This is a genomic window from Neorhizobium petrolearium (assembly GCF_029854435.1).
Lineage (GTDB): Bacteria > Pseudomonadota > Alphaproteobacteria > Rhizobiales > Rhizobiaceae > Neorhizobium > Neorhizobium petrolearium.
The window spans coordinates 2,871,413-3,779,856 of the sequence record NZ_CP123000.1 but is presented as its reverse complement, the minus strand read 5'-3'; the positions used below and the strand labels follow the sequence as shown (position 1 = coordinate 3,779,856).

The 908,444-nt window shown below is 60.8% G+C and carries 834 protein-coding genes, 2 tRNA genes, 1 other RNA gene and 24 pseudogenes (2 of these 861 running past the window's edge); 447 read left to right on the top strand and 414 right to left on the bottom strand.

Annotation, left to right across the window (positions count from 1 at the left end):
- From QEO92_RS18545 to QEO92_RS18525, 5 genes are all read left to right on the top strand, one after another.
- Window positions 1-738, top strand: the 3' portion of a protein-coding gene (locus tag QEO92_RS18545; protein ID WP_227704006.1) for a glycerophosphodiester phosphodiesterase family protein. Its footprint begins 102 nt before the window's first position; 738 of the gene's 840 nt are visible here — the last part of the coding sequence; its start codon lies off the left edge, out of view; it ends in the stop codon at window positions 736-738.
- Window positions 739-1,033: 295 nt separating this feature from the next.
- On the top strand, window positions 1,034-2,977 hold the full coding sequence (locus QEO92_RS18540; protein ID WP_037152899.1) for a PrkA family serine protein kinase: 1,944 nt from the start codon (window positions 1,034-1,036) through the stop codon (window positions 2,975-2,977).
- A 20-nt stretch (window positions 2,978-2,997) separates the two neighbouring features.
- Window positions 2,998-4,275 carry a YeaH/YhbH family protein gene (locus QEO92_RS18535; protein ID WP_227704005.1) on the top strand — a complete coding sequence of 426 codons (1,278 nt, stop codon included), beginning with the start codon at window positions 2,998-3,000 and terminating at the stop codon, window positions 4,273-4,275.
- On the top strand, window positions 4,272-5,837 hold the full coding sequence (locus tag QEO92_RS18530) for a SpoVR family protein (RefSeq protein WP_227704004.1): 1,566 nt from the start codon (window positions 4,272-4,274) through the stop codon (window positions 5,835-5,837). The genes QEO92_RS18535 and QEO92_RS18530 overlap by 4 nt, the downstream gene beginning before the upstream one ends.
- Before the next feature lie 177 nt (window positions 5,838-6,014).
- A complete protein-coding gene (locus QEO92_RS18525) occupies window positions 6,015-6,452 on the top strand; it encodes a hypothetical protein (protein ID WP_227704003.1) in 438 nt (145 codons plus the stop codon).
- Window positions 6,453-6,684: 232 nt separating this feature from the next.
- Here the strand turns inward: QEO92_RS18525 and QEO92_RS18520 are convergent, their stop codons facing one another.
- The 6 genes from QEO92_RS18520 to ppsA all read right to left on the bottom strand — a co-directional run bounded on the left by QEO92_RS18520 (window position 6,685) and on the right by ppsA (window position 14,649).
- Window positions 6,685-7,215, bottom strand: a complete 531-nt coding sequence (locus tag QEO92_RS18520; protein WP_227705214.1) for a flavin reductase family protein — start codon at window positions 7,213-7,215, stop codon at window positions 6,685-6,687.
- 158 nt (window positions 7,216-7,373) lie between these two features.
- Window positions 7,374-8,297: a carbamate kinase gene (gene arcC, locus QEO92_RS18515; protein ID WP_227704002.1), complete on the bottom strand. Its 924-nt coding sequence runs from the start codon at window positions 8,295-8,297 to the stop codon at window positions 7,374-7,376.
- A gap of 2 nt (window positions 8,298-8,299) precedes the next feature.
- Window positions 8,300-9,301: an ornithine carbamoyltransferase gene (argF, locus tag QEO92_RS18510; RefSeq protein ID WP_037152885.1), complete on the bottom strand. Its 1,002-nt coding sequence runs from the start codon at window positions 9,299-9,301 to the stop codon at window positions 8,300-8,302.
- 13 nt (window positions 9,302-9,314) lie between these two features.
- A complete protein-coding gene (locus tag QEO92_RS18505) occupies window positions 9,315-10,529 on the bottom strand; it encodes an arginine deiminase (RefSeq protein WP_037152882.1) in 1,215 nt (404 codons plus the stop codon).
- 12 nt (window positions 10,530-10,541) lie between these two features.
- Window positions 10,542-12,026, bottom strand: coding sequence for an arginine-ornithine antiporter (arcD, locus tag QEO92_RS18500; RefSeq protein ID WP_320443032.1), 1,485 nt, complete (start codon window positions 12,024-12,026; stop codon window positions 10,542-10,544).
- Window positions 12,027-12,267: 241 nt separating this feature from the next.
- The gene (ppsA, locus tag QEO92_RS18495; RefSeq protein ID WP_407722126.1) at window positions 12,268-14,649 is read right to left on the bottom strand and encodes a phosphoenolpyruvate synthase; all 2,382 of its coding nucleotides are present in this window, start codon (window positions 14,647-14,649) and stop codon (window positions 12,268-12,270) included.
- A 158-nt stretch (window positions 14,650-14,807) separates the two neighbouring features.
- On the opposite strand from ppsA, the gene QEO92_RS18490 reads away from it, so the two are divergent.
- On the top strand, window positions 14,808-15,752 hold the full coding sequence (locus QEO92_RS18490) for a glucokinase (RefSeq protein ID WP_227704000.1): 945 nt from the start codon (window positions 14,808-14,810) through the stop codon (window positions 15,750-15,752).
- Between the two features lie 49 nt (window positions 15,753-15,801).
- Here the strand turns inward: QEO92_RS18490 and groL are convergent, their stop codons facing one another.
- A complete protein-coding gene (gene groL, locus QEO92_RS18485) occupies window positions 15,802-17,421 on the bottom strand; it encodes a chaperonin GroEL (protein ID WP_227703999.1) in 1,620 nt (539 codons plus the stop codon).
- Window positions 17,422-17,654: 233 nt separating this feature from the next.
- On the opposite strand from groL, the gene QEO92_RS18480 reads away from it, so the two are divergent.
- The gene (locus QEO92_RS18480; protein ID WP_037153703.1) at window positions 17,655-18,098 is read left to right on the top strand and encodes a baeRF12 domain-containing protein; all 444 of its coding nucleotides are present in this window, start codon (window positions 17,655-17,657) and stop codon (window positions 18,096-18,098) included.
- 249 nt (window positions 18,099-18,347) lie between these two features.
- On the opposite strand, the gene QEO92_RS18475 is transcribed toward QEO92_RS18480, so the two are convergent.
- Together QEO92_RS18475 and QEO92_RS18470 are read right to left on the bottom strand one after the other, a co-directional pair.
- Window positions 18,348-18,872, bottom strand: a complete 525-nt coding sequence (locus QEO92_RS18475) for an Hsp20/alpha crystallin family protein (protein WP_227703998.1) — start codon at window positions 18,870-18,872, stop codon at window positions 18,348-18,350.
- Window positions 18,873-19,138: 266 nt separating this feature from the next.
- Window positions 19,139-19,366, bottom strand: a complete 228-nt coding sequence (locus QEO92_RS18470; RefSeq protein ID WP_227703997.1) for a hypothetical protein — start codon at window positions 19,364-19,366, stop codon at window positions 19,139-19,141.
- 329 nt (window positions 19,367-19,695) lie between these two features.
- Here QEO92_RS18470 and QEO92_RS18465 point away from each other — a divergent pair, with 329 nt between their 5' ends.
- On the top strand, window positions 19,696-20,208 hold the full coding sequence (locus QEO92_RS18465; protein ID WP_227703996.1) for a hypothetical protein: 513 nt from the start codon (window positions 19,696-19,698) through the stop codon (window positions 20,206-20,208).
- Here the strand turns inward: QEO92_RS18465 and QEO92_RS18460 are convergent.
- On the bottom strand, window positions 20,181-20,909 hold the full coding sequence (locus QEO92_RS18460) for a response regulator (RefSeq protein ID WP_037152864.1): 729 nt from the start codon (window positions 20,907-20,909) through the stop codon (window positions 20,181-20,183). The genes QEO92_RS18465 and QEO92_RS18460 overlap by 28 nt on opposite strands.
- Window positions 20,910-21,016: 107 nt before the next feature.
- Between QEO92_RS18460 and QEO92_RS18455 the strand changes: the two genes are divergently transcribed.
- The 10 genes from QEO92_RS18455 to QEO92_RS18410 all read left to right on the top strand — a co-directional run bounded on the left by QEO92_RS18455 (window position 21,017) and on the right by QEO92_RS18410 (window position 32,554).
- Window positions 21,017-21,766 (top strand): cyclic nucleotide-binding domain-containing protein, encoded by a 750-nt coding sequence (locus QEO92_RS18455; protein ID WP_037152862.1) that lies wholly within the window; start codon window positions 21,017-21,019, stop codon window positions 21,764-21,766.
- 22 nt (window positions 21,767-21,788) lie between these two features.
- A complete protein-coding gene (locus tag QEO92_RS18450) occupies window positions 21,789-23,705 on the top strand; it encodes a hybrid sensor histidine kinase/response regulator (RefSeq protein WP_227703994.1) in 1,917 nt (638 codons plus the stop codon).
- 313 nt (window positions 23,706-24,018) lie between these two features.
- A complete protein-coding gene (locus QEO92_RS18445; RefSeq protein ID WP_200883969.1) occupies window positions 24,019-24,333 on the top strand; it encodes a helix-turn-helix domain-containing protein in 315 nt (104 codons plus the stop codon).
- Window positions 24,330-26,345: a hydrogenase 4 subunit B gene (hyfB, locus tag QEO92_RS18440; protein WP_227703993.1), complete on the top strand. Its 2,016-nt coding sequence runs from the start codon at window positions 24,330-24,332 to the stop codon at window positions 26,343-26,345. The genes QEO92_RS18445 and hyfB overlap by 4 nt, the downstream gene beginning before the upstream one ends.
- Window positions 26,336-27,292 (top strand): respiratory chain complex I subunit 1 family protein, encoded by a 957-nt coding sequence (locus QEO92_RS18435; RefSeq protein WP_227703992.1) that lies wholly within the window; start codon window positions 26,336-26,338, stop codon window positions 27,290-27,292. The genes hyfB and QEO92_RS18435 overlap by 10 nt, the downstream gene beginning before the upstream one ends.
- On the top strand, window positions 27,292-27,957 hold the full coding sequence (locus tag QEO92_RS18430; RefSeq protein WP_037152851.1) for a hydrogenase-4 component E: 666 nt from the start codon (window positions 27,292-27,294) through the stop codon (window positions 27,955-27,957). The genes QEO92_RS18435 and QEO92_RS18430 overlap by 1 nt, the downstream gene beginning before the upstream one ends.
- Entirely contained in the window at window positions 27,954-29,417 is a 1,464-nt protein-coding gene (locus QEO92_RS18425) for a hydrogenase 4 subunit F (protein WP_037152847.1), read from the top strand. The genes QEO92_RS18430 and QEO92_RS18425 overlap by 4 nt, the downstream gene beginning before the upstream one ends.
- 14 nt (window positions 29,418-29,431) lie before the next feature.
- On the top strand, window positions 29,432-30,943 hold the full coding sequence (locus QEO92_RS18420; RefSeq protein WP_227703991.1) for a hydrogenase large subunit: 1,512 nt from the start codon (window positions 29,432-29,434) through the stop codon (window positions 30,941-30,943).
- Between the two features lie 12 nt (window positions 30,944-30,955).
- Window positions 30,956-31,489, top strand: coding sequence for an NADH-quinone oxidoreductase subunit B family protein (locus QEO92_RS18415; RefSeq protein ID WP_037152842.1), 534 nt, complete (start codon window positions 30,956-30,958; stop codon window positions 31,487-31,489).
- 12 nt (window positions 31,490-31,501) lie between these two features.
- A complete protein-coding gene (locus QEO92_RS18410; protein WP_227703990.1) occupies window positions 31,502-32,554 on the top strand; it encodes a DUF4365 domain-containing protein in 1,053 nt (350 codons plus the stop codon).
- Here the strand turns inward: QEO92_RS18410 and QEO92_RS18405 are convergent.
- The 7 genes from QEO92_RS18405 to QEO92_RS18375 form a co-directional block, all read right to left on the bottom strand.
- Window positions 32,523-33,923, bottom strand: a complete 1,401-nt coding sequence (locus QEO92_RS18405; protein WP_227703989.1) for an FGGY-family carbohydrate kinase — start codon at window positions 33,921-33,923, stop codon at window positions 32,523-32,525. The two genes, QEO92_RS18410 and QEO92_RS18405, sit on opposite strands and share 32 nt — an antisense overlap.
- On the bottom strand, window positions 33,920-34,240 hold the full coding sequence (gene rhaM, locus QEO92_RS18400; protein ID WP_037152834.1) for an L-rhamnose mutarotase: 321 nt from the start codon (window positions 34,238-34,240) through the stop codon (window positions 33,920-33,922). The genes QEO92_RS18405 and rhaM overlap by 4 nt, the downstream gene beginning before the upstream one ends.
- A complete protein-coding gene (locus tag QEO92_RS18395) occupies window positions 34,237-35,238 on the bottom strand; it encodes an ABC transporter permease (RefSeq protein ID WP_227703988.1) in 1,002 nt (333 codons plus the stop codon). The genes rhaM and QEO92_RS18395 overlap by 4 nt, the downstream gene beginning before the upstream one ends.
- A complete protein-coding gene (locus QEO92_RS18390) occupies window positions 35,235-36,224 on the bottom strand; it encodes an ABC transporter permease (protein WP_227703987.1) in 990 nt (329 codons plus the stop codon). The genes QEO92_RS18395 and QEO92_RS18390 overlap by 4 nt, the downstream gene beginning before the upstream one ends.
- 10 nt (window positions 36,225-36,234) lie before the next feature.
- Window positions 36,235-37,767 carry a sugar ABC transporter ATP-binding protein gene (locus tag QEO92_RS18385; protein ID WP_407722124.1) on the bottom strand — a complete coding sequence of 511 codons (1,533 nt, stop codon included), beginning with the start codon at window positions 37,765-37,767 and terminating at the stop codon, window positions 36,235-36,237.
- A gap of 171 nt (window positions 37,768-37,938) precedes the next feature.
- On the bottom strand, window positions 37,939-38,934 hold the full coding sequence (rhaS, locus tag QEO92_RS18380; protein WP_227703986.1) for a rhamnose ABC transporter substrate-binding protein: 996 nt from the start codon (window positions 38,932-38,934) through the stop codon (window positions 37,939-37,941).
- Window positions 38,935-38,980: 46 nt separating this feature from the next.
- Entirely contained in the window at window positions 38,981-39,796 is an 816-nt protein-coding gene (locus QEO92_RS18375; RefSeq protein WP_227703985.1) for a DeoR/GlpR family DNA-binding transcription regulator, read from the bottom strand.
- A 200-nt stretch (window positions 39,797-39,996) separates the two neighbouring features.
- Here QEO92_RS18375 and QEO92_RS18370 point away from each other — a divergent pair, with 200 nt between their 5' ends.
- The 6 genes from QEO92_RS18370 (at window position 39,997) to QEO92_RS18345 (ending at window position 46,703) form a co-directional block, all read left to right on the top strand.
- A complete protein-coding gene (locus tag QEO92_RS18370) occupies window positions 39,997-42,093 on the top strand; it encodes a bifunctional rhamnulose-1-phosphate aldolase/short-chain dehydrogenase (protein ID WP_227703984.1) in 2,097 nt (698 codons plus the stop codon).
- Window positions 42,094-42,172: 79 nt separating this feature from the next.
- On the top strand, window positions 42,173-43,465 hold the full coding sequence (gene rhaI / locus QEO92_RS18365; RefSeq protein ID WP_227703983.1) for an L-rhamnose catabolism isomerase: 1,293 nt from the start codon (window positions 42,173-42,175) through the stop codon (window positions 43,463-43,465).
- A gap of 236 nt (window positions 43,466-43,701) precedes the next feature.
- Complete coding sequence (locus tag QEO92_RS18360) at window positions 43,702-45,822, top strand: putative bifunctional diguanylate cyclase/phosphodiesterase (protein ID WP_227703982.1); 2,121 nt, start codon at window positions 43,702-43,704, stop codon at window positions 45,820-45,822.
- 77 nt (window positions 45,823-45,899) lie between these two features.
- The gene (locus QEO92_RS18355; protein WP_227703981.1) at window positions 45,900-46,100 is read left to right on the top strand and encodes a hypothetical protein; all 201 of its coding nucleotides are present in this window, start codon (window positions 45,900-45,902) and stop codon (window positions 46,098-46,100) included.
- Window position 46,101: 1 nt separating this feature from the next.
- Window positions 46,102-46,290 (top strand): hypothetical protein, encoded by a 189-nt coding sequence (locus tag QEO92_RS18350; protein ID WP_227703980.1) that lies wholly within the window; start codon window positions 46,102-46,104, stop codon window positions 46,288-46,290.
- Between the two features lie 110 nt (window positions 46,291-46,400).
- Complete coding sequence (locus tag QEO92_RS18345; protein WP_227703979.1) at window positions 46,401-46,703, top strand: DUF982 domain-containing protein; 303 nt, start codon at window positions 46,401-46,403, stop codon at window positions 46,701-46,703.
- A 115-nt stretch (window positions 46,704-46,818) separates the two neighbouring features.
- Here the strand turns inward: QEO92_RS18345 and QEO92_RS18340 are convergent, their stop codons facing one another.
- The 7 genes from QEO92_RS18340 to QEO92_RS18310 are packed head-to-tail and all read right to left on the bottom strand — an operon-like array spanning window position 46,819 to window position 53,811.
- Entirely contained in the window at window positions 46,819-47,964 is a 1,146-nt protein-coding gene (locus QEO92_RS18340; RefSeq protein ID WP_227703978.1) for a glycoside hydrolase family 88/105 protein, read from the bottom strand.
- Window positions 47,965-47,970: 6 nt separating this feature from the next.
- On the bottom strand, window positions 47,971-49,482 hold the full coding sequence (gene pglA / locus QEO92_RS18335; protein ID WP_227703977.1) for a polygalacturonase PglA: 1,512 nt from the start codon (window positions 49,480-49,482) through the stop codon (window positions 47,971-47,973).
- Between the two features lie 4 nt (window positions 49,483-49,486).
- Complete coding sequence (locus QEO92_RS18330) at window positions 49,487-50,743, bottom strand: ABC transporter substrate-binding protein (protein ID WP_227703976.1); 1,257 nt, start codon at window positions 50,741-50,743, stop codon at window positions 49,487-49,489.
- Between the two features lie 32 nt (window positions 50,744-50,775).
- Entirely contained in the window at window positions 50,776-51,888 is a 1,113-nt protein-coding gene (locus QEO92_RS18325) for an ABC transporter ATP-binding protein (protein WP_227703975.1), read from the bottom strand.
- Between the two features lie 5 nt (window positions 51,889-51,893).
- Window positions 51,894-52,748, bottom strand: coding sequence for a carbohydrate ABC transporter permease (locus QEO92_RS18320; protein WP_227705210.1), 855 nt, complete (start codon window positions 52,746-52,748; stop codon window positions 51,894-51,896).
- Between the two features lie 56 nt (window positions 52,749-52,804).
- On the bottom strand, window positions 52,805-53,689 hold the full coding sequence (locus QEO92_RS18315; RefSeq protein ID WP_227703974.1) for a carbohydrate ABC transporter permease: 885 nt from the start codon (window positions 53,687-53,689) through the stop codon (window positions 52,805-52,807).
- Window positions 53,686-53,811, bottom strand: coding sequence for a hypothetical protein (locus QEO92_RS18310; protein WP_265105709.1), 126 nt, complete (start codon window positions 53,809-53,811; stop codon window positions 53,686-53,688). The genes QEO92_RS18315 and QEO92_RS18310 overlap by 4 nt, the downstream gene beginning before the upstream one ends.
- A 242-nt stretch (window positions 53,812-54,053) precedes the next feature.
- Between QEO92_RS18310 and QEO92_RS18305 the strand changes: the two genes are divergently transcribed.
- Window positions 54,054-54,962 carry a helix-turn-helix domain-containing protein gene (locus QEO92_RS18305; protein ID WP_227703973.1) on the top strand — a complete coding sequence of 303 codons (909 nt, stop codon included), beginning with the start codon at window positions 54,054-54,056 and terminating at the stop codon, window positions 54,960-54,962.
- Window positions 54,963-55,070: 108 nt separating this feature from the next.
- Here the strand turns inward: QEO92_RS18305 and QEO92_RS18300 are convergent, their stop codons facing one another.
- The 4 genes from QEO92_RS18300 to QEO92_RS18285 all read right to left on the bottom strand — a co-directional run bounded on the left by QEO92_RS18300 (window position 55,071) and on the right by QEO92_RS18285 (window position 59,461).
- Window positions 55,071-56,084, bottom strand: a complete 1,014-nt coding sequence (locus QEO92_RS18300; protein ID WP_227703972.1) for an acyltransferase family protein — start codon at window positions 56,082-56,084, stop codon at window positions 55,071-55,073.
- A 53-nt stretch (window positions 56,085-56,137) separates the two neighbouring features.
- Window positions 56,138-57,409, bottom strand: a complete 1,272-nt coding sequence (locus QEO92_RS18295) for an O-antigen ligase family protein (RefSeq protein WP_227703971.1) — start codon at window positions 57,407-57,409, stop codon at window positions 56,138-56,140.
- Window positions 57,410-57,416: 7 nt separating this feature from the next.
- Window positions 57,417-58,667: a polysaccharide biosynthesis/export family protein gene (locus tag QEO92_RS18290; RefSeq protein ID WP_227703970.1), complete on the bottom strand. Its 1,251-nt coding sequence runs from the start codon at window positions 58,665-58,667 to the stop codon at window positions 57,417-57,419.
- Window positions 58,668-58,780: 113 nt separating this feature from the next.
- Window positions 58,781-59,461 carry a sugar transferase gene (locus QEO92_RS18285; RefSeq protein ID WP_227703969.1) on the bottom strand — a complete coding sequence of 227 codons (681 nt, stop codon included), beginning with the start codon at window positions 59,459-59,461 and terminating at the stop codon, window positions 58,781-58,783.
- 729 nt (window positions 59,462-60,190) lie between these two features.
- Between QEO92_RS18285 and QEO92_RS18280 the strand changes: the two genes are divergently transcribed.
- Together QEO92_RS18280 and QEO92_RS18275 are read left to right on the top strand one after the other, a co-directional pair.
- Window positions 60,191-60,484: an exopolysaccharide production repressor protein gene (locus QEO92_RS18280; protein ID WP_280107459.1), complete on the top strand. Its 294-nt coding sequence runs from the start codon at window positions 60,191-60,193 to the stop codon at window positions 60,482-60,484.
- A gap of 93 nt (window positions 60,485-60,577) precedes the next feature.
- A complete protein-coding gene (locus QEO92_RS18275) occupies window positions 60,578-61,582 on the top strand; it encodes a glycosyltransferase family 2 protein (protein WP_227703968.1) in 1,005 nt (334 codons plus the stop codon).
- Here the strand turns inward: QEO92_RS18275 and QEO92_RS18270 are convergent.
- Both QEO92_RS18270 and QEO92_RS18265 read right to left on the bottom strand, forming a co-directional pair.
- Window positions 61,573-62,517, bottom strand: coding sequence for a polysaccharide pyruvyl transferase family protein (locus tag QEO92_RS18270; protein WP_227703967.1), 945 nt, complete (start codon window positions 62,515-62,517; stop codon window positions 61,573-61,575). The genes QEO92_RS18275 and QEO92_RS18270 overlap by 10 nt on opposite strands.
- A 42-nt stretch (window positions 62,518-62,559) precedes the next feature.
- The gene (locus tag QEO92_RS18265; RefSeq protein ID WP_227703966.1) at window positions 62,560-63,528 is read right to left on the bottom strand and encodes a glycosyltransferase family 2 protein; all 969 of its coding nucleotides are present in this window, start codon (window positions 63,526-63,528) and stop codon (window positions 62,560-62,562) included.
- A gap of 857 nt (window positions 63,529-64,385) precedes the next feature.
- Between QEO92_RS18265 and QEO92_RS18260 the strand changes: the two genes are divergently transcribed.
- From QEO92_RS18260 to QEO92_RS18225, 8 genes are all read left to right on the top strand, one after another.
- Window positions 64,386-65,534, top strand: a complete 1,149-nt coding sequence (locus tag QEO92_RS18260) for an acyltransferase family protein (protein WP_227703965.1) — start codon at window positions 64,386-64,388, stop codon at window positions 65,532-65,534.
- A gap of 3 nt (window positions 65,535-65,537) precedes the next feature.
- The gene (gene exoK / locus QEO92_RS18255; RefSeq protein WP_227703964.1) at window positions 65,538-66,335 is read left to right on the top strand and encodes an endo-1,3-1,4-beta-glycanase ExoK; all 798 of its coding nucleotides are present in this window, start codon (window positions 65,538-65,540) and stop codon (window positions 66,333-66,335) included.
- A 69-nt stretch (window positions 66,336-66,404) separates the two neighbouring features.
- Window positions 66,405-67,598, top strand: coding sequence for a glycosyltransferase (locus QEO92_RS18250; protein WP_227703963.1), 1,194 nt, complete (start codon window positions 66,405-66,407; stop codon window positions 67,596-67,598).
- An 8-nt stretch (window positions 67,599-67,606) separates the two neighbouring features.
- Window positions 67,607-68,617: a glycosyltransferase family 2 protein gene (locus tag QEO92_RS18245; RefSeq protein ID WP_227703962.1), complete on the top strand. Its 1,011-nt coding sequence runs from the start codon at window positions 67,607-67,609 to the stop codon at window positions 68,615-68,617.
- Complete coding sequence (locus tag QEO92_RS18240; RefSeq protein ID WP_227703961.1) at window positions 68,617-69,546, top strand: glycosyltransferase family 2 protein; 930 nt, start codon at window positions 68,617-68,619, stop codon at window positions 69,544-69,546. The genes QEO92_RS18245 and QEO92_RS18240 overlap by 1 nt, the downstream gene beginning before the upstream one ends.
- A complete protein-coding gene (locus QEO92_RS18235) occupies window positions 69,543-70,556 on the top strand; it encodes a glycosyltransferase family 2 protein (protein ID WP_280107458.1) in 1,014 nt (337 codons plus the stop codon). The genes QEO92_RS18240 and QEO92_RS18235 overlap by 4 nt, the downstream gene beginning before the upstream one ends.
- Window positions 70,547-71,452, top strand: a complete 906-nt coding sequence (locus QEO92_RS18230; RefSeq protein WP_227703960.1) for a UTP--glucose-1-phosphate uridylyltransferase — start codon at window positions 70,547-70,549, stop codon at window positions 71,450-71,452. The genes QEO92_RS18235 and QEO92_RS18230 overlap by 10 nt, the downstream gene beginning before the upstream one ends.
- Window positions 71,453-71,528: 76 nt before the next feature.
- On the top strand, window positions 71,529-73,886 hold the full coding sequence (locus QEO92_RS18225; protein WP_227703959.1) for a polysaccharide biosynthesis tyrosine autokinase: 2,358 nt from the start codon (window positions 71,529-71,531) through the stop codon (window positions 73,884-73,886).
- Between the two features lie 51 nt (window positions 73,887-73,937).
- Here the strand turns inward: QEO92_RS18225 and cysG are convergent, their stop codons facing one another.
- The 6 genes from cysG to QEO92_RS18195 all read right to left on the bottom strand — a co-directional run bounded on the left by cysG (window position 73,938) and on the right by QEO92_RS18195 (window position 81,393).
- Window positions 73,938-75,416 (bottom strand): siroheme synthase CysG, encoded by a 1,479-nt coding sequence (gene cysG, locus QEO92_RS18220; protein ID WP_227705209.1) that lies wholly within the window; start codon window positions 75,414-75,416, stop codon window positions 73,938-73,940.
- Window positions 75,416-75,748 carry a nitrite reductase small subunit NirD gene (nirD, locus tag QEO92_RS18215; protein ID WP_227703958.1) on the bottom strand — a complete coding sequence of 111 codons (333 nt, stop codon included), beginning with the start codon at window positions 75,746-75,748 and terminating at the stop codon, window positions 75,416-75,418. The genes cysG and nirD overlap by 1 nt, the downstream gene beginning before the upstream one ends.
- A gap of 11 nt (window positions 75,749-75,759) precedes the next feature.
- Window positions 75,760-78,210: a nitrite reductase large subunit NirB gene (nirB, locus tag QEO92_RS18210; protein ID WP_227703957.1), complete on the bottom strand. Its 2,451-nt coding sequence runs from the start codon at window positions 78,208-78,210 to the stop codon at window positions 75,760-75,762.
- Window positions 78,211-78,291: 81 nt separating this feature from the next.
- Window positions 78,292-79,134 carry a formate/nitrite transporter family protein gene (locus tag QEO92_RS18205; RefSeq protein WP_210049965.1) on the bottom strand — a complete coding sequence of 281 codons (843 nt, stop codon included), beginning with the start codon at window positions 79,132-79,134 and terminating at the stop codon, window positions 78,292-78,294.
- A gap of 356 nt (window positions 79,135-79,490) precedes the next feature.
- Window positions 79,491-80,768 carry a CmpA/NrtA family ABC transporter substrate-binding protein gene (locus QEO92_RS18200; protein ID WP_200883968.1) on the bottom strand — a complete coding sequence of 426 codons (1,278 nt, stop codon included), beginning with the start codon at window positions 80,766-80,768 and terminating at the stop codon, window positions 79,491-79,493.
- 37 nt (window positions 80,769-80,805) lie between these two features.
- Window positions 80,806-81,393, bottom strand: a complete 588-nt coding sequence (locus tag QEO92_RS18195) for an ANTAR domain-containing response regulator (RefSeq protein WP_037152751.1) — start codon at window positions 81,391-81,393, stop codon at window positions 80,806-80,808.
- 151 nt (window positions 81,394-81,544) lie between these two features.
- Here QEO92_RS18195 and QEO92_RS18190 point away from each other — a divergent pair, with 151 nt between their 5' ends.
- Window positions 81,545-83,977, top strand: coding sequence for a DNA translocase FtsK (locus QEO92_RS18190; protein WP_227703956.1), 2,433 nt, complete (start codon window positions 81,545-81,547; stop codon window positions 83,975-83,977).
- Window positions 83,978-84,199: 222 nt separating this feature from the next.
- Here the strand turns inward: QEO92_RS18190 and QEO92_RS18185 are convergent, their stop codons facing one another.
- From QEO92_RS18185 to QEO92_RS18170, 4 genes are all read right to left on the bottom strand, one after another.
- Entirely contained in the window at window positions 84,200-85,369 is a 1,170-nt protein-coding gene (locus tag QEO92_RS18185) for a pyridoxal phosphate-dependent aminotransferase (RefSeq protein WP_227703955.1), read from the bottom strand.
- Between the two features lie 75 nt (window positions 85,370-85,444).
- Window positions 85,445-85,972: an NADH-dependent FMN reductase SmoA gene (gene smoA, locus QEO92_RS18180; RefSeq protein WP_037152748.1), complete on the bottom strand. Its 528-nt coding sequence runs from the start codon at window positions 85,970-85,972 to the stop codon at window positions 85,445-85,447.
- Complete coding sequence (locus QEO92_RS18175; protein ID WP_227703954.1) at window positions 85,969-86,862, bottom strand: aldo/keto reductase; 894 nt, start codon at window positions 86,860-86,862, stop codon at window positions 85,969-85,971. The genes smoA and QEO92_RS18175 overlap by 4 nt, the downstream gene beginning before the upstream one ends.
- Before the next feature lie 16 nt (window positions 86,863-86,878).
- Window positions 86,879-88,036 carry an LLM class flavin-dependent oxidoreductase gene (locus QEO92_RS18170; protein WP_227703953.1) on the bottom strand — a complete coding sequence of 386 codons (1,158 nt, stop codon included), beginning with the start codon at window positions 88,034-88,036 and terminating at the stop codon, window positions 86,879-86,881.
- Window positions 88,037-88,146: 110 nt separating this feature from the next.
- On the opposite strand from QEO92_RS18170, the gene QEO92_RS18165 reads away from it, so the two are divergent.
- The gene (locus QEO92_RS18165; protein ID WP_227703952.1) at window positions 88,147-88,851 is read left to right on the top strand and encodes a GntR family transcriptional regulator; all 705 of its coding nucleotides are present in this window, start codon (window positions 88,147-88,149) and stop codon (window positions 88,849-88,851) included.
- 25 nt (window positions 88,852-88,876) lie between these two features.
- On the top strand, window positions 88,877-90,868 hold the full coding sequence (locus QEO92_RS18160) for an alpha-glucosidase (RefSeq protein ID WP_227703951.1): 1,992 nt from the start codon (window positions 88,877-88,879) through the stop codon (window positions 90,866-90,868).
- Between the two features lie 28 nt (window positions 90,869-90,896).
- On the opposite strand, the gene QEO92_RS18155 is transcribed toward QEO92_RS18160, so the two are convergent.
- Genes QEO92_RS18155 through QEO92_RS18140 form a run of 4 tightly spaced genes read right to left on the bottom strand, consistent with a single transcriptional unit; the run spans window position 90,897 to window position 94,026 of the window.
- Window positions 90,897-91,538, bottom strand: coding sequence for a ThuA domain-containing protein (locus QEO92_RS18155; RefSeq protein ID WP_037152733.1), 642 nt, complete (start codon window positions 91,536-91,538; stop codon window positions 90,897-90,899).
- A gap of 17 nt (window positions 91,539-91,555) precedes the next feature.
- Entirely contained in the window at window positions 91,556-92,659 is a 1,104-nt protein-coding gene (locus tag QEO92_RS18150; protein WP_037152731.1) for a Gfo/Idh/MocA family protein, read from the bottom strand.
- 36 nt (window positions 92,660-92,695) lie between these two features.
- Window positions 92,696-93,895 (bottom strand): ROK family transcriptional regulator, encoded by a 1,200-nt coding sequence (locus QEO92_RS18145; RefSeq protein ID WP_037152729.1) that lies wholly within the window; start codon window positions 93,893-93,895, stop codon window positions 92,696-92,698.
- A complete protein-coding gene (locus tag QEO92_RS18140) occupies window positions 93,892-94,026 on the bottom strand; it encodes a hypothetical protein (protein ID WP_265105708.1) in 135 nt (44 codons plus the stop codon). Before QEO92_RS18140 ends, QEO92_RS18145 begins: the two co-directional genes overlap by 4 nt.
- 98 nt (window positions 94,027-94,124) lie before the next feature.
- On the opposite strand from QEO92_RS18140, the gene QEO92_RS18135 reads away from it, so the two are divergent.
- The 4 genes from QEO92_RS18135 (at window position 94,125) to QEO92_RS18120 (ending at window position 98,448) form a co-directional block, all read left to right on the top strand.
- Complete coding sequence (locus QEO92_RS18135; RefSeq protein ID WP_227703950.1) at window positions 94,125-95,423, top strand: extracellular solute-binding protein; 1,299 nt, start codon at window positions 94,125-94,127, stop codon at window positions 95,421-95,423.
- 110 nt (window positions 95,424-95,533) lie between these two features.
- Window positions 95,534-96,481 (top strand): carbohydrate ABC transporter permease, encoded by a 948-nt coding sequence (locus QEO92_RS18130; RefSeq protein WP_037152726.1) that lies wholly within the window; start codon window positions 95,534-95,536, stop codon window positions 96,479-96,481.
- Entirely contained in the window at window positions 96,474-97,355 is an 882-nt protein-coding gene (locus QEO92_RS18125) for a carbohydrate ABC transporter permease (RefSeq protein ID WP_227703949.1), read from the top strand. The genes QEO92_RS18130 and QEO92_RS18125 overlap by 8 nt, the downstream gene beginning before the upstream one ends.
- Before the next feature lie 22 nt (window positions 97,356-97,377).
- Window positions 97,378-98,448 carry an ABC transporter ATP-binding protein gene (locus tag QEO92_RS18120; protein ID WP_227703948.1) on the top strand — a complete coding sequence of 357 codons (1,071 nt, stop codon included), beginning with the start codon at window positions 97,378-97,380 and terminating at the stop codon, window positions 98,446-98,448.
- Between the two features lie 2 nt (window positions 98,449-98,450).
- Here the strand turns inward: QEO92_RS18120 and QEO92_RS18115 are convergent, their stop codons facing one another.
- The 4 genes from QEO92_RS18115 to QEO92_RS18100 all read right to left on the bottom strand — a co-directional run bounded on the left by QEO92_RS18115 (window position 98,451) and on the right by QEO92_RS18100 (window position 104,481).
- Window positions 98,451-99,071 (bottom strand): nucleoside triphosphate hydrolase, encoded by a 621-nt coding sequence (locus QEO92_RS18115; protein ID WP_227705208.1) that lies wholly within the window; start codon window positions 99,069-99,071, stop codon window positions 98,451-98,453.
- 50 nt (window positions 99,072-99,121) lie between these two features.
- Window positions 99,122-101,431 (bottom strand): xanthine dehydrogenase family protein molybdopterin-binding subunit, encoded by a 2,310-nt coding sequence (locus tag QEO92_RS18110; protein ID WP_227703947.1) that lies wholly within the window; start codon window positions 101,429-101,431, stop codon window positions 99,122-99,124.
- Window positions 101,432-101,674: 243 nt separating this feature from the next.
- Window positions 101,675-103,399, bottom strand: a complete 1,725-nt coding sequence (locus tag QEO92_RS18105; protein ID WP_227703946.1) for a M28 family peptidase — start codon at window positions 103,397-103,399, stop codon at window positions 101,675-101,677.
- A gap of 281 nt (window positions 103,400-103,680) precedes the next feature.
- On the bottom strand, window positions 103,681-104,481 hold the full coding sequence (locus QEO92_RS18100; protein ID WP_037152714.1) for an IclR family transcriptional regulator: 801 nt from the start codon (window positions 104,479-104,481) through the stop codon (window positions 103,681-103,683).
- A gap of 280 nt (window positions 104,482-104,761) precedes the next feature.
- Here QEO92_RS18100 and QEO92_RS18095 point away from each other — a divergent pair, with 280 nt between their 5' ends.
- The 13 genes from QEO92_RS18095 to QEO92_RS18035 all read left to right on the top strand — a co-directional run bounded on the left by QEO92_RS18095 (window position 104,762) and on the right by QEO92_RS18035 (window position 120,307).
- Window positions 104,762-106,414, top strand: coding sequence for an ABC transporter substrate-binding protein (locus tag QEO92_RS18095; RefSeq protein WP_227703945.1), 1,653 nt, complete (start codon window positions 104,762-104,764; stop codon window positions 106,412-106,414).
- Between the two features lie 112 nt (window positions 106,415-106,526).
- Window positions 106,527-107,504, top strand: a complete 978-nt coding sequence (locus tag QEO92_RS18090; RefSeq protein ID WP_037152711.1) for an ABC transporter permease — start codon at window positions 106,527-106,529, stop codon at window positions 107,502-107,504.
- Complete coding sequence (locus QEO92_RS18085) at window positions 107,497-108,411, top strand: ABC transporter permease (RefSeq protein ID WP_081952869.1); 915 nt, start codon at window positions 107,497-107,499, stop codon at window positions 108,409-108,411. Before QEO92_RS18090 ends, QEO92_RS18085 begins: the two co-directional genes overlap by 8 nt.
- The gene (locus QEO92_RS18080; protein ID WP_227703944.1) at window positions 108,408-109,424 is read left to right on the top strand and encodes an ABC transporter ATP-binding protein; all 1,017 of its coding nucleotides are present in this window, start codon (window positions 108,408-108,410) and stop codon (window positions 109,422-109,424) included. Before QEO92_RS18085 ends, QEO92_RS18080 begins: the two co-directional genes overlap by 4 nt.
- Before the next feature lie 5 nt (window positions 109,425-109,429).
- Window positions 109,430-110,410, top strand: a complete 981-nt coding sequence (locus tag QEO92_RS18075; RefSeq protein ID WP_407722120.1) for an ABC transporter ATP-binding protein — start codon at window positions 109,430-109,432, stop codon at window positions 110,408-110,410.
- Between the two features lie 12 nt (window positions 110,411-110,422).
- Window positions 110,423-111,430 carry an NADPH:quinone reductase gene (locus tag QEO92_RS18070; RefSeq protein WP_227703942.1) on the top strand — a complete coding sequence of 336 codons (1,008 nt, stop codon included), beginning with the start codon at window positions 110,423-110,425 and terminating at the stop codon, window positions 111,428-111,430.
- 43 nt (window positions 111,431-111,473) lie between these two features.
- Complete coding sequence (locus QEO92_RS18065) at window positions 111,474-113,291, top strand: hydantoinase B/oxoprolinase family protein (protein ID WP_227703941.1); 1,818 nt, start codon at window positions 111,474-111,476, stop codon at window positions 113,289-113,291.
- A complete protein-coding gene (locus QEO92_RS18060; protein WP_227703940.1) occupies window positions 113,278-115,326 on the top strand; it encodes a hydantoinase/oxoprolinase family protein in 2,049 nt (682 codons plus the stop codon). Before QEO92_RS18065 ends, QEO92_RS18060 begins: the two co-directional genes overlap by 14 nt.
- Window position 115,327: 1 nt before the next feature.
- Window positions 115,328-116,701 (top strand): M20/M25/M40 family metallo-hydrolase, encoded by a 1,374-nt coding sequence (locus QEO92_RS18055; RefSeq protein ID WP_227703939.1) that lies wholly within the window; start codon window positions 115,328-115,330, stop codon window positions 116,699-116,701.
- A 138-nt stretch (window positions 116,702-116,839) separates the two neighbouring features.
- The gene (locus tag QEO92_RS18050; protein ID WP_227703938.1) at window positions 116,840-118,237 is read left to right on the top strand and encodes an FAD-binding oxidoreductase; all 1,398 of its coding nucleotides are present in this window, start codon (window positions 116,840-116,842) and stop codon (window positions 118,235-118,237) included.
- A gap of 180 nt (window positions 118,238-118,417) precedes the next feature.
- Entirely contained in the window at window positions 118,418-119,029 is a 612-nt protein-coding gene (locus QEO92_RS18045) for a LysE family translocator (protein WP_037152699.1), read from the top strand.
- 91 nt (window positions 119,030-119,120) lie between these two features.
- Window positions 119,121-119,486: a nuclear transport factor 2 family protein gene (locus QEO92_RS18040; protein WP_227703937.1), complete on the top strand. Its 366-nt coding sequence runs from the start codon at window positions 119,121-119,123 to the stop codon at window positions 119,484-119,486.
- Between the two features lie 5 nt (window positions 119,487-119,491).
- The gene (locus tag QEO92_RS18035) at window positions 119,492-120,307 is read left to right on the top strand and encodes a helix-turn-helix domain-containing protein (RefSeq protein ID WP_227705207.1); all 816 of its coding nucleotides are present in this window, start codon (window positions 119,492-119,494) and stop codon (window positions 120,305-120,307) included.
- Window positions 120,308-120,315: 8 nt separating this feature from the next.
- Here the strand turns inward: QEO92_RS18035 and QEO92_RS18030 are convergent, their stop codons facing one another.
- Together QEO92_RS18030 and QEO92_RS18025 are read right to left on the bottom strand one after the other, a co-directional pair.
- Window positions 120,316-122,283 carry a methyl-accepting chemotaxis protein gene (locus tag QEO92_RS18030; protein ID WP_227703936.1) on the bottom strand — a complete coding sequence of 656 codons (1,968 nt, stop codon included), beginning with the start codon at window positions 122,281-122,283 and terminating at the stop codon, window positions 120,316-120,318.
- A gap of 396 nt (window positions 122,284-122,679) precedes the next feature.
- Window positions 122,680-123,273, bottom strand: a complete 594-nt coding sequence (locus QEO92_RS18025; protein ID WP_037152694.1) for a TetR/AcrR family transcriptional regulator — start codon at window positions 123,271-123,273, stop codon at window positions 122,680-122,682.
- A 235-nt stretch (window positions 123,274-123,508) separates the two neighbouring features.
- On the opposite strand from QEO92_RS18025, the gene QEO92_RS18020 reads away from it, so the two are divergent.
- From QEO92_RS18020 to QEO92_RS18010, 3 genes are read left to right on the top strand one after another with little or no spacing between them, the layout of a single operon-like run.
- A complete protein-coding gene (locus QEO92_RS18020; RefSeq protein ID WP_037152692.1) occupies window positions 123,509-123,985 on the top strand; it encodes a (2Fe-2S)-binding protein in 477 nt (158 codons plus the stop codon).
- Window positions 123,982-124,977, top strand: a complete 996-nt coding sequence (locus QEO92_RS18015) for an FAD binding domain-containing protein (protein WP_227703935.1) — start codon at window positions 123,982-123,984, stop codon at window positions 124,975-124,977. Before QEO92_RS18020 ends, QEO92_RS18015 begins: the two co-directional genes overlap by 4 nt.
- Window positions 124,974-127,262 (top strand): xanthine dehydrogenase family protein molybdopterin-binding subunit, encoded by a 2,289-nt coding sequence (locus tag QEO92_RS18010; protein ID WP_227703934.1) that lies wholly within the window; start codon window positions 124,974-124,976, stop codon window positions 127,260-127,262. Before QEO92_RS18015 ends, QEO92_RS18010 begins: the two co-directional genes overlap by 4 nt.
- 35 nt (window positions 127,263-127,297) lie before the next feature.
- On the opposite strand, the gene QEO92_RS18005 is transcribed toward QEO92_RS18010, so the two are convergent.
- A complete protein-coding gene (locus QEO92_RS18005; protein ID WP_227703933.1) occupies window positions 127,298-128,251 on the bottom strand; it encodes a LysR family transcriptional regulator in 954 nt (317 codons plus the stop codon).
- A 191-nt stretch (window positions 128,252-128,442) separates the two neighbouring features.
- On the opposite strand from QEO92_RS18005, the pseudogene QEO92_RS18000 reads away from it, so the two are divergent.
- Both QEO92_RS18000 and QEO92_RS17995 read left to right on the top strand, forming a co-directional pair.
- Window positions 128,443-128,730: pseudogene (locus QEO92_RS18000) on the top strand (SDR family oxidoreductase); the annotation flags it as partial.
- Window positions 128,727-129,362 (top strand): NADPH-dependent F420 reductase, encoded by a 636-nt coding sequence (locus QEO92_RS17995; RefSeq protein ID WP_081952867.1) that lies wholly within the window; start codon window positions 128,727-128,729, stop codon window positions 129,360-129,362. The pseudogene QEO92_RS18000 and the gene QEO92_RS17995, both read left to right, overlap by 4 nt.
- On the opposite strand, the gene QEO92_RS17990 is transcribed toward QEO92_RS17995, so the two are convergent.
- Window positions 129,359-130,021: a sulfite oxidase-like oxidoreductase gene (locus QEO92_RS17990; protein ID WP_227703931.1), complete on the bottom strand. Its 663-nt coding sequence runs from the start codon at window positions 130,019-130,021 to the stop codon at window positions 129,359-129,361. The genes QEO92_RS17995 and QEO92_RS17990 overlap by 4 nt on opposite strands.
- Window positions 130,022-130,109: 88 nt before the next feature.
- On the opposite strand from QEO92_RS17990, the gene QEO92_RS17985 reads away from it, so the two are divergent.
- Entirely contained in the window at window positions 130,110-131,282 is a 1,173-nt protein-coding gene (locus QEO92_RS17985) for an aminotransferase (protein WP_227703930.1), read from the top strand.
- Window positions 131,283-131,309: 27 nt separating this feature from the next.
- Window positions 131,310-132,569, top strand: coding sequence for a DUF763 domain-containing protein (locus QEO92_RS17980; protein ID WP_227703929.1), 1,260 nt, complete (start codon window positions 131,310-131,312; stop codon window positions 132,567-132,569).
- Window positions 132,570-132,575: 6 nt separating this feature from the next.
- On the opposite strand, the gene QEO92_RS17975 is transcribed toward QEO92_RS17980, so the two are convergent.
- Window positions 132,576-133,769 carry a pyridoxal phosphate-dependent aminotransferase gene (locus QEO92_RS17975; RefSeq protein ID WP_037152674.1) on the bottom strand — a complete coding sequence of 398 codons (1,194 nt, stop codon included), beginning with the start codon at window positions 133,767-133,769 and terminating at the stop codon, window positions 132,576-132,578.
- A 21-nt stretch (window positions 133,770-133,790) separates the two neighbouring features.
- Window positions 133,791-134,432, bottom strand: a complete 642-nt coding sequence (locus tag QEO92_RS17970) for a TetR family transcriptional regulator C-terminal domain-containing protein (RefSeq protein WP_227703928.1) — start codon at window positions 134,430-134,432, stop codon at window positions 133,791-133,793.
- A gap of 352 nt (window positions 134,433-134,784) precedes the next feature.
- Between QEO92_RS17970 and QEO92_RS17965 the strand changes: the two genes are divergently transcribed.
- Window positions 134,785-136,302, top strand: a complete 1,518-nt coding sequence (locus QEO92_RS17965) for a globin-coupled sensor protein (RefSeq protein WP_227703927.1) — start codon at window positions 134,785-134,787, stop codon at window positions 136,300-136,302.
- 47 nt (window positions 136,303-136,349) lie between these two features.
- Here QEO92_RS17965 and QEO92_RS17960 read toward each other — a convergent pair whose 3' ends face one another.
- The gene (locus QEO92_RS17960; RefSeq protein WP_341871401.1) at window positions 136,350-137,585 is read right to left on the bottom strand and encodes an MFS transporter; all 1,236 of its coding nucleotides are present in this window, start codon (window positions 137,583-137,585) and stop codon (window positions 136,350-136,352) included.
- 1 nt (window position 137,586) lies between these two features.
- The gene (locus QEO92_RS17955) at window positions 137,587-138,960 is read right to left on the bottom strand and encodes an LLM class flavin-dependent oxidoreductase (protein WP_227703925.1); all 1,374 of its coding nucleotides are present in this window, start codon (window positions 138,958-138,960) and stop codon (window positions 137,587-137,589) included.
- A 134-nt stretch (window positions 138,961-139,094) separates the two neighbouring features.
- Between QEO92_RS17955 and QEO92_RS17950 the strand changes: the two genes are divergently transcribed.
- From QEO92_RS17950 to QEO92_RS17940, 3 genes are all read left to right on the top strand, one after another.
- The gene (locus QEO92_RS17950) at window positions 139,095-139,619 is read left to right on the top strand and encodes a helix-turn-helix domain-containing protein (protein WP_052182966.1); all 525 of its coding nucleotides are present in this window, start codon (window positions 139,095-139,097) and stop codon (window positions 139,617-139,619) included.
- A gap of 219 nt (window positions 139,620-139,838) precedes the next feature.
- Window positions 139,839-140,108, top strand: a complete 270-nt coding sequence (locus QEO92_RS17945; RefSeq protein WP_037152661.1) for a hypothetical protein — start codon at window positions 139,839-139,841, stop codon at window positions 140,106-140,108.
- Window positions 140,109-140,301: 193 nt separating this feature from the next.
- Window positions 140,302-140,982 carry a phosphoribosyltransferase gene (locus tag QEO92_RS17940; RefSeq protein ID WP_227703923.1) on the top strand — a complete coding sequence of 227 codons (681 nt, stop codon included), beginning with the start codon at window positions 140,302-140,304 and terminating at the stop codon, window positions 140,980-140,982.
- Window positions 140,983-140,984: 2 nt separating this feature from the next.
- On the opposite strand, the gene QEO92_RS17935 is transcribed toward QEO92_RS17940, so the two are convergent.
- On the bottom strand, window positions 140,985-141,737 hold the full coding sequence (locus QEO92_RS17935) for an endonuclease/exonuclease/phosphatase family protein (RefSeq protein ID WP_227703922.1): 753 nt from the start codon (window positions 141,735-141,737) through the stop codon (window positions 140,985-140,987).
- Window positions 141,738-141,802: 65 nt separating this feature from the next.
- Between QEO92_RS17935 and QEO92_RS17930 the strand changes: the two genes are divergently transcribed.
- Window positions 141,803-142,744 carry a putative bifunctional lysylphosphatidylglycerol flippase/synthetase gene (locus QEO92_RS17930; protein WP_227703921.1) on the top strand — a complete coding sequence of 314 codons (942 nt, stop codon included), beginning with the start codon at window positions 141,803-141,805 and terminating at the stop codon, window positions 142,742-142,744.
- Here the strand turns inward: QEO92_RS17930 and QEO92_RS17925 are convergent.
- From QEO92_RS17925 to QEO92_RS17910, 4 genes are all read right to left on the bottom strand, one after another.
- Window positions 142,724-144,229 (bottom strand): phospholipase D-like domain-containing protein, encoded by a 1,506-nt coding sequence (locus QEO92_RS17925; protein ID WP_037153645.1) that lies wholly within the window; start codon window positions 144,227-144,229, stop codon window positions 142,724-142,726. The genes QEO92_RS17930 and QEO92_RS17925 overlap by 21 nt on opposite strands.
- Window positions 144,230-144,334: 105 nt before the next feature.
- On the bottom strand, window positions 144,335-144,538 hold the full coding sequence (locus tag QEO92_RS17920) for a hypothetical protein (RefSeq protein ID WP_037152655.1): 204 nt from the start codon (window positions 144,536-144,538) through the stop codon (window positions 144,335-144,337).
- 34 nt (window positions 144,539-144,572) lie between these two features.
- The gene (locus QEO92_RS17915; protein ID WP_152601170.1) at window positions 144,573-144,752 is read right to left on the bottom strand and encodes a hypothetical protein; all 180 of its coding nucleotides are present in this window, start codon (window positions 144,750-144,752) and stop codon (window positions 144,573-144,575) included.
- Between the two features lie 97 nt (window positions 144,753-144,849).
- Entirely contained in the window at window positions 144,850-144,996 is a 147-nt protein-coding gene (locus QEO92_RS17910; RefSeq protein WP_227703920.1) for a hypothetical protein, read from the bottom strand.
- 76 nt (window positions 144,997-145,072) lie between these two features.
- On the opposite strand from QEO92_RS17910, the gene QEO92_RS17905 reads away from it, so the two are divergent.
- A complete protein-coding gene (locus tag QEO92_RS17905) occupies window positions 145,073-145,585 on the top strand; it encodes a ferritin-like domain-containing protein (RefSeq protein ID WP_037152650.1) in 513 nt (170 codons plus the stop codon).
- Between the two features lie 143 nt (window positions 145,586-145,728).
- On the opposite strand, the gene QEO92_RS17900 is transcribed toward QEO92_RS17905, so the two are convergent.
- From QEO92_RS17900 to QEO92_RS17840, 13 genes are all read right to left on the bottom strand, one after another.
- On the bottom strand, window positions 145,729-145,941 hold the full coding sequence (locus QEO92_RS17900; RefSeq protein ID WP_152601151.1) for a hypothetical protein: 213 nt from the start codon (window positions 145,939-145,941) through the stop codon (window positions 145,729-145,731).
- Window positions 145,942-146,244: 303 nt separating this feature from the next.
- Window positions 146,245-148,413, bottom strand: a complete 2,169-nt coding sequence (locus tag QEO92_RS17895) for a glycoside hydrolase (protein WP_227703919.1) — start codon at window positions 148,411-148,413, stop codon at window positions 146,245-146,247.
- Complete coding sequence (locus QEO92_RS17890) at window positions 148,340-149,407, bottom strand: glycosyltransferase family 2 protein (RefSeq protein WP_227703918.1); 1,068 nt, start codon at window positions 149,405-149,407, stop codon at window positions 148,340-148,342. Before QEO92_RS17890 ends, QEO92_RS17895 begins: the two co-directional genes overlap by 74 nt.
- A gap of 10 nt (window positions 149,408-149,417) precedes the next feature.
- Window positions 149,418-150,782 carry a glycosyltransferase family 4 protein gene (locus QEO92_RS17885; RefSeq protein ID WP_407721505.1) on the bottom strand — a complete coding sequence of 455 codons (1,365 nt, stop codon included), beginning with the start codon at window positions 150,780-150,782 and terminating at the stop codon, window positions 149,418-149,420.
- Window positions 150,783-150,947: 165 nt separating this feature from the next.
- Complete coding sequence (locus QEO92_RS17880) at window positions 150,948-152,210, bottom strand: glycosyltransferase family 4 protein (RefSeq protein WP_227703917.1); 1,263 nt, start codon at window positions 152,208-152,210, stop codon at window positions 150,948-150,950.
- Window positions 152,207-152,980, bottom strand: coding sequence for a polysaccharide deacetylase family protein (locus QEO92_RS17875; protein WP_227703916.1), 774 nt, complete (start codon window positions 152,978-152,980; stop codon window positions 152,207-152,209). The genes QEO92_RS17880 and QEO92_RS17875 overlap by 4 nt, the downstream gene beginning before the upstream one ends.
- Complete coding sequence (locus QEO92_RS17870) at window positions 152,973-154,313, bottom strand: O-antigen ligase family protein (protein WP_227703915.1); 1,341 nt, start codon at window positions 154,311-154,313, stop codon at window positions 152,973-152,975. The genes QEO92_RS17875 and QEO92_RS17870 overlap by 8 nt, the downstream gene beginning before the upstream one ends.
- 2 nt (window positions 154,314-154,315) lie before the next feature.
- The gene (locus QEO92_RS17865) at window positions 154,316-155,980 is read right to left on the bottom strand and encodes a GumC family protein (RefSeq protein ID WP_227703914.1); all 1,665 of its coding nucleotides are present in this window, start codon (window positions 155,978-155,980) and stop codon (window positions 154,316-154,318) included.
- Between the two features lie 112 nt (window positions 155,981-156,092).
- Window positions 156,093-157,250 carry a GNAT family N-acetyltransferase gene (locus QEO92_RS17860; protein WP_227703913.1) on the bottom strand — a complete coding sequence of 386 codons (1,158 nt, stop codon included), beginning with the start codon at window positions 157,248-157,250 and terminating at the stop codon, window positions 156,093-156,095.
- Complete coding sequence (locus tag QEO92_RS17855) at window positions 157,247-158,560, bottom strand: lipopolysaccharide biosynthesis protein (RefSeq protein ID WP_407721502.1); 1,314 nt, start codon at window positions 158,558-158,560, stop codon at window positions 157,247-157,249. The genes QEO92_RS17860 and QEO92_RS17855 overlap by 4 nt, the downstream gene beginning before the upstream one ends.
- Entirely contained in the window at window positions 158,557-160,524 is a 1,968-nt protein-coding gene (gene asnB / locus QEO92_RS17850; protein WP_227703912.1) for an asparagine synthase (glutamine-hydrolyzing), read from the bottom strand. Before asnB ends, QEO92_RS17855 begins: the two co-directional genes overlap by 4 nt.
- A gap of 103 nt (window positions 160,525-160,627) precedes the next feature.
- Window positions 160,628-162,001, bottom strand: coding sequence for an FAD-containing oxidoreductase (locus tag QEO92_RS17845; protein ID WP_227703911.1), 1,374 nt, complete (start codon window positions 161,999-162,001; stop codon window positions 160,628-160,630).
- Window positions 161,998-162,492, bottom strand: coding sequence for a DUF4126 family protein (locus tag QEO92_RS17840; protein WP_227703910.1), 495 nt, complete (start codon window positions 162,490-162,492; stop codon window positions 161,998-162,000). Before QEO92_RS17840 ends, QEO92_RS17845 begins: the two co-directional genes overlap by 4 nt.
- A gap of 240 nt (window positions 162,493-162,732) precedes the next feature.
- Here QEO92_RS17840 and QEO92_RS17835 point away from each other — a divergent pair, with 240 nt between their 5' ends.
- The 5 genes from QEO92_RS17835 to QEO92_RS17815 all read left to right on the top strand — a co-directional run bounded on the left by QEO92_RS17835 (window position 162,733) and on the right by QEO92_RS17815 (window position 169,315).
- On the top strand, window positions 162,733-164,559 hold the full coding sequence (locus QEO92_RS17835) for a sensor histidine kinase (protein ID WP_265105706.1): 1,827 nt from the start codon (window positions 162,733-162,735) through the stop codon (window positions 164,557-164,559).
- Window positions 164,556-165,941 carry a sigma-54-dependent transcriptional regulator gene (locus QEO92_RS17830; protein WP_037152628.1) on the top strand — a complete coding sequence of 462 codons (1,386 nt, stop codon included), beginning with the start codon at window positions 164,556-164,558 and terminating at the stop codon, window positions 165,939-165,941. The genes QEO92_RS17835 and QEO92_RS17830 overlap by 4 nt, the downstream gene beginning before the upstream one ends.
- Window positions 165,942-166,152: 211 nt before the next feature.
- Window positions 166,153-167,136 (top strand): tripartite tricarboxylate transporter substrate-binding protein, encoded by a 984-nt coding sequence (locus QEO92_RS17825; RefSeq protein WP_037152626.1) that lies wholly within the window; start codon window positions 166,153-166,155, stop codon window positions 167,134-167,136.
- 202 nt (window positions 167,137-167,338) lie between these two features.
- Entirely contained in the window at window positions 167,339-167,800 is a 462-nt protein-coding gene (locus QEO92_RS17820) for a tripartite tricarboxylate transporter TctB family protein (protein WP_037152624.1), read from the top strand.
- Window positions 167,801-167,809: 9 nt separating this feature from the next.
- The gene (locus QEO92_RS17815; RefSeq protein WP_037152622.1) at window positions 167,810-169,315 is read left to right on the top strand and encodes a tripartite tricarboxylate transporter permease; all 1,506 of its coding nucleotides are present in this window, start codon (window positions 167,810-167,812) and stop codon (window positions 169,313-169,315) included.
- Window positions 169,316-169,381: 66 nt separating this feature from the next.
- Here the strand turns inward: QEO92_RS17815 and QEO92_RS17810 are convergent, their stop codons facing one another.
- Entirely contained in the window at window positions 169,382-170,434 is a 1,053-nt protein-coding gene (locus QEO92_RS17810) for a LacI family transcriptional regulator (RefSeq protein WP_227703909.1), read from the bottom strand.
- 260 nt (window positions 170,435-170,694) lie between these two features.
- Between QEO92_RS17810 and QEO92_RS17805 the strand changes: the two genes are divergently transcribed.
- From QEO92_RS17805 to QEO92_RS17780, 6 genes are all read left to right on the top strand, one after another.
- Entirely contained in the window at window positions 170,695-171,951 is a 1,257-nt protein-coding gene (locus QEO92_RS17805) for an ABC transporter substrate-binding protein (protein WP_037152618.1), read from the top strand.
- A gap of 281 nt (window positions 171,952-172,232) precedes the next feature.
- Window positions 172,233-173,159 carry a carbohydrate ABC transporter permease gene (locus QEO92_RS17800; protein ID WP_227703908.1) on the top strand — a complete coding sequence of 309 codons (927 nt, stop codon included), beginning with the start codon at window positions 172,233-172,235 and terminating at the stop codon, window positions 173,157-173,159.
- Window positions 173,156-174,037: a carbohydrate ABC transporter permease gene (locus QEO92_RS17795; protein WP_052182913.1), complete on the top strand. Its 882-nt coding sequence runs from the start codon at window positions 173,156-173,158 to the stop codon at window positions 174,035-174,037. The genes QEO92_RS17800 and QEO92_RS17795 overlap by 4 nt, the downstream gene beginning before the upstream one ends.
- Before the next feature lie 6 nt (window positions 174,038-174,043).
- The gene (locus tag QEO92_RS17790; RefSeq protein WP_227703907.1) at window positions 174,044-175,150 is read left to right on the top strand and encodes an ABC transporter ATP-binding protein; all 1,107 of its coding nucleotides are present in this window, start codon (window positions 174,044-174,046) and stop codon (window positions 175,148-175,150) included.
- Between the two features lie 236 nt (window positions 175,151-175,386).
- On the top strand, window positions 175,387-177,087 hold the full coding sequence (locus QEO92_RS17785) for a sensor histidine kinase (protein WP_227703906.1): 1,701 nt from the start codon (window positions 175,387-175,389) through the stop codon (window positions 177,085-177,087).
- Between the two features lie 57 nt (window positions 177,088-177,144).
- Window positions 177,145-178,248, top strand: a complete 1,104-nt coding sequence (locus QEO92_RS17780) for a DNA topoisomerase IB (protein WP_227703905.1) — start codon at window positions 177,145-177,147, stop codon at window positions 178,246-178,248.
- 2 nt (window positions 178,249-178,250) lie between these two features.
- Here the strand turns inward: QEO92_RS17780 and QEO92_RS17775 are convergent, their stop codons facing one another.
- Window positions 178,251-178,811: a type 1 glutamine amidotransferase domain-containing protein gene (locus QEO92_RS17775; protein ID WP_227703904.1), complete on the bottom strand. Its 561-nt coding sequence runs from the start codon at window positions 178,809-178,811 to the stop codon at window positions 178,251-178,253.
- A 40-nt stretch (window positions 178,812-178,851) separates the two neighbouring features.
- Window positions 178,852-179,052: a hypothetical protein gene (locus QEO92_RS17770; RefSeq protein ID WP_037152610.1), complete on the bottom strand. Its 201-nt coding sequence runs from the start codon at window positions 179,050-179,052 to the stop codon at window positions 178,852-178,854.
- Between the two features lie 200 nt (window positions 179,053-179,252).
- On the opposite strand from QEO92_RS17770, the gene coxB reads away from it, so the two are divergent.
- The 5 genes from coxB to QEO92_RS17745 all read left to right on the top strand — a co-directional run bounded on the left by coxB (window position 179,253) and on the right by QEO92_RS17745 (window position 185,149).
- Window positions 179,253-180,326 (top strand): cytochrome c oxidase subunit II, encoded by a 1,074-nt coding sequence (gene coxB, locus QEO92_RS17765; protein ID WP_227703903.1) that lies wholly within the window; start codon window positions 179,253-179,255, stop codon window positions 180,324-180,326.
- Entirely contained in the window at window positions 180,323-182,839 is a 2,517-nt protein-coding gene (ctaD, locus tag QEO92_RS17760) for a cytochrome c oxidase subunit I (RefSeq protein ID WP_227703902.1), read from the top strand. The genes coxB and ctaD overlap by 4 nt, the downstream gene beginning before the upstream one ends.
- On the top strand, window positions 182,836-183,219 hold the full coding sequence (locus QEO92_RS17755; RefSeq protein WP_037152605.1) for a hypothetical protein: 384 nt from the start codon (window positions 182,836-182,838) through the stop codon (window positions 183,217-183,219). Before ctaD ends, QEO92_RS17755 begins: the two co-directional genes overlap by 4 nt.
- Window positions 183,220-183,425: 206 nt before the next feature.
- Window positions 183,426-184,088 (top strand): cytochrome c oxidase assembly protein, encoded by a 663-nt coding sequence (locus tag QEO92_RS17750; RefSeq protein ID WP_227703901.1) that lies wholly within the window; start codon window positions 183,426-183,428, stop codon window positions 184,086-184,088.
- A complete protein-coding gene (locus QEO92_RS17745; RefSeq protein WP_227703900.1) occupies window positions 184,085-185,149 on the top strand; it encodes a c-type cytochrome in 1,065 nt (354 codons plus the stop codon). Before QEO92_RS17750 ends, QEO92_RS17745 begins: the two co-directional genes overlap by 4 nt.
- A gap of 229 nt (window positions 185,150-185,378) precedes the next feature.
- Here QEO92_RS17745 and QEO92_RS17740 read toward each other — a convergent pair whose 3' ends face one another.
- Window positions 185,379-185,645 (bottom strand): hypothetical protein, encoded by a 267-nt coding sequence (locus QEO92_RS17740; protein WP_227703899.1) that lies wholly within the window; start codon window positions 185,643-185,645, stop codon window positions 185,379-185,381.
- A 113-nt stretch (window positions 185,646-185,758) separates the two neighbouring features.
- Between QEO92_RS17740 and QEO92_RS17735 the strand changes: the two genes are divergently transcribed.
- The 3 genes from QEO92_RS17735 to glgX (QEO92_RS17725) all read left to right on the top strand — a co-directional run bounded on the left by QEO92_RS17735 (window position 185,759) and on the right by glgX (QEO92_RS17725) (window position 188,429).
- Entirely contained in the window at window positions 185,759-186,043 is a 285-nt protein-coding gene (locus tag QEO92_RS17735; protein WP_227703898.1) for a hypothetical protein, read from the top strand.
- Window positions 186,040-186,282: a putative periplasmic lipoprotein gene (locus QEO92_RS17730; protein WP_280107457.1), complete on the top strand. Its 243-nt coding sequence runs from the start codon at window positions 186,040-186,042 to the stop codon at window positions 186,280-186,282. The genes QEO92_RS17735 and QEO92_RS17730 overlap by 4 nt, the downstream gene beginning before the upstream one ends.
- Before the next feature lie 68 nt (window positions 186,283-186,350).
- Window positions 186,351-188,429 carry a glycogen debranching protein GlgX gene (gene glgX / locus QEO92_RS17725; protein WP_227703897.1) on the top strand — a complete coding sequence of 693 codons (2,079 nt, stop codon included), beginning with the start codon at window positions 186,351-186,353 and terminating at the stop codon, window positions 188,427-188,429.
- A gap of 17 nt (window positions 188,430-188,446) precedes the next feature.
- Here the strand turns inward: glgX (QEO92_RS17725) and QEO92_RS17720 are convergent, their stop codons facing one another.
- The 6 genes from QEO92_RS17720 to QEO92_RS17695 all read right to left on the bottom strand — a co-directional run bounded on the left by QEO92_RS17720 (window position 188,447) and on the right by QEO92_RS17695 (window position 193,019).
- Window positions 188,447-188,932, bottom strand: a complete 486-nt coding sequence (locus QEO92_RS17720) for an NUDIX hydrolase (protein ID WP_227703896.1) — start codon at window positions 188,930-188,932, stop codon at window positions 188,447-188,449.
- Between the two features lie 117 nt (window positions 188,933-189,049).
- Complete coding sequence (gene glgA, locus QEO92_RS17715; protein WP_227705203.1) at window positions 189,050-190,528, bottom strand: glycogen synthase GlgA; 1,479 nt, start codon at window positions 190,526-190,528, stop codon at window positions 189,050-189,052.
- A gap of 299 nt (window positions 190,529-190,827) precedes the next feature.
- Window positions 190,828-191,187: a DUF2934 domain-containing protein gene (locus QEO92_RS17710; RefSeq protein ID WP_037154741.1), complete on the bottom strand. Its 360-nt coding sequence runs from the start codon at window positions 191,185-191,187 to the stop codon at window positions 190,828-190,830.
- A 395-nt stretch (window positions 191,188-191,582) separates the two neighbouring features.
- Window positions 191,583-192,080, bottom strand: a complete 498-nt coding sequence (locus QEO92_RS17705; RefSeq protein WP_227703895.1) for a YciE/YciF ferroxidase family protein — start codon at window positions 192,078-192,080, stop codon at window positions 191,583-191,585.
- Window positions 192,081-192,167: 87 nt separating this feature from the next.
- Window positions 192,168-192,353, bottom strand: a complete 186-nt coding sequence (locus QEO92_RS17700; protein WP_037154736.1) for a hypothetical protein — start codon at window positions 192,351-192,353, stop codon at window positions 192,168-192,170.
- Between the two features lie 78 nt (window positions 192,354-192,431).
- Window positions 192,432-193,019: a cysteine hydrolase family protein gene (locus QEO92_RS17695; RefSeq protein WP_037154762.1), complete on the bottom strand. Its 588-nt coding sequence runs from the start codon at window positions 193,017-193,019 to the stop codon at window positions 192,432-192,434.
- 155 nt (window positions 193,020-193,174) lie between these two features.
- Here QEO92_RS17695 and QEO92_RS17690 point away from each other — a divergent pair, with 155 nt between their 5' ends.
- Window positions 193,175-193,504 carry a hypothetical protein gene (locus tag QEO92_RS17690; protein ID WP_037154734.1) on the top strand — a complete coding sequence of 110 codons (330 nt, stop codon included), beginning with the start codon at window positions 193,175-193,177 and terminating at the stop codon, window positions 193,502-193,504.
- Window positions 193,505-193,512: 8 nt separating this feature from the next.
- Here QEO92_RS17690 and QEO92_RS17685 read toward each other — a convergent pair whose 3' ends face one another.
- Complete coding sequence (locus tag QEO92_RS17685) at window positions 193,513-193,692, bottom strand: hypothetical protein (RefSeq protein WP_227705277.1); 180 nt, start codon at window positions 193,690-193,692, stop codon at window positions 193,513-193,515.
- A 213-nt stretch (window positions 193,693-193,905) separates the two neighbouring features.
- Complete coding sequence (locus QEO92_RS17680) at window positions 193,906-194,109, bottom strand: hypothetical protein (RefSeq protein ID WP_227705276.1); 204 nt, start codon at window positions 194,107-194,109, stop codon at window positions 193,906-193,908.
- A 108-nt stretch (window positions 194,110-194,217) separates the two neighbouring features.
- On the opposite strand from QEO92_RS17680, the gene ku (QEO92_RS17675) reads away from it, so the two are divergent.
- Window positions 194,218-195,024 carry a non-homologous end joining protein Ku gene (gene ku, locus QEO92_RS17675; RefSeq protein WP_227703894.1) on the top strand — a complete coding sequence of 269 codons (807 nt, stop codon included), beginning with the start codon at window positions 194,218-194,220 and terminating at the stop codon, window positions 195,022-195,024.
- 326 nt (window positions 195,025-195,350) lie between these two features.
- Here ku (QEO92_RS17675) and ligD read toward each other — a convergent pair whose 3' ends face one another.
- Both ligD and ku (QEO92_RS17665) read right to left on the bottom strand, forming a co-directional pair.
- Complete coding sequence (gene ligD / locus QEO92_RS17670; RefSeq protein WP_227703893.1) at window positions 195,351-197,873, bottom strand: DNA ligase D; 2,523 nt, start codon at window positions 197,871-197,873, stop codon at window positions 195,351-195,353.
- A gap of 2 nt (window positions 197,874-197,875) precedes the next feature.
- Window positions 197,876-198,742: a non-homologous end joining protein Ku gene (gene ku, locus QEO92_RS17665; protein ID WP_227703892.1), complete on the bottom strand. Its 867-nt coding sequence runs from the start codon at window positions 198,740-198,742 to the stop codon at window positions 197,876-197,878.
- A gap of 151 nt (window positions 198,743-198,893) precedes the next feature.
- On the opposite strand from ku (QEO92_RS17665), the gene QEO92_RS17660 reads away from it, so the two are divergent.
- Complete coding sequence (locus tag QEO92_RS17660) at window positions 198,894-199,400, top strand: sigma-70 family RNA polymerase sigma factor (RefSeq protein ID WP_227703891.1); 507 nt, start codon at window positions 198,894-198,896, stop codon at window positions 199,398-199,400.
- 4 nt (window positions 199,401-199,404) lie between these two features.
- Here the strand turns inward: QEO92_RS17660 and QEO92_RS17655 are convergent, their stop codons facing one another.
- Window positions 199,405-200,133, bottom strand: coding sequence for a glutathione S-transferase (locus QEO92_RS17655; protein ID WP_227703890.1), 729 nt, complete (start codon window positions 200,131-200,133; stop codon window positions 199,405-199,407).
- A gap of 2 nt (window positions 200,134-200,135) precedes the next feature.
- Window positions 200,136-200,770, bottom strand: a pseudogene (locus QEO92_RS17650) (UdgX family uracil-DNA binding protein).
- A gap of 177 nt (window positions 200,771-200,947) precedes the next feature.
- On the opposite strand from QEO92_RS17650, the gene QEO92_RS17645 reads away from it, so the two are divergent.
- Window positions 200,948-203,287, top strand: a complete 2,340-nt coding sequence (locus QEO92_RS17645; RefSeq protein ID WP_227703889.1) for a glucose/quinate/shikimate family membrane-bound PQQ-dependent dehydrogenase — start codon at window positions 200,948-200,950, stop codon at window positions 203,285-203,287.
- A gap of 117 nt (window positions 203,288-203,404) precedes the next feature.
- Here the strand turns inward: QEO92_RS17645 and QEO92_RS17640 are convergent, their stop codons facing one another.
- Together QEO92_RS17640 and QEO92_RS17635 are read right to left on the bottom strand one after the other, a co-directional pair.
- Complete coding sequence (locus QEO92_RS17640) at window positions 203,405-203,707, bottom strand: BON domain-containing protein (RefSeq protein WP_227703888.1); 303 nt, start codon at window positions 203,705-203,707, stop codon at window positions 203,405-203,407.
- 54 nt (window positions 203,708-203,761) lie between these two features.
- Entirely contained in the window at window positions 203,762-205,702 is a 1,941-nt protein-coding gene (locus tag QEO92_RS17635; RefSeq protein WP_227703887.1) for a hybrid sensor histidine kinase/response regulator, read from the bottom strand.
- 187 nt (window positions 205,703-205,889) lie between these two features.
- Between QEO92_RS17635 and QEO92_RS17630 the strand changes: the two genes are divergently transcribed.
- Genes QEO92_RS17630 through QEO92_RS17620 form a run of 3 tightly spaced genes read left to right on the top strand, consistent with a single transcriptional unit; the run spans window position 205,890 to window position 210,886 of the window.
- The gene (locus tag QEO92_RS17630; RefSeq protein WP_227703886.1) at window positions 205,890-206,492 is read left to right on the top strand and encodes a TetR/AcrR family transcriptional regulator; all 603 of its coding nucleotides are present in this window, start codon (window positions 205,890-205,892) and stop codon (window positions 206,490-206,492) included.
- A gap of 39 nt (window positions 206,493-206,531) precedes the next feature.
- Window positions 206,532-207,689 carry an efflux RND transporter periplasmic adaptor subunit gene (locus tag QEO92_RS17625; RefSeq protein WP_227703885.1) on the top strand — a complete coding sequence of 386 codons (1,158 nt, stop codon included), beginning with the start codon at window positions 206,532-206,534 and terminating at the stop codon, window positions 207,687-207,689.
- Between the two features lie 32 nt (window positions 207,690-207,721).
- Entirely contained in the window at window positions 207,722-210,886 is a 3,165-nt protein-coding gene (locus tag QEO92_RS17620; protein ID WP_227703884.1) for an efflux RND transporter permease subunit, read from the top strand.
- On the opposite strand, the gene QEO92_RS17615 is transcribed toward QEO92_RS17620, so the two are convergent.
- Window positions 210,832-211,821, bottom strand: coding sequence for a LysR family transcriptional regulator (locus QEO92_RS17615; RefSeq protein WP_227703883.1), 990 nt, complete (start codon window positions 211,819-211,821; stop codon window positions 210,832-210,834). The genes QEO92_RS17620 and QEO92_RS17615 overlap by 55 nt on opposite strands.
- 199 nt (window positions 211,822-212,020) lie before the next feature.
- Between QEO92_RS17615 and QEO92_RS17610 the strand changes: the two genes are divergently transcribed.
- From QEO92_RS17610 to QEO92_RS17550, 13 genes are all read left to right on the top strand, one after another.
- On the top strand, window positions 212,021-213,238 hold the full coding sequence (locus QEO92_RS17610; protein ID WP_037154701.1) for an ABC transporter substrate-binding protein: 1,218 nt from the start codon (window positions 212,021-212,023) through the stop codon (window positions 213,236-213,238).
- Complete coding sequence (locus tag QEO92_RS17605) at window positions 213,238-214,020, top strand: ABC transporter ATP-binding protein (RefSeq protein ID WP_227703882.1); 783 nt, start codon at window positions 213,238-213,240, stop codon at window positions 214,018-214,020. Before QEO92_RS17610 ends, QEO92_RS17605 begins: the two co-directional genes overlap by 1 nt.
- Window position 214,021: 1 nt before the next feature.
- On the top strand, window positions 214,022-214,723 hold the full coding sequence (locus tag QEO92_RS17600) for an ABC transporter ATP-binding protein (protein WP_227703881.1): 702 nt from the start codon (window positions 214,022-214,024) through the stop codon (window positions 214,721-214,723).
- Window positions 214,724-214,991: 268 nt separating this feature from the next.
- Window positions 214,992-215,879, top strand: coding sequence for a branched-chain amino acid ABC transporter permease (locus tag QEO92_RS17595; protein ID WP_227703880.1), 888 nt, complete (start codon window positions 214,992-214,994; stop codon window positions 215,877-215,879).
- Between the two features lies 1 nt (window position 215,880).
- Entirely contained in the window at window positions 215,881-216,879 is a 999-nt protein-coding gene (locus tag QEO92_RS17590) for a branched-chain amino acid ABC transporter permease (RefSeq protein ID WP_037154688.1), read from the top strand.
- Window positions 216,880-216,891: 12 nt separating this feature from the next.
- The gene (locus QEO92_RS17585; protein WP_227703879.1) at window positions 216,892-218,487 is read left to right on the top strand and encodes a GMC family oxidoreductase; all 1,596 of its coding nucleotides are present in this window, start codon (window positions 216,892-216,894) and stop codon (window positions 218,485-218,487) included.
- 13 nt (window positions 218,488-218,500) lie between these two features.
- Window positions 218,501-219,580, top strand: a complete 1,080-nt coding sequence (locus QEO92_RS17580) for an enoyl-CoA hydratase/isomerase family protein (protein WP_227703878.1) — start codon at window positions 218,501-218,503, stop codon at window positions 219,578-219,580.
- A gap of 24 nt (window positions 219,581-219,604) precedes the next feature.
- Complete coding sequence (gene mmsB, locus QEO92_RS17575; RefSeq protein ID WP_227703877.1) at window positions 219,605-220,492, top strand: 3-hydroxyisobutyrate dehydrogenase; 888 nt, start codon at window positions 219,605-219,607, stop codon at window positions 220,490-220,492.
- A gap of 448 nt (window positions 220,493-220,940) precedes the next feature.
- A complete protein-coding gene (locus tag QEO92_RS17570) occupies window positions 220,941-221,144 on the top strand; it encodes a DUF1059 domain-containing protein (RefSeq protein ID WP_227703876.1) in 204 nt (67 codons plus the stop codon).
- A 211-nt stretch (window positions 221,145-221,355) separates the two neighbouring features.
- Window positions 221,356-222,342 carry a thiosulfate ABC transporter substrate-binding protein CysP gene (gene cysP / locus QEO92_RS17565; RefSeq protein ID WP_227703875.1) on the top strand — a complete coding sequence of 329 codons (987 nt, stop codon included), beginning with the start codon at window positions 221,356-221,358 and terminating at the stop codon, window positions 222,340-222,342.
- A 76-nt stretch (window positions 222,343-222,418) separates the two neighbouring features.
- Window positions 222,419-223,240 (top strand): sulfate ABC transporter permease subunit CysT, encoded by an 822-nt coding sequence (gene cysT, locus QEO92_RS17560; RefSeq protein WP_227703874.1) that lies wholly within the window; start codon window positions 222,419-222,421, stop codon window positions 223,238-223,240.
- Window positions 223,241-223,242: 2 nt separating this feature from the next.
- Window positions 223,243-224,133 (top strand): sulfate ABC transporter permease subunit CysW, encoded by an 891-nt coding sequence (cysW, locus tag QEO92_RS17555; protein ID WP_037154674.1) that lies wholly within the window; start codon window positions 223,243-223,245, stop codon window positions 224,131-224,133.
- Complete coding sequence (locus tag QEO92_RS17550; RefSeq protein WP_037154672.1) at window positions 224,130-225,152, top strand: sulfate/molybdate ABC transporter ATP-binding protein; 1,023 nt, start codon at window positions 224,130-224,132, stop codon at window positions 225,150-225,152. The genes cysW and QEO92_RS17550 overlap by 4 nt, the downstream gene beginning before the upstream one ends.
- Window positions 225,153-225,246: 94 nt before the next feature.
- On the opposite strand, the gene QEO92_RS17545 is transcribed toward QEO92_RS17550, so the two are convergent.
- The gene (locus QEO92_RS17545) at window positions 225,247-226,683 is read right to left on the bottom strand and encodes an NAD-dependent succinate-semialdehyde dehydrogenase (protein WP_227703873.1); all 1,437 of its coding nucleotides are present in this window, start codon (window positions 226,681-226,683) and stop codon (window positions 225,247-225,249) included.
- A gap of 149 nt (window positions 226,684-226,832) precedes the next feature.
- Entirely contained in the window at window positions 226,833-227,414 is a 582-nt protein-coding gene (locus QEO92_RS17540) for a cupin domain-containing protein (protein ID WP_052183011.1), read from the bottom strand.
- Window positions 227,415-227,634: 220 nt separating this feature from the next.
- Between QEO92_RS17540 and QEO92_RS17535 the strand changes: the two genes are divergently transcribed.
- The 3 genes from QEO92_RS17535 to QEO92_RS17525 all read left to right on the top strand — a co-directional run bounded on the left by QEO92_RS17535 (window position 227,635) and on the right by QEO92_RS17525 (window position 229,358).
- Window positions 227,635-228,108 carry a VOC family protein gene (locus tag QEO92_RS17535; RefSeq protein WP_227703872.1) on the top strand — a complete coding sequence of 158 codons (474 nt, stop codon included), beginning with the start codon at window positions 227,635-227,637 and terminating at the stop codon, window positions 228,106-228,108.
- Window positions 228,109-228,203: 95 nt separating this feature from the next.
- Window positions 228,204-228,848: a glutathione S-transferase family protein gene (locus QEO92_RS17530; protein WP_227703871.1), complete on the top strand. Its 645-nt coding sequence runs from the start codon at window positions 228,204-228,206 to the stop codon at window positions 228,846-228,848.
- Window positions 228,849-228,866: 18 nt separating this feature from the next.
- Window positions 228,867-229,358 (top strand): SRPBCC family protein, encoded by a 492-nt coding sequence (locus QEO92_RS17525; protein ID WP_227703870.1) that lies wholly within the window; start codon window positions 228,867-228,869, stop codon window positions 229,356-229,358.
- A 302-nt stretch (window positions 229,359-229,660) separates the two neighbouring features.
- Here QEO92_RS17525 and QEO92_RS17520 read toward each other — a convergent pair whose 3' ends face one another.
- A complete protein-coding gene (locus QEO92_RS17520; protein WP_425272381.1) occupies window positions 229,661-230,776 on the bottom strand; it encodes an acyl-CoA dehydrogenase in 1,116 nt (371 codons plus the stop codon).
- A 160-nt stretch (window positions 230,777-230,936) separates the two neighbouring features.
- On the opposite strand from QEO92_RS17520, the gene QEO92_RS17515 reads away from it, so the two are divergent.
- Window positions 230,937-231,875 (top strand): LysR family transcriptional regulator, encoded by a 939-nt coding sequence (locus QEO92_RS17515; RefSeq protein WP_227705202.1) that lies wholly within the window; start codon window positions 230,937-230,939, stop codon window positions 231,873-231,875.
- 206 nt (window positions 231,876-232,081) lie between these two features.
- Here the strand turns inward: QEO92_RS17515 and QEO92_RS17510 are convergent, their stop codons facing one another.
- The gene (locus QEO92_RS17510; RefSeq protein ID WP_227703868.1) at window positions 232,082-233,509 is read right to left on the bottom strand and encodes an amidase; all 1,428 of its coding nucleotides are present in this window, start codon (window positions 233,507-233,509) and stop codon (window positions 232,082-232,084) included.
- 154 nt (window positions 233,510-233,663) lie between these two features.
- On the opposite strand from QEO92_RS17510, the gene QEO92_RS17505 reads away from it, so the two are divergent.
- The 21 genes from QEO92_RS17505 (at window position 233,664) to QEO92_RS17405 (ending at window position 255,673) form a co-directional block, all read left to right on the top strand.
- Window positions 233,664-234,734 carry a LacI family DNA-binding transcriptional regulator gene (locus QEO92_RS17505; protein ID WP_227703867.1) on the top strand — a complete coding sequence of 357 codons (1,071 nt, stop codon included), beginning with the start codon at window positions 233,664-233,666 and terminating at the stop codon, window positions 234,732-234,734.
- A 32-nt stretch (window positions 234,735-234,766) separates the two neighbouring features.
- Complete coding sequence (locus QEO92_RS17500) at window positions 234,767-235,765, top strand: ABC transporter substrate-binding protein (protein ID WP_407722116.1); 999 nt, start codon at window positions 234,767-234,769, stop codon at window positions 235,763-235,765.
- A gap of 219 nt (window positions 235,766-235,984) precedes the next feature.
- Window positions 235,985-236,827 carry an ABC transporter permease gene (locus QEO92_RS17495; RefSeq protein WP_037154652.1) on the top strand — a complete coding sequence of 281 codons (843 nt, stop codon included), beginning with the start codon at window positions 235,985-235,987 and terminating at the stop codon, window positions 236,825-236,827.
- The gene (locus QEO92_RS17490) at window positions 236,824-237,606 is read left to right on the top strand and encodes an ABC transporter permease (RefSeq protein WP_227703865.1); all 783 of its coding nucleotides are present in this window, start codon (window positions 236,824-236,826) and stop codon (window positions 237,604-237,606) included. Before QEO92_RS17495 ends, QEO92_RS17490 begins: the two co-directional genes overlap by 4 nt.
- Window positions 237,599-238,624, top strand: coding sequence for an ABC transporter ATP-binding protein (locus tag QEO92_RS17485; protein ID WP_227703864.1), 1,026 nt, complete (start codon window positions 237,599-237,601; stop codon window positions 238,622-238,624). The genes QEO92_RS17490 and QEO92_RS17485 overlap by 8 nt, the downstream gene beginning before the upstream one ends.
- 12 nt (window positions 238,625-238,636) lie before the next feature.
- The gene (locus tag QEO92_RS17480) at window positions 238,637-239,560 is read left to right on the top strand and encodes a nucleoside hydrolase (RefSeq protein WP_227703863.1); all 924 of its coding nucleotides are present in this window, start codon (window positions 238,637-238,639) and stop codon (window positions 239,558-239,560) included.
- On the top strand, window positions 239,557-241,344 hold the full coding sequence (locus tag QEO92_RS17475; protein ID WP_227703862.1) for an adenine deaminase: 1,788 nt from the start codon (window positions 239,557-239,559) through the stop codon (window positions 241,342-241,344). The genes QEO92_RS17480 and QEO92_RS17475 overlap by 4 nt, the downstream gene beginning before the upstream one ends.
- 8 nt (window positions 241,345-241,352) lie before the next feature.
- Window positions 241,353-242,030, top strand: coding sequence for a phosphoribosyltransferase (locus tag QEO92_RS17470; RefSeq protein ID WP_227703861.1), 678 nt, complete (start codon window positions 241,353-241,355; stop codon window positions 242,028-242,030).
- A gap of 90 nt (window positions 242,031-242,120) precedes the next feature.
- Window positions 242,121-243,170 (top strand): dipeptidase, encoded by a 1,050-nt coding sequence (locus tag QEO92_RS17465; RefSeq protein ID WP_037154647.1) that lies wholly within the window; start codon window positions 242,121-242,123, stop codon window positions 243,168-243,170.
- Window positions 243,171-243,217: 47 nt separating this feature from the next.
- Window positions 243,218-244,825, top strand: coding sequence for an ABC transporter substrate-binding protein (locus tag QEO92_RS17460; RefSeq protein ID WP_227703860.1), 1,608 nt, complete (start codon window positions 243,218-243,220; stop codon window positions 244,823-244,825).
- A gap of 56 nt (window positions 244,826-244,881) precedes the next feature.
- Window positions 244,882-245,928, top strand: coding sequence for an ABC transporter permease (locus QEO92_RS17455; RefSeq protein WP_407722114.1), 1,047 nt, complete (start codon window positions 244,882-244,884; stop codon window positions 245,926-245,928).
- The gene (locus QEO92_RS17450) at window positions 245,925-246,857 is read left to right on the top strand and encodes an ABC transporter permease (protein ID WP_227703858.1); all 933 of its coding nucleotides are present in this window, start codon (window positions 245,925-245,927) and stop codon (window positions 246,855-246,857) included. The genes QEO92_RS17455 and QEO92_RS17450 overlap by 4 nt, the downstream gene beginning before the upstream one ends.
- A complete protein-coding gene (locus QEO92_RS17445) occupies window positions 246,854-247,699 on the top strand; it encodes an ABC transporter ATP-binding protein (RefSeq protein ID WP_227703857.1) in 846 nt (281 codons plus the stop codon). The genes QEO92_RS17450 and QEO92_RS17445 overlap by 4 nt, the downstream gene beginning before the upstream one ends.
- On the top strand, window positions 247,696-248,445 hold the full coding sequence (locus tag QEO92_RS17440; RefSeq protein ID WP_037154639.1) for an ABC transporter ATP-binding protein: 750 nt from the start codon (window positions 247,696-247,698) through the stop codon (window positions 248,443-248,445). The genes QEO92_RS17445 and QEO92_RS17440 overlap by 4 nt, the downstream gene beginning before the upstream one ends.
- A gap of 84 nt (window positions 248,446-248,529) precedes the next feature.
- Window positions 248,530-249,474, top strand: coding sequence for a LysR family transcriptional regulator (locus QEO92_RS17435; protein WP_227703856.1), 945 nt, complete (start codon window positions 248,530-248,532; stop codon window positions 249,472-249,474).
- A gap of 137 nt (window positions 249,475-249,611) precedes the next feature.
- The gene (locus tag QEO92_RS17430; RefSeq protein ID WP_407721478.1) at window positions 249,612-251,132 is read left to right on the top strand and encodes an ABC transporter substrate-binding protein; all 1,521 of its coding nucleotides are present in this window, start codon (window positions 249,612-249,614) and stop codon (window positions 251,130-251,132) included.
- A gap of 276 nt (window positions 251,133-251,408) precedes the next feature.
- Window positions 251,409-252,359, top strand: coding sequence for an ABC transporter permease (locus QEO92_RS17425; RefSeq protein WP_227703854.1), 951 nt, complete (start codon window positions 251,409-251,411; stop codon window positions 252,357-252,359).
- Window positions 252,356-253,174 (top strand): ABC transporter permease, encoded by an 819-nt coding sequence (locus QEO92_RS17420; protein WP_227703853.1) that lies wholly within the window; start codon window positions 252,356-252,358, stop codon window positions 253,172-253,174. Before QEO92_RS17425 ends, QEO92_RS17420 begins: the two co-directional genes overlap by 4 nt.
- A 22-nt stretch (window positions 253,175-253,196) precedes the next feature.
- On the top strand, window positions 253,197-254,597 hold the full coding sequence (locus tag QEO92_RS17415; RefSeq protein ID WP_227703852.1) for an amidase: 1,401 nt from the start codon (window positions 253,197-253,199) through the stop codon (window positions 254,595-254,597).
- A gap of 273 nt (window positions 254,598-254,870) precedes the next feature.
- Window positions 254,871-255,221 (top strand): ElaB/YgaM/YqjD family protein, encoded by a 351-nt coding sequence (locus tag QEO92_RS17410; protein WP_037154624.1) that lies wholly within the window; start codon window positions 254,871-254,873, stop codon window positions 255,219-255,221.
- Window positions 255,218-255,673: a hypothetical protein gene (locus tag QEO92_RS17405; protein WP_280107456.1), complete on the top strand. Its 456-nt coding sequence runs from the start codon at window positions 255,218-255,220 to the stop codon at window positions 255,671-255,673. Before QEO92_RS17410 ends, QEO92_RS17405 begins: the two co-directional genes overlap by 4 nt.
- 106 nt (window positions 255,674-255,779) lie before the next feature.
- Here QEO92_RS17405 and QEO92_RS17400 read toward each other — a convergent pair whose 3' ends face one another.
- The gene (locus QEO92_RS17400; RefSeq protein ID WP_227703850.1) at window positions 255,780-256,538 is read right to left on the bottom strand and encodes a Crp/Fnr family transcriptional regulator; all 759 of its coding nucleotides are present in this window, start codon (window positions 256,536-256,538) and stop codon (window positions 255,780-255,782) included.
- A 167-nt stretch (window positions 256,539-256,705) separates the two neighbouring features.
- On the opposite strand from QEO92_RS17400, the gene QEO92_RS17395 reads away from it, so the two are divergent.
- On the top strand, window positions 256,706-257,029 hold the full coding sequence (locus tag QEO92_RS17395; RefSeq protein ID WP_227703849.1) for a hypothetical protein: 324 nt from the start codon (window positions 256,706-256,708) through the stop codon (window positions 257,027-257,029).
- Here QEO92_RS17395 and QEO92_RS17390 read toward each other — a convergent pair.
- Together QEO92_RS17390 and QEO92_RS17385 are read right to left on the bottom strand one after the other, a co-directional pair.
- On the bottom strand, window positions 257,026-257,592 hold the full coding sequence (locus QEO92_RS17390) for an RNA polymerase sigma factor (RefSeq protein WP_037154611.1): 567 nt from the start codon (window positions 257,590-257,592) through the stop codon (window positions 257,026-257,028). The two genes, QEO92_RS17395 and QEO92_RS17390, sit on opposite strands and share 4 nt — an antisense overlap.
- A complete protein-coding gene (locus tag QEO92_RS17385; protein WP_037154745.1) occupies window positions 257,589-257,771 on the bottom strand; it encodes a NepR family anti-sigma factor in 183 nt (60 codons plus the stop codon). The genes QEO92_RS17390 and QEO92_RS17385 overlap by 4 nt, the downstream gene beginning before the upstream one ends.
- Window positions 257,772-257,940: 169 nt before the next feature.
- Between QEO92_RS17385 and QEO92_RS17380 the strand changes: the two genes are divergently transcribed.
- Both QEO92_RS17380 and QEO92_RS17375 read left to right on the top strand, forming a co-directional pair.
- Window positions 257,941-258,735, top strand: a complete 795-nt coding sequence (locus QEO92_RS17380) for a response regulator (protein ID WP_037154607.1) — start codon at window positions 257,941-257,943, stop codon at window positions 258,733-258,735.
- A 359-nt stretch (window positions 258,736-259,094) separates the two neighbouring features.
- Window positions 259,095-260,054: a sensor histidine kinase gene (locus QEO92_RS17375; protein WP_280107455.1), complete on the top strand. Its 960-nt coding sequence runs from the start codon at window positions 259,095-259,097 to the stop codon at window positions 260,052-260,054.
- Window positions 260,055-260,357: 303 nt separating this feature from the next.
- Here the strand turns inward: QEO92_RS17375 and QEO92_RS17370 are convergent, their stop codons facing one another.
- The 4 genes from QEO92_RS17370 to QEO92_RS17355 form a co-directional block, all read right to left on the bottom strand.
- The gene (locus QEO92_RS17370) at window positions 260,358-260,555 is read right to left on the bottom strand and encodes a CsbD family protein (protein ID WP_037154602.1); all 198 of its coding nucleotides are present in this window, start codon (window positions 260,553-260,555) and stop codon (window positions 260,358-260,360) included.
- 149 nt (window positions 260,556-260,704) lie between these two features.
- A complete protein-coding gene (locus QEO92_RS17365; RefSeq protein ID WP_037154599.1) occupies window positions 260,705-261,631 on the bottom strand; it encodes an ABC transporter permease in 927 nt (308 codons plus the stop codon).
- Complete coding sequence (locus QEO92_RS17360) at window positions 261,624-262,634, bottom strand: ABC transporter permease (RefSeq protein ID WP_037154596.1); 1,011 nt, start codon at window positions 262,632-262,634, stop codon at window positions 261,624-261,626. The genes QEO92_RS17365 and QEO92_RS17360 overlap by 8 nt, the downstream gene beginning before the upstream one ends.
- Window positions 262,635-262,708: 74 nt before the next feature.
- Window positions 262,709-264,415 (bottom strand): peptide ABC transporter substrate-binding protein, encoded by a 1,707-nt coding sequence (locus QEO92_RS17355; RefSeq protein WP_227703847.1) that lies wholly within the window; start codon window positions 264,413-264,415, stop codon window positions 262,709-262,711.
- A gap of 324 nt (window positions 264,416-264,739) precedes the next feature.
- Between QEO92_RS17355 and QEO92_RS17350 the strand changes: the two genes are divergently transcribed.
- Window positions 264,740-265,903, top strand: a complete 1,164-nt coding sequence (locus tag QEO92_RS17350) for a M20 aminoacylase family protein (protein ID WP_227703846.1) — start codon at window positions 264,740-264,742, stop codon at window positions 265,901-265,903.
- Between the two features lie 21 nt (window positions 265,904-265,924).
- Entirely contained in the window at window positions 265,925-267,772 is a 1,848-nt protein-coding gene (locus tag QEO92_RS17345; protein WP_227703845.1) for an ABC transporter ATP-binding protein, read from the top strand.
- 18 nt (window positions 267,773-267,790) lie between these two features.
- Here QEO92_RS17345 and QEO92_RS17340 read toward each other — a convergent pair whose 3' ends face one another.
- Window positions 267,791-268,315, bottom strand: a complete 525-nt coding sequence (locus tag QEO92_RS17340; protein ID WP_037155703.1) for a HEPN domain-containing protein — start codon at window positions 268,313-268,315, stop codon at window positions 267,791-267,793.
- Complete coding sequence (locus QEO92_RS33260) at window positions 268,315-268,665, bottom strand: nucleotidyltransferase family protein (RefSeq protein WP_081952937.1); 351 nt, start codon at window positions 268,663-268,665, stop codon at window positions 268,315-268,317. Before QEO92_RS33260 ends, QEO92_RS17340 begins: the two co-directional genes overlap by 1 nt.
- 295 nt (window positions 268,666-268,960) lie before the next feature.
- Here QEO92_RS33260 and QEO92_RS17335 point away from each other — a divergent pair, with 295 nt between their 5' ends.
- From QEO92_RS17335 to QEO92_RS17295, 9 genes are all read left to right on the top strand, one after another.
- The gene (locus QEO92_RS17335) at window positions 268,961-269,914 is read left to right on the top strand and encodes a sugar-binding transcriptional regulator (RefSeq protein ID WP_227703844.1); all 954 of its coding nucleotides are present in this window, start codon (window positions 268,961-268,963) and stop codon (window positions 269,912-269,914) included.
- A gap of 147 nt (window positions 269,915-270,061) precedes the next feature.
- Window positions 270,062-271,387, top strand: coding sequence for an ABC transporter substrate-binding protein (locus tag QEO92_RS17330; protein ID WP_227703843.1), 1,326 nt, complete (start codon window positions 270,062-270,064; stop codon window positions 271,385-271,387).
- A gap of 148 nt (window positions 271,388-271,535) precedes the next feature.
- Window positions 271,536-272,408 carry a carbohydrate ABC transporter permease gene (locus tag QEO92_RS17325; RefSeq protein ID WP_227703842.1) on the top strand — a complete coding sequence of 291 codons (873 nt, stop codon included), beginning with the start codon at window positions 271,536-271,538 and terminating at the stop codon, window positions 272,406-272,408.
- A gap of 10 nt (window positions 272,409-272,418) precedes the next feature.
- The gene (locus tag QEO92_RS17320) at window positions 272,419-273,243 is read left to right on the top strand and encodes a carbohydrate ABC transporter permease (RefSeq protein ID WP_227703841.1); all 825 of its coding nucleotides are present in this window, start codon (window positions 272,419-272,421) and stop codon (window positions 273,241-273,243) included.
- A 12-nt stretch (window positions 273,244-273,255) separates the two neighbouring features.
- A complete protein-coding gene (locus tag QEO92_RS17315; protein ID WP_227703840.1) occupies window positions 273,256-274,260 on the top strand; it encodes an ABC transporter ATP-binding protein in 1,005 nt (334 codons plus the stop codon).
- A gap of 223 nt (window positions 274,261-274,483) precedes the next feature.
- Entirely contained in the window at window positions 274,484-275,965 is a 1,482-nt protein-coding gene (locus QEO92_RS17310; protein WP_227703839.1) for a mannitol dehydrogenase family protein, read from the top strand.
- A 16-nt stretch (window positions 275,966-275,981) separates the two neighbouring features.
- Window positions 275,982-276,683, top strand: coding sequence for an HAD family hydrolase (locus tag QEO92_RS17305; RefSeq protein ID WP_407721469.1), 702 nt, complete (start codon window positions 275,982-275,984; stop codon window positions 276,681-276,683).
- A 57-nt stretch (window positions 276,684-276,740) separates the two neighbouring features.
- Window positions 276,741-278,327, top strand: coding sequence for an FGGY-family carbohydrate kinase (locus tag QEO92_RS17300; RefSeq protein WP_227703838.1), 1,587 nt, complete (start codon window positions 276,741-276,743; stop codon window positions 278,325-278,327).
- Window positions 278,320-278,706, top strand: coding sequence for an ester cyclase (locus QEO92_RS17295; RefSeq protein ID WP_227703837.1), 387 nt, complete (start codon window positions 278,320-278,322; stop codon window positions 278,704-278,706). Before QEO92_RS17300 ends, QEO92_RS17295 begins: the two co-directional genes overlap by 8 nt.
- 5 nt (window positions 278,707-278,711) lie before the next feature.
- Here QEO92_RS17295 and QEO92_RS17290 read toward each other — a convergent pair whose 3' ends face one another.
- The 3 genes from QEO92_RS17290 to QEO92_RS17280 form a co-directional block, all read right to left on the bottom strand.
- Window positions 278,712-279,218, bottom strand: coding sequence for a DUF2380 domain-containing protein (locus tag QEO92_RS17290; protein ID WP_052183039.1), 507 nt, complete (start codon window positions 279,216-279,218; stop codon window positions 278,712-278,714).
- A 75-nt stretch (window positions 279,219-279,293) separates the two neighbouring features.
- On the bottom strand, window positions 279,294-280,151 hold the full coding sequence (locus tag QEO92_RS17285) for a sigma-70 family RNA polymerase sigma factor (protein WP_227703836.1): 858 nt from the start codon (window positions 280,149-280,151) through the stop codon (window positions 279,294-279,296).
- Window positions 280,151-280,624 carry a carboxymuconolactone decarboxylase family protein gene (locus QEO92_RS17280; protein ID WP_227703835.1) on the bottom strand — a complete coding sequence of 158 codons (474 nt, stop codon included), beginning with the start codon at window positions 280,622-280,624 and terminating at the stop codon, window positions 280,151-280,153. The genes QEO92_RS17285 and QEO92_RS17280 overlap by 1 nt, the downstream gene beginning before the upstream one ends.
- A 155-nt stretch (window positions 280,625-280,779) precedes the next feature.
- On the opposite strand from QEO92_RS17280, the gene QEO92_RS17275 reads away from it, so the two are divergent.
- Window positions 280,780-281,493 carry a sulfate transporter family protein gene (locus QEO92_RS17275; RefSeq protein WP_227703834.1) on the top strand — a complete coding sequence of 238 codons (714 nt, stop codon included), beginning with the start codon at window positions 280,780-280,782 and terminating at the stop codon, window positions 281,491-281,493.
- Here QEO92_RS17275 and QEO92_RS17270 read toward each other — a convergent pair.
- Window positions 281,490-281,915, bottom strand: coding sequence for a VOC family protein (locus tag QEO92_RS17270; protein WP_227703833.1), 426 nt, complete (start codon window positions 281,913-281,915; stop codon window positions 281,490-281,492). The genes QEO92_RS17275 and QEO92_RS17270 overlap by 4 nt on opposite strands.
- An 89-nt stretch (window positions 281,916-282,004) precedes the next feature.
- Between QEO92_RS17270 and QEO92_RS17265 the strand changes: the two genes are divergently transcribed.
- The gene (locus QEO92_RS17265; protein ID WP_227703832.1) at window positions 282,005-282,589 is read left to right on the top strand and encodes a TetR/AcrR family transcriptional regulator; all 585 of its coding nucleotides are present in this window, start codon (window positions 282,005-282,007) and stop codon (window positions 282,587-282,589) included.
- On the opposite strand, the gene nth is transcribed toward QEO92_RS17265, so the two are convergent.
- Window positions 282,548-283,333, bottom strand: a complete 786-nt coding sequence (nth, locus tag QEO92_RS17260; RefSeq protein WP_227703831.1) for an endonuclease III — start codon at window positions 283,331-283,333, stop codon at window positions 282,548-282,550. The two genes, QEO92_RS17265 and nth, sit on opposite strands and share 42 nt — an antisense overlap.
- 36 nt (window positions 283,334-283,369) lie before the next feature.
- Between nth and QEO92_RS17255 the strand changes: the two genes are divergently transcribed.
- Window positions 283,370-283,852 (top strand): DUF2244 domain-containing protein, encoded by a 483-nt coding sequence (locus tag QEO92_RS17255; RefSeq protein WP_227703830.1) that lies wholly within the window; start codon window positions 283,370-283,372, stop codon window positions 283,850-283,852.
- Between the two features lie 65 nt (window positions 283,853-283,917).
- Entirely contained in the window at window positions 283,918-284,799 is an 882-nt protein-coding gene (locus tag QEO92_RS17250) for a methylated-DNA--[protein]-cysteine S-methyltransferase (protein WP_227703829.1), read from the top strand.
- On the opposite strand, the gene QEO92_RS17245 is transcribed toward QEO92_RS17250, so the two are convergent.
- On the bottom strand, window positions 284,796-285,779 hold the full coding sequence (locus tag QEO92_RS17245; protein ID WP_227703828.1) for a sugar-binding transcriptional regulator: 984 nt from the start codon (window positions 285,777-285,779) through the stop codon (window positions 284,796-284,798). The genes QEO92_RS17250 and QEO92_RS17245 overlap by 4 nt on opposite strands.
- Window positions 285,780-285,955: 176 nt before the next feature.
- Here QEO92_RS17245 and tal point away from each other — a divergent pair, with 176 nt between their 5' ends.
- Window positions 285,956-286,921, top strand: a complete 966-nt coding sequence (gene tal, locus QEO92_RS17240) for a transaldolase (RefSeq protein WP_037155744.1) — start codon at window positions 285,956-285,958, stop codon at window positions 286,919-286,921.
- Window positions 286,922-287,123: 202 nt separating this feature from the next.
- Here the strand turns inward: tal and QEO92_RS17235 are convergent, their stop codons facing one another.
- The 6 genes from QEO92_RS17235 to QEO92_RS17210 form a co-directional block, all read right to left on the bottom strand.
- Complete coding sequence (locus QEO92_RS17235) at window positions 287,124-288,419, bottom strand: MFS transporter (RefSeq protein ID WP_227703827.1); 1,296 nt, start codon at window positions 288,417-288,419, stop codon at window positions 287,124-287,126.
- 75 nt (window positions 288,420-288,494) lie between these two features.
- Entirely contained in the window at window positions 288,495-288,896 is a 402-nt protein-coding gene (locus QEO92_RS17230; RefSeq protein WP_037155749.1) for a MarR family winged helix-turn-helix transcriptional regulator, read from the bottom strand.
- Window positions 288,897-288,942: 46 nt separating this feature from the next.
- Complete coding sequence (locus QEO92_RS17225) at window positions 288,943-289,776, bottom strand: metal ABC transporter permease (protein ID WP_280107454.1); 834 nt, start codon at window positions 289,774-289,776, stop codon at window positions 288,943-288,945.
- Complete coding sequence (locus tag QEO92_RS17220; protein WP_227703826.1) at window positions 289,773-290,633, bottom strand: metal ABC transporter permease; 861 nt, start codon at window positions 290,631-290,633, stop codon at window positions 289,773-289,775. Before QEO92_RS17220 ends, QEO92_RS17225 begins: the two co-directional genes overlap by 4 nt.
- A complete protein-coding gene (locus tag QEO92_RS17215; RefSeq protein WP_052183050.1) occupies window positions 290,614-291,501 on the bottom strand; it encodes a manganese/iron ABC transporter ATP-binding protein in 888 nt (295 codons plus the stop codon). The genes QEO92_RS17220 and QEO92_RS17215 overlap by 20 nt, the downstream gene beginning before the upstream one ends.
- 2 nt (window positions 291,502-291,503) lie before the next feature.
- Window positions 291,504-292,400: a metal ABC transporter substrate-binding protein gene (locus QEO92_RS17210; RefSeq protein ID WP_227703825.1), complete on the bottom strand. Its 897-nt coding sequence runs from the start codon at window positions 292,398-292,400 to the stop codon at window positions 291,504-291,506.
- Between the two features lie 277 nt (window positions 292,401-292,677).
- Between QEO92_RS17210 and QEO92_RS17205 the strand changes: the two genes are divergently transcribed.
- Entirely contained in the window at window positions 292,678-294,030 is a 1,353-nt protein-coding gene (locus QEO92_RS17205; protein ID WP_227703824.1) for a hypothetical protein, read from the top strand.
- Window positions 294,031-294,242: 212 nt separating this feature from the next.
- Here QEO92_RS17205 and lysS read toward each other — a convergent pair whose 3' ends face one another.
- The 3 genes from lysS to QEO92_RS17190 form a co-directional block, all read right to left on the bottom strand.
- Window positions 294,243-295,739, bottom strand: a complete 1,497-nt coding sequence (lysS, locus tag QEO92_RS17200; RefSeq protein ID WP_037155757.1) for a lysine--tRNA ligase — start codon at window positions 295,737-295,739, stop codon at window positions 294,243-294,245.
- A 163-nt stretch (window positions 295,740-295,902) separates the two neighbouring features.
- Window positions 295,903-297,360 (bottom strand): glutamate--tRNA ligase, encoded by a 1,458-nt coding sequence (gltX, locus tag QEO92_RS17195; protein WP_227703823.1) that lies wholly within the window; start codon window positions 297,358-297,360, stop codon window positions 295,903-295,905.
- Window positions 297,361-297,491: 131 nt separating this feature from the next.
- Window positions 297,492-299,264, bottom strand: coding sequence for an SLC13 family permease (locus tag QEO92_RS17190; RefSeq protein WP_227703822.1), 1,773 nt, complete (start codon window positions 299,262-299,264; stop codon window positions 297,492-297,494).
- Window positions 299,265-299,457: 193 nt separating this feature from the next.
- On the opposite strand from QEO92_RS17190, the gene QEO92_RS17185 reads away from it, so the two are divergent.
- Window positions 299,458-300,003, top strand: coding sequence for a glutathione peroxidase (locus QEO92_RS17185; RefSeq protein ID WP_227703821.1), 546 nt, complete (start codon window positions 299,458-299,460; stop codon window positions 300,001-300,003).
- 95 nt (window positions 300,004-300,098) lie between these two features.
- Here the strand turns inward: QEO92_RS17185 and QEO92_RS17180 are convergent, their stop codons facing one another.
- Window positions 300,099-300,854, bottom strand: coding sequence for a TerC family protein (locus tag QEO92_RS17180; RefSeq protein WP_037155767.1), 756 nt, complete (start codon window positions 300,852-300,854; stop codon window positions 300,099-300,101).
- Between the two features lie 98 nt (window positions 300,855-300,952).
- Complete coding sequence (locus QEO92_RS17175) at window positions 300,953-301,654, bottom strand: TetR/AcrR family transcriptional regulator (protein ID WP_227703820.1); 702 nt, start codon at window positions 301,652-301,654, stop codon at window positions 300,953-300,955.
- A 134-nt stretch (window positions 301,655-301,788) separates the two neighbouring features.
- On the opposite strand from QEO92_RS17175, the gene QEO92_RS17170 reads away from it, so the two are divergent.
- The 9 genes from QEO92_RS17170 (at window position 301,789) to QEO92_RS17130 (ending at window position 313,189) form a co-directional block, all read left to right on the top strand.
- Window positions 301,789-303,003 carry an HlyD family secretion protein gene (locus QEO92_RS17170; protein ID WP_227703819.1) on the top strand — a complete coding sequence of 405 codons (1,215 nt, stop codon included), beginning with the start codon at window positions 301,789-301,791 and terminating at the stop codon, window positions 303,001-303,003.
- A 17-nt stretch (window positions 303,004-303,020) separates the two neighbouring features.
- Complete coding sequence (locus QEO92_RS17165; protein ID WP_227703818.1) at window positions 303,021-304,601, top strand: DHA2 family efflux MFS transporter permease subunit; 1,581 nt, start codon at window positions 303,021-303,023, stop codon at window positions 304,599-304,601.
- A gap of 165 nt (window positions 304,602-304,766) precedes the next feature.
- A complete protein-coding gene (locus QEO92_RS17160; protein WP_227703817.1) occupies window positions 304,767-305,807 on the top strand; it encodes a LacI family DNA-binding transcriptional regulator in 1,041 nt (346 codons plus the stop codon).
- A 26-nt stretch (window positions 305,808-305,833) separates the two neighbouring features.
- Window positions 305,834-307,288 carry a xylulokinase gene (gene xylB, locus QEO92_RS17155; protein WP_037155781.1) on the top strand — a complete coding sequence of 485 codons (1,455 nt, stop codon included), beginning with the start codon at window positions 305,834-305,836 and terminating at the stop codon, window positions 307,286-307,288.
- 190 nt (window positions 307,289-307,478) lie between these two features.
- The gene (gene xylA / locus QEO92_RS17150) at window positions 307,479-308,789 is read left to right on the top strand and encodes a xylose isomerase (protein ID WP_227703816.1); all 1,311 of its coding nucleotides are present in this window, start codon (window positions 307,479-307,481) and stop codon (window positions 308,787-308,789) included.
- Between the two features lie 150 nt (window positions 308,790-308,939).
- Window positions 308,940-309,623, top strand: coding sequence for an IS110 family transposase (locus QEO92_RS17145; RefSeq protein WP_227703815.1), 684 nt, complete (start codon window positions 308,940-308,942; stop codon window positions 309,621-309,623).
- A gap of 255 nt (window positions 309,624-309,878) precedes the next feature.
- Complete coding sequence (locus QEO92_RS17140) at window positions 309,879-310,568, top strand: OmpW/AlkL family protein (protein ID WP_227703814.1); 690 nt, start codon at window positions 309,879-309,881, stop codon at window positions 310,566-310,568.
- A 204-nt stretch (window positions 310,569-310,772) separates the two neighbouring features.
- Window positions 310,773-311,837: a serine hydrolase domain-containing protein gene (locus QEO92_RS17135; RefSeq protein WP_037155790.1), complete on the top strand. Its 1,065-nt coding sequence runs from the start codon at window positions 310,773-310,775 to the stop codon at window positions 311,835-311,837.
- 188 nt (window positions 311,838-312,025) lie between these two features.
- On the top strand, window positions 312,026-313,189 hold the full coding sequence (locus tag QEO92_RS17130; RefSeq protein ID WP_227703813.1) for a GGDEF domain-containing protein: 1,164 nt from the start codon (window positions 312,026-312,028) through the stop codon (window positions 313,187-313,189).
- Window positions 313,190-313,591: 402 nt separating this feature from the next.
- On the opposite strand, the gene QEO92_RS17125 is transcribed toward QEO92_RS17130, so the two are convergent.
- The 5 genes from QEO92_RS17125 to QEO92_RS17105 all read right to left on the bottom strand — a co-directional run bounded on the left by QEO92_RS17125 (window position 313,592) and on the right by QEO92_RS17105 (window position 317,365).
- Entirely contained in the window at window positions 313,592-314,578 is a 987-nt protein-coding gene (locus tag QEO92_RS17125) for a WD40 repeat domain-containing protein (RefSeq protein ID WP_037155796.1), read from the bottom strand.
- 61 nt (window positions 314,579-314,639) lie between these two features.
- A complete protein-coding gene (locus tag QEO92_RS17120; RefSeq protein ID WP_227703812.1) occupies window positions 314,640-315,734 on the bottom strand; it encodes a CobW family GTP-binding protein in 1,095 nt (364 codons plus the stop codon).
- Window positions 315,735-315,855: 121 nt separating this feature from the next.
- Entirely contained in the window at window positions 315,856-316,254 is a 399-nt protein-coding gene (locus tag QEO92_RS17115) for a type II toxin-antitoxin system VapC family toxin (RefSeq protein WP_227703811.1), read from the bottom strand.
- The gene (locus QEO92_RS17110) at window positions 316,251-316,496 is read right to left on the bottom strand and encodes a type II toxin-antitoxin system Phd/YefM family antitoxin (RefSeq protein WP_425272337.1); all 246 of its coding nucleotides are present in this window, start codon (window positions 316,494-316,496) and stop codon (window positions 316,251-316,253) included. The genes QEO92_RS17115 and QEO92_RS17110 overlap by 4 nt, the downstream gene beginning before the upstream one ends.
- 77 nt (window positions 316,497-316,573) lie before the next feature.
- A complete protein-coding gene (locus QEO92_RS17105; RefSeq protein WP_227703810.1) occupies window positions 316,574-317,365 on the bottom strand; it encodes a creatininase family protein in 792 nt (263 codons plus the stop codon).
- 84 nt (window positions 317,366-317,449) lie between these two features.
- Here QEO92_RS17105 and QEO92_RS17100 point away from each other — a divergent pair, with 84 nt between their 5' ends.
- Window positions 317,450-317,944, top strand: coding sequence for a MarR family winged helix-turn-helix transcriptional regulator (locus tag QEO92_RS17100; RefSeq protein WP_210056685.1), 495 nt, complete (start codon window positions 317,450-317,452; stop codon window positions 317,942-317,944).
- 125 nt (window positions 317,945-318,069) lie between these two features.
- Window positions 318,070-319,092 carry a LacI family DNA-binding transcriptional regulator gene (locus QEO92_RS17095; RefSeq protein WP_227703809.1) on the top strand — a complete coding sequence of 341 codons (1,023 nt, stop codon included), beginning with the start codon at window positions 318,070-318,072 and terminating at the stop codon, window positions 319,090-319,092.
- 15 nt (window positions 319,093-319,107) lie between these two features.
- Here QEO92_RS17095 and QEO92_RS17090 read toward each other — a convergent pair whose 3' ends face one another.
- Entirely contained in the window at window positions 319,108-319,881 is a 774-nt protein-coding gene (locus tag QEO92_RS17090; RefSeq protein ID WP_037155809.1) for a gamma-glutamyl-gamma-aminobutyrate hydrolase family protein, read from the bottom strand.
- Window positions 319,882-320,190: 309 nt separating this feature from the next.
- On the opposite strand from QEO92_RS17090, the gene QEO92_RS17085 reads away from it, so the two are divergent.
- Window positions 320,191-321,297, top strand: coding sequence for a TRAP transporter substrate-binding protein (locus QEO92_RS17085; RefSeq protein ID WP_037155812.1), 1,107 nt, complete (start codon window positions 320,191-320,193; stop codon window positions 321,295-321,297).
- A gap of 604 nt (window positions 321,298-321,901) precedes the next feature.
- On the opposite strand, the gene QEO92_RS17080 is transcribed toward QEO92_RS17085, so the two are convergent.
- Together QEO92_RS17080 and QEO92_RS17075 are read right to left on the bottom strand one after the other, a co-directional pair.
- Window positions 321,902-323,824, bottom strand: a complete 1,923-nt coding sequence (locus tag QEO92_RS17080; RefSeq protein WP_227703808.1) for a TRAP transporter large permease — start codon at window positions 323,822-323,824, stop codon at window positions 321,902-321,904.
- 1 nt (window position 323,825) lies between these two features.
- Window positions 323,826-324,386, bottom strand: a complete 561-nt coding sequence (locus tag QEO92_RS17075) for a TRAP transporter small permease subunit (protein WP_037155818.1) — start codon at window positions 324,384-324,386, stop codon at window positions 323,826-323,828.
- Between the two features lie 438 nt (window positions 324,387-324,824).
- Here QEO92_RS17075 and QEO92_RS17070 point away from each other — a divergent pair, with 438 nt between their 5' ends.
- The 6 genes from QEO92_RS17070 (at window position 324,825) to QEO92_RS17045 (ending at window position 331,680) form a co-directional block, all read left to right on the top strand.
- Window positions 324,825-327,146, top strand: coding sequence for a putative bifunctional diguanylate cyclase/phosphodiesterase (locus tag QEO92_RS17070; protein WP_227703807.1), 2,322 nt, complete (start codon window positions 324,825-324,827; stop codon window positions 327,144-327,146).
- Between the two features lie 168 nt (window positions 327,147-327,314).
- Window positions 327,315-328,073 carry an N-acyl amino acid synthase FeeM domain-containing protein gene (locus tag QEO92_RS17065; protein ID WP_037155821.1) on the top strand — a complete coding sequence of 253 codons (759 nt, stop codon included), beginning with the start codon at window positions 327,315-327,317 and terminating at the stop codon, window positions 328,071-328,073.
- Between the two features lie 181 nt (window positions 328,074-328,254).
- Entirely contained in the window at window positions 328,255-328,479 is a 225-nt protein-coding gene (locus QEO92_RS17060; protein WP_037155824.1) for an aa3-type cytochrome c oxidase subunit IV, read from the top strand.
- An 83-nt stretch (window positions 328,480-328,562) separates the two neighbouring features.
- On the top strand, window positions 328,563-329,846 hold the full coding sequence (locus QEO92_RS17055) for a Re/Si-specific NAD(P)(+) transhydrogenase subunit alpha (RefSeq protein WP_227703806.1): 1,284 nt from the start codon (window positions 328,563-328,565) through the stop codon (window positions 329,844-329,846).
- Complete coding sequence (locus QEO92_RS17050) at window positions 329,846-330,265, top strand: NAD(P) transhydrogenase subunit alpha part 2 (RefSeq protein WP_227703805.1); 420 nt, start codon at window positions 329,846-329,848, stop codon at window positions 330,263-330,265. Before QEO92_RS17055 ends, QEO92_RS17050 begins: the two co-directional genes overlap by 1 nt.
- Window positions 330,266-330,279: 14 nt before the next feature.
- On the top strand, window positions 330,280-331,680 hold the full coding sequence (locus tag QEO92_RS17045; protein WP_037155832.1) for an NAD(P)(+) transhydrogenase (Re/Si-specific) subunit beta: 1,401 nt from the start codon (window positions 330,280-330,282) through the stop codon (window positions 331,678-331,680).
- 160 nt (window positions 331,681-331,840) lie between these two features.
- Here QEO92_RS17045 and QEO92_RS17040 read toward each other — a convergent pair whose 3' ends face one another.
- Together QEO92_RS17040 and rpsU are read right to left on the bottom strand one after the other, a co-directional pair.
- Entirely contained in the window at window positions 331,841-332,617 is a 777-nt protein-coding gene (locus QEO92_RS17040; protein WP_227705195.1) for a tetratricopeptide repeat protein, read from the bottom strand.
- A 287-nt stretch (window positions 332,618-332,904) separates the two neighbouring features.
- Entirely contained in the window at window positions 332,905-333,132 is a 228-nt protein-coding gene (gene rpsU / locus QEO92_RS17035; RefSeq protein WP_037155834.1) for a 30S ribosomal protein S21, read from the bottom strand.
- 308 nt (window positions 333,133-333,440) lie between these two features.
- Here rpsU and QEO92_RS17030 point away from each other — a divergent pair, with 308 nt between their 5' ends.
- From QEO92_RS17030 to QEO92_RS17010, 5 genes are all read left to right on the top strand, one after another.
- Window positions 333,441-334,694, top strand: coding sequence for a sarcosine oxidase subunit beta family protein (locus QEO92_RS17030; RefSeq protein ID WP_227703804.1), 1,254 nt, complete (start codon window positions 333,441-333,443; stop codon window positions 334,692-334,694).
- 289 nt (window positions 334,695-334,983) lie between these two features.
- Complete coding sequence (locus QEO92_RS17025) at window positions 334,984-335,325, top strand: sarcosine oxidase subunit delta (protein ID WP_227703803.1); 342 nt, start codon at window positions 334,984-334,986, stop codon at window positions 335,323-335,325.
- Complete coding sequence (locus QEO92_RS17020) at window positions 335,322-338,300, top strand: sarcosine oxidase subunit alpha (protein ID WP_227703802.1); 2,979 nt, start codon at window positions 335,322-335,324, stop codon at window positions 338,298-338,300. The genes QEO92_RS17025 and QEO92_RS17020 overlap by 4 nt, the downstream gene beginning before the upstream one ends.
- Window positions 338,293-338,841, top strand: a complete 549-nt coding sequence (locus tag QEO92_RS17015) for a sarcosine oxidase subunit gamma (RefSeq protein WP_227703801.1) — start codon at window positions 338,293-338,295, stop codon at window positions 338,839-338,841. Before QEO92_RS17020 ends, QEO92_RS17015 begins: the two co-directional genes overlap by 8 nt.
- 341 nt (window positions 338,842-339,182) lie before the next feature.
- Window positions 339,183-339,962, top strand: a complete 780-nt coding sequence (locus QEO92_RS17010) for an alpha/beta fold hydrolase (protein ID WP_037155848.1) — start codon at window positions 339,183-339,185, stop codon at window positions 339,960-339,962.
- A gap of 36 nt (window positions 339,963-339,998) precedes the next feature.
- Here QEO92_RS17010 and QEO92_RS17005 read toward each other — a convergent pair whose 3' ends face one another.
- The 3 genes from QEO92_RS17005 to glgX (QEO92_RS16995) form a co-directional block, all read right to left on the bottom strand.
- Window positions 339,999-341,051 carry a DUF2332 domain-containing protein gene (locus QEO92_RS17005; RefSeq protein ID WP_227703800.1) on the bottom strand — a complete coding sequence of 351 codons (1,053 nt, stop codon included), beginning with the start codon at window positions 341,049-341,051 and terminating at the stop codon, window positions 339,999-340,001.
- Between the two features lie 3 nt (window positions 341,052-341,054).
- A complete protein-coding gene (locus QEO92_RS17000; RefSeq protein WP_037155853.1) occupies window positions 341,055-341,540 on the bottom strand; it encodes a MaoC family dehydratase in 486 nt (161 codons plus the stop codon).
- A gap of 138 nt (window positions 341,541-341,678) precedes the next feature.
- Complete coding sequence (gene glgX / locus QEO92_RS16995; protein WP_227703799.1) at window positions 341,679-343,625, bottom strand: glycogen debranching protein GlgX; 1,947 nt, start codon at window positions 343,623-343,625, stop codon at window positions 341,679-341,681.
- Between the two features lie 296 nt (window positions 343,626-343,921).
- Here glgX (QEO92_RS16995) and QEO92_RS16990 point away from each other — a divergent pair, with 296 nt between their 5' ends.
- The gene (locus QEO92_RS16990; protein ID WP_037155857.1) at window positions 343,922-344,359 is read left to right on the top strand and encodes an FKBP-type peptidyl-prolyl cis-trans isomerase; all 438 of its coding nucleotides are present in this window, start codon (window positions 343,922-343,924) and stop codon (window positions 344,357-344,359) included.
- A gap of 179 nt (window positions 344,360-344,538) precedes the next feature.
- Here QEO92_RS16990 and QEO92_RS16985 read toward each other — a convergent pair whose 3' ends face one another.
- The 13 genes from QEO92_RS16985 to QEO92_RS16925 form a co-directional block, all read right to left on the bottom strand.
- Complete coding sequence (locus QEO92_RS16985; protein WP_227703798.1) at window positions 344,539-346,167, bottom strand: alpha-D-glucose phosphate-specific phosphoglucomutase; 1,629 nt, start codon at window positions 346,165-346,167, stop codon at window positions 344,539-344,541.
- 2 nt (window positions 346,168-346,169) lie between these two features.
- Entirely contained in the window at window positions 346,170-347,627 is a 1,458-nt protein-coding gene (glgA, locus tag QEO92_RS16980; RefSeq protein ID WP_037155859.1) for a glycogen synthase GlgA, read from the bottom strand.
- 19 nt (window positions 347,628-347,646) lie between these two features.
- The gene (glgC, locus tag QEO92_RS16975) at window positions 347,647-348,909 is read right to left on the bottom strand and encodes a glucose-1-phosphate adenylyltransferase (protein WP_037155862.1); all 1,263 of its coding nucleotides are present in this window, start codon (window positions 348,907-348,909) and stop codon (window positions 347,647-347,649) included.
- 18 nt (window positions 348,910-348,927) lie between these two features.
- A complete protein-coding gene (glgB, locus tag QEO92_RS16970) occupies window positions 348,928-351,144 on the bottom strand; it encodes a 1,4-alpha-glucan branching protein GlgB (RefSeq protein ID WP_037155865.1) in 2,217 nt (738 codons plus the stop codon).
- On the bottom strand, window positions 351,144-353,606 hold the full coding sequence (locus QEO92_RS16965; RefSeq protein WP_227703797.1) for a glycogen/starch/alpha-glucan phosphorylase: 2,463 nt from the start codon (window positions 353,604-353,606) through the stop codon (window positions 351,144-351,146). The genes glgB and QEO92_RS16965 overlap by 1 nt, the downstream gene beginning before the upstream one ends.
- A gap of 202 nt (window positions 353,607-353,808) precedes the next feature.
- The gene (locus QEO92_RS16960; RefSeq protein WP_052183042.1) at window positions 353,809-355,074 is read right to left on the bottom strand and encodes a TadE/TadG family type IV pilus assembly protein; all 1,266 of its coding nucleotides are present in this window, start codon (window positions 355,072-355,074) and stop codon (window positions 353,809-353,811) included.
- A gap of 135 nt (window positions 355,075-355,209) precedes the next feature.
- Window positions 355,210-356,091 (bottom strand): transglutaminase family protein, encoded by an 882-nt coding sequence (locus QEO92_RS16955; RefSeq protein WP_227703796.1) that lies wholly within the window; start codon window positions 356,089-356,091, stop codon window positions 355,210-355,212.
- A complete protein-coding gene (locus QEO92_RS16950) occupies window positions 356,091-358,502 on the bottom strand; it encodes a circularly permuted type 2 ATP-grasp protein (protein ID WP_227703795.1) in 2,412 nt (803 codons plus the stop codon). Before QEO92_RS16950 ends, QEO92_RS16955 begins: the two co-directional genes overlap by 1 nt.
- Before the next feature lie 9 nt (window positions 358,503-358,511).
- On the bottom strand, window positions 358,512-361,850 hold the full coding sequence (locus QEO92_RS16945) for a transglutaminase family protein (protein ID WP_227703794.1): 3,339 nt from the start codon (window positions 361,848-361,850) through the stop codon (window positions 358,512-358,514).
- Between the two features lie 377 nt (window positions 361,851-362,227).
- On the bottom strand, window positions 362,228-363,388 hold the full coding sequence (locus QEO92_RS16940; RefSeq protein WP_227703793.1) for an ABC transporter permease: 1,161 nt from the start codon (window positions 363,386-363,388) through the stop codon (window positions 362,228-362,230).
- A complete protein-coding gene (locus tag QEO92_RS16935; RefSeq protein ID WP_407722110.1) occupies window positions 363,385-364,320 on the bottom strand; it encodes an ABC transporter ATP-binding protein in 936 nt (311 codons plus the stop codon). The genes QEO92_RS16940 and QEO92_RS16935 overlap by 4 nt, the downstream gene beginning before the upstream one ends.
- Window positions 364,321-364,346: 26 nt before the next feature.
- Entirely contained in the window at window positions 364,347-365,312 is a 966-nt protein-coding gene (locus QEO92_RS16930; protein WP_227703792.1) for an HlyD family secretion protein, read from the bottom strand.
- Entirely contained in the window at window positions 365,309-365,929 is a 621-nt protein-coding gene (locus QEO92_RS16925; protein ID WP_227703791.1) for a TetR/AcrR family transcriptional regulator, read from the bottom strand. Before QEO92_RS16925 ends, QEO92_RS16930 begins: the two co-directional genes overlap by 4 nt.
- Before the next feature lie 171 nt (window positions 365,930-366,100).
- On the opposite strand from QEO92_RS16925, the gene QEO92_RS16920 reads away from it, so the two are divergent.
- From QEO92_RS16920 to QEO92_RS16905, 4 genes are all read left to right on the top strand, one after another.
- Window positions 366,101-367,876 (top strand): ABC transporter ATP-binding protein/permease, encoded by a 1,776-nt coding sequence (locus QEO92_RS16920; protein ID WP_037155890.1) that lies wholly within the window; start codon window positions 366,101-366,103, stop codon window positions 367,874-367,876.
- 1 nt (window position 367,877) lies between these two features.
- Window positions 367,878-368,597, top strand: coding sequence for a DUF1003 domain-containing protein (locus QEO92_RS16915; protein ID WP_037155893.1), 720 nt, complete (start codon window positions 367,878-367,880; stop codon window positions 368,595-368,597).
- A 66-nt stretch (window positions 368,598-368,663) separates the two neighbouring features.
- Window positions 368,664-368,918 (top strand): type II toxin-antitoxin system ParD family antitoxin, encoded by a 255-nt coding sequence (locus QEO92_RS16910; protein WP_037155896.1) that lies wholly within the window; start codon window positions 368,664-368,666, stop codon window positions 368,916-368,918.
- The gene (locus QEO92_RS16905; RefSeq protein WP_227703790.1) at window positions 368,918-369,229 is read left to right on the top strand and encodes a type II toxin-antitoxin system RelE/ParE family toxin; all 312 of its coding nucleotides are present in this window, start codon (window positions 368,918-368,920) and stop codon (window positions 369,227-369,229) included. Before QEO92_RS16910 ends, QEO92_RS16905 begins: the two co-directional genes overlap by 1 nt.
- A 9-nt stretch (window positions 369,230-369,238) precedes the next feature.
- Here QEO92_RS16905 and QEO92_RS16900 read toward each other — a convergent pair whose 3' ends face one another.
- Together QEO92_RS16900 and QEO92_RS16895 are read right to left on the bottom strand one after the other, a co-directional pair.
- Window positions 369,239-369,949 (bottom strand): alpha/beta fold hydrolase, encoded by a 711-nt coding sequence (locus QEO92_RS16900; protein ID WP_227703789.1) that lies wholly within the window; start codon window positions 369,947-369,949, stop codon window positions 369,239-369,241.
- A 96-nt stretch (window positions 369,950-370,045) separates the two neighbouring features.
- The gene (locus QEO92_RS16895; protein ID WP_227703788.1) at window positions 370,046-372,121 is read right to left on the bottom strand and encodes an ATP-dependent helicase; all 2,076 of its coding nucleotides are present in this window, start codon (window positions 372,119-372,121) and stop codon (window positions 370,046-370,048) included.
- A 159-nt stretch (window positions 372,122-372,280) separates the two neighbouring features.
- Between QEO92_RS16895 and QEO92_RS16890 the strand changes: the two genes are divergently transcribed.
- The 4 genes from QEO92_RS16890 to QEO92_RS16875 all read left to right on the top strand — a co-directional run bounded on the left by QEO92_RS16890 (window position 372,281) and on the right by QEO92_RS16875 (window position 376,227).
- Window positions 372,281-373,297, top strand: coding sequence for an iron ABC transporter substrate-binding protein (locus QEO92_RS16890; RefSeq protein WP_227703787.1), 1,017 nt, complete (start codon window positions 372,281-372,283; stop codon window positions 373,295-373,297).
- 96 nt (window positions 373,298-373,393) lie between these two features.
- Window positions 373,394-374,962 carry an ABC transporter permease gene (locus QEO92_RS16885; RefSeq protein ID WP_037156133.1) on the top strand — a complete coding sequence of 523 codons (1,569 nt, stop codon included), beginning with the start codon at window positions 373,394-373,396 and terminating at the stop codon, window positions 374,960-374,962.
- Window positions 374,959-375,993 (top strand): ABC transporter ATP-binding protein, encoded by a 1,035-nt coding sequence (locus QEO92_RS16880; protein WP_227703786.1) that lies wholly within the window; start codon window positions 374,959-374,961, stop codon window positions 375,991-375,993. The genes QEO92_RS16885 and QEO92_RS16880 overlap by 4 nt, the downstream gene beginning before the upstream one ends.
- 60 nt (window positions 375,994-376,053) lie before the next feature.
- Window positions 376,054-376,227, top strand: coding sequence for a DUF1328 domain-containing protein (locus QEO92_RS16875; RefSeq protein WP_037155909.1), 174 nt, complete (start codon window positions 376,054-376,056; stop codon window positions 376,225-376,227).
- A gap of 274 nt (window positions 376,228-376,501) precedes the next feature.
- On the opposite strand, the gene QEO92_RS16870 is transcribed toward QEO92_RS16875, so the two are convergent.
- Window positions 376,502-377,404, bottom strand: coding sequence for a transglycosylase SLT domain-containing protein (locus tag QEO92_RS16870; protein WP_407722108.1), 903 nt, complete (start codon window positions 377,402-377,404; stop codon window positions 376,502-376,504).
- Window positions 377,405-377,715: 311 nt separating this feature from the next.
- Here QEO92_RS16870 and QEO92_RS16865 point away from each other — a divergent pair, with 311 nt between their 5' ends.
- On the top strand, window positions 377,716-378,552 hold the full coding sequence (locus tag QEO92_RS16865; RefSeq protein ID WP_227703784.1) for a Hint domain-containing protein: 837 nt from the start codon (window positions 377,716-377,718) through the stop codon (window positions 378,550-378,552).
- Between the two features lie 46 nt (window positions 378,553-378,598).
- Here the strand turns inward: QEO92_RS16865 and QEO92_RS16860 are convergent.
- A tRNA-Val gene (locus QEO92_RS16860) sits at window positions 378,599-378,673 on the bottom strand.
- Between the two features lie 106 nt (window positions 378,674-378,779).
- Window positions 378,780-379,142: a response regulator CpdR1 gene (gene cpdR1 / locus QEO92_RS16855; protein WP_037155914.1), complete on the bottom strand. Its 363-nt coding sequence runs from the start codon at window positions 379,140-379,142 to the stop codon at window positions 378,780-378,782.
- A 186-nt stretch (window positions 379,143-379,328) separates the two neighbouring features.
- Between cpdR1 and QEO92_RS16850 the strand changes: the two genes are divergently transcribed.
- Window positions 379,329-380,216: an N-formylglutamate amidohydrolase gene (locus tag QEO92_RS16850; RefSeq protein ID WP_037155917.1), complete on the top strand. Its 888-nt coding sequence runs from the start codon at window positions 379,329-379,331 to the stop codon at window positions 380,214-380,216.
- A gap of 326 nt (window positions 380,217-380,542) precedes the next feature.
- Window positions 380,543-381,319 (top strand): histidinol-phosphatase, encoded by a 777-nt coding sequence (hisN, locus tag QEO92_RS16845; protein WP_227703783.1) that lies wholly within the window; start codon window positions 380,543-380,545, stop codon window positions 381,317-381,319.
- A 9-nt stretch (window positions 381,320-381,328) separates the two neighbouring features.
- Here hisN and QEO92_RS16840 read toward each other — a convergent pair whose 3' ends face one another.
- The 3 genes from QEO92_RS16840 to QEO92_RS16830 form a co-directional block, all read right to left on the bottom strand.
- Window positions 381,329-382,318 carry an alpha/beta fold hydrolase gene (locus QEO92_RS16840; RefSeq protein ID WP_037155923.1) on the bottom strand — a complete coding sequence of 330 codons (990 nt, stop codon included), beginning with the start codon at window positions 382,316-382,318 and terminating at the stop codon, window positions 381,329-381,331.
- A 116-nt stretch (window positions 382,319-382,434) separates the two neighbouring features.
- The gene (locus tag QEO92_RS16835) at window positions 382,435-383,061 is read right to left on the bottom strand and encodes a Vgb family protein (protein ID WP_227703782.1); all 627 of its coding nucleotides are present in this window, start codon (window positions 383,059-383,061) and stop codon (window positions 382,435-382,437) included.
- A gap of 34 nt (window positions 383,062-383,095) precedes the next feature.
- On the bottom strand, window positions 383,096-384,316 hold the full coding sequence (locus QEO92_RS16830) for a helix-turn-helix domain-containing protein (protein ID WP_227703781.1): 1,221 nt from the start codon (window positions 384,314-384,316) through the stop codon (window positions 383,096-383,098).
- 122 nt (window positions 384,317-384,438) lie between these two features.
- On the opposite strand from QEO92_RS16830, the gene QEO92_RS16825 reads away from it, so the two are divergent.
- Both QEO92_RS16825 and QEO92_RS16820 read left to right on the top strand, forming a co-directional pair.
- The gene (locus QEO92_RS16825; protein ID WP_227703780.1) at window positions 384,439-385,236 is read left to right on the top strand and encodes a DUF899 domain-containing protein; all 798 of its coding nucleotides are present in this window, start codon (window positions 384,439-384,441) and stop codon (window positions 385,234-385,236) included.
- Window positions 385,237-385,241: 5 nt separating this feature from the next.
- On the top strand, window positions 385,242-385,496 hold the full coding sequence (locus QEO92_RS16820; RefSeq protein WP_227703779.1) for a hypothetical protein: 255 nt from the start codon (window positions 385,242-385,244) through the stop codon (window positions 385,494-385,496).
- A 177-nt stretch (window positions 385,497-385,673) separates the two neighbouring features.
- Here QEO92_RS16820 and QEO92_RS16815 read toward each other — a convergent pair whose 3' ends face one another.
- Window positions 385,674-385,853, bottom strand: coding sequence for a hypothetical protein (locus QEO92_RS16815; protein WP_227703778.1), 180 nt, complete (start codon window positions 385,851-385,853; stop codon window positions 385,674-385,676).
- 23 nt (window positions 385,854-385,876) lie between these two features.
- Between QEO92_RS16815 and QEO92_RS16810 the strand changes: the two genes are divergently transcribed.
- Window positions 385,877-386,359 (top strand): Hsp20 family protein, encoded by a 483-nt coding sequence (locus QEO92_RS16810; RefSeq protein WP_037155938.1) that lies wholly within the window; start codon window positions 385,877-385,879, stop codon window positions 386,357-386,359.
- An 81-nt stretch (window positions 386,360-386,440) separates the two neighbouring features.
- Here the strand turns inward: QEO92_RS16810 and QEO92_RS16805 are convergent, their stop codons facing one another.
- Window positions 386,441-387,439, bottom strand: coding sequence for a bile acid:sodium symporter family protein (locus QEO92_RS16805; RefSeq protein WP_227703777.1), 999 nt, complete (start codon window positions 387,437-387,439; stop codon window positions 386,441-386,443).
- A gap of 87 nt (window positions 387,440-387,526) precedes the next feature.
- Here QEO92_RS16805 and QEO92_RS16800 point away from each other — a divergent pair, with 87 nt between their 5' ends.
- Entirely contained in the window at window positions 387,527-388,393 is an 867-nt protein-coding gene (locus tag QEO92_RS16800) for a LysR family transcriptional regulator (protein ID WP_037155940.1), read from the top strand.
- A gap of 12 nt (window positions 388,394-388,405) precedes the next feature.
- Here the strand turns inward: QEO92_RS16800 and QEO92_RS16795 are convergent, their stop codons facing one another.
- Window positions 388,406-389,458 (bottom strand): threonine aldolase family protein, encoded by a 1,053-nt coding sequence (locus QEO92_RS16795; protein WP_227703776.1) that lies wholly within the window; start codon window positions 389,456-389,458, stop codon window positions 388,406-388,408.
- Between the two features lie 471 nt (window positions 389,459-389,929).
- On the opposite strand from QEO92_RS16795, the gene gltB reads away from it, so the two are divergent.
- The 3 genes from gltB (at window position 389,930) to QEO92_RS16780 (ending at window position 396,609) form a co-directional block, all read left to right on the top strand.
- A complete protein-coding gene (gene gltB / locus QEO92_RS16790) occupies window positions 389,930-394,651 on the top strand; it encodes a glutamate synthase large subunit (RefSeq protein ID WP_320443031.1) in 4,722 nt (1,573 codons plus the stop codon).
- A gap of 53 nt (window positions 394,652-394,704) precedes the next feature.
- Complete coding sequence (locus tag QEO92_RS16785) at window positions 394,705-394,947, top strand: hypothetical protein (protein ID WP_152601226.1); 243 nt, start codon at window positions 394,705-394,707, stop codon at window positions 394,945-394,947.
- 207 nt (window positions 394,948-395,154) lie between these two features.
- A complete protein-coding gene (locus QEO92_RS16780) occupies window positions 395,155-396,609 on the top strand; it encodes a glutamate synthase subunit beta (RefSeq protein WP_037155945.1) in 1,455 nt (484 codons plus the stop codon).
- 338 nt (window positions 396,610-396,947) lie between these two features.
- Here QEO92_RS16780 and QEO92_RS16775 read toward each other — a convergent pair whose 3' ends face one another.
- Window positions 396,948-398,174 carry an SGNH/GDSL hydrolase family protein gene (locus QEO92_RS16775; protein ID WP_227703774.1) on the bottom strand — a complete coding sequence of 409 codons (1,227 nt, stop codon included), beginning with the start codon at window positions 398,172-398,174 and terminating at the stop codon, window positions 396,948-396,950.
- Window positions 398,175-398,245: 71 nt separating this feature from the next.
- The gene (locus QEO92_RS16770) at window positions 398,246-399,394 is read right to left on the bottom strand and encodes a lytic murein transglycosylase (protein ID WP_407722106.1); all 1,149 of its coding nucleotides are present in this window, start codon (window positions 399,392-399,394) and stop codon (window positions 398,246-398,248) included.
- A 274-nt stretch (window positions 399,395-399,668) separates the two neighbouring features.
- On the opposite strand from QEO92_RS16770, the gene galU reads away from it, so the two are divergent.
- Window positions 399,669-400,556 (top strand): UTP--glucose-1-phosphate uridylyltransferase GalU, encoded by an 888-nt coding sequence (galU, locus tag QEO92_RS16765; RefSeq protein WP_227703772.1) that lies wholly within the window; start codon window positions 399,669-399,671, stop codon window positions 400,554-400,556.
- 95 nt (window positions 400,557-400,651) lie between these two features.
- On the top strand, window positions 400,652-401,542 hold the full coding sequence (locus QEO92_RS16760) for an ornithine carbamoyltransferase (protein ID WP_227703771.1): 891 nt from the start codon (window positions 400,652-400,654) through the stop codon (window positions 401,540-401,542).
- On the opposite strand, the gene QEO92_RS16755 is transcribed toward QEO92_RS16760, so the two are convergent.
- Complete coding sequence (locus QEO92_RS16755; RefSeq protein WP_227703770.1) at window positions 401,532-403,052, bottom strand: outer membrane beta-barrel protein; 1,521 nt, start codon at window positions 403,050-403,052, stop codon at window positions 401,532-401,534. The two genes, QEO92_RS16760 and QEO92_RS16755, sit on opposite strands and share 11 nt — an antisense overlap.
- A 144-nt stretch (window positions 403,053-403,196) precedes the next feature.
- On the opposite strand from QEO92_RS16755, the gene QEO92_RS16750 reads away from it, so the two are divergent.
- The gene (locus QEO92_RS16750) at window positions 403,197-404,192 is read left to right on the top strand and encodes a KpsF/GutQ family sugar-phosphate isomerase (protein WP_227703769.1); all 996 of its coding nucleotides are present in this window, start codon (window positions 403,197-403,199) and stop codon (window positions 404,190-404,192) included.
- Between the two features lie 13 nt (window positions 404,193-404,205).
- On the opposite strand, the gene QEO92_RS16745 is transcribed toward QEO92_RS16750, so the two are convergent.
- The gene (locus QEO92_RS16745; RefSeq protein WP_227703768.1) at window positions 404,206-404,664 is read right to left on the bottom strand and encodes an NfeD family protein; all 459 of its coding nucleotides are present in this window, start codon (window positions 404,662-404,664) and stop codon (window positions 404,206-404,208) included.
- 4 nt (window positions 404,665-404,668) lie between these two features.
- Window positions 404,669-405,706, bottom strand: coding sequence for an SPFH domain-containing protein (locus QEO92_RS16740; RefSeq protein WP_037155960.1), 1,038 nt, complete (start codon window positions 405,704-405,706; stop codon window positions 404,669-404,671).
- Between the two features lie 136 nt (window positions 405,707-405,842).
- On the opposite strand from QEO92_RS16740, the gene queC reads away from it, so the two are divergent.
- Window positions 405,843-406,553: a 7-cyano-7-deazaguanine synthase QueC gene (queC, locus tag QEO92_RS16735; RefSeq protein ID WP_227703767.1), complete on the top strand. Its 711-nt coding sequence runs from the start codon at window positions 405,843-405,845 to the stop codon at window positions 406,551-406,553.
- Window positions 406,554-406,557: 4 nt separating this feature from the next.
- Here the strand turns inward: queC and hemH are convergent, their stop codons facing one another.
- The 5 genes from hemH to QEO92_RS16710 form a co-directional block, all read right to left on the bottom strand.
- Window positions 406,558-407,592 (bottom strand): ferrochelatase, encoded by a 1,035-nt coding sequence (hemH, locus tag QEO92_RS16730; RefSeq protein ID WP_037155966.1) that lies wholly within the window; start codon window positions 407,590-407,592, stop codon window positions 406,558-406,560.
- Between the two features lie 141 nt (window positions 407,593-407,733).
- Entirely contained in the window at window positions 407,734-409,668 is a 1,935-nt protein-coding gene (locus QEO92_RS16725) for a 5'-nucleotidase C-terminal domain-containing protein (protein ID WP_227703766.1), read from the bottom strand.
- A gap of 214 nt (window positions 409,669-409,882) precedes the next feature.
- Window positions 409,883-410,242 carry an outer membrane lipoprotein Omp10 gene (gene omp10, locus QEO92_RS16720; RefSeq protein WP_037155972.1) on the bottom strand — a complete coding sequence of 120 codons (360 nt, stop codon included), beginning with the start codon at window positions 410,240-410,242 and terminating at the stop codon, window positions 409,883-409,885.
- Between the two features lie 146 nt (window positions 410,243-410,388).
- Window positions 410,389-411,834, bottom strand: a complete 1,446-nt coding sequence (locus tag QEO92_RS16715; RefSeq protein ID WP_227703765.1) for a homospermidine synthase — start codon at window positions 411,832-411,834, stop codon at window positions 410,389-410,391.
- A 153-nt stretch (window positions 411,835-411,987) separates the two neighbouring features.
- A complete protein-coding gene (locus QEO92_RS16710; protein WP_227703764.1) occupies window positions 411,988-412,896 on the bottom strand; it encodes a heme-dependent oxidative N-demethylase family protein in 909 nt (302 codons plus the stop codon).
- An 80-nt stretch (window positions 412,897-412,976) separates the two neighbouring features.
- Between QEO92_RS16710 and QEO92_RS16705 the strand changes: the two genes are divergently transcribed.
- Window positions 412,977-413,285, top strand: coding sequence for a hypothetical protein (locus QEO92_RS16705; protein WP_280107453.1), 309 nt, complete (start codon window positions 412,977-412,979; stop codon window positions 413,283-413,285).
- 32 nt (window positions 413,286-413,317) lie between these two features.
- On the opposite strand, the gene QEO92_RS16700 is transcribed toward QEO92_RS16705, so the two are convergent.
- Genes QEO92_RS16700 through QEO92_RS16685 form a run of 4 tightly spaced genes read right to left on the bottom strand, consistent with a single transcriptional unit; the run spans window position 413,318 to window position 417,401 of the window.
- On the bottom strand, window positions 413,318-413,695 hold the full coding sequence (locus QEO92_RS16700; protein WP_037155983.1) for a nuclear transport factor 2 family protein: 378 nt from the start codon (window positions 413,693-413,695) through the stop codon (window positions 413,318-413,320).
- The gene (locus tag QEO92_RS16695) at window positions 413,695-414,378 is read right to left on the bottom strand and encodes an aminotransferase class IV family protein (RefSeq protein ID WP_227703763.1); all 684 of its coding nucleotides are present in this window, start codon (window positions 414,376-414,378) and stop codon (window positions 413,695-413,697) included. Before QEO92_RS16695 ends, QEO92_RS16700 begins: the two co-directional genes overlap by 1 nt.
- Window positions 414,363-415,535, bottom strand: a complete 1,173-nt coding sequence (locus tag QEO92_RS16690) for an aminodeoxychorismate synthase component I (protein WP_227703762.1) — start codon at window positions 415,533-415,535, stop codon at window positions 414,363-414,365. Before QEO92_RS16690 ends, QEO92_RS16695 begins: the two co-directional genes overlap by 16 nt.
- Window positions 415,536-415,544: 9 nt before the next feature.
- Window positions 415,545-417,401, bottom strand: a complete 1,857-nt coding sequence (locus tag QEO92_RS16685) for a M3 family oligoendopeptidase (RefSeq protein ID WP_227703761.1) — start codon at window positions 417,399-417,401, stop codon at window positions 415,545-415,547.
- A gap of 160 nt (window positions 417,402-417,561) precedes the next feature.
- On the opposite strand from QEO92_RS16685, the pseudogene QEO92_RS16680 reads away from it, so the two are divergent.
- The 3 genes and pseudogenes from QEO92_RS16680 to QEO92_RS16675 form a co-directional block, all read left to right on the top strand.
- Window positions 417,562-418,750 (top strand): annotated as a pseudogene (locus QEO92_RS16680) (sigma-54-dependent transcriptional regulator); the annotation flags it as partial.
- 194 nt (window positions 418,751-418,944) lie between these two features.
- Window positions 418,945-419,127 (top strand): annotated as a pseudogene (locus tag QEO92_RS33255) (helix-turn-helix domain-containing protein); the annotation flags it as partial.
- Window positions 419,128-419,314: 187 nt separating this feature from the next.
- Window positions 419,315-421,180, top strand: coding sequence for a peptidoglycan L,D-endopeptidase MepK (locus QEO92_RS16675; protein ID WP_320443030.1), 1,866 nt, complete (start codon window positions 419,315-419,317; stop codon window positions 421,178-421,180).
- 77 nt (window positions 421,181-421,257) lie between these two features.
- Here QEO92_RS16675 and QEO92_RS16670 read toward each other — a convergent pair whose 3' ends face one another.
- From QEO92_RS16670 to QEO92_RS16660, 3 genes are all read right to left on the bottom strand, one after another.
- The gene (locus tag QEO92_RS16670; protein WP_037155993.1) at window positions 421,258-421,530 is read right to left on the bottom strand and encodes a DUF2312 domain-containing protein; all 273 of its coding nucleotides are present in this window, start codon (window positions 421,528-421,530) and stop codon (window positions 421,258-421,260) included.
- A gap of 87 nt (window positions 421,531-421,617) precedes the next feature.
- Entirely contained in the window at window positions 421,618-421,926 is a 309-nt protein-coding gene (locus tag QEO92_RS16665) for a DUF1244 domain-containing protein (RefSeq protein WP_037155996.1), read from the bottom strand.
- 23 nt (window positions 421,927-421,949) lie between these two features.
- Entirely contained in the window at window positions 421,950-422,741 is a 792-nt protein-coding gene (locus QEO92_RS16660) for an N-formylglutamate amidohydrolase (RefSeq protein ID WP_227703759.1), read from the bottom strand.
- A gap of 198 nt (window positions 422,742-422,939) precedes the next feature.
- On the opposite strand from QEO92_RS16660, the gene QEO92_RS16655 reads away from it, so the two are divergent.
- On the top strand, window positions 422,940-423,413 hold the full coding sequence (locus QEO92_RS16655) for a DUF1036 domain-containing protein (protein ID WP_407721424.1): 474 nt from the start codon (window positions 422,940-422,942) through the stop codon (window positions 423,411-423,413).
- Window positions 423,413-424,852, top strand: coding sequence for a pyruvate kinase (pyk, locus tag QEO92_RS16650; RefSeq protein ID WP_037156001.1), 1,440 nt, complete (start codon window positions 423,413-423,415; stop codon window positions 424,850-424,852). The genes QEO92_RS16655 and pyk overlap by 1 nt, the downstream gene beginning before the upstream one ends.
- Window positions 424,853-424,991: 139 nt before the next feature.
- On the opposite strand, the gene QEO92_RS16645 is transcribed toward pyk, so the two are convergent.
- From QEO92_RS16645 to QEO92_RS16620, 6 genes are all read right to left on the bottom strand, one after another.
- On the bottom strand, window positions 424,992-426,302 hold the full coding sequence (locus QEO92_RS16645) for an MFS family transporter (RefSeq protein WP_081952944.1): 1,311 nt from the start codon (window positions 426,300-426,302) through the stop codon (window positions 424,992-424,994).
- A 360-nt stretch (window positions 426,303-426,662) separates the two neighbouring features.
- Window positions 426,663-427,286, bottom strand: a complete 624-nt coding sequence (locus tag QEO92_RS16640) for a tetratricopeptide repeat protein (protein ID WP_227703758.1) — start codon at window positions 427,284-427,286, stop codon at window positions 426,663-426,665.
- 97 nt (window positions 427,287-427,383) lie between these two features.
- Window positions 427,384-427,509 (bottom strand): type B 50S ribosomal protein L36, encoded by a 126-nt coding sequence (gene ykgO, locus QEO92_RS16635; protein WP_006726873.1) that lies wholly within the window; start codon window positions 427,507-427,509, stop codon window positions 427,384-427,386.
- A gap of 127 nt (window positions 427,510-427,636) precedes the next feature.
- A complete protein-coding gene (locus tag QEO92_RS16630; protein ID WP_227703757.1) occupies window positions 427,637-428,707 on the bottom strand; it encodes a 5-(carboxyamino)imidazole ribonucleotide synthase in 1,071 nt (356 codons plus the stop codon).
- The gene (gene purE / locus QEO92_RS16625; protein ID WP_227705191.1) at window positions 428,704-429,201 is read right to left on the bottom strand and encodes a 5-(carboxyamino)imidazole ribonucleotide mutase; all 498 of its coding nucleotides are present in this window, start codon (window positions 429,199-429,201) and stop codon (window positions 428,704-428,706) included. The genes QEO92_RS16630 and purE overlap by 4 nt, the downstream gene beginning before the upstream one ends.
- A gap of 13 nt (window positions 429,202-429,214) precedes the next feature.
- Window positions 429,215-429,418, bottom strand: coding sequence for a YdcH family protein (locus tag QEO92_RS16620; RefSeq protein WP_037156012.1), 204 nt, complete (start codon window positions 429,416-429,418; stop codon window positions 429,215-429,217).
- 229 nt (window positions 429,419-429,647) lie between these two features.
- Between QEO92_RS16620 and QEO92_RS16615 the strand changes: the two genes are divergently transcribed.
- Window positions 429,648-429,824, top strand: coding sequence for a YdcH family protein (locus QEO92_RS16615; RefSeq protein WP_227703756.1), 177 nt, complete (start codon window positions 429,648-429,650; stop codon window positions 429,822-429,824).
- 145 nt (window positions 429,825-429,969) lie between these two features.
- Here QEO92_RS16615 and QEO92_RS16610 read toward each other — a convergent pair whose 3' ends face one another.
- Window positions 429,970-430,233 (bottom strand): ArsR/SmtB family transcription factor, encoded by a 264-nt coding sequence (locus QEO92_RS16610; protein ID WP_037156018.1) that lies wholly within the window; start codon window positions 430,231-430,233, stop codon window positions 429,970-429,972.
- 107 nt (window positions 430,234-430,340) lie between these two features.
- Window positions 430,341-431,111, bottom strand: coding sequence for a sulfite exporter TauE/SafE family protein (locus QEO92_RS16605; protein ID WP_227703755.1), 771 nt, complete (start codon window positions 431,109-431,111; stop codon window positions 430,341-430,343).
- 110 nt (window positions 431,112-431,221) lie between these two features.
- On the opposite strand from QEO92_RS16605, the gene QEO92_RS16600 reads away from it, so the two are divergent.
- The 7 genes from QEO92_RS16600 to QEO92_RS16570 all read left to right on the top strand — a co-directional run bounded on the left by QEO92_RS16600 (window position 431,222) and on the right by QEO92_RS16570 (window position 437,830).
- Window positions 431,222-431,875 carry a thiamine phosphate synthase gene (locus QEO92_RS16600; RefSeq protein ID WP_037156024.1) on the top strand — a complete coding sequence of 218 codons (654 nt, stop codon included), beginning with the start codon at window positions 431,222-431,224 and terminating at the stop codon, window positions 431,873-431,875.
- Window positions 431,875-433,020, top strand: a complete 1,146-nt coding sequence (locus QEO92_RS16595; RefSeq protein WP_227703754.1) for a tetratricopeptide repeat protein — start codon at window positions 431,875-431,877, stop codon at window positions 433,018-433,020. Before QEO92_RS16600 ends, QEO92_RS16595 begins: the two co-directional genes overlap by 1 nt.
- Window positions 433,021-433,150: 130 nt before the next feature.
- Window positions 433,151-434,419, top strand: coding sequence for an MgtC/SapB family protein (locus tag QEO92_RS16590; RefSeq protein ID WP_227703753.1), 1,269 nt, complete (start codon window positions 433,151-433,153; stop codon window positions 434,417-434,419).
- A gap of 184 nt (window positions 434,420-434,603) precedes the next feature.
- Complete coding sequence (locus QEO92_RS16585; protein ID WP_227703752.1) at window positions 434,604-435,404, top strand: inositol monophosphatase family protein; 801 nt, start codon at window positions 434,604-434,606, stop codon at window positions 435,402-435,404.
- Window positions 435,405-435,527: 123 nt separating this feature from the next.
- Window positions 435,528-436,571 (top strand): flagellar motor protein MotA, encoded by a 1,044-nt coding sequence (locus QEO92_RS16580; protein WP_227703751.1) that lies wholly within the window; start codon window positions 435,528-435,530, stop codon window positions 436,569-436,571.
- Between the two features lie 3 nt (window positions 436,572-436,574).
- The gene (locus QEO92_RS16575) at window positions 436,575-437,606 is read left to right on the top strand and encodes a peptidoglycan -binding protein (protein ID WP_037156038.1); all 1,032 of its coding nucleotides are present in this window, start codon (window positions 436,575-436,577) and stop codon (window positions 437,604-437,606) included.
- Window positions 437,607-437,611: 5 nt separating this feature from the next.
- Window positions 437,612-437,830 (top strand): hypothetical protein, encoded by a 219-nt coding sequence (locus tag QEO92_RS16570; RefSeq protein WP_037156047.1) that lies wholly within the window; start codon window positions 437,612-437,614, stop codon window positions 437,828-437,830.
- Between the two features lie 20 nt (window positions 437,831-437,850).
- On the opposite strand, the gene QEO92_RS16565 is transcribed toward QEO92_RS16570, so the two are convergent.
- Entirely contained in the window at window positions 437,851-439,647 is a 1,797-nt protein-coding gene (locus tag QEO92_RS16565; protein ID WP_227703750.1) for an ABC transporter transmembrane domain-containing protein, read from the bottom strand.
- Window positions 439,648-439,835: 188 nt separating this feature from the next.
- Here QEO92_RS16565 and rpmE point away from each other — a divergent pair, with 188 nt between their 5' ends.
- Both rpmE and QEO92_RS16555 read left to right on the top strand, forming a co-directional pair.
- Window positions 439,836-440,057, top strand: coding sequence for a 50S ribosomal protein L31 (gene rpmE / locus QEO92_RS16560; protein WP_037156051.1), 222 nt, complete (start codon window positions 439,836-439,838; stop codon window positions 440,055-440,057).
- Between the two features lie 81 nt (window positions 440,058-440,138).
- Window positions 440,139-440,666, top strand: coding sequence for a P-loop NTPase family protein (locus tag QEO92_RS16555; RefSeq protein WP_227703749.1), 528 nt, complete (start codon window positions 440,139-440,141; stop codon window positions 440,664-440,666).
- Between the two features lie 52 nt (window positions 440,667-440,718).
- On the opposite strand, the gene rcdA is transcribed toward QEO92_RS16555, so the two are convergent.
- The 3 genes from rcdA to QEO92_RS16540 form a co-directional block, all read right to left on the bottom strand.
- Complete coding sequence (gene rcdA, locus QEO92_RS16550; RefSeq protein WP_037156053.1) at window positions 440,719-441,231, bottom strand: protease adaptor protein RcdA; 513 nt, start codon at window positions 441,229-441,231, stop codon at window positions 440,719-440,721.
- Window positions 441,232-441,699: 468 nt separating this feature from the next.
- The gene (locus QEO92_RS16545) at window positions 441,700-441,891 is read right to left on the bottom strand and encodes a DUF1192 domain-containing protein (RefSeq protein ID WP_227703748.1); all 192 of its coding nucleotides are present in this window, start codon (window positions 441,889-441,891) and stop codon (window positions 441,700-441,702) included.
- Window positions 441,888-443,159, bottom strand: a complete 1,272-nt coding sequence (locus QEO92_RS16540) for an MFS transporter (RefSeq protein ID WP_037156060.1) — start codon at window positions 443,157-443,159, stop codon at window positions 441,888-441,890. Before QEO92_RS16540 ends, QEO92_RS16545 begins: the two co-directional genes overlap by 4 nt.
- Window positions 443,160-443,447: 288 nt before the next feature.
- On the opposite strand from QEO92_RS16540, the gene QEO92_RS16535 reads away from it, so the two are divergent.
- A complete protein-coding gene (locus tag QEO92_RS16535) occupies window positions 443,448-443,609 on the top strand; it encodes a hypothetical protein (RefSeq protein ID WP_227703747.1) in 162 nt (53 codons plus the stop codon).
- Between the two features lie 15 nt (window positions 443,610-443,624).
- Here the strand turns inward: QEO92_RS16535 and QEO92_RS16530 are convergent, their stop codons facing one another.
- The 9 genes from QEO92_RS16530 to tkt all read right to left on the bottom strand — a co-directional run bounded on the left by QEO92_RS16530 (window position 443,625) and on the right by tkt (window position 455,259).
- The gene (locus QEO92_RS16530) at window positions 443,625-444,542 is read right to left on the bottom strand and encodes a PhzF family phenazine biosynthesis protein (RefSeq protein ID WP_227703746.1); all 918 of its coding nucleotides are present in this window, start codon (window positions 444,540-444,542) and stop codon (window positions 443,625-443,627) included.
- A 118-nt stretch (window positions 444,543-444,660) separates the two neighbouring features.
- Window positions 444,661-445,107, bottom strand: coding sequence for a hypothetical protein (locus QEO92_RS16525; RefSeq protein WP_227703745.1), 447 nt, complete (start codon window positions 445,105-445,107; stop codon window positions 444,661-444,663).
- A 181-nt stretch (window positions 445,108-445,288) separates the two neighbouring features.
- Window positions 445,289-446,185 (bottom strand): fructose bisphosphate aldolase, encoded by an 897-nt coding sequence (locus QEO92_RS16520; RefSeq protein ID WP_227703744.1) that lies wholly within the window; start codon window positions 446,183-446,185, stop codon window positions 445,289-445,291.
- A gap of 215 nt (window positions 446,186-446,400) precedes the next feature.
- The gene (locus QEO92_RS16515; protein WP_227703743.1) at window positions 446,401-447,603 is read right to left on the bottom strand and encodes a phosphoglycerate kinase; all 1,203 of its coding nucleotides are present in this window, start codon (window positions 447,601-447,603) and stop codon (window positions 446,401-446,403) included.
- A 110-nt stretch (window positions 447,604-447,713) separates the two neighbouring features.
- On the bottom strand, window positions 447,714-449,570 hold the full coding sequence (locus QEO92_RS16510; RefSeq protein WP_227703742.1) for a potassium/proton antiporter: 1,857 nt from the start codon (window positions 449,568-449,570) through the stop codon (window positions 447,714-447,716).
- An 877-nt stretch (window positions 449,571-450,447) separates the two neighbouring features.
- Complete coding sequence (locus QEO92_RS16505; RefSeq protein ID WP_227703741.1) at window positions 450,448-451,029, bottom strand: hypothetical protein; 582 nt, start codon at window positions 451,027-451,029, stop codon at window positions 450,448-450,450.
- Window positions 451,026-451,913, bottom strand: a complete 888-nt coding sequence (locus QEO92_RS16500; RefSeq protein ID WP_227703740.1) for a HEPN domain-containing protein — start codon at window positions 451,911-451,913, stop codon at window positions 451,026-451,028. Before QEO92_RS16500 ends, QEO92_RS16505 begins: the two co-directional genes overlap by 4 nt.
- 305 nt (window positions 451,914-452,218) lie before the next feature.
- Complete coding sequence (gap, locus tag QEO92_RS16495) at window positions 452,219-453,229, bottom strand: type I glyceraldehyde-3-phosphate dehydrogenase (RefSeq protein ID WP_227703739.1); 1,011 nt, start codon at window positions 453,227-453,229, stop codon at window positions 452,219-452,221.
- Between the two features lie 47 nt (window positions 453,230-453,276).
- Window positions 453,277-455,259: a transketolase gene (gene tkt / locus QEO92_RS16490; protein ID WP_227703738.1), complete on the bottom strand. Its 1,983-nt coding sequence runs from the start codon at window positions 455,257-455,259 to the stop codon at window positions 453,277-453,279.
- 342 nt (window positions 455,260-455,601) lie between these two features.
- On the opposite strand from tkt, the gene QEO92_RS16485 reads away from it, so the two are divergent.
- From QEO92_RS16485 to QEO92_RS16445, 9 genes are all read left to right on the top strand, one after another.
- Window positions 455,602-455,874: a DUF4164 domain-containing protein gene (locus tag QEO92_RS16485; RefSeq protein WP_037156158.1), complete on the top strand. Its 273-nt coding sequence runs from the start codon at window positions 455,602-455,604 to the stop codon at window positions 455,872-455,874.
- A 28-nt stretch (window positions 455,875-455,902) separates the two neighbouring features.
- Entirely contained in the window at window positions 455,903-456,280 is a 378-nt protein-coding gene (locus QEO92_RS16480; protein ID WP_227703737.1) for a cell division protein ZapA, read from the top strand.
- A 79-nt stretch (window positions 456,281-456,359) separates the two neighbouring features.
- Window positions 456,360-456,519, top strand: a non-coding RNA gene (gene ssrS / locus QEO92_RS16475) — 6S RNA.
- Between the two features lie 118 nt (window positions 456,520-456,637).
- Window positions 456,638-458,314 (top strand): sensor histidine kinase, encoded by a 1,677-nt coding sequence (locus tag QEO92_RS16470; RefSeq protein ID WP_320443029.1) that lies wholly within the window; start codon window positions 456,638-456,640, stop codon window positions 458,312-458,314.
- Window positions 458,196-458,576 carry a response regulator gene (locus QEO92_RS16465; RefSeq protein ID WP_320443052.1) on the top strand — a complete coding sequence of 127 codons (381 nt, stop codon included), beginning with the start codon at window positions 458,196-458,198 and terminating at the stop codon, window positions 458,574-458,576. Before QEO92_RS16470 ends, QEO92_RS16465 begins: the two co-directional genes overlap by 119 nt.
- A gap of 9 nt (window positions 458,577-458,585) precedes the next feature.
- Entirely contained in the window at window positions 458,586-459,614 is a 1,029-nt protein-coding gene (locus tag QEO92_RS16460; RefSeq protein ID WP_227703736.1) for a sensor histidine kinase, read from the top strand.
- A 253-nt stretch (window positions 459,615-459,867) separates the two neighbouring features.
- Complete coding sequence (locus tag QEO92_RS16455; protein ID WP_320443051.1) at window positions 459,868-461,139, top strand: hemolysin family protein; 1,272 nt, start codon at window positions 459,868-459,870, stop codon at window positions 461,137-461,139.
- A complete protein-coding gene (locus tag QEO92_RS16450; RefSeq protein WP_037156093.1) occupies window positions 461,139-461,729 on the top strand; it encodes a 5-formyltetrahydrofolate cyclo-ligase in 591 nt (196 codons plus the stop codon). The genes QEO92_RS16455 and QEO92_RS16450 overlap by 1 nt, the downstream gene beginning before the upstream one ends.
- Window positions 461,730-461,740: 11 nt before the next feature.
- Window positions 461,741-462,565, top strand: coding sequence for a TIGR00282 family metallophosphoesterase (locus QEO92_RS16445; protein ID WP_037156095.1), 825 nt, complete (start codon window positions 461,741-461,743; stop codon window positions 462,563-462,565).
- A gap of 49 nt (window positions 462,566-462,614) precedes the next feature.
- Here the strand turns inward: QEO92_RS16445 and QEO92_RS16440 are convergent, their stop codons facing one another.
- Window positions 462,615-463,169, bottom strand: a complete 555-nt coding sequence (locus QEO92_RS16440; protein ID WP_227703734.1) for a TetR/AcrR family transcriptional regulator — start codon at window positions 463,167-463,169, stop codon at window positions 462,615-462,617.
- 91 nt (window positions 463,170-463,260) lie between these two features.
- On the opposite strand from QEO92_RS16440, the gene QEO92_RS16435 reads away from it, so the two are divergent.
- A complete protein-coding gene (locus tag QEO92_RS16435) occupies window positions 463,261-464,004 on the top strand; it encodes an SDR family NAD(P)-dependent oxidoreductase (RefSeq protein WP_037156108.1) in 744 nt (247 codons plus the stop codon).
- Between the two features lie 138 nt (window positions 464,005-464,142).
- Here QEO92_RS16435 and QEO92_RS16430 read toward each other — a convergent pair whose 3' ends face one another.
- Together QEO92_RS16430 and QEO92_RS16425 are read right to left on the bottom strand one after the other, a co-directional pair.
- On the bottom strand, window positions 464,143-464,526 hold the full coding sequence (locus tag QEO92_RS16430; RefSeq protein WP_037156110.1) for a YciI family protein: 384 nt from the start codon (window positions 464,524-464,526) through the stop codon (window positions 464,143-464,145).
- 29 nt (window positions 464,527-464,555) lie between these two features.
- Window positions 464,556-465,287 carry a dienelactone hydrolase family protein gene (locus tag QEO92_RS16425; RefSeq protein WP_227703733.1) on the bottom strand — a complete coding sequence of 244 codons (732 nt, stop codon included), beginning with the start codon at window positions 465,285-465,287 and terminating at the stop codon, window positions 464,556-464,558.
- Between the two features lie 203 nt (window positions 465,288-465,490).
- Between QEO92_RS16425 and QEO92_RS16420 the strand changes: the two genes are divergently transcribed.
- Window positions 465,491-466,336: an MBL fold metallo-hydrolase gene (locus QEO92_RS16420; RefSeq protein WP_227703732.1), complete on the top strand. Its 846-nt coding sequence runs from the start codon at window positions 465,491-465,493 to the stop codon at window positions 466,334-466,336.
- Window positions 466,337-466,360: 24 nt separating this feature from the next.
- On the opposite strand, the gene QEO92_RS16415 is transcribed toward QEO92_RS16420, so the two are convergent.
- Window positions 466,361-466,873 (bottom strand): pyridoxamine 5'-phosphate oxidase family protein, encoded by a 513-nt coding sequence (locus QEO92_RS16415; protein WP_227703731.1) that lies wholly within the window; start codon window positions 466,871-466,873, stop codon window positions 466,361-466,363.
- A gap of 184 nt (window positions 466,874-467,057) precedes the next feature.
- On the opposite strand from QEO92_RS16415, the gene QEO92_RS16410 reads away from it, so the two are divergent.
- Window positions 467,058-467,804, top strand: a complete 747-nt coding sequence (locus QEO92_RS16410) for a YebC/PmpR family DNA-binding transcriptional regulator (RefSeq protein WP_037148978.1) — start codon at window positions 467,058-467,060, stop codon at window positions 467,802-467,804.
- Between the two features lie 115 nt (window positions 467,805-467,919).
- On the opposite strand, the gene QEO92_RS16405 is transcribed toward QEO92_RS16410, so the two are convergent.
- Window positions 467,920-468,927, bottom strand: coding sequence for an LLM class flavin-dependent oxidoreductase (locus QEO92_RS16405; RefSeq protein ID WP_227703730.1), 1,008 nt, complete (start codon window positions 468,925-468,927; stop codon window positions 467,920-467,922).
- Between the two features lie 115 nt (window positions 468,928-469,042).
- A complete protein-coding gene (locus tag QEO92_RS16400; protein ID WP_227703729.1) occupies window positions 469,043-469,873 on the bottom strand; it encodes a methyl-accepting chemotaxis protein in 831 nt (276 codons plus the stop codon).
- A 198-nt stretch (window positions 469,874-470,071) separates the two neighbouring features.
- Here QEO92_RS16400 and ruvC point away from each other — a divergent pair, with 198 nt between their 5' ends.
- The 6 genes from ruvC (at window position 470,072) to QEO92_RS16370 (ending at window position 473,727) form a co-directional block, all read left to right on the top strand.
- Window positions 470,072-470,581, top strand: coding sequence for a crossover junction endodeoxyribonuclease RuvC (gene ruvC / locus QEO92_RS16395; protein WP_037149610.1), 510 nt, complete (start codon window positions 470,072-470,074; stop codon window positions 470,579-470,581).
- Between the two features lie 166 nt (window positions 470,582-470,747).
- Window positions 470,748-471,365: a Holliday junction branch migration protein RuvA gene (gene ruvA / locus QEO92_RS16390; protein ID WP_037148984.1), complete on the top strand. Its 618-nt coding sequence runs from the start codon at window positions 470,748-470,750 to the stop codon at window positions 471,363-471,365.
- Between the two features lie 65 nt (window positions 471,366-471,430).
- The gene (locus tag QEO92_RS16385) at window positions 471,431-471,709 is read left to right on the top strand and encodes an AbrB/MazE/SpoVT family DNA-binding domain-containing protein (protein WP_037148987.1); all 279 of its coding nucleotides are present in this window, start codon (window positions 471,431-471,433) and stop codon (window positions 471,707-471,709) included.
- Window positions 471,706-472,113: a PIN domain-containing protein gene (locus tag QEO92_RS16380; RefSeq protein ID WP_227703728.1), complete on the top strand. Its 408-nt coding sequence runs from the start codon at window positions 471,706-471,708 to the stop codon at window positions 472,111-472,113. The genes QEO92_RS16385 and QEO92_RS16380 overlap by 4 nt, the downstream gene beginning before the upstream one ends.
- The gene (gene ruvB, locus QEO92_RS16375) at window positions 472,110-473,150 is read left to right on the top strand and encodes a Holliday junction branch migration DNA helicase RuvB (RefSeq protein ID WP_227703727.1); all 1,041 of its coding nucleotides are present in this window, start codon (window positions 472,110-472,112) and stop codon (window positions 473,148-473,150) included. The genes QEO92_RS16380 and ruvB overlap by 4 nt, the downstream gene beginning before the upstream one ends.
- A gap of 190 nt (window positions 473,151-473,340) precedes the next feature.
- Window positions 473,341-473,727 (top strand): hypothetical protein, encoded by a 387-nt coding sequence (locus tag QEO92_RS16370; RefSeq protein WP_227703726.1) that lies wholly within the window; start codon window positions 473,341-473,343, stop codon window positions 473,725-473,727.
- Here QEO92_RS16370 and QEO92_RS16365 read toward each other — a convergent pair.
- The 3 genes from QEO92_RS16365 to QEO92_RS16355 form a co-directional block, all read right to left on the bottom strand.
- A complete protein-coding gene (locus QEO92_RS16365; protein ID WP_227703725.1) occupies window positions 473,690-474,577 on the bottom strand; it encodes an NAD-dependent epimerase/dehydratase family protein in 888 nt (295 codons plus the stop codon). The two genes, QEO92_RS16370 and QEO92_RS16365, sit on opposite strands and share 38 nt — an antisense overlap.
- Window positions 474,574-475,386: a glycosyltransferase gene (locus QEO92_RS16360; protein ID WP_227705190.1), complete on the bottom strand. Its 813-nt coding sequence runs from the start codon at window positions 475,384-475,386 to the stop codon at window positions 474,574-474,576. The genes QEO92_RS16365 and QEO92_RS16360 overlap by 4 nt, the downstream gene beginning before the upstream one ends.
- Before the next feature lie 137 nt (window positions 475,387-475,523).
- Window positions 475,524-476,744, bottom strand: coding sequence for an NAD-dependent epimerase/dehydratase family protein (locus QEO92_RS16355; RefSeq protein ID WP_210055633.1), 1,221 nt, complete (start codon window positions 476,742-476,744; stop codon window positions 475,524-475,526).
- 122 nt (window positions 476,745-476,866) lie between these two features.
- Here QEO92_RS16355 and ybgC point away from each other — a divergent pair, with 122 nt between their 5' ends.
- The 10 genes from ybgC (at window position 476,867) to glmM (ending at window position 488,247) form a co-directional block, all read left to right on the top strand.
- Entirely contained in the window at window positions 476,867-477,316 is a 450-nt protein-coding gene (gene ybgC / locus QEO92_RS16350; protein WP_227703724.1) for a tol-pal system-associated acyl-CoA thioesterase, read from the top strand.
- 254 nt (window positions 477,317-477,570) lie between these two features.
- Window positions 477,571-478,290 carry a protein TolQ gene (gene tolQ, locus QEO92_RS16345; protein ID WP_037149000.1) on the top strand — a complete coding sequence of 240 codons (720 nt, stop codon included), beginning with the start codon at window positions 477,571-477,573 and terminating at the stop codon, window positions 478,288-478,290.
- Window positions 478,291-478,315: 25 nt separating this feature from the next.
- A complete protein-coding gene (tolR, locus tag QEO92_RS16340) occupies window positions 478,316-478,768 on the top strand; it encodes a protein TolR (RefSeq protein ID WP_037149007.1) in 453 nt (150 codons plus the stop codon).
- A 10-nt stretch (window positions 478,769-478,778) separates the two neighbouring features.
- Window positions 478,779-479,942 carry a hypothetical protein gene (locus QEO92_RS16335; protein ID WP_227703723.1) on the top strand — a complete coding sequence of 388 codons (1,164 nt, stop codon included), beginning with the start codon at window positions 478,779-478,781 and terminating at the stop codon, window positions 479,940-479,942.
- 14 nt (window positions 479,943-479,956) lie between these two features.
- A complete protein-coding gene (gene tolB, locus QEO92_RS16330; protein WP_227703722.1) occupies window positions 479,957-481,264 on the top strand; it encodes a Tol-Pal system beta propeller repeat protein TolB in 1,308 nt (435 codons plus the stop codon).
- Between the two features lie 184 nt (window positions 481,265-481,448).
- Entirely contained in the window at window positions 481,449-481,958 is a 510-nt protein-coding gene (gene pal, locus QEO92_RS16325) for a peptidoglycan-associated lipoprotein Pal (RefSeq protein WP_037149017.1), read from the top strand.
- Between the two features lie 178 nt (window positions 481,959-482,136).
- Window positions 482,137-483,171, top strand: a complete 1,035-nt coding sequence (gene ybgF, locus QEO92_RS16320) for a tol-pal system protein YbgF (protein ID WP_227703721.1) — start codon at window positions 482,137-482,139, stop codon at window positions 483,169-483,171.
- Between the two features lie 10 nt (window positions 483,172-483,181).
- Window positions 483,182-484,558 carry a tRNA lysidine(34) synthetase TilS gene (tilS, locus tag QEO92_RS16315; protein WP_227703720.1) on the top strand — a complete coding sequence of 459 codons (1,377 nt, stop codon included), beginning with the start codon at window positions 483,182-483,184 and terminating at the stop codon, window positions 484,556-484,558.
- Between the two features lie 108 nt (window positions 484,559-484,666).
- Window positions 484,667-486,604 (top strand): ATP-dependent zinc metalloprotease FtsH, encoded by a 1,938-nt coding sequence (ftsH, locus tag QEO92_RS16310; protein ID WP_037149022.1) that lies wholly within the window; start codon window positions 484,667-484,669, stop codon window positions 486,602-486,604.
- Window positions 486,605-486,891: 287 nt separating this feature from the next.
- Entirely contained in the window at window positions 486,892-488,247 is a 1,356-nt protein-coding gene (glmM, locus tag QEO92_RS16305) for a phosphoglucosamine mutase (protein ID WP_037149024.1), read from the top strand.
- A 48-nt stretch (window positions 488,248-488,295) separates the two neighbouring features.
- Here the strand turns inward: glmM and QEO92_RS16300 are convergent, their stop codons facing one another.
- On the bottom strand, window positions 488,296-488,454 hold the full coding sequence (locus QEO92_RS16300) for a hypothetical protein (protein WP_200883933.1): 159 nt from the start codon (window positions 488,452-488,454) through the stop codon (window positions 488,296-488,298).
- Window positions 488,455-488,689: 235 nt separating this feature from the next.
- On the opposite strand from QEO92_RS16300, the gene QEO92_RS16295 reads away from it, so the two are divergent.
- The 4 genes from QEO92_RS16295 (at window position 488,690) to serA (ending at window position 493,861) form a co-directional block, all read left to right on the top strand.
- Window positions 488,690-489,529 (top strand): outer membrane protein, encoded by an 840-nt coding sequence (locus QEO92_RS16295; protein WP_210055653.1) that lies wholly within the window; start codon window positions 488,690-488,692, stop codon window positions 489,527-489,529.
- Window positions 489,530-489,612: 83 nt separating this feature from the next.
- On the top strand, window positions 489,613-490,863 hold the full coding sequence (locus QEO92_RS16290) for a GNAT family N-acetyltransferase (RefSeq protein ID WP_227703719.1): 1,251 nt from the start codon (window positions 489,613-489,615) through the stop codon (window positions 490,861-490,863).
- Window positions 490,864-491,005: 142 nt separating this feature from the next.
- Entirely contained in the window at window positions 491,006-492,184 is a 1,179-nt protein-coding gene (locus QEO92_RS16285) for a phosphoserine transaminase (protein WP_227703718.1), read from the top strand.
- Between the two features lie 81 nt (window positions 492,185-492,265).
- On the top strand, window positions 492,266-493,861 hold the full coding sequence (gene serA, locus QEO92_RS16280) for a phosphoglycerate dehydrogenase (protein WP_227703717.1): 1,596 nt from the start codon (window positions 492,266-492,268) through the stop codon (window positions 493,859-493,861).
- Window positions 493,862-493,913: 52 nt separating this feature from the next.
- Here the strand turns inward: serA and QEO92_RS16275 are convergent, their stop codons facing one another.
- The gene (locus QEO92_RS16275; RefSeq protein WP_227703716.1) at window positions 493,914-494,360 is read right to left on the bottom strand and encodes a DUF305 domain-containing protein; all 447 of its coding nucleotides are present in this window, start codon (window positions 494,358-494,360) and stop codon (window positions 493,914-493,916) included.
- 260 nt (window positions 494,361-494,620) lie between these two features.
- On the opposite strand from QEO92_RS16275, the gene QEO92_RS16270 reads away from it, so the two are divergent.
- Window positions 494,621-495,652 carry a Tim44 domain-containing protein gene (locus QEO92_RS16270; protein WP_227703715.1) on the top strand — a complete coding sequence of 344 codons (1,032 nt, stop codon included), beginning with the start codon at window positions 494,621-494,623 and terminating at the stop codon, window positions 495,650-495,652.
- Here the strand turns inward: QEO92_RS16270 and QEO92_RS16265 are convergent.
- Window positions 495,649-496,068: a DUF1810 domain-containing protein gene (locus QEO92_RS16265; protein WP_227703714.1), complete on the bottom strand. Its 420-nt coding sequence runs from the start codon at window positions 496,066-496,068 to the stop codon at window positions 495,649-495,651. The genes QEO92_RS16270 and QEO92_RS16265 overlap by 4 nt on opposite strands.
- A gap of 118 nt (window positions 496,069-496,186) precedes the next feature.
- Here QEO92_RS16265 and QEO92_RS16260 point away from each other — a divergent pair, with 118 nt between their 5' ends.
- From QEO92_RS16260 to QEO92_RS16250, 3 genes are all read left to right on the top strand, one after another.
- Window positions 496,187-497,302 carry a mechanosensitive ion channel family protein gene (locus tag QEO92_RS16260; protein ID WP_037149051.1) on the top strand — a complete coding sequence of 372 codons (1,116 nt, stop codon included), beginning with the start codon at window positions 496,187-496,189 and terminating at the stop codon, window positions 497,300-497,302.
- Window positions 497,303-498,360: 1,058 nt separating this feature from the next.
- Window positions 498,361-499,557 carry a tRNA 2-thiouridine(34) synthase MnmA gene (gene mnmA / locus QEO92_RS16255; RefSeq protein WP_227703713.1) on the top strand — a complete coding sequence of 399 codons (1,197 nt, stop codon included), beginning with the start codon at window positions 498,361-498,363 and terminating at the stop codon, window positions 499,555-499,557.
- 131 nt (window positions 499,558-499,688) lie between these two features.
- Window positions 499,689-499,765, top strand: a tRNA-Met gene (locus QEO92_RS16250).
- Between the two features lie 432 nt (window positions 499,766-500,197).
- Here the strand turns inward: QEO92_RS16250 and QEO92_RS16245 are convergent.
- Window positions 500,198-500,494: a hypothetical protein gene (locus tag QEO92_RS16245; RefSeq protein ID WP_227703712.1), complete on the bottom strand. Its 297-nt coding sequence runs from the start codon at window positions 500,492-500,494 to the stop codon at window positions 500,198-500,200.
- 182 nt (window positions 500,495-500,676) lie between these two features.
- The gene (locus QEO92_RS16240) at window positions 500,677-502,038 is read right to left on the bottom strand and encodes an amidase (RefSeq protein ID WP_227703711.1); all 1,362 of its coding nucleotides are present in this window, start codon (window positions 502,036-502,038) and stop codon (window positions 500,677-500,679) included.
- Between the two features lie 156 nt (window positions 502,039-502,194).
- Between QEO92_RS16240 and QEO92_RS16235 the strand changes: the two genes are divergently transcribed.
- Window positions 502,195-502,497 (top strand): membrane protein, encoded by a 303-nt coding sequence (locus QEO92_RS16235; RefSeq protein ID WP_037149063.1) that lies wholly within the window; start codon window positions 502,195-502,197, stop codon window positions 502,495-502,497.
- A gap of 5 nt (window positions 502,498-502,502) precedes the next feature.
- On the opposite strand, the gene QEO92_RS16230 is transcribed toward QEO92_RS16235, so the two are convergent.
- Window positions 502,503-503,357, bottom strand: a complete 855-nt coding sequence (locus tag QEO92_RS16230) for a glycerophosphodiester phosphodiesterase (protein WP_227703710.1) — start codon at window positions 503,355-503,357, stop codon at window positions 502,503-502,505.
- A gap of 213 nt (window positions 503,358-503,570) precedes the next feature.
- On the opposite strand from QEO92_RS16230, the gene QEO92_RS16225 reads away from it, so the two are divergent.
- A complete protein-coding gene (locus QEO92_RS16225) occupies window positions 503,571-503,990 on the top strand; it encodes a DUF983 domain-containing protein (protein WP_227703709.1) in 420 nt (139 codons plus the stop codon).
- Between the two features lie 153 nt (window positions 503,991-504,143).
- Entirely contained in the window at window positions 504,144-505,001 is an 858-nt protein-coding gene (locus tag QEO92_RS16220; RefSeq protein ID WP_227703708.1) for an SDR family oxidoreductase, read from the top strand.
- A gap of 77 nt (window positions 505,002-505,078) precedes the next feature.
- Here QEO92_RS16220 and QEO92_RS16215 read toward each other — a convergent pair whose 3' ends face one another.
- From QEO92_RS16215 to treZ, 4 genes are all read right to left on the bottom strand, one after another.
- On the bottom strand, window positions 505,079-505,363 hold the full coding sequence (locus QEO92_RS16215; RefSeq protein ID WP_037149074.1) for a hypothetical protein: 285 nt from the start codon (window positions 505,361-505,363) through the stop codon (window positions 505,079-505,081).
- Window positions 505,360-506,685 carry an NAD(P)/FAD-dependent oxidoreductase gene (locus tag QEO92_RS16210; protein ID WP_227703707.1) on the bottom strand — a complete coding sequence of 442 codons (1,326 nt, stop codon included), beginning with the start codon at window positions 506,683-506,685 and terminating at the stop codon, window positions 505,360-505,362. Before QEO92_RS16210 ends, QEO92_RS16215 begins: the two co-directional genes overlap by 4 nt.
- Before the next feature lie 314 nt (window positions 506,686-506,999).
- On the bottom strand, window positions 507,000-509,540 hold the full coding sequence (gene treY, locus QEO92_RS16205) for a malto-oligosyltrehalose synthase (RefSeq protein WP_227703706.1): 2,541 nt from the start codon (window positions 509,538-509,540) through the stop codon (window positions 507,000-507,002).
- On the bottom strand, window positions 509,537-511,351 hold the full coding sequence (gene treZ / locus QEO92_RS16200; protein WP_227703705.1) for a malto-oligosyltrehalose trehalohydrolase: 1,815 nt from the start codon (window positions 511,349-511,351) through the stop codon (window positions 509,537-509,539). Before treZ ends, treY begins: the two co-directional genes overlap by 4 nt.
- Before the next feature lie 186 nt (window positions 511,352-511,537).
- Here treZ and QEO92_RS16195 point away from each other — a divergent pair, with 186 nt between their 5' ends.
- From QEO92_RS16195 to lpdA, 5 genes are all read left to right on the top strand, one after another.
- Window positions 511,538-512,668: an acyl-CoA dehydrogenase family protein gene (locus QEO92_RS16195; protein ID WP_227703704.1), complete on the top strand. Its 1,131-nt coding sequence runs from the start codon at window positions 511,538-511,540 to the stop codon at window positions 512,666-512,668.
- 47 nt (window positions 512,669-512,715) lie between these two features.
- Window positions 512,716-513,966 (top strand): 3-methyl-2-oxobutanoate dehydrogenase (2-methylpropanoyl-transferring) subunit alpha, encoded by a 1,251-nt coding sequence (locus tag QEO92_RS16190; protein WP_227703703.1) that lies wholly within the window; start codon window positions 512,716-512,718, stop codon window positions 513,964-513,966.
- A 3-nt stretch (window positions 513,967-513,969) separates the two neighbouring features.
- A complete protein-coding gene (locus QEO92_RS16185; RefSeq protein WP_227703702.1) occupies window positions 513,970-514,983 on the top strand; it encodes an alpha-ketoacid dehydrogenase subunit beta in 1,014 nt (337 codons plus the stop codon).
- Between the two features lies 1 nt (window position 514,984).
- The gene (locus QEO92_RS16180; protein WP_227703701.1) at window positions 514,985-516,280 is read left to right on the top strand and encodes a dihydrolipoamide acetyltransferase family protein; all 1,296 of its coding nucleotides are present in this window, start codon (window positions 514,985-514,987) and stop codon (window positions 516,278-516,280) included.
- 120 nt (window positions 516,281-516,400) lie between these two features.
- A complete protein-coding gene (lpdA, locus tag QEO92_RS16175) occupies window positions 516,401-517,798 on the top strand; it encodes a dihydrolipoyl dehydrogenase (RefSeq protein ID WP_227703700.1) in 1,398 nt (465 codons plus the stop codon).
- 129 nt (window positions 517,799-517,927) lie between these two features.
- Here lpdA and QEO92_RS16170 read toward each other — a convergent pair whose 3' ends face one another.
- Together QEO92_RS16170 and QEO92_RS16165 are read right to left on the bottom strand one after the other, a co-directional pair.
- Window positions 517,928-518,647 carry a metallophosphoesterase family protein gene (locus tag QEO92_RS16170; RefSeq protein WP_227705189.1) on the bottom strand — a complete coding sequence of 240 codons (720 nt, stop codon included), beginning with the start codon at window positions 518,645-518,647 and terminating at the stop codon, window positions 517,928-517,930.
- Window positions 518,648-518,679: 32 nt separating this feature from the next.
- Window positions 518,680-519,525, bottom strand: coding sequence for a nucleotidyltransferase family protein (locus QEO92_RS16165; protein ID WP_407722104.1), 846 nt, complete (start codon window positions 519,523-519,525; stop codon window positions 518,680-518,682).
- Between the two features lie 289 nt (window positions 519,526-519,814).
- Between QEO92_RS16165 and QEO92_RS16160 the strand changes: the two genes are divergently transcribed.
- Together QEO92_RS16160 and QEO92_RS16155 are read left to right on the top strand one after the other, a co-directional pair.
- Window positions 519,815-520,003: a DUF3008 family protein gene (locus QEO92_RS16160; protein WP_037149094.1), complete on the top strand. Its 189-nt coding sequence runs from the start codon at window positions 519,815-519,817 to the stop codon at window positions 520,001-520,003.
- Between the two features lie 92 nt (window positions 520,004-520,095).
- On the top strand, window positions 520,096-520,326 hold the full coding sequence (locus QEO92_RS16155; protein WP_037149096.1) for a hypothetical protein: 231 nt from the start codon (window positions 520,096-520,098) through the stop codon (window positions 520,324-520,326).
- A gap of 299 nt (window positions 520,327-520,625) precedes the next feature.
- On the opposite strand, the gene hutX is transcribed toward QEO92_RS16155, so the two are convergent.
- Window positions 520,626-521,150, bottom strand: a complete 525-nt coding sequence (gene hutX, locus QEO92_RS16150) for a heme utilization cystosolic carrier protein HutX (RefSeq protein WP_227703699.1) — start codon at window positions 521,148-521,150, stop codon at window positions 520,626-520,628.
- Window positions 521,151-521,159: 9 nt separating this feature from the next.
- Complete coding sequence (gene hmuQ / locus QEO92_RS16145; RefSeq protein WP_037149100.1) at window positions 521,160-521,504, bottom strand: heme-degrading protein HmuQ; 345 nt, start codon at window positions 521,502-521,504, stop codon at window positions 521,160-521,162.
- A 164-nt stretch (window positions 521,505-521,668) separates the two neighbouring features.
- On the opposite strand from hmuQ, the gene QEO92_RS16140 reads away from it, so the two are divergent.
- From QEO92_RS16140 to QEO92_RS16130, 3 genes are read left to right on the top strand one after another with little or no spacing between them, the layout of a single operon-like run.
- Window positions 521,669-522,553 carry a heme/hemin ABC transporter substrate-binding protein gene (locus QEO92_RS16140; protein ID WP_227703698.1) on the top strand — a complete coding sequence of 295 codons (885 nt, stop codon included), beginning with the start codon at window positions 521,669-521,671 and terminating at the stop codon, window positions 522,551-522,553.
- Entirely contained in the window at window positions 522,553-523,638 is a 1,086-nt protein-coding gene (locus tag QEO92_RS16135; protein ID WP_052182786.1) for a FecCD family ABC transporter permease, read from the top strand. Before QEO92_RS16140 ends, QEO92_RS16135 begins: the two co-directional genes overlap by 1 nt.
- Window positions 523,635-524,417, top strand: coding sequence for a heme ABC transporter ATP-binding protein (locus QEO92_RS16130; protein WP_227703697.1), 783 nt, complete (start codon window positions 523,635-523,637; stop codon window positions 524,415-524,417). The genes QEO92_RS16135 and QEO92_RS16130 overlap by 4 nt, the downstream gene beginning before the upstream one ends.
- A 12-nt stretch (window positions 524,418-524,429) precedes the next feature.
- On the opposite strand, the gene QEO92_RS16125 is transcribed toward QEO92_RS16130, so the two are convergent.
- Window positions 524,430-524,792, bottom strand: a complete 363-nt coding sequence (locus QEO92_RS16125) for a YbaN family protein (protein WP_210055695.1) — start codon at window positions 524,790-524,792, stop codon at window positions 524,430-524,432.
- Between the two features lie 154 nt (window positions 524,793-524,946).
- On the opposite strand from QEO92_RS16125, the gene galE reads away from it, so the two are divergent.
- From galE to QEO92_RS16095, 6 genes are all read left to right on the top strand, one after another.
- The gene (gene galE, locus QEO92_RS16120; protein ID WP_227703696.1) at window positions 524,947-525,936 is read left to right on the top strand and encodes a UDP-glucose 4-epimerase GalE; all 990 of its coding nucleotides are present in this window, start codon (window positions 524,947-524,949) and stop codon (window positions 525,934-525,936) included.
- A 12-nt stretch (window positions 525,937-525,948) separates the two neighbouring features.
- Complete coding sequence (locus tag QEO92_RS16115) at window positions 525,949-526,344, top strand: VOC family protein (protein WP_227703695.1); 396 nt, start codon at window positions 525,949-525,951, stop codon at window positions 526,342-526,344.
- Window positions 526,345-526,355: 11 nt separating this feature from the next.
- Window positions 526,356-527,060, top strand: a complete 705-nt coding sequence (gene ung, locus QEO92_RS16110) for a uracil-DNA glycosylase (RefSeq protein WP_227703694.1) — start codon at window positions 526,356-526,358, stop codon at window positions 527,058-527,060.
- A gap of 119 nt (window positions 527,061-527,179) precedes the next feature.
- On the top strand, window positions 527,180-528,109 hold the full coding sequence (locus QEO92_RS16105) for a VOC family protein (RefSeq protein ID WP_227703693.1): 930 nt from the start codon (window positions 527,180-527,182) through the stop codon (window positions 528,107-528,109).
- A 75-nt stretch (window positions 528,110-528,184) separates the two neighbouring features.
- Window positions 528,185-528,799 (top strand): alpha/beta hydrolase, encoded by a 615-nt coding sequence (locus tag QEO92_RS16100; protein WP_227703692.1) that lies wholly within the window; start codon window positions 528,185-528,187, stop codon window positions 528,797-528,799.
- Window positions 528,800-528,886: 87 nt separating this feature from the next.
- On the top strand, window positions 528,887-530,311 hold the full coding sequence (locus tag QEO92_RS16095) for an aldehyde dehydrogenase family protein (RefSeq protein WP_227703691.1): 1,425 nt from the start codon (window positions 528,887-528,889) through the stop codon (window positions 530,309-530,311).
- 11 nt (window positions 530,312-530,322) lie between these two features.
- Here the strand turns inward: QEO92_RS16095 and QEO92_RS16090 are convergent, their stop codons facing one another.
- Entirely contained in the window at window positions 530,323-531,363 is a 1,041-nt protein-coding gene (locus QEO92_RS16090) for a phytanoyl-CoA dioxygenase family protein (protein ID WP_227703690.1), read from the bottom strand.
- Between the two features lie 216 nt (window positions 531,364-531,579).
- Here QEO92_RS16090 and QEO92_RS16085 point away from each other — a divergent pair, with 216 nt between their 5' ends.
- On the top strand, window positions 531,580-531,969 hold the full coding sequence (locus QEO92_RS16085) for a RidA family protein (RefSeq protein WP_037149124.1): 390 nt from the start codon (window positions 531,580-531,582) through the stop codon (window positions 531,967-531,969).
- A gap of 6 nt (window positions 531,970-531,975) precedes the next feature.
- On the opposite strand, the gene QEO92_RS16080 is transcribed toward QEO92_RS16085, so the two are convergent.
- The 3 genes from QEO92_RS16080 to QEO92_RS16070 all read right to left on the bottom strand — a co-directional run bounded on the left by QEO92_RS16080 (window position 531,976) and on the right by QEO92_RS16070 (window position 534,690).
- Window positions 531,976-532,689, bottom strand: a complete 714-nt coding sequence (locus tag QEO92_RS16080; RefSeq protein WP_227703689.1) for a DUF1353 domain-containing protein — start codon at window positions 532,687-532,689, stop codon at window positions 531,976-531,978.
- Between the two features lie 177 nt (window positions 532,690-532,866).
- Window positions 532,867-533,442: a transglycosylase SLT domain-containing protein gene (locus QEO92_RS16075; RefSeq protein ID WP_037149126.1), complete on the bottom strand. Its 576-nt coding sequence runs from the start codon at window positions 533,440-533,442 to the stop codon at window positions 532,867-532,869.
- A gap of 54 nt (window positions 533,443-533,496) precedes the next feature.
- Window positions 533,497-534,690, bottom strand: a complete 1,194-nt coding sequence (locus QEO92_RS16070) for a low temperature requirement protein A (RefSeq protein WP_227703688.1) — start codon at window positions 534,688-534,690, stop codon at window positions 533,497-533,499.
- 94 nt (window positions 534,691-534,784) lie between these two features.
- Between QEO92_RS16070 and QEO92_RS16065 the strand changes: the two genes are divergently transcribed.
- Complete coding sequence (locus tag QEO92_RS16065; RefSeq protein WP_320443028.1) at window positions 534,785-535,390, top strand: GNAT family N-acetyltransferase; 606 nt, start codon at window positions 534,785-534,787, stop codon at window positions 535,388-535,390.
- A 114-nt stretch (window positions 535,391-535,504) separates the two neighbouring features.
- Entirely contained in the window at window positions 535,505-536,074 is a 570-nt protein-coding gene (locus QEO92_RS16060) for a dihydrofolate reductase family protein (RefSeq protein WP_227703687.1), read from the top strand.
- Between the two features lie 3 nt (window positions 536,075-536,077).
- Here QEO92_RS16060 and QEO92_RS16055 read toward each other — a convergent pair whose 3' ends face one another.
- The 6 genes from QEO92_RS16055 to QEO92_RS16030 form a co-directional block, all read right to left on the bottom strand.
- A complete protein-coding gene (locus QEO92_RS16055; protein ID WP_037149131.1) occupies window positions 536,078-536,659 on the bottom strand; it encodes an NAD(P)H-dependent oxidoreductase in 582 nt (193 codons plus the stop codon).
- The gene (locus QEO92_RS16050; RefSeq protein WP_227703686.1) at window positions 536,659-538,065 is read right to left on the bottom strand and encodes an FAD-binding oxidoreductase; all 1,407 of its coding nucleotides are present in this window, start codon (window positions 538,063-538,065) and stop codon (window positions 536,659-536,661) included. The genes QEO92_RS16055 and QEO92_RS16050 overlap by 1 nt, the downstream gene beginning before the upstream one ends.
- A 3-nt stretch (window positions 538,066-538,068) precedes the next feature.
- Window positions 538,069-539,385, bottom strand: a complete 1,317-nt coding sequence (locus QEO92_RS16045) for a cytosine deaminase (RefSeq protein WP_227703685.1) — start codon at window positions 539,383-539,385, stop codon at window positions 538,069-538,071.
- Window positions 539,385-540,236, bottom strand: a complete 852-nt coding sequence (locus QEO92_RS16040; protein WP_227703684.1) for an ABC transporter permease — start codon at window positions 540,234-540,236, stop codon at window positions 539,385-539,387. The genes QEO92_RS16045 and QEO92_RS16040 overlap by 1 nt, the downstream gene beginning before the upstream one ends.
- Complete coding sequence (locus QEO92_RS16035; protein WP_227703683.1) at window positions 540,236-541,060, bottom strand: ABC transporter ATP-binding protein; 825 nt, start codon at window positions 541,058-541,060, stop codon at window positions 540,236-540,238. The genes QEO92_RS16040 and QEO92_RS16035 overlap by 1 nt, the downstream gene beginning before the upstream one ends.
- A 146-nt stretch (window positions 541,061-541,206) precedes the next feature.
- Entirely contained in the window at window positions 541,207-542,223 is a 1,017-nt protein-coding gene (locus tag QEO92_RS16030; RefSeq protein ID WP_227703682.1) for an ABC transporter substrate-binding protein, read from the bottom strand.
- 190 nt (window positions 542,224-542,413) lie between these two features.
- On the opposite strand from QEO92_RS16030, the gene QEO92_RS16025 reads away from it, so the two are divergent.
- Entirely contained in the window at window positions 542,414-543,379 is a 966-nt protein-coding gene (locus tag QEO92_RS16025) for a LysR family transcriptional regulator (protein ID WP_227703681.1), read from the top strand.
- Here the strand turns inward: QEO92_RS16025 and QEO92_RS16020 are convergent.
- Window positions 543,367-544,164 carry a creatininase family protein gene (locus QEO92_RS16020; RefSeq protein ID WP_227703680.1) on the bottom strand — a complete coding sequence of 266 codons (798 nt, stop codon included), beginning with the start codon at window positions 544,162-544,164 and terminating at the stop codon, window positions 543,367-543,369. The genes QEO92_RS16025 and QEO92_RS16020 overlap by 13 nt on opposite strands.
- A 257-nt stretch (window positions 544,165-544,421) precedes the next feature.
- On the opposite strand from QEO92_RS16020, the gene QEO92_RS16015 reads away from it, so the two are divergent.
- Window positions 544,422-544,973 carry a transglutaminase-like cysteine peptidase gene (locus QEO92_RS16015; RefSeq protein ID WP_227703679.1) on the top strand — a complete coding sequence of 184 codons (552 nt, stop codon included), beginning with the start codon at window positions 544,422-544,424 and terminating at the stop codon, window positions 544,971-544,973.
- A gap of 36 nt (window positions 544,974-545,009) precedes the next feature.
- On the opposite strand, the gene QEO92_RS16010 is transcribed toward QEO92_RS16015, so the two are convergent.
- A complete protein-coding gene (locus QEO92_RS16010; RefSeq protein WP_227703678.1) occupies window positions 545,010-545,897 on the bottom strand; it encodes a DMT family transporter in 888 nt (295 codons plus the stop codon).
- 287 nt (window positions 545,898-546,184) lie between these two features.
- Here QEO92_RS16010 and QEO92_RS16005 point away from each other — a divergent pair, with 287 nt between their 5' ends.
- Window positions 546,185-547,480, top strand: coding sequence for an adenylosuccinate synthase (locus tag QEO92_RS16005; protein WP_227703677.1), 1,296 nt, complete (start codon window positions 546,185-546,187; stop codon window positions 547,478-547,480).
- A 59-nt stretch (window positions 547,481-547,539) separates the two neighbouring features.
- Window positions 547,540-549,867: a hypothetical protein gene (locus tag QEO92_RS16000; RefSeq protein WP_227703676.1), complete on the top strand. Its 2,328-nt coding sequence runs from the start codon at window positions 547,540-547,542 to the stop codon at window positions 549,865-549,867.
- A gap of 216 nt (window positions 549,868-550,083) precedes the next feature.
- On the opposite strand, the gene rpoH is transcribed toward QEO92_RS16000, so the two are convergent.
- The 6 genes from rpoH to QEO92_RS15970 all read right to left on the bottom strand — a co-directional run bounded on the left by rpoH (window position 550,084) and on the right by QEO92_RS15970 (window position 554,535).
- A complete protein-coding gene (gene rpoH, locus QEO92_RS15995) occupies window positions 550,084-550,986 on the bottom strand; it encodes an RNA polymerase sigma factor RpoH (protein ID WP_037149163.1) in 903 nt (300 codons plus the stop codon).
- A gap of 193 nt (window positions 550,987-551,179) precedes the next feature.
- The gene (locus tag QEO92_RS15990) at window positions 551,180-551,965 is read right to left on the bottom strand and encodes a class I SAM-dependent methyltransferase (protein ID WP_227705186.1); all 786 of its coding nucleotides are present in this window, start codon (window positions 551,963-551,965) and stop codon (window positions 551,180-551,182) included.
- 228 nt (window positions 551,966-552,193) lie between these two features.
- Window positions 552,194-552,406: a DUF1127 domain-containing protein gene (locus tag QEO92_RS15985; protein ID WP_052182811.1), complete on the bottom strand. Its 213-nt coding sequence runs from the start codon at window positions 552,404-552,406 to the stop codon at window positions 552,194-552,196.
- A gap of 184 nt (window positions 552,407-552,590) precedes the next feature.
- Window positions 552,591-552,752 (bottom strand): hypothetical protein, encoded by a 162-nt coding sequence (locus QEO92_RS15980; RefSeq protein ID WP_200883934.1) that lies wholly within the window; start codon window positions 552,750-552,752, stop codon window positions 552,591-552,593.
- A 146-nt stretch (window positions 552,753-552,898) separates the two neighbouring features.
- Window positions 552,899-553,732, bottom strand: a complete 834-nt coding sequence (locus QEO92_RS15975; protein ID WP_037149171.1) for a helix-turn-helix domain-containing protein — start codon at window positions 553,730-553,732, stop codon at window positions 552,899-552,901.
- A gap of 95 nt (window positions 553,733-553,827) precedes the next feature.
- On the bottom strand, window positions 553,828-554,535 hold the full coding sequence (locus QEO92_RS15970) for a helix-turn-helix transcriptional regulator (protein WP_227703675.1): 708 nt from the start codon (window positions 554,533-554,535) through the stop codon (window positions 553,828-553,830).
- 104 nt (window positions 554,536-554,639) lie between these two features.
- Here QEO92_RS15970 and QEO92_RS15965 point away from each other — a divergent pair, with 104 nt between their 5' ends.
- On the top strand, window positions 554,640-555,515 hold the full coding sequence (locus tag QEO92_RS15965) for a DMT family transporter (RefSeq protein WP_227703674.1): 876 nt from the start codon (window positions 554,640-554,642) through the stop codon (window positions 555,513-555,515).
- Here QEO92_RS15965 and QEO92_RS15960 read toward each other — a convergent pair.
- Complete coding sequence (locus QEO92_RS15960) at window positions 555,512-556,534, bottom strand: RluA family pseudouridine synthase (RefSeq protein WP_227703673.1); 1,023 nt, start codon at window positions 556,532-556,534, stop codon at window positions 555,512-555,514. The two genes, QEO92_RS15965 and QEO92_RS15960, sit on opposite strands and share 4 nt — an antisense overlap.
- A gap of 38 nt (window positions 556,535-556,572) precedes the next feature.
- Here QEO92_RS15960 and QEO92_RS15955 point away from each other — a divergent pair, with 38 nt between their 5' ends.
- A complete protein-coding gene (locus tag QEO92_RS15955; RefSeq protein ID WP_227703672.1) occupies window positions 556,573-556,959 on the top strand; it encodes a hypothetical protein in 387 nt (128 codons plus the stop codon).
- Window positions 556,959-557,780, top strand: a complete 822-nt coding sequence (locus tag QEO92_RS15950) for a TrmH family RNA methyltransferase (protein ID WP_227703671.1) — start codon at window positions 556,959-556,961, stop codon at window positions 557,778-557,780. The genes QEO92_RS15955 and QEO92_RS15950 overlap by 1 nt, the downstream gene beginning before the upstream one ends.
- Window positions 557,781-557,820: 40 nt before the next feature.
- On the opposite strand, the gene QEO92_RS15945 is transcribed toward QEO92_RS15950, so the two are convergent.
- A complete protein-coding gene (locus QEO92_RS15945) occupies window positions 557,821-559,032 on the bottom strand; it encodes a coiled-coil domain-containing protein (RefSeq protein WP_227703670.1) in 1,212 nt (403 codons plus the stop codon).
- 154 nt (window positions 559,033-559,186) lie between these two features.
- Window positions 559,187-559,735: a DUF1134 domain-containing protein gene (locus tag QEO92_RS15940; RefSeq protein ID WP_407722101.1), complete on the bottom strand. Its 549-nt coding sequence runs from the start codon at window positions 559,733-559,735 to the stop codon at window positions 559,187-559,189.
- Between the two features lie 236 nt (window positions 559,736-559,971).
- On the opposite strand from QEO92_RS15940, the gene chpT reads away from it, so the two are divergent.
- Together chpT and QEO92_RS15930 are read left to right on the top strand one after the other, a co-directional pair.
- Window positions 559,972-560,619: a histidine phosphotransferase ChpT gene (chpT, locus tag QEO92_RS15935; protein ID WP_227703669.1), complete on the top strand. Its 648-nt coding sequence runs from the start codon at window positions 559,972-559,974 to the stop codon at window positions 560,617-560,619.
- A 106-nt stretch (window positions 560,620-560,725) separates the two neighbouring features.
- Window positions 560,726-561,088, top strand: coding sequence for a response regulator (locus QEO92_RS15930; protein WP_037149191.1), 363 nt, complete (start codon window positions 560,726-560,728; stop codon window positions 561,086-561,088).
- Window positions 561,089-561,213: 125 nt separating this feature from the next.
- On the opposite strand, the gene ctrA is transcribed toward QEO92_RS15930, so the two are convergent.
- Window positions 561,214-561,915, bottom strand: coding sequence for a response regulator transcription factor CtrA (gene ctrA, locus QEO92_RS15925; RefSeq protein WP_037149192.1), 702 nt, complete (start codon window positions 561,913-561,915; stop codon window positions 561,214-561,216).
- Window positions 561,916-562,339: 424 nt separating this feature from the next.
- Here ctrA and QEO92_RS15920 point away from each other — a divergent pair, with 424 nt between their 5' ends.
- Complete coding sequence (locus QEO92_RS15920) at window positions 562,340-562,690, top strand: hypothetical protein (protein ID WP_037149194.1); 351 nt, start codon at window positions 562,340-562,342, stop codon at window positions 562,688-562,690.
- Between the two features lie 112 nt (window positions 562,691-562,802).
- On the opposite strand, the gene QEO92_RS15915 is transcribed toward QEO92_RS15920, so the two are convergent.
- Window positions 562,803-563,081 (bottom strand): GNAT family N-acetyltransferase, encoded by a 279-nt coding sequence (locus tag QEO92_RS15915; protein ID WP_037149657.1) that lies wholly within the window; start codon window positions 563,079-563,081, stop codon window positions 562,803-562,805.
- 112 nt (window positions 563,082-563,193) lie between these two features.
- On the opposite strand from QEO92_RS15915, the gene QEO92_RS15910 reads away from it, so the two are divergent.
- Entirely contained in the window at window positions 563,194-563,658 is a 465-nt protein-coding gene (locus QEO92_RS15910; protein WP_081952779.1) for a paraquat-inducible protein A, read from the top strand.
- 118 nt (window positions 563,659-563,776) lie between these two features.
- On the opposite strand, the gene sciP is transcribed toward QEO92_RS15910, so the two are convergent.
- The 3 genes from sciP to QEO92_RS15895 all read right to left on the bottom strand — a co-directional run bounded on the left by sciP (window position 563,777) and on the right by QEO92_RS15895 (window position 564,654).
- Window positions 563,777-564,052 (bottom strand): CtrA inhibitor SciP, encoded by a 276-nt coding sequence (gene sciP, locus QEO92_RS15905; RefSeq protein ID WP_018327815.1) that lies wholly within the window; start codon window positions 564,050-564,052, stop codon window positions 563,777-563,779.
- A 205-nt stretch (window positions 564,053-564,257) separates the two neighbouring features.
- A complete protein-coding gene (locus QEO92_RS15900; RefSeq protein WP_265105701.1) occupies window positions 564,258-564,431 on the bottom strand; it encodes a hypothetical protein in 174 nt (57 codons plus the stop codon).
- A gap of 46 nt (window positions 564,432-564,477) precedes the next feature.
- A complete protein-coding gene (locus tag QEO92_RS15895; RefSeq protein WP_280107452.1) occupies window positions 564,478-564,654 on the bottom strand; it encodes a sugar transferase in 177 nt (58 codons plus the stop codon).
- Between the two features lie 530 nt (window positions 564,655-565,184).
- On the opposite strand from QEO92_RS15895, the gene QEO92_RS15890 reads away from it, so the two are divergent.
- From QEO92_RS15890 to QEO92_RS15835, 12 genes and pseudogenes are all read left to right on the top strand, one after another.
- Window positions 565,185-566,435, top strand: coding sequence for a sarcosine oxidase subunit beta family protein (locus QEO92_RS15890; protein ID WP_037149199.1), 1,251 nt, complete (start codon window positions 565,185-565,187; stop codon window positions 566,433-566,435).
- A gap of 23 nt (window positions 566,436-566,458) precedes the next feature.
- A complete protein-coding gene (locus QEO92_RS15885; RefSeq protein ID WP_227703668.1) occupies window positions 566,459-566,740 on the top strand; it encodes a sarcosine oxidase subunit delta in 282 nt (93 codons plus the stop codon).
- Window positions 566,737-569,694, top strand: a complete 2,958-nt coding sequence (locus QEO92_RS15880) for a sarcosine oxidase subunit alpha family protein (RefSeq protein ID WP_227703667.1) — start codon at window positions 566,737-566,739, stop codon at window positions 569,692-569,694. The genes QEO92_RS15885 and QEO92_RS15880 overlap by 4 nt, the downstream gene beginning before the upstream one ends.
- 9 nt (window positions 569,695-569,703) lie before the next feature.
- The gene (locus tag QEO92_RS15875; RefSeq protein ID WP_037149208.1) at window positions 569,704-570,252 is read left to right on the top strand and encodes a sarcosine oxidase subunit gamma; all 549 of its coding nucleotides are present in this window, start codon (window positions 569,704-569,706) and stop codon (window positions 570,250-570,252) included.
- A 127-nt stretch (window positions 570,253-570,379) separates the two neighbouring features.
- Window positions 570,380-572,806: pseudogene (locus QEO92_RS15870) on the top strand (GcvT family protein).
- A gap of 280 nt (window positions 572,807-573,086) precedes the next feature.
- On the top strand, window positions 573,087-573,989 hold the full coding sequence (locus tag QEO92_RS15865; protein ID WP_037149214.1) for a branched-chain amino acid ABC transporter permease: 903 nt from the start codon (window positions 573,087-573,089) through the stop codon (window positions 573,987-573,989).
- Window position 573,990: 1 nt separating this feature from the next.
- Window positions 573,991-575,379 (top strand): high-affinity branched-chain amino acid ABC transporter permease LivM, encoded by a 1,389-nt coding sequence (livM, locus tag QEO92_RS15860; RefSeq protein ID WP_037149216.1) that lies wholly within the window; start codon window positions 573,991-573,993, stop codon window positions 575,377-575,379.
- The gene (locus QEO92_RS15855; RefSeq protein WP_227703666.1) at window positions 575,379-576,257 is read left to right on the top strand and encodes an ABC transporter ATP-binding protein; all 879 of its coding nucleotides are present in this window, start codon (window positions 575,379-575,381) and stop codon (window positions 576,255-576,257) included. The genes livM and QEO92_RS15855 overlap by 1 nt, the downstream gene beginning before the upstream one ends.
- Complete coding sequence (locus QEO92_RS15850; protein WP_227703665.1) at window positions 576,257-576,985, top strand: ABC transporter ATP-binding protein; 729 nt, start codon at window positions 576,257-576,259, stop codon at window positions 576,983-576,985. The genes QEO92_RS15855 and QEO92_RS15850 overlap by 1 nt, the downstream gene beginning before the upstream one ends.
- Window positions 576,986-577,009: 24 nt before the next feature.
- The gene (locus tag QEO92_RS15845; RefSeq protein ID WP_037149225.1) at window positions 577,010-577,363 is read left to right on the top strand and encodes a DUF6867 family protein; all 354 of its coding nucleotides are present in this window, start codon (window positions 577,010-577,012) and stop codon (window positions 577,361-577,363) included.
- A gap of 142 nt (window positions 577,364-577,505) precedes the next feature.
- Entirely contained in the window at window positions 577,506-578,621 is a 1,116-nt protein-coding gene (locus tag QEO92_RS15840) for a branched-chain amino acid ABC transporter substrate-binding protein (protein ID WP_037149228.1), read from the top strand.
- A 300-nt stretch (window positions 578,622-578,921) separates the two neighbouring features.
- Window positions 578,922-579,215, top strand: a complete 294-nt coding sequence (locus QEO92_RS15835; RefSeq protein WP_227705184.1) for a hypothetical protein — start codon at window positions 578,922-578,924, stop codon at window positions 579,213-579,215.
- Between the two features lie 222 nt (window positions 579,216-579,437).
- Here QEO92_RS15835 and QEO92_RS15830 read toward each other — a convergent pair whose 3' ends face one another.
- Window positions 579,438-580,373 (bottom strand): response regulator transcription factor, encoded by a 936-nt coding sequence (locus QEO92_RS15830; protein WP_227703664.1) that lies wholly within the window; start codon window positions 580,371-580,373, stop codon window positions 579,438-579,440.
- Entirely contained in the window at window positions 580,366-583,752 is a 3,387-nt protein-coding gene (locus tag QEO92_RS15825; protein WP_227703663.1) for a hybrid sensor histidine kinase/response regulator, read from the bottom strand. The genes QEO92_RS15830 and QEO92_RS15825 overlap by 8 nt, the downstream gene beginning before the upstream one ends.
- A gap of 411 nt (window positions 583,753-584,163) precedes the next feature.
- Here QEO92_RS15825 and olsC point away from each other — a divergent pair, with 411 nt between their 5' ends.
- Window positions 584,164-584,925, top strand: a complete 762-nt coding sequence (gene olsC / locus QEO92_RS15820; RefSeq protein ID WP_081952780.1) for an ornithine lipid ester-linked acyl 2-hydroxylase OlsC — start codon at window positions 584,164-584,166, stop codon at window positions 584,923-584,925.
- A gap of 89 nt (window positions 584,926-585,014) precedes the next feature.
- Here olsC and QEO92_RS15815 read toward each other — a convergent pair whose 3' ends face one another.
- Both QEO92_RS15815 and QEO92_RS15810 read right to left on the bottom strand, forming a co-directional pair.
- Window positions 585,015-585,611 carry a LysE family translocator gene (locus tag QEO92_RS15815; RefSeq protein WP_037149237.1) on the bottom strand — a complete coding sequence of 199 codons (597 nt, stop codon included), beginning with the start codon at window positions 585,609-585,611 and terminating at the stop codon, window positions 585,015-585,017.
- A gap of 74 nt (window positions 585,612-585,685) precedes the next feature.
- Window positions 585,686-586,129, bottom strand: coding sequence for a DUF488 domain-containing protein (locus QEO92_RS15810; RefSeq protein ID WP_425272335.1), 444 nt, complete (start codon window positions 586,127-586,129; stop codon window positions 585,686-585,688).
- 89 nt (window positions 586,130-586,218) lie between these two features.
- Here QEO92_RS15810 and QEO92_RS15805 point away from each other — a divergent pair, with 89 nt between their 5' ends.
- The gene (locus QEO92_RS15805; RefSeq protein WP_037149239.1) at window positions 586,219-587,178 is read left to right on the top strand and encodes a GlxA family transcriptional regulator; all 960 of its coding nucleotides are present in this window, start codon (window positions 586,219-586,221) and stop codon (window positions 587,176-587,178) included.
- A 50-nt stretch (window positions 587,179-587,228) separates the two neighbouring features.
- On the opposite strand, the gene QEO92_RS15800 is transcribed toward QEO92_RS15805, so the two are convergent.
- The gene (locus QEO92_RS15800) at window positions 587,229-587,885 is read right to left on the bottom strand and encodes a phytochelatin synthase family protein (RefSeq protein WP_037149667.1); all 657 of its coding nucleotides are present in this window, start codon (window positions 587,883-587,885) and stop codon (window positions 587,229-587,231) included.
- Window positions 587,886-587,985: 100 nt separating this feature from the next.
- Window positions 587,986-588,294 (bottom strand): putative quinol monooxygenase, encoded by a 309-nt coding sequence (locus tag QEO92_RS15795; RefSeq protein WP_227703662.1) that lies wholly within the window; start codon window positions 588,292-588,294, stop codon window positions 587,986-587,988.
- Window positions 588,295-588,549: 255 nt separating this feature from the next.
- Here QEO92_RS15795 and urtA point away from each other — a divergent pair, with 255 nt between their 5' ends.
- From urtA to QEO92_RS15715, 16 genes are all read left to right on the top strand, one after another.
- Complete coding sequence (gene urtA, locus QEO92_RS15790; protein ID WP_037149245.1) at window positions 588,550-589,839, top strand: urea ABC transporter substrate-binding protein; 1,290 nt, start codon at window positions 588,550-588,552, stop codon at window positions 589,837-589,839.
- Between the two features lie 205 nt (window positions 589,840-590,044).
- Window positions 590,045-591,649: an urea ABC transporter permease subunit UrtB gene (urtB, locus tag QEO92_RS15785; RefSeq protein ID WP_037149248.1), complete on the top strand. Its 1,605-nt coding sequence runs from the start codon at window positions 590,045-590,047 to the stop codon at window positions 591,647-591,649.
- Window positions 591,646-592,818: an urea ABC transporter permease subunit UrtC gene (urtC, locus tag QEO92_RS15780; RefSeq protein ID WP_227703661.1), complete on the top strand. Its 1,173-nt coding sequence runs from the start codon at window positions 591,646-591,648 to the stop codon at window positions 592,816-592,818. Before urtB ends, urtC begins: the two co-directional genes overlap by 4 nt.
- Before the next feature lie 19 nt (window positions 592,819-592,837).
- Window positions 592,838-593,599 carry an urea ABC transporter ATP-binding protein UrtD gene (gene urtD, locus QEO92_RS15775; protein ID WP_037149253.1) on the top strand — a complete coding sequence of 254 codons (762 nt, stop codon included), beginning with the start codon at window positions 592,838-592,840 and terminating at the stop codon, window positions 593,597-593,599.
- Between the two features lie 2 nt (window positions 593,600-593,601).
- On the top strand, window positions 593,602-594,297 hold the full coding sequence (gene urtE, locus QEO92_RS15770; RefSeq protein ID WP_037149256.1) for an urea ABC transporter ATP-binding subunit UrtE: 696 nt from the start codon (window positions 593,602-593,604) through the stop codon (window positions 594,295-594,297).
- A gap of 220 nt (window positions 594,298-594,517) precedes the next feature.
- Window positions 594,518-595,648, top strand: a complete 1,131-nt coding sequence (locus tag QEO92_RS15765) for a CE1 family esterase (RefSeq protein WP_227703660.1) — start codon at window positions 594,518-594,520, stop codon at window positions 595,646-595,648.
- Window positions 595,585-596,430, top strand: a complete 846-nt coding sequence (locus QEO92_RS15760; RefSeq protein ID WP_227703659.1) for an urease accessory protein UreD — start codon at window positions 595,585-595,587, stop codon at window positions 596,428-596,430. Before QEO92_RS15765 ends, QEO92_RS15760 begins: the two co-directional genes overlap by 64 nt.
- A gap of 18 nt (window positions 596,431-596,448) precedes the next feature.
- A complete protein-coding gene (locus QEO92_RS15755) occupies window positions 596,449-596,751 on the top strand; it encodes an urease subunit gamma (protein ID WP_037149263.1) in 303 nt (100 codons plus the stop codon).
- A 19-nt stretch (window positions 596,752-596,770) separates the two neighbouring features.
- Window positions 596,771-597,076, top strand: coding sequence for an urease subunit beta (locus QEO92_RS15750; protein WP_037149266.1), 306 nt, complete (start codon window positions 596,771-596,773; stop codon window positions 597,074-597,076).
- Complete coding sequence (locus tag QEO92_RS15745) at window positions 597,073-597,480, top strand: lysozyme inhibitor LprI family protein (RefSeq protein ID WP_407721380.1); 408 nt, start codon at window positions 597,073-597,075, stop codon at window positions 597,478-597,480. The genes QEO92_RS15750 and QEO92_RS15745 overlap by 4 nt, the downstream gene beginning before the upstream one ends.
- A 56-nt stretch (window positions 597,481-597,536) precedes the next feature.
- On the top strand, window positions 597,537-599,246 hold the full coding sequence (gene ureC / locus QEO92_RS15740) for an urease subunit alpha (RefSeq protein WP_227703658.1): 1,710 nt from the start codon (window positions 597,537-597,539) through the stop codon (window positions 599,244-599,246).
- Window positions 599,247-599,446: 200 nt separating this feature from the next.
- Entirely contained in the window at window positions 599,447-599,989 is a 543-nt protein-coding gene (locus QEO92_RS15735; protein WP_037149273.1) for a peroxiredoxin, read from the top strand.
- A 126-nt stretch (window positions 599,990-600,115) separates the two neighbouring features.
- Window positions 600,116-600,577 (top strand): urease accessory protein UreE, encoded by a 462-nt coding sequence (ureE, locus tag QEO92_RS15730; protein WP_227703657.1) that lies wholly within the window; start codon window positions 600,116-600,118, stop codon window positions 600,575-600,577.
- A 6-nt stretch (window positions 600,578-600,583) separates the two neighbouring features.
- The gene (locus tag QEO92_RS15725) at window positions 600,584-601,255 is read left to right on the top strand and encodes an urease accessory protein UreF (protein WP_227703656.1); all 672 of its coding nucleotides are present in this window, start codon (window positions 600,584-600,586) and stop codon (window positions 601,253-601,255) included.
- A 42-nt stretch (window positions 601,256-601,297) separates the two neighbouring features.
- Window positions 601,298-601,909: an urease accessory protein UreG gene (gene ureG, locus QEO92_RS15720; RefSeq protein WP_037149281.1), complete on the top strand. Its 612-nt coding sequence runs from the start codon at window positions 601,298-601,300 to the stop codon at window positions 601,907-601,909.
- Between the two features lie 230 nt (window positions 601,910-602,139).
- Window positions 602,140-604,362: an adenylate/guanylate cyclase domain-containing protein gene (locus QEO92_RS15715; protein WP_227703655.1), complete on the top strand. Its 2,223-nt coding sequence runs from the start codon at window positions 602,140-602,142 to the stop codon at window positions 604,360-604,362.
- 12 nt (window positions 604,363-604,374) lie between these two features.
- Here QEO92_RS15715 and QEO92_RS15710 read toward each other — a convergent pair whose 3' ends face one another.
- The 6 genes from QEO92_RS15710 to QEO92_RS15685 all read right to left on the bottom strand — a co-directional run bounded on the left by QEO92_RS15710 (window position 604,375) and on the right by QEO92_RS15685 (window position 610,935).
- On the bottom strand, window positions 604,375-604,839 hold the full coding sequence (locus QEO92_RS15710) for a YHS domain-containing (seleno)protein (RefSeq protein ID WP_407721377.1): 465 nt from the start codon (window positions 604,837-604,839) through the stop codon (window positions 604,375-604,377).
- A gap of 97 nt (window positions 604,840-604,936) precedes the next feature.
- On the bottom strand, window positions 604,937-605,527 hold the full coding sequence (locus QEO92_RS15705; RefSeq protein ID WP_227703653.1) for an ankyrin repeat domain-containing protein: 591 nt from the start codon (window positions 605,525-605,527) through the stop codon (window positions 604,937-604,939).
- A gap of 238 nt (window positions 605,528-605,765) precedes the next feature.
- Entirely contained in the window at window positions 605,766-606,233 is a 468-nt protein-coding gene (locus QEO92_RS15700) for a cyclic nucleotide-binding domain-containing protein (RefSeq protein ID WP_037149673.1), read from the bottom strand.
- A 52-nt stretch (window positions 606,234-606,285) separates the two neighbouring features.
- The gene (locus tag QEO92_RS15695; RefSeq protein WP_227703652.1) at window positions 606,286-609,000 is read right to left on the bottom strand and encodes an ABC transporter transmembrane domain-containing protein; all 2,715 of its coding nucleotides are present in this window, start codon (window positions 608,998-609,000) and stop codon (window positions 606,286-606,288) included.
- Between the two features lie 357 nt (window positions 609,001-609,357).
- On the bottom strand, window positions 609,358-610,182 hold the full coding sequence (locus QEO92_RS15690) for an MBL fold metallo-hydrolase (protein WP_037149288.1): 825 nt from the start codon (window positions 610,180-610,182) through the stop codon (window positions 609,358-609,360).
- A 198-nt stretch (window positions 610,183-610,380) separates the two neighbouring features.
- Complete coding sequence (locus QEO92_RS15685; protein ID WP_037149290.1) at window positions 610,381-610,935, bottom strand: Pycsar system effector family protein; 555 nt, start codon at window positions 610,933-610,935, stop codon at window positions 610,381-610,383.
- A gap of 113 nt (window positions 610,936-611,048) precedes the next feature.
- On the opposite strand from QEO92_RS15685, the gene QEO92_RS15680 reads away from it, so the two are divergent.
- The gene (locus tag QEO92_RS15680) at window positions 611,049-614,717 is read left to right on the top strand and encodes a FecR domain-containing protein (protein WP_280107450.1); all 3,669 of its coding nucleotides are present in this window, start codon (window positions 611,049-611,051) and stop codon (window positions 614,715-614,717) included.
- Window positions 614,717-616,684 (top strand): CHASE2 domain-containing protein, encoded by a 1,968-nt coding sequence (locus tag QEO92_RS15675; RefSeq protein ID WP_280107449.1) that lies wholly within the window; start codon window positions 614,717-614,719, stop codon window positions 616,682-616,684. Before QEO92_RS15680 ends, QEO92_RS15675 begins: the two co-directional genes overlap by 1 nt.
- 244 nt (window positions 616,685-616,928) lie before the next feature.
- Here the strand turns inward: QEO92_RS15675 and QEO92_RS15670 are convergent, their stop codons facing one another.
- The 9 genes from QEO92_RS15670 to QEO92_RS15630 all read right to left on the bottom strand — a co-directional run bounded on the left by QEO92_RS15670 (window position 616,929) and on the right by QEO92_RS15630 (window position 627,253).
- Window positions 616,929-617,633, bottom strand: coding sequence for a Crp/Fnr family transcriptional regulator (locus tag QEO92_RS15670; protein WP_152601090.1), 705 nt, complete (start codon window positions 617,631-617,633; stop codon window positions 616,929-616,931).
- A 162-nt stretch (window positions 617,634-617,795) separates the two neighbouring features.
- The gene (locus QEO92_RS15665; RefSeq protein ID WP_227703651.1) at window positions 617,796-621,131 is read right to left on the bottom strand and encodes an efflux RND transporter permease subunit; all 3,336 of its coding nucleotides are present in this window, start codon (window positions 621,129-621,131) and stop codon (window positions 617,796-617,798) included.
- Between the two features lie 21 nt (window positions 621,132-621,152).
- Entirely contained in the window at window positions 621,153-622,346 is a 1,194-nt protein-coding gene (locus tag QEO92_RS15660; RefSeq protein WP_227703650.1) for an efflux RND transporter periplasmic adaptor subunit, read from the bottom strand.
- Window positions 622,347-622,639: 293 nt separating this feature from the next.
- Window positions 622,640-623,611, bottom strand: coding sequence for an ABC transporter substrate-binding protein (locus tag QEO92_RS15655; protein WP_037149297.1), 972 nt, complete (start codon window positions 623,609-623,611; stop codon window positions 622,640-622,642).
- 54 nt (window positions 623,612-623,665) lie between these two features.
- Entirely contained in the window at window positions 623,666-624,793 is a 1,128-nt protein-coding gene (locus tag QEO92_RS15650; protein ID WP_227703649.1) for an ABC transporter permease, read from the bottom strand.
- Window positions 624,790-625,677 (bottom strand): ABC transporter permease, encoded by an 888-nt coding sequence (locus QEO92_RS15645; RefSeq protein WP_037149301.1) that lies wholly within the window; start codon window positions 625,675-625,677, stop codon window positions 624,790-624,792. Before QEO92_RS15645 ends, QEO92_RS15650 begins: the two co-directional genes overlap by 4 nt.
- Window positions 625,677-626,012 carry a hypothetical protein gene (locus QEO92_RS15640; protein ID WP_037149303.1) on the bottom strand — a complete coding sequence of 112 codons (336 nt, stop codon included), beginning with the start codon at window positions 626,010-626,012 and terminating at the stop codon, window positions 625,677-625,679. Before QEO92_RS15640 ends, QEO92_RS15645 begins: the two co-directional genes overlap by 1 nt.
- Before the next feature lie 3 nt (window positions 626,013-626,015).
- Window positions 626,016-626,807, bottom strand: a complete 792-nt coding sequence (locus QEO92_RS15635) for an ABC transporter ATP-binding protein (protein WP_037149680.1) — start codon at window positions 626,805-626,807, stop codon at window positions 626,016-626,018.
- Window positions 626,804-627,253: a hypothetical protein gene (locus tag QEO92_RS15630; protein ID WP_227703648.1), complete on the bottom strand. Its 450-nt coding sequence runs from the start codon at window positions 627,251-627,253 to the stop codon at window positions 626,804-626,806. Before QEO92_RS15630 ends, QEO92_RS15635 begins: the two co-directional genes overlap by 4 nt.
- Between QEO92_RS15630 and QEO92_RS15625 the strand changes: the two genes are divergently transcribed.
- Window positions 627,241-627,660 carry a cupin domain-containing protein gene (locus QEO92_RS15625; RefSeq protein WP_227703647.1) on the top strand — a complete coding sequence of 140 codons (420 nt, stop codon included), beginning with the start codon at window positions 627,241-627,243 and terminating at the stop codon, window positions 627,658-627,660. The genes QEO92_RS15630 and QEO92_RS15625 overlap by 13 nt on opposite strands.
- Before the next feature lie 88 nt (window positions 627,661-627,748).
- Here QEO92_RS15625 and hydA read toward each other — a convergent pair whose 3' ends face one another.
- The 3 genes from hydA to QEO92_RS15610 are packed head-to-tail and all read right to left on the bottom strand — an operon-like array spanning window position 627,749 to window position 630,768.
- The gene (gene hydA / locus QEO92_RS15620; protein WP_227703646.1) at window positions 627,749-629,203 is read right to left on the bottom strand and encodes a dihydropyrimidinase; all 1,455 of its coding nucleotides are present in this window, start codon (window positions 629,201-629,203) and stop codon (window positions 627,749-627,751) included.
- Window positions 629,200-629,478 carry a hypothetical protein gene (locus QEO92_RS15615; protein ID WP_037149313.1) on the bottom strand — a complete coding sequence of 93 codons (279 nt, stop codon included), beginning with the start codon at window positions 629,476-629,478 and terminating at the stop codon, window positions 629,200-629,202. The genes hydA and QEO92_RS15615 overlap by 4 nt, the downstream gene beginning before the upstream one ends.
- A gap of 36 nt (window positions 629,479-629,514) precedes the next feature.
- A complete protein-coding gene (locus tag QEO92_RS15610; protein WP_227703645.1) occupies window positions 629,515-630,768 on the bottom strand; it encodes a Zn-dependent hydrolase in 1,254 nt (417 codons plus the stop codon).
- Window positions 630,769-631,017: 249 nt separating this feature from the next.
- Between QEO92_RS15610 and QEO92_RS15605 the strand changes: the two genes are divergently transcribed.
- On the top strand, window positions 631,018-631,662 hold the full coding sequence (locus tag QEO92_RS15605; RefSeq protein WP_037149318.1) for a TetR family transcriptional regulator C-terminal domain-containing protein: 645 nt from the start codon (window positions 631,018-631,020) through the stop codon (window positions 631,660-631,662).
- Window positions 631,663-631,741: 79 nt separating this feature from the next.
- Here the strand turns inward: QEO92_RS15605 and QEO92_RS15600 are convergent, their stop codons facing one another.
- A complete protein-coding gene (locus QEO92_RS15600) occupies window positions 631,742-632,776 on the bottom strand; it encodes a glutamine synthetase beta-grasp domain-containing protein (protein ID WP_037149322.1) in 1,035 nt (344 codons plus the stop codon).
- Between the two features lie 448 nt (window positions 632,777-633,224).
- On the opposite strand from QEO92_RS15600, the gene QEO92_RS15595 reads away from it, so the two are divergent.
- Entirely contained in the window at window positions 633,225-633,425 is a 201-nt protein-coding gene (locus QEO92_RS15595) for a DUF2735 domain-containing protein (protein ID WP_037149325.1), read from the top strand.
- Between the two features lie 62 nt (window positions 633,426-633,487).
- Here QEO92_RS15595 and QEO92_RS15590 read toward each other — a convergent pair whose 3' ends face one another.
- Window positions 633,488-634,528 (bottom strand): YeiH family protein, encoded by a 1,041-nt coding sequence (locus tag QEO92_RS15590; RefSeq protein ID WP_037149327.1) that lies wholly within the window; start codon window positions 634,526-634,528, stop codon window positions 633,488-633,490.
- A 109-nt stretch (window positions 634,529-634,637) separates the two neighbouring features.
- On the opposite strand from QEO92_RS15590, the gene QEO92_RS15585 reads away from it, so the two are divergent.
- Window positions 634,638-635,549, top strand: a complete 912-nt coding sequence (locus QEO92_RS15585; RefSeq protein ID WP_227703644.1) for a LysR family transcriptional regulator — start codon at window positions 634,638-634,640, stop codon at window positions 635,547-635,549.
- A 176-nt stretch (window positions 635,550-635,725) separates the two neighbouring features.
- Here QEO92_RS15585 and QEO92_RS15580 read toward each other — a convergent pair whose 3' ends face one another.
- Window positions 635,726-636,460, bottom strand: coding sequence for an IclR family transcriptional regulator (locus tag QEO92_RS15580; RefSeq protein WP_227703643.1), 735 nt, complete (start codon window positions 636,458-636,460; stop codon window positions 635,726-635,728).
- A 303-nt stretch (window positions 636,461-636,763) separates the two neighbouring features.
- Between QEO92_RS15580 and QEO92_RS15575 the strand changes: the two genes are divergently transcribed.
- The 8 genes from QEO92_RS15575 (at window position 636,764) to QEO92_RS15540 (ending at window position 648,883) form a co-directional block, all read left to right on the top strand.
- Window positions 636,764-640,621 (top strand): hydantoinase B/oxoprolinase family protein, encoded by a 3,858-nt coding sequence (locus QEO92_RS15575; protein WP_227703642.1) that lies wholly within the window; start codon window positions 636,764-636,766, stop codon window positions 640,619-640,621.
- Window positions 640,622-640,692: 71 nt separating this feature from the next.
- A complete protein-coding gene (locus QEO92_RS15570) occupies window positions 640,693-642,249 on the top strand; it encodes an ABC transporter substrate-binding protein (protein ID WP_227703641.1) in 1,557 nt (518 codons plus the stop codon).
- 55 nt (window positions 642,250-642,304) lie between these two features.
- Window positions 642,305-643,312: an ABC transporter permease gene (locus tag QEO92_RS15565; RefSeq protein ID WP_227703640.1), complete on the top strand. Its 1,008-nt coding sequence runs from the start codon at window positions 642,305-642,307 to the stop codon at window positions 643,310-643,312.
- 14 nt (window positions 643,313-643,326) lie between these two features.
- A complete protein-coding gene (locus QEO92_RS15560) occupies window positions 643,327-644,217 on the top strand; it encodes an ABC transporter permease (RefSeq protein WP_227703639.1) in 891 nt (296 codons plus the stop codon).
- A gap of 13 nt (window positions 644,218-644,230) precedes the next feature.
- The gene (locus tag QEO92_RS15555; protein ID WP_227703638.1) at window positions 644,231-645,118 is read left to right on the top strand and encodes an ABC transporter ATP-binding protein; all 888 of its coding nucleotides are present in this window, start codon (window positions 644,231-644,233) and stop codon (window positions 645,116-645,118) included.
- Window positions 645,115-645,942 carry an ABC transporter ATP-binding protein gene (locus QEO92_RS15550; protein WP_227703637.1) on the top strand — a complete coding sequence of 276 codons (828 nt, stop codon included), beginning with the start codon at window positions 645,115-645,117 and terminating at the stop codon, window positions 645,940-645,942. The genes QEO92_RS15555 and QEO92_RS15550 overlap by 4 nt, the downstream gene beginning before the upstream one ends.
- Before the next feature lie 467 nt (window positions 645,943-646,409).
- A complete protein-coding gene (locus QEO92_RS15545) occupies window positions 646,410-647,387 on the top strand; it encodes a Bug family tripartite tricarboxylate transporter substrate binding protein (RefSeq protein ID WP_227703636.1) in 978 nt (325 codons plus the stop codon).
- Between the two features lie 92 nt (window positions 647,388-647,479).
- Window positions 647,480-648,883 (top strand): MmgE/PrpD family protein, encoded by a 1,404-nt coding sequence (locus tag QEO92_RS15540; protein ID WP_227703635.1) that lies wholly within the window; start codon window positions 647,480-647,482, stop codon window positions 648,881-648,883.
- Between the two features lie 218 nt (window positions 648,884-649,101).
- Here the strand turns inward: QEO92_RS15540 and QEO92_RS15535 are convergent, their stop codons facing one another.
- The 10 genes from QEO92_RS15535 to QEO92_RS15490 form a co-directional block, all read right to left on the bottom strand.
- A complete protein-coding gene (locus QEO92_RS15535; RefSeq protein WP_227703634.1) occupies window positions 649,102-650,601 on the bottom strand; it encodes a tripartite tricarboxylate transporter permease in 1,500 nt (499 codons plus the stop codon).
- A gap of 1 nt (window position 650,602) precedes the next feature.
- Window positions 650,603-651,061: a tripartite tricarboxylate transporter TctB family protein gene (locus tag QEO92_RS15530; RefSeq protein ID WP_227703633.1), complete on the bottom strand. Its 459-nt coding sequence runs from the start codon at window positions 651,059-651,061 to the stop codon at window positions 650,603-650,605.
- A gap of 469 nt (window positions 651,062-651,530) precedes the next feature.
- Window positions 651,531-652,793 (bottom strand): benzoate/H(+) symporter BenE family transporter, encoded by a 1,263-nt coding sequence (locus QEO92_RS15525; RefSeq protein ID WP_037149360.1) that lies wholly within the window; start codon window positions 652,791-652,793, stop codon window positions 651,531-651,533.
- 77 nt (window positions 652,794-652,870) lie between these two features.
- Window positions 652,871-653,677: an enoyl-CoA hydratase/isomerase family protein gene (locus QEO92_RS15520; protein WP_227703632.1), complete on the bottom strand. Its 807-nt coding sequence runs from the start codon at window positions 653,675-653,677 to the stop codon at window positions 652,871-652,873.
- A gap of 37 nt (window positions 653,678-653,714) precedes the next feature.
- The gene (locus QEO92_RS15515) at window positions 653,715-655,232 is read right to left on the bottom strand and encodes an AMP-binding protein (protein ID WP_227703631.1); all 1,518 of its coding nucleotides are present in this window, start codon (window positions 655,230-655,232) and stop codon (window positions 653,715-653,717) included.
- Window positions 655,225-655,737 carry a (2Fe-2S)-binding protein gene (locus tag QEO92_RS15510; RefSeq protein WP_227703630.1) on the bottom strand — a complete coding sequence of 171 codons (513 nt, stop codon included), beginning with the start codon at window positions 655,735-655,737 and terminating at the stop codon, window positions 655,225-655,227. Before QEO92_RS15510 ends, QEO92_RS15515 begins: the two co-directional genes overlap by 8 nt.
- A complete protein-coding gene (locus QEO92_RS15505; protein WP_227703629.1) occupies window positions 655,725-656,552 on the bottom strand; it encodes an FAD binding domain-containing protein in 828 nt (275 codons plus the stop codon). Before QEO92_RS15505 ends, QEO92_RS15510 begins: the two co-directional genes overlap by 13 nt.
- On the bottom strand, window positions 656,549-659,518 hold the full coding sequence (locus QEO92_RS15500) for a xanthine dehydrogenase family protein molybdopterin-binding subunit (protein WP_227703628.1): 2,970 nt from the start codon (window positions 659,516-659,518) through the stop codon (window positions 656,549-656,551). The genes QEO92_RS15505 and QEO92_RS15500 overlap by 4 nt, the downstream gene beginning before the upstream one ends.
- 104 nt (window positions 659,519-659,622) lie before the next feature.
- Window positions 659,623-660,477, bottom strand: coding sequence for a helix-turn-helix transcriptional regulator (locus QEO92_RS15495; protein WP_227703627.1), 855 nt, complete (start codon window positions 660,475-660,477; stop codon window positions 659,623-659,625).
- Between the two features lie 118 nt (window positions 660,478-660,595).
- A complete protein-coding gene (locus tag QEO92_RS15490) occupies window positions 660,596-661,261 on the bottom strand; it encodes a GntR family transcriptional regulator (RefSeq protein WP_280107448.1) in 666 nt (221 codons plus the stop codon).
- Between the two features lie 215 nt (window positions 661,262-661,476).
- Between QEO92_RS15490 and QEO92_RS15485 the strand changes: the two genes are divergently transcribed.
- From QEO92_RS15485 to QEO92_RS15455, 7 genes are read left to right on the top strand one after another with little or no spacing between them, the layout of a single operon-like run.
- Window positions 661,477-662,790: a M20 family metallopeptidase gene (locus QEO92_RS15485; RefSeq protein ID WP_280107447.1), complete on the top strand. Its 1,314-nt coding sequence runs from the start codon at window positions 661,477-661,479 to the stop codon at window positions 662,788-662,790.
- A 21-nt stretch (window positions 662,791-662,811) separates the two neighbouring features.
- Window positions 662,812-664,362 (top strand): ABC transporter substrate-binding protein, encoded by a 1,551-nt coding sequence (locus QEO92_RS15480; RefSeq protein WP_227703625.1) that lies wholly within the window; start codon window positions 662,812-662,814, stop codon window positions 664,360-664,362.
- 60 nt (window positions 664,363-664,422) lie between these two features.
- Window positions 664,423-665,370, top strand: coding sequence for an ABC transporter permease (locus QEO92_RS15475; RefSeq protein ID WP_227705180.1), 948 nt, complete (start codon window positions 664,423-664,425; stop codon window positions 665,368-665,370).
- Window positions 665,363-666,187, top strand: a complete 825-nt coding sequence (locus QEO92_RS15470; RefSeq protein WP_037149381.1) for an ABC transporter permease — start codon at window positions 665,363-665,365, stop codon at window positions 666,185-666,187. Before QEO92_RS15475 ends, QEO92_RS15470 begins: the two co-directional genes overlap by 8 nt.
- Before the next feature lie 10 nt (window positions 666,188-666,197).
- Window positions 666,198-667,829, top strand: coding sequence for an ATP-binding cassette domain-containing protein (locus QEO92_RS15465; protein WP_037149383.1), 1,632 nt, complete (start codon window positions 666,198-666,200; stop codon window positions 667,827-667,829).
- A gap of 22 nt (window positions 667,830-667,851) precedes the next feature.
- Window positions 667,852-669,072: a M20 family metallopeptidase gene (locus tag QEO92_RS15460; protein ID WP_227703624.1), complete on the top strand. Its 1,221-nt coding sequence runs from the start codon at window positions 667,852-667,854 to the stop codon at window positions 669,070-669,072.
- Between the two features lie 52 nt (window positions 669,073-669,124).
- Window positions 669,125-670,192 carry a M24 family metallopeptidase gene (locus QEO92_RS15455; protein ID WP_280107446.1) on the top strand — a complete coding sequence of 356 codons (1,068 nt, stop codon included), beginning with the start codon at window positions 669,125-669,127 and terminating at the stop codon, window positions 670,190-670,192.
- Between the two features lie 299 nt (window positions 670,193-670,491).
- On the opposite strand, the gene preA is transcribed toward QEO92_RS15455, so the two are convergent.
- Together preA and QEO92_RS15445 are read right to left on the bottom strand one after the other, a co-directional pair.
- Complete coding sequence (preA, locus tag QEO92_RS15450) at window positions 670,492-671,805, bottom strand: NAD-dependent dihydropyrimidine dehydrogenase subunit PreA (RefSeq protein WP_037149387.1); 1,314 nt, start codon at window positions 671,803-671,805, stop codon at window positions 670,492-670,494.
- 15 nt (window positions 671,806-671,820) lie between these two features.
- Window positions 671,821-673,182 (bottom strand): NAD(P)-dependent oxidoreductase, encoded by a 1,362-nt coding sequence (locus QEO92_RS15445; RefSeq protein WP_227703622.1) that lies wholly within the window; start codon window positions 673,180-673,182, stop codon window positions 671,821-671,823.
- A gap of 225 nt (window positions 673,183-673,407) precedes the next feature.
- Here QEO92_RS15445 and QEO92_RS15440 point away from each other — a divergent pair, with 225 nt between their 5' ends.
- Window positions 673,408-673,821, top strand: coding sequence for a DUF2325 domain-containing protein (locus tag QEO92_RS15440; protein WP_037149391.1), 414 nt, complete (start codon window positions 673,408-673,410; stop codon window positions 673,819-673,821).
- Window positions 673,802-674,023, top strand: coding sequence for a hypothetical protein (locus QEO92_RS15435; protein ID WP_227703621.1), 222 nt, complete (start codon window positions 673,802-673,804; stop codon window positions 674,021-674,023). Before QEO92_RS15440 ends, QEO92_RS15435 begins: the two co-directional genes overlap by 20 nt.
- Before the next feature lie 32 nt (window positions 674,024-674,055).
- Here QEO92_RS15435 and QEO92_RS15430 read toward each other — a convergent pair whose 3' ends face one another.
- From QEO92_RS15430 to QEO92_RS15405, 6 genes are all read right to left on the bottom strand, one after another.
- Window positions 674,056-675,705, bottom strand: coding sequence for an ABC transporter ATP-binding protein (locus tag QEO92_RS15430; protein WP_227703620.1), 1,650 nt, complete (start codon window positions 675,703-675,705; stop codon window positions 674,056-674,058).
- Window positions 675,702-676,649: an ABC transporter permease gene (locus tag QEO92_RS15425; RefSeq protein WP_227703619.1), complete on the bottom strand. Its 948-nt coding sequence runs from the start codon at window positions 676,647-676,649 to the stop codon at window positions 675,702-675,704. The genes QEO92_RS15430 and QEO92_RS15425 overlap by 4 nt, the downstream gene beginning before the upstream one ends.
- Window positions 676,649-677,656, bottom strand: a complete 1,008-nt coding sequence (locus QEO92_RS15420; protein WP_037149398.1) for an ABC transporter permease — start codon at window positions 677,654-677,656, stop codon at window positions 676,649-676,651. The genes QEO92_RS15425 and QEO92_RS15420 overlap by 1 nt, the downstream gene beginning before the upstream one ends.
- A gap of 96 nt (window positions 677,657-677,752) precedes the next feature.
- Window positions 677,753-679,345 carry an ABC transporter substrate-binding protein gene (locus QEO92_RS15415; protein ID WP_037149401.1) on the bottom strand — a complete coding sequence of 531 codons (1,593 nt, stop codon included), beginning with the start codon at window positions 679,343-679,345 and terminating at the stop codon, window positions 677,753-677,755.
- Between the two features lie 31 nt (window positions 679,346-679,376).
- Complete coding sequence (locus QEO92_RS15410) at window positions 679,377-680,057, bottom strand: AroM family protein (protein WP_227703618.1); 681 nt, start codon at window positions 680,055-680,057, stop codon at window positions 679,377-679,379.
- 174 nt (window positions 680,058-680,231) lie between these two features.
- On the bottom strand, window positions 680,232-681,185 hold the full coding sequence (locus tag QEO92_RS15405) for an AroM family protein (RefSeq protein WP_227705179.1): 954 nt from the start codon (window positions 681,183-681,185) through the stop codon (window positions 680,232-680,234).
- 148 nt (window positions 681,186-681,333) lie between these two features.
- On the opposite strand from QEO92_RS15405, the gene QEO92_RS15400 reads away from it, so the two are divergent.
- Together QEO92_RS15400 and QEO92_RS15395 are read left to right on the top strand one after the other, a co-directional pair.
- On the top strand, window positions 681,334-682,413 hold the full coding sequence (locus tag QEO92_RS15400) for a DUF917 domain-containing protein (protein ID WP_037149408.1): 1,080 nt from the start codon (window positions 681,334-681,336) through the stop codon (window positions 682,411-682,413).
- Complete coding sequence (locus tag QEO92_RS15395) at window positions 682,410-683,984, top strand: hydantoinase/oxoprolinase N-terminal domain-containing protein (RefSeq protein WP_210055876.1); 1,575 nt, start codon at window positions 682,410-682,412, stop codon at window positions 683,982-683,984. The genes QEO92_RS15400 and QEO92_RS15395 overlap by 4 nt, the downstream gene beginning before the upstream one ends.
- A gap of 129 nt (window positions 683,985-684,113) precedes the next feature.
- Here the strand turns inward: QEO92_RS15395 and QEO92_RS15390 are convergent, their stop codons facing one another.
- Window positions 684,114-685,232, bottom strand: coding sequence for a mandelate racemase/muconate lactonizing enzyme family protein (locus QEO92_RS15390; protein WP_227703617.1), 1,119 nt, complete (start codon window positions 685,230-685,232; stop codon window positions 684,114-684,116).
- A gap of 76 nt (window positions 685,233-685,308) precedes the next feature.
- On the bottom strand, window positions 685,309-686,283 hold the full coding sequence (locus QEO92_RS15385; protein ID WP_210055879.1) for a GntR family transcriptional regulator: 975 nt from the start codon (window positions 686,281-686,283) through the stop codon (window positions 685,309-685,311).
- A 114-nt stretch (window positions 686,284-686,397) separates the two neighbouring features.
- On the opposite strand from QEO92_RS15385, the gene QEO92_RS15380 reads away from it, so the two are divergent.
- The 7 genes from QEO92_RS15380 (at window position 686,398) to uxuA (ending at window position 693,704) form a co-directional block, all read left to right on the top strand.
- Window positions 686,398-687,462, top strand: a complete 1,065-nt coding sequence (locus QEO92_RS15380) for an Ldh family oxidoreductase (protein ID WP_227703616.1) — start codon at window positions 686,398-686,400, stop codon at window positions 687,460-687,462.
- Window positions 687,463-687,578: 116 nt separating this feature from the next.
- Window positions 687,579-688,292, top strand: a complete 714-nt coding sequence (locus QEO92_RS15375; protein ID WP_227703615.1) for a FadR/GntR family transcriptional regulator — start codon at window positions 687,579-687,581, stop codon at window positions 688,290-688,292.
- Window positions 688,293-688,350: 58 nt separating this feature from the next.
- Window positions 688,351-689,325 (top strand): sialic acid TRAP transporter substrate-binding protein SiaP, encoded by a 975-nt coding sequence (locus QEO92_RS15370; protein ID WP_227703614.1) that lies wholly within the window; start codon window positions 688,351-688,353, stop codon window positions 689,323-689,325.
- Between the two features lie 70 nt (window positions 689,326-689,395).
- Window positions 689,396-689,971: a TRAP transporter small permease gene (locus tag QEO92_RS15365; protein ID WP_037149716.1), complete on the top strand. Its 576-nt coding sequence runs from the start codon at window positions 689,396-689,398 to the stop codon at window positions 689,969-689,971.
- 2 nt (window positions 689,972-689,973) lie between these two features.
- Window positions 689,974-691,380 (top strand): TRAP transporter large permease, encoded by a 1,407-nt coding sequence (locus QEO92_RS15360; protein WP_037149424.1) that lies wholly within the window; start codon window positions 689,974-689,976, stop codon window positions 691,378-691,380.
- Window positions 691,381-691,437: 57 nt separating this feature from the next.
- On the top strand, window positions 691,438-692,508 hold the full coding sequence (locus tag QEO92_RS15355; protein ID WP_227703613.1) for an L-idonate 5-dehydrogenase: 1,071 nt from the start codon (window positions 691,438-691,440) through the stop codon (window positions 692,506-692,508).
- Entirely contained in the window at window positions 692,505-693,704 is a 1,200-nt protein-coding gene (uxuA, locus tag QEO92_RS15350) for a mannonate dehydratase (protein ID WP_227703612.1), read from the top strand. Before QEO92_RS15355 ends, uxuA begins: the two co-directional genes overlap by 4 nt.
- Window positions 693,705-693,909: 205 nt before the next feature.
- On the opposite strand, the gene hutC is transcribed toward uxuA, so the two are convergent.
- The 9 genes from hutC to hutI form a co-directional block, all read right to left on the bottom strand.
- A complete protein-coding gene (gene hutC, locus QEO92_RS15345; RefSeq protein ID WP_037149432.1) occupies window positions 693,910-694,650 on the bottom strand; it encodes a histidine utilization repressor in 741 nt (246 codons plus the stop codon).
- A 113-nt stretch (window positions 694,651-694,763) separates the two neighbouring features.
- Window positions 694,764-695,552, bottom strand: coding sequence for an ABC transporter ATP-binding protein (locus QEO92_RS15340; RefSeq protein ID WP_037149435.1), 789 nt, complete (start codon window positions 695,550-695,552; stop codon window positions 694,764-694,766).
- Window positions 695,549-696,322 (bottom strand): ABC transporter permease, encoded by a 774-nt coding sequence (locus QEO92_RS15335; protein ID WP_037149438.1) that lies wholly within the window; start codon window positions 696,320-696,322, stop codon window positions 695,549-695,551. Before QEO92_RS15335 ends, QEO92_RS15340 begins: the two co-directional genes overlap by 4 nt.
- Window positions 696,323-696,384: 62 nt before the next feature.
- Window positions 696,385-697,329, bottom strand: a complete 945-nt coding sequence (locus QEO92_RS15330) for an ABC transporter substrate-binding protein (protein WP_227703611.1) — start codon at window positions 697,327-697,329, stop codon at window positions 696,385-696,387.
- A gap of 107 nt (window positions 697,330-697,436) precedes the next feature.
- The gene (locus QEO92_RS15325) at window positions 697,437-697,991 is read right to left on the bottom strand and encodes a HutD/Ves family protein (protein ID WP_227703610.1); all 555 of its coding nucleotides are present in this window, start codon (window positions 697,989-697,991) and stop codon (window positions 697,437-697,439) included.
- Between the two features lie 35 nt (window positions 697,992-698,026).
- The gene (hutU, locus tag QEO92_RS15320) at window positions 698,027-699,700 is read right to left on the bottom strand and encodes a urocanate hydratase (protein WP_227703609.1); all 1,674 of its coding nucleotides are present in this window, start codon (window positions 699,698-699,700) and stop codon (window positions 698,027-698,029) included.
- A gap of 12 nt (window positions 699,701-699,712) precedes the next feature.
- Window positions 699,713-700,513 carry an N-formylglutamate deformylase gene (gene hutG, locus QEO92_RS15315; protein WP_227703608.1) on the bottom strand — a complete coding sequence of 267 codons (801 nt, stop codon included), beginning with the start codon at window positions 700,511-700,513 and terminating at the stop codon, window positions 699,713-699,715.
- 1 nt (window position 700,514) lies between these two features.
- A complete protein-coding gene (gene hutH / locus QEO92_RS15310) occupies window positions 700,515-702,050 on the bottom strand; it encodes a histidine ammonia-lyase (RefSeq protein WP_227703607.1) in 1,536 nt (511 codons plus the stop codon).
- Window positions 702,050-703,291 carry an imidazolonepropionase gene (gene hutI / locus QEO92_RS15305; RefSeq protein WP_227703606.1) on the bottom strand — a complete coding sequence of 414 codons (1,242 nt, stop codon included), beginning with the start codon at window positions 703,289-703,291 and terminating at the stop codon, window positions 702,050-702,052. The genes hutH and hutI overlap by 1 nt, the downstream gene beginning before the upstream one ends.
- 80 nt (window positions 703,292-703,371) lie before the next feature.
- On the opposite strand from hutI, the gene QEO92_RS15300 reads away from it, so the two are divergent.
- The 14 genes from QEO92_RS15300 (at window position 703,372) to QEO92_RS15235 (ending at window position 719,700) form a co-directional block, all read left to right on the top strand.
- Complete coding sequence (locus QEO92_RS15300) at window positions 703,372-704,715, top strand: formimidoylglutamate deiminase (RefSeq protein WP_227703605.1); 1,344 nt, start codon at window positions 703,372-703,374, stop codon at window positions 704,713-704,715.
- Between the two features lie 905 nt (window positions 704,716-705,620).
- Window positions 705,621-706,535 (top strand): DMT family transporter, encoded by a 915-nt coding sequence (locus tag QEO92_RS15295; protein WP_227703604.1) that lies wholly within the window; start codon window positions 705,621-705,623, stop codon window positions 706,533-706,535.
- A gap of 91 nt (window positions 706,536-706,626) precedes the next feature.
- Window positions 706,627-707,910, top strand: a complete 1,284-nt coding sequence (otnK, locus tag QEO92_RS15290) for a 3-oxo-tetronate kinase (RefSeq protein WP_227703603.1) — start codon at window positions 706,627-706,629, stop codon at window positions 707,908-707,910.
- The gene (locus QEO92_RS15285) at window positions 707,907-708,554 is read left to right on the top strand and encodes a class II aldolase/adducin family protein (RefSeq protein ID WP_227703602.1); all 648 of its coding nucleotides are present in this window, start codon (window positions 707,907-707,909) and stop codon (window positions 708,552-708,554) included. The genes otnK and QEO92_RS15285 overlap by 4 nt, the downstream gene beginning before the upstream one ends.
- A gap of 18 nt (window positions 708,555-708,572) precedes the next feature.
- Window positions 708,573-709,361 carry a shikimate dehydrogenase family protein gene (locus tag QEO92_RS15280; protein ID WP_280107445.1) on the top strand — a complete coding sequence of 263 codons (789 nt, stop codon included), beginning with the start codon at window positions 708,573-708,575 and terminating at the stop codon, window positions 709,359-709,361.
- Window positions 709,362-709,491: 130 nt separating this feature from the next.
- The gene (locus QEO92_RS15275) at window positions 709,492-710,595 is read left to right on the top strand and encodes an ABC transporter ATP-binding protein (protein WP_227703600.1); all 1,104 of its coding nucleotides are present in this window, start codon (window positions 709,492-709,494) and stop codon (window positions 710,593-710,595) included.
- Window positions 710,592-711,470, top strand: a complete 879-nt coding sequence (locus QEO92_RS15270) for an ABC transporter permease (protein ID WP_227703599.1) — start codon at window positions 710,592-710,594, stop codon at window positions 711,468-711,470. Before QEO92_RS15275 ends, QEO92_RS15270 begins: the two co-directional genes overlap by 4 nt.
- Window positions 711,467-712,258 (top strand): ABC transporter permease, encoded by a 792-nt coding sequence (locus QEO92_RS15265; RefSeq protein WP_227703598.1) that lies wholly within the window; start codon window positions 711,467-711,469, stop codon window positions 712,256-712,258. The genes QEO92_RS15270 and QEO92_RS15265 overlap by 4 nt, the downstream gene beginning before the upstream one ends.
- 44 nt (window positions 712,259-712,302) lie before the next feature.
- Window positions 712,303-713,370, top strand: a complete 1,068-nt coding sequence (locus QEO92_RS15260; protein ID WP_227703597.1) for an extracellular solute-binding protein — start codon at window positions 712,303-712,305, stop codon at window positions 713,368-713,370.
- Between the two features lie 117 nt (window positions 713,371-713,487).
- Window positions 713,488-713,838 (top strand): N,N-dimethylformamidase alpha subunit family protein, encoded by a 351-nt coding sequence (locus QEO92_RS15255; RefSeq protein WP_227703596.1) that lies wholly within the window; start codon window positions 713,488-713,490, stop codon window positions 713,836-713,838.
- Window positions 713,828-716,074 carry a N,N-dimethylformamidase beta subunit family domain-containing protein gene (locus tag QEO92_RS15250; protein WP_227703595.1) on the top strand — a complete coding sequence of 749 codons (2,247 nt, stop codon included), beginning with the start codon at window positions 713,828-713,830 and terminating at the stop codon, window positions 716,072-716,074. The genes QEO92_RS15255 and QEO92_RS15250 overlap by 11 nt, the downstream gene beginning before the upstream one ends.
- Before the next feature lie 50 nt (window positions 716,075-716,124).
- Window positions 716,125-717,810 carry a N,N-dimethylformamidase beta subunit family domain-containing protein gene (locus tag QEO92_RS15245; protein WP_227703594.1) on the top strand — a complete coding sequence of 562 codons (1,686 nt, stop codon included), beginning with the start codon at window positions 716,125-716,127 and terminating at the stop codon, window positions 717,808-717,810.
- Between the two features lie 37 nt (window positions 717,811-717,847).
- Window positions 717,848-718,714 carry a transketolase gene (locus tag QEO92_RS15240; protein ID WP_227703593.1) on the top strand — a complete coding sequence of 289 codons (867 nt, stop codon included), beginning with the start codon at window positions 717,848-717,850 and terminating at the stop codon, window positions 718,712-718,714.
- Window positions 718,711-719,700, top strand: coding sequence for a transketolase family protein (locus QEO92_RS15235; protein WP_227703592.1), 990 nt, complete (start codon window positions 718,711-718,713; stop codon window positions 719,698-719,700). Before QEO92_RS15240 ends, QEO92_RS15235 begins: the two co-directional genes overlap by 4 nt.
- Window positions 719,701-719,723: 23 nt before the next feature.
- On the opposite strand, the gene QEO92_RS15230 is transcribed toward QEO92_RS15235, so the two are convergent.
- Entirely contained in the window at window positions 719,724-720,458 is a 735-nt protein-coding gene (locus tag QEO92_RS15230) for a GntR family transcriptional regulator (protein WP_227703591.1), read from the bottom strand.
- A gap of 334 nt (window positions 720,459-720,792) precedes the next feature.
- Here QEO92_RS15230 and QEO92_RS15225 point away from each other — a divergent pair, with 334 nt between their 5' ends.
- Window positions 720,793-722,031, top strand: a complete 1,239-nt coding sequence (locus QEO92_RS15225) for an aminotransferase class III-fold pyridoxal phosphate-dependent enzyme (protein WP_227703590.1) — start codon at window positions 720,793-720,795, stop codon at window positions 722,029-722,031.
- A gap of 631 nt (window positions 722,032-722,662) precedes the next feature.
- Window positions 722,663-723,853: pseudogene (locus QEO92_RS15220) on the top strand (DNA polymerase ligase N-terminal domain-containing protein); the annotation flags it as partial.
- An 86-nt stretch (window positions 723,854-723,939) separates the two neighbouring features.
- Here the strand turns inward: QEO92_RS15220 and QEO92_RS15215 are convergent.
- On the bottom strand, window positions 723,940-724,611 hold the full coding sequence (locus tag QEO92_RS15215; protein WP_227703589.1) for a hypothetical protein: 672 nt from the start codon (window positions 724,609-724,611) through the stop codon (window positions 723,940-723,942).
- Window positions 724,608-725,186 carry a TetR/AcrR family transcriptional regulator gene (locus tag QEO92_RS15210; RefSeq protein WP_265105700.1) on the bottom strand — a complete coding sequence of 193 codons (579 nt, stop codon included), beginning with the start codon at window positions 725,184-725,186 and terminating at the stop codon, window positions 724,608-724,610. The genes QEO92_RS15215 and QEO92_RS15210 overlap by 4 nt, the downstream gene beginning before the upstream one ends.
- 136 nt (window positions 725,187-725,322) lie before the next feature.
- On the opposite strand from QEO92_RS15210, the gene QEO92_RS15205 reads away from it, so the two are divergent.
- Window positions 725,323-725,634 carry a nuclear transport factor 2 family protein gene (locus tag QEO92_RS15205; protein WP_341871399.1) on the top strand — a complete coding sequence of 104 codons (312 nt, stop codon included), beginning with the start codon at window positions 725,323-725,325 and terminating at the stop codon, window positions 725,632-725,634.
- Here the strand turns inward: QEO92_RS15205 and QEO92_RS15200 are convergent.
- A complete protein-coding gene (locus tag QEO92_RS15200) occupies window positions 725,610-725,831 on the bottom strand; it encodes a hypothetical protein (RefSeq protein WP_227705275.1) in 222 nt (73 codons plus the stop codon). The two genes, QEO92_RS15205 and QEO92_RS15200, sit on opposite strands and share 25 nt — an antisense overlap.
- Between QEO92_RS15200 and QEO92_RS15195 the strand changes: the two are divergent.
- Both QEO92_RS15195 and QEO92_RS15190 read left to right on the top strand, forming a co-directional pair.
- A pseudogene (locus QEO92_RS15195) lies at window positions 725,766-726,130 on the top strand (nuclear transport factor 2 family protein). The gene QEO92_RS15200 and the pseudogene QEO92_RS15195 overlap by 66 nt on opposite strands.
- A gap of 149 nt (window positions 726,131-726,279) precedes the next feature.
- Entirely contained in the window at window positions 726,280-726,507 is a 228-nt protein-coding gene (locus tag QEO92_RS15190) for a putative quinol monooxygenase (protein WP_280107444.1), read from the top strand.
- Between the two features lie 89 nt (window positions 726,508-726,596).
- On the opposite strand, the pseudogene QEO92_RS15185 reads toward QEO92_RS15190, so the two are convergent.
- A pseudogene (locus QEO92_RS15185) lies at window positions 726,597-726,793 on the bottom strand (MBL fold metallo-hydrolase); the annotation flags it as partial.
- Window positions 726,794-727,126: 333 nt separating this feature from the next.
- Here QEO92_RS15185 and QEO92_RS15180 point away from each other — a divergent pair.
- The 3 genes from QEO92_RS15180 to QEO92_RS15170 are packed head-to-tail and all read left to right on the top strand — an operon-like array spanning window position 727,127 to window position 729,711.
- On the top strand, window positions 727,127-728,116 hold the full coding sequence (locus tag QEO92_RS15180; protein ID WP_227703587.1) for an ABC transporter ATP-binding protein: 990 nt from the start codon (window positions 727,127-727,129) through the stop codon (window positions 728,114-728,116).
- Entirely contained in the window at window positions 728,113-728,907 is a 795-nt protein-coding gene (locus QEO92_RS15175) for an ABC transporter permease (RefSeq protein WP_227703586.1), read from the top strand. Before QEO92_RS15180 ends, QEO92_RS15175 begins: the two co-directional genes overlap by 4 nt.
- A 3-nt stretch (window positions 728,908-728,910) precedes the next feature.
- Window positions 728,911-729,711: an ABC transporter permease gene (locus QEO92_RS15170; RefSeq protein WP_037149499.1), complete on the top strand. Its 801-nt coding sequence runs from the start codon at window positions 728,911-728,913 to the stop codon at window positions 729,709-729,711.
- Window positions 729,712-729,818: 107 nt separating this feature from the next.
- On the opposite strand, the gene QEO92_RS15165 is transcribed toward QEO92_RS15170, so the two are convergent.
- From QEO92_RS15165 to QEO92_RS15140, 6 genes are read right to left on the bottom strand one after another with little or no spacing between them, the layout of a single operon-like run.
- Entirely contained in the window at window positions 729,819-730,700 is an 882-nt protein-coding gene (locus tag QEO92_RS15165) for a MurR/RpiR family transcriptional regulator (protein WP_037149502.1), read from the bottom strand.
- Window positions 730,701-730,705: 5 nt separating this feature from the next.
- Window positions 730,706-731,761 carry an ABC transporter ATP-binding protein gene (locus QEO92_RS15160; protein ID WP_227703585.1) on the bottom strand — a complete coding sequence of 352 codons (1,056 nt, stop codon included), beginning with the start codon at window positions 731,759-731,761 and terminating at the stop codon, window positions 730,706-730,708.
- On the bottom strand, window positions 731,758-732,510 hold the full coding sequence (locus QEO92_RS15155; RefSeq protein WP_227703584.1) for a glycerophosphodiester phosphodiesterase family protein: 753 nt from the start codon (window positions 732,508-732,510) through the stop codon (window positions 731,758-731,760). Before QEO92_RS15155 ends, QEO92_RS15160 begins: the two co-directional genes overlap by 4 nt.
- A 15-nt stretch (window positions 732,511-732,525) precedes the next feature.
- Window positions 732,526-733,335, bottom strand: a complete 810-nt coding sequence (locus QEO92_RS15150) for a carbohydrate ABC transporter permease (protein ID WP_037149511.1) — start codon at window positions 733,333-733,335, stop codon at window positions 732,526-732,528.
- Window positions 733,325-734,194 carry a carbohydrate ABC transporter permease gene (locus tag QEO92_RS15145; protein ID WP_037149514.1) on the bottom strand — a complete coding sequence of 290 codons (870 nt, stop codon included), beginning with the start codon at window positions 734,192-734,194 and terminating at the stop codon, window positions 733,325-733,327. Before QEO92_RS15145 ends, QEO92_RS15150 begins: the two co-directional genes overlap by 11 nt.
- A gap of 57 nt (window positions 734,195-734,251) precedes the next feature.
- On the bottom strand, window positions 734,252-735,511 hold the full coding sequence (locus QEO92_RS15140; protein WP_037149517.1) for an ABC transporter substrate-binding protein: 1,260 nt from the start codon (window positions 735,509-735,511) through the stop codon (window positions 734,252-734,254).
- Window positions 735,512-735,889: 378 nt separating this feature from the next.
- Between QEO92_RS15140 and QEO92_RS15135 the strand changes: the two genes are divergently transcribed.
- The 7 genes from QEO92_RS15135 to QEO92_RS15105 are packed head-to-tail and all read left to right on the top strand — an operon-like array spanning window position 735,890 to window position 741,544.
- The gene (locus QEO92_RS15135) at window positions 735,890-736,615 is read left to right on the top strand and encodes a GntR family transcriptional regulator (RefSeq protein WP_081952786.1); all 726 of its coding nucleotides are present in this window, start codon (window positions 735,890-735,892) and stop codon (window positions 736,613-736,615) included.
- 50 nt (window positions 736,616-736,665) lie between these two features.
- Window positions 736,666-737,469: a pyrroline-5-carboxylate reductase gene (gene proC, locus QEO92_RS15130; protein WP_280107443.1), complete on the top strand. Its 804-nt coding sequence runs from the start codon at window positions 736,666-736,668 to the stop codon at window positions 737,467-737,469.
- A gap of 28 nt (window positions 737,470-737,497) precedes the next feature.
- A complete protein-coding gene (locus QEO92_RS15125; protein ID WP_227703582.1) occupies window positions 737,498-738,331 on the top strand; it encodes a transporter substrate-binding domain-containing protein in 834 nt (277 codons plus the stop codon).
- 2 nt (window positions 738,332-738,333) lie between these two features.
- Window positions 738,334-739,119: an amino acid ABC transporter permease gene (locus QEO92_RS15120; RefSeq protein WP_227703581.1), complete on the top strand. Its 786-nt coding sequence runs from the start codon at window positions 738,334-738,336 to the stop codon at window positions 739,117-739,119.
- 11 nt (window positions 739,120-739,130) lie between these two features.
- Window positions 739,131-739,796, top strand: coding sequence for an amino acid ABC transporter permease (locus QEO92_RS15115; protein ID WP_037149526.1), 666 nt, complete (start codon window positions 739,131-739,133; stop codon window positions 739,794-739,796).
- A 22-nt stretch (window positions 739,797-739,818) separates the two neighbouring features.
- Entirely contained in the window at window positions 739,819-740,595 is a 777-nt protein-coding gene (locus QEO92_RS15110) for an amino acid ABC transporter ATP-binding protein (RefSeq protein WP_037149528.1), read from the top strand.
- 28 nt (window positions 740,596-740,623) lie between these two features.
- Entirely contained in the window at window positions 740,624-741,544 is a 921-nt protein-coding gene (locus QEO92_RS15105; RefSeq protein ID WP_037149742.1) for an aminotransferase class IV, read from the top strand.
- A gap of 100 nt (window positions 741,545-741,644) precedes the next feature.
- Here QEO92_RS15105 and QEO92_RS15100 read toward each other — a convergent pair whose 3' ends face one another.
- The 8 genes from QEO92_RS15100 to QEO92_RS15065 all read right to left on the bottom strand — a co-directional run bounded on the left by QEO92_RS15100 (window position 741,645) and on the right by QEO92_RS15065 (window position 749,021).
- Entirely contained in the window at window positions 741,645-742,370 is a 726-nt protein-coding gene (locus QEO92_RS15100) for a hypothetical protein (protein WP_227703580.1), read from the bottom strand.
- The gene (locus tag QEO92_RS15095) at window positions 742,367-743,401 is read right to left on the bottom strand and encodes a zinc-dependent alcohol dehydrogenase (protein ID WP_227703579.1); all 1,035 of its coding nucleotides are present in this window, start codon (window positions 743,399-743,401) and stop codon (window positions 742,367-742,369) included. Before QEO92_RS15095 ends, QEO92_RS15100 begins: the two co-directional genes overlap by 4 nt.
- A 26-nt stretch (window positions 743,402-743,427) precedes the next feature.
- Window positions 743,428-744,309 (bottom strand): ABC transporter permease, encoded by an 882-nt coding sequence (locus QEO92_RS15090; protein WP_227703578.1) that lies wholly within the window; start codon window positions 744,307-744,309, stop codon window positions 743,428-743,430.
- Window positions 744,266-745,033, bottom strand: a complete 768-nt coding sequence (locus QEO92_RS15085) for an ABC transporter ATP-binding protein (RefSeq protein WP_227703577.1) — start codon at window positions 745,031-745,033, stop codon at window positions 744,266-744,268. The genes QEO92_RS15090 and QEO92_RS15085 overlap by 44 nt, the downstream gene beginning before the upstream one ends.
- A 53-nt stretch (window positions 745,034-745,086) precedes the next feature.
- Window positions 745,087-746,112: an ABC transporter substrate-binding protein gene (locus tag QEO92_RS15080; RefSeq protein ID WP_210057886.1), complete on the bottom strand. Its 1,026-nt coding sequence runs from the start codon at window positions 746,110-746,112 to the stop codon at window positions 745,087-745,089.
- Between the two features lie 149 nt (window positions 746,113-746,261).
- Window positions 746,262-747,197 (bottom strand): LysR family transcriptional regulator, encoded by a 936-nt coding sequence (locus tag QEO92_RS15075; RefSeq protein ID WP_161784752.1) that lies wholly within the window; start codon window positions 747,195-747,197, stop codon window positions 746,262-746,264.
- Window positions 747,181-747,990 (bottom strand): alpha/beta fold hydrolase, encoded by an 810-nt coding sequence (locus QEO92_RS15070; RefSeq protein WP_265105699.1) that lies wholly within the window; start codon window positions 747,988-747,990, stop codon window positions 747,181-747,183. The genes QEO92_RS15075 and QEO92_RS15070 overlap by 17 nt, the downstream gene beginning before the upstream one ends.
- Window positions 747,991-748,079: 89 nt before the next feature.
- Window positions 748,080-749,021 (bottom strand): LysR family transcriptional regulator, encoded by a 942-nt coding sequence (locus tag QEO92_RS15065; RefSeq protein ID WP_227703575.1) that lies wholly within the window; start codon window positions 749,019-749,021, stop codon window positions 748,080-748,082.
- Between the two features lie 107 nt (window positions 749,022-749,128).
- On the opposite strand from QEO92_RS15065, the gene QEO92_RS15060 reads away from it, so the two are divergent.
- Both QEO92_RS15060 and QEO92_RS15055 read left to right on the top strand, forming a co-directional pair.
- Window positions 749,129-749,947 carry a shikimate dehydrogenase family protein gene (locus QEO92_RS15060; protein ID WP_227703574.1) on the top strand — a complete coding sequence of 273 codons (819 nt, stop codon included), beginning with the start codon at window positions 749,129-749,131 and terminating at the stop codon, window positions 749,945-749,947.
- Entirely contained in the window at window positions 749,944-751,206 is a 1,263-nt protein-coding gene (locus QEO92_RS15055; protein ID WP_227703573.1) for an FAD-dependent oxidoreductase, read from the top strand. The genes QEO92_RS15060 and QEO92_RS15055 overlap by 4 nt, the downstream gene beginning before the upstream one ends.
- Window positions 751,207-751,547: 341 nt before the next feature.
- Here QEO92_RS15055 and QEO92_RS15050 read toward each other — a convergent pair whose 3' ends face one another.
- Both QEO92_RS15050 and QEO92_RS15045 read right to left on the bottom strand, forming a co-directional pair.
- Window positions 751,548-751,748 (bottom strand): hypothetical protein, encoded by a 201-nt coding sequence (locus tag QEO92_RS15050; protein WP_407721354.1) that lies wholly within the window; start codon window positions 751,746-751,748, stop codon window positions 751,548-751,550.
- A 4-nt stretch (window positions 751,749-751,752) separates the two neighbouring features.
- Window positions 751,753-751,863: pseudogene (locus QEO92_RS15045) on the bottom strand (globin); the annotation flags it as partial.
- Window positions 751,864-752,475: 612 nt separating this feature from the next.
- On the opposite strand from QEO92_RS15045, the gene QEO92_RS15040 reads away from it, so the two are divergent.
- Window positions 752,476-753,648, top strand: coding sequence for a hypothetical protein (locus QEO92_RS15040; RefSeq protein WP_227705274.1), 1,173 nt, complete (start codon window positions 752,476-752,478; stop codon window positions 753,646-753,648).
- Here the strand turns inward: QEO92_RS15040 and QEO92_RS15035 are convergent.
- Together QEO92_RS15035 and QEO92_RS15030 are read right to left on the bottom strand one after the other, a co-directional pair.
- A complete protein-coding gene (locus QEO92_RS15035) occupies window positions 753,617-754,726 on the bottom strand; it encodes a nucleotidyl transferase AbiEii/AbiGii toxin family protein (protein ID WP_227705176.1) in 1,110 nt (369 codons plus the stop codon). The genes QEO92_RS15040 and QEO92_RS15035 overlap by 32 nt on opposite strands.
- Complete coding sequence (locus QEO92_RS15030) at window positions 754,707-755,447, bottom strand: DUF6088 family protein (RefSeq protein ID WP_037149540.1); 741 nt, start codon at window positions 755,445-755,447, stop codon at window positions 754,707-754,709. The genes QEO92_RS15035 and QEO92_RS15030 overlap by 20 nt, the downstream gene beginning before the upstream one ends.
- A gap of 175 nt (window positions 755,448-755,622) precedes the next feature.
- Here QEO92_RS15030 and QEO92_RS15025 point away from each other — a divergent pair, with 175 nt between their 5' ends.
- Window positions 755,623-756,330: an IS6 family transposase gene (locus QEO92_RS15025; protein ID WP_227705175.1), complete on the top strand. Its 708-nt coding sequence runs from the start codon at window positions 755,623-755,625 to the stop codon at window positions 756,328-756,330.
- Window positions 756,331-756,454: 124 nt separating this feature from the next.
- Entirely contained in the window at window positions 756,455-756,769 is a 315-nt protein-coding gene (locus QEO92_RS15020) for a hypothetical protein (RefSeq protein ID WP_037149545.1), read from the top strand.
- Window positions 756,770-756,781: 12 nt separating this feature from the next.
- Here QEO92_RS15020 and QEO92_RS15015 read toward each other — a convergent pair whose 3' ends face one another.
- Window positions 756,782-756,934, bottom strand: coding sequence for a hypothetical protein (locus tag QEO92_RS15015; RefSeq protein WP_161784754.1), 153 nt, complete (start codon window positions 756,932-756,934; stop codon window positions 756,782-756,784).
- Window positions 756,924-757,382: a hypothetical protein gene (locus QEO92_RS15010; RefSeq protein WP_227703572.1), complete on the bottom strand. Its 459-nt coding sequence runs from the start codon at window positions 757,380-757,382 to the stop codon at window positions 756,924-756,926. Before QEO92_RS15010 ends, QEO92_RS15015 begins: the two co-directional genes overlap by 11 nt.
- 410 nt (window positions 757,383-757,792) lie before the next feature.
- On the opposite strand from QEO92_RS15010, the gene QEO92_RS15005 reads away from it, so the two are divergent.
- The 3 genes from QEO92_RS15005 (at window position 757,793) to QEO92_RS14995 (ending at window position 761,522) form a co-directional block, all read left to right on the top strand.
- Window positions 757,793-758,602 carry a hypothetical protein gene (locus tag QEO92_RS15005; protein WP_152601096.1) on the top strand — a complete coding sequence of 270 codons (810 nt, stop codon included), beginning with the start codon at window positions 757,793-757,795 and terminating at the stop codon, window positions 758,600-758,602.
- A 513-nt stretch (window positions 758,603-759,115) separates the two neighbouring features.
- Window positions 759,116-760,666, top strand: coding sequence for a Fic family protein (locus QEO92_RS15000; protein ID WP_227703571.1), 1,551 nt, complete (start codon window positions 759,116-759,118; stop codon window positions 760,664-760,666).
- 496 nt (window positions 760,667-761,162) lie between these two features.
- Entirely contained in the window at window positions 761,163-761,522 is a 360-nt protein-coding gene (locus QEO92_RS14995) for a hypothetical protein (RefSeq protein WP_227703570.1), read from the top strand.
- Here the strand turns inward: QEO92_RS14995 and QEO92_RS14990 are convergent.
- The 5 genes and pseudogenes from QEO92_RS14990 to QEO92_RS14970 all read right to left on the bottom strand — a co-directional run.
- A pseudogene (locus tag QEO92_RS14990) lies at window positions 761,481-761,921 on the bottom strand (integrase core domain-containing protein); the annotation flags it as partial. The gene QEO92_RS14995 and the pseudogene QEO92_RS14990 sit on opposite strands and share 42 nt — an antisense overlap.
- A 125-nt stretch (window positions 761,922-762,046) precedes the next feature.
- On the bottom strand, window positions 762,047-762,418 hold the full coding sequence (locus tag QEO92_RS14985) for a DUF423 domain-containing protein (protein WP_210057866.1): 372 nt from the start codon (window positions 762,416-762,418) through the stop codon (window positions 762,047-762,049).
- Window positions 762,419-762,422: 4 nt separating this feature from the next.
- Complete coding sequence (locus tag QEO92_RS14980) at window positions 762,423-762,812, bottom strand: group II truncated hemoglobin (RefSeq protein ID WP_227703569.1); 390 nt, start codon at window positions 762,810-762,812, stop codon at window positions 762,423-762,425.
- Between the two features lie 136 nt (window positions 762,813-762,948).
- Window positions 762,949-763,128, bottom strand: coding sequence for a hypothetical protein (locus QEO92_RS14975; protein WP_037149559.1), 180 nt, complete (start codon window positions 763,126-763,128; stop codon window positions 762,949-762,951).
- Window positions 763,129-763,478: 350 nt separating this feature from the next.
- A complete protein-coding gene (locus QEO92_RS14970) occupies window positions 763,479-763,988 on the bottom strand; it encodes an Hsp20/alpha crystallin family protein (protein ID WP_227703568.1) in 510 nt (169 codons plus the stop codon).
- A gap of 405 nt (window positions 763,989-764,393) precedes the next feature.
- Here QEO92_RS14970 and QEO92_RS14965 point away from each other — a divergent pair, with 405 nt between their 5' ends.
- Together QEO92_RS14965 and QEO92_RS14960 are read left to right on the top strand one after the other, a co-directional pair.
- Complete coding sequence (locus tag QEO92_RS14965; RefSeq protein ID WP_037149564.1) at window positions 764,394-764,666, top strand: type II toxin-antitoxin system VapB family antitoxin; 273 nt, start codon at window positions 764,394-764,396, stop codon at window positions 764,664-764,666.
- Window positions 764,666-765,100, top strand: a complete 435-nt coding sequence (locus tag QEO92_RS14960; protein ID WP_227705174.1) for a type II toxin-antitoxin system VapC family toxin — start codon at window positions 764,666-764,668, stop codon at window positions 765,098-765,100. The genes QEO92_RS14965 and QEO92_RS14960 overlap by 1 nt, the downstream gene beginning before the upstream one ends.
- A 686-nt stretch (window positions 765,101-765,786) precedes the next feature.
- Here QEO92_RS14960 and QEO92_RS14955 read toward each other — a convergent pair.
- The 7 genes from QEO92_RS14955 to QEO92_RS14925 all read right to left on the bottom strand — a co-directional run bounded on the left by QEO92_RS14955 (window position 765,787) and on the right by QEO92_RS14925 (window position 774,107).
- Complete coding sequence (locus QEO92_RS14955; RefSeq protein WP_227703567.1) at window positions 765,787-766,833, bottom strand: LacI family DNA-binding transcriptional regulator; 1,047 nt, start codon at window positions 766,831-766,833, stop codon at window positions 765,787-765,789.
- Between the two features lie 59 nt (window positions 766,834-766,892).
- The gene (locus QEO92_RS14950; RefSeq protein WP_227703566.1) at window positions 766,893-767,660 is read right to left on the bottom strand and encodes a DeoR/GlpR family DNA-binding transcription regulator; all 768 of its coding nucleotides are present in this window, start codon (window positions 767,658-767,660) and stop codon (window positions 766,893-766,895) included.
- A 197-nt stretch (window positions 767,661-767,857) separates the two neighbouring features.
- Window positions 767,858-768,280 (bottom strand): RidA family protein, encoded by a 423-nt coding sequence (locus QEO92_RS14945; RefSeq protein WP_227703565.1) that lies wholly within the window; start codon window positions 768,278-768,280, stop codon window positions 767,858-767,860.
- Between the two features lie 35 nt (window positions 768,281-768,315).
- Window positions 768,316-769,968 carry a hydantoinase B/oxoprolinase family protein gene (locus QEO92_RS14940; RefSeq protein ID WP_227703564.1) on the bottom strand — a complete coding sequence of 551 codons (1,653 nt, stop codon included), beginning with the start codon at window positions 769,966-769,968 and terminating at the stop codon, window positions 768,316-768,318.
- Window positions 769,965-772,019, bottom strand: coding sequence for a hydantoinase/oxoprolinase family protein (locus QEO92_RS14935; RefSeq protein WP_227703563.1), 2,055 nt, complete (start codon window positions 772,017-772,019; stop codon window positions 769,965-769,967). Before QEO92_RS14935 ends, QEO92_RS14940 begins: the two co-directional genes overlap by 4 nt.
- Before the next feature lie 38 nt (window positions 772,020-772,057).
- Window positions 772,058-773,371, bottom strand: a complete 1,314-nt coding sequence (locus QEO92_RS14930; RefSeq protein ID WP_227703562.1) for an NAD(P)/FAD-dependent oxidoreductase — start codon at window positions 773,369-773,371, stop codon at window positions 772,058-772,060.
- Between the two features lie 22 nt (window positions 773,372-773,393).
- Window positions 773,394-774,107 carry an SDR family NAD(P)-dependent oxidoreductase gene (locus QEO92_RS14925; RefSeq protein WP_227703561.1) on the bottom strand — a complete coding sequence of 238 codons (714 nt, stop codon included), beginning with the start codon at window positions 774,105-774,107 and terminating at the stop codon, window positions 773,394-773,396.
- Window positions 774,108-774,379: 272 nt separating this feature from the next.
- On the opposite strand from QEO92_RS14925, the gene QEO92_RS14920 reads away from it, so the two are divergent.
- The 11 genes and pseudogenes from QEO92_RS14920 to QEO92_RS14870 all read left to right on the top strand — a co-directional run bounded on the left by QEO92_RS14920 (window position 774,380) and on the right by QEO92_RS14870 (window position 783,884).
- Window positions 774,380-776,089, top strand: coding sequence for an ABC transporter ATP-binding protein (locus tag QEO92_RS14920; protein ID WP_037149581.1), 1,710 nt, complete (start codon window positions 774,380-774,382; stop codon window positions 776,087-776,089).
- Window positions 776,089-777,060, top strand: a complete 972-nt coding sequence (locus QEO92_RS14915) for an ABC transporter permease (protein WP_227703560.1) — start codon at window positions 776,089-776,091, stop codon at window positions 777,058-777,060. The genes QEO92_RS14920 and QEO92_RS14915 overlap by 1 nt, the downstream gene beginning before the upstream one ends.
- Complete coding sequence (locus tag QEO92_RS14910; protein WP_227703559.1) at window positions 777,057-777,884, top strand: ABC transporter permease; 828 nt, start codon at window positions 777,057-777,059, stop codon at window positions 777,882-777,884. The genes QEO92_RS14915 and QEO92_RS14910 overlap by 4 nt, the downstream gene beginning before the upstream one ends.
- Window positions 777,885-777,911: 27 nt before the next feature.
- Window positions 777,912-779,441 (top strand): ABC transporter substrate-binding protein, encoded by a 1,530-nt coding sequence (locus tag QEO92_RS14905; protein ID WP_227703558.1) that lies wholly within the window; start codon window positions 777,912-777,914, stop codon window positions 779,439-779,441.
- 205 nt (window positions 779,442-779,646) lie between these two features.
- Window positions 779,647-779,899: pseudogene (locus QEO92_RS14900) on the top strand (IS110 family transposase); the annotation flags it as partial.
- 39 nt (window positions 779,900-779,938) lie between these two features.
- The gene (locus tag QEO92_RS14895) at window positions 779,939-780,193 is read left to right on the top strand and encodes a type II toxin-antitoxin system VapC family toxin (RefSeq protein WP_227705173.1); all 255 of its coding nucleotides are present in this window, start codon (window positions 779,939-779,941) and stop codon (window positions 780,191-780,193) included.
- A 480-nt stretch (window positions 780,194-780,673) separates the two neighbouring features.
- Complete coding sequence (locus tag QEO92_RS14890) at window positions 780,674-780,928, top strand: FitA-like ribbon-helix-helix domain-containing protein (RefSeq protein WP_037149590.1); 255 nt, start codon at window positions 780,674-780,676, stop codon at window positions 780,926-780,928.
- Window positions 780,925-781,344, top strand: a complete 420-nt coding sequence (locus QEO92_RS14885; protein ID WP_037149593.1) for a type II toxin-antitoxin system VapC family toxin — start codon at window positions 780,925-780,927, stop codon at window positions 781,342-781,344. Before QEO92_RS14890 ends, QEO92_RS14885 begins: the two co-directional genes overlap by 4 nt.
- Before the next feature lie 165 nt (window positions 781,345-781,509).
- The gene (vapB, locus tag QEO92_RS14880) at window positions 781,510-781,740 is read left to right on the top strand and encodes a type II toxin-antitoxin system VapB family antitoxin (protein WP_037149595.1); all 231 of its coding nucleotides are present in this window, start codon (window positions 781,510-781,512) and stop codon (window positions 781,738-781,740) included.
- Window positions 781,740-782,141, top strand: a complete 402-nt coding sequence (vapC, locus tag QEO92_RS14875; RefSeq protein ID WP_227703557.1) for a type II toxin-antitoxin system tRNA(fMet)-specific endonuclease VapC — start codon at window positions 781,740-781,742, stop codon at window positions 782,139-782,141. Before vapB ends, vapC begins: the two co-directional genes overlap by 1 nt.
- A 231-nt stretch (window positions 782,142-782,372) precedes the next feature.
- Window positions 782,373-783,884, top strand: coding sequence for a hypothetical protein (locus QEO92_RS14870; RefSeq protein ID WP_227703556.1), 1,512 nt, complete (start codon window positions 782,373-782,375; stop codon window positions 783,882-783,884).
- Between the two features lie 44 nt (window positions 783,885-783,928).
- Here QEO92_RS14870 and QEO92_RS14865 read toward each other — a convergent pair.
- Window positions 783,929-784,655: pseudogene (locus QEO92_RS14865) on the bottom strand (hypothetical protein); the annotation flags it as partial.
- A gap of 254 nt (window positions 784,656-784,909) precedes the next feature.
- Here QEO92_RS14865 and QEO92_RS14860 point away from each other — a divergent pair.
- The 5 genes from QEO92_RS14860 to QEO92_RS14840 all read left to right on the top strand — a co-directional run bounded on the left by QEO92_RS14860 (window position 784,910) and on the right by QEO92_RS14840 (window position 788,098).
- Entirely contained in the window at window positions 784,910-785,221 is a 312-nt protein-coding gene (locus QEO92_RS14860; protein WP_227703555.1) for a helix-turn-helix domain-containing protein, read from the top strand.
- On the top strand, window positions 785,214-786,467 hold the full coding sequence (locus QEO92_RS14855) for a type II toxin-antitoxin system HipA family toxin (protein WP_037149788.1): 1,254 nt from the start codon (window positions 785,214-785,216) through the stop codon (window positions 786,465-786,467). The genes QEO92_RS14860 and QEO92_RS14855 overlap by 8 nt, the downstream gene beginning before the upstream one ends.
- 520 nt (window positions 786,468-786,987) lie before the next feature.
- A complete protein-coding gene (locus QEO92_RS14850) occupies window positions 786,988-787,203 on the top strand; it encodes a helix-turn-helix transcriptional regulator (protein ID WP_037149602.1) in 216 nt (71 codons plus the stop codon).
- A gap of 320 nt (window positions 787,204-787,523) precedes the next feature.
- A complete protein-coding gene (locus QEO92_RS14845; protein WP_037149604.1) occupies window positions 787,524-787,748 on the top strand; it encodes an antitoxin MazE family protein in 225 nt (74 codons plus the stop codon).
- A complete protein-coding gene (locus QEO92_RS14840; RefSeq protein ID WP_037149607.1) occupies window positions 787,745-788,098 on the top strand; it encodes a type II toxin-antitoxin system PemK/MazF family toxin in 354 nt (117 codons plus the stop codon). Before QEO92_RS14845 ends, QEO92_RS14840 begins: the two co-directional genes overlap by 4 nt.
- A gap of 48 nt (window positions 788,099-788,146) precedes the next feature.
- On the opposite strand, the pseudogene istA reads toward QEO92_RS14840, so the two are convergent.
- From istA to QEO92_RS14815, 5 genes and pseudogenes are all read right to left on the bottom strand, one after another.
- A pseudogene (gene istA / locus QEO92_RS14835) lies at window positions 788,147-789,463 on the bottom strand (IS21 family transposase); the annotation flags it as partial.
- 610 nt (window positions 789,464-790,073) lie between these two features.
- The gene (locus tag QEO92_RS14830) at window positions 790,074-790,316 is read right to left on the bottom strand and encodes a cysteine rich repeat-containing protein (protein WP_037155660.1); all 243 of its coding nucleotides are present in this window, start codon (window positions 790,314-790,316) and stop codon (window positions 790,074-790,076) included.
- A 169-nt stretch (window positions 790,317-790,485) separates the two neighbouring features.
- On the bottom strand, window positions 790,486-791,025 hold the full coding sequence (locus QEO92_RS14825; protein ID WP_227703554.1) for a hypothetical protein: 540 nt from the start codon (window positions 791,023-791,025) through the stop codon (window positions 790,486-790,488).
- 116 nt (window positions 791,026-791,141) lie between these two features.
- Window positions 791,142-792,482, bottom strand: a complete 1,341-nt coding sequence (locus QEO92_RS14820) for a sensor histidine kinase (protein ID WP_227703553.1) — start codon at window positions 792,480-792,482, stop codon at window positions 791,142-791,144.
- Between the two features lie 2 nt (window positions 792,483-792,484).
- Complete coding sequence (locus tag QEO92_RS14815) at window positions 792,485-793,201, bottom strand: response regulator (protein ID WP_227703552.1); 717 nt, start codon at window positions 793,199-793,201, stop codon at window positions 792,485-792,487.
- Between the two features lie 501 nt (window positions 793,202-793,702).
- On the opposite strand from QEO92_RS14815, the gene QEO92_RS14810 reads away from it, so the two are divergent.
- The 3 genes from QEO92_RS14810 to QEO92_RS14800 are packed head-to-tail and all read left to right on the top strand — an operon-like array spanning window position 793,703 to window position 797,003.
- On the top strand, window positions 793,703-795,127 hold the full coding sequence (locus QEO92_RS14810; RefSeq protein WP_227703551.1) for an efflux RND transporter periplasmic adaptor subunit: 1,425 nt from the start codon (window positions 793,703-793,705) through the stop codon (window positions 795,125-795,127).
- Window positions 795,124-796,284, top strand: coding sequence for an ABC transporter permease (locus QEO92_RS14805; RefSeq protein ID WP_227703550.1), 1,161 nt, complete (start codon window positions 795,124-795,126; stop codon window positions 796,282-796,284). Before QEO92_RS14810 ends, QEO92_RS14805 begins: the two co-directional genes overlap by 4 nt.
- The gene (locus QEO92_RS14800; protein WP_227703549.1) at window positions 796,281-797,003 is read left to right on the top strand and encodes an ABC transporter ATP-binding protein; all 723 of its coding nucleotides are present in this window, start codon (window positions 796,281-796,283) and stop codon (window positions 797,001-797,003) included. Before QEO92_RS14805 ends, QEO92_RS14800 begins: the two co-directional genes overlap by 4 nt.
- A gap of 64 nt (window positions 797,004-797,067) precedes the next feature.
- On the opposite strand, the gene QEO92_RS14795 is transcribed toward QEO92_RS14800, so the two are convergent.
- Window positions 797,068-797,211 (bottom strand): hypothetical protein, encoded by a 144-nt coding sequence (locus QEO92_RS14795; protein WP_280107530.1) that lies wholly within the window; start codon window positions 797,209-797,211, stop codon window positions 797,068-797,070.
- Between QEO92_RS14795 and QEO92_RS14790 the strand changes: the two genes are divergently transcribed.
- The 3 genes from QEO92_RS14790 (at window position 797,192) to QEO92_RS14780 (ending at window position 798,877) form a co-directional block, all read left to right on the top strand.
- Complete coding sequence (locus tag QEO92_RS14790) at window positions 797,192-797,806, top strand: SH3 domain-containing protein (protein ID WP_227705172.1); 615 nt, start codon at window positions 797,192-797,194, stop codon at window positions 797,804-797,806. The two genes, QEO92_RS14795 and QEO92_RS14790, sit on opposite strands and share 20 nt — an antisense overlap.
- Window positions 797,807-797,828: 22 nt before the next feature.
- Entirely contained in the window at window positions 797,829-798,158 is a 330-nt protein-coding gene (locus QEO92_RS14785) for a hypothetical protein (RefSeq protein ID WP_227703548.1), read from the top strand.
- A gap of 89 nt (window positions 798,159-798,247) precedes the next feature.
- Window positions 798,248-798,877, top strand: a complete 630-nt coding sequence (locus QEO92_RS14780) for a DUF4410 domain-containing protein (protein ID WP_227703547.1) — start codon at window positions 798,248-798,250, stop codon at window positions 798,875-798,877.
- Window positions 798,878-798,949: 72 nt separating this feature from the next.
- On the opposite strand, the pseudogene QEO92_RS33250 reads toward QEO92_RS14780, so the two are convergent.
- From QEO92_RS33250 to QEO92_RS14770, 3 genes and pseudogenes are all read right to left on the bottom strand, one after another.
- Window positions 798,950-799,234 (bottom strand): annotated as a pseudogene (locus tag QEO92_RS33250) (DUF3363 domain-containing protein); the annotation flags it as partial.
- A 58-nt stretch (window positions 799,235-799,292) separates the two neighbouring features.
- Window positions 799,293-799,517: a conjugal transfer protein TraD gene (locus QEO92_RS14775; protein WP_227703546.1), complete on the bottom strand. Its 225-nt coding sequence runs from the start codon at window positions 799,515-799,517 to the stop codon at window positions 799,293-799,295.
- 1 nt (window position 799,518) lies between these two features.
- Window positions 799,519-799,845, bottom strand: a complete 327-nt coding sequence (locus QEO92_RS14770; protein WP_227703545.1) for a conjugal transfer protein TraD — start codon at window positions 799,843-799,845, stop codon at window positions 799,519-799,521.
- 181 nt (window positions 799,846-800,026) lie between these two features.
- Here QEO92_RS14770 and QEO92_RS14765 point away from each other — a divergent pair.
- A pseudogene (locus QEO92_RS14765) lies at window positions 800,027-800,335 on the top strand (MobA/MobL family protein); the annotation flags it as partial.
- Here QEO92_RS14765 and QEO92_RS14760 read toward each other — a convergent pair.
- The 3 genes and pseudogenes from QEO92_RS14760 to QEO92_RS33245 all read right to left on the bottom strand — a co-directional run.
- Window positions 800,321-800,545: pseudogene (locus QEO92_RS14760) on the bottom strand (type I secretion system permease/ATPase); the annotation flags it as partial. The pseudogenes QEO92_RS14765 and QEO92_RS14760 overlap by 15 nt on opposite strands.
- 35 nt (window positions 800,546-800,580) lie before the next feature.
- Entirely contained in the window at window positions 800,581-800,919 is a 339-nt protein-coding gene (locus QEO92_RS14755) for a hypothetical protein (RefSeq protein WP_227703544.1), read from the bottom strand.
- A gap of 4 nt (window positions 800,920-800,923) precedes the next feature.
- Window positions 800,924-801,378, bottom strand: a pseudogene (locus QEO92_RS33245) (lipid II-degrading bacteriocin).
- Window positions 801,379-802,560: 1,182 nt separating this feature from the next.
- Between QEO92_RS33245 and QEO92_RS14740 the strand changes: the two are divergent.
- The 5 genes from QEO92_RS14740 to QEO92_RS14720 all read left to right on the top strand — a co-directional run bounded on the left by QEO92_RS14740 (window position 802,561) and on the right by QEO92_RS14720 (window position 805,689).
- Window positions 802,561-802,776: a helix-turn-helix transcriptional regulator gene (locus QEO92_RS14740; protein WP_227703543.1), complete on the top strand. Its 216-nt coding sequence runs from the start codon at window positions 802,561-802,563 to the stop codon at window positions 802,774-802,776.
- A 102-nt stretch (window positions 802,777-802,878) separates the two neighbouring features.
- Window positions 802,879-803,007, top strand: coding sequence for a hypothetical protein (locus QEO92_RS14735; RefSeq protein WP_265105695.1), 129 nt, complete (start codon window positions 802,879-802,881; stop codon window positions 803,005-803,007).
- 55 nt (window positions 803,008-803,062) lie between these two features.
- Window positions 803,063-803,482, top strand: a complete 420-nt coding sequence (locus QEO92_RS14730; protein WP_037155631.1) for a putative toxin-antitoxin system toxin component, PIN family — start codon at window positions 803,063-803,065, stop codon at window positions 803,480-803,482.
- Window positions 803,479-803,733, top strand: coding sequence for a toxin-antitoxin system HicB family antitoxin (locus QEO92_RS14725; protein WP_037155628.1), 255 nt, complete (start codon window positions 803,479-803,481; stop codon window positions 803,731-803,733). The genes QEO92_RS14730 and QEO92_RS14725 overlap by 4 nt, the downstream gene beginning before the upstream one ends.
- 261 nt (window positions 803,734-803,994) lie before the next feature.
- Complete coding sequence (locus QEO92_RS14720; RefSeq protein ID WP_227703542.1) at window positions 803,995-805,689, top strand: recombinase family protein; 1,695 nt, start codon at window positions 803,995-803,997, stop codon at window positions 805,687-805,689.
- Window positions 805,690-806,093: 404 nt separating this feature from the next.
- On the opposite strand, the gene QEO92_RS14715 is transcribed toward QEO92_RS14720, so the two are convergent.
- Complete coding sequence (locus tag QEO92_RS14715) at window positions 806,094-806,474, bottom strand: helix-turn-helix domain-containing protein (RefSeq protein WP_037155623.1); 381 nt, start codon at window positions 806,472-806,474, stop codon at window positions 806,094-806,096.
- Window positions 806,464-806,787 (bottom strand): type II toxin-antitoxin system HigB family toxin, encoded by a 324-nt coding sequence (locus QEO92_RS14710; protein ID WP_037155621.1) that lies wholly within the window; start codon window positions 806,785-806,787, stop codon window positions 806,464-806,466. Before QEO92_RS14710 ends, QEO92_RS14715 begins: the two co-directional genes overlap by 11 nt.
- A gap of 89 nt (window positions 806,788-806,876) precedes the next feature.
- Here QEO92_RS14710 and QEO92_RS14705 point away from each other — a divergent pair.
- Both QEO92_RS14705 and QEO92_RS14700 read left to right on the top strand, forming a co-directional pair.
- Window positions 806,877-807,071: pseudogene (locus tag QEO92_RS14705) on the top strand (hypothetical protein); the annotation flags it as partial.
- A 56-nt stretch (window positions 807,072-807,127) separates the two neighbouring features.
- A complete protein-coding gene (locus QEO92_RS14700; protein WP_161784787.1) occupies window positions 807,128-807,601 on the top strand; it encodes an ATP-binding domain-containing protein in 474 nt (157 codons plus the stop codon).
- A 173-nt stretch (window positions 807,602-807,774) separates the two neighbouring features.
- Here QEO92_RS14700 and QEO92_RS14695 read toward each other — a convergent pair whose 3' ends face one another.
- Window positions 807,775-808,719 (bottom strand): Fic family protein, encoded by a 945-nt coding sequence (locus tag QEO92_RS14695; RefSeq protein ID WP_280107442.1) that lies wholly within the window; start codon window positions 808,717-808,719, stop codon window positions 807,775-807,777.
- Window positions 808,720-809,086: 367 nt separating this feature from the next.
- On the opposite strand from QEO92_RS14695, the pseudogene QEO92_RS14690 reads away from it, so the two are divergent.
- The 4 genes and pseudogenes from QEO92_RS14690 to QEO92_RS14675 all read left to right on the top strand — a co-directional run.
- Window positions 809,087-809,882: pseudogene (locus tag QEO92_RS14690) on the top strand (ISAs1 family transposase); the annotation flags it as partial.
- Between the two features lie 497 nt (window positions 809,883-810,379).
- Entirely contained in the window at window positions 810,380-811,207 is an 828-nt protein-coding gene (locus QEO92_RS14685; protein WP_037155677.1) for a hypothetical protein, read from the top strand.
- Window positions 811,204-811,845 carry an RES family NAD+ phosphorylase gene (locus tag QEO92_RS14680; RefSeq protein WP_037155616.1) on the top strand — a complete coding sequence of 214 codons (642 nt, stop codon included), beginning with the start codon at window positions 811,204-811,206 and terminating at the stop codon, window positions 811,843-811,845. The genes QEO92_RS14685 and QEO92_RS14680 overlap by 4 nt, the downstream gene beginning before the upstream one ends.
- 342 nt (window positions 811,846-812,187) lie before the next feature.
- Window positions 812,188-813,723 carry a tannase/feruloyl esterase family alpha/beta hydrolase gene (locus QEO92_RS14675; protein ID WP_081952929.1) on the top strand — a complete coding sequence of 512 codons (1,536 nt, stop codon included), beginning with the start codon at window positions 812,188-812,190 and terminating at the stop codon, window positions 813,721-813,723.
- Between the two features lie 1,090 nt (window positions 813,724-814,813).
- Here the strand turns inward: QEO92_RS14675 and acnA are convergent.
- Genes acnA through QEO92_RS14625 form a run of 10 tightly spaced genes read right to left on the bottom strand, consistent with a single transcriptional unit; the run spans window position 814,814 to window position 827,797 of the window.
- A complete protein-coding gene (acnA, locus tag QEO92_RS14670) occupies window positions 814,814-817,426 on the bottom strand; it encodes an aconitate hydratase AcnA (RefSeq protein WP_227703541.1) in 2,613 nt (870 codons plus the stop codon).
- Window positions 817,427-817,457: 31 nt separating this feature from the next.
- The gene (aptA, locus tag QEO92_RS14665; protein WP_210057941.1) at window positions 817,458-818,777 is read right to left on the bottom strand and encodes an omega-aminotransferase AptA; all 1,320 of its coding nucleotides are present in this window, start codon (window positions 818,775-818,777) and stop codon (window positions 817,458-817,460) included.
- A gap of 22 nt (window positions 818,778-818,799) precedes the next feature.
- The gene (locus QEO92_RS14660; RefSeq protein ID WP_210057797.1) at window positions 818,800-818,943 is read right to left on the bottom strand and encodes a hypothetical protein; all 144 of its coding nucleotides are present in this window, start codon (window positions 818,941-818,943) and stop codon (window positions 818,800-818,802) included.
- The gene (locus QEO92_RS14655) at window positions 818,940-820,379 is read right to left on the bottom strand and encodes a M20 family metallopeptidase (RefSeq protein WP_227703540.1); all 1,440 of its coding nucleotides are present in this window, start codon (window positions 820,377-820,379) and stop codon (window positions 818,940-818,942) included. Before QEO92_RS14655 ends, QEO92_RS14660 begins: the two co-directional genes overlap by 4 nt.
- Window positions 820,380-820,397: 18 nt before the next feature.
- Window positions 820,398-821,603 (bottom strand): ornithine--oxo-acid transaminase, encoded by a 1,206-nt coding sequence (rocD, locus tag QEO92_RS14650; protein ID WP_265105694.1) that lies wholly within the window; start codon window positions 821,601-821,603, stop codon window positions 820,398-820,400.
- 52 nt (window positions 821,604-821,655) lie between these two features.
- Entirely contained in the window at window positions 821,656-823,263 is a 1,608-nt protein-coding gene (locus tag QEO92_RS14645; protein ID WP_227703539.1) for an ABC transporter ATP-binding protein, read from the bottom strand.
- The gene (locus QEO92_RS14640; RefSeq protein WP_227703538.1) at window positions 823,263-824,078 is read right to left on the bottom strand and encodes an ABC transporter permease; all 816 of its coding nucleotides are present in this window, start codon (window positions 824,076-824,078) and stop codon (window positions 823,263-823,265) included. Before QEO92_RS14640 ends, QEO92_RS14645 begins: the two co-directional genes overlap by 1 nt.
- A complete protein-coding gene (locus tag QEO92_RS14635) occupies window positions 824,075-825,028 on the bottom strand; it encodes an ABC transporter permease (protein ID WP_227703537.1) in 954 nt (317 codons plus the stop codon). The genes QEO92_RS14640 and QEO92_RS14635 overlap by 4 nt, the downstream gene beginning before the upstream one ends.
- A gap of 3 nt (window positions 825,029-825,031) precedes the next feature.
- Window positions 825,032-826,600: an ABC transporter substrate-binding protein gene (locus tag QEO92_RS14630; RefSeq protein WP_227703536.1), complete on the bottom strand. Its 1,569-nt coding sequence runs from the start codon at window positions 826,598-826,600 to the stop codon at window positions 825,032-825,034.
- A gap of 36 nt (window positions 826,601-826,636) precedes the next feature.
- A complete protein-coding gene (locus QEO92_RS14625; protein ID WP_210057786.1) occupies window positions 826,637-827,797 on the bottom strand; it encodes a C45 family autoproteolytic acyltransferase/hydrolase in 1,161 nt (386 codons plus the stop codon).
- Between the two features lie 107 nt (window positions 827,798-827,904).
- Here QEO92_RS14625 and QEO92_RS14620 point away from each other — a divergent pair, with 107 nt between their 5' ends.
- The gene (locus tag QEO92_RS14620; RefSeq protein ID WP_210057784.1) at window positions 827,905-828,777 is read left to right on the top strand and encodes a GntR family transcriptional regulator; all 873 of its coding nucleotides are present in this window, start codon (window positions 827,905-827,907) and stop codon (window positions 828,775-828,777) included.
- A 13-nt stretch (window positions 828,778-828,790) separates the two neighbouring features.
- Here QEO92_RS14620 and QEO92_RS33240 read toward each other — a convergent pair whose 3' ends face one another.
- The 7 genes from QEO92_RS33240 to QEO92_RS14590 all read right to left on the bottom strand — a co-directional run bounded on the left by QEO92_RS33240 (window position 828,791) and on the right by QEO92_RS14590 (window position 836,822).
- Entirely contained in the window at window positions 828,791-829,057 is a 267-nt protein-coding gene (locus QEO92_RS33240; RefSeq protein ID WP_407721338.1) for a hypothetical protein, read from the bottom strand.
- A gap of 4 nt (window positions 829,058-829,061) precedes the next feature.
- A complete protein-coding gene (locus QEO92_RS14610) occupies window positions 829,062-829,367 on the bottom strand; it encodes a group II truncated hemoglobin (protein WP_280107522.1) in 306 nt (101 codons plus the stop codon).
- 4 nt (window positions 829,368-829,371) lie between these two features.
- Window positions 829,372-829,659, bottom strand: a complete 288-nt coding sequence (locus tag QEO92_RS33235) for a hypothetical protein (RefSeq protein WP_425272380.1) — start codon at window positions 829,657-829,659, stop codon at window positions 829,372-829,374.
- Window positions 829,660-829,974: 315 nt separating this feature from the next.
- Window positions 829,975-830,904, bottom strand: a complete 930-nt coding sequence (locus tag QEO92_RS14605) for a HEPN domain-containing protein (RefSeq protein ID WP_210057782.1) — start codon at window positions 830,902-830,904, stop codon at window positions 829,975-829,977.
- Window positions 830,905-831,062: 158 nt separating this feature from the next.
- Entirely contained in the window at window positions 831,063-833,270 is a 2,208-nt protein-coding gene (locus QEO92_RS14600; protein WP_210057780.1) for a relaxase/mobilization nuclease domain-containing protein, read from the bottom strand.
- A 1-nt stretch (window position 833,271) separates the two neighbouring features.
- Complete coding sequence (locus QEO92_RS14595; RefSeq protein ID WP_210057779.1) at window positions 833,272-833,643, bottom strand: plasmid mobilization protein; 372 nt, start codon at window positions 833,641-833,643, stop codon at window positions 833,272-833,274.
- 923 nt (window positions 833,644-834,566) lie between these two features.
- Window positions 834,567-836,822, bottom strand: a complete 2,256-nt coding sequence (locus tag QEO92_RS14590; protein ID WP_210059092.1) for a capsular polysaccharide export protein, LipB/KpsS family — start codon at window positions 836,820-836,822, stop codon at window positions 834,567-834,569.
- Between the two features lie 82 nt (window positions 836,823-836,904).
- Between QEO92_RS14590 and QEO92_RS14585 the strand changes: the two genes are divergently transcribed.
- Window positions 836,905-837,585, top strand: a complete 681-nt coding sequence (locus tag QEO92_RS14585; RefSeq protein WP_210059090.1) for an FkbM family methyltransferase — start codon at window positions 836,905-836,907, stop codon at window positions 837,583-837,585.
- A gap of 447 nt (window positions 837,586-838,032) precedes the next feature.
- Here QEO92_RS14585 and QEO92_RS14580 read toward each other — a convergent pair whose 3' ends face one another.
- On the bottom strand, window positions 838,033-838,677 hold the full coding sequence (locus QEO92_RS14580) for an acyltransferase (protein WP_210059088.1): 645 nt from the start codon (window positions 838,675-838,677) through the stop codon (window positions 838,033-838,035).
- A 112-nt stretch (window positions 838,678-838,789) separates the two neighbouring features.
- Between QEO92_RS14580 and QEO92_RS14575 the strand changes: the two genes are divergently transcribed.
- From QEO92_RS14575 to tnpC (QEO92_RS14555), 5 genes are all read left to right on the top strand, one after another.
- Window positions 838,790-839,080 carry a transposase gene (locus QEO92_RS14575; protein ID WP_320443027.1) on the top strand — a complete coding sequence of 97 codons (291 nt, stop codon included), beginning with the start codon at window positions 838,790-838,792 and terminating at the stop codon, window positions 839,078-839,080.
- Window positions 838,995-839,498 carry a hypothetical protein gene (locus QEO92_RS14570; RefSeq protein WP_227703534.1) on the top strand — a complete coding sequence of 168 codons (504 nt, stop codon included), beginning with the start codon at window positions 838,995-838,997 and terminating at the stop codon, window positions 839,496-839,498. Before QEO92_RS14575 ends, QEO92_RS14570 begins: the two co-directional genes overlap by 86 nt.
- Window positions 839,498-841,588, top strand: a complete 2,091-nt coding sequence (locus tag QEO92_RS14565; protein WP_227703533.1) for a recombinase family protein — start codon at window positions 839,498-839,500, stop codon at window positions 841,586-841,588. The genes QEO92_RS14570 and QEO92_RS14565 overlap by 1 nt, the downstream gene beginning before the upstream one ends.
- Window positions 841,542-841,820, top strand: a complete 279-nt coding sequence (gene tnpB, locus QEO92_RS14560; RefSeq protein WP_227703532.1) for a transposase — start codon at window positions 841,542-841,544, stop codon at window positions 841,818-841,820. The genes QEO92_RS14565 and tnpB (QEO92_RS14560) overlap by 47 nt, the downstream gene beginning before the upstream one ends.
- Before the next feature lie 75 nt (window positions 841,821-841,895).
- Window positions 841,896-843,515, top strand: coding sequence for an IS66 family transposase (gene tnpC, locus QEO92_RS14555; RefSeq protein WP_227703531.1), 1,620 nt, complete (start codon window positions 841,896-841,898; stop codon window positions 843,513-843,515).
- 157 nt (window positions 843,516-843,672) lie between these two features.
- Here the strand turns inward: tnpC (QEO92_RS14555) and QEO92_RS14550 are convergent, their stop codons facing one another.
- From QEO92_RS14550 to QEO92_RS14525, 6 genes and pseudogenes are all read right to left on the bottom strand, one after another.
- Window positions 843,673-843,972, bottom strand: a complete 300-nt coding sequence (locus QEO92_RS14550) for a helix-turn-helix domain-containing protein (protein WP_210058099.1) — start codon at window positions 843,970-843,972, stop codon at window positions 843,673-843,675.
- Window positions 843,973-844,038: 66 nt separating this feature from the next.
- On the bottom strand, window positions 844,039-844,914 hold the full coding sequence (locus QEO92_RS14545) for a glycine betaine ABC transporter substrate-binding protein (RefSeq protein ID WP_227703530.1): 876 nt from the start codon (window positions 844,912-844,914) through the stop codon (window positions 844,039-844,041).
- Window positions 844,915-844,977: 63 nt separating this feature from the next.
- The gene (locus QEO92_RS14540; RefSeq protein ID WP_227703529.1) at window positions 844,978-845,859 is read right to left on the bottom strand and encodes an ABC transporter permease; all 882 of its coding nucleotides are present in this window, start codon (window positions 845,857-845,859) and stop codon (window positions 844,978-844,980) included.
- 23 nt (window positions 845,860-845,882) lie between these two features.
- Window positions 845,883-847,115 carry a glycine betaine/L-proline ABC transporter ATP-binding protein ProV gene (gene proV, locus QEO92_RS14535; protein WP_227703528.1) on the bottom strand — a complete coding sequence of 411 codons (1,233 nt, stop codon included), beginning with the start codon at window positions 847,113-847,115 and terminating at the stop codon, window positions 845,883-845,885.
- A 617-nt stretch (window positions 847,116-847,732) separates the two neighbouring features.
- Window positions 847,733-848,061: pseudogene (locus tag QEO92_RS14530) on the bottom strand (response regulator).
- Window positions 848,062-848,207: 146 nt separating this feature from the next.
- A pseudogene (locus QEO92_RS14525) lies at window positions 848,208-849,311 on the bottom strand (IS1380 family transposase); the annotation flags it as partial.
- A gap of 118 nt (window positions 849,312-849,429) precedes the next feature.
- Between QEO92_RS14525 and tnpA the strand changes: the two are divergent.
- Genes tnpA through tnpC (QEO92_RS14510) form a run of 3 tightly spaced genes read left to right on the top strand, consistent with a single transcriptional unit; the run spans window position 849,430 to window position 851,815 of the window.
- Window positions 849,430-849,828 (top strand): IS66-like element accessory protein TnpA, encoded by a 399-nt coding sequence (gene tnpA / locus QEO92_RS14520; protein WP_227703527.1) that lies wholly within the window; start codon window positions 849,430-849,432, stop codon window positions 849,826-849,828.
- On the top strand, window positions 849,828-850,181 hold the full coding sequence (gene tnpB / locus QEO92_RS14515) for an IS66 family insertion sequence element accessory protein TnpB (RefSeq protein ID WP_210058911.1): 354 nt from the start codon (window positions 849,828-849,830) through the stop codon (window positions 850,179-850,181). The genes tnpA and tnpB (QEO92_RS14515) overlap by 1 nt, the downstream gene beginning before the upstream one ends.
- Before the next feature lie 53 nt (window positions 850,182-850,234).
- Complete coding sequence (gene tnpC, locus QEO92_RS14510; protein ID WP_227703526.1) at window positions 850,235-851,815, top strand: IS66 family transposase; 1,581 nt, start codon at window positions 850,235-850,237, stop codon at window positions 851,813-851,815.
- 52 nt (window positions 851,816-851,867) lie between these two features.
- Here the strand turns inward: tnpC (QEO92_RS14510) and QEO92_RS14505 are convergent.
- Both QEO92_RS14505 and QEO92_RS14500 read right to left on the bottom strand, forming a co-directional pair.
- Window positions 851,868-852,179: pseudogene (locus QEO92_RS14505) on the bottom strand (transposase); the annotation flags it as partial.
- Window positions 852,180-852,413: 234 nt separating this feature from the next.
- Complete coding sequence (locus QEO92_RS14500) at window positions 852,414-853,466, bottom strand: sensor histidine kinase (protein WP_227703525.1); 1,053 nt, start codon at window positions 853,464-853,466, stop codon at window positions 852,414-852,416.
- Between the two features lie 538 nt (window positions 853,467-854,004).
- On the opposite strand from QEO92_RS14500, the gene QEO92_RS14495 reads away from it, so the two are divergent.
- The 7 genes from QEO92_RS14495 (at window position 854,005) to QEO92_RS14465 (ending at window position 859,328) form a co-directional block, all read left to right on the top strand.
- Window positions 854,005-854,409 carry an OsmC family protein gene (locus QEO92_RS14495; RefSeq protein WP_227703524.1) on the top strand — a complete coding sequence of 135 codons (405 nt, stop codon included), beginning with the start codon at window positions 854,005-854,007 and terminating at the stop codon, window positions 854,407-854,409.
- On the top strand, window positions 854,406-855,101 hold the full coding sequence (locus tag QEO92_RS14490) for a VIT1/CCC1 transporter family protein (protein ID WP_227703523.1): 696 nt from the start codon (window positions 854,406-854,408) through the stop codon (window positions 855,099-855,101). Before QEO92_RS14495 ends, QEO92_RS14490 begins: the two co-directional genes overlap by 4 nt.
- 267 nt (window positions 855,102-855,368) lie before the next feature.
- Window positions 855,369-855,572 carry a CsbD family protein gene (locus QEO92_RS14485; protein WP_210058084.1) on the top strand — a complete coding sequence of 68 codons (204 nt, stop codon included), beginning with the start codon at window positions 855,369-855,371 and terminating at the stop codon, window positions 855,570-855,572.
- A 256-nt stretch (window positions 855,573-855,828) separates the two neighbouring features.
- Window positions 855,829-855,993: a DUF3309 family protein gene (locus QEO92_RS14480; protein WP_210058083.1), complete on the top strand. Its 165-nt coding sequence runs from the start codon at window positions 855,829-855,831 to the stop codon at window positions 855,991-855,993.
- A 355-nt stretch (window positions 855,994-856,348) separates the two neighbouring features.
- On the top strand, window positions 856,349-856,807 hold the full coding sequence (locus QEO92_RS14475; RefSeq protein ID WP_227703522.1) for a cupin domain-containing protein: 459 nt from the start codon (window positions 856,349-856,351) through the stop codon (window positions 856,805-856,807).
- Window positions 856,808-857,179: 372 nt separating this feature from the next.
- Window positions 857,180-858,430, top strand: a complete 1,251-nt coding sequence (locus QEO92_RS14470; protein ID WP_227703521.1) for a diguanylate cyclase — start codon at window positions 857,180-857,182, stop codon at window positions 858,428-858,430.
- Window positions 858,431-858,770: 340 nt separating this feature from the next.
- The gene (locus QEO92_RS14465) at window positions 858,771-859,328 is read left to right on the top strand and encodes an HPF/RaiA family ribosome-associated protein (protein WP_227703520.1); all 558 of its coding nucleotides are present in this window, start codon (window positions 858,771-858,773) and stop codon (window positions 859,326-859,328) included.
- Window positions 859,329-859,373: 45 nt separating this feature from the next.
- On the opposite strand, the gene QEO92_RS14460 is transcribed toward QEO92_RS14465, so the two are convergent.
- The 8 genes and pseudogenes from QEO92_RS14460 to QEO92_RS14425 all read right to left on the bottom strand — a co-directional run bounded on the left by QEO92_RS14460 (window position 859,374) and on the right by QEO92_RS14425 (window position 867,293).
- Window positions 859,374-859,580, bottom strand: a complete 207-nt coding sequence (locus QEO92_RS14460) for a ChaB family protein (protein ID WP_227703519.1) — start codon at window positions 859,578-859,580, stop codon at window positions 859,374-859,376.
- Between the two features lie 794 nt (window positions 859,581-860,374).
- Window positions 860,375-860,624: pseudogene (locus QEO92_RS14455) on the bottom strand (ISNCY family transposase); the annotation flags it as partial.
- Window positions 860,625-860,933: 309 nt separating this feature from the next.
- Window positions 860,934-861,752 carry a sugar phosphate isomerase/epimerase family protein gene (locus QEO92_RS14450; RefSeq protein ID WP_227703518.1) on the bottom strand — a complete coding sequence of 273 codons (819 nt, stop codon included), beginning with the start codon at window positions 861,750-861,752 and terminating at the stop codon, window positions 860,934-860,936.
- Between the two features lie 48 nt (window positions 861,753-861,800).
- Window positions 861,801-862,655 (bottom strand): ABC transporter permease, encoded by an 855-nt coding sequence (locus tag QEO92_RS14445; protein WP_227705168.1) that lies wholly within the window; start codon window positions 862,653-862,655, stop codon window positions 861,801-861,803.
- Window positions 862,656-862,747: 92 nt separating this feature from the next.
- Entirely contained in the window at window positions 862,748-863,683 is a 936-nt protein-coding gene (locus tag QEO92_RS14440; RefSeq protein ID WP_037146581.1) for an ABC transporter permease, read from the bottom strand.
- Window position 863,684: 1 nt separating this feature from the next.
- Entirely contained in the window at window positions 863,685-864,701 is a 1,017-nt protein-coding gene (locus tag QEO92_RS14435; RefSeq protein WP_227703517.1) for an ABC transporter ATP-binding protein, read from the bottom strand.
- Window positions 864,698-865,711, bottom strand: a complete 1,014-nt coding sequence (locus tag QEO92_RS14430; RefSeq protein WP_407721330.1) for an ABC transporter ATP-binding protein — start codon at window positions 865,709-865,711, stop codon at window positions 864,698-864,700. The genes QEO92_RS14435 and QEO92_RS14430 overlap by 4 nt, the downstream gene beginning before the upstream one ends.
- Window position 865,712: 1 nt before the next feature.
- Window positions 865,713-867,293, bottom strand: coding sequence for an ABC transporter substrate-binding protein (locus QEO92_RS14425; protein ID WP_227703515.1), 1,581 nt, complete (start codon window positions 867,291-867,293; stop codon window positions 865,713-865,715).
- Between the two features lie 231 nt (window positions 867,294-867,524).
- Between QEO92_RS14425 and QEO92_RS14420 the strand changes: the two genes are divergently transcribed.
- Window positions 867,525-868,235, top strand: coding sequence for a GntR family transcriptional regulator (locus QEO92_RS14420; RefSeq protein WP_227703514.1), 711 nt, complete (start codon window positions 867,525-867,527; stop codon window positions 868,233-868,235).
- A 106-nt stretch (window positions 868,236-868,341) separates the two neighbouring features.
- Here QEO92_RS14420 and QEO92_RS14415 read toward each other — a convergent pair.
- The 3 genes and pseudogenes from QEO92_RS14415 to QEO92_RS14405 all read right to left on the bottom strand — a co-directional run.
- A pseudogene (locus tag QEO92_RS14415) lies at window positions 868,342-868,685 on the bottom strand (site-specific integrase); the annotation flags it as partial.
- A 61-nt stretch (window positions 868,686-868,746) separates the two neighbouring features.
- Window positions 868,747-869,787 carry a zinc-dependent alcohol dehydrogenase family protein gene (locus tag QEO92_RS14410; RefSeq protein WP_227703513.1) on the bottom strand — a complete coding sequence of 347 codons (1,041 nt, stop codon included), beginning with the start codon at window positions 869,785-869,787 and terminating at the stop codon, window positions 868,747-868,749.
- 273 nt (window positions 869,788-870,060) lie between these two features.
- Window positions 870,061-870,591: a flavin reductase family protein gene (locus QEO92_RS14405; protein WP_227703512.1), complete on the bottom strand. Its 531-nt coding sequence runs from the start codon at window positions 870,589-870,591 to the stop codon at window positions 870,061-870,063.
- A 347-nt stretch (window positions 870,592-870,938) separates the two neighbouring features.
- Here QEO92_RS14405 and QEO92_RS14400 point away from each other — a divergent pair, with 347 nt between their 5' ends.
- Complete coding sequence (locus tag QEO92_RS14400) at window positions 870,939-871,295, top strand: hypothetical protein (RefSeq protein ID WP_227703511.1); 357 nt, start codon at window positions 870,939-870,941, stop codon at window positions 871,293-871,295.
- 747 nt (window positions 871,296-872,042) lie between these two features.
- Here QEO92_RS14400 and QEO92_RS14395 read toward each other — a convergent pair.
- The gene (locus QEO92_RS14395; protein ID WP_227703510.1) at window positions 872,043-872,477 is read right to left on the bottom strand and encodes a MarR family winged helix-turn-helix transcriptional regulator; all 435 of its coding nucleotides are present in this window, start codon (window positions 872,475-872,477) and stop codon (window positions 872,043-872,045) included.
- A 567-nt stretch (window positions 872,478-873,044) separates the two neighbouring features.
- Here QEO92_RS14395 and QEO92_RS14390 point away from each other — a divergent pair.
- The gene (locus QEO92_RS14390) at window positions 873,045-874,904 is read left to right on the top strand and encodes an ABC transporter ATP-binding protein (protein ID WP_227703509.1); all 1,860 of its coding nucleotides are present in this window, start codon (window positions 873,045-873,047) and stop codon (window positions 874,902-874,904) included.
- Window positions 874,905-875,219: 315 nt separating this feature from the next.
- On the opposite strand, the gene QEO92_RS14385 is transcribed toward QEO92_RS14390, so the two are convergent.
- The 10 genes from QEO92_RS14385 to QEO92_RS14340 form a co-directional block, all read right to left on the bottom strand.
- On the bottom strand, window positions 875,220-875,876 hold the full coding sequence (locus QEO92_RS14385; RefSeq protein WP_320443026.1) for a F0F1 ATP synthase subunit beta: 657 nt from the start codon (window positions 875,874-875,876) through the stop codon (window positions 875,220-875,222).
- A 644-nt stretch (window positions 875,877-876,520) separates the two neighbouring features.
- Complete coding sequence (locus tag QEO92_RS14380) at window positions 876,521-876,787, bottom strand: hypothetical protein (protein WP_037146670.1); 267 nt, start codon at window positions 876,785-876,787, stop codon at window positions 876,521-876,523.
- 657 nt (window positions 876,788-877,444) lie between these two features.
- Window positions 877,445-878,677, bottom strand: a complete 1,233-nt coding sequence (locus QEO92_RS14375) for a type II toxin-antitoxin system HipA family toxin (RefSeq protein ID WP_227703508.1) — start codon at window positions 878,675-878,677, stop codon at window positions 877,445-877,447.
- Entirely contained in the window at window positions 878,677-879,054 is a 378-nt protein-coding gene (locus QEO92_RS14370; protein WP_320443025.1) for a helix-turn-helix domain-containing protein, read from the bottom strand. The genes QEO92_RS14375 and QEO92_RS14370 overlap by 1 nt, the downstream gene beginning before the upstream one ends.
- 434 nt (window positions 879,055-879,488) lie before the next feature.
- A complete protein-coding gene (locus QEO92_RS14365; protein WP_265105693.1) occupies window positions 879,489-879,611 on the bottom strand; it encodes a hypothetical protein in 123 nt (40 codons plus the stop codon).
- Between the two features lie 163 nt (window positions 879,612-879,774).
- A complete protein-coding gene (locus QEO92_RS14360) occupies window positions 879,775-880,017 on the bottom strand; it encodes a DUF6894 family protein (protein WP_037146563.1) in 243 nt (80 codons plus the stop codon).
- 16 nt (window positions 880,018-880,033) lie between these two features.
- Window positions 880,034-882,055, bottom strand: coding sequence for an acyltransferase family protein (locus QEO92_RS14355; protein ID WP_280107441.1), 2,022 nt, complete (start codon window positions 882,053-882,055; stop codon window positions 880,034-880,036).
- Window positions 882,056-882,102: 47 nt separating this feature from the next.
- The gene (locus tag QEO92_RS14350) at window positions 882,103-883,140 is read right to left on the bottom strand and encodes an NAD-dependent epimerase/dehydratase family protein (protein WP_037146561.1); all 1,038 of its coding nucleotides are present in this window, start codon (window positions 883,138-883,140) and stop codon (window positions 882,103-882,105) included.
- Window positions 883,141-883,271: 131 nt separating this feature from the next.
- Entirely contained in the window at window positions 883,272-884,201 is a 930-nt protein-coding gene (locus QEO92_RS14345; RefSeq protein WP_227703505.1) for a glycoside hydrolase family 16 protein, read from the bottom strand.
- Window positions 884,202-884,224: 23 nt separating this feature from the next.
- On the bottom strand, window positions 884,225-885,379 hold the full coding sequence (locus QEO92_RS14340; protein WP_227703504.1) for a glycosyltransferase: 1,155 nt from the start codon (window positions 885,377-885,379) through the stop codon (window positions 884,225-884,227).
- 356 nt (window positions 885,380-885,735) lie between these two features.
- Between QEO92_RS14340 and QEO92_RS14335 the strand changes: the two genes are divergently transcribed.
- Window positions 885,736-886,758 (top strand): glycosyltransferase family 2 protein, encoded by a 1,023-nt coding sequence (locus QEO92_RS14335; protein ID WP_227703503.1) that lies wholly within the window; start codon window positions 885,736-885,738, stop codon window positions 886,756-886,758.
- A 42-nt stretch (window positions 886,759-886,800) separates the two neighbouring features.
- On the opposite strand, the gene QEO92_RS14330 is transcribed toward QEO92_RS14335, so the two are convergent.
- Window positions 886,801-887,871 (bottom strand): glycosyltransferase family 4 protein, encoded by a 1,071-nt coding sequence (locus QEO92_RS14330; protein WP_227703502.1) that lies wholly within the window; start codon window positions 887,869-887,871, stop codon window positions 886,801-886,803.
- A gap of 109 nt (window positions 887,872-887,980) precedes the next feature.
- Window positions 887,981-889,306 (bottom strand): NAD(P)-binding protein, encoded by a 1,326-nt coding sequence (locus tag QEO92_RS14325; protein ID WP_227703501.1) that lies wholly within the window; start codon window positions 889,304-889,306, stop codon window positions 887,981-887,983.
- A 233-nt stretch (window positions 889,307-889,539) separates the two neighbouring features.
- On the opposite strand from QEO92_RS14325, the gene QEO92_RS14320 reads away from it, so the two are divergent.
- Both QEO92_RS14320 and QEO92_RS14315 read left to right on the top strand, forming a co-directional pair.
- Window positions 889,540-891,564: a hydrolase gene (locus tag QEO92_RS14320; protein ID WP_227703500.1), complete on the top strand. Its 2,025-nt coding sequence runs from the start codon at window positions 889,540-889,542 to the stop codon at window positions 891,562-891,564.
- A gap of 176 nt (window positions 891,565-891,740) precedes the next feature.
- Window positions 891,741-893,177 (top strand): lipopolysaccharide biosynthesis protein, encoded by a 1,437-nt coding sequence (locus QEO92_RS14315; protein ID WP_037146550.1) that lies wholly within the window; start codon window positions 891,741-891,743, stop codon window positions 893,175-893,177.
- A gap of 215 nt (window positions 893,178-893,392) precedes the next feature.
- Here the strand turns inward: QEO92_RS14315 and QEO92_RS14310 are convergent, their stop codons facing one another.
- The 3 genes from QEO92_RS14310 to QEO92_RS14300 form a co-directional block, all read right to left on the bottom strand.
- A complete protein-coding gene (locus tag QEO92_RS14310; protein ID WP_227703499.1) occupies window positions 893,393-895,060 on the bottom strand; it encodes a Wzz/FepE/Etk N-terminal domain-containing protein in 1,668 nt (555 codons plus the stop codon).
- On the bottom strand, window positions 895,057-897,081 hold the full coding sequence (locus QEO92_RS14305) for a glycosyltransferase (protein ID WP_227703498.1): 2,025 nt from the start codon (window positions 897,079-897,081) through the stop codon (window positions 895,057-895,059). Before QEO92_RS14305 ends, QEO92_RS14310 begins: the two co-directional genes overlap by 4 nt.
- Before the next feature lie 216 nt (window positions 897,082-897,297).
- On the bottom strand, window positions 897,298-898,023 hold the full coding sequence (locus QEO92_RS14300) for a sugar transferase (RefSeq protein WP_081952709.1): 726 nt from the start codon (window positions 898,021-898,023) through the stop codon (window positions 897,298-897,300).
- A gap of 325 nt (window positions 898,024-898,348) precedes the next feature.
- Between QEO92_RS14300 and QEO92_RS14295 the strand changes: the two genes are divergently transcribed.
- The 3 genes from QEO92_RS14295 to QEO92_RS14285 all read left to right on the top strand — a co-directional run bounded on the left by QEO92_RS14295 (window position 898,349) and on the right by QEO92_RS14285 (window position 901,231).
- On the top strand, window positions 898,349-899,419 hold the full coding sequence (locus tag QEO92_RS14295; protein ID WP_037146544.1) for a glycosyltransferase: 1,071 nt from the start codon (window positions 898,349-898,351) through the stop codon (window positions 899,417-899,419).
- A 112-nt stretch (window positions 899,420-899,531) separates the two neighbouring features.
- Complete coding sequence (locus QEO92_RS14290; RefSeq protein ID WP_320443024.1) at window positions 899,532-900,815, top strand: polysaccharide biosynthesis/export family protein; 1,284 nt, start codon at window positions 899,532-899,534, stop codon at window positions 900,813-900,815.
- Window positions 900,816-900,937: 122 nt separating this feature from the next.
- Window positions 900,938-901,231, top strand: coding sequence for a hypothetical protein (locus QEO92_RS14285; RefSeq protein WP_227703497.1), 294 nt, complete (start codon window positions 900,938-900,940; stop codon window positions 901,229-901,231).
- Here the strand turns inward: QEO92_RS14285 and QEO92_RS14280 are convergent.
- The 4 genes from QEO92_RS14280 to QEO92_RS14265 form a co-directional block, all read right to left on the bottom strand.
- Entirely contained in the window at window positions 901,228-902,250 is a 1,023-nt protein-coding gene (locus tag QEO92_RS14280; RefSeq protein ID WP_227703496.1) for an NAD-dependent epimerase/dehydratase family protein, read from the bottom strand. The two genes, QEO92_RS14285 and QEO92_RS14280, sit on opposite strands and share 4 nt — an antisense overlap.
- The gene (locus tag QEO92_RS14275) at window positions 902,240-903,880 is read right to left on the bottom strand and encodes a GMC oxidoreductase (RefSeq protein ID WP_227703495.1); all 1,641 of its coding nucleotides are present in this window, start codon (window positions 903,878-903,880) and stop codon (window positions 902,240-902,242) included. Before QEO92_RS14275 ends, QEO92_RS14280 begins: the two co-directional genes overlap by 11 nt.
- Before the next feature lie 107 nt (window positions 903,881-903,987).
- On the bottom strand, window positions 903,988-905,409 hold the full coding sequence (locus tag QEO92_RS14270; protein ID WP_227705166.1) for a hypothetical protein: 1,422 nt from the start codon (window positions 905,407-905,409) through the stop codon (window positions 903,988-903,990).
- Window positions 905,399-906,511: an acyltransferase family protein gene (locus tag QEO92_RS14265; RefSeq protein ID WP_227703494.1), complete on the bottom strand. Its 1,113-nt coding sequence runs from the start codon at window positions 906,509-906,511 to the stop codon at window positions 905,399-905,401. The genes QEO92_RS14270 and QEO92_RS14265 overlap by 11 nt, the downstream gene beginning before the upstream one ends.
- Before the next feature lie 824 nt (window positions 906,512-907,335).
- Here QEO92_RS14265 and QEO92_RS14260 point away from each other — a divergent pair.
- A protein-coding gene (locus QEO92_RS14260) for a mannose-1-phosphate guanylyltransferase/mannose-6-phosphate isomerase (RefSeq protein WP_227703493.1) crosses the window boundary here: on the top strand, window positions 907,336-908,444 show its 5' portion. The gene runs 319 nt beyond the window's last position; the window shows 1,109 of its 1,428 coding nt (coding positions 1-1,109); it begins with the start codon at window positions 907,336-907,338; its stop codon lies off the right edge, out of view.

Below are 908,444 nucleotides of genomic sequence, written 5' to 3'. Positions count from 1 at the left end.
GAAAACGCCATCGCTCTTGGCTGCGAAATCGTTGAGCTCGATATCCGCAAGAGTGCCGATGGCGAGCTTTTTTTGATGCACGATGACACGCTTCAGCGCATGGCAGGCATCGGCCGCGAAGCGGAGAGCCTTACGATGGCGGAACTCAAGGCGCTGACCCTGCGGGAAGACGACGGCGGGGAAGGCCGCGTGATGACCGATCAACGCATTCCGACGTTGAGGCAGGCGTTGGAAGTGATTCGAGGACGTATCTTTGCCGATCTCGATCTCAAGGATCGCGGACTTTTTCCGGAAGTTGCCGCTTGCGCGCGGGCGATGGATGCCCATGCGAGCGTCGACCTCAAGACCAAGGTTCACAGCCGCGCGGAGGTCGCCTGGGTGCGCGCCCAGAAGATCGACGGCGTGCCCTTCATGGGCATGGCACGTTTCACGGCGGAAGGGTTCAGAGAAGAACTCGGCATTCTCGCCGAGCTCTCGCCCTTCATGTGCGAAATCCGTTTCGACAGTCTCGAAACGATCAGTCTTAACCGCGAAGCCTTTATGAGGGCTGGCATGGCGCTCTGGGTGAACACACTCGATCAGCCCGGCAGCGGCGAATGGACCGACAGCGCGGCCCTTGCCGATCCGGACGCGATCTGGGGCAGGCTGATCGACGCCGGCATCAGCGTTATCCAGACCGATCAGCCAGAGGCGCTGAAATCCTACCTCGGCTCACGTCATCTGCGACAAAATGCCTGATTCGCGTCTGCGCGATTCGGATCCGGTACAGGTCATTGTTGGTGTTGCACCATTCCAGGCATTGGAAGAGCGGGGATCCCGATGCCTGCTTCTTTTCAAAATTTGATCAGGATCATGTCTATGTTGATGGGGGCGCGATAAAACAAATCGTGGAAGCACATTTTTTTGCATTGCCATAGGGAACCTAGAGGTGTCCTATGAAGTCTAGAGACATATAGATTCAAAATGAATTGCCGCATCGCATGTAATCTTTGCGGCAGTTGAGCTGTGGCAACACCTTGAATGGAAGGGCCCCATGCTGAGTGAATCCTTGTTCGATACTTTCACGCGGAACTATGAAGCGCGGCGCGAGACCGACATGTCCGTCGCTGACTATCTGGAGCTGTGCAAGAAAGACCCGATGGCCTACGCCAACGCGGCGGAGCGCCTGCTTGAGGCGATCGGCGAGCCGAAGATAGTCGATACGTCGAAAGATGGGCGGCTTGGTCGGATTTTCATGAATCGGACCATCCGGACCTATCCGGCATTTGCCGGCTTTTACGGCATGGAAGAAACGATCGAGCGTATCGTTTCCTTCTTCCGTCATGCCGCACAAGGTCTCGAAGAGCGGAAACAGATTCTCTATCTGCTCGGTCCTGTCGGGGGCGGCAAATCATCTCTCGCGGAGCGGCTGAAGCAGTTGATGGAGGTCAACCCGATCTACGTCCTGAAGGCCGGCGACGAAATCAGCCCTGTCTTCGAAAGCCCGCTCGACCTCTTTGATCCGATCACCATGGGACCGTTGCTCCTCGATGAGTACGGCATCCCGACGCGTCGCCTCAGCGGACTGATGAGTCCGTGGTGCCTCAAGCGGCTTGATGAATTCGGCGGCGACATATCCCGTTTTCGGGTGGTGAGGATGCAGCCCTCGCGGTTGCGGCAGATAGCAATTGCCAAGACGGAACCTGGTGATGAGAATAACCAGGACGTCTCCTCGCTGGTCGGCAAAGTCGATATCCGCAAGCTCGAGAACTATTCGCAGAACGATCCGGACGCCTACAGCTATTCAGGCGGGCTCAATCGCGCCAATCAGGGCGTGCTGGAATTCGTCGAGATGTTCAAGGCACCGATCAAGATGCTGCATCCGCTGCTGACGGCGACGCAGGAAGGAAACTACATGGGAACCGAGAATATCGGTGCCATTCCGTTTTCCGGCATCGTCCTTGCGCATTCGAACGAAGCCGAATGGCAAACTTTCAAGGCCAACAAGAACAACGAAGCCTTCATTGACCGCATCTGCGTGATCAAGGTGCCCTATTGCCTGAGGGTGACGGAAGAGCAGAAGATTTACGAGAAGCTGATCGAAGGGTCTGAGCTGGCTGATGCCTCCTGCGCCCCGGCAACGCTCGAGATGCTTGCGCGCTTTTCGGTGCTCTCACGCCTTCGCAAACATGAGAACTCGACATTCTTTTCGAAGATGAGGGCCTATGACGGAGAGAGTCTGAAAGAAACCGACCCGAGGGCCCGAAGCGTTCAGGAATATCGGGATGCAGCGGGTGTCGATGAAGGCATGGACGGAATATCGACACGTTTTGCCTTCAAGGTGCTTGCATCGACGTTCAACTACGACACCACCGATATCGGTGCGGATCCGGTGCACCTGATGTATGTTCTTGAACAGGCAATCCGGCGCGAGCAGTTTCCGGAGGAAACCGAGAAGCGCTACCTGGAGTTCATCAAAGCCGATCTTGCTACACGCTATGCGGAGTTCATCGGCAATGAAATCCAGAAAGCCTATCTGGAGTCCTATGCGGATTACGGGCAGAACCTGTTCGACCGGTATGTTGCCTATGCCGATGCCTGGATCGAAGACGTCGATTTCAAGGATCCGGACACCGGACAGCTTCTCGACCGGGACTTGCTCAATCAGGAATTGACGAAGATCGAAAAGCCGGCCGGGATCGCCAATCCCAAGGATTTTAGAAACGAGATCGTCAAGTTCAGCCTGCGTGCGCGGGCCAACAATAGTGGCAAGAACCCATCGTGGACGAGCTATGAGAAAATCAGGGAAGTGATCGAAAAAAGGATGTTCTCTCAGGTTGAGGACCTTTTGCCGGTGATCTCCTTTGGTTCGAAGAAGGATAGTGAAACCGAAAAGAAGCACAGCGAGTTTGTCTCGCGTATGGTCGCGCGCGGCTACACCGAAAGACAGGTTCGACGTCTTGTGGAATGGTACATGCGCGTAAAGCAGGCGAGTTAAATGCTCACTTAGGAGCCCACATGCACATCATTGACCGGCGGCTTAATCCGCGCGGTAAAAGTTTGGAAAATCGGCAACGGTTTCTTCGGCGCGCGAAGGACGCCGTGCAGCAAGCGGTCAGACGATCTTTGCAAAGCGGTAACATTCGCGATGTGCTCAACGGCGGTGAAGTCAGCATTCCGATAGGAGGAGTGGCCGAACCAAGCTTTCGCAGAGGTGAAGGCGGGGTGAGAGACCGGGTTTTGCCAGGTAACAAAGATTTCGCCGAAGGGGATATCGTTCCACGCCCCGAGGGAGGGAGCGGGGGCAGACCAACGGAGGCAGGCGAAGGCGATGCCGAGGACGATTTCCGCTTTGTCCTGACCCGGGAAGAGTTCTTGGATATTTTCCTCGATGATCTTGAACTGCCCGATCTTGCGAAGCGGCGATTGAGCGAAACCGAGGAAGTAACCCCGACCCGCGCGGGTTATACCGTTTCAGGTTCTCCTTCCAACATTGCGGTTGGCCGGACCACGCGTCTGGCCATGATGCGGCGTATCGCGCTTCGCCGTCCGAAGCCGGAGGAGATCGAAGCGCTGCGGCGCGAGATCGAGGAATGCGAGAGCGAGGAGAAGCGTCTGGCGCTCGAGGCGGAGTTGAAGTCGCTGACGGACAAGAGCCGTCGCATTCCCTATATCGATCCCCTGGACGTGCGTTATCGCCGCTTCGAAAACACGCCGAAGCCGGTTGCTAAGGCCGTGATGTTCTGTCTGATGGATGTCTCGGGCTCCATGACGGAACACATGAAGGATCTGGCAAAGCGCTTTTACATACTGCTGTATCTCTTCCTGTCGCGGCGTTACGAGAAAGTGGAGATCGTCTTCATCCGGCATACGGAAAAGGCGGAGGAGGTAGACGAGGAGACCTTCTTCTATGGCCCTGCGACCGGAGGCACCCTGGTTTCGAGCGCGCTTTTGGCTATGCGTACCATTATTGCCGCTCGTTTCGATCCGACCGACTGGAACATCTATGCGGCGCAGGCTTCGGATGGGGACAACTCCTATTCGGACGGAAGCCTGGTCGGCCAGTTGCTGCAGTACGAAATTCTGCCGCTCTGCCAATATTTCGCTTATATCGAGGTCGGAGAGGAAGGAGAGGATTCCTCGACATCCGACTCTCCGATCTGGAACCTTTATGAAGGTATACGCTCCGATATTCTGCCTCTTGCGATGCGCAAGGTCTGCCGGCGAAACCAGATATTTCCCGTCTTCCATGACCTTTTCCAGAAGCAGCAGGCACATTCGAAGACAGAGCCATGATCAAGACCGTAAAACAGCGAGGGGGTCTGCTTTTTGAAGGCTCAGATTGGGATTTCCCAACGCTTCAGCGCATTCATGATGCCTGCGAGGAAATTGCGCTTGGCGAACTTGGGCTCGACGTCTACCCGAACCAGATCGAAGTGATCACGTCGGAACAGATGCTGGACGCCTATTCCTCCATCGGCATGCCACTCTTCTATCGCCACTGGTCCTTCGGCAAGCACTTCGCTCACCACGAAGCCTTCTATCGTCGTGGAATGCGCGATCTGGCCTATGAGATTGTCATCAACAGTTCCCCCTGCATTTCCTATCTCATGGAGGAGAACAACGCCACGATGCAGGCGCTGGTCATCGCGCATGCTGCATTTGGCCACAACCATTTTTTCAAGAACAATTACCTCTTCAAGCTCTGGACGGATGCCGAAGGCATTCTTGGCTATCTTGAATTTGCAAAGGGCTACATCGCCCGCTGCGAAGAGCGTTATGGCGAGACTGCGGTAGAGCGAACGCTGGATGCCGCCCATGCGCTGATGTCGCATGGCGTGCATCGTTATGCCGGGAAGACGAAGCTCGACTTGCGGCAGGAGGAAAAGCGGGAACAGGAGCGGCGGGCACACGAGGAGCAGGTATTCAACGATCTCTGGCGCACGGTCCCTGCCGGCCACAAGCGCAGCAGGGCTGATATCAGCCTTGACAAGCGGCGCGCGGCACTTGGCTTGCCACAGGACAACATCCTTTACTTCCTTGAAAAGTCGGCTCCGCGGCTGCAGCCGTGGCAGCGGGAGATCCTGCGCATCGTCCGGCATGTCGCCCAATACTTCCATCCGCAGCGCCAAACCAAAGTGATGAACGAGGGCACCGCCACCTATGTTCATTACAAGATCATGACGAGACTGCACGAACGCGGACAGATCGGTGACGGGCACTATCTCGAATTCTTGAAGTCGCACACCAATGTGGTGTTCCAGCCGTCCTATGATGACCGACGCTTTTCCGACTTCAATCCCTATGCGCTCGGCTTTGCGATGATGCAGGATATCGAGCGCATCGTGACGAACCCGACCGACGAAGATCGCGAATGGTTTCCGGACATCGCCGGGCGCAACGATCCGGTCTCTGTGCTGCGAGATATCTGGGCCAGCTATCGGGACGAGAGTTTCGTCGGGCAGTTCCTCAGTCCGCACCTGATCCGCCAATGGCGCCTTTTCCAGCTCCACGACGATCCGGATATGCTGGACGGCATTCTTGTGTCGGCCATCCATGACGAGCGTGGCTATAGGCGCATTCGTCGGCAGCTTGCTCGCGAATACGACATCGGCTGGACGGATCCGGGAATAGAAGTTGTCGATGTGGATCTTGCTGGCGACCGCCGCCTGCTGTTGCAGCATAAGGTGCTCAACGATTGGCCTCTTGACGAGAGCGAGACCAAACTTGTCCTGCAGCACCTTGCCGATCTCTGGAGTTATGATGTCCTGCTGCAGGAAATCGACAGCTCAGAGAAGGTGGTGAAGGAACATGTAGCACATCCGCGTTCCTTGTTTGCGGATTCTCGATTTTCCTGAGAAGTTTCGCGGCATATGCTGCAGCATCCTCGGACCCTGTCTTGGGCAATCAATTATAGTTGAAGGATGAACGTAAATAGTGCCTGAATGTCCAATCGTGATTGGACATTCAGGCGGGTTGGTATCACGGTAGAAGTTGGGACGGGCGCGCTATTTTTGTTAAAATAGGAGGCCATAATGGAACAGCATGCCGTCGATCAGCTCAAGGCTATTGCCAAGATCAACCGCACCTATCCTCGTCCTGAAATGTCGCGTAGCGAACGGCTCGAACGGTGGGCCGATCTCCTCGATCGTGATCCGGATTTATTGCTTCTGACCCTTCGCGAAACCGAGTACCGGCCGGAAGAGGAACGTCTCGCCATGCGCGCGGACGGGACGGCCATCTCGGTTGCTTTCGCCGATCCGGTCTTTCGGGCTGCAGGCCTGGAGAACGATACCTACGGTGAAGCCAAGCGATTTTTCGAACTGAGCGATCGGCAATTGCATCGACTGGTCTGCTTTTGCCATTTCGGCGCACGCGTGAGCGCCCGGACGGTAGCCCATAGTGTGCGGTCGCTGGCTGCTCGCAATTCCAATGGCATCATTGCTCGCCTGGTTGCTTTCTTCGAAAGATAGGGCAACTTGTATATTCCGGAGACGACGTTTGCCGGGGCGCCCCGGAGGCGACGCCTTATTTCGACCATTGGATGATTGGCTGACACGCATGCGAGCGTAGGGACGGCAACGTCCCGCGACGCAAATGTCTGTGCCAAAACCGTCATGGAGATCACGACCTTGTTCGGGGTCTGTCGAAGCCGGCGAGGAGGATCTTCCCTGGAGATGTCCGGCAGTTCGTCTGAAGTCGCCGTTACGGCATCCGGGACTTCAGTTGAATTATCTCGCCGTCCACTGTGAATGAGCCGTACCCGCGATGATGAATGGTTCTCGGCGCCTCCCGCGCCGGATCGTGCCATGCCGCGACGACCTCCAGAACGAAGAGGTTGTATTGCTCGACGAGACGGGTCTCTACGACCCGGCATTCCAGATTGGCGAAACATTCTTCGATCAACGGTGCTGCGATCCGGCTCGCTGGCCGCGGCGTCAGTCCGAACCGCGCGAACTTATCCGTGTCGCGGCCGGAGCAATTGCCGATTGCCACGACCTTTTCGGCAATCTCCACGGCAGGGATGCCGATCACGCATTCGCCCGTAGCCGCAAGCGCCGAAAAGCTGTAGTCGCCGCTCGATACCACGCAGGCCAGGAGCGGCGGCGTGAATTCGACCATCATGTGCCATGACATGGTCATGACATTGGGAACCCCCTCCCTGCTGGTTGTCAGCAGCACAACGGGGCCGGGTTCAATCAATTGATAAACCTTGTCGAGTGCCAGAGCCTTCATATCATTCGTCGCCATCGTTCTTGCCTCAATCCAGGGGCGCAACTGGCTGCGCGAGCGGTCTGATCCGGTGTCTTCACCATGGCCTGAATCTCGGGCGACGGCGGGCATTCGCCAACGGCTCGTCCTCGCCTCCCGCGATATGAGGCGTTCTCCGGCGATCAATCCGGTGCCCTGACGGCGGCAGTTGTGAAGACGGTGCCTTTCTCGCCCGCCACGATTGCCGAAGCGTCTTCAAGGCGGCCGATTGCGGCGCGACGTCCGATTTTTTTCGAAAAACGGGCCGCCGCCATGACTTTTGGTCGCATCGATCCTGCGGGAAATTGATCTTCCCTCACACCTGTCGGGTCCAATCTTGCAAGCGGACGCGCGTTCGGCGTGCCGAAATCGGCGTAGACGGCATCGACGTCAGTCAGGAGAAGCAGCATATCGGCGTCAAGCTGTTCGGCGAGAAGGGCGCTTGCCGCATCCTTGTCGATGACGGCCTCAATGCCTTGAAGGCTGCCATCATCTCGTTCGACAACGGGAATGCCGCCGCCGCCGGTGCAGATGACGGTGACCCCTTGCTTCACCAGGAGCGAGATCACCTCGGCTTCCATGATCGCCTGCGGTGCCGGCGAGGCGACGACGCGCCGCCATTTGTCACCATCCGGCGCAACCTGCCACCCGCGTTTCGCCGCCAGGGTGCGGGCTGTTTCCTCGGTATAGACGGGGCCGATGAATTTCGTGGGTTTCCGGAAGGCCGGATCGTCGGCGTTCACCTTGACGAGCGTCAGCAGCGTACCAAAGCGGCTGCCTTGCAGGATGCCGGCAAGCTCCTGCTCGATCATGTAGCCGATCATGCCCTCGGTCTCGGCTCCAAGAACATCAAGCGGCAGGTCGGCACCATCCACGCCGGCGGTTTCAAGCGCCAGAAGGCCGACCTGCGGACCATTCCCATGGGTAATGACCAGGGAATGGCCGGCCGTGATCAGGCCTGCGAGAGGCGCTGCCGCCCGTTTGACGTTGGCGCGCTGGTTTTCCGCGGTTAGCGGTTCACCCCGGCGCAGGAGAGCATTGCCTCCGAGAGCGGCGACGATCAGCATCCCTAGCCCCCGATCGTCGCGACGAGCAGTGCCTTGATCGAATGCATGCGGTTCTCGGCCTGATCGAAGACGACGGAGGCCTCGGATTCGAAGACCGCGTTGGTGACCTCCATGCAGTCTATGCCGTATTTTTCGGCGATCTGCCTGCCGACTTCGGTGCGGGTGTCGTGGAATGCGGGCAGGCAGTGCATGAACTTGCTGTAGGGGTTGCCGGTCGCCGCCATCACCTGTTCCGTGACGCGATAGGGCGCCAGCAGTTTGATGCGCTCGCTCCAGGCGGATTCATCCTCCCCCATGGAGAGCCAGACATCCGTATAGATGAAATCCGCGCCCTTGACGCCCGTGGCGACATCGGACGTGAGTTCGAACCGGCCGCCGGCCTTCGCCGCCTCGGCATTGACATGGTCGATGAATGTCTGTTCCGGCCAAAGCTGCCGTGGGGAGACAAGCCGGAAATCGATCCCCACCTTGGCCGCGCCGAGCGCCAGCGAGATGGCCACGTTATCCCGGCCGTCCCCGACAAAAGCAAGGGCGGTATCCGACAGGTGCTTGTGGGTGAACTCCCGCATGGTCATGAAGTCAGCGAGTACCTGGGTCGGATGCCAAATATCGGTCAAGCCGTTGTAGACGGGAACGCCGGAATACCGTGCAAGCTCCTCGACGGCCGCCTGCTCGAAGCCGCGGAACTCGATCGCATCATACATGCGGCCGAGCACACGGGCCGTGTCCTTCACGGATTCCTTGTGGCCGATATGGCTGCCCGAAGGGCCGATATAGGTCACGTGAGCGCCCTGATCATAGGCGGCGACCTCGAACCCGCTTCTGGTGCGGGTCGAATCCTTTTCGAAGATCAGGGCGATGTTTTTTCGCGTCAGGCGCGGCTTCTCGTAGCCGCCCAGCTTGGCAGCCTTGAGCTCCGCGGCCATGCGCAGCAGGAAGCGGATCTCGTCTGAGGAGAGATCGTCGAGAGACAGGACGCTCCTGCCATGAAGATTGATCGGCATGTCGGTGGCCCTTCTAAATGGCGTCGCGAACGAGGGGGCAAGTCATGCAATGCCCGCCGCCGCGACCGCGGCTGAGTTCGGCGCCTTCGATGGTGATGACTTCGACGCCCTGGCGGCGCAGAAGCGTGTTGGTATAGACGTTGCGGTCATAGGCGACGACCACGCCGGGCTCGACGGCGACGACGTTGTTGCCGTCGTCCCACTGCTCGCGCTCAGCCTCGTAACGGTCGCCTCCAGTCTGGACGATGCGCAGGCTCCTGAGGCCCATCGCTTCGGCCACGACCTCGGTGAACGATCTATTCTCCTCGTGGATGTCGATCGTCCCTTCGACGTCTCCGGGGCGCAGGGAAAAGCTGCGCAGCCGCTCGACGACCGGGGGATACAGGGTCACAAGATCGCGATCGCAAAAGGTGAAGACGGTGTCGAGGTGCATGAAGCTGCGGTCGCGCGGCATAAGGGCGGCAATGACCCTCGTCGCAAGCCCCGCGATGAACAGCCGCTTGGCAAGGGCGCTCACCGCCTGGGGCGTTGTCCTTTCGCCCATGCCGATCAGCACGACGCCGTTACCGACCGGCATCACGTCGCCACCCTCCAGGCTCGGCGCGTCTTCGCCATCCGCCGAGAAGATCGGGAAGTCGCTCTGCTGGAAGCGCGGGTGAAAGCGATAGATGGCTTCCACATTGGCCGCTTCCGGCCGCCGTGCCTGCCAATACATCGAATTGACCGACACGCTGCCATAGATCCAGCAGGAACTGTCGCGTGTGAAGAGCTGGTTGGGCAGCGGCGGCAGGACGAAATCTTCCGGTGCGAGCGTCTTTCCGCTCAAGCCTATAGGCTCGAACGGGAGTTCGGCGCGGGCGACGCCGCCGACGAGATAGGCAGAAAGCTGCTCGGATGGCATCTCGTTGAGCCAGGCCTGCATTTCGACGACCATGTCCTCGCCGACGATCGGGGGCCTGATCCTCCGGCCGAGCAGCCATTGCCTGGCGTCGGCAGTGTCGAGCGTTTCGGCAAGAAGATCGCCGAGCGAATGAACCACCACGCCCCGCTCTCTCAGCGTGTCGACGAACACGTCGTGTTCCTGCCTCGCCCGCTTGACCCAGAGCACATCGTCGAAGAGCAGGGCCTTGCAATTGTCCGGCGTAAGCCGCCGGAGGCTGAGATCCGGCCGGTGCACCATCACTTCGCGAAGCCGCCCGACCTCGGAATGAACGCCTAAAGTCATCATTGTTCCATCTCCTCAGAACGGGCTGACCGCACCGGTCCACATCTGGTAGGCCGCAAGCAGTCCGACCGCGACAAGAGCGACGGCGAGAAGAGCTTCGACCGGTTTGAATATCTGCTGGCCGGTCTGGCGGCGGGCTGCGGCATAGAAGATGATGCCGGGTGCATAGAGGACGGCGCACATGAAGAGGTAGGCGGGGCCGGCGGCATAGACGAGCCACAGCCCGTAGATGGTGGCGATTAGCCCGCCGATCATCGGACCGGTGCGGCTTTCACCCGCCTGGTAGGCTTCGCCTGTCATCGCCAGCTTTGCCGCATAGGCGCCGGAAAAGATGTAGGGGACGAGGATGGCGGCCGACGCGATCGAAAACAGGGCCTGATAGGTGCTCTGCGCAAACAGGGTGACCAGAAGGAAGGCCTGTACCAGGAGGTTGGTGATCAGCAGCGATGTCGAAGGAACGCCGCGGGTGCTCTCCCTGGCGAAAAAGGCCGGCATCGTGCCGTCCTTGGCCGCGGCAAGCGGGATTTCCGCAGCCAGAAGCGTCCAGCTCAGGAACGCGCCGGCGACCGAGACGACCAGCGCGATGTTGATCAGGATCGCACCCCAGGGGCCGACGACCGCTTCGAGAACGCCTGCCATCGACGGGTTCTTGAGCGCGGCGAGTTCCGGCTGGTTGAGGATGCCGAGCGAGAGCAGCGATACGAGAGCATAGAGGGCCAGGCAGACCAGGAAGCCGCTGATCGTCGCGGTCGCGATATCCTTGCGGCGCTCAGCCCGGGCCGAATAGACGCTTGCGCCCTCGATGCCGATGAAAACCCACAGGGTGACCAGCATGGTGCTCTTCACTTGATCGGTGATCGAGCCGAGGCTTGCATTGCCGAGACCGGAAAAATCGGCGGAGAAGACATCGACCTTGAAGGCGACGACCACAACGCCGATGAACAGGATGATGGGCGCGATCTTGGCCACCGTCACGATCAGATTGACGACCGCGGCCTCGCGGATGCCCGCCATGATCAGGGCATGGACGAGCCATAGAAGCACCGAGGCGCCGATGATTGCCTGCCAGGTGTTCCCGTCGCCGAAGGAGGGGAAGAAATAGGAGAGGGCGCTGAAGACCACGACCGCATAGGAAACGTTGCCGATCCAGGCACTCAGCCAGTAACCCCAGGCACTGTTGAAGCCGACGAAGGGGCCGAATCCGGCTTTGGCATAGGCATAAGGGCCGGCATTCAGGTCGGGCTTGCGGGTCGCCAGCGATTGGTAGACGAAAACGAGAGCCAGCATGCCGATCGCGGTGATCGCCCAGCCGATGATAATCGCCAGCGGACCGGCGCCGGCGGCCATGTTCTGCGGAAGGCTGAAGACGCCCGACCCGATCATCGAGCCGACGACCAGGGCCGTCAGCGATCCGAGGTGAAGCTTTTGATGGGGTGCTTCCGCCTTTCCATTGATATCGGGGACAGCCGTCCCCCCAACCTTCATGTCAGTCGAAGCCATGGCGTTATCTCCCGGTGTTGGAAACTGCGGGGATCAGACCATGCTGCCGGGGCGGGAACATTGATCGCAGTCAAACCGGGTGCAGGGAGGAGATTTTCGATATCCGATTGGAAACAATGGGAAATTTCTCTAAAATAGTGTTCGCTCGGCCGTCGACCCAAGCTGCCCCGACATCGGGAAGGCCGCGATATTCTTCGCGGCCTTGAAAAGCAATGCCGTCACGCGGACGGCTGCGCGACCCTCATGCCTTTCTGTCCCGCTCGGCTTCGGCCACCTTCCGCTTCACCGCCATGAAGCTGTCGGGGCTGACGGAAATGCTGTCGATGCCGCATTCGACCAGGAAGCCGGCGAAGTCCGGGTAATCGCTCGGTGCCTGTCCGCAGATGCCGATCTTGGCGCCAGCCTTGCCCGCTTCCGAAATGACACTGCGGATCATCCATTTGACCGCCGGATCCTGCTCATCGAAGAGGTCGGCGAGATCGCCCGCGTCACGGTCGACGCCAAGCGTAAGCTGCGTCAGGTCGTTGGAGCCGATCGAGAAGCCGTCGAAATGGCGCGCGAACTCCTTGGCGAGGATGACGTTCGACGGGATCTCGCACATCACATAGATCTGCAGATCGTCAACCCCGCGCGACAGGCCGTTTTCCGCCATGACACTCAAAACCTTTTCCGCCTCGCCGACGGAGCGGCAGAAGGGGATCATCACGATGACATTCCTGAAGCCGAGTTCGTTGCGCAGTTTGCGGATGGCACGGCATTCGAGCGCAAAACCCTCGCGGTAGCGCGGTGAATAATAGCGGGAGGCGCCGCGGAAGCCGAGCATGGGGTTCTCCTCCTTCGGCTCGAACTCCGCGCCGCCCAGCAGGCCGGCATATTCGTTCGTCTTGAAGTCGCTCATCCGGACGATCACCGGCTTGGGATGAACCGCGGCGGCAATCCGGGCGAGGCCGCGGGCAAGGTTGTCGACGAAATATTCGGGCTTGTCGTCATACCCCTTCGTCAGTGCGGCGATCTCGTTCTTCGCCGCTTCGTCCTTCAGGTGGTCATAATGGACAAGCGCCATCGGATGGATGCGGATCGCATTGCTGATGACGAATTCCATGCGGGCCAACCCCACGCCGTCGGCGGGCAGCCGCCACCAGCGGAAAGCGGCCCCCGGATTTGCCAGGTTCAGCATGACCTTGGTTTTCGTGGCTGGCAGGCCGGCGACATCAAGCGTCTTCTCTTCATATTCCGCGATGCCTTCGTAGATGAAGCCGTCCTCGCCTTCGGCGCAGGAAACCGTCACTTCCTGGCCGGTATGGAAGATGCTGGTGGCATTGCCTGTGCCGACGACCGCCGGCAGGCCGAGCTCACGACTGACGATCGCCGCATGCGACGTGCGCCCACCATGGTCGGTGACGATCGCCGCCGCCCGTTTCATGATCGGCACCCAGTCGGGATCGGTGGTCGCAGTGACCAGAACCGATCCGTCCACGAACTGGTCGATGTCCTTGGCCGTCTCGATCAGGCAGACACGCCCGGAGACGACCGCGTCGCCGATCGACAGCCCCGCGGCCAGCTTTCGCCCCTTCTTGCGGATCGTGTAGCTCTTGAAGACGCCCGTCTGGCGGTTCGACTGTACGGTCTCGGGCCTTGCCTGGACGATAAACAGTTCGCCGGTCTCGCCGTCGCGGGCCCATTCCATGTCCATCGGGCAGCCGTAATGCTCTTCGATGATCGCCGCCCACCGCGAGAGCTTCAGGATAGCCTGGTCGTCAAGGACGAATGCCGCCCGTTCCACCTTGGACGTGGGTACGTTTCGCGTCGGCTCACTTCCGGAGCCGTAGATCATCTTCTTTTCCTTTGCGCCGCATGTCTTCGCAATGATAGGGCTCAGCGAACTGTCCTGCAGGAGGGGCTTGAAGACCTGGTATTCATCCGGATCGACAGTGCCCTGCACGACGTTCTCGCCAAGCCCCCAGGCCGCATTGATCAGGACCACCTTGTCGAAGCCGGTCTCGGTGTCGATCGAGAACATGACGCCGGAGCCGCCGAGGTCGGAACGCACCATCTGCTGAACGCCGATCGACAACGCGACCTTCATGTGGTCGAAACCCTTCGTCTGGCGATACGAGATCGCCCTGTCGGTGAAGAGCGAGGCGTAGCAGCGGCGGCAGGCATCCAGTAGCGCTTTCTCGCCGCTGATATTGAGGAAGGTTTCCTGCTGCCCCGCAAAGCTTGCATCCGGCAGGTCTTCGGCGGTGGCGCTCGAACGGACCGCGACGGCGACGTCACTGCGTCCCGCGCGCAGGGAAAGGGTGCGATAGTCCGCGATGATGGCTTCGGCGGTTGCTTTCGGCCAATCGCCGCGCAGGAAGAGCTTTCGGATGGCTGCTCCGGTTTCGGCGAGGCCCACCTTGCCGTCCTGCCAATCTGCGACAAGTGCAGCGATGGCCTGCCTCAGACCGTTGGTATCCACATAGTTCCAATAGGCGTCGGCGGTCGTCGCGAATCCTGCGGGAACGCTGATCCCCTTCGCCGACAGGGTCTGGATCATCTCGCCGAGAGAGGAGTTCTTGCCTCCGACCTTGGCGACGTCGCTGCGACGCAGCTCCTCGAACCAGATGGCAGGCTGCGCCATTCTGCTCATCGTGAACTCCTTTCAGGCCCCTGCGGACATTTTGTGATGTCAGTCAGCTTATTGGGGTCGACGCCGCTCACCTTGATCCTCATCAAGGTGAGCCTGTTTGCCATCCGGCAGTTTATCGTTGGGTTTTCACACCATAGCGAGGCACGAACATGTTGATGTCGTCGGACCGGCACGCGATCGTCGGAGAGATTGGGTCCCACCATCTGCGCTTTGCCATTGCGGATATCGATGAACTGACGATCGACCATCTGGTGAATTTCAAGGCGGGGGATTTCTCCTCGGTCCAGCAGGCGCTTTTCGCCTATCTGAAGTCACTGGCGAAATATCCGAAGATCGCAAGCCTCGCCATTGCGGGCTCTATCGAAAAAGATCGCGCTCATATTGCCAATCTCTCGCGAACCTTTACGGGCAAAGAGCTCGAAGGCGCCCTCGATCTCGACAGCGTCACGTTGATCGCCGATATCGATGCGATCGCGAGGGCCACGGAGCTCCTGGGCCGCCACGACGTTCGCAAGATCGCGGGGACTTCCACGCTTGCAGATAAGCCGAGAGCGGTTATCTCCCTGGGGGAAAAGCTTGAAGCCGCAATCGCTGTTCCAGGTGGAGGGAAGTGGTCGGTATTGCCCAGTAAGGCAGGCGGCATGTTTTTGGGTGCCGCCGACGAGGAGGATCTCTGGCTGCTGGAGCAGGTGCGGCAGGAGGTTGGCGGTACCAGCGCCGGGAGCATCCTGACCTCTGCAGGAATGGTTGCGCTCAGCGGTGCGATCTCGCGACAGGCCGGAGCAACAGGACGATATTCGACCGTCGCGGCGATCGTTGCTGCCGCCTGCAAAGATAAGGAGCCTTCGGCAGTCGATACGCTGAAGCGCTTCGGTCTTTGGCTTGGCCGCTTCTCAAATGATTTTGTCCTGGCGACTGGCGCTGAAGGCGGTCTCTATCTTGCCGGAGAGATGCCGACACGGATGCTCGAAGTTTTGAGCAAGGATACCTTTGAGGCCGCGAGCGGCAGGGCTGCATATTCCTCGACGGCGCCTGTCTATATCATCACGGCGCTGAATGCCGCCCTGCGGGGCGCCGCGATGGCGATTGCCTGAAGCAGGGTGGAGCGGGGCGGAAAGCAGCCCCGCTCCACTTCGTTCCCGTCTACATTCCGATGGGCGCGGGAGCCGGCGGTATGGTCGGTTCCGGAATTTCCGTCATGGTTGCCTCCGTCAGAAGAAGCACGCTGGCAACCGATACCGCATTCTCCAATGCGACGCGCACGACCTTCGTCGGGTCGATAATGCCTTCCTGAAGCAGGTCCACATAGCGGTTGCGCGAGGCGTCGAAGCCGATGTTTCCTTTGCTTTCGAGCATCCTCGCAATGACGACGCCGCCGTCGACCGCGGAATTTTCGGCGATCTGGCGGGCAGGAGCTTCAAGGGCCCGCTTCAGGATCTGCACGCCCGTCCGCTCGTCGCCTTCACACAATTCTTCTTCCTCTTCGACCGCCTTTATGCAGCGCAGCAGCGCAAGTCCACCGCCCGGCACCACGCCTTCTTCGACGGCCGCTTTGGTGGCATTGATTGCGTCGTCCAAAGCCTCCTTCTTGGCCTTGACCTCCGCCTCGGAAGGGGCGCCGACCCGAATCACGGCGACCCCGCCGGAAAGTTTTGCCAACCGCTCCTGAAGCTTTTCTCTATCGTAATCGCTGGTCGTCTTTTCGATTTCCTTGCGAATCTGGTCCGTGCGCCCTTTGATCGCTGCCTGATTGCCGCCGCCACCGATGATGGTCGTCGTATCCTTGTCGACGATTACGCGTGCGGCAGTCCCGAGCTGGTCCTGCGTTACGTTTTCAAGCTTGAAACCGAGGTCTTCGGAGATAACCTGGGCGCCCGTCAGAACCGCCATGTCGCGAAGCATTTCCTTTCGGCGGTCACCGAACCCGGGAGCCTTGACCGCACAATTGTGCAACGTTCCGCGAATGTGGTTGACGATCAGTGTGGCGAGCGCCTCACCGTCAACGTCCTCGGCGATGACAAGAATCGGTCTGCCGGATTTCGCGATCTCTTCAAGCAGGCCCACCATGTCGCCGAGCGCCGAAATCTTCCGGTCGGATATCAGGATCCGGACGTCTTCAAGGATGGTCTCCATCTTTTCCGGATCGGTCGCGAAATAGGGCGAAATATACCCGCGGTCAAACTGCATGCCTTCGACCACGTCGAGGCGCGTCTCCACCGTCTTGGATTCCTCCACGGTGATAACGCCCTCCTTGCCGACCTTCGCCATGGCGTCGGCAACAAGCTTGCCGATGGCCTCGTCATTATGGGCCGAGATCGCCGCCACCTGCTGCCTTTCTTTATCGGTGGTGATCGGATGCGAAATGCCCCGCAGGGCTTTTATCGCCCGTGCTACACCCCGGTCGAGGCCGCGTTTTAGGTCGATTGCATTTGCTCCCGCGACGACATTGCGGTGGCCGTCGGCAAGCATCGCATGCGCCAGCACGGTCGAGGTGCTTGTTCCGTCGCCCACAATCTCGCCCGTCTTCTCGGCAGCCGCGCGCAGCATTCTCGCTCCGAGATTTTCCTCCGGGTCCTTGAGGTCGAACTCCTTTGCGATTGTCACGCCGTCATTACAGATGATCGGCGTGCCCCACTTCTTTTCGATGAGAACGGATTTCGACTTCGGGCCCAGGGTGAGGCGAACCGCGTCGGCCAGTTGTGTGGCGCCCTGGAGTACCTTGCCCCGGGCTTCGGTTCTGAAAAGCACTTGCTTATGCGGCATGATCGGCTCCTATGGCTGCCTGGGCTGCCGAGACATCCTCTGCTGACGCGTCCGCGCGTCACTCCCAGCCTGACGCCGAACAATGAACCAGCTCGGGGTGCGAGCGTTTGACCGGCGTCAAAAATGCTGCACGGCTTTTTCACCCGCTGTAGTCGGCATTGAAGATTGACGCCGATCAAACTGCGCTCCATCTGAACCACTATGTTGATCCCATTCATGAGAAGGATGAAGCGATGAACACGAAAATCATTCCCTATAACGCGCGGGTCCTCGTTTCGGATGCAAAGAAGGCGCTTCTGCTGCGCAATACCGGCACAGCTTTCAACCTGACGCTGGAAGTCGAGCAGGTGATCGAGGCTCCCAAGAACGCCCCGACCCACGAACAGGGCACGGACAGGCCCGGCCGCACGGCGACCGGCAGCCATCGCAGCAGCGTCGGCCAGACCGATTTTCACGAGTTGGAAGAGGATCGCTTCTCCGCCATGATCGCCGAAAAGCTGGAGGCGATCTGCGAGGAGAACGACATCGACAAGCTCTTCATTGTCGCTCCGCCGAAGGCGCTCGCCGACTTGCGGCAGGCGATGCCCGAGGCAGTCAAGCGCCGGATCGTCGCGGAATACGCCAAGGACCTCGTCAATCTGCCGGTGCAGGAGATCGAGAAACACTTGTCTTTCTGACTGCATTCGCCCGCTTGGGAGGATTTTGGTGGAGGCGGCGGCGGGTAGCAGATCGCCCTTCATTCAAAACCCGAGACATGCAACGCTTCCATCAGCCGCAGATTCAACTCGCCGTTTCACAAGCTCACCTTGGGAAACGGCGTTTTCGCTTGCCGGGCAGCTGGGGATATCCGGCAAAATATACAACCGGCAAAATATACAAAAAGGCGCGCACCATGCTGGAGCGCGCCTTCCCTTTGAGGCGATGGATCAAGCTGTCTTGATTTCCACCTTGCGTTCGTTCTTCTTCGCATCGGCGCTCTTGGGAAGCTTGACTTTCAGGATACCCTTTTCGAAGGCCGCTTCCACCTTGTCGGCATCGACACCTTCGGGAAGCTGGAATGTCCGCTGGAAGGAGCCGTACCGCCGCTCGGAATGGCGATACTCCTTCCGCTTCTCTTCCTTTTCTTCATTCTTTTCGCCGCGGATCGTCAGGTAGCCGTTCGAAAGCTTGACCTCGAGGTTCTTCTCATCGATGCCGGGGACTTCAGCGGTGATTTCGAATGCGTCGTCCTTTTCGACCACATCGACGGCTGGCGCAATGGACCATCCGCTCGGAGATGGCGCCCGAGTGAACAGGGAGCGTTCCAGCGGGCGCCAGGACGCCGGGACGAAGTCATCGAACAGCCGGTCGATTTCAGTGCGAAGGGTTTCAAATGGAGACCAGAAGCTACCTGTCGGCTGTATCGGCTTTTCATCTTTCTGGACTGGAAGTCTGGTTGCTGGCTCAGGCATGATTTTTCTCCTATTTTCCGAAGAAGGGATGCTGCATGGAAGCATCGCGAAGGTGCCTGTGCAGTCCCGTTATCAGCTCTTGATCGAGCGCCGTCATGAAAAACCTCATGGACCGAGGCCACATTGACGCGCGTCAAACAGTTGAGGTGTTCACTGCCGCCTTGAGGCGCTCAGGATGTCGGCCTGCGCTGTTTTTGTTAAACAGGTGAAAATGTGAGGTGTGCCTGTTTTCATGTTCCAACAGGAAGGCAAATCGTGAGCTGTTTTCAGTGGACGCGCGTCGGCGAAGTCCGCCATTTGCGGATATCACCGACGGTGACACAGACATGGCCGGTTGAATCGAACAGGCCACCATCGAACTTTTCACTTGCGATACGGCTGAAGGTCTCGATGTATTCCTGCAGCCTGAATTCATCGACACGCGGCGGGTCGGCAATCGCTGCAAGTGCATCATGGGTGACCACAACAACCTGATCGCCGGCCCCAGAACTCATTATAAGGCGTCCTTCGTATCCGGACGACGTGAGAAATCCCGATTTCAGCGTCAATGGCATGGTATCCTCCTTATCTGAAGCAAGAAGAATAGCCGCGGTTTGGCTGCTGTCCGTGACCAAGATCAAAGCTGGCGCGCAATCTGAAGAGCGCATGATTGCAATATGATCACTGCCGGTTGGTGCTTTTTGCAGACCTTCAAGCTACTTGTCATGCCGCCGTAAGGAAGCCAGCGTTTGGCCAGTTTCGAAATCGATTGATCCGTGTTGACCCCGATCAATGTCGGTGACCGCAGCAGAGATAGGCTTTGAACCTTTGGATGCTGGCACTCGTGAGAGACTACTCGCGGGTCTTCTGGCGGGGTTGCGAAATGGACGCGGGTTACGAAACAGGAGTCCTGAAAGCGGCAGATGTCCACCGTGCCTTTGCGGTGATACAATTGATCATGCCTGGAATGGGGCTCGAAACATGGCGAATCATAACGGCGACGGAGGTGTCGCGCCACGATTGGCTGACTGTCACCGACACCAAAGGTTATCTTCGGGGACTATGTTACGTCTTCGTTCGTGATCATCCGCCTTCCGCGCGTCAATTGGAGGTACCGGTCTGTGCATCGATCAGCCTTTTCAATGAGCAGGACATTGCAAAGCGGCTCTTCGAAGTCATCAAACAACGGGCGGCGGAAACAGGTTGCGAGAAGATCCATTTCTGGAGGGTGGTGGCGAGGGACTGGAAGAGCCTTGAAGATCTCAAGGAGACGGAGCCCCGGAATAACGGCCTGGTCTATGACCTGAACACTGACCTCAACGATGCACTTCAGTCGATCTTGCCGGTGAAGATGTAGCCGACGCCGCGGATGGCCTTGATCAATTGCGGATTGCTGGCATCCGCCTCGATTTTTCTGCGCAGGCGCACGATCTGAGCGTCGATCGTCCGGTCGAAGGCCTCAAGCTGGCGTCCCCTCGTCGAATCCATCAGGAAGTCACGCGTCAGGACGCGTCCGGCATTCTCGAGAAAGGCCGTGAGCATGTCGAACTCGCCGGTCGTGAGTTCTACCTCGGAGCCGTCCGGAGCCAGCAACTGCCGCCTCGAAAGATTGAGTGTCCATCCTTCGAAATGGATGATCTTGTCCTCGTTGGCCTCCGTCCTGGCGATGCTCGGCTGGCGCCGCCTGAGGATCGATTTCAGCCGTGCGTGCACCTCGCGGAGATGGAAAGGTTTGGCGATATAGTCGTCTGCCCCAATCTCGATGCCGATGATCCGGTCGACGACATCGTCACGCCCTGTCAGCATCATGATCGGTACGTCCGACTGGCTTCGAATTTCGCGCGCAAGGTCGAGGCCATCCTGTCCGCCGGGCAGGGAAAGATCGAGCAGGATGATGTCTATCTCCTTATGCCTGAACTGGCTTTTCATTTCCGTGCCGTCGGCGGCGGTGCTCACCGAGTATCCCTCGTCCTCGAAATAACGCGTCAGCATCTGCCGAATGCGAGGATCATCATCGACGACGAGAATACGGACGGTACTGGATGAGAGAATTGGCATCGGCCTGTTACCGTCTGTTACAAAATCGAACCGTGTTTCACACTATTAGCATTCGCGTGTTACCTGGCTTCGGTCAACTGTATCCATCGAAAGACGGAGGCAGCGCCATGTTTCTCACCAGCAACCGCATTCATGGATACGAGATCGCAAGGGCCACGGAACTTGGAGAACAGAGTTGCCTGCACACTCTTTTCGCAAGGCAGCCCGTTGAACATCTGACCCCGGGTCAGTCGCTGTTTTTCGAGGGCGACAGTGCCAAACATGTTTTCGATGTGATTGAAGGCACGCTCCGCATCTTCAGAATCATTTCTGACGGCCGGCGCATTATTACAGGTTTCGTGCATGCTGGCGATATCGTCGGCGTCTCCCTGAAGGGCAACTATCTTTACAGTGCCGAAGCGATCACCGCTACAAAGGTTCGCCGTCTCACCCGCAAGGCATTCGATATGGCTGTTGCGGATTCGGAGGAACTCCGCCCGCAGGTCTTCGCCCATGTCTGCGACGAGATGGCCGCAGCCCAGGATCAGATGGTTCTTCTCTCCTGCAAGAACGCCGAGGAGCGGCTCTGCAGCTTTCTTCTGAAGTACCTCAGACGGACAATGTCGGAAGGTGCGTTGCAGCCTATCGTCGATTTGCCGATGACTCGGCTGGACATGGGTGACTATCTGGGTCTAACAATCGAAACCGTTTCCCGCACGATCACCAAGCTGACCAGCAAGGGCGTCCTCGGTCCGGCCGGTCGACATTCGCTCCGGATCATCAAGCCTGCGACGCTTGCGCAACTCGCCGGGGACGGCGATGAATATGAGGACAGCAGGCGGGATTTCGTCGTTCATGGTGAGCGGCGCCGCCATTAGCGGTACCGCTCACGGAAGACATATGAACGAAAAGACGCTTGTCGATACCGAAAATCAGCTCGATGCCGTAACCAGCCTTCTGGATGATGCCAACCTCATCGTTCACGGGTTGGATGGCGTCATTACGCGCTGGACGAAGGGATGCGAGAGCCTATACGGCTGGTCGCAGGATGAGGTTGTCGGTAGCGTTATTCACGAGCTTCTGGCAACAGAGTTTCCTGAGCCGCTGGATATCATTCGCCGACAGGTCCAGACCGACCATTCGTGGGAAGGGGAGGTCGTTCACCGGCACCGAAATGGTCAGCGGATTTTCGTCGCCACCCGCTGGGTCGCACTCAATCCGTCACCGGATGAACGGACGATCATCATCCAGACGAACAACGACATCACGGATATGAAAAAGGTCCAGAACGATCTTGCCGGACGGGAGGCGCATCTGCGGTCGATCCTGGATACGGTTCCCGAGGCGATGGTCGTCATTGACGAAATCGGCATCATCACGTCTTTCAGCGCCGCAGCGGAGCAGCTTTTCGGATATTCGGCGAATGAAGTTTGTGGTCACAACGTCAAGATGCTGATGCCGTCGCCGGACCGGGAGGCTCATGATGGCTATCTTACGCGATATCTGACGACAGGCGAGCGTCGCATCATCGGGTACGGTCGCGTGGTTACCGGTCAGCGGAAAGACAGATCCGTGTTTCCCATGGAGCTTGCGGTGGGCGAGGCGATCACCAATGGCAAGCGCATCTTCACCGGCTTCATCCGCGACCTCACCAGCCGCCACAAGATCGAGGAAGAACTGAGGCAATCGCAGAAGATGGAGGCGATCGGCCAGCTCACCGGCGGGCTGGCACACGACTTCAACAATCTGCTGACCGTCATTGGCGGCAATCTCGAAATGATCGAGAACAAGCTCTCGGACGAGAAACTGCTGGCCCTGCTGCATGAAGCGCAGGATGCCGCCGAGGACGGCGCCAAGCTGACCGGCCAGCTTCTGGCCTTCGGGCGCCGCCAGCCCCTCAATCCGAAGCTGGTGGATGTCGGGCAGTTGGTAACCGGTTTCTCCGATCTTTTAAGACGCTCGCTCGGCGAGACGATCGAATTCCGTACTGTCGTCACGGGAGCTTCCAACGAGGCGCTCGTCGATGCGTCGCAGCTCCAGAACGCGCTTCTCAACCTTGCCCTCAATGCCCGCGATGCCATGCCGCGCGGCGGCAAGCTGACGATCGACATCTCAAGGGTCAAGCTGGACGTCGATTATGCCCAGATGTATCCGCATATGCGCACCGGCGACTATGTGCTGATCTCGGTGACGGACACCGGCACCGGCATGACGCCGGAGGTGAAGGAAAAGGCCTTCGAACCTTTTTTCACCACCAAGGGTGTCGGTTCCGGAACCGGTCTTGGCCTTTCCATGGTCTACGGTTTCGCCAAGCAGTCCGGCGGCAATATCCAGCTTTACAGTGAGCCGGGGCAGGGCACCAGCGTCAGGCTCTTCCTGCCGGCGGCGCAAAAGGTGGATGCGAAGATGTCCGAGGAAGTGGCGACTGCCTCAAGGGCGGCGGCGATTCCCGGCGGAACGGAGAAAATCCTCGTCGTTGAGGACGATCCCAGGGTGCGGCGTGTGGCGGTCTCGCGCCTGATCGATTTCGGCTATCAGGTTGTCGAGGCGGCAAATGGCGAGGAGGCGCTCGACCGGCTCGCCCAGAACGACGATATCGCGCTGCTGTTTACCGACATCGTCATGCCGGGCGGCATGACAGGCGACGAACTGGCGGCGGAAGTCCGTGCGAGGCGTCCGAATATCAGGGTGCTGTTCACGTCGGGTTATGCCGAGCCGGCGATCGCCGGACGCGAACTTGCCCAATCGGGAAGCTGGCTCAAGAAGCCCTACACGGCACGAGAGCTTGCCACCCGTTTGCGCCAGCTCTTGGATTGAAGATCCACGTCGAAGCTCCCCATGGCGTGAGATGTGAATGAGATGCGCAGGCTATTTGCCGGGCGCATCCCCTTACACCGATACTTCTAATTTCCGGGTTTCGCCGATCGCTGCGATGGACCATGCGCGTTGACGCGTCGGCAAATCATCGGGCCGAAACTCTGAAGATATCACACGCGGGTTCCACTTCCTTATTGCAGTGCGGAATCCAATTTCAGAGTCTCATTGCATCAGAATGTTGATTTGAGACATCAATAGGTACATCATAACTCGCGAATATCAGAGTCTGCGTAATATAAGCGATGGATGAATCGTGATTACTGCTGCTCAGATGAGAGCCGCCCGGGCTCTTCTTGGAATCGACCAGCGCCAACTGGCCGAGCGGGCGGGAATTTCGGTGCCGACAATCCAGCGCATGGAGGCCAGCGTCGACGTCGTCCGCGGCAATGTCGATTCTCTGATGCGTTTGCTGGCGGCACTGGAGAACGCCGGGATTGAACTCATCAGAGAGGGCGCTGTCAGTGAGGACGGCGGACGAGGGGTCCGGTTGAAAACGAGAGCCAACCCGCCCGAAGACGGGGCAGGAAGATCACCTGCCCGCAGGAATAAGGCGGGGTCGAGCTCATGACATCGCTTTCCGTCATCCTGTCATGTATTGTCATGTTTCTGGTGACGGGAGGGCTCGGGATTTTGATGAGCCGGTCACACCGGGCGACCCCGGCCATCTATGGGCTGAGCCTTCTTCTCTCGGCCATTGCTTTCGTCACCAGTCTTATGCATCTCGCGACATCTTTCGTTGACGCGCCGACCCTCATCCTTCCCATCGGCCTGCCGTGGCTCGGAGCCCATTTCCGGCTCGACGCGCTCTCCGCCTTCTTCCTGCTCGTGGCCAATCTCGGCGGCACGCTCGCCAGTCTTTACGGTCTCGGCTACGGCCGGCACGAGCATGCGCCGCACCGGGTGCTGCCGTTCTTTCCGGCCTTCATCGCCGGAATGAACCTGGTGCTGCTGGCCGACGATGCGTTCACCTTCCTGATTTCATGGGAGTTCATGTCGCTCGCCTCATGGGCGCTGGTGATGTCGCATCATCGCGATGCGGGCAATCGCAGGGCGGGCTACATCTATATCGTCATGGCAAGCTTCGGGACGCTGGCTCTGCTGCTCGCCTTCGGCCTGCTTGCCGGGCCTCAAGGCGCCTACGGTTTTGCCGCCATTCGCGCGGCTGAACATACGCCGCTGACGGCAGGCCTTGTCCTGATCCTCCTGCTGCTCGGCGCCGGCTCCAAGGCGGGGCTCGTGCCGCTGCACGTCTGGCTGCCGCTGGCTCACCCCGCCGCGCCGAGCCATGTCTCTGCATTGATGAGCGGCGTCATGACCAAGATCGCGATCTATGGCTTCATCCGCGTCACCTTTGATCTTCTCGGCGCGCCGTTGTGGTGGTCGGGCCTCATCGTCCTGCTGCTGGGCGGAGCGACGGCGGCGCTCGGCATTCTGCATGCCCTGATGGAACGCGACCTCAAACGTCTGCTCGCCTACAGCACCATCGAGAATATCGGCGTCATTTTCGTCAGCCTCGGTTTGGCGCTGGCCTTCAAGGCAAACGGCATGGGACTAGCATCGGCGCTGGCCCTGACCGCTGCGTTGTTCCATGTCCTCAACCATTCGCTCTTCAAGAGCCTGCTCTTCTTCGGCGCCGGCGCGGTGCTGACGGCGACCGGTGAGCGGGACATGGAGAAGCTCGGCGGCCTCATCCATCGCATGCCCGTCACCAGCTTTACCTTCCTTGTGGGCTGTGTCGCAATTTCGGCCTTGCCGCCGTTCAACGGGTTCGCGTCGGAATGGCTTGCCTTCCAGGCCATATTGCAGAGCCCCGACCTGCCGCAATGGGCGCTGAAGATCGCAGTGCCGGCTGTGGGTGGCCTGCTCGCCCTGTCGGCCGCGCTGGCGGCCGCCTGTTTCGTCAAGGCTTTCGGCATCACGTTTCTCGGCCGTCCCCGAACTCCGGCGGCTAGCGAAGTCGCGGACGTGGACCGGTTCTCTCTTGCGGCGATGTGCGCGCTTGCAGGCTTGTGCCTGCTTGCCGGCATCCTGCCGGGGATCGTTATCGACGGCACCTCGCCCGTGGTACTTTCCCTGGTCGGCGATCGCATGCCGGTGCAGATGGATATCCCCTGGCTGTCGATCGTACCGATCGCCGAAAGCCGCAGTTCCTACAACGGCCTGCTGGTCTTCCTGTTCATCGCCGTCTCAGCCTCGGCAACGATCTATGTCGTCCATCGCTGGGCGTCGCGGGCGCTTCGTCGTTCTGCCGCCTGGGATTGCGGCTTTCCCGAAAACAGCCCTTCGACACAATATACGGCAGGCAGCTTCGCCCAGCCCGTCAGGCGCGTCTTCGGCACGCTCGCCATGCGTGCCCGCGAACGGGTGGATATGCCGGCCCCGGGAGATCTCCGGCCAGCCACCTTCTCGGTCGAGCAGCACGATCTGGTCTGGGAGGGACTCTATGTGCCGATCGCGGGCGCCGTCGGGTTCGCTGCCGAGAAGCTCAACCGCCTGCAGTTCCTGTCGATCCGGCGCTATCTGAGCCTGGTCTTCCTTGCGCTTGTTTTCCTGCTTCTGGTGTTGGCGCTATGGTCCTGATTTCGGCTCTTCTCGTTCAGGCTTTCCAGATGGCGCTTGTCGTGCTGCTGGCGCCGCTGCTGACCGGTCTCATCCGCAAGGCCAAGGCGCGGCTGTTGCGCCGGCAGGGCCCCTCGCTGATCCAGCCCTATCGCGATCTCCTGCGGTTGTTCCGCAAGGAGGCCGTCGTCGCGGAGAACGCATCCTGGCTGTTCAGGGTGGCACCTTACCTGATCTTCGCCTCGACCTGGGTGGCGGCGGCCGTCATCCCGACATTCGCGACCGGCCTGATCTTCAGTTGGACGGCGGACCTGATTGCGATCGTCGCCCTTCTGGGCAGTGCGCGGTTCCTCCTGGCGCTCGCTGGCATGGATGTCGGCACCAGCTTCGGTGGGATAGGTTCAAGCCGCGAGGCGATGATCGCAACGCTCGCCGAACCTTCAATGTTGCTCATCATCTTCACGCTTGCCCTGGTGGCCGGCTCGACGCAGCTTTCGACGATCGCCGGGTTCATGAGTTCCCCTGAGGTCGGCTTGCGCGTTTCCCTCGCGATCGCCCTGGTCGCGCTCGTCATGGTGGCGATTGCCGAGAACGCCCGTATTCCGGTGGACAATCCTGCGACCCATCTGGAGCTCACCATGGTGCACGAGGCTATGGTGCTCGAATATTCCGGACGGCATCTCGCGATGATCGAACTGGCGGCGTCGCTCAAGCTGCTCCTCTACATTTCGCTGATCGTCTGCATATTCGTGCCGTGGAAACTAGCGGCCCCGGAAGCGGGGCCGATCGCCTATCTGGCCGGGCTCGTCGTCTATCTGACCAAGCTTGCGGTCGGGGGCGCGCTTCTTGCCTTGTTCGAAACCTCGATCGCCAAAATGCGAGTTTTTCGCGTGCCGGAATTCTTAGGTGCCGCGCTCATGCTCGCGCTGCTTGCCACTCTTCTGCGTTTCGTTTCGAGGAGCCTGTGATGAATGGTCCGGTCTTCGACATCGCTCACATGCTTGCCGGCGGACTGGTGCTGGTGAGCATGATGATGCTCTACCAGGACCGTCTTTATGCCCTGCTCAACGTGTTCGCACTGCACTCGCTGGTGCTGACACTGTCGGTCGCCTGGCAGGCTTTCGTTCAGGACGCGCCGCATCTTTACGTGACCGCGGCCATTGCCCTCATCTTCAAGGCCATCGTCATTCCGGTGGCGCTCCATCGCATGATCCGCCAGCTCGGCATCCATCGCGAGATCGAGACGGTCGTCGGAGTCGGCCCGACCATGCTGGCCGGCATCGGGCTCGTCGCGCTGTCGATCGTGGTCATGCTGCGCGTCACGCCGGAGGCCGATCCGCTTGCCCGTGAAGATCTTGCCTTCGCCCTCTCCGTTCTGCTGCTCGGATTGCTGATTATGGTCACGCGCCGCAATGCGGTCAGCCAGGTCGTCGGTTTCATGTCGCTGGAGAACGGGCTGGTGCTGGCCGCGACCGGCGCCAAGGGGATGCCGCTGGTCGTCGAGATCAGTGTCGCCTTCTCGATCCTGATTGCCTTCATCGTCATCGGCGTCTTCCTGTTCCGCATCCGGGAACGGTTCGATACCGTCGATGTCAGGGCACTCGACGATTTCAGGGGGAGGAGGCGGAAGTGAACGCGCTATCCCCTTTGCTCGCCTTCGATGCGGTGGCGGCGGTCCTGCTGATCCCCGTCGCGGCGGCGGCGCTTCTGGCCCTCTTGCCCGGCTACAGGATCACGGCGCGGCTCAATGTGCTTGCAAGCCTGCTGACGCTGCTCGCCGCCCTTTCCCTGTTCGTCACCGAACGGCCCGAGCCGGGACAATACCTGCTCGTCGATGATCTCAACATCGTCTTCATCGTCCTCAATGCATTCGTCGGGTTCACCACCAGCATATTCAGCGCAAGCTATATCGCGCACGAACTCGAAACCGGGCGGCTGACGCCGTCGAACCTGCGTTTCTACCATGCCATGTATCAGGTCATGATGTTCGGCATGAACCTCGCCTTCGTCTCGAACAATATCGGGCTGATGTGGGTGGCGGTCGAACTTGCGACACTGACGACGGTGCTGATGGTCGGCATCTATCGGACGCATGAGGCGCTGGAAGCGGCCTGGAAATATTTCATCCTCGGAAGCGTCGGTATCGCCTTTGCGCTCTTCGGCACCATCCTCGTTTATCTCGCCGCGCAGCCGGTCGTCGGCGAAGGTTATGACGCCATGGTCTGGACCATTCTTGTGGAGCATGCCGCTACCTTCGATCCGGCGCTTCTCAATGTCGCCTTTGTCTTTCTGCTTCTGGGTTACGGTACCAAGGTTGGCCTCGCGCCGCTGCATGCCTGGCTGCCGGATGCGCATGCCGAGGGACCGACGCCGATCTCGGCGGTGCTCTCCGGCCTCCTGCTGAACGTCGCACTCTATGCGGTCCTGCGCTTCAAGATCCTGCTTGCCGCCAGTCCCGAGGCGATCGCCGCCGGGCCGCTGATGATGACGATGGGGCTGACGTCGCTGATCTTTGCCGCCTTCATGCTCTATCGCCGCCGCGACATCAAACGCCTGTTTGCCTATTCCTCGATCGAGCACATGGGCATCATCGTCTTCGCCTTCGGCCTCGGTGGGCCACTCGCCAATTTTGCTGGCCTGCTGCACATGGTCATGCACTCGCTCACCAAATCGGCGATCTTCTTTGCCGTCGGCCATGTCGCGCAAATCAAGGGAACGCAAAGGCTTTCCGCCATCCGCGGCCTGACCGAGACGCATCCTGGCCTGGGCTGGGGATTGCTTGCCGGCGTCATTGCCATTGCCGGCCTGCCGCCGATGGGTATCTTCATGAGCGAGTTCCTGATCGTGAGCTCCACCTTCGCACGACATCCGCTGCTCGCGATCCCGCTTGTCTTCGGGTTGTTGGTTGCATTCGGGGCCCTGCTTCTGCGGCTGACAGGGGTGGCCTTCGGCCAACCACGGGGCAGCGTAGCCCCGGGCAAGGCATCCTATATTCCCATGTACGCCCATCTGGCGCTGGTACTCGGCGCCGGCATTTATCTGCCGCCGCCGCTGGTCGCCTGGTTCCAGCATATCGCCAACCTTCTTCGATGATGAGGGGGACGGGTATGCCGATGCTGAGCAATTTCATCCGGACCGGTCGCCTCATCGAGGCGCATCAACCTTGGCCACGTATCGTTGTCGATGCCGATGCCCGGGTTTTCCTGGCCGAGGCTCTCCGGGATGGACACTTGACCTTGCTCGGCCTCTGGGGCGAACGGAACAGTGTGCATATGGCGCTGCTGGATGAAGTCGACGGCGCGGTCTGCGTCGCCAGCCTTGAGGGGCTGGAGGGTGCATATCCTTCCGTCGCGCAACATCACCCACCGGCGCTTCGCCTGGAACGGACGGTCCGCGATCTGACGGGTCTTGAACCCGAAGGTTTGCCGGATACCCGGCCTTGGCTCGACCACCGGCGCTGGGATATCCGCTTCCCGCTCGGAGAGAAGGCGCTCCGTTCTTCCAAAGCGGCTCCTTACGAATTCCTGCCGGCGACAGGAGAAAGCCTGCACCAGATTCCGGTCGGACCGGTCCATGCCGGCATCATCGAACCGGGGCATTTCAGGTTCACCGCCAATGGGGAGACGGTCGTCCGCCTAGAAGAGCGTCTTGGTTATGTCCACAAGGGGATCGAAGCCCTGATGGCGGGTGCGGACATCGACAAAGCGCTCCAGCTCGCCGGACGGACATCCGGCGACAGTACAGTTGCCTATGCCTATGCGTTCTCGCGGGCCGTGGAGGCAGCGTTCGGGCTCGAAATACCGGTACGCGCGGTCTGGCTCAGAGCGCTCATGGCCGAGCTGGAGCGACTTGCCAACCATCTCGGTGATATCGGCGCCATCTGCAACGACGCGGCATTTTCATTGATGCTCGCCCATTGCGGCGTGTTGCGCGAGCGGGTGTTGCGGGCGGCGGACATCGCTTTTGGGCATCGCCTGATGCGCGACCGCATCGTGCCCGGCGGCGTCGTTGCCGACCTCGATGACATCGGTATCACCGCCTTGCGGGAATTGCTCGCGGAAATCCGCCGCCGGTTTCCGGCCCTGGTGGAACTCTACGACAATACCGCCTCTTTGCAGGACCGGACCGTTGGAACCGGCCGACTCGTGCCGGAACTCGCCCGCCAGTATGGCGCGGGCGGTTATGTCGGACGTGCGTCAGGCCGCGATTTCGATGCTCGGCGCGCCTTGCGCTATCTGCCCTACGGAGAACTTGCCTTCGACGTGCCGGTTCTGCGCGAGGGTGATGTCAATGCGCGCGTCTGGGTTCGCATCCGGGAGGTGGAGAGCAGTCTGTCGCTGGTCGAACAGATCCTCGACCGGCTCCCGGCCGGGCCGGTGCGGATCGAGCTTCCCGAAAATGGCGAGGTGAGGGAGGGCATGGCGATGGTCGAGGGCTTTCGCGGCGATGTGTTGGTCTGGCTCCGGCTTGCCGGGAACACGGTGGAACGGTGCCATCTGCGCGACCCTTCCTGGTTCCAGTGGCCGCTGCTGGAGGCAGTCATCGAGGGCAATATCGTCGCCGATTTTCCCCTCTGCAACAAATCGTTCAACTGTTCCTATTCCGGTCACGATCTCTGAAGGGAGGCCGTCATGCGCAAGCTCCTTTTTGGAAGTGTAATCCGACCGCCATTGACCGAACCGGCGCCGGATATTTCCGACGTGGCGGCGGAGGAACTGGCGGCGGCGCTCGACAAGGCGGCCCGCCGGCGGCTCGGCCGCAGCCTGTCGATCCGCGCCGTCGATGCGGGGTCCTGCAACGGCTGCGAACTCGAAATGCATGCGCTCAGCAATGCCTTTTACGACATCGAGCGTTTCGGCATCCGTTTCGTCGCTTCTCCCAGACATGCCGACGTCCTGATGGTGACAGGGCCGGTGACGAGGAACATGAGCGAGGCCCTGTTGCGAACCTACAACGCCACGCCCGCACCCAAATGGGTGGTCGCGCTCGGCGGCTGTGCCCGCGACGGCGGCTGCTTTGCCGGCAGCTATGCGGTCGTGGGTGGGGTTTCGAAGGTCGTTCCGGTAGACCTCCATATTCCGGGCTGCCCGCCCTCTCCGACGGACATCCTCAAAGGTCTGCTCGCGCTGCTTGAGCAGTCGGACAAGGGAGCCCGCGCTTCGTGAGGACGGTCTTCCATGATGCGACGTCTCCAGGCAGCACTCTTCGCAACCGGCGCCCATATAGCAGCTCTGCTCACAGCAGCGTTCTCATCACTTGCAGGTATCCGGAGACGGCGATCTCCGCTAAAGCCGCTCCGCCGCTCGCGCCATAAAGGCCCGAAAAACCATCCGGTGGATCAGGCCACGCGCCTCGCGGTCGATGCCAGCGAGCAGGTTTTCCGGCGGGATTTCAAATGGTTCTTTCGTCGGATACCGGAGTCCGATATCGGCATAGAGGCGCGGGCGGAAATTCTCGATGAAGGGAGAGCCACGGGCCGGTTCATGGCGCTGCACATCCGGTCAGAAACGTCCTGTGTCCGGGAAGAGGAGGGATACCTCTATCATGGGCGCAAGGAGCACCTGGACTATTGGACAAGACATTCGCTGCCGGTCTATCTTCTCGTTGCCGACACGCTCGGAAAACGGATCGTTTGGCAGCGCATTGAACGGCCTTTCTGCCGGGAGACGGAAGAGGAATGGTCGATCGTCGTGCCGGATGCCAATCGGCTCGACGCCGCGGCACGGCTGCTTTTCGAAGAGGCGATCCCCGCCGATCCCGAAGCCCTGATGCGTTCGATCTTTGCCCTCGACCGTCCGCTGATGGAGGACATGCAAGATCGGATAACTGTCTTCGTCTGGGATGAATGGATCGCCCCACCTTCGACCTTCTGCAATCTCCGCATCTATTTCAAGGAAGACAGAGATAGCGGTCCGGACATGCGGTTCGACTACCATTTGCGGGCAGACAGTCTCCACGAGATCATGACCAGACTTTTCCCGTGGGCGAGCTATTCCTATGCCGAACCGATTGCGGAATATTCGGAAAAGATCGCCGTTCACGTGCTGGACGTTGAATTGCGTCCGGAAGCCTGTGCCTATCTCGATGCCGAAAGCTTTCTGGAGGCAGGCTACCCGCACGAAAAGGAACCGGCCGCTCCGGAGCCAGAGGATTTCGTGACGCAAGAGGAGGAGCGTGAGTTCTGGCGCAAACGCGGCGTCAACCAGGCTCCCGATGACCGGGAAAACTGATGTGTCGGCGCCAGCTCTCTTTATAATCCGTCAGGTGATGGATGCTGCCCTCGAATCGCGCAAATTTCTTGGCCTCGACCGAAGGCATTCCCGCCAGCAGCGCAGCACCCTGGCTTGTTCCGGTCGATCCAGGCAGCGCAATCACCTCGCGGCCCAACAACGATGCCAGCGTGCGAAGGTATGTGGCATTCGAGGCAAACGGGCCTTCCACCAGAACAGGTCCTTTGGCGCCAATCAAGTGGAGGCAGGTCTCCGTCATCAGCGCGAGATAGAGACAGGCGGCGGTCCAGCGTTCGTCCGTCGAGGTGCCCCCCTCGTTGGTCCATTGCCGCTCGCAGCCGGGGAAGGGGCCTGAGCCTGCTGCAATATTCGGCAGCAGCATGACACCTTTTTCGATTACTGCAGGCATCGCGGCCAGGGCGGCGGCCTCCAGCGGGAGCTCGCCAAGCTCGGCGGTCAAAAGTTCGAATTCGCGGCCGCCCATAAAGCGGGAGGAGGGCACCGCGCGGCCATAGGCATCGACATTGGCGAGCGTATCGCGCTCAGGATCGAGATGGTCGAGATCACCGCCGACCGCAAAACTCACCACCCAAGTGCCGGTCGAGACGACGGCGAAAGGCGGCTCGCGTCCAATCAGGTGCGGCAGCAGCGAGGCGTTGGAATCATGGATGCCGCAATATACCTGAGCCGGTTTCATGAGGCCGATTCTTTCGGCGATCTCCGACAGGACCGGCCCCAAAGCATCAAAGGCGGAGCGCACCGGCGCCATGAAGTTCCGGATGCCGAGCGAATCGACCAGCGAGGAGTAGGCGCCTTCGCGCGGTCGCCAGAGGTCGGTATGGCAACCGAGCGAGGTGACCTCGTTCGCCGCTACTCCGGTCAACCTCCACGCCCAGTATTGTGGATAGGTCAGGATCGTCCGCACCCGGGCGAAATCCTCCGGAAAGACCGTCTTCTGGTAATGGAGTTGCGCCCCGACATTCAAGCCGCCGGAAAGGGGCGGCGAGAAGGTCTCCGAGAAGGGCGGCCGAAGAGCTGCATAGGCCTTTTGAATTTCTTCCGGATATTGATGCTCGTAGTCCAGGGCCGGCAAGGCGAGATTGCCCGTGTCATCCAGAAGCACGGCAGCTGCGCCATGCGTGGTGATGGAGATCGCATCGAAGCCGGGTTGTTGCGCGAAGTTGGTCAGCGCTTCCAGCACAAAGGTCCACAGCGCTTCCGTATCGTAGTGAGGATATGGCGGATCGGAGAGAACCCGGTTCGGCATGCGCCGTTCGGCGATCTCCTGGCCAGTTGCGAAATCGAGCACGACGACCTTGGCGTTGGTCTTGCCGATGTCGAGGACGGCGATCTTTCCCGGCTCGTTCATGGCAAGTGAAATACCGTCACGAGGTCGGTCGCGACCGGCGAATTGTCCGGATTGGTTTCCATGATATCGGCCATATGTGCCCACCACTTCTTCATGACCGGATGGTCCGGCAGGCCCGCCATGCCATGGTTCTGTGGACGGGTCAGCACCCCGAAGAGGATATTGGTTTCGCGATCGAGATGAATGGAATAGTCGCTGACACCTGCCTGGTGCAGCAGATCGACCAGTTCCGACCAGATCTCGTCATGACGCTTCCGGTATTCCGCCTCCATGCCCGGATTGAGCTTCATCTTGAAGGCATATTTTTCCAGAGTCATCGGCTCATTTCCCTGATGCGGCGGGTAATGATCGGCACGGCGATGGTGATGATCAAAAGCAGACCGACGAAGATCGACATGACGATGCCGGGTACGTTGAGCAGGCCCAACCCGAAGGTGACGAGCCCCATGACGAAGGCGGCAATGACGACGCCGGCGATCGTGCCGGCGCCGCCGAGGATCGAAACACCACCCAGCACGACCATGGTGACGATTTCCAGCTCCCAGCCCTGTGCGATCGATGGCCGGGTGGAACCGAGCCGCGAGGTGAGGCAGACGGAAGCGACACCGGCCATCAGTCCGGTCAGAAGGAAGAGGATGAATTTGACCCGCTCCACCGGAATCCCTGAAAAACGCGCCGCGAATTCATTATTGCCGATGACGTAAATCTGCCGACCGAAATTCGTCGCATGCAGGAGGACGGAGAAGGCAATGGCGAGGACGATGAAGAGCACGAATTCGAAGGAGAAGACCCAGGCGACGTAGCCCTGTCCGAAGTAAGCGAAGCTCTCCGGATATTTGCCATAGGCCTGGTCGCCGAGCACAATGTAGGAAATGCCCCGGAAGAGGCTCATCGTGCCGATCGTCACCACAATGGACGGAAGGCGCAAACCTGCGACAAGCAGTCCATTGAAGGCCCCGCAGACAAGCCCGGTGCCGATGCCGATCGTCACCAGTCCAGGCGTGCCAATACCAGCCTGTGCGGCTGCGCCCATCGCCGTCGAAGCAAGCGCGATGATTGCCGCGACCGACAGGTCGATCTCGCCGGCAATGACGAGTAAAGCCATGGCAAAGGCGATCATCGCCTTTTCGGTGAAATTGAACGTCGCGTCTGAGAGGTTCCAGGCGTTGAGAAAGTAGGGCGAGGCGAGGGAATTGAAGATAAAGATCAACACCGCCACGCCTAAGAGCAGGATTTCCCAGCTGCCGAGCATGCGCGAGGCTTTCGTCCCAAGCCGGTCTGGAATAACTCGTTTCGTGGTAGCGACGTCGTTCATGCGGTTACCTCGGGAGCTGCGCGGTTGCGCAGGATGATGCGGCCCGCCTTCTTTTCGGCACGGGCATTGAAGACGACGGCGAGTACGATGACGATGCCGGAAATTGCCATTTGGGCGAAGGGCGATATGCCAATGACTGGCAAGGCATTCTTGATAACGCCGAGGAACAGGGCGCCAAGCACTGCGCCGGCAACGGTGCCAATGCCGCCGGCAATGGATATGCCGCCGATCACGCAGGCTGCAACCGTATCGAGCTCGAAACCGGCTGCAATATCCACATAGGCAACGGCATAGCGCGATACCCAGAGGTAGCTGGAAAGACCGGCCAGCGCGCCCGACAAGACGAAGGCGAGGAAGCGCGTCCGACCGATATCGATTCCGGCATAGACCGCGGCGGTCGGGTTGCCACCGGAGGCATACGCCGCGCGGCCGAAGGGGAGGCGCGTCAGGACGAACCACGCACTGATGACGATGAGGATTGCGATCCAGGAGAGGACTGGCAGGCCGAGCACTGGCATGCGCGGGACATTGAGGAAAGTCGACGTCATCTGATGCGCATTGACCCAGCCGCCGCCCGAGAGCACGAAGGCCATGCCACGATAGATGGTCAGCGTGCCAAGGGTGACGACGATCGGCGGGATCTGCAGCGCCCAGACGAGAAAGCCGTTGATGGCTCCGAGCAAAGCGCCGATGCCGATTGCCATGACGATCAGGAGCGCCAGCGGCAGGTCGGGGTAGGCGGAGTTGGTCATCGCCACCGCCATGCCGGTGAAGGCGAGGTTGGCGGCGACCGAAAGGTCGATCGATTTCGTTAGGATCACCGTCATCTGGCCGAGCGCCAGGATGATCAGGATCGAGGTGTCGTTAAAGATGTTGGCGAGATTGCCCGGCGAGGCGAAGCCCGGCGCACGGGTCGAGAAGGCGGCCACCATGATCGCAATGATGACGATGAGAAGGATTTCGCGGTTTTTCAGGAGGCGGTTCATCTGTCTTTCCTCACTGATTGCCGGTTGCAGCACGCACAAGCACTTCGGCGCTGAGACGATCACGTTCGAAAATGCCGGCGGAGAGGCCTTCGCGCATCACCATCACCCGATCGGACATGCCAAGGATTTCCGGAAGTTCGGAGGAGACCATGATGATCGACAGGCCCTGCGCGGCCAGTTCGCTGATGAAGCCGTGAACGGCCGCCTTGGAGCCGATATCGATACCTTTGGTCGGCTCGTCGAGAATGATCACCTTCGGCTGGGTCGCCAGCCATTTGCCGATCACCACTTTCTGCTGGTTGCCGCCGGACAGTGTGCCGACCGGCACGGAAAGGGCGGCGGCGCGCAGATCCAGCCTCTCGGCATATTTGCGGGCGAGTGCCAATTCGTTGGCCGCCTTCAGGAAACCGGAGCGCGACGTCTTCTTGAGAGACGGTAGCGACATGTTCTGGAAGATCGGCATGGGCAGCGCCAGGCCATGGCGGCCGCGCTCTTCCGGCACGTAGACGATGCCGGCACGGATCGCATCGCTCGATGAGTGGATATCGATCGGCTGACCTTCCAGAGTGAGGCGGCCGGATGAAGGTCGGGTGATGCCGAACAGCGACTGGCAAAGCTCCGAGCGACCGGCGCCGATCAGACCGTAGAGCCCGAGGATTTCGCCTCGCCGGAGTTCGAAGGAAATGTCGCGGAATTCTGTCGGATGGCTGTAGCTCTGGACTGAGAGAACCGGTCCGCCGATCTCGACATTGACTTTCGGAAAGACGTCCTTGACGTCGCGGCCGATCATCAGGCGGACGATCTCGTCCTGCGGCGTCGTTTTCAGCTTGCCCTGGCCGACGGCGCGACCGTCGCGGAAGACCACGAAGTTCTCGGCGATCTCGTAGACCTCGTCGAACTTGTGGCTGATGAAGAGGATCGCCTTGCCCTGGCGCTTCAGGTTCTGGACAATGCGGAACAGGTCGTCGATTTCCTTGCGGGAAAGGGCGGCCGTCGGCTCGTCCATGATGACGATGCGCGCCTCGACCGAAAGCGCCCTGGCGATCGCTACGAGATGGCGCTGGGCGATCGAGAGGTCGCGCAACCGGATCGTCGGGTCGATCTCGCTTTCGAGCTGCCGCATGAGCGTTTTTGAGCGCTCGTTGATCTGCCGCCAGTCGATCGTGCCGAAACGGGTGCGCGGCGCGTGGCCGAGAAAGATGTTCTCTCCGACGCTCAGCTCGTCGAACAGCACGGTCTCCTGGTGGATGGCGGTGACGCCTGCATCGATCGCAGCCTGCGCACTGTGAAAGACGATCGGCTGGCCGTCGATCAGGATCTCGCCCTCATTGGGGCGGTAGATACCGGTAAGGATTTTGACCAGCGTCGATTTTCCGGCGCCGTTTTCGCCGATCAGTGCCGTCACCTGGCCGGGATAGAGTTTGATGCTGACACCGTCGAGCGCCTTCACGCCCGGAAATATCTGGCTGATGCCGCGCATTTCGAGGATTGGTGTTTCGGTAGCGATTGGCTGTATTTCGATCATCGGTGCCGCGGCGTTCATCATCGGTTTCACCTGCAAAAGCCCCTCATCCGCCTGCCGGCACCTTCTCCCCGCATGCAGGGAGAAGGGATATGCCGCATCGTTTTCCTTCATCCGCAATGTTGCGTGTGGCACGTTCCCTCTCCCCGCGGGCGGGGAAAGGGTTAGGGTGAGGGGCAACTTGCTTGCGGCTCAGAAAATCTTCGAGAACTCGTCGATATTGGAGGCATTGTAGACGAACGGGTCGGACATCGCGGCTTCGCCGTTGTCGTCGATCTTGATCGCGCCCATGCGGCCTGCCTTGATCTCGGAGCCCGGCTTGCCGTCCGCGTTGCCCTTGACGATGTGATAGGCGATCTGCGTTGCAGAATAGCCGAGGTCGATCGGGTTCCAGATCGCGAATTCCTTCGTCGCGCCCGACTTGATGGCGCCAGCCATTTCAGATGGCAGGCCGAGACCGGTCACGTAGACCTGGCCGATCTTGCCGGCATCCTTGACGGCCTGCGATGCAGCCAGCACCCCGACTGTGGTCGGTGCGACGATGACCTTCACGTTCGGCTGCGAGGTGAGCAAGCCCTGGGCTTCGCGATAGGACTTGTCGGCCAGGTCGTCCCCGTAAACGGTGGTAGCGAGGTTGAGGCCGGGGAAATCCTTGAGCTGCTTCTTCATTTCGGCGATCCAGGTGTTCTGGTTCGTCGAGGTGGTGGTGGCAGACAGGATCGCGAAATCGCCCTTGCCGCCTTCCAGATGGTTCTTGGCGAGCGTCAGGCACATCCTGCCGATCAGCTCGTTGGAAGACGGATTCAGATGCATGATGCGACCTTCAGGCGCCACACCGGAATCCCAGGAAATTACCTTGATGCCGCGCTGAGTAGCCTTCTTCAGCGCCGGAACGACGGCATCCGGATCGTTGGCGGAAATGGCGATCGCATCGACGCCCTGCGCGATCAGCGAATTGATCACTTCGATCTGGCCTTCGGCCGTGGTCGTCGTCGGGCCGGTATAGATGACCTCGACGCCGCCGAGTTCCTTCGCTGCTTCCTGCGCGCCTTTGTTGGCGGCTTCGAAGAAGCCGTTGCCGAGCGATTTGACGACAAGGGCGATCTTCATGTCGGCGGCACTTGCGGCCGTCGTCATGGCGGCAAAGGCGAGCGCCACGCCGAGCGCAAGTTTCTTGGCTAGTTTCATTTTCAGTCCTCCCAGTTGAACAGGTTCATTTCCCTCCCGTCGCCTCTCAGGCGGCCGACGGGGAATCCTCCTTGACAGTCTCCGCCACCGCGGCTCCGGCAATGATCAGCTTGACGCCCGCGTCCTCGATCATCCGCGCGGCATCTTCAGAAATGCCGTCATCGGTGATGACCGTCGTCACGCGTTCCAGCGGGCAGAGAATGAGGCTGGAACGGCGATGGAATTTCGAGGCGTCCACCATCACGATCAGTTCTTCGGCTTGGCTCATCAGCTTCTGTTCACTCTGAATCACCAAAGCATCGGCTTCCATAACGCCGAGCGGACCGACGCCTTGCGCGCCGATAAACATCCGCCTTGCATAGAAGTTGCGGATCGCGTCGTTTTCGAAGGGTGACAGGATGAGGCTCTGCTCGCGATAGATCGCGCCGCCCGGCACCGTCACCGTGCTTTTCGAATGCTTGACCAGATGCTCGGCGATCGCAAACGAATTGGTCATCACCTGCAGGCGGCGCGCCGACATGAAATGCACCATCTGGAACGTGGTCGTGCCGCCATTGATGATGACGGAATCGCCTTCTTCGCAGAGTTCGACTGCGCGGCGTGCAATCGCGCGCTTCTTATCGATATTGACGGATTCGGAAACCCGGAACGAGCGGGCGGCAAGCTGGCCGATCTGTGGCGGATGAACCGCCTCGGCCCCGCCGCGCACGCGTCGGAGCTTGCCCTGGACGTGCAGTGCCGCGATGTCGCGCCGGATAGTCGCTTCGGAGGCTTCGGTCAGTTCGGCGATATCCTGCACCGTAATGACAGGCTTTTCCTGGATCGCGCTCAGAATGATGCGATGGCGTTCACGTTCGTGCATGGGGTTCCTCCTGAGCGTCAACTATTGCCGGAAATATTCTGTTGTCAATCAGAAACGATCAAATTCGCTTTTATTGCGCTGCACAATGAAAGTTTATGATCGTTTTTGATTGACACATGGCGGAGCAATGCGCGATATCCACCGTATAGGAGACGGCGGCGCCCGGTCGCCGTGAGCCGAAACACGTTGGGAGGAAAGCGATGTCGGGCCAAACCCGCCTTCTCGAAAACCGCTGGGACGATTCTTACGCAGCCAAGCTCGATGAGCCGGGCAAGCTGCTCTACCGCTCCAACCTCCTCGGCGCCGACAAGCGCATTACCAATTACGGCGGCGGCAATACCTCTGCCAAGGTGATGGAGAAGGACCCGCTGTCCGGCGAAAAGGTCCGCGTCATGTGGGTGAAGGGTTCCGGCGGCGATGTCGGCACGATCAAGCTCGATGGTTTCGCCACCCTCTACATGGACAAGCTGGAAGCGCTGAAGGGCCTCTACAAGGGGGTAGAGGACGAAGACCGCATGGTCGGTTTCCTGCCGCATTGCACCTTCAATCTCAATCCCCGCGCGGCTTCCATCGACACGCCGCTGCACGGTTTCGTGCCCTATACGCATGTCGACCACATGCATCCGGACGCCATCATCGCGATTGCCGCTTCGAAGAATTCGAAGGAACTGACGAAGCAGATTTTTGGCGACGAGATCGGTTGGCTGCCGTGGCGGCGGCCGGGCTTTCAGCTCGGGCTCGACCTTGAAGCATTCGTAAAGGCCAATCCGAATGCCAGGGGCGTCGTATTGGAGAGCCACGGCCTGTTCACCTGGGCAAACGACGCGAAGGCCTCCTACGAACTGACGCTTCAGATCATCAACAAGGCGATCGACTGGTTCGCGGGAGCGACCGAGGGCAAGACGATTTTCGGTGGCGCCGTGGCGAAGAGCCTGCCGGCAGCGGAGCGTCGGGCGGTCGCTGCCAGGCTTATGCCGGAAATCCGTGGCCGCATCGGAAAAGCCGAGCGCAAGCTCGGTCATTTCGATGACCAGGATGCGGTGCTGGAATTCGTCAACTCGAAGAACCTGAAGCCCTTGGGCGCGCTCGGCACGTCCTGCCCGGACCACTTCCTGCGCACGAAGATCCGGCCGCTGATCCTCGATTTCGATCCGGCAAAGCCGGATGTCGATGCGGTCATCGCCGTGCTCGACGAGGCGCTGGAGGAGTACCGCGCCGATTACACCCGCTACTACGAGACCTGCAAGCACGACAACTCGCCGAAGATGCGCGATCCCAATACCGTCATCTTCCTGGTGCCGGGCGTCGGCATGCTGTCCTTTGCGCGCGACAAGGCGACCGCCCGCATCGCCGGCGAGTTCTATGTCAACGCGATCAACGTGATGCGCGGCGCCTCCACCGTTTCCGAATATCAGGGCCTGCCGGAGCAGGAGGCTTTCGACATCGAATACTGGCTTCTCGAAGAGGCGAAGCTGCAGCGCATGCCGAAGCCGAAGAGCCTCGCCGGCCAGGTGGCCTTCGTCACCGGCGGTGCGGGCGGGATCGGCCGGGCGACGGCTTCGCGGCTGATGGGTGAGGGGGCCTGCGTCGTGCTCGCCGATATCGACGGCGGTGCGCTTGAGGCGACCAGGGCGGATTTCGAAAAGTCCTTCGGCAAGGATGCTGTTCGAGGCGTCATTCTGGACGTCACCAAGGAAGACGCGGTCCTCGCCGCTTTCGCGGAAGCCTGCGTCGAATTCGGCGGCGTCGATATCTTGGTCTCCAATGCCGGCATTGCCTCCTCGGCCCCGGTCGAAGAAACCACGCTCGCCATGTGGAACAAGAATATCGACATCCTGACGACCGGTTATTTCCTTGTCTCGCGTGAGGCGTTTCGGCTGTTCCGGCGCCAGAAGCTTGGCGGCAATGTCGTCTTCGTCGCCTCCAAGAACGGGCTCGCTTCCTCGCCGAATGCGTCGGCCTATTGCACCGCAAAGGCTGCTGAAATCCATCTCGCCCGCTGCCTGGCGCTGGAAGGGGCGGAAGCGGGCATCCGCGTCAATACGGTCAACCCGGATGCGGTGCTGCGCGGCTCGAAGATCTGGAGCGGCGAGTGGCGCGAACAGCGGGCGGCATCGTCAAAGATCGAGGTGAGCGATCTGGAGGAACATTACCGCAAGCGCTCGATGCTGAAGCTGAACGTCTTTCCGGAAGACATTGCCGAGGCGATCTACTTCCTTGCGTCCGACGCATCGTCGAAGTCGACCGGTAACATCATCAACGTGGATGCGGGCAACGCCCAGAGCTTTACGCGCTGACAGCTTGTCCGCCCGCATCCGGCTCTCCCAAGGCCGGCGGCGGGTGGACCCTCTAATTACGCCTTGGGGAGGAGACGTCATGACAGAGCTGAAGATTGCTGCGGACCTGATCGCTGCGGAAAACGACAAGCGCGCAGCCGCACTCAAATCCGATTACGCTGCGCTCGGCGAAAATCTGTCGCGCCGCGAGATCGATATCGACGCGATTACGAGACAAGTCGCGGATTTCTTCGTCGCGGTGCCCTCCTGGGGCGTCGGCACAGGCGGCACCCGGTTTGCCCGCTTCCCGGGATTGGGCGAACCGCGCGGCATCTTTGACAAGCTCGACGATTGCTCCGTCATTCATCAGTTGACCCAGGCAACGCCGACAGTCTCCCTGCACATTCCCTGGGACAAGGCGGATGCCAAGGAACTGAAGGCTAAGGGAGATGTGTTGGGCTTAAGCTTCGATGCGATGAACTCCAACACCTTTTCCGACGCGCCGGGGCAGAAACATTCCTACAAATACGGTTCGCTCAGCCACACCGATGCTGCGACGCGCAGCCAGGCCATCGAGCACAATCTCGAATGCATCGAGATCGGCAAGACCATTGGCTCCAAGGCGCTGACAGTATGGGTCGGCGACGGCTCGAACTTCCCGGGCCAGAGTCATTTTACCCGAACCTTCGAGCGGTATCTTGCCTCTATGGGCGAGATCTACAAGACGCTGCCGGACGACTGGCGGCTCTTTACCGAGCACAAGATGTACGAACCCGCCTTCTATTCGACGGTGGTGCAGGATTGGGGCACGAACTACCTGATCGCCAAGACGCTCGGACCCAAGGCCTTCTGCCTCGTCGACCTCGGCCACCATGCACCGAATACCAATATCGAGATGATCGTCGCCCGCCTTATCCAGTTCGGCAAGCTCGGTGGCTTCCACTTAAACGACTCGAAATATGGCGACGACGACCTCGACGCCGGTGCCATCGAGCCCTACCGGCTGTTCCTCGTCTTCAACGAGCTGGTCGATGCGGAACATCGTGGCGTAAAGGGCTTCCATCCGGCCCATATGATCGACCAGTCGCATAACGTGACCGACCCGATCGAAAGCCTGATTTCCAGCGCCAACGAAATCCGCCGTGCTTATGCCCAGGCGTTGCTCGTCGATCGCGCGGCACTCGACGGCTATCAGCAGGACAACGATGCGCTGATGGCTTCGGAAACCTTGAAGCGCGCTTATCGCACCGATGTGGAACCGATCCTCGCGGAAGCCCGTCGCCGTGCCGGCGGCGCGGTAGATCCCATCGCAACATACCGCGTCAGCGGTTATCGCAAGAAGGTCGCGTCAGAGCGCCCGGCGCCAGCTGCCGGCAGCGGTGGGATTGTTTAGATTCTGATAGGCCGGCCTAAGGGTTAGGTGTGCCGTTCCTTAAAAAGGCATCGGTTCCAACTTCGAATTTGATTACCATGTTTCCGGTATTTCTCTAAGAAACCGGCGCGCGCCCGTAATGCGGCAGCTCAAAACGTGCATCGATAACCATCGGATTAATTGTTCCTTGATTATCAAATCCTAATGTTTCGGCTTGCAGGAATAACCTGCTGTTTATACAGATGCCGGTCCTATAGATGCAGAAAAGCCTACGCGCCCGATCCTCCCATTCCGCCCTTCTTGTTATAGCCGCTGTGACAGCGTTCTTCATCGTCGTCGGTACCATCCTGGCGGTGTTGGTGGCTTTGGCGGTCAAAGACATGACGGGGGCGGCAACGGCGATCGATGATGCCCGCGCACTCAATGCCGCTGGCGCCGCTGTGCGGGCCTTTCGGAACAATCTCAGCGCAACGGTCAGGGACAACGCCGTCTGGGACGATGCCTACAGGGCAATCGCGTCGGAGGATGCAAAGGATTGGGCTGTCGAGAACTGGGGCACGACGACGGAGGACTATCCGCTGTACGACATTGCCATCGTGCTGACGGCAGAGCGGGAGGTATTGATCTCCTACAAGAAAGGGCAGGAATTTGACCCAATCCGCTATTTCGGCGCAACGCTCTTTGAGTTTTCCGAAAAAGCGAGCAAGGCGGGCCAGAATACGGTTGCAGGTTTCGTGGCGACACCTGACGGCACCGTGCTTGTCGGAGCCAGTGCCATTCAACCTTATACGGCGACGGCCGATATCCCTCCGAGGTTCAGCACGCTCTTCCTCGCCAAGATGCTGACACCTGAGGCAGTGGCACAGCTGGACCAAACCTTTCACCTTGGCGACTTGAGACTTGTTAGTTTTCCCAATGCTGACCATTTGAGCACGCCACTTCCAGGCGTCGACGGCAGAGCCATTTCCTATCTGGAATGGCCAAGCCGGGATCCGGGTTCAAAGATCTATCAGGAAGTTCGGGGCTATTTGCTTGCGGCCGCGTTGCTTCTCACCGGCTTCTTCGTTGCCATTGTTGTGACCGGTTCCCTTTCTGCCCGCAACTTCAAGCGATCGGCGCAACAGGCCCATCAGAGAGCAATTCATGATCCATTGAGCTCCCTCTTAAATCGAGCGGGATTCCTGGAAAGGCTGGACGAGCGGCTGGTTCGAAAGGTTGAGTTGGACCTTCATTTTCTCGATCTCGACGGGTTCAAAGAGGTCAATGATGCGTGGGGACATGCCGTCGGTGACGCATTGATCAAGCTCGTCGCCGCCAGGATCGAGGCGCTTCTGCCCGATGATGCATTGTTCGCGCGTCTCGGTGGCGATGAATTCGCCATTGCCGTGGCGAAGGGAGCCGTCGATGAGCTTTCGGAAACGATCCTGCGCGCATTGGCGACCCCGTTCATTATCGGTGGAAGGACAATAGAGATCGGGGTAAGCATCGGTCTTGTTTCCACCGATGCAACTATCAATGACCCTCTCGAATTTGTCCGACGCGCCGACATGGCCTTGTACCGGGCCAAAGAAAATGGCCGAGGTCAGGCTGTCGCATATCACGGAGACCTTGACCTTGAGCGGGAGCATCGCACGAGACTGGAGGATAGTCTCCGTTCGGCGATCGCGTCTGCAAGCATTCACCCAGCCTATCAGCCATTGGTAGATGCGGAGACCGGAGAGCTGAAGGGGGTCGAAGCCCTGGCTCGGTGGACAACCGAAACCGGCCCGATCAGCCCGGAAGTCTTCATTCCGATCGCCGAACGCGCCGGTCTGATCGATGAACTTGGCCTGCACGTACTCTCGGCGGCTATCGACAGCGTTAGGCAATGGGACGATATCACCGTTTCCGTCAATGTCTCGCCGATACAGCTCAAGAATCCGAACTTTGCTGCAGATGTCGCAGCCGTTCTCAAGGCGAAGTCTTTCGATCCAGGCCGGCTGACGCTTGAAATCACCGAAGGTGTTCTGATGTCGAATCCTGAACACGCCAAGCGTTCGATTGCCAGCCTGAAAGCGATCGGCGTCAAGTTCGCCCTTGACGATTTCGGTTGCGGTTATGCGAGCATCGGGGCGTTGCGGGAGTTCGGTTTCGACCGCATGAAGATAGATCGATCGCTGGTAACGGCGATCGATAGCGAGCGGGGAGCGCGGATATTGGCCGCAACCATCTCCCTTGCCAATGCGCTCAACATTCCCGTAACGGCTGAGGGCGTCGAAACGCCGGCACAGGCCAAAGTTCTCAAGCTTTCCGGATGCGACCAGCTTCAGGGCTATTTGGTAGGCAAGCCCATGGCGGCCGTCGAAATCGAAAAAAGATTTATCTCACACGTGGCCTGAACCGCGCCAGGAGATTCCTTTCCTAGCGGAACCCTCCGCCTCAATGCTGGTTCTTCCTCAAAGAAGGAGGATTTGACATGGGCATGAATGCACCAAAGAAAGGCGCACCGGGTACGACCGATCAGTCTCCGCGGTGGGAAGGACCACAGGAAAATCTGCCGCGAGGCTACATGCCGGCCAAGGATGATCCGGATCGGGACAGAGATGCGCGCGGCGAGAACAATCGCGATCCATCTCGCGAAAAGCTTTCCGATGCCGGCAAGACCAAGGGAGACTGACATGAAGGAAAGCCAATCGCCCCGCGGTCCCGAAGCCGACGCAAAAGGTCAGTTCGCCAAGTCGCAAGCCGACAGGAAAAGCAGCGGCGTTCATAGCGCCAAGCCGACGGTCGTTACCGGGTCCGAGGATGCCACGGCACATCGCAACCCGCCAGGAAGGAAGGGTAAGGGGGCCTCCAACGACCATTAGTGCGGTCCGCACCAGGGCGCTGGTGCGGACGTTACTTCTTGAAAAACCAAAGGCCACTCACCAGATTGATTTCGCTTCTTTATCCGGTTTGACAGCGAAAGGAGGAAATCATGTACATCCCGGATATGCCATTCCGTGCGCCTGTTACGATCCGCCTGCAATCGGGCTTGGAGCGCAGTTTTGGAAGCGTCTATGACGCGCTGGATTTTCTGGAAAATGAATGGCCTTTAAAACACGGGGAGCGCTATCAGCGCGCCGTGCGAAGGTGCCGTGCAGCTTTGAACAGGATGCTTCCCACCGAGGTCGCCCGCGAGGCATTCATCGCCGCCTGCCTGGAGGCCGGCATGCCCGCGATCATGGTCGGCGGCATTGTGTTTGCTCCATCGGGTAACGGCAGGATCGCGGCTTCGTAAGCGAAGGCGGGGGACCGGTTGCCTGCATCGCGCCCGTTCCCCTGCTCGTTGAACGCATCTCTCGTACCCGGCATCGTCATGACTTGGCCGACTGACCGCAAGGCGGCCAAATCGCTCAGCGCTCCGAGGTTGTGCTAAGCTCAACCTTATCCCCATCCTCGTTCCCGATGAGGCGTTTGGATTGGGTATCTCGCTTTGTTTCGGCATAGGCCATCATCAGAGGCCCGACGCCCTTGATGTCATCCGGGCGGATTTCCTCCGAAAGATAATATTCCACCGTGCCGTCCCGGTATCGGCCGTTAAAACCGCCAAGACCCGCTACGCAACAGACATTGTGAAGCTTGATCATGCCATCCGGAGCCGGCCGCAATTCGTGTTCGATCAGCGATTGGAGAGCTGTCCGGCCGGCGTGCGCATAGGATGCCGATCCGGTGAGGCGCGCAAGCTTCTGGAGGAAATAGGAAAACATCGCCGTCGCCGAACTTTCTGGGTAATTCCGGGCTTCGTCGGGGCGGTCGATGACCTGCAGCCAGCGGTGGTCCGGCGTTCGAAGGGTCAACAATCGGGATGCGAGCGCCGAGGCTCGATCGGCAAGTTCCTGCCGAACTGGGCCAAACGGCAGGCTCTCGATAATGTCGACGAAAGCCATGGCGAGCCAACCAATCGATCTTCCCCAATGGGCGGGCGAGAGGCCGCTTTCCGCATCCGCCCAGGATTGCTGCCGAGATTCGTCGTAGCCATGCCGGTAAAGGCCGGTCGCCTGGTCGTAAGTCAGGTCGAGCGCGGTCAGGAATTGCCGAAGCGTCTCATCTGCCATGTCGGGCCGGGAGGTGGCGCGGGCATATTCCATCTTGAACGGCAGAGCCATGTAGAGACCGTCCAGCCAGATCTGGTGGGGGTAGCGGAGCTTATGCCAATAGACGTCGCTTTCGGTGCGCGGATGCGTTTCAAGTTGCCGCGCGAGTAAAGTGGCGGCACTAAGCCAGGCAGTCTCGCCGGTTAGCCGGTAAAGGAAGACGAGGGCGCGGCCGGCCAGGATATTGTCGATGTTGAATTCCTCGATCTCATACCCGGCCAGCCGACCCGAGGCGTCGATCTGACCGCCGACCAGCCGGATAAGGTGGTCGAGCCAGCGGTCGTCGCCGGTCGCTTCATAGAGCGTAATCAGACCGCGATAGAGGCACCCGTCTTCGTAGCACCACGCGCCGCCCTTATAATATTCGTAGTTGCGGACATAGGTCTCGAAGTAGTCGTGAAGCATCGGATTTCAGTCTTGTGCTGGATGAATGGAAGGAGGGGAGAGCCGTACAAGGCGGCTGAATGTGGTGTTTTCCGCAATAATCCCGGCGTGGCGGAGAGGCGAGAGACGGCAGGCCATTTCCGGCACCTCTGCCTCCGCCTCGGGCGCGAAGGAAACCGAATAATTCTCAAAGGTGATGTCGTGGATTGCCGCTTCCGGCAGGCCGTAAAAGACGGCTGCCGCCGTGCGGGCGCCGGAGACGGTAACATTTTCGATCGAGATTGATCTGATACTCGGCGTCTCGATGGATACCGGTAGCGGCGCTCGGGACTGGACGTAGTCCGACCGGCCATCGGCATCGCAGAAATAAAAGGAGTTGACCGCTACCGGTGTCGCGACCTCCTCCATAAGGCTGTCCGCAATCCTGATGTCCGAAACCATGCCGCCGCGTCCCCTCCGGGTCTTGATGCGCAGGCCGCGGTCCGTGCCCCTGAAGTGGCAATTCCGGATGGTGATGTCCCGGACACCGGCACTCATCTCGCTGCCGATGACGACGGCCCCATGGCCGCGTTCCATGAAGCAGTTGGAGATACTTACGCGTTCCGTGGGCAGGTCCGGCCCGCCGCGCGGGCTGCGCTTGCCGGCCTTTATGGCTATGCAGTCGTCTCCGACCGAGATGTGCAGCCCGACGAGACGGACGTCAGCACAGCTTTCGGGGTTGAAACCGTCCGTATTCGGCGAATCCGGATGATTGTAGATTTTCAGGCCGACAGCCAGCACTCGCCTGCAGAGGACCGGATGAATCGTCCAGGAGGGCGAATTGCGGATGGTAAGGCCGGAAAGGGTCACGTCCTCACATCCGGAGAGAAAGACGGTCCGTGCCCGGCGGGCGCCCTGACGTGTCTCCTTGGGCCAGGACCACCAGTCTCCGCGGTCGCCGCCGCCATCGATGATACCGGCGCCGGTGATCGAAAGGTTCCGGCAGTCGATCGCGTTGATGAGGCCTGCATAACAGGCTTCCGCCACGCCCTCCCAAGTACCGAGTACACGGCCATCGGGATGACGAGCAGGTATGATAGGAAAGTCTTCCCTTTCGGAGGTCGCCGCCAATTCCCCTCCCTCTTCAATCAGCAGTGTCATGCTGCTCTTGAGGAAGACCGGGCCGCTTAGCCAGCGGCCCGCGGGTATCTTGAGCGTTCCTCCGATCGGAAGAGCGGCAATGGCGCTCTCAATCGCTTCAGCATTGTCCGATGATCCGGTCGACGCGCCGAAATCGCGGATGTCAATTAAAGCGGTTTCGTTTCGCGTTGTGAACTCAAGACGGGCATCGCCTATCTGGAGAGAATAAAGGCTGCCCGGCTCCAGCCCATTGACCGAGGAGACGACACGCCGTGTCGTCTCCTCGGCTACAAGGCCACCATCAGCATCCCGCACTTCCCAGGCGAACGTAGCGTCACGTTCAAAGAAATACCTTCCGGCATCGACGCTGAAGGTCGCACTGCGTGATCCGGTCGTCAGAAGTTCGATGGTGGCCGTCACGTCTTCAGATCCCCGTCAGCGCTTCATTGATGCCGGCGATGATTTCGGCCGCGGCGTCCTCGGCGGACTGTTGGCCGTAGGCGAAGGCTTCGAAATTGCTGTCGAAGGCTTCGGTGACCCGCGGATGCTCGTTGAGCGGCGAAACGCCGGGGCTCGTCGGCTCCATCACTTGCTTGTAAGCCTCCAACTGCACAGGCTTGATCTTGCCTTCCTTGGTCAGGATATCGAGGGCTGCCTTGCTGGAGGGAATGCCTCGACTGGCGCCCATCACCTTCGCCGCTTCCGGGTCGTTGAGCAGGCAATTGACGATCTGCGCTGCCGCCTTCGGGTCCTTGCTGTTCTTGGAGATCGCAAACAGCATGGAAGGCTTGCGATAGACACCGTCCGTCTTGGCTCCGTCGATCGTCAGGAGCTTGACCGGGACCAGTTCCTGCCCCTTTTCCATAGGGGTTGAAATCTTCCCGTAGGTGCTGTCCCACTGATAGGTGCCGGCGATCTGGCCCCTCGCCCATTTTTGGTTTTCATGCAGCGGCGTGTTGCCGGCGGCGGCAACCTGTTTCCAGGATTCGATGACGCCTTTGTCGACCAGGGTCTGGTAGAATTCGAGACCCTCGACGAGTTCCTCTTCCGTCCAGGCGACCTGGTTCGTCGCTGGGTCGATCAGGTCCTTACCGGTCTTTTGCGTGGTGCGCAGGATGACCACAAGCCGGGCGTCGAGGGCGGCGCCTTCGAAGGGATAATAGTCCTTGCCGAGCTTTTCCTTCATCTTCGGTGCGGCAGCGATCAGTTCATCCCAGGTCTTCGGGATCGGGACACCGGCCTTGTCGTAGGTCGTCTTGTTGAACATGAAGACGCGCCCGGTGGTGGAGACCGGAATGCCGTTCAGCTTGCCCTTGACGGTGCCGCTGTCGAGGTCGGCCTTGGTCCACTGGCCGAGGTCGATGATGTCCTTGTACTGATAGAGATCGGCAAAGCCGGTGCCGTTCTTGGTAAAGAGCGGCAGCCACGGCCAGTTGATCTGCAGGATATCGGCTTCGGTGCCGCCGGCAAGCTGGGTGGCGACCTTCTCCTGATGCCCTGTCCACCCGGTGAACTCGGGCGCGATCGTGTGGCCGAACTTGCCGCCGCAAATCTTCAGGGCTTCCTGCGTTGCAAGGTGACGGTCGTCGCTGCCCCACCAGGACATGCGCAGATCCGCAGCGAATGCTGTCGAAAGGCTGGTAGCGGCAAACAGTGCCGCCGTGATGATCATGGTTCTCATTTTGGCTCCTCCCAGGTTGGAACGGTGAAATTTCAGACCGCCAGGCTGATATTCTCCCCGGTCTGGCGATCGAACAGATGCACTCCTCTCGGGTCCGGGCTCAGCCAGACCCAATCGTCGCGCAATGCGCTGCGGTCGTAGGCCGCAGACGGCACGACGGCGATCAGTCGCTTCGGGCCGATATCGACATAGAGGTAGACTTCATGGCCCATGAACTCGATGTGATTGAGCTTGCCTTTGAGTGTTGCCGGCGTCTCAGCGGCGGCAAGGCGCAGATGCTGAGGCCGGATGCCGAGCGTTACCGCGCGGCGCGAATTTCCCGACAGGCGGGAGGCGAAATCTTCACCGAGCTCGACCGTCTGATCCGCTGTCCGGATGCTGCTTTCTCCCACAAGCTCTCCGTCCAGGAAGTTCATTTCCGGGCTGCCGATGAAACCTGCGACAAAGGTATTGGCAGGGCGATTGTAGAGCGTCACCGGGTCGGCGACCTGCATGATGTGCCCGTCCTTCATCACACAGATGCGGTCGCCCATGGTCATGGCTTCCGTCTGGTCGTGGGTCACGTAGATGACAGTCGCCTGCTGTCCCTCGGCCTTCAGGCGCTTATGCAGGTCGGTGATGCGCACACGCATCGAGGCGCGCAGCTTCGCGTCGAGATTCGAGAGCGGCTCGTCGAACAGGAAGACCTGCGGCTTCTTGATGAGTGCCCGGCCGACAGCGACCCGCTGGGCCTGACCTCCGGAAAGTTGCTTCGGAAGCCGATCGAGGAGCGGGTCGATCTCCAGAAGGCCGGAGACGTGCTGCGTCGCCTCCGCGATCTCTGTAGCCGGGCGGCGCTTCAGCCGCATGCTGAAGGAGAGATTCTTGCGCACCTTCATATGAGGGTAGAGAGCATAGTTCTGGAAGACCATGGAAATGCCGCGGTCGCCCGGGGTTTTGTCGTTAACAAGCTCACCACCGATGAGGATCTCGCCGCCGGTAATCCGTTCAAGGCCGGCGATCATGCGCAGCGTCGTCGATTTGGCGCAGCCGGACGGGCCCACCAGCACCATGAACTCACCATCCTCGACATCGAGGTTGATGCCATGCACCGCGCGGAACGAGCCATAGTCCTTTTCGAGGTTTCTCAGTTGCAGACGCGCCATGTCGATTATCCTTTGATGCCGCCGGACGAGATGCCGTCGATGAAATATTTCTGCGCGAGGAAGAAGACCGCGAGCGCCGGCGTCAGCGTCAGGACGGACATGGCGAGCACGCGATTCCATTCGAACGCTTCCGTGGTGTCGATCGAGAGTTTCAGCGCCAGCGAAACCGGATATTTGTCCACCGAGGAGATGTAGATCAGTGGCCCCAGGAAGTCGTTCATCGTCCACATGAACTGGAAGAGGCAGACGGAGATCAGCGCCGGCATGAGCAGCGGCACGACGATAAAGATCAGCGCCTGCCACGTGGTGGCGCCATCGACACGGGCGGCTTCTTCCATGTCGCGAGGAATGGCGCGCAGGAACTGCACAAGCATGAAGACGAAAAAGGCGTCTCCCGCAAAAGCCGAGGGTACCCACAGCGGCAGAAAGCTATCGAGCCATCCGAGGTCGCGGAAGAGCAGGTATTGCGGAATGCGGGTGACCACGTTCGGCAGGAGCAATGTCGCGATCAGCGAGGCGAAGAGCAGCTTCTTAAACGGAAACTCGAAGCGAGCGAAACCGTAGGCTACTGCCGTGCATGAGATGGCCGTGCCGATCACTTTGGGGACGACGATCCAGAGCGTGTTCAAAAAGAACGTGCCGAAGGAATAGGGCGTCGACGTCCTCCAGCCCTTGATATAGCCGTCAAGTGTCGGATTCTCGGGCCAGAAGCCGGGATTGGCAAATATCTCGGAATTGGTCTTGAAGGATGCGCCGATCAGCCAGATCAGCGGATAGAGCATGAGCAGGCCCACTCCGGCGAGCAGTGCATAACGAAATGCCATGCTGAGCCGATGGCTGCGCATTTCGCGCGCGCGCATGGTGTCAATGTCGCCGACCGTGGGTGCGGTATTGGAAAGCACATGCTCGGTCATGATCAGTTCCTCTTGTCGCCGGCGTAGTAGACCCAGTGGCGCGAGGACCAGAAGGCCACGAGCGTGAGCAGCATGATGATGACGAAGAGGACCCAGGCGATCGCCGAGGCATACCCCATGTCGAAGCGCTTGAAGGCCTCATCATAGATGTAGAGCGGCAGGAGATAGGTGGATTTCAGCGGGCCGCCTTGCGTGATGATGTAGGGGCCGTTGAACTCCTGGAAGGCCTGGACCATCTGCATGATCAGGTTGAAGAAGATGACCGGGGTGATGAGCGGCAGCGTGATATAGACGAAGCTTGTCCAACGGCCGGCGCCGTCGATCGCGGCAGCCTCATAAAGCGTCCTGTCGATGCTCTGAAGTGCGGCGAGGAAGATCACCATCGCCGAACCGAACTGCCAAAGCCTCAGCAGCGTGATGGTGAACAGCGCATTGGTCGGATCGCCAAACCAGTTGACGGGTTCGAAGCCAATCAGATTCAGGCCCATATTGACGAGGCCGACATCCGCAAAGATATATCGCCACAAAACGGCGATTGCGATCGAGCCGCCGAGGATGGACGGTACATAATAGGCCGTGCGGAAGACATTGATGAACTTCAGCTTGTAGTTCAGGATCACCGCCATGAAGAGAGCGAAGGCGAGCTTCAGTGGCACGGTCGTGAAGACGTAGACGAGCGTCACCCAGAGCGATTTGCGGAAGGTCCGATCGTTGGTGAAGAGTTTGATGTAGTTCGCCAAGCCGGTGAAGATCGGCTCGTTCATCAGGTTATAGTTGGTGAAGCTCAGGTAGAGCGATGCCACGAACGGAAGGGCCGTGAAGATCAGCAGCCCGATGATGTAGGGCGATAGATAAAAAAGACCCAGGAACCGGCTTTCTCCGCTCATGCCGCTGTCCTCGACTTTGCCAGCGCTTCGGCCCGCCGGTGATGGGATCTATCGATGATCTGGCGGGAGGCATAAAGCTGGATGAGCAGGGCGAGCGTTCCGCCCTGGGCAAGGTCGCCCATGAGTTTCGCCGGCCCGTTGCGCGCGCCCCTGCAAAGGGCAATGTTAAACGACGAGATACTTCCCTTATTGTGCATCGTATTTTTGGCACAGAAATCCCGCGGCGCCCGCAACGACGGCGGGCTCCTGAAAAATCTAACGCCATTTCCTCCCAATCTGGCCTTCAAACGTGTTGAGGTCTTGGTTCCCGCACTGATAATCTCATCTTGTTGGAGAGATCAAATCGACAAATTCGGGGAAAAGGATGGACAAAATTGAAGGTAGCGTGCTCGCCGGGATTCCGATGGGTGCACTTGCCCTGACACTCACGCGTTCAACCATAAGGATGCAGCATTCCCACACCTGGAGCGTCGACAAGTCGAACAGTGTCCACGATCTCATCATCTGCCTGACGGGCTCGGCGCATTACGAGGTGGACGGAGAGGCAATCCTCATGTCGCCGGGCCGGGCGATGCTGTTGCCGGCGGACACGCACTTCATCGGCTATTCGACCTCGAAGGAGCCTTATACGGGAATTGCCCAACACTTCATGCTCGACCTCTTCGGTCGGCTGGACATGATCTCCCAGATGCATCTCAAGCGGTCCGTTGCCCTTTCCCGCTGGGATATGATGGAGCCGCTGACGCGCTACTATCACGACAATTCGCCGCCCTATTCCACCACACTCCTGCAGCATCATCTTTTCATGTTCCTTCTGATCGAATTCATCGAGCAGGCACATATCGGATGGCGGGAGCAATCGGTCGGTAACGTCAACAATCCCGACGCGCTTTCATTTTCCATCATGGTAGCGGCAAGTCAGATTGCCGCCGATCCGCTCAACGATCAGATCGTGGAGCGCGCTCTGAATTCGGCGCCTTATAATCTCGACTATTTCAAGCGCGAGTTCCGCAAGCGCGTTGGATGGACCCCGGACAAATTCCAGGAATTCAAACGGATGGAGAGAGCCATGGGGCTGATGGCTGGCGGTTGCAGCGTCAAGCGCGCGGCAGAGCTTTCGGGATATTCCGATGCCTATTATTTCTCCCGCATGTTCAAGCGCTATATCGGCATCAGCCCGCTTGGGTATCAACAATCGGAAAAACGCAACCGCGAAGGCGCATTTCCGCGAGGCGAAGAGGACGGGCAGCTCCTTTATCCCCTGCCACGATGAGCTCGATGGTGTGTGGCGTCCACGAAAGCACGGATTGATCCCAATTCGGTATGAGATAAAAAGTCCAGGCTTGCCACAAGCTGCGGCCTGAGCGTTTCGAAGCTCAGTTCATCTGGCCGGCCGACGGATCGGAAGACGCCAGAGAGAGGACCTTTTCCCCTTGAGAAGGAATTGAACGGGCCTTTCCAGGCACTCGTAGCCGGCGACACCCGCGAGTGTACCGAGCACGACGGCCGCAAAAAGGATTGCCGGAGCCGCGAGCGATAGCGAGACGCCAACCTGCGCCACGACGGAAACCGCGAAAGTGTGCCAGAGATAGATGGAATAGGAGCTGTCGCCGAGATAGGTGAGCGCGGGAAGATTCGGCAGCTTACCGCTGGCTTCAACGGCCAGCGCTCCCGACACGAGCATCACCGCCAGCGGTCCACATGACCAGGCATCGAATTCAAGCTTCAGCAGATGGATCGCAGCAAAGCCTGCTATTGAAGTTCCCACGAGAACAAGGCCGATCGAGGGGGAGGGCAAACGTCCGCTGCGCCACAATTTTGCGAGCGCCGCTCCGGCTACGAATTCGAGGATGACCGGTGCCGTATAGAAGCCGATGATCTGGCTCGTTGGCTGCAGCAAGGCTCCGGCGGCAACAAGCAGGCCAAACAGGACGGCCAGGGCCGGGAGCCGTGAGGCGGGTTTCAGAAACAAGATCAGCGCGAATACCGCATAGAAGAAGATTTCGTAGTTCAGCGTCCACCCCTGCACCAGTACCGGCCACAGGTTTCCCGAACTTGGAGACGTTACCGGGATGAAGAAGAACGATCCGAGCATATGCTCGAGGTTGAGTTTCAGGTTCGGGAAGAGCCCGATAACCGCACCGATGATCATGACCGCAGTCGCGGCCCAATAGGCCGGTGCGATGCGCTGAAGGCGGTTGCGGAAGAAATCGGCGGGGCTGACTGGCCGGCTGTCACTGAGAGCCACCATGATGAAACCGCTGACCACGAAGAAGACATCGACGCCGGCCGCGCCGATCGTGAAATGCAAGCCGGTGCGCTCGCCGGCATGAAAGATCACGACGGCTATCGCTGCGAATGCCCTCAGGTACTGAATTGAGTAGAGCGTCTGCATCCTGGGTATCCTTCAGCGCGGGGTTTAGGCGGTCGGGCGCCCCCGATAAGCGTTCAGCCCGTACGGGCGCTGTTCAGACTGGAAACATATTGATCGAAATAGGGGCGGGAGAGGCGGGACTGCGCGATCGTCAGCTTCCCGACGGCAAAATAGAGGAGGAACGAGCCGATATGATAAGGATGCATGATGTCGATCTCGACAAAGGAACGGACCAGCAACAGGCTGGCTATGCCGAAGAGGAGAAGCGACCCGGGGTTCCTGTCGACGGTCAGCAGTCGTCTCAGGTGACTGACGACGGTCGTCAGCAGAATGAGGGTAAGCAGAAGCGTGCCGGCCAATCCGGTTTCCACCATGGCTTCGATATAGGTGTTGTGGAAATGGAAGCCGCTTCGCGAGGCGATGTAGAAGTCCTGCCACAATCGTTCCGCTTCGGAAAACCCCGGCACCCAATAGGCCTGATAGCCGATTCCGAAATAGGGATTATCGCGAGCTGCGGCGATGCCCTGCTGCCAGAGATAGGTTCTGCCGGTCAGGGTCGCATCCTTGCCGAAGACGGAGAGGATCACATCCATCGCGCCGAATTGCAGTGCCCCAACGCCTATGACTGCCATCACGATCAGGGACGCGGCGAAGAATACCCGTCGGTTCTGTGGCGTAAAGAACATGATGACCTGCATACCGACACAGAGAGCCACGGCACCAAGCGTCGTAATGACGGATGTTGCCGATTGTGACGCGGCGAGGGAATAGACCGAAAGCAGGCCAATCAGGCCGGAGGCGATGAACCAGAGACCGCGCGCCCGGAAGATCAACACCGTTGCATAGGAAAAGAAAACGCCGAGCGAAGCATAAAGGCCGAGCTGGTTCTTGGAGGAAAAGGCGCCGACGAAACTGTAAGTGCCATCAAGCGAATCGTAGAGATAGGTGCCGAACAGAAGCGAATACAGCAATACCAGCCCGCATCCAGCGACGGCGCCGCGCGATAGAGTGGCGACGGTCATCGTCCGCATTGCGATCAGCGCACAGATGATGTGCGTCAGATACTGTACGGATGCACGCATCGATACCGGAGGAGCCGCCGACCAGAAGACCGACAGGAAACAGAAGAGTGCGAAGGAGAATATCCACAGGTATCTGAAGGAGTTGCCGAGGACGCGGCGATAGTCGATCAGGACGAGCGGAAACCAGACGGCATAATAGGCCAGGATGGAAACCTGCCCCAACCGGCTCGAATAGGCGAACACGAAGAAAGAAAGCGCGATCGCAGCCACGCCATAGACTTCATTGCGGGCCGGATCGATCAGCGCAGATTTGGCTATCCTCATGCATGCCTCATTGCATCAAAAGCTCGGAACTGACCTTGATGACATCGCCGGGCAAGAGCCTGTCGTTTTCGCCCACCATGACTTCCTTCGGCCCTTCTCCCTGGTCCCGCACCACGACATATTTGATGGTGGCAGCCTTGCCGGTAGGGTCGAATTTCAGCGCTTCAGCGGATTGGGCCAGCGCTTCCGACATCAGTTCGCGGCTGGTGCCGAGCTGCAGCCCGAGTTTTTCAAGCTCGGCTTCGGTATCCTGCAGTTCCTTGGCGCGTTGCGCCTCCCAGTCATTACGCAGATTGACTTCGTCCTGATTGGCCTGGTTAATGTCCTGCTTGGCGCGAAGTGCTGCCGTATCCGTATCCAGCATGTTCGATTCGAGATCGGCTGCCCGCTCCTCGGCCGTCAGGCGCCGGCTGGAAGTGGCAAGGCCTTGTTCGGTCAGCTTGGCCATCTTGTCGCGGTCCTCGGCGACAAGCTGCAGCCGGCGCTTCTGTGTCTCGGACTTCTGGGCTAGCGATTGGACTTCCTTTTCGAGCAGTTCCCTGAGATCGGCCAATGCTTTCAATTGAGTTTCATAACGATCCCGCCGGGATTTCATGAGCGCCGCCTCGCTGGCGATAAGCTGGTCGGCATTTGCGACATTCTGAAGCTCCGGCGGGACCTTCAGTTCATCGGCGCCGGCGACTTCCGCAAGCAGGCGGGCGCGACGGGCAAAAAGCCGGCTGCGCCCGGAATCATAGACTACCGCTTCGCCGCGAGCATTAATGAAATCACGGGCGAAACGTTGTCCTGCATCGGACCGGCGGAGCCCGCCGGCGAGGCTGACGGCCTTCAGAACCGTCAGGTTGGGGCCATAGGGATATTCGCCGGGCCTATCGACATCGCCGGTTACGAAAACCGGACGGAATTCAGCGATTTCCACCGAGGCCGATGGCAAGTTGCGTAATGCGAACTTGCTGCGCAGCTCTTCACCGATGGCTTTTGCCACGTCGGCGGTCGTCTTTCCCGCAGCTGCGAGGTCACCGATGAAGGGTAACGAGAGGGAACCCGTTGGCCCTATCGTATAATCGCCGCTGATCGCATCCCAATTTCGAACGGTGCCTTCGGCAGGCTGCCATTCAGCCACCCGAATGCGCAGCTTGTCCATAACACCGAGTTGATATCCGGTTTCATCCGCTGCGGCGCTTTCGGTCGATATGACAAGGAGCGCTCCAACCAGAAAGCATAAAATCCTCCATGCGGAGGCGGTTCGTATCTGCATTTGACTTTTCCTCAAATCGCGCGGTTGCGTCCACGCTTGGGGAGCATCATTTTTCCGAAACCGGCCGCGGACAGGGATTTCGGATTTCTTCTGGGGCAAGAGAAGGCGAACGATTAGTAGCTGCCGCGTGCCAGGCAAACGGCGGGAATCGTTTTCGCAATGATTGCGAAGTCGCCGAGAAGCGACCAGTTCTGGACGTATTGGGTATCGAAAGCGATGCGGGTTTCGTAGGAGACGTCGTTGCGACCGCTGATCTGCCAGAGACCCGTGAGGCCCGGGCGGGTCCGCAGGTAATAAGCGGCAAAGCTGTCGTAGAGGTTCAGTTCCTCATCGACGACAGGTCTTGGACCGACCACGCTCATTTCACCTCGAACAATGTTGATGAGCTGCGGGAGTTCATCGAGGCTGAGTTTGCGTAGCACTGTCCCAACAACCGTCACACGCGGGTCGACCTTGAGCTTGCGGGTGGCCCGCCACTCCTCGGCTGCTTGTGGGTTGGCGTTCAGATAGTTTCGCAGGACCTCGTCGCCATTGACAGCCATCGTGCGGAACTTGAGGCATCTGAATGACCGGCCGTTATGGCCTATCCGACGATGCCCGTAGAAGACCGGACCATTGTCGGAAAATTTCACCAGCGCCGCAATCATCAGAAAGATCGGGCTGAAAAGGATGAGGGCTAGAGCGGCTGCGGTGATGTCGAAGGTACGTTTTGCCAAGCCACCGGTCGGGAAAGCCAAGTCGGCTTGGTCGGGGCTTGAAAACGGCGAACCTGCCGAACGTGTCGCTGACTTCATAGAGTTAACTCCATTTAGGTTTTGCGATAGTCGGTGCCATTGCGGCGCGTTATTCCGAGCCTATGGGATAATAAGTCTGTGTTCGGAATTTGATGCCAGTCAAATTTTTTGCGCGGCCATTTCCGATGGGGCGCCGCTGCCGGCTGGGGGATGCCGGAGGGATATTGGTTAACTTGAGAGGCGTTGGTTTATATGTTTGGAAATACTAATTCTTGTATGTAAAATCCTGTTTGTTGCGAATAGTTTCCGACTGTGTCCGGTTATTTCCCGCTTTTTGTCTCGTCGCTGCCCCAGCTACACCCGACCGTGCTTCTTTGAGAGTGGGACCAAAGTAGCTTGCACTTAGGACCAAAGGCCCAGCCCTGCTGCGCCGCAATACAATGCTGCGCTGCAATAATCGTAGGTGTGCCGTCTTAAGCTTTGTAACAAAAGTTGATCGCATAACCGGCCACTCTACCCGACGCAACTGGTGAATTGTTCCAAACGCGGCGAAACCGGGCTAAAATATGGCGAAAACGAGGCGTAAGCATTGTGGTACGGGGGTATCAAGCGCTATGACGGGCTATATTTTCACGGAACTTGCGAAACCTTACGAAAGTTTCACCAATAGCCTGACATAATCGAGATAGGAAACTTGAATCCTCTCCTGCAGGCTCCTATGGTTGTTCCATTGGGAGAGGAGCCGAAAGATCGATGAACTGAGCAAGTTTAAGTTCGGGAGGAGGAATTATGTACGCACCGCGCGTCTTTGTCAGCATGACAGGGGTACTGATCGTTTTTGCGGTGTCTGCGTATTTTATGACCGGATCGTTTTATACGGCGCTTATACAGACATTGATCTGTGCCGTACTTCTCCAGGTCGGTTATTTCATCGGCGTTCTTTACCTGGTGCGGCGCGAAAAGAAGCTTCGCGAAGAGAACATTTCATCAGAGGCGGCCACCATCAAAAACTCGAAGGACAGCAATCGACGCGACGGTCTGCGCGCCGATGCCGCTCCGAATTTACCCGCCAGTGACACCTGATTTGTCTCGTTCAAGCTTTTTTCAGGAGATTTCACACGAGGGCCATTTTCCTGCGTCCATAGTTCCACCAACCGATGAAGCTTGGAGAGGGCTATGGCTGAAACCACTCACCAGACAATCTGCGTCATCATCGCGGCCAAGAATGCCGCCGAAACAATCGGGGTCGCGATTCAATCGGCCCTGAATGAGACGCATGTCGGCGAGGTCGTCGTGGTCGATGACGGTTCGACGGATGCGACGGCGACGGTTGCACGGCAAGCCGATGACGGATCGGGTCGCCTGACCGTCGTTTCCTTTGAAAAAAACCGTGGTCCTTCGGCTGCCCGCAACCACGCCATTGCGATATCGCGCGCCCCGCTGATCGCCATCCTCGATGCCGACGATTTCTTCTTTCCCGGCCGTTTCGCGCCGATGCTCGAAGAGGATGGATGGGATCTCATCGCCGATAACATCGCCTTCATCTACGAGCCAACCGAAATCATTCATCCAGAACGCTTCGAGACGAGGGCGCGTACAATGTCACTCACCGAATTCGTCGAGGGGAATATCTCGAAGCGCGGCGTGAAGCGCGGGGAGACCGGTTTCCTGAAACCGATGATACGTCGGAATTTCCTGGAGGCTCATGGGCTGCGTTACAAGGAGGAGATGCGGCTTGGCGAGGACTATGATTTCTATGTCCGGGCACTGGCAAAAGGCGCCCGCTACAAGGTGATCGAGCATTGCGGCTACGGCGCCGTGGTCCGGCATGATTCGCTCAGCGGTCGGCATCGCACAGAGGATTTGCGCACGTTCTACGAAGCGGACGAGGCAATTCTCGCCGACCGGAGGCTCCCCGACGAGGCGAGGGCCGTCATTACGCGACATCGCGACCATATCCGCGACCGCTACGAGTTGCGTGCTTTCCTCGACGTCAAGTCGCACGCCGGCAAGTTTGCCGCAATTCGCCATATCCTAACCCGCCCGCAGGTGTTGCCGGCGGTGGCGACAGGCATCTTCCTCGACAAGCTCGATCTCCTGCGTTCGAAATCATCTCCGGCGGCGGTTGAGCCTCCGAGGACGCGCTATCTCCTGCCTGGTATCCCTGCCGTTCAGAAATAGTCGCGGCGGATCCCATCCAGCATCGTGCGGAACTGTTCCTTCCGCTCTTCGAGGACATTATCGGGGCTGAGGCGTGGTTCGGCGCGGCCGGCCTGCCAGAGCGCCAGCACGGAGGGAGAGGCCAGAAACTGCTTGGCCATTCCGCGAAGCCCGGTCTGTGAGGGAGGCCTGCGGGTCATGACTTCGCCTCCCGGGTTTTGCGGCGTCGCCTCGGGGGCGGGCTGCTCCCCGTCGAAGCGCACGCCCCAGAAACGGGAGCGTTTGGCGACGGCCTCTGCGCGGGTGGATACCGGCACATAGCGAGGTTCATAGGTGGTGCCGACGGAGCTTGCCCAGTCGTTCCATTTGAAATTGTTGATCGAACGCGAGGTGCTGACAGCAATCCAGGGAACACGGAAGGCATCCGCCAGGATAGCGCCGTGCATGGATTCGGCGATTATCAGCTCCGACTGCGCAATGTGGCGGATGACGGATTTCGCTTCGCCGCGGGGGTCGAGGTAAGCGAGGCCGACCGGCTCGCAAACCGCCTCCCACATGCCGAATTCGGCCGATTCCCAATGGGGAATGAAGGTTTTCCTGTGGACCTTCGGGAGGCTCTGGAATTCCGGCATGTCTGTGATCATTGCCGCCGGATCGGTAATCGCCCTTTCTGGCGGCAGGCCAAGCTTGGCAGCCGTCAACGGACCGCGAACCGCACGCACGTCCCATTCCGCCGGATTGCCGATATCCGGCGGCGTGCCATAACCATAACCGCTGCCCACCACGAGCTTCTTCTGTCCCGCTGGCAACAGGGCCGGATTGAGAACAGTGCCGACACCTACGAGAAGTATCTCCGGATGCACGTCCCGAAAGCCGGGCAGCAGTGCGTCCCAGAGCCAGAGGTTGAGATCGTCGCCGAAATTGCCGTGATGCGATTCCCAGTAGTACGCTTTCATGCGGGCCTCCGTGGGATAATGGTTGAATGGGACGTCTTGGTTTCAGCGAGCGCTGCCACCGAATTTTCCGGCGCCGAGTTCGAAGGCTGCTCGAAGCAAGCCCGGATCACGCAGCACCCAGCGGGCGAGCAGGCCGAAATCCGGAGCCTGACGTCGTTTCACCCGTCCGGCCTGGCTCCAGAGCGCCTGGCGGCGGGCGGTGTTTTTGTAGGATGCGATCGACGCTACGTCGCCAGGGCGGGAGCGGAAACGCTGTTCCAGCGTGTCAAGCGCGACCCAGGTGTTGAACTGCTGGCGCAGGAACTGCGGCGAGCGGTTGTCGATGCTGTGGAAGATGTTGAGGCCCATGCCGCGGCCCGCCCCCGCCTCGTCGCAGAGCAGGGTTCGTTTCGATTTGAGAATGCAGTCGCAGAAGAACAGCACATCTTCTGCAGCCAATCGCAGCGAGGGTTCGAAGCGGATCGTTTCGAAAACCGGCCGCGCGATCACCATGCAGGATAGATGCAGGAAGCTCCAGTTCTTCAGCATCACGCTTGCCAGATTCGACATCTCGATGACGAGGGGATCTTCGGACAGCCGCGTGCCGCCCTCCGCCTTTTCGAGCTCGGCCATGCCGAAATGATAGTAGAACTCGTCGCTCGCCTGCATGGAGGCCCAGTAGCACTCGGCATCGAACCGTGTCATGCAGTCAAACGCGTTCTTCAGATGATCCGGCAGCCAGATGTCGTCCGAATCGAGAAGGGCGACGAAACGAGTTTCCGCCGGTACGTTATCGAGGCCGGTGTTGCGTGCAGCTCCTGGTCCGCCATTTTTCTGGCTGATCACCCGGATGCGCGATTTCCAGGTTTCATCAATGCCTTGAAGCTCGGTGTCGGCGGGAAGGGGGGACTCATCATCGACGATGACTATATCGAAATCCTGATAGGTTTGATCGAAGATCGATTTCAATGCGCGGCCAAGAATGCCGGCCTCTCTTTGGTAAAATGGGATAACAACCGTGAACGTCGCCATGTTTTAGCCCTGCTTCCTTGAAGAATTGCAAGCCACCGACTTTCGCCGGGCTCCGGGTTTAGGCGGCAGCTCGCTGCCGTATTCGACTGACCTCCAGCAACGGGATTCGACCTGTGGCTCCAGGCCACGACACTAAGACCATCACGCAAGTGCCGGCTGGAGCGCACTATCTAAGACCGCTACATTCGGGCTGAAATTTGTCACCATGTCCATTCTGGCAAGACCGCTGACACCGGAAGATGTCGGATCGGGTGGCCGGAGAGGCCACCTAGCCAGCAGTCTATCGACGGATCACCGCCTTTGTGATGACGCTCGGCATGCGCGTTTTCCTGCCTGTTTTGGGCGGACGGGTTAACAAATCTTCGATATGGAAGTGCTGGCTGCACTGCCGCGGGACGGGTTTCCTCCTTGCGGAGCGGGCGCTTCTGAGAAATTTTCCAGCTTATTCGACGTCGCGGGATGCGCGAGCCGGTCAGACGCCTCGCCTGCCTGATTGTGTCGCAGATTTGCCTTAATCTCGCCATATTTTAGCGAAGTCTGAAACGGGAGCGGTAATAGAATACGGACTCCGATAGATTGTTTCGGGGTCGGGAGGAAAAATTTTTCGCGCGTGCTGCGATGCAGCATTTTGGGTTGGAATCACATCGAACTCCCTGTGAATCATAAATTCGTGCGGGCGAGTTGATGGGGCGGGCGCTTGGCTGCCCACGCATCGATTACTCTGTCATCCATCAATTTTTTGCTGCGCCGCCACATTTTGCGCCAAACTCGGCGTGATCATTTTGATAACCGCGGGCCCAAGTCTGCTCTGATTGAAACGGCGGTGAGGGGAGGCACTGCTCAAAAGGGGTGACTCGTTGACTGTTGATCAGAACATATCCTCCCGTATCAATTTGATGCGTATCCTGCTGATCTCAGGCATTGTCTTCGTGCATGTGCCTTATGATCCTCCGACGAGCGCCTTCCTCGGATTGAATGGCTTCTTCGACTGGCTGCGCGTCTTTTTGGGTGACAGCCTGTTTCGCATTGGCGTTCCGTGCCTCAGCGCCATTTCCGGTTATCTGCTGTTCCAGCGCGGCCTGGACGCTTTCGACTATGCCAGGACGCTTCGTTCGAAAGCGAAAACCGTCCTTCTTCCTTTCCTGCTTTGGAATTGCAGCCTGCTCGCCACCGTTTTCCTCCTTCAGCACTTCGATATTGGCGTGGGTTATTTCCCCGACCTTTGGAACGCCTCGACACGAGAGTTCCTGAGTTATGCGCTGGCAACCGAAGGGCTGCCGGTCAATGTTCCGCTCTATTTCCTGCGTGACCTGATCGTCTGCATCATTCTTTCGCCGATCCTTGCCTTTCTGGTGCGCCGCTATGCGGCACCGACGCTTGTGATCCTCTTCGTCCTGGCGATCTTGCCGGAACTGACGCTTGGTATTGTTCTCAAAAAGTCGATTCTCTTCAGCTTCACGTTCGGCATTTTCCTGGCGCTCAACCGGCTGGACCTGAAGGCGCTCGATCGATTCTCGATTGTTGGGACCGCAGCAATGCTCGCAGTCGCCATCTTGCTGTCGATTGGTCTTTTTCGCACCGGCCCGGATTTCCCATGGGCGCTTGATCTTGCGCGCAACACGCTGTCGATCGTTGGCGCGGGGGGATTCTGGCTTATGTCGGCCTTGGCCATCCGGTCGTGGATCGGCCGGCGTCTCGCCGGCACCGGCAGCTTGAGCTTCTGGGTTTTCTGCGCCCATTATCCCTTACTGGTCCTGCTGTGGATGGTCTGGAACCGGATGGCTGGAGATGAGCAGTATCCGCTTTTCTATGCCAGCTCGGTCATCGCCAGCTTCGTCATCCTCACGACATCCAATCTCTTCGTCTCCCGCGCGATGCCGGGCTTCTATGAAATCCTGACTGGCAGCCGCGGGCGAAAGGCGAAGCTTTCCGCCGCGGCGAAATCCTATTCGTCGGCCGGCACCACTCGCTCCGGCGAACCGGCAATGACGCAACAGCAGAGGTGAAACATGATGGCGAAAGCCAGACATCTTCGGCGAGCCTGCCAGATCGCTACCGCAGCCGCGGTGGCGAGCCTTCTTGCACCCATGGCCCAAGCTCAACAGGGTGCGACCGGCAAATCCTTTGTCGAGAACTTCGACAGCCTCGACCGTTCGTTCTGGTACGTCTCCGACGGCTGGAATAACGGCAAGCACCAGAACTGCACTTGGTCGAAGAACCAGGTGCGCGTTGAAAATGGCCTACTGCAGTTGGAATTTGCCGAGCGGAAGACCAGCAACCGCAACTATGTCTGTGGCGAGATCCAGACCAAGGCGCGCTTCGGCTACGGTACATATGAGGTGCGGATGAAGGCTGCGACCGGTTCCGGGCTGAACTCTGCCTTCTTCAGCTATATCGGACCAACCGACAAGAAGCCGCACGATGAGATCGACTTTGAGGTCCTCGGCAAGAACACCGGCCAAGTTCAGGTGAACCAGTACATCAACGGCAAGGGCGGCAATGAGAAGCTTGTGCCGGTCGCCGGCGGCGCGGACCAGGGCTTCAACGATTACGCCTTCATCTGGGAGGAGAACCGCCTCCGTTACTTCGTGAACGGCAAGCTTGTTCAGGAGGTGACGGACAAGGCGACGATACCTTCGAACGCCCAGAAGATATTCCTGAGCCTCTGGGGCACCGATACACTCAAACAATGGATGGGTGCGTTTTCCTACACTCAACCCACGACGATGACCATTGACCGTGTCGCGTTCACGGCGATGGGCGAAGACTGCCGCTTTCCAGAATCCGTGCTCTGCACGCTCGATTGAGGCGGTCTGCGGCTCGTTGCCCGATGCGGTCCCTGAGAGCCGGAAGGCTCGAAAAAGGAGTTGGACGATTTGACATTGAACGTTCTTTATCTCGCGCATGATCTCGCGGATGCGGCGATCCGGCGGCGGGTGCTGACCTTGAAAGCGGGCGGTGCAAGCGTCACTGTTGCCGGTTTCGAGCGCGGCGCGAACGTGCTGTCCGACGAGCGGGATGTGCCGACGATTGTGCTCGGAAGAACAGCGGATGCCCGCTTCGCACAACGTATCGGCGCCGTGGTGGCCGCGCGCATGGTGCTGAAGCGAAAGCTCTCGGGAATCACCCGGCCCGACGTTATCATCGCCCGCAACCTGGAAACCCTTGCGCTTGCCGGCCACGCTGCCTCGCTTTTCGATCGCAATGTTCCGGTCGTCTACGAATGCCTCGATATTCACCGGCTTCTCCTCGATGAGGGGATAAAAGGCCGCCTGATGCGGCAGGCTCAACGCTTCTTCGGCAATCGCGCCAGCCTGTTGATCACCAGTTCGCCGGCTTTCGTCGAGAATTTCTTCAAGCCGCGGTCAGGTCTCGATCTGCCGGTCCTGCTTCTGGAGAACAAGGTTCTGGCCCTGAAGCCGGAACTTATGCCCGCCTCAGTCGCGCCGAGACCACCAAGACAGGGGGCGCCTTGGCGGATTGGCTGGTTCGGAGCGATCCGGTGCCGAAAATCACTGGACAGCCTGATCGATTTCGCGGCGCGGATGGACGGCAGGGTCCAGATCGTCCTGCGCGGTCGCCCGGCATATAGCGAGTTCGACGATTTCGATGCGAAGGTCAGTGCTGCCCCGCATGTGGAATTCCACGGCGCCTACCGCAATCCGGAGGATCTCGCGGCGATCTATGGCGATGTCCATTTCACATGGGCGATCGATTTCTTCGAGGAAGGGCTCAATTCGAGCTGGCTACTGCCGAACCGCCTTTATGAAGGAGGGCTCCACGGCGCAGTGCCGATCGCGCTTTCGGGGACCGAGACCGGCCGGTTTGTCGAGAAACGTGACATTGGCGTGACGCTCGACAACGCGATGCCGGAAACGCTTGAGGCTCTGTTCGAGGGCATGACCGAGGCACGCTACGCCGATCTCGCTTCTAGAATTTCAATTATTGAACGGAATCAATGGATCACGGGTCAGGCGGAATGCCAGGCCCTTGTCTCCAGACTCGCCGCCCTACATCCCAACCTCTCGTCGCCGGCAGACATGCCGGTCGTGTCAACCGTGCAGTCGTGAGGTTGAGTATGGTTTCGCGTTCTCACTGTAATGCCCAGATTTCCAGCGTCCGGACGCTCCTCGTGATCCCTTGCCTGAACGAGGCGGCAACGATCGAGCCGCTCTTGCGCAAGCTGAACGGACAGCGCGGCGAGATGGACATGTTGCTTGTTGTGGCGGACGGCGGCAGCCATGATGGCACGCGGGATATCGTGCAAAAGCTTCTGCCTGAGATACCCCGACTTCTGCTTCTGGAAAACCCGAAGCGCATCCAGAGCGCCGCGATCAATCTTGCCGTGGACCGTTTCGGGCAGGATCGCGACTATCTCATCCGTATCGATGCGCATGGTGACTATCCAGACGGGTATTGCCGGACCTTGCTGGAGGAAGCGCTCGATATGCAAGCCGATTCCGTCGTGGTCGGCATGGAGACGGTCGGCTTCGGCCTGTTCCAGAAGGCGACGGCCGTGGCGCAGAATTCCAAACTCGGCAATGGCGGCTCCAAGCATCGGGCCGGTGGCGGCGGCGACTGGGTGGATCACGGTCATCATGCGCTCATGCGGATCGAGGCCTTTCGCGCTGTCGGCGGATACGACGAGAATTTCAGCCACAACGAGGATGCGGAGCTGGATTTCAGACTGCGCGCCGCGGGCTTCCGCATCTGGATGACCGGCAAGACCTTCATGACCTATTATCCGCGGGCGAGTGCCCCGGCTCTCTTCCGGCAATATCTCGCCTATGGCCGCGGCCGCGCGAAAAACCTCATCAAGCATCGCTCGATCCCGAGGCTACGTCAGGCGATCCCGCTCGCGGTCGCTCCTGTTGTCGTCGGCGCGTTCCTCGCCTTGCTTCATTGGTGGGCCGCGGTGCCGCTGGCGATCTGGGCTGCGGCCTGCCTCGGCTACGGCTTCTGGATGGCCGTGGGGCAGAAAAACCCCTACGGCCCGCTCGCCTCGCTCTCGGCGATGATCATGCATTTCGCCTGGTCGGCTGGCTTCTGGCTGGAACTGATCGGCATTCGTCCAGGGAGGGCCGCTTGATGACGGCAGGAGAAAAGCCGGTTCGCATCGATATCGGCGTCTGCACCTATCGCCGACTGGAACTGCAGGCGACGCTCATGTCATTGTTTTCGCTGAGCGTTCCGGCGGGTGTCGAACTGCGCCTGATCGTTGCCGACAACGATGCAATTCCGAGCGCGCGCACTCTGGTAGACGGCCTGCGCAACCGGTCGCCCTTTCCGATCAGCTATGTCCATTGCCCGAAATCGAATATCTCGATTGCCCGCAACGCCTGCCTGACCGAATGCAATGCGGATTATCTTGCCTTCATCGATGACGACGAGACGGCTACGCCCCGATGGCTCGCCGAGCTATTTGCAGCGGTGATGCTTACCGGCGCAGACGCGATACTCGGCCCCGTCCGGGCGGTCTACGGAGCACGGAGCACCTCATGGATGCGCAAGGGGGATTTCCATTCCACCATGCCCGTCTGGGTCGGTGGCAGGATCAGGACCGGCTACACCTGCAACGTATTGCTCGACATGCGTTCGCCCGTGGTTGCGGGTCGCAAGTTTGCCTTGTCGCTCGGCCAGAGCGGCGGCGAGGACACGCATTTCTTCACAGCGCTCACCGATGCCGGTGGGCGCATTGAATTTGCCCAGGAGGCGATTGTCGAGGAAATCGTTCCGGAAAAACGGGCGAGCTTTTCCTGGCTTGCAAAGCGACGCTTCCGCTCGGGCCAGACGCATGGGCGCATTCTTGCCTCCAAGCATGCTGGTTTGAATCGGGTCAAACAGATGGGGCTTGCCGGTTCGAAGTTTGCCTTTTGCGCGGCGATGGCCGCAGCCACGGCCTTTTCCCCGGTCATCCGCAACCGTTATGCCCTTCGTGCGGCTCTGCACGCCGGCGCCGTTTCCGGCACGCTCGGCATGCGCGAGATTCGCCAATATGGAGCCGCTGAAGCAGCATGAGCACGTTCGTACACCAACCCGACGTGAGCTTCGTGATTGCCGCCTACAATGCGGAAGATACGATCGAGCGTGCGATTGCGAGTGCGCTGGCTCAGATCGGGGTGACCATGGAGGTCATCGTCATCGACGACTGCTCGACGGACGGCACGCGCGAGCGGGTGCGTGCGCTTGCGGATGATCGGGTGCGGCTGATCGTTCAGGAGAGGAATGGCGGACCGGCTGTTGCCCGCAATGCCGGCCTTCTTGTCGCCCGCGGCCGCTGGATCGCCATCCTCGATGCCGACGATACTGTCTATCCGGCAAGACTTTTGATGATGCTCGAAAGGGCGGAGGCTGCCGAGGCTCAGATCGTCGTCGACAATATCGATGTCATCCCCATCGAGGGCGGAAAGCCGCAGACGATGTTTCCCAGGGAAGAACTGACGCGGCGGCCGCTCATGACGCTTGCCGATTTCATCGGCTCGAACGTGATTTTCCGGTCGACCTTCAACTTCGGCTACATGAAGCCGGTCTATGAGCGGGATTTCCTTGAACGCCACGGACTACTCTTCGACGAGACGCTGCGGATCGGGGAAGACTATCTGTTGCTCGCCTCCGCCCTTGCAAGCGGCGGCGAGTGCGCAATCATGCCGGATGTCGGCTATGTCTACCATCTTCGGCAGGGCTCGATTTCGCGGGTCCTGGAACAACACCACCTCGACGCGATGCTGGCGTCCGACCGGGCCTTCCTCTCCCGCTATACGCTGGATGAGAAGGCTATGGCTGCCCAGCGCCGACGCACCCGCAGCCTCGTCGAGGCGGGTGCGTTCCTCACGCTGGTCGAGGATATCAAGAAAGGCTCCGTCAGGGGCTTCCTGAAAACAGCGATCGGAAATCCGCGTGCATTGAGACATTTGCGCATGCCGATTGCTGTCCGCATGCGCCGGCTGTTGGGGAACGGCTGGCGCCAACTGAAATCCGATCGGATAGGGCGGGGGCGCCCTCGAGAAAGGACGAAGGAATGGATATGAATAGACCAGTTCGAAAGGCGGTGATTCCCGTCGCAGGCAACGGCACTCGGTTTCTGCCGGCCACCAAGGCCATGCCGAAGGAGATGCTGACGATCGTCGATCGTCCCGTCGTCCAGTATGCCGTCGATGAGGCCATGCAGGCGGGAATCGAGAACATCATCTTCGTGACTAGCCGCAACAAAACGGCGATCGAGGACTATTTCGACAGTGCGCCGGAACTGATTGCCACGCTGACCCGCTCCGGCAAGACGGTCCAGGTTACCCAGCTTGAAAAGATGCTGCCGGTCGCCGGCACCGTCAGCTACACGCGTCAACAGGTCCCGCTCGGGCTCGGTCACGCGGTCTGGTGTGCCCGGGAACTGGTGGGCAACGAACCATTCGCGCTCTTGCTGCCCGACATGGTCTCCTACGGTCCGCAAGGCTGCATGGCCGGGCTGATGGAGCTTTATGAGGAAGTCGGCGGCAATGTCTTTGCGGTAGAAGAATGCTCACCCGAGGAGACGTCCAGCTATGGCATCGTCGGTGTCGGCCACTCCGTCAGGCACGGTTTCGAGGTGACCGAGATGGTCGAGAAGCCCAAACCGTCCGAAGCGCCGTCTAATTATTACCTGAATGGTCGCTATATTCTGCAACCGGAAATCTTTGAATTGCTTGCGCGTCAGGAACGGGGTGCCGGCAATGAGATCCAGCTTACGGATAGCATGCACAAGCTTGCGAAGGCCCAGCCGTTCCATGCACACCCCTATCAGGGACGCACTTTCGACTGTGGCAGCAAGCGTGGCTTCATCGAAGCGAATGTCGCGTTCGCCATGTTGCGTGCGGATATGGGAGCGGAGATTTACGCCTCCCTCAAGGAACTGATGATGTCACACGAGACACGCGTCCAGGCAGCTTGATGCAGCTTGAAATCATTCGCGGCGGACGGCAGCGCGGCTGCCGCCCGTCACACCAACGCTCCGGAAAGCGAGCTCCATGGATCAGGTAAACTTTCGACCACGAACGATATTTCCCGGCGAGACGCGCGACAGCGACACGTTCATTGATCTCGACAAGCTCTGGGCGGCGGCGTTTCGCCGCCTGGGCGTGATCGTCGTGTGCCTCATCGCCACCGTCACGCTTGCGGGGCTTTACCTCCTCACCGCGCAGCCGACTTACACGGCGATGACGCAAATCCTGATTGACGAAAATCTCTCGCGTTATGCCGAGGACGAGCGAGACAGCCAGACCGCCCAGCAGATCGACAACCGCATGTCGAGTGCGGTGGAGATCCTGAAATCCAAGGCATTGGCGTTACGGGTCGTCGACAAGGGCAAGTTCGACCAGAACGAAATACTGGTCAATCCGCCGCAATCGCCGGTCGCTCTTGCCAAGGGAGCGGTTCGCAGCATCGTCGCCCTGGTCACCCCCGGCGATCCGCCGCTTTCGGAAGAGCTTGCCCGCATGGGCCGGCGTGAGAAGGCCGCCGCTGTCCTGCAGCAGTCCCTGACCGTCGAACGCGTCGGACGCAGCTCGGTGATTGCGGTTTCCGTCAGGTCCCCTGATCGGCAGCTTTCGGCATCGATCGCAAGAACCTATGCCGATTCCTATCTGACCGATCAGCTCAATGCCAACTTCGATGCGTCTGAACGAGCCTCGCTGTGGCTGCAGGAACGGCTCAACGATCTTAACAGCCGTTCGCAGCAGGCGGCGCTTGCCGTCGAGCAATATAAAATCGAGCACAATCTCGTCTCGCCACGCGGAGAACTGCTTTCGACGCAACAGCTTTCCGATCTGAACAGCCAGTTGATCGTGGCCCAGGCAGATGCCGCAGCCGCTTCGGCCCGCTACGAACAATACAAGGCGATCACCGACAAGGGGCCGGATGCGGCTGTCCAGAACGCGGTCGTTTCAGCACGCGATACGGACAATACGGTCATTCAGGACTTGCGGAAGCGTTATATCGCGATCAACGACCGAGAGCAGGGGGTCATCCAGCAGTTCGGGGCAGATCACCCGCAGGCTGTCGCGCTGAAAGCGGAAAAGAACGATGTCGCGCAACAGATCTATCGCGAATTGCAGCAGTTGATGGGAAGCTTCCGCAATGAGTTCGAAGTGGCAAGCTCCCGGGAAAAGTCGCTGCGCGATAGCATCGACCGCGTCGCCGGGCGGAATTCGGAGGCCAATGTCTCAATGGTCCAGTTGCATGAACTGGAGCAGAAAGCGGCGGCGCTGAAGTCACTTTACGAATCCTATCTAGGCCGTTTCGAAGAAGCCACCCAGCGGCAATCCTTCCCGATTGCCAAGGCGCGGGTGATCTCAGATGCCGGTATTCCGACGGCGCCGTCCAGCCCTCGCAAGACGCTGACGATGGCGCTTTCGATCGTGCTCGGCCTGCTTATCGGCGGTGCGGCGGCGACGCTGCTTGAATTCCGCGAGCGGTTCTTCCGCACCGGCGACGACGTGCAGGACAAGCTGGGCCAACGTTTCCTCGGGTATCTGCCGAGGGTCAGCAATGCTCTGGTGGAAGACAAATCGACGTCTTCGGCCCCTCCTGCGCCACCGACGGAGAATGAGGCGGCTGGTGTACCTGCCGGCAACCCGATTTCATCCAGACGTCTGATGCGGATTGCCGTGGAGGCGCCCCGTTCGCAGTTTGCCGAGACGCTGCGCAATACCAAGCTTGCCTGCGATATCATGCTGCAGGATCGGAAATGCCGGGTGATCGGCGTTGTATCCTGCCTGCCCGGCGAGGGGAAATCCATGGTTGCTGCAAACTTCGCCGGCCTGCTCGCCTCGACCGGCGTGCGGACGCTGGTGATCGATGCCGACCTGCGAAATCCCGGCCTCAGCCGCATGCTTGGCAGCGAGCCGGAGGTCGGCCTTGTGGAAGTCATCCTCCAGAAGACGTCATGGACGAGCGCTGCACGTGTCGATCGCAGATCGCGGCTGACGATCCTGCCGATGACCATGCGGAGCCGCAATCTCGCCCATACAAGCGAGCTCCTGGCGTCCTCCGGCATGAGCCAGTTCCTCGAAAGCATCAAGGAAACGTTCGACGTCATCGTCGTCGATCTCGCACCGCTTATCCCGGTGATCGATGCCAAGGCTTTCGAACCCTATGTCGACGGCTTCGTCTTCGTGACGGAATGGGGCGCGACGCCCGCGAAAGCGGTGCAGTCCGTGCTGCGATCCGAGCCGCAGATCGCCTCGAAGACGGTCGGCGTCATCCTCAACAAGACGGAGATGTCGGAACTGCATAAATACGCTGATCCAGGCGCACCGGAGCGGCTGCGCAGCAGCTATCTTTCCTACTACAAGGACAAGGAAGGGGCCGCGCCGGCGCCACGATAAACCGAGAAGGGGCGGTTTCATCGCCCTTTTTTGTTTATCGACGTTCCGCCCTCAGGCACTGGCGGCAAGTTGTTCGCTCAAAGGATCGGTGTTGGCAACGAGGATTGCCTTGCCGAACACCTCGCCGATGCCGATCAGCACGGGTTCGTCGACACCGATCTCTGTCATCGCCGCTGTCATATCCCTAAGCGATCCGGTCCAGCGCTTTTCGTTTGGCCTGGATACTGCACTGACGATCACGGCCGGCATGGCAGGCGTCATGCCGGCTTCAACGAGTTTCGTGGCGATTTCGCCGGCGGTGCGACCGGCCATGTAGTAGATCGTCGTCGTCCGCGGGTCGGCGAGACCGTTCCAGTCGAGATTGTCGGGCAGCGTACCTTTGCGGGAATGGCCGGTGACGAAGCGGACGCCTTGTGCATGATCGCGATGGGTAAGCGAAACACCGAGCCGCGAGGCCATGGCGCTCGCCGAGGTGATGCCCGGCACGACATCGACCGGAATGCCCTGGCGTTCCAGGCAGGCAATCTCCTCGCCGGCCCGGCCGAAGATCATCGGGTCGCCGGACTTCAGGCGGACCACGCGTTTGCCGGCCTTGGCGAACTTCGCCATCATGTCGTTGATGTCTTCCTGCCGGCAGCTCACGCGACCGCCGCGTTTACCGACCAGCATGCGCTTCGCCTCACGACGGGCGAGTTCCAGCACTTCGTCAGAGACGAGATCGTCGAAGAGGATGATGTCGGCGGCCTGTAGTGCACGCACCGCCTTGAGCGTCAGCAGTTCGGCATCGCCAGGACCGGCTCCGACGAGCGTGACGCGGCCGGTGGCGGGGGCTTCCGCGAGCCTTTCGGCATCGCTTAGAAGCACCCCGCCGGCACCCTCCTCCGGCGCATTCGAACTTGCAAAGACACAATCGACAAAGCGTTCCCAAAATGCACGGCGCTGCGGACCAGGCGCCAACCGTTCATTGACCCTCTCCCGCAGCGATTGCGCAAGCTCTGCCCAGTTCTTGAGCGAGGCCGGCAGCAGCGTTTCGATGCGCCGGCGGATCGCCTGAGCAAGGATCGGCGCGGCACCATCCGTCGAGATCGATACGACGACCGGCGAGCGGTTGACGATCGAGCCGAACTGGAATTGGCAGAAGGTGGGCTTGTCGATCACGTTGACCGGCACGCCGGCTGTGCAGGCTGCATTGAAGAAGGCTTCGGCTTCACCCTGTTCGTCGCAATCGGCGACCGCCAGGGCGGCGCCCTCGAGCGCCTCAGTGTTCCATCCGTCGAAGTGCCGCACAAATCGGCCCTGCGGATGCTCGGCATCTCGCTCCACCAACCTCTCGAAAGTCCCTGAAAGTTCTTCCGCGTAGACATGCACCTCGGCACCGCAGGCGGCCAGAAGTTCGGCTTTCCAGGCGGCGGCATCGGAGCCTCCCGCGACGATCGCCCGCTTGCCTTCGAGCGCCCAGAAGACTGGAAGCTTCGCCAGTGCCGTCATGCGGGCAGACGCTTCGTTCCGCTGCTGTTGCAGAAGGTTCATCATTCCGCAGCCACCATCATCAGGCTTTCGAGTTTGATGAAGAGTTTGCCGTTTTCGTTTCTGACGGGGATGGTCCGCACTTCACCATCGTCGGCGCCGAGCGCCTTGCCGGTTTCGAGCGAGATTACCCAGTTGTGCAATGGGCAGGTGACCGCCTTCTGATGAACGATGCCCTGGCTGAGAGGACCGCCTTTATGTGGGCAATGATCCTCGATTGCGAAGACCTCGTTCTCGGCGGTGCGGAAGACGGCGATCTTGCCCTGCGGCGTCTTCACACAGCGCGCGCCTCTGAGCGGGATATCGGAAATATCGCCGATCGGGTGCCAATTCATATCCAACTCCATCACTCGGCCGCCTGCGGATAACCGACGGTCGCCATCGGCTTGAACTCGTGCTTGTCCTTGCCGGAAACACGTTCCGACCAGGGATCGACCTGCGCGAACTTCTGGGAGAACACGAAACGTTCGTAATAGGCCTTGCGCTTGTCGTGATCCTCCATGATCTGCCGGCGGATCTCGTCGAGCCCGATGCGCTTGGCCCACTTGTAGATGCGCTCCAGATATCGGGCCTGCTCGCGATACATCTGGGTCAGCGCGACGATATGCTCGAGCGCCTCGTCCTCGGTCCTGACGAGGCCCAACACCTCCGTGCCCTTGATGTCGAGGCCGGCGGCGCCGGCGAAGTGGATCTCGAAACCGGAATCGACGCAGATGACGCCGATGTCCTTGCAGGTCGCCTCGGCGCAATTTCTGGGACAGCCGGAAACGGCCATCTTCAGCTTTGCCGGCGTCCAGGACCCCCACATGAACTTCTCGATGCGGATGCCCAGTCCGGTCGAATCCTGGGTGCCGAAGCGGCACCAGTCGGAGCCGACGCAGGTCTTTACGGTGCGAAGCCCCTTGGCATAGGCCTGGCCGGAAACGAAACCGGCCTTGCCGAGATCGGCCCAGACGGAGGGAAGGTCTTCCTTCTCGACGCCGAGCAGGTCGATGCGCTGGCCGCCGGTTACCTTCACCATCGGAATGGCGAATTTGTCGACCACATCGGCGATCGCACGCAATTCCTGCGAATTGGTCACGCCGCCCCACATGCGCGGCACGACCGAATAGGTGCCGTCCTTCTGGATGTTGGCGTGGACGCGTTCGTTGATGAAGCGCGACTGGTAGTCGTCGGCATATTCGTCCGGCCAGTCGCAGACGAGGTAGTAGTTGAGTGCCGGACGGCACTTGGCGCAGCCGCAGGACGTCTTCCATTCCAGTTCCTGCATGACGGCCGGAATGGTCTTCAGCTTCTTTGCCTTGATGAGTCGGCGCACATCGTCATGGCCAAGCTCGGTGCAGGGACACATGGGCTGCACGGCTGCGGGATTGTATTTGTCGCCGAGAGTGAGTGCCATAAGCTGTTCGACGAGACCGGTGCAGGAGCCGCAGGAGGCCGACGCCTTGGTATGGGCGCGCACGTCGTCCAGAGAGGTCAGGCCCTTGGCAGTGATCGTCGCAGTGATCTTGCCCTTGCAGACGCCGTTGCAGCCGCAGATTTCAGCATCATCCGGCAAGGCTGCAACGGCCGCCATAGGGTCCAGCGGGGATCCTCCCTGATAGGCCTGGCCGAAGATCAGCGTGTCGCGCATCTCGGAGATGTCGGTCGCCTTCTTCTTCAGATCGTTGAACCAGGCGCCGTCGGATGTCTCGCCATAGAGAACGGTACCGATAATGCGGTTGTCCTTGATGACGAGGCGCTTGTAGACGCCGGCGGTCGCATCGCGAAGCACGATTTCCTGCCGGTCGTCACCATCGGCGAAGTCACCGAGCGAATAAAGGTCGATGCCCGTTACCTTGAGCTTTGTCGGTGTGTCCTGATGGACGAAGCCGGCCGTCGTCTCACCCGCAAGATGAGCCGCTGCGACGCGGGCCATTTCATAGAGCGGCGCGACGAGGCCATAGACCTGACCTCCGACCTCGGCGCATTCGCCAAGCGCCAGAATATCTCCATCCGAGGTTCCCATGCCGGCGTCGACGACAATGCCGCGGTTGACGGCAAGGCCGGCTTCCTTGGCGAGCGTCACATTCGGGCGGATGCCGACGGCCATGACGACGAGAGTTGCCGGGATGACACGGCCGTCGTCCAGTTCAACGCCTTCGACCTTGCCGTTGCCGATGATCTGTTTGGTGTTGGCCTTGCAGAGGACCTTGATGCCGCGCTCCTCGACGGCCTTCTGCAGCAGATAGCCGGCGGCGGGGTCGAGCTGACGTTCCATCAACGTCGGCATGACATGCAATACGGTCACATCCATGCCGCGCTGGGCAAGGCCGGCCGCGGCTTCGAGCCCTAGAAGGCCGCCGCCGATGACGATTGCCTTCTCGCGCGACTGGGCGGCGAGCAGCATGGCGTTGACGTCATCGAGGTCGCGATAGGTGATGACGCCTGGCAGGTCCTTGCCCGGCACCGGGATGATGAACGGTACAGAACCGGTGGCGATCACCAGCTTGTCGTAGCTTTCGGTAACGCCGTGATCAGACGTTACGGTCTTCTTTTCACGGTCGATCGCGACGATCTTGTGACCCTTGTAGAGGGTGATGCCATGATCGATGTACCAGCCGTCGCCGTGAATAACGATCTGCTCATAGGTCTTTTCGCCGGAAAGGACCGGTGAGAGCATGATGCGGTCGTAGTTGACGCGCGGTTCGGCGTTGAAGATCGTGATCTCAAAGCGGCCGGGCGCCTGTTCGAAGAGGTGCTCCAGCATGCGCCCCGGGGCCATGCCATTGCCGATGATGACGAGTTTTTCGGTCATGTGCTCATTTCTCCATCAGATTTCTGCTGATGCAGCCTGGGGGATGGGCTCTGCCTGATCTGCAGAGCCCATAAGGTGGCGTTATTCAGCGGCGACGAGAGCCGGGGTCTTTGCCATCGACGCCCGCTTTGCAGCCGTGCGGGAATGCGTCGCATACAGAGAGAGGCCTACGAACGCGAGGCCGCCGACCAGGTTGCCGACCACGGTGGGGATCTCGTTCCAGATGAAGTAGTCCATGATCGAGAACTTGCCGCCGAGCATCAGACCCGAAGGGAAGAGGAACATGTTCACGATGGAGTGCTCGAAGCCCATATAAAAGAACAGCATGATCGGCATCCACATCCCGATCACCTTGCCGGATACCGAGGTGGACATCATGGCGGCAACGACGCCGGTGGAGACCATCCAGTTGCACAGGACGCCGCGAATGAAGAGCGTCAGCATGCCGCCGGCGCCGTGGGCCGCGTAGCCCACCGTCCGGCCTTCGCCGATATGGCCGATCGCCTGACCGACCGCATTCGGTTCGGTGGTGAAGCCGAAGGTGAAGACGATGGCCATCATCACCGCCACCGTCAGCGCGCCGGCGAAATTGCCGATGAAGACGAGGCTCCAGTTGCGCAAGACGCCGCCGGGGGTGACCCCGGGGCGCTTGTCTATGAGCGCGAGCGGCGCAAGTGTGAAGACGCCCGTCAGAAGGTCGAAGCCCATCAGATAGAGCAAACAGAAGCCAACCGGGAACAGGATGGCGCCGGCGAGCGGCTGTCCGGTCTGGACATTGATGGTGACCGCGAAGGCGGCGGCCAGTGCCAGGATCGCCCCCGCCATATAGGCGCGGATGAGCGTGTCCCGGGTGGACATGAAGATCTTGGATTCGCCGGCATCAATCATTTTGGTGACGAAATCGGCGGGCGTGACGTAGGCCATTTCAATTCCCCTTGTTGTTTTGGACGTGGCCGATGACCAGAAATTCAGCACAAAAAAACGCCGCTCGGAGTTTGCGTCCACGGGAAGGGAGGTGTCCCGGATAGCAAAACCTTGCGACGTCGATGTCTGTGTAAACGCTTATGGCGCGCTCATCCGCGCCGATCGCCATTGACCGGTGCAGAAACTATGAAGCAAACCGCGTGCCAATTCCTGGGTTTTTCAGTAAATATCTGAAAACAATTGGAATCTTATCCTGTTAAACTTCTCGCTTAAATTATCGGCGAGTGGCTTCTGTGCAATATTTTTGTGCGATTGCTGAAATGAGAGCATCAGGGATGTGCAGATGCCAATCCCTGTTAGATTTCATGGCTGTCGAAATGGCTTGCAAGAGCACTGCGGACGGCAAATTTTTCGACATAGGCTGGCATGTTCGAGGGGTCGAAAACGTGCCCGTCCATGAAGCGGTCGCCCTCTCTGTCGCCTTCGAGGCCGATATCGGAATCGTCCGGGCCGATGCCTAGAGCTTTCCGATAGAGATCAGGACGATAGGCGCGTTTAGCCGAATTCAGGCCTGCCTCGCTGAAGGTGGTCTGGCCCCAACGGATCATCTGGCTGTAAATCCACAGCGCATGGTTCGGCCGCGGATAGTTCGCGAAATCGCGATGGAACGTGAAATAGTCGGCGATGACCCGGCGGTTGCCTTTGGCGTCCAGACTGAATTCGCCGGCAAGCACATGGCGGATGATATCGACAGGGGCCGCGATGAAGCGCGGATCGGCCAGCGCCTCGGCCAAAGCGTCATGGTTTTCGGCATCGTCGCACCAGCGCGCCGCGGCATCCAGCGCGACAATGAGCCGTGAGACGGTCTCCGGATGACTTTCGGCCCATTCCGGTCGCATACCGATGACCTTTTCCGGTGCGGACGGCCATATGTCCTGCTTGGCGGCGACGATACGGCCGACGCCCCGTCCGGAGGCCACCATGTTCCACGGCGCGCCGACGCAGAAGCCGTCGATGGCGCCGGCTGCCAGTGCGTCGGAAGTCAGCGGCGGCGGTACCACGATGAGCTTCACGTCGCGGTCGGGATCGATGCCGCCGGCGGCGAGCCAATAGCGGAACTCGTAGTTGTGGGACGAGAAGGGGTAGGTCATGCCGAGCGTCGGCAGCGGTTCGCCGCGCTCCTTTATGACCTGCAGCACCTTTGCGAGCGCCTGGGCGTTTTCCAGCGCGCCCGCCGTCTCCGAAATCCCGCTGACTTCGCACATCCGCTCGAACAGCCGGATCGAAAGCGTGATGGCATTACCGCCGCGGCCGAGGGAGAACGGTGCAATGGTGGGTGAGGGGTTGGAGCCGAGACCAAGCATGGAGGCGACCGGCATGGGCGATAGCATATGGGCGATATCGAACTGCCTGAAGGCGAGGCGGTCCCGCACGTTGGCCCAGGAGACGTCCTTCACCAGATCGAGCGTCAATCCCTCCTTTTTGGCAAAACCAAATTCGGCTGCCGCGATCAGCACGGAGGCATCGACCAACGGAATGAAACCGGCGCGCAGCACTTTTGGACCTTCGCCATTGGAACGAGAGGGTGCGGAGAGATTGCTTCCGGTTTGGCTGATCTTCGTCATCATATTCACTCCGGCAGTCTCCGGGACACTTTCCTACTCGAAACCATCACATCAATAGCCCGGCCGCAGTCACCACGCTCTGGGCGATCTCCGACATTTTCTTCTTCTCGTTCATGGCTGTCTGGCGCAGCAGCGCAAAGGCATCCTCCTCCGACAAGCCTCGCATCTTCATGAGAATCCCCTTGGCACGCTCGATGACCTTGCGCTCTTCCAGCGCCGATCTGGCATCCGCAAGTTCGCGCTGCAGGCGGCTGAAGGCGTTGAAGCGGCTCACGGCCATGTCGAGGATCGGCTTGACGCGCTCCTTCTTCAAACCATCAACCACATAAGCCGAGACGCCGGCCTCGACGGCGGCTTCGATCGAGGCCGTGTCGGAGCGGTCGACAAACATGGCGATCGGCCGGCTCACCGTGCGGGTGAGCTGGAACAGGTGCTCCATCATGTCGCGGTTCGGGTTCTCAATGTCGATGACGATGACGTCCGGCCTCAGCGTCTCGACGATCCGGGCAACCCCATTTACCTCATGGATGACCGTGACATTGCCATGCCCAGCCTCCCGCAGCCCTTCCTCGATGATGGAAGCGCGGATGGCATTTTCGTCGATAACCAGAATGGTGAGATCGGGCGCTGACATTCCTATAGTGTTGCCGCAGTGCAGCAACCTTGGCAAGCCCACGATCACATTTGTGGATTTGTTCCATCTTTGGCCGGACGGAAAGAACCGGTTAACCTTTATTTTTTACTTCATGGAAGCATGTGCCACTCTCGTATTTCGTCCGGTTCTCATGCAATTTTCTCGTCATAATTTCCCTCAGAGTTCCGACCAGGCCAGCGCTGAAGACGATGCAGTCGACGGAGCGCGGCAGAACATCCGCCAGCAAAGTCTGGCGGAATTCAACCAGCCCGTCGTGGAGCAAGCGCCCTGGCAAGCGGCTTTCCGTCTGGCGCCGAACGTGCGCTTCACGCGGACGCCGGAAAAGATTCCGAATCGCAAGCCGGAACCGTTCGAGCCGCCCAAGGTGCTGACGGACGAAGAACAGGCCGAGCATTTTGAGGCCTTCCCGTCCGAAATCTTTGAAACGGCGGCGAATGATGCGGATGCCGCGCAGGAGATACCAGAGCCGATCGAACAGATTGCCGGCCTGCAACGGCTTGCGACGACGATGCGGCAGAACGCGGCGGAAATGCTAGAAACTGCCGCAATGCCCGAAAATTTCATTGAGGTTGCCATGCCGGAACCCGTTCAGGAAATGTCGGTGGTCACCTCGACCCGGCGCGACATTGCGATCTCCGACTATGCTTTCTGGGATGCCATGCCCTTTGAGCTTGAGGGACCAACCATAGCCGAGCCGGCAATTGCGCCAGCCGAGCCGGGCGTGTCCCGTATCGTTCCGGAGCTGACCGGCTCGGTCGCGGCGCTTTACCGCGAAGTGCCGCGGAAGACAGCTATCAGGACGGTGATGGTTGCGCCGTCTCCGAGACCGGAGCAAGTCAGGACGCCTGAGCCGGCGGTGCCTGTGCAGCCAACTCCTCAAACTCCTCGGCCGGCCATCGGGGCGGAAGCCCCGGTTGCGGTGGAGCCTCCGCGTCCCCTTCCCGCGACAGTCTCCGTGCCGGTGCCGCATCCGGAAAAGGCACGCCCGCAGACGGTCCGTCCGGCGGTGGCGGAATACGAATTCCCGCCGATCTCGCTTTTGCAGGAGCCGCGGGGCGAGCGCGGCCAGGCGATGCAGCCCGACACCCTGCAACAGAGTGCCGGTTTGCTCGAAAGCATTCTCGAAGACTTCGGCGTCCGCGGAGAGATCATCGACGTGCGGCCGGGTCCGGTCGTCACGCTCTACGAATTCGAGCCCGCGCCGGGCGTCAAATCTTCCCGCGTCATCGGCCTGTCGGACGATATCGCCCGGTCGATGTCGGCCCTGTCCGCCCGCGTTGCCGTGGTGCCGGGTCGTAACGTCATCGGCATAGAACTGCCGAACGCAACGCGCGAGACGGTCTATTTTCGCGAACTGATCGAATGTGAGGACTATTGGGAGACAAAGCACCGGCTGGCTCTCTGCCTCGGCAAGACGATCGGCGGCGAGCCGGTGATTGCAGAACTCGCGAAGATGCCGCATCTGCTCGTCGCCGGCACGACCGGTTCGGGCAAGTCGGTCGCCATCAACACCATGATCCTGTCGCTTCTCTACCGGCTGCGTCCGGAGGAATGCCGGCTGATCATGATCGACCCGAAGATGCTCGAACTCTCGGTCTATGACGGCATTCCGCACCTTTTGACGCCGGTCGTGACCGATCCGAAAAAGGCCGTGCTGGCGTTGAAATGGGCGGTGCGCGAGATGGAGGATCGCTATCGCAAGATGTCGCGCCTCGGCGTTCGCAATATCGACGGCTACAACCAGCGTGCCGCAAGCGCCCGCGATAAGGGAGAGGTGATCACCGTCAGCGTCCAGTCGGGCTTTGATCGCACGACTGGCGAGCTTCTCTACGAGGAGCAGGAGATGGATCTTTCGCCGATGCCCTATATCGTCGTCATCGTCGACGAGATGGCCGACCTGATGATGGTCGCCGGCAAGGATATCGAAGGCGCGATCCAGCGGCTGGCGCAAATGGCACGTGCCGCCGGCATCCATCTCATCATGGCAACCCAGCGTCCCTCGGTCGACGTCATCACCGGCACGATCAAGGCGAATTTCCCGACCCGTATTTCCTTCCAGGTCACTTCGAAGATCGATAGCCGCACGATCCTCGGGGAGCAGGGGGCCGAACATCTGCTCGGCCAGGGCGACATGCTGCATATGGCGGGCGGCGGCCGGATTTCCCGCGTCCACGGGCCGTTCGTCTCCGATGCAGAAGTGGAATCGGTTGTCCGTCACCTCAAGACACAGGGGCGGCCGGATTATCTCGGCACGGTCACGGAGGACGAAGAGGAGGCCGAGGAAGAGGAGGTTTCGCAGGAAGCTGTCTTCGACAAGAGCGCCATGGGCGGTGATGACACCGACGAGCTTTACGACAAGGCCGTCAAGGTGGTCATGAAGGATCGGAAGTGCTCGACCTCCTATATCCAGCGGCGCCTGTCGATCGGTTACAATCGTGCCGCGTCGCTGGTGGAACGCATGGAGAAAGAGGGTCTGGTCGGTCCAGCCAATCACGTCGGCAAGCGCGAGATCATCACGGGCGGACGACCGAGTGCGGCGGCGACCGAGGATTTCGGGGATTGAGCAGAGTTGGCTGGCAATATCCCCTCACTTGCGATTTCTAACACTTAGCTTTCAGCTAAGATGTTGAAATCGCTTTCTCTCCCACGAGGGGAGAGATGGGGATGCCGCGCCACCGCGAATCGACCTCTCCCCGTGTGGGAGAGGTTACAAAATCAGCATCTTGAGCCAAGCTAAGTGCTGGATTTTGTTGGTGAGGGGATCGCTTCGTTCTCTATGGCTTTGTTAACGCCTGCGGATATAATCGCTGAGCCGTTGCGCGGCATCTTCGATCTGCAGCGGATCGCGCAGATAGCAGGCGCGCATGAAGGCTGCACCGCCCGGACCGAAAGCGGTGCCCGGTGCCATGCCGATGCCTGTCTTGTCGACGATCCTGAACGCTTCCTCACGGCTGTCGGTGACACCGTCGATCTTCAGGAAGGCGTAGAGGGCTCCCTCCGGTTTGCGCGTTTCCACCCGGTTGGTGGCGATCAGCGCATCGCAGAGAATGTCGCGCGATTTTCGCGCTCGCTCGATATTCGAACGGATGAAGTCGTCGCCCTCTTCAAGGGCAGCGATCGCGCCTTTCTGCATGAACTGCGCAACACCCGAGGTCGAATACTGGATGAGGTTGGTCAGCGTCTGGCCGATCTCGGCAGGCACCACCATCCAGCCGACGCGCCATCCGGTCATGCACCAGTTCTTGGAGAAGGAATTGGCGAAAATGATCCGGTCTTCCGGCTCCATGACGTCCATGAAGGACGGCGCGCGGGTGCCCTCGAAATAATAGAGGCCGTAAATCTCGTCGGCGATGATCCAAAGGCCGTGCTTGCGGGCAAGTTCGAGGATCGCCTTCAGGTCTTCATGCGTAGCCGTCCAACCGGTTGGATTGGATGGCGAATTGATGAACAGCGCGCTGGTTTTCGGCGTGATCGCCGCCTTCAGGCGTTCTATGTCGAGCACCCAGCGGCCGTCGGCAAAACCCAGCTGGACGGGCACGGCCTTGGCTTCCGCGACACCGATCGAGTTCACCACATTCGGCCAGGCGGGAGAAAGATAGATGATCTCGTTGCCGGCAGAGGCGACCGTCTGGATGGCGAGAACGATCGACTGCATACCTGAGCCGGTGACGTAGATATTGTCGGTCGACAGGCTGGTGCCGTAGTGTCGCCGGTAATAGCGGACGATCGCTTCACGAAGCGGTGGAATGCCTTGCGTCCAGGTGTAGAAGGTCTCGCCGGCGAGCAGGGCCTCGCTGGCCGCGCGGGTGATGAAATCCGGCGTCGGCAGGTCGCCTTCGCCGATCCAGAGCGGCATCAGGTTTTCCCGGCCGCGGGCGTGGGTGACGATCTCTCCGATGCCGCTGCGTGGCGCTGCCGCGGCGCGGGCGCTGATATCCGGTCTGATGATGGTCATGGAGGGCCTGTCGATGCTGGAAGGGTGTTTTCCTGCGTAGGCCCGGCCCATGCGCCGGTCAATATTTTTCCGACTTCAGTGGCCTTGAAAACGGCCGAATGTGCCGCGGGAGAAACACAAGGGATCGCCCTCGCGATGAGCGGCGCGAAGCACCCTGCCGAGGATCAACGTGTGGTCGCCTGCATCGTGCATGGAGGAGAGTTTGCACTCGAAGCGGGCCAGCGTGCCTGGGATGACCGGCACGCCTTCGAGGTTTTCCAGCCAATGCAGATCGTCGAAGCCCAAACCGCCGCGGGTGAAGCGGGTGCTCAAGCGGTCTTGCTCGGCGCTCAGCACGTGGATGGCGAAATGGTCGGCCGCCGTGAAGGCACCGTGGCGGGACGAGCTTTTTGCGGGAGACCAAAGGACGAGCGGCGGGTCGAGCGACACGGAGGTGAAACTGTTCACCGTCATGCCGATCGGCCCGTCGGGTGTTCTTGCCGTCACCACCGTCACCCCTGTCGTGAACGCACCGAGCGCATCGCGGTAATGCCTGGCGGTTGATGCGTCCGGAACGAAGACCTGTTCGTTGGGTCCATGGGTGGCGTTGGCGGATATCGTCATGGCACAGGCTTTCCGATAGCTGCGGTATAGAGTTCGAACCAGGTCTGGCGGTCGATCGCCACTTTCGTAGCGTCGCCGATCTTCTTGATGCGGTAGGGATTGTTGGTGCCGAGCACCGGCAGGATATTGGCCGGATGGGCAAGCAGCCAGGCGACTGCGACGGCGGTGGCGTCGAGACCTTGTTCGACCGCGATGCGTTCCAGCACCTCGATCAATGCCGCATTTTCCGGCTTGAAGAGTGAACCACCACCGAGCGGCGACCAGGCCATCGGCGCAATGGCACGTTCCTGCAGATAGGCGAGATCGCCATTCGTGAAGGCGTCCGTCGCCAGCAGGCTGATCTCGATCTGGTTGGTGAGGAGCTGGGATTCCATCGAGGACTGCAGCAACGAGAAATCGTAAGGCCGGAAATTGGAGACGCCGACGGCGCGCACCTTTCCGGATGCGACGAGGGCATCGAGCGCCGGTCCCGTTTCATCGGGGTCCATGAACGGATCGGGACGGTGGATCAGCAGGAGGTCGACGTAGTCGGTCGCCATATCCCGCAGCGAGGTTTCGACCGACGCGTTGATATGCTCGGCGCTGGTATCATAGTGCTTGCCGCGAACCGCGGAATGCCGGCCGGACGGCGCAACGATGCCGCATTTCGTGATGATCTCGATCTTGCCGCGCAGCGAAGGCGAAGCCTTCAGCGCCGCGCCGAAGATCGCTTCGGCCGTGTAGCCGCCATAGATGTCGGCATTATCCATGGTGGTGATACCCTGCGCCAGGCAGGCTTCGACCTTGGCCTGGACATGTTTCGGCGAGGTGTCTGCATCGTCGCCGATGCGCCACAGGCCATAGACGAGACGGCTCAGTTCGAGTTCTGGCGAAAGTTGGATGCGGTCCATCAGTGGCGTTTTCCCATTAGTATCGTGTCCCTGCGCCGAGCGGTGTTGCGGGTGTTTCGGCCGGGACCCGGCCATAGACATGCGGCAGCGAGCAGGTTTTCAGCTGCGGCAGCACCTTCTGACCGAAATGTTCCGCCTCGTCGAGATGCGGATAGCCGGAAAAGATGAAGGCCCGGATACCCATCTTTTTGTATTCCTCGATCTCGGAAAGAACCTGGTCCGCCGAGCCGACGAGCGCCGCGCCGCAACCCGAGCGAGCCCGGCCGATGCCGGTCCAGAGATGCGGCTCGGCATAGCCGAACTTGTCGGCGAGTTCGCGGGTTCGAGCCTGATGCGATACGCCAAGCGAGGTGCTGTCATGGGCGCGGTTGCGGATCAGCTGGCCGTATTCGTCATCAAGTTTCGAGACGAGGTGTTCGGCATATTCGCGGGCTTCTTGCTCGGTATCACGGACGATCATATGGATGCGCAGGCCATAATCGAGCGTGCGGCCATGCGCCTCAGCGCGGGCATGAACCGCCTTCATGCGCTCGGCTATCTGTTCCTTGGGTTCCGGCCACATGAGATAAACGTCGCATTGGGCGCCGCAGAGCTCCAGCGCGTCTGGAGAGTAGCCGCCGAAATAGAGGAGCGGCCCACCGTTCTGCTGGTAAGGTCTCGCCGGATCGGTGGTGAGTCCCTTGAAGTTGTAGACCTCGCCCTCATGATCGATCGTGTCGCGCGTCCAGGCCTGGCGCAGGATCTGCACGACCTCATGGCTGCGGCGGTAGCGGAAGGCGCTGTCGGCAACCTCGCCCGGGAAATCCGAGCTGATGACGTTGAGCGTCAACCGGCCCTTCAGCATGTGGTCGAGCGTCGCGACTGTGCGGGCGAGCATGATCGGCTGCATCTCGCCGCAGCGGATGGCCGCCAGAAAATTGATCCTGTCGGTGATCTGCGAACAGGCTGCGACGAAGCTCAATGTGTCCTGACCCACCTGATAGGAGGATGGGCAGAGGATATTGCGAAAACCCAGAGTTTCGGCGCGCTTCACGATATCGGAGCAGTGTTCGAAGCTCGATTTGAGCGCGTCGTCCGGCACCCCGAGATAGGCATAGTCATCGGAGCAGAGAGCCGCGAACCAGGAGGCTTCGGCCGCATCGAGATCGGGCGATGTGATGGGTACGACGGTCATCAGTTCCTCCTCCGCGTTTGACGATTGTCACTTGCATAACATCCGATTTTATGTAGATCAATGATGTATCAATTTAGGTCCACGGTTCCTGGGGAGGGGAGCGGGAGTTCATGGAAAGCCATCCGGGCAGCCTGCCGATCTATCTGCAGATCACCGAATTGCTCGTGCGCGACATCGCGGCCGGCCGGCTGGTCGATGGGGAGAAGCTCGCGCCGGAACGCGATCTGGCGGCTGAGCTCGGGATTGCAGTCGGCACGCTGCGCAAGGCGCTGGCGGAACTGCAGAGCCGTGGGCTTCTGGACCGGGTGCAGGGGTCGGGCAACTATATCCGGGCGATCAGCGACCCGAAGAGCGTCTATGCCATGTTCCGGCTGGAGCTCATCCAGGGTGGGGGGCTGCCTACGGCCGAGGTTCTGGATATTGTTCGGCTCGACAAACCGAAGGACCTGCCGGGGTTCGGCTTTTCCCCGGAGGGACACAGGATTCGGCGGGTCCGAAAACTGTCGGGGAAGGTGGCGGCGCTGGAGGAGATCTGGCTCGACGGCTCCTATATATCGGCGATCACGCCGGAAGACCTTTCGGAATCCCTCTATCTCTACTATCGCAGCCGGCTTGGCCTCTGGATCTCCCGGGCGGAAGACAGGATCGGTCTCGACACGGTGCCCGAATGGGCGCCGCCGGTTTTCGGACCGAAGCCGGGCGCGCCGGTCCCTCATGTGCTGCGCATGAGCCAGGCGCAGGATGGCGTAGTGGCTGAGGTTTCCCATACATGGTTCGACCATTCCGTGGCGCGTTACGTGTCGCGGCTCAGGTAGGTCATCCGAATTGAGTAACGCACATATGAAATTCGAAACGACGTCAGACGGCTTTTCCATCTCGCTGAACGGACGCCTGATCCTGCGTCATGGCGCCTCCTCGCCGTCCATTTTCATCGGTCATGGCCAGGAGCGGATGGAGATGTATCGCGGCAATTTCGAGGTCGAAGACTATATCGAAGAGCGCAGTCCGCTCAGGCATGTGGAGGTCGAGGACAACAGAATCAGCCTGTCGGAGGCGAAGGGCCGCGCGCCGCGTCTGGAACTGACGATCTCGGATTCTGTGATCCACTTCCGATCGCTGGACGACACCATCAACCGCCTCTGGATTCGCATCCCTGCGGAGAGCGACGAGCATGTCTGGGGCGGCGGCGAACAGATGTCCTATTTCGACATGCGCGGCCGCCGTTTTCCGCTCTGGACCTCCGAACCTGGAGTCGGGCGCGACAAGACTAGCGAGATCACCTTCAAATCCAACCTGAAGGACAAGGCGGGCGGCGATTATTACAACACCAATTACCCGCAGCCGACCTATATCTCCTCGGCGCGTTACGCGTTGCATGTGGAGACTTCCGCTTATTCCGTCTTCGATTTCCGTCGCAAGGCATTCCATGAGATCGAAGTCTGGGCGGTTCCGGAACGGATCGAGTTCTATTCCGCGCCGACCTTCATCGAACTGGTGGAAGCATTGTCGCTGCGTTTCGGGCGGCAGCCGGAATTGCCGGAGTGGGTTTACAACGGGGCGATCATCGGCCTCAAGGACGGCATCAACTCCTTCGACCGGCTGGCAAGGATGCGGCAGGCCGGTGTGCAGATCTCCGGCCTCTGGTGCGAGGATTGGGTCGGCATCCGCCAGACCTCGTTCGGCTCACGCCTCTTCTGGGACTGGCAGGCGAACGACGAGCGGTATCCGGGCCTGCGGCATCGCATCGCCGAGCTGAACGACCAGGGCATTCGCTTTCTCGGCTATGTAAATCCCTATCTCTCCGTCGACGGGACTTTGTTTCCGGAGGCTGAGGCGGCCGGCTATTTCGCCAAGGACCAGCTCGGCCGTACAGCAATTGTCGATTTCGGCGAGTTCGATTGCGGTGTGGTCGACTTCACCAACCGGCAAGCCGCCGAATGGTTCGCCGAGGAGATCATCGGGCGGCGCATGCTCGATTTCGGGCTTTCCGGCTGGATGGCCGATTTCGGCGAATACCTGCCGATCGATGTCGAGCTTTCGAACGGCATCGACGCCAAACTGATGCACAATGCCTGGCCGGTGCTCTGGGCCGAGGTCAATGCCAGGGCGGTGGCGAGCCGCGGCAAGACCGGCGAGGCACTGTTCTTCATGCGCGCGGGTTTTACGGGCGTGCAGAGACATTGCCCGCTGCTGTGGGGCGGCGATCAGTCGGTGGATTTCTCCCGTCACGACGGCCTCGTCACCGTCATATGCGCGGCGCTTTCGTCAGGCCTGCTTGGCAACGCCTACCACCATTCCGATATCGGCGGTTACACAAGCTTGTTCGGCAATGTCCGAACTTCCGAACTTCTGATGCGCTGGGCGGAGATGGCCGCCTTCACGCCGGTCATGCGCACGCATGAGGGAAACCGGCCGCGCGACAACATCCAGATCGACCAGGATCCGGAGGTGCTCGCGCATTTCGCACGGATGACGCGGATCTACGTGCATCTGGCGCCCTATCTGAAAACGCTGTCGAAGGAGGCGGCTGCCCGCGGCCTGCCGGTCCAGCGACCGCTCTTCCTGCACTACGAGTACGATCCAAGGACCTATCCCATCCAGGATGCCTATCTTTACGGCCCTGAACTGCTGGTGGCGCCGGTCTGGCATGCGGCGCAGGAGAAACGCACCGTATATCTGCCGGAGGGTGCGGAGTGGGTGCATGTCTGGAGCGGTGAGGCGTTTTCGGGCGGGCAAGAAGTGACCGTCGCCTCGCCGATCGGTAGTCCGCCGGTGCTTTATCGCAAGGATGCAGCGTTTGCGGAGATTTTTGCGACATTGAGGGAAATTTGAGGGCGGCGAGCCGTCCTCAAATTGGATATCACCGCGCCGCCCAATTCGCTCCACGTCTAAAGATCGTCTTCATCTGCGGCACATCGAATTCCTTCGCCTGATGGCCGAGCGACGAATAGAAGACGCGGCCCTTGCCGTATTTCCGCTTCCACACCACCGGCATGACGACGCCGTCAATCCAGTATGCGTGATCGCCGGTGAAGGTGGTCGTGGCGAGGACCTCATTCGAGGGGTCGACATGCATGTAATACTGCTCGGACGTGTAGGGGAAATCGCTGATCCCTTCCATCAAGGGATCGTCGGGCCGGGTGATGTTCACGGTGTAGTCGATGATGTTGCCGGGATGGGCCACCCACTGGCCGCCGATGATGAACTGGTAATCGACGGAATCGCGGAAAGCGTCGCCCGCGCCGCCATGGTAGCCGGCGATGCCGACGCCGTTCTGTACGGCCGCGGCGAGGTTCTTCACCTCTTCCTTCTCTATCTTCGACATGGTCATGATCGGCACGATCAGGCTGAGATCATGGATCGAGGGATCGGCGAAGGCTTCGGTCGAATGTTCCAGATAGACCTTGAAACCATCCTCTTCGAGCATGTCCTTGATAATGGCTGCGCATTCCTGCGGCTCGTGGCCGCTCCAGCCGCCCCAGACGATCAGTGCTTCGCGCATTTTCTTCTCCTCCAAAATCATAAGGCCAGCAGGCCGTCGATCAGCGACTCCGACAGGGGTGCCGGGCGTTCCGTTGCAGTGGTGATGGTGATCGTCCGGCCTTCCGCGGCTGCCGTGTGGAAGGCTTCCATGACCTCCAGTACATGCAAGGCCAGATCGCCGTTCGCCCGGTGCGGGCGATTGGAGCGGATCGCATAGGCCATGTCGGCGACGCCGATCGAACGGTAATTGCCGTCCGCATAGGGCATGGTGACCGGCTGGTCCTCGAACTGGCCGCCCTTCTTCAGATATTCGACCGGGCCGGCGAAACGGTTCGGATCCGGCACAATCAGCGTACCTTCGGTACCATAGACTTCGAGCGGTACATGCTTGTGGCCGGCGACATCGAAACTCATGCCGATCTGCACGACCGCGCCGTTGGCGAAGCGCATCACGCCCGCCACATGGGTCGGCACATGCACGGGAATGCGCTCGCCGTTGCGCGGTTCGCTGGTGATGGTGCGCTCCTTGCGCGGGGTGATCGCAAAGCCCGCGACCTGCGCGACAGGGCCGAGGAGATTGACGAGATCGGTGATGTAGTACGGCCCCATGTCCAGCATCGGGCCGCCGCCGACCTCGTAATAGAAGGCGGGGTTCGGGTGCCAACGCTCATGGCCGGGGCACATGAAGGTGGCCGTGCCGCCGACCGGAATGCCGATGACGCCCTGGTCCATGAGCGCGCGGGCGGTCTGGTGGCCGCCGCCGAGGAATGTATCGGGCGCTGCGCCGATGCGCAGGCCTTTTGCCCTGGCGGTATCGGCCAGTTTTTTCCCTTCCGCGAAATTAATGCCGAGCGGCTTTTCCGAATAGGTGTGCTTGCCGGCTTCCAGCGCCTGCAGTCCAACCGCGACATGCGCTTTCGGGATGGTCAGGTTGACGATGATCTCGACTTTCGGATCAGCCAGCAGATCAGCGACAGCCTTTGCCTGCAGATTGAATTCGGCAGCCTTGGCCTCGGCGAGATCGCGATTGAGGTCGGCCAGCCCGCGAATGTCGAGGATCGGAAAGGTGGAGGTCATCGCCTTCAGATAGGCGCCCGAAATATTGCCGCATCCGATGATGCCGATACCGACTTTGTCCATCATTCTCCTCCCGATGAATTCTGCCTGTTCGATGCGTCAGAGCGCCGGTCCCGTGGTGCTCCAGGGCGATTCGTAAAGCTCGTAAAGCGCGACGGCGGCAGCGCCCTGAGCCCAGAAATCGTCCGTGGAATCGTCGAATACGAGCTCGCTGACACCCTTAAGCGACGGTGGAATGGCAAGCGCATAGGCATCGCGCAAACTGTTGAGAAATGGCTCTCCAAGCGCCAGCGACGACCCGACGAGGATCACGCGCGGCGGCGCGAACAGCGTGACGATATTGGCGATCGTCAGTCCGATTGCCTCGCCGGCACGTACCGCCGCGGTGATCAGTCGGTCGTCATCGGCCTGGATCAGCGCCTGGACATGGGTCATACCGCGACCGAGCCGTATCGCTTCGGCGAAACGCCCATCAGTCTGCTGTTCACCCAGAATGGCGCTCTCTCCCGCCTGACTTGAAAGGCGTATGACGCCTTGTGGGCCGATGCCGAGCACAAGGTCTCCGAGATTGTGGCTGAGGCCGCCGGCACCGCGAAAGAGCCGATTGCGATGCAATACGCCGAGCCCCAGCGTCTGCTCCAGCGAGACCAGAACCATGTCTTCCAGCTCACGGGCCTTGCCGAACCAGTGGTGGCCAAGCGTGATGGCGTGCGCGTCGCTCTCGATAATCGTCGGCGTCGACAGGCGCGCTGACATTTCTGCAGCAAAATCAATATTGACTTCGCGAAAGATCGGGCTCGATCGGATATGGCCGGTGCGGTGTTCGACGACGCCGGGAATGCCGAGGCAAACGCTGTCGACATCCTCCAGCGAGAGGCCGGCATCTACAACGCAGCGACGCACGCCATCCTCGACAAGATCAGCGATTACCGCGATCGGCTGCCGGTCGATGCGGATCGGCAGCGTCAGCGTCGAAAGCACGTCGCCGCGGAAATTGGCGACGACGAAGACCATGCGGCTTGCGGCGATCTTGGCGCCGACGACGCGGGCGGCGTCCTGATTGACCTCCAGCATGACGCGGGGGCGACCACGCGCGGCCGCGTTGCGGATATCGCCTTCATGGCGGGTCAGGATCAGCCCGTCGTCGAGAAGGGATGCGGTGATCGCCGAAACGGTGGTGGTCGAGAGTTCTGTGCGTTCGCTGATCTCCACCCGGGAAATAGGTCCATGTCGCCGGATCGTATCCAGCACGCTCAAACGGTTGATGGCGCGCATCAATTCGGGATCGGCAGTCTTCATTGCGCAGGCATCCAGAACCCAATCAGTGCCTGCGGATTTTTTACGCCAGGCAAATTAAATTCACTTTCTTCTAGAGCGGAATTTCGCATAAGTGCAACAGGAATTTCTGTAAAGGCCGCATTTTCGCGCATTCAAGGCCGCTTCTCTGGGCAAGGTATTGACAGATTGCTAACGTCCGCGTTTATTTAATCCGGATGCAGAAATAAAGCGCTACGGGAGGAGTGCGATTATGGCTATCATCAGGACACACGGAATACGCAGGTTCAAGGTCGCGGCCCTGGGGGCCGCCGCGCTTATGGCAAGCGCCGCAGTCGCGGCTGCGGAATCGGTCATCACATGGATGTATGTGGAGGCCCAGCCAAACGTGATCGATGTCTGGCGCGGCATTGCCGAGCAGTTCGAAAAGGACCATCCGGGCGTCAAGATCGAGATGAAATTCCTGGAGAACCAGGCCTTCAAGGCGAAGATCCCGACCCTGCTGCAGTCGTCCGAAGCGCCGAGCATGTTTTACACCTGGGGTGGAGGCGTGCTGAAGGCGCAGGCGCAAACCGGCATGCTGCGCGACGTCACAGGGGCGCTTGATGCCGATGGCGGCGCCTGGCGAAACACGATCAACGCGGCGGCCGTCGATGCGCTGACCTTCGACGACAACGTCTGGGCGGCACCCTTCAGGACCGGCGTCGTCGCTTTCTATTACAACAAGGAGCTGTTCCAGAAGGCCGGTGTCGATGCTTCCACGATCAAGACCTGGGGTAATTTCACCGATGCCGTCAAGAAGCTCAAGGCAGCCGGTATTACGCCGATCGCCGGTGGCGGCGGCGACAAGTGGCCTCTCCATTTCTACTGGAGCTATCTTGCCATGCGTCAAGCCGGCCACCAGGGGTTCGTCGACGCCAAGGCGGGCAAGGGTGATGGTTTCGCCAGCGAGCCCTTCGTCAAGGCAGGCGAATATCTGGCTGAGCTCGGCAAGCTCGAACCGTTCCAGAACGGCTATCTAGGCGCTACCTGGAACGATGCGCTCGCGGCGTTTGGCGACGGGCGCGCCGCCATCATCCTGAGTTTCGAAAACACGCCCGGCACGCAAGCCGTGAATTCCACCAGCGGCAAGGGATTGCCGGTGGAGAATATCGGCAGGTTCCCTTTCCCGGCGCTTGACGGCGCGCCGGGGGTCGTCACCGACAATTTCGGCGGCATCAACGGCTGGACGATCACCAAGAACGCGCCGCCCGAGACCGAAGAGTTCCTGAAATATTTCAGCAGCCCGGATGTGCAGCGAAAGCTGGCCCGGGATGCGAAGATCCTTCCCGTGGCCAAGGGCGCAAGCGATGCCGTGTCCGACCCGCTTCTGAAGGTCGCCGCGGAGGCGATCGCCAACGAGACGTGGCACCAGAACTTCCTCGATCAGGATCTTGGGCCCAATGTCGGGGCCGTCGTCAACGACATGTCGGTCGCCATCGTTTCAGGCCAGCAGTCCCCGGCGGACGCCGCCCAGCAGATCCAGGACGCGTTTTCGCTTGAGAACCCGTAAGTCCTGATCTTTACCGGCACCGCATCGCCGATCGCGGTGCCGGAACGAGTCAGATGTCATTCATGTCATGAGCGACCGCCACCGGCAGTCGGGGAGCCGCGACCATACCGATGAATACGACGTCAATATTGGCCAAATCGCTGCCCGCCTCAGGCGCTGGCATCACCGGCCGAACCAATCGCCGCCGTCGCTCGTTTGCGAAAAGCAAGTGGCCGGTGCTCGTACTCTTCCTGCCGCCGGCTCTCCTGCTGTTCACCGTGCTGGTCATCCTGCCGATGGGGGAGGCTGCCTGGTATTCCTTCTACAACTGGAACGGTTACGGCCTGCCGACCCAATGGGTCGGGTGGCGCAATTATCAGCTTGTTCTGCGCAACAGCGCGTTCATCCAAGCGCTGATCAACAACGGCCTCATCATCCTCGTCTCGCTTGCCTTGCAGATTCCCCTGGCGCTCTGGCTCGCCACCATGGTGACGACCCGCATCCGTGGCGCGCTGTTCTTCCGGCTGATCTTCTTCCTGCCTTATGTGCTGGCCGATGTCGCCGCCGGCATGATCTGGCGCTTCGTCTATGACGGCGATTTTGGCCTCGCCGCCGGTATCGCCCATTTCTTCGGTTTCGAGGCGCCGTTCCTGCTGGCCGACCGCGACACAGCGATGTATGCGATCCTCGCCGTGGTGGTCTGGAAATATTTCGGCTTCCACATGATGCTGTTCATCGCAGGGCTCCAGGCGATCGACAAGAGCGTACTCGAAGCCGCCGATATCGACGGCGCCTCCGGCTGGCAGAAGTTCCGCCTGGTCACCCTGCCGCTGCTCGGTTCCACCGTCCGGCTGTCAGTTTTCTTCGCGGTCGTCGGCTCGCTGCATCTCTTCGACATGATCATGCCGCTCACCGGCGGTGGGCCATCGAACGCCACGCAGACTATCGTGACATTTCTCTACAATTTCGGCGTGACGCGCATGCAGATCGGTTTCGGCAGCGCCGTCGGCGTGATCCTGTTCGTCATCTGCGTGACCCTCGCCTTCAGCTACAAGCGGATATTCATGCGCCATGACTGATATTGCCGCACCACCGATCGACGCAGCAACGGAGCAGACGGGCGGCCGCAGGCTCTCCGTCGGGACCAGGACCTATCTCTATGTCTGCCTGATTGTCGTCGCTGCCCTGGTCATCGTTCCACTCGTGAGCACCGCGCTCGGCGGCTTCAAGACGCTGTCGGATCTGAGGGGCAATCCCTTTGGCCTGCCGTCGGAATGGCAGTGGAGCAATTACGGCGACATCATCACCAGCCAGCGCTACTGGCTGCAGATGGGCAATTCCCTGCTGATCGCCGCGCTCACCGTGTTCCTGACGCTGACATTTGCGGCGATGGCGGCCTTCTGTTTCGCCCATATCCGCTTTTTCGGCTCGGATTATCTGCTGAACTATTTCCTGACCGGCCTGATGTTTCCGGCTGCCACCGCCATATTGCCGCTCTATATCCGCATTCGCGATCTCGGTCTGCTCGACACCTATTGGGGCGTCGTGCTGCCGCAGGTGGCCTTCGGGCTCGGCATGAGCATCATCCTGTTCCGCAACTATTTCCGCGGCCTGCCGGTGGAGCTTTTCGACGCGGCCTTCGTCGATGGCTGCGGCTATTTCGGCTTCTTCTGGCACGTGACGCTGCCATTGTCGCGTCCGATCGTCGCGACCGTCGGCATCATCTCCTTCGTCGGAAGCTGGAACAGCTACATCCTGCCGCTCATCCTGCTGAATTCCGAAAGCCGTTATCCCTGGCCGCTCGGCATCATGGTCTACAAGGGAGAGTTCAGCACCGAATGGCATCTGGTGCTCGCCTTCATCACGCTCACCATCCTGCCGACCATCATCGTCTTTTTTCTCGCTCAGAAGCACATCATCGCCGGTCTCACCGCCGGTGCGGTGAAGTCCTGAGCGCAGGATCGGAGGTATTATCATGGCATCCGTCGAACTCAGGAATGTCCGCAAGGCCTACGGCTCGCTCGAAGTGATCCATGGCGTCTCCCTGTCGATCGAAGACGGCCAGTTCATCGCCCTGGTCGGCCCATCCGGCTGCGGAAAATCGACGCTGCTGCGGATGATCGCCGGGCTTGAAGAGATCACGGCCGGCGATGTCGTCATCGACCATGCGGTCGTGAACGATCTGACGCCGCGCGAACGCAACATTGCCATGGTGTTCCAGTCCTATGCGCTCTATCCACACATGACGGTGGCGGAAAACATGGGTTTCAACCTGCGCCTTTCCGGTGCGCCGAAACCGGTGATCGCCGAACGAGTCAATGAGGCGGCCCGCATGCTCGACCTCATGCCGCTTCTCGATCGCAAGCCGGCCCAACTTTCCGGTGGCCAACGGCAACGCGTCGCTATGGGCCGGGCGATTGTTCGCAACCCTGCCGTCTTCCTGTTCGACGAGCCGCTTTCCAATCTCGACGCGAAGCTGCGTGTGCAGATGCGCTCAGAAATCAAGACGCTTCACCAGAAGGTCGGTACCACCTCGATCTATGTCACCCACGACCAAATCGAGGCGATGACGCTCGCCGACCGCATCGTCGTGCTGAATCAAGGCCGGATGGAGCAGGAAGGTACACCGATGGAACTCTACAAAAAGCCGGCCAATCTCTTCGTCGCCGCCTTCATCGGCTCGCCGGCCATGAACATCCTCGATGGCACGGTAGACGGCGAGGGGGGCGAACCGGCGGCGCGCCTCAGCGACGGGACGGCGATCCGCATCGCGGCGGACCGCAAGGTGAAGCGCGGCCAGGCGATCAAGGTGGGCTTGCGCCCCGAGCACCTGAGCCCCGGTGTGGGCGGGACGGTGCTCGCGGGGCAGACTTTGCTGGTCGAGCCGACCGGGGCGCAGACACATGTGGTCTTCGACCTTGCCGGCCAGCCGGTCGTGGCGATCGTCGACGGCGAATATCCGGCCCGCTACGGCGCGCGGTTTGAGGCCAATATTCCCGCTGAACAGGTGCATGTCTTCGACCGCGAGAGCGGTGTCGCGCTGTAATTTCAGAATATCTCCAGCCGGATATCGGCGGGTCGCGAATTGGCGATGATATAGCGCCCGTTCGGCAGGTCGTTGCCGTCGAGTTTCCATGCGATGCCGGCTTCGTCGAGGCCATGATGGACCCATCGTGCGATGAGCCGTTCTCGCAGCACGTCTTCCGATGGGCCGACAAAGATCGTGAGATCGAACATGTCCTTGAGCCGCGACCAGGGGGCGTGGTCGATCAGCAGGTAATTGCCTTCCGCAAGCACGATATGGGTATCCGGCGAAATCGGGCGAGCCGAGGCGATGGCGATCTCGCGGGACCGATCGAAGACCGGCACCAGCACTTCCTCGTCCGCCTGCCGGACGGCCTTGAGGATGTCGGCAAAGCCGCGAACGTCGAATGTCTCCGGTGCGCCTTTGCGGGGCAGGAGGCCACGCGCGCTCAGAATGCCGTTGTCCATATGGAAGCCGTCCATCGGCAGAATCTCGACGGTTTCTCCGCGAGCGATGAGGGCTTCGCGCAGCGCATCGGCGAAGGTCGATTTGCCGGCGCCCGGCGGTCCAGCAATCGCGACGATGAACCGCCGCCTGTCTTTCGCGCGGTTCATCACGGTTTCAGCAATATCGTCCAGTTTCATCATCCGGCATCCTGCAGGGGACTCATCTCCGGACGATTTTATCGCTTCCGTCAGACGTTGGCACCCGCCGAGTTCAAGGCCGCCCAGACCCTATAGGGCGTTGCCGGCATATCGAACTCTTTGACGCCGGACCGGCGCAGGGCGTCCATCACGGCGTTCATCAGCGTCGGCAGCGCTCCGGTCGTGCCGGCCTCTCCGCCGCCCTTGGCGCCGAGCACGTTGGTGGGCGATGGCGCCGGCATGTCGAAGAAGCGCGGCGTCGGCATGAAGTCGGCGCGCGGCATGAAATAGTCCATGAAAGTGGCGGTCAGGAGCTGGCCGCTTTCGCCATCGTAGACGATCTGCTCGCCGAACACCTGGCCGGCCCCCTGGGCGAGGCCGCCATGCATCTGGCCTTCGAGGAGCGTGTGGTTGATCACATGCCCGGCATCGTCGACGCCGATATAGGAAATGACCCTGGTCTCGCCGGTGCCTGGGTCGATCTCCACTTCCGCGACATGCACGCCGCCCGGAAAATTGCGCTCCGGCTGGATCGACGCCAGCGTGTCGAGCGCATTGCCGTCCTGTGCGGCATTGCGGGCCGCGAGTTCCATAAGCGAAATGGAAAGGTTGGTCCCGGCGACCTTATAGTGGCCGTGGTCGAATTCGATGTCGTTCTCGGACGCTTCCAGCGCGTCCGCTGCGAGCTTGAAACCCTTTCTGACCACTTCGCGGGAGGTAACCGTGAGCGACGCTCCGTGTGAGGCCATGCTGCGCGAACCCATCGTGCCCGCGCCTTTCAGCTTGTGAGGGGCGTGAACACTGTTGGCACGCAGCGTAATCAGGTTCTCGTCGATGCCGAGTTCCTTCGCGACAAGTTGCGGGAACACCGTCTCGTGGCCCTGGCCGGCGGAACCGGAAAGAGTGTAGAGCGTCACGGTGCCGTCGGGCTCGAAGCGGATCTCGGTTTCCTCCGGCATGTGTCCGCCGCCGGATGGCTCGATGAAGATCCCCATGCCGATGCCGCGCAGATTGCCCTGCCTTTCGGACTGTTCCCGACGCGCCTCGAAACCCTTCCAATCTGAAATCGAGACGGCTTCCTCGATCATGGCCATGTAGCTGCCGCTATCGTAGACGGTGGTCGGAGTCTGATAGGGATAGGCGTCATCCGGGATCAGGTTCCTGCGACGGATCTCGACACGGTCCATGCCGATATCGACGGCGGCCTGGTCGACCAGCCGCTCGACCATGTAATTGATGTCGGGGCGTCCCGCGCCGCGATAGGCGGCGATCGGAGAAGTGTTCGTGAAGGCGAGACGGTTGAGTCCGAAGACGGTCGGAATCCGGTAGCAGCCGGTGCCGGTCAGCATCGGGTTCAATATGTTGATCAGCGCGCCCGGCGGCGAGTGATAGGCGCCGAGATCGCACACGACATTCATGCGGATGGCAAGGAACTTGCCGTCTTCGCCGAGCGCAAGCTCGCCGGTGAATTTTACCGCGCGGCCGTGGTAGTCGGCGAGGAAGCTCTCTGTGCGGCTGGCGGTCCAGCGCACCGGGCGACAGAGTTTTTTTGCGGCAAGCATGATCGCCGCATATTCCGGATAGGCGGCGCCGCGGATGCCGAAGCTGCCGCCGACATCGCCCATGTGGTGCCTGACCTTTTCGGGAGGATGGCCGGTGAAACGGGCAAGCCCGTCGGCAAGCCCCGTGCCCTGGCTGGCGGAATAGACGTCGAACCCGTCCGTTTCCGGGTCGTAGGCCGCGATGAAGGATTTGAGCTCCATGGGATTGGCGGCGACGCGCTGCGACTCGACCGTGAGCGTCGAGATATGCGTGGCGCTCGCGAAGGCTGCGTCGGTCGCGGCTTCGTCGCCAAATCCATGCAGGAAAACGAGATTACCCGGCACATCATCGAAGATCTGCGGCGCACCGTCATCAAGAGCCGCCTCGGGGCCGACGACGGCCGGCAATTCCTCATATTCGATGGAGATCAGTTCGATCGCGTCGGCCGCCGCATCGGCACTGTCGGCCACCACGATCGCGACCGGTTCGCCGACGAAGCGCACGCGGTCGGTCGAAAGGGCATAGCGGGCAGGCGCCCTGATCTTCATGCCGTCGACGCCGGGAAAGGTGACCAGCGGTCCGGGGGCGATCAGGTTCGCTTCGAGCGCGTCCTTGCCCGTCAGTACGAGACGGACGCCGGGTGCTTCCAGAGCCGCATTTGCATCGATCGAAACGATGCGTGCATGCGGCAGGTCCGCCCGCAAGAAGGCGGCGTGGAACTGGCCTTCCAATATATTGTCGGCGGTATACACGCCTTGTCCGGTCACAAGTCTCATGTCTTCCCGGCGGCCGGTGAAGACCTCATGATCACTGCTCAAAACACTCTCCCATGCCGGCCAGGTCCGGGCCGAACTTTTCTGCAAGATTCAACTGCGAAGCAGGCATCGGACGAGATTCCGCCCGGCCTTCCCGCCCTGTCCCGGAGGCCGACGCTAAAGGAAGAATTCAACTCTGACAAATGTCATTTTATGACGTGATCGCATCCTTTGCGGATTGTCGCCAGCGAAGGAAAAGCCCGCGCCGGCCAAGCCAGCGCGGGCTTTCGGTTCTTCAGGTCGTGATCAGGCAGCGGAGCGGACGAGTTCCTCGGCTTGGCGCAGAGCGGCGATGATGCGGTTCTGGCCGCGCACGAGTTGCGTCCTGGCGAAACCATGCCTGGCCGGATCGAGCTTGTCGAAATCGGCGGCCGTCGAGATCGCCGGTAGTTCCGGGATCGGCAGGGCCGGATCGTGGCGGAAACGCTGTTCGCGGGTGAAGTTGAGCGGCACGAGGATGCGGGCCAGACGCTGGATCACGCGGTTGGCCTCTTTCGCTTCCACCTTGCCGGCGTCGATACCGGCATAGAAGGCGGCGAGTGCCGCGCCGAGCTGTTCCACCGCCTTGCGGGTCGGAGAGAGGTCGAAGCGGTCGCCGGCCTTCTTCTGGTAGGTGTCGACCGTGTGGAGGAATTCCTTCGCCGTCGCGCGCCAGTCGAAGGGCAGGATCTTCGCATTGGCGTTGCGCAGCACGGCGAGCAGGTAGACCTTGATGTCGCGCAGAAGGATGTCCTTGTCGGCGATTTCCAGCGTGTCGTTCTCGGTGTGCCAGGCGATGTTGCCGCCGCAACCGCCGACCGTATAGTAGCCCTTCTCCTCGCGGTCGCGGTCGGCCATGGTGGAAGACAGCATCAGGTAGCTCGAAAGACCTATATTGTTGAAGGAATAGTCGCCGGCGCGGTGCGGGCGCTCGCCTTCCGCTTTTTTGCCGGCCACCTCTTCGATGACGTCAGAGAGAAAGGCTTCCGTCTCGCTCATCATGCAGAGGTTGATGAACTCTGTCGCCCAGCGGCAGCCGGGGCTGTCGCAATTGACCGAGGCGACGCAATTCTCGTCGAGGTCGAGCGCGAAATTATCCGAGAACCAGGTGGAGCCGGCATAACGGCCGGTCGAATGGCCGGGCCACCAGCAGATGCGCACCGAGCGCTTCAGCTTGTCGCGGTTTTCCCAAAGGACGCGGGCGATTTCGAGGAGGGTTGCATCGCCGGTGGCGTTGTCGCCGACGCCGACGTCCCAGCTATCGAGATGCCCATGCAGCAGGATGTATTTTTCCGGCTCCTCCGTGCCCTTGATGAAGACTTCCGGCAACTTGGAGGTGAACCACCCCTCTTCCATGTCGGTGAAAACCGTAACTTCGGTTCCGCTTCCGGCAAGCTCGATGAGTGCGTCGCCGCTCTCCCGGTTGACGGCAACGGCCGGGATGGAGGGTTTGCGCGGCAGGTCGTCAAGGTCCGGTGTGCCCCAGACGGTGGTGCAGATGCCCCAATGGATATCGACGCCGGGGTTGATGGCGATGACGCCGATCGCCCCCAGTTCCGTGAATTGCGAGACAAGGCCGGGATTGGCGAAACCTTCGGAGAGAACGATCTTGCCGCGCACCCGTGCCGCGAGGTTGTCCGTGTCCTCGACGGCCTTCTCGAACATGGTCGAGATCGCCTTCGGCTGGAGGCTCGCGATATAGACCAGTTCGCCCTTCACGCCGGCCTTGGCGTCCTTCGCGTAGGCTGGCGGTTTGGCACGAAAGGTCTTATCCCCGGCCTCGACGCGGGCAAGCCCCGGAAGGCTCAGGTAGAGGTTCGGCTCGTGCATGGTCACATCGACACCGTGCTTCTTCAGCCGCGCGGCCACCTCGTCCATGCCACGGTTCACGTCGGTTGGATGCTCGCGCTTGTAGGTCGAGAAGCTCTCGATCAGCGCCCAAGGCTCGTCCAGTTTCACCGCTCCCAGAACGGCGGATTCGGTCTCGTTCATCTCCGGTACTCCCCAAATTGTTTTATTAGATGAAACGTCGTTTCATAAAACGAGGAGACGCTAACAGAGGTTTTCCGACCCTGCAAGCGGGTTTGGAGGGCGAGAAATCGCACTCGAGCGCCGTGCGTCCTTTTGGACGCACATAGGACGCTCGATATCTTTGAATCTGCGCATCGTGTTTTCCAAAAATCGATTCCGATTTTCGGGCCGATGCGCCGGCGAAAATGGGCGCCAAGGCGCCCGAATTTCCTGAAGTGACGAAGAGGAGCGATCTGCAGAGTTCAAGCAGTTGATGTCATGCGTCCACTTTCGCCGGGCCCATGAATGGAAAGGCGTTCGGAAATCTCGGCGGCGGCCTCCAGCGCCGCGTTCAGATAGCTCTCCCGGCGTTCCTCGTCGAAACGGACCACCGCGCCGGCGACGGAGATCGAGGCGATGACGGCGCCGTCCGCTCCCCTGATTGGTGCCGCCACCGAGAAGGCGCCGTCGTCGAGATCATTGAGTACGATGTTGTAGCCGTTCGCCCGGATGCGTTCGAGGATCTGCAGCAGTTTCGCCCGATCTGTCACCGTGTGCGGGGTGAAGGCTTCGAGTGGCTGGGCCAGAACGGTGTCGATCACGGAGGGATCGGCATGGGCGAGCAGGAGCAGCGATCCGCCGCCGGCGTGCAACGGACCGTTGCGTCCTGCCTGGGCGAAGAGGCGGATCGAATGCCGGCCTGCCCGCGTCGCCAGCACATAGCTCTTCAGCCCTTCCCGGACGACGAGGTTGATGTTTTCCGACGTCTTGTCACGCAGCGCGTCCATGACCGGCCGGGCTGCATGCAGCAAGGCGCCATCCTTGCCGAGCCGCTCGCCGAGTACACCAATGCGGTAGCCGAGCGAATATTCGGCGCGTTCCGCATCCCGTGACACGAAGCCGCGGTCCTCCAGCGTATGCAGCAGCCGGAAGACGAGCGACTTGGTCATGCCGAGCGATTTCGCAAGCGAGGTGACACCCTGTTCGGGACGATCGGCCAGCGCTTCCAAAAGCGCAAGAGCCCGATCCACGGCTGCGATCTTGTAATCCTTGGTTTCGGTCATCGGGTGTGTCCTCCGGCATGTGAAATGGATTGCTTCAAGCTTCTTGCAATCTTCTGGGAATGTGATTTACTCGTTTGCAATGCGAAACGATGTTTCACGGAATAAAACAAAGCGCGTCGCGATGCAATTGCCTCAGGCGTGCTGATGATGAAATCTGTGGATTAGAATTTCCTTCGGTGCGCGCGATGCGTGTCGGTGATGATTTCAAAGTTCGCAAAGCAAGGGGGAGATAACCCTTGCCAACAAAGAGAATAGTCAAGCTATTCAGAGGAGAACAACGATGAAGTCCTTTTTGAGAACCGCATGTGCGGCAATGATGGTGAGTGCCTTGGCCTTGCCTGCCTTTGCCGGCGATCCAATCCGCAAGATCACCATCCTGTCACGCCCGCAGGCCGGCCAGCAGGCCGAATTCCAGTCCGTCCAGCTCATCGCCCAGGAATGGCGCAAGCTCGGCCTCGATGTCGAGGTCAAGGCGATGCCCTGGGAGCAGATGTCTGATGTCGTCTGGTACAAGCGCAACGACTGGGATTCGACCGCCTGGCAGATGGTCGGCCGGCCCGAGCGTTCCGATCCGGACGAGCTCGTCTTCAACCTCTTCCATTCATCGACCGCCGAGAACGGCTACAATTTCGCGGGCTATCTGAACAAGGATTACGACGCGACGGCGGAAGCCCAGCGCGGCGAGATCGATCCGGACAAGCGCAAGGCGCTCGTCTACAAGGCACAGGAGATCCTCGACAAGGATCAGCCCTATATGATGCTGGTGCATCCGAAATCGACCTTCGCCTTCGACAAGACGGTCTGGAAGCCGGAATCGGTCGTCAACCAGAGCGGCATCGGCATCCGCAACACCTGGACCTTCCTGGGCATTGAGCCGGCCGGCGCCAAGAAGGATCTGATCATCAATTCATCCGACAATATAAAGGCGATCAACCCCCTCTATATCTCGGGCAGCGTCGACAGCTGGATCACCGAACTCGTCTGGGACCGCCTCCTGCGTGTCGGGCCGGACGGTCTGCCGAAGCCGTGGGCTGCCGAAAGCTTCACCTGGAAGGACGCGACTACGGTCGACGTGAAGCTCAAGTCGGGCATGAAGTGGCATGACGGCAAGCCGGTCACGCCGGAAGACGTGAAGTTCTCCTTTGAGGCTGCTGTCGGCGGCGAAGCGCCGATGTACAAGCCTTTCGCCACCAATATCGACTCGATCGCCATCAACGGCGACGTCGTCACCTTCAAGCTGAAGAAGCCGGCAGCCTCCTTCGTCACCTCCAGCCTCGCCAAGGTCAATCTGATCCCGAAGCATGTCTGGGAGCCGATCCTCAAGGATCTCGCCGCGAAGCCGGAAACCGCCGAAAGCTATCAGGAGCAGATGCCGATCGGCTCCGGCCCGTTCAAGTTCGTCTCCTGGGCAAAGAACGAGTCCGTCACGCTTGCGGCGAACAAGGATCACTTCAATCCGCCGAAGGTCGATCGCTGGATCCTGCGCATCGTTCCCAATGCGGAAGCCGCACTCGGCATGCTGCGTTCGGGCGAAGTCAACTTCATGGGCGAGTTCACCGGCGATCCGCAAGTGCTGATCGATGCCGCCAAGAAGGACGGCGACCTGGAAGTCGTGTCGACCGTCGACATGGGCTTCCGCTACATCGCGTTCAACGAGCGCCGTCCGCCCTTCAACGACCCGGCCTTCCGCCGTGCGCTTTCCGAAGCGGTCGACCGTCAGCTGATCGTCAAGGCCGCCTATCGCGGCTTCGCGGTCGCCTCGAACTCCATCGTCTCGCCGGCGCTTGAGTTCTGGCATGACAAGTCGGTGGTCGATGGTTTCAAGGCCGGCCATGACGTTGCAGCCAAGACCTTGAAGGACGCTGGCTATACGCTCGAAGGTGGCAAGCTCCACTATCCGGGCGACACCAAGGAAGCCTTGGCAGCCAATTGATCCTTCGCGGAGGCGGCGCTCCTCCCGCGCCGTCTCCTCCCTGCCTGACGCTTGACATTGGCGACCTCGCATTCCTCCCGAGGGGCCGAGCCAAGAGAAGGAAGTTTATGAGATGACCAATTTCAAGGCGGTGGGCAGCAGGCTGCTGCAGCTCGCTCTTGTCCTGTGGGCGGTGGTGACCATCCTCTTTCTGATGTTCCGGCTGATGCCGGGCAATCCGATGGCTGCCTATATCGACCCGACATTCACGCTGGAACAGCAGCAGCAGCTCATGGCCCAGTTCGGGCTCGACAAGCCGCTCTGGCAGCAATACCTGATCTATCTCGGAAATCTCCTGCAGGGCGAGCTCGGCCAGAGCTTTCGCTATCGCGAGCCGGTCGGTGAGCGCATCTGGACGCTCTTGCCCAACACGCTGGTGCTGACCTTTTCCTCGCTGATCATCGCTTACGCTTTCGGCATCCTGGCCGGTGCCTATCTCGCGTGGCGGCGCGGAAGCTTCATCGAGCAGGCCGCCATTCCCGCGGTGCTCACTACCCGCGCCATGCCGGAATTCTGGCTCGGCATGGTGCTGCTCGCCATCTTCTCGTTCTCGCTCGGCTGGTTCCCGGCAGGCGGCACGCGCGCTCCAGGAGCGGAATATTCCGGTTTCCTTGACCTCTATACGTCCCGCGACTTCCTTTCGCACCTGATCCTTCCGGCCGCGACGCTGGCGATCTACAGCCAGGGCCTGCCGCTTCTCCTGATGCGCTCCAACATGCTGGACGTGATGAAGGAGGATTTCGTCACCATGGCGCGCATCAAGGGCCTGTCGAACTGGACGGTCGTTGTGCGCCACGCGGCCCGCAACGCACTTCTGCCGGTGATGACTTCCTTTGCGATTGCCGTCGGCTACCAGCTTCAGGGCAATGTCGTCGTCGAATCCGTTTTCTCCTGGCCGGGGCTCGGCCGCGAACTGGTGAATGCGGTCGCCGCTTCGGACTATCCGCTGGCGCAGGGCGCCTTCCTGATGATCGCGCTGGTCGTCATTTTGATGAACCTGCTTGCCGACCTGCTCTACGCCGTTCTCGATCCGAGGGTTTCCCATGCCTGAGATCGCCGCACCCGCAATCATCAAGCCGAGGCGCCCCAATATCCTTGCCCGGATGTTCCGCGCGCTGAGACTGCCGGTGAACGACCCGTTCGCCGTCGCCGGCCTTGTCATCTATTTCGTCTTCATCGTGACGGCGGTGTTTGCCGACCAGATCGCCACGCATGATCCGACGGAAATCCTCTACACGCCTTCCTACGATCTGGCGGCGGACCTCCGGCCGGGGCAGGACGGTTTCCTGATGGGGACCACCAGCCTCGGCCGGGACATCTTCTCGCAGCTCGTTTACGGCAGCCGTTCCGCGCTGCTGATCGGTGTGACCGCCGCCTTCATGGTGGCGCTGATCGGCTCGATCATCGGCCTCATCGCCGGCTATTTCGGCCGCTGGGTGGATGCCGTGCTGATGCGGCTTGCCGATATCGCCTTCGGCATCCCGTTCCTGCCTTTCGTCATCGTGCTTGCCGCCTTCCTGCAGCCGTCCATCTGGAACGTCGTGATCGCGATGGCGCTGGTGCTTTGGCGCGACACGGCACGCGTCATTCGCAGCCAGGTGCTGACGCTGAGGACGCGCGGCTACGTGGAAGCGGCGCGAGTGGCTGGATCGTCCGATTTCAAGATCATCCTGCGCCATATCGCGCCGAACATCCTGCCGCTCTCCTTCCTTTACGGCTCGATCGCGATCGGCTGGGCGATCCTGACGGAAGCGTCGATCAGCTTTCTCGGCTTCGGCGACCCGGATTCGATCAGCTGGGGTTACATGCTGCAGGATGCGTTCGCGAGCCAGGCGCTCGCCAAGCAGGCCTATTACTGGTTCGTGCCGCCCGGCATCTGCATCATCCTCGTCGTCAGCGCGGGTTTCTTCGTCACCCGTGGTTATGAGAACATCCTTTTCCCGAAGTTGAACCGATGACAGAACCCCTCCTTTCCGTCCGGAACCTGCGGGTGAGCTATCAGGTGGGACGCAGTTTCGTCCATGCCGTGGATGGCGCGAGCTTCGACATCCCGAAGGGCTCGATTACCGGCCTGGTCGGTGAATCCGGCTGCGGCAAGACCACCGTAGCCCGTGCCCTGACGCGGGTGATCGCCGACAATGCAGCGATCACGGGCGGTGAGATCCTGTTCGAGGGCAGGAACCTCGCCAAGCTGCCCGAAAAGGAAATGAACGCGCTCAGATGGCGCGACATCGCCTTCGTGCCGCAGAGCGCCATGAACTCGCTCGACCCGGTCTATACGGTCGAATACCAGCTCGGCGAGGTGCTGCGCCGTCGCGGCGGCATGGGCCGCAAACAGGCCCGCGCACGTTCCGAGGAACTGTTCGAAATGGTCGGCATCGATGCCAACCGTCTGGACGATTATCCGCACCAGTTCTCCGGCGGCATGCGCCAGCGCGTGGCGATCGCCTTGGCTTTGGCGCTCGACCCGAAACTGATCATTGCCGATGAGCCGGTGACAGCGCTCGATGTCATCGTGCAGCGGCAAATTCTCGACCAGCTCAAGGAACTGCAGGTGCGGCTCGGCCTCTCTGTCATCCTCGTCACGCACGACATTTCGGTCGTCGCCTATATCTGCGACCGCACGGTTGTCATGTATGCCGGCAAGGTGGCGGAGTCGGGAACCATGCAGGCGGCGCTGACCGCCCCCTCGCACCCCTATACGATGGGCCTGCGCAACGCCTTTCCGGACCTGCAAGGTGCTGCTTCCGGCGTGCTGACGCCGATCGAAGGCGCGCCGCCCAATCTAGCCAATCCGCCAGCCGGCTGCCGCTTCAAGCCGCGCTGTCCCTTCGCGCTTGATCTCTGCGGCTCGGAGCCGCCGGTAATCGACGTCGCGCCGGGGCATCCCGTGCTCTGCCATCGCGCACGTGAAAGCGCCGCCTTGCGTATCGAAGCCGCCAAGACGGAGACCTGGATGGCCCGCGCATGAATATCGTGACCAAGAAGCCGGAAGTCCTCGTTTCCGTCCATGAGGCCAGGCTGCATTATCAGGTCGGCGGCGCGTTTGCCGCAATGCGCGGCAAGTCGACCGTGGTCAAGGCGGTCGACGGTGTCACCTTCGATATCCGCCGCGGCGAAAGCGTCGGCCTGCTCGGCGAATCCGGCTGCGGCAAGACCTCGATGGGCAGGCTGCTGCTGAAGCTCGAAGACACGACCGGCGGCTCGATCCATTTCGACGGCGAGGAGCTTGGCGAGGTTCGCCGCCATCGGCTGAAGAAGTTCCGCTCGCGGGCGCAGCTCATATTCCAGAACCCGTTCGATGCGATCAATCCGCGTTTCACCATCCGCGCGACGCTGTCGGAGCCGCTGGAGAATGCCGGCATTCCGCGGTCGGAACGTGAAGATCGCATCGTCAAGGCGCTGGAACTCGTGCGCCTGCCGGAGCCGGAGCAATTCCTTGACCGCTACCCGCATCAGCTTTCCGGCGGCCAGCTGCAGCGCGTCGTGATGGCGCGGGCGCTCATCCTGCAGCCGGAATTCGTGGTGGCCGACGAGCCGGTCTCGATGCTGGACGTTTCCGTCCGCGCCGGCGTGCTCAACGTCTTCCGCGACGTTCGCGACAGACTGGGCCTCACCGCCATCTATATCAGCCACGACCTGGCACTGGTGCGCTACGTCTGCGAGCGGACGATCGTCATGTATCTCGGCCGGATCATGGAAGACGGCTCGACCGAGGATATCGTCCGCGAGCCGTTGCATCCTTACACCAAGGCGCTGGTTGCCGCCGTGCCGGTTCCCAACCCCGACCAGAGCCATGATCCGCTGCCGATCGGCCGCGGCGCACCCGACCCGCGCAATCCGCCGTCCGGCTGCGTCTTCCGCGACCGGTGTCCTTCGGCGCACGCGCGCTGCGCTTCCGAAGTGCCCGAGCCGCGGCCTGTGGGATCGCGCCTCGTGGCCTGCCATCTGTTCTGATTGGAGTTGTTGATGCTGGCAGCCTTTTACACACGCACCGGTCCTGCCGCGGAAGTCCTCTCCGTCGGCGAGATGGCGCCGCCCGTCGCCGACCCAGGCGAAGTGTTGGTGCGGGTGCATGCCTCTGGCATCAATCCCGCCGACGTGAAGCGGCGCGGCGGCTGGCGCAGCATGGGCATGGATCACCCATTGATCATCCCGCACACTGACGGCGCGGGCCAGATCATTGCAGTCGGCGAAGGTGTCGATCGGGACCGGATTGGCGAGCGGGTGTGGTTGTGGAATGCGCAGGGCGGATACGGCGAGGCGGGTCGCGCCTTTGGCACCGCCGCCGAGTTCATCGCCATCGCATCGCATCAGGCGGTGAAGCTTGCCGATAGCCTGAGTTATGCGGAGGGCGCCAATCTCGGCGTTCCGGCGATGACCGCCCACCGCGCTGTCTTCGCCGATGGCCCGGTCGCCGGCCAGACGATCTTCGTGAACGGCGCGGCCGGTGCAGTTGGCCATTTCGCGGTGCAGATGGCGGTTGCTGGCGGTGCGCGGGTGATCGGTACCGTCAGCAATCAGGAAGCTGCGGCCCATGTGATGGATGCCGGCGCTTTCGCCACCATCGACCGCAAAATGGAAGATGTCGCGATGCGTGTTCTTGAACTGACGGAAGGGCAGGGCGTCGACCGTATCGTCGAGGTGGATTTTGGCGCCAACCTGGAACTCGACGCGGTCGTGCTGAAGCGCAATGGCACCGTCGCCGCCTATTCTTCGTCCAGCAATCCGACGCCGGTGCTTCCCTATTACGCCTTCGCCAGCAAGGGCGCCAACCTGTGTTTCATCCAGGGTTTTCTGATCCCCGAAGATCAGCGGCTGGCCGGCGAAAAGGTGATCGCCGAGATGGCCGATACCGGCCGGCTCAGCGTCGGGATCGGCGCGACGTTTCCGCTTCGAGACATCGCCAAGGCTCATGAGCGCGTCGAGCGCGGCGGCCTCGGCAATGTCGTCGTCCTGATCAAGGGTGAACCGTGAGCCCTGATCCATCCATTCCAAAGCATTCACCGAGGTGACCCAAATGTACAATCCCCAAGAGCGTACGAAACCAGAAGGGACCGTCTGCGATCCCGTCTCGCTCGAAATCATCCGCGGCGCAATCGCCGCCGCCCAGTCGGAAATGGAGGCGCTGCTCGAGCGCACGGCGATCTCCGCTTTCATCCGCGAGAAGAAGGATTTTTATACCGCGCTCTTCGACGGCAACGGCGTGATGGCGGTGGGCTCCATGGTGCCGGTCTTCGGCGACATGACAGGCCCCGTCTTTGACAAGTTCCCGGCCGATACGATGAAGCCGGGCGATCTCTACTGGTACAATGACTGCTACGGTTCGCGCGGCGCGGTTTCCCACTCCAACGACCAGGTGCTGCTGGCGCCGGTCTTCAAGGATGGCAAGCGCTGCGCCTTCGTGATGAGCTGGGCGCATTTCGCCGATATCGGCGGCATGCGGCCGGGCTCGATCAGCCCGGATGCCACCGACATCTACCAGGAAGGCATCATTATTCCGGTCACCAAGCTGATCGACCAGGGCGTCACCAATGAGGCGACGCTTTCGATCTTCCACCGCAATTCCCGCTTCCCGGAGCAGAGCATCGGCGACATGCGGGCGCTGATGGCGAGTGTCGAAGTGGGCGTCAAGCGCATCGGCGAAATCCTCGACCGGTTCGACGCGCAAGTCGTTGAGGACGCGCTGGCGCAATTGCTGACACGCACCCGCAAGCTGGTGCGTGCCAAGCTCGCCGAGACCTTCGACTACGGCACGCACAAGTTCACGGATGCGATCGATACGGACGGTCACGGCAACGGCCCCTATAAGATGCGCTTTGCGCTGACCCGCGAGAAGGGGGCCGATGGCGAGGACCGGTTTATCTTCGATGCGACCGAATCCGACGATCAGGCGCCCGGGCCTGTCAATTTCCTGATGAATCGCGGTGTGCCAGGCATGGCGCTCGGTCTCTTCTATCTCGGCGGCGATCCGGCACAGGTCTGCAACGCCGGTGGTCCGCAGGCGCTGCACGACGTGAAGCTCAGGCAGGGCTCTTTCCTGCAGCCGAACTTTCCGGCCTCGCTCGGCATGCGTGGCCTCACGATGATGCGCGTGCTTTCAGCACTGAACGGTCTGGTCAATTCGGCGGGTGGCAGGGCGCCGGCCTCCAACTCGGCCTATGTCATCACCATCATGCGCGGCAACTACAGGGACGATGCGGGCGGGCTGCAACGCTTCCTGCTCGCCGACGGCATCGGCGTCGGCTACGGCGCGCGACCGGATGCGGACGGCATCGATGCCGTCTATTTCGTGGCGCAGGAAAACTATCCGGTCGAATTCCTCGAAGTGGGGTATCCGGTCAGGCTCCGGACCTATGGCATCGTCAGGGATTCCGGTGGTGCAGGCCAGTTCCGCGGCGGCTGCGGCATCATCCGGGAATACGAGATCCTCGCGGAGGACTTGTTGCTGGCCGTGCGCATCGACAGCGTCAAGAACCCGCCTTGGGGCATCCATGGCGGCATGGGCGGCGGCACCGGCCGCGTCACCGTCAATCCCGGCAAGCCGGGTGAGCGTATCCTTGCACCGCTTTCCGACGGCAACAAGCTCGTCAAGGGCGATATCCTGCGCATGGAAACGGGCGGCGGCGGCGGCTACGGCCATCCCTTCGACCGCAGGCTCGATGCTGTCCTCGAAGACGTGCTGGGCGGTTTCGTCAGCGCCGAGGCGGCAGAGCGTCTCTACGGAGTCGTCATGAACGGCAACAGGATCGATGAGGCCGCCACCGCAGCCCTTCGCGCCGATCGCCCCGCCACCCGTGCATTCCATCGTCAGGAGTATGTCGATGTCCTCGCTTGAAATGTCCGTTGATACGTCCCTTTCCGTTGCAGTCGATATCGGCGGCACTTTTACCGACGTCGCCCTTCTGGATCGGGCGACCGGCAAGGTCTGGCGGGCAAAGACGCCGAGCGTGCCCTCCGATCCTTCTGAAGCCTTCCTGAACGGCATCCGGCTTGCACTCGCCGATGCGGGCCGTGAGGCCGCCTCGCTCGGCCAGGTTCTGCACGGCACGACGGTCGCCACCAACATGATCCTCGAAGACAAGGGTGCCCGCACGGCGCTCGTCACCACGCGCGGCTTCCGCCACGTTCTGGCGATCGGCCGGCAGGACATTCCCCGCAAGGCGAACCTCTATACCTGGGTAAAGCCGGAACGGCCGGTGCCGGCCTCGCGGATCGTCGAGATCGACGAGCGTATCGGCGCCGGCGGCGCGATTCTCGACGCGCTCGACGAGGCGAGCGTGCGTACCGCTGCGGACGCGATCCGCGGCATGGATGTCGAGGCGGTCGGCGTCTGCCTGCTGCATGCCTTCGCCAACCCGGTTCACGAGAAACGCGCGGCGGAGATCCTGCGCGAAGAGCTGCCGAATCTGGCTGTCACCACCTCGACCGACGTTCTGCCCGTCGTGCGCGAGTTCGAGCGGACGCTGACGACGGTGCTGAACGCCACCGTCATGCCGGGCGTCACCACCTATGTCGGGCGTCTTGAAAAGCGGCTCACGGACGAAAAGGTCGCCGCGCCTTTGCTCCTCATGCAGTCAAACGGTGGGGTGGCGGGGGCGGCGACCATCCGCCAGGCGCCGGCGTTGACGGCGCTTTCCGGTCCCGCCGCCGGCGTGGTCGGGGCGCGCTCGGTCGCGGCCGCCTGCGGCATCAAGGACATCATCACCGTCGATATCGGCGGCACGAGCGCCGATATCTGCCTGATCAAGGACGGCAGGATCGGCCTCACCCAGAACGGCAAGGTGGGCGAATGGCCGTTGCCGCTGCCCATGGTCGACATGGTGACGATCGGCGCCGGCGGCGGATCGATCGCCAAGGTGAGCGACCACACGCTTTCCGTCGGCCCGCAGAGCGCCGGTGCCCGTCCGGGGCCGGCAGCTTACGGACATGGCGGTGAGAACCCGACGGTCACCGATGCGCATGTCGTTCTCGGCCATCTGCCGGCGCGGCTTCTCGGCGGCCGCATGGCGCTCGACGTCGAAGCCGCCCGCAAGGCGGTGGACGACAAGGTCGCCGGTCCGCTCGGTCTTTCGACTGCGACGGCCGCTCGCGGTATCCTCGCCATCGTTGACAACCACATGGTGGGTGCGGTGCGGGTCGTTTCCGTCGAGCGCGGCCATGACCCGCGGGACTTCACCCTGGTGCCCTTCGGGGGCGCCGGTCCGCTGCATGGCTGCTCGCTCGCCGAACTGCTCGGGATTTCCCGCGTCATGATTGCCCCGGCGCCGGGCATCCTCTGCGCCGACGGTCTGCTTGCCGCCGATCTCAAGGCCGAATTCAGCCGCACCCTGCCCAGGGCCGGCGCGGTGGACATGGATGTCGCCAACGGCATCATATCCGATCTGAAGGATCAGGCGATCGCCTGGTTCGAGGCGGAGGGCGTGGCCGAGAAGGATCGGCGTATCCAGACCGTGGCGCTTCTGCGCTATCACGGCCAGGGCGGCGAACTCGCGGTCGCCTGGGGCGAGAGCCGCGAGGCGGTGGAAGCTGCCTTTGCCGCCGAGCACAAGGCGCTTTACGGCTTCACGCTGGATACCTCGATTGAGCTTGTGACGTTGCGCGTCGAGGCCGCCGGCATGACGCATGAGCCGCCCCCGGCGAGGCTGGAAGCCGGTTCGGCCGTCACACCCTTCGGCCATGTGCCGGTGCATTTCGAAAGCGGTGTTGCGAGCGTTCCGGTCGTGGATCGTGCGACGCTCGGTGCCGGCGCCACGTTCAAAGGCCCGATGATCCTCACCCAGCTCGACACGACGACGCTTGTCGCGCCCGGCTGGACAGGTACTGTGCACCCTTCGGGCGCGCTTCTTCTCACAGCCAGGCAGGATGCATGACATGACTGAACAAAAGACCGATCTGGAGCGTGTCTTCGCGCATATCGAGGAGAACCGCGAAAGCTTTATCGCGCGGGTGATGGATTATGTGCGCCATCCCTCGATCAGCGCCCAGAATAACGGCATCAAGGAAGTGGCGGCCATCCTCGTCGACATGCTCACGGGCATGGGCATGGAAGCGATCACCATTCCGACCAGGAATCATCCGATGGTTCTCGGCCGCATGGAAAAGCAGCCGGGCAAGCCGACCGTGCTGCTCTACGGCCATTACGACGTGCAGCCGCCGGAGCCCTACGAATTATGGGACAGCCCGCCCTTCGAGCCGACGATCCGGAACGGCCGCATCTATGCGCGCGGCATCGGTGACAACAAGGGCCAGCATTTCGCCCAGCTCATGGCGCTGGAATCGCATCTGAAGGTGACCGGCGAGCTGCCCTGCAACGTCATCTTCCTCCTTGAAGGCGAGGAGGAGATCGGCAGCCCGCATATCGCCGAATTCGTCGCCGAACATGCCGACAAGCTCGATGCCGACCTCGTCGTGACGTCCGACGGTCCACTGCATGAATCGGATACCCCGATCATCACGTTTGGCGTGCGCGGTGTCGCGTCTTTTGAACTGCGCTGCAAGACGGCCAGTCGCGATGCCCATTCCGGCAATTTCGGTGGCGTCATGCCGAATGCGATCTGGAAGCTCGTGCATCTGCTCGCCACCATGAAGAACGAGCGCGGCGAGATCACCATTGATGGCCTGCACGACGTGGTGGTTCCGCCGACCAACATGGAGCGCGAGGCGGTTTCGAAACTGCCGCTCGATCTCGATGCGATCAAGGCCGATCTCGGTATCAAGGAGCTCGACCAGCCGCTCGACCGAGGTTATTTCGACCGGCTGATGTTTCATCCGACGCTGACGATCAACGGTCTGCATGGCGGCTATGGCGGGCCGGGCCAGAAGACGGTGCTGCCCTGCGAAGCATTTGCCAAATGCGATATCCGCCTCGTCGAAAGCCTGACGCCGGATTACGTGTTCGAGAAGGTCAGGGCGCATGTGGAAGCCCACGCACCGGACGTGGAATTCGTGCCGCAGAACGCCATGCTGCCGTCAAAGACGCCGATGGATAATCCGTTCGCCTCCGTCATCCGGGATGCGATCGTCGCGGCCCGCGGCGTCGAGCCGCTGCTTTACCCGACTGTCGGCGGTTCGCTGCCGGACTACGTCTTCACCAAGATCCTCAAGAAGCCGGCCTTCGTGGTGCCTTATGCCAATGCGGACGAGGCAAACCATGCGCCGAACGAGAACCTGAAGATCGACCTCTTTATCGACGGCATCAAGACAGGTGCTGCGCTGCTTTCGAAGCTCGGTGAGATGAAGATGTAATAAAGGGGTCAATCTCTCCGACAGTCGCGTGAGCCTCAAAGGTCATGTCACTCTTCCCATGGCTTCGATTGTTATCTATGCCATGGCCGAAGCAGAAGAGCTTTGTGAACCTTGCGTTCCACAAAAGGGAGTATGTCCTTGTCGCCGGATCGTGTAAGTCGCCTCGTTGCATGTCTCGAAAATAAGCTGGACGCTCCAGGGATTCTCGTCGGCGATGCGGTCTCCGACGGCTATGCGGCGGATGCGACGGCGCGTGGCGTTCGCCCTCCGGCCGTTCTTCGCCCGCGCAATACCGCGGATGTTTCGGCCATTCTTTCCGCCGCCAACGGGTTTCACCAACCGGTCGTGGTTCAAGGCGGCCGGACGGGGCTTTCGGGTGCGTCACGGCCTTTGAGCGGCGAGGTCTCGCTCTCGCTGGAGCGAATGAGTGGTGTGGAATCGATCGACATCGCGGCCCAGGCGATGATTGTTGGCGCCGGCACGCCGTTGCAGGTCGTTCAGCAGGCAGCAGATGACGCCGGTCTCCTCTTCGGTGTCGATATCGGCTCGCGGGGGACTGCGACGGTCGGCGGCAATATCGGCACCAATGCCGGGGGCATCCGCGTGCTGCGCTACGGCATGTACCGGGCGCAGGTCATGGGGCTGGAGGCGGTGCTGGCGGACGGTACCATTCTTTCCTCCCTCAAGGGACTGCCGAAGGACAATTCCGGCTACGATCTCAATCCGCTGTTCATCGGCACGGAGGGCACGATCGGCGTCGTTACCCGGGCCTGCCTGAAACTGCATCCGAAACCAAGGATCGAGCGCAATGCCTTCGTCGCCCTGCCGTCGCTTAAAGCCGCGCAGGAACTGCTGGCAAAGCTCCGGGTCGAACTGTCCGGCCTGCTGTCCGCCTTCGAGGCTATCTTCCCGAATGTTTACGAAGGCACGGTCGCCCATATGGGCATCCGCCCGCCGGTCGAGACGGGCGCCAGCATGTATGCGATGGTGGAAATCCAGGGGCAGTCGCCGGAGCAGGACAATGAACGCTTCGAGACGGCTCTTGCGGCTGCGTTGGAGGAGGGACTCGCTATCGACGTCGTGCTCTCCAACTCGCTGCGCGAGTTCAACGGGCTCTGGGCGATCCGCGACGGTATCAACGACTATCTGTTCGGTCTGGGCGAAATGGCTGGCTACGACATTTCCGTGCCGCTCTCCCGCATGCAGGAGTTCCTCGATAGGGCAGCGCACGGAGTTGCGGAAATCGATCCGGATGCGGTCTCCTTCATCTTCGGCCATCTCGGCGACGGCAACCTGCATTATTGCGTGAAGACGGCTCACGAAAAGAGGATCGCCGAAGCGGTGTTTTCCGGCATCGCGGCGGTCGGCGGCGGGGTTTCTGCCGAGCACGGCATCGGCACCGACAAGGTGCGATATCTGAGATATGCGCGCAGCGAGGCCGAAATCGCCACCATGCGGCGGCTGAAGGAAGCTTTCGATCCGAACTCTATCCTCAATCGCGGCCGGGTCTTCGAAGCATCGGCCATCGCCCTTTAAGCGGGGGTGGTTTTCAGGCTTTCGCCCCTGGAAAGCATCAAGGATGCGGGCAAGCAGGAAACGCCAGTTCCTTGCGGCGCAACTAGGTCATCCATCTCGCTGCTCGGGTCTGTCATTTCGCACAGGGATCGGTAAGCTGGATTTCGGTGACGATAACCGAACCTTGCGAAGGGATAGTCCATGAGCCCCGAATTCCTGATCACGTCTCTCATCGTCGTTGCTTCTCCGGGCACAGGCGTGCTCATCACGCTGGCGGCCGGGCTGTCGCGCGGGGCGCGGGCAAGCATCGTCGCCGCCTTCGGCTGCACGCTCGGCATCCTTCCGCACATGGTCGCGGCGATCTCGGGTCTTGCTGCGGTGCTTCATGCCAGCGCGCTCGCCTTCCAGACGATCAAGTATCTCGGTGTTGCCTATCTTCTTTTCATGGCCTGGCAGGTGCTTAAGGAAAAGGGTGCGCTTACGATCGAGACGAAGGACACGCCCAAATCGGCGCGGCAGATGATCGTCTCCGCAATCCTCGCCAATGTGCTCAACCCGAAACTGTCGATTTTCTTTTTCGCTTTCCTGCCGCAATTCGTCGGGCACGACGAAGCGACGCCGATCGCCCGGATGAGCGAACTCAGCCTCGTCTTCATGCTGATGACCTTCGGCGTCTTCGTCATTTACGGGCTCTTCGCCGCATCGATCCGTAACCATGTTGTCTCGCGGCCGGCCATTCTTGCCTGGATGCGGCGCGTCTTTGCCGGCGCGTTCGTGGCGCTCGGGGCGCGGCTGGCGCTTGCCGAGCGATAACGATTACCTGCCGCGTAATTGAGACGCGTTCCGCTCTCCCGCATGATCGCCCGGCCTGGAACGAGCCGGGCGACAGGAAGGAGATAAAGACATGACTGATGCTAACACCCATGCCGAGCGTTACCTCGCCATCTGGAACGAGACGGAGGCAGGGCGTCGCCTGGTATTGATCGCCGAAGCCTGGACGGAGGATGCAGTCTATGTCGATCCGCTCATGCGGGGTGAGGGCCATGAAGGGATCAACGGGCTGGTCGAGGGCGTGCAGGCCCGGTTTCCGGGTTTCCGGTTTACGCCGATCGGATCGGCCGATGGCTATGGCGACAATCTCCGCTTCTCCTGGGGTCTCGGCCCCGAAGGTGCCGAACCGGTTATCAGGGGCACGGATTTCGCGGCGCTTGAAAGCGGCCGCTTCAAGGCTGTGCACGGTTTCCTCGACCAGATTCCGGCTGCCGCATGACGACCATTTCACCTGCCCGTCCTCTCGGTGATTTCCTGCGTGAGTGGCGTCGCCGCCGGCGCATGAGCCAACTCGATCTGGCATTGGAGGCCGATATCTCGCAGCGGCATCTGAGCTTTATCGAGAGCGGGCGGGCGGTTCCGAGCCGGGAGATGTTGCTGCATCTGGCAGAGCGGCTCGGCGTACCGCTCCGCGAGCGCAATCCGATGCTGATCGCTGCGGGTTTCGCACCCGTCTTTGCGGAGCGAAAGCTCGACGATCCGGCGCTTGCGCCGGCGCGCCAGGCGATCGACATGGTGTTGCGAGGGCACGAGCCCTTTCCGGCGTTGGCCATGGACCGGCATTGGACACTGGTGGCCGCGAACGCCGCGGTTACGCCGCTGCTTGCCGGTGTCGCCGATCGCTCCTTGATGGACGGGGCGGTCAATGTCCTGAGATTGAGCCTGCATCCGCACGGGCTGGCGCCTCACATTGCCAATTTTGCCGAATGGCGAAATCACCTGCTCGACCGGCTGCATCAGCAGATCGCCGCGACCGGCGACCGTGTTCTGGAAAAGCTTCTGGAGGAATTGTCCGGTTATCCCGCTCCGGGAACCGGGCCGAAATCTCCGAGCCGCGATTATGCCGGCATTGCCGTGCCGATGGAGTTGCGGACAGCGGCTGGAGTTCTGTCCTTCATCTCGACGACGACCGTCTTCGGGACCCCGGTCGACGTGACGCTTTCGGAACTGGCGGTCGAGTCCTTCTTTCCCGCCAATAACGAAACGGCCCGGCTTCTGCGTCAGATGGCGGAAGCCGGGCCGTTGAAGGACGAGAGTTAGTCAGCGGATCAGAATTCCGTCCATTGGGACACAGTCGGCGCTGCTGCTGCAGCGGCATTGCCGCCGAAGGATTTCGTCACGCGCTCGGCCAGGCGACGGGCCGGCGATTCCTGTGGAGCCGCATTCCGCGGAGCAGCGACCGGTGTCGCGCCTGAACTGGAAACCGCGCGCGGTGCGGTGTTCATGCGGCCGCGCTCAGCAAGTTTGAAGCGGGCGATCAGTTCGCGCAGCTTCGAGCTTTCCGAGGCGAGGTTGGCGCCGGCGGCGTTGGTCTCTTCCACCATGGCGGCGTTCTGCTGGGTCACCTGATCCATCTGGTTGACGGCCGAATTGACCTCCGCCAGACCGACCGACTGTTCGCGGGCGGCGGTCGCGATCGCGCTGATATGCTCATTGATCGTGACGACATGTGCTTCGATCGTCTTCAGCGCATCGCCCGTCTCGCGAACGAGCTTCACGCCGTTGTGGACCTCGGCACCGGAATTGCGGATGAGGTCTTTGATCTCCTTTGCCGCATTCGCCGAACGCTGGGCGAGTTCGCGTACTTCCTGGGCGACGACGGCGAAACCCTTGCCGGCCTCGCCGGCGCGGGCCGCCTCGACGCCTGCGTTGAGCGCCAGGAGGTTGGTCTGGAAGGCGATCTCGTCGATCACGCCGATGATGTTGGAGATCTGGTTGGACGACTGCTCGATGCGCTGCATGGCGTCGACGGCATTCGCTACGACGGCGCCCGATTTGGCGGCGCTGGAATTCGCTTCCAGCGCGATCACCTTGGCTTCGTCGGCGCGCCTGGAGGAGTTCGCAACGTTGGCGGTGATCTCATCGAGCGCCGCGGCGGTTTCTTCGAGCGAAGCGGCCTGCTGCTCCGTGCGCTTCGAAAGATCGTCAGCGCTCTGGCTGACTTCGCGCGAGCCGCTGTCGATGCTGCCCGCTGAGGAAGCAACCTCGGAAAGAGCGGCACCCAGGCGGGTCACGGCGGAGTTCAGGTCCTCGCGCAATGCTTCGAAATCCGGCGCGAAGGGCTCGGTGAGCTGGAAGGCGAGGTCGCCGGAAGCAAGGCGGCGCAGGCCGGCTGCAAGGACGGCTGTCGCTTCCTGGAGACGGGTCTGGGCTGCGGCTTCCGCCTCCTCCTGCAGGCGGATGCGATCGGCTTCCGCATGGGCGCGGGCTTTCTCCGCCTCTTCCTGCAGTTGCCGGTTCGAAATGGCAGCCTGGCGGAAGACTTCGACGGCGCCGGCCATGGCGCCGACTTCGTCCTTGCGGCCTGCGAAGGGAATCTCCGTCTCGGTGTCGCCAGCCGCGAGCCCGCTCATCGAGGCGGTGATACGTTGGATCGGGCGAGCGATGCCGGTCATCACATAGGCCGCCGCACCGACAATCAGCGCAAAAACCACGGCGAGGATGGCATACATGGTGGTCAGCGCCGTGGCATAGGTCGCCTCCGCCTTGCCGGTTTCGATGCCTGCGGCGTCAGTATTCGTCTTGACGAGCTGGGTCACCGCTTCCATGACCGGCTGGATCGTGATCCGCATCTTTTCCATCTCGACGCGGGCGCGGGCGTCGGAGGCCTTGCGGGAAAAGCCCAGCATCTTTTCGCCGGCCTGTACGTATTTCTGAACGCCCGCTTCGATCTGGTCGACAAGCTGCTTTTCCTGATCGCTGGACGTCAGCGGCCTGTAAGTGTCCAGAGCCGCCTTCAACGCATCGGACTGTTGGGCGATCAGCTTCTCTGCTGCTTCCATGCCGAAATCCGAAGTCGTGGTGAGATGGCCCATATAAGCGATCGTCATTCCGAGGATCGCCGTCTCGATATTCTTGGAGGCCTGAACACTCGGCAGTGAATCGCCGGAAATCGTGTTGAGGTTTCCGGCAACGTTCGAAAGCGAGGAGATGGCCGCCCAGGCGAGAACGGCGGTAAGCGCCGCGATCGCGCCGAAGACGGCAATAAGCGAGCTGCGTATGGAGAGACGGGACATGAGTTCGGCTCCGGATGATGAAGCCTCGACTGAGGCATCGCGTTTTCACGCGCAGATCTGATATCTGGCAGTGTGGGGGAAAAGAGCCGGTCTCATACCGGCCCTGGCGCTACACCGGACGGCGATGGCGCGATGGTCGGAGCCTAGGCCAAACTCTTTAATGACAGATTGAATTTTGACATTGTACAACGTTTTTTGACGTTTTTTCGATGCAAGATCAGTGCTGCTATATATCTAATTTTTAAGAATAATCTTATGAATCAGACGGCATGAGTAGCAGGATACCTGTCAATCGGAGACTGATTGATTTTCCGTTCAGACGGGATGCGAAATCTAGCCTCGATGACAGGATTCTCGAAGCGGGCTCCGCACTCCCGAAGATGATCGTCCGACGGGTTATTTCCGCGCCTTCAGACCGTCCATCAGGAGTCCGATCAGGCGGTGCGACCGGTCGCGCCAATCGGGCGATTCGGGGATCGAATAGATGCTGGACAATGCATGCAGCAGATCGGTCGTTTCGATGTCCGTGCGGATATAACCCTTCTCACCGGCGGTTTTGATGAGGCTTTCGAGTGCACCCCGGATCAGGCCGGTTCCTTCGGCAAACAGCGAGGAATTGGAGGTCATGAGGATGCGCAGGCTGTTGGCCATGCCGCGCTTGGTGGCGATGTACCCCACGAAACGGCGCATCCATTCTTCGAGCGCCACATCCGGCGCATGTCTTTCGGCGAGGTCGGATGCCGCCGCGGCCAGGCTTTCCAGTTCCCGGCGGTAGACGACTTCGACCAGATGCTCGCGCGTCGGAAAATGCCGGTAAAGCGTACCGATGCCAACGCCTGCCCGCCGTGCTATATCTTCCAGCGAGGTCTCGACGCCCTTTTCCTGAAAGGCTGCGGCCGCCATTTCGATCAGTTTGTCCCGATTGCGGCGGGCATCGGCGCGCAGTTTCGTCGGGGTCGTCGATGTTGTTTTCGGCGCGGCCGAGGCCAAAATCATGCTCCAGGCGGATTGGGGACTTGACGAAAATCAGCAAGTCACTAGTTTAACCGGAGGCTCCTCCGTTTGAGCGGAGTGCCTTCCGCTTCTTAATCCAGAAGGGGGCCGGATGTCATGCCAAATGTGCCGGTGTTTCTCTCAAGATATCCATTTAGCGCGCCGGAGCCGGGCGGCCAGCCCATTCTGGATTCGGAATTTTGCATTCTCGTGACGATAGCAGGAGCTTATCATGACACGAACCATCCATCTTTCGCTCGACATCAACGGGAGGCGGCACGAGCTCGATGTCGAGCCGCGCGTCACCCTGCTCGACGCTTTGCGTGAGGAACTGGCGCTGACCGGCACCAAGAAGGGCTGCGATCAGGGCCAGTGCGGCGCCTGCACCTGCCATGTCGACGGCAAGCGCGTACTCTCCTGTCTGACGCTGGCTGCGCAGGTCGAGGGCCGGCAGATCACCACGATCGAGGGGCTTGCCGCAGAAAACGGCGACTTGCATCCCGTCCAGGCGGCTTTCATTGAAAACGACGCCTTTCAGTGCGGCTATTGCACGCCGGGGCAGATCATGTCGGCGGTCGCCTGCATCCGCGAGGGCCATGCCGGTTCCGACGAGGAGATCCGCGAATACATGTCCGGCAATCTCTGTCGGTGCGGGGCCTATAACAGCATCGTCGCGGCGGTGCGCGAAGCGGCGGAGGCCGTCCGATGAGAGACTTCTCCTATTTCCGCGCTTCTTCCGTGGATGAGGCCCGCAATGCCGTGCTTCAGGCCGGCGGCGCACTTCTTGCCGGCGGCACGACGCTGCTCGATCTTGCCAAATGCGGCGTGGACGAACCCGAAACCGTCGTCGATATCACCCATCTCTCCGGTCTTGGCGAGATCAATGTCGATGCGAGCAGTGCCGTTATTGGTGCGCTTGCCAGGATGGGGGACGTCGCCGACCATCCGCAAATCCGGGCGGCATTCCCGGCGGTTGCCGAATCGCTCTCGCTTGCGGCTTCCGCCCAGCTTCGAAACATGGCGACGATCGGCGGCAATCTCCTGCAGAGGACGCGCTGTCCCTATTTCCGTGATCCGGTCACCTTTCCGGCCTGCAACAAGCGTAATCCCGGCTCGGGCTGCTCGGCGATCGGCGGGGTGACGCGCAACCACGCCGTCCTCGGCACGAGCGATGCCTGCATCGCCACCTATCCCGGGGATCTCGCAGTCGCGCTCGTGGCCTTCGACGCCTTTGTCGATCTCGGCAGCCGCAAGGTGGCGGTCGACGATTTCTTCCTTCTGCCGGGCGATACGCCCGAAAACGAAACGGTGCTGAAACGTGGCGAGATGATCGTCGGCATCGGCATTCCTGCGTCTGCCGCAGCCAGGAACTCGACCTATCTCAAGGTTCGCGACCGGCAATCCTACGAATTCGCTGCGGCGAGCGCCGCTGTCGGTGTCGAACTCGAGGCGGACGGCAAGACGGTCCGTAACATTCGCGTTGCGCTCGGTGGTGTCGCCACCAAGCCGTGGCGCGCAAGAGCGGTCGAGCAGGCTCTCATCGGCAAGGCGTTTGACGTCGAAACCGTCGAGAAGGCCAGTGGTCTCGCCATGGAAGGGGCCGTCTCCCACGGCGGCAATCGCTACAAGATCGAACTTGCGCCGCGCGTCGTCGCTCGCGCCATCCTGAAAATGGCCCAGAATGTTGGAGGTCTCGCATGACCATCATGGAAACCCGCAAACACGGCGATGCCTCAGACGGTATGATCGGCGGCCGCCAGACCCGATTCGAAGGGCAACTGAAGGTAACCGGGGCGGCAACCTATGCGCTGGAATATCCGGTGGAAGGATTGGCGCATGCCGTGCTGGTGCAGAGCACGATCCCGGCGGGGCAAGTCGTCTCGATCGATACGTCGAAGACGCTTGCGGCACCGGGCGTCCTTCTGGTGCTGACGCCGGAAGACGACCTTGGGCTCATAACTGCCTCCGACTGGCATGGCAATCGCCCCGAGAACCAACCCTATCATCCCCTGCCGCGCGAGGTCCGGTTCAACGGGGAGTCGATCGCGGCAGTGGTCGCCGAAACCCGCGAACAGGCCGTTGAAGCTGCCAGGCTGCTCGACATCGTTTACGCGGAAGCTCCGTCGGTCGTCAGTCTTGACGATCCTAGTGCCGGTGAAGGCAAAGCCGTCGATATGCTGAACGTTGCCTGGGGTGATGCGGAAGCGGCGCTTGCCACCGCCCCCGTGATGATCGAGGCCGAGTACAGCACGCCGCGCGAATATCACGTGGCAATGGAGCCGCACGGGCTGACCGTGAAATGGGACGGCGATCAGCTCACCGTCTGGGAGCCGAGCCAGTGGTCGCATGGTATGGCGCGCAGCTATGCCGAATGGTTCGCCATCCCCTATGAGAACGTCCGGTTGATCTCGCCCTTCATCGGTGGGGGGTTCGGGTCGAAGGGGGCTGCGCTCGCCTATAGCGCAGTCGCCGCCTTCGCGGCTCGCAAGCTCGGGCGGCCGGTGAAGCTCGCGGTCACGCGGCCGCAGAACTTCACAAGCTATGGCGGCCGTGCCGCGACCAGGCAGACGATCAGGCTCGGGGCGACGGAAGACGGTGTTCTGCAGGCCATCGTCCATCGGGGTGCGAGCGAAACCTCCATCTATGCGGACTGGCCGGAGCAGACAGGCGCCGCTACTTCGATCCTCTACAAGGTCGAAAATTTCTCCTCCCAGCACAGGATCGTGCCGGTCAATACCGTGACGCCCGGCGCCCTTCGCGGCCCGGGCAAGAACCCGAGCGCCTACGGCATCGAATGCGCCATGGACGAGCTCGCCTGGAAGCTCGGCATGGACCCGCTGGAACTGCGGCTCAAGAATTATGCCGACCGCGACTACCAGTCGGGAAAGCCCTGGTCGACCCGCCGCCTGCGCGAAGCCCTCATGGAGGGTGCGGAAGCCTTCGGCTGGTCGAAACGCAGTCATCAGCCGCGCTCGATGCGGGAAGGCAGGACGTTGATCGGCTGGGGTATCGGCTGCGGAACCTTCCCGGTCATCCAGGCACCCAGCGAGGCGATGATCCGTATCCTCGGCAGTGGCCGTGTCGAAGTCGTGAGCGGCGCGATCGACATGGGGCAGGGCACCTATACGATCCTTGCCCAGACCGCGGCCGATGTGTTCGGCGTGCCGGTCAGCCAGGTCGATGTGACGCTCGGCGACTCCCGCCTGCCGGGCTCGGCGATCGCCGGCGGCTCGATGCTGGCGGGCTCCATACTGGGTGCCGTTCACAAGGCTGCCACGGCCGCGCGAGACGAACTCATCGGGCTTGCGCTCAGCGATGGCAACTCGCCGCTGCGTGACACCGGGGCGAACACACTCACCTTCGGTGACGGACGCATCAGCGTCCCGCGCGGCGAAGGTCCCTCGCTTACCCTGCCGGAGTTGATGGCCGCACTCGGCCGTGACGAACTGGAGATCCGCCGGAACACGCTGCCGGACGGTGCAACCGCCCAGGAGCACTACCAGGCCTGGACGACCATGGCAAAGGTGCAGGGGCCAACCATGGGCGACTACTCCATGCACAGCTGGTGCGCCCATTTTGCCGAGGTTCGCGTTGATGAGGATTTCGGCACGGTGCGTGTCTCCCGCATGGTCTCCGCCTTCGATTGCGGGCGGCTCTACAATCCGCGGCTGGTGGAAAGCCAGTGGCGCGGCGGCATCATCATGGGTATCGGCCAGGCGCTTTTGGAAGAAGGCCTTGTCGACCAGCGGAACGGCCGGATGATGAACAGCAATGTGGGTGATTATCTGGTGCCGACCAATTCGGACATCCCGGACATCCAGGTGATCTCCGTCGGCGTGCCGGATTTCAGCGCGTCGGCATTGGGCGGCAAGGGTGTGGGCGAGGTCGGTATCGTCGGCGTGGCACCTGCGATCGCCAATGCCGTCTTCCATGCGACGGGAAAACGCGTCCGCGACCTGCCGATCACGCTCGAAAAGCTGATCTGATCGATCCCGCGCATCCGGCACGTCGCCGGGTGCGCTCACCTTCCTTTCGGCATGTTCGACGCGCCGAGACTGCCGGCGAAACGTTCGGCCAATCGCTCCCTGCGAAAATGTTCGGTCACGAAATCGATGAAGACGCGGGTCTTCGCCGGCAGCAGCGTGCGGCTGGCATAGTAGAGCGAGATCGGCCCGACATCCGCATACCAGTCCGGCAGCAGGCGGATCAATTCGCCATTTTCCAGATAGGGCAGGGCATCCGGTACGGCGAGCATGGCTATGCCGAGGCCGAGGCATGCGGCACGTGCGATCGCCGCCGGATCGTTGAGCACGACCGTTCCGGTCAGGGCGGCCGGCATTTCCTCGCCTTCGGCATTGCGCATGATCCATTGGCGGAGACGGCCGCTGTTGAGCGAACGCATGGAAATGCCGTCGAAGGCTGCGAGGCCCGCGGGGTCGAAGGGCTGCGTTCGATCCCTCACATAATCGGGCGACGCTACCGCGATGACATGTGCCGGACCAAGCGTGCGGGCGACAATGCCCGGCGTCAGTTCGAAGCCGCCGCCGATCGCTGCATCGTAACCCTCGGCGATCAGGTCCACCTGCCGGTTCTCGAACATCCATTCCGGGCGGATTCGCGGATACCGAGCCAGAAAATCCGGCAGCAGCGGCAGGATGTGCTGCGCGCCGAAATTCGGGCTCATGCTGACCTTCAGCACGCCGGACGGTTCCCCGCCTTCCGAAGATACTTCGGCAATCGCGGTCTGCAGCGCCTCAACGTGATCGCTCACCGCCGACAGGAATAGCTCACCGGCCTCCGTCAGCGTCAGGTTGCGGGTACTTCGTTGGAATAGCCGAACGCCGAGATTCCTCTCCAGCATCGCGACATTGCGGCTGACGGCCGCGGGCGTCAGCGCCAGGCGTCCGGCGGCTGCCGAAAAGCCGCCGAGTTCGGCACTGCGGATGAAGGATTCCAGGTTGGCGAGGCTTTCCATCAGACGATATTTTCAACGATTACTTGAAAATCATCCGCATTATTACCGTCTAATCAAGCGCCAATCCAAGGGCGATATTCCCGTCATCGAAACGATAAGGAGTATCGCACATGTCCACCACCTCTCATTCCCTCGTCGGAAAGACGGCCCTCGTCACCGGCGGTTCCCGCTCCATCGGCGCGGCGATCGCGGCTTCGCTCTACACCCTCACCAAGGGGGCGATTTCCGGTTTCAACCGCAGCCTCGTGCGCGATCTCGGGCCGCGCGGCATCACCGTCAATACGGTGCATCCCGGCCCGACCGATACCGACATGAACCCCGACGGCGGTCCCGTTTCGAAAATCGTCGGTCCCGGCATGGCGATCGGCCGCTATGGCAAGGCGCATGAGATCGCCAGTGTCGTCGCTTTCCTCGCCAGCCCCGACGCCGCCTTCGTCACCGGTGCCGATATCGTCGCCGACGGCGGCTTCACCGCCTGAACGCCCATCTCGTTTCAAGAAGGATCAAGACCATGTCCATCGGTATCATCGGCGCCGGCAATATCGGCGCAGCCTTCGCCCGCGCGCTTGCCCGGAACGGTTTGCGTGCCACCATCGCCAACAGCCGCGGCCCGGCCTCGCTCGAAAAGCTGACGGGCGAGCTCTCGCCCTGGATTTCGGCGGGAACGATCGAGGAGGCCGCAAGCGCGGACATCGTGCTGGTCGCGGTTCCCTGGTCGAAACTGCCAAAGGCGCTTGCCGGCCTGCCGGACTGGAACGGCCGCATCGTCATCGACGCCAACAACCCGATCGAGGCGCCGCTCTTCAAGCCGGCCGAACTCAACGGCCGTCTGTCGAGCGAGGTGTTTGCCGGTCTCGTGCCCGGCGCCCGCGTGGTGAAGGCCTTCAACCACCTGCAGCCGCATCTGCTCTCCGGTGACCCGGCTGCGGAAGGCGGCATGCGCGTGCTCTTTTATTCGGGTGACGATGCCGCGGCAAAGGCGGAAGTCGGCCGGCTGATCGACAAGCTCGGTTTCTTCGGCATCGACCTCGGTCCGCTTTCCGTCGGCGGCAGGCTGGTGCAATTCCCCGGCGGCCGGCTGCCGGCGCTGAACCTCGTCAAGTTCGGCTAATCGTCCGAGTATCGCTCCTCTGACCAGGGATCGCCCCGCATATGGTAGCCATTGTTCTCCCAGAAGCCGGCGCTGTCCCGGTCGAGGAATTCGATCCGGTGGAGCCATTTGGCGCTCTTCCAGAAATAGAGATGCGGCACGACCAGGCGCACCGGCCCGCCGTGCTCCTCCGTCAGCGGCTGGCCTTCCCAGCTATGGACGATGATCGCATCCGGCGAGGCGAAATCCGAGAGAAGCAGGTTGGTTGTGTAGCCGTCATAACTTGTCAGCATCACCGCCACCGCTTCGTCCTTCGGATCGACGGCATCGAGGAAGTCGCGGGTGGAAACGCCTTTCCAGTTGTTGTCGTAGCGCGACCAGGTCGTCACGCAATGGATGTCGGAGCGCATTTCGCTTTGCGGAAGAGCCTGGAAGGCGGCCCAATCGAAGGTCTTCGGGTGGTTGACGAGGCCGCGCACGTCGAGCTTCCACTGGGAGGTCGAGATCCGTGGCTGTTGGCCGAGATCGAGCACCGGCCAGTTCTTGACCAGATGCTGGCCGGGCGGCAGGCGCTCGGTTTCGGGGCGGGACACGCGCCCGGTCAGGAACTTGCCCTCTCCGGCCCATTTGCGCTTGGTGATGGTGAGTTTCGAATCCTCAGGCTGAATATCGTCGGCCATCTACGGTTCTCCTTGCGTCCCTCGATATTCTGATAAACAAGGGGGACAAATCAATCGCCCATCTTTGAAAACCTTGTCCTGGACAATCATGCCTGCCTTCAATCCTCTTGTCGAAAAGCTTTCGCCGCCGCCCGTTCCATCCGTTTTCGCCTGGGGGCGTGCCTATCAAGGGGCGAGGGGGCCGCTGATCGATCTGTCGCAGGCGGTCCCCGGTTATCCCGCCCATCCGGACATGCTGAGACTGCTCGGCGAGACGGCGTCCTCCAGGGTGTTCACCGGCTACGGACCGATCGAGGGTGAGGCGGAGCTTCGGCATGCCTATGCCGAGCATGTCTCGCAAGTCTATGGCGCGAACGTGGGGTCGGAGAACATCCACATAACGTCGGGCTGCAATCAGGCCTTCGTCTGTGCCGCGATGACGGTTGCCGGTCCGGGCAACACGGTCCTGATGACGGAGCCTTTCTATTTCAACCACGAGACCACGCTCGCCATGATGGGCATCAAGACCGCCTTCGTGGCTTGCGATGCGGCAAACGGCTTCCTGCCGGATCCGGCGCGTCTTGAAGCCGCAATCACCGGTGACGTTCGGGCGCTGGCGCTCGTGTCGCCCAACAATCCGACCGGGGCGATCTACCCGCCGCCGCTTCTGGACGCGGTCTTCAGGTTGTGCCGGCAAAAAGGCATCTGGCTCATCCTCGACGAAACCTATCGCGACTTCATGCCGGAGGCGGGCAAGGCGCCGCATGGCCTTTTCAGCCTCGACGGCTGGGAAGATACGCTGATCAGCCTCTACAGCTTTTCGAAATCCTTCTGCATTCCGGGCCACCGGCTGGGTGCGATCACCGCCGGCTCGACAGTCGTCGAACAGGTTGCCAAGATCATGGACAACCTGCAGATCTGTGCGCCGCGCGCCGCCCAGGCGGCTGTCGCAAGGGCGTTACCTCTTCTCGCCGGCTGGCGCGAGCAGAACCGGCAGGAGATCGGCCGCCGCGCGGACGCGCTGAAAGCGGTGATGCGTTCACTCAACGACTGGAAGCTCGATGCGATCGGCGCGTATTTTGCTTTCGTGCGTCATCCCTTCCGCGGCGTAGGCTCTGCGGAGGTGGCGGAGAAGCTTGCCCGGGAGGCGGGTATCATCTGCATTCCCGGCGCCTATTTCGGCGAAAACCAGCAGGATTACCTGCGGTTTGCCTTCGCCAATGCCGACGTTCCGACGATCGGCCTTCTGGAGGAACGTTTGCGGAACTTTGCCCTGTCATAAGGCGGGCGGTCGTTCTATAAGCGGAGCATGGTTCAAAGAGCAGGCAGCGCCGATCTTCCGCTTCACGGCGGCCGGGTTCCCCGGTGGCTCGGCGAGCGCATGACGAAACTCGGCGCGGTCATCGCGCAGGCGATCGTCATCGAATACGGCCGCGACGAGTTCATGCGGCGGCTGGCGCATCCCTTCTGGTTCCAGTCCTTCGGCTGCGTCATGGGCATGGACTGGCATTCGTCGGGCATCACCACCAGCGTTATCGGCGCGCTGAAGCGCGGGCTGACGCCGCTCTCCGGCGAACTCGGCATCCATGTCTGCGGCGGACGCGGCCAGAATTCGAGGCAGACGCCCGGCGAGCTCATGGCGATCGGCGACCGGGTGGGTTTCGACGGCGAGGGTCTGGCGACCGTCAGCCGGCTCGTCGCCAAGGTGGACAGTGCTGCGGTTCAGGACGGGTTCGATCTTTACCTGCACGGCTTCATCGTCGCCGACGACGGCAAATGGGTCGTGGTGCAGCAGGGCATGAACGGCGACAAGCGGCAGGCCCGGCGCTATCACTGGATTTCTGAAGGGATCACCAGCTTCGTCGATTCTCCGCATGCAGCGATCGAAGGCCGCAAACAGGGCGAGATCGTCAACCTCGCCGACCGGCGTGCGGATGCATCCCGCAAGGGCCAGCTCGACCTGCTCGCCTCGCTCGGGCCGGACCGGATCGTGCGAGAGGTGATCGCGCTCGATCCCCCGTCAAAGGCGAAAGATATCGCTCAGCCGCTGCTGCCGCATCTCATCATGCCAGCGCATCATGATGTCCGCGAGGAAGACGTCAACATGAAGCGGCTGCACGGCACGCTTGCCGCCGCGGCCGATCGGGGGCCTCAGGATTTCGAACAATTGCTGCTCACGCCGGGTGTCGGCGCCCGCACGGTCAAGGCGCTCGCCATGGTCGCCGAAGTGGTGCATGGGGCGCCCTGCCGCTTCTCCGATCCGGCGCGGTTCTCGCTTGCGCATGGCGGCAAGGACCGGGAACCGTTCCCCGTGCCGATCAAGGTCTATGACGAGACGATCCGCGTAATGAAATCGGCCGTCGGCAAGGCGAGGCTCGGCCGCGACGAGGAGTTGCAGGCGCTCAAGCGGCTGGATGACCAGGCCCGCCAGCTCGAACGCTACGTCACCGGCCCGGACCTCAAGGAGATCGTCGCCGGAGAATTCCACCACTCGCATGAATGGGGCGGCCGCAGCGTCTTCGGCTTCGAGCCGCCGCCGGAGAACAAGGCTGAAAAGCGTGGCGGTTGAGAACCGTCAGGCGCGCTTTTCCTCTGCCGAGACAAGGCGGCCGGCGAGTTCGCCGACACGGCCCATGGCGACTGCGAGCACATCTTCCGGCACCGTCAGCGAGACGCGCAGGAAGCCGGCCGCCTGATCACCGAAGGAGGTTCCGGGCATCACCGCGACCTTTTCCTGATGCAAGAGTTCCCAAGCGAATTCCTCGCCGTTGAGGCCGGTTGCCGTGACATCGAGAAGAACGAACATTCCGCCTTCCGGCGGCATGGGCTTGATCAGGTTGCTGCCTGCAAAGGCCTTTTCGACGATCTCTGCGCGACGACGATAGTTCTCGCGCATCACGTCTGCCGTTTCGAAATGCTGCGAGAGCGCCATGGCCGTCATGTCGGAGATGAACGGCTGGACGCCGAACAGCATGGTTTCCGAGACCGGCAGCAGCTTTTCGCAGAATTCTTCGGGACCGGCGGCCCAGCCGCTGCGGAAGCCCGGAGCTGCATGCGACTTCGAGATGGACGAGACGACAATGGTGCGCTCGGCAAGCTCCGGAATATCGAAGGGTGAGGCGAAGGGCGTGCCTTCAAAGATCAGTTGCTCATAGACCTCGTCGCAGACGATCCAGAGGTCGTGGCGACGGCAGACGTCGCCGATTGCGGCGATCTCGGCGGCGGTCAGCACTGCGCCGGTCGGGTTATGCGGGGTGTTGAGGAGCAGCACGCGGGCTTCCGGGGTGATCGCCCGTTTCAGGTCTTCGGCCTGCAGGTGGAATTTCTTCTCCGGGCGGAGCGGAACCGGGATCATATGGGCGCCGGTCGAGGCGATGACGCCTTCGTAGGTAGCATAAAGCGGGTCACCGACGAGCACGCCGTCGCCGGCTTCGGCAAGGCCGGTCATGACGCTGTAAAGCGCGGTCTGGGTGCCGGGAAAGCAGAGGAAGTTCTTCTCGGTGACGTCCGGTCGGCGTTTCGAATATTTCCGGACCAGTGCTTCCAGGATCGATGGTTCACCGCGACCGTTGGAATAGCGGGTGCGGCCGGCATACATCGCACGCGCCGCTTCATCGAGCAGCGCCTTGTCGGGCGCCACGTCGGGCTCGCCGATCGTGAGCTCGATGATCTCCTCGCCGGCTGCCTTCATGCGGCGGGCGGCCAGATGGACGGCCCAGCGGCCGGAGCCGAGATGAGCGAGACGGTCGGTGATCGAGGCATAACGCATCGGTATTTCCTTTTGTTGTCGTTATTCGTCTGAAAGCCCGCCCGGCCGGAGATGCAAAAGCGCCTCAACCGAACTCAACGCATTCTCGGCCAATTCCCTGTCTGCGAACATGTCTGCGGCCAATGTTCCTTCGAGCCATAGGCCGTCGACCAGTGCGCTCAGCGAAATCGCATATCTGCGGCATTGGTCCGAACTCACAAGACGTTGCTCCTCCTTGAAGAAGGCGGTGAGCAGGGTTTCCAGCGCTTCGAGAAAGGCCAGATAGTTCTCGCGATGAATGGCGGCAAAGCTCGGATCGATCTGGATATGGCTGATGAAGGCGGCCCAGAGCGAAAGCGTGCGCGGATCGGTCACCGGCGGCGTGACATTGGCGACGATGAAGCGGCGCAGCCGCGCCTTGGCCGTTTCGCCCTCGATGGCCGCCGCGATCGCGGCTTCCGTCATGCCGGTCATCACCTTGCGGTAGGCGGCCTGCAGCATCTGGTCCTTGCCGGTGAAATAATGCCGGATCAGCCCTCCCGTCACGCCGGCACGCGTGGCGATCTGGCGGACCGTGGCGCCCTGGATGCCGGACTCGGCGATGCAGTCGAGGGTTGCGGTGATCAGATCCTCGCGCCGCTCGGCCTCGCTGGCGCGATAATAAGTCCGTCGGTTCTCCGTCATCGCCGGGTCTCGTCCGGATGACGTATCAGAACACGCAACAAAGACGTCGACATGGCCCGCGAGCCGTAGGCGTTCATAAAGATATCCCTCGGGAAAACGGAGGCGGACCTTTTCGGCTGCTCCGAATTCGGGCCGCTCTTTTTCGGATTTGATTGTTATTATACGATTGGATAATTGCCGCACAAGTGCCGATCTCTTCCAGCACGCAGCGCCCGACCACCAATCTCCCCGAAAAGCCAAGATATCATCAGGTTTCAGGGAGCCTTATTAAGGGATCGTATACCATAGGTTCACAATATGGCGCCCGTACATTTCGTACGGATAGTGCACTGTGGAACGGGGGCTTTGCAGAATGTCGTCGGCTGAAGAGAAACGCGAATTGCAGAAGCGCCTGGATTTCGTCGGGCTGGACCAGGAGGCGCGTGCCACGCTTCGCCGGCTGGATCCGGTCATCAGCGCCAGTTTGGCACCGGGGCTCGATGCCTTTTACAAAAAGGTCCAATCGACACCGGAAGTTGCCGGCTTCTTTTCGAACCAGGCGCATATGGATGCCGCCAAGAAGCGCCAGATGAACCATTGGCGCGTCGTCGGCGAAGCGAAATATGACGAACATTATGTGGAAGGCGTCCGCGCGGTCGGTGCTGCGCATGCCCGTACCGGTCTTGATCCGCGCTGGTATATCGGCGGCTATGCGTTGATCGTAGAGCACTTGATCCATGCGGTAATGGCGGCCAGCTGGCCGTCCCGCTTCGGCCGCAGCAATTCCGAAAAGCTTGCCAAGGAAATCAGCACGCTCGTCAAGGCAGCGATGCTCGACATGGATTATTCGATCTCCGCCTATCTCGATATCCTTGCCGCAGAGCGCCGTAAGGCAGAGGAGGCAAAGCAGGCGGCCGAGCGGGAGCAGAATATCGCGCTTCAGGCGCTGGACGACGTTTTGAAGGGGCTTTCCGTTGGTGATCTGGAAAGCCGGCTTTCCACCGACCTGCCGTCAAATTTCGTCCGCATGGCTGAGGATTACAACAACAGCGCCGAGAAGCTGCGCCTGACGATGGCAACGGTCCGCCAATCCGGTGAGGAAATCCTCACCAGCACTAATGCGATCACCCAGGCTTCCAAGGATCTTGCCCGGCGAACGGAAGAGCAGGCGCAGGGACTGGAGGAAAGCTCGGCGACGCTGCACCAGCTCACACAAAGCGTTTCCGGCACCGCCGAGGGCGCCGGCAAGGCGGCCGCTGCCGTCGATGTCGCGCTGTCGGAAGCACGAGCTTCGGGTCCGGTGGTCAAGCAGGCAGTCGCGGCGATGGGAGAGATCGAACGCTCATCCGACGAGATCTCCAAGATCATCGGTGTCATCGACGAGATCGCCTTCCAGACCAATCTCCTGGCGCTCAATGCGGGCGTCGAGGCAGCCCGCGCTGGAGAAGCGGGACGGGGTTTTGCCGTCGTGGCGCAGGAAGTGCGGGCACTCGCCCAACGTTGCGCCGATGCAGCCAAGGAGATCAAGGACCTGATTTCCGACAGTTCCCGTCAGGTTCAGGCGGGCGTCGACCTCGTCAACAATGCCGGCACGGCTTTGAGCCAGATCACTGATCGCATCGACGACATCAATGCCATTGTGAAGACCATCGCTACGGAAGCCGGGCACCAATCCCTCGGCCTCCGCGAGGTCAATGGCGCTTTAAGTCACATGGACAAGCTCACCCAGGAGAATTCCGCCATGGTGCAGGAAACCTTCGGACGGACTTCGGATCTTCGGGATGCGGTGGAACGGCTGGTGACGGCGTTGCGTGGCTTCAAGACCCGCAGCATGGAGCGGCTTGGGCGCGATCGTCAACAGCGGGAAGAGGAAAGCCGCCGCGTCGCCTGACGTCCACTATTGCGATCTACCGGGCGCGTCGGCCCCTTTGACATGCGTCAGCGCCTTCCGCCGGCCATTCGGATAGCATCCGGCCTGCCTCGCAGGATCAGCATCGATATTGCACCGAAGATGGGCCCGACCGCGAGCAGCATGAAAGTCCAGCGCCAGCCGCCCAGCAGTTCCGCGAGATGCGGCATCAGCCAGATCATGAAGATGGTGAGCGCAAAACCCATGCCCATCTGCAGGGAAAGCGCGGTGCCGACATATTTCTGATCGGCGAGTTCCGTCACGGCAGCGGAGAACTGTGCCGAATCCCCGATGATCGAGATCCCCCAGACGATCACGACGAGTGTCAGCAGCCAGGACGGCCCGTCGAAGACGAAGCCGATCAGCAGGGCGCAGGTGCCGGAGACGATCATCAGGCCGGCGGTGGTGGCGGTGCGGCCGAAGCGGTCCGACAAGAGGCCCCCGGCGAAGCAGCCGATGACGCCCGAGGCCACGGCAACGAAGGTCAAAAGCGAGGCCTGGCTGTTGATGCCGCTGCCGCCGTCGAGTGCGGCGGTCAGATAAGCGAGCAGCCAGGCCCACATGGCGTAAAGCTCCCACATATGCCCGAGATAGCCACCGTTCACCAAAAGCAGATTGCGGTCTTTCAGCACCCGGCCGATCTGAGCCGGGTCGAACAAGGCCTTGCCGAACGGGTATGGCCCTTCCCGTGTGCAGGCGAGGAAGACCATGGCGCCGATCAGTGTTGCGCTGCTCGAAAGCAGGACGACATATTGCCAGGCGATGGCGGACGACATGCCACGGAAGAGATGCGGCAGCGATGAGCCTGCGGTGATGGCGCCGATAACCCCGGCAAGCGCCAGCCCCCGGCCGGAGATGAACCAGGTCGAGACGAGCTTCAGCGCCGGCGGATAAACGCCGGCCAGCGCAAAGCCGGTGACCATGCGACAGAGGACAGCACCGAATGGGCCGGGTTCTAGAAGGATTGCGGCATTGGAGAGCGCCGCGAGCAGAGCCGAGCCAGCCATCAGCCGGTTCATGCGGACCAGGTCGGGCAGGTTGAAGAAGCTCGCCGATAGCGCTCCAATGACAAAACCGATCTGCACTCCGTTGGTGAGCCACGCAGCCGTGCTTTCGGAAAGCGACCAGGCGTGTTTGAGGTCCGGCGCGATGGCGTTCGCCGAAAACCAGGTGGAGAAGGACAGGACGACCGCAAGGCACAGCAGGGAAAGCATGCGCCAGCGGCCTTCGGCCTGAAGTTCCAGGGACTTCGCTGTCGTCATCATCTCACCCCGTCATGCGATATTTCGTGGCCATGTGCCGGTTCGGTAGCCGCGGTGTTCCGAACAGTTTTTCACGGAACGTGCCGTCGCGATAGCTCGTCTTGTAGAGGCCGCGCTCCTGCAGGATCGGGATCACGAGCGCGATGATATCGTTGAAACACTCCGGCACAACGGTGCGCGACAGGTTGAAACCGTCGACGCCGGCCTGTTCCGCCCAGGTGACGAGGGTGTCGGCGATCTGTTCGGCGGAGCCGATCATCGGTGCCTGACGGCTGCCGAGCACCATCTGTTCCAGGAGCTTGCGCCTGGTCCATTGCGGTCCGACGGTGCGGGTCATGGCTTCGATGTTCGAGACAATCGCCGAACTCTTGCCTGTTTCGATCGGCTCGTCGAGATCGTATTTGGCAAGATCGATGCCGAGCGAACCCGCGGCATGCACGAGTGCGCCTTCGGAACTCACATAGGCACGATAGTCCTCGAATTTCTCCTGCGCCTCCTTCTCCGTGCGGCCGGTGACGATGGTTGCGCCCATGAACACCTTCACGTCGTCCGCCCCGCGGCCATATTCGACGGCGCGGGCGCGGATGTCGTCGACGATATCCTTCACGCCTTCGATCTTCTGGCCGTTGACAAAAACGCATTCGGCATGTGTCGCCGCGAATTGTCGGCCGCGCGTCGAGGAGCCCGCCTGGTAAAGGACCGGGGTCCGCTGCGGCGACGGCTCGCAGAGATGGATCGCATCGATGCGGTACTGTTTGCCGTGATGATGGATCTTATGGACCTTCTCGGGACGAGCATAAAGATGGCTCTGACGGTCGAAGATGACCGCGTCATCCTCCCAGCTTCCCTCCCAGAGCTTGTACATCACCTCCATATATTCGTCCGCAAGATCATAGCGGTCGTCATGGGCGGCCTGCGTATCAAGGCCGATCGCCTTTGCCGCGCTGTCGAGATAGCCAGTTACGATATTCCAGCCGATACGTCCGCCGGTCAGGTGATCAAGCGTCGACATGCGCCGGGCAAAGAGGAAAGGCGGCTCATAAGTCAGGTTGGCGGTAACACCGAACGAAAGGTGTTCCGTGACGGCGGCCATGGCCGGCACCAGCATCATCGGATCGTTGACCGGCACCTGCACCGCATGCTTCAGCGCTGCGGCATTGCTGCCGCCATAGACATCGTTGACGCCGACGACATCGGCCAGGAAAATGCCGTCGAACAGGCCGGCTTCCAGGGTCTTCGCGTAGTCTGTCCAGTAGCGCAGTTCGGCGTATCGATGCGACTGGTCACGAGGATGCGCCCATAGCCCTTGCTGAATATGGCCGACACAGTTCATGTCAAAAGCGTTGAAACGGATTTCGCGCGTCCCATTATTCCCCATGACACACTTCCCTTTATTCTCGTTGCGGACAAGACTTGTCTCTTATATGATTTGAACGTCCACTATAAAAGACGATTGACGAAAGGCAAGCAGCTTTGCAGCACGTGCAGAAGGACCCGGTTCAGGCGATTGCCATGCGGGTGAAGATCGAGCGGGAAGCGCGCGGTTGGTCGCTTGCGGAGCTTGCGGAACGTTCCGGAGTCTCCAAGGCGATGATCAGCAAGATCGAGCGCTGCGAGGCAAGCCCGACTGCGACCGTGCTCGGCCGGCTTTCCGGTGCCTTCGGCCTGCCGCTTTCGGTGTTGCTGGCCCTGGCGGAGCGGGTACAGGAGCGCATTGCCCCGCAAGCGGAACAACCGGTCTGGACCGACCCGGAAACCGGTTATACGCGCCGAGCCGTCTCACCGCCGAATTCCATGCTGGAGCTTATCGATGTCTCGCTGCCGCCGGGCGTGCGCGTGCCTTATCCCGCCGCGGCCTTTGCTTTCCAGCACCAGCAGATCTGGGTGCTTTCGGGGAGGCTCGATTTTCAGGAAGGGACGGCGCTGCATCATCTTTCCGAGGGCGATTGCCTGCTGCTCGGTCCGCCGTCCGATTGCGTCTTCTTCAATCCGGGCAAGGCCCCGACGCGCTATGTGGTGGCGCTGACGAGACGCTGAGACGGGCTTTGCAAAGAAAAAGCGCTTCCCGCACAGGGGAAGCGCCAGTTGGGGAGGGTACTTATGACGCTGTCGGCCGCGTGGAGGTTCGTCGTCCGACACGCCGTGAACACATAGTCGTGAATTTTGTTCCATTTTGGATTTCGATCTCGTGTTCGCAAACGGAACAATCCCCGGCGGCGTCGGTTCTGCAATCGACCAACAGGGAGAACGAAAGCGATGAGCAAAGCCGTAGAGACCATGGACCACACTGAAATCCGTCAGTGGATCGAAGAACGCGGCGGTCACCCGGCCCGCGTCAAGGGCGCCGGGGAAGGCGGCATCCTGCGTGTCGACTTCGGCAAGCCGGAGGAAGCGCTGGAGAAGATCGAATGGAACGACTTCTTCTCGATCTTCGACAAGAACAAACTCGCCTTCCTTTATCAGGACGAGACGGAGGCCGGAAAGACCAGCCGCTTCAACAAGTTCGTATCCCGGACGAAGCACTGAGCGAACCGCAGTTCCATGCTGCAGCCGCGAGCATGAAAGCGAACACTGCAAGGATGGCGGCGTCTGGTGCTGCATATCGGAGATGAAACCGGCCTTAAGGTTGCCCCACATCCCTGCGGTGGTTATGCTCTTTGTGCCGGAGGAAACAGGAGGCGCGGCCTGCGGTCGCGCCGCCATGCTATGGGAGGAAGACATGCCCGGTTTGGCCCCCGCTTTTTCCGATCGCGAGGATGCTGGCAGGCAGCTTGCGGAAGCGATGCAGTCGGTGCAGCTTCAGGATCCTGTCGTTGTGGCACTTCCTCGCGGCGGCGTGCCTGTCGCCTTCGAGATCGCACAGCGGCTGGGAGCGCCGCTTGATCTCCTGATCGTGCGTAAGATCGGGGCACCCGGCCATCCGGAATATGGTATCGGCGCGGTGGTCGACTGCAAGGAACCGCATGTGGTGGTGAGCGAAGAGGCTGCCCGTCACTTCCGCATCCCGCCAGGATATCTCGCCACCGAGCGGGAGCATCAGTTGGCCGAGATTGAACGCCGGCACCGCATATATTTCGGCGAAGATGAGCCGCAGGACCACGATCATGCGGGCCGTGATATCATCCTGGTCGACGACGGCATTGCCAACGGGAGCTCGATCCGCGCCGGTATCCATGCGCTGAAGGAGATGGGCGTCGGCTCGATCTGGATCGCCGTGCCCGTCGCGCCGCGCGATCTCGTGGAATCTCTGCGGGAAGAGGTCAATGACATCGTCTGCCTGTCTGCGCCGCAGCACCTCGAGGCGGTGAGCGCGCATTATGCCGATTTCACGGAAACGACGGACCAGGATGTCGTGCGCCTTCTGAAGGAAGCCCGAAGGCTGAACCGGATGATCCATTGAAATCATAGATGAACGGTGGTCAGGAGCGGCAGGTGATCGGAGGCGCGGCGTGTCAGCGGCGTCGAGATGACCTGTACGTCTACCGGCGTGACCTCGCTGGAAACGAAGATGTGGTCGATCCTCAACAGCGGGTAGCGTGACGGGAAGGTTGCCCTGGGTTTTGCCTTCAAACGAGATTGCACGTCAGCCATCCGGCGGGCGACGGTTTTGTAGGTGGCGGTAGACGGAGTGGAATTGAAATCTCCGATCAGGATACGAGGCTTCTGATGGCAGGCGGGGCTCCCGAGCCAGGAGGGGCCGAGAAGCGCGCCGATCTGGCTGAGCCGGTCACGGCCGCGCAGTCCGAGATGCGTATTGAACACCTGCAGGCAATGATCGCCGACCTTGATCTCCACCCATATCGCACCACGCGGTTCGCCAACGGAGGGCAGGCCTCCGCCCTTGATCATCCTTGCCGGCAAAGCAGTGAGGATGGCGTCTCCATAGCGTTCTTCAGCGACGTTGAGGGCTGGATGGAAATGGAATTCCATGCGCAGCAGAGAGGCGATGGCATGAGCCTGATCGACGCCGCCGGTGCGGCTGCGGCCGACATCCAGTTCCTGCAATCCGATGATATCGGGTTCTACGGTTGCGATGACTTCGGCCACTCGCGCAGGGTCAAGCTTGCGATCAGTGCCGATGCAGCTATGGACGTTGTAGCTCAGGATTTTCAGACGAGGCCCCTCGAAGGATGGTGGAACTGTCGGATCGTTCATAGGGCAGGGAACACCTTTGCCGGTTTTTCGTTCCCGTCCACATATAACCACTCGCGGGAAAGGGTATGACCTTCAGGCGTTACATGGTGAAGCTCCTCGTCGGCGCGGCGATCTGCCTGGCGATCTTCCTCGTCTATCGCAGTCTGGGCCGCTATACCCTCGATGAAATCGAGGAATCGGTCCAGTCGATTGCCGGTTTCCGGCTGGCTTCCGCCTTTTCCTTCGTCGTCCTGTCCTATCTCTGCCTGACCGGCTTCGATACGCTCGCGGTGCTTTATACCGGCAAGCGGCTTGCCTACCGGCAGACGGCGCTTGCCTCGTTCACAGCGCTTTCGATCGGGCACAATGTCGGACTTGCAGCCCTGAGCAGCGGCGCCGTGCGCTATCGGTTCTATTCGCGCTGGGGGCTGACGGCCGAGGAGGTTGCGAAGGTCATCATCTTCTGCGGAATAACGGTCGGGCTCGGACTTGCGACGCTTGCCGGCCTGGCATTGCTGCTGCAGCGGGGCGATGAGCCGAACCTTATCGGGCTTGATGGCCCGGCGAGGATCGTGGTGAGCCTCCTCTGTCTTGCCATACCGGCCGCTTATCTGTTGCTTTGCGGCTTTGTACGCCGGCCTCTCTGCCTGCGGACATGGCGTTTCGAGCCGCCGGGAACAAGAATTGCCCTCGGCCAGATCGTCATTGGCGCGCTCAATTTTGCATGCGTTGCCGCCTCGATCCGCCAGCTTCTCGCGACGTTCACCGACGCCGGTTATCTTGAAGTGGCGAGCGCTTACGTGACGGCGAATATCGCAGCCCTCATCAGCCATGTGCCGGGCGGGCTCGGAGTCCTTGAGGCGACGATGCTCGGCATCCTGCCGTCGACCGCCTCGATCGGCGCCCTGGTCGCCTTCCGGGTGCTCTATTTTTTCGTGCCACTGACAATCGGCGTACCGATCTTCATCGTCACTGAAGCCTATTATCGCCATCGGGGCGGCAGGTATTCAGAACAGACGGTGATGTGACAGGCTGGAGAAGAAGTTCCGAAGTCCGTTTCGGATCAGCGGGATCGGCCAGAAGGGCTGTTTCGGATCGATGATTCCGGTGCCGACCATGGATTCGGTCTCGCCTTTTTCGGGATCTATATCGAAGGATCGCAAGCCGCGCGGCTTGACGTTCAGCCTGTCGATGGCTGCCAGCATGGAGCCTGTCTCGTTGATGATCCGTGCCACTTCGGCCGGTTCGGCATCGAGATGTTCCGCCAGAAGGTCGTTGCGCAGAGCAGCGATGGCCTGCCTGCCGGCAGGATCGGCGGTCTCGACGGCAAGATCGCATTCTGTGTCCAGTCCCTCCGAGCGATTGTTCAGATTGGACGATCCGACACGCGCGAAGCGATCATCGACGATGATCACCTTGGAATGCACGATGATCTCCCGTTCGCCGCCTTTGCCGTCCGGCACCGCGGCATAGAACACACGCAGCCGGCCGTGTCGGTCGGCCCGCTTCAGGCGGCGGATCAGACGGTTTCGGTTGTGACCCATCATCAGCTTCTCCAGGAAGCCGTGGGATTCACGGGTGACGATGACGACGACCTCCGGGCCGTCGGCCCGGCGGAGCCGTCTGGCAAGGGTGCGGGCCACGCCAAAGGAGGCCAGGTATTGGGTCTCTATGTAGAGATGCCGCCTGGCGCTGCGCAGCGCGTCGTGGGTCAGGCGGATCGCTTCACGGTGGCCGAGGCGGCCTTTCCACCTCCACGGTTCCGTGAGGGCAAGGCCGGTGCTGCAATGGGTCAGCGCCGGTTTGAGATCTGCCGGCCAAGGCTTTTCGCCGGGAATATGCTGAGGGGTGAGGACTTCGCCGGTGGCCTTCTTCCAGCGTCGTCGCGCCACATCGCCGATCAATCGCGCGATATCGCCGGTTACGATGGTCTGCATGTCGTGGAGCGGTCCATAGGGCGTGCCATCCGGCGAGCAACGCAGGGGATTTGTAGCTGCATGGCTGCGGTCGTCCCAGCGGCGGGCCGTCAGGTCGATGCCGCCGAGGAAGGCTGTGTTGTCGTCGATGGCGACGATCTTCTGGTGATGGCTGGCGCGAAGCGGATGATCGAAATCGAAATGCAGAAAGATACGGGGATGGTCGCTCCATTCCATCTTGCCGAAAATCTTCAGGCTCTTGCCGGAATAGACCGGTCCCATGCCCCAGACGAGGATGCGGATTTCGAGGGCGGGCTTTTCGTCGACCAGCTTGCGAAGAAGATCACCAAGTGTCTCTCCGTCCGGATCGTGGGGCCTCAACACGATGTTGGGATTGAAGTCCCAGCCGATGATGAAGAGCGAACTCTTGGCTTGGCGCAACACCTGGTCCAGCCGGTAAAAATAATCCTCGCCGTCGATAAGGAAGGCGAGCTTTTCCGCCGTAGCGCTACGCCAGGCGTTGCGGCCCGGCCGGATGATGGGCTCGAACTGGAATATGGATTCCTGAAAAGAAAGCGATCGCGTCTTCGTATCCACCTCAACCACCTCGTCGTGCAATTGATAAGGAAACGTGTGAATTTTATCCTTTGTTCCCGAAGGCCAATCCCGCTCCGGGAGAGAGCGGGAGGGCGGGGCCGGCAACTATTCACCTTCGGTTTGCTGCGGTGGGTTCGGCGCGACGAAATCACCGCCCGTGTCTCCAAAAATCTCCATGGAGGCGACCAGCGCGAGAAGGATGAAGGCTGCCGCGACAAGCAGCTTCCAGAGCCCGGACGTCACCAATGTCCTGCTGTCTTTCCGTGGTATCTGCCTGTGGTCCAGGTGCGTATGGCGATGGATATCCATAGTTGCCCTCCCGGCGCCTTGCGCCGGTATCGCTTTAATGTGCGGTCGGGTTGCCAGGCGGCATGTGGGCTGGCGGATTGGGATTCTCATCAGGATTGGGCACCGGCACCTCATCCGGCAGACGATCCGGTTCCGGTTCCTCGATCGGAGGCTCCGGGGTCCAGACAGGCGCCGGCATCGGCGGCTGTTCGCTGGGTTCGCGAGGATCAGGTATCATGAGAATACTCCCTGTTATTCAGCCCACAACCGTCCGGCATGGTGATTGTTCCTCGCAAATCGCCGTTTCGGAAACCGTCAAGATCCAACAGTTCCTATCGGTTCGTGGAGCCGGTGCTCGTGGGGTCGCTTCCCTGCGCCGTGTCGTTCGATATGCGGCTGAGGTAATGCCCGGCCGCCAGCAACAGCAGCACCGGAATATTGGCTCCGAGGATTGAGGTCGTTCTGGTTGTCAGCGTCATGATCTTGCCCCTATGGCTAGTAAACTGCTTGCGATCCGCCTGTCGGGCGGCAAACCGGTTTTGCGAGGAAATGAGAATGGCACATGCTCGAGACAATTTCCTGGCCTGGCTTCGCGCAGCCCATGCCATGGAGGAACAGGCGGTCACCATGCTGACCGACCAATCGCGCCGGATAGAAAGCTACCCCGACCTCAAGGCCAGGATCGTCCAGCACCTTCATGAAACGGAGGCGCATGCGCAGGCCTTGAAGGACCTGCTTGATCATTTATCGGGTTGGACCGGCGCAGTGACGCTCAAGGACATGGCGGCGAAGCTTGCCGCGAAGGCCCAGGGTGTCGGCGGCATGCTCACCAGCGACGAGGTCGTCAAGGGCGCGATGACGAGCTATGCGTTCGAGCATCTCGAAATAGCCAGCTATCGCGTGTTGATCGCTGCAGCCGACGAACTCGAGGAGATGGAGGCGAAAGCTGTCTTCGAGCGCATCCTCGCGGAAGAAGTTGCCATGGCCGACTGGCTGGAAGCCAATCTCGATCCGATCACTCGCATATTTCTGATGCGGGACGAACGGGACCTTATGGCCAAGAGATAGTTTTTGGCCGGCCAGAGTGGATGGTGAGACCTTTTTAGGAGAGTTTTATTGGCTGAAGCAAAGCTGATGCGAGGAGGAAGCCCGAGCAGGATATCCGGACGCCACAAGGCTCAGCGCTCCAGCTTTCGATCCCAGCCGCGATGTCAGTTTCTCAAAGCTCCGCAATCCAACTGGACTTGCAGGTCTTTTTCATCCCGCACGCCCTGCTGGTAAAGCTGGATGATCCTTGCGGCAAGGTCGTTGGCGGCAAGGCTTCCACCGGTCAGCCCGCGCTCGGCGCAGAGACCGTCAAAAAGACGCTTGAGAAATGCAAGTTCATTCGGTTCGAAAGTGCTTGTCAGAACTGCCGGATTCATCTTTTCAGCCTCCACTATCTGGGGGCGAAAGCGCTCCTGTCTTCCAGTCGCCGCTGCCCTTATCCATAGCTGGCGATGCCCGAAAGATGACTCTTTCTCCTACCCTTTGCAAGCCAAGAACGAAGACGGATCGGTTTCGAGCGGGTGGTTTTGTTCCGTTTTCACCTGCTCGTGAATGACAGTGCTTTCTACGCGTCCAGATGGTTTGCCTCGTGATCGTGAAACTGCTCTGTCTGCCCGGGCTTCGCTACCGAGTTAGCGTTTCCGCGAATGCTTGGTCGGTTCGGCTGGACGCCCGAACGATCAGTCTGTTTCGAGCAGGAAGAATGTGGCGGGACCAGCCGGCGTGTCGTTGTTGAGTTGGAAGCGCAACGGTCCATTGCCGCTTTGAAGCGGTGCGTGTACGACGCCGTCCAGTCCGACCGGCGAGAGCCGCCAGCGACCGGTTCGATGCTTAAATTCAATCGAAAGCGTGCCCTTGCGGATCAAGACCGGCAAGGTGCCGAAATCCTCGATCACCTTCTCCTCTCGATCCCGGAACCGCATGTTCGTGTTGCGGGCGTCGGTGGCGAAGATCAGCAGCATGCGCTTGGCCGTCGCGAGCGATGCTGCCCCATCGAGCGCCGAGGCCGCAAAAAGTGCGTCGCCGTCCCCGCGTTCGATGCGGATCGTTTCGAGATCGATCGGGCCATCCAGTGCCACGAAGGCGGCGGCTTCGGTGCGCGGCGCCGATAGCGTCAGACTGCGCTTATCCCTGTCGAGGAGCAGTTCTCCGGTATCGCTCTGGAAGATGCCCTGGGCCGGGTCGGTGCGATTGTTTTCCGGCAGCAGGCCCGAGGCCTTCATGGCCGCCAGCAGTTTGCCGGCGTCTGCCTCGCCGCGCGGCTGATTGACCGCAAGCGACTCGCGCAATCCGTCCGATTGCCTGAGGCCGATGCGGGAGACGAGCGACAGCACGGTCAGGGTGTCGGGCTCGGTCGCCTGCATGTCATCCGTCAAATCCTCCTCGCCGCGGACAAGGAAGGGAATGGTGTTACGCGACATGGAGACATCGCCGCGCCGGAAGAGGAGGGCGGAGAGCGTCTCACCGGCGCGGGCGACCGGATCGAGCGCGATCGCATAGGGCAGCATGGCGCGCTTGTGGGGGAAGGGCTCGCCATATTGCAGGGCGATCGGTCCGTGCCCGTGGCGGCAGAGCATGTCCCAGCCCTGCAAGGCTGCATAGGCGGGCATCACGAGGCCGGCCTCGTAGCGATACCGGTTCCAGAAGAGATGATCGTATTCCGTGATGCCGAAAGGCTTACCGAGCCAGCGGCTTGCGGCGGCCATGCGCATGTAGGAGCCGGCATCGGCGAGCGAGCTTTCGTTCTTGATCTTCGCTCCGGGCTCATAGCTCATTACGCCGTCCTGGTAGGTGTTCATGGTGACGGCTTCGAGGTTCTGGCGGGTGAGCCCGGTCTGCACCGTCGGCCAGTTGTTGTAATCGCTGACGAGGCCGCGATAACCGAGCTCCCGCAAGACCCTGGTCATGCGGGCAAGTGCGTCCTTCTCGGTCTCGACGAAAAATGCCTGCAGATCGCGCAGACGCGGACTATCGGTATAACGTTCGACGGGCAGGCGCACCGAGGCATTTTCCAGCCGTTCGTTCGCCCGAAGATCCGGCCATGCGGCCCTAAGCGCCTGGGTCGAGCCGTAGCGTTCGCGCAGCCAGGTGTTGAATGGTTGGCGCAGGCTGTCCGGATAGGGGCGGCCTGCCCGGTCATGGACAACCGTCTCGAACTCCATGCTGTTTTCGTTGACGAGGACCACCATGGCGAGCGCGTCGTCGCGGATCGGGGCGATGCCGGTGTAGGGATTGACCCGGGTGAGGAAATCCGTGACCAGCCTTTTCCAGTGGGCGAAGGCCCTGTCCTGATAATTGACTTCGAGCTTGAGGCCTTCGGAGGGCGCCCACCGGTCGTCATGACCACCATAACCGCCGCGCCAGGAGGTGAGCCCGTCGACCATCCAGTAGATGCCGTGCTTCTTCAGCGCAGCCATCAGGTAGTGGATGCGATCGAGGATTTCCGGATCGAAATCGAAATCCTTCTGCCGGCCGAACATCAGGCTTCCGTCAATGAAATGGAAGCGGGCGATGTTGTAGCCATGCATCGCGAGCTGTCTGGCGTAGACATCCGCGTCCGCGTGGTTCGGAAAGCCGCCGGATGCTGGACTCCACGCGAGCGAGGCGCAGAACAGGCGGGCCGGCCTATCCGGCGCGCCGGCTCTTGCCAGACGGCCGTCCGTTCCGGCGACAAGCCGGCTATCCCCGTCGATGGGGCCGTTCGGAAGGAAGCCGGAAAAATCGAGCGGGCTGCCGGGGGCGATGGTAAGCGAAATCTCCCGGACCGGAAGCCAGTCAGCCGGCCAGGCTGGGCTGGTCGAAACCGTGAGCGCGAGCGCCGCTGCCAGGATGCGGACCAGTCTTTTCATCTCCGTCTCCGATCTCCCGGCTCTCCACCCATCCGCCGGGATCGCGCCGTGGGGCGAAAAAGCCGAAGGGCACTGCCATCGTGTGGAACAGCCAGGCGACTACCGTATAAAGTCCGAGCTTGAAATTACCCTTCCGCCACGACATCAGCGCAACGATGGCTGCGAAAATGCCGAGCACCGATCCCAGCGCAAGGAGCTTGTCCGGGATGGCGATCAGCAACCCGAGCGAAAAGAGGATCCAGGCCGCTACCAGCGCCCAGAGCCGGAGCTCCGGCAATTCCGTCAGGAGCCGGGCAAAATAGGGCTTTCCGAACGAGGCACGCAGCAATTCGCCGATGCCGAAGAGATATTTGGTTTTCCAGCGGCGGACGAGCAGGCGATAGGAATTGACGTTGTGGCCGTAGTGCCGGACGAAGCGGCGGTCGAGGCGAAAGAGGCTCCAGCCCGCATGGCGAAGCCGGATGCCAAGGTCGAACTCCTCGTATCCGTGCAGGTTCCTGTCCGTCAGGTAGCCGATGTTCTCGACCGCAGCACGGCGATAAAGCCCGCCGCCGTTCATCCGGTCGATGGCGCCGGTGCGGTTTTCCGGGGCATTGCGCTGGACGCGGCGCGTATATTCCAGATTGTCGAGCATCATTTCCTCGACATGGCCTGTCACGCCCCCGGCCTTTGGATGACGGTCGAGATAGGCAAGCGCCTCGGGGAGGAACCCGGGATCGAGATCCATGTCGCCGTCGATCAGGCAGATGAAATCCTGCCGCGCATACTGGAAGCCGAGTTGCGGGCCGATGCCGCAGCTCGGACGCGCCGGGTTTTCGATCTGGACGATGCGGACCGGATAACGCGACGCGATCTCGACGGTGGCGTCCGACGAGCCGCTGTCGGCGACGATCACTTCGCCTCGACCGCCGGGCAGTCCTGCCAGCGCGAATTCGATCGTGCGGGCGATCCGCTTTTCCTCGTTCAGCGTCTTGATGATGACCGATACGCTCACGGCCGCTCCTTCATTTTCCCGACGATACCAGGGATTTGTAGACTTCCAGCGTGCTGCGGGTGATGGAAGGCCAGGCATAGGTCCGTTCCATTTCCCGAATGCGCGACAGGGCGGTCTGGTGACCGAAGGGCTCGGCGATCTTGCGTGCCAGAGCCTCGGCAAGGGCATCGACATTCCCGGCGGGGAAATAATCTTCCGGTGGCAATTCCACTTCGTGATTGGCGACGATATCGCTTGCCAGCACCGGCAGGCCGTAACCCATGGCTTCGAGGAGTGAAATGGGCATGCCCTCGTGGATCGACGGCAGGACGAAGAGCCCTGCCTGCGAGAACAGTGCGGCCAGCTCTTCGCCGCTCTGGAAGCCGGTCAGCACGACGTTCGGAACGCGTGCCGCCATCTCCTCGATCTCCTTCGCATAGGTCGTGCCCCGGTGATCGGCGCCGCCAACCAGGACCAGTTTCCAGTCCGTCTGCTTCAGCTTCCCGAATGCGGCGATCAGGTCGGTCTGGCGCTTTTCGGGCACGAAGCGGGCGACCATGACGATGTACCGGCGGCGCTGCAGGCCGAACCGGTCGAGCGTCGCCTTGCCGACGAGGCTCGGCCTCACGGTCACGCCGTTCGGGACATGGGCAACCTTCGCGCCGTACCGACGCTTCATCGTCTCCGCCACATCGCGCGAGACGGCGATCCTGGCGCTGGCAAACCGCATGGCCAGCCGCTCGCCTAGCTTCAGCACCCTTTTTGCCGTCGGGCTCCATTTCTCGCGGTCGTAATCGTAGCCGTGATGGGTCATCACCACCTTCAGTCCGAAAAGACGCGCCAGCGGGGTCAGCAGGCCGGGGCCGACCGCGTGGATATGCAGGATGTCAGGACGGCGGACGGCGGCATAGAGGACACCGATGAGCGTATGGGCGAAGGCCTCGAAGAGCATCGATTTCGGCGCCCAGAGCGGCGCGATGCGGATGCCGCGCCAGATCGACCCCTTCTGTTCGGCGAGATACTGGCGGCGGCCGAGCACTTCGACGTCCCAGCCGCGTGCGACGAGTTCCTGGGCAAGCATTTCGACATGTTTTTCGACGCCGCCCTGCACATTCGGGATGCCTCGGAGGCCGAGCATCATGACGCGCTGGCGAGGGGTCTCGCGCCCCACAAGGATGTCGGGAGCGTTGACGACGTCGGGTAGGGCAGGCGAGAGGCGTGGTGCCTGGCCGACGACGACACGCTCGATGCGGCGCTGCCCGGCCGGATCGGGGCGCGGAAGAGCCTGGGCCTGCAGCAACTGCGCAGGGATCTGTTCGAGCGACGACAGGTTCTCCGGAAGCTTCCGGGCAGACTGCGGGTGCCGTTTGCTCGACGTGTTGATTTTCTTGTCCATCCACCGATACCAGAAATCATTTCCTGGCGTCGGTTCTACGGAGGGAGCCTTCTTATACCGGCAAGAAAAATCCTAAGATTTTAAAGGAGTTGTGCAGTTATTGAGCAAAGCGGCGGAAAAATTTGAAGACACTCGACCTATTTTGGGAATCGGCTTTTGCGACCGTCAAACCCCGGTAAGGGATTGGTAAAGATCAAGCGTTTTCCGGCGGTAGGCCGCCCGTGAGAATTCATCGGCAATCCAGGCGCGGCCCGCCTGTCCCATCGCCGCCCGCTCGGCGGCCGGACGGGAGGCGAGATCTGCAAGCGCCTCTGCCAGGCCGTCCACCGAACCGGCGGTGGCGGTCAGCCCGGTCTCGCCTTCCCGGATCATTTCCGGGATGCCTCCGATTGCGGCACCGACGACCGGGCGGCCGAGCGCATAGGCTTCCAGAATGCTGATCGGCGCATTCTCGTACCATTCGGAAGGCAGGACGAGGCCGCGCGACTTACCGATGAGCCGGAAGAGATTTTCGCCCGACAGGTAACCAGCGAAGGTGACATCGGCCCCGGTCGAATGCGCAATTTCCTTCAGAGCCGCTTCCTCCGGTCCGGTTCCCGCGATCACCAGCTTCTGGCCCGCCCTGGCGCAGGCACGGATCAGTGTCGCGATGCCCTTTTCGGGCGCCAGTCGACCGGCGAAGACAAAATAATCGCCCTCCGTCCAGTCGGTGGAGAAATGATCCACATCGACGAAGTTCGGGATATGGACCAGCTTTTGCGCGGGCCAGCCCCATTCGATCAGTTTCTCGCAATAGAAGCGGCTCGGCACGACGATGCGGTCGACCTTGTTGCGATAGAGGCCGAGGCTCCGGTGGAGGAGCGTCTCGGCGAAGACCACGGCGCTGAGCGGCAGCGAGCCCTTGACGCAGCGGTTGACGACGACGTTGTGAATGCGGCCGCCCTTGCAGTCTTCGCAGATCGCTCCGTCGCGCAGCATCTTGTAGGAGGGACAGGCGAGTTTCAGGTCATGGGCCGTCATCACCACCGGAATGCCGGCATCTTTCAGCGTGGAGAAGATCGCCGGCGAGATATGATGATAGATGTTATGCGCGTGTGCGATGTCCGGGCGCGCCTTGTCGATCAGGCGCTTCAGGTTGCGCTGCGCTTCGAAAGAATAGATGACCTTCGCGGCCTGCGCGACCTTGTCCTTCAAGCCGATCTCGCGGCCGTATTCGATCTCGGATACGAAATAGTCCGACCATGGCGAGGGCAGGTTCTTTTCATGCTGCATGGCGAAGGGCACGACATTCCAGCCGATCTCTTCGAAAAGCGCCGTATGGTCGAAGAACACCGCCTCGGCGCCGCCGCGCCGGTAGAAATAGTTGTTGATGTTGAGAAGGCGACGTGTGTCCGCCATCGTCACCTGGACATTCGTTGGAGCGTTCATCGTGGATCAGCCTCCCAGCCCATGGCGCGCGCTGCCGCCTCTATCGTCAAAATGCGACATCCACGCTGATGGGCATGACGGACCAGATGTTCGAAAGTCCCCGGCGTGCAGCCAAAAGGCGTCGGGGTTTCGGTAATGTCGTGGGTGAAGAAGATGAGCCAGCCAGGATTGTTCACAACCTCATCGATCCAGCAGGTCAGCCCGTGCGCATGTTCCTCGGGTTGACGGATTTCCACCGCTTGCAGCATCAACGGGTCGACTGCGCCGCGGTTGATCGCCTCGCCGGCTCCCCGACAGGTCCGGTAGCGGCTGGCGAGTTCACGGCGTGCCGGCGGCCAGGCGGCGTTATAGGGGAAGGCGAAGCTGGTGGCCGGGCGGGGAATGCCGATACCACGCAGATAGCGGGCGCTTTTGTCGAGGTCGTCGGCCAGTGCTGAGCCGTAGGAGCGGACGCGACGATGGGCGAATGTATGGCAGCCGATCTCGTGGCCTCGGCGGAAAAGCTCGAGAGAGCCTTCGCGGCTGATCAAGGTCCGGTCCGGTTCGACCAGACCTTCGATGCCACCGGCGATGTAGAACGTACCGTGCGCATCGTATTTCTCCAGGATCGCCGCGCCGTAGGTCAGGGCCGTATCCGGCACGTCATCGAACGTGAACGAGACGATCGGAACATCGGTTGCGACCGTACGGGTTCGCGGGGCCATCTTCCAGATGAGCCGGTTGCTGACCCGGTCGATCAAGCTGCCCATTGCCTCCAATGCATCAGGCATGGGCTGGCTTCCCTCTTCGCATCGATTCCTCCTCGATATGGACCGCATTCGCCTCGTAACGGAGCCCGAAGATCGCCATGCAGAACAGGAACCAGCCGATGATGTAGCCGGCCGAACTTTCATAAAGGAGGCTTTCGAGGCACGTGGTGAAGATCATGTAAAGCCAGATGCGCAGGAAAAGCCGTCCGCTATGACTTATCTTTCCCTGGGCGCCGATCTTCGAAAAGCTCCGCAGCGGCACAGCGAAGAACCAGATCAAGGAAAGAACGAGGGCGGGTATTCCGCCGATCAGCAGGATCTCCACATAGGAATTATGTGCATGCGACGCCTGGATGGCCCAGGTCTCCAGACCTTCGCCGCCATAGACCAGTTCCTGCGTGCGCCAGAAGGATTTGAGGCCGAAACCGGTCATCGGGAATTGCGAAATCGCGTTGAAGGCGAGCCGCCAGATATCGGTGCGGTTGGTGAAGGTCGCATCCACGCCGAGGCTTGTCACCAGTTCGCTCAGGGCCGGGGAAAGGGCGGCGCCTACGGCGACGAGGTTGAAGGCTGCGACCCCGCCGAAGGAAAGCGGGATGCGCAGGAGCGGGAATTTTTCGAACAGCCAGGCCAGCAGGATAATTGCCGGCAGCATGGCCGAAGCGGTCTTGCCGCCGGTGTGCATGAGAAACCATGTTGCGCTGACGACTATTGTCAGGCCCACCAGCCGCGACCAGGTTCGCATGATGAATATGCCGCAGAAGGCAAACAGCACCATGGCGGCCGCTGCATTGTTCTTGTGCGGAAAATAGCCGCGCCATAGCCCGGCATGCATGGGTTCGGAAACCTCTGCAGCCGAATGGATGGAAAAGTACGGCAGAAAGAAGATACCGTAATAGGCAAGCCCGATGCAGGCAAGCGTTCCAATCGCCAGAAGCTTGGCGAAATGGGTTTCGGACCGCGGCAGCAACAGGCAGGCATTGGCGCCGACGACGATCAGCGATGTGACGAACAGCGCCTTGAGGCCGTTGAAGCTGTGGTTCGAGATGAGCGAGACGAACAGAAGCCAGAGGAAAAGTGTCAGCATCAGCCACCACGGCTGCAGGAGCGTGCCCCGCATCGGGGTCATCATGGCGCAGGCGAGTGCGCCGAGCGGCAGGAAGATGAACAGGAGCTGGTTGAGCCTGCTGGAATTGTCGGTTTCGATGCTCGCGGATGAAGGCAGTGTCAGATCGTAGAAAGGATTGATCGATATCGCGACGAACAGGAATATGGCGATGAACAGCAGCGAGCCGATCATGCTGCGATGATCGATCTCAGATGAGCTTATCGCTGCGGCGGCGGGGCTGCGCATGGTCACCCCCTCAAGGCGTATCTCTGCGTATAGGCAAAGCGTTCACGGGCATCGCCGAAATGCCCCCACAATCCCAGTACCAGAGCAAGGCCAGTACCGGCCATGAAGCCACCGATCGCGCCTGCCACAAGCAGGATCAGCGTGCGCGGCGGCCAGCTTTTCGTCTTCGGCGGCACGGGCGGGGAGATGACCCGCACGTTGCTCGTGTCGATCTGCTGGCGCTCGGTGATCTGGTGGGTGCGGCCGAGATAGGTCTCGTAGACGGCGGCCTTGGCGCGCGCATCCCGCTCCAGTTCCCTGAGACGTACTTGGGCGTCGTTGTTGGTGAAGACGGTCGAACGTTCCGCGTCCGCCTTGCTGCGCAACTGGGAGAGCGTCGAGCGGGCTTCGTCGACGTCGGTCCTGGCACTTTGAAGAATGCGGTTCGCCTCGTCGGCTATGGCTTTTTCGAGCGCGGTCTTTTCGGATTGCATGGAGATCAGGCGCGGATGCCGTGCACCATAGGTGAGGGTCAGCGAACCGATCTGCTGCTGCAGCGTGTTGTAGCTCGCCCTCAGCGTTTCCATACTGGGCGAGTCGAACACAGTCGCGGTGACCGTGCGCCTGTCGGCGACGGCAGACCGCATCTGGTTGTAGCGCGCCTCGGCCTGGATCAGCTTCTGTTGCGCGTCGAGGACCTGGGTGTCGAGTGCGCTCGAAATGCGGGTGCTGGCCAGCTCGCCCGTATTGGATTCCTGGATATTGTTGTCGCGCCTGAACTGCGCGACCTTTTCCTCCGCGTCCGTCACGGCGGCGCGCAACTCGTCCAGTCGACCGGTCAACGTTGCGGCGACGCGGCCGGCGCTGTCGGCGGAGGATTCGAAGAGTTCCGCCTCGAAGGCGCGGACGATCGCCTCGGAAAGCCTGACCGACTTTTCCGGATCGGAGGTCCAGACCGAGAGCGTGACCACGAAGGAGCGTTCTTCCCGGCCTGCCTTCACCCGGTCGCCGAGTTCCATCAAGACGCCGAGTTCCTTGTCACCGGTCGGCCGGTTGCCGGAAATCAGCCGGTAGAGCGGCGCAAGCAGGCTCGGTTTGGTGAATTCGGGATCCTCGGTCAGCTTCATGTCCCGGATGACCTGCATCAGGACATTGCGGGAGGTGAGCACGCGCAGCCTGCTTTCGACCTCCAGCAGTTGCGAATCCCGCTGCGGGTTGGAGGCGAAGACATCATCGTTGACGACGTTGAGGTTCTGCGGATCGATGATGAGGTCCGTATAGACGGTGTAGCGGGGCGTGGCGGTTGCCGAATAGAGGAAGGCCGCAATCACGCCCATGACGGTCATGACGATGATCCAGCGCAGCCCGCCCCGCAGCCAGGAGAGAATGTCTCCCGGCGTGATTTCCGAAAGGCTGCGGACCTGCGCTTCTATGATGCCGTCGAGCGAGGATTTCTCCGGCTTTTCGGGTTCCTCGAAACGGTCCGGCGCTGGCTGCCGCGGGGTCGGGCGCCGCCAGTATTCGTCATGATCGTCATCGCGCTCATCCTCGATCCGCTTTCCGGTTTCGAACCGGTCGTCATTGAGGCGATCGAGAAGCGAGCCGCGATAAGGCATGCCGGTGCCCTGGCCGGTGGACGCAGCATATGATGCCGGTCGTCGGTTCTCGGGCTCCTTCGGCCGGTACATGCACACCTCCAGCCATGCAGCCTTCGCATGGGAGAGACCGCGTTTCAGCAAATAACATCGCGTCAATCACTAGGTCAGCACGATGAATATCGCGTTAACCAAGGCATTGGTCCTATCGAAAGTCCGTCAGCAGGCGGCTCCAGCTTTCGGATGCCAGGCCGCCGACGAAGATGTCGTTGCGGGTCGCCGCTTCACGGATATCGGAATGCCGGGTCACCATGCAGAAATAGCCGCGATGCTTGAAGCTCATCTGCCGCTGACGCATCAGCGCATTCATCAGGAAAGGCTGAGCCGTGCCATGGGCGGCGGCATAACCGGATGCGGCGAGATCGGCGAACATCTGCCCGACGACATCGAATTCGCGGCCTTCGAGACAGAGGATGTTGAGCACATGCGCCGCCTCGCCCGGCTTGCCGAAGAAGAGGTAGCAGCCGATCGTGACGCCCTGGCCGTTTACCACGAGCTTGCAGCGGAGCCGGCCGAGCGAGATGTTCGATGCAGCGGTGTCCATCAGCCACAGCAGGTCGTCGCGCGACCAGTCCGGGCGGATGGCAAAGCGTTCCGTCATCCTGCCGGCGCAGGCGAAGAATTCGTCGAAGCCCGCCTCGATGGAGGCCGTGCCCTCGGGGCTCGGCGGCGTGAAGGCTGCGAAGCGGCGCCTAGCGGCGAGATCGGCCGGCTTCAGGAATGGGGAAAGCGGCAGATACCGGGCAAGCGGCAACTTTTCCCGGACGCGATTGAACCCGGTATGGAAGGGCCGGAAGGTGCGGCGCCATTCGAGGCTCTGGATCGGCAGCATGAAGCCGCCGCCGGTCGTCCAGTGATCGGCGCTGACGGGGGAGGCGTTGTCGGAAAAGCAGAGGTCGGGTTGTGAAAGCCGGACCGCCCGCGCCAGTCTCGCAGCACCCGCAAACCCTGCCTTGCCATCCGCCATGAAGGCGCAGAGAAGCCGGGCCGTGATCCGGCGGCCCGCAGCGTGAAAGGCCATCGGAAGTGCAAGCAGCGCGCTGTCGATGCGGCCTGCGCCATCCTCGTGCACGATGCTGCCGTAATCCGGCGCATATCCGGGGTTCTTCAGGAAAACGCGATCGAGATAGTCGAGGAGATCCGGGCGAGGTTCTTCGTTTTTCCTGCGGAATGCCTTGTTGAAAAGCCGCCCGACGGATTGAAGATCGGCAACCTCCATCGGTCGCACGCCATGGGCATGTTCACGAGCAGCGACGGAGGTTTGAGGACGAAGCGCCTGCATGAGGCCGGGCTGAAGATTCATTCGGCAGGCTCCCCAACCGCAAGGCCTGCCTGTCTCCTGCTCTTGCCGACCACGTGGGAATAGACCACCCAGGCGGCGAGCGCCATCGCGATTTCGATGACATAGTATGAGACGAAGGTTCCGGTGGGCGGTGCGTACCACGTGGCCAACGCGGCCAGTGCCGCTCCGAGCAGGCTGCCCAGACCAAGGACGGACGCGCGCGCACCCTGGTGGCCGGCTGCGCCGAGAGCCTCCACGGCGATCGCCCAGCATGTTACCGGAATGACGACCCAGCAGAGGATACGGACGAACAGCACCAGCGAGGTGTAGTCGTGGCCGAAGAGATAGGGCAGCACGGGTGCGAGGATATAGACTGCAATGGCAGCGCCGATGCTGATCGCGATCGCCGCCGCAAAGATTTTCGAGACTCTCTCCGTCGCCTGATGCAGGCCGCCGAGGCTCGCTTTGGCGGTGCCCGGATAGACGATGCGGTTCAGCGCGTCGACGGACAGATAACTGCTTTCGATGATCCGCCGCGCGACGCTGTAACTTGCGACGATCTCGGCCGTGGTGACGAGGCTGAGCACCAGGAGATCGGCGTTCTGGCGCGCCGCCTTCAGGATGAACGGAATGCTGAAGAAGAGGCCGAGCTGCAATTCTTCCCGGACGATCCGGAATTTCGGCCGGCCGAGGTTACGCAGCGCCCTGATGCAGAAGGCCAGCATGATCGCATGGGCGGCGAACTGCCAGACGATCCAGCCGGAGAGCGTCGAGACGCCGAAGACGAGGCAGGCCAGCACGGCGGCTGCGGTGCGGATCAGCGCGAAGCCCATCACCACCTTGTTGGCCGAACCGAAATCGGAAAATGCGATGAAGACCTGCTCGGAAAAGAGGATGCAGCGCACCAGGACGATATTGGTCACCAGCATCATGGCGATTTCGATGCTGTTTACAGCCGCGTTGGGAGCGACTTCAAAGAAGAAGGGCAGGATGATCGCGCCGATCACGACGAGCAGGATACCACTCACCGAGATCAGGATGATGTTGTGCCCCAGCATGGCCGGGTACATGGCGTGGTCGCGAGCGACGCGCCGCACCAGGCATTCGGTGGCGCCGACGCCGCAGAGATGCACGGCGATTGCCGCAACGGCGGTGATCGCCACGAACAGACTGAATTCGTGGACGCCGAGAAATCGGGCGAGGATCGCAAACGTCAGGAGCTGGGCTGCCGAGCTGACGATCAGGCTGCCGCCGGAAGCTGCATAGGACACGATCATCGGCACGAGTCCGCGATAGCGCCGCAGCTTTCCGATCGCGTGGGGCATTGTCATGCTCGGCCTCCTGCCGCCGCTGCGAGGTTCGGTATGTCTGCCGTCGCGCGGGAGCTAAAATTCTTCAGCCAGAGCTGGGTGGAAAGAATGCCGACGAAGGCGGCGTTGTCGCGGAAGCCAGAAACAGGCTGCGTACGGCACTTCTGATGAAGTTTTTCCACCGCCCGGGCATTGAAGAGGCCGTTGGAGGTGATGGCCTGTCCGCTCAACATTTCGCTGACATAAGCCTGCTCTTCGTTTCCGGTGAAGGATCGGCTGTCGGGCGCGCGATAGGGTTGTTTCGGCCGCTTGCTGATTGCCTCCGGCAACAGGTCCTTCGCCACACGGCGCAGAATATGCTTTTCCTCGAGGCCCCTCAGTTTCATGCCGGGCGGCAGGCGACCCGCGAACTCCACCAACCGATGATCGAGGAAAGGGAAGCGGCCTTCGATGCCATGCGCCATGGCCATGCGGTCCCCCTGGCTCGACAGGATATAACCGGGCAGCAGGAAGCGGCTTTCCAGGTATTGGGCCTGATGCAGCGGGTGCCAGCGGCCGAAATTTTCCGGCAGGCGCGAGGAGAGTTCTTCGGCTGCGTCGTAAGTGCCGAGCGTAGCGCGCAGGTCGTCGGAATAGAAGATCTTGGCGGCTGCTGTGGTGCGAAAGCGGGGCCGGTGCGAGAAGAGCGGATCGTCCATCGCGTCACTGCCGGCGCCGAAAAAGGCGGCGAGATACTCCGCCGACTGCTGTTTGAGGCCCGGGAGATAGGGGTAGAGCTTGCGGAAGAGATGCGGCCTGATCCTCGAGCCCGGCTGGCGGGCGGAGAAGCGGCGCACGCGCGCCTCGCGGAAGATGTCGTAGCCGGCAAAGACCTCGTCGGCGCCTTCGCCGGTCAGCACGACCTTCATGCCTGCCTCGCGGACGAGGCCGGAAAGGCGATAGAGCGGGGCGGGCGCGGTGCGCAATACCGGCCGCTCCGTGAAGCGGACGACATCCGGGAAGTTTTGGGCAATATCGGCCGGGCCGCAGGCGACGGCGCGGTGATGTGTGCCGAGCGCACGGGCGACTTCCATCTGGAAGGCGCTTTCGTCATGCTCGGCGTCGTCGAACGTGACCGAGAACGTATTGAGGCCGTTCGGAGCCATCGGCGCGGCGAGCGCCGTGATCAGCGAGGAATCGAGGCCGCCGGACAGATAGGCGCCGACCGGCACGTCGGCCCGCATGCGCAGACGCGTGGCATCCGTCAGCAGCGCTCTCAGCTCCTCCTCACTCGCAGCCTCATCGGCCTGCCTGTGGTCGCCGGCATCGGGGAAGTCGAGGGTCCAGTAGGGGCGAATGTCCCTTCGCGTGCCCTCGGCGATCATCAGATGGCCGGGTTCGAGCTCGAAATTGTCCTTGAACGCGGTGCGCGGCGGGATCGGCGTCCAGAGTGTGAAGATCTGGTCGAGCGCGACGGGGTCGAGTTCCGCCTCGATGCCCGGCACTTCAAGCAACGCCTTAATTTCCGATGCGAAGTAGAGCGCACCCTTGTGCTCGGCATAGAACAGCGGCCGCACGCCCATCCGGTCGCGGGCCAGCATCAGCCGGCGTTCGCGCGCATCCCAGATGGCAAAGGAAAAATCGCCGTTGAGGCGCGACAGGCAGGCTTCGCCGTATGCTGCATAGAGCTGCAACAGCACTTCCGTATCGCTGCCGGTGCGGAAAACGACCCCGCGCGCCTTCAACTCGTCACGCAGTTCGACGTAATTGAAGATCTCGCCGTTGAAGACGATCGTGAAGCGGCCGTCGCTGCCCGTCATCGGCTGCTGTCCGTCGGAAAGGCCGACGATCGAAAGCCTTACATGGGCAAGCCCGACGCCCGGCGCGGCGAACACGCCCTGGCCGTCCGGCCCGCGATGGGCGATCGCATGCGCCATCGATGACAGGAGGCGTTCCGGCTTCCCGAAGCCGCATGCCTCACCTATGAAGCCAGCAAAACCGCACATCTGTTTCCATCATGAACAGGGACTAGTGCCGTCGTTGATAAATCGAAATGCTTGCCGGTCCCCTTACATGATCGGTAAAATTCGAATTGTGTGCAAAAGAGGTTCACCCTGGCTGCATGCTGAGGATCACCGTCGGCCAGAGTTCCGAGACGGTCGGATGGATTGGAACCGCCCAGCGCAGCTCGTCGAACGTTGCGCCGGCATTCATCATGTCGAGCACGCCGTGGATCGACTCGTCCCCGCCGGTGCCGAGGATCGCGGCCCCTAGAATCTGTTTCGTTTCCGCATCGGCGACGATCTTCATGAAGCCCTGCGTCTCGCCTTTTTCGACCGCGCGGCCGACCTGAGTCATGGGCCGCCGCCCGACAAGGATTTTCTTGCCCGCCTTCTTCGCTTCCGTTTCGCTCATGCCGACGCGGCCGAGCGGTGGGTCGATATAGAGTGCATAACCGAGCAGCCGGTCGGAGACCTTGCGGCTCTCGCCGTCGAAGAGGTTCGCCGCGACAATCTCGAAGTCGTTATAGGCGGTGTGCGTGAAGGCGCCGCGGCCGTTGCAGTCGCCCATCGCCCAGATGCCCTCGACATTGGTCGCGAGATCGTCGCCGACCTTGATATAGCCGCGTGTGTCCGTCTCCACGCCCGCCTTGTCGAGACCGAGGTCGTCGGTATTCGGGCTGCGGCCGACCGCGAGCAGGATATCCGAGCCGATGACCTCCGGCTCGCCTTCGGTGCAGTTCACCCCAACCGCGACGCCATCCCTGTGCTTGCTGAAGCGGATGCATTCCGCGCCGGTGCGGACCTTGATGCCCTCCGCTTCGAGAATGCCGCGGACAGCCTCGGAAATCTCTTCGTCCTCGCGGCCGATGAGGCGGGGGCCTTTTTCGACGATTGTCACCTGCGCGCCGAAGCGGCGGTACATCTGGGCGAATTCGAGCCCGATATAGCTGCCGCCGACGATGACGAGATGTTCCGGCACCCGGTCCAGCATGACGATGTCGCTGTTGGTCATGTAGGGCACGTCGCCGATGCCCTCGAAATCCGGGATCGCGGCGCGTCCTCCGACATTCAGGAAAATCTGCGGAGCGGTCAGAAGCTCGTCGCCGACGCGTACCGTATCCTTGCTTTCGAAGCGGGCGTGTCCGCGGATCAGTGTGCAGTTCGGCATGCCCTCCAGCCAGCTTTCGTTGCCGTGGCGGGAATCGAGCGTCACCTGATGCGAACGGCGCATCACGGCCGGCATGTCGATCTTCACGGGGCTGTCGAGCACGACGCCGTAATCTGCGCCGCGGCGGGCGAGATGGGCGGCATAGGCGCTGGCGACGAGCGTCTTGGTCGGCTTGCAGCCGGTGTTGACGCAGGTGCCGCCGACATGCTTGCGCTCGATGATCGCAACCGTCTTGCCGGCGTCGTTGAAGCGCCCGGCAAGCGACGGGCCGGCCTGGCCTGCTCCGATGATGATCGCGTCAAAAGTTCTCATGGTGTGACCGGGACGGGCAGAGTGGCGACGATGAGATAGGCGCCGATGATGGCGACCGCGTCCTCGATGAAGGCGGCGGGCGGGTCCTTGCCGAAGCTGGCGGCCAGCCTGGAGCGGGCGGCGGCCCCGCCATAGGTGCCAACGACCGCTCCGATGATACCGGCGATCACGCCGATGACGACGGAACTCATCCCCATTGCCGCGAAACCGGGCATGCTCAACGCGGCCCCCGTCAGAGCGCCCATGACGAGCCGAGCACCGAACTGCTGCGGCACCTTGCGGCTCGGCGTCGAGGGAAGCTGGTCGGTGACGAGTTCGACGACCGCCAGGATCGTGAAGACGCCGACGGCCCAGACGGAGCCCATGAAGGCCAGCCATGAGCCGGAGAGATCGAGCCAGCCGAGATAGGCGGCCCAGGCGATGGCAGCCGGTGCCGTCATGGCGCGAAGGCCGGCCACGACGCCGATCAGAAGTGCAAGCACATAAAGCATGAGACCCCCGTTTGCCTTGTCGACCTTGACCTGCCCGGTTGCAAGACTGTTCCCGACCTCGCACCCGGTCAAGCAAAACTTGTATAAAGCTTGGCATATGTCTGCTTTGAAGGGCTTGAGCGCCCGCAAAGCGTGTATTCGGTACGGTGTCAGGATTTTATGGAAATCGGTTGTGCAAGGATTAAAATGGCCGTCTAATTCCGTTAGAAGCACCGGGAGGATGGAGGAGCCGGGAACCTGTTGAGATATCGCATTCTTCTGCCGCTCGCCATACTTGCAGCGATTGGTCTGGTGCTGGTCTTGAAGGGCAGCGAGATTGCCGCGCGCAGCTATATGAACGAGGCCGAGGCGCAGGCCGGCACGACGCTGCGCCTGGCGGTGTCGGCATTGGACGGGCATCTGAAGCGCTACGAGGCGCTGCCGGCGCTGATCGCCGACCAGAACAATATCGAGGCACTCATTTTTGATCCGAAGAACGAGGGCCTGCGGGCGCGCACGAATGCCTATCTCAAGGAGATCAACGCGCTTCTGACATCCTCGGACATCTATGTGATGACCTTGGACGGCGAGACGATCGCTGCCAGCAACTACGATTCCCCCGTCAGCTTCGTTGGTGAGAATTTCATCTATCGTCCCTATTTCCAGGATGCCGTCGGGGGCCGGCAGTCGCGGTTCTATGCGCTCGGCACCACGTCGCTCAAGCGCGGCTATTACTTCGGCTCGCCGATCGAGATCGACGGCGTCATCCGCGGTGTGATCGTCTTCAAGGTGGATATCGATTCCATCGAGGCTTCCTGGGGCGGTGGCGACGACCGTATTTTCGTTTCCGATCCGGAAGGCATCATCTTCATGACCGGCAGCCCGGAATGGCTCTATGCGAGCATCCTGCCGCTGACGCCGGACCGGATCGCCCGCACCGAAGCGTCGCGCCGGTATGCTGATGCGAAATTGCGCGAACTGCCGGTAAAACGGGGAAGCTTTGCCGGCCGCGATGTGATGATGATTGCCGACGGCAGGGCCGAGAAGGAATATCTCGTCGTGTCGCAGCTGATGCCAGAGGCTGGCTGGACCGTGAATGTCCTGATGGATACCGGTTCCGTTCGTGTCCAGGCGCAGACCGTAACCGTTGCCGCCTTCCTGACGCTTTGTCTTGCCGGACTGGCGCTTGCCATCATCGTGCAGCGCCGCGCCCGGTTGAACGAGCGCATGCAGTTGCAGGCGGAAGCGCGCAACGAACTCGAGCGGCGGGTGGCCGAGCGCACCGCCGATCTTGCCCGCGTCAACAGCCGCATCGAGGAGGAGATCGCCGAACGGCGGCTCACCGAGCAGCGGCTGCGTCAGACCCAGGCGGATCTCATCCAGGCCGGCAAACTCGCCGGTCTCGGACAGATGTCGGCGGCGCTCTCCCACGAACTCAATCAGCCGCTTGCGGCCGCCAAGACCTATACGGAGACAACCGGTGTATTGATCGACCTCGGACGCATCGAAGAGGCAAGAGACAATGTCAGCCGCATTTCGGCGCTGATCGACCGCATGGCGTCGATCAGCAAGCACCTGCGCAACTTCGCCCGCAAGCCGAACGAAAAGCTCGGGGCAGTCACGCTGGACGAGGCGATGCGAGACACGCTCGAAATCGTCGCAGCGCGGCTCAAGGCTGCGGATGCAACACTCGAAATCAAGATCGATCCCGCGCTGCCGGCGGTGAAGGCGGGCGCCGTCAGGCTCCAGCAGGTTCTGGTCAATATCATCACCAATGCCGCCGATGCGGTCGAAGGGCTCGATGACCGGCGCATCACCGTTTCCGCCGGACGTGACGGGGACAAGGTGACGATATCGGTACGCGACCGCGGGCCGGGCGTCGCGGCGGCAATCCGCGAGCGCATCTTCGATCCCTTCTTCACCACCAAGGGCGTCGGCAAGGGATTGGGCCTCGGTCTTTCGATCTCCTACAATATCGTCAAGGATTTCGGCGGCAGTCTGAGCGTCGCCGATCACCCCGAAGGCGGCGCGGTCTTTCTCATCGAGCTGCAAGTCGCCGACGGCAACTTTCTGGAGGCGGCTGAGTGAACGGGCAAAGGGTCTTGCTGGTCGACGACGAGGAGGAACTGCGCCGCTCGACCGCACAGGCGTTGGAACTTTTCGGCCTCGACGTCCAGACTTTTTCCAATGCCGATCATGTGCTGGAACTCACCGGTTTCGGTTTCGACGGCGTGGTCGTCAGCGATATCCGCATGCCAGGGATCGACGGCATGACGCTGCTTCACCGCATCCGCGAGCTCGATGCTGAAATCCCGGTCATCCTGGTGACGGGCCATGGCGATGTGCAACTCGCAGTCAAGGCGATGCGGGAAGGGGCCTACGACTTTCTGGAAAAGCCGTTCACGCCGCAGCATCTGGCCGGCATCATCCGCCGCGGTCTTGATCGCCGCGGCCTCGTGCTGGAAAACCGGCGGCTGAAGGCGGTCGCCGGCAAGCGCGACGATCTCGAAACGCGGCTGCCGGGCCGCACCCAGGTGATGGTCGACCTGCGCTACAGCATCCGCGCGATCGGCGCCGCCGATGCCGACACGCTGATCATCGGCGAGACGGGAGTGGGCAAGGAAGTGGTGGCCAGGGCGCTGCACGACGTCAGCCCGCGCACCAACAGGCCCTTCATTGCCATCAATTGCGCGGCGTTGCCGGAGAACCTGATCGAGAGCGAGCTTTTCGGCCACGAGGCCGGCGCTTTTCCGGGCGCACTCAGGCCCCGCTACGGCAAGTTCGAGCATGGGCGCGGCGGCACGATATTGCTCGACGAGATCGGCTCGATGCCCGTCGACCTGCAGGCGAAGTTCCTTCGCGTGCTGCAGGAGCGCGTGATCACCCGTCTCGGCTCCAACGAAATGGTGCCGCTCGACGTGCGCTTCATCGCCACCAGCAAAGTTGATCTTGAAGCGGAAGTCGCAGCGGGGCGTTTTCGCGCCGATCTCTTCTATCGGCTCAACGTCGCGACGATCCATGTGCCGTCACTGGCGCAGCGCCGGGCGGACATTCCGTTGCTTTTCCTGCAGCTTGTGCGTGAGGCGGCGGCCCGTTACGGCCGTGAGGATATGGATGTGCCGGCCGACATGATCTCGGCGGTTGCCCAGCGCGACTGGCCCGGCAATGTGCGTGAGCTGCGCAATGCCGCCGACCGGCTGGTGCTCGGCCTCGACGTAAAGCCAGGCGAAACTGCCGGATCGGTACGGGACGGGGGCAAGGAAGGGATGGGTCGGCTTGCCGACAAGGTCGCGGCGTTCGAGCGGAATCTGATTGCGGGCGAGATCGCCGCCCATGGCGGGGCGCTGAGACCGGTCTACGAGTCCCTCGGTATTTCGCGCAAGACGCTCTATGAAAAGATGCAGAAATACGGGCTCGACAAGAAGCTGCTTGGCCCGGAACACTTGCTTCAAGACGAAAGAGACGGCTGATTGCTCCCTGCATGGGTGGAAATCCACCCATGCTTTTTGCGCGTTGTTTCCGAATCCACCCATGTTGCGGCGCGATATCGGCAGAAATGCGGTTTTAATACTTTCGCACCGGTTGAATGCCTTTCACGGCTTGCAGCAAATGGCTGCCAGGTTGGCGCCGGAGGAGACTTGAGCGCCGGCTTTGCCATATATTTCATCTTGGAGGACCCCGATGAAAATCCTGAACGCCGTGTTAGGCGCAACCGCTCTTGCGGCACTTTCGCTTTTTTCCGCTTCCGCCAATGCGCAAGGCTATCCGGAACGCCAGATCACCATGATCGTGCCGTTCGCCGCCGGCGGCCCGACCGACACCGTCACCCGGCTTGTCGCGGAATCCATGTCGAAGGATCTCGGCCAGCAGATCATCGTCGAAAACGTCGGCGGCGCCGGCGGCACGCTTGGGGCAGCCCGCGTGGCCAATGCCGAGGCGGACGGCTATACCCTGTTGCTTCATCATATCGGCATGGCGACCAGCGCGACGCTCTACCGCAAGCTTCCCTATGACACGCTGAACGCATTCGAATATGTCGGCCTCGTCACCGACGTTCCGATGACGCTTCTCGCCCGCAAGGACATGGAGGCGACCGACCTCAAGGGCCTGATCGAATATGCCAAGGCCAACCAGGACAAGGTGACGGTCGCCAATGCCGGCATCGGCGCCGCCTCGCATCTGTGCGGCATGCTGTTCATGAGCGCGATCGAGACCTCGCTCGTCACCGTTCCCTACAAGGGAACCGGTCCGGCGATGACCGATCTTCTGGGCGGCCAGGTCGATATCATGTGCGACCAGACGACCAACACGACCAAGCAGATCCAGGCCGGCACCGTGAAGGCCTATGCAGTCACCTCGCCGGAACGGCTTGACGTGCTCAAGGACCTGCCGACCGTCAGGGAAGCCGGGCTGCCGCAGATGGAAGTCGGCATCTGGCATGGCATCTATGCTCCGAAGGGCACGCCCAAGGAGGCGGTCGACAAGCTCTCCAAGGCGTTGCAGGTGGCGTTGAAGGACCCGAATGTCGCAGCCCGCTTCGCCGAGCTCGGCACCAAGCCTTCGCCGGAAGCCGATGCGACGCCGGAAGCGCTCAAGGCCAAGCTGGAAGGCGAGATCGCCCGCTGGAAGCCGGTCATCGAAGCTGCCGGCCAGTACGCGGACTGAGACTTTTACCGGCGATTGGATAGTTCGCCCCTCACCCTAACCCTCTCCCCGCGAGCGGGGAGAGGGGACGTGCCATACCTCCACCGTTTACGTTTCGGGAAGCCGGTGCGGCACAGGTCCTTCTCCCCGCAAGCGGGGAGAAGGTGCCGACAGGCGGATGAGGGGCAGCGCGGCCAAGCATCTCCACCCTTACGGAGACACCATGAATTCTCTGAAATTCGACACGACCAATCTGATCTGCGGACTGCTGTTCATCGCGATCGGCATCTTCTTCGCCTATCAGTCCTTTGAACTCGATCTCGGCACGGCGTTGCGCATGGGGCCGGGTTATTTCCCGTTCATCCTCGCCTGCGCGCTCATGCTGTTCGGACTGGTCATCCTCGTCCAGTCGGCACGGGTCCAGGGGGAGCCGATCGGCCATATCGCCTGGCGCGGCATGCTGTTCATCCTGCCGGCGCCGATCCTCTTCGGGCTGACGGTGAGGGGGCTCGGCTTCGTGCCGGCGCTGTTCATCACCGCGCTCTTCGCCTGCTTCGCGTCCGGCCGCATGAAGCCGCTTACGGCAATCGTCCTGTCCGTGGCGCTGACAATCTTCTGCGTCCTGGTCTTCAGCTACGGTCTTGGCCTGCCATTCCGCCGCTTCGGGCCCTGGCTCGGTCTTTGAGGTTTGAGCATGGATCTTCTCGACAATCTCGCGCTCGGCTTTTCGACCGCTTCTTCACTCGCCAACCTGTTCTTCTGCCTGATCGGCGTGCTGCTCGGGACGCTCATCGGCGTCCTGCCGGGCATCGGGCCGACCGCGACGATCGCCATGCTGCTGCCGATCACGTTCCAGCTCGAACCGGTCTCGTCGCTGATCATGCTCGCCGGCATCTATTACGGTGCGCAATACGGCGGCTCGACCACGGCGATCCTGATCAATCTCCCGGGCGAATCCTCGTCTGCCGTCACCGCCATTGACGGCTATCAGATGGCACGCAAGGGCAAGGCGGGTGCGGCGCTCGCGATCGCAGCGCTCGGTTCCTTCTTCGCCGGCACGGTCTCGACTTTCCTGGTTGCCATCTTTGCTCCGCCCCTGACTGAAATCGCCCTCCAGTTCGGCGCTGCCGAGTATTTCTCGCTGATGGTGGTCGGCCTCGTCTCCTCGATCGCGCTGGCGCATGGCTCGATGGTCAAGGCGCTGGCAATGGTTGTGCTGGGCCTGCTTCTCGGCCTGGTCGGCACGGACATCTATACCGGCACGCCGCGGTTCACGCTCGGCATCCGCGAATATTCCGACGGGTTGAATTTCGTCGCGGTCGCGGTCGGCGTCTTCGGCATTGCGGAAATCCTGCGCAATCTCGAAAACGAAAAGAGCCGCACGGTGCTGATGGCCAAGGTCAGCGGCCTGATGCCCACAAAGGAGGATTTCAAGGCGATGATCGCGCCGGTGCTGCGCGGCACTGTCATCGGGTCGGTTCTCGGCATCCTGCCGGGCGGCGGGGCGATCCTTGCGGCCTTCGCGTCCTACACCGTCGAAAAGAAGGTCTCGAAAAACCCGCAGGAATTCGGCCATGGAGCGGTGGCGGGCGTCGCCGGGCCGGAATCGGCCAACAATGCCGGCGCGCAGACCTCGTTCATCCCGCTGCTCACCCTCGGCATTCCAGCGAACCCCGTCATGGCGCTGATGATCGGCGCGATGATCATCCAGGGTATCGTCCCCGGCCCGAATGTCGCGGTCGAGCAGCCGGCGCTCTTCTGGGGCATCATCGCCTCCATGTGGATCGGCAACCTGATGCTCGTCGTCCTGAACCTGCCGCTGATCGGGCTGTGGGTGAAGCTGCTCACCATCCCGTATTACGTGCTGTTCCCGATCATCATGGCCTTCTGCTCGATCGGGGTCTACAGCGTCAATTCGAACGTCTACGATCTCTATTCCGTCGCCTTTTTCGGCTTCATCGGTTACGTGTTGTCGAAACTGCGCTGCGAGCCCGCGCCGCTCCTGCTCGGCTTCGTGCTCGGTCCGCTTCTCGAAGAAAACCTGAGACGGGCGATGATCCTTTCGCGCGGCGATCCGAGCACGTTCGTCACGCGTCCAATCAGCGCAGCCCTGCTTTTTATAGCGGTTGTCGTCCTCGTGATTGTCTTCCTGCCGAGCGTCAAGGCAAAGCGCGAGGCGGTGTTCCAGGAAGAGGATTGAGACACTGGAAGCCTTACCTTCGCATGATCAATCCTGACGGGATCATGCGGGGAGCGCTCCGGACGGTCAGACCGTCTGGAGCGCCTGTAGTTCGTGGACGGGCACCGGCCCGGCGATGCGCTTGAGGAGCAGCCGCCCCATCAAGAGGCCCGCTTCGGAAAGGTCCTCGTAGATCGTCTCGACTCGTGGACGAACCTGATCGAAAAGGCCCGAGGTCTGCTTGGCGACCAGCCGTACATCCTTTCCGAGTGCGAGGCCGTGGTCGTAAGCGGCGGCCATGACCGCGAGTGCCGACACCTCGCCGCCGCAGATGAACCCGTCGGGACGTTCCGGCTCGTCCATCCGGCGATAGAAATAGTCGCGGATGTCATTCGAGTTGCTGTCGAGCGTCACGCCCCTGGCAATCTCGAAGCCGATACCCTCCTCGCGTACCGCCGTCATGAAGCCGTGGCGCATGTGATGGGCGAACGTGAACCGCTCCGGCGGCAGGATGATCGAGAGCTTCTTCGCACCGGCGTCAATCAGCTTGCGCGCGGCCTGATAGGCGAACCCGTAATTGTCGTAATCGACATAGGGGTGGGCGGTCGCAAGTTCGGTCCGGCCGTGACAGATGAAGGGAAAGCCGTTCTCCATCAACAGCTTCACCCGCGGGTCCGAGGGCTCGGTGCGTGTGAAGATGATGCCGTCGGCCATGCGGTTGCGCACGATGTGGCGCACCGGGTCGATTTGCGGCGTGTCGGAGAAATGGGGTGTGACGACGAGATGATACGGCGTGCGCCGCAGCGCCTCGGTCAGTCCCCGGATCATCGACGTCGCATAGCCTAAAATTTCCTCGTGCGGGTCGAGGACGAGGCTGATGACATTGGTGCGGCCGGTACGCAGGCGCTGCGCCGCCCGGTCCGGCAGATAGCCGATCTGTTCTGCGACCTGCCGTACGCGCATCCGCGTTTCAAGCGCGATCTGCGGCGCGTCGGCGAGCGCCCGCGACACGGTGGTGACGGCGAGGCCCGTCATTTCGGCGATTGTTTTCAGCGTGGGCTTCGTATCCGCGCCGGCTCTCTCCCTTACAGGCTCCGGCTTCGCCCGCCGACCCTCGTCCTCCAGGTCTTCCAGCGACATGTCTTCTTTCCTCCGCTCCTGCTCCGAGATCGGAACAGGCCTCATCTACATCGTTGCAAATTTTTCAAATGCCGTCAGGAAATTTTCTCGATTCCTGAGGAAAAATTTGTCGATTTCAAGATTTGCAAGTTTTTTCATCATGTTAGGTGTCATCTGAAACTCTGCAAAAAATCCTCCGGCTGGGTTGACACCGACTGCGTTTATATCGTTATAAATCGCCATATCCGGAGAGGAGCCCGGATGCAAAGGGAGATTTCTCAATGAATATTCGAATGATCAGCAAATTCGCCGCCGGTGCGGCGATCATCGCCCTGACGGCCGGTGCCGCCAAGGCACAGGAGAGTGTCGAAGTCCTTCACTGGTGGACGTCCGGCGGTGAGGCTGCGGCTCTCAACGTGCTGAAGGAAAACCTCCAGAAGGAAGGCGTCGCCTGGAAGGACATGCCGGTTGCCGGCGGTGCCGGCTCCGCTGCCATGACCGCGCTTCGCGCCCGCGTCACGGCCGGCGATCCGCCGACAGCCGTCCAGCTTCTCGGCTTCGACCTCCGCGACTGGGCGGAAATGGGCGTTGCCGCAAACCTCGACGACCTTGCAGCCAAGGAAGGCTGGGACAAGGTCATCCCGGCTGCTCTCCAGGATTTCTCCAAGTATGATGGCCACTGGATCGCTGCTCCGGTGAATATCCACTCGACCAACTGGCTGTGGATCAACAAGGCTGCCCTCGACAAGGCCGGCCTTCAGCCGCCGACGAATATCGACGAATTCATCGCCATGCTCGACAAGTTCAAGGAGCAGGGCATCACGCCGATCGCGCATGGCGGCGTTCCGTGGCAGGACGGCACGATGTGGGAAGCCGTCGTTCTTTCCATCGGCGGCCCGGAGTTTTACAAAAAAGCCGTCCTCGACCTCGATCCAGAAGCGCTTTCCGGTGACACGATGAAGAAGGTTTTCGACACCATGTCGAAGATCCGCACCTATTTCGATCCGAACTTCTCGGGCCGCGAATGGAACCTCTCGACCGCCATGGTCATCGAAGGCAAGGCCGGCGCGCAGGAGATGGGCGACTGGTCGAAGGGCGAATGGCTACGCGCCAACAAGAAGCCGGGCACCGACTTCGTCTGCATCCGCTTCCCCGGCACACAGGGCTCCGTGCTTTTCAATGCCGACCAGTTCATGATGTTCGACGTCGGTGACGACCAGCGCGACGCCCAGCTCAAGATGGCGTCCGCCGTCGAGGATCCGGGCTTCCAGATCGCTTTCAACACGGTCAAGGGTTCGGTTCCGGCCCGTACCGACGTCTCGGACGAAAAGTTCGATGATTGCGGCAAGAAGGGCATGAAGGATCTCGCCGAGGCTGCTTCGAAGGGCACGATGATGGGCTCGCTCGCCCATGGCTACGCCCAGCCGGCTGCCATCAAGGAAGCCATGCTGGACGTCATCACCCAGCACCTCAACGGTCAGCTCACTACCGATGCAGCGCTGAAGCGCCTGCCGGAAGCGGTGGCTGCCGCGAAGTAAGCATTGGTTTGAATGAAACGGGTGAGGGGGTTGCCCAGAAGCGACCCCCTCACTTGCGATTTCTAACACTTAGCCTTTGGCTAAGATGTTGAAATCGCTTTCTCTCCCACAGGGGAGAGATAAGGATGCCGCGCCGCCGCGGGCCTACCTCTCCCCTGGTGGGAGAGGTTACAAAATCAGCACCTTAGCCAAAGGCTAAGTGCTAGATTTTGTTGGTGAGGGGGTAGGCCAGGTATCCTTAGAACTCGTAATTTCTTCCTACTCCCTACCCGGAGGTCATGATGACGACAATCGAACCGGTTCCCGTTGCGGAACCGCAGAGGCAGGGCCGCACTTTTGCGGATGGATTGCGCAATGCGCTGCCGAAGATCGTGTTGGCGCCCTCGTTCGCCGTGATCCTCGTCTTCGTCTACGGCTTCATCCTCTGGACGATCACTCTGTCCTTCACGACCTCGCGCATCCTGCCGGTCTACAAGTGGGGCGGGTTCGATGCCTATTACCGTCTCTGGTCGCAGCCGAACTGGTATGTGGCCATGCAGAATCTGGCGGTCTTCGGCGTTCTCTACATCGGCATCTGCATCGCGCTCGGTCTCTTCATCGCCATCCTGATGGACCAGCGCATCCGCGCCGAAGGGGTGCTCAGGCCGATCTTCCTCTATCCGATGGCGCTTTCCTTCGTCGTGACGGGGACGGCGTGGAAATGGTTCCTGAACCCCGGTCTCGGGCTTGAAAACACCATGCACAATCTCGGCTGGGAGAGTTTTGGGTTCGACTGGCTGGTCAATCCGAAGATGGCGATCTACACGGTCGTGATCGCCGGCGTCTGGCAGGCATCCGGCTTCGTCATGGCGATGTTCCTCGCGGGGCTTCGCGGCATCGACGGCGAGATCGTCAAGGCAGCGCAGATCGACGGGGCTTCTAACGTCGCCATCTACCGCCGCATCATCATCCCGCTGCTTCGCCCCGTTTTCCTCTCCGCCTTCATCGTGCTGGCGCATATGGCGATCAAGTCCTACGACCTCGTCATCGCGCTCACCGGCGGCGGACCGGGCAATGCGACCGAACTGCCGTCGACCTTCATGTATTCCTACACGTTCACGCGCAACCAGATGAATGTCGGTTCGGCCAGCGCGGTGATGATGCTGATGGGCATCACCGCGATCATCGTGCCGTATCTTTATTCGGAACTGCGGGAGAAGAAGCAATGAGCGCTGCGAACGAAACCATCAGCGCCGGTTCGGCCCGCACCGCCCGCTATTTCATCTACGCGGCCCTGATCATCCTGGCGGTCGTCTACCTGCTGCCGCTCTATGTGATGCTCACGACATCGCTGAAACCGCTCGACGAAATCCGCGGCGGTGACATGCTGGCGCTGCCGCGCGAGCCTTCGATCGCCGCCTGGGTGAGGGCTTGGGGCGAGGCCTGCATCGGTGTCTCCTGCGTCGGCATCAAGGGGTATTTCTGGAATTCGATCAAGATGGTCGTTCCGGCGGTGATCATCTCGACCCTGCTCGGAGCGCTGAACGGCTACGTGCTGACCAAGTGGCGCTTCCCGGGTCACAAGATCATCTTCGGCATGATGCTGTTTGCCTGCTTCATTCCGTTCCAGGCCGTCCTCATTCCGATGGCGCGGCTGCTCGGCCTGATGGGGCTGTCGAACTCCACGACCGGCCTCGTGATGGTGCACGTGATCTACGGTCTCGGCTTCACGACGCTGTTCTTCCGCAACTATTACGAGGCTTTCCCGGATGAACTCGTGAAGGCCGCGATGATCGACGGCGCCGGCTTCTTCCGTATCTTCTGGCGCATCCTGCTGCCGAGTTCGGGGCCGATCATCGTCGTCACCATCATCTACCAGTTCACCAATATCTGGAACGACTTCCTGTTCGGCGTATCGTTTGCGGGAGGCGAAGCCTCGCCGATGACGGTTGCGCTCAACAACCTCGTTTCCTCCTCCACCGGCGTCAAGGAATACAATGTCGACATGGCCGCAGCCGTGTTCGCCGCCTTGCCGACCCTGTTCGTCTATATCGTCGCCGGACGCTATTTCGTGCGTGGCCTGATGGCCGGCGCAGTCAAGGGATGACCGCTTATGAGCTTTCTTGAAATCAAGGACATTCGCAAGAAGATCGGCAATGTCGAGATACTGAAGGGCATCAATATCGATCTCGAAAAGGGCGGCTTCCTGGTCCTTGTCGGTCCGTCGGGCTGCGGGAAGTCCACGCTTCTGAACGCGATCGCCGGCCTTCTGCCGCCGTCGTCGGGCGATATCGTCATCGACGGTCAGGTGGTGACCGATCTGCATCCTTCGAAGCGCGACATCGCGATGGTCTTCCAGTCTTACGCGCTATACCCGAACATGACGGTGGAGGAAAACATCGCTTTCGCGCTGGAAATGCGCGGCGTCGACAAGGCCGCCCGCGAGGCGGCCGTGAAGCAGGTCGCAAAGACGCTGCAGATCGAGCATCTGCTCAAGCGCCGTCCGAGCCAGCTTTCCGGCGGCCAGCGCCAGCGCGTCGCCATGGGCCGGGCGCTTGTCCGCCAGCCGCGCGTCTTCCTGTTCGACGAGCCGCTCTCGAACCTCGATGCCAAGCTGCGTGTCGAGGTTCGCGCCGAGATCAAGGCGCTGCACCAGAACACCCATGCGACGATCGTCTACGTCACCCACGACCAGATCGAGGCGATGACGCTGGCCTCCAAGATCGTCGTCTTGAAGGAAGGCACCGTGCAGCAGGTCGGGGCGCCTTCGGAAATCTATAATCGTCCGGCCAACCTGTTTGTTGCGGACTTCATGGGCTCGCCGGCGATGAACATGCTGAAGGGCAACGTCGTTTCCTCGGACGGTGCACAGGCAATTGCGCTTTTCGGCAACGAGAACGTCAAGGTCGCCATGCCGCCGTCCGTTACGAAGAGCCTCGCCGATGGTAAGGAGATCATCCTGGGGCTGCGTCCGGAAGCGATTACCGACACCGGCCTTCTCGATCCGCAGGTGCGTTCCGTAGCGCAAATCGAAGCGGATGTGACCATGGTCGAGCCGACGGGTTCCGACACGTTCGTGACCGGCAGGCTGGATGGAGCAAGCTTCACGGCCCGCACCCGTGCCGATGTGCATGTCTCGGTCGGCCAGAAATTCCCCTTCGCCTTCAATCTCGACAAGGCGGTCGTCTTCGATCCGGAAACGACCGGCCGCATCGATTGACGCGGGCAGGTTCGGCCCTTTTACCCTTCGGCTTGCAGGGGGTGCCGGGAGGCCTCCTTCCGGCGGAGGATTGTGCCTTTTGGAGAAGCGTATGGTCAGCAATCAATCCTTGGCCAAGCTTTCAAAACCGGTTAGAAAGACCCGCTAGTTGTATTAGCAAAAGGCGGGATGCTAAAATGAATACGGGGGCAGGTGACATAGGCGCCTGCGTTTTTCCTTTTGGGTAAATGCGCGGAATGATTAGGGTTTCGCGGTTTTTCCCGACGGCGCCCATCGGCGCTTATCTGGTTGCGCTCGCTGTCGGCGTTGCGTTGCCCTTGCTGGTTTTCGTCGCCTATCTGATGATGGAGCTCGAGGCGAACGAACGCGAAATCCTGGCGAACGAGACAGCCGAGGATGCGCAGCTTATTGCGCGATCGATAGATCGCGAATTGCAGGACATGGCGACGACGCTGCGGCTGCTCGTCACGTCCCCTGAACTGGAAAGGCGCGATCTGCGCGCCTTCCACAACAGGACACAGAACAGCCTGCGGTCGAATTCACTCTATGTCATCCTGGTCGATGCCGCGGGCCAGCAGCAGCTCAACACACGCCTGCCTTTCGGGACGCCCCTCGGCAAGGTATCCAACATGCCGGCGCTCGAATCGGTGCTCAGTCGCCGCGTGACCGAGGCTTCCAACGTCTTTTTCGGCACCACCAGCGGAAAGCACGTTTTCAATATCAGCATGCCGCTGCCCAGGGAGGTTTCCGCCTCGGGCGCGGCAATGATCATCACCCAGAATGCCGAAGACCTGCAGAAGCTCATCTCCACTGAGGGGCTTTCCGAGGGCTGGACGGTCGCGATCGTTGACGGTTCGGGACACGTGGTTACCTCTTTGGGTGCCCATGCGCTGTCGTCGGGCACGGCTTTCCCGGCCGATACGCTCAAGCTGATGACCGGCTTCAAGGGGACGATCGAGGATGTCGATGGCGAGTTGAAGCAGATGTACGGTTATGCGCAGATCACCGGCTGGACATGGAAGGCCGTGGTCTGGGGGCCGATCGATGCAGCGCAGGCGAGCATTCTGACCACATGGCGGCAGCTGATCTCGGGTGGCGCTGTTTTCCTTGCCGTCGGCATGCTGATCGCCTGGCTTGTCGGCCGTCAGCTTCGCATCCCGATCCGTCAGATCGCGGAAATGGCCGAACGTATCGGCAAGGGCGAGATCGTGTCTCCGGTGGAGACGAAGATCAGGGAAGCGAATCAGGTGGCCATTGCGCTTTCGAATGCTTCTTTCGACCGCAGCCAGGCAGAGGACCGCATCCACCTTATCCTGCATGAACTCGTGCACCGTACGAAGAACATCCTCACGCTTGTCCAGGCGATGATGCGCCAGCTCGCGCGGAAGGACACCACGATGGAGGAATTCCAGAAGGCGATCGGCAACCGTTTGCAGGGCCTCGGGAAATCGATCGAGGCGCTCGCGAAGGAGCAGTGGGCCGGGGTGTCGATCCGGCGCGTGGTGGAAATCCACATGAGCACCTTTGCCGAAGTGGCCGACCGGGTGGAGTTGCAAGGTGCGGATTTCATACTGAAGGCCGAGGCGGTGCAAAATCTCGGCCTCATCCTGCATGAGCTTGCCACAAATTCCGTGAAGTACGGGGCTCTTTCCGTGCCGCAGGGCAAGGTCCGTATCGCCTGGAAGGATGTGCTCGACGAGGCCGGTAGCGAACCCAATCTCCGGCTGGTTTGGGAGGAAAGGGATGGCCCGCCGGTCCACGAGCCGGCACGGACCGGTTTCGGCACGACGATCATCAAGCGCCATGCGGCAGCAGCTTTTTCAGGGCAGGTCGACGTGGATTTCCGATCCGAGGGGCTCTGCTGGATACTGACTGCGCCGCGTTCGTCTTTCGAGCGGGGCGAAGGTACCGAAAGCCTCAAGGACATCGTGATCTGATCGCCGGCTACATCGCTGGAACGAAGTTGATATGCTTGCCGTTAAGCGGCCATGGACATGGACGCCCGTCTCAACTCGCTCGATATCGATCAGGGTTTTCTCGAAATCACCGGCCTCACCTATGTCAGCGATACGGAGCCGGGCATCCGGCGGCTCCGCCGCGGCAGGGGTTTCTGCTACCGTCTGCCCGACGGGAGCTTGCTGACGGATGATCAGGAACGGCGCCGGATCGCCGCTCTCGGCCTGCCGCCGGCCTATGAGAATGTCTGGATCTGCCTTGATCCGCGCGGGCACCTTCAGGCAACGGGTTATGATTCCCGCGGGCGGAAGCAGTATCGCTACCATTCCGATTGGCAGAATTTCCGCAGCGAGCAGAAGTTCGACCAGCTCATCCGGTTCGGTGAGGCGCTGCCGCGCATACGCCGCAAGGTGAAGCGGCATCTCGCGCTTGATCTCGAGGGGTCCGATACGGTTGTCGCCGCTCTGGTGGCCCTTCTGGATGCGACGCATCTGCGTGTCGGCAATCGCGCTTATGCAAAGGAAAACAAGACCTACGGCGCCACGACGTTGCTCAAGCGGCATATGACCCTCTCGGGCGATACGATCCTGCTTCGCTTCACGGCCAAGGGCGGCAAGCGTGTCCGGCATACCTTGAGGCATCCGCGTCTGCAGCGCATCCTCGAGGACATTGCGGACCTGCCCGGCCGGCAGCTTTTTTCCTGGCCGGACGAGCAGGGCGTGCCGCATCCGGTCGATTCAGGACGGTTGAACGCCTATCTTGCCAAGGCGGCGGGCTTTGCCATCTCGGCCAAGACATTCCGTACCTGGGGTGGCAGTCTCACAGCGTTCATGGCGGCGTGGGAGGCGGTGGAGATGAATGGTGGCCGCCCGAAGATCAAAACGATGGCCAATGCAGCATCGGCTGCCCTGCACAATACACCTGCGGTCTGCCGGTCAAGCTATATCCATCCGGGGATTCTTGCGCTGTCTGAAGATATCTCGCCGCTTGAAAAGGTGATGGCGGACGAGACCGTATTGAGCGGTCCGAGGGGCTTGAGGTCGAACGAGCGGCGTCTGTTGGCATTCCTGCGGGAAGTGTCCGATGTTCCCGCGACGACCGCCCGCGAGGAGCAGCGGGCGGCCGAGGCCGAGCGGGCGTAATTCTACGCAGCCCGGCGATTGTGGCGTCCTTCTTGGACTTCCTCGACGATCTTGTCAACGAACTGCGGCAGGTCGCTCGGCGATCGCGAGGTGATGATGCCGTTATCGACGACGACTGCTTCGTCCTTCCAGGAGGCGCCTGCATTGCGGATGTCTGAGCGGATCGAGCAGTAGGATGTCGCCTTCAGGCCGCGCAGGGCGTCAGCCTCGACCAGCAGCCAAGGACCATGGCAGATCGCCGCAACCGGCTTGCCGCTCTTCACGAAATCACGCACGACGCGCACGGCATCCTCGTTGACGCGCAGGAGGTCCGGGTTGATCTGGCCGCCGGGCAGAACGAGCGCATCGAAATCCTCGACCTTGACGTTTTTTGCCTCCAGATCGACACCGATTGTATCGCCCCAGTCCTTCTTGTCCCAGCTCTTGATTTCGCCGGTCTTGATCGAGGCGACCTTCACATTCGCGCCGCGCTTCCTCAACTCATCGAGCGGGACCCGCAGTTCCGAGCGTTCGTAGCCGTCAGTGGCAAGGATCAGGATGGAAGCGGTATCAATAGCGGTCATATGCTGTGCTCCTTTCAGTCGAATTCCATTGCTGTTGGGCTCAGAGGCGGCCGCTGGAAAGGTCTCGGCCGTTGATGGAGGCAGGAACGCAGATTTCGTCACGAGGTGCCTTCGGCAGCGGAAGGACAACGGCTTCAGGTACGACGACCTGCACGTCTTCCGGGTGTTCAACGGCAAACGTCTTCTTCTCCTGCCGGGTCCCCTTCAGTCTGTTCCTGAGCATTTTGAAAAAGTGTCGCATGATAATCTCCCGTCGCGCGAACAAGGGCGTCTGCCCTCACGAAAATGCAAACCCCCCTGTGGCGAATTCGTTCCACGTTTTTCACAGCCTGTTACAGAAAGTTATCGCAGGCATTGGAACAAAATTCCGGCTTGCGTGTTTTTGCCAACCGTTTCTGTGATCTCCTGTCGCAAACGACTTCTGGCCCGGGTGCATGCTGAATGGATGATGACCGCTTGACCGGCCCCTGCCGCCGGCCAATCCGATCAAAAAGAAGCCTCGGTCAGCAGGGCATCAAGGGTAGCTATTGCCGATCGGTCCGGCCGATCGCCTCCGCACTTTTTTTCTGCCCGTTGCTCGTTTCATGCTCCGGCATTCAATCGGCGCTCGATCCCGCCGGGCGCGAGGCGGCGCATGTGGCGACGCTTTTCTTCACCATGCTGATCGGTGGCGCGGTGATATGGCTCGCGGTGGTCGGTCTGCTGTTTTATGCCGCGCGCAAGCGGCGTGTTCATTCGGAAAAGGGTGCCGGTCAGCTCATCCTCTGGGGAGGCGCAATCTTTCCCACCGTCGTGCTGGCAGCACTGCTTGCCTATGCCGTCTGGCTGATGCCGAACATCCGGCCGTGGTTCCAGGGAGAGGCTGGCAGCGTGCGTCGCATCGAGGTCACCGGCGAGCAGTTCTGGTGGCGTGTGAGGTACCTCCGGCAAGACGGCACGGTCGCATTCGAGACGGCGAACGAGGTACGGATTCCGGTCGGGGAGCGTGTCATCTTCTCGCTCAAATCGCCCGACGTCATCCACTCCTTCTGGATTCCCGTGCTTGGCGGCAAGATGGACATGATCCCCGGCCGCGACAACCAGCTCACCCTTATGGCAGAAAAGTCCGGCACCTATCGCGGCGTCTGTGCGGAATTCTGCGGTTCGTCGCATGCGCTGATGGCGTTCACCGTACTCGCCATGGAGCCGCAGGATTTCGAGAATTGGATGGCTGCACGGCAGGTTGCATCCGGCACCGAGGATATGGACGGACTGGCGCTTTTCCTGAAACAGGGCTGTGACGGCTGCCATGCGATCTCCGGAACCGAGGCGCGCGGCACGATCGGGCCGGATCTCACCGCCTTCGGAGAACGTGGCTCGGTCGCAGCCGGCACTCTGGAGAATGTGGAGGAACATATCGCCCGCTTCATCCGCGACCCCGGCGCGATCAAGCCGGAAGCCCGCATGCCGCATTTTTCCATGCTGCCGGATGCCGAGATCGACCGGATCGCCGCTTACCTGAAGGGGCTCAGATGACCGAGGAATTGGGCAATTTCTCGCCTCAGGAGAGGGCCGCTCAGGAAGAACGGCTCCGCAAGGTGTGGGAGACGCCGAAGGGCATCCGTTACTGGACCTCGGTCAACAACAGCCAGATCGGCCTCTGGTACGGCGTCACCGCGTTTGCCTTCATGCTGTTTGCCGGCCTGCTGGCGCTGCTGATGCGGTTGCAGCTTGCAGTGCCGGAGAACGATCTCATCTCCGCCGATCTCTTCAATCAGGCCTTCACGCTGCACGGCACGGTGATGATGTTTCTGTTCGCGGTGCCGATCTTCGAGGCGATCGCGATCTTCCTGCTGCCCTCCATGCTCGGCGCCCGTGAACTGCCGTTCCCGCGGCTTTCGGCCTTCGGTTTCTGGAGTTTTCTCATCGGCGGCATCTTCGTGTGCGGCTCAATCTTCTTCAATGCCGCGCCGAATGCCGGCTGGTTCATGTATCCGCCGCTTGCGACCGACGAGGAATATTCCGGTATCGGCGCGGATATCTGGCTGCTCGGCCTTTCCTTCATCGAAGTGGCCTCGATCGCCGCGGCGGTCGAGATCATCGTCGGCATCATGAAATGCCGGGCGCCCGGCATGCGCATCAATCTGATGCCGATGTTCGCCTGGTATCTGCTGATCGTCGCAGGAATGATCCTCTTCGCCTTTCCCCCGCTGATCGCGGGCGACATCCTGTTCGAGATGGAGCGGATGTTCGACTGGCCCTTCTTCGACGCGGAGAGGGGAGGCGATCCGCTGCTCTGGCAGCACCTCTTCTGGATCTTCGGCCATCCGGAAGTCTACATCATCTTCCTGCCTGCGATCGCGCTGATGGCGATGATCGTCCCGACCTTCTCGCAGCGGCCGATCGTCGGTTATTCGTGGATCGTGCTGGCAGCCGTGGGCACGGGTTTCCTGAGCTTCGGGCTTTGGGTGCATCATATGTTCGCCACCGGCCTGCCGCAGATCTCGCTCGCTTTCTTCTCGGCGGCGTCGGAGGCCGTTGCCATTCCGACCGCCGTGCAGATCTTCGTCTTCATCGCCACGATGCTGGCGGGCCGCGTCATCTTCTCCGTGCCGATGCTGTTCGGCGCCGGCGGGCTGATCATCTTCGTGATCGGCGGGTTGACCGGCGTCATGGTGGCGCTGGTGCCGTTCGACTGGCAGGCACACGACACCTATTTCGTCGTCGCCCATCTGCATTATGTGCTGATCGGCGGCATGCTGTTCCCGGTCGTCGCCGGCATCTATTACTATTTCCCCTTCTTCACCGGAAAGAAGCTCAGCGATTTGTGGGGCAAGGTCGCCTTCTGGCTGATGTTCTCAGGCTTCAACATCGCCTTCTTCCCGATGCATTTCTCCGGCCTGCGCGGCATGCCGCGGCGCGTCTTCACCTATCCGGAAGGGATCGGCTGGGACTGGTTCAACCTGCTTTCTACGGTTGGCGCCTTCATCTTCGCGGCCGGCGTGGCGACCCTCGTGATCGATATTCTCCGCCCGAAGCCCGGGCCTCGGGAGCGCAACCTCAACCCGTGGAATTCCGGCACACTGGAATGGACGAACGACCCGCAAGAAAGCTGGGGCATGCGTTCGGTGCCGATCATCACCAGCCGCTATCCGCTCTGGGACCAGCCGGATCTTCGGCGGAATATCGAGGAAGGGCGTTATTACCTGCCGGATGCGAAATCCGGGGAGCGCGAGACCTTGGTGACCTCCGTGCTCGATGCCGAGCCGATCCAATGTCTGCGGGTGGGCGGCCTTTCCTATGTGACGATTATTGCGGCCATGGCACTCGGCGGCGTTTTCATCGCACTGACGTTTCATTGGTGGATCACGACGATCGTGTTCGCCATCATTACCTTCATCGCGATCATCGTCTGGCTGTGGACCGGCACTGCGCCTATTCCGGAGGCTCCGGAGATCGATGTGGGACTTGGCCTGAAGCTGCCGATCTATGTTTCCGGCCCTGCCTCGGTCGGCTGGTGGGCGATGTTCATCACTATGGTCGGTGACGGCACGGCGTTTGCGAGCCTCGTCTTCGGCTATTTCTTCTACTGGACCATCCACGAGGATTTCACCGCTGTCGTTTCCGGGCCAGGGACCTTCTGGCCGATTGTGGCGCTGGTGCTTTTCGTGGTCGCCTGGGTCCTGACGCTGCTGGCCCGCGAGTTCAACAACAAGGGTGCGATCGGTGCGCGCATGGCGCTGGTTGCGGCTTTTACCGTTACGGTCGCGGCTTCGTTTGCAGGCCTTGCCGGACCTTACGTCCATGGCATGGACCCGACAGCCAACGTTTATCCGGCGACAGTCTGGATTCTGGCGATCTGGACGGTGGCGCACGCAGCAGTCGGCGCGATCATGCAACTCTACTGCCTGGCTCGCAGTTTTGCGGGCAGGATGACTGCCGAATACGACCAGGATATCCGCAATGTCGCGCTTTACTGGCACTTCATGGCGGTGACTGCCGTGGTGACTTTCGGCGTCATCGGCCTTTTCCCGATGGTGAGCGCATGAAGAGCGTCATTCCGCGTGAAGTCGAGAGCTTGTGGACACTGTTTACCGCGCCGACGGTCTGGGCGCTGCATTTCATCGTCTGCTACGCGACCTTTGCGATCTTCTGCGCCAGGGGGCTTGCCTCCGACATTTCGTTCGATACCGTCCGCCTTGCGCTTGCGGTCTTCACCCTGCTGGCGTTGGCGATGATCGTTCTCTCGGCCTATCTCGCCTGGCGGCAATGGGGTTTTGGCTCCGGCGATCCGCCGCATGACGCTCCGACCCGCAAAGATCGCAGATATTTCCAGGGCTTTGCCACGCTGCTGCTGTCCGGCCTCAGCTTCGTGGCTGTCGCCTATATGGCCATCCCGCTGATGTTCATCGCGGAGTGCCAGCCATGAGAAGGAGACAGGCGGATATGGGACGGAAAGCGGTGCCTCTTGCCGATCTCCCCCCTTGTGGGGGAGATGCCCGGCAGGGCAGAGGGGGGTATCTGCCCGGGGAATTGATCTCTCCATCTGCCGCACTGTCGTCACACCCCCCTCTGTCGCCTTCGGCGACATCTCCCCCACAAGGGGGGGGATCGGAGGGAGTTCGCGGTGACGCCATGCCATCCTTCTCGGCGTTCAAGCGTGCAGCATTGATTGTCAGCTCAGTTATGCTGTTCCTGCTCTGGATTGTCCTCCTGCCTTTGGCCGACCGGACATCCTTCTCGGTTCACATGATCGCCCATATGGGCGTGGTCGCGGGCGCCGCGCCGCTGATCGCCATCGCGCTTTCCGGGACGCGTTTCGATTTTACCGCCGGCTGTGCCTGGATGACGCCGCTCATTGCTTCTGTTGCCGAACTCTTCGCCGTGTGGGTCTGGCATGTCCCGGCAATGCGGGCCCTGTCGGAATCCTCCGTCCTTTTCGCGGCCATCGAACAGGCAATCTTCCTAGGCGCAGGACTGGCGCTCTGGCTTTCCTGCCTCGGCGGGACATCGAGCGGACGGGAAGAGCGTCGGCTTTCCGGCACGTTCGGGCTCCTCTTCACCTCCATGCATATGACACTGCTTGGAGCGCTTCTTTCTCTTTCGCCTCGTCCGCTTTACGGTGGCGGGGAGGCAAGCTGTCTGGGCGTGACGCTGACAGCGGCGGCGGATCAGCAGGTCGGCGGGGTGGTCATGCTGCTGGTTGGTGCCGTCGTCTACCTCGCCGGCGGCATTGCCCTGCTTGCCCGGACGCTGGGAGACAATGTGCCAGAGCCGTTGGGGAGGAAAGCTCTATGATGATCCGCTGGAAGCATCTGATTGTCCTGGTCATCGTGCTGCCTGTGCTTGGACTTGTGGTCGCCTGGTCCGGTCTTATGAGCGTCGGGGCGAGCAGCGGCCATTGGGCTGCGACGGACTGGTTCCTGCATTGGGTCATGCGGAATTCCGTCCGCACCGCTGCATTGTCCGTCGAGGCGCCCCCGCTTGACAATCCGGCGCTCCTGCCGCCAGCTGCAGGTCATTTCGAAACGGGCTGCGCCATCTGTCACGGCTCGCCGGCGCAAGGCCGGTCGGATGCGGTGCGCGCCATGCTTCCCCCGCCGCCAGACCTGAAGACCGTGGTACCGACCTGGACCGATGCGCAGCTTTTCGAGATCGTCAAGCATGGCGTGCGCTTCACCGGCATGCCTGCCTGGCCGACGCAAATGCGCGACGACGAGGTCTGGGCGATGGTCGCCTTCCTGCGAAAGCTGCCGGAGATGGACACCAACGCCTATCTGCAGGTCTCCGGCCTGCACGGCATCGGCAATGCGGGCGAGGTTTCGCCGCTGCCGATCACCTGCGAGAGCTGCCACGCGGAAAAGCGGCTTACCAATGACAGCATCATTCCGCGCCTCGCCGGCCAGTCGGAGCCCTATCTGCTCAACAGCCTGCGCGCCTATGCGCAAAGGCAGCGGCCGAGTGGCGTCATGGAGGTGGCGGTCGGCACGTTGGCCGATGAAAGCCTGCCGGAGCTTGCGCGCTATTACGCGAAACAGGCGCGGCCGCCGCGCGCGGTTTCTCCTGCTGATGCGCAGTTGATCGAAAAAGGAAGAGAACTTGCCGAAAAGGGAAGGCCGGCGGACAAGGTTCCCGCCTGCTTCAGCTGTCATGAAAAACCCGGAGGAAATCCCGCCTATCCGCGCATCTCGGGCCAGAACGCCGCCTATATCATGCGTCAGCTCCGGCTCTTCCATGCAGGCGTCCGAGGCGGGTCGTCGTTCAGCCACCTCATGATCGAGGTCGCCAGCAAGCTGAAGGAAGAGGATTTTGCTGCTCTCGCAGCCTTCTTTGCCGGCCGCGAGAGCAGGGTGCCCTGAAGTTTCAGGCCACGCTCTCCTCCCCAGGAGTCCGGAAAACCGGTATCAGACCGGAACGACCATCATGTAGCAGGCTGCGATCACCAGAACGAAACCTGCTGCCTCCACCCATTCCCTGACCATAGACGCCTCCCTCCGCATCGGTGGTAGATGAACGTGAAAGCGGCATTCTAGTTCCATGAAATGGCCATAAACGTGGCGAGATCGTCATAAATGTGAAGCGCTATGGTTAACGACCATCCGCTTCCGCCCTGGCACGGGCCGCTTCGAGGATCGCGCGCACTTCACGGGCAGCCGAATTCTCGATCGCAAACGCTTCTTCAGGGATCACGCCCGGGTCTTCTTCGCTGTCCTTGAAAGTCGCATCATCCCTCAGCCGTTGCAGGAAAGCGGTGATGGTGACTTCGCCGCCGATCATCGCGGCAAGAAGCTCGATCAGCAGTTCGCGGTGGGCGTTCAAGCGCCCCTCCAGCTCCTCCGGCGTCATCGCGGACATAGGTGGCCTCCTCGTCATGTTTTGTTTCCTCATGAAGATAGGGGAGGCTTTTCAGGAGGGAACAATCAGCCCCGCCGAAAGTTGGCCTCCTGAACAAGGACATGGAGAAGACCATGGCGCAAGTCATCAAATCAGGGGCTGACCAGCATGGACGCGATATTCGCGACCGGTTGATCCTGGCCCTCTACGCGCAATTGAAAGCAGAACGTCAGACCCGTGAAGCACTGGAATATGTGATCCGCAACGGAGCACTGGCACCGGAAATCCTGGAAGCCATTGCCGGCGACCCCGTCCCGGTCGCGGCGGCGGAAGATATTGCTGCCGTTGAAAAGGTCATTGCGCTCGATACACGCCGCCGGGCCGCATCCGGCACATCCGAAGGGGAAGACCGGACATGAAACGCTTGATCGCCGCCCTTTCTGTCCTCATGCTCCTGAGTGCCTGTAGCGACAGTGGCGAAAACCAGAACGACCCGATCAACAACACGCCTGCGCAACAGCCGAATGCGACAGCTCCGGCGGACAAGGATTCCACGCCGCAAACCGGTACCGGAGGACAAAGCTCGGCCACCTCACCCTCTGGGACGACGAACACTCCGCCTGCAAATCCTGCGCCTTCGGGATCGAATAACCCGTAATCTCGAAGGCCGAGGGAACGAAATGCTGTGTCGCACCATTGTTCCGCGAATCTTTCATCAGGTGTGGCATGGATACCAAATCGAGCAATATCGTCATTGAGCCGGGCTCCTGGCACCAGCTTGGGGCCAATTTTGATGGCGAGGGCGTCAATTTCGCGATCTTCTCGGCGCATGCGGAACGCGTCGAACTCTGCCTTTATGACGAGAGCGGCAGGATCGAGACTGCGCGTCTCGAACTCCCGGAATATACGCACGAGATCTGGCACGGTTATGTTCCCGGCCTGAAGCCCGGCGCGCTTTACGGCTTTCGTGTCCACGGACCTTACGATCCGGAAAACGGTCACCGCTTCAATCCGAACAAACTGGTCATCGATCCATACGCCCGCGAGCTTGTCGGTGATGTGCAGTGGAACGAGGCGCTTTTCGCTTATGACCTGCAGAATGAAGACAAGGACCTGACGTTTGACGAGCGCGACAGCGCGCCCTTCATGCCGAAATGCCGGGTGATCGATCCGGACGCGTTCGACTGGCAGGATCAGAATCGCCCGAGCATCCCGTGGCCGGCTGCGATCGTCTACGAAACTCACGTCAAGGGGTTTACCCAGCTCAACCCGGCGATCCCGAAAGAGCTCCGCGGCACCTACGAGGGCATGGGCCACAAGGCTTCGGTCGACTACATCAAGAGCCTCGGCATCACGTCGGTCGAACTGATGCCCGTCCATTATTTCCCCGATGATCAGCATCTCCTGGACAAAGGCCTGAAGAACTATTGGGGCTACAACACGCTCGGCTTCTTCGCGCCGGCCCCGTGCTACTACGGTCCGAGAGGGATCCAGGGTCTTCGCGACATGGTGCGGGCCTTCCATGATGCCGGCATCGAGGTGATCCTCGACGTGGTCTACAACCATACGGCGGAAGGCAACGAACTCGGCCCGACGCTCTCCTTCAAGGGTATCGACAACTTTTCCTATTACCGGACCATGCCGGATCAGCATCGCTACTACATCAACGATACGGGCACCGGGAACACGGTGAACACTTCGCATCCGCGCGTATTGCAACTGATCATGGATTCGCTCCGCTATTGGACAGATGCCATGCATGTCGATGGCTTCCGCTTCGACCTCGGCACCATCCTCGGTCGCGAGCCGCAGGGTTTCGACCAGCGCGGCGGCTTCTTCGACGCGATGACGCAGGACCCGATGCTGTGGAAGGTGAAGCTGATCGGCGAGCCCTGGGATATCGGTCCCGGCGGCTATCAGGTCGGCGGCTTTCCGCCCGGCTGGTCAGAGTGGAACGACAAGTATCGCGATACCGTGCGGGAATACTGGAAAGGGACCAATGTCTCGACCGATTTCGCTGCCCGCCTGCTTGGCTCCGGCGATCTCTACGACCAGCGCGGCCGCCGGCCCTGGGCGAGCGTCAACTTCATCGCCGCCCATGACGGCTTCACGCTCAACGATCTCGTCTCCTACAACGAAAAGCACAACGAGGCGAACGGCGAGGACAACAACGACGGCCATAACGACAATCACAGCTACAATTACGGAGCCGAAGGCCCGACCGACGACGAGGCGATCAACGCGATCCGCGAGCGTCAGAAGCGCAATTTCCTCGCGACGCTCTTCTTTTCGCACGGTACGCCGATGCTGCTTGCCGGCGACGAGTTTGGCCGCAGCCAGATGGGCAATAACAACGGCTATTGCCAGGACAACGAGATTTCCTGGGTGCACTGGGAGAACTTGCCGGAGACCTGCGAAGAACTGCGGGAGTTTACGCGTTGCCTGATCAAGTTGCGCCAGGAGCAGCCGTTGCTGAGGCGTGAAAACTGGCGCGACGGCATGGAGGTGAACTGGTTCAATGCCGGCGGCGGCGAGCAGAAGCCCGAGCATTGGGATGACGGCACGACACTCGGCCTGCATATCGGCCGGGAGGATCTCAAGGGGCAGGAAGGCATCTGGCACGACGTCCTGCTGCTCTTCAACCCGTTCGAAGGAAATGTTCCCTTCCGCATCCCGCAATTCGGCGAGGGCGGCTGGGTGCTGGAACTCACCACGTCCGATCTTTCCAAGCGCGGCCTGGTGATCACCAAGGAAAAGGATTTCGAGCTCGAAGGCCGCAGTCTGGCGCTCTTTCGCAGACCGTGAGGCTCGTCAAGAATCTCTCAGGTGGCATGATCTCGATAGACCAGATGCGTGATGTCGCTTGACGTGCCGGCGATCAACGCACGGAGCGGAAAGGGCTTCAGGTCATATTCGTCAAGCGTGCTTGCCGTGGGGCGAATCCAGCGGAATTCCAGGTCGTTGGAACCGTCGCGACAACGGTGGACGACCTCATTTTCGTGGAAAGGCAGGGGGCGGAGTAGTTCGGTCTCGTAATAGAAGCCGACTTCATGGACCGTCCGCCCCTCCAGGGTGAAGAAGTTCTCGATGACAAAGCGCAACGGACCGATGGCTGCCCGGGATCCGATTTCCTCCTCGATTTCCCGCGCCAGCGTTTCCGTCGTTGCTTCCTGAAACTCCACGCGACCGCCCGGAAGCGACCAGAAGGGCTCAGTCGTTCCCCGGTGGATGAGAAGATGTCCATTGGAGCGGATGAGCGCTGCGGTTCGAAACTGGAAACGCGAACGCCCAGAGTCCATTACAATCATGGTGCGTGTCGGATTGTCCATCGGAAGGCCTGTCGGAAGCAAATCTGCGTTGCAGCGGACGATCCGCTATCCGATTCTTCAGCTGGCGACAAACGCCGGGCGGTCCGGACAGATCGTTCAGAGCGTGGCGCGACGTATCTCGCTCGCCGGAACCCGCCCTGATTTGCGGGCCAGGCTGGCATAGACGGCAGCATATTGGCGGGCGCTTCGTTCCCAGGAGAATTTTGCTTTCATCCCCTGGTTCTGCAAACGAGCCCACATTTTCGGATCGGCATAGGTTTGCAGGGCGCGGCGAAGCGCCAGGCGCAACCCGTCCGTCGTGACCGGATGAAACTGGAAGCCTGTTGCCACGCGGGCCGACATTGCTGCATCATTGGCGTCGATGATGGTCTCCGAGAGCCCGCCGGTTCGCGAGACGACCGGCACGCAGCCGTAGCGCAGGGCATAGAGCTGGGTGAGGCCGCACGGCTCGAAGCGGGACGGCTGCACGATCGCATCCGAGCCGCCGTGGATCAGATGCGCCGTCGGCTCGTCATAACCGATATGGACGGCCATGCGGCCGGGAAAACGCGAGGCAGTGTCCAGAAGCGCCTGTTCGATCTCGCGGTCGCCCTGGCCGAACACGATCACCTTGCCGCCGTTGTGAATCACCTCGTCGGCGGTTTCGGCGAGCATGTCGATACCCTTCTGCCAGGTGAACCGACTCACTGCGGAAAAGACCGGACCGACGCCCGACGGGTCGAGGCGGAATCTCTCCAGCAGAACGGCGCGATTCTCGCGTTTGCGGCGCAGGCTGTTGATGTCGTAGTTGCGCGGCAGGTGCGGATCCGTCGATGGATCCCAAACATCGAGATCGATGCCGTTGACGATGCCGCGCAGGACCGAGACGCGTTCGTTCAGAACGCCGTTCATGCCCATGCCGAAGCGTGGCGTGAGGATTTCGCGCGCATAGGTCGGGCTGACGGTGGTGATCGCGTCGGCTGTCTGCAGCCCGCCCTTCAGGAAGCTGATGTCCCCGAAATATTCCATCCGATCCATGGAATATGCTTCCGGGGGCAGTCCGAGTTTGTCGAGCAGGCTCGCGGGATATTGGCCCTGGAAGGCCAGGTTGTGGATCGTCAGCACGACCGGCGTCGAGCAGCCCCGTTCCCGCATGTAGACGGAGGCGAGCGCCGATTGCCAGTCGTGGGTATGGACGAGATCGGGACGCCAGCCGGGCAGGACGCCGCCGGCGATTTCCGCCGCGGCCAGCGAAAGAGCGGCAAACCGCTTCCAGTTGTCGGGATGGTCGATGCCCCGTTCATCGACATAGGGACCACCCGGACGGTCATAGAGAGTGGGCGCGTCGAGCACGAAAAGGCTGAGGCCCTCGATGCGGGTGTGCAGGAGCGAGGCCTTTTCGCCCAGCAGGCTGTCGAAGGCTACGAGCGGCACGGCGCTTTGCAATTGCCGCATCACATTCGGATATCCGGGGATCAACGACGTCGTTTCTATGCCGAGCGGGGCGAGCGCTTTGGGCAGGGAACCTGTCACATCCGCCAGGCCGCCCGTCTTTACGAATGGAAAGATCTCGGAGGTGACCGAAAGCACCCTCATTTGCGGCAGCACCCGCGTTTCCTCGACCGGGGTGACCACGCTCCCAGACATGGCGTGCTGATCGCGGTGCGTATTGCCGAGGGGGGCGTGAGCGTTCATCATGTCTGCCTCCGCCGTGGGCCGTTTGCACCCCTCGGAACATTTCGGCCATGGCCAACGTTCCCTGCCGGGTTCGGTGTCGGGCGGAGTTCAGACGCAACTGTCATCTCAATCTTCCAAGGCAAGAAAATACGCTCTCGCGACAATGCCAATCGCCGCGATTGATGAAACTGGTCTTGATGTATACGATCCGGGCGGCGTTATTGGCCGGCCGGCACCTTCTTGGAGCGCTTTTTCGCCGGTTCGACCGCTGCCGGAATAGCTGCGGGGGTCTTCGAGGTCGTCTTGGCAGCAGTCCCTGTCGATGCCGGCTTCGATGGGGCCGTCTTCGTGACAGTCTTTGGAGCTTTCGGCGCTGCTGCCTTTGGAGCCTTTACGACTGCGGCTGCCTTCTTACGGGGACTTGCCATTGGTGGTGTGTTCGAGGCGGTCGGCTTGAGCGTCGCATGCTCCAGCTTCGCCCTTTCCCAATGCTCCCGATCCTTACCGGAAGGGTAGCCTTCCTCTTCCCACAAAGCGTATGCCCGTCTCTTGATCCAATCTTCCTCGGATTCCGCCATTATCGTCTCCATTCGACCGAACGCCCCAACGTGTGCAGCGCAAAAAAGTTCCATCGTCCAAACGAAAAATTGCACCCTGGCCAGCAGAGCAGGGCCATGAACTCAAAAATCGGCCCCGGGGGGTATTTTCTGGCAATTGGGGGTATGTTTGTCGCCGCCGGGAAGGAGCGCATCCAAATCAAAGGTACTGCGATATAATCCCTCATGCAACTGCTCGGGTCCATATTATAAGCGCCGTTCGATCTGCGTCCTATTATCACACCGGCATTCCGCTCCGGACATGGCAAATGCTCATCTCGTTCCGCCTGGGGTGAGCAAAAGCCCAGCTTTGACCGGGCTTTTGCTCAGGGAACGGGGCTATGCGGCCTTTGCCGGCGCCCCGTTCATCGAAGGCCTCAGGCGGCCTTCTGAGCCGCCATGTTCACGGCGGATTTGGCGAGACTGGTCAAGGCCTCGTCCGTCTTGCTTTCCTCGGCGAGCGTTTCCTCCAGCAGCTTCACAGCCTCCTTGAGGCCAAGCTGCTGGGCCCAGGTGCGCAGCGTACCATAACGGCTGATTTCGTAATGCTCGACCGCCTGTGCGGCAGCGAGCAGGCCAGCGTCAAGCGCAGGATTGCCCTTGAACTCGTCGAGGATTTCTTCGCCCTCTTCGATGATGCCGTCAATTGCCGGGCAGGTCTTGCCCTGGGCCCGCTTGCCGATGATCTCGAAGACCTGTTTCAGGCGATCGATCTGGCCTTCAGTCTCATCGCGGTGTTTCTCGAAAGCGGCCTTCAGCTTTTCATCCCGGGCGCCGCGCGCCATCTTCGGAAGAGCCTTCACGATCTGGCGTTCGGCATAGTAGATGTCTTTCAGGGTTTCATGGAAAAGGTCGTCGAGGGTCTTGCTGGCCATTGCTCTCTCCTTGGGTTTTATAGGTGTTGGGTGAAAAGGTATTGCGAGGCATCTAACGACGAGGTGCCTCGAAGGTTCCTGTTCCAGTCAGCGGCTGTGCGGATGAGGTTCGCGGCCGCCCGGCGGCTTGTCGTAGAGACGTTCTATCGCCTCTTCCTGCTGCTCTTTTTCGCGGTCCGTCAGGCGACGGCGCTGTAACAGCGCATAGGCGATCGCAGCGCCGAGAAGGATCGGCCCGATCGCCACGACTATGAACCAGAAGTTATCGGCCATTGCTTTCTCCTTGTCCGGGGAACTTGTCGCCTATGTCGGGAAAACTGCCGGTTGCTGCAAAGGTTCCGGAAATCGTCGTCATCCTTGCCACCAGCGCAACACCTCGTCCGTATCGGCGAGCCGGAGCTGGTTCGAAAAACGCCTGCCGAAAAGGGCGAGGGATGCGTCATGCGTCTCGTCGGAGGTGCTGCAGATTGCATCTTTGACGAGAATGATCGCATAGCCGAGGTCCACGGCGCCGAGAATGGCGGCAAGGACGCAGACATCCGTCTCCCCGCCGGAGATGATCAGCGTGGTGACGCCCTGGCCTCGAAGGAAATGATGAAGCCGGTTGTCGAACCAGGGCGAGTAGACCATCTTGTCGAAGACGATTGCGGGAGGAGCCAGTGCCCTCAGCTCCGGAAGAATGTCGACCATCTCGTCGCCGAGTTCGCCGCGCGTCATCATCGGCCATTTCTCGTAATAGTCGCGCCAACTCCCCTGGGCTTCGGCAGGCGTTGTCGGGGGGACGAAGCGAGTGAAGATCGTGCCTGCAGGAAAGGCTCCGGCAATCATCGCGACCGGTTGGCGCACGCGCTGCATCCATGGAATATTCCAGGGCGTGTCTTCCGCGAACATGCGCTGCATGTCGACGCAAAGATGCCGGCAGTGATGCGGGTCCTCCATGTCTTCCTCAGCTTCCATGCTTGTCAGGACAGAAAACTTCCACGGTGGTCAGGAACAGAAAAGCGGCGGCAAAAGTTCCACCGCCGATGATGGAACCGGGCTTGACCGAGAACGTTGCGAAAAGCAGCAGATGCGATGTCTCAAGGGAGAGAGAGATGCAGGAAAAGCTGAAGATCTACCGGCTGGTGCCGAACGCCGCTTCCGATGACCCGAACTGGCAGAATTCGCCGCCGCACGGCGAGGTGGTGGTCCGGGCCAGAACCGCGGGTGATGCGCGCCTCGTCGCGAGTGCGGCGGAGCTCGATTTTACCGAGATCGACGCTTCACCTTCGGAAGGTAACTCGACCGAAATGGCAAGCGCCTTCCGCAACGAAAAGCTCTATACGGTGATCGAGGACGGGAGCGGGCGTTATGAGGCGGAGGGCCCGAGAGGTGTCGTGGCAGGCCGGGTGCGCACCGACAATCTGATCTCGACCCAGCTTTGAGACGCGCTTCAGCCGGCAGGGCTGCCCATCTTTTCGTTGAGCGCCTTCTGCAGTTCGCGCGCCAGTTCGAGCAGACGATCGGGGACTTCTTCCTTCTCGATTTCGGCGAGCAGGACCGAGACCCGGCGGTTCACGCGCTTTCCCATCCTGACTTCCTGTTCCGCAACCGGAGTGTTTTGCTTCGCCATCCCGACCTCTGACGTAACCAATATCGGCAAACTCGCGCCGAAAGAATGTCCGCCTCGCCGATAATTCTGCTATCGCTCTCCTTACCGCAATATGGTCGACTTGGGGTATCCCGAAAAAGTCACAGGGATGGATGAAATACCGACACAAATGAAATAAGGCGACTTCCTATCACGGAAGACGCCCGAATTGTTCCATACGGATTTTACTGTTGTCTAGTGTTTTGGCGGTTTTGGTGTGCCGGCCGGGATGGAGGTCACCGTGGTCGAAACGGGGTCGCTTGCCGGAAACGTGTCTTCCAGCCCCTCGTTGAGCTGTTCCTCCAGCTCCCTGGTTTCGTGCTTTGAACGTGCGGAGCGCTCGGTCGTCTTCTTGTCCCCTTCGTTCCGTGAAGCGTTCTGGCTGCTGCTGGTGCTCATGGGAATGCCCTCCTGTGCAGGTGTCTGAAGCAAACGGTTTCTCTTGGATGTTTGTTCCGGAACCAAGCCGTATCGTGCGGGTTATCGCGGAAAAGAAGGAGTCCTGCCGTGGCGCCGCGTGTATTCTGGAAAGGTTATCTGAAGCTCTCGCTCGTCACCTGCCGGGTGACGATGACGCCCGCCGTTTCCGAAGGCGCCAAGGTGCGCTTCCACAACGTCAATCGAAAGACCCACAACCGTGTCCTCAGCCAGTATGTGGATGCGGATACCGGCGAAGCGGTCGAAGACGACGATCAGGTGAAGGGTTATCCCAAGGGTGAGGACGACTACGTGCTTTTCGAGGACGACGAGCTCGATGACGTCGGACTTGAGAGCACGCGCACGATCGACATCGAGACCTTCGTGCCGGCCAATTCGATCGGCTGGATATGGTATGACCGGCCGCATTATCTCGCTCCGGACGACGAGGTGAGCGCAGAGGCCTTTGCCGTCATCCGCGAGGCGATGGCGAAGACCAAAACGGGCGGCGTCGCCCGGCTTGTCATGTACCGCCGCGAGCGGGCCGTGCTTCTCTTGCCGAAGGACAAGGGGATCGTTGTCTGGACGCTTCGCTACGGCGACGAGGTGCGCGACGCCGACGATTATGCGGCCGAGATGCCAAAGGAAAAGCCGGGCGCCAAGCATCTGGCGATGATGGAAAAGATCATCGAAGAGCGCACCGAAGCGTGGAAGCCTTCGATGGTAGACGATCCGGTGCAGGACCGGCTGCTCGACATCATCGCCGAGCGCAGGAAAGGCCGCAAGACGAAGAAGCGTACCCAGGAGAAGTCGCCGGAGCGGCCGAGCAATGTCATCGACATCACGGCGGCGCTCAAGAAGAGCCTTGAGGCAGAACGGAAATCGCCTCGGAAGTGAATCGTCTCCGGAATATTTGAGGATGTGCGTGCTGCGGGCGCCCGGATGTCCTGCTGACGGGGCTATCGCATGCCGAACCCATGCGACTCGAACGATTGGGATATCCACGAACTTGCATTGTCCGTCTTTAGCATGTTTACTGCCCACGCATCTCTCTGGGGCAGGGGTTCCAGCGGTATGCAGGCGGCCGGGATGTGTGGAGACTCCCGGCCGTTCTTCACTTGCGGGGAGAGGGTCGCCGAGCGAGGCGAAAGCCGGGAGGGGCAAAACCCGCATATGCGATTGCCCTGCTCTTGAACGGATGCCGTATCGTTCCGGCTTTGCAGCTATCTCTTCTTCACCTTGAATTCGATCGGCGCTTCCGCCTTGCGGAAATCAGCCCAGGGATCGCTCGCCTGCCGGGCAATCCGCGTCGGGGTGTTGTTGACCGTGAAATAGTTGGGGCCGATCACGCCGCCGAGCTCGTCCCAGGCGAGCGGCATGGAGACGGGCGCGCCCGGCCGCGCGCGGGTGGAATAGGGAGCGACCGCGGTGTTGCCCCGGCCGTTGCGCAGGTAGTCGATCAGGATCTTGCCCTTGCGTTTCGACTTGGTGATGGTCGAGACGTATTTGTCCGGGTCGTCACCGGCCATGCCGTCGGCGAGCGCCTTCATCGCAGCCTTTACCTCAGGCCATTCCGCCTCGGGCTTCACGGGGGCGACGACGTGCAGCCCCTTGCCACCGGACGTTTTGACGAAGGGCGCGAGGCCCATGTCCTCAAAGCGCCGTTTCACCTCGTGGGCCGCGGCGATGATCTCCGTCCACGAAACGCCTTCACCGGGATCGAGGTCGATATTGACCATATCCGGCTTTTCCCAATCGTTGAGCGATGCCCCCCAGGGATGGACTTCCAGTGTCCCGCCCTGCACGAGCCCGAGCAGCCCGTCGAGGTCGCGGATGGAGATATATTCCTCGCTCGGGTCGGCGGGATCCTTCACCAGAACCACATTTTTCGTCATGCCTTTCCAGGCGTGCTTCTGGAAAAACAGCGGTTTGGTAATTCCGTCCGGCCCGCGAACGAGCGCCAGCGGCCGGTTGACGACGAAAGGCGCCATCAGCCGCCAGACCTCGGTATAATAGTCCGCAAGTCCGGCCTTGGTCACCCCGGCATCCGGCCAGTACACCCGATCCGGATGGGTGAGATTGACCGTCCGCTTGGGCGGTTTCGGTTCTTCCGCAGCATTCACAGGCCCGCCCTCCCGGACGATATCCTTCGGATCCTTGTCTTCCCTCAGACCTCTGAAAGAGGCGTGGCGGATATGGGCATCCGCCGTCCAGCCGCGAAACTCGACTTCCGCCACCAGTTCCGGTCTGACGAAGACGGCATCCTTTTTTTCCACTGCCGCGAGCTTTTCGTCAAATTGGCTCTTGTCGCTTCGAATGCCGTTGAGCCGCTTGAAGAGCGATTGTGCCACGGTATTCGAATAGCCCGTGCCGACGCGGCCGGCATGACGAAGCTTTCCCTTCTCATAATAACCCATGACCAGCGAACCGATCGCCTTGCGGTTGACGGAGGAAGGAACGTAACCCGCAACCACGAATTCCTGCCTTGCCGAGCATTTCGATTTGACCCAATCGCGCCCGCGACCGGGGCGGTAAGGGGCATCGGCGATTTTCGAAATGATGCCCTCCAGGCTCAGCCGGCAGGCATGTTTCAGCACCAGCGCGCCCTCGTCGCTGAAATGCTCGCTGTAGCGCAGCACCGAGCCGCTGTCGGCGAAAAGTGTTTCAAGCGCTTCCTTGCGCCTGAGCAGGGTTGCGCCGGTCAGGTCATAACCATCGAGATGAAGAAGGTCGAAGGCATAGAAGGTGAAGTGATCGGTGTGGCCCTCGCTGAGAGCCTGCTGGAGCAGCGAGAAATCCGTCGCGCCGGAGCCTGCTTCGACCGCGACCTCGCCGTCGATGATGGCCTCGGAGACCGGAAGCTTCGCGAATGCCGCAACGATCTGCTTGCCGAACTTGTGGGTCCAGTCGAGGCCGGTTCGGGTGAGCAGCGTCACCTCGCCGTTTTCGATATGTGCCTGAAGCCGATAGCCGTCGATCTTGATCTCGTGGACCCAGCGTTTTCCGGAAGGGGCGCTTTTGACCAGCGTCGCAAGCTGCGGTTCGATGAAATCCGGCAGCTTGGCCTTCTTCGCCCCCCGGATCTTCGAAACCGCGATGTCCGTGCCTTGCGGGTCTGGATCGGTCGGGAGCTTCGTTTTCGAGCGCGCCTTTTTTGCCGGCCGCTTCCTGCCCCAGACCTCTTCGATCGTCTTGCCGGTTTTCACGGAAAGCGGCATTTCTTCGAGAATGTCAGGGTCGCCTTCGTCGCGGGCGAATTCGTCTTCGCCTTTGATCAGCAGCCAGTTTTCGCGTTTCTCACCTTGCCTCTGCCCCATGCGGACGAGGTGCCAGCGGCCTTCCAGCTTCTCGCCTTTCAATTCGAATTCCATGTGGCCTTTCCGGTAGGCCTTGTGCGGATCCCCGATCGGCTCCCAGGCCCCACGATCCCAGAGCAGCACCGCGCCGGCGCCGTAATTGCCTTCCGGGATCATGCCCTCGAAGCCGCCATAGTCGAGCGGGTGGTCTTCCACATGGACCGCAAGGCGCTTTTCGCCGGGCACGAGGCTCGGACCGCGGGTCACGGCCCAGCTTTTCAGCACGCCATCCATTTCCAGCCGGAAATCGTAATGCAGCCTGGTCGCGTCGTGCTTCTGGATCACGAAACTGTTGCCGGCCGCCTTTGTCTTGCGGGTGCGAGATACCCTTCCTGTTGGTTCGGGAGAAACCTTGAAGTTGCGCTTCTGGTGGTAGGTTTCAAGCGCCATGATCAGCCGACCTTTCTCTGCTGGGTGGTCGTCTTACGCGAGGTTGCCCTGGAGGCGGTCTTCTTGGCGGTCGTCTTCTTCCGCGTGGCGGGAGCGCCGGCGCTCTGGCGGAGCGCGTCAAGCAGGTTCGACACTTTCTTGACCTCCGGCTTGGGCTTCTTCTTCAGCTTGCGGCCTTCGATCTTCGCTCTGACGAGTTCGGCGAGGGCCGCCTCGTATCGGTCGTCGAATTCGGTCGGGTCGAATTTTCCGCGCTTGGTGTCGATGATGTGCCCGGCAAGGTCCAGCATTTCACCCTCGATCTTGAAGTCCTTGATATCGGAGAAGATTTCCTTGGCGGATCGCACCTCGTATTCATAGTTGAGCGTGCTGGCGATCATGCCGCTTTCGCTCGGACGGATGAGCAGCGTCCGCAGGCGCCGGAAGAGAACCGTGCGGGCCAGTGCTGCGACGCTCTTTTCTTCCAGCGCCTTGCGGATCAGCGCAAAGACCTCGGCGGACGGCCTGTCCACCGGCATCAGATAATAGGGGCGGTCGAGATAGATTGTGTCCACCCCATCGCAGGGGATGAAGGTTTCGAGTTCGAGCGTCTTGTCGCTTTCGGGTACCGCCGCCTTCACTTCGTCCGGTTCGAGGAAGACGTATTCGCCGCTTGAAATTTCGTAGCCCTTGACGATGTCGTCGCTTTCCACCGGCTTGCCGGTGTCGGCATCGATCATCTGGCGGTGGACACGGTTGCCGGTCTCACGGTTGATAATATGGAAACTGACGCGGTCGGATGTGGAGGCGGCCGTATAAAGCCCTACCTGGCAGCTCAGTTCCCCGATTTTGAGATAACCTTTCCAGTTCGCACGCGGTGCCACGATCATAACTCCGTGAAAAACCTATCAACCGGCCTGCCGGCCGCTTTGTTCCGTCATCGGTATGAACAGGCCGTTCATCTTGGGGGAACCAAATGCGCAAGGCGCGCGTTTGCCACCAAAATCCCCGCCCATCGAGACTTCGGAGAGGTAGGCAACGGTGTCTGAATCACAGTTGAATGGTGATCTTGCACGTGCAGACATAGTGAGGCTCATTCCGGCTCTCCGCGCATTTGCCCGTACCTTCTGCCGCAATCCCACCGATGCAGACGATCTGGTGCAGGAAACGCTGATGAAGGCGCTCGCCAATCTCGACAAGTTCGAGCCGGGCACCAAGCTGAAGAGCTGGCTCTTCACGATCATGCGCAACACGTTCTACACGCGCGCCAAGGTGCTGGGACGCGAGGCGCCGGGAATCGAGGAGAACGTTTCGGGCGATACGGCCGTAGCCGCATCGCAGGAAATGGCCGCGCGGGCGAGGGAGGTGCAGCGGGCGCTCCAGAAACTGCCGCCGCATTATCGCGAGGTGCTGACGCTGGTGGCGATTCTCGGCGAAAGCTATGAGACAGCGGCCGAAATCTGCGATTGCGCCGTCGGTACGGTCAAAAGCCGGCTCAACCGGGCCCGGCACCAGATCCTGCAGGAATTGGGCGAAGAGACGACCTAAGCCATCAGGCCGGGTCCTGGTCCAATTCCGGATAGTGCCGGAATATGCCCGAGTCGTTGAATGCGAGCCGGCGCTTCGAATTGACATAAGCCTCGATATTGGGACGCCTGCGGACGAGGTCGCGCAGCTTCGCGACATCCGGATAGTCCCTGTCGAAGTTCCGCATGGCACGGGGAAAGGCGTAGGCGAGCCCTTCGGCGATCTGGAAGAGCGATAGATCGGCATAGCTCAGGGCGTCACCGACGGTGTGACCGTTCTTTGCCGGGTTCACCTGGATGACGTGGTTGAAATAGCCCAGAAATTTCGGCACCCGATGCCTCAGGAAGGCCTGCGTGCGGGCCTTCGCCTCTTCCTTCTGATCCTCGTAATAGTCTGTGGTGCTGATCGGATGGTGGGTGTCATGTGCTTCCGCGACAAAATCCGTCAGGGTAAGCTGAAGGCCATGGATGAAGATGCGGCTTTTCTCCTCCTTGGGCACGAGGTTCAGCTTCGGCCCGAGATAATGGAGGATATTTGCCACATGCGAGACGACGATATCGCCGTCCTTCAGGAAGGGAGGTGCAAAAGGCATCGCCAGATACCCTTGCTTGCCATGCAGGTAGGCCATCATCGCCGACATGCCGTGGCTCGATCGGGCGACATCCACATATTTGGCACCGGCCTCTTCCAAGGCCAGCCGCACGAATTCGCCGCGCCCCTGGAGGCCGTCCCAGTAATAAAGTTCGTAAGCCATGATCACTCCAGAAAATCGGCAATTTTCCTCAAGTCCTCGATAAAGCGGGCACGGTTGAGCTCCGCATCCGCCCGATCCCGGCTCCTCAGCAGGGCCGAGGGGTGAATCGTCACAAGCATAGGCACACCGTTCGGCGAATTCAGGATCTGGCCGCGGTCACGCATGACTTTCGCCTGTCTGCCCAGCAGAGAATAGAGCGCAGTCGCGCCAAGCGCCACTACCAGTGCCGGTTGATGAGGCGCAATTCCGCCGCCAGCCACCAGGCGCAGGCCTGCACCTCTCCGGTATTCGGTTTTGAATGGATGCGCCGCTTGCCACGCGGCGTGAATTTGAAATGTTTCACTGCATTGGTGACGTAACACAGGTCGCGATCGATGCCGGCTTCATCGAGGCAACGGTCGAGCAGCTTGCCGGCGGGGCCGACGAAAGGCTGTCCGGCCTGATCTTCCCTGTCGCCCGGCTGTTCGCCGACGAAAAGAACCTTCGCTCTTGCCGGCCCGTTTCCGAAGACGAGATGAGTGGCGCTCTTGTAGAGATCGCAACGGGTGCAGCTTTCCGCCTCTTCCCTGACCCTGGAAATGCTTGAGCCTTCTGCACCGGTTGTCTCGAAGGCGGGGCCCTTGCGCGACGTCAACATGGCGGAACTCCCTTCATGGGCGCCAAACCAGTTCGATGTCCGGCGGTTCCGGAAGTTGTCGGAAAAGGTTGTCCAATATCCATTGGAACTTTTGCGCAAAACCCGTGTTGAAAGCGCGAAGGTGCCGCAGAGTTCCCGCGCACCTCGCTTTATTGTTTTCAGGGACAGGATTTCACTATGGCCGTTAAGATTACCGCGATCCTCTTCACGCTGATCGGGATCGCGCTGGCTGTCGGGGGTGGGCAATTGGTGCTGCTCGACGGAAGCGCCTATTATCTGATTTGCGGTCTCGGTTTCATATTGACCGCCGTTCTTCTGTTTCTCAGGCTTGCTATCGCCCTCAGGGTCTATGCCGTCCTCATACTCGCCTCGCTCGTCTGGGCGGTCTGGGAGGTCGGGTTCGACTGGTGGCAACTCGGTCCGCGCGGTGGCGTCATCATTCTGCTGGGTATCTGGCTGCTGACGCCCTGGATCCGCAGGCCGCTCGGTTTTTCAAGCCCGACCGGCATGCGTTACGGCGCAAGCAGCACGCCGCTGGCGCTTGCGGTCGTCATCGCCATCGCGGTGGCGATCTTCTCGATGTTCATCGATCCGCTGGATCAGAGTGGCGAGCTGCCGGAGCAGTCCGTCGCCGCAGCCCCCGCAATGGGGGGCGACGTGCCGCCCGGCGAATGGCACCAGTACGGCCGCACCCCCTACGGCCAGCGTTATTCGCCGCTCGACCAGATCAATGTCGAGAACGTCGCGAATCTCCAGGAGGTCTGGCGCTACCGGACGGGCGACGTGAAGCGGCCGGACGATGTGGGCGAAACGACCTATCAGGTGACGCCGCTGAAGGTCGCCAACACGCTTTACCTCTGCACGCCGCACAATCTGGCGATTGCGCTCGATGCGACGACCGGTCAGGAGAAATGGAAATACGATCCGAATTCCGGCATGAACCCTGACCGCCAGCACCAGACCTGCCGCGGCGTCAGCTATTATCGAGACCAGGCGGCTCCCGGTACACCCTGCGCCGAACGGGTTTACCTGCCCACCTCGGATGCGCGGCTGATCGCGCTCGATGCGGCAAACGGTGAGGTCTGCGCGTCCTTCGCAGACAACGGCACGCTGCATCTCGAAACCGGCATGCAGTACAATCCCGCCGGCTATTATTACTCGACCTCGCCGCCGGCGATCGCGGGCAACAAGATCATCATCGGCGGGGCGGTCAACGACAACTATTCAACACAGGAACAGTCCGGCGTCATCCGCGCCTATGACGTGAATACGGGGCAGCTCATCTGGAACTGGGATTCCGGCAACCCCACCCAGACGCAGCCGCTCCAGCCGGGGCAAACCTACACGACCAATTCGCCGAACAGCTGGTCCGTCTTCAGTATCGACGAGGAACTCGGCCTCGTCTATATCCCGCTCGGCAACCAGGTGCCCGACCAGCTCGGCATGGGGCGGAGCGAAAACGTCGAGAAATACTCCTCCTCGATCGTGGCCCTCGACCTGAATACCGGCGCAGATCGCTGGGTGCGCCAGACGGTGCATCACGATCTCTGGGACATGGACGTTCCCGCCCAGCCGGTGCTCCTCAATCTCACCATGCCGGACAATACGGTCGTGCCGGCGCTGGTCGGGCCGACCAAACAGGGCGACATCTATGTTCTCGACCGGCGTACGGGGGAGCCGATCATTCCGGTCACCGAGGAGCCGGCACCGGGCGGTGCCATCCCCGAAGATCACACCGCGCCAACGCAGCCGACCTCGGCACTGACCTTCAAGCCGCAGCCGCTGCGAGAAAAGGATATGTGGGGCATCACCATGTTCGACCAGATGGTGTGCCGTATCCGGTATCACCAGTACAACTACGAGGGCCGCTATACGCCGCCCTCGCTCAAAGGCACGATCGTCTATCCCGGCAATTTCGGCACGTTCAACTGGGGCAGCGTCGCGGTCGATCCGGAACGGCAGGTGATGTTCGGCATGCCGACCTATCTCGCCTTCACCTCGCGGCTCGTGCCGCGCGCGGAAATCCCGCCGAAGGGACAGGACGAGAAGGGCAGCGAGCAGGGGCTCAACCGCAACGAGGGCGCGCCCTACGGCGTCTATATGGGGCCGTTCCTGGGACCTTTGCAGATTCCCTGCCAGGCGCCGCCCTGGGGTTACGTGGCAGGCGCCGATCTGCGCACGGGCAAGATCGCCTACATGCACCGCAACGGCACGGTCTACGACATGACGCCGCTGCCGCTGCCCTTCAAGGTCGGCGTGCCCGGCATCGGCGGGCCGATGATCACCAAGGGCGGCGTCGCCTTTCTCGGTGCAGCCGTCGACAATTATCTGCGTGCCTATAACCTCACCAATGGCCGGGAACTGTGGAAGGCACGGCTTCCGGCCGGTGGCCAGGCTACGCCGATGACCTACGCGATCGACGACGGCCGGCAATTGGTGGTGATGGTCGCGGGCGGCCACGGTTCGGTCGGCACCAAGCCCGGCGATTACGTGATCGCCTACGCGCTGCCGCGCTGATCGTTGTTCGGTTCCCTCTGAGGGGCGGGCCGCCACGAGGCGATGGATGGGGTGCGACGATCACTCCACCCCCCGACCTTCGATCCGATCCTTCTCCTCGAGGATTGGGCAAGCCGGTTACAGCGGCCTTGGCGCGTCATTGAAGAAGGAGGGAGCAATAGAGCGAATCTCGTTGCGAACCGTCGTGACGCCGGGTACGCCGCGGGCCACCTCTTCGGCCCGGCTGATTTCCTCCGGAACCTGGACCACGCCCCCGAGCGTCACCTCGCCGCCTTGCACCGTCACGGTCACGTCGCTTGCGTCGACGCCACCGGCCGAAGCCAGTGCATCGGCGACCGCGCTTTCAAGCACCGCACGCGGCGGAAACTCCGTCTCCACTTCGGCGGTCGTCTCATGAAAATGCTGGTGTTTGAAGACCATCTGTCGTTCTCCCGTTTCCGATGGGAAAACAACGTTTGTCCCGGCGAATTGGTTTCAGGAGGCGCCAAGGACCGAAGCGATGACGTCCTGAAGCTGATTTTGCGAGAAAGGCTTCGGCAGCCGCGGCAGACGGTTGTCGCCACCGGTGGGCAATTCCGCATAGCCGGTTGCGAGCACGACCGGCAGCCCCGGCCATTTTTCGCGGATGGCGGCCGCCAGTTCCGAGCCGGTCATGCGCGGCATGGAATGGTCGGTAATGACGAGATCGAACTGACGCTCCCCTTTGCGCAGCGTGTCCAACGCCTCTGCACCGCTATAGGCTTCGATCACCACATGCCCCAGATCCTCCAGCATCAGCGTCGTGTTCATGAGGACCAGGGCGTCGTCATCGACGGCGAGGATGGTGAAGGCTCCCTTGGGAGCCTCGGCGGGTGAGGGCATGGATGTCTCCGAAAATTGCGGGGCGTCATTTGCGTCTGCGACGGGCAGGAAGAGCGAAACCGTGGTGCCCTTGCCCTTCTCGCTTTGGATCACGAGCTTGCCACCCGATTGCTCGGACAAACCCTGGACCATCGGAAGGCCAAGTCCTGTTCCCTTGCCGACGCCTTTGGTGGTGAAAAAAGGCGTCGTCGCCCGCGCCAGCGTTTCCTCATCCATCCCTTCGCCGGTGTCGGCGACCGAAAGCCGGACGTAACGGCCGGGCTTCAGCTTTTCCGACCCTCCGTCTACCACATGTTCCTCGGCATCGATGGTGATCAGACCGCCGTTCATCATTGCGTCGCGGGCATTGACGACAAGGTTGAGAAGTGCGGTTTCGAGTTGTACGGGGTCGGTCATGACCGGGGGAAGATGGGGCGGGAAGTGGGTCTCGATCCGGGTATCGGCACCGAGGGAGCGTTGTACGAAATCCATCATGCCGTTCATCAGGGCCTGTGCGTCGACGGCCTCCATGTTGAGTTCCTGCCGACGCGAGAAGGCGAGCATGCGTTGGGTCAGGGCGGCACCACGCTCGGCGCCCTGTATGGCATTGTCGATCAACGGCATCAGTGCCGGATCGTTCGGCAGGCGTTTTTTCAGGATTTCCAGGCTGCCGAGGACAGCCATCAGAAGATTGTTGAAGTCGTGCGCGACGCCGCCGGTCAGCTGGCCGATGGCCTCCATCTTCTGTGCCTGGAAAAGCTCCTCACGTGCCTGGGTGAGTGCTTTCTGCACCTCAACCTTTTCGGTAATGTCGCGGGTTATCTTGGCAAAGCCCAGGAGCTCGCCATGCTCGTTGCGGATGGCATCGATGATCACATGTGCCCAGAAACGGCTGCCGTCCTTGCGTTGCCGCAGCCCCTCCTTCTCGACGCGTCCTTCTCTCCTGGCGGTTTCCAGGCTTTTTGCCGGCTCGCCGCGCTCGCGGTCCTCTTCCGTATAAAATTGTGAGAAATGCTTTCCGACGATCTCATCGGCCGTATATCCCTTGATGCGCTCGGCTCCGATATTCCAGTTGCTGACATAGCCTTCCGGATCAAGCATGTAGAGCGCGTAGTCTGTGACGCCCTGCACGAGGAGCTGGAACTTCTGCTCGCTCTGCCTGAGGTCGACTTCCGCCTGCTTCCGCTCCGTCAGATCGCGGGTGACCTTGGCGAAGCCCAGGATCTCACCGGACCGGCCCCAGATCGGATCGATGATGGCATGCGCCCAGAAGCGAGTGCCATCCTTGCGAACATGCCAGGCTTCGCTTTCGAAACGTCCTTCCGTCGCCGCCGTCCGCAAGGCGTTTTCGGGCACCCGGGCGAGGCGGTCTTCATTCGTGTAGAAGCAGGAAAAATGCTCTCCGAGGATTTCCCACGCCTCGTAGCCCTTGAAGCGCTGCGCCCCCGGATTCCAGCTCGCCACCCTGCCGTCAGGGGCGAGCATATAGATGGCATAATCGGTGATCGCATCAACAAGAAGCCGATAGCGCTCCTCATCAAGTAGCGAAACGTCGTAGCTTTGCGGCATGCTCATCCAATTTCCCCGGCCCGCCGAACGCGGTTCAACACGCTCAAACGTCATTTGTAACTTTTGGTTCCCGCCAGAGATGATTTTTTGTCACAAAGCGTAGCCGCTCCGTAAAGGTTGACAGATGACAGTTTTCGCTTTACGACTGACGAAAAATGAAAATCGTCAGTCGTTAAGTGAAAGCCGTCAATCCATGGAAGCCAGTGAAAATACCATAGAGGCGACGAGGCAGGAGAACGTCAGCCGCATCCTCGATGCGGCGGAACGCCTCTTCAAGCACTACGGCTATACCAAGACCAATGTCGCCGATATCGCCCGCGATCTCGGGATGTCGCCCGCCAATATCTACCGCTTCTTCTCGTCGAAGGCGGATATTCACCAGGCGCTGGCGAACCGCATGCTCGACGGCAGCTATCAGATGGCTTTGGCCAATGCGAAGCGGCCGGCGAGCGCGACGGAGCGCCTGCACGATCACGTCCTGCAACAGCATCGGCTGACCCTCGAGACCATGCTCGACGAGAAGAAGGTGCACGAGATGGTGGTGATCGCCATCGAGCAGCAATGGCCGGTGATCCAGCAGCATCTGGACCGCCTCCGCTTGCTGATCGCCGACCTCATCCGGGAAGGCATCGATGCTGGTGAATTCCGGGAACAGAACCCGCTGCTGGCGGCCGAGAACTTCATGTCGTGCATGGTGAAGCTGTGCCATCCGATGCTGATCGCCGATTGCCTGCTCGAAAGGCAGATCGGGCAGCCGGAAGATCTCGTGGAATTCGGCCTGCGTGCCTTGAAATAACTGTCCTTATCGAAATCCCGCCATCAGGAGTGCGGCGCCATGTTTTTTGTGAAGACCAGACGTGATGTCTCGTTTCTCGTCAAAGGCCTCGTTGTTGCGACCGCGCTTGGTGCGCTGGCGGCCTGCTCGGAAGAGAAGAAGGCCGAAGCGCCAGAGGTGGTTCGGCCTGTCAAGGTAATCGAGGTCTCTGCCGCCGATCAGGGCCGGAAGGTAGAGTATTCCGGCTCCGTCAAGGCGCGCACGGAGATGAATCTCGGCTTCCGTGTCGCTGGCAAGATCACCGAGCGGCTGGTGGATATCGGTCAGCGGGTCAAGCCGGGCGATGTGCTTGCCCGGCTTGATGCGACCGATTACCAGCTCGCCGTCCGCCGGGCGGAGGCCGATCTCGCCGCCGCGCAGAAGCAGGCGGAGATCACCGAGCTCGCCAAGCGCCGTGCCGATTCTCTCTATTCCAAGAACGTTGCCTCCCAATCGGACATGGAGCAGGCGGCGCTTGCCTATGACCAGGCCGTCTCCTCCCGCCAGTCGGCGGTTTCGGCTTTGCAGGAGGCGCGCAACCAGGTTGCCTATGCCGAACTCAAGTCGGATCAGAACGGCATCGTCACCGCCGTCAGCGCCGATATCGGCCAGGTCGTGGGCGTCGGAACGGCGGTCATTTCCGTCGCCGTTGATGGCGGTAAGGAAGTGCAGATCGCCGTTCCGGAAATGGACGTCGCCAAGTTCAGCCCCGGCAAGACGGTCAAGGCGCGCTTCTGGTCGGCGACCGACCTTGTGCTTGACGGCAAGGTTCGGGAAATCGCAGGCAGCGCCGATCCCCAGTCGCGGACCTTTGCGATCCGCGTCAGCCTGCCGGAGGACCCGCGCGTCCTGCTCGGCATGACCGCGACGATCGAGGCTATCGAGGACAACGCCGCGCCGACCTGGTCCATTCCGCTTGCGGCTCTTGCCAAGAAGGACGGCCAGTCGGTCGTCTGGATCGTCGATCGTGAAAAAGGGATGGTGGGTTCGCGCCCGGTGACCGTTGCCGATTTTTCCGATGACGGCGTGCGCATTTCCGAAGGGCTTTCGAAAGGTGACCTCGTCGTCTCGGCGGGCACGCAATTCATGCGTGAAGACATGAAGGTGAAGCTGCCGGAAGCAGTTGCCTCCCGCTTCGGCAGCGCCAGCAGCATCAGCACCGCTTCGGTTATGCCCTGATTTCAAGAACCCGGCCCTAAAGGACCACGATCATGAACTCCTCCCATCAGGACAATCCTCCGGAAAAGGCCAGGTTCAACCTGTCCCGCTGGGCGATCGGCCATCCGAGCATTGCCCGCTTCCTCTTCGGTCTGATCATCGCCATGGGCGTGCTCGGCGTCATGAACATGGGTCAGAAGGAGGATCCGGATTTCACCTTCCGCGTCATGGTCGTGCAGTCCGTCTGGCCCGGCGCCTCGATCGACGACATGCAGAACCAGGTCGTCAACAAGATCGAGCGCAAGCTTCAGGAAACGCCGCATCTCGACTGGGTGAAGTCCTATACCCGCGCCGGTTTTGCGATCACCACCGTGCAGGTCAAGGGCGATACGAATTCCGAGGAAGTGGCCGACGCCTTCTATCAGGTGCGCAAGAAGATCGGCGACATCAAGCAGGATCTGCCCTCCGGCCTGCTCGGTCCTTATTTCAACGACGAATTCGGCGACACGTTCATCACGATGCACGCGATCGTCGGCGAGGGATACAGCTATCCGGAGCTGAAGCAGTTCGCCATCCAGGCGCGCGACATGCTGCTTGCCACGCCGGGTGTCGAGAAGGCGGTCATCCTCGGCGACCAGCCGCAGAAGATCTTCATCGACGTTTCCTCAAAGGCGCTGGCCGAACGCGGCCTGACCGTCGTCGACATCCAGAATGCGCTTGCCGGCCAGAACAATGTCGATCCGGCCGGCAGCGTGGAGACCGCCGAGCGCTCGGTTCGCATTTCCGTCGAAGGCGATGTCACGACGCCCGAAGATATCCGGGAACTGCGCCTGCGCGCCGGCAGCCAGGTGATCCGGCTCGGCGACATAGCGACGGTGAAGGAAGGTCTCGAGGACCCCTACCAGCGCAAGTTCCGCTTCGACGGCCAGGACAGCGTGCAGCTTGGCGTCGTCATGGCGAACGGGTTCAAGGTCACCGATGTCGGTCACGATATCGAGGCAACTTATCACCGCTTCGAAGAGACGCTGCCGGTCGGCGTTTCGGTGCACCAGATTTCCAACCAGCCGGAGGTCGTGACCGAAGCCGTCGGCGAATTCACCAAGGCGCTGATGGAAGCCCTCGTGATCGTCCTGATCGTCTCGCTGATTTCGATCGGCTGGCGCTCGGGCATCGTGATCGCGATCGCAATCCCCCTCGTGCTCGCGGCGACGCTCGCCATCATGTATTACATGGGCATAGAGCTGCAGCGCATCTCGCTCGGCGCGCTGATCATCGCGCTCGGGCTGCTCGTCGACGACGCGATGATCGTCGTCGAGATGATGGAGCGCAAGCTGGAGGAGGGATTGCACCGCATCGATGCGGCGAGCTTCGCCTATTCGTCCACCGCCTTCCCGATGCTGACCGGCACGCTGATCACGACCGCCGGCTTCATCCCGGTCGGCTTTGCCGAATCCACCGCCGGCGAATATGTCCGCACGCTTTTCTACGTGGTGGGCATCGCGCTCGTCACCTCCTGGTTCGTGGCGGTCTATTTCACTCCCTGGCTCGGCTACATGATCCTCAAGCAGCGGGCGCATGCCGGCACCCATCACGATGCCTATGACACCCGCTTCTATCACCGCCTGCGCAGCACGGTCGGCTGGGCGGTGCGCCACCGGATCATCGTGCTCACCCTGACGCTCGCCGCCTTCTTCGGCAGCCTCTGGTCCTTCCAGTTCATCCCGCAGAGCTTCTTCCCGCAGTCCTCGCGGCCGGAAATCCTGGTCGACATGTGGCTGCCGGAAGGGACCGCGATCGAGGAAGTGGAACGGCAGGCGAAGGCGCTTGAAACCAAGATCCTGCCCGATCAGGACAAGACTTTCGTCGCCACCTATATCGGCGAAGGCGTGCCGCGCTTCTTCCTGCCGCTCGACCAGCAGCTCCGCAATCCGAACTATGCGCAGCTCCTCGTCATGTCGAAGGATGAGGACGCAAGAGAGCGGCTGATCGTCAAGCTGCGCCAGATCCTGGCGGAGGATTTCCCGACCGTGCGCGGCAAGGTTGACCGTCTCTTCCTCGGCCCGCCGACCGGCTGGCCGGTGCAGATGCGCGTCATAGGGCCGGACAAGGCCGAGGTCCGCCGCATCGCCGACCAGGTCAAGGAACGCTATCACCAGCAGCCGCTGTTCGGCTCGATCCATGACGACTGGATGGAACCGGTGCCGGCCATGAAGCTGGTCATCGACCAGGATCGCGCCCGGGCGCTCGGTGTTTCCTCGCAACGTGTCCGCCAGATGCTGCAGACGGCGGTCTCGGGTGCGCCGATCGATGATTTCCGCGACGGCGAGGAGACGGTTTCGATCGTCGTCCGCGAGCCGGATGCGACGCGCAGCCTGCTGTCTGCCGTGCAGTCGGTCTATGTCCCGACGGACTTCGGCAGTTTCGTGCCCGTCTCGCAGATCGCCAAGGTCGAGCCGGTGCTCGAACAGGGCATCGAGTGGCGCCGCGACCGCCTGCCGACAATCACCGTCAAGGCGACATTGCCGGACGGCGTCGAGCCGACCCAGATGGCGCTCAACTTCTACAACTCGATCGCCGATCTGCGCGCCAGCCTGCCCGCCGGCTACAAGATCGAGATACAGGGCGGCGCCGAGGATTCGGCCGAAAGCCAGGCGTCGATCGCTGCCAAGGCGCCGATCATGCTGCTGGTGATCCTGGTGCTCCTGATGGTGCAGCTCCAGCATTTCGGCAAGGCCATGCTGGTGCTGGCCACCGGTCCGCTGGGTATCATCGGTGCAGCCATGGCGCTGCTCGTCACCGGCGCACCCTTTGGCTTCGTGGCGATCCTCGGGGTCATCGCACTGCTCGGCATCATCATCCGCAACTCGATCATCCTCATCGACCAGATCGACCAGGATATCGCTGCCGGCATGGCACGCTCGGAAGCGATCGTCGGTGCGGCAGTCCGGCGCTTCCGGCCGATCATGCTGACCGCGATGACGGCGGTGCTGGCGCTGATCCCCATCTCCCGCGGCGTCTTCTGGGGGCCGCTCGCCTATGCGATGATGGGCGGCATCCTGGTTGCCACGGTGCTGACCATCCTCGTACTGCCGGCTGGCTATGCGCTCTTCTTCGGCCGCGAGAAGAAGGACGAAGACGACAAGGGCGATCGCCAGCCGGCCAATCAGGGCGACTTGTTCGAAAGCCGTGAAACGCCCCTGCCCATGGCGGCCGAATAACGTCGCGCGCCTTCCTCGGGAGCCTGGTAGCTCCTGAGGAAGGCGTCCTGATTCGCGCGAACCGACTGAAAGATATAGTCCGTCACCATTCTCACCCGCGGCACATGACTCAGGTCGCGATGGCAGACCAGCCAGTAGTTCCGCCTGATCTCCACCTCGTCCGGCAATACGATCTGCAGGTCCGGATAGGAGCGGGCGATGAAATGCGGCAATACGCAGAGGCCGAGCGCATTGAGCGTCGCGGTGAGCTGCGCGAAGATGCTGGAGCTCTGGAAGCGCGCCTTGATGCCGGGGTGGACCTCACCCAGATAGTCGAGCCCCGGCACGAAGATCATGTCCTCGATATAGCCGATGAAGGGATGGCTCAGGAGATCCTGCCGGCTGCGGATCGCAGCCGCCCCGGAAAGATAGGCCTTCGATCCGTAGACGTTGAGGCTGTAATCGGTGAGCTTTTCCGTCAGATACGGTCCGTCCTTCGGCGGATCGAGGGAGACGGCGATATCCGCCTCCTTGCGCGACAGCGACATGATCTGCTGGATCGTCACCAGTTCCAGGGTGATGTTCGGGTGGCCGTCGCAGAAATTGCGGATCTTGTCGGCGAAGAAGAAATTCGCGAACCCTTCCGGCGTGCTGAGCCTGACGACGCCGCGCTGCGCGGTCGTGCCGGAGGTGATGTCGGCCTGCAGCCGGTCCGCTTCCGCCTCGATCCGCTCCGCCGCCTCGATGAAGCGCTGGCCCATGCCGGTCAGCACGTAGCCGCGCGGATTGCGCTCGAAGAGCTTCACCTTGAGGGAAAATTCCAGCCGGTCGATCCTGCGTGAAACCGTCGCATGGCTGGTGCGCAGCTGTCGGGCGGCGGTCGAAAGTTGCCCCGTGCGCGCCACGGCGAGAAAATATTGCAGGTCATCCCAAGTAAAGTTCGCATTGGCAGACAAGTCGAATCCTTAATCTGTTCAAAAATGCACAGATACTGTTTGCAATTAATTGCAGGTCCCTGCTTGCGTCAACAGCAGTTTTCGAGAACCATGGGGTTGGAACGGCTGCTTGGAGGAGAGCAGCTCACCAATTTTGAACAGACACTTTGGGAAAATCTCCGGGTACTTTCTCTGGGCACACTCTCTGGGAGGAGAAATCATGCGCAAGACACTTCTGACATCTCTGGCTGTCCTTTTTGCAAGCACGGGTCTTGCAAGCAGTATCGCGTTTGCGCAAAGCGCATCCGACGGCAAGGTCAAGATCGGCATCCTGAACGACCAGTCGGGCGTCTATGCGGATTTCGGCGGCAAGTCCTCGGTGGAGGCCGCGAAGATGGCGGTGGAGGATTTCGGCGGCAAGGTGCTCGGCGCTCCGATCGAGATCGTCGATGCCGACCACCAGAACAAGCCCGATATCGCCTCCAATATCGCCCGCCAGTGGTATGATACCGAGCAGGTCGATGCGATCATGGAACTGACGACCTCTTCCGTTGCGCTGGCGGTGCAGGCGATCGGCAAGGAAAAGAAGAAGATCGACATCGTCACCGGCGCGGCGACCACCGACCTCACCGGCAAGCAATGCAGCCCCTACGGCTTCCACTGGGCCTATGACACCCATGCGCTTGCGGTCGGCACCGGCGGCGCGCTCGTCAAGCAGGGCGGCGACACGTGGTTCTTCCTGACCGCCGACTATGCCTTCGGTTACTCGCTGGAACAGCAAACCAGCGACTTCGTCAAGGCGAACGGCGGCAAGGTCGTCGGCGCGGTCCGCCATCCGCTGGCGACGACCGACTTCTCGTCCTTCCTCTTGCAGGCGCAGTCCTCGGGCGCCAAGGTCATCGGTCTTGCCAATGCCGGCCTCGACACTTCGAACGCCATCAAGCAGGCGGCCGAATTCGGCATCACCGCCGGCGGCCAGAACCTTGCCGCGCTCCTCTTCACGCTTGCCGAAGTGCATGGTCTCGGCCTTGAAGCGGCGCAGGGGCTGACGATGACGGAAGGCTATTACTGGAACCTCGACGATCAGAGCCGCGCGTTCGGCAAGAAGTTCTTCGAGCGCACCAAGAAAATGCCGAACATGGTTCATGCCGGCACCTATTCGGCGGTGACGCAGTATCTGAAGGCCATCGAGAAAGCCGGCACGGATGATACGGACGCCGTCGCCAAGGCGCTGCATGAAATGCCGGTCGACGATTTCTTCGCGCGCGGCGGCACGGTTGCCGCGAACGGCCGGATGATCCACGACATGTATCTGCTGCAGGCGAAGAAGCCCGCCGACAGCAAGGAGCCGTGGGACTATTTCAACGTGCTCGCCACGATCCCCGGCAAGGAAGCCTATATGGACCCTGCCAAGAGCGGCTGCGAGCTGGTGAAGTAATGGCTTTCGCCGCGACAGTAACGCATGAAGAGCCGCGGGTGGTGCTTTCCGCCCGCGGCCTCACGAAACACTTCGGCGCCTTCACGGCGGTGAAACAGGTTGATCTCGACGTCCAGCATGCCCGCGTCCACGCGCTGATCGGCCCGAACGGGGCCGGCAAGACGACCGTCTTCAACCTGCTCACCAAGTTCCTGCAGCCGACGGCGGGTTCGATCACGCTGCTCGGCACAGACATCACCAGCACGCCGCCGGACAAGGTGGCGCGCATGGGCCTTGTGCGTTCCTTCCAGATTTCCGCCGTCTTTCCGCATCTTTCGGTGCTCGACAACGTGCGCGTAGCATTGCAGCGGCCGAATGGCCTTTCCACGCAGTTCTGGCTGCCGCTCTCCTCACTGAACCGGCTGAACGCGCGGGCCGATGAACTGATCGAGACCGTCGGTCTCAAACGCGAACGCAATGCGCTCGCTGCCGACCTTTCTTATGGCCGCAAGCGCGTGCTGGAGATCGCCACGACGCTCGCGCTCGATCCGAAGGTCCTGCTGCTCGACGAGCCGATGGCCGGGATGGGGCAGGAGGATATCGGCACGGTCGCCAACATCATCCGCGAGGTGGCGAAGACCCGTGCGGTGCTGATGGTCGAGCACAATCTCTCGGTCGTCGCCGACATCTGCCACCATGTGACCGTGCTCCAGCGCGGCGAAATCCTCGCGGAAGGCGATTACGCGACCGTCAGCCAGGACGAGCGGGTGCGGTTGGCTTACATGGGCTCGGAGGAGGCTTGAGATGACGCCGTTGCTGCAAGTCTCCAACCTCAATGCCTGGTATGGCGAAAGCCATGTGCTGCATGGCGTCGACATGACGGTGGGCGAGGGCGAGACCATCACTATCCTCGGCCGCAACGGCGTCGGCAAGACGACGACGCTCAGGACCATCATGGGCATCATCCGTGAGCGGAAGGGCGAAATCCGCTTTGCCGGCAAGGACATGCTTTCCGTGCCGCTGCACCGCATCGCGCATGCCGGCCTCGGCTTCGTGCCGGAGGAGCGCGGCATCTTCTCGACGCTGACCGTCGAGGAAAACCTGATGCTGCCGCCGGTCGTCGCCGGTGGCGGGATGACGCTCGACGAGATCTACGCGCTTTTCCCGAATCTTCAGGAGCGCCGCTCCAGCCCCGGGACAAAACTCTCCGGCGGCGAGCAGCAGATGCTGGCAATCGCCCGTATCCTGCGCACCGGCGTCAAGCTGCTGATCCTCGACGAACCGACCGAGGGGCTGGCGCCCGTCATCGTCCAGCGTATCGGCGAGGTGCTGAAGCAACTGAAGGAGCGCGGCATGACGGTGCTCCTGGTGGAGCAGAATTTCCGCTTCGCGAGCCGTGTCGCCGATCGCTTCTATCTCATGGAGCATGGTAAGATGGTCGCGGATTTCCCGGTCAAGGAACTCCCCGGCCGCATGGACATGCTGCACAAGGTTCTGGGGGTGTAGGGATGGCGAAGATCGTTAGATATTCTACTCCCAGGACTCCCTCGCAGCCATCTATGGGGTCCGGCCGGTGCAGCATACTCCCAATCTCCCCCCTTGTGGGGGAGATGTCATCGAAGATGACAGAGGGGGGTGGTGCAGCGAACGCGACGGTAGAGATTGAGGCGTCACCCCCCTCTGCCCTGCCGGGCATCTCCCCCACAAGGGGGGAGATCGGCACGCTGCGCTGTCTTCCTCAAATCGCGGCGACATTGCCCAGGAGCCACGCGCCATGACGATGATCTTCGGCATACCGCTGCAGGCCTTTCTCGGGCAGCTCCTGATCGGCCTGATCAACGGTTCGTTCTATGCGCTGCTCAGCCTCGGGCTTGCGGTCATTTTCGGCCTCCTGCGCGTCATCAACTTCGCTCACGGCGCGCAATACATGCTCGGCGCCTTCGTCGCGATGCTCCTGCTCCAATATTTCGGGATCAACTACTGGTTCGCGCTGGTCCTCGGTCCGCTGATCGTCGGCCTGTTCGGGGCGTTGATCGAACGGACGATGCTGTCCAGGCTCTACAAGCTCGATCCGCTTTACGGACTGCTCTTCACCTTCGGGCTGGCGCTGACGATCGAGGGCACGTTCCGCTATCTCTATGGTGCGGCCGGCCAGCCCTATTCGGTGCCGTCGCAACTTGCCGGCGGCACGAATCTCGGCTTCATGTTCCTGCCGATCTATCGCGGCTGGGTGGTGGTCGTGTCGCTCGTCGCCTGCATCGGCACCTGGCTGCTGATCGAGAAGACCAAGCTCGGTTCGTATCTGCGCGCGGCCACCGAGAACACGGTGCTGGTGCAGGCCTTCGGCGTCAACGTGCCGATGCTGCTGACCCTCACCTACGGGTTCGGCGCTGCGCTCGCCGCATTTGCCGGGGTGCTTGCCGCACCGATCTACCAGGTCTCGCCGTTGATGGGCTCGAACATCATCATCGTCGTCTTCGCGGTGGTCGTGGTCGGCGGCATGGGCTCGATCATGGGCGCCATCCTGACCGGCTACATGCTCGGCATCGCGGAGGGTTTGACCAAGGTGTTCTATCCGGAGGCCTCGAACATCGTCATCTTCGTCATCATGGCGATCGTGCTTCTCCTGAGGCCAGCCGGCCTCTTCGGACGGGATGCGTAACATGACCGACCTTACTCAAAGCAGCGTCAAACGGCAGCCCGAACGGTCGGCCACGGCCTCGATGACCTATGCGGCCTTCCTGATCGCGGGGCTCGCCTTTCTCATCGTGGCGCCGGCCTTCTTCTATCCGATCTTCCTGATGAAGCTTTTATGCTTCGCGCTGTTCGCCTGCGCCTTCAACCTGCTGCTCGGCTATACGGGGCTCTTGTCCTTCGGCCATGCGACCTTCTTCGGGGGCGCCGCCTATTTCACCGCCCATGCGGTGAAGGAATGGGGCTTTCCGCCGGAACTCGGCGTCTTGACCGGCGTCGTCGGCGCAGCACTGCTCGGCCTCGTCATGGGCTATGTGGCGATCCGCCGGCAGGGCATCTATTTCGCGATGATCACGCTGGCGCTGTCGCAGATGTTCTTCTTCTTCTGCCTCCAGGCGGGGTTCACACAGGGCGAGGACGGCATCCAGTCCGTGCCGCGCGGCCATCTCTTCGGCTTCATCGACCTCAGCCAGTCAAGCAACATGTATTACTTCGTGCTGGCGGTGTTCCTGATCGGCATGGTGGTCATTTGGCGTTTCATCAACTCGCCCTTCGGCATGATCCTGAAGTCGATCCGCGAGAACGAGGCGCGCGCCACCTCGCTCGGCTATTCCGTCGCGCGCTACAAGCTAGGCGCCTTCGTCATGTCGGCGGCGCTGGCCGGACTTGCCGGCGGATTGAAGGCGCTGGTCTTCCAGTTCGCGACGCTGACGGACGTCGCCTGGCAGATGTCCGGCGAGGTGATCCTCATGACGCTGCTCGGCGGCATCGGCACGCTGATCGGCCCGATCTTCGGCGCTGGCCTGGTCGTCACGCTGCAGAACTATCTGGCGACGTCGGAATTCCCGGTGACGATCATCACCGGCGTCGTCTTCATGGTCTGCGTCCTCGTCTTCCGGCGGGGCATCATAGGAGAATTCTACGCCTCCCGGCTCGGCCGGAAGCTCGGTTTCGAGCATCGGCGGTGAACGGTCAAAGCCATGGAAAATTACGATTACATTGTCATCGGTGCGGGCAGCGCCGGCTGCGTCCTGGCCAACCGCCTCTCGAAGGACCCGGATAACCGCGTCCTGATCATCGAAGCCGGCGGTAACGACAATTACCACTGGGTGCATATTCCCGTCGGTTATCTCTACTGCATCAACAATCCGCGCACCGACTGGTGCTTTACCACCGAGAAGGAAGAAGGCCTCAATGGCCGTTCGCTTTCCTACCCGCGCGGGAAAATCCTCGGTGGCTGCTCCTCGATCAACGGCATGATCTACATGCGCGGCCAGGCGCGCGACTACGACCTCTGGCGGCAGATGGGTTGCACCGGCTGGGGCTGGGACGATGTCCTGCCGATCTTCAGGAAATCGGAGGATTTCTACAAGGGCGCCGACGAGATGCACGGCGCCGGCGGCGAATGGCGGATCGAAAAGGCCCGCGTCCGCTGGGCGGTACTCGACGCCTTCCAGAAGGCGGCGGAGGAGGCCGGAATCCCGATCATCGACGACTTCAACTGCGGCAATAACGAGGGCTCCAGTTATTTCGACGTCAACCAGCGTTCCGGCATCCGCTGGAATGCGTCGAAGGCCTTCCTCAAGCCCGCGATGAAGCGGCCGAACCTCACCGTGCTGACCAAGGCGCATGTGCGCCGCCTGATCATCGAGAACGGCGAGGTGAAGGGTGTCGAATTCCAGCACGACGGCGTGACGAAGAAAGCCCATGCGAGGAAGGAAACCGTGCTCAGCGCCGGGGCGATCGGTAGCCCGCATATCCTCGAGCTCTCCGGCGTCGGCCGCGGCGAGGTGCTGCAAAAGGCGGGCGTCGAGGTCGTCAAGGAAGTGAAGGGCGTCGGTGAGAACCTGCAGGACCATCTGCAATTGCGCATGGTCTACAAGGTCACCGGCGTTCCGACGCTCAACGAAAAGGCGTCGAGCCTGATCGGCAAGGCGGCGATCGGGCTGGAATATGCATTCAAGCGCTCCGGGCCGATGTCCATGGCGCCGAGCCAGCTCGGCATCTTTACGAAATCAGGTCCGGACAGGGAGACGCCGGATCTCGAATACCATGTCCAGCCCGTCTCGCTCGACAAGTTCGGCGATCCCGTCCATGCCTTCCCGGCCATGACCGCGAGTGTGTGCAACCTGCGTCCTGAAAGCCGCGGCTCGGTGCATCTCAAGAGCCCGGATTTCGCAGCCGCCCCCGGCATCCATCCGAATTATCTCTCGACTGCCGGCGACCGGGACATCGCGGTGAGGGCGGTCCGGCTCACCCGCGAGATCGTCAAGAAGCCCGCCTTCGCGCGTTATCATCCGGAAGAATACAAGCCCGGCCCGTCCTTCGAGACCGATGCCGATCTCGAAAAGGCGGCGGGCGATATCGGTACGACGATCTTCCACCCGGTCGGCACGGCGCGCATGGGCGCCGATCCGGAAAGCGTGGTCGATCCGCGTCTGAAAATGCGCGCGCTCGGAAAACTTCGTATCGCCGATGCCTCGATCATGCCCAATATAACATCCGGAAACACCAATTCGCCGACGATCATGATCGCCGAAAAGGCGGCGGAGATGATCCTGGCGGACAACCGTTAAACCGGAGATGCGCATGTCCGATACCGCCATTCAGAGTGATGAAGTCCTTCTCGACCACGTTGGTTCGGCGGCCGTCATCCGGCTCAACCGTCCAAAGGCCCTGAACAGCCTGAACCTTGCCATGGTGCGGGACATGAAGGCGGCGATGGAGCGTTTCGCCGGCGATCCGGCGATCTCCTGCGTCATCGTGAAAGGCGAGGGGGAACGGGGGCTTTGCGCCGGCGGCGATATCCGCGTCATCCACGAGATGGGCAGGACGGATGATCCCGAAGTGACGCGCTTCTGGCGGGAGGAATTCCCGCTCAACTACATGATCTCCCATTATTCCAAACCCTATGTGGCGCTGATGGACGGTATCGTCATGGGCGGCGGCGTCGGCATTTCTTCGCATGGAAAACACCGCATCGTGACGGAACGGACGCGGCTTGCCATGCCGGAGACCGGCATCGGTTATGTGCCGGATGTCGGCGCCACCTGGCTTTTGCCGCACGCGCCGGGCGAGACCGGCACATGGATGGCGCTGACGGGCGAGACGGTCGGCGCGGCGGACGCCATCCATGCCAATCTCGCAGACGCCTGCGTTCCGTCCGAGCGCCTGGAGGGGCTGGTCGAGGCCCTGGGCGAGCTCAAGGGAAGTGCCTCCGATGAACAGGCGCGGGCGGTGATCGATCGTTTTGCGGTCGCGCCGGGCGAGGGGCAGTTCGCCGCCCATCGCGACCTGATCGACCGCACCTTCCGCTTCGATAGAGTGGAGGAAATCGTCGCGGCCCTGGAAAAGGAAGAGGGCGAGTTTGCCGTCAGGACGCGCGAGATCATCTCGAAACGCTCCCCGACAAGCCTCAAGCTGGCCCTGCGGCTGCTGCGGCTCGGACGCGCAAGTTCGAGCCTTGTCGAATGCCTGGAACGGGAGTTCACTGCCGGCGTGGAAATCCTGCACAACCACGACTTCTACGAGGGCGTGCGGGCCGCGATCATCGACAAGGACCGCAATCCGAAATGGCGGCCGGCGACGCTCGAAGAGGTGAGCGAGGCGGACCTCGACCGTTATTTCGCCGTGCGGCATCCGGTGTTGTTTGCGGACCACAGGCTCTGAGAAATACAGGAACGGGAGGAAGACATGACCAAGATCGCATTTATTGGCCTCGGAAACATGGGCGGGCCGATGGCCGCCAATCTGGTGAAGGCGGGTCATGAGGTGCATGGCTTCGACCTCTCGGATGCCTCGCTGAAGGCGGCTGCCGGCGCAGGCGTCAAGGGCGCTGCGACGCTTGCGGAAGCCGTTCACGATGCCGAATGCGTCATCACCATGCTGCCGAAGGGAGAGCATGTCATCGCGGTCTGGACGGACCTTACGACGCTCGTCCCCGAAGGAACGCTTGTCATCGATTGCTCGACGATCGACGTGGAAAGCGCCCGCAAGGCACACAAGCTCGCGGAGGTGATGAACTGCATCTCGCTGGATGCGCCGGTTTCCGGCGGCACCGGGGGCGCTGCGGCCGGCACGCTGACCTTCATGGTCGGCGGTTCTCAAAAGGCGTTCGCGTCGGGCAAGCCTATCCTCGAGGCCATGGGCAAGAAGATCGTCCATTGCGGCGAGGCGGGAGCCGGGCAGGCTGCCAAGATCTGCAACAACATGATCCTCGGCATTTCGATGATCGGCGTCTGCGAGGCCTTCGGGCTTGCCGAAAAGCTCGGCCTCTCGCACCAGGCGCTGTTCGATGTTGCCTCCACGTCATCGGGACAATGCTGGTCGCTCACCACCTATTGCCCGGTACCCGGTCCGGTGCCGGCCTCGCCCGCCAACAACGATTACAAACCGGGTTTCGCCGCGGCGCTGATGCTGAAGGACCTGACGCTGTCGCAGCAGGCGGCAAGGCAATCGGGTGCCGCAACGCCGCTCGGGAGCCATGCGGCCGAGCTTTATGCGGAGTTCGAGAAGGCCGGCCACGGCGGAGACGATTTTTCCGCGATCATCCGGATGCTGCGGGAGAAGGCGAGCGCTTGAGTTTTTCCGGAAACACCTTCGCCCACGCAGGCAGAGCCGGCATGGTTGGGAACGGGGCAGGCAGTGGCATTGGGTTTGGGAGGTAGGATTTTCTGCCTGCCCCGGCCGTTTCGGTTATCTTTCGAGAGTTGTCAGTTCCCGTCCAATCGTCTTCCACGACCATCACCGGAAACCGAGCCTTGACCCGTGAAGCTGGAGCCGGCTCGCGAACCCGGTTCCCATCCGATGACGTGAGGATTATCGCGCCGGTTTTGCTGGCGGGGACAAACGGCACGGGCCGTTCGATCCAAGTCGTTGATGGACAGACGGTTTATTTTTCGAAGACGCCGAATCATCCCCGCAGGCGATCCGCCCGGCGGGGCTTTGTTTGCGTTTGTTTGTCCCGAGCGATGGGAGTAAGATTCATACCCCCTGGCCGACCGGCCATGGACCTGTGATGGAGGAGAACATGGGTCGCAAATTCATCGATTGCCGCGAATTTCCGAGCGAAATGAAATGCACCGTAGCCATGTCGGCTGACAGCACCGACGAGCTTGTCGACGTCGCGGTCCAGCACGCCGTTTCCGTGCATGGTCGTCAGGACACGCCGGAGTTCCGCACGGAGATCAGGAAAGCCATCCACGACCTGGAAGCCCCGCGCAGCGTCGCGTGACGGGTGCTTGATGGAGGGTCCCCAGCGTTCATGGCACTGCCTTCTCGGGAGGGGAGGCGGCGTAATCCCGATGGTGAGCGAAAAGCTTTGCCAAACAGGGGCGAAAATGGACGAAATTTCTAAAGGGATGCGCAAGCGGGGTCCCCGGTTCCTCGCGATCCGGCACGCCAGCCGGTAGTTTCAGCGGAACAATCAAACACCGGAGACTTGCATGAACCGCCTCCTGATCCTCGGCACCGCGTTTGCCGCGCTTTTCGTCACGCCTGCACTGGCGCAGGAGCCGAACAAGCTTCTCAACGCCTCCTACGATATCGCCCGCGAGATCTTCGCAGCCGAAAACGAGGCCTTCATCAAGAGCCATCCGGGCGTCATCATCGACCAGTCGCATGCCGGTACCTCGAAGCAGGCCCGTTCGATCGTCGAAGGTCTCGAAGCCGATGTGGTGACCTTCAACCAGGTCACGGATGTCGAGTTTCTGGTGAAGCAGGGCTTCGTTTCCGCGGACTGGCAGAAGGAATTCCCGAACAACGCCTCGCCCTTCTATTCCTTCCCCTCCTTCCTGGTGCGCGCCGGCAATCCGAAGAACATCAAGGACTGGAGCGACCTTGCCCGCGACGACGTGCACGCCGTCTTCCCCAACCCGAAGACCTCCGGCAATGCGCGCTACACCTATCTCGCGGCCTATGCCTGGGCCAAGGAGGCCTATGGCGGCGACGAGGAGAAGATCGAGGCGTTCATCACCAAGATCTTCGACAACGTGCCCGTCTTCGATACCGGCGGCCGCGCCGCGACCACGACCTTCGTGGAGCGCGAGACCGGCGACGTGCTGATCACCTTCGAGGCGGAAACCCGCAGCATCGTCAAGCAATACGGCGCCGACAAGGTCGAGAGCGTCATTCCCTCGGTCAGCCTGCTTGCGGAATTCCCGGTCGCGGTGGTCGACAAGGTCGCCAAGAAGCACGGCTCCGAAGTGCTTGCGAAATCCTATCTGGATTTCCTCTATTCCGAGGACGGCCAGCGGATCGCGGCGGAGTTCGGCCATCGCGTCCACAACGACAAGGTCGTCTCCGAGTTCAAGGACGAGTTCCCGGAAATCCGCCTCGTCAATGTCGACGACGTGTTCGGCGGCTGGAGCAAGATCCAGACGGAGCATTTCTCTTCCGGCGGCACTCTCGACAAGCTTTACGGCAGTCGCTAATCCCACATCGGACCGGTTTCCTCCTGCCCGGCGGGCTTTGATCCGCCGGGTTTTGCCGTGAAAAAGGAATAGCAGTTTGAGACGCAATGTCCTGCCCGGATTGCCGCTCTCGCTGGGCGTGACCCTCACCTATGTCGGCCTGATCGTGGTCCTGCCGCTTGTCGCGCTTGCGTTCAAGGCGGCAAGTCTTGGGCCGGAGGACTACTGGCGGATCGTTTCGTCGTCGCGGGCGCTCGCCAGCTATCGGGTCACGGTGCTTTCGGCGCTCGCCGCCACCGCGTTCAATCTGGTGTTCGGCCTGGCGCTCGCCTGGGTGCTGACGCGCTACCGCTTTCCGGGGTGGCGGATCGTCGACGCCATGGTGGATCTCCCTTTCGCGCTGCCGACGGCGGTTGCCGGCATTGCGCTGACCGCGCTGTTTTCCACCAATGGCTGGTTCGGTTCCGTGCTTGCCGGGTTCGGCATCAAGGTCGCCTATACGCCGCTCGGCATCATGATCGCCATGTGCTTCACGTCGCTGCCCTTCATCGTCCGCACCGTGCAGCCGGTGCTGGAGGACCTCGACCCGGCGCTGGAGGAAGCGGCTCAATCGCTCGGCGGCTCCGACTGGGAAATCTTCCGCAAGGTCATCCTGCCGCTTTTGACGCCTGCGCTTCTGGCGGGCGTGTCCCTCTCGTTTGCCCGTTCGCTCGGCGAGTTCGGGGCGATCATCTTCATCGCCGGCAACCAGCCGATGTCGACGGAGATCACCGCGCTCCTGATCTTCATCCGGCTGGAGGAATACGACTACCAGGCGGCAGCCGCGATCGCCTCCGTCCTGCTTCTGACCGCCTTCTTCATGCTCGCCGTCACCAACTGGATGCAGGCGCGGGCGCTGCGCTATACGGTGAGGAACTGACCATGAGTGTCATCGCTACCCGTCGCAAACCGCCGCGCATCGGAGACGGACCGGTTTTCCGCCGCAGCCTGATCGGCGTCGTGCTCGTCCTCGTCGCCATTCTCATCCTCGCGCCGCTCGTCATCATCGGCGTCGAGGCCTTTTCGAAAGGCTGGCAGGTCTATCGCGACACGATCGCCCATCCCGACACGCGGCATGCGATCATGCTCACGGTGCTGACCGCGCTCGTCGCCGTGCCGGTCAACACCGCCTTCGGCATCGCGGCGGCCTGGGCGATCACCAAGTTCGATTTTTGGGGCAGGCGCTTCCTGCTCGTGGTGATCGAAATCCCGTTCTCGATCTCGCCGATCGTCGCCGGTGTCGCCTATCTGTTCGTCTACGGGCTGCAGGGCATTTTCGGCCCGGTGCTGGATGCCTACGGGATCAAGATCCTGTTCGCGATCCCCGGCATCATCCTGGCGTCGATGTTCGTCACGGCGCCCTTCGTCGCCCGCGAACTCATCCCGCTCATGCAGGCGCAGGGCCGCGACCTGGAGGAGGCCGCCACCTCGCTCGGGGCGTCGGGCTGGCGCACCTTCTTCGCGGTGACGCTGCCGAACGTCAAATGGGCGCTGCTTTACGGCGTCGTGCTCTGCAATGCCCGCGTCATGGGCGAGTTCGGCGCGGTCTCGGTCGTTTCGGGCAATATCCGCGGCCAGACCAACACGCTGCCGCTCCATATCGAACTGCTCTATCACGATTACCAGGCGGCGGGCGCCTTCGCTTCCGCCTCCATTCTGGCGCTCATCGCCGTCTTCACCATCATCGCCAAGGTGGCGCTGGAACGCCAGGGGGCCGGCCGCGTCCGCCCAAGGGCGCCGGAAGCCGCCAATGCCGCGGAGAAAGCCTCATGAAAATCCGCCTCGACCACGTGGTCAAAACCTTCGAGACTTTTCGCGCCGTCAGGGATGTCTCTCTGGAGATCGAAAGCGGCGAGCTCGTCGCGCTGCTCGGGCCGTCCGGTTCCGGCAAGACGACCATCCTGCGCATGGTCGCGGGCCTCGAATATGCCGATGGCGGCCACATCTATTTCGGCGAGCAGGACGCGACGGACATTCCCGTGCGTGACCGCGGCGTCGGCTTCGTCTTCCAGCACTATGCGCTCTTCCCGCATATGACGGTTGCGCAAAACATCGCATTCGGCATGAAGGTCTCGAAGGTGAAGCGCGGACAGGCGGCGATCGATGCCCGTGTCGGCGAGCTTTTGCGTCTCGTGCGCCTCGAAGGCCTCGGCGACCGGTTTCCGGCGCAGATTTCCGGCGGCCAGCGACAGCGCGTGGCGCTCGCCCGCGCGCTTGCGGTCGATCCGAAGGTGCTGCTGCTCGACGAACCGTTCGGCGCGCTCGATGCCAATGTCCGCCGCGACCTGCGCCGCTGGTTGCGCGAAATCCATTCCGAGCTTGGGATCACCACGCTTTTCGTCACCCATGACCAGGAAGAGGCGCTCGACCTTGCCGACCGGGTCGTCATCCTGAAGGATGGGCATATCGTCCAGCAGGGCACGCCGGAGGAAGTCTGCCGCGATCCGAAATCGGCATTCGTCATGAAGTTCCTGGGTGATGCGAACGTGATCTCTGCCGAGGTGCGCGACGGCAAGGCCTATGCCAGCGGCGCGGCGATCGAGGTTTCCGGCCTGGCGGACGGCAAGGCGGAACTCTACGCCCGTCCGGCCGATCTCGACTGGTCACTGCAGGGGCCGGGCATTCCGGCCAGCATCAGCCGCGTGCTGGACCGCCCTGGTGGCCGGCGGGTGCTGGCGACCACCGAGGCCGGCGAGCATCTGGAATTCGACGTCGAGCCGGAGCGCCTCGTGAAGGCGGGCGATGGGGGCTTCGTGACCCTCAGGCGGGCGAAGGTGTTCGCGATCGGTTGAGCTTTGGGCTGAGGGGGGTGTCGCGGGCAATGAAGCAAAAAGGGACAGCGATACGAACCGCTGTCCCTTGGATTTCAAACAACCAACTTAAGTCTCAGCTCATCTGGGAAACGAGGCGGGTTTCCAGATAGGCTTCGACGGCTTCCGAACCACCCTCGGTGCCGTAGCCGGAGTCCTTGATGCCGCCGAAGGGTACTTCCGGCAGGGCAAGGCCGTTGTGGTTGATGGTCAGCATGCCGGCCTCCATCTGGCGGCCGAGCGCGTGGGCCGTCTTCACCGAGCTGGTGAAGGCATAGGATGCAAGGCCGAAGGGCAGGCGGTTCGCCTCTTCGATCGCGTCGTCGAAATGCGAGAAACGGTTGACGATGGCAAGCGGGCCGAACGGCTCGTCGTTCATCACCTTGGCGGAGGTCGGCACGTCGGCGAGCACGGTCGGCTCGAAGAAATAACCCTTGTTGCCGATGCGCTTGCCGCCGGTCTTGAGTTCTGCACCCTTCGATACGGCGTCATGGATCATGTCTTCCATGGCCGGGATGCGGCGGTCGTTGGCAAGCGGGCCCATGGTGACGCCTTCTTCAAGGCCGTTGCCGACCTTGATCGACCGGGCATACTTGATGAGGCCCTCGGTGAACCTGTCGGCGATGCCGTCCTGCACCAGGAAGCGGGTCGGCGCGACGCAGACCTGGCCGGCATTGCGGAACTTTGCCGCCGCCGTCACCTCGATCGCCTTTTCGAGATCGGCGTCGTCGAAGATGATCGCCGGCGCATGGCCGCCGAGTTCCATCGTGGCGCGCTTCATGTGCTTGCCGGCGAGTGCAGCGAGATGCTTGCCGACCGGCGTCGAGCCCGTGAACGAGATCTTGCGGATCACCGGATGCGGGATCAGGTATTCGGAAATCTCGGCCGGAATGCCGTAGACGAGGTTGACGACGCCCGCCGGAACGCCGGCATCGACGAAGGCGCGAATGAGTTCGGCAGGCGAGGCCGGGGTTTCTTCCGGCGCCTTGACGATGATCGAGCAGCCTGTGGCGAGCGCTGCGGAGAGCTTGCGGACGATCTGGTTGATCGGAAAATTCCAGGGCGTGAAGGCGGCGACCGGGCCGACCGGCATCTTGATCGCCATCTGAGCCACGCCGCTGAAGCGGGCCGGGATGATCTGGCCATAGGTGCGGCGGGCTTCCTCGGCGAACCAGTCGATCGTGTCGGCGCCGCCCATCACTTCCATCTTCGCCTGGGCGAGCGGCTTGCCCTGTTCGCGGGTCATCATGAAGGCGATCTCATCAACGCGCGAGCGCATGATGTCGGCGGCCTTGCGCATCAGCTTGGAACGCTCGAAGGCGGCGGTGTCACGCCAGATCTTGAAGCCCTTATCGGCCGCTTCCAGCGCAAGATCGAGGTCCGCCTTGCGTGCATGGGCGATCTTGCCGATCACCTCTTCGGTCGCGGGATCGATGACCGGAATGGTCTCGCCGCCGATGGCATCGCGCCATTCGCCGTTGATGAAGAGCTTGACGTCGGGATAGGTCTGCATGGGGTCCACTTTCGTTCCAAAAAAAGGGCGGGCGTTCTAAAAAGGGCGGGGCGATCAGGGAAAATCGCCGGCAGAGATACGGAGAATTCGCCAGCCTGACCTAAGATAATTGACGGCCACAATCAACGGCGACCTTCAATAAAGTCATACTAAAGATAGGGTGGTGTGCAGGCGCTCACCACCTCGCAGCGTTCGGTGCCGACGTTGCGGTAGCGGTGCGGCAGGCGGCTGTCGAAGAGATAGGCGTCTCCCTTCTTGAGGATGCGTGTCTGGCTGCCGACGGTCAGTTCAAGCTCGCCGGCCACCACCACGCCGCCTTCCTCTGCATCATGCTGGAGCATGGTCTCGCCGCTGTCGGCGCCGGGTTCGTAGAACTCATGGAAAATCTGCACGCTGTGGGATTTCGCGTCGCCCACCTGCAGAAGCGTCAACGTGCCGGTGGAAAGCGGAACCAATTCATCGGCGCGATAAAAGATCTGGTCGACCGGCGGCAGGGTCAGCGCGAAGAAATCGGTCAGCGGATAGGAGATCGATTCAAGAATCTTCTTCAGCGAGGCGACCGAAGGGCTCACCTTGTTCTTCTCGATCAGCGAGACGAGCGAATGGGTGACGCCCGCCTTCATCGCCAATGCCCGCTGGGAAAGCCCATGCTGATGGCGCACCAGGCGCAACCGTTCACCGACGTTGAAACCGCCATCGGCGTCTTCCGCCGTCTTCTCCATGGCGTGCATTCTTTCGAGCGACCTTTATCTCATTCGTGCACTGTCCCTGATGGGACCTGACCTCACTGATACACCGAAGGCGGAAATTTCTCCAATGACGAAAAACGGCGTGGGGTGTGAGGGGATTTAAGTTTTTTCGGCTGGATGTCGGATCGCCGAAGGCCCCGGCGTCTTTAGGGTATGGTCGTGACTGACGACCTCGTCACGAGGACTAAAAGGGAGAAATGCAATGGCAAAGAACACGATCTGCGTATGGTACGACAAGGATGCCGAGGAGGCTGCCCGCTTCTATGCCGGGATTTTTCCGCATAGCGCCGTCGGCGCGATAATCCTCGCGCCCGGCGATTACCCGGACGGCAAGCAGGGAGACGTGCTCGTCGTGGAATTCACCGTCGCGGGCGTTGCTTGCATCGGGCTGAACGGCGGTCCGGTCTTCAAGCACAACGAAGCCTTTTCCTTCCAGATTTCGACCGAAGACCAGGAGGAGACCGACCGATACTGGAACGCCATTGTCGGCAATGGCGGTCAGGAGAGCGAATGCGGCTGGTGCAAGGATAAATGGGGCATCTCCTGGCAGATCACGCCCCGCGTTCTCATGGAGGCGCTTGTGGCCGGCGGCGGCGAGGCGAAACGTGCCTTCGATGCGATGATGACCATGAAGAAGATCGATGTCGCGGCAATCGAGGCCGCGCGGCGGGGGTAGGTAAACGCCCCCACAAGCTTCGGATCGTTGCCGGCTGGCGAGGTCAGCCGGCGCTTGCCGTTTTCGAGACAGGTGCGGGAAGGAGGGTATCGGGCATGATTACCGTATATGGCGAAGGGAGAGGGTTCCGGGTCGTCTGGCTGCTGGAGGAAATGGGCCTGCCGTACCGGCTGAGGCCGGTGGACCTGATCGCCGGCGTCGAGCATGACGCGGAATTTCTGGCGATCAATCCCGCCGGGTTCATCCCGGCACTTCAGGACGGCGACGTCATCATGGTCGAGTCGATTGCGATCATGGAATATCTGATGGCCCGCTACGGGCCGACGCCGCTTGCGCCGCAACCATCCGATCCCGCCTTCCCGTCGTACCAGCAGTTCCTTCACCTGGGCGAAGCGGGGCTGGCGGCTTCCATGTACTTCGTCTCCGGTGCCCGCAATCTCGCGCCGGAGGCCGAGCGGCAGAACTGGAGTGCCGGCCAGGCGCTATCCGTGTTCGAGAGCCGGCTGGGACTGGTGACGCGACAGCTTGCGCATTCGCCCTATCTTGCCGGCGAAACATTCACGGCGGCGGACATTTCGGTGACCTATGCACTGGAATTTGCCCGCAGGACTGTCGGCTTTGCCTTTGGCGAGGCTGAACGCGCTTATGTTGCACGAACCACCGGCCGCGAGGCCTACAGGCAGGCGATGGATGTCTGTGCGGACACGAAGGCGTGGGACAAAAAAGTGTCGAGGCTTTGAAACTCAAGGAGAAATTCGATGGAAAAGAGAGTGAGTGACCGCCGCACGGCGGTCGAACGGAGGTCCGAACGCGAACTCGTCGTGACGCGCACCTTCAACGGTCCGGTTCGCCTCGTGTTCGATGCGTGGACCACGCCCGAATTGTTCAAGCTGTGGTGGGCACCGAAATCCAGCGGCGTACCGCTTCTTTCCTGCGAGATGGATGTCCGCACCGGCGGCGGCTATAGCGTCACGTTCGGACAGGATGCCGAAAACTCCATGACGTTCTTCGGCAAATATCTCGAAGTGTCGCCGCCTTCACGCCTCGTCTGGACCAATGACGAAAGCGAAGAGGGCTCCGTCACCACGGTCACCTTCGAGGAAGAGGATGGCAAGACGCTGCTGGTCCTTCACGAACTCTATCCTTCCAAGGAGGCGCGCGACGAATCCTGCGCCGGCATGGAAGGCGCGATGCCTGAACAGTTCGGTCAGCTGGATGAACTTCTCGTCACCCTGGGCGCGGACGTGTGAACCAGCGACTGTCGCTTCGCCGAGGCGCAGAAACATGGAAGGCCCGGCACGCTGGGAGCTGCCGGTCCTTCAGACTGCTGACAAACATCTCGGCGTGCAGGACGTCATCCTCGGGCTTGTCCCGAGGATCTGCCGTCGCTTGCCAAGCTATTGTTTATATTTATGTAATTTCGGGAATATAGACGTGGTCAGATGCTCGGGACAAGCCCGAGCATGACGAAAGAGGAATTGCCGCCTTTGTCCGCAGTCTGAGTCCGGCGCGCTGGGAGCTGCCGGTCTGCCGAAGCGGCGAACGCGTCTACTCAGAAAAACGCTTGGATGCCGGTCTGGGCGCGGCCGAGGATCAGCGCATGGACGTCATGCGTGCCTTCGTAGGTGTTGACCGTTTCCAGGTTCTGCGCATGGCGCATGACATGGAATTCGATCTGGATGCCGTTGCCGCCGTGCATGTCGCGGGCCTGGCGGGCGATGTCCAGCGCCTTGCCGCAATTGTTGCGCTTGACGATGGAGATCATCTCCGGCGCCATCCTGTGCTCGTCCATCAGCCGGCCGACGCGCAGCGACGCCTGGAGGCCGAGCGCAATCTCCGTCTGCATGTCGGCAAGTTTCTTCTGGTAGAGCTGCATGCCGGCAAGCGGCTTGCCGAACTGCTTGCGGTCAAGGCCGTACTGGCGGGCGCGGAACCAGCAGTCTTCCGCCGCCCCCATCACACCCCAGGAAATGCCGTAGCGGGCGCGGTTGAGGCAGCCGAAGGGTCCCTTGAGGCCCGAGACGCCGGGCAGCATGGCGTCTTCCGAAACCTCGACGCCGTCCAGCACGATCTCGCCGGTGATCGAGGCGCGCAGCGACAGCTTGCCACCGATCTTCGGCGCGGAAAGACCCTTCATGCCCTTTTCCAGCACGAAGCCGCGGATTTCGTTGTTATGGGCTTCGGACTTCGCCCAGACGACGAAGACGTCGGCGATCGGCGCGTTGGAAATCCACATCTTCGAGCCGCGCAGGCGGTAACCGCCCTCGATCTTCTCGGCGCGGGTCTTCATGCCGCCCGGATCGGAGCCGGCGTCCGGCTCGGTCAGGCCGAAACAGCCGATCAACTCGCCGGAGACGAGGCCGGGCAGGTACTTCTTCTTCTGATCGTCGGAGCCGTAGGCATAGATCGGGTAGATGACCAGCGAGGACTGAACGCTCATCATCGAGCGATAGCCGGAATCGATCCGTTCGATCTCGCGGGCAACGAGGCCATAGGCGACATAGGAAGCATTGGCGGCGCCGTATTCCTCCGGCAGTGTGACGCCGAGCAGGCCCGTCTGACCCATCAGGCGGAAGAGTTCGGGTTCGGTCGTCTCTTCGAGATAGGCTTCCTGGACGCGCGGCAGGAGTTCGGACTTGGCGAAGGCGGCGGCCGCGTCGCGGATCATCCGTTCCTCGTCGGTCAACTGGTCTTCAAGCAGAAAGGGATCATTCCAGGAAAAAGCCAAGGGTCTCACTCCAATTTCAAGTTTGAAAGAATTATCGCCGCGCGGCCGCGAAGAGCAAGCACCGTTTACTCATCCGGCCATGATCTATAGTAATAACGCCATGGTCAGCCTCTCGCGAAAACTGCTTCCCTCCACCTCCGCGCTTGCGGCTTTCGATTCCGTCGCGAGGCTCGGCAGCTTCTCGGCCGCGGCAGAAGAGCTGTCGCTGACGCAAGGGGCGATCAGCCGGCAGGTTTCCGGGCTGGAGGAGCAGCTTGGCGTGCTGCTGTTCGACCGCACGAGCAGAGGCGTCATGTTGACGCCCGCCGGCGAGGAATACGCCAAGGCGGTCGCCGGCGCGCTGACACAGATCCGCTCGGCTTCGCTGCAGGTCATGACAAAACGGCATAGTGACCAGTTGAACCTCGCCATCCTGCCGACTTTCGGGACCCGCTGGCTGATGCCGCGCATCCCGCAATTCGTCGCCCGGCACCCGGAGATCACCATCAATTTCGCGACCCGCATCGGCGTCTTCGATTTCGACCGCGACGGCATCGACATGGCGATCCATATCGGGCCCATGGGTGAAAAAGGGCCGGACTGGCCGGGGGCGGAATGCACATTCCTTATGGAGGAGATGGTGGCGCCTGTCTGCTCTCCCGCCTTCCTCAAGGCGCACCCCATCATCAGGGGGGAGGACCTTTTGCGCCTGCCGCTCTTGCACATGGCGTCGCGGCCGGGCGCCTGGAGCCACTGGTTCGAGAGCCTCGGGGTTACCGGCACGCCGTCGCAGGGCATGCGGTTCGAGCAGTTCGGCAACGTCGCGCAGGCCTGTATCGCGGGGCTCGGCGTGGCGCTGATGCCGCTCTTCCTGATCGATTCGGAACTCGCGAGCGGCCAATTGGTCGAGGCCTTTCCGCATCAGGTCAGGAGCCCCAGCGCCTATTATGCCGTCGCGCCGCTCAGCAAGACGGGGTTTCGCCCGGTGGTGGCCTTTCGGGCCTGGTTGCTGGAAGAGGTCGGGCGGTATCGGGAGAACGAAGAGGTGGTGGGGTGGTAGGAGGTTTTGGCATCTTAATCTCTCCCCTTGTGGGAGAGAAAGCGATTTCAACATCTTAGCTTCAGCTAAGTGTTAGAAATCGCAAGTGAGGGGGTATTTCGCAGCCAATCCCCTCACCAACAAAATCTACGACTTAGCTGAAGCTAAGATCGTGATTTTGTAACCTCTCCCGCAAGGGGAGAGGTAAACCTGCCGCACCGTTTCAGCTAAAGCTCCGGCCTTCTATCCAACCATTCCGTCACCTTCTCATAGGCCAGCGCCACCTCCAGCACGGCCCTGTCGGCGCGGGGGCGGCCGATGATCTGGATGCCGTTTGGCAGGCCGTTTGAGCTGAAGCCGGCCGGCATGGCGGCGACGGGCAGGCCGGCCATCGAGGCCGGGATCACCACCTCCATCCAGCGGTGATAGGTGTCCATTTTCCGGCCGGCGATTTCCTTGGGCCAATGAATGTCCGCATCGAAGGGGAAGACCTGGGCGGAGGGCAGGATCAGGTAGTCGTATCGCTCGAAGAGCGTCAGCAGATACTGATACCAGGCGCTGCGGCGTTTCGAGGCGAAATGCACCTCGCGCCCCGTCATGTCGAGGCCGCGCTCAATTTCCCAGACGATCTCCGGTTTCATCAAGGCCCACTTGGCGGGGTCGTCGTAGTTGTCGCGCATGCCATTGGCTGCGAGCCAGCTTCTGAGCGTCGTCCATGAGCGCCAGACGTCGGCCATGTCGAAATCCGGCACCACGTCTTCGACCTTGCAGCCGATGCGCTCGAAGACCGGCAGCGTCGCGCGGCAGAGTTCCAGCACGCCGGGCTCGAAGGGCAGGTAGCTGCCGAGGTCGCCGAGCCAGGCGATGCGGGCGCCGGAGAAATCGCGGTCTTCCCGGGGAACCAGATCCTCGACGGCGAGCGAATGCGGGTCGCGCGGATCGTAGCCCGCCTGCGTGGCGAGAAGGGCTGCGGCATCGCGCACCGTGCGGCCCATCGGCCCGAGCACCGAAAGCTGGCCCATGAAGAGTTCGAGCTTGAGCGATGAGGGGATGCGGCCATAGCTCGGGCGGAAGCCGACGACGTTGTTGAAGGCGGCGGGGTTGCGCAGCGATCCCATCATGTCGCTGCCGTCAGCCACCGGCAGAAGATGGGCGGCGAGAGCCGCCGCCGCGCCGCCGCTCGATCCGCCGGCGGTTTTCGTCAGGTCGTAGGGGTTCTTCGTCGTGCCGTGGACCGGGTTGTAGCTCTGTGAGCCGAGCCCCTGTTCCGGCGTATTGGTCTTGCCGATGATGATTGCGCCGGCGGCCCGGATGCGCTCGACCATCACCTCGTCCTTGTCCGGCACGAAATCGGCGAAGAGCGGGGAACCGTAGGTGCAGCGGATGCCCTTCACCTCGCAAAGGTCCTTGATGGCGATCGGAAGCCCGTGCATCCAGCCGCGCGATTTGCCGGCAGCAAGCTCGGTGTCACAGACCTCGGCCTCGGCAAGCAAGGCATCGGCATCGCGCAGGCTGACGATGGCATTGACCTTCGGATTGAGCCTTGCGATGCGCGCCAGATAGGCCTTCATGACCTCTACACAGGATACTTGCCCGTCGTGGATCGCTTTGGACAGGTCAGTGGCGGAAAGTCCGGTGATGTCTTCGACCTGCATTTGCCCTCTCCCGATCGTCGAACCCGGATTTCCACTGGTGGGGAGGGCGAAGTCAAGGCAAGATATGGGGATATCGATCGCCTGGCGGCCAGAAGCGACTCGACAAAGCAACTTGATCAAAGTATCTTGCTTAAACGTTTAAGCAAGGCGTTTTATGGCAATCAACCGGACCGGACCGAATATGAATGCGATCGCAGCCGCCCTCGGGGTGTCGGCGGCGACCGTGTCCAATGCGCTTTCGGGCAAGGGCAGGGTATCACCGGAACTGGTGGAAAAGGTGCGGGCCAAGGCGGCCGAGCTCGGCTATGTGCCAAGTCTTGCGGCCCGGGCATTACGCACCGGCCGCACCGGGGTTCTCGGCCTTGTGCTGCCGGATATCGCCAATCCGCTTTTCCCGCAGATCGCCCAGGCGATCGAGAATGCCGCCTCGAATGCCGGCTACGGCGTGCTGATCGCCGACTCCCGCGGCGACATCGCGATGCAGACGGAGGCGATCGCCCGGCTTCTGGAGCGCGGCGTCGACGGCATGGTGATCGTGCCCCGGCGCGGCACGCGTATCGCCGATGTCGGCTGTCCGGTCGCCGTCATCGATACGCCGTCCACGCCCGGCAATACCGTTGCCGCCGACCATTGGGGCGGCGGCGTGCAGATGGGGCGGCATCTTGCCGCGCTCGGCCATCGCAAGGTCCTGCTGATCGGCACGAACACGTCCTCCAATGTGCAGAACGACCGGATCGGCGGGTTGAAGGCCGGGTTCGGTGCCGGCATCGAATGCGAGACGCTGTGGATCGAGAAGGTCGAAGCGGTCGCGGGAGAAGGCTGTCCGCTCGGGCTTGCGGAAAAGGCCGCAACCGGCTTCACTGCCTTTGCGGCCGTCTCGGACCTTTCGGCGCTCCGGGCGCTGACCGAGCTACAGCGCGCCGGGATCGGAGTGCCGGAAATGGTGAGCGTCACCGGTTTCGACGACCTTATCTGGTCCCCCGTCGTCACGCCCGCGCTCACCACCATACGCATGGACATGGCCACGATCGCCGATCTTGCCGTTGCCGCCTTGATCCGGGTCATCTCGCAGGACGGCGAGGCCGAACCCGCAGCGTCCGGTAACGTTGCGTCGGAAACGGACCGGGTGCCGATGCAGCTCATCGTGCGCCAGTCTACTGGCGCACCGAATTCGCATGCCCTTCAACCATCCAACAAGCCGACAGCAGGAGAACTCAAATCATGAAAAAGGTCATTCTCGCATCGGGCACCGCCCTGATGCTCACGATGGGCGCCGCACCAACTCAGGCCCTGGCCCAGGAAAAGACATTGACGATTTCCGTCTATGCCTTCGCGCAGGATGAATTCAAGCAGCTCGTCTACGATCCCTTCGAGAAGATCTGCGGCTGCAAGCTCGTCGTCGAGACCGGCAACAGCGTCGAACGTCTCGCCAAGCTGGAGGCCAACAAGGCCAATCCGATGGTCGACATGGCCGTCGTCTCGATGGCCGATGCGCTGGCCGCTTCCCGCGCCGGCCTGACCGACAAGGTCGATACGGCGAAGCTCTCCAACTTCAACAAGCTCTACGACGTTGCGAAAGACCCGAACGGCGACGGCATGAGCGTCGGCTATACCTTCTACGCGACCTCGATCGCCTATCGTTCCGACAAGATGAAGATCGAGTCCTGGGCCGATCTCCTGAAGCCGGAATATGCAAGCCATATCGCCTGGCCGAACGTCACCACCAACCAGGGGCCGCCGGCGCTCTACATGCTGGGTCTTGCGCTCGGCAAAGACACGCCGGACCTTGCGGCTCCGATCGAAGCCGTCGGGGAGAAGAAGGGCGAGATCGTCACCTTCTATGAAAAATCCTCGCAACTCGTGCAGCTCATGCAGCAGGAGGAAATCTGGGCAGCACCCATCGGTCGCTTCTCCTGGGCTCCCTTCACCAAGCTCGACATGCCGATTGCTTGGGCCAATCCCAAGGAAGGCCAGACGGGCGGCATGAACGTCATGGTCGTCACCAAGGGTTCGAAGAACCGCGATCTCGCGCTGCAGTTCATGGATTTCTGGCTCTCGACCGATACCCAGACGAAGCTTGCCGAAAAGCTGATCGACAGTCCGGCCAACAAGGAGGTCAAGCTGTCCGACGCGATCGCAAACAACCTCACCTATGGCGAGGAGACGGCGAAAAGCCTGAAGCTCATCCCGTCCGCCGTGGCGCTCGACAACCGCGCCGGCTGGGTGAAAAGCTGGAACGAGAAGGTCGGGCAGTAAGGGTTGGCGCATCGCGCTCCGTCGTCATCCTCGGGATTGTCCCGAGGATCTGCAGCGCTTTCGGCACACTCTTCGTCACGTATTTTTCGGCTTGGATCCTCGGGACAAGCCCGAGGATGACGCCGCAAAATCTGGCGAGGACGTGTCCGAAGCAAAGCGGGCGACGACGTAAATAAACAGGTTCCCTTCGAGGGCGGATCGTTCAGGAGACCACCACCAATGTTCCACAACAGGGCTGAAGCGCTGGCGCTTGCACTGCCCGCGGCATTCTTCGCCGCGGCGGTCTTCCTCATGCCGGTGGCGATCCTGCTCTCCGACGGCTTTCGCAATCCGGTCGGCGGCTGGACCATATCCGCCTATACGGATTTCTTCGCCGACCCGCTGAACCGGACCGTCTTCCTGCGCACGCTGAGGCTCGGGGCGATCGTGACCGTCGTCTCGGCCGTGCTCGGCTATGCGGCCGCGTTTGCGATCGTCAACCTGGAGCCCGGCACCAAGGGCAAGATGACCGGTCTCGTCGTGCTGCCGCTGATGATCTCGCCGGTTGCCCGCACCTATGCCTGGATCGTCATTCTCGGCCGCACCGGCATCGTCAACCAGGCGCTGCAACTGGTCGGCCTGACGGATGCGCCGCTGCGCATCCTGTTTTCCGAGACGGCGGTTTTCATAGGCCTCTTGCAGCTCTTCCTGCCGCTGATGATCATCTCGCTCATTTCCGCGCTTGAGAACATGCCGAAGGATGCCGTTCCGGCTGCCCGCGTGCTTGGCGCCAACTGGTTCCAGGTCTTCTGGAAGGTCATCCTGCCGCTCACCAAGGAAGGCCTCGTCATCGGCGGCACGCTGGTCTTCACCGGCTCGCTGACGGCCTATATCACGCCGGCCATCCTCGGCGGCTCCAAGGTGCTGATGCTGGAGACGCTGCTCTACCAGCAGGTCTCGGTCTCCAACAATTTCGTCTCGGCGAGCGTCATCGCCTTCATTCTGATCGTCATGAGCTTTGCCGCGAACATCCTTCTCAAACGCGTCGCCACGGCCAGGAACAAGCAGAGGAGCCCGCAGTGAGCGCTCGCAGCCTCTTCATTCCCATTACGCTTTTCCTGGTGCTGGGCTTCCTGATCGGGCCGTTCCTGATCATCGTCGCCGCCTCCTTTTCCGGCGGAGAGACGCTGGCCTTCCCGCCGCAGGGCTTTTCGCTGCGCTGGATCCTGAAGGTCTTCACGGTGGAGAGCTTCCGGGCGAGCTTCGCGATGTCGATGTTTCTGGCGATCGGCGGAACGGCGGCAGCACTCCTGCTTGGCATTCCTGCGTCCTACGCGCTCTCCCGCTACAAGCTGCCGGGGGCGGAAATCGTCCGCACGGTCGTCTCGGCGCCGATCATCGTGCCCGGCATCATCGTCGGCCTGGCGCTGCTCCGCTACATCGTCGTGCCGTTCCAGGTCGGCATCACGCCGGCATTGTTCCTTGCCCATACGGCGCTGGTGCTGCCCTATGCGGTGCGGGTGGTCTCGGCAAGCCTGGACAACCTGCGCTCGGATATCGAGGAGGCGGCGGTGCTGCTCGGCTCCTCCCGGCTCGGCGCCTTCTTCCGGGTGGTGATGCCGAACATCCGCGGCGGCATTCTTTCCGCCTTCATCCTCGGCTTCGTCACCAGCTTCAACCAGGTGCCGGTGTCGCTGTTCCTCTCCGGGCCGGGCGTGCGCACGCTGCCGATCGACATGATCGCCTATATGGAGATCGTCTTCGATCCGTCGGTTGCCGCACTCTCCTCGCTGCTCGCCTTCCTTTCCATCGGCATCGTCTTTGCTGCCGAACGCTTCCTCGGATTTTCCCGCTATGTCTGACGCGCCTTACCTCTCGCTCGAAAAGCTGACGCTCGCCTATGGCGACACCGTCGCCGTTGCGAACCTCGACCTTCCCATCCGCAAGGGCGAGCTCGTCGCGCTGCTCGGCCCTTCCGGCTGTGGCAAGACGACGACCATGCGTGCCATCGCCGGCCTGCTGCCGGTCAAGTCCGGCCATGTGCGGCTCGACGGCGCGGATATCACCCGCGTGCCGGCCAACAAGCGCGCCGTCGGCCTTGTCTTCCAGTCCTATGCGCTTTTCCCGCACCTCTCGGTCTACGAGAACGTCGCCTTCGGCCTGAAGCTCAAGGGCATGCGCGGAACCGAACTCGACGCCAAAGTCCGGTCGGGCCTCACCTCGGTCGGCCTGTCGAGCTTCGCCAACCGCAAGCCGGCCGAGCTTTCCGGCGGCCAGCAGCAGCGCGTGGCGCTTGCCCGCTCGATGGTCATGGAGCCGAAGGTGCTTCTGCTCGACGAACCGCTTTCCAACCTCGACGCCCGCCTGCGGCTTGAAATGCGCACCGAGCTGCAGCGCGTCCAGAAGGAAACCGGCGTGACGATGATCTTCGTGACCCACGATCAGGCGGAAGCGCTTGCGCTTGCCGACCGCATTGTGGTCATGAAGAACGGTAAGATCGAACAGATCGGCTCGCCCGAGGATATCTACAACCGCCCGACCTCCTCTTTCGTGGCGGATTTCGTCGGTTTCGAAAACATCTTCCCGATCGAACAGGGGAAGATGAAGACCAGCAGTGGTCTGATAGACCTATCGGGTCCGGCCCCTTCAGCGGCGGGTCTGGCCTGGCGGCCGCGTATGGTGACCCTGGGCTCAGGTCCTTTCCGGGGCACCGTGCGCGGCGCATCCTTTGCCGGTGACAGCCGCGAATACCTGCTCGATACGCCTTTCGGCCCGATCAAGGCAGAGGTGGAGGCGAGCCAGCCGGCGCATGCGCTGGGCAGCGATCTCTCCTTCGACCTGCCGGCCGAAAAGGCCGCCCCGCTTTCCCGGTTTACCTGAGGCGTCCGGACCATGGGCATCTGGATCGATACCGATATGGGCTTCGACGACATCGCCGCGATCATGATCGCGGCGCATGCGGGGCTTGCGATCGACGGCGTCTCGCTCGCCTTCGGCAATGCGCCGCTCGAAGCCGTCCGCCGCAATGCGGCGGGTGCTGCGTCTGCCTTCGTCTGGCCGTTTCCGATCCATGTAGGGCGTGATACGCCAGTGCTTGGCCAGTTGGAGACGGCAACGGGCATTCTCGGCGAGACCGGCATTCCGACGGCCGGCCTCAGTCTGCCGGAGGCTGCCGATACGTTTCAGAATGACGCTTTCGGAGCGCTCTGTTGCTGGCTCGAAAAGGGTGAAGGCGAGCGGCGCATCCTGGCGCTCGGGCCGCTCACCAACATTGCGGCCATCGCGCTGGCGCGGCCCGATCTTGCGGCGAAGATCACCGATCTCACCTGGATGGGCGGCGGAGTGACGACCGGCAATCACACGGCATCCGCCGAATTCAATGCCTTTGCCGATCCGGAAGCGCTGGCGATCGTGCTTGCCCACGACATCCCGTTCCGGATGGTCGATCTCGATCTCTGCCGCAAGGTGCTGTGCGGGCCGGAGGACATTGCGCCCATCCGGGCGGCAGGCGGCCGCAATGCCGGGCTGGTTGCCGATCTCCTGGCAGGCTTCGTTAAGATTGCCACCAGCCGCGGGCGGCCGGCGATGGCGCTCTACGATGCCGTCGCGGCGGTCGCCTTCGCCTATCCGGACCATGTGACCTGGCGCGAGGCACGTATCGACGTGGAGCTCGCGGGCGGGCTGACACGCGGGCGCACGGTTGTCGAGACGCGTGCCGGGCGGGCGGCATTCAATGCGGCCTACGGTGTCGAGATCGACGCCGAAAGGGCAAGAACTCTCATTCTCGAAACATTGCAGGCAGAGGCGAGCTGGTGAAGAACATTATCGCAACGGTGCAGGAGTTCACTGAACCGGCCTTTCGCGACCGCGCCGTTACGGCTGCGCGGGGCGACGCTCCGTTCGACATCCTGATTGCGGGCGGCACATTGGTGGACATGGGGACCGGGGAATTGCGGCCGGCGGATATCGGCATCGTCGGTCCGATGATCGCCAGCGTCCACGAGGCCGGCAGCCGCTCTGACGCCGCCCGGATCATCGATGCGAAAGGCGCGTTCATCTCGCCCGGCCTCATCGACACGCACATGCATATCGAAAGCTCGATGGTGACTCCGGCCATCTATGCGGCAACCGTGCTCCCGCACGGGGTCACGACCGTCGTCTGGGATCCCCACGAATTCGGCAACGTCCATGGTGTCGACGGGGTGCGCTGGGCCGTCGAGGCGGTCAAGCCATTGCCGCTGCGTGCGGTCGTCCTGGCCCCTTCTTGCGTGCCGTCGGCACCGGGCCTGGAGGTGGCGGGCGCCGATTTCGACGTTTCGGCCGTCGAGGAAATGCTGTTCTGGCCGAAGATCGGCGGGCTTGCCGAGGTCATGAACATGCGCGGCGTCATCGACCGCGAGCCGCGCATGAGCGCGATCGTGCAGGCGGCACTGGTCTCCGAAAAACTCGTCTGCGGTCATGCGCGGGGCCTCGCAGGTCCCGATCTCGCCGCCTTCATGGCGGCCGGAGTGACCTCCGATCACGAACTCGTCTCCGGAGCCGACCTTCTTTCCAAGCTGCGCGCGGGGCTGACGATCGAGTTGCGGGGATCGCATGATCACCTGTTGCCTGAGTTTGTGGAAGCGTTGAAGACGCTCGGCCACCTGCCGCAGACCGTGACACTCTGCACCGACGACGTCTTCCCGGACGATCTCGTCAGCGGCGGCGGACTGGACGATGTGGTCCGCCGGCTGGTGCACTATGGGATGAAGCCGGAATGGGCGCTGCAGGCTGCGACGCTCAACGCTTCCGTCCGGATCGGTCGCGCCGATCTTGGCCTGATCGCCGCCGGCCGCCGCGCGGACATCGTGGTTTTCGAAGACCTCGATGATTTCCGCGCGCGGCATGTGCTGGCCAGCGGCACGCCGGTTGCCCACGACGGCGCGATGGCGATCGAGGCGGCCGCCATCGATTCCTCGCCGCTTCGGGATTCCGTCAAGCTCAAGCCGCTGACGGCGGAGGACTTCAAGCTTTCCGCAACGGCGAAGAAGGTCAGGCTCGCAACGATCGATCGCCCGCGCTTCACGAACTGGGGGGAGACGGTTGCGGATGTCACCGACGGTTACGTGGTACCCCCGGAGGGAACGACCCTGATCGCGGTCACCCACCGCCACGGCCGCGCCGACAGCCGCACCCGTCTCGGGTTTCTCACCGGCTGGGGCCGGTGGAAAGGGGCATTCGCCACCACGCTTGCCCATGACAGCCACAACCTCACCGTCTTCGGCTCCGATCCGGCCGATATGGCCGCGGCGGCGAATGCCGTCATCGGGGCCGGCGGCGGCATGGCGGTGGCGATCGACGGCAAGGTCGTGGCTCTCCTTCCATTGCCGCTTTCCGGCCTGGTGTCCGAAGCGCCGATGGAGGAGGTGGCGGAAGGTTTCCGGAATATCCGATCCGCCATGGACCGCGTCGTCGACTGGCAGCCGCCCTATCTCGTGTTCAAGGCCTGTTTCGGCGTGACGCTCGCGTGCAATCCCGGCCCGCATCAGACCGATCGCGGCATTGCCGATGTGACCAGCGGCAGGTTATTGGAATCACCGATCCTCGAAATTCTCGAATAGGAAAGACGATGCAGCCGCATGATTTCTGGCAGGACGTGCATCCGCCGGGCTCATTCGACAGGGCAGGGCCGTTTTCCGGCTTCTTCCCGGCGACGCTCGACGACGGCAGCCAGATCAAGCTGCCGATCCGGCCACTCGCGGGCGGCGAGCATGCGCTCGCCTCTCTCATCATCAACCAGGCGAGCTTCGACGTGCAGGACGCTCTTGCCGCCGATCTCGCGCCGAAGCTTGCCATCTATCGGCCGGAAGTGATCGTCGGCCTGCCGACGCTCGGCCTCACGCTTGCCGCGGCCGTCGCCCGCTCACTGGGCTTCACGCGCTACGTGCCGCTCGGGACCTCGCGGAAATTCTGGTACGACGAGACCCTGTCGGTGCCGCTTTCCTCCATCACCACGCCGGAACAGAAGAAGCGGCTCTATGTCGATCCACGCATGCTGCCGCTCATCCAGGGCAAGCGTGTGGCGCTGGTTGACGACGTCATCTCCAGCGGCGCGTCGATCGTGTCGGGGCTTGAGTTGATGGCCTCGCTCGGTATCGAACCGGTGGTGATCGGCGCAGCCATGCTGCAATCGGAACGCTGGCACGAGAGGCTCGCTTCCTTCGGGCGGCAATGGCAGGAGCGCACCGTCGGCGTTTTCAGGACGCCGATGCTGAAAAAGGCGGGCGAGGGGAACTGGACCGCCTGAGGCGATTTGTGCCTTGCGAAACAGCGTCGGGCGAATAGGATCGCGGATCACTCACCTCGGGGATTTTCACAGGAAATCGGGAACAGCTTCATGGAACTGGTGTTCGACGGCCATAACGACGTGCTTCTGCGGCTCTGGCGGAACATGAAGGCGGGCGGCGACCCGATCGCCGAATTCATGCACGGCACGCCGAACGGCCATATCGACGGACCACGCGCCAAGGCCGGCGGGCTCGCCGGCGGACTCTGTGCTATCTATATCCCGTCGGGCGACCTCATCCTGAAGGAGCCCGATGCAGATGGCCGTTACGAAACGCCGCTTGCTGCACCCCTCGACCATCTGCCGTCCGTGACCATCGCGCTTGAAAAGGCGGCCATCGCCCTTCGCCTCGACCGGGCCGGCGCCTGGCGGCTTTGCCGCTCCACGGCCGATATTCGCAAGGCGATGGAAGACGGCATTTTCGCCGCCGTCATGCATATGGAAGGCTGCGAAGCGATCGATCCGGACCTCGGCAATCTCGATGTTTTTTACGCCGCCGGCCTGCGCTCGCTCGGCCCTGTCTGGAGCCGCCACAACATCTTCGGCCACGGCGTGCCGTTTGCCTTTCCCATGTCGCCGGATACCGGTCCCGGTCTTACCGATCTCGGCTTCGAACTCGTCAGGGCCTGCAACCGGCTCGGTATCCTGATCGATCTTTCGCACATCACCGAGAAGGGCTTCTGGGATGTCGCCAAGACCTCGGACCAGCCGCTGATCGCCAGCCATTCGAATGCCCATGCGCTTACTCCGGTCGCCCGCAACCTGACCGACAGGCAGCTAGACGCGGTCAAGGAGAGCGGCGGCCTCGTCGGCCTCAACTATGCCGTGACCATGCTGCGCGACGACGGCCGCGACAACGTTTCGACGCCGCTTTCAGACATGATCCGTCATGTCGACCACATGGTCGGCCGCATGGGGATCGATCACGTGGCGCTCGGTTCGGATTTCGACGGCGCCTCGATTCCCGAAGAGATTCATGATGCTGGAGGAAATCAGAATCTGGTTGCGGCGCTCAGAGGAGCGGGCTACGCTGGCGAAGAATTAAAAAAGCTTTGCCGGGAAAACTGGCTCAGAGTTTTGGGGAAGGCCTGGCACGAATAGGGCGGTTTTCCCCAAAGGTCCAAAGAACCAAAAGGGGAAACCAGACCATGCTCCATTCATTCAAGGGACGAATCCGTCTGCTGACCACGGGCGCTGCGCTCGCAGTGATGCTCGCGGCCGCGCCGCAGGCATTCGCCGTCACGCCGAAGGATACGCTCGTCATCGGGCTTGCCTTCGACGACATCATCACGCTCGACCCGGGCCAGGCCTTCGAATTCTCGGCCGGCGAGATCAACGGCAACAGCTATGACCGTCTCGTCCGGCTCGACATCAACGACACATCGAAGGTCGCGCCGGATCTCGCTGAAAGCTGGACAGTATCCGACGACGGCCTCACCTATACGTTTAAGATCAAGCAGGGTCTGAAATTCGCCTCCGGCAACCCGATCACCGCGGAAGACGTTGCCTATTCCTTCGAACGTTCCGTCAAGATCGACGGACCGCCAGCCTTCATCCTCAATCAGTTCGGCCTGAAGAAGGACAACATCACCGAAAAGGCCGTTGCCAAGGACCCGAGCACTTTCGTGCTCACCGTCGACCAGTCCTATGCGCCGTCCTTCGTGCTGAACTGCCTGACCGCGACCGTTGCCGCCGTGGTCGACAAGCAACTGGTTTCGCAGCATGTCACCAATGACGACTACGGCAACGCATGGCTGAAGAGCAATTTCGCGGGATCCGGCCCCTACAAGATTCGCGAATGGCGCGCCAACGAAGTGGTCGTGATGGAGCGCAACGACAATTACTGGGGTGAGAAGCCGAAGCTCAACCGCGTCATCTATCGCCACATGAAGGAAAGTGCCGCGCAGCGGCTTGCGCTCGATAACGGCGATATCGACGTCGCGCGCAATCTCGAGCCGAACGATATCGACGCGGTTTCCAAGAAGGGCACGACGATCACCAGCACCCCGAAGGGTTCGGTCTTCTACTTCAGCATGAACCAGAAGAACCCGAATCTTGCAAAGCCGGAAGTCGTCGAGGCGATGAAATACCTGGTCGACTATGATGCGATCCAGGCGACCCTCATCAAAGGCGTCGGTGAAATCCACCAGACCTTCCTGCCGAAAGGCCTGCTCGGCGCGATCGACGACAAGCCCTACAAGCTCGACGTCGCCAAAGCCAAGGAACTGCTCGCCAAGGCCGGCCTGAAGGACGGTTTCTCCGTCACCATGGACGTGCGCAACAACCAGCCGACCACCGGCATTGCGGAATCGATCCAGCAGACCTTCGCCCAGGCAGGCATCAAGATGGAGATCATTCCCGGCGATGGCAAGCAGACGCTGACCAAATACCGTGCACGCACCCATGACATGTATATCGGTTACTGGGGCGTCGATTACTGGGATCCGAACTCAAACGCGGAAACCTTCACGTCAAACCCGAACAATGCCGATGAGGGCACGTCAAAGACGCTCGCATGGCGCAATGCCTGGGATATTCCGGAGCTGACGAAGGAAACCAAGACCGGCTTCCTGGAGCGGGATTCGGCCAAGCGCGCCGCAATCTACGAAAGCCTGCAGAAGAAGCTGCTCGCAACCGGTCCGTTCGCGCTGATCTTCCAGCAGACGGAAGTGGCCGGCGTCGGCAAGGGCGTGAAGGATTTCAAGCTCGGCCCGACCTTCGATACGAACTACGTGTTCAACGTTTCCAAGGAGTAGGGCCTATATAGGCCTTAGCCCGGAAGGCTGATTTCTTGACCCTTACAGATACAACCGTGGCGACACGGCGCAATCGGCGCCGTGCTTCGTCCTTCGCGGCTTCCGTCCTGCGTTTTGCGGTGACCGTGGTCACGACCATATTCGGGCTGCTGCTCGTCACCTTCTTCATCGGCCGGGTCGTGCCCATCGACCCGGTGCTGGCGATCGTCGGCGACCGCGCTCCGGCCCACCTCTATGAACGGACCCGGATCGAGCTGGGCTTGAACCTGCCGCTCTATCAGCAGTTCTGGATCTATTCGAAACAGGCGCTTTCGGGCGATCTGGGCACTTCAGTGCTGACCAGCAATCCGGTGCTGGAGGATATCAAGCGCGTCTTTCCCGCCACCATGGAGCTTGCAACGATCGGAACGCTGATGGGTGCAATTCTCGGCATACCGCTCGGCGTTCTTGCTGCCGTCAAGCGCGGCAGCGTCGCCGACCAGATCGTCCGCGTCATCGGCCTGATCGGCTATTCCGTGCCGATCTTCTGGCTCGGCCTCCTGGCGCTGGTGCTTTTTTACGCGCAACTGCGGTGGGTGGCTTTTCCCGGCCGCGTGGATATCGTCTACGAATACAGTTTTTCGCCGCAGACCGGCTTTTACCTGCTGGATGCGGCCATGCAGGGCCAGTGGGACGTGGTGGGTGATCTCTTCCGCCACATCGCGCTGCCCGGAGCGCTGCTTGGCTATTTCTCGCTCGCCTATATCAGCCGCATGACCCGCTCCTTCATGCTGAACGAGCTTTCCCAGGAATATATCGTGGCGGCGCGGGCAAAGGGCCTTTCCGAGGCCCGCATCATCTGGTTCCATGCGTTGCGCAACGCCGCCGTGCCGCTGGTGACGGTGATCGCGCTTTCCTATGCCAATCTCCTGGAGGGGTCGGTTCTCACCGAAACCATTTTCTCCTGGCCGGGGCTCGGCCTCTACATCACCAATTCTCTCCAGAACGCCGATATGAATGCCGTGCTCGGCGGCACGCTGGTGATCGGGTCCGTTTTCGTCGGCATCAACATCTTCTCCGATCTTCTCTATCGGACACTGGACCCGAGGACCCGCAGCCGATGAGTATTCCGGAAATCGCACTCAAACCCTATAGCCGCGCGTGGTTGCTATCCGACCGGCCGGCCTCGCGCCAGCAGGCGCGTCTCGGTCGCGCCTATATCATCTGGCGCCGCTTTGCCGAAAATCGCCTGGCGCTGGTGGGCCTGGGCATTCTGATCCTGCTGCTGGTGGTCGCAGCCCTTGCCGACGTGCTTGCGCCCTATGATCCGGTCGTCGGCGACCTGCGCAACGCGCGCCTCCTGCCTCCGGGCACGGCCGGCTATCTGCTCGGAACGGACGACCAGGGCCGCGACATCCTCTCGCGGCTGATCTACGGATCGCGGCTGACGCTGCTCGTCGTCGTGCTGGTAGCGGTCATCGCCGCACCCATCGGCCTCATCGTCGGCACGGCTTCCGGTTATGCCGGCGGATGGCTGGACGCGGTGCTGATGCGCATTACCGACATCTTCCTCGCCTTTCCGAAGCTCGTGCTCGCTCTGGCGCTGGTCGCGGCGCTCGGGCCGGGGATCGAGAACGCGATCCTGGCGATCGCCGTCACCTCCTGGCCGCCCTATGCACGCATCGCCCGCGCCGAGACGCTGACCTTCCGCAACTCGGAATTCATTGCCGCGGTGAAGCTGATGGGGGCTTCGCCGCTTCGCATCATCATCCGGCATGTGATGCCGCTCTGCCTCTCGTCGCTGATCGTACGCGTCACGCTCGATATGGCCGGCATCATCCTGACTGCCGCCGGCCTTGGCTTTCTCGGCCTCGGCGCACAGCCGCCGCTGCCCGAATGGGGCGCGATGATCGCCTCCGGCCGCCGCTTCATCCTCGACCAGTGGTGGGTCGCCGCCATGCCGGGTGTCGCGATCCTCGTCGTCAGCCTCGGCTTCAACCTGCTCGGCGACGGGTTGCGCGACGCGCTCGATCCGAAGGAGGCGGGCCAATGACGAATGGACAGACCCCGCTTCTGACAGTCGAAGACCTGCGCGTGACGTTCCCGACCCGCACCGGTGAAGTACGCGCCGTGCGCGGCGTCTCCTTCACGCTCGGGAAAGAGCGGCTCGGCATCGTCGGCGAATCCGGGTCCGGCAAGTCGCAGACCGGCCGCGCCATCATGGGGCTCACGCCGGCCCATGCGTCGATCACGGCCAGAAAGCTCGCTTTCTCCGGCCGCGATCTTCTTTCCATGCGCAAGGCCGAGCTGCGGGCGCTGCGCGGAAAGCGGATCGCGATGATCCTGCAGGATCCGAAATATTCGCTGAATCCGGTGATGACCATAGGCCGGCAGATCGTCGAGACGTTGAAGACACACGAGGATGTTTCGACGTCCGAGGCGAGGACGCGTGCGCTTTCCATGCTGGAAGCCGTGCAGATCCGAGATCCGGAACGCGTCTTCGACCTTTATCCGCACGAGGTTTCCGGCGGCATGGGCCAGCGCGCCATGATCGCCATGATGCTCGTCTGCGGTCCGGAGCTTCTGATTGCCGACGAGCCGACCTCGGCGCTCGACGTTACCGTGCAGCTCGAAGTGCTCTCCATCCTCGACAAGCTGGTGGCGGAGCGCGGCATGGGACTGATCCTGATCTCGCATGATCTCCGGCTCGTCTCTTCCTTCTGCAATCGCGTCATCGTCATGTATGCGGGGAAGATCGTCGAGGAATTGCCATCGGCCGATCTTGCCCAAGCGCAGCATCCCTACACGCGCGGGCTTTTGAACTGCCTGCCGACCATCGGTTCGCACCGGCATCCGCTGCCGGTTCTCGACCGCAAGCCGGAGTGGGCGCTATGAGCTCAGCCGTTTCCATCCGCGACATGGTCGTCACCTACGAAGATTTTGCGGCACTTGACCATGTCAGCTTCGATATCGGCGCCGGCGAATCCTTCGGCATCGTCGGTGAGTCCGGTTCCGGCAAGTCGACGCTGCTGCGTGCCATTTCCGGGCTCGCCTCCTTCGATCAGGGTACGCTTTCCGTCAATGGAAGGCCCTATTCCGGCCGGAGCCGGGACAAGGAGTTCTACCGCACCGTCCAGATGGTCTTTCAGGACCCCTACGGCTCGCTGCATCCGCGCCAGACGGTCGACCGCCTGCTGCTCGAACCCCTCCTGATCCACGGCTTCGACGATATCGAGACCCGCATCTCCCGGGCGCTGGACGAGGTGGGCTTGGGCTCCGGCTTCCGCTTCCGTTATTCGCACCAGCTCTCCGGCGGGCAACGGCAGCGCATAGCGATCGCCCGGGCGCTCATCCTGGAACCGAAGATCCTGCTTTTGGACGAACCGACCTCGGCGCTCGATGCCTCGATCCAGGCGGAAATCTTAAACCTTCTCGAACAGGCGCGCCGCGACCGCGACCTCACCTTCATCATGGTCAGTCACGATCTGGGCGTCATCAGTCACATGTGCGAGCGGCTGGCGGTGATGAAGATGGGCAAGGTTGTCGAGACTTTGCCAGCAGCGGCTCTGGAAAAACGCGAATTTTCGGCGGAATATACGCGCCAGTTGCTCGTCGCCAGCGAAGGCTTTCGCCGCGGTTGAGGGGCGTCTCTTTTTGTTTCCAAGCAATTCCGGACGGAAAACCGCGACACACTTTTCCGGAATTGCTGCAGCCGGCAGGATCGCATGCAGCTTCGCGCGCTTATGTATTTCGATGAACTGGTGCGCACGAACTCCATGCGGGCGGCGGCCGAAAACCTCAATGTCGCGGCGACCGCCGTGTCCCGGCAGATCGAGAACCTGGAACATTATTTCGGGACCCCGCTCGTCGAGCGCAGCAACCGCGGCATCAAGCTGACGGCAGCCGGCGAGCTTCTCGCCGCGCGGGCGGGACGGACGTTGCGCGAGCTTGAACATGTCCACCAGCTGATCGACGACCTGCAGGGCCTGCAGCGGGGCAGGGTGGTGATTTACGCCAATGGCGCGACGGTCGCGAACCTCATCGCGCCGGTGCTTGCGGAATTCAGCCTGCGTTATCCGAAACTTCGGTTCGAGGTGGCGATCACCAGCGCCCGCGAGGCGGTCGAAGCGCTTGCCGCGGCGGAAGCCGATCTGGTCGTGACGCTCTTTGCGCCCAAGATTTCCGGCGTGAAGGTGCGGCTGCGCTCCGAGATCACCTATGACGTGGTCATGGCGGCCGATCACCCGTCGGCGAGTGCGAAGGAACTCACGCTCCGCGATCTCGTGCAGATGCCGCTGGCGCTGCCCGACAAGAGCTTTGGCGCGCGGCAGGCTTTCGAAGAGATCTTTTCCAGGGAAGGGCTGGAGCTCGATCCGGTTTTCGTGACCGGCTCTCTGGAGATGCTGAAGGAACTGGTGTTGCGGAAAGCGGCCGTCACGCTTCTGCCGGCGCTTACCGTGCGCCGGGAGATCGAGGCGGGCCAGCTCGTCGCCGTTCCGATCGCCGCCGGCAAGGCGGTGCGCACGCCGATCGACCTCTGCGTCGCGCCGGACCGGCAGCTTTCTTTCGCCGCCGGCAAGCTCGTCGATTTCATAGAGCGCTTCATGCGCGGCGCCGACATGCGCAAATCGGAACCCGTAAAAGCCACTGTTCAAATGCATTCCGTGTAGCGTTTTCGGCTACACAGAGAACACAAAATTCTACATTGTGTGTGCACCTGCGAAATGACACACTTTTGGCAATCGCGATCCCGCAGGTGCCGATCAGGCTGGATCGCCTACCAAAAAGGGGACGATGGATGGGCAGGATGACGTTTTGGGGCTCCGCCACGATTTTGAGAAGTGCCGCTTTCGGTCTTGCGACGGCGGTGGGCCTTTTTCTCGCACAGGACGGTGCGGAAGCCGCGCCGAAGACCGCGATCACCGTTGGCATGGCGATCGAGCCCGCCGGGCTTGATCCGACGATCGCGGCACCCGTGGCGATCGGCCAGGTGACCTGGCAGAACATTTTCGAGGGCCTAACGGCGATCGACAAGGCCGGCAAGGTCCAGCCGCAACTTGCCGAGAGCTGGGAGATTTCCGAAGACGGTCTCACCTATACGTTCAAGCTTCGCCAGGGCGTGAAATTCCACAACGGCGAGATTTTCGATTCCTCGGTTGCGAAATTCTCGATCGACCGCGCCCGCGGCGCCGATTCCGTCAATCCGCAGAAGCGTTATTTTGCCTCGATCGACACGATCGAGACGCCGGATGCCGCGACGCTGGTGCTGGAACTCAAGCAGCCGGCCGGCAGCCTGCTCTACTGGCTCGGCTGGCCGTCCTCCGTCATGGTCGAGCCGAAATCGGCCGCTGACAACAAGACGACGCCGATCGGCACCGGTCCGTTCAAGTTCTCGGGCTGGGCCAAGGGCTCGAAGGTCGATCTCGCCAAGAACCCGGACTATTGGAACAAGACTGTTGCTGTAAAGCTCGATACCGCAGCCTTCCGCTTCATCAGCGACGCGCAAGCCCAGGCCGCAGCACTGAAGGCCGGTGACGTCGACGCCTTCCCCGAATTCGGCGCGCCGGAGCTGATCAAGTCCTTCGAAGACGACAAGCGGCTCGCGACCGTCATCGGCAATACCGAACTGAAGGTCGTGGCCGGCATGAACAACACGCGCAAGCCTTTCGATGACAAGCGGGTGCGCCAGGCGTTGATGATGGCCATCGACAGGGCAACCGTCGTGGAGGGAGCCTGGTCCGGCTTCGGCACGCCGATCGGCAGCCACTACACGCCGAACGATCGCGGTTACAGGGATCTGACCGGCGTCTATCCCTATGATCCTGAAAAGGCCAAGGCATTGCTTGCCGAAGCGGGTTACCCGAGCGGTTTCACCTTCACGATGAAGGCGCCGCAGATGGCCTATGCGCAGCGCACGTCGCAGGTGCTGCAGGCGATGTTTGCCGAGATCGGCGTGACGATGAATATCGAGACCACGGAGTTTCCGGCGAAATGGGTGGCCGACGTCTTCAAGGCGGGTGATTACGACATGACGATCGTCGCCCATGCGGAGCCGATGGACATCGATATCTATGCCCGCGATCCCTACTATTTCAACTACAAGAACCCGGCCTTCAACGACGTGCTGAAGAAGGTGGAAGCCACTGCCGATCCTGCGGAACAGGAGAAGCTTTACGGCGAGGCGCAGACCATTCTCGCCAACGACGTGCCGGGGCTCTACCTCTTCGTCATGCCGAAGCTTGGCGTCTGGGACGCCAAGGTGAAGGGGCTTTGGGAAAACGAGCCGATCCCGTCGAACGTCCTGACGGATGTTCATTGGGAGGAGTGAAGCCTGGGTCATGAACTGGAATGGGGTGAATGCGGCAAATCACCCTCCCCTTGAGGGGGAGGGTCGGAGCGAAGCTCCGGGGTGGGGTGAGCTTCGCATCCCTTCTATTAAGCGTCGGCTTTCAAGCTATTCCTTTGAATCCGATCACCCCCACCCGCCGCTTCGCGGCGACCTCCCCCCTCAAGGGGGAGGTGAGTGCCCGCCGCGTCGCCTCCGAATGCTGCGAGGACTTGCGTTGAAGCCATGGCCTTCGAAGTTTTGCCATGAGGTCACCCCATGATCTCCATCCTCATCCGCCGCATCCTCAGCCTGATCATCACGCTGCTGGTCGTCTCGCTCCTCATCTTCACGGTGATGGACCTGCTTCCCGGTGATCCGGCGGCGATCATGCTCGGCACTTCGGCAAGCCCGGATACGCTTGCGGCGCTCAGGACACAGCTCGGGCTCGACCAGCCGCTGCCGGTGCGCTATCTCGCCTGGCTTGCCGGCGTGTTCCGGGGCGATCTCGGTCAGTCCTATACCTATGGCGTGCCGGTTGCCGGCCTGATCGCCGAACGGCTGGCGGTCACCGTTCCGCTGGCGCTGATGGCGATCGTCCTCTCCGTTCTCGTCGCCGTCCCGCTCGGCGTGCAGGCGGCCAGAAAGCACAACGGCGTCTTCGATTTCGTCGCCGGCCTGCTTTCCTACATCAGCATTGCCGTTCCCGCCTTCTGGGTCGGGCTGCTGCTGATCATCCTCTTCTCCACCACGCTGGGTCTGATGCCGGCCGGCGGTTTCCCCGGCTGGGATGCCGGGTTTTTCGCCGGATTGAACGCGCTGCTGATGCCGGCGGTGGCGCTCGCCCTGCCGCAGGCGGGCGTGCTGACTCGTGTCGCGCGTGCCGCCGTGCTGGAGGTGATGAACGAGGATTTCGTCCGCACCGCCCGTGCCAAGGGCCTGAGCGAAGGCATTGCCGTCTGGCGGCATGCGGTGCCGAACGCGATGGTGCCGGTGGTCACCATGCTCGGCCTGCAATTCACCTTCCTGATCGCCGGCGCCGTGCTGGTCGAAAACGTCTTCAACCTGCCGGGCCTCGGACGGCTCGCCTATCAGGCGCTTTCGCAGCGCGACATCGTCGTCATGCAGGATGTGGTGCTGTTCTTCTCCGGTCTCGTCATCCTCATGAATTTCCTCGTCGACCTCGCCTATCTCCTGATCGACCCGCGCCTGAGGGCGGGTGCGCAATGACACGTGCTCTTCGCCGCCCCGTTTTCCTCATCGGGCTCGTCATCACGCTGGCGCTGTTTACGGTCGCATTGCTGTCGCTCGTCTGGACGCCGTTTCCGCCGACCCGCATGCAGATCGTCCAGAGGCTCAAAGCGCCGCTCGAATCCGGCCTCTTCGGCACCGACCAGTTCGGCCGCGACGTCGCCTCCATGCTGATGGTCGGCGCCTGGAATTCGCTGTCGACCTCCGTCCTTGCGGTGCTCATCGGCGCGAGCGTCGGCACGGCGGTCGGCGTGATCGTCGCCATGCGGCGCGGCCTCCTGGAACTCGTCGTCATGCGCGGCTGCGATATCGTCTTCGCCGTGCCGCCGATCCTGTCGGCAATGATGCTCGGCGCCTTCATCGGCTCCGGCCGGTTCACGGCGATCATTGCGATCGCCGTCTTCATGGTGCCGGTCTTCGCACGGCTCACCCTCAGCGCCGCGCTGCAGATATGGACCCGCGACTATGTGACTGCGGCGATCGGCATGGGTCGGCCAAAAGCCAGGATCACGCTCGCGCATGTGCTTCCGAACATATCGAACCAGATCATCGTTCAGGTGACGATCCAGCTCGGTCTTGCGATCCTCACCGAGGCGGGCCTTTCCTTCCTCGGTCTCGGCATGCCGCCGCCGGCGCCGACCTGGGGACGGATGCTCGCCGACAGCCAGACCTTTCTCGGTCAGGCGCCCTGGCTGGCGCTGATGCCGGGGCTTGCGATCGCGCTTGCCGTTCTCGGTCTCAACATGCTGGGCGACGGCCTGCGTGACCTGCTCGATCCCCGCGACAATTCCTGATTTCGAACGCAAAGATATTCCGATGAACGACCTTCTGAAACTGACCATCCGCCAACTTGCAGGCCTCTACGCCGCCAGGAAACTCTCACCGTCCGAATACTGGCTGGCGGTCGAGGCGCGCGTTGCGGTCTTCGAGCCGCATGTGCAGGCGCTTTATCTCTACGATCCGGAAAACGCGCGCGAGCAGGCTGCGGCCTCCACCGCGCGCTGGATGAAGAGCAAGACGCTCGGGCCTCTCGACGGCATTCCGGTGACGCTGAAGGAACTGATCGCCACCAAGGGCCAGCCGGTGCCGCTCGGAACCGCGGCGGTGGAACTCCTGCCGGCGACGGAGGATGCTCCGATCGCCGGCCGTATGAGGGAAGACGGCGCGGTGATCTTCGCCAAGACGACATGCCCCGATTACGGCATGCTTTCCTCCGGCCTTTCGAGCTTCCATCACCTGAGCCGCAATCCCTGGAACCTGACGCAGAACCCGGGCGGATCGAGTGCCGGCGCGGCCGCAGCCGGCGCGGCGGGTTTCGGGCCGCTTCATATCGGCACGGATATCGGCGGCTCGGTGCGCCTGCCGGCCGGCTGGACCGGGCTTTTCGGCTTCAAACCCAGCCAGGGCCGCATTCCGGTCGATCCCTATTATGTCGGCCGCTGCGCAGGCCCCATGACCCGCACGGTGGAGGACGCGGCAATCTCCATGGCGACACTGTCGCGTCCGGACTGGCGCGATGGCACGTCGCTGCCGCCCAACGATTTCGACTGGCTCGATTCCGCCATCGACGTGAAGGGCATGAAGATCGGCCTGATGCTCGACGCCGGGGTTGGCTTAGCCGTCGACGAGGACGTCCGAGAGGCTGTCACTGCCGCGGCGAAGCGCTTCGAGGAGGCGGGTGCGATCGTCATTCCGGTCGGGCCGGTCATCACCCGCCAGATGCTGGACGGGCTCGACAATTTCTGGCGCGCCCGTTTCTGGGGCGATATCGAGAAGATGCCGGAAGAGCGGCGGGCGCTGATCCTGCCCTATATCTACGAATGGGCGAAAGGCGGCGCGCATGTCTCCGGCGTCGAGGCGGTGCGCGGTTTCAACCAGACGATCGAGATGCGCAAGACCTGTGGCAAGCTCTTTACTACGGTCGATGCGGTGATCTCTCCCACCAATCCGATCGTCTCCTATCCGGCGGAATGGGCCTCCCCCACTAACGACCCGGCTTTGCCTTTCGAGCATATCGGCTTCACGGTGCCGTGGAACATGTCGGAACAGCCGGCCTCGTCCATCAATTGCGGCTTCTCGAAATCCGGCATGCCGATCGGGCTGCAGATCGTCGGCCCACGCTATGACGACCTCCTCGTGCTCAAGCTGTCGCGTGCCTTCGAGCAATGGACCGGCGGGATCAGCCAGTGGCCGGAGCCGCCGGAGGCAGTCGTATAGCCTCTTTGTCCTCTTTCGGCCTTCCGTCTCCGAACGGTATCGCGGAACAATCACGCCTTTGCCGCGTTCAATTCGCGCAACCTGAAACGGGTTTGCAGGTCTGCGCGCTCGCCATGCGCTTGTCGAGGAGGTTGAAGATGAGAGGCATATCCCTGTGGCCTTGGGTATCCCGAGCCCTTGATCGACGTCTCGCCGTCCACGTCATTTGATTTTCCGCAAAGCCGGCCGTCTGCCTGCATGCTTCAAAAGAACAGATAAACCCAGGAGATCGATATGCCCACTGCCAATCCGACCAGTGAATTCGCCCGCGGCGGTAACGGCCAGAACTCGGCCTCATCGAAGGAGATCGAAGCTCAGCTCCAGCAGTTGCGCGAGGATATTGCCTCTCTTGCCAAGACCGTGGCTGCTGTGGGAAATGAAAAGGCCAGTGAATACAAAGGCAAGGCCCGCCGCGCCGCGCATGAGGCGGCTGATGCGTCGATGCACATGGTGGAAGCTGCGCGCGAGCAGGCCGTCTCGCTGGAGCGCGACCTGGAACGCCAGATCCGCACGAACCCTATCCAGTCCGTCGCCATCGCCGCAGGCGTGGGTTTCCTGTTCGCGCTGATGATGCGGCGCTCATGATGGCAGGATTAGGCCCCCTTTTGGCCTCGCTCGTCGCGATGGATGTCGCGGCGTTCGCGCGTCGGCTCAAGCGAAACGCGATCCTCTACGCTTTCATGCTGGTTTTTCTGCTGACGGCCTATGTGCTGGCAGTCGCCGCACTCGCGGTCTATCTCGGCCAGATGTGGGGATTGCCGATGGCATTGCTTGCCGTGGCGGGTGGGGCGCTTGTCCTGGCGCTCATCATTCTCCTCTGGGTGATGATGGAAAACCGGGCGGAAGAGAGGCGCAAGCGCGAGGCCGCGGCGGCAAGCAGCAACAAGGCGCTGATGGTGACCGCGGCGATCTCGGCCCTGCCGCTCGTCATGAAATCGCGGCCGCTCCTGCTTGTCGGGGTTGCGGCCGGCCTCGGATTCCTGCTTACCCGCAACATGGGGATGGCGAGCCGCGATACGGACGAACCTGCCGAATGATCTTAAAGCGTGTCGCGATCTCTCAGATTCATCCGGCACGCTCTAAGTTCTTGTTTTCACGCATGTCGTTTTCGCAAAACCGCTGCATACTTTGGCGCGACACGCATTAGATGAACGGTCGCTTGCCCTCCTTGGGCGGCCGCCATTCGGCGACGTGGTAGAGCCTTTCCGTGTCAAGCACCTCGCAGCCGCGGTCGAGCCAGCGGATGAGCCCTTGTTGGACCAGTCTGCGCAGCGTCTTGTTCGTGTGGACAAGCGAGAAGCCCAGCGTGTCGGCTACGTGCTGCTGCGTCAACGGCAAGATGAAGGGTCTATCAGCCGGCGGAGCGGCGACCGATTTTACCCGCGCATCCAGAAATGCGAAGAGATAGGCCGCACGCTCGCGGGCGCTGCGGCGGCCTATGCTGAGAAGATGTTCATCAAGCATGGATTCTTCCCGGGCAGCCAGCCAGGTAATGTCGTAGGCAAGCGAGGGGTGATGGCGGAAGAGCTTCGGAAGCTTGTCCCGTTCGAAGATGCAGAGCGTCATCCGCGTCAGCGCCTCGATCGAGTGCTGCATCTCCTCCATGAGGTGGCCCTGCAGTCCGATCAGATCGCCTGACAGCACGTAATTGAGGATCTGACGGCGCCCATCCTCCAGGATCTTATATCGGAAACCCCAGCCGGACAGCACGGTATAGAGTTGCGGGTTGCGTTCTCCTTCCACCATGATCGACATACCCTGCGCGGCGGACACTTCACCCGTCTTGAAGTCATGCACGAAGCCAAGTTCCTCCGAGGAGAAATCACGAAAGCTCCGACATTGGCGCAGAGGGCACTGATCGCAGCTAACGCGCGGAAGAATGGCGGGTGTGGACGTGGCCATGGGACTCCATGAAGACAGGGCGGATGAACCATAGCTTGGCGTTTTCTTCCCGTCTGTGTCTTTTTTAAATGACGCGCTCTTCGTTCAATGATCTAGGGCGTTTTTGCACTCGAATGAGAGCGACGCTTTTGCGAATTCTTATCATTGATTTGGAATATCTCGTTGCTATGGGCGCTGAACGCATTCTCGGCAGCGCGATGACCTGTGAAATTCAAATTGCCATGCCACGCGATTACCCGCCGGTTCTGGAAGGCCGCAATTTCGATGTCGTTCTGGCCGATTCCAGCCTTGGGCAAAATCCCGACGAGGCGCACCGGCTGCGCGCAAGCGGCGCTGGCATCGTGTTTTCCACTTTGGTGGACGAGGAACTGGCCGGGCTTCCAACCTGGCCCGGCACTGCCGTCGTGGCAAAGCCCTTCGACGAACAGCAATTGGTCGAGGCTGTGAGGAATGCCGCTCGGGTGAACGGCATTCCGGATGACAGGGCCTAGCTGCCGAAAGCGCGGGCCGTAATCGCAGCATCGCCTGGATCGGGGCCATAATCGCCTTCGCCGGAAACCCCCAAGAGTTCCTGGAGACGGCCGCGAGCGCGGGAAACGCGGCTCTTGATCGTGCCGACGGCGCAGCCGCAGATTGCGGCGGCTTCCTCATAGGCGAAGCCTGCGGCGCCTACGAGGATGATCGCCTCGCGCTGGTCGTCCGGCAGCTTGTCGAGCGCCTTGCGGAAGTCCTGCAGATCGAGCCGGCCGTATTGTTCGGGATGCACCGAGAAGCGTTCACTGAACAGGCCGTCGCTATCCTGCACTTCGCGACCGCGCTTGCGCATCTGACTGTAGAATTCGTTGCGTAGAATGGTGAACAGCCAGGCCCGCATGTTCGTGCCGGCCGTGAAGCTCGACTGGTTGGCCCAGGCCTTCATGATCGTATCCTGCACGAGATCGTCCGCCTTGTCGTGCCGGCCTGTCAGAGATACTGCAAAAGCGCGCAGATTGGGCAGCGATGCAAGAAGGTCGCGCTTAAAGCCGCGATCGTCGCTCTCTTTCTCCCTGCTCATTTTACATTCACCGGCTTTGCGCTCTTCTCGGCCTGTTCAAGACGTTCCAACAGTTCGAGAAAACGATCCGGAATCCCTTCTTCCTGTACTGCGTCGTAGAATTCGCGCAGCTTTCGAGAAATGGATGCGTTCGGAGGTACCGCTCCAGGTCTGACTTCTTGGGATTGAATTGTTGTCATCTCGTCTTTTTTTCTGTTGTCGTCTTCGTCACTCATCACGCAGGCCTGTTACGATATTGCTGGGCGGAAAATTCACGATAGTAAAAAAAGTTCCCATCTTGCGGAACTTTTTTTGCATGATCACGTTCATAACAGGTCAATTGCCGCTGGGCATCAGGGGAGATTTTGTATGTCACTAACTACACGCGTTGCGACCCACCTTCCATATTTGCGCCGATATGCACGCGCCGTCACCGGGTCGCAGACCTCGGGAGACGCCTATGTTGCTGCGGTCCTGGAAGCGTTGATCGCAGACGTTTCGATATTCCCGGAAACGTCCAAGGACCGTGTTTCGCTTTATAAACTCTTCGTCACGATTTTTGGTTCCACGAATATAGATATCCGACCGATGGAATCGCCCTTCGCATGGGAGCAGCGCGCAGCCGCCAATCTGGCTACCTTGCCTTCGCAGGCGCGGCATGCCTTCCTGCTGATCTCGGTGGAGGGCTTTACGGTAGAAGAGGCCTCGGAAGTCCTGGACGTTAGTGTCGCGGAGGTAAACCGCCTGCTCGAGGAAGCGACCCGCGAAATCTCGCGTCAGGTCGCGACCGATATCATGATCATAGAGGACGAACCGCTGATCGCGCTCGATATCGAGCAGATGGTGCAGGATCTCGGCCATCGTGTCGTCGGCATCGCACGCACGCACAGGGAGGCCGTCTCGCTCTTCCAGTCGTCGCATCCGAAGATGGTGCTGGCCGATATCCAGCTTGCCGACGGCAGTTCCGGCATCGACGCCGTCAATGAGATCCTGAAATCCTCCAGCGTGCCGGTGATCTTCATCACCGCCTTCCCGGAACGTCTTTTGACCGGCGAACGTCCGGAGCCCGCCTTCCTCGTCACCAAGCCGTTCAATCCAGACATGGTGAAGGCGCTGATCAGCCAGGCCCTGTTCTTCAACGAGGCAGTCAAGGCGGCTGCCTGATTCATCTCTGCAGAAGCGGTCGGGAACGAACGCAGCAGGATGGCGTTTGGCATGCATCCGAGAAGGAGGAAAATATGCGATATCATGCTCTGTCGTGTTCCTGCTCCTGGCTGCCGCGGCCAGCTTCGATCGAGCTGCAGGTGCGTGGGCAATATCGCCCAGGTTCCGTTCTTTCTGTTCCCACCTATGCTGATGCCCTGTCGGGTTGTTCCGGCATCTGTGACAATCTATAAATGACAAGAGATCATAAACCGGGCGTCCCTTCGGCGGACGCCCGTTTTTTCCCGAGAGCCCGCAGAGGGAGTGAGAAATTGGTGCATCCCCTGACATGGCAGCAAGCTGGTCAGAGTGATGACAAGTTGCGTGAATTTTTCATGCCCGCGCTCGTCGATCTGGGGGCGAGCGTGATCATCCAGGATTCTCACCGCAACTATCTCTTCGTTACCAATCTTCCGGACATCTGGGCCAACGAGCACTTCTCGACGCCGAGCGATCTCAGCCTGTTCGGCGAGGAGGTTGCAGCCAAGCTGGGCACCCTCAAGGAAGGGATCATCAAGCCAGGCAACAAGGGGCATATCGAGATCGCCGTCGGCACCGAGCAGATCTACGAGTTCCGCGTGCAGGCGGTGGAATTGGCCAAGGGCGGCGTGCATCTGGTCACGACCATCATCGACCGGTCCGAGGAACGGCATCGGGAGCGACTGCTCAGGGCATTGCTCAGGGAAGTCAGCCACCGCTCCAAGAACCTGCTTGCGATCATCCAAAGCATCGCGCTGCAGACGGCCCGCTATTCCGGCTCGCTCGAGCTTTTCCTGCACAAGTTCCGCGGCAGGCTTTATTCGCTCTCGCAATCCCAGGACCTGATCACCGATTCCAGCTGGCGGGGTGCCTATTTCTTCGAACTGGTACAGCAGCAGACGGAAAAATACCTGCCCGAAAACACGCACCTCGTGCGCGTGAATGGTGACAACGTGCTGCTTACGCCGAATGCCTCGCTTCATCTCGGCCTTGCCCTGCACGAGCTGATCGTCAATGCGGTGAGCCACGGTTCGTTGCTCCGCAACGGCCGCGTCATCAATGTCACCTGCGCCCGCACCCAGCTCAACGGTCATGACGCGCTGGAAATCACCTGGGACGAGGCGCTGGAAATCAGCCGGAAATCCGATGAGGACGAAGAAGAGGCGCTCAAATCGCATTTCGGCAGCACGGTGCTGGAGCGCGTCGTGCCTGCCTCCGTCAACGGCAAGGCTCAATACGTCATTTCACGTGACAGGATCAGCTATCAGCTGGTCTTCCCGCTGGAAAGCGGTGGAGAGTGAAGCGAATAGGGAGTAGCGAATAGCGGATAGTCTTTGCGGCAACTGGTCCGTATTCGCGACAAAACGCTTCCTTTTCACGACCCGTTGGTCTGCGAATCGGAGAATATTCATTCGCTATTCGCTATTCGCCAAAACTGAGCTGGCCCGGTTCCGATTGACGGAGCCGAGCCAGTTCGTCTCTTCGAGGGGGATTGAAGAGTCTGTCCGAAGGCTTTTGTAGGGCGGGGGACGGGGGGGTCGCCTTCGAACAATGCTATAACGAGCCTTCTTGAAATAGGTTCCGAAGGTTCGGGAAAAAATTTTTTAGTGCCTGTGGAGCCAGTCTTCCACCTCGCGATCGGCCTCTTCCTGTGCCTTGCCGTAGCGTTCCTGGATCTTTCCGGCAAGCTGCTTCCTGTTGCCTGCGATCACGTCGAGGTCGTCGCCGGTCAGCTTGCCCCACTGGCTCTGGACCTTGCCCTTGAACTGCTCCCAATTGCCTTCAACCTGATTCCAGTTCATCTGCCTCATCTCCTTCTTCGTTCTTCGAGCGACATCCGCTCTCGGAATCAAACGACGCAGAGGCTTATGGGTTCCAGGGACAGCGGAAAGCAAAATGGCGGCCGGAGCCGCCATTTTCAAAACCTGGATAGGATCAGGCGCTTCAAAGCTCAGTGCTTCAGGGCCCTCGGATCGAGCGCGTCGCGGATCGCATCGCCCATATAGTTGACGCTGAGTACGGTGAGAGAAATCGCCAGACCCGGCCAGAGAACGCGCGACGGCGTCAGTTGCAGGAAATTGGCGCCGTCGAAGAGCAGGCGGCCCCAGGTCGGGAAATCCGAGGGAAAGCCGAGGCCCAGGAAGCTCAGCGCCGATTCCGTGATGATCGCGGAAGCGATGCCAAGCGTCGCCGAGACCATAATGGAGCTCAGGACGTTCGGCAGGATATGCTTGATGATGATCCGGAATTCCCGCATGCCGCTCGATTTCGCCGCCAGGATGAACTCCTGGCTTTTGACGGCGAGCACATCGCCGCGGACGATACGGGCGGTGTGCATCCAGCTCGTGATCCCGATCACGAAGACGATCAGGATGAAGATGCCGGTCTCCGGGCCGAAGGTCGCGCGGAGCGTATCGCGGAAGAGCATCAGTATGACGAGCAGCAACGGTAACAGCGGCAGCGCCAGGAAGAGGTCGGTGATGCGCATCAGCGGCCCGTCGAGCCTCCGGAAATAACCGGAGAGCACGCCGACCAGCGTTCCGAGGAAGAGGGCAAGCAGCATGGCCGTCACGCCGACGGCGAGCGAGATGCGACCGCCGGCAAGCACCTGGGCAAGCATGTCCTTGCCGAGATTGTCGGTGCCGAAAGGATGAGCGAGCGACGGCCACTGGTTCTTGTCGCGGATGTTGATCGCATTCGGCGCCACCCGATGGATATACGGGCCGATGACGACTGCGAGCAGGATGAAGACGAAAATCACCAGCCCGGCGACGCCGCCCCGATGGGCGCGGAACTGGTGCCAGATGTCGCCGAAGGCGGATCGGACGGGCGTCGCCGCCTTGACCGGCGGTGTGGCTGTTATGGTCGCATCAGTCATAACGGATCCTCGGGTCAAGAATGCCGTAAAGCACGTCGGCGATGAGATTGAAGAGTACGATCAGCACGGCGAAGATGAAGGTCAACGTTTGTACGAGCGGAATGTCAGCACCCTGTACGGCAGTGATCAGAAGCTGGCCCAGCCCATTCACGCGAAAGATCTGCTCGGTGATGATGGCGCCCGAAAAGATCGTCGGTACCCCAAGGGCAATGACCGTGACGACCGGGATCAGGCTGTTGCGCAGCACATGAACGAGCAGCACCGTCTTTTCCTTGACGCCCTTGGCTCGCGCCGTGCGCACATAGTCCTGATGCAGGTTGTCCAGCATCGATGCTCGCACGAAACGCGTGATCTGGGCTGCGTTATAGAGCGCCAGGACCGCCACCGGCAGCGCCATCTGCTTCACCTGCGCGATGAAGGTCGAGAAGTCCGTGACCCTCAGGTTCGTGTCATAGACGGACGGAAACCATTGCAGGTAGGAGGAGAAGATGACAATGAGCAGCACGCCTGTGAAGAAGGTCGGTACGGAATAACCCACCATCGCCAGGAAGGTGCCGATCTGGTCGATGATCGAATATTGCTTGTAGGCGGAGATGACGCCGATCGGAATGGCGATCAGCACGCCGAACAGATAGGCGAGGCCGACGACCCAGAGCGTCTGCGGCAGGCGCTGGACGATCAGGTCGACCACCGGGCTTCGGGTCGCCCAGGACAGAACCCGCATGCGATCACCGTCGCCGACCTGCCAGCCGGTCAGGCTTTCAAAAATATTGAGCGGTTCGTTGATGAAGAATTGCTGCAGCCATTTCAGGTAGCGGATGGCGAAAGGCTGATCCAGTCCGAGCGAGGCGCGGATCTGCTCGCGGACCTCCGGCGGGATCGTCAGCGGCAGGTCGCCGGTCGGATCGCTGGGCGCGAGGTCCAGCAGTGCGAAGATGACGAAGCTGATAATCAGCAGGGTCGGGATTGCGAAAAGCAATCGCCGCAAAGTGTATGTGAACATGGAAACCTCTCCGGACTAGCGCGGGAGAAAAATGCGGCCGCCGGGCCTGCTCCAGGCAGGCCCGGCGATCGTCATTACTTCTTGCGCGACCAGTCGGCGGCGTTCCACAGTTCGGAGTCCCAGGCATTCATCTTCACGCCGTCAAGCGAGACCGAATGCGAGGAGACCTGACCGCGGTAGATGAGAGGAATGTGGGCACCTTCCTCGGTCAGCATGTCGTTGGCCTTCTTGGAAAGCTCGATCCGCTTTTCGATGTCGGCCGTCTTGGAGAGCTCGGCAACCAGCTTGTCGTATTCCGGGTTGCAGTAGCGGGGGATGTTCTGCCCCTGCCAGCCATTCTCCGGGCTCGGAACCTTGTCGCAGAGCCATTCCGCCAGATATTTTTCCGGGTCGGTGCCGTCGAAGTTGTTGGTGTACATTTCGACGTCCGCATAGAACTTCTGGAACGTGTCCGGGCTTGCCGGATCGCCGCCGAAGAAGACCGAGGCGCTGACGTTGCGCAGTTCGGCGTCCACGCCGATCTGCGACCACATGTCCTTCACCAGTTCCTGGGTCGCCTGGCGGACCGAGTTGGTGGAGGTCGAGTAGAGGAACGACAGGCGCACACCGTCCTTGGCGCGGATGCCGTCGCCGCCTTTCTTCCAGCCTGCCTCGTCGAGCAGCTTGTTGGCGCCTTCGACGTCCTGCGTCAGGCACCAGTCATTGGCCGTGGAGGCGTAGGCTTCCGGTCCGGGAACGATATTGCAGGTGGGGCGGCCGGCCTCCCCATAGCCCGCCTCATCGATGATGTTACGGTCGATCGCCATGGAAAGAGCGCGGCGCACGGCCGGATCCTTCAGGGCCGGATGCGGGCCGGCCTCCTTGGTGGAGCGCTTGTCGCCGAGCTTCGGATCGGGGTTGTACCAGTTCAGGTTGATACGCTCGACCTGCGTGCCGAACGCCGTTACCAGTTCGCCCTTGCCGGCCTTCAGCATGGTGGCGAGAACCTCCGGTTCGACCTGCATGTTCCAGCCGTAGTCAAACTCGCCGGTCTCCAGCACAGCGCGGGCGGCCGATGCGGCATCTCCGCCGCCTTTGAGGGTGACGGTCGCGAAGGCCGGCTTGGCCGGGTCGCGATAGTTGGGGTTCGCTGCATAGGTGATGACGTCGTTCGGCTTGAAATCCTTCACGACGAACGGGCCGGTGCCAATCGGGCCGAAGTTGGCCGAGGTGCAGCCCGGAGCCTTGGCGCCGACGCAGTTTTCGAACTGCTTCTTTTGGATCACCGGCGACTGAGCGCCGACGAACGCGCTATAGGGGTAGTATTTGGGCTCGCTGAAGGTGATCTTGACCGTATGCGGATCGACTGCCTCCACGCTTGTCACGCCTTCATACTGGGCTTTCTGGGCGCAGCCGCCATCCGGAGCGACGCAATATTTCCAGGTGAAGACGACATCGTCGGCTGTGAACGGAGTTCCGTCGGACCATTTCACGTCCGGCTTCAGCTTCCAGGTCATGCTCATCATGTCCTTGGAGACGCCGCCGTTTTCGACTGTCGGAATCTCGGTCACGAGCCATGGAGCAAGTTCGCCCTTCTCGTCGTAGCGGGCCAGCGGCTCGATGACCATCGAGGACGAATAGACCTCTTTGGTGCCGCCGGAAAGATACGGGTTGAGGGTCGAGACCGCCTGCCAGAACAGAATCTTGAGATCCCCGTCGGTACCGCGCTCCGCATGAGCGGCAGAGCCGGCGAAAGCAAGCGCGGCAACTGTGCCGGCCAGAAGGAGTTTGAGGTTTTTCATGCTGCTATTCCCCTTGATCATTCTTTTATGAGTTGTGTTTTGCGGCTCGCCGGTCACGCCGGCTTGTAATGCCACGGGATTGCGAAGTCATTTCATAACGCATTGACTTCGCACGATGTTTCTCTCTTCATCCTCCTCAAATGCTGGCTTAGGAACAAGTTGCATCGTGTCGCCTCAGGCGAACGTGACCAAATTTTGGGCCATCTAAGCATAGGCCTATTTTCCGTTCAAGCGGGAAAATTGAAGCTTGCAAAAACCCATCTTCACGTCGCAATATCCGCCCCGGCCAGACCATAAACAGTTAAAAACACGATGGGGAATTATATGCCGGTTATCAATCGCGTCGCCGAAATGCAGGATCAGGTTGCCGAATGGCGGCGTCATCTGCACCAGAATCCGGAGCTGCTCTACGACGTTCACGAGACGTCCAAATTCGTCACCGAAAAGCTCAGATCCTTCGGCTGCGACATGGTCGAAGCCGGCATCGGCAAGACCGGGGTCGTCGGCATCATCAAAGGCAGCCAGGGCGAAGGTCCGGTGATCGGCTTCCGCGCCGACATGGATGCATTGCCGATCTTCGAGACGAGCGGCAAACCCTGGGCTTCGAAGACGCCGGGCAAGGCGCATTCCTGCGGCCATGATGGCCATACCGCGATGCTGCTGGGTGCCGCGCAATATCTTGCCGAAACCCGGAATTTCAAAGGCTCGATCGCGGTGATCTTCCAGCCGGCGGAAGAGGGGGGCGCAGGCGCGCTGGCGATGATCAATGACGGCCTGATGGAAAAGTTCGGCATCGAGGAAGTCTACGGCATGCACAACGAACCGCGCCTGCCGGTCGGGCATTTCGCGATCGGCAAGGGCGGCGTCATGGCGGCCGCCGACACATTCGAGATTACCGTCCACGGCCGCGGCAGCCACGCCGCGCAGCCGCATCTGTCCATCGATCCGGTGCTTGTCTCCTCGCATATCGTACTGGCGCTGCAATCGCTCGTCTCACGCGAGACAGACCCGCTGAAATCGCTCGTCGTCACCGTTGCATCGATCCATGGCGGGGAGGCGAGCAACGTCATTCCGGCTTTCGTCAAGATGACCGGAACGGTGCGGACGCTGCTGCCGGAAACCCGCGATTTTGCGGAAAAGCGTCTCGTCGAAGTGGCACAGTCCACCGCAATCGCCCATGGCGCGACCGCCGAGATCGTCTATAACCGCGGTTACCCCGTCACCTTCAACCATGACGACGAGACCGATTTCGCGGTCCAGGTCGCCGGAAAGGTTGCCGGTTCGAAGTCCGTGCATGTCGGCGTGCCGCCCCATATGGGCGCGGAAGACTTTTCCTACATGCTGGAGAAGCGGCCCGGAGCCTTCATCTTCATCGGCAATGGCGAGACCGCCAGCCTTCACAACGCAGCTTATGACTTCAACGACGAGGCGATCCCCTATGGCGTCAGCTACTGGGTGACACTCGCCGAAACCGCGCTTGCCGCCTGATCCCGGTCAAAGGAGATTTCCATGCTGCTTTCGGGTAATTCGATGGAAGCGAGCGGCGGTTCGGTGACGCCGGTGCTGTCGGTGAAGAACCTTTCCACGTCGTTTCGTGTGAACGATGAATGGCGCACGGTGGTGCGCAACATTTCCTTTGACGTGGCGCCGCGCGAGACGGTGGCGATCGTCGGGGAGAGCGGCTCCGGCAAGAGCGTCACCTCGCTGTCGATCATGCGGCTTCTGCCGAAGAATTCCAGCCGTATCGAAGGCGAGGTATTTCTCAACGGCAGGGAACTCCTGTCCTTGCCGGAAGAACAGATGCGCCAGGTGCGCGGCAACGAGATCTCGATGATCTTCCAGGAGCCGATGACCTCGCTCAACCCGATCTTCCCGATCGGCAAGCAGATCGCCGAGGCGCTCACCGTCCACAAGGACATTTCCAAGGCCGACGCCAAGGCGGAGGTCGTGCGCCTGCTCGAAAAGGTGCGCATCCCCAATGCCAAAAGCCGCTACGACGAATATCCGCACCAGTTCTCCGGCGGCATGCGGCAGCGGGTGATGATCGCCATGGCGCTCGCCTCGAAACCGAAGCTTCTGATCGCCGACGAGCCGACCACGGCGCTCGATGTGACGATCCAGGGCCAGATCCTCGACCTCATCAAGCTGCTGCAGGAAGAGGAGGGCATGTCGGTGCTGTTCATCACCCATGACATGGGCGTCGTGGCTGAGGTCGCCGACCGCACCATCGTCATGTATCGTGGCGACGCGGTCGAGACGGGCGAGACCGGCGACATTTTTCATCGCGGCAAGCATCCCTATACGCGCGCACTTCTATCGGCCGTGCCGCGGCTCGGCTCGATGGGCGACCGCAGGCTGCCGCTGCGCTTCCCGATCATCGACATAAAAACCGGCGAGCAGCAGCCGCTTGCCGACGTCACCGACACGGTCGCCAAGGGCAAGACGCCGATCCTCGACGTCAAGGACCTGACGACGCGCTTCGACATCCATTCCGGCCTGTTCGGTCGCAAGAGCGGCGCCGTGCATGCGGTCGAGAAGGTCTCCTTCAACCTGTTCGAGGGCGAGACGCTGTCGCTCGTCGGCGAATCGGGCTGCGGCAAGTCCACGACCGGCCGCTCGGTCACCCGCCTCATCACGCCGACCAGTGGCGACGTCACGCTCGACGGCTACGAGGTGATGAAGCTCGACCAGTCGACGCTGAGGCAGATGCGGCGGTCGATCCAGATGGTGTTCCAGGACCCGTTCGCCTCATTGAACCCGCGCATGAGCGTCGGCTCGGCGGTGATGGAGCCGTTCATCGAGCACAGTCTCGGTACCAAGCAGCAGGCGCGCGACAAGGCGGCGAGCCTGATGGAGAAGGTGGGCCTTTCCGCCGACATGATGCGGCGTTTTCCGCACGAGTTCTCGGGCGGCCAGCGGCAGCGCGTGGCGATCGCCCGCGCCCTGATGCTCGACCCGAAGGTGATCGTCGCCGACGAGGCGGTGTCGGCGCTCGACGTGTCGATCAAGGCGCAGGTCTGCAACCTTTTGCTCGACCTGCAGCAGAGCCTGAACCTCGCCTTCCTGTTCATCTCCCACGACATGGCGGTGGTGGAACGGGTGAGCCACCGGGTGGCGGTGATGTATCTCGGCGAGATCGTCGAGATCGGCCCGCGGGCAGCGGTGTTCGAGAACCCGCAGCATCCCTATACGAAGAAGCTGATGTCGGCCGTGCCGGTGCCCGATCCGTCGCGCCGCCGGATCAAGCGCAACATGTCGACCGACGAGATCAAGAGCCCGATCCGCCCCGTCAACTATGTGCCGCCCAAGCGCGAATACCGAGAGGTCTCACACGGGCATGTCGTCCAGGTGGGATAGGGGTGGAGTTTTCGGATGTTAGGGGCCCTCCAGTTCCCCTAATAGGCTACTAGATGGCTCCAGTGCCCAGACTTCCCTGCACGTTTGAACAAATGTGGTCGCGTCTTCCGTGGTAGAGGCCGCTAGTTCATTGTCGACGCCTTCGACTAGGCCATAGTCAGAAATCATGCGGTCGGTTCGCGCCCGGTTGAGAGTCATACCCAAGTGTTCGAGGTCTTTTTGTTGGTTTCGAATAATCTTGCCAAAATGCTCGATGACATGGGTATGACTTTCGGGCGCATCGAGCTTCTTTCCAACACCTCCAGATGCCAGAATGACCGCTGTGGCGCAGTGGTACATGGCATAGTAGGCTGAGTGAACGCACGCATTCGGTGCCTGCTCCCACGCCGCAAGACGTTGAGCTTCCTTCAAGTGAATGATGCTTTTGGAGAATTCGAGACGGGCCTTGTGTTTACGCACCTCCTCACCAATGGGTGTCACAGGCTCCTTGCGAGGTTTGTTTGTCTTTTTCTTTTTCGGTGGATGACTGAGGTTTTTAGCCATTAGCGCAGCTCAATACCCTCTTCTTGGACGCTAATTGCGAGGGGAAGTGATCGTGGCCGGTCCAAAAAGTCTGGTGGCACAGAGAATGCCTGAATATCAACGCCGGCAAGTACGTGGGGATAAGCTAAATCGGAAAGGATATGATCGGTTGCTCGGCGGCTTTCATCATTCTCAATGAAAACAACTACATCGTAGTCAGAATTGCTCTTGGCATCACCTCTGGCTCTTGAGCCAAATAGCTTGATGCTTTTAACGCGCGTTCCGAACCGTTTCTCAACATCCGCCCTAAACGACCGAAGGTGTTTAGCTGCTCGCTTGGATACCAATTGATCGAGTGAATGTTTGTGCATCGCGCTTCGTTCGCTCCTGCCGGCTTCGAACTAAGAATGTTCGCATTGAGTCCATTATTCTTATTAACAACATTCTTTAAGTTTGTTTCCAATCTTATGATCCGGAAAAGATGGCGCGGGGCCGATCGCGCCTGACAGCTTTCAGGATTGAGACGTCTGTTTGAATTGTCACGCGCAGGAAATAAGTGAATTTTCGATGCGTTTCTAGGGATACCCGGTTCCTATTATTGTTGTTCCAGCCGTTTGACAACTTCTCCGAAATCGTGGCAGCAACGCCGGGAGGAGAATTTCTGTCATGGCAAAACGGTCTGATACGCAAGGGCGGCTCGACGATGCAGCGCGGGCCGGTTGGCTCTATTACGTCGCTGGGCGCACCCAGGACGAGATTGCCGCGGCCATGAGCATATCGAGGCAGTCGGCGCAGCGGCTGGTGTCGCTCGCCGTGGCCGAACGGCTTATCAAGGTGCGGCTCGACCATCCGATTTCCGCCTGTCTGGAACTCGCTGAGGCCTTGAGGAAGAAATACGACCTCAAGCATGTCGAAGTGGTGCCGAGCGATCCGGCCGGTGTTTCGACGACAGTCGGGATCGCCGAAGCGGCTGCCGCCGAGATCGAACGCTGGCTGAAGCGGCCGGACCCGATCATCGTCGCCATCGGCACGGGCCGCACGCTGAAGGCCGCCGTCGACCAGTTGCCGCCGATGGAATGCCCGCAGCACCGTATCGTGTCGCTCACCGGCAATATCGGCCCGGACGGTTCGGCCGCCTTCTACAACGTCATCTTCTCGATGGCCGACGCCATCAAGGCGCGGCATTTCCCGATGCCGCTGCCGGTTCTCTGTTCATCCGCCGAAGAGCGGGAGACCCTGCACGACCAGGCGCTGGTGCGCTCGACGCTCAAGCTCGGCGCACAGGCGGACGTGACCTTCGTCGGCATCGGCGAGCTCGGCGTCGATGGTCCGCTCTGCGTCGACGGCTTCCTCGGCAAGGAAGAGATGCTGAAACTGGTCGAGGGCGGTGCGGCCGGCGAAATCTGCGGCTGGGTCTACGATCAAGAGGGGCGGCTGCTCGGCGACGCGATCAACGACCGGGTCGCCAGCGTTCCCATCCCCTCGCGGGAGACATCCGCGGTCATCGGAATCGCTCAGGGCAAGAAGAAGCTCGCCGCGATTTCCGCCGCGCTCAAGGGGCATATCATCAACGGTATCATCACCGACGAAGTGACCGCAGAGCATTTGCTCGCTGACTGAGCAAAAATTATTCCTTGTCAAATCAATGGCATGCCCTATGTCCGTTGCAGTGCAGCGACGAAAGTTGATTGACTTTTTGCGACATTCTGTGAGTAATTGCTCACGAGCAAAGCGAATGCTCGCATCCAATCTTCTCGGGAGGAAGATATGACATTGAAGACGGTTTTGCTGGGCGCCTGCTCGGCGCTGGCGTTTGCCGGGATTTTTTCCACCGGGGCTTCGGCCGAAACTCTCACGATCGCGACGGTCAACAACGGCGACATGGTCCGCATGCAGGGCCTGACCTCGGAGTTCACCAAGGCCAACCCGGATATCCAGGTCAACTGGGTCACGCTGGAAGAAAACGTGCTCCGCGAGCGCGTCACCACCGACATCGCCACCAAGGGCGGCCAATACGACATCATGACGATCGGCAATTACGAAGTGCCGATCTGGGCCAAGCAGGGCTGGCTGCTGGAGCTGAGCGGGCTCGGCGACGCTTATGACGTCGACGACCTTCTGCCGGCGATCCGCGGCGGCCTGACGGTGGATGGCAAGCTCTATGCCGCGCCGTTCTACGGCGAGTCGGCGATGATCATGTATCGCAAGGACCTGTTCGAGAAGGCCGGCCTTACGATGCCGGAAAGCCCGACCTGGAAATTCATCGGCGAGGCGGCCCGCAAGATCACCGACCGTTCCGCCGACATCAACGGCATCTGCCTGCGCGGCAAGGCCGGGTGGGGCGAGAACATGGCATTCGTCACGGCGCTTGCCAATTCCTACGGCGGCCGCTGGTTCGATGAAAAGTGGAACCCGCAGTTCGATCAGCCGGAATGGAAGGATGCGCTGCAGTTCTATGTCGACCTGATGAAGGATGCCGGTCCGTCCGGCGCCTCCTCGAACGGCTTCAACGAAAACCTGACGCTCTTCCAGCAAGGCAAATGCGGCATGTGGATGGACGCCACCGTCGCCGCGTCGTTCGTGTCCGACCCGAAGAACTCGACGGTTGCGGACAAGGTCGGCTATGCGATCTTCCCGACCAAGGAAGGCGTCGACAACCACGGCAACTGGCTGTGGTCGTGGAACCTTGCCGTGCCGACATCGTCGACCAAGGCGGAAGCGGCCCAGAAGTTCATCTCCTGGGCGACCAGCAAGGAATATACCCAGCTCGTTGCCTCCAAGGAAGGCTGGGCGAACGTTCCTCCGGGCACACGCACCTCGCTTTATGAGAACGAGGAATACAAGAAGGCGGCGCCTTTTGCCGAACCGACGCTGGCGGCCATGAATGCGGCCGACATCACCAAGCCGACCGTCAAGCCGGTGCCCTATACGGGCGGCCAGTTCGTGGCGATCCCGGAATTCCAGGCGATCGGCACGAATGTCGGACAGCTCTTCTCGGCTGTCATCGCCGGCCAGTCCTCGGTCGACGATGCGCTCGCCCAGGCGCAGACCGCCACCAAGCGTGAGATGATGCGCGCCGGTTACATCAAGTAATCCTCCCGAGCATCGGCCGCCCGGTACCCCTGTCTCCCCGGGCGGCCGAGATCTCAGGTAAATCGCCGAAATAACAAGAAACTTGGAATCCTGCGTCCTTCTCATCCCGCAAAGAAAAGGCGCAGGGACTATCAGGGAGGGCGTCGACATGGCTACGCAGAACACCAAGACGTTGGCACGCCTGATGATGGCGCCCTCCGTTCTGCTTCTTCTGATCTGGATGATCGTTCCCCTGGCAATGACGTTGTGGTTCTCGTTCCAGAACTACAATCTGCTCAACCCCGCCAATGTGAGCTTCGCCGGTCTCTTCAATTACCAGTTCTTCTACACCGATCCCGCCTTCTTCCAGTCGATCTGGAACACTCTGGTGATCGTTGGCGGCGTGCTCCTGATCACCGTCGTCGGCGGCATCGCGATCGCGCTCCTTCTCGACCAGCCGATCTTCGGGCAGGGGATCGTGCGTATCCTGGTCATCTCGCCCTTCTTCGTCATGCCGCCGGTTGCGGCGCTGATCTGGAAGAACATGATCATGCATCCGGGCTATGGCGTGCTGGCCGATATTGCCAAGTTCTTCGGCCTTCGCCCGATCGACTGGTTCGCGCAATATCCGCTTTTCTCGATCGTCGTCATCGTCGCCTGGCAGTGGCTGCCGTTCGCGACGCTGATCCTGCTCACCGCGCTGCAATCGCTCGACAGCGAGCAGAAGGAGGCGGCGGAAATGGACGGCGCCAATTTCGTCAATCGCTTCATCTACCTGACGCTGCCGCATCTCGCCCGTGCCATCACGGTCGTCATCCTGATCCAGACGATCTTCCTGCTTGGCGTCTATGCGGAAATCCTCGTGACCACCAATGGCGGCCCCGGTTACGCCTCCACCAACCTCGCCTTCCTGATCTACCGCACGGCGCTGCTCGGCTACGACGTCGGTGGAGCCTCGGCGGGCGGCATCATTGCGGTCATACTCGCCAATATCGTCGCGATCTTCCTGATGCGCGCGGTCGGCAGAAATCTGGACCGGTAGGAGCAAGACCATGGCACGTGCAGTCACCACAAGACACAAGATCACCGCCACGGTCTTTGCCTGGCTTGTTGCGCTCCTCATCTTCTTCCCGATCCTCTACACGCTGATCACCAGCATAAAGACGGAGCCGGAAGCGATTGCGGGTTTCAGCCTCATCCCATCCGGCACATTCGAGAACTACATCACGGTTCAGACGCAGCGCGACTACCTCAAGCCGTTCCTGAACTCGGTGATCATTTCGGTCGGGTCGACCGTCCTGGCGCTGATCATCGCGATCCCCGCCGCCTGGGCGATGGCGTTTTCGCCGACCAGGCGCACCAAGGACATCCTGATGTGGATGCTCTCTACGAAGATGATGCCGGCGGTCGCCGTCCTGGTGCCGATCTACCTGATGTTCCGCGATTTCGGCCTGCTTGACAGCCGCATCGGGCTCACCGTCATGCTGATGCTGATCAACCTGCCGATCGTGGTGTGGATGCTCTACACCTATTTCCGCGAGATCCCCGGCGAGATTCTGGAAGCGGCGCGGATGGACGGTGCCGGTCTCTGGCAGGAGATCGTCTACGTGCTGACGCCGATGGCGGTGCCCGGCATCGCCTCGACGCTGCTCCTCAACATCATCCTGGCCTGGAACGAGTCCTTCTGGACGATCCGGCTGACGACCACCAATGCGGCGCCGCTGACGGCCTTCATCGCCTCGTTCTCCAGCCCTCAAGGTCTCTTCTGGGCGAAGCTTTCGGCAGCCTCCACCATGGCGATCGCGCCGATCCTCATCCTCGGCTGGTTCTCTCAGAAACAACTCGTTCGCGGCCTCACCTTCGGCGCGGTTAAGTAGGGGAAGAAAGATATGGGCAGCATAACCCTCAAAAACGTGTCGAAGGTTTTTGGCGAGGCGAAGGTCATCCCTTCGATCGACCTCGACATCACCGATGGCGAATTCGTCGTCTTCGTCGGTCCTTCGGGTTGTGGCAAATCCACGCTCTTGCGCCTCATTGCGGGTCTGGAAGATGTTTCCGGCGGCAACATCCTGATCGATGGTAAGGACGTGACGGCGGCAGCGCCGGCCGAACGCGGTCTGGCAATGGTGTTTCAATCCTATGCGCTCTATCCGCATATGAGTGTCAGGAACAACATCGCATTCCCGCTCAAGATGGCGAAGGCCGACAAAGCCATCATCGACAAGAAGGTTGCGGATGCGGCGCGGGTGCTGAACCTCACCGACTACCTTGAGCGCCGCCCCTCGCAACTTTCGGGCGGCCAGCGCCAGCGCGTCGCGATCGGCCGCGCCATCGTGCGTGAACCGTCCGCCTTCCTGTTCGACGAGCCGTTGTCGAATCTCGATGCGGCATTGCGTGGCACGATGCGTCTCGAGATCAGCGATCTGCACCATCAATTGAAGACGACGATGGTCTACGTCACTCACGACCAGGTGGAGGCCATGACCATGGCCGACAAGATCGTCGTTTTGAACCGCGGCAATATCGAGCAGGTCGGCTCGCCGCTCGACCTCTACCGCACCCCTCGCAATCTCTTCGTTGCAGGCTTCATCGGCTCGCCGCGAATGAACTTCATCGAGGGCACCTTTGCGCAGTCGAAGGGTGCCAGGACCGTCGGCATTCGGCCGGAACACCTTGGCTTGTCGAAGGACAGCGGTGTCTGGACCGGTACGGTGAAGGTTGCGGAACATCTCGGCGCCGACACTTTCCTGCATCTCGATGTCGATGGCATCGGCCAGATCACTGCACGATGCGACGGTGAATTCGGCGCGCAATACGGCGACCGCATTCATCTCATACCCGACGAGACCAAGCTGCACCGTTTCGATGACAAGGGGTTGGCGATCAAGGCCTGAGGTTGTGACGAGGCTGCGAATGTTCCGTCGTCATGCTCGGGCTTGTCCCGAGCATCTGCAAACGGTCCGATAGTCTCGACGTGGATAGATCCTCGGGACAAGCCCGAGGATGACGGCAAGGGAGTGCAACGTGCCATCAAACCGGGGCCTTGCGATCGAGGTCGGAGTGTTGGTCTGATTTATCTGGCCTGGGATTTCTTGGGCCGCACCGGAGTATAAGACAATGACTGTGAAGCTTTCGCTGGCGAGCTTGAAAGACGCTGCGGCAACCGCCGCCGTGCCGGCCTATGATCCGAAGAACCTGACAGGCGGCATCGTGCATTTCGGCGTCGGCAATTTCCACCGGGCGCATCAGGCTGTCTATCTCGATGATTTGTTCAATACCGGCAAGGACCACGACTTTGCGATCATCGGCGCCGGCGTCATGCCGTCCGATGCAGCCATGCGCGAGAAGCTGAAAGCCCAGGATTTCCTGACCACCGTCGTCGAACAGGACAACAACAGGACCGCCGCCCGCATCACTGCGCCGATGGTGGATATCATTGCGCCCGACCAAAAAGAGGCGCTGATCGAAAAACTCGCCGATCCGGCGATCCGCATCGTTTCGATGACAATCACTGAAGGTGGCTATTTCATCGATGCCTCGGGCCAGTTCAACCCGGCCCATCCGGCGATCGCCGCGGATGCCAGCAACCCGCAAAACCCGGAGACCGTGTTCGGCCTTATCCTCGCCGGACTCAAGGAGCGCAAGGCGAGGGGAGTACCTCCCTTCACCATCATGTCCTGCGACAACATTCCCGGAAACGGCGAGGTCACGGAAAACGCCGTTATCGGCCTCGCCAGGCTTTCCGACCCGGACTTCGCCCGCTGGATCCACCAGAACGTCGCGTTTCCGAATTCGATGGTCGACCGGATCACGCCGGCCACCGGACAGCGCGAGATCGACATCCTCAGGAACGACTTCAATATCGACGACAACTGGCCGGTCTTCTGCGAAGAGTTCAAGCAATGGGTGATGGAGGACAAGTTTCCTGCCGGGCGTCCGCGGCTGGAAGAGGTGGGTGTCCAGTTCGTGCCGGATGTGGCTCCCTACGAGCTGATGAAGATCCGCATCCTGAACGGCGGCCATGCGGCGATCGCCTATCCGGCCGCTCTGCTCGACATCCATTTCGTCCATGAGGCGATGGAGCATCCGCTGATCCGCGCCTTCCTCGCGAAGCTCGAAACGGACGAGATCATCCCGATCATCCCGCCGGTGCCGGACACAAACCTCCATGACTATTTCGCGCTAATCGAGCACCGTTTCCTCAATCCGAAGATCGGCGACACCATTCCGCGGCTTGCCCAGGATGGTTCCAATCGCCAGCCGAAGTTCATCCTGCCTTCCACCCGCGACCGGCTTGCCAAGGGTCTCGAGATCGTCGGCCTGTCGCTCGTCTCGGCGCTGTGGTGCCGTTACTTTGCCGGCACGTCCGACAGCGGCAGAGAGATCGTCTTCAACGATGCGAGCGCCGACAAGCTGCATGCGGCGGCGTTGGAGGCCAAGGATAATCCGGAGGCCTTCCTTGCCTTCGACGAGATTTTTGGGGAAGTTTCGAATTCCGAGCTGTTCCGGAAGCGCTTCGCTCATGCGCTTGCGACGCTCTGGAAAGAGGGGACGGCGAAGACGCTCGAACTTTATCTTTCGGGTGAACTCGTCAAATAACGGGCAGGCAGGACACGTGCTGCAGACGGCAGGGCCATTGGTGATCTTCGATTGCGACGGAGTGCTGGTCGATAGCGAAACCGTCTCGATCCGCGTGCTGCTCGACGGGCTTCGCAGCAAGGGCCTCGAAATGGATGAGGCGGAGGCCTATCGCCATTTCCTCGGCCGCAGCCTCGGCACCGTCACACGCACCATACGCGAGGAGTTCGGCATCGATGCCGACGAGAGCTTTCTCGAAGGCATGCGCCAAGAACTCTATGCGCGCTTCCGTGCCGAGCTCAAGCCGATGCCGGGCATTGCCGAAACGCTGGATGCCCTGAGCTTTCGCCGTTGCGTGGCTTCGTCCAGCCAGCCGGAACGTATCCGCCTGTCGCTTTCGATCACCGGTCTTATCGGCAGACTGGAGCCGAACATCTTCTCCGCCGCCATGGTGGCGCGCGGCAAGCCCGCACCCGACCTTTTCCTGCATGCGGCGAGTCAGATGGGCGCCGATCCGCAAAACTGCATCGTCATCGAAGACAGCCCCGCCGGCATTGAAGCGGGGCATCGCGCCGGCATGGCGGTCTTCGCCTTTGTCGGCGGTTCGCATGCCGGCACTCCCGGCTACCGGGAGCGGATCGACGCGCTTTCGCCGGAAGTCGTGTTTGACGCCATGCCGGATTTGATCCACCTTGTCCAAAAACATATAGAGGATCGCGGAGGATCGGCTTTCTGGTAACCGCGCTGCGCGTCGGGGCCGACTGAGGCGAACTTGAGGGACAGGAAACAAATCCGGATGCGTGATCACTTGGTTGCGGTCGACATCGGCACCGGCAGCGCACGCGCCGGGGTGTTTGACCGCAACGGGCATCTGCTCGCCAAGGCGAAGCACCCGATCCTGATGTTCCGCCCGAAGGAGAACCACGCCGAACACGATTCCGAGGACATCTGGGCCGCCACCTGCCGCTCGGTGCGGGAGGCGATGGCCGAGGCCGGCATTCAGGCTTCGCAAGTCGCCGCGATCGGTTTCGACGCCACCTGCTCGCTCGTCGCCCGCGACCGCGGGGGCGCGCAGCTTAGCGTCTCCACTAGCGGCAAGGACAGCCAGGACACGATCGTCTGGCTCGACCACCGGGCCATCAGGGAGGCCGACCAGCTTTCCGCTACCGGACACAAGGTGCTGGAATTCTCCGGCGGCTCGCTGTCGCCCGAGATGGAAATGCCTAAGCTGATGTGGCTGAAGAAGAACCTGCCGCGAAGCTGGGCGAGGGCAGGGTATTTCTTCGACCTTGCGGATTTCCTGACCTGGAAGGCGACCGGCTCACCGGCCCGCTCGCGCTGCACGCTGACGGCAAAGTGGAACTATCTCGCCCATGAGAATCCGGGCTGGAGTGCGGATTACCTGGCGCTTGCCGGTCTTGATGATCTTCTGGAAAAGGGCAGTCTGCCGGAAGATACGATAGGGGTGGGGACGAGCATGGGAAGGCTCAGCCCGCAGGCTGCCGAAGAACTCGGCCTCGATACCGGCGTGCAGGTGGCGCCGGGCATGATCGATGCCTATGCCGGCGCTTTCGGGGTTCTTGGTGGCGTTTCCGGAGCCAGCAAGCTGGAAACCAGCGTCGCCCTGATCGGCGGTACGTCGAGCTGCATCGTCGCCTTCGCGAAGGATGCCAAGCCCGGCCGCAGCCTGTGGGGCCCCTATTACGAGGCGATCCTGCCCGGTCACTGGCTTGTCGAGGGCGGCCAGTCGGCGGCCGGCGCGCTGCTCGACCATATCGTCCGCATGCACGCGGCCGGCGGCGAGCCGACGGCGGAACTGCATGGCCGGATCATCGCCCGTATCGGCGAGCTGCGCGCCGAGAACGAGGGCGACATCGCTCCCAACCTGCATATCCTGCCGGACTTTCACGGCAACCGCTCGCCGCTTGCCGATCCGCACGCGACCGGCGTGATCAGCGGGCTGACGCTCGACACGTCCTTTGACGGGCTCTGCAGGCTCTACTGGCGGAGCTGCGTGGCAGTCGCGCTCGGGATCCGGCATATCCTGGACGCGATCTCGGATTACGGCTACCGCTTCGAGATCCTGCATGTCACCGGCGGGCATGTGAACAACCCGCTGCTCGTCGAACTCTATGCGGACGTCACCGGCTGCAAGGTCGTGATCCCCGAAACCCGCGACGCCGTTCTGCTCGGCACGGCGATGGCGGCTGCGGTCGCGGGCGGCGTGCACGGCAGCCTGTTCGATGCCGGCCAGGCGATGGACGGTGGCGGCACCGAGCGGCTGCCGAACCCCGCCCGGACGGAGCAGTATGGCCGGGACTATCGGCGGTTCCTCGCGATGATCCGGCACCGGGAGGAGCTGCGGGGGATTGGTAATGAATGAGATCAAACTTTCCGGCATCTACCGCGCATACATTGCCTGCCTGAATAGCCAGGACTGGGACAGCCTCGATCGCTTCGTCGACGATGAGGTTATCCATAATGGCCGGCAGCTCGGCATTTCCGGTTATCGGGATATGCTGACACGGGACTTCGAGCAAATTCCGGACCTGCATTTCGACATCGAGCTGCTCGTGTGCGATCCGCCGCATGTAGCGAGCAGGCTTGCGTTCGACTGCACGCCCAAGGGGGCGTTTCTCGGCCTCGACGTCCATGGGAAGAGGGTGGCGTTTGCCGAAAACGTCTTCTACCGGTTTCAGGCGGAAAAGATCGCGGAAGTCTGGTCGGTCATCGACAAGGCGGCCATCGAGGCTCAGCTTTAGCCGCTCTACGGCAGGATCCGGTTCGTCATCAGCCATTTCACGGAGCGGGGCCAGGCGTAGTTCGCGCCCATGCGCAGATCGGTGAAACCCACCGAAACGGGCTTGCCGGTTTCAGCGTCAAGGATGCGGATGAACATCGTATGCTCGGTCCGGTTGACGCGGGTGACGACGCCCAGCAGAGCAAGGGACGCGCCGTGCTCCTTGGCAATCTTGCCTTCACAGCCGCCACAGTTGCGCAAACCGTGCGGCGCCGCCGGCTGCTCATTCCCGGCCTGCGCCTCTATGATCGTGAAGCGCCCCGATTGGGAGAGCATGTCCTTCGCAACCCGAGCGGATTCGGACAGATAGCGCCTGTCGTGTTCATCCGGTGGGATTATTCCCGCTCCGGCGCTCTTATCTTCCAGTTCGAAGGGAAATACCTCGATCGACATCCGCTTTGTCTGCTCGGCCTGCGCAAATGCGCAGGTGCCCGCAAGCAGCGTCATCAGGACAGTCAATATGCGAAGGCGCATGGTCTCCTCCCGTCCATGTGGCGGCGATCATACACGGTCTGACGGCCCAAATCACGTTCAAAGCAGAGAGGGTTGCTAATGCAGATGTCTCAGCTTGTCGGGGTTTCGCACCACATAGATGGCCGTGATCTTGCCGTCCTCGATGTCGAGCGCGGTCGTCTGGAGTTCGCCGTCCGCCTCCAGCGTGACGAAACCGGGCAAGCCGTTGACGAAGCCGGCACGCACCAGTTTCGAACCGTGCTTCTGGAAGAGAGCCGCCAGATTTTCGTGCAACTGCATCACGGCATCGAAGCCGAAGCTGGGCTTCACGGCTGCCGGGCGTTTGCCGCCGCCATCCGAATGAACGCTGACATCGGCCGCCAGCATCGCGCCAAGCGCCTTCATGTCGCCGCTGCGCGAGGCCGCATAGAAAGCCTCGGCAAGCTCGACACCCCGCTTCTTGTCGATCTGGAAGCGGGCTCTCGCCTCGCGAACGTGGGTGCGGGCACGGGTGGCGAGCTGGCGGCAGGCGGCTGCGTCACGCTCGATGGTCGCCGCGACCTCCTCGAAGCCGAGACCGAACACGTCATGCAGCAGGAAGGCCGCCCGTTCGAGCGGCGACAGGCGCTCCAGTGCCAGCATCAGCGGCAATGTGACGTCCTCCTCTTCGTCCTCCTCCACCACGGGGTCGGGAAGCCAGGGGCCGACATAAGTCTCGCGCTGGCGTCGCGCCGACTTCAACTGGTCGAGGCAGAGGCGCGTCACCGTGCGGCGCAGGAACGCTTCCGGCTCGCGCACTTCGCTCCGGTCGGCCTTCATCCATCGGATGAAGGCCTCCTGCACCATGTCCTCCGCATCGGCCACCGATCCGAGCATGCGGTAGGCGACACGCATGAGCTTCGGACGCAGCGGATCGAAGCTCGCCGCTGCATCCTCTTGGCCAAGATCCGCCATCACGCGGCCACGTCCGCCTGGGCGGCCTTCGCGACTGCGGGTTCGAACCAAAGGCCGAAGCCGACCGCGAGGCGATTCCATCCGTTGATGACATTGATCATCAAAGTGAGCTTCACCTGTTCCTCCGCCGTGAAATGGCCCCACAGGGCTTCATAGGCGCTTTCCTGCGCATGTCCTTCCGAAAGCCGGGTCAAGGCTTCGGTCCAGCCTAGCGCAGCACGTTCGCGATCGGAATAGCAAGGCGCTTCACGCCAGGCAGACAGGAGATAGATGCGCTGTTCGGTTTCGCCCTGTGCGCGGGCTTCCGCCGTGTGCATATTGATGCAGTTGGCGCAGCCGTTGATCTGCGAGGCGCGGATCTTCACGAGTTCGATGAGGCTCGGCTCGAGGCTCGCGGCAACATCGACCGATACTCCCATCCACTTTTTCATCAGCGCAGGAGCGGCGGAGAAGACATCAATCTTGGCAGTCATGGTCGGTTTCCTTCTGTTGGTTACGACACCATGACGAGACAGGATTTGCCGGTGTGACATGCCCCACAAAATTTTCTTGGTGGCGCCCCATCCGACTGACGCTTGCTCCGGCACCTTCCTGAACCTACATGTTTCCCGCTTAACTGGAGACGCCGATGATCCTCGACGCCGCACGCCTTTCGCTGATCAACCTTTTCGCGCCGGAGACGCGCGCCGTCTTCTGGAAGACGCTGGGGCTCACCATCCTCGTGCTCGTAGGCATCTGGTTCGCCTTGCGCGAGATTTTCATTCTCTACGCCTGGCCGTGGTTCGCGGCTTTCTTCCCCGACATGCCCGACTGGACCGGCTGGCTCACCCTGATTGCGGCGATTGCCGCCGGGATCGGTTTGGCGCTGGCGCTGGCGCTTCTGATCGCGCCGATCACCGCGCTGATCGCCGGTCTATTCCTCGACGATGTCGCCGAGGTGGTCGAAAAACGCGACTACCCCAACGATCCGCCCGGAAAGGCGATGCCGCTCGGGGAGGCGGTCGCTAGTTCCATCAAGTTCCTGGGCGTCGTCATCGTCGGCAACATTATCGCGCTTTTCCTGCTGTTCATTCCCGGTATCAACCTGGTCGCCTTCTTCCTGGTGAACGGTTACCTGCTCGGCCGGGAATTCTTCGAATTCGCGGCGATGCGTTTCCGGTCGCCGCTGGAGGCCCGCGCCTTCCGCGCGAAACATGCCTCGACCGTGTTCATGGCGGGGCTCCTGATCGCCTGCTTCCTGGCGGTCCCGATCGTCAACCTTCTGACGCCGCTCTTCGCGGCCGGCCTGATGGTGCATCTCCACAAGATGATTTCGAAGCGCGATCCGGCGTTCAGGGGTTAGGTGGGCAGAGCGGATGTGTCGTAGAGGGCGGCAAATTCCGGGCTTGGCATGATCGGCGTGATCACATCGATCAGCACGCCATTCGGATCGGCGGTGATGAAGTGCCGCTGGCCGAAATCCTCGTCGCGGAGGTCCTGCCGGATCGGCAGGCCGGCCGCCTTGAGGCGGGCGTAGACCGAGTCGACATCCTCCACTTCGAAATTCAGGATGAGACCGGAGACCTTGCCGCGGCCGCTTTCCGGGATCGTGTCATGACTGCCGTCGAGGATGGCGAGTGTCACGTGTTCGCTCTCCCCCGATTGCAGATGCACATACCAGTCTGCCGAAAACAGAGCCTCAAAGCCGAGGTGTTCGACGTAGAAGGCCGCCGTTCCGCCGACGTCGTCGGTCATGATGACGGGATAATAGCTGGTCGATTTCATAGCTTTCCCTTTCCGTGCGCTTAAGATACATTCAGCCTGTATGTTTTATAGATACATTCTGTCTGTATGTAAACATGGGGAGAAAAAATATGGCGCGCAGCAATCGCGAACGCACGGACGCGACCCGAACCGCTCTTCTGGATGCGGGTAGGGCGCTCTTTATCGAAAAGGGATATGCGGAGACCGCAACGCCCGAGATCGCCGCGGCGGCCAAGGTTACGCGCGGCGCTCTCTATCATCATTTTCCTGACAAGAAGGCTCTGTTCTGGGCCGTAATCGAGCGTGAAGCCGATCACGTCGCGGCAGATATCGAGGCACGCTCCGCGGAGGCTTCATCGGCGCGGGACGCTCTGCTGCAGGGTGCCTCCGCTTATTTCGATGCCATGGCGGCACCGGGCCGAACGCGGCTCCTGTTGCGGGAGGCACCGGCCCAGATTGCGATCGATTCCGGGGAAGGCGAGGACCCTGCGGAAGCGGGCCTCAAGATGGGCCTTTCCCACCTGCTGGCCGGCTCGGACCTGCTCTCCCTGCTCGATCCGCTGACGGTGCTGATCTCGGCCGCTTTCGAGCGCGCGGCGATCGCCATCGATTGCGGCGGCAATCGCGAGGAATATGAAGCGGCGATCGCGGCTCTACTCGACGGCCTCTGCAACGCCGATCACCTGCGGCGGTAGTTCGGCGAGCGGTGCCGGCACGTCGCAGGTCTTTTCGGGCGAACGACAGAGGTCGGCGATGATGCAGCACTCGCATTCGGGCTTTCGCGCCTTGCAGGTGTAACGCCCGTGCAGGATCAGCCAGTGATGCGCGCGGAAGAGATAGTGGTCCGGAATGACCTTGAGCAGGTGCTGTTCCACCTCGTCCGGTGTCTTGCCGGGGGCGAGCAGCAGCCGGTTGGCGAGCCGGAAGATATGCGTGTCGACGGCAATCGTCGGGATACCGAAGGCCATGGACATGACGACATTCGCCGTCTTGCGGCCGACGCCGGGCAGCCGCATCAGCTCCTCGCGGGTCTTCGGTACTTCGGAACTGAACTCATTGATCAGCAAGCGCGACAGCGCAATGACGTTCTTCGCCTTGTTGCGGTAGAGCCCGATCGTCCTGATATATTGAGTGACGCCTTCCTCGCCGAGTGCCAGCATCTTCTCCGGCGTATCGGCCACCTTGAAGAGGGCCCTTGTCGCCTTGTTGACGCCCGCATCGGTTGCCTGCGCCGAGAGCGCCACGGCAACCACCAGCGTGAACGGATTCACATGCTCCAGCTCGCCCTTCGGCTCCGGCCGCTGCACGGAGAAGCGGCGGAAGATTTCCTCCAGCTCCGCTTTTGAATAGGCGGATCTGAAGCGCTTCGGCTTGCGTGCCGACGCGTGATTTGACTTTTGCAAGGTGCTGGTGCTGGATTTGGGTTTCGGAGTCGCCATATCCCTGTATAGCCAGCCTGTCCGAAGGAAAGCAACGTGGACGTTTGCAACGATCAACCCGTTTTTGCCGCCGAACTCACGCCGCATCGCTCGCTCGGCCGGCGCGGTTTCCATGTCGTGCTCATGCTGTCCGGCAGTATCTGTTTCCTTTACGGCGCCTTCTTTCTGATCACCGGTGCGTGGCCGATCGGTTTCTTCTTCGGGTTCGATTTTCTCCTGCTCTATTTCGCGCTGAAGATGAGTTATCGCTCCGGCCGGGCGCGGGAGGAAGTGATGGTCTCGCGTACCCATCTGTCGATCAGGAAGTTCTCGCCGGCCGGCCGCATGGTGGAGCATTGCTTCAATCCGTTCTGGGCGCGCTTCCGCGTCAATCGTCACCAGGAGTTCGGGATCACCTCCATGTATGTGACGGGCGAGGGACGCTTCACGGATATCGGTTCGTTTCTCAATCCGGACGATCGCGAGAGTTTTGCGAAAGCCTTTCGGGGCGCGTTGGCAACTGTCAAACAAAGGTTATGATCCGGCAAGAAACGGGTGGTTTCGGCGAAGCCGAAGGGACATTTATGAGCGAAAGGAGAGATGTCATGAACGCTTTTGCTCAGATCACTCAGCCCGTCATCGATGTGACGCCGGAGGATTCCGATTACGAGACCGTCCGCCGTGTCATCGAGCTGATCACGCTCGACTACCGCGACCAGCCGTCGCTTGAAACCATCGCCGCAGAACTCGGCCAGTCGCCCACCCAGCTCCAGAAAGTCTTTACCCGCTGGGCCGGCCTCTCGCCGAAAGCTTTCCTGCAGGCCGTGACGCTCGATCATGCCAAGCGCCTGCTCGGCAAGGAGGAGATGCCGCTGCTCGAAGCTTCCTACGAGCTGGGCTTGTCCGGCCCCGGCCGTCTGCACGATCTTTTCGTCACCCACGAAGCCATGTCGCCCGGCGAATGGAAGGCACGCGGCGGCGGCCTGACGATCCGTTACGGTTTCCACCCGTCGCCTTTCGGCGTAGCGCTCGTCATGGCGACGGATCGCGGCCTGTCTGGGCTTGCCTTCGCCGATCTTGATGGGGAAAAGGCCGCCTTCGAGGACATGGCCCGTCGCTGGCCGAATGCGGCGTATATCGAGGATCAGGAGGCCACCGCGCCCTATGTCAGCCGTATCTTCGATCGCGCGCAATGGTCCTGCGATCAGCCGCTCAAGGTCGTTCTGATCGGCACGGATTTCCAGGTGCGGGTCTGGCAGAGCCTGTTGAAAATCCCGTTCGGCAAGGCGGTCACCTATTCGGATGTCGCCTGCGATATCGGCCAGCCGACCGCGAGCCGCGCGGTCGGCGCCGCGATCGGGGCCAATCCGGTCTCCTTCGTTGTGCCCTGCCACCGGGCGGTCGGAAAAAGCGGCGCGCTCACCGGCTACCATTGGGGGCTCACCCGCAAGCGGGCGATCCTCGGCTGGGAAGCGGGGAATGCCTAAGCCTCTCCGGCCAGTCTCAACAGTTCCCTCGCCCCCGTCTCGTCGGTGATCAGCGTATTGCAGCCGATGCGGCGGATGGTGGCGCGGATGGCGACGGCGCGGTGTGCGCCGCCGGAGGAAAGCACGATGTGCTTTGCCTTTTTCAGGGTGTCGAGGTCGATCGACATTACCCGTTCGTTGAGCTTGTGATCGACCGAGTTGCCTTCAGCGTCGAGGAAGTTGAACATGGTGTCGCAGACGCAGCCGGCCGCGATCAGCCGGTCGAGTTCCGCCCTGGAGATGAAGCCCTCCGAAAGCGAGGTGGAATGCGGGCCGATATCGCCGCAGCTCACCACCGCGAGGTCGAGGTTTTCGGCAAGGTCGTAAATGGTGTTCAGCCCGCATTTGTCGATCAGCGCCCGCTTGGTGGTGACCGAATCCACGAGCAGCGGCGCGAGGAACATGTAGCATTCGGCGCCAAGATGGCCCGCGAACCGCCATGTATAGTCGATCGGGTTGGTCTGGTGCACGGCGACGATGCCGCCAAGCAGCGAGACGACCTTGCAGTTCTCGCGCCTGGGCGGGCGGAAGCTCGACAGCGAGGCGGTCATGGTGCGGCCCCAGCCCACGCCGATCGTCATGTCATTCTGTATCACTTCGGAAAGGAACTGCCCGAGCGCCAGGCCGACGGCGCTTGCCATCGCCGTTGCGCTCTCGTCGCGCGGCGCCGGGACCACGATCGCCTCGTCCAGCCCGTATGCCTTTTCCAGCCGGGTTGCGAGCTCGACGCAGGTGTCGATGCCCTCGCTGATCCAGATCTGCACTTCGGAACGCTTCATCGCCTCGTCGAGAAGGCGGATCACCGTCGATCGGCTGATGCCGAGCCGTTCCGCGACATCTTTCTGTGTCAGACCCTGGTTATAGTAGAGCCAGGCCGCGCGCAGCCTCAGCGAGCCGGCTTCGGAATAGGCGGTGTGGGTCTCGCGTCTGAGCTTGGCCAATGGGCCTCCGGCGGGCATGGTTCAATATCCGACGATATTGGCTCATGTGAAACATATGTCAATTCCGAAGGGCAAATGTCTTGACTTCCCGGCCGCCGAGGGACGATAGTCCCTGAGGGTGCGCTGGGAGCAAAATTGCGCCTGAAGCGTTAAGATTGATATCGAGGATTACCCGGATGACGTCGAAACTAGAGCAACTTCGTTCCATGACCACGGTCGTCGCCGACACCGGCGATATCGAGGCGGTCGCCCGCCTGAAGCCCGTGGATTGCACCACCAACCCCACCATCGTGCTCAAGGCGCTCGGCACGCCCGTTTTCGCCGACAAGGTGAAAGAAGCGATCGCCTGGGGGCGCAAGCAGGGCGGTCAGGAAGAAGCGGTCGTGTCCGCCGTGGCCGACCGGCTCGCGATCGACGTGGGCGCCGCGCTTGCCGGGATCGTGCCCGGTCGCGTCTCGACCGAGGTCGATGCCGACCTTTCCTTCGACACGGAAGCATCGATCGCCAAGGCACGCTCCATCATCGCCGCCTATAAGGAGCGCGGCATCGACCGCGACCGCATCCTGATCAAGCTCGCCTCCACCTGGGAAGGCATCCGCGCAGCGGAAGTGCTGCAGACGGAAGGTATCGACTGCAACTTGACGCTTCTCTTCTCCATGGCCCAGGCGATCGCCTGCGCCGAGGCCAAGGTCTTCCTGATCTCGCCCTTCGTCGGCCGCATTCTCGACTGGTACAAGAAGTCGACCGGCCAGGATTATACGGCCGAAACCGATCCGGGCGTTCTCTCCGTCCGGCAGATCTACAATTACTACAAGGCGAACAATATCAACACGATCGTCATGGGTGCCTCCTTCCGCAATGCCGGCGAGATCGAAGCGCTGGCCGGTTGCGACCGGTTGACGATCAGCCCGGCGCTGCTCGAGGAGCTCGACAAGGATACGGGCACGCTGACGCGCAAGCTTTCGCCCGACACGTTCAAGGCCGAGCCGCTCCAGTCGCTCGACGAGAAGACGTTCCGCTGGATGCTGAACGAGGACCAGATGGCGACGGAAAAGCTTTCCGATGGCATCCGCCTTTTCGCCAAGGACCTCGTGGCGCTGCGCCAGATGGTCCGCAAGGAGCTGACGCTCGCGGCTGCGTGATCGTTTCGACAGGCTTACAAGCAGAAGGCCCGGAGCGATCCGGGCCTTTCCCTTGTGAAATTGCCCCTCACCCTCTCCCCGCTCGCGGGGAGAGGGGACGTGCCTAACGCAACGTTCACGGTGAAGGAAACCGGCGCGGCATATGTCCTTCTCCCGTGAAAACGGGGAGAAGGTGGCGGCAGCCGGATGAGGGGCATACAAATCAAGCCGCCTGCGGCACTATGGTCGCGGAGCCCGGCTTCTTCAGCAGGAGAACCGAGATCGCGGCGATCATGCACATCACTCCGGCGATTTGCAGGGCGGGCATATAGGTGTTGAAGTCGCTCTTGAAAAAACCGGCGCCGAAGGCGGCTGTGGCAGCCCCGATCTGATGGCCGGCAAATACCCAGCCGAAGACGAGGCCGGCCTTCTCGCGGCCGAACTTTTCGGCGGCGAGCTTCACGGTCGGCGGAACGGTCGCCACCCAGTCAAGCCCGTAGAAGATCGCGAAGACCGACAGTTCCACGAAGCTGAAACCCGAGAGGGACAGGTAGATCAGCGACAGGCCGCGCAGGCCGTAGAACCAGAAGAGCAGATAGCGGTTGTCGAACCGGTCGGAGAGCCAGCCCGCGAAGATCGTGCCGAAGAAATCGAAAATACCGATCACCGCGAGTGTGCTGGCGGCCGTCACGGCGGCCATGCCGAAATCGCCACAGATCGAGATCCAGTGGGTCTGGATGAGCCCGTTCGTCGAAAGCCCGCAGACGAAGAACGTGCCGAACAGAACCCAGAAGACCGGGTTGCCGGCGACGCTGTAGAGGGTGACGAGCGGGGAGGCAAGCGTCGCGAGCAGCTTGTGGTCCTGCTTCGGCGGCTTCGATACTGCCGTCTCGCCATATGCCGGCAGTCCGACGTCGGCGGGATGATCGCGCATCAACAACAGGACCAGCACCATCGCGGCGGCGATGACTGCAACGGTCAGCGTCAGCGCCGAGCGCCAGCCATAGGCTTCGGTCATCGCGGCCAGAAGCGGCAGGAAAACGAGCTGGCCGGTGGCGTTGCTTGCCGTCATCAGCCCGATGACGAGGCCGCGGCGCTTGGAGAACCAGCGGGTCGCGACCGTCGCTCCCAGGACCAGCGCGGTCATGCCGGTGCCGACGCCGATCACCACGCCCCAGAGAAGGACAAGTTGCCAGACCTCTGTCATGAACAGCGAGACGACGATGCCGCCCATGATGAGCGCCAAGGCTGTCGCCACCACCTGCCGGATGCCGAAATGGTTCATGAAGGCGGCGGCGAAGGGGCCGAGCAGGCCGAAGAGCACCAGGCGCACGGCCATGGCCGACGAGATGTCGGCAATGTCCCAGCCGAATTCCTGGTGCAACGGCTGGATCATCACGCCCGCCGACCCCATGGCGCCGGCGGTTGCCAGCATGGTCAGGAAGGTGGTCGCGGCGACCACCCATCCGTAGTGGAGGTCTCTGCCGGCCATCCATCGTGCGGCGCTGGTGGAGATCATGTCTAGTCCCTTTCCTGATCCTTGCCGCATCCGCAGCAGATAATTCGGGTATATGCCCGCTTTAGAATATAAAAATCAGAGCTCCTTGAGCAGCTCCAGCAATTGTTTCGTCTTTTCCGGTCCAAGCCGGTCCTCGATATCCTCCTGAACGCCGTCCCAGAGGGGGGCGCCTTGCCGAAGCAGGTCGTGGCCCCTGTCGGTCAGCGTCAGCATCGCTTCCCGCTGGTCTTCCCCGTGGCCTATCGTGACGAGACCCATGCGCTCCAGCACTTTCGTGTTGCGGCCGACGGTGGAGCGGTCAAGCTCCACCTTGCCGGCAAGTTCGGTAAGCGAGACCGGCTCCAGCCGCCTGATGTTGCGGAGCAGGCTGAACTGGCCGATGTTCACGCCGAGCGGCGCCAGTGCCTCGTCATAATAGGACGAGACCTTTCGAGAGGCTTGGCGCAGCACAATACAGTGGCAGGTTTCGCTTGGCATGCATGCGGGTATATACCCACAGTGTGATTTGCGCAAGAGGGCTGATTTACACTGTCGCCCGCGCCTTGATCGTCGTTTTGACGAATGCTCCGATGAACAGTGCCGTCATCAGAAGCACGATGGTCGGGGCCGGTGCGCTGTCGAGAAAGAAGCTGATATAGATGCCGGCAAGGGAACAGCCGGCCGCGATGGCAGCTGCCGTCAGCAGCATCGGGGTGAACCGCCGGGTGAGGAGAAAGGCGATTGCGCCAGGAGCAACCAGGAGCGCCACGGAGAGGATGATGCCGATCGCCTTCAGCGCGCCCACCACCGTCAGCGAGAGCACCGCAAGCAGGCCGTAATGCAGGAGTCGCGTCGGCAGGCCGATTGCCCGGGCGTGCTGCTCATCGAAGGAATGCACCAGCAGATCCTTGCGGAAGATCACCAGGAAGAGCATGGCCGCCAGCGCGATGAGGCCGGTTTCGACCAGATCCGATGGCAGGATGCCGAGCATGTCGCCGAACAGGATATGGTCGAGATGCACGTCGCTCTGCACTTTCACGAAGAGCACCAGCCCCAGCCCGAACATGCCGGAAAAGACGATACCAAGAACGGTATCCTCCTTGATGCGGCTGTTCTCCTTCAAGAAGCCGGTCGCGAGCGCGCAGATCATGCCGGCCACGAAGGCGCCGACCGAAAGCGGGATCGACAGGATATAGGCGATCACCACACCGGGCAGCACGGCATGCGAGACGGCGTCGCCCATCAGCGACCAGCCTTTCAGCACCAGGAAGCAGGAGAGGATCGCCATCGGCAGCGCGATCATCAGCGTGACGATGAAGGCACGCTGCATGAAATCGATCTGGAAGGGGAAGGTTGCGAGGTCGATGAAGTCGCTCACGGCGTTTCCTCCAGGGTGCGGCGCAGCCGGCGGCGGGCAGCGAGCATGCCGTGTTTCGGCGCGAGCAGAAAGGCCAGCAGGAACAACGCGGTCTGCAGCACGACGATGATGCCGCCCGTGGCGCCGTTCAGGAAATAGCTCAGATAGGCGCCGACGAAACTGGTCGCGGCACCGATCGCAAGGCCCATGAGGATCAGTCTCTCGAACCGGTCGGTCAGCAGATAGGCGGTCGCGCCGGGCGTTACCACCATGGCGATGACGAGGAAGGCGCCGACCGTCTGCAACGCCGCGACGGTCGAGGCGGCCAGCAGGGTGAAGAACAGTATTTTGAGGAAGTCCGGGTTCAGGCCGATGGTGCGGGCGTGGTTCTCGTCGAAGAAAGTGACCATCAGGTCCTTCCACTTGAGCGTCAGGATGACGAGGCTGACGCCGCCGATGATGACGAGTTGCAGCGTGTCCTCCGGCGTGATGGCGAGGATGTTGCCGAGCACGATCGTCTGGATGTTCACCGAGGTCGGAGAGAGCGACACCATGAAAAGGCCGAGGCCAAAGAAGGATGTGAAGATGAGCCCGATGATGGCGTCTTCCTTCAATCGCGTCCGCTGGTTGAGGAAGAGCATGGCGCCGGCCGCCAGTCCGCCGGAGATGAAGGCGCCGAGCGAGAAGGGGAGGCCGAGCATATAGGCGCCGGCAACGCCTGGAACGATGGAATGGGAGAGCGCGTCGCCGATCAGCGACCAGCCTTTCAGCATCAGATAGGCGGACAGGAAACCGCAGACACCACCCACCAGGGCGCTGACCCAGATGGCGTTCAGCATGTAGCTATAGGTGAAGGGTTCAAGAAGCGTCTGCAGCATCCGCCTTCTCCTTCGATTCACCCTTGCCGTTGCCATAGGTGACGAAGGGCCGTTCGTCGTCGCTGATGACCTTGATCCTTCTTTCGTCGGCATCTTCGTGAAGATCGGAGCCGCCGAGGACAAAATGGCGCAGCACGCCGCCGAAGGCCTTTTCAAGATTGGCTTCAGTGAACGTGTCCTCCGTCTTGCCATAGGCGAGCACCGTGCCCTTGACGAAGACGGTTCGGTCGCAGAATTCCGGCACGCTGCCGAGATTGTGGGTCGAGACCAGCATCACCCGGCCTTCGTCACGCAGCGCCTTCAAGAGCGTGATGATCTGTTCCTCGGTGGTTACGTCGACGCCGGTAAAGGGCTCGTCGAGCAGGATGACCTGGCCTTCCTGCGCGAGCGCGCGGGCCAAAAAGACACGCTTCCTCTGGCCGCCGGAAAGCTCGCCGATCTGGCGCTTGCGGTATTCCTCCATGTTTACCCGCTTCAGTGCCTGGGTCACCATCTCGTGGTCGCGGCGCGAAGGGATGCGCAGGAAGTTCATGTGCCCGTAGCGGCCCATCATCACCACGTCCTCGACGAGGACCGGGAAATCCCAGTCGACCTCTTCGGCCTGCGGTACATAGGCGACGAGGTTCTTCCTAAGCGCCTCCCGGGCCGGCATGCCGAAGATCTCGACGGAACCTTCGGCCAGCGGCACGAACCCCATGATCGCCTTGAAGATCGTGGACTTGCCGGCGCCGTTGACGCCCACCAGCGCAGTGACCGTGCCTTTCGGCACGGTAAAGGTCGCGTGTCTCAGCGCCGTCAGGCCGTTGCGATAGGCAACCGTGACATTGCTTACATCAAGGCCGGCGGCCTCGGGTTTCTTCTTGCCCATCATCACTGGGAGAGGCCTTTCGCGATGGTTTCCGTCGTTACGCGGAGGAGGTCGAGATAGGTCGGCACCGGACCGTCCGTCTCGCTCAGCGAGTCGACATAGAGGACGCCGCCATACCGGGCGCCGGTTTCGGAAGCGGCCTGCCTGGCCGGCTTGTCGGACACAGTGCTTTCGCTGAAGATCACCTTGATGTCATGCTCGCGCATGGCGTCGATGACGGCTTTCACCTGCTGCGGCGTTCCCTGGCTGTCGGCGTTGACCGGCCAGAGATAAAGCTCCTTGAGACCGAAATCGCGGGCGAGATAGGAAAAGGCGCCTTCGCTCGTCGCCAGCCAGCGGTGGTCTTCCGGAAGGGCGGCGAGTTCATCGCGGATCGGCTGGACCTGCGCCTTGATCTTATCCGTGTAGGCCTTGGCGTTGGCGGCATAGACATCGGCATGGGCCGGGTCGATTTCGGTCAGCCCCTTACGGATGTTCTCGACATAGATCACCGCGTTTTCCGGCGACATCCAGGCGTGCGGGTTCGGCTTTCCCTGGTAGGCGCCGCCGGCGATCGCCATGGGTTCTATGCCGTCGGAGACCGTCACGTTCGGGATATCGCCCAAATTGGTGAGGAACTTCTCGAACCAGAGTTCGAGGTTCAGGCCATTGCGCAGCACCAGATCCGCATCGCGGGCGCGCAGGAGGTCGCGGGGGGTGGGCTGGTAGTTATGGATTTCCGCGCCGGGCTTGGTGATGCTTTCCACGTCGGCTGCATCGCCTGCGACATTCTTTGCCATATCGGCGATCACGGTGAAGGTAGTCACCACCTTCGGCTTTTCCTGCGCTTGCCCCGCCACGGGGAGGGAGAAGAGGGCGGCAGCCAGAGCCAGTCGAAGAACAGGATGGAAATATCTCATGAGCGGATCAAACCTTTTTTGCGACTAAGTCGCAATACCAAGTAACAAATATTTCTTGGTTGTCAACGCTATTGCAACTCATTCGCAACAAGGATGCATTTGCCGCGGGGTCATCGCCGGCCTTGGCCCGGACCTGCCGGGATCGGCGGCTGTTCCAAATTGCGTCGGCATCGGCTGCCGTGGGTTAAAGCTTCTTCAAGAAGAATGAGGGAATATCCCGCCGATATTCCATAGGTGTCCTGCGTAAGATGGAGTTGATTATGCCGGAGCTCGGCAAGTGAAGGGTCTGAAGTTCCGGTTTTCCAAGACGCTCGTCCTGATCATGGGCGGCATTGTGGTCCTCGGTGGCGGCAGCGGTACTGCGGCGGTCATCATCGGCACGGACAAGATTCTCGGCCCCTCCTACCGGGAGATCAATGGCCTCGAATGCACTGCTCTCGAAACCATCAAGATCAGGCGCGATCAGCGCTACTGGATCCGCAAATATGTGACCAGCGATCAGTCCGGCGATGGCGTCGCGCGCATCAAGACGGCGCTGCGTGTTGCCCGAGCGGTACAGGAAAAGGAGAAGGCCGATCTCGTCCAGGTGGCAATGATCGACAAGGCCGGCCCCCAGGACCGCGCCCGGATGCGTGGCCGCATGATCGGTGCGCAGGTCGTCTATATTCCCGATCTCAAGAAAGTGCCCGAAGGCGCCGACGCCGAGATCTATTCGGCCTATTATCTCGATGGTTCGCCCAATTCGAACGGCGAATATTACGGCATGCGCATCGACCTGCCGCTGGAAGACGTCGAGGCCCTCACTGCAAGCCTGACCGACAAGGCCGATTGCATTGATCCGGCAGCGGTCGCTCCAGCCGGTGAGCACGGAGCGCCAGCCGACGGACATGGAGAGAAAGCAGGCGGCAGTGGTCATGGTGAAGCCGGCGGACATGGGGAAACTTCAGACGGTCACGGCGCGCCGGCCGAAGCCCATGGCGAAGGAGGTGAAGCTGCGGCCGCGGAGAGCGGCGGATTGCTCAGCTCTATCACAGGGATGATCTTCGGCTCAGGTCACGAAGCCCCGGCGGAGGGCCAAATGGGCGAAGGCAGCGCCCATGCCGCGGCTCCGGCTAAGGCGCACGACGCGCCTGCCGATGAACATGGCGAAGCCGCCGGGGAAGACCATGGCGATCAGGCTGCGTCCCCCGCAGAGACCAAAGCGGAAGTTCATGGCAATCAGCCTGCCGCTCACATCGAGCCCGCCTTGGCCCAGTCGAAAGAAAAGGAGGGTTTCTTCGCGTCTGTGAAGAACATGCTCTTCGGGGGCGGTGAAGACGAAAAGCCCGAAGCGTCTCATGACGAAGCTTCAGCCGATGCCCGGCCTGTCCCGGAGGCGTCTCTACCCGCGCCGGAACCCGGGACTGCTGTGGAAGGCGGCAAGAAATGGTCCAAGGGCACGGAGGCTGACGAAATCCGGTCCGGTCACGACTCCGCCGAGGCCGCGCATGCCGAGGCGGCACCGTCTCCGGCAGGCGACGCCAACGATGCGGACGCTGCCGGTGCCGCCTGGCTTGCGAAGCTCAGAGGGGAAGAGGCGAAGACCGGAGGGGAAGCGTCAGAGGCTGGGTCGAAAAAGGACGTACACTAGGCTTTTGGGCATACCCCCTCACCAACAAAATCTAGCACTTAGCCATGCTAAGATGCTGATTTTGTAACCTCTCCCGCCAAGGGAGAGGTAGACTCGCGGCGGTGCGGCATATCTATTTCTCCCCTTGCGGGAGAGAAAGCGATTCAACACCTTAGCGCAGCTAAGTGTTAGAAAATCGCAAGTGAGGGGTTTGCAAAGCCCACCATTCCCAATCAATCCGCCTTGGCGCGTCTTGCCGGGAACAGAATGACGTCGCGGATCGACGGCGAATCCGTGAGCAGCATCACCAGGCGGTCGACGCCGATGCCGAGGCCCCCGGCCGGCGGCATGCCCTGGTCGATCGCATCGAGGAATTCCTCGTCGAGCTGCTTTTCCTTCTCGCCGCGAGCGTGCGCCTGCTCGAGCTGTTCGACCATGCGGCGGCGCTGTTCTTCCGGGTCGTTGAGTTCGGAAAAGGCGTTGCCGATTTCCCAGGCGTTGCAATAGGTCTCGAAACGCTCGACGAGGCGCGGCTCGCCCGGAACTTCCTTGGCAAAGGGTGAGATGTCCTTCGGGAAGTGGGTGACGTGGGCCGGCTGGATCAGCGTGCCCTCCACCTTCTCCTCGAAGATGAAGGCAAGGCATTCGCCCCAGGTCCAGTCCTTCTCGACCTCGAAGCCGGCGGCCTTGGCGGCGGCGCGGGCTCCCTCGTCCGTCTTGATCGCAAGGAAGTCGATGCCGGTCGCCTCCCTGACAGCCTCGGGCATCGGCACGCGGCGGAACGGACCCTTGAAGGAGATTTCCTTGTCGCCGAACTTGAACTCGGTCGAGCCGTGGATGCTCATCGCCAGATGCGCGAAGAGCCGCTCGACAAGGCCCATGACGTCCTCATAGTCGGCATAGGCCCAATAGCATTCCATCATGGTGAATTCGGGATTGTGCCGGGTCGAGACGCCTTCGTTGCGGAAGTTGCGGTTGATCTCGAACACCTTGTCGGTGAGGCCGGAGACCAGCGTGCGCTTCAAGAACAGTTCCGGCGCGATGCGCAGGTACATGTCGAGCTTCAGCGTGTTGTGGTGGGTCTTGAAGGGTTCGGCCGTCGCACCGCCATAGACCGAATGCAGCATCGGCGTCTCGACCTCCAGGAAGTTCTCGTCCTCCATGAAGCGGCGGATGCCGGAGATGATCTTCGAACGCTGACGGAAGCGGAGCTTGGACTCCTCGTTCGTCATGATGTCGAGATGGCGCTTGCGGTAGCGGGTCTCTATATCCGACAGGCCATGCCATTTTTCGGGCATCGGCAGCAGCGACTTAGTGAGCATGGTGATTTCCTTGGCGTTCACCGTCAGCTCGCCGCGCTTGGTGCGCCGCACCTCGCCGGTCACCCCGATGATGTCGCCGATATCGATCATCGGCAGCAGCGCGCGGGCCTCTTCCGGCGTGGTGTCCTTGTGGGAGAAGATCTGCACCTTGCCGCCTGCATCGCGGATGTCCATGAACATACCGGAATTGCGCGAGGAGTAGACGCGCCCCGCCACCGTGACGATATCGCCGGTTTCCGTGTCCGGCTCGACGCCGGCATATCTTTCGGCCAGTTCCGCGTTCGAGATTGTCCGGTGGAAATGGGCGGGATAGACATCGCCGATCTGCTCGCGAAGCAGCTTGAGCTTCTGGGCGCGCACCTGCGTGGCGTCGGAGGAGAGGGCGGTTTCGGTATTCGTGTCGGTCATAGTTCTATTCCTGTCGCAGGTCTGCTTTTTCTGCGTTTGCCCCTCACCCTAACCCTCTCCCCGCAAGCGGGGAGAGGGGACTGGGAGCCCGCGGTTTGCGTCCTTCTCCCCATTGTTATGGGGAGAAGGTGCCGGCAGGCGGATGAGGGGCATTACCCTAAATTCAATTCCCGCTTCCCACCATCGAAGCCACCACGGTCGCGGCGACTTTCAGTCTCTGGCGCACGACCGAGCGGCCGAGCAGCGCCATCGAGTCGAACAGCGGCAGCGAGCGGGACGAACCCGACATGGCGACGAAGAGCGGCGGCGTGACGACGCGCAGCTTCTTGGCCAACTTGTCGGAAACGGCGCGCAGCTCGGCGTCGATCGTCTCGACGTTCCATTCCATGAGCTTTTCGAGATCGGCCTGAACGGTATTGAGGATCTCCAGCGTCTCGGCCGGGCTGGTCTTCAGGCCGGCGAAGGAGGCAGGCGTCAAGCCGACGTCATTCGAAAGCAGGAAGCCTGCGAGCTGTGGCAGTTCGCCGAGCTTGGAAATGCGGCTCTGCGACAGTTTCAGGCCTTCCGTCAGGCGGTTGTTCTCCGACGCCCATTCGAGCGTGCGGGCAACGAAATCCTCCGGCGAAAGTTTTTCGCGGAGCCAGCGGCCGTTCAGCCAGTCGAGCTTCTGGATGTCGAAGATCGCGCCGGCCTTGGAAAGATTGTCCGGATCGAACTTTTCGCAGAGCTCGTCCATGGTCAGCAGTTCCTCGCCCTCGGCGATCTGGATGAAGAACAGGCCAAGGAAGTTCATCAGCGCTTCCGGCAGGTAGCCGAGCGCGGAATAGTAGGAGATCGACGTCGGGTTCTTGCGCTTCGACAGCTTCGACTTGTCGGCATTGCGCATCAAGGACAGGTGCATGAAGACCGGCTGTTCCCACTCGAAATAGCGGTAGAGCAGGATGTGCTTCGGCACCGAGGCCAGCCATTCCTCGCCGCGTGCCACATGGGTGATCTTCATCAGATGGTCGTCGATGACGTTCGCCATGTGATAGGTCGGCATGCCATCGCCCTTGATCAGCACCTGCATGTCGACCGAGTCCCACGGGATGGACACATCGCCATAGACGCCGTCATGGAAATCGCAGGAGCCTTCGGTCGGGATCTTCATGCGGATGACCGAGCTTTCGCCCGCTGCCATCTTGGACGTAACTTCCTCGGCCGTCAGGTGGAGGCAGAGACCATCGTATTTCGGCGGCTTGCCGGCGGCGCGCTGCGCCTCGCGCATCTGCTCCAGCCGCTCGGGCGTGCAGAAGCAACGGAAGGCATGGCCCTTGTCCAGGAGTTCCTGGGCGTAGGGCTGGTACATTTCCTTGCGGTCGGACTGGCGGTAGGGGCCATAGGGGCCGCCGACATCCGGGCCTTCGGCCCAGGTCAGCCCCGTCCATTTCAGCGCGTCCAGCACCTTCTGTTCGAATTCCGGCGTCGAACGGGTGGCGTCGGTATCCTCGATGCGCAGGATGAATTCGCCGCCCATCTTTTTGGCGAAAAGATAGTTGAACAGGGCGATATAGACGGTGCCGACATGCGGTTCGCCGGTAGGCGAGGGGGCAATACGGACGCGGGGGCCATGTGTGTTCATGAATGATGCTCGATTTCTGGCGCCTGTCATGCGAGGCGCGGACCTGCTTTTGCCTATGCGGGATTTGTGGCAGGCCTTAGCGCATATTCAATCGCAGGCGTCAAGGTTTTTGGCCGCATATCCGCGCAACCCTACCTTACCGGCCAGATATAGAGCAGCGCCGGGACGCTCACGAGCACGATGATAAACGACAACGGCAGGCCGAGGCGCGGGTAATCGGAGAACTTGTAGCCGCCGGGGCCGAAGACCAGCGTATTGCATTGATGGCCGACGGGGGTCAGGAAATCCGAGCCGGCGCCAATTGCCACAGCCATGAGAAAGGCTTCCGGCTTGAAGCCGAGATTGGTGGCGAAGCTGACGGCGATCGGCCCCATGACGAGGACGGTTGCTGCATTGTTGAGGAAGGGCGTCACGGCCATGGCGGTGACAAGGATCAGCGCGAGCGCGCCCCAGGCGGGCAGATTCGTCGCGACATCGCCCAACCAGCCCGCAATCAGCGCGCTGCCGCCGGTGCTCCGAAGCGAATCCGACACCGGGATCAGCGCCGCGAGCATGACGAGGATCGGTCCGTCGACCGCCTTGTAGATATCGGCAAGCGGGATTGCCCGGAAGACGACCATGCCAAGTGCCGCGGCAAAGAAGGCGACCGGTACCGGCGCAATACCGACCGCCGTCGTCGCCATCGCAAGCGCGAGGATGATGAGCGGAACGTAGGCGCGCCGATGCGTGCCGAGCAGCACCTCGCGCTGGGCGAGCGGCAGAAGCGAGAAATCCTGCAACACCCCCGGCAGGTTCCTGCGGCTTCCCTGCAGCACCAGCACGTCGCCTGCCATCAGCGTGAGATCGCCGAGCCGTTCCTTCAGCCGTTCGCCGCGCCGGCTGACGGCCAGAAGGTTGACGCCGCGCGTGTAGGAAAGCGCAAGTTCCTTGGCGGAGAGCCCCCGGAGCGGCGATTCCTGCGAGATAATCGCCTCCACGGAGATCACGTCGGGCTGGGCCTGCCCCTTTTCTCGCAGCGGCTTGCCGGAAAGTTGCAGTCTGCCTGCGGAGACGATGCGATCGAGCGCCTTCGACGGGCCTTCCAGAAGCGCCACGTCGCCTTCGCGCATCACGAGATCGGGGAAGGGTGACATGCGGGCCGGGCCGCGCAGCACGGCTGTCGCGATCACCTCGCCATCGCCGAGCTTCAAGAGTTCGCTCATGGGTTTGTCCAGGACGGAGGATTGCGCTGTTACCGACACTTCCGACGTATAGTTGGTAATCTCGACCGCTTCCTCGATGGAATTGTTCTGCTTCGTCCGACTCGGCACCAGCCAGTGGAAAAAGAGCAGAAAGGTAATGCCGACAATGGTGAGGATTGCGCCCATCGGCGTGAAATCGAACATGGTGAAGGGCGTTCCGGTGAGCTCGCTCCTCAGCCGCGACACGACGATGTTGGGAGACGTGCCGATCTGCGTCATCAGGCCGCCAAGCAAGGCGGCAAAGGCGATGGGCATCAGGTATTTGGACGGCGAGGCGCCGGATTTGCGCGCAAACTGAAAGGCTACCGGCATCATGATCGCCAGTGCTCCGATGTTCTTGATGAAGGCGGAAAGCACAGCCACCACGATCATCAGAAGCGCAAGCTGGGTGGGCAGCGTGTTGAGGTTCGGGAAGAATTTCTTGATGGCGGTATCGACGATCCCCGAGCGGGCCACACCTGCACTGACAACCAACGCGCTGCCGACGATGACGACGATGTCGTCGGAAAAGCCGGAAAAAGCCTTGTCGACCGGCACGATGCCGAGCGTGACTGCCAGCACGAGGGCGCAGCAGGCAACCACGTCATAGCGAAAGCGATCCCAGATGAAGACCGCCATCATGATGGCGATGACGGTAAAGGCGAGAATCTGGTCGGTTGTCATGGGCTCCGGCGGCTCTGAGGCTGAACGACGGATGAGCATCCGCCGAAAAAGAAGAATTGACGCTTTCGGGTGGCGTATCAATCCCACCGACCGGTTAAAGTTCCGCCGGGCAATGTCTGTCCACTGGACAAGCATGACTGTTGGAATAGTTTGTGTCCGCCTACTGCTTTGTCAATTTCAGGGAGATTTGCCGATGAGCGCCGTTCTGGATATTCCGGTCAAGCTGGCGGACGGCCGCCAGACGACGCTGTCCGAATATAAGGGCAAGGTCATGCTGGTCGTCAATGTCGCCTCCAAATGCGGGCTCACCAAGCAATACGAAGGTCTCGAAAAGCTCTATGAGGACAAGCGCCAGCACGGGTTCGTCATCGCCGCCTTTCCGGCCAACAATTTCAAGGGCCAGGAACCGGGTACGGATACCGAGATCGTCGAGTTCTGCACGCTCACCTACGACGTCAAATTCCCGATCTTCTCGAAGATCTCGGTGAAGGGCGAGGACAAGCATCCGCTCTACAAGGAACTGACCGGTTCGGGCGTGGCGACGACCGGGGATGGTCCGATGAAGGAGCGCCTGCGCGGTTATGGCATGGAGGTTCCCGACGACCAGGAAATCCTCTGGAACTTCGAGAAGTTCCTGATCGGCCGCGACGGCAAGATCGTCGCCCGTTTCGCGCCGGATGTGACAGCGGAAGACAGCCGCCTCGTTTCGGCGATCGAGAAGGAACTGGCGAAGGGGTGAGGAGAGCTTCGGCGTTCGCCTCTGCCCTCACCCTGACCTTCTCCCCGCTTTATAGGGAGAAGGTCGCAACAGCGGGATGAGGGGCGGATTTTCCGTCAATGCAGCGTCTGCTGCTCGCCCTTCTTCTTCCGTCTCCCGTTGCGGGCCAGCATGTTCAGCACTTCGACCAGCGCCGAGAAGGCCATGGCGGCGTAAACGTAGCCCTTCGGCACATGGAAGCCCATGCCGTCGGCAATCAGCGTCGTGCCGATCATCAGGAGGAAGGCGAGGGCCAGCATGACGATCGTCGGGTTCTTCTCGATGAAGTTGGCGAGCGGCGTTGCGGCGACCAGCATCACGGTCACGGCGATAACAACGGCGGTCACCATGATCGGCAAATGCTCGGTCATGCCGACGGCGGTAATGATGCTGTCGATCGAGAAGACGAGGTCGAGAAGCAGGATCTGGCCGATAGCAGCCGCGAAGCCCGTGGTTGCCGAGCTTGCGATGAAATCCTCGTTGTGATCGGCCGGATCGACATTGTGGTGGATTTCCTTGGTAGCCTTCCAGACGAGGAAAAGACCGCCGGCGATCAGGATCAGATCCTTCCACGAGAAACCGTGGCCGAAGGCTTCGAAGATCGGGGTGGTCAGCTGGACGATCCAGGCGATGGTGCCGAGCAGCGCGAGCCGCATGATGAGCGCGAGCCCGATACCGATGCGGCGGGCTTTGACGCGATGCTCGGCCGGCAGCTTGTTGGTGAGGATGGAGATGAAGATCAGGTTGTCGATGCCGAGCACGACCTCCATGACCACAAGAGTAACGAGCGCTACCCAGGCCGCCGGGTCTGCTACGAGCGCTGCAATGTCCATCCACATCTCCTTTTCTCAATCTCAGGGCGTAATTGCCCGACCGATTTAAGAAGTGGAAACGCAAAGACAAGAGGAGGTTGTGCAACAACCTCCTGAAATCAGGCGTGTTCTACCGTTTTCGCATTCACTGACGTGTCATGGGCGCCATAGGCCGCCATGAACACCCGGATCGCGCCCCTGACGACATGGTCCAGTTCCTCCCGCGGCGGCACGTCGTCGATATCGCCAAACAGGCGGAACTTGAAGAAGGTGCCGCTCGTCATGTCGATGAACTGGCGAGCTGCCAGATCGGTATCTTCGGCCTTCAGGTTCCCGAGCGCCACATGCCGCCTGATGAAGTCGTCCAGAACCGTCCGCACGTTCACCGAGGGGGAATTGAAGAAATGCCGACAGAGGCTCGGCATCCGGTCGGCGACACCGATTACGGTGCGCATCGCATTGATCACCTGAGGCGAGGTGATATGCGCGGCGAAGCCCACGCCGAAATGATAAAGCCCGTCCTCGACCTCCTCGCTGCCTTCAAGAATGTCGCGCATCCTCGTGGTGATACGCTCGCGCTCGCGCGCAACCATTGCGGTGAAGAGATGTTCTTTGTTCTGGAAATAGACGTAGATCGTTCCCTTCGAGACACCGGCCTCGCGGGTAATGTCGTTCATGCTCGCCGCATCGAAGCCGAGCTTCATGAAGACGGCCTTCGCGCCATCGATGATCTGTTCCCGTTTCGCCGGGTCCTCGCCCGCCGCGAAACGCCCGGCCGGGCCAGGATCGGATATTGCCAGCTTCCCTGTCTGTTTGGACATTTTAATGCCTTCTTTAATCTTTTCGAACCGAGTGGTTCGATTGCTCTTGATATGTGCCATGGAAAGGTCTATGTCAAGCTCACTGAACCGAACGGTTCGATGAAAGACTGCACTCCCAAGACGGTAATAGAAAAATGACGGTCTCCCAAAACGCCGGCGCACTGCGCGCCGTGACGACGGACAATGCGGGTCCTGCCGAAGCCAAAGCGCGCGAGGAGAATCCTGCTGCAGAAAAGCCTGCGGCGGCGGAAGCGATCCTGGCGCCGGCAGATCAGAAGGCGCCCGCAAAGAAGAAGCGCGGTTTCCTGCTGCCGATCATCGGGCTTGCTCTTCTGGGCGGCGCAGCCTGGTATGGTTATGACTGGTGGACCGATGGCCGCTTCCTCGTTTCGACCGATGACGCTTATGTGGAAGGCGATATCGCCGTCATTTCTCCCAAGGTATCAGGTTACGTTGCCAAGGTGAATGTCGTCGAAAACCAGTCCGTCAAAGCGGGCGATCCGCTTGTGACACTTGACGACGGCGATTACAGGCTGGCGCTCGAAAAGGCCGCAGCAGCCGTCGAATCCGCCAATCTCGCGATATCGCGCATCGATGCGCAGATCGTTGGCGGCAAGGCGGCGATCGAGCAGGCCAAGGCCCAGCAGGGCGCGCTTGAAGCGGCCGTTCGCGGTGCCGAAATAACCCAGAAGCGCCAGGCGGAACTGGCCGCAAAATCCGTGGGTACGACCGCCGACCTCGACAATGCAGAGGTCGCGCTCGAAAAGGCCCGTGCCGATCTGGTCGCCGGTCAGGCGGCCGTTGCTTCCGCGGAGGCCAATCTCGGCCTCTTGCAGGCGCAGCGCAAGGAAGCGGTCAACGATGTCCGTGCTGAGGAGATTGCCCGCGACCAGGCCCAGCGCGACCTGGATTTCACGGTCCTGAAGGCGCCTTATGATGGTGTCATCGGCAATCTCGCCGTCCAGACGGGCGATCTGGTCACCGCCGGCAAGCGGCTGGCCTCTCTGGTGCCGCTCACCGAGCTTTATATCGACGCGAATTTCAAGGAAACCCAGATCGGCCACCTGCAGCCGGGCTCCAAGGTCCGCGTGCATGTCGATGCCTTCGACGATCACACGGTCACGGGTACGGTCGTTTCGATCGCGCCTGCTTCCGGTTCGGTCTTCTCCCTGCTTCCGCCTGAAAACGCCACGGGCAATTTCACCAAGGTCGTACAGCGCGTGCCGGTGCGGATCTCGATCCCGAAGGACGTCCTGGAGCGCGAGCATCTGAGGGCCGGTTTGAGCGTCGTCGTCGACGTCGACACCCGAACGGCTCCCGCCGACAGCAACGCGGTCGCTGCAAAATAAACCTACGGAGAACGGCCATGGCAACTGCAACGGCCGCGGCGGGTGCTATATCCGTCGACCCACCGATGGACAGACGCAAGGTCATCGCTTTCTTCGCGATGGTCTTCGGCATGTTCATGTCGATCCTCGACATCCAGATCGTCTCGGCCTCGCTCGCCGAGATCCAGGCCGGCCTTTCCGCCGGCTCGGACGAAGTCGCCTGGGTGCAGACTTCCTACCTGATCGCCGAAGTGATCATGATCCCGCTGTCGGGAACGCTGGCGCGGATTCTTTCGACGCGCGTGCTTTTCACCATCTGCGCGGGCGGCTTCACGATGGCGAGCGCGCTCTGCGCCACTGCCACCAATATCGAGCAGATGATCGTCTACCGGGCGCTTCAGGGCTTTATCGGCGGCGGCATGATCCCCTCGGTCTTCGCAGCCGCCTTCACCATCTTCCCGCCCTCGAAGCGCAGCATCGTCTCGCCGATCATCGGCCTTGTCGCAACGCTCGCGCCGACGATCGGGCCGACGGTCGGCGGCTATCTGTCGCACGCCTTTTCCTGGCACTGGCTTTTCCTCGTCAACATCATCCCGGGCATCCTCGTGACGGCCGCCGCCTGGAGCCTGATCGACTTCGACAAGCCCCAGATGCAGCTCTGGAAGAAGTTCGACTGGTGGGGGCTTTTCTCCATGGCCGTGTTCCTGGGGTCGCTCGAATACGTGCTCGAGGAGGGTAACAACAAGGACTGGTTCGGCGACGAGCGTATCGTCATCGGCACGGTGATGATCTTCGTCGGCGCCGTGGTGTTCTTCTGGCGCGCCTTCAGGGTCGAGTTCCCGGTCGTGGATCTCAGGGCCTTCAGCAATGCCAACTTCGCCTTCGGTTCGCTTTTCTCCTTCGTGATGGGCGTCGGCCTCTACGGTCTCACCTATCTCTATCCGCTCTATCTGGGACGCATCCGGGGCTATGATTCCCTGATGATCGGCGAGACCATGTTCGTCTCCGGGCTTGCCATGTTCGTCTCCGCGCCGATTGTCGGGCGCCTGACGAACCTCCTCGATCTCAGGGTGCTGATGGCGGTCGGCTTTGTCGGCTTCGCCCTCGGCACCTGGCTGATGACGGGAATTACGGAAGACTGGGATTTCTGGGAACTGTTCCTGCCGCAGATCCTGCGCGGGGCCTCGATGATGATGTGCATGGTGCCGATCAACAATATCGCGCTCGGCACGCTCGCGCCGCAGCGCATCCAGGGCGCTTCCGGCCTCTTCAACCTGACCCGCAATCTCGGGGGCGCGGTGGGGCTGGCGATCATCAACACCATGCTGACCCAGCGGACGGACGAACACTATGCCCGGCTCTCCGAGCACGTCAATTACGGTAACCCGGCTGCGATGAGCTGGCTCGACAGCGTCGGCGCCAACTACAATTCCTATGGTTTCGACGGCAGCGCGGCTGCCCTGCAGAGGCTTTCCGGAATGATCACCCAGCAGTCCTGGCTCTTGTCCTTCGCGGACGTTTTCCTGCTGCTGACCGTGCTTTTCGGCAGCCTCATCTTCTTCGTCTTCCTGATTGCCAAACCCGCGCGGCCAGCCGGAGCCGGTGGAGGCGGCCACTGATCACAGCCCTCCACCGCCGGAAAGGGGTCGCCGCTTGAAGTGGCGGCCCTTTTTCCTGTCGACCGGTGACCTGGCCCCCTGTCGGAGGGCTGTTTTCCGACACCTTCGGTAAATTCTGATTTACGTACCTCAAAAATTGGGCTACGACCTTCCGCGGAGGAGTTCATGAAGCCCACTGTCCATGACATCGCGAAGAGCGCAGGCGTCAGCCTTGCCACGGTCGATCGCGTGTTGAACGACCGGCCGGGCGTGCGCGCGGTGACCCGCTCGAAGGTGGAAGAGGCGATCGCTGCGCTCGGTTATGTGCGGGATCTTGCGGCCGCGAACCTTGCCAAGGGCCGCACCTATTCCTTCGTCTTCATCCTGCCGGAAAACGACAATTCCTTCATGATCGGCCTGCACGAGGAAGTGCGCGGCGCGATTGCCCGTTCGAGCGCCGAGCGCACCCATATCCGCATCATCGACGTGCCACCCTTTGATCCGGATGCACTGGTTGACGCACTCGAAAAGGTGCTGGCCGAAAAGCCGTCCGGAGTCGCCTTCGTCGCCATCGATGCGCCTGAAGTCCGCGCTGCCGTCGGTCGCTTGAAGGAAGCGGGCATTCCGACCGTCACGCTTGTCTCGGATCTGCCCGACGCCTCCCGCGATCATTACGCCGGCATCGACAATATCGCCGCCGGCCGTACCGCAGGCAGCCTGATGGGCCGTTTCCTGAGCGGCCCGTTCCTGGCTGAGCGAGGGGCGACGGTGGCGGTGCTTGCCGGCTCCATGCTGGTGCGCGACCATCGCGAGCGGCTCGAAGGGTTTTCGTCGGTCATCGGAGAGAGTTATCCGAATGTCCTTATCCTGCCGGTGCTGGAGGGCCGGGACGATCCGGCGCTCGCCGAAACGGTGGTTGCCGATGCGCTGCGCCGTCATGCTGACATCGCTGGCATCTATAGTCTCGGCGCGGGCAATCGGGGCCTCATCCGGGCGGTGCAAAAAGCGGGAATGTCCAGGCGGCCTCTTGTCATCGCCCACGAACTCACCGCCTCGACCCGCGCCGCACTCGCCGAAGGCGTGATCGATGCGGTGCTGAACCAGGATGCGGGCCATGAGGTGCGCAGCGCCATCCGCGTGCTGAAGGCCAAGGCGGATGGCCTGCCGGTGATCGCCGGGCAGGAGCGCATCCGCATCGACATATTCTTGAAAGACAATCTGCCCTGAGAAGCAGAGCATGAAGGAGAAACACCATGTATCTCGGTCTCGATCTCGGCACTTCCGGCGTCAAGGCGATGCTGATCGACGGCGATCAGAGGATCATCGGTTCGGCGAGTGGCGCGCTCGACGTTTCGCGCCCGCATTCCGGCTGGTCGGAGCAGGAGCCTGCCCACTGGATCCGCGCCACGGAGGAAGCCGTCGCCGGCCTCAAGGCGAAGTTCCCGAAGGGACTCGCCGCCGTGAAGGGCATCGGGCTCTCCGGCCAGATGCATGGCGCGACGCTGCTCGATGCGGACGACAAGGTGCTGCGGCCTTGCATCCTCTGGAACGACACGCGCTCCTACGAGGAGGCGGCGATGCTCGACGCCGATTCCCGCTTCCGGCAAATCACCGGCAATATCGTCTTTCCGGGCTTCACCGCGCCGAAACTCGTCTGGGTGCGGAAGCACGAGCCGGAGGTTTTTGCGAAGGTCGCCAAGGTACTGCTGCCGAAGGATTATCTGCGCCTGTGGCTCACCGGGGAGCACATTTCCGAAATGTCGGACTCGGCCGGAACCTCCTGGCTCGATACAGGCGCCCGCAAATGGTCGTCCGAATTGCTCGATGCGACCGGATTGTCCGAGACGCAGATGCCGTCGCTGGTGGAAGGCACGGAACAGGCGGGCAAGCTGCGCGGCGAACTGGCCTCCAAATGGGGCATCACCGGCAATGTTGTGGTGGCCGGCGGGGCGGGGGACAATGCGGCATCCGCCTGCGGCATGGGCACGGTTGCGGAAGGCCGCGCCTTCGTCTCGCTCGGCACGTCCGGCGTGTTGTTCGCGGCCAACGCCTCCTACCTGCCGAAGCCGGAAAGCGCCGTGCACGCCTTCTGCCACGCGCTGCCGAAGACCTGGCACCAGATGGGCGTCATCCTGTCGGCCACCGACGCGCTCAACTGGTATTCGCACATTGCCGGCAGATCTGCTGCCGAACTCACGGAAGAACTGGGCGATAGTCTGAAGGCCCCGACCGGCGTCACCTTCCTGCCCTATCTTTCCGGCGAACGCACACCGCATAACGATGCGGTTATCCGCGGCGCCTTCATCGGCCTTGGACACGAAAGCAGCCGGGCCGTGCTGACCCAGGCGGTGCTGGAAGGCGTCACCTTTGCGATCCGCGACAATCTGGAAGCGCTGAAATCCGCCGGCACATCGATTTCCCGCGTCACGGCGATCGGCGGCGGTTCGCGCTCGCGTTACTGGCTGGCCTCGATCGCGACCTCGCTCGGAATGCCTGTCGATATCCCGGCGGACGGCGATTTCGGCGCGGCCTTCGGTGCCGCCCGGCTCGGTCTCATCGCCGCGACCGGGGCCGATCCGGTGGCGGTCTGCTCGGCGCCGAAGACGGAGGAGACGATCGAGCCCGTTACGGCGCTTTCCGATACCTATGAGGCCGCATACGCGCGTTATCGGGCGGCGTATCCGGCGATCAGGTCGCTGGCGCATTGAACCGGGGTTTGCCCCTCACCCTAACCCTCTCCCCGCCCGCGGGGAGAGGGGACGTGCCCCGCTCACCGTTCGAGGGGGTGGATAGCTCACCGCGCGTCTCCTTCGCCCCGTTTACGGCGAGAAGGTGCCGGCAGGCGGATGAGGGGCAAGCGTCAGATATGAATGAACATTCCCCAAGGAGGACATGACTATGAGCACAGGCTTTTTCGGCGACATTCAGAAGATCAAATACGAAGGCCCGGAGAGCGCCAATCCGCTCGCCTTCCGCCACTACAATCCCGACGAGATCGTCGCGGGCAAGCGCATGGAGGACCACCTGCGCTTTGCCGTCGCCTACTGGCACACCTTCACCTGGCCGGGTGGCGATCCCTTCGGTGGCCAGACATTCCTGCGCCCCTGGTTTTCCGACACGATGGAAGCGGCCAAGATGAAGGCGGACGTCGCCTTCGAATTCTTCCAGCTCCTGGGCAGCCCGTTCTACTGCTTCCACGATGCGGACGTGCGCCCGGAAGGCACGAATTTCGCGGAAAACACGAAGAACCTCAACGAGATCGTCGACTATTTCGAGAAAAAGCAGGCCGAAACCGGTGTGAAGCTTCTCTGGGGCACGGCGAACCTCTTCTCCAATCGGCGCTATATGTCCGGTGCCGCCACCAATCCCGACCCGGACGTCTTCGCCTTCGCCGCGGCGACCGTCAAGACCTGCCTCGACGCCACCAAGCGACTCGGCGGCTCCAACTACGTGCTCTGGGGCGGGCGCGAAGGCTACGAGACCATCCTCAATACCGACTTCACCCGCGAACTCGACCAGATGGGCCGTTTCCTGAATCTTGTGGTCGAATACAAGTACAAGATCGGTTTCGAAGGCACGATTCTCATCGAGCCGAAACCGCAGGAGCCGACCAAGCACCAGTATGACTACGACGTTTCGACCGTCTATGCCTTCCTGCAGAAGAACGGATTGGAAAACGAGGTGAAGGTCAATATCGAGCAGGGCCACGCGATCCTTGCCGGCCATTCCTTCGAACATGAGATCGCCATGGCGAACACGTTCGGCATCTTCGGTTCGATCGACATGAACCGCAACGATTATCAGTCCGGCTGGGATACCGACCAGTTCCCGAACAACGTGCCGGAAATGGCGCTCGCCTACTATCACGTCCTTGCGGGCGGCGGCTTCAAGAACGGGGGCACGAATTTCGATGCCAAGCTGCGCCGCCAGTCGCTCGATCCGCAGGACCTGCTGATCGGCCATATCGGCGGCATGGATTGCTGCGCCCGCGGCCTCAAGGCAGCCGCGAAGATGCTGGACGACGGCGCGCTCAAGACCCCGCTCGATGCCCGCTACGAGAAGTGGGAGAGCCCCGAGGCGCAGAAGATGTTGCGCGGCGAATACAAGCTCGACGAGATCGCCGCCATGGTGGAGCGTGAGAACATCAATCCGGAACCGGTTTCCGGCCGCCAGGAATATCTGGAAAACATCGTCAACCGCTACGTCTGACACAACAAGCTGGGGCCGCGGTATGCGGCCCCAGCTTGTTGACGCACCTTCCGGCATGCATGACGTCATTCTTATCTATGCTGGCCGTGTCGATTTGTTAGATTGAGGGGGTCGGGAGCGTACCTTGGTCATCTTTGGTAGTGAGAAACCGTGGCCGAGCCCGGTAGGCTGCCGTTCCGACTTTTGTCACCCGAACAGTTGATCGGGAGGCCGTTGGCGCGGCGATCCCGCAGGATAAGGACGGGCCTCATGACGATAGCATCTTGCATCGTCGGAATCGACGTTTCCAAACAATGGCTGGATTGCTTTCTTCATCCGACTGGCCGACGAAGCCGGTTTTCCAACGACGCGAAAGGGCACGATGCCTTCCTGGCACAGCTGGGCGGACGGCAGGGCTTCTGTGTCCTTGAAGCGACCGGTCGTTACGATCGGGCTCTGTGCCTTCGGCTGCATGAAGCCGGACAGCCTTCCACCAGGCCAACCCACGCAAGGCGCGTCAGTTTGCCCAGGCCGCCGGTTTCCTGGCCAGGAGCCAGGATCGACCGGGTCGATGCCCACATTCTGGCGCGCTATGGCGTGACGATGGACTTGCCGGCACAGGTACGACCGGAGCCGGAGCGGCTGGAACTGCGCGACCTGATGGAACGCCGTGACCAATTGGTGGAGATGCGCAAGAGCGCGCGTATCCGCCTGGCCCAGCCGCAGCCGGCTGCTCGTCACCCTCAAGGCCGCCATCCGGGACAACAAAGCATTCGAGCTTTGACAACCAACAACACAGTTGCGCGGGCTTCTGCCGAGGATATGCCGTCGCTTGCTAAATTTTTGATTATATAGCGATAATTTTGAAAATTTTGAGGTGGGTAGGTGCTCGGGACATCCTCGGGTTAAACCCGAGGACGAGCATGACGAAAGAGGAGTTGCCGCTCTTGGTTTTGTCAGCAGTCTGCGGCTTTTTATGCGACAAATTTGCCACTCCGCCTCATAAGCCGGCCTCCCCCGGCAAGCGGTTGATCCTGATCAAACCGTCCCTCTTTTCCCAGGCCTACCGCTCTTTCTGCAAAGATCATTGCTGATTCAAGGAGAGGTTAAATGAACATGAGCGGTGTACGGCATCTGAGATGGCTCGCAGGCGTCAGTGCGGCTTTTTTCGCATTCGGGGCGGCGGCGGCGGACCTGACGCCGGCTCCGGCTGCCCCGGTGGCAGAGGAAGCAGTGACTGGGCAAAGCCCGTGGCAGATCCGCGTACGCGGTTTGGGCGTCATCACTGAGGATGAGGGCTCGGTGAACGGCGTTCCGGGTTCGGACCTTTCCTATTCCGACTCGGTGATCCCGGAACTCGACATCACCTATTTCTTCACCGACAACATCGCCGCCGAACTCATTCTCGGAACGACCTATGCGAACATCAAGGAAGACGGCGCGGTCGGCGTTCCGGTCGGCCGGGCCTGGCTCCTGCCGCCGACACTCACGCTGCAATATCATTTCACCGATTTCGGCGCCTTCAAGCCCTATGTCGGTGCGGGCGTCAACTACACCTTCTTCTACAATCAGTCGGAAAAGACCGGGTTCCATAACCTCGACGTGGAAAACCATGTCGGCGCTGCCTTGCAGGTGGGCTTCGACTATATGATCGATCAGCACTGGGGCGTGAACTTCGACGTCAAGAAGATCTTCCTCGAAACCGACTGGAAGGCCGATCACGACGTCCTCGGCCCGCTCAGCGGCAAGGCGAAGATCAATCCCTGGCTGATCGGCGCGGGTGTCACCTACCGGTTCTAAAAAAAGAACAACGAGGGCGGTGGGTAGGCGGACGACGCGGCGAAAGCCGCGTCGTTTCCTGCTTTTTCCGGCGGCCGTCGCGCCAATGAGGCAGCGGGTGGCGTCCTCCTTCGCCTCTCACACCCCATCACCTTGGCGTGAATCCGGCGCTTGAGCCAACAGAAGTGCCTGCAAATTCTCATCCGATGCTCTAACCTGCGGCACATGATCACGCGCCGTGCTGCTTTCCTGTCCCTGCCGTTCGTCTTTGCCGCTGCCCGGAGTTTGGCGCAGGGTGCAGCCTCCGCGCTGCCCGTGCCGCAACCGCCGGCGCTACCACAGGATATGGCGCTGAAAGCGGTTCTCGACGCAGCTGCGGAACTCGAACCGTTGAAGGTCGTGCTCGTCAGCCGCGGCGGCGAGATGCTCGCGGAACGGGCGTTCAACGGCCGGTCGAGCAATGCTTCAAGCAACATCAAGTCGGCCTCGAAATCGATCGTCTCCTGCCTCGTCGGCATCGCCATCGACAAGGGGCTGCTTGAAGGCCCGGACCAGAAGATCGCGCCGATCCTGAAAGCCGATCTGCCGCAAAATCCCGATCCACGCATCCACGAGATCACCATCGGCCATCTTCTCTCGATGCAGGCGGGGCTCGGGCGCATGTCCGGCCCGAACTATGGCCGCTGGGTTGCGAGCCGCAACTGGGTCCGTTTCGCGCTTGCCCAGCCCTTCGACGATGATCCGGGCGGCGGTATGCTCTATTCCACCGCCTCGACGCACCTGCTGTCGGCGATCCTCACCAGGGTCGGCCGGAAATCGACGCTGGCGCTGGCACGCGAATGGCTGGCGCCGGTCGAAGGTTTCCGCATCGGCGCCTGGGACCGTGACCCGCAAGGCATTTATCTCGGCGGCAATCAGATGGCGATGACGGCCCGGTCGCTGCTTGCCTTCGGCGAGCTTTACCGCAACGGCGGCAAGACGAAATCCGGCGTGCAGGTCGTCTCGAAGAACTGGGTCGACCAGTCCTGGACGCTGCGCACCAATTCCCGCTTTTCCGGCGACGGTTATGGCTACGGCTGGTTTCTCAGGAATATCGACGGCGAGGAGGTGAAGTTCGGCTGGGGGTATGGCGGGCAGATGCTCTATGTCATTCCATCGCTCGACCTCACCGTCGTCATGACCTCCGACGACAGCGGTCCCTCCGCCCGCAACGGCTATCGCGACGATCTGCACGATCTGCTTGGCGGGATCATCGGGGTCGTCCGGCAGGCGTTGAATTCTCATCCCTGAGTTGAAATCGATAAAATTCTAACGACTGCGCGCACGATATCGAAAGGAGGTCGTATTACGGTTTCCTTGATTAGGGCTGGGCCTCCCAAATACGCAATCCATCCGGAACTGCCGGATCACGTCCGATGAGCCGGGCGCATCTTGCGGAATGCGAATTGGGCGGGTTGCAACCCTGGCGGGGGAAGCACATGACGTTCGATCTCCGGACAATATATGCGATGACGGCGGTTGCCTGCGTGGTGCTGGGCATGCTCCAGTGCGCCGCCTATTTTACAGGGCGCTTCGAGCGCTGGCTCGCCTGGTGGAGTGCCAGCAATTTCCTCGTCGGGATCGGCTCCTTCTTAATTTCCCTTCGCAGTATCGCGCCGGACTCCATGACGGTTCAATTCGGCAATGTCCTGACGGTCGCCGGTTGCGTGCTCCTGCCGGCATCCATGCGCATCTTCGTCGGGCGCACGGTCAGCCTTCTCTATTGCAGCCTCATCATCGCCGTGCTCGGCATCCCCTTCGTTACGATTTTCAGCGCCCATGATGCGTCGCTCCAACGCATTGCCTATGGTTCGGCGGTCTATTGCCTGCTTGATCTGGCGGTCGCCCGGGAGGCCCATCGCCTCGGGCGGGAGGAGAAGCTTTATTCGGCGGAACTTGCCGTCGGCTTGTTCGTGCTGACGGCAATGCTCTATGCCAGCCGTTCCACCATGGCGATGACGGGCCTGCTGGGCGACGGGAACCTGTTCAACGGCGGTGACGCGGTGCATGCCTGGGTAGCACTTTCGGCCATGGTGTTTCTCACGCTCCGCAGCATGGTCATCATGCTGATGGCGGGGGAAAGGGCAAGCGCCCGGCTCAGGGCTGCAGCCTATTGCGACGCGCTGACGGGCGTGCTCAATCGTGGGGGATTGGTGCAGTCATTTGCCGAGCTTTCCCCGAAGCCGCTGGCCGTGCTGCTGATCGACATAGATCATTTCAAGCAGCTCAACGACGCCCACGGCCATGCCATGGGAGACGAGGTGCTGCGGGCGTTCGCATCGTCTGCAGCGAACGCGCTCGACGATGGTGATCTCATCGCCCGTCACGGCGGCGACGAATTCGTGATCGTGCTGAAAGAGCGTTCGCTCGAACAGGCGGTGGCGATTGCCGAACATATCCGCCTCGCTTTCGTCACCTCGCTTCGCCGCCTCGGCGACCGGCTGTCGGTCCTGCCAACGCTCAGCATCGGGGCGGCGGCCGAAAGTGCGGGGCCTGTCGATCTCGAAGCCCTGCTTCACAAGGCGGATCAGGCGCTCTATGCGCGCAAACGGCAGGGGCGCAACGGAGTCGATGCCTTCAGGGAGGATGTGCTCGCGGCTTGAGAGGCGGGGACGAAACCGCCGGCGCAGAACGAATTTCTCCTGTTATTTGAATGATGGCCGCGGAAAAATAGCGCCTCCGCATCCCCGTGTTTCGCCTGCCGGCTATTCTGTTTTCGTCATCGGGCAGGGAGCCGGGTCGCGAACCGGTCGCCATACGGGCAAGCAATCCGGCGCCCGGTGATGGTTGCGAAGGCCGGTCAGGCGTCGTCAGGACAAATGACCTGCTCACGCCGGAAAACGGGAACTGACACCTCCCGTTGACCGCGAAAGCATGAGGCCAGAAGCGATCGGGCAGGCGGACAAGCCTGACATCAATACCACGCAATACCCACTGCCTGCCCATCCCACCCCTCGGGATCAGGCCGTGGCGGAGTTCTCTCCGCCGCGGGTCTTTGTGCTGATTTATGCGGAAATATCCACTACCCCGCAATCGCCCGCTTCCGACGAGAAAGCCAGAAGCTTGCCGCTGGCGCTCCAGCTCAATCCCGTAATCGCGCCGTTACCAGGACGGCGGAGCAGCGCCTCCTTCTGATCGGCGATCCTGACGCCCAGGATCATGCCATCGATAAAGCCGATGGCGAGCACCTCTTCAGCCGGATGGAACGCGACCTGCGTCACCATGATATTGGCGCGGGTGCCGAGCTCCAACGGCGCCTTGCCCATCGGCCCGTCCTTCGAGGAAAACGGCCAGACGATCGCCGCCGGCGCGCCGGAAGAGGCGAGCCACTTGCCCTTCGGCGACCAGGAGAGCGATTTCACCTTGGCGGGATAGCCGGTCATGCGCATGTGGCGGTTCTCGCCCGGCTTGCCGTCCAGCTTCCAGCCGTGCAGCGCGTTTTCCTGCATCATCGTGACGAGGAAACGGCCGTCCGGTGAGAAGGTGACGCCCGTATGCGCTCCCTTCCATTCCAGATCGACCGGCGGCGCATTGGTGCCGACCCAGTGTAGGGACACGCCGTTGTAACGAGCGGCGGCGATGCGCAGCCCCTTGGCGGCAAAGGCAAGGCCTTCGATGCTGCGGCTCTCGGGAAATTCCTTCAGCGAACCGTCATTCTGGCGCACGAAGCTCGACTTGCCGTGGGCATAGGCGACCGCGTTCTGCGGGCCGCCGGCCACGACGCTGATCCATTTGCGCGGTGCTTCGGCAACAAGAGTTGCCGCGCCGTCCTTGCCGATGCGGAAAACCTTGCCATCCTCACCGCCGGTAATCAGCGTCGGGCTGAAGGGATCGCGGATGCAGGTCAGCAAGCCCTGATGGGCTTCGGTGACCTTTTCGCCGCTGTCGAGGCGGTGGATCGTGCCGGCGGCTGTGGCGAAGAATGGAATGTCGCCGAGGAAATGGGCCGCGACGACATGGCCTTGCAAATCAAGCGGTGCAACAGTCGGCATTACGCTGCATTTCTCCCCGGCTTGCCGTTACCCGGAAACCGCCTCACATTTTCTTCCGGCCTCATGCCGCTGCCTCACACGCTTTGAAGCTCTTCTCGATCTTTTCGACATCAAGATCGCGGCCGATGAAGACGAGCCGGGATTCGCGCTTCTCGCCATCCTTCCAAGGGCGCTGGTGATCGCCCTCGATGATCATGTGGACGCCCTGCACGACATAGCGCTCCTCGTCGCCCTTGAAGGCGATGATGCCCTTGAGGCGCAGGATGTTCGGGCCGTCCGTCTGGGTGAGCTTCTGGATCCAGGGGAAGAAGCGTTCCGGATTCATCTCCCCGCCGCGCAGCGAGATCGATTTCACCGTCACGTCATGGATCGGCGACATGTCGCCATGGTGATGATGGTGGTGGTCATGATCGTGGTCATGATGATGATGATGGTCGTGATCATGGTGGTGATGGTCATGGTCGCAGTCCGGGCCGCAGACGTGGTCTTCGTGGCCGTGCTCCAGGAAATGCGGATCGTTTTCCAGCGCGCGTTCCAGGTTGAAGGCGCCCTGGTCGAGAACACGGGCGAGATCGACGCCCGAACGGCTCGCCTTGTAGACGCGGGCGGCCGGGTTGATGGCGCGCACCACGTCTTCCACCCGGGCCAGTTCTTCCGGTGTGACGAGGTCGGTCTTGTTGATGATCACGACATCGGCGAATGCGATCTGGTCCTCGGCCTCGCGGCTGTCTTTGAGGCGCAGCGGCAGATGCTTCGCGTCGACAAGGGCGACGACCGCATCGAGCTCGGTCTTGGAGCGCACGTCGTCATCCATGAAGAAGGTCTGGGCAACCGGTACGGGATCGGCAAGACCGGTCGTCTCGACGATGATGCCGTCGAAGCGGCCCGGGCGGCGCATCAGGCCTTCGACCACGCGGATCAGGTCGCCGCGCACCGTGCAGCAGACGCAGCCGTTGTTCATCTCGTAGATCTCTTCGTCCGACTCGACGATCAGGTCGTTGTCGATGCCGATCTCGCCGAACTCGTTGACGATGACCGCATATTTCTTGCCGTGGCTTTCGGAGAGGATGCGGTTCAGGAGCGTCGTCTTGCCGGCGCCGAGATAACCGGTGAGCACGGTAACGGGAACGGGCTTCTGTGTGGCTGTTTCGGTCATGGAAAACCTCGAGGGATGTGGGAGCGCCCAAAGTACGCAATTGCGGGCGCGGAAATTGGTCCGCCTCATATAAGGGCAAGCCGCGGCGACTTCAAAGGGTTTTGAATGTTATAAGATCACATCATGTGGAGACGGCCGAAATAGCGGACCTTACGTCGGTCCGGCCAAAGTCGTCACCGACATAGAGAAGCGGGCAGTCGAATTCCTTGGCGGTCGCATAGGAAAAGCAGTCGCCGAAGTTGAGGGAGGCCTTGTGAAAGTTCTTGCCCCATTGGGCATGGGCTGCGGCGGCTCGTTCAGCTCTTATTTCGTCGACCTCGATGATGGTGATAGGAAGCTGATCGATCAACGCCGTGAGACCGGGAAGGCATTTCTTCCTCCGCGCGACGATTAGTGCTTCCGTCAAGGTCGCCGCATTCAGAAGAACATTCACTTCTTCTGCCAGCACCTCCCGGCAGGCGATTGCCATCGCTTCGTTATTGACGATGGCAATCAATGCCGAGGTGTCAATAACGATCATCCCGGCATGCCGTCATCATCGTAAAGAAAATCCTGACTCCGCTCGGCGGGCACATCATCCGCGGCAGGCTTCGGTGCCATGGCTCTGATCTCGTCGATGAGCGCCCTACGCTGTTCCCTTGTCAGGCTGGGCTTGATCGGCACGATCCGCGCGATCTTATGACCCCGGCGCGTCAAGACAACGTCTTCACCGGATTCAGCACGATGAAGCAACTCGGTGAGGCTTGCTTTCGCCTCGCTCACAGAGATTTCCATTCCGCGTTCCTTTGGTCCATTTAATTGGTCCAAATAGCATCGATGGCGTTGCGGCTCAAGCACGATCACTGCAGGCACGTCACGTCAAACCGCGCCACGTCCTCCAGCAGTTCGATGATGCCCCTGACCGCGTGGGCGATGAGCCGCTCCCCCCGTTCTGCGGTTGCGGCCGCGGCATTACCGGCGACACCTTTGGGGTTGAGATCGGACATCTTCCAGCCGAAGGCATGCGATCCATAGGCGCGCAGATGCTTGAATTCTTGCGCGAACTCAGACTGATGCGAGCCGAAGTTTTCCGCCTTCGTCATGTCCACCTTGTCCGGATGAAGCGCCAGCATCACCGAGGTCTCGATATCGCCGCCATGGATGTCGATCGCCTTGTTCTCGGGCCTGATCCATCCCTCCGGCTGGCCGAAGCGCGTCCAGCTTGTCGCCACCACCAGCATGCCGAAGCGCACGCGCGCCTCGGTCGCGACGATCGTCATCAGCGGGGAATTGCCGCCATGGGCATTGAGCAGGACAAGCTTGCGGATGCCGTTTGCATGAAGTTCTGCGGCGATGCCGAGCCAGCGATTGACCGCTTCATCGAAGGCAAGCGTTTTCGTGCCGGCGACATCCATGTGTTCTATCGAATAGCCGACCGGCTCGACCGGCAGGAAGGTCACTGGCAGGCCGGCGGGGAGGGCGGGAATGAGCCGTGCGACAAGCCCCTCGGCAATCAGCGCATCGGTTTCGAACGGCAGGTGGGGACCGTGCTGCTCATGCGCCCCGAGCGGCAGGACGGCGATCCAGCCGCGCCTTTCTGTGGACGCACCTGTTGGATCATTGTCATGATAGCGTGGCAAGGGGTGCGGCATCTGGCGGTAATTTCCCGGTTTCGGTATGGATAGCGCGAAGCTGATATAAGGCTAAAATCCGACAGCACAAAACAGGCGGAGCCGATGAGCAAGAAGAAGAGTGAGAAGAAGGCCAAGTCGGGCAAGAAGAAAGGGCTCGATAGCCTTTCGGCCGCCGACCTCGCTCCGGCGATCACGCAGGCGGCGCGATCCATGCGCACCGCGCTCAGTCGCAGCCTTGGCGAGAGCGGGCTTTATGCAGGTCAGGACGGCGTCATTCTGGCGCTTGCCGAGGAGGACGGGCTGACCCCCGGACAGCTTGCCGCAAGACTCGGCGTGAAGGCGCCGACCATGACACGCACGATCGGCCGGATGGAGGCGCAGGGATTCCTGGAGCGCCGCCCCGACGGAACCGACGGCCGGCTCACGAACGTGCACCTGACGGAAATCGGCCTGAAAAGCGTCGAACAGATCGGCCGTTCGGTCGCCGATTGCGGTTCGCTTGCGGTGAAGGGCCTTTCCGACAAGGAGGTACGCACGCTTCTGAAGCTGCTCAAGGCCGTCGAACACAATCTCCAGCCTGCGCTCGCTGACGACTGACCTTGGCGAGCGCGATGCGGCCCTGAAAAATTGCCGTCGCAGGATTGTCGTGTGGAATTAAATTGTTTATTTAAAATTTAATTCCGGCACCTGAAAAGCAAAAGCGGCCGGTGGCGAGGGGGGAAATGGCGCAGAAGATCAAGTTGTCGACGATTGCCGAGAGCCTCGGTCTTTCCACCGCCACCATTTCGCTTGCACTTCGCGACAGTCCGCTCGTGGCGGTCGATACGCGAGAAAAGATCAAGGAACAGGCCCGCGCGCTCGGCTATATCTACAATCGCCGCGCCGCCAGCCTCAGGACTTCCCGCTCCGGCATCATCGGGGTCGTGGTGCACGACATCATGAACCCGTTCTACGGCGAAATCCTGAAGGCGATCGAAAGCGAGCTCGACCGCAGCCGCCATACTTTCATCCTTTCCAACCATTACGATTCGGTCGAGAAGCAGCGGACCTTCATCGAAACCCTGCTGCAGCTCGGCGGCGACGGTGTGATCATGTCGCCGGCGATCGGCACGCCTGTCGAGGACGTCAAGCTCTGCGAGCAGAACGGCATGCCGGCGATCCTTGTCGCCCGCTCTATGGAAGGCGTCGACCTGCCCACTTATCGCGGCGACGACAGCTACGGCATTTCGCTCGCCACCAACCATCTGATCGGGCTCGGGCACCGGGTCATCGCCATGATCGGCGGCACGGACCAGACCTCGACCGGCCGTGACCGTTACCAGGGCTATGTCAACGCGTTGCGCAAGGCGGGCATCGAGGTGGATCCCAACCTGCGCATTCCCGGCCCGCGTTCCAAGCAGGGCGGTTTCGAGGCGGCGGTGAATTTCCTCTCTCTGCCGCAGAAGCCGACGGCAGCTGTCTGCTGGAACGATCTCGTGGCGATCGGCCTGATGAACGGCATTGCCCGCGCCGGCTTCGTGCCGGGCCAGGACATTTCGGTGACCGGCTACGACGATCTGGAAGAGGCCTCGATCGCCACGCCGGCCCTGACCACGGTTTCCAACGGCCAGGCGGAAGTCGGCAGGCTTGCGGCGCGCGCACTGCTCGACCGGCTGGCCGGCAGCCACGAGCCGGATGGCCTCCACCTGATCAAGCCGGAAATGCGCATCCGCCAGTCCACGGGCATCTACAAGCCGCGGAGCTGACGCGGGCAATGTCCGTCAGGCGGCGACGCTGGCCAGCGCCTTGCGGGCGGCATAGGTTCGCACGGCGTCGCCGAAAGCCTTAAAGAGCGCGCGGGAGGGGGCATCGGTTTCCGCCCAGTATTCCGGATGCCACTGCACGCCGACCGCGAAATTCTTCGCATCGATCACCGATACCGCTTCGATCGTGCCGTCTTCTGCCGTCGCTTCGACCCTCAGCCGCGGTGCGGTTTCGGCGATCGCCTGGCGGTGAAGCGAGTTCACCTGGACCTCGCCTGAAAGGCCGAGATGGTTCGCAATGCAGGAGCCTTCCCGGACGAAGACCGGCTGGCGGATGGCATACATGTCGTCGCGATGGGGAACATCCGGCTTGCGATGGTCCCATGTGCCCGGCTGCTCCTGTATTTCACTTGCGAGCGTACCGCCGAGCGCCACATTCAGCTCCTGGATGCCACGGCAAATGGCGAGCAGCGGGATGCCCCTGTCGATGGCGCTGCGGATGAGCGGCAGGGATGTCGCGTCCCGGGCCGGATCGAAAGGGCCGTCGCTATCCCTGGCTTCCCTCCCGTAGAGAGATGGATGGACGTTCGTCGCAGAGCCGGAAACCAGCACGCCGTCGACCCGGTCGAGGATGGCGTCGATCTCGTTGCCTTCTTCGAATGCCGGAATGATGAACGACATCACCTCGGCCACTTTCAGCGCCGCCTGGACATATTGGTTCGGCGTGGCGTGCCAGAGGGCTCCGTCCAGTTCGCGGATGTCGGCGGGCACGGCGACGATCGGTTTCGGCATTGGAATCTCCACGTGAAGCAGGCGGGCAAGCGCCTTGCTTCTTGTGACGCCGGAAGCCGTTTCAAGTCAAGTTCGCGGCATGGTCCCGGGTCGGATATTGCACAAAGAATAAGCAATTCTCCGTTGAATTTCTTCAATAATCTCCTTTCCGAGCGGGTGCGACGAAAGTCTAAGGTCAAAAGACCTGCCGGTATTAAGGATTATCGGGGGCAGTGCTTGCAACCCATTGAGCAACATGTTTACTTCGCGGCAGAGCCGGGGGGATGGGAACGGATAACCCTGCGGTTTCATCTTTATGGGAGGTATTTTATGGATCGTCGTTCATTCTTCAAAAAGGCTGCCGTGACGGGGGTCGGGGCTGCCGCTGCAACGACGTTGGCCGCGCCGGCCATCGCGCAGACGAACCCGAAGCTCACCTGGCGTCTGACGTCTTCATTCCCGAAGTCGCTCGACACCATCTATGGCGGCGCGGAAGACATCGCCAAGCATGTCGCCGCCGCAACCGACGGCAATTTCACCATCCAGACCTATGCGGCCGGTGAGATCGTTCCGGGCCTTCAGGCGGCCGACGCCGTCAGCGCCGCGACGGTCGAAATGTGCCATACCTGCTCTTATTACTATGTCGGCAAGGACCCGACCTTCGCCATCGGCACGGCCATCCCGTTCGGCCCCAATGCCCGCCTGACGAATTCCTGGTTCTATGAGGGCAACGGCAACAAGCTCCTGAACGAATTTTACGCCACCCACGGCCTCTACGGCATGATTGCCGGCAATACCGGCGCGCAGATGGGGGGCTGGTTCCGCAAGGAAATCAATACGGTGGACGACTTCAAGGGCGTCAAGATGCGCATTGCCGGTCTTGCCGGTCGCGTGGTCGAGAAGCTCGGCGTGGTGCCGCAGCAGATCGCCGGTGGCGACATCTATCCGGCGCTGGAAAAGGGCACGATCGACGCGGCCGAATGGGTCGGTCCCTATGACGATCACAAGCTCGGTTTCTACAAGGTCGCGAAATATTACTACTATCCGGCGTTCTGGGAAGGCGGCCCGGTTATCCACGCCATGGTCAATCTCGACAAGTGGAACAACCTGCCGAAGAACTACCAGGCCGCGCTCACGGACGCCTGCGCCTTCGCCAACACCAACATGATGGCGAAGTACGACATGAAGAACCCCGTGGCAATCAAGCAGCTCGTCGGTGAAGGCACGATCCTGCGCCCGTTCAGCCAGGACATCCTCGAGGCCTGCTTCAATTCGGCCATGGATGTCTACAAGGACATCTCGTCGAAGAACGAGTGGTTCAAGAAGATCTACGAGGACCAGGCGGCGTTCAAGCGGGAGGGCTACCTCTGGATGCAGCTTTCGGAATACACATACGACACCTTCATGATGATCCAGCAGCGCAGCGGCAAGCTCTGACCGGTCATCGAGCCTGGTTTCAGGAACCCCGGATCGAAAGGTCCGGGGTCAGCTTGTTGACAAACCTCCCGGCATGCAGGACGTCATCCTCGGGCTTGTCCCGAGGATCTGCTGCCGCTTACCAAGATATTGGTTATATTGGGATAATTTCGAAAATATAGACGTGGTTAGATGCTCGGGACAGGCCCGAGCATGACGAAAGAGAAGTTATCGCCCTTTGTCAGCAGTCTGACCCCGGATCGAAAGGTCCGGGGTTTTTCTTTATGGGAAATTTGGCGGTTGCGACGGGTTGTGCGGTCTCGACAACTACGCGTGATTGTCTATGCCTGCGGTTTTCGGGGGCAGCAGAGCGCCCGAGGCCAGCCGGGCATCGGTGAAGAGGGGCTTCACCGACTTAGGCAAGAGCCTTGCCCTCGAACCGGAGGTGATACGATGTGGAAACCACTGAGCATTACGATATTGGCAAGGAGAAAACGGACGGGCTGGTCAGTCTCCGTCCGATTTCAATTCCTAGCTAGATAGCAAAAGGAAGGCAGGGCTCCACCCCTGTCTTCCACTCCGAAATATACTCTCCCATCAGGATGCTGACAAGAGAAGCCGCCCCTCAAGGATTGATCTTCGGGGGCTGGCTCAGATCGGGATTGCCGGAAGGGGCTGTTCCCGATGCCGGCGGTGCCGGTTGCTGGCCCTGGCCTCCCGCGGGCGCCTGGGGAGCAGGGCCGCCCAGATCAAGCGGAGGAAGGCCCAGTTGGGGCTGTGCCGGCGCGCCGCCCGCCGGTGCCTGCGGCGAAGGCCCGCCAAGGTCGAGCGGGGGAAGCCCCATCGAGGGGGCCTGGCCGCCCGTGCCGCCGGGATGATTGCCAAGCGGCGGCAGGCCGAACGGTGCCGGTGCGGAGCCGTTCTGGTTGCCGAAGCCCGGGATCTCGATCTTCACGTCGTCCGGGTTCACAGCCTGCTGGTCGCTCTTGTAATGCATGACCAGGCCCGGGAAGGCGATCACCACCAGGATCATCGCGAACTGGATGACGATGTAGGGCAGCACGCCGCGGTATATTTCCGAGGTCTTCACGCCTTCCATCATTTTGCCCGTCACCTTGTCGGCCCAGGGAGCCGAGGGCGCGATCGAGCGCAGGAAGAAAAGAGAGAAGCCGAAGGGCGGCGTCAGGAACGATGTCTGCAGATTGACGCCGAGGATGATGCCGAACCACACGAGGTCGATGCCGAGCTTTTCGGCCACCGGCGCGAGCAGCGGCACCATGATGAAGGCGATCTCGAAGAAGTCGAGGAAGCAACCCAGGATGAAGACGATGATCGTCACCACGATCAGGAAGCCGTATTCGCCGCCCGGCAGGGCAAGCAGCAGTTCCTCGATCCAGACGTTGCCGTTGATGCCGTAAAAGGTGAGACCGAAAACGCGGGCGCCGATCAGGATCATCATCACGAAGGCGGAGAGCTTCGTGGTGGAATCGAGCGCGCTTTTTATCGACGAGAATGTGAGCCGTCCCTTGGCGAATGCCAGGATGAGAGCGCCGGTGGCACCCATGGCGCCGCCTTCGGTCGGCGTCGCGATGCCGAGGAAGATGGTGCCGAGCACGAGGAAGATCAGCGCGAGCGGCGGGATCAGCACGATGATCACCTGTTCGGCGAGCCTCGAAATGATCTTCTTCTGCATCCGCCCGTTGATGATGGCAACGACGTAGGCGACTGCGATCGCAAAGGCCATCGCCGCGACAAGCCGCCATTCAGGACTCTGGATGCCGGTGAAAAGGACGTGGAGCCCGAGGTAATAGAGAGCCACCGCAATCGCGATCATCACGATGAGGGACGTCACGCCGTTGCCGAGCGTGCGCGCCTCCAGCGGCAGGGCAGGGGCCCATTGCGGCTTCGTCATCGATACTATGAACACATAGACACAATAGACCGCGACGATGAGCAGGGCCGGATAAAGAGCGCCGACATACATGTCGCCGACCGAGCGGCCGAGCTGATCGGCCATGACGATCAGCACCAGCGAGGGCGGCACGATCTGGGCGAGCGTTCCCGATGCGGCGATGGTGCCGGAAACGAACGGCCGATTATAGCCGTAACGCAGCATGATCGGCAGGGAAATCAGGCCCATCGCCATGACGGAGGCGGCGACCACGCCGGTGGTGGCGCCGAGCAGCGCTCCGACCAGGATCACCGCATAGGCGAGACCGCCCCGGACAGGACCGAAAAGCTGGCCGATCGTGTCGAGCAGGTCTTCGGCCATGCGCGACCGTTCCAGGATGATGCCCATGAAGGTGAAGAACGGAATGGCGAGCAGGGTATCATTGTACATGATCCCGTAAATGCGTTCGGGATGGCTCTGCAGGAGCGGCCAGAAGAGCCGGATTTCCGGCGAAATAGTCGAAAGCTCGACCCCGATGACGAAATAGGCGAGGCCGCCGGCTGCCAGCGTGAAAGCGACGGGGTAGCCGAGCAGCAGCATCGCCATGACGCTCGTGAACATCACGAGCGGGAGGTTGTGGGCAATGAAATCGATCATGTCAGACCTCGGACGCGGCGGGCGGCATCTGGCCGGCTTTATCTTCGCGCGGGTCTTCGATCCGGCCGGTCACGACCGCGAAGCGCTTGATGATCTCCGACAGGGCCTGGAGCAGGAGCAGCATGAAGCCGAGCAGTACGGCAAGCTTTGCAGGCCAGATGATCAATCCGCCGGCATTCGAGGATATTTCGCCGGAGCGGTAGGAAAGCCAGAACCAGGGCCAGGCGAGCCATGCCATCAATCCGGCAAAGGGGAGCAGGAAGATGATGTGCAGAACGAGGTCGATGATGTCCCGGGTTTTCTTCGACCAACTCGACGACAGGATGTCGATGCGGACGTGCTCGTTCTGCAGAAGCGCATAAGCCGCGCCCAGCATGAAGACCGTGCCGTACAGGTACCATTGCACTTCCAGCCAGGCGTTGGACGACAGGTCCAGCGTCTTGCGCAGCACGGCATTGCCGGCGCTGATCAGAACCGCCGCCAGCAGCAGCCAGGATACGGATTTGCCAATTGCCGTCGTAACAGCGTCGACGAGCCGACTAAATACAAGCAGTCCAGCCATTATTTTCCCCTCCTCTTGGACTTATTTTGAGTGATTATCAGGTCCTGGGTCATGATAGGATAGTGTTCGGCCGGAAGCGATAGCCTCCGGTTTCGGTGGCGCGACGTGTATTGACTGGTGCGGCAAAAATCAATCGCCGGATAACCGGGAAAGCCTGAAATCGGTGGCTTTCGGCAAGGTTTTTCGCGTTTTGTTGAGTGCAAACAGCGGAGGATTCGACGAAAGTCGGAGAGCGTGTTGGACGATCGATGGATGCGAATGACGGCGGCGTTGCAAATCCCAATTCGGCACAGGTGTTGGAATTTTAGCTATCCTGTTTGGAATTCATTGAGCAAACTCTCAACAACCCCCCACTGATTAGGGGGGGATGGGGCACTTGCACAATCAATTTTTAAAAGGTTTTCAGCAGTGTTGGCCGGAACCAAAGGGATGAACCCGATGAAAGAGACTGAAGCGAAGGTGCTGCAGACGGACGTGTACCTGTCGTTCGTCAGCTCACTGTTTGGCAATCGCGGCACGCTGGCGACGGGCATGATCGTGCACGTCATGTGGTGCTTTCTCGTCTTCAGCGATACCGGTTCAGTCTTCTATCTCGGCATGGCGGCGTGCTTCGTCGCGGTTTTCCTCTATCGCATCACGGGTTTCTGGCAGTTCGACCGTCTCGACAAGCAGTCCCTGTCCCGCGAACAAATTGCTTCCATCGAGCGCGGCTATGTCGTCGGAGCGGCGATGACCGCGCTTCTGCTGGGTGTTGCCAGCGGTTACGCGCTTCTTGTCCTGCAGAGCACATTTGCGGCTTTCACCTGCATCGCGATGACGCTCGGCACGATGATGTCCATCGTCGGGCGCAATTACGGTTCACGTCATGCGGTGGATTTTCAGATCATCGGTTGCTGCCTGCCGATCATCGTGGCCTGTATTCTAACCGGCGAACTGAATTTGGCGTTGATGTCGTTGCTGCTGATCCCGTTCGGACTTACCACGCGCTCCATGGCCAAGGGGGTTCGAGACTTCCTTTACGAGAATGTCATCGCTTCGCGTGAAATGACGCTCATCGCCGGCCGCTTCGACACCGCGCTCAAGACCATGGCCCACGGCCTCATGATGCTGGACGGTAACGGCAGGATCGAGGTCATCAATCGTCAGGCCCGCGATCTCCTGGGACTCGATCCTGCTGTGGACGTGAAAGACAGCGAACTCGTGAACGTGCTGCGGCAAGGCACCATCCGCGCCTCCGACGCCATTATCCAGCAGATCGCCCTATTGGCCAAAGGGACGTTGAACCGGGCACTGTTTCGATTCAGCGGTGAACGCCACCTGGAATTTTCCGTGAGCCATCGCTCCGATGGCGGCGTGGTCCTGATTTTCGAGGATGTCAGCGCCCGCGTGGCCGCGGAGGAAAAGATCCTGCATATGGTGCGGTTTGACGCGCTGACAGGCCTGCCGAACCGCGGCTATTTCGCCGGGCTGGCGGCGGAGAAGGTGAACGGTCGCGGCGAGGCGCTGGCGGCTCTCGCCGTGTTCGACGTCGACGGCTTCAAGCATGTCAATGACATGCGCGGCCATGTGGTCGGCGACCGGCTGCTTTCGGCGATCGCGGCCCGGTTTGCCGCGCTCGGGACGGACAACATGCTGACCGGGCGCCTGATCGGCGACGAATTCGTCATCCTGCTTACCGGTGGCGAAGACAGTGGCGGACTGGAACAGCAGATCCGCCAGCTTCACGCGGGAATTCAGGGAGATTATCATGTGGAGGGCCTGCGCCTGACGGTTTCCATGAATGGCGGCTGCGTCATCCTGCCCTCGCAGGATTTCGACATGGAGAACTGGCAGATCAAGGCCGACCTTGCCCTTAACCATGCAAAGTCCGAAGGGCACGGTGCGCTGACTGTCTTCCGGCCGGAAATGGACGCGCAATATATCGATGAGCAGAAGCTCCGTGCAGACCTTCGGCTCGCGGTCGCCAACGGAGCCCTCCATGTCGTCTACCAGCCCATGTACCGGCCCGACGGTTCCGTCATCGAATGCAGCGAAGCCCTGGTGCGCTGGCACCATGCCGAACGCGGCCTGGTCGGCCCGAACATCTTCATCCCCATGGCGGAGGATATGGGCCTCGTCTCCCAGATCACGCGCCTGGTCCTCGATCAGGCCTGTCGCGATTGCATGACCTGGCCCGACCCGATGGGCGTCTCCGTCAATCTCTCAATCCAGGACCTGCGCAATGACGAAATCGTCGGATACGTGGCGGACGTTCTGAAGCGCCATTCGCTCGATCCCTCCAGGCTGCACCTGGAGGTGACGGAAAGCTGTTTCATGGACGAGCCCGTCGCGGTCAGCGCCATTCTCAATCAGTTCCGGGCGCTCGGCGTCACGATTGCGATCGACGATTTCGGCACCGGCTTCTCGAGCCTCAGCTACCTGGATTCGCTGCCGGTCGACATCGTCAAGATCGACCGGGCCTTCATCCGCAATATCGGCGAGGACCAGCGCAAGCTGAAGCTCCTGCGCGGCATCGTACACCTGTCGCGAGAACTCGGCCTGAAGATCATTGTGGAAGGCGTCGAGACGCGGGAGCAGCTTGCGCTCATCAACCGTCACCGTTTCGCCGATCTGGTGCAGGGTTACGTCTTCTCCATGCCGGTGGATGCCGACAGAATCACCGAGCTTGCGGCCACCGCCTCGCCGACCGGCAAGCTTTCCACCCTGCGGCGCGGTGCAAAGAACACGCAAAGCTCCGCGTTCAGGGCAGCCGCACGCTGACCACTGCCTAAAATCTGAGCGAATGCGATTGGATTTCGTGCAGCCGGAAGGCCGATCCGGTGCTTTTTAACCATAATATTTAAAACTTTATTAAAATCGGCATTCGCTTATTGCAGCCCTGTCGCCTTTTAGGGTTAATTCCTGGTTAACGCCCCAGGAATGACCTCAATGCAAACAGAAAAGACCTTTTCAGACGGATATTTTTCCAGCAAGCTTCTTGAGACCTTGGATCACATAGAATACCGGCGTATCGAAAGCCATGAGGATTTCGAGGATATCGCACGGCTGAGATATAGAGCCTATAAAGCGCACAATGTGCTGCCTGTCGCTGTGAGCAGTATGCTGGACGAGATCGATTTCGACAGTCATGCTTATGTCTTCGGCGTCTATTATTACGAAGAGCTCGTCAGTACATTACGTATTCATTATGTAACGCCGGAGCATCGGGTATCCCAGTCGAGCGGCATTTTTCCCGATGCGATCAACGCTTTTCTCGATGCCGGCCTCACGCTCATCGATCCGGCGCGATTCGCCATCGATGCGGAATTCGCCAACGAGCGCTCGACGCTTCCCTATCTCACCGTCAGGCCGACGATCATGGCGGCGATCCATTTCGACGCGGATCGCATGCTCCAGCATATACGCCCTTCGCATGCGGCGTTCTACAGACGCTTCTTCTATGCCGATACCGTCGTTCCGCCGACCATGACAAAAACCTATGGCTTCGAGCTGACCTTGCTTGCATCGCGTACGCGGGAGATAAGGTCGAAACTAATGCGGCGTTTCCCGGCGTTTCAATCCGAGGCCTTCGAGCGACGGCTGATGTTCGACCGGTCTTCGCGCTTCGAGATTTCGCCGCTCACCATCCTTCCGACGGCCCGGATTGCCGTCAGGCCGGATTCTCCCGAGATGGTCTACGTGACATGACGAGCGTACGGGAGCGGCGTTTCGTGCCATTGCGCTTTCCAGCCGCTTTGTGTAAGGCCTGACGTGACGTTCATCTTGCTGCTCCAGGCATGATCGAGGACGTTCAAGAGGGTTTTTCCGCGCGCGAAAACGCTTGACCCCGCGGGTTGCGTGCGGCTGGTGTTCTAAGGAGACGGGACAGATGGACAATCACCATAGCGGGCCGGTGGAAACAGGGGCTTCCATGGACTATTCGGAACATGAGAAGACCTACAACATGTTCATCGCCGGTGCGAAATGGGGCACGATGGTCACCGCCGTCCTGCTGATCGCAATGGCCGCCGGTTTCTTCGGCGGCGTGGGCTTCCTCGGCAGCCTCATCGTCTTCATCGTTCTCAACATCGCCGGCGTCTTCCTGCTGCGCTGATCCTGACAGGCCGGATTTGACTCTGGCGTAAGGGGGACGAAACGTCGCGCCCTCCTGCGATAGCGACTGGGAGGAAACAGTCTTTGGCGAAAATCGTATTTGTAAGCCGCGAAGGTTCGGAAGAGCCGCGCGTATCCGCATCACCCGAGACGGTAAAACGGCTTGTCGGCCTCGGCTTTTCAATGGTCGTCGAGAATGGCGCGGGGCTGGCTTCGGGCATCCCCGACGCAGATTTCGAATCTGCCGGCGCCCGGATCGGGACCGCCACCGATGCCGGAGCGGCCGATATCCTGCTCAGGGTCAACCGGCCGACGGTCGCGGAGGTCGCATCCTATAAATCGGGCGCGGTCGTGTTTGCGGTCATGGATCCTTACGGCAACGAGGCGGCACTCGCCGGGATGGCGAAGGCCGGGCTCACCACCTTCGCCATGGAACTGATGCCGCGCATCACCCGTGCGCAATCCATGGACGTCCTGTCGTCCCAGGCGAACCTTGCCGGCTACCGCGCCGTGATTGACGCGGCGCATGAATACGGCCGGGCCATGCCGATGATGATGACGGCGGCCGGCACGGTTCCTGCCGCCAAGGTTTTCGTGATGGGGGCGGGCGTTGCCGGCTTGCAGGCGATTGCCACCGCAAGGCGCCTTGGCGCCGTCGTCTCCGCGACCGACGTGCGCCCGGCCGCCAAGGAGCAGGTCGCCTCGCTCGGCGGCAAGTTCATCGCTGTCGAGGACGACGAGTTTAAGGCCGCCGAGACCACTGCCGGTTACGCCAAGCCGATGTCGGCGGAATATCAGGCCAAGCAGGCGGCGCTTGTCGCCGACCACATTGCCAAGCAGGACATCGTCATCACCACGGCCCTCATTCCGGGCCGTCCGGCGCCGAAACTCGTCACGCGCGCCATGCTCGCCTCCATGAAGCCGGGCTCGGTGGCGGTCGATCTCGCGGTCGAGCGCGGCGGCAATATCGAAGGTTCCAAAAAGGGCAAGGTCGTCACCGTCGAGGGCGTCACCGTCATCGGTTATGCCAATGTCGCCGGCCGCATCGCCGCATCCGCTTCAGCGCTTTATGCGCGCAACCTCTATGCCTTCATCGAGACTATGGTCGACAAGGGCACGAAGGACTTTTCGATCAATATCGAAGACGAACTCGTCAAGGCGACCATGCTGACGAATGGCGGCGCGGTCGTGCATCCAACCTTCGCGGCGGCTGTGCCCGCCGAAGAGCCGGCAGCGGCGCCGGCGCCGAAGAAGGCGGCGCCCAGGAAGGAGAAGGTGGTTTCGGCCAGTGACGCACCGGCGGAAAAAGCCACGCGCGCGCGCCGTAAACCTGCCAAGGACGATGCCGCGAAGAAGGAGGGGCTTTGATGGCGAATGAAATTATGAACAGGGCGCTGGAAAGCCTCGACAATGCGGTCGCCGCCGTGAGGGCCGCTGCGGAGCAGGCGCCCGAAGTTGCCAATGCGGCCGGTGCGGCCGCCCATGCCGTTTCCGGCGGCGTGATCGATCCTTTCGTCTTCCAGCTGGCGATTTTCGTGCTGGCGATCTTCGTCGGCTATTACGTCGTCTGGTCGGTGACGCCGGCGCTGCATACGCCGCTGATGGCCGTCACCAACGCGATCTCCTCGGTCATCGTGGTCGGCGCACTGCTCGCAGTCGGCGCCTCGCTCAGCGGGTTCGCCACCGGTTTCGGCTTCGTCGCTCTGGTGCTCGTCTCGGTGAATATCTTCGGCGGCTTCCTGGTGACCAGCCGGATGCTCGCCATGTACAAGAAAAAAGATCGCTGAGGGACGCCTAGACGATGTCGCAGAATCTCGCAGCCTTCCTTTACCTCGTCTCCGGCGTGCTGTTCATCATGGCGCTTCGGGGTCTTTCCCACCCAACCACCAGCCGTCAGGGCAATATCTACGGCATGGTCGGCATGGCAATCGCCATCGTCACCACGCTTCTGCTCGCCACGCCGACCTTCGGCGGTTTCATCCTGATCGTGCTGGCGCTCGCTATCGGCGGCGGGGCAGGGGCCTATATTGCCCGCACCATTCCGATGACGGCGATGCCGCAGCTTGTCGCCGGTTTCCATTCGCTGGTCGGTTTCGCCGCCGTGATGGTGGCGGCCGCGGCACTTTATGCGCCGCACTCCTTCGGCATCGGCGAGATCGGTGAGATCCACGGTCAGGCGCTGGTCGAGATGGCGCTGGGTGCCGCGATCGGTGCGATCACCTTCACCGGCTCGGTCATCGCCTTCCTGAAGCTCGATGGGCGCATGTCCGGCAAACCGATCCTATTGCCCTACCGGCATTTCATCAATATCGGCCTGCTGGTGCTGATCGTCGTCTTCATCGTCGGCTTGGTGCAGACCGAGAGCCATTTCGATTTCTGGCTGGTCGTGGGGCTGGCGCTGGCGCTCGGCGTGCTGCTCATCGTGCCGATCGGCGGTGCCGACATGCCGGTGGTCGTATCGATGCTGAATTCCTATTCCGGCTGGGCGGCCGCCGGCATCGGGTTCACGCTCGGCAACCTGGCGCTGATCATCACCGGCGCGCTGGTCGGTTCGTCCGGCGCGATCCTGTCCTACATCATGTGCAAGGGCATGAACCGCTCCTTCATCTCCGTCATCCTCGGCGGCTTCGGCGGCGAGACCGCTTCGGCCTCCGGCGACGACGGCGTGCAGCGGACCGTCAAGCAGGGGTCGGCCGACGACGCTGCCTTCCTGATGCAGAACGCCGAGAAGGTGATCATCGTGCCGGGCTATGGCATGGCGGTCGCCCAGGCGCAGCATGCGCTGCGTGAGCTTGCCGACACGCTGAAGGAGCACGGCGTCGAGGTCAAATACGCCATTCATCCGGTCGCCGGCCGCATGCCGGGCCATATGAACGTGCTGCTCGCCGAGGCGAACGTACCCTATGACGAGGTCTTCGAACTGGAAGACATCAATGCCGAGTTCGCGCAAGCCGACGTCGCCTATGTCATCGGCGCCAACGACGTCACCAATCCGGCGGCGCGCGACGACAAGTCCTCGCCGATCTACGGCATGCCGATCCTCGACGTCGACAAGGCCAAGACCTGCCTGTTCGTCAAGCGCTCGCTCGGCTCCGGTTACGCCGGCATCGACAACACGCTGTTCTACAAGGACGGCACGATGATGCTGCTCGGCGACGCCAAGAAGATGACGGAAGATATCGTCAAGGCGATGAAGCACTGACGCAAGCGATTGCTGAATAGTGAGTATAAAAGCCCGGCGATGCCGGGCTTTTTCGTGGGTCGGTTGCTCGAAGATTTCGATCTTTATCGCGACGAGGCCAGCGACCAATAGACTCGGCAACGGAAAACCTTCCACGCCTCGAGTGCTATGAAGCGGAGTCTCAGCTTGTCGCGCGGGTACGGGAAGCGCCGTCAACGGCGGGCTTGTAATTCGGGTCGAGGCGCACGGCGTGCGAATAGGACCGGTAGGCGCGTGACTTGTCGCCCTTGCGTTCGTAGACCAGCGCCTGGTTCGCCCAGGATTCGGCGAGCTTGTCGTTCAGCTCGATCGCGCGGTTGAAGTCGGCGAAGGCGTTGTCGTCGTCATTCAGCGCGACGTAGGAAATGCCACGTCCGTTATAGGGTTCGGCCGAATTGGGCGAGAGCGAGATTGCCTTGGAAAAATCCTCGATCGCCTGGGCATGCTGGCCGCGAAGCTGGTAGATCAGGCCGCGGTTGTGATAGGCGCGGCCGTCGGTCGTATCGAGTTCGATGGCCTTGGAGAAATCGTTGAAGGCTTCGTTGGTGCGGCCTGCCTGACGGTAGATATTGCCCCGGCCGATATAGGCGACATCATAGCTCGGGTTGATCTGCAGCGCGCGGTTGTAGTCATTGGCGGCGTCCACCGGCTTGCCCATGTTGCGATAGACGAGCGCCCGGTTGGCATAGGCCTGGTAGAACTGCGGATTGAGCTGGATGGCGCGATTGAAGTCGTCAAGCGCGCGGGAGAATTCGCCTGCACGTCCGTAAGCCGTGCCGCGGACATTGTACCCTTCCGGATCATTCGGATTGGCATTGATGACCGCCGAGAGCGAGGAGATATTTTCCTGGCTGCCCTGGGCACGGTCAACCGTGATCATGTCGGTGGAGGTCGTCGAGCAGCCGGTAATCGCCAGCATGGCGAACAGCGCAGGGACAAGCGCGGTCTTGCCGCGGAGGGGAGAAACGATGGTTGAAAGGCCGGAAATTTGGGTTCCACGAATCAGAACGGCAGTTTTGGCGGCCATCAGGCGCGTTTCCTCGTATCGGGCAAAGAGCATTTCTTGTTCCCTTGCCTGTCGTTGTCCCAAAACCGGTTCCCGCTTTCGGGGCGACATGCAATTGGTTCAAGACCAAATCAAAAGAGCGGCGGCGCCCTTGTCGCCACCGCCCTGAAAGCACAGGAAAACGTCGAAAAAGCGGCCGATCAACGACCGGTGCGACCGCCGGCGATCAGGCCTTCGCGCTGAGCGCGCTTGCGAGCCAGCTTGCGGACGCGACGAACAGCTTCGGCCTTTTCGCGGGCGCGCTTCTGCGACGGCTTCTCGTAGTAGTCGCGCATCTTCATTTCACGGAAAATGCCTTCGCGCTGCATCTTTTTCTTGAGAGCGCGGAGCGCCTGATCGACATTGTTGTCGCGGACTAGTACCTGCACGTGAATCCCGTTCCTTTGGTTTGGTTGCTCGCCCTCATCGGTACGATTAGAGGACGAAAAATAACGTCCGCCCGGCGTTAACCGTGCGATTGGTGATGCGGCATAGCAGATGAGTCCGTGGAAGTCCATATGCTCCGTTCAAACTCTCGCGAAAATGGATCCGGGTCCTTTTGCCGCGTGTCGAAACAATCGTCTCACGCGTCGCAAAACAGCCATTGTGGCGCATATTGATTTGCGATGGGTATCGCACTACCGAGAATGCCGATCCAACATCACCGAGCCAACGATCCCAGGAGTCTGAAGGCGAGATGCGCAAATATTCGGTTTTCGCCATAGCCCGCGAGGCGATGCGCGCCCATAAAGGCTGGGAAGCGCAGTGGACCTCGCCGGAGCCGCGTTCCTCCTATGATGTCGTCATCGTCGGCGCCGGCGGGCACGGCCTTGGTGCTGCCTATTATCTCGCCAAGGAGCACGGCATCACCAATGTCGCGGTGATCGAGAAGGGATGGCTTGGCGGCGGCAATACCGGCCGCAACACGACGATCATCCGGTCCAACTATCTCTATGAAGAGAGCATGGACATTTACGAGCATTCGCTGAAGCTCTGGGAGGGCTTGAGCCAGGAGCTCAACTACAATATCATGTATTCGCCGCGCGGCGTGATGATGCTGTCGCACAATACCCACGACATGCAGAGCTTCAAGCGGCACATCAACGCCAACCGGCTCTACGGCATCGACAACGAATGGCTGACGCCGGAACAGGCGAAAGCTTTCGTTCCGGTTCTCGACATCTCCAAGACGGCGCGTTACCCGATCAACGGCGCGGCACTCCAGCGGCGCGGCGGCACCGCCCGCCACGACGCGGTCGCCTGGGGTTATGCCCGCGCGGCCTCCGATCGCGGCGTGCATATCATCCAGAACTGCGAGGTGACGGGCATCCGCCGAGGCGCGAACGGCGAGGTGACGGGTGTTGAAACCACGAGGGGTTTCATCGGCACGAAGAAGATCGGGGTTTCGGCAGCCGGACACTCCTCCGTCGTCATGGAAATGGCGGGCGTGCGCGTGCCGCTTCATTCCAACCCGCTGCAGGCGCTGGTCTCGGAACCCTTGAAGCCGATCTTCCCCTGCGTCGTGATGTCGAACACGGTGCATGCCTATATCTCGCAGTCCGACAAGGGCGAACTCGTGATCGGCGCCGGCACCGACCAGTACAATTCCTATTCCCAGACCGGCGGATTGCAGATCATCACCCATACGCTCGACGCCATCTGCGAGCTCTTCCCGATCTTCCGGCGGGTGAAGATGATGCGCCAGTGGGGCGGCATCACCGACAACACGCCGGACCGCTCGCCGATCCAGGGCGTCACGCCGGTGCCGGGCCTCTTCGTCAATTGCGGCTGGGGTACAGGCGGTTTCAAGGCGACGCCGGGCTCGGCGAACCTCTTCGCCCACCTGATCGCCAGGGGCGAGCCGCATCGGCTGGCGGCCGGCCTGACGCTCGACCGGTTCCGCACCGGGCGGCTGATCGACGAGGCGGCGGCGGCCGCTGTCGCACATTGAGGGGGCGTGGGATGTTTCGGGTTCCGGATCAGGTTTTGTCCATTCGCTGCATAGGATGGCGGTCGCTTATGGAGGAAGACAGCGCGGCATATCGATCTCCCCCCCTGAGGGGGAGATGCCCGGCAGGGCAGAGGGGGGTAGGCCTTTCCGCATATTCGCCGGCAACTGTCTTTGCCGCACCGTCGCTACCCCTCTCCGTCACCTTCGGTGACATCTCCCCCTCAAGGGGGGAGATCAGTGGGAGCCTGCCTCGCTCACATTCATCCTCCCAAACCCTGCGGAGCCCCGCATGCTTTTGATCCATTGCCCTTATTGCGAGGAAGATCGCTCGGAGCTGGAATTCCGCTGGGCCGGCGAGGCGCATATCGCCCGGCCGGAAAATATCGCGGCGATCTCCGACGAGGAATTCGCGGAATATTTCTTCCTGCGCAACAATGAAAAGGGCCTCACCTACGAGCGCTGGCGGCATATCCATGGATGCGGCCGCTTCTTCAATGCGGCCCGCGACACGGTGAGCGACAGATTCCTGATGACCTACAAGGCAGGCCTGCCGAAACAGCCGGTGCCGGAAAGCGGCGCCAGCGAGAAGACCGTGGAGACCTATGAGGCGACAGAAGGAGACGCAAGATGAGCGGTTCTCCGAATAATCTCGGCGCCTTCCGCATCAAGGGTGCCGGCCGCCTGACGCCGGCGCGTACTGCGCGCTTCACCTTCGACGGCAGGAGCTACACGGCGATGGAAGGCGACACGGTCGCCTCGGCGCTCCTGGCGCATGGCGTGCATCTCGTCGGACGGTCGTTCAAGTATCACCGGCCGCGCGGTATTCTCTCCGCCGGGGCGGAAGAGCCGAACGCGCTCATCGACGTTGCGCGCGACGCTGCCCGCCGCCAGCCGAACGTGCGCGCCACCGTGCAGGAAGTGTTCGACGGTGCGAAGATTGCCTCGCAGAACCGCTGGCCGTCGCTGAGGTTCGATGTCAGTGCTTTCAACGACCTGCTTTCGCCGTTCTTCGCGGCCGGCTTCTACTACAAGACCTTCATGTGGCCGAAGGAAGCCTGGGCGAAGCTCTACGAGCCCTTCATCCGCCGCGCCGCCGGCCTCGGCGTCGCGCCGACGGAAGAGGATCCGGATCACTATGCCAGCCGCTATGCCCATTGCGATGTGCTGGTTGCCGGCGCAGGCGTTGCCGGCCTGACGGCGGCGCTTTCCGCCGCCTCGACCGGCGCATCCGTCATCCTCGTGGACGAACAGCCGGAAGTCGGCGGTGCGCTGCATTTCGATGCGGCGGCGACGATCGACGGGCAGAACGGCTATGACTGGGCGCAAGGCCTCGCCGCGAAGCTGAAGGCCATGCCGAACGTCACGGTGCTGACCCGCACGACCGTCTTCGGCTATTACAACCACGGCTTCCTGGGGCTGGTGGAGCGGGTGAGCGATCATCTGGCCAGGCCCGGCAGGGACCTGCCGCGCGAGCGGTTGTGGCAGGTCAGGGCAAAGCGCGTCATCCTGGCGACAGGCGCGATCGAGCGGCACATGGTGTTCGCCAACAACGACCGGCCGGGCATCATGCTGGCCTCTGCGGCGCGGACCTTCCTTAATCATCACGGCGTCGCGGTCGGGAAGAATGTCGGCGTCTACACCGCGCATGACTCGGCTTACGAGGCGGCCTTCGATCTGAAACGGGCCGGTGTGGCGATCGCTGCGATCATCGACAGTCGCAGCCATCCGGGCGATGCGGTTCTGGCGGAAGCGCGCTCGCTCGGCATCGACGTCCTCACCGGTCATTCGGTCATCAATACGTCGGGACGCTTGCGCATTTCCTCGATGACGGTTGCCCGCAATGGTGGATCGAATGCCCGCAAGATCCCGGTCGATGCGCTGATCGTCTCGGCGGGCTGGACACCATCGGTGCATCTCTTCTCGCAGTCGCGCGGCAAGCTGCGTTTCGATGAGCAGAACCAGCGCTTCCTGCCGGATATCTACGCGCAGGATTGTGTTTCGATCGGCGCCTGCAACGGCACGGACGACCTTTCCGACCTGATCGATGAGGCGATCGCCGTCGGCGGCGGGTCGCTTACGCTTTCCGGCGAGAACCGGTTCGAATGGACCGGCGGCATGATCGGCGCGGCGGAAGGTGCGGGGCCGGAGACGGTTGTGAAGGCCTTCATCGATTTCCAGCACGATGTGACCGCCAAGGATATCCGCCTTGCGGTGCGCGAGGGCATGCATTCGATCGAGCATATCAAGCGCTTCACCACCAACGGCATGGCCTCCGACCAGGGCAAGCTTTCCAACATGCATGGTCTGGCGATCGCGTCGGAAATGCTCGGACGACCGATCCCGAAGGTGGGGCTCACCACCTTCCGCGCGCCTTACACGCCGGTCACCTACGGCACGCTGGTCGCCCATTCACGTGGGCCACTCTTCGATCCGGCCCGCAGGACGCCCATGCATGATCTCGAGGCGGCAGAAGGCGCCGAATTCGAGGATGTCGGCAACTGGAAACGCGCCTGGTATTACCCGAAGCGCGGCGAGGACATGCTGGCTGCCGTCAACCGCGAATGCCGGACGGTGCGGGAAGTGGCGGGCGTGTTCAACGGTTCGACGCTCGGCAAGATCGAGGTGGTCGGGCCGGATGCGGCGGCGTTCCTAAACCTCATCTACACGAATGCCTGGGATACGCTGAAACCCGGCAAGTGCCGCTACGGAATCATGACCCGCGAGGATGGTTTCGTTTATGACGACGGTGTCGTCGGGCGGCTTGCCGAAGACCGGTTCCATGTGACGACCACGACCGGCGGTGCACCGCGCGTGCTGCATCACATGGAGGATTATCTCCAGACGGAATTCCCACATCTCAGGGTCTGGCTCACCTCGACCACCGAGCAATGGGCGGTCATCGCCGTGCAGGGGCCGAAGGCGCGCGAGATCATCCAGCCCTTTGTCGAGGGCGTCGACCTCTCCAACGAGGCCTTCCCGCATATGAGTGTGGCGGAATGCTCGGTCATGGGCGTATCCGCAAGGCTCTTCCGCGTCTCCTTTACCGGTGAACTCGGTTACGAAATCAACGTGCCGGCCGATTACGGCCCGGCCGTCTGGAAGGCGATATGGGAACGGGCGGAAGACATGGGCGCCTGCCTCTACGGCACCGAGACCATGCATGTGCTGCGCGCCGAGAAGGGCTATATCATCGTCGGCCAGGATACCGACGGCACGGTGACGCCGGACGATGCGGGCCTCGACTGGGCGGTTTCGAAGAAGAAGGCGGATTTCGTCGGAATCCGCGGGTTGAAGCGGCCCGACCTCGTCCGCGAGGGCCGCAAGCAGCTCGTCGGGCTCCTGACGAAGGACCCAGCGGAGGTGCTGGAAGAGGGGGCGCAGATCGTCGCCGATCCGAACCAGCCGAAGCCGATGACCATGCTCGGCCATGTCACCTCATCCTACTGGTCGGAAAATTGCGGCCGCTCGATCGCGCTGGCGCTGGTTGCCGGCGGAAGAGCTCGCATGGGCGAAACGCTGTACGTGCCGATGAAGGACAGGACGATCGAAGTGGAAGTGACCGACATGGTGTTCTTCGACAAGCAAGGAGGCCGCATCCATGGCTGATCCAGTAATTCGTAGTCTGCCCCTTTCGGGCGTTCACGGCGGCTCCTCCACCGTCCGCCTCGAAGCGGCGCCGCCGGCCGAACGCATCTCGCTGCGCGCCAGGCCCGAGGACGTGGCAGCACTTTCCGGCGCGCTCGCCCTCGACCTGCCGGTGAAGCCGAAGACCTCCGCTTCGGCAAACGGCCGCATGGCGCTCTGGCTCGGGCCGGACGAGTGGCTGGTGATCGGCGAAGAAGAAACCGGGCTCATCCAGGCGGCGAAGAATTCCGGCGTGCTGCATTCGGCGGTGGATATCTCCCACCGCAACACGGCGATCCTGGTTTCCGGTCCCGGCGCTGCTGCGGCGATCAATACCGGCTGCCCGCAGGATCTTTCGCTTGCCGCCTTTCCGGTTGGCGCATGCTCGCGCACCGTCTTCGGCAAGGTGGAGATCGTGTTACTCAGGACCGCAGAGGATGCGTTCCGGGTAGAGGTCTGGCGGTCGTTTTCGGATTATGCCTTCGGACTGCTGTCTGAAGGCGCGCGGGACGCAGCGGTTTAGGCGGGACGGATCATTGCCGGTGAGGCGGGATTCGATGGTTCTGCGCCTCCGCAAGTATACTTAGGTATGCCGGCGGTCATCTGCTCATATGATCCGATTAATACTCCAGGAATGTAGAACGACGAGCTTCCGGCCTGCATATTTCATCCGTGAAGTTCGAAGCGCGTAGGGCCGAAATAGGCCTCGGAAGTCTCTGAAGAATTTGCTTGAAGCAAAGAGAGGCTTGCTGCCTGTGACTGCAATTTTGTCTCCGGAACCGCAGAAGTTTTGAGCTTCAGTACGCATGCCCTATCCGCACCCCTGGTCGGGCGTTCCCGCCGAGTATCATTGGAGAAAAGCAAATGCTGATGAACAGACGTACCTTTTCGTCCGCCCTGGTGGCAGGCGCAGCCGCTTCGCTCATCGCGAGCCGCGGCATGGCCGCTCCTTCCGCGCCGCTGAAGGCGCGCAATGTCGTGCTTGTGCACGGGCTGTTTGCCGACGGATCATGCTGGTCCGAGGTGATCGGCCGTTTGCAGGCAGCCGGCCTCAATGCGACGAGCGTGCAGAATCCTCTGACGACATTGCCCGAAGCGGTCGCGTCCGCCGAACGCGTACTGGCGCGACAGGACGGTCCCACGGTCCTGGTCGGGCATTCCTTTTCCGGGATGATCGTCACCGAAGCCGGCATGCACCCCAACGTTTCGTCGCTCGTCTACGTGGCGGCGCGTGCGCCGGATGCGGGCGAGGACTATACGGCGCTGGCCAAGACATTTCCGACGCCGCCCGCCACGGCCGGCATCGTCTTCGACGGCGATGAGGGACGTCTGAGCGAGGCCGCGTTCCTGCGCGATTTCGCGGGCGACCTGCCGGAAGCGAAGGCGAAGGTGCTTTACGCGGTTCAGCAGCCGTTCCACAAGGCCTTGCTCACGGGCAAGACCACGCAGGCGGCCTGGCGTTCGAAACCGAGTTTCTATGCCGTTTCGACGGAAGACCGGACGATCAATCCGGACCTCGAACGGTTCATGGCCAAGCGCATGGGCGCCAGGACCATCGAGTTGAAGGCCAGTCATCTGTCATTGATCTCTCACCCGCAGGAGATCACCCGGCTCATCCTGGAAGCGGCAGGGCATCAGGCATAGGAGGCGTCCGGGTCCCGACCCGGGCATTCCGACGTTTCACCACCCCCGCCACTTCACCCAGCGGCCGTGGGGGTCGGTGCGGCCGAGTTCGCGGCGTTCGCCGGTCGGCCAGATCTGCAGGCTGAGCGTCACACCGTCCGGATTGTCGTCCATCTCGATCTGAAGGCGGGCGAGGGGGGCGTCTTCGGTGGCGCGGCTGCCGGCTTCCGCGATGATCGCCTCGCCTCTCGCGCGGGCATCCGGCGGCAGGTATTGCCAGGCGATCGAATGGTAGACGACATGTACGGTGCCGGGCAAAAGGTTCGCGAGCCGCTTTTCCTTCAGCCAGGCGAGCGCGTCGCCCTTTTCGACCAGGACATGGTTGATACGGGCGACTTCGATCGCTGCGCGGGTACGCTCCACCCGGTCGGGCTGGTCGGCCCAGAGATAGGAGAGGAGCCGCAGGCTGTCTTCGGGCGCGTTCGGGTCGAGCGGGTTCAGGTCGCAGCCGGCGCGATCCTGCACGGCGATCTCGGCACGCGGCGGCGACCCGCCCTCCCAACGAGGCTTCAGCATCACGGGAGACGAGGGATCACCCCACAGGAAGCCGCCGAGATCGTGATGATAGCGGTCCCAGTTGAGGTTGAGGCCCATGCTGGCGCCGAATTCCGAAAGAACCAGGGGCTTCCCGAAAAGGTCGGCGATGGTGAGGAAGCCGGCGAGCAGCGCGCTCGACCGGCGCACCTCGTTCGTCTGCGGCGCGAAACGCAGGCGTTCGAGGATGAAGTTCTCGTGTTCGCGGAAGGCATGGATGATGCCGCTCCAGAGTGCGTCGTCGCTGACCTCGTTCGGCGGATAGACGGCCTTCAGCCCCTCGTCCCTGCCGTCGATGACGAGCGCATGCAAAGCGCCGGCAAGCCGGGTGGGCAGCAGGTCGCCGCGAGTGCCGGGGTCGCCTTCCCAGGCCAGCACCCTCCGGCCGACCGTTGTGGAGCCGTCGAGGCGTTCCACCATCAGCGCGCCGAGGCGGGCGGTAAAAGGGGAATCCAGCGTCTGGCCGGCAACGATCTGTTCGCGGAAGGCCTGCCTGATCTCAGCTTCGGACGCCATGGCTCACACGCCCTCCGGCCGGTCCTTGGGGTCGAACTGGATGATGGTGATCCAGTTGGCCGTCAGCGCCGGCTTCTTCTCGTTCTCGATCTCGACCGTCACCTCGTAGGTGGTCATCAGCATGCCGGCGCCGCGAAAACGGCAGTCGGAAAGCACGAAACGGCCGCGGACGCGGCTGCCGGTCTTCACCGGCGACATGAAGCGGATGCGGTCGAAGCCGTAATTGAGGCCCATGGTCTGTTCGCGGATTTTCGGCACGCCGCCGAAATTCATCGCCGACAGAAGCGAGAGCGTCAGGAAACCGTGGGCGATCGTCCCGCCGAACGGACTTTCGGCAGCGGCGCGCTCCGGATCGACATGGATGAACTGATGGTCGTGCGTCGCATCGGCAAACAGGTTGATCATCGTCTGATCGACCAGAATCCAGTCGGATATGCCGAGTTCCTGGCCGACAAGCCCCGGCACTTCCACGAGCGAAATTTCACGCATGCGACCTCACTGATTTCTTCCAGAACGATTGGTGCAGTTCCGGGCGGAAAACCGCTCCACTTCATCTCCGGGAACTGCGCTGGCGGCGGGCGGACTTTACAGAGTTTGGACCGATTGGCGAATTATTTTTGCACCGCATCATTCCTCGATGCAGAAGCGGACGGAGCGGGCGGGAAGCATCTGGTTCCAGAGCTCGCGGGAGGGGAATTGCCGCCAGTTCCAGCCGGGCAGAGCAAAGGTCGCCGGCTCCGGGCCGCGGTTGAAGAGGACGGCAAGCCGGGTCGGTCTCCCAGCCTGGCGATCGTGCGTCGTGAGCACCATGCCGAGCACGGAATTGTCGGGGGCGTCCCAGTCGCCGACCTCCATCGGCCTACCTTCCACTGAGAGCCATTGGACATCGCCGTTGCCGTTCAGGAAGCCGGTTTCGGCAAAGATCGCAAAGCGTTTGCGGAGCGCGGCGAGCGCGGCGGTGTGCTCCACCAGCCTGCCGTCGATCCTCGACCAGTCGAACCAGGTAATGGCGTTGTCCTGGCAGTAAGCGTTGTTGTTGCCGCGTTGGCTGCGGCCGGCCTCGTCACCCATGGTGAGCATGACGAAGCCGCGGCTCACGAAGAGGGTCGAAAGCAGGGCGGACACATCGCGGCGGCGTTTTTCCAGGATGACGGGATCGTCCGTTTCGCCTTCGACGCCGTTGTTCCAGGAGAAGTTGTCGTTGTGGCCGTCGCGGTTTTCCTCGCCGTTCGCCTCGTTGTGCTTGTTCTCGTGCGAGACGAGATCCATCAGCGTGAAGCCGTCATGGGCGGCGAGGAAATTGACCGTGCGGGTGGAATGACGGCCGTGGCGGGCGAAGATATCCGACGAGCCGGCGAGCCTTGTCGCGAGCGCGCCGGTCGTCCAGCGGTCGCCGCGCCAAAAGCGGCGGATGTCGTCGCGGGCGCGGTCGTTCCATTCGAGGAAGGGTTCGGGGAAATTGCCGAGCTGGTAGCCGCCGGGGCCGATATCCCACGGCTCGGCGATCAGCACGCGATCCTTCAGCGCCTCATCGGAAATCATCGCTTTCATAGTTTCCCCATCGGGGACGAAGCCGTTGGCCGTGCGGCCGATTACGGGCGCGAGGTCGAACCGGAAGCCATCGACGCCGGCATGCAGGACGAAATGCCGGAGTGTGTCGATGATCAGCCGGCGCACGTGAGGATGGTCGCAGGCGACCGTGTTGCCGGTGCCGGTGTCGTTGACGAGGTGCCCCGGCTCGCCGGGCACATGGCGATAATAGGACAGGTTGTCGAGGCCGCGCATGGAGAGCGTCGCGCCGTGGCGGTCGCTCTCACCGGTATGGTTGAAGACGAGATCGAGGATGACACCGATGCCCGCCTGATGGAGGGCTGCGACCGTCTCGCGCAGTTCCTTCATCCCGCCGGGGCAGAGCCTGGGATCGAGCGCCATGAAGGCGATCGGGTTGTAGCCCCAGGCGTTGGAGAGACCGAGGCGAGGCAAATGGCGTTCGTCGATCCAGGCGGTGATCGGCATCAGCTCGACCGCATCGACGCCGAGCGTCTTCAAATGGGAGATGATCGAAGGGTGGGCGAGTGCTGCGATCGTACCGCGTTGTTTCTCCGGAACCGCCGGATGCAGGATGGTGAAGGACTTGACCGCGACCTCGTAGATGAAACCGCCCGGCGGCAGGAGCGGCGCGCCGATCTTGGCGAGCGGATCGCGGGTGACGATCGCTTTCGGGACGAGGTCAGTGGTGTCGACGCCGAACAGGGAGAGTTTTGCATCGTGCCGGAACGGCCGGTCGATCTCGCGGGCATAGGGATCAACGAGAAGCTTGGACGGATCGAACCAGGAGCCTTTGTCGGGATCATAGGCGCCCCAGGCGCGGTAGCCGTAGCGCTGTCCCTCCATCACTCCGCGCACCGAGATCTGATGGATATCATCGCGGCCGCGTACGAGCCGGTGGCGGGAGGTTTCCCGTCTCCCTTCTGCATCGAAGAGACAGAGCTCGATCCGTGACGCGTGATGCGACCAGATCGCGAAATCACAGCCGTCTGCGGTCAGCGTTGCTCCGAGCGATGAAAGAACCATGCGGTCGTCCAGTCCCAGTTGCGCCCGTCCTGTTGCGCCATGCGAGGCCGGCCGGAGGATCATCCGACGAAAGCCGCCGGATCACGTCCGACCAGCATCCCTCCTGATGGTGAATTCATCGTGAAGAAGCATCTGCCGCCGGCTATCGCCGAAAAGCCGTCCGCGCCCTAATTTGCATTCGACGGCCGATTTCCCTAGTCTTGGGACCGGTCGAAGGAAAAAAAGCCGTTTCGCCGGCCGTATTCAGTTACCCGTATGCGGTCACCTTCAAACCTCAGGCAAAGAGGGCCAGACAGATGACGCAAGCCAAAAGCGGCGACACAGTCCGGATTCACTATATCGGAAAATTCACCGACGGCACCGAGTTCGACTCGTCGACGGGCCAGCCTCCGCTGGAGTTCGTGCTCGGTGCCGGTCAGATCCTTTCGGGGCTCGACAAGGAGATCGACGGCATGGAACTCGGCAGCCATCAGACGGTGACCGTGCCGGCTGAAGAGGCCTACGGAGCGCATGATCCAGCCAAGGTCCACGCGCTTCCCCGTTCGGCCGTGCCGTCGGATATCGACCTCAAGCCCGGCCTGCAACTGCAGACCAGAACGCCGGACGGAAACACGATCCCGCTCGTCGTCACCGAAATCGACGAGCAGGTCGTGACCGTCGACGCCAACCATCCCTTCGCCGGCAAAGACCTGGTCTTCGACGTCGAACTGGTGGAAATCGTCAGGGCGGCGTGAGGGTCCTGTAAGCAGGTGGGATGCTTTGCCCCTCATCCGCCTACCGGCACCTTCTCCCCGCTGGCGGGGAGAAGGAGATATGCCGCGCCGGTTTCCTACCTATTGGGCGTTGCGTGAGGCACGTCCCCTCTCCCCGCAAGCGGGGAGAGGGTTAGGGTGAGGGGCAAATATTAGAAAGATCAGGTAATCACGCTCGGCTTGTCGCGGCCGGTGCGTTTCTTGAGTTCCGAAATCTCGTCTGCGATGGCGATGAGGTCGGCCAAGGCTTCCTGCGTGTCAATGCCGTGTTTTGCCGGATCAGGCTCGTAGCGCTCCACATAGACGCGGATCGTCGCGCCGGACGTGCCGGTGCCGGAGAGGCGGAGGACGATGCGCGAACCACCCTCGAAGAGAATGCGAATGCCCTGGTTCTTCGAGACCGAGCCGTCGATCGGATCGTGATAGGCAAAGTCGTCGGCGGCGGAGACCTTGAGCGAACCAAAGGTTTTGCCGGGAAGCGTTGCGAGCTTCTCCCGCAGCGCGGCCATCAGGTTATTGGCGGCTTCGGTATTCACTTCCTCATAATCGTGGCGGGAATAGTAGTTGCGGCCGTATTCGGCCCAATGCTTTCTGACGATTTCGGCGACGCCTTCGTTGCGCGCGGCCATGATGTTCAGCCAGAAGAGGATTGCCCAGAGCCCGTCCTTCTCGCGCACGTGGTCGGAGCCGGTGCCGAAGCTTTCCTCGCCGCAGACCGTCACCTTGCCGGCATCCATGAGGTTGCCGAAGAACTTCCAGCCGGTCGGTGTCTCGTACATCCCGATGCCGAGCTTTTCCGCCACCCGGTCGGCGGCGGCACTGGTCGGCATGGAGCGGGCGATGCCGGCGATGCCCTTGGCATAACCCGGCGCGACCGTGGCGTTGGCGGCGATGATGGCGAGGCTGTCGGAAGGGGTCACGAACATGCCCTTGCCGACGATCATGTTGCGGTCGCCGTCGCCGTCGGAAGCGGCGCCGAAATGCGGGCCGTCCTTGCTCATCACGTCGTCATAGAGGTCCTTGGCATGGACGAGGTTGGGGTCCGGATGATGGCCGCCGAAATCCGGCAGCGGCGTGAAGTTGCGCACCGAGCCTTCCGGCGCGCCGAGACGTTCTTCGAAGATCTCCTTGGCATAGGGACCGGTGACGGCGCCCATGGAATCCATGGCGACATGGACGCCGCTCGCGATCAATGCGCGGATCGCCGGAAAATCGAAGAGCTGCTCCATCAGGTCGGCATAATCGGCGACCGGGTCGATCACCTCCACCTGCATGCCGGCGACCTTGAAGGAGCCGAGCGCGTCGAGATCCACGTCGGCCACGTCGGCGATCTTATAGGTATCGATCACCTTGGAGCGCGTGAAGATGGCGTCGGTGATCTTTTCCGGCGCCGGGCCGCCATTGCCGATATTGTACTTGATGCCGAAATCCTCCGTCGGGCCGCCGGGATTGTGGCTGGCCGAGAGGATGATGCCGCCAAAGGCATGATATTTGCGGATGATGTTGGAGGCGGCGGGCGTGGAGAGAATGCCGCCCTTGCCGACCATGACCTTGCCGAAGCCTGCGGCCGCAGCCATCTTGATCGCCTTCTGGATGACCTCGCGGTTGTAGTAGCGGCCGTCGCCACCGATCACCAGCGTCTTGCCTTCAAAGCCTTCGAGCGAATCGAAGATCGACTGGATGAAATTCTCCGCATAGTTCTCCTGAGCGAAGACCGGGACCTTCTTGCGCAGGCCGGATGTGCCCGGTTTCTGATCCTGATAGGGGGCTGTGTGAACGGTCTTGATCATGATCATGATCCTTTTCTTGCAAGGAGATTTTTATAAAGCTCGGCATAAAGACCGGCGCTTTTTTCCCAGGAGACGTCGGATTTCATGCCCTGCTTCTGCATGGCGGTCCAGACCTTCGGATCGCGGTAGAGCCGGACTGCGCGGCGGAGCGCTCGGCGCAGATTGCCGGCGGTGACGGGGCCGAATGAGACGCCGGTCGCGGTTTTGGCGGCGAGTGCCGCATGGCTTGCGTCGATGACAGTATCGTTCAGGCCACCTGTTCGGGCAACGACGGGAATGCAGCCGTAGCGAAGACCATAGAGCTGGGTGAGCCCGCAAGGCTCGAAGCGCGAGGGAATGATGATGGCATCCGAACCCGCCTGCATGAGGTGCGACAGCGGCTCGTCATAGGTGGGGAGAACGGCAATGCGGCCGGGATGATGGGCGGCGGCAGCATGGAAGGCATTTTCGAGCGCCCGGTCGCCCGAGCCGAGCACGGCAAGCCGTGCGCCCAGTTCGACGAGATCGCCGACCGCTTCCGCCAGAAGGTCCATGCCCTTCTGCCAGGTGAGCCGCGAGATGACGCAAAAGAGCGGGCCATCGTCCTCGATCAGGCCGAAACGCTCGGCGACTGCCCGCTTGTTCTCGGCGCGGGTCTTGAGCGACGCGGCGGTGTAATTCGCCTTGACGGCCGTGTCCGTGGCCGGGTTCCAGATGCCGGTGTCGATGCCGTTGACGATGCCGTGCAGATCGGCGGCGCGATAGGCGAGCAGGCCTTCGAGCCCCATGCCGAATTCGGGCGTGAGGATTTCCTCGGCATAGGACGGACTGACCGTGCTGATCGCCCAGCCCGTCTGCAGTCCGGCCTTCAGATAACCGACGCCGCCGAAATATTCGACGCCGCCGATACCGAAGGCATGCGGCGGCAGTTCGAGATAGGGGAAGATGTCGGCGCCGAACTGGCCCTGGAAGGCGATGTTGTGGATGGTGACAAGCGTCGGGATTTCGGGTTCGGCGGCGTAACGCATGTAGGCCGGCACCATGGCCGCCTGCCAGTCATGCACGTGAACGATATCCGGCTGCCAGCCTGATTCTCCCTGGGCCATGCCGCCCTGGGCGATGATGGCGCCAGCCTTGGAAAGAGCCGCAAAACGCCGCCAGTTGTCGAAATGGTCCTTGCCGGTGGCATCGGCATAAGGCCCGCCGGGGCGGTCGAAGAAGGTCGGTGAATCGAGGATCAGCAGGTCGAGCCCCTGATGTTCGACTTCGAGCACGTCGGCCTTGGCGCCGAGCAGGCTCTCGAAACTCATCCGGACCGTTGCGTTCTCCACCATCCGCATCACCGCCGGATAACCCGGCATCAGCGTCTTCACCGATACGCCGTAGCCTTTCAGGGCAAGCGGTAGCGCGCCGGCGACATCGGCAAGCCCTCCTGTCTTGATGAGCGGATAGACCTCCGACGCAACCGAAAGAACCTGCATTAAACCCCTGAACTCCGTCTCATAAATCCAGTTTGTCGATCATCGCCTGGGTGATCAGGCAAATGCCGCTCTCGGTGCGGCGGAAGCGCTTCGCATCGAGTTCCGGGTCTTCGCCGACCACCAGTCCCTCGGGAATGGTTACACCGTGATCGATGACGACATTGCGAAGCTGCGCACGCCGGCCGATGCGGACATTCGGGAGAATGACGGCGCCTTCAAGGCGGGAATAGGAATTTGCACGCACGCCGGTGAAGAGAAGGCTGTTGTAAAGCGTCGAGCCGGAGATGATGCAATCGCCGGAGACGACGGAGGAGATGGCCGAGCCGCGGCGGTCCTCGTCGTCATGCACGAACTTGGCCGGCGGGGTGATTTCCGCATAGGTCCAGATCGGCCAGGACTTGTCGTAGATGTCGAGTTCGGGGGTGACGGCGGTCAAGTCGATATTGGCCTGCCAGTAGGCATCGACCGTGCCGACGTCGCGCCAGTAGGGCTCACGTTCGAAATCGGAGCGGACGCAGGAATTGGCGAAGCGGTGGGCGACCGCCTTACCGTTATTGACGATGTAGGGAATGATGTCCTTGCCGAAATCGCGGTTGGAGCCGGGCGTTTCGGCATCGCGCTTCAGGGCTTCCATCAGGAGCCTGGTGTGGAAGACATAGATGCCCATCGACGCAAGCGCGAATTCCGGATTGCCCGGAATGCCGGGCGGATCGGCGGGCTTTTCCACGAAAGCGATGATCTCGTCCTTTTCGTTGACATGCATGACGCCGAAGCCGGTCGCCTCCATGCGGGGCACTTCCAGGCAGCCGACGGTGACGTCCGCGCCGGAATCGACATGCTGCTGGAGCATGTATTCGTAGTCCATCTTGTAGACGTGGTCGCCGGCGAGGATGACCATGTATTCGGGCGCATAGGCCTCGATGATATCCATGTTCTGGTAGACCGCGTCGGCGGTGCCTTCGTACCATTGCGTTTCCGAAACGCGCTGTGAGGCGGGCAGGATGTCGAAGCTTTCGTTGCGCTCGGGGCGGAAGAAGTTCCAGCCGCGCTGCATGTGGCGGATCAGCGAATGGGCCTTGTATTGCGTCGCGACGCCGATGCGGCGGATGCCGGAATTCAGGGCATTGGAGAGGGCGAAATCGATGATGCGTGCCTTGCCGCCGAAATAGACGGCCGGCTTGGCGCGGCGGTCGGTCAGTTCCTTCAATCGGCTGCCGCGTCCGCCGGCCAGCACATAGGCCATCGCGTCGCGCGAAAGGGGCTGAATTCGCTTCTCGTTCATATTCTCCTCCCTATTCCACTAGGCCTGTTGTTCCAATTCCAGCATCAGCGTTGCCAGCGGCGGCAGCGTGACTTCGGCATGGACGGCTCCTCCCGCGTTCACCGCCTGAACGCGGCCGCCATTGCCCTTGCCGCTGCCGCCGTAGATCTCGGCATCGGTATTGAGGATTTCCCGCCATCTTCCCTCGTTTGGCAAGGGGATGCGGAAATTTTCCCGATAGACGGGGGTGAAGTTGCTGATCACCGCCACCGGCTTTTCTCCCGGCGCCATCCGAAGCCAGGCGAAGACGGAATTTTCCGCATCGTCGACGATCAGCCAGCGGAAGCCGTCGCCTTCGCAGTCGCGGGCATGCAGTGCAGGCTTGGAGCGGTAACAGAAGTTCAAGTCCCGGATCAGGCGGCGCATGCCTTCATGCGGATGGTAAGCCAAAAGATTCCAGTCGAGTTCGCGGGCCTCGCTCCATTCGCTCCACTGGGCAAATTCCTGGCCCATGAAGAGCAGCTTCTTGCCCGGATAACCCCACATGAAGGCGTAATAGGCGCGCAGGTTGGCGAATTTCTGCCAGTCGTCGCCGGCCATCTTGGCGATCAGCGAACCCTTTCCATGCACCACCTCGTCATGGGAGAGCGGCAGCACGAAATTTTCCGAAAAGGCGTAGATGAGGCCGAAGGTGATCTCGCTGTGGTGGTGCTTGCGGTAGACGGGTTCGCGCGCCAGATAGCTCAGCGTGTCGTGCATGAAGCCCATGTTCCACTTGAAGCCGAAACCGAGGCCGCCTTCGTGGACGGGCTGGGAAACCTTCGGCCAGGAGGTGCTCTCCTCGGCGATCGTCATCATGCCGGGATGGGCGCCATAGGAGAGCGTGTTCATCTTCTGCAGGAAGCGGACGGCTTCCAGGTTTTCCCGCCCGCCATATTCGTTCGGCACCCATTCGCCTTCCTTCCGCGAATAGTCGAGATAGAGCATGGAGGCGACAGCATCGACACGCAGGCCGTCGAGATGGAACTTCTCCGCCCAGTAGAGCGCGTTGTTGATGAGGTAGGAGAGGACTTCGATGCGGCCGAAGTTGTAGATCGCGGTGTTCCAGTCCGGATGGAACCCCTGACGCGGATCGGCATGTTCGTAAAGAGCGGTGCCGTCGAAGAAGCGCAGACCGTGCTCATCCGTCGGGAAATGCGCGGGCACCCAGTCGAGGATGACGCCGATGCCGACCTTGTGGCAGCCGTTGACGAAGCGGGCGAAACCTTCCGGTTCGCCGAAACGGGCGGTCGGCGCGAAGAGCCCGGTCGTCTGGTAGCCCCAGGAGGGATCATAGGGATGTTCGGTAACGGGCAGGAATTCGATATGGGTGAAGCCCATGTCGACGCAATAGGGGATGAGTTCGGCGCCGAGCTCGTCCCAGGTGAGGAAGGAGCCGTCCGGCTTGCGGCGCCATGAGCCCGCATGCACCTCGTAGATGGTGATCGGCTGGCGGCGATGGTCGGCCTTTTCCCAGAATTCCCGGTGGGCCGCATCCTCCCATTTCTGCAGGAGTTCCGGTGCGGTGACCGAGGCGGTGTCCGGTCTCATCTCGGCGCGGCGTGCATAGGGATCCGCCTTCAGCGGCAGGAGCTTGCCGTTCTTGCCGACGATTTCGAACTTGTAGGCAGAGCCGGCCGAGACGTCCGGCGCGAAGATTTCCCATATGCCGGTATCGACCCTCAGCCGCATCACGTGGCGGCGGCCGTCCCAGTTGTTGAAGTCGCCGACGACGGAGACTCGTTTCGCATTCGGCGCCCAGACGGCGAAATGGAAGCCCTCGACGCCCTCGTGCTTCATCTGATGGGCGCCCATCTTGTCGAAGAGGCGCAGGTGTGAACCCTCGCGGACGAAATAGTCGTCCATGGGGCCGAGCACGGGACCGAAACTGTAGGGGTCGGTGACGGCCCATTCGTTGTCGCCGCGGCGAGCGCGGTAACGGACCGGCTGGAGGTGGGAGGCGTTGACGGGGCCTTCGAAATATCCGGCCTCATGGCGGCAGGTGAGTTCGCCGAGCTCCGTTCCGTTGAGGGAGAGCGCGGTGACGGCTTCGGCGCCTGGAATGAAGCAGCGGACCCTGAAGCCGTCCTTCAGCTTGTGAAGCCCAAGGACGGCGAATGGGTTGGCGTGCCTGCCTTCCAAAATCGCCTCGATCTCGGATGATGGAATTTCGCCTGGGGCTCTTCCGTCATCGAGGACGCGCGGCGATTTCGTCATCAGGCTCTCCAGATCTCCGACGCGTATTGGCGAATAGTTCTGTCAGAGGAGAACCATCCCATCCGGGCAGTATTTCGAATCGTCTTCGAATACCAGGATTTAGGGTCGAGCCAGAGCTGGTCAACACTGCGCTGGGCTGCCGCATAGGCGTCGAAGTCGGCAGCGACCATGAACCAGTCGTGATTGTAGATGCCATCGATCAGATCGGAGAAGCGCGAGCGGTCGTCCGGCGAGAAGACACCGGATGCGATGGCGTTCAGGGCCTGGGCGAGTTCCGGGGATCTGTCGATGATGGCGCGCGGGTTGTGGCCGTCGGCGCGGACCTTGGCGACCTCGTCGGCCTTGAGGCCGAAGATGACGATATTGTCCTCGCCGACGTAATCGCGCATCTCGACATTCGCGCCGTCGAGCGTACCGATCGTCAGCGCGCCATTCAGCGCGAACTTCATGTTGCCGGTGCCGGAGGCTTCCATGCCGGCCGTGGAGATCTGCTCGGAAAGATCGGCGGCCGGAACCATGATCTCGGCGAGCGAGACATTGTAGTTCGGCACGAAGACGACCTTCAGGAGGCCACGCACCGCCGGGTCGTTGTTGATGGTGCGTGCGACGTCGTTGGCAAGCTTGATGATCAGCTTGGCGTTGTGATAGCTCGGCGCCGCCTTGCCGGCGAAAAGTTTCACACGCGGCACCCAGTCGAGTTCCGGATGCGAGCGGATCTGGTCGTAGAGCGCGACAGCCTCGACGATATTCAGAAGCTGGCGCTTGTATTCGTGGATACGCTTGATCTGGATGTCGAACATGGCGGAGGGATCGAGCCTTATCCCCATGCGGCTGCCGACGAGATTGGCGAGCTGCACCTTGTTCGCTCGTTTGACGGCGGCGAATTTCTCCTGGAAGGCAGGGTCATCGGCGTGAGCATCGAGCGCCTTGAGCGCCTCCGTGTCATCGAGGAACTTGTCGCCGATGGCTTCCTCGATCAGTGAGGTCAGACCGGAATTGCACTGCATCAGCCAGCGGCGCGGCGTAATCCCGTTGGTCTTGTTGTTGATGCGGGCCGGATAGAGCGTGTGCAGGTCGGCGAAGACGGTTTCCTTCATGAGGTCGGTATGCAGCGCCGAGACGCCGTTTACCGAATGCGAGCCGACGAAGGCGAGATTGCCCATGCGCACACGCCGCTCGGCGTTCTCGTCGATCAGCGAGATCGAGCGGATCTGGGTCTCGGAGAAGCTTTTCTGCTTGCGGGCTTCCAGCAGGATCTGCGCGTTGATCGCGTAGATGATCTGCATATGGCGCGGCAAAAGCCGTTCGAAGAGCGGCACCGGCCAGCTTTCCAGCGCCTCAGGCAGGAGCGTGTGGTTGGTGTAGGAGAAGGTCTGACGGGTGATTTCCCAGGCCTGCTCGAAATCCATGCCGTGGATGTCGGTCAAAAGCCGCATCATCTCGGTGATCGACACGGCCGGGTGGGTGTCGTTGAGCTGGATCGCCACCTTCTCATGCAGGTTGGTGAAATCCGGATATTGCTGCAGGTGGCGGCGCAAGATGTCCTGGAGTGAGGCGGAGGAGAAGAAGAACTCCTGGCGCAGGCGCAATTCCTGGCCGGCCGGATTGGCGTCCGCCGGATAGAGGACGCGGGTCAGGCTTTCCGCCTTGTTGCTCTCGCGCAGCGCGCCGATATGGTCGCCGGCATTGAACGCGTCGAGCAGGATCGGATCGATCGGCTGGGCCGACCAGAGGCGCAGCGTGTTGACGCGCTTTCCGCGCCAGCCGACGATCGGCGTGTCATAGGCCGTGGCGATGACGCGTTCGGCCGGCTTCCAGACATAACGGGACGGGTCGTCATAACCGCCGACCGTCTCGACCGTGCCGCCGTAGCCGATCTCGTAGGAGCTTTCCCGGCGCTCGAATTCCCAGGGGTTGCCGTGGGCAAGCCAGGTTTCCGGCAGTTCCACCTGCCAGCCGTCCGCCATCTGCTGGCGGAAGAGGCCGTGGACGTAACGGATGCCGTAGCCGTAAGCCGGGATGTCGACCGTCGCCATGCTCTCCATGAAACAGGCGGCAAGACGGCCGAGGCCGCCATTGCCGAGCGCCGCATCCGGTTCGAGGCCGGCGATCACGTCGATATCGACGCCGAGCGAGGTAAGCGCGTCGCGGATTTCCGTCATCAGGCCCATATTGGTGACGGCATCGCGCATCAGCCGGCCGATCAGGAATTCGAGCGAGAGGTAATAGACGCGCTTGTCACCGGTGCGGTAGACCTTGCGGGTACTTTCCATCCACTTGTCGATGATGCGGTCGCGCACCACCAGGATCGTCGCCGTCAGCCAGTCGTGGGGCTTCGCCACCTTGGCGTCCTTGCCGATGCGGTAGGTCAGGCGCTCAATGATCTCTTCCGCCATGATTTCGGGGCGGGAACTGCGGGGAGCCGGCTGGGGGATTTCAACGGTGGGAGACGTTCTGTTCATATATCGCCAACTTTCTGGTGGAGCGGGAGGATAGCGTCCGATTCAGTCCATCCGGCACGGTGTATGGCTACAGTTTATGCACCGTTATGACGCGCTTGCAATGCTCGTTTTATTTTTGCTCGGCCCCGTTATTCTGCCCGCGCAAAGCAAAACGCCCCGCCGGCAAGGGCAGGGCGTTTTTGCAGTGCGTTCGTGTCGAAACTTAGTTCGTCAGGCGGGTAGCCGTCTTGGCTGCCTTGCGGGCGATCTCGCCGAAACTCTGCACGAGCTGCGTCATGTTGTCCGGCTCGTAGTAATAGTCGGGACCAGTGGCGCAGTAGTTCAGCAGAGCCTTGCCCTTGTCGGGAGCCATGAAGGCGATCGTGTAGATCTTGATGCCGTTGCCCGCCGCGTCCTTGTCCGCCTTGGCCTGGTCGCAGATGCCGCGCACCTTGGCGTCGATCGTGGAGTTCCACGAGCTGCTGTTGCCGGTCATCTCGCCGTCGGTCATGAAAACGATGAAGCGCTCGAAGCTGGTATTGCCCTTCCCGTCATGGGCGTTCTTTTCGGTGCTGTTTGCCTTTTTCAATGCGCTCAAGGCATTGGTCAGAGCGCCGCTGGCGTCGGTGCCGCCGTCGGGAACTGCCGGAAGGTTGTCCACATAAGTGGCAACCTTGGTGGTTCCCCAGTTGATCTTCTGCTCGGCCTTGCTCTTGTCGTCATAGGAATCCGCGCCGACGCGGACCAGTTCCCCATCAGGATCGGCCTTGTCCAGTTCATCGAACATGACGCCAGCCGCGGTCTTGAGGGATTGCATCTTGGTCAGGTAGTTGTCGACGGTCCTGTAGCAGGTCTTGGTTTGCCAGTAGTAGCCATTCCATGTGGAGCCGCAGTTATAGGCTTCCTGTTTCGTCGGCTGGGCGGGATTGATCGTCGTCGTATTCCAGGCCATGGAGCCGGACTCGTCAAGCGCCAGATACATGGACAGGGCGTTGCCTTCGCGGGCGCTCGCAGACTGACTTTCGATGCTGATGGTCATTTTCTTGAACCCGAGAACCGCGCTCAAGCCGCTGAGCGGCACGTCATAGCTCGTCTTGAGACGAACGTCATAGCTGGTCGTGGTGTTCGAGGCGACCGTCATCAGTGCCATGGCCTCGGTGTTCCGCCTAAGCTCTTCCAAGGCTGCCGCCTTTTCGGCTTCGGTCATGTCGGAATTGTTGATCTCCTGTGCAGCCTGCTCGACGTAGAAGTCCGTCATCAACGTTTCTGCTTCCGACTGACTCATGTCGCCCTCATCGGACATGGCGGATGCGGTGGCAAGAGTAGCCGCATCCGCGGCCGCCTGCAGGCGTGTCTTCTCGTCCATGACGTGCGTGAGATCGATCGCAAAACCCGCAACGCCCAGAAGGACCGGAAGCATGGCGGCCGTCATGATACCGAAATTGCCGGCGCGGTCCTTCAAAAGCCGCGAAAAGAGAGTGTGCTTCATCGTCGCCCTTATGCCCCGTTCAATTCATTTGAACACCCATGGGACCCGTTTACCGGATGCGGGTATAGGAAGGGCTAAGCGGATCGTTACAATTTTAGCGATTTCAATGAATTAGCATCAAAACGGGGCGGAAGGTCAGGATTTCAGCGGGACGACGTCGACCGCCTGGACGGCCTTCTGACTTCCGTAACCTTTCAGAACGCCGATGACCGGGGCGATGTCGGCATAGTCGCGGCCGTAGGCCACGACGATGTGGTCGCCGCCGGCCGGAATGTTGTTGGTGGGGTCGAGTTCGACATAGCCCATGGTTTCGCCGCACCAGACCCGCACCCAGGCATGCATGGCATCCGCCCCTTCGAGCCGTTCCTTGCCGGGCGGCGGAATGGTGCGCAGGAAGCCGGAGACATAGCCGGCCGGAATGCCGAGGCTTCGGAGCGCCACGATCATGACATGCGCGAAATCCTGGCAGACGCCGCGCTTCAGGCGGAAGGCCTCCTTGGGCGTGGTGTCGACCGTGGTCGCCTTCGTGTCGTAGGTGAAGTCCCTGTGGATGCGGGCGCAGATCGCAGCGGCAATCTCGCGCACCGTCTGGCCGGGCCTGGCGATCTCGCGGGCATAGGCGGCGATCTGCGGCTCTTCGGGTAGACGCGGGCTCGGAGCGGCAAAATGATGCGGCGAAGAGGCATCGACCGACCAGAGGCGCGTCAGTTCCTCCCTGAGCGCGTCGAGTTCCGGCGAGAGATCGGCCGTCAAAGGCTGAGGCTCCACCATGACACGGGCCTGCATGCGGATGTCGAGACGCTCGTGCGGCGCGCGCAGCAGAACCGAAGTCGCCTGCTGGCCGAAGAAATCGATGAAGGTCGCCTTCTCCTCGGCGTTCGGCATCACGGTCAGCGAGCCGGCCACCAGCCGCTGCCGGTCGGGCAGCGAAAGCGGCAGGACACGGATCAGGTGGCGGGCGCCGGTGGCCGGCACGTCGTAGACATAACCCATGTGGAGGGAGAGGTCGTAAAGCATCAGCTGAAATAGGTCCGTCCGAGAATATCGGACAGCCTCTCCATCTCCTGTTCGAGCTTCAGGTAGACCTCCTGGTTCATCGCCTCCGGGGTCATGACGGCAAGCCCGGAATGCAGCCGCATCGCCTCGCGGTAGAAGGGCGACATCTGGCCGTTGACGAAGGCGTTCGGCAACTGCTCCACCTCGGTGCGGATCTCGTTCAACTGGAAGAGGATCGAGCGCGGGTTGAGCGGATCGAGCGCGAGCAGGTCGGCGACCGTCAGCCGCGCCGTGTTGACGTTGTAGCGGCGGCGATGGGTCATGACGCTGTCGCCGATTTCGAGCAGCATGTCGAGCGAGCCGTCGGGCGCATCCGGTCCGGACATATGGCCGAGCAGGCGGGTCATGTGCAGGCCGCGTTCAAGATGCCGGCCGATCGACAGAAAACGCCAGCCGGTGAAGCGGTACATGTTCTCGTGCACGAGACCGGCAAAGCCCGCAAGCTTGCGCAGGAGGATGGTCATGGCATGCGAGGCATCGTCGCCCGGCTGCACGGCATCGTGGAAGCGGCGGGCGGTCTTGGCAAGATCGGTCAGCGCCAGCCAGCCGTCGGGGGAGAAACGGTCGCGGATATTGCTCGCCGAATAGATGGCGCTGTCGACATTGCGCAGCAGCGAGACCGGCACGGCCTTCGACATGTCGATGTCGATCGCTTTGAGGTAATGCGTCACGTCGGCCAGCAGCGGCTGTTCGGGATCGGCCGATTCCGCATAGCGCAGGTGCCAGGCGCGCAGGATGCGCAGCGCCCCTTCGGCCCGCTCGATATAGCGGCCGAGCCAGTAGAGATTGTCGGCGGCGCGGCTCGGCAGGCTGCCCGGCATGTTGCGGGTGAAGCTTTCCTCCGGCGGAAGCAGCGTAGGGCGCGCGACCGGCTTGTCCGAGACGATCCAGACATCGGCCGCCGCTCCGCCGGCCTGCATGGCGATCGCCGCGACATCGTCGCCCGAGCCGATGCGGGCAAAGCCGCCCGGCATGATCTGCCAGCCGGTTTCGGTGCGGGCGGCGAAGACACGCAGCGACATCGGCCGCGGGGTGAGCTTGCCGTTGACGTAAGCGGGGGTGGTGGAGAGCGTCACGACCTCCTGGCCGACCAGCTTGGCGCCCTCGGTCGCAAGCCAGTCGCCGACCGCGTCCTTCGCCGTCATGCGCAGCGAGGAACCCAGCACCGACTGGCCGTTATCGTCGAAGAAGGGAAGCCTGGAATAGGCCGGGCCGATGACCATGCGCTCGATATTGCCGGCGACGTGGTCGCGCTCGTTCTTCTGGCCGCACCACCAGGTGGCGATCGAGGGCATGAGAAGATCCTCGCCGGTGAGCCGGCGACAGACAGTCGGCATGAAGGCGAGCAGCGCGCGGGTTTCCAGGATGCCGGAGCCCAGCGCATTGACGAAGGCGAGCGCGCCCGCGCGCAGCGCCTGCACCATGCCGGGCGTACCGATATGGGAGTTCTGGTTGAGCTCCAGCGGATCGGCATAGGAAGCGTCGAGGCGGCGCCAGAGCACGCCGATCGGTTTCAGGCCGGCGACCGTGCGGACCATGACGCGATTGTTGACGACCGTCAGGTCCTCGCCTTCGAGCAGCATGAAGCCGAGATAGCGGGCGATATAGGCGTGCTCGAAATAGGTCTCGTTGGCCGGTCCCGGCGTGAGCACAGCTATCCGGTCCTCCGGATATTGCTTGTGGGCCTGCAAGGCGTCTCGGAAGGCGCCGAAGAAGGAGGCGAGCCGGTGGACATGGCTTTCGGCATAGATGTCGGAAAAGGCGCGGGTGGTGGCGACACGGTTTTCCAGCGCGAAGCCGGCGCCCGAGGGCGCCTGAGTGCGGTCGGCGAGCACCCACCAGTTGCCGTCCGGGCCACGGCCGATCTCGAAGGAGCAGAAATGCAGGTAATGGCCGCCGACAGGCCTGACGCCGACCAGCGGCCGCAGGAATTCTGAATTTCCTGCGATCAGCGCAGGCGGCAGTATGCCTTCCTGCACCAGTCTGTTCTCGCCGTAGATATCCGCCAAGACGGCTTCGAGAAGATCGGCACGCTGGACGAGCCCCTTCGAGACCGCGTCCCATTCCTTGCCGTCGATCAGCACCGGGACATGGGAGATCGGCCAGTTGCGCTCGCCGCTGCCCTGCGCGCCATAGGTGCGGTAGAAGACGCCGGCATCGCGCAGGTAGCGGTCGGCGCGGGCGAAGCGCTCGTGGAGCTCGGCCTCCGGCATGCGGCCCAAGTGCGAGATCAGGTTGCGCCAGACCGGCTTGATCTGGCCGCCGGCATCCAGCATCTCGTCGGCGATGCCCGGCAGCGCGGCATAACCGAGGATCGGATCGGTGGCGACCCTCTCTTCATTTGCCAGTCCGGTTGCCGGTGCCTTGGACATCGACTTCTCTTACACTCCTTGCGGCCGGCGCAGGTCGAGCGTCAGCGGGAATTCGGGCGAGGGCGCTTCCGGCATCAGCGCGTAGCGACCCGCCGTATGCCCCCAGGGTTCGAACCGGGCAAGCCGGCGCGCTTCCGCCTCGTTGCCGTTGACCGGGAAGGTCTCATAATGGCGACCGCCCGGATGGGCAACATGGTAGATGCAGCCGCCGATCGAACGGCCGGACCATGTATCATATATGTCGAAGGTGAGTGGCGTATTAACCGGCAGGACCGGATGCAGGCCGGACGCCGGCTGCCAGGCCTTGAAACGCACGCCCGCCACCGAGACGCCGGATGCGCCGGTTTCCTTCAGCGGCACGGCGCGGCCGTTGCAGGCGACCGTATAGCGCGACCGGTTGGAGGTCTCCAGCTTAACCTGCAGGCGTTCGACCGACGAATCGACGTAGCGCACCGTGCCGCCGATCGCCCCCTGCTCGCCCATCACGTGCCAGGGTTCGAGCGCCTGCCTGAGTTCCAGCTTCGAGCCCTCGTATTCCACCTCGCCGAAGAAGGGGAAGCGGAATTCGAGCTGCGCCTTGAACCATTCGGGGCGGAGATCGAAGCCGTTTTCGCGGAGGTCGGCCAGTACATCAAGGAAATCGGCCCAGATGTAGTGCGGCAGCATGAAACGGTCGGCAAGCGCCGTGCCCCAGCGGACGAACCTGCCCTCGATCGGGTTCTTCCAGAAGCGGGCGATGAGCGCCCGCACGAGAAGCTGCTGGGCAAGCGACATGCGGGCGTTCGGCGGCATTTCGAAGCCGCGGAATTCGATCAGGCCGAGCCGCCCGGTCGGGCCGTCGGGCGAGAAGAGCTTGTCGATGCAGATTTCCGAGCGGTGGGTATTGCCGGTGACGTCGACCAGCAGGTTGCGGAACAGTCGGTCGACCAGCCATGGCAGCGGCGGCATGCCCTGTCCGGGCGGCGGCACCTGGGCAAGCGCGATCTCCAGCTCGTAGAGCGAATCGTGGCGGGCCTCGTCGATGCGCGGCGCCTGGGAGGTCGGGCCGATGAAGAGGCCGGAGAAGAGATAGGAGAGCGAGGGATGGCGCTGCCAGTGCAGCACGATGCTCTTCAGAAGGTCCGGCCGGCGCAGGAACGGGCTGTCGTTCGGGTTCGCCCCGCCGACGACGACATGGTTGCCGCCGCCGGTGCCGGTGTGGCGGCCGTCGATCATGAACTTGTCGGCGCCGAGGCGGCTCTCGCGGGCCTCCTCGTAGATCGCAGTGGTGATCGCCACCGTCTCCTGCCAGCTCGCGGCGGGGTGGATGTTCACCTCGATGACGCCAGGATCGGGGGCGACGCGGATGACGTTGATGCGCTCGTCATGCGGCGGCGCATAGCCCTCGATATGGACGGAGAGGCCGAGCGCGGCCGCCGCGTTTTCCGCCGCCGCGATCAATTCGAGATAATCCTCGATCCGCTCGGTGGGCGGCATGAAGACGCAGAGGCGACCGTCGCGCGGCTCGACCGAAATGGCGGTGCGGACGGCGCCGCCGATGTCGCCGAGGGTTTGTTCGACACGGTCCTGAATTGCGGTTTCATCCGCCTGAAACGAGGCTTCCGGCATGGCGCGGCCGCTCGGGACGAAGACGTCCGGCAGCGGGCCGCGAGGGATGAAGGGATCGGCTTCGTGGATATAGGGAAACTGCGACGGCGGAACGTAAGGGAGCGTGCCGAGCGGCAGGCGGTAGCCGACCGGGCTGTCGCCGGGAACGAGGAAGATCCTGCCGCGGCGGGTGCGCCATTTCTCGCTCATCCAGCGTTTGCCATTTGCCGTTCTCCCCGCTTGGGCGTTCCAGGCCTGTACGGGCAGCACGTGGCCGGTCGGCCGGGTCAGGCCCCGCTCGAAGACGCGGGCGATGCGGCTTCTCTCTTCCGGGTCTTTCAGCTTTGAATTGGACGGATCGACATTCTCCGGCAGGCTGCCTTCCTTGATGATCCATTCGGCCGGGTCCTCGAAGGCCGGCGCGACGTAATCGGGATCAATGCCGAGCTCGCCGGCAATCGTCGTCAGGAGCCTGGCGGAATCGTCCTCGGTAACGTCATGATCGCTTCCTTCCTGGGCAATCAGGCCCGGATCGCGCCAGATCGGCTGGCCGTCCTTGCGCCAGTAGAGCGAGAAGGTCCAGCGCGGCAGGCTTTCGCCCGGATACCACTTGCCCTGGCCGTAATGCAGGAAGCCGCCCGGCGCGAAACGTTCCCGCAGCCGGCGGATCAGGGCATCGGCCTTTTCCCGCTTGGTCGGGCCGACGGCGGCGGTGTTCCACTCGTCGGATTCGAAATCGTCGATCGAGACGAAGGTCGGCTCGCCGCCCATGGTCAGCCGCACGTCCTGCGCCTGGAGGGCGCGGTCGACCTGCTCACCGAGATCGTTCAGTGCTTCCCAGGATTCGTCGGAAAACGGCTTGGTGATGCGCGGATGCTCGGCGACGCGGGCGACCCGCATGTCGAAGGCGAAATCCGTCTCGGCCTCGCCGTAATAACCGCCTGAAATCGGCGCGGCATTACGGTAATGCGGGGTGGCGGCAAGCGGAATATGGCTTTCGCCGGTCAGGAGGCCGGAGGTGGGGTCGAGGCCGACCCAGCCGGCGCCGGGAAGATAGGCCTCAGCCCAGGCGTGCAGGTCGGTGAAATCGACCTCGGTGCCGGACGGGCCGTCGAGGGCCTTGAGGTCCGGCGTCAACTGGATCAGGTAGCCCGAGACGAAGCGGGCGGCGAAACCGAGATGGCGCAGCAGTTGCACGAGCAGCCAGCTCGTGTCGCGGCAGGAGCCCCTCGCGGTCGCAAGCGTCTCCTCCGGCGCCTGGACGCCGGGCTCCATGCGAATGACATAGCCGATCTCCTTCTGAAGGCGGGCGTTCAGGCCGACGATCATGTCGACGGTCGGCTGGTCGGAAGACTGGTCGATCGAATTGACGAAGGCTTGCAGGAGGGGCGTTGCCGGCTCCGGCTTGCGGTAGATCGAAAGGTCCTCGACCAGTGTTTCGGGATAGTCGAACGGCCATCTGGTCGCCTCCTCCTCGACGAAGAAGTCGAAGGGATTGTAGACCGTCATGTCGGCGACCAAGTCGACCTCGATCTTCAGTTCGGTGACCGGATCGGGAAAGACGTAGCGGGCGAGATAGTTGCCGTAGGGGTCCTGCTGCAGGTTCACGAAATGGTTGGAAGGGGTCACCTTCAGCGAATGGCTGAGCACCTTGGTGCGGGAATGGGCGGCGGGCTTCAGCCTGATGATCTGCGGTCCTAGACGGACGGGTCGGTCGTATTTGTAATGGGTGAGGTGATAGATGCTCGCCTTGATCGCCATTGTGCCCCTTGCCGGCCGTTCGAAGAGCCTGAGCTCACTGGCCGATCGATGATGATTGCAAGGATTTTGTGCGCTGCACGAAAATAATGCAAGGCGGATTTGAAGCTTGTCGTGTATCGGGAATTACAGGTGCTCGATGTAGAGCATAGCGCCCCGTTACCCCCCTCTGTCCTGCCGGACATCTCCCCCTCAAGGGGGGAGACCGATAGCAGCAAGGCCTTGCCCCCAAACAAAACTCTCGAATTGCCGAAGCTACAGCGAATGAAGATGAGGTTTGCGAAGCCGGCTCATCTTGCCGATCTCCCCCCTTGTGGGGGAGATATCCGGCAGGACAGAGGGGGTGACAGGAAAGCCGCGGTGATACGTGGGAGAACGCCTCAATCCAGCGTCCGACGGAAGCGGGTGACGGCGATCGACATGGCTACGAGCATCAGGCCGGCAAGTGTTGCCGTGTCGTAGGCGAGCACACCGATATCGGCGCCCTTCAGCATGATGGCGCGCACGACCCTGATATAATGGGTGAGCGGCAGGGCCTCGCCGATCCACTGCGCCCATTGGGGCATGCCGGCGAAGGGGAACATGAAACCCGAGAGCAAAATGTTCGGCAGGAAGAACATCATCGCCATCTGCACGGCCTGCAACTGGTTGGTCGCGAGCGTCGAGAACGTATAGCCGATCGACAGGTTGGCGACGACGAAGAGCCCGGTAATCGCGGCGAGCGAGGCCGGATGGCCGACGATCGGCACGCGGAAGACGAGGATGCCGGCGGCGATGATGATCAGCGCCTGGATGAGGCCGATCAGCACGTAAGGGGTGATCTTGCCAAGCATGATCTCCACCGGCGTGATCGGCATGGAGAGCAGGTTCTCCATCGTGCCGCGCTCCGTCTCGCGGGTCACCGAAAGGGCGGTGAAGATCAAAAGCGTCATCGTCAATATCGTGCCGAGCAGGCCGGGCACGATATTGAGCGTCGAAGAGCCGGCCGGGTTGTAGCGGCGGTGCTGGATGACCTTGAAGGCCGGTTTGGTGGGCTCCGAAAACTCGATCTGCCGGTCGTTGGCAAGTGCCGTGGTGATGATGCCGGACAGTGCGCCGAGCGCGGAGCTCGACGCGACCGGATCGGTGGCGTCGGCGGCGACGAGCAGGGCAGGGGTCTCGCCGCGGCGGAGCGCCCGCTCGAACCCTTCCGGGATTTCGACGACGAAGAGCGCGCGGCCGGATTCCAGCAGTTCGTCCATGTCCTCGGCGCGGGTGATGACGGTACGGATCTGGAAGAAATCGGTGTTTTCAAGGGCGGCCAGGATCGAGCGGCCGACATCGGTATTCTCGCGCATCAGGACGGCGGTCGGCAGGTTATGCGGTGTGGTGTTGATCGCGAAGCCGAACAGGAAAAGCTGCATGACCGGGATCATGATCATGGTGGCGAGCGTCACCCGGTCGCGGGTCATCTGGATGAACTCCTTGATCGTCATCGCCCAGAAGCGCCCGAAGGATATGCCGCCGTTGTTGTTCCTGGTCTCGTGTGAGGGCACCGTCATCTAAAATTGTCCTCCGAGCGGCGCATCAGGTCGATGAAGGCGTCTTCGAGCGTCGGTTCGTCCTTTTCCCATTTTAGATCGGCGCGGTCGCGGTAAGGCGCGATCGCCTGTCCGAGGGCTGCCTCGTCATGGCCGGCGACATGCAGGTTGGTGCCGAAGGGGGCGATCATGTCGATGCCCGGCAGCTTCTCCAGTTCCTGCTGGAGGCGGTGGACCTCCGGGCCGGATACCGTCCAGGTGGAAAGGCCGGTGGCGGCGATCACCTCGTCCACCGTGCCCTCGGCGAGAAGCTTGCCATAGGCGATATAGGCGATCTCGTGGCAGCGCTCCGCCTCGTCCATGTAATGGGTGGAGACCAGCACCGAGAGGCCTTCCGTCGCAAGGGCATGGATCTCGTTCCAGAAATCGCGGCGCGCCTGGGGATCGACGCCGGCGGTCGGCTCGTCGAGGAGAAGCAGGGCGGGTTCCGGCAATATGCAGGCGCCGAGCGCAAGCCGCTGTTTCCAGCCGCCGGACAGTTCACCGGCAAGCTGTTTTTCGCGGCCTTTCAGGCCAAGACGCTCGATCGCGGCACTTGCCTTGCCGCGCGGGTCGGAGAGGCCGTAGACGCGGGCGACGAATTCCAGGTTCTCGCGGATCGAGAGATCCTGGTAGAGCGAGAATTTCTGCGTCATGTAGCCGACGCGGCGGCGGATGCGGTCACTCTCGGTCAGGATGTCGAAGCCGAGACAGGTGCCGTCGCCGCTGTCGGGCGTCAGAAGCCCGCAGAGCATGCGGATCGTGGTGGTCTTGCCGGAGCCGTTTGGGCCGAGGAAGCCGTGGATGCGCCCCTTCCTGACAGACATGGAGACATCGTCGACCACCTTGCGGCCGCCGAAGCTCTTGGTCAGGTGGTGGACGTCGATTACCGTTTCCGGGGCTTCGACGGTCATTGTCGGGTCCGTCATGGTTGCCTCGGTCATGGCCGGGCCCCGGCCGAGACATCCACCGGCAGGCCGGGGCGGAAGGATTTCGGATCGGCCGGGATCGCCTCGACGCGGTAGACGAGCTTGGCGCGCTCGTCGAGGCTATAGATTTCCGGCGGCGTGTATTCCGTCGTGCCGGAGATGAAGCTGATCTTCGCATCCGACGGTTCGCAGGCATCGCAGGCGACGCGGATCGCCTGGCCGAGCGCAAGCCTCGCGATCTCGGTTTCCGGCACGAAGAAGCGGATGCGGACGTTTTCCGGCGGCAGGAGCGCGACGATGGGACGGCCGGAAGGCACGACCTCGCCGAGCCGGTAATAGAGGGTCTCGATGCTGCCGGCGGCCGGGGCCGCGACGGAGCGCTTGGCAAGCGTCGCCTCGGCCGATGCGAGATCGGCCTTTGCGGCGGCGACGGCCTCGCGCGCCTGGCGAAGCTGCTCGTCGCGGACGGGCAGGTTGGCGAGGGTGATCTCGCTGCGGACGCTGTCGAGCGAGGCGCGGTTGGCTGCTTCCGTGGCGATCGCCGTATCGAGGCTCGCCTGGGTTGCGGTGCCGCGCTCCACCAGGACGCGGGTGCGGTCGAGATCCTGTTTGGCGAGTTCCAGGCGGGCGGTGGCCTCGCGTTCGGAGGCACGCAGAACGTCGATCTCCTCGGGCCGTTTCTGGGCCGCTTCGGCCAGATCGAGTTCGGCCTGGGAGCGGGCAAGGGCAGCGCGGGCGGCGGCGACCGCCGCCTCCTCGCTCGACGCATCCAGCCTGAAGAGCGGCGCGCCGGCGGCAACGTCCTCACCCTCGGCGACATCGAGCGCCGTCATGCGTCCGGCGCTTTCCGCGCCGATGAACAGCGTGTCCGCCTCGACCCAGCCCTGATAGGCACGATCGCCGCTTTCGGCGAGCAGGAAAGGGAGCACTGCAAGCGCGGCTGCGGCAACGAGGGCGACGGCGAGGATGCGTTTCATTGTGCTGCCCTTTCCGGCAGGAAGAGCGTGTCGAGGAAAGTGTCGAAGAGTTTTTGCGTGTCGAGATGTTCGTAGCGCTCGAAGAGCGTCGACCAGATGATCGACATCAAAGCCGGCGCAATAACGAGCTGAGGCATTTCGGCGACAGCCGGATTGCGCAATTCGCCGCGCCGGGCGGCTCGGTGCAGGAGGATCCGCAGCACACCGAGGCCCTTCGAAATGATCTCGCGGTGGTAGAATTCCGTCACGCCCGGGAACATCGGGCCTTCCGCCAGGACCAGCCGGAGGAGATGCCGCCGTTCGGTCTCGAGCACTTCGCGCCTGACGAGGGCGTAGAATATCGAAACGGCAAGCCGCGGCGGGATCGCCTCATTCTGCACAAGCCCGTCGATCTCGCCAAGGATCGGCGAGGCGATGCCCGAAACAAGCTCGATGAACAGCGCTTCCTTGTCCGGGAAATGCAGGTAGACCGTGCCCTTGGCAATGCCGGCGCGGATCGCGACATCCTCCATGCGGGTGGCGGCAAAACCGCGTTCGGCAAACAGGGCCAGGGCGGCGCCGAGGATATCCGCCTTTCGCTGCTGCGGATCGCGCTTTTCTCTTTTCTTCGCTGCCATGTCGTCTCGACATATTTATGACTGACTGGACAGTCATTATCATGGATCACATCCGCATGCAAACAAAAGTCATTGGAGCAACGTCGGGAGAGGTAGCCATATCAATGAATGACTATGTTAAGCGTGTTAGGAAGTCACAAATATCGGCACTACGAAAAAGAGCGGCAAAGGATGACGGACAGTAAGGTGATGCTTCAAGCCTACGAGCTTCCCCTGGGCGGCCAACTCCGCATGATGGTCGGCGCTTTCTGGACAGCGCCGGTTCGCAATCGCGTTCTGGTGCTGACGGCGGCGCTGCTCATCGTGATCTTCGCGACCACCTACGCGACATATCGTCTGAACGAATGGAACGGGCCTTTCTACGATGCGCTGGAGCGTCGGGACATGCCCGAGTTCCTCAACCAGCTTGTGGTCTTCGCCGTCATCGCGCTCAGCCTGACGCTGCTGAACGTCATCCAGACCTGGCTGAACCAGATCACCGCGATGCGGATGCGCGAAGGATTGGCGCGGGATCTTTCCGATGTCTGGCTCGTGCCCGGCCGGGCGATGAAGCTCTCGAGGGCGGGCGCGATCGCGGCCAATCCCGACCAGCGGCTGCACGAGGATACGCGCATCCTCGCCGAAAACACGACGGCGCTGGCAATCGGGCTCGTCAATTCGACCATCCTGCTTGCAAGCTTCATTGGCGTGCTGTGGGCGATCTCGTCGGATTTCACGTTCCATTTCGGCGCAAGGACGGTCTTCATCCCCGGCTACATGGTCTGGGCAACCGTCTTTTACGCGCTCGTCGGCTCATGGCTCAGCAACGTGGTGGGCGACCGGCTGCCGCGGCTCAACGCCGAACGCTACGCCCGCGAAGCCGACCTGCGCGCCGCGCTGATGCGGGCCAACGAGAACATGAAGCCTATCTCGCTTGCGCGCGGGGAAGCGAACGAGCGCGAGAGGGTGCATCTGGCGATCGACAATGTGCTCGAAATGCTCCGGCAGGTCGCCTGGGCGCTGACCAATCTCACCTGGGTGTCCGCCGGCTTCGGCTGGCTGGCGCTCGTCGCGCCGATCATCATCGCATCGCCCATGTATTTTTCCGGCGATCTTTCCTTCGGCGGACTTATGATGGCGGTCGGCGCCTTCAACCAGGTCAATCAGGCGCTGAGATGGTATGTCAACAATTTCGGCGTCATCGCCGACTGGCGTGCGACGCTGACGCGCGTCTCCTCCTTTCGCAATGCGCTCCTGTCCATGGACGCGCCCGCGGCCGGGGAGAAGGTCATCACCTATCACGAGAACCCGACTGAAGGGGGGATCAGCGTCTGCGGGCTGAGCGTCTTCGCCAATCCCGATCTCGGCGGGCCGGGGAACGGCGTCCAGGTGCGGGAAGGCGAGTGCTTCATCGGGCAGGGCGAGCGGGTGATGATCAACGGCGACCCGGGAGCCGACCGGCACCTCTTCTTCCAGGCACTCGCGCATATCTGGCCCTGGGGGCACGGTGAAATCGGCCTGCCGCCGGCTGGAAGCATGATCTTCGTGCCCCAGGAGGGCTATCTGCCGACGGCGAAGCTGCGCGATGTATTGACCTATCCGCACGGCCTGCCGGGCGCGGACGACGACATGCTGGCCGAAATGCTCGAAAGGGTGGGGCTGCGGCGCCTCGTCCACCGGCTGGACGACGTGGAGCGCTGGGACCGGCTGCTCGACAAGGACGAGGAAGTGTCGCTGCTGGTCGCCAATGCGGTCTTGCGCAAGCCGGACTGGCTCGTCATGGACGACGTGCTGGAAGGCCTGGAACCTCACACCAACGAACAGCTTCTGGCCGTGCTGGCCGACCTTACAGGCTCGACGCTGATCTATATCGGCCGCTCGGAAGATTTCCTCAAGAAATTCTCGCCGCGGCTCTTCCATCTGGCGCCGCTTGCGGCGCGCACAGAGATCAGGAATGTAGAGGCGTGACATGAACAGACATCCGGCATCGGCCAAGACGGGGCAGTGCATCGTCTGCGGCCGGACCTTTCCCAAGTGGAAGCTGCACAGGATCGGCTATCTGAGGCCGCATCTCTACGAAATGATCGCCGCGGAAGTGAAGGATTGCGCCGCCGAAAGCCTGATCTGCGACGAGGATCTCGGCCATTTCCGGCGCCGCTATGTGGAAAAGCTGCTGGACGAGGAGCGTGGCGAGCTTTCCCAACTCGACCGCCAGGTGCTCGACAGTTTCGAGAAGGGGGCTTCGACGGTGCAGGCCGGCGCCGTCATTTTCGACCGCAATCTCACCTTCGGCGAGCGGATCGCCGACAAGGTGGCCTCCTTCGGTGGCTCCTGGACCTTCATCCTGCTGTTCATCGCGGTCCTGCTGGCATGGATGGCGCTCAACATTTCCGGTCTGTTCGCCACCCCCTTCGATCCCTTTCCCTTCATTCTCCTGAACCTTGTGCTGTCATGCGTCGCGGCGCTGCAGGCGCCGGTGATCATGATGAGCCAGCGGCGGCAGGAAGAGAAGGACCGCCTGCGGGCCGAGAACGACTACATGATCAACCTGCGCGCCGAGCTCGAAATCCGCCAGCTCCACGAGAAGATCGACCACCAGATGGCCAAGCAATGGGAGCGGCTGGCCGAGCTGCAGCAGATCCAGATCGAGCTTCTGGAACTGCGCCAAGGCGGGCGGGAGCGGGAGTGACGGTTGTCATCTGTCTTGTCGGTTTTATCAAAAATTGATAAGATTAGATAGATAAGAGGTAATGTGATGCCATCCAGCTACAGTCTCGGCCCGCATTATGAAGGCTTTGTGCGGGAACTCGTGGAAAGCGGCCGTTATGCCAGCGCCAGCGAAGTCGTGCGCGACAGCCTGCGCCTTCTGGAGGAACGTGAAGAGCAGCGCCAGGCGCGCCTCCAGGTTTTGCGCGAGGATATCCGCGCCGGAATTGAGAGCGGTGCAGGTATCCCTGCCGATGAGGTCTTCGACCGCCTTGAAGCGAAGTACGGCGGAAGCCGTTCCTGATGGCCGTCGCATTCTCGCCTGCCGCCGTGCAGGACCTGGAAGAGATCGGCGACTATATCCACACTGACAATCCTATTGCGGCCTACCACGTCATCGCGGAATTGCGTGTCCGCTGTAACCGGCTGGTCGATATGCCACGCATGGGAGCGCCACGGCCTGAACTGTGGGCGGGCCTGCGCGCATTTCCCTTTCGCCGCTATGTCGTCTTCTATACGGTCGAAGGCGAAGATGTCCGCATTGAACGCATCCTACACGGTGCTCGCGATATCGAGACTATTTTCGGCAAGGAAGATGAACGTCCCGAGGGGTGAGCGTTTCGCTTACCCGATAAACTCGTGAATGATCCGGGCGACCTCGTCCGGCATTTCGAGCTGCAGCATGTGGCCGCTCGGCACTTTCATCGACATCCAGCCGGGATCGGCGCTCAAGCGCTTGTAGATGCCGGAGAAAAGTGCAGCCTGATCGATATTGGCCGAGACGTAGAGCCGTTTCGCGATGGTTTCGTGGGCGCCGGTCAGTCTGAGCTTCTGGATCATGGTCGCGAAGGGATGCGGCGAGCGGCCGGTCATGTAATGCCTCAGGTGCTCCGGCACGTGGGTCGCGTGGCGGGCCGGGGGCGGCACGGCGACGCCGCCGAGTTCGCCTGCCGCGGCGAGATTGGCAAGCGCGATATCCGGGCCGAGAAGGTCGAGTGCCGACTGGCCGTCCGACGGCAGGAAGGCGTCGAGATAGATGAGGGTCCGGATGCGGCTTGAAAAACGGTCGGCGACGCCGGTGATCACCATGCCGCCATAGGAATGGCCGACGAGATCGAAATCATCGAGGCCTTCCGCCTCGATGAGGCCCGCAACATCGGCGATATGGGTGTCGAGATTGATCGCGCCGGAAAAGAGATGGATGCGCTCGCCAAGCCCCGTCAGGCTCGGCACGAAGACCTGATGGCCCATGCTCCGCAGAAGATCGGCGACCGGCGTCCAGCTCGCGCTCGATCCCCAGGCCCCCTGCACCAAGACTATCCTGCGGCCGGTCATTCGATCCCCTCCCTCGACATCCGAACGATGCCGGTTGTTTCCCATCGGGCATGATGCGAGTCAATGCGACAGGAGAGGGGACAAACGGGGATGAAATCAGCGCCACATGCCGCGCATGCGGGCGGTGACGTCGATGCGGACCTGGTGGCGGGCCTGGCGTTCTGCGTCCGACATGGGCGCGACCACCGGCCAGGACGTGGTCTCGAAGAATTGCAGGAGCGTTGCCGGAATGAAGCGGGTGCGCGCGGCATAGACGTGGCGGTCGCCCTGGGCGTTCTGTCCGTGGACGAAGAAGCGCTGCGGAGTGATGAGGTGGAGGTAATCCTTCGCCCGCGTCATGGCGACATAGAGGAGCCGGCGCTCCTCCTCGATTTCGGCCGTCGAGCCGACGCCGAGGTCGGAGGGAATGCAACCGTCGACACAGTTCAAGAGGAAAACCGAGCGCCATTCCTGGCCCTTGGCGGAATGGATGGTCGAGAGGATGAGATAGTCCTCGTCGAGCAGGGGCGTGCCGGATTCGGCACTGGTCGCATCCGGCGGGTCGAGCGTCAGCTCGGTCAGGAAACGTTCGCGCGACGTATAACCGCCGGCGATCTGCTCGAGCTGCAAAAGGTCGGCCTTGCGGGTTTCGGCATCCTCGTGGACGCGGTCGAGATGCGGCTCGTACCACAGCCGGGCAAGGCCGATCTCCGAAGGCCAGCCGGCAGTGCCCTGTTTCAGGGAGGCCAGCATGTCGACGAAGGCCGGCCAGTCGGCGCCCGAACGCGGCGGGGCGGGGATTTCCTGCAAAGCCGCGAGCGGCTCGGGATCGGCGGCGATGGCGTCGAGGATCTTTCCCGCCGTCTGCGGGCCGATGCCGGGGATGAGCTGCATCAGGCGGAAGCCGGCGACGCGGTCGCGCGGATTCTGGGCGAAGCGCAGCGTCGCCAGCATGTCCTTCACATGGGCGCTGTCCAGGAACTTCAGGCCGCCGAACTTCACGAAGGGGATGTTGCGGCGGGTAAGTTCCACCTCCAGCGGACCGGAATGATGCGAGGCGCGGAAAAGCACGGCCTGCTGTTTCAAGGTCATGCCGGTTTCGCGGTTTTCGAGGATCTTCTCGACGATGTAGTTCGCCTGTTCGGTCTCGTCTCGGACGGCAACGAGGCGCGGGCGCTCCTCCGATTGCCGTTCGGTCCAGAGGTTCTTGGTGAAGCGCTCGCGGGCAAGCTCGATGACGCCGTTGGCGGCGGCGAGGATGGTATTGGTCGAACGGTAGTTGCGGTCGAGGGTGACGATATCGGCGGGCGGATCGAAGGAGCCGGGGAAATCGAGGATGTTGCGGATCGTCGCTGCCCGGAAGGAATAGATCGACTGGGCGTCGTCGCCGACGACGGTCAAACCTCGGCCGCCGGGTTTCATCGCCATCAGGATCGACGACTGCAGCCGGTTGGTGTCCTGGTATTCGTCGACCAGCACGTGATCGAAGCGGCCGCCGACATCTTCCGCCAGCGCCGGTTCGCTCATCATCTGCGCCCAGTAGAGCAGGAGATCGTCGTAATCGAGGACGTTCTGGGCCTGCTTGGCCTCGACGTAAGATGCGAAGAGTTCCCGAAGCTGTTTTTCCCAGGCGGAGCACCAGGGGAAATGCAATTTCAGCACCTCGTCCAGAGGCGTCTCCGAATTGACCGCGCGGGAATAGATCGCCAGACAGGTGCCCTTGGTCGGGAAGCGGCTTTCCGTTTTCGAGAAGCCGAGTTCGTGGCGCGTGAGGTTTATCAGGTCGGCGGAATCCTCCCGATCGTGGATGGTGAAATCCGGATCGAGGCCGATCTGTTCGGCATACATGCGAAGCAGCCTTGCCCCGATGCCGTGGAAGGTGCCGGCCCAGGCGAGCGCATCGGTCATGATGCCGGCATTGGGCCCAAGCACCTGCGAACAGATGCGCTCGACCCGGCGGCCCATCTCGGATGCGGCGCGGCGGGAAAAGGTCATCAGCAGGATGCGGCGCGGATCGGCGCCGGAAACGATCAGATGCGCGACCCGGTGGGCGAGCGTGTTGGTCTTGCCGGAGCCCGCGCCGGCGATGACGAGCAGCGGGCCTGCCGGCCCGCCCTTCGGCACGTCCGATCCATGCTCCACCGCACGCCGCTGCGCGTCATTCAATTTTTCCAGATAGGCGACTGCTGGCATTCCTGCTTCCGGCGGGCTCGTTCCCGATGCGTTCGAATTAGCCATAGCTGATTCGCCTGGCTCCGCCCTCATTCACATATTTGGGAACGTGCCTTAACTTGACCGCTGTTCTCGTGTTTCGCTATGACGGCCCGCGTAAGTTCTCGCTTGGAGGCGACCTTGAAAACTTCTTCCCCCCTCTTTGCCGGCGCCGCGGCGCTTGCCCTCTCCGTCATCGCGCTTTCGACACCGGCTTCGGCACAGGTGGCCGACAGCATCACCATCTACAATGCCCAGCACGAGGGGCTGACGAAGGAATGGGTCGAAGCCTTCACAGAGGAGACCGGCATCGCGGTGACCGTGCGCAACGGCTCGGACCTCGAATTCGCCAACCAGATCGTCCAGGAAGGCGCCAATTCGCCGGCCGACGTGTTCCTGACCGAAAATTCGCCGGCCATGGCACTGGTCGACGGCAAGGGGCTTTTCGCTCCGGTCGATCTGGCGACGCTCGAGCAGGTTCCGGAACAGTTCCGCCCGGCGGACGGCCACTGGATCGGCATTGCCGCCCGCTCCACCGTCTTTGCCTATGACAAGACGAAACTTTCCGAAGACAAATTGCCGAAATCCATGCTCGATCTCGCCAAGCCCGAATGGAAGGGCCGCTGGGCCGCATCTCCCTCGGGCGCCGATTTCCAGGCGATCGTCGGCGCGCTGCTGCAGCTCAAGGGCAAGGAGGCGACGGCGGACTGGCTCAAGGGCATGAAGGAGAACTTCACCGCCTATCGCGGCAATTCCACCGCGATGAGGGCCGTCAATGCCGGCCAGACCGAGGGCGCGCTGATCTACCACTATTACTATTTCGGCGACCAGGCGAAGACCGGTGAAAACTCGAAGAACGTCGCGCTGCATTATTTCAGGAACCAGGATCCGGGTGCATTCGTCTCCATCTCCGGCGGCGGCATCCTTGCCTCATCCAAGCACAAGGAACAGGCGCAGGCCTTCCTCAAATGGGTGACAGGCAAGGGCGGCCAGGCGGTGTTGCGTGACGGCACGTCCTTCGAATACGCGGTCGGCAAGGGTGAAGCGTCCAACAAGGCGCTCGTGCCGCTCGACGAATTGCGGGCGCCGAAGGTGGAGCCCTCGACACTCAACAATGCCAAGGTGACCGATATGATGACGGCGGCCGGCCTCCTCTGAGATGCGGCAATAAGTTTGCTCTAATACTCAGCAATAAGTGTTGCATGGAGACATCGCAGGGCTTACCTGCGATGTCTCATGTTTTTCGGGTCTTCCATGAGTTCCATCACTGACACCAGTGTTCCAGTCGCACCGCGCCGCCGCATGCCGGCGGCCTCGTCCTGGACATTGACCATCGCGGTCGCGGTGGCGGTGATGGCGCTCCTGCCGCTCGGTTTCGTGCTGTGGGCAACCGCCGTCACCGGTTGGGAAACGGCCGCGCTGCTCATCTTCCGCGGCCGGGTCGGTGAATTGATGGTCAACACCATCCTCCTGATTTTCTTCACTGTTCCGATCTGTACCGTGGTTGCTGTGTCGCTTGCCTGGCTGACCGAACGCAGCGACCTGCCGGGCGCACGTCTATGGTCCTGGCTCGCGGTGGCACCGCTTGCCGTGCCCGCCTTCGTGCATTCCTACGCCTGGATCGGCATGTGGCCGAGCCTTCACGGGCTTTTTGCCGGGGTGGCGATCTCGGTCGTCGCCTATTTCCCCTTTCTCTACCTGCCGCTCGCTGCTGCCTTCCGCCTGCTCGATCCGGCGCTGGAGGATCAGGCGGCCTCGCTGGGGCTGGCGCCTTTTGCCGTTTTCCGGCGCGTGGTGCTGCCGCAGCTTCGGCTGGCGCTTTGCGGCGGCATGCTTTTGATCGGCCTGCACCTGCTCGCCGAATACGGGCTTTTCGCGATGATCCGCTTCGACACGTTTACGACGGCGATCATAGACCAGTTCCAGTCGACCTATAACGGCACTGCCGCACATATGCTGGCGCTGGTGCTGGTTCTCTGCTGTTTCGTGCTGCTCGGCCTGGAAGCGGGCCTTCGCGGTTCCCGCCGTTATGCGCGGCTCGGGCCCGGCGTCGCGCGCCAACTGAAGATCATCCGGCTGGGCAAGTGGAAATATCCCTGCCTGCTGCTGCCGCTGACGGTCGCTGCCTTTTCGCTCGGCATTCCGGCTCTGACCATCGGCCGCTGGCTGATCGCCGGGGGCTCAAGCATCTGGCGGATGGACGAGGTCGGGCTTTCGCTCATCCAGACGCTCGCCATCTGCCTGATCGGCGGGCTTGCGACGACCGCTGCGGCCGTGCCGATCGCCTGGCTTTCGGTGCGCCGGCCGACCCGTGCGACCCGCTTCCTCGAAGGCTGCTACTATCTCGCGAGTTCCATGCCCGGCGTCGTCGTGGCGCTGGCACTCGTTACCGTCACCGTGCGCGTCATGCTGCCGCTCTACCAGACGGTGGCGACCATCGTGCTCGCGTATGTCGTGATGTTCCTGCCGCGGGCGCTGGTGAGCCTGAGGGCGAGCATCGCCCAGGTGCCCGTGGAGCTGGAGCAGGCGGCCGCCAGTCTCGGCCGCTCGCCCGGCAATGCGCTCTGGTCGACGACGGTCAGGCTCGCTGCCCCTGGCGCCGCCGCAGGCGTGGCGCTCGCCTCGCTCGGTATCATCAACGAACTGACGGCGACGCAGATGCTGGCGCCGAACGGCACACGCACGCTCGCCATGGCCTTCTTTGCACTGACGGGCGAGATCGACTATGCCGGTGCTGCCCCCTATGCTCTGCTGATGGTCATCTTTTCCATGCCGCTCATATGGCTTCTCCACTACCAGTCCAAGAAGATCGCCGGGCGATGACGCTTCTCCAACTCAATTCCCTGCGCAAACGATACGGCATGGTGGCCGCGCTCGACGGCATCGATCTTTCGGTCGCGGCCGGCAGCCGCACGGCGATCGTCGGACCGTCCGGTTGCGGCAAGACCACGCTGCTGCGCCTCGTCGCCGGCTTCGACCAGCCGGACGAAGGCATGATCGTGTTCGGCGGGCAACTGATGGCGGACGGTTCGGCCCAGGTGCCGGCGCACAAGCGCGGCATCGGCATCGTAGCGCAGGACGGCTGCCTCTTCCCGCATCTCACGGTAGCGCAAAACATCGGCTTCGGACTGAACGCGGAGCGGGCCGTCAAGGAGGCGAAGGCGGCGGAACTGATGGGCATGGTGGGCCTTGACCGTGCCATGCTTTCCCGTCGGCCGGACCAGCTTTCCGGCGGCCAGCAGCAGCGCGTGGCGCTCGCCCGCGCGCTTGCCCGCAAGCCGAGGCTGATGCTGCTCGACGAACCGTTCTCGGCGCTCGACACGGGACTTCGCGCCGCCACCCGCAAGGCGGTGACGGAAGTGCTGACGGCGGCCGGCATCACCACGCTGCTCGTCACCCACGACCAGGGTGAGGCGCTCGCCTTCGCCGACCAGGTGGCGGTGATGCGGGCCGGGAAGTTCGCGCAGGTGGGCACTCCGCGCGAGGTCTATTCGAAGCCGGTCGATCCGGTGACCGCCGCCTTCCTCGGCGAGGCGATCGTGCTGCCGGCGGTGATCGGCGAAGGCCGCGCGGAAAGTCCGCTGGGCCTCCTGCCGGTCGACGATACGGCCTATCGGGGCAAGGCCGAGATCATGCTTCGGCCGGAGCAGATTTCGGTGACGCATGCGAGTGGCGAAGGAGCCCCGGGCACGATAGCGGAGATCAATTTCTGCGGAGCGACCTCGGATGTTCGGATCACGCTCGGTGGCGCAGAAGCGTTTTCCTTCCGCCTCGACATTCCGAGCCGCGAGGCGCTTTTTCCCGGGGATCGGGTGATGATCGGTGTCTCGGGGACAGCGCACGTTTTTCGATAGCCGGGAACCCTGGAACCTTCCTTCACGTTATGCGGCCATCAACAAGAAGGAACAAGTTCCATGCTGAAATGGGCTCTCATCTTCCTCGTCATCTCGCTGATCTCCGGTTTTCTCGGTTTTTCCGGCATCTCGGCGGCCACCGCAACGATTGCGAAATTTCTCTTCTTCCTCTTCCTCGTCATCTTCCTGGTATTCCTCGTGCTGGCGCTCATGGCCGGCGGCGCGGTGATGTGACGCCCTGGAAGAGGGATCTGCGGTAGCCCGCAAATCCAAGAGGCTTGCCGATCTCGGCTCCTTCTCGGTCTTCCATCTCCGAAAAGAAAAAGCCCTGCCGAAATTCGGACAGGGCAAGTTGGGGAAAACCCACCTCAGCAAGGCAGGTGCGTCGCGTTTGGCACATCTGATGTCGCTTCACGAGGTCAGTTCGCGGCGATTCGGTACGGTCGTGAAAGAAATTTGCAGCCCGGTCATCTATGGGGGCAGCTTTAGGTTGGCCGGGCTGCGCCGTTCAGTTCCTGAATGTGGTACACGGCACGCCCGCCGCCTTGATACGGGTGCAGAGTTCGGTCGCTTCGGCGCGGGTCGCCCTTCCGATCCTTGCCGCATATCTTGGCCGGTAGCCGAAGTTGCCGCCCTTCTGCCGGACGATCAGGGCGCGTTCGCTGCCAAGCGGCTCAGGAAGTTTACCAATCGCGCTGACAAAGAGCCGGCTTGCGACCGTGGGATCATAATGGGCCGAAAGCTGAACACCCCAGGGGGCCCAGTCGGCAGAGCCGATCAGGACAGGCTCCTGCAGGCGCCGCGTCTCGGCGAGTTCGACGCAGCCTTCCATGAAAGACTTGTCCGCATCGAGGGGAGGGGCGGCGGTTTCAGGCGGCTTGTCCCTCCAGGTCTCGACGGTATGTCCTGTGATGGCGAATACATAGTCCCGGGTTTCGATCGGCAGACGGTCGGCCTTCAGGAAAGTCTGGAGGCCAGCTTCGCCGGCATTGTAGGCCGCTGCCGCGAGGCCGAGATTGCCAAAACGGTCACGCAGCTCACTCAGATAAAGGGAGGATGCAGCGAGAGCCTCGATGACATCAAAGCTGTTTGCAAGCCCGCGGAGCTTCGCGGTCCCCGGCATGAACTGGGCGATGCCCTCCGCACCTTTCGGGCTCACGGCTTCGGCGCGGAACAGGCTTTCCCGCCAGATAAGGCGCGCGAAGAATTGCGGCGGCACAGCGTTGGCGCGTGCGACATGCTCCATTACCCGGCACAGATCGCGATCATAGCTTTCTCGCCCGATGCAGAGCGCCTGGCCATCATTCTTTGCGGAACGTTCATAGAGGCAGGCTTTGGACGCAGCCTCCTCGTCCGCAGTCAGACCGATCGAGGGAAAGGTCGCCGCCGCGGGCAAGGCCAGCATTGCCATAAGGAGATGATGGATTGCCTTCACCGCAAGCTCACCCATGGCAAGGCAGGTGGCGGTTATCGTCGCTTGACGACGCGGCTGAAGAAAGGGCTTTCATGCCGGCGATGATAGCACACCGCAACGGTCCGCAGGTGCCGGCGGTAACGGCATGCTCGAACTCCCGCTTGTCTGTTCCCGGCCTGTGCTGATCCTAATACTTTTGCGGTATGGTCGTAATCGTTTGTCTGCAATTCATCCACCAAGATGGAAATTCTCCCTGACGAGAAGCGCGCGCAAGATAGCTGCATTATGGGCTGTAAGGGAGAATGACGATGACCGGTAAAGATCGCTCGGAGATCGACAGTGCGCGACGACATTTGCTAGGCCTGACCGCTGCGACGACCGCCAGGATCGTGGCAATGGGTTCGCTCGCCGGCACGATCATTTCTTCATCTTCGGCAGAAGCCGGTGGAAGGGCATGGTGGAAAAAAGGGGGGGACAAGCCGGGCAAAGGCCCTGGAAAGAACCCCATGTGCCTGCTGCGCGGCACCTCGATCATGACACCGAAAGGTGAAGTCCCTGTCGAGGAGCTTCGCATCGGCGACCTGGTCGAAACGATTGGCGGCAAGGCGCTGCCGATCAAATGGATCGGCCTTCAAACCTACAAATGCAGGGGGCCGACCTGGAATATGGACGTGGTGCCGATTCGCATATCGCCATCCGCCCTGGATGAAGGTACGCCGAAACGGAAGCTCTATCTCTCCCCCGGCCACTCTCTCTACATCGACGGTGTTCTCATCCGGGCCAAGGATCTCGTCAACGGGACCACGATTGTGCCCGAACTGCCCGCGGACAGCCGCGCCATCGAATATTTCCAGATCCTGCTGGACGCTCACCAAGTCATCCTGGCCGAAGGGGCACCCGTCGAGAGTTTCCAACTCAATGCAGACAATTATGAGGGCTTTACGAACTTCGCCGAGTTTGCGCGTCTCTATCCGGCAGACGTCAACCTCACCATGAGCGCCTATGCGCCGATCGTCGGCTATGGTGGCCGCGAGCACCTGAAGGCGCTTTTGCGGTTGGCCTCGGCGGGGCTCATTCGAGCACGGACGCCAACGCGGGACGCCCACGTGAGACTTGCCGCCCGGGGTGAAAGAATCGCCTGTTGATCAGGACGGACGGGATCGGGAATCCACATCTAAAAGGAGATCGGAATGGTGGGCGTGACAAGGATCGAACTTGTGACCCCTACGATGTCAACGTAGTGCTCTCCCGCTGAGCTACACGCCCATCCGATGGCGGCGCATAGACCATAGACTGGTCGGGCCGTCAACTGGTTTTTGAAACGAAATGCGAAGGTTTTTTGAAGGCTCCGCATTTCCGGACTTTTCGCGGCTCAAGCGGCGAGCAGCTTGTTCACTTCATCCACAAGATCGCGCAGGTGGAAGGGCTTGGAGAGGACCTTGGCGTCCTTCGGCGCCTTGGAATCGGAGTTGAGCGCGACCGCCGCAAACCCGGTGATGAACATCACCTTCAGGTCCGGGTCGAGTTCTGTCGCGCGGCGGGCAAGTTCGATTCCGTCCATTTCGGGCATCACGATATCGGTCAGGAGCAGCGAGAAAGGTTCCTCGCGCAGCCGGTCGTAGGCGCTTGCGCCATTGTCGAAGGAAGCCACCTTGTAGCCCGCCTTTTCGAGCGCCTTCACCAGGAAGCGGCGCATATCGTTATCGTCTTCGGCGAGAAGGATTTTCTGATTCATCTCCGGGGACCGTATCCAATGCAGATTTCAAAGAGTTTGAGAGACCTATTACACTGCCAAGACGCGGTAAACATCCGTTTAATGGAGGTGGAAGAGGAGGGTGGCGAGGTATAGATAGTATGGACTTCGCGCCGGGCAACTGGCAACATGGGTTTCCGAACAAGTTCGTGACATGGTAAAGGCAGGATGGATTGCAGCGCGGGTGATTTTGAGCATTTCGAAGTAAGGGAGCCCGCAACGCAGACCATCCCCTTCGTTTTCAATTCGCCGCATAGCGGCCGGCTCTATCCGCCTGCCTTCCTGGCTCAGGCCAATCTCGATGCGTTGTCGATCCGCCGTTCCGCGGATCATTATGTCGACGAGCTGTTTGCAGATGCACCGGAGCTTGGCGCGCCATTGCTGCTCGCCCATTTTCCGCGCGCCTATCTGGACGTCAACCGCGAGCCTTATGAACTCGATCCGCGCATGTTCGACGGGCCGTTGCCGCCTTTCGTCAATATCGGTTCGATGCGTGTCGCGGGTGGTCTCGGCACGATCCCGCGCATCGTTGCCGAAAACATGGAAATCTATCGCCGCCGCCTGTCTGTCGAGGAGGGCATGTCCCGTGTCGAGGCGATCTACAAACCTTATCATGCCTGCCTTAGAAAGCTGATCGCCCGTACCCACGCCCGTTTCGGGCTCGCCATCCTCATCGATTGCCATTCCATGCCCGGCAATATCCGGCTCTCCGGCTCCGACGTGCGGCCGGACTTCATCATCGGCGACCGATATGGCACCAGCGCGTCGGCCGAGCTTTCGCGCGCTGCACTGCATTTCCTGGGTGAGATGGGTTTTTCGGCCGTGCGCAACAAACCTTATGCCGGCGGCTTCATCACCGAGCATTACGGAAGGCCGGTCAGGGGGCTGCACGCCCTGCAGATCGAGGTCAACCGGGCGCTCTATGTGGACGAAGTAACACTCGCCAAGAAGCCGGAATTCCCGGCGATTGCTGCAGCCCTTTCCACCTTCATGCGGCAGATGGCCGATTTCGTCGTCGATTTCGCCGGCGGCAACAGCGCGCTCGCCGCGGAGTAAATTCCGGGCTTCCAGAGGTTCACTGAATGTATTTTTCTGCCGATCCCCGATCGGCGGGCAAAAAAAACCGCGCTTTGGAGCGCGGCTAAGTCTAGGGAGGAAACACCCAAGGAGGGTATTTACAGTCAAAGACTGTATGACAACGCTAGTAGTGCGCTGCACAAATGTCAAGCAACTTTTTTAGTTGATTAAATTTGCGTCATTTTTGGGCGAAGTGGTGAGATTTGCGGCAGGGCTTCGCGCCGTCTTCGGCGATGGTCGATGAAACCGGTTTCCAGTTGCGGGAAACGTGATTAGAAGAAGCATCCATCCATCGAGGGGTTTCCATGCTTCCGGACCGCAACTTCTTCTACGAGCTTGCCGATGCCGCCAGGGCGGAGACGCTGCCACGCTTCCGCACCGGCGCCTATGTGACGAACAAGCTGGAGGGCGGGTTCGATCCCGTGACGGAGGGCGATCGCGCAGCCGAAACCGCGATTCGCACGCTGATTACGGAAAAGTTCCCGGAGCACGGCATTCTCGGCGAGGAGCATGAGAATATCGGTCTCGATCGCGAGCATATCTGGGTGATCGATCCGATCGACGGCACGCGCGCCTTCATTTCCGGCCTGCCGGTCTGGGGCACGCTGATCGGCTTCCAGTCGAACGGTCGCGCCAGGATGGGCCTCGTCGACCAGCCCTTCACCGGCGAGCGCTATTTCGCCGACGGTACGCGTTCCTGGTATCGCGGGCCCGATGGCGAGCGGCAGATTTTTACACGCGACTGCAAAACGCTGAGCGATGCGATTCTCTTCACCACGTCGCCCCATCTTTTCGTGGGCGGAGAGATGGAAAAATACCGGATGGTCGAAAGCAGGGCGCGGCTCTTCCGCTACGGCTGCGATTGCTATGCCTATGCGCTGCTTGCCTCCGGCCATGTGGACATCGTCGTCGAGAACGGGCTGAAGCCCTACGACGTCGGGGCGCTCATCCCGCTCATCGAGCAGGCCGGCGGCGTCATCACCACCTGGGAAGGTGGGCGGCCGGAAAGTGGCGGCAGCATCGTCGCCGCCGGCAGCAAGGCCATTCATGAAGAGGCGCTGGCGCTGCTTTCGGGAAGGTGACGAGAGGAATCAGGCGGCGGTTTCGGACAGGCCGAAGCCGCCGTCCAGGCCCGGCATGAAGGCTTCGATTGCGGCCAGCCCCTGCGCCCGGTAGATATCCCTGTCGTGAAAGAGTTCGTGGCGCGCCCCGTTGACGGTAATGAGCTGGGCGGCCCGAAATTTCCTCGACAGTTCCTCCTGCGCCCGGTAGGGCACGACGCCATCGAGCATGGGGGCGAGGATCAACGTCGGAATGGTGATCCGGGTCAGATGCGCCTGGTTCGATACACGGCGGGCGGCCTTGAAGGTCTCATGCAGCCAGCGGGCCGTCGGCGCGCCGACCGTCAGCTCCGGATGAGCTGCAATGATTTCCGCGTTGCGATGGAAGCGGGCGATGTCGGAAGTGAGCGGGTTGCCCTCGAAGGGGCGGCGGCTCTGGTCCGTACCCATCGAGATGCGGCCGAGTGCGGTCCAGGAGGCGAGGCCGGCGAGCGTGCGGATCGCGCCTTGCGGTGCGCCCTGGCCCGAAAGCGCGATATAGGGCGCCGAAAGCGCCATACGATGAATGCGGGTCGACAGCCGCGGGGCGGCCGAGAGTGCGATCAGCGCGCCGGTGGAATGGCCGACCAGAAAGAAGGGCAGGCGGGCATCCGGCAGAACGATCTGCTCGAGGAAGATTTCGAGATCCCGTTCGTAATCGGAAAAGCGGCGCACATGGCCCTTGCGCGGGTTCTTCGTCAAACGATCCGAGCCGCCCTGGCCGCGCAGGTCGAACGTGGCGACCCATAGGCCCATCGCATTCAGGTCGCGGATCGTCTCGAAATACTTTTCGATGAATTCGTTACGGCCCTGCATGACGACGACCGTGCCGACCGCCGGCGAAATCTCGGAGCGGAAGAGGCCGTAACGCAGTTTTGTGCCGCGATGGCCGGTGAAATAACCGGCCGTATAGTTCAACGGCGCCGGATTGGCCGGGGTGTGGTGGAGGACATCGTTGGCGGAGGCTTCTGCTTCTGTCATGCCGGTAAGCGATAGGCGCGGGCGGCGTAACGTCAAGGGAAAAAGAATGGCCGGGCGCCGACGAAGCCGGCATGGGCGTCCTCATGGACGATTGTCCGGATCTCGAATGCCATGGCTCAAGGCCGGCGGACGGCCCTGACCTTGCTGCTGTTTCCGCCGCCGCAGAAGAACCGGTCGCCGCCGTCGGATTCGAGCCCCGACACGTTGGCTCCGGACGGCATGCCGAGCCTTTCCAGGACTTCTCCCGTTTCCGGATCGATCCGCCGCAACTCGCTCTCGTCATTTTCCCAGGTGCCGTGCCAGAGATCGCCGTTGATCCAGGTAACACCGGTGACGAAACGGTTGGACTCGATGGTGCGGAGGATCGCTCCCGTTTCCGGATCGATCCGGTGGATCTTCCTGTCCCTGTACTGTCCGACCCAGAGGGTTCCCTCGGCCCAGGCAAGACCGGACGAGCCGCCGTCGGGCGCCGGGATCGTCGCAAGCACGCTGCCGGTCATCGGATCGATCTTCTGGATGCGGTCTTCGGCGATCTGGAACAGATGCCGGCCGTCGAAGGCCGTTCCCGCATGCGCGGGGACATCGATCGAGCGCACCACATTACCGCTTGCCGGATCGAACGCATTCAGCTTGTCACCCGACGCGAACCAGACATGCCGGCCATCGAAGGTGACGCCTGCCACCTGCTCCACATCCGGAAAGGGACCGTATTCGCGGAGGATTTCGGCTTGGGATCGTTTCATGGTTTCACCCTTTCTTTGTTTTCACGCCTCCAACCTAGCCGCTCGGCAGCGGGCCCGGGAGTAACAAGGTTGTCGGGAAATCCGATACGGGCGGAGTCATCCAGCGGCGTGCCGGTCCGCGGCCGTATGACTGCACCTTGCCCGCCGCCGCCAGCTGCTCAAGCGCCCGCTGCACGGTACGCGGGCTCAATCCAAGTGCGATCGCGAGCGCCGAACTCGACCATGACTCGCCATCGGCGAGGAAAGCAAGCACCGCCGCATGCTGCTCCTCGACGGGCGGCGCCAGCACGACGACTTCCGAGGCGTGGCGCGGCACCAGCGCAAAGCCCCGCTTCGTCGCCCTGACATCCGCCAGCGTTCGAAGCTCTGCGCGAAGCCGCCCCATTTCAACGCGCAGCCGGGCGCGATGGGATTCGTCCGCATGCCTCGCCCGGAAGGCGCGGGCAAGCAGCGTGCTCCTCGATACATCCGCGGGCCAGGCTTCGGCCAGAGCACGCAGAAGCGCGAAGAGGACCGGGCGTGTCGCAAGCGGGACTATCGTTTTTTCGTCCCGCACGACGTTGCGGCACGCGTCCACGACGAGCTTGCCCGATGCCAGCAGCGCTTCGACCTCGTCGAGCAGGAGAGGGCGTTCGTCGCCGCGGGCGACCAGCCGTGCTGCCGGTGCGCTGAAGACGAGGGAGGCGCTTTCGACCTCGGCTATCAGTGCGGGGATCTTCGCTTCGATTGCGGCCCGTCCGGCCTCGGCAAGCGCTGCGCGCGCCGCCCCGGTCCGCAAGCGCCGGATCGCTATTCCCGCAACCGCCAGCGCGCGGGCGGCCGCCAACGCCGGTGGGAGCGGTATTGGGGCGAGGCCGGCGAGAATGCGTTCCGCCTCGTCGAGGCGGCCGATGAGGAGCAGGCGCCGGAGTTCGAGGTTCCGCGCATGGGCGGCGTTGAGGCCGTCGCCATGCGCCTCGAGCGTCGCCCGCGCCGTGTCGAGCGCCCTGGTGGGCCATCTGAGCTCGCGGGAGACGAGTGCAATCTCGGCTTCGGCGACGACACACCGGGCGCGGGCCACGGCCTCCCTCGAACCGAAGGCGCGCGCGGCACTTTTGAGAAGCATCTTTGCCCGGTCGAGCTCGCCGAGTTGCGCCATGGCAATGCCTCTCAGCGCAAGGGCGGGCGCATCGTCCCGCAGGGCGACGTGCTTCAATGCGCCGAGCGGATCTCCTGCTGCGAGTGCGCGTGCCGCGGCGGTGATCAGCGAGTCCATCGGAATCCCGTCACACTTGTAACTCCCACCATCCCGATAACCGGACCTAGTTTATTCACGACCAGCAAGCAACCGCCGTACCGGAAATCGGGCGGCGGCAGGCAGTCAAATGGAGAAAAGCGATGATGACACATATGACCGGGACACGCGAAGAATGGCTGAAAGCACGGCTCGACCTGTTGAGGGACGAGAAGGAGCTGACGCGCAAGAGCGACGAACTGGCACTGCGGCGCCAGGAACTGCCCTGGGTGCGGATCGACAAGGAGTACAGGTTCGAGACCGAGAACGGGAGCGCCTCGCTGGTGGACCTTTTCGGCGGACGTTCGCAGCTTCTCGTCTACCATTTCATGTTCGGACCCGATTATACGGCTGGATGCCCGTCCTGCTCCTCGATCGCCGACGGGTTCAACGGCGTCGTTGTTCACCTTGAGAACCATGACGTGGCCTTTTCCGCCGTGTCGCGGGCACCGCTTCAAAAACTGCAGGCCTTCAAAGAGCGGATGGGATGGAGCTTTCCCTGGGCGTCCTCGAACGGCGGCGACTTCAACGCCGACTTCAGCGTCTGGTTCACCGCGGACCAGCAGCGCGAGGGCACGATCGAATACAATTTCCGCCGCGAGCCGCCGCTGGCGGGGCCCCCAGGAGGCCAGACCGTTCATGAATGGCAGCAGGGCAGCAGCGAAAGCCCCATCGCCCAGATCGCGGCTTCGACCGGGACCGATGTCGCCACCTATGCGCGCGACAGGCCGGGCGTCAGCGCCTTCGTGCTCGAAGACGGCGTCGTCTACCACACCTATTCCAGCTATTCGCGCGGACTGGATGGCCTGTGGGGCATGTATCAATGGCTCGATCGTGCGCCCAGGGGCCGCAACGAGACCGGTATCTGGTGGCGCCACCACGACAGGTATGGCAGGGGGTGAGGCCGATGCCGCTCCACCGCGACAACGCGAAAGGGAGGCCGGTCTCCGGCTGGCTGTCCCTTGCCGCGGCACCGACATTCGCGATCATGGCGCTGCTGACGGCCGCGACCGGCGGTGCGGACATGATCTGCTCCTCCGTGCACGACATGTCGCCGTTCGGAGGAATGGTGCCGATGTACCTGCTGATGAGCGTCTTCCATCTGGCGCCCTGGCTCAGGCTGCCTTTCGCCGGAGGAGGAACCGCTTCGGGCCGGTCCTGACGCGCCGTTCCGTAAGGAATTCGCGCCGGCGCGATCTGCCGGCGCAAAAAAGAAACCGGAACCGGCGGTTCAGGGAAAACTGCGCGGTCCCGGCAGAGGATGACTGAAGGGACGAATGACGTCTTCGGGAGGCAGTCCTGCTTCCCTGGTCCTGTTCTATCAAGTCGGTCCTGAACGTCACAGGAATCCCATGTTCATGCCCGGTTCATGCCGGCCGGAGGTTTCCGGAGGCGGCCCCGACGAGGCCTTGAACGGCGAGAGCGCAATGCCCATCTTCATCCTGCGGGCGCCAAAAAGGGTCCGCGTGAACGGTCCGCCATCGCCATTACGGGAGGCGGAGCCAAACGAAAACCGCAACGTCGCTTCCCAAGGAGGACATCATGCGTCACGTCGATTTTTCCCCCCTTTACCGATCCACCGTCGGTTTCGACCGCCTCTTCAACCTGCTCGACAACCGTGGCACCGTTGAACAGACCCCGAGCTATCCGCCCTACAATATCGAGCGGACCGGTGAAAACACCTATCGCATCACCATGGCTGTCGCCGGTTTCGACGAAAAGGAACTGTCGCTCGAAGCCCATGCCCATGTGCTGACCGTGAAAGGTGAAAAGAGCGAAGAAGAGGCCGGCGGCCAGAGCGAATACCTTTATCGCGGCATCGCCAAGCGCGCCTTCGAGCGCCGTTTCCAGCTTGCCGATCATGTCGAGGTCCAGTCCGCCTCGCTGAAGAACGGCCTGCTCCATATCGACCTTCTCAGGAATATCCCGGAAGCCATGAAGCCCCGCCGCATCGCGATCGCCGCCGAAGCCGGCGATACCGCGAAGACGATCGAGGCTCAGGTCACGCCGCAGCAGGTCAACTGACCCTCGGCCCTCAAGACCTCCAGTCAAAGCAGCAAGCCGAGTTTGCGGCCCTTCCCGATACGGAAGGGCCGCTTTTTTGTTTCACGCGGCCGCCGGTTCCGCGGTCGTCTCCTTCGCCTTCAGACGATTTGCGTATTTCTGGGCGATGACGGCGCAGGCCATCAGCTGGATCTGGTGGAAGAGCATCAGCGGCAGCACGATCGCGCCGATCGAGGACGACTGGTTGGCGAAGATGGCGTTTGCCATCGGCACGCCGCTCGCCAGCGATTTCTTCGAGCCGCAGAAGGTGATGGTGATCTCGTCTTCTTTGTTGAAGCCGAGCGCGCGGCTGCCGAACATGGTGATGCAGAGCACCATTGCCAGAAGAGCCATGTCGACCAGGATGACGACACCGATATCGACGGCGGAGAAGGTGTGCCAGAGACCTTCCATGACCGCTTCGGAAAAGGCGAGATAGACGACCATCAGGATCGAACCGCGATCGACCGGGGCGAGGATCTTCTTCTTCGAGCGGATCCAGTTGCCGATCCAGGGCTGCAGGATCTGGCCGGCGACGAAGGGCGCCAGAAGCTGCAACAAGATGCTTTCCAGCGCATCCCACGAAAAACCTCCGTCGCCGGTGGTCGAGAGCAGCAGGCCGGCGAGCAGCGGGGTCAGGAACATGCCGAAGATATTCGAGCCGGATGCGGCGCAGATCGCTGCCGGCACGTTGCCGCCGGCAATCGAGGTGAAGGCGATCGATGACTGCACCGTCGAGGGCAGCACGCAGAGAAACAGGATGCCGGCATAGAGCGCGGGCGGCAGGATATCCGACGGGATGAAGCCGATCGCCAGCCCGAGCAGGGGGAAGATCCCGAAGGTGGTGGCGAGGATGGTCAGATGCAGGCGCCAGTGCAGGAAGCCAGCCACCACGACATCGCGCGACAGGCGCGCGCCGTGCAGGAAGAACAGCAGGCCGATGGCGAAATCGGTCGCGACGCCGAACCACTCCGCCCACTGCCCATGGATCGGCAGGACGGAGGCGAGAATAACGGTGCAGACCAGGAAGACCGTGAAACGGTCCGGCAGAAAACGGCTCATGAGCATGTTCCTCGCAATGAGGCTTTATCTCTCGCTTATCATGAAGCAGAATGCAAACATTAACAGTTATCACGAAGGCGGATAGCCATGCTGAACCTTCACCACCTGAACAGTTTCGTCATGCTGGAGCAGACCGGCAGTTTCACGGAAACCGCACTCCGCCTCGGCATCGGCCAGTCGACCGTCACGCAGCATATCCAGCGGCTGGAGAAATCGCTCGGGCGGCAGCTCGTCTTCCGCGATACGCATCAGGTCAGGCTGACAGCGGAAGGCGAGGCGCTGCTGGGCTACGCGCGCGGCATGCTGGAGTTGAACGGCAAGGTCGCCTCGCTGTTCGGCGAAAGCCGGCTGAGGGGGCGTTTGAGGCTGGGTGTTTCGGAGGACGTGGTGGCGAACCGGCTCACCGCCATTCTCGAGGATTTCATCCGGCTCTATCCGCTGGTGGATCTGGAACTGACCGTGGCGCTCTCTGCCGTGCTTCACCAGATGCAGGATGAGGGCGACCTGGACCTCGTGCTCGCCAAGCGGCATGTCGGTGAGACGCATGGGCGGCTTCTCTATCGCGAGCCGCTCGTCTGGCTGGCGCGCGATCCCGACCTCATTCTTTCGCGCGGCAACGCTCTGCCGCTCATCGCCTTTCCGCCGCCATCCATTACACGGCGCGTGGCGCAGGAGGCGCTCGACCGGGAAAAGATGCCCTGGCGGATCGTCTGCACCTGCGAAAGCCTGAGTGGGCTTACTGCCGCGGCGCGGGCCGGCATGGGCGTGCTCGTGCAGCCCCGCAGCATGGCGCCTTCGGGCCTGAAGGAAATCCCGGCCGACCGGCTGCCGGTGCTGGAGGACGCGGAGTTCGTGCTGATCCCCCGGCGCGGCGCGGATGCCGCGCTCACGGAGGCGCTGTCGAGCCTGATCAAGGCGCAGATCGTGCCGCAGCATCAGCGCAACGCGGCCTGATATTTGCGGCTGTCAGCCTGCCTTGCAGATTGACAGGAACTGGTCGATATCGTCCTCGGTCGTCGCGAAACTGGTGACGAGGCGGATCAGCATCTCGTCGTCCTTCACCGGCTCCGGCATGGCGTGCGGTGCCGGCCAGTCGTAGAATTTTGCCCCCCTGGCCTGGGCGGCTTCGGCGGAGGCCTTGTTGAGCACGGCGAAAACCTCGTTGGAGGTCGTGTCCCAGGCAAGCCGCGTGCTGTTCAGCGAACGAATGCCGGCGCGCAGCCGATCGGCCATGGTGTTGGCGTGGCGCGCCATGCCGAGCCAGAGATCGTCCTGCAGATAGGCTTCGAACTGCGCCGAGATGAAGCGGGTCTTCGAAAAAAGCTGGGCGGCGCGCTTGCGGATGAAGGCGAAATCTTTCGCCAGTTCGGGATTGAAGAAGACGATCGCTTCGGCGCACCAGCAGCCATTCTTCGTGCCGCCGAAGGAGAGGATGTCGACGCCGCGCTTCCATGTCATTTCGGCCGGCGTCGTGCCGAGCGCTACCAGCGCATTGGCAAAGCGCGCGCCATCCATGTGGACCGGCAGGCCGTTCGCCTTGGCGATGGTCGAGAGTGTTTCGATCTCGTCGAGCGTATAGATCGTGCCGCTTTCCGTCGCCTGGGTTAGGGTGACGGCGGCGGCGCGGCCGTGATGCAGCGAATCCTGCGGGAAACCGGCAATGCCGCTCGCGAGGTTCGCGGGGTCCATCTTGCCGTTTTCGCCATCAACCGGAACCATGCGCATGTTGCTGAAGAAATCCGGCGCGCCGCACTCGTCTTCGATCACATGCGCTTCCGAATGGGAAAAAACGACGCCGCCGATACGGGCGACGCTCGCCAGCGACAGCGAGTTGGCCGCCGTGCCGGTGGAGACGAAATAGACGGACACCTCACGCCCGAAAATCTCGTTGAAACGGGCTTCGACCGCCTTGTCCAGGTCGCTCGTGCCATAGGCGGCGGCGAACCGGGCCGATTCCCTGGAAAGACGTTCATTGATGGCGGGATGGGCGCCGGCCCAGTTGTCGGAAGCGAAGAACATGAAAGGACACCTTGGGAGAACTTTTGAAAAGGTCCGGCGCAGATTAGGCGTTTTGGCCTCACAATCAACGGTAAAGGCGCTCTCACCCAGCGGACCTATATCCGGGGCAATCATCTGAATATCACCAGACCTGAGAGGTAATTAAATTTCGCGCTTACGCATTGCCCGGCAATCTCCTGTCGCGGCGGTCCCGAAATTTTCAATCCATACTCTTGTTAACCGTTCTAATCTGTGTCATAGAAAATGCGAATTAGGACAGAAATGCTGTCCTAATTTCGGGAAATGAAGCGCTGGTTGGCCCCTCTTTTCCGCTGACGTCAACGCCGATCCGGGTTATGCTGCGCTGCAAAGCTGCATCTGACGCTGGAGCGGCGCCATCGCGTGAAAGAGGGTGGCGGGCAGTCTGTCATCCGAACGAGACAAATGAAAGCCACTTTGCCCGCTTCGACGCGGCCAACAGGAGGAATGACGATGACGAAGATGATCTCCCAGGTGCCCGGCCATCAGGCTCAGGCCTCCGCCGAGACGAATGCACGCGTCCCCTTTGTCGCCTCCGGTGTGCCAATGCGCCAGGGTCTCTATGACCCCCGCAACGAGCACGATGCCTGCGGCGTCGGCTTCATCGCGCATATGAAGGGGAAGAAGTCGCACCAGATCGTCAAGGACGGCCTCTTCATTCTTGAAAACCTGACACATCGCGGCGCTGTCGGAGCCGATCCGCTGATGGGCGATGGTGCCGGGATTCTCGTGCAGATCCCCGACCGCTTCTTCCGCGAGGAGATGGCGGCACAGGGTGTTACCCTGCCGAAGGCCGGCGAATACGCCGTCGGCCATTTCTTCATGCCGCGCGACGCCGATCAGATCGAACATTTCAAGAAGGTCATCGTCGACGTGATCGCGGAGGAGGGGCAGCAGTTCCTCGGCTTCCGCGAAGTGCCGGTCGATAATTCCTCGCTCTCCAAGGCGCCGGACATCGCAGCGACCGAGCCCTATCACCTGCAAGTCTTCATCGGCGCCGGCCGGGATGCTGCGACGAACCTTGAGTTCGAGCGCCAGCTCTTCCTCGTCCGCAAGGTGATCTCCAACCGTATCTACGACGCCTTCGGCGGCCAGGAGACCGGTTTCTATCCGGTCTCGCTGTCGTCCTCGACCATCGTCTACAAGGGCATGTTCCTGGCCTATCAGGTCGGCGCCTATTACAAGGACCTGTCGGACCCGCGTTTCGAAACGGCCGTGGCGCTGGTGCACCAGCGGTTTTCGACCAACACCTTCCCGTCCTGGAAGCTTGCGCACCCCTACCGCATGGTCGCCCATAACGGCGAGATCAACACGCTGCGCGGCAACGTCAACTGGATGGCGGCGCGTCAGGCATCTGTCTCCTCGCCGCTTTTCGGCGACGACATTTCCAAGCTCTGGCCGATCTCCTACGAAGGTCAGTCGGATACGGCCTGTTTCGACAACGCGCTCGAGTTCCTCGTGCGCGGCGGATATTCGCTTGCCCATGCCGTGATGATGCTGATCCCGGAAGCCTGGGCCGGCAACCAGTCCATGTCGAAGGACCGCAAGGCCTTCTACGAATACCATGCGGCGCTGATGGAGCCGTGGGACGGTCCGGCGGCGGTCGCCTTCACCGACGGCAAGCAGATCGGCGCGACGCTCGACCGCAACGGTCTGCGTCCGGCCCGCTACGTCGTCACCGACGACGACCGCGTCATCATGGCGTCCGAGGCCGGCGTCCTGCCGGTGCCGGAAGAGACCATCATCAAGAAGTGGCGCCTGCAGCCGGGCAAGATGCTGCTGATCGACATGGAAAAGGGCCGCATCATCTCCGATGAGGAGGTGAAGAGCGAGCTTGCGACCAAGCATCCCTATCGCAACTGGCTCGACCGCACGCAGCTCATCCTGGAGGACCTGAAGCCGGTGGAGCCCAGGGCGCTGCGTCGCGACGTGTCGCTGCTCGACCGCCAGCAGGCCTTCGGCTACACGAGCGAGGACACCAAGATACTGATGTCGCCGATGGCGACGACCGGCCAGGAAGCGATTGGCTCGATGGGCACCGATACGCCGATCTCAGCGATGTCGATGAAGTCGAAGCTGCTCTACACCTATTTCAAGCAGAACTTCGCGCAGGTGACAAATCCGCCGATCGACCCGATCCGCGAGGAACTCGTCATGAGCCTCGTGTCCTTCATCGGTCCGCGTCCCAACATCCTCGACCATGAGGGCATGGCGAATGCCAAGCGTCTGGAAGTGCGCCAGCCCATCCTGACCAACGGGGATCTGGAAAAGATCCGCTCGATCGGCCACACGGAAGACCGCTTCGATACCAAGACGCTCGACTTCACCTATGACATCGAGCGGGGCGCCGAAGGCATGCCGGAAATGCTCGACCGGCTCTGCGAGCGGGCGGAAGCGGCGGTCAAGGGCGGCTACAACATCATCGTGCTTTCCGACCGGCAGATCGGACCGGACCGTATCGCGATCCCGGCGCTGCTTGCGACCGCGGCCGTGCACCATCACCTGATCCGCAAGGGCCTGCGCACGTCCGTCGGCCTCGTCGTGGAATCCGGCGAACCGCGCGAAATCCACCACTTCTGCTGTCTTGCCGGGTTCGGGGCGGAGGCGATCAACCCCTATCTCGCTTTCGACACGCTGGTCGACATGCACGCCCGCGGCGAATTCCCGAAGGAGGTCGATGCCCAGGAAATCGTCTATCGTTACATCAAGGCGGTGGGCAAGGGCATCCTGAAGGTCATGTCCAAGATGGGCATTTCCACCTACCAGTCCTATTGCGGCGCGCAGATCTTCGACGCCGTCGGCCTGTCGTCGGAACTGGTCGAGAAGTATTTCTTCGGCACAGCGACGACGATCGAAGGCGTGGGTCTGAAGGAGATCGCCGAGGAAACCGTCACCCGTCACCATGCGGCATTCGGCAAGGACCCGGTTCTGGCCTCGACGCTCGATATCGGCGGCGAATATGCCTATCGCATGCGCGGCGAAAGCCATGCCTGGACACCGGATGCCATCGCCTCGCTGCAGCATGCGGTGCGTGGCAACAGCCAGGATCGCTACCGCGAATTCGCCGAGATGGTGAACGAGACATCGTCGCGGATGAACACGATCCGCGGCCTCTTCAAGATCAAGACGGCTGGCGAGATCGGCCGCAAGCCCGTCCCGATCGACGAGGTGGAGCCGGCTGCGAACATCGTCAGGCGTTTCTCCACGGGGGCGATGTCCTTCGGCTCGATTTCCCGCGAGGCGCATACGACACTGGCGATCGCCATGAACCGGATCGGCGGCAAATCGAACACCGGCGAGGGCGGCGAGGAAAGCGATCGTTATATGCCGCTGCCGGACGGTTCGATGAACCCGGAACGATCGGCGATCAAGCAGGTCGCTTCCGGTCGCTTCGGCGTGACCACCGAATACCTGGTCAATGCCGACATGCTGCAGATCAAGGTGGCGCAGGGTGCCAAGCCCGGCGAAGGCGGCCAGCTGCCCGGCCACAAGGTGGATGCGACCGTCGCCAAGACCCGGCATTCCACGCCGGGCGTCGGCCTCATCTCGCCGCCGCCGCACCATGACATCTATTCGATCGAAGACCTGGCGCAGCTCATCTACGACCTGAAGAACGTCAATCCGACCTCGGACATTTCCGTCAAGCTCGTCTCGGAAGTGGGTGTGGGCACGGTTGCGGCGGGCGTCGCCAAGGCGCGCGCCGATCATATCACGGTCGCGGGTTTCGACGGCGGCACGGGCGCATCGCCGCTCACCTCGCTGAAGCATGCCGGCAGCCCGTGGGAGATCGGCCTTGCGGAAACCCAGCAGACGCTGGTTCTGAACGGACTTCGTTCGCGCATCGCGCTGCAGGTCGACGGGGGCCTCAAGACCGGCCGCGACGTCATCATCGGCGCGCTGCTCGGCGCCGACGAATTCGGCTTCGCGACCGCGCCGTTGATTGCCGCCGGCTGCATCATGATGCGCAAGTGCCATCTGAACACTTGTCCCGTGGGCGTCGCTACCCAGGACCCGGTCCTGCGCAAGCGCTTCAAGGGCACGCCCGAGCACGTCATCAACTATTTCTTCTTCGTGGCCGAGGAAGTGCGGGAGATCCTCGCCTCGCTCGGCTTCACCAGGCTCGACGACATCATCGGCATGTCGGAACTGCTGGAGAAGGACGGAATGCTCGCTCACTGGAAGGCCAGGGGGCTCGACTTCACGAAGATCTTCCACAAGGTGGAAGCTCCCAAGGAAGCGACCTACTGGACGACCCGCCAGAAGCATCCGATCGACGACGTTCTCGACCGCAAGCTGATCGAAAAGTCGCAAGCGGCACTTGAGAGCAAGGAGCCGGTGGTCTTCGAAGTGCCGATCAAGAACGTCGACCGTTCCGCCGGAGCGATGCTGTCCGGTGCGCTTGCCAAGCGCTGGGGTCACAAGGGCCTCAAGGACGATACGATCCATGTGACGTTGCGCGGCACGGCCGGCCAGTCCTTCGGCGCCTTCCTTGCGCGCGGCATCACCTTCGACCTGGTGGGCGACGGCAACGATTACGTGGGCAAGGGCCTGTCCGGCGGCCGGATCATCGTGCGCCCGCCGGAAAACTCGAAGCTCGCGGCGGAGAACGCGATCATCGTCGGCAATACCGTGCTTTATGGTGCGATCACCGGCGAATGCTATTTCCGCGGCGTGGCGGGCGAGCGCTTCGCGGTGCGTAACTCCGGCGCCATCGCCGTCGTCGAAGGCGTGGGCGACCATGGCTGCGAATACATGACCGGCGGCATTGTCGTGGTTCTCGGCGAGACGGGGCGCAATTTCGCGGCCGGCATGTCCGGAGGCGTGGCCTATGTGCTCGACGAAAGCGGCGATTTCGCCAAACGCTGCAACATGGCGATGGTCGAACTCGAACCGGTGCCGGAAGAGGACGACATGCTGGAGAAGCTGCACCATCACGGCGGCGACCTCATGCACAAGGGGCGCGTCGACGTTTCCGAGGACATGACGCGCCACGACGAGGAGCGCCTCTACCAGCTCATCTCCAACCATCTGCACTACACGGGCTCGAACCGCGCCAAGGAAATCCTCGATCGCTGGAGCGAGTACCGGCCGAAATTCCGCAAGGTCATGCCGGTCGAGTACCGGCGTGCGCTGGAGGAAATGGAGCGCATGCGGATGGGGATCGCGGCGGAGTAGTTAAACTGTCGGCGCCTTATGTTATGAGTTCTCAACTTATGATGGAGGCGCCGATGGGACCAATTGCGAAAGAGCACGAAGGTAAGATCATCAGAGAGGGCAAGCGTCGTCTCGTTGCTATTCCGGATGACTTCTTTCTCGAAGGAGAGAAGATCATCATCCGTCAGGAGAGGGATGGAGCTATTACAATCCATCCTGCGGAAGAGGCGGCATGTGAGGCCATGTGGGACAAGTTTAATCCATTCGTTGAATGGGAAAATGGCACCTGGCCAGAGACGGTGAAACCTTTCGAATAACTGGCTGGCAACAGTGAAATTAGGAAAGTGGTTATGCGCATTGCCCATGGACTGGTTTCTCTGGTTGTTGCCGCCGCAGTTCCTGCAGCGATTTACCTGTCGAATGGTACGCTGGGACTGGAATTCATCGCACTGGGGGCGGGCCTAGGCCTTGCCTACTGGTATTGGGGGCCTTTGGCTCTGTAGTTTAGGTGTGAGGGCAAACGAGTGGGCAAGGTAACGGGTTTCCTGGAAATCGACCGGCAGGTGGCGAAGTATCAGCCGGCCTCCGACCGCATCCGCCATTTCCGCGAATTCACGATCCCGATGTCGGATGCGGAAGTCACCAAGCAGGCGGCGCGCTGCATGGACTGTGGCATTCCCTATTGCCACGGGCCGACCGGCTGTCCGGTGCACAACCAGATCCCAGACTGGAACGACCTCGTCTACAACAACAAGTGGGAGGAGGCGATCCGCAACCTCCATTCCACCAACAACTTCCCGGAATTCACCGGCCGCGTCTGCCCCGCCCCTTGCGAGGAGGCCTGCACGCTCAATCTGGAGGATGCGCCGGTTGCCATCAAGACAGTCGAGCAAGCGATCGCTGACAAGGCCTATGAATTGGGCTTCATCGCGCCACAGCCGGCGACCGTGCACACAGGCAAGAAGGTCGCGATCATCGGCTCCGGCCCCGCCGGCATGGCTGCGGCCCAGCAGCTCGGCCGCGCCGGCCACGACGTGCATGTCTACGAGCGCGAGTCGAAGCCCGGCGGGCTCCTGCGCTACGGCATTCCGGACTTCAAGATGGAGAAGAACTTCATCGACCGGCGGGTCGAGCAGATGAAGGGCGAGGGCGTGACTTTCCATACCGGCGTCAATGTCGGCGTGGACATGCCGGTCGAAAAGCTGCTTTCCGATCACGATGCGGTGCTTTATTGCGGCGGTTCGGAAACCCCGCGCCCGGCCGGCATTCCGGGCGCCGACCTGCACGGCGTCTATGACGCGATGCCCTATCTCGTGCAGCAGAACCGCCGCACCGGCCGCGAGAATATCGACAGCGTCGCCTGGCCGTCCGATCCGATCCTCGCCGGCGCCAAGCATGTGGTGGTCGTCGGCGGCGGCGATACGGCGTCCGACTGCGTCGGCACGGCATTCCGGCAGGGCGCCGTCAAGGTAACCCAGCTCGACATCCGCCCGCAGCCGCCGGAGAAGGAAGACAAGCTCGCTGTCTGGCCCTTTTGGGCGACCAAGATGCGCACCTCGTCGTCGCAGGCCGAAGGCGCCGTGCGCGAATTCCAGGTGGCGACGCTCGAATTCATCGGCGAAGACGGCCAGCTTACCGGTGTGCGCTGCTGCGAAGTCGACGAGCGCCGCAAGCCGATCGCCGGCACGGAATTCATCATCAAGGCGGACCTTGCCTTCATCGCGATCGGCTTTTCCGGGCCGCTCAAGGAGGGCGTGCTGACCGAGCTCGAAGGCAAGCTCGATGTCAATCTCGACCGGCGCGGCTCGACCAATGTCGTTGCCAACGACCGCGACTACAAGACCTCGGTCGACAAGTTCTGGACGGCGGGCGATGTGCGCCGCGGCCAGTCGCTGGTCGTCTGGGCGATCCGCGAAGGCCGCCAGGCGGCGCGAGCGATCGACGAGGCGCTGATGGGAAGCTCTGTATTGCCGCGGTAAGTTCGGTAATGGGGGCTTGTCCAAGCCCTGCTTTCGGGGCTGGTGGAAATTCCGTTAAGCCGTAACAAGTCCGCCCCCCTCTAGCCTGCCGGCCATCTCCCCCACAGGTGGGGAGATCGGCTGGACGCACCGGTTTCCCCAAACAAGAGGCGTACTGTTCAACAGATGGCCTGCTGCGACGGAAATAACGAGAGAGGCGGGAAGGCCGGGCCGCTTGTAATCTCCCCACCTGTGGGGGGGATGGCCGGCAGGCCAGAGGGGGCGGACTGCTCCAAAGTTACGATATGGGGTCTTCCCAATTCGTGTAGGAAGAGAGGCGGTTACTGCCGGCCGGTAGCTCACTGCGCCGCTGGAATCCGATAATCATCGATCCGTCCGGCCGGGGCGGGGGCAAGCTCTCCCCGCTTGACCAGTTTGTCGCGCGGCGTTTCCACGAGGATCGAGGGAAGTGGTGCCGCGCCGAGCAGGTCCTTGCCGCCGTCAAGCTCGGGGTCTGACAGGCTGATCGGATGGGTCGGGATAGCTTGACCGGGCGCGGCCGGCAGCGCGGACAGGGAGGGCAGACTGCTGGAATCAAGCTTGACGACGTCGGGGCTCGCCATTTCCCCGAGATGCCGGCGGACCAGTTTCTCGACATAGAAGGCGAGCTTCTGCTTGCCGGCCTTGGTGAAGGTAATCCCGTCGGAACTGCGCAGCCGCGCCTGTTGGCCGTTAACGTCCGAGCCCGTCAGGATGAACTTGCCGTCCTCGTCCACGAAGCCGTCCCAGATATCGACGAATTCGCCTCCCGCCTTCTCCGTTTGGCTCCGGTAGATGGCGTTCAGCGTCACCGCATCGGCCATCATGGAGGGCGACTGGAACGAGGGCAGGCCGACCCAGAGCAGCGGCAGCTTCCGGGAGGCGACGATGCCGGCGAGCTCTGCCACGCGCGTCTCGTATTCCTTGAACCAGGCCTCGCTGCGAAACTTTTCGCGCGTGCCGCCGATCTGCATCTGCTGGCGATCGTTGGCGCCGACCATCACCACGACGATGGCGGGCTTTGCTTCGTCGAGCATGGCCGGCAGTTCGGCCGACCAGTCGAAATGATCCTTGCGGACGAGGCCGGAGGAACCGTCGCTGCGTTCGACGACGGCGACGCCGGGAGACGTCGCGAACGCATTCTCCAGTTCGCTGCCAAGGCCGCCGGCCATGAAGTCGCCGACCACGAGGATCTGCCTGGCGTTCTCCAGCTTCGCGACGGGCTCGGGGGCGGGAGGTGCGACCGGCTGCGGCGGGCGCGGCGCCGCGGCGCGGCGAGGGGCCGGTTTGCGCGGCCGTGGTTTCACCTCGATGATCGAGCCGTCACGGTTATAACGCCGACGGGGCGCACGCTCGTAAGGTTCGTATCGCTCGTAGCGCTCATAGCGGGGGCCGCCGAACAGCAGGTCGAAGAGGTTGCGCCGCGGGGCCGGCTCCTGGGCGGTGGCGGGCGAGGTACCGAACGGCAAGGCGAGCAACAGCGCAAGCAAAACCGCGCCCAGACGAGCCCAACCTCCTTGTCCGCTGGTTTTCCACAAAGCCTTCATGCCTCGTACGCCTCGCACGCTCTACAGGTGCTGGACCATCGGAAAACCATGTGGAGCACTACGCCTGCTTGTCAACGCAAAGCTTCGAGAAGCTGCCGTGAGGGTTCGCCGCTTTGCTGCATGCCGAGCCGCTTCTGGATCTCGGAAATGGCTGCCTTCGAGCCGGAGCCGAAATTGCCATCGACCTCGCCGTTGTAATAGCCGAGCTCCTTCATGCGCGATTGCAGCTCGAACTTCTGCCTGATGTCGAGCGTGCCGTCCGGACGCGGCCATGCCTGCTGCATGCCGCCGTAACCGGCGATCTCGTCGGCGAGCAGGCCGACGGCGAGCGCATAGCTGTCGGCGGCATTATATCGCTTCACCACGAAGAAATTCTTGAGCATCAGGAAGGCCGGGCCATTCGTGCCGGCCATGAGCTTCAGTTCTGCGCGATCCGCGCCGCGCGGAAAGCCCTTGCCGTTCGGACGGGCGAAACCAAGCTTCGCCCATTCGGCCAACGTTTTGGTCTGGCCTTCGTAACGCGCGCCGCTTGCCGGAACTGCCGTTTCGTAACCCCAGGTCTTGCCTGATTGCCAACCGTTCTTGGCGAGCAGGTTGGCGGAGGTCGCAAGCGCATCCGGCACCGAATGCCAGATGTCGCGCTTGCCGTTGCCGTCTGCGTCGACGGCGTAGAGCAGGTAGCTGGTCGGAATGAACTGGGTGTGACCCATGGCGCCTGCCCAGGAGCCGGTGAGCTGCCTCGGTGCGACATCACCGGACTGGAGAATCTTCAAGGCTGCGACGAGCTGCTTGCGGGCATAATTGGAGCGCCTCGAATCACCCCATGCAAGGGTCGCAAGCGCTTGCGGGATGTGGTGCAGGCGCTCGGGATTGTCCAGTGCGGCGCCGTAATTGGATTCCATCGACCAGATGGCAAGCAGGATGTGCTTGTCGACGCCGAAATGCCGTTCCAGGGCGTTGAGCGTGGAGCCATGCCTTGCGGCCATCTCGCGACCGATACGCACGGTATAGGGATTGACGCGGGAATCGAGATAGTCCCAGATCTTCGATTTGAATTCAGGCTGGAACTGCGCCTTTTCAAGCACGTCCCGGTCGGGTTCGGTAATGCCGGCAAAGGCTCTTTCATAGGTGGAACGGGAAATCCCGCTCTTTGCGGCAGTCGGGTAGAATTTTGTAATCCAAGCCTTGAAACCGGCGTCAGCCCGGGCATCTATCGGCATGCTTGCGACAGCGAACCCAGCGCACAGGGAGAAAACAAATCCGCGCAAGAGGTTGGTGCGAAGTATCTTCATCGGCAGTCGTGTCCATTCTTCCTTTAACCAAGCCCGAAGGCGAGAGTGGCATGCGGCTTAACGATGTAATAACAGAATACGGTCAACAAATTCTTTACCATGGAAATCCGGCCAGCGGCAGTCTTTGCGAAACGGTAGCAAATCGACGCTAGAGGACCGGAATCGAACAACTCGCACGATGATGTGCTTTCAGGAGGCATGAGTGGCACAACAACAGAAGATCCGTAAGGCAGTGTTTCCCGTCGCAGGTCTGGGCACGCGCTTCCTGCCCGCGACCAAAGCGGTGCCGAAGGAAATGCTGACCGTGGTGGACAAGCCGGTCATTCAGTACGTGGTGGACGAGGCGGCGGAAGCGGGCATCGAGCATTTCGTTTTCGTGACCGGTCGCGGCAAGGCCGTTATCGAAGACTATTTCGACATCCAGTACGAGCTGGAACAGATGCTGCGCGAACGCAACAAGAATGCCGAGCTGACACTGCTCGCCGGCCTTCTGCCGAAGGCGGGCACGGCAAGCTTCACGCGCCAGCAGGTGCCGCTCGGGCTTGGCCATGCGGTCTGGTGCGCCCGGGACATCGTAGGCAGCGAGCCCTTCGCGGTGCTCCTGCCCGACATGATCATGTCGGCCGAGAAGGGCTGCCTCCGGGGGATGGTGGAGCTTTACGAGAAGACCGGCGGCAATGTGCTCGCCGTGCAGGAATGCGATCCGGACCAGGCGCATAAATACGGCATCGTCGGCGTCGGCGAGGCGGTCGGCAACGGGTTCAGGATCACGCAGATGGTGGAGAAGCCGCCGAAGGGGACTGCGCCGTCCAATCTCTACATCAACGGCCGCTATATCCTGCAGCCGGAAATCTTCAAGATCCTGGAGACCCAGGAGCGCGGCGCCGGCAACGAGATCCAGCTCACCGACGGCATGCTGACGCTCGCGAAGAGCCAGGAGTTCTCGGCCTACAAGTTCACCGGCGAGACCTATGACTGCGGCGCCAAGGATGGTTTCATCCTGGCGAACCTCGCTTTTGCCCTGCAGCGCGCCGATATCCGCCCGGCGATCGAGGAGCCGCTCAAGGCGCTTATCGCATCGCTGAAGTAGGACGGGAGAGGCCGGAACCTGCGGCCGGAATGTCGGAAGAACCCCTTGTGGCCCTGCTGTAAGGGGTTCTCCCTTTTTGGAGATGCATATCGACCATGGACGTCCAGGCAGACACGGATTTTCTCGAATTCCACGACCTGCCGGCGGAGATCGTCCTGGCGGTCCTTGCCCGTGCCGGCGAACTGGCGCAGGCTTGGCGCGCGCGGCGGATGCCCCGGAGCCTTTCCGGCAAGCGCATCGCGTTCATCGTCGATGATGGCGGCTGGCGCAACACCACGGCCTTCGATCTCGGCATCCAGGCGATGGGCGGCTTCTGCATCGACGCGCCGGTGAGCCTTGGCGGACGGGAGGCGATCGCCGACCTCGCAGGCTATCTCGACAACTGGTTCGACATGATCGTCATCCGCACGCGGGAGCTTGCCGGACTTCGCGAACTCGCGGCGAATGCCAAGGCTCCGGTGATCAATGCGCGGACACGGTCGAACCATCCCTGCGAGACGCTCGGCGATCTTGCCTATATCAGCAGCAGGCGGGGCGGCATCGAGAGATTGAAGATCGCCGGTGTCGCACCGGACGCCAATATACTTCGGTCGTGGGTCGAGGCATCGATCTCGCTGCCCATCGAGGTGGTGCAGGTTTTTCCGCAGAGATGGCATATCCGGGAGCCGGCGCTCGTCAACCGGAATTTCCGAGTCAGCGAGAATATGCGCGAACTTGAGGATGCCGACGTTATCCTGACGGACTCGTGGCCGGGCGGGGCGGAAGAGAGCGCGCTCGCCGATTATCGGATATCGGCGGCGATTCTGGACGACTGCCGTGCCGACGCGATCTTCATTCCCTGTCCGCCGGTCATGCGGGGACAGGAGGTGACGGCGGATGCCATGCTTCATTCCGTCTGTCAGAGCACTCCGGCGAAGGCATTTCTCCTGCATGCCCAGAACGCGCTCATGGAATGGATCGCCGGTCGGCCGGATATCACCGCTTGACGGTAAGCCCGACGCCGGCGCGGACGATGCGTTCATCGGAGCCGCCGCCATCCGCCTGCTCGTATTCCACGTCGCCGGTCAGGTCGAGATAACGGTTGATCGCCCAGGTAAGACCGGCGCCGGCCACCCAGACGGTCTCGTCGCTGCCGCCGCTTGAGAAATCGCGGTAGGTGGAGCTTCCGGTAAGGCGCGCCACGAGATGATCGCGCATTTCGTGCGTCAGTCCCGCGGTTGCCTGATATTCCACCCAGCCGCTCTGGCCCGGCGTGGTGGAATCCTGCACCGTTGTGCGCAGGCCGAGATTGACATCGGTGCCACGCTGCGGCGACCAGATCGCATTGCCGTTGAAGGTGATCGCGTTCACCGATTTCAGGCGGCTGTCCTCGTAATCGACGAACTCATAGCCGGTGCCGATCTCGCCGCGCAACTTCTCGCCGAAATCGAATTCCACGCCGCCGCGTGCCGCATAGCTCTGCGAGGAGCGGGCGTAACCGGAATTGTCGCGCTTCTGGTCGTAGAATGTGTGGCCGGTCGCCACTTCGACGTAAGGGATCAGGGCCGGCGAGAGCTCGTAGCCAAGCCGCAGCCTGCCGTCGATACCGCTGCGGTTGCGATCCTTCATGCTCACGACGGTGCCGTCCGAGAGTTTGGCGTCGGTATAGATGGCACGGGAAAGATCGAGTGCGGCGGTGCCATGGATTTTACCGAGATCGCGCTCCACCGAGAGGCCGCCGGTAAATTCGTTGACGCCCGATTGGGTCGTGGCGCCACCGATCGCGTTCGGGTCGTAGTCGTCTTCGCGGGAGAAGCTGTAGCCGCCCGTGATATGGGCGATGGTATCGTCGGCAAGATCCAGCCGCAGATCCGCATCGATGTTGGCTTCTGGCCGTTCGCCTTCGTCACCGCCGCGAAAGTTGCGCTCAAGGGTTCCTTCGCCGGTCACCGTCAGTGAATGGCGCGACCAGTCGGAGGAGAGGGTGCCGCGGATTACCGTCGAGAAGTAGTCGCGGCGACGCTCGCTGCCATTGGAACGGGTGATTTCCGTGTTGACGCCGTTGGTGACCGTGGGGCGGAGGAGAAAGCTGCCCAGCCGGATGCCGGTCGGATCACCCGGCTCGCGCGGCTGTTCCCGCGCGTCGATGGGCTCCGCGCCGGGATCGAGCGGCTGCTCGTAGGGCTGGTTCAGGTCTTCCTCGTAAGGCGGTTCCTGATCGGCATCCGGAACGGGGCCCGGTACCGCGCCGGTTGCGACATTCGGGTCGTCCCGGTTCGGATCGTCGGCAGCACCCGCCGTGCCGCTGGCCGGCTGGGTCCCCGTACCTCCGCCGAGGGTGGTTTGTGAAGTCGGTGCCGTGGCGTCCGCCACGGACGGCAGGGAGCCGCCCTGCGGCGGAAAGGGGCTGGCGGTCTGGGCGACGGCCGGCGTGGCAAGCGCTGAGCAGGCAAACAGCAAGCCGGCCGCCGTCCGGCGCCGTTCACGCGTCCTGCCTGTTCTCGTGATGATCTTCATCGGCCCGCCTGGCGATCGGAATGCTTACCCAAACGTAAAGCGATGTAGTTAACGTTTGGTTGCGGTGCCGCACCAAGCCGGGAATGTCGCCGTTGCGGTGCAAAGTTGATGGACTTCGAATATAAAAAACGCTAAGGCTTCACCATGATCAAGAGAGCTTTGCAACTCGTCGAACATGATGTCGTCGACTCTGCGCTGAGGACCATTGCCTTTGGAAAACAAGGGCTTGATGCGCTGGATAATGCCCTCCAGAATGGCTTGGGCGATCGCTTTCGCAATGCAGTGGAGATCATCGGTGGCATCGATGGCCGGGTCATCGTGACCGGGGTCGGCAAGAGTGGCCATATCGGCCGGAAGATCGCTGCGAGCCTTGCATCGACCGGCACGCCCGCCTTCTTCGTCCATCCCGTGGAAGCCAATCACGGCGATCTCGGCATGATTGCCACCGGGGATGTAGTGCTGGCGCTTTCTTGGAGCGGCGAGACCGCAGAATTGCAGGGCATCGTCTCCTTCACCCGGCGTTTCTCCGTTCCGCTGATCGCGATGACCGCCGGCGAGGTTTCGACGCTCGCGCGGGAGGCCGATGTCGTGCTGCTTCTGCCCAAAGAGCAGGAGGCCTGTCCGCATGGTCTTGCGCCGACCACGTCGACGCTGATGCAGCTTGCCATGGGTGATGCGCTCGCCGTCGCTCTTCTGGAAGCGCGGGGCTTCTCGGCAACCGATTTCCGTGTCTATCATCCGGGCGGCAAACTCGGCGCAATGCTCTCGCATGTCAGCGATCTCATGCATACCGGTGACCGGATTCCACTGGTGAAGAAGGGCGTCACCATGCCCGACGCCATTCAGGAACTGTCGCGCAAGCGTTTCGGCTGCGTCGGTGTGATCGATGAGGAAGGATGCCTTTGCGGCGTCGTCACCGACGGCGACATCGCCCGCCACCTGGACCTCGACCTCCGCCAGACGCCGGTCGACGACGTGATGACAACGAGCCCGAAGACGGTCGGCAAGGAAACTCTTGCGACGGCCGCCATGGCGCTTCTCAACAAGCACAGCATCGGCGCGCTCATCGTCATCGACGCGGAGCGCAAGCCCGTCGGCATCGTGCATTTCCACGATCTCCTGCGCGTCGGCGTCGCCTGATTCCGGAAAGAGTTCAGTCCGCCTCGACCGTCAGGTCACGTCCGCTGGCGGTCACCACCTTCACGCGTGTGCCGGCCGGCAGGTCGGGCCCCATGACCGGCCACCAGGTATCGTCCAGGCGGATGCGGCCGCGTCCTTCCGTGATCGGTTCGTGGAGAGTGGCTGTGCGGCCGATCAGGCTTTCGCCGCGCCGGTTCAGGAGAGGCTCGTCGCTCGGCTCGCTCCGGCCGGCATAGAAGCGGCGCCCGGCGAGGGCCAGACCAACCGACAGCACGGCGAAAAGCAGCCACTGGACCTGCCAGATCCAAAACGCCGTATCCCAGAGCAAAAGCGAGAGCGCGCCAACGACGATCGCCGCAGCGCCGATCCAGATCAGGAATACGCCCGGTGCGGCAAGTTCGGCGGCCAGCAGGATGAGGCCGAGAATCCACCAGCTCCAGGGGCCGAGACCGTTCACCAAATCATGGATCATCGCTTCAGGTCTCGGACGAGGAAGGTGACGTGGGGTTGAACGGATTGACCGCCGGCGTCGTGCGCGAAGTTGCCGGCGAGCGGGGAGCGATCGGCGGGCGGGGCGGCGCAGCCGGCGCAGGACCGTCGCCGAAGACGTCCCTGGCGATCGCGCCGATGCCGCCGAGCGAGCCGATGATGGAGGAGGCCTCAAGCGGCATCAGTACGATCTTGGCATTCGTCGCCTTGCCGATCTCCACCAGCGCTTCGGTGTATTTCTGCGCCACGAAATAGTTGATGGCCTGGACGTTGCCGACGGCAATCGCTTCGGAAACGACCTGCGTCGCTCTCGCCTCGGCTTCCGCCAGGCGCTCGCGGGCTTCGGCCTCGCGGAAGGCGGCCTCGCGCTCGCCCTCGGCTTTCAGCACCGCCGCCTGCTTGGCGCCTTCGGCGCGCAGGATCTGGGCATTGCGGGCGCCTTCGGCTTCGAGGATCTGGGCGCGCTTCTCGCGCTCCGCCTTCATCTGCCGTCCCATGGATTCAACGAGATCGGCCGGCGGCTGGATGTCCTTGATCTCGACGCGCGTGACCTTGATGCCCCAGGGACCGACGGCCTCGTCGACGACGCGCAAGAGCCGCTCGTTGATGACTTCACGGTTCGACAGCAGCTCGTCGAGATCCATCGAGCCCATGACCGAACGGATATTGGTCATGGTGAGGTTCTGGATGGCGTTCTTGAGATCGGTGATCTGGTAGGCGGCCTGGGCCGGGTTGAGCACCTGGTAGAAAGCGACGGCATCGGCCGAAACGCTTGCATTGTCCTTGGTGATGACTTCCTGGGTCGGGACGTCTAGCACCTGTTCCATGACGTTCATGCGCGCGCCGACGCGTTCGATGAACGGCGTGATGAGGTTGAGGCCCGGTTCGAGCGTGCGGGTGTAGCGGCCGAAGCGCTCCACCGTATAGCGATAGCCCTGCGGCACGGTCTTGATCCCGGCAAACAGGACCAGGATGACCAGAATAACCAGTGCGATCACGACGATATCGAAGCCACCCAACAGCATAACAACCCCCTGCCGCTTTCTCGAACGGCGTGATCCTATTCAACGGGAATGCTGTTCACAAGCGCATCCGGCCGTTCTAGAGAGGACAATTGAATACCGGTCGCAGCCTACCCGGTCAAAACAAGGATACCTGATCATGAAAACCATCGTCGTCTGCTCCGGCGGACTGGATTCCGTTTCCCTCGCTCATAAGATTGCGGCGGAGCAGGAGCTTCTCGGCCTCATCTCCTTCGACTACGGCCAGCGGCACCGCAAGGAACTGGAATTTGCCGCCGCCTGCGCCCGGCGGCTCGGCGTCTTTCACCAGATCATCGACATGCGGTCGATCGGAAGCCAGCTTTCAGGCTCCGCGCTGACCGACGATGTCGACGTGCCGGACGGGCATTATGCCGAGGAGACGATGCGAATCACGGTCGTGCCGAACCGCAACGCCGTCATGCTCGCCGTCGCATTCGGGGTGGCCGCCGCAAGAGGCGCTGAAGCCGTGGCGATCGCCGTGCACGGGGGCGATCATTTCATCTATCCGGATTGCCGGCCGGGTTTCATCGACGCCTTCCAGACCATGCAGGACCATGCGCTGGACGGTTACGCCTCGGTCAGGCTGCTCGCCCCTTACGTCAACGGCTCGAAGGCGGATATCGTCACCGACGGCGCGCTTCACGGCACGCCGTTCGCCGAGACCTGGTCCTGCTACAAGGGCGGGACGCGCCATTGCGGCCGCTGCGGCACCTGCGTCGAGCGGCGGGAAGCCTTCCATCTGGCCAATATCACCGATCCGACGGAGTACGAGGACCCGGATTTCTGGAAGGCGGCGACCGAAGGCTTCAGGGCTGACGAAATTCGGTGAGGCGCTAAACCCAGCCCTGGAGTTCGCGGCGCACGACCTTTTCGAGCACCGTCATGCCACCCTCGCTGTCGTTGAGGCAGGGAATGTGCACGAATTTCTCGCCGCCGTGATGCAGGAAGGTTTCGGCGGCCTCGCCGGCGATCTCTTCCAGCGTCTCCAGGCAGTCGGAGACGAAACCAGGATTGATGACAGCGATCCGCTTCACACCTTCGCTTGCCAGTTTCTCGACCGTCTTGTCCGTATAGGGCTGCAACCATTCCTCCGGCCCGAAGCGGGACTGGAAGGTGAGCATGAAGTTCTTCTCGGTCAGGCCGAGTGCCTCTCGCAGCAGCCGGCCCGTCTTTTGGCAATGACAATGGTAGGGGTCGCCAGCCTTGAAATAGGATTGCGGAATGCCGTGGAACGAGGCGATCAGCACTTCCGGCTCCCAGTCGAGCGTCGCATAGGTCTGCCGTACCGAGTTGGCGAGCGCTTCGATATAGGTCGGATCGTCGTGATAGGGCGGCACCGTGCGGATCGCCGGCTGCCAGCGCAGTTTCATCAGGTGCTCGAAAGCCTTGTCATTGACGGTTGCGGTGGTGGAGGCGGCATATTGCGGATAAAGCGGGAAAAGTACGATCTTCTCGCAGCCCTTGTCCTTCAGCGCGTCGATGCGTTCGGCGATCGAGGGCTTTCCGTAACGCATCGCCCAATCGACCACGACGTTCGGCAGATCCTTCAGCCGCTCGCTCATCAGATCCGACTGATTGCGGGTATAGGTGCGCAGGAAGCTTTCGTTCAGATCCTTGTTCCAGATCACCTCATAGGCCTTGCCGACCTTCTGCGGCCGCTTGTTCAGGACAATGCCGTAGAGGATCGGATACCAGTAAAGCCTGGACCATTCGATCACCCGCCGGTCGGACAGAAACTCTGCGAGATAACGCCGCATCGGCCAGTAATCCGTGCCGTCCGGAGTGCCCAGATTGACAAGCAGCACGCCGACCTTGCCGAAAGTCACTTTCGGATGATCGGGAGGCATGGAGGCGGATGGAGAAATCATGCGGACCCTTCCAAGGCTAAGCTTCTCAAGCGGCGACGAGGCACTTCGGCATTGCGGTTTACTTAGAAAGAAATACCGGTCCGGGAAAGCCCGGACCGGCATTTTTGACAAGAGACAAATTGTCCAGTTTAGGCCGAGAGCTCACTTCGCCGGAAGTTCGAGCTCGGCGCCGACATGGATGATATTCGGATTGCTAAGCGAATTCGCCTCGGCGATCTTCGTCCATTCCTCGCCGTTGCCGTAATGAGCCTCGGCGATTTTCCAGAGCGAATCGCCCTTCACGACAATGTATTTGGTCGGGCCGGCCGGCTGCGGCGCGGCAGGGGCCGCGGGGGCCGGGGTTGCCGGAGCGGCTGCCGTCTGCGACGGAGCGGGGGCGGCCGGTGCCGGCGCCGCGGGAGCTGCAGCCGAAGGGGCCGGCGGAGCGGCCGGGGCTGGCTTCGGCGGCGGTGTGTAGCCCGCCGGAGTGAGATCGGTGATACGGCCGTCCGTATAGGGCTTGTAGGGATTGTTGGCCGCGAGGTAGTCCGCCACCGCCTGCTCCAGGTTCGGGCCAAAATCGTAGGGGTTCACGGCGCTGGTCGCGAAGATCTTGTAGCCGTCGCCGCCGGCGCGGACGAAGTTGTTGGTAACGACGCCATAAGTCTTCGCCGAATCGATCGGCGCGAATGCGTCTCCCTCCTTGACCTGCACGTCGCTCACCCGGCTGCCGGCCGGTTTCGACTTGTCAAAGGAGAATTTCAGGCCGGCGACCTGCGGGAAGCGGCCGGCGCCATCATCGATCTGGCTGACGCCGTTTTCCAGCGCGGCGATGATGTCCGAGCCTTTGATCTGGAAAGTGGCGATGGTGTTCTGGAAGGGCAGCACAGTCAGCACTTCACCCATTGTCACCTCGCCGGCATCGATCGAAGCGCGCAGGCCGCCACCGTTCTGAATGGATATGGTGATCCCCTGGCCCTTGACGCGGTCAAGCTGCGCATCGGCAAGCAGATTGCCCATCGAGCATTCTTTCGCACGGCAATTGCGGCGGTCGCCGTCGATTGCGGCTTCGGCACTGCCGACGATCTTCTTCTTGGTTTCCTCGATCGGGGCTTTCAATTCGTCGATGCGCGCGACCATGGCCTGGTCGGGCTGGAACTTGGCATCCACGGGGATGGGCTCGCCGCTTGCTTCCTTGACGACGCCGTTGTCATCGAAGACGACCTTCAGGTCGCCGAGATAGCGGCTGTACTGGAATGCCTGCACGACCGGAATCTTGTACCCGCCGGGGTTGTCGGACCAGGTCGGGTAGGGGCCTTCCGCGCCCTTGACGGTGTTGGAGAGAAGCGTGTGGGTATGGCCGCCGACGACAACGTCGACATCCTGTATCTTAGCGATCGCCGCAAGGTCGCGCGGATAGCCGACATGGGTGAGCGCGATGATCTTGTCTACGCCCTGAGCCTTCACGGCCTGGACGGCCTCGGTGATCTTGGCGACGTCGTCGGCGATCGTGATGTTCGGACCGGGATTGGCGATTTCCGGTGTTTCATTGGTGACGGCGCCGACGATGCCGATCTTCTGTCCACCGACATCGAGGATGATGAAGGGCTTGATGCGGTCACCGATCTTGGCGGCGGCGCTTGGGACGACATTGGCGGTCACGACCGGAAACTGGACCTTGTCCAGGAAGGTGGCGAGCACGTCGTCGCTGTCGTCGAATTCGTGGTTGCCTACGGTCATGGCGTCGAATTTCATGGCGTTCAGCACTTCGGCTTCCACCGCGCCCTTGTAGGTCGTGTAGAAGAGGGAGCCCTGAAAATTGTCGCCGGCATTCAACAGGAGGACGTTCTTGTTCTCGGCCTTCAGAGCGTCACGCGTCTGGTTGATCGCGGTCAGCAGGCGGGCCGCGCCGCCGAAGCATTCATTCTTGCCTTCTTCTTCCGCCGAGCAGGTGGAGTCATATTTGTTGACGGCCTCGATGCGCGAATGGAAGTCGTTGATGTGCAGGATATTGAGCTCGAAATCGGCGAGCGCCGCGCCGGTTGAAAGGGCCAAAACCGAAACGGTCATCAGCCCGAACCTCAATGTCTTCATCATCTGATCTCTCTCCTGTTTGATCGATCGGCTTTTGGCCGCCTCGCGCCGATTGTTCTACTGTCCCACCGTGACAATCGTTCTGCGGCACATGTTTTCATCAAGAGGATGCCGTTTCAAGGGAAATGTGACAGCCGTGCATGCGCGCTGCTTCCCGCGCAAAACAAGAAAACCCCGCCGAAGCGGGGTTTGTAAAATAGATCCCGAAAGACCGTGATCAGCTTCGCCGCATAAGGGAGAACTGGGCGCCGCTATCCTGCGTGCAGTTGAGCTGGTTGGGGCTCACGAGCGAGCAATTGACGCGTGACTGCGTCTTTCTCACGAGCGAGGTCATATTGATCTCGACCAGCGTCGGCGAGAGATTGACGTAGGTGCCGGAGGCCAGAAGCGTATTGCTGTCGCTGGAGCGGGTGTTGAACGTGCCTCCCTGGAAGGTGGAGACGATGCCGTTCGGATCGGACCAGCTTCCCTCGACACCCTGGGGCCGGGGCGGAGGAGCTTGGCGCGGCGGAGGAGAGGACATGCAGGCGGTCAGGCCTGCGGCGGCGATGAGCGCAAAGCTCGCTTTCAATTTCATGATCTGTCTCCCGCGAATCGGTCCGTCCCTTAAGGCGAAGCATGCCGCCACGGACCTATGTAACGCAAGATGTGGCCTTGAAAAGGCAAGGGCCTGTGGACACACAAAAAACCGCCTGCCGAAGAGCAGGCGGTTTTCCCAATCGGTCAGCGAACCAGGATGTTCCTGAACTGCCAGGGATCCTTTTCGTCGATGTCTTCCGGGAAGAGGCCCGGGCGGCCATCGAGCGGGGTCCAGTCGGTGTAATGGCCTTCGACCGGGCCGAGATAGGGAAGCTGCACTTCAAGGCAGCGCTTGTAGTCGATCTCATCCGCCTCGACGATGCCCGCACTCGGATTCTCCAGCGCCCAGACCATGCCCGCGAGAACGGCCGAGGTCACCTGCAGACCGGTGGCATTCTGGTAAGGAGCGATGCGGCGGGTTTCCTCGAGCGACAGGCGCGAACCGTACCAGTAGGCGTTCTTCTCGTGGCCGTAGAGCAGGACGCCGAGTTCATCGATGCCGTCCTCCAGCTCGTCTTCGTCGAGAACGTGGTGAACGGGCTGCGGCGTGCCGCCATTGCCGAACATCTCGTGCAGCGAAAGCACCGCATCATTGGCCGGATGATAGGCGTAGTGGCAGGTCGGACGGAAGGTGACTTCGCCATCCTTGTCACGCACCGTGAAGTAGTCGGCGATGGAGATCGACTCGTTGTGGGTGACGAGGAAGCCGTATTGCGGGCCGGGCGTCGGGCACCAGGTCCGTACGCGGGTGTTGGCGCCCGGCTGTTCCAGATAGATCGCCGCCTTGCAGCCCTTCTTGTGCTGCTTGGCGTTCTTCGGCATCCACTCCTCGTGTGTCCCCCAACCGAGCTCGGCCGGCTGCAGGCCTTCGGAGATAAAGCCTTCGACCGACCAGGTGTTCCAGAAAACGTTGAGCGGCTTCGGGTGCTTGGTGCGCTGGGTATCGCGCTCGGCGATATGGACGCCCTTGACGCCGAGCTTCTTCATGAGCTTCGCCCAGCCTTCACGGTCGTGCTGGGTCGGCTCTTCGAATTTCAGGCCGGTATCCCTGGCAAGATTGACGAGCGCCTTCTTGACAAACCAGGACACCATGCCGGGGTTTGCGCCGCAGGTGGAGACCGCCGTCGCGCCGCCCGGGTTCTTCGCCTTTTCCTTGCGCAGGGTTTCACGCAGCGCATAGTTGGTGCGATCCGCGTTCTTCATGTTCTTGTCGAAATAGAAGCCGAGCCAAGGTTCTACGACGGTGTCGATATAAAGGACGTTGAGCTTGCGGCAGAGCTTCATCAGGTCGAGCGAGCCGGTATCGACCGAAAGGTTGACGCAGAAGCCCTGGCCGCCGCCAGCCGTCAGCAGCGGCTTCAGGAGATCCTTGTAGTTATCCCTGGTCACATATTCCTTGATGTGACGGACGCCGTGTTTTTTGAGAATTCCCGCTTCGTCGTCGCGCGGGTCGATCACCACCATCCGGTCCTTGTCGAACTTGAAGTGGCGTTCGATCAGCGGCAGCGTACCGCGGCCGATCGAACCGAAACCGATCATCACGATCGGGCCGGTGATTTCGCCATACACCGGATAGTTAGTCTCTGACATGTCTCTCTCCTTGATCGGCGGCCCTGTGGGCCGCTGCCCCGCTTCTTCGGCAGTGAACGGATAATGGATGCGCAGGTGCGATTTCGCGGCGCTCTAGATCATAAAACAGCGTCACAATAAAGAGGCCATCGGTTTTCCGGGTGAAATCGGCACTTACCCGACAGAGACGAGTTTTTCGGCGGATTTCCGAAGCATGGCCACGAGTTCGGCGCGTTTTGCGAGGAGCCCCTTGTAATCGGCCTGTTCCGGCGTCAGCGCTTCGAGCTGATCGGCGAGCGAGGCTGGCAGTTCCCGGGCGTTCGGTTGAGCCATGATCGCGGTGACCGGATCGAGATAGATGCGAATGGTGAAGAGGATGTCGCCCGAGACCGGCATTTTCCTGAGCGTCTGGCGCTCGACGCGGATGAACGCCCCCTCTGCCGGCACGTCCTTTGTTTCGGAAGCAGGCTGCGCGACAGGGCGATAAAGCTTGTAGCCCCAGTTGACCGACCAGTTCCAGCGGACCACGAAACGGGCTGGCGAAAGATTATCGAACATGCGGTTGATGAGGTCCGCATTGCGGCTGCCGCGTGCAAAATCCGGCACTGGCGCATGAACCTCATCGATCGCCTTGCCGAACTTGTCCGCAAGCGACCAGGAGGAGGGGAAGGCGAGGAAGGCGGCGGCGAGGCGCCAGCCGTTCTCGCCCTTGCGCATGATGACGAGATCGTCCTGCATCATGAGACCGGCACGAACAAGCGGCGGCAGGCTCTGGTCGGCGAGATCGATCCTGTGGCCCGCCATCTCCACGAGATTGCCGTCGCGATGATAGATTGCCGGATGGTGGGACGGGAGATAGTCCGCCAGCGCATCCAGGATTTCCTGCTGGGCCTCTTCCGTATCCGGTTCTGCCTGAAAAACCTGATCGCCATGCTCGGCGAAGAGCTTCCTCTTCTCGGTCAGGTGATAGGCAAGATCGCCGTCCGGTTCGATCCAGCGGGCAGGATCGAGCTGGAGAAGCCCGATGGTGAAGGGCTTCGAGGAGCCGTCATAGGGCGTATAGATGAGGGGCTTGTCGTTCATGCCGTCCCGGGTGTGCCGTTTCAGGATCGGTTTAAGCCAAATTCATGTACTTGTAAAAATCGTCTTCGAAGACTTGGAACATGCCGCGACAGCCCTACAAATATTTCGCAGGTGCAACATGCGGGGCGGGAAGGCTGATGGTGCTATTCAGCAGGGTCTTTTATGTGATTGTCGGGATGATCGCGGCATTCAGGACCATGGGTTTGCGCAATACGACGTCGAGGGCCTGGATCCGGCTTTATCCCGTTCGGCCGGATGGCGTGCAAAATCGCTTTGACTGGCGCATGTGGCTGCCGTTCTGGGCGGTGTTCTTCATCGGGTGCGCCATGGCGGTGGTCGTCGCGTCTTCAGGCGAGCGCAATCCCGAGGGGTTGCTCATTATCAAATGAGCGATATGTCGGCGAAGATCGCCGTGTCTCCGTCATTCCGTCGCCGTGCCCTGGTGGAAAACCATGCGCCATTTGCCGTCGACATCGAGACGCCAGATCGAACTGCGGTTGGTGAAGAGCTTGTGCCCGTCATCGTCGACGAGACGGACGCCGCGATAGGTGGCGAGCGCGACAGTGTCGCTGAGAAGCGACACCGAGAAATCCAGGATCGCCGTGTTGTTCGGCCCGACCTCGGAGACGAGGCGGGAGATGATGTCATCGAACGTATAGACAAGGCCGGAACGGCCGAATTCACGGAACTCAGGCGCCAGAAGTTCACGCAATCGCGTCTCGGAACTACGCACCTCGCGGGTCTGCAGCGCAGCTTCGAGCGAAAGCAGATGATCGGCAAGCGATTGCGATTCGACCATTACCTTTCTCCTCCAGTTCCAGAGACGGCTTCAGCAGGTGATGGTTCCGATTGTTCCTTGTCGCTTACGAGTTCGGCAGGGATGAGGCCGCGCAGCGAATTGCCCACGAAAATGCGGCGCTCCTTGAGGTCGGCAAGACGAAGGATCTGGCTGCGGGCCTTCCGCTCGCGGATCAGTTCGGCGCGCAATATACCGGGCAGAAGCCCGCTTGTCAGCGGCGGCGTAAGCAACTGGCCATCCGCATCCTCGACGAAGACATTGGTGATCGTGCCCTCGCAGATTTCGCCCCTCTCGTTGAGTAGAAGGACTTCATCCGCCTCGTCGGGGGAGAATTCGGCGCGCGCGGCCTCATAGGGTTCCCGGCGGGAGGTCTTGTGGCGAAACAGTGGATCGTCCGACGGAAGCGAGGTGCTTGCGACGCGCACACGCCATACGGTGCCGGCGGGGATCGGGCTGAAGGGCGTCGCGGTGATCTCGATCCTGCCGCGATAGGTCATGACAAGACGAACGCGCATGGCGTTTTCGCCGCTGACGGCGGCCTGAAGCTGCTTCAGCGTATCCGGCGGCGGCTGGCGGAATCCCAGGGCATCGGCCGACCGGCTGAGGCGGCGCAAATGCTGTTCCACCCGCAGGAAGCCCGCGCCCGGCTCCCAGCGCATCGTTTCGATCAGCGAGAAATCCATTGGTCGCCCACCGCAAAGCGTGCCTTCAAAAGACACTCGTCATATTCGGCCTCTGCCTTCGAGTCGAAGACGATGCCGCCGCCGACATTGAAGACGGCCCTGCCGTCCTTGAAAAGGGTAATCGTGCGGATTGCCACGGAAAAGCGCATCGGCCCGGCCGGGTCGCAATAACCGATCGCACCGCAATAGGCGTCCCGAGGGCTATCCTCCAATCCGGCCAGAATCTGCATCGCCCACAGTTTGGGCGCTCCGGTGATGGAGCCGCAGGGAAAGAGCGCCGCGAGGATTTCCGGAAAGCCTATCCCCGGTTTTAGCCTGGCCCGCACGTGGCTGACCATTTGGTGAACGGTCGGATAGGTCTCGATTTCGAACAGTTTCGGCACCGAGAGGGTGCCTACTTCGCTGATGAGCGAAATGTCGTTGCGCAGCAGATCCACGATCATGCGGTTCTCGGCCAACGTCTTCTCATCGGCGAGCATGGCCTCAATGATCGCCTCGTCCTCTTTCGCGGTCGCGCCGCGCGGGGCGGTGCCCTTCATCGGATGTGTTTCGATGAAGCGCTCGGCATCGACCGAGAAGAAGAGCTCGGGCGAGCGCGACAGGATGACCGGGCCTGCGAAATCCCCGGCGAAATCGATGAGTGCGCCGTAGTGCACCGGCTGGCGTTCGACGAGAGACCAGAAGGCGGAGCGCGGGTCGCCCTGCCAGCGGGCGGTGATCGGCATGGTCAGGTTTGCCTGGTAGCAATCGCCCTTGCGCAGGTGCTCATGCAGCCGGTCGAAACGCTGCCGGTAGGTTTCGAAATCCCAGGCCGCGTGCGGTTCGGTCAACAAGGGGTCTTCACTTTTCACCGGTTCCGGCAGGGCGAACGGATGCTCGTGACCGGCGGGAGCATCGAATATTCCCATGGCAAGCAGGGGCACCGGCCGGTTCGGCACGATCAGGGCCCGGAGCTTCTCCTCGAAGACATAACCGGCTTCGTAGGAGATATAGCCCGCCAGCCATCGGCCGGAGCGGCGGGCTTCCTCCAATCGATGAAGGGCGGGCAGAACCTCGTCGGCCGTCCGCGCAAGGACGATCTCCTTCGGCCGGTCGAAGACAAGGCTCCGGCCGACGGGATCATCCCGAAAGAGCGCGTAAGGCGCCGTCTGTTCCATCGAAATGGCTCACGCCCTGTCCAGGGCCTCCAGTTCGTCGATCAGGCCTTCGATCATCGACAGGCCCTTGGACCAGAAGGACGGATCGGCGGCATCGAGGCCGAAAGGCTTCAGAAGCTCCGAATGATGCTTGGTGCCGCCGGCTTTCAGAAGCTCGAAATACTTCTCCTGGAACCCGGGTTCCGCCTGACTGTAGACCGCATAGAGTGAATTCACCAGGCAGTCGCCGAAGGCATAGGCGTAGACATAGAAGGGCGAGTGGATGAAGTGGGGAATATAAGTCCACCACGTCTCGTAGCCTTCGGAGATCCTGATCGCAGGCCCGAGGCTCTCCCCCTGGACGGAGAGCCAGAGCTCGCCAATCTGTTCGGAGGTGAGCTCTCCTTCCTTGCGGGCCGTGTGGACCTTGCGCTCGAACTGGTAGAAGGCGATCTGGCGCACGACCGTGTTGATCATGTCCTCGACCTTCTGGGCGAGCATGGCCTTGCGTTCGCGCCTGTCCCTGGTCTTTTCCAGCAGGGCGCGGAAGGTCAGCATCTCGCCGAAGACGGAGGCCGTTTCGGCAAGCGTCAGCGGCGTCTGGCACATCAGCGCCCCCTGAGCGCCCGCAAGCACCTGATGTACGCCGTGGCCGAGTTCATGGGCAAGCGTCATCACGTCGCGCGGCTTGCCCATGTAATTGACGAGCACGTAAGGATGGGCCGACGGCACGGTCGGGTGCGCGAAGGCGCCTGGCGCCTTGCCGGGACGTACCGGCGCGTCGATCCATTCCTCGTCGAAGAAACGGCCGGCGATCTTCGCCATTTCCGGCGCAAAGCCGCGATAGGCGGAAAGCACCGTCTCCTTTGCTTCGGTCCACGGAATAACAGCGGTGGGCGTTTCCGGCAGCGGCGCGTTGCGGTCCCAGAAATTCAGCTGTTCCATTCCGAGCCATTTCGCCTTCATCGCATAGTAGCGATGCGAGAGACGCGGATAGGCATTCTTCACTGCCTCAGCCAATGCATCCACCACCTCGCGCTCGACGCGGTTCGCCAGATGCCGCGAATCCGCGATGTCCTTAAAGCCACGCCAGCGGTCGGAAATCTCCTTGTCCTTGGCGAGCGTGTTGGTGATCAGGGTGAAGACGCGCAGGTTCTCGCCAAAAGTCTTCGAAAGGGCTGCCGCCGCCTTGGCGCGCACCTCCGGTTCGGACTCCTGCAGCATGTTGAGGGTCACTTCGAGCGGCAGCTTCTCGCCGTCCACCTCGAAGCGGAGTTCCGCCATGGTTTCGTCGAACAGACGGTTGAATGCCGCGGCCGATGTCATGGATTTTTCGAGGAAGAGCTGTTCCAGCTTGTCTTCGAGCTGAAACGGCTTGTCCTTCCTGAGATCGACGACCCAGGGACGGTAGTGGCCGGCGGCCGGATCGCGATCCATGCAGGCGTCCATCAGCTTGTCGTCGATGCGGTTCAGTTCCAGTGCAAAGAACAGGAGATGGGAGGAAAGGTCGGTCAATTTTGCCTGCACGTCGCCGTAGAACTTGCCGTTTGCCGGGTTCGACGTGTCGGAGAAATAGGTGAGGCCGGCATATGAGCCGAGCTTGCCGAGCAGGTCATCGAGCGCCTCGTATTCCTTCAGCGCCTCACCGATGCCGCCAGCGCCGGTCTTCGTCGCGGCGTCCGCCAGCTTGCCCTTCCATTTCTCCTCGAAGGCGAGCGCCAGCTTTTCCGCCTTGTCCGTGTCGGCAGTGAAGGCAGGCGAATCCCTGGCGGGATAAAGGTCGGACAGTTTCCAGAGCGGCAGGAGGCCAAGCGCCGGATCGGTTGCTGCAGCGCCGGCGGCCATTGCGGCAGGAATTTCGCGAAACGCGATTGCGGGGTGTTTCATCGCCTTGTCCTCTGATTTTCGATCCGGTCGGTGATTTGTTTTCCCCGCCGTCGATTAAAATGCAAGCTTTTCTCAAAAGGGGATGTTCAAGCCTTTCTGGCACAACCTCCAGCATAACCACCCGAAAGGGAGCACGATGAACGTTGCTGGGAGCCCGAGCATGACTGCGCAAATCCTCGTTGTGGATGATGATCCAATTCAGCGTCGCCTTCTGAAGAATGCCGTGGAGCGTTACGGATACGCCGCGCATCTTGCCGAAAACGGCCTTGTCGCACTCGAGTTCCTGAAACGGACAGCCGTCGACATCAACGTTATCGTGCTCGACCTGATGATGCCGGAAATGGATGGCCTGACCTTCCTTGCCGCCATTCGCGAAGCGGGCATCGAAACACCGGTCATCGTCCAGACCGGGCAGGGCAGCATCGATTTCGTCGTGCAGGCCATGCGGGCAGGCGCCTTCGATTTTGTCGTGAAGCCGGTTTCGCCGGAACGTATCGCCGCATCGATCGCCAATGCACTCAAGCTCAACCAGAAGGAATCGAAAGTACGCGGCGGTCGCCGCCATCGCCCCGGCGCCGTCGGTTTCGGCGATATCATCTCCGCGAGCCCCGACATGCTGCGGGTCATCGATCTCGCTCAGCGCGCGGCACATTCGAACATCCCGGTGGTGCTGGAAGGAGAGTCCGGCGTCGGCAAGGAGATGATCGCCCGCGCCATTCAGTCGAACGGCGACCGGGCCGGCAAGCCGTTCATCACCGTCAATTGTGGCGCCATCCCGCACAATCTGGTGGAAAGCATCCTTTTCGGCCATGAGAAAGGCGCCTTCACCGGCGCGACCGAACGCCATACCGGCAAGTTCGTGGAAGCGGACGGCGGAACGCTTTTCCTCGACGAGATCGGCGACCTGCCGCTCGAAGTCCAGGTGAAGCTGCTCCGCGCTGTACAGCAGGGCGAGATCGAGACCGTCGGCGCGGCGCGCGTGCAGAAGGTCAATGTCCGGCTCATCTCGGCCACCAACAAGGACCTGATCGAAGAAGTACGCGCCGGGCGCTTCCGCGAGGATCTCTATTACCGACTCAACGTCTTCCCGATCACCATCCCGGCGCTGCGTCGCCGCAAGGAAGACATTCCACATCTCGCCCGCGTTTTTGCCGAACGCTTCTCGGCGGAGCAGAAATTGCCGAAGATGCTCACTGTCGCCCCTGGCGCGCTGGCGTTGCTTACGGCCTATGACTGGCCGGGCAATATCCGCCAGCTCGAAAACGCCGTCTTTCGCGCCGTGGTGCTTGCCGAAGGCGATGAGCTGACGGAAGCGGACTTCCCGCAGATCGCCGCGCAGGTTCCGGAATTCCGGTCGGCCGAACTTGCCGCGACCGCGATTGCGCCGACGCCGGCCGCAATGTCGGACTACGCCGTGCGGGAGGCGCTCGCCGAATCACCCGTCTTCGCCAACAGCGAAAGGGCCCGCGCCGCACAGCCGGATCCCAAGGCCATGCTCGCCGCCGCCTACCCGTCGGCGGAAAATATCATCGTCAGTACCGACGAAGCGGGTGACGTGAGAAAACTGGCCGATGTCGAGGAGGAGCTCATCCGTTTCGCGTTGAAATTCTATCGCGGCCAGATGAGTCAGGTGGCCCGAAAACTGGGCATCGGACGTTCGACTCTCTACCGGAAACTGAAGGATTACGGCATTGACCCCGACGATCCGCTCAAGGAAGCAGCATAATCGCGTTGTATTAGCGGGAGTTAACTTTCGCGCAAGGATGTCCTGGCACCTTTCATCAACCTCCCATTAGCCATTTGTTGACTATATGGAAGAAGGTTGTACATCTGTGGCACATTTGCCATCGTGTGACCGCATTTGACAGTCATTTGAGGCAGCGTGGGACGTTGTCGACAGGACGGGGATCGTTTTGCCGGATCAGTATGCAAAAGAAGCGCCTTCGGGTGAGAAGGTGCGCGGCGGCAAGGCCGGGCTTTTCAGAACTCTCGCCAAGCGCGTTGCAGCGGCTGCCCTGCTGCTCCTGGCGGCGTTGCCGGTCCTTTCCGTTTCTGTCTCCGATGCTGCTGCCGAAACCAGAAGCCTGAAGCTCTACTTCGTCCATACGGGAGAGAAGGCGGTCATCACCTTCAAGCGGAACGGCCGGTACGACCAGAAGGGCCTCCAGCAGATCAACCAGCTTCTGCGCGACTGGCGCAAGAATCAGCCGACCAAGATGGATCCGCGGCTTTTCGACCTCGTCTGGGAAGTCTACCGCCGCAGCGGCGCCTCGGATTATATCCACGTCGTTTCGGCCTACCGTTCTCCGGCCACCAATGGCATGCTGCGTTCCCGCTCCCGCAATACGGGTGTCGCCAAGAACAGCCAGCACATGCTCGGCAAGGCCATGGATTTCTACATTCCTGGCGTGAAGCTTTCGACGCTCAGGGGGCTCGCCATGCAGATGCAGGTGGGCGGGGTCGGTTATTATCCGAGATCGGGGTCACCCTTCGTGCATCTCGATGTCGGCGGCGTGCGGGCCTGGCCGCGCATGACGCGTCAGGAACTCGTGCAGATCTTCCCGAACGGCAAGACACTTCATCTGCCTGCCGACGGCAAGCCGCTGCCCGGTTACGAGCAGGCGCTGGCGGACTACAAGAAGCGTGTCAGCTCCAGCTCGATCCAGGTCGCCAGTACGGCGGGCGGCAGCATTCGCAGCGACGGTTCCGAACGGAAGCGGCAGCCGAACCTGCTGGCCTTCCTGTTTGGCGGCGGAGCCGACGAGGAAGAGGACAACGCGGAAAGCAGCGCGCCGGCCGTGGCAGAACGCCCGGCTCCGGCCGCGAAGGAGCCTCCGGCAGAGGCGACCACGCCACCGGGCGTAATGGTGGCCTCCGCGTCGTCGCCATCGCCAACGCAAACGCCGGAAGAGCAGGAGATTGCCGCGCCCGTGCCGCTTTCGCGCCCGGCCTTCCGTTCGGATACGGCATCCGGCGGGCTTGCGACCGCGCTCTATTCGCCAGCGCGTAACGCAGCTCAGGAAGCGCTCGCCTTGCAGGCCTCCGCTCCGGCCGATACGCCGCAGCCGACCGGCGAGGCCTTCGCCGACCTTTCCACCTATAACATTCCGGTTCCGACACTGCTTGGACCGCGCGGTTTGAAGGGTGATGCCGACAACAGCATGATGACTGCATCTGTCGGTCCGATGCCGGCGCCGGAAGAAGTGGCTTCCATACCGCTTCCGGTCCATCGGCCTGCTAGTGCAACACCACCGGAAGCGTCGGCCGCTACGCCGCAAGCCGGTGCAAAGACGGACGAGGAACAGGAATTGACGCCTGAACTCGTCGCTGCGCTGGCTCGCAGCGTGGAATACCAGCGCCCGTCCGTGCAGCCGACCCGGCCTGCACCGGCGCCGGTTCAAAGGCCGGTTGAAACGGCAGCCGTCTCTCCGAAGGTCATTCAGGCTTCAGCCGGCAAGGGCAGGCAGTTCGGTGACGGGTTCGATGCTCCGAGGCCGCCTGTTGCCGCCTCGGCCGGCGCGCTTCCTGTACCCGCCAAAGGTGGACGCACGGGCAGATCGGCTTCTTCGTCTGCCGGCGGTGCTCTGACCGGCGACATGCTTGCGAAATGGGCTCTCAACAACAATCGCGCCGAAGAAGCGGTTTCGATGAAGGCGCCGCGCGTGGTCAGCCGTACGCTCAACAGCGAATATTCGGCGGCCTATTCCGGCGGCGGGTTCAAGCCGGTCGCTGCCACGGTCGCGATCGACCCGAACCGCTTCAGCGGCCCAGGCGACTGATCGACGCCGAACGTATCCGTGGAAACAGAAAACCCGCCGTTCCGGCGGGTTTTTCGTGACCCTATGGCGAGCAAGAATCAGGCGGCATCCTGGTCCGGCGGGCTTTCGATCATGCCGAGCGCAGCCAGGTAGGTGTCGAGGATCAGGTCCTCTTCCATGCGTTCCTGGTCGTCCTTCTTGCGAAGCGCGATGACCTTCTTGAGGATCTTGGTGTCGAAGCCCATGGACTTGGCTTCGCCATAGACGTCCTTGATGTCGTCGGCGATCGTCTTCTTTTCTTCTTCCAGTCTTTCGATGCGCTCGACAAATGCGCGGAGTTGGTCGCGGGCGACGCCATGAGCATCAGACATCGGGGCCTCCTGATCGTAGAAAATTTGAATGAGTGGTCGTCAACTGCCGAAAAGAGAGACCGAGGTCAAGCCAAATCCGCCCGTCGATCAACCATCGGCGGGCTTGTTGATGTCGAATGCGGCTTTTTGAGCATCGGTCGCTTCCGCCTGATGCAGATTCTTCCAGTCCTCGTAAGGCATGCCGTAGACGATTTCACGGGATGCGTCCCTGGAGAGATCGACACCCGCTTCGCTGGCCGCATCGCGATACCAGTTGGAGAGGCAGTTGCGGCAGAAGCCGGCGAGATTCATCAGGTCGATGTTCTGCACATCGGCGCGCTCGCGCAAATGCCGGACGAGACGGCGGAAGGCCGCTGCCTCGAATTCGGTCTGCTGTTCCTTGGTGAGTTCGGTCATCGGATCGTCTCCTGATGTTCGTATCAGCCGGTATAGGGGCCCGTGCGCGACGGAAAGATCTTGTATTCGTGCAATGTGGGGTCGGCATTGAGCGTCTTGAAGATCGGCTCCAGCCTTTCCGCCCAGGCCGAGATCCCCGCCTCGTCGCCGATCAGGTCCTGCCGCACTTCGAGGAGAGCATGCGGCGTGCCGGACATCATGCAATGCCGGTACATCGTATCGCCCTTCAGTGCGCCGTCATAGGGCTCGTTGTCGCCGACCTCGATATCCGCCGATTGGCGCAAGAGTTCAAGAAAGGGGAGTACGGCGCGAGGGTCGCTGTCCCAGAGAACCGCCGCGTGCCAGGGGCGGGGAGTGCCTTTCCAGAAAGGCGTAAAGGAATGCAGCGAGAGCACGAGCGGCGCATGGCCGGAGGCACCCGCCTTGGCGATCGTCCGTTCGACCGCGCGATGATAGGGCCGGTGATAATTGTCGAGACGAAAGTCCCATTCGGCTTCTGTGATCGGGTGATTGCCGGGAATGATCGCGCCGTCGGAAATCTTCATGATCAGCGTCGGATCGTCTTCGCCGCGGTTCGGATCGATCAGCAGGCGGGAAAAGCAGCTCAGGACGGCCGGGACATTCAGCATCGCGGCCAGCCTGCGCGTCAGTCCTTCGATGCCGATATCGAAGGCAATGTGTCGGTGAAACGCGCTTTCCGGCAGGCCGAGGCTGCCATAGGCGGCGGGCAGGCGGTTCATGGCATGGTCGGCCAGCAGCACCATGCCGCTGTCATAATCGCCTTCTATGATCTCGAAAGGAATGAAGTCCTGCATCGCGCGTGGGAAATGGAGGTCGTTGCGGAGATTGGGTTGATGACACGGTGAGGCGTCCGGCGCAAGCCGTCCGCCGCCCGTCGAAGATGACGATTGGCGGTGTGAAGGTTGCTTAATCGATTAGACTTTCGTTGACTTTCAGACTACGCCGCGCGAAGAAAGTGCTTCACGAATAATCATGGAGTCCTGACGGAAACCGTGTCGAAAAAATCCCCCACAGCCTATCTTCGTTCTCTCGTTTCAGTTCCCGCGCTCGTCGCCATTGTGGCCGTCGGTGTGCCGCTCTTTGCGGCAGGCGCCGCGCATGCGGATTTCCGCGTGTGCAACGGCACCCAGAACCTCGTCGGCGTGGCGATCGGCTATCGCGCTGCCGAGGGCTGGACCACGGAAGGCTGGTGGCAGGTGCCGGCCTCCACCTGTGCCACGCTGATCGAGGGCGAGCTGCAGTCGCGCTACTACTATCTTTATGCCGAGGATGCGGCCCGCGGCGGCCGCTGGGCTGGCAATGTCAACATGTGCGTCGCGGAGAACGAGTTCAAGATCGTCGGCGTCAACGATTGTTTCGCCCGTGGCTTCCAGCGCATGGGCTTCAAGGAATATGACACGGGCCGTCAGGGGGGCTGGATGGTCCAGCTTTCGGATGCGCCCGGCACACAAGAAGGCCAGAATTGATGAGGCGCAACCGCAAAGTAAAGATCCTCGCGACGCTGGGACCGGCTTCCTCCGAGGAGGCGATGATCCAGAAGTTGCACGAGGCGGGGGCCGATCTCTTCCGCATCAACATGAGCCATGCCAGCCATGATCTGATGCGCACGCTGATTTCCCGCATCCGCGCCGTCGAGGCCAAATGCGGCCGGCCGATCGGCATCCTCTGCGACCTGCAGGGCCCGAAGCTGCGTGTCGGCAAGTTCGCCGCCGGCAAGGTGACGCTGACGCCCGGCCAGACCTTCACGCTCGACAACCGCGACGAGCCTGGCGACGAGACCCGTGTCTTCCTGCCACATCCGGAAATCCTTGAAGCCGTGAAGCCCGGTCACCGCCTGTTGATCGATGACGGCAAGCTCGCGCTGAAGGCTGAGAAGGCCGATGGAAAGAGCATCGTCTGCACCGTGATCGCCGGCACCAGCATTTCCGACCGCAAGGGCGTCAGCCTTCCCGACACGCTGCTTGGCGTCGGTGCGCTCACCGACAAGGACCGGGTCGATCTCGATGCGGTGCTGGCAACCGATGATGTCGACTGGGTCGCGCTTTCCTTCGTTCAGCGTCCCGACGACCTTGCCGAAGTACGCAAGATCGCCCGCGGTCGCGTCGGTATCATGTCGAAGATCGAGAAGCCCCAAGCCCTCGAGCGTATCGACGAGATCATCGAGCTTTCCGATGCGGTCATGGTGGCGCGCGGCGACCTCGGTGTCGAAATGCCGATCGAAACCGTGCCAGGCATCCAGAAGCAGCTCACGCGCGCCTGTCGCCGGGCCGGCAAGCCGGTCGTCGTCGCGACCCAGATGCTGGAATCGATGATTTCCTCGCCGGTGCCGACCCGCGCGGAAGTCTCGGACGTGTCGATCGCCGTCTTCGAAGGCGCGGATGCGGTCATGCTGTCGGCGGAATCGGCATCCGGCCAGTATCCGGTCGAAGCCGTCTCGATGATGGCGTCGATCGCCCGAGAGGTCGAACAGGACCCGCTTTTCCCCAGCATCATCTACGCGCAGCGCGCTACGCCCGAGGCGACCGGTGCAGACGCCATCTCGCTTGCCGCCCGTCAGATCGCCGAGACGCTCCGGCTTTCGGCCATCGTCACCTATACCTCGTCGGGTACAACGGGGTTGCGTGCCTCGCGCGAGCGCCCGCAGGTGCCGATCATCGCGCTGTCGCCGATCGTCCAGACGGCACGCCGGCTTTCCGTGGTCTGGGGAATGCACTGCGTGGTCACGCATGATGCGATCGATCTTGACGACATGGTGAACCGCGCCTGCCGTATCGTCGTGTCCGAAGGTTTCGGCAATCCGGGTGACCGGATCATCATCTCGGCCGGCGTGCCGCTCGGTACGCCCGGCGCCACCAACATGCTGCGCATCGCCTATATCGGCTCCGACGGCCAGACGGGCATCTGAACGGGTCCGGTCGCTGTTTTCACGCAGATCCTATTCAAGAGAAACTCGCCGGGGCGACCCGGCGGGTTTCTCGTTCGTGCGCATGAAAACGCCGCCCCGAGAGGCGGCGTCGTTGTTGTCTACGATGGTCGGGACGGCCTCAGTCGACCATGCCATGCCCTTGCAGGTAGCCCTTCTTGCGGGCGTCAGGCATGATGATCGCGGCGGTAAAGGCGATCACCATCATGACGGTGACGTACCAGAAGAACCAGCTTTCGTGGCCGATCGACTTGAACCAGAGCGCCACATATTCCGCCGTTCCGCCGAAGAGCGCATTGCCGATGGCGTAGGCAAGGCCGACGCCGAGCGCGCGCACTTCCGCCGGGAACATTTCGGCCTTCACCAGCCCGCTGATCGAGGTGTAGATGCTGACGATGGCGAGCGCCGTGGTGATAAGCACGAAAGCCAGCGTGCTGCTCGTCACCTGGCCGATCGCCGTCAGCAGCGGCACGGTGGTGACGATCGACAGCGCGCCCCAGAGAAGCATGGAATTTCGCCGCCCGATCCGGTCGGAAAGAGTGCCGAAGACAGGCTGCAGCAGCATGTAGACGAAAAGCACGGCCGTCATGGTGGTGCTGGCGGTTTCCTTGCTCATACCCGCCGTATTGACGAGGTATTTCTGCATGTAGGTGGTGAAGGTGTAGAAGATCAGCGATCCGCCCGCCGTATAGCCGACGACGGTGAAGAACGCCTTCCTGTGATGCCTGAAGATGCCTGCAAGAGTGCCTGCCTCTTTCTTGCCGCGCGTCGCCTCGGTCGAGGTCTCGTGCAGCGAGCGGCGCAGGAAGAGTGCGACGATGGCAGCGACGCCGCCGATCGCGAAAGGAATGCGCCAGCCCCAGGCCTTCAGTTCGGCCTCGTTCAGGAACTGCTGCAGGATGACGAGGACAAGGACGGCGAGAAGCTGGCCGCCGATCAGCGTCACATACTGGAACGAACCGAAGAAGCCGCGCCGTCCGGCAAGCGCCACCTCGCTCATATAGGTCGCCGTCGTGCCGTATTCGCCGCCGACGGAAAGCCCCTGCAGCAGACGCACCAGGAGGAGCAGGATGGGCGCGAGAATGCCGATCGTCTGGTAGGTCGGCAGTACCGCGATGATGAAGGAGCCGAGGCACATCATCGTCACCGAAATCAGCATCGATGTGCGCCGTCCGAGCTTGTCGGCGATGCGGCCGAAGAGCCAGCCGCCGATCGGGCGCATCAGGAAGCCGGCAGCAAAGACAGCGGCGGCATTCAGGAGTTGGGTCGTACTGTCGCCGGCGGGAAAGAACTCCGAGGCGAAATAGAGCGCGCAAAAGGAATAGACATAGAAATCGTACCATTCCACCAGATTGCCCGAGGCGCTGCCAACGATGGCAAAGATGCGCCGGCGCGTGTCATGCGCGTCATCGATGGGCGCCATCTGGTTCATGTCTTTTTTCCACATACAGTCCCTCCGTTGGGTTACCGATAAACAATGACTTTCCCGCAAACGTCGTCCCGGCGTTGTCAAGGAGACGCCGCCGCAGCAGCTGCTGGTTTTGTGAAATCGGGACCTGTGAAACCTCCGGCCCCTGCAGAGATATTACTGCGCCAATGGGTGAGATCGGCAAGATGCGCTGAAATAATGCGACGGCTACGTAAACGTCAAACGACTTGTGCGGTAATTGTGCGTTGTTCACATATCGCACGGAATTGAAATGCCGGCGGTGATGCGAGATCACGCCTTCGCTTTCTCCGAGGCGAGGGATCCGGCGCTCGGACCCGGCCGGGACATGCCGTTATGGATGGTTTACGTCCGGTTGCCGGCGATCTTTTCGGAGAGTTTCGTTACCGCTTCCTGCGCCTCCCGATCGGCGGGGTAGATGGCGAGATAATCTTCCCAGGCCTTCAGGGCGAGTTGATCCTTGCCTGCTTCCATCAGGATGCCCGCCATGCCGGCGATCGCGCCGAAATGGCGTGGCTCGTGCTTCAGCACCTCGGCGATGTCGGCCATGGATTTGCGCGTGTTGCCCATGGTGTAGTGCAGTGTCGCACGGCGGTTCCAGCCCTCGGGATAGGCAGGATCGAGGAGGGTCACCTGGTCGAGGAAATCGAGTGCGGCGGCATTGCGCTTCTCCTTGATAGCGGTCGCGGCCCACTGCATCAGGAGATTGACCGTGGCGCTCCCCGAATCGTTCATGTCGGTCATGATCTGGGTGGCGATGCCGCGCGCCTTATCCGGATCGCGTTCGCGCTTCAGCGCCTCGAACAGCGGATCGAGCGGATTGGCCGGTTGCGAAGCCGATGTGGGAACGGCTGGATCTGCCTGCTGCGGGATGACGGCAGGCGGGGCAGGCGTTGCCGTCTGGGCGAGAGTCGAGGAGGCGGCGAAGGTCGCGGCCAGAATCAGAGAGCTGAAACGAAAATAGCGCATGCGGATAAGGTAATCCGCATGCGCTCAAGGTCAAACCCGATTTGTCGCGCTATCGACAATTTGATCGGTCCGCGGGATGTCCGGGACCGGAACCGTATCAGCCCTGACGAGCCTTGAAGCGCGGGTTCTGCTTGTTGATGATGTAAATACGGCCCTTGCGGCGAACCAGGCGGTTATCGCGGTGACGGGCCTTCAGCGCCTTGAGCGAGTTCTTGATCTTCATTGTTCTGGTCCAGCAGTCTGTGGGCTCGAAAGCCGCTTGTCCTTATCAATCAAAAGCGCGCCGCCTTTATCTTGGAGGGGGCGCGCTCTCAAGTTGGGCGTGCAGATAACCCGAGCCCGGGCGCATGTCAACCTTGCGGCAGTGTTTTAAGCTCGGTCACATGGCCCATTTTTCGGCCGGGACGGGATTCCGTCTTGCCATAAAGATGAACGAGCACATTCTTCTTCGCCAGCCAGGCGGGAACGTCGAGAATGTCGTCGCCGATCAGGTTGGTCATTACGCAGTCCGTATGGCGTGCAGGATCGCCGAGGGGCAGTCCGGCAACGGCACGGACATGCTGCTCGAACTGCGAAACGACGCAGGCGGCTTCCGTCCAGTGGCCGGAATTGTGGACACGCGGGGCGATCTCGTTGGCGATCAAGGTCCCATCCGCCATCACGAAGAACTCGATGCCGATGACGCCGACATAGTCGAGCGCGGCAAGCAGTTTCTTCGCCGATTCGCGGGCGACTTGCGCCGTCGCATCGGAGATGCGTGCGGGGAGGGTGGAGGTATGCAGGATACCGTGTCGGTGGACGTTTTCGGCCGGATCGTAGCAGGCGGTGGCGCCATCCTTGCCGCGGGCGGCGATGATCGACACCTCGCGCTCGAACGGCACGAAGCTTTCGAGAATGAGCGGCACGCCGCCCAGGTCGTCATATGCGCCGGCCGGGCTATCCGCAGCCGAGCGGAAGACGCGCTGGCCCTTGCCGTCGTAGCCGAGCCGGCGGGTCTTCAAGACGCCCTTGCCGCCGAAATCCGCGAGCGCCTTTTCGAGGTCGGCCTGGCTGTCGACGGCGTGGAACCTTGCAGTCTCGATGCCACAGGAATTGAGGAAGCTCTTTTCGGTGAGGCGGTCCTGCGCAACCTCCAGCGCCGTGGCCGGCGGATGGACAGGCACCGCAAGCTGCAGCGTTTCGGCAGCCAGAACCGGAACGTTCTCGAATTCATAGGTGACGATGTCGCAGCGGCTGGCGAGCTCGGCAAGCGCTGCCGGATCATCGTAAGCTGCAGTGATCTGGGCACTCGCCACCTGCGCCGCCGGACAGTCGGCCTGCGGCTCCAGGATGATCGTGCGGAAGTTGAGCCGCGCTGCGGCAATGGCCAGCATGCGGCCGAGCTGTCCGCCGCCGATGATGCCGATCGTGTGGACCGTCATGGAACCTCGTCTATCGGGTAATCTGCAACGGCCGCCGCCTGGCGGGCGCGCCATTCGTCGAGACGGTCGGCGACCTCGTCGTCATTGAGTGCCAGGACCGCTGCAGCAAGCAGTGCGGCATTGATCGCTCCGGCCTTGCCGATCGCCAACGTCCCGACCGGGATGCCCGCGGGCATCTGCACGATCGAGAGCAGGCTGTCCTGGCCCGACAGCGCCTTGGACTGCACCGGCACGCCGAAGACCGGCAGCGGCGTCATGGCGGCGGTCATGCCGGGGAGATGGGCTGCACCGCCGGCGCCGGCGATGATGACCTGAAAACCCTCGGCGCGAGCGGTCTTGGCGAACTCCATCATCCGTTCGGGTGTCCGATGCGCGGAAATGATCCGGGCCTCATAACCGATGTCGAGCGCCTCCAGCGTATCGGCGGCGTTCTTCATGGTCTCCCAGTCGGACTGGCTTCCCATGATGATGGCGACGGGTGGTCTTTCTGCCAGCATGATGCCTCCCTCAAGCAATGATGTCGGGGATGATCTGGTCTTCAAGCTGGCTCATCTTGTCCTTGATCGCCAGCTTCTTCTTCTTCATGCGCTGAATTCGGAGCGCGTCACAGCCGACCTCGATCATGGCGTTGATGGCAGCGTCGTAATCTTCGTGCTCCTGACGGAGTTTCGCGAGCGCCAGCCGGATATCCGCCTGTTCCTGATCAGCCATTTTCGGTCCCCATTTTCATATCCGGCATTTTGTGGTCGCCAGCAATGTCCGCAAGCCTCTACCACCAAACCGCGTTAACTGGAAGTTAGCCGCCGTCACGAATTTGCCTTGTTCAAACCACGATTTCTCCTTCGACAAATGGGGTCGATCGTGTCACACTTCCGTCGTAAACCTGAAGCCTCGGCCAAGGGTGAAGCCGGGGCAGGTGACCAAGGAAGGAACATGCCACATGACCGTCCAGGCTCATATCGCATCGCTTGAAAAGAAGCACGGCGCTCTGGAGGAGGAACTCCAAAACATTCTGGCGTCCCCCTCTTCCGATGATCGTCAAATTGCTGACATCAAGCGGCGCAAGCTGCGCATTAAAGACGAAATGCAACGGCTCAAAGCCTCTACGCGTCACTAATCTTTCAATGGGAGAACTGGCCGCTGCCTCGCGTTAGGATCAAATAAGAGGCATCTCAGGAAGCGGCAAAACAATCCAGACAGTATGAAAATGAAGTTCTGGTCGTGGCCGACGACCCTAAAACAGGTGACTTGCAAATCTTAGGTCACGACCAGAACTGATCCAGCCACAGATTGAGCCTGTCGAAACCCTTGCTGTTGACGGCATAGATGCGCCGCGTGCCTTCTGCCGTGACGCTGACAAGATTGCTGTCGAGCAGGGCTTTCAGATGCTGCGACACTGCAGGCCGGCTGATCGGCAGGCCCTGTGCCAGTTCGTTGACCGTTTTCGGCGAACGCCGCAATTCCTCCAGCAGATACCGCCGGTTCGGGTCAGCTATGGCTGCAAAAGGGTCAACTGTTGTTGTCATATGTCAAACTTACGGTAAACGCATGGTAACGGCAAGATTTATTGTGCGTTGCAGCAATAAATGACACTATATGCTGCGTTGCTTATTTAGTGATGTTGTGCTCGCGCTTACAGCGGCAGGCCGTCCCAGAGCAGTTTCAATCCGGCGAGAAAGGCCAGGCCATAGGTCATGGGATAGAAGATCTCGGCCTTCAGATGCTTGACGACCGCCGCACCTGCTATGGTCGCCAGCAGCGCTATGGGCAGAAGCGTCGCGGAGATCGTCAGGTTTTCCCTGTCCAGTGCCCCGAGGAAGAAATAGGGAATGACCTTCACGGCATTGACGATCGCGAAGAAACGGATGCTGGCGCCGGTGTAGGATTTCGGGTCCAGCCCCATCGGCAGGACATAGATCTGGAAAGGCGGGCCGCCGGCATGGGCGACGAAACTCGCATAACCGGAAAGCGCTCCCCAGAAGGTGGCGGCAACCGGACGGTGCGGCAGCGGCGCTGCGGGCCTGTTCGAGTGCGGGCCGTAGACCTGCCAGAAATAACGGACCGTGAAGAGGATGGTCGCCACGGCGATGACAAGACGAAGCGCGTCGTCCGATACATATGTGGAAGTCGCCCAGCCGAGCGCAATACCGATGATGCCGCCCGGCAGGATCATCAAGAGTGTCTTGGGATCGTTGTAGTTCCGCCAGGACCACAAGGCCACGATGTCCATGAGGATCAGGATCGGCAGGAAGATCGCCGCCGCCTTGACCGGGTCCACCGCCATGGACATGAGCGGTACGCCCATGAGGCCGATCGCGCCGCCGATCCCCCCTTTCGAGAGACCGACGAGCATGACTGCAGGAATGGCGGCTGCGAAAAAGGCGAGGGTCAGCGTATCAGGCATTCGTTCCGAGGCGGGGCGGTTGATCCTTCAATCGGTCCGGTCTATCGAATTTACGGACAGAAAACGAGTGCGGATTTGCGATTGGCGCCATCCGCCGAATGGAAAAAAACATGACCGGATCGGAAGATCGCTGCCGCCTTGTGCTTATTGTACCGGACTATGATGATGCCGCCCGTCAGGCGAAGGAGCTTGAAGAGGCGCTTTCGGGCGGCGACGTCGCCTCGGTGATCCTGCCGCAATACGGCCTCGACGATCAGGCTTTCCAGAAGCGTGCCGAGACATTGGTGCCGATCATCCAGGCGGCTGGCGCGGCGGCCTTGATCGCCGGCGACAGTCGCGTAGCCGGCCGGGTCAAGGCCGACGGCTTGCACATGGCCGGCTCCCCCGCCGAGCTTGAGGAGGCGATCGAGAAATTCGTGCCGAAGCTCATCGTCGGCGCCGGCGGGGCGGCGGATCGCCATCAGGCGCTGGAGATCGGCGAATTGCGTCCCGACTACATCTTCTTCGGCAAGCTTGACGGCGACATCAAACCGGAGGCGCATCCCAAGAACCTTGCGCTTGGCGAATGGTGGGCCTCGATGGTGGAAATCCCCTGCATTGTCGTGGGCGGCAACGATCCCGCGTCGGCGCTTGCGGTCGCCGAGACCGGCGCTGAATTCGTGGCGCTCCGCGCTGCAGTCTTTGACAATCCCAGGGGCGCCGGAGCGGTGGTCGCCGAAGTCAACGCGACCCTGGACGAAAAAGCGCCACGGTTTGAGGCTTGATGAGGCCCATGCCGTCGAACCGAACTTACCGCGCGATTCTGAATGGACTGCTGGCGAGCCTTCTCGCCTCGGCGGTTTTGCCCTCCGTTGCCTTCGCACAGGTAGACACCAGGGCCGTCACACGTCCCGTCGAGCCGGATACCCAGCAGATGAAGAAGGACCGGGTCGAGACGCAGGCAGATTCGGAAACGCCAGGGAGCAAAGCCGAGGGGCAGGGCCAGCCGGACGGTATCGTGCCTTCCGGTGGCGTGGAGCTCTATCAGCGCATGGGAGCGACTTTGCCACCCATACCGCCCGAGAAGCCCTACGACGGCCCCATCGACGAGGCCTATGGCGCCTATCAGCGCGGTCTTTACGTGACGGCTCTCGACAAGGCGCTGACACGTGCGGGTAAGGGGGACGCTGCGGCGCAGACGCTCGTCGCCGAAATGATGACCAAGGGTCTGGGTATCAAGCGCGACGCCAAGACGGCGACGTTTTGGTACAAGCAGGCTGCGGAAGGTGGCGATCCCGCTGCCATGTTCCAGTATGCGCTGCTTCTGATGGCGGGCCGAGATGTCCCGCGCGACAAGAAGCAAGCCGACGAATTCATGCGCAAGGCCGCGGAAGCCGGCAATTCGTCGGCGCAGTTCAACTGGGCGCAGATTCTCGTTGCGGATAATCCGGGTGAAAACGGCCTGCATCTGGCGCTGCCCTTCTATGAAAGAGCTGCCGGGCAAGGGGTGGCGGACGCGCAATATGCCGTGGCGCAGCTCTATGTGACGCTGAAGGACATGCCGGCGGAGAAGAAGGCGAAGGCCCGCGAATGGCTGGAGCGCGCCGCCGAAGCCGGGTACGATACCGCACAACTCGATATGGGGCTCTGGCTGGTGAACGGGATCGGGGGGACACGCGACTACGACAAGGGTTTCGAATGGATGCGGATCGCCGCCCATCGCGGCAATGTCGTCGCCCAGAACAAGCTCGCGCATCTTTATATCAATGCGCTCGGCACCCGGCCCAATCCGGTCGAGGCGGCCAAATGGTACGTTCTGTCGCGCCGCGCCGGTCTGCAGGATCCGGAGCTCGAAGACTTCTACCTCGGCATCAATGAAGAGCAGCAGAAGCAGGCGATCGAGGCAGCCAACAAGTTCCGCAGGGGGTGAGGAGCGGTCCGGCGCAGCCGGAGAAATCGATCCAGTGAATCGATTTCAGGACGAACGCCCGGAGCGCGAGCGAAGGGCCGGCCGAGGCCGATCGGCGCAATCGCCGGGGCGATAGGGGGACGGAACGGGATTGGACAATATCGAGCTTTTCGAACGTGTCGGGCTGGCGATAGCCATCGGTGCCGCGGTCGGTGTGGAGCGGCACTGGCGCGAACGGGACGAACCGGCGGGCGCCCGCACGGCCGGCATCCGAACTTTCACGATGATCGGCATGCTCGGCGGCATTGCCGGCCTGATCGAGCGAAGCCTCGCTCCGACGTCCGTCTATCCAGGCATCGTGACCATCGGTTTTCTCATCGCCGTAACGGTTGTCATGACCCTGTTCGAACTGCGCGAAGCCATCGCAGAGGAGAGCTTCAGCGCCACTTCGGTCATTACCGCAATCCTCACCTTCGGTCTCGGCGTGCTTGCCGTCACGGGCGACATGGTGCTGGCATCCGCCGCCGGAGCAGCGCTCGTCACGCTTCTTGCCAGCCGCGAATTCCTGCACGGGGCGATCCGGCGCCTGCAATGGGTGGAACTGCGCTCGGCGGTGATCCTGCTCGCCATGACCTTCGTGCTTCTGCCGATCATTCCGGCCGAGCCGGTCGGACCGTTCGGAGGCATTTCGCCCAGAAGCCTCGTGCTCCTGGTCATCACGCTCGCCTCGATCTCATTTGCCGGTTATATCGCGGTCCGGCTGCTTGGGACTTCGCGGGGCGATGTGGTGGCGGGAGGGATCGGCGGCCTCGTCTCCTCGACCGGCACGACCGTCGCGTTTGCCAGGCGCAGCCGCCAGGGCGCAGACCCGACATCGCTTGCGGCAGGGGCCATCAGTGCCGGCGCCTTGTCGCTATTGCGGACCGCGTTCCTGATCGGCACGCTGGCGGTCAGTCTGCTGCCTGGTCTTCTTCTGCCGATCGGCGTCGGCGCCGTGCTGATGCTGGCTTATGCGTTCTTTCTTTCGTCCCGCCAGCCGTCGATGGATGACGGGCATTCCCCGGCCAATCCGTTCGAGCTTCCGGCAATTGCGAGGATGGCGGCCCTGCTTGCGGCCGTGGCCTTTCTGGCCCGGGCCGCGACCCTTTATTTCGGCGATGCAGGTCTCATCGCCGCCTCGGCGCTTTCCGCGCTCGCCGATGTGGATGCCACGACGGTCACGGTGGCGGGCATGCTGCCGGCGCTCGATCCGAAGCTCGCCGCGCGCGCCATAGGTGTCGGCGTGCTCGTTAATATGGTAGTCAAGGCGATCTACGCTGCGATCTTCGGCAGCCGGGGCTTTGCGGTCCATCTCTGGATGGCGACGCTGCTTTCGGTCTCCGCCGGCCTGACCGCGGATTGGCTGCAGGATGCGGTTTAGAAGATCTCAGGTAATATCGAAAGAGGACCGCTTTACGGACACGATTGGTGGCAACAATAGTCCGCTCTCCGGTGGATGGCTTGAATTTCTCGCGGTTTTGTGGTCTTGAAGCCGCCCATCAAGAAAATCTCAAAAAACGCAGTCCCGTTCAGATGCAATTCGGGACCCCTCAAGGACTTCCCGCATGGCTCGTTCCGCCCTTCTCAACGTCATGGTTCAGGCTGCCCTCAAGGCAGGCAAGTCGCTCGCCAGGGATTTCGGCGAGGTGCAGAACCTGCAGGTTTCGGTGAAGGGACCCAGCGATTTCGTTTCGCAGGCGGATCTGAAGGCGGAAAAGATCGTCCACGACGAACTGATGAAAGCTCGCCCCACCTACGGCTTCCTCGGAGAGGAAAGCGAGGAGGTGAAAGGTACGGACGGCGCGCATCGCTGGATCGTCGATCCGCTCGACGGCACCACCAACTTCCTGCACGGCATTCCGCAGTTCGCCGTATCGATCGCACTGGAACGCAACGGTGAGGTCGTCGCCGGGGTCGTCTTCAATCCGGCGACAGACGAGCTCTTCACCGCCGAAAAGGGCGGCGGGGCATTCCTGAACGATCGTCGCATCCGGGTCGCCGCCCGCCGCGCGCTTTCTGATTGCGTCATCGGTTGCGGCGTTCCGCATCTCGGTCGCGGCAATCACGGCAAGTTCCTCGTCGAACTCCGCCATGTCATGGGGGAGGTCGCCGGCATTCGTCGTCTCGGCGCGGCTGCGCTCGATCTCGCCTATGTCGCCGCCGGCCGGCTGGACGGGTTCTGGGAGGCCGACCTCTCGCCCTGGGACATGGCGGCCGGCATCGTCCTCATCCGTGAGGCGGGCGGTTTCGTCAGCGACATGAAGGGCACGACGGGTATTTTCGGCAGCGGCAATATTGTCGCCGGCAACGAACTGATCCAGAAGGCATTGCTCGAAGTTGCAAACCGGCCTGTTCCGACGCGGTAAGTCTCTGGTGTTACGGCCATAGAGCCGAATTAAAGGGGAGGTATCACCAGCTTCCGCACTTCAATTCGTCGCAATTTTACACTAGCCTCCGGCGCGGAAGAGTACCGGAGGCAAGGGCATATCATGGCGAATGCGAGACTGGACGATCTGGACGAGTCTGAACCGCGTGGCGGCTATGCCTACAAACTTTCCAATCCGGCGTCCTTCCTGTGGACCATGGTGATCTTCCTGATCATCGTCGGGTTCGTCGCCTCGATTCTCTACCGCCAGGCAGCGCATGCCTTCCAGACCAATCCGGGCCTCAACGGGTTGATTCTCGGCGTTCTGCTGATCGGCATCGTCCTGGTCTTCAACCAGGTGATTGGCCTCGTTCCGGAAGTGCGCTGGTTCAATTCCTTCCGCGCGGCCGGCAGCGCCGACAAGGTCGGGCGCGAACCCAGGCTGCTTGCGCCGATGCGCACGCTGATCGGCAGTCGCCGCAGAATGGCGCTTTCGACCGCGGCCTTCCGGTCGATCCTCGATTCGATCGGCACGCGACTCGACGAATCGCGTGATACGTCGCGTTATCTCATCGGACTGCTCGTCTTCCTCGGACTGCTCGGCACGTTCTGGGGCCTTATCGGCACGATCGGTTCGATCAGCAACGTGATCGGGGCACTCGATCCGAATTCCGGCGATTCAAACGATATCCTGGCCGCCATCAAGAGCGGCCTTTCGCAACCGCTCGCCGGCATGGGCACGGCGTTTTCTTCCTCGCTGCTCGGCCTTTCCGGCTCGCTGATCCTCGGTTTCCTGGACCTGCAGGCCGGGCGCGCCCAGAACCGCTTCTATACGGAGCTTGAGAACTGGCTCTCTTCGGTGACGGATGTGGGGTCAGACCTGCCGGCCGTGGCGGAGACGATCGCCCACGGTTCGTCGGAAGATATCCGCGCGCTGACCGAGCAGCTTCGGGCACTTGCCTCCGCGCAGTTGAAATTGCCGGACGGGCAGCACAGCGATCGCTCGCTTTCCGCCATGGCCAATCTCGCCGAAGGCATCCAGGGCCTCGTCAAGAACATGCGCAACGAGCAGCAGATGCTGCGTGACTGGATCGAGGCGCAGCAGGAAGAGGCAAGAGCCCTGCGCCGCACACTTGACCGGCTTTCCGACAAGATCGGAGGGAAGTAAGCGATGGCGCTCGCCAAGAATCGCCGTCGTGAGCGAGGTGTAGACTACTGGCCAGGCTTTGTGGATGCGCTTTCCACGCTCCTGCTTGCCATCATGTTCCTGCTCACCGTCTTCGTGCTGGCGCAGTTCCTGCTCAGCCGGGAGATTTCCGGCCGCGACGAAGCGTTGAACCGGCTGAACAGTCAGATCGCCGAACTGACAGAGCTTCTGGCGCTGGAGAAGAACAACAGCCAGGACTTCGAGGATCAGCTTGCCACCTTGCAATCCTCGCTCGCCGCCTCGGAAAGCGAGCGTTCGCGACTTCAAGAGCTGCTGAGCCAGGGTGCCGGCAGCAGCGAAGCGGCCAATACCCGGATCGGCGAGCTTACGAGCCGGCTCAACCAGGAACAGCAGTTGAGTGCGCGTGCCGCGAGCCAGGTCGAGCTCCTCAATCAGCAGATCGCTGCCCTCCGGGCCCAGATCGCGGCTGTGGAGGCGGCGCTGCAGGCTTCCGAGGCGAAGGACCAGGCTTCCCAGGCGCAGATTTCCGATCTCGGCCGGCGGCTCAATGTGGCGCTGGCGCAGCGCGTGCAGGAGCTCAACCGCTACCGATCCGACTTCTTCGGCCGCTTGCGCGAAATCCTCTCCGACAGAGAGAATATCCGCATCGTCGGTGACCGTTTCGTCTTCCAGTCGGAAGTGCTTTTCCCGGTGGGCGGCAGCGAGCTTGACGATGCCGGCCGTGTGGAGATGGACAAGCTTGCCGCCGCACTTCTCGATCTTGCCAAGGAAATCCCGGCGGAAATCAACTGGGTGCTGCGCGTCGATGGTCACACGGACAACTCGCCGCTTTCCGGCACCGGCCGCTATCGCGACAACTGGGAACTCTCCTCCGCCCGCGCCACGTCCGTCGTGAAATACCTCATCTCCAAGGGCGTGCCGGCCAACCGCCTGGTGGCCGCCGGTTTCGGCGAATTCCAGCCGATTGCTCAGGGGGATACGCCGGAGATCAAGTCGCAGAACCGCCGCATCGAGCTGAAGCTGACGGAGCGGTAAAACTCATGAACGAAGACAAGCCGGACATGGCCGCCCTGATGAAGGCGGTCGCGGATAGTCCGAGACGAGACAACAGCGCCTATCACAAGGCGATGGCCGAAGCCCGGCAGGCCTTCGAGGGTGCCGAAGCCGCGCTCGGAGGGCCAGTCGAGATGCGCATCAAGACCAAACTGAAGCGCAACGGCAAATATGTCGTGAAATGGACGTTTACGCGCGCAGAGTGAATTGAGGGCGTTTCCTCTATTCAGAGTGCCGTAGCGCTCTGCCGTTCGATGTCGTGGAATTGCAGCCGGGCGAGCTTGGCGTAAAGCCCGCCCTTGGCGATCAGGCTCTGGTGCGTGCCTTCCTCGACGATCTGTCCGTCCTCCATGACCAGAATGCGGTCGGCTTTCAGCACCGTTGCAAGCCGATGGGCGATGACCAGCGTCGTGCGATTCTGCATCAGGCCGTCGAGCGCCTTCTGCACCAGCGTTTCGCTTTCGGCATCCAGCGCCGAGGTGGCTTCGTCGAGAAGCAGGACCGGCGCATCCTTCAAAATGGCGCGGGCGATGGCGATACGCTGGCGCTGGCCGCCGGACAGCGTGATGCCGCGCTCGCCGGCAAGCGTATCGTAGCCCTGGTCGAGCTTGCCGATGAATTCGTCCGCCTGGGCGGCGATCGCTGCGGTGCGGACGGCCTCGCGCGTGGCATTCGGCACGCCGAAGGCGATGTTGTCGTGGATCGAGGCGGCGAAGATCGTCACGTCCTGCGGCACGATGGCAAGCCGGGACCGGAGATCGGAGAGATTTGCCCGCCTCAGATCGACCCCGTCGAGCTTCACTGTGCCGGTGGATGGATCATAGAAGCGTATCAGCAGCGAAAAGATCGTGCTCTTCCCGGCGCCGGAGGGGCCGACGATCGCGACGGTCTCGCCGGGCTTCACACGAAAGGAAAGCGAGTTCAGCGTGATCGCGCTGACGCGGGCGGGATAGGCGAAGGAGACATCCTGGAATTCGACCTCGCCGCGCGAAGGGGAGGGGAGAGCGACGGGATTTTCCGGGTCGCGGATTGCAGGCACTTCGTGCAGCAATTCCGTAAGCCTTTCCGCCGCGCCTCCGGCGGCCGAAAGCTCGCCCCAGACTTCCGAGAGCTGGCCGAGCGAGCTTGCGGCGATCACCGAATAAAGCACGAACTGCCCAAGCGTGCCGGCTGTCATCGTACCGGACAGCACGCTCTGTGCGCCGTACCAGAGCACGCCGACGACGCTGCCGAAGACGAGGAGAATACCGAAGCCGGTAAGAAGCGCGCGGGCCTTGATCGCAACGCGGGCGGCGTCGTAAGCCTTTTCGACCGCTCCGCCATAACGGCCGCTTGCAGTTGTCTCGCCACCGAAGGCCTGGACGGTGCGGGTGGCGCCGATCGTCTCTGCCGCGAAGGCGGAGGTTTCCGCAAGCGTATCCTGAGCGGCGCGGGAGCGTCTCCTGACAGAACGGCCGAAGCCGACCAGCGGAAAGACGATCAGCGGGATTGCGCCGAGCACCAGAGCGGAAAGTTTTGGGCTCGTATAGATCATCATCGCCATCGCCCCGAGACAGAGGATGGTGTTACGCAAGGCCTGGGAAGCGGCCGAACCGAAAGCGGACTTGATCTGCGTCGTGTCGGCCGTCAGGCGCGAGACGATCTCGCCCGACTGGTTGACGTCGTAGAAGGATGGCGAAAGCCTGATGATGTGGGAGAAGACTTCGCGGCGCAGATCCGCGACGACACGCTCGCCAATGGTGATGACGTAGTAATAGCGCATGGCGCTGGCGATCGCGAGGAGGGCTGCGAGCGCCAGCAGCATGCCGAAATAGTTGTTGATGAAGTTGCCGTCGGAAGAGGCAAAGCCGTGGTCGACCATGCGGCGCACGGCAAGCGGCAGAGCGAGCATGGTGGCCGCGGCCAATACAAGGAAAAAGGTGGCGGCTGCGACCATCGACCTGTAGCGGGCGAGATAGGGAACGAGCCTTGCAAGCGGTCTTAAAGCCTTGCTTCTCGGTTGATTTTCTCGGGCTTCGGCCACATCGTCTCCATGCGCCCGACAGGCATATTCTCGGCCCTACGGGGTACTTGTACTTCCGGCAACCTTCCTGTATAGGCTCCGCATCGAATTGTGAAGCCGTGACCGGACCGGTCTGCGGCTTCATTTATTAAAGAGGGTTCTCGCTCGCAATTGCGACAAATGGACCTCGCAAGAGCAGGATTATCGACATGAAGGCTGACATCCATCCCGACTACCACATGATCAAGGTGGTCATGACCGACGGTACCGAATACGAGACCCGCTCCACCTGGGGTTCGGAAGGTGCGACCATGAACCTTGAAATCGATCCCAGGTCCCATCCGGCCTGGACCGGCGGCAACCAGCAGCTCATGGACCGCGGCGGCCGCGTCTCGAAGTTCAACAAGCGTTTCGGCGGCCTCGGCCTCTAATTCGCTTGAGCGAGCAGACCAAACGAAGAGCCTGGCGAAAGCCGGGCTTTTTTGTTTTGATGGGGCAGGAAGGGATGCGGGATGGAAAACCGATCGCACTTGCCGGACCCACTCCGTCGTATCGTCATCATGGGCAATGGCGGTGCTGGCAAGACCTGGCTGGCGAAACGAATGGCGGTGCGTATCGGCATGGAGGCCGTGCACCTCGACGATGTCTACTGGCAGCCCGGCCGCTATGGCATCGCTCGCGACAAGTCGGTTGTCATTCAAGAGGTCAAAAAGCGGGCCGATGACGACGTATGGCTTATGGAGGGCGTCTACGGATGGCTTGTCGACGTGCTTCTTCCGCGTGCGACGCAATTGATCTGGATCGACCTTTGCGAGGAGGAGTGCGTTGCGAATATCCGGGCGCGCGGCATTCAAGGCGGGGAAAGCGAGGAAAACTTCGAGGGCCTCGTGAGATGGGTCTCGGAGTATCGCGCGCGGAAGAACAACTGGAATTCCTTTGACGGCCACCTCAAGCTCTATGATGGCTTTTCAGGCGTGAAGGTTCGCTTGAAAAGCCGGGATGAGATTGCTGCCTATGTCCGGGACGTTTCGCGGACATGAAAACGCCGGCGCAGCCGATATGCGCCGGCTGAATGGAGCGAGTTCGCGTGGTTCAGTTGCCGAACGCCGTGCGCAGCAGGTTGAGCTGGGCGCGGACGCTGTTTTCGTTGTCAGGCATGACGGTGGTGTCGGCGGGCCGATAGATTTCCCGGTCGAGGAGCGCGATCCGGTTCTGCAGGCGGAGCGAACGCTCGACGAGTTCGCGGAAACCTTCCGGCAGGTCGAGCCAGCCTGGCGCGCTGCGGTCGACGTTGAAGCCGTCGAGGCGTACCTTGCTCTTTTCCGACAGGACCTGGTCGCGGCTCATCTCGCCGTTGTTGACGGCGCGCTGCAGGAGCAGCCAGGAAGCCATCTGCATCAGGCGGGTGGTCAGTCGCATGGATTCCGCGGCGTAGAGGACCGACGCCATGCGCGGCAGAACCTTGGAGGCGGCACGCCCCGGACCGTCGAGATAGCTCGCGGTTTCCTCAACCAGGGCCATGCCCTCCGAGTAGAGCGCCTTGAACTGCGAGGAGGCAGCGGCGCGGCCGGCGAAACTGACGGTGTTCAATCCCTGTTCGGACATCGAATTCATCCTGCTAACGCAATCACATTCAGGCAAATGGTCAAGGTCGAGTAAAAGTTCCCAACCGCTCTGACTTGGCATGAACATGATACTTATAATGGAAATCCGCAAGACGTTTCTTAAGGAAAGGTTAATACCCACAAGAAGTGGTAAATAGAGGCCATCTTCTTGAAATGAGACACATTTCAGGCTGTGAATACAGCTTCTGGCCTGGGCTGGGAAACTGACCCCTGCCGAAGCCGCTGCGATGCCGTGCCGAAGGAAAATCGGGGAAATGGTCCTGCAACAAAAAGAAGAGCCGCGGGATGGCGGCTCTCAAGGTAAAACAGGGAGAAATCAGACCATTCGCCGAACGGTGAAACTGTCTGAGTCCAGGAAGCCTGGACAGATGGATAGTCTCCGTTAATGATTAATATTCCGTTAAGGCGAAGCAAAAAATACCCTTAAACTTCTCGATATCTTAGTTTTTCAAGATCTGAAGAAGCTGTCGGCGGCGCGACGGCCGGCATCCTTTCTCTCTTTTTCCGCCTCCAGGCGCACGATCTCCTCTTTCAGGAGCCTGATGCGCGAATCGAGCTCATCGACGGAGAGCATGGAAAGATCGGAGCCGATCTCATGGCTAGTCGGCTTCTTGGGTCGATCGTCATCAAGAAAGCTCATGATGCCTCCTTCATCTCTGCGGTTGCCTCGTTCTTGGCGCGCGGATCGAGTGACAGGCTTTCCGGCGTTGCAAGCGGCCCGGCTGAGGTCGGCGCGGTCTGGTAGGCCTCACGCTCCTCGACCGGCACCGGTGCGCGCTGGCGGCTGCGGATGATCGCATAAGCCGTTACCAGCATATGCGCGACCGCGGTCACCGCAAAGAGGGCATGCGGGCCGGCGAAGCTCATAACCGGGCCTCCGAGCGTCGGCCCGATAATCGTGCCGATACCGTATAGCAGCAGCAGGCCGCCCGAGACCTTCACGAAATCCTCAGGTGCGGCGAAGTCGTTTGCATGCGCGACGGCGATCGGATAAAGCGCGTTCGCCGCAGCACCATAGATCGCCACTAGGATAACGATGCTGTATACGTCTGTCGGCCTCAGGAGCGCGACGGCGAGGCCAGCCAGTGCCGAGGCCGCCGAAAGGCCGGCGAGCACGTGACGGCGGTCCATGGTGTCCGAGAGCCGGCCTGCCGGAAACTGCATGATCGCGCCGGCAAAAATAGTGATGCTGACCATGGCTGCGACCGCGCTGTGGTCCAGCCCCGCCCGGGTCGCAAAGACTGCCCCGAGCGTCCCGTAAGCGCCGTTTGCCGTGCCGATCAGCAGGATGCCGACGAAGGAAATGGGGGAGTTGCGGAACAGGCCGGGAAGATCCAGGCGTGCCCGCTTCAGCGGCTGCGGAGAAGCAGCCTTGGAGAGCGTCGTCGGCAGCGCGGCGATGGAGTAGAGGATGCCGCAGACCATGAAGAGTATCGGCGTGGAAATATCCGCGAACGGCACCATAAGCTGGCCGCCGACCACGCCGAACAGGGTGATCGAGATATAGAAGGAGAAGATCGTGCCGCGGCTTTCGGGTGTGGCGCGTTCGTTCAGCCAGCTTTCAATGATCATCGACGTGCCGGCGGTGCAGAAGCCGGTGATGGCGCGCAGGATCAGCCAGGCGGTCTGGTCGACCAGGATGCCGGTCAGGAGCACATTCAGGCATATCAGAGACAGGAAGCCGGAAAAGGCGCGGACATGGCCGATGCGGCGCACCACGTTCGGCGCCACGAAGCAGCCGATTACGAAACCGGAGGCCCAGGTGGTGCCGAGCAGCCCGAGCACCTCGTTGGAATAACCTTCCTGCGAGCCGCGCACCGGCAGGAGAAGACCCTGCAGGCCGTTGCCGAGGAAGAGGAAAAGCGTACCGCAGAGGAGGGCGAGGACGGGCAGAAGGTTTCGGCTCATGTTTCGGTACTGTCAGCTCTTTTCGCGGATGCAGTCAATCATGGCATCGCGTGCAAGCATTGTTGCATGCGGATGAATCGGGCGTTAACGAAGGCGGAGCGGGTTCCCCCGAATCCTCTCCAAAGCTATCTGTGGTGAAGCGCAAAAATGTCCAGCCTGTGGCGACTAAGCATGTCGCGCAAAAGTGTGCAGCGGTTTTGCGATAACGACATGCGTGAAAATAAGAACTTAAAGCGTGATAAGCGAATCTGAAAGATCGCGACACGCTTTAGCGGAACGAAGAATGGAATGACGAAGACAATTTCAGTTCTGCTGATCCTCGCCATGGCGGCCCAGATCATCAAGCCGCTCGGCTTGCCGGGTCTCAGGCATCGCGGCGATTTCTGGAAGCTTGCGATCTTCGCCTTCGCGATCTGGGGTGCGACGCTGATCCTGCGCGATTTCTCCTGACGCTGCCGATACTCCTCAGCAGTCGATTGCACCGCGCATGACGGAGATACAGCGGCCGGTAATGCGCACGTCGGTAACGATACCGCCCGTTTTCGCCACATCCAATTCAATCAAGCTGCGGCGCCCCATCTCGACGCCCTGTTCAATGGTGATCTGCACGTTTGCATCCACCTCGGGCGCCTGCGTCGCCAGAAAGGCGGAGAGGGCGGCAGATGCGCTGCCGGTTGCCGGATCCTCGATGACGTTGTCGAGCGGCGCGAACATGCGGGCACGGATATGCCATGGATTTTCGGTGTTACGGACGTAAACGAAAAGCGAAAAATCCCCTTCCGGACGCGGATGCCGGGCGGCCGCCTCGTGGAAGACCGTGATGTTCGGCCGCGCGGCAGCCAGCGCATCGAGGTTTTCGAGCTCGGCGATTGCGAAGGGGAGGCCGACGGAGGCGATAACCGGCTTGTGGCCGGAGATGCGGACATGAGCGGCTTCGATGGAAGCGCAGCCGGCGATGAGTTCCGTCGGCACCTCGTCACCAAGTTCCAGAGGGCGCGGCGCGCGGATCGTGGCGCCGGTTACCGTATCGGCCTCGCGAAGAAGCGTGATGTCCACCAGTCCGGCGATTTCCTCGAAGCGGAGCCTCTCGCCGACCGGCCTGCCGAAGAGTTCGGCCTGCCGGCCGAGCACGAAAGCCGTGCCGACATTCGGATGGCCGGCAAAAGGGATTTCCATCGTCGGCGTGAAAATGCGCACGCGGGCGCTGTTCTCAGGGTTCTCCGGCGGTAGCACGAATGTGCTTTCCGCATAGCCGAATTCGGCGGCGATCTTCTGCATCTGAGTGGCTGTGAGGCCGCGTGCATCGGGAATGACGGCGAGCGGATTGCCGGCGAAGCGCTCGGTGGTGAAAACATCGACGGTGACAAATTCGGCAATCGGCATGGCGGCAGCTCCCAGGATATGCAGTTCGTTAGTTAGTTAAACGACGAACTTCTCTTGCGCCAACCAATCTTTGTGATTCACCGATCAATAAAACGAAAGGCTGGCGACCAGGCGCGGATCAGACCAGGCCGTGATCCTTCATCGCCTTTTCCTCGTCGCCCGTGATATAGGCAAAAATCCTGGGGCGGCCGCCTGCAACGGTGATGAAGTAGAAGTTGGTGAAGCGGATATTTCCGCTTTCACCCGATTTGTTGAGATAGGCAAAATCCCAGCCGACCTCTGCGAGTGCGTGCAGATCATTGAGCGGCGTGACCTTTATGCCGGTAATGAGCATCTGTTTGCCGCCGACCTCGCGGTAACGCGCAAATCCTTTCGGGATGACCTCGCGAAATTTTTCGTCATTGGGTCCACCGAACACCGCTTGCGGTGTCGAGCCGACAAAGTACGCGGCGAAGAAGGCAGTCATTCCGTCGATATCAACCAAGGACGCATCCTTGAGCGCATCGTTGCTAATTCTGCCGTAGTCATTGAAGAGTTCGCGGACCGTCGTTTCCAGGTCTGTCATGGCTCAGCCTCCTTTCCGCAGAGAGGTGGTGCCGCCAATTCGGGTCATCAAGACTTACCGACCGGACTGCCAAACAAAAGGCCGCTCCGTTGCCGGTGCGGCCCATTCCCTTCCGTGACAAGGCTCGTAGCATGTCGCCCGAGATCAGCGACATGCTACGCCACCGATCATCGGGATCGCATCAGGACTTATTGACGCTTGCGGCGTAGATCTGATCGATCGTTTCGGCCAGGCTGGCATCGAACTCTGCGTCGCTCATCGTGACGCGCAGTTTTTCCGTCAGCCCGCGCGAGAAACTCGCGATCATGCCATGGTTATGGCTGAGCTTTTCGCAGGCTTCCGCTGTGCTGTAGCCGCCGGAAAGGGCGACGACGCGAATGACTGATTTATGAGCGACCAAAGGCGCATAGAAATCGGCGACCGTCGGGATCGTCAGTTTCAGCATGACGGTCTCACCTGCTGGAAGCTTGTCGAGTTGCTCGGCGATCTCGTCGCGCAAAATGGCTTCAGCCTGTTCCTTTGTCGGGCTTTTGATGGAAACTTCAGGCTCGACGATCGGCACCAGGCCTTGGCCGATGATCTGGCGCGCAACCTGGAACTGCTGCTCTACGACGGCAGCGATCCCGGCCTTGTCGGCATGGGCAATCACCGACCGCATCTTCGTCCCGAATATTCCCTTTTCGCGGCCACGGATCAGAAGAGTATCCAGATCGGGCATCGGCTTCATCGTTTGAACGCCGTTTTCCTCGGCATTCAGGCCCTTGTCGACTTTGAGAAAGGGTACGACGCCGCGCTTTTCCCAGAGATAGGACGGAACAGCCTCACCATCGACATCGCCGTCCATGGTCCGCTCGAACAGAATAGCGCCGATAACCTTGTCGCCCGTAAAGGCGGGCGCGCTCATGATGCGGACCCGCATGGCATGCATCAGGCGGAACATCTCCTCGTCGCCATGATAGTCGGTGTCGGATACGCCATAAAGGCGCAACGCTCCAGGTGTTGAACCACCGCTTTGATCCAGTGCCGCAATAAATCCGGGCGCAGAGCTGATCTTGTTCAACATCTTCGCGTCCACCATACTACACTCCTGTCCCTAAGTTGGCGCAAAACGCGCTCATATCTCCTAAGATGCCATCCGCGGATAACAGAAGTTTTTTTTAAGGGAAATCCCGTGGTAAGTCATTGAAACGATTGAAATCGTTTCAATCGTTTAAAATATCTAAAGTTTTTAAATGCTTCTTGACGCCCGAACGTGCGGACATAAATCCGCACGCCGATTTTTGGAATTATAGCTCAAGCCGCCTTGGAAAGCACGGCCACGCCCGGCAGTTCCTTGCCTTCCATCCATTCCAGGAAAGCTCCGCCGGCGGTCGAGACATAGGAGAAGTCGTCGGCCACGCCGGCATGGTTGAGGGCCGAGACTGTGTCGCCGCCGCCGGCAACCGAGACGAGCCTGCCGGCCTTGGTTTCTTCTGCCGCATGCCTGGCTGCCGCGACGGTCGCCTTGTCGAAGGGGGCGATCTCGAAGGCGCCGAGCGGACCATTCCAGACGAGCGTCGAAGCCCTGGAGATCCAGTCGTTGATCGCCGCCACCGATTTCGGGCCGACGTCCAGCACCATGGCGTCCGCAGGGATCGATGCGATATCGACAACCTCGTTGGCGGCGCCCGCCTTGAATTCGCGGGCGACGACGCCGTCGGCCGGCAGCACGATCGCGCAATTGGCGGCTTCCGCTTCCTTCATGATTTCCCTAGCCGTATCCGCAAGGTCGTGCTCACACAGCGACTTGCCGACATTGATGCCCTTGGCCGCGAGGAAGGTATTGGCCATGCCGCCGCCGATCACCAGCGCATCGACCTTTTTCACGAGGTTCTTGAGGAGGTCGATCTTGGTGGAAACCTTGGCGCCGCCGACGATCGCCACCACCGGGCGGGCCGGATTGCCGAGACCCTTTTCCAGCGCCTCCAGCTCTTCCTGCATGGTGCGGCCGGCATAGGCGGGCAGATGATGGGCGAGGCCCTCGGTCGAGGCATGCGCGCGATGGGCGGCGGAGAAGGCATCGTTGACGTAGATATCGCCGTTTTCGGCAAGCGCTGCGGTAAAGGCCGCGTCGTTCTTCTCCTCGCCCTTGTGGAAGCGGGTGTTTTCGAGGAGCAGGATGTCGCCGTTCGCCATCCCGTCGATCGCCTTCCTGGCATCGGGGCCGATGCAGTCGGTCGCGAACAGGACTTTCTGTCCGAGCACCTCGTTGACGGCCGTCATGATCAGCGACAGCGACATATCGGCGACCGGCTCGCCCTTCGGACGGCCGAAATGGGCGAGCAGGATGACTTTCGCTCCCTTCCCGGAAAGTTCCAGGATGGTCGGCGCCACGCGCTCGATTCGGGTCGCGTCTGTTACCTTGCCATTGGCGACGGGAACGTTGAGGTCGACGCGCACGAGCACGCGCTTGCCTGCGATATCGGGAAGATCGTCAAGGGTTTTAAAGGCCGGCATGATGCTGATCCACTTGCTGAGGAAAAGTTCGTGCGGACCATACTATGCCAGACCGATGACGCAAGGCGGTTGTCGGATGCTTGCGCCATTCTCTTCGGGAACCTCGGCATTCATGCCGCGGAGGCCGGACCTTCCGGGGGCGTCGCGCCGCTTTTTCCAGGCACCGGCTTGCCGCGATACTTGCGCAGGAGGTCGCGGATGCGGTGGGCGATCTCGCGCATGTTGATGAAGATCGGCAGATTGGTCGCCGGCTCCACCGGCTCCAGCGAAATGCCGAGGCTGCGGATCTCGTCATGTTCGTCGAGCTCGCGGACGATCAGCACGATCGAACCGAAGCGGATGCGGTCCGCATATTCCGCTCTTCCGCCAAGCCTGGAGGTCATCAGGTCGCCAACCGTCATGTTCTGCTCGTTGGCGGACAGGAGGCCGGGCCCGTAGGCCGCATCGAGCTCCCTTGCAGGGCGCGTCGGCGAGATGGCGAAGGCGCCGAAAAATTCGGCATCATCCTCCTCGACCGGCACGCGGCTTGCGAAAAGGCGATCGAGAAGCTTCGTGTAGCTGGGCGCCACGAAGAGATAGACCTGGTCGCCTTCCTTCAGCCGTCCCGCATACTGGTAGCGCATGCTGCGTCCGTCGCGGATGACGAGCGAGGGCATCGCCCAGCGGGGAATGCGCTCGCCGCTGAGGATTGGGCTGTCCTTCATGACGCGGTAGGAGATCAGCTCGTGGGTCGCCTTGCCGGGCAGGTCCAGCTCGACCTTGTCGACCGCCCCCATGCGCGGCGGGATGATGAGGCCGAGCCTTTCGGCGACCGGCCGGATCGTCCAGCCCTGGACCAACAGGGAGGCGAGCACGATGATGAAGGTCGTGTTGAAGAAGACCGAGCCGCTTTCCACCCCGCTGAGGATCGGCATGATCGCAAGCAGGATCGAGACCGCCCCGCGCAGGCCCACCCAGGCGACGAAGCCGGTTTCCTGCTGGGTGAAGTCGTAGGGGAGCAGGCTGAGCCAGACAGCGACGGGGCGGGCGACGAACATCAGGAAGAGCGCAAGGCCGATCGCCGGCAGGAGGATGGCCGGAAACTGCGAGGGGGTGGCGAGCAGGCCGAGCACCAGGAACATGATGATCTGCGCAAGCCAGGTCAGCCCCTCGTTGAAGCGGACGATCTGCTGCTTGGCGAACATCCGGCGGTTGCCGGAATAGATGCCGGCGACATAGACGGCCAGGAAGCCGCTGCCGCCCATGACGCCGGTGAAGGCGAAGACGAGCAGCGCCAGCGTCAGCACAAAGATCGGCGCAAGCCCCCGGTCGGAGGTGAAGCGGTTCAGCACCCAGACGATCATCATGCCGCCGAACAGGCCGAATATCAGACCAAGCCCCATCTGCTCGATGAAAAGCATCAGGAAACGGAAGTCCAGGCCGGAAAAGCCCTGGCCGGTGGCGACCAGTTCCGACAGCGCGATCGTCAGGAAGATCGCCATCGGGTCGTTGGTGCCGGATTCCACCTCCAGCGTCGAGCGCACCCGGTCGCGGATGTTGATGCCGCCAATGCGCAGCAGGAAGAAGACGGCGGCGGCATCCGTGGACGCGACGATCGAGCCGAGCAGCAGGCCTTCGACAAAGGAGAAGCCGAGGAAGAACGAGGCGGCGATCGCAAAAATGCCGGCCGTCAGGAGCACGCCGGCAGAGGCCAGCGTCAGCGCCGGCGCGGCGGCGATGCGGAAGGAATGAGCGGGCGTCATGAAGCCGGAATCGAAGAGCACGATCGCCAGTGCCAGCGATCCCAGCATGAAGGTGAAGGAGTAATTCTCGAACTGGATGCCGAGGCCATCGACGCCGGCGAGCAGGCCGATCGACAGGAAGACCAGGAGGAGGGGGGCGCCGAAGCGAAAGGCAAGCAGGCTCGAAAGGGCAGCCGACAGCACGAGCACCGTGCCGACCAGCAGGATGATGTAGAATGCCTCCACCGAATTAAGCCCCTTCCTTCACACCTCGCTCGTGACACGATCCCCGCCCGCAGTCCCGATCGCCGGAACTGTGCTGTGCCGCCATGCGGCTTTGCAAGAATGAGGCAGATCCCGACCGGAGGCCAGGCGAATCGATACGACGCGTTGATTAGGGAGGAACAATTCCGGCAAGAGAAGGGCGAGGGGGAAAAAAGATGGACTCATCCCTTGGTGCCGAAGCCTTTTCAATTTTCTGCCCAGCGTCTTGTCCCAAAACCGGTTCCCACTTTTGGGGATGCTGGATTATCGGAGAGCCCACACGAATGCGGAACCTCATTTAGTTTGTATAAAGTGGCTCCGCATTCGCGTGGCCTTCGGCGTTCTCTCGGGGCTTCCGGCCCCTACAGGTGATCATCTCGCCTCGCTGCGTGGTCTTGTTCACGCCCGTCCTTTCGGGACAGGCTCACCACTTGCACGGCTCAACCGAACCGGACATGGCTGCCCGGGGGAGGCTTGATAGGAGCGTTTGTCTTGCGACGAACTCTCCATGGCTTTCACCTCTTCCACCTTTCCCGCACGTTACGGTTCCGATGAAAGCGCCGGCTCCCGCCTGCCCGCGAACGTCTCGCGAAACACTCCGGCGACGGAAGCGAGGTGATTGTAGGCATGGGTTGTGAGGGCGGGGAAATTAGGGGATGAAAAAAATTTGGCAAAGCGCAGCATGACGGGCTTTTGCGGTTTCAGGGCAAGAAAGAACGTCACATGGTTTCTTTCGGACCGGAAGCTGCCGTTTGGCGATCTCGGCGTGTATAACCTCTTTGCGCCCAATTCGGCTGTTCAGAACCGCGTCGTTTAAACCCAATACCGGCCGTTCGCAGATCTAGCCCACAAATGGCGGTCAATCGCTTTTCGGGGAGCCTGACTTAGGCGAACACTGGGCAACTCCTTTGGCTAGATTGTCAGTCCTTTCGATCAGGCCTGCGATCAGTGCGTTGACCTGCTCCACGAACGGCGTCGTTAGCAGCAGGAGACCCTTCCCACGCTGCATGATCGGCACAAGGTTCACGACCTCCCTTTCGTCGTTCAGTTCGGGATGGAGCCAAAAGGGCTTGTGAGCCATCGCGTTCCGCAAGGTTCTCAGCTCGCTCAGGTCTGCCTTGAGGGATGCCGCCTCATCGGACGAGAGTACATGTGGGGCGATCTGCATGACCACGTTGATGCGGCGCTCGAATGCGAGTGGTCCAAGTAACCCTTCGTCAAAGGCGTCCCGAACTTCGGGAATGCCAATCCTGTCGCCCAGCATAAAGTGGGTGATGGCAACGCTAATATGCCGCTCGACGGTGAACGCGCCAGCCAGAACACCGCCGCGTACCTGCCGGACCCATTCATAAATCGACTTCGACCGCGCTTCGACGTCGAAGCCCTCTGCGGCCGGGCGGGGGCCGTCCGCTCCCCAATTTGTCGCTCCGTCGATGATCATTGCCCGTCACCGCAGAACAGACGCTCTTCCAGATCGGCCTGCGTCGGCACGGCTCCCTCGTCGATCATCCGAATGAGGGCGTTCCGTAGGATTATGAAGCTTTGTATTAACACGGCGACCTCTGCATCTTGGGCTGTGTGTGCGGCCTTCGAGCGCGCGTTGTAGAGGTCCGCAACCGTCTTAAACAATTCGCGTCGCTTGGGCCCGACCGGCTCAAGGTAAGCCGCGATGTGAGCTGATACCCGAAAGCGAAGCTCAGCCCGTGACGGAGCGAATAGTTCTTCCAGCGCACCCCACGCTGTCAGCAACGCCGAGGCCGGTCGGTCCCTGACTGTGCAGGCGTCGGCCGCACGAAGTGCCATGTTTAGTGGCGAGCATGTCCGCAACAGTTCTGCCGTCCGGGGCCACACGGATTTCACCCATAACAGGTCCTCAATCTTGAGGCGCGACATCTTGTCGTCTCTCGCGTGAAGGATGCGCGGTTCAATCTCGAACGGCTGGAGCAGCGGATCCTGCTTCGATGCAACTGCCGCATCGAACGACACATCAGAAATGACTGGGACCATCAGATAAGTATATTCCGCCAGTCTCAGCAGCGCGGCGATCAACCACACAGTGTCCTCAGCTCTGAGTTCTCCTGGTAGCTTCTGGCCGATGGGAACTGCCAGTTCGACCTCAATATCGTAGCTGAACCCACCTCGCGCCGCGCGCCAAGGGGCAGGATGATGTTTCCCCTCCGTTGCTCTCGCGAACGCCATCATGTTGGCGGCAAAGAGATGAGCATACGTTGGCCTCAGGACGATGCCGTGTCCCATATCGAACGGCTCGCCGGCATACGTGACGTGGGAAATGCCCGCATAGAGGATTGATGGGGTTTCGATCATCCCGTGACCATACCGCGAAGAGTAATGAAAACGAAATAGACCCGAATATAAGGGGCGCTTCTACAATAATCAGCTGTGGAGTCGACGGTCCACTCGCGGCCCCAGAGCGGTCACTCATCTAACCCGATGGCGCTATGTCTCCCGTTGGCGCCGTGAGCGCTTCACGACCGGCGACTTTTGCTGGCGGTGCGCTTTCCTCGAACCCAGCATTGCCCTCTCCGAAATCCCCACAAACAAAAACCCCCTCCCTTGCGGGAGGAGGTTCATATCCTGCCGATGCCGCCGGAAGGCAGCCTCGCCAATCCTCAGATCAGCTTTGCAAGCACGATCGCCGTGTCCGCCATGCGGTTGGAGAAGCCCCATTCGTTGTCGTACCAGGTGAGGATGCGCACGAAATTGCCTTCCATGACCTTGGTCTGGTCGACCGCGAAGATCGAGGAATGGCTGTCGTGGTTGAAGTCGCGGGAAACCAGCGGCTCCTCGGTGTAGCCGAGGACGCCCTTCAGCGCGCCGTTGGCGGCGGCCTTGATGGCCTCGTTGATTTCTTCCTTCGTCGTGTTGCGCTTGGCGACGAACTTCAAGTCGACGACGGAGACGTTCGGCGTCGGGACGCGGATCGAGGAGCCGTCGAGCTTGCCCTTCAGTTCCGGCAGCACGAGGCCGACGGCCTTGGCGGCGCCCGTCGAGGTCGGGATCATCGAAAGTGCTGCGGCGCGGGCGCGGTAGAGATCCTTGTGCATCTGGTCGAGCGACGGCTGGTCGTTCGTGTAGGAGTGGATCGTGGTCATGAAGCCATGATCGACGCCCACGAGGTCGTTCAGGACCTTGACGACCGGAACCAGGCAGTTGGTCGTGCAGGAAGCGTTGGAGACGACCAGGTGTTCGCTGGTCAGCTTGTCGTGGTTGACGCCGTAGACGACCGTGAGGTCGGCGCCGTCGGCGGGGGCCGAGACGAGAACGCGCTTGGCGCCGGCCGTCAGGTGGGCGGCGGCCTTATCGCGGGCGGTGAAGATGCCCGTGCATTCCATGGCGATGCCGACGCCGAGTTCCCGGTGCGGCAGGGTCGCCGGGTCCTTGATCGCGGTCACCTTGATCGGCTTGCCGCCGTTGATGGCGATCGTGTCGCCTTCGACCTTCACCTCCGCGGGAAAGCGGCCATGAATGGAATCGTAACGCAGCAGGTGCGCATTGGTCTCGACCGGGCCGAGGTCGTTGATGGCGACGACTTCGATATCGGTGCGGCCGGATTCCACGATGGCGCGCAGAACGTTGCGGCCGATGCGGCCGAACCCGTTGATGGCAACCTTGACAGTCATTTCTGATACTCCCGCTTCTTACAGGTCTCTAGGTGAATGGTTCCGGCTCACGCGAGCTCTTTCTCGGCAGCGGCGACGACCGCTTCCGCGGTAATGCCGAAATGCTTGTAGAGATCCTTGGCCGGACCGGAGGCGCCGAAGGACTTCATGCCGATGAAGACGCCCTTCGGGCCGATGAAGTGATCCCAGCCTTCGCGCACTGCTGCCTCGACGGCGATCTTGACCGGCGAGTTGCCGACGATCGCCTGCTGGTAGGCTTCCGGCTGCTCCAGGAAGAGTTCGACACAGGGGACCGAAACGACGCGCGTCGCGATCCCCTTGCCGTCGAGGACAGCCTGCGCCTTCAGCGCGATCTCGACTTCCGAGCCGGACGCGAAGATCGTCACCCTGGCGTCGCTTGCGGAAACCAGTTCGTAGGCTCCGTGGGCGCAGAGGTTCTTCTCTTCGTAGGTCTTGCGGGCAGGCGTCAGGTTCTGGCGGGTGAGCGCCAGGCCGGAGGGGCGATGCTTTTCCTTGAGCGCCAGCTGCCAGCATTCCGCCGTCTCGGTCTCGTCGGCCGGCCGGAAGAGGAGGAGGTTCGGGATGGCGCGCAAGGACGCGACATGTTCCACCGGCTGGTGGGTCGGGCCGTCTTCACCGACGCCGATCGAGTCATGTGTCCAGACATGGACGACACGGATACCCATCAGGGCTGCGAGGCGGACGGCAGGGCGGCAATAGTCCGAGAAGATCAGGAAGCCGCCGGAATAGGGGATCAGGCCGCCGTGCAGGGCGATGCCGTTCATGGCCGCCGCCGTCGCATGCTCGCGGATGCCCCAGTGCATGTAGCGTCCGGAGAAGTCGGTCGGCGTGATCGACTTCATCTGGCTGGTCTTGGTGTTGTTCGATGGCGTCAGGTCGGCGGAACCGCCGAGCGTTTCCGGCACAAGCCCGTTGATGATTTCAAGCGCATCCTCGGAGGCCTTGCGGGTGGCGACCGTCGGATTGTTCTCGGCAACCTTCCTCTTGAAGGCGTCGATGGCGCTATCGAAGCTGCCTGGCAGGTCGCCGGCGAAGCGGCGGACGAACTCGGACTTCTTTTCTGCCGGCGCGGCGGCAAGGCGATCTTCCCATTCCTTGCGCGTCTTGGTGGAGCGCAGGCCGGCGAGGCGCCAGGCATCCAGCACGTCGGCGGGGACCACGAAGGCTTCCGCCTCCCAGTCCAGCGCCTTGCGGGCGGCGGCGATTTCCTCGGCGCCGAGCGGCGAGCCGTGCACCTTGTGGGTGCCCTGCTTGTTCGGGGCGCCGAAGCCGATGATCGTCTTGGCTGCGATGAAGGTGGGACGGTCAGATTTCTGGGCGGCTTCGATGGCGGCGGCGATCTGGTCGGGATCATGGCCATCGATCTCGATCGTGTTCCAATGCGCAGCCTTGAAGCGGGCGATCTGGTCGGTGGAATCGGCGAGGCTCACGGGGCCGTCGATGGTAATGTTGTTGTTGTCCCAGATAAGGACGAGCTTGTTGAGCTTGAGATGCCCGGCAAGTGCGATCGCTTCCTGGCTGATACCTTCCATCAGGCAGCCGTCGCCGCAGAGCGCGTATGTATAATGGCTCTGCAGGTCGGAGCCGAATTCTTCCTCAAGCTTGCGCTCGGCGATCGCCATGCCGACGGAGTTGGCAATGCCCTGGCCGAGCGGGCCGGTGGTCGTCTCGATGCCCGAGGCATGGCCGTATTCGGGGTGGCCGGCCGTCTTGGAGCCGAGCTGGCGGAACTGCTTGATGTCCTCGATCGTCATATCCTCATACCCCGTGAGATAGAGGAGCGAATAGAGGAGCATCGAACCGTGACCGGCGGACAGTACGAAACGGTCGCGGTCCGGCCAGAGCGGGTTCTTCGGATCGAATTTCAGGTAGCGGGTGAAGAGCACGGTCGCGATGTCGGCAGCGCCCATCGGCAGGCCGGGATGGCCCGAATTGGCCTTTTCCACAGCATCCATGGCAAGGAATCGGATCGCATTCGCCATCCGGTTATGTTTGTCGCGAGAGGTCATAGCTAATCCGCTTTTTCCGGGTGTCGGTCGCGGTCCTGCTGGTGCCACCAGGAGGTGGACCACGGACCGTCGGGGAGCGGCTGATCCTTAGCAGGTGCAACGCGCAAGTCAATAAAAGCACAGGCCCGACGATGGAATGATGGCGAAGTTTCCCGCATGCTGCCTGATTTATATGCAGTGCGAAGAGCATATCGAAACACAGGCCATGATCCACAGTTAGAACAGGTCCGACGGGTTTGGATTGATTGACCGCCTTGCGGCCCGTGAATAGTCTGTGGCGATTGTGGAGAATGCGGGCCGATGCGATTCGGCCCTCTTCGCGTTTCGACAGGAAGGCTTCTCATGCCGGCGGAAAAGACGATCGACATGGCGATCTCGGAGCTGAAGGCTGCGATCGGCGGTCTCGAAAGCGCCATCGAGGCGCGCATCGAGCGCCAGCGCGAAGGCCAGGAAGCAGAAGGCGAGGTGCGCCGCGTGCACGCGGACCGGGCGCGGCTTGCCCAGGAACTCGACGAATCGCAATTTCGCGCCAACCGCCTGGAAGAGGTGAACCGGGAAGTCTCGCGGCGCCTGGTGACGGCGATGGAGACCATCCGCGCCGTGCTCGACCGCTGACGCGGCAACAGGATCAAGAGGGGATCTCATGGCCCAGGTAACGGTGACGATCGACGGAAAAGCCTATCGCATGGCCTGCGAAGAAGGACAGGAAGATCACCTGACCGAGCTCGCCGAGCGCTTCGACCAGTATGTCGGACATCTCAAGAGCCAGTTCGGCGAGATCGGCGATCTCAGGATCACCGTCATGGCCGGCATCATGATCATGGACGAACTGTCCGAGGTGACGCGCAAGCTGGGCAAGCTGGAAGCGGAGGTTGGGGCGCTCAAGGCAAGCAGCGACGGTACGCTCGAAAGCCAGCGGCAAAACGAGCAGATCGTTGTCTCCGCGCTTGGCGAACTCGCCTCCCGACTCGAGGGCTTGACCGCGAAGCTCAACGGGCGTGCGCCGGCGTCTGTGAACTAGCGAACAGGCACTGGCGGCCGGCAATAAAAATGGCCGCGCTGCCACTGGTGCAATGCCGGTTTCCTCCTTATATTGACCTCGCGGTCTGTGCTTCTCGACAGGAACAATGAATCCTCGGGGCCATACCCGATCCTTAGGGAGCTGTCCCTGACCAGGCTCGTGGGCCTGGACATACGGCGCCCACCTACGTAAGTAGGCGCCCAGGATCGAAAGCTTCCATCGGTTGTCTCGGATCGCACTTTTCTCTTTAGTTCCTCAAAAGATCATCTTCGCGGGCGTTCGTGCCGGTCGACGCTTGAAAACGGTGGCGAGGCCACCAACTTCTTGCCGTCCCTTTCCACCAGCGGCCTGTTTTCAATGCGACTTTTCAACACGACCTTCGCCCGATCCTCCCTGCTGATGCTGCTTCTCGGCAGCGTCATCCTGGTCGCGATCGTGCTTTCCTCCTTTTTCATGTCGCGAAAGACGCAGGCCTATTTTCAGGACGTGGTGAAGCTGCGCGACGTGCGCAGTTCCGCCTCGGACATGCTGCTCAATCTGCGTGCCGCCGAATCCGGCCAGCGGGGTTATCTGCTTACCCAGGACGAACAGTTCCTGACGCCTTATACCGTTGCCACGACAAGGCTGCCGCAGGCCCGAGCCCGGTTCAAGGCAGCCGTCGAAGCGCAAAACTCCGTGCAGGTCCGGATGGACGAACTCGATCATCTGATCGATGAGAAGCTGGAGGAACTGCGTGGCACGGTCGATCTCGGCAGGAATGGCAACTTCGCCGGCGCCGTCGCGATCGTCAAGGGAGCCTATGGCCGCCAGACCATGGACGGCATCAGCGCCATCCTCAGCCAGTTGGTCCGAGACGCGGATGGACGGCTCAATGCGGGTGTCGGCGAGCTTCATGATTCGGCGTCGTCGCTGCAGTGGTTCACGGTCGGCGGCGGCGTTCTGATCATCCTCGTGCTCGGCGGCGCGATTGCAGTCGTCTTTCAGCATATACGCGAACTGCAGCGCGCGCGGGCGGAAGTGGAGGACCTGAACAGCAGTCTCGAAGAGCGCGTCAACGAGCGGACGGAGGATCTCATCCAGGCGAACCGGGAGATCCAGCGCTATGCCTATATTGTATCGCACGACCTGCGGGCGCCGCTCGTCAACATCATGGGCTTTACCAGCGAACTCGATGAGACCCTGAAATCGATCAGCACCTATGTTCTCGCCGACGGGGCCGCGCTGACGGAAGGTGATGTGCGGGAAGCGCGGCAGGCGGTCGAGGAGGACCTGCCGGAGGCGATCGCCTTCATCCGCTCCTCGACGAAGAAGATGGACGGGCTCATCAACGCGATCCTGAAGATTTCGCGCGACGGACGGCGTGAGTTGAAACCGGAGAGCGTCAATCTGCAGGAACTCCTCGAGATGACCGCGGCGAGCGTCTATCATCAGGTCAACGAGGCGGGCGGAGAGGTGAATATTTCGGTGGCGGCAGCTCGCGGCCTTATTACCGACCGATTTTCGATGGAACAAATCTTCGGCAATCTTTTCGACAATGCGGTCAAGTACAAGCACCCGGACCGCCCGTTGACGCTGTCGGTCAAGGCCATGCCGGCAGGGCGCAATTCCATTCGCATCGAGATCGCCGACAATGGCAGAGGAATCGCGCCGGAGGATCACGGGCGGATTTTCGAGCTCTTCCGGCGCTCCGGGGTCCAGGACAAGCCGGGTGAAGGAATAGGCCTCGCCCACGTGCGCTCATTAGTGAGAAATTTAGGGGGCGAGATTACGGTGACGTCCACCTTGGGCGGCGGTCAACGTTCATCATCCGCCTGCCGACCAATCTGTCCCAATATGTCAGGAGTTACGGGTCATGAAAGCTGCCGGAAGAGAAGTCACGATCGTGATGGTCGAGGACGACGAGGGCCATGCGCGGCTGATCGAGAAAAACGTCCGCCGCGCCGGCGTCAACAACGAGATCGTCCCGTTCACCAATGGCAACTCGGCGCTGGATTACATTCTCGGGACGGACCGCTCGGGAGCGATCAGCCGTGAACGGTACCTGCTCATCCTGCTCGACCTCAATCTGCCGGACATGTCGGGCGTCGACATCCTGGAGAAGGTGAAGTCCAATCCTCACACCAAACGCCTTCCGGTCGTCATCCTGACCACGACCGATGACGAGCGGGAAATCCAGCGTTGCTACGACCTTGGCGCCAACGTCTACATCACCAAGCCCGTCGACTATGAAAACTTCGCGCACGCCATCAGACAGCTCGGGCTGTTTTTTGCCGTGATGCAGATACCCGGACAATAACGAGAAGCGATGCCGCGCACCATTCTTTACGTCGACGACGACCTTGCCCTTGCCAGACTTGCCGAACGCCACCTTGGCCGCGCCGGTTATCAGGTCGTTCACGCGCTGGATGAGGCCTCCGCGATGGACGCGGTGGATCGGGGCGGCCTCGACGTGGTCGTGCTCGATCATTACCTGAGGTCCGGCACCGGGCTTGCGATCCTCCACCGGCTGAAGGAGCGTGGTTCGGATATTCCCGTGATCTACGTTACGGGCTCCAGCGACGCGACGATCGCCATCGACGCCTTGAAGAGCGGCGCCTCGGACTATGTCATCAAAACGGTCGGCGAGGAGTTCTGGCCGCTGATGGAAAGCGCAATCGATCAGGGCATTTTCAATGCCGAACTGCGCCGCGCCAAGGAGAAGGCCGAACAGGAGATTCGCCGCGGCAAGGAGCGCGCCGAGATACTGCTTGCGGAAGTCAACCATCGGGTCGCCAATAGCCTGGCGCTGGTCGCCGCACTCATCCGCCTGCAGGCCTCCAGCAGCGGCAGCGAGGAGGTCAAGGCGGCACTTTCCGAAACGCAGGCGCGCATTACCGCCATCGCCGGCATGCACCGCAGTCTCTACACCTCCGACGACGTCCGCCACGTGTCGATGGACAAGTATCTCGGCACGCTGGTGCGCGAGGTCCAGGGCTCGGTCAATAATCGGCAGGGGCCTTCGATCCGGCTGGATGCCGAACCGGTATCGCTCTCGTCCGATCGCGCCGTTTCCATCGGCATGATCGTCACGGAACTGCTTACCAACGCGTTGAAATATGCCTATCCGGCCGGCACGGAAGGCGAGGTGAGAATCCTCCTGAAGCGTCAGGGCGAGGACAGCGTGCTTCTTGCCGTCGAGGACGACGGCATCGGTTGGCGCGAAGACGATCAGCCGAAAGGCACGGGGCTCGGCAGCCGCATCGTCAAATCCATGGCTGCAACGCTCGGTTCGGCCATCCACTATGTGCCGAATATCGCCGGAACCCGCGCCGAACTGACGATCAGCCTGCACTGAAAGCTTCAGCCACTTCGCATGATTTTGTTCCAGCCATTGCAATGGGCGGGATGCGACCCTATGATTTCCATCTGCGAGTGAAGGTGCATAGCTCCGAGAACCGGTCTCCGGTTTTCTGAGCTGTGCGCGAAACTTTGCCGGCGAGGCGCCTTCGGCGCAATCGCATCAAGGCGGGCCGTTCTTCGGAGCGATGCTTCTGTTTCGCGTGCGGAATATTGTCCTAGCCAAAGAGCTCCTCTTGTTAACCGAAATCATCATCGTCATTGCGCTCACCGTTTTGAATGGTGTCCTGGCAATGTCGGAACTTGCCGTCGTGTCCTCCCGCCCCGTTCGTTTGAAGGTCATGTCCGAACAGGGCAACAAGGGCGCGGCGACGGCCATGCGGCTTGCGGAAGACCCCGGCCGCTTCCTCTCCACCGTGCAGATCGGCATCACGCTCGTGGGCGTGCTTTCCGGCGCCTTCTCCGGCGCCACGCTCGGCGCGCGTTTCAGCGGATGGCTTCAGGCGCAAGGCCTGTCGGACAATGCCGCGGATGCGCTCGGCGTCGGCTCGGTGGTGGTCGCCATCACCTATCTCTCGCTGATCATCGGCGAACTGGTGCCGAAGCGGATCGCATTGCGTGCGCCGGAGACGGTCGCTGCGCGGGTTGCGCCGGCCATGAAGCTGCTTGCAACGATCGGCGCGCCGATCGTCTGGTTTCTGGATGTTTCCGGCCGTATGGTGCTTAGCCTGCTCGGCCAGAGGGGCGAATCCGGGGACAGGGTGACGGACGAGGAAATCCGCACCGTGCTCGCCGAAGCCCAGAGCGCGGGGGTGATAGAGACGGAGGAATCGGCAATGATTTCCGGCGTCATGCGGCTCGCCGACCGCACGGCGCGCGGCCTGATGACGCCGCGCCGGGATGTCGAGGTCATCGATACCGAGGATGACCCGGAAGAGCTTCGCGCCCAGCTTCGCGCCACGCAGCGCTCGCGCCTGCCGGTGCGCAAGGGCAGTTCCGACGAGATCCTTGGTGTGCTGTTCGTCAAGGATGCCTACGGCTTCATCGCCGGCGAGAAGCAATTCGACGTAGCGGGGCTGATGCGCGAGGCGCCGGTCGTTTCAGACCTCACGGGCGCGCTCGACGTCATCCAGGCGCTCCGCCGCGCGCCGGCCCATATGGCGCTGGTCTATGACGAATACGGTCATTTCGAAGGCATCATCACTTCCGGCGACGTCCTGGAGGCCATCACCGGCGTCTTCCAGGAGGACGAGGAGGAGGAGCCCGCGATCGTGCCGCGCGACGACGGCTCCTTCCTTGTCGCCGGCTGGATGCCTGTCGACGAGTTCGCCGAACAGATGGGCGTTCCGATCGGGGAAGACCCCGGCTACGAGACCGTCGCCGGCTTCGTGCTCGACGAGATGAAGCACCTGCCGGAGCTCGGCGAGAGCTTCACGAAGAACGGCTGGACCTTCGAGGTCGTGGACCTCGATGGCCGGCGCATCGACAAGCTGCTCGTCACCAGGGCCACGGAAAGAGCGTGATGGCGGATGGGAAGACGAAAGCGGAGCTGCGTGGCGAGCGGCTCGCCGCACGTGACGCCATCTTGCCGGTCGAGCGGATCGAAAAGAGCCTGGCGATTGCTTCGCATGGGGCGGGCGCGATCGACTTTGAAGCAGGCGCGATCGTCTCCGGTTTTCTGCCGATCCGCTCGGAGGTCGACTTAAGGCCGCTGATGGCATCCTTGAGAGACCGCAGCGCGCGGCTTTGCGTTCCCGTCATCCTCGACAAGAAGACGATCGTCTTCCGCGAACTGGTCCGCGGAGCCGACCTGGTGCCCGGCACGTTCGGCACCTTCGGCCCGGGTCCGGAGGCGGCGGAACTCGATCCCGACGTCATGCTGGTGCCGCTTTCGGCCTTCGACCGGCAGGGGCACCGGATCGGCTACGGCGGCGGCTACTATGACCGGGCGATTCACCGTCTGCAGCAAAAAGGCCTGAAGCCGAAGCTGATCGGGATTGCATTCGACTGCCAGGAAGTGGCATCAGTGCCGTTTGAACCTCACGATATCAGACTGGACGCGGTCCTGACGGAAAGCGGCTACCGGCCCTTCGAACATTCGGGCCAGGCATAGATTGGATAAGAATGCGCCTTTTGTTTCTGGGTGACATGGTGGGCAAGACCGGCCGCACGGCGGTGTGGGAAAAGCTGCCCGGCCTCGTCTCCGACCTGAAGCTCGATTTCGTCATCGTCAACGGCGAAAATGCCGCCGGCGGTTTCGGCATCACGGAAGAGATTTTTCTGGAAACGATCAATGCCGGTGCCGACGTGGTGACGACCGGCAATCATGTATGGGACCAGAAGGACGCGATCGCCTTCGCCGCCCGCCACGACCAGTTCCTCAGGCCTGCCAACTATCCCGCCGGGACGCCGGGCAGGGGCGCCGGGCTCTACTATGCCCGAAACGGCGCCCGCATCCTGGTCGCCAATATCATGGGCCGGGTCTTCATGCATCCGGAACTCGACGATCCGTTCAAGAGCGCCGAGACGATCCTCGCGGCCTGTCCGCTGAAGGAGCAGGCGGACGCGATCGTTTTCGACTTCCACGCGGAGGCGACGAGCGAGAAGCAGTGCTTCGGGCATTTCGTGGATGGCCGCGCCAGCCTCGTGGTCGGCACGCATACGCACGTGCCGACGGCCGATTGCCAGATCCTCAATGGCGGCACGGGCTACATGTCGGATGCCGGAATGTGCGGCGACTACGATTCGTCGCTCGGCATGGACAAGGAAGAACCGCTCAACCGCTTCATCTCGAAAATGCCGAAGGGGCGTTTCGAGGCGGCGACGGGCCCGGCCACGCTCTGCGGCCTCGGCATCGAGATTTCCGACGCCACCGGCCTTGCGGAGAAGATCGCGCCCCTGCGGATCGGCCCGCGGCTGGCCGAAACAGTTCCATCTTTTTGGAACTAGAGGACTGCGATTGAGGGATGATCTAGGCCCAGCCCCTAACCTGGTGGCTTCAGCGCAAACCGATTCCATTCATGAACACGCCCACCAAATGAGCGATGTGCGCTTGCGGTGAGGTGTCTTTCTCAGTAGCGAGCGAGATTGCGGTCGCGACGCAGACTATGTCGTTGAAGCTGATATCAGGTCGAATAGCTCCCGCCTCCTGTGCAGTATGCAAAAGTCGGGCACCTTCCTCACTGGTAGCGAGACATCCGGGCGTTCCAATCTGTAGAACCGTCCCGAGAGACGCCGCAAAACCTCGATAAACATTCGTATATTGGACGAGTTCTTCAAGGTAGGCGCGCAAGGCGCTTGAGGGGTCAAGATCAACTGCTCTGGCACGGCTCGCCTCAGCGAGAGCCAAGAAGCGGGCGCTATACGTCGCGGCTAAGAGGTCTTCCCGCGTTGGGAAGCGGCGATAAAGCGTCCCGATCCCGACCCCGGCGCGCTTTGCGACGTCGTCCAATGAAACGCCCGTGCCTCTCTCCAGAAAGACTTCCTCGGCTGCGGCAAGGATTCGCTCCCTGTTCAGCTGCGCATCGGCTCGCAATGGGGTTTCGTCAGTCAAAAAATCTGCCTCACCATGACTTGTAAGTGGAGGATATCTCCATATAGTAACTGGAGCAATCCTCCACTTATTGTGAAAGCGAGCGAATGATATGACGAAGCGATTTGAGGACAAGGTCGTGGTGATCACGGGCGGAACGGACGGCATCGGCTTGACAACAGCCAAGTCGTTCGCAGCAGAAGGCGCCCATGTGTATGTCACGGGACGCCGGCAAGAACGCCTGGACGAGGCGCTCGAGGAAATCGGCAACGGTGCCATCGGTGTTCAAGGCGATGTCAGCGATCTTGCAGACCTCGACAGGCTATACGCGCAGATAAAGCGCGATCACGGCCGCGTGGACGTGGTCTTCGCAAATGCCGGCGTGTCCGAGTCAGCCCCCATCGGCGGCATTGAAGAAGATCATTTCGACCGCGTCTTTGGCATCAATGTGAAGGGCATGGTCTTCACCGTGCAAAAGGCTCTACCGCTGATGTCTGCCGGCGGCGCTGTTGTGCTGACTGGATCGGGGGCGGGTAGCAAGGGCTTCGCCAACCTCTCCATCTATAGCGCCACAAAGGCAGCGATCCGTTCGTTTGCGCGAACTTGGACGACCGATCTGAAAAGCCGGGGCATTCGTGTGAACGTCGTTTCACCCGGCATGGTCCTGACACCGGCAATGCAGACCTATCTGCAGAACAATGCCGGCGCCGAGGAATGGATGCAGCAAACTATTCCGTTCGGGAGGCTCGGCCAGACCGAAGAGATCGCCAAGGCGGTGCTGTATCTCGCATCGAACGAAAGCAGCTTCGTTGGTGGCGAAGAGCTATTTGTCGATGGCGGATTCGTGGCGGTCTGAAGATAGTTCCGGAAGGATGACCCACCTGAAACAGCCGCGCCGCAAGCGGACTCGGAATCGACATCCGCTTGAATTCCACATTTCGGTCTGGGGCGGTCCGGGCCGCCCCTTTTCCTTTCGCGACTTCGCAAAGCACCCTTACCCCTCGTCCCGGGTCTCCAGCGGCGCGCCCGGCAGATAGAGTGAGACGGGCCGGATTTCATAGACGGCGGTCGGATTGGCGCGGCGCAGGTCGCGGGCTGCTGCGACGGCATCGTCAAGTGTGGGGAAATCCACCACATAGAAGCCGAGCAACTCTTCCTTGGTTTCGGCAAAGGGGCCGTCGGTGACGATGCCGGCATCCTTGCCGCGGAGCGTCACGGCGCTTCGCGTGGGACCCAGCCGCGCGGCCGGTCCCAGATGCTTCTCCCTGACAAGCCGGTCGTTGATGCGGAGCAGATCGGTCATCAGTGCCGCATCCTCTTCTTCGGTCCAGGATTCGACCACTCCTTCTGCGTGATAGGCCAGGATAGCGTAGTACATGGATTGTCCCCTCCTTGTGCAATCTTGCGTTAGAGCGCTTCCTCAAGTAGTGTCAGCAAGCGCTTGAAATGCCGCTCGGAACCCTGCTCGTTGTAGACGCTGTGGTCGGGAACGGCCCAGCCATGGGCCATGCCGACGTAGTTTTCGATCGTATGGTCGACGCCGCCGCTGCGAAGGGCTTCCGCGAGCCTGCCCGATTGTTCGGGCGGAAACGAGTTGTCGACGCCGGCGACGCCCACATAAACCCGCGCCTTTATCTTATCGGCGAGCCTGTGCGGGCTGTCATCGGCGTCGCTCGCCAGATTGCCGCCGTGGAAGCTCGCCGCCGCCTTGACGCGGTCGGGATAACGGGCGGCGGCGGTGAGCGCACGTGCGCCGCCCATGCAATAGCCGACGACGGCGATCGGGCCGGTCGCGCCTGCCGCTTCCAGGGCGTCAATAAAGGCGGCGCCATCGCGGGCGGTCAGTTCCTGCGTAGTCGCCTGCATCATGCTCCGGAGCTTTGTCTTTGTGGATTCGTCGCTGAAGGCGGTCTTGGCATTGAAAGGTTCATAGGGCCCGGAACGGTAATAGAGATCGGGCACGAGCACGATATGGCCGGCATCGGCGATGCGCCGGCCCATGTCGTAGAGTGCCTGACGCGGGCCGAAGGCATCCATGTACATCACGACGCCCTTAACCGTCGCCGCGCGGTTTTCCGGCTTGATGACGGCAGCCCTGGCGGTGCCGTCGGCCGTCTTGATCTCAATGTCGTGCTTCATGAAATCTCCCTCCAGCATTCCTGCCTCATGCGCCGGCGAGGTTATCTCGGTCGGTGCGAAAGCTTTTCAATAGTCAATTCCATGATCTTCACCAATGACAGAATTGTGAGGGTCGGCGAGCCAATTCCGCTGGACCGGTCTTTCGCATTGCCGCATGTTTTCGCCGGGAATGAGCATGAACTGCAGTTCTTGGGAGTGGCACGATGCTACGGGCTCTCGCATTCGGTCTTTCCAGCCTTCTTCTTTCGGCCTTCGCCGTGTTCGCGCAGGATGCCGGCCTTCCGGTCAGCCAGTGCCAGGCGATCGCCAGCAAATTGCCCGGCGTGATGTTCGCGAGTTTCAGACCTTCCGACCTGCAGTTCGTCCAGACGGGGAAAAATCTCGCGCTCGCCGAAAAGGAGGAGGTGAAGATCACCTTCGTCGGCCACTCCACCTATTTCATCGAGACTCCGGAGGGTGTCGGGATCGCAACCGACTACAGCGGCGTCTATCCGCCGCCGCGTCTGCCGGATGTGGTGACGATGAACAAGGCGCATTCCACCCACTATACGCTCAGCCCGGATACCGGCATCAAGCATGTCCTGCACGGCTGGAGTGACGTTCCCAGCGAAAAGGCCGAGCATCGCCTGATGGTGGGGGATGTCTATATCCGCAACGTCGTTTCCGACATCCGCTCCTGGGGTGGAAGCGTCGAGGAAAACGGCAACTCCATCTTCATTTTCGAGGTCGCGGGGCTCTGCATCGGCCATCTCGGCCACCTGCATTTCGAGCTCACCGAGGAGCAATATACGGAGATCGGCCGGCTCGACATCCTGATGGTGCCGGTCGATGGCGGGCTCACGATGGGAGCGGACAGCATGAGCCGCGTCGTCCAGCGCCTGCGTTCCTCGCTCATCCTGCCCATGCACCGCTTTGGGCCGCCGCTCGACAACTTCCTTGCCATGTTCGATGGGCGGTTCGATATCGCCTATGCGAGAGAACCGGTGATCAGGGTTTCGATGCGGACACTGCCGAAGAAGCCGACCATTCTGGTGCCGCAAGGGCTTTGAGCATTCCCGCCGCGACGTATCGATCTAATGGAATTGCGGAAAGGCGAGGTGCTGCTTGACGCCGACCTCCGGCACCTTCTCGTCCGTCAGGTTCGCCTTGGCGATTTCCCAGCCGAACTTCAGCGAACTGTCCGTGGACGCCCAGATTTCCGCATCGTCGACGCGGAAGGCGAGCATGGTGAGCAGCGAGTCCTCCTTGCCGTTTTCGTACCAGGCGGCGGTCACGGCGCTCCAGTAGTTGTCGATCTTTGCCGGATCCTTGCGCACTTCCAGCGTGCCGGCCAGACAGGCATGATAGTCGTGGTTCTTGCCGACGACGCAGAAATGCGCCCGTGTACCCGGACGGATGGCTCGCACCAGGTCCGTATCGGTCTTGGTGAAGAACCAGATCGTGCTGGTCTTCCGATCCACATGCGGCGCCATCGGCTGGAAATGCATATGCGAGCCTTCGATGCCGAGCATGCCTGCATGGATGTTGTCGATCTCGTCCCAGAGCTGGCGTTCCGGCGCTTCGCGGGCTTCTGTCAGGCTTGCCATAGATTGTCTCCTCTATCTTCGTTCAGATGAAGAAACAGCGAGGCTCGGGCTTTGTTCCTGGATCGGGGCGGCGAAAAGCCCGCGCCCCAACCGGAAATGCTCTTGAACGGAAAAGCCTTGAACCTGTTGGGCTTCGAAATTATAAGGCGCCCATTCCAAAGCAAGCTAAAGCGTCAGGGGTGCCATGGCTGGCCATTCACAGTTCAAGAACATCATGCACCGGAAGGGCAAGCAGGACTCGATCCGGTCGAAGCTGTTCTCCAAGCTCGCGCGCGAAATCACCGTCGCCGCCAAGCAGGGTTTGCCCGATCCGACCATGAATGCGGCCTTGCGTCTGGCGATCCAGAACGCCAAGGCGCAGTCCATGCCGAAGGACAATATCGACCGCGCCATCAAGAAGGCGTCCGGCGCGGATGCTGAAACCTATGATTCCGTCCGCTACGAAGGCTACGGTCCGGGCGGCACGGCAGTCATCGTCGAGGCGCTGACCGACAACCGCAACCGCACGGCCTCGAACGTCCGTTCGATCTTCACCAAGGCGGGCGGTGCGCTCGGCGAAACCGGTTCGGTCTCTTTCTCCTTCGATCATGTGGGCGAGATCACTTACAAGCCGGGCGCCGGCGATGCGGACAAGGTAATGGAGGCGGCGATCGAGGCGGGCGCCGACGACGTGACCTCCGACGAGGACGGCCACACGATCATCTGCGCGTTCGAAAGCCTTGGCGAAGTATCGAAAGCGCTGGAAGCCACGCTCGGCGAAGCCGAGACCGTCAAGGCGATCTGGAGGCCGCAGAACACGATCGAGGTCGATGAGGAAAAGGCGCAGTCGCTGATGAAGCTCATCGACAACCTGGAAGACGATGACGATGTGCAGAACGTCTATTCGAACTTCGAGGTTTCCGACGAGGTGATGGCCAAGCTTTCGGCCTGATCTTTCCTCTACCTCCCCCTCGAGGGGGGAGGTCATCGCGAAGCGATGGGTGGGGGTGAAACATAAGCTGTCTTGCCTGTCACCCCACCCCGAACCTTCGGTTCGACCCTCCCCCTCAAGGGGAGGGTGAAATCTTCTCCATCATCGGCAAGGTCGCGAACAGTTCCACCGAGCGCAGGCGCTTGTCGATGTCGTGGATCGGCATGGAGATGATCAGTTCGTCGGCCTCGGTCTCTTCGAGAAAATCGCTGAGCTTCGCCGTGATCTTCGGCACGGAGCCCACTGCTGCGTAACGCAGCGTGTGCTCGACGTTCATTTTCTCCATCGGCGTCCAGAGGCCTTCCATGCTGTCGACCGGCTTCGGGAAGCGGGTTCGGACGTTCTTGCGCAGGTTGACGAACTGCTGCTGCGAGGACGTGAAAAGCCGCTCGGCTTCGGCATCGGTTTCTGCCGCGACGCCCATGACGCCCACCATCACATAGGGCTTTTCGAGCTCAAGCGAGGGCTGGAACCGCTCACGGTAGATTGCGATCGCCTCCATCAGCATGTCGGGCGCGAAATGCGAGGCGAAGGCGTAGGGAAGGCCCAGCGCGGCGGCGAGGTGGGCGCTATAGATGCTCGATCCAAGCAGCCAGATCGGCACATGGGCGTCCATGCCGGGAACGGCGATGAGGCCCTGGTCCCTTTCCGGCGTGCCGAGCAGTTTTTGCAGCTCGAGGATGTCGTGCGGGAAATTTTCCGCCCCTGCTTCGAGGTTGCGGCGAAGCGCGCTCGCGGTGCGCATGTCGGTTCCCGGTGCACGGCCGAGGCCGAGATCGACACGACCGGGCAGCAGCGCTTCCAGCGTGCCGAACTGTTCGGCAATGACGAGCGGCGAATGATTGGGCAGCATGATGCCGCCGGAGCCGACGCGGATTGTCCTGGTCGCGGCGCCCACATGGCCGATCACCAGCGATGTGGCGGCGCTTGCGATGCCCGGCATGCCATGGTGTTCGGCGAGCCAGACCCGTTTATAGCCCTCTTCTTCCGCCTTGATCGCCATGCGGCGGGACTGGTCGAGTGCATCGCGCACGGAATAACCTTCGCCGATTGGCGAAAGATCGAGAATGGAAAAGGGGATCATCGGCATGTCCTGAACGGATGGGTGACAGGGTGTCCCATCTATTTAGGCAGCCGTGTCCAGGAATGCGACCCCTCCGATCCACGGAAAAAGGGGCCGCGATGGCGGCCCCGACAGGTCACGATTTGACCAGCCGCAGATGCGGACCGCGCGTACCGGGATCGCGCGGCGGCGGGGTGATGACCGTGACATGCATGAAGCGGCTCGCCTTCTGGTCGATCTCGGCGATCTCCCGGTCCATGCGGTCGAGCGTCAGCGTTTCGATATCGGCCTTCAGGCTTGCGGAGCGTCTCGATTTTGCAAGTTCGTTCAGTTCGTCATAGGTGGAGGATGCGGTGCCGGCCTGGGTTTCAACCCCCTCCGCGAGATTGCCGATGTGTTCGCCTAGAGCGTCCAGATAAAGGCTGAGGGCGTCCAGTTCCCGGCCGATCTGCTCAGTCTTCTCCGAGAGCGCCTCGATGCGGCCGGGTGATGCCTTGCCGCCGGGGTCGCTGCCGATCTTTTCAATAAGCCTCAGCGCGGCGGCAACCGCCTCCTTGGGACGGTGTATGTCGAGCTTGGCGTTCTCGGCGATGGTGGCCGCGTGCTGGGCAAGTGCCTTCTGCTGGCGAAGGCCCAGGGCCACGGTGCCGGCAGCCGCGACCGCTTTGGAAAGGCGCGTGGATTCCTCGGCTTCTTTCCCCGCGTTTTCGGTCATGCTTTTCCGAAGTGCATCTGATTCGCGGCGCAGGAGACGGGCATTGCCGATGACCGAATCCACCGTGCCGCTCAGTGCGCGCAGACCGCGGTTGAAATCCCGCCGCATGCCCTCCAAGTGGGTGGGAAAGGGCGCATCGATTGTCGCCTCCAGGTCCCCGACGGCAAACCGTCTCAGCCCACTGTCCAGCGCGTTGACGACGACACGCATATGCTGCAGTTCCAATTCATTCGGATCTCGATCCCGTATCATTCGGGCGCCTCCTTTATGCTTCGGCTCCCCCCTTTGTGCTCAACCAACGCGGTGAAGGAAAGGCAGTTGCCGGATTTGTTAAGGTTCTGCCCAAATCCTTTTCCACATAGTTAACGGCGGACGAGTTAGGCCGAAGTCGCCGATATGGCCGTCACGTCGGCGTGGCGCCTTTTGCGGGAAGGCGATAGGCTCATGCGCATGACAGAGACGATTCGCATCATCGGTATAGATCCGGGGCTTCGCCGCACCGGTTGGGGGATCATCGAGACGCTGGGCAACAGCTTGCGCTTCGTCGCATCGGGCACGGTAACCTCGGATGGCGACATGGACCTCGCCTCGCGCCTTTGCCAGCTCCATGACGGGCTTGCAGAGATCGTGCATGCCTACAGGCCGGACGAGGCGGCAGTGGAACAGACCTTCGTCAACAAGGACGCGGTGGCAACACTGAAACTAGGCCAGGCGAGGGGGGTCGTCATGCTGGTGCCCGCGCGTGCCGGTCTGCCGGTTTCCGAATATGCACCGAATGCTGTGAAGAAGTCGGTGATCGGTGTCGGGCATGGCGAAAAGCAGCAGATTCACATGATGCTGAAGATCCTGATGCCGAAGGCGGATTTCAAAGGCAATGACGCGGCCGACGCGCTGGCGATCGCCATCTGCCATGCCCATCACAGGGGTGGAAGACGCATGCGGCAGGCATTGGCGGGGTAGTTTGTTCTTGACTTGTTCACGTTGGGTCAATAGGTAATACTTGAGAGGTATTATCGTGCGCGTCACTGAAAAAGGTGTCTTCTTACGCGCGACGCGTCCCGCTATCGCGCCTATTTCCTTCGCTCGACATCATCTCCCCCGAAACTCATCCCTGACGGACTTTCTTATGATCGGCAAGCTCAAAGGCACTATCGACGAGATCGGCGACGACTACGTTCTCGTGGACGTGCATGGCGTCTGTTACGAGGTCTTTTGCTCGTCCCGCGCGCTTTCGAAAATGGGCTCGGTGGGCGAGGCGGTGGTGCTCTTCATCGAGACGTATGTGCGTGAAGACCAGTTGAAGCTCTTCGGCTTTCTTTCGGCGCTGGAGCGGGAATGGTTCAACCTGCTGCAAAGCGTGCAGGGGGTCGGCGCCAAGGTGGCGCTCGCCGTGCTTTCGACGCTGACGCCATCCGAGCTTGCCAATGCGATCGCGCTGCAGGACCGGACTTCCGTGTCGCGGGCGCCGGGCGTTGGCCCAAAGGTGGCGATGCGCATCGTGACGGAACTGAAGAACAAGGCCCCGGCCTTTGCGGGCGAGGCGTCCGCGAATATCGGCTTCAAGCAGGAGATCGGCGAGGGTGTCGCTTCGGCGCCGGTCGCGGACGCGGTCTCGGCGCTGACCAATCTCGGCTACTCACGTGACCAGGCGGCGAATGCGGTGGCCGCCGCGTTGAAGAACGGCGGCGAAGGGGGTGACAGCGCCAAGCTGATCCGGCTGGGCTTGAAGGAACTGGCGCGGTGAGGGGATTGCAAAAGAGAGATTTCGCCTTACTATTCTCGGAATGTAAGGCGTAGCGGAGTTGCGATATGGGTTTCAGCATCACGATCACATCCAAGGGACAGATGACCATACCGAAAGACCTGCGTGACCAGTTGAAGGTCAAGCCGGGCGACAAATGCTATGCTTGGGTTCGCAACGGCGAGATGGTTGTCATTCCGCGTAATAAGCCTCTTGGTGAATTGGCTGGCGTACTCGGCAAGCCGCTGGCAAATGGACCGCTTTCGCAGAACGATATCGACAATGCTGTTATGGACGCCGCCGTCGAGCGATACGAAAACGCGATCAGACAGAGCGGCGGAGAATGAGTGGACGCATCGGCATCGATACCAACGTCCTATTGCGGATCGCCATTCCGGATGATGCGAGGCAGATGGATGCCGTTAGCAGGCTTCTGGATCGGCTGGATGCCGACGATATTCTTTTCATCAATGTATCCGTCATCCTTGAAGCGAGCTGGGTCCTGAACCGCAAATACCGCTATCCCAGGGATCGTATCTTGGACTTCATTCAGGCCATATTGGAACGGCGCGAGTTCGAGGTGGCGGATTATGAGGCGGTCGGCAATGCTATCCATATCTGCCGTATGTCGAACGTCGATTTCGCCGATGCCTTGCTGAGTGAGATGAATCGTATCGATGACTGCAGTAAGACTTTTACCTTCGACAAGAAAGCCGCCGCGCGCGTCCCCGGAATGGAACTTCTCACATGAATGAACCCGCCCGCCTGATAACGCCGGAAAAGCGGGGCGAAGACCTGGATGCGACGCTGCGCCCGCAGTCGCTGGACGAGTTCACCGGCCAGGCGGAGGCGCGCGCCAACCTGAAGGTCTTCATCGAGGCGGCGAAGGGGCGTGGCGAGGCGCTCGACCACGTGCTTTTCGTCGGCCCGCCCGGACTCGGCAAGACGACGCTGGCGCAAATCATGGCGAAGGAACTCGGCGTCAATTTCCGTTCCACCTCCGGCCCGGTCATCGCCAAGGCGGGCGATCTTGCGGCACTGCTCACCAATCTCGAAGAGCGCGATGTGCTCTTCATCGACGAAATTCATCGCCTCAATCCGGCGGTCGAGGAAATCCTTTATCCCGCCATGGAGGATTTCCAGCTCGACCTCATTATCGGCGAGGGGCCGGCGGCGCGTTCGGTGAAGATCGACCTTTCGAAATTCACGCTAGTCGCCGCCACCACCCGTCTCGGCCTGCTTACCACGCCGTTGCGGGACCGTTTCGGCATTCCGGTGCGCCTGTCGTTCTACACCGTCGAGGAACTGGAACTCATCGTGCGGCGCGGCGCTCGGCTGATGAACCTGCCGATGACGGACGACGGCGCCCGTGAGATCGCCCGGCGTGCGCGCGGCACACCGCGCATCGCGGGCCGGCTGTTGCGCCGCGTGCGTGACTTCGCGGAGGTCGCGAAGGCGGAGGCGGTGACGAAGGAGATCGCCGACGAGGCGCTGACGCGGCTTCTGGTCGATCATGCGGGTCTCGACCAGCTCGACAAGCGCTACCTCAACATGATCGCCGTGAATTTTGGTGGCGGGCCGGTTGGCATCGAGACGATTGCCGCTGGCCTGTCCGAACCGCGCGATGCGATCGAGGACATTATCGAGCCCTACATGATCCAGCAGGGTTTCATCCAGCGCACGCCGCGCGGCCGCGTTTTAACTGCAAATGCCTGGAAACATCTCGGAATGCAGCCGCCCAAGGATCTTGAGGCCGCGCAATTCCGGATGTTCACCGAGGACGAGTAAGCGATCACCTCCGGCGGTCCCGGCTGACCCGATCTTGATCTCCGGTCCCGGCCAACGGAACCTTCGCTGTCTGCCTGGGTTTTCCTTGAAAAGGAGAACGCCATGCGGACGATCGATATCGAGAACGCAGTTCATCGGACATGGCAGCGAAGCGAGGGGGAGCTTCCGAAGAGCCGGTCGGAGTTCTGCCATGTCTGACCAGGGTCCCGATCGCATCCCCCCGGCCGAGGTGGCAGAAAATGCGGATAAGGGGCTGAAATTGCGCGCGCAATATCGGCGCGGCGGGACGATGGCGGGTATCGCCCGGGCCCGCGATCTGAAGAACCGCAAGCCGCTTTCCGAGAAGACGATCAGGAAGATGGTAAGTTACTTCCATCGTCATAAGGCGGACAAGCGCGCCGAGAACTTCGGTGACGATGAGAATCCATCAACCGGCTATATCGCCTGGTTGCTTTGGGGAGGCGATGCCGGTCAGAAATGGGCCGAAGAGCACAAAAAGGCGATCGAAACGGCCAGAAACGAGGGCAGGATGCGGCGTTTCAAACAGTCGGAGCACGGGCGTTCGCCAGATTCCTGACAGTTCCGCTCAAAAGCATCATGCCGCCCGGCTTCCAGCCCAGCGTTCTGATCTTCTCCGTCGACATGGGATTGATCGAATGACGGTCGGCAGGGAGCGGCAGTTCATGCGGTCGATGCGGCAGATTGCCCAGGATTTCCCTTGTATCGGTCAGGATGTCGGAAATGTTGAAAACCTGCCCGTCGATCTTCCCTATCTCGGTATCGAGCATCAGGCGAACGGCAGCAGCCACGTCGTGGCCGTGGACCTCGGTGCCTGCCCGTGACGGCACGGGTCGACCGGCGAGGTAGTCCTCGAAAAGCGCGTCCCACTTGTTCGGCTGAAAGTCGCCGTAGACGCCCGTCAATCGCAGGCTCGCCGTGACGAAACCCGGGCCGGAGAGAGCTGTGAGTGCCCGCTCGCCGTCGAGCTTGATCTCTCCGTAAAGGCTGTCCGGCCTGAGGACGAGGTCTTCGGTCAGCGGCGTACCAGCCGGCAGTCCGTCGTAGACCGCACGACTGGAGAGAAAGATCGCGCGCCGCGTGCCCGCCCGTTTGGCCGTCTCGAAGAGCTTGACCGTCCCGTCGAGATTCAGCCGTCGGAAGCGGGCCGGATCGTCGCCTTCGCCGCCGCGGTATTTTCCGGGAAGGTGATCGAAGGCGGCATGCACGAAGAAATAGGCATCGTCGAAAGCCTCCATCCGGTCGATATCCGGATCAAGGGAGAGGGCTGCGAAACCGACCGGTCTGGAGAAGAGGTCGGGTGCGGGCGGCGTCCGCCCGCCGACGATGACCTGGTATCCGGCTTCCAGCAGGCCTTCGACGATGTAACGCCCCACAAGGCCCGTCCCGCCTGAAACCAGGACTTTCATGAAGGCTCCCCGGGTTTGGGAAGTGCCGCGAGATCCGGGACATCCCGACCCTCATGAAAGGCATCCCAAAGGTCGATCAGCGGGCGCAGGCGATCCGCTTTCGGATGATCCCTTTCCCAGGGTTTCTCATACTGGTAGTGCAGCACCGAAATGCTCTCCCAATCCCAGAGCGCCGGCATATTGAACCATACATATTGCAGCATGTTCATGAACACCGGCAGGCCGTGCCAATCCGGGAAGAAGCTTTCGAGAAAGGTCTGGTCGGTGCGCCGCCAGAAGGCATCCGGCCGGTCGAGCGCGGCCAGCATCCGCTCGAAGGTCTCTGTGGAAGGCTTGGCAACGAAGACACCTGAGTTCAGCCGGTGGAAATCGGCGAGGCTTTCATAGACATTCGGCGCGGCGGAGAATTCCGGATAATCGAACAGCTTGTCGATGTTCTTCAACACCAGCGCATCGGCATCGATGAAGACCGCCTTGTCGTATTCGGTGAGCTGCCAGAGGCGAATCTTGCAGAAGTTGTCGAGGGGCGTGTGGAAGTCCGGCTTGCGGCCCTTGGTGAAGGGGGCCGCGCCATGCAGGTTTTGTCTGGCATGCCGTTCGTTGAAGGCGTCGGAGAGCGGCAAGTGGTCGACCTCGACCAGTCGGCAGCCGAGGGCTTCTAGCGGCGCAAGATCGTTTGCTCCGACACCGCCCGTGTGCAGTACGACGATGTCCGCCGCCGTTTCCGTCCGCTGGATCGAACGGGCGAGCGCCACGGCACCCATCGCGTAATCGGCATTGGTCACCAGCGTGACGAAGGCGTTTTTCATGGTGTGCAGTAGTCCCTTTTTAGCCCTCCGATCGTCATGCTCGGGCTTGTCCCGAGCATCTGCTGCCATTCAATATTCTCCGTGAACGGCAGATCCTCGGACAAGCCCGAGGATGACGGCGAGCAAATTCCCAGTCATCAGGATACCGATTTCAGCCGCTTGCCTTCCGGGTCGTGCTCCACCTTGGCGGCGATGTCCCTGGTCCAGGCAGAAACGGCGGGAACGCGTGATCTGTCAACGCGATAGGCGTATTTCTTCGCAACATCGACGATCTCGCCGAGCAGGCCTTCTCCGAGCGTGGTGGGAGCAAGGCCAAGACCGAGGAACTTCTCGTTCTTGACGATCAGCTCGTTTTCCGGCGCCTCTTTTCGCGGGTTCGGCAGCCAGGCGATCTTCGCGCCGGTCATCTTCGCGACCAATTCGGCAAGATCGCGCACCCGGTGAGTCTCGGTCATCTGATTGAAGATCTCGACGCGGCTGCCGCGCTCAGGCGGGTTGTTCAGTGCGATCTCGATGCAGCGCACCGAATCCTGGATATGGATGAAGGCGCGCGTCTGGCCGCCAGTGCCGTGCACGGTCAGCGGATAACCGATCGCCGCCTGGATGAGAAAACGATTCAAGACCGTCCCGTAATCCCCGTCATAATCGAATCTATTGATCAATTGCGTATGCCGCCGCGTTTGCTCCGTATGGGTGCCCCAGACGATGCCCTGATGCAGGTCGGTGATCCTCAGCCCGTCGTTCTTCGCGTAGAACTGGAAGAGAAGCTGATCCAGGCACTTCGTCATGTGGTAGATCGAGCCGGGATTGGCGGGATAGAGGATGTCCTGGGAAACGGTGCGGCCATCGGGGGTCTCGATACCGACCGGCAGATAGCCTTCCGGAATTGCCGCGCCGACCGTCGAATAACCGTAGACGCCCATTGTGCCGAGATGCACGAGGTGCGCGTCGAGTTCGAGTTCGACCAGAGCGTTCAAAAGGTTATGCGTGGCGTTGACGTTGTTGTTGACCGTGTAGTTCTTGTGCCGGTCGCTTTTCATGGAATAGGGCGCGGCGCGCTGTTCGGCGAAATGGATGATGGCGTCCGGTCGATGCTTTGCAAGCCAGCCCTTCAGGAGCTCGTAGTCCTTGGCGAGGTCGATCAGGTGGAAATGGATGCGGCGGCCGGTCTCCGCGTGCCAGATGCGGGTGCGCTCCTGGATGCTGTCCATCGGGGTGAGGGACTGGACGCCGAGCTCTGTGTCGATCCAGCGGCGGGAGAGGTTGTCGAGGATGTGAATTTCGTGGCCCGCATCGGACAGGTGAAGCGATGTCGGCCAGCCGACGAAACCGTCTCCGCCGAGGACTGCAATCTTCATGACGTACTCTCCGCTGGTTTTCGATGAATTTCCTGATAGGGAGGAACTGTGACAGCTCTTGAAAGCTGGTTCAGTGTTCCACGATTATCCAGTGGGCGATGGGGTTTTTCCAAGGCAAGCTTATGCAGGCACACAATTTTTTGTTATCGGGCGAATTGGTCGAGGGAGGCCATCGGCTTGCCCAGCGCGTCTATTATGAAGACACGGATTTCTCGGGCCTCGTCTATCACGCGCGCTACCTGCACTTCCTCGAACGCGGCCGCACGGACTATCTGCGCTGCCTCGGTTGCGAGCAGAGCGCGCTTCTTTCGGCCGACGAGGAGGGGCTCGTCTTCGTCGTCCATCGGATGGAGATCGATTTCAAGCAGCCGGCCCGCATGGACGATATCCTCGTCATTCAGACGATGACGGAAAAGGCGGGCGGCGCGAAAATGGTGCTCAATCAGGAAATCCGCCGCGGCGACACGCTCTTGATCGCGGCAAAGGTGGTGATTGCCGTCATCAACAAATACGGCCGCCCGCGCCGCCTTCCGGAGAGCGTGGCGGAAAAGTTTCTGGGGCACCCGGTTTAGCTAAATGAAGTAAACCGGCATCCTCGGCTGTAACACATCCTTAACGATAATGATGTCTTACTGGCCGGTGAGGAATTTGTGCAACGCACGCCTTCCTTTGACCAAAATTGAAAGCGAGAAGCCAAGCTGGAAACTCAGGGCATCTTGGGGTTACGGCGGGCGCATTCAGCGATCAAGGACATTCTCGCGAGAGCGCGCTTTTGAACCCGCCCGGTCCTTAAAAACCGGGCGTTTGGATTCGGGGATAGTAGTAGATGGAACAGGTAGGTTTGGCGGCGGCGGCAAGCGAAGTAAGCCTCTGGTCGCTGTTCATGCAGGCCGGTCTTGTCGTCAAGCTGGTCATGATCGGTCTCATCGGCGCGTCGGTCTGGACCTGGGCGATCGTGATCGACAAATACGTGAGCTTCAACAAGGCGAAACGCCAGTTCGACCAGTTCGAACAGGTTTTTTGGTCCGGCCAGTCGCTGGAAGAGCTCTACCGCACGCTTTCGGAACGCCAGAACAACGGGCTTTCCGCCATCTTCGTCGCTGCCATGCGCGAGTGGAAGAAGAGCTTCGAGCGCGGCGCACGCGCGCCGATCGGATTGCAGATGCGCATCGACCGGGCGATGGACGTCACCATGGCACGTGAGAGCGAGGCTTATGAAGCCCGTCTCGGATCGCTCGCGACGATCGGTTCGGCGGGGCCTTTCATCGGCCTTTTCGGTACGGTTGTCGGTATCATGACCTCGTTCCAGGCGATCGCCGGTTCGAAATCCACCAACCTCGCCGTCGTCGCCCCGGGTATTGCCGAAGCGCTGCTTGCCACCGCGATCGGCCTCGTGGCGGCCATACCGGCGGTCATCGCCTACAACAAGTTCACCGCAGATGCCGGCAAGCTTTCGGGCCGCATGGAAGGTTTCGCGGACGAGTTTTCCGCCATTCTGTCGCGCCAGATCGATGAGAAGCTCCAGCCGCGCCAGGCGGCGCAGTAAAGCGATCCGCAAGGAGTAACGTATCATGGGTATGTCGGCCGGAGGAGCAAAGGCATCGGGTGGCGGCCGTCGCAGGCGCGGCGGCCGGCGCGGCGCCATCAGCGAGATCAACGTCACGCCGCTCGTCGACGTGATGCTCGTGCTGCTCATCATCTTCATGGTGGCGGCGCCGATGATGACTGTCGGCGTGCCGATCGACCTGCCGGAAACGCAGGCGAGTGCGATGAATGCCGATACGCAGCCGATCACCGTCTCGGTCAATCCGCAGGGCGAGATCTACCTGCAGGAAACGCCGATCGGCATCGACGAGATCGTACCGAAGCTGCAGGCGATCGCCACGACCGGCTACAACGAACGCATCTATGTGCGCGGCGACACGACCGCGGCCTACGGCGTCGTCATGAAGGTCATGGCCCGTATTTCCTCGGCCGGTTACAAGAATATCGGCCTCGTCACGCTTCAGGAACAGGAGAAGTGATCGCGGCGCCATGAGAGGTAGTCTCGGCACATCGCTGGTTCTCCACACACTGGTGCTCGGTTATGCGCTGGTGTCCATCAGCGCGCCGGCCTCCTTCGAGGTGGCCGACGTGGAAGCTTTGCCTGTCGATATCATTCCGGTCGAGTCGATCACCCAGATCCAGCAGGGTGACAAGAAGGCGCCCGTTGCCGAAAAGGCCGCGCCGAAGCCGACGACCAAGCCGAACATCGTCGAGAATGCCGAAAATGCCGGCGACAACGATATCGATCTGAAGACGCCGCCGACGCCCGCCAAGAAGCCGGTGCCGACGGAGGCGGCCGCTGCGCCGAAGCCGGCCGAGAAGCCGGTGCCGACCCCGACCCCCGAACAGAACGAGGTCAAGGACATCGTACCGGAGGAGACGGCACCGAAGCCGGCCGAGGTTGCCGCCCTGCCGGAACCAAAGCCCGAGGTGACGCCGCCGCAGCCCAAACCCGAACCGGCGCCGCAGCCCCAGCCGACACCCGCACCCGCCGAAACCCAGGCGGAAGAGATCCCGCTGCCGGACGCCGTGCCGATCCCCGCCGCCAAGCCGCGGCCGGAACCGCCGAAGGAAGAGGCCAAGCCCGTCGAGAAGCCTGCCGAAAAGCCGGCCGAGAAAAAGCCTGAGACGCCGAAGCCGGCGGAGACCGCAAAGGCTGCCGAGAAGCCGACCGACAAGAAGGAAGGCAAGAAGCAGGAGACCGCCAAGTCTTCTTCCTCGAAGGAGAGCGACTTCAACGCAGATCAGATTGCCGCACTGCTCAACAAGCAGGAGGCATCCGGCGGCGGCGCGAAACGTTCCAGCGCACCGGCGGCCATGGGCGGAAAGAAGGACGCGGGCGGCTCCAAGCTCAGTCAGAGCGAAATGGATGCATTGCGCGGCCAGATCGAGAACAACTGGTCCGTCATCGCCGGCATCGAAGGGGCGGAGGGCGTGATCATCACCGTCACCATGAAACTGGACGAAACCGGCGCGATTGTCGGGCGGCCGGAAGTGACTGCCAAAGGCGGCTCCGACAGCGCCCGCCGCACGCTCGAGGGCAGTGCGCTTCGTGCGGTCATGCGTTCCTCGCCGTTCAGGAACCTGCCCGCCGACAAATACGACGCCTGGAGCGAAGTTGTCGTCAATTTCGACCCGAGCGAATTGCTTTGAAAGGCTTTGATATCATGATGAAACGTTCTTTCATCCGCCTCGTGATCGCGCTTGCGGGCATGGCCGTGATGTTTGCCGCGCCGGCCGAGGCGCGCGTGGAAATCAACATCAACAAGGGCAATGTCGAACCGCTGCCGATCGCGATCACGGACTTCTTGTCGAACAATGAACTGGGGCCTCAGATTTCCCAGGTCGTTGCCGCCGACCTGAAGCGTTCCGGCCTTTTTGCGCCGATCGACAGGAACGCGTTCATCGAGAAGATTGCCGACCCGAACCGCGCGCCGCGCTTCGAGGACTGGAAGGTCATCAATGCCCAGGCGCTGGTGACGGGCCGCGTGACCCGCGAGGGCGACGGGCGGCTTCGCGCCGAGTTCCGTCTCTGGGACACCTTCGCCGGCCAGCAGATGACCGGTCAGCAGTTCTACACCCAGCCGGAGAACTGGCGCCGTGTCGCCCATATCATCGCCGACGCGATCTACAAGCAGATCACCGGCGAGGAGGGCTATTTCGACACCCGCGTCGTCTTCGTCTCGGAGAGCGGCCCGAAGACGGCCCGCCAGCGCCAGCTCGCGATCATGGACCAGGACGGGTTCAACGTCCGCACGCTCACCGATGCCAGGAACATCGTGCTGACGCCGCGCTTCTCGCCGAGCCGGCAGGAAGTCACCTACATGTCCTTCGAGGGCAACCAGCCGCGCGTCTATCTTCTCCAACTGGAGACGGGGCAGCGCGAGGTGGTCGGCAATTTCCCGGGCATGACGTTCTCGCCGCGCTTCTCGCCGGATGGCCAGAAGGTCATCATGAGCCTGCAGCAGGAGGGCAATTCCAACATCTACACGATGGATCTTCGCTCGCGCACCACGACGCGGCTCACCTCGACCCAGGCGATCGACACGTCGCCGTCTTATTCGCCGGATGGCACGCGCATAGCGTTTGAAAGCGACCGCGGCGGAAGGCCGCAGATCTATGTGATGAATGCCGACGGTTCGGGCCAGACCCGCATTTCTTTCGGCGACGGCTCTTATTCCACGCCGGTCTGGTCGCCCCGCGGAGACCTGATCGCCTTCACCAAGCAGTCGGGCGGCAAGTTCTCGATCGGCGTGATGAAGACGGACGGTTCGGGCGAGCGCATCCTGACGACCGGCTTCCACAACGAGGGCCCGACCTGGGCGCCGAACGGCCGCGTCCTGATGTTCTTCCGCCAGGCGGCGGGCTCGGGCGGTCCGCAGCTCTATTCCATCGACCTGACCGGCTACAACGAACAACTCATCAAGACCCCCTCCTATGCGTCCGACCCGGCCTGGTCTCCGCTTCTGGAGTAGGACCGATGAACACAAAAGAGGCGGCTTGTCGCCTCTTTTGCGCCCGAATCTACTGAGAAACGACCTAATAAGGGGCGCGGTAACATTCCGTTAACCATAAGTGTTTGGTCATGGTTAACCGAGCCCGGTTAGAGTCTGGCAACTCTGAAATTTCGGAATTTATTGATCTAAGGAGAGACCGGCCATGAGCCGCATGCAGAATCTCGCTCGCAACCCTGCCGTCATTGCGCTCACGCTCGCACTCGCGCTCGCCGGCTGCGCCAACAAGAAGAACCTGCCGAACAGCGCCGGTGAACTCGGGCTTGGCGGCGCCGGGGCTGCGACGCCCGGCTCGAGCCAGGATTTCACCGTCAATGTCGGCGACCGCATCTTCTTCGACACAGACAGTTCCTCGATCCGCGCCGACGCCCAGCAGACGCTCGACCGTCAGGCCCAGTGGCTGCAGCGCTATCCGAACTATGCAATTACCGTCGAAGGCCATGCCGACGAACGGGGCACGCGCGAATACAACCTCGCCCTCGGCGCCCGCCGCGCCGCGGCCACCAGGGAATATCTCGCTTCCCGCGGCGTTCCGGCCAACCGCATGAAGACCATTTCGTACGGCAAGGAGCGCCCGGTCGCCGTCTGCGACGACATTTCCTGCTGGTCGCAGAACCGCCGCGCCGTCACGGTTCTTGGTGGCGCCGGTTCGTAACTGAGGCCACGGGTCCCCGGAATAAAAGGCGGCTATCCAGGCCGCCTTTTTGCTTTTTCCATAGTTTGGCCCTGATTTCAGGGATTTTTGAACGTGACCTTGGTTGCTTTTTGGCGTCAGTTGGAAAAATCTCCTGCTGCGCCAATCCGGTGCACACGAAAGAGCAGGACGGACACTTATGAAGAAACTTGTCTTGGCAGCGATGCTGGGGCTGATGGCGACGAGCGCTTCTGCGGGGGCTTTCTCGCTGCCGAAACTTTTCCGGGGTGATCAGGCTGCGGCGGAACGATCTCAGGCTCATCAGCCGCCGGTGGTTCTTGCGCAGAGCGCTGATGCCGTTCGTATCCAGCAACTCCAGGAAGAGGTCCGCCAGTTGAACGGCCGGATCGAGGAAATGAGTTATCAGCTTCTGCAGATGCAGGAGCAGCTGCGCAAGACGCAGGAAGACAACGAATTCCGCTTCCAGGATCTGGAGAAGAACAAGCGTAGTGAAATCGATACCACGGCCGGGAGACCGGCCGTGGCGTCCAATCGTGCTCCCGCACAAACCGCGCCCTCCGCCCAGCCTTCCGACGATGTCGCCAGGATCATCGAATCACCGTCCGAAGGCGAAATCGGACAGGATCAGGCCGCTGACGGCCGGATGGCGCCGCCGCCGACCACGCTTGGCTCCATCGAGCTCGATCAGAACGGCAATCCGCAGGCTGCCACGCGCAACGACCGGGTCAACAACGCCGCCGGCCTTCCAGGCGTGGATATCGGCTCGCAGGCTCCCGGCAAGGCCGCGGCGCGCGCAAAGACCGATCCGCAACAGACGGCCGCCCTCGGCAGCGAGAGCGACGCCTATCAGATCGCCTATAATCACATCCTTACCGGCGACTACTCTCTCGCCGAGCAGGAGTTCTCCGGCTATATCCAGTCCTATCCGAGGAGCACGCGCCTCGCGGACGCCAATTTCTGGCTGGGAGAAGCACAGTATTCGCAGGAAAAATACAACGAAGCCGCCAAGACTTTCCTCAACGCGCACCAGAGTTACGGCAAGTCGCCGAAGGCTCCGGAAATGCTCCTGAAGCTCGGCATGTCGCTTGCCGCCCTCGACAATACCGAGACCGCCTGCGCGACGCTCCGCGAAGTCGCCAAGCGTTATCCGTCCGCCTCCAAGGCGGTGCTTTCCAAGGTCGGCAGCGAACAGAAGCGCTTGCGCTGCGGCTGACGGCGTCCTCGTGACTGCCTCCGCTTCAAACCTGCCGCCTGTCGAAGCGATCCAGCGGCTCCTTGACGTTATTACGAAACCGGCGCGCCTTCTCGTCGCCATTTCCGGCGGCAGCGATTCCACCGGCCTGCTCGTCGCTCTTTCGAAAGCCATTTCTCCCGGTTCCGGCGTCTCACTCTTCGCGGCGACCGTCGACCATGCCCTGAGGCCTGAATCCGCAGAAGAGGCGCTGAGCGTCGCCGCCCTTTGCAGCAGGCTCGGCATTCCGCATGTCATCCGCCGCTGGGAGGGCGAGAAGCCGGAGGCGGGCCTTTCCGCCGCGTCCCGCGAGGCGCGCTATCGCCTCCTGGTGGAGATCGCCGACGAGATTGATGCCACCGCCATCCTCACCGGCCACACGCTCGACGACCAGGCGGAAACGGTTGCCATGCGCGCCGCCAGGAGCGGCAGAGAAGACAATCTCGGCCTTGCCGGCATGGCGGAGGCGGTGCTTCTCGAACGACGCCGCTGGCTTCTGAGACCTTTCTTGAAAACCCGACGTGCCGATATCCGCGCTTTTCTGACCAATGAAGGGGAGAGCTGGATCGACGATCCCAGCAATCTCAATCCGCATTACGAGCGGGTGAGGGTGCGCGGAAAGCTCGCGACTGAAGGCTCGTTCGATGCGGCAGCGCTCACCCGGGCTGTCAAGCGGCGGACGGCGTTGTCCGATGCGGCGGCCCGTCTCGTTCACGATCATGTGACGATCCGTCTTGGCGTGCTGGCCCATCTTGCTCCGGCGGGCCTTGCGGGCGACGGCGCCGTGCGCCGCCACGCCTTGTCGCTGCTTTCGGCGGTGCTCGGGGGGAGGGCACATGCCTTGCGCGGCGAGAGCACGAATAGGGTGATGGCCTTTCTCGACAGCGGCCGGCCCGGACGCATCACCGCCGGACGAGTGATCTTCGACCTTCGCCGCGACGGGCTTTATCTTGCTCGCGAAAACCGAGGTCTCATGCCGCTTGTCGTCGCACCCGGCGGGATCGCGGTATGGGATGGCCGATACCGGATCGCCAACGGCAGCGCCGCCGAGATCATCATCGGCCCGACCGCTCCGGATCGGGAGGAGGCGCGTGCCCTCTTTCCGGATGCGCCGCCGGCAATCGCCATGCGGGCTATGAGCGTGATGCCGTGGGTTGAGGCGAACTCCTTCTTCTTTCCAGCGGGGAGTTCGACGATCGCGTTGAGCCAGCCGCCCACCGCCGGCCAAATTCACATCATGCCAACCCTTGCCCCCTTCGACCGCTTTTTGCCGCAGTTTGACCTTAATCTCGCAAGCGAGTTTGCTGTTTTGCTCGGATGCGACGTTTTTCCCCCGCTGCCGGTTAAGGATTCCGCGCGGAAAAGCTAGGCGGCGGCTCCGGTTCTCCTTGGCAAGGACGTGCCGCAACCCTATGTTAAGCGGCAAGTAAGGCGGTCGCCTCGAAAAAAAGCGGGCCGTCACAGTCCGGGGAGTTCAATGAACCCAAACTTTCGTAATATCGCCCTCTGGGTCATCATAGCCCTTTTGCTGGTCGCATTGTTCAGCATGTTCCAGACGGCGCCGACGCAGACCAACTCGCGTGAGATTCCCTATTCGCAATTCCTGCGTGACGTGGATTCGGGGCGGGTCAGGGATGTCGTCGTCACAGGCAACCGGGTGCTCGGCACCTATACGGAAAGCGGCTCTGGATTTCAGACCTATTCGCCCGTCATCGACGATACCTTGATGGAGCGGCTGCAGTCCAAGAACGTCACCATCGTGGCCCGCCCGGAAACGGACGGGTCTTCCGGTTTCCTGAGCTATCTCGGCACGCTTTTGCCGATGCTTCTGATTCTCGGTGTCTGGCTGTTCTTCATGCGGCAGATGCAGGGTGGCTCGCGCGGCGCGATGGGCTTCGGCAAGTCCAAGGCCAAGCTTTTGACCGAAGCACACGGGCGCGTGACGTTTGAAGACGTCGCCGGCGTCGACGAGGCCAAGCAGGACCTCGAAGAGATCGTCGAATTCCTGCGCGATCCGCAGAAATTCCAGCGGCTCGGCGGCCGCATCCCGCGCGGCGTGCTGCTTGTCGGCCCGCCCGGTACGGGTAAGACGCTGCTCGCCCGCGCGATTGCCGGCGAAGCCAACGTGCCCTTCTTCACCATTTCCGGTTCGGACTTCGTCGAAATGTTCGTCGGCGTCGGTGCCTCCCGTGTGCGCGACATGTTCGAGCAGGCCAAGAAGAATGCGCCCTGCATCATCTTCATCGACGAAATCGATGCGGTGGGTCGTCATCGCGGCGCCGGCCTCGGCGGCGGCAATGACGAGCGCGAACAGACCCTCAACCAGCTCCTCGTCGAGATGGACGGTTTCGAGGCGAACGAAGGCATCATCCTGATCGCCGCGACCAACCGTCCCGACGTTCTCGACCCGGCGCTTCTGCGTCCCGGCCGCTTCGACCGCCAGGTCGTCGTTCCGAACCCGGACATCGTCGGCCGCGAGCGCATCCTCAAGGTTCATGCCCGCAACGTTCCGCTGGCGCCGAATGTCGACCTCAAGGTGCTGGCGCGCGGCACGCCCGGCTTCTCCGGTGCCGACCTCATGAACCTCGTCAACGAGGCGGCCCTGATGGCGGCCCGGCGCAACAAGCGCCTTGTCACCATGCAGGAGTTCGAGGACGCCAAGGACAAGATCATGATGGGTGCGGAGCGCCGCTCCTCGGCCATGACCGAGGCGGAGAAGAAGCTCACCGCCTATCACGAGGCCGGCCATGCGATCACCGCGCTGAACGTCCCTGTCGCCGACCCTCTCCACAAGGCGACGATCATTCCGCGCGGCCGTGCGCTCGGCATGGTGATGCAGCTTCCCGAAGGCGATCGCTATTCGATGAGCTACAAGTGGATGGTGTCGCGCCTTGTCATCATGATGGGCGGACGCGTCGCCGAGGAAATCACCTTCGGCAAGGAAAACATCACCTCGGGTGCCTCGTCCGACATCGAGCAGGCCACCAAGCTTGCCCGCGCCATGGTCACGCAATGGGGCTTCTCCGACGTGCTCGGCCAGGTCGCCTATGGCGAGAACCAGCAGGAAGTCTTCCTCGGCCATTCGGTGTCGCAGTCGAAGAATGTGTCGGAATCGACCGCGCAGAAGATCGACACCGAAGTGCGTCGCCTGATCGACGAGGCCTATACAGAGGCCCGCCGCATCATCACCGAGAAGCACGACGAGTTCGTGGCTCTCGCCGAAGGCCTGCTCGAATACGAGACGCTGTCGGGCGAGGAGATCAAGGCACTGCTCAAAGGGCATAAGCCGTCACGCGATCTCGGCGACGACGCGCCGCCCGCCCGTGGTTCGGCAGTGCCGAGCACCGGCGGTTCCAAAAAGGACGAGCCGAAGGGCGGCGAGCCTGAAAGCGGTCTCGAACCCCAGCCGCACTGAGCCATTCAAACATAACTCAAAACCGCCGCAGAGCGATCCGCGGCGGTTTTTGTTTGACTGTCTATCTCCCCGGCTATCTCAATGAGTGACGGGCCTTAGCCTTATTGGTAACGGGATATAAGCGATTTTGACGCTAATTTATGTGCTTATTCATGCGATCTATGGCATGAGCCGACCATGAGGCCGGCCCGGCCGTCGAGAGGATCGCGGGTCCGATCCCTGCCAGGACTTCGCCCGGGATCGCGCCAGGACCGCGCGATGTGAGGCGCGATGACGAAGGAGTTTACATGACACGCCGCTATTTCGGCACCGATGGTATTCGCGGACAGTCCAACGTCTTTCCGATGACGCCCGATCTTGCGATGCGGGTCGGCATTGCCGTCGGCACGATCTTCCGCAACGGCAATCATCGCCACCGGGTGGTGATCGGCAAGGATACGCGTCTTTCCGGCTACATGCTGGAGAATGCGATGGTGGCGGGCTTCACCGCCGCAGGCCTCGATGTCTTTCTGCTCGGACCGATCCCGACGCCGGCGGTCGCCATGCTCACCCGTTCCCTGCGCGCCGATGTCGGCGTGATGATCTCCGCCTCCCACAATCCCTATCAGGACAACGGCATCAAGCTCTTCGGTCCGGATGGCTACAAGCTCTCCGACGAGATCGAGATGCAGATCGAGGATCTGCTCGACAAGGACATGCATGCTCAGCTCGCCAAGCCCGGCGATATCGGCCGCGCGAAACGCGTCGAGGGCGATATCTACCGCTATATCGAGCATGTGAAGCGCACGCTGCCGCGCGATGTCACGCTGCACGGCCTGCGCGTTGCGATCGATTGCGCCAATGGTGCGGCCTACAAGGTGGCGCCGCTCGCGCTCTGGGAGCTCGGGGCCGAGGTGGTGACGATCGGCAACGAGCCGAACGGCACGAATATCAACCTCGACTGCGGTTCGACCAGCCCGGAAAATTTGCAGAAGAAGGTCCATGAAGTGCGCGCCGATATCGGCATTGCGCTCGACGGCGATGCTGACCGCGTCATCATCGTTGATGAGTGTGGCGAGATCGTCGACGGCGACCAGTTGATGGCGGTGATTGCCGAGAGCTGGGCCGAGGACGAGAAGCTGAGGGGCGGCGGCGTTGTCGCAACCGTCATGTCCAATCTCGGACTGGAACGGTTCCTTCAGAAGAAGGGCCTCGACCTCCACCGCACCAAGGTGGGCGACCGTTACGTCGTGGAACACATGCGCCACAATGACTTCAACGTCGGCGGCGAACAGTCCGGCCATATCGTTCTTTCGGATTTCGGCACGACCGGCGACGGTCTGGTCGCCGCGCTGCAGATCCTGGCGCGGGTCAAGCGTCTTGGACGGCCGGTCAGCGAGATCTGCCGTCGTTTCGAGCCTGTGCCGCAGCTTCTGAAGAACGTCCGCTTCCAGGGGGGCAAGCCGCTGGAGGATAACGCCGTGCGTCAGGCGATCGCCGATGCGGAGGCCGAGCTTGCTTCGCATGGTCGCCTCGTGATCCGTCCCTCCGGCACCGAACCTCTGATCCGCGTGATGGCGGAAGGAGACGATCGGGCGCAGATCGAACGCATCGTCGACGGCCTTGTCGGTGCCATAGCCAGCGCCCGCAGCGCTGCGGCCTGAACGCGTCTTGCGCACATAAGGCTTGGGCTTGCTTGAACGCGGCGCGCCTCAGGGCTGCGCCGCGCCTGTCAGCGAAAAATAGATGAAGGCCGCCGCGAAGAAGGCGGCGATGCCGAGCGCGATCAGCAGGCGCTTGAGCCATGGCGGCGTTTGCCGTGGTGGCTTCGGTTTTGGCGGACGCTGGAACTTGATGACATTGTCTGGCATGTCGCCTTCCTTAAACGTCGCGGAAGCTTTTGCCAATGGAAGCCGTGCAGCGCCATGGTTAACTTGGTCAAAGCCAAGCTTTCGTCTGCGGCCCTGACTGAAATTAAGGAAAACATGCGGTAAACAAGCATGGTTAAGCGGCGCTTAACCTTTCTTCTTCATCATCTTTCGCGGATCAACCCGTTGGCTGCGCGCTCCGCCAGCCATACGCGATACGAGCTTTGGAGATGAAGCCATGAAAAAGTGCTTGACCAGCGCATTCGTGCTGGCGCTGACGGTGAGCACCGCCAATTCTGCAGATCTTTATCAGCCGCAACCCGAGCCGATCATGGATGCTCCGGAAGTAACCGTGCAGGAAGCCAGCGGGTGGTATCTGCGCGGCGATGTCGGCTATTCCTTCAACGACATACGCGGGGCGAACTACTACCAGGGCTCCAATTCCACGCTGACGAATTTCGACCACACATCGCTGAAAGACAGTTTCCTGCTGGGGGCGGGTGTTGGCTACCAGATCAACAACCACCTGCGCACCGACGTGACTTTCGACTACCTCACCTCGGCGGATTTCCGCGGCGGCACGTCGGGTGTCTGCGGTGACGGCGTCGGCAACCCGTTCGTTGCATGCTCCTCCAGCGACAAATCCTACATGCACGCCTATTCGCTGATGGCGAACGTCTATGTGGACCTCGGCACCTACGGCTATATCACGCCCTATGTCGGCGGCGGTATCGGCGGTGCCTACGTCAAGTGGGGCAAGCTCCGCAACACGATCTGCGACGATCCCTATGCCGCCGGCTGCTATACCAGCGAACACGAAGGCCAGAAGAGCTGGCGCTTCACCTATGCTCTCATGGCGGGCGCGGCCATCGACATCACCTGCAACCTCAAGGCCGATATCGGCTATCGCTACCGCCACATCATGGGCGGGGACATGTTCGGCTACAATCTCGGCGGCGGTCCCGGCGATGACAAGGGCTTCGACATGCATGAGGCCCGCATCGGCGCACGCTACACGTTCGGTGGCTGCGAAGCTCCGCCCTACGAGCCCCCGCCGGAGCCGATCGTTTACAAGTGAGTTTCAGATATCCGAAAGTAAAAGCCGCCTTCCGGGCGGCTTTTGCGTTTGAGGCGACAGATGAAGCGTCGTCGAAATTAACGATGTATCCGGTTTCGGGTTCAAAACTCGGGCCTGAGCCGCTATCGAATGCCGGGACATTCCAAAAAGGCTTGCAGATGGTGCTGGTGTTCAAGATCTCCGTCTTTGACGACGTCGACGACGTCTCGCAGGACTGGCCGCAGGGCGCAACGGCCGGGAACGGCGCACGCTTTCACCCTTTCCAGAGCGTCGCGTTTCTCAAGGTGTGGCTTTCGAGTCTCGGACGAACCGGCCGCCGCAGCCTGCATTTCGTGGAAGTGCGCGACGCTGCCGGCCGCCCGGTCATCTTCATCCCTCTTTGCATCAGCTTGTCGAAGGGGGCGAGAATCCTTGAATTCATCGATGCCGATGCGGCCGATTACAACGCACCGGTATTGTTTCCGACACCGATCGCCTGGTCACGCGAGACGGCGGAGGAGCTTTGGCGGGCTGTCACGGACGCCTTGCCGCCCTTCGATGTCGTGATGTTCAGCAAGATGCCGGGCGATATCGACGGCATCGTCAATCCGCTCGGCCTTATCGGCGATCGTCCGAACGGAGTTTCCTGTCACTGCAATGACCTGCGCCGGCCCTGGGCGGAGATCGAGGCGGGGATACCGCAACGCAAGACATTGATGCGCAAGATCCGCAACCTGGAAAAGATCGCGCCGCTTTCCTTCGGGATCGCGGCGGACGAGGCGGAACGCCGCCAGGCGACGTTGGCCTTCATGCGCCAGAAACAGTGGCGGTTCGAGCAGACCCGCGTTCCCGGTTTCGACGTCGATGCCGGAAAGCGCGACTTCTTCGACAGAGGCACCGAGCTCTTCGCCCGCGAAGGCATGCTTCGGCTCTTCTACCTGAAGTCGGGAGAGGAAATCATCGCGACCATCTGGGGCCTTGTGGCCGGCCGGCGTTACTATGCAATCATGCTGTCCTTCGAGGCGGGCGCCTGGGCGAAATATTCGCCCGGCAGCGTGCTTTATAGCCGCACGCTCGGATGGCTCTGCGAAAACGGCTTCGAATGGCTGGACCTCGGTATCGGCGATGAGGCCTGGAAGCTCGAAAGCTGCGAGACGACCTTTCCCCTGACGGCCCGGGAGCAACCCGTTACACTGCGTGGCCGGATCTTCCTCATGCGACGCCGTGTCGCCGCGGGTATTCGCTCCACCGCCATCTGGCAGGCGGTGAGACCCCTGAAATGGGTCATCCTGCGGCGTTTGCGGCAGGCGAACGTCGCCTTTCTCGGATGGATGTATTTCCCGGTGATCTGCTGATCTCGCCGTATCGGGCGGCGCCTGCGGTAGAAATTTATCCGAGAGCGACATCGCCCGCTTGACTGTGAAAGCGGACAGGAATATCCACGGCGGCGGGACACTCCTCCCCAACGAGGAGCCATCTATCTGGAAGGATAGCATCATGGCGGATACCGCAAAGCCGGACGTACGTCCGAACAATACCCATTTCTCTTCTGGCCCTTGCTCGAAGCGCCCCGGTTGGTCGCTCGAAGCGCTCGCTGATGCCCCGCTCGGTCGTTCGCACCGCGCCAAAGTCGGCAAGACGAAACTGAAGCAGGCCATCGATCTTACCCGCGAAATCCTGAACGTGCCGGCGGATTACCGCATCGGCATCGTGCCGGCTTCCGATACCGGCGCCGTCGAGATGGCGCTCTGGTCGCTGCTCGGCGAACGCGGCGTCGACATGCTCGCCTGGGAAAGCTTTGGCGCCGGCTGGGTCACCGACGTCGTCAAGCAGCTGAAGCTCAAGGACGTCCGCAAGTTCGAAGCCGATTACGGCCTGCTGCCGAACCTGGCGGAAGTCGATTTCGACCGCGACGTGGTCTTTACCTGGAACGGCACGACCTCGGGCGTGCGCGTTCCGAACGCGGATTTCATCCCCGCCGACCGCAAGGGTCTGACGATCTGCGACGCCACTTCGGCGGCCTTCGCGCAGGACATGGACTTTACGAAGCTCGACGTCGTCACCTTCTCCTGGCAGAAGGTCCTGGGCGGCGAGGGCGGTCACGGCATGCTGATCCTTTCCCCGCGCGCCGTCGAGCGTCTCGAGACCTACACGCCCGCGTGGCCGCTGCCGAAGATCTTCCGCATGACCAAGGGCGGCAAGCTGATCGAAGGCATCTTCACCGGCGAGACGATCAACACGCCGTCGATGCTCTGCGTCGAGGACTATATCGATGCGCTTCTCTGGGCGAAGCAGGTCGGCGGGCTCAAGGCGCTGATCGCCCGTGCCGATGCCAATGCCAAGGTCATCTTCGATTTCTGCGCCGCGAACTCCTGGCTTCAGAATCTTGCAGTCGATCCGGCGACGCGGTCCAACACGTCCGTCTGCCTGAAGATCGTCGACCCCGAAATCTTGGCGCTCGATGACGATGCGCAGGCCGCATTCGCAAAAGGGATCGTCGCGATCCTCGAAAAGGAAGGCGTCGCCCTCGACATCGGCGCCTATCGCGACGCGCCGTCGGGCCTGCGCATCTGGGCGGGCGCCACGATCGATGAGGCCGACATGAAGGCCCTGATGCCGTGGCTCGCTTACGCCTTCAATACCCAGAAGGCCGCGCTCGCCAAGGCTGCCGCATAAACGATCGCGCTTCGGCTCCGCTTTTCGAGGCGGAGCCCGCTTCCTCATCCAAGACAGAACCCCTTTTCAAGGAGCCCAGACATGGCACCTCGCGTTCTCGTATCCGACGAATTGTCGGAAACCGCCGTCCAGATTTTCCGCGATCGCGGCGTCGAAGTCGACTTCCAGCCGAAACTCGGCAAGGACAAGGACAAGCTTGCCGAGATCATCGGCAATTACGACGGCCTTGCCATCCGTTCCGCCACCAAGGCGACGGAGAAGCTGATCGCGGCTGCGACCAACCTCAAGGTCATCGGGCGCGCCGGCATCGGCGTCGACAACGTCGATATCCCGGCCGCCTCGCGCCGCGGCATCATCGTCATGAATACGCCCTTCGGCAACTCGATCACCACGGCCGAGCATGCCATCGCGCTGATGTTCGCCGTCGCCCGCCAGCTTCCGGCTGCCGATAGTTCGACCCAGGCCGGCAAGTGGGAGAAGTCGCGCTTCATGGGTGTCGAGATCACCGGCAAGACGCTCGGCGTCATCGGCGCCGGCAATATCGGCTCGATCGTCTGCAAGAAGGCGATCGGCCTTGGCATGCATGTTCTTGCCTATGACCCGTTCCTCTCGAAGGAACGCGCCGAGGAAATGGGCGTCACCAAGGTCGAACTCGATGAGTTGCTCGCCAGGGCCGACTTCATCACGCTGCATGTGCCGATGACCGACAAGACGCGCGGCATCCTGAACAAGGAAGCCCTTGCCAAGACGAAGAAGGGTGTCCGCATCATCAACTGCGCCCGCGGCGGCCTGGTCGATGAGGCAGCACTTGCCGAAGCCATCAAGTCCGGCCATGTCGCCGGCGCCGGCTTCGACGTCTTCGAGGTGGAGCCCGCCACCGAGAGCCCGCTTTTCGGCCTCGACAATGTCGTCTGCACGCCGCATCTCGGCGCCTCCACGACGGAAGCGCAGGAAAATGTCGCACTGCAGGTGGCCGAGCAGATGTCGGACTATCTCGTCAAGGGTGCTGTCTCGAACGCCATCAACATGCCGTCGATCACCGCCGAGGAAGCGCCGATCCTGAAGCCCTTCATCAAGCTCGCCGACGTGCTCGGTTCGTTTGCGGGGCAGGTGACGGAAAACCCGATCAAGGAAATCGAAATCCTTTACGACGGCATCACCGCGACGATGAACACGAAGGCGCTGACCTCCGCGTTGCTCGCCGGCCTCATCCGCAATCAGGTTTCCGACGTCAACATGGTTTCGGCGCCGATCATGATCAAGGAAAAGGGCATCATCCTGTCCGAGGTCAAGCGCGACAAGACGGGTGTCTACGACGGCTATATCAAGCTCACCGTCACCACCGAGAAGCAGACCCGTTCGGTCGCCGGCACCGTCTTCTCGGACGGCAAGCCGCGCTTCATCCAGATCAAGGGCATCAACATGGATGCCGAAGTCGGCCAGCACATGATCTATATCGCCAACACGGACGTGCCCGGCATGATCGGCTTCATGGGGACCACGCTTGGCGACGCCGGCGTCAACATCGCCAACTTCCAGCTCGGCCGCGACAAGGAAGGCGGCGACGCGATCGCGCTGCTTTATGTCGACGGCCCGGTGGCCCCGGAAGTCCTGGAGAAGCTCACCGCCAATCCGGCGATCCGGCAGGCCAAGCCGCTGGTCTTCAACATCGACTGAAAGTCGTCCTCCCAAGGATAGTGCAAGAAGCCCGGCGCGTTTCGTGCCGGGCTTACTGTTTCTGCAGATCGGCAATCAGGCCCTTCATCTCATCGATCTCCCGTCGCTGCGTCTCGATGATGTCATCGGCGAGCTGGCGCACGCGCGGATCGGAAATATTGGCCCGGGAACTTGTCAGGATGGCGATCGAGTGATGAGGGATCATCGCCTTCATATAGGAGACGTCGTCCACGGTCGTCTGGCTGCGGACGAGAAAAAGAGCTGCCGCGAAAACGATTACACTCCCTATGAAAATGGCGATATTGGCCATCCGGTTCGTATACATCTGCAGCATGAAGGCGAGCATGATGATCGCCATGACGGCGCCCATCACGAGGGCCATGTAGGCGCGTGTTTCGCTGAAGAAGACATGATCCAACTGGTAGGTGTTGAGATACATCAGACCGAACATGACGACGGTCGATGTCGCGATCATCGTAAAAAAGCGCGCATAGTGCATGGATGAAAACCTTTCTTGATGCCTGTGGCGGGAACAGGGGCGAGGGGATGATTGTTCCAGGCATGCAAAGGCCGGATGTAATTCGAGCTTACCCAACGTTTCCGGAATCCCTCATAGGTTGCATTTTTGAGGCTTGCCTCTCGTTTCTTCGTCCATTATCTACTTCAGCGCGAAAAGCGACGATGCCCTCTAAAATCGCAAAGGGTGCATCGCTATATAATCCGGGAATGCCGCATCCATGCGGTTATGAGGAGAAAGAGATGTTATCCAAGCTTCGGCGATTCCAGAAACTGTTCGCGGTCCTTGCGATCGGCATGGCGGTTTCTCTCACCGCCGTCGACATGGCAGAGGCGCGTCGCGCCGGCGGTTTCAGCGGCTTCGGCAGTCGCGGTACGCGCACCTATTCGGCTCCGCCGGTCACCCGCACGGCGCCGGCACCGGCGACCGGCATTGAACGCTCCATGACCCCGAACACGCAGCAGAACGCCACGCGTCCGCAGACCGGCCTCGGTCAGCAGACGGCCCAGCAGCCTCGCCGCGGTCTCTTCGGTGGCCTGGCAGGCGGACTTTTCGGCGGGCTCTTGCTCGGCGGTTTGTTCGGCATGCTGATGGGCACCGGCTTCGGCGGCGGCTTCGGCTTCCTCGGCATGTTGCTGCAGATCGCGCTGATCGCCGGGCTTGCCATGCTGGCTTTCCGCATGTTTGCGCGCCGGCAGCAGCCGGCCGGTCCGGCCGGAGGCTACGGCCAAGAGCGCAACGCTTACGAGACGTCGCATCAGAACACGTCGTCCTCCTTCCAGATCCCCAAGATCGGTTCTCTGGGCGGCGGCGGTACGGCTACCGGTTACAGCTCTGCACCCCGTCAGGCTGGGCCTGAAACCGACGAGATCGGCATCACCAACCGCGACCTCGACCAGTTCGAGAAAATGCTGGCGGACGTGCAGGCGGCTTACGCTGCCGAGGACTATGCGAAGCTGCGCAACCTCACCACGCCGGAAGCCATGTCCTACCTGGCTGAGGAGCTTGGCGAGAACGCGACCAGCGGCCGCAGGAACGAGGTGAAGGACGTGAAGCTCCTGCAGGGCGACCTTGCAGAAGCGTGGCGCGAGAACGGCCAGGAATATGCGACCGTGGCCATGCGCTATTCGAGCATCGACTTTATGCGTGATCGCGATAGCGGCGCGGTGACTGAAGGTGATCCGGACAACGCCACGGAGACCGTGGAGATCTGGACCTTTGTCCGCAAACCCGCCAACGACTGGAAGGTCTCGGCGATCCAGGTCGCGGCCTAGGCGCGCAACAGCGCGATGGTCTTTTCGTCGCGCTCACCGTGATAGAATTGTTCAAGGGCTCTCTCGAAAGGGGAGCCCTTTTCGCTGACCGTTTCGAACAATGTCATTGAACTTTTGAACTTCATGTCGTCCGGCGAGCCGAGGATCGCGTGGGCCGAGAGATCCTTGTGGGCAAGCATCGCCTCGGTGCATTCAAGCAGCCGGCGTCCGAGCAGCGGATGGCGGAGATAGGCCAGGGCTTCTTCCTTCGAGCCGATCGCGAAACGCTGCGACATGATCGAGAAGCCAAGCCCGGCGACCTGCGGGAAGATGTACCACATCCAGTGAGTGTCTTTCCTGCCGTTCCGCAATTCGTCGATCACCCGGTCATAGACAGGCGCCTGCGCATCGACAAAGCGCATGAGATCGAATTCCATCGCATTCTCCTCCGCCCTGTTTTTCGTGCCTTGATCGCCCCACGCCATCAGGCCCCCCAAACATGATATTTTTGCGGCCACTCTTTTCTATGCTGCATCGCACTCTAGGTCATGACCTATGGAGCACTTCATTCAGGAATTCCGCAGCGACACGGCCTGGCTGCCGGACTGGTTCGTCAGCATCGGTGTGCTCGTGGTCGCCTTCCTTATCGGCTTGGCCATTCAACGCTTCGGCTTCCGCTTCCTGACGCGGCTCGTCGCGAACCGGGATCTCTTCTGGCGCTCGCTCGTCTCCCGCACGCGGCGGCCCATGCGGCTTGCGATCCTCACCTGGACGCTGTCCTTCGGCGCGACCGTCGCGCCTCTCACCGGCAATCAGGCGTCGGTGATCCGCCATATCCTGCTGCTTTGCTTCATCGTCGTGGTCGGCTGGATGGCGAAGATCGCCCTGCATGTCTGGACGGTCGTTTATCTGCGCCGCTTCAAGCTCGACGCAGAAGACAACCTGCTTGCCCGGGCGCATGTCACCCAGTCACGCATCATGGAGCGCATCTTGAGCTTCATGATCGTGGCGATCACCATCGCCGCCACGCTGATGACGTTCCCGGCGGTGCAGCAATACGGCGTCAGCCTGCTTGCATCCGCCGGTGTCGCGGGTATCGTGCTCGGCTTGGCGCTTCAGCCGGTGCTGAAAAATATCTTTGCCGGCATCCAGCTTGCGATCACCCAGCCGATCCGGATCGATGACGCGCTGATCGTCGAAGGGGAGTGGGGCAATGTCGAGGAGATTACCTCCACCTATGTGGTGATGAAATTGTGGGACTGGCGGCGGATGATCCTGCCGCTCAGCTATTTCATCGAACAGCCTTTCCAGAACTGGACGCGCGAGGGGGCGGCGCTGATCGGCACAGTGATGATCTACCTCGATTATTCCGTGCCGGTGGACGTCATCCGAAAGAAGGTGGAGGAGATCGCGGCCGCCTCGAAACTCTGGGACAAGCGGGTCGTTGCGGTGCAGGTGACGGACTTCAGGGAAAACGTCATGGAGATCCGCATCCTCGCCTCCGCTTCCAACGCGCCCAGGACCTTCGACCTGCGCTGCGAAATGCGCGAGAAGCTGATCGACTTCATCCAGCGGGAATATCCATCGGCATTGCCGCGGGTCAGGGCGGAGGGGGCGACCAACGGCGCGGTCGTTGGCGAGGCGGCGCAGCCCAGGACGCTTCAGTCATGATGGAGCGGCAAGCTACATTTCTTGTTGAACTTCGGTGTGCAACCGAATGCGAATTAACATTTGTTAGCTAGGGTGAATTAGCGTTTGTTGTCGCAGATCAAAGAAGCTAGCTTGCGAATCGGGAAGGGCAGGCTTGAGATTTAATGATGTCGGCATTCGAAAATCTGTTGCCTCTCATCTTTTTCTTCTTGGTTATCTATCTCTTTTTCCGCTGGGTCGTCCGCGACATGAACCGGTCTTCGGATCGGTGAGGGTGAAGAGCGGTTGGGCGAAACCCGAGCAATCGATCCAATGAATCGATTGCAGTTCTGAACGCCCGGCGCCAAAGCGACGGGCTGTTCCGTGCCGCGCCCCCCTCTGCCCTGCCGGGCATCTCCCCCTTGAGGGGGGATGCCCGGCAGGGCAGAGGGGGGATGGTGAGGCAAATCAAGGCCTTGGAAGAAATCGGCAGGAAAAATCACTTCCGTTCATCCCCGCCCTCTCAACTCACGCCTACAATCTCCCCGTTCCGTTTCGGCTACACCGGTTACGCATCGCCGGCGAGATGGGACCGGTGCCCTTTCGGTCTGCCGTTGATGCAGGTGGGTCGCCAGGGGCTGCGCAGAAAATGGTTCCCCTCCCGTCTTCAGGCGGGGCGTGCGTGTGTCGCACACAACCCGGTATGGCATCCGCAAGGACGTAAGACCATATCGCCGCAGAGGAACCGGAGTTGCGCGGAAAAACACACCGAACGGGACACGTCGGGTGTCACCCATAAAAACTTAAATCGAGGCACACGACGTGTCCCGGCCGATTGAAAAAGACGCAACGTACCAAGGGAGGAGTCTGTCCGCTCGTCATCCGGTCACAGGTTCAGTCCGGGGGAAGGCGAAATGCGATCCGAGGGCAGGACCGAAACCATGCCAAAGCCGCCGAAATACCCATCCTCCTTGCGCCGGCCACAAATCCTTTCTATATCCGGCAAGAATAGCCCGGTTTGCGGCCGATCCCGCGCCAGGCCCCGACTTCCCGCCCTTCCTGACATGGACCGGCGGCCCGATATACCGAGAGAGTTACCCGTGAATACGCTGGATTTTGACAAGAGGCCGGAAGACACACGCGTTGTCGTTGCCATGTCGGGGGGCGTGGATTCCTCCGTCGTCGCCGGTCTTCTGAAACGCCAGGGCTACGACGTGCTCGGCATCACGCTGCAGCTTTACGATCACGGTGCGGCCGTGCATCGCGCGGGTTCCTGCTGTGCAGGCCAGGATATCGACGATGCGCGTCGGGTTTCCGAAACGCTCGGCATTCCGCATTACGTGCTTGATTACGAAAAGCGGTTCCGCGAGACGGTGATCAATCCTTTTGCCGAAGCCTATGCGATGGGCGAAACGCCGGTCCCCTGCGTTGCCTGCAACCAGACGGTCAAGTTCGCCGATCTTCTGGCGACGGCGCGGGAGCTCGGCGCGGATGCGCTTGCGACCGGCCATTACATCCGTTCGCGCCGCAATCCGACTGCGGACAATCCGAACCGCCGCGCGCTGTTCCGCCCGGTCGACAGCGACCGCGACCAGAGCTGGTTCCTGTTCGCCACCACCCAGGAGCAGATCGACTACCTGCGCTTCCCGCTCGGCGGCATGTCCAAGGCGGAGGTGAGGGCGCTGGCCGAAGACATGGGCCTCGTCGTCGCGAAGAAGGCCGACAGCCAGGACATCTGTTTCGTGCCGCAGGGCAAGTATGCCGACATCATCAGCAAGGTGAAGCCGAATGCGGCGCTTGCCGGCGATATCGTGCACATGGACGGCCGTGTGCTCGGGCGCCACGAAGGCATCGTGCATTACACGGTCGGCCAGCGTAAAGGGCTCGGGGTGGCCACAGGCGAACCGCTCTATGTCGTCTATCTCGATGCCCGCTCGCGTCGCGTGATCGTCGGCCCGAAGGAGGCGCTGGATACGCATCGCGTCTATCTGCGCAACGTCAACTGGATCGGCGACGGCGCGCTCGATGAAGATGCCCGCGACGGCTTTGCGTGCTTTGCCAAGGTCCGTTCGACTCGTCCGCCGACGCCGGCCACCGTCCATTGCGACGACCGCGGCGCCTATGTCGACCTGATGATGGGCGAGGCGGGCGTGGCACCGGGCCAGGCCTGCGTCCTCTATTCTGCGGAAGGGCCGGATGCACGCGTCTATGGCGGCGGTTTCATCGAACGTTCGGAACGCGCGGCTGCGGCTGAAGCGTCTCTCCAGGCGCTGCTTTCCGCCCCTGTCGCGGCCTGATCCGGCGCTTTCCGGCGGTCTTTAAAATAGCCGCCGGATTTGCCAAAACCGCGCTTGACACTTTGGTGACGGGCGACTTATAAGCCGCACGACCAAAGCGGACCGGACTTTCGGAACACCGCAAATCCTGTGGCGGGATAGCTCAGTTGGTGAGAGCGTGGGATTCATAACCCCAAGGTCGGCAGTTCAATTCTGCCTCCCGCTACCAATCCATCACCGAATCCTCCGGGCCGAACAGGCTCGACAGATATCCTTGATGCCGAGCTTATATGGTTCGGCGGGCCATCCTGCTGGAATTCCTCGTCGCCCGCGTGCGACGGGAGGTGTTGATCTGAAGATATTCTCAGGAAAATGTAATTTGCCGCCGGATCATCAGAATGACGAAGCCCGCGCAATTTCCCCCAGCGCGGGCTTCGCCGAAAGTCGAGCCTCTTCTATGCTCGGCTTACAATCATGGATTTTAGTCCGATGTTTTCTGCCGGTGAACCTGGCCTAAAGGAGTAGGCGCATCAGCACGGCCTACTTCCAATCATCTGGCGAGGCGGATACGTTGGCTATCCCCGGCGTTGGAGCGGTTGCCTTCCATTCCGCCATCGTTTCCCGGCCTGCTGAGCCGGTTGCGCGATGAGCGCCGGTTCGCTTACGTCTTTCCTCCGGTATCGTCATCTTCCCCTTGCCGGCGCACAGGCGAATAGGCATTCCCTTCCAACCATTCCCGTACCATCAGCCGGACTGCTTCGTCTCGAGTGACGCCCAACTCTTTGGCGATGGCCTGAATGGCAGATGCGATCTGCAGATCGAATTTGACTTCGCCGGTGTTCCAGGCGTGCGCTGCCGCCTGCCGTAGCGCGTCCATGAGCTCCGGATCGACAACCTTAGCCGCGGCCTCCGCTACTCTTCGCGATTGGTCCGACCGATCGTCCTCTTCCGATGACATCAAGCCATTCCTCTATCCGGTGAGCTTTCGATCGTGCAGATCAGGCGGGCGGGCACGATGCACCGTTCCGCCGCGCTCACCGAACCAAAGTGCCACGATGGACAGCAGAGTCAATGGTGCCGGTCCCTGTCTGACGAGGTGCTTGGCAGTCCGTGTCAGGACGTCCTCTTCGCCGCAGTTTCCTACCCTCTGACGGTCTCCTCGCAACTCATCGCGGCCTGCAGCAGCGCCTCGTCATGGTTGGCGCCTGCCGACAGCAGGAAGCCGACGGGCATATCGGCGTCGCCCGTGCCGCAGGGGATCGAAACACCACACCAGTCGAGGAAATTGCCGAGCGCGGTGTTGCCCAGCGTCTTGCCATTGGTCGCGAAGAACAGTTCGTCATCCTTTTCGAGCGCCTCAATCGGCGGCGCAACATGAGCGACCGACGGCATGGCGACGAAACGGTCGCCGATCAGCGCTTCGGTCTCGGCGATCAGGCGTGCTTTCGTCTCAAGAATGGCGATATAGTCCGGCATGCTGATCTTCTCGCCAAGACGCGTCCGGGCCACGACCCGGTGGTCCATTTCGGCAGCCTCCGGTCCCGACAGCCGCTGCCGGTGAAGCGCAAAGGCTTCCGCCGTGACGAGCGCGCCGCGCTTTGCCATCAGGGCCGGGATCTCATCGAAGGCCGGAATGGTGATGCGGGTGATCCTCGCACCGGCCCTTTCGAGCCGGCCAATTGCAGCTTCGAAGGCGGTGACGACGCCCGGTTCGGCACCGTCGAAGACGATGTTGGTCGGGATGACGATGTCGAGCGGCTCTTGCGACCGGCGGGCGGTCTGGGGGGCGGCAAGGCCGCGCATGGCGGCATCGATCCAGACGGCGTCCTGGACCGTACGGCAGAGGGGGCCAAGCGAATCGAGGCTCGTCGCCAGAGGATAGACCCCGTCCATCGCATGGCGACCGCGTGTCGCCTTGTAACCGACGATACCGTTCAGTGCCGACGGGATGCGGATCGAGCCGCCGGTGTCCGTACCCATGGCGACGGGAACGAGGCCGGCTGCAACCGCGACGGCGGAGCCGGAGGACGAACCGCCCGGAATGCGCGGCACATCCTTTCCATGCGGATTGCGAGGAGTGCCGTAATGCGGGTTGATGCCGATGCCGGAAAAGGCGAACTCGCTCATGTTGGTGCGGCCGACCGCCACCATGCCCGCCTGTTTCAGAAGGTCGACGATCGCGGCATCCTTCCTGGCAGGTTCGGCCTTCTTCAGCACCTTGGAGCCTGCGGTGGTCGGCAGTCCTTCGACGTCGAAAAGGTCCTTCCAGGCGATCGGAATACCATCGAGCAGGCCAAGCGAGCGGCCGTCCTTCAGGCGCTTCGAGGACGCCTCGGCCTCTGCCAGCGCCCGGTCCTTCAGCAGGGAGATGAAGACCGCCTTGTCCGGGTAGGCCTCGATGCCCGCAAGCACTGCTTCGGTCACCGCGACGGGGTCGACCGTTCCAGTCTGGATCAGCGCGGAAAGCTCGGCGATCGACATGGCTCCATACGGTTTCGTCACGGCACGCATTCTCCCCATTCAGTGATTGGCGATTGAAATGTGTAACGAATATTCTGGCGATGGGTAGAATATTTATCGGCCGGGCCGGTTGGGAACTTCGGATCGACTTCTGAATTGAGACAATCCGCCACTGCTTCAAACCGGGAAGGATCACTCATGAGAACCATCGTCGCCATCGCCGGCCTTGTGCTTGCGCTCGCCGGCTGTACCGTTGATAGCGTCGGCAGGCCTAGTCCAGCTCTCGAAATCGGACCGGGGATCGAGCCCATTCCGGGCAGCATCACCTATGGCGGTCAGCCGCGCACCCGGCTCACCAAGTCTCCGATCGGCAGCGTCGTGAGCCATCAGTTCCGAAACGAGTTCGGCCAGCGGGTCGAGGAGCGATATATCCTGCAGCCGGATCGAAGCCTGAAACTGGTCAGCCGGCGCGTCTATCGCGAGCCGTTCTGGGACGATTAAGACGTTCAACCTACGAGCCCGGCCCAGGCGCGTTCCGTGGCGGGGGCCTCGTCGGTGGTGATCTGGTCCGGCTTCAGCGCCATCAGGGCGGCGAAATCGCGCGCTTCTCCCTCGTCGAACCCCGCATCCGGGTTCCTGAGGTTGAAGGTCCAGGCGTCGACCAGCTTGCCGGCATCGTGGCAGAGGCCGATCATGTCCAGACCGGCTTTGGCGGCGTCGAGCAGGATCGGCCAGTAGAGATAGACCGTGTCCGGTTCGGTTGGGCCATGAATGTCGGCGAGCAGGTCCTTCTCGACGGCGCTCCAGCCGCCGGCCTTGTAAATGTCGCCAAACTTGTCGCTGGGATCGATGCCGCGTTTCAAATCCGGCAGCCTTTGCTTGACCGCGAGTATCAGGTCGAGGTCATGAGCGCTGATGATGATCGATGAGCCGGCATCGGCAAAATAATGCACAAGATGGTCCATCCCACGCGGACCGATGGCGGCAAGCTCGTCTTTCATGTCGAACTGAAGAAGAGCGTCTGGATGAGCGGTCTGAAGCATCGATGCCAGATCTTCGCTGAGGATAGGCGGATGGCCGCCGCTCTTGAGGTGAAGTCGGCGGATGGCATCCGCGGAGGCCTCGCGGATGAGGCCGCCGCCATCGGTTTCCCCTTCGAGCTCCGCGTCGTGCAGGACGACGAAGCCGCCATCGGTGCGTATGCGCAGATCGAGTTCGGTTGAGGCACCCAATCGGAACCCCTCGGCCATTATCTCGGCGGAAAACAGGGGATCTGTCAGGCTGCGGCGCAGCCGGTGCCATTTGAGCCGCGTGAAGTGGCCGCGATACGTGATGCCGAGGCCTGGAAATTCGGATGTCATGGGATTCCGTCGAGAGCAGCAGGACGATTCGGTTGCCCTCAGACTATGCATTTCGCTTCTCCTGCCATAGACCTGTCACAGAAGTTTCATGGTTCGACATGGCAGTTCGCATGCGGGGCGAATTGACGCGTATCAAGAGAAGACCTTGCTTGAACGGTATTGCCGAGCCAGAGATGAACCACAGATTGTGTCCTGTCACGAAAGGCAGATGTCATGGCATATGACGCCGATTGGCCCCCGCTTTCTCCCTCCAGCACCGGTATGCGTGGCCGGTGCCCGCGTTGCGGCCAGGGACATCTTTTCAACGGCTTCCTGACGCTCAGGCCCAATTGCGAGGTCTGCGGCCTCGACTATTCCTTTGCCGACCCGGCGGATGGTCCGGCCTTCTTCGTCGTCTGTTTCGGCAGCGTGCCCAGCATCGCGTTGGCCGTGTGGCTTGAAGTCTCCTACCAGCCGCCATTCTGGGTGCATCTCCTGATCTCTCTGCCGGTGCTGCTCATCACCTGCCTCTTGCCACTCCGGCCGCTCAAAGGGTGGCTGATCGCGAGCCAGTATTTCTACAAGGCCGAGCAGGGCAAACTGGACCGAGGTTCCGGCAGTCCGCAGGCGGATGATACGCAGCACAAAAGCTAAGCCTCCGGCGCCGTCAATGTTCCAGGGAGCGTTCAGCTCCCGCATCGCCGCGGTCTCGGCGCCTTCTTCCTTTTCCGTGTTTGCGGTCGGGAACATCCGCCTTTGCAGCGAGTTGGAAAAGCAACTTCCCAACCGAAAAGGAGGACGCTTCCCATGGCCCGGTACCCGACGCCGCCCTTTCCCGAACAGCAGCAACCGATGCCCGGCTTTACGAACCGGATGGATCCGGTGCCGGATCATGGCGAGCTTTCCTACCGAGGGTCGGGGCGGCTTGCCGGCAAACGCGCCGTCATTACCGGCGGCGACAGCGGCATCGGCCGGGCGGTCGCGATCGCCTATGCGCGCGAGGGGGCTGATCTTCTGATTTCATATCTCGATGAGGACGAGGATGCCGAAGACACCAAGCGTCTTGTTGAAGAAGCAGGACGCAAGGCTGTGCTCATGCCGGGCGACATCAAGGCCTCCTCCCATTGCCGAGCGATCATCGACAAGGCGGTGGGGGAATTCGGCGGTATCGACATCCTCGTCAACAATGCGGCGCATCAGGCGAGCTTCTCCTCGATCGAAGATATCAGCGACGAAGAATGGGAGCTCACCTTCAAGGTCAACATTCACGCGATGTTCTATCTCTCCAAGGCCGCCGTACCGCATATGAAGCCAGGCAGCACCATCATCAATACCGCGTCGATCAATTCGGACAATCCGAACCCGGGCCTGCTTGCCTACGCGACCACCAAGGGCGCGATCCAGAATTTTACGGCAGGGCTGGCGCAGCTTCTCGCCGAAAAGGGCATCCGGGTGAATGCCGTGGCGCCTGGCCCGATATGGACGCCGCTCATTCCCTCCACCATGCCGGAAGACAAGGTCAAGGAGTTCGGCAAACAGGTGCCGATGAAGCGGCCAGGCCAGCCGGCGGAGCTTGCAACGACCTATGTGATGCTTGCCGACCCGCTTTCCAGCTACGTCTCCGGCACGATGATCGCAGTGACGGGCGGCAAGCCGATCCTCTGATCTTCTTCTTCCTCCATCGAGAACAGCGGCGGCATGCGCTCATGCCACCGTTCGGAGCCCGCGATCCATCCAATATCTCAGGTTCGCCGACCGATCTCCCGCGCCAGATCATCGAAACAGAATGTCTTGCCCTGTTCGTGTGCCTCGTTCGCCAGAAGCAGAAGGCGGATCGGGAACGCGACGGCTTTCTGATGGGAGCTCGAAATGCTGAGCGGCTTGTCGTCGGCAAGCACCGCACGTTCGGTGGTCTGCAGGACATCCTGGATTTCGACGTGGGATACGAGGCCCTTTTCGACCAGAAGGCGGTTGATCGCGGCAAGCGCGAGATAAAGACCTTCGAGCTGCGGGTTGGCGGTGTTCATGTCTCGGTCCTTTGCGTGGATGACGGCACGAAGGCAGCGGCATTCTCGTCGATCAGCCGGGCTCCGCGCTGCCGGGTCAGATAGCGCCAGATCCACTGAATGCTGACGAGCAGGCGCTTTTCGAAATTGACGAGCAGATAGACATGCACGATCGCCCAAAGAAGCCAGGCAAACCAGCCCTTGAGCGTCCATTTGCCGAAGTCGAAGATCGCGGCATTGCGGCCGATCACGGCTGTATTGCCGCGGTTTTGGAAGTGGAAAGGTCCGACAGGTTTGCCGTCCAGCAATTTCTCTTTGAGTGCGCGGCCGAGATATTCGCCCTGCTGCTTGGCGACCTGGGCGAGTGCCGGCAACGGTTTACCGTCTTCGGCAAGGCCAAGTGCCGTATCGCCGATCGCGAAGATATCGGGAAACCCCGTGACGGAGAGATCAGGCTCGACCGGAATACGGCCGCCGGCCTTGCCTTCAATGCCGAGCCACCTGCCGGCCGGGGATGCTTTCACGCCTGCCCCCCAGATGATGCAGCCGGCGCGGAAGCGCCGCGAGCCTGCCACGACCTCATCCTTGGTCATTGCTTCCACGGGAAGGTTTGTCAGCACCTCGACGCCCGTTTTCTCAAGTTCCCGAAGCGCATACTGGACGAGATTATCGGGGAAAGCTGAAAGGATCTTCGGACCAGCCTCTATGAGGATCACCCGCATATGGTCGGGCTCCAGCTTGCGAAAATCACGGGTGATCATGAAGCGGCCGAGTTCGGCAATCGCGCCTGCCATCTCCACCCCGGTCGGGCCGCCGCCGATGATGACGCTGGTCAGAAGCGCCTTCTTTTCCTCCGAATCCTGTGAGAGTTCGGCCTTTTCGAAGGCAAGCAGCAGGCGCTGGCGGATCAGCCGCGCCTCATGGATCGTCTTGAGCCCCGGCGCCCAGGCGCGCCAATCCTCGTGGCCGAAGTAATTATATTCGGAGCCGGTGGCGATCACCAACTGGTCGTAGGGTACCGAGGCGCCGTGATCGAGCTGAACCGTTTTCGCCGAGGGATCAATGCCGGTCACTTCCGCCAGCATGACCTTGATATTGCGGAAGCGGCCGAGCGTGCGGCGGATCGGTTCGGAAATATCGGCAGGTGACAGCGCCGCGGTCGCAACCTGATAAAGCAGCGGCTGAAAGAGATTGTGGTTGCGCCGATCGATGACGGTGACGTCGATTCCGGTATTGCCGAGGGTGCGGGCGGCCGCCAGACCGGCAAAGCCTGCACCGACGATGACCACGCGATGCGTCGTCGCTCCGGTCATATTGTCGCCCTGAGGCGTTTCTCCGGCCATTTCACCCCACCCTTCCTGACGGAGGTCGAAGCTCCGCACGACGCTCGTTCAACACGTGCCGACCTTGTTTGTTCCAAAGGCATTCTACCGGAACATTTTCAGTCCCGCGCCGTTCACACCACAACATCGAAAGGAGAAAGACATGAACAGCATCATCTGGTTGGTCGGCGCCATCGTTATTGTCATCGCGATTCTGAATCTCGTCGGATTCGCTTGATTTCGTTGAGAAATCTACGGGAATCTCAACCTCTGCAAGAGAATCAAGGCGCCGTCTCGAAGCAGATCGGCGCTTTCTCCATTGACGAAACCGACAGCTATTCCGCAAGCAAGAGCGCGAAGGGATAGTCGGCGAAGACCCTGCTGAGGGCGACCTGCTCTCCGAAATGCATCGTCTTTCCGGCACAGATGTCACGATAGCGGCGATGGGCGAGTTTTTCCGGCAGCGAAACCTCAGTTTCGGCCCAGCGGTCTGCCCCGAACTGAGGGGATGCCGTATGGAAGGCGCTGAAGACGAGCCGGGGGGCGATCACGATCAATGCATCTTCGGCGTCGGCGCGGGCGAAGGCAACGATATTGTCGGCGCGCTTGCCGACGGCTTCAAGGGGCAGGTATTCGCCCTTGCGAAACAACGTCGGTGCTTCCTGGCGCAGCCGCAGAAAGACGGCGGTGACATGCTGTTTCAGCCGGCCGCTCTGCCATTCCTCATTTGTCGATGGACGCATCTCACTCTCGGAAAGCCAGGTCTGCAACGTCTCGAAATCCGGCTCACGGCGATTGTCCGGATCGACGAGACTGAAATCGAGGCCTTCGCATCCCTGGTAGATATCCGGCACGCCGGGAGCGGTGAGTTTGATGATGGTCTGGGTGAGGCTGTTCACCAGACCGGCATGGATGAAGGGGCGGAGCGTATCGGAAAAATCCGCCAGAAAAGTCTGGTTCCCGGGCGAAAGAAGTCCGCGGGCATAGCCGATGACGGCTTTCTCGTAGGCCTCGTTGGAATCACCCCAATTGGTGCGGAGTTTCGCCTCGCGTAACGCCTTCCCGACGTAAGCGGCGAAGCGCTCCTCCAGGGCCTTCAGATCTTCCAGGTTCCCCGGATCGAAGGTTGCCGGCCAGACGCCGGCGAGCGCCTGATAGAGCATCCATTCGACGGGAGGTTCGGGGGCGGGGCCGTCATCCAATGCTGAGATTAAAGCTCTGTTCATTTCATGCCAGCGCGCGGCGGCTTCGGCCCAAAGTTCGGGAGCTTCGCTCAGTGTGTAAAGACGTGCGCGGGCATCCTCACCGCGTTTGGTGTCATGGGTGGAGGTGCCGGAAAGGGCGTCGGGTTCCCTTTCAAGCTTCGTCTCCATCGCTCCATGGAACCGCCCGAGCGAAGAGGCGCGAGGGAGCGGTTCACCGCCGACTTCGTTCAGCGCGAGCAGCATATGGTGACGATAGAAAAGCGTGTCCTCCATGGACTTTGCCATAAGCGGACCGGTCAGTTGCTGGAAGCGGGTGCGGAAGACTGAAGCGCGGCCGGCGACGGATTGCTCGACATCGCCGATCAGAATGCGCTCCAGGAAAGCGAGAGCATGGAGCGGCGGAGCGTTCGGTCCGTTTCGCACCGTGTCCAGAACTTTTCCCAGCACCCTCCGGTCTTCCGTCGGCAGGCCTTCCCGGGTGCCGTAAGTCCGGTAGATAGGAAAGGCAACCAGCAATTCGCGCAGGGCTGATCTCACGGAGGCTTCGGCAAGTGCCGATTCCCGATCCTCCACCTGCTGGATCTGCATGGCGAGCTTCAGCAGGGTTGCAACTTCTCCGGCGAAGTTGTTGTCGACCATCATCAATTTCGCGGCGCGGAGTTCGGCCTCCATGTTGACGGGATGACCGACGACCTGATGATAGGTCTCCCGGAGCGTATCGAGCTTGCCCGCATCGATGAGGACGTTGCTGACGGCGGCGATGAATTCGTAGCCGGTCGTACCGGAGACCGGCCAGTCGGCGGGGATATGCTCGCCTTCGCCGAGGATCTTTTCGACGATGATGTAGCAGTCCGGTCCGGTCTCGTGGCGCAGCCGCTCGAGGTATCCCTTCGGGTCGGCAAGCCCATCCACATGGTCTATGCGCAGGCCATCGACCATGCCGCCATGGACGAGTTCGAGGATGAGGTGATGGGTATCGTCGAAGACCGAACCGTCCTCAACCCGGACGCCGACGAGGCCGGCGATTTCAAAGAAGCGGCGGTAGGAGAGTTCGCGCGGCATGTCCCGCCAGGACATCAGCCGATAGGGCTGCTGGTCATGAAGCCTGGCGATCGCAGCTTTGTCCGTGGTCGCGAGCACCGCCGTCCCGCAGCCGGCATAGCTCGACGGCGTCAACGGATAGAGCGTTTCGTAGTAGGCAAGCGCCGGCCTGCCGGTTTTGGGATCGAGCCTGATGGAAATCTCGCCGGCTTCAAGCACCTTTTCGAACGTGTCGCCGAGAAAGGGAAGGGTGAGACGACGGCTCCAGTCGATGTCGAAATGGCGGGCGTAACGGCTGTTTTCGCCGTTTTCGACCACATCGCGCCACCACGGGTTTTCGAGCGATGCGGCCATGTGGTTGGGCACGATGTCGAGAATGAGGCCGAGGCCGCCCGCCTTCAGCGCCCGCACCATGCGCTCGAAGCCGGCGCGGCCACCGATCGCTGGATCGATCTCGTTGGCGTCGGTGACGTCATAGCCGTGCGTAGAGCCTGTCGTGGCGGTGAAGATCGGCGAGGCATAGAGGTGGCTGATGCCGAGCCGTTTCAGATAGGGCACCAGCGCCGCGGCGCGGTCGAAGGTCATGCCGTTGCGAAATTGGATGCGGTAGGTGGCGGTCGGGACCTTCATTCCGTGTCTCCGGTCGGTGCAAAGCTCACCACGATGGAGTTCGGCGGCAGATCCCTGGCCTGTTCCGGCCATGCGAAGATCACCTTGCCGGACAGCCCGGGCAGGGTTTGCGGCTCTTCGCCGATGTTGATCGCCATCGAAAGCGTGCCTTTCGGGAAGGTCCACGTGACGGCAAGGAAGCCCTTTTCCGTCTTCAGGACTTTGCCGCTGCCACCGTGCGCCGAGCGGAGCAATGGCAAGACATATTGCTTGCGAAGCTCAAGCAGCTTTCCGGTGAATTCCAGCCAGTCCCGGCCGTCGACGGAGTCCGGCTTGTTCCAGTCGAGCGTGGAGAAGTCGAAGGTCTGCCTCGCATTCGGATCCGGCACCAGGGTATCGTCGTCATGGCCGGCATGGCCCTCGAATTCCTTCCGGCGGCCGTCGCGCACCGCCTTCGCAAGATCACCATGGAAATCCGTGAAGAACAGGAAAGGGTTGGTCTCGCCATATTCCTCGCCCATGAAGAGGAGCGGGATATGCGGAGAAAGCAGCAGGGCGGCGAACAGCACCTTGGTCTTGTATGCGCCGGCGAGTGGGAGCAGTCGTTCGCCTTGCGCCCGGTTGCCTACCTGATCGTGGTTCTGGATGAAGTCGACGAAGGCAACGGGCGGCTGATCTGTGCTTTTGACGCCGCGCGGCCTGCCTTTTCGGGGTGAGACCTCGCCCTGATAGGCGAAGCCCTCGGTCAGCGCGCGGGCCGCCAGCTTTTCCGGATCCCTGGCGAAGTCCTCGTAATAGGCATGCGTTTCGCCGGTCGCGAGCACATGGACGGCATTGTGGAAATCGTCGTTCCACTCGGCCGTGAAGAGAGGAGCGTTGCCGTTCTCGTCGCGGGGATGGAGGAAGGTGACGTTGCGGTTGTCCTCGGTCGTCAGATGGATCGGCCGGCCGGTGATTTCGGCGCGGATGCGCTCGGCGATCTCGATCAGGACATGTTTTTCAGATGTGTCCTCGATCACGTCGACGGCATCGAAGCGCAGGCCGTCGAGATGGAATTCCTCCAGCCAGTAGAGCGGGTTCTCGACAATATAGCGCCGCACCGGATCGATGTCGTAGGCGATCGCTGCACCCCAGGGCGTCATTCTTTCCTTGTGGAAGAAAGACGGCGCGAGCATTGGCAGATAATTGCCTTCCGGACCGAAATGGTTGAGCACGATATCGAGCACGACCATCAGGCCATGGCCATGGGCAGCATCCACAAAGGCCTTGAAATCCTCCGGCGGACCATAGGCCGCATGCGGAGCATAGAGCAGTGCCCCGTCATATCCCCAGCCGCGGTTGCCGCCGAAATGAGCAACCGGCATGACCTCGATCATGGTGATGCCGAGTTCGGCCAGATAGGGTAATCTTTCGATCGCGGCGCGGAACGTGCCTCCCTTGGTGAAGGTGCCGATGTGGAGTTCGTAGATGACGGCCTCTTCCCAGGGACGTCCTTTCCAGTCCGGATGCTGCCAGGCATAGCTGGTCGGATCGATCACCAGCGATGGTCCGTTAACGTCCTGTTTCTGGCCGCGGGAAGCGGGATCGGGGACGACCATGCCGTTGGCGAGCAGATAGCTGTATTCCGTGCCCGGCACGACGCCGGTCGCGAGCAGATCGAACCAGCCGTCAGGGCTGCGGGTCATCTCGGTGTCTTCGCCGTTGAGCCTCAGCCAGACTTTTTTCTGGCCCGGCGCCCAGAGCCGGAAGCGCACCTCGCCGGCGGCGACATATTCCGCCCCCCATGTTCTTGGAAAAACGCGGAATTCGGTGACGGCATCCAGTTCCGGCATATCGACCTGTCCCTGATTGAGAGAGACCGGCAAACGGCTGAATTGCTTTCGAGTTCCATAGGGCCGTATACGCGCAAGAAAATTGCTGAAAGGCGTAACAAATAACAAGTTCGCAGGAGTGGTCCGCCATCGATTCCGGCTCTAGATTAAAGCTGGTGCAGACGGTTTCGAGGAGGAGATCTTTGCATGCTGACCGATGAGGAGGAGCTCATCCGTTCGACGGCCGCGGAGTTTTCCCGCGATGTGCTGAAACCCGGTGCCGCGGCGCGCGACAAGGCGCATGCGATCGAGCCGGAGGTGTTGCAGCAACTCGGCAAACTCGGCTTTCTCGGCATGCGAACGAGCGAGGAATGGGGCGGCGTCGGCTGTTCCTATGTCGCCTATGCAAGCGCTCTGATGGAGATTGCCGCGGGCGACGGGGCGGTCTCGACGCTCGTCAGCGTCCACAATTCCCCTGTCTGCTCGCTCATCGACGCGCATGCCTCCGACGAACAGAAGGAAAAATTCCTGCGGCCGCTCGCCGAGGGCCGGCATATCGGCGCCTTTGCGCTGACCGAAGCCGATACCGGCTCCGATGCGGCAGCGATCCGCACCCGGGCAACGAGGGATGGCGGCGATTACATCATCAACGGCTCGAAATTGTTCATCACCTCGGGCAGGATCGCCGGTACCGTGATCATCTTCGCCGTCACCGATCCCTCTGCGGGAAAACGCGGCATTTCCGCCTTCGTCACCTCCACCGATGTGCCCGGTTTTTCCATTTCCAAAGTCGAGGACAAGCTCGGCCAGCGCGCATCCGATACAGCGGCGCTGATGTTCGACAACCTGCGCATTCCCGAAAGCCAGCGGATCGGTGAGGAGGGAGCGGGGCTGAAGATAGCCCTTTCCGGCCTCGAGGCAGGCCGCATCGGGATTGCAGCCCAATGTGTCGGGATGGCGCAGGCGGCGTTCGACGTCGCACTCACCTATGCCAGGGAACGCAAGGCCTTCGGCAAGGTGCTGCTCGATCATCAGGCGGTCGCTTTCCGCCTGGCCGAGGCGAAGACCCAGATCGAGGCAGCGCGTCAACTGGTCTTGCATGCGGCAAGGCTCAAGGATCGCGGCGAGCCCTGCCTTTCGGAAGCCTGCATGGCAAAACTCTTCGCGTCGGAAATGGCGGAAAAGGTCTGTTCCGCAGCGATCCAGACGCTTGGCGGCTACGGCTATATTTCCGATTTCCCGGTCGAACGTATCTATCGCGACGTGCGGGTCTGCCAGATCTACGAGGGCACGTCCGACATCCAGAAGATCATCATCGCCCGGGGTTTGGCGAATTGAGTTGAGGTGACGCGGCAATTGTCGGTTCTTTGGGAGGAGAAGCGAATATGAAAGATGGAATGAGGCCCAGCCTGCCCGGCAAACTAAGCCTGCATGTGCCGGAGCCGGAGGTGAGGCCGGGCGGAAGACCGGACTTTTCCAACGTAGCCATTCCCAAGGCCGGTTCCGTGCGCCGGCCGGAAGTGGATGTCGACCCGGAGACGATCCGCGATCTTGCTTTCTCGATCATCCGGGTGCTGAACCGGGAAGGGGAGGCCGTCGGACCCTGGGCCGGAACGCTCACCAACGAGGAACTGATGGAGGGGCTGAGGCACATGATGCTGCTTCGCGCCTTCGATGCCCGCATGCTGATGGCGCAGCGGCAGGGCAAGACCTCCTTCTACATGCAGCATCTCGGCGAAGAGGCGGTCTCCTGCGCCTTCCGCAAGGCGCTGCAGCCGGGCGACATGAATTTCCCGACCTACCGTCAGGCAGGCCTCCTGATCGCCGGCGGGTATCCGATGGTTCAGATGATGAACCAGATCTATTCCAACGACGCCGACCCGTTGAAGGGCCGGCAGCTGCCGATCATGTATTCGGCGAGAGACCACGGTTTCTTCACGGTTTCAGGCAATCTCGCCACGCAATACGTGCAGGCGGTCGGCTGGGCCATGGCGTCGGCCATCAAGAACGATACGAGAATCGCCGCCGGCTGGATCGGCGACGGATCGACGGCCGAATCCGATTTCCATGCGGCGCTGGTCTTCGCCTCGACCTACCGGGCACCGGTCATCCTCAACGTCGTGAACAACCAGTGGGCCATTTCCACGTTTCAGGGCATCGCTCGCGGTGGCTCCGGCACGTTCGCGGCGCGGGGTCTGGGTTTCGGCCTGCCGTCGCTCAGGGTCGACGGTAACGATTATCTCGCCGTTCATGCGGTCGCCAAATGGGCAGCGGAGCGGGCACGGCGGAATATCGGCCCGACGCTGATTGAATACGTCACCTATCGTGTCGGCGCCCATTCCACCTCCGACGATCCCTCCGCCTACCGCCCCAAGGAGGAGTCGGAGGCCTGGCCGCTCGGCGATCCGGTCATTCGCCTCAAGAACCATCTGGTCCGCATCGGTGCCTGGAGCGAGGAGCGCCACAGCCAAATGGAGGCGGAAATCCGCGACACGGTCGTAGCCGCCCAGAAGGAGGCGGAGCGTCACGGCACGCTGCATTCCGGCGGCCGCCCCTCGATGCGTGACATGTTCGAGGGTGTCTATGCCGAAATGCCGCCGCACCTGAAACGCCAGCGCCAGCAGGCGGGGGTGTGAGATATGGCACGGATGACGATGATCGAGGCGATCCGCAGCGCCCTGGACGTTTCCATGGGGCGTGACGACGACGTGGTCGTGTTTGGCGAGGACGTCGGGTATTTCGGCGGCGTCTTCCGCTGCACGCAGGGCCTCCAGCAGAAATACGGCAAGACGCGGTGTTTCGACGTGCCGATCAATGAATCCGGGATCGTCGGAACCGCGATCGGCATGGCCGCCTATGGATTGAAGCCCTGTGTGGAAATCCAGTTCGCCGACTACATGTATCCGGCCTATGACCAGATCACCCAGGAGGCGGCGCGACTGCGTTATCGCTCGAATGGCGATTTCACCTGCCCCATAACCATCCGCATGCCGACCGGCGGTGGCATCTTCGGCGGGCAGACGCACAGCCAGAGCCCGGAGGCGCTGTTTACCCATGTCTGCGGCCTGCAGGTCGTGGTGCCCTCCAATCCCTATGACGCCAAAGGCCTTTTGATCTCGTCGATCGAGAACCCGGATCCGGTGATCTTCCTGGAGCCGAAGCGGCTCTACAACGGCCCCTTTGACGGCCATCACGACCGGCCGGTGACGTCCTGGGGCTCGCATCCGCTCGGCGAGGTGCCGGCGGAGCACTACACGGTGCCGCTCGGCAAGGCGGTCGTACGCCGGCCGGGTTCGGCGGTCACGGTCCTCGCCTATGGCACGATGGTGCATGTGGCCGAGGCGACGGCGGAGGAGACGGGAATAGATGCGGAGGTGATCGACCTGCGCACGCTGCTGCCGCTCGACCTCGAAACCATCGTGGCGTCAGTCAGGAAGACCGGCCGCTGCATGGTCGTGCACGAGGCGACAATGACCTCCGGCTTCGGTGCGGAGCTCGTGGCATTGGTGCAGGAACACTGCTTCTACCATCTTGAAGCGCCGGTCATCCGTGTCGCCGGCTGGGATACACCTTATCCGCATGCGCAGGAATGGGACTACTTCCCGGGGCCGGCCCGTGTCGGCCGGGCACTGCGCGACATGATGGAGGCCTGACATGGGTGAGAAAATCATCAAGCTGCCGGATGTCGGCGAAGGGGTCGCGCAAGCCGAGCTCGTGGAATGGCATGTGAATATCGGCGACCTTGTGCGGGAGGACACGATGCTCGCCGCCGTGATGACCGACAAGGCAACCGTGGAAATTCCCTCTCCGGTGGAAGGCGAGGTCACCTGGAGGAATGGCGACATTGGCGACATGATTGCCGTCGGGGCAGCCATTCTCAAAATCAAGACCGCCGGTGAAGTGGGTGAGGAGGAGCCGGCGATCGAGCTGACTTCGCCTGAGCGGGCGCCGCGTTCGGCCGAGCTCGAAGATGAGCCGAAGCCTGTCGCGGAAAAGCGGGAACCCGCAGCGGGGGGCACTCCGGCAAAACCGTCTGCAGCGGCGGCATCCCCAGGTGTCGGTGCACCGCGCTCCGGAGGCGAAAGGCCACTCGCACCGCCAGCCGTCCGCCTGCGGGCCAGGGAAGCAGGTATCGATCTCAGGCAGGTACCGGGAACCGGTCCGGCCGGGCGCATCACCCATGAAGACCTCGATATGTTCCTGAGCCGCGAGACAGGGAGCGCTGTTGCGGCCGGCCTGCAGCCCAACAAGAGCGTGCAGGAGGTCAAGATCGTCGGCCTTCGCCGCCGCATCGCGGAAAAAATGGCGCTCGCTAAGTCGCGCATTCCCCACATCACCTATGTGGAGGAGGTGGACATGACGGCGCTGGAGGAATTGCGGACCCGTCTGAATGGCAATCTGAAGCCGGGCAAGCCGAAGCTCACCATATTGCCGTTCCTGATGCGGGCGATGGTCAAGGCGATCGCAGAGCAACCGGGCATCAATGCACATTTCGACGACGAGGCGGGGGTGATCCATCAATTCGGCGGCGTGCATATCGGCGTTGCGGCGCAGACGCCCTCCGGCCTCGTCGTGCCGGTGGTCAAGCATGCCGAGGCGCGGGACATATTCGACTGTGGCCGCGAGGTTGCGCGGCTGAGCGAAGCTGCGAAGAACGGCACCGCCTTGCGCGAGGAGCTTACCGGTTCGACGATCACCATCAGCTCGCTCGGCGCGATGGGCGGGATCGTCTCGACGCCGGTCATCAACCGTCCGGAAGTGGCGATCATCGGCGTCAACAAGCTCGCGATCCGGCCGCATTGGGACGGGACGCAGTTCGTGCCGCGCAAGATGATGAACCTGTCTTCCAGCTTCGATCATCGGGTGATCGACGGCTGGGACGCCGCGACCTTCGTGCAGAGGCTGAAGGCGCTCCTGGAAACGCCGGCGTTGATATTCGTCAGCGAATAGGCCCGAAAATCGGTTCCGATTTTCGGAAGGCACTATTCGCCGATTCAAAGAGTTAGAGCGTCCTTTGTGAATCCGGAGGATGCACAAAGGACGCTCTATGAGTGAGGTGGAAGAAGAACAATGAAGGAAATCGCCTGCAAGCTTCTCGTCATCGGGGCCGGTCCGGGCGGCTATGTCTGCGCCATCCGGGCCGGCCAGCTGGGAATCGATACGGTCATCGTCGAAATGGCGAAGCCGGGCGGCACCTGCCTCAATATCGGCTGCATCCCGTCCAAGGCGCTGATCCATGCGGCCGACGATTTCCGCGGAGCCGTGGCCATGGCCGCGGGTAGGAACGCCATGGGCATCGGAGCCGAGAACCCGGCCATCGATCTCGCGAAGACCGTGGCCTGGAAGGACGGGATCACCGGCCGCCTGACCATGGGCGTGTCGGGCCTCCTGAAGAAGGCAGGCGTAAAGATCGTCGTCGGCCGGGCGAAATTTCGCGACGGCAAGACGGTTGCGGTGGAGACCGAGACCGGTCAGCAGGTCATCCGTGCGGAGAATGTCGTCATTGCCACAGGCTCCGCGCCGGTCGAGCTGCCGGCATTGCCGTTCGGCGGAAAGGTTATTTCATCGACCGGTGCATTGTCGCTGACCGAAGTGCCTGGGAGGTTGGCGATAGTTGGTGCGGGTTATATCGGCCTCGAACTCGGCATCGCCTTCGCCAAGCTGGGGTCGAAGGTGACGATCGTCGAAGCGCTCGACCGCATCCTGCCGCTCTACGACGCGCAGCTTACACAGCCGGTTGCAAGGCGGCTTTCGGCTCTGGGGGCCGAGGTGCTGCTCGGTACCAAGGTGAGGGGCATGTCGGCGACCGGCGAGGCACTGCTTGCGGAAACCGGAGATGGCGAGGAGAAACGGATCTCCGCCGACAAGGTGCTCGTGACGGTCGGCCGCCGGCCGGTCACCGAGGGCTGGGGCCGACAGGAACTGGAACTCGACATGGACGGGCGGTTCCTGAGGATCGACGAGCAATGCCGCACGTCAATGCGCGGTATCTATGCGATCGGCGACGTGACCGGGGAGCCGATGCTGGCGCACCGGGCGATGGCGCAGGGCGAGATGGTGGCGGAGATCGTTTCGGGCAAACGCCGGAACTGGGACAAGCGCGCGATCCCCGCCGTCTGCTTCACCGATCCGGAGATCGTGTCGGTCGGGCTGTCGCCGGACGAAGCGCGAGCGGGCGGCCGCGAGACCAAGGTCGGCCAGTTTCCGTTCACGGCCAATGGCCGGGCGATGACCTTGTCATCGGAAGAAGGATTTGTGCGGGTGGTGGCGCGCGCCGACAACCATCTGGTGCTCGGCATACAGGCGGTCGGGACAGGGGTTTCCGAATTGTCCGCGGCTTTCTCGCTGGCGGTCGAGATGGGCGCGAGGCTGGAGGATATAGCGGGCACGATCCATGCGCATCCGACGCTATCGGAAGCATTTGCCGAGGCGTCGATGAAGGCGCTCGGGCACGCGCTGCATGTGTGAGATTTCACCCTCCCCTTGAGGGGAAGGGTCGGACCGTAGGTCCGGGGTGGGGTGAACCGTCGGAGATCAAATTGGTCACCCCAACCCGTCGCTTCGCGACGACCTCCCCCCTTGAGGGGGAGGTGGGTTTCACAACTCCAGCAGCGCATACGGTCTTCCGGTCGGCTTCTCGACATGGGACGCGACGTTGTAGACGGGGGCGCCGCCGGGCGTCTTGCCGGAATAGGTGCCGCGATGGGCGTGGCCGTGTACGACCGCTTTCACCGGGAAGCGGTCGATGGTTTCCGCCAGACGCGAGGAGCCGAGGAAGGGATAGATTTCCTGCGGCTCACCCGCCACTGTATCCAGAACCGGGGCATAATGCAGCACGACCATCGCCCGTTCAGAGCGCACCTGCCTGAGCGCGTTTTCGAGCCGCATGGTCTCTTCCACGCTTTCCGCCACCATGGCCTTGATCGCCGGTTCGCCGAAGGAGCCGAGCATGTAACGGCCGAAGCCCCCGGCAAAACCCTTGACGCCTGCAAACCCGACGCCGTCGATCTCGACCGCCTGGCCTTCGAGCAGCTGGACGCCGGCATCCTTGATGATTGCCGTCACCTCTTCCACATGACCACATTCGTAATCGTGGTTGCCGAGCACGCCGACGACGGGGATGGAGCAGGAGCGCAGCTCCGCAGCAAGGATTTCCGCCTCCCTCGGCTTGCCGAGGTCCGTCAGGTCACCGGTGAGCACGAGGATGTCGGCGATCTGGGAAATCTCGCTGAACAGCTCCTTGTACGAGGTGCCGTCGTTTTCCTTCACATGCAGGTCGCCCATGGCGGCGATCTTCAGCCTGCCGTTGGATTTCATCCCGGTGTCGTCTTTTGCGTCGGTCGTCCGGGTCACGACGATACTCCTTGCAAGTCCCTAGGCAAGTCTTTTGGCAGGTCGTCGCGCAGGTCGCCTTCGCCGCCCACATCGGCAAAGCCCCATTCCTTCACGTCGATCTCGAAATCCACCCGGCTGAACATGCGGCCGCGGCAGATCTTCATCTGCGGCAGCGGTAGCTCGCGCTGCGCCTTCAACCGGTCGAGCAGCTCGTCCAGCAGCCAGTCAGGCACCTTGTCGCGCTCGGTCGGATAGATCCAGCGGAAGTTCAGGAGGTGGATCAGCAGCACCTCCCAATGCACTTCCATGTGGTTCAGAAGCCGCTGCCAGTCGATCTGGTCGTGAGCGCGCAGGATGACATGGACGATGTCTCCGCCGTCATAGCGGTGGCGGAGCTGCACGAAACATTTCGACCAGATGAGCTCGGTCGGCGCGATGATGCTCACCTTGTGGCCGCCCATCTCGATCTGCCGGGCATTCTCGAACCAGGCGTCGCTGATTGGCATCGTGCCGTTCGAGCCGGCGAAAATGACATCGAAGAAGTGCGGGCCTTTCTTCACCTTGCCGAGCCAGCGGTCGTCCTCCACCTCGATCTCGTAGCCCTTCTCCTTGAAGTGAGCGAGAATGCGGGCGTAATCGCCGGCGCGGCAGAAGATATCGAGGTCCTTCGTCTGCCGGGAAATGCCGGTATAGGCACTCACCGCAAAGGTGCCGGCGACGAGGAAGGGGATATGGCATTTGACGAGGTCTTCGAGCGCCATGGCCACGAAGGACTCGGAATCCGGATCGGCAAGCGTCGGTGACGCCTTGACTTCCATCTCGGGCTCGTTCCCCAGTATAGCCTTCGCCGGCTTCGGCATCAGGTTCTGCGCGGCATTGGCTTCGGCGTTCATTGACGATCTCCGATTCGGTTGCGTGCAGGAGAACACTCGTGCGGGTTCTTGAGTTCCGCCCTGGGCGGTTTGCGGATGACAGGTTCAACGTTCCGGATTGTCCGCATTCATAGTTGTCCCTTCCTCTTATCGCGCCGCCCAAGGGCGCCGCTGGTTATCAGAACAACCCGTGGGTAAATGAGATGTTCCACCTCAAAGGCGGGAACCAAAACCATGCCGGTCTGTTCTTCTCGGATGTGAAACCGAGGAGGCAGACATGCCAGCGAAATCGAAATCACAGCAGAAGGCCGCCGGCGCGGCGCTCGCCGCCAAGCGGGGCGAGATCAAGAAGGGCGAGCTCAAGGGCGCTTCGAAGGGCATGGAAAAATCCATGAGCGAAAAGGAGTTGCACGAGATGGCTTCGGCGAAGCGCAAGGGCAAGCCGGAGCATGCCGCGCACCGCTGATCCCTGATCCCAAGGGCTTTGCAGCCAGATCGGAACTTCCCGGGGAGACGGACGTTTTCGGAGCGCCGTCTTTTCGTGGAGGAGGAAAAGCCATGCCGCCGGAAGAACTCGATGCGACATTGACCGCCTTGCCGCTCCGGATCGGAGTCTATGTTCCGGACGATCTTTTGGAAGACTGGTTTGCACCAGGCACCGGCATGAAGCCGGCGAGCGCGGCGGCGCTGACCGCGGCGGAAGCCTATGGCCGGCGCTTCGAATGCGAGTTCAAATATTATCCCGAGCGGATGGAAGGCGTTTTCTGGAAATGGGTTCCGGCCCTTTGAGGGCACCGGTGAAGGCTCCAGGCCCTATCAGAACGGGAAGGCTGCCGTGCCGTTCGAGATCGCTCTCCTCCACGCCGCTGGAGCGAGCGAACGGTCCGCCAAGAGACACGGCAGCACTCCACGCAATCATACGGGACCGACAAACGACAAAACGGGAAGCCGCCGTCACCGGCGGTCCCGGACCACATGATACCCGGTCCCATCGCCGTTAACGAGCAGACCGGCAGGTGGTTCCGGAGAAAATGCAACCCGGCTAAAATATGTTTCCGCCGGGTCACTTATGGTTGTTCCGATCCGGTCTACGCAGGAACGTAGCGGTCGCGCAGGGCTTCGAACTTATTGAGCTGCTCTGCGATCAGTTCGCGGTTTTCGTCGCGGCGGACAAAGACCTTGAACATCGCCGAACCCTTGTCGTTCATGAACCAGACCGAACAGGAGCGGCGGCCGTGGAAGGCACGGTCCACGAACGTCACCGACGCGCAGTTATCCTTCCGGATATGGCCGCCGATCGGACTGTCTCCGTGGATGTTGAACCAGCCGTGTGCCTCGGAGCCGGCCGGAAGGCTGCCTTCTGCCTCCAGCACGATGTCCTCCGTATGGACGATAAAGAGGACTTCGCCCCAGGTGCCCATCTCGGACCAGATATCCAGGAAATGATCCTTCCCGACGATAACCGCGGCACCTCTCGGCAGGATTTCGAGAATTTCGGCCGGCGTCACCTCGGCCTTTGCGGCAATCGCCTCGACCACGCCGTCAGGCTTTTCTGCAAGTGCTGCGAGCGCCCGTTCACGGCGGTCCGGCTTGACGTCTGAATCAGCATTCATCGGCCTGCCTCAGGCAGCGTCGGCGCGTGCGCCGTTCTTGTCTTCGTGGATGATGACTTCGAAACCCTCGAAATGCGGGCCCGAGAGATATTCGACCTTGCCGCGGTTTTCGCCGGCCTTGGCATGGGCGGCGCGGAACTGCTCCGACTTCGTCCAGGCCTCGAAATCCGCGAAGCTTTCCCAGACCGTGTGCGATGCATAGAGGGTGTGATCCTCCGCCTTCGGACCCTTCAGCATGTGGAACTCGATATAGCCGGGGAGTTCGGCCAGGCGGCCCTGCCGGCTGCGCCAAATGTTCTCGAAAGCCTCTTCATAGCCCGGCACCACACGGAATCGGTTCATGGCGATATACATTTATCGGTCCTCACAATAAGTTTCATTTTCGGCTCAAGATATCTACGGCCGGCGCTCTTGAAAAGCCGAAAAAACTTGCGTAGTCAACTCAAGTTATGTCGTCGAAGGCGTGGCGCCGGGTGGATTTTCGCAAGCCCGGGAATGGTACAATCAGGGTAGGCATTATGACATATTCTTCCGCCGTCTGCCGATTTTTCGTGGTCGCATCTCTTGCAACGGGTCTTGCTGCCGGCCATGCCGCGGCGGCCGAAAAGGGCAATCCCGAGGCGAAGCGCATCGTTTCGGTCGGCGGCACGATCACGGAAATTCTCTACGCGCTTGGCGCCGAGGACCGCATCGTTGCGCGGGATTCCACCAGCTTCTATCCCGATGCTGCGAATGGCAAGCCGGATGTCGGTTACATGCGAGCGCTTTCCGCGGAAGGCGTTCTCGGTCAGAAGCCGGATCTGATCCTGATGGAAGAGGGGTCCGGCCCACCGCCCGTGCTTGAAATCTTGAAAGCCAGTGAAGTGCCGATGGTCACGATCCCGACGCCGCCCCAGGCCGACAAGATCGGTCAGAAAATCCGCGACGTGGGCGCCGCCGTAGGCCTTTCCGACAAGGCGGAGGCGCTGGCGGTCAAGACGGAAGCGGACCTCAAGAAGCTTGCCGAAGACGTTGCGAAGGTTCCTGGGCCGAGAAAGAAGGTGCTCTTCGTCCTGTCGCTCTCGAACGGCCGTGTGATGGCCGGCGGCGCAGACACGGAAGCCGGTGCGGTGATAGAAATGGCCGGCGGCATCAATGCCGCGCCGACGATCAACGGCTACAAGCCGCTCGCCGACGAGGCGGTGATCGCCGCCCAGCCGGACGTGATCCTTTCCATGTCGCGCGGCGATCACAAACTTACACCGGAACAGGTCTTCGCGGTTCCTTCCATGCAGACGACGCCGGCAGCCGCCAACAAGGCGCTCATCTCCATGGACGGCCTGCTGCTGCTCGGCTTCGGTCCGCGCACTCCGGAGGCCGCCCGCGCGCTTGCCGCGCAGATCTATCCGGGAGCGATCAACTGATGAAAGCGCTGGCGATGGCCTTTCGCCCGGCAAGCAGTGGCGACCGGACGCAGCAGGGTGTCCTGGTCCTCATCCTGCTTGCGGTGATCCTCTTCATCGCCTGCCTCATCTCGCTCGGCGTCGGTCCGACTGGCGTGGGCCTTCGCGATTTCTGGGCCTACGCGACCGGCAACGCTGCAAGCCTTTCGACGCAGGAGCGGGTAATCCTCGAGGCCGTGCGCCTGCCGCGCACGGCGCTCGGGCTGCTGGTGGGCGCGGGGCTTGCCGTTTCCGGCGCAATGATGCAGGGCCTCTTTCGCAATCCGCTCGCCGATCCCGGCATCGTCGGGGTGACGTCGGGCGCCGGGGTGGCGGCGGTCGCGGCGATCGTACTCGGCAATACAGTACTTGCGCCCGTCTCCATGCTGCTCGGCAACCAGTTCCTGCCGCTGATGGCGTTCTTCGGCGGCCTCTTCAACACCTGGATGCTCTATCTGATCGCCACCCGCGACGGCCGGACGTCGACCACTACGCTCATCCTTTCCGGCATCGCGATCGGCGCTCTTTCAGCGGCGATCATGGGCCTCATGATCGTCATGGCCGACGACCGGCAACTCCGTGACATCACCTTCTGGAGCCTCGGCTCGCTCGGTGGCGCCACCTTCGGTCGCGTGCTCTCGATCCTGCCGTTCATCGCCATCGTGCTCGCCATCATGCCCTTCGTGGCGCGAGGGCTCGACGCACTGATTCTGGGCGATGCTGCCGCCTTTCACATGGGCATCCCGGTGCAGAGGCTGAAGACGATTGTCATCGTGGCGGTGGCTGCCGCCTGCGGTTCGACGGTCGCGGTGGCGGGTTCCATCGGTTTCGTCGGCATCGTCGTGCCGCATCTCCTGCGTCTCGCCATGGGGCCGTCCCACCGTTTCCTGCTACCCGGTTCGGCCCTCGGAGGCGGGGCGCTGCTGCTCATCGCAGACAGCGTGGCGCGCACCGTCGCCGCGCCTGCGGAACTGCCGATCGGCGTCATCACGGCGCTCTTCGGTGCACCGGTCTTCCTCTTCCTGCTCATCGGGAAGAAGGGAGTGAGCATGCGGGACATGCCATGATTTCGGGCGAACACATCACCGTCGCCCGCTCGGGCCGAAAGCTTCTCGACAATGTCGGGATCGACCTCAGGCCTGGTCGGTTTACCGTGATCATCGGCCCGAATGGCGCCGGCAAATCGACGCTGATGAAGGCGGTATCCGGCGAAATGAAGCCGGATACGGGTTTCATCTCCTATTACGGAACGAGTATCGGTCTTTGCCAGCCGGCCGAGCTTGCCAAGCGTCGGGCCGTGCTGCCGCAGGCAACACAGCTTGCCTTCCCCTTCACGGCACTTGAAATCGCCCGCATGGGGGCGGTGGCGCAGGGAGCGCTGAACCCGACCGAGCAGGCGCGGCAGGCGCTCGCCAAAGTCGGATTGCGCGGTTTCGAAAGCCGGCCCTATCCGTCGCTCTCCGGCGGCGAACAGCAGCGGGTGCAGTTTGCCCGGGCGCTTGCCCAGGTACCACAGCCGATTGTCGATGGCATACCGCGGGCGCTCTTCCTTGATGAGCCGACCGCAAGCCTTGACCTCGGTCACCAGATTTCGGTGCTGGAGATCGCCCGCGATTTCGCGGGCGCCGGCGGGATCGTGCTCGCCATCCTGCACGATCTCAATCTCGCTGCGGAATTTGCCGATCATCTCGTGGTGCTGAACCACGGCAAGATCGTCGCGGAGGGCGCGTGTGCGGAGACGGTCAATGACGAGATCATCGCCAGCGTCTATGGGATTGCCGGCGCGGTCGGGCGGCTGCCGGCCGAACATATCCCATATGTGCTGCCGCAATCGCGGCATCGCTGACCCCCGCGGACCTCAGGCACCGGGTTCCGGACGGGTGACGACGAAAATCGCCGGACCGATCATCAGGGCTGCGACCAGGGTAGCACGCCAGAAGGGCGGCGACGTCCCGAACCAGAAGATGGCATAGCTGACGCTCATCATCACGACCGCGGCGATTTTCGCCTTCCGCGGGATCGCACCCTTTTCCCGCCAGTCCCTGAGCGGCGGGCCGAATTTCGGGTGTTCGAGCAACCATGCTTCGAGCTTCGGCGAGGAGCGTGCAAAGCAGGCGACCGCAAGCAGCAGAAAGGGCGTCGTGGGCAGGACCGGCAGGAAAACGCCAATCACGCCGACAGCTACGAAGAACCAGCCGAGACTGAGAAGCAGGGGACGCATGAATGACCTACAATAAATCCTGAGCAGGATAGAGAAGTTTGAGGGCCGAGTCTCGACAAATTTGTGCAGTGCGATTGACCGCGCAGTCTGCCCTTCCCATTTGTTTCATGCCCGTTATAGTGCCCGCCGGTTTCAACAGCCTTCAGGAGACATGATGTCGAAGAAGAAAGTGCTCGTGGTCGGCGGAGCCGGCTATATCGGCTCCCACACGTGTCTGGTGCTGGCGGAGCGGGGCTACGAGCCCATCGTCTTCGACAATCTTTCCAACGGGCACGCGGAATTCGTGCGTTGGGGACCGCTGGAAGAGGGCGACATCCGCGATCGCGCGCGCCTCGACGAGGTTTTCGCAAAATATAAGCCGGATGCGGTTTTGCATTTCGCGGCGCTGATCGAGGTGGGGGAATCGGTCAAGAACCCGGTCGGTTTCTACGACAACAATGTCATCGGTGCGCTCACGCTGCTGTCGGCGGCAATGGATGCGGGCTTGAAGGCCTTCGTCTTCTCCTCGACCTGCGCCACCTATGGCCTGCCTGACCGGGTGCCGATGGATGAGACGCACAAGCAGGCGCCGATCAACCCTTACGGCCGCACCAAGTTCATCATCGAGCAGGCGCTCAAGGATTACGGCCAGTACAAGGACCTGAAGTCCGTCATGCTGCGTTATTTCAACGCCGCCGGCGCCGATTTCGAGGGCCGGATCGGCGAATGGCATACGCCGGAAACGCACGCCATCCCGCTGGCGATCGAGGCCGCACTCGGCCGCCGCCAGGGTTTCAAGGTGTTCGGTGACGATTACGACACCCGCGACGGCACCTGCGTGCGCGACTATATCCATGTGCTGGACCTTGCCGATGCGCATGTCCGCGCCGTGGACTATCTGCTCGCGGGCGGCGAGACGATGGAACTCAATCTCGGCACCGGCACGGGCACGACTGTGAAGGAACTGCTGGCGGCGATTTCCGAGGTGTCCGGGAAACCTTTCCCGGTGGAATATGTCGGAAGGCGCGAGGGCGATTCCACCTCGCTCGTCGCCAATAACGACAAGGCGAAGGCTGTGCTCGGCTGGGAGCCGCAATATACGCTCGCAGACATCATCCGTTCCGCCTGGAATTGGCATTCGCGCAGCAATCACGTTCTGAAATAGGGAAGGCCGGTCATGGCAAAATTGGTCCACTCGATGATCCGGGTGCTGGATGAGGCGCGTTCGGTCGATTTCTATGAGAAGGCTTTCGGCCTCAAGATCGCCGAGCGGGTGCCGTTCGACGGATTCACACTGATCTACATGGCCAATCGGGAGACCGGGTTCGAACTGGAACTGACGGTCAATGCCGGCCAGGAAGAGGCTTACGACCTCGGCAACGGTTATGGGCATATCGCCGTCTCGGTCGAGGATATCGATCTGGAATACAGGCGCTTTGTCGATCTCGGGTTGCCGGTCGGCAAACTTGTGGGCATGCAGTATAACGGCAAGCCGTTTGCGCGGTTCTTCTTCGTCACCGACCCTGATGGCTATAAGATCGAGGTCCTGCAGCGAGGCGGCCGGTTCCAATAGGAGAACAAGCGATGGCGGAGGGCGAGGTCAGGCTCGAGGAAAGCTGGAAGCACGTGCTCGGGCCGGAATTCGAAAATCCTTACATGAGCGAACTGAGGCGTTTTCTCGTCGCCGAGAAGCAGGCGGGCAAGCGGATATTTCCCAAGGGCAGCGAATATTTCCGCGCCCTCGATCTCACCCCGCTCGAGCATGTGAAGGTCGTCATCCTCGGCCAGGACCCCTATCACGGCTACGGCCAGGCGCACGGGCTCTGCTTCAGCGTCAGGCCGGGCGTGCGCATCCCGCCCTCGCTCGTCAACATCTACAAGGAGATGGAAACCGATCTCGGTATCCGACCGGCCAATCACGGTTTCCTGGAGCATTGGGCAAGCCAGGGCGTGCTGCTCCTGAACAGCGTGCTGACGGTCGAGGAGGCGAGGGCGGCCTCGCACCAGGGGCGGGGATGGGAGCGCTTCACCGATGCCGTCATCCGCGCCGTCAACGAGGATTGCGACGGCGTCGTCTTCATGCTCTGGGGCTCCTATGCCCAGAAGAAGGCGGCCTTCGTCGATACGAAAAAGCACCTTGTGCTCAAGGCCCCGCATCCTTCGCCGCTTTCGGCCCATAACGGGTTTTTTGGCTGCCGGCATTTTTCCAAGGCCAACGACTTCCTGATTTCGCGCGGCAAAGAACCGATCGACTGGCAATTGCCCGAGCGTGTAACTGTGAACAATTAACCGCTCGCCATCTTCGAAAAGTGAACAATGCGTTCGGATAGGGCAGTCTATCCAATCCGCACCCGATCGACCAAATAATGCCCCAGATAACGGCTCGCTGAGCCAGAAAGGGGTTTGAAATGCTCGACCAGATCAAGGGCCTCCACCACGTCACATCGATGGCTGCGAGCGCCGGCACCAACAACAGGTTCTTCACCGATACGCTTGGGCTCCGCCGGGTCAAGAAGACCGTCAATTTCGATGCGCCTGATGTCTACCATCTCTACTACGGCGACGAAGTGGGCACGCCCGGTTCGGTGATGACCTATTTCCCGTTCCCGCATATCGCCCGCGGCCGCCCCGGCACCGGCGAAGTGGGCACAACGCTCTTTTCGGTCCCGGAAGGTTCGATCGGCTACTGGACCGACCGGCTGAGCAAGGCAGGCGTCGACGGCTTGAAGACCGACAGCGCCTTCGGCGAAAACCGGCTGCATTTCGCAGGCCCGGACGGCGATGGCTTCGCGCTCGTCGAAGTCAAGGACGATCCGCGTGCGCCCTGGACCGGTAACGGTGTCGGCGAAGACAATGCGATCCGCGGTTTCCATTCCGCTTCGCTGAGGCTTCGCGATGAGGGCGCCACCGGTGAACTGCTGAAATACATGGGCTACAGCCAGATCGATGCGAAGGACGGCGTTACGCGCTTCGGTATCCCTGGCGGCAACGGCGCCGACGTCATCGACATCGAAACCATGCCCAACATCGCCCATGCCCATCTTGGCGCCGGCTCGGTCCACCATATCGCCTTTGCGGTCGAAAACCGCGAGAAGCAGCTCGAAGTCCGCAAGGCGCTGATGGAAACCGGCTATCAGGTGACCCCGGTCATCGACCGCGATTACTTCTGGGCGATCTATTTCCGTACGCCGGGCGGCGTGCTGTTCGAAGTCGCCACAAACGAGCCCGGCTTCAACCGGGACGAGGATACGGCCCATCTCGGCGAAGCGCTGAAGCTGCCGAAGCAGCATGCACATCTGAGAGAAGCCCTCGAACAGCATCTCGAACCGATCGAATAAGCCGGCAGAGGCGGGCCGAAAAGCGCAAGGCGTTTTCGACCCGCCGCCGGATCAAGCAGATTTCAGGAGAATCCAATGAGTTACGACAGCTACGTGCACCGGGCAAAGGCCGGTGCGCCCGGATCGCCGATCCTGTTCGTCTTCCATGGCACCGGCGGCGACGAGAACCAGTTCTTCGATTTCGGCGGCAGGCTTTTGGCCGGCGCGACGGTGATCTCGCCGCGCGGCGACGTGTCCGAACACGGCGCGGCCCGCTTCTTCCGGCGCAAGGCGGAGGGCGTCTACGATTGCGACGACCTGGCGCGCGCAACCGAGCGGATGAGCGAGTTCGTAGCCGCCAACCGCGACCGCTACGAATCCTCGACCGTGCTCGGCCTCGGCTTCTCGAACGGTGCGAACATTCTCGCCAATATCATGATCGAGAAGCCCGGCCTGTTCGAGGCGGGGGTCTTGATGCATCCGCTGATCCCGTTTTCGCCGAAGGACCGCAAGGCCGGTGAAGAAGCGCATGTGCTGATCACGGCCGGCGAGAACGACCCGATCTGCCCGGTGCCGCAAACGGTGGCGCTTGCCGACTATTTCAAGCGGCAGGGCGATACGGTGACGCTCGAATGGCATGGCGGCGGCCACGAAATCCGGCCGAACGAGATCGAAGCCATCAAGACGTTTTTCACGCCTTACGGGGGATAGGGTCTCAGGGGAAACTCCGGACTTGCGAGGGTTAGGGGCTTGGCCGATAGTGGCCATGCCGTTTCTCTGGCTGTCCGGAGGTCTTCCATGAGCAACCATCTGAAGTTCTTCATCGACGGGGCCTGGGTGAAGCCCGAAATCCCCGTCGCGCTCGATGTCATCGACCCTTCGACCGAAGAGGCCTATACGCAGATCGCGCTCGGTTCGACGGCGGATGTGGACAGGGCGGTCGCCGCCGCGAGAGCCGCGTTCGCCTCCTTTTCCCAATGGCCGAAGGGCGAACGGCTGGCGCTTCTGAAGCGCATCCTTGCCGAATATGAAAAGCGCTACGAAGACATAGCCCAGGCCGTCTCACGAGAGATGGGTGCGCCGCTCGGTTTTGCCCGCGAGGCACAGGCGGCGGCCGGCAAGGGGCATCTCGGCGCCACGATCGAGGCGCTGGAGAGATACGAATTCACCGAGAGGCGCGGCACGACGATGGTCGTCAAGGAGCCGATCGGCGTCTCAGCCCTCATCACGCCCTGGAACTGGCCGCTCAACCAGATCACCTGCAAGGTCGGACCTGCGATCGCGGCCGGCTGCACCATGGTGCTCAAACCTTCAGAGATCGCGCCGATTTCCGGCATCATCTTCGCCGAGGTGATGGAGGCGGCCGGCACGCCGAAGGGCGTCTTCAACCTCGTCAACGGCACGGGCCCGGACGTGGGGCAGGTGATGGCCGGCCATCCGGATGTGGACATGGTCTCCTTCACCGGCTCAACCCGCGCCGGCATCGTCGTCGCCAAGACGGCTGCCGATACGGTGAAGCGCGTCGCGCAGGAGCTCGGCGGCAAATCGCCCAATATCATTCTGCCGGATGCGGATTTCGAAAAGGCCGTGGCGGAGGGCGTGACCGCCTGTTTCGGCAATTCCGGCCAGTCCTGCGATGCGCCGACCCGCATGCTCGTGCCGGCGACGCGCCATGACGAGGCGCTTGAGATTGCCAAGACGGCTGCGGAGAAGCTCAAGACCGGGGATCCGCGCGCCGACGGCACCGATCTCGGCCCGGTCGTCAGCCAGACGCAGTTCGACAAGATCCAGAGGCTGATCGAGGCCGGCATTTCCGAGGGCGCGACGCTCGTCACCGGCGGACCGGGCCGGCCAGACGGGCTCAATCGCGGCTATTACGTGCGGCCGACCGTGTTCGGTCATGTCACCAACGACATGACCATTGCCCGCGAAGAGATCTTCGGGCCGGTTCTTTCCGTTCTTTCCTACGAGACGGAAGAGCAGGCGATCGAGATCGCCAACGATACGCCCTACGGGCTTGCCGCCTATATTCAGGGTGAACTCGGACATGCCCGCAAGGTGGCGTCGCGCCTGCGGGCCGGTTCCGTCTACATCAATTATCCGGAATGGGACCTTTTCGCACCCTTCGGCGGTTACAAGCAGTCCGGCAACGGTCGCGAATATGCAGACTGGGGCGTCCACGACTTCCTCGAAATCAAGGGGATCGTCGGCTACGGGGATTGAGCGGGCCGTTGTCAGATATGCGGCTCGGAAAAGGCGGTGCAGGCGCCGACATCCTTCCAGACCGGCTGCCTGCCGGCTTTCTTCGCCTTGCGGTCCGCGAACATGAGATAGAGATCGAGCTGGCGGTCGCGGATACCCGGAATAAGGCTGGTGGGCGAGAAGGGCAGCGGCGTAAAGGGATTGGCGCGATGATAGGCGTGCAGTTCCACCCGGGTCGTATGCCTGTCGCTGACCGCACGCGAATGGAAGGCATAGGTATCGGCCACCACCAGCGTGTTGGCAGGCACCGCCACCTTCTGCGGCGCGAAGTCGCCAAGCTCCGACAGTTCCGCGGGCGTGATGCGGAACGATCCGTCCGCATGGTGGGAGCGTTTGTCCGAATTGGCCAGCAGGCTCTGTCGGTATTCCCAGTCCAGCCGCTTCTCGGTGAGTTTATGGCTACCGGGCACGAATACGAATGGTCCGTCGTCCGGACCGACGTCCTGCAAAAACAGCCAGGCCTTGGATGTTGAATGGAACGTGTCCGCGTGCAGAGCGGTCTGCGGGTCCGCCTGCTTGACCGCCGGTTCGGCAATGACGGTCTGGACGAAATAGACCGGATCGCCTCCGGCGCCTCCCACATATCGAATGAGGCCGGCGATCGACGGATCGCGGCTGAAGCGCGCCATATCCGGCATCTTCGCCAGAAGCTGCGGATTGATGGGGATCATCCGCGTCACCGCCTGTCCTTGGCGCATCTCGCGGGCGGGCAGCGGCTCGTTCTGGAGAAAATCACGGATGCGCTGGAAGACGTCTGCGGGGAGGGCGTTCTCGCGGATGATGAAGCCGTCCCGATCGAAGGCTGCTCTTTCTTCGGCGCTCACCGATACGCCGAGCACTTTGCGACGGTAACTCGCCATGCGGGCGGCGAGGCGAACGCGCTCGCGGTGCAGGCCGAGTTCATTGAGGCGAGGATGTCCGAGCAGCGGATTCTTGCGAAAGGATTTCTCGCTCCCAAAAATGCCGAGGGCAAAAGCCGGATAACGCCACCATTGGGCGACAGCGCGCGACATGGATCTCCCCTCCCTTGTCCCTGCATAATCCCTGATGAAGGATAATCAGAAAGAGGGGCGAGGCAAGAGGCCCGGAAATCGCGTGCCCTCTTCAACGGCACCCCTGCAATGTTGCCGGCGTGGCGTAACATCGCCGATGCCTTGAATCCGGTGGAGAGAATCGATTTGCTGGTTTACCGTCCGATGCTTCCAGCACGAACCGAAGAGCTCGCCCCCATGAATCGTGTTTTCAATCCTCCTTCCGTGCGCAAACCGTTCGGTGCTTACAATCATGGACTTCTGGTGCCGCCGGGCGCGAGCCTGCTGGTGACTTCCGGCCAACTCGGCATTTCGCCTGACGAGAAAATACCGCCGGACGTGACCAGGCAGGCGGAGCTTTGCTTCCAGGCGATCGGCGCGATCCTGGAAGAGGCGGGCATGACCTATGCGGACGTCATCCGCATTTCCGGCTTTGTGACGAGCCGCGAGGACTTTCCGGCCTATATGGCGGTGCGCGACCGCTACACGCTCGACCCGAAGCCGGTGTCGACGCTCATCATCGTCAGCGGCTTCACCCGGGCGGAATTCCTGGTCGAAGTGGAAGTGACGGCCGCCAAGGTGTTTTGAGCGCCGTCAAAATTCGACAACAGATATAATCCTTGCCTGCCGTCGCGGGGGAACTTGCGGCATATCGGGAGGAAGCCGGAAGGTTCGCAATTTGGCACTTGTTGAAATATCGGGAAATACCGCATTTATTTCAGCGAGGTGCTCCTTCGAGATCTGTGATCTTTCGCAGGCGCCTTTCTCGTCCCAGAGACGTCTTGCAATGCCACTGCTCACGGCAGAGGTCACCGCTTCTCCGGCAAGGTCGTTCCTTGCCACCTTCCTTTCATCGATGAGGGCATGGATGGCCTCCCCGACGATCCTGGCTGACTCGTCGAAGTCGACATCGCTTAGGTCTTGAAAGCGGGCATCCGGGGCTTCGTCCACGAGACAATGCCTCGCCACGAAAAGCCAGTCGTGAATCATGTAGGCCGGCGCATAACCCCAAGGTGAAAGTCCCTTGAACATCTGGGCGATCTTCGGGATGGAGCCGCCGTCGGTGTACATGACGCCCGGCTTTATGATGCCTGCCGTGTGGCTGCCCGAAGGCCGCGTGAAGGTGAGCTCATTTCCGGGAGCCGGGACAAAGACGAACTTGCCGTCTCCGCTGGAATTGCCTTCGCCGACCCACATGACAAAGAGCTTGCCGCTGAAGGAGCCGGGTTTCAGATCACGATAGTAAATCGTTCCGCAGCCGGCCAAAACAAGTAAAGCAATAAACGTCGTATAAATGCCTTTCCGCATCTATCTGCCCCCATCCGCCGCGGATATTGCCTCAATTTTATTTGGTCTGCAACCGTGGATGATGGGTGATTTCTTTTCTCTTTATTGTTGTGTCTGCTTCAGATCATGTCACGCACGGATCTGCGACGTGACCCTTTCTTGCGGATTACGACTCATCGTTGGCGGTTAGGAAGACGCTCAGTACCCGCAGCTTCTGAGCTGGGCTTCGTATCGTTCCGCCATGCTGGCGGATTTCCGTGCCGCCTGCCGCGTGCCGGAGGAGAACTGGCCGCGTGAATAACCCGCCTGGCCGGAATAATAGGCAAGGTAGAGATTATAGCTGTCGGAGAGCGGAATGCCATTCTTGACGTGGCTCTGATTGTGATACCAGCCGACGAAATGGACGGCGTCGCCGAAATCGCTGCGGCTTGCCCTCCAGCGGCCCGTCTCCTTCTTGTACTGGAGCCAGGTGCCGTCGAGCGCCTGCGCATAGCCGTAGGCAGAAGAAACACGTCCCCACGGGATAATACCGAGGACATATTTGCGCGGCGGCTTGGCATAGGGCCGGAAGCCGGATTCGACGTAGATCGTCGCCATCAGGGTCGGCACCGGCACGCCGAATTCCCGTTCCGCCGCCTTGGCCTGGCGCGACCAGTTGTTGAAGAGGCCGTCCTTCTGCTCGAAGATCGCGCAGGCATTCGTGACCCGGCTCGGCGCGGAGGCGCAGGCGGTCAGTGTGAGGGCCATGAGGGCGATGAAAAACGCAATACGCATCGCTTAATCTCTCAAGTTCGAGAGATTAATAACCGGTAAAATTTAAGGAAAAGTTTAGTGGCCGATATGGTCTCCAGATTCTTCATGCGCCGCCAGCGAATTGCGGACGATGACGCCAAGCGCAGTCGTTGCGGCAATGCCTTCCAAGCCGAGCCCGATTGCCGGCGCGACGAGGCCAAGCAGACCGAAGATGAGGAGCGCATAACGAGAGAAGCCGTTACAGGCAAAGCGGTCGCGCACAAACCAGAGGCTTGCGTAATAGATGGCGACGGGGATCGCCACCGCATAGTCACCGACGAGAAGCGGCACTTCCGAATGATGGGTGATGATGTCGACCAGCGCGGCAAAGCCTGCCCCGACGGCCGCCCCGGACGCGAAAATGAAGAAATGGCCGTAACCCCATAACAACGACCGGCTGAGCTTGCGGGAGCCGAGATGCTCCTGGCGGGCGAAATAGGCCCACCAGAGCGCGAAGACAATGACGAGTGCCGAAAGCGCCGTGTGCACCAGCATGATGTCGAAATGGCCAGCCACCTGCCTGAGCGCCATGGAGCCGGAGAGCAACGTTTCTCCCAGCACGATGATGTTCAAAAGGCCGTAACGCTCGATGATATGATGGCGATGCCAGGGCGTGTTGGCGCTGAGAGGCTCCGCAATCGCGGGGACGGCGATTTCGAGAATGGCGCCGATCACGAACATGGCATAGGCCGTGCCGGTGGAGACCGGCTGCACGGCAAGGAAGGCGACCCAATAGAGTTGGGCGATGAAGATGCCGGCCGCATAGGCAAGCGCGGTGCGGCGGCGGTTGGGATCGTGATAGGCGGCGCGAAGCCAGAGGACGATCATGGCAATGCGCATGATCACATAACCGAAGATCACCATGGTAAAATCCGGCTCTTCCGTGAAGAGTGCCGGAATGCCGGCGGCCATCGTCAGCGAGCCGCCCATGATAACCATGGTCAAGAGCCGGTAGACGACGTCGTCATTGTCGTAGGCCGAGGCGAACCAGGTGAAATTCATCCAGGCCCACCAGATGGCGAAGAAGGCCATGGCGAAGGTGATGACGCCCTGGGCGGCGTGGTTTTCCGCAATCGCATGGTGCAGGCCGGCGGCGGCAGAGGCAATCGCGATCACCGATACGAGGTCGAACAGCAATTCGAGCGAGGTCGCGACGCGGTGATGTTCGTCCGGATCGCGGGAGTGAAGGGGGCGGAGAAAACCGGCGATCGGTGAGGCTTGGTTCGTCATCGTTCGCATGTCCTTGAATCAACAGTCGAGATGACGAATAGCGCAAAAAAGCGTTCTCAAGTAAAGACCGACTCCATCGAGCAGCGGAGGGAATATGCCGGAGGTTCTTGACACCGATCGACTGGTCTTGCGGAAGCTCAAGCGAGCCGACGTGCCTATCCTGCATCGCATCTTCGGCGATGCCGAGAGCATGCGGTATTATCCGCGCTCCAAGACCCTGGAGGAGACGTTCGCCTGGTTCGAAAAGCTTGCCTTTCAAAGCTATGCGGAAAATGATTTCGGCCTTTGGGGAATCGTCGAGAAGGCGAGCGGCGAACTGATCGGCGACTGCGGGATTACGCTGCAGAAAACGCCATCAGGCTTGGAGCCGGAGATTGGCTATCATCTGCGGCGCGAATGGTTGGGGCGTGGTTATGCCATCGAGGCCGCCTCCGCCTGCCGGAACTACGGCCTCACCAAACTGAGATTCCGGCGAGTTGTCTCGATCGTCAGTCCGGAGAATGTTCCCTCCCTGCATGTGGCGGCCAGAATTCACCATCGGTGGGAGACCTATCGGACCGTGACGTCTGCGGGTGCTGACGCGGATCGGTTTCTTTTCATTTCCGAAAACGTCGACGGGCCGGAAATGACAGATGCCGGAGCCCGAATTACCGCGGTCGAGGCTGAGGCCTTGCGTTTGCGGCGCGGTGCCCAATGCTGAAGGCAAGGAAAAATCTTGTTTCGCACAGACTGATGTCGGCGAAGTGAGGGCTGCGGCGTCCTTGGGTGGAAGGCGCGGATGCGCTTTGAAACGCAAAGCCCGAGGAGAGAGCCAATGACGGCCAAAATCATCGTTTCGCAGTACATCTCGCTTGATGGCGTGATTGAAGACCCGGTCGGGATGGAGAATTCCGGTCTCGGCGACTGGACCGGGCCCTTCACGCGCGGACCGGACGGCGACAAATTCAAGCGTGCGGAGCTGTTCTCCGCTTCCGCCGTGCTGCTTGGGCGCATGACCTATGACAGCTTCGCCGCCGTCTGGCCGCTGGTGAAGGACGAGGAAGGCTTTGCCGACCGGATGAACAGCATGCCGAAATTCGTCGCCTCGAACAGCCTTTCCGAAGCGGGCTGGAACAATACGATGGTGCTCTCCGGCGATGTCGTCGCGAAAGTCCGGGAGCTCAGGGAAAAGCTCGACGGCAACATCCTGATCTACGGCAGCGCAGGTCTGGTGCATTCGCTGATGCCGGCCGGGCTGATCGACCGGTATAACCTGATGGTCTATCCGACCGTACTCGGGCGCGGCACGCGGCTCTTTCCGGCGGGATATTCCGTGGCCCAGATGAAGCTCATCGATGTGCTGTCGTTCAACGACGGCATCGTCCATCTGCGCTACGAGACGTGAAGATCAGAAACGCTCCATCTCGCGTTTCACTCTAGCGAGGAAGGCTGCGCGGGTTTCGGGCGTGCAATTGTTCATGTCGTAATGGGCGAGAAATTTGACCGCCCGGGCCGGGTTGGTCTGGACACGCAGCACGCGCCTGGCGAGCTTCCTTGGCGGGTCGCCGGCAAGGAAGGCACGCCAGCGGGTGGCGCCATAGGTCAGCACGACGGCCACCTTGCGGATGTTGTCGAGCTTGCGGATCAGCTTTCCACCTTCCATCTCGAAGGTCACGCCCGGCAGCCAGACGCGGTCGAAATAGCCTTTGAGCATCGCCGGCCAGCCGAAATTCCAGACGGGCGTGACGATCACCAGGCCTTCGGCCTTCTGGAGCCGGTCGACATAAGGTCTCACGAGTTCCAGATTGTCGGGATAGGTGTGATAAATCATCCGGTCATGGCGGGACATGACCGGATCGAAGCCTTCCGCGTAGAGATTGCAGTCGTCTACCTCATGCCCGGCTTTCCGCAAGCTCTCGCGCGCCTGCTCATACAGCGCAGAGCCATAGCTCGATTCGACCGGATGCGAGTGGAGAAGCAAAACGCGCATCAGCCGCCTGCCGCTGCAAGTCCGGGGAAGAGGTAGTTCTTGCCGGCCGAGAAATCGAAGTCCGGATTATCCCAGGCGATCATCTTGCCGGGGTTCAACAGGCCTTTCGGGTCCGTTTCCTTCTTGAAGGCAAGTTGCACCACGTCCGTCTGTTTCATGCCGCCTTCCTCCAGCGTGTAGCGGTGCGGATTGAAGATCGGGCAGCCGTTGTCGCGGTGGATCTGCATGATCTCCTCCAGCCGCTCCCGGGTCGTGTAGCGCACCAGCGGCAGGCCGGAGCACTGCATCCGTCCGTCGAACCTGATGAATTCCAGATGGCCCGGCACTTCGTCGCCAAAAATCTTCACCATTTTCTCGACCTTGGCAACATGGTCAGGCCCCGGATACTGGACCTGCAGATAGGTGAAGTTCGCATCGACCTTCAAGGCGCGCAATGTCGTGTGGTTCCAGGCAAGTTCATAGGCATGTGGGATGCCCTTCATGCTCTCGACCTTGTCGGAACGAAAGAGGATTTCGCCCTTCTGGCGCTCGGTGAAGGCGGTGAAGGCATCGATGGAATGCGGCGCCACCATCAGCACGCAGACCGATTGGCCGCGATGGCGGATGAAGGGCTTGTGACGGGGGAAGTAGTCGTGGGGGATCGGCGCGGCTATGGGGGCGATTTCCTTCACGAGGATGCCGTTCTTATGGGCGATCGCATCGCCGAAGCGTACCGCATCCATGAAGTCGTCATAGCCGACCAGCACGTCCACCCAGTCATAGGCCGGAGCAAGCGGCATCTCGACCTCGACGATGATGCCGTTGGTCCCGTAGGCGTGCGTGACCTTCTGCAGGTCCCAGGCGGTGAGGTCCAGCACGCGCGGTTCTGCTTCCATGGTGACGACGCGCAGGCGCAGGATATTACCGAGGTCGCGCAGGCCGCCCCAATGGATCGAGCCGACGCCTCCGGAGCCGCCGGCGACGAAGCCGCCGATCGTCGCCGTCTGGGCGGTGGAGGGATGGAAGCGCAGTTCCTGGCCGGAATGCGCTCTCGTCTGGCGGTCAAGTTCAGCAATCACGACGCCCGGCTCAGCGATCACGCGGCCCGGATGGATCTCCTTGACCCTGTTCATGTTGATGAGATTCAGGACGATGCCGCCGGAAAGCGGCATGGCCTGGCCGTAATTGCCGGTGCCGGCGCCGCGTGGGGTGACCGGTACGCCATGCGCATAGGCGACCTTCAGGGTGCGGATCACCTCGTCTTCGGTCTTCGGCGAGACCACGAGGTCGGCGGTGACGTTTTCGAGCTCTTCCTTCAGGATCGGCGAATACCAGTAGAAATCACGGCTCTTCTGGCGCACCAGCGCCGGATTGTCCTCCACCGCGATGCCTTCGAGCTCCTGTTTGATCTTGGCGTAATCGGCCATGCCTCAGCCTTTCATGATGATCGGGTCAAGGTCACGATAATCCGGCAGGCGACGGTCGATGCCCATGCCATTCCGCATCACGATGCGGTCGGCCTGCGGACGGGAAAGGAATTCACTCCAGCGCCTGGCGCTGAAGAGGATGAGATCGGCGGGCGCACCTTCGGCAATCAAGCCGATATCGGGTCGGCCGAGAATTTCAGCAGGCGTCGAGGTGACGACGCGGGCCGAGGTGTCGAGCGGGTGGTCGAGATGCAGGATGCGGACTGCCTCCCGGAAGACTTCCACCGGGTCCATGTCGCCATAGGCATAGAAGGGATCGCGGGTATTGTCGGAGGAGACGGCGGTCTTGACGCCCGCGGCAACCAGTTCGTGAAACAGGGTCACACCACGCCAGCGAGGGGTGCGGCCATCGTAGCGGTCCTGCAGATACATGTTGCACATCGGGAGCGACACGACGGAAATCCCGGCCTCCGCGACCTTGTCGATCACGCGCTTTGCCGTCTCGTCGTCCTGCCTCGCCAGCGAGCAGCAATGGCCGACGGTGACCGCGCCCTCGAAGCGGTTGCGTTTCTTGGCGTCGGCGATCGCTTCCAGCGTGAGGACCTGCCGGTCTTCTGTTTCATCCACATGCAGATCGATATCGAGGCCATGGTCGGACGCGGCGCGAAACAGCTTATCGAGGATATTTTCGAAATCGGGAAGAATGCGGGTGGCGCCGCCGAGCAGCCCGCCATGCTGTTTCGTCGTTTTGACGATGCCGTCGAACACGGCTTCATCCGGAACGCATTCGAGTGGCAGGAGGGCGACGGCCTGCAGCGCGATCCTGTCCTTCCACTCCTCGCGCAGTTCCGCAAACAGCGGAAAGGAAATATCCGGCTGCGGCGGGATGGAGTCGAGATGGGTGCGGATCAGTTTCGTGCCGTGCGCATAGGCGCTTTTCAACGAAAATTCGAAGCGGGCGCGGATGTCGTCCGCCGTCCAGTTGGCGATGCGGTCCTCTCGGACATTCTCGAGCGCGCCCATGAACGTGCCGTCGGGGTTCGGGCGGCGATCCCAGAAATGACCCTTGTCGAGATGGGTATGCATGTCGACGAAACAGGGCCAGACCATGCTGTTGCGCAGGTCTGCCTTGACGAGATCGGCAGGCGCGGTGCCGGCAGGCAGGATCTTTTCGATCCTGCCTTGAGAGACGATCAGATCCGCCGAGATCAGGCCCTCTCTTGCAGGCGCGGCAAAACCTTTCACGAGAACGCCGGGTAAGATCGCGTTGACGAGCGCGAAACGGCGGGCGTCTGGAAGCTGCATGAAGCCGGCAGTCATCAGTTCTCTCTCTTCAGGCTGCTTTCATGCCAGCGGTGCAGACCGAGCCAGGCGATAAAGGAGGTGATCATAAAGATCACCACGCCGAGCACGGAAAGCAGGATCAGCGCCGCAAAGAGCCGCGGGATGTTAAGGCGATACTGGGATTCGAGCAGACGGAAGGCAAGGCCGGAACCCGCACCGGCCGAACCCGCGGCGAATTCCGCCACGACGGCGGCGATCAGCGCCAGGCCACCGCCGATCCTCAAACCCGTCATGAAATAGGGGAGCGAGGAGGGGAGTTTGAGATAAAGCAGCGTCTGCCAGCGCGACGCGCCATAAAGATCGAAGAGGTTGAGCAGGTTATGGTCGACACTCTTCAGGCCCTGAACCATGTTGGACAGGATCGGGAAGAAGGCGACGAGGAAGGCGCAGATCAGCAGTGCAACCTGTGTCGTCGGCGCATAGATCAAAATCAGCGGCGCGATCGCCACGATCGGCGTCACCTGCAGGATGACGGTGATCGGATAGAAGGCCGTCTCGATCCATTTCGACTGGACCAGGAAGATGGCAATGCCGACGCCGCCGATCAACGCAAGCGCCAGCGCCTGCATGGTGATCTGCGTCGTGACCCAAAGGGCCGGCCAGAGCGTGCCCCAATCGTTGTAGAGCGAACTGGCGACCGCCAGCGGCCCCGGCAGGATATATTGCGGGATGCTGTTGACGGTGATGATGAACTGCCAGAGCAGGATCAGCGCGATCACCACGCCGACCGGGATCAGCGTGCGCAGGAGCGTATCGCGATGACGGCCGAAAAAGCCGGGCTTCGGAGGCGCAAGGGGCGGATTGCTTTCAAGACTGGTCGTCGCCATCAGTGTTCCTCCCCGCCGATCGCTTCCAGGAGCATGTTGGAGACCTTTTCGCAGGCCTGGCGGTATTCTTCCGAGGTTCGGTAGTGCGCGTCGCGACCGAGGCTCGTGACCAGCGGGAAATCCGCATGCACCCGGCCGGGCCGCGCCTTCATCACCACGATGCGGTTCGAAAGATAGGCGGATTCGAAGACGGAATGGGTGACGAAGATCACCGTGATCCCCGTTTCGCGCCAGAGCCTCAGCACGTCGTCATTGAGTTTCTGGCGGGTGATCTCGTCGAGCGCTGCGAAGGGCTCATCCATCAGCAGGAGCTTCGGCTTGGTCGCCAGCGCGCGGGCAATGGAAACGCGCATCTTCATGCCGCCGGACAGCTCGCGCGGATAGGCGCCGGCGAAGTCTTTGAGGCCAACGGTTTCGAGCGTCTCCATGATCTCGTCACGGGCCGCGGATTTTGAAACGCCGCGCAGTTTCAAGGGCAGGTAGACATTGCCGAACACCGTCTGCCACGGCATCAGCGTCGGCTCCTGGAAGACGAAGGAGATGTCGCCCTCCGGCAATCCCTTGGAATTGATGCGCGAGCTCGGCCAGTCGATCGTACCCGTCGTCGTGTCGCCTAGGCCGGCGATGATCCGGAGTGCCGTCGACTTGCCGCAGCCGGAGGGGCCAAGCAGGCTGACGAACTCGCCGGGTTCGACCGTCAGCGACATGTCGGAGAGTGCGAGCGTGCCGCTGGAGAACATTTTCGAGACGCTGCGCATCACGACCAGCGGGCGTCTGCGGGTGTCTCCGGGGGCTGGGATCAGCGGTGCTTGGGACGTGGTCATTACGGGCCTTGCGACAGTAAATGCGAAGAGATTGCCCCTCAGCCGGCATGCCGGCTTCCTTCACCCTCGGACGCTGCTTATGGCAGGTTCCCTCTCCCGGATGCGGGGAGAGGGTCGGGGTGAGGGGCGAAAGGAGCCAGCCACGTTTACTTCTTGAGCGCCATTCCGACGCCCTTGCAGACGAACTTGGTCGAATAGGCCTTCTTGTAGTCGAGGTCGGCCGGTTCGACACCGATCGCCACCATCGAGTCGAAGAACTTCTTGTAACGCTCGTCGGTGATACAGCCGATGCCCTTTTCCATGGCGGCGCCGGATTCGACGATGCCGTATTCCTTCATCTTGGCGATCGAATAGGCGATCTGGCCATCCGTCATTTCCGGATTGTCCTTCTTGATCAGATCGTTGGCCGCCTTGTTGTCGCCGTAGAGGTAGTTGTACCAGCCCTCGATCGAGGCATCGACGAAGCGTTGCACCATGTCGGGCTTCTTGTCGATCATCTGCTGCGTGGTGGTGATCATGGTCGAATAGGAGCCGTAGCCGGCATCGGCGATCAGGAAGACCTTCGGCGCCCAGCCGGCCTGTTTTTCGATCTCATAGGGCTCGGACGTCAGATAGCCCTGCTGCGCGGACTTCTTGTCGGCGATGAAAGGGGCGGGGTTGAAGGTATAGGGCTTGTACTGGTCGTCGCGGAAACCCTGGAAGTTCTTCTTCATCCACTCGAAATAGGTGACGTAGCCCTCCTTGCCCATGAAGATCGTGTCCATCTTGGCAAGGTCTTCGAATTTCTCGACGCCGGCATCCGGATGGGCAAGCAGAACCTGCGGGTCCTTCTGAAAGATCGAGGCGACGCTGATGAGCGGGATGCCCTGCTTGACGGCATCCATATCGCCAAGCGGTCCGCCCATATAGAAATCGACCTTGCCGGCAATCAGAAGCGCACGATTGGCGGCGTTCGGGCCACCCTGGACGATGGTCACCTTCAGTCCATGCTTCTCATAGGTGCCATCGGCGACGGCTTGGTAGAAGCCGCCGTGCTCGGCCTGGGCGAGCCAGTTGGTGCCGTACGAGACTTCATCGAGAGCACTCGCAGGCGTTACTGCAAGTGTCGCCGCGAAGAGGCCGGCAGCGGCCAGAATACCCTTTATTGTCAGTATATTGGACATGTCGCTTCGTTCCCCTGTTAAGCCTTTCGGCATCGTGAGAGCATTCCATTCACAGCATTTGTACGGTTGCGTTGCTCTTTGAAAAGCATCAAAATTCGTCCACATTGATGCCTTTCAGGCATCGGTCGAGTTTTGATCTGCCAAATTGTGCGGCATGATCAAAAAAGAAGCAATGAGGGCCGGAGATAAAATGCTGCACTCGCGAAAACTTCTTTATATCGACGAGATCGCCCGCTGCGGCTCGATCCGCAAGGCGGCGGCCCGGCTGAACGTCGCTTCCTCGGCGGTCAATCGGCAGATCCTTGCGCTCGAAGAGGAATTGGGCGCGCCGATCTTCGAGCGGATGCCGCGCGGGCTGAAGCTGACCGCGGCCGGCGAGCTTTGCATCGAACATATCCGCGAGGTGCTGAAGACCTACGAGCGGATGGAGACACGCATCCGAGGGTTGAAGATGCCGCAAGCCGGCAAGGTGACTTTGGTCTCGACCGTCGGGCTTGCGGCCGGACCGCTGCCGGAAATCATAGCCCAATTTGTCGCGCAGCACCCACGCGTGCGTATCCATTTGAGGAACGACGGACCTTCCAACACTCTCCAGCCGGTAATTTCAGGGGAAGTGGATTTCGGCCTCGGTTTCAACATCCCGGCGACGCCCGGCATCCGGACGCTCGCCAATTTCGATATACCGATCGGTGCCGTGATGCCTCCGGGGCACCGGCTGGCCGGCGAGGAGGGGCCTGTCGATCTCGCTGAGGTCGTACAGGAACCGCTGGTACTCGCCCAGCCGGGCACCAGCTTGCGCAACGTCATCAATCTGGCGCTCTCGCCGCTGTCCACACCGGTCGAGCCGGTGGTCGAGACCAATGCATCGGAAATGCTGAAGAAGCTTGTCAAGGCCGGTACGGGGTTGACGCTGCTCAACCCGCTCGATGTATTGCCGGAATGTCGGCGCGGCGAACTCGTCTTCCGGCCGCTTGCCAATCCGCACGCGCGCCACCAGCCGATGAAGCTTTTTGCCCGCTCGCGCGCCACGCTCGACACGGCCACGAGCCTGTTCGTGGAATTCCTGCTGTCGGAGCTTATCGCGATCGTGAGCGAGCTGGAGGCCAAGGGGCATGTGCCGATGCAGGCAGTTGCGCGGGATGCTCAGCGCGAATAGAGGTTGTCGAGCGAATAGGCCTCGAAATCACGCAGCATTTCAATGAAACCCGCCACCTGGTAGCGGCAGATGAGGGCGCCCTTTTCGGCCGTCCCCTTCGAAGCATCACCCACGACACCATTGGGGTTCAGGTCATGCGCAAGCCAGGCGAGCGCGTGCGGTGGGGTGGGTTGTATGTATTTCGACTGCGTCTTCATCCATTCCGCCTTGGAGATGAAGTTCTCCGCCTTCTCCATTCTCACCAGATCGGGACGGAAATGGAGCATCAGCGACGTTTCCACCTCACCGCCATGGATGCCGAATTTCTGTTCGTGCTCGCTGATCAGGCCCTCCGGATGGCCGAAGCGGCCCCATTGCGTACCGATCACAGCCATCTGATGACGAACGCGCAGCTCGCGGCCGACGATGCTCATGATGTCGACATTGCCGCCATGCGAATTGACGATGACGAGCTTTCTCACGCCTGTTTCCGCTACCTTGGCACCGATCGCGGTCCACATCGGGATGAGGATTTCCGGGCCGAGGGAAAGCGTGCCGGGGCCGTAGACGTGCTCGTTCGCCTTGCCGATCTCCTGGGTCGGCAGCACGAGGATGTCGAGATCCTCCGGCCGCTTGGCCTTCAGTTCGGCCAGCATGCCGTTGGCGATCACCACGTCGGTTGCGACCGGAAGGTGGGCCCCGTGCTGCTCCGTCGAAGCGATCGGCAATATGGCGATGGTCTTTTCGGGCGAAAGATCAGCGAAATCGAGCGTATTGAGTTCATTCCAGTAAAATGGCTTGCCCATGCTGTTCCTGCCTTTCATCCATGTTTGCGACAGGGTTAGGAGATCGAGTACGTCTCGAAAAGCATCAATTTCCGCCCGGCATGCTGCCTTTTTGCGTACGCATCGGACAATCGCCTGTCTCAAGGCGGGAAAAAAGCGGATTTCAATAAAATTGCATCTATCTGCTTAAGCGCCCTGAAAACCATCCCTGCGTATAGTTGTGCCATCAAGAGACAAGGCGGCCGGAGAGCCGTCCGATGGAAACAGGGTGCAGCGTTATGATCAAGAAGCTCATTATTTCCGCGGTCGTCCTGACGGCCCTCATCTACGGCAAGGAAGCCAATGCCGCCGGCGCCGGCGGTTTCGCCCGGTCGCTTTCGTCTATCATGGCGGCGCAGATCCATACGTCGGAAGTCCCGGCCATCGAGCGTCATGAGGATGCCGATGACGCCGTGCTGATCCTGACCTTCGCCAAGCGACGCGAACTGCTGCGGGTCAACTCGGCCGTCAACGGTACGATATCCGATCTGGACGACTGTTTCGACGATATCGCCGGCGGCCTCTCGCTCGATTTCGGCGTTAACGGTTGCCTGGATTGCGCCGACCTGAAGCGAGACCATCTGATCTCGCTCGGCTGGTCTGCCAAGGCGATGCGGATTGCCTATGCGGTGAGCGAGGAAGGTCGCGTCGAGCGTGTCCTGGTGCTGGCAACAGACCGCGGCGATGTGATCCTTGGCAATGACAGCCCGGTCATCGACATGTCGAGCCAGGCGCCGCGCCTGATTCGCGAGCGCGCGCCGGCCCTCACGCGGGCCTATTACGACATCTGATTCTTCAAGCGGTTCTTCCCGCTCCAACCCGCTTTCTCAGACGGAGGCGGGTTTTCCCCATTCGGCGATGGCGATGCCGCTGAGCGCCAGCGCCAGCGCGACGATATGGAAGATCTGCAGGTCCTCGCCGATGATAGCGACTGAGAGCAGCGTGCCGAAGACGGGCACGAGATTGATGAACAGACCCGCCCGGTTGGCGCCGATCTTTCCGACGCCGACGATGTAGAGGACCTGCGCGATGAGCGAGGCGAAAACGGCGGTATAAAGCGCAACGATCCAGCCCGTCGTATCCGGCCAGATCATCCGGCCGCTCGAATATTCCCAAGCCGCCAGCGGTATGCTGAAGAGCATCGCGACGAGGGCCGGCACAGCCATCAGAGTTCGCCAATTGACCATCGGCCGCCATCTGAGTGCGACCGTATAGATGGCATAACCGACGATCGCGATCATCATGATCGCATCGCCGATGTTCACGGTCAGCGTCCGGAGCGTTTCGAAATCCCCGTGGACGGCGGTAATGATGCCGCCGATGAATGTCAGCGTGAAGCCGAATACCTGTGCCAAGGAAACCTTCATCCGGAACAGGGCGAAATTCATCACGAAGATCAACATCGGGATGAGCACCTGCTCGACGGTCACGTTGATCGCGGTCGTGTAATTGACGGCCGTGTAGAGCGCGGCGTTGAAGACGACGTAACCCATGACGCCGAGGAAGATGAGAATCGGCAGGTTCTTCCTGACGACCGGCCAGTCCTTCCTGAGCTGCGGCGCAGAGATCGCGAAGATGATGACGGTGGCGATGAGCCAGCGCCAGAAGGTCAGCATCATCGGGCTCACATGGCCGACAGCGAGTTTGCCTGCCACCGCGTTGCCGCCCCAGCACAGGGTTGCTATGACGAGGGCAAGATAGGCTTTTTTATGCAAAACACGTCTCCGGCGCCGGCGGGATCGCGGCGATTTGAAGGGGCGAGGCGGGAAATAGCGCGGGCCTCGCGCTTTTGTCACGTAAAAACCACGGCGGAGTCACAAACAGGTCGCTTTCCTCCGGCCAAGGCATTATAGATGCGCCCGTTTGCAATGCCTGGACGGTTTGCCGTAACAAGCAGTGCAGGAAATCGAAGTGGCGTATCGACCGTTCGTCAATCAATATTGACTTATGGACGATGCGCGTATGGTTGCGTGGGCTTTGCCCAGATCATAGGAAGCAAAGAATGACGAATGTAGTCGTGGTGGGTTCGCAATGGGGCGACGAAGGCAAGGGCAAGATTGTCGATTGGCTTTCCGAGCGCGCCGATATCGTCGTGCGCTTCCAGGGCGGTCATAACGCCGGCCATACGCTCGTCATCGATGGTGTCAGCTACAAGCTTTCCCTCCTGCCGTCCGGCATCGTGCGGGGCAAGCTCAGCGTCATCGGCAACGGCGTCGTGGTCGATCCCCATCACTTCGTGGCCGAGATAGAGAAGCTGCGCGGTGAGGGCGTGGCGGTGACGCCCGAGGTGCTGCGCATTGCCGACAATGCGACGCTGATTCTGTCTTTGCACCGCGAACTCGACGCCATGCGCGAGGATGCCGCTTCCAACAGCGGTACCAAAATCGGCACGACCCGTCGCGGCATCGGCCCGGCCTATGAGGACAAGGTCGGCCGCCGCGCCATCCGCGTCATGGACCTTGCGGACATGGAAACGCTGCCGGGCAAGGTCGATCGCATCCTCACCCACCACAACGCGCTTCGTCGTGGCCTCGGCGAAAAGGAAGTTTCTCACGCCGCGATCATGGAAGAACTGACCTCAGTCGCCGAACGCGTGCTCCCATACCGCGAGACGGTCTGGGAACTGCTTGACAGGGAACGCCGCAAGGGCGCGCGCATCCTTTTCGAAGGTGCGCAGGGCTCGCTGCTCGACATCGACCACGGCACATACCCCTTCGTCACGTCCTCCAATACGGTGGCCGGCCAGGCGGCTGCCGGTTCGGGCATGGGACCGGGTTCGCTCGGCTATATCCTCGGAATCACCAAGGCCTATACGACCCGGGTGGGCGAAGGCCCGTTCCCGACCGAACTCAAGGACGAAATCGGCCAGTTCCTGGGCGAACGGGGACATGAATTCGGTACTGTGACGGGCCGCAAGCGCCGTTGCGGCTGGTTCGATGCGGCTCTCGTGCGCCAGTCGGTCGCCACCAATGGAATCACCGGTATTGCGCTGACCAAACTCGACGTGCTCGACGGTCTCGACGAGCTGAAGATCTGCGTCGGCTACAAGCTGGATGGCGTCGAAATCGACCATCTTCCGGCCAGCCAAGGTGCCCAGGCGCGCGCCGAGCCTATCTACGTCACGCTGGAAGGCTGGAAGGAATCGACGGTCGGTGCCCGCAAATGGGCCGATTTGCCGGCCCAGGCGATCAAATATGTTCGCCAGGTGGAGGAACTGATCGGTGCTCCGGTCGCGCTCCTGTCCACCAGTCCGGAGCGGGAGGACACCATACTTGTGACCGACCCATTTGAAGATTAAAGTCAAATATTGGTTACCATTCGGCCGGCTTTCGGTCCGGCGATCATGAGAAAGTGCTGATGGCTGATTTTGTTGCGGTGATCCGCCGCGCCGTTGACGGACTGGCGAACAATACGCCGGAGATGCGTGCGAAGGTGTATGATAAGGCTCGTGGTGCCGTTCAGCGGCAGCTCGAGAACATGAAGCCGCGCCCGCCGGAAGACATGCTGCTTCGGCAGATGGAGAAGCTCGAAGCCGCGATCACGGAAGTCGAGAGCGAACATACCGAAGCGCTTGAACCTGTCGACGATGCTGCTGCCGCGCCGCCGGTCACGGAAGAGGCGCCAGTCGAACAATACGGCGAAGAGCCGGGGACCGAAAGGGCCGCAGGGGAACCGGCGGAAGAGCTCGAAGAGCAGGCCAGTCAGCCGGTCGCCGAACATTACGAGGAAGAGCAGCCGGCAGAGGCTTCAGAGCAAGCGCCCGAAGCCTACCAGGCCCAGCCCGAGCCGGTTGAGGTCGAGCCGGCACCAGTTCAACAGGACGAGAGCCTTGAGGAGCCGTCGCCGGCCGGCATTCAGGCGGAGCGTGCAACCGAGGATGCGCCTGTCGGGGAGCCGCCTGCTTTTGGTGAAGAGGAGGCCGTCGCTTCCGCATCCGCCGAAGAAGAGCCGGCAGTCCCGAAATACGGCGATTGGCGTGATGACATACCGCCGGAAGAGCCCGTCTCGGCGCCTCCGGCCTACGACCATTCGGAGCCGGAGCAGCCGGAGCCCGTTCAGGCCTCGGGTACTGAGACGCCCGGGTCCGTCGTGGGGCAGCCGGAGCCGGTCGAGGATTGGGGCTGGCAGGAGACGTCGGCTCCTGCCCCGAGCCACGGGGCCCATGTCGCTGCCGTTTGGAACGACGTGCCGGAACTCGTTCCGACCGGCCCCGTCGAGCCGATCGACCGGGGGGTAACGGCTGAAGCGGTCGATGCGCATTTCCATCCGCAAACCCATGCTGCTGCGGATACGGTTCGGATGCCTTCGGTTTCCGATCTTCCGGATATTCCACCGCCGCGATCGGAAACAGGCTCGACGGCAAGTGCCGATCCCTTTGCCGACTATCTTGATCAGAAGCCCAAGACGGATGTGAAATCAGCCGAAAGTGATCCTTGGGGCGATCTTGAGGAACTCATCGGCTACAACAAGGACGCATCCTCTTCGACCGCCTCGCCGCAGAGCGCGCTGCATACGGAAGCCGATGCGGATGACCTCATGCCTGCGCCGGCCCGGCCCTACCGGGTCACGCCCGTCCGCAAGCGCAATTACGCCGGCATCATTCTCGCCATCATCGGATTGGCTCTGGTCGGCGCCGGTGGCTATGCGATCTGGCTCAATCGTGATTCGCTGAACGACATGGTCGATGGCTTGATCCAGTCCAGCTTGCCGGGCAGCCAGACGGCAGAGCAGACGCCGACACCGGCGCCTGCCAATCCCACACCAAGCGGGACACCTGCAACGCCGGCACCGGCTCCGCAGAACAACGCGGAGAATCCGTCGGCTCCTACGACGCCGGCGCCGGCAGACGGCTCTTCTGCCGGGACGAAATTCACGCAGCGCCTTATGCCGGATGGCAGCGAGTTGGATGACGGGCCGGGCGATGTCGGCAGCCTGGCGCAGAACGCCGAAGGCCAGTCGGTGGCCCAGCTCAACTCGCCACCCGCAACGCCGGAGCCTGCCGCAACCCCACCGGCATCGAACGCTCCCGCGCCAGCCGGGTCTGCTCCCGCTGAATCCGCTCCGAATGCCGCTGCACCGTCTGCCAATGCGCCATCGGCAAATCCGGCGGACGTTCCGGCACTGTCGGGCGAGAAGATATTCCTCTACGAGGAGCGAATCGGCCAGACGGCACCGACGGCAATCGACGGCGCGGTCTCGTGGTCGCTGCAGCGCGAAGCCGGGGCGAACGGCCAGCAGGAGCCGGTCATTCAGGGACGCGTTACGGTGCCGGGAAGGGGACTTAGCGCGCTTGTTACCTTGAAGCGCAACACGGATTCGTCCCTGCCGGCGAGCCACCTGATCGAAATCGTCTTTGCCGTACCGCCTGACTTCGAAGGCGGCGCGATCGACAGCGTGCAGCGCATTGCCATGAAGCAGACCGAACAGGACCGCGGCAACGCCCTGATAGCGGTGCCGGCCAAGATCACCGACGACTTCCATATGATCGCGCTCAACGATTTCCCCGATGCGCGCGCGACCAATCTGGAGCTCCTGCGCAGCCGCAACTGGATGGACATTCCGGTCGCCTATCGCAATGGACGTCGGGCCCTGTTCACCCTTCAGAAAGGGCAGGAGGGCGAGCGCGTCTTCAACGAAGCGATCAACGAATGGAACGCGCTGGGCACGGCGACGAGCGGACAATAATTCTGCCGACAGCCAATGAATATCAGGAAGGCCCGGCGGTTGTGACGCCGGGCCTTCCTATTTCAAAATCGAAAATTTCCAGCGCAGGATGCTGAAAAGCCTGGGCAGGCTACAACCTTGTTTGGTACCGGTGTTCGCAAGGTTTCTTCGAGCCGACCTATTAAAAAAGAAAAGGGCCGCCGAAGCAGCCCCTTTTGCACGTTCGCTTTATATGGATCAGGCGTCGACGACGCGGAGCGCATTTGCCTGGGCAAGCGCTTCCTTTTGTACGGCTTCCTGCACTTTTTCGAAGGCACGAACCTCGATCTGGCGCACGCGTTCGCGGCTGATGTCGAACTCCGCCGAAAGCTCTTCCAGCGTCACCGGTTCCTCGGAGAGGCGGCGGGCTTCGAAGATGCGGCGTTCGCGGTCGTTCAGGACGCCCATGGCCTTTGCCAGCATCCGGCGGCGTGTATCGAGTTCGTCCTGCTCGATCAGCACGTCCTCCTGGCTGTCATGCTCGTCCACCAGCCAATCCTGCCATTGGCCGGATTCGCCCTCCGTGGCGCGGATCGGCGCGTTCAGCGACGCGTCACCCGAAAGGCGGCGGTTCATCGAAACCACTTCCTCTTCGGAGACTTTGAGCTTGGTGGCGATTTCCTTGACCTGGTCCGGCTTCAGATCGCCCTCATCGATCGCCTGGATCCGGCCCTTCAGCCGGCGCAGGTTGAAGAAGAGGCGCTTCTGGTTGGCGGTGGTGCCCATCTTCACGAGCGACCAGGAGCGCAGGATATATTCCTGGATCGAGGCCTTGATCCACCACATGGCATAGGTCGCAAGCCGGAAGCCGCGATCCGGATCGAACTTCTTGACGGCCTGCATGAGACCGACATTGCCCTCGGATACGACTTCGCCGATCGGCAGACCATAACCGCGATAGCCCATGGCAATCTTCGCAACGAGACGCAGGTGGCTCGTCACCAGCTTGTGGGCCGCATTACGGTCGCCATGTTCGGCATAGCGCTTCGCAAGCATGTATTCCTGCTGGGGTTCCAGCATGGGGAACTTGCGGATTTCATCGAGATAACGGTTGAGGCCGGCTTCGCCGGCGGTAATGGAAGGCAAAGTATTACGGGCCATAAAGCACCCCTTTCCGATCGTTGTCGGCTCCCTCTCAAGATTTAGCGATGCAAGCTGAAGGCGAACCGAATGGCGCGGGTCATTTCCGACCCCGCACCAACCCAGCTAACAAATAAGTGCGGCAGAACCGTGATTCAAGTGATCACGGAAGCGTTATATCATTACATGTTGGTAATGATTCCGCTGTCCGTTCTCACCGGTAAACGCGCTCCGAAAAGACGCTCATACCTGACCGTACCATCAATTCATACAGGATTCTCCGGCCCAGCGGATTGTGCAATCTTGCTACTTTTGAACCCAGGAACTGCGTTTCCAAGTGTTCGAACGCGAGCAGGTCGGGAGCTTTTTTGATCACGTTACAATAGAACTCATAAAACTGGCTGCGACAGACATAGGTTCTGTACTTCGTCATGCAGAAGGCTGAAAATGTACCCTCCCGCTGCCGCAGGAAATCCGCCAGCCCCACTGTCACCTCCGGCCAGGCTGGATTGAACGTGTCATCGAAGGCGATGATCCCATGGTCGGCAAGACTGTCGGCTGCAAGTCTGCTGTCGGCGGTGACATGATGGAGCATGTGGCCGCCATCGATGCTGAAGAAACGAGCGTACCCGATCTTCCCGACAATCTCGTCCGCCTGAACGCGCGCGCTGTCCCTCCTGATGACCAGGTCTTCATCGATGGGCAGACCGAGACGCCGGCCATTGTCGATGAAGCGGCTGTATTGCGTCTCCGCTCCGCCCGGCGCCTGCTCGATGTCGAAGAGATCGATCGCCAGTATCCTGCCTCTCTTCCCGCTTATCCTCCTGAAGAGAAAGTAGGTGCGTCCGTAATAGACGCCGATTTCCGCAATGCCTCCGTTCAGCCCCCTTTCCGTCTGTGCCTTCAAAAGGGACAGAAAGACCAGCGCGTCGGGAGGATCGATATATCCCTCGACCGTCTGCAGATCGCGAAAGATGAACTTTCGGATGGTCGAATTCATCCCTTTGGCGCCTTTTCCTCCCAATATCCGCCGATCGGTGGAAATAAAACGCTCTATGTTGAAGTTTATTCCTAATTTTTCGCGTTGATTCGTTGTATTTCCAAATAACATGATAGCAATATAAAAAATAAAATGAAAGTGTGTCTGTGTTTCATCTGGATAGGCGAAGTCGATGCCAGCAAAGACAGGCTGATAGCCACCCCTTTTTCTTCTCCATTTTGCCCCATCTCAGCGGCAATTCCGTTCCAGCGCATGGGAGGCGCTGCGACGGTAACGACTGTATTCGCCGCTATGGGCCTGGCTGCGTGAGAGGCCGACATCCTTCAATTGGTCGTCGCTCAGTTCCAGCAACGCCAGGCGGTTGCGTCGCTGGCGCAGTTTCCTGCCGATCAGGTCGATCAGGCGTCCGACCATCGATCGCCTGGCTGGCGGTTCCGCCATAGCCTCCTCGTCGGCCGGGAAGGGGGCATCGACGGCCGGCGGCAGTTTTATGGCAAAGTCGCATTGTTCCGAGGCGCGGTCGAAGACCGCCCGGTTCTCATTCCTCATTGTTCGTCTCCTGAAAGGACGCTGGCTGATTGCAGCCGCGATCGGGAGGCGGGCGGTCGGTGCCCGCCTCCTTGCGTTATTTGTCGGCGGTCTGAACCGCCCGGGTCGCAGCTTCCGCTTCCCGGAGCGCCACCGCGCATTCCTCGCAGCAGACCTCGACCGTCCTGCCGCCGATTTTCACCGCGATCCGCGTCGCATCGAGCTCGCAGTCACAGGCCGCACAGGTATTCTCCTTCATGGCATTATCTCCCGGTATTGAGTTTACGGGATAAGAAAAACACCTGACGGGATTTTCCGCTGTCAGAATCTTTAGCGATTTTCGAAGGCTCCTTGTTCTTGCGCAATTCCGGACGGAAAACCGCGGCACACTTTCCCGGAATTGCTCTACCTCAGGCCAGCGAAGCGCTGGAATTCTGCCGGCGTACGGCCATAGGCCTGCCGGAAGGCGGAAGAGAAATGGCTATGGCTCGAAAAGCCGAGTTCGAGACCAAGCTGGGTCAGATCGTCGTAGCTGCCGAGCAGGTCCAGCGCACGGGCGAGCCTGAGGCGAAGCTGGTAGCGGTAGAGCGGCGTGCCTTCCACCTGCTGGAAGACTTGCGTGAGGTAGACGGGTGAGACGCCAGCCTCCCTGGCGATGTCGGCAAGTGTCCAGCGGCGCGCGAGATCGGAGGAAAGTGCAAGCTTTGCCCGGTCTACCAGCTTCTGGCGTCCGGCGCTGGCAGTTGCCGCGCGCGCCGTGCGTTCGCCGACTGCCCTGCGCACCAGCGTCATGGCGAGCGTCTCCCCCTCCAGCGTTTCGGCCGTGCCGCGCATCAGGCTATGGCGTAGCAGGGCAACGAGCGCCTGTGCACGGGCATCGATCCGAAGCCGCTGTTTGTTGAAGATGAAGCGCGAGCCCCTGGAGTTGCGATGCGCTTTCGGCACCAGTTCCTCCAGCATTGGTTCGGGTACATCCATACTGAGGCAGGAATCGCCGCCTTCGACCGGATGGCTGATCTGATAGGCCTGATCGCAGTTGAAGAAGAGCACCTGATTGGCTTCCGCCACCGTGTCATCGCGGCCGACATGGCGGATGAAGACGCCGCGATAGGGAAAGACGAGGCTGGTCGCATGTGAGCATTCCTCACCGCTCCGGTGACGGCAGTCGCCGTTGCACACGACATCGCGGACCTTGATCAAGTCCGTATCAAGAAGTTTCGTAACCGCAAACTGGCTCATCGGTGCCTCTGACTATCGCCGGCCAATATAGACTTTGCCGGGCGTTGCAACCACCCGAATCATGCCCTTCGGCTCAGTGCAGGCGACTTGATGCATCAGGGCGGATTTTCTTCCGTTTCATAATGGAAGAGGTCGTGCGAATCCCGCCACATCTTGCGCAGGGCGGCGCTTTGCCCCTGGAACCGTAGGTCAAGCGGTTCACATTCCTCGATACGGTCGTGGCGGAAGTGGCGAAAATCCTGGCGCAGTTCGCAGAACCCGGCCAGCAGGATGCCGTCGATATAATAGATGATGGCGAGGGGGCAGACGATGCGTTGCGTCAAGTTGCCGACACCGTCGCGATAACGGAGCTCAAGCTTGCGTTCCTCGCGGATGGCTCGGCGCAGCAGCCGCAAGTCGAATGCCGGATCCGGGATAGCATGCCACGAAGAAACGAAGAGATGCGTCTGAGCGGTTGACGGCTCGGAGGACGGCAGGACTTCGCTGATCTTCGCCATTGCGGTTGCGCCCGCTTCCTCGAGGCTATGGTCCCCCGTCCGTGCAATCAGCGACAGGCCGACGGTGATCGCCTCCATCTCCTCCGGTGTGAACATCAGGGGAGGGAGGTCGAAGCCGCGACGCATCACATAGCCGATACCCGCCGCGCCTTCGATCGGCACGCGCGTCGCCTGCAAGGTGGCGATGTCCCGGTAGACCGTGCGTTTCGTCACCTCCAGCCGGGCGGCTATCGCCTCTGCCGTCAGCGGCGAGCGGGAGGTGCGCAGCATCTGGATGATCTCGAACATGCGGCCCGATCGCGCCATTGCGGCACTCCTTCGAAATTCCGGCCAATTGAACATTGCTGACAGACTGTTGTCAGCACCGATCTGATAGTTCTCGCTCCGATTTAGCAGCTTCGGGCAGACCCATGAAATTTTCGCCATATATAACCGGTCTGATCGTCGTTCTCTTTTCCACCGTCGTCCTTAGCACGGCGGGTCTGATGACGCGGCTGGTCTCGCTGGACAGCGCGACGATCCTCGTCTGGCGCGGCATCGCCGGCGGTACAGCGTTGTTCCTCTTGCTTTTAATCATCGCGCCGCAGCGTGGCTTTCATGCGCTCCCTCGTCTGGGCCGACCCGGGCTGGCGATTTGCATCGCCTCTGGCGTCGGCATGATGCTGTTCATCACAGCGCTGCAGGAGACAAGTGTCGCGCATGTCTCGATCATTTTCGCGACATGTCCCTTCGTATCCGCGGGCCTTGGCTTTGCCTTGCTGGGCGAGCGGCCGGGGCGAAGTGCGCTGGTGGCGAGCCTTGCCGCGATGGCCGGGGTGATCGTCATGGTCGGGGCGGGGGAGGCCGGCGGCCTCCTCGGCGATCTTCTGGCCTTCGGAATGACGGTTTGCGTGGCGCTGATGACGGTGCTGATGCGGCGCTACCCGGATCAGCCGGTTCTTATCACGGCGGGGCTTGCCGCTCTCCTCAGCGCCCTTCTCTCCCTGCCGTTTTCGGCACCCCTTGCCGCCTCGCTGCAGGATATCGCGATCGTCTCGCTTTTCGGCATCCTTGGTTTTGCGCTCGGCATCGGTCTTCTCCTATACGGCGCCCGGCTGCTGCCGCCGGTCGAGACGGCATTGATCGGCGCGCTCGATGCGCCGCTCGCGCCCTTCTGGGTCTGGCTCTTCCTTGGAGAGAGGCTGGAGGAGGCGACGCTGCTTGGCGGAAGCGTGGTGATGGCAGCGGTTCTTCTCCACGTGCTTTTTGACCTGCGGCGGCGGGAGGCGATGCCCGGGGCGACCTAGCGGAGGGCGTCGATCAACTCTTCCATATCTTCCGGCATGGGGGCTTCGAATTCCATCACCTCGCCCGTGCGCGGGTGTTCGAAAACCAGCAGATAGGCATGCAGCGCCTGTCGCGGAAAGCGGTTGACGACGCTCTTCGCCGGTTCCGGCAAAAGATTGGCTTTCGTCCTGAAGCCCGCCGAATAATCCGGATCGCCGATCAATGGATTGCCGATATGGGCCATGTGGACGCGAATCTGGTGCGTGCGGCCGGTTTCCAGCCGGCATTCGATCAGCGAGGCAAGCGTGGTGGCATCCGGCTTCTCGTGGAAGCGCTCGATCACCTCGTAATGAGTGACGGCTTCGCGCGCATCCTCACTGTCCTCGCGCTTCACGGCACGCTTGGTGCGGTCGGCGCCGGAGCGGCCGAGCGGTGCGTCGATCGTGCCCCGGAGCTGTTTGGGCCGACCCCAGACGACTGCCTGGTAGGCGCGCTCCAGCGGCCCCGACCGGCCATGATCGGCGAACTGTTCGGCAAGATGTCGGTGGGCGATGTCGTTCTTGGCGACGACCATGACACCGCTCGTATCCTTGTCGAGGCGGTGGACGATGCCGGGGCGCCTGACGCCACCGATGCCGGAAAGGCTCGTTCCGCAATGGTGGATCAGCGCGTTGACCAGCGTACCGGTCCAGTTGCCGGCGCCGGGATGGACGACGAGGCCGGCGGGCTTGGCAATGACGATCAGGTCGTCGTCCTCGTAGAGCACGTCGAGCGGGATGTTCTCGCCCTTGGGTTCCGGATCTTCCGGCTCCGGAAGCTCGATTTCCACCTTGTCGCCGACTGCGATCTTCTTCTTCGGCTCGGTGGCCGGCTTGCCGTTCAGGAGGACCGCGCCCTGCTCGATCAGGCTCTTGATGCGGCTCCGCGAAAATTCGCCCTCCAGCGCGGACGTCAGCCAGGCATCCAGCCGCCCTTCGGCCTCCTCTCCGGCGGTGAGGACTTTCCTCTGGCGCTCTATCTCGTTAAAGGGATCGTTCATTCAATCATTCCGATAGCAATCCAGACAAGGACGCCCCCATGCCCCAACCCGATGTCGAGGAACAGGAAGAGCCGCTTGATCCGGCGATGGAGAGAATCCGCCGGAAGATGGTGCTCCTGCAGCTCGTTTCGGGCGGGATCTTGTTCGTCTGCTTTATGGCTGTCCTCGCGGCGGTTGTCTACAAGGTCTCGCAGCGACCCGATGCGCCGGTGCAGTCCGCCTCGACGGGCAGCTTCTCAGTGCCGGCCGGACAACCGCTTGCTTCAACCGCCGAACTGCCAGCCGGCTTTTCGGTCCAGTCGGTATCCCTCTCCGGCAGCCAGATCCTGTTTTATGGTCTGCTTGACGGCGACCGGAAGGCCTTCGTCTTTGATCTTGCCGCCGGCCGCATCGTCGCCGACGTGACGGTGGCGATCCCGCAATAATGGAACCGATCCGCATCCATGATGCAGATGACTCGCGGATCGCCGAATTCCGGTCGATCCGCGAGCGCGACCTGACGGGGCGGGAAGGGCGATTCATCGCCGAGGGCACGGTGGTGCTGAGAATGCTCGGCGCTGCGCACCGGGCGGGCGGGGATTTTTGCGCAGAGAAAATCCTGCTGCTTGAAAACCGTGTGGCCGGGCTTACCGATATCCTTGCCGATTTTCCGGAGGATGTGCCGGTTTATGTCGCCTCCGGTGCCGTGCTCGATCGGATCGCCGGCTTCCACCTCCATCGCGGCGTGCTGGCGCTCGGACGGCGCAAGCCGGAGAGGGCCGTCACCGAACTGATTGCCGACCTACCGCAAAAGGCACTGGTGGTTGCCGCGTTCGGCATTTCCAACCATGACAACATCGGCTCGATCTTCCGTAATGCCGCCGCCTTCGGCGCGGATGCCGTGTTGCTCGACCAGAGCTGTTGTGACCCGCTTTACCGTAAGGCACTGCGAGTCTCGGTGGGCGCAGTGCTGTCGCTGCCCTATGCGAAAAGCGGAACGGCATCCGAAATTCTCACGGTGCTGACAGAGAAAGACTTTGCCATATGGGGTCTTTCGCCGAGAGGTGGCGTGGAAATCCGTAACGTGCCGGCCTCCGATCGCATGGCGCTGATCACCGGTACGGAGGGCGAGGGGCTGCCGCAGGACGTCCTGTCGCGCATCCAGACGGCACGGATCGCCCAGGCGCCCGGACTCGACAGCCTGAACGCGGCGACCGCGACGGGAATTGCGCTTTACGAAATCGCCATGGCGCAGCGCCGGCTTTAGGTGTCGATAAGGATGGGAGACCATCCTCGAAGGAGGCGTGTCAGGTCGTGCCTTCCTGGATGGCAGCGAGCGCTCGCTTAGATTTGGCGGCCAGGCTCTCCCGCTTCCCACTTCCCGGCTTTCCGGACAGGATCTTATGAATCGGGGAAGAGGGACCTTCAACGGCGGCCGTCAGCGCAACCATATTCGCGGCGATCGAGGCGAGTTCCTGGCGGATCGCTTCATCGTTGCCGCCGGCGTCCTTCTGCAGGCGCTCCGATAACGCGGTGGCGCGATTGCGGGTCTCCTCCGCTATTTCCGCGATCTGCGTATTGTCGCCGGCTTCTTCGGAAATCCGGGCTTGCCGCGGTGTTGACGTATGGGGCAGGTTGCGCACGGTGACGTCCTCCGGGGCTATCTTCTTTCTCGGCGCCGCCGCCTTCATGCCCGGTCGTGCGGTTGTCGAATCGCGAAGGGCGCGGCTTGCCTCCCGAGCCTCGGCGTTGGCCGCCTTGAGCTTTTCCCTGAGCCGGCCAATCTCGGCCAAGCGGCGCTCCAGCGCATGTTCCTTATCAGCACGGTCGGCGATTTCTCGTGCCAGCTTGTCTTCGAGCCTCTGGACCCGGTGTTCTTCCTGGGCCAGCCGGGTTTCGGCGTCCTTTGCACGGGCGGTCTGGAGCCGCAAGTCGTTGCGCAGCGTGTCGCGTTCATCGCGGAGCGCCGTGATGCGGAATTTCAGGTTCTCCACTTCTGTGTCGCGTGTGGAAAGGTCGATGCGGAAATTGTCGGCTTCGGTCATCAGCCGAAATTGGCGTTGCTGCAGGTTCTCGATTTCCCGATCCTTGGCAGCGGCGGCTTCCTCTGCAGCTTCAACCGCGGCCTTCAACTGCCAGATATGGCTATCTTCCTGACGCAGTCGCGAGCGCGCCTCGGCCGCCTCGACGTCCATGTTCTCGACCTGCGAACGCAGATCGGCAGCCTCGCTTTGCAGGCGCTTGGCTTCTTCGATGAGGGTATCGTTCCTGAGTTGCAGCGCTAGGGTCTTCTCCCGCTCCTGCACCAGCTCCTGCTTGGTACGGGCATTCTCGGCCGCATAGGCGGCGCGCGCCATGTCTCGCTGGGCGCGCACTTCCTGCGGACTGATCGGCAGCGTCGCCCTGATGCGGTTTTCCGTATAACGCACGATGCGCCCGTGGATTGCCGGCGCGACCAGCATGGCGATAAGAGCGGCGCTCAGGAACCCCAAGCCGAACAGAAGAACAAATTCGATCACGACAATGCCGTTTCGCGAGCTGGATGGTACTGCGCGCTTTGTTTAAGCACGAGCACATGCGGCCGGCAAGCGCCGATAAAGGGGCCGCTCGGCTGATTGCCTTGATGACGTTCATGGAAAATCCCTCCGGGGACCGGAGGGGCAATGCTCATTCTCAGAACGGGTTCCAGGTCGGCGCGCGGGTGAGCTTCAGATATCCGACATTGATGCCGAGGCGGGCGCCGATGCCGGTGCGGATCGGCACCAGAATCACGTTGTTGTTCCGCAGCACGGTCATGCCGACACCGGCAACCACGAAAGCCGAGCCGGAAACTCCGCCGAAGCGCGCATAAAGAGCGTCAACGGAAGGAAGGTCATAGACCAGCATCATGGCGCGCGTGCCCTGTCCGCCGTAATCGATGCCGAGCGACGGCCCCTGCCAGAAGACCGGATGTTGACCGGCATTCTTGGTGTAGAGTTCGCCTTCGCCGTAGGTGAGGCCGGCGATGAAGGCACCCGAACCCTCTTGCCCAAGAATGTATCCGTTCGGCAGGCCGTATTTCTGGAAGGCATTCTCAACGACCTTCGCCAGCCCGCCGCTGGCGGAGCCGAAGAAACCGTGACCGGCGTCGACGATCTCCTGAGCCGAATACTGATTGGAGCCCTGCTGGGCAGAGACGGGGCCGGCGTAGAATAGCGCGGCTGCAATCACGGCAAACACCATCGAGGCGAACCGGGCGAGGGCTGTAGATGTGCGGATGCGCATTGTCAGATCCATTATTGTATCGTCCAGAGCCTGCCTCATGCATCATGCTTAAGGCTTGGCTATTTTGCGGCGATGGTCTTAACAATCGGTTTACCAAATATGGTGTCATTATGGCCTAAGAACATTGCACCATCTCTGCGCAATCTTGACGTGGCAGAAGGAGATCGGGCAATTCGCACAATCAGGAGACCTGCATGCCGAAGAATCCGAATCTCACCCTTAGTGGGCCAGATCTTGCGGCACTTCTGTGTAGCCGCGTGTGCCATGACGTGATCTCTCCGGTCGGCGCGATCAACAACGGTCTCGAACTGCTTGACGAGGGTGCGGCCGACGCCGACGCGCTCGATCTTATCCGCACATCGGCTCTCAACGCTTCAGTGCGTCTCAGATTCGCACGTCTTGCCTTCGGAGCTTCCGGCTCTGTCGGTGCTTCGATCGATACGGGCGAGGCCGAAAAGGCCGCAAAGGATTATGCCGCGGCCGAAAAGAAGACCGAGGTTACCTGGAGCGGTCCGCGCGCGATTATCGCCAAGAACCGCGTCAAGCTGCTTCTCAACCTCTTCCTGGTCGCCTATGCGGGTATTCCGCGCGGCGGTTCGGTCGATGTCACGCTGGAGAATCCGGAATACGACGCGAGATTCACCATAACGGTGAAGGGCCGGATGATGCGCGTGCCGGCGAAATTTGTCGAGATCGCCACCGGCACCCTGGAAGAGCCGATCGATGCTCATTCGATCCAGCCCTATTACACGGTGCTGCTTGCGGAAGAATGCGGCATGGATCTGAAATATGTGGTCTCGGAAGACAAGATCGCCTTCATCGCCGAAGCTGTGGCTGCCTGAGACGATTCGGCACGGGTTGCGCCTTTAGGTAACCATTCATTAGTGTCGTACCCCTAATGATAGATATCTGGCCCTGAAGGGGCGGATTAGCATCAAGGGGAGCAAGATGCAGCGTTTGATGATTGCCGATGAGTCGGACATCGTCCGCAAGGTCGGCAAACGCATTCTTTCCGAATTGGGCTTTCTCGTCGCCGAGGCCGGCAGCATGCGCGAAGCCATCACGGGCTGCCATGCGGAACTCCCCAACTTCCTGATCGTCGATGCAGCGCTCGAAGGCGCGCTCGATCTCATTGCTGCCGTTCGCGCCATGCCGAACGGCAAGAGCGTGCGCATCTTCTACTGCGTCATCGAGGCGGATCTGAGAAAGATGATGGTCGGCAAACGTGCCGGCGCCGACGATTTCCTGCTGAAACCCTTCGATCGCAAGATCCTGACCTCTGTCTTTTCGGGTCTGGCGCAGGCGGCGTAACTGCCAGGACCGATCCGACCTGGCCGATTGGCTGCGGTTTCGTTTCCCTCCTTTGCGCGGTCAAAACAAAACGCCCGCCAGAAGGGCCTGGCGGGCGTTTCGAAATAGGATATTTTTTCGGGAGATCAGGCGATTTCGGCGTAGTCGTTGCCATCCGGCTCGCGCAGCACATAGCCGCGGCCCCAGACGGTTTCGATGTAATTGGCGCCGCCCGCTGCGTTGGCGAGCTTCTTGCGCAGCTTGCAGATGAAGACGTCAATGATCTTCAATTCCGGCTCGTCCATGCCGCCATAGAGATGGTTGAGGAACATTTCCTTGGTGAGCGTGGTGCCCTTGCGGAGCGAAAGCAGCTCCAGCATCTGGTACTCCTTGCCCGTCAGGTGGACACGCTGGCCGCCGACTTCGACGGTCTTGGCGTCAAGGTTCACGATCAGCTCGCCGGTGATGATGATCGACTGGGCATGACCCTTCGAGCGGCGGACGATCGCGTGAATGCGGGCGACCAGTTCGTCCTTGTGGAACGGCTTGGTCATGTAGTCGTCGGCGCCGAAACCCAGGCCGCGGACCTTGTCTTCGATGCCAGCCATGCCGGACAGGATGAGGATCGGGGTCTTGACCTTGGACAGCCGCAGGGTGCGGAGCACTTCGTAGCCCGACATGTCGGGGAGGTTCAGGTCGAGGAGAATGATGTCGTAGTCATAGAGCTTGCCGAGATCGACGCCCTCTTCACCGAGGTCGGTGGTATATACATTGAAGCTTTCCGATTTCAGCATCAGCTCGATGCTCTGGGCAGTCGCGCTGTCATCTTCGATGAGTAGAACCCGCATATTTTTCCCCTTTACCGCCGCGTAAGGTACCTTTTCGCCCCCTTACTCGTTACGGATCCAGACTGAGCCTGATTTGGAAGCTGCCACCAAATGGTTAACAAATTATGATTCCCTCTGGCAAGGTACATCAATTCGTTAAGTAAAATTAGTAGCCGCCTGATTTTCTTAGGGATTGGCCATCACCAAGATTGAATCGACGGATGAGGAAATTCCGCCAAGTGATTCATTCGACTCGCACATTGTCGAAGCCAATTTAGGCCTTGGTATTTACCGACCCTTAAACGATCGGGATTATCATTAATGATGCCTGTAAACGAAAGGTTAACGCGGCGGAGAATTTATTAACGCCGCGCGTATTTTTTGATCCGGAGTGTAACAAGCCGGATGAACGGGCCTGGGTCTCGCTATCCACGGAGTATTGCGTATGAAGTCGCGTGACAGCCTAGTTCGCCTGAAGGGATTTCAGGTTAATGAGAAGCGCCGCCAGCTGCAGCAATTGCAGATGATGATGGCCGAATTCGAGCGGATGGCCAAGGAGCTCGAACATCAGATCATTCTCGAAGAGAAGAAGACCGGTATTGCCGATCCGAATCACTTCGCCTATCCGACCTTCGCGAAGGCCGCCCGGCAGCGGGCAGACAACCTCCAGGTTTCGATTCGCGAGTTGAAGGTTCAGCAGGAAAGTGCGGAACTGGCGCTCGAGGAAGCGGAGGCGGAACTCGCCAAGGCTTCGGCGCTCGAAGAGCGTGATGGTGGAATGCGCGCCCGAGCCTAAGAAGGTCGGGCGGCATAGTACGGAATATTTCAAATGCGGGGCGGCGCTTTGGCGCCTGCGCCCGATTTCCGTTTTAGCGCGTTTGCCAACGTCTACGCGCGCGACCTTCCCCTTACTGGAGAATATCCTGCCAATCCGGATGGCGCTCCACCTGGCTCTTGAAGAAAGGGCAAAGGGGGATGATCTTCCAGCCGCCCTTGCGGGCGTCCTCCACCGCATGTAGCGCCAATGCCTGGCCGACGCCCTTGCCGCGCAGTCCGTCCGGCACGCCGGTGTGGTCGATGATGATGAGCCGGGGGGACGCCCGCGAATAGGTCATTTCCGCGTAGTAGCCGTCAATCTCTGCGACGTAGCGCCCGCCGGATTGTGTTTCTTCACGCCTGATATTCATGATCATCCCGCTTTCTCCTGGTACGGGATGATGTAATACGGGACAACAGGCCGGAGAGAAATAGCCAGGCAGCATCTCGATGGGTTACCGCACTGTCAACCGGAGGAAAACGATGAGCTTGGTGCGGCCGCTTCTTCTTCTGCTTGCCGCAATTTTCCTGGCGCTGGGGCTTATCCTGCCGATCATCCGTCTCGAGAGGCTTTATTTCTTTACTGAAACGCCGTCACTGGTCGAACTCGTTGCGTCGCTCTTTCAGACGGGAGATACGGGGCTGGCGCTGTTGGTGGGGTTGTTTTCGATCATCTTTCCGATCTTCAAGCTGACCGGACTTGCGATACAGCTTTCAGGCCGGGTTGACGAGGTAGGGCTTTTCCGCCGCGCGATGCCGCATCTCTCGAAGTGGTCGATGATGGATGTGATGCTTGTGGCAATCGTGGTCTTCGCGGCGAAAACCAGTGGACTGGCAGTCGCGGTCTCTCAGCCGGGGCTATGGTTTTATGCCGCATCGACTGTGATTGCCGGACTTTTGCCGTCGCTCACCCGGATCGGTCGGGATGTTGACGGCGGCACAAAGTGAAAGTGCCGTTCGTCTCCTGCAGCGGCACCTTGTTCTATACGAGCGGTTTACCGTGAATTCGTGCTTGGGCTAACGCAATTCCCGGGGGAAAACCAAGTCCGGCTTTCCGGAATTGTCCCTAGTGGCGATATTGCTGAATGCGCGTGGTGCGAAGACCGGCCAAGCCATGGTCGTTGATGGAGGACTGCCAGGACAGGAATTCCTCGACGGTGAGGGTGTAACGCTCGCAGGCTTCTTCCAAGCTCAACAGGCCACCACGAACTGCGGCAACAACCTCTGCCTTTCTCCGGATAACCCAGCGGCGCGTATTGGCCGGCGGAAGATCGGCGATCGTCAAAGGGCTGCCATCGGGACCGATGACATATTTTACTCGGGGACGTATCATTTCGGTCATTGGACTCTCTACACAACACAAGACCACTTCCGTGAGCCTAGCTCTGCAGTTTTAACATTTGACTAAACAGGTTGCGGCATTTGTTCAAAGCTTGCTGATAACCCACCTTGCGCGATCTCCGGCAGCGCGCAGAACGCGTTCCTCTCTGAGGGTGGAAGACGCCGAACGGTTGCCCATTCAAGCCTGCAGCCGGAAAAACTTGGAATTAGAAGACTTTACCGCCCCTATGTTCGACGAGAACCGTGCCGAACATGGTGCGCGGATCGAGCAGGATCGAGAAATTGTCGATGTAGTGGAGGTCGCAGGCGATGCGGGCGCGCGTCTTGCCGGGGCGATCCGTGGGACCGCGAAGACTGCGTATGTGTGCCAAACCGGGCATGCCAGGCTTTACCGAATGGCGGCGATGATAATCCGCAACCAGATCTTCATGAGGAATGCAGGGGGCCAGCATGCCGATCGCATTGGCAGTGGAGCCCGACCAGCGGCATGTCGCCGTTCAGGACATTCAGGAACTGCGGAAGCTCGTCGATATTGGTTCTGCGGATGACGAAGCCGACGCCGACGCGGGTAATGCGCGGATCGCCCTTGGTCGTCTGGGCCACCCTGTCGTATCACCAAGACAGGTGCGCATGGAGCGAGACTTGTGGACTCGGATCTTGCAACTGTCCTTGCCCCAGCAGACCAGCGTGAGGAGCGCGGGTCCGGGACAGCCGAGCCGGATCAGAAGGGCAGCCATCAATTATCCGCGGCAAGAGCCATGATCAAGACTGTCAGTGAGACGCCGATGTTGAGCGACCGTTTGACGACAGTCGGTATGCTTGCGTCAATGCGCTGTTTGCAGGATAGAGGGCATTTCAGGTTGGAAGTCGTCTCGGCCATGGTGCGCTCCGTTCTCGATCGGTGCCGGGTCTCGAGCCTGCGGAAAAGGCGAGGAGGCGAACGCAGCCAAACCTTTGATAGCGTTGGAGCGGAGCGCAGAAAATATGCCCAGCGGGGGAACGCCCTTACCCTGATATGCAACGGCAGCCGCCCTGATTTTCCTTTATCGCAATCAGGGCCTTGGATGTCCTGATTGCGCTTGTCCTTTCTCTCGCATATGCGAATGTGTGGCCGCAATGAACGGGACAGGTGCATGCGCTATTCGGCATATTCCATCTTGAAGCAGGCGCTTTCGGGCAACCGGCTATGGAAGCCGGCCTGGCGCGAGCCGCAACCGAAGCCGCATTACGACGTGATCATCGTCGGCGGCGGCGGTCACGGGCTTTCGACCGCCTATTACCTCGCCAAGGAGTTCGGCATCACCAATGTGGCCGTGCTGGAGAAGGGCTATCTCGGTTCCGGCAATGTCGGCCGCAACACCACGATCATCCGTTCCAATTACCTGCTCGAAGGCAATAACCCTTTCTATGAGTTTTCTCTAAAGCTCTGGGAGGGGTTGGAACAAGACTTCAATTATAACGCGATGGTCTCGCAACGTGGCATCGTCAACCTTTTCCATTCCGATGGACAGCGCGACGAATATGCCCGCCGCGGCAACGGCATGCGCATGCACGGGGTCGATGCGGAACTGCTGGATCGCGACCAGGTCCGCAAGATGATGCCCTATCTCAACTTCGATCATGCCCGGTTCCCGATCATGGGCGGGCTCTATCAGAAGCGCGGCGGCACCGTCAGGCACGATGCGGTTGCCTGGGGCTATGCGCGTGGCGCCGATGCCCTGGGCGTCGACGTCATCCAGCATTGCGAGGTCATCGGCATCCACCGTGAGAACGGTCGCGTAACCGGTGTCGAAACGACCAAGGGCTTCATCGGTTGCGGAAAGCTGGCGCTCGCTGCTGCGGGCAATACGACGACGGTCGCGCGCATGGCCGATCTCGAACTGCCGATCGAGACGCATGTGCTGCAGGCATTTGTCTCGGAAGGGCTTAAGCCGGTGATCGATCACGTCATCACCTATGGCGCCGGGCACTTCTATATATCGCAATCGGACAAGGGCGGACTGGTCTTTGGTGCCGAAATCGATTTCTATTCCTCTTATGCCCAGCGCGGCAATCTGCAGACCGTCGAGCACACGATGGAAGAGGGCGTGTCGCTGATCCCCGGCCTTTCCCGCGCAAAGGTCTTGCGAAGCTGGGGCGGTGTGATGGACATGTCGATGGACGGTTCGCCGATCATCGACCGCACGCCGATCGACAACCTCTATCTGAACTGCGGCTGGTGTTACGGCGGCTTCAAGGCGACGCCCGCTTCCGGTTTCTGCTTCGCCCACCTGATCGCGAAGAACGAGACGCACCATGTCTCGCGCTTCATGCGCCTCGACCGGTTCGAGCGCGGCTATACGATCGACGAGGCGGGCAAGGGGCCGCAGCCGAACCTTCACTGAGACATCCCCATCGAGAAAACCCAATGGCAAGCCTGATTACCTGTCCGCATTGCGGTACGAGACCGAAGGAAGAGTTTTCCATCCGGGGCGCTGCCGCGCCGAAGCGCCCATCTGCGACGGCGAAGGACGAGGAGTGGCACCGATACGTATATATCCGCGACAATCCCAGGGGACGTTACCAGGAATACTGGCACCATGTGGCCGGCTGTCGTCGTTTCCTGGTGGTCGATCGCGACAACCTCACCCATGAGGTCTTCGGCGTGAGCGATGCCTACGATTTCGAACGGGCGAGGACGGCCGGATGACATCCCATCGGCTTGCTTCCGGCGGTATGGTCAATCGCGGCCAGTTACTCAATTTCACCTTCGATGGCCGGACCTTCAGGGGATTCGAGGGGGATACGCTTGCGTCGGCGCTGCTTGCCAACGACCAGATGCTGATGGCCCGCAGCTTCAAGTATCACCGGCCGCGCGGAGCGGTGACGGCGGGGTCTGCCGAGCCGAACGCGTTGATGACGATCGGTAGCAGTGCCCGCCGCGAACCGAATGCCCGCGCGACGGTGGTCGAGCTTTATGACGGACTCGTGGCCGCGAGCCAGAACCGCTGGCCATCGCTGAAGCACGATTTCGGGGCGATCAACAATCTGCTCTCGCCCTTTCTCGGGGCCGGCTTTTACTACAAGACCTTCATGTGGCCGGCGCTTTTCTGGGAAAGGCTTTACGAGCCGCTGATCCGACACGCAGCCGGTCTCGGCAAGGTCGCCATGCAGGCTGACCCCGATCGTTATGAGAAATCCTGGGCGCATTGCGACCTGCTCGTCATCGGCGCCGGGCCGACCGGGCTGATGGCAGCGCTTGCCGCCGGCCGGGCCGGAGCGCGCGTCATCCTGGCGGATGAAGGCTTCAGGCTTGGCGGATCCTTGCTCGGCGAAAGCGCTTCCGTCGGCGGGATGACCGCGACGGACTTCGCCGGTACGGTGATCGAGGAACTTGCCGCGCTGCCGAACGTGACGCTGATGGCGCGCACGACCGTGTTCGGCTGGTATGACGACATGGTGTTCGGGGCGGTCGAGAGGGTGCAGAAGCATGTCGCTCCGCCGTCGCCGGACCTTGCCGTCGAGAGGCTCTGGCGCATCGTCGCCAAGCGCGCGATCCTCGCCTCCGGCGCGGAGGAACGGCCGCTCGTGTTCGGCGGTAATGACAAGCCCGGCGTGATGACTGCGGCGGCGGCGCGGACCTATCTCAATCGCTACGGCGTTGCCGTTGGGAGCAGGGTCGCCGTCTTCACCAACGGCGGCTCCGGTTATCGCACGGCAGCCGATCTCGTTGCCAGGGGCGTGGACGTCACGGCGATCATCGATGCGCGGCCGCAGTCCACCGATCCGGTGCCGCAGGGCGTTCGCGTGGTCCGCAACGGCTCGGTCGTCGCCACCAAGGGCCGGCATCGCATCGATGGACTGATCGCCGAACGCTCCGGGTTTGAAGAGATGATCGCCTGTGATGCGCTCGCCATGTCTGGCGGCTGGTCGCCAGTCATTCACCTGATGTGCCAGCGCGGGGCAAAGCCCGTATGGTCGGACGAGAAACAGGCATTCCTTGCTCCGGATATCGGAAAAGCTTTCGTCGCGGCCGGCTCCGCTGCCGGATTCGACCGGATTTCCGACTGTCTGAAGGACGGGGCGAACAAGGCGAGCGCGCTTCTCCGCGATCTCGGCTTTGCGGCTTACGACGCTGATATTCCCGACGTCGAAGGCGAATACGATCCATCCTTCGCGCCGCTCTGGTATGTGCCGGGGGCGAAGGACAAGGCCTTCGTCGATTTCCAGAACGACGTGCATGTGGGCGATCTCGGGCTCGCGCAGCGCGAAGGTTTCCGCCATATCGAACACACCAAGCGCTACACGACGGCGGGCATGGCGACCGACCAGGGCAAGCTCGGCAATGTCAACGCAGCGGGGATCATTGCCGGCATGCGCGGCGTCTCGCCCGCCGAGATCGGCACCACCACCTTCCGGCCGTTCTACACGCCCGTTTCCTTCGGCGCGCTGGCCGGCACGGTGCGGGCCGAACATGCCGCGCCGGTCCGCACCTCGCCGTTGCAGAACTGGGCCAGGAAGAACGGCGCCGCTTTCGTGGAATCCGGACTCTGGTACCGCTCCGCCTGGTTTTCCAGAGAGGGAGAGAAAAGCTGGCGCGAAAGCGTAGACCGCGAGGTTCTGAACGTCCGCGCCAATGTCGGGCTCTGCGACGTCTCAACTCTCGGCAAGATCGAGATCTTTGGGAGAGGCGCGGCCGAACTCCTTGATCGCGTCTATTCCAACAGCTTCCTGAAACTGCCGGTCGGCAAGGCGCGCTACGGCCTGATGCTGCGGGAGGACGGCATCGTCTTCGACGACGGTACGACGAGCCGGCTTGCCGAAAATCATTACGTCATGACCACCACGACGGCTTATGCGGCCGAGGTGCTTGCCCATCTGGAATTTGCCGCACAGACCTTCTGGCCCGAACTCGACGTGCGTTTCGTTTCCTCGACGGATCAGTGGGCGCAGATGTCGCTTGCAGGTCCCAAAAGTCGAACCGTCATGAGCCGGATCGTTCAGGACGATATTTCCGATGACGCCTTTCCGTTCCTGGCGGCTCGTGAGGTGGTACTACGGGGCGGGCTGAAGGCGCGGCTCTTCCGCCTCTCCTTTTCAGGCGAACTCGCCTACGAGCTTGCGGTGCCGGCGGGTTATGGCGAGGCTGTCGCCGATGCAATCATGGAGGCGGGAGGGGACGAGGGCATCTGCGCTTACGGCGTCGAGGCCTTGAACGTGCTCCGCGTCGAGAAGGGGCATGTCACCCATAGTGAGCTCGAAGGCCGCACGACCGCAGATGATGTCGGGCTCGGCCGCATGATGGCGATGCAGAAGCCCGATTTCATCGGCAAGCGCCTTTCGATGCGATTTGGGCTCACCGCCGCCGACCGGCTGCAGCTTGTCGGTTTGAAGGCCGTCGAGGCGGACAAGGAGATCAAGGCCGGGGCGCATCTGCTGAAGGACCAGGCAAAACCATCGCTTGCCAACGACCAGGGATTCGTCTCCTCCGCCTGTTTCTCGCCGTCGCTCGGCCATTACATCGCGCTCGCCATGCTGAAATCCGGCCGCGAGCGTTTCGGCGAGCGGATCCTAGTCTGGGACGGTTTGCGCGGCTCGGAGGTGATGGCGGAAGTCTGTTCGCCGGTCTTCGTCGATCCCGATAACTTGAAACTCCATCTCTGAGGGCGGCCGATGTCGATCAATCTTCTCCACCGGCACGTGCTCGAGGATCATATTTCCGGTTTCGAGACCGATCCCAACCCGAACCATCTGTCAGTCGTCCGGCGGCCGGTGATCTTCTCCGTACTTGCCCATGCCGGGCGCGAGGTAGCTGTGGCGGAAGCCCTGAAGGCAGCGAGCGATCTTGCGCCGCGTTTCTGCGGTCCGTCGGAATGGCTGGCCGTATCACAGACCGTGGGAGCAGAGACGATTGCGGGCCTGCTGTCGAATATTGCGGGTGCGTCCTTTGTCGACCAGAGCGACGGAAAGGTGCTCATGGCTGTCTCCGGACCGAGTGTCAGAAAAATTCTGGCGAAATGCCTGGCCGTCGACCTGCATCCCGATGTCTTCGGGGAAGGCCATTCCGCCAATATGCTGTGCTGCCATGTTGCGGCGAATGTCGCCCGCACCGGTTCCGATACATTCGAGATCATCGTGCCGCGCTCGTTCGCCGGTTCGGTTTTCGACGAACTGATGGAGATGGGGCGCGAGCACGCGCTGACGCGGGGCTTTTCCGACTAGCAATGGCGCGATCGGGATATTCGCTATGTCGGAAACGACAAATCCTGCTTCGCAGAACAGTCTATTGAGCCGATCCGAGAGCAACTAACCTGGCTGGAAATCGCCTTCCTGAACGGAGACAGTTTCCATGAAAAGTCATGCCCGGGTTGTCGTCATCGGCGGTGGTGTTGTCGGATGTTCGGTCCTTTATCACCTTACCAAGTTCGGTTGGAGCGACGTTGTTCTGGTCGAACGCTCCGAACTCACGTCCGGCTCCACCTGGCATGCAGCGGGCGGCATGCACACGATCAACGGCGATCCGAACGTCGCCAGGCTGCAGAAATACACGGTTGAACTCTATAAAGAGATTGAAGCCTATTCAGGCCAGGATATCGGGCTGCACATGACTTCCGGGCTGATGCTCGCAGCGACACCCGAACGCTTCGACTGGTTGAAATCGATTCTCGCGAAGGGCAAGTACAGCGGCATGGAGGCACACCTGCTTTCCGCCAGGGAAGCGCATGAGATGATGCCGCTCCTCGACCCGGACCAGTTCGTCGGAGCGGTCTTCGATCCGAACGAGGGCCATCTCGACCCCTACGGCACGACGCATGCCTATGCCAAATCGGCGAGGAAGAACGGGGCGGAAATCTATCTCCATACCAAGGTCGAGGAACTGGTGCAGCTTCCCGACGGCGCGTGGCGGGTGATCACCGACAAGGGCGAGATCCGCGCCGAGCATGTGGTGAACGCGGCCGGCCTCTGGGCGCGCGAAGTGGGACGCATGGTCGGCCTCGAACTGCCGGTGCTTGCCATGGAGCACATGTATCTCCTCACGGAGGACATGCCGGAGGTCATCGAGTTCAACCAGACGACCGGCCGGGAACTCATGCATTGCGTCGATTTCGATGGCGAGATCTACATCCGCCAGGAACGTAACGGCATGCTGATGGGCACCTATGAGAAGGCCTGCCGGCCCTGGTCGCCGATCGAGACGCCGTGGGATTTCGGCCATGAGCTTCTGCCCGAGGACCTGGAGCGCATCACCGGTGAGCTGGAGGTTGGCTTCCGGCATTTCCCCGCCTTCAACAATGCCGGCATCCGGTAAATCATCAATGGGCCTTTCACGTTCTCGCCGGATGGCAATCCGCTGGTCGGGCCGGTGCGCGGCATGACGAATTTCTGGTCGGCCTGCGCGGTGATGGCAGGCTTCAGCCAGGGCGGCGGCGTGGGGCTTGCACTCGCCAACTGGATCATCAACGGCGATCCTGGCTTCGACGTCTTCGCAATGGATGTTTGCCGCTACGGCGATTATGCGACGCTCGCCTATACCAATGCCAAGGTGCGCGAGAATTATTCCCGCCGGTTCTCGATCCGCTACCCGAACGAGGAACTGCCGGCGGCGCGGCCGCTATTGACGACACCGATCTACGACAGGCTGAAGGCCGCCGGCGCCGTTTTCGGCACGTCCTACGGGCTTGAGACACCGCTCTGGTTTGCGCCTCCGGGTCTGGAGGACAGTTTCTCCTGGCGCCGTTCTGCCGATTTCGAGACAGTCGGCCGCGAGGCGCGAGCGGTGCGGGCAGGCGTCGGGCTGATGGAAACCTCCGGCTTTGCCAAATACGCGATCAGGGGTGAGGGGGCTCGCGATTGGCTCGATCAAATCCTTGCCGGAAAGATTCCGCCGGCGGGGCGCATGACACTTACCCCCATGCTCAATGAGGCCGGCAAGCTGATCGGCGATTTCACCCTCGCCAATCTGGATGGCGAAGAGTTTCTGCTGATCGGATCCGGCATTGCCGAGGACTATCACATGCGCTGGTTCGAGAGCCATCTGCCAGACGACGGCTCGGTGGAGGTTGACGCCCTGAACCTCGGTCTCGTCGGTCTCTCCGTCGCCGGGCCGAAGGCGCGTGATGTGTTGCAGAAGCTCACGCATCTCGACCTTTCGGGTGCGGCCTTCCCCTTCATGGCAATCCGGGAGCTCGATCTCGGCATGGCGCCGGTGATCCTCGGTCGCGTCAGCTATGCCGGCGATCTCGGCTACGAAATCTGGATGAAGCCGGAATACCAGCGTTATCTCTTCGATCTCCTGATGGAGGCGGGGGCGGAATTCGGAATCACGCTTTTCGGACTGCGCGCGCTCAACGCGCTGCGATTGGAAAAGTCCTTTGGAAGCTGGGCTCGGGAGTACCGGCCGCTCTATGGACCGAGGGAAGCCGGCCTCGGCCGGTTCATCGCCTATGACAAGCCGGTGGACTTCATCGGCAAGACGGCGGCGCTCAAGGAAAAGGCCGAAGGTGGCTCGCTTCGCCTGGTGACCTTCACGGTGAAGGCGAAGGATGCGGACGTGATCGGCGATGAACCGATCTATTTCGACGGCAAGGTGCGCGGCTGGGTAACCTCCGGCGGTTATGCGCATGCTTCCGGCGTATCCGTCGCCATGGGCTACGTGCCGAGGGAGATTGCCGGAGAAATTCACGGCTGGCAGATCGAACTGCTCGGCGAGATCCTGCCGGTGACGCTGCAACCACGACCGCTCTTCGATCAAGACGGAGCGCGGATGCGCTCGTGATCCCTACATCCTTAGTCTAAGGTTAATGGAGGGGCGATCTTAAATTTCATAAAGCAAACAGTTTGGCTAATTTTTTGACAAAGTATGCCGGTTTTTTGGAATTTCTGATCTTCGCGGAGCCAGATTGTTGAGAAGTGCCGGGTTTTTGCCCGCCTCTCGGCTTTTTGTCTTCACATTTCTTACGAAACCGTTATGGAATGCGCCTAAGAACTCAAGAACCCGCAAGGGGCGTAAATACAAGAGGTGCGGCCATTCCAGGATCGCACCCAGGGGAAAGTATATGGAGTATTTTATCCAGCAGCTCATCAATGGGCTGACTCTTGGGTCCATCTATGGCCTTGTGGCAATCGGCTATACGATGGTTTATGGCATCATCGGCATGATCAACTTCGCCCATGGTGACATTTTCATGCTCGGGGGCTTTGCTGCTCTCATCGTCTTCCTGATCCTCACGTCCTTCTTCGCCGGCATTCCGGTGGCGCTGCTTCTGCTCGTCATGCTGATCGTCGGCATGCTGATGACGGGCCTGTGGAACTGGACGATCGAGCGTGTCGCCTATCGGCCGTTGCGCGGCTCGTTCCGGCTGGCGCCGCTGATCACCGCGATCGGCATGTCGATTACGCTGTCGAACTTCATCCAGGTGACACAGGGGCCGCGCAACAAGCCGATCCCGCAGCTCGTCACCGACGTCTACCATATCGGCGCGATCACCATTTCGCTGAAGCAGCTGATTATCGTGGCTGTCACGTCGGCTCTGCTCTTCGCCTTCTGGTACATCGTCAACAAGACGCCGCTCGGCCGCGCCCAGCGCGCCACCGAGCAGGATCGCAAGATGGCCGCTCTTCTCGGCGTCGACGTCGACCGGACGATTTCGGTCACGTTCGTGATGGGTGCCGCACTCGCTGCTGTCGCCGGCTCCATGTACCTGATGTATTACGGCGTCTCGAATTTCAACGACGGCTTCATCCCGGGCGTCAAGGCGTTCACCGCGGCCGTCCTCGGCGGCATCGGTTCACTGCCCGGCGCCGTCCTCGGCGGTCTGATGATCGGCCTCATCGAATCCCTCTGGTCGGCCTATTTCACGATCGCCTACAAGGACGTCGCGACTTTCGTGATCCTCGCCTTCGTGCTGATCTTCAAGCCCACGGGCATTCTCGGCCGGCCGGAAGTGGAGAAGGTCTGACATGGCTGCCCCATCTGAAAACACTTCGTCCGGCCTGATGGTGAAGGCCGTCAGGGAAGGCATCTTCGCGGGCATCATCGCCCTTGGCATGTTCATTCTCTATGTCGGCATAGAGACCTACCAGGACATCGACAATCGGCTCGTCTGGCGTACCCGCTGGGGATTGCTTGCGATCTTCGTGGCGGTCGCCGCGATCGGCCGCTTCCTCATGGTCGGCGTCATCAAGCCGCATTTGGATCGCCGCAAGCTCGCCAAGGCAAAGAGCGGCATCCTCGAAATCTCCGAGGAAAAGAGCTTCTTCCACAGGCACTTCCTCAAGATCGCGCTGATTGCGCTCCTGCTCTATCCGATGGCCTCGGTCTGGCTTTTCGGTACCCAGGGGTCGTTGAAATATGTCGACAACTTCGGCATCCAGATCCTCATCTACGTGATGCTTGCCTGGGGTCTCAACATTGTTGTGGGGCTCGCCGGCCTGCTCGATCTCGGCTATGTCGCCTTCTACGCCGTCGGCGCCTATTCCTATGCGCTTCTGTCGGCGCATCTCGGCCTGTCTTTTTGGGTGTTGTTGCCGCTTGCCGGCATCCTGGCTGCCCTCTGGGGCGTCATCCTCGGCTTCCCAGTGCTGCGGCTGAGGGGCGACTATCTGGCGATCGTCACGCTCGCCTTCGGAGAGATCATCCGCCTCGTGCTCATCAACTGGACGGATGTCACCAGGGGCACGTTCGGCATTTCCGGCATCAAGAAGGCGTCGATCTTCGGCATCTGGTCGTTCGATGTGGGGTCGCCGAACTACTTCCCCAAGGCTTTCGGTCTCGCCACCTCGTCCGCCTATTACAAGATCTTCCTCTTCTACGTGATCCTGGCACTTTGCCTGCTCACAGCCTATGTGACCATCCGTCTGCGCCGCATGCCGATCGGCCGCGCTTGGGAGGCGCTGCGCGAGGACGAGATCGCCTGCCGTTCCCTCGGTATCAATACGGTGACGACCAAGCTTACAGCCTTTGCGACCGGCGCGATGTTCGGCGGTTTCGCCGGCTCGTTCTTCGCCACCCGGCAGGGCTTCGTCTCTCCGGAAAGCTTCGTCTTCCTGGAATCGGCTGTCATCCTGGCGATCGTCGTGCTTGGCGGTATGGGCTCGCTCACCGGGATTGCCATCGCCGCCGTGGTGATGGTCGGCGGCACCGAACTCTTGCGCGAGATGGCATTCCTGAAACTCGTCTTCGGTCCGGATTTCACGCCTGAACTCTACCGCATGCTGCTCTTCGGGCTTGCGATGGTCATCGTCATGCTCTTCAAGCCGCGCGGTTTCGTCGGCACCAGGGAGCCGACGGCCTTCCTCAAGGAGCGCAAGGTGGTTTCCGGCAGCTTTACGAAGGAGGGTCACGGCTGATGGCCCCCGAGACGAACACGATGACTTCCACGACAATTGGCGACACCATCCTCAAGGTCGAGCACCTCTCGATGAAGTTTGGTGGTCTGATGGCTATCAACGACTTCTCCTTCGAGGCCAGGCGCGGTGATATCACGGCCCTGATCGGCCCCAATGGCGCCGGCAAGACGACCGTCTTCAACTGCATCACCGGCTTCTACAAGCCGACCATGGGCATGATCACGCTTAGGCAGAGGGATGGCCGCGAGCACCTTCTGGAGCGGCTCAAGGATTTTGAGATCACGAAGTCCGCGAAGGTTGCCCGCACCTTCCAGAACATCCGGTTGTTCTCGGGGCTCACGGTTCTGGAAAACCTGCTGGTCGCGCAGCACAACGTGCTGATGAAGGCATCCGGTTACACGATCCTCGGCCTGCTCGGCCTGCCGACTTACAAGAAGGCAGTCGGGGCGTCGATCGAGAAGGCGAAATACTGGTTGGACAAGGCCGATCTCACTGATCGCGCCGACGATCCGGCGGGGGATCTGCCCTACGGCGCCCAGCGCCGTCTGGAGATTGCCAGAGCCATGTGCACGGGCCCGGAACTACTCTGCCTCGACGAACCGGCCGCCGGTCTCAATCCGCGCGAGTCCGCAGCGCTCAACACGCTTCTGCATTCGATCCGCAGCGAGGGCGTTTCGATCCTGCTCATCGAACACGACATGTCGGTGGTCATGGAAATCTCCGATCATGTGGTGGTGCTGGAATACGGCCAGAAGATATCCGACGGTACGCCGGACCATGTGAAGAACGACCCCAAGGTTATCGCCGCCTATCTCGGCGTCGAGGATGACGAGGTGGACGAGGTGATTGCGGTAGAGCTTGAGGGAGGGGACCGCTGATGGCCGGTGAATCCCTTCTGAAGGTCCAGGGCGTCGAGACCTATTACGGCAACATTCGCGCGCTGGCGGGTGTCGATGTCGAGGTCAACAAGGGCGAGATCGTCAGCCTGATCGGCGCCAACGGCGCCGGCAAGTCGACCCTAATGATGACGATCTGCGGCAGTCCGCAGGCCCGTAACGGACAGGTCATCTTCGACGGAGAAGACATTACCCGCCTGCCGACGCATCTCATCGCTCGCAAGCGGATCGCGCAATCTCCGGAAGGCCGGCGCATTTTTCCGCGCATGACCGTTCTGGAAAATCTGCAGATGGGCGCGGGCCTCGATAACCTCAAATATTTCGCCGAGGACGTCGAGAAGATTTTTACGCTCTTCCCGCGCCTCAAAGAGCGCCAGAGCCAGCGCGGCGGTACGCTCTCGGGTGGCGAGCAGCAGATGTTGTCGATCGGGCGCGCGCTGATGGCGCGGCCGAAGCTGCTGCTGCTTGACGAGCCGTCGCTGGGCCTGGCGCCTCTCATCGTCAGAGGCATTTTCGAGGCGATCAAGAAGCTCAACCAGGAGGAGGGACTGACCGTCTTCCTCGTCGAGCAGAATGCATTCGCGGCACTCAAGCTTTCCGACCGGGCCTATGTCATGGTCAACGGCAAAGTAACGATGAGCGGGCCTGGCAGAGAGCTTCTCGCCAATCCGGAAGTGCGCGCCGCCTATCTCGAAGGCGGACGTCACTGACCGGGCCGCGAAGGGAGATTTGATATGCAGGGACTTTTCTTCGAAGACGATACCGGTGTCCGCTACGTCCTGCGCTTTCTCGTCATGCTGATCGGTTTCTGGACCGCCTGGCGTACCGGCAAGGCGGTCGCAGACGGCTGGAGCGGCCTGCCGACGGTGATCGTCTATACGCTCCTTCTCGGGGTCGTGATGCGTTTCATGCATTACGCGCTCTTCCAGGGGCCATTCATCAGCGCCTTTTACTACGTGATCGACGTGGTGCTTCTCTCGATCTTCTCGATCGCCGGATTCCGCCTGCGCCGGACGCGCCAAATGGTGCAGAATTACTACTGGCTCTATGAGCCGACCTCCGCTTTTTCATGGAAGAAGAAAGATTGACAGGTGGAGTTTTCTACCCTCAGATTGGTTCAGGTCGAGCCTCAAACTGAAACCTAGAGTGGAACAATTTCCGGCACGGTCATGGTGGGTATTGTGCCGGTTTTTCAAACCAAACCCGCTTTAAGAAACTGGGAGTAAATCAATGAAGAAGTCTCTTCTTTCCGCTGTTGCGCTGACGGCCATGGTCGCTTTCAGCGGCAGCGCATGGGCCGATATCCTCGTCGGCGTCGGCGGACCGCTCACCGGCCCGAACGCCGCCTTCGGCGCGCAGCTGCAGAAGGGCGCCGAGCAGGCTGCTGCTGACATCAATGCCGCCGGCGGCATCAACGGGGAAAAGATCAAGATCGTTCTCGGTGACGACGTTTCCGACGCCAAGCAGGGCGTTTCGGTCGCCAACAAGTTCGTCGCTGACGGTGTGAAGTTCGTCGTCGGCCACTTCAACTCGGGCGTATCGATCCCGGCTTCTGAAGTCTATGCCGAAAACGGCATCATCCAGGTCACTCCGGCGTCCACCAACCCGACCTTCACCGAGCGCGATCTGTGGAACACCTTCCGCACATGCGGCCGTGACGACCAGCAGGGCGGGGTTGCCGGCAAGTACATCGCCGACAACTTCAAGGACGGCAAGGTCGCTGTCATCCATGACAAGACCCCATACGGTCAGGGCCTCGCCGACGAAACCAAGAAGGCGATGAACGCCGCCGGCGTCAAGGAAGTGCTCTACGAAGGCGTCACCACCGGCGACAAGGACTTTTCGGCTCTGATCGCCAAGATGAAGCAGGCCGGTGTCACGCTCGTCTACTGGGGCGGTCTGCACACCGAGGCGGGCCTCATCATGCGCCAGATGAAGGATCAGGGCATCAAGGCTCCGATGATGTCGGGTGACGGTATCGTTTCGAACGAGCTTGCCTCGATCGCCGGCGATGCCGTCGACGGCACGCTGATGACGTTCGCTCCCGACCCGCGCAAGAACCCTGCTGCCAAGGAGCTCGTCGAGAAGTTCCGCAAGGCTGGTTTCGAGCCGGAAGCCTATACGCTCTACTCCTACGCTGCTCTGCAGATCATCGCGGAAGCTGCCAAGAAGGCCGGTTCGACGGAAGGCGAGAAAGTCGCCGAGACCATGAAGTCTTCGGGTCCGTGGAAGACTGCGATCGGCGAGATCGGCTTCAACGAGAAGGGCGACATCACCCGTCCGGACTATGTCATGTACAAGTGGGGCAAGGGCGCCGACGGCAAGTACACCTATACCGAGATGTGATTTCGTTGCGGGGTCACTCGTACGAAGGAAGTCGCGGAAGCCCGGCATTGCCGGGCTTCCTTGCGTCTGGAACCGCCGCAGGCAGTCGGATGGTGATCGGGCATCGGGAACACATATAAAAAGGTCGATGCTGCCGAGCGCATTCATCTGTTACCTCGGCGGGAGGAGGATATTCCCGTCGACATCAAACGAGGGCCCGTAAACGAGGGGCCAATCGAAAATAAGCTGTTGGTACCGGACTTGGAAATTGCCGCCGTTGGTACATATTAACAAATGTCATCCAACGGGGGAGATCAGGTTATGAATTTAAGTGCCATTATTGCCCAGATCATCGGCGGTGCCGTCGGCGGAACCGCGGGCGGAAAAATTCTGAAAGATTCTGACCTCGGTCAGATCGGGAATCTCATAGCTGGCGCAGTCGGAGGCGTTGGCGGCGGTTCTATCCTCGGCTCAATGCTTGGCGCCGGCGGCGCTGCGGCGGGAGGCATCGACATCGCGGCTCTTGCCGGCCAGCTCGTCGGCGGCGGTATTTCCGGCCTTGTTGTTCAAATCATCGTTGGTCTGGTCATCAACAAGCTTTTCAAGAAAGCCTAACTGCAGTGACGCATCGAATGGTAGGGCAGGGAGGCAATCGTTCTGCTGCTTTCCCGTGATATCGTCGCACGCAAGCTTTGATATCTGCCTGCCCGGCGGGAGCAATGGCTCCCGCTATGTAATCATTCGGCCGGATCGACGCACCGCGGACAGTTTCCGGCGGCATTTGCCTGGCCGTAGGCGTTCGTTTTTTCGCGACGAACCAATCGATCGTTCAGGCCGTCACGCCGACCGCTCCTCACCATGCAGGACATGGGCGGCCTTGACGGCGGCCGATGCACGGTTCTCAACGCCGAGCTTCACATAGATCTGTTCGAGATGCTTGTTCACCGTGCGGGCCGATAACCCGAGAATATCGCCGATGTCGCGGTTCGATTTTCCCTTGGCGATCCAGAGCAAAACCTCGGATTCGCGCTGGGTCAGCGGAAAATGCTGGCGCAGCACTTCATCGTCCGGGCGCCTGTTGGCCGCCATCAAACGAAAGAGATATTCGTCGGCGCCGATCGCACCGAGGAACGAGAATTGCAGGCTCGTCTGACCGTTGTCGGCCAGCGAAAAGGCCGCGTCACGCGCAAAGCCCGGTTTGTCGCGCTCGCCCATCCAGGCGAAGACGCGCTGCGCAACGATGTCCAGACCGTCATCGCTGCCGGTGGCGGCATTGATCAGCCTTGTCGCCTGCGGGGTCGACCAGCGGATGCTGCCGTTCGCCTTGACCGCGAGGAGATGCCGACCGGCGGCGTCCAGCGCGACGCGGGCGCTCTGGGCCGAGCGGGCATTGGAAAGATGGACGCGGATACGGGCGCGCAGCTCATCGATATTGATCGGCTTAGTCAGGTAATCGACGCCGCCGGAATCGAGCGCATGCACCACATGCTCGGTCTCGGTGAGCCCGGTCATGAAGATCACCGGCACCTGTGCCACGGCAGCGTTTGTCTTAAGCTTACGGCAGGTCTCGAAACCATCCATGCCGGGCATGACCGCATCGAGCAGGATGAGGTCCGGCGTGATGCGCTCGACGATGTTCAGCGCCGCCTGGCCAGACGTTGCAATCAGCACCGAGAAACCGGATCCTTCCAGTGCCTCGGTGAGGAAACCCAGCGCTTCAGGGCTGTCGTCCACCAGAAGGACGATATCGCGCGGCAGGACCGTCTCAGCCATCATTCGTCCTCTCTGCCTCCAGCCAGGTCAGGAATTTCATATAGCCGGCGAGATCAAAAGCCTGCACATAGGCGCCAAGTTCCTCGGCGAAGGGGCGATGTTCCTCCTGCTTCGCGAGATCGGCGAGCTTTGCCTCGATGCCGCGCACGTAGCCGATTTCTCCGAGCCGCAAAAGGTCCTGCACATGGTTCGTCCCCGGACTTTTGATCGGTTTTTTCGGGCCGGCGGGGAGCGTGGCCGCTACCTCGTTCTCGTAGATCCAGACGAGACCGAGATGAGCGGCGAGCTTGTCTGCTAGCCGGCGGATATCGACGGGTTTGGCGATCGCGTCGCTATGGCCCTCGTCGCCGGTATTTGCACCGGAACCATCTCCGATATTGGCCGACAGCATGATGACAGGCGCGGTCTGGCCGATTTCGCGAAGCTTGCCGACGAGTTGCCAGCCATTCATGCCGGGCATCGAAATATCGACGAGATAGAGGTCGGGCGTCAGGCCCTCGATCAGCGTCAGGCAGTCCGGACCGCTGCCTGCGGTCAGCACCACGAAATCCATCGGAACCAGCACTTCCCGCATCAGGTCGCGATGGTCCTCATTGTCGTCCACCACCATGATGGTGCGGCGGGGGCCGGTATAGGAGACGATCTTCTTTTCTGCCGCCGGCGCCGTATTCGGCCGCTCCACGGCCGACAGCATCAGCCGTACGCGGAAGGTCGAGCCCTCGTCCTTCTTGCTGGTCGCCGCAATCTCACCGCCGAGTGTATTGGTCAGGAGCTGGGTGATGGTAAGGCCGAGGCCAAGACCCGGCATGGGGCGGATGCTGTCGGCTTCGCCGCGCTGGAAGGGCTCATAGATACGGGCGAGGTCCTTCTCGGCGATGCCACGGCCGGTATCGGAGATGGTGAAGGTCGCGACCTGGCTGCGATAGGCGACCTCGAAACGCACCTTACCCTCGTCGGTGAACTTGATCGCGTTGGAGAGCAGGTTGACGAGAATCTGGCGCAGCCGCTTCTCGTCGGTGCGGACATACTGGGGTAGGGCGCGGGAGCGTTGATGCAAGAATTCGAGCCCCTTGACCTGCGCTTGTAACCCGAACATTTCGACGATCTGGTCGAGAAAGTCCTGGATGTTGATTTCGTTGGAATAAACCTGCAGGCGACCTGCCTCGATCTTCGAAATGTCGAGCAGCCCGTCGATCAGGCCCGACAGATGGTCGGCAGAGCGCTTGATGACCTTGATCGCCGACTGGCGGGGAGCGGGGATCGTCTCGTCCCGCTCGAGGATCTGAGCATAGCCCAACACGGCATTGAGCGGCGTGCGCAGTTCATGGGAGAGGCCGACGACATAGCGGCTCTTGGCGCGGTTGGCGGATTCCGCTGTTTCCTTCGCTTCTTGAAGAGCGGCATCTGTCTTCTTGTGGGCGGCGATTTCCTTGAGCAGCAAGGTGTTCTGGCGAGAGGATTCCTCTTCCGCCACGACGCGGCTGTCATGGGCGAGCACGTAGAACCAGGAGACGATGCCGGCAATGATGGCGAAAACGAAGAAGACGATCAGCACCGTTCCCAGGATAACCTCGGCGTTGGCGGGTGCGGCCCGGCTCACCTGATAGGCGATCATGGCAAGGATCGCCCCGATCATCGAGATCGAGACGATGGCCGTCATGGCATAACGACCGAGGCGGGTCGTCAGACGCGTAATGACGCTCTCCGGCAGGAAGGAACGGGCGACGGTACCCACCTGCGTGTTCAGCCGGGCGTTCGGCTTGCACATGTCGTGGCAGCGGCTATCGAGCGAGCAGCAGAGCGAGCAGATCGGTGCGGCATAGGCCGGACACCAGGCCATGTCTTCCGGCTCAAACGGATGTTCACAGATGGAGCAGGTGATCGAGCCGAGGCTTTTCCAGCTCTGGCGCGGTTTGCGGGCAAGATAGAATTGGCCGCGCGTTGCGAAGGCGACCGCGGGCGAGATTACGAAGGCGATCAGCGTTACGTAAGTGGCAAGCGAAGCCATCAGCGGTCCGAACAGGCCGAAATGGGCGGCAAGTGCTACGCTGGCTGAGCCCAACATCGCGCCGAGCCCGACGGGGTTCACATCGTAGAGGTGGGCGCGCTTGAATTCTATGCCGGGTGGAGCAAGGCCGAGCGGCTTGTTGATGAACAGGTCCGCCGAGATGGTGCAGAGCCAGGACATGGCGATGATCGAGAAGATGCCGAGGGTGGCTTCCAGCAGACGATAGATGCCGAGTTCCATCAGCAGCAGCGCAATCGCCACGTTGAAGACCAGCCAGACGACACGACCGGGATGGCTATGAGTGAGCCGCGAGAAGAAATTCGACCAGGCGAGCGAGCCGGCATAGGCATTCATCACGTTGATCTTGAGCTGCGAGACGACCACGAAGGCGGCCATCAAGAGAAGTGCCGCCGTCTCGTTCGGGATCATGTAGCCGAAGGCGGCGAGATACATATGGGCCGGATCGGCGGCCTCGCCGATCGGAACGCCGGTCGACAACGTCAACACCGCGAGGAACGAGCCTGCCAGAAGTTTCGGCACGCCGACCACGACCCAACCGGGGCCGGCCAGGAAGATCGCCAGCCGGTGGCGCCATTTGCGCTGGCCCTCCGGCGGCAGGAAGCGCAGGAAGTCCACCTGCTCACCGATCTGCGGCATCAGCGCCAGGATGACCGCGGATGCCGCGCCGAATTCGATGAGGTCGAAGGGAGCCACGCCGCCCGCCTCGGCGTTCGAATGATGGATGCCGGCAAAGGCGCGCCACAAATCGAATTTCTCCCAGTCAAGCAAGGCGATGAACAGGAAGGGGAGAATATTCAGCACGATCCAGAAGGGCTGTGTCAGGAGTTGAAACCGCGAGATCAGCCGAACGCCGTAAATGACGAGCGGAATTACCACCGCAGCGCTGATGATATAGCCGATCCAGGGCGGAATGCCGAAGGCGAGATCCAGCGCGCCGGTCATGATCGAGGCCTCGATCGCGAACAGCATGAAGGTGAAGCTCGCATAAATCAACGAGGTGATGGTCGAACCGATATAGCCGAAGCCGGCACCGCGGGTCAGAAGATCGATATCGACGCCGTGGCGGATGGCGTAGCGGCTGATAGGCAGGCCGATGACCAGCATGGCGACGGCGGCCGCGACGATCGCGAAAAAGGCGTTTGTCGTACCGTAGGAGAGGGTGATCGTGCCACCGATCGCCTCGAGCGCCAGGAAGGAGATCGCGCCGATGGCGGTTTGCGAAATGCGGCTCGACGAAAAGCGGCGGGCGCTCTTGGCGGTGAAACGCAGTGCATAATCCTCAAGCGTCTGGTTGGCGACCCAACGGTTGTATTCGCGCCGGACGGGGATGATGCGTTGTCGCGCTGCCATGCCTAATTTCTAGCACCCAAAAGAGAAAGATCATCGAATGGGCACTTTCGGCTGTGGCGTGGCGTTTTGCAAGCATGCTTTCGCAGGTGCGAAGTGCTGGCGCGAATTCATTCGTGTGTTTCGCCGTTTGTGACAGAGATGCGCCGCTTCAACAGGCACGTCCTGATAGAGCGTTCCTTCTGCCACACGTCCGGTAATAATGTTCCAAGCTGCCACAACTGCGACACAGATGCTTGCAAGCTGGAACATGACGTCCCATGTCAAGTAACGTGCCAAAGCGGAAAAAGGCGTGATGGCAAATGCCTTGCCGCCCCAGATCAACCTTTCTTATCAGGCGCTTCACAAGTGAAACCGTCATCCCCTACAATCCCTGAACCTGAACAAAGCTTCGGTACGACCGGTATCGCACCGATGGGTCGTCCCAGTGCAATCACCCGCTTCTTCATGGCGATCGTCGCCTGGGCGGAGCGATTGAATTTCAAATATGCCAAGCTCGGCAACCCGCCGGTTTATGACAATGCAACCTTCCCCTGGACGGCCGAAATCGAGAAGGCGGCGCCTGCTATCCGCGCGGAGCTCGACCGCATTCTGGTCCGCAAGGACGAATTGCCGACCTTCCAGGACATTTCCACCGATGTGAAGACGATTTCGACCGACAAGGGCTGGAAGACGTTCTTCCTCCTCGGCTTCGGAGTGAGGTCGGAGCAGAACATCCAGGCATGCCCCGAGACCTGGAAAGCGATGCAGAAGATTCCGGGCCTGACGACCGTGATGTTCTCGATCTTCGAGCCGGGAAAACACCTGCCGGCGCATCGCGGACCTTATAACGGCGTGTTGCGCCTCCATCTCGGTCTCATCGTGCCGGAGCCGCGCGACAAGCTGGCGATCCGAGTGAAGGATCAGATTTGCCACTGGGAGGAGGGCAAGGTCCTGATTTTCGACGACGCCTACGAGCACGAGGCCTGGAACCACACGGACAAGACCCGCGTCGTGCTTTTCGTCGACTTCGTCAAGCCGCTGAAATTCCCGGCAAGGTTCGTCAATTGGCTGCTCATGCACATGGCTATCTTCACGCCCTTCATCAAGGAAGGCCTCGATAACCATAAGGAATGGGAAAAGAAGTTCTATGCACAGGCGGAAGCCTGGCGAAACCGTCCCGAGGCGAACGACTGACAGCCCGCATCGCGTGCAGCGGGGAGGTGTCTCCCCTCTCGGTGGCCGTCCTGAGAGAGGGCGGCCTTGTCGTTTCGGCTGCCCCGCCTTCACATCATCAGCGGCCAGAGCGTTGCGACGAGCAGCAGGCCCATGACGATATTGAACCATTTGAGACGTATCGGATCGGTGAGGAAGGTGCGGAGGGCCATGCCGAAGCCTGCCCAGACCGCCACGCTCGGCAGGTTGACGATGGCGATCACGAGCGTGATCGCGAGCACCGACACGAAGGGGCTTTCGTCGCTGGCATAGGCCGCCATGGCTGTCAGCGCCGCAACCCAGGCCTTCGGATTGACCCACTGGAAGGCGGCGGATTCCAGGAAGGTCAACGGCCTTGAGGCTGCTGTTTCGCCGCTTGCCACGGCGCGCGACATGGCGATCCGCCAGGCCAGATAAAGAAGATAGGCGGAGCCGGCAATCTTGAGCAGCAGGCCGACTGGCGGATAGGCGTGAATGAGGGCGCCGAGCCCGAAACCGACTGCCAGCAGCACCGAAGACAAGCCGATCGTAATGCCGAATATCTGCGGCAGCGTGCGCCGGAATCCGAAATTGGTGCCGGAAGCAAGCAGCATGAAATTGCTCGGTCCGGGCGACACAGAGCCGACAAAGGAAAACAGGGCGATGGCAAGAATGGTCTGGTAGGTCATGACAATCGGCTCCCCCACGCAGGGAGGCGATCTCCCCGCGGCGTTCAAGGATCAGGATATCGGTTAGGATCAGGTCAGAGGTGGCGGACGCTCAGCTTGCCACCCCATTTGCCGTTCAGATAGTCGCAGACGAGCTTTCGGTGGCAATGGTGCGGCTTGTCCTCCGAGCAGAGCAGACAGGAGCCGTCGAACTGCTCCGGTTTCAGCCGGCTCTCAATCTTCCGTTCGGCCATCAGGTCCAGGAAATCGTTCTGGAAGACGTTCCAGTCGCCCTTCTTCTTCTTGAATGCGGTCATGATTTCTTCGGTCGGCGCAAGCAGCGGTTCGTGCACGTAACCGGCTCCGCAGAGCGCCTTGAGAAAGAAAGCGAGGTCGTCGGACTTTGCAAACCCCGCAAGCTGTGACGTGTTGTGAAGCCTGACATCCATGACGCGCTTGACGCCTGCGGCTCTGATGCGGCCAAAGAAATCCTCGGCCGTCGTCCTGGTGAAGCCGATCGTGGTTACGTCCATGTTCATGCCCTTGTCCTCTTTCGACAATGCCATCATGGCGGAAGCCGGTGTCGCCTGCTATTGTCAATATTGACATTGTTGATGGGAATATTGCCATGAAGTTGCAGGTGTTGGCACTCGACGGTGTTTTTGATACCGGCCTTTCATCGATCCTCGACGTCTTCACAACCGCGAACGAACTTGTTTCGATGCTCTCGCTCACCGTGCCGCCCTTCGAGGTCTCGGTTGTCGGAATGCGCAACGGTGTCCGGACGGCGCAAGGACTTTGTGTCCCGGCTTCGGGTGCATTCGATCCACGCGCGGGCTGGCTCGTCATTCCGGCGATCGCCTACAAGATGCCGGAAATGCTCGTGCCGGCACTCGACCGCCCGGACATCCGGGATGCGGGTGCCTTGCTCCGGGAGGCGAGAGGGGCCGGCATGAACATCGCCGCCGCCTGTATAGGCACGTTCGTGCTTGCCGAATCCGGTCTTCTCGACGGCGAGAAGGCGACGACCACGTGGTGGCTCGCCCCGCTCTTCCGCCAGCGTTATCCCGCCGTACGTCTCGAAGATGGCCACATGCTGGTGAAGTCCGGGGCGCTGGTGACGGCGGGTGCGGCGCTCGGACATATGGACATGGCGCTCTGGCTTGTGCGGCAGGCGAGCCCGGAGCTTGCGAACCTCGTCGCACGTTATCTCATCGTCGACAGCCGACCGGCGCAATCGGCCTATGTCGTCACCGATCACCTCGCCCATGCCGATCCGCTGGTGGAGAAATTCGAACGGTGGGCGCGCGGCCGGTTGTCCGAAGGCTTTTCGCTCGACGTCGCAGCCGATGCCGTCGGCGCCAGCAAGCGCACGCTCGCTCGTCGTCTGCAGCAGGTGCTCGGCAAGACACCGCTTTCCTATTTTCAGGATTTACGGGTCGAGCGCGCAGTGCATCTCCTGAAGACCAGCGACGAGAGCCCGGACGAGATCGCCGCGCTGGTCGGTTATGCCGACGGCGTGACATTGCGTGCTTTGCTGCGCCAGAGGCTCGGGCGCGGCGTGCGGGAGATGAGGAGCAGAGAATAGGGCGTTCAACATCAGCCCCTTGCGGAAAAAATTCTCGGCGCCTGATCCCACTATTCGATCAGAAGCAGGCCCCGCTTCTTGTCGCCATCGAGAGTGTCCATTGCCAGGAACAGCCGCTCCCGCTCGATCAGCCAAGGCCGGTAGTTCTCGTTGACATCCAAAACGAACACCATGTCCTCAGCCTCCAGATATCCTCCGATGGGCGAATGATGGCCGCTGCCCGAGCCAAAGATTGTCATGCGGGCAAAATTGATGACGTAGCGTCGGCCGGGATCGTTAGCGCGCTTCATGTGTTCGTGGAACTGCTCGGCGGTCAGGTCGCGGAGAACCGAAACCTTTCGCTCGGTTTTCATTTGGGCCAGTTCGGCAAGTTCGTCCAGCGTGAGCCCGATTATGCAAAGCCCCGTCCAGCACATTCCGGTTCCATCCAGAACCTCGGCTTCTGTCGTCTCCTCCTCGCCGACGGATCGGAATGCGTTGGCAATACTCGCCGGGCCGCACCGCGATGCGTTTGTTTGCCAGGTCAGGTCCATGCCGAAGGTCGCCGCCACAGGCAGCTTCCACGCCCTGTCGACCAGATCAGGAGAACGGATGACGGACGACTGGATCGCCTCCGGCGAGACCTTTGTCTGACCGACGAAGATAAATAATGCCCCGGCGACAAGCCCGGCAGCACCGATAATGCCGAAAAATAGACCGCGCTTCATTTCCGTGCCCTCGAAGCAAAGGGTGATCTGTACAATGACCCATAGGGGCCACGACATCAATCCGGCAGGTAACGGGCGACAGCTTCTTCCAAGAGCGAGATTACTCCGAGCGGTCACTGTGGACCGGACGCCAGATCGAAATGTCGCGCGGGCCGGCGAGGAGTTCCGGCAGCGCCGCATGCCATGCGTTCCGGTAAGGACGCTTCAACTGCACCTCCAGAACGTCTTCATGATCCTCCCAGGTCTCGTAGAGCATCATGCGGTTCTCGTCGTCGGGATCGGCGTGCAGCACCGCCTGATGGAACATCGGTTCATGCCGCATGGCGTCCAGCACCTCCGTCAGCAGCATCATGAACCTCTCCCGCTGATCGGGGCGGATATCGAAACGGATGACGTAAGTTACGGCCATGGCTTTGCCTTTCTTGATCGAACAAAATTGCGGCATCGCGAGATACGCGGCGGCCTAGAACGAATAGCCGCAGGTCCGGATGAGGTCGATTACCTCCGAGGTCATAAGGCGCTCGCTGGTCGGTCGCGACCGTTCCCGGTTCTCCCCCTCGGATACGTCATTTTACGTATACGGTTTTGCGATGCAGCAACCGATAGTCGTTCAAGCAACGGTCAGTTCTTCGTTGCGGACGAACGAGAAGAGGGGTTCGAACCAATGACATTCAAGGCAAAGCTTGGCGGCGCGCTCGTTGCTGCCATTATGTCGACGACGGCGCTTCACGGCGCCTTTGCTGCCGACGACACGATCAAGATCGGCGTTCTCCATTCGCTTTCGGGCACCATGGCTATCTCCGAGACGACCCTCAAGGACGTCATGCTGATGCTCGTCGACGAGCAGAACAAGAAGGGCGGCGTTCTCGGCAAGAAGCTCGAAGCCGTCGTGGTCGATCCGGCTTCCGACTGGCCGCTGTTTGCCGAAAAGGCCCGCCAGCTGATCTCCCAGGACAAGGTCGCCGCCGTCTTCGGCTGCTGGACCTCGTCTTCGCGCAAATCGGTGCTGCCGGTCTTCGAGGAGCTGAACTCTATCCTGTTCTACCCGGTGCAGTACGAGGGTGAGGAATCCTCGCGCAACATCTTCTACACCGGTGCCGCTCCAAACCAGCAGGCCATTCCGGCGGTCGACTACCTGGCCGAGACCGAAGGCGTAGAGCGCTGGGTTCTCGCCGGCACCGACTACGTCTATCCGCAGACGACCAACAAGATCCTGAAGGCCTACCTGATGTCCAAGGGCGTCAAGGAAGAGGACATCATGATCAACTACACGCCATTCGGCCATTCCGACTGGCAGACGATCGTCTCCGACATCAAGAAGTTCGGCTCCGCCGGCAAGAAGACCGCCGTCGTCTCCACCATCAACGGTGATGCGAACGTGCCCTTCTACAAGGAACTCGGCAACCAGGGCATCAAGGCCGAGGACATCCCGGTCGTTGCCTTCTCTGTCGGCGAAGAAGAACTTGCTGGCCTCGATACCGGCCCTCTCGTCGGCCATCTCGCTGCCTGGAACTATTTCCAGTCGGTCGATGCTGACGTCAATGCCGAGTTCATCAAGGAATGGCATGCGTTCACCAAGAACGAGAAGCGCGTGACCAACGACCCGATGGAAGCCGCCTATATCGGTTTCAACGCCTGGGTGAAGGCCGTCGAAGCCGCTGGCACGACCGATACGGACGCCGTGCTCGACTCGATCATCGGCGTTGCCGTTCCGAACCTTTCGGGCGGCTATTCCACCGTCATGCCGAACCATCACATCACCAAGCCGGTGCTGATCGGCGAAATCCAGGCCGACGGCCAGTTCGAGATCGTTCAGGAAACGCCGGCAGTCGTTGGTGACGAGTGGTCCGATTACCTGCCGGACTCCAAGGACCTGATCTCCGACTGGCGCAAGCCGATGGAGTGCGGCAACTTCAACGTCGCCACCGGCAAGTGCGGCGGCAAGGGCAGCTGATCCGGCGAAGTTGAGGGCTAAACCTGCCCCTCATCCTAACCCTCTCCCCGTTTCGATGGGGAGAGGGGACGTGCCATACGGAGCGCTGACGCGGACTGGATAGGGCGCGGCAAATGTCCTTCTCCCCGCATGCGGGAGAAGGTGCCGGCAGGCGGATGAGGGGCAAGAGCCATCAACCGTCCGGCCATCCCCGGGGAACTTCGACATGCTTATCCGTCTTTTCAGTCTGATTTTCCTTATCCTTTCCGTCGCCGCGCCGGTCCAGGCGCAGAGCGATCCGAAACCTTTGATCGATGCGCTTGCCAAAGCCGATTTCAATGAGGCCGAAAAGCTGATCGGCCAGATCGCCGCGACCGGCGACACAAGGGTTGTCCCGGCGCTGGGAGCCTTCGCCGAAGGCGACCTCTATTTCCGCAAGTCGGACAACCTGGTCTTCATTGCAAAAGCCGCAGGCTCCAGTTTCGAACTGATCGACCCGCTGACGGGTGCTTCCGCCGGTACGGTTCCGAAGAGCGCCGTCACCAAGATCAGGGTGAACAACAATCTCCGTCGTGTCATCCGCTCCGTCATGGGCGGGCTTACCCTTCTGAGCCCGGACCGGGCTGTTCGCCTGCAGGCCGCCGATGCGGTGCTCCGCTCCCCAAGCCCGGAAAACCTCGAACTGGTCGAGGCAGCGCTCGCCAAGGAGACGGACGGTGAGGTCAAGGCGCGCATGGAGGAGGCGCGGGCGGTATCGGTGCTTTCCTCCAATCGTTCTGTCGACGAGAAGCGCGCCGCCATCGAGACGATCGGGAGCCTCGGCGGACGCAATGCGCTCGGTATCCTGAATTCCGTGTCCGGCTCGATCGATGCGAGCCTCAAGGGTGATCTCAATACCGCGATCTCCTCGATCGAAAGCGAACTTCAGCTCTGGGACATGGCGCAGAACGTCTGGTACGGCCTGTCGCTCGGTTCGGTCCTGCTGCTTGCCGCGATTGGCCTTGCGATCACCTTCGGCGTGATGGGCATCATCAACATGGCGCATGGCGAAATGGTCATGCTCGGCGCCTATTCCACCTTCGTGGTGCAGGATATGATCCGCTCGAACGCACCCGGCCTGTTCGACTGGTCGCTGGCGATCGCGCTGCCTGTCGCCTTCCTGGTGACGGGCGCCGTCGGCTTCGTCATCGAACGTGGCGTCATCCGCTTCCTTTACGGCCGGCCGCTCGAAACCCTGCTCGCCACCTGGGGCGTTTCGCTCATCCTGCAGCAGGCGATCCGCTCGATCTTCGGCCCGACCAACCAGGAGGTCGGCAATCCGTCATGGATGTCCGGCTCGTTCGCGCTCGGAGGGCTGACGATCACCTGGAACCGCCTGTGGATAGTGGTTTTCTCTCTGTCGATCTTCGTGGCGCTGCTGGTGGTGATGAAGAAGTCCGCCTATGGCCTCAGCATGCGGGCCGTCACCCAGAACCGCCGCATGGCGTCGTCCATGGGCATCAGGACGCCGTGGGTCGATGCGCTCACTTTCGCGCTGGGCTCGGGTATTGCGGGTATCGCCGGCGTTGCGCTTTCCCAGATCGACAACGTCTCGCCCAATCTCGGCCAGAGCTACATCATCGACAGTTTCATGGTTGTGGTCTTCGGGGGCGTCGGCAACTTGTGGGGCACGCTGGTCGGGGGGCTCTCGCTCGGCGTGCTCAACAAGTTCCTCGAACCCTCGGTCGGCGCCGTGCTTGGCAAGATCCTCGTGCTGGTGCTGATCATCCTGTTCATCCAGAAACGTCCGCGCGGCCTCTTCGCGCTCAAGGGAAGGGCGGTGGAAGCATGATCACGGGCTTCATCCTGCGCGCGCTCGAAGGCAAGATCGTCATCGCCGTCGCGATCCTTCTGGGTGTCGCCATCCTCGTGCCGGCGCTCAACCTGCTCGTCCCGTCTGACAGTGCCGTCCATATCCCGACCTACCTCATGGCGCTGATGGGCAAGTATCTCTGCTACGCGCTGCTGGCGCTGGCGCTCGATCTCGTCTGGGGTTATTGCGGCATCCTCTCGCTCGGCCACGGCGCCTTCTTCGCGCTCGGCGGTTATGCAATGGGCATGTACCTGATGCGGCAGATCGGTTCGAGGGGTGTCTACGGCAACCCGATCCTGCCGGACTTCATGGTCTTCCTCAACTGGAAGGAACTGCCCTGGTTCTGGTACGGGTTCGACTGGTTCGCTTTCGCCATGGTCATGGTGCTCTTCGTGCCCGGCCTGCTTGCGTTCGTGTTCGGCTGGTTCGCTTTCCGCTCTCGCGTCAATGGCGTCTATCTGTCGATCATCACGCAAGCCATGACCTATGCACTGATGCTTGCCTTCTTCCGCAACGACATGGGCTTCGGCGGCAATAACGGCCTCACCGACTTCAAGGACATTATCGGTTTCCCGGTTCAGGCGGATGGAACGCGCGCGGTGCTCTTCGCCATGTCGGCGATCATGCTGGCGCTCTGCCTCGTCATCGCATCGGCGATCGTCCGCTCGAAATTCGGCAAGGTTCTGGTCGGGGTGCGCGATGCGGAGAGCCGGGTGCGTTTTCTCGGCTTTAGGGTGGAAAACATAAAGCTCTTCACATTCGTCGTGTCGGCGATGATGGCGGGGGTCGCCGGGGCTCTCTTCGTGCCGCAGGTCGGCATCATCAACCCCGGCGAATTCGCGCCGGCCAACTCGATCGAAGTTGTCGTCTGGACGGCGGTCGGCGGTCGCGGCACGCTGATCGGCCCGATCATCGGCGCGGTGCTCGTCAATGCCGGTAAGAGCTTCTTCACCGGCGCCTTCCCGGAATTCTGGCTCTATGCGCTGGGGGGCCTCTTCATCGCCGTGACGCTCTTCCTGCCGAGAGGCATCGTTGGCACGATTCAGCACGGCTTCAAGGCGCGCCAGGCGCTGAAGGCCGCAGCGGAAGCCGAGAAGGGCAGGGGCGACGAAGAGGCGGTGGCGCGGGCCGTGCAGGCGGCGGAATGAGAGACGGGGGCACGAACCGATGAACACGATTGCCGAAACGAGAACGAAGAGCCTGCTCTACCTCGAAAACGTCTCCGTTTCCTTCGACGGATTCAAGGCGCTGAATTCGCTTTCCTTCGTCGTCGAACCCGGGGAACTCAGAGCCATCATCGGTCCAAACGGTGCCGGTAAGACGACGATGATGGACATCATCACCGGCAAGACCCGGCCGGATACCGGCACGGTGCTCTTCGAGGATACGGTCGATCTTACGAGACAAGACGAGGCGGATATCGCCCAGCTCGGCATCGGCCGGAAATTCCAGAAACCGACCGTGTTCGAAAGCCATACGGTCTGGGACAATCTGGAACTGGCGCTGAACCGCGACCGCGGTGTCTTCGCGACGCTCTTCTACACGCTTTCCCCCGAAGACAAGGCGCGTATCGAGGAAATTCTCGAAACGATCCGGCTGACGCATCGAAGGCAGGAACTCGCCGCCAACCTCTCGCATGGCCAGAAGCAATGGCTGGAGATCGGCATGCTGCTCGCCCAGGAGCCGAAGCTGTTGCTGGTGGACGAGCCGGTCGCGGGGATGACCGATGCCGAGACCGTCGAAACGGCGGAGCTCTTGAAAGAGATCGCCAAGACGCGATCGGTCGTCGTCGTCGAACACGACATGGGCTTCATCCGCGATCTTGGCGTCAAGGTGACCTGCCTCGCGGAGGGTTCGGTGCTGGCGGAGGGCTCGATCGATTTCGTTTCGAACGATCCGAAGGTGATCGAAAACTATCTGGGGCGGTGACCATGCTGACAGTCAACAACGTCAATCTTCACTACGGCGCGGCACAGGCGCTGCGGGGCGTCTCGATCAATGCTGACATGGGCAAGATCACGTGTGTGCTGGGGCGCAATGGCGTGGGGAAAAGCTCTCTTCTGCGCGCCATTACCGGCCAGCACGCGGTGAGCGCGGGTACGATCAGCTTTCAGGGTGAGGTGCTGAACGGCCTGCCGCCCTATGCGCGCGCCAAGCACGGGATCGGATATGTGCCGCAGGGGCGGGAGATCTTTCCGCTGCTGACCGTACAGGAGAATCTCGAAAGCGGCTATGCGCCACTCGCCCGCAAGGACAAGTTCATTCCAGATGAAATCTTCTCGCTGTTCCCGGTCTTGAAATCCATGCTCGGCCGTCGCGGCGGCGACCTTTCCGGCGGCCAGCAGCAACAGCTTGCAATCGGCCGCGCGATGGTGACACGCCCCAAGATTCTCGTCCTGGACGAGCCAACGGAAGGCATCCAGCCATCAATCATCAAGGATATCGGCCGGGCAATCCGCTATCTCCGCGATAGCACCGGCATGGCCATTTTGCTGGTCGAGCAGTATCTCGATTTCTGCCGTGAGCTTGCCGACCAAGTCTACATCATGGATCGCGGCGAGATCGTGCATGAAGGGGCCGCCGAAACACTGGATACGGCAGAAGCGAGACGGCATCTGACTGTCTGATGCTAGTATTTCGCCGGTGAATGTTTGTATCGCATCGCAGTATTTCGTGCGTTTCATACCGGGCTGATGTGTGTTACCAAGGCCGTGTTTAGGGCATATTCCGATATCGTTGACACACCACTCTTGCACCCATGATGAGGCGCTGATGGAATTTGCATGCGTTGCTGGTAGGCTTGCCAACACTGCTCTTACTCGCATGATCGCGGTAGGGGCTTTTTTCTTGGCTGCAAGCGGGGCCTATGCGGGTTGCGGCCAGCCGATGGAGCCGGGACGCCATCCGATGATTGTCGAGGCCGATGGTAGCACTCGCTCTGTGGTCTATTTCATCCCGTCCTCCTATACCGGCAAGGACAAGGTTCCGGTCGTTTTCGATTTCCATGGCAGCAACAGCAATCCAGATGGCCAACTGAACAGAAGCTCGTGGGACAAGGTCGCGGAAAAGAACGGCTTCATTGTCGTTGCGCCGCAAGGCAGCCTGCCCGGCAAGTTTACCGGCACCTATGCCTGGAACGTTCCTTTTGTGACCAGGCAAGAGGGCGGCCTCGACGAGATCGCCTTCATTCAGCAGGCGCTGAAGACCGTGAAGGAGGAATTCTGTGTTGATCCGGCCCGCATCTACGGATCGGGTTATTCCGGCGGCGGTCGCATGCTCTCGGCCTATCTCTGCTCCGGCCGCGACGATTTTGCAGCTGTCGGCGTCGTGCATTCATTGCGCGCAGGCCGCCCCGTGGAGATCGGCGGAAAATGGGTGCCGGATCAGGCCAATTGCAATCCGGCCCGCCCCGTCTCGATCATGGCTTTCGCCGGCCTGAAGGACACGGCGAACCCTTACGCCGGCGGCGGCAGCGCTTACTGGCAATACGGTTTCAAAGTAGCGATCCAGCGCTGGACGGAACTGGACGGCTGCAAGGGCGACGGCAATCCCAAGACCGTCGAGGATGTTACGTTCAGCCTCTACGGCGCCTGCAAAAGCGGTGCGCGCATTGCATCCTATGTCTTTGCCAATGGGACGCATGCCTGGCCGAAGCAGGCTCCTGCGACGGAAGCCGTGCTGGCGGCCGCCAAGGACGGCGCCGCGAGCGTCGTCCCGGCCGTGTCCGTCGCGTCCGCCAAGCCCGCGTTCGATCCGAATGTTGATCCTGCGTCGCGGATGTGGGAGTTCTTCGGTAAGGCCGACAGTACCGATGTCGTCGCCACCGCCGTCCCGGCCAAGATCAGTTCCGGGACTGCGTCTGGCACGGGTGTTGCATCGGACTGCGGAACGCAAGCCGATCTTCAGGGGAATACGTGCAACAGCAGCCAGCCGACCGATATGCGCCGCAGCGGGCAAGAGGGGCTGGGCGCCTTGTAACCAAGGCTTTCGGCGGGCGCACGAAGCTTGCCGAATTCTTCCAGGAAGGCTGCGCAAAAATACGCCTTCCGGAGACATTTTCGCCTGAAATGGAGGCGATCCTCATCAATACGTCAGGGGGACTGACGGGCGGCGACGCGATCGAATGGTCCGTCGCCGCTGCGGCTTCCACGAAGCTTTCGATCACCACCCAGGCGAACGAGAAGATTTACAAGGCCGCCGCCGGTACGGCCTCCGTATCCACCCATATCACCGTGGGCAAAGATGCTTGCCTCCACTGGCTTCCTCAGGAAACGATCCTCTTCGACCAGGCTTCGCTGACGCGCAGGCTCGACGTCGATCTTGCCGAAACCTGCGAATTCCTGGCCGTCGAAGCCGTGCTGCTTGGTCGCAAGGCCATGGGCGAGGCGGTTCGTGGCGGTTTCTTCCGCGATCGCTGGCGAGTGCGCCGGTCAGGCAGGCTCATCCACGCCGAAGAGATGAAATTCGAAGGTGAGATCCAGCGTCTCGCAGACGCTGCGGCGGTCCTGTCAGGCCAGATCGCTTTCGCAACTCTTTTCTATTCCGGCCCGCTTGCCGAGGCGCTTTTCCCGAAACTGAGAGCTTGCCTCGCGGGTACGTCGGGGGGCGCGAGCCCATGGACTGGCGGTGCCAGCCACTGGAACGGCAAGCTGGTCGCCCGGCTTGTGGCGCCGACCGGATTCGAACTGAGAAAAATCCTGGTACCGGCAATTTCCGTATTGCGTAACGGCGCGCCAGTGCCGAAAGTCTGGAATATCTGATCTTATTGCGGGATTCCCATGAACCTCACCCCCAGAGAAAAAGACAAGCTTCTGATCGCTATGGCGGCGATCGTCGCCCGCCGCCGGCTCGAACGCGGCGTCAAGCTCAACTATCCGGAAACGGTGGCGCTGATCACCGACTTCGTCGTGGAAGGTGCGAGAGATGGCCGTTCGGTTGCCGATCTGATGGAGGCCGGTGCGCATGTCGTCACCCGCGATCAGGTGATGGAAGGGATAGCCGAGATGATCCACGACGTGCAGGTGGAAGCGACTTTTCCGGACGGGACCAAGCTCGTCACCGTGCATGAACCGATACGTTAATTCACTGGGAGATTGAATCATGATTCCGGGCGAAGTGATTGCAGCAGAAGGTGAAATCGAGCTCAATGCCGGTGCGCCGACCGTTGCCGTCGAAGTATCCAACACCGGCGACAGGCCGGTTCAGGTGGGCAGCCATTACCACTTCTTCGAGACCAACAATGCTCTCTCCTTCGACCGGGAAAAGGCGCGTGGCATGCGGCTCGATATCCCGGCAGGGACCGCAGTCCGCTTCGAGCCCGGTCAGACACGTTCCGTCACGCTGATCCCGCTTTCGGGCAAGCGCGCCGTCTATGGCTTTCAGCAGAAGATCATGGGTGCACTGTGAGATTGACGATTGCCGTCGCCATTCTGGCGTTTTCCGCTCTTCCCGTCCTCGCTCAGGAGCCGAAACCTGACTGCAAGAACCCGATCACGCAGATGGAGATGACCTATTGCGAAGAACAGGAGCTGGATGCCGCTGACAAGATACTCAACGCGGAGTATCAGAAGGCCCGCAAGGCCATGAAGACCTGGGACGCCGATGCGGAGGGGAATTTCAAGGGGGCTGAAGATGCGCTCGTAAAGGCGCAGCGCGCCTGGATCGCCTATCGCGACGCGCAGTGCGCATCCTATGGATTCCAAGCCCGCGGCGGCACGATGGAGCCGATGCTCATCTACGGCTGCCAGGCGGAGCTTACCCGCAAGCGTACCGAAGAACTCAAAGACCTGATCGAGGCTATGGGGAACTGAGTTCCCCATAAGCGTACCGTTTTCGAAACTGGCCGAAATTCAAAGGTAGACCGACCATGCCCCATAAGATGTCCCGCGCCGCCTATGCCAGCATGTTCGGTCCGACCGTGGGCGACAGGGTCAGGCTGGCCGATACCGAGCTCTTCATCGAGGTGGAGAAGGACTTCACCACCTATGGCGAGGAGGTGAAATTCGGCGGCGGCAAGGTCATCCGCGACGGCATGGGCCAGAGCCAGGCGACGCGGGCGGAAGGCGCGGTCGACACCGTGATCACCAATGCGCTGATTGTCGACCATTCCGGCGTCTACAAGGCTGATGTCGGTCTCAAGGACGGCCGCATCCATGCGATCGGCAAGGCTGGCAATCCGGATACGCAGCCGGGTGTGACGATCATCGTCGGCCCCTCGACCGAGGCGATCGCCGGCGAGGGCAAGATACTGACCGCTGGCGGTATGGATGCGCATATCCATTTCATCTGCCCGCAGCAGATCGAAGAAGCACTGATGAGCGGCGTTACCTGCATGCTGGGCGGCGGCACCGGCCCGGCGCATGGCACGCTTGCCACCACCTGTACCGGCGCCTGGCATATCGAGCGGATGATCGAGAGCTTCGATGCTTTCCCGATGAACCTCGCACTTGCCGGCAAAGGCAATGCGTCACTGCCGAAGCCGCTGGAAGAGATGATCCTGTCCGGCGCCTCTTCGCTCAAGCTGCACGAGGATTGGGGGACGACGCCGGCCGCGATCGACAACTGCCTGACAGTCGCCGATCAATATGATGTGCAGGTGATGATCCACACGGATACGCTCAACGAAAGCGGTTTCGTGGAGGATACGGTCGCAGCCATCAAGGGACGCACCATCCACGCCTTCCATACCGAGGGGGCGGGCGGTGGGCACGCTCCGGATATCATCAAGGTCTGCGGGCAGCCGAATGTCATTCCATCCTCCACCAACCCGACCCGGCCTTATACGGTCAACACGCTCGCCGAGCATCTCGACATGCTGATGGTCTGCCATCACCTGTCGCCGTCCATTCCCGAAGACATCGCCTTTGCCGAAAGCCGCATCCGAAAGGAAACGATCGCGGCGGAAGACATCCTGCACGATATCGGCGCCTTCTCGATCATTTCTTCGGACAGCCAGGCCATGGGCCGTGTCGGGGAAGTGGCGATCCGTACCTGGCAGACAGCCGACAAGATGAAACGCCAGCGCGGACGGCTGAAGGAAGAGGCCGGCGACAACGACAATTTTCGCGTCAGGCGCTATATCGCCAAGTATACAATCAACCCGGCGATCGCTCACGGTGTCAGCCACGAGATCGGCTCCGTCGAGGTCGGCAAGCGCGCCGATCTCGTACTCTGGAACCCGGCCTTTTTCGGTGTGAAGCCGGAGATGGTGCTGCTCGGAGGTTCGATTGCGGCTGCCCCGATGGGTGATCCAAACGCCTCGATCCCGACGCCACAGCCGATGCACTACCGGCCGATGTTTGCCGCCTACGGAAAGCTGAGGACGAATTCCTCGATTACCTTCGTCAGCCAGGCATCGCTCGATGCCGGCCTGTCCCAGCGCCTCGGCGTCGCCAAGAAACTGGTGGCGGTGAAGAACGTCCGTGGTGGTATTTCCAAGGCGTCGATGATCCATAATTCGGCGACCCCGCATGTGGAGGTCGATCCTGAGATCTACGAAGTCCGGGCGGATGGGGAACTCCTGACCTGCGAGCCAGCCACCGTGCTGCCGATGGCTCAACGCTACTTCCTGTTCTGAGATCGAATTCGAGGCGTAGGCGACAATGAACCGGTGCACATCGACCGGTTCATTGTCACTCATGCATGCATGGAGCGCATGGCTGTTATGTCGCAGACCTTTGATGCTGCACTGCAAGATATTTTACGTTAGTTTTTGTCGTCTCATTCAGGCGGTCGCCCAAGCCGTCGATTTTCCACGATTTCAGGAGAGTTGAATCCATGCTTATTGGAAAACGCATTCCCAATGTGACGTTCCGGACCCGCGTGCGCGACGAATCGATCGGCGGTCCGAATCCATTCCGTTGGGAAGATAAGACGACAGCAGATTATTTCGGCGGAAAACGTGTCGTACTCTTCTCTCTCCCGGGCGCCTTCACGCCGACCTGCTCGACCTATCAGCTGCCGGATTTCGAAAAGCTTGCCGGCGAGTTCAAGGCAGAAGGCATCGATGAGATCTACTGCATCTCCGTCAACGACGCCTTCGTCATGAATGCCTGGGGAAAGAGCCAGAACCTTGAAAAAGTGAAGCTCATCCCGGATGGTTCGGGTGAATTCACCCGCAAGATGGGCATGCTGGTCGCCAAGGACAATCTCGGCTTCGGCATGCGTTCCTGGCGTTATGCGGCCATTATCAATGACGGCATCGTCGAGCAGTGGTTCGAGGAGGAAGGTTATTCCGACAACTGCGATTCCGACCCTTATGGCGTTTCTTCGCCGCAGAACATCCTGGAAAATCTGAAGTCGACCAAGATCGCCGCTTGATCTGGTGCATTCCGCTCCACCCAAAACCCGGACGCGAGTCCGGGTTTTTTTGTTCACTGCCCAAAGGTCTTGCTCGCGGCGGCAAGCTCCGCAATGATGCGGTTTTCGCAGTCAGACGAGTGTCCCATGCAGCATATCCGTTCCTACCATCCCGCCGGCGTCATCACTGATCCGCCCGTCGATGTCGTGACCTTGCCGCATGACCTGCGTCATCTGCGCCGCAAGCTGCTGCATCTTTCCAACGGCGACATGGTGATGCTCGACCTCAAGGATGCAGTGCTTTTCCACCACGGGGACCGTCTGGTGCTCGACAATGGCGACACTGTCGAGGTAAGAGCCGCACCCGAAAAGCTCTTCGAGGTGAAGGCGCGCGACACGCTGCACTTGATCGAGCTTGCCTGGCATCTCGGCAACCGGCATCTTTCGGCGCAGATCGAGGAAGGCCGTATCCTCATCCTGCGCGATCACGTGATCCGGTCGATGCTCGAAGGGCTCGGCGCGATCGTGACGGAGGTTGAGGAACCGTTCCAGCCGGCTCGCGGTGCCTATCATTCCCATGGTGGGCATTCCCATGACCATCATGATTGAGTCTGCATGAGCCAGGGTCTCGATACACCGGCGCTGCTGAGGCTGATGGCCTGGTTGTCGCCGGCCTTCCCGATCGGCGGTTTCGCCTGGTCCGGCGGGCTGGAGCGGGCAGCATTCGACGGTCTGGTGAAAGATGCAGGAAGTCTGGCCGGTTGGCTTTCGACCCTGCTGCAACATGGTGCGTTATGGAACGATGCGGTGCTGTTTGCGGAAGCCTGGCGGCAGTTCGAGGATGAGGCTTCACTGAAAGAGATAGCGGCGCTGGCGCTGGCGCTGGCCGGTTCGGCGGAGCGGTTCACCGAGACGCTCTCGCTCGGCAAAGCTTTTGTTGTCGCAGCCTCCGCCTGGCCGCATCCGGCTTTCGATCGCCTGCCGAAAGATGTGCCGTTTCCGGTCGCTGTCGGTTCGGTGGCTGCCGCACATGGCGTCCCGTTGGACCAGGCACTCGCTGCCTATCTGCATGCAATGGTCTCGCAATCGGTCTCGGCCGGCATCCGGCTTGGCGTCTGTGGGCAGACGGAGGGAGTCAAGATCCTCGCAGACCTGGAAGGATTGATCGAAGAGGTTGCCAAGAATGCCGCGCGGGCGACGACGGATGATCTCGGCGGTGCCACGGTGCAAGCGGAGATTGCATCACTCCAACATGAAACGCAAAACACGCGGCTTTTCCGTTCGTAGGAACAGGCTAAAGCTAATCAGCAAAATGAGAAAGGACGGCATATGAAATCGGCGAACGGCCCCTTGCGCGTCGGTATCGGCGGGCCTGTCGGCTCTGGTAAAACGGCGCTGACGGAAAAACTCTGCAAGGCGATGCGGGAAGACTACTCCGTCGCGGTCGTCACCAATGACATCTATACCAAGGAGGATGCCGAAGCGTTGGTGCGCATGCAGGCGCTCTCATCAGACCGTATCGTCGGTGTCGAAACGGGCGGCTGCCCGCATACAGCGATCCGCGAGGACGCGACGATCAATCTTCAGGCGATCGCCGGCTTGACGGAGCGAATTCCGGACCTCGACGTGGTCTTCATCGAATCCGGCGGCGACAATCTGGCGGCGACCTTTTCACCCGATCTTGCCGACATCACCATCTATGTGATTTCGACCTGCCAGGGGGAGGAGATTCCGCGCAAAGGCGGGCCGGGCATTACCCGCTCGGACCTCCTGATCATCAACAAGAAGGACCTGGCACCTTATGTCGGCGTCGATCTCGACGTGATGGATCGCGATGCATCTCGCATGCGCGAGACAAAGCCGCATCTCTTCACCGATCTGAAGCGCGGCGAAGGCGTGGACCATGTGGTCCGGTTCCTGAAGGAACAGGGCGGGCTCTGAGCCGCCCGAGGCAGGCTATGCAAACAATGTTGGCCGGCGGCTTTTGGCGACCGGTCAGTGTTGAGCGGTCGGGCGCGCCTCATTGCCGAGTTTCCCGACGGGGGGACGCCACGCCGCCCTCTACCTTTGCCTTTTCGGCTTCTCCTCCAATCACAAGCTGAATCGCTTGTTTGATGGCTTCGGCGCCGCGGGTGTTGTAACATAATCGCTAATATATTCTGTGAGGGAGCATGGAACGCCGTCTCGCAGCCATCCTGATTGCAGATGTCGTCGGTTACAGCCATCTGAGCGAGATCGACGAGGAGAGAACACGAGCGCAATTTCACTTCGATGCCGAGAGCATCTTCTTCCCCGCTATTGAAGCCAACAATGGTCGGTTGGTGAAGACGATAGGGGATGGCCTTCTTGTGGAATTTCATAGCGTCGTCGACGCCCTGCGTTGCGCGCTCGACGTGCAGGTGCTGAAAGCCGAGCGAAACGCTTCGGTTCCGCCGGATCAGCAAATGAAGTTTCGCATAGGCATCAACCTTGGCGACATTATCGTCGAGGGAGAGGATATCCATGGCGACGGCGTCAACATTGCCGACCGGATACAGGCGCTTGCGGAACCCGGAGGCATAGCAGTCTCCGGTTCTACCTATGATCAGCTGAAATCCAAGCTTCCCGTCGGATATCTATCGCTCGGCCGGCAGAAGATAAAAGGTATCGCCGAGCCAATCAGGGTCTATCGCGTTCTGCTTCAGCCTGCTGCGGCCGGGAAAACGATCGCCAGCAGAGGGCGCTGGTGGCCCTGGGTCCATGTCGTCACAATCCTAGTCTGCGGGCTTCTCCTGGCGAGCATGGTTTACTGGTGGCAGCCCTGGTCGCCTTCACAATCCCAGGGAGCGATAGGCCGCTTTGCCTATCCCCTGCCGGACAAGCCGTCCGTTGCCGTCCTGCCTTTCATCAACGTGAGCGGTGATGCGACGCACGATCACCTTGCGGAGGGATTGACGGACGATCTCATCACCGAATTGTCCAAGGTGTCCGGTCTTTTCGTCATCGCACGTCATTCGGTCTTCGCCGTTCGGAATACGTCCGGAACGATCCAGGACGTTGCTGCCGAATTGGGGGTCCAATATGTCCTGGAGGGAACGCTGCAACGGGATGGGCTTCGCCTGCGCATCAATGTCAAATTGATCGAGGCGATGACCGGTCTTTCTCTTTGGGCGGAGAAATATGACCGGAAATATGCCGACCTGTTCGCGGTTCAGGATGATGTGATCGGCAAGATCATATCGGCCCTAGCGGTGAAACTGAGCCAGGGTGAACGGACGCAACTGGCACGCATACCGACCGACAATCTGGAAGCATACGATTATTATATGCGTGCCGAGCATGAAGGCTTCATATACGGCGACGTTGCCACCTACCGCCGAACGCTGTCTTTCTATCAGAAGGCCATCGATCTTGATCCCGGTTTTGCGAATGCGCATGCTGGCATCGCCCGCGTGGCGGTCGACGTCTGGCGGAACGACTACAATTTCCTGTGGTCTGCGGCCATTGCCAGGAAGATCGCCTATGACGCCGCCGGGCAGGCTCTGAAGCTGGACCCGAACAACGCGCGCGCCCATGCGGTCCTTGCATTGTTGCAGTGGGTTGACGGCCGCGAGACGGAGGCGCTGGAGTCCGCCAAAACAGCAATTGCAGCGCAGCCGAACGACGCCGAGGCCTATGGTAATCTGGCACTCATATTGGCCCATACCGGCGACCGAGGGCAGGCGATCACCGAAATCGAGAGGGCGTTGCGACTTGACCCTTCGCCGGCGCCCGGATTCCAACTGCTCGCCGGTATCGTCTTTTATACGGCGCGGGAATATCGGCGGGCTATCCCGCTGATCGAGGCGGCACTCGGCGACCTGCCCAGAGCCGAACCGGCGCGCGAATATCTCGCCGCCGCCTATGCCAGTGAGGAGGATCAGGCACGCGCTGCACAGGAAGCGGAAAAACTTCTCGAGCTATTTCCTGAAAGCAACCTGACCTACTACAGTTATCTCTATGATTACTGGCGCGACGAAGATCTCGATCGTCATCTGGCAGCACTGAAGTCAGCCGGCGTGCCGCAATGGCCTTTCGCTTTCCAAGGCAAGGATGCCGATCGTGTCAAGGGAACGGATCTCCGCGATCTGATCGACAGCCGGACATGGGTCGGCAGGCACAAGAACGGTACCGATTTCATGCAGTATTTCGACAAGACCGGAAAAACGGCCTATCGCAGCACCAACACAAACATCACTGGCGTCGTTGAAATTCAGGGCGACAGTCTGTGTGAAAAATTCGATGGGTATTTTCTGGACAGATTGGTATGCGGTCAGGTTTTCCGCAATACGGATTCAACCGGGCGGAACGATACCTACGTCCATGTCACGCCGCGCTCCCTGCAGTTCTTCTCATTGGCACGCGATGGGCACTAATCTTGAATCCGGTCATTGGGCAGCAGGATGCAGCCAGTCTCCGTGCATTTTTTCAGAAATCAGCGTCTGCTGAACTTCGGACCAGTGCCTTTGCGAATCGACGACCTTTGTGGGGTTCTTTTCCAGACCTTCAGCGGCGCCGGGGTCGTAACTTATATAAAGTTTGCCATCGATGATGCGCCAGGCACGCGGATCGACATTTGTGGTTACCGTTCCGAACGAAACGCCGTCGGCGCAATAGCCGCCATATTGAGGCGCATAGCTGGATGGGTCCTTGACGAAAAGATCGCGGTTTTCCGCGCTCGAAAAATGCCAGACCGCTCCGAGCCAGCGATGGGAATATTTTTCGCTCCCTTCAACAGCTTTGCCTTCGACAAAATAAGCAACCGGATCATATCCCTTGATTGCGACATCGCCAAAGTAACCGGTGTTGACCACATCTTCCGCAAAAGCCGGCTGGGAGAGTGAAATCAACATGGCAGCGCCGCCGATGGCCAATATGTTCGGCATGCTTGCCTTCAGACCGTTGCGAGACATCTCAGTCCTCCATTCGTATTTCGTCCCAAGGATCAGGCTATTTGCGCCTGATGCATTCGTTGTAGAGCGGCTCGCCGACGAGTTCGGCTTTCTGACAGATCGCTCCAGCCTTCATTAAAAGTTCGGCAACATTCCAATAGCCGCGCCATCCGGCTTGTGTGAGGGGAGTATAACCGTTCCTCTCGGCGGCTTCGATATCGGCCTTATTTGCCAATAGAAAGGCCACGACGTCGGCATGACCTTCTTCCGCTGCTGCATGCAATGGCGACATCTTGTAGAAGTTCTTGGCATCATTGACGGCCGCGCCCTTTGCCACGAGCAGTTTCACGACATCCAGATTTCCGGCATAGGAGGCAGCATGCAATGCAGTCAGTCCGCCTTTGTTTCGGACCTCTATATCGGCGCCTCTTTCGAGCAGAAGCGCCACGGCATCGACCCGACCCTTTAGAGATGCCAGTACAAGTGCCGGATCTCCTGCCTCGTTCGGTTCTGACATATCGGAGCCGCCATCCAGCGAGCGCTTGATAAGCTCCAGATCTCCCTGTTCAGCGGCATCTTGCAGAGGGCCAGCCGAAGCAACACCGGCGACCAGCACAACGGCAAAGAAGATTGATCCAAAGGAAACCACGGCACGCCCTCTCCCTACATCGGGTCACGGCCTGATGGTCGTTCTCAAAGGCAGGCCAGTGTTATCGCGGCAACGTTGAATATTAGCATTTTTCAATTTCTTCGGCAAGTTATGCGTGTCGCGCGACCTTATGATGCCGTCAAAGTAAAGATTTTCAGCCTAAAAGACTGCAATAACAGCAGCTATCCATGTGAAGTCGAGATTTCTGCAAGACCATTATTTATCGGTATCGGCCGTTTTATTGGGCGGTCGAAGGCGGATTCAATGCGCGGGCTGCGGTCAGCTCGGCGGTGGCATGGCTCAACCGCGCGGCAAGCATGCGCATGATCTCCACGGCCACTTGGGGAAAATCGTTCACGAGTTCCAGGAAATGTTCCTTTTTGATCCGTAGGACCTCAAGTGCAGATGTGGCGCGCACGGTGGCCGTGCGAGAAACATCGCAGAGAACCGCGATCTCTCCAACGATGGCGTTCTCTCCGACATCGGCCACCTTGATCTCTCCCGCCGGCGAGGAAACGATAATATCAGCCGTTCCAGAAAGTATCACATAGACCGCGTCGCCCACGTCGCCCTGTCGGCATAGGTCCTGGCCCTGGCGGTAGGTCATCCGGTCGGAGGCAAAAGCAAGCAGCTTGAGCTTCGCCGGCTTGATCCGGGCCAAGATGGGTACCTGTCTCAGCATTTCGACTTCGTCTATCAGCAAAATAAGCGTCCTGCCTGTTGCCGTAATCCCTGCTAACGTCTTCTTCCGCAAAATATTACGATAGCAGTTCCTTGAAAATCCTGTTTGTCTGCGAGAGTTTCAGATAACTGCCGGATTCCGCCAATGTTCCTCGGTGGAAGAGGAGGACCCGGTCGAAGATTTCCGCAAGGCTCGGGTCGGAAAGGACCCAGGTGATGGAAGGGCGATGACCTCCCCGATGCAGATCCTGGATGACACAGCGGGTTATCTGGTCCTGAAGCCGCCGGTCTAGCGCAGACAATGGGCGATTGAAGATAAAATAGTCCGAGCGTTTCAGCAGCGCGCGGGCAAGATTCAGCTTCTGCCGCTGCACCATGGTGAGGCGCTTTCCGCCTGAACCGACGTCGAACTGAAGGCCGACAGACAGCACGTCGTCATAGAGATCGAGAGCGAAGAAAATCTCTCGCATGAGCGTGCGGATCTGATCGGAGGCATCAGCCATCTGATGGGCAACGCGACCGAAAAGCACGTTGTCCATGAGGCTCGCCGACTTGGAGAAGCGTTGCGGGTCGTGGCGCTCCACCAGTCCGGCCAAGTCGTCGGGAATGTGGGCATGGAACCTTTTGCGCGCGTTGACAATCTTCTCCATGAGGTTCTGGTCCAGCAGACCAAAGCGGTGGCGCGGCTCGATATAGGAGAAGCTCAACCCGAGTATCAGCGTGCGATCCTCCGACGACACCTCGTTCGGGGGGCTGCCTTGAAGCCGCTGAAGCAGACTTTGATAGGCGGGGATCTCATCGGCTGTCATGAAGGTCAGCTGCTGGAAAAACGCATGGTGCGGCGGCAGGTCATGGAAAAGCTCGACGGCATTTTCGGCGATCTCAAAGCCCATCGCGTAAAGATCGTCGTTCAGGCTTGTGTCACCAAGGATCTGTTGGAGATAAGGATGCGTCGCAAGCTGAGGGCTATTCTTCATAGGGTGCTTGGTTGTGCCGAAGAACAGATTTTCGCCGACTGTAGCCTGCGCGTTGTAAAGATCGAAATCGAACGGTACGACGATGTCGTCGAGGTCCTCTTCCGCCAACCGTCTGCGCAGAGAGGTTCGCAGCTCGACAAGATGCAGGCCGATCGTCGTATGGACATCCGGATCGATGGTCGACCGCAACGCGAGATCGAAGATATCCTCGGAGATCTGCACCGCATCCAGCACCGGTCGAATTATCTTGAGAAGATCTTCCGGTCCCTGGGCTCCGGCGGCTGCGTAATCCACCCAGTCGCTGTTGAGGTCGAAGGCTGGATTGCCCGCCTTGCGTGCTTCAATCGCGTATGTTTCGAATTCGCGGGCATTCCCACCTTCGTACCGTGCCTCTCTCAAAGGTGAGTGTTTCAGCCCATAGAGCAGGTTGTCGCGCAGCGTTCCATGCAGGAAGAAAGTATCGGCCGATGCATAGGATATCCTGCGGCCGGTGATCGATTCCGGAAGTTGGAGCAGGTCGCGGCCATCGATGGTAACGCCGCCCGAATCCGGCCAGGCGAGCCTGCCGAGCGCCTCCGCAAAGGCTTCAGCTCCGCTGCCGTTGGCGCCGACAATGGCAACGGTTTCATTAGGCTTGATCTCGGTTGAGACCTGGTTCAGGAGCCGGGCGCCGCTGTCGTCGCTGAGCGAGAGGTTGTTGATGACGAGTGCGCTTTTCAGCGCCGCCACCGGTGCTGTCGCAACCGCCTGGATGCCGCTGTCGATCAGCGGCTCCACGTTGAACTGTTCATAGACCTGGGAATATTTGACCTGCACATCCTGGCGAGCCTGATCCCAATCGATGAGCTCCTTCAGCGGTCCAGGCAAGTCCTTGTAGGCGGCAATGACGGCCACCAACTGGCCGATGTCCAGCCTGCCCAGCAGAACGAAATAGCCGCCGATAGCGTAGAAGAGGAACGGTGTGACCTGGGCAAGGAAGTTGTTGATGAATTTCACCAGGAACTTCCATTGATAAAGGTCGTAGCGGATGGAGAAGATGCGCCCGAGACGCCAGGCGATGTCGGCACGCTCCAGGTTGGAGGTGTCGTTGCCATGGATCGCGCCAATGCCGTCGACGATTTCGCTCACTCGCCCGGATAGTTCGCGGGCTGTAATCTGACGCTGACGTCCGAGCTCCAGCAGTCTTTTCCTCATGCGCGGTATGAGGATTGCCTGAACCACGACGATGCCTGCGGCGATCATTCCGAGCCAGAAGTTCTGGACGATGATAAAGATAAGCGTCGTGAGTGCCTGGCCACCGAGCAGCGCCGGCTGAACGAACGCGTCTCCGGTGAAGCCGCCAAAAGGCTCCACTTCATCCTTGATCATGGTCGCAATCTCGGCGGATTTCACCCGCTTGAAATGCTTGGGTGGAAAGCGCAGGACGCGGTCGATGAGCTCGAAGCGGATGCGGCGCAGCAGACGTTCGCCGAGCCGGCCCTTATAGGTGTTGATGTACAGCTTGAAGAGGCCGTTCACCACCACCAGTGCCAGGAAGATGAGGCTGAGCACTGCAAGCATCTGCAGGCGGTTGAGCTCGATGCCCCTGAAGAACTCAACATTGCCGAAGAGCGGAACGTCATAGGCAATATGCAGGAATGTCTGGCGTGTGTCCGGATCCTCGAAACCACTGCCCTGGATCGGTCCGTTGACGATCCGTTTCGGCAGGTCGAAAGCCAGGAAGTAGGGCACCATGGAGGCCGCAACGACAAGCAGAATCCACAGTTGCTGCAGCCGGGTATTCTTCCAGATATAGCGGAGCAGGCTCTTTTCCATCGTTGTCGTCAACCCGCTCGGAAGCTCACGGCCGGGACGAAAAGGCCACAAGGGAAAGGGTTTGTAGAAACGAAGCCACGGAAACTCCCACCAGCGAAGTAGATCGACCTATCATCATCGACAAACGCGCCAAACACAATGCAGTCGCTGTGAACGAAGGGAAAAAGGGTGCGCGACGAGTTTGATGACGTGGTTCATCGGCAGCAACGGGATGAAAAGCCCGAACCAAATCCGGCTGCATCGCCCATCGTCATTCATTGCGGTTCTTGAAGTTGGTTGCGAAGCCATGCCACGATACAGGCAGATATTTGCGATTTATGACATGGGACGCTAGCGAGCAACCTGCCGGCCTGGGAGTTAAATCTCCACGATCTGTCCTTCATATGCCGCGAAAGCGCCGGGGAAAACGAGTTTTGCGCTGCGCTCCATCTCAGCGAGCTGCTGATCTGTGCGCGAGGGAGCATGATGGAACATGGCAAAGCGTCTTGCATGCGCCATCTGGGCCAGCTTGATTCCGTGTTGCCAAGAAGAATGACCGAAGCCCCTGAAATGCTGCATTTCGTCTTCGTTGTAGGTGCAATCGTAGACGACCAGATCGGCGCCTTTCATTAATTCCAGCAGGGTGGGATCGTAGACCCCCGGACTGTGTTCGACATCGTAGACCAGCGCTACGGATTTGCTTCTCCACTCGATCCGGTAGCCGACCGCTCCGCCTGGATGGTTCAACATGAAGGTCCTGATCGTTATGCCTTTGCGGGGCGTGAGCATCTGTCCAGGGCTGAAGTCGCGGAAATTGACTGTCGCGGGGAAGGCGTGAAGCGGAAACCATGGTGGGCTGATGAACTGTTCGACCATCTGCCGTGTAGTCATCTTACCGTGCAGGTGGCCTGACCAGATATTCGTCTTGACCGACGGACGGTAGATGGGGTCGAAGAAGGGCAAGCCGATGATGTGATCATAGTGGCAGTGGCTCAAGAACAGGTCGACATCGCTCACGCCGTCGGCGGCCAAGGCAAGGCCAGCCTCGCGCAGACCGGAACCAGCGTCGAACAAAATGCGATCATCACCGCAGCGGATTTCGATGCAGGCCGTATTGCCGCCATAGCGGCTGAAATCGGGGCCGGATACGGGAATGCTGCCGCGGACCCCCCAGAACCTCACTTGAAGCCTATCGTTGTTCATCTTTTCTTAAAATGACCTTCCGGGCATGAGCCTCTCAGGAAATAGTCAAAGGAAATCAGTCGCCTGACTATCCGAGATGCGATGCCTTTGCTGCCTCCATTCCTTCTCTGTCAGGATAACCCCTGAAAGACACAAGCGCTACGGCGTCCATTGCAGAGGGACAGTCGGCTCCCGGCATCGATCCTTCGGGTTGCATGGCTATGTTTGGTTCTGGGCCAAGAGCAGAAGCAGGACATAAGCGACAACCGTGACCATAAGTCCGCGGAAAGCGTAGGACACAAGTTTATATTTCTGGGTCGCGATCAGCGAGAGAACATCCGCATTGTCCAGATATTCCTTGAAGAGGTAGCCGATATCGCCGTGCTCGGCAGCCTGCTCGAAGACTGGCCGATGCTGAGTCCACGTGCCCCAGAACAGCGTTGTCGATTTTTTTGCCTTGCGCGGCAATACAACCATTATCGCCGACAGTATTGACCAAACAGACGCCAACGCCAGAGCTCCAGAAAAAGTTATCTCTATCCAGCTTCCCTGGGAATAGCGTGACCAGTTAAAAACGTTTCTTCCTTCCGTGGAGGAAACAAGGAAGGCAAGCATGAACGTAAAAATGTAAGCTGCCTTCTGGTCCGAGATTTTTATTTGGTCGTAATAGACATCGTTTATCTTGCGTACGTGATTAAAATATTCCTCGGTGACCTCACCGGACGCCATCGGCATTTCCAGCAACTCGGTAGGTGCGCCTTCAAAGTCACTCACTCATTTTCCCTCCGCATATCAACTGTTTCCCTGTTAATACACTCTGGCAGGAAAGCAATCCTCTTGCCGGCCTGCTTCTTGACACTTGCGGAGTTTACACGCAGTGGTGAGGCATGTTGGGGGTTCTCTGTCGATTTTATCTCGTAGCCATGTCGGCGTCCGTGCTTGCCGGCGGATTGGTGTCGCCTGCGGTGGCGGACCCTGTTCCGCGTTCAGGCCCGGCTGCGGGGGCCGTCATTGCACGCAAGGCGGGGGAAGAAGTCCGCTTCATCGATGTTTCGAACTGGCGGTTCGTGGACCTCAGGCAAGACCTGCTCACCGGCGACGTATTGCGCACGAATGCCACAGGTCAATTGGCAATTTTATTTTCCGACAGGACCCAGATTCGCCTTGGCCGCAATTCCGCGCTTGTCGTGAAACAGGTTACATCCGGCACCAGTGCCGACACCGTACTTCAACTGCAGTCCGGCACCATCTGGGCTCGCGCCGAGCGCGGCGGGCCTGGCGTGCAGGTCGAGACGCCCGCGGCCGCGGCGGCGATCCGCGGCACGGACTGGACGATGACCGTCAGTGGAAGCCAGACCTCTCTTACGGTTCTGGAAGGCGTCGTTCAGTTCAGCAATCCGCAGGGCAGTGTAGAGGTCAGGCAGGGTGAGGGGGCGGTCGCCTCGATCGGCCAGGCCCCACGCAAGGTGGTCATCGTCGAATCAGACGACCGCGAGCAGATGCTCTTCTACCTGCCGCCACGCGAGGCTTTCGAGCGCATGCCGCCATCGGTGCAACCCGTTGCGGACATGCGCCGGAATGCTGATCGTATCACCGCGATGCCGCCGGAACAGCGCAGCACCGAGGATTGGGTGTCGCTTGCAGAAGCGCAGCTTTCGCTGGAGGGGCGGGTAAGGACCAAAGAGACGCTCGCCGTGCTCCAAGGTCGGCAGCTCTCCGCAGCGCAGCGGGCGCGTGTTACCCTTATCGAGGCCATACTCGCGGCGAGCGAGACCCGATATGCTGATGCCGCACGGCTGTTCGCCAAGGCTGAACGAGGGCTCGATTCCAAACGGCGTGGTATCGCGCTTTATGGCGGCTATTACGCTCGCTCGCTTGCTGATCCGAATCGGGTCGAGCCGTTGCCGCCTCAGGTAGGAGGACCGGACGGTGCCTTCCTGCGCGCTTACGCGGTCGGTTTCCTCCAGGACCTCAGGGCCGCGATCAAGGTTCTGGCGGATGCCGAGAAACAGTACCCCGACGATCCGGAGCTTCCCGCCTATCGCGCATGGCTGGCGTTGCTATTGAATGATCGGCAGCAGGCACAAGACGCGATGAAAAAGGCGCTTGCAATCGATCCTCAGGAGCCGACCGCCCTTGAGGTGCGTTCCCATTACAAGGCCGGAATAGAGGGCGACATCGATGGTGCGCTCGCCGATGCTGAAGCCGCCGTCAGGGTCACCCCGGGGAGCAGCTCGACCTGGAACGAGATCGGAAACCTGCAGTCGGAGCGCAGCGCCGGTCGCGAAGCGGAGGCTGCCTACAGGAAGGCGATCGAACTCGATCCGGAAGATCCGGTGGCGCGGGCCAATCTGGCCTTCTTCTATCTGGACCTTAATCGTGTCGAGGACGCGAAGCGGGAAATCGATCTGGCGCTGGAACGCGATCCGACGCTCAGCGTAGCGTTGATTGCCCGTGGCCGCTACTTCATGCAGACCGGCGATATGGACAGGGCACTTGAAGATCTGCTGGCCGGTACGGTTTCCGATCCGGCCTATGCCGAAGGTCAGGCATTGCTGGCTGCGGCCCTCTATCAGAAGGGAGATCGGGTCGCCGCCGAACAGGCGGCCGACAATGCGGATCGGCTGGATGACAATAGCCCCGGAATTTCGGCCCTTCGCACGTCGGTCGCCATCGATAGTTACGATTCCGAAGGCGCCATCCGCAACGCGCAGGAATATGTGAAGCGTGCCAGGGCCCGCGGCGGACAATACAGTTCGCTCGGCGCCAACCAGCAGGCCGGCTCGGCCTTGAACTATGCGTTCCGCTTTCAGGGGCTGAATGCCTGGGGCGAATATTACAGCGATGCCGTGTTCGATCCGTTCTCGGGCGTCTCCTATATCGACCAGGGCATTCGCGGTAGCGCCAACCCGTTCGCAAACGGCTATCTCTACGGCGCCGACATCATCAACAATAGCCCCAATGGTCAGGGCTTCTCGTCAATTCTGCAGGGATTGCTGCTCGAGCCCACTTTGATCTCGTCACGCACCCGCGGTATCGATCTGCTTCCCCAGCCATTCCTGGAAGCTTCGATCGGTGGCGGCATTACGAGTACGGGCGGAGACTTGGGCTATGTCGCCGAAGGGGAAGTTCAAGGCTACAGCAATCTTCCCTTCCCGATCAGTTTCTATGCCAATCTGGAATGGCAAACGCTGCCGGACAGCCGCGATATCAGCGGGCTGACGGATCTCGATATCGACAACAAGGTTTTGGGTGGCAACGTATATCTGACTGCCAGCCCGACGCCTTACGACCGGTTCGTTCTATATTTCAATCAGGCGCACGCCGATTTCAGCCGGGATTCTCGGACTTTGTCCGTCCCTGGTTTGGTTTTGGTGGATGATATCGATTCCACCACCACCATTACCAATGGTGGAATAGGTTGGAGTCATACATTTGGCTACGAGAACATTCTCAATGCGGCCCTGCTTTTCAGCGAGCAGAAGCGTAAGAGTGAGCTATACGAGGAAGTCTCAAGCGTTGCAGGCGCAGTAGGGTGGCTGACGGAAAATGAACTCCGTCAGCAAACTTACATCGCGGCCATCAATCACAGCATTGGAATGGACAATTTCACCCTTCGATATGGCATCGAAGGCGGCTGGATCGATACCTACCAATCACAGAACCTTTCGTTTGTGGTACCAGTACCGTTTCCGATCACGTCTGCCGAAGATTTTGACAGAAACGGTGTCGGCCGCATCTATGCCGATCTGCTTCACGACATAACAGCCGACCTCAAGGCCGAGTATGCGTTGTTCGGCTCGCTGATCTCGGATGACACAGCCGACACGGTGAGGCTCGATCCGCGCGTCGGTATCGCCTGGTCGCCGTTCGAAGGGCAATGGTTGCGTGCCGGATTTATCCGCAACAGCGTCGATCTGAGCACACCGACCTTGTCGCCAGTCGGTATCGTCGGCCTCCAGCAGAACGAAATTTCATTCGATCCGGGTGGTTCGCTGGATACCTACGCTTTTCGCTGGGATGCGGAATGGACAACAGATTTCTTCACGGCGTTGGAATATCAACACCAGGACGTCCACGACGCCAGCATCATCCTTCCTCTGCAGGCCGATACCTTTGATACGGGCCGCGGAAGCATCGACCGGACCAGCTTGACCGCAAATCTTCTGCTCGGGCACGGCTTTGGATTATCCTCCACGGTGGCCTATTCGGATACGGACGACAAAAGCAGCGCGCCAACTGCCGGAGGGCAGCTGCCTTTCGTTCCCGAATGGGCGGGACAGGTGGCACTCACCTGGGTCAACGAAGCCAACGTCAAGGCCACAATTGCAGCGAATTACATCGGTGAGCGTGTCGACGAGGACGGTCTTGATCTCGGCGACTATTGGACGCTGGATGCCAGCCTGACCTGGGAGCCGTTCGACAAGCGTTTCGAACTGGAATTGGCGGCGTATAATCTTCTGGACGAGGATTTTACGCTCGATCACGACGATTTCGGCAATCCGATCACGGGCTGGGGCAGGTCTTTCAAGGGTTCACTCAAAGTGCGGTTCTGATGGCTACTCGCGGCCTCCCACTGTCGGCAACGCGGTTCTTTTCATCCCGCCGCGTGCAGGTCGCCACACTTGCAGCCTTCATCTTCGCGGCCGTCACCCTGATCACCCGGCTGCCGGGCTGGCCGCTCATCGACGACCGCGCCTTCGACTATCTCTCCACTATCGGCGCTGAACCGCTTCCCGAAAACGGGCCGATCATCGTCGCGATCGATGAGCCGTCCCTGGCCGAAATCAATGTGCAGTGGCCTTGGCCGCGCAGCCTGCATGCGCGGTTGATCTCGGCGCTGCGCGCCGCGGGCGCGAGAGTGATCGGGCTCGACATCATCTTTTCGGAGCCTTCCACTTCATCTGAAGACGAGGCGCTTGCCCAGTCTCTCGGCCCGGACGTGGTGCTTGCGGGCGATGAGACGCTGGTGACATCCGATCAGGCCGATCAGTTTATTCGGGTCATGCCTCTTCAGTTGTTCTCGGACAGGCTGGCACTTGTCGGCATCGCCTCGGTCAATCTTCACCGCGACGGCGTGCTGCGTGCGATGCCCGCCTACGACGACAGCTTTGCCGCGATGATTGCGACCGCTGCCGGCATCGAGACCGAGTTGCCGGAACCAGGCGGCCTGATCCAGACTTTCGGGGGAGCGAGGACCTATCCGACCGTTTCCTATTATCAGGCGCTCGATCCGGAAAATTTCCTGCCGCCTGGAATTTTCAAGAACCGCATGGTCATCGTTGGCCTGAGCCTCCAGAACGCGCCTTCGATTGACAAAGGGGGCGCCGACGCCTTCCCGACCTCCTATACCGTGCATACGGGCAAATTGGTCGCCGGTGCCGAGGTCCAGGCAACGATACTCGATAACCTGCGAATGAGGAGCTGGATAGCGGAGGCCAGCGGAACCATGACGCAGCTTCTGCTGATCGCTGCAGTGATTGTCGCCGCCGTATTTGTCTCAAAGGGCACCGGCTGGCGCACCATTATCGTTGGAGCGGCCGCGATGGTGCTGCTGTTTACCGGCAGCTACCTGACCTTGCGCTTCGGCCGTGTCTTTGCTTCGCCGATGGCGCCTTCGCTGGCCTTCATCGGCGTCGCGGCCGCGCAGGCAACGCTCGATTATGCCGAAGAGCGAAAGAACCGTCGCCAGATCACGCGCGCGTTTTCTCAATACCTTGCGCCGGCCCTGGTGGAGCAACTCGCCCGTGATCCCTCCAGGCTGAGGCTTGGCGGTGAAAGACGCCAGCTTTCCATTCTCTTCTGCGATGTGCGCGGCTTCACGACAATCTCGGAATTGCTGAAGGACGATCCCGAACAGCTCACAATGCTGATCAACCGCCTGCTGACACCGCTTTCGGACATCGTGCTCTCCTATGGGGGAACGATCGACAAATATATCGGTGACTGTCTCATGGCCTTCTGGAACGCGCCGCTGGATGATGCTGACCATGCAGTCCATTCCGTCTCGGCTGCCCTCGACATGCTCGTCTCGATGGAGACGCTCAACAGTGATCTGCGAAGGGAGGCTGAAGCCGCCGGCCGGACCTATTATCCGCTCAGGATCGGCATCGGCATAAATACCGGCGAATGCGTCGTCGGAAATATGGGGTCGAGCAGCCGTTTCGATTATTCAGCGCTCGGCGATGCCGTCAATCTGGCTGCAAGACTTGAGGGTGCTTCAAAGGCCTATGGTGTGCCGCTTCTGATCGGCGAGGCGACTGCCCATGCCGTGCAGGAGCATTTCGTCGTGTTCGAACTGGACCGGATCGGCGTCAAGGGCAAATCCGAACAGTCGGTGGTTTTCACAGTCCTTGGAGAAGAATGCAGACAAAGTCTGCCCATGCATCGCGATTTCCTGCAGGCGAAATATGGCGGGGACACCGCGACAAAGAAGGCACTCGCGCCGATGCTGATCGAACAGGTGCCAAGGCTGACGACATACTATACCGACTCTATCGCAAACTCCGAAATTGACCCCTGATGCGGTAATCAGGTTTCAATCAATATGAACCCGGGGGGCGCGGAGTGCTGCGCTTCACCTGCCGACATAGGGTTACGGCAAACGATGTCAAATGCTCGCTCAAGTGGATTGAGCCTGTTTCCTTCGCGAAGGGGGGATGGCGACATGCGCGCCGGGCTGATCAGCTTTGCGTGTCGGAGGGTTGTCTCTTCTTCGCCGACTTCAGATCCTAGAACCCCGTGCCGCATCAATGCCGAGGTGGCCGCTAGACCTCGCGCAGGGCCTGCACGTCGACGACCTGAATCACCCGGCCGCGTACTGTGACGCCGGTTTTGCGGAGCGCCGAGAACGCACGCGAAAGGGCCTCCGGTGCGAGACCAAGCATTCCCGCGAGCAGGCTTTTCTGGAAAGGCAGGCGGATGGAAGCCGGGCCGCCGTCGACCGGACACCGCGCCAGAATATAGTTCGCAACCCGTTGCGGCGCCGTATACAGCCTGTCATTGGCGACGCAATCCATGGTCGAGAGAAGATGCCGGGACAAGGACGTCATCACGGCTTTGGAGATATCCTTCTCCTGTTCGGCCAATTCCCGAACCGCCTGCAGATCGAATCTGGCGAGCGTTACTGCTTCGGCGGCCTGGGCGTTGTAACGGAATTGGTTTCCGCCATAGATCAGGCATTCGGCAAATGTATCACCAGGACCGCAGATGCGGATATCCGCTTCACGGCCTTCGCGATTAAGCCGGTAAAGCCGCACATAACCACTTAGAACACAGTAGAGAGCATCAGCATTTTCGCCCTCCCGGAAAACCGACTTCCGCGCCGAAAGGCTCACCACGGTCATATTTGCAAACATCCGAATGAGGGAATTGCCGCTTAACCCGGCCAGGAAAGGCGTCTTCATCAGCACAGCCCGATCCCGATTGGTGAGCTTCAGGTTGCTGTTCATCATCTCCGTCGTCGCTTCCATCGCTTGAGCCGTTGCGCATTCCCGATGTCACGGAAAGTAACAGGTTTATGAACGCCCCGTTTGACGCCGATCAAATTCCGAGAATTTTCTGCAATTTTTGCGCGCCCAAGAAAAACGCCGGACCCAAGGGCCCGGCGTTACTGAAATGCCGTTGAACGATGCTTATTCTGCAGCCATCGGCGGCAGACGGAGCACCTTTGTACCCGTCTGGGCGCCGGAAGAACGATCGTCGTTGGCGCTGGTCTGCCGTTCGATCTGGTTGAGGCGTTCTTCCAGCGAAGCGATCGACTCGGCGCTCTTGCGGGCTTCCCTGCTGAGCTCTTCCTTGGAGAGATCGACCTCTTCCTCTTCCTTCCTGCCGACGAGCCGTCCGAAAATCCTGCCGAGCAGGTGAGAAAGATCGTCCATGATCAGGAAGAAGGATGGCACGACCACGAGCGAGAGCACCGTCGAAACGATGATGCCGCCGATCACCGCGATCGCCATGGGAGCGCGGAACGAGCCGCCTTCACCGACGCCGAGCGCGGAGGGCAACATCCCCGCCGACATGGCGATCGAAGTCATGATGATTGGGCGGGCACGCTTGCGGCCCGCCTCCACCATGGCGTGAACACGTTCCAGGCCGTGGCGCTTCATTTCGATCGCGAAGTCCACGAGCAGGATGGCGTTCTTGGTCACGATGCCCATCAGCATCAGGATGCCGATGAGGACCGGCATGGAGAGCGCATTCTGGGTGACGATCAGCCCCACCGCGACACCGCCGATCGCAAGCGGCAGCGAGAACAGGATGGTGAAGGGCTGGATCACGTCCTTGAAGAGCAGGATCAGCACCACCAGCACCAGCATCAGGCCAAGCAGCATGGCATTGCCGAAGCTCTGGGTCATCTCGGCCTGGATCTTGGCGTCACCGCTTTCGGCAAGCCGTACGCTCGGCGGGAGTTCGGTCTCGTCGACGATCCTTTTGAACTCGGCTGTCGCCGTGTCGAGCGCGGTGCCGAACGGTACGTCGGAACCGATCGACACGACACGGTTGCGGTCGTTGCGCTTGATCGAGCTTGGACCTTCCGCGTAGTCGATGTCGGCGACGCTATAGAGCGGCACGCTTGCACCGGAAGCCGTTTTGATCTTGAGCGCGCGGATCGCGGCAAGGTCGCGGCGGACGTCAAGGGAGGCCTGCACCCGGATCGGGATCTGCCGGTCGTCGAGAGATATCTTGGCAAGGTTGGCGTCGATATCGCCGATCGTTGCGACGCGCACGGTCTCGGAAATCTGCTGCGGTGTAATGCCGAGCCGTGAGGCCTGGTCCATGCGCGGACGGATCTGCAGTTCCGGTCGGGGCAGGGCGCCTTCCGAAGAGATGTTGGCGAGGATGGGCGAAGCGCGCAGCTTCGATTCCAGCAGGCTGACGGCCTCGTTCAGATCCTCTTCGCTCTTGGAGAGAAAGTTGAACGAAAGATCGCGTTCGGCGCGGTCGTTGACCTTCGAGATACGGACATCCGCAATCGATTGGACGGCAGCGAATATGTCTTTCTCGACATCCCATTGCGGGCGGGTACGGCCATTCTCCTTTATCTTCGGCAGGTAGTCGCCAACCAGGGGAATGGATCCGAGACCCTTGTTGACCAGGGTCTTCACCAGCGAATGGTCGATGTTCTGGAGGATAACGCGCACCGTCGCGCGACGCAGTTCGAGATCGCCCTTGGGAGAAGCGCCGCCGAGAATGAAAATGCTCTCCACGCCGTCAATGTGGCGTATGGCATCGTAGACCTTGTCCGTTGCGGCAGCGGTTTCATCGAGGGTTGCATTCGGCGGCAGCTCGACCGAGAGCACCACGCGCGACGAGTCGTCCGGCGGCATGAAGCTGCCGGGAACCTGCGCGAGGAGCGCCATGGAGCCAACCAGGAAGGCGATCGCGGCGAGCAGTGTCGTATACCGCCAATACCATTTGCGGGTCGTGCCGGTAACGAGCCTGGTATAGGCTTTCATCAGACGGCTGTCGTTGTCGTGATGGTCTTCCATGGCGTCTTCGGCGCGCATCAGATAAGCGGCCATCAACGGCGTGATGAGGCGTGCCACCATCAGCGAGAAGAAAACGGAAAAGGCGACCGTCAGGCCGAACTGGATGAAATACTGACCCGGAATGCCGGGCATGAACGAGACCGGCACGAAGACCGCAATGATCGTGAAGCTCGTCGCGATGACCGCAAGCCCGATCTCGTCTGCCGCTTCGAGCGCCGCCCGATAGGGAGTCTTGCCCATCTTGATATGCCGGGCAATGTTCTCGATCTCGACGATCGCGTCGTCGACAAGGATACCGGTGGCCAACGTCAGGGCCAGGAAGCTCACGAGGTTCAGCGAGAACCCCATAATGTCCATGATCCAGAATGTCGGGATCGCGGAGAGAGGAAGGGCGACGGCCGCAATCAGCGTCGCGCGCCAGTTCCTCAGGAACAGGAAGACCACGATGACGGCGAGGAGCGAACCTTCCATCAGGGTATGAAGGGCAGCCTCATAGTTGCCATAGGTAAAGTAGACCGAGTCATCGACCATCTCGATCGAAACGTCCGGATTGGCCTTGCGCACCTCGTCAAGGCTCGTCGCGACCGTTTCTGCGACCGAGACCTCGCTGGCCCCCTTGGCGCGGAAGACCGCGAAAGTGACGGACGGCGTACCGTTGAAGCGCGAGAAGGATTTCGGTTCTTCATAGGTGTCGGCGACGGTTCCGAGTTCCGAGAGTTTCACGAAACGGCCGGTCGGGAGCGTGATCGTCGTATCGGCGAGCTGCGCTACATCACGGGCGTCGCCGAGCGTGCGGATCGTTTGCTCGTTATTGGCCACCTGCCCGCGGCCGGAACCCAGATCGACGTTCGTGCCGCGAAGCTGTTGGTTGACGTCCGCCGCCGTTATGCCGTAGGCGTCGAGTTTGGCGGAGTTCAGCGACACCCGGATTTCCCGGTCCGCGCCGCCATAACGATCAATACGGCCGACGCCTGGCTGGCCCTGCAGCGAGCGCTTCACCGTGTCGTCAACGAACCAGGAAAGCTCTTCGAGCGTCATGTTCGGGGAGGAGACGGCGAAGGTCTGGATCGCCTGGCCTTCGACGTCCACCTTCGTGACGACGGGCTCTTCGATCCCAGCAGGCAGATCGCTGCGGATCTTGTCGATTGCGTCCTTGGTATCCTGCACGGCCTCATCGGTCGGCTTTTCGATACGGAAAACCACGACTGTCTGGGACTGGCCGTCGGTCACCGTCGACTGAATCTCATCGATGCCGCTGATCGAGGCGACAGCGTCCTCGATCTCCTTCGTCACCTGCATTTCAAGCTCTGCGGGCGAAGCGCCGCTCTGGGTCACGGTGATCGATACGACCGCAACGTCGATATTCGGGAAGCGGGTGATCGGCAGGGCATAGAAGGACTGGATGCCGACAAAAAGCAAAAGCGCGAAGCCAAGCAGCGGCGCGATCGGATTTCGGATCGACCAGGCGGAGAAGTTCATGTGGCTTACCTCGTTCTGGTCTCAGTTGGATATGGTGCTGGGCTCGGCCGGAACCGGAGCAATCTTGTCGCCATCGCGGACAAAGGCGCCGGCTTTTGCCACAACCATGTCACCGGCTTCGAGGCCGCTGACGACCTCGACGAAACCACCGTCCTGGATGCCGGTTTCGATCTTCACCTGCTTGACCACGTTATCCTCAACCTTGCGGGCGGTGGAGCCGTTTCGGTCGGTGGTGACGGCGGAAAGCGGGAGTGCCAGCGCGTTTGTTTCAGTGACGATGATATCGGCGCTGGCATACATGCCGGCGCGCGCGCCGCTCTCGTCATCGACGACGATATGTACGGAGCCGAGCCGCGTGGTGGAGTCGACCGTTGGTGAAACGAGGCGCACCTTGCCTTCGATCTTCGTCCTGCCTCCGGCAATCGTCACGATCGCTTTCTGGCCGACCTTGATCTTCTGGATATCGGTCTCGGAAAGATCGGCTACAAGTTCGATCGCACCGTCCTTGATGATCGTAAAGAGCGGATTGCCGGTCCCGCTGGCGATCGCGCCTACCTTGGCATTGCGCAGGGAAACCACGCCGGCGACGGGTGTCTTCACGCCTGTACGGGCAAGTTTCAGGTCGACGTCTTCAATCTGGGCGTCGACCACCTTGATGTCGGATTCCCCAACCGCGACCGCCTGTTTGGCGGCATTCAACTGCGCCTGGCGTACCTCGACGAGGGCTTCCGCCTGTTCGAGTTGGGAAACCGTGCTCGTACCGTTCTGGCTCAGCCGCTTCGTACGGTCGCGCTGACGCGTGGCGTCATCAAGATTGGCCTGCGCTTCAATCACTTGCGCCTTGTATTGTGCAAGGGCAGCCTCGGCCTTCGCCCTGTTGGCTTCAAGCTGGCTCTTCTCCAAGAGGAGCGCGTCGTCATTCAGCGTTGCAAGCACGCTGTCGGCCTTCACTTCGTCGCCGACATCTGCGTTGAGCGTCTTGATCGACAGGCCCTCGACCAGTGGCTGTACATAAATCTCTTCAACGGGCTTGATCGTGCCGGTCGCGATCACGCGATCCACGAGCGGCTTGGTCACAGCCTCGGTGACGACGATAGATGGCAGTTTCGGCTCGGCGGGGGCCGAGGGAGTGACCTCCTGCGATAAAGCGGAACTCGCGGCAAGCGAGAGGAGGAGAGCCGTAATACCGACAGACTTCGGGAACTTGCGAAACATGCGACTATGTCCGACCTAACATCAGGGGCAAGTATTTCGCTGGGAACCTCTCCGGTCTCGTCGCGTCCCCCCGCACGCGATGACCCCGGATCAAGGTGGGAACCGCACAAAACGGTTACAAGACCGGCAGCGAAAGATTCCATCCGGGCAGAACTTTTACGTGTTTGCGCCGCACAAATCAATCCGCACCCGTTATGGGAGAGATGACTTTTGGTTATATTTTGTATCAAAATATTTCAGAGAACGCGCAGAAAGAAGCCGCGCGTTCTCAATTGGTGAACGGCAGACGATTTTTATTTCAATGCCGCGTCAGTGATCTCGGTCGTGTACGCACCTTCAGGTTGCTTGGTGATGATCTTCTGATCGAGGAGTGCCTTGACGGTCCGCTCGTAGAGTTCCGGCTTCAGCACGCCCGATCCGTCGCCGATCAGCTTAGCGACTTCACCCATCATGCGCTTCTGGTGGTTCTCGTCCTGTCCGCCATTGTCCATGACGATCTCCGCGGCTTCGTCCGGGTTATCGATGGCGTATTTCCAGCCCTTCATGGAGGCGCGGACGAATTTGACCATGCTTTCCTTGAAGGCGGGATCCTTCAGCTTGTCTTCCCTGGCATAGAGGCCGTCCTCGAGCAGGTCGTTGCCCATTTCAGTATAGTTGAAGACAACCAGGTCTTCCGGCTTGAAACCGGCGTCGATCGCCTGCCAGTATTCGTTATAGGTCATGACCGAAATGCAGTCGGCCTGCTTCTGGACGAGCGGCTGCACGTCGAAACTTTGCTTCAGCACCGTTACACCGTCCTTGCCGCCATCGGTCTTGAGGCCAAGCTTGTTCATCCAGGCGAAGAACGGATATTCGTTGCCGAAGAACCAGACGCCGAGGGTCCGGCCCTTGAAATCGGCCTCGTTCTTCACCGGACCGTCTTTGGGGCAGATCATTTCGAGGCCCGATTTCTGGAAGGGCTGGGCGATGTTGACGAGGGGCACGCCCTTTTCGCGAGCGACGAGCGCGCCTCCCATCCAGTCGACGATGACGTCGGCGCCGCCGCCGGCGATCACCTGCTCAGGCGCGATGTCAGGCCCACCGGGCTTGATCGTCACGTCGAGGCCTTCTTCCTCATAGAAGCCTTTGTCCTTGGCGACGTAATAGCCGCCAAATTGACCCTGTGCCACCCATTTGAGCTGCAGCGTGACCTTGTCGGCGGCCATCGCCTGGGCGCTCGCGAGCGAGAACGCGCCCGCCATCAATGTCATCATAATCTTCTTCATTGTCGTTTCCCTCTGTCGTACCGGCCCCATTTGCTGGGGTCCGGATTTCAGCGCCTAACCCCCACGGTTAGACGGATGCCAGAACGTCGTCGCCCTTTCCGCAAGCGCCACGACACCATAAAAAACCGAACCGACCACCGCCGCAACAGCGATTTCGGCCCAGACCATATCGACATTCATGCGGCCGATTTCAGTCGAGATGCGAAAACCCATGCCGACGATGGGCGTGCCGAAGAATTCCGCCACGATCGCGCCGATCAGTGCCAGCGTCGAGTTGATCTTCAGCGCGTTGAAGATGAACGGCATGGCGGCCGGAAGGCGGAGTTTCATCAGCGTCTGCCAATAATCCGATGCATAGGAGCGCATCAGATCCTGCTCCATGGCTCCTGCGGCGCCAAGGCCTGCCACCGTGTTCACCAACATCGGAAAGAAGGTCATGATGATCACGACCGCTGCCTTGGACTGCCAGTCGAAACCGAACCACATCACCATGATTGGTGCAACGCCGATGATCGGCAAGGCCGAAACCATGTTGCCGATCGGCAGAAGTCCGCGCCGCAGGAAGGCTACGCGGTCCGCGAGGATCGCGACGATGAAGCCGGATGCGCAGCCGACGATGTAGCCGAAGAGCACAGCCTTGAAGATCGTTTGCCGCACGTCCGCCCATAACGTCGCGACCGATCCGGCGATGCGCGCGCCGATCGCCGATGGCGGCGGCAGGAGGATGAAGGGAATGCCTGCGCCGCGGGTGATCGCCTCCCAGAGGATCAGGATCCAGGCACCGAAGATCGCCGGTATGAGGAGCTGCAGAAAGGTATCGCCGCCCTTCGATTTCGGATGCATATCGGAGAGCACCGTGACGCAGCGCCAGGCGAGGAGCCAACATGCGGCAATCAGAAGGAAGAAGGCCATAGTCGCCTTGCCCTCGTAGCCCGCAAGTCCGCTGATCAGGAACCAGGTCGCCAGATGGGGCCCGACAAACAAAATTGCGGCCAGAAGGGGTGCGGGGAGCCTGCTGAAAGAAAGCAGCGCGGTGCCGATCGTGAGTGCGAAGATCAGGGCTAAGGTGCCACTGCTGAAAGGCGAAGGTGTATCCGTCTTCAGCAGCGGCAGAGAAGCGAGGGCTGCAAGACAGAGGAGAAAGGCAAGTGCGCCCTGCCAGGAGCGGAAGATCGCGTTCATGCCGGCCTCCCGCCCATCGCGCGGTCGACGATCTTCGCTATCACTCCAACAAAGGTGACCAGAATGGCCGCCAGTACCGAACCGGCGATCAGCGCCGCCCAGATGTCGATCGTCTGGCTGTAATAGGAACCTGCCAAGAGTTTTGAGCCGATGCCGGCGACCGCGCCGGTCGGCAATTCGCCGACGATCGCGCCAACCAGGCTTGCCGCGATCGCTACTTTCATCGACGTGAACAGGAACGGGATCGACGCCGGCACGCGCAGCTTCCAGAAGGTCTGCGCCGCGCTGGCATGATAGGTGCGCATCAGGTCGAGCTGGATGAGTTCCGGCGAGCGCAGGCCTTTCACCATGCCGACCGCAACGGGAAAGAATGAAAGATAGGTCGAGATCAGCGCTTTCGGGATCAATCCGGTGACGTTCACCGCCGCCAGCACGACGATGACCATAGGCGCGATTGCCAGGATCGGCACGGTCTGCGAGGCGATGATCCAGGGCATGAGACTGCGCTCGAGCGCCTTCACATGCACGATGCCGACGGCGATCAGGATGCCGAGCAGGGTGCCGAGCGTGAAGCCGACGGCGGTCGACGAAAGCGTGACCCAGCTATGATAGACGAGGCTGCGGTTCGAGGTGACGCGGCGCAGAAAGGTATTCTCGAAGACGTTGCTCGCCACTTGATGCGGTGCCGGCAGGACCGGCTTCGGCTGAGAGAGCGTCCTTTCGATGAAATCCATGGGTGTCGACGTGACATTGCCGCGCCGGTCGAGATCGCGCTGAAAGGGTGCGTTCATGAAGACCGCTGCGGCATACCACACCGCAACGATGATAAAAAGGATCGTGACGACCGGCAGGATGCGGTGATGGAGGAGCCTTTCCTGCTGCATCAGCTTTTGGCCTCCAGTGGAAAAAGCATCAGCACCATGGCGACGACGCCGAGCCCGACGCCGGCAAGCTGGGTTGTGCTTAGGCGCTCGCCGAAGATCGCGAAAGAAATAACGTTGATGAGCAGGAGTTGGGCAATGGCCGAAGCGGAAATCGCCAGTCCCAGCCCTGCCTCGCGCATCAGCCGCACCATCATCAGGTTGCCGATGCAATAAAGCCCGAGCGACAGGAGAAGCACGAGGATATTGCTGTTGGTGACATAGGCACGTGAGGCAGTCGCGGCGGACAGGAATGTCACCATGGCGCCCGTGAGCCAGAGAAGGAAGACGGAGTTCATACCTCACTCCTCATAGCTGTGTCCCGCTCTCAGGCCCTCACGCACGCGGTGGGCGATTTCGAGGAATTCCGGTGTCTCGCGGATATCGAGCGGGCGCTCCCTTGGCAGCGTCGACTCGATGATGTCCGTCACTCGGCCCGGGCGGGGCGACATGACGACGATCCTGGTCGAGAGATAGACCGCTTCCGGAATGGAATGCGTCACGAAACAGATGGTTTTTTCCGTCCGGGACCAGAGCTTCAGAAGCTGTTCGTTCAGATGGTCGCGAACGATCTCGTCGAGCGCGCCGAACGGCTCGTCCATGAGCAGCAGATCGGCATCGAAGGCGAGGGCGCGGGCGATCGAGGCGCGCTGCTGCATGCCGCCCGAAAGCTGCCATGGATATTTCTTGCCGAAGCCCGACAGGTTGACGAGATCGAGGGTGCGTTCGATACGCTGAGCGCGCTCCGCTGCCGAGTAGCCCATGATCTCCAGCGGCAGCGCGATGTTCTTGTCGATCGTCCGCCAGGGATAGAGCGCCGGTGCCTGGAAGACGTAGCCGTAGGAGCGAGACTTGCGCGCTTCTTCCGGTGTCATGCCGTTAACGGAGATTTCGCCCGTCGTGTTCTTCTCCAGGTCGGCAATCACGCGCAGGAAAGTGGTCTTGCCGCAGCCGGACGGGCCGATGAAGGAGACGAAATCACCTTTCCGGACCTCCAGATCGACATTCGAGAGGGCATGTACCGGACCGTCACTGGTCTCGAAAGTCAGGCCAAGCTTTCTTGCCGAGACGACGGAAGAAGGGTGTTCGTTCATCGGCATTTTGTAAAAGGCCCCCATTCAAGTCCATCTGCGAAGCGCACAGTATAGACATCGCCATTGCGAAGGATATCGATCACCGACTCATGCCTCTGCTCTTCCCCTTCTTCATCACAGACCGCCTCCGTCCTGAAGCCGCCGACAATCGGCTTGGCCATTCCTTTGAATTCACAGTGGGAGAGGGCGGTGGTCACGCTTTCGTCGGTGAGGGTCGCGAAAAACTCTTCCCATTCGTTGGTGCGTGCGAAACGGCAGCCGCCTTCGTCACCATAAACACCGTCGATAACAGATATCTGTGCATCGGCATTTGAACCTGTCGCCAGAAAAAGCAAAGCGAGCGCAAACGCCGTTTTTCGCTTTCCTTCGCCCGTGATCAGGGGCCGGATATGATATGCTGAAGCCTTGTCCCTGCCAAATGAGGATCGACGCAATGGACCGCGCATCAAACCCCACCTGCCGTGTCGTGAAGCCCGATGCCACCTATGACGGAAAGCAGGGCTTGAGTTATTTCCAAGGGATCGCCACGGAGACTGTGGGTTCGAAAGGCATCTGCATGCATCTGCTGACCATCCCGCCGGGTGTGAAGGCGAAAGCCCATCTGCACGAATCCCACGAGACGGCGATCTACATGCTCTCCGGCTCGGCGCACACCTGGTATGGCGACCGGCTGGAGAACCATGTCGTGCTGCATGCCGGCGAGCTTATGTACATTCCGGCAGGCGTGCCGCATCTGCCGGCCAACCTTTCGAGCACGCCGTGCACCGCGGTGATCGCCCGCACCGATCCGAACGAACAGGAAAGCGTCGTCCTGCTGCCGGAATTGGACGGGTTGGTGGAAATTCCGACCTGACGTTTTACAATCACGCTCGCTGAGGAGGCGGAAATGTCCGCTGGAGCAAAGTGGGGCAGTCTGGATATGTCCCCGCATCGCCCTCACATCACACTCCGCTTGCCGGGATGCCGGTGCGCTCCACCTTGCGCGGCGCGGTGATCTCCTTCCAGGTGGACAGCGCCTTGTTGACCGCCTGGAACGGTTCGCGCTTGACGAACTGGCCGTGGCCTTCGCGGGTCTTGATCGCCCCTTCCTCAATGGTCACGACCCCGCGGGACAGCGTATAGCGCGGCAGGCCGGTGACCTCCTTGCCCTCGAAGACGTTGTAGTCGATCGCTGATTGCTGGTTCTTCGCCGAGATCGTCTTGGAACGCTTCGGGTCCCAGACGACGATGTCCGCGTCGGCGCCGACCAGGATCCCCCCTTTTTTCGGGTAGATATTGAGGATTTTTGCGATATTGGTTGAAGTCACCGCGACGAACTCGTTCATGGTGATGCGGCCGGTCGCCACCCCGTAGGTCCAGAGCATCGGCATGCGATCCTCAAGCCCGCCGGTGCCGTTCGGGATCTTTCTGAAATCGCCGACACCATACCGCTTCTGGTCGGTCGTGAAGGCGCAGTGGTCGGTCGCGACCACCTGCAGCGAACCGGACGAGAGCCCCGCCCAGAGACTGTCCTGATGCTGTTTGTTGCGGAAGGGCGGGCTCATGACCCGGCGAGCGGCGTGGTCCCAGTCCTTGTTGAAATATTCGCTCTCGTCGAGCGTCAGGTGCTGGATCAGCGGTTCGCCATAGACACGCATGCCGTTCTGGCGGGCACGGCGGATCGCCTCATGCGCCTGTTCGCAGGAGGTGTGGACCACATAAAGCGGCACGCCCGCCATGTCGGCGATGATGATCGCGCGGTTCGTCGCTTCACCTTCTACGGAGGCCGGCCGGGAATAGGCGTGCCCCTCCGGGCCGTCGTTCCCTTCGTCCATCAGCTTCTGTTGCATGGCGGCGACGACATCCCCGTTTTCCGCATGCACGAGGGGCAGGGCGCCGAGCTCGGCGCAGCGGCTGAAGGAGGCGAACATCTCGTCGTCGTTCACCATCAGCGCGCCCTTGTAGGCCATGAAGTGCTTGAAGGTGTTGATGCCGTGGTTGAGGACGACCGCCTTCATCTCGTTAAAAACCTGTTCGCCCCACCAGGTCACCGACATGTGGAAGGAATAGTCGCAGTTCGCCCGGGTCGCCTTGTTGTCCCAGCGTTTCAAGGCATCGAGCAGCGACTGGCCGGGCTCCGGCAGGCAGAAGTCGACCACCATGGTCGTGCCTCCGGCAAGCGCGGCGCGGGTACCGCTTTCGAAGTCGTCGGACGAATAGGTACCCATGAAGGGCATTTCGAGATGGACATGCGGATCGATACCACCCGGCATCACGTAACAGCCTGCAGCATCCAGCACTTCGTCGCCGGTAAGATCCGGGCCGATCTCGACGATCCTGCCGCCCTCGATCTTGACGTCCGCCTTGTAGGTCAGGTCGGCGGTGACGATGGTTCCACCCTTGATGACTGTGGTCATTCTCCAAACTCCGTGTTGCTGCGTGGCGCGTCGGCCAGTTGCTGGTCGAGCGATTGGCGGTAGCGAATACAGCCGCGCATGAATTGCGGCCAGTCGGGCACGATCTGTTTGCCGGTCGGAGGTTCGGGCAGCAGCGCCCACATGTCCGGATGGTGCCAACAGAGCTCGTGCATCGAACTGTCGCGGTGTTTGCGGATCGCCTGGCGCATCGCTCGTGCGGTTGCAAGCAGCGCGGCGTGATCCATCTTCTCCAGGTCTGCATCTGGATCGCTCATCGGTGCCGCCCTCCTGGTAGCTGGTCACTATCGAGCCTACTCCACAATCCCCGCGGTCTCCAGCACGGCATGGAAGAGCACGTCGGCGCCGGCGGCTGCCCATTCCTTGGAGATGTCCTCCGCCTCGTTGTGTGAAAGCCCACCGACGCAGGGGCACATGATCATCGTGGCCGGCGCTACCTTGGCCGCCCAGCAGGCGTCGTGCCCTGCGCCGGAAATGATGTCGCGATGGCTGTAACCGAGCTTTTCCGCGGCATTTCGCACGCGGCCGACGAGCGTCGGATCGAAGGTCACCGGATCGAAATGACCGACCGCCTCGACCGAACAGCCGACACCGAGCTTTTCGCAGATCTTCGCCGCCTCGGCCTCGATTTTCGCCCGCATGCGGTCCAGCTTTTCCTGGCTCGGCGTGCGTATGTCGACGGTGAAGGTGACTTTGCCGGGCAGGACGTTGCGGGAATTCGGCGAGAAGAAGACCTGGCCGACGCCGCCGACGGCGCCCGGCTGCTCGCTCATCGCCACCTCCTGCACCATTTCGAGGATGCGCGACATGGCAAGCCCGGCATTGACGCGCATGTTCATCGGCGTCGAGCCGGTATGCGCCTCCTTGCCGGTCAGCGTGAATTCCAGCCACCAGAGGCCTTGACAATGGGTGACGACGCCGATCTGCTTGTTCTCAGCTTCAAGAATCGGTCCCTGTTCGATGTGGTATTCGAAATAGGCGTGCATCTTACGGGCGCCGACCTCCTCATCGCCGATCCAGCCGATGCGCTTCAACTCGTCGCCGAAAGTCTTGCCGTCCGGATCCTTGCGGCCATAGGCATAATCGAGCGTATGCACGCCGGCAAAGACACCCGAAGCGAGCATGGCCGGCGCGAACCGTGCGCCTTCCTCGTTCGTCCAGTTGGTGACGACGATCGGATGCCTGGTCCTGATCCCCAGGTCGTTCATCGTGCGCACGACTTCGAGCCCGCCGAGCACACCGAGTACGCCGTCATACTTGCCGCCGGTTGGCTGGGTATCAAGGTGGGAGCCAATATAGACGGGAAGGGCGTCGGGATCGGTGCCGGCGCGGGTCGCGAACATGGTGCCCATCCGGTCGATGCCGAGGGTGAGCCCGGCATCCTCGCACCATGTCTTGAAGAGGCTGCGACCTTCCTTATCCGCGTCCGTCAGGGTCTGACGATTGTTGCCACCGGCAACGCCCGGGCCAATCTTCGCCATCTCCATCAGAGAATCCCACAGGCGATCGCCATTGATGCGCAAGTTCTCGCCGGGTGCTGCCACCATTTTTCTGTCCTCACCTGTTTGTGCCCCGCCGGTCGTCGGCGGCATGCTTTTCGTTCCCTTCGGTCCTCCAACCGCTTCTGGCAGTTGAAGATCGGCATTGCTTTTTTGCTTGTCGCCGATAATTTGACCGATTGGTAAAACATTACAATTTCCGTGCCGTCACTCAAGCCGAAAATCACGAAAAATCCAGAGGAAATTCTGGGGCGGCGAAGCGGCACGGACAAAAGCAGAGAGGGGCGGGAAAATCGGATGACCATCCCACGGGCGGCGAAGACGCAAAGGCGCACACGTATTCAGGAAGAAAAGGAGGAGCGGATTCTTGAAGCGGCGCTCGATGTCTTTTCCTCAAGCGGATTCCGCGGCTCGACCATCGACCAGATCGCCGATGCGGCGGGCATGTCGAAGCCCAATCTCCTTTATTATTTCCGAACCAAGGAAGCGATCCATCGGGCGCTGATCGATCGGGTTCTATTCACCTGGTTGGAGCCGCTACGCGCCTTCAATTCCGAGGGCAATCCTGAGGCGGAGATTCGGTCCTATATCCGCCGCAAGCTCGAAATGGCCCGTGATTTCCCGCGCGAAAGCCGGCTTTTCGCCAACGAGATCCTGCAGGGCGCGCCACATATCGAGGACGAACTGAAGGGGCCGCTCAAAAAGCTTGTCGACGAGAAGGCGGAGGTCATCCGTGCCTGGGCACGGACCGGCAAGATCGCCAGATGCGATCCCTATCATCTGATCTTTTCGATCTGGGCGACGACGCAGCATTATGCAGACTTCGACGTGCAAGTCCGGGCCGTGCTCGGCCAGGAGTCCGCAGGCGAGGGGCGTTTTGAGGATGCGGCCCGCTTTCTGGAGCAACTCTACATGGACGGGCTCAGAATCAACAAAAGCTGAACGGAAGCCCGGCTCGATCACATAGAAGAAAGACGCCGGCGCTGAGGCCGGCGTCTTCACAGTCGGTAGTTTCACTTTATCAGGCGGCAGCGGCCTTGGAGATCGGAACTTCCGAGATCGTCTTCAGAACCTGGGAAGCGATCTGGTAGGGGTCGCCCTGGGAGTTGGGGCGGCGATCTTCGAGATAGCCCTTGTAGCCGTTGTTGATGAAGGAGTGCGGAACGCGGATCGACGCGCCGCGGTCGGCAACGCCGTAAGAGAACTTGTTCCACGGTGCCGTCTCGTGCTTGCCGGTCAGACGCATGTGGTTGTCCGGGCCATAGACGTCGATATGCGCCTGCAGATTCTTGTCGAACTGCGCCATCAGCGCTTCGAAATATTCCTTGCCGCCAACTTCGCGCATATACTTGGTCGAGAAGTTGCAATGCATGCCCGAGCCGTTCCAATCGGTATCGCCGAGCGGCTTGCAGTGGAATTCGACGTCGATTTCGTACTTTTCGCAGAGGCGGAGGAGCAGGTAGCGCGCCATCCAGATCTGGTCGGCGGCCTTTTTGGAGCCCTTGCCGAAAATCTGGAATTCCCACTGACCCTTGGCCACTTCGGCATTGATGCCTTCATGGTTGATGCCGGCTTCGAGGCAAAGCTCGAGATGCTCTTCAACGATCTGACGCGCGACGTTGCCAACGTTCTTGAAGCCGACGCCCGTGTAGTAGGGGCCCTGCGGAGCCGGGTAACCGTGTTCCGGGAAGCCCAGCGGACGGCCGTCCTTGTAGAAGAAGTATTCCTGTTCGAAACCGAACCAGGCACCTTCATCATCGAGGATCGTGGCGCGGCTGTTCGACGGATGCGGCGTGACGCCATCCGGCATCATGACTTCGCACATGACGAGAACGCCGTTCTTGCGGGCCGGGTCCGGATAGAGGGCGACGGGCTTCAGCACGCAGTCGGAACTGCGGCCTTCGGCCTGATTGGTCGACGAACCGTCAAAGCCCCACAGCGGAAGCTGCTCCAGCGACGGAAAAGTGTCGAATTCCTTGATCTGCGTTTTGCCGCGCAGGTTTGGTACCGGTGTGTACCCATCGAGCCAGATGTACTCGAGCTTGTACTTTGTCATTTTTTTGTCTCTCAGGCCGTGATGTTCATGGTTGAGCCATCCTGAGGTTGCGACGTCCGAGTGAGCCGCGCCTCCGGGATAACGGGATGAACGCATTTCCCGTGCCAGTTTGAGCCCTGGATCGCGCTTCTGCTTAAAAAAGTGTAAAGATGTCTGTCGCGCAGGCGGTAAATGCGGGGAGACCGAAGCAATACGGAAAATGCATCATAGGAAATCACCGCTTTTGACGCTTCTGAGACGGCCGTTCGGAACCTCGGGCGTCGAGTCTGCGTTGCCTGCTCCTGATGCTCTGCGATGCGAGATTACTCGCGGGGAATTTTTGCATCTCATTTAGTGCCTAGCGTCACGGGTGCGTTTGATATAAAATAATGCAATAAGCACAAAAAATGTGCAAATTTGTGCTCTGTGTGCGTTAGATGCACGGCCTAGGAACGTAGGAGACGATAGGATGAAGACGAACATCCATCGTGAAACGGCGAAGATCTACCAGTTCCCGATCCGCCCCCGACAGCGGCCGGGCAACGGCAGGACAGTGCCGGGCGATGAAATCCATGAGGTCGCGGCAAACGTGTTGGATACTTGCTGGTATCATGACGAAGCTGTGCGCGACGACGAAACTCGCTCCAACGACCGTCCGAAGCCTTGTTGATCCGCCTGGAAGCGAAGACCGCGCCATTTCCGACGCAGCCCTGATTTCGCAAGTCCTCGTTCTTAGAACGCGAACAGTTTCAGCATCGCGTAACCGAATGCTGCGATGAAAAGCCATCCGAAGGCGCCGAGCGCGAGTGGTCGCCAACCTTCGGCCTTCAACTTGCGAATATCCGTGTGAAGGCCCATGGCGGCAAGCGCCATGGAGAGCAGGAAGTTGGTCAGCGTCACCAGCGTCTGGCTGGCGCCTGTGGGGATGGCGACCGCGCTGTTGACCAGCATCATTCCGATGAACCCCAGCACGAACCACGGCATGGGTGCCGAAGCCTTGGCCGGACCTTCCGCGCCCGAACGCATGGCGAATGCAAGCGTCATGATCAGCGGCGCCAGCATGACGACGCGGGCGAGCTTGGAGATCGTGCCGAACTGGCCGGCGACATCGCCTCCCTGGAACGCGGCGGCGACGACCTGCGCGACTTCATGGATCGTTGCGCCGGTCCAGAGCCCATAACCGCGTGCATCAAGGCCGAGCGGGCCAGCCAATAGCGGATATATGAGCATCGAGAGCGAACCGAACAGCGTTACGCAGGCGACGGCGTAAGCGACATGCTCCTGCTTGCCGCGCACAACCGTGTTGGCGGCGATGACCGCCGATGCGCCGCAGACCGAGGTGCCGGCAGCGATAAGATCGGTGAGTTCCTGCTCCACACCCATCGCCCTTCCGACGATGCGGATCGCGAGGAAGGTCGCAACCAGCGTCAAGGCCACCATCGCCAAGCCTGCTCCGCCCAGAGAAAGGATCTGGGCAAGCGTCACCTGCAAACCCAGCAACACAATGCCGAAGCGCAATATGCGTCTCAAAGAGAAGGCTATGCCTGGTTCAGCGGTCGCCGAAAGGGGCAGGGCGTTACGGATCAGCATGCCGATGAGGATGGACACGATAAGCGGGCTCAGCGCCATCCAACCGGTCAGATTGCGGATGACGATGGCCGTCGTGGCAATCGCGGCGGTGAGAAAGAGGCCAGGAAGAAGCTGTGTTGTGGGGGCGAGGCGGATCGTGGACAGAAGGGGACGATGTTCTGCGGACGTCGGTGTCGACTTCATGATTTTTCCAAGTATTTTCTATTTTGTCGAAAATCATTCTCCATCTTGCAAAATCACAAATCCAATTGATAAGTTTTCTGAAATTGTTCGATTTTAGCGATTGATGTCGATGACGCTTGAACAGCTCAGGATCTTTCTGGAAGTGGCGGCTCGCGAACATGTTACGCGGGCGGCCGAGGCATTGAACCTCACTCAATCAGCGGTAAGCGCGGCAATATCCGCCCTTGAGGCGCGGCACGCAGTGATCCTGTTCAACCGTGTCGGACGGCGGATCGAACTTACAGAGGCCGGCAGGCTCTTTGTGCCGGAGGCGCGCGATGTGCTTGAACGAGCGCGATCCGCCGAGCTTATGCTTGCCGATCTTGGCGGCTCGGCCTCCGGAACCCTGCGCATCCATGCGAGTCAGACTGTCGCGAGCTATTGGCTTCCGGCGCGGCTCGTGAGCTATCACGAGCGGTTTCCGAGGGTCGACGTGCGGCTCACTGTCGGCAATACCCAGAGTGCGGCGGATGCGGTGCTGACTGGCGCTGCGGAGCTGGCGGTTGTGGAGGGGCAGGTTTTTCTGGCCGGCCTCAAGCGCCGCAAGGTTGCTGAAGATCGGCTTGTTCTGGTGGTCGGCAGTCGCCACCCCTGGGCTGATGGGCGGAGGATCCATTCGGTCGATCTTCTGGAAACCAACTGGATCATGCGCGAGCAGGGGTCCGGCACGCGTGCGGCCTTCGAGGCACAGCTTGCCAATCTCGGCATCGAGCCGCTGTCGCTTTCAGTGGTCATGGAAATGCCGTCGAACGAGGCCGCGATGGCCGCCGTCGAAACCGGGCTTGCCGCCACGGTGCTTTCCAGCCGCGCGGCGGCGGTACATTCGCTTTCCGGTCGGCTGCACATCGCCGATTTCCCGATGCCGCTCCGCCAGTTCTCGGCGCTTTATCATGCGGAACGGCATGTCACCCGGGCAGTGCGGGCCATGCTTGACCTGTTGAGCGAGCCGGAAGCGGTCGTCGAACCCCCGTTTGTTCCATGAGGCGCGGCAATTTCCTCGCCAGCGTGTCAATCGCGAACCGAGCCTTCGGCAGCATGACAGCGAATTTCGGCCAGACGGCGTGCGCGTCGAAGGTCGCGGCAGGAACCGATTTCAGCACCTGTCGCAACCTTGCCGGCCGCCACGTCGTCGCGAACCTGCCAGCATGACGCGGCGGCCTACTTATGGCGAAGCAGATTGGTCTTCATGTTAGCCAAGAGGCGAGTTATCTTATCCTGCAGTTCAGGTGTTCCCATCACTGTAGGATAGGAAATTGCCACTCCGATAACCTCTCCGGTGCCTGGATCGCGGAAAGCCATACCTTCAGAAGAGACGCCATCGTAGGAATCGTTGGTGGAATGTGAGCGTCCGGTTTCATGAATGATCCGGATCCGGTCCAGCAATTCTGCATGGTTCTGCGGCGCTTGCGTCGTCACGAAGGGCAACCTGTCTGGAACGCGAAGCTTCCATTCCTCCTCGTTCAGCAGTGCCAGCATGGCGCGTCCGTTTGAGGTCGCATGTGGCCAAGCACGGTATCCGGGCGTCGAGGTGATCGCCAGCGGGCTTGAGCCGCGCACCATGCGCAGCACGACGAGCTGATATCCGTCAAATACGGTCACATAGGCCGTATGCCCGCCGATGGCGCAGACCTCCTGCAGCTCGGTATTCACTAGATCCAGGAAATTATGGTTCGAGCGACAGATCTGCCCAAGCTCGAAGAGGCGGACACCGGGCGTGTAGAGGCGCGTCACGGGATCGAAATCAAGAATTCCGTTTTCGCGCAGAACCTTCATCACGCGGGATGCCGTAGCCTTGGGGCAGTCGGTGCGGCGCGCCAGTTCCGCCTGCGACAGAGAAGGCTCGGCCAGCGAGAAGCAACCGAGAATGGAGATCGCATCTTCGAGAGAGCTCATGTTTCGTCCTATGCGCGTAAATCACCCTGCCATAGTTCCATTATTGGAACTTATTGTCAAATATGAAACTAGCGCTAGACTCCTTTGATCTTGCCGCCTATAAAGATGTCAAAACAATTCATGCTTAAAAAAACGGCGGAACAGGCAGGCATTAGATCCATCCCCTCTGCAGGGGGAAGGTTTACCCATCCGCATGCCGGGCACCCAGAACCCGAGATGAATGAGCCATGCGCGCCGCGAGAAGATGACGGCGTTGATCGGGCCGTTGCGCGTCTTCGGCCATCCGTTATGGGGAACATACGAATGCAAGAGACTTCCAGGAACTTCCGTGCCGGCGTCGATATCGGTGGCACTTTCACCGACTTCATCCTGTTCGACGAAAAGGCGGCTTCCATCCGCCTGCACAAGTGCCTGACGACGCCAAAAGATCCCTCCCAGGGCGCATTGGGCGGTCTCGGAGAACTGGTCGACGCAGCCGGAATTTCGGTTGCAGACCTCTCCGAGATCGTTCACGGCACGACGCTGGTGACGAATGCGGTGATCGAGCGCAAGGGCGCCCCGGTCGGCCTGATCACTACGGAAGGTTTTCGCGACGTTCTCGAGATCGGTACCGAGCAGCGCTACGACATCTACGACCTTTTCATCGAATTCGCCGAGCCGCTGGTCAGCCGTTCGCGCCGCATCGAGATCTCCGAGCGCATCGGCGCCGATGGTGGCGTCATCAAGCCGCTGGACGAGGTTTCGGTCCTCCGCGCCGTGAAGAAACTGGTCGCCGACCGCGTCGAAGCGATCGCGGTCTGCCTCATGCATTCCTACCGCAATCCGGCTCACGAAAAGCGGGTCCGCGAAATCATCAAGCACCACTATCCGGACATGTCGGTATCCATCTCTTCGGAAGTCGTTGCCGAAATCTCCGAATATCCGCGCTTCGTCACCACCTGCGCCAATGCCTATGTGCAGCCGCTGATGGACCGTTACCTGAAGCGTTTCGAGCAAGAACTGAAGGCCCGCGGCTTTACCGGCGCGTTCCGTCTGATGCATTCGGCCGGTGGTCTCGTCTCCGTCGATGAAGCCCGCGAATTCCCGATCCGCCTGCTCGAATCCGGCCCCGCCGGCGGCGCGCTGGCGACCGCATGGTTCGGCAAGGCGGCCGGCCAGGAAAACGTCATCGCCTTCGACATGGGCGGCACGACGGCCAAGGCCTGCATGATTGAAAACGGCATGGCGCATATCGCTTCCTATCTCGAAGCCGGCCGTGTGCGCCGCTTCCGCAACGGCTCCGGCCTGCCGATCAAGGCGCCGGTCGTCGACATGATCGAGATCGGCGCCGGTGGCGGTTCGATCGCCGCGATCGACGAAGTCGGTCTGCTGCAGGTTGGTCCGCATTCGGCCGGCGCGTCTCCGGGTCCGGCCTGCTACGGCGCCGGCGGCACCAAGCCGACGGTCACCGATGCCAGCGTCGCGCTCGGTTATTACGATCCGGCCTTCTTTCTCGGCGGCCGCATGACGCTCGATCTCGATGCCGCCGAAAAGGCGCTGAAGACGATTGCCGAACCGCTCAACATTTCCACCGTCGAAGCCGCCTGGGGCATCCATCAGGTGGTCGGCGAGAACATGGCAAGCGCCACCCGCATCCATCTGGTCGAAAAGGGCAAGGATCCGCGCGGTTATTCGATGATCGGTTTCGGCGGCGCCGGCCCGGCGTTTGCCGCCCGTGTCGCCCGCATTCTCGGTGTCGGCGAAGTCATCATTCCGCAGGCCAGCGGTGCCGCTTCGGCCTTCGGCTTCCTGACGGCGCCGCTGTCCTTCGATCTCGTCCGTTCACGGCCGATGGGCCTTTCGGCCGACCTCGACACGGCATCCCTGAATGCCGAGTTCGGTGAGCTTGCCGAAGAAGGCAAGGCCAAACTCATTGCTGCCGGCGCCAAGCCCGAGGACGTCGTCTTCGAACGCACCGCCGACATGCGCCTGATCGGCCAGCTGCACGAGATCAACGTGCCGATCCCGGCCGGCGAACTTGATGCAAATGCCTATGCGACCATCCGCAAGTCCTTCGAAGAGGTTTATGCCGCCCGCTATACCCGCGTTCCGGTGGAAGCCGAACTCGAAATCCTCTCCTTCCGCCTTCGCGCCAGCGGCGCGATCCCGCAGCTTTCCATCAAGCAGGCGGATATCGCTGCCTCGGGCGACGTCGCGCTCAAGGGAAGCCGCAAGTGCTATTTCGGTGAAGGTTTCATCGATGCCGCCATCTACGACCGCTATAAGCTGACGCCGGGCATGACGGTCGAAGGCCCGGCGATCATCGAGGAGCGTGAATCGACCACAATCGTGCCGCCCGGCGACGTGCTGACCGTCGATGCCGCCGGCAATCTGCGCATCAAGATCGCCACAGTCGGCAAGGGCATCGAACTGGTTACCTCGCAGATGACCAAGGCGGAAGCAATCGAGAGGATTGAGTCCGATCCGATCGCGCTCGAAATCATGTGGAGCCGCCTCGTCACCGTGGCGGAAGAAATGTGGCACACGGTCTGCCGCACCGCGTATTCGTTGATCATCTCAGAATCCCAGGACTTCGGCTGCTCGATCCTGGATGCCTCCGGCGAAACGCTGGCCCATTCGGCCCGCGTCATGCCGGTCTTCAACCTCACCCTGCCGATGGTGGTCAAGGCGGCGCTGGAGCGCTACCCGATTGATACGCTGGAGCCGGGCGACGTTCTGGTCTGCAATGACCCTTGGCTCTGCGCGGGCCATCTGTTCGACATCGCAGTCATGACCCCGGTCTTCAAGAACGGAAAGGCCGTCGCCGTCATGGGCACGGTCGGTCATGTCGGCGATATCGGCGGCACCCGCAACGGCATGAAGGCGACCGAAATCTACGAAGAAGGCCTGCAGATCCCGCCGATGAAGCTCATCAAGGCGGGTGTCGAGAACGAAGACCTCTTCCGCTTGATGGCGGAGAACATTCGCGATTCCCATCAGGTGCTGGGCGACGTCCGCTCGCTGGTCGCCGCCAACGACACCGGCGCCCGCCGCATGGTGGCGTTCATGGACGAATACGGCTTGTCCGATCTCCAGGCGCTCGCCGAGGTCGTCCAGTCCCGCTCGGAAAAAGCGATGCGCGATGCGATCCGCGCCATTCCGAACGGCGTCCACACCTCGACCATCTCCTATAATCCACTTGGCACGCACATGACTGTGCCGGTCAAGGTGGTGATCAAGGACGACGAGATCGAGCTCGATTTCGAAGGCGCTCCGCCGGAGGTGCCGCTTGGCGGCATCAACTGCACGCTGAGCTACACGACGGCGCATTCGACCTATCCGCTGAAATGCATGCTGACGCCTTCGGTGCGCGGCAATGCGGGCTGCTACCGACCGCTGACTGTCAAGGCGCCGAAGGGTTCTGTGATGAACTGCAATAAGCCGGCCCCGGTTAGCCTGCGCACCCGCACCGGCTGGTACACTTCGCCGAACATCTTTCGGGCGCTTTCCAAGGCCGCTCCGCAAAAGGTCATCGCCCATACCGGCCTGCCAAGCCTTTTGACCGTCTACGGCAAGACCCCGGATGGCAAGATCTTCTACGACCACCTGCTCTCTGGCGGCGGACAGGGCGGCAGCTCCGCCAAGGACGGGAAGTCGTCCGTTCTGTGGCCAACCTCCGCGGCGACCTCCTCGATCGAAATGCTGGAAAGCCGCTCGCCGGTCGTCATCCTCGAAAAGGGCTTCGTTCAGGATTCCGCCGGCGCCGGCGAGTTTCGCGGCGGGCTTGGCGCGCGCATCCGGCTCGCCAAGCGTTATGACGACGGCACCTCCGTCACCGTCTTCGTCTCGCCGGAAGGCGTCAACGCGCCGATCGCCGGCCTATTCGGCGGTCAGAATGGCCTCCTGTCGCACGGTTATGTCCGCGACGAGGAAGGCAATGTGCTGGAAGATGTCGGTACTGGCGGGCTCTTGGTCGTGGACCGCACCGATCGCGTGGTGGAGCTGCAGCTCGGCGGCGGCGCCGGCTTTGGCGATCCGGCAAACCGGTCGGTAGAACTGATCGAGGAGGACGTCGAGGAAGACTACGTCAGCGCCGAGGCCGCCGAAGCTATCTATGGCCTCAGCAAGCGCAAAAAGGAGCTGGCGGCATCCGCCCGCCTTTCGCCAGCGGCGAGCCGGTAGTCACTGGCTCACGTCGTGTCCTCTCAGGGACGACCACACAAGCAATGCAGACAAAAAAAGGGGAATGGAACATGCTCAATCTGAATAAACGTCAATTTCTGATCGGCGCTGCAGGCATGACCGCCGCCGCGACAATGCCCCGCCTCGCCAATTCGGCCGGCAGGAAGATCCTGGTTCTCGCCAGCACTGTCGACATTCCGAACTTCGATCCGCATGTGGCCACCGGCTACGCGCCGCAATGGCTGTTCCGCAATACCTACGATCCGCTGGTGCGCGTGGTGAACAATCCACCGGTTCCGGCGCCGGGCCTTGCCAAGAGCTGGAACCAGTCCGATGACGGCCTCGTCTACACATTCGAGCTCGACGGAAATGCCAAATTCCATGATGGCACGCCGGTGACCGCCAAGGATGTCGAATATTCCTTTGCTCGCCTGCTGCGCCTTGCGAAGGGGCCGGCCTGGATGGTGTCGGGGATCCTCGACGAAAACAGCATCCGGGTGACCGGCGAGACAACGGTGACGATGACGCTGAAGAAGCCCTTCGCGCCGCTTCTCTCCGTCCTGCCTTGGATGTTCGTCGTCAACTCCAAGCTCGTCGAAGCCAACAAGGGGACTGACGACGGGCAAGCCTTCCTGCTCGCCAACATGGCCGGTTCGGGTGCCTTCAAGATGGGACGCGTCAAGCCGGGCGACCTTTATGAACTGAGCCGCGTCGAGAACGACTGGCATAAGGGTGGCAATCTCGACGGCGCGATCTGGAAGATCGTCCGCGAGGCCTCGACCGCCCGGCTGATGCTCCAGCGCGGCGAAGTGCATTTCGCGCTCGACATGTTCGCCGAGGACATGGACGCCATCAAAGACATGCCGCATGTCGTCCGTATCATGGAACCTGACTACCGCACGTTTACCATCAAGATGAACACGGCCAAGGGCCCGCTGATGGACAAGAACCTGCGCAAGGCAGTGTCTTACGCGTTCAACTACCAGGGCATGCTGGATGCCGCAGGCCCGGCCCAATTGATGAAGAGCCCGCTGCCCATCGGCATCTTCGGCTTTGATCCGGACCAGAAGGGCTATGACCAGGACATGGCGAAGGCGAAGGAATATCTCGCCAGGTCGCAATACAAGGACGGCGGCATCACGCTCTCCATACACCACGCCGCCGGCTACGAGAACCAGCGCCGCTGGTGTCTGATCATGCTGGAATCGCTGAAGGCACTCAACATCAAACTCGACATCCGTGCCATGACCTGGCCGGACACCGTGGCGATGGCCCGTTCGCCGGAGACGATGGTCGACTTCTACTCGATCTTCCAGTCGCCCAACTATGCCGACCCGGACAATACCGCGTTCGCCGCCTACCATTCTTCGCGCAATGGGCAGTGGCAGAATCCGGTCTACAAGAACCCGGAGGTCGACAAGCTGATCGAGGATGCCCGCGCCGAAGTCGATACCGCCAAGCGTGCCGAACTCTACAAGAAGTTCCAGGCGGTAATCGTCGAGGATGCGCCCGATATCATCGGCATTCTCGAACTGCGCAAGTTTGCGATGCGCGACAACGTAAAGGACTATGTTTTCAGCCCGGTTGCCGCCAACACGATGGAAATCTGGCCGCTGTCGATCGCTTGAACCCTTGCCGCCGGCGGGTTTTCGGTACGGAAGCCCGCCGCTCCGGAGTTTGCGAATGCTGCTTTATATCTTGCGCAGGCTTGTCCTGCTCTTACCGGTCCTGCTCGGCCTGACCCTGCTTCTGTTCATCGTGGCACGCATCCTGCCCGGCGACCCGGTGGGCCTTGCCGCGGGTCCGAATGCGACGCCCGAGCTGATCGCGCAGATGAAGCGCGAATTCGGCCTGGATCAGCCTTTGCCAGTGCAATACTGGGATTATCTGACCGGTCTCGTTTCCGGCGATTGGGGCATGTCGGTCTTCACGCGTCGTCCAGTCTTCGCGGACATCGTGGAATATCTGCCGGCGACCATAGAGCTCGTCTTCGCCTCCCTGTTCATTGCGGTCGTCATCGGCATTCCGCTCGGTCTGTTGACGGCCGTCTACAAGAATGGGGCGCTTGATTATGCGACCCGCACGGTGGCGCTCGGCGGCATCGCCATGCCGCGTTTCTTCCTCGGCCTCCTCCTGCAGATGGCCTTTGCCGCCTGGCTGGACATCCTGCCGCTGTCCGGCCGCTACCCACTGATCGAAAGCCCGCCGGACTACGTGACGGGCCTCTATACGATCGATGCTGTGATCGCGGGCGACTGGTACGCGTTCCAGATCGCGCTCTCACATCTGGCACTGCCGGCGATCGCCATGGCGCTTTCGCCGCTTGCCACCATCATGCGGATGATGCGCGCCTCGACGATCGAAGTGCTGCAGCAGGACTATGTCATGACCGAGCGGGCGCTCGGTCTTTCCAACCGGCTGATCCTCTTCAAATACGTGCTCAAGAACGCCATGACCTCGACGCTGACGGTGATCGGCCTCTACGTCTCCTGGCTACTCGGGGGCACGGTTCTGGTGGAGACGGTCTTCGACTGGCCGGGGCTGGGCCTCTACGCCACCCAGGCGATCCTGACCCAGGATTTCATGCCGGTGATCGGCGTGACGCTCATCATCGCGATCATCTATCTTGTTACCATGCTCGTCGTGGACCTTCTTTACGGCGTCTTCAACCCGAAGGTACGCTACGTATGAGCAGGACTGAGCAAATGACCCCCATTGCCATACCCGAGCGCAGCCAGTCCGCGCGTCTCGAAAACTGGAGCCGCGCCTTCTATCGGTTTCGCCAGAGTTGGCTGTCGATCATCGGCCTTGCGATCGTCATCGCACTGATCGTCATCGCCATCCTCGCACCGTGGATCGTGCCGCATCCCGAGCATGTCGTCGGCGGCACGAATACCGGTGCGAAATTCCAGCCGCCGTCGGCTACGGCTTGGTTCGGCACCAATGCGCTCGGCCAAGACATGTTTTCGTTGGTGCTGGTCGGTTCACAGGTCTCGCTGTTTTCCGGTCTTGCCGTTGTCTTCATCGCTATCGTCGTCGGCACGATCGTCGGCGCCATTGCCGGGTATTTCGGCGGCTGGATCGACGAAATCCTGATGCGCATCACCGATCTTCTGCTCACCATCCCAAGCCTGATCCTTGCCATGGCCGTGGCGGCAGCGCTCGGCACGGGCGTCTGGAACATGATCATCGCCATCTCGATCACGTGGTGGCCGGCCTATGCCCGTCTCGTGCGCGGCGAAGTGATCGTCAAGAAGGAAGAGCAGTTCGTCGTCGCGGCCCATGCGCTCGGCGCCGACTGGCCGCGCATCCTCGGCAGGCACATCTTGCCAAACATCGTCTCGCCGATCGTCATCAAGGCCTCGCTCGACATGGGCTTCGCGATACTGACCGTCGCCTCGCTCGGCTTCGTCGGCATCGGCGTGAAGCCGCCGACTCCGGAATGGGGCACGCTGCTTTCCGGTGCGCGCAGCTATATGCCGGATTACTGGTGGACGGCGGTGGCTCCTGGCGTTGCGATTTTCTTGGCAGTGCTTGCCTTCAACCTGCTGGGCGACGGGCTGCGTGACGTGCTCGACCCCAAGGCTCGACGATAGGGAAGGGATCACGATGACGCTTCTCGACATCAGGAACCTCAACCTCGCCATGAAGAGCTACGAGGGCGAGACGCAAATCCTCCACGGCATCGACCTGAAGATCGAGCGCGGCGAGATCTGGGGCATGGTCGGCGAGACGGGCAGCGGTAAATCACTGACGGGCTTATCCGTCTCACGGCTCGTTCCGTCGCCGCCGGGGCGCTATGTCGCCGGTTCGATTAAGTTCCAGGGCAAGGATGTGCTGAAGGCGACCGACAGGGAGATGAGGGGCTTGCGTGGCCGGCATATCGGCATGATCTTCCAAGATCCGACGACCAACCTTAACCCGGCCTTCCGGATCGGCACGCAGTTAGTGGACGTGGCGCTGCATGCCGGCCATGCGGACCCGTCCGTGCTCGGGCTCGATCCCGGTGCCTCGCGTGGCGATCTCAAGAGGGCGGCCCGACGTGTGGCAGTCGAGATGCTGGAAAAGGTCGGCATTGCGAAGGCCGCCGAGCGTATTCATGACTATCCGCACCAGTTCTCCGGGGGCATGCGCCAGCGCGCACTGATCGCCATGGCGATGATCGGCAAGCCCGACCTGCTGATCGCCGATGAACCGACGACCGCGCTCGACGTTTCGGTGCAGGCGCAAATCCTGCGGCTGATCCATGATCTTGTGGCTGAACGCAATATCGGAGTGCTGCTGATCACCCACAATCTCGGCGTCGTGGCACAGATCTGCAGCCACGTGGCCGTCATGTATCGCGGCCGCATTCTCGAAGCAGGAAAGGTGGACGATGTATTGAAGCGGCCGAGCCACAGCTATACCCAGGCGCTTTTGCACTCCGTGCCAACCGCCCATACCAAGCGCGGTGAATTGAAGGGCCTGAACGGGCTTATGCCGGAGACCGCCGCATGACCCTCGATATCCAGAACGTCACAAAAAACTTTCCCGGCCCGCGCCAGGGTTTCTTCGGTCGCGGCGAGGGTTTTACCGCGCTGGACAATGTCAGCCTGTCGATCAGGAAAGGTGCGAGCTTCGGTCTGGTCGGTGAATCCGGGTCCGGCAAGACGACGCTGACGCGTTGCATCCTGCGGCTCGAAACGCTGTCGGCGGGCAATGTCTTGTTCGACGGCGTGGACATCCACAAGCTGACGCCGCTCGAGATGCGGCGCCTGAGATCGCGCCTGCAGATCGTCTTCCAGGACCCTTACGCTTCGCTCGATCCGCGCATGACGATCCATGATATCGTCGCCGAGCCGCTGGTCATCCATGGCGACGTGGTGAACCTCAATGCCCGCCAACGCACCGAGCGGGTGCTGGAGCTGCTGCTGCAGGTCGGCCTTCGCCCGGAGCATCTTTTCCGTTATCCGCATGAATTTTCTGGCGGCCAGCGGCAGCGTATCGGCATCGCCCGGGCGCTTGCCGTCGGGCCTGAATTCCTGATCCTCGACGAACCCACCTCGGCGCTCGACGTCTCGGTCCAGGCGGACGTTCTCAATCTCCTGCACCGGTTGCAGGAAGAACTCGACCTCACCTATTTCTTCATCAGCCACGACCTCGGCGTCATCCGTTATATCTGCGACGACGTCGCCGTGATCTATCGCGGCAAGCTGGTGGAACAGGGACCGGTCGCGGAGATATTCGATCATCCGAAGAGCGACTATACGCGCATGCTTCTGGACGCGATGCCGGACCCCGATCCGGATCGTTCGCCGTTCCGCCGGAAGGCTGCCGTCTGAACGCACAGAAGAAGAGGAAAGCATGGCGCCCCCGAAGCGATGAGCGAGATGGCCGCCCGCATTGCCTCACCCAATAATGTTACTGAGGTTGAGAGCGTTGAGATGGCCCGTATCTCCGCCCGCCGCGGCGGATGGAGATACGGGCGGGCACTTCGTCCAGTCGCCATTGAGTATGATCTGCCCAGCTATTTCCATGCGCCAAATCTTGACGGCTATTTGCACCGTCCGAAGGCTGTTCTCCTTGAAGCGTGACGGATCGGCGCTCTTCAGACGCTGCAGGACCGAGGCTGCCGAGACGAAACTGGCATGACCGGCCTTTGCCCGACGACATAGGCGTTCGCTTTGGTCCGCCTGCCGCTCTTTATCGCGAATTTCGCAGCTCGGAACGCACCCGGCGAGATTTTGCATTTGTTCAGAGCGGCTGCCACTGTGCGTTCAAGATAACACCATGATGTGAGGAGGAATCGATGGTAGTTTGGACAACGGGGATGAAAAACGGCCTGGTGGCGGCAGCGATCGCGCTGGCAAGTGCGGTCGGAGTCTCTGCTGAAGAGCAATATCCCGTTTCGACGGTGCGCATGATTGTCCCCTACGCGCCGGGAGGTGGCGGCGACATCACCGGCCGCATGATCGCAGAGGAGATCAGCAAGCGCCTCAAAACGACGGTCGTCGTCGAGAACATCGGCGGGGCAAGCGGGACGATCGGCACGGAAAAAGCGGCCCGCGCCAAGCCGGACGGGGCAACGCTGCTGCTTGCCGGCAGTGCCATCTTTACCACCGCGCCCCATCTCACCCAGATCGGTTTCGATCCTCTCAAGGATTTTGTAGCGATCGCCAATATCAGTGAATCGGTCCGCATGCTCAGCGTGCCGCCGGAGCTCGGCGTCAAGACCTACGAGGAACTCGTGGCCTATGGGAAAGCCAATCCTGGCATACTGAACTATGCCTCCGTCGGCGTCGGCTCGACCGGCCATATCATTGGGGTCGATTTCCTGCGCAGCGCCGGGGTCGAGGCGCGGCATATTCCCTATAGCGGCGCATCGCAGGCCGTGCAGGCACTCTTGTCTGGTGACGTGCAGTTCGTCATCGACGCCATGGTGATTCCGCCCACGCGGGAGGGGAAGCTGGTGCCGATCGCCGTGCCCAGCGAGACCCGTCTGGCCGATTTCCCCGATGTCCCGACGTTCCGGGAGGTGGGGCTGAAGGATGTACGCACAGGCGGTTGGCAAGCGGTCATGGCGCCCGCCGGTACGCCTCAGGAACTGGTCACGATGATTGAAGGAGCTTTGAAGGATGCCGATGAGAGCCAGGAATTCCGCGCGGCCCTTACCCGCGCAGGCTTTTCCCCGCGGTTCCGCACCGGCGTGCAACTCCAGCAGGAACTCGAGGCCGAATATGCCTATTTCGGCTCACTGCTGAAGAGCATGGATATCAGCAAGAAATAGCCGCTGCCGGCAACCGGATTGCGAAGATGCCGCGATACGCGCCAGCGGGTTGGTGCGTACCGCTTTCGGTATCAGCTACAAGGATCTGCCCGATGCTCGACAAACGTCTCTCCGCTCCGACCTTAAGTGCAGTTGTTGCGGAATGGATGACAGGTTTTTCGCTCGCTAGCGTTCCCCAGGCGGTTTTGGAGAATACCCGGCTTAGGATTCTCGATGTGATTGGTGTGATGATCGCGTCATGCCGGCTTGACGTCGTTTCCGCCGCGCGGCGGGCCGTTGCCGAATCCGACGGTGCCGGGGGGCAGGCCTTTTCTCTCATGGATGCCGCGCCGACCACGCCTGCCAATGCGGCTTTCCTTAACGGCATCATGTCTGGCGTGCTCGAATTCGACGACACTCACATCCAGTCCAATATTCATCCAACCGGTGTCGTGCTGTCGGCCCTGCTGCCCGAATGTGAACGGCTCGGCCTTTCGGGAAAGGACCTTCTGGAGGCTGTGCTGGTCGGCAGCGAACTTCTCTGCCGTCTCGGTATGATCTCGCCGGTCAGGATGCACGAAGTCGGGTTCCATCCAAGTTCGGTCTACGGCGTTTTTGGTGCGGTGTGGGGGCTCGCGCGTGTCAGGCGCTTTTCGATCGAGCAGACTAAGCATGCGATCGGCACGGCTGCCAGCTTGTCGGCCGGGTCTATTGCCTCTTTTGAGGACGGGACATCGACCAAGACCCTGCACGTGGGCATGGCGGCATCAGCGGCTATTCGCGCGATTGCCTTGGCGGGGCAGGGCATTTCCGGTCCCCACCCGGTATTTGAGGGGAAATTCGGCTGGTTCAAGAGCCATGTCCAGTCCGGTACCGAGTTTCGTTTCGCGGCCCTGACCGACGAGCTCGGCGAGCGATGGGAGGTGCTGAACATTGCCTCGAAGGCCCATCCCTGCGCCTACACGATGATCCCGTTCATCGCTGCCACCATCGCACTTCGCGAGACCCATAGTGTGAGACCGCAGGATGTTGACGTCATTTATTGTGATATCATGCCCCGTTCCTTCGCCACCGTCTGCGAACCTGTCGAGGAGAAACGTCGGCCAAAGACGAGTTGGCATGGCCGCATCAGCCTGCAGCACACCGTCGCTGAGGCGCTGGTTCGAGGCCACATGGACAAGCATGCCTATGCGCCTGAGAGCCTCATCGATCCGGTGGTCAATACGATTGCCGACAAGGTCGTCCACCGCCCGGATCCGGTCGCCGCCGCCGATATCAGCAGATCGCGTGCCAGCGTCTCGATCCGTCTGAAGGATGGACGGGAACTCACCCATACGATCGACGACATGCCGGGAACCCGGCGCAATCCGATCCCCCGTGAAGGCTACCTGCAGAAGTTCCTGGCCAATATTGACGGTGTCATCTCGAAGGCCGTGGGGGAGGAACTGGCAACCGCCTTGCTAAGGCTCGAGGAGCTTGACGATGTTGGTGCAACGTTTCGAGGACTGCGGGTGTAGGCGCCGGTCGGCGTCTTGCTAGTCCGCCAGATCGATGTTGTGCCCCGTGCGCAAAATGGCCCCAGCGCGTGCTCATCCTCGCTTGCCGACGGCAGAAGGCGCAAACGACGATCGGATTTGTTCCTGTTTGCTGATCCTCACTTGATACAGACCCGAAAAAAGGGCCGGAGCATGGTTTGATGCTCCGGCCGAATTGTCCTGGGAGGACGATACGTGTTTCAGTCCGTTGCCTCCTGCGCACCCTTTCTGACGAGCGACGTGGTGGCGGCGAGCAAGATCGCGATGCCGAGCACGAGAAAGGTGAGGCTGATCGGGCGATGGATGAAGGTCATCGGATCGCCGCGCGACAGCGACATGGCGCGGCGGAAGTTTTCCTCGAACATCGGTCCGAGCACGAAGCCGAGGATGAACATGGCGAGGCTGCAGTCGGCCCGCTTCAGGAGATAGCCGACGGCGCCGAAAACGACGAGCGTCAGGATCTGAAGGGATGAAAAACCGATCGAATAAACCCCGACGCACGCAAAGGCGAGCACAAAGAGGTAGAGCCAGTGATAAGGAACCGCGAGAAGCTTTACCCATAGACCGATCAGCGGCAGGTTTAGGATGACGAGCATCAGGTTGCCGATCCACATGGAACCCACTAGGCCCCAGAAGAGGGCAGGATTGTTACTGATCATACTCGGCCCGGGGTTGATGCCCTGGATCATTAACGCGCCGAGGAATAGGGCCATCACGGGGCTCCCGGGAACGCCGAGCATCAAGGTCGGGATGAAGGCGGTCTGGGACGCGGCATTGTTGGCCGCTTCCGGTGCAGCTACGCCCTCGACGGCGCCGGCCCCGAAACGATCTGGTTGTTTGGAAATACTCTTCTCGACCATATAGGCGGAGAAAGAGCTCATCGCGAGACCGGCGCCGGGCAGAATCCCGAGGAAGGAGCCGAGCGTCGTGCCGCGCAGGACGGCCGGCCATGCGCGGCGAAACTCGTCACGGCTTGGCCAGAGCCGGCCGACTTTCGAGGTGGCGATCTCAGGCTTTCCCGCGCCGCCAATCGTCGTGATGATTTCCGAAACCGCAAAAAGCCCGACCGCCAGCACGGCAAAGTCGATCCCATCGCGCAGTTCCGAAAGGCCAAAGGTGAAACGGAAGACGCCGGAGGCGACGTCGGCGCCCGCCAGACCCAGCAGCACGCCAAGAACGCCCGATCCGATGCCCTTGATGAAGCCGCCCTTGGCGATGGAGGCGGTGGCGACGAGGGCACAGAAGACGAGAGCTGCATATTCGGCGGAGCCGAACCTTGCCGCGATCGAGGCCATAGCGGGCGCGGCAGCAGCGATCAGCACCGTGCCGACGGTGCCGGCAAAGAAGGAACCTAGAGCGGCAATGGCAAGCGCCGAGCCGGCGCGGCCTCGCCGTGCCATCTGGTGTCCGTCCAGGCAGGTCACGGCCGATGAGGCTTCGCCCGGCAGGTTGAGCAGGATCGATGTGGTGGATCCGCCATAAGCCGCGCCGTAGTAGATGCCAGCAAGCAGGATCAGCGATCCGGTCGGCGGCAGGCCGAAAGTCAAGGGCAGGAGCAGCGAGATGGTGATGATCGGCCCCACGCCCGGCAGGACGCCGATTGCGGTTCCGAGCGTCACCCCTAATAGGCAATAGAAGAGATTGTCGATGCTAGCGGCGACCTGCAGCCCCAAGACGATGGATGAAAAGAAGTCCGGCACGCTAGATGCTCCAGTCAAGCAGATGGAAGGGGATGCCCAGGCCGAAGTAGAAGATCGCGACGATGATCGCCCCGATGGCGAGGAGGAGGAGCGGGAGTTCCTTCAACCGCCCCCGCCTGTCGGCAAGCCAGCCGATGCAGACGAGCGCGAAGAGACCTGGAAGAAGACCTGCGCTGTCAACCAGCAGCCCGAATACAAAAAGAGCAGCCAGGATGGCCACGAAAGGCCGCAGTTCCTCGCGTGGCATAAGGGCGATGGACGGTCTCCCCTCGCTGGCCAAGTGCGCCTGCAGCAGAAGTGCAACGCCAAAGATCAACAGCGTGGCGCCAAGCAATATCGGCAATGCGCCCGGTCCCATTTCGGAAAGGTTGCCGAAGCCGTAATCTACACCGAGATAGGCGGCGACGCCGCCTGAAGCGATGAAGAGAACACCGACTGCATGATCTGCATGGAATTTCATATTCTCCCCCCTCATATCCGACTGCGCCTTGCGGCGTTTGGCCGATCGCCAACCCTTTTGCAATCCGCAGCGGTTGTGGATGGCCCTTAAAAACTCCGTCAGATCGTGCTCCTATCGCAAGCATCGCCTCTGCGGCAAAGGCGAAAGCCCGGCGTTCCGATGATCGGAATGGCTGGCCCTATGCGGCCGGCGAGTTCGTGCGACCTGGGCCAGGATTGATCTCCCGAGGTCAGTCGCATTTGTCGGACGTCGCTCCCCTGTAGGACGTCTCTCCCAGGGCAGAACTAACTTGCCTATTAGAGCGCGGCCGGGACCGGCAAATCGATCATGATGTGGCGCAGCGTTGGGGCGTCATTCCTCGACCGAAGCACCAACGCTATCCAGGCCTCAACCGTCTTCCCCAAGAACAAATGTCCTTGGGGAAGGGTATGCGTTCAAATTCGACGCCGGCTCGAAAACCGTCGCGGCGTCATGCAGCCTGCTTTTCGTTGAGGGTCCTGGCTTCGACAACCGCCGACACGATGACGCCTGCGAACAGGGCCCAGAAGGGGGCGCTGATGCCCAGGAGCGAGATGTTCGACATGGCGACGGCGAGCGCGACGAAAGCCCCGGTCTGGTTACCGAGCGACTTGCCGAAGGCATTCTGGAAGGCGGATAGCAGCACGCCGATCATGGCAAGACCGGCGACGGTGCCGATCAGCGCAGACGGCAGGCTGAGCACGATCGGAACGGCAGCGCCGGCGATGAGACCGAAGGCGGCGAAGAGTAGGCCGTTGACGACGGTCGCGGCATAGCGCCCCTCCTTGTTTTCTCCGGCCTGTTCGGATGAGCATATCGCCGTCATCGGGCCTGCGATGTTGGCATTGTGGCCGCCGAGGAGGCCGGCCGCGATGCCGCCGATGCCGGAAATGATGGTCATCGCGTTGACCGGCGGCCTGTAGCCTTCGGCCATGAGCACGCCGGTCGCCTGCGCGTTCTCCGCGCCGATCACAAGAAGGGCGAGCGGGACGGCGATCGCGAAGAAGGCGTCGACGGAGAAGACCGGCAGCGTGAATTCCGGCGCGGCGAAGGCGATGTTGGCCGTGCCGCCTCCGACCGCACCGGTCGCAAGCGCCGCGATCAGGCCTGTGACGAGGGCGGCCAGCACCGGCGGAATAGTCTTGGTCAGCCGCATCGAGACAAAGAAGGCGAGGATCGCGGCGCCGGCAATCAGCGGAGCATTGCCGAGTGCGGTGACGGTTCCGATCGCAAATCGGATCAGCGCACCGGCGATCATCGCCATGACGATCGGCATCGGCAGCCAGCGCATCACCTTACCGATGAGCCCTGTGACGCCGAGCAGCAGAACCAGCAGGCCCGCCAGGATGAAGGCGCCAACGGCTTCATTGAACGGAATGGTCGCAAGCGAACCGGCAACGAGTGCTGCACCCGGGATCGAATAGGCGCCATTGATCGGCTGCTTGTAGTAGAGCGCAAGCAGCAGGCTGATAATCCCGCCGAGAACGTAGATCGCAAAGAGCCAGGCGACAGTCTGCCCGTTGGTCAGGTGGCCGGCCTCGGCCGCGCCGATGACAATAAGGGCCGGGCCGGAGCAGCCGAAGATGGCGGCGACGAGCCCGGCGCTCATCGTCTTGATTCCGAGATGTTTTGGCAGGTCGCGCAGACCCGACGCAATGCCAGGCCCCCTTTCGACAAGGGGGCTTTCCTGGGTTGTCTGCGGTGTCGTATCCATGATTAATCCTCCCGAAGCGGTTCCGAGGCCGCTCCCTCCTCGTGGAAATGAAGCCGGGTTCCCCTCCGGCCGATGGGTCAGCGGCCGACGAAGGCCGGCGCGCGCTTCTCGTGGAAGGCGAGTACGCCTTCGCGGAAATCCTCCGATGTCCGAAGCCGGCTGTAGCAATGGCCCTCGAGTTCGATGGCCGTCGACAGCAGCGCGTCGTCCGTGTCGTTCAGGAGCTTTTTTGCCGTGCGCTGGGCGAGCGGCGAAAAGCCAATCAATTCCTCGACAAGCGCATCAACGGCCTTTTCCAGGTCGGCATCCGCGACGATCTCCGAGGCGATGCCCCAGTCGTAGGCCTCCTGACCGGTGATCCGCTTTGAGCGCATCACGATGTTCTTAGTGCGAGTGACGCCCACCATCTTTTGCAGGCGGGCCGAGCCGCCGGAGCCCGGAATCTGGCCGAGTTTCTGCTCGGGCAGCGCGTAGCGCGTGGTGTCGGTCGCGATGCGGAAATCGCAAGCAAGCGACAGTTCGAAGCCGACGCCGAAGCAATAGCCACGGTTGGCCGCGATGACGGGCTTGGAGCAGCGGGCCGGGGCTGCGATGTTCCAGGCAAGGTGCGAGACGTGTTCCGGGCTTGCCTCGAGGAAGCCCTTGATATTGCCGCCGGACGAGAAGTGCTCGCCCTTGCCGGCAACGATGACGATGCGCACGCGCTCATCCTCATCGAGGGCCTCGAAGACGAGGCGCAACTGGTCACGCGCCAACATCGAGACGACGTTATAGGGTGGACGGTCGAGCGTGATGTCGGCGCGCTGACGGGCCGCGTCGATCGTGACGGTGAAGCCGTCGAGTTCGGCAAGGCGCGGGTTCTGGAATGCGGCTGGTTCAGTCATGGGTTTTCCTTTCGTTGGTCTGGCGGCGTTTGGTCGCTCACTGGTGTTCGGGAGTGCGTTCCTCGATGTACTCGCCCGCCACCAGAAGGCGGCGCAGGAGCTTGCCGACCGGCGATTTCGGGATTGCCTCGACGAAGACGAAGCGGCGCGGGCGGCGGAAATTGGCAAGGCCGGAATCGCGGCAGTGGCGGTCAAGATCCTCGGCCGTGACGGCGCCGCGTCGCTTGACGAAGGCGACGACGATCTTGCCCCAGCGCTCGTCGGGCAGGCCGACGACGGCGACTTCGGCGACACCCTCATGCAGCGACAGGCAGCTTTCGACCTCGACCGGCGAAACGTTCTCGCCGCCCGTGATAATCATGTCGTCGGCCCGGCCGGTGACGAAGAGATCGCCGTCACGGTCGACGAAGCCGGTGTCGCCGGTGAAGTACCAGCCGTCATGAAGCGCCTTGGCGTCCGCGTCTGGACGGTTCCAATAGCCCTCGAATGCCTCGTCGCTCTTCATCAAGGCGATGATCTCGCCTTCCACGCCAACGGCCGCCCGCTCGCCCGGGTGGCGGCTGCCCAGTTTGACCACACGGATCATTTGGTTGATGCCAGCACGGCCGGCGGAACCGGGCTTCGTTGCCGCCTTCTGCTCGATCGTGAAGGTGTAGATTTCCGACGAGCCGTAGTGGTTAACGAAGAGGTCCGGCCGAAATGTCTGGTCCAGCCGCCTCAGCAGCCCGTCGGTCATCGACGCGCCCGCATAGCCAAGCTTGGTGACGGAGCCGATGCGCTCGGGTGAAAACGCCTCGTGATGCACGAGGTCGTGGTACAGCGTTGGCACCAGATAGAGATTGGTGATCTTTTCGCGCTCGATCAGGTCGAGCGCCTTTGGCACGTCAAAACGCGGCAGGCAGACGAAAGTGCCGCCGATCAGCGAGGATGCGAGTAGCGAGCGCACGCCCATCGTGTGATAAAGCGGCATGACACCGAGCGTCCGCTCGCCATGGCGGTAGAGGTTTTGCGCCACATGGGCGAGGGCGCCGGCGCGTTCGGCGCGGTGCCGGCGCGGCACGCCCTTCGGCTTCGAGGTCGTACCGGACGTATAGAGCATCAGCGACCAGTCTGCGGCGTCCGCCACAGGTACGATATCCGGGGCGGTGCCCTCCATGAGGCCGGATAGCGCATCGGCGGAGAACCGTGGCAGGTTCTGCGCAAGGCGCGACAGGCGCACGGCCTCTTCCGTCGAGGCTTCGTAGAACACCGCTTTCGCGCCGGCATCCGCGATGCCGAAGTCGATTTCGTCGGCCTTGGCCCGCCAGTTGAGCGGCGTGACGATCAGGCCGAGGAACTGGCAGGCCCAGTGCAGTGACGCGTTTTCCCAGCGATTCTGCATGGCAGTGAGCACGTGGTCGCCCCGTTTAAGGCCGGTCTCGTCGAGTGCGGCGGCAAGCGCCGAAATCCTGCTGTACCAGCCGCGATAGGTCAGTCGCATATCGCCGTCGACGATCGCGAGCGCATCCGGGTCGCGCTCGACGCTTGCGAGGAAACTGGTTCCAAGGTCAAGCATTCGGTGTCTCCTCCTTCCGTTGTTCCTCCGCGGCGTCAAGCGCCGCCTCGATGATGGTCGCGTAGCCCGTGCACCGGCAGAGATGACCGGCGAGGTGCTCGCGAATTTCCTTCCGGCCCGCGTCCGGGCGCTCGCGCAAAAGGGCGTCGAGCGACATCAGAATTCCGGGGGTGCAAAAGCCGCATTGGAGGCCGTGGTGGCGGCGAAAGGCCGCTTGGAGCGGGGAGAGCACCGCCGGGTCGGTCGCCAGCGCCTCCACGGTGCGGATGTTGCTGCCGCGGATCTGCTGGGCGAGTGTCAGGCAGGCCCGCGCCGGCTTTCCGTCGATCTGCACGGTGCAGGCGCCGCATACGCCATGCTCGCAGCCGACATGGGTGCCGGTGAGGCCGATCTCGTGGCGCAGCAGGTCCGAGAGCAGCATACGGTTTTCGACCTCGGCGCGGACCATTCGGCCATTGACCGTGAAGTGGACCAGGTGCCTCCGGGCAGCGTTCAGGTGCGGCATCGGCTTGCCTCCTTAAGCGTCTCGCGGCCGAGGCTGCGGACCAGTTCGCGTCGGTAGCGGGCGCTTGCATGAATGTCGTCGCGGGCATTCAGGGACCAGGCGATGTCGTTGATCGCATCGTCGAACTGGTCGTTGTCGAGCGCCGGGAGCCGGAAGACGCGCGGTCGGTCGTCGACCCCTGCAATGCCGAGCCGCAATCCCTCGTCGTCGGCGACGGCGGCGCACGCGACGATGGCGAAGTCGCCATGCCGGCGCCCGATCTCGCGGAAGGAAAAGCCCCAGCCGGGCCGGGCCTTTGGAAAGTGCACGGACTCGATCATCTCGTCCTCGGCGAGGTCGGTGGCCATCATGCCGATGAAGAAGTCGTCCGCCTTGACCTTGCGCCTCCGGCTGCGGCTACGCAGGCTGACGGTACCGCCGAGCGTCACCAGTGCGAGCGGTAATTCCGCACTGGGATCGGCATGCGCGACCGAGCCGCAGACCGTGCCGCGCGCCCGCGTCTGCACGTGGCCGAGCCAGGGGAATGCCGCGGCAAGGAGCGGCAGGTGCCGCGAAAGGTCTGGCCGGGCTTCCAGTTCCGCTTGGCGCACGCCCGCGCCGACAACGATCTCGTCGCCTGATGTCTCGATCTTGTGCAACGGATCTAGCTGCATGATGTCGACGAGCAGGCCGGGACGGGCGAGCCGCATGTTGAGCATCGGCACCAGCGACTGTCCGCCAGCGATCACGCGCGCCTCGCCGCCGCCTTCGGCCAGCGCGGCAAGGGCCTCCTCCAGCGTTTCCGGACAGAGGAAGTCGAAGGATGCGGGCTTCATCGGCGTCTCCTGAACAGAGTAAAGAGGCGCTTTTTCAGGCCGATGGCGCCGGGGGCGACACCGCCGGCGTGGCGGGCAAGCGCCTGGAAAAACTGGCCGATCACCACGCGCGCTGCGCCGTCGAGCAGGCGTCCGCCGACCGAGGCGACCTTGCCGCCGATCGCCGCTTCGTAGCGATAGTCGATGCGAGTGCCGGTCTCGGTTTCGATCAGTGTGACGCGGCCCGTACCGCGGCCGGAGCCGAGCGCGCCTTCCGTGCCGCCGGACAGCGTGACCGCTTCCGGTTCGACCAGGTCGGACAGGCGGATGTCGGCGCGGTACCGGCCTTTGACCGGGCCAATGCCGAGCGTGACCTCGGCGCGAAAATGTGTATCGGATACCTTTTTGACCTCGTGCGCGCCGGGAATGATCGCCATCAGCGTGTTCGGGTCGAGTAGCATCGCCCAGACGGCCTCGCGGTTGGCGGCGACCTCGGACGAGCCCGAGCCGGTCAGCATTCGCTCGCCAGAGGCATAGGTGGCGACAGGGAGCGCGTCCTGCTGCTTCGACGGCGGGCGCTCCTCGCCATAGAGCCATTCGCTGACCCGGCTCGGCGACAGCGGCAGCTGGATGTCTTCGATACCGAGCGCGTCGGCAACGGCGTTGGCGATGCAGACGGGCGTCGACATGCAATTGCCCTCGCCGACCCCCTTGGCGCCGAGCGGTGTGAAGGGCGAGGGTGTCTCGTGATGGAGGATCAGCGGCTCCGGCGTCTCCATCACGGTCGGGATCAGGTAGTCGGCGAGCGTGCCGGTCAGAAAGCTGCCATCGCTGCCATAGGCATATTCCTCGTAGAGTGCGGCGCCGACGGCCTGGGCGAAGCCGCCGCGGACCTGGCCTTCGACCATGCCGGGATGCAGGATGCGGCCGCAGTCGTGCATCGTCACATAGCGGTCGATGTGCACCTGGCCGGTCGTCCGGTCGATTTCCACGCCGCAGAAGTCGAAGATGAAACCGTGGCAGAGCGACGAGTTGATGCCGTCTGCTGCCGTCGGAGCCTGAAGCTCTTCCGGCGTCCAGAAGACGGTCTCGCGGATCGTTTGGGCGGTGCCTTCGGGCAGGGTGCCGGGCGCCCAGTGGCTTGCCGCCGCCACGCGGCCGAAAGAGACGGCATTGTCCGGATTGTCGCGATCGACGAGCTTTCCGGCCCGGAAGTCCACGCGGTCCGCCGTGACGTTGAGCTGCGCGGCGGCGATTGCGGCAAGGCGACCCCGGATACGGTCGGCCGCAAGTGCTGCGGCGCCCGCGACTGCGGGAGCGAAGCGGCTCGCATAGTTACCCGAGGCGATCGACCAGGCGTCGCGCGCCGTGTCGAGTTCGGTGTTGACGCGCACCGCCTCCAGGGAAAGCCCGAGCCGCTCGGCGACCACCTGCGCGAGAACGGTGCGGTGCCCTTGGCCCTGCGGTACCGAGGCGACCTTGACGGTGACGGAGCCAAGTGGGTCGATGGCGATCGTCGCGACAGCTTGCGCGCCGTTCTTCGGACCCGCCTTCGCCCGTTCCTCCGGCGTCAGGACCGTCGTGATATAGCCCATGTTTGAGACGCTCGGCTCGACCACCGCCGCATAGCCGATGCCGTAAAGCCGTCCTTCGGCGCGCGCCTCGTCCCTTCGTAGCCGCATTGCCTCAAGGCCGCCTTCCGCTAAGGCCCGATCGAGCGCGACACGGTAGTCGCCCGAATCGAGCAGCCCGCCGGTCGCTGTGCGATAGGGAAAGGCGTCGGCCGGAACGAGGTTGCGGCGAATGACGTCGAGCCGGTCGAGGCCGAGCTCGACGGCGATCTTGTGCACCAAGCGCTCGAGCGCGAAATAGACCTGCGGTCCGCCGAAGCCGCGGTTCAACCCAGTCGGTGTCTTGTTGGTGAGCACCACGCGGTTGCGGATCGCGACGTTTTCGATCGCGTAGGCGCCGGTCATATTGCCGTGCATGCGGTAGAGCGTTGCCGGCTCCGGTGCGCGCAGATGGGCGCCGCAATCTTCCAGTTGATCCCAGAAAAGCGCGGTGATGCGGCCGTCGGCGGCGACGGCGGCTTCCAGCGTCGTCACGCGATTGGTTGCCGAGACGGACGCCGTCAGATGTTCAAGCCGGTCCTCGATCCATTTCACCGGCCGTCCGGCGACGCGTGCGGCGACGGCGGCAAGGATGACATAAGGAAAGACACCCTGCTTGATGCCGAAGGAACCGCCGGAATCGGGCGGTGTGCGCAGCCGCATGCGGTTGCCGGGCACGTTCAGCGCACGGGAAATCACCGCATGGATCGAAAATGGACCCTGAAAGTTCGCCGTGACGTCATAGGCATCCTCGCCCGGATCGTATTCGGCGATGACGCCATAGGTCTCGATCGGCGTGCAGGAATTACGCGGATATGCGATGCGGATGGAAATGCGGTGTGCAGCCGTGGCAAGAGCCGCCTCCGGGTCGCCGTAACGAAAGATGCGCTCGTTGATGAGGTTGGTGCCGAGCGAGGGATGGAGGACCTGGGCGTCTGCTGCGAGTGCCTTTTTAGGATCGATGACGGCGGCCAGCTTCGCGTAGTCGACCTCGATCAGGTCGAGCGCATCTTCGGCGACATAACGGTTTTCGGCGACGACGAGGGCAACGGGTTCGCCGACATAGCGCACCCGGTCGCGGGCCATCGGCCAACATTCGACATTGGCCTTGACCCCGACCGTCATGCTGCGGGTGAGCCGCGCCACGTCGTCGCCGGTCAGCACGGCAAATACACCGGGCAGCGCGCAGGCCGCAGTCGTATCGATCGCCCTGATTTCGGCATGACCGTGCGGCGAGCGCAGGATTGCCAGATGCGCGGTGTCGCGTCGGACGGGCAGGTCGTCAATGTATCGGCCGCGGCCGGTCAAAAGTCCGGCATCTTCGACCCGTTCGATGGTTCGCCCGATCAGGGCTCCCGTCGTCTCCAATCTCGTCATTCGCTCCTCCCGCACCCATCCGTGAAGGGGTGCCGTGGCGCGAAGGGTGGAGGAGGGCGGGCGATCAGGCGATACCGAGGCGTATCAGACCTTACCGAGGAGTCTCAAAATCCTGGGGCCGAGAGCCGGGTGACGCTACGGAAGATGCTTGGTGAGGATCCGGCATGATCGTGAAAAAAGCGCGAAAAATGCGCCGGCACAGAAAAGCCGAGCCGGTCGCTGATCGTGGCGAAACTGTCCCTCCCGTCGGCGACGGCCGCGACGGCCTGTTCTAGTCGCTGCACATTGAGGAAGACGCGCGGGGTCACCCCTATCGACGTTTCGAACAGTCGGAAGAAATGCGCGCGCGAGAGACCGACGTCGATTGCCAATCGGTCGAGATCGGTGATGTCGCCCGGTGCCGCCTTCATGCGCTCGACGGCATTGCGGATGCGGAAGTCGAGCACGGAGCGTGATGCAAGGTCGCGGATCGAATTCGGCACCGCACGCCATTCGGCGAAACGCTCGATGAGGGCGGTCATCAGCTCGCCGAGAAGAGTCTCGTGGGCTTTGCTGCTGCTCGGCTCCTGTACCATGGCCTCCGCAAGCGTGCGGGTGCGCGAACGTATGTCCGGGGTGATTAAGCCTATATTGGAGGCGAAAAAATCGGGCGCATGGCTCGCCACCCAGTTCGGTCGGAAATGACCGAGCCATTGCGGTTCAATATAAAGCGCAAGGATCACCGTCTTCGGGCGAGTCTGGTCGTGCGCATAGGCATGCGGCTCCCAGGCATTGATGAGAACGGCGCTTTCGTCGGTGAGCGGCACGAGCCTGTCGCGCACAGAAAACTGCGTATTGGCGCCCTCGACCTTCAACAGGACGTGGCAATGCGGGTGCGCGTGCCACACCAGGGGGCGATCCATATCCAGCAGCGCCACTCTCCCGAAGCGGCCGCGTGCGATGCGCAGAGCATTCGACATTGCTCAATTATTGGACATTTCCTAGAAACTACAAGCCCGGCAGTATCCCTCAAGGCCGATGCTAGCCTGGTCTCTTCAGGATACCTCTTTGTACTGCTAGACATTGTCAATCGCGCGCCTAACGTATCTCGTTGACGTATCTGTGATTTTGCGTCGTTGCGCGGTGCGCTGAAATCAGGACGGGCACGGCCATCTGGTCATACGCCACTTCATCGATCGTCAGCACAGCTGCCGGGAGTTTAAGATCCAGCCATCGCGCATCGATGTCGGTTGCGAGATCGGCGCCGATCTGCTCGCGGATCGCGGAGATGCGAATCCCGTATTTATCGAGCAGGTGAAGATAGAAGAGCGGCGGGATGTCCTCCTTCCGCTTTGGAAAGTCGGGAACCCGTTCAACAGGCAGCGTCAGTGTTTCGTGCATGATGGGCCGATCGTCGACGCTTCGATAGCGGTGAAAACGAACAATCGACGCATCTTTTGCGATCTGCAGCTTGTCTGCGTCACTGGCGGATGCCGTTTCGAAATCAAGCGACGTCACCGTTGTTACCGACTTGCTGAGTGATCCGTCGAGACCATGAAGACGGAAATACTGGAAGAACAGTCTCAGGCTGTGCTGGGGTTTGCGGCCGGTGACGATCGTCCCGGTCTTGCGGCGTCGGCTGAGCAGACCGTCGTTCGTGAGGTCCATCAAGGCGCGGCGGATGGTGCCGACGGCGACGCCGTAGGTTTGTGACAGGGCCACTTCACTGGGCAGGACGGAGCCGGGCTCCAGCGTGCCGATCATGATCGCTTCAGTGATTTGTCGCTTTACCACTTCGTAAAGCGGCAACGACAACTCGGTGAGCCTCGGTGCGTCTGATGAAATGTTGGGCGATTGTGGCAATCATTTGCCTCTTCTTTGGAGTTGACACGCGGTCTTTGTCTACGCAGTATTACTATATAGTTTATATTAATGCGCAAGCTGAGAGGCTTGTGCCGGAGGCCCTCCCGGGGGGTGCTATGATCGATCAGCAACCTGCTTCGCCGCAAGGCTCCCTGATGTCTGCCATGGCAGCGATTGACCGTGATGTCGAGATCGCCTTGCAGGCTTTGGCGCGAATGGTCGCGATCGACACATCTTTCCCTCCGGGGCTCGGCTACGATGCCTTCGCCGACCTGATGATGGAACTGCTGACGTCGTTGGAGTTCGAGTTCGAGCGCATTATCGTGCCGCGTGAGCTGTGGCATGTTCCGGGGGCGCCGGCTGCGGGGGAGCGCACCAATCTGATCGCGCGCCGTCAAACCGGGCAACCGGTCTGCGGCCTTTACTACCATGTCGACACGGTCCCCGTCGCACCTGGCTGGACACGTGATCCTCTTTCGCTGACGATCGAAGGCGACAATCTCTATGGGCTTGGCGCGGCGGACATGAAGGGTACGATCGCGGCGACGCTTCTGGCGCTGCATGCGGCCCAACGCTGCGGGGTGGCGTTGGCCTATGATCCGGTTCTGCTTTTGTGCACCGACGAGGAGGGGGGACTTTATCCCGGCATTCGTTATCTGGCCGAACAGCGGCTTCTTGAAGGTCACATCCTCAACTTCAACGGCACGGCCGCGCCGCGTATATGGGCGGGTTGCTTCGGCATCTTCAATCTTCAGGTGACGATCACCGGTCATGCCGTTCATGCCGGCGAGGGTAACCGAACTGGCACCGGCGTCAACGCCATCGAGGGTGCCTTGCCGATTCTAAACGCGCTCGCAGCCTTGAAGCCGGGCGTCGCCGCGCGAGCCTCCAAGCTCGCCCCGCCGCCGCATGCCACGGGACTGTTGCGCCCGCAGCTGACGATTTCCGCCATCCACGGCGGTACTGCGGGCGGTCAGGTGCCGGCCGAGCTCAAGATCCTCGTCAGCCGCCGTTATGCGCCAGAAGAAGCCTTTGAGGAGGCGCGAGCGGAGATCGAGGCGGTTGTCCGCGGTTGTATTGACGGTACCGAGCTCGGGCTCGCCATCGATCTGGTCGGACATCTTATTCCCACCGACGATCCCGAAGGCCCGCACTGGCCGCGATGGCAAAAGGCGCTGTCGCTCGGCTTCGGCTATCAGCCGGAGGATTTCCGTAAGTGGGGCGCTGCGAGCTGTTCCGATTTTGGCTACGTCCAGAAGGCTGGGTTTGGTCCGGAGGTGCTTCTCGGTGGATTGGGCCGACCGGAAAGCTGCATCCACAGCCCGGAAGAACATACGACCCGCCAGGATATTATCGCGCTCGCCAAGAGCATTCTCGCCTATCTCTCGGCAGATTTTGCCGCAGACGCCATTCCTGAAAATCGCACCTAGAACATCAAAGGGAACTCGAAAATGCTGGAAATGAAACGTCGCTTCTTCCTTGCTGGCACTGCCGCCGTCCTCGCCGCACCGCCGCTGAGTATCGCTCAGGCCGCAACCCCGGCCAAGGGCGGCACGCTGCGCATCTCCGTCGACCAGGCGGCAAGCGTCATTCATCCGCTGCTGACCCGCGTCAACCCGGAATATCTGGTGACTGAGCTGCTCTACAGCAACTTGACACGCCTGAAGGTCGATATGTCGATCGAGCCGGATCTCGCCGAAAGCTGGGCCGCGAATGATGGTCTGACCGAGTGGACTTTCAAGCTGCGCAAGGGCGTCGTCTTCCACGACGGTTCCGCGTTCACCGCCAGAGACGTCGTCGCCACCTTCAAGGCGATCCTCGATCCTGCGACCGCTTCCCCGGGGCGCAACAATGTCGGCCCGATCTCCGATGTCGTTGCCGTTGACGATACGACGGTTCTGTTCAAGCTGTCAGGCCCGTATGCCGACCTCCCCGTCGCCATGGCCTACACCAACGCTCGCATCATCCCGGCCGCGATCGCGACCGGCGACCTGAAGAGCCTTTCTACCAAGGCGGTCGGCACCGGCCCGTTCAAGCTCGTTTCCTATGAGCCCGATCGCCTGATCGTCGTTGAGCGCAACCCCGACTACTATGATCCGGCGCGTCCTTATCTCGACCGCATCGAGGTGCAGGTCTTCCCCGACATCTCTGCAGAAGGTTCGGCCCTGATTGCCGGCGATGTCGACATCATCTCGACCATTCAGCCAACCGAGTTTCTGCGCATCGACGGAACGGACGGCATCGATACGTTGCGCACGCCATCGGGCCAGTTTTGCAACATCAACTTCGGTTGTGACATGGCACCGTTCAACGATGCCCGCGTCCGCAAGGCGATCGCGCTTACCGTGGACCGCGAGGCGATGGTCGGTTTCGTCACCGAGGGCTTCGGCACGCCCGGTAACGACACGCCCCTGAACGCGTCCTACCAATTCTTCAAGGGCGTCAAGCAGCGCGAGAAGAACATTGCCGAAGCGAAGAAGCTGCTAGCCGAGGCTGGACATGCAAACGGCCTCGAATTGACCTTGATCGCTTCCGACCGGCCTGCGGTTCGCACGCAGCTTGCTGTTGCCTTGCGCGAGATGGCCAAGGAAGCTGGCATCACCATCAATGTCCAGACCATGCCGCACGCGACTTACCTCGAACAGGTCTGGAAGAAGGGCAGCTTCTACGTGGGTTTCTACAATATGCAGCCGACCCCGGACGGCATCTTCAAGTTGCTTTATACCTCCGATGCGTCCTGGAACGAGACGCGTTGGAACAACAAGGCTTTTGACGCGCTGGTCGCCGAAGCCCGCGGGACGGTCGATCCAGCCAAGCGTACCGAGCTCTATACCAAGGCGCAGGAAATCATGAACGAGGACGTTCCCTCGATCATCCCATCCTTTTTCGACGTGTTGGCAGCCAAGCGTAGTTGGGTGCAAGGGTTCGAGGCGCACCCGCGTGCGTCGGTATTCCGCCTTGATTATGTTTCGCTTGCCGACAATGCGCCGAAGCGCGGCTGATTTGTCAATGTCACCGGACGCCCCGCCGGGTGTCCGGCCCCCTTGCCAAGGAACACGCTCCTGTCTGCGAACTACATAGCCAAGCGATTGGTGATGATCGTCTACACGCTATTCGTCGTGTCGCTCATCGTCTTCGCCATCACTCAGATCCTACCAGCCGATGCAGCCGTCATGATGTTGGGCGAGAACGCCACCAAGGAGGCACTCGATGCGCTGCGTCAGACCATGGGGCTCGATGCTCCCGTCTGGCGGCAATACGCAACTTGGCTCTGGCACGTGCTGCAGGGCAACCTTGGTACTTCGCTTCGCACAGGCCAGCCAGTTGGCCCGGCGATGTTCGAAGCGCTCGGGCGCTCGCTGCTTCTGGCAGTGTTCTCCATCGGTCTGATGCTGATCCTTGCCGTTCCGCTTGGGATCATTGCTGCCATTCGCCGGGGCAAGGTTGCCGACATCGTGGTCAGCCTCGTCTCCTACGCCGGTGTCGCGTTGCCGGAATTCGTTACCGCGACGATTGCCGTGCTCATCTTCGCCGACTGGATGAAGTGGCTGCCACCGACTGGTTATGTGCCGCTGACGGAAAACTTTGTGGACGGCATCGTCCATCTCGTGCTGCCGGTCTGCGTCATCTCGATCATTCTCATCGCCCACGTCTCGCGCATGGTCCGCTCCGAGCTGGTCGATGTGCTGCATACGGATTATATTCGCGCTGCCCGGTTGAAGGGCATTTCATCGGGCCAGGTTCTTCGTCGTCATGCGCTGCGCAATGCGCTCCTGCCAACCATCACTATTGTGGCCCTCGATGTCGGGTACCTACTCGGTGGCGTGATTGTCGTGGAGGAGATCTTCGCAATACCGGGGATCGGCCGCCAGCTGATCGTCGCCATCCAGGCGCGCGACTTGCCGGCCATCCAGGCAGGCGTGCTGATCATGGCCGCCACCTATTCAATCGTCAATTTCATTGCCGACATCCTCTACGCTTGGCTCGACAAGAGGATCCAGTATGACTGAGTTCATGAAACGTCTCCTGAGGACGCCGCAGGGTGCCATCGGCATCTTGCTCGTGGTACTCGTCATGCTGATCGTCGTCTTCGGTCCGATGGTCGCACCGCACGACCCGGAAGCTCTCTCCCCGCTCTCCCGCTACAAGGGGCCGAGCCTTTCTTATTGGCTCGGAACCGACCAGTATGGCCGCGACATATTCAGCCGTCTGCTGATCGGCGCCCGCGCCACCGTCGTCATGGCCGTGCTCGCCACCATCGCGGGCACTTTGATCGGCGCCCTGATCGGCACCGCGTCCGCCTTCCTTGGCGGCCGCGCCGACGAGCTGATCATGCGCACCATCGATGCTGTCATGTCGATCCCGAGCCTGCTCTTCGCTTTGCTGGTGGTGAACCTTCTCGGCTCCAGCACGATCAATGCGTTGATTGCCGTCGCCATCGCCTTTGCACCGGGCATGGCACGCATCACCCGCAGCGTCGCGCTCTCCGTCCGCAAGCAGGACTACGTCAATGCGGCCATCGCCCGCGGCGAAAGCTCCGCCTATATCATCCGCCGCGAAATGCTGCCGAACGTCATTGCTCCGATCATCGTCGAGATGACCATCCGCGTCTCGTTTGCCGTGATGCTGTTCGCGACCTTGAGCTTCCTCGGTCTTGGTGCCCAGCCGCCGGCCGCCGAATGGGGGCTGATGGTCTCTGAAGCGCGCCGCTACATGCACTTGAGTGCCGGCATCCTGATCTGGCCGAGTGTGGCGATCGCCATCGTCGCTGTCGGCTTCAACCTTCTGGGCGACGGGCTTCGCGATGCCCTCAATCCGCGAACCTGAGGTAGACATTATGACCGATACAGAAGATTGCCCGGTTCTTGCGATCGAAAACTACTCGCTGGATTACGAGACCGCGAACGGTCCGTACCACGCGCTGAAGACCATCGATCTTGCCATCAAGCGCGGCGAAATTCTCGGGCTCGTCGGTGAATCCGGGTCCGGCAAGACCTCGCTTGCGTGGTCAATCATGCGCTACCTGCCGACGAATGCGCGCGAACCCGGTGGCAAGATCCTGCTCTGCGGCGACAACCTGCTGGAAAAATCCGAACGTGAGATGGAAACGTTTCGCGGCCGGCGTATCAGTATGGTGTTTCAGGATCCGAGCACGTCGCTCAACCCGACGCTGTCGCTTGGTACCCAACTGTCGGAAGTGCTCGTGCGCCATCGCAGGCTGACACGTCAGCAGGCGTGGAAGGAGGGCGAGGCCTTGCTGGCGCATGTGGGCCTGAAGACGCCGGCACAGATGATGCATCGCATGCCTCACGAAGCGTCAGGCGGCGAAAAGCAGCGCGTGGTTATCGCCTCGGCCTTTGCCTGCAACCCACAATGCATCATTTTCGACGAGCCGACCACGGCGCTCGACGTCATCACCTCGCGCCAAATCCTCGACCTTTTTGTAGGACTGCAGGCCGAGACCGGCGTCGCGTCACTTTATATCTCACACGATCTCGCGCTGGTCGCGCGCACCGCCAGCCGTGTGGCGGTCATCAGGCGCGGGGATATCGTTGAGCAGGGCAGCGTCCGCGAGATCTTCACCCGTCCGAAGCAGGCCTACACCCGCGAATTGATCGCCGCCGTCCCCGATCCCGCCCATCGGTTGGTGAAGGATGATGTCGTTGCGACTGACGAACCACTGGTGAGGGTCGAAAACGTCAGCGTCTATTTCGGCCGCAAGCCGTTCTTCGCGGCCTTGACCGGCCGGAAGATGGACCTTGTCACCGGCAACAACGCCATCAACCTCGTCGTCAATGCGAGCGAAATCCTCGGTATCGTCGGTGAATCCGGTTCAGGCAAGTCGACGCTGGCCAAGGCAATGACCGGGCTTAATCGCTTCGAAGGTAGGATTTGGTTCGACGGGCGCGAGATCCGCAGCTCGTCCGACATGGACAATGCTTACCGCAAGGACGTGCAGATCATCTTCCAGCACCCGGATGCATCGCTCAATCCGCGCCAGAAGATCTCGGAAATTCTGTCACGTCCGCTGAAACTGTTCGGGGATACCACCGATCTCGACAAGCAGATCGGCGACATGCTGGAACAGGTACGCCTGCCGCGCACCCACGCGAACCGCTATCCGCACCAGCTTTCGGGCGGCGAGAAACAGCGTGTGGCGATAGCCCGCGCATTTGCTTCCAGACCGAAACTCGTCATCTGCGACGAGATCACCTCGGCGCTCGACGTCTCGGTGCAGGCCTCGGTCGTGGAGCTTCTCTTGGAATTGCAGAAGGCGAGCGGTACGGCCTATCTCTTCATCACCCACGACCTCAACCTGATCCGCCAGATCGCCCACCGGATCGCCGTCATGTATCGCGGCGACCTGATCGAGGTGGTGAAGGCCGATGAGATCGATAGCCCTGACCGGGCGGACTATACCCGCCGCCTGATCGAGGCGGTGCCGCGCGCCGCCGCCCAATATCAATGACACCGCATCAAGGAGCATGACAATGGACCCGAAGTCCCTGCTGGACCGGATCGACGAAAAGGCCTGCCTCGATTTCCTGTCGACGATGGTCCAGCACAAGAGCCACTCGGAGACCGAGGGCGAGAAGGACCTCGCCCGCTTCATGGCGAAAGAGCTTGAAAAGATCGGCGTCGAGGCCGAACTTCAGGCCTTCGACGAAGGGCGCCGTTTCAACACGATCGGCCGTCTGAAAGGGCAGGGCGGCGGCAAGAGCCTGCTGTTCAACGGCCATCTTGATACCAACCCGGTCACCGAGGGCTGGACGGTCGATCCCTATGCCGGCCTTGTCGATGACAAGTTCATCTACGGCATCGGCGTTTCCAACATGAAGGCGGGCGATGCTGCCTATTTCTGCGCCGTAAAGACGCTGCTTGACGCCGGCATCAAGCTGAAGGGCGATGTGATCCTGACCTTCGTCGTCGGCGAATTGCAGGGCGGCGTCGGCACGCTTGCCGCAATCAAAAGCGGCGTTAAGGCCGATTACTTCATCAACAGCGAGCCGAGCGACCTCGTCGCGGTCACCATGCATGCTGCAGCGTTGAGCTATGTGATCGAGCTGACCGGCGACACTCGCCATCTGTCGAAGCGGGAGGAATCAGTTGATGCCATCGCAGCTGCTTGCGACATCATCCCGCGCATCAACGCGATGACCTTCAGCGGCGCCAGGAGCGATGTTCACCGCTCTGTCAACCGCGGCCATGTCGGCGTCGTCCACGGCGCGCTCGGTCGCAATCTGGAAGAGTGGCGTCCGCCGCAGGTGGCCGATTTCGTCCGGCTCAAGGGGTCGTGCCGTTATGCTCCGGGCCAGACGCAGGAGGGTGTTCTGGCCGATCTGGACAAGGAATTGCGCGCGCTTGAGGACCGCTTCCCGGGCCTCAAAGCCAAGCTCGTTCCGGAAATGATCGAAGGCCGTCCGCTGATGCCGCCCTTTGAAGTCTCCCCGGATTCGCGCATCGTCAGGTCGATCAACGCCGCTTACGAAGCCGTCCGCGGCCAAAAGCAGCCCACCGGCGCGATCACCCCGACACGCTTTTACGGCACCGATGCCGGCCACCTCTATCATGAGCTTGGCATGGAAGGCATCGTCTGCGGGCCGGGCGGTCGTTACAACACAATGCCCGACGAGCGTGTCGACATCGTTGACTTCCTCGACATGATCCGCGTCTACATGCTGACCATCCTCGATATCTGCGAGGCAGTCTGAGATGTTCTCCCGGGCAGAATTTGAACGCCGCATCGCTTGCGCCCGGGGCGCCATGATGTCCGCCGGTGTGGATCTACTACTCGTCGACAGCGGCGAGCTCCTGGCCTGGCTGACGGGCTATACCGTGTCTGAAACCATGTATCGCGCGGCCTTCCTGCCACGCGAGGGCGATGCCTGGTTCACGCTGCGCGCACTCGACGAGGCGCCGTGCCGTGAGAAGAGTTGGATTACGGATATCGTCGGTTTTGCCGATACGAATGAGGCGCTGGCTGCGGTTGCCGGCAGCATCCGCGATCGCGGATTTGCCGGTGTGCGGATCGGGCTGGATACCAACTCCTACAGCATGAGCGCCCAGACGTTCATGCGTCTGAAGACGCTTCTTCCACAGGCGGCATTCGTGCCCATGCCGGGGCTCAGCGATAGTCTGCGCTGGGTGAAGTCGCAAGAAGAGATCGCATTTCTCAAGCAGGCATCCTTGATCGCCGACAAGGCCATGCTGGAAATCGCGCGTCATGCCAGGCTTGGGATGACGACCCGCGATGCGGCTGCTATCGCCTCCAGTGTCTTCCTGCGCGAGGGCGCCGATACCGGCGAAGTCGGACCTGTCGTAAAGGCGCGCGGTAACCACGAGTTCTTGCATGGCGCGTTCAAGACCGAGGAGATCGAAGAGGGCGACATCTTGCATGTCGAACTCATTCCGCGCGTCGGAAACTACGGTGCGCGCATCATGCGGCCGATCATTGTCGGTGCACCCCCTGCCGCCCTTTCTGCCAGCGCTGACAGGCTGGTGGAACTTCAGGATCGGCAGATCGCAGCGATGAAGCCGGGGGCGATCGCCCGCGACGTGGATGCGATCATGAGGCAGGGAGCGCTCGATTCAGGCCTGCGGCCGTCTTATGACAACGTCACGGCTTACACATTGGGTCTATACACCCGCACCCCACGCACCAGCGATTTTTCCGGCGTTTTTCTGCCGACGTCGGATTGGGCGCTGGAGGAGGGGATGGTGTTCCATCTTTATGCGACTGCGCTGGGTCTCGGCTTCAGCGAGACGGTCGTTGTCAGTAACGATGGGGGCCTGCGACTAACTCAATGTCCAAGGCACATCTTGCATACGTGATGAATTGTCAGGCGGCTCCGACGGATGGTCAAGCTGTAACCATCCAGGAAGCAGTTCACTAGAGTTAAAAAGGGGCCTACGGTTCGTTCTTAAAACATCAAAAGCGCAGTTGTTGCCGGAGCGAGAGATTTCATCATATGCCTCGTTGGCCTTTGACATCCATTCTTGCAACGCTGTTCATAGACATATGAGGTGACGAGTTTGTTCCCTCAAAGCAGCGCCTCATCGTATGGCACTTCTGATCCGGAAAGGGCGGTGGAAAATGCCTCGGCCAAGCTGGCCGAGGCATCACGGTTCAGCTACTCCGCTGCCTGCCTTGCCATCGGATTGTTCGGATGCGTCGTCCAGTTGGCGTAGCTCGGATCGACCACTTTGCCCGTGCGCTTGTCGAGCGCGCCGGGTTCAAGCCCGACCATGGTGATGCAGTTTTCGACCGGACAGACGTTGACGCAGAGATTACAGCCGACGCATTCCTCTTCCATCACCTCAAAATGGCGTACGCCGTCGACCATGCTGGTGATCGCCTGATGCGAGGTGTCCTCGCAGGCGATGTGACAGCGGCCGCACTTGATACAGGCGTCCTGGTCGATATGCGCCTTGGCGATGTAGTTGAGGTTGAGATACTGCCAGTCGCTGACATTCGGGACGGCACGGCCGATGATATCGTCGAGGCTCCTGTGGCCCTTCGCGTCCATCCAGTCAGAAAGACCGGTGATCATCTCCTGGACAATCTTGAAGCCATAGGTCATGGCTGCGGTGCAGACCTGCACGTTGCCGGCTCCGAGCGCTAAAAATTCCGCCGCATCCCGCCAGGTGGTGATGCCGCCGATGCCAGAGATCGGTAGACCATAGGTTTCCGGATCACGGGCGATCTCGGCCACCATGTTGAGCGCGATCGGCTTGACCGCCGGACCGCAATAGCCGCCATGCGAGCCCTTGCCGCCGACCGTCGGATTGGGGGCAAAATTATCGAGATCGACGGAGACGATCGAGTTGATCGTGTTGATTAGCGAGACGGCATCAGTGCCGCCCGCCTTGGCGGCGCGCGCCGGCTTGCGGATGTCGGTGATGTTCGGGGTGAGCTTGGTGATGACCGGCATGCGGGTGTACTGCTTGCACCAGCGCACCACCATCTCGATATATTCCGGCACCTGGCCGACCGCGGAGCCCATGCCGCGCTCGGACATGCCGTGGGGACAGCCAAAATTGAGCTCGATGCCGTCGGCGCCGGTCTCTTCCACCAGCGGCAGGATCGCCTTCCAGGCGTTTTCCTCGCAGGGGACCATGATAGAGGCCACCAGCGCCCGGTCCGGCCAGTTCATCTTCACCTGCTTCATCTCGCGAAGGTTGGTGTAGAGGTCGCGGTCGGTGATGAGCTCGATATTGTTCAGGCCGAGCAGGCGGCGATCGGCGCCCCAGATCGCGCCATAACGCGGGCCGTTGACATTGACCACCGGCGGGCCTTCTTCGCCCAGCGTCTTCCAGACGACGCCGCCCCAGCCCGCCTTGAAGGCGCGCTCGACATTATAGGCCTTGTCGGTCGGCGGTGCGGAGGCAAGCCAGAAGGGGTTCGGGGACTTGATGCCGACGAAATTGTTGCGGAGATCAGCCATGGTTCACACTCCCCCTCAAGCGACGGCAACGGCAGGCTGCGCACCCGCAGCAAGCATGCGGTTGATGGATTCAGCGGCATCGCGTCCTTGAGCGACGGCCGAGACGGTCAGATCCTCGCCGAGCCCGATACAGTCGCCGCCGGCCCATACACCCTCAATCGAGGTGCGGCCTTCGGCATCGACGGCGATCTTGCCTTTGTCCATCGTCAGCGCTCCGAGGCCAGACGCCGCGAATGTCTGGCCGATCGCCTTGAAGATCTGGTCGGCGGCAATCACGCCGGTTTCTCCCGTGCCGACGAGCTTGCCGTCGCGCATCGCGGTATATTCCACCTCGATGCCGGCCACCCTGCCGTCCTTGCCGAGGATCGCCTTCGGCGCCAGCCAGTGGCGGATGATGACGCCGTTGGCGGTTGCGAGATCCTGCTCATAGGTCGAGGCGTTCATGTTCTCCCTGCCGCGGCGGTAGCAGATCGTCACTTCCTCCGCCCCAAGCAGCTTGGACTGGATCGCTGCGTCGATCGCGGTCATGCCGCCGCCGATGACGACGATCCTCCGTCCGACCGGAATGGTTGCCTTGTCCTTCGCCTGCCGAAGCGAGGCGATGAAATCCACCGCGTCCTCGACGCCGGAAAGGTCTTCGCCCTCGACGCCGAGGCCGTTTACGCCGGCAAGCCCCATGCCGAGGAAGACGGTGTCATATCTGGTCGTCAGGTCGGCAAGCGAGAAATCGCGGCCGAGCGCCTGTCCGTTCCTGATTTCGATGCCGCCGATCGCAGTCACGTAATCCACCTCGCGGCTCGCGAAGTCGTCGACGGCCTTGTAGGTGGCGATGCCGTATTCGTTGAGGCCGCCCGCCTTTTCGCGCGCTTCGAAGATCACGACGGAATGGCCATGCATGGCAAGCCGATGGGCCGCGGCAAGACCGGCGGGGCCTGCCCCGACGATCGCGACCGTCTTTCCGGTCGGCGCCTTGCGGGCATAGAACTGCTTGCCCGTCTCCATTGCGATGTCGGTCGCATATCGCTGCAATCTGCCGATCTCGACAGGCTTGTCTTCCGCAGTGTTGCGCACACAGGCTTCTTCGCAGAGCGTTTCGGTGGGACAGACGCGGGCGCACATGCCACCCAGAATATTCTGGTCAAAGATCGTCTTGGCCGAACCCAGCGGATTGCCCGTGGATATCTGCCGGATGAACATCGGGATATCGATCGAGGTGGGACAGGCCGTCATGCATGGCGCGTCGTAACAGAAATAACAACGGTCGGATGCGACCAGCGCTTCATGCCGGTCGAAACGTGGGTGCAGGTCGGCGAAATTCGACTCATATTCCGCCGGCGTGAGGCGGCCGGCCTCAATACCGTTTCCCAGTCGATCCATTTTGGTTCCCTCTTTTATGGATTCATGGACAACTATTGATCAAAGCGTATCACAGCCAAAAAATTTATCAAACGGTAAATTTTTGTCGTAGCCGGCCTGTCAGGTGACTGGATATATCCTGATAAAAAGAGTCGACTTTAATCTTTACTATGAAAATCAAGTTTAATAAGGTGCGCTCCATCGAGGGATTGTCCCACCAGATTCGGCTGCCAAACGAGGAGCGTCATGGCGAAGAAACAGAAGCGGAAGAACGGTAATAGCGGCGCGGAGGAGACCGGCAAGACGGCATCCTCTGTCGCCAGCGGTAGCGCGATCGACGTCCGCAGCTTTCTCTATGTCGGAGGGAGGGACTGTCAGGTTGCGCATCTGCGCGAGATCGCCAGCAAGCATGGCGCCGAGTTGATCCATCATGACGGCGGCCTACGCGAAGCTGTTTCGCGCATCGATACGGTGTTGCCGTCGGTCGACTGCGTTTTCTGCCCCATCGACTGTATCAGCCACGATGCGTGTCTGAGGGTGAAGACCGGCTGCAAGAAATTCGGCGTCACCTTCGTTCCGCTGCGCAACGGCTCGAAATCCAGTCTGGAGCGGGCGCTCCAGACCATGAAGGAACGCAATGATGAACGAAGAACGTCGTGACATGAGCCTTTTCATCGGTCTGCACAAACTTGCCGAACAAAACGGCGATGGGCTCGTGCCGGAACTTTATGCGCTGCTATCTGCCCGCGCAAATGCAGGGCCGGATATGACCAATGTGGTGACTTTCCCCGCAAGCGTGTCTTCTCAGAAATCCTTATTACCGCCGGACGAGACGGGCAGGCTGCTGGCATTCCGGCGATAGTTCATTCAACCTCTTAAAGGATATGATCGGCTCTAGGCCCCCAGGCTTGCTGCCCGAGAGGTCTTCCTGCCGCTTTCGATGAGTGCCTTTGTGTAGTCCTGACGGGGCGACAGGAATATTTGTTCCGTGTCGCCCTGTTCAACGATCTCGCCGCGCTTCATGACGATCGTCCGGTCGCAGATCTGGCGAATGACTGCGAGATTGTGCGAGATGAAGACGTAGGTCAGGTTAAGCTCTGCGCGGAGTTGTTGCAAGAAATCCAGCACCTGTGCCTGTACCGAGATGTCGAGTGCTGAGGTCGGTTCGTCGAGGATCAGCAGGCGCGGATTGAGTGCGATCGCGCGGGCGATGCAGACGCGCTGTTTCTGGCCACCGGAAAGCTCGTGCGGATAACGATATTTGAACATGGTCGGCAGTTGCACGATGTCGAGCAGGGCCTCGGTGCGTGCTTCGATGTCGCGACGGCTCATGCCGGTCTGGATGCGCAACGGTTCGCCGATCGCATCGCCGATCGTGTGACGACCGTTGAGTGCGGAATGCGGGTTCTGGAAGACGAACTGCATGTGCCGGCGCATCTGCCTGAGCGGTTCGCCGGTCAGGCTCGTGATATTCTGTCCGTCGAAGACGATGTCGCCGGATGTCGGCTCGATGAGGCGGAGCAGCATGCGTGCCAGCGTCGATTTGCCGGAACCGGATTCGCCCACGACACCGAAGATTTCGCCCGTCTTCACGGAAAGGCTGATGCCATTGACGGCCGCGAATTCTGTGCCGGACTGGCTGCGGTAAACCTTCTTCAGATCGATCGCCTGAAGGAGCGCGCCGGGCTTGGCGGGGTTGGCCGGTGATGGTTCGGCGGCAACCTTCTCAGCCGCGGCGTTGATATCCGGAACGGCGGCGAGCAGGCGTTTGGTATACTCGTGCTGCGGACGGCTAAGGATGTCGGCCGTCAGGCCCTGTTCGACGATCTCACCCTTGTACATGACTGCGCAGTGTTTCGCGATCGTTGCGATCGCGCCGATGTCGTGACTGATCATGATGACGGTGAGGTTCAGCTTCTCGACCAGTGAGTTGATGAGATCGAGCACCTGTGCCTGGACTGTCACGTCGAGGGCGGTCGTCGGCTCGTCGGCGATCAGCAGGTCCGGCTTGCCGGCGAGCGCCATGGCGATCAGCACGCGTTGACGCATGCCGCCGGAAAGCTGGTGCGGATATTGGGAAAACAGCATGGCCGGGTTCGGCAGCCCCACCTGGTCTAGCAGTTCCTCGGTACGGGCGCGGCGTGCCGCCTTGGAGGAAACGCCCTGACCGGCAGCCTTCTCATGCGCGGCGATGACGTCGGAAATCTGCCGTCCGACCGTGAAGAGCGGGTTGAGATAGGTCATCGGATCTTGGAAGATCATCGAGATGCGGATGCCGCGGATCTTCATCCAGTCCTTTTCCGACAGCCGAGTGATGTTCTGCCCGTCGAAGGCGATGCTGCCTTCGACGACTTTGGAGTTTTTCGGGCCGATGCCGAGCACGGAGCGGACCAGCACCGTCTTGCCTGAACCGCTTTCGCCCACGATGCCGAGCGTGTCGCCGCGATTGACTGTGAGGTTGATGTCTTTGAGCACATGCACCGGACCATCGAATGTGCCGATGTCGAGCCGGTAGTTCTTGATGTTGAGAAGAGGTCCGGTCATCGGTCGCGGCTCCGGGGATCGAGGATATCGCGCAGGCCGTCGCCCAACAGGTTGAAGCCGAGCACGGTGAGGAAGATGGCCGCACCGGGAAAGAGCGAATACCACCACCAGTCCGGCATGTAGGTGCGGGCGACCGAGATCATCGCGCCCCATTCAGGCGCCGGCGGCTGGGCCCCCAGACCGATGAAGCCGAGGCTGGCGGCGGACAGGATCGCCATGCCCATGTCCATGCTCATCTTGACGATGATCGGCGAGAGGCAGTTGGGCAGGATGTGATGCCAGAGGATCCACGGCGTCCTGGCGCCGATCGAACGGGCCGACTCCACGAAAAGCTCCTCCTTGACAGAGAGCGTTTTCGCCTCGACCAGTCTCACATAGCCTGGCCACCAGACGAGCGAGAGCGCCAGCACGCAATTGGTGATGCCGGGGCCGAGCGCCGCGACGATCGCCAGCGCCAGTGCCAGGCCCGGTACGGCCAGGAAAAGTTCCGTGATGCGCATGATGATCGCGCGCACCCAGCCGCCGTTATAACCGGCGATGATGCCGAGCGGCACGCCGATCAGTGCGCCGATGCCGGTGATGATGAGGCCGATCCAGAGTGAGGTGCGGGCACCCATGATGACGCGGGAGAAGATGTCCGCGCCCATCTCGTCGGTGCCGAACCAGTTGCCGCCGCCTGGCGGCATCAGCTTGTTGGACATGTCGATCGCACCGCTTGCCGCTTCCGGAAAGGGCGCGAGCACGGGGCCGAAAGCCGCCAGCAGGAGAAAGAGCACGACCAGCGTCAGGCCGAGCATGGAGGAGAAGCTCTTGCGGAACATGTGGCCATAGAGCCGCCACTGGCGGATCTGGCTTTCATGCCGTTCGCGGAAGGTCAGTGGGCGGGGAAGCGCCGCCGGATCGTTGACCGGGGCGGAGACCGGCGTGGTCATCTGGGTCGTCATCACGCGCTCCTGAGACGGGGGTCGATCCAGGCATAGGCGAGATCGACAAGGGTGTTGGCGACGATGAAGAAGAAGCCGATCATCAGCGTCACGCCGATGACGGGCTTGAAGTCGGAAGAAAGGGCGGAAGACACGGCATAAAGCCCGATGCCCGGCCAGTCGAAGACGGTTTCGACCAGCACGGTCGAACCAAGCATCCAGCCGAAGCGCAGCCCGATCATCGCAAGCGTCGGCAGCATGGCGTTCTTCAGCGCGTAAAGCCCGACGATGCGGAAGGAAGCAATGCCGTGGGCGCGTGCCGCGACGATATAATCGGACTGCAGCACCTCGATCATTTCGGCGCGGTTGACGCGCAGGATGGAGGCAAGGCAGGGGAAGGAGAGCACGACGGCCGGCAGAATGATGTGCTGCAGCGAGGTCCAGAAAGTCGAGAAGCGGCCGGAGATCAGGCTGTCGACAAGGAGCAGGCCGGTGTAAGCCTCCGGCGGTCGGGTGACGAGCGGCAGGCGGCCCGAGACCGGCAGCCAGCCGAGATCGACCGCGAACATCAGCTGCAGGATGATGCCGAACCAGAAGGCCGGCAGTGCGACGCCCGAGATTGAGAAGATGCGCGTCACATGGTCGAGCGGTCCGTCCTTGTAGACGGCCGAGAGCATGCCAAGCGGTACGCCGACGACGATGCCGAGCGCCATGGCGACGAAGACGAGTTCAAGCGTCGCCGGCGCATAGCGCAGCACCTCTTCCATGACCGGGCGGGTGGTGACGATGGACTGGCCGAGATCGCCGCGCACGAGATCGCCCATATAGACGATGAACTGTTCGGGCAGCGACTTGTCGAGACCATATTCGGTCCGGAGGGTCGCCACCATGTCCTCGGTGGCGTTGGGGCCGGCCACGAGACGAGCAGGATCGCCCGGCGCGACATTGGTGATGAGGAACGTCAGCGCGGCAATGCCGATCATCGTCCCGACCAGCGTCAGCAATTTGCGGAAGGCGAATGTCAGCACCGTCTTCTCCGTTCAATTATAATTGCGCATGGCCCGAAACTGGGGAGCCGGGCCATGTGCACCATTCTGGCTGCAAGGTGGGGGAACAGCCAGCGGTTATTCGGCCTTCACCCACAGAGGATAGAGGTCAACTTCACCCGTGAAGCGGACCGGGCTGAACTGGAAACCCTGCAGGTAGTCACGGCGGGCCCAGCGGCGGTTCTGCAGCATGCCGAAGACTTCCGGCTGGTCGGCGACGATCTGCGTCTGGATGTCGGCGTAGAGCTTGGCGCGCTCATCCCAGTTGGTCGAGCCGCGTGCCTTGTCGATCATCTCCGAAACCTTCGGATTGTCGTAGAACATCATCGCGTAATACTGGCCCCAGCTCGCCTTGTGGTACTGGTAGGCGACGGCGTCCGGATCGGTGGAGACCGGCGTCGTGTAGACCGAGGTCATGGCCGGTGAGGTCTCGACCTTCGAGCCGTTGGCGACCATGTTCGGCCACTGCTCCGGCTTGATCTCGACATTGATGTTGAGCGGCTTCAGGCTGTCAAGCAGCACGAGGCCGATGCGGCGGGCTTCTTCGAGGCCGGCGACATGCACATAAGGCAGGGTGATGCCGCCGTTCGGGTAACCGGACTTGGCAAGATATTCTTTGGCCTTGGCGAGGTCCTTGCGCGGCATGCCGGGAACCGGAATATGGCCTTTCATGGCGTCCGGCAGGGGGCTGGTTTCCAGCGTTGCGGCGCCGTTATAGACCTGGATCAGCGCGTCGTAGTCGAGCGCGTAGGCGATCGCTTTGCGCAAGTTGATGTCGGCGGTCGGGCCCTTCTGCGTGTTGAATTTGATGCCGAAGGTGGTCATGCCCTTGTGGTCTTCGATGGCGATGCCGGGCACCCGCTTGATCTGCATGTAATCATCCGGCGTCAGCCCCTCGACGATGTCGGCTTCGCCGCGCTGTAGCGCTGCCTTCTGGGCGGCGGGCTCGCGGATGATCTTGAAGATCACGCCGGCCGGGCGGTTCTTGTCACCCTGCGGCCAACCCTTCCAGTAGTTCTCGACGGATTCGACTTCATAAAGGACGTTCGGCTCCCAGCGACCGAGCTTGAACGGGCCAGAGCCGGCCGCATGGTCGGTCAGCCACTTCTGACCGTAATCGCCGTCCACCTCATGCGCCTTCACCTCGGCAGGATTGACGATGTACCACCAGGGCAGGAAGGAGAGGAAAGGTGCATAGGGGGCCTTAAGGTCGAACTTCACGGTATATTCGTCGACCACGCTGATGCCTTCCGGCGCCAGAAAGTCCTTGAGCATCCAGGCCACGCCCTTGTTGAGCTTCAGGCCGCGCTCGAAGGAGTAGCGAACGGCTTCCGCCGTCACCGGATCGCCGTTATGGAATTTGGCGGTCTTGGCAAGGTGGAAGGTCCAGGTCTTTCCATCGGCGCTGGTTTCCCACTTTTCGGCGAGCCACGGCTTCAACTCGGCCGGATCGCCTTCATATTTCAAAAGCGCGTCGTAGACGGCCTGCTGGATCATGCGCGTCGACCAGTCGTAGCGGATATGCGGATCGAGAACCGGGATCGCCTGCCGGCCGCCGAACACGATCACGTTCCCCTTGTCGGTGCGCTCGAAGGCTCCAGCCGGCGAGGCGAGGACCGACGAGGCAAGCAGCCCCGCAATTGCGATATTCCTGATGATTTTGCCGAACATTCGTTCCCTCTCTTGTTCGTATGTTGGTTGTTCAGATCATTTGACGGACAACGCCCGCGACGACGCGGCGCGACAGGAGAACCGGGGCATCGACGGCGCGGCGGACCTCATCGAGCATCTCCGCCGAATAGCCCATGCAATGCATGACAATGAGATCGCAATCATCGAGCTGCTTGGCGCGCATGCCCATGTCGTCGCCCGCATAGGGTGAGGCCGACACGATGCTGTGATCGCCGCTGAAGACATGCCGCTCGTTGAAGTCGCGCACCTGCCGTTCGAGCGGCACGATGACCCCGAGCTTGCGGGCGGAGGCGGCCAGAGCCTCGACTGTCGAGTCGACGATGCGCTGCGCTTCGACGACCAGCGTATGTTCGAGCGGCTCGATCTTCGTGCCGGTGCACAGGAGGACGATCAGGTCGAAACCTTCACCATCGATCTTCTTCAGGAGAAGATTCAGCTTTTCTTCGGTCAGTGCCTTGGAGGAAACGATTTCTTCGCCGCTCTTCAAGCGCGTTGCGAAGGAATGCTCACCGTCTCTGGCGCGCATGGCATCGAGCTCTTCCGCGTTCATGCCGTCCAGCACGCCGAATTCGCGAAATTCGATGCTGCCTTCCGGCAGGCCGACGGTAATCTCCGCCATCATCTCGGGAACGAGATCCACACGGGGCGCCTGGCCGATCGTCACGAAGGCAATCTTGGATTTGGATGGCATGCTGTCGTCAATTCCCCTGCATGTTTGATGACAGGGAGCCTAACGCCCGGAAGCACGCCTTCACTATAGGGTAATGCCCCTAGTTCGACATGATTCTGACATCGTTAATGCGGCCAATTTTTAGGCAAATTGGCTTTTCAACGCAATTTTCTTACGCAAAAATGCCTTTTTCGGTCACGGATGGCCGGCTGCGACCACCATACGGATGAGCGCGTTGGAAGAGGTGACTTCCATCTTGCTCATCACGTTCGAGCGATGGATTTCGACCGTCTTCGGACTGATGCCGAGCTGGCGGGCGATCGCCTTGTTGGACAGGCCTTCGGCCACCAGCGACAGGACCTGACGTTCGCGCGGCGTGAGCCGCAGGAGCTTTTCGGAGAATTCCGGTGAAACGCCAGGCAGCGTGACGGGATGGGTGCCGTGCAGCAAGAGGCGGATGGCGCTTGCGACGATGCGGCGGGCGAGCACGACCGGCTTGCCACTTGCCTTGGCGACCATCTGGCGGTCGGCTTCCGTAAAACTCACGGAATTCAGGACGATGATCTCCGCATCGGCAAGGTCGATCAGGGCACTTGCCAGCAGCTTCTTGTCGCCGTCGGCGGCGTAGCTCGCGCTGATCTTGTAGGGCGCCAGCGCCGGGATTTCGAGTTCGCCAATCTGCTGCTGCAGCGGCTGGATGAGGCCGACGGCGGAGCCGTGCGCGGCGAGCGAGATGACCGCCGATTCCATCGCGCGCTGAGCGTTGACCGTCGGGCAGGTGCTCTCGAAATCGCGAAAAAGTCCGGTCGACAGGATCACCACCAGATCGAATTCGTTGGGCTGGAAGGCGGCGGCGATCTTCGCCATGCGCTCAGCGATCCGCGGCTTGGAGATGACGATGTCGCTGCCGTCAGCGAGCCGGGTGACGATGCTGGTTTCGCCGGGGCGCACCTTCAGATCATCGATTTCCGCCTGGGAAAGACCGTCCAGAGCGCCGATTTCCAGCGCCTCTATCGGTATATCAAGGTTTTCCAGCATGTCGCCGATGATATCCGTGCGCGGCGACTGTCCGACGCTCAAAAACATGACGCGATGACGGGCTTCCGCTGCTTTCGGTGAGGCCGAAGCCGGATTGTATGAGCTCTTCATCACGGGCAGGGAATCGGTCCTTTCGATCGTCTCGGCATGATGGTTTTAGGCATGCACAAAATCAAGGCAAGCTCATTCTAGGGGCAGTCCCCTATAGGCATCCTTCGTCACACATGGCTAGGTTCTAGCACATTCTTCGGAGGTAAACATGATCCGTGATTTCGAAGCGGGTGAGATCGACCCGCTTGCCGTGGGCGCCTGGATTCTCGGAACCGGCGGGGGCGGCAGTCCCTATCTGGCCCAGCTGAACCTGAAAAAACTCTACAAGGAGGGCAAGCGCGTCAAGCTCATCGATCCCAAGGCGCTCGATGACGGCGATGCCGTTGCGGTTGTCTCGAAGATGGGAGCGCCACTGGTCGGCCAGGAACGCCTTGTCGATCCCGCCCATCTTGCCCGCGCCATGCAACTCATGGAGGAATACACCGGCCGCAAGTTCCGCGCCGTGATGAGCGTCGAGATTGGCGGCGGCAACGCGCTCTCGCCTTTCCTCGCCGCCGCCATGCTGGATATTCCGGTCGTCGACGCCGATGCGATGGGCCGCGCCTATCCGGAAGCGCAGATGACGAGCTTCGCGATCGGCGACCTGCCGATGTACCCGCTGACGCTGGTCGATTGCCGCGACAACGAGGCGATCGTCGCCAAGGCCGCTTCGTGGAAGTGGATGGAGCGCATCTCCCGCAAGATTTGCACCGAAGTCGGTTCCACCGCCGCCACCTGCAAGGCACCGCGCACCGGCCGCGAAGTCAAGGAGTGGGGCGTTCTTTACACGGTGACCAAGGCCGTCAGCCTCGGCCGTGCCGTGCTCGACGCCCGTGCCGCCCATACCGATCCGGTCGAGGCCGTGCTTTCCCACGAGGGCGGCAAGGTGCTCTTCAAGGGCAAGATCGCCGACGTGGATCGCACCACGACCGGCGGCTTCCTGCGCGGTTCGGCGATGATCGAAGGTCTCGACGGCGACCGCGGCTCGAAGGTCGAGCTTGCCTTCCAGAACGAGTGGGCGGTGGCCTTCCGCGACAGCCAGCCGATCGCCATGACGCCGGACCTGATCTGCCTGCTCGATACGGTTTCGGGCGAAGCAATCGGCACGGAGACGGTACGTTACGGCCAGCGCGTGACGGTGGTGGCGTTGCCTGCGCCGGATGTGCTGACCAGCCCCAAGGGCCTGGAGCATGTCGGCCCGCGCGCCTTCGGTTATGACCTTGATTTCAAATCGGTGTTTGCAGCATGAAGCGGATCGGAATTGACGTCGGCGGCACGAATACGGATGCCGTGCTCATCGATGGCGAGAAGGTAATTTCGGCCATCAAGTTTCCAACCACCGCCGACGTAATGCAGGGCGTGGTCAATGCGATCGGCCACGTGGTCTCCTCCCAGGCGCCGGGCGCTTCGCCGGTCGATGCGGTGATGATCGGCACGACGCATTTCACCAATGCAGTGGTCGAGCGCGCTCGCCTGGAACGGGTCGCCGCGATCCGCATCGCCATGCCGGCGGGCGCGTCGCTGCCGCCGATGATCGACTGGCCGGACGAGTTGCGGGACGCGGTCGATCCGCTCTCCTTCATGGTGCATGGCGGCCATGAATATGACGGCCGCCCGCTTGTGCCGCTCGCCCGCGATGAGATCCGCGATGCAGCTATGAAGATTCGCGATGCCGGCGTAGATTCCATCGGTATCACCGCACTCTTCTCGCCGCTGACGGCCGAATGCGAGCTGGAAGCCGCCGAGATCATCCGCTCAGTCATTCCGAGCGCACGGATAACGCTGTCGCACACGCTCGGCCGCATCGGTCTGCTGGAGCGCGAGAATGTCACGCTCCTGAACGCGGCGCTTCAGGGCCTCGGGCGCAAGACGATCGACGCCTTTAAGGATGCGCTTCTGCGTGCCGGCATCGACGCTCCGTTTTACCTGACCCAGAACGACGGTACCGTCGTTCTGGCCGATGTCGCGGCCGCCAACCCGGTCTACAGCTTTGCTTCCGGTCCTACCAATTCCATGCGCGGTGCGGCCTTCCTGACCGGCCTCAAGGAAGCGATGGTCATCGATGTCGGCGGTACGACTTCCGACATCGGCTGCCTTGTCGGCGGTTTTCCGCGTGAAGCCAACAATGTCGTCGAGGTCGGTGGTGTCCGCACATTGTTCCGGATGCCCGACCTTTTGCCGATGGCGCTCGGCGGCGGTACCATCATCGATCCGGAAACCCGCAAGATCGGTCCGCGTTCGGTCGGCTATCGCATCACAGAAAAGGCGCTGGTCTTCGGCGGCGATACGCTGACCACGACGGACGTGGCGGTTGCCGCCGGCCTCGTCGAGATCGGCGACAGGGATCGGGTCAAGCATCTCGACAAGGCGATGGTCGCGGACCTCCTGAAGCGTATCGAGGCGATGGTGGAGGACGGCGTCGACCGGATGAAGACCTCGGCCGAAGGCGTGCAGTTGATCGCCGTCGGCGGTGGTGCGTTCCTGATCCCCGAAAAGCTAAAGGGGGCGAGGGAGGTGCTGCGTGTCGAACATGCGGGCGTGGCGAATGCGTTGGGTGCCGCAATGGCGCAAGTTTCCGGCGAGGTCGATCAGGTCTTCTCCGACATGTCGCGCGACAATGCGATCGCCGAGGCCGACCGCATTGCTCGCCGGCGTGCGGTCGAGGCCGGTGCGGATCCGAACTCGATCGTGACGCTCGACACGGAAGACATTCCGATCGCCTATCTGCCGGGTGATGCACGACGCGTGCGTGTGCGCGTCGTCGGTGACATCGCCTTCATGAAGGAGGAGGAGAAACGTGCAGCCGATGGCATGCGTTAACAGAGTGGCGGCAGTGCCTCTCCGGTGAGCCCAGTCTGAAAGATCATCCGGATCGCAAGACGCTGCATCCTAAGCGATGGGCGGCGATCCGGATTTCCTTGTTGAAATCCAGCCCCTCAGCTATCGGATTTATCCCAGAGACTTGCCATAGCGCTCAAAGGCTTGTGGGAGAGGGGTCGTGCTCGCCCCCGGCTGTTGTGGTCTTCTGAAGATGCCGCTCTCCACGTTCGCCGGCTCGTGGAAGTGATCCTTGATCCAGGGAATGTATTCGAGGATTGCCGAGGCTGGATGCCAGTAGCTCAGGTGAACATGCACCTGGCTCATTTCGCCGGCATGCGGGACGACAGGCAGGCGGTTCGCCAGAGCCAGATCCGCTACCTGGATATATTCGGTAACGCCGCCCAGGCGCGTCACATCCGGCTGGACATAGTGTACCGCTCCAGCGCTGATAAAGCTTCTAAAGGCATCGACGGTATAGAGCTGCTCGCCGAGTGCGACAGGGATGGAGGTGCTCCGGGCGAGGGCTGCATGGCTTGCCACGTCGTCGTACCACATCGGTTCCTCGAACCAGTAGATGTCGAGGTCGCGCGCCCGTGCACAGAAACGCTGGCAGGTGGGAAGATCCCATTTGCCGTTGGCGTCGATGGCAATCCGGACTGCGCCACCCACGCGCTTGCGGACCGCCTCCAGCCGCTCGATGTCGATGTTGGGATCGTCGTGGCCCACCTTGATCTTGATGCGGGTGAATCCGTCTTGCTCGACAGCACGGGCAGAACCCGCGATGAGTGCTTTCGTCGAGAACGAGAGCCAGCCAATATCGGTATTGTAGGCTTCGAGCTTCTCGGTTCGTGCTCCACCCAGGAGTGACCAGAGGGGGACGCCTGCCTTCTTCGCGGAAAGATCCCACAGCGCAACATCCACCGCCGCCAGGGCAAGATGCGTGATACCGGCGCGCCCGACCCACTGGAGGGCGGGATGACGGGCAAGCTTCGTCCAAAGACGCTGATGGTCGGAGGCGTCCTCGCCCATCAATAGCGGCGCATAGCAATCGCGAATACACGCCGTGATCAGGCGGTCTGACGGCAGGTGGGCATGGGTTCCGGTAAAGCCGTAGCCCACCAGGCCGTCTGTCGTGGTGATTTTCGTCCCCACGACTCCCCAGTGCGTAATGCTATGGGTGGAATCGGAGATCGAATCCGAGGTGAGCGGTAGGTGCAGGATAAACGGTTCGACGGCTGAAATTTTCATGATGGGACCTCCTCCCGTACGCGGACTATTTTGAAATGGGCGGACCGCTGGCCCAAACATAAGCTCGGCTTCGCCGCTACAGGCGCTCCAGATAGGGTAAATCCGCCGGTTCGATCGTTTCGGCGACGGCACGAATGCGCAGCATCGCCCGGTGTCGCGATACCTTTAAATGTTGGACCAGCGCCTCGCAGGCCCCGGCGACGTCCTGACGTTCAAGAAGAGTGACGATCTCGAGATGTTCCGGCAGAAACGGTTCGCTCTCGAAAAGTTCTGAGGTGCGCCGGTAGAGGAAATGGTGTGCAACCAAGAGAGCCTGCGGCAGGCTGACAGCCCGCAGCAGTGCCTGGTTCCCGCATCGCCCAAGCAGATCCACGTGCAATTCCTGCTCCAGCTGATCCAGCTGTTCGCTTCGAACCTCTGACGACGCCATCGTCATCTCGATGTTTGCTCGGAAGGCGGCAAGAAGCCCCTCAGGTAGATGAGGCACGGCCTTCTCAAGCGCGAGCGGCTCCAGCACCCACCGAAGTTCATAGAGTTCGTTAATGTGTTTTTCAGTCAAAGCTGGTGCATACCATCTGGCGCTGCCGTCTTTATGGACGATACCCCGCTCCTGCAGGCGTGCGACCACATCGCGCGCCACGGTGCGGCTGACGCCGTAGTGGCGGGCCAGCAGCACCTCGTTGATACGCCAGCCAGCAAGCGAGGTGCGTGAGACGACCTCTATCTCGACTTCGGGATAGATTACCTCCCAGCTCGAGCGTAGCTGCAGTTCAAGCCCGTCATCGATGCCTGAAGCCTGAAGACCACCGATCTCGCGGGTCGCGGGCAAAACATCATAGCCTCGACCTTCGGCCTTCTTCAGAAGGCCTAGTCGCTCCAGTTCGACCAAGGCCTGGCGTGCCGGGGTCCTGCTGATGCCGAAGCGTTCTGCAACCCGCGTTTCCGTCAGGCGGGTTGCTGCCGGCAACGCACCGCTACAGATGTCGAATGCCAGCAGATCGCAGGCGCGGCGGTAGAGCTTTGACGAAAGAGGCTTGGATGCGATCTGCATGGCGGCAAGGTCTTTGGAAAACGTCAGGTGATCAGGGATTGCACATCCTCAATCAAACGTCTAGTGTACGCATCATACATTTTGCGAAAGAGGTGTGAGGGAGGAGCTTTCGCGATGCCGCAATCCGACCCGTCGACTCGATTGCCTCTCACGGAGTTGGCACGGTTTTCGCGCGAGGTGATTTCGGCCTCGGGCGCGGACCGTGCGACGGCCGACGCGGCTTCGCGCGCCATGATGCATGGCACGCGCCATGGCGTGGACAGTCACGGAATCCGCCTTCTTCCGCATTACATAGAGGCCTTGGAAGGCGGTCGCGTGAACAGGCGCCCTAGCATCAAGATGCTGAACAGCTTCGGAGCGGCAAGGACACTCGATGCGGATCATGCCCATGGTGCGCTGGCGACCTACACGGCGATGCACAATGCCATCGAGCTGGCGAGCCGCTTTGGGCTTGGCGCCGTTGCGATCCGCAACACATCCCACTTCGGCCCGGCCGGCGCGTATTCCATCGAGGCGGCAAGACAAGGCTTTATCGGCCTTGTCTTCGCCAATTCCGACAGTTTCGTGCGGCTGCATGATGGGGCCGAACGTTTCCATGGCACCAATCCGATCTCGGTTGCCGTGCCGACGACAGAGGCCAATCCATGGCTCTTGGACATGGCGACGAGTGCTGTGCCCTTCAATCGCGTTTTACTTTATCGCAGCCTTGGACATCCGCTTCCGGATGCCGTCGCCTCGGACGAGGATGGGAACGATACCACCAATGCCGATCTGGTGGACATGCTGGCGCCTCTTGGCGCTGCATTCGGCTTCAAGGGTGCCGGGCTTGCCGGTGTCGCCGAAATCTTCAGCGCGGTGATGACCGGCATGCGCCTGTCTTTCGAAATCGCCCCGATGGGAGGACCGGACTTTGCCACCCCTCGGGAGATGGGGGCTTTCGTCCTGGCCATAAAACCGGATGCTTTCGTGGATCGGGAGACGTTCGATCGGGGCGTGCGGCGTTATCTGGAGGAGTTGCGGACATCGCGGCCTCGTCAGAACGGGCAGGTGATGGCGCCCGGCGACAGGGAATGGAAGGTCGCGGAGGAGCGCGAGCGGAACGGCGTGGCGTTGGACCCGGCGACCGCAACAGCGTTTGAGCAACTCAGCAAGCGCTATGGCGTCGCCTTTCCCGCCTGAATGCTTAAACGCTCTCGTGAGGTCCTTGACATAGAGCTGAATTAACTCATAGTAGAAATTGGTCAGACAATCTGACCAGTTGTGCGTCAGGGGAGTGATGCGCCCGGAGGAAATTGATGTTCGTGGCTTTGGAGCCGCGCCGGCTTTATCGGCAGGTTGCGGAACAGATACGAGTGCTCATCGAGACGGGAGAGCTGAAGCCGGGCTCACGGCTTCCGCCCGAACGAGAGCTTGCGGAGCGTTTTGCTGTCTCCCGCCCGACGGTTCGCGAAGCCCTGATCGTGCTTGAGGTCGAAGGACATATCCAGATCCGGATGGGGTCCGGCGTCTACATCAGCAGCCGACCAAGGCAAGCCCTCGGTGTCCTGCCGAACGATGATACCGAAGGTCCTTTGGAGATCCTTCAGGCGCGCTGCCTGATCGAAAGCGGAATTGCGGAGGAAGCTGCGCGTCTTGTGACGCCCGCAAGCATTGCGCGTATCGATGCTATCCTGGAGCGTATGGAGCAATCGCTCAACGACGCCTCGGTTGCACTTGTCTGCGACCGGGATTTTCACACCGCTATTGCGGACATCATCGGCAATTCGGCTCTGAAACATTTCGCCGGGCTGATTTACGATTCACGGATGTCACCCTACTTCAAGAAACTTGCCAGCTATTTCGAAGGTCCGCACACCTGGAAGTTGGCGCTTGAAGAGCATCGTATCATTCGTGACGCCATTGCAGCAGGTGATCCTGCGGCGGCGCGTGAGGCCATGCGGCGTCATCTGACGCTGGCGCAAAAGAGATTCTCGGAAAGCTTCGGGGAGGAGCCGACCAGAGAAGACTGACCGTTTCGCCATCCGGGCGCGGTCATCCAGGAAGTTCAGTTTCACCTAGGAGGAAAGAATGAAACTCAAACTGACAACACTGTTGGGCGCAGCCGCAGTCAGCCTTGTCTCAACACTTTCTGCTCATGCAGAAACCGTTTTGAAGTGGGCCCATGTTTATGAGACCTCCGAGCCGTTCCACACGGATTCCGTATGGGCCGCGGAGGAGATCGCCAAGCGAACGGATGGCCGCTACAAAATCGAGGTCTATCCGGCGTCCCAACTCGGCAAAGAAGCCGACATCAACCAGGGCCTCAAGCTCGGCACCGTGGACATCATTATTTCCGGTTCCAGTTTCGCCGCGCGCGATTACAAGCCAATCGGCGTCACCTATTATCCTTATATCTTCCGCGACCCCAGCCATCTTCTCGCCTACACGAAGAGCGACGTCTTCAAGAAGCTGACGAAGGGCTATGAGGAAAAGACCGGCAACCATATCGTGGCCGTCAGCTACTACGGAACGCGCCATACCACCTCGAACCGTCCGATCTCCAAATGCGCCGATATGGCCGGTTTGAAGATGCGCGTGCCGGACGTTCCGGCCTATCTTGCAATGCCACGTGCATGCGGCGCCAACACGACGCCGATCGCTTTCGCGGAAGTCTATCTGGCGCTTCAGAACGGGACCGTCGAAGCGCAGGAAAACCCCCTGACGACGATCGAGGCCAAGAAGTTCTATGAAGTCCAGAAGAACATCGTGCTGACCGGTCATATCGTCGATCACCTCAACACCGTTATCTCCAAGACCCGCTGGGCAAGCCTCTCCGACGAGGACAAGAAGATCTTCACGGACGTCATGCTCGAAGCCGCAGCCCGTACGACCAAGACCATCGAAGCGCGCGAGAAGGCGCTCGTTGATGAATTCAAGACGAAGGGGCTGACCGTCACCGAAATCGACAAGGCAGACTTCGAGAAAAATGTCGTCGAGAAAGTCAAACTTGAAGACTTCGGCTACGAGAAGGCCGATTGGGAAGCCATCCGCGCGATCAAGTGATGATCCTTGCCCCGGCGCATTCGGTGCGTCGGGGCAACCTCCTGCAATCTTTATGAACGGAGTCGATCCGATGACGGAGCATTCGCACGCGCCGATCAGCGTGGAAGAGATGGCGCATGCCTTTGAGGAAGAAGCCGCACCGGTTGATCTTTCTCCTTACGCGGTCGAGGACTGGGTGACGCTTGCGGTCTTCTGGGGCATGGGTCTTGCCGTCTTTTTGCAATTCTTCACACGCTATGTGCTGAATGACAGCTTCGCCTGGACCGAGGAAATCGCCGCCAATTGCCTTGTCGTCGTCGTTTTCCTTGGCTCGGTGATGTGCGTGCGAATGGTACGTCACATCCAGGTCGATCTACTCTACCGCTTCCTGCCGGGCCGGATCGTCAGAGCTTTAGAAACCACTGTCGATGCCATCGCCATTGCCTTCTTCGCCTATGTCACGTGGCTGATGTGGCGATATCTCGAGATTGTCGGCGACGAGCGGATGGTCACCGTCGATCTGCCGCGCGGCATAGTTTTTTATACGGTCTTCGCAGCCTTTGCGCTGATGTTTCTTCGCTCCCTGCAAAACCTGATCAGGGATCTGACAGGTACCAAATCGGTGCGCGAGCAGGCGCAGGAGCATATCAACGCGGGGGGAATCTGAGCATGCTTCTTCTTCTCGGATCATTCCTGTTGCTTCTGATTATCGGCACGCCGGTTGCCGTCTCCATGGCGGTTGCCTCGTTGCTATACCTGGTGATTTATGGCGTCGCGCCGGACATCATCGCAGCCCAGCGCATGATCGCCGGCGTCGAGAGTTTTCCGCTGATTGCGGTGCCGTTCTTCATCCTTGCCGGCAACCTCATGAATATTGCCGGCGTTACCGGGCGCATCTATCGGTTTGCGCTTGCGTTGGTGGGCTGGATGAAGGGCGGCCTGGCGCAGGTCAACATCATCGGATCGGTCGTCTTTTCCGGCATGTCCGGAACGGCGCTGGCCGATGCTGCCGGCATCGGCACGATCGAAATCAAGGCCATGAAGGACCACGGCTATCCGGTTGAAGCGGCAGTCGGCGTCACCGCTGCTTCGGCAACGCTCGGCCCTATCTTTCCGCCATCGTTGCCCTTCGTCATCTATGGCATGATGGCCAATGCCTCGATCGGGGCGCTGTTCATGGCGGGTATCATCCCCGGCGTCGTCATGACCGTACTGATGATGGTGACCGTCTATATCTTCGCCAGACGCAAGGGCTGGGGCTCGGATACGCCATTCGAACTGAAGCAGCTGCTGGGTGCTTCGCTCGAAGTGCTGATCGTGCTTGCCTTTCCCGCCTTGATATACCTGATGATCCTTGCTGGCCTGTCGATCAATATTGCGGTGCTGATCGGGCTCGCTTTTCTTGTCGCTCTCGACTGGTATTATGATTTTTCCGCGGTCATGGCACTGATGACACCGGTCCTCTTGATTGGCGGCATGACCATGGGTTGGTTCACGCCCACGGAAGCTGCTGTGGCCGCCGTACTGTGGTCACTATTTCTCGGGCTCGTGCGCTATCGCACGATGACGCTGCGGACATTGGCCAAGGCGTCTTTCGACACGATCGAAACCACGGCGTCGGTCCTGTTCATCGTCACGGCGGCATCCATCTTCGCATGGCTGCTGACGGTCAGCCAGGCCGCGCAACTGTTCTCCGACTTCCTGTTCGGCCTGACGGATAACTGGTGGACCTTCCTCCTCATCGTCAACATTCTTTTGCTGATCGTCGGAGCTTTCCTCGATACCATCGCTGCCATCAGCATCCTTGTCCCCATCCTGATGCCGGTTGCAGCGCGCTACGGAATTGATCCGGTCCATCTTGGCCTGGTCATTACATTGAATTTGATGATTGGCCTTTTAACGCCTCCGGTCGGTATGGTGCTCTTCGTACTCTCCCGCATCTCGAAGCTGTCCGTCGAGCGCACGACGCTTGCCATCCTGCCGTGGATGATACCGCTGTTCATAGCGCTTGGTCTGATCACCTTCGTACCGGCGATTACCCTTTGGCTGCCTACACTGCTGGGTCTCATCCGATAGGTATTCGGTCCGCTTCCGGCGGACCAAGCATTTTCTTGAACGAAAGGCATCAAAGCGATGCAAACGCGTGTTGCCCGACTTCACGCCCGGCGTGATTTGAGAGTGGAAACGTTTGAATATACCGAGCCACGGCCCGGCGAGGTCCTTCTCGTCATGGCGGCGGGCGGCATCTGCGGCTCTGACCTTCACTACTATCAGGATGGCGGATTCGGTCCCGTGCGGGTTCGCGAACCCATCATCGCCGGGCACGAAGCCTCTGGTTTTGTTCAAATCTTGGGCGAGGGTGTCACCGGGCTCGAAGTTGGGCAACTCGTGGCGGTTAACCCGTCGCAGCCTTGCGGTGAATGTCAATATTGCCGGATCGGACAGCCTATCCATTGCCTCGAAATGCGTTTCATGGGCTCGGCCATGCGTTTGCCCCACGAAAACGGCATGTTTCGGGAAAGGCTGATCGTGCGGGCTACGCAGTGCCATCCGGTCGGCAATGGCGTCTCGGCAGGAGAGGCAGCCTGTGCGGAACCCTTGGCAGTCTGCCTGCACGCTGTCGCCCAGGCAGGCGATCTGTCCGGCAAGAAAGTGCTGGTGACGGGCGCCGGCCCGATCGGGCTGCTGACGGTTGCGGCCACTCGTCACGCCGGTGCCGCGGAAATCGTCGTCACGGATTTGACGGATGCCGCTCTTTCCAGGGCGCCGGCCATGGGGGCAACTCGGACAATCAACGTTGCGGCCGATCCGGACGGGTTACAGCCTTTTCAAGAGAACAAGGGCAGCTTTGACGCGGCTTTCGATTGCTCGGCGGCCGGGCCGGCGTTGCGTTCTGCCTTTGCCGCGATCAAACCGCGCGGAACGATCGTTCAGGTCGGCGTTACCGGCGATATGACGATCCCGCTGAACGCCCTTGTCGGCAAGGAGATCGTCTGGCGGGGTTCGCAGCGCTTCCATGATGAATTCGCGCAGGCGGTGGAATTGATCTCGACGCGGCGTATCGATGTGCGGCCGATCATTTCCCACACGTTTCCGCTCGATCAGGTCGTCGAGGCTTTCGATCGGGCCAGGGACCGGTCGACGGCCTGCAAGGTGCAGATCATTTTCAAACAATCAAACCAGGTTTTGAAGGACGAGATATGAGACATACATGGCGCTGGTTCGGCCCGATCGACAAGGTGACCGTGCGCGATGCGGCACAGGCTGGCGCGGAAGGTATCGTCAGCGCGCTGCACCATATCGCAACCGGTGAGGTCTGGCCGGTTGACGAGATTGCCGAACGACACGAGCAAATCAAGGCCGGCGGGCTGGTATGGGACGTGGTGGAAAGTGTCCCGGTCTCCGAGGATATCAAGACGCAAACCGGCGACTGGAGACGTCACGTTGCCAATTGGCAGGAGACCCTGCGGCGTCTTTCTGCCTCCGGAATTCGCACCGTCTGCTATAATTTCATGCCGGTCTTGGATTGGACGCGGACGGACCTGCGCTGGGAAACACGCCATGGCGCAAAGGCGATGCGCTTCGATCTGGTCGATTTTGCCGCTTTCGACATCCATATTCTCAAACGTCCAGAGGCGGCTTGCGATTATCCGGAATGGCTGCAGGACGAAGCAGCGCGGCATTTCGCCGGGATGGCGGATACGAAGATTGCTGCGCTCGGCAAAAACATCGGTGCGGGACTGCCGGGCTCGGCGGATGGCTACACCTTGGACCAGTTGCTTGAGAAGCTTCGCTCCTATCAGGGCATCGATCGGGAGCGACTACAGCAAAATCTTGTCGATTTTCTCTCAGAGGTCGTGCCGGTAGCGGAGGAGGTCGGCATCAATATCTGCGCACATGGTGATGATCCGCCCTGGCCGCTCCTTGGTCTGCCGCGTATCCTTTCGACCGAGACCGACTACGCCCATATGATGGAACAGGTCAACAGCCGGGCAAATGGCGTGACGCTCTGCACGGGTTCGCTGGGCGCGCGCGCAGATAACGATCTGCCCTTCATCGCCAGCCGCTTTGCCGACCGCATCCACTTCATTCATCTGCGTAACGTAACCCGGGATACCGACACCGTTCCCTGCTCCTTCTTCGAGGATGAGCATCTGGAAGGTGGGACGGATATGGTCGCCGTTATCGCCGCACTGCTATCGGAAGAGGCGAGACGTCGCGAAGAAGGTCGGGAGGATCATCTCATCCCCATGCGGCCGGATCACGGACAGGAGATTCTCGACGACCTGACACGTGGTGCGCAACCCGGCTATCCCGCCATCGGGCGTCTTAAAGGCCTGGCGGAGCTTCGGGGCATCGAACGAGCCTTGATGCATGCCCGCTACGGCCTTGGAGCATGACGATGAACGCATGTCCGACAACACCGACGGGCGCTTTTGTTTTGGTTTCGCCAACTATCCCATGATCGAAAGAGGCTGAAGCCTGTGCTTATCCTCACCCGAAAGAGCGTTGCCTTAACCTGCGTGGGTGCGCGAATTGGTGCGGCGAGGGTTCTGATGATGCGGCGGTCGAGAAGCGGTTCTGCGTCCGGAACGTTACCACGGTCTATGACGACTGTGACGGGGTAAACGCGGCCACGAGCTGGTGGCGGTCGCCCGGATAGGTGAGGCGAACCTGCGTAATGTGCTGGTCCGCGGTCCATGTGCGCCGCTCGATGACCAGGCAGGCTGTGCCGGCCGCGATGCCGAGGGTCGCGGCGATCTCCGGTTCGGCCGACACGGCGCTGATACGGTTTTCGGCCGCACTCCACGGCACCTTGCGCAAAAGCCATGTGCCAGGCCCTATATTGTCGTCAAACATTTCGTTTTCCGCTTCCGGTACCGCCCTCAGGCTGATCAGGCGATCCTCGTGGCAGAAAGGCCGGCGACCGGCATAGTGGCAACCGGTCACAGCGAGAACGCGGGCGCGGGGCGGCAGGTCCAGCCGATTGCGGTCCTCCGCGCGGGCAACGCGCAGTGTCCGGCCTTGCGGCCGCCAGGCATAGGCAAGCCCGAGCGCCTCCACCTCATGGCGGATGTCTTGAATCTCCAATACCGCCGATTGCACCTGCGGATAGGCGACGAAGCTGCCGGAACGACGGCGGCGCTCGATCAGCCCGCGTCGCACAAGATCGCCCAGAGCCTTGGAGACCGTCATGCGCGAGCAGCCATATTGCTGCGTGAATTCGTGCTCGAAGGGAATACGGTGGCCAGGCGGCCATTCGCCGGACAGGATGCGGTTCTCGACATCGGCGAGAATCCGGTGGTGCAGCGTCGTATCCGGCGTCTTCTCCACCCGTTCGTCCATTGGCCTACCTTCGCATGACGCAATTCCCGGAAAGCCCGTCAACACCTTCCCGCGAAACCTTTTCGAACATTTGTCGCCGAAACCCGGTCGCGGAAATGCTCTGTCCACAGGCCCTAACCGTCCGTTGCCGCCATGATCGCTTCGGAGCGGATTTCCTCCGTCAGCTTCAGGCGAAGCGCGGAGAATTCCGGGCTGGATTTGACCGTATAGTGACGCGGATGCGGCAGGTCTACAGGGGTGATCGATTTGATGCGGCCCGGACGCGCGGTCATTGTGACGACGCGGGAGGCCATGAACACGGCTTCTTCGATGTCGTGGGTGACGAAGATCACCGTCTTTACCTCGCGCTCCCATATCCCGAGCAGCAATTCCTGCATGAGGCCGCGTGTCTGGTTGTCGAGCGCGCCGAAGGGCTCGTCGAGAAGCAGGATGCGCGGATTGTTGGCGAGCGCGCGGGCGATCGCCGTGCGCTGTTGCATGCCGCCGGAAAGTTGCTTCGGCCAATGGTTCTCGAAGCCACGCAACCCGACCTTGTCGATATAACTGTCGACGATCTCCCATTTCTCCCTCTCGGGCACGCCTTTTTCCCTCAGGCCGAACGCGACATTGTCGCGGATCGTGAGCCACGGAAAGAGCGTGTAGGATTGAAAGACCATGCCGCGATCGGCGCCCGGCCCGGTGACCGGCTGGCCGGCCAGTGTGACCGAACCGGTTGTCGGCCGGTCCAGACCGGCGACGATGCGCAGGAGCGTTGACTTGCCGCAGCCGGAAGGGCCGAGGATGGTGACAAAGTCGTTACGCGGAATCTCCAGGTCGGTCGGCTGCAGCGCCGTGACCGGCTGGCCGCCATTGACCCCCGGAAAGACGCGGGAGACGTTGGAGATGACGAGTTCGGCGCTCATGCGAGCCTCCAGGCATAGAGGCGGCGATTGACCGCTTTGAACAGGAAATCGGACACGAGGCCGATAAGACCGATGACGATGATGCCGAAGATGATCTGGCCGGTCGCCATCAGCGCCTGCGAATTGATAATCATGTAGCCGATACCGGAGGAGGCGCCGATCAGTTCGGCGACGATGACATAGGTCCAGGCCCAGCCGAGCACGAGGCGTAGCGTCTCGGCAATGTCCGGTGCATTGGCCGGGATGAGCACACGGCGGATGACACCGGAATCCTTTGCGCCCAGCGTATAGGCCGCCTCGACCAGATCGCGGCGCGTATTGGCGACGCCGACGGCGATCATCAGGATGATCTGGAAGACCGAGCCGATGAAGATGACCAGCAGCTTCTGCAGTTCGCCGATGCCGGCCCAGAGGATGAGCAGCGGCACGAAGGCAGAGGCCGGCAGATAACGGGCGAAGGAGACGAAAGGTTCAAGCAGCGCCTCGACCGGCTTGTAGGCGCCCATGGCGATGCCGAGCGGCACGGCGACGACCGAGGCGAGCACGAAGCCGCCGACGACACGCCAGACGGTCACGCCGATATCGGTGAGGAAACCCTGCTCCGTCAGCAGATAGAGCCCGTCACGGGCCATCGTGATCGGGTCGGCCAGAAAGGTAGGCGATACGAAGCCGCCAAGCGTCGCAAAACCCCAGGCCGCGAAGAAGAGGACGAAGAAGAGAATGCCGAGGGCGATGCGCGCGCCGCGACCGATGGGCTGCAAGGGATGCATGGGGCCGGGTCCGTTTGTCCGGTTGGGAGAGGGGCGGCGCCTTCTGCGCCGCCCTTGGGCGTTTAGTCGATGAAGGACGTATCCGCCAGCTTTTCGAGGTCCGGCTTCGCCTTGATGACACCGGTCTCCAGAAGCAGGTCGGCGGCATCGGCGGTAAAGGTTTTGAACTCGCCTTCGAAGAACTTCTTGTTGGCGGCCTTGTCCTGCCATTCGAGATGCTTGGCGGAACCGGCGAAGGCCTCGGCTGACTGCTTCACATCGGCGCCCATGATGCCGTAGGACTTTTCCGGTTCCTTCTTGATCAGTTCGAGCGCTTCGAAATAGGAAGTGGCAAACGCCTTGGCCGCGGCCGGATTGTCCTTCAGGAAGGCAGGCGTGCAGCCGAACGTGTCCATGACCGCCGGATAATCCAGCGTCGTGGCGATGATCTTGCCCTTGTCGGGGGCGGCGCGCACGGTCGACAGGTAGGGTTCATAGGTCATGGCGGCATCGTTCTGGCCCGCAACGAAGGCCTGTGCGGCCGGCCCCGGTTCCATGTTCACGACCTTGACGTCTTTCAGCGAGAGGCCGTTCTTCTTCAGGATATAGGACAGGAAGAAATAGGGCGAGGTGCCTGGTGTGGAGGCGGCGATCGTCTTGCCCTTCAGGTCGGCGATCTTGGCGACGTCCGGGCGCACGACCATACCATCGGCGCCATGCGACTTGTCCATCTGGAAGATCTGCGTCGAAGCGACGCCGTTCGCATTCCAGACGACCCAGGTTTCGACCGTGGTCGCGGCGCACTGGATGTCGCCGGACGCAAGCGCCAGATGGCGGCTGGCCTGCGGGATCTTCTTGATGGTGACGTCGAGGCCATTCTTCTTGAAGATGCCGGCCTCCTTGGCGAGCGTCAGCGGCGCAAAGCCGGTCCAGCCCGATATACCGATGGAAACGGCGGTTTCGGCGCGGGCGGCGCTGGTTGCAGCAAGCGCGGCGAGAAGAGTAGTGGCAAAAATTCTGCTTTTCATAACGTTCCCCTTATCCAGAACTGGTTGTCTTATGATCGCGTTCCGGCAGGTATACTAGCCACGCCAGCTCTCATTTGTCTATGCATAAATGCCGATAAAAACGGCATTCACTCGTTTCGCAAAAGAACGAGGCAAAGGGACGCCGTACCGGAGAGATCAAGGAGGCCTCGCCTCGTCATGACCGCATCGAGGGCGCCGAGTCGCGCCTCGCCGACCGACACCTCGCCGGTGCGGCAAAAGAGGAAGGCGATGTCGGAGCCGATCGGCAATTCGCAATGACCTTCGACCTCGATGGGCAGGACGCGATGCGAATAGCGGCCGCGGCGGGTCATGACGTTGAGATCGCGCACCGGCCCGCCGGTCAGGCTCGCGGTCACCGGCACATCGCCTGGAAAGGCAAGTGGCGGGGAGGAGGGGGCGAGAACGACCCGCCCTTGCCCCTCAATGTCGAGCGCGACGCCGTCGCCGCTCAGAAATGTCAGCGTCCGGTCTATGCCGGGGAAGAGCGAAAAAGGTCCGTCGCTCGCCACGTCCGCCATGCTGATGCGCCAGTCGAAATCGTCCATCGAGGCACCCGGAGGGAAGGCAAGGATTTCAGCGGTCTCGCCACCGCCGTTCTTCCAGGCCATCCACCGATAATCGGCCGCGCGCAATATCTTCATGAATGCGTCCTGCATTGCGATCCGGCGGCCGAAGGTCAGTTTCCGAGAATACCCGGCAAACGCAGGCCCATCTTTCTAGCGTGATCGATAGCGATGTCATAGCCGGCGTCGGCATGACGCATGACGCCAGTTGCCGGATCGTTCCAAAGCACGCGCTCGATGCGCCGCGCCGCATCTTCCGTACCGTCGCAGCAGATAACCATGCCGGCATGCTGCGAGAAACCCATGCCGACGCCGCCGCCATGATGCAGCGACACCCAGGTGGCGCCGGAAGCGGTGTTGAGCAGGGCGTTAAGCAGCGGCCAGTCGGAGACGGCATCCGAACCGTCCTTCATCGCTTCCGTCTCGCGGTTCGGCGAGGCGACGGAGCCGGAATCGAGATGGTCGCGGCCGATGACGACCGGCGCCTTCAATTCTCCCTTGGCCACCATTTCGTTGAAGGCGAGGCCGAGGCGGTGACGGTCGCCGAGACCCACCCAGCAGATGCGCGCCGGCAGCCCCTGGAAGGAGATGCGTTCCCTGGCCATGTCCAGCCAGTTGTGCAGGTGCTTGTTATCCGGCAGCAGTTCCTTGACCTTCGCATCGGTCCTGTAGATGTCCTCCGGATCGCCGGAAAGGGCTGCCCAGCGGAAGGGGCCGATGCCGCGGCAGAAGAGCGGGCGGATATAGGCCGGCACGAAGCCGGGGAACGCGAAGGCGTTTTCCAACCCCTCTTCCTTGGCCATCTGGCGGATGTTGTTGCCGTAGTCGAGCGTCGGCACGCCTGCGTTCCAGAAATCGACCATGGCCCTGACATGCACCTTCATCGAGGCGCGGGCGGCCCTTTCGACAGCCTTCGGATCGCTCTCCTGCCTGGCGCGCCATTCGGCGACCGTCCAGCCCGAAGGCAGGTAGCCGTGCAGCGGATCATGCGCCGAGGTCTGGTCGGTGACGATATCGGGCCGAACGCCGCGCTTCACCAGCTCCGGAAAGATATCCGCGGCGTTGGCGATGAGCGCGATGGACTTCGCTTCGCCGGCCTTCGTCCATTCGCCGATCCTTGCGAGCGCCTCGTCGAGGCTGTGTGTCTTTTCATCGACATAGCGGGTACGCAGGCGGAAGTCGGCGCGGGTCTCGTCGCATTCGACGGCAAGGCATGAGGCGCCGGCCATGACGGCCGCGAGCGGCTGGGCACCACCCATGCCGCCGAGGCCGCCGGTCAGGATCCACTTGCCCTTGAGATTGCCGGCGTAATGCTGGCGTCCCGCTTCCACGAAGGTTTCGTAGGTGCCCTGGACGATGCCCTGCGCGCCGATATAGATCCACGAGCCAGCGGTCATCTGGCCGTACATGGCCAGGCCTCGTCTGTCGAGTTCGTTGAAATGGTCCCAGGTCGCCCAGTGCGGCACGAGGTTGGAATTGGCGATCAAGACACGCGGGGCATCCTTGTGGGTGCGGAATACGCCGACCGGCTTGCCGGACTGTACCAGCAGCGTCTCGTCCTCGTTGAGATCCTTCAGCGTGGCGACGATCGTATCGAAATCGGCCCATGTTCGGGCTGCGCGGCCGATGCCGCCATAGACGACCAATTCGTGCGGACGCTCGGCCACATCGGGGTCGAGATTGTTCATCAGCATCCGGAGTGGCGCTTCGGTGAGCCAGCTCTTTGCAGTGAGTTCACTGCCCCTCGGGGCATGGATTTCGCGTTCGTTGTGGCGCGGATCGATCATGGTGGTTTCCCCTCAGTTCTTGTTGGCGAGCGCAAAGACCTCGATGCGGGTGAGAATGGCCTTCAGGTGGACGCGAAGCGTCTCCGCCTTCGCCGCGTCATAGGCGAAGGGCAGATCCTCGCTCCGCAAATGCGTGGATTGCGCCAGTTCCATCTGGATGGCGTGAACGCCGGTTTCCGGCTGGCCGTAATGGCGCGTCGTCCAGCCGCCTTTGAAGCGACCGTTGAGGATGGACGTGTAGCCCTCGGCCGTCGCTGTCACTTCGACGGCAATCTTTTCGATCTCCGGTGCGCAGGTCCTGCCCATGTCCGTGCCGATGTTGAAATCCGGCAGCCTGCCCTCGAACAGGAAGGGAATGTGCGAGCGGATCGAATGGCAGTCGTAGAGCACGGCAAAGCCATGGGGCGCCTTCACCCGCCTGATTTCGGCGGCGAGTGCGGCGTGATAGGGGGCGTGGAATTCGGCAAGCCGGGCGGCTATATCGGCTTGCGTCGGTGCTTCGCCATCCTTCCAGATCACCAGGCCGTCGAAATCCGTTTCCGGGACCAGGCCCGTGGTGTTCTGCCCCGGATAGAGGCTCGCGCCCGCCGGATCGCGGTTGGCGTCGATGACATAGCGATGAAAGGTGGCACGCACCGTGGTCGCATCCGCCAGCAGACCGTCATAGAGCTTGTGGATATGCCAGTCGGTATCGGCGAGCTTGCGGCCATTGTCGTTCAGCCGTTCCCAAATTGCGGGCGGCACGTCGGTTCCCGTATGCGGGAAACCGAGAATGACGGGCGAGGTGCCCCGACTGACCTCGAAAACAGCCATCTCAAACCTCCAATGCGGGGAGAATGCCGGCGGACACCGACGCCGTCAGCGCGCCGGACGAAACCAGCGCGGCTGCGGCCTTGAGGTCGTTCGCCATATAGCGATCCTCCTCCAGCGCAGGCACGACGGCACGGATTGTGGTGAGCGCCTTCTGAAGCTCGGTCCCGGTCTTCAGCGGTCCGCGCAGTTCCACGCCTTGGACGGCGGCAAGCGCCTCTATACCAAGAATGGAAAACAGGTTTTCCGTCATTGCCAGCAGGCGGCGCGCGCCATGGCAGGCCATGGACACATGATCCTCCTGATTGGCGGAGGTCGGCGTTGAGTCCACCGAGGCTGGATGGGCCATCTGCTTGTTTTCGCTCATCAGCGCCGCGGAGGTGACCTCGGCGATCATCAGTCCGGAATTGAGCCCCGGCTTTTTCGACAGGAAGGCAGGCAGGCCGTAGGACAGCGCCGGATCGACCAGAAGGGCGATGCGACGCTGGGCGATTGCCCCGATCTCGCAGATGGCGAGCGCCGTCTGGTCGGCAGCAAATGCCACCGGCTCGGCGTGGAAATTACCGCCGGACACGACGGAATTATCGGAAAGGACCAGCGGGTTGTCGGTTACCGCATTGGCCTCGATTTCCAGCGTGCGGGCGACGGAGCGCAGAAGATCGAGGCAGGCGCCATCCACCTGCGGCTGGCAGCGGATGCAATAGGGGTCCTGCACCCGCTCGTCGCCTTCGATGTGGCTCTTGCGGATTTGAGAACCGTCCAGCAGTTCACGCAAGGCGCCTGCCGTATCGATCTGGCCTTGGTGCCCGCGCAGCGTGTGGATATCGGGATGGAAGGGCGCGGAGGAGCCCATCGCCGCATCGGTCGAAAGTGCTCCGGTGACCAGCGCCGCCTGCAATGCGCGGTGGGCGCGGAAGAGGCCGGCAAGCGCCAGTGCCGTGGAGGTCTGCGTGCCGTTTATGAGGGCCAATCCCTCCTTGGCGGCCAGCACGATCGGCACAAGTCCGGCCTTTTCCAGGGCTGCGCGGCCCGCAAGCCGGCTGCCCTCGAAAAAGGCCTCGCCTTCGCCCGTAATCACCGCCGCCATGTGTGCGAGCGGCGCGAGATCGCCGGACGCGCCGACCGAACCCTTCTCCGGAATGACGGGGGTGACGCCTTTCTCCAGCATGGCCTCGATCAGCCGCACCAGTTCCGGCCGGACACCCGAAGCGCCGCGCCCGAGGGAGACGAGCTTCAGCGCCATGACGAGCCGCACGATATTTTCTGGCAGCGGGTCACCCACGCCACAGCAATGGGAGAGGATGAGGTTGCGCTGGAGTGTGGCGACATCCGCCGCGTCGATCTTGATCGAGGCGAGCTTTCCAAAGCCGGTATTGATGCCGTAGACCGGAGCGTTGCCTGCGGCAATCTCGGCGATGCGCCGCGCGCCATTTTCGATCGCCATGTCGAAGGCGGGATCGAGCCGGGCAGTGGCGCCGTTCCAGTAGATATCCGCCAGGACGGGGAGGGAAACCTGTCCGGGTGTGAGAACGTGGGTCATCAGGATGCCTTCCTTCCCTTGAAGATGCGGGCGTGAAGGGGATTGAAGCCGATGCGATAGACGAGTTCTGCTGGGCGTTTCACGTTCCAGACCGTAAAGTCGGCGGATTTGCCGGCCTCCAGCGTGCCTGTCTCGTGGAGGAGGCCAAGCGCGCGGGCGGCCTCGCGGGTGGCGCCCGCCAGGCATTCTTCGACGGTAAGGCTGAACAGGGTCGCGCCCATATTGAGCGTCAGCAGAAGTGAGGTAAGCGGCGAGGTGCCGGGATTGCAGTCGGTGGAAAGCGCGATCCTAACACCGGCCTGCCGCAGCGCGGCCACCGGCGGCGCCTGCTTCTCGCGCAGCGTATAATAGGCACCCGGCAGAAGCACGGCTACCGTTCCGGCCCTTGCCATGGCTTCTGCCCCTTCCACGTCGAGATATTCGAGATGTTCGCAGGAGAGTGCGCCATAGGACGCCGCCATTTTCGCGCCGCCCTGATTGGAAAGCTGCTCGGCGTGAAGCTTGACCGGCAGCCCCAGTTCCTTCGCCTTGTCGAAGACGGTCCGCATCTCGGCAACCGAAAAGGCTATGCCCTCGCAAAAGCCGTCCACGGCATCCACAAGCCCCTCTGCATGGGCCATGTCCAACCCCGGCAGCACGACATCGCGGATATAGTCGCCGTTGCGGCCCTTGTATTCGGCCGGGGTGGCATGCGCGGCAAGCCAGCTCGTCACGACACGCACAGGGCGGATCTCGCTGAAGTGGCGGGCGGCGCGCAGCATGTTCAGTTCGGTCTCTACGGTCAGTCCGTAGCCGGACTTGATCTCGACGGTAGAAACGCCTTCGGATAGTAGCGCATCAAGGCGCGGCAGGCTTTCTGCCACCAGTTGGTCCACCGAGAGCGCCCGCGTTGCCGAAACTGTCGAGACGATGCCGCCGCCGGCCCTGGCGATCTCTTCATAGCTTGCACCGGACAGCCGCATTTCAAATTCCATCGCGCGATCGCCGCCGAAGACGAGATGGGTGTGGCAATCGATGAGCGAGGGGGTGATCAGCCGCGCCTGGCAATCGGTCGCGGGCAGCGCGGCGAATTCCGCCGGCAGCACGCTTTCCGCGCCGGCATAGGCGATACGTCCGTCAACGACTGCAAGGGCTGCGTCTTCGGTGACGGCAATATCGTTTGAAAAGGTCGCAAGCCGCGCATTGCGCCAGAGGCCATTGGCCGGATGGTCGGAAGTAGGCAAGGAATTGTTCCCGCTCATTGTCTTTTGCCTTTCCTTTGTTCGTAATATGTATATACATAATGGTGAACCTGACAAGACGAAAAATCGGGAACGCGATGATGACGACGCTTCACGCAAAAACGGCATTGACGGCCGGAGGCTGGCTGCGGGATGTGCGGCTGATGCTCGAAAATGGTCGGATTGTGCGGGTGGAGGCTGGGGTTGCCGCGACCCCGACGGATGAGCGCCTCGACGTTCTCCTGCCCGCAATGCCCAATTTGCATAGCCATGCCTTCCAGCGGGCCATGGCTGGGCTGACGGAGGTGCGAGGCATGGGTGACGACAGCTTCTGGAGCTGGCGCACGCTGATGTATCGTTTTGCCTTGTCGATGACGCCGGATCAGGTCGAGGCGGTTGCCGCGCAGCTCTATATGGAAATGCTGGAAGCCGGCTTCGGCCGCGTCGGCGAGTTCCATTACCTGCACCATGACAAGGACGGTGCGGCTTATGCAAACATCGCCGAAATGGCGGAACGTATCGCCGCAGCCGCGGCCAAAACCGGCATCGGGCTGACGCTGCTGCCGGTGTTCTACGCCCATTCCGGCTTCGGCGGGCAGGCGGCCGGCGAAGGCCAGCGGCGTTTCGTCAACTCCACCGAAAGCTTCGCGCGGCTGATGGAGGGGGCGGCGAAAGCCGTCGCCTCGCTTCCGAAAAGCCGGATCGGCATTGCGCCCCATTCCCTGCGTGCGGCGACCATCAAGGAGATCGCCGAAATCCTGCCGCTGGCAAATGGCGGGCCGGTGCATATCCATGTGGCCGAGCAAATGAGGGAAGTCGAGGATTGCCTCGCCTTTTCCGGTGCGCGCCCGGTCGATTATCTCATGGCGAATGCCCCGGTCGATCGGCGCTGGTGCCTTATCCATGCCACCCACATGACGGATGCGGAGACCCGCGCCATGGCGAAAAGCGGCGCCGTCGCCGGCCTCTGCCCGGTCACGGAGGCCAATCTCGGCGACGGCATTTTTCCGGGCGCGGATTTCCTCGCGGCCGGTGGTGCCTTCGGCGTCGGTTCGGATTCCAACGTGCTGATCGGGCTTGGCGACGAACTGCGCCAGCTCGAATATTCGCAGCGTCTCGCCCGCCGTGCCCGCAACGTCATCGCGCCTGTCAACGGCTCGACCGGCCGTGCCCTGTTCGACCGTGCGCTCGTCGGCGGCAGCCGGGCGCTTGGCGATGAGGCGGGTATCCGCGAGGGCGCGCCGGCCGATCTCGTCTCGCTCGATCTTTCAGGGTATCCGTGGGTTACAGGCGATACGGTCCTCGATCATCTGATCTTCGCGGGTGGTCCGAAGCCGGACAGTGTTTGGGTGAACGGCGTCAGGCAGGTAAAAGGCGGTCGGCACAAGTTTCGCGAAGGCATCGAGGCTCGCTTCCGGGCGACCATGCAGGCGCTGTTGGGCTGAAACGACAACGACAGCTAAATGTGAGTTTTGAGGTCCCCGCCGGCTGTCTTCGAGGTTGGTTCTATTAATTTAAGGGCGTGCTCTTCATCGAGAGTACGGAGCGGCTCGCCTTCCGTGGGGAGGACGAGGCCGCTCTCGAAATTCTGACGGGACAGGCTGGCAACGCCCTCAAGGCTAGCGAACAGGAAGCGGCGGTCGCAGAATTGAGACCGACTCGAAAAACTCTCGGACCGCTGCTATACCAACAAAGTCTGCAGAGCTCTCCAGATCAGATGACCCTCTGAAGTCTTCGACGAAGCCGGTTTCAATCAACCAATGGGATCTGGAGCAGGAGCACCATGTACGAAACTCAGAGACCGCTCCAAACCCAGATCGATGCTGCTGTGACCGCGGCCTAGGTCGCTCGCGACGTGGACCTTAGAGGACAAGTTGCGCTAGTGACTGGCGGCTCTTCTGGTCTTGGTCTGGAAACGGTTAGAGTAATTGCCGCGCGTGGTGCGAGTGTCCTTGTACCCACGATATACTCTCGTTACCCGAGCTGCGTTGGCCGGGATAAAGGGGGTCGAGGTCTTGCCACTCGACCTGTCGGATCACCTCTCTATCAAAACCATTGCGAATGCCTACCAGAACCGTTTTCAGAAGAGGTACTGGTGGATGGCGCGATTGAAATTGAATGGCCGTGTCGAGCTGGTTGGGACGAATGGCGTTCGCGAACGTCGAGGGCGAGGGGAAATAGTCGGCACACTACCGATTTCAATCACGTCGCCATGTTCTGCGGATACACTTCCATATAAGTAACTGAAATATCTATCCTCCCGAATCGAGCAATGAGATAACACACTGGCTTTCATAACTTCCTCTTATGAAATATGATATATGAAAAATTCGCCGAGGAAGTTGCGGCATTGCGAAACGTTTACCTACTTGCCCTGATTGCCTATGCCGCCTTTTCCGTAACCGATGCCTCAGTGAAGGCGGCCGGCAGGCATCTTTCAATTTTCGAGACCGCCTTTGTCGTCAATATCTTTGCCGCTGCAAGCCTATTGGTAACGCGCCATCCCAATGAAAGATGGCGCGATTTTTGGCGCACAACGTATCCGCTCTCGGTTCATGGGCGCGCGATGTGTGGGGTCGTGGCTAGCCTCTGCGGCGTTTACGCCTTCACCACTATCCCGCTTGCCCAGGCGTACGCGTTGGTATTTCTGGCCCCTCTATTCGTCACGATCATGTCGGCGCTTGTACTGAAGGAACAGGTCGGCATCTGGCGCTGGTCTGCGGTGATCATCGGTTTTTGCGGTGTCCTGTTGGTGGTGAAGCCGGGCATCCAGCCGTTCGACGCCGGCCATCTTGCCGCCCTCGGAACAGGACTGGGGACCGGGACAGCCGTCATAATCCTCAGGCGCGTGGGCGGCAAGGTGAAGACCACCAGCGTCCTCGGCACGCTGATTGTTTATCTTCTGGCTCTCAATGCCGTAGCCATGCTGATCCGCGGCATTCATGTGCCGACCGCAAAGGAGTTCGCGCTGCTCGGGCTGGCTGGCGTCTGTTATGGCCTTGGGCAATGGGCTTTCGTGATGGCGGCGCGCTACGGCAACGCCAACCAGATCACGCCGATGCACTACTCGCAGCTTGCCTGGGCCGTCGTATTCGGGGTGCTGATCTTCGGCGAATATCCCGACAGCGTGGCACTTCTCGGTATCTGCGTCATTGCTTCGGCAGGACTGTTGACCGTTATCCGCGAGCGTATCCGCGGACTACCCACCGCCGTCGTCCACACCGCGATCATCAACCCCGCAGACGCTGGGCCGAGCACCGACTGAAAATGTGTAGCAGCCGACTTGCTGCGCCCAATATTTGATATATCATGTACGGTAACGATGCGGGATGAACCGTGCGATTGGGGGCAGATGAATGAAGCCAATCTTTGGAGTGGTCGCAGACGACCTAACCGGCGGCATGGAAACGGCGGCGATGCTCATTGCCCAAGGCGTGAACTGCGCCTTTGTCACTGATCCGGACGCCGTCGAGAGCCTCGGCCCCGTAGAAGCTATCGTCGTTGCCCAGAAGACACGTGTCATTCCGGCTGCGGAAGCCGTCGCCCGCAACGAGCGCGCCGCGCGCGCGCTTCTAGACCGTGGGGCACGGCAAATTTTCTTCAAATACTGTGCGACATTCGATTCCACGGACCAGGGCAATATCGGTCCCGTTTCCGATATGCTGTTGGCTGTGACCGGCGCGCCCTATACCGTCTTCTGCCCGTCTTCGCCGGAGCTCAAGCGCACCGTCTACAACGGCCATCTGTTCCTTGCCGCCCAGCTGATTTCGGAATCGCCGAAGCGTCATGATCCGCTGACGCCGATGACCGATCCCGACCTCGTGCGTGTCCTGCAGCGCCAATCGGAAGCAAAGGTGGGACTGCTGGCCCATCCGGTGATCAGCGCCGGTGGCGTGGCACTTGAAAACGCTGTGACCGAGCAAGCAGCGCAGAGCATACGCTTTTTCATCACCGATACGATCTATGACAAGGATCTCGACAATATCGCCTTGCTGACGCTCGACTGGCCGCTGGTGACCGGCAATTCCACAATTGTCCAGCACTATCCGAAATTCTGGCGCGCCAAGGGTCTGGTTCAGGGCGCGCCGCAAAGGCGCAGCCTCCCAGCCGTGGCCGGCAAGGGCGTCGTGCTCTCCGGCAGCTGCGCCGAACGCACGCTGGAGCAGCTCGCCGATTTCGAGAAGTCGCATCCGGTGCTCCGCCTCGACCTGGCGGCGGTCGAGGGCGCGGGGCAGGCTGTGGCTACTGCACTCGAATGGGCGCTGCCGAAGCTCGATGCCGGTCCGGTCGGCATTTCGACATCCGCAGCACCCGAAGCCGTTTCCGCCGCGCAGGCGCTTTACGGCCGCGACGGTGCGGCGGCACTGGCCGAGCACATTGTCGGCGACCTTGCCGTCGCCTTCCATCAACAGGGTGTGCGTCGCTTCGTCGTCGCCGGCGGCGAGACCTCCGGCTCGGTGGTCGAGCGGCTGAAGATCCGCAATCTCCGTGTCGGCGCCTATGGCGGGCCAGGGATCGGCAACGCCGTGACCGAAGAGGCCGATCCGGTGGCGCTGTGCCTCAAGTCCGGCAAGCTCGGCCCGGTCGATCTCTTCACGCGCGCGTTGAACACCATGCAGAATCCCGAGGTGGCCTTATGAGCGAGATCGAATTGCGGCGGTCGCTGCTGGATGTCGTGGGCAAGCTCGAAGCCAAGGGTTTTAACCACGGCTCCAGTGGCAATGTCAGCTGCCGCATCGGCGACGATATCCTGATCACGCCGACCGGCGGCAACAGTGCCAATATGACGCCAGAACGGCTGGTGCGGCTCGATCGCGACGGCGAGACGGTGGGGGAGGGCGTCCCGTCCAGCGAGTGGCATATGCATCTCGCCATCCTCAATGCCTACCCTCAGGTACGGGCCGTGGTCCATACCCATGCCGACAGCTGCGTGGCGCTCTCCTGTCTAGCGAAGCCGATTCCGGCCTTCCACTATATGATCGCCAGCTTCGGCGGCAACGACGTGCCCTGCGCACCCTACGCCACTTTCGGAACGCGGGCGCTGGCCGACGGCGCCGTCGCCGCCTTGAAGGATCGCAAGGCCTGCCTGCTGGCCAATCACGGCATGATCGTCGCGGCCCACAGCCTGCAACTGGCCTTCGACCTGACGGTGAAGCTTGAAACGCTCGCCCGGCAATACATCCTCGCATGCCAGGCCGGCCAGCCCGCCATCATTCCCGACGAGGAAATCGAGCGGGTTCTGGAGCGCTATAAAGGCTATGGCCGCAGCCGATTGCCCGGCTGATCGTCGAGGGATATGTCTGTGGAGATCACCGGCAAATCGAAGATCATGTTCGTTCTGGCCGATCCGGTGGACCATGTCCGGGCAAGCGCCGTCCTGAACGCCTATTTCGCCGGGATCGGCGAGGACGTCGCCACGTCTCCGCTACATGTGCGGCCAGACGACCTGCCCGCCGTCGTCGGCGCGATCCGACATATGAACAATGTCGTCGGGTTCGGCGTGACAATCCCGCACAAGGTGGCGATCGCCGCGCTGCTCGACGAGATCTCGCAGAACGCGCGGCTCATCGGCGCCGTCAATTTCGTCAAGCGGACCCGAGACGGTCGCCTGGTCGGCGACAACATGGACGCACCGGGCTTCATCTCCGCCTTGCTGAACCGTGGATGCACGATATCCGGCAAGCGCGTGCTGCAACTCGGCGCCGGTGGCGCGGGCCGGGCGACCGCGCTTGCCATGGCTCAGGCCCGCGCCGCCGAATTATGGATATCCAACCGCGACCCGGTCAAGGCCCAGGCGCTGGCCGATGCGATCCAGGCGCTCCATCCGGAGACGAAAGTGACCGCCGGCGCCGATACCGCCGAGAATTTCGACCTGATCGTCAACACGACTTCGCTCGGTATGCTGTCCGACGACCCGCTACCGATCGATGTCAGCGGGATAAGCAACACCACGGTGGTCTACGACATCATCGTCAATCCCCCGGTAACCCGTCTGATGGTAACCGCGGCGGCACGAGGGGCCGTGACAATCGGCGGAAAAGCGATGCTAGACGAGCAAATGGCCCTTGTCGCCGATTTCATTAGGCGCTAGCATGATGATATATCAAATATGATATCGGGGATTTCGAGAATACAGGGTGGGATCGACTGAAATCCTGAGGGTCCTCGCCTTGAGCCAAGCCAAACAATAAAAGTGGGAACAGGCTTCAGTGAATATGGCAATGAACAGAGAGCAGGCGGCAGGCGCCTCCATTCGCATCAGCCGTCTGGAAAAGCGCTTCGGCAACGTATTTGCCGTCAATGGCGTGGATATCGATATAGCAGCGGGCGAGTTCCTGGCGCTCCTGGGACCTAGCGGCTCCGGCAAGACCACCATCCTGATGAGCGTGGCGGGCTTCGAGTTCCCGACGAGCGGAAGCATCCATGTCGATTCCGAGGACCTGACCTATCTCCCGGCCAACAAGCGCAATCTGGGTATGGTGTTCCAGAACTATACGCTGTTCCCGCACATGTCGATTTTGGACAATGTCGCCTTTCCCTTGAAGATGCGTGGCATGGCGAAGGCGGATCGCTACGCGAGTGCCGAGGAAGCGCTCGCCACGGTGCGGCTCGCCGGCTATGGCGGGCGCTTTCCCAACCAGCTGTCCGGCGGCCAGCAACAGCGCGTCGCTCTCGCCCGCGCCATCGTCTATCGCCCACGCGTGCTGCTGATGGACGAGCCCCTGAGCGCGCTCGACAAGAATCTGCGCGAGGACATGCAGCTCGAGATCAAGCGGCTGCATGCTGAACTCGGCATCACGGTTATCTTCGTGACCCACGATCAGAGTGAAGCACTGACCATGGCCGACCGGGTCGCGGTGCTGAAAGACGGCGAGATCCAGCAGATCGGCCCCTCGCGCGAACTTTACGAGCGGCCGGCCAATCTCTTCACGGCCGGCTTCATCGGCGAAATGAACTTCATCGACGTCACGGTGGAAAGCGTCGGCGACACAGTCACCGTTCTGCTGCCGTCGGGCGAGCGCTGGAACGTTCCAGCCGATGCCGTGGTCGAAAAGATCGAGGCAGCTCGGAAAGCCGTGCTCGCGGTCAGGCCGGAGCGGCTTGAACTCGGCGCCGCCGGCTCTGCCTTTATCTTGCAGACCAAGCTTTCTGACGTGGTCTATGCCGGCTCCGCGCTGCTTTTGATCGGCAGCCTGCCCGACGGAACCGAAATCCGTGCCCGCCTGCCTGGCGCATCTGACCTGACAGCGCTGACGCGCGGCGCGACCGCCACGTTCAGTGTACCGAAGGACGCGATCCTGCTTTATGCCGGAGGCGCGAAATGACCACCGCCACCCGATCGCAATTCTGGCATTCGGACGGGCGGCGCCTCAGCGGCTTTGCCACCCTTCTGCTGCTTTCCCCCTTCTTCGCAATCATCGGCTTCGTCTTTATCTATCCGATCGGGCAGTTGCTCTATATCAGCTTCATGGAGCCGGTGCCGACGCTGGACAATTATGCCCGCGTCGTTACCAATCCGGTCTATGCCCGCGTGCTGCTGCGCACGATCTGGACGGCCGTGCTCGTCACCGGCCTTGCCGTCCTTCTCGGCTTTCCCGTCGCCTATTTCATGAGCCGTGCGCGCGGCACGGTCGCGGCGCTGGTCGGCGTTTGCGTGATCTTGCCGCTTTGGTCGAGCGTGCTGGTGCGCACGGCCGCCTGGTCATTCCTGTTCCAGCGCGAAGGCCTCGTCAATTCCGGACTGATGGCAGTCGGCATCACCTCGGAACCGCTGAAGCTGCTATACACCCAGGGCGCCGTTGTTGTCGCGATGACCCATGTCCTGCTGCCGTTCATGATCCTGCCGATCTTCGGCTCGCTGCGCGCCATCCCCAACGATTACCTGAGAGCCGCCGCCGTGTTGGGCGCGACGCGCCTGCGCGCCTTCTGGGAGGTGATCCTGCCGCTCAGTCTGCCCGGCATCGCCAGCGGTTCTCTGTTGGTATTCCTGACTGCGCTCGGCTTCTTCATCACGCCGGCGCTGCTCGGTTCGCCACAGGAACTGATGATCGCGACGCTCGTCTCGCAGCAGATCCGCGAAGTTCTGGACTGGCCCTTTGCCTCCGCACTGGTCGGCGTGCTGACACTGTTCGTCACGGTTCTCGCGCTGGTCTTCAGCAAGACGTTGCGCTTCGACCGCCTGATGGGAGCCCAGTCATGAGAGCACCCGTCGACAGAGGATCACTGGCGCTCAGCGCATATGTCTACGCCGTGCTCGCCTTCATCGTCATTCCGCTGGTCATCGTTATTCCCATGTCCTTCGGCAGCAGCGACTACCTGGAATTTCCGCCGCGCGGCTTCACGCTGAAATGGTATGAGGAATATTTCGGCAGCCGGCAATGGCGCAACGCGACCTGGCTTTCCGCGCAGGTCGCATTTCTGACAGCCATTTGCGCTTCCGTTATCGGCACGGCGGCAACCTATGCCATGGTGCGCGGCCGGGGCAGTCTCGCAACCCTGTTCCAGATCCTGCTGATTGGGCCGATCATCGTACCCCATATCGCGCTGGCGGTCGGGCTCTACCTGTTCTTCCAGTCGATCGGTCTGTCCGGCACCGTTCCAGGCTTCGTGCTGGCCCATACGATCCTGGCACTGCCCTTCGTCGTTTTCACCACAGCCTCGGCGCTCGGAAAGGTCGATGCCAATCTGGAGGCGGCGGCGATGAGTTGCGGCGCCTCCCGCCTCAATGCATTCCGGTTGATCACCCTGCCGCTCATACTGCCGAACGTGGTGAGCGGCGCACTGTTCGCCTTCATCATCTCCTTCGACGAACCGGTCGTGTCGTTCTTCCTGTCGGGCGTCCGCTACAAGACCCTGCCGCGGCGCATGTTCGAGGATATCGAGCAGAACCTGACGCCCATCATTCCGGCGATCGCCACGCTGCTGATCGTCCTTTCAATCGCGATCCTTCTCATTGCCTACCTGATGCGATCGCGGGCCAAGACCTAAACGGGAACCACCAGCGGAATCCCCAAAACAAGAGGAGAACGTCTATGCCTAAGCAGAACTGGAAATGGACCACGGCAGCACTGGCCATTGCTGCCGGACTTGCCACCGCAGCACCTGCGGTCTCGCAGGAACTGGAAGACCAGCTTGTCATCGCCACGACGGGCGGCCTGATGGGGAACTCCCTGACCAAGTATTTCTACGAGCCTTTCGCCAAGGCGAAGGATGTCGAGGTTGTGCCCGTCGCCATCGAGGTTCCCGACCAATGGGCGCGTTCTGAAGCCATGATGCGCACCGGCAATGTCGAATTCGACATCGTCACCGCCACCGGGCCCGACCTCGTCGCTCGGACGGAAATGCTGGAAAAGATAGATTGCTCCAAGCTCCCGAGCATCCAGAAATTCGGCGTTTCGGATGCCTGCACGGAATATGGCGTGGTCCGCACGACAGGCGGCATGCTGATTAACTACAACACCGAAATATTCAAGGACAAGGCGCCCAAGACCTGGGCCGACTTCTGGAACGTCAAGGATTTCCCCGGTCCGCGCGGCCTGCCTGACACCGGCGACCGCGACTGGTGGGTGCCCGTCGCGGCCCTTTTGGCCGACGGCGTGAAACCCGAGGAGCTTTTCCCGCTCGATATCGACCGCGCCTACAAGAAGCTGGACGAGATCCGTCCGCACGTGGCCGTATGGTGGAAGACCGGCGACCAGGTGCAGCAGATCATGCGCAACAAGGAAGTGGTCATGACCATGAGCTATTCCGGCCGCGCGCTGGCTGTGGTCAAGGAAGGCGCCCCGGTTGCCATGTCCTGGGACGGCGCCATCCGCGATACCGGCTACATGTCGATCCTGAAGGGTGCGCCCGACAAGAATGCTGCACTCGCCTATCTCGACTTCTTCTACGCCAATTCCGAAGCGCATGTGCCTTTCATGCGCGACGTCAATTACGCGACCGGGAGCAAGACCGTCTACGACACGCTGAGCCCGGAAGAAGGCAAGCTGTTCGCCACCTCGGCAGAGAACTATCCGAAACTGGTCAAGCCGGATTTCAAGTGGATCGGCGCCCATCGTGACGAGTTGCGTGCACGCTGGACAGCCTGGCTGACCCGGTAATGCTTCAAGCGGAAGGGCGGCAATCACGCCGCCTCTCCGGCGCGACCCGGACATCCGGTCCTCCCCTCTGGCAACAGGCACGCCGGGTCGCGCCCTCCCGAACACAGGACGAATTCCATGGATCACACCAGTGACCCGAATGCCATGCGTTACGTCATCGATCCCAAGCGGCTCGATCTCGTCGCCGAATTCCGCAAAAGCCCGCTTGGTGTTCACAGCCCGGAGTTGCGGGCGATGCTGGCTAAAATGCGCTGGGGCAAGGCGCAGGGCCGCCTGGTGCTGATCGTTCTGGAGGCGGGCAAGGCCTGGCGCCTGTCGCGCATCCCCGAGCGCCGTGGCGACCCCATGCCCTTCGTCGACGACCGCATCTTCACCTCGTTGGCCGAGGCGGAATGGCATGTCTTCAAGATCCGTTGGCAAGCCATGACCGGTGTAAAGCTACCTCCGGAGTACCAAGGTGATCTATAAGACCAACGAATATCTCGGCTATCCCGACCGCATCAGCATTCCGGCCGGAGAGACCGTCAAGTTCCAGCTGTCGAGCAAGCGGGAAAAGGTCAGGGTCGAAGTCCTGCGCCTGCGCTGCGGCGATGTGGATACCAATGGCCCGGGCTTCAAATACGACGTGATGGACAGTGCTATCGATGGCGTCCATGCCTGCCTCGATCAGGAAATCCGCCCGGGCTCCTGCGCGGTGATCGCACACGGCGGCACGCTTTCTCCCAGCGGCGACGCCTGGTCCTTCGGCGCCTATATATTTCCGACCCGTATTGCCGACAATGCCAAGGCCATCATGGGCAATTGGTGTCAGGACACCGGGCGCGGCTATGGGCTGGAAATCGACACGGAAGGCCACCCGGTTCTGGTTCTCGGTTCGGCTCGTTTCGCGCTGAAGTCAAAAGCGCGCGAACGTATCTGGTCCTTCGTTTCGGCGACCCTGGATCTCGCCAACGAGACCGCGACGCTATCGCTGATAGTGCCTGCCGATGGTACGCGTCCGGCCGCAGCCCACGCCGAAACGTTCTACCTGCCGGCAGACGTGCAGCTCGATTCCGGCCGCGACTTCCTCATCGCCGCCCATCATCTTGACGAAGCGCAGAAATACACCGGCCATTTCGACGGCAAGATCGAAGCGCCGCGTGTGTTTTCACAGGCCTTGGAGGCCGAGACCCTGCGCGTCTTCGATTGGCAGCCGCGCACCGGTGCGGCCGCCCAGGGCCTCGTCGCCTTCTGGGATTTCGGCGACGGCATCACCACTCTCGCAGTGAAGGATCTCTCGGCCAATTGCCTGAATGGAAGACTGCATCAATTGCCGCGCCGCGGCGTCACCGGCTTCTTCTGGTCGGGAGCTGTCCATGATTTCCGGCTGGCGCCAAGGGAATATGCGGCCATCCACTTCCACAGCGACGATATCTACGATTGCCAATGGCAGACCACGTTTTCGCTCGACGTCCCGGACGATTGGCGCACCGGCGTCTATGCTCTGCGGCTGACGCCGGTCGGTGACACACCGGAGCCGGATTGCGAAAGCTACGTCACCTTCTTCGTCACGCCGGGCAAGAAGACGCGGCGCGCCGATCTGGTCGTCGTCCTTTCGGTCGCTACCTATCTTGCCTATGCCAACAGCGCGCTGCGCCTCTATCAGGTGCATTTCGAGACGCTGATGGAGCATGTGCTGTGGCTGCCACCGGACGATGTCTACATGCAGGAGCATCCGGAGATCGGCCAGTCGACCTATGATTGCCATATCGACGGCTCCGGCCGTGCCTATTCGTCCTGGCTGCGTCCGGTTCTGAGCATGCGGCCGCGCGGCTACTGGTTCAACCTGATCAACGACACCCACATCCTCGATTGGCTCGAGGAAAAGGGCATCGCATACGACATCATCACCGATGTGGAACTGGACCGTGAAGGCGCCCGAGCGCTCAAACCCTACCGCGCCATGATGACGCCGACCCATGCGGAATATTACTCGTTCAACATGATGAACGGTATCATGCAGTATCAGAATGCCGGCGGTCGGCACATTTCCATGGGCGGCAATGCCTTTTACTGGCGCTGCGGTTTCCATCCGGCGGCCCCGGCCGCGCTGGAGGTTCGCCGCGGCATGGCCGGCACCCGCACATGGGAATCCGAGCCCGGCGAGGTGCATCTCGCCGGCACAGGCGAACCAGGATCGCTCTGGCGCCATAGCGGCTTTGCCCCGCAGAAACTGGTCGGTACCGGATTTTCGGCAATGATCAACGATGCCTGCACCTATTATGTCCGCATGCCGGACAGCGAGAACGCCCGAGCGGCCTTCATCTTCGAAGGCGTGGGCCAGGACGAAAAGCTCGGCAATTTCGGCTTCCGCTACGGCGGCGCAGTCGGCAGCGAGATCGACCGGCTGGACTACGAACTCGGCACGCCGCGCCATACCCTGCTGCTTGCCACCTCCGAAGGCCTCGGCGCCGGCGCCCTGCCGACACCGGAGGAATTCCGCACCATGGTCGATGGTCTCGATGGTACCCAGAATGCACTCGTCCGCGCCGACATGGTGTTCTTCGAGACGGCTAATGGTGGCGCTGTCTTCGCGTCCGGCTCGATAACCTATGGCATGTCGCTCGGCTACAACAATTACGACAACAATATCAGCACGATCACGCTGAATGTCGTCAAACGGTTCCTTGACCCCGAACCCTTCTTCATGCCGGAAGCGGCGTGAGAGCAGAGTGTCCGGCGGATCAAACCGCCACAGCATCGCAAGAGACGATCATGGCAGACAACACGTTCCAATCCCCTGAATTCGGCACCGTCAATCTCGGCCAGCGCAAGACGCGGCCGATGTTCGCCGACGAGCATTGGCAGAGCCAGCCCTGGTATGAGACGCCGCGCGAGGACCCTGCCGTCCCCGAGGTTTATACCTATACCAACGACATTTCCTATAATCCGGGCGACGAGGTGGTGTTCCACTCGACATCCACGGCGAAGAGCTGGAGCCTGCAGATCTACCGGGACGGATACCTGCCGGAAATGCTGCACGAGGCCGAGATCGAGGGCGTATTCACGCCGACGCCTAAGGATGCTTACAAGAACGGCTGCAAATGGCCGGTGAGCCATCGCTTCACGCTGCCGATCGATCTGCGTTCCGGTTTCTACCGCGTGGTTTCCTCCTGCGAACGCGCCGACGGCACCCGCTTTGTGCAGCATCACTTCTTCGTCGTACGCCCCACCGAAAAGACCCGCCGGGCAAAAATCCTGATGATACTGCCGACTGGCACCTGGACGGCCTATAACGATTTCGGCGGTGCCAACCATTATTTCGGCGTCGAGGGCGAGGATGGCTGCCAGCCCTCCGGCGTGCTGTCGCTGGAGCGGCCGTGGACCCGCGGCATCGTCTGGCTGCCGGCCGGGGCACCGCGCATCTGCGCGGATCCCGGCCCGGAAATGGGTGATGCGCCGCGCTATCCGATGAAGGAATGGGCCTTCGCCAACGGGTTCGGCCAATATTACGCGGCCGCCGGCTGGGCGCAGTTCGATCGCCATTTCGCTGTGTGGGCAGAGAAGGAAGGCTTCGAACTCGACATCATCACCCAGACCGACCTCCATTACCGGCCTGAATTGCTTGACGCTTATCCCTGCCTGACGATCATTGGCCATGACGAGTACTGGACTTGGGAAATGCGCAAGGCAATCGAAAGCTATATCGAAAAGGGCGGCAGGCTCGCCCGGTTCGGCGCCAATTTTCTCTGGCAGATTCGGCTGGAGGACGACGGCAAGCGGCAGGTCTGCTACAAATTCAAAGCGATCCACAAGGATCCGGTCGTCGGCACCGACAGGGCCAACCGGCTGACCACCGCCTGGGAAGACAGGAACGTTCGCTGGCCAGGCGCCTCCACTGTCGGCGTCAACGGTGCGCACGGCATGTATGCTTCCTGGGGCGGTTTCGCGCCGAACGGCCAGAAGGGTTTTACCGTCTACCGTCCAATGCACTGGGCGTTCGAAGGCACGGGCCTGCATTACGCCGATATCTTCGGAGACAAGCAGCGCATCTTCGCCTACGAGGTTGACGGTCTCGATTACACCTTCCGCCATGGTCTGCCCTTTCCGGTCGAAGTTGAAGGCCAGCCGGAAAGCATCGAGATCCTTGCAATGGCGCCGGCCGTTCTTGCCGAGGACGAACCGCAGGGCGATGGTTTTCGCTACTATGTACGTGGCACCGACCACGAAGGGCTCGTGCAATGCGTCGAGGGCGAGGTGACCCCGCAAGGGCTGGCCAAGTACAAATACGGTTCCGGCATGATGGTGCATATGATCAGGGGCAAGGGCGAGGTAATCACTGCTGCTACCTGTGAATGGGTCATGGGCCTGAAGCGCGGCGATCCTTTCACCCAGCGCATTACCCGCAACATTCTGGACCGGTTCACGGTCGGCTGGAGTAATAAGCGGGGGCACAGATGACAACTCGATTGAACGATGATCTGGGAGGGCCGCGCCGATGACCAGCGCCATCACCAGGGAGCGGCAGCCCGCTCCGCGCATCCGCGATGCCCTGGAGCTTGTGCGCATAGCCCGGTCGTTGCGTCGCGACACCATCAATCTGGTGGCGCCGACGGGCCAGGGCTATGTGCAGCAGGGGCTTGGTGCGGCCGATCTCTTCGCCGTGCTTTACTTCGCGGAGCTGCGGCTTGATCCGAGCGATCCTCATTGGACAGATCGTGACCGCTTCCTACTTTCCACCGCCCACAACACGGCGATCTTCTATGCGACGCTTGCCGCGCGCGGCATGGTCGATGCCGCCGCGGTCGCCGATTACTGCAAGGACGGTTCGGTGTTCGAGGTCAATGCTTCGGAACGCATCGGAACGCCCGTCGAGGCGACGCTCGGCTCATTGGGGCAGGGGCTGTCCGTCGGCATCGGCATGGCGCTTACTGCCCGCCGCCGCGGGTCGTCGGCCCGTATCTATGTCTTGCTGGGCGATGGTGAATTACAGGAGGGTCAACTCTGGGAAGCCGCCCTTTTTGCCGGCAGCGCCGGGCTCTCCAATCTCTGCCTGATCGTTGACGACAATCGCATGCAGGTCGAGGGCCATATCGACAAGGTCGTCTCCGTCGCGCCGATCGCCGAGAAGTTTTCCGCCTTCGGCTGGGTGGCGGAGGAGATTGACGGTCATGATATTCTGGCACTGCTCGCGGCGCTCGACCGTGCCCGCGAACGCGACAAGCCAACCTGCCTGGTTGCCGCGACGCTGGCCGGCAAGGGCGTTCCCTCGCTCGAAGGCATTCTTGCCCATAACCTGAAACTGCCGCCAGACGTCGCCGCCGAGGCGCTTGCAGCGCTTGGCGATGCGGAGGAGGCGAAATGAGCGAGAAACAATCCCTCGAAGTTCTCGATTTCAACGCCCGGAGTTCCGCGGCGGCGAGCGCCGTCAAGCACTACGGCGAGGCGCTGTTGGAAGCGGCCAAGCGCGACGAACGTATCGTGTGCCTCACCGCCGACCTGACGCTGCCGACCGAGACCGACCTGTTCCGCGACGGGATACCGGAACGCTTCCATCAGGTCGGCATTGCCGAGGCGAACATGATCGGCATTGCCGGCGGCATGGCGCGCGGCGGCGAAATTCCCTTCGTTCATAGTTTCTGCGTGTTCGCGACACGACGCTGCTACGATCAGGTGGCGATGCAGATCGCCTATCCGCGCGCCAATGTAAAAGTGGTCGGCGTCATTCCTGGACTCACGACTTTGCTCGGCGTTTCCCATCAGGCAATCGACGACATGGCGCTGATGAGGGCGTTGCCGAACATGGTGGTGATCGAGCCAAGCGGACCCGCGCAGGTACGCGCCGCGGTCGCCGCCATAGCGGCATATGACGGACCTGTCTATCTGCGCCTGAAGCGCGCCGACGGTGCCGAGAAGGCCGCGGAAGCGGCTTCCGATTTCAAGATCGGCGAGATGCGGGTGCTGCGGTGGGGCACAGGCGGCCTGATCGTCGCCTGTGGCATGATGGTGGATATCGCGTGCGATGCGGCTGATCGTTTGGCCGGCGTGGGCGTCGATGTGACGGTGGTCGACATGGCGACGATCAAGCCGCTTGATCCTGCTCTTGTCGACCTCGCGCGAAAAATGCCGCTGATCGTCACGGCGGAAAACCATTCGATCATTGGCGGCTTGGGCAGTGCCGTTGCCGAACTGCTGATGGAAAACGACGTCCATGTGAAATTCCGCCGTGTCGGCGTGCGCGACACGTTTGCCGAGGGAGGCACCACTTCCTACCTGTTCGAGAAATATGGTCTCTCGGCCGGAGCGCTTGCGGCAACCGTCCGCGAAGCGGCGAAGAGCGCGGCATCATGACCGCCCGTGCTCAATCTTGCCTCTCAGGCCGCCCCTCCGGCGGTCGGCGGTGTCATGAAACGTGTGCCGCCGGATTTTTCGAGCAGGCGCACGAGGTTCTGTCCGCCTTCCATCATGTCGGCCTGGATCGACTCGCGCACCTTGTCCGGCCGGCGCTGGCGCAAGTATTTCAGCACCGAAAGGTGCTGATGCTCGTTCGGATAGGTCGGCGGCGCGCTCGGATAATGGAAGTTCAAGAGCGGCCCGTTGCGCATCCAGATATCGTCGAGGATCGCCAAGACCTCGGGCAGCTCGGAGCCTTCGTAGAGGCCACGATGAAACTGCCAGTTGGCGCGCACGGCATCCGACCAGCGCTGCTGCTGCTCGGCGCTGATAAGTTCTTCATGGATCGCTTCCATGTGGTCGATATCGGCCTCGGAAACGCGCGTGGTCGCGTGCTCGGCGGCAAGGCCTTCCAGGAACAAGCGTACGGTGCGCAGCTCGATATATTGCTTGGCCGTCATGTGCGACACCATTATCGAGCGTCCTGCCTGCATTTCCAGCGCCCGGCCACGTACCAGTTGCATCAGCGCCTCGCGGATCGGCGTTTCGGACACGTTCATGGTTGTCGCGAGATCGCGGATCTTGAAGCGGTGGCCCGGCCAGAAGCGCCCCTCCATCAGTGCTTGGCGGAGATTGTTGTAGACCAGCCCTGTAAGGCTGTCGCGGGCAACGGGGCCGACCCCGTTATCACCAATCATCTGGTCAAATTCGGCCATGTTCAATCCTCGAAAGGGGTGCTTTACCGGCATGGATCCGCACAAAGCCCCGAAACTCAATTATATATAATATAGGAGAGCGCAGTGCAGTGCGATAGCCCGGCAATGCGAAATGCTGCAAAATCAACATATATATGCGCAATCTCACGTCGTCGTCCATGCCCGACCCCGACAACTGTGACGCAAAATGATTGCTGTGCCAGGACGTCGCAAGATCGGATTTAATGCCGCCCTTATCCTGAAAATCTGGGCCGGCCAGCGCATACGACACAGAGTCATGCTTGCTTTCCAGATAAAATATATGATATATCGAAATCATAATGGAGAATTTCCCATGTCGGATTTAATCAATGCCCGGGATGCTGCGTTGCGCGCGCGTGCTGAAAAAGTTGTGCCGAGCGGAATGTGGGGTCATCTCCATGCCGTTAAGCTGCCGGAAGCCTATCCGCAGTTTTTTGCCCGGGGTGAAGGCGGCGTCGTCTGGGATGTCGACGGCAATCGCTATGTCGATTTCATGTGCAGCTGGGGTCCGAACCTACTCGGCCATCATCATCCGGAAGTCGAGGAAGCCGCTGAGCGTCAGCGCCGTTTGGGTGATTGCCTCAACGGTCCCGGCGAAGTGATGGTGGAACTTGCGGAGATGCTGGTCGATACCATCGCTCATGCTGATTGGGCACTGTTCCAGAAGAACGGAACGGATGCGACGACGACCTGCGTGACCGTGGCACGCGCGGCTACGGCTAAGCGCAAGGTCCTCGTGGCCAAGGGTGCCTATCACGGTGCGGTCCCTTGGTGCTCCCCGTCGCTGGTCGGTGTTACGGCGGAGGATCGTGCGCATCTGATATATTATATTTTCAACGATATTGAATCGCTTGAAAATGCGGTCAAAGAGGCCGGCGACGATATGGCGGCCATCGTCGTCTCGGCCTATCGCCATGATCTAGGTTTCGATCAGGAACTGCCGACTGAGGATTTTGCCAAGGCGGCCCGCCGTCTCGCTGACAGTAAGAATGCAGCCCTGATCCTCGACGAGGTCCGCGCCGGCTTCCGTCTGTATACGGCCGGCAGTTGGGAGCCGCTCGGCGTGCGTCCGGATCTCTCCGCCTGGAGCAAGGCGATCGCGAACGGTTATGCGCTTTCCGCCGTCACCGGCAGCGACTGGTTGCGCAAGGCCGCATCCCAGGTCTTCGTCACAGGCTCGTTCTGGGCCGGCGCCGTGGCCATGGCGGCGGCACTGGCGACGCTGAAGGTCGTGCGCCGCGACGACGTCCCGGCCAAGGTCAGCTATCTCGGCCAGATGCTGCGCGATGGTCTCGAAACCCGATCGCGCCAGTTCGGCGTCTCGATCCGCCAGTCCGGCCCGGCGCAGATGCCGACTGTGTTGTTCGACGATGATGCAGATTTTGCCAAGGGTTCAGCCTTCTGCAGGGCCGCTCTTGCCAAGGGCGTCTATTTCCATCCAAAGCACAACATGTTCCTGTGTGCTTCCCATACAGAAGCCGATATCGCCGAGGCGCTGGTGGCGGCAGAACACGGATTTGCAGCAGTATCGGCCTCGGGGGATTCATCCTAAGTGCAAGGCTTACAATCGTGTTGATGTCTCGGGAGGACGCGGGACACGGCACACTTCAAGAACGCTTCGCCGGCGTTGCGCCTCGTCGCCGGCCGCGGTCGCGCCAAAGCCGTAGCCGCGGAATCGGCGACCGGAAGTTGGGAGGAGTTCTAGAGCAATTCCAGCAAATGCATGAAGCAATTGCCGCCTTCGGATGCCAGTCATCCGGAGGCGTTTCCGCTACCAGCAAGCCCTCCCACAGTTCGACGATTGCGATGTATTCCCGGCCGTCGTCGATCGGCGCTCCATGAGTGCGCACTTGCGCGAAAACCCGCTCGGCGATCGATCTGCGGGTTTGTTCCGTCGCCGTTCCCAATGACCCAAGTCGCTTATTAGTCATGACTGGATTAGCAATCCGTTTGCGAACCCGCACTTGAAATCGACAGTGTCGACCACATCTATTGCTCACCTCCCGTATCGACGGCCTCCTGCTCGACGACCTGTCGTCGGCGTTCGAGTCCGTCCGGGATCGGAAGAAGGGCGCTCCCCCACCGGGTTGAGCGCCCTTTCTGTTCCCGAAGCCGTTAGCGCTAGCCATGGAACCTGAAGCTCCCGCGCCGCATTCCGCTTGTTTGCCCTGTCGAGAACAGCCATGGCCAGCGACAAGCTTTCGACCTGCCGATCCAAGCGCGACTTCCAGAAGACTGCCGAGCCGAGTGGGAAGACGCAGATCGCCCACAGCAACCGGCGACGCTTTGTCATCCAAAAACGCGATGCGACCCGACTGCATTATGACCTGCGCCTCGAGCTCGAGGGCGTCTTCAAGTCTTGGGCGGTCACCAAAGGACCGTCGCTCGATCCCCATGACAAGCGGCTGGCGGTCGAGGTCAAGGACCATCCACTCGACTACGGCGACATTGAAGGCACCATTCCGAAAGGCCAATATGGCGGCGGGACCGTGATGCTCTGGGATCGTGGCTATTGAGAGCCGGAGGGCAAGGAGAGTACCGAACACGCCCTGACGAAAGGCGATTTCAAGTTCACGTTGGAAGGAAAATGCCTGCATGGCAGTTTCGTGCTGGTGCGGATGCGCAAGGATCGCGAGCGCAGCAAGCGCACCAATTGGCTGCTGATCAAACACCACGACGAGTTTTCCGTCGCCGAAAACGGCGCCGCAATCCTGGAGGAGAACGATACGTCCGTCGCCTCCGGTCGCGCGATGGAGATGATCGCTGCCGGCAGGGGGCGCAAACCCAAGCCGTTCATGGTCGAAGGCGGACATGTCCGGGCCGATGCGGTCTGGGACAGCAACCAAGGTCTCGCCGCGGCCGAACGGAAAGCTGCCGCTCGCGGTGACGACGAGGCCGACACGGTTACTTCGGTCGATCTTCCCGATTTCATCCCCCCGCAGCTTTGCCAAACGTTGGAGCGTCCACCGGTGGGTGCCGGGTGGATCCACGAAATCAAAATCGATGGCTACCGGATCCAGACGCGTGTCCTCGATGGTGATGCGGCGCTGAAGATTCACAAGGGGCTCGACTGGACGGCCAAATATCCCGAAATCGCCGAAGCGGCCTTCGCGCTTCCCGATTGCATCGTCGATGGCGAAATCTGCACCCTCGATGAAAATGGCGCGCCGGATTTCGCGGCCCTGCAGGCCGCACTCTCGGAAGGCAAGACCGACAACCTCGTCGATTTCGCTTTTGACCTCCTCTATGGCGGCGGTGAGGATGTGCGATCCCAGCCGCTCGTCGAAAGAAAAGCTCGATTGCAGGTACTGCTTGCCGATGCCGGAAACGATCCCCGTATCCGTTTCGTCGAGCATTTCGAGACAGGGGGCGATGAGTTCCGGCCCACGCGGCCACCTCGCTCCCCGTTTGGCCTGCCTTCCCACCGAACCGCCGCCGCTCCGATGTCCTGGGTCGTTATTCAGCGTTTTTCATCACTCAGCATGTGATCTGCCAGGCTATAGCAGTGGCTCGCCTGATAGGCGTTCCGGCCCCGATTCATGTGCGTCAGGTTGAACGTCCGGATGGCCAGCAACGCTCGAGGCTCCGCGAGGAATTTGCCGATCGAGGAGAAGCCGCGAACCCTGATGCCGAAAATGTCGTCGCCTCGCGGGAAGAAATAGCTAACATCCTCCGGCATCACGACGCAGCGCTCAAGAAAAGCTTCGTCCACTTGGTCGTGATCGAGCGAATGGTCGGTGGTGAAATTGGAAAGATGCACCACGAAAAGCGCGCGGACGCCCGCGCCGTCCGCATAGAGCGAGAAAAGCTCCATCCAGCTCGCATTGATGCGAACGAGCGCCTTGCCCGGAGTCGACGGCAGACAAGAAACCGACCAGTAGTGCCGTTCGGTCCGGCAGGGGATCGGGATACAGTCGCGGCCGTAACGCCTGAGAATCTCCAGAACCTCTGGCGCCTGCGGTCGGCCGAGCAGCTTCTCAAACCGGACGAGATATTTGAAGCGCAGTTCCAGTGACTCCGAACGCTCGTCGGCGTCGCGCAGGGTCGTCTTGCCCTCCATCCAATCGCGCTGCCGCTGGAGATCCAACAATTGGCTCAGACCGGTGCTGCTTGGTCGGCGAGCGGCGTTCATCGGCGGTCCAGCAGTCTCGTCACCGCCTCGCAGACAAGGGCGGGGACGCTTTCAGTGTCATCCAGATAGGCACTTTCCAGCAGGCCGTCCGAAAGCGCGACGAGGAGGGACGCGGTGACGGAAGGAGCGGGATCGCCGTCTTCTGCGAGAAGGTTCTCGAGGCTGTTGTGATACCAAATGCGGCGCGCATTGATCGCCTGCCGCACAGGGCTGGCTGGATCGGGATATTCGGCCGCCGCGTTGAGAAATGGACACCCCCGCCAGCCTCCCGCGGTCACAGCCTCGCTGATGCGCCCCATGATAGCCAGGATCATTTTCCGAGGGGGCTGCTTGGGAAGGGCGGCCACTGCCGCCCGGCCGAGCCGGTCTATCTCTTCGAGATAGGCGACGACGAGGTCATCCTTCGAGGGAAAGTGATTGTAGAAGGTCGCCTTGGCCACGCCGGCTTCTGCGATGATGCGGTCTATGCCGACAGCATGGATGCCCCCCTCGTAGAAAAGTCGCATCGCGGTGTCCAGCAGACGACGGCGCGCGGGCCCGGCTTCAGGTGGGTTTTCAGATGTACGTTGCTTCATTGGTTGACTTTAACAGACAGGTCTGTACAGTGCAAGAAGTAGACAGACCTTTCTGTATAGGAGAGATATTATACAGCCCCGAGAGACAGCCGAAGTCATCCGTCGGTTCAACCAGGCGTTTGAGGAACACGATCCTGTGATCTTCGAAGACCTGATCGCACCGGATTGCGTCATGGAGTCGATCCAGCCGGCGCCGGACGGCACGCGCTATGCAGGCTACGACGTTAACCTGGCGTTCTGGCAGGCCATGGCGGCCGACCGCGTCAACCGCTTCGAGGTAGAAGAGACTTTTGTCATGGGCGATCGCGCCAATATCCGCTGGCGCTTCCATTTCGGCGACGGCGGCTCGGTGCGCGGGGTCAGCCTGATCCGTGTCCGCAACGGCCGGATCGTCGAGGCCCTGGCCTATGCCAAAACCCCCGGTCAATCGGCGCCCTTGCCGGAGTAACCCGCTGCCAGAACGACAAGACAGGCGAGAGCCGCAAGCATCGTCGTTTTTCTTTGTTCAATCGCAGCCCCTTCATCATCGACCACTCGCTCGGGATGGACGACGGTTTCATCACGCAACGAGGTGAGAACATGACCAGTGACACCAAAATTACCCGCGACATCGTGGAACGCTTCCACAACGCATTTGAGAAGCATCGCCCCGAAGACCTCGATGATTTGGTCGGCGAGGGCTGTATTCTCGAAATACGGCCCCGGCCCCGGATGGAGCGCGCTACGAAGGGCGTGAGGCTTGCCTCACTTTCTGGAAGAGCGTGGCGTCGTCCGCCAATCTTGTCTTCAAAGCTGAGGAAATCTCCGCGATGGGCGACCGCGGGATCATCCGCTGGCAGCTTCGCTGGAGCGAGCGCGAAGCGGACCGGGTTCGAGGCGTCAACCTCATGCGGGTTCAGGACGGAAAGATCGTCGAGGGTCTGGGATACGTGAAGGGAGGCTGACGTTCCGATCGCGAACCGACGATCCTCACGGGTCGCTATCCCAGACCATGCACGGCGGCGTGCCGCCGGAATAGGGCGCCAGCCGAAGGAGCAGACCCATCATCATAGCCGGTTACACCCGCACCGACGCTGAGAAGCGGAACGGCCTCGTGGAGGCCTTCAAGGGCATGGTCGAACGCGCGAGAGCGCACGACGGCTGTCTCGACTTCTCCATAAGCGCGGACGCGGTCGATCCGGAGCGCGTCAATCTTTTCGAATGCTGGCGCGACCAGACCACGCTGGACGCCTGGCGCAGGGTCGCAAAGGGGCCGCGCGGGAAACCTCGGAAGGTCGCCGTAAGTCTCTACCGCACCGACAAGGCCGAAAAGCCGTTCTGAGGACGAGCCCATCGTGCCAAGAAAACCGCGTCGGTTGATCCTTGGTCCATTACAAGTCCCATACTTGCTTGCCGTAGGCGTCAAAACTGTCAGTTGGCGGGCACCCAGGCGTAGGCACCATCGGTCTTGAGCACCCGGCCGAGACCGGGGACGGAAAGTGGAAGCCGAGTACGGGAATGCGCTCGGCGGTCGCCCGGTCGAAGATGCGACGACGGGAGGCAAGGCCAGGCACGATCTCGGCACCGGCTTCGTAGAGCTCGACATCGTTCATGACCGGCTCGCGGCTAAGGGGTTACAACTGGCCTAGCTTAAACCATGAAGTGATTAAATCTTGGGCGGTGCAAGCGGTCGATGCGGCTTGCCAACTCGACGACCCTCTTTGCGGACATATCGGCGGGCCACATGGGGCTGTTCAAGCCGGCTACGATGGGAGCGGCGCCTTTTTGTCAGCGCGTATTGGTCCTTTTTACCAGTGTAGATCTCGTGTGAAGCCACAGCTTTGCCCATTCCTGATGGGAATGGGATCCATCAGAAGATGTGTCGGGCGAATCAGCTGAGAGTCGCATAAGTTTCATGCGGTTCCTCTAAGGGGAGCGCCTTTACGTTCAGGGTCTCCGCTATGGCTTCGATTATCTCTGCCGAAAACGTGTCAAAGACCTTTCAGCAGCGCGTGTCCCAGCCGGGCATGCTCGGTGCCGTGCGCGGTTTCATCGCTCCGATCAAAAGACCGGTTCCGGCGGTGGATGATATCACATTCTCCATCGCAGCCGGTGAGGCGGTCGGATATCTCGGCCCAAACGGGGCGGGCAAGTCCACCATGATCAAGATGCTGACCGGTATTCTTGCGCCATCCGCCGGCACGGTGACAGTGCTCGGCCGACATCCGCAGGCGGAACGGGTCGCCAATGCGCGTCAGATCGGTGTCGTCTTCGGTCAACGTACGCAGCTTTGGTGGGAACTGCCGCTCTTTGAGAGTTTCGAGTTGCATCGGCGCATGTATCGCATGCCGGCGGACCTCTTCGCCCGCAACCGAACCGATCTCACCGAGATGATGGGACTTTCGCCCTTTCTCGATCGCCCCGTGCGGCATCTGAGCCTTGGCCAGCGCATGCGTGCAGAGATCGCCATGGCGCTGATGCATGATCCCAGGATCCTCTTCCTCGACGAGCCGACCATCGGGCTCGACGTGGTGGCGAAGGATGTGGTGCGCAAGTTCCTCTCGCGCATCAACCGCGAACGCGGCACGACGATCATCCTCACGACCCATGATCTGCAAGATATCGAGGAGATTTGCCCGCGTCTTATCATGGTGGACGAGGGGCGGCTGTTATTTGACGGCGCAATCGGTGAGCTTCGCTCCCGCTTCGGCGCGCGCCGCCGCCTGACGCTGGAATTTGTAAGCGAACCGGGTCGCGTACGCGTTGTGGGCGCGGAGCTTGTCGGCGGGGAGGGGCGTGTTCGCGAACTCCTGATTGCCGATGATGGACGCTCTCTCATCGAGCTGTTGGCAGCCCTTGAGGCCGACGTAGACCTGCGCGACGTGCGTCTGCACGAGCCTGGCATCGAGGAGATCATCCGCACGCATTATCAGGCGAGGGCTGCGGCATGAGCGCCTTCCTCGCCCTCATCCGGGCCGCCTTCCAGCGCGAAGTCGAGCACCGGGCCAAGATGCTCGTTCGTATCCTCGGGAGCCTCGTGGAGATCGTTGCACGTGTTTCGATCTGGCAGGCGGTTTTTAGCGGACACGGCTCGATGAACGGTATCACGCTTTCCCAGATGGTTACCTATGCGCTGATCGGCGGCACGATCCTGTCCAGCTGGGATGCCACGATGATCGTGCGCGATGTCGGCACAACGATCCGCACCGGAGCGATAGGCGCGACGCTGCTGCGTCCGGTGGGCTATCCCCTTATGCTGCTCGCCGAGCAGCTAGGCGCGCGCTTCTTTGACTGGTTGCTGATTTCGCTGCCGGTGATCGCCATCATGGGGTTCTGCTACGGACTGCAATTGCCTGCGAGCTTCGGTCACGGCATTCTCTTTGTCGGTTTTCTGTTTGTCTCGCTTGCCGTGCTGATGCTGACGGGCATCCTGCTCGGTTTGTTTTCATTCTGGATTTTCGATGCTCATTCTCTCGAATGGTTCATGCGCGGCGCCTTGGCCACGCTCTCCGGTGGGCTCGTGCCCATTTGGTTCTTTCCGACCGGCCTGGCAACGGTAGCGCATGTTCTGCCCTTTTCCTGGATCACCTATCATCCGATGGCGGTCTATCTAGGAGCGCGCGATCTTGCCTCTTCCGCTCTTTACCTCGTCGCTGGTGGCGGATGGGTGATGGCCCTCGGCCTTGCCGTTGCCTTTGTCTGGTCGCGAGCCTGCGGACAGGTCGTGGTGCAGGGGGGCTGAGGGATGCGCGACACGCTGTCTCTGCTCTTCTATCTGATGCGGCTTCGGGTGCGCACGCGGCTTGAATTTCGCGCCAGTTTGGTCATCGCCTGGGCGGCACAAGCCTTCGGTTATGCGGGTGTCTTCGCTTCGATCTGGCTCATCATTACCCGCTTCGAGAATATCGGTGGCTGGACCTGGCCGCAGATGGCGCTGCTCCTCGGCTTCCATACGCTGGGTTATGCGCTTGGGGCCTGTTTCACGCTGGTGCAGTTGAGGCGCATGGAGGAGATCGTGCTCGGCGGCGAGTTTGACACGCTGCTGGTTCGGCCGCTCAACCCTTGGGCCTATCTCGTCTTTTCGGGCTTCAACATCGAATATGGCGGGCATGTGCTATTGGGGGCGGGGCTGATCGTCTGGGCGCTGCCGCAGATTCCCATCGAGTGGGATGTCGAGGCCTCCATCCTCATCTTCGGTGCTCTCGTGAGCGCGGCGCTCATTACGGCATCCATGCTCACCATGATCGGTGCCTGCGCCATGATCCTTGGCCGTGCGCGCTATCTTTTCGGCATCTATTTTGATTTTTGGGAATTGTCGCGTTATCCGGCCAGCATCTTTGCCCCGGTCTTCCAGATCGCGCTCGTTTCGGTCATGCCGCTCGGCTATATGGCATACGTGCCGGTGTCGGTCCTGCTCAAGCGGCCGGTCGCTTATCTCGGAAGTGCGGCGGAGATCGCGGCGCTTGCTGCCGGCCCGATCTCCGTTCTGGCAGCGGTCGTCTTCTGGCGCTTCTGCCTGCGCCGCTATCAGGGCGGCGGCGGATGAAAGAGCGCGCGGATAGTTATCTGTAAAATAACCATAGTTCCCTTGTCAGCTCAATTTCTAAAGGACCATCTCGTCCCAGTCTGCTCCACGTTGGCTGTGGCTCAGCGTCAGTCCACAGTCAGACGTGATGTCGCCTTGAATGACCGGAATTCCCTGAGCGCCCGGATCGAGCGACCATCATCAATGGCAGCAAGATCGAGGATCACCGCGTTGGCGATTGTCATGGGCACCACGAGTGACTGCGATTCCCCCGGTTCGCCGCGCGAAATCGAAATCTGATGTTCCGGCGCTGGATCGATGCGAGCCGCATGCAGATCCGTCAGGGCCAGCGTCTGGGCGCCGCGGTCTGCCGCGATCCTTCGAAGCTCATGCACCAGAGGGGAGGTACGGCGGAAGGTCAACAACCAGAGCACATCATATTTGCAAAATGTCGAAAGCGCCTCCGGCAGCTGGTCCACTTGGCCGCCGAGATTGACTGCGTCGTATCCGGAGCGCACCAGGCGGAGCGTGATCAGCGCCGAAAGCGCCGAGGAATGGCCGCGGCCGAAGACGAAGATGCGGCGGCTGTTGCACAGGCGCTCGGAAAAAGCACGGATGTCGGCGTCGGAGACACTGTTGCGGACGTTGTTCAACGCGGCGATCTCGCTGTCGAGCACCGAGGCGAGCAGACCACCTTCTTCTGCTCTCACAAGGCGTGCCGCCATGCGCGCGGCCGGGCTTTCGAAATCTTCACCGCCTACCATCAGGTTTGCCTGCAGGAAGCTTCGAAATTCCGGGTAGCCCTTGAAACCCAAGCGCCGCGCCAGCCTCACGGCCGAGGCGGGATGCACGCCTGCACGGAGGGAAACATCCTTCCCATTATCCATCGCTGCACGGATCGGATCCTGGACCAGGACATCGAGAAGACGCGTGTCAGCGTCCGTCAGCCGCGTCGAATGGCGGCTGATGAGATCGCCGAGCGCTTGTGGTGCCGGATCGTGTTTATCCATCAGCCTTACGATATCCTGACGCTGCGAAAATCGCGCGCGAGATCGACCCGCTCGCCGCTGTCGTTCTCAAAGAACAATGCGCGGCCAAGATCATAGGAAATCCAGAGTTCCTCTGAATGTTCTGCCACCTCGCGTCGCGGTGTTGTCACGGTCAGCCGGCCGGCCGGGCTGTCGCAATGGAGAAGTAGGTCAGATCCCGTCATTTCGGAGAGCACAAGACGCGCCGACAGCGCCGGACGCTCGGGTCTTTCCGTGTGAACGGTCAGGATTTCCGGGCGAAGACCGGCGGTTAGCCCTTTCATGCCCTGCCAGCCGGGCAGTTTCTCCGCGGCAACGAAATTGATTGGTGGTACGCCGAGAAAACCGGCGACAAAGCGGTTGCGCGGCCGATCGTAGATGACGTCGGGTCGATCGAACTGGAGAAGATGCCCGTCCTTCATGACTGCTACGCGGTCCGCCAGCGACAGCGCTTCCGTTTGATCGTGCGTCACATAAACGATGGTCGCCCTGAGCTGCCGATGCAGTTGCTTGATTTCCGTGCGCATGGCCACGCGTAGCGCATTGTCGAGGTTGGAGAGCGGCTCGTCCATCAAAAAGGTAGAGGTATTGCGCGCCATGGCGCGACCCATGGCGACCCTCTGACGCTGGCCGCCGGACAGCGCCCCCGGTTTGCGCTCAAGATACGGATCGAGCTGAAGCATGCGCGCCACTTCTTCCGCTCGGCGGTTGCGCTGCGCCTTCGGCATGCCGCGCAGCTCGAGACCGAAGGCGATATTTTCGCGCACGCTCATATGCGGGTAGAGTGCATAGTTCTGGAAGATCATCGCGATGTCGCGGTCCTGCGGCGCAAGATCATTGGCGCGTTTGCCGCCAATCTCGATCTCGCCTTCCTCGCAGCGCTCCAGCCCGGCAATCAGTCGCAGAAGCGTGGATTTGCCGCAGCCGGACGGACCGACAATGACGACGAATTCACCCGGTTGGATATCGAGTGAAACGCCATGCAATACCGGCATGCCGCCCGGATAGGCCTTGCGGATATGGCGAAGCGAAATTCCACTCATGCCGCGGTCTCCTTGTGGCGAAAGGCGCTGCGAATGGAGATCGCCAGCGTCGGCCGATCGGTTGTGAACACCTTGACGCCGAGCGCGAGTGCCTTTTCGATCTGCGAGCGCGAATGGGCCGCCCAGCAGCCGAATTCCAGGCCGGCTGCGCGGACGGCGTCGCCAAGCGCACGATCTGCACAATCGATGTGGACGCCGATCTCCGGAATGGCATGCGCCTTCGCCACCTCGATCACGGTCTCCACCCCCAGTTGGCGAAGCACGGGCGGACTGACCAGCCAGAGCCGCGGACGATTGCTGGCACGGGCCAATTCATCCAGGGAACGCACGAGGAAAGAGGAAAAGGTTGTCCGCTCCAGCATTCCATGCCGGGCGAGGAGCGTCACCACACGTGGCACGAAATCCCGATAGGGCTCGCCGTCGACACCAGGCTTGATCTCACAGCGGAAACCGACGGGGCTTGCCTCGTAAAGCGCACAGAGTTCCTGCAACGTGAGTGGATGGCCACCGCCGCCATAGTTGATCGTCGCGTCCTTCACGTCGGCCAGGGCCATGCGTGCGATTTCGCCAAACGTGTCGGTCGTGCCGTCCAGCGTCGGGTCGTGATGCACGATTATGGCGCCGTCCGCCGTCGGATGGATGTCGAATTCCACCTCCTCCAGTGCCATCTCGGCCGTTGCGGCGAAACCACGTGGTGTGCTGTCGCCGAATTCCAGGGTGCCGCCACGATGCGATGCGATGCGTGTCATTCTAGTGTCCTCGACTTACTTGATTGCGCCCATGGTGATGCCGCGCACGAGATGTCGCTCCACGAGCAGAAAACCGATGAGCACGGGCAGGATGGTGATGGTGGAGGCGGCCATGACCAGCGGCCAGTCGATGAGACCTTCGCCGGGATTGACGCGGTAAAGCCGAGCCAGACCGATCTGCAGCGTGTATAGGTCTTGCCTGCCCACCGCGACGAGCGGCCAAATATAGTTGTTCCACTCAGTGATGAAGATGTAGAGGGCCATGGACGAGATGGCGGGACGCGATAGCGGCACGATGATGCGCCACAGCACCTGCAAGGGTGTCGCCCCGTCCATATAGGCTGCCTCATCCAGCGCTTTTGGAATGCCTCGGATATACTGGCGCAAGAAAAAAGCGGCAAAGCCGTTCGAAATGGCCGGCAGGATTAAGCCGGCATAGGTATCCAGCAATCCGGCCTTCGCAAGCGTTAGATAGTTGGGAATAAGGCTGATATGGCTAGGGATCATCAGGGTCGCCACGGTCGCGCCGAACAACAGATCGCTCGCCGGAAAACGGAAACGCGCGAAAGCGAAGGCCGCAAGCGTGGCAAGTGTTATGCCCAGCACCGTCACGAGACCCGATACGATGAGGCTGTTGGCAAGATAACGGGCGAAGTTGAACTGGCCGATGGCGCGGTCGTAATTGTCGAGCGTGAAGGCCACTTCTCCGGCGTAAAAGGCATCTGCCGTCTGGAAGGACATCCAGATGGAATAGAGCACCGGCGACAGGAACAGCAGTCCGACCAGCAGCGATAGGACCGCAAGAATTTGGTTCTCAGGCTTCATAGTGCACCTTGCTGCCGATGATGCGGGATTTGACGATTGCAAGCGCCACGAGCAGGACGAAAAGGATCACTGCAAGCGCGGAGCCGCGGCCGATGTCGAACAGCACGAAGCCGATTTCGTAGAGCAGGTTCACCAGCATATCGGTTGCGCCGGCCGGTCCGCCATGCGTCATCACATTGACGATGGTGAAGACCTGGAAGGCTTCGATCACCGAGATGATCAGAAGGAAATAGGTGGTTGGCATCACCAGCGGCAGTGTCACGCGGCGAAAGACATGCCAACGGCGTCCGCCGTCGACGGAGGCGGCATCGTAGAGTTCCTGCGGGATCGCCTGCAGGCCGGCAATGTAGATGACGATGTCATAGCCGATCTGTTTCCATGTGTTGACAAAGATCAGCACCCAGAGCGCCAGATGTGGGTCCTGCAGCCATTGCGGACGGCCAAGACCGAGCGGCTCGAGCAGCGCGTTCATCATGCCGTAATCGGTCGAGAAGACCCAGGAAAAGACCACGGCGATGGAGACGGTGGAGGTGACCGAGGGCAGGAAGAGCGCCCCGCGCAGCAGTCGTGATGACAAGGTCTCGCGCACGAGATAATTCGCAATGACCAGCGCCGCACCGAGCCTTAGAGGAACGGAGAAGACGGCGAAAAGTGTGGTGACCCGGAGCGAATTCCAGAAATCGCGCGATAATAGCAATTGCTCGTAGTTACGCAGACCGACGAACGGCATGTTCGACGAAAGGAAATTCCATTCGCGCACGCTAAGGTTCAGGCTTGTGAGGATCGGGATATACGTGAAGACCGCGATGAAGATCATCAGCGGCGCAACGAAGAGATAAGGGGTCAGCTTGCGGAGCATGGCAGAATTTGCGCCGGCGAGAAAAAAAGCCCACCGGCGCCCTTTCGAAGAAGAGGATCAGTTGCTGGTGCGCTGGTTCTCCGCGCGCGTCTGCTCGGCGAAATCCTTCATCGTCTCGTCGACCTTGCGTTGACCCAGCGCCATGGCCTCCCACATCTTGTATTCGGTGGAGCGCATCCAGGTCACGACCGTTGAGCGGGCGCGGCCATGGGCGTATGGCAGCGAGTTGATGGCCACATCGATACCCGGCTGTGTTTCTAGCGCCTTGACGGCGACCGGAAGAGCGGCGCTCTTTTTGTTGATCGGCAGATAGCCGGTGGCGGCAAACCAGGCCGCATTGGCTTCCGGCGAGGCGGCGTAGCTGATGAACTTGTACGCGGCGTCTTGGACTTCCTTCGGAGAACTTGCCATGATGCCGATGCCAGCGCCGCCAATCGGGACCGAGCAGACTTTGTTGCAGGGCATCGGACGCACGACGAGATTGTCGCCGATGGCTTTTTTCGAACCGACATAATTGCCGGTCGAATTCATCATGATGCCGACCTTGCCGGCAAGGAAGGCGTCGCGGCCATTGTCCTCATCCGTTACGCCATCGGGCGACGCTACCTTGTGGTGGTTTACCAGCGAAGCCATCCATTGATAGGCTTCGACCGTATTCGGCTTGTCGAGCAAGATCTCGTTCGTGGTCGGGTCGATCAACTCGCTGTCGTTGGCCATGACAAGACCCCAACGGGCAAACTGGCCGGGCGCTGCGATGCCGGAAATCCCTTCGGAACCGAGCTTTTCGCTGATGGTCTTTGCCGCGGCAAGGATGTTATCGAAGGTCTTTAGCGGCGTCTGCGCCGAAAGGCCGGCGCGGGCAAAGATGTCTTTGTTGAAATAGAGGACCGGCGTGGATGAGTTGAACGGCACGACATAGTTCTTGCCGTTAATAATACCGACTTCGCGCGCGTAATCATAAAGGTCGCTCTTAAGCGGATCGGCGTCGAAATAGGGTGTCAGGTCAGTCAGGATATTGTTGTTGGCAAAGAGGCCGTAGCGGGTGATTTCCAAGATTACGGCATCCGGCGCACGGCGCGCCGGGATTGCAGCCTGCAGCTTTGCGACAATATCGTTATAATTGCCGATGAACTCCGCTTCGACATCGATGCCCGGGTTGGCGGCCTCGAACTGGGTGATTATCTTGGCGAGAGCCTCACCCTGACCTTTGTTGAAAGAGTGCCAGAACTTGACCGTTGTGGCCGCGTCAGCCGTGCCGAGCGTGCCGAACAGCGCAAAGACGGTTGCAGCAATCGTAGAATGCAATTTGCGTGTCATGTCTCTCTCCTATGCAAATGAAATTGCAATGGAGGCGGTGTAACTCCGTTAGGAGACAGTTCGGTGAAGCCTTTGTTAAACTTTGATGACGGGCGACTTCGTCGCCCTGTCGAACGTGTGGGGGATGACCGGGAATTTGCATGTTCAACGACCTGCAACGGCGTCCATCCTGTCGCGAAAGACGCCTGTTTGTACATGAAGGGAACCAAACCTGATGGGGCGCGTCATGGCCGATAGCATCGAAGTGACTTGGTGCGGATGAGGCATCGTCTGCAGTTCAGTCGGCCTGCCGACCGCGTCCCTTCAAAAATCGCGTTGACTGCGTAATTTGTCTGTGATTGATTGTTGACAATCGATGAGCAACAAAAAAGGTGTTCGGTGAACGAGCAGGGTGGCCGAGGTTTCATTCGCATTCCAAAGGCGACATTTCGCGCGCACATCGTCGATGGTCTGCGGAGCGCCATCCTGAAAGGTGAAATTTCACCTGGAGCACAAGTCACCGAATCGAGCCTTGCAGAGCAGTTCGGCGTCAGTCGCGGTCCGTTGCGCGAGGCCATGCGCCAGCTGATTGACGAGGGTCTCCTCGTCACGATCCCTTACACAGGAACCCATGTCGTTGAACTGTCCGTGGATGATGTCCGCGAAATCTATTCCATGCGTGTCAATCTCGAAATCTTTGCGTTCGAGCTGGTGTGGGAGAAGCGTGACGAAGCGTTCCGTCAGGGTCTGCTGTCGCGCCAGGCGGAATTGACGCGTTGCATCGACAGTGGCGATGATGTCGCCAGTATTGACGCTGAACTCCAGCTTCATGGCTTTGTCTACGAAGTTTCCGGCCACAAGATCCTGCAAAAGACTTGGGAAAGCATCCGTGGTCGCCTGCAACTCTATTGGGCTGCGCATCATCGAGCACACGGCATCCGTGGGCCCCGCCGCGATGGTCACGACAGTTATGTTGCTAATGCGTTGGGAGAGAGTCTGGATGTGATGCGGACTGAAATCAGGGCGCACATGGCGCGCGGCGGACAGCAGACCGAAGATTTTCTGCTTTCGTCGAACGCTGGCAAGCTGGAGCGGTCGGACGTCCAGGCAAGGGCTACGAGATGACGGACGCCTTCTGTCCTGCTCATTCTGTCTTGATGATGGGATGCGGCAACATGGGCGCGGCGATTGCCGCTGGCGTGTCCGCGCGCATGCCATTGATCGAAATCACAGCCGTTGATCACGATGCCGCGAGGGCGCGGAAGCTTTTGCCCCCCGATAGCCCTGTTCGTGTCCTGCCCAGTGTCGAAAGCCTGGGGGCAAGGGCTTTCGATGTCTGCATCCTCGCCGTCAAGCCGCAACAAGTCGAGGCGGCACTTCAGACGGCGCAGAATAATGTCGCCGGCGCGTTAGTCATATCGATTGCAGCGGGAATCCCGCTTGCGCGGATCAGGGCGCGATCGGATCAGACAAGTCGCATTGTGCGCGTGATGCCCAATCTGCCCGCGACGGCCGCTTCCGCAATGAGCGTAGGCCATGCCGCGCCGGACACGATTTCAGATCTGGATCGAAAGGTCGTCGAAGCTTTGTTTCAAGCCATCGGCCGCTTTTGCTGGGTGGAGCAGGAAAGCGACATTGATCTTGCAACCGGCATCTCCGGCAGTGGACCTGGTTATGTTTTCGCCTTCACGGAGCATTTGCAGCGGGCCGCGGAGCGTATGGGTTTCGCCACTCCCGTCGCCGAGCTTTTGGCGCGCCAAACAGTTGTCGGCGCTGCTCGCCTTCTTGAACTGGATAGCCGCGGCGCACGCGAACTGAAAGACGCCGTCACCAGCCCCGGCGGAACGACACAAGCCGGCCTTTCCGTTCTGGAGGCGGAAAACGGCCTTGCCGAACTGTTGATGAAAACAACGGCGATGGCGGCGAGCCGCGCAACGGAACTCGCAAAATTACACGAACAAGAGCCGCAAAGGCCGTGATCACGTCAAAACCTTAGAGGACGAACAAATGATTACCACACGGAGAACCCTTCTCGCCGCACTGACCCTTGCCCTGACGGGGTTTGCCACATCGGCGTTCGCTCAAGACGCTTCCACGCTTGATCGCATTAAGCAGGACAAGCAACTGCGCATCGGCGTGACCTCCGCTGAGCCTTGGTTTTTCAAGGATCCGATGACGGAGAAATGGACAGGCGTTGGTGTAGCCATGGGCGAGAAATTGGCCACCAGTCTCGACGCGACGCTTGTTCCTGTCGAAACGACATGGGCAAACGCGGTGGCGGCACTTCAGGCCAATCAGATCGATATGATGTTTGTGCTCGATCCCACGGAAGAGCGCAGGAAGGCCATCGATTTCCCGGATGCGCCTCTCTTCTACTATGCCATGGGAGCGCTGGTCGCGGCGGATTCCGCCGCAAAGTCCTGGGAAGACATTGATAAGCCCGGCACGCGCATCGGGGTGACGCTTGGGACCTCGCTCGATAAGAACATCACTGCTATGGCGAAGAACGCCGAAATCAATCGCTTCTCCAGCAATGATGAAGCCATCGCAGCCTTTGCCGCCAGACGCGTCGATGTCGTCGTGCAGTTCCATCCGGCGCTTGTGGTTCAGTATTCGCGTCTGAAGCTCGGCAAGGTCATCTTACCCACGCCCGTCAATCCGGTGCCGACCAGTGCGGGCCTGCGCAAGGAAACGACCCCCGCCTTCCGCAACTGGATCAGCGAGCAGTTCGCCGAGCTCTACAAGAACGGCGTGCCGGACCAGATCTTCAATGGTTACCTGAAGTCGAAGAACATCGATCCCGCCGGCATTCCGGGCCTGGTCAAGGAAGCGTGGAAATAGCAATGAGCGAGAGGGGAGGGCAAGTCCTTCCCCTTAAGCCTCCTGCCTTCGTCACCAGATCAATCGCCGGGAATGCGCGCCTGGCGGTTGCGGCCCTGCTCCTTGCAAGGAACCTCAGTCTCATGAGCTATCACTGGGATTTTTCCGGGGTATGGTCCCGCTGGGACCTGCTGCTGACCGGACTCGTGAACACGGTCAAGATCGCCGGCATCTCGATCGTCCTTGGCGTCATCGTCGGGCTGCTGCTGGCTTTCATGAAGCTCTCGCCCCGACGGTTCCTGTCCGTACCCGCCGCCGCCTTCATCGAGTTCTATCGCAATACGCCGCCGATCATCCACTTCTTCTGGTTCTATTACGCCCTGCCGGTGCTGGCCAATGTCAGCCTCAATCCCTTCGTCGCGGCAGTGCTTGCGCTATCCACGCAGTCGGGGGCCTTTTATGCGGAAGTGTTTCGCGGCGGCATCGTGTCGATCGAAAAGGGCCAGTGGGAAGGTGCTCGGGCGCTCGGCATGCGGCATTCGCAACTGATGCGCCGCATCATCCTGCCGCAGGCCATGACGAGAATGTTTGCGCCTTTCGTGGAGCGCTCCTTCGAGCTTACCAAGACCACGGCGCTCGCCTCGACGCTGGCCTATGCCGACCTCCTCTACCAGGCCATGCTGGTGAATAGCGAAACCTTCCGCCCGCTTGAGGTCTACACCACCATTGCCCTGATGTACGTCATCCTGCTTGTCACGGCCAGCGCGCTTGCCCGTGTTGCCGAAGCACGCCTGACGGCCTATCGCTGAGGAGCCGCAGCATGGATTACCAGTTTGATTTCGTGCTTGTGCTTCGAAGCCTGCCGGTTCTGTTACGAGGGCTGCTCGTCACCGTCGAACTCTGGGTGCCGAGCGTTTTCATCGGCCTGTGTGCGGGCTTCCTGCTGTCGCTGGCGCGGCTGTCGAAATCGCCATGGCTGAGGATGCCGAGTCTGTTCTACATCGAGCTCTTTCGCGATACGCCGGTACTCATCCAGTTGATCTGGTTCTTCTACGCGTTTCCGATCATCATCGGTGTGCAGCTGTCACCTTTCGCCGCGGCGCTGCTGGGCCTGGCGCTGAACACATCGGCCTATTCGGCAGAAATCTTCCGGGGCGGCATTCAGTCGATCGCGCAGGGACAGTGGGAAGGTGCGCGTGCGCTTGGCATGCGTCATTCAAAGATATTGCAACGCATTATTCTGCCGCAGGTCTTCAAGCGCATGCTCCCGGCCTTCACCAACCGGGCTATCGAAGTCGCGAAGATGTCCTCGCTTGCCTCGGTACTGTCGGTGCATGAACTGATGTACCAGGGGCGGCTGCTCAGCTCCACCTACTATCGGCCGCTCGAAATCCTGACGACCGTGGCCTTCATCTACTTCGTCCTCATCTATCCCGGCACCTGGCTTTCCGCGCGTCTAGAGCGGCGCCTTGCGGCGAAGGCCTGATGTTTCCAAGGAGAACCCCGCCATGACCGAGCCCATTCTTCGCGTCACCGATCTGCAGAAGTATTTCGGCGATCTGCATGTTCTCAAGGGCATCGACTTTTGCGTCGAGGCCGGTGAGCGCATCGCCATCATCGGCGGCAGCGGCTCCGGCAAGAGCACGTTTCTGCGCTGCCTGAACTTCATGGAAATGCCAAGCGGCGGCACGATTGCGCTGGACGGCAAGCCGATCGGCAAGCCCCATGGCCCGGACGGCGCCCGCCGTTATCCCGAATCCGAGCTGTGCACGGTGCGTGAGCGCGTCGGCATGGTTTTCCAGCAGTTCAATCTGTTTCCGCACATGACCGTGCTGGAAAACGTGATGGAGGGGCTGCTGACCGTCAAGGGCATGAGAAATGCTGCAGCGAGGGAGAGGGCCGTGCGCGAACTCGAAAAGGTGGGGCTCGGCACCAAACTCGATGCCTATCCCGGCAAGCTGTCCGGCGGGCAGCAACAGCGTGTCGCCATTGCCCGCGCCCTGGCCATGGAGCCGGAAATCCTGCTGTTCGACGAGCCGACCTCGTCGCTGGACCCGGAATTGGTCGGAGAAGTTCTGCGTGTCATTCGCCAGTTGGCCGATGAGGGGCGCACCATGCTTCTCGTCACGCATGAGCTGGGCTTTGCCTATCACTTCGCGACCAAGGTCATTTTTCTGGCTGACGGCGTGTTTCATGAGGTGGGCACGCCCGATGATGTTCTGAAGAACCCCCGGCAGGAACGAACGCGCGCCTTTCTCGAACGCTTTAGCGAATTCGGATTCTGAATCCGGATAACTTACAAGGAATATGAACATGAATGCAGTTGCCGCCAGCAATACCAGCTCCCAGGGTTACGTGGCTGACCACCGCAACGATAATGTGCTGATCTACCTGAACGGCGAATTCTTCAAGCGCGACGAGGCCAAGGTTTCTGTCTTCGATGCCGGTTTCGTCCTGGGCGATGGCGTTTGGGAGGGCGTTCGTCTGGTGAACGGCAAGATCATCGCCCTGGATGAACATCTCGACCGTCTTTACGAGGGGGCCAATTCGATCCAGCTCGACATCGGCATGACCCGCGAGGAGCTGGCCGAGGCCCTGTGGCAGACCTTCCGAAGAAACGACATGACGGACGGTGCCCATGCACGCGTGATGGTGACGCGCGGCAAGAAGAAGACGCCGAATCAGGATCCGCGCTTTGCGATGGGACAGGCCACAATCGTGATTATTGCCGAGTTCAAGATCCCGAAGCCGGAATCCAAGTCAAAGGGTCTCTCCTTGATGACCTCCACCATCCGCTGCAGCACGCCAGATGTGTTCGATCTGCGGCTCAACTCCCATAGCCGCCTGAACTTCATTCACGCGCTCATTCAGGCAATCAATTGTGGCGCCGACGAAGCGTTGATGCTCGATCCGCATGGCTTTGTTGCCAGCTGCAATTCCACCAATTTCTTCATCGTTCGCAGTGAAGAACTGTGGACTTCGACGGGCCGCTACAATTTCAACGGCATCACGCGCAAGAAGGTGATCAAGCTCTATTCGGACGCTGGGCATGTGGTGCGCCAGAAAGACTTCACGCTGGCGGAAGTCTATAGCGCGTCCGAAGCATTCGTGACCGGAACGCTTGGCGGAATAACACCGGTCACGCGTATCGATGGTCGTCATGTCGGCAATGGGCAACCCGGTCCGGTCACGCAGCACATCGCCGATCTCTACGCCGCTTACATCAACGGCTGAGACCTGGTGTTTTGAGTGGTCGAACCGCCATAACCGCAACTCGTCGGCCAGCTGACCGGGGGGCGAGGGCCGCGGTCAATTGGGCATAAAGGAGCAGTGCTCAAGATTCAAAGCGACGCGTGAGCTGAGAGCTTGCGGCAACGGCTGTGCGATCAGAAAGAAGTGAGTTGTCGGGATATGCGACCACAAGATCGAATAGCTCATCGCGCAAGGATTTGCACGGACGCAGGAGGTCAAGAGCCGTCTCGCTGATCGAGGCGTGAGCGCTTTCCAATGTCTCCCGGCATAGGCCGTCGGCGATAACAACCACATTATAGGTGGTGTCATCGGTCTCAGCATCTTGAGCAAAGACTTCATACGGCTGGTTCGGCTCCGCAAGGCCAATGATAAAGCTCAGTAACGTCCCGCTCGCAACCATGTCGCTCAGTTTCCTGGCGAGTTGCAAGCCGGCATTCTCGGCGCGCGTTCTTTTTACCGAATACGCCTGAACCAGGGTGCTGCGGCCGATACCGCGACCGCCCGAAGCCAGCTTGTTTGCTGGAATTCGCAGCACATTCGAAAAGTGCCGGCGCATCTTTGCCGACCAGACGGTCGGGTTCTTGACCAGATCCATGTAGGCCGGGTGTTCGATGGTGCGCAGATCCGTGAGTTCATAAAGCGTGAAGTAGCGATTTTCAGGCTCCAGAAAAGACGCGTAGCGCCGGGCGCGCAGCATTCCGGGTGTCGTCAGCCTTTCAGGCACGTGCTCGAATGTGTGCCAGGCCTCGTATTCCTCGGTCATGGCGCTGGGATAATTGTTCCAGAGAGCCAGAAACGCGCCGCTCATGCACCGCCTCCGATCTGCAGAACGACCTTGGTGGCGACGCGCTGATGGGCAACCCTGAAGCCGGTCAAAGCATCCGCCAATGGCAGCCGGTGCGATATCAGTTTGCTCATCATCACCTGATTGGCCGCAAGAAAGGCGATCACTGCGTCCCAGTCCTCAGCCGGAGCGCGGTAGGAGCCGCGGATTTGCTGATGCATCCTGACGAGTTTGACTAAGTCGATCTCCGCCGGCTGGGGATGAATTCCGACGACCGTGAAGATGCCGCGTTTTTTGAGATACGGAAGTGTTGCTGACACGAGGGCGGGCACGCCCGCTGCTTCGATGATGGCATCGAAGGGCGACAGTTTTGAAAGCGTCTCGTCAATAGTGACATGCTTTGTGTCGACCAAGTATTCGAAACCGATCGCGCGAAGCGCTGCCAGCCTCGGCTCGTCATCGCGCCCCATGACGACCACGTCGGCACCCTTGGCACGTGCCAGGACAGCGATACCTTGCCCGATGAAGCCCGGCCCAATCACCAGGATCTTCTGCCCAGGACGGACATCTGCCGTCGCGACAGCTTCGGCGCAAACGGTCATCGGCTCGGTCAGCGCGGCTATACCCATATCCAAATTGTCTGGAAGAGCATGGCAGTTGCTATAGGGGACGCAGACGAATTGGCTGAACGCACCATTGCGACTTATGCCAAGGCCTTTTCGATTGCTGCAATTATCCTCATCGCCGGCAAGGCAGGCGGCGCAAGTGCCACACGTCGTCGAGGGCCGAGCGGTGATGCGCCTGCCGATCAAGGCTGGTTCGAGCCCGTCGCCGACTGCCGTAATCGTCCCTGAAAACTCGTGCCCGAGGGTGACTGGCATAGCGCTTTGCATCGACTCGTACCCGGCCGTCCATTCCGCGATATGCAGGTCGGTGCCGCAGATCCCAGCGGAATGGACACGAACGAGAACTTCGCCCGCCGGGACCAGGTCCAGTGTCTCAACCGTGCGCAACTCCACGCCGACGCCGGGCCGGACTTTTTGCAGTGCCAACATCTTGGTCTCTCCGGAAGTCGAGGGGGCTAACCGCGCCAGCTCAAGAAATGGCGTTCAATCTGGCCGATGATGAAGTTCACGATCAGGCCGAGTACAGAAAGTATCGTGACACCCGCAAAGAGCTTTTCGAGATCGTAAAGCGAGCCCGCTTCCAAAATATAGGAGCCGACGCCGTATTGCGCGCCAAGCATCTCTGCTGCGACCAGAAGGATGATGGCAATCGAAATCGAGACGCGCAGGCCGGAAAGAATGGCTGGGAAGGCTCCAGGAAGCACGATCTTGCGAACGATCGACCACCAGCTCAGACCAAAACTCTGTCCCATTCGCACCAAGGTCCGATCGACGTTATCAACGGCGCCGTAGGTTGCGACGACTGTTGGCGTAAAGGTTCCAAATGCGATGAGCGCATATTTCGACATCTCATCAATGCCGAACCAGATGACGAAAAGCGGCAGCAAGGCGATTTTCGGAATGGGAAAAAGCGCCGCCACGAGCGGCACGAGGCCGGCACGCACATAGCTGAACAGACCGATAAAGACACCGAGGGAAATGCCGACCGCGATACCGAGGGCTCCGCCGATGAAGAGGCGCTGCAGCGATGGCAGAAGATGCCGCCAGAGACCGCCGGTCTGCCAGAGCTGAACCAGTGTTTCGAAGACCGCGGAAGGACGGGGCAGGGTGAGGTTCGAGATGAACCCGGTGCGCGTGCCGATCTCCGCGATGAGCAGCAACGCCACGAAAACGGCGAGCGCCATGCCGCGTACGGGCGTCGGTGAAAAGCCGCCCCCACGAAACGGAACATGCTTTACGGATTCGTTCTTTGGCTCCGCCCCAACTGTAGATTGTGTTGAAACCAATGTTACTTCAGACATCGGCCAATTCCTTGTCGGCAGCCATTGCTTCTTCACGCATCAGCTCCCAGAGCTGCTTCTGCTTTTCCTCGAGAACCGGGTCGCCGAGGTGGCGATCCGCCAGCGGAATATCGATATCGACAATTTCGCGGATACGTCCCGGCCGACGGGAAAGGACGATCACACGGTGACCAAGCCGGACAGCCTCGTTCAGGTTGTGCGTGACGTAGACCGACGTGAACGGCTGGCGCGTCCAAAGCGAGACGAGGTCGTCCATGAGCAGTTCACGCGTCTGGCTGTCGAGCGCCGAAAGTGGTTCGTCCATCAGCATCACTGCTGGGCGCACCGCCAGCGCGCGGCTGATGGCGACCCGCTGGCGCATGCCACCCGACAATTGCTTGGGGAGGGCGTGACGGAAATCCGAAAGGCGGGTGCGTTCCAGCACGTCCGCGACGATCGCGTCCATCTCGTTGCGCTTCAGCCCATGATCCTCGAGGACCAGCTTGATGTTGCCCTCGACGGTGCGCCAAGGCAGCAGAGCGAAGTGCTGGAAAACATATGTAAGCGGGTTGAGACAGTCGCTCGGCGGCTGACCCACCTGAAGGACTTCACCCGCGCAGGGGCGCTCCAGCCCGCCGAGAAACCGCAGCAGGGTGGACTTGCCGCAGCCGGAAGGTCCGATAAGACAGGCGATCTGGCCTTGTGGAATGTCGAGCGAGATGTCGCGTAGAACTTCCACGGCGCCGTAGTGATGAGTGATGTTCTTGAGCTTCAGATCCATAAGGGGTCCCCACCGGAGGCTCTTTTTGGGCCTCCGATATTGTTGCAAGCCGATCAGATCGTCTTGACGTAGGACGTATCGAAGAGCTGTTCGTTGCTGATGGCGTCTTTGACCATGTCTTCCGACTTGAACCATTCCAGCTGTTCGACGCAGCTTTTGAGCGACAGAGCCAATCCCTTGTTAATGCGCATCGCACCTTCGATCAGGTTCTGCTTGGCAACGTCGTACGGGCTGTCCTTTTCCACATATTTGTGGACGAGCTTCGCCACAGCGTCGCGCTCCTCGTCGTTCGACGTCTTATCCACGAAGGCGCCGTTGTAGTCATCGATCGCCTTGGCGTAAGCCTTGATGAAGGATTCCGTCAGCGATCGGTTGTCCTTGGCGTTCTTCGTCGAGGTAAAGGCTGTCGTGACCTGATAGTCAGGCGCATAATCGGATACGATGCCGATCTTCTTGGCAGCGCCTTCGCGGATCATTTTGTTGGCAACGTTCGCCTGGATTGCCCAGGCATCGATCTGACCGGTTGAAAGCGCGCCGACGATGGCGCCGAGCTTTTGCAGCGGACGCAGCTGGATATCAGCGAGCTTGATGTTGTTGGCGGCTGCGATCTTGTGCGCCATAAAATGAAACGACGAACCTGCGGTGGTAATTCCGAAGCTCTTGCCTGCCAATTTCGAGGGGTCGGTCAGGCCAGCGTCATACGCTTTGTTGGATGCCAGAATAACGGCGCCGACAACGCCCTTTTCTTCCGTCAACGCACCGCCGACGACCTTGACCGCGTCCTTCTGGGCGAGGCTAATCAGGCCACCGCTCATAGCGGTAACGCCGAACTCGGCATCGCCGGATGCGATCGCCACAGCCATTGGCTGCGCGGCTTCGAAAAACTTCAGTTCGATGTCGAGGCCTGCATCCTTGAAGTAGCCGCGCTCGTAAGCGATGAAGCTTGGCGCATGGCTGGCAAGACTGAGGACCGCGAGATTGCGCCTGCTTGCCGCGCGGGCCGGAATCCCGAAAGCTGCTGCGGCGCCCGCAGCTCCCATGGTTAGAAGTGCCTGGCGACGGTTCAAGGTTAAATTCATCTTGGAAATCTCCTCCTATCGACGCCTATGTGACGTCGTATCTTTTCAGTGCCACTCAAATTGAGCGAGTACAACAAACAATGATTATGCTTCCCATGCCTTGAGGGCATGATGGCGCCCCTAACGTCCATGTTTGACCATGCCCGAGTTCAGGAGAGCTTGCGCGACAGGATCTCGATCAATTTCCGCAGATTGGCGGAATGTGGCCTTCGCCGGTTCCAAAGTACCGAAATCTGGAAATGCGGGGCATTGTCGAGAGGGCGGATGACGAGATTGCTGCCGACCGGGCCAAGCGTCGTTAGGTAATCGACGAGGACTATGCCCATCTGCTCGTTGGCAAGTGCCAACGCCGTGTCGGAAAAACGGGCAACCGCCTTGGCATTGACCTTGATACCCGCACGATTAAGAAAGCTGTCGACAACTTTTTGATGAGCGCCGCCGGCTGCAAATGCAACGAAGTCGGCCCCTTCCAGATCCGAGGCCTTGATGACGGTTTCGACAGCCAGACGATGACTTTTGGGGATACACGCAACCAGATCGGCATTCCCGACCACTTCGGTTGCGATCAACGGATGCTCTGAGGTCGCAATCGTCACCACGGCTTCGCCGCGGCCGGCTATGAGATAATCCTCTATCTGGTCAACGGGAAGAACGTCGAAGAAGAGCTCGATGCCAGGCACTTCGACGGAGAGATCCCTCAATGCCTGAGGCACCAGTGCGCGTGCGACGCTGGCTGTCGAACCCGTTCGAAAGATGGCGGTCTCGCCGCGGGCGATGCGGCCGATCTGGTTCCCGACGCCTGTGAGTTGCCGCATCAGCGGATCGATCTCGGCGTGAATTTCCAACGCCTCCGACGTCGGCACGAGGCCGTTGCGATCGCGCAGGAAGAGCGCAATCCCAAGTATGTCTTCGATGCGGCGGATCGTTCTGCTCAATGCAGGCTGCGAGACGTTCAGCACCTTCGACGCGCCGGTAATCGAACGGGCCTGCATGACCGCGTGAAACACTTCGATCTGGCGGAGGCTGAGCAGGCCGTCAACCGGCTTCGCTGCTACCGGCCTGTCGTCGTCATCCCGTGATGGCATCTGCATTTCTTTCTAAGAAGGGCAGCAGCAGATCGAGGATTTCGTCAGCACGCGTCTCCGGCAGCAGATGGCCGCCGGAAAGACCGCGGCCTTCTACGATGTGCGCCCAGTCCGCCCATATGTCGAGCGGTTCCCGGCCACCGCCATAACGTCGCCCGTCTTCCCAAAACACAAGCACTGGAGCCGCAATCTTGCGGCCTGCGGTGCGATCGGCAAGATCGTCTTCTTCATCGACCGTGGCGCCCGCCCGATAATCTTCGCACATCACATGCCGGACCTCGGCCCGATCAAACGCTGTCCGATAGTCTTCCAGCGCCAACGGGTTTAGTTTTTCGATGCCCTTCGCCATCTTGTTGAGGGTGAGATCGATCAGAAAGCGGGGATCTCCCGCCATCAGTTTTTCAGGCAAAGGTGCGGGCTGGGCCATCATGAACCAGTGCCAGGCGCCCAATCCAAACGTCTTGCCTGCGCCCTCCCACATTTCCGGGGTGGGCACCACGGTTACGGAAACAAGCGCCGTCACGGCTTGAGGGAAATCGAGGGCCATCCGATACGCGACACGCCCACCGCGATCATGACCGACAGTGACAAAGCGATCGTGGCCGAGCGCCTTCATCATGTCACGCAGACATTGCCCCATGCGTCGTTTTGAGCCCATGCCTTGTGCAGAGCTTTTAAGATCGCTGTCTCCGTAGCCCGGCAAATCGGGCACCACGACGGTATAATCGTCGGCAAGGACAGGCGCGATGCGATGCCATGCAGCTCTGGTTTCGGGATACCCGTGCAGAAGCAAAACCGCCGGACCGGAGCCGGCTGTCAGGACAGCAAGGTTTGCGTCGGCCGTCTCGACGACCTTGTTTTCGAAACCAGGGAAAAGTGCGTTTACGGGTCGTTGCATGGTTTGATTATTCCGTTGGTAAAGTTGCTTTCCCTCAAGGCGACGTCGCGAAGCGCCATGATCAGGCTTTCGACCGTGGTCGGCCGGGGGCGCAGGCGGCTGGTGTGAACATAGGCGGAAACCGACACGCTGTTTGCGATCGGAACGGCCGCCATCCTGGCGGTCGCGCAATCTATGGCGGAAAACGCATCGAGTATGGTGACGCCGATCCGCTCGGCGACGAAGGACAGCGCGGCCTCGACGAAATGGACGTAGACGGCGGTATTTCGCACGGCGCCGCTTCGGCGATAAGTCTCGTCAATGTAAAGGCCATGCGTCGTGGTCGAACCGAAGGAGATAAGGGTCTCCTCCGACAATTCAGCCGGGCTTATCGATGCTCTGCCCGCCAATCGATGGTCGGCAGGCATCACGCAGACCAGTCCGGCTTCGGCGATCGCGGTCGTCTCAATAACCGGGTCGTCGATCCGGGCAATGGTCGCCACGCATGTTCCTCGTCCAAAAAGCAGATAGTCGCGGATATCCCGCTGCGGAAGCGAATCGCAATAATAGGTGCCTGCCGCCCCTGCCAATTGCAGCCGCCTCAAGGCCTTCGGGATGAGCCGCATGCCGATACTGGGTGTCGCACCGAAGCGGAATGTCGATGCGTTGCCGCGGGCGATGGAATAGATGGAATCCGAAAGCATTTCGGCCTGCTGGTGGACACGCTCAACCTCTTCGAAGATGAGCTGAGCCTCCTGCGTGGGCACGAGCTTTCCGCCGATGCGGCCGAACAGCGCTATGCCGAGCTGATCCTCCAGGCGTTTTATGGCGATGGATAAATTGGGCTGCGAAACACCCAGATGCCGCGCCGCAGCAGTTAGCGAATTCGTCGCCATTACGATGCGAAAGATCTCGATCTGGCGTTCCTTGAGTTTGGGATTCGCCACCCCGCTGCACTCCTGCTCATAAATCCGATTTATGAAGTGCATCTGTTTCCATATTGGCGTCAATGGCTGAGGATTTCTATCCTGCAACCAAAAAAGAGGAAGCTACCATGATGATAGGCAGTTCCACCCGTTTGGTCGCGATGATCGGCACGCCGATCAAGCAGGTAAAATCCCCTGTGAACTTCAACACCTATTTCGCAACCACCGGCGAAGACAGAGCGATGATCCCGATCGACCTGCGGTCAGAGCAGGTCGAAGACTTCATCAAGTTGGTTGGCGGATGGGAAAATCTCGATGGGTTTGTCGTCACCATCCCCCACAAGACCGCGGTTGCCCGGCTGATCCATGAGCTGACCCCACGTGCACAATTCCTGGAGGCTATAAATGTCGTCCGGCGACACGCCGACGGCCGGTTGTCCGGAGATATGACGGATGGCGAGGGATTTATCCAGGCAGCAAAGGACAATGGCTTCGTCGCCTGCGGAAAATCCGCCCTGCTGGTTGGGGCAGGCGCGGCAGGCCGTGCGATCGCCCACGCATTGGCTGAGGCGGGTCTATCCGAACTGTTCATCAGTGATATCAATGAGGCTCAGGCAGCAACGCTTGCCGCCCGGCTTGCAGACCTATTCCCCAATCTTACCGTGAAGGCCGGCTCCATTCCGCAAAAGACGTTTGACCTCCTGGTAAATGCCTCGCCTTGCGGGATGGGTGTCGCAGATCCCCTGCCGGTGCCGGAAAGCGCCATGAGCCTTATGGCGCCAGGCGGATTGGTTGCCGATGTCGTCACCAGTCCGGAGCAGACCCCATTGCTGAAACTGGCGGCCCAACGCGGATTGAAGATCCAGTTGGGACACGAGATGGCCAAGGCACAGCTTCTTGCACTTGGCAGGGCGATGGGCGTCATCGGGGGAGAGCCCACCAGATGACTGTCACACGGGATACGCGATACGACGTGGTTGTTGTTGGCGGCGGCGCTGCGGGCATGAGCGCTGCGGTTGCGGCCGCGAAAATAGGTGCCAAAGTTGTTCTCATCGAGCGATATGGCTTCCTCGGTGGTGCCGCCGCAAACTCCCTCGTACTGGCCTATTGCGGCTTCTTCCAGAAGGGAGCGCAGCCTGTAGTGGCCGTCCGCGGCATCGGCGAGCAATTCTTGAATATCCTTGCGAGCCTCGGCCAGGACATTTCTCCTTTCGTTTCGCCGAGCGGCAACAGGATTATTCTGCTTGATCCGGAAGCAGTGAAGTTTGCCGGCGATCGACTGCTGGAGGAAGCCGGTGTCTCAATCTTGCTGCACAGCTGTGTCACCGGCGCGACTGTCGACGACGGCCGCATCACGTCGATCACCGTCACAGATCATGCCGGAGGCTATGAAATTGGCGCCAATGTCTTTGTCGATGCAAGCGGCGAGGCGACACTTGCATCTCTGTCCGGCGTGGACATGACGGTCGACAGTTTCACCAGTCGCCATGTTCAGCCGGCCTCCATGCCGGTCCGGATCGGCGGCGTCGCCCCCGGAATCGCATTCGACCGGGAGCGCATGGCGCAGCTGATCGCCAACCATAACCTGTCGCAGCAGACACCAATCCATCGTCGCGACGGCGGCGTCATGTTTCGGCTGCCCATATCCGGGGATTACTGGTGGATGACGATCGACCTTGCCACGGATGGATTGACGGGAGCCGACCTCGGCGCGGCGGAGCGGCAGGCGAGACGGGAAGCGTGGCGCAATCTTGATCTTCTGCGCCAACTGCCCGGTTTTGAGAAGGCTTTCATCGTGGCCACAGGACCGCAAATCGGCATTCGCGAAACCCGCCGGCCAAGATCCCGGGAGGACTTAACTGGCAAGGCATTGGAGCAGGGGCTGCGGCGCGATGATGGGATAGGCCGTGCCGCATGGCCCATGGAAGTCCATGAGGCGCCAGGGCGCGCCCGGTTCATTGACATTGGCGGCGGCGGCTTCGCGGACATCCCACCGGGCGCCTTGCAGGCAGTCGATTTGGATAACCTCTACCTGGCGGGAAGAGTAGCCGGGGCGGATGCGCTTGCCTATGGCTCCTCCAGGGTGATGGGCACCGCTTTTTCAACGGGGCAAGCCGCCGGCGTGATGGCGGCATTAAGCGTTTCGTCTCATTTGGAGGTGAGATCGGTCAGGAAGGAACTGAGCGCTCAGAACGCATTGATTTGACTTGCGCGACCCATGGGATCTGAAGAGCCGATCGCTGGTCCTTTCATGGTCTGGCCCCGATCTTCGGCCGGCGATTGCTGGTGATTCCGCCAGCATCGTCTATGGGATGCTTCCGCCTGGGCTGTTCCGGATCGTGCGCGAACGTTTCCTGGCGCTTCACAACGAACGCCGCGTTTCGCAGGTTCGCCGCACGCCCTAACGCCCAATCCGGTCGACGACAACCCATCTAAATAGGTGGGTTCCAGGGAACAATGGTCAAACGTGACGTCGGCGGAAGAACGCTCCGGCTGCCACGAGTAGCCAGCCGAGGATCATCGTCGTTCCGCCGGTTGGCGCTGCCATCACAAACAGCCGGTCACCAAGAAAATGCCGGCAGACGAGATCGCCGGCGAAAATGATCGTTCCCGGCATATGGTGGAGGCGGAACCCAGAAACAGCGTGTCGCCTGCGTGGCTTGCCGCCGCCGTCAGGGCGACCCCCATGGCTCCCATCATGTCGCTCACAAAGAGAATCAACGGACGCAGATTGTCGAGTCTTTCCATCGGCCTATTCCCGGTTCTGCATGTGTAGGGCCAGGCGCTCCACCGGTGGCCAGATAATCTCGCGCAGCTTTTCGTTGTCGATCGTTTCGTCCAGTGCACGGCGAAGGCAGAGCCAAACGCTGCCATCGCCCGACGAAAAGTCGACGAGCCAATAACCGTGATGGCGACACTCGAAAGGATGCAGAAGATGATCCCGCAGTTTGAAAACCACTCGACTTGTCCGCCAATCCACGTCCTGGTGAAATGCGCCAGCCGACACCAATCAGCCGGGACATGCCCGTTATTCAGATCATGGCAGCAATGGTGCCGCGGCGCCTTCGGACCTCCGACCGGTCAGATCACGGTGACCTGCCCGGCAAACAGCGCGGGCCGCAGCGGGTCGCCGAATGCCACGGTTATGACCTAACTGATAGACGACGCAAATTTATCCGAGATCCGTAGCCGCAAGCTGGGGCTTTGGCATTTTTTTCTGATTGGCTCGCCAAACGCGGGGGCCATCTTTCGAAACGATTTCCGCGTCAGATGCGCGGATATGAACCGCTCCGGGAATAGCCAGCAATTGTTATCGCCTGTGATATTTCGATGACCCCCTGATTTTGGGGGGTGCGGTGTTGGGGGCGGGGCATTCTAGGATGGGTTGTGTTTTGATTACGTTCTGATTCGCGTCGAGGGGGCTCATGCGAGATAGTCGGGTAAGGTTTGCGGCTTTGGCCGCCACGGTATCGCTTTGCGTTTGTCGGGTGGGGTGACGGGAGCGGTGCTGCTGGATGGGATGTTCGGCGGTGTTGCGTTTGCCGCCGACCAGACGCCGACGGGGGGTGGCTTCGGCAGTGGCGGGAGTGGCTTCGGCAACGGTGGTCTCGGCGGGAGTTCCGTGGAGGCGGGGCAGGGTGGATCTGCCGGCGCTTCGGGCAGTCAGGTCGTGCAGCCGGATGGCTCCGGCGTTTCTTCCGACGATCGGGCGGTGGACCGGGCCCAGGCGATCGGCCAGGGCTCAGGCGTCAACGGCAAGGGCGTCGACGGCCAGGACGAGGTGGGTCAGACAAACGGCACGGCGCTCGGCAAGCCGGCCGATGATGACGGCGAAGGCGAAGAGCCGCAGGCTGACAAGGCGGATGCCGAGGCGACCGACGAGGATGCTGCGGAACCGCAGGCGATGACGGCGATGGCGGCGGCGGCAACCAGCCAGGAAGCACCGGCGGTCAACGCGCCGGAAAGGCCATCGGTGCCGGAGATCGGCGGCAACGGCTTCTTCACCCAGAAGATCGGCATCGACGTGCCTGCCTTCCGCGGCCTGGAGCCGAAGATCGCGCTTTCCTACAGTTCAGCCCGCAAGACGAGGCTCGGCGGGCTTTACCAGGGCTGGCTGGGCTATGCCTTGGGGCTGGACGGTTTCGACGTGATCGAACGGGCAAGTCCGGGTTATGGCTATCCCTATTTCGATGCCAATGACGTCTATCTGCTGAACGGCGAGGAACTGGTGGCCTGCGCCGAGGGCATGGTGGCAGCCTCGTGCTTGGCCGGCGGCACGCATGTGACGGAGAACGAGAACTTCAAGCGGGTGAGCTTCGATGCGGCGGCCAACACCTGGACGGTGACGGACCGGGACGGGACGGTGTCGCTGTTCAAGTCGGTGATGGCGATTGCCGGCACCAGCCCGGCCTCGGGCACGACGGACTACAAGCTGCAGCACGACGGCCGCTATCTTCTGACCCAGGTGAAGGACACCAACGGGCAGGTCGTCAATTACGGCTATAGCTGCCCGGACCTGCCTGGCTGCTATGCCAAGTCGATCAGCTATTCGGGTGCGGGGATCACGTTCTATTACGAGGACCGCCCGGACTTCCCCGTCATGGCGAACGGGTTTTTCAAAGCAAGGGTTTGTCGGCGACAGTGTTGAGAAGCGTTTCCGGCTCCTGAATGCTTGTCATGACGGACTCAAATTCAGGCGGCGTTCCAAATATCATGGCAGACATTCGTGCGTAGTCGGCTCTTAGTTTCTCGCGCATCTCGGGCGTTGGCGCCAACCGAAAACTACCGGGCACGGCTCGATCATATCGATGGTCCGGTGCGCGAAACATTAGCTCTTTATGCCGGCGGCAAGCCTCGGCGAGGTCAAGCATCGATGCAATGGCCTTGCCGTAGTCGGGATTCGTCCAAATTTGATGAACATCGTAGTAGTGGCGCGAGTATCGATTGAGGTCTGGAACTTTCAGCTCAGGACTATCCTGCATGCTTCGTTTTTCCGTCATCTCCGTCATCGCGTGAAGGATCAGAACTTTCTCCCAAAAAGTGCGCTCCGGCTTGACGGTCGTTACATTCTGGACCGTCAGGTCAGTGCCCTTTCGCATTTCCGAGGCAACGTATGGAATGATCTCTCGCTTCTCGGCCGGAACCGGATCCGGGCGTGCCCCGCCTTCGATTCGCACCGCCGCCTCGACATAGCCGCCGCTCGTGTCAAAGACGCTTCTGTATCCCAGAGCCAGTACGTCGAGCGCCTCCTTCTTCCGGTAGAGACCGTACCCGAAGGCGAGCGAGAAATGTCCCGTTTGTCCGATCTGTCCCTCGACCGTGGCGATTTCCTCATCGAGCAAACGCTTGAGCGGCCCGGACATATAATGCCGTGCAGCCTCGTCCACCTGCTCGGCCAGAGCCTTCTGTTGCTGATTGACGGAGGGGAGCGCTGCGATACCGGCCTCGAGCGGAACTTTTAGATCCGCCTTGTAGATGCCGATGTCAATGTCTTCGGAAAAACGCTGGATCAGGCCATATGCTTTGCTGAGGCTGGTGCCGCCCTTAAAATAGAGGCCAAGAGCACCGTCCCTCCGTCGGTTGAACAGGAAGTCGAGCACCCAGCAGACGTAGAGATCCTTCTCGATATTCTCGGCCCGCGTCTCCAGATCGGACGCAGCGGCGGAGAATAGTGCTCTCTGTTCGTCAGCGCTTGAGCGAAGGACATCAACGAAACCCTGGCGCATGTTCATCCTTTCCGTCGTGGCCCAGCGGAGTGCCTTCCTCCTCCGGGGGCGGCGGATCGGCGGTTATGGTCTCCACAGCCTGGTACATCCAGGCTGGGATGGCGTGGATGTTTTCGCGCAGATCCTCGACAATCGGCTGCCTGTGGGGGCTTCGTGCCACGTAGCGGACGATAGCATCGACAACTGCCTCCAGATTGGAGCGCTCGTCGCGAAACCAATGGAGGGCCTGGATCACTCGCATTGCCGGCCGGCCCGCCCAAAAAGCGGTCTTCGCCGAAATGCGCTTGAAGTCCAAGATGTAGATAACCGGCTTCGTGGCCTCGGCATCGCCGGCATTGGCCTCGATCTCTATGGTTCGGGGATATGTGTCCGCATAGATTGTCGACCTGGCGGGGACGGCCGTCGTCAGACCAAGATCATTGGCAGCCGTCATGCCATCAACGCAAACACGAAGCTTGTCACGTCGTGCGATGGCATCGATGAATGAGGCGCGTGGCGGAAACACCATCTTGCCGGTCAGTTGGCTAATAGCTGGCTTGTCGTAAAGACCACGATGAGGGCGGCGGATGTCGCCGCGATTGGTCAACCTCTGCAGGGCCTTTTCGACGGCATTGGGCGTTGCGATGTCGAGAAAATCGGAACGCGACCAAACGCCCGAAGGCGCCGCACCGGCAATCCTTTGGTGAATGCGTTCCAGAGTGTCCGATGTGGGATCCGGCATAACTATCCTACCGTGTGACCGAAGATTATATACAAAATTTGGTCACTTGCTGCAACCGTCGCTTTAATGACCAATTTTTATATCTAAACATTGGTCAGTAGAATGATTGCTCACGCTTTCATACAGTGCTTTGGCATCGTAAAGTTAACGGAACTTGGATTGCGATGTGCGATGTTTGGCCACGACAGACCGTGATCCGCTTTATCACCGCCATCGCTTTGCCGCCGAAATCATCGCCCACGCCGTATGGCTCTATTTCCGCTTCCCATTGAGCTTGCGAATGGTCGAGGACATGCTGGCCGCCCGCGGCATCTTCGTCTCGCATCAGACAGTCCGGCTTTGGGCAGAGAAGTTTGGTCGCGCCTTCGCCAACGACATCCACAGACGCACGGCCGGCCGGCTCGGCGACAAATGGCACCTCGACGAGATCGTCGTTTCGATCAGCGGCCAGAAACACTGGTTGTGGCGCGCAGTTGATCAAGATGGTTTTGTCCTGGATGCTCTGGTACAAAGCCGCCGCAATGCCAAGCCTGCCAAGCGCCTGATGCGTAAGCTGTTGAAGGGCAAAGGTCGAGCGCCGAGGGTGATGATCACCGACAAGCTTCGATCCTATGACGCTGCAAGACGAGAGATCATGCCAAGCGTAGAGCATCGTTCCCACAAAGGGTTGAACAATCGGGCGGAAAATTCCCATCAGCCGATTCGACGACGAGAGAGGATCATGAAGCGGTTCAAATCACTACGACATTTGCAACGCTTCGTTTCAATCCACGATCCGATTGCCAACCTGTTCCACATCCCGCGCCACGACATGACCTCCAACCATCATCGCGAACTTCGTTCAGCAGCAATGGACATGTGGGCGCAGATCGCTCGGATTTGATCGACAGCCCCAAGTAGAAGTGCCTTCAATCGCCCGATCGACGTTAAGTTTACAGTGCCCGAACCATAGATATGAAACCGAAACCCTTGTGGAGTACCTCGGACGCAAGATGAGGAGCATGGCAATGGGCAGAAAGCTCAAGCTGTATCTATTCGCTGGCCTGCTTGCCGGGCTAGCCTATGCCGCGTATCGGCCATTACCCATGCTGGCATCGATACTATTCACCTCCGGCTGCGATCAGGCAGAGTTCGAAGCCCGCGTAAAACGGGATCTGGCCGCCGGTCGGGCATGGGCACCAGGTGAAATGCCGACGGTTGACGAAGAACGTGCCTTGATTGCGCGTCTACAAAAGCAGGCGCAGCAAACGGGCGACTATGAGTCTGCCTGCCGCGCACTGACCGAGTGGGACGATGACCACACCGAACGTGGGAGTCATTAAGCCGAATCCCCATTACGCACGCCACAACCCGCTGAACTGAGACGCGATCAGCGCCAGCGCGGCGTCGACATCCGTCAGCACCTCGATCCCCTGAGCATAGGTGGAACTCCGGCTTTGTAGCCTCAGATGATGCTCCGTAGCGGATTCAATGGTCTCAATCCTCATCTTTCGGATCGATGGAGACATCCTCCACCTCGAAGTCCTCGTCCAATTGCACGCGGATCCAACTGTCAGGAAACTGCATCGGGGCCGCAAAGGATAGGAGAGTGGCGTCAGCAAAAACGACCACTGAACGAACGGCCAAATCGTCACGCAGATCCGTGGTCTCGATCACATTCTCGCCACCGACAGCGCCCTCGATCTCTTCGGCGATGCCATCGATGATCCGCCGCCAAACTTGAGGGCTCACCTCAAGAACCCGTTCGATGGCAGCGACGAGCGCTCCGGCATCTATTCCCGACCTGTCTTCCAGTTCAGGGTCCACGTTGACGTTGACATGAGCGCCAGTTGCCAAAAGGCGCGCCGTACCGAAGATAAAACCGTCGCCAATCTGCGGGCCGAGCATAACTTTGCTCGCAGCGATTGCATCTCGAAGTTGTTCGATCGGTCCCATCGCTACCTCAGCCTTGTTGATTCTGCCGGTACTCCGGCAGCGGGCTCCTGTATAGGAGCCGTTGGACGCGGTCGAGTCGTCGATTCGACGCCAAAGTCTGGCACTGGCGTGCTGATGATGAGTAGACCTTGCAATCCTCCTATCGATCAGAGTGCGCCGGCCTTATCTTTGCTGACGTGCTATCAATCGTGTCAATCGAACTTGGTGCATGATTGCCGACGCCATCTCTGCATCGGCTGGGGTGTGCCAGCTGCCTCTCCACCCGTTGCCTCATTCTTTGAAATCGGCCATAGAAGGATCGACAGCGCTGGGAGATTTGTGATTCGGCCAGATCATTTCCTGTATAAAGCGATCACAAGCAATAATTCCGGTAGCACGGCGATCAAACCGTGCCATCGTCCGAGAGAAAAATGAGATCGTTACTGCTTGCTTTGGTGATGGTGATCGCTTCAAGCAGCGGAGCTGTCCACGCGCAGCCTTCGACGCAAGACCCATCCCCGCCAGCCTGCGTCAAGGATAGCAACGTCGACAGTTGCTGGAGCGCCGGTGTCGCGGCCGAAAAGCGGAACGATGCTGCCGCTGCCCTGGCAAATTATGAACGCTCCTGCGCGGCCGGTTTTCAGATGGGCGGCTGTTACGAGGCCGGCAAAATCTATTTCCTCGATCCCGCCCGTCGGAACTACGGCATCGCGAAGGATCGGATGACCCTGGTCTGCGACTCCGATGATGCCGGGATAGGCCCCTATGCCTGCAAATATCTGGGCATCATCTATCGCAATGGTCTGACAGCGAAGCCGCAGGTCGATCTGGCGTTCCGGCCCCTGTCACGCTCCTGCTTCCTGCATAATACCGAACCGTTCATCGATGGAAACGGCTGCGAGATCCTGGCCGAAAGCCTCCCCACTGCTGACGACATGGGGCTTTCGGACGCGGCATGGCAACGCGACTATATCGCCTATCTGGCCTATGCGATGGGCTGCACCGACGACACGCCAGCGCTGTGCACCAAAGCGCGCGATAGGTACCGTCGAGCGATCGCGGCATCGGCGAGCTGGCCCGCCCGCTGCGTGGAGGAGCTGGAGCGGAGCCCGTTCCCCGGGACCTGCGACGCCGTGGCAGACCCGGGCATGAGCGCCCAGTTCGAGCAGCGGCAGAAGCTGCGCCGCACGCTCGTGCGCATGTTCCGCAATGCCACGGAGAATCCGCCGTCCGACGGATGACGCCGACGCGGCAACCGGATGGAAACCCGAATTCGTGGCCAGAGGCGAACTCAGGCCGCTACGCGATCCGAAACCGCCGATCCGGACGAAGAACCTTAAAATCCTTATGTAGGTTTTCTGTTCCATTGCTACTCAGACCCCAGATCGTGATGCATCTGCGACATTCATTAGCAATCACGCAAAATGAGGCCGAATTCTCAGCGCTCGGTCGGCGTTACATTGAACTGAATCGCAAAGGCGTGGCGGAATTCAGCGACCAGTGAACACTGGGCATGCTTTTGAAAGCCTATCTGCGCAGCCAAGAGCGGGCGGACGATCCGCTGACACTGAGCGTGAGGGCATGTTCCTGCATCCGCCATATCTGCCGAGCCCTTGATGCCAGATAAGCGTCACGACATAATTCACGTGCGATTTCTCGGCATTAAATACTTGCAATGGCGCGACATGTTTGACTTGTTTTGAGTTGCATCATATACTTGTAGTCGCGCAGCATAAAAAACTTGGTATGAAGCAATGGCCGCACCGAACGAAAAGCTCGCCAACTCCCTGGGCGTCTTGCAGGAGCTGCAAAGTGGGGGGCAGCGAATCTTTAAATCCAGCGAGTTTAGCCGTGCCCATCGTGAGCGGCTCTTGCAGCACGGGTTCCTGCGCGATGTCATCAAGGGTTGGCTTATGTCGACGGGGCCGCAGGCCCTGCCGGGGGACACGACACCCTGGTATGCGTCCTTCTGGGAGTTCTGTGCGCGCTATTGCCACGACCGGTTCGGGAACAACTGGTTCCTGTCACCGGAGCAGTCGCTCCTGCTGCACGCGGAAGCGACCGCGATCCCGCCGCAGGTCATCGTCAACAGCCCCAAAGGAACCAATAACTATCTGCAACTTCTCTTCGGCATCTCGCTTTATGATCTCAAGGTCAAGGAGATGCCTGCGCCCGAAGACATGGCGGAGAAAAATGGCCTGCGTGTCTACGCGCCGGATGCAGCTCTCGTCAAAGTGCCGGAAGGCTTCTTTCGGCGCACACCCATCGAAGCACAGGTCGTGCTGGCAGCCGTGCGTGACGTGTCCGGTATCCTGGGCCGGTTGCTTGATGGCGGGCATTCCGCCGTCGCGGGGCGCATCGCCGGGGCATTCCGCCGCGTGGGCCGCACCGGCTTTGCGGATGAGATCGTCAAAACCATGAAAAGCGCAGACTACGACGTTCGCGAAAGCGATCCTTTTGCCGAGCAGCCATATGTGCCCGCCATCATCACCGGCGTGCCACCCATCGTGGCCCGGCTTAACGCCATCTGGGAAAGCCAGCGCACGCCTGTCATGGAAATATTTCCCAAAGCGCCAAGGCTGCCCGCAGACAAAAGCAGCTACATGAAGTTCGTGGAAGACATCTACCAAAGTGATGCTTACCACTCGCTCTCGATCGAAGGCTATAGCGTAACGCCCGAACTCATCGACCGTGTGCGGCAAGGTGGATGGACCCCTGAGATCGATGAAAAGGATAGGCAAAGCCGCGATGCGCTCGCCGCGCGCGGCTACTGGCAGGCCTTCCAGAAAGTGAAGGATTCCGTGGCCGCTATTCTCGATGGCACGCCTCCTGGTGCGCTCGTACACGAGCAGCACCGGGATTGGTATCGCGAACTTTTCGGTCCGTCCGTGGCCGCGGGCATTCTCAAGCCAAGCGCCCTTGCCGGGTATCGCAATCATTCGGTTTACTTGCGCGGATCATGGCATGCGCCGCCGCGCGCAGAGGCGGTGCCGGAGGGCATGGATGCGCTCTTTGATCTGCTGGAGAAGGAGACCGAACCTACCGTGCGCGCAGTGCTGGGGCATTGGCTTATCGGCTACGTCCACCCTTATCCTGATGGCAACGGACGTATCGCGCGATTCTTAATGAACGCGATGCTGGCGTCGGGCGGCTACGCCTGGACGGTTGTGCCGGTGGAGGATCGTGACCGGTATCTCGCCGGTCTTGAGCGGGCCAGCGTCGATATGGACGTTCGCCCGTTTGCGGGCTTTCTGGCCGAGCGCGTGCAGTGGTCGATGGAAAAAGCGGCGGAGGATGCGAGATAGTTTGCGTAATTATCTCCTTAGTTCCTTTTTTCTCCCCAACTCACTTTGATTTTCTCAATCCTCCATCACTGCTGGCTGAGGGGGTGGGATGAGCGAGATTCTCACTGTTCGTAAGATCGCAACGCTTCTCAAAATCAATGAGAAGACAGCCTGCAAACTCGTCAAGTGAGGGGAAGATACCCGGCTTCAAGGTTGGCGGCTCGTGGCGGTTTGAAGCGGTGAAATCGAACGCTGGATAAAGCAGCGTTCAGCGCGGAACGACAGCGGCCAAAGTTCGCACGACTAGGGTTAGTCGGGCGCGAAGGCGATCGGAAAGGACGATGGCTATATTGTCTCGGAGTGACAACAACTTGTGGCTGTCGGCGTGGGTCCCATAAGCTGTTGCGGTTTATAATATTTTGATGACCCCCTGATTTTTGGGGTTGCGATGTTGGGGGCGGGATCTTCTAGGATGGGTTGTGTTTTGATTGCGTTCTGATTCGCGTCGAGGGGGCTCATGCGACATAGTCGGGTAAGGTTTGCGGCTTTGGCCGCCACGGTATCGCTTTGCGTTTTGTCGGGTGGTGTGACGGGGGCGGCGGTCCTGGATGGCATGTTCGGCGCGGTTGCTCATGCAGCCGAACAGGGGCCGGCGAGTGGTGGCAACGGCTTCTTCACCCAGAAGATCGGCATCGACGTGCCTGCCTTCCGCGGCCTGGAGCCGAAGATCGCGTTTTCCTGCAGTTCTGCCCGCAAGACGAGGCTCGGCGGGCTTTACCAGGGCTGGCTGGGTTATGCCTGGGGGCTCGATGGTTTCGACGTGATCGAGCGGGCAAGTCCGGGCGTAGCCTGCCGGGGTCTGATATCCGAGGGATGAGTGCGGCCGGAAATGATTATCATCGTCCGCCCATTGCGCGATGGCGCTCCGGGCGTAATCGAGGCCGAAGAACAGACTCTCGTTGAGTAGCTCATCGCGCATGCGCCCGTTGAAACTCTCGACATAGGCGTTCTGCATTGGCTTTACCGGCACGATGTAATGCCACTCGACCTTGTGATCCTTCGGCCAGGCAAGGATGGCATTCGAGGTGAGTTCGGTGCCGTTATCGGAGACAATCATTCCGGGCTTGCCACGCCGCTCGATCAGCGTCGTCAGTTCGCGGGCGACAAGACGGCCGGAGATCGAGGTGTCCGGGATCGCCGCCAGGCATTCGCGCGTCACGTCATCGACGACATTGAGGACGCGAAAGCGTCTGCCGCAGGCGAACTGAGCACGGATTTGCGTACCCTTGTGCTACCGATTACGCATACACCTCCGTCAGACGCAGGTTCGCCGTACGTCCTAAACGCCCAATCCAGGTCGGCGACAACCCACCTAAATAGGTGGGTTCCAGGGAACAATGGTCAAACGTGACGTTGGCGGAAGAACGCTCCGGCTGCCACAAGTAGCCAGCCGAGGATCATCGTCGTTCCGCCGGTTGGCGCTGCCATCACAAACAGCCGGTCGCCAAGAAAATGCCGGGAGACGAGATCGCCGGCGAAAATGACCGTTCCCAATCCCAGAACCAGTGCGGCAATTGTGGCGGTACGAAAGAATTTCTGGCCAAGATAAAGCGACAACAGGACCGGTGCGTGCGCCAGGCACATGGTGGAGGCGGAACCCAGAAGCAGCGTGTCGCCTGCGTGGCTTGCCGCTGCCGCCAGGGCGACGCCCATGGCTCCCATCATGCCGCTCACAAAAAGAATCAACGGCCGCAGATTGTCGAGTCTTTCCATCGGCCTATTCCCGGTTCTGCATGTGGAGGGCCAGGCGCTCGACCGGTGGCCAGATAATCTCGCGCAGCTTTTCGTTGTCGATCGTCTCGTCCATCGCACGGCGGAAGCAGAGCATCCATTCGTCGCGCTCCTGAGGGCCGATTGCCGCGGCGAAATGGCGGGCGCGCAGCCTCGGATGGCCATGTTTTTCCACATAGACCGGAGGGCCCCCGAGATAACCGGTGAGATAATCGTAAAGCTTCGCCTCGCTGCCTTTAAGGCTCGGCGGATGGATGGCACGGCAACGGGCTGCTTCCGGCAGCGTATCCATCAGTTCATAAAAGCGCTTCACCAGGGCGCGCACCGTCGCCTCACCGCCGATCGCTTCATAAAGTGTGATGGTTTCGCCCGCCATGCCGTCTTCCCGGTCCTGTGTCTGATGGTGTTAGCGATACGGCATGATGACGGCAAGCGCCAAGGCGTCGCAGCCAAAGCCGTTGTTCATCTTGCCTTTCTTCTTAGGTGAGCAGCGATCTGCTCATGCCTCCGGTTCAATCGGGACCGGCATCCGTTTCTTTCGAATCGGGGTCTGGAAGCGAGCCTGTTCCTGGCGTCTTGTCTCGATCCGTCAGACGGTCTTTGGCATGTGGTCCAGCCGCCGGCTGCTTTGAGATCTCGGTCGATTTGTCGGCGTGCTCGACGGCTTCCTGCGCCTTCTTGTCTTCAGTCATGTCCTGTCCTTCGGCGTTTGGTATCGCCTGCTAAACGCTGGGGAAGGGGAAGAGTTCTGGAAAAGCTCCGTTTGCTGATATTCGGGAGCTGGGCGATGATTTTGCGGGTAAGGCCGGATCATCCTTGCACTGATGCTTCGCGTGGAGACTTCCTATTTCACGATGAGGACGGCAACTGTGGCATTCGTGACGACTTTCGCAGTCTGCTTTAGAGGATGACATGGCTGAAGCCGATACGTCCGCGAGAGGAAATGACGATCGGGGCACAGTCTTGGCCTCAAGAATGGCCGCTGCTGGAGAAATATGCGTCGGTGACGACGTCGGATGCGGTGTCTGCTTTGACCGTCGACTCAATGATGGGCATCACATTCGTACAGCTCGGATTGCGCCTTATCGCTCTTCGGCAAGGTTACGGTCAGCACCCCATTCTTGAAGCGGGCATCCACCTTGTCCTCCTTGATCTCAGAGCCTAGCGGGATGCGGCGCTCGAAGCGACCGTAATAGCGTTCGGAAAACTGACGGTCCTTGTCTTCCACCTCGGAACGCTTTTCTCCTTCCAACGTCGGCACGCCGTCATTGAGCAGGACCTCTATATCCTTCTGCTCAAGGCCAGGAACCTCGGCCGACACCTTGATCTCTTTGTCATTGTCTGAGATCTCCACGCTCGCCCAGGCACCGCCGAACGCGGAGGGTCGTCCAAAAGCCGGCAGACCGGAACCAAAACCACGGAAGGCGGCGTCGAATAGCCGGTTCACCTCACGATGCAGCGACAGAAACGGATCGCGATCATCATCACGGAAAAAACTGGGAACCCGGCTGCCGCCGTTGTCGTCCCAGGGAATCAGATCACGGACACTCATGGTTCGTCTCCTTTCCAATTCACTTTGACGGGATAAGCTCCTTTTGCGGCGCCAGGCGATGGCGCTTGGCGCCGCTTGCCAATGGCCCTGGCTCAGGCCGCCTGTTTGTCGGCCTCGATCTGTCTCGTCTCGGCCTTCGGTAGAGCCAGGCGGGGGCGTCCGAGCAGTTGGATGCGGTGGTGCTGTCCATTGCCCGGCTGATCGGCAGGCGCATGGCGCGCGAGGATTACGCGAAAGCCATGCGTGCCGCCAACGATAACAGCGCACGCGATAGGAAGGTCGATGCAGAGGAGGCAAATCAACCGCTGATGAATATGAATAAGGCAGCATGGAAGCGGGTTTTTACATTTGAACTCAGGCTGTCCATATGCTATCTAGAAGCGCGATCTAGAAAGGAGCGGTGCCATGGGCCTCAGCATCAAGACCGAGGAAGCTGACAGGCTGGCGCGTGAGTTGTCCCGCCTTACCGGTGAGACCATGACCGATGCCATCACCAAGGCCATGCGCGAACGGCTGGAGCGGCTGCGTGCCGAGCGGGAGGCGCAGGGTGACTATACGGCCCGCGTTGAGGCTTTCGTGCGTAAGCGTGCCCATCTGTTCGACCGTCGTCCCGTCACCAAGGAAGAATGGGATGAAGCCGTTGGAGACACGCCTGAGCAGTTGGGCTTGCCGAAATGATGGTGGTGGACAGTTCTGCCATCGTCGCCATTCTGTTCGATGAGCCGGAAGGCCCCGATTGCACCAAGGGGCTCGAAGGTGCGTCTGCCCGGCTGATTTCCGCTGTCAATTATGTGGAGACGGGTACGGTTCTGGCTGGTCGTCTCACTGGGGCGAGGCGGTCGAAGGCTATTGGAATTCTGGACGAGTTTCTTACCACGCTCGGCATCGACATCGCCCCGGTCGATGATCGTCTGGCCCGCGCGGCGATGAAGGCGAGGATCGAATACGGCCAGGGATTCGGCATGCGCGGCGGACTGAACTTTGCTGATTGCTTCGCCTACGCGCTGGCAAAACAGCATTCGGCCCCGTTGCTCTATATCGGCAACGATTTCGGCCTGACTGATATTCGCTCGGCGCTGGACGCTCCTGGCCCAAAGAACCGGAAGAAGTAGATGGCCGGGAAAGGGAGCGCAAAACCCGACATCCCGCGGCTCATGTGTGACGCTCAGCATGGTGAGTTCAGCGTCCTGCTGGCCGAGGCGCTGACCGCTAATGGCTAAAGAGATCAAGAATTTGGATAGCCGAGCCGCCAGGCTTTGCAGCCGCGAAAGTTAGAAAGCCCCTTTTCCCTCCTTGGCTAAATGCTTTTAAGAATTGAGTATAAATTGAAGCTGAACGTTTTCCCCTCTACTCGCACCTCTGGCATTGGAGCGTTCGGCTGGGCATTCCATTCCTTATTTAATTGTACAAACGTCAGATCAGACTCAGGCTACCTTTGAGTGATACGGTTAGAAGCGTTTCACAAACTGAACCGCCGATAGCCTTATGACACGATTTTTGTACTTCCCACCGGGTGTTTGTCCGCATCAGGGACGATCCACGGTTTCGGAGCAACCGAGATGGCAGAAGACAGGAATAGAGGGCCAAAAACCAGCGTTGCGGCCTCTCCCATTTCCGAAGATTTGCATTTAAAATCAATGGTATAAAGAATTGTTTGAGTCGTTGCCGATTTGAACTCCGCAACGCTGAAAATGTGGAAAAGACTTTACTTGTAGAAATATGTGGTCCAGCGCCATTTTTTGCAGCTGGTTTTTCCAAAACTTGAAAGTCGCAGAGGCTGATTTCTTCTGTCAGCAACTTACCAGCTGCTCCCCCCGCAGCTTGCTCTCACGAGAAATTCATAGGGTAGGAGCTGGAAGTCGGAGATCGGGCGATCGTCCTGAATCGACTGCAGGAGTGTCTGAGCTCCGAGAAAACCCATGCGCCGGCGCGGCACCGAAATGGTGGTTAGCGGTGGGCTGAAAGCTTCGCCGACGGGGTGGTTGTCGAAGCCGATGAATGCAATTTGCTGCGGTACGCTGATCCCCAGTTCCCTGGCTACCTGGATGGCTCCGAAGGCAAGCTCGTCGCTGGCGCACAGGATGGCATCGGGCAACTGACGCCTGTTGAGAATGTCACGCATGGCCTGGCGGCCAGCAACCATGTTGAAAGCAGGCAGATGCTGGAGGTCGATAATGCCGTCAAGCCCCGCTTGCCTCATCGCATTCCGATACCCTTGCGCACGCGCGGCGAAAATCGGGCTTTGTTCCGGCCCTCCCATATGCAGGATACGTTTGCGTCCGATGGACACGAAATACAGCGTCGCTTCCTGTGCCGCCTGCTGATTGTCGATGCCAATGAACGCAATTCCGGGGCTCAAGACCGGTCGCGATATCGCGACGATCCTCCGATTGTATTGCGGAAGCTCCCCCAGTTCGGATGGGAGGCGTCCGTTCAAAAGGATAAGGCCGTCAGCGGCACCCGTTATAAGTTGCCGGGCGAGGGCAAGTTCCCGTTCTTCATTGTCTTTCGTACTTCCGACAATGACACCGATATTGTGTTCCTCGAGAGCTTCTTCGATGCCGAGGATGACTTCGGGATGGGAGAAGGCGGCGATATTGGGAACGATGACAAGGATCTGATTGGCGCGCCGGGACCGAAGCATGCGCGCGTTGTGGTTTGCGACATATCCGTTTTCCTGCGCGATATCTGTAATTCGCGCACGCGTTTGCGCCGTCACGGCCGACGATCCCGAGAGGGCACGGCTGACAGTCGAGGGGTTAACGCCTGCAAGCTTTGCGATATCGACGATCGTGATGCTCGCCTTCGAGCTTGCCGGCTGGCTTTTCGATTTTGAAATGGTCACTGGCGATCAGAATCATTGCTCAAAACGAATTGAGCATTTTCCGGGAGCTTTTTGACACGTCACTCCGGTTCCTCCTGAATCGCGTCGACATAGGGCGCAATCACCAAGTCTGCGACGACAGAAGCAAATTTCGCCCGTTCATCGTGATTGAGGCCCTCATCGGTAATGATGCGGTTGATCCTTTCGATGGGGGTCGTCCGATAGATCGCCCTGCTTCCGAAACGGCTGCTGTCGATCAAGAGCGTCGTTTCCACGGAGGAATCGATCATGGCACGCTGAAGTTGCACTAACTCCAGTGACGTATCGCTGGCGCATTCCGTATCAATGGCCTGCGAAGACAGGAAAAGATGATCGCACCGCAGTTCCCGAACGAAGTTGATTGCCGTTTCCCCCAGCAGGGAATAAGCGCCAGGGCGACAGATTCCGCCGGGCACGACAAGCTTGATATGAGGCTTGTTGACCAGCACGTCCGCGACGTGAACATCGTTCGTCACTACAGTCAACGGTGTCGTCAGTTCGGCGACGACATAGGCGAACTGATGCAGGGTCGAGCGGGAATCGATAAAGATGCTCTGTTCAGGCTGAAGGAGCTTCGCCGCGGCGACGGCGATGGCGCGCTTTTCTTCCACGGCAGTCTGGCGGGCCTCGTCGACAAGCTGCTCGAATGTCGTGCTGCGGCGAACACGCACGGCTCCGCCATGCGTCCTTCGCACAACGCCCTGCTGTGCAAGGAAATCGAGATCGCGGCGGATCGTCGAGATGGAAGTGTTGAGCCGCTTGGCGAGGTCCTGGCTCGAGGCTACTTGATTGGACGAAAACCATTCCATGATTTTCTCGCGCCGCTCGGCGGGCAAAAAGTCTTCCGTTTGCGGTGTTTCCGTCTCAGTCAACAGCAAGCCCTTTCTCTTCGTCAAACCGGCCAGACCTTATAGAAACAGCCGCGAAACTGGAAGCAGGAGCCAGTCCATGTCCGCTTCCATTCGGCCGACCGCCCGGATTGTCGGGCGGCCGGACGAAGTGATGATCACAGGCTGATGTTGATGTATTCGGAACCGGCGGCGCCGACACCCTTGTAGGCGGTTACTTCGATTTCGACGCGGAAATCCGGACCGCCGAGTGGTGGGCAAGTCACGGTACTGCAGGGATCGATGCCGCGGAATTTTTCTCCGACAAAGGCCATCACCGAGGGAGCATCCGCAACATTCGGAATGACGACCCGCGAACGGACGACATCGGCCAGCGTAGCACCGACAGATGCAAGCGCGCCCTCGATGTTATGAAAGCACTGCTTGGCCTGTTCGACCGGGTCGGGCGACATCTCCCGGGTCTTGTAGTTACGGCCGGCCGTATTGGAAACAAAGACCCAGTTATCGACTGCAACGACGCGTGAATAGCTTTCCTTTTCCTCATAGAGGCTACCGGATTTGACTTTCGTTACTTTTACCACGGATGAGATCCTTCCTTTCAAGTGGGATTGGACGATCAGGCGGTTGCTGCCCGATAGATTTTCTGTTCGGCGCCATGGCCGTAGACGCGTTCGGCGAATTCGGGCGTGATGCGTTCTTCCTTGATATCGCGGCGGATTGCTTCCAGGGATCGGCCGGAAGGCGAACCGTAGCCGCCACCGCCAGGTGTCACCAGTTCGACTACCTGTCCGGTTCTCAGCTGCACCGTACCCGGCAGGTTTTGCTGGCCGTTGCCGAAATCGAAATGAGAACCAGTTGCCTGCAAGCCACCTTCAAGGCCCCAGGGATAGACCGCAAGCCGGCCACCCTCGACGCTGAAGCGGCAATCGGCTTCAATGCGGTAGACGCGTCTCAGGCCCATGCCGCCACGCCAGGTGCCGGCGCCTGCCGAACCATTGACGAGCTCATAACGCAGTAGCGTCAGCGGGTATTCCAGCTCGAGCGCTTCGACCGGCAAATTGGACGTGTTCGTCATATGAACGTGGACGCCGCTCAGCCCGTCGGCCGTCGGCCGTGCGCCGCCTCCACCGCCGATCGTCTCGAGATAGACCCAAAGCGAGCCGTCCTCGCGCGTGCCGGTAAAGAGCGCGCCAGTGCAGGCACCGTTGCCAGCCGCCGTGACCTTGCCGGGCAGCGCCTTGGCCAGAGCACCCTGGACGAGGTCGGCAACCCGCTGGCAGGCTGCAATACGCCCATCGACTGCCGCCGGATGTCTGCAATTGAGCAGCGAGCCGTGCGGCGCCTCGACGGTAATCGGGCGGGACAGGCCGGCGTTCGGCAGGATGGTGGGATCAATGACGGCCTTGACCGCGTAGTAGGAGGTGGCGAGCAGCGCAGTATAGATGACGTTCAGACCGGCGGGCACTTGTGGTGGAGCGTCGAAAGCAAGATGCATCGCGTCCCCCTTGACGGTGATGTCCACCTTTAATTCCATCACGTCGGAGAACTGGTTGCTGTCGAAATAGTCAGTGAAGCTGTAGGTGCCGTCGGGAATGGCGGCGATGCCGGCCCGCATTTTGCGCTCGGCATAATCCTGCAGGGCATCGCCGGCAGCCAGAACCTTGTCTGCTCCATATTTCGTGCAAAGGTCCTGCATGCGCTGGACGCAGAGCCGGTTGGCCGACATTTGAGCGCGCAAGTCCGAAAGCCGCTCATGGGGAACCTGACAGTTCAACAGGAACATGTCCTGCAGATCCTGCTGCAGCTCGCCCTCACGATAGAGCCGCACCGGAGGAATGCGCAGCCCTTCCTGGTATATATGCGCATGGCCGCGATCGGCGAAGTCGGCGTGATGGGCCGTGTTGACGGCCCATCCGACCATGGTATCGCCATGGAAGATGGGCTCGGCCAGAACAATATCGGGCAGGTGGGTCGCGCCACCCTCGTAGGCATCGTTTCCGATGAAGACGTCACCCGGCTTGATGTCCTTTGCCGCATAACGCTTGTTGATATGCGGAATGATGCCGATGAAGCTGCCAAGATGCATCGGGATATGCTCTGCCTGGCACAGGGTGTTGCCGTGCCGGTCGAAGAGTGCGGTCGAGCAATCGCGACGTTCCTTGATGTTGGTTGAATAGCTGGCACGAACCAGCGCTTCGCCCATCTCCTCCACGATCGATGTGAGCGCGCTGCCGATGACTTCTACCGTAATCGGGTCGATCTTGGTCATGCCCGGGTCTCCAGAATGAGGTTGAGGTAGGGATCGACCGTCGCCTGCATATCTGGAAGGATGACGGTGGTGGTATCCATCTGTTCGACGACCGCCGGTCCGTCGATGCGGTTGCCGGGTTTCAGCTTCTCGCGCGCGTAGACCGGGCAGGGCAGGAAGTCCTTGGCCTCGTCCATATAGACCTGGCGCGATCCGATGACGGCCGCATCGCATGCCGGCCCGGCGTCCGGCCGCGGAGCGAACCGGGCCTTGTTGACGATGCCGGCGGCCTCGAGCCGCAAGGTCACGATCTGGATCGCCTCACCTTCGGCGATGAAGCCAAAACGTTGCAGATGCGCCTGTTCGAAGCCTTTGACCAAAGCTTGAAGGGTATCCCCGCCGACCGTGCCGGCAGGCACCGAAACCTGCAGTTCGTAATTCTGGCCAACATAACGCATGTCGGCAGTCCGGTTAACGACGCGGCGGCCGGGCTCGATGCCTTCCTGCCCGAACCAGGCTTCGGCCTGGGCTTCAAGCGTTTCGAAGCCGCTAATCATCGGTTCGACCGCGTTTTGATCCACTTTCATGAGGCGGGAGATGGCGAAGTCGGAACGCAGGTCGGTCAGAAGCAGGCCGAGTGCGCAAAGCGTGCCCGGGGTAAGCGGCACGATGATACGGCTCATGTCGAGCTCCTTGGCGAGCCGGGCAGCATGCAGCGGACCCGCGCCACCGAAGGCCATCAGCGCATAGTCGCGCGGGTCGTGGCCACGCTGCACGCTGATCAGGCGTATGGCCTTTGCCATGTTGGCTGTGACGACTGAGATGATGCCCTGCGCCGTCTCCATCAGTCCGAGACCCAACTGATCGGCAAGCCGTTGCACGGCCTCGATCGCGAGATCGCGCCTGACTTTCATCCGTCCGCCGAGGATTTCGACCGGATTGAGGGTTTGGAGCACGATGTTGGCATCGGTGACGGTCGCTTCTGTGTTTCCGCGTCCGTAGCAGACCGGGCCTGGGTCGGCGCCCGCCGAACGCGGGCCGACTTTCAACAATCCACCGCTGTCGACAAATGCGATCGAACCGCCGCCTGCTCCGACCGTATGGATGTCGAGCATGGGCGCCTTGATCGGATAGCCATGGACGTTCGCCTCGCCGGTCAGTTTGCAGACACCGCCCTGGAGAAGGGCCACGTCGCTTGACGTTCCGCCGACGTCGAAGGTGATGATGTTGTCGAAGCCGGCCATTCCTCCAACAGCCTGCGCGGCGACGACGCCTGTGCTCGGGCCGGAGAGGACGGTACGGACCGGAAGCTGCGCCGCCATGTCGAAACCAATGACGCCGCCGTTCGATTGCGTCAGCTGCGGAGCGACCGGTACGCCAAGTTCGGTCAGTCGCAGCTTGAGCCTGTCGATATATCGCTGCATGACAGGGCCGAGATAGGCGTTGACGACCGTCGTGGACATGCGCTCGTATTCGCGGAACTCCGGAGCCACCTCATGCGAAGCGCTGACGAACACATCGGGCATTTCCTCGCGAAGGATTTCGACGACCCGACGCTCATGTGCGGTGTTCAAGAAGCCGTAAAGGAAGCAAACGGCGATTGCCTTGACGTCTTCGCCCGCGAGCTTGTGGATGGCGGCCCGGAGCTTTTCTTCGTCCAGCGACCGGTCCGTCGAACCGTCACTCTTGAGGCGTTCGGGAACCTCCTGCCGGCGGTCGCGGCTCACCAGGATTTCCGGCTTCTCGGCATTCATATCGTAAAGGCTCGGGCGCTTCTGGCGACCGATTTCCAGCAGGTCGCGGAACCCGTCGGTGGTGATAAGCCCCGTCTCGACACCCTTAAGTTCGATGAGAGCGTTGGTCGCGACTGTGGTTCCATGACCGAGGAAAGCCACATGTGCTGCCGTGCTGCCGACGGTCGCAAGTCCTTCCGACACGCCATTGGAGATGCCGCGGGAAGGGTCGTCCGGCGTTGACGGTACCTTCCAGATGTCGAGCTTGCCGGTCTCCTCGTCAAAGAGGCAGACGTCGGTAAACGTGCCTCCGGAGTCTACGCCAATTCTCAATGCCATTTCTTCACCCTCTTTGGCCAAGGTTATTCAGGAACGGATCAGGCCGCCTTGGTCTTCTTGAATCGATCGAAGCGGAAAGGAGCCGGATCGACACAGGGCTCAGCGCCGGTGACGATGTCGGCCATCAGCTTTCCGGCGCCGGGCCCGATACCGAACCCGTGTCCGGAGAAGCCGCTGGCAATGAAGAAGCCGGGAACGCCGCCGGCCGGACCGATGACCGGGACCGCGTCGGGGGTGACGTCGATGAGACCGGCCCAGCTCTGCGTTATGCGGCTGTTTGCGAAAGCAGGGAAAGCCTTTACCAGATGAGCAAGGCCCTCGCGGTTGAAGCGCTCGAAAGGCACGGGATCGAGGATACGCACCTGCTCGAAGGGCGAAACCTCGTCCGAGGCCCAGGAACGTGGGGTTCGCCATTCCTGAATGAAGCGGTTGCCGACGCGCAATTTCAGCTCTCGCCAGCTCTTGATCAGCGTGGGTACGAAGTCGGCAAAGAGACGGAAGCTGTCCGGGACGATTGGTGCGATATTGGCGTTGCGCATTGCAATCGAGAAACTACCGTCGAGCCGTTTGCGGAAGGAGAAATTATCCGCCCCGACCGGCATATCCGGCACCCCCTCCACCGCGGTCGCGCGTGCCACCGAGCCGAGGATCTTCAGCTGTGGAAAATCAATACCCATATTGCCGCTGAAGAGCCGCGACCAGGCGCCACCTGCCAGAATGACGGAGGAGCAGGCAATGCGCCCCCGCTCGGTGATCACGCCGCTGACGCGTCCTGCGGAGCGCTCGACAGCGCGAACGGCACAGCCCGTCAGCACATGGGCGCCGGCGCGGATGGCGCCGCGGGCGACGGCCGGAGCGGCCTTGAACGGTTCCGCCCGGCCGTCGGTGGACGTGTGCAGCGCGGCGGTGAAACGTCCGGTCACGCCGGGAAGATGCTGGCGCAGTTCTTCAGTGCGAAGCAACCGGGAATCGAGGCCGAAGTTGCGTGCATGCACCAGCCAGGCCTCGTATTCCGCTTCCTGGCGCGCATTACGACAAAGATAAGCAATACCCGTCTGCCGGAAACCTGTTTCTTCGCCGACGCGATTGTTCATGCCTTTCCACAGCGAAAGGCTTTCGATGGCGAGCGGCAGTTCGGATGGATCGCGGCCCATTTGACGCACCCAGCCCCAATTGCGGCCTGACTGCTCGCCGGCGATCAGGCCTTTTTCACAAAGGGCGACCGAAACGCCGCGCTCCGCAAGCTCCAGGGCCGTCGAAACCCCGACAATGCCGCCGCCGATGATGACGACATCCACCTTTGCCGGCAGGGTCTGCGTGGAAGAGACTGCATCAGGAATAATACGTGACATGGCTTTTTCCCGAGGACGCCGATCAAAGCATGTCTTCGAGCCGGCAGTTTACCAGCATCTCGGCCATGGCTGCATTGTTGGGAAGCTCGATCGCTGTGCGGACGAGAGAGGCCAGCGTTTCCGGCTGGATCATCTGGTCGGGTGTCACCTTGTTCGTGTAGGAACTCATTTCCGTGCGCACGAAGCTCGGGCATATGGCGGTTGCCCGCACACCTTTTTCCCAGGCGACGTGGCGCGTCGTATGAGTGAGGCCCATCACCGCGAACTTTGTCATGTTGTAGCCGACGAAGGCGTTCCTGACCCGCTTTCCGGACATCGAGGCGACGTTGATTATGCGGCCCGCACCGGTAGCCTCAAGGTGCGGCATGCAAAGCCGCGTCATGCGCAGTGGCGCCTTGACGTTGACCGCCCAAAGCCGGTCGAGCGCCTCGTCGTTGTCGTCCATGAGCGAAACGCGCTCGCCGAGGCCGGCATTGTTGACCAGGGCATCGATTCTTCCGAATTTCGCGACAGCCGCCGCCACCCAGGCTTCCGATGTTGCCGGATCGTAGGCATCGAACCGCGCATAGTGAAAGCGTTCGCTCTCCGGTCCCAACTTGGCTTCGAGCGTACCGACGTCGCGGGCTCCGAGGCTGAGGCGGTAGCCATGTTCGGCAAGCTCGTTAGCGATCGCGAGGCCGATGCCGCGGCCCGCGCCGGAGATCAGCACCACGCGTGAGAGATTTTCGGACGTCATTGTCATCCCCTTGGCGCGGCCGGCAGGTCGCGCATTCGTTTGCATGAACGGTAAGGTGGCTTTTCATTTCTGGCAAGGCTGAATTTGGTAGAAACTCCAGAAAAGCTTCAAAAACTATCATATTTGAAGGCGATCTGGCAAAATACAAACGTATGCTTGACGTAGTTTGGCGCTTTATGCCTTAATGATGAAAATATGCGCCAGAAGCGCTCAAAAAAATACGGGAACGCGCTCTCCGGTGTGGGGAGCTCATCGCAAAATCGGATCGCGGTATGCCGGGTAGGGAAATACTGAAAATCGACAATCTTTCCGTCGCTTTCAGGACGGAGGCCGGGCTTCGTCCCGCAGTGAATGGCGTGTCCCTGTCACTTGTCTCCGGCGAGATATTGGGACTTGTCGGGGAAAGCGGCAGCGGCAAGACAATCCTGTCGCTGGCCGCCATGGGACTGTTGCCGCAAAACGCGGTCGTAACCAGTGGTCGTGTGGAATTTGCCGGCGCAGATCTGCTCACAGTGCGGCCGGACGTCTTGCGCAAGCTGCGCGGCAAGCGGATTTCCATGATTTTCCAGGATCCGATGGCGTCGCTTGACCCGGTCTTTAGGTGCGGCGATCAGATCGTCGAAGCGATCTTGCTGCATGAGCGGATGACGAGGCGCCAAGCCAGGGAACGGGCGCTGGAACTGTTGCAGAAAGTGGGGATCGCGGATCCGGCGCGCTGCCTGCGCTCCTATCCTCATGAGCTGTCCGGTGGCCAATGCCAACGTGTGATGATCGCCATGGCGGTGGCCTGCAAGCCGGATGTCATCATTGCCGACGAGCCGACGACGGCACTGGACGTCACGGTCCAGAAACAGGTTCTCAACCTGCTGCGCGGCCTCAATCGGGAAATCGGCGCGGCAATTCTCCTCATCACGCACGATCTCGGCGTCATTTACGAGGTCGCCGACCGTGTTGCTGTGATCTACCACGGCGATCTTATGGAGGAGGCTGCCACGGCTGACCTCTTCGCTGCGCCTTGCAGCGACTACACCAAGGCGCTGATCGCCTCCATGCCGTCCGCGTCCGCGCCGCAAAGCCGTCTTCCGGTTATAACAAGAGATGGAAGTGGCATGATTTCCAGCTTGGCAGAGGCTCGGCCGGCAGCGAAACCGAAGCCTGCCATAGATGGGGCGTCCGAACCGCTGCTGCATATCCGGGACCTGACCAAGAGTTACTGGGTCCGCGACAATGCTCTTGCGACACCGCGGGCGTTTCGCGCCGTGGACAATGTCAGCCTTGCCATCCCGTCCCGTTCGACGCTCGGTCTCGTTGGTGAGTCTGGTTGTGGAAAATCGACGCTGTCCCGGCTCGTCATGCGGTTGATAGAACCAGATGACGGCGCCATCGAATTCGACGGTCGCAACCTCGTTTCGCTCGGCCGCGAGGAGATGCGCGCTGCTCGCCGCGACATGGCACTGGTGTTCCAGAACCCCTACGGATCGCTCAATCCCCGCCAGACGGTGACCGATCTCGTCGCAGCGCCGATCGATATTCATCAGGGCGGACGCGGTCGGGAGGCGGCGGTTGCCAAGCTCATGGATGCCGTCGGCCTGCCGCGAAATGCCATGAAACGCTATCCTCACGAATTCTCCGGCGGTCAACGCCAACGCATCGTGATCGCCCGTGCGCTTGCACTCAAGCCGCGCCTTCTGATTTGCGACGAGGCCGTTTCGGCACTCGATGTGTCCGTTCAGGCGCAAGTCCTGAACCTGTTGCAGGATCTGCAGGACGAATTCGACCTGACCTACCTCTTCATTTCTCACGACATGTCAGTCGTTCGCCATGTCAGCGATATGATCGCGGTGATGCAGAAAGGGCGGATCGTCGAAGCAGGCCCCGCGGGCGAGGTCTTCGACAACCCGAAAGCGGAATACACACGGACGCTTCTCAGCGCGGTGCCGAAGATCGGCAACGCAGATCCGATAGCCCTGGAGGCGCGTTGATGCAGACCCTTTCGACATTCGTCATCGTCGTGGGAGCAAGGCTGGCGACCGCGCTGGTGCAGCTCTGGGTCATCGCGACACTTGTGTTCTCCATCATGTACATCATGCCGGGCGATCCGGTTCTCCTGCTGCTCGGTCCTGAGAGCCATCCGTCGCCAGAGGCGGTCGCGGCCCTGCGGCAGCAGCTCGGTCTCGATCAGCCGGTATTGTCGCAATATCTCAAATGGCTCGGCAATGCCGCCGTCGGTGATCTCGGTAAATCCCTCGACGGTTATCCGGTGATCGAATATGTGACGGCGAGCCTTCCGAAGACCATGGAACTCGCCAGTGCGGCGATCCTGGTCGCGGCCATCATGGGTGTGCCGGTCGGTATTGCCGCGGCCCTGAGGCGAGGGCGATTTCTCGATGGTCTGCTGACGTCGCTTTCGACGCTCGGTATCTCCGTGCCGGTCTATATTCTCGGATCGCTGCTGATCCTGCTGGTCAGCCTTAAGCTCGGGTGGCTTCCTTCCAGTGGCTACACCGATATTTCCCGAAACGCCTTTCTGCACTTCCAGAAGCTGACGCTGCCGGCGGTGACCCTCGGGCTGGGGCTGGCCGCCTCGATTGCCCGCATGACACGCTCGTCCATGCTGGAAATCCTGAGCCGCGACTTCGTGCGGTCCCTGCGGGCCAGGGGCATGCGCGAGCGTCGCGTCATCTGGTTACACGTCCTGCGCAATGCGGCAATTCCGATCGTGACGATCGTTGGCCTGCAGCTTGGCAACCTGATGGGTGGGACGGTGCTGGTCGAGGCCCTCTTCAACTGGCCGGGGCTGAGTACGCTGCTCGTCACCGCCGTCTCAAACCGCAACTACCCTCTGGTTCAGGGCAGTATTGTGACGATTGCGGCGCTGTTCATCCTCATCAATCTGTGCGTCGACATCCTCTACAGCCTGCTCGATCCACGCATCCGCCGGAAACGCGCATGAAGACGTTCCTTCCTTTCCGCCATCCGCTCGTTCTCGTCAGCCTGCTCGTGGTGACGACGGTTCTCGGCATCGCGCTGGTGGGGCCGGTCATTGCTCCGCATGATCCGCTTGCGATCAACCAGAACGCTGTCAATCAGGCGAGTTCGACGAAGTATCTGCTCGGCACCGACGAATTTGGCCGAGACATCCTTTCTCGCCTCCTGGTGGGAATCCGCCCGACCATCCTGGTGGCGGTCATTTCTACCCTCATCGCCGCAGTCGGCGGTACGGCTTTTGGTATCATCGGTGCCTACAGCCGGCCGGTCCTGGCGTTCTTCGTCATGCGCGCCGTCGATATCATGCTGAGCTTCCCGGCGATCCTGCTGGCACTTCTCGCCGTCGGCTTCTGGCGGAGCGGGATCGCGAGCCTCAGCGTCGTCATCGGCATCATCTTTATCCCGCAATTTGCGCGCGTCGCTCAGTCGGCCACCCTGCAGGTCATTCGGCAGGAATTCGTCGAGGCGGAGCATGCTATGGGCGCGCGCTATCTGCGGGTCGTTTTCAAGGCCATCTTGCCGAATATCCTTTCTCCACTGGTCGTCCAGGGAACCTTGACGATCGCCGCGGCGATCCTGCTCGAATCCGGCCTGAGCTTTCTCGGTCTCGGGATCGTGCCTCCGGAGCCCTCCTGGGGGCAAATGATCGGAACAGCGCGCGGTTATCTCAACCAGAACCCAATGTACGTGGTCTGGCCCTCCGTGTGCCTCGCATTCACGGTTCTCGCCATCAACATCCTCGGAGATGCGCTTCGCGATCATCTCGATCCGAGGCTGCGTGAAAACTGACAATCTTCAACAAGGAAAGGGAACAGCATGAAGAGAATTCTCCAAATGGCTCTTGCTGCAGGTCTTCTCGGCCTGATGACCACGACGGCCCTGGCGGGCGGCACCCTCTATTTTGGGCTTTCGGCAGAACCGTCGACGCTCGACACGATCATCCAGCCAGGCACGGCGGGCCGTACGGTCAAACTCGCCATGCATCGCGGTCTCGTCAACTATGGGATCGATGGCAAGATATCGCCCGAGCTTGCCGAGAACTACGAGATCAGCCCTGACGCCAAGGAATATACCTTCCACCTGCGTGACGCGAAGTTCCATGACGGTTCTCCGGTCACGGCTGCGGACGTCAAGGCCTCGTTGGAGCGGATTCTCGATCCCAAGGGCAAAGGAGCTTTCCGCAACGAGCTTTCGATCATCTCCGGCATCGATACGCCGGACGTCAAGACGGTGAAGCTGAAGCTGTCCCAGCCCTCCGTGTCACTGATGGGCTATCTGGCACTGCCGGAATCCGTGATCGTTCCGGCCGCGTGGCTTGCCAAGAACGCGGACAATGCCACGGCTTCGCCAATAGGCGCGGGGCCGTTCCAATTCGTCAACTGGACCCGAGGCCGCGAAATCGTGGTCAAGAAGTTTCCCGGCTACTACAAGCAGGGCAAGCCTGATCTCGACGAAGTCCACTACGTCTTTTACGGCGACGAGAACACGCGTGTAAACGCGCTGAAATCGGGGGACGTCGATATCATCGAATATGTGCCGGCCAAGGACGCCACAGCCTTGGAGAAAGGGCCTGACACCGAGCTCCTGACCATGAACGGCCCCTTCATGGGGCTCCAATTCAACACCAAGTTTGAGCCGTTCTCCAAGCCCGAGGTGCGTCAGGCTATCGCCTATGCCGTCGATCGCAGCGTCATCATCAACACGGCTTTCAACGGGCTGGGCACACCGATCTACGGTATCGCTATTCCGGAAGGCTATATGGGCTATTCCGCCGAGAAGGCCAACTACTTCTCCCATGATATCGACAAGGCCAAGGCACTGCTGAAGAAGGCGGGCTATCCGAACGGCTTCGAAGCACGGCTTCTCGCTTCGTCCCAATACAGCTTCCATCAGAACACTGCGATCGCGATCCAGTCGGAACTCGCTAAGATCGGTATCAAGCTGACGCTCGACCTGCCCGACTGGGCAAGCCGCATGGCGAAGGCAAATGCCGGCGATTACGATTTTGCCGTGCTCGGCAGCCTGGGGGAAATCACCGACGCCGACTGGCTCAGCAACTACTATTATGGCGGGGACAAGCTGGTGCGCACCAACAACTCGCCGTATTTCGACGATCCGCAGATCAACGAAATTCTCGACAAGGGCAGGGCCACAGTCGACTCTGCGGAACGAGAGAAGATCTATGGTGCTTTTGTCGATCGCGCATTGGAACTTTCGCCGCTCGTGTTCTTCATGTGGCGGCACCAAGACTATGCTGTCCGCAAGGGTGTGACCGGCTTCACCAATATGCCTGGCTTCCTGACCTTCCAGTCCGGCTTCAGCATCGAGAATACCAAGATCGAGTGAGCATGCCGGTATGGCGCTTGCGTAAAGTGAGGCTGGGATGCCGGCCTCACTACGTAGGCGCTTGCCGGAACAACGATCCTCTACGATTTAGATGCCGTTGGGCCGGCGTCTCATGAGTAGCCAGTTTGATGGCTGTCCCTCAGAATGATGATGTTTGGGAACGAGGTCCGAGCGATCGGCGTCAAGCATCACGAGAGGAACAGCCATGGAGTATTATGCAGGAATCGATGTTTCGCTGAAAGCGAGCAGCGCGTGCGTGGTCGAGGCGACAGGCAAGTTGGTTCGCGAGGTCAAGGGTAGGCAGCGAGCCTGAATGCCTGGTCGGGTATTTTGATCAACTGGACTTTCCGGTAGAGCGCATCGGCCTTGAAGCGGGCCCGTTGTCCCAACGGCTACACGCGGCTCTGGTTGCTGCGGGTGATGAGGTGGTGTTGGAGACGGGTACGGTTCTGGCTGGTCGTCTCACTGGGTCGAGGCGGTCGAAGGCTATTGGAATTTTGGACGAGTTTCTCACCACGCTCGGCATCGACATCGCCCCGGTCGATGATCGTCTGGCCCGCGCGGCGATGAAGGCGAGGATCGAATACAGCCAGGGATTCGGCATGCGCGGCGGACTGAACTTTGCCTATTGCTTCGCCTACGCGCTGGCAAAACAGCATTCGGCCCCGTTGCTCTATATCGGCAACGATTTCGGCCTGACTGATATTCGCTCGGCGCTGGACGCTCCTAGCCCAAAGAACCGGAAGAAGTAGATGGCCGGGAAAGGGAGCGCAAAACCCGACATCCCGCGGCTCATGCGTGACGCTCAGCATGGTGAGTTCAGCGTCCTGCTGCCGAGGCGCTGGACCGGATCAGCCGCGATCAGGCCGATGTCGCCACGCTCTACAAGCAGTTGAAGTTCGCGGGCGTCACCATTCCGACTTTTCGATTGATTCAAGTGTTTGCGGCCGGACTCCAAAGAAGACAATAGGTTAATACGCCGCTGCCGATAAATCGCGATTTACCTGGATACCTTTCAGGGGTGTTGGGTTTCCTTCTCATCTGCGGCAAGAAGATGGGCTTGTCGCATTCCTATTTACGCGGAAGGAGGCTACCGGGTGAGCGGTCCATATCTTTTGAAGGCGCGATATCTGAACAAATAGGGTTTCGTCCTCGTTAATGAACCTCTTGAAAATTGCTGTCATTCTACATATTTTGATATCAAAGCCATCATTTCTATGGAGGTGATATCAATGCCGGCAGTCACCATTCGAAACCTTTCTGACGAAACACATCGTGCTCTGCGGCTGCGAGCGGCTCATCATGGCCGAAGCACCGAGGCCGAGATCCGTGACATTATTGAAGCCGCTGTTCGTCCCCCCGAACGTGTTAAGCTTGGCTCTTTACTGGCGGCTATTGGTCGTGATGCCGAGCTTTCCGACAGCGACGTTGAGGCCCTGCAGAAAAGTCGCGACAAAACGCCTGCTGAACCGATGACCTTCGAATGATCTTGCTGGACACCAACGTTATATCCGAGCCTTGGAAACCGGTTCCTGACGCGGCAGTGATCGACTGGTTGGACGCCCAAGCTATCGAAACGCTGTTCCTCTCCGCAATAACGATTGCTGAACTTCGCTTCGGGATTGCTGCTATGCCTTCAGGGAGACGGCAAACTATCCTCCGCGACCGCCTTGAGGGCGAAGTGCTGCCCCACTTTTCCGAGCGCATCCTGCCCTTCGATCTGGCGACTTCTCAGTTTTATTCGGAACTGATGGCATGCGCTCGAGTATCTGGGAAGGCGATCGGCACAGCTGATGGCTACATTGCAGCCTCAGCGGCAGCAAACGGCCTCGCGGTCGCAACTCGCGACACAAGCCCGTTCGCGGCTGCTGGGTTGAAGGTGATCAATCCCTGGTCCAGATAACGACAGTGCCCATGTAGATATCGTAGATCCGTATCCCAAGGCGAAGGCGCCAGTCACAACAGATCGGAAGTTCGTAACCTGGTTCATCTGGTGGTATATCCCATTGGGATATCCCATTCGATGCACTACGTGAGGTCGTGGTTGTTACATCCCGGAGGAACGCAGATGGAGCAGGGTGCAGTATTCCAGAGCAATCGAAGCCAAGCTGTGCGTCTGCCGAAGGCCGTCGCTTTGCCTGCTGATGTGAAGCGCGTCGATATTGTCGCCGTCGGACGCACTCGCATTATCGCACCTGCTGGCGAGGTCTGGGACAGCTGGTTTGAAGGAGCGACGGTGACATCGGACTTTATGAATGAGCGTGATCAGCCCGCTTCGCAGGAGCGCGAGGCATTTTAATGCTGAAGTACATGTTGGACACCAACATCTGCCTTTTTACGATCAAGAATCGGCCGCAGCACGTGCGCGAGGCGTTCAACCGTCATCATGGTCAGTTGTGCATCAGCTCGGTTAGCTTGATGGAGTTGATTTACAGGGCGGAAAAGTCAGCCAGTCCGGAAAAAAATCTGCCCGTTGTAGAGGGCTTCGCCGCGCGCCTCGAGGTGCTACCCTACGACGCAATGGCAGCCAGCCATACAGGTCAATTACGCGCCGAGCTGGCGCGCAGTGGAACTCCGATCGGACCCTATGATCAGCTGATCGCGGGACACGCTCGCTCGCGAGGGCTGATTATGGTCACGAATAATCGTCGTGAATTTGATCGGGTGCCCGGTTTACGGGTCGCAGACTGTACCGCTTAGTCTCGAACGATTGATCGCGATATCCATGTGTAAACCTCAATTGATTGATTGCAGTATATCAGTCAGACGGAAATCTACGTTCAATTGATCGTAGCCATGCTTCCAGCCAGCCCTGTGGAGATTTCGCCGTTTCATGCCTCGTTCCCCCCGCTATACAGTCCGTTGGGTCAAAGCCATCTTTGCGGGCGCGTGCGTCTCCGTGGTGAGGCATATATGAAACCGGAAGAACATATGCGTGCTGAGCATTTGCAGGCTGTTGCACGCGAGGCGCTTGAGATGTTCCTTCTCGAACGCGCCGAAACGGACGAGGAATTCGCCTTCTGGCTCGATGCCAGGCTTGCGGCCACTCTTCCGAACAAGGCCAGCGCGCCGCTCGATCCGGAATCGTTTCGCCGTCGCGCTGAAGCCCTCTTGTCCGCGGCGGGTTCCGGTCGCCGCCGGAGGCGCTGGGATGATTGGGATGCGGATATCGATGAAGCAACGCTCGAAGAGCTGATTGGCGCGGCGGAGCCTTTTCTTGCCGTGGGGCGGGGTGCTGATGCGTTGGCGATCTTGAAGCCGGTGGCCGGGGCGCTGGCCGACTATTGGCCTGAAAGCGCCCATTGGGACGAAACCCTGCATGAGTTCTTTCCCAGACTTGACCAGATGATTGCCCAGGCCGTGCTCATGGATGGAGTTTCCCAAGAGACGCGCGACGAGCTTACCGACGAGCTGCGCGGCTGGCAGGACGAGGTCGCCGCGTATGGCGCCGATGACGCGTTCTCTACAACCATCGCTGCTTGCATGAGGGGCTGGGACGATCTGGGCCTCGAGGACGCGCTCGCCGGGCGGGGGCAGGGCTGGCCGCCCGGGGGGAGAAGCGATTCGCTCGAAGGCGATCTGACGCGGGCCAGGCTTGCGGCGCTCGCAGGAATGGGGCGGATCGAGGCGTATCTGAACCTTTCCCGTGCCGCTGGACTTCATTGTGAGCATTCTGTGAAGCTGGCGCAGTTGGGCCGCGTGGATGAGGCTATTGCGACCGCCCATCAGCGCCTCGCCACGCCCGACGACATGTTGCGCGTCGTCCAGGCTGTCGCCGCCGCGGGCCAGATGGACGCGGCGCTCGATCTTGCCGCCTGGGGACTGGCGTTGCAGGCGCGCGATGAAAACTGCGACGATTGGCGCCGTGGAGCGGGCAAGGTATCGCTGGCCCGCTGGCTGCGCGAGAAGGCGCAGGAGGCGAGCAGGCGGGACATCATGCTCATGGCGGCGCGGGCCGCCTTTGAGGAAAGCCTCGCGAGGGAAGATTTCCGCGCAGCATCGAGGCTGGCCAGCGCAAAGGACTGGCCCGGCTTGCGTGAGGAGCTGCTCGCGGTGCTCGTGGCGGCGCCGCATGCGTTCGAGCGGATCGAAATCCTGCTTGACGAGGATCTGATCGATGAGGCCGTCGCCTGCGTCGATCCGCATGAAGCGCGCTTCAATCCTTATGACGATGCGCTGGAGCGCCTTGCCGAACAGGCTTACGCCGACCATCCCGACTGGACGATTGCGCTCGCCTGCCGCATGGCCGATCCCATCATGAGCGAGGGGCGATCCGGCCACTACGAGACCGCCGCCGGGTGGCTCGCCATCGCCGCGCGCGCCCATGCGGCCAGCGGACGATCCGCAGAGTGGCACGAGCACCTCGAAAAGCTCATCGAAACGCATCGCCGCAAGCACAAATTGCGCCCGCTGCTCGAAGCACTGCGATATGTGGCTGATTGAAAGGTATGTTCTGCCGGAGTGATGTCGCCAAGATCGCGACCCTAAAGCGACCTCGCCTGGTGCGGCAGCTTCGCTTTGAAATAGCCCTCCGGCAGCCGGTAACGTCGCTCTATACGTCGCATGACGCCGAAGCTCGCAACTGAGCGCAGTACGCCTCACCCTGAATCCAGGATAGCAGCGTTTTACTGTCGAAGGTTTCGTTTAAGCGGATGGCTGCGCGGTAAAGCTGCCAATAGCTGTCGCCGAAGATAGACGAGCGCATCTTGAAAATTCGCCGGATCCTCTGTCGCGTCGAACAATGGCTCCAGAAACGGACTGATCGGTTTCGGCTGCGGTCCGCGCGACGCAAGCAGACTGAGCAAAGGCGCCGTCTGCGGCAAGGCGCTGCGGCTTTCTGGTGGAGGAGGCAGTGGCTTGCGGCTTGACCTGCGCTGTCGTGCTCGTTCTGGCAGCCGGCCTTGTTGGCCGAGCGTCTTCAAAGGCCGGTGGCGCGCCGAGCCATCGGATGATCGCGTCTAGGCCGGGACGTAGCTGCCTCTTCAGTTCTGCCGTCAACTCGTCTTCGATCCCGCAGGCCTGTCCGATCGTTGTCCAGTCGATGCGGCCATTCAGGATCGGTGGCGGTTTCCGGTAGATAATCAGGCGGATGAGGTAAGGCCGGACATTCTCCAGCACCCGCTTCGATGCGATCGGCGCAATATGCAGCTCGCAGAATTCTGAGATTTTTCGTTGAAAATGACGTGATGAAAGATCTTGTTTAGGCATACTCATTCCATTTCTCTCGGCGCCGGTGCCAAGGGCAAGCGGGAATAGGAGGCGGCCTTTGACAAAACATGCATCGGAGGAAAGATATTTTAGCCGCAGCGCTCGTTCCTGCCATCACCTAAACACACAGAGGGATGATCCGCAGACGGATCATTTTCTCCATGATGATCCTCTTTCGTGTCATTTTCCTTGACTGACTCGGATCTAGAAAGATATTTAGACGTGTCATCTTGAGGGTAATGATATGTTTAAGGATCAAAATGAGGCCTGAACCAGAGTCTCTGCAGGAAATCGGTCAGCTGTTGAAGACCGCGCGCAAAGGCTTGGGGCTCACTCAAGAACAGGTTGCCGACATGGCGGGCATATCGCGTCCTCGGTATCGAGAGATCGAAACCGGAAGTGCTGCGGCCCGCGCGACGACCCTGATCAACATTGCTCGCGCGCTTGGTCTCGAACTGATGCTTATCCCGCAGGCGATGGTTCCGGCTGTCAATGCCCTATTTCAGCCGCATGATGACGAGGATGACTTGCCCGCCTTTGCCACCAGCCCCGATGATGATGCTGATGCCTGAGACGTATCTTGATCCGAAATCTATCTCATCACTTGACGTGCTGCTGAACGATCTGAAGGTGGGCACGATCGTCAGGACGCCGGGCGACTTCATTGCGTTCAGCTTTGAGGATAGCTACCGCGCGACGGGCGGCTTTCCTGTACTCAGCCTGTCTTTCCGAGCGGCAACCGGAGGTCTGCGCAAAGATCCGAAGCCTGTGGCCAGGGCTCTACCGGCCTTTTTTGCCAATCTTCTTCCCGAGGAAAAGCTGCGTGAAGCGATGGAGAAGCACCACGCAGGCAGTGTTCGCGCTGGAAACGACTTCGATCTGCTGATCGCGCTCGGGTCGGATCTGCCGGGTGCAGTCCGCGTCGTACCGGGCGAAGGGGCGATTGCTCGTATCGACGATTTGTCACTTCCCAAACCGAAAGCCCGATTTTCGCTCGCGGGTGTGCAGATGAAGCTATCTGTCATCAAGAACACGGGCAAGGGTGGCGGCCTGACCATACCACTGGGGGATGAGCAAGGGTCTTACATCGCCAAGTTTCCGTCGACATCGTTTCCGGGCGTCTCGGAAAACGAATATGCCAATCTCGCCTTGGCCGAGGCGATCGGCATGGGCGTGCCGGAACGTGAGCTCGTCGAGCAATCGGAATTCGAGGATATTCCGGAGGAATTCAAGACGCTGTCGGACGGAAAAGTCCTGCTCGTCAAACGTTTCGATCGCGGCGCCGGCGGCGCGCGGATCCATATCGAGGATTTCGCCCAGGTATTTGGCATCTATCCTTCGCGCAAATATGAAGGTGCGGCCTATCACGATATCGCCGCTGCCATCGGGATTGCCGTTTCTTCTGCGGCTGCTCTTGAATTCGTCCGCCGGCTGGCTTTTGCCGTCATCACCGGCAATGGCGACATGCATCTCAAAAACTGGTCGCTGATCTATCGCGGCGCGGATGACAAGCCGGCATTTGCCCCCGTTTATGACGTGCTCTCGACTGTGCCCTATATCCCGGCGGATGCCATGGCGTTGTCGCTTGCAGGTGAGCGCTCGTTCAGGACGATGAACGCGCAGCGGTGGAAGGTCTTCGCCAATCGTGCACGCCTGCCGGAAGCTGCCGTGCTTAAAGCAGTGACCGAGACTGTTGAACGCGTAAACCAACTTTGGTGGTCGCTGCCAGAGCGTGAGGTCGTTCCGGCAAAGGTGCTTGAGCGGATCGACGCGCACGTGAAGCTGATGACACCGATCCTCGGTACCCGTGCCGGCTGACGTGGTCATCGTGCCAAACGTTCAGACCGTCAGTGAAACACCGCCAATCCCCATCAACCCGAACGACAATTCTCCTGGCCGTCTTCACCTGTTCCCACAGGACATCGTCAACGGTCCTGAGCGATGGGACTTCCTGGATGACGTGCAATTCCGAAGCGAGATCCGGGGCGCCCTTCCGGTTCGATAAGGGTACTTGTGAACGTCCAAATAATGGGCACGCTCTTAAGCGTGGACGCAGCAACGTCCTGTCGACTCGACGAAGGCAGGATTGACTGGAATTTTGGCAGGACGCGCAGGCGGGAGATCGGGATGTGAGGCGGAGGCCAATAAGGATCGCACCACTCATGAATATGGTAGTCCTTTTGCAAGGTGCACGCCGGGGCCGCCGCCGTTCTTTGAGATGAATTCGACGCCTACTTGAACCAAACGCGGACGATTTTTGCATCGGTATCGGGACGACCGCCCTCGTTCTGTCTGGTTCAGCGGCAACCAGAAACAGCCAGCAGGAGGCAGCGCGACCATGCCCGCACCAGACCGTATTATTCGCATGAACACCGTTCTTTCCCGCACCGGCCTGTCCAAGACCACCAGCTATCGCAAAATCGCGGATGGGACGTTTCCGGCCCAACTCAAGATCAGCGTCAACGGCGCGGGATGGCATGAATCCGATATCAACCGATGGGTTGAAAACCCCGTCGCGTGGCGTGCCGCCAATAACAACGAGAGAAGCCGCTGAACGTGAGCCATAACGGTCGTGCCCTGCCGAAGCGAGGGAAAGCCTTGTCTGCTTCGGGAAAGCATGCCGGAACGAAACCGGCCCCTCAAGGACGAGCCGCTTCGCGGTGGCTGCGCCATCCTTGACCGCCCGCCTCCGCCCCGACAATTCGCAGGGAAGCCGAATAAGGCGGGAGTGGGAGCGCAGGCGCTCCACGTCCGACGAAGGGAACAGGCGGCGGTGTTGGTGCCTGTGGCGGATTTATCGGCGCTTTCGGCAGAAAATCATTGGCATGGCCCCATATCATAGGTTACATGTAACCAAGATTGAAGGAGAAGAACATGGTTTCCGCATCAAAGCCGAAGCCTACGCGCGTAAAGGTGGGCGAACATCGCGCCCGGCTGCGTGCTCAAGGTCTGCGTCCGATCCAAATTTGGGTGCCGGACGTGCGTGCGCCCTCATTCAAGGTCGAGGCTCACCGCCAGTCGCTTGCGGTCGCGGCAAGCGCACAGGCGGCGGACGATCAGGCGTTTATCGATGCCGTCTCCGATTGGGGCGATGAATGAGGCGGGGGGATATCTGGACGGTCGCGGGCGGCAAGGATTACGCGGGCAAACCGCGTCCGGTCGTGATCATGCAGGACGACAGTTTCGACGGGACGGATTCGATCACCGTCTGCGCCTTCACATCGGATGATACGGAAGCGCCGTTGTTTCGGCTTCCCGTTGCCCCGGACGAGCGCAATGGCCTGCGGCTGTCTTCCCGCCTGATGGTGGACAAGATCACCACCGTCCCGAAATCGAAGATCGGCGAGAAAGTCGGACGGCTGGACGACGAAGATATAGTGCGACTCAATCAGGCGATGCTGGTTTTTCTCGGGCTTGCCGTGTCGCCAAGGGTAAGGGGAGAGGCTTGAGTCTGCCGTTTGCGACCTACGTCAAAACCGCAACGCGCAAGTATTTACCGCCAGCGCCAGGATCTCGACCATGGTCTTGCAGGCCTGCTTGTCGGTCAATCGTTCCAGCAGAGCCTCGAAGGTCTGGCGATACTCCAGCCTCGGGAAGAGCTGGTCTCGATAGACGAGCCGCAACAATGCCATCGGCTTTTGCCGTAGGGAATGAATGACGTGCCGGTAGTTGACGACCTGGCTGTGGCGGCCGTCAGGATGGCTCCGCCCTCGAGAGAGCGTCATGAGATAGGTGCCGCCGACGAACACATCGAGCCGGTCATCGAAGAGACGCACCCGTAGCTGATGCCCGATCAGGCGTGAAGGCACGCTGTAGAAGACCTTGCGCAGCGTGAAGCCACCGGTGCGCATGACCCTGACGACCACCTCCTCGGAGTCTGTCGTCCTGCGCTGCGGCAATTCCTGAAGATGAGGTCTTTCGGCTTCGATACGTTTGAGATTGTGGGCGTTGCGGCGGCTGACAATCTCATCGATGAAGGCACGGTAGGCGGCAAGATCGTCGAAGTCGTTGCTGCCGCGCATGAGCAGCGCGTCGCGGACCGCTGCCTTGATATGCCCGTGCACGCTCTCGATCGAACCGTTCTCGTGTGCGACGCCTTTGTTATTACGCGTCGGCTTCATGTGGTAATGGGCGCAAAGTTCCTCATATCGATGCGTCAGGTCCTCCCGCTCATTGGTGGTCAGGTTACGGAATGCAGCCGACAGGCTGTCGCTACGATGGTCGTGCGGCGCGCCGCCAAGGGACCACAGGGCATTCTGCAGCCCTTCCGCAAGAGCGACGAAGCTCTCTCCGCCGAGGATGACATGGCCATGTTCGAAGCCGGAGTAGGCAAGCCGGAAGTGATACAGGAGATGATCGAGGGGCTGCCCGGCGATCGTGACCTCCAGACTATCCATGTTGGTGAAATCCGAAAGGCCCAACCGGCCGGGCTCGTGAACCTGCCGGAAGATGACCTCCTGCTCTGCGCCATGCACAGCGCGCCAGGAGCGAATGCGCCGCTCCATGGTCCGACGAATGCCGTCTCCAAGCTCCGGGTGGCGGCGCAGCATCTCCTCGAATATCGCTACCGCCCGTATTCCGGGCGCAGCCTGAAGCAGGGGAACGATCTCGGCATCAAAGATATGGGCCAGTGGATCTGGTCGCCGGCGTTCCCGCGGTTTTGTCTTTTGAGATAGGAGACGTGGATCCTTCTCGATCCGGAAAGCTGTCGTGCGGCCGATCGAAGCCTTTGCGGCAGCAACGGTGACGGAATGATTTTGACGTAACTTCATGAAAAGCCTCATCTGATGATCGTTTACATGGCGACCTGGCACAAAGTGATTCTCCGGTTTTGGAAAATCGCCAGATTGACCGCGATCACAAGCGCAAGGCAGGCCTGATTTTGGCGCCGCGGGCCGTGGGCATAACTTCGATCGGGCTACGCCCTCACTCCGTTACGCCCACCACCCGCAAAGTCCCATCTTGATTGACGCTGGAATTCCACGTTGATCGTTGCGCGGCAACCTTGCACTCCACCGCCCAGTCGCCAAAGCCCGCTTTGAGGGCATCGGCGCCATCAGGCAGCAATGGTCGGCCGTCCTCAGGACTCGGAGGGCTCTCATTCATCTGGTCGTTGATCGGGGGGGACCGTCGAGCGTGGATTGCGTAAGGTTGTGGCGCTGCGAGAGTTCATCTGCAGCGTGCTTGCTGACCGAACCTTGAGCGACGCCATACAGTAGAGAAAGTATGGCGAGCGTGCAGCACGAGGTGTTCAGGAAGACGGTCTTGTCCACCATTTATACTATGCCCTCTGCGCTCCGTCTTAGGCAGCGCAAGTTTTGGCGAACGCGAACTGGCCACATCGCATCGATGAGGCCAGCCGGCATTTGCCACCGTTGTTACCGAGATTTCCAGTTTGACGCGAAAGGCTGAAGTTTATTGGGATCATTTCGACTGGCGGGTGGCTTTAATCTCCATCAACTTTGCGGTGCAGGTCGCCGAAACGCTGGACGCATTCTGCTGGAGGCATTGCAGCAATTTTCCGCCACCCGGCTGAATTCCGCTGCACAGCCGCCGCACGTCTGCCTCGCAGGCTGAGCGCACCTCACGCATTTGCTGGCGGCTCATCTCCTGAGCATTGACCGTACCGGCGACTGCCACAAAGGCAAGGATCAAATAAGCTTTCATTCGTAGACTCCCGAATGTGGTTGTATGAAAGAGAAGGCGGACGGGCCTGCAGTGTGATCGATGGTGCGACGGCCCGTCCGTTCCGGCACGGGGGTAAGTGCCGAAAGTCATGACCAAGGTGCGGAAAGAGAAGAAAGTCCAGCCGGTCTCAAATCTTCGCAGGATCGTTTCATCCTCGGATGAGCCGCGGCATGCGCGCCGCTTCAAGCTGCTCGGGCGTCAGCTTCGAGCGAAGGTCCGCGATTGCCTGCTTCAGAGCTTGGGCTTTGCCGGCATATACTGCCAAGGCATCTGAGATGGCTTCGACCCGGCCGAACGCTTCCGGTCCCTCGGGGTGCTCATCAGGCCCACCAATCACGGAAATCAGGGCCTCGCGATCCGGGATCAGCGCGAGGACGGCCTGGGCGTAAGCTCGCCAAGCGTCCTGTTGATCAGCGCGGATGCCGATAGCAGTTTCCTGGGCGGAAAGCATACCCGCCAGCCGAAAACGGATGACCTTCCCGGTGTAGTAATAGCGCAGGTCATCAAGACGAGCGCTCAGAGCATAGAAGCTCGGAAAGCCGCCTTCCGAAGCTCCGAAATGACGATAATCATAGGGCTCCTCAGGACGAGGGGCGTTCGCGTCCTGCCCCTGAGCCAATCCCGCAAGCGGAATCACGGCGAACAGCAACGTGCCGGTGAGAATTGAGAACAGCGCCGGTTTCTTCATGGCGACCTCCGTTTGTTTATCGATGGCATGACCATGAGGGCTGCAGTTTGCTCCCGAATTTCTCTCCTGTAGGAAAATGTAGCTATTTGTTGCTTCGGCAAGGCATGCTGGCCGGCTCAGCCGGCGATGTACAAAGGGAGCTTGATGCTCACCAGCCCACCGCGTGTGCCGTTTTCCACTGAGATTGTTCCGCCCTGTGCTTCCAGAAGCGTTCGAGCTACGGCAAGGCCAAGCCCTGCGCCGCCTGTTTTGCGGGCGCGGGAAGGTTCGGCACGGACAAACGGCTCCAGCAATAACTCCCTTTCCTCCTTCGAAAACCCAGGCCCTTCGTCCGCGATAGAAATTCGGGCGTACCGACTTTCCACAGCCAGCGTCACATGCGCACGGTTCCCGTATTTCACGGCATTATCGACGATATTGCCGATGACGCGCCTGAGGGCGATCCGGTCGGCGAGAATCCAGATCTCCCTCGGGGAAGGGGGCATTTCGAGTGTCACGGGCAGGCCAGAACTCCTGAAATCCGCCATTTCGGCGCTCAGCAGTGCCGCAAGGTCGAGCAGTTCCTCGTTTAGCGCTCCGACACCCGCCCGGGAGGTCAGTAATGCGTTGTCCAGGAGGTCGATCATGTCGTCGATGTCAGCCGTGGCCCGTTCTTTTTCTCTATCGTCAGGAAGCTGTTCAAGGCGCAGCCGCAGGCGCGTAGCAAAGCTACGAATATCATGCTGGATTCCGCCGATCAGGGCCATGCGGGATCGCGTCATGGTATGCAGCCTCGTCTGCAGCCTGTCGAAAGCCCTGACCAGTGCGCTTATCTCCGGCGTCGTAGTGCGAACGTGGGGAAGCGAAACAGGTTCGCCTGATGGATCGATGCTATCCAGGGCGGTGGCGAGTCTGGTGAGCGGCTTGATCTCCCGGTGCAGCAGATAGAAGGCGATACAGGCAAACAGGGTTCCGACCAGCCCGGCTCCCATGCCTGCGGGCAAGCCAAAAAGTGTCACGATGAAAGGTGTACGTGCTTGTGCCACAAGAAATTGACTATCGTTGAGTCTGATCCAGAATTCGAGAGGTCTGGCTGTTCGGACCAGATGCCGGGGGCGCCGGATACCGTTTTCCGCGTCCTTCAGCTGGATATGCTGCAGCTTGTCGCCGAGAAGCAGCCTATAGGGTGAGAAGTCGGCATTGTCGGCCAGGTTTTCGCCATCCTTTGGAACCGCGCCGGTCGAAACCAAGCGCACATCCAGCATAGAGGATTGAAGGGCCTGGAGGGCGAGTCGTCGTTCACTCGGCGCAATGGATGATACAAGATCGCTGATTGCCTTCAGCTGTTCAGGTGCAAGCTGCGTGGTTGTGCGAGACAGATCATTGGACCAGTAGAAGGAGGCGATCAGAGTAATCCATAAGGCCAGCAGAGCACTTGCCCCGATGGCGACGACCCGGGCGGTAAGGCCGAAGCGCATGTCTATGTTACCTGCCTGACCGGCACGGTCAGCAGGTAGCCACCATTGCGAATGGTATTGATGAGGTTGCAGCCGGAGCTCAGTCGGTCCAGCTTTTTTCGGACGCGCGAAATCAGGATATCGACCGTTCGGTCAAAGGGATCGGCGCTACGGCCGTGTGTCCAGTCGAGGATCTGTTCTCTTGATAACACGCGACGTGGGCGCAGGATGAAGCACGAAAGCAGATCGAATTCCGCGCCCGTTAGTGCTACCAGTTCGCCCTCTTCAGTATAAAGTTGCCTGGCATCCAGATCGGCCACGAAACGGTCGAAGGCGTAACGGCGCGAAACGAGCTGTACCTGCTGCGCCGATGTGCGGCGCAGCAGCGCCCTCACACGCGCGAAAAGTTCCCTTGGCCCGAAGGGTTTCACGACATAGTCGTCCGCGCCGATCTCAAGGCCGACCACACGGTCCGTCTCATCGCCCTTCGCTGTCAGCATGAGGATGGGCGTGCTTTGCTCCGACCGCAGCCGGCGACAGATAGAAAGCCCATCCTCTCCAGGCAACATCAGATCGAGGATGACGAGATCGGGCCTGCTGCGCTCAAGAATCCTGTCCATCTCCCGGCCATCCTGGGCCATTTCCACGCCAAAGCCCTCGCGACGAAGGAAATCGCCGACCAGCCGGCGGATTTCGGAGTCGTCGTCAACGATGAGGATGGTCTTTGTCTTTTGCTCCATGGCTCGCAGCAGGACATTTCACGGCGGGAAAATCAACTGCGAAATCGGGGAATATACAAAACGATACATGCCGGAAAACTCTCTCAACATCTTGAAAAGACCGGTTCATCGGCCGGAAAAGAACGGAACCGAAGATGCGTAAGTCGATACTGCAGACTTGAAGCGTCGACAGGAAACCGGAGCAAGGAACAGAGAGATGAACAGAAGACTGCGAGCGGGCGTTATTATCGGCGTTCTCGCTCTCGCCGGCATCGGTGAGGCCGGCGCTGTCGAGCGCAATGCAACTGTTACCGGCCCACGGGGAATATCCTCCGTGCATGCCCAGGGAGGATGCAGCGGAGGTTCGTGCTCTCGCAGCATTGCACGTACAGGCCCTTATGGCGGAACCTTGATCCGATCCGCAGCCGCGAGCTGCAATTCCGCAACCGGTTCCTGCAGCGGCTCACGCACGACCACAGGCCCATATGGAGGAACGATAACCCGTCAGGGCAGCATCGCACGATGACGCCCGCAGCGCCCGATGGAGCACCTTCCCGCCCTATCCAGGCTCTGTCGGGCGCATCCTCGCCTGGAGATCTCGACCTGCGCCCGAATCCGATCGTTCCGGCAACAGAAAAGCTGTCGCCTGGACCCAATACTGGCGGCAGACCGGTGAGCGAAGTGAAACCGGAAGAAAAAGCCGAACCGTCGCAAACACATCCGGTCTTGCCAGCCAGCCTGCGATCCGGCGGAAGGCAGCATCAAAGTGCCCTTGCTCGGCCGCCTTCTACACCTTCGCGATCGGGAAACAGGATAGCTGTACTGATCACGGTTATTTTGATGGTGGTTACAGTTCTGCTGGCAACGCGCTACATGGTCGCCAAACCAGTAGAATTGATGTCTGCGAGCCGTGGCTTTTTCCAGGCGGAGATCACAGGACCCGGCACGCTTGATGCGATCGACAAAGCTGGTGTCAGCTCCAGTCTGCAGGGCGTCATCACTGCGCTTTACGTCGATCGCAACGACGTGGTCGCCAAAGGCGAAATCATCGCCGAAGTAAACGCCCAGGATCTGAAGGCGCAGCTTAACGCTTCCATCGCATCGCAAGAAGCTGCCCGTAAGGCCGTGGAAGCGGCTTATGCCGACAGCCGGCGAGCTGAAGCTACACTCGCAAATGCCCGTTCAACGCTTGTCCGGCAACGGGAACTGGCGCGCACCGGCACGTCATCACGATCTGCCCTTGAATCGGCTGAAACCTCTGTTCAGCAGGGGGAAGCCGACGTCGCCAAGGCCTACTCCTCCGTTCATCAGGCCGAGGCGCAGGAAGCGGCGGCCGTCGCGACTGTCGAGATGAACCGGGCGCTGCTGGACAAGTCGGTGATCCGCGCGCCGATCGACGGCGTGGTGATCGCCCGCAACCTCAATATCGGGGACATCGTTTCACCCGGCACAGCGATCGTGGAAATCGCCGACCCCTTGAGTATTGTGCTCACGGCCCGTTTCGATGAAAGCGGGATTGCTTCGATCTCGGCAGGTCAAACCGCGACGATCCGGTTCGTCTCACAGCAGCAGACTTCCATCAGCGGGAAGGTGCGCCGTATCAGTCGTCAGGTTGACACAGAAACACGGGAGTTCACCGCTGATATCACGCCTGACGGCTTGCCGGCAAACTGGGCGATAGGCCAGCGCGGTATCGCCGTCATCGGCATCGCCGGCAAGAGTGGAGTCATTGCCGTCCCTTCCGCGGCCATCGGAAGAAAGGATGGCAGCCCTGGCGTCTGGGTGGTCCAAAACGGCAGGGCGGCATGGCGTTTCTGCGAACTCGGTGCGATCGGAGGGAAATTCGTCGAGATTGTGGACGGGCTCAACGGGGGCGACGTCCTGATCACCAATCCCGAGAGCGCCTATTCCTTCATGCGGGTCAAGGAAGTGGCGAGGCAATTATGAATCTCGGATTCAAGGACATCCGACACAATCTCGGCCGCTTCCTGATGACTGCGGCCGGCGTCGCCTTCCTAGTGACCGCCTCAGTTGGCATGATTGGCCTTTACCGCGGCATCGTCGAGGATGCGCTGCTGATCATTGATCGCATCGGCGCCGACCTGTGGGTTGTGCAAGGCGGACGCTCCGGTCCGTTCTCGGAAAGCTCGGCGATATCGTCCGACATGGACCGCCGCGTGGAGGGCATTGCTGGCGTTGCCAACGTGCGGCGGTTCGTGCAGGTCAGCCAGCAATTCGCCTTTGGCGATCGGCAGTTGCGTGCCTCTATCACTGGACTCGACTATCCGAAGGACCGTGGCGAATGGGTACCGCTGACCGCCGGCCGACATCTGGCGAACGGCCATTTCGAGGCGATCGCCGACCCCAGCATCGGTCTCGGTCTCGGTGATCGCGTACGGCTCGGCCAGGATGACTATACGATCGTCGGTATGACGCGGGGAATGGTCGACATGGGCGGCGACGGCCTACTTTTCGTCACGGTGAATGATGCCATGGCAATCGCCCAGCGCAGGACGAGCGAAGAAGTGCTGCTTGCCCGAAACGCAAGGGGGCAAAGTGTGGAGGCGGCAAGCGGCAGTTCCGTTCAGCAGGACAGCAAGATCGCAGCAACGCTGGTGACGCTTAACCCAGCGGCGAACGAGAAAGCGGTACGCGCCGCGATCATGGTTTGGGGCGATGCGAATGTTCTCAGCAAGGCCGACCAGGAGAACCTCCTGCTCAACCAGCGCCTCTGGCGGCTGAGGGTGCAGATCCTAGCCTTCACAGCGGTGCTGCTTATCGTGATGGCAATCGTCATCTCGCTTATCATCTACATGCTGACCATGGAAAAGCGTCATCAGATCGCGATGCTGAAGCTGATCGGTGCACGCAACTCGGTCATTATCGGAATGATTGCCGAACAATCCTATTTGATCGGTGCCGGAGGCCTTTTGCTCGGGTTTGCGCTTTCCAAGCTCCTTTTTCCTTTTTTTCCGCGCAGGGTCGTCATGGACACCCTTGATCTCGGAATGCTTGCGCTCGCTATGGCCATCATCTGCGGCTTTGCCAGCTTGCTCGGCATTTCCCGCGCCCTCAAGGTCCGGGCGCAGGAGGTGCTGTCATGAGCAGTCCAGCAATCCTGAGCGTGCGGAACGCGTGCCGCTACTATTCGAGCGGCGAAACCGTGGTCCGTGCACTCGACGATGTTTCGTTGGACATTCGTCCGGGCGAAGTCGTCGGCATTCTCGGTCCGAGCGGTTCGGGCAAGAGCACACTGCTGTTGATCGCCGGGCTGCTGGAGCCTCCGACGGCCGGCGAGGTTTATTTCCGGGATCGGCTGGTCTCGCATCCGGACGCCGATCTGGACAGCCTCAGGGACTTCCGACGCAACAATATCGGCTTCGTCTTCCAGAAGGCCAATCTCATTCCCTTTCTGACCGCCGTCGAAAACGTGGCACTCGCGCTCGAGATTGACGATGTACCGTCGCGACCGGCGCGCCAATATGCCTCAAACCTGCTCGATAGTGTGGATCTTGCCCACCGCATCGACAATCTCCCGACACGGCTTTCCGGTGGCGAGCAGCAGCGCGTTGCGGTTGCCCGAGCACTTGCAAACGATCCATCGCTGATCCTTGCCGATGAACCCACCGCTGCGCTCGACAGCGTCCGGGGGCGCCAGGTGATTGCCCTGTTCCGGCAGATCGCTGACACGAGACAAGCCGGTGTTGCCGTCGTCACACACGATCCTCGGGTCCAGGATCTCTTCGACCGCACGATCGAACTCAGGGACGGCAAGATCGCCTCCGAGTACATAGCCAATGACGGCACGGCAACTGCCGGCTGATACAAATCTCTACAAAACTCAACAGCTGGGAAAGACGCCAGCCAAGTTCGAATTCAATCATACCTCATCCCTGTCGCGCACGCGACATCGCAAAGAAAAGAATGGAGATCATGATGTTGAGAAAGCTCTTGCTGGCAGTGGCGATATTGGCCGGTGCTTCGTCGGTCGCCACTGCGGCCACCGTTGCAGTGGCAACGGGAAATGTCAATTTGCGGGCAGGGCCTTCCACTGCTTATCCCGTTGTCGTCGTGGTTCCGGTCGGAGCCCGCATCACGACGCACGGCTGCCTTTCAGGCTACACTTGGTGCGACATTGCCTTCGGGACCTACCGCGGCTGGGTTTCGGCCAATTACATTCAGGTCGTCTATAAAGGAGGCCCGGTCGTGCTCACGCCCGCCATAGCGCCAGTTGTCGGCGTTACAGTCGTGGCCTTCAGCAAGGCCTACTGGGATGCCTATTACCCAGCGTATCCATGGTACGGCCGTTGGACGTCCTATTATCGTCCCTATCCCGCCTATCCTGTCGCGCCCCCGCCGCGCGTCACCTCCTATGATCGGTCGGTCAATTGTGCCGACGGAAGTTGCACGGCGACCCGTTCAGCGACAGGTGTTTATGGAGGCTCCACAAACCATACGCGCACATGCAGCGGCGGAGAATGCTCAGCTACGAGGGAGACAGTTGGTCCCTATGGAAACAGTGCATCACGGGTCCGAAACTGCAGCGCCAACACACAGTCCTGTAGCGTGACCAGAACAGGTCCTCGCGGCGGGACAGCAACAGGCACGCGTCAGTTTCAACGATAACAATAGGACTACGGCGCCGGACATGACCAGAATTTCCGCTGTTCAGGGCATCCTGTGGGGCTCGCCCGTCCTGTTTTCCCTCTTATTTACAGTGGAGGCCGCCTTCGGCGAGGAACCCGATGCTGTCCCGCTTCCTCTTGTCGAAGTCTGCCTTCTCCCTGATGAAATGAAGGGTAATACCTGTGCCGCCTTCTTCGTAGACAAGGATGGCTACGAGATCTGCCTCAAGGACGAGATGAGCGGAAAGATGCACTGCTCGAGCAGCTATCGATTGGACGATGGCAGCATGAGACTTGCTCCTGAACACAGGTCGGGGCCTTCCGTCAACGGCCTGCGCTCTACGCAATTCTGACCTAACCGGATGTCCGTGTGAGGTTTTGCCTGTTCTGTTGCGGGGCAGTTCTTCGTCATATTTCACAACAGCGCAATCAGGGTTCTCTCATGCTCCGATTTTCGTCTTCTATGATCCTGGCAATCGCTGTCACCGTCTTGGTCGGCTGCGGCGCCCGCGTCACCATGACAAGTGCCACGGGAGCCGAAAAAGGGAAAACTGAATTGATAGTTGTGGAGGCAAGGTCTTCAGTCGCAACGAATGACTTGTCGTATAGCGATGCAGCGAACGCCGCAGCTCAACTTCAGGACCTTGTTGTCGCTGAATTGAAAAAGCGCAGCATTCCGACCGTCAGCGTGTCGTCGATGGAGGGACAAAGGGGTTTTGGACGGGAAAGAACGGCTTTGCTCGCGCTCTCGATAACAAGAGCGGAGAGGGGCAATGCGACGAAGCGCCTTATCATCGGCTTTGGGTATGGGAAATCACAGCTTGAAGTCGACGCCAAGCTCCTGGCCTCTACGTTGGCTGAGCAGAAGGTCATTGCAGGTTTCAGGACGAATGCGGGGAGTGGCTATAAGCCAGGCATTGTCATGCCGCTCGGTATTGGAGCTGCGACGGGTGGTTATGTTCTCGCATCGGCCGGCGTCAATCTGGCAACCGGTCTCACAAAGACCCCCGATCGGGATCTGCAATCGACGGCAAAGGCCATCGCTAAAACAGTTGCTCAACAATTGCGATAACCAGCAATGCTTCCAAAGGAACTGGTCGCAGACGTGATATAAAGCGGTGCTTGATGCTGGCAATACCTGAATCTCCAGTCCAGGCCACCGTCTCAACTGCCACGATTTCGAGCCCCTCTGCACAGCGCCCACGCGATCTCGCGGTCTATGACCGGCCGTCGGGAACTAAGGTGAACTCGCCGATTTCTCGACCAGGACGTATTTGCCGCTCGATAGTTGCATTGTTCCGGTGAACTTACCGCCCTGCTAATCCGCGGCGCGATACGGCTGAACTTGCTTTCGATCGTTCTACTTACGGATAGCGCGTCTCTGTTCGATATGATGCTCGTGGTGCTGGTCCATCGCCTCCCGCACCTGCTACCCAAAACAGTTCTCCTTCCCAGTGCAAGCGCCAAGCCATGCCCAGACTGCGCGCTCAATCCTTGAACGCCTGTTTTCCTCTCTCGGTCCACAGATTACGCGCCTGTTCGCCCTGTTCGCCCTGTTCGCTTTGGAGCTTTTCGGCCATCCAAATCATCGCGCCGAAGATAATGGAGCGGTCATCGTTCGTCAGGTCCACGATGCCCGCCTTGACGACGAGGCCGCTAAGCTCGATCAGGTGCCGCGTTCTCTTTCGTCGCTCGACTTGCCATGTCCCCATGTCATTCCGCGCCCGTTGCACCTGATGGCGATTGCGCGCTGCCCGATTGCGTCGGATAGCTACCAGCGTCATGATCATTTGCCGCAGCAGATCGCCGCGATTTGTTCCGAAACCACGCCGCCCCGCGTCTGGCCCACGCCTCCCGCTTGGTTGCGTCCTTCGTCTCTGCGATGGCGACCAACGCGCCGGCCAGTTCGTCGGGCGTGAGGCTATCAGCCCCGGTGGCGATCAGCAGTTCGCCAAGTTGTTGCACCTTGCGCTGTTTCAGTTCCTTGGCCTTGTCTTCCAGCGCCCTCAGTTCCGCGTCGAAATCTCTCGGCTTGCGCATGTCCGTCTCCATCGGTTCCGTTTGTTGTCGATGCAGGCATGATAGTTGAGCCTCTTGCGAAACGCTTCTATGTTGGTGGGACGGTATGGCACGCGCCGGTCCCGCCCGAGATTTTTTCGAGGGAGGGCGCGCTTATACGTCGTGCCGATGTGCGCTTTTCCGTGCTGATGTTCAGATCGCTATGGCGATCTATCATCTTCACGTCAAGGTCATTGGCCGCAAGGCAGGCTCCAGCGCGGTGGCGTCCGCCGCCTACCGCTCGGCGTCACGGCTGCGCGACGATCGCATTGACCGCGTTCAGGACTTTTCCGCCAAACGCGGCGTCGTCCATTCCGAGGTCATGCTGCCGGAACACGCGCCGGAACAATGGGGCGACCGCGAACGGCTCTGGAACGATGTCGAAGCCTTCGAGGTTCGCAAGGATGCCCAGCTTGCCCGCGAGGTGGAGTTCGCCATTCCGCGTGAACTGTCACAGGCGCAGGGCATCGAGCACGGACTGGAACGCATAAAGCCCCACAGCAAGCACGGCGAGGCCCGCCAGCGTCGGGACGCTGCCGCTTGCCAGGACCCTGTCGTAGACCGGCAGCATGAACAGCGGCGAGGTCAGCGCGAGCGCGTTGACAACGCCGCTGATCAATGAAATTCCCAAAATCGTGGAAGTCAGAGGAAAGGACTTCAAAAGAGGACAGCCTCTCCACATGCGGAAGTTACCGGTTTTCTATGCCGCTTTCGGTCTTATTTTGGCTTGAACCATTGATCACGCGACAGTTCTACCCCGCCATCACAATCAAGCAAGGCGAAGAAACGCTTCACCCGCTTTCCGTCATTCACCAGATAAAACGGTACTGACCAAAGCGCGGCGGCATCGCTGTAACTTGCGCGCTGTAGTAAGATTTCCAGACTATCCGCTGCCAGAATACGTGACAGCGAGGGCCTCGCCGTATAGCTCTTTATCCGCTGTTCTAACTCCCCTTGCGATAGACTGCTGCATTGAGGTTCGGCAGCCGCAAGTTCAGCCGAAAGTGCTCCTTGTGCCGGAGCTGCGAATAACATTACGACGACAATTGCCCTCATTGCTTCACGCCCCGATATCGCTGTGCCACTCGACGGGGATGGAACCTTGAATGTCGATATAATAAGCGGAGCCGGGAAGCATCTCCATCACATTAGTAAATGTTTCCTCCCACCAGTCTCGATGTGTGCTCGGGTTGAAGTCGTAGATATCGTTATAGGCAGTTACATTGCCCTCAAAGTCCCAACTGCCGTCAGCATAGCGTGTGAGTCGCCTTCGAGTTTCAACGAAATGTTTCCGAGATACGCGCCGGAGATGAAGGACGAGTCGGCCGTGTCGTAGCCGAATTGCTCAACTGTAACGCTCTTGGTGCCGATAAAACTGGTGTCCGCAGCCAGCATTTCCAGAGGACGATAACCTTCGACAACAACATCGTTCGGAGTAAGGCTGAGGCCGACACCATGTATCGATACATTCATCTCCTCGCCATCACCAAAGAGATAATGAGACAGCGCGGCCATCGGTGTCGCATAGTTGCCATCGAAGGTATTGTCATATGAATCATAGGTTGTCGGCATGGTCTCAGGGGGCATGTCATTATCTGCCATTGCCTGGGGCAGATCTGCAATTGTCTCTCCAGCCTCCAATATGTGCTCATAGTAAGCGTAACCATACATGGTTTCCTTAAACGCAGAGAGATCATCAACAGCCAATTGATCCAGCAGGATGCCAAACATAACATAACCTTCAATGGACTGAAAAAGCTCAACTGCTCTATTCATCCAGTATATTTTGTAGGACTCGATCGCGAGATCAATCATATATTGCGTATGAGCCCAGTCATCGCCATAATCCTGCAAGGAAAATGAAGGAAATTGGGTATAATAACTGTTAGTTATGTCTGGATTTCGAATAATTATCGGCTCAAGAACTGTTTACATTGTGTCCTCACAAGGGTTGCTTATTCATGTAAGTCCAAGAAATACGCTTATAATTCCGTTGAAGTTCTGTTTTTTTCGCAAAACACCTAAGTATTTTTGAAAAATATTAATGTTAATCGAGATTAATTCAATTATACGCAATGAAATACGGGTATAAATAAAAAAACGCCGTGATGCTCGATCCGTGGGCCTAACAATGGGAAATTTAAGTTTCGCGATATTTTCGAACACATCATCCCCATTAAGATGAGTGGTAATCTCATAATTTCAGAAGCGCAAGGCTGGGTTGAATCCCGTCGTCTGTAATTTCTTTTTATCTAATGGCTGGTCGAAGCGCTGCAATTCAAAGGCTTACGGTCACTCTCCCCGAGAGGGTCGTCTTGCGGAGGCAAAGCGGCGCTACCTTCACTTTTGCGTTATAGACGGCCCGCGCGAGTGACCTCAGTCCTGATTCTCCTCCAAATTTGGTGAGATCCGCCGCAAGCTTGCCCGCGATCCATAGCCGGAATCCATCCTTGCCAACCGCAACCGCGAGCTTTGCATCGCATCCGAAGCAGGCCGTAGACTCGGCCTTGAATCTGCCTTCCATCACGGTATCGATCTTGGGTGCGGGGCTGGAATATCGAACCCCAGGTTTTTCCTTTTTACCGCCCTTTGCGCGCCACAGTACGACGACGGCTAAATACCTCTTGCAAAACAATAAATTCTTGTTCTGTCTGGATTAGGGGCGGCCACGAAGAACCAGCAGGAGGCAGCGCCGCCATGCTCATGCCAGACCGTATCATCCGCCTGAACACCGTGCTTTCCCGCACAGGCCTTTCCCGCTCCACGATCTACCGCAAGATCGCCGAGGGCACGTTTCCCGCGCAGATCAGGATCCGCGTCAACGGTGCGGGATGGCGGGAATCCGACATCAATCGCTGGGTCGCATACCCCGTCGCATGGCGGCCGGAGGGAGAGCGCAGCGATGGTCGATGACGGAAAGCTCAATAACGGAGAAGGTCCGGCGAATGACAACCGCCCGCCCGATGGACAGGAGAGCGGAGGCAAAGCCGATGCTTCCGAGCGGCGGATGCGGTTGTGCTGTCTATCGCCCGACTGGTCGGCAGGCAGATGGCACGGGAGGATTTTGCAGCCCGTACTGCCGCCAACGATAACCGGGCCGCAAACGCTGACCGCCCGGAAAGCGCCGAGGATGACGAGGGATGACGGCAAGTGCCAATCAAGATTTGACATCTTATGGGATGTCTATAAATTATCTCCCATGAGGCTGGTTCTTGACACCAATGTAATCGTGTCCGCGTTCCGCAGCCGCAACGGCGCGAGCAACCTGCTTCTGCGTTTCGCAGACAAGGGCTTGGTGACGCCGCTTTGCTCGACGGCGCTGTTTCTGGAATATGAGGCGGTGCTGAGCCGGGAGGAAACCCGGCAGGCAACCGGCCATAGTCTTGAGGACGTCGCTTCGGTGATGAGCGCGCTTGCCGCCATTGCCGAAGGCGTCGATATTTCGTTTCGGACGCGGCCGATGCTCTCCGATGTCGCGGACGAAATGGTGCTGGAAGCCGCGTTGAACGGACAGGCCGAGGCCATCGTGACGCATAACGTCAGGGATTTCCGTCCGGCGCTCGGGCTGGGCGTGACTGTGATTACACCGGGAGAGATCGTCAGGAGATTGAACACATGACGCAGACCCAACGCTACAAATATCCGCTGCAACTGCCGCAGTCGCTCAAGGAAACGGCGGCACGTCTGGCGCAGGAGGACGGCGTATCGCTCAATCAGTGGATCATCTCTGCCGTTGCGCAGAAGATCGGGGCTGTGGAGACGGCCAGCGAATTCCTGAAAGCGCGTGCAGGTACGACGAAGCGCGGTGCGCTGACAGGCTTGCTGGACAAAGCACCGGATGTGCCGCCGCTGAAGGAAGACACCATTTGATGCAATGCATCGGACCTGAACGGGTGCGATGAAAACCTTTTTTGGCTTGCAGCGATTGGGCCGGAACGAAACCGCCCCCTCAAGGCCACGCCGCGTTCCGCGGTGGTGCTGCGCACCAGCCTTGACCGGGCAGTTTCCTCCCGGCGTGGGCTTCTGAAGCAGGAAAGGCGGGGCGTGCGCTGGCAGGCAGCGCCAGCCATGACGCTCCGGCGCAAATGTCGGCAGCCGCAGCCCATTGCTGAATGAAGGAGAAGCTTGAACATGACCCGCGCAGCCCTTTATGCCCGCTATTCGTCCGACAGCCAGAGCGAGGCGTCGATTGAGGACCAGTTCCGGCTTTGCCGGGAACATGCGGGCCGGGAACGGTGGGAGATCGTCGGTTCCTATGAGGACGCGGCGATATCCGGTTCCAGCACAATCCTCCGTTCCGGCATCCAGCGGCTTGTGCGGGACGCGCAGCGCGGCGAGTTTAAGATATTGCTGGCCGAGGCTCTGGACCGCATCAGCCGCGATCAGGCGGATGTGGCGACTCTCTACAAGCATCTGAAGTTCGCAGGCGTCACCATCGTCACCTTGGCCGAGGGAGAAATCTCCGAACTGCATGTCGGCCTGAAAGGCACGATGAATGCCTTGTTCCTGAAAGACCTTGCCATGAAGACCCATCGCGGTCTTCGGGGCAGGGTGGAGAAGGGCAAGGCAGGCGGTGGGCTTTGCTACGGCTATCGTGTCGTGAAGAAATTCGATGCCAACGGCGAACCTCTCCGGGGTGATCGCGAGATCATTCCCGAAGAAGCCACCATCATCCGCCGCATCTTCCGGGAATTTGCATCGGGCAAAAGCCCCAAGGCGATTGCCGTCGATCTGAACCGGGAAGGCGTTCCCGGCCCGCTTGGCCGCGCATGGGGCGATACCAGCATCCGCGGCCATGTCTCGCGTGGCACCGGCATCGTCAACAACGAGCTATATGCCGGCGTCCTTGTCTGGAACCGCTTGCGCTTCGTGAAAGACCCGTCCACCGGCAAGCGCGTGTCGCGCATCAATCCGGAAAGCCAGTGGATCAGGACGGAGGTTCCGCACCTACGCATCGTGGACGATGAACTGTGGAACGCCGCTCGCGCACGGCAGAAACAGATATCGGAAATCTTCGGCCCCAATCCCGCCAACACGCTAGAGGGGCGCATGAAGCGTGTGCATCTGGCGAACAGACCCGTTCATCTGCTTTCCGGTCTTCTCACCTGCGGGCGCTGCGGCGGCAAGGTCGGCATCATCACACCGAACCGTTATGCCTGCCTCAACCATCACCGGCGCGGCACCTGCGACAATGGCAGGTCGATCACCCGTGACAAGATCGAGGCCCGCGTGCTGACCGGCCTGAAAGAGCGGCTGGTGTCGTCGGAAGCGGTTGCAGAAGCCGTCCGCGCCTATGCGGAGGAAATGAACCGGCTGAACCGTGACCGGCGTGCACAGGCCGCCACGGACCAGAAGGTGCTTGCGAAGATCGAGAAGGCGATTGCGGGCATTATCGCGGCTATCGAGGACGGTATGTACCAGCCGAGCATGAAAGCGCGCATGGATGACCTTGAACGGCAGAAGGCGGAAATCGTCGCCCGCCTTGCGCAAGCGCCCGCGGACATGCCCGACATTCACCCGAACCTCGCCGACCTCTATCGCCGCCGCGTCGAGCGCCTGTCCGAAGTCCTCAGCGACCCGGACGGCGGCAGGCAGGCGGCGGAGGCGCTGCGTAGCCTCATCGGGGAAATTGTCCTTACCCCCGGAGCCAAGCGTGGCGAGGTTCATGCCACCCTATGCGGCGAGTTGTTCGGCATTCTCGACTTCGCCAAGGCCGAAGAAACCAGCAGGCCAGCAGGATTTATGCCAGCAGTTGAAGCCAGCCCCGCAACCACTGATACCGACACTCCCGTAGCCATTGCTGCGGGAGTTGTTGTTGTGCAATAGTTCCAACAGCTTGGCGCTCGATCCAATTCAGGATCGTGCTTAGTTCGCCGTACAACATCGCGTCAATATCGCCTCGCTGTGGGCCGGGACGAAGGACGATCTTTTCAATCAAGGTACGCAAAACCTACGCCGCTTCGGTCCGTTTCTCGGGGCGATTTGGCGCTTCCGTCAGGCGGGCGACCTTGCCGGCATAGATCGCAGATGCGCTGGGCGGCCAGTCAGGGACATCCCGCGGCACATCGTCAAGGAGACTAAATCGTCCGGCGGATTTTGTGAATCCGCCCGACGATTTAGAGCCGGAGATGGCTGCATCCTTGGAGGTCGCGACGATCTGCCACTGTTCTCGCTTTGCCTCTTCGCGCGGACGTAGCGCGCGACGCGGGTCATCGGACAGTTCCTTCCGGTCAGGCCGCCTTGTCGTGGAGGGAGGGGCGGATCAGCACCTCGGCCGAAATACCGAGCGTTGCGTGCAATTGCCGGATCATTTCAATCGACAGGCCGCGTCGCCGATTAAGGATTTCCGAGGTGCGGTTGCGGGTGCCGAAGATCGGCTCGAGATCCTTGCGGGTCAGTCCTTGCTGTTCCATCCGAAATTTGATCGCCTCGATCGGGTCAGGCGGGTCCATCGGATGATGCTTAGCTTCATAGACTTCGATGAGGGTTGCCAGAACATCAAGTCGGTCGCCTTCTCGCGTACCGCTTTTTGCACCCCAAAGCCGTTCCACTTCCGCGAGCGCCGCGTCGTAGTCCGCTTCCGTGCGAATGGGCTTCAGGTCAGTCGCCATGCGTCACCTCTGTCACGTCAATCTTGTCATATGCTCTGTGCGTACCGATCCATTTGATCCAGACGATGCTCTTCTCGAAATCGACCGCCACCACGAGCCGGTAGTCATTTCCCTTTATGTTGAACACAATCCGCTCGGCGCTGACGATGCTCGCCGTGGCATACAGCCTCCTCACGTCGGCGGAACTCGCCCAGCTCGCCTTGCTGACTTCATCGAACCAGGCATCGAGCGCAGACTTGACGGCGGGCTGATCTTTCTGCCCTGCAAGGCTGTCAACGAATACCCGCAGGGTGCGCCGAGCGATAATCCTCATGAACTGACCTTTTATCATGATCCCGATACGGGATCAATGATGATGTGAAAAAATCCCAATCTCAATCGGACAAGAAATACCTGCGGTGGGAAATGCAGGCTATCGTGAACCAGGAAGATGCTGCGCCCGCATTGCAATATTTTGCGGCAGTTGTTCATCAGAGAATGTATTGTCGCATGTGTGGTGCAGCCCCGGATACATTCGAAGGGGGAAACCCTGAAATTGCCTATCACGTCATCCGCAACTCCCAGAATATCGCCAAGCACTATTGGTCCGCGGACCTCAGTCTGACCCAGTCTGGGCCTACAATTTTCAGACCCGCAAAGCCGAACGGGTCGAAGTGTTTGACGGCGAGATCGGCTTTGTCCAAAAGCACAACTTCGACAAGAAGTTTACGCCCCGGCTGAAACGCTTCCAAGTCAAGTTTGAAAGGAAGGATCACCTTGCCGTCGGCTATGGCAGCGAACTCTCCGCAAACGGCAGGTTCGAGAGTGTCGAAGACAATCTGGAGCTGGCGTACGCGATTTCCGTCCACAAAGCGCAGGGCTGCGAGTTTAACCATTCCTATGTGGTGGTGCCTCGTTCGAAGGGCCGATCGCCGTCCTCCGAGCTCCTCTATATGGCGCTCACGCGCGCTCGGCAGCCCTGCACCTTGCTTGTGCAGGGCGATGTCTCGACGCTTTTGTCGGCGCGGCGGCCGGAGAATGCTCAGACCGGGCTGATTTGCGTCAGTGCACTAGTATTGGGAGCACTGGGGGATGACGTCTTCAGATTCTTACCAAGAGCACCGGGCGAGAAAGATCGCATGGTATGACAAGCACTTTCCGGGCCGCATGATCGAGACCTTCGAAGGGCCGCAGCTTAGCCAGGACGCCGCAGGCAACATCGCCAAGCACTTCGCCGCATGAACACCGCACGGTTCCCCTACTGAACTTTGCAAGAAAATCTTTGCGCGCGCGGTCCCTGGGGAGCACAACTGCCGCCTGGTTAGGCGTCTGAGTGATCGCGTTCCGACAGCAGTGCCAGCAGAGCGGGATTGATGTAGAGGTTCTCGCGCCCGACCTTTACTTCTTCCAGCAACCCTTCGGAAACCATCGCCTTGAGGTAGACTGCCGCTGTCTGTCGTTTGGCGACACCAGAGCCCACGAGATCGCCGATCCGGCAATAGGGGTTGACGAAGATCAGTTCGGCCAGTTCACGGGAATAGACCTTGGGCAGGTTCTGACGCATCCGCGCGGCGGTCTGTTCCAGCAGGTCGCGGATCGCGTGGATCCGCGCTGTCGTCCATCGGGCCGTCGCCCTGACGGCCTCCAGCATGAACAGCAGCCATTGCTCCCAGGCCCCCTGCGTGGTGACCTCCAGCAGATACCTGTAGTAGACCGCCTTGTTCTGGATGATGTGCCGGCTGAGATACAGCACCGGGATGTCCAGCACCCCCTTGTCCACCAGATAGAGCAGGTTCAGCACTCTTCCCGTGCGGCCATTGCCGTCGATGAAGGGATGGATAGCCTCGAACTGATAATGCATTATCGCGAGTCGGATCAGCGGGTCGGTATCCTCTGCCTCGTGGATATAACGTTCCCAGTTCGCAAGCTTGGCGCGCAGCAGGTCTTCACCTTCAGGCGGGGTGTAGATCACGGCCCCGGTGGCATCGTTCATCAACGCGGTGCCGGGCGTGTTGCGGATGTCGAGTTCGACACCCTTGATGGTTCTGCAGACCTCGACGGCGATGGTCGTCGAAAGTGGGCGCTGCTGCAGCATTCCGAAACCACGGTTCAAGGCGGTGCGATAGCGCAGCGCCTCCCTGGTCGCCGGGTCCGCCTGACCGCCCGTATCATTGGCGAAGCGGAATAATCGGTCGGTGGTGGTGACGATGTTCTCGATCTCGGAACTCGCTTGGGCTTCGAGCAGCGGGATGGAGTTGATCAGCACCGCCTGGTTGGGGATGATCCGCCCGGAGACCCGCAGCTCCCCGCCAGAGCGGCCCGTGCCTCGATGCAGGCCTTCAGCACGGGTTTGGTCTCTATGTCCTGTGCCGGCGGCAGGGCAGGGAGGTCGTTGAACGGGCGGTCCGGACGAAAGGTCATGTCGATCACCTACTTTCTGATCGACATGCGGGAATGACCTGTCGACGTCATCGACAGGTCGGGATTACGTGTCGATTTTTGTAAAATTTATCGACATGTTATCTGCTGCGCAAGTGGCACGGCATCGAGCCGCAGGGGAATCGCATTTAGAAAAAAATATGGCGGCTTGAATTGAGATGGATTCTTTAGGGAGCTCTGCTTTGGAGCTTTTTATGGTTTCGCTCATTACGATACTTCACGGGATCACTGATCCTCGGACGGGCAATGCACGGCGTCACGATCTTCTGGAGATATTGACGATAGCGCTTGTAGCGTCGATTTGCGGCTGTGACAGCTGCGTTGATTTCGCCGATTTTGCCGAGGATCGGGAGGCTTTGTTTCGGGAATTTCTGATCCTGGAGAATGGTCTTCCGAGCCATGACACGTTTTCGCGGCTGTTCCGGTTGCTTGACCCATCATCCCTATCGTCGGCGTTCGGGCGCTTTCTGGAGGCGTTGGGAGCGGATGGTGCGGGTATCATCGCCATTGACGGCAAGACGTTGCGCCGCTCTTTCGATCGGGCGGCGGCCAAGAGCCCGCTTCATGTCGTGACAGCCTTCGCTGCCGAGGCGCAACTGGTCCTGGGGCAGGCGGCGTTCGGGGTGGGCGAAAACGCGATCATCGCCGCACGGGCGTTGCTGGAGATGATCGACGTCCGGGGAGCGTTGATCACGGCCGATGCCGTCCATTGCAATCGCGACACCGGCCAGACGGTGCTCGATCGCGGTGCCGACTATCTGTTTTCGCTGAAGAACAACAGGCCGACGACCTTGCGAGACGTCGGGGACTACTTTGCCGACCCCGACGCGGATATCGCCGAAACCCTGACCACGACGTATGCCGATCACGGGCGCATCGAAGTTCGCCGGCACTTGTGTCGTGCATGCGGTGGACTGGCTGTTGGCAGGCAAGGCCGATTGCGATCGTCCCGCCATGCCCGGGCTGTCGACCATCGCAAGAGTCGAGGCCGAGGCCATCGGTCTGGAGGGGCGGGTCGAGTGGTTTTATACTGACGGCTACGGCAGCGCCGCTTGCCTCGAATACAGACCGATCAACGCTCCTTTCAGTCCACGCGTGATGGGCAGGATGCCTTCGAATTAGAAGTTCGCTCTAGCCTCGCCACGGCCTTCGTACCGGTTCGTCCGAAAGTCGGTCGATAGCCTAGGCCCGCGGCCGACGTCAGCACGAGGGGACGACGACCAATCTTGTCACTAAGATGCCCAACGACCGGATTTGCAACTGCGCTATGAGCAGCAGTCGATTTTTGCCTCCGGTCTTCACGCGGGTCAGAGGTGTGCGGATCGAGGGCCAAGGACCGAATTGAACCATCCATTCACGCGCAAAGTGGGTGCCATCGGCTCGACCGCGATCAAAAATGCGCAGATCGGGTTGGAACGGGTCTTGTAGTCGACGTGACGTGATATACGTGATATGGATACGTAACTAAACTATCTCATGTGCAGATCATGACCGAAGCGCTCATTTCCCAATTCCTGATGATCGACGGGGTTGTCCCATCACCAGGTGATCGAAAAGTGCCTCGCACCAGGCGGGCGCTCAGGACTGCGCCTATACGCGGGCCGGACGATCAGACGCTCCACGATGCCTTGGTCAGGGCGTTCCGGCAAAGCGTAGAGCAAGCTGTGCCTTCGGGCCTTCCGAGGGAGGGAGCGGCTGGGATCGAGTTCGACAAGCTGGCTGACGCCTTTGCGGATTTCGTGAGCGGCAGGTCCGTGCTCTTGCAGCTCAAGCCGGATCTGGCCGAAGGCGAGCGGAGCGCCGTCAGAAACTTCCTCGAGACGCTGGTGCGCGTGTCGGAGAACCTGGACGAAAGCCGGTTCGAGGCGACGATCAGCAAGCTTGCCGATCTCATGCTGCCCGATGATTTGTCCGTAGCGAGGGGAGCGCTCGCGGCGGACAATCTGGAACTGCGTGACAGGTTCATTTCGGAAGTCCCGCAACTGACAAGCGCGGAGATCGGCGCCAAGGCAGGCTTGCAGACGAAGAACCCCTATGCGACTGCCGCCCGGTGGAAAAAGAATGGCGAGATCTTCTCCGTCCTTCATCGCGGCACCGAATATTATCCAGCCTTCCAGTTCCGCGACGGCCGACCGCATCCGGCGATCAAGAAGGTGCTGAAGGCGCTGCCCGCGCACCTGTCTGGATGGCAGAAGGCGTTCTGGTTCGTGTCGACCAATGGCTGGCTGGGCGACAAGGCGCCGGTCGACGTGCTCGATAACGCCAAGGCCGTAACCGAAGCGGCCGAGCATGAAAGGCAAGAGGTGGTCGGGTGACATCCCCGCTGCCTCTACCGCCCGATCCGTTTCCAACCGTCAACGCCCAAACGCTCTCAGCCGGAACCGTCCTCCATCGCAATCATTTGTCCGCCTTCCGCTCCGCGCAGTTCAATCCCTGCAAGGGACAGCCGACCCGCTTCGCTCCCTTCCTGGACGCGGCTGGCGGCTGTGTCGCAACGCTTTACGCCGCCACCAGCCGACAAGCGGCCGCTTTCGAAACGATCTTCCACGACATCGATCCTGCCGCGAGGTTCAAGACCGTCCGCTTGAATAATGTGGAAGCCAGGACCGCCAGCACGATATCGCCGAAGCGTGATTTACCCCTTGCTGCGCTTTTTGCCCCCGACCTGAAACTCTGGGGGATCGACCGGGGCCAGATCATCGACACGCCCAAATCGAGCTACGCCCGAACCGTCCTTTGGGCAAAGGCGATCCATAAGGCGCGTCCGGATCTCGACGGGATGATCTGGACCTCCAGGCAGTGCGATCCGGAACGATGTCTCGTTCTGTTCGAAGATCGCATTGGCGAGGATGATTTCGAGGTGATCGAGGAGATCGACGTCGGAAAGGACGATGACTTTCTGCTCGAAATGCGCCGCTTCGGGCAGCGCGCCGGCATCACCATCATCGCATAGCTCCAGATCGGACTGATCGCAGTGCCGCGCTCGGCGAACAGGTCCTCGACGTCGCGCAGGTTCAGCGGAGACCGACAAGAGAGCCTACGGCCTGGGCGATAATTTCGTCTGGAAAACGATGGCGTCGGTAACGAGTGGGTGCTCTTCGATCATGTCATCGAATAGCACTTGGCACAGCAAAATCCGTCAAGGCGACGCCGCCCTTGCGCGGCACTGTCTAGGGCATGGCCTGGGCGCTGAAACCAACGTCCTCGCAAGCTTGCAGTTGTCGATTGACAGGAAGCCTGAGATTCGTTCCATTTGTTGTGGGAGAGTGGAGAAGGCAATAGGGAGGAGATAGGCATGAGAACGCTGCTATCTGCAACGGCTTCAGCGCTTTTATTGATGGTGCAACTCGCATACGGGGCGTCCGACCAATCGGCCGGTGCGACGTGCAAAGCCGCAAGAGCCCTCGAGTTGCCGGGGTTTGACGTGAAAGTTGCCGGCACAGACTACGTCAGCGGCAAGGGACCGTCCTATTGTTTGGTGAACGGCTCCTTTGAGCATCGAACGGGAGCCGACGGAAAACCGTACGCTATCGGTTTTTCGATCGCCTTGCCGGATGATTGGTCAGGGCGGTTCCTCGTTCAAGGAGGAGGGGGACTAAACGGTGTGGTGAAGCCGCCCATCGGGGATGTCGCGGCCGGGGCGAACACCGCACTTGCTCGGGGCTTTGCCGTTATTTCGCATGACAGCGGCCATCGAGGAGAGGTGTGGGATGGCTCGTTCAAGGCTGACCAGATTGCGACGCTGAACTTTGCCGGATGGTCGGTCGAAAAGGTTACCGTTCTGGGAAAGGCGATTGTTTCAAACTACTACGGGACAAGCGCGCACCATTCTTATTTTGCCGGCTGCTCAACGGGCGGGAGAGAGGCGATGACCTCCGCGCAGCGCTTCCCCTTGCTGTTTGACGGTATCATTGCCGGGGCCCCCGCCATACGCACCGGACGTTCGAATATGTCCTTGGCCCAAAAGAATGTGGCGATGAACCGGATTTCGCCAGTAGGAACGGATGGGGTGCCTGATCGTTCTGCCGCCTTCAGCGATGCTGATCGGAAGCTCGTTCTAAGCGGAATTTTAAATGCCTGCGATAAGCTGGATGGGATCGAAGACGGCATGATCGCAAATGCCTCTGCCTGCAAATTCGATCCTTCGAGCCTGATATGCGCAAGCGGTACATCAAAGGATTGCCTGAGACCCGAACAGGCCAAGGTCGTTGCCGAGATTTTTTCTCCGACCCTCGACGCGTCAGGGCGAACGGCCTATCCCGCATTTCCCTACGATAGCGGGATTATGAGCACGACTGACGCCATTCCCGGCCTCATGCGCTTCGACGACAAGCGCAACCGCCAATTCGCCAATCATGCCCTCACATTTGATGTCGACGACGCTATTGAGAAGGTGGATGTCGACGATCCGCAGCAACGGCTGATCAATGTAGACCAATGGACCGATCTCAGTTCCTTTGCCTCAAAGGGGAGTAAAATCATCTTCTTCCATGGGATGAGCGATCCATGGTTTTCCGCCAATGACACCATCGACTTCTTCAATCGAATGAAAAAGGCAACGAAGACCAACATACCTGCCGATGATTGGGCAAGGCTCTATCTGGTTCCAGGCATGTCGCATTGCCGGGGAGGTCCAGGCGGGCTCGAAAAGTTCGACATGCTGACGAAACTCGTTGATTGGGTGGAAAATGGAAAGGCTCCACAAAGCGTGGACGCAGGAGGAGCCGCACCTGCCGATCGAACAAGGCCGCTTTGCCCATATCCTTCATATGCGCATTACAAAGGCGAGGGCGACGCGAACAATGCAGCGAGCTTCGAATGCCGCCGATGAGCTGAGGCGCCGCATATGAGTTTGCCACCTTCCGACTAATGCCGTTTATCGCCCCGCGCACGATAACTGCAGCTTCCTGCACCCCCAGCATAGGGGGGGCCTCCCGCCATGCCGCCTGAATGGATATTTACAGTTGCCAAATTGAGTGAAAAGGAGTTGGCTGGAGCCCAGCTCTGTATCGATGATCGTTTTCGCTTCGATGACAGGGCGCTTAAACTCTGCCTGGTCACGCGTCTCAGGGTGCCGACCGAGTGACCGAGACTCGACGAATTTTGAAAGCAACCCTCAATCGGTTCCACTACATGGAGGAGGTCATCTTCGCCGGCGGTGGTCACTGTCGCCTTTCCAGTCATATTTGCCCCTGCGCCCCAGAAAATTGTTAATCGCCTTACCTCTCATAATCCTGTGAAGGAAGGCATTATACGATCATGAACGAGACGATAAACCTGACGGCGGGTGATGCCGAGATATGCAGCGATCGCATCGGCACCCATCAATAAGTCGTCTTGTAGACCTTCGGTTCCGTCAAGGTTATCGAGCATTATAGGGAGGCGCGTTCGGTATAGGGATGGCAGAGGCCATATGGCTGTCATGATTGGCCGGGGGCCGAGTGATGTGGGTTAGCTCTTAGATGGTTGTTGTTGTCTGCCCTCTAGTGCCTCCGGATAGTTGAGCCTGAGACTGAGGGTTGGAGCAAAGCTCTGAGGGGGCGCAGGGGTCGCGGCAGATGACGGCAAGGCGCACTGCCTGTTCGCAGTGAGCGGCGTCGCTAGACATGAACTTTCCTTTCTTGAGAGTTCAGCAGCTCCCCGCCGGAACCGGTGAAGAAAATGCGTTATTACCATTCTTGCGAATATGGTGATGGAAATCCTGATCTGGATGCGAATATCGGCCTGGGCGACCGGGAACTTCCGTTCCGGACGGTGGAACGAGACAGGGACGATCAAACTCCGGTTCGGATCGACTTTCGAAAGAGAGGCAGCCTGGAGGCTCGCGATCCGTCCCCATTGCTGAGGCGAGGGCGATCACCCTCATCCCTGCACCTCGTCTGTCATCGAAGAATGGAAGTCATCGAGACATGCTCATTGGGTCACCTGGACTGCGGCACTTCTGCGTGACACCGCTTGAGGATAAGCGAAAGGATGCCGCCGGCGCGCAAGATCTCAATTTCGGCATTTGTTTCAATCGCCGCGGATGTGTTGAACGTCATCGATGGCTCGTTGGCTCTTTTGACCGTGACCGGTATCTCGCAGCGTGGGGAGACCATGTCGATATCGGCGTGGATTGCCAGGAGATCGTTCGCACGAAGTTCGAGCGTCTGCGGCTTCACATTGGGTGGAAAACGCAGCGGCAGGATGCCCATGCCGATCAGGTTCGAGCGGTGTATGCGCTCGAAGCTTGATGCAAGGACGGCCCGCACGCCAAGAAGTGCCACGCCCTTGGCCGCCCAGTCGCGGGACGAGCCCATCCCGTATCGCTCTCCCGCCACAAGCACGACGGACTTTCCCTCAGCCTTGTAGCGCTGCGCCGCATCCCATAGCGGGAGGACCTTCTCCGACCCGGCATAAACAGTGGAGCCTGGCGCAATGCCTGTTGCCAGAAGGTTACCCACTGTCTTGTTGGTGAAGAGGCCGCGAACCATGACTTCCCAGTTTCCGCGGCGAGATGAAAAGACGTTGAGGTTCTTCGGGTCTTCGCCGCGTTCGATGAGATGCCGCCCTGCCGCGCCGTTTGCCGGGATGGCACCGGCTGGAGAAATATGATCAGTGGTGATGTCGTCGCCGAGAACGAGGATCGGATGCGCTTCATAGGTGCCGAGCCGTATTCCTTCGCCGAAGCTTGCGAATGGAGGGCGCCGGATATAGGTGGAGCCTTCATCCCAAGGAAACAGTGTCGTTCCAGGTGCGGGAAGCTCTTTCCAGGTCCTGCTCGCCTCAGCGGCATCATAGGCGAGCGAAAAATCATTCGCGTCAGACGCGGCCAAAAGAGTTGCGTCGATTTCGCAAGCATCTGGCCAGAGCATCGACAGCGTGACCGCCGTTCCATCGGCGGAAGTGCCGATCGGATCCCGCAGAATGTCGAGCGCGACGGTTCCGGCGAGCGCGAAGGCGACGACCATAGGCGGCGGGGCGAGGAAGGCGGCCTCCAACTGCGGATGCACCCGGCCTGGAAAGTTCCGGTTCCCGGACAGAACCGCCACCGGCAGTATGCCGCGTTCGGTCATGGCCTCGGCAATAGGCTCGGTCAGAGATCCAGAGTTGCCGATACAGGATGTGCAGCCATATCCAACGATGCCGAAGCCAAGGGCTTCTAAGTCTTCCAACAGGCCGGCGCGGGCGAGATACCGCTCGGCGGTCGGGGATCCGGGCGCAAGGGACGTCTTCACCCAAGGCGCTGGCCGGAGCCCCCAGGCGCGTGCCTTGCGGGCGAGGAGACCTGCCGCCACGAGAAGCCGCGGATCGGAGGTGTTCGTGCAGCTGGTGATCGCAGCGATTGCAACGGCGCCGTCATTGGGTGCGCCCTGTTTGGTTGATTTGTCGCAACGCTTCTTCATTCCGCGAATGGCCAAACGCGTCTCGCTGACCGCGATCCTGTCCTGGGGGCGGCGTGGGCCTGCAAGGCTCGGCTCGACACTGCCGAGGTCCAGAGCGAGCGTCGAGGTGTAGCAAGGATCGGTGGAGGGATCGAACCAAAGACCAGCCCGTTTCGCATAACGTTCGACAAACCGTGCGTGACCCTCACCGCGGCCAGTTCTCAGCAGGTAGTCGATCGATTGGCGATCGATCGGAAAATAGCCGCTGTTGGCCCCGAATTCAGGCGCCATGTTGGCGACGACGGCTCGATCGCCGGCTGTCAGATTGGAGACGCCGGGGCCATGGAACTCCACGAACTTGTCCTGAAGGTCGATCTGGCGCAAGAGATGCGTGACGAGGAGCGCCAGATCGGTGGCAAGAACACCTTTCTTCAACGCACCCGTCAGGCGGACGCCGACAACATCAGGCACCCGCAATGTGACCGGCATCCCAAAGAAGACGCTTTCGGCCTCGAGCCCACCCACACCCCAGGCTAACACTCCGATCCCGTTGATCATCGGCGTATGGCTGTCGGTGCCGATCAGCGTGTCGGGAATGGCCCAGAGCCGACCGCCCTGCCGGTGCGATGTCGCGATCGTGGCAAGGCGTTCGAGATTGAGCGTATGCATGATCCCGGTCCCAGGGGGATGGACCCGGAAACCGGTGAGCGTATTCGTTCCCCATTTCATGAAGCTGTAGCGCTCGGCATTGCGCTCGTATTCGCGCTTCATGTTGTGTTTGAGGGCAAAAGGTTCGCCAAAAGCGTCCACCGCGACCGAATGATCGGTAGACACGTCGACCGGCACGACCGGATTGAGCCGCGCCGGATCGCCGCCTGCCTCCGCCAGGCAGGAGCGCATGCCGGCAATGTCGACCAGAGCCGGGCCGCAAGTCGTGTCGTGCATCAGGACGCGGTTTGGCAGAAATGGGATCTCGGCATCGCTGGAGCCCGTCTTTAGCCAACCCATCATGGCCGCCTTGGCCCTCGCAGCGTCGCCTCCGGCCGTCCTCAGCACGTTCTCCAGCAAGATCCTATGGATATAGGGCATGCGCACAAGCGCCTCGCCGACGACCGCCGGCACGTCGATGAAGTCAAAACTTACGCCGTCAATTTCGATGTTCGCGTGCATGCCTTCGGTTCAGCCTCTCGCCGTTTCCGCGCTACAGCGTCTTCAACCCGGCGGCAATCGTCGAGAACACGGTGGCGATTTCCGCTTCTGAAATAACCAAAGGGGGAGACAGCACGATCGTGTTCGCAACGGGGCGTACCAGGACGCCGCGCTCAAAGCAGAAGTCATATACCTTCTTGGCCATCGCCTTGCCGCTTGCGACCTCCTCACCGAGCTCGATGCCTGCAAGCAGGCCAATATTGCGGATGTCGACCACTGCGGGCACGGCTTTAAGCGCATGCGCGTGCTCCTCCCAGACCGGTTCAATCAACGTTGCGTGCTCGAACAGGCCTTCATTGACGTAGACATCGAGCGCTGCAAGCGCCGCCGCCGAAGCCAGCGGATGACCGGAATAGGTATAACCGTGGGAAAATTCCACGGTCCCTTGCGGCGCGGTTTCCATGAGCTTTTGGCAGATCTCGTTTGAACTGATGACCCCGCCCATGGGAACCGCTCCGTTCGTCATGCCCTTGGCGATGGCGATAAGGTCGGGTGTGATGGCGAAACGATCAGCCGCGAATGGCCGCCCCAGCCGGCCGAAACCAGTGACGACCTCATCGAAAATCAGCAAAATACCGTAACGCGTGCAGATTTCCCTCAGCCGTTCGAGATAGCCGAGCGGCGGGACCAGAACCCCGGTCGAGCCGGCGACCGGTTCGACAATGACCGCCGCGACCGTCGACGGATCGTAGGTCTGCAACATCTGTTCGAGCGTGTCGGCGATCTCCGCGCCGTGGCTCGGCTGACCGCGGCTGAAGGCATTGCGGGCAAGGTCGTGTGTATGTGGCATGTGGGCGGCTCCCGGCAGGAGCATGCCGAACTGTTTCTTGTGCGCTCCCATGCCGGCCGCGGAAAGGCCCCCGAAACCGACGCCGTGATAGCCACGCTGACGGCCGATGATTCGCTGCCTTTGTCCCTCGCCGCGCGCATGGTGGTAGGCAAGTGCAAGCTTGAGCGCGGTATCGGTCGCCTCCGACCCGGAATTGGTGAAGAAGACGTGGTCGAGCCCCTCGGGCGCCACGGATGTCAGCCGACTGGCATATTCGAAAGCGAGCGGATGACCGAGACCGAAGGAGGACGCGAAACCAAGCTGTGCTGCCTGTTTTTGAATAGCCTCGACGATCTTCGGGTGTCCATGCCCGGCATTCACGCACCAAAGGCCGGCGATCGCATCCAGCACCCGGTGGCCGTTGTTCATCTGGTAATACATGCCAGACGCGCCGGTGACGATCTGAGGCTTCTTCTTGAAATCCCGGTTCGCCGTGAACGGCATCCAAAAGGCTTCGAGCGAATTGGCATTCAGCTGCTGCATGGGCATGGCTTTCATTCTCGGATCAGGTGACGTCGGTCTTCTGGCGAGCTTTTGCGATCGCGGCCCCGACAACGTGGGGCCAGCGATCCTTGACAAAATACCGCCCGAGGCGCGCATCGGCGTCGCGGGCGAGCTTGTCGCCGCTCGCAGGGATCTGTTTCGTCATTGCCCAGCATCCGGTGTGTCAGGCTCCGGCCGGATAGGCGGCATGACCTCATCGGGAATGGGATTAACGAAGGGATTGCCGTCGAGGCGGTCTTTATGGTCGGCCTTGGCCGCTTCGATGAGTGCGGGATTGCACACGAGCTCGATCGCCGTGGCAGCCATGATTTTTGCCGCATGCGCCATGCCCTTGTGGGCTGCGGGCAGCTTGCCCTGCGCAACGAGTTGCCAGGAATGGCCGGGGGTGCCGATCGCGTAGGTCGCGCCGCGCATCTGCACGGTTGGGACCACCCAGCTGACGCTGCCGACATCGGTCGACCCGACCATCGATCCGTCGCCCGCATAAAGCGGCACGATCAGATCGCAAAGCGGTTCGTCCTTGCCGGGTTTGAGGTCGAAGCGAGCATAGGACGAGGCGATATCGTCCGGCGTGAATGTCGCCTGGAACGTTCGCGCGGTTGCCTTGTCGGTTTCGTCGAAAACGACAGGTCCCAGGCGCTCCAGCTGAGCATGCATGCATTTTTCCAGAGGCTCGTTGCCAATCAGATTGGCGTCCCCCGATATGATCTCCTGCCGCATGGACGTTTCGGTCATCCATGCCGCCCCCTCGGCCACGCGCTTGACGCGCGCTACAAGCGAAAGAAGTTCTGGCAGCGTCCTTGCTCTGACGAGATACCGCACCGTCGCGTTGGCCTGCACAACGTTCGGCGCAGATCCGCCGGTATCGGTGATCGCGTAATGGATACGAGCGCTTGTGGGCATGTGCTCACGCAGAAAATTAACCCCGACATTCATCAGTTCGACCGCGTCGAGCGCGCTTCGCCCGAGATGCGGCGTCGCGGCGGCGTGCGAAGCCCGGCCGGAGAAGTGGAAGTTCATTTCGCTGCAGGCAAGCGAGATCGGATTGTTGACGCCGCTGAAGGCGGCCGGGTGCCAGGAAATGGCGATATCGACATCGTCGAATACACCGGCACGCACCATGAAGCCCTTTGACGACCCGCCTTCCTCCGCCGGGCAGCCGTAATAGCGGACACGTCCCTTCAGACCGTTGGCGGCGAGATAGTCCTTCACGGCGGCGGCCGCGAGCATCGAACCGGCGCCGAGAAGATTGTGGCCGCAGCCGTGCCCGTGCCCGCCGCTCACGAGTGGCCGCTTTTCGGCAACGCCCGCTTCTTGGCTGAGACCGGGCAGCGCGTCGTATTCGCCGAGAATGGCGATGACTGGGCCGCCTTCGCCAGCCTCTCCCATGACGGCAGTCGGAATGCCCGCGACATTGAGCTCGATCCTGAACCCTTCCGCCTCCAGAAGTCGCCGATGTTCGCGAGAGGAGCGGAACTCCTCGTAGTTGATCTCCGGCGTTTCCCAGACGCGGTCGCTGAGTTCAAAAAAGGCGGGGCTCTTTTCGTCGACAATCGTCCAGATGGATTGGTAATTTTGCATTACGTCCTCGTTGCCTGATCAGTTCATGCCGCTTAGAACCGGCGTCAGCCGCTCCAGCGCCCAGTCGACCTGCTCGCGCTCGATGACCAGCGGCGGCGCAAGACGGATGGTGTGGTCGTGGGTCTCCTTGGCAAGGATGCCCGACCGGCGGAGCGCCTCGCAGTAACGGCGGGCGCCGCCAGCTTGCGGATGCAGCTCGACGGCGAGCATCAGGCCGCGCCCGCGCACGTCCCGGATGACGTTGCTGCGGATGTCCTTCAGCCCTTGGAGGAAATAGTCGCCCTGAACGGCGGCGTTCTCGATCATGCCTTCCTCGGTGAGCACCTTCAATGCCGCCCGTGCGACCGCACAGGCCAGCGGATTGCCGCCGAAGGTCGAGCCGTGCTGGCCCGGTTTCAAGGTGCCCAGTACCTCATTGTTGGAAAGCACGGCGGAGACCGGGTAAAAGCCACCTGACAAGGCCTTGCCGACGAGTGTCACGTCCGCCTCGATTGCCTCGTGCTCCTCGGCAAGCAGCTTGCCGGTGCGCCCGAGGCCGGTCTGGATCTCGTCGAGGATCAGCATGACGTTGTTGGCCGTGCAGACCTCGCGGACCTTCGTGAAGTAACCGGCGGGCGGGATCAGCACACCGGCCTCGCCCTGGATCGGCTCGACCAGGAAGGCGATCGTATTTGCGCTGATCGCCTGTTCGAACGCCCCGATATCTCCGAACGGCACGACCCGGAAACCGGGCAGGAACGGGCCGAAGCTCTTGCGCGCCGTCTCGTCCGTGCTGAAGCTGATGATGCCGAGCGTCCGGCCGTGGAAATTGTTGGCGCAGACGACGATCTCCGCCTGGTCCTCCGCGATGCCCTTGACCTCGTATCCCCACTTGCGCACCGATTTGATGGCGGTCTCGACCGCCTCCGCGCCGCTATTCATCGGCAGCACCCGATGCGACTTCGTCAGCGCGGCGAGTTCCTCGTAAAACAGCGCAAGCTGATCGTTGCGAAAGGCGCGGGAGGTCAGCGTCAGCTTGCCAGCCTGCTCGATCATGGCGGCCAGTATCTTCGGATGGCAATGGCCCTGGTTGACGGCGGAATAGGCCGACAGGCAGTCGAGATAGCGGTTTCCGTCGGTATCCCAGACATGGACGCCGGCGCCGCGCGACAGGACCACGTCGAGCGGCTTGTAATTGTTGGCACCAAACCGGGCTTCGATAGCGATCAAGTCTTCCGTTAACATGATGGATTTCTCCTGCCTCGGGGAGGCCACTGCTCACCGATTTCTCGTCTCGTCAGGCCGCGATCTTAAGGGTCGGCGTCGCCTCGAGCAGGGCTTGCGTATAGGGATGTTGCGGGTGATCCAGGATCCGGTCGACACTGCCTTCCTCGGCGATCAGGCCCTGCTGCATGACGACGATCCGATCGGCCACGCGGGAGACGGCGCCAAGATCGTGTGAAATGAACAGGCAGGCGAAGCCATGGTTCTCCTGCAGCCTGCGGAAGAGATCGAGGATCTGCTTCTGGATCGTCATGTCCAGCGCCGAGACCGGCTCGTCGGCAACGACGAAGGCCGGATTGCGGATCACCGCCCGCGCAATTGCGACGCGTTGTCTTTGCCCCCCGGAAAGGGCATGCGGGAAACGCTCGCCAAGCCCGGCAAGTCCCACCTCGTCGAGCATGGCGCCAACCCTTTCCGCCTTCTCCGCCCGGCTGAGTTTCGGGCCATGTGCCAGCGGCTCGCCGATGATGTCGGAGATCTTCTGGCGCGGGTCGAGGGAGGAGTAGGGGTCTTGGAAAACGAGCTGGCATTGCAGGCGATAATCACGCCGTGTCGCGCGATCGGTGGATGCCATCGGGCGCCCGCGGAAAAACACGTCCCCGTCGGAAAGCGGCAGCAGGCCGAGCATTGCCCGGCCGAGCGTCGTCTTGCCGGAACCCGAGCCGCCGACGACCGCCACGACTTCGCCTGGGCGAACGCTAAGCGAGACGCCGCGCACGGCAAGCTTCTTTTGCGCCGTGCTGAACATGTTGCCGGCACCCGAGAAGGTGACCTCGACATTGCGCGCCTCAATCAGCGGAGCCCCATCGGCAGGCGGCTTTCGTCCGTGTTCGCGCTTTGGAAGCGCGTCGATCAGCGTGCGCGTATATTGTTCCCTTGGATGATGAAGCACCTCTGCCACCGGCCCCGTCTCGATCAGTTTGCCGCGCTCCAGAACGATGACCTTTTTGGCATATTGCGCGACGAGGCCGAGATTGTGGGTGATGAGCAGCACCGCCGTGCCGAAGGTGCGGGTGAGATCCACCATCACTTCCAGAACCTCGCGCTGCGTCAGCGTGTCGAGCGCGGTGGTCGGTTCGTCGGCGATCAGCAGTTTCGGCCTGAGCAACATGACGGATGCGAGCATGATGCGCTGGCGCATGCCGCCGGAAAACTGGTGCGGGAAAGCCGAGAGACAGGCCGCCGGGTCGGCGATTTTTACCCGTTCGAGCATTTCCGTCGCGCGGGCGAGAGCTTCGTCCAGCGTGAGATGTTCATGCAGCCGCAGGCCCTCGACGAGCTGGGCACCGATCGTCATCGCGGGATTGAGCGAGACCATCGGCTCCTGGAAAACCATGCCGATCCTTGCGCCGCGAACCTGGCGTATCTCGGCATCCGACATGTTCAGGACATCGCGGCCGTCGAACAGGATTTCGCCCGCAACCGGCGTGATTGCCCTGGGAAGCAGCCGCATGGCGGCGCGGGCCGCGACCGTCTTGCCGCTGCCGCTTTCGCCGACCAGCGCCACGATGCTGCCAGCCTCGACATCGAAGGACACGTCGTGCAGAACCGGATGGCCGTTGGATGTCTCGACGCGAAGGTTGCGGACGCTCAGCAGAGGGCGGGAGGTTTCGATATTCATCACCGTTGCTCCATTCTCGGATCGAAGCGGTCGCGCAACGCGTCACCCAGAAGGTTGATGCCGAGCAAAGTCAGCGAGATGCAGATGCCGGGGGCAAGCCCGAGCCATGGGGCCTTTTCGATATAGGTGCGCGCCGCCGACAGCATGTTGCCCCAGGTCGGCGCCGGTGGCGGAACGCCGAGCCCCAGAAAGCTCAGCCCGCTTTCCGCCAGCACCACCCACCCGAACATGGAGGTCGCGAGCACCACGATCGGCGCCGTGCAGTTCGGTAGGATATGCTTGAACATCGTGGTGAATTCGCAATTGCCGATGACACGGGAGGCTTCGACATATTCGCGCTCACGGGCTGAAAGAACGCTGGCGCGGACGATACGCAGCACCGACGGGGAATATGCGATGCCGAGTGCGAGGATGATGCCATATTTGTTCGGACCGGAAATCACCATCAGACCAAGCGCCAGCAGGGTGCCGGGAAAGGCGAGCAGTGCGTCGCTGAAGACCATCAGGATGCGATCTGCCAGTCCGCGCGTATATCCGGCGATCAGGCCGGTCAAGGTGCCGACGGTGACCGCGAAAGCGACAGTCAAGATGGCGACCGTCATGCTCTGCACCGCGCCGGTCATCAGGCGGGAGACGACGTCGCGGCCGAATTCGTCGGTGCCGAGCCAGAATTGCGCCGATGGCGGTTTCAGCCTGGAGATGAGCTTGATCGCCGCTGGATCATAGGGCGTCCAGAACAGCGCAAGCAGCGCCATGCCGCCAATGAAGATCAGCAGGATGGAGCCGATGATCAGGTTTGCGGGTTGTCTGATCATGACGCGGTGACCCGCGGATCGAACAACGGATAGCAAAGATCCACGATCAGATTGACGATCACGTAGATCAAGGCCGTGAACAGAAGACATCCCTGTACCACCGGATAGTCGCGAGCGAAGATCGCATCGACGAGAAGGCGCCCGAGACCGGGCAGTGTGAAGACGGTTTCCAGAACCGCGATGCCGCCCAGCAGACCGCCGAGCACCAAGCCGATCATCGTCCAGGTCGGGGCAAAGGCATTGGGCAGCACGTGGCGCAGCAGGATCTTTCGTTCCGAAAGGCCCTTGGCGCGGGCGTGCATGACATATTCCAGCCGCAGGACTTCGATGGCGCTTGCGCGCATCATGCGGGTCAGCACGCCGACCTCGATCAGCATCAGCGTTACCACCGGGAGGATCACATAGGTGATCGCGGTCCAGGGCTTTTCGGTAAACGGTACGTAGCCGACGACCGGCAGCCATCCGAGCTTCAGCCCGAAGACCAGCAGCAGGACGAGGCCGAGCCAGAAGCTCGGAACCGACATCAGCAATGTCGATAGGGCGACGATCGCGACGTCCACATGCTCGTTTTGCCGCCAGGCTGCAATAAGTCCGGCCGGGACTGCGATCACGGTTGCGAGTGCCACGGCGACAAGCACGATTGTGGCGCTGACCTGGAAACGGTCGAGCATCAGCGGCAGGACCGCCGCACCGTTGGAGATCGAGTGACCGAGATCGCCCCTAAGCATATTGCCGAGCCAATAGACGAACTGCAGCGGCACAGGCTGGTCGAGGCCGAGATTGGCGCGCAGGTTGGCCAGTTCTTCCGGGCTGGCGTTATCGCCGAGGATCAACTGGGCGGGGTCACCGGGGATCATCCTCACCAGGAAGAACACCATGGCGGCCACGAGCAGGAGTGTCGGAAGCGTCCATAACAGACGCTTCGCGACATATTTCGAAAGGGCGTGCATGGCTTACTTTCCGGCCGCGAAGGAGACGCCCCACATGCGCGGATAACCGACCGGCCAGGTCTTGTAGCCGTCCACATTGGCGCGCACCGCGCCGATGCGGGTGCCGGAATAAAGCGGGATCAACGGCACGTCGGCGCGGATCATGCCTTCCAGCTTGTCGAACAGGACCTGGCGTTTTTCGCTGTCGCTGACGGTCGTGCTCTCTGCGATCAGCTTCAGGCCTTCCGGATTGTCCCAGACCTTGTTGGGGCTCTTGTCCTTGTTGCCGCTGACCATGTCGAAGGAGAGCGAAGGATCGAGCCTGGCGGAATAGGTAAACGACATGGCCGAATAGTTGCCGGCCGTATAACGGTCGAGCAGCGTTGCCCAATCGAGCGTTTCGATTTCGATATTGATGCCGGCTTCCTGAGCCATTGCCTGCACGAGTACGGCTGCATCGAAGAGTGAGGGATAGAACTTTGTCGCCAGCCACTTGATCGGCTGGCCCTTGTATCCCGCTTGTGCGAGCAGCGTCTTGGCCGCTTCGAGATCGCGGGCCGGTACGTCCTTCTGCAGCTTGCCGGAATAGGGGCTTGGAACCGGAATGACCGAGAGGTTGGCCGGCGCCTGGCCGTTGGTCAGCGCTTCGGCGATCTGCGGGAGATCGAGCGTGAGCAGCAGCGCCTTGCGGATTCGGACATCCTTCAGGAGCGGATCTCGCGTCTGGAAAAGAAGCCCGGTAAGGCCCATGCTGGCGACCTTGTCGACCTTCAACTCGTCGCTTGCCGAAAACTCTTCGACATCGGCATTGTTGACGTCGCTGATGACGTCGATATCGCCGGAATATAACGCCGCCTTGGCCGCGGCATCATCGGGAATGACCATGAAACGCACGGCGGGGACCTTCGGCGTCTTGTTGCCCACGTAACCGCTTCGCTCGCCGCCGGGGGAGACGTAATTCGGATTGGCGGCAAGCTCGACATATTGACCGCTGCGCCATTCATTCAGCATGAACGGGCCGGTGCCGATCGGCTTTACCCATTTGCCGTCCGTATCGAGCGAGCTCTTGTGGTAGATGCCGGTGCCGCCGCAATCGGTGCGGGCAAGCGTGGTGAGGAAGAGGGCGGTCGGCTTTTCCAGCGTGAAGACGACGGACGAGGCGTCCGGGGCGGTGACGTTTGTAACGTTGGCGACGCCCGAACCCGTCACGTCCTTCAGGCAGCGCCACGCGGTCTTCGGATCGACGTAGCGTTGCCAGGAGGCCAGCACGTCGGCCGAGGTGAGCGGCTCGCCGTTGCTGAATTTCAGGCCGTCGCGCAGCTTGAACGTATAGGTCTTGCCGTCGGCGGAAATATCGACCGATTTTGCCAGCAGAGGCGCAATCGAGGCGTCGTCCTTATAGCCGACAAGGCCCTCGACCATGTGCAGCACGACCGCATCGCTGTTGGCATCGCGATTGACACCCGGATCGGTCGAGCGGATGTCGGCATTGATGCGCACCCGCATCATCTTGTCCTGCGCGATCGCCGTGCCGGCGGTTGCAGCCAGCAGCGCCATGACTGCCGTGGTCTTCAAGAGGGTTTGAAATTTCATTGGAGGCTCCCGTATTCGTTCCCTTGTTGGTTTTGGTTAGGCCGCGGTCGTCTGTGCCTTGCGGGGCTCGTCGACGGGCCTGATCTGCATGTCGAGGCTGTAGTCCCAGAAATGTGCTCCGAGCGCCGGCAGGAGTGCCACTTCCATGCGGCCTTCAGCCGGCACCATGACGATCATCGCCACCGTTGCGGACTGGTTGTTGGACAGCGATTTGCGCGGTGGGCGGCACACCGACCACGGGCTTTCGAACCGGTCGGAAAGTGCCGCCTTCACCGTGTCGACCGTAACCTTGCCGATATGCGGCTCGATCAGCTGGCGGACGCGCAGATCGCGATAAAGCGAATCCGGCATGTTGACGACGCCCCTGTCGAGCAGCTTCGACAGCGCGACCTGGCTTTGGAAGTGATTTGCATGCACAAGCACGCCGTTTTGCGGATGAATGAGAAAGGTCTCGTCTGGCGCGCATTCGAAATCGATCGCGACGCCATGTGCGTGGCCGATCATCATGTTGTTGGAGGCCGATTTGCGGGTGCCGTAGACCGCCTGCATCGACATCGCCAGATGATCCTGTTCGAGCACCTTGCGGCGGATGATGGCGAGCGGTACGCCGAGTTCACGGTAATCCCGATCGGTCTCCAGATAGTTGCCGCTGATGGAAATGCCCGCGGCGTTGAAGCCGGTGCGCGCAAGGCCGCCGGCCTCGGTGAAGGTGATGATATCCGGACCGTCGTTGCGCTTGATCTTCAGGACGATTGCGGTATCGGCGCATTCCGCCTTCCAGTCCCAGTTCTGGGCGTGAATGAAGGTCTTGTCGCGGCTGGCCTGCGGCATGATGAAGACGCCCGTGCAGCCGTCCGACTGAATGAAGTCGGCCTCACCCTTTTGCCTTCTTCGTGCAAGCTTGAGGATTTCCGTCCGTGCGTTGAGAAGAAGGATCGCCGCAAGGTCGATATTGACGGCTCTGGCGATGCCGCGCATCTCTTCGATATACTGGCTGCCGTAATTGTCGACCGCGCCGGCGAAGCGGTCGATCATTGCGGCAAGATCGCCATCCTTCAGGCCTGAGGAATGCAGCTGGACCTTGTAATGTTCGACGCCTGTGAGAATCCGGTCCGCAGCCTGCTCTCCGTATTGTTGGCCGCGTTCGAACGGCGTACCGGAAACTTCGATGAGGGGGCAGGGAAGGGGTGAGGTCATGGCGGCTTTTCCAGATGCTGAACGATGGCGAGGGCGGACCCGATTGCCTTCATCAAAAAAGTATTTCATAAAACAAAAACCAAAAATGACGGGAAGGCAAGCGGAAAATGTCGGACGCGAGCACGCCTCTTCAACAGGACCTGATGCGCCGCATCATCGACGTCATCCATGACGACGATCTAAAGCCAGGTGCGCGGCTGCGTCAGAACCAGCTTGCCGCCCGGCTCAGCGTCTCCCGCACGCCGGTGCGCATCGCACTGGAAATGCTGGCGGAGGAAGGTTTCGTGCAGCACGAGCCCAACCGCGGCATGAGGCTTGCAACAATCCCGCCACGCGTCGAAAAACCGGAAACGCCGCCGGAAGATGAAGAACTGCTCGTCGCCATCGCAAGGCTGCGCCGCGAGGGGGGGCTTGCCGAACAATTTGCCGAACTGGAGTTGATGCGGCTGACGGGCTGCGAGCGAACGCCGGTGCGCCATGCGCTGATCAAACTTGAGGGACTTGGCGTCATCGAGCGCCGGCAGGGCTATGGCTGGCAGTTCCTTGATCCGGTCCGCGATGCCCGCGCGCGCGCGGAAAGCTATGATTTCCGCCTGCTCATCGAATGCGCAGCCATCATGTCGCCTGAATTTTCTCTTTCCGCGGATTGGATAAAATCCATGCAGTCGCGGCATGAAGCGATATTGAGCGCGCCCTGGACGGATTCGTCGAGCGTCACGCTGTTTGAGATGAACGCGGAGTTTCACCTGGTCATCAGTGCGGCTTCCGGAAATCGCTATATCAAGGAGGCAATGCACCGCCAGAACCAGCTTCGGCGGCTATCAAACTACAACTGGCAGCACGGATCCGATCGCGTCGCGGTGACGTGCCGTGAACACCTGGAAATCCTTGAGCGGCTGGAAAAAGGCGATCAAGACGTGGCTGCGGCCTTGATGCGCAAGCATCTGATGGGCGCGCGGGGCACGGCAAAAGCGAGATGATGCATTTTGGTTTCTAAAATACCATATTGGTCAGCTGATCATCGCGACGCCAGACTTGCGCGCAGGGATGTGGTGACAAGCATCGCGTCTTTCGGGAGTATGCCAACCAAGTGCCCTCTACGGTTCCTCCGATGGCGTGCGCCAGGCACATGGTGGAGGCGGAACCCAGAAACAGCGTGTCGCCTGCGTGGCTTGCCGCTGCCGCCAGGGCGACGCCCATGGCCCCCATCATGCCGCTCACAAAAAGAATCAACGGCCGCAGATTGTCGAGTCTTTCCATCGGCCTATTCCCGGTTCTGCATGTGGAGGGCGAGGCGCTCGACCGGTGGCCAGATAATCTCGCGCAGCTTTTCGTTGTCGATCGTCTCGTCCAGCGCACGGCGGAAGCAGAGCATCCATTCGTCGCACTCCTGAGGGCCGATTGCCGCGGCGAAATGGCGGGCGCGCAGCCTCGGATGGCCATGTTTTTCCACAGAGACCGGAGGGCCTCCGAGATAACCGGTGAGATAATCGTAAAGCTTCGCCTCGCTGCCTTTAAGGCTCGGCGGATGGATGGCACGGCAACGGGCTGCTTCCGGCAGCGTATCCATCAGTTCATAGAAGCGCTTCACCAGGGCGCGCACCGTCGTGTCGCCGCCGATCGGCTATTCGGAGGTTGGCGATGATTGTCCGTGCAAGGTTGGATCGTCCGGCACTGATGGTCTCGTGGGGACGTCCTATTGACGACGAGGTGGGGATTACCGAATTTTCGGCGACTTCCGTGGCCTGGCTCTCGAGCATGATGCAACTGAGGCCTTCGCACCCGTCAGAGGCAATTGCGATCAGGCCGCAATTTTTGGTCTTGGCCGTTTCAAGAATCTCCGTTGCTGGAGAAATATGCATCCCACGGACGAATTGGCTGAAATGCCTGTCCTGCTTGGCTGCTTGAACTCGCTTATCGAGGCCGACCACTTCGTTTTGGACGGCTTCATTATGACTGTCGAAGGCCCCGTCCTTTCAAGGACCTGGCAGGGATAGAGGAGCAAGCATAATAACTTCTGTCACCGGGACATTGGGTGCCCGGGCAAGAGGCAACCGTGATCGATACCCTTGGCAGCGAGTTCGGATCCGTCGGTTGATTCGACGACCTTAGGACGAGTTAGCCAGCCCGCGAGCGTGGCAGTTCGGCCTGTGGAGGCAGAGGAGATGGCATTCGGGCTACGGTATTTTCATCAGGCGCTCTTCGCAACTAACCCGGACGAGCCCTTGAAGCACTTGGATGCGCTCGATCAGCCATTCCAGCTCTTCTTCGGTGATCTCGTAATGCGGAGAATAGCGCGCGTCGACATAAGCGCGATCGAGCCGCTCGAAACAGCGGCGAGCAAACTTGGTATCTCGCGGCCACGCCTCGATCAGTCGCGGGTCGATCCGCTCGGCCGAAGAGCGCAGGAATTTCAGGCGATGCGACTTAGGCGAGTAGAGGGTCAGGACAAGCAGGGCGCAGTGATAAAGCTGTTCTGTCGCCTGATGAAGATTGAATGCAGCATGATTGACTTGCCCACTGCCCAAAGAATATTGACCGAGATGAAGGGAAAAACCCGCAGCAGGAAACCATTTTTCGAAGTAACCTTGGGCCTCTTTTCGCGCCACGTCCTCGCTGAGAAGTCTTGGCGTCACAAACGGATGCCCTTCCTTCTCGTAGAGCATGATGCCGTCGCGGATGATGTCGATAAAGAATGGCCGTCCGCGTGCCAGCTGGTCGTTCACGTCCTGCAGCGTGTGAACGATGATGTTGACCGGTGTCTCGATTTCCTTGGTGATCGTCAATTCGCGCAGGAAATGATCGGATACCTCGTGCCATAGATCATTGTCTTCCCCGACGCTCTTCATGTTGACGACAACGAGAATGTCGTAGTCGGACCTGTAACCGCTCTTGCGGTCTTCCACCCAGTCGCCGCGGGCGTGCGAACCAAAGAGGATGACCTTCAAGATTCGCCCGGCTTTCTTCTTTTCGGAAAGCTTCGACTGTTGAGCCGCCTCGAATTCCTCGAAAATGATTTTCAAGGCGCGCGAAAGCTCCCGCTGCTTGCGCTCCGGAAGATGGCCGAGGCCGTCATTGTTGTCCGTCACCAAAACACCTGTGTCCATGGTCTGCGTCGCACCTTCATTCGCTGCAACTTACGCGCTCGGATCCGATTGGCAGTCAACATTCACCTCGGACTATCCGCCGTCAAGGACGCAAGCGCTGAAGGTTGGCGAAACATTGGAAGGCTGGCTTCGAAGGTCATCGGCTCCCATGAGCGAAGTCACCTCTCGTACTCGTCTCGGTCATTATCACGATCCCGTTCCCGGCTAGCCCGTAAATTCTGAAGCTCTGATATTGTTGAAACATCAAGTTGCCGATCACCGCTCTCGCGTTTCTGTTCCAATTGCCAAGCAGGTACGGCAGTAGCTCTGCCGGCTTCTGCCCCCTGCGTCGCAGAGCTTCGATCGGCATGGCTTTCAATGGTAGACCAGTCGTGAATTCTACCGCTCCCTGGGATTTCCGCTGATTTTAATATTCTTTCTTGCATAGTTTGTCTTATTTCCGATCTGAGCACCGCACGGTCATGCTCGTCATGTTTCGACCGGATCGCTGCTTCTCTCAGGCGCCCGAACGCTCTGAAGACCGACGTCGCGACCTCGGCGAGACTGCGACTTTCCGGCGCAGCGGCGGCGGTATCAGATCGTTCTCCGGTGTAGTGCTGATCGGCCGCTTCTCTCGCATGCTTCTTTTGTTCCGGCATGTGGCGTGGCGCTGGCGGACGGGGTCCTCGAATTGGTTCAGAGACGCTGCGATCGTTTCCCTCGGCCAGTTTCCGTTCAAGATCCCGCAGATCTTGCTTGGACCTCTCGGCAGCACTTGCCATCGCTTTCCTGTTTCCGCGCTGGGGTTCTCCGCTTGGGTTCGCCTCGGAGTGAAGCCTCTGCGCCGCTCCAGCAGTCCGATCAGACGTGAGCGGTAATTGTCTGACGGATTCCGACCGTCTATTTGATGATCGTCGATCGGCTACCTCAAACCGAAAAAGGGTCGATTTCGCGAATTGTTGGACTGTCTCGCTATAGCCCTGGCTGGCCAACGCCTGCCAGTTCCGTCGAGCCATTGCGCGATAGTCTCGGCTGCGCTCGCCGCCGGCGAGATGTGGAACCTCCAAGCGTTTATAATCGTAACGGCGTTGTGCGCTGAAACTCGTACCCTCATGCTTCGTGCGGCCGACATAGCTGACAGGTCGAACGTGATGGTTCGTATATGCAGGTGCTGTCACCGTTTCACGGCGGTCGGTCATCTCCATATTGATGCCGTTGGCACGGGCATTTTCCGCAAGGCTCAAGCGCCAGCGCCGAAGATCGGTAACCCAAGTCTTCAACCGATCACCGTAGTCTGACACTGTCGTAATGACGGCATGCGCGTGGATGTGGGGTCTTTTTCCCCCCTCACGCTGCGGCCTCGGATCTCGCATCGGATCATGCACTGCAAATATATACCGGTGTCCCTTGAATTCTTCGGCGAGGAAGGCCCGGACAGTGTCCTGAAACCGTGCGGCGTCCGTTCCACTGCTCGCCGATATGATAAGATGCAGCGTATCCCGCGGCCGGCTGCTTCCGAGGTTGTCCCGCCACCGTCGACGGACAAGCTCATTTGCCGCACTGACGTCAGCAACCGGTCTGCCGCGCTCGTCGTGAACCTGATCAGGATGCTTCTCAACGAGATCTCGAAGCCGTTTTGTCCCAAACCGAACGCCGTGACCATGACCGGTGAACTGGACGCTTACCGTTTCAGCCTCTCGCGACAGCGTTTCTTTCAGTCGCCCGGTTATCGCCCCGCTCGCCCGACGATCGGCTGTAAGACGGCCTTCTGTCGGAGACAGAAGCACGACCAATCCTTCTATGCGCACGGATTGTGGGGCCTGGGTCACCGTGAACGCAAATGATCTGTCTTTGAAGGCATATCTGGCAATCTGTAAGCCAGCATCCTCAGGTGGCCTGTGCGAAGCCTGCCAGGAAACTTCGATTTCGAACAGTCCGAGGTCCTGGCTCGCCTTTCGATTACTGAGGAGGGGCTCCCAATCTCTCACGGTAATATTCGGTGCGTGGCCGCCCGTTAGTGTTTCGCCACGCTCATTCTCGATTTTGACCTCGCCGCCGCGTGACACATAGTCAACGAGCTTTCTGGCCCCGATGCCGCCGCCAAAGCCGGCCACCTTGACGACCGCAGGCTGGGCTCCGGAGGCGAGGCTGACAAAACGTTGCCTCATGTCCCGTTCATCGCTGCAATCAAATCTTCCATGCGGTAAGCGCCCGGCATGGCTACCGGCATTCATTCCGGCTTGTTCCGGTGCCTGAGGAGCAAGACTTGCTCGTGCGCGCCGGCGCCAATCGTCCTCAAGCAATTCCTTTCTTTTCGAAATCTCCGGCAGGAGGGTCTCGCGCTGACCAAGCCACTCCTCTGCTAAGCGGTGATAGATCGGTTGCATTTCAACTCTTCCCTGGATGTGTCGTCAGTCTTTTCGTATGAGCGGACAACTCCACGCACAAAGCCGCGATCACACGCTGCATGCCGAGTACTTCTTGCTTGCAAGACGCTTCGGCAAACCGTTCATCGCGGTTGAGGGCGATCAACAGGCGAGTGAGGTTCAGCCCCTCCCGCTTGAGCTCATCGCGTAAAAAGAGAAGAAGCAGACGATCTTCCTCGGAATAGAACGGATGAACCCCGGCACGGTCGAGCGCCACGGAGCGAACAAAATCAGTCACGGTCGTTTGCGCCTGCGCCGCGGTTCGCGCTATCGCTGTAAGCTCATTTGCCGTAACACGGACGGAGATGCATTTTACTCTTTGCTGCTGGCCCATATGAGTAAACCTCAACCGTTGGTGCATCTCGATCGCTGCTCTTTGATGGCATTTTCAGCCTCGACCTCGATGTTTGGCAAATGCGACGGCGAGCATATCGCAGTTTCTTGCGCTGATCTAGGGAAGGTTACGTAATTTGTTATATTCTTGAGTTTTGGAGATACTGCAACCTTTCCGTTCCTCGGCTTTTCTTTTGATAAAAACTGTTATTTATCAGTGTTATATAGTAAAAAATTAATCAATTTTATTAATTTCCGTGGGATAAGTTTATAACCTTTTTCGTTAAATTACGAGATGGGACGATGAATGGATGTCCGAGGTAAAGCAAGAAATGCCGTGGCTGTATGAGTGACGAGGGATCGATGCATGCGCAGCCCGGGACAGGACTTCTCGACAAGCCAATGGTCCACCCGCGGATACATGAGAAGGAGTCGTCTTATGTCCAGAAATACTTCGTCAGGGAGTCGTCGCCTCACAAGGAGTGCGAAAGATTCTTTACGTTGTCGCCCATCGGGGTCCGAAAGCAAAATGTCTTTGGCGGCGGCGCTGGCTGTCTTACCTTCAGTCCTGGTCATGGTGGCGTTCCTTCCAGGGAACCAGGTGACGTTGAACATCATCAGCCTGTCATGGCCGCCCCTCAGTGAATTTGCAGAACCTTCGGCACACTACCCCTATCGCCAGATGCCGCGGCATGGCGCGGGCACACGCGGCGGTGGCCGTCGTCCTACACCGCGTGTGGGTCGACGCAACCTGGTTGAGCTTTGGAAAGAAGTCGGACGCACTCATGCGGAAGTCCAAACGCCGGGCGCGAATGGAAGCGAGCAACCCGCGGAAAGGTTGAAGAACGTGCAGGAGCGGCTTGACCACAATGGCCCCAATCAGAGAAGCCTCTTGAGGCTTTTGGACCGCGCCATCATCGCCGCCTAGCGCGGGAACAGGATGGCACCAATTCCGCGATACCATGGGTTTTTCAGGTTAGCGAAGAATGCGGCCGGGTCGGCGTTAAAATCGCGAACATCCTGCTTATTACCTATCCTGGCGACGAATGGTCGAACAATCACCATCGTGGCGGCCCGCAATCCAGTCGGTGCAAGCTTTTCTGCGGGTGACGTTGTTACTGCATTCGCAGGGGAAGAGCTTGCTTTTGCCGGTTTGCCAGTTATGCCGGTGCGCCCACCGAATGAGTAAAAAAGCGGAGCGTCAAGCGAAACGCCCGATGGGGGGGGGCCAAGATGAATCGGTTGCTCACTTAGGCCTCGAATGACTGAATAGACAGTCTTGCGCGAGACGCGCCGTAGCGAGCCGTCGTCTTGGATCTTTTCGATATATTCCGCTTTTCCAAAGGAATAGAAGTCAAAGATCAGATACTTGAGGAAACGTATCACGCGTTCTTCGTCGCGTGGAATGTCAGATTGCGCCATCGTGAGTAACTGTCCAGCCGATATTGCGGATTGCGCAATTCCGCGGTGGGCATAAAAAGAGTCTCCGCAGCAGATGACCGGCTTTCCGTAAGCGGCGGCAATAATGCCTGTTCCAGAGTTAATTACGACCACTTTATTGGCCAAATCGATCAGATCATTGATGTGAGTATTGTCATCAACAAAAACCACGCCCGGAATGTTGGGCCGCTCGGTCTCCAGAGGATGTTTTTTCGCGACGACCACATAGCGGCGAGGATCTATGCCGGCCGCCATGTGAGCAATCCAGTTATTGAATTCGGCTGCGTTCTGGCATGGCCCAGAAAAATAGACTGTCGCGGTATCTGATGGTCGCTGAAGAGCAACAAAGACGACTTTCCGGTCTCCAACGCCAAGAGACTGTCTGAGATGCTCGGCCCCGATGCGGTAGCCATTCTTCTCGAGTGTTTCATTGCTTAATCGCATCTGATCGATGAATTGCAGAGTCCGATCCCGATCTTCGGTGTCGAGTGGCTTATCCCAATATTCTGGGGCATACGACTCACTGTCAGCAAGGAACCCCTTGGGGTCGAAGAACCAACTGTCATTCAATGACCCGCGGTCATAAGTGACAAACCGCACACCACTTGCCCTAGTCGCCCGATAAAGCGATAAACGATGCTCGTTCCCGTAGGGATTAAGGAAAAGAATGCGAGAGATTCCCTCATCTCTAACGAAATTGAGCAGGCTATCACCGTCCTCGAACTGATCGTCGGGAATGCATTTGAAGCGGCCAAGCGCAGGGAGCACGTGCCGCAGAGATCGCGCGGGAGAAGTTCCCGGCCTTATTAGGGCCAAGGTGTATTCGGACGATGTTTCATCCATCAATGGGGGCAGTGACGTGTGACCCTTGTCGTAGTCCTGCATAATCCGCGAGACTCGTGACTGATTGTCCGTGCCTACATAGCCAAAGTCCATGCGGCGTGGATGCCATAGATGGGAGATAATAATACCGCGCTGGAAAACATCGATTCCGTACAACGCATAATATGCACGGAAACCTTCGTAGCTCTGAATCGAGTTGTTCCTGGTATTTTTGTAATAATCACGCGTTCTTGGTCCTCGATGGTTGTAAGAAGTGAGCCGGTGCATAAGTTCGAAATCTTCTGCGCCGTGCCCAGCGAAGCTCTGATCGTGGCCGCCGATCGCCAACAAGTGATATCTGTTAGCCACAATGGCAGATATCGCGTAAGTGTTGACCGAGAATACGGTCTTATCGTTCCGCATCACGCCGTCATGGACCATCAGGTCGGCAAATGTGCCGTCGCCATCGGAGTGCAAATCGAGATACTTCTTGGTGAATTCTTCGGTCAGATAAGCGCCTGGGATTGCGAAGAATTGATATGCGTTTTCCGGCATCCCGCGCAACCTGGCTTCGTAAATGACCCTCTCATAGCTTTCTCGAGAGAGTAGGAAATCGATATCGTGGTAAACTACCAATGGTGTAGTGGCATGCTGGGTCCCGATGTCTCTGGCGCGACCTATGCTGAACGGTTCTCTTCCTGTTTCGACACGCACCAGTTTTGTGCCCGTTTCATGGGATATTGCGGAAAGCTCGTCTTTTCGTTCGCTCGGAGTGCCGTAGTCAACGATGAGCGGCACATATGCTGCCGGTAGCGTCGCAATGATTCGCCGAATGCGCTCTGGCTCGTCGTAAAGCTGATCCTTGGATAACCGGACAGGGATAATCGCTGTAATCAGCGGGGTCCGAAAATCTGGCATGCTCAAGCTTCCCCTCGTGCTGTCTGATCGGTATACGTGCCCTCAGTTACCAAGGGATACCCCCGATGGGAAGGGCAGAAACATGAGCAGGCCAGAATACGTAGAGCATCTAGGAGTCAAGATCGCCGTTCCCGAAGCGGCCGTTTCGGATACGGTTCTGAGGTTCTTGAAAGAAGGGCGATACGAATCGCGCGAGGGAAAGATCCTTGATAAAATTATTGACGATGGCGAGAGGGTCCTCGAGTTAGGTGCTGGACTTGGTTTTATTTCGACAATCGCCGCGCGAAATAAGAAGACCGAGGCGGTCAGGGCCTACGAGGCTAATCCTGCGCTCGCCAGCGTGATTGCGGCGACCCACCGACTGAATTCGGTGGATAACGTGGATGTACGTACAGGCGTGTTGCTACGCGGATCATCAGCGAATGAAATGCCGTTTTACGTCAGGAATGACTTTTGGGGATCATCCCTCTCAAAAAAAGAGGGAGAGAAAAATGCCAAGGAGGTCATGGTTCCGGTCTTTGACCTGGCGGATGTAATCTATGATTTCCGGCCGACCATGATCGTATGTGACATCGAAGGCGGTGAAGTGGGGCTGTTCGATGGCATGCCGATGCCGCCGGTAAAGAAGATCCTGCTCGAATTGCATCAGCCGGTTATCGGTCCGGCAGGAGTGAAATCGGTGTTCGATTGTCTCTCGAAATCCGGGTTCTATTACGATCAGGATCACTCGATGACGGGCGTTGTTTTGTTCCGGAAGTTATAAGAGGGGACATCTGTTGATGAGGAGGTCGTGACGTGCCTAGCTATGTCCCGATGGAAATAGAACCTCGCTTTAGCGCGCTTGATCTTGAGTTGGCTCGTTCACTATGGACGCCGGCGCAAAGCTTTGTGGAGTATATCTGCGCCAAAACGAGGAGCAATCTCCGTATCGCTTTCCAGAAGATCGAGATAATGAGAATCGTCGACGATCTGCCACTCCTCGATCTGGAGGACGAGCAGACAAGCGGTATACTGCAGCATCACTTCGGTTACGTTGTATCGGATGCCGCTTTCTGGAGGGCAAACGAACGGACGATTGAAAGATCCGTAAACCCAATGACGCATTACCGATTCATCACGGGCAACTCGTGCGTCGACATTATCTCAAGCGCATCTCCGCATACTCGAGTGTTGGCCGTCGCAAATTAGTCGTCGCAGAACGTGCACGAGGCTATTGCTCGGGTGATAGGTAAAATTCCTCGGTGCGGTCGGATAATCCTAACTCCCATGTGACGCCCGTTCTCACGATACGTGCTGGGTTGCCGGCGGCGACGCAGTTTGATCCGACGCTCTTGGTCACGACGCTGCCGATTCCTACTGCTGACGCATTGCCAATGGTGACGCCTTTCAGAATTACAACGCGATCAGCCAGCCAGACATGATTGCCAATCGATATCGATCGGGATTTGTTTATTCTTTCGCGAGTAAAGGCGTCATAAACCGGGTGGCCATCTGCTGTGCGAATGACAATGTCTGAGCCAAAAAGACAATCGTTACCGACATCGACTGATGTACTCTCGACCGCTCGAATTAGGACATTTCCTGTCGCGTTCAGGCCCGTGCCGATTTCAACACGGCTATTGAGACCAACAGTGATCTTTCCACTGAGCCGACAGCCATCGCCAATGATCAATTTCGAGTTCCTGCCGACTTCTATCTGACAATGAGGAAGCGAGACGTCGTTCCCGATTTCGACGTGCGCATTGCGCTCTTTCAGCCAGAGAGCGCTTGCCGGGAATTTTACATTAGCCCCAGTCCGGACGGTATTCCCATTGTCATCTCGATAATCACGCAATTGAACAAGTTTTATAGCCACCGGCTTCTCCTATGGATGCCTTGGCTCGATACACGAACGAAAAACGTGGGGCAATCGTAAGCGCGTAGACCACCCCACGTATCTTTCGTACTGCTGATCGGCGATTTTCTGCATGAGTCATGCGGAGAATTCTATGAGCGACAGTGTGAATCACCCTCGAACCTTTGAGATTTTGACCGCGGAGCCCGTGCGAAGACGACGCAAGCCGCGTGCCTGGTCGGATGACGAAAAGGCGCGGATCGTCGCCGCGACGCTACAGCCTGGGGCGAATGTCTCGGCGGTTGCCCGGTCTGAAGGCTTGGATCCCTCGCAGCTTTATGAGTGGCGTCGCAACCAACGACCGACATTCTGCATACGGTTTTCGTTTCGCGACGATCGCCTATCCGTGGCATCCGCTGTTTAGGAGCGAGGTGCGGGTTTCGCCGTATCGGCGCGGCAAGAGCCTGATGTCCATCTATACGGACAAGCGGCCCGATCTATCCCATGAACTGCCGAATTGGATGTTCGACGAGAGCTACTGCAGCGGTATGACGCTTGGGCCACCCGAGATCAGCATCGCCGGTCTCGACGAGCTGGCAGTGACGCTCGCATCGTTCGGCGCGACTCGCTCAAGAGGCGCAAAATCCCGTCCTTCGAGGAAGAAGGAGAAGGATGATGCGAAGCAGGCGACATCAAAATCGCGACCAACTCGTTCTGCAGTTGGAGCGCAAAAATCTTCAGGTTCCAGCGGTCAAGAACGTCAAAGGGTTGGTGGAAGCGCTGGCGGATCTTCTGCTGGAAGCTCTGGAAGCGAACAGAATGACGAAGACGGGAGGCGTTGATGAACACGAAGATCACGCCTGACCATCTTCGCCGCGCCGCTGTGGTCTATGTCCGGCAATCCACAATGACTCAGGTCACCGGCAATCTCGAAAGTCAGCGCCGGCAGTATGATCTGGCTGGAGCTGCCGCAACGACTGGCTTTGCATCGGTGACTGTCATCGATGACGATCTCGGTCGCTCCGGCTCAGGTAGCATGGAGCGGCCCGGATTCGAACGGCTTGTGGCACAGGTCTGCTCCGGCGATGTGGGAGCGGTCTATTGCATCGAGGCATCGCGTCTGGCGCGCAATGGCAGGGACTGGCATCATCTGATCGACCTTTGCGCACTCGCCGGAACATTGGTCATCGATCCGGATGGCGCCTATGATCCCCGGCTCGTCAACGATCGCCTGCTGCTCGGATTAAAAGGCACGATGTCGGAGTATGAGCTTAGTTCAATGCGCCAGCGCGGCATCGCCGCGCGTGATTCCAAGGCAGGACGTGGGGAATTGCGGTTCATGCTGCCGCCGGGCTTGTGCTGGAGCGAGGTGGGTAAGATCGAGATTGATCCGGACGAACATGTGGCCGAAACGATCAGGCTCGTTTTTGCCAAATTCCGGGAACTGGGAAGTGGACGACAGGTTTTTTTGTGGCTGCGGTCGGCCGATATCAAGATGCCGGTCGTCCTGCGCAATGTCGACGTCTGCAAACTTGTTTGGAAAGCGCCGGCCTATCACAGCGTCATGCAGATCCTCCACAATCCACTCTACGCGGGTGCCTATGCCTTCGGAAGACGCGCGCAGCGAACGCGGATCATCGATGGCCGCGCTCGCAAAGCCACAGGGGTGCGCAAGCCAAGGGATGAGTGGAGCGTGCTGCTGCGCGACAATCATCAAGGCTATATCAGTTGGCGTGAGTATGAAGAGAACTACAAGCTTCTGACTGAGAACGCACACATGAAGAAGAATTGCGATCGCAAGTCAGCGCGTGGCGGCCGTGCGCTGTTGACCGGACTGATGCGATGCGGTCGCTGCGGCCGAATGATGCGCGTCTTCTACGGCAGCGCAAAAGGCAACGCGCATCGCTATCAATGCCGCGGCGACGATGCTCATGTGGGTGTCGGTCTTTGTATAGGCATTGGCGGCGTCAGGGTCGACCGCGCCGTTGCGATGCAGATTTTAGAAGCGGTGTCGGATCGTGCCGTCGAAGCGGCGATCTTCGCTTCGGATCAAGTCGAGCGGTCCCAAAGAGATGTTATTGCGGCAATCGAGCGGGACCTCGAAGGCGCACGCTACGAAGCGCTGCTGGCCAGTCGCAGGTACGAGCTCGTGGACCCGGCCAAGCGGCATGTTGCACGCGAACTGGAGGCCCGATGGAATGATGCCCTGGAGCGAGTAGGCTTGCTTGAGCGCAAGATCAAAGACCTATCCGCGCTGTCAGCAGCACGCCCTGTCATCGATCGTGGCCGCCTCCTCCAGCTTGCTCAGGATTTGCCGACCGTATGGAATGCGCCCTCGACGGAGACGCGAACGAAGCAGCGGCTCATCCACATCCTGGTTCAGGAGATTATTTGCGATCTCGATGATGCGACCAATGAGGCGGTGCTATTAATCCATTGGACCGGTGGTCGGCACACAGAGGTGCGTGTGGCGCGCGTCAAGACCGGAAGATATCCTGCCGAGCTCGCACCATCGGCCGTCGAAGCGTTACGGAAGCTGGGTGGGCATTGGCCAGATCGGGAACTCGCGGTATCCCTCAATCGGATGCTTTGCAAGACAGGTGATGGCGAGAGCTGGACGACCGTGCGTGTTCGTGACATGCGCGAGCGCCTGGGAATTCCCGAATATGATGCCACCAAAGTGGACGTACCGATGATCAGCTTGATGAAAGCGGCGGAGAAACTCGGTATTTGCGTCGGATCGGCCAAAAGCCTGGTGCAGAGAGGAATTTTACCTGCAACGCAAATCCTTCCCGGCTCACCGTGGATGGTTCCCGTCGAAGCATTATCCTCGGAAGCCGTCCGGATAGGGGTGCAGGGTGTCATCGATCGACGCCCGAAGTTTTATGAAGATTATCAATACGATAAAGTCATCCGGTTGCCCGGAATCTGATGGAGGGATGCATTATGAAGCGCACTGTGCCGATCGTATTCGTATTGTCTGGTGGGATGGCAGCGGTGTCTGCCTCTATTCGAAAACCTTGGAAGATCAAGGCTTCTGCTGGCCGGGCATATCGGCGGCACGGATACGTCTGGACCATTCTCAGCTGATGGCGTTGCTGGCCGGAATGGATTGGAAAAAGATCCGCCCGAACAAGGTCAGGCGACCCTTGTTGACGGGCTGACCGCGCCTGCGGCAAGATGAATCATGCCGCTGTAATGGTTGGGAAAACGGCTGTTTTTGTGCTCTAATCCTTCCCATGGATTTGCCCCCTCACGACCTGCCGGACGACGTTGACGCGCTGAAAGCGATGGTTCTCGCGCTGGCGCGCGAGCAGGCTGCGAAAGAAGTCCGGCTGAAGGCCGCTGAAGCTGAGATCGCGCGGCTGGAGGCGGTGGAGAAGAGTGCCAACGAGCGGATTGCCAACCTCACATCGATCCTGAAGGTTCTGCAGCGCACCCAACATGGCACCCGTTCCGAGCGATTGCGGCTTGGCGTCAACGACGAACAGGTGTCCTTTGCCTTCGAGGAAGTCGAGACCGGCCTTTCGGCAATCCAGAGCGAGCTTGATCATGCGGCCAAAGACAAGCCGAAACGAGCACCACGTCCGCGCAAGGGTTTTGCCGCTCATCTCGAACGCATCGAGGAAGTGATCGAGCCGGAGATCCCGGCCGGCTGCGAGGGGCTGGAAAAGGTCCTGATCGGTGAGGATCGCTCGGAACGACTGGATGTCGTGCCGCCGAAGTTCCGGGTCATCGTGACGCGTCGCCCCAAATATGCCTTCCGGGGCAACGATGGCGTGCTCCAGGCTTTGGCACCGGCACACATCATCGAAAGTGGCCTGCCGACGGAGCGGCTGCTCGCCTATATCGCCGTCTCCAAATACGCCGACGGCCTTCCGCTCTACCGGCAGGAGGCAATCTATCTACGCGACGGTGTCGAGATCAGCCGATCACTGATGGCCCAATGGATGGGGCATCTGGGCTTCGAACTGCAGATATGCGCCGACTACATCCTTGAGCGCGTCAAGGAGGGCGAAAGGGTCTTCGCCGACGAAACGACCTTGCCCACTCTTGCGCCCGGTTCGGGGAAAACGACGAAGGCCTGGCTTTGGGCTTATGCTCGCGATGATAGACCCTATGGCGGAACCAGCCCGCCGATGGTGGCCTATCGGTTTGAGGACAGCAGGGGCGCTGATTGCGTGGCGCGTCATCTCGCCGGATTTGGCGGCATCCTGCAGGTAGACGGCTACTCGGCCTATACCAATCTCGCCAAGACGCGTGCCAAGGCCGGCAGCAATGAAACGATCCGGCTCGCAGGGTGCTGGGCGCATCTACGCCGCAAGTTTTACGACCTCCACATCAGTGGTGTCTCAAAGGCTGCAACGGACACGATCATCGCGATGATCGAGCTGTGGCGCATTGAGGATGAGGTCCGCGGTCGGGATGCCGACAGCCGTTCCATGCTGCGTCAGGAAAAATCTGTAACCATCGTCTCCGGCCTCTTTGATCTTTGGGAAAAGGAACTGGGCAAGGTCTCTGGCAAGTCCAAGACCGCCGAAGCGATCCGCTACGCGCTCACCCGGCGCGAAGCACTGGAGCGCTTCCTGACGGACGGCCGGATCGAAATTGACTCCAATATCGTCGAGCGCGCGATCAGGCCCCAAACAATTACGAGAAAGAACAGTCTATTCGCCGGCAGCGAGGGTGGTGGACGCACTTGGGCGACGGTCGCCACCCTCTTGCAGACAGCCAAGATGAACAACGTCGATCCGCTTGACTGGCTCTCCCAGACCTTGAACCGCATCGCTCAAGGCTGGCCCGTATCTGAAATCGAGGCGCTCATGCCCTGGAACTTCAAGTCCCACGCCATCGGCTGACCGCTTACGGGCAATCAGCGCCGTGAAAAACGCGTAGGGATCACGGCCGCGCCGCCCATGTTCAAGACGCGCCCTTTCAGCGAGCTTTTGCAGGTGCATAAAACGCATCACCTGAAAAGAAAACAATGATGACTGATGCCCCTTTTGAGTCTGCAGCTCAGTGCAGCAGGTATCTCTCACCGGCTTCGTCGAAGCTCAAGTCTTCCCAAACTGGGCCTGTTCCCCTTCCGCTGAGCAACCATGCGAGACTCACCTTTAGGGCTCCAGCGATCCTGTCGAGGAGGTTGGCTCTTGGGTCTGACCGGTCATTTTCCCAGTTCTGCCAGGTTTCTGATGTGACCCCGACAATCCGGGATGCGTCTTCGATCGACATGTTCAGTGCGTCGCGCGCGAGCGAGATTCGCCCGCCGATTGTATCGTCCGTGGCAAATGCCGAAACGATCTGTCCATCGTACATTGTCAAACTTCCCTAAATGTGAAGCGGGCTTCGCAAACGCTTTCGCCGCGAAGCCCCGTGAATGGCTTAGCCTTCGTCCTTGCCCAGCCAGACCTTGACCTGATCCGGATGGTCCGTGATGTATTTCTCGACCGCCTTGTCGTAGGAGGTCTCCTGGGCGTTGAACATCGCGCTTTCGAGATCAGGGAGCGGCAGCTTCATGCGTGACAGGAAGTCGGCGACTTTCGGGTTGTCCTCCTTGAAGCCCTTGCGCGCCAGAACGTCGACATGCTCCGCTTCACCGAGAGATTTCTTCGGGTCGTCGATGTAGCGCAGCTCGTATTTGCCGAACATCCAGTGCGGGCTCCAGGAGGTTGCCACGAACCATCCTTCCGAACGCATGGCGCGATCGACGGTGGTCAGCATTCCTGCCTCGCTGGAAATCTGCAGCTTATAATCGTCCAGGCCGTAGTCCTTGATCGCCTTTTCGGACAGGCGGGTCAGTCCTGCACCCGGATCGATGCCCTCGATACGCCCTTTCAGCCTCTCCTGGACGTCAGCCTTCTTCAGGTCCTCGATCGAGCCGATCGCATCTTCCGGAATGTATTTCGGGACGACCCAGCCAAGCTTTGCACCATCATAGACGGTGCCAAGCGTTTCGACCTTGTCCTTGATCTTGGCGAAATAATCGGCGTGGGTCTGCGGCAGCCAGGCCATCATCATGGCGTCGAGGTCACCGCGGCTGACGCCCTGATAAAGGGGGGCGACGTCCGTCTGGACGAGTTCGACCTCCTGACCAAGCTCGTCCTTGATGAGCTTGGCTGCAAGCTTGGTGACGAATTCCGCATCCGACCATGCCGCCCAGCCGATTTTGACCGGCTTGGCGTCCTGCGCCATCGTTGCCGTCGTCACGCTGCCAAACAAAACGGCCGCGAGGCTCATTGTAACGAGTGTCTTGAACATAACTGCTCCTTTTTTGAAGGTTCGCATTCGGCGGCATGTGGGCCGCCATGGTTCAGCACGAGATCAGGTGGCAGCTTGTGCTGCCTCCTGTCGTGCTGTTTTCTGGAAAAGCACGCGCCAGATACCCGCGCCCTCTCTTCCGAGGCTCTGCGTGATCCGGTCGAGGATCACGGCCAGAATGACGACGGCGATACCGCCCTCGAAGCCGGTACCGACGTCGAGCCGCTGGATACCGGTCAAAACCGTGTTGCCGATGCCGCCGGCGCCGATCATCGAGGCGATGACCACCATCGACAGCGACAGCATGATCGTCTGGTTGATGCCGGCCATGATCGAGGGCATGGCGTTCGGCAACTGCACCTTGAACAGAAGCTGGGACGCCGTGCAGCCGAAGGCGTTGCCGGCTTCGATGAATTCGACATGCACCTGCCGGATGCCGAGATTGGTCAGCCGGACGACCGGCGGCATGGAAAAGATGACCGTTGCGATCGTGCCGGGCACCGCGCCAAGGCCGAAAAACATCGCCGCCGGAATAAGATACACGAAGGCTGGCATGGTCTGCATCAGATCGAGCACCGGCCTTACCATGGTTGCGACCCGATCGCTGCGCGCCATGGCAATGCCTAAGGGCAGGCCGATGAGCATCGCGACCAGGGTTGAGGCAATCACAAGCGACAGCGTTTCCATCATCGCCGACCAGAGCTGCATGTGCTCCACCAGCCAAAGCGACAGGCCGGTAAAGACGGCAAAACCCAATCCGACGCGCCACAGCGAAAGGATGACGAAAATCGCAAGACCGACCGGCATGGGAGTAGCCAGAAGGGCATCCTGTATGCCGTTCGTCACCAGACCGATCGCCGCCGCAATGAAATCGAGCAGGGGACCAAAGTTGTCGAGGATGTAATTGACGGCGCTGTCGACGCCGTCGCCGATATCGAAAGTCATCTGTCTGTCCGTTTTTTTAAGGGTCAGCTTGCGCGGTCGAGCGTTTCGAGAAGAGCCGACTTGCTGATGGAACCGACATAGCGGTTTTCGTCATCGACCACGGGCACGGGCCAGGAACTGCCTGCAACCTTGCCTAAAACGTTCGACAACGGTTCGCTGGCAGGGATAGGCTCGACGTCGGAAAGAAAGGCGCTCCGATAAGGATCGGCAGCTTTTAAACGGATCTTCTCGACGAGCGATGCCTGGCTTACGATGCCGTGGTAGGTTTTGTCCCGACCGACGATGATCGCGAATTCCCGGTCGAAGTTCTTCATCCGCTCCAATGCCGCCGCCGCAGAGACGCCCTGGCGCTCGATCAGCGTGACTTGGGTCTTGCGGGCGATATCTCCCGCTCTGAACACCCGCGAAACGTCGACGTTGCGGAAAAAGGAGCGGACGTAATCGTTTGCCGGGTTGAGGACGATCTCGTCCGGCGTACCCACCTGAACGACATTGCCGCTTTGCATGATGCAGATGCGGTCGCCGATGCGCATCGCTTCGTCGAGGTCGTGGCTGACGAAAACGATCGTGCGGCTGTGTTCTGCCTGGAGGCGGACCAGCTCATCTTGCATTTCCGTGCGGATCAGGGGATCGAGGGCGGAAAACGCCTCGTCCATCAAAAGGATCGTCGGTTCGCTTGCAAGCGCCCGCGCCAATCCGACGCGCTGCTTCATGCCGCCGGAGAGCTGATCCGGCCGGCTTTCGCTGTAACCGTCAAGCCCGACAGCCTTGAGCGCTGCGAGCGCCTTTTTTCTCCGCTCGGCTTCGCCGACACCAGCGACCTCGAGACCAAAGGCGGCATTGTTGAGAACATTGCGGTTCGGCAGCAGCGCAAACGACTGGAAAACCATGCTGATGTCGCGTCGGCGCAATTCGATCAATTCGCGGCGCGACATGCGGGTAATATCCCGGCCATCGATTTCAATCTTGCCGGATGTTGGCTCGATCAAGCGGTTGAGCAAGCGCAAAAGTGTGGATTTTCCGGAGCCGGAAAGGCCCATGATGACGAAAATCTCGCCGGCCTTGATCTCGAAGCTGGCATCGTTGACGCCGATCGAGCACCCCGTCTCGGCCAGGATTTCCGATTTGCTTTTGCCCCGCTTCAGCAGGTCGAGCGCCTTTTCAGGCCGCTCGCCAAAAACCTTATAAACATTCTTAATACTGATCTTGGTCGAAGCCGGCTCAGCCGACGCGTCATTTTCAGTTGCAAAAGCCATTTTGAAATAAGCCCCGGCTCAACAGCGGAGGCGCTCTCCTTAAGTTAAGGCTCGACATCCGGAGAATATAGGGCTCCGCAGGGCGAGTATTCGTTGGATTCTTCGATAGCGGCACATGCGCCATCATCTGTTTTTCGAATATCTCCCCCTGTTTCCGGAATAATTCCAAAGGAGAGACATGGCCGAAGATTAAGGAATGCTCAAGTCTGGAAGGCCCAGTGCATTCCCGTGGCGAAGACGAGCGCTTTTTTAAGGTGATGAATCTCAGATGTCCATACAAAAATCCGAATTCTCCGATTGGCCATTTTAAATGATTGAAAGAAAAGCATTTCGATTGTTCAGCTCGGTGCGCAATTCGCCCGGCGAATGTTGTCCATGTGCAGACGGTCGCCGGTTAAAAACTGAGGACCTTGCCTGACCACTGGCGGAAAGCATTCCAAGCCGCCAGACCGGCGTCAGCATGGCCGACTTCTCTAATCGGCGGGTCAAGCAAGCGTCTTTTGCGCTTTTTCCTACCCGAGACAAAATGGACATCGTCGTCCGCAGTCGGCCCGAAGCTGCCATTGATCAACCAGGTGTCGAGCCTATTTCTTGTGACCTGGTTTGACGGGGCTAATTCATGAAATAGGGAAGTGCGGATGCTCGCGCGAAAGCAGTTGCAATGCCATCGGTGATGGTGAATTCGTCGTAGGGCTTTGAAAAGAACCGACTCCCGCCCGGCAGTATGCTTTCTTCGAGAATGGCAGCACCGGATGCGACGATCAGCTTCACGGGCGGCCACCTATCGCGGATGTAGTGGGACAATTTGATACCGTCCATTGTTCCCGGCATCTGAACATCGGTGAACACCTTAATCGATGTCGGCTCTCGACTGAAGGATGCGAATTGCCTCGTCGGCATCGCCAGCCTGCGCTTCGTAGCCCGCCGACAGCACTAGCCCGCATATCTCACAGCGCCTGTGGCGTTGGTTGACGTTGGACTGTTGGCGGCGGTGGGGGCCAGGCTCGCCGCCGAAGACGCGCGCGGCCGTCGCCGCGATGTGGGGCGTTTTGTCTGGGCCGGTGATGTATCCTTTTTCGTTGTTGGGTGGGTTCAGGTCCGGCGGCATCCTGGGGCCGCAGCGCATATTCGGGCATGAGCCAGAGCAAACTCCTCGGCATAGGGGCAGGCCGAAGCCATCGCCACCTTGATGCGGCGGACTGAGACGCGGACCTGCGCGCCGATCTTCAACAGCTTCAATCGGATCGTGCCGCAGGTGGCATCGGCAAGCCGGGTATGAGCGAGGCCGAGGCGGCGTAGCGCACCGATCAATACATAGGCCAACGACGCAAACCAGAGCCGCAACTGATTGGCGCGCATGGTGTGGGCGCTGGTGCGGTCGGCATAGAGATCGAGCTGGCATTCTTTGATGCGGTTCTCCATGTCGCCGCGCGCGCAGTAAAGTTCCTCGTAAAGCGGTTGTGCCGCCCAGCATTCCGCTTCCAGCGAGGTGACGACGAAGCGAGGATTGGGGGCGGCCATCGTCCATTCGGCCTTGGCGACGACCCGCCGTCGCCGTGACCAGCTGTCCTTCGTCGACCACAGGAAGTCGCGGAAGACGCGGGCCGCCTGGCCGCTTGTCCCGGCTTCCAGACGCGCTTCCTCCAGGGCTTCGGCGATCTGCTTTTCCAGCCGCTTGTTGCGGGCAAGACCAAAGACATAGTCGACGTTGCTGGTCTCGCACCAGTCCATCAGTTCGTCGCGGGCAAAGCCAGAATCGGCGCGCAGAACGATGCGCACGCCAGGCCAGCGCGTGCGGATCTGCTGAACGATCCGCCCGACCTCCTCGACTGCGCCGGCGCTGGCGTCGATGTTGGAGCGCCGCAGCTTGGCCGAAAGCAGATGTCGGCCGCAAAAGATGTAGAGCGGCAGATAGCAATAGCCGTCATAATAGCCGTGGAAGAACCGCCCTTCCTGATGGCCGTGCAGCGGATCATCGGTGGCGTCGAGGTCGAGCACGATCTCCTCTGGCGGCCTGTCGTGTGCATCCAGGAACAGCTCCACGAACAGCGCTTCCAGAGCCCCGGCGTCATAGGCGATCTTGTGATAGCGCGTTGGCGCGCCGGGGCGGCCGTGCTCCAGCCGGTTCAAGGTGGATTTGCCGGCAAGGACTGTACAGTCTTGCCGCTTCGGCGTCAGCTGCTCCGACGTAAGCGCGCAAAAGACCGCACCTTTTCATTGATGCCGTGGTGATCGAGTCTGTGTCCATAGCGGGACTATGGACACAGTGGACACGATGGCATCGAGTGAGGTTGGAATTTCGGGGCGGCTTAGGGTGGTCAGGATTCTGAGCAACGGGAAGCGGCGGTATGATCCGGTTGATAAGGATCGTTTGATCGATGCTGCGCTTGAACCGGGTGCGTCGATAGCAGGGCTTGCATTGGCGCACGGGATCAACGCCAATCAGTTGCAGAACTGGATCAGGCTTCGTCAGCGGCGGCAGGGTTCCGAAAAAGCATCTGCGGTGGTGGCGAGCGTTGCAGCGTCAGCCTTCGTTGAGGTGGTTGAGGCGACGGCTGTTATATGCCCGCCGGAGCCGCCCTCTTTGCCCTCTCAGCAGAAATTGGCCCGTATACGCTTGACGGCATTGCTTCCGAACGGCGTGCGGTTTGAGCTTGAAGGTGCTGATATGCAGGCTCTGTCAGCGATGATCCCAGCGTTGGGAGCATTGTGATGTTCCGGCTGGCCGACAATCTGCGTGTCTATCTTCACCGGGACCCTATCGACTTTCGTGCCGGGATCAACGGCCTGGCGATTTTGGTCGAGCAGAATATGGGCCACAATCCGTTCGAGCGTGCGGTGTTCGCCTTCTGCAATCGCCGCCGCACTCGGATGAAGCTTTTGTTCTTCGACCGCTCGGGCTTTGTACTCGTATTGAAAGCTCTGTCGGAAGACAGGTTCCGCTGGCCCCGTCGGGAGGAAAAGGTGCTGGCGCTCGACGCCGAGCAATTGCACTGGCTTCTCGATGGCATCGATCTCGATGCCATGATCCGCCACCCGGTTCGGCAATATGAATATGTCGGGTGAATTCGGTATGCGGGCCAGTTGACGCAGGGAAGCGGTTCAGATTCAAAAATGCGATGAATCCAACCGGCATTCCTGACGTTGCGGAATTGATGGCGCAAATCGCCGCGCTTCAGGCGGCCAACCGTCAGCTCGCCGAGCGCGTCGTCAAGCTTGAGGAAGAACTGGCGCTCGCCCGCTTGCATCGGTTTGCACCGCGTAGCGAAAAGCATGTGGATCGCATCTTCAACGAAGCTGAGCAGAGCACCGTTGATGGAAACGACGAGGACCGCGATCTCGATGACGAGGCGGATAGCGTCGATCTTCCAGACACGGGATTGCCGCAGGCCGAACAGCCGGAACGCAGGAAATCGGGCCGCAAGCCACTGCCTGCGAACCTGCCGCGCCAGCGCGTCGACTATGATCTTGCCGACGATCAGAAAGCCTGCCCGTGCTGTAGCCATCAGATGCATCGCATGGGCGAGTTGGTGACCGAGCAGCTTCATATCGAGATCAAGGCCACGATTTTGCAGAATGCGCGGGCCAAATACGCGTGTCGCCACTGCGACCGCACCGGGATCAAGACGCCAGTTGTGATCGCGCCGATGCCGAAGCAGCCCTTGCCCGGCAGCATCGCCACGGCCTCGACGCTGGCCTTCGCGCTCGTCCATAAATATGTCGATGGCACACCGCTCTACCGTCTGGCGCAGGCCTTCGAGCGTGCGGGCGTTCCCGTCAGCCGTGGCGCTCTCGGCCATTGGGTCATCGGGTCGAGCGAGAACCATCTCGTTCGTATCTATGACGCGCTGAAACTGCGGCTCCGGTCCCAGCCCCTCATCCATGGCGACGAGACCACGGTGCAAGTCCTGAAGGAAAAGGACAGGAAAGCGACCGACGAGTCTTACATGTGGGCATATCGAAGCAGCCAGGACAGCGACGAGCCGATTGTGTTGTTTGATTATCAGCCCGGTCGTGGGCAGGTGCATCCGCAGACCTTCCTTGGCGACTATCGCGGCATCCTCATGACCGACGGCTATCAGGCCTGGCGGACATTGAAGAAGGCCACCCATATCGGATGCATGGCCCATGCCCGGCGGCGCTTTGTCAATGCTCTCAAGGTCAGGGAAAAGCCAGGAGGGCCACCGGCGCAGGCCCTCAAGTTCTTCGACCAGCTTTACCGGATTGAACGGCAGGCACGGGACGAAAAGCCGGATGATGGCGAAACGCAGCCTGACCACATGCGCCGCTTTCGCCAGAAACACAGCGTCCCGGTCCTGGCCGCTCTCAAAGCATGGCTCGACGACATCGCGCCGAAGGTCGTACCCGACACCAAACTTGGCGATGCCGTCTCCTATACGCTCAACCAATGGGAATATCTGACGCGCTACACCGACGATGGCCGAATGCCGATAGACAACAATTTATTGGAACGCGACATCAGAGTTTTTGCAACTGGCAGAAAGAGTTGGCTCTTCTCAGACACAGTAGACGGGGCCAAGGCCAGCGCCGTCATCTACAGCCTGATGTTGACATGTCGTGCCTGCGGTGTCGAGCCATTCGCCTGGCTCAAGCACGTCCTCACCGAACTGCCGCAGCGGCCGGACGAGGACGACATCGACGACCTCATGCCATTCAACTTCAAAACACAGGCTGCCTGATCCGCAGTCCCTTCACCTCCATTGACGACCACGCGCGCCGAAATGAGCGCTTACGCTCCGACAGCAGCGCAAGCACCGGGTCGTGGCGCAGCGTGTCGTGATCATCGACATCCTCGTAGCCCAGCGCGATCGCCGCAATGCGCTGCCCGACCAGCGTGCGCGTGCTGTGGACCGTGCACTTGCGATCGCGGCCATCAACGAAGCAGGCGGCCACCCGGTCGAACAGCCCGATGGCCGCATCGACGTGGCGAAGCAGCAGCGCACCGGCAACCGAGGTGATCGCGCCGCCGTCAAAACCAGCGACGACTTTGTGGCCGTCGAAGCCTTTAAATTCCAACTGCGCGGAGATACAGTCTGTTTGCATCGGGGCTCCGTTACGAATCTGATAAGCCTTTGTAGCAAAAGCAGTTTCTCAGATTCGCGGCCCCGATGCACCCCTTACTTTGAGAGATTCGGGCTAGATCGACGGAACCCATTCGTATCATCGGACTGTCTTCCACGACCAGGACAACCGGTTTGCCGTTCTTCATTGTTCACTCGATGCATGAGGGGTGAGCCGCTAGGTTCCGAAGTAAATTTCCTGAATAGCGTTCGGTTCCTACACCGCTGACGACAGGTCGTTTTCGAGGTCAGTGGTTTCCCTATGGCTGATCGTGACCACGGTACCTGGACCTGCGTCACTCAACTCAATTTTGCCGTCCAGGTTCTTCACGAGCGCTTCCACGATACCAGTCCCTAGTCCGGCTTTGGGTGCATCGTTACCTGCGGGCATGCCGATACCGTTGTCCGCAACGGAAAGCGTCCAGTCGCTACCGGACGATCGATAATCGATCGCGATCTTGCCTATTCCCTTGTCTGGAAAGGCATGCTTGAGGGCGTTGATTACGAGTTCGGTTACGATTAGGCCCAGGCTCACGGAAACATCAGCGTCCACGACACTGTCATCGACCGTCACTTTGATCGATAGCCGCTCAGGGTCAGCTATCATCGACGCGCCGAGGCTTCGGGATAGCTGAGTAAAGTAGGCGCGCAGCTCAACCGTGCCCCCAAGAGACGTTGAGAGTTGCTGCTGCAGGGCTGCGATTGACATCACCCGGTGATGTGCGTTGTGAAGATGCCCGCGCGCTTCGTCCGACTGAACCCGACGTGCGCTTTGCATTAGAACGCTTGCAATGATCTGCAGGCTATTTGCGACCCTGTGCTGGACCTCCTGCAGCAGGATGGCTTTATCACGGATCAAGTCATCTTTGAGCCGGGCTTCGGCGCGGGCGTCGGTTACGTCGGCTATGGCAAGGAGCAAGCGAATATGTTCGAGGTCGCCGTCGTCGAGTGTTCGCGCATTAAGGACCAACTGGCGGGTCTTCTTGCCTGGTCGCTTGAGGTCTATTTCGTAAGCCTCGATGTTCGCACTTCCCGAAGCAGTGGCCCTGAGAAGTGACTCAAGCCTGGGCATCGCCCATTCCCCAGCTCCAAGATCGCTGAGCCGCATACCGGGGACTGACGCTGGGTCGATCTCGAAGGCCCGGCAGAACGATGCACTCGCTGCGATGACCTTCAGATCGTCGGACAGGAAAAGCAATGGTTCGATGGATGATACCACCACCGCAAGAGTGCTGGCCGCTTCGAGATGCACTGGAGGCGTCTGTAGCATGAAATGGCCCTCATGGACCGAAGACTCACGGAGCAAGTCATGACTCGGCAGGCGTGCCGAAAAGCCGGAATGAGCAAATTCGACAATACCACTATAACACGCATGGACGTTATGGTTGCATCCAAATATCCCATGGGAACCATGCTGGTGTCGCGGGGCACCGCACCCGTGGCCCGGCTGGCGGAGATGTGGCTGAATGGCCGCCTTCCGGCTGGACGAGTGTCGCAGGCACTGCAAATCGCGGCGACGCTGTCCCGCCTTTCGAGCATATTGCCTCACCGCGTGGCCGAACGCCTCACGCACTTGTGGTTTGACGCGACCCCAACGGCGCGTACCCCGCATCGAGCCTAGGCAAAGGCGCGCCGCCCGCTGAGTTGCTTGTCTGCCCGATCGGGATTCGCGCCGCAGGGCTTGCGAGCGCGGCCTCGATCGAGCGACATCGTTCTGCTTCTTGATCAGGGTCAAGCGGGTCCCAGTATCGCGTGGTAGGGTGCCAGTCGCCGGCCATCTGTCACGCTCATCGAAGGGGAAAGCCCACATGCTGGAATACCGGATTACGGCCCGCAGAATCGACGCAGAAGGCAGTGTGGCCAATGCCAAGATGGCGGAAGTCAAGCTGGATACCGGGCTGGCGGGTTCTCCCGATGCCTTCAACCCGGCCGAATTGCTGCTGGCGGCGATCGCCGCATGCATGATCAAAGGCATCGAGCGCGTGACACCCATCCTGGACTTCAGGTTTTCCGGCGTCGAGGTCAGCCTGCACGCGATCCGGCAGGATGCGCCTCCAAGGATAGTTTCGGTTGACTATGAACTTGTTGTCGATACCGACGAGAGCGATCAGCGACTGGAACTGCTGCACCAGAACGTCCGGAAATACGGCACGATCTCGAACACGATCGCCGCGGCGGCACGCCTCGATGGCACGATCAGCAGGAAATCATGAGCCGTCTGCATCGGGAAAACCACCTCGTGTCGCGCATCGGCTGGCTTCGGGCAGCTGTGCTGGGCGCGAATGATGGCATCGTGTCGACAGCAAGCCTGATCATGGGTGTCGCCACGGCCGCCGCCAATACCCAACAAATCCTGGTGGCTGGCGTTGCCGGTCTCGTCGCAGGCGCGATGTCCATGGCCGCCGGTGAATACGTGTCGGTGAGTTCGCAGGCGGACGCTGAGCAGGCCGATCTCGCGCGGGAGCGGCTGGAACTGGAGACGTTTCCGGAAGCCGAGCTTGAGGAACTGACACAGATTTACGTCAAACGTGGGCTTACTCCAGAATTGGCGGGACAGGTTGCAGTGCAGTTGACTGCCAACGACGCCCTCGACGCGCATTCGCGTGACGAACTCGGCGTCGTCGAACATATGGTTGCCCGGCCGATCGAGGCGGCGTTGACCTCGGCTGCCACCTTCGCGGTCGGGGCCGCAATGCCCCTGCTCATGGTCGTACTCTCGCCCCCCTCGATGCTGATCTACTCCGTTGCAATCGCGTCGTTGCTGTTTCTTGCCCTGCTTGGCGCAATCGGAGCGAAGGCTGGCGGTGCGCATATCCTCAAAGCCACTGCCCGCGTTACCTTCTGGGGCGCATTTGCAATGGCGCTGACCGCGGGAATCGGCGCGCTGGTGGGGACGGCGGTCTGAGGCGAAGGCCGCCAGTTCAACGCGACCTGATCAGGGGCATGATTGAAAGCTGTGCAATCAAAGGCTCGGACAGTCGGCGGTATCTTTGAAGCAAGGATGGCCTCTACCAGGGATTGTATGTGGCTTGAACCCTGCACGTTGAAGAAGCGGGAATAATTCCCGCTTCTTCAACAGAAAGTCGCGACTAAACTTGATCTGAAACAAGGCGGTATTCGGGGCAGGGTGGAGGATGACTTCGACGGCATGAAGCCGTAAAGGGAGATTGCAATGGACTGGAACCGTGTCGAAGGCAATTGGAAGCAAATCAAGGGCAAGGCAAAGGAACAGTGGGGCAAGCTCACGGACGATGATCTGGACGTGATCTCCGGGCGTCGTGATCAGTTGGAGGGAAAGATTCAGGAGCGGTATGGCTACGCGAAAGACCAGGCGCAAAAGGAAATCGACGACTGGTACAACTCGCAGAAGTGGTGATCGATTAGGTCAATCCCTGCTAACCCACTGCGCTCTGGCAGGGCGGGCCGTCGCTGGATACCTATTCACGGGGGAACGCGCATGAATCGCAACATACTTTACTTAATCATCGGCGCGCTCGTTGTGGTCGTAACCGCGCTAAGTTATTTTTACTATCAGGAACAAAAGACCACCAGTGGTGTGGATATCACTGTGGATGACCAGGGACTTTCAATTCGAAAGAAATAGTAACTTCTTTCATCGGAAAGGACAGAATATGTCTATTGGCTTGATCTTAATAATTCTGCTCGTCATCTTCTTGGCGGGAGGCTTTTCAGGCCGCTTCGGCGGCTACGGGTACGGCTATGGACATGGTGGGGTGGGCGTGATCGGTATCATACTCATCGTTCTCATCGTGCTTCTCCTGATGGGCCGCATTTAGAAACTCGTGTGACGCGCGAGATGGTACGGACGGTAAGCGGCGCATTCCCGGAGTTTGGAAGCGGACATACTTGACCGGAATCTGCGCCGTGGCGTCAGAAATTTGCGGAAGGCAGCACGCCTGGGAACTGTTTCAGGTTCGTAATGATTGGCGGGAGCTCGGAGCATTGAAGCCAAGTCCACAGCCGTTGGCCTACGAGGGCGCGCATCTCTATTTCCGAATCGAAATAGACAGCCTGACAGGACGGCAGGCGATTTCAGCTTGACGTAGGCAGGGCTTCCCGGACAGCCAACGGTGAGGTCTCAGAGAGCCGACTAGGAAGTGAACCGCCGCAATCTCAAGGAGGCAATCAACCATGGCCAACACTACTGACAAGATCAAAGACATTGGGCCGCAGCCGCAATCGTTCGACATCGAACGCGCGACGAAGGCAAATACAAACTACCGTTGTGTCGCCTGGAGCGGGCGTTATCTGCAAGTGACATTGATGTCGATCCCCGTCGGCGGCGACATCGGCCTTGAAGTGCATCCGGAGACCGATCAGTTTCTGCGCCTCGACGCTGGCCGCGGCCGAGTGCAGATGGGGGTAGCGAAGGACGAACTGACCTTTGATAAAGAAGTTTCAGAGGGCTGGTGCGTCCTGGTTCCAGCGGGGACCTGGCACAACATTACCAATATTGGGGCGACGCCAATGCAGGTTTACGCGATCTATGCTCCGGCCCACCACGCCCCCGGGAAAGTGCATCCTACGGCGGCAGCCGCTTCTTCCGACAAGAATGACGAGCCAGCAAGCTGGTCAACGCAGCCAATATAGCTCCAGTTAAACAAGCATGACCAGGCTGTTGGAGGGGGCGGTGCCATGTCCGCTATTGTGGGTTTCGGATGCCGGTTATCCACGTGTTGGCCTGGCGCCGGGCCGGCGCCCGAAAGCCTCCAGAGAAAGAACCCGCGGGATGGAGAGGGCAGTTTTCCGGTCTATGGGGATTTGTGGTTTGCGTTGGGTGCTGGTCGGCCGACTTGATGCGGCTGACAGGTGGCATCGATCCTATTGACGTTTGTGCCAGCCTCGTCGGCGCCGAGCATGCTGTGGCATGGTCGTTGCAGGGCGGTCGATTTTGGTGTGTTTGGTTGCGCCGTTTGATGCGGGCGCACGAAGTCACGCTTCCGGGTCATGGCACGCGGTCCGATGGAGGAGACGCTCCTTGGCAGCAATATCTCTGCGCACGAACTGTTTGCCCATCACCTCAAGGTAAGGACTGTTGGCGCCTATGATTATCAGTCACCCGTCGATGGGAAAGTTCGAATTGGCGGCTTCTATCAAAGCGGACGCACGGGCATCGTCGTGCTTGCCGCGGCCTCCGAACGGGGAGTTTTCCTGGAGTGGACGGGAACCGCCAAGGCCCGCTGGTTCTACGTCGCCGTCTTGCTGGCCGGGACGAGCCTGGCGGCAATGCATTGGCGCCATCAACTGAGGTTGCGCCGGGAGAGTGAAGCGCAGCTGGCGGCGCGAGAAGCAGAATTTCGTTTGCTGGCGGAATCGTCCAGCGACGTCATTGCACGTTTCGACGAGGCCGGCATCAGGGAGTATGTTTCTCCGTCTTCAACGCAGATTTTGGGTATCGAACCTCAAAGGCTCATCGGGAAAAGTGTGTTTGCCGGAATGGCGGAGGATGCTGAAGCAACAGTGCGCTCTGCAGCCGAACGACTGCAGGACGGCTCGACGCAGGAGAAGTCCCTCATCAAGCATACCAGGCCGGATGGCGAGGAGGTCTGGCTTGAGACGGCGTTGAGCAAGTTGCCGGCTCGCGAAAAGGCAGTCGCGACCCGGGTTGTTGCGATCACGCGTGACGTTACACAACACAAGAAGAAGCAGGACGAACTGGACGTTCTGGCCAATACCGACGAGTTGACGAAGCTTGCCAATCGGCGCTTCTTCAACACCCGCTTTGGGGAAATGATGCAGCGCGCCTGCCGGAACTGCACGCCACTTTCTCTCCTGATGATCGACGCCGACCGTTTCAAGCAGTTTAACGATACCTATGGCCATGCCGCCGGGGACGAATGCCTCAGGCAGATTGGCGCTGTCGTGCGCAATTGCGTCAAACGGCCCGGCGATATCGTCGCCCGTTATGGCGGTGAGGAACTCGCGGTTCTGCTTTCCGACACCGATATCCAAGGGGCATGGACTGTCGCAGAAAGAACTCGCCTGCAAGTGCGCGGGCTGGCGCTGGCTCACGAAGGCAACCCGCCCGCTGGTCATGTCACGGTCAGTATCGGACTGGCCACTTTGCCACCAGAAGCGTCAGCCGACGTCACCACGCACGCCCTGTTCAGCGAGGCCGATGCCGCGCTCTACCGTGTAAAGAATGCTGGACGCAATCAGGTTGTCTGTGGAGAGCAATCCTACATGAAAACCAATTCGGGGACTGCGTCATAAAATTCCGGTAGGCGCTCGGTCATCAAACCATTCGACGGCTCCCGTGATTAAGGCGGACAACCTCCAGGACGACATTTTGCGGGGACGAGAACCCCTGTGCCGAAACCGGTGGTCAGGCCGGGCAAGAAAGGCTGCGTCTCGTCCCTCTTCCTGCAATGTTCATCTCCGCGCCTGGGGCCGAAGACGTCGTTTTGATTGGCGTCAATGTCGTGTGAAAGCCCGGCGCTAGAAATACAGACAGCAAGTCACCTGCTGTGCAGGTCGCGAGGCGATAGCCCGCCACGGGGACAAACGCTGCCCTCGAAGCCGGAGCGGAAAATCGGCGAAGGAGAGATGAACCATGGAAACACCAGTCGAAATCGCCAGTCACGGAGCGGAAATCTCACCCGCTGTTCAGGCTGCCCTGAAAGATCATGTGAGCGAACTTGAAACACGCTTCGGGCGGATTACCGATTGCCGTGTCGTCGTCACCGGGCCAGGCAAGCGACATCGCACAGGCGGCCTTTATGATGTGCGCATCCATCTAACCTTGCCGAATGGCCGGGAAGTCGCCGTCGACCACATCGATCACGGCGACGAGCGCCATTCCGATCTGAACTTTGCCATCAATGATGCGTTCAAGCGCGCGAGGCGGCAATTGCAGGACGAGGCAAGGAAGCTTCAAGGGGAGGTGAAATACCACGAGCCGCAGCCGTCAGGCACGATCGCGCGGATCGATCATGCGGGCGCCTTCGGCTTCATTGCAACGTCCGATGGCCGTGAGATCTACTTCCATCGCAATAGCGTCATAGGCGGACGTTTTGATGACCTGGAAAAGGGGATGCACGTCACGTTCGTGGAAGAACAAGGAACCAAGGGTGACCAGGCCAGCACCGTGAGGTTCATGGGCAAGAGATAGACGGGACGCCGAAACGATCCAAGCAGCCTCGACAACGGGTGCATCTCAACGGGGTGTCCATCTATCGCCGATCTTGACATAGGAGCGCTTGACGGCGGCCCATGCAATCCGGTGTGCGACCTCTTCCTGACGCGGATCGCCGGCATGCGCCTTGAACGCGTGATTGAAGGCCTCGCGGTATATATCCTGAGCATGTTGAGGCAAGGCGTGCCGAACCGATGGTGGTAAATCCGAATTCGTCGCGTAAGGCATATTGGCTCCAATCGGGCTCTCAGCCTCCCCAGCCGCCGGGAGGGGTGAAATTGTCCAAACCAAGCTCACGACGAGTGCGATGCTCTTCAATTTTGAAAGGCGATTGGGTTCGCCTGGCGGTGGGATAGGTATTATAGGACGGCGCTGCTCTTCGTTCCTGTCGCAATTCAACCGGCCATGGTGCCGCACGCTTCGAACCCTGAACTGCCCCGCTCGGGGTAGCACGCAGCCACAAGCGCGAGCACGGCGGACCCTACTATCCTCCGACCAAGGTTGAAATCGATCCTGCATTGCTTGGACAGGAGATGGTGCGACAGTCGAGGAGACGAGCCCGGCAGCAGGGCCTCGGTCACGAGCAGTCTCTCCGCTCGCGTCCAGCGTCGTGGCTCCGGCCGACGACCACGTGCGGGCGCATATCAGGCCGGTCGGTCAACGGGGGGCGGTTTGCTCCTCGATCGCGGCGGGGCGCTGTTCCTCATCGTTGGCTTCCTGGGCTTCGGCATAATGCTCGCATTCAAGCCGGGCGTGTTTGCGATGTAACCCGACATCGCCGTCAGTTGCAAATGCAATCCTGGGCTGAGCATGCATTCCTGCGCAATATAGCTGATGCCTGTCCATAAACGCCTGTTTTCTGGTTTGTAAGAGGTGTTTTTCCCTCTGCAGCGTGTTTTTCCGGCCGTATGGCGGCACCGGGCTTCTAGGTTTTGGCCAGAGGGCGGTTTGGCCGCAATACGGTCGTGACGTGTCGGCCGGCGCTCGCGGCCTGCTCGCTGAACGCGGCGTCATGACCGGCGTCAGGTCGGCCTGAGGCGGGCGAAGCGGGCGAGATTGTAGGCGACCACCGAGGACCAGACGTAGGTCTCGAAGTGGCCTGGCCCGCGCCAGGTGCCGCGGGCCAGGCCATAGGTCCGCTTCAGGCAGAAGATGCCGGCTTCGATGCCGGCCCGGAAGTTTCTGAGCTTGCGATCCAGCCAGCGGCTTCTGACCGTATCTTCGATCCGGAGGCCGCTTCTTATGGAAGGCCATGTCGTGGGCATCCCAAGCCGGTCGCCGCGCGCCCCCTGTCGGCGCAGACCGGACGTCGCCAATTCCAGAAGATCGCGATGGCCATCCAGCCGCTGCGACATCGCCTCCAACTCACGACCGATCTCGTGCCCGGCGAAAAGATCGAATATGGAGCCCTGGACGGTGCGTTCTTGGCGCGTTGTCGGCTCCGGCGGCTGTGGGTTTGTCTTTAGAATCAGTGGCTCGATGCTAAAGTGTACCTAAAACCGCCGGGCCTTGCCCGCACAATAGGCGAGATTTCCCTAACAATTCCAAAGGCTTGCCGTTTATGGGCGCAGACGAGACCAGTTACTGTGCGAGGCCGAGGTTCGCCAGATAGGCCGCAGAGGCCTTAATCTGCGACTTGTCGCGGATCTCGATGATCAGACGGGGATTGGAGGTGATGCCGGCAAGGCGAGCGAAGAAGGCGCGCCAGTTGATGCTGCCGTGGCCGACCGGCCAGTGACGGTCGGCATAGCCATCGGCATCCTGCAGATGCACGTGCTGCAGCAGGTTGCCAGCGTCATTGGCGAAGTAATCGACCGGCGGCGCGCCGGTGGAACCGGTGGCATAGGCCGCATGGCCGGTATCGATCGACAGCGCGAATGCGCGCGAATTGAAGCTTTCCACCAGACGGCGGCGGTCGGCGGGGTCCTTGTCCTCGATGTTTTCCAGCACGAAGACGCAGCCTTGGTTCTCGGCGCGCTTCACCGCGGCATCCAGCGTCTGATGCGTCATCTCCAACACGCGTTGGCGCTGCTCCGGCCAGTTGTCGAGATTGTTGTGCATCCACGTCGTATAGGGGCTGTGGATGACGATCTGGGTGATGTTGAGCGCGGCCGCGACGTCAAGCGCCTGCTCCATGCGCCGCGCCACCAGTGCCCGCACATCCGGATCGGCCGAGGCGATATTGAGGCCCATGAAGGGACCGTGCATGCCGAGGCGGCCCTGATGGCCGTCAAGAAGCTGCTTTGCACGCTCCACCAGCGGCTGCCAATCGCCGCAGAGAACTTCGGCCGGAACAAAATCCTGCAGCTCGAGATCGCGCGGCTTCTCCAGCAGCCAGTCCCGGTTCAGTTCGACGTCCTTCAACGTCATGGCGGCGCCAAGAATGGGCAGATCAGACATGGTATGGTCCTTCTATGGTGTCGAGCAGCATGCTGCGGGGGAGGGAGATCAGGAAAGCGTGGGGTCCAGCCGGTCGCGCAGCCAGTCGCCGAGAAGCGAGACGCATAGCGCGGTGGCGGTGATGACGAAGGCCGGCGCCAGCATGATCCATGGGGCGGACGACAGATATTCGCGGCCGAAACCGACCATGTTGCCGAGAGAGGTGCCTGGCGGCTGGATGCCGAGCCCCAGGAAGGAGAGGCCACTTTCCAGCAGGATGATTTCCGGAAAGGCGAGCGTCATCGAGACGATCAGGGTCGAGGCGATATTGGGCAGGATGTGGCGGCCGTAGAGGCGCCAGGGCGAGGCTCCCAGCTGATGCACGGCCGCCGCATAGCCATGCATCCGGCCGCTGATCGCAAGGCCGCGGGCAATGCGCGCATAGCGCTCCCAGGCGTGAAAACCGAGCAGGCAGACGAACAGCACCAGCGAGTTGCCGAAGAAGGCCAGCACCGCCAGCGCCAGCACCAGGAAGGGAATGGCGGCGGAAAAATCCACCAGCGCCAGAACGGCCTGCTCGACGATCCCGCGGAAATGCGCGGCGACGAATCCCAGCGTCACCCCGATCACGGCACCGATGATGGTGGCGCCAAAGGCAATCAGCAGGCTCATGCGGATCGAGGTGATCAGTCTGGACAGCACGTCGCGCCCCAGTTCATCCGTTCCGAGCACATGGCTCCAGCTGCCGCCCATGAAGACCGGCAGGCTCAGCCGGTTGCGCAGGTCCATCTGCGTAAATCGGTAGGGCGAGATCAGGTCGGCCGAAACGGCAATCGCCAGCATCAAAACGAGCCACAGGACGGCAATGGTGATCAGGATCGGCATGCGGTTGAGGCGCTCCAGCAGCGACCTCAACCGCGCCATCGGAGAACCGCCGGCCGCGGCGGTTGAGGAGGTGGTATCGGCCATGTTCTGGCTCCTTCAAGGGCAGGGCGGGCAAGAAACGGTGTGGATCATCAGCGGCGTGCCGGCCTTGCCTGCCCATGCATGCGCGGGTCGACCAGGCCGTAGAGAACGTCCACGATCATGTTCGCCGCGACCATGGTGATGGCGATCATCAGGACGATGGCCTGCACGATCGCGAGGTCCCGGTTGGCGACGGAGATGACCAGCAGCCGGCCGACGCCGGGCCAGGAGAAGACACTCTCCACGACAACGGCACCCGCGACGAGACCGCCCAGCATGAAACCGATGATGGTGATGGTCGGAATGGCCGCATTCTGCAACGCATGACGCCAGACCACGGCCGACCACGGCAGGCCCTTGGCGCTTGCCGTGCGGATATACGGCTGGCCGAGCACTTCCAGCATGGCGCTGCGGGTAAAGCGCGCCAGAAGGGCGGCGCCGCCGAAGCCCATGGTGGCAATCGGCAGGATGGCGTTCAGCCAGCTGTCCTGCCCGGCCGAGGGCAGCCAGCCGAGATTGACGGAGAGGATCAGCACCAGCAGCATGGCCAGGATGAAGGAGGGCACGGCAAAACCCGTGACCGCCATCACCATGACGCAACGATCGATCAGCGAGTTGCGGTGAAGCGCGGCATAGACGCCGGCGGGAACGCCCACGATGAGGTTCACCAGGAAGGCCGGCACGGTGAGCGCAAGCGTCGAGGGAACCCGCTCCAGCACCACCGCCATCGCATCGCGACCATCGCGCATGGACCGGCCGAGTTCGCCGCTGAAGATGGCCTCGAAAAACGAGAAATACTGGACCCATAGCGGCTGATCGAGACCCCAGGACTTGCGGAAGGCGTCGATTGCCTCCGGTGGTGCATCGGCGCCCATGATCACCATGGCCGGATCGCCCGACATGCGCAGAACGACGAAAACGAAGGTCACGACCATGATGATGCTGACGGCAGCGCGCAGCAGCCGGGAAAGAAGGTAATGCAGCATGTCAGCAGGTCTCCAGCAAAGCGGGAGCACGGGCGGCTGCCGCCTCCCCGTGTGCGATATGGCAGGCGACGCGCCGGCCGTCGCTGCGGCGCGGCTTCAGTTCCGGGGTCTCAGTCCGGCAGGTCGCCGTGGCGACCGGACAGCGCGGATGAAAGGCGCAGCCCGTCGGGCGATTGGCGGGGTTGGGCGGATCACCCTGAAGGATGACCCGGCTCGTCGTCTTGCCCGGATGCGGAATGGCCGAGACGAGTGCCTGAGTGTAGGGATGGGCGGGTTCGTGCAGCACCGCATCCGGATCGCCTTCCTCGACGATCCGGCCGAGATACATCACCGCGACGCGCTGGCTGATCTGGCGTACGGCCCGGAGGTCGTGGCTGACGAACAGCATGCCCATCTTGAGGCGCTCCTGCAGGTCGCTCAGCAGGTTCAGCACCAGCGCCTGGATCGAGACGTCGAGCGCGCTGATCGGCTCGTCACAGACGAGTAGATCCGGATTGGTCACCAACGCACGGGCAATCACGGCGCGTTGACGCTGCCCGCCGGACAGAGATTGCGGATGCCGGGCGACATGATGCGGCTGCAGACCGACCTCCGCCATCACAGCGGCGACCCGTTCCTCTCGTTCTGCTGCGGTGCCGATCCGGTGAATATCCAGCGGCTCGGCAATCTGCACGCCGACGGCCAGGCGCCTATCGAGGGCCGCCAGCGGATCCTGATAGACCATCTGCATGCGCCGGCGAAGGTTCGCCCAGGCCGCCGTGCCGCTCGGCGGCATGGCGTTTCCGTCGAAGATGACAGAACCGGTATCCGGCGGCTCGATGCCCAGCACCAGCCGCGCCGTGGTGGATTTCCCGCAGCCGGATTCGCCGACCAGCCCCAGCGTTTCGCCGCGCGCCACGCGGAGCGAAATCCCGTCCACGGCCCGCACGGCGGTCGGGCGCCCCAGCAGCCCACGCCGCACCGTATAGCTGCGCGCAAGATCACGCGCTTCGAGCAGATCTGCCGTGCCCGCACTCATTGCATGGCCCTTTCGCGCGTCGTCGCAGCGTGATGATGCGATGGATGGCCTGCCTGGTGGTATGGTCTGGCATGGATGCAGGCTGCACTATGGTCCTGCGTCAGGGGCAATGGCACCGGATCGACTTCCGCGCAGCGGTCGGTTGCCGCATTGCAGCGGGGCGCGAAGGCGCAGCCTTGCGGCATATGCGCCGCCTCCGGCACGCTGCCGGGAATGGCAACCAGCCGGCGCCGCGCGCCGCTGAGCGGCGGCAAGGCCCCCATCAGCCCGCGCGTATAGGGGTGGTTCGGATGGGTGAAAATCTGACCGCTTGGCGCCTCTTCCACGATCCGGCCGGCATACATCACGGCAATGCGCGAACAGGTTTCCGACACCACGCCGAGATCATGCGAGATCAGCACCAGCGCCATGCCGGTATCGCGCCGGAGCGTGGTCAAGAGATCTAGGATCTGCGCCTGGATGGTGACATCCAGCGCCGTTGTCGGTTCGTCGGCGACCAGAAGCTCCGGCTCACCGGCCAGCGCCATGGCGATCATCACGCGCTGGTTCTGCCCGCCGGAGAGTTCATGCGGATAGGCATTGATGCGGTTCTTCGCATCGGGAATACCGACCTGATCCAGCAGGCGGATGACCTCCGCCTTCGCCCGCTGCCCGGTCATGCCGCGATGCAGGCCGAGCGCCTCGCCGATTTGACGCCCGATGCGATGGACGGGATTGAGGCTCGCCGCCGGATCCTGGAAGATCATGGCGATCCGTCCGCCGCGCACCGGCTCTAGCCGCGCCTTCGGGGCACCGAGAATCTCGGTGCCATCGATGAGAACGGAACCGCGTACCGTTGCCGAGGCAGGCAACAGGCCAAGCGCTGCGAGCCAGGTCACGGACTTCCCGCAACCGGACTCGCCGACCAGCCCGACCGCTTCGCCGCGCTCGACCGCAAGATTGATGCCCCGCAAGGCCGGTGAGCGGCCGAAAGCGACCGAGAGGTTCCGGATCTCGACGAAAGCCATCACCTCAGGCGCTCCAGTTGTGGCGACGGAAATCCATGACGAAGGACTGGGAGGGCACCCACTTGATATCGGCGCGCTTGGCGGTGAAGGAGGCGTTGCGGTGCAGGACGACATAGGCCGGATCTTCAATCTCGATGATCTGCAGCATGCGGCGCCACACTGCGATGCGGCGGGCGCGATCAGTGCTGGAGCCGAGTTCCTTGGAGAGATTGCCGAATTCTTCGTTCCGCCACTGGTTGTTTCTCCAAGGCGAACCGGCAGGGCCCCAGGAGCCGGACATCTGTACATAGGGGTCCGGCAGGCTGGCTGCCGCCGACCAATCGTGGATGCCGCGGGTTTCCGGGCCGCCTTCGCTGATCTGGCCCCAGTTCTCCACCATCTGCAGCTTGATGTTGAGGCCGATCGAACGCCAGTTTTCCGTATTGATCTGGGCGGTGGCCGTCTGGGCGGTATAGTAGTCGTTAAGCACCCGGTAGGGGATAGGCTCGCCATTGTAGCCTGCCTTGCGCAGCAGAGCGCGCGCCTTGTCCGGATCGTAGGCGGGGTTTTCGTGATCGGCGATGTAGAAGTCGCCATAGAAGGTCCACTGCAGGCCGCGCGGCACTTCGGTGCGTCCGCTCCACAGGGATTCGACGATCAGTTCGCGATCGACGGAATGGGTCAGCGCCTGGCGCACCAGCGGATTGGCCAGCACCGGATGAGACTTGTTGAACACGGTGTAGCGCGTGTTGTTGATCGGGCCGCCCACAACCTTGAAGCGCTTGTCGGCCTCCACCGTTGCGATCTGGTCCGGGGGGATGTCGCAGGCGAAATCGGCGCCGCCGGAGCGCAGCAGGTTGATGCGCGAGGCCGTTTCCGGCGTTTCCACGAAACGGATCTGGCGAAGCGGCGGGCGACCTTCCCAATGATCGTCGAAGGCGGCCAGCGTCAGGACGGAATCCGGCTTGTATTCGGCGACCGAATAGGGACCCGTGGTGACAGGCTGGCGCGCCCAGTCCATCCAACTCTTGGCTTCGAGAAAGGCGCGCTTGCTGACGATCATGCCAATCGAGGCCGAAAGGCGACCTTCGAGAACCGGATCGATGGAGGCGTTGTGAAGCCGGACCTTGTGCGGCCCGAGCACTTCGATCCGCTCGAAGGCAGGAAGTGCCTGACGGGCCACGGCCTTGACGTTGTCGGGAACCTCGACTGATCCGCCGCCCCACATCCGGTCGGGACCGTAGGAGAAGGCCACGTCCTCGGCGGTCATCACGTCGCCGTTGTGGAACTTGACGCCTTCGCGCAGGTCCACATCGACTGTTCGATCGTCGAGGCGCTTCCAGCCGGTCGCCAGTTGCGGCTGCAGCGACATGTCGCCGATCCAGTCATTGCCGAGCAGGGTTTCGGCATAGCTCGTGTAGATGCGAGCGCCGACGTTCGACTGTTCCGTCAGCATTTCCAGCGTGTTGGAGGTGGAAATGCGCTGAACGGCAACAGTCACGGCGGGGCGGTCGGCGGATTGTGCCGCGGCAAAACGCGGCATGGCAAAGGCAGCCGTTGACACTGCCGAAAGGGAAAGGAGATGGCGACGGGTGATTCCAGTCATTTTCTTGACCTTCTGAAAATGGCAAGCAAAGGGGCGTGCCGCAACAACGCGAGAGGCCCGCGTCCGGCGTGATGAAGCGTCGATGATGACGTGACGATGATCTGCGTTGCCCGGCGGAATGCTCACTTTCGGTGTGCCCGCCGCGATGCGAATTTCCTTAAGGGCTCATTGTGAAACGCGCATGACAGCTGTAGGTACAGCTATGGAATTTCAGGGGGGCGGGGACGATTGATGGAGCCGCAATGGTTCAGGGTATATCAGGCGGTGAAGAAGGCCATTCTGGTGGGAGAGATGCTGCCGGGCAGCCAGGTTCCGCCTGAATTCGATCTGTCCGAACAGTATGGCGTCAGCCGCAACACGGTGCGGCGCGCCTATCTGGCACTGTCGCAGGAGGGATTGATCCGAAGCGTGAACGGTCGCGGCTCCTTCGTCATGCAGACGGGCCTGACCTATGAAGTGGATGCAACCTCCCGTTTCCGCGATGTGCTAGACCAGCAGGGCGTGCGCTCCGCCATCCGCATCGTGGAAAGCCAGGAGGTGCCGGCAGACGAGGAGATCGCCAATATCCTCCACCTCGAGAGCGGACATCCCCTGCTGCGCGTCACCACGCTGATCCTCGGCGACGAAGTGCCGTTCATCCTGACGGTGCGGCACATACGCGCCGATCTCGTGGTGGGCCTGGACAGAAAGCTGAAAGAGACGGATTCCCTCACGCAGATCGCGCGGCGCGAAGGGCTTGGCCAGTTGCGCCGCGTGTCGACCACTGTGGCGGCGCGGTTGCCGACGGAACGGGAGTCAGCCCTGCTGCAGTGCCCGGTCAATGCGCCGGTGCTGGTGGTTCACTCGACCGGGCGCATCGACAATGGTCTGCTGCTAGAGTGCCAGAGGGCTGCGATGAACAGTCAGCTTATTCGGCTGTCGTTCCAGGCTGAGGGTCGTTGATCGCGCGCGGCGCAGGTTTCGTCTCTTGCGCGAATTTCCGTGCATCCATGAAATCTTGAGGTCCTGCGCTATGTAATGGCCAGGCCTATAGCCGCGGCCCAGACATTCAGGACAGCATCCGGGTGGCCCTGCCACTAGGCCGCTTGCGCATGGTTGTCGTATTCTGACGCCTGCTGGACGGATCGATGCCGGGACTGCTCCATGGCCTCTGGCAGCGGGATGCCTCGGTTGGCCGCTTCGGTGAGATAACCGGAGCGTAAGCCATGGTCGAAAAATTCCTCCAGGTCCAGTCCTGCCATCTGCGCCCGCTGCCTGACGATGTCGTTGATCCCTTTGGATCAAGCGCACGCTGCGAGCCATTCCCCAGCGATCAATCGCCCGGAACACACTGCCACTTTCGATCCTGGCGAGGTCAAGCCAGGCGTCGAGCGCGTCGCGAGGGCCGCCGCTAGACATTAGGAAACGCCAGGCGGCAGAGTGCTGCAGCCTGGCCTCTTTTCGCTTCGCCGGATCAGGCCGCTTCGATGATGACCTTCAGCGCCTGCGTGCTCGCCGCTCTCGAAAAGGTATCGTAGGCATCGAGGATTGCGTCGAGCTTGAAGCGGTGGGTGATGAGTTTCTTCGGATCGATCTTGCCCGATTGCACCGTCTTCAAAAGCATCGGCGTCGAGACCGTGTCGACCAGCCGGGTCGTAATGGAGATGTTCTGCGACCACAGCTTTTCGAGATGCAGATCAGCCTTCACGCCATGTACGCCGACATTGGCGATGATGCCGCCGGGCGCGATGATCTCCTGGCATAACCCGAAGGTGGCCGGGACGCCGACGGCTTCGATCGCGGTATCGACACCCTTTCCGCCGGTCACGTCGAAGATGCGCCGTTTGGCCGCCTCTCCATCCGCCTTGACCGTCTCCGTCGCTCCGAAACGTTTTGCCACCTCAAGCCGGTTTTCGTCGAGATCGACCATGATGATTTCCGACGGCGAATAGAATTGCGCGGTCAGCAATGCGGCGAGCCCGATCGGCCCGGAGCCGACGATGGCCACTGTCCTGCCGGGCTGAACCTTACCGTTCAGGACACCGCATTCGAAGCCGGTCGGCAAGATGTCGCTCAGCATGACCAGCGCCTCTTCGTCTGCGCCGTCCGGGATCGGATAAAGGCTGGTATCGGCATGGGGAATGCGCACATATTCGGCCTGGGTGCCATCGATCGTATTGCCGAGGATCCAGCCGCCTGTGGTGCAATGCGAATACATGCCGCGCCGGCAATATTCGCATTTGCCGCAGGAGGAGATGCAGGAGATCAATACCCGGTCGCCCTTCTTGAACTGGGTCACGCCGGCACCGATATCCTCGACAATTCCCACACCCTCGTGTCCGAGGATGCGGCCTGGCGTGCAGGTCGGCACATCGCCTTTCAATATATGCAGATCAGTGCCGCAGATGGTCGTCCGGGTGACCTTGACGATTGCGTCGGTCGGTGCCGCGATTGTCGGGACAGGCCTCTCCTGCAGGCTTTTCTTCCCCGGTCCTTCATAGACGAGAGCTTTCATGATGTTTCTCCAGGTTAAGGCGGATACGCCGCTTTCGAGCAACATCGCACCACAGGACCAGATCGCCTTGACCCTTATCAATGTCGGCGGGTTCGCCCCGGGACTCGCCAGCCGTCTCAGGGCTGACGGAGATCAATGCCCTCATCGGAAGGGTATAACAAAAGACGAGGGGCATCTTTTCGACCATGGTCCGGCTGACGTCGACCTCAACCGGCGCCGACAATAGCAATCTCCTGCCCGACACTCAGCCGGCCGAAGCCGTCAGCGCGTGCGTTACGGCATCCTGGATTCGATGTGGACGGTTTCGCCATCTACGACGAAGGCGCCGTATCCCTTGTGGTGGAGGGTCCTTGGCGCCTTCTGCTCGGGATCCTGCCAAGCAGCGACGACTTCCAATACAAAGAGATTATAGTCATCCACGAGGCGCGTTTCCTTGACCTTGCATTCGAGGTTGGCGAAGCATTCCTCGATCAGCGGAGCTGCAACCTGACTTGCCGGTAGCGGCGTCAAGCCGAAGCGCGTGAACTTGTCGAAGTCGCGACCGGAGCAATTGCCGATACCCACGACCTTGTGTGCCAGTGGGGCGGCCGGAATGGCGATGACGCATTCCCCGGTTTGCCACAGCGCCGCGAAGCTATAGTCTGCGCTGGAGACGACGCAGGCGATGAGCGGCGGCGTGAATTCCACCATCATATGCCAGGACATGGTCATGACATTGGAATGGCCGTCATGGCTTGTCGTCAGCAGCACGACCGGCCCGGGTTCGAGCAGCCGGTAGACGTCGACGAGTGCAACTTCTTGCATGGCCGCCTCATGAATATTGCTCGCGGTCTTCCTTAGCCGCGGCTTGTCCGTCGCGACGGTGCTTCACGATAAGGTTCAATCGACAACCAACAGGACCTTCCCGCCTTGAGCAAGATCAATGAGCTACGGGGAGGAGGTAATTTTTGCTGCAACGTGTTCACGACGCAAGAAGAGGCCGGTGAAAGCAAATGTCTACATAGCCAGATCCGAACCATTCCGCCAAACCACCCTGAAGAGCGCCTGACCTCGCCCGAAATGATCTTTGTGACAAAGCTCTATTCTTTCATTTTGTATCACAACGTGATATAAATCATAAAAAATGTCCCGAATTCCGGGCGCGTCAAAAAATGGCGGAGGCTAAACCTCGCAAATCGAGAAGGTGCCAAATCGGGGGAGACATGGCCAACATAGATGAATTCGCAAAGCTGTCACTGCTTCTCGAAAGCAAACTGAGCGAGCGGGGAATTTTGAACGTCGACGGTTTGTTGATGTCCGCTTCATTGCCCCCCGACATCGAGGAGAAGCTGGACGGATTGATCGATAACATAGCTGAACTGGAAGGATTGATCCGCATTGTCCATGCCGCCCGGCAAGGCGAAACTCTTTCGCCGCCGGTCGCGGGTGCCGTTCGCGTGATGATTGAGGAAATCTGCGACGCCCTCTTTGAGCCGGAGGAGCTCCGCAACCTGTCGAGGCTGCATTAGCCTGCAGGTCGTTTCAATCATCTCGCTGTGTCCGGTCCCGATGACGTTAAGACCCTTGGTTCTGCTTGCACTTCTGCTCCTGGCCCATCCGATCAAGGCTGGAGAGGTCTCAACCTGTGCCGCTGCAGCCAAAGGCCTGCTCGTGACGACACCAGGACAACTGCTATCGGTTGCGCAGGCAAGGGAAGGCTGCACCGCAATTTATCTGATGTATCGCGAGGGAAAACGCCCGCGGAGGATGACGGTCAAATTTCGAAGAAACCCTGACCAAAGCGGCGGCATCCAATGGGAGACGGTTGGTGCGGCGAAGATATTGCCGGTGGCGGGACGCGAGCCATCCTCCAGGGAATAATCTTGCTGAGTTGCGTGGAACAAAGGTCCGAGCGTCAGATGGACTGTGCTCGTTTCGGGAGATGCTCATCATGAGAATGAGGACGGCACCCTATTTAAAAGCGCTCGCACTGTTGGGTGTCGGGCTCGGGTCGTTGCCTGCCGCCGCGGCAACGCAGGTACGGCCTACGGGCACTCCCGATGTGCCGCGCTATATCGTCGATATCGCCGGAAAGCGCGTCCGATTGGTCGGCCCAAGATTCTTCACGGATGCAACCAAAAAGCTCAGATTTCCCGGCAGAAATGATGACGACCAAGAAAAGCAGGCGAGGTAGCGATTTGGTTAGCTCATCAATGCGCTTTGTCGAAGCAGGCCCAAAGAGGCTGCGCTTATCCAGCCAGCGCAGATATCCGGTTTTAAGCGTCCGGTTCGCCCATCTGGCGAAGGCGCCGGAGAGACTCGGCCAGCAGAGGTTCGTGTGCGAGCATCTCGCGAAGGTGATCACGCGCAAGCGTATCGAGAAGCGCTTCGCCAGAGGCTGTCAGCTTCAGAAAAACGCTGCGCCTGTCTTCCTGAGATGCTGTACGCAGCACAAGTTTTGCCGCCACGAGACGGTCGGCGAGCTGCACGGCGGCGTGATGTGACAGCAGCATATCGTTTGCGAGCTGCTTGATCATGATTGCGTTGTTCGCAGCGACCTTAATGACAAGAAGCGCCTGATATTGCTGGGAGGTAATGCCCGCCTTGGTCAGGACCGCTTCGCTGAAGGCGAGAAACCGGCGCATGGCGAGCCGCACCCCTGCCAGTCCTTTGAATATCTCAATGTCTAACTGGTCCTGACCAAGGCTCATCTGGGCTTACTCGAACGAGGAGGATCAATATTGCAGGGATAGAGCTGCAGAAGATAGCTCGCAAGAGCATTCAAGGTCGATCTTCAACGGCAAGCCAGGGCAACCCACACCACAGCTCAAGGTCGTTGCGAGGGTGCTTCACGATGCTACCGAGCGCTTCCAATCAGATCGCGTTTCGATGTACAAGCCGGAGACAACGCGGCAGCCAAGTGGATTGTCCCCGACAAGTTGAATGCGGAGACTGGTCTAAAAGATCGGATCCGGCTCCCACCGGATAGTTTCTCCGAGCGAATGATCTCGCAGCCCTCATGTCGAACCCAGATGTTACGGTGCGGGCTGTATTGGCGGCATATTACTCGGGGGTATACCCTAAGGTGCTCGCGCATGGGGTCGAGCGCGGCCTTCTTCAGACCTGTCGATAAATGGCCGCTATCGTAGTTTGGAATCTTGCAAAGCGAAGTGCCGCCCACGGGCAACCTGGACATTCAAACCGGCTTGAGTTTTCCCGCCGGCCAATCCGTGATTAACTACCGGCGATTTCCATTCCCTCGCCTGTTTGCCTCCGATATGTCGCTTTTGGATTTGATTTATCGCCCCTTCGAGACGCTCGTCCGTCCACTCGACATCCCCTATGCACCGCTGCCGGCGACGGGGCCTTTCGCGCTGCTTATGCATTTCGCGTGGATGTTTCGCGGCGTGCTGGCAGCCGTCGCCATTTTCATGATGGCGATCGAGGGGATCAACCTCGCGACAATCTGGGGCATTTCGTTCATCGTCGACGGGGTGAGCGCAAAAGGTGCAACGGTCTTCCTGCGCGAGGACTGGCCGACCCTGACGGTTCTCGGCGTGCTGCTGTTCCCGGTAATGCCGCTCCTCATCTTTCTCGGCAACACGCTGCGTTCCCAGGTGTTGGCCGTGTCGATGCCGGCCGCGATGCAGTGGCAGGGCCACAAGGCAGTCGAACACCAAGACCTTGCCTTCTTCCACGACCTTTTCGCCGGCCAGGTTGCCTCACGCATTTCGCAGGTCGCTTCTGCCGTGCAACAGCAGATCGCTGTCGCGTTCCAGAGCTTGCCGTATTTCCTGGTGCAGTTTGTCGGGTCGCTTGTGCTGCTTGCAACGCTTTCCTGGCCGCTGGCCATCCCGGTCTTCATTTGGATTGCTGCGAATGCCGCGCTTGCGGTGGTGGCGGTGCCACATTTCTCGGAACGGTCCCGCCATTCGGCCCGCGCGCGCAGCCTTATTGTCGGGGCCATGACCGACCTCTATAGCAACATTCAGATGGTCAAACTGTTTGCGGCCGAAGACAGCGAGGCGGGTGCGATGCGGACCGTCATGGGAAACGCTATCGAGACGCAGCAACGCGAAAGGCGCGTCCACCTGACGACTGACAGCAGTGTGGTCCTGCTCAACGTGATTCTCATCATCGCCAATTTTGCGGTGGGGTTTTGGGGTCTCGTCTCGGGCTTGGTGACTACCGGTCAGTTCGTCGCCTCGATCGCAATCGTTCAGCGGCTCAACGCGAATTCCCGCGCTTTTCTGAATATGGGGCAGCAGATATTCCAAGCCGTGGGCACGATCCGCGACGCAATGCCGGTCGTCACCACACCTCCGACCATCACCGACGCGCCGAACGCCCGGCCGCTTGCTGTCACCAAGGGCAAGGTCGAATTCAGGAACATTCGGTTCGCGTACCGCCAGGGGCCGGGCGTGATCGAGGACCTGTCGCTCACCGTCGATGCCGGTGAGAAGGTCGGACTCGTCGGCCTGTCTGGCGCCGGCAAGTCGACCCTGGTCAGTCTGCTCCTGCGGTTGTTCGACCTCCAGGACGGTGCGATTCACATCGACGGTCAGGACATTCGCAGCGTGACGCAGGCAAGCCTCAGGGAGAGTATCGGCGTCGTCACCCAGGATGTCTCCCTACTGCATCGCTCCGTCGGCGACAATATTCGCTATGGCTGGCCCGATGCCTCGCATCAGGAGATGGAACGCGCCGCAATGCTAGCCGAAGCCGACGGCTTCATCGCCGATCTGAGGGACGGCGAGGGCCGCACCGGCTATGACGCCTTCGTGGGCGACCGCGGAGTGAAGCTTTCTGGCGGGCAGCGTCAGCGGATCGCCATCGCCCGGGTTCTGCTCAAGGACGCACCGATCCTCGTTCTCGACGAGGCGACGTCGGCGCTCGACAGCGAAGCTGAGGCAGCGGTCCAGGACAAGCTCGCGCTCCTAATGGAGGGTAAGACGGTGATCGCCATCGCCCACCGTCTGTCGACGATCGTCAGTATGGACCGGATCGTTGTGCTCGACAAAGGCCGTATCGTCGAGGAGGGAACGCCGTCGGCTCTACTCGAACGCGACGGGCTTTATGCCCGCCTCTGGAAACGGCAGACCGGCGGTTACATTGCCAACGCAGTCGAGGAAGCATGAAAGCCGATCCAAAAAGTGGTCATCGGGAAACCTAGGCAAGATCCTCTATCCGCGGCGTTTTAGGACAGTCTACGGGATTTTCGCGACAGAGAAGCTATTCATTGGAGTTGATGGGCTGATGACACCGGACGAATTGAAGATCGTGCGTCGAGCTTATGCGAAGCAGATCACGGCGGCTGTTAGAATTGTCGATGAACATGTTGAGGCAGCTTTTGCCGAAGTGCCGCGAGAAGATTTCCTTGGTTCCGGTCCTTGGCCGATCTTTCGAATGCGGAAAGCCTACGTTCCGACCCCGACTGCCGATCCGGTCTACCTTTATACGGACGACATTGTTGGCATTTGGCCGAAGACGAGTGCGGTGCGGGCAAGTGCGCCGGAGGATGTCATGTCCAGTAACATTTCGTGCCCCTCGCGGGAGCGCTCGCCGACGCCCGCGAAGACGGAAATACCCCGGTAGCTCTCCACTATTGCGTGGATGAGTTCCATCACGAGAACCGTCTTGCCGACGCCCGCTCCCCCGAACATGGCGGCTTTCCCGACCCGGGCGATCGGCGTCAGAAGATCGATCACCTTGATGCCGGTGACGAAGAGATCGGAAACGCCTTTCTGGGTGACGAGCGCCGGAGGCTGCCGATGGATCGGACGACGCGGCAGGCTGGCCGGAAATTCTCCGCGACCGTCGCCCGCATTGCCAGCGACATCCATCAGTCGACCCAGGACCGCATCGCCGACGGGTACGTTGAGCGGTTGGCCGAGACGCACAGCCTCGTCGCCCCGCCGAAGCCCGCTGGTTGTCTGGAGTGCGATTGCGCGGACCGTGTGACGGTCGAGATGCGCCTGGACCTCTGCCAGCAAAGTGACGGTCTCGCCCCGAAGGGAAAGAGCTTCGTCAATCTCGGGAAGTGTTTCCGGCGCGAAGGCGATGTCGATCACAGCGCCGCGGATCGCTACGATTTTTCCCGATTCTGCCATGGCGATTCTGCCTCGAGTGAAAGCTGAACTCCACGGCAAACTGTCTGGATGAACCGACCGCTACATTGATCTTTGTCATCCCCGTCTGGCAATTTGCAGCGGCCTGTCGCGGAGTGTTCGCATGGCCTGAAATTCGAACACAGCATCGTGAGGATGATCCTGGTCCGGAACTTTCAGGATGGATGGTGTCGGTGGTGCACCGGATAAAATGCCGGAATTTCGTAGATCGACATGTCCGGCTTCAACGACAAGTCTAGGCAACGACCGGCCTGACGTCGCCATCGTCAATCCGAAATCTCCATCTTACTGCAGGCAGGAACCGCAGCCCATGCAACGCGTTGTGTGTCGAAAACAAAGGAGAAAGAAGATGCTTAAGGGTATTTTATTATGGGCGATGGGCGTGCCTATCTTCGTGATCATCCTGCTTTACATGTTTGTTTTCTAGATAGAGCGTCAAACCCGCGGAATGCGCGGCACGCAGGTGGCGGCACCACGAAGAACCCCGCAACTGCCGTGCGAGCAAAGTTCTCGATCCTAGATACGATGATCTTGCCGGTGTGTGGGCGCGGCGTTCGTTTCAGCCGACCAAACGCGCCCGCACGATTGGGCGAGGTCGCGCTTACTACTCCGTCGCCCGGTCCTACCTAGTGCACGGACTGGGTGGCGTCGTCGTCGCCGAGGAACGAACGAATGCCGTCTCGTTCCGTCGTGGCGAGAAATTCCTCCCACGCCTCCTTGTCGCTGGTGAAACTGTCCTCCCACGTCGTCACGTCTTCTTCCTGCGAGATCACCTCGAGGGTCCACCCGTCGTTACTGCCGGCGAGCCTATGAATGTCCACTAGGACGGTAATACTATCGTCTTCGAATTCGCCGGAGAAATCCGAATGCTCCAGCTTTGGCTTTTTCGTCATAGGCACCTGCTCCTCATTCCAATGTCGCGTCCCCTGGAAAATGGGAAACCTCCAGCAGAACTGGTAGAATATTTTTAGTGGCCTCAACCTATCGGAGCAAGATTTTTCGTCTGCATTGCTGCAGAAGCGGTACATCCGTCCGCTGAGGCGGCGATTGCATTCAAAAGTGCTCCTGCGGCGATCATACAGATTACCCGCTTAAAACTGGAGGCGAGAACGTGCCGTGCCATCTCGGTTCGAGCGTTTGGTAGCCTGCGCATTTGGAAGCGGGGTGAGCCCGTCCATGCGTTGATGGTGCCGAACAGATGCTCGACTGTGCGTCGTCGGGCGCGCATGAGGGGCGGGTTCTCCTCCATCCGGGAATACATGGCTTTGATCAGATGCTCGTGTTTTCAAAGTGTAATCCATCGGTCTTGCCCGTCGTGCATTCGGCCCTGAGAGGACATGATCGACAAGCATTCCCCCGAATAGCGGCGCAACATCAGGCCCATTTCCTACGTGGTGTATCGGTATGTGAGTGCCTTTCCGGCAAGGCAGACGTACGTGTCGGCGCTGGCATCGTAGAGGGGAGAAATTTCAATCGGATTTCTAGCCCCATGAATAATCACAATTCATCATATTTGACATGTATATCACAGATACTGTTCATTTTTGACATTAAATGGCGAGTGCAATCTCGGTCTGGTCGTTCACGAAGGCGGCTTCATATTCGCGCGCCGCCGCACCGGATACATCCACGGCTCGAAGAGCCTCCCGCCACTCTTCGGCGATCCTTCGAGCGGTCTGGCGGATCATCCGTCGCGCATCTGCCTCGACGACCTCGAAAAACTCGCAGGCTTCCAGCGCCAAATGGATAGACCGGTCGTGAGCGCCCCCCTCCAAGATCGCGGTTTCGAGATGTGGATTGCGATCAGGCGCCGGGTTCACATCGAAAACCGGGGACAATCGCCAGCGGCCCGACCCTACATAAAGAAAGCCGTGATTCTTCAGATGGTCATCCTTGTTTGATACGAGGATCGTGAAAATCAAACGCAGGAAGAGCTCGCGGAAATCCGCCTGTGGATAGGCGCCATAGGCACGCATGAAATCGACCATCTCCGTATATGAACCGAGTTCGGTTCCGGTCTTTCCCAGCGCGGTTCGCGCCGAGATATAGGGAATCCGTGCGGTGTCGCGACGGTCGAACCGCTGAATCAGGGCGACCGGAAAGGGCGTATCAGCGAGTTCCAGTCTTGCTTCCGGCGTCCGGATTCCACAAGCTCGGGCAAGGCGGAGCGTGGCGATCTCGACGCGCTCGATCGGCCCCTGGTCATGGACAGATGTGAATTTGGCCAGCCAGAGCGTCTCGCCATCCCGAACGTTGGCTTTGGGACGCGCGCCACCGGAACCGCCCGCACCGGCAAGCGCCTGCATCTGCTCAGCGGAGATATCCTTGCCCTGCTCATACGCCCGGGCGATGGCGGTAATGACCTCCAGATCGACAAGGCGTGGCACAGCATCAGCCGCCCCGCCCCGGATGATCTGTCCTTCATCATCGAGAAAGCGCAAAGCACCCTGCCGGCAGGTGTCATCGGACAGGGTTAGATATTCAAATTCAGACAGGCCACTGCCGTAGGCGCGCTTCAGAAGCCTGCGACCCCAGCTATCCGGAGCGGCGTCGGCAAAGGCGCCCACAAGCGCATCGCGCACGTTTCCGGACTGGCCAGACGCATGAAATGGCCCTGCATCAAGAGAAAGGCTCGGCTGCACGGCAAAGGAGCGCGGATTCTCGATCCAGGCCGGATCATAGGTGAAGGTCGAAAACTGCCGTGGCCCGGCTTTTGTGAACCGTAATTGACCAACCGGGGTCAGGCTCTCGCCGAGAACAACGTGCGCGTTGAAGTTGCTCATCAGAACGACGCTCCATCCGGATCGACGACATCAGCGTCATCCTTTGGCATCTCGCCCTTCGCCTTCTGTCTGCGCAGCATCGTGGCAAAAGATCGTCCACGACGCGGCTGGCGTTCACCAGCCAATGCCAAGCCCAGATCATCGTTGCGGATGTCGACCAAATCCGCCAGGCGGTGGACGAGACCAAGCACCACCAGGATATCGGCGAGCGTGCCGATACCGACGCCGGAATCCCCTTTTTCAAGACGGGCAACCGTGCTTGGCGACGTACCCGCGCGCACCGCCAGATCGGCGACGGTTATGCCACGTCGCAAGCGAGCGCCACGGAGGTCGTTTCCAAGCCTTTCAAGGGTGGCATTCGATTTCGGAGATCCCACGGTAATCATCCATATCCGAAGAATAATGTTTTATACTGTATCATATATGATGAATTGCCGAATTCAACAACACCGCAGCAGCGATCGTTTCAACGTGGAACAAAAAATGGTTGGAGCGCACGGCCAGGGGGATGGAACCTTCATCGCCCAGCCCTGCGACAGGGTGTTCTCGGACAGGCTCAGCCGACCGGCCGGCGCCTTGCTTCCGTAAGAGCCGATGCTGCTGACACACGCGCCGTGCTGCCTCCGCGTCCCGCCCCTCACGGATAACGATAGCCCGCATACCGATTTCCAGCTGTACCCAAAAAGCGCATCCGCTGCAGAGATCGCGCTTGCGGTCGGCATGAATGGTTGCGGCAAGGGGATTTCGTCACATGGCTCCTGGTCCGGCATGTTACCTTTTTAGGGAGCCGAAGACGATTGATCTCAACTGTTCATTTTTCCCGAACCAGCCCCATCGGTGAACGGTTGAAAGGAATAACAAGATCTCCACTTTCCGCGGTGGACGCAGTAGGTAGATCACGGATGATTTGTTGACCGATCGTGACCTCGCTCATCTTGCTCTTCTTTTTGATGGGCTTTCGTGGTCTGCGTCGAGCGGTGGTTTTGCCCGATCGGCAAGTGTTCATTCGTCTCGACATCTGCGTCTCCTGACCCGTATCCGCTTGGGCAGCAAATTGGTGTGCATTAGAGGTCCGTCATATTGGGCTCGCGCGGCGCCTAATGCCGAATTTCGAGCATCTGGCCATGGCTGACGAAGCAAGACGGCAGAACATCCTTCAAGGCATCCGCGACAGATATGCTCGTTAACAGCCGACCGGCGTCGTCCATGATATTCACCCTCATCAGTGGCAGCGGCTCACCGCGCAGGAGATGCTGGGCGACCGTCGCGCGGATTTCGGCGGTCGTGTCCGCAACCGCGGCTTCAAGCGTCACACATTCGACCCCCAAGGGGTCGACCATTCTGCTGCCAGCAAGTTCAAGGTAGAAAAAAAGTCGCACGTGTTGGCTCATTTGTGCTCGGGGTTGGAACGGTACGTCGCGTTTGACGCGAAAACGGTGTCCTTTTCTTTCGGTTCGCATCCGGTGGGTTCAGCCAATCCGGCAGCGATCGAATAAGTGCGGACAAAACCAAGGGACCGAATTTTGCTCCGCCGGCCTCGCTCCAGTGGTCTGCATCCATGAAATAGACGTGCCGGCAGTCCAAAATGTCGTTGCGCGGGTCGAAATTCACAGCACTGATCGTGGAGACGTAGGTGATCTGATGTTGGTCTGCCATGGAGCGGGCCATCTCATCGAGATGTCTGTAGGAGGGAATGACGAACGGATTTGGGAGAGCTGCCAGTCCATCGCAACCTCTGGCGACCAGTTGGTTCTGTGTGACATGGGGATCGATCCATGGTCCCAGCCAAACCATCGGGGTGTGAAGGGAGAGCTTGCGCAGGTAGGAGAGCGTCAAGGTTATGCGCTGGCGGCTCGCATCGAAGGAGCGTCCATCGTAGCGGTGGAACATGTCCCTGCTGCCGATCGTGCCGTCCGGGGCGTCGAGCAGGTAAAAGCCGGCCTGCATGTAGACGATGAGCGAAATCGATGAGGAATGTTCCTCGGCGAAATCAAGCAGGGTGTCATAGAAGCACTGGGGATTGCTTTCGACGGCGCGGCAGAAGCCCTTGCTTAATCCAACGACAAAGGGGCGCTGCGAAATGGGAGCTAGGGCATCGAAGAGATTTCCCGCGTGGGAGTCCCCGACGATCATCAGGGCCGGACCATGACGGGCTGCGCAGGCGGCGAACTGGTTCTTGAACACCTGGTTCATCTCGGCTGTGCGGAAAATGCAGTCCGTCAGCCTATTCCCATCGGCGATTTCGTCGACGCGTCTCTTTTCAGTCAACAGATTTCGATAGACGACAGCTTGCTCCGGCGAAAGCCGCGCCAGGGTCCAGGCCGGAAACCCTGACTTGACGTGAATGACGGCGCCAACGCAGATCAGGATCAAACTGCCGAATGTCGCACCGGCAAACACTTTGCGCGAACTGAAGCTCGCCTTTCTGACCGGTTGTTCAACAAATTTCCAGGAAAGCGCGGCCAGAAGAACGCTCAAAGAAATCAGCCCGAGCATTTCCGGCCATGAGGGCTCGGCCGGTTGCGCGTATCGATAAAGCGCAAAGATCGGTTGATGGACGAGATACAGGCTGTAGCTGATCAGTCCGATGCCAACAGCTAGCCTGGACGATAGAAGCCGAGCCGCGGGGGTCGAGGAATGCGCATACCGGATGACAAGCACTGATCCGCACACGGGTATCAGTGCGAAAATCCCGGGAAAGGGCGTTTCTCGGTTCAGCCGGAGCACGGCATAGACGATGAGGAGCAGTCCCAAAACCGCGCCGAGCGACGCGATGCCACCGTTGAGACGGGGATATCTTGTTTCATAAAGCGCCAGCGAGGCGCCGGCCAGCAGTTCCCACATCCGAAACGGCAGAAGAAAGAACCCGCTGACGGGAAATGTCGTTGAAACATATTGCGCAGCGCAAAAGCTTGCGAGCGTCAGCGATGAAAGAATGAAGAAGGTGGCGGAAAAACTCCAGCGCTTCGTCAAGATCAGCAGCAGCGGAAATAGGACATAGAATTGCTCCTCGACCGCGAGAGACCATGTGTGGAGCAGCGGTTTCAGTTCCGCGTTCGGGGCAAAATAATCCGTTTCAAACCAGAAGAGCAGATTCGATGAAAAGGTTAGCGTCGCGACCACGCTCTGGCCGAAGTCCTTGAAGTCGTCGGCATAAAGCGTGAAGGCTGAAAGGACGGTACTCACGATGATGGTCGCGAGCAGAGCCGGGTAGATGCGCCGAATGCGACGATTATAAAAGCCTACCACCGAGAAGAGCCCGTCGTGTACCTCTCTCAGGATGATCCCCGAAATCAGGTATCCGCTGATGACAAAAAAGACGTCTACCCCGACGTAGCCGCCCGTGAAGGGCCATATGCCGGCGTGATACAGCAGCACCGAAACAACAGCGACAGCCCTAAGCCCATCGATTTCCGGTCTATAGCTCATGCAACGAGCTCCTTCGGAGCAGTGTTGAGCTCATCGCACGCTTCAAGATACCAGCTGACAAAGGCCTCGACGCCGACATCAAGCGTCGTATCCGGTTTGTAGCCGGTCAGCGCATAAAGCAGATCAGGGCTGGCAAACGTATGCGGTACATCGCCTTTCTGCATCGGAAGAAGTCTTCGCCTCGCGGTGCGACCGAGGGACTTTTCGACCGTCTCCACGAACGTCATCAGGGTTTGCGGCTGACCGCCCCCGATATTGATGATCCGGAAGGGTGCCTGATGAGACAGTGTTTCGACGCGGGCATCCGCGATGCGGCTTGGTTCCGACGGGACGATTTTCGAGAGGCGAACCACAGCTTCCACCAGATCGTCGATATAGGTGAAGTCACGGCTCATTGCGCCTTCGCCGTATATCTCGATTGGCTGGTCTTCCAGGATGTTCTTGACGAACTTGAAGAGCGCCATGTCCGGTCTGCCCCAAGGCCCGTAGACGGTAAAGAAGCGGAAGGCGGTCGTCGGTATCTTGTAGAGATGCGAATAGCTGTGGGCCATCAGTTCCATCGACTTCTTCGTGGCCGCGTAGAACGTCAACGGCTCGTCGGCGCGGTCCGTTTCGCGAAACGGGATGGACGCATTTGCGCCATAGATCGACGAGGTGGAAGCAAGCATGAGGTGGCCGATCCCGACCTGTCTGGCAATCTCCAGAATGTTCCAGGACCCTTCGAGATTCGACGATAGATAAGCTTTGGGGTTTTCCAGGCTGTAGCGAACGCCGGCCTGCGCTGCCAGGTGTATGATCACATCCGCGTCGGCTTCTGCGATGGCCTTCTCCACAGCCTCGCGGTCTTCTAGCATGGCGATGACCGGGTGGAATGCCGGGAACTGCGCCAGGGCCGCATGCCGCATCTGCTTCAGCTTGATGTTGTAGTAATGGGTCATCCCGTCGAGGCCCGTGATCGTATGTCCGTCCTGCAGCAGCCGTCGAGCAAGATGGAAGCCGATGAAACCGGCGGTGCCCGTGATAAAGTATCGCATCCTATTGCCTCTGATGTCCTTTTGTGCCGGGATAGCTAAAGCTCTTCTGGGCAGGTTCATTGATGGGCTAGGCTTGTGGCGGAACCATCGGGCGGACCTTTTGTCCGCGATACAGACAGACCTCCGTTTTTCTAGGAAAAGACCTTGAAGTAATCGACGCGCATGTAGGTCGACCGGTCCTCAGACCGCAGCGGTCGTGGGAACGGCACGTCGGTGCGCAGCGCCAGGGTCAGCAGCGGCCAGAAGACATCGCCGTCGTTGTCCAGCTGACGTGAGCGGGTAATCGGCCAGTCTGCAGGTCTTCCCGTCCTTCGATCGACAACCGGCCTGCGCTCGAAGTAGGGGATGCAGCGGTTATCATCGACAAGCATGCCGTAGCGGTGATAGCCCTTCGTCATGTCAACCGGTGTTTCGACACCGGTGCTTTCGCTGTTTTGACCCGGCTGACCCCATTCGTGAAGATACGTGCCGTACAGCGTAGGCTCCCAACCTTTGTGCTCCACGATGTCCAGCTCGATGCTGGTCTTGGGCTGCAGAATGCTTCGCCCGTTCAGCATCCAGAATGCCGGCCAGGTGATGGGATGCCGGGGAAAGAGCATCCGTGCCTCAAAGTAACCTTTGCGCCATCCTTTGAGGATCGTGCCGTCTTTCCTCGCAGTCTGAATATTGCCGGAAATCCATTGAAACTCAGGCAATGTATTTCCGTAGTATTTTCGCACATTCATCGGCTTTCCGATGTAGCGGGCGGAGATTTGTAGAGCTTTCCCGTCCTCTGCCATGGGGTCGTCGACAATCGCATAGGGGTTGAAGCCTTCTTCCCCGTCCTTTTTGGCAAAAGCGGACCGTCCATAAAAACCGGTGTCGGACGTGGTCGCTTTCGGGCCCGCGTCCCAAACCGACCAGTCCAGTGTGTGGAACCGGTCTTCGAAGACGACTTCGCGGCCAAGCGTGGGATCGTCGCCAAACAGCGCGGTGGCCGAGCTTCGATGAGAGGAAAAAGTCAGCCCAAAGGCTCCAGCGCAGCCTTTCAGGAGGCCGCGCCGCGACAATGAAGACATCATGGCACCCTTCCGTGGGACGGTGGTTACAAAAGTTCTCTTGCAGCAACCCGCAACGCATCGGCGTGAAGATCCACCACTCGCTCCGGGCTGTATCGGTCAATGAAGCCCTTGCGGAAATCGCTGTGGAGGCGTTCCGAAGTCAGGTTGTCGCAATAGTAGATCATGGCGCTTACAAGCGGTTCTCCGCCGCGAACCGGTACAAGCCGGCCGAGACGCTCATCCACGAGTATGTCGCTTGGCCCGAACTCGCAATCTGTCGCAATGACCGGCAACCCAAATCGCAATGCTTCGCATATGGCCAGCGACCAGCCTTCCCATCGCGACGTCGACACGTAGATATCGCTGTTGGCAAGTGCGGGCTGGGGGTTGACGGGATGATGCTCAATCGAGACCGCGTCGGAAAGACCCAGCCGATCGATCTCGGCGCGAAGAGCGGTTTCGCCGGCGCCATATCCGACGATCTTCAACTTCGCGTTCGGGCGGACTTTGACGACTTCGGCAAAGGCACGAAGAAGAATATCCTGTCCTTTTTGGAAGGCGAACCGTCCGACATTCACGAAGGTGACCGCCGCTTTGTCGCCGGCTTCTCCCTTGCCGGAAAAGTCGAACCTCCTGACGGGGTTGGGAACCCAAACCTGTGGCACCTTGCTGTGGAACATCCCCTTAAAGGCGTCCAACTGTTTTGGTGACGTTCCAAAGACATAGGATACTTTCCTCAGAAAATAGATGCGCATCAAAAAGAACAATATCTTCGCCTTCGCGTGGCTGCGCTCCCGACCGGGATTACCATGCAAGTGGATCGCAAAACGACGATCAAGGCCGAGGCATGCGGCCATGCAGATCACCGTCGGTTCGATCTGCGGTACCACCACGAGCGCATAATCCTTCGCCTTGACGACGCTTCGGAAGGTCCGCATCAACTCGAACCGGGTCTTTACCGCCCGATCAATGACGCTGTATTTTCGCGGCTCCGCCGGCCGGTTTTGATGGACGGACGTGTACAGAACGTCGATGTCGAAATCCTCGGCATATTTGTCAGCCAGCATGGAGCAGACGGCATCCACCACACGTTCAATCCCCGCAAAAGACTTCGTGCCGGGCTGAATATAAAGGATCTTAAGTCGGCGGTTCGGATGAAGCCCATCGCCCTTGCGCGGCTTGCCGTCCGTCATTTTCATTCGTCCACGTCCTCCGGCCCTTAGGTGACAAATCTCTGTCGAGAGCGAACAGTTTCTGGTTGCTGTACCTGCCTTCCGGCGAAGTGACAGCCGACCTGTTCACATGTTTAGGCACAGCTCTCGCCTGATGCGGTTGTCTTGTTAAAGATTTCCGCCACGGTATTCAGGTCGAAGCTCACGATATTTCTTCAAGACATTGCTGTTTGCCGCCGAATATTTCTCATTGATTCGACGATCCTGGATCTTATCAAAATGAGTTACATGCGCTGGCGGTTGCTAGTCCATTCTTGTAGACGGACGATAATTCACTTGCTATGCTGCTATGCAACATAAACTTTGTAGATAAGGTTTGCAAGGTGAAAATTAACCAACCAATTCTAAGCGTTATCATCACTTGTTATAATTATGAGCGTTATATAGGCGAATGCATCAAAAGCGTTATTTCGCAAGACTACGAATGGCTTGAAATTGTAGTGGTGGATGACGGATCTACCGATCGATCCTGGGAAAAGATCCAGGAATTCAAAGATCGGATCATCGCTTTGCGAACGGAAAATCGCGGTCAGCTCAAGACATCTTTGACCGGTCTGTCCTTATCGAAAGGTGATTTTGTCTATTTTCTGGATGCCGACGACGTCATTGCCGACGGTGCCATTGCGCAAGTTGCCCAATATCTGCGCCCCGACGTGTCTAAGATCCAGTTCATGCTTCTTCCGATCGATCACAACGGCTATCCGATCGGCAACGCCTTTCCCACGCTTCAGCCATCGGAGGACTCCGGCCCCCTTATCCAGTCGATCCGCAAGAGAGGATACTACAATACCCCGCCAACCTCGGGAAATATCTATCGGCGTGACGTCTACGAAGGTCTTGGCGAAATGAATTACGAACGAGGCATAGACGGCGTTTCATACCTCCTGGCCCCGTTCGTCGGGCGCGTCGTATCGATCGATAAGGTGCTTGGAAAGTACCGGATCCACAATTCCAACCAGTCCTCTTTTTCCGTCCTCACTTCAAGCCGCATGAAAGGCTATATAGACCGCTTCATGGGGCGCTTGCATCATCTGTCGCAGCTCGTCCAGGAACGGTGCGCGGCAGCTGAAAAAATCGAAGTTCGCAACGATTATGCCTATGTGATGGAGCTCAAGGCGATGAGCGTGGTGGTCGATGGCAAGCGGCCTGACTTAAGCCAGCTATCGGCCTATATCGGTGCTGTGATGCGCGAGAACACGGGCAAGAAGCGCCTTGCGCTGTTGCTGTTTGCGATCGCGCTCTTCGTCTTGCCGAATAAGATGGCAAGGCATATCGCGTCGATCCGCGTCGATCCTTCTCGATCACAGCAACTGCGATCGCAACTGAAGCGCGTTCTTTACGTCTGACGGCATGTGCGCCCGGGATGAAGCTGACGCACAGTCATGCGTTCAGACGCCCATTTTCCCGCTTGGGATTGCTGATCGATAGACGTCCATCGTTTCCCTGGCCACCCGATCAATCGTCAGGTAGTCGATCCTCAACTGGCTCTTCTCCTTCCAGGCGGTGATCTGCTCCGGCGACTTCAAAAGGTGGATCAACATCTTGGCCAGGGCCGATGGATCGCGCGGCGGTACGAGAATTCCCGCCTCGCCATGCTCGAGCAGTTGCGGAATACCATCCACCGCTGTCGCGACGATTGCGCATCCGGCCTCCCGCGCTTCCGACAATACCAAAGGTGCTGGATCGGCATGCGATGGCAGGACAAAAATGTCGGCCGCCAGCATGTAGGGGTAGGGGTCGCCGATCGAGCCGGCGAACGTGACGGCGGGGGCACATTTCAAAGAGGCTACAAGCTTAGTATACTGGTCGCGATGGGGCCCGTTTCCGACGATGTAAAGGTGCGCCCCAGGAATCTCCTCGTGCACGAGGTCAAATGCCTCAAACAGGTCCGGCAACCCCTTGCGCGGGTGCAGCCCGCCAACGAACAGGACGGATGGCGATTTCAGCGCTTTGGGCTCGCCGCTGCGTCCTTCCATGCGGCTTGATCCGATCGTTCCATTGAGCACGACCTTCAGCTTTGACGCCGCCACGCCACGTCGCCTCATCGAGCGGCCGACGACATCGCTGACGGCGATAACGCGAGTGCCGAGGCCCATCAGCGTCGCACTCTTTTCGAATTCGTTGTGCACCGTGGTCACCAGAGGGATGCCCTTGAGCTTGCAGATCGGAAAGGCAAGAACGGCGCTGGTCATCATATGCGCGTGAACGATGTCCACGTCGAACTTCCGGATGTGGCCATTCAGCCGGATCAGGGATCTGGCAAGCTTGGAGAACTTTCTTTCATGGTCGACCAGGAGTGTTGTAATCCCGCGCTCCCGTAAAAGGTGATCGAAATCGCCACCTCCGCTTGCCATGTAGACCTGGTGGCCGAGCCTGACCTGCGCGCAGGCAAGATCCACGGCTGCATGGACATTGCCGTTGAGACGCCGCGTATGATTGAGGATATGCAATATTCGCATGTTCGACCTCTCGCCGCCTGATCCGTCAAGACACGGTGGTAAAAATTGTGCTTCAGAGCGCGGCCTCTTGCAGGTACAAAGCGCGGCGCTCCGGCTTAAACAATCGCAATCAATGCTTCCCGATCGCCGTCTCGACGTCGATCGTGGAAACCCTGGCCGTTGGTTGATAGTTGAAGGCTCCCTGGCGACCCAATGATTCAATCCCAAAAGCCCGCAGTCTCACGATGGCATCGGCGGCGTCATCGGCCGCGCCTTTGCTGTAGATCGGATAGGCATTTGTCAGCGTCTGGCTGCCTTCCAGTTTCAGGTCTCCCCGGAACATGCGATTGGAACCGACATGGCGACGGAAATCGGCTTCCGCTTGCTCGGTCGACGCGACGGTGCCGGCGATCACCTCTACGGCAAAATATTCCCGATCCATGACCCGCCCATAAAAATCCGAATAAACGGTCAGTCGCTTCCACGAACCTTCATGCGAAAAGTTGTAGATGATGGATCGCTCAAAGCCGCGATCGCCGGAAAAGCTGAAGTAAAGCGAGATGAGCGTGATGGTCGTGAGACTTGAGCTGGGGGAGATTCCGCACAGTTTCTCGGCGACTTCGATCGGTACGGTCGAGATGATCCGGTTGGATGCGATGGTGCCATCTCCCAGGCAGAGCTCAAATCCGAAGGGGCTCTTGCGAATGCTCTTCATGGAAGCCGACAGCTTAAAGGCGACCCCTGCGTTTTGAAGTGTCTCGACGGCGGGCTGATAGAGGGCGGCGTATCCCTCCTTGGGCCGGGCCATCTGTCGGTTTTTCCGCCCTTTGCTTTTCCTGCGTTTGAAGGCGAGCCTGATCAGGTTCGTCAACGAGGCATATTCTGCAATCCACAGCATGCGCTTGCGGGCGAGTTCAAGATCGACCTTGTCGGGAGAAATCCCGTAGAAACGTCGCATATAGGTTTCCAGCCCGGAACGATGAAGCAGATATCCGCCGACCCAAAAGCGCGCGAAATCCCTCGCACTGTCCAGTCGCCTGCAAAACAGGCGTGCATAAAGCACCGAGCCGAAGATACGCAGCAAACCGACAGGGCCGGCTCCAACAATATCGTCCCGGATCGAGATCGGATAATCGGTGATTTTGCCCTGCGGGTTGAGCCTGCCCCAACTGGGATTGATCGGGATGTAATGCGCCAGCAGCTCCGGGAAATGCCGCAGCAAAGGTGAATCGTCCTGGAAGATCAAACTGCCAATATCGAATGTATACCCCTCCGGAGATGACCAGTCTATGTGGTTTCCGCCCACGTGGTCATAGTCATCAACGACAGCAACACGGTCTACTTTTCTTGATAATATTGAGGCGCTAACAAGTCCTGAAATGCCTGCGCCAATGACGACGACGTCAAAATACTGTATCGAAGAAACGGGCATGATATGGGGTTTTGCGTCGTTCATCCAAACGCTCCATTTCGCCGATAAAGTAACTGGTTTTGATAGTATTATCGGTATGACAAGGAGTCGATCCCGCAAAAACAATACCTTATAAATAGCTGTGTATGAGTATTTTTTGCAACGGCAACCGGAATAAAGCCGAGAGATTTCAGTTTTAACTTGCCTCTTGTGATTTGACGCTGCTACCGTTTCGCCAAATGTGAATTCACTGATCCTGCTTTTGCTGCCTCTCGACGATGCGCGTCGCTGGTCGAGATTGGGGCGAAATTAATCGACGGCGAAGGGGTTATTCAGTGCTAGGGAAACGGTTCGACCATATTCATCAGCCCTTGGAGGGTATCGGTCTTATTTCCACGGACGTGTTCGACACCCTGCTGCTGCGTCAGCCGCTGTCTCAGCGGTCGCGGATCATGCAGGGCGAGCGAAGATTTGCGCAGTTCTTGCGCCAGCAAGGCTATCGGGTTGGCGCCGAGCATCTTTTCCGAGCCAGGCAGCTCGCGGAAAAGCTTGCCTATCGTGCACTGAATGTCGGCGGCGGCGTTGGGGAAGTGAAGCTCTTCGACATCGTCACCCGCCAATTGATCATGCTCGGCCTTCCCCAATCCATGGTCGAGAAGCGCCTGGCCCTCGAAATCATGATCGAGAAGGCGTCTTTGTCTGCCAATGGGGAATTGGCGAAGATGCTGCGTCAGCAGCGCAAAGCCGGAATTCGTGTCGTGGCGGTTTCCGACACCGGATTGCCGACCGGTCTGTTGAAAGAACTGATCGATTATTTTCACGGGCCCGGTCTGATCGACAAAATCTACTCAAGCGCGGAAGTCGGGGCCAGCAAGCGACACGGTAGCCTGTTCTCGGTCGTACTTTCGCAGGAGAAGACTGCGCCAGACAAGATGCTGCACATCGGCGACGACTACATAGCCGATTGTGAAGTTCCCACAAGGATGGGGATCAATGCGATGCATCTGCCCAAAGGGCGCTTCAAGCGATGGGCCGCTCGTGCCGACGGAGCACGAATGGAAACCATAAGAAGAGTGGGGCATCATCTGGTACGGTCGCAAGGACGTGTGCCCGATCTCGACGATCGAACGGCGTTTGGCCGTGAAGTGTTCGGCCCGATCGTCGCGCAGTTCTGTTTGAACATCTGGCTTTATGCCTCTCAGGCGGAGGCGCGGGACGACGCCACGTTGCTGTTTTGCGCGCGGGGAGGGCTTGGCATCAGGGAGGCGTTTGAGCGTCTGCTCGCCAGGCTTGACCTGCCACTTGGGATCCGGCGCGAGAACATCATGGTTTCCCGCCTGGTTGCTGCGCGTGTGGCGCTGATAAGGCGCAGCCCCGCTGTGCTTGACGAACTTGGCCGGGAATTTGAGACGAGAAGCTTTGCAGATGTGGCCAACGCTCTCGGCAGCAGGCGTTACGAGCTTCCGGCAGTCTGGCAGGACAAATTTGAGGCGCATCGCTTCTTTTCCATGCTGGAGACGCCTGAAGGTCGTATGATCATTGATGACGTCGCCAGACAAAGCGACCTCTTCGTGCGTCATCTGAAGACAATTGCCGGCGACGCCTCACGCATCGTCCTTTGCGATACCGGGCTTTATGGCAGTACGCAGCGGCTCTTGGCCGCCGGCCTGCCTGAACGAGCGTTCGAGACGATCCAGTTTGCCCGGTCTAATTACAAGGGCCTCAGCGAAGAGCATTTCCACCAGGTCTCAGGTTTGGTGGTCGAGAACAACCTTTACAATCCCCTGAAGGTGGAGACGGTCGTCCTGCGTTACTGGCAGATCATCGAAAGCCTGTTCGAACCGGCGATCCCTTCCGTTCGTCACTTTAGCGAAGCGGACGATGGTAGCGTTCGCAGCAATGCCGGCGAGACGGCTTATGGCATACTCGATGCAGCCGCCGGAAACCTGCTGCTAACGGGGGTTTTGCAGTATATCGATCGACTGCGGACAGGCTCGCAGGTCATGCGCGATGTTGACATCGCATGGCCACACCTGAAACGGGCGATAACCTATCCCGGCGCTTTCGATATGCAGGCACTGGCCGTCGGGGCTCGGTCAGTCGACTTTGGCCGACCTGAAAGCGTCCACGTCCTTCATCGCTCCGATGCTCCTGATTTCGCCCGAAGGGTGACATCGCTCAGGTCCCAGCTGTGGCGGGAAGGGGCGATCGCTCGCGATTTTCCCCGCCTGAAATCAGCGCTCTTGCCCGCGCTCGAGCTTGTCCACATCGTGCGGGGGGTGTCGGCACGGCTCAATAGATGAAGGCATCGAGGAGCGTCTTTTGAAAGACGGCAACGGATTACACGCAACGCGGGGGCAAAATTCATTCAAGGGAGGATTTTGGAGCAATCGGCGCAATGGGGTGATGCCCACGCGGCGACCGGCGAGCAGCGGTCGTCGCCCGGTCCGAAGGCCGCAATGTTATTTCGGAGTGATAGATGCTGACGGTAAAGGCAATCAAAGGAGCAGGTTGGCTCGTTTCCTCCCGTTTTGCGGGGCGCGTCATCGACTTCTTCACCCTTCTGGTCCTTGCCCGCATGCTTACTCCGGCAGATTTCGGGCTCGCCGCTTTGGCAATATCGCTCGTTGCGGTTGTCGACACGGTGCTGGAGGTTCCGGTGACGCAGGCATTGGTGCGCCTGCCCACCGTCGAAAAAAGCCATCTGGACACCGGATTCACGATCGGTCTGCTAAGAGGCATCCTCATCGGTGTCATGGTTCTGATCGCCGCCTGGCCCTTTTCGCTGATCAACCATGAGCCCTTGCTCGCTGACCTCGTTGCCGTGCTTGCGCTCGGCCCTATTGGCCGGGGGCTGGTGAGCCCCGCCATGGTGAAGTTTAACCGAGAGCTCGGGTTCCGGCAGACTTTCATACTGGAACTGTCAGGCAAGCTCTGCGCCAGCGCCGTCGTTGTTGTCGTGGTACTGGCAGGCGGGGCCTATTGGGCGATCGTTGCAAATCTCGTCACCACGTCAGTGGTCTCGACGGTCGTCTCCTATATCCTGGCGCCCTACAGGCCAGCTCTTTCTTTTGCCAAACTGCCTGATTTTGCCGGTTTTATCGGCTGGTTCAGCTCGGCCCAGCTCATCTCGGCGCTCAACTGGCAGTTCGACCGGTTCCTTGTCGGTGGCTTTGCAGATCGCACGACTTTTGGTCGATATGCCATTGCAAGCGACGTCGCGGTCATGCCCACGCAAAGCCTCATCGGCCCTGCGATGCAATCGGTATTGGCGGCGTTCTCCCAGATCAACGAAGACAAGGCGCGAGTGCGACAGGCCTTTCTCAAAGCGGTCCGGTTCGTCATGCTCGTCTCGGCGCCGGCCGCTGTCGGGATCTCGCTGACAGCCGACCTGGCCACCGATCTCCTGCTGGGCCCAAAATGGCAGGAAGCCGCGCCCATCCTCAGTCTGCTCGCGCTTGCCGTCCTCCCGATTCCCTATTTCCAGACGCTTTATTCCGTCAGTCTGGCGCTGGACCGGCCGCATCTCATATTCCGCCTCAATGCCATCGATCTCGGTTTCCGGATCATTCTCATTCCCCTTGGTCTTTATCTGGGGTCAGTGATGGGAGTAAGTCTCGCCAGGATCGTCCTGTCCTGCCTCATGTTTGTCTTTTATCTGAACGAGGTCCGCCTCCTGCTTGGTCTCGGTTTCCTCGCTCAACTGAAAAACCTATGGAAAATCGCAGCCGCGGTGGTCACGATGGCGATAGTGGTCTTGCTGTTGCGTCATGCGATTGCCGCGTATGACTATCCCGACGTGGTGGAACTTGCCTTTGTTGTGGCGGCAGGGGGTGCGAGCTACGGCGCGGTCCTGCTTGTGCTCGGCTTGCGCCTAATGGTCGGCCGCGGCCGTCTCGAACTGATCGACCGTTGAATGGTCAGGCAAAGACTGCCGCGGTCGGTCAAGATCGGAAAGTCCGGCTGATGCTGCGTTTCGCCCGCTCATCCGGACATAAGCGGCTGATGGCTTGTGTCGCAACCATCCGGCGGCCGCATGTATCGTCGCCGCTCCAATCCGAAAGCCACGCCGTTTCGCGGATCGATCCCGAACGAAGCCGAATAGGACAGGTAGGGGGCGGCAGTGGGCGGTTATCGCGCGCGGTTGATCACGGTCCCGACGACATTTGCGCCCGTACGGCGAAGCATCTGCACGGATTCTGAGACTTCCTCGATCGTCGTCTGACCGGCACGTGCCACGACCAGGACGACATCCGCATAAGCTGCCAGTGCCAATGCATCCGTAGAATGGCAAAGAGCCGGCAAGTCAAGAAGGACGTCTCCCTTGGAGCGGGCGGCGTCGATAATCTGGCGGACACGCGGATTTCTGAAATCGGCAAACAGGTTGGCGTTCACATCCGCGGAATGGATCGGCAGGACCGCCACGCCGCCGATTTCGTCGAAGGCAAGCTGGTCTGGCATGAGCTTGGCAAAGGTCGCGCCCGCCAGGGATCCGGTCGGCGACATGCGATTGTCCGCCGGACCGCTACCGTCATCATCATCGTCTATAGCTTTGAACAATGTCACGTGCCGGTCACTTCGGCTGATGAGTTCGGCAAGACCTCTACAGATCGTGGATACACCGGCGTCGGCGGTCCAGGCGACGACCGCGACCACGATGCTGTTTTCATTGCGCAGGCTCGTACAGGCGATTTCGAGGGATGTGCGAAGATCGTGAATAGCGGCTACAAACCGTTCCTGCTGCAAATTGGTGATGCGCCATGGCACGCCGTCGGCGCCGGCGACGTAAGGGATTGATCCAAGGCACAGAAGGTCCAACTCACGCGATAGTTCTTTGCCATCTCGAACCCTTCTATCGAGCGCGAGCTTGATGGCCACAAACCCGAAGCCACCCAAGAGGCCGAGAACACCGCCGAGCGCAATGATCAGCGACTTGCGCGGCGCCGACGGTCCGAGTGGGGGCAGCGCGGCGCCGATGACGCGCGCGTCGGCATCTGGAGTTGGAATAGATGGTAGCGTTCCAGACTGCATTGCCTCGCGAGCAGCGTCGACCTGACGCGCGAGGCTATCAAGACGGCCCTGCAGCGCGTCGGTGCCGGCGCGCGCGATCTGTTCCTTGAATGCGATGACCTGGAACATGTAGCCGGACACGGTTGCGTTGGCGACGCGTGCGGGAAGCGTGGGATCGGACGAGGCATATTCGATCTCGATCACAAAAGATTGGCCGACCCGCCGGGCGCTGATCCGCTTTGTGAAGTTCAAGAATGCTGCGATGTCCGCATTGGTGACAAGCGTGCTGTCGATGCTGGACGAACCGGTCGCCGGCGGGGCGCTCTTTCCACCTTCTGCCGTGTCCAGCCAGGAGCGGATATATCCCAGGAGCTTGTCAGTCATACCAGGTGGTTGAGGCCCGAGCTCCGGGCTGCGTTGAAGTTTGAGGCTGTCAAAGACGCCCGACAGCAAACGCTCCGACTTGATCGTTTGAAGTTCGCTGTCTGCACGATTGAGATCAAGGCTCTGCTCGTTACCGGAGGCCCCGGCTGAGGCTGCAGATCGGCGCGGCTCAAGCAACAGTATTGCCGTTGCCTTGTAGGTCGGCGGAAGCGAATAGGCGTAAAGGCCAGCCAGCATCAATCCCGCGAAAAGGCAGGTAAGCAGACTGATCTTGTAACGTGCCGCCAAAGCGATCAGGGCACGCAGCAAGGCGATCGGACCGTCGCCGCTATCGTCTGACCGCATCTCATTCATCCGCCAGACCCGCGACGTTATGTCAAGCGGGCGGGGTCTATTGAACATCATGCTGGCTCCCTCGCATTGGTGGTCTTGTCGGCAATTCGCTGCGGGGCAATTGCCGCGGCACGCTCCGGTTCCAGCCGGCCCCGCAGGGCGTCGGCGATTGCAAGCAGGTTGCCCTTGGCCCTTCCCATCCGATCGATGAACGGTTCGGGCCAGGCGGCACGTCCGAAATTGCTGGCGGTGTTGCGGAAAATGTGGTCGACGACCTTGGGAAGGGACATCGTACCTTTGCCCATCATGTAAAGCGGATTGATGACCTGCGAATACCCGAGCCGGCGGCCGCTTACCCTGCCGGTTTTGACGCCCATATGCACACCGTAGGCCATGGCGGATTTCACCAATCTCCCACCACGCTTGGCAAGTGCCGCGGCGAAATCGCGATCTTCCAGCCAACCATAAAGAACAAGGCGCTCATCGAACCTCGTGTCGCCGATAGCCGCAAATCGAAAGGCCATGTTACAACCATAGGGGCTGAAAGGCTCAGCCCAGACCTGTTGAGGCCGGCCGCTCTCGACCACCCGCACGGCGTCCGCAAAGGCGATGCCAGGCCCTTTGATACCGTCGGCAAGGACCCGGCCCGTGAAGCCGACGACCTGGCTTTCGTCGCGAAAGATCTGTAGTGCCGATGCAAGCCATTGACTGTCTGCGACAAAATCATCGTCGAAAAACGCAACGATCTCCGTGCCGGCAGCAACATGGCCAAGAGCGGTATTGCGTTGCGCAGCCAGCCCGGCAGGTCCGGTGATGACCGTGACGTCGGGATGGTCGACAAGATCGCCGGCATCGGCGATGTCAACGCAAGAAACGATGAGGCTGTCGGGCCGCAGTGTCTGGGTCGCCAGAAAGTGACGGACGGAGGCGGCAACGATCTGCGGGCGTCCACGCGTTGCGAATACGACGGCGATGCGGGGGCGGCCGACACCAGCCGCACGATGGCTTGGGACGTCCGCCTTTGGGTCGACCAGCAGTTCAAGATATCGAGCCGCGGTCTGCTCCCAGGAAAATTGCCGGACCTGTTCAAGCCCTTGCCCGATGAGATCCTGCCGAAGCTGCTGCGACCCTTTTAAACCGCAAATCAGATCCACCCATTCCTTCGGCTCGAAAGGCGATGCGAGAAGGGCTGCTTTGCCGCAGACTTCCGGCATGCTGGCGCAGTTGGACGCCACCACAGGACATTTCCTCGCCATTGCCTCGACGATCGGCAGTCCAAATCCTTCCGTCAGGGACGGGAAAGCGAGACAGAGCGCGTGGTCGAGAAGATAGGCGAGATCGTCATCCGAGATCCGGCCAGCCATGCGCACATTTGGTCGGTCCAGCAGACCGTATGAGGTGAAGATGCTGTCGCCCCCGCCGGCAATCACGAGGTCGAGGCCTGCCTCATCCAGATGAGGGGCGATGTCGATCAACAATGACAGGTTCTTGTGGATCGCGCGAGACCCGAGCGCGAGGACATAGGGACGGCGTCTCCCACCGGGCGCCGACAGGATCGGGGCTATGGTTGCTTGGGAAGGATCCCACTGCAATGCATGCTCGTGGCCATTGGGCAATACGGCTATGTCGTGCAAAGCAACGGGCAAATGCCTGGCCAGTTGACGCGCGGCCGCGTGTGAAACGGTCGTGATGCGGGTTGAGCGGCGAACGAGGGCAGGTTGCAGGTGCTGATAAAGAAGCCGAAAACTCCGGTTGTAGCTTTGCGGCGCTGCAAAGACGTTTGCATCGTGGATGCATACGATCTGGTCCGATTTGGCCGCAGGCGCGGTGTTGCACAGGTTGAGAAGCCGGTGATCGCGGCTGAGATAGGGCAACTCGATCTGCTCCCAGAGATGGCTGGTCAGACGCCCGCTTTTTTCAACGCGCAGCTGGCTCAACCGCGCATCCGCGGCGCGAGCGGGTGCGAATAGCACCGAGGACTTTGCGATCAAAAGCCGATCAATGGCCGCGACGACATTGGTGGCATAGCGCTGGACCCCGGTCATGTCCTGCGTCAGATATCGGCCATTGATTGCAAAGGCCGCGACATTCATGAAACACCTCCCGGTCGGCAGACGTCGGGTGTTGCGTATCGCTGAATTGAGGAATGAAGCCCGAACGTCTTTCGCACTGTCTATTTCCGTTGAAATTTTGCCATGAAGCGCCGACAGCGCTTTGAGGGAGACTTGTGTGGCTCAAGCATCTCGTGTCGCCCACGCGCCGTCTGAGGCCATTGCAAGAAGGACGACGCGCCAATGCGCAGGGAAAGGTCAATAGCTGCCGCGCGAAAGCAGGACGGCCGGGATCGTCTTCAACATGATCGCAATGTCGCCGACAAGGCTCTGCTCAGCCACGTAACGGGCATCGAGCTGCACGCGTTCACTGTAACTCATGTCGCTGCGTCCGCTGACCTGCCACAGACCGGTCAGCCCCGGGCGAACCCGGATATAGTCCGAATAATGGATCCCATAGAGCTCGGCTTCGCCAGCCACGATCGGACGTGGACCGACAAGGCTCATCTCCCCGCGGATGATGTTGATCAGCTGCGGCAGCTCATCGATGCTGCTCTTGCGGAGCAGCGCGCCAAATGGAGTGATACGCGGATCATCGCGCAGCTTACGCGTCGCGTTCCATTCCTCCCGAAGCGACGGATTGGCGTTCAGGTGACGTGAAAGAACCTCGTCGGCATTTCTCACCATCGTGCGAAACTTCAGACATGGAAACATCACACCGTTCTTGCCGATACGACGGTGGGCGATGAAGATCGGGCGTCCCTGCAGGATCAAGAGGCTCCCCATCAGCATGATGATCATTGGCGAAAGCACAAGCAGGCCGATGAGCGCAATTGTTACGTCCATCAAGTATTTCATGCAGGTTGAAGCGACGATGGAGGCACTTATTTGGCGTATTTCGGAAGCATGATGAGACGCATCGCGAGAAAACTGGCGCGCCTTATGATATCTTCCGAGATTACGGTCGAGATCAAGTCCCATCATCTGCGTACTCCCCTGTATAAGCTAGATCATAGGTGTAGGAAGAGAGCCGTATTCCTTCGGCTCATAATTACGTTAACAAGTGTTTAATGGTTTGACAATGAAATTATTGCGCTGCACTATGCATGAGTGCAGCGCGGGAAATCAAACTGATCTCTGGATTCTTGTCCTAACCGAAATGGAAATAGAATCCGTGTCGATTTTTTCGGTTTTTCAATAAGAAAGGCCGAAAAGACATGAACCCGCATTGTACGCCAAAGTAACAAACCTAGTGTTTTTCGTGGAGTTTGGCGTGCGGGTAGCGATCATACATTATTGGCTTGTGGGGATGCGCGGCGGCGAAAAAGTCCTTGAGGCTCTCTGCGATATTTTCCCGACCGCCGATATCTACACGCACGTCTATGACCCGGGTGCCATATCCGATAAGATCAAGAAGCATCGGATTGAGACAACCTTCATCGGAAGGCTGCCTTATGCCAGGAAAATGTATAAGCGCTACCTGCCGCTCATGCCGATGGCGCTGGAACAGATCGATCTGGGAGCCTATGACCTCGTCATAAGCAGCGAATCCGGGCCCGCCAAAGGCATCATTCCCGCGTCTCCAGCATTGCATCTTTGCTACTGTCATTCTCCGATGCGTTATGTCTGGAATATGTACAATAGGTATTACGACAGCTCCGGACCGATGACGCGTCTGATGATGCCGCCGATGGCCCACTATTTGCGGACGTGGGATGTTGCCACGGCAAACCGCGTTGATGACTTCGTTGCCAACTCCGCCACCGTGGCACAACGGATCAGAAGTTATTACCGTCGCGACGCTTCGATCATCTATCCCCCTGTCGACACGACCGCCTTCCGGCCCGTCCCGATGTCGGAGGTCGAAGACTATTATCTCATGGTCGGCGAGTTGGTCAGTTACAAACGGCCGGACCTCGCCGTCGAAGCCTTCAACCGCATGAAGGCGAAACTCGTGGTCATCGGGGGCGGCGAGATGCTGGATCGATTGAAGCGGATTGCAGGACCGACCGTCTCTATCCAGGGCGCACAACCATTCCATGTCCTGAAGCACTGTTATGCGCGCTGCAAAGGCCTGATCTTTCCCGGCGAGGAGGATTTCGGGATCGTTCCGGTGGAAGCCATGGCAAGTGGCCGCCCGGTCATCGCCTTCGGTCGCGGCGGTGCAACCGAAACCGTGGTGAACAACAAGACGGGCGTCTTCTTCCACGTGCAGACGACGGAAGCGCTCATCGATGCCGTGGAGCGGCTGGAGCGCCAGGATTTCAATCCGGCCGATGCCGTTTCACGGGCGGCCGAGTTTCGCCGTGACGTTTTCGTCGATCGCTTCCGCACATTCGTTGCGCGGGCGACCGGCGTGACAATCGCTGCCTCAGCGTGACGGGGTGTTTGACTGTAACGTCTATCAGTGGATGCCAAACGCGATGCAAAATTCCATCCTATCTTCTTTGAGCGGTCAACGATCATCCACGTTGCGTGAAGTTCGAGCATCGATGATCGTGTTTTTCGCGCTTGTCGTCGCGCTTGGGGCAATGGCGCCGACCAGCCTTGCCCATGCGTTCGAAAACTATCGCATTGGTCCGCAAGATACGTTGAAGATTCGTGTCTTCGAGTGGCGGCCGAGCACCGCCACGACTTACGAATGGGTGCCACTGACGGGCGAGTTCGTCATCTCTTCGGCCGGCAATCTGTCCCTGCCGATCATCGGAACGGTCCCTGCGGCAGGAAAGACGCTCGAGGAATTGTCGGATGCGATCAGCGAGAGGCTACAAAGCCAGGTAGGTCTGCAGAAACGCCCAAACGCCTCCGTCGAAATCTCCTCCTATCGCCCGTTCTTCGTGGCAGGTCTTGTGACCAGTCCGGGAAAATACACGTTCAGTCCGGGACTGACGGTCATCCAGGCGTTGAGCATGGCTGGCGGCATCGGTCCGGTGGACCCGAACTTCATCGGCTTGCAGCGCGACGCGCTGTCCAGCCGCGGCGACCTTCGGGCGCTCGAAGCAGAGCGGGCCGGCTTGGTGGCGCGTCGGGCACGAATTGACGCCATTTTGAGTGGCGCCTCGGCGGTCACCTTCCCTGAAGAACTTGCCGAGCGGGCTAACGAACCGCAAATTGCACGAATGATCCAGGAGGAGCAGTCCTTATTCGAAGCGAGCGAACGCTCACTCAATGCCGAAATCGAAGCCCTCAATCGGGCGAAGATGCTTGCCATGAACCAGATCGAGGCACTGAAGGCCAAGGCCAGTTCCCTCTCTCAGCAGATCGAACTTGCCGCCAACGATTTAAATTCGGTCAACAAGCTGGTCGCCCAGGGGCTGACCGTGTCGGCCCGGCAGCTTGGCGCAAGCCAGAACGTCGCCGAACTTGAAAGCCGCAATCTGGATGTATCGCTTGCAATATTCAGGACGCAGCAAGATCTGGCAAAGGTCGACCAGGACATTGCAGCTGCCCGCAACCGCTACCGCGTGAATGCATTGACGGAATCGGCCGAGTTGCGGGAACGCTTCGCGTCGAACGGCGAAAAGATGCAAACGGTCCGCGATCTTCTCAAAAATCTCGACATTCGAGCGCCATCCGCGATGGCGGCATTGGCGGAAGAGGGGGAAACCTATACGTTCGAGATGACCGTCAATCGGGTTGTCGACGGCAGTATGCACAACCTGATCGTTGGCGAAAACGATCCCCTGATGCCGGGCGACGTCCTTCGCGTCGAGCGCGGGCGAGAAACGAACATCCGCATCCCCCAGGCTCAGCGGAAACTGACCGCGACCGAGTGACCGGCCTCTCGGTCAGGCAAAGCCAGCTTCGGGCCTGGATCTGCCTTGGTCGAATTTTGACTTGCAAGGTGAAAAATGATATCCGCTACATAGGAGTTTCTACCCAAGCCGGAGCAACCTAAATGGGGTGGACGTTCGCCGTCTGTGTGCTGATCGGCGCAGTTTGCGCCTTGCGCATGCCCATTTTAGTGTTTGCAATTGTCGCCTTTATTGTGATGGCTGTTTATGCGGCGATGAGTTACGCGGCAGGAAGTACCGCGTGGCAGGCAATCGGCTGGGGGTTCCTGTTTGCGGCGCTGCTCGAGGCTGGATACGTTGTTTCTTACTGGCTTCTTTACTTTTTTTATTCGAGGCGGCCTGCTGGGAAGCGCGAAACCGCATCGCGGAAGGTCCAGTCACGATATTCTGCAGACTAGGCGAGAGTTTCGCCGACCACTGGCGTCCGCCTTTGTGCCTGCACTTCCTCTTTCAATTTGGCGAAGGCAAGCTCTTCTGCCTTGGCCATGCCAAACCGGAAACGATAGCCAGTCGCCTTAAGACGCTCGTTTGAGAAGCGCATTCGCCATAGGGGGTTTCTCAAAGGGAGCGAACGGAACCGCAGGAAGTCGTGCAACCAGTCGGCGATCCATGGTACTGCGAGCGTGCGATAGCGACGATCACCGCTCACCGCGAAGGCCCTTTTCATGAAATCAACGTGCCGCGGGCAGGGATGATCGTCCTCTGCCAGGTTGTAGAGTTCGACGCTGCCGGCCTGGCCTGCACCTGCCAGGCCACGTTGCATGAACCAAATCAGCGCGTCCGACACATCACCAACATAGATGTGATGGGCATGGCGATGCGACGCAAGGATGCGCTTGCTCGTGTTCCAGTCGCGAATCCCGATGATCTGGGCAAGGTCAACGACAACGGCGGGGCGAAAGATGACGTAGCGGGTTTTGGCGGCGAAGCGCCTCAGCGCCAGTTCGCCAGCCAGCTTGGTACGGCCGTATTCGCGCACATAGTCGACAGCCCAATACTCGGAAGAAACGTCGCGATCGAAGGTCAGGACGGGCGAATTTTCGTCAATGAGGGTGGAAAGACCACTCCCATACACCGCAACCGAACTCGTGTAACAGAAAACAGCGACACCGGCCTGTTCGGCAGCTTGCGCAAGCCGCCCGGTCGCCTCGATGTTGACGCGCGCCATACGATCTTTCTTGCCAAGTTCCGCCGCCAGGTGAAGGACTGCACTGCAGCCCTTAACCAGCGCGCTGAGGTCGGTGTCGGCAGCAAAGTCTACCCTGTGCCAGTCGACAGACGGTGTGTTTGCCTCGGAAGGGATCCATGGTTTCGACGTGGTTGCCCGAACCCGGTAACCGCGCTCCAGGAGATCGGCGATGACCACGCGACCGATCCGGCCGGTGGCGCCAGTGACAAGGACGGTCTCACCCGGCATTGGCGATGATCTCCACAGGGGCAGATTTATAGGGTCGCGATCGCAAGTGGTCCGCTAACCGGATGGCCATAGCGACAATCATCTGGGTGGGATTGCAGTGTCCAGCCGTCGGGAAAACGGAACTGCCGGAAACAAACAGGCCGGCGACCCCGTGAACCTCGCAGTTGGAATCCACGACGCCTTTGGAAGGATCGGTCGACATGCGCGTGGTTCCGGTCGGGTGGGCGACATCAACGAAAGTTGCCGGTATGGGCGCCTTGTCCCTTACCCATTCAGCCAGGATAGGCTTTGGAAGTCCGATCCTGTCGAATTCAGCCGTGATCAGTTCCGCCATGCGATGCATGGTGCGGGCTTCGTCAGGATGGCTGCGCCAGTCAACTTTCGGCAATCTCATGCCGAACCGATCGCAATGCTCGGATAAGGTAATGCGGCTGTCTGGATCTGGAACCTGTTCGCACATGCAATCCAAGGTCAGTTCCAGCAGCTTGCGCGGAAGACCGTTGCGGGCACCGAAATAGTCTTTGGCGCCGCGCAACAGCAACGCGCTGTTGCGGACAAGGCTTACCACGTCCTGGGGCAGGCGGGGCTTCTTCGCGTAAAATCTCCGCAGCGCGTCCCAGGGGTCGTCAGGTGCCACCGCTTCGCCCAGCCATCCCGCGCAGTTCAGGAGCTTCTCGCGCTGTTGGATGGCCGGGCTGAGCCTCAGGCCGGCTCGGAAGAAGTGGTTTTGCACATTGTAACGTCCAAAACGGCGTTGCACGGGACCCGATCCGGGCAGTTGGAAGAATGCGGTCGGGCCGCGAAGGTGGTCCATCAGGTAGCGTCCGATCTGATCTCGGCCATTTCCGAGACCGTTGCGACCACCGGTTCCAGAATTTAGGAGGATACGGGCATTCTCGATCCCGCCGGCACACAGGACAACCGCCGAGGCGGTCAACGTGTGTTTCCGGCCATCAAGCGTTGCGAACTCGACCCCTTGAACCGACGTGTCTGACTCCACGCTGAGAACCCGCAGAGCCGTTGCGCCAGTGACCAGCGTGGTATTTTCTCCCAAGTGCTGCCGCAGATGCCTTCCAAACCGCATATATTCAAAGGGATAGGATTCTGCTTCATCCCTGCTGAACTGCCAGAAGAAGGGAAGTAAAAGTGACGGATCAACTTCCTTTCGTGGAGGAGTGCGCCCTGCAATGTCCCAAAATCGCTCGTCGGAGAAACCGCGTCCCATCGCCAATCCCAGGTGCGACGCACTTCGATCCAGGAACGGATCTATTTCCTCCACCTTGAGCGGCCAGCCGGAACCGGCAACCCAGGGCCGTTCTTGGAAATCGATCGCATCGAAACCAGCACATCGTCCTCCCCAGGTGTGCGAGCTTCCGCCAAGGATCCGGTTGCGAACGGACCACTGATCCCTGGCTCGAGGGCGCCCGATGTTTTCGATTGCGTCAAGTTCATCGATTTGTGCACTGCGTTCCGTCCTGCCGCTTTCCAGAAGAACGATATTCAAGCGGGCACTGGACAGTTCTCGGGCGATCGTGGCCCCAGCTGGCCCCGAGCCGACGATGCAAAGGTCGCAGCGCAGGAGGGGAAAGATAGACGCGCCGGGTTCAGAGTGAAGATCTATGACTGCCATGGTAATTCTCGCCTTCGTCGTGGTATTCAGCCAAATAAAGCCCGTATCCTTCGGCCTTCATCGACATTTCCGCTGCTTGCCTTGCAATTTGCCACGCGCGCGGTGCGCTAAGCCGGTTTTCCCGTCATTTGGTCGCCGCCGCCCCGCAGAGTGAGGAAGGGAGCGGAGACGCCGTCACTTGCAGGGCGGCTTGCAGCAAGCCCCGCAAGGATGAAAAATAGCAGTCCGAGATCAACAGTGGGTCCGGCCACCAGGGATCCCACCAGCAGGCAGAGGCAGCCGTTGCGAGCAGACAGCCGTATGTCCGAAGCCAATGTGCGTGATGGCTGATTGGCAGGCGCGAAGGCCGTCATTGCAAATAGAAGGAAAAACAGGGTTCCGGGAATGCCGACATTCGACAGCAAAGCGACCGGGAAACTCGAGGTGCGCGCCGTTCCAAGGCCAACGCCAAGACCGAACGTATCTATAAAATTCTGTAGACCGTAGATATTCCATGAACCGCGGGTAACGGCCGAACTCGACGTCTGCTTGCTCAGCAGGAGAAGATCCACATAGTTGTAGACCGTCGCATAAATGTCCTGCTGAAGCAGGACGACGAGTGCAGCGAGGGCCGCCAGCGGCGGAGTGAGGATCACCACGGCCGTGCTGTGGCTGCTGTCTTTACGTGAGCCACAACGCAGCAGCGCTGTGCAATACAAGATCATCAGGCATATCGGTGCAGCAAACAGGCCCGTCGAAGATGTCGAGAGAACGATCAAAACGAATGAGATCAGCGCGAAAGGACCGGTCCACTCCGATTTGCGCCGGCAGAGCCACATTGTGCCCGTAAAACCGAATATGCCAAGCGTGGTCCCTGCGAAAGCCGATGACTCCGGCCAGGAACCGACGATGCGTTTCATGCCGTTGACCTTGTCGTTTTCGTGGAAAGTATATTGGGCGTTGCGGATAAACTGCAGCATATCCTGAGCGCCGATGGCGCTCGTGGTCAGGTCCAGGATCGCAAAAATGACGTTGAAGAATGCATAGGCAATCAGGCCAACCACCAGGGCCTGGAATCCTTTCAAGGTGGAGCCGACCGCCACGACCATTGCAAAACAGGCAAGATCGGCAGCCAGATAGACAGTCTGAGTGAGATTGCTTGAGACAGGTCCAAGCCGAACGACGCCGCCGCTCAGGGGATGTTCCGACACCCCCAAAGGGACGATGATGCTCGCGTCTTCGAAGATCCTGGGAGAAAAATACGCGCTCAATGCGCCGTAGACGACAAGACAGGCGAGCCAGAACCCCGGCTGCCCGAACCCGAGCGTTTTGACGGCCAGTCTGGCGTTCTCCCGATCGCGAAATGCGGCAATGGCCACGAACAGCAAGAACAGATGCGCAGGTTGGACACTCGCCGAGCCCAGCAGAAAGGCTGCGGCAGCACCGAAAATGGTCATGACGACAAAGGCCTTGATTGTTGCATCCAGACCAAGCGCCAGACAATAAAGCCCGAGAAGGACGGCAAAGATACCGATGGGTTCAACCGCCATCATCCGCCACCCTGATCGGGAGCGCTGCTGCGGCAGAAATGGGTCCTCGCATACGCGTCCTGCCGAGGATCATACCCTTCAGTTTCAAGGCATGCTTCTCGACAGCATGCCAGGAGAAGACTGCCAGAAGCAACGTGAGGGGAAGTGAGAGCGCAATGTTGAAGTACCATTCCCGATGGGATGGAAAAAGGTGCGCGACGGTCTGCTGGACGGGAAACGAGTAAAGGTAGATGCCGTAGGAATAGTCGCCGCTTGCCAAGAAACGGTGTTTCGGAAGCCCCGTCAGCCCGATGGCCACCGTCGCGTAGGCGATGGGAAATGCCGCGAAAAAAGGCGCATAGGGCAAGTTGAGCATGACGAAAGACAAGGCTATCGCCACGACAGCTCGACCAGGGGTGAGCAGAACACGATCGCGGTACATGAACAGCACCACGCCGGCGAGGAAGCATAAAAGCAGCACCCGCCCCGGTAAGGCCCCGTCCAGGGGCAGGTCCGCAGCCCCACGGAGAAGGTCACGTCCAAACACCGCAAGATGAGCCAGTCCGACGGCCACCAGCAGGAATACCCGCCGGTGGGCGATGCCCGTCGCGGCCAATATGGTCAAGGCGATATAGCATTCCAGTTCATACGGAATCGTCCAGAGCGATACGTTGACGGCCTGAAAAAAGGGGTTGTCACGAAAGACGCCGGGGAGAAGATAGTGGATGTGTCCGAGGATGTTCCAGAAGTAAGACCAGAACTGCGGGTCGGAAAAGTATATACCAAGCGGAAATGTCGTAAATATCGGTCCCAGCAGCAATGCACATAGCGTGACTTCGACGGCCAGGGCGGGAACAAGACGCAGCGCACGCAACCCGAGAAAGCGAGCGAGATTGCGCGTCCGCAAGAGGCTTGCACTGACAAGAAAACCACTCAACGCAAAAAACGCAGGCAGTACAAACGTGACGATCCCCCGCAATGGGGGCTCAAACAGGAATACCTCGCCGCTCTTTCCATAGGAAACCGCGAAGCTGTGGATGCACAATACAGATATCGCGAGTGCTACCCTAAGATAGTCGAACCCGCTTGTGTAGCCACCGTCAAATCGCTCGCCAATCGACATAATATTCCCCATCAGGTGGATTTACAGACTGTCGAGGTAATACTGCGTTGCATTGCACAATATGCAAGGACGAGAAATTTTGGAAGTTAAATCTTTATTCATTTCCTTGATTTTTTTTGAACGCTGCTCAAGCGCCATGCTCTCGGCTGATTGATGCCAATTAAGTGCCGGTATTTTCTGAAAATTCTCCGCATAAGGCGCCGAATATTCATTGCTTATTTCGAATTGTTGCTTGAATGGATTGTCCGATACGAATTTTTTTTTGATCTATACCGAGGCAGAGAGCCTTTTCGCATTGCAAAAACTCATCTACCGTGAGAAGCTTAGAAAGAAGACGGGGGAATAACCATGAGGCGGTTTCTCAAGCTGATGTATGTCCCTTGCGTGTATTTGCGGATGCTTGCGGCGACATTGTTATTTTCTCTCATATCTTACGTACAGTCCGGATCGGTCGGGGAGTCCTTATACTACGGAGTTATTTCCCTGCTCTTGATGCAGGCGGGATATCTTGCGGGCGTTATAGTTCTGATCTGGCGTGAGGCTGCTCGTCGTTAACCAAAGCAGGGCACTTGGAGCCATCGCGTGATCGCGCTTGGCAAGGACGAGGCGAGTGCGTCCTTAAGGTAATTGCGCTGAGGGGCGCCATATCATGAAATTTGAAACGAGCGGTCTTCGAGGGCTTGTCACCGAAATGCGCTGCTATGTCGAGGCGCGGTTGGCAAGAGACGTTGAAACCCTGCTGGATGGGGGGCTTGGACTGATCCGCGCATGGGCCGCACAAACTCGATCGGTCATGCCAGACGAAAATACCGGAGATCATTTGCATGACAGACAAGATCATTCCCGTCGTCATGGCGGGCGGCAAGGGTACCCGGCTTTGGCCGCTCTCACGCGCTAGCGCGCCCAAGCAATTCATCCAGTTCGTTGGCGAGCAGACGCTGTTCCAATCGACGCTGTCGCGCGTATCCGACAAGGCGCTCTACGAGGCGCCGGTCGTCATCACCAATGAGGATTTCCGGTTCCTCGTCGCGGAACAGGCGCGCGAACTCGGTGTTAAGCTTTCCGGCATTCTGCTTGAACCGGCGGCGCGCAATACCGCCCCGGCAGTTGCGGCCGCGGCGGCGTTCGCCGCCGACAAATTCGGCGAGGACGCCGTGCTGCAGATCCTCGCCTCCGACCACGAGATCACGGCCGGTGAGGATTATTTCGAGGCGATCCGTATTGCCCGAGAAACGGCCCTTTCCGGAAAGCTGGTAACGTTCGGAATAAAACCGACGGAGCCCGCGACCGGCTATGGCTATATCGAGATCGGTGAAAAGCTTGCGACCGGTGCATGCGAGGTGAAACGGTTCGTCGAGAAACCGGCCTTGCCGGACGCGCAGAAGATGGTTGCCGCCGGTGGCTTTGCGTGGAACTCCGGTATCTTCATGTTCATGGCCGCGCAGGTGCTCCACGAAATGAGCCGCTTTGCTCCGGAAGTCGAGAAGGCCGCAAGGGCGGCCGTCGCCACGGCCGCCAGCGATCTTGACTTCATCCGCCTCGACGCGGAGGCGTTTTCGGCCAGCCCGGACATCTCGGTCGATTACGCGATCATGGAAAGGACGGCCAATGCCGCCGTGGTGCCTTCGTCCTTCCTCTGGTCGGACCTTGGAAGCTGGGACGCGGTCTGGAAGCTTGGTGCCCGTGACGACGCCGGGAATGTCGCCTCTGGCAATGCCACGCTGGTCAACACCCGCAACTCGCTGGTGATGTCTCGCACCAGCCATCTGGCCGTACAGGGACTGGAGGGGGTTGCGGTGATCGCCAGCGAGGACGCCGTCTATGTGGGCAGGTTGGAAGACAGCCAGCAGGTGGGTACGCTTGTCAAGCAACTCGCCGCCATGAAAACGACGGCGGCGCTCACCGAAACGCACCCGACCTCCTACCGGCCTTG

Excerpts from the sequence above, each read along its gene's own strand:
- QEO92_RS18540 (WP_037152899.1), top strand. The coding sequence starts at position 1,034 with ATGCTGAGTGAATCCTTGTTCGATACTTTCACGCGGAACTATGAAGCG.
- QEO92_RS18535 (WP_227704005.1), top strand. The coding sequence starts at position 2,998 with ATGCACATCATTGACCGGCGGCTTAATCCGCGCGGTAAAAGTTTGGAA.
- QEO92_RS18530 (WP_227704004.1), top strand. The coding sequence starts at position 4,272 with ATGATCAAGACCGTAAAACAGCGAGGGGGTCTGCTTTTTGAAGGCTCA.
- QEO92_RS18525 (WP_227704003.1), top strand. The coding sequence starts at position 6,015 with ATGGAACAGCATGCCGTCGATCAGCTCAAGGCTATTGCCAAGATCAAC.
- QEO92_RS18520 (WP_227705214.1), bottom strand. The coding sequence starts at position 7,215 with ATGAAGGCTCTGGCACTCGACAAGGTTTATCAATTGATTGAACCCGGC.
- arcC (WP_227704002.1), bottom strand. The coding sequence starts at position 8,297 with ATGCTGATCGTCGCCGCTCTCGGAGGCAATGCTCTCCTGCGCCGGGGT.
- argF (WP_037152885.1), bottom strand. The coding sequence starts at position 9,301 with ATGCCGATCAATCTTCATGGCAGGAGCGTCCTGTCTCTCGACGATCTC.
- QEO92_RS18505 (WP_037152882.1), bottom strand. The coding sequence starts at position 10,529 with ATGATGACTTTAGGCGTTCATTCCGAGGTCGGGCGGCTTCGCGAAGTG.
- arcD (WP_320443032.1), bottom strand. The coding sequence starts at position 12,026 with ATGGCTTCGACTGACATGAAGGTTGGGGGGACGGCTGTCCCCGATATC.
- ppsA (WP_407722126.1), bottom strand. The coding sequence starts at position 14,649 with ATGGCGCAGCCTGCCATCTGGTTCGAGGAGCTGCGTCGCAGCGACGTC.
- QEO92_RS18490 (WP_227704000.1), top strand. The coding sequence starts at position 14,808 with ATGTTGATGTCGTCGGACCGGCACGCGATCGTCGGAGAGATTGGGTCC.
- groL (WP_227703999.1), bottom strand. The coding sequence starts at position 17,421 with ATGCCGCATAAGCAAGTGCTTTTCAGAACCGAAGCCCGGGGCAAGGTA.
- QEO92_RS18480 (WP_037153703.1), top strand. The coding sequence starts at position 17,655 with ATGAACACGAAAATCATTCCCTATAACGCGCGGGTCCTCGTTTCGGAT.
- QEO92_RS18475 (WP_227703998.1), bottom strand. The coding sequence starts at position 18,872 with ATGCCTGAGCCAGCAACCAGACTTCCAGTCCAGAAAGATGAAAAGCCG.
- QEO92_RS18470 (WP_227703997.1), bottom strand. The coding sequence starts at position 19,366 with ATGAGTTCTGGGGCCGGCGATCAGGTTGTTGTGGTCACCCATGATGCA.
- QEO92_RS18460 (WP_037152864.1), bottom strand. The coding sequence starts at position 20,909 with ATGCCAATTCTCTCATCCAGTACCGTCCGTATTCTCGTCGTCGATGAT.
- QEO92_RS18455 (WP_037152862.1), top strand. The coding sequence starts at position 21,017 with ATGTTTCTCACCAGCAACCGCATTCATGGATACGAGATCGCAAGGGCC.
- QEO92_RS18450 (WP_227703994.1), top strand. The coding sequence starts at position 21,789 with ATGAACGAAAAGACGCTTGTCGATACCGAAAATCAGCTCGATGCCGTA.
- hyfB (WP_227703993.1), top strand. The coding sequence starts at position 24,330 with ATGACATCGCTTTCCGTCATCCTGTCATGTATTGTCATGTTTCTGGTG.
- QEO92_RS18435 (WP_227703992.1), top strand. The coding sequence starts at position 26,336 with ATGGTCCTGATTTCGGCTCTTCTCGTTCAGGCTTTCCAGATGGCGCTT.
- QEO92_RS18430 (WP_037152851.1), top strand. The coding sequence starts at position 27,292 with ATGAATGGTCCGGTCTTCGACATCGCTCACATGCTTGCCGGCGGACTG.
- QEO92_RS18420 (WP_227703991.1), top strand. The coding sequence starts at position 29,432 with ATGCCGATGCTGAGCAATTTCATCCGGACCGGTCGCCTCATCGAGGCG.
- QEO92_RS18415 (WP_037152842.1), top strand. The coding sequence starts at position 30,956 with ATGCGCAAGCTCCTTTTTGGAAGTGTAATCCGACCGCCATTGACCGAA.
- QEO92_RS18410 (WP_227703990.1), top strand. The coding sequence starts at position 31,502 with ATGATGCGACGTCTCCAGGCAGCACTCTTCGCAACCGGCGCCCATATA.
- QEO92_RS18405 (WP_227703989.1), bottom strand. The coding sequence starts at position 33,923 with ATGAACGAGCCGGGAAAGATCGCCGTCCTCGACATCGGCAAGACCAAC.
- rhaM (WP_037152834.1), bottom strand. The coding sequence starts at position 34,240 with ATGACTCTGGAAAAATATGCCTTCAAGATGAAGCTCAATCCGGGCATG.
- QEO92_RS18395 (WP_227703988.1), bottom strand. The coding sequence starts at position 35,238 with ATGAACGACGTCGCTACCACGAAACGAGTTATTCCAGACCGGCTTGGG.
- QEO92_RS18390 (WP_227703987.1), bottom strand. The coding sequence starts at position 36,224 with ATGAACCGCCTCCTGAAAAACCGCGAAATCCTTCTCATCGTCATCATT.
- QEO92_RS18385 (WP_407722124.1), bottom strand. The coding sequence starts at position 37,767 with ATGAACGCCGCGGCACCGATGATCGAAATACAGCCAATCGCTACCGAA.
- rhaS (WP_227703986.1), bottom strand. The coding sequence starts at position 38,934 with ATGAAACTAGCCAAGAAACTTGCGCTCGGCGTGGCGCTCGCCTTTGCC.
- QEO92_RS18375 (WP_227703985.1), bottom strand. The coding sequence starts at position 39,796 with ATGCACGAACGTGAACGCCATCGCATCATTCTGAGCGCGATCCAGGAA.
- QEO92_RS18370 (WP_227703984.1), top strand. The coding sequence starts at position 39,997 with ATGTCGGGCCAAACCCGCCTTCTCGAAAACCGCTGGGACGATTCTTAC.
- rhaI (WP_227703983.1), top strand. The coding sequence starts at position 42,173 with ATGACAGAGCTGAAGATTGCTGCGGACCTGATCGCTGCGGAAAACGAC.
- QEO92_RS18360 (WP_227703982.1), top strand. The coding sequence starts at position 43,702 with ATGCAGAAAAGCCTACGCGCCCGATCCTCCCATTCCGCCCTTCTTGTT.
- QEO92_RS18355 (WP_227703981.1), top strand. The coding sequence starts at position 45,900 with ATGGGCATGAATGCACCAAAGAAAGGCGCACCGGGTACGACCGATCAG.
- QEO92_RS18350 (WP_227703980.1), top strand. The coding sequence starts at position 46,102 with ATGAAGGAAAGCCAATCGCCCCGCGGTCCCGAAGCCGACGCAAAAGGT.
- QEO92_RS18345 (WP_227703979.1), top strand. The coding sequence starts at position 46,401 with ATGTACATCCCGGATATGCCATTCCGTGCGCCTGTTACGATCCGCCTG.
- QEO92_RS18340 (WP_227703978.1), bottom strand. The coding sequence starts at position 47,964 with ATGCTTCACGACTACTTCGAGACCTATGTCCGCAACTACGAATATTAT.
- QEO92_RS18330 (WP_227703976.1), bottom strand. The coding sequence starts at position 50,743 with ATGAGAACCATGATCATCACGGCGGCACTGTTTGCCGCTACCAGCCTT.
- QEO92_RS18325 (WP_227703975.1), bottom strand. The coding sequence starts at position 51,888 with ATGGCGCGTCTGCAACTGAGAAACCTCGAAAAGGACTATGGCTCGTTC.
- QEO92_RS18320 (WP_227705210.1), bottom strand. The coding sequence starts at position 52,748 with ATGCGCGCGCGCGAAATGCGCAGCCATCGGCTCAGCATGGCATTTCGT.
- QEO92_RS18315 (WP_227703974.1), bottom strand. The coding sequence starts at position 53,689 with ATGAGCGGAGAAAGCCGGTTCCTGGGTCTTTTTTATCTATCGCCCTAC.
- QEO92_RS18310 (WP_265105709.1), bottom strand. The coding sequence starts at position 53,811 with ATGGGCGACCTTGCCCAGGGCGGAACGCTCGCCCTGCTCATCCAGCTT.
- QEO92_RS18305 (WP_227703973.1), top strand. The coding sequence starts at position 54,054 with ATGGACAAAATTGAAGGTAGCGTGCTCGCCGGGATTCCGATGGGTGCA.
- QEO92_RS18300 (WP_227703972.1), bottom strand. The coding sequence starts at position 56,084 with ATGCAGACGCTCTACTCAATTCAGTACCTGAGGGCATTCGCAGCGATA.
- QEO92_RS18295 (WP_227703971.1), bottom strand. The coding sequence starts at position 57,409 with ATGAGGATAGCCAAATCTGCGCTGATCGATCCGGCCCGCAATGAAGTC.
- QEO92_RS18290 (WP_227703970.1), bottom strand. The coding sequence starts at position 58,667 with ATGCAGATACGAACCGCCTCCGCATGGAGGATTTTATGCTTTCTGGTT.
- QEO92_RS18285 (WP_227703969.1), bottom strand. The coding sequence starts at position 59,461 with ATGAAGTCAGCGACACGTTCGGCAGGTTCGCCGTTTTCAAGCCCCGAC.
- QEO92_RS18280 (WP_280107459.1), top strand. The coding sequence starts at position 60,191 with ATGTACGCACCGCGCGTCTTTGTCAGCATGACAGGGGTACTGATCGTT.
- QEO92_RS18275 (WP_227703968.1), top strand. The coding sequence starts at position 60,578 with ATGGCTGAAACCACTCACCAGACAATCTGCGTCATCATCGCGGCCAAG.
- QEO92_RS18270 (WP_227703967.1), bottom strand. The coding sequence starts at position 62,517 with ATGAAAGCGTACTACTGGGAATCGCATCACGGCAATTTCGGCGACGAT.
- QEO92_RS18265 (WP_227703966.1), bottom strand. The coding sequence starts at position 63,528 with ATGGCGACGTTCACGGTTGTTATCCCATTTTACCAAAGAGAGGCCGGC.
- exoK (WP_227703964.1), top strand. The coding sequence starts at position 65,538 with ATGATGGCGAAAGCCAGACATCTTCGGCGAGCCTGCCAGATCGCTACC.
- QEO92_RS18245 (WP_227703962.1), top strand. The coding sequence starts at position 67,607 with ATGGTTTCGCGTTCTCACTGTAATGCCCAGATTTCCAGCGTCCGGACG.
- QEO92_RS18240 (WP_227703961.1), top strand. The coding sequence starts at position 68,617 with ATGACGGCAGGAGAAAAGCCGGTTCGCATCGATATCGGCGTCTGCACC.
- QEO92_RS18235 (WP_280107458.1), top strand. The coding sequence starts at position 69,543 with ATGAGCACGTTCGTACACCAACCCGACGTGAGCTTCGTGATTGCCGCC.
- QEO92_RS18230 (WP_227703960.1), top strand. The coding sequence starts at position 70,547 with ATGGATATGAATAGACCAGTTCGAAAGGCGGTGATTCCCGTCGCAGGC.
- QEO92_RS18225 (WP_227703959.1), top strand. The coding sequence starts at position 71,529 with ATGGATCAGGTAAACTTTCGACCACGAACGATATTTCCCGGCGAGACG.
- cysG (WP_227705209.1), bottom strand. The coding sequence starts at position 75,416 with ATGAACCTTCTGCAACAGCAGCGGAACGAAGCGTCTGCCCGCATGACG.
- nirD (WP_227703958.1), bottom strand. The coding sequence starts at position 75,748 with ATGAATTGGCACCCGATCGGCGATATTTCCGATATCCCGCTCAGAGGC.
- nirB (WP_227703957.1), bottom strand. The coding sequence starts at position 78,210 with ATGACCGAAAAACTCGTCATCATCGGCAATGGCATGGCCCCGGGGCGC.
- QEO92_RS18205 (WP_210049965.1), bottom strand. The coding sequence starts at position 79,134 with ATGGCCTACGTCACGCCCGCCGATTTCGTCACCAAAATGATTGATGCC.
- QEO92_RS18195 (WP_037152751.1), bottom strand. The coding sequence starts at position 81,393 with ATGTCAGCGCCCGATCTCACCATTCTGGTTATCGACGAAAATGCCATC.
- QEO92_RS18190 (WP_227703956.1), top strand. The coding sequence starts at position 81,545 with ATGCAATTTTCTCGTCATAATTTCCCTCAGAGTTCCGACCAGGCCAGC.
- QEO92_RS18185 (WP_227703955.1), bottom strand. The coding sequence starts at position 85,369 with ATGACCATCATCAGACCGGATATCAGCGCCCGCGCCGCGGCAGCGCCA.
- smoA (WP_037152748.1), bottom strand. The coding sequence starts at position 85,972 with ATGACGATATCCGCCAACGCCACCCATGGACCCAACGAACAGGTCTTC.
- QEO92_RS18175 (WP_227703954.1), bottom strand. The coding sequence starts at position 86,862 with ATGGACCGCATCCAACTTTCGCCAGAACTCGAACTGAGCCGTCTCGTC.
- QEO92_RS18170 (WP_227703953.1), bottom strand. The coding sequence starts at position 88,036 with ATGACCGTCGTACCCATCACATCGCCCGATCTCGATGCGGCCGAAGCC.
- QEO92_RS18165 (WP_227703952.1), top strand. The coding sequence starts at position 88,147 with ATGGAAAGCCATCCGGGCAGCCTGCCGATCTATCTGCAGATCACCGAA.
- QEO92_RS18160 (WP_227703951.1), top strand. The coding sequence starts at position 88,877 with ATGAAATTCGAAACGACGTCAGACGGCTTTTCCATCTCGCTGAACGGA.
- QEO92_RS18155 (WP_037152733.1), bottom strand. The coding sequence starts at position 91,538 with ATGCGCGAAGCACTGATCGTCTGGGGCGGCTGGAGCGGCCACGAGCCG.
- QEO92_RS18150 (WP_037152731.1), bottom strand. The coding sequence starts at position 92,659 with ATGGACAAAGTCGGTATCGGCATCATCGGATGCGGCAATATTTCGGGC.
- QEO92_RS18145 (WP_037152729.1), bottom strand. The coding sequence starts at position 93,895 with ATGAAGACTGCCGATCCCGAATTGATGCGCGCCATCAACCGTTTGAGC.
- QEO92_RS18140 (WP_265105708.1), bottom strand. The coding sequence starts at position 94,026 with ATGCGCGAAAATGCGGCCTTTACAGAAATTCCTGTTGCACTTATGCGA.
- QEO92_RS18135 (WP_227703950.1), top strand. The coding sequence starts at position 94,125 with ATGGCTATCATCAGGACACACGGAATACGCAGGTTCAAGGTCGCGGCC.
- QEO92_RS18130 (WP_037152726.1), top strand. The coding sequence starts at position 95,534 with ATGAATACGACGTCAATATTGGCCAAATCGCTGCCCGCCTCAGGCGCT.
- QEO92_RS18125 (WP_227703949.1), top strand. The coding sequence starts at position 96,474 with ATGACTGATATTGCCGCACCACCGATCGACGCAGCAACGGAGCAGACG.
- QEO92_RS18120 (WP_227703948.1), top strand. The coding sequence starts at position 97,378 with ATGGCATCCGTCGAACTCAGGAATGTCCGCAAGGCCTACGGCTCGCTC.
- QEO92_RS18115 (WP_227705208.1), bottom strand. The coding sequence starts at position 99,071 with ATGAAACTGGACGATATTGCTGAAACCGTGATGAACCGCGCGAAAGAC.
- QEO92_RS18105 (WP_227703946.1), bottom strand. The coding sequence starts at position 103,399 with ATGAACGAGACCGAATCCGCCGTTCTGGGAGCGGTGAAACTGGACGAG.
- QEO92_RS18100 (WP_037152714.1), bottom strand. The coding sequence starts at position 104,481 with ATGACCGAAACCAAGGATTACAAGATCGCAGCCGTGGATCGGGCTCTT.
- QEO92_RS18095 (WP_227703945.1), top strand. The coding sequence starts at position 104,762 with ATGAAGTCCTTTTTGAGAACCGCATGTGCGGCAATGATGGTGAGTGCC.
- QEO92_RS18090 (WP_037152711.1), top strand. The coding sequence starts at position 106,527 with ATGACCAATTTCAAGGCGGTGGGCAGCAGGCTGCTGCAGCTCGCTCTT.
- QEO92_RS18085 (WP_081952869.1), top strand. The coding sequence starts at position 107,497 with ATGCCTGAGATCGCCGCACCCGCAATCATCAAGCCGAGGCGCCCCAAT.
- QEO92_RS18080 (WP_227703944.1), top strand. The coding sequence starts at position 108,408 with ATGACAGAACCCCTCCTTTCCGTCCGGAACCTGCGGGTGAGCTATCAG.
- QEO92_RS18070 (WP_227703942.1), top strand. The coding sequence starts at position 110,423 with ATGCTGGCAGCCTTTTACACACGCACCGGTCCTGCCGCGGAAGTCCTC.
- QEO92_RS18065 (WP_227703941.1), top strand. The coding sequence starts at position 111,474 with ATGTACAATCCCCAAGAGCGTACGAAACCAGAAGGGACCGTCTGCGAT.
- QEO92_RS18060 (WP_227703940.1), top strand. The coding sequence starts at position 113,278 with ATGTCCTCGCTTGAAATGTCCGTTGATACGTCCCTTTCCGTTGCAGTC.
- QEO92_RS18055 (WP_227703939.1), top strand. The coding sequence starts at position 115,328 with ATGACTGAACAAAAGACCGATCTGGAGCGTGTCTTCGCGCATATCGAG.
- QEO92_RS18045 (WP_037152699.1), top strand. The coding sequence starts at position 118,418 with ATGAGCCCCGAATTCCTGATCACGTCTCTCATCGTCGTTGCTTCTCCG.
- QEO92_RS18040 (WP_227703937.1), top strand. The coding sequence starts at position 119,121 with ATGACTGATGCTAACACCCATGCCGAGCGTTACCTCGCCATCTGGAAC.
- QEO92_RS18030 (WP_227703936.1), bottom strand. The coding sequence starts at position 122,283 with ATGTCCCGTCTCTCCATACGCAGCTCGCTTATTGCCGTCTTCGGCGCG.
- QEO92_RS18020 (WP_037152692.1), top strand. The coding sequence starts at position 123,509 with ATGACACGAACCATCCATCTTTCGCTCGACATCAACGGGAGGCGGCAC.
- QEO92_RS18015 (WP_227703935.1), top strand. The coding sequence starts at position 123,982 with ATGAGAGACTTCTCCTATTTCCGCGCTTCTTCCGTGGATGAGGCCCGC.
- QEO92_RS18010 (WP_227703934.1), top strand. The coding sequence starts at position 124,974 with ATGACCATCATGGAAACCCGCAAACACGGCGATGCCTCAGACGGTATG.
- QEO92_RS18005 (WP_227703933.1), bottom strand. The coding sequence starts at position 128,251 with ATGGAAAGCCTCGCCAACCTGGAATCCTTCATCCGCAGTGCCGAACTC.
- QEO92_RS17990 (WP_227703931.1), bottom strand. The coding sequence starts at position 130,021 with ATGGCCGACGATATTCAGCCTGAGGATTCGAAACTCACCATCACCAAG.
- QEO92_RS17985 (WP_227703930.1), top strand. The coding sequence starts at position 130,110 with ATGCCTGCCTTCAATCCTCTTGTCGAAAAGCTTTCGCCGCCGCCCGTT.
- QEO92_RS17980 (WP_227703929.1), top strand. The coding sequence starts at position 131,310 with ATGGTTCAAAGAGCAGGCAGCGCCGATCTTCCGCTTCACGGCGGCCGG.
- QEO92_RS17975 (WP_037152674.1), bottom strand. The coding sequence starts at position 133,769 with ATGCGTTATGCCTCGATCACCGACCGTCTCGCTCATCTCGGCTCCGGC.
- QEO92_RS17970 (WP_227703928.1), bottom strand. The coding sequence starts at position 134,432 with ATGACGGAGAACCGACGGACTTATTATCGCGCCAGCGAGGCCGAGCGG.
- QEO92_RS17965 (WP_227703927.1), top strand. The coding sequence starts at position 134,785 with ATGTCGTCGGCTGAAGAGAAACGCGAATTGCAGAAGCGCCTGGATTTC.
- QEO92_RS17960 (WP_341871401.1), bottom strand. The coding sequence starts at position 137,585 with ATGATGACGACAGCGAAGTCCCTGGAACTTCAGGCCGAAGGCCGCTGG.
- QEO92_RS17955 (WP_227703925.1), bottom strand. The coding sequence starts at position 138,960 with ATGGGGAATAATGGGACGCGCGAAATCCGTTTCAACGCTTTTGACATG.
- QEO92_RS17950 (WP_052182966.1), top strand. The coding sequence starts at position 139,095 with ATGCGGGTGAAGATCGAGCGGGAAGCGCGCGGTTGGTCGCTTGCGGAG.
- QEO92_RS17945 (WP_037152661.1), top strand. The coding sequence starts at position 139,839 with ATGAGCAAAGCCGTAGAGACCATGGACCACACTGAAATCCGTCAGTGG.
- QEO92_RS17940 (WP_227703923.1), top strand. The coding sequence starts at position 140,302 with ATGCCCGGTTTGGCCCCCGCTTTTTCCGATCGCGAGGATGCTGGCAGG.
- QEO92_RS17935 (WP_227703922.1), bottom strand. The coding sequence starts at position 141,737 with ATGAACGATCCGACAGTTCCACCATCCTTCGAGGGGCCTCGTCTGAAA.
- QEO92_RS17930 (WP_227703921.1), top strand. The coding sequence starts at position 141,803 with ATGACCTTCAGGCGTTACATGGTGAAGCTCCTCGTCGGCGCGGCGATC.
- QEO92_RS17920 (WP_037152655.1), bottom strand. The coding sequence starts at position 144,538 with ATGGATATCCATCGCCATACGCACCTGGACCACAGGCAGATACCACGG.
- QEO92_RS17910 (WP_227703920.1), bottom strand. The coding sequence starts at position 144,996 with ATGACGCTGACAACCAGAACGACCTCAATCCTCGGAGCCAATATTCCG.
- QEO92_RS17905 (WP_037152650.1), top strand. The coding sequence starts at position 145,073 with ATGGCACATGCTCGAGACAATTTCCTGGCCTGGCTTCGCGCAGCCCAT.
- QEO92_RS17900 (WP_152601151.1), bottom strand. The coding sequence starts at position 145,941 with ATGAATCCGGCAGTTCTGACAAGCACTTTCGAACCGAATGAACTTGCA.
- QEO92_RS17895 (WP_227703919.1), bottom strand. The coding sequence starts at position 148,413 with ATGAAAAGACTGGTCCGCATCCTGGCAGCGGCGCTCGCGCTCACGGTT.
- QEO92_RS17885 (WP_407721505.1), bottom strand. The coding sequence starts at position 150,782 with ATGGACAAGAAAATCAACACGTCGAGCAAACGGCACCCGCAGTCTGCC.
- QEO92_RS17880 (WP_227703917.1), bottom strand. The coding sequence starts at position 152,210 with ATGAACGCTCCAACGAATGTCCAGGTGACGATGGCGGACACACGTCGC.
- QEO92_RS17875 (WP_227703916.1), bottom strand. The coding sequence starts at position 152,980 with ATGCCTGATGCATTGGAGGCAATGGGCAGCTTGATCGACCGGGTCAGC.
- QEO92_RS17870 (WP_227703915.1), bottom strand. The coding sequence starts at position 154,313 with ATGCGCAGCCCCGCCGCCGCAGCGATAAGCTCATCTGAGATCGATCAT.
- QEO92_RS17865 (WP_227703914.1), bottom strand. The coding sequence starts at position 155,980 with ATGTACCGGCCGAAGGAGCCCGAGAACCGACGACCGGCATCATATGCT.
- QEO92_RS17860 (WP_227703913.1), bottom strand. The coding sequence starts at position 157,250 with ATGAATCTTCAGCCCGGCCTCATGCAGGCGCTTCGTCCTCAAACCTCC.
- QEO92_RS17855 (WP_407721502.1), bottom strand. The coding sequence starts at position 158,560 with ATGACAATGCCCCACGCGATCGGAAAGCTGCGGCGCTATCGCGGACTC.
- asnB (WP_227703912.1), bottom strand. The coding sequence starts at position 160,524 with ATGTGCGGTTTTGCTGGCTTCATAGGTGAGGCATGCGGCTTCGGGAAG.
- QEO92_RS17845 (WP_227703911.1), bottom strand. The coding sequence starts at position 162,001 with ATGAGAACTTTTGACGCGATCATCATCGGAGCAGGCCAGGCCGGCCCG.
- QEO92_RS17840 (WP_227703910.1), bottom strand. The coding sequence starts at position 162,492 with ATGCTTTATGTGCTTGCACTTCTGATCGGCGTCGTGGCCGGCCTTCGC.
- QEO92_RS17825 (WP_037152626.1), top strand. The coding sequence starts at position 166,153 with ATGAAAATCCTGAACGCCGTGTTAGGCGCAACCGCTCTTGCGGCACTT.
- QEO92_RS17820 (WP_037152624.1), top strand. The coding sequence starts at position 167,339 with ATGAATTCTCTGAAATTCGACACGACCAATCTGATCTGCGGACTGCTG.
- QEO92_RS17815 (WP_037152622.1), top strand. The coding sequence starts at position 167,810 with ATGGATCTTCTCGACAATCTCGCGCTCGGCTTTTCGACCGCTTCTTCA.
- QEO92_RS17810 (WP_227703909.1), bottom strand. The coding sequence starts at position 170,434 with ATGTCGCTGGAAGACCTGGAGGACGAGGGTCGGCGGGCGAAGCCGGAG.
- QEO92_RS17805 (WP_037152618.1), top strand. The coding sequence starts at position 170,695 with ATGAATATTCGAATGATCAGCAAATTCGCCGCCGGTGCGGCGATCATC.
- QEO92_RS17800 (WP_227703908.1), top strand. The coding sequence starts at position 172,233 with ATGACGACAATCGAACCGGTTCCCGTTGCGGAACCGCAGAGGCAGGGC.
- QEO92_RS17795 (WP_052182913.1), top strand. The coding sequence starts at position 173,156 with ATGAGCGCTGCGAACGAAACCATCAGCGCCGGTTCGGCCCGCACCGCC.
- QEO92_RS17790 (WP_227703907.1), top strand. The coding sequence starts at position 174,044 with ATGAGCTTTCTTGAAATCAAGGACATTCGCAAGAAGATCGGCAATGTC.
- QEO92_RS17785 (WP_227703906.1), top strand. The coding sequence starts at position 175,387 with ATGATTAGGGTTTCGCGGTTTTTCCCGACGGCGCCCATCGGCGCTTAT.
- QEO92_RS17780 (WP_227703905.1), top strand. The coding sequence starts at position 177,145 with ATGGACGCCCGTCTCAACTCGCTCGATATCGATCAGGGTTTTCTCGAA.
- QEO92_RS17775 (WP_227703904.1), bottom strand. The coding sequence starts at position 178,811 with ATGACCGCTATTGATACCGCTTCCATCCTGATCCTTGCCACTGACGGC.
- QEO92_RS17770 (WP_037152610.1), bottom strand. The coding sequence starts at position 179,052 with ATGCGACACTTTTTCAAAATGCTCAGGAACAGACTGAAGGGGACCCGG.
- coxB (WP_227703903.1), top strand. The coding sequence starts at position 179,253 with ATGGATGATGACCGCTTGACCGGCCCCTGCCGCCGGCCAATCCGATCA.
- ctaD (WP_227703902.1), top strand. The coding sequence starts at position 180,323 with ATGACCGAGGAATTGGGCAATTTCTCGCCTCAGGAGAGGGCCGCTCAG.
- QEO92_RS17755 (WP_037152605.1), top strand. The coding sequence starts at position 182,836 with ATGAAGAGCGTCATTCCGCGTGAAGTCGAGAGCTTGTGGACACTGTTT.
- QEO92_RS17750 (WP_227703901.1), top strand. The coding sequence starts at position 183,426 with ATGCCATCCTTCTCGGCGTTCAAGCGTGCAGCATTGATTGTCAGCTCA.
- QEO92_RS17745 (WP_227703900.1), top strand. The coding sequence starts at position 184,085 with ATGATGATCCGCTGGAAGCATCTGATTGTCCTGGTCATCGTGCTGCCT.
- QEO92_RS17740 (WP_227703899.1), bottom strand. The coding sequence starts at position 185,645 with ATGTCCGCGATGACGCCGGAGGAGCTGGAGGGGCGCTTGAACGCCCAC.
- QEO92_RS17735 (WP_227703898.1), top strand. The coding sequence starts at position 185,759 with ATGGCGCAAGTCATCAAATCAGGGGCTGACCAGCATGGACGCGATATT.
- QEO92_RS17730 (WP_280107457.1), top strand. The coding sequence starts at position 186,040 with ATGAAACGCTTGATCGCCGCCCTTTCTGTCCTCATGCTCCTGAGTGCC.
- glgX (WP_227703897.1), top strand. The coding sequence starts at position 186,351 with ATGGATACCAAATCGAGCAATATCGTCATTGAGCCGGGCTCCTGGCAC.
- QEO92_RS17720 (WP_227703896.1), bottom strand. The coding sequence starts at position 188,932 with ATGATTGTAATGGACTCTGGGCGTTCGCGTTTCCAGTTTCGAACCGCA.
- glgA (WP_227705203.1), bottom strand. The coding sequence starts at position 190,528 with ATGAGGGTGCTTTCGGTCACCTCCGAGATCTTTCCATTCGTAAAGACG.
- QEO92_RS17710 (WP_037154741.1), bottom strand. The coding sequence starts at position 191,187 with ATGGCGGAATCCGAGGAAGATTGGATCAAGAGACGGGCATACGCTTTG.
- QEO92_RS17705 (WP_227703895.1), bottom strand. The coding sequence starts at position 192,080 with ATGGCCAGCAAGACCCTCGACGACCTTTTCCATGAAACCCTGAAAGAC.
- QEO92_RS17700 (WP_037154736.1), bottom strand. The coding sequence starts at position 192,353 with ATGGCCGATAACTTCTGGTTCATAGTCGTGGCGATCGGGCCGATCCTT.
- QEO92_RS17695 (WP_037154762.1), bottom strand. The coding sequence starts at position 193,019 with ATGGAGGACCCGCATCACTGCCGGCATCTTTGCGTCGACATGCAGCGC.
- QEO92_RS17690 (WP_037154734.1), top strand. The coding sequence starts at position 193,175 with ATGCAGGAAAAGCTGAAGATCTACCGGCTGGTGCCGAACGCCGCTTCC.
- QEO92_RS17685 (WP_227705277.1), bottom strand. The coding sequence starts at position 193,692 with ATGGCGAAGCAAAACACTCCGGTTGCGGAACAGGAAGTCAGGATGGGA.
- QEO92_RS17680 (WP_227705276.1), bottom strand. The coding sequence starts at position 194,109 with ATGAGCACCAGCAGCAGCCAGAACGCTTCACGGAACGAAGGGGACAAG.
- ligD (WP_227703893.1), bottom strand. The coding sequence starts at position 197,873 with ATGGCGCTTGAAACCTACCACCAGAAGCGCAACTTCAAGGTTTCTCCC.
- ku (WP_227703892.1), bottom strand. The coding sequence starts at position 198,742 with ATGATCGTGGCACCGCGTGCGAACTGGAAAGGTTATCTCAAAATCGGG.
- QEO92_RS17655 (WP_227703890.1), bottom strand. The coding sequence starts at position 200,133 with ATGGCTTACGAACTTTATTACTGGGACGGCCTCCAGGGGCGCGGCGAA.
- QEO92_RS17645 (WP_227703889.1), top strand. The coding sequence starts at position 200,948 with ATGGCCGTTAAGATTACCGCGATCCTCTTCACGCTGATCGGGATCGCG.
- QEO92_RS17640 (WP_227703888.1), bottom strand. The coding sequence starts at position 203,707 with ATGGTCTTCAAACACCAGCATTTTCATGAGACGACCGCCGAAGTGGAG.
- QEO92_RS17635 (WP_227703887.1), bottom strand. The coding sequence starts at position 205,702 with ATGAGCATGCCGCAAAGCTACGACGTTTCGCTACTTGATGAGGAGCGC.
- QEO92_RS17630 (WP_227703886.1), top strand. The coding sequence starts at position 205,890 with ATGGAAGCCAGTGAAAATACCATAGAGGCGACGAGGCAGGAGAACGTC.
- QEO92_RS17625 (WP_227703885.1), top strand. The coding sequence starts at position 206,532 with ATGTTTTTTGTGAAGACCAGACGTGATGTCTCGTTTCTCGTCAAAGGC.
- QEO92_RS17620 (WP_227703884.1), top strand. The coding sequence starts at position 207,722 with ATGAACTCCTCCCATCAGGACAATCCTCCGGAAAAGGCCAGGTTCAAC.
- QEO92_RS17610 (WP_037154701.1), top strand. The coding sequence starts at position 212,021 with ATGCGCAAGACACTTCTGACATCTCTGGCTGTCCTTTTTGCAAGCACG.
- QEO92_RS17605 (WP_227703882.1), top strand. The coding sequence starts at position 213,238 with ATGGCTTTCGCCGCGACAGTAACGCATGAAGAGCCGCGGGTGGTGCTT.
- QEO92_RS17600 (WP_227703881.1), top strand. The coding sequence starts at position 214,022 with ATGACGCCGTTGCTGCAAGTCTCCAACCTCAATGCCTGGTATGGCGAA.
- QEO92_RS17595 (WP_227703880.1), top strand. The coding sequence starts at position 214,992 with ATGACGATGATCTTCGGCATACCGCTGCAGGCCTTTCTCGGGCAGCTC.
- QEO92_RS17590 (WP_037154688.1), top strand. The coding sequence starts at position 215,881 with ATGACCGACCTTACTCAAAGCAGCGTCAAACGGCAGCCCGAACGGTCG.
- QEO92_RS17585 (WP_227703879.1), top strand. The coding sequence starts at position 216,892 with ATGGAAAATTACGATTACATTGTCATCGGTGCGGGCAGCGCCGGCTGC.
- QEO92_RS17580 (WP_227703878.1), top strand. The coding sequence starts at position 218,501 with ATGTCCGATACCGCCATTCAGAGTGATGAAGTCCTTCTCGACCACGTT.
- mmsB (WP_227703877.1), top strand. The coding sequence starts at position 219,605 with ATGACCAAGATCGCATTTATTGGCCTCGGAAACATGGGCGGGCCGATG.
- QEO92_RS17570 (WP_227703876.1), top strand. The coding sequence starts at position 220,941 with ATGGGTCGCAAATTCATCGATTGCCGCGAATTTCCGAGCGAAATGAAA.
- cysP (WP_227703875.1), top strand. The coding sequence starts at position 221,356 with ATGAACCGCCTCCTGATCCTCGGCACCGCGTTTGCCGCGCTTTTCGTC.
- cysW (WP_037154674.1), top strand. The coding sequence starts at position 223,243 with ATGAGTGTCATCGCTACCCGTCGCAAACCGCCGCGCATCGGAGACGGA.
- QEO92_RS17550 (WP_037154672.1), top strand. The coding sequence starts at position 224,130 with ATGAAAATCCGCCTCGACCACGTGGTCAAAACCTTCGAGACTTTTCGC.
- QEO92_RS17545 (WP_227703873.1), bottom strand. The coding sequence starts at position 226,683 with ATGCAGACCTATCCCGACGTCAAGCTCTTCATCAACGGCGAATGGCGC.
- QEO92_RS17540 (WP_052183011.1), bottom strand. The coding sequence starts at position 227,414 with ATGCACGCCATGGAGAAGACGGCGGAAGACGCCGATGGCGGTTTCAAC.
- QEO92_RS17535 (WP_227703872.1), top strand. The coding sequence starts at position 227,635 with ATGGCAAAGAACACGATCTGCGTATGGTACGACAAGGATGCCGAGGAG.
- QEO92_RS17530 (WP_227703871.1), top strand. The coding sequence starts at position 228,204 with ATGATTACCGTATATGGCGAAGGGAGAGGGTTCCGGGTCGTCTGGCTG.
- QEO92_RS17525 (WP_227703870.1), top strand. The coding sequence starts at position 228,867 with ATGGAAAAGAGAGTGAGTGACCGCCGCACGGCGGTCGAACGGAGGTCC.
- QEO92_RS17520 (WP_425272381.1), bottom strand. The coding sequence starts at position 230,776 with ATGATCCGCGACGCGGCCGCCGCCTTCGCCAAGTCCGAACTCCTGCCG.
- QEO92_RS17515 (WP_227705202.1), top strand. The coding sequence starts at position 230,937 with ATGGTCAGCCTCTCGCGAAAACTGCTTCCCTCCACCTCCGCGCTTGCG.
- QEO92_RS17510 (WP_227703868.1), bottom strand. The coding sequence starts at position 233,509 with ATGCAGGTCGAAGACATCACCGGACTTTCCGCCACTGACCTGTCCAAA.
- QEO92_RS17505 (WP_227703867.1), top strand. The coding sequence starts at position 233,664 with ATGGCAATCAACCGGACCGGACCGAATATGAATGCGATCGCAGCCGCC.
- QEO92_RS17500 (WP_407722116.1), top strand. The coding sequence starts at position 234,767 with ATGCTCACGATGGGCGCCGCACCAACTCAGGCCCTGGCCCAGGAAAAG.
- QEO92_RS17495 (WP_037154652.1), top strand. The coding sequence starts at position 235,985 with ATGTTCCACAACAGGGCTGAAGCGCTGGCGCTTGCACTGCCCGCGGCA.
- QEO92_RS17485 (WP_227703864.1), top strand. The coding sequence starts at position 237,599 with ATGTCTGACGCGCCTTACCTCTCGCTCGAAAAGCTGACGCTCGCCTAT.
- QEO92_RS17480 (WP_227703863.1), top strand. The coding sequence starts at position 238,637 with ATGGGCATCTGGATCGATACCGATATGGGCTTCGACGACATCGCCGCG.
- QEO92_RS17470 (WP_227703861.1), top strand. The coding sequence starts at position 241,353 with ATGCAGCCGCATGATTTCTGGCAGGACGTGCATCCGCCGGGCTCATTC.
- QEO92_RS17465 (WP_037154647.1), top strand. The coding sequence starts at position 242,121 with ATGGAACTGGTGTTCGACGGCCATAACGACGTGCTTCTGCGGCTCTGG.
- QEO92_RS17460 (WP_227703860.1), top strand. The coding sequence starts at position 243,218 with ATGCTCCATTCATTCAAGGGACGAATCCGTCTGCTGACCACGGGCGCT.
- QEO92_RS17450 (WP_227703858.1), top strand. The coding sequence starts at position 245,925 with ATGAGTATTCCGGAAATCGCACTCAAACCCTATAGCCGCGCGTGGTTG.
- QEO92_RS17445 (WP_227703857.1), top strand. The coding sequence starts at position 246,854 with ATGACGAATGGACAGACCCCGCTTCTGACAGTCGAAGACCTGCGCGTG.
- QEO92_RS17440 (WP_037154639.1), top strand. The coding sequence starts at position 247,696 with ATGAGCTCAGCCGTTTCCATCCGCGACATGGTCGTCACCTACGAAGAT.
- QEO92_RS17435 (WP_227703856.1), top strand. The coding sequence starts at position 248,530 with ATGCAGCTTCGCGCGCTTATGTATTTCGATGAACTGGTGCGCACGAAC.
- QEO92_RS17430 (WP_407721478.1), top strand. The coding sequence starts at position 249,612 with ATGACGTTTTGGGGCTCCGCCACGATTTTGAGAAGTGCCGCTTTCGGT.
- QEO92_RS17425 (WP_227703854.1), top strand. The coding sequence starts at position 251,409 with ATGATCTCCATCCTCATCCGCCGCATCCTCAGCCTGATCATCACGCTG.
- QEO92_RS17420 (WP_227703853.1), top strand. The coding sequence starts at position 252,356 with ATGACACGTGCTCTTCGCCGCCCCGTTTTCCTCATCGGGCTCGTCATC.
- QEO92_RS17415 (WP_227703852.1), top strand. The coding sequence starts at position 253,197 with ATGAACGACCTTCTGAAACTGACCATCCGCCAACTTGCAGGCCTCTAC.
- QEO92_RS17410 (WP_037154624.1), top strand. The coding sequence starts at position 254,871 with ATGCCCACTGCCAATCCGACCAGTGAATTCGCCCGCGGCGGTAACGGC.
- QEO92_RS17405 (WP_280107456.1), top strand. The coding sequence starts at position 255,218 with ATGATGGCAGGATTAGGCCCCCTTTTGGCCTCGCTCGTCGCGATGGAT.
- QEO92_RS17400 (WP_227703850.1), bottom strand. The coding sequence starts at position 256,538 with ATGGCCACGTCCACACCCGCCATTCTTCCGCGCGTTAGCTGCGATCAG.
- QEO92_RS17395 (WP_227703849.1), top strand. The coding sequence starts at position 256,706 with ATGGGCGCTGAACGCATTCTCGGCAGCGCGATGACCTGTGAAATTCAA.
- QEO92_RS17390 (WP_037154611.1), bottom strand. The coding sequence starts at position 257,592 with ATGAGCAGGGAGAAAGAGAGCGACGATCGCGGCTTTAAGCGCGACCTT.
- QEO92_RS17385 (WP_037154745.1), bottom strand. The coding sequence starts at position 257,771 with ATGACAACAATTCAATCCCAAGAAGTCAGACCTGGAGCGGTACCTCCG.
- QEO92_RS17380 (WP_037154607.1), top strand. The coding sequence starts at position 257,941 with ATGTCACTAACTACACGCGTTGCGACCCACCTTCCATATTTGCGCCGA.
- QEO92_RS17370 (WP_037154602.1), bottom strand. The coding sequence starts at position 260,555 with ATGAACTGGAATCAGGTTGAAGGCAATTGGGAGCAGTTCAAGGGCAAG.
- QEO92_RS17365 (WP_037154599.1), bottom strand. The coding sequence starts at position 261,631 with ATGACTGATGCGACCATAACAGCCACACCGCCGGTCAAGGCGGCGACG.
- QEO92_RS17360 (WP_037154596.1), bottom strand. The coding sequence starts at position 262,634 with ATGTTCACATACACTTTGCGGCGATTGCTTTTCGCAATCCCGACCCTG.
- QEO92_RS17355 (WP_227703847.1), bottom strand. The coding sequence starts at position 264,415 with ATGAAAAACCTCAAACTCCTTCTGGCCGGCACAGTTGCCGCGCTTGCT.
- QEO92_RS17350 (WP_227703846.1), top strand. The coding sequence starts at position 264,740 with ATGCCGGTTATCAATCGCGTCGCCGAAATGCAGGATCAGGTTGCCGAA.
- QEO92_RS17345 (WP_227703845.1), top strand. The coding sequence starts at position 265,925 with ATGCTGCTTTCGGGTAATTCGATGGAAGCGAGCGGCGGTTCGGTGACG.
- QEO92_RS17340 (WP_037155703.1), bottom strand. The coding sequence starts at position 268,315 with ATGGCTAAAAACCTCAGTCATCCACCGAAAAAGAAAAAGACAAACAAA.
- QEO92_RS33260 (WP_081952937.1), bottom strand. The coding sequence starts at position 268,665 with ATGCACAAACATTCACTCGATCAATTGGTATCCAAGCGAGCAGCTAAA.
- QEO92_RS17335 (WP_227703844.1), top strand. The coding sequence starts at position 268,961 with ATGGCAAAACGGTCTGATACGCAAGGGCGGCTCGACGATGCAGCGCGG.
- QEO92_RS17330 (WP_227703843.1), top strand. The coding sequence starts at position 270,062 with ATGACATTGAAGACGGTTTTGCTGGGCGCCTGCTCGGCGCTGGCGTTT.
- QEO92_RS17325 (WP_227703842.1), top strand. The coding sequence starts at position 271,536 with ATGGCTACGCAGAACACCAAGACGTTGGCACGCCTGATGATGGCGCCC.
- QEO92_RS17320 (WP_227703841.1), top strand. The coding sequence starts at position 272,419 with ATGGCACGTGCAGTCACCACAAGACACAAGATCACCGCCACGGTCTTT.
- QEO92_RS17315 (WP_227703840.1), top strand. The coding sequence starts at position 273,256 with ATGGGCAGCATAACCCTCAAAAACGTGTCGAAGGTTTTTGGCGAGGCG.
- QEO92_RS17310 (WP_227703839.1), top strand. The coding sequence starts at position 274,484 with ATGACTGTGAAGCTTTCGCTGGCGAGCTTGAAAGACGCTGCGGCAACC.
- QEO92_RS17300 (WP_227703838.1), top strand. The coding sequence starts at position 276,741 with ATGCGTGATCACTTGGTTGCGGTCGACATCGGCACCGGCAGCGCACGC.
- QEO92_RS17295 (WP_227703837.1), top strand. The coding sequence starts at position 278,320 with ATGAATGAGATCAAACTTTCCGGCATCTACCGCGCATACATTGCCTGC.
- QEO92_RS17290 (WP_052183039.1), bottom strand. The coding sequence starts at position 279,218 with ATGCGCCTTCGCATATTGACTGTCCTGATGACGCTGCTTGCGGGCACC.
- QEO92_RS17285 (WP_227703836.1), bottom strand. The coding sequence starts at position 280,151 with ATGGCGGATCTTGGCCAAGAGGATGCAGCGGCGAGCTTCGATCCGCTG.
- QEO92_RS17280 (WP_227703835.1), bottom strand. The coding sequence starts at position 280,624 with ATGACTGCCAAGATTGATGTCTTCTCCGCCGCTCCTGCGCTGATGAAA.
- QEO92_RS17275 (WP_227703834.1), top strand. The coding sequence starts at position 280,780 with ATGATCCTCGACGCCGCACGCCTTTCGCTGATCAACCTTTTCGCGCCG.
- QEO92_RS17270 (WP_227703833.1), bottom strand. The coding sequence starts at position 281,915 with ATGAAATCGACCAGCTATTATCCCGTCATCATGACCGACGACGTCGGC.
- QEO92_RS17265 (WP_227703832.1), top strand. The coding sequence starts at position 282,005 with ATGGCGCGCAGCAATCGCGAACGCACGGACGCGACCCGAACCGCTCTT.
- nth (WP_227703831.1), bottom strand. The coding sequence starts at position 283,333 with ATGGCGACTCCGAAACCCAAATCCAGCACCAGCACCTTGCAAAAGTCA.
- QEO92_RS17250 (WP_227703829.1), top strand. The coding sequence starts at position 283,918 with ATGAACGCTTTTGCTCAGATCACTCAGCCCGTCATCGATGTGACGCCG.
- tal (WP_037155744.1), top strand. The coding sequence starts at position 285,956 with ATGACGTCGAAACTAGAGCAACTTCGTTCCATGACCACGGTCGTCGCC.
- QEO92_RS17235 (WP_227703827.1), bottom strand. The coding sequence starts at position 288,419 with ATGATCTCCACCAGCGCCGCACGATGGATGGCCGGCAGAGACCTCCAC.
- QEO92_RS17230 (WP_037155749.1), bottom strand. The coding sequence starts at position 288,896 with ATGCCAAGCGAAACCTGCCACTGTATTGTGCTGCGCCAAGCCTCTCGA.
- QEO92_RS17220 (WP_227703826.1), bottom strand. The coding sequence starts at position 290,633 with ATGCTGCAGACGCTTCTTGAACCCTTCACCTATAGCTACATGCTGAAC.
- QEO92_RS17215 (WP_052183050.1), bottom strand. The coding sequence starts at position 291,501 with ATGGGCAAGAAGAAACCCGAGGCCGCCGGCCTTGATGTAAGCAATGTC.
- QEO92_RS17210 (WP_227703825.1), bottom strand. The coding sequence starts at position 292,400 with ATGAGATATTTCCATCCTGTTCTTCGACTGGCTCTGGCTGCCGCCCTC.
- lysS (WP_037155757.1), bottom strand. The coding sequence starts at position 295,739 with ATGACCGACACGAATACCGAAACCGCCCTCTCCTCCGACGCCACGCAG.
- gltX (WP_227703823.1), bottom strand. The coding sequence starts at position 297,360 with ATGAACACACATGGCCCCCGCGTCCGTATTGCCCCCTCGCCTACCGGC.
- QEO92_RS17190 (WP_227703822.1), bottom strand. The coding sequence starts at position 299,264 with ATGACAACCGACCAGATTCTCGCCTTTACCGTCATCGCCATCATGATG.
- QEO92_RS17185 (WP_227703821.1), top strand. The coding sequence starts at position 299,458 with ATGAGCGCCGTTCTGGATATTCCGGTCAAGCTGGCGGACGGCCGCCAG.
- QEO92_RS17180 (WP_037155767.1), bottom strand. The coding sequence starts at position 300,854 with ATGGACATTGCAGCGCTCGTAGCAGACCCGGCGGCCTGGGTAGCGCTC.
- QEO92_RS17175 (WP_227703820.1), bottom strand. The coding sequence starts at position 301,654 with ATGTCCAAACAGACAGGGAAGCTGGCAATATCCGATCCTGGCCCGGCC.
- QEO92_RS17170 (WP_227703819.1), top strand. The coding sequence starts at position 301,789 with ATGACGGTCTCCCAAAACGCCGGCGCACTGCGCGCCGTGACGACGGAC.
- QEO92_RS17165 (WP_227703818.1), top strand. The coding sequence starts at position 303,021 with ATGGCAACTGCAACGGCCGCGGCGGGTGCTATATCCGTCGACCCACCG.
- QEO92_RS17160 (WP_227703817.1), top strand. The coding sequence starts at position 304,767 with ATGAAGCCCACTGTCCATGACATCGCGAAGAGCGCAGGCGTCAGCCTT.
- xylB (WP_037155781.1), top strand. The coding sequence starts at position 305,834 with ATGTATCTCGGTCTCGATCTCGGCACTTCCGGCGTCAAGGCGATGCTG.
- xylA (WP_227703816.1), top strand. The coding sequence starts at position 307,479 with ATGAGCACAGGCTTTTTCGGCGACATTCAGAAGATCAAATACGAAGGC.
- QEO92_RS17140 (WP_227703814.1), top strand. The coding sequence starts at position 309,879 with ATGAACATGAGCGGTGTACGGCATCTGAGATGGCTCGCAGGCGTCAGT.
- QEO92_RS17135 (WP_037155790.1), top strand. The coding sequence starts at position 310,773 with ATGATCACGCGCCGTGCTGCTTTCCTGTCCCTGCCGTTCGTCTTTGCC.
- QEO92_RS17130 (WP_227703813.1), top strand. The coding sequence starts at position 312,026 with ATGACGTTCGATCTCCGGACAATATATGCGATGACGGCGGTTGCCTGC.
- QEO92_RS17125 (WP_037155796.1), bottom strand. The coding sequence starts at position 314,578 with ATGCCGACTGTTGCACCGCTTGATTTGCAAGGCCATGTCGTCGCGGCC.
- QEO92_RS17120 (WP_227703812.1), bottom strand. The coding sequence starts at position 315,734 with ATGACCGAAACAGCCACACAGAAGCCCGTTCCCGTTACCGTGCTCACC.
- QEO92_RS17115 (WP_227703811.1), bottom strand. The coding sequence starts at position 316,254 with ATGATCGTTATTGACACCTCGGCATTGATTGCCATCGTCAATAACGAA.
- QEO92_RS17105 (WP_227703810.1), bottom strand. The coding sequence starts at position 317,365 with ATGCCGCACCCCTTGCCACGCTATCATGACAATGATCCAACAGGTGCG.
- QEO92_RS17100 (WP_210056685.1), top strand. The coding sequence starts at position 317,450 with ATGAGCAAGAAGAAGAGTGAGAAGAAGGCCAAGTCGGGCAAGAAGAAA.
- QEO92_RS17095 (WP_227703809.1), top strand. The coding sequence starts at position 318,070 with ATGGCGCAGAAGATCAAGTTGTCGACGATTGCCGAGAGCCTCGGTCTT.
- QEO92_RS17090 (WP_037155809.1), bottom strand. The coding sequence starts at position 319,881 with ATGCCGAAACCGATCGTCGCCGTGCCCGCCGACATCCGCGAACTGGAC.
- QEO92_RS17085 (WP_037155812.1), top strand. The coding sequence starts at position 320,191 with ATGGATCGTCGTTCATTCTTCAAAAAGGCTGCCGTGACGGGGGTCGGG.
- QEO92_RS17080 (WP_227703808.1), bottom strand. The coding sequence starts at position 323,824 with ATGATCGATTTCATTGCCCACAACCTCCCGCTCGTGATGTTCACGAGC.
- QEO92_RS17075 (WP_037155818.1), bottom strand. The coding sequence starts at position 324,386 with ATGGCTGGACTGCTTGTATTTAGTCGGCTCGTCGACGCTGTTACGACG.
- QEO92_RS17070 (WP_227703807.1), top strand. The coding sequence starts at position 324,825 with ATGAAAGAGACTGAAGCGAAGGTGCTGCAGACGGACGTGTACCTGTCG.
- QEO92_RS17065 (WP_037155821.1), top strand. The coding sequence starts at position 327,315 with ATGCAAACAGAAAAGACCTTTTCAGACGGATATTTTTCCAGCAAGCTT.
- QEO92_RS17060 (WP_037155824.1), top strand. The coding sequence starts at position 328,255 with ATGGACAATCACCATAGCGGGCCGGTGGAAACAGGGGCTTCCATGGAC.
- QEO92_RS17050 (WP_227703805.1), top strand. The coding sequence starts at position 329,846 with ATGGCGAATGAAATTATGAACAGGGCGCTGGAAAGCCTCGACAATGCG.
- QEO92_RS17045 (WP_037155832.1), top strand. The coding sequence starts at position 330,280 with ATGTCGCAGAATCTCGCAGCCTTCCTTTACCTCGTCTCCGGCGTGCTG.
- QEO92_RS17040 (WP_227705195.1), bottom strand. The coding sequence starts at position 332,617 with ATGCTGGCGATTACCGGCTGCTCGACGACCTCCACCGACATGATCACG.
- QEO92_RS17030 (WP_227703804.1), top strand. The coding sequence starts at position 333,441 with ATGCGCAAATATTCGGTTTTCGCCATAGCCCGCGAGGCGATGCGCGCC.
- QEO92_RS17025 (WP_227703803.1), top strand. The coding sequence starts at position 334,984 with ATGCTTTTGATCCATTGCCCTTATTGCGAGGAAGATCGCTCGGAGCTG.
- QEO92_RS17020 (WP_227703802.1), top strand. The coding sequence starts at position 335,322 with ATGAGCGGTTCTCCGAATAATCTCGGCGCCTTCCGCATCAAGGGTGCC.
- QEO92_RS17015 (WP_227703801.1), top strand. The coding sequence starts at position 338,293 with ATGGCTGATCCAGTAATTCGTAGTCTGCCCCTTTCGGGCGTTCACGGC.
- QEO92_RS17010 (WP_037155848.1), top strand. The coding sequence starts at position 339,183 with ATGCTGATGAACAGACGTACCTTTTCGTCCGCCCTGGTGGCAGGCGCA.
- QEO92_RS17005 (WP_227703800.1), bottom strand. The coding sequence starts at position 341,051 with ATGGCGTCCGAAGCTGAGATCAGGCAGGCCTTCCGCGAACAGATCGTT.
- QEO92_RS17000 (WP_037155853.1), bottom strand. The coding sequence starts at position 341,540 with ATGCGTGAAATTTCGCTCGTGGAAGTGCCGGGGCTTGTCGGCCAGGAA.
- glgX (WP_227703799.1), bottom strand. The coding sequence starts at position 343,625 with ATGGTTCTTTCATCGCTCGGAGCAACGCTGACCGCAGACGGCTGTGAT.
- QEO92_RS16990 (WP_037155857.1), top strand. The coding sequence starts at position 343,922 with ATGACGCAAGCCAAAAGCGGCGACACAGTCCGGATTCACTATATCGGA.
- QEO92_RS16985 (WP_227703798.1), bottom strand. The coding sequence starts at position 346,167 with ATGATCAAGACCGTTCACACAGCCCCCTATCAGGATCAGAAACCGGGC.
- glgA (WP_037155859.1), bottom strand. The coding sequence starts at position 347,627 with ATGCAGGTTCTTTCGGTTGCGTCGGAGGTCTATCCGCTCATCAAGACA.
- glgC (WP_037155862.1), bottom strand. The coding sequence starts at position 348,909 with ATGAACGAGAAGCGAATTCAGCCCCTTTCGCGCGACGCGATGGCCTAT.
- glgB (WP_037155865.1), bottom strand. The coding sequence starts at position 351,144 with ATGACGAAATCGCCGCGCGTCCTCGATGACGGAAGAGCCCCAGGCGAA.
- QEO92_RS16965 (WP_227703797.1), bottom strand. The coding sequence starts at position 353,606 with ATGAACAGAACGTCTCCCACCGTTGAAATCCCCCAGCCGGCTCCCCGC.
- QEO92_RS16960 (WP_052183042.1), bottom strand. The coding sequence starts at position 355,074 with ATGAAGCACACTCTCTTTTCGCGGCTTTTGAAGGACCGCGCCGGCAAT.
- QEO92_RS16955 (WP_227703796.1), bottom strand. The coding sequence starts at position 356,091 with ATGCTTTACGACCTCTCCCTCCACATGGGTTATGTCTACGACGTGCCG.
- QEO92_RS16950 (WP_227703795.1), bottom strand. The coding sequence starts at position 358,502 with ATGTCCAAGGCACCGGCAACCGGACTGGCAAATGAAGAGAGGGTCGCC.
- QEO92_RS16945 (WP_227703794.1), bottom strand. The coding sequence starts at position 361,850 with ATGGCGATCAAGGCGAGCATCTATCACCTCACCCATTACAAATACGAC.
- QEO92_RS16940 (WP_227703793.1), bottom strand. The coding sequence starts at position 363,388 with ATGACGGTGCCCTCACACGAGACCAGGAACAACAACGGCGGCATATCC.
- QEO92_RS16935 (WP_407722110.1), bottom strand. The coding sequence starts at position 364,320 with ATGACCGTCGAAGCCCCGGAAACGGTAATCGACGTCCACCACCTGACC.
- QEO92_RS16930 (WP_227703792.1), bottom strand. The coding sequence starts at position 365,312 with ATGAAACGCATCCTCGCCGTCGCCCTCGTTGCCGCAGCCGCGCTTGCA.
- QEO92_RS16925 (WP_227703791.1), bottom strand. The coding sequence starts at position 365,929 with ATGGCAGCGAAGAAAAGAGAAAAGCGCGATCCGCAGCAGCGAAAGGCG.
- QEO92_RS16920 (WP_037155890.1), top strand. The coding sequence starts at position 366,101 with ATGACGGACAGTAAGGTGATGCTTCAAGCCTACGAGCTTCCCCTGGGC.
- QEO92_RS16915 (WP_037155893.1), top strand. The coding sequence starts at position 367,878 with ATGAACAGACATCCGGCATCGGCCAAGACGGGGCAGTGCATCGTCTGC.
- QEO92_RS16910 (WP_037155896.1), top strand. The coding sequence starts at position 368,664 with ATGCCATCCAGCTACAGTCTCGGCCCGCATTATGAAGGCTTTGTGCGG.
- QEO92_RS16905 (WP_227703790.1), top strand. The coding sequence starts at position 368,918 with ATGGCCGTCGCATTCTCGCCTGCCGCCGTGCAGGACCTGGAAGAGATC.
- QEO92_RS16900 (WP_227703789.1), bottom strand. The coding sequence starts at position 369,949 with ATGACCGGCCGCAGGATAGTCTTGGTGCAGGGGGCCTGGGGATCGAGC.
- QEO92_RS16895 (WP_227703788.1), bottom strand. The coding sequence starts at position 372,121 with ATGCCAGCAGTCGCCTATCTGGAAAAATTGAATGACGCGCAGCGGCGT.
- QEO92_RS16885 (WP_037156133.1), top strand. The coding sequence starts at position 373,394 with ATGAGTTCCATCACTGACACCAGTGTTCCAGTCGCACCGCGCCGCCGC.
- QEO92_RS16880 (WP_227703786.1), top strand. The coding sequence starts at position 374,959 with ATGACGCTTCTCCAACTCAATTCCCTGCGCAAACGATACGGCATGGTG.
- QEO92_RS16875 (WP_037155909.1), top strand. The coding sequence starts at position 376,054 with ATGCTGAAATGGGCTCTCATCTTCCTCGTCATCTCGCTGATCTCCGGT.
- QEO92_RS16870 (WP_407722108.1), bottom strand. The coding sequence starts at position 377,404 with ATGGCAATGCTGGCCTTGCCCGCGGCGGCGACCTTTCCCTCGATCGGT.
- QEO92_RS16865 (WP_227703784.1), top strand. The coding sequence starts at position 377,716 with ATGACCGGTAAAGATCGCTCGGAGATCGACAGTGCGCGACGACATTTG.
- cpdR1 (WP_037155914.1), bottom strand. The coding sequence starts at position 379,142 with ATGAATCAGAAAATCCTTCTCGCCGAAGACGATAACGATATGCGCCGC.
- QEO92_RS16850 (WP_037155917.1), top strand. The coding sequence starts at position 379,329 with ATGGATTGCAGCGCGGGTGATTTTGAGCATTTCGAAGTAAGGGAGCCC.
- hisN (WP_227703783.1), top strand. The coding sequence starts at position 380,543 with ATGCTTCCGGACCGCAACTTCTTCTACGAGCTTGCCGATGCCGCCAGG.
- QEO92_RS16840 (WP_037155923.1), bottom strand. The coding sequence starts at position 382,318 with ATGACAGAAGCAGAAGCCTCCGCCAACGATGTCCTCCACCACACCCCG.
- QEO92_RS16835 (WP_227703782.1), bottom strand. The coding sequence starts at position 383,061 with ATGAAACGATCCCAAGCCGAAATCCTCCGCGAATACGGTCCCTTTCCG.
- QEO92_RS16830 (WP_227703781.1), bottom strand. The coding sequence starts at position 384,316 with ATGGACTCGCTGATCACCGCCGCGGCACGCGCACTCGCAGCAGGAGAT.
- QEO92_RS16825 (WP_227703780.1), top strand. The coding sequence starts at position 384,439 with ATGATGACACATATGACCGGGACACGCGAAGAATGGCTGAAAGCACGG.
- QEO92_RS16820 (WP_227703779.1), top strand. The coding sequence starts at position 385,242 with ATGCCGCTCCACCGCGACAACGCGAAAGGGAGGCCGGTCTCCGGCTGG.
- QEO92_RS16810 (WP_037155938.1), top strand. The coding sequence starts at position 385,877 with ATGCGTCACGTCGATTTTTCCCCCCTTTACCGATCCACCGTCGGTTTC.
- QEO92_RS16805 (WP_227703777.1), bottom strand. The coding sequence starts at position 387,439 with ATGAGCCGTTTTCTGCCGGACCGTTTCACGGTCTTCCTGGTCTGCACC.
- QEO92_RS16800 (WP_037155940.1), top strand. The coding sequence starts at position 387,527 with ATGCTGAACCTTCACCACCTGAACAGTTTCGTCATGCTGGAGCAGACC.
- QEO92_RS16795 (WP_227703776.1), bottom strand. The coding sequence starts at position 389,458 with ATGTTCTTCGCTTCCGACAACTGGGCCGGCGCCCATCCCGCCATCAAT.
- gltB (WP_320443031.1), top strand. The coding sequence starts at position 389,930 with ATGACGAAGATGATCTCCCAGGTGCCCGGCCATCAGGCTCAGGCCTCC.
- QEO92_RS16785 (WP_152601226.1), top strand. The coding sequence starts at position 394,705 with ATGGGACCAATTGCGAAAGAGCACGAAGGTAAGATCATCAGAGAGGGC.
- QEO92_RS16775 (WP_227703774.1), bottom strand. The coding sequence starts at position 398,174 with ATGAAGGCTTTGTGGAAAACCAGCGGACAAGGAGGTTGGGCTCGTCTG.
- QEO92_RS16770 (WP_407722106.1), bottom strand. The coding sequence starts at position 399,394 with ATGCCGATAGATGCCCGGGCTGACGCCGGTTTCAAGGCTTGGATTACA.
- QEO92_RS16760 (WP_227703771.1), top strand. The coding sequence starts at position 400,652 with ATGGACGTCCAGGCAGACACGGATTTTCTCGAATTCCACGACCTGCCG.
- QEO92_RS16755 (WP_227703770.1), bottom strand. The coding sequence starts at position 403,052 with ATGAAGATCATCACGAGAACAGGCAGGACGCGTGAACGGCGCCGGACG.
- QEO92_RS16750 (WP_227703769.1), top strand. The coding sequence starts at position 403,197 with ATGATCAAGAGAGCTTTGCAACTCGTCGAACATGATGTCGTCGACTCT.
- QEO92_RS16745 (WP_227703768.1), bottom strand. The coding sequence starts at position 404,664 with ATGATCCATGATTTGGTGAACGGTCTCGGCCCCTGGAGCTGGTGGATT.
- QEO92_RS16740 (WP_037155960.1), bottom strand. The coding sequence starts at position 405,706 with ATGCTGTTGGGTGGCTTCGATATCGTCGTGATCGCACTGGTTATTCTG.
- queC (WP_227703767.1), top strand. The coding sequence starts at position 405,843 with ATGAAAACCATCGTCGTCTGCTCCGGCGGACTGGATTCCGTTTCCCTC.
- hemH (WP_037155966.1), bottom strand. The coding sequence starts at position 407,592 with ATGATTTCTCCATCCGCCTCCATGCCTCCCGATCATCCGAAAGTGACT.
- QEO92_RS16725 (WP_227703766.1), bottom strand. The coding sequence starts at position 409,668 with ATGATGAAGACATTGAGGTTCGGGCTGATGACCGTTTCGGTTTTGGCC.
- omp10 (WP_037155972.1), bottom strand. The coding sequence starts at position 410,242 with ATGAAATTGAAAGCGAGCTTTGCGCTCATCGCCGCCGCAGGCCTGACC.
- QEO92_RS16715 (WP_227703765.1), bottom strand. The coding sequence starts at position 411,834 with ATGTCAGAGACTAACTATCCGGTGTATGGCGAAATCACCGGCCCGATC.
- QEO92_RS16710 (WP_227703764.1), bottom strand. The coding sequence starts at position 412,896 with ATGAACGACAAGCCCCTCATCTATACGCCCTATGACGGCTCCTCGAAG.
- QEO92_RS16705 (WP_280107453.1), top strand. The coding sequence starts at position 412,977 with ATGCCGCGACAGCCCTACAAATATTTCGCAGGTGCAACATGCGGGGCG.
- QEO92_RS16700 (WP_037155983.1), bottom strand. The coding sequence starts at position 413,695 with ATGGTCGAATCGCAATCGCTTGCCGATCATCTGCTTTCGCTCGAAGCT.
- QEO92_RS16695 (WP_227703763.1), bottom strand. The coding sequence starts at position 414,378 with ATGGATTTCTCGCTGATCGAAACGATGCGCTGGGAGCCGGGCGCGGGC.
- QEO92_RS16690 (WP_227703762.1), bottom strand. The coding sequence starts at position 415,535 with ATGGAACAGACGGCGCCTTACGCGCTCTTTCGGGATGATCCCGTCGGC.
- QEO92_RS16685 (WP_227703761.1), bottom strand. The coding sequence starts at position 417,401 with ATGAAACACCCCGCAATCGCGTTTCGCGAAATTCCTGCCGCAATGGCC.
- QEO92_RS16670 (WP_037155993.1), bottom strand. The coding sequence starts at position 421,530 with ATGTCTGATGCTCATGGCGTCGCCCGCGACCAACTCCGCGCATTTGTC.
- QEO92_RS16665 (WP_037155996.1), bottom strand. The coding sequence starts at position 421,926 with ATGACCGAACTCACCAAGGAACAGCAGACCGAATTCGAGGCAGCGGCC.
- QEO92_RS16660 (WP_227703759.1), bottom strand. The coding sequence starts at position 422,741 with ATGCAGGACTTCATTCCTTTCGAGATCATAGAAGGCGATTATGACAGC.
- pyk (WP_037156001.1), top strand. The coding sequence starts at position 423,413 with ATGAGGCGCAACCGCAAAGTAAAGATCCTCGCGACGCTGGGACCGGCT.
- QEO92_RS16645 (WP_081952944.1), bottom strand. The coding sequence starts at position 426,302 with ATGAACCAGATGGCGCCCATCGATGACGCGCATGACACGCGCCGGCGC.
- QEO92_RS16640 (WP_227703758.1), bottom strand. The coding sequence starts at position 427,286 with ATGCGCTATTTTCGTTTCAGCTCTCTGATTCTGGCCGCGACCTTCGCC.
- ykgO (WP_006726873.1), bottom strand. The coding sequence starts at position 427,509 with ATGAAGATCAAGAACTCGCTCAAGGCGCTGAAGGCCCGTCACCGCGAT.
- QEO92_RS16630 (WP_227703757.1), bottom strand. The coding sequence starts at position 428,707 with ATGACGGTCCACACGATCGGCATCATCGGCGGCGGACAGCTCGGCCGC.
- QEO92_RS16620 (WP_037156012.1), bottom strand. The coding sequence starts at position 429,418 with ATGGCTGATCAGGAACAGGCGGATATCCGGCTGGCGCTCGCGAAACTC.
- QEO92_RS16615 (WP_227703756.1), top strand. The coding sequence starts at position 429,648 with ATGACCGTCCAGGCTCATATCGCATCGCTTGAAAAGAAGCACGGCGCT.
- QEO92_RS16610 (WP_037156018.1), bottom strand. The coding sequence starts at position 430,233 with ATGACAACAACAGTTGACCCTTTTGCAGCCATAGCTGACCCGAACCGG.
- QEO92_RS16605 (WP_227703755.1), bottom strand. The coding sequence starts at position 431,111 with ATGCCTGATACGCTGACCCTCGCCTTTTTCGCAGCCGCCATTCCTGCA.
- QEO92_RS16600 (WP_037156024.1), top strand. The coding sequence starts at position 431,222 with ATGACCGGATCGGAAGATCGCTGCCGCCTTGTGCTTATTGTACCGGAC.
- QEO92_RS16595 (WP_227703754.1), top strand. The coding sequence starts at position 431,875 with ATGAGGCCCATGCCGTCGAACCGAACTTACCGCGCGATTCTGAATGGA.
- QEO92_RS16585 (WP_227703752.1), top strand. The coding sequence starts at position 434,604 with ATGGCTCGTTCCGCCCTTCTCAACGTCATGGTTCAGGCTGCCCTCAAG.
- QEO92_RS16580 (WP_227703751.1), top strand. The coding sequence starts at position 435,528 with ATGGCGAATGCGAGACTGGACGATCTGGACGAGTCTGAACCGCGTGGC.
- QEO92_RS16575 (WP_037156038.1), top strand. The coding sequence starts at position 436,575 with ATGGCGCTCGCCAAGAATCGCCGTCGTGAGCGAGGTGTAGACTACTGG.
- QEO92_RS16570 (WP_037156047.1), top strand. The coding sequence starts at position 437,612 with ATGAACGAAGACAAGCCGGACATGGCCGCCCTGATGAAGGCGGTCGCG.
- rpmE (WP_037156051.1), top strand. The coding sequence starts at position 439,836 with ATGAAGGCTGACATCCATCCCGACTACCACATGATCAAGGTGGTCATG.
- QEO92_RS16555 (WP_227703749.1), top strand. The coding sequence starts at position 440,139 with ATGGAAAACCGATCGCACTTGCCGGACCCACTCCGTCGTATCGTCATC.
- rcdA (WP_037156053.1), bottom strand. The coding sequence starts at position 441,231 with ATGTCCGAACAGGGATTGAACACCGTCAGTTTCGCCGGCCGCGCCGCT.
- QEO92_RS16545 (WP_227703748.1), bottom strand. The coding sequence starts at position 441,891 with ATGAGCTTTCTTGATGACGATCGACCCAAGAAGCCGACTAGCCATGAG.
- QEO92_RS16540 (WP_037156060.1), bottom strand. The coding sequence starts at position 443,159 with ATGAGCCGAAACCTTCTGCCCGTCCTCGCCCTCCTCTGCGGTACGCTT.
- QEO92_RS16535 (WP_227703747.1), top strand. The coding sequence starts at position 443,448 with ATGACGAAGACAATTTCAGTTCTGCTGATCCTCGCCATGGCGGCCCAG.
- QEO92_RS16530 (WP_227703746.1), bottom strand. The coding sequence starts at position 444,542 with ATGCCGATTGCCGAATTTGTCACCGTCGATGTTTTCACCACCGAGCGC.
- QEO92_RS16525 (WP_227703745.1), bottom strand. The coding sequence starts at position 445,107 with ATGACAGACCTGGAAACGACGGTCCGCGAACTCTTCAATGACTACGGC.
- QEO92_RS16520 (WP_227703744.1), bottom strand. The coding sequence starts at position 446,185 with ATGGTGGACGCGAAGATGTTGAACAAGATCAGCTCTGCGCCCGGATTT.
- QEO92_RS16515 (WP_227703743.1), bottom strand. The coding sequence starts at position 447,603 with ATGCCGGCCTTTAAAACCCTTGACGATCTTCCCGATATCGCAGGCAAG.
- QEO92_RS16505 (WP_227703741.1), bottom strand. The coding sequence starts at position 451,029 with ATGATCATCGACGGAGCGACAAATTGGGGAGCGGACGGCCCCCGCCCG.
- QEO92_RS16500 (WP_227703740.1), bottom strand. The coding sequence starts at position 451,913 with ATGATCGAAACCCCATCAATCCTCTATGCGGGCATTTCCCACGTCACG.
- gap (WP_227703739.1), bottom strand. The coding sequence starts at position 453,229 with ATGACTGTCAAGGTTGCCATCAACGGGTTCGGCCGCATCGGCCGCAAC.
- tkt (WP_227703738.1), bottom strand. The coding sequence starts at position 455,259 with ATGACCTCTCGCGACAAACATAACCGGATGGCGAATGCGATCCGATTC.
- QEO92_RS16485 (WP_037156158.1), top strand. The coding sequence starts at position 455,602 with ATGCCGGCGGAAAAGACGATCGACATGGCGATCTCGGAGCTGAAGGCT.
- QEO92_RS16480 (WP_227703737.1), top strand. The coding sequence starts at position 455,903 with ATGGCCCAGGTAACGGTGACGATCGACGGAAAAGCCTATCGCATGGCC.
- QEO92_RS16470 (WP_320443029.1), top strand. The coding sequence starts at position 456,638 with ATGCGACTTTTCAACACGACCTTCGCCCGATCCTCCCTGCTGATGCTG.
- QEO92_RS16460 (WP_227703736.1), top strand. The coding sequence starts at position 458,586 with ATGCCGCGCACCATTCTTTACGTCGACGACGACCTTGCCCTTGCCAGA.
- QEO92_RS16450 (WP_037156093.1), top strand. The coding sequence starts at position 461,139 with ATGGCGGATGGGAAGACGAAAGCGGAGCTGCGTGGCGAGCGGCTCGCC.
- QEO92_RS16445 (WP_037156095.1), top strand. The coding sequence starts at position 461,741 with ATGCGCCTTTTGTTTCTGGGTGACATGGTGGGCAAGACCGGCCGCACG.
- QEO92_RS16435 (WP_037156108.1), top strand. The coding sequence starts at position 463,261 with ATGACGAAGCGATTTGAGGACAAGGTCGTGGTGATCACGGGCGGAACG.
- QEO92_RS16430 (WP_037156110.1), bottom strand. The coding sequence starts at position 464,526 with ATGTACTACGCTATCCTGGCCTATCACGCAGAAGGAGTGGTCGAATCC.
- QEO92_RS16425 (WP_227703733.1), bottom strand. The coding sequence starts at position 465,287 with ATGAAGCACGACATTGAGATCAAGACGGCCGACGGCACCGCCAGGGCT.
- QEO92_RS16420 (WP_227703732.1), top strand. The coding sequence starts at position 465,491 with ATGCTACGGGCTCTCGCATTCGGTCTTTCCAGCCTTCTTCTTTCGGCC.
- QEO92_RS16415 (WP_227703731.1), bottom strand. The coding sequence starts at position 466,873 with ATGGCAAGCCTGACAGAAGCCCGCGAAGCGCCGGAACGCCAGCTCTGG.
- QEO92_RS16410 (WP_037148978.1), top strand. The coding sequence starts at position 467,058 with ATGGCTGGCCATTCACAGTTCAAGAACATCATGCACCGGAAGGGCAAG.
- QEO92_RS16405 (WP_227703730.1), bottom strand. The coding sequence starts at position 468,927 with ATGATCCCCTTTTCCATTCTCGATCTTTCGCCAATCGGCGAAGGTTAT.
- QEO92_RS16400 (WP_227703729.1), bottom strand. The coding sequence starts at position 469,873 with ATGATACGGGATCGAGATCCGAATGAATTGGAACTGCAGCATATGCGT.
- ruvC (WP_037149610.1), top strand. The coding sequence starts at position 470,072 with ATGACAGAGACGATTCGCATCATCGGTATAGATCCGGGGCTTCGCCGC.
- ruvA (WP_037148984.1), top strand. The coding sequence starts at position 470,748 with ATGATCGGCAAGCTCAAAGGCACTATCGACGAGATCGGCGACGACTAC.
- QEO92_RS16385 (WP_037148987.1), top strand. The coding sequence starts at position 471,431 with ATGGGTTTCAGCATCACGATCACATCCAAGGGACAGATGACCATACCG.
- QEO92_RS16380 (WP_227703728.1), top strand. The coding sequence starts at position 471,706 with ATGAGTGGACGCATCGGCATCGATACCAACGTCCTATTGCGGATCGCC.
- ruvB (WP_227703727.1), top strand. The coding sequence starts at position 472,110 with ATGAATGAACCCGCCCGCCTGATAACGCCGGAAAAGCGGGGCGAAGAC.
- QEO92_RS16370 (WP_227703726.1), top strand. The coding sequence starts at position 473,341 with ATGTCTGACCAGGGTCCCGATCGCATCCCCCCGGCCGAGGTGGCAGAA.
- QEO92_RS16365 (WP_227703725.1), bottom strand. The coding sequence starts at position 474,577 with ATGAAAGTCCTGGTTTCAGGCGGGACGGGCCTTGTGGGGCGTTACATC.
- QEO92_RS16360 (WP_227705190.1), bottom strand. The coding sequence starts at position 475,386 with ATGAAAAACGCCTTCGTCACGCTGGTGACCAATGCCGATTACGCGATG.
- QEO92_RS16355 (WP_210055633.1), bottom strand. The coding sequence starts at position 476,744 with ATGAAGATTGCAGTCCTCGGCGGAGACGGTTTCGTCGGCTGGCCGACA.
- ybgC (WP_227703724.1), top strand. The coding sequence starts at position 476,867 with ATGCAGGCACACAATTTTTTGTTATCGGGCGAATTGGTCGAGGGAGGC.
- tolQ (WP_037149000.1), top strand. The coding sequence starts at position 477,571 with ATGGAACAGGTAGGTTTGGCGGCGGCGGCAAGCGAAGTAAGCCTCTGG.
- tolR (WP_037149007.1), top strand. The coding sequence starts at position 478,316 with ATGGGTATGTCGGCCGGAGGAGCAAAGGCATCGGGTGGCGGCCGTCGC.
- QEO92_RS16335 (WP_227703723.1), top strand. The coding sequence starts at position 478,779 with ATGAGAGGTAGTCTCGGCACATCGCTGGTTCTCCACACACTGGTGCTC.
- tolB (WP_227703722.1), top strand. The coding sequence starts at position 479,957 with ATGATGAAACGTTCTTTCATCCGCCTCGTGATCGCGCTTGCGGGCATG.
- pal (WP_037149017.1), top strand. The coding sequence starts at position 481,449 with ATGAGCCGCATGCAGAATCTCGCTCGCAACCCTGCCGTCATTGCGCTC.
- ybgF (WP_227703721.1), top strand. The coding sequence starts at position 482,137 with ATGAAGAAACTTGTCTTGGCAGCGATGCTGGGGCTGATGGCGACGAGC.
- ftsH (WP_037149022.1), top strand. The coding sequence starts at position 484,667 with ATGAACCCAAACTTTCGTAATATCGCCCTCTGGGTCATCATAGCCCTT.
- glmM (WP_037149024.1), top strand. The coding sequence starts at position 486,892 with ATGACACGCCGCTATTTCGGCACCGATGGTATTCGCGGACAGTCCAAC.
- QEO92_RS16300 (WP_200883933.1), bottom strand. The coding sequence starts at position 488,454 with ATGCCAGACAATGTCATCAAGTTCCAGCGTCCGCCAAAACCGAAGCCA.
- QEO92_RS16295 (WP_210055653.1), top strand. The coding sequence starts at position 488,690 with ATGAAAAAGTGCTTGACCAGCGCATTCGTGCTGGCGCTGACGGTGAGC.
- QEO92_RS16290 (WP_227703719.1), top strand. The coding sequence starts at position 489,613 with ATGTATCCGGTTTCGGGTTCAAAACTCGGGCCTGAGCCGCTATCGAAT.
- QEO92_RS16285 (WP_227703718.1), top strand. The coding sequence starts at position 491,006 with ATGGCGGATACCGCAAAGCCGGACGTACGTCCGAACAATACCCATTTC.
- serA (WP_227703717.1), top strand. The coding sequence starts at position 492,266 with ATGGCACCTCGCGTTCTCGTATCCGACGAATTGTCGGAAACCGCCGTC.
- QEO92_RS16275 (WP_227703716.1), bottom strand. The coding sequence starts at position 494,360 with ATGCACTATGCGCGCTTTTTTACGATGATCGCGACATCGACCGTCGTC.
- QEO92_RS16270 (WP_227703715.1), top strand. The coding sequence starts at position 494,621 with ATGTTATCCAAGCTTCGGCGATTCCAGAAACTGTTCGCGGTCCTTGCG.
- QEO92_RS16265 (WP_227703714.1), bottom strand. The coding sequence starts at position 496,068 with ATGGAATTCGATCTCATGCGCTTTGTCGATGCGCAGGCGCCTGTCTAT.
- QEO92_RS16260 (WP_037149051.1), top strand. The coding sequence starts at position 496,187 with ATGGAGCACTTCATTCAGGAATTCCGCAGCGACACGGCCTGGCTGCCG.
- QEO92_RS16245 (WP_227703712.1), bottom strand. The coding sequence starts at position 500,494 with ATGTCATCGGAAGAGGACGATCGGTCGGACCAATCGCGAAGAGTAGCG.
- QEO92_RS16235 (WP_037149063.1), top strand. The coding sequence starts at position 502,195 with ATGAGAACCATCGTCGCCATCGCCGGCCTTGTGCTTGCGCTCGCCGGC.
- QEO92_RS16230 (WP_227703710.1), bottom strand. The coding sequence starts at position 503,357 with ATGACATCCGAATTTCCAGGCCTCGGCATCACGTATCGCGGCCACTTC.
- QEO92_RS16225 (WP_227703709.1), top strand. The coding sequence starts at position 503,571 with ATGGCATATGACGCCGATTGGCCCCCGCTTTCTCCCTCCAGCACCGGT.
- QEO92_RS16220 (WP_227703708.1), top strand. The coding sequence starts at position 504,144 with ATGGCCCGGTACCCGACGCCGCCCTTTCCCGAACAGCAGCAACCGATG.
- QEO92_RS16215 (WP_037149074.1), bottom strand. The coding sequence starts at position 505,363 with ATGAACACCGCCAACCCGCAGCTCGAAGGTCTTTATCTCGCGCTTGCC.
- QEO92_RS16210 (WP_227703707.1), bottom strand. The coding sequence starts at position 506,685 with ATGGCCGGAGAAACGCCTCAGGGCGACAATATGACCGGAGCGACGACG.
- treY (WP_227703706.1), bottom strand. The coding sequence starts at position 509,540 with ATGAAGGTCCCGACCGCCACCTACCGCATCCAATTTCGCAACGGCATG.
- treZ (WP_227703705.1), bottom strand. The coding sequence starts at position 511,351 with ATGCCGGAACTGGATGCCGTCACCGAATTCCGCGTTTTTCCAAGAACA.
- QEO92_RS16195 (WP_227703704.1), top strand. The coding sequence starts at position 511,538 with ATGCTGACCGATGAGGAGGAGCTCATCCGTTCGACGGCCGCGGAGTTT.
- QEO92_RS16190 (WP_227703703.1), top strand. The coding sequence starts at position 512,716 with ATGAAAGATGGAATGAGGCCCAGCCTGCCCGGCAAACTAAGCCTGCAT.
- QEO92_RS16185 (WP_227703702.1), top strand. The coding sequence starts at position 513,970 with ATGGCACGGATGACGATGATCGAGGCGATCCGCAGCGCCCTGGACGTT.
- QEO92_RS16180 (WP_227703701.1), top strand. The coding sequence starts at position 514,985 with ATGGGTGAGAAAATCATCAAGCTGCCGGATGTCGGCGAAGGGGTCGCG.
- lpdA (WP_227703700.1), top strand. The coding sequence starts at position 516,401 with ATGAAGGAAATCGCCTGCAAGCTTCTCGTCATCGGGGCCGGTCCGGGC.
- QEO92_RS16170 (WP_227705189.1), bottom strand. The coding sequence starts at position 518,647 with ATGAAATCCAACGGCAGGCTGAAGATCGCCGCCATGGGCGACCTGCAT.
- QEO92_RS16165 (WP_407722104.1), bottom strand. The coding sequence starts at position 519,525 with ATGCCGAAGCCGGCGAAGGCTATACTGGGGAACGAGCCCGAGATGGAA.
- QEO92_RS16160 (WP_037149094.1), top strand. The coding sequence starts at position 519,815 with ATGCCAGCGAAATCGAAATCACAGCAGAAGGCCGCCGGCGCGGCGCTC.
- QEO92_RS16155 (WP_037149096.1), top strand. The coding sequence starts at position 520,096 with ATGCCGCCGGAAGAACTCGATGCGACATTGACCGCCTTGCCGCTCCGG.
- hutX (WP_227703699.1), bottom strand. The coding sequence starts at position 521,150 with ATGAATGCTGATTCAGACGTCAAGCCGGACCGCCGTGAACGGGCGCTC.
- hmuQ (WP_037149100.1), bottom strand. The coding sequence starts at position 521,504 with ATGTATATCGCCATGAACCGATTCCGTGTGGTGCCGGGCTATGAAGAG.
- QEO92_RS16140 (WP_227703698.1), top strand. The coding sequence starts at position 521,669 with ATGACATATTCTTCCGCCGTCTGCCGATTTTTCGTGGTCGCATCTCTT.
- QEO92_RS16135 (WP_052182786.1), top strand. The coding sequence starts at position 522,553 with ATGAAAGCGCTGGCGATGGCCTTTCGCCCGGCAAGCAGTGGCGACCGG.
- QEO92_RS16130 (WP_227703697.1), top strand. The coding sequence starts at position 523,635 with ATGATTTCGGGCGAACACATCACCGTCGCCCGCTCGGGCCGAAAGCTT.
- QEO92_RS16125 (WP_210055695.1), bottom strand. The coding sequence starts at position 524,792 with ATGCGTCCCCTGCTTCTCAGTCTCGGCTGGTTCTTCGTAGCTGTCGGC.
- galE (WP_227703696.1), top strand. The coding sequence starts at position 524,947 with ATGTCGAAGAAGAAAGTGCTCGTGGTCGGCGGAGCCGGCTATATCGGC.
- QEO92_RS16115 (WP_227703695.1), top strand. The coding sequence starts at position 525,949 with ATGGCAAAATTGGTCCACTCGATGATCCGGGTGCTGGATGAGGCGCGT.
- ung (WP_227703694.1), top strand. The coding sequence starts at position 526,356 with ATGGCGGAGGGCGAGGTCAGGCTCGAGGAAAGCTGGAAGCACGTGCTC.
- QEO92_RS16105 (WP_227703693.1), top strand. The coding sequence starts at position 527,180 with ATGCTCGACCAGATCAAGGGCCTCCACCACGTCACATCGATGGCTGCG.
- QEO92_RS16100 (WP_227703692.1), top strand. The coding sequence starts at position 528,185 with ATGAGTTACGACAGCTACGTGCACCGGGCAAAGGCCGGTGCGCCCGGA.
- QEO92_RS16095 (WP_227703691.1), top strand. The coding sequence starts at position 528,887 with ATGAGCAACCATCTGAAGTTCTTCATCGACGGGGCCTGGGTGAAGCCC.
- QEO92_RS16090 (WP_227703690.1), bottom strand. The coding sequence starts at position 531,363 with ATGTCGCGCGCTGTCGCCCAATGGTGGCGTTATCCGGCTTTTGCCCTC.
- QEO92_RS16085 (WP_037149124.1), top strand. The coding sequence starts at position 531,580 with ATGAATCGTGTTTTCAATCCTCCTTCCGTGCGCAAACCGTTCGGTGCT.
- QEO92_RS16080 (WP_227703689.1), bottom strand. The coding sequence starts at position 532,689 with ATGCGGAAAGGCATTTATACGACGTTTATTGCTTTACTTGTTTTGGCC.
- QEO92_RS16075 (WP_037149126.1), bottom strand. The coding sequence starts at position 533,442 with ATGCGTATTGCGTTTTTCATCGCCCTCATGGCCCTCACACTGACCGCC.
- QEO92_RS16070 (WP_227703688.1), bottom strand. The coding sequence starts at position 534,690 with ATGACGAACCAAGCCTCACCGATCGCCGGTTTTCTCCGCCCCCTTCAC.
- QEO92_RS16065 (WP_320443028.1), top strand. The coding sequence starts at position 534,785 with ATGCCGGAGGTTCTTGACACCGATCGACTGGTCTTGCGGAAGCTCAAG.
- QEO92_RS16060 (WP_227703687.1), top strand. The coding sequence starts at position 535,505 with ATGACGGCCAAAATCATCGTTTCGCAGTACATCTCGCTTGATGGCGTG.
- QEO92_RS16055 (WP_037149131.1), bottom strand. The coding sequence starts at position 536,659 with ATGCGCGTTTTGCTTCTCCACTCGCATCCGGTCGAATCGAGCTATGGC.
- QEO92_RS16050 (WP_227703686.1), bottom strand. The coding sequence starts at position 538,065 with ATGGCCGATTACGCCAAGATCAAACAGGAGCTCGAAGGCATCGCGGTG.
- QEO92_RS16045 (WP_227703685.1), bottom strand. The coding sequence starts at position 539,385 with ATGACTGCCGGCTTCATGCAGCTTCCAGACGCCCGCCGTTTCGCGCTC.
- QEO92_RS16040 (WP_227703684.1), bottom strand. The coding sequence starts at position 540,236 with ATGGCGACGACCAGTCTTGAAAGCAATCCGCCCCTTGCGCCTCCGAAG.
- QEO92_RS16035 (WP_227703683.1), bottom strand. The coding sequence starts at position 541,060 with ATGACCACGTCCCAAGCACCGCTGATCCCAGCCCCCGGAGACACCCGC.
- QEO92_RS16030 (WP_227703682.1), bottom strand. The coding sequence starts at position 542,223 with ATGTCCAATATACTGACAATAAAGGGTATTCTGGCCGCTGCCGGCCTC.
- QEO92_RS16025 (WP_227703681.1), top strand. The coding sequence starts at position 542,414 with ATGCTGCACTCGCGAAAACTTCTTTATATCGACGAGATCGCCCGCTGC.
- QEO92_RS16020 (WP_227703680.1), bottom strand. The coding sequence starts at position 544,164 with ATGGGCAAGCCATTTTACTGGAATGAACTCAATACGCTCGATTTCGCT.
- QEO92_RS16015 (WP_227703679.1), top strand. The coding sequence starts at position 544,422 with ATGATCAAGAAGCTCATTATTTCCGCGGTCGTCCTGACGGCCCTCATC.
- QEO92_RS16005 (WP_227703677.1), top strand. The coding sequence starts at position 546,185 with ATGACGAATGTAGTCGTGGTGGGTTCGCAATGGGGCGACGAAGGCAAG.
- QEO92_RS16000 (WP_227703676.1), top strand. The coding sequence starts at position 547,540 with ATGGCTGATTTTGTTGCGGTGATCCGCCGCGCCGTTGACGGACTGGCG.
- rpoH (WP_037149163.1), bottom strand. The coding sequence starts at position 550,986 with ATGGCCCGTAATACTTTGCCTTCCATTACCGCCGGCGAAGCCGGCCTC.
- QEO92_RS15990 (WP_227705186.1), bottom strand. The coding sequence starts at position 551,965 with ATGAATTCGACCATCCGAAAGTTCATCTTTCGCGATCTGCAGACGGTC.
- QEO92_RS15985 (WP_052182811.1), bottom strand. The coding sequence starts at position 552,406 with ATGGCGGAACCGCCAGCCAGGCGATCGATGGTCGGACGCCTGATCGAC.
- QEO92_RS15980 (WP_200883934.1), bottom strand. The coding sequence starts at position 552,752 with ATGAAGGAGAATACCTGTGCGGCCTGTGACTGCGAGCTCGATGCGACG.
- QEO92_RS15975 (WP_037149171.1), bottom strand. The coding sequence starts at position 553,732 with ATGAGCCAGTTTGCGGTTACGAAACTTCTTGATACGGACTTGATCAAG.
- QEO92_RS15970 (WP_227703675.1), bottom strand. The coding sequence starts at position 554,535 with ATGGCGCGATCGGGCCGCATGTTCGAGATCATCCAGATGCTGCGCACC.
- QEO92_RS15965 (WP_227703674.1), top strand. The coding sequence starts at position 554,640 with ATGAAATTTTCGCCATATATAACCGGTCTGATCGTCGTTCTCTTTTCC.
- QEO92_RS15960 (WP_227703673.1), bottom strand. The coding sequence starts at position 556,534 with ATGAACGATCCCTTTAACGAGATAGAGCGCCAGAGGAAAGTCCTCACC.
- QEO92_RS15955 (WP_227703672.1), top strand. The coding sequence starts at position 556,573 with ATGCCCCAACCCGATGTCGAGGAACAGGAAGAGCCGCTTGATCCGGCG.
- QEO92_RS15950 (WP_227703671.1), top strand. The coding sequence starts at position 556,959 with ATGGAACCGATCCGCATCCATGATGCAGATGACTCGCGGATCGCCGAA.
- QEO92_RS15940 (WP_407722101.1), bottom strand. The coding sequence starts at position 559,735 with ATGGTGTTTGCCGTGATTGCAGCCGCGCTATTCTACGCCGGCCCCGTC.
- chpT (WP_227703669.1), top strand. The coding sequence starts at position 559,972 with ATGCCGAAGAATCCGAATCTCACCCTTAGTGGGCCAGATCTTGCGGCA.
- QEO92_RS15930 (WP_037149191.1), top strand. The coding sequence starts at position 560,726 with ATGCAGCGTTTGATGATTGCCGATGAGTCGGACATCGTCCGCAAGGTC.
- ctrA (WP_037149192.1), bottom strand. The coding sequence starts at position 561,915 with ATGCGGGTTCTACTCATCGAAGATGACAGCGCGACTGCCCAGAGCATC.
- QEO92_RS15920 (WP_037149194.1), top strand. The coding sequence starts at position 562,340 with ATGAAGTCGCGTGACAGCCTAGTTCGCCTGAAGGGATTTCAGGTTAAT.
- QEO92_RS15915 (WP_037149657.1), bottom strand. The coding sequence starts at position 563,081 with ATGAATATCAGGCGTGAAGAAACACAATCCGGCGGGCGCTACGTCGCA.
- QEO92_RS15910 (WP_081952779.1), top strand. The coding sequence starts at position 563,194 with ATGAGCTTGGTGCGGCCGCTTCTTCTTCTGCTTGCCGCAATTTTCCTG.
- sciP (WP_018327815.1), bottom strand. The coding sequence starts at position 564,052 with ATGACCGAAATGATACGTCCCCGAGTAAAATATGTCATCGGTCCCGAT.
- QEO92_RS15900 (WP_265105701.1), bottom strand. The coding sequence starts at position 564,431 with ATGCCCGGTTTGGCACACATACGCAGTCTTCGCGGTCCCACGGATCGC.
- QEO92_RS15890 (WP_037149199.1), top strand. The coding sequence starts at position 565,185 with ATGCGCTATTCGGCATATTCCATCTTGAAGCAGGCGCTTTCGGGCAAC.
- QEO92_RS15885 (WP_227703668.1), top strand. The coding sequence starts at position 566,459 with ATGGCAAGCCTGATTACCTGTCCGCATTGCGGTACGAGACCGAAGGAA.
- QEO92_RS15880 (WP_227703667.1), top strand. The coding sequence starts at position 566,737 with ATGACATCCCATCGGCTTGCTTCCGGCGGTATGGTCAATCGCGGCCAG.
- QEO92_RS15875 (WP_037149208.1), top strand. The coding sequence starts at position 569,704 with ATGTCGATCAATCTTCTCCACCGGCACGTGCTCGAGGATCATATTTCC.
- QEO92_RS15865 (WP_037149214.1), top strand. The coding sequence starts at position 573,087 with ATGGAGTATTTTATCCAGCAGCTCATCAATGGGCTGACTCTTGGGTCC.
- livM (WP_037149216.1), top strand. The coding sequence starts at position 573,991 with ATGGCTGCCCCATCTGAAAACACTTCGTCCGGCCTGATGGTGAAGGCC.
- QEO92_RS15855 (WP_227703666.1), top strand. The coding sequence starts at position 575,379 with ATGGCCCCCGAGACGAACACGATGACTTCCACGACAATTGGCGACACC.
- QEO92_RS15850 (WP_227703665.1), top strand. The coding sequence starts at position 576,257 with ATGGCCGGTGAATCCCTTCTGAAGGTCCAGGGCGTCGAGACCTATTAC.
- QEO92_RS15845 (WP_037149225.1), top strand. The coding sequence starts at position 577,010 with ATGCAGGGACTTTTCTTCGAAGACGATACCGGTGTCCGCTACGTCCTG.
- QEO92_RS15840 (WP_037149228.1), top strand. The coding sequence starts at position 577,506 with ATGAAGAAGTCTCTTCTTTCCGCTGTTGCGCTGACGGCCATGGTCGCT.
- QEO92_RS15835 (WP_227705184.1), top strand. The coding sequence starts at position 578,922 with ATGAATTTAAGTGCCATTATTGCCCAGATCATCGGCGGTGCCGTCGGC.
- QEO92_RS15830 (WP_227703664.1), bottom strand. The coding sequence starts at position 580,373 with ATGGCTGAGACGGTCCTGCCGCGCGATATCGTCCTTCTGGTGGACGAC.
- QEO92_RS15825 (WP_227703663.1), bottom strand. The coding sequence starts at position 583,752 with ATGGCAGCGCGACAACGCATCATCCCCGTCCGGCGCGAATACAACCGT.
- olsC (WP_081952780.1), top strand. The coding sequence starts at position 584,164 with ATGGGTCGTCCCAGTGCAATCACCCGCTTCTTCATGGCGATCGTCGCC.
- QEO92_RS15815 (WP_037149237.1), bottom strand. The coding sequence starts at position 585,611 with ATGACCTACCAGACCATTCTTGCCATCGCCCTGTTTTCCTTTGTCGGC.
- QEO92_RS15810 (WP_425272335.1), bottom strand. The coding sequence starts at position 586,129 with ATGAACATGGACGTAACCACGATCGGCTTCACCAGGACGACGGCCGAG.
- QEO92_RS15805 (WP_037149239.1), top strand. The coding sequence starts at position 586,219 with ATGAAGTTGCAGGTGTTGGCACTCGACGGTGTTTTTGATACCGGCCTT.
- QEO92_RS15800 (WP_037149667.1), bottom strand. The coding sequence starts at position 587,885 with ATGAAGCGCGGTCTATTTTTCGGCATTATCGGTGCTGCCGGGCTTGTC.
- QEO92_RS15795 (WP_227703662.1), bottom strand. The coding sequence starts at position 588,294 with ATGGCCGTAACTTACGTCATCCGTTTCGATATCCGCCCCGATCAGCGG.
- urtA (WP_037149245.1), top strand. The coding sequence starts at position 588,550 with ATGACATTCAAGGCAAAGCTTGGCGGCGCGCTCGTTGCTGCCATTATG.
- urtB (WP_037149248.1), top strand. The coding sequence starts at position 590,045 with ATGCTTATCCGTCTTTTCAGTCTGATTTTCCTTATCCTTTCCGTCGCC.
- urtC (WP_227703661.1), top strand. The coding sequence starts at position 591,646 with ATGATCACGGGCTTCATCCTGCGCGCGCTCGAAGGCAAGATCGTCATC.
- urtD (WP_037149253.1), top strand. The coding sequence starts at position 592,838 with ATGAACACGATTGCCGAAACGAGAACGAAGAGCCTGCTCTACCTCGAA.
- urtE (WP_037149256.1), top strand. The coding sequence starts at position 593,602 with ATGCTGACAGTCAACAACGTCAATCTTCACTACGGCGCGGCACAGGCG.
- QEO92_RS15755 (WP_037149263.1), top strand. The coding sequence starts at position 596,449 with ATGAACCTCACCCCCAGAGAAAAAGACAAGCTTCTGATCGCTATGGCG.
- QEO92_RS15750 (WP_037149266.1), top strand. The coding sequence starts at position 596,771 with ATGATTCCGGGCGAAGTGATTGCAGCAGAAGGTGAAATCGAGCTCAAT.
- ureC (WP_227703658.1), top strand. The coding sequence starts at position 597,537 with ATGCCCCATAAGATGTCCCGCGCCGCCTATGCCAGCATGTTCGGTCCG.
- QEO92_RS15735 (WP_037149273.1), top strand. The coding sequence starts at position 599,447 with ATGCTTATTGGAAAACGCATTCCCAATGTGACGTTCCGGACCCGCGTG.
- ureE (WP_227703657.1), top strand. The coding sequence starts at position 600,116 with ATGCAGCATATCCGTTCCTACCATCCCGCCGGCGTCATCACTGATCCG.
- QEO92_RS15725 (WP_227703656.1), top strand. The coding sequence starts at position 600,584 with ATGAGCCAGGGTCTCGATACACCGGCGCTGCTGAGGCTGATGGCCTGG.
- ureG (WP_037149281.1), top strand. The coding sequence starts at position 601,298 with ATGAAATCGGCGAACGGCCCCTTGCGCGTCGGTATCGGCGGGCCTGTC.
- QEO92_RS15715 (WP_227703655.1), top strand. The coding sequence starts at position 602,140 with ATGGAACGCCGTCTCGCAGCCATCCTGATTGCAGATGTCGTCGGTTAC.
- QEO92_RS15710 (WP_407721377.1), bottom strand. The coding sequence starts at position 604,839 with ATGTTGATTTCACTCTCCCAGCCGGCTTTTGCGGAAGATGTGGTCAAC.
- QEO92_RS15695 (WP_227703652.1), bottom strand. The coding sequence starts at position 609,000 with ATGGAAAAGAGCCTGCTCCGCTATATCTGGAAGAATACCCGGCTGCAG.
- QEO92_RS15690 (WP_037149288.1), bottom strand. The coding sequence starts at position 610,182 with ATGAACAACGATAGGCTTCAAGTGAGGTTCTGGGGGGTCCGCGGCAGC.
- QEO92_RS15680 (WP_280107450.1), top strand. The coding sequence starts at position 611,049 with ATGTTGGGGGTTCTCTGTCGATTTTATCTCGTAGCCATGTCGGCGTCC.
- QEO92_RS15675 (WP_280107449.1), top strand. The coding sequence starts at position 614,717 with ATGGCTACTCGCGGCCTCCCACTGTCGGCAACGCGGTTCTTTTCATCC.
- QEO92_RS15670 (WP_152601090.1), bottom strand. The coding sequence starts at position 617,633 with ATGGAAGCGACGACGGAGATGATGAACAGCAACCTGAAGCTCACCAAT.
- QEO92_RS15665 (WP_227703651.1), bottom strand. The coding sequence starts at position 621,131 with ATGAACTTCTCCGCCTGGTCGATCCGAAATCCGATCGCGCCGCTGCTT.
- QEO92_RS15660 (WP_227703650.1), bottom strand. The coding sequence starts at position 622,346 with ATGTTTCGCAAGTTCCCGAAGTCTGTCGGTATTACGGCTCTCCTCCTC.
- QEO92_RS15655 (WP_037149297.1), bottom strand. The coding sequence starts at position 623,611 with ATGAAGAAGATTATGATGACATTGATGGCGGGCGCGTTCTCGCTCGCG.
- QEO92_RS15650 (WP_227703649.1), bottom strand. The coding sequence starts at position 624,793 with ATGAACGCGATCTTCCGCTCCTGGCAGGGCGCACTTGCCTTTCTCCTC.
- QEO92_RS15645 (WP_037149301.1), bottom strand. The coding sequence starts at position 625,677 with ATGCAGCAGGAAAGGCTCCTCCATCACCGCATCCTGCCGGTCGTCACG.
- QEO92_RS15640 (WP_037149303.1), bottom strand. The coding sequence starts at position 626,012 with ATGAACTCCGTCTTCCTTCTCTGGCTCACGGGCGCCATGGTGACATTC.
- QEO92_RS15635 (WP_037149680.1), bottom strand. The coding sequence starts at position 626,807 with ATGAACGAACACCCTTCTTCCGTCGTCTCGGCAAGAAAGCTTGGCCTG.
- QEO92_RS15625 (WP_227703647.1), top strand. The coding sequence starts at position 627,241 with ATGGACCGCGCATCAAACCCCACCTGCCGTGTCGTGAAGCCCGATGCC.
- QEO92_RS15630 (WP_227703648.1), bottom strand. The coding sequence starts at position 627,253 with ATGCGCGGTCCATTGCGTCGATCCTCATTTGGCAGGGACAAGGCTTCA.
- hydA (WP_227703646.1), bottom strand. The coding sequence starts at position 629,203 with ATGACCACAGTCATCAAGGGTGGAACCATCGTCACCGCCGACCTGACC.
- QEO92_RS15615 (WP_037149313.1), bottom strand. The coding sequence starts at position 629,478 with ATGAGCGATCCAGATGCAGACCTGGAGAAGATGGATCACGCCGCGCTG.
- QEO92_RS15610 (WP_227703645.1), bottom strand. The coding sequence starts at position 630,768 with ATGGTGGCAGCACCCGGCGAGAACTTGCGCATCAATGGCGATCGCCTG.
- QEO92_RS15605 (WP_037149318.1), top strand. The coding sequence starts at position 631,018 with ATGACCATCCCACGGGCGGCGAAGACGCAAAGGCGCACACGTATTCAG.
- QEO92_RS15600 (WP_037149322.1), bottom strand. The coding sequence starts at position 632,776 with ATGACAAAGTACAAGCTCGAGTACATCTGGCTCGATGGGTACACACCG.
- QEO92_RS15595 (WP_037149325.1), top strand. The coding sequence starts at position 633,225 with ATGAAGACGAACATCCATCGTGAAACGGCGAAGATCTACCAGTTCCCG.
- QEO92_RS15590 (WP_037149327.1), bottom strand. The coding sequence starts at position 634,528 with ATGAAGTCGACACCGACGTCCGCAGAACATCGTCCCCTTCTGTCCACG.
- QEO92_RS15585 (WP_227703644.1), top strand. The coding sequence starts at position 634,638 with ATGACGCTTGAACAGCTCAGGATCTTTCTGGAAGTGGCGGCTCGCGAA.
- QEO92_RS15580 (WP_227703643.1), bottom strand. The coding sequence starts at position 636,460 with ATGAGCTCTCTCGAAGATGCGATCTCCATTCTCGGTTGCTTCTCGCTG.
- QEO92_RS15575 (WP_227703642.1), top strand. The coding sequence starts at position 636,764 with ATGCAAGAGACTTCCAGGAACTTCCGTGCCGGCGTCGATATCGGTGGC.
- QEO92_RS15570 (WP_227703641.1), top strand. The coding sequence starts at position 640,693 with ATGCTCAATCTGAATAAACGTCAATTTCTGATCGGCGCTGCAGGCATG.
- QEO92_RS15565 (WP_227703640.1), top strand. The coding sequence starts at position 642,305 with ATGCTGCTTTATATCTTGCGCAGGCTTGTCCTGCTCTTACCGGTCCTG.
- QEO92_RS15560 (WP_227703639.1), top strand. The coding sequence starts at position 643,327 with ATGACCCCCATTGCCATACCCGAGCGCAGCCAGTCCGCGCGTCTCGAA.
- QEO92_RS15555 (WP_227703638.1), top strand. The coding sequence starts at position 644,231 with ATGACGCTTCTCGACATCAGGAACCTCAACCTCGCCATGAAGAGCTAC.
- QEO92_RS15550 (WP_227703637.1), top strand. The coding sequence starts at position 645,115 with ATGACCCTCGATATCCAGAACGTCACAAAAAACTTTCCCGGCCCGCGC.
- QEO92_RS15545 (WP_227703636.1), top strand. The coding sequence starts at position 646,410 with ATGGTAGTTTGGACAACGGGGATGAAAAACGGCCTGGTGGCGGCAGCG.
- QEO92_RS15540 (WP_227703635.1), top strand. The coding sequence starts at position 647,480 with ATGCTCGACAAACGTCTCTCCGCTCCGACCTTAAGTGCAGTTGTTGCG.
- QEO92_RS15530 (WP_227703633.1), bottom strand. The coding sequence starts at position 651,061 with ATGAAATTCCATGCAGATCATGCAGTCGGTGTTCTCTTCATCGCTTCA.
- QEO92_RS15525 (WP_037149360.1), bottom strand. The coding sequence starts at position 652,793 with ATGGATACGACACCGCAGACAACCCAGGAAAGCCCCCTTGTCGAAAGG.
- QEO92_RS15520 (WP_227703632.1), bottom strand. The coding sequence starts at position 653,677 with ATGACTGAACCAGCCGCATTCCAGAACCCGCGCCTTGCCGAACTCGAC.
- QEO92_RS15515 (WP_227703631.1), bottom strand. The coding sequence starts at position 655,232 with ATGCTTGACCTTGGAACCAGTTTCCTCGCAAGCGTCGAGCGCGACCCG.
- QEO92_RS15510 (WP_227703630.1), bottom strand. The coding sequence starts at position 655,737 with ATGCCGCACCTGAACGCTGCCCGGAGGCACCTGGTCCACTTCACGGTC.
- QEO92_RS15505 (WP_227703629.1), bottom strand. The coding sequence starts at position 656,552 with ATGAAGCCCGCATCCTTCGACTTCCTCTGTCCGGAAACGCTGGAGGAG.
- QEO92_RS15500 (WP_227703628.1), bottom strand. The coding sequence starts at position 659,518 with ATGACGAGATTGGAGACGACGGGAGCCCTGATCGGGCGAACCATCGAA.
- QEO92_RS15495 (WP_227703627.1), bottom strand. The coding sequence starts at position 660,477 with ATGTCGAATGCTCTGCGCATCGCACGCGGCCGCTTCGGGAGAGTGGCG.
- QEO92_RS15490 (WP_280107448.1), bottom strand. The coding sequence starts at position 661,261 with ATGATCGGCACGCTGGAGCCCGGCTCCGTCCTGCCCAGTGAAGTGGCC.
- QEO92_RS15485 (WP_280107447.1), top strand. The coding sequence starts at position 661,477 with ATGATCGATCAGCAACCTGCTTCGCCGCAAGGCTCCCTGATGTCTGCC.
- QEO92_RS15480 (WP_227703625.1), top strand. The coding sequence starts at position 662,812 with ATGCTGGAAATGAAACGTCGCTTCTTCCTTGCTGGCACTGCCGCCGTC.
- QEO92_RS15470 (WP_037149381.1), top strand. The coding sequence starts at position 665,363 with ATGACTGAGTTCATGAAACGTCTCCTGAGGACGCCGCAGGGTGCCATC.
- QEO92_RS15465 (WP_037149383.1), top strand. The coding sequence starts at position 666,198 with ATGACCGATACAGAAGATTGCCCGGTTCTTGCGATCGAAAACTACTCG.
- QEO92_RS15460 (WP_227703624.1), top strand. The coding sequence starts at position 667,852 with ATGGACCCGAAGTCCCTGCTGGACCGGATCGACGAAAAGGCCTGCCTC.
- QEO92_RS15455 (WP_280107446.1), top strand. The coding sequence starts at position 669,125 with ATGATGTCCGCCGGTGTGGATCTACTACTCGTCGACAGCGGCGAGCTC.
- preA (WP_037149387.1), bottom strand. The coding sequence starts at position 671,805 with ATGGCTGATCTCCGCAACAATTTCGTCGGCATCAAGTCCCCGAACCCC.
- QEO92_RS15445 (WP_227703622.1), bottom strand. The coding sequence starts at position 673,182 with ATGGATCGACTGGGAAACGGTATTGAGGCCGGCCGCCTCACGCCGGCG.
- QEO92_RS15440 (WP_037149391.1), top strand. The coding sequence starts at position 673,408 with ATGGCGAAGAAACAGAAGCGGAAGAACGGTAATAGCGGCGCGGAGGAG.
- QEO92_RS15435 (WP_227703621.1), top strand. The coding sequence starts at position 673,802 with ATGAACGAAGAACGTCGTGACATGAGCCTTTTCATCGGTCTGCACAAA.
- QEO92_RS15430 (WP_227703620.1), bottom strand. The coding sequence starts at position 675,705 with ATGACCGGACCTCTTCTCAACATCAAGAACTACCGGCTCGACATCGGC.
- QEO92_RS15425 (WP_227703619.1), bottom strand. The coding sequence starts at position 676,649 with ATGACGACCCAGATGACCACGCCGGTCTCCGCCCCGGTCAACGATCCG.
- QEO92_RS15415 (WP_037149401.1), bottom strand. The coding sequence starts at position 679,345 with ATGTTCGGCAAAATCATCAGGAATATCGCAATTGCGGGGCTGCTTGCC.
- QEO92_RS15410 (WP_227703618.1), bottom strand. The coding sequence starts at position 680,057 with ATGCCATCCAAATCCAAGATTGCCTTCGTGACGATCGGCCAGGCGCCC.
- QEO92_RS15405 (WP_227705179.1), bottom strand. The coding sequence starts at position 681,185 with ATGAAGAGCTCATACAATCCGGCTTCGGCCTCACCGAAAGCAGCGGAA.
- QEO92_RS15400 (WP_037149408.1), top strand. The coding sequence starts at position 681,334 with ATGATCCGTGATTTCGAAGCGGGTGAGATCGACCCGCTTGCCGTGGGC.
- QEO92_RS15395 (WP_210055876.1), top strand. The coding sequence starts at position 682,410 with ATGAAGCGGATCGGAATTGACGTCGGCGGCACGAATACGGATGCCGTG.
- QEO92_RS15390 (WP_227703617.1), bottom strand. The coding sequence starts at position 685,232 with ATGAAAATTTCAGCCGTCGAACCGTTTATCCTGCACCTACCGCTCACC.
- QEO92_RS15385 (WP_210055879.1), bottom strand. The coding sequence starts at position 686,283 with ATGCAGATCGCATCCAAGCCTCTTTCGTCAAAGCTCTACCGCCGCGCC.
- QEO92_RS15380 (WP_227703616.1), top strand. The coding sequence starts at position 686,398 with ATGCCGCAATCCGACCCGTCGACTCGATTGCCTCTCACGGAGTTGGCA.
- QEO92_RS15375 (WP_227703615.1), top strand. The coding sequence starts at position 687,579 with ATGTTCGTGGCTTTGGAGCCGCGCCGGCTTTATCGGCAGGTTGCGGAA.
- QEO92_RS15370 (WP_227703614.1), top strand. The coding sequence starts at position 688,351 with ATGAAACTCAAACTGACAACACTGTTGGGCGCAGCCGCAGTCAGCCTT.
- QEO92_RS15365 (WP_037149716.1), top strand. The coding sequence starts at position 689,396 with ATGACGGAGCATTCGCACGCGCCGATCAGCGTGGAAGAGATGGCGCAT.
- QEO92_RS15360 (WP_037149424.1), top strand. The coding sequence starts at position 689,974 with ATGCTTCTTCTTCTCGGATCATTCCTGTTGCTTCTGATTATCGGCACG.
- QEO92_RS15355 (WP_227703613.1), top strand. The coding sequence starts at position 691,438 with ATGCAAACGCGTGTTGCCCGACTTCACGCCCGGCGTGATTTGAGAGTG.
- uxuA (WP_227703612.1), top strand. The coding sequence starts at position 692,505 with ATGAGACATACATGGCGCTGGTTCGGCCCGATCGACAAGGTGACCGTG.
- hutC (WP_037149432.1), bottom strand. The coding sequence starts at position 694,650 with ATGGACGAACGGGTGGAGAAGACGCCGGATACGACGCTGCACCACCGG.
- QEO92_RS15340 (WP_037149435.1), bottom strand. The coding sequence starts at position 695,552 with ATGAGCGCCGAACTCGTCATCTCCAACGTCTCCCGCGTCTTTCCGGGG.
- QEO92_RS15335 (WP_037149438.1), bottom strand. The coding sequence starts at position 696,322 with ATGCATCCCTTGCAGCCCATCGGTCGCGGCGCGCGCATCGCCCTCGGC.
- QEO92_RS15330 (WP_227703611.1), bottom strand. The coding sequence starts at position 697,329 with ATGAAAAGCAGAATTTTTGCCACTACTCTTCTCGCCGCGCTTGCTGCA.
- QEO92_RS15325 (WP_227703610.1), bottom strand. The coding sequence starts at position 697,991 with ATGAAGATATTGCGCGCGGCCGATTATCGGTGGATGGCCTGGAAGAAC.
- hutU (WP_227703609.1), bottom strand. The coding sequence starts at position 699,700 with ATGATCGATCCGCGCCACAACGAACGCGAAATCCATGCCCCGAGGGGC.
- hutG (WP_227703608.1), bottom strand. The coding sequence starts at position 700,513 with ATGGCTGTTTTCGAGGTCAGTCGGGGCACCTCGCCCGTCATTCTCGGT.
- hutH (WP_227703607.1), bottom strand. The coding sequence starts at position 702,050 with ATGACCCACGTTCTCACACCCGGACAGGTTTCCCTCCCCGTCCTGGCG.
- hutI (WP_227703606.1), bottom strand. The coding sequence starts at position 703,291 with ATGAGCGGGAACAATTCCTTGCCTACTTCCGACCATCCGGCCAATGGC.
- QEO92_RS15300 (WP_227703605.1), top strand. The coding sequence starts at position 703,372 with ATGACGACGCTTCACGCAAAAACGGCATTGACGGCCGGAGGCTGGCTG.
- otnK (WP_227703603.1), top strand. The coding sequence starts at position 706,627 with ATGAAGCCAATCTTTGGAGTGGTCGCAGACGACCTAACCGGCGGCATG.
- QEO92_RS15285 (WP_227703602.1), top strand. The coding sequence starts at position 707,907 with ATGAGCGAGATCGAATTGCGGCGGTCGCTGCTGGATGTCGTGGGCAAG.
- QEO92_RS15275 (WP_227703600.1), top strand. The coding sequence starts at position 709,492 with ATGAACAGAGAGCAGGCGGCAGGCGCCTCCATTCGCATCAGCCGTCTG.
- QEO92_RS15270 (WP_227703599.1), top strand. The coding sequence starts at position 710,592 with ATGACCACCGCCACCCGATCGCAATTCTGGCATTCGGACGGGCGGCGC.
- QEO92_RS15265 (WP_227703598.1), top strand. The coding sequence starts at position 711,467 with ATGAGAGCACCCGTCGACAGAGGATCACTGGCGCTCAGCGCATATGTC.
- QEO92_RS15260 (WP_227703597.1), top strand. The coding sequence starts at position 712,303 with ATGCCTAAGCAGAACTGGAAATGGACCACGGCAGCACTGGCCATTGCT.
- QEO92_RS15255 (WP_227703596.1), top strand. The coding sequence starts at position 713,488 with ATGGATCACACCAGTGACCCGAATGCCATGCGTTACGTCATCGATCCC.
- QEO92_RS15245 (WP_227703594.1), top strand. The coding sequence starts at position 716,125 with ATGGCAGACAACACGTTCCAATCCCCTGAATTCGGCACCGTCAATCTC.
- QEO92_RS15240 (WP_227703593.1), top strand. The coding sequence starts at position 717,848 with ATGACCAGCGCCATCACCAGGGAGCGGCAGCCCGCTCCGCGCATCCGC.
- QEO92_RS15235 (WP_227703592.1), top strand. The coding sequence starts at position 718,711 with ATGAGCGAGAAACAATCCCTCGAAGTTCTCGATTTCAACGCCCGGAGT.
- QEO92_RS15230 (WP_227703591.1), bottom strand. The coding sequence starts at position 720,458 with ATGGCCGAATTTGACCAGATGATTGGTGATAACGGGGTCGGCCCCGTT.
- QEO92_RS15225 (WP_227703590.1), top strand. The coding sequence starts at position 720,793 with ATGTCGGATTTAATCAATGCCCGGGATGCTGCGTTGCGCGCGCGTGCT.
- QEO92_RS15215 (WP_227703589.1), bottom strand. The coding sequence starts at position 724,611 with ATGAACGCCGCTCGCCGACCAAGCAGCACCGGTCTGAGCCAATTGTTG.
- QEO92_RS15210 (WP_265105700.1), bottom strand. The coding sequence starts at position 725,186 with ATGAAGCAACGTACATCTGAAAACCCACCTGAAGCCGGGCCCGCGCGC.
- QEO92_RS15200 (WP_227705275.1), bottom strand. The coding sequence starts at position 725,831 with ATGCTTCTCAAATGCGTTGTGGAAGCGTTCCACGATGTCGCGGGTAAT.
- QEO92_RS15180 (WP_227703587.1), top strand. The coding sequence starts at position 727,127 with ATGGCTTCGATTATCTCTGCCGAAAACGTGTCAAAGACCTTTCAGCAG.
- QEO92_RS15175 (WP_227703586.1), top strand. The coding sequence starts at position 728,113 with ATGAGCGCCTTCCTCGCCCTCATCCGGGCCGCCTTCCAGCGCGAAGTC.
- QEO92_RS15170 (WP_037149499.1), top strand. The coding sequence starts at position 728,911 with ATGCGCGACACGCTGTCTCTGCTCTTCTATCTGATGCGGCTTCGGGTG.
- QEO92_RS15165 (WP_037149502.1), bottom strand. The coding sequence starts at position 730,700 with ATGGATAAACACGATCCGGCACCACAAGCGCTCGGCGATCTCATCAGC.
- QEO92_RS15160 (WP_227703585.1), bottom strand. The coding sequence starts at position 731,761 with ATGAGTGGAATTTCGCTTCGCCATATCCGCAAGGCCTATCCGGGCGGC.
- QEO92_RS15155 (WP_227703584.1), bottom strand. The coding sequence starts at position 732,510 with ATGACACGCATCGCATCGCATCGTGGCGGCACCCTGGAATTCGGCGAC.
- QEO92_RS15150 (WP_037149511.1), bottom strand. The coding sequence starts at position 733,335 with ATGAAGCCTGAGAACCAAATTCTTGCGGTCCTATCGCTGCTGGTCGGA.
- QEO92_RS15145 (WP_037149514.1), bottom strand. The coding sequence starts at position 734,194 with ATGCTCCGCAAGCTGACCCCTTATCTCTTCGTTGCGCCGCTGATGATC.
- QEO92_RS15140 (WP_037149517.1), bottom strand. The coding sequence starts at position 735,511 with ATGACACGCAAATTGCATTCTACGATTGCTGCAACCGTCTTTGCGCTG.
- proC (WP_280107443.1), top strand. The coding sequence starts at position 736,666 with ATGGGCGCGGCGATTGCCGCTGGCGTGTCCGCGCGCATGCCATTGATC.
- QEO92_RS15125 (WP_227703582.1), top strand. The coding sequence starts at position 737,498 with ATGATTACCACACGGAGAACCCTTCTCGCCGCACTGACCCTTGCCCTG.
- QEO92_RS15120 (WP_227703581.1), top strand. The coding sequence starts at position 738,334 with ATGAGCGAGAGGGGAGGGCAAGTCCTTCCCCTTAAGCCTCCTGCCTTC.
- QEO92_RS15115 (WP_037149526.1), top strand. The coding sequence starts at position 739,131 with ATGGATTACCAGTTTGATTTCGTGCTTGTGCTTCGAAGCCTGCCGGTT.
- QEO92_RS15110 (WP_037149528.1), top strand. The coding sequence starts at position 739,819 with ATGACCGAGCCCATTCTTCGCGTCACCGATCTGCAGAAGTATTTCGGC.
- QEO92_RS15105 (WP_037149742.1), top strand. The coding sequence starts at position 740,624 with ATGAATGCAGTTGCCGCCAGCAATACCAGCTCCCAGGGTTACGTGGCT.
- QEO92_RS15100 (WP_227703580.1), bottom strand. The coding sequence starts at position 742,370 with ATGAGCGGCGCGTTTCTGGCTCTCTGGAACAATTATCCCAGCGCCATG.
- QEO92_RS15095 (WP_227703579.1), bottom strand. The coding sequence starts at position 743,401 with ATGTTGGCACTGCAAAAAGTCCGGCCCGGCGTCGGCGTGGAGTTGCGC.
- QEO92_RS15085 (WP_227703577.1), bottom strand. The coding sequence starts at position 745,033 with ATGGATCTGAAGCTCAAGAACATCACTCATCACTACGGCGCCGTGGAA.
- QEO92_RS15080 (WP_210057886.1), bottom strand. The coding sequence starts at position 746,112 with ATGAATTTAACCTTGAACCGTCGCCAGGCACTTCTAACCATGGGAGCT.
- QEO92_RS15075 (WP_161784752.1), bottom strand. The coding sequence starts at position 747,197 with ATGCCATCACGGGATGACGACGACAGGCCGGTAGCAGCGAAGCCGGTT.
- QEO92_RS15060 (WP_227703574.1), top strand. The coding sequence starts at position 749,129 with ATGATGATAGGCAGTTCCACCCGTTTGGTCGCGATGATCGGCACGCCG.
- QEO92_RS15055 (WP_227703573.1), top strand. The coding sequence starts at position 749,944 with ATGACTGTCACACGGGATACGCGATACGACGTGGTTGTTGTTGGCGGC.
- QEO92_RS15050 (WP_407721354.1), bottom strand. The coding sequence starts at position 751,748 with ATGGAAAGACTCGACAATCTGCGTCCGTTGATTCTCTTTGTGAGCGAC.
- QEO92_RS15035 (WP_227705176.1), bottom strand. The coding sequence starts at position 754,726 with ATGCGCCAGGGTTTCGTTGATGTCCTTCGCTCAAGCGCTGACGAACAG.
- QEO92_RS15030 (WP_037149540.1), bottom strand. The coding sequence starts at position 755,447 with ATGCCGGATCCCACATCGGACACTCTGGAACGCATTCACCAAAGGATT.
- QEO92_RS15020 (WP_037149545.1), top strand. The coding sequence starts at position 756,455 with ATGGGCAGAAAGCTCAAGCTGTATCTATTCGCTGGCCTGCTTGCCGGG.
- QEO92_RS15015 (WP_161784754.1), bottom strand. The coding sequence starts at position 756,934 with ATGAGGATTGAGACCATTGAATCCGCTACGGAGCATCATCTGAGGCTA.
- QEO92_RS15010 (WP_227703572.1), bottom strand. The coding sequence starts at position 757,382 with ATGGGACCGATCGAACAACTTCGAGATGCAATCGCTGCGAGCAAAGTT.
- QEO92_RS15005 (WP_152601096.1), top strand. The coding sequence starts at position 757,793 with ATGAGATCGTTACTGCTTGCTTTGGTGATGGTGATCGCTTCAAGCAGC.
- QEO92_RS15000 (WP_227703571.1), top strand. The coding sequence starts at position 759,116 with ATGGCCGCACCGAACGAAAAGCTCGCCAACTCCCTGGGCGTCTTGCAG.
- QEO92_RS14995 (WP_227703570.1), top strand. The coding sequence starts at position 761,163 with ATGCGACATAGTCGGGTAAGGTTTGCGGCTTTGGCCGCCACGGTATCG.
- QEO92_RS14985 (WP_210057866.1), bottom strand. The coding sequence starts at position 762,418 with ATGGAAAGACTCGACAATCTGCGGCCGTTGATTCTTTTTGTGAGCGGC.
- QEO92_RS14980 (WP_227703569.1), bottom strand. The coding sequence starts at position 762,812 with ATGGCGGGCGAAACCATCACACTTTATGAAGCGATCGGCGGTGAGGCG.
- QEO92_RS14975 (WP_037149559.1), bottom strand. The coding sequence starts at position 763,128 with ATGACTGAAGACAAGAAGGCGCAGGAAGCCGTCGAGCACGCCGACAAA.
- QEO92_RS14970 (WP_227703568.1), bottom strand. The coding sequence starts at position 763,988 with ATGAGTGTCCGTGATCTGATTCCCTGGGACGACAACGGCGGCAGCCGG.
- QEO92_RS14965 (WP_037149564.1), top strand. The coding sequence starts at position 764,394 with ATGGGCCTCAGCATCAAGACCGAGGAAGCTGACAGGCTGGCGCGTGAG.
- QEO92_RS14960 (WP_227705174.1), top strand. The coding sequence starts at position 764,666 with ATGGTGGTGGACAGTTCTGCCATCGTCGCCATTCTGTTCGATGAGCCG.
- QEO92_RS14950 (WP_227703566.1), bottom strand. The coding sequence starts at position 767,660 with ATGGAATGGTTTTCGTCCAATCAAGTAGCCTCGAGCCAGGACCTCGCC.
- QEO92_RS14940 (WP_227703564.1), bottom strand. The coding sequence starts at position 769,968 with ATGACCAAGATCGACCCGATTACGGTAGAAGTCATCGGCAGCGCGCTC.
- QEO92_RS14935 (WP_227703563.1), bottom strand. The coding sequence starts at position 772,019 with ATGGCATTGAGAATTGGCGTAGACTCCGGAGGCACGTTTACCGACGTC.
- QEO92_RS14930 (WP_227703562.1), bottom strand. The coding sequence starts at position 773,371 with ATGTCACGTATTATTCCTGATGCAGTCTCTTCCACGCAGACCCTGCCG.
- QEO92_RS14925 (WP_227703561.1), bottom strand. The coding sequence starts at position 774,107 with ATGACGTCCGAAAATCTCTCACGCGTGGTGCTGATCTCCGGCGCGGGC.
- QEO92_RS14920 (WP_037149581.1), top strand. The coding sequence starts at position 774,380 with ATGCCGGGTAGGGAAATACTGAAAATCGACAATCTTTCCGTCGCTTTC.
- QEO92_RS14915 (WP_227703560.1), top strand. The coding sequence starts at position 776,089 with ATGCAGACCCTTTCGACATTCGTCATCGTCGTGGGAGCAAGGCTGGCG.
- QEO92_RS14910 (WP_227703559.1), top strand. The coding sequence starts at position 777,057 with ATGAAGACGTTCCTTCCTTTCCGCCATCCGCTCGTTCTCGTCAGCCTG.
- QEO92_RS14905 (WP_227703558.1), top strand. The coding sequence starts at position 777,912 with ATGAAGAGAATTCTCCAAATGGCTCTTGCTGCAGGTCTTCTCGGCCTG.
- QEO92_RS14890 (WP_037149590.1), top strand. The coding sequence starts at position 780,674 with ATGCCGGCAGTCACCATTCGAAACCTTTCTGACGAAACACATCGTGCT.
- QEO92_RS14885 (WP_037149593.1), top strand. The coding sequence starts at position 780,925 with ATGATCTTGCTGGACACCAACGTTATATCCGAGCCTTGGAAACCGGTT.
- vapB (WP_037149595.1), top strand. The coding sequence starts at position 781,510 with ATGGAGCAGGGTGCAGTATTCCAGAGCAATCGAAGCCAAGCTGTGCGT.
- vapC (WP_227703557.1), top strand. The coding sequence starts at position 781,740 with ATGCTGAAGTACATGTTGGACACCAACATCTGCCTTTTTACGATCAAG.
- QEO92_RS14870 (WP_227703556.1), top strand. The coding sequence starts at position 782,373 with ATGCGTGCTGAGCATTTGCAGGCTGTTGCACGCGAGGCGCTTGAGATG.
- QEO92_RS14860 (WP_227703555.1), top strand. The coding sequence starts at position 784,910 with ATGAGGCCTGAACCAGAGTCTCTGCAGGAAATCGGTCAGCTGTTGAAG.
- QEO92_RS14855 (WP_037149788.1), top strand. The coding sequence starts at position 785,214 with ATGCCTGAGACGTATCTTGATCCGAAATCTATCTCATCACTTGACGTG.
- QEO92_RS14850 (WP_037149602.1), top strand. The coding sequence starts at position 786,988 with ATGCCCGCACCAGACCGTATTATTCGCATGAACACCGTTCTTTCCCGC.
- QEO92_RS14845 (WP_037149604.1), top strand. The coding sequence starts at position 787,524 with ATGGTTTCCGCATCAAAGCCGAAGCCTACGCGCGTAAAGGTGGGCGAA.
- QEO92_RS14840 (WP_037149607.1), top strand. The coding sequence starts at position 787,745 with ATGAGGCGGGGGGATATCTGGACGGTCGCGGGCGGCAAGGATTACGCG.
- QEO92_RS14830 (WP_037155660.1), bottom strand. The coding sequence starts at position 790,316 with ATGAAAGCTTATTTGATCCTTGCCTTTGTGGCAGTCGCCGGTACGGTC.
- QEO92_RS14825 (WP_227703554.1), bottom strand. The coding sequence starts at position 791,025 with ATGAAGAAACCGGCGCTGTTCTCAATTCTCACCGGCACGTTGCTGTTC.
- QEO92_RS14820 (WP_227703553.1), bottom strand. The coding sequence starts at position 792,482 with ATGCGCTTCGGCCTTACCGCCCGGGTCGTCGCCATCGGGGCAAGTGCT.
- QEO92_RS14815 (WP_227703552.1), bottom strand. The coding sequence starts at position 793,201 with ATGGAGCAAAAGACAAAGACCATCCTCATCGTTGACGACGACTCCGAA.
- QEO92_RS14810 (WP_227703551.1), top strand. The coding sequence starts at position 793,703 with ATGACGCCCGCAGCGCCCGATGGAGCACCTTCCCGCCCTATCCAGGCT.
- QEO92_RS14805 (WP_227703550.1), top strand. The coding sequence starts at position 795,124 with ATGAATCTCGGATTCAAGGACATCCGACACAATCTCGGCCGCTTCCTG.
- QEO92_RS14800 (WP_227703549.1), top strand. The coding sequence starts at position 796,281 with ATGAGCAGTCCAGCAATCCTGAGCGTGCGGAACGCGTGCCGCTACTAT.
- QEO92_RS14785 (WP_227703548.1), top strand. The coding sequence starts at position 797,829 with ATGACCAGAATTTCCGCTGTTCAGGGCATCCTGTGGGGCTCGCCCGTC.
- QEO92_RS14780 (WP_227703547.1), top strand. The coding sequence starts at position 798,248 with ATGCTCCGATTTTCGTCTTCTATGATCCTGGCAATCGCTGTCACCGTC.
- QEO92_RS14775 (WP_227703546.1), bottom strand. The coding sequence starts at position 799,517 with ATGGGGACATGGCAAGTCGAGCGACGAAAGAGAACGCGGCACCTGATC.
- QEO92_RS14770 (WP_227703545.1), bottom strand. The coding sequence starts at position 799,845 with ATGCGCAAGCCGAGAGATTTCGACGCGGAACTGAGGGCGCTGGAAGAC.
- QEO92_RS14755 (WP_227703544.1), bottom strand. The coding sequence starts at position 800,919 with ATGAGGGCAATTGTCGTCGTAATGTTATTCGCAGCTCCGGCACAAGGA.
- QEO92_RS14740 (WP_227703543.1), top strand. The coding sequence starts at position 802,561 with ATGCTCATGCCAGACCGTATCATCCGCCTGAACACCGTGCTTTCCCGC.
- QEO92_RS14730 (WP_037155631.1), top strand. The coding sequence starts at position 803,063 with ATGAGGCTGGTTCTTGACACCAATGTAATCGTGTCCGCGTTCCGCAGC.
- QEO92_RS14725 (WP_037155628.1), top strand. The coding sequence starts at position 803,479 with ATGACGCAGACCCAACGCTACAAATATCCGCTGCAACTGCCGCAGTCG.
- QEO92_RS14720 (WP_227703542.1), top strand. The coding sequence starts at position 803,995 with ATGACCCGCGCAGCCCTTTATGCCCGCTATTCGTCCGACAGCCAGAGC.
- QEO92_RS14715 (WP_037155623.1), bottom strand. The coding sequence starts at position 806,474 with ATGGCGACTGACCTGAAGCCCATTCGCACGGAAGCGGACTACGACGCG.
- QEO92_RS14710 (WP_037155621.1), bottom strand. The coding sequence starts at position 806,787 with ATGAGGATTATCGCTCGGCGCACCCTGCGGGTATTCGTTGACAGCCTT.
- QEO92_RS14685 (WP_037155677.1), top strand. The coding sequence starts at position 810,380 with ATGACCGAAGCGCTCATTTCCCAATTCCTGATGATCGACGGGGTTGTC.
- QEO92_RS14675 (WP_081952929.1), top strand. The coding sequence starts at position 812,188 with ATGAGAACGCTGCTATCTGCAACGGCTTCAGCGCTTTTATTGATGGTG.
- acnA (WP_227703541.1), bottom strand. The coding sequence starts at position 817,426 with ATGCACGCGAACATCGAAATTGACGGCGTAAGTTTTGACTTCATCGAC.
- aptA (WP_210057941.1), bottom strand. The coding sequence starts at position 818,777 with ATGCAGCAGCTGAATGCCAATTCGCTCGAAGCCTTTTGGATGCCGTTC.
- QEO92_RS14660 (WP_210057797.1), bottom strand. The coding sequence starts at position 818,943 with ATGACGAAACAGATCCCTGCGAGCGGCGACAAGCTCGCCCGCGACGCC.
- QEO92_RS14655 (WP_227703540.1), bottom strand. The coding sequence starts at position 820,379 with ATGCAAAATTACCAATCCATCTGGACGATTGTCGACGAAAAGAGCCCC.
- rocD (WP_265105694.1), bottom strand. The coding sequence starts at position 821,603 with ATGTTAACGGAAGACTTGATCGCTATCGAAGCCCGGTTTGGTGCCAAC.
- QEO92_RS14645 (WP_227703539.1), bottom strand. The coding sequence starts at position 823,263 with ATGAATATCGAAACCTCCCGCCCTCTGCTGAGCGTCCGCAACCTTCGC.
- QEO92_RS14640 (WP_227703538.1), bottom strand. The coding sequence starts at position 824,078 with ATGATCAGACAACCCGCAAACCTGATCATCGGCTCCATCCTGCTGATC.
- QEO92_RS14635 (WP_227703537.1), bottom strand. The coding sequence starts at position 825,028 with ATGCACGCCCTTTCGAAATATGTCGCGAAGCGTCTGTTATGGACGCTT.
- QEO92_RS14630 (WP_227703536.1), bottom strand. The coding sequence starts at position 826,600 with ATGAAATTTCAAACCCTCTTGAAGACCACGGCAGTCATGGCGCTGCTG.
- QEO92_RS14625 (WP_210057786.1), bottom strand. The coding sequence starts at position 827,797 with ATGACCTCACCCCTTCCCTGCCCCCTCATCGAAGTTTCCGGTACGCCG.
- QEO92_RS14620 (WP_210057784.1), top strand. The coding sequence starts at position 827,905 with ATGTCGGACGCGAGCACGCCTCTTCAACAGGACCTGATGCGCCGCATC.
- QEO92_RS33240 (WP_407721338.1), bottom strand. The coding sequence starts at position 829,057 with ATGGAAAGACTCGACAATCTGCGGCCGTTGATTCTTTTTGTGAGCGGC.
- QEO92_RS14610 (WP_280107522.1), bottom strand. The coding sequence starts at position 829,367 with ATGGATACGCTGCCGGAAGCAGCCCGTTGCCGTGCCATCCATCCGCCG.
- QEO92_RS33235 (WP_425272380.1), bottom strand. The coding sequence starts at position 829,659 with ATGCATATTTCTCCAGCAACGGAGATTCTTGAAACGGCCAAGACCAAA.
- QEO92_RS14605 (WP_210057782.1), bottom strand. The coding sequence starts at position 830,904 with ATGGACACAGGTGTTTTGGTGACGGACAACAATGACGGCCTCGGCCAT.
- QEO92_RS14600 (WP_210057780.1), bottom strand. The coding sequence starts at position 833,270 with ATGCAACCGATCTATCACCGCTTAGCAGAGGAGTGGCTTGGTCAGCGC.
- QEO92_RS14595 (WP_210057779.1), bottom strand. The coding sequence starts at position 833,643 with ATGGGCCAGCAGCAAAGAGTAAAATGCATCTCCGTCCGTGTTACGGCA.
- QEO92_RS14590 (WP_210059092.1), bottom strand. The coding sequence starts at position 836,822 with ATGCCAGATTTTCGGACCCCGCTGATTACAGCGATTATCCCTGTCCGG.
- QEO92_RS14585 (WP_210059090.1), top strand. The coding sequence starts at position 836,905 with ATGAGCAGGCCAGAATACGTAGAGCATCTAGGAGTCAAGATCGCCGTT.
- QEO92_RS14575 (WP_320443027.1), top strand. The coding sequence starts at position 838,790 with ATGAGTCATGCGGAGAATTCTATGAGCGACAGTGTGAATCACCCTCGA.
- QEO92_RS14570 (WP_227703534.1), top strand. The coding sequence starts at position 838,995 with ATGAGTGGCGTCGCAACCAACGACCGACATTCTGCATACGGTTTTCGT.
- QEO92_RS14565 (WP_227703533.1), top strand. The coding sequence starts at position 839,498 with ATGAACACGAAGATCACGCCTGACCATCTTCGCCGCGCCGCTGTGGTC.
- tnpB (WP_227703532.1), top strand. The coding sequence starts at position 841,542 with ATGAAGATTATCAATACGATAAAGTCATCCGGTTGCCCGGAATCTGAT.
- tnpC (WP_227703531.1), top strand. The coding sequence starts at position 841,896 with ATGGATTTGCCCCCTCACGACCTGCCGGACGACGTTGACGCGCTGAAA.
- QEO92_RS14550 (WP_210058099.1), bottom strand. The coding sequence starts at position 843,972 with ATGTACGATGGACAGATCGTTTCGGCATTTGCCACGGACGATACAATC.
- QEO92_RS14545 (WP_227703530.1), bottom strand. The coding sequence starts at position 844,914 with ATGTTCAAGACACTCGTTACAATGAGCCTCGCGGCCGTTTTGTTTGGC.
- QEO92_RS14540 (WP_227703529.1), bottom strand. The coding sequence starts at position 845,859 with ATGACTTTCGATATCGGCGACGGCGTCGACAGCGCCGTCAATTACATC.
- proV (WP_227703528.1), bottom strand. The coding sequence starts at position 847,115 with ATGGCTTTTGCAACTGAAAATGACGCGTCGGCTGAGCCGGCTTCGACC.
- tnpB (WP_210058911.1), top strand. The coding sequence starts at position 849,828 with ATGTTCCGGCTGGCCGACAATCTGCGTGTCTATCTTCACCGGGACCCT.
- tnpC (WP_227703526.1), top strand. The coding sequence starts at position 850,235 with ATGAATCCAACCGGCATTCCTGACGTTGCGGAATTGATGGCGCAAATC.
- QEO92_RS14500 (WP_227703525.1), bottom strand. The coding sequence starts at position 853,466 with ATGCTACAGACGCCTCCAGTGCATCTCGAAGCGGCCAGCACTCTTGCG.
- QEO92_RS14495 (WP_227703524.1), top strand. The coding sequence starts at position 854,005 with ATGCTGGAATACCGGATTACGGCCCGCAGAATCGACGCAGAAGGCAGT.
- QEO92_RS14490 (WP_227703523.1), top strand. The coding sequence starts at position 854,406 with ATGAGCCGTCTGCATCGGGAAAACCACCTCGTGTCGCGCATCGGCTGG.
- QEO92_RS14485 (WP_210058084.1), top strand. The coding sequence starts at position 855,369 with ATGGACTGGAACCGTGTCGAAGGCAATTGGAAGCAAATCAAGGGCAAG.
- QEO92_RS14480 (WP_210058083.1), top strand. The coding sequence starts at position 855,829 with ATGTCTATTGGCTTGATCTTAATAATTCTGCTCGTCATCTTCTTGGCG.
- QEO92_RS14475 (WP_227703522.1), top strand. The coding sequence starts at position 856,349 with ATGGCCAACACTACTGACAAGATCAAAGACATTGGGCCGCAGCCGCAA.
- QEO92_RS14470 (WP_227703521.1), top strand. The coding sequence starts at position 857,180 with ATGGAGGAGACGCTCCTTGGCAGCAATATCTCTGCGCACGAACTGTTT.
- QEO92_RS14465 (WP_227703520.1), top strand. The coding sequence starts at position 858,771 with ATGGAAACACCAGTCGAAATCGCCAGTCACGGAGCGGAAATCTCACCC.
- QEO92_RS14460 (WP_227703519.1), bottom strand. The coding sequence starts at position 859,580 with ATGCCTTACGCGACGAATTCGGATTTACCACCATCGGTTCGGCACGCC.
- QEO92_RS14450 (WP_227703518.1), bottom strand. The coding sequence starts at position 861,752 with ATGTCTGATCTGCCCATTCTTGGCGCCGCCATGACGTTGAAGGACGTC.
- QEO92_RS14445 (WP_227705168.1), bottom strand. The coding sequence starts at position 862,655 with ATGGCGCGGTTGAGGTCGCTGCTGGAGCGCCTCAACCGCATGCCGATC.
- QEO92_RS14440 (WP_037146581.1), bottom strand. The coding sequence starts at position 863,683 with ATGCTGCATTACCTTCTTTCCCGGCTGCTGCGCGCTGCCGTCAGCATC.
- QEO92_RS14435 (WP_227703517.1), bottom strand. The coding sequence starts at position 864,701 with ATGAGTGCGGGCACGGCAGATCTGCTCGAAGCGCGTGATCTTGCGCGC.
- QEO92_RS14425 (WP_227703515.1), bottom strand. The coding sequence starts at position 867,293 with ATGACTGGAATCACCCGTCGCCATCTCCTTTCCCTTTCGGCAGTGTCA.
- QEO92_RS14420 (WP_227703514.1), top strand. The coding sequence starts at position 867,525 with ATGGAGCCGCAATGGTTCAGGGTATATCAGGCGGTGAAGAAGGCCATT.
- QEO92_RS14410 (WP_227703513.1), bottom strand. The coding sequence starts at position 869,787 with ATGAAAGCTCTCGTCTATGAAGGACCGGGGAAGAAAAGCCTGCAGGAG.
- QEO92_RS14405 (WP_227703512.1), bottom strand. The coding sequence starts at position 870,591 with ATGCAAGAAGTTGCACTCGTCGACGTCTACCGGCTGCTCGAACCCGGG.
- QEO92_RS14400 (WP_227703511.1), top strand. The coding sequence starts at position 870,939 with ATGGCGGAGGCTAAACCTCGCAAATCGAGAAGGTGCCAAATCGGGGGA.
- QEO92_RS14395 (WP_227703510.1), bottom strand. The coding sequence starts at position 872,477 with ATGAGCCTTGGTCAGGACCAGTTAGACATTGAGATATTCAAAGGACTG.
- QEO92_RS14390 (WP_227703509.1), top strand. The coding sequence starts at position 873,045 with ATGTCGCTTTTGGATTTGATTTATCGCCCCTTCGAGACGCTCGTCCGT.
- QEO92_RS14385 (WP_320443026.1), bottom strand. The coding sequence starts at position 875,876 with ATGGCAGAATCGGGAAAAATCGTAGCGATCCGCGGCGCTGTGATCGAC.
- QEO92_RS14380 (WP_037146670.1), bottom strand. The coding sequence starts at position 876,787 with ATGACGAAAAAGCCAAAGCTGGAGCATTCGGATTTCTCCGGCGAATTC.
- QEO92_RS14375 (WP_227703508.1), bottom strand. The coding sequence starts at position 878,677 with ATGAGCAACTTCAACGCGCACGTTGTTCTCGGCGAGAGCCTGACCCCG.
- QEO92_RS14365 (WP_265105693.1), bottom strand. The coding sequence starts at position 879,611 with ATGAGCGAGGTCACGATCGGTCAACAAATCATCCGTGATCTACCTACT.
- QEO92_RS14360 (WP_037146563.1), bottom strand. The coding sequence starts at position 880,017 with ATGGTCGACCCCTTGGGGGTCGAATGTGTGACGCTTGAAGCCGCGGTT.
- QEO92_RS14350 (WP_037146561.1), bottom strand. The coding sequence starts at position 883,140 with ATGCGATACTTTATCACGGGCACCGCCGGTTTCATCGGCTTCCATCTT.
- QEO92_RS14345 (WP_227703505.1), bottom strand. The coding sequence starts at position 884,201 with ATGATGTCTTCATTGTCGCGGCGCGGCCTCCTGAAAGGCTGCGCTGGA.
- QEO92_RS14340 (WP_227703504.1), bottom strand. The coding sequence starts at position 885,379 with ATGAAAATGACGGACGGCAAGCCGCGCAAGGGCGATGGGCTTCATCCG.
- QEO92_RS14330 (WP_227703502.1), bottom strand. The coding sequence starts at position 887,871 with ATGCGAATATTGCATATCCTCAATCATACGCGGCGTCTCAACGGCAAT.
- QEO92_RS14325 (WP_227703501.1), bottom strand. The coding sequence starts at position 889,306 with ATGAACGACGCAAAACCCCATATCATGCCCGTTTCTTCGATACAGTAT.
- QEO92_RS14320 (WP_227703500.1), top strand. The coding sequence starts at position 889,540 with ATGCGCGTCGCTGGTCGAGATTGGGGCGAAATTAATCGACGGCGAAGG.
- QEO92_RS14315 (WP_037146550.1), top strand. The coding sequence starts at position 891,741 with ATGCTGACGGTAAAGGCAATCAAAGGAGCAGGTTGGCTCGTTTCCTCC.
- QEO92_RS14310 (WP_227703499.1), bottom strand. The coding sequence starts at position 895,060 with ATGATGTTCAATAGACCCCGCCCGCTTGACATAACGTCGCGGGTCTGG.
- QEO92_RS14305 (WP_227703498.1), bottom strand. The coding sequence starts at position 897,081 with ATGAATGTCGCGGCCTTTGCAATCAATGGCCGATATCTGACGCAGGAC.
- QEO92_RS14300 (WP_081952709.1), bottom strand. The coding sequence starts at position 898,023 with ATGATGGGACTTGATCTCGACCGTAATCTCGGAAGATATCATAAGGCG.
- QEO92_RS14295 (WP_037146544.1), top strand. The coding sequence starts at position 898,349 with ATGCGCGGCGGCGAAAAAGTCCTTGAGGCTCTCTGCGATATTTTCCCG.
- QEO92_RS14290 (WP_320443024.1), top strand. The coding sequence starts at position 899,532 with ATGATCGTGTTTTTCGCGCTTGTCGTCGCGCTTGGGGCAATGGCGCCG.
- QEO92_RS14285 (WP_227703497.1), top strand. The coding sequence starts at position 900,938 with ATGGGGTGGACGTTCGCCGTCTGTGTGCTGATCGGCGCAGTTTGCGCC.
- QEO92_RS14280 (WP_227703496.1), bottom strand. The coding sequence starts at position 902,250 with ATGCCGGGTGAGACCGTCCTTGTCACTGGCGCCACCGGCCGGATCGGT.
- QEO92_RS14275 (WP_227703495.1), bottom strand. The coding sequence starts at position 903,880 with ATGGCAGTCATAGATCTTCACTCTGAACCCGGCGCGTCTATCTTTCCC.
- QEO92_RS14270 (WP_227705166.1), bottom strand. The coding sequence starts at position 905,409 with ATGGCGGTTGAACCCATCGGTATCTTTGCCGTCCTTCTCGGGCTTTAT.
- QEO92_RS14265 (WP_227703494.1), bottom strand. The coding sequence starts at position 906,511 with ATGTCGATTGGCGAGCGATTTGACGGTGGCTACACAAGCGGGTTCGAC.